Here is a 903588-nt window from a genome sequence, read left to right as displayed (position 1 = left end):
AGAAGCTGACCAACTACAGCCGCGACTGGGTCATCATGAAGCTGAAATTCACCGTGCCCTTCGACACCGATCCAAACAAGGTCAAGAAGATCTTCAAGAAGATCGGCGCCGAGATGATGGAGGACCCGCTCCACAAGGATGGCTTCCTGCAGCCCTTCAAATCGCAGGGCGTGTTCGACTTTGACGATGTCGGCATGATCATCCGCGGCAAGTTCATGGCCAAGCCCGGCAAGCAGTTCACCCTGCGCAAGGAGATCTTCAACCGGGTCAAGGCCGCCTTCAAGGAGAACGGGATCGACTTTGCCCGCCGCGAGGTGCGCGTTGCGATCCCCGGTTTGGAAGAGGCCGAAAACCTGACCGAACAGCAGAAAGCGGCGATCGGCGCGGCCGCGGCCGACGCCGTGAACAAGAAAGAAGAGCCGCCTCAATAAGGGCGGCGGGACAGCGGCGCACGCGCTGCTGTCCCCGTCATTCCGGTGGTGCGACCTGCATTTCCCGGTCGCAGATCGCTGCTTTCTGCCAGCAAATAGCGGGTTCCTGTTCGCTGCGCGCTCTTGACCCTTTCCCAAATCGCCCGGTTGCCCTAAAAGGCCCGCAATCCCGGCCACCTTGGAAACAGGACACACGATGCAAGAGCCCGCCATCACACCGGATCTGATTGCCGCACACGGGTTGAAACCCGAAGAATACGACATGATCCTCGAGATTATCGGGCGCGAGCCGACCTTTACCGAGCTGGGGATTTTCTCGGCCATGTGGAACGAGCACTGTTCTTACAAATCCTCGAAGAAATGGTTGCGCACCCTGCCCACCTCGGGCCCTCAGGTGATCTGCGGACCCGGTGAAAACGCCGGTGTGGTCGATATCGGCGACGGGCAGGCCGTGGTCTTCAAAATGGAAAGCCACAACCACCCGTCGTACATCGAACCCTATCAAGGGGCGGCAACCGGCGTGGGCGGCATCCTGCGCGACGTGTTCACCATGGGCGCGCGGCCCATCGCGGCGATGAACGCGCTGTCCTTCGGCGAACCCGACCACCCCAAGACCCGCCAGCTGGTCAATGGCGTGGTCGAAGGCATCGGAGGCTACGGAAACTGTTTCGGCGTGCCGACCGTAGGCGGCGAAGTTCGGTTCCACCCGGCCTACAACGGCAACTGCCTCGTAAACGCCTTTGCCGCTGGGCTGGCGGATGCTGACAAGATCTTCTACTCGGCCGCGTCGGGCGTGGGCATGCCCGTCGTCTATCTGGGCGCCAAGACGGGCCGCGACGGCGTGGGCGGTGCCACGATGGCCTCGGCCGAATTCGACGACACGATCGAGGAAAAGCGCCCCACCGTGCAGGTCGGTGACCCCTTCACCGAAAAACGCCTGATGGAGGCGACGCTGGAACTGATGCAGACCGGCGCCGTGATCTCGATTCAGGACATGGGCGCGGCGGGCCTGACCTGCTCGGCCGTTGAGATGGGCGACAAGGGCGGGCTGGGTGTCCGGCTGGACCTGGAAAACGTGCCCCAGCGCGAAGAGATCATGACGGCCTATGAGATGATGCTGTCCGAGTCCCAGGAACGCATGCTGATGGTGCTGAAGCCCGAGCTTGAGGCCGAAGCCCGCGCCGTGTTCGAGAAATGGGATCTGGATTTCGCCATCGTCGGTGAAACCATCGCCGAAGACCGGTTCCTGATCATGCACAACGGCGAAATCAAGGCCGACCTGCCGCTGTCGAAACTGGCATCAACGGCACCGGAATACGACCGCCCCTGGGTCCCCACCTCGGCGGCCGAAGATCTGGGCGAGGTACCGCAGATCGACCCGATCGACGGGCTGCGTGCGCTGATCTCGTCGCCTAACTACGCAAGCAAGCACTGGGTCTATGAGCAATACGACACCATGGTGATGGCTGACACGGCGCGTACGCCTGGCGTTGGTGCAGGCATGGTGCGCGTGCATGGCACCGACAAGGTGCTGGCCTTCACTTCGGACGTGACCCCGCGATACGTGCGCGCCAACCCCGAGGAAGGCGGCAAGCAGGCCGTGGCCGAAGCCTATCGCAACCTGACCGCCGTTGGTGCCAAACCGCTGGCCACCACTGACAACCTGAATTTCGGCAACCCCGAAAAGCCCGAGATCATGGGCCAGTTCGTCGGTGCCATCCAAGGCATCGGCGCCGCCGTGGCCGCGCTGGATATGCCGATCGTCTCGGGCAACGTGTCGCTCTACAACGAAACCGACGGTCAGGCGATCCTGCCCACACCGACCATCGGTGCCGTCGGCCTTTTGCAGCACGCCGACGAAATCATCGGCACCGAGGTGCGTGAAGGCCACGTTGCGCTGGTGATCGGCGAAACCAAGGGGCATCTGGGCCAATCCGCCCTGCTGGCCGAGGTCTTCAACCGCGAAGACGGCGACGCCCCGCATGTGGATCTGGATGCGGAAAAGCGCAACGGCGACTTCATCCGGGCCAATCGCGAGATGATCAAGGCCTGTACTGACCTGAGCGATGGCGGCCTTGCACTGGCGGCCTTCGAACTGGCCGAAGCCGCGGGCGTGGGTGTGCATCTTGATGACGCCCCGACCGAGTTCCTGTTCGGTGAGGATCAGGGCCGTTACCTGGTGGCCTGCAACTTCGATCAGGCCGAAGCGCTGATGATTGCGGCGGGCCAGGCTGGCGTGCCGCTGGTTTCGGTCGGTCGCTTTACCGGAGAAACCGTGCGGATCGGCGCGTCCGAAACTCCTCTGAGTGAACTCTCAGCGATGTATCGCAGCAGTTTTGCCGAAGCTGTCGCCTGAGCACGACGACGCTGAACCATACTCGGATCCTGCGCTGTTCGATCAGCGCGGGATCTGACTTTTCCAAGGGCGCTGCACACCCTTGCGCGGGCTTCGGCATCGCTCTACATCTTTGAAAAGACCTTCAGGAGTATCTTAAATGCCAATGAGCGCCCACGAAATCGAACATCTGCTGCGCGAAGCCTTTCCGAATGCAGAAATCCAGGTCGGCGGCACCGATGGCGTACACATGTCCGCCATGGTCGTGGACGAAAGCTTTCGCGGGAAGAACAGGGTCCAGCAGCAGCGCGCCGTCTATGCGGCGCTGAAGGGCAAGATGGACGGCCCGGATGGCGAGTTGCACGCGCTGGCGTTGACCACGAAAGTACCCGAGTGATGAGGCCGGCGGCGGCCAGTGCCATGCCCACTCTGGTGATGGCGCCCGCTGCCTTGTGCATTCCGATGGCATCCGACAATTCGGTCACGTGACATGATCGGTTGGGTTGTCTGGATCGCAATATGTGTCGGCGGACTGGTGGTTGCCGCGGCTCTGCTCGAAGCCTATCTGAATCGGAACAGAACAAGATGACTGTCGGAAATGCGCCCCGACACCAACGCTATGAAACGCAGACCGTGGGAAGCCGACGGCGTGACAAAAGTCAATGAAATCGACGAGGTTCGTGCGATGAACCAGCGTACTGAACCAAGAAACTGGTGGCGCAGCCGCCAATCGAAATGACCGCCCGACAGACGGACGAACGTAAACAAGGAAACGCGAAATGACCGACGTTAAGACCCAGATCGACGAAACCGTCAAAAGCAACGATGTGGTGCTGTACATGAAGGGCACCAAAGAAATGCCGCAGTGCGGATTTTCATCTCGGGTGGCCGGTGTTCTGAACTATATGGGTGTCGAATACACCGACGTGAACGTACTGGCGGACGAGGAAATCCGTCAGGGCATCAAGGACTATTCGGACTGGCCGACCGTGCCTCAACTCTACGTCAAAGGCGAATTTGTGGGTGGTTGTGATATCATCACGGAAATGACCCTGTCAGGAGAGCTGGACACGCTCTTCGACGAAAACGGTGTCGCCTACAACAAGGAAGCCGCCGACAAAATCCGCGAGGCAAACGCCTGATCAGCCGCTCAGCGGCTGACACAGTCTTTCAAAATCTCGGTTTCGTCGGTGGCTCCGGCCGCCGCGAAACTGACCATCGCGTTCCAGCCTTTCGACCGCAGGGTATACGTACCCTGCCCGTTCACCGACTCGTAACGGATACCCGAGCCGCTCTGGACCTGACGCAACGCAATCAACTGACCATCGACGATCATAGCCGCAGCCCCTTCGCCGTCGGAGGGGTTGAAGTATGTCACGGGCAGCTCAACGCCACTCTCGCAGGTGAAGGTCACCGATAGGATGTCAATCTGTGCCAATGCCGGGCCCGAGACCGCCCCGACCAACGCCGCCAGGCACAAACTCCGCAAATGTGTCATCTCGCGTTCTTCTCTTCGATCACCGAGGCCAGCGCCTCGGCGCGTGCCGCCATCTCTGCAAGTGTGTCGGTAACCGACGGCGGAACAACGGCCACTTCGATCCGTTCCGGCTCGGGCGCGGGCGCACTGCGCATACGCTCCAATTCGCCTTCAACCTCGGCCAGCTTCGCCTCGAGTGTCTTGATGCGATCCTCGGTGGCCGCCGCCTTGTCGGCCAGCATTAGCCCCGCCATCAACAGCATCCGCGACTCGGGCATACGGCCAATCTGGTCGGCCATCACCTGGGCCTCATCGTCCAGCATCTTCGCGGCTGCGTGCAGAAACGGTTCCTCGCCGTCCTGGCAGGAAACCTCAAATCCGCGCCCGCCAATATGAATGGTAACCTCGGGCATTACTCTACCTCTCCTTCGGCCAGGTTGGCGTGGGTCAGCAAAGGCTCAAGCCGCGCCAGAACCGCGTGAGCCTCGGCCGCGTCGGTGGCGCGGGCGGCCCGGGTGGCCTCCAGCTCGGCCACGGTTGCCTTGTTCAGAAGCTCGGCATCGGGAACGCCGTCCTCGGCAGCCTTGCGCAACTCGTCGACCGCTTCGCGCAATTGGTCATTTGCCTTGCGCAAGCGCTGCAGGTCGTCATCAAGCCGCGACATGGCTGCGCCGTGGCTGGCGCGTTCGGCCCGCAGCATTTCCAGTTCGGCATTCAATTCGGGGATACGCTCTGAATCCTCCAGCTGCCGCCGCAATTCGGAGATCTCGGCCTTCAGAGCTACAACTTCGTCCTGATTTTCCAGCGCGGCCTTGGCTTCGGACAGTTCGGCACGCGCGGCCTCGACGGTGGCCAGTTTGGCATTGGACTCGCCCAACTGGGCGCGCAATGCGTCGATTTCCTGGTCGTGCCGCTCTTTCAGAGACTTCAGGCGCTCTTCCAATTGCGCATTGGCCAGCTTTTCCTCGTCCAGAGCGGCGCGCAATTGTCCATCTTCGCTGCCCGCGACCGGACCCGCCGATTGCAGCGCCTCGATCCCGGTGCCAATCCGATCCATCGCGGCCATGATGCGTCGCTGTAAGTCTTCGATCTGGCTCATTGCCCCTGTCACCTCTTTACCAAGGTTCGTTCTGTTTTTCCGAAGGCCGAATCAATACGGCTCGTACCGGTACTTAGTCTAACGGAATGTTCGCCAAAATACCCACTCTTTGCTTTCAAAGGCTTGAGCAACACTCTTGAAGCGATGGCAATGCGCCGCGCCGGGTTCCGCTTGCACTTTGGGGGGTGGATGGTATTCAGCCCGCAATCTGCCGTAATCCAAAGGAACAACACCCGTGGACCTGACTGCGCTGCGCAATGCCAACCCTGAACACTGGGCGAAGGCTGCGGCCATTCGCACCCTGACCCTTGATGCTGTCGCCGCCGCCAATTCCGGCCATTCCGGAATGCCGATGGGCATGGCCGACGTCGCGACCGTGTTGTTTGAAAAACACCTGAAATTCGACGCCTCGGCCCCAAACTGGCCTGACCGCGACCGGTTCATCCTGTCGGCTGGCCATGGCTCGATGCTGATCTATTCCCTGCTCTACCTGACGGGCTACAGCGCAGTTACTCTGGACGAGATCAAAAACTTCCGCCAACTGGGCGCGAAAACCGCCGGCCACCCGGAAAACTTCCTGATTGACGGTGTCGAAACCACCACTGGCCCTCTTGGGCAAGGAATTGCCAATGCCGTCGGTTTTGCGATGGCCGAAGAAATCCAGCGGGCTCATTACGGCAAAAAGGTTGTCGACCACTACACCTATGTGATCGCCGGTGACGGCTGCCTGATGGAAGGTGTCAGCCAGGAGGCCATCACCCTGGCCGGTCGGCACGAGCTCAGCAAGCTGATCGTGTTCTGGGACAACAACAACATCACCATCGACGGCACCGTGGACATTGCCGACCGTACTGATCAGGTGCGCCGGTTCGCCGCTTCGGGCTGGCATGTGATCGAGATTGACGGCCACGACCCCAAGGCCATCGATGCGGCGATTGTGCAGGCAAAAGCGTCGAAGAAACCGACCATGATCGCCTGCGAAAGCCACATCGCGCTGGGGCATGCCGCGCAGGATACCTCGAAAGGTCACGGCGCGTTGACGGATGCCGAACAGCTGCAGGCCGCCAAGGATGCATATGGCTGGCCGCACGGACCGTTCGAAATTCCGACCGAGGTGAAATCCGCGTGGGAAGCAATCGGCGCGCGTGGCGCAATGGAACGGAAGGCGTGGGAAGAACGTTTTGCCCAACTGTCCGAGCGCAAGCAGGCCGAGTTCAACCGCGCCTACGCGTTCGAGGCGCCGAAGAAGCTGGCTGGCGCCATCCGTGCCTTCAAAAAGCAGGTTTCCGAGGATCAACCCAAGCTGGCCACCCGCGCCTCGTCGGAAAAGGTGCTGAACGTCGTGAACCCGATCATGACCGAGACGGTCGGCGGTTCGGCGGACCTGACCGGGTCGAACAACACCAAATCAGCCGATATGGGCGTGTTCTTGCCGGAAAACCGCAAGGGCCGCTATATCCACTACGGCATCCGTGAACACGGCATGGCCGCGGCGATGAACGGCATGGCGCTGCATGGTGGCATCCGCCCCTATGGCGGCACTTTCATGGCCTTCACCGACTATGCGCGCCCGTCGATGCGTTTGGCCGCGCTGATGAAGATCCCCAGCGTTTTCGTGATGACCCATGACTCGATCGGTCTGGGCGAAGACGGCCCGACGCACCAGCCGGTCGAGCATCTGGCGATCTCGCGCGCAACGCCGAATACCTATGTGTTCCGCCCTGCCGACACCGTCGAAACCGCCGAGGCCTGGGAACTGGCGCTGACCTTCAAGGACAGCCCCTCGGTCCTGTCGCTGACCCGTCAGGGCGTTCCGACCGTGCGCACTCAGCACAAGGCCAAGAACCTGACCGCCCAGGGCGCCTATGTTCTGGCCGAGGCCGAGGGCAAGCGTCAGGCGATCCTGATCGCCACCGGGTCCGAGGTGTCGCTGGCCATGGAGGCCAAGGCGATGCTCGAGGCCGAAGGGATCGGCACCCGCGTCGTTTCGATGCCCTGCATGGAGCTGTTCGCCGAGCAGGACGAAGCCTATCGCAAGAAGGTCCTGCCCGCCGGCCCCGTCCGCGTCGGTATCGAGGCCGCCGTCCGTGCCGGCGGCTGGGACCGCTGGCTGCTGGGCGAGCGTGGCCGCGAGGCCAAGGCCGGTTTCATCGGCATGTCGAGCTTTGGCGCGTCCGCTCCCGCAGGCGAACTGTACAAGCATTTCGGCATCACCGCCGAGGCGACGGTTGCCAAGGTCAAGGAATTGCTGGGCTGATCCAGCCGATCCGAGCAATCAAAGGGCGGCCATCGTGCCGCCCTTTTCTTTTGGGCCTCAATGGTCGGCTGTCTGCTCTGCCTTTTTGGGCCACAGCGGTGCGATGACCTTGGTCGCCAACGGGATCAGAACGAACCCCCAGGCCAGCCCGAACACGCCGTCCATCGCAGCCTTGCTGATCCACTCCACCGCGCCGGCCCATTGATCGGACACGGCATGACCGGCCGCATAAGCCCAATCGTGGATGTGGTGGCCGAGCCAGCCAAAGCCCAGCACCTCGAGTCCATGGATCATGATCGAGCCGCCAACCCACAGCATCGCCGCCGTGCCCACGACCGACAGTGTCTTCATGACCTTTGGCATCGCCTTGACCAGCCCGCGACCCAGCCCGCGGCCAATCGGTGTCGGCGCGTTCTTTGCCAGATAAAGACCGACATCGTCCATTTTTACGATCAACGCGACCGAGCCATAGACGGCAACCGTGACACCGATCCCCACAACCGCCAGCGTCGCCGCCTGCATCCAGACATTCGGGGCCTCGATTGCAGAAAGAGCGATGGTCATGATCTCGGCCGACAGGATGAAATCGGTCTTGATCGCCCCTTTGATCTTCTGCTCCTCCAGATGACCCGGATCACGGACGTTCATGTCCTCTTCGATCACGTGGCTGCCATGCGGGAACAGCACGTGAAAAATCTTCTCGGCGCCCTCGAAACACAGGTATGAGCCGCCGATCATCAGCAAGGGCGTTATCAGCCACGGCGCGAAGTTCGCCAGCAACAGCGCCACAGGCAGCAGCAGAATGACCTTGTTGAACATCGACCCGCGCGCGATGCGCCAGATGATCGGCAACTCGCGCGCTGGAGCAAACCCTTGGACGTATTTCGGCGTAACGGCCGCGTCATCGATGATCACACCGGCGGTCTTGGCCCCCGCCTTGCCGGCAGCCGCCGCAACATCGTCGACCGAGGCCGCCGCCACCTTGGCGATTCCCGCCACATCGTCCAACAGGGCCAGCAAACCGCTCATGCCGCATCCTTTCCGTTCATCCGTCGCACTTTGGACCCTAACCGATCCGACAGCTAGCGCAAGCGTTAGCGCAACCACGCCAAGTTTGCGCTAACACATTGCAAATATGGTATTTTCTATCTTTTTAGATGGACCGATCATCGCTATATCGCCCGGAACACAAGCGGATTTGGAGACGTCACATGACCATCAAGGTCGGCATCAATGGTTTTGGCCGCATCGGCCGCTGTACCCTGTCGCACATTGCCGCGTCAGGCCGCAACGACATCGAAGTGATCAAGGTCAACGCCACCGGACCGCTTGAAACCTCGGCGCATCTGCTGAAATACGACAGCATCCACGGCCGCTTTCCGCGCGACGTCTCGATCAGCGGCAACACGATGGACCTGGGTCGCGGGCCGATGCAGATGTTCTCGACCTACGACATGAACGAGCTGGACTGGGAAGGCTGTGACGTCGTTCTGGAATGCACCGGCAAGTTCAACGACGGGCTGAAGGCGAAAACACACCTTGAACGTGGCGCTCAAAAGGTTCTGCTGTCGGCTCCGGGCAAGAACGTGGACAAAACGATCGTGTTCGGCGTCAACCACAACAGCCTGACCGCCAACGACAGGATGGTGTCGAATGGCTCGTGCACCACGAATTGCCTTGCCCCGCTTGCCAAGGTTCTGGACGAAGGCATCGGCATCGAAAACGGCATCATGACCACGATCCACGCCTATACCGGCGACCAGCCCACGCTGGATCGCCGCCACAGCGACCTGTACCGCGCCCGCGCCGCCGCCATGTCGATGATCCCCACCAGCACCGGTGCCGCCAAGGCGCTGGGCGAGGTTCTGCCGAACCTCAAGGGGCGCCTGGACGGTTCGGCCATTCGCGTGCCCACGCCGAACGTGTCCGCCGTCGACCTGACCTTCCGCGCCGCGCGCGAAGTGACCGTCGACGAAGTCAACGCCATCGTCGCCGAGGCCGCCAAGGGGCCGATGCAGCGCGTCCTGGGCTATGAACCCGCCCCCCTGGTGTCGACCGATTTCAACCACACCGAGGAAAGCTCGATCTTCGCGCCCGACCAGACCCGCGTCGTGGACGGCCGTATGGTTCGCGTGCTGGCGTGGTACGACAACGAATGGGGCTTCTCAGTACGCATGGCCGATGTGGCCGTCGCCATGGGACGGCTTAACTGATCTCATCAAGACCGCTTGAACCGCGTCGCCCGCTCAGGTTATCTGGGCGGGCTTTTTTGTTCGGAGCAGCAATGACAAACCAAATCGCGATCTGGCTGGGAGTCCTCATCCTTGGTGGTCTGATGCTGGATTTCGCGCTGTTTGGAACCGAGCACCTCCTGTTCCTCGGCAAGAAGTTCTACGACTTTCTCGACTGGGTCGCGTTCTGGCGCTGACAGAGGTTTTGCTTGACATTTTCGCCTGACTGCCTTTGTTAGCGCTAACTGATTTCAATCGCGGCTTAGCGGCCATTCAGACGGAGCGCGACATGACACTCAAACTTGCAATCAACGGATTTGGACGGATCGGGCGCGGTGTCCTGCGCGGCCTGATGGAAAGCGGTCGTACGGATGTGCAGATCGTCGCGATCAACGACCTCGCCAAGCCTGAAATGAATGCGCATTTGTTTGAGTTCGACAGCGTGCATGGCCGCTACACCAAGCCGGTCACCCTGACCGAGGCCGGGCTGGACGTAGGCGCCGGCCCGATCCGGTTGACCAGCGAGCGCGACCCCGAGGCGCTTGATTGGTCGGACGTCGACGTGGTTCTGGAATGCACCGGCGTGTTCCGCACGCGCGAAGCTGCATCTCGCCATTTCAAGAACGGCGCGAAAAAGGTTCTGATCTCGGCGCCGGCGCGCGGGGATGGCGAGGTTAAAACCGTGGTGTTCGGCGTGAACGACCACGATCTGACCGCCGCCGACACCGTGGTTTCCAACGCATCCTGCACCACCAACTGCCTGTCGCCGGTCGCTGCCGCGCTGGATGCGGGCTTGGGTATCGTACACGGCAACATGACCACGGTGCACGCCTACACCGCCAGCCAGCCGGTGCATGACACTGCCGGAAAGGACCCGTACCTGTCGCGCGCGGCTGCCCTGTCGATGATCCCGACCACCACCGGCGCGGCCTCGGCCGTGGGGCTGGTTCTGCCGCAGTTGCAGGGCAAGCTGACCGGTCAGGCGATCCGGGTTCCCACCCCGAATGTCTCGGTCGTCGACTTGGTGGTCGAGGTATCGCGCCCCACCACCGAAGACGAGGTCAACGCCCTGTTCACCGAGGCCGCGGCCAAGATCCCGACCGTTCTGGCTGCGGAAACCCGCCCGTTGATCTCGATCGATTTCAACCACGATTCCCACAGCTCGACCGTGTCGCTGGCCGAAACCAAGGTGACCGACGGCACGCTGGTCCGTGTTCTGGCCTGGTATGACAACGAGTGGGGTTTCTCGAACCGGATGCTGGACACCGCTGCCGCGATGGGCGCCCTAGCCTAACCGCTCTTTCAGTGCGATATTGACCTGGGGCGTGACGAATTTCGACACGTCCCCACCCAGCCGGGCGATTTCCTTGACCAGTTTCGAGGCAATCGCCTGGTGTCGGGCTTCGGCCATCAGGAACACGGTCTCGATCGAATCGTCGAGCGCCCGGTTCATCCCAACCATCTGAAATTCATATTCGAAATCGGCAACAGCACGCAGGCCGCGTACGATGATCTGCGCCCCTACGTCCCGGGCGCAGTCTATCAGCAGGTTTTCGAACGGATGCGCAACAATTTCAGTGCCGGTCTGTTCGGTCAGGTAGGCGCATTCTGCCTCGATCATGGCCACCCGCTCTTCCAGCGAAAACAACGGACCCTTGTCGCGGTTGATCGCGACGCCAATCACCAGCTTGTCGACCAGCATGGCTGCCCGGCGGATGATATCGATATGACCCATGGTGATGGGGTCAAAGGTTCCCGGATATAATCCAACCCGCATCGCGCCCTCCTGAGCAAGAAAATTTCTGCGCAAGCAAACACAAGTTTTCCGCAGCTGCAAGAGGCCGCAATGTCGTCAGATGGGACTAGTGCCCCATGATCATGCCCTGCAGGGCATCTTTTTCCATGGCCAGTTCGGACAATTGCGCTTTTACGACGTCGCCCAGAGTGACGATCCCAATCAATTTGCCATCTTCGACAATCGGCATGTGGCGGAACCGACCTTCGGTCATGCGAGCGAGAACGTCCTGCACCTTGTCCTGTTGGGTGGCGGTCACCAGTTTCCTGGTCATGTAGGCGCTTACCGGTTGAGTCAGGCACCCGCTGCCACTGGCGGCCAATTCCCGCACGATATCGCGTTCCGAGAGGATGCCGGCTGCGGTTTCGCCATCGTCCTCCGATACGATCACCGTACCAATGCGCTTATCGGCCAGAATCTTTGCCGCGTCAGACACGGTCATCGAAGGCGCCACCGTCACAACCCCGTCCGTCGACTTGGACTTCAGAATGGCCTGTACAAGCATGGGCAATACCTCCGAAATAATTTTCCCGTTTTCCAAAGCGTTGCCCGATTAGATCAACCTGTCAAGCTTGGGCTTCGGCTTCCAGCCGCGCAACTTCGTCGCGAATTCCCCGGCTGAGCGCTTCTGCAAATCGGTTCAACCGTTCGTTGCGTTGATCACCCTGATGGCGAACCAGGTGAAAGCTGCGCGTCAGACTGACTTGATCCGTCAGAATTTTTTTCAGCTGAGGATGGAATGGCAATGTGAAGTCATGCGCGATACATACCCCGGTACCCAGCGAAGCTTGCCGCAACTGCACCGAGACCGAGTTCGATGCAAGTGGGACACGATCAATACCCAGATCGTTGAGGTAATCGAGCTCGCGGTCGAAGATCATGTCCGGGATATAACCGATCATGCGGTGACCCTTCAGCTCACTGACCGAGCGAATGGGACCATGCCGCGAAAGATAGTCGGCTGTTGCCACCATATGCAGCTTGTAGTCGCTGATCTTTTGCACCAGCAGCTTGCCGGCCGTTGGGGCGCTGACGGTGATGGCCATATCCGCCTCGCGGCGCGACAGGTTGATGATCCGCGGCAAGGCCAGGATCTGTATGTCCAGGTCGGGATTCGAGTCGCTGATTTTGGCGCAGACTTGTGGCAGCAGATAGTTGGCGCTTCCGTCCGGAGCACCAATCCGGATTTGACCACTCAGCGACTTGGTCGCGCCCTCCATCGCGCCAGCCGCTGCGCGCATCGCCTCTTCAGCGCCTTGAGCGTGCTCGAACAGTCGCTCTCCGGCCGAGGTCAGTACGTAGCCCTGCGGTGACTTCGTGAAAAGCGGCGCTTTCAGTGCTGCTTCCAACCGGGAAACCCGCCGCCCGACTGTCGCCGGATCGATCTTTAATAACCGCCCCGCCGAAGACAGGCTTTCCTCACGCGCAACCGCGAGGAATACGCGCATGTCATCCCAGTTCGGATCCATCCCCACCCCTGCATTTTTGCAAAACTCTTTTGGGATATTGCCTCTGTTCATGAGATTTATGCAAGCCTATGCTGCGCGCAAATTCAGCGGAGGAGTTTGCGATGCAAGACCTGACCCATTTCATCAACGGCGAATACACGCCCGGCACATCCGGTCGATTTGACGACGTCTACAACCCTGCCACGGGCGAGGTTCAGTACAAATGCCCGATGGCCAGCGCCGCCGAGACGACGGCAGCAATCGAACACGCCGCTGCAGCCCAGCCCGCATGGGGCGCGACCAACCCGCAAAAACGCGCTCGCGTGATGATGCAGATGGTCCACCTGATGCATCGCGACATGGACAAGCTGGCCGAAGCGTTGAGCCGCGAGCACGGCAAGACACTGCCCGACGCCAAAGGCGACCTGCAGCGCGGGCTTGAAGTGATCGAATACTGTATCGGCGCCCCGCAGATGCTGAAGGGTGAATTCACCGACAGTGCGGGCCCCGGCATCGACATGTATTCCATGCGCCAGCCGCTGGGCGTTGTCGCCGCCATTATGCCGTTCAACTTCCCGGCCATGATGCCCCTGTGGCATGTCGGCCCTGCACTCGCCTGCGGCAACGCGGTGGTGCTGAAGCCCTCGGAACGTGACCCATCGGTGCCGCTGATGCTGGCCGAACTGTTCGTCGAGGCCGGTCTGCCCAAAGGTGTGTTCCAGGTCGTCAACGGCGACAAGGAAGCCGTGGACACCCTACTGGACAGCCAGATCATTCAGGGTGTGTCCTTCGTCGGCTCGACCCCCATCGCACAATACATCTATTCGCGCGCCACGGCGAACGGCAAGCGCGCCCAGTGCTTTGGTGGGGCCAAGAACCACATGATCGTCATGCCCGACGCGGACCTGGATCAGGCCGCCGACGCGCTGGTGGGCGCCGGTTTCGGCGCTGCCGGCGAACGCTGCATGGCCGTTTCGGTGGCCGTTCCGGTGGGCGAGGAAACCGCTGACGCGTTGATCGAGAAGCTGGTGCCGCGCATCGAGAAGCTGAAGGTCGGTCCCTATACCGCCGGCGACGACGTCGACATGGGGCCGGTCGTGACCGCCGCCGCCAAAGAACGCATCCTGGGCCTGATCAACTCGGGCGTGGAACAGGGCGCGAAGCTGGTGGTCGACAACCGCGACTTCAAACTGCAGGGCTATGAAGACGGTTTCTTTGTTGGCCCCCACCTGTTCGACCATGTCACCCCCGACATGGAAATCTACAAGCAGGAGATCTTCGGCCCCGTTCTGTCCACCGTCCGCGCCGGATCCTACGAAGAGGCGCTTAAGCTGGCGATGGACCATGAATACGGCAACGGCACCGCGATCTTCACCCGCGACGGCGACACCGCCCGTGATTTCGCCAGCCGGGTCAATATCGGCATGGTTGGTATCAACGTCCCGATCCCGGTACCGCTGGCCTATCACACCTTCGGCGGCTGGAAGAAATCCATGTTCGGAGACCTGAACCAGCACGGCCCCGACAGCTTCAAGTTCTACACTCGCACCAAGACCGTGACGTCGCGCTGGCCATCGGGCATCAAGGAAGGTGGCGAGTTCAACTTCAAAGCGATGGACTAACACCCTGACTTAAAGATCAAAGGCCGCCCAAAATTGGGGCGGCCTTTTTGCCCGCAGGCAAACCCAGTCCGTCAACCGTCACCTTGTGCAGCTTCTGCTTGGCAAAAAACTGCGCAAGCCGGACTGCGTTCACGAGAATTTCAGCACCGACCTCTGGCTTCACCTCTCTGCCCGGCATAAATTGGCCGAAAATTCGAGCAGTCAGTCGCCAGGAGGCCATCGTGACAACCAGAATTTCCCGCCGCTCTGCCCTTTTGGGGGTAGCATCCGTATTGGCGTCGCCGACTTTGTTGCGGGCGCAGAGCCAGGACGCCTTCCCTCAAACCGAAGAGGCGATCAGTACTCAGCTTCCCGTTCGCCGCAACGTATCGTCCTTTTCCAAGCAGGACTGGCAGGATCACTTCGATGAACTGGGCGTGGGCTGCTTGCTGGCTGACATAACCAGCCGCGCGGTGCATTACTGGGGTCCTGACGGTACCTACAAACTGTACCCCAGCTCGGTTCCCATGAGCGAAGAGCTGACCAAACGCGGCTACACCGAAGTCGTGCGCAAAGCGGAAAATCCCAGCTGGACGCCGACCGCATCGATGCGCGAGCGCGATCCCAACCTGCCGGTCCGCATGGAAGGTGGAGATCCGGGCAACCCACTTGGCACTCGCGCCATGTACCTTTCCTGGCCGGCTTACCTGGTGCATGGCACACATGACACCCGCAAGATCGGACGCCAAAGTTCATCCGGGTGCATCGGGTTGTACAACCAGCATGTCGAGGAACTGTATCCTCTGGTCCAGATCGGAACAAAAGTCAGACTGCTGTGAAACGACAAAGCCCCGGCTGATCGACCGGGGCTTCGATTTTGTGGCGAGTGGCTTGATTACTCGGGGATCAGAACCGTGTCGACAACGTGGATGACACCGTTGCTGGCTTCGATGTCGGCCTGAACGACATTCGCTCCGTCAACCTTGACGCCATTCTTGGCATTGACGCTCAGACGCTCGCCCTGAACGGTTAGGACCTTCGCGCGCTTTCCTGCAATGTCACCCGACATCACCTTAGCCGGCACAACGTGATAGGTCAGGATGGCGACCAGCTGATCCTTGTTTTCGGGCATCAGCAGCGTCTCGACGGTGCCCTCGGGCAGAGCGGCGAACGCTTCATCGGTGGGCGCGAACACCGTGTAAGGGCCTTTGCCCTTCAGCGTGTCCACCAGACCGGCGGCCTGCACAGCGGCGACCAGCGTGTTGAACGACCCTGCCGAAACGGCGGTGTCCACGATGTCTGCAGCTTGGGCTTTCATCGGCAGTGCGAGTGCGACGGCGGCTGCGGCACCCATGAATGTACGACGGAACATGTTTAGTCTCCTCTCCAGCGTGATATGGAAAGGGGTACGCGCGCTTTCGAAAAGCGGATCACGAAAAAATCTGCTTTACCGCTTCTGAACCCAGATACTCTGCGCTCGGCCTTCTGTCAGAAAGGGCAAGGCTTCGACGGCATCGGGACGCGCCTGCTGAAGGTAGTAGCCGGGCCAAAGCATTGAAAACGAACCAGATTGCAGCAACGCGTGCAGCATGTACTGCTCGCCCCAACCCGGGCAGTCATAGAAAAACCGCTTGGGATATTCATAGGGCAAAAAAACATCGTGGACATGGATCACGACGCCTGATTTCAGGTTCGGAATGATGCGGCAGAACAGATGCGCTACGTCATTGCTCATGCGCACGACATGGCTCGAGTCGATGAAAAGAACGTCACCGGCCTCGAGCTGATCGAACACGGATGCGTCGACCTCTTCCAGTCGTTTCTGTTCGAATTGATCAACCACATGCGCGATGTCTGCGCGCGGATACGGGTCAACCGCCGTGATACGGGTTTCCAAGCCGCCATCAAGAACGGCTTGCCGGGTAACACGGGTGGAGTTTCCACATCCGACCTCAACGACACGTTTCGGCTTGAACCGCCGGATCATCAAGTACAGGGCGTCGGCGTCCGGACTGTCGTAGTACCCGTTGCCGATCCGGTAGCCGGTCTGGTTCCGCTCAGGATCCTTCAAAGCAGCCAGTGCTTCGGCATGGACCGCATACTCGGAGACCAGTTCGGCAATATCGAACCCTTCCATCCCGGGTGACAGGGCATAGGCCGGTCGGGTCAGGCCGCCTGCCCGCTCGAATGCTTCAAGCCGTGCCCGCTCATCCCTCTCGGGGGCCTTGTCGATCAACCGTGTGCCGAACCTGTCCAAGAATGCATTGAGCTTCGGGAATTTCCTGGGTTTCACGACACACGGCTCCGATTATCTGTTTGGCTTCTGCGGTGCTTACCGTTGGCGCACGGGTCAGCGCAAGGTCGATGGCGCCAAAGCCTTGGCAAAAGAGCGGATTCCGTATTCACTGATCCCAAAAGGGAACGGGAGGCCCGCACATGCAGCAGGATTTCACGATCGGCATCGAAGAGGAATACCTGCTTGTCGATCGCGACAGCTTGCAGCTGGCTCAGGCGCCTGAGGCATTGATGCAGGCCTGCCAGGCGGATTTTGAAGGCCAGGTCAGCCCGGAATTCCTGCAATGCCAGATCGAGGTTGGGACCCGCCCGCATACGACGGTCAAGTCCGCACGTGAGGACCTCAGGCGGCTGAGGTCCTGTGTCGCCAAGCGCGCTGCCGAGCACAACCTGTCGCCCATCGCTGTATCCTGCCACCCGTTTGCGGATTGGAAAGACCAGCACCACACGCGAAAAGAGCGGTATGACAACCTGCAACACGCGCTGGGGGGTGTCGCCCGGCGCATGCTAATCTGCGGGATGCATGTGCATGTCGGTGTAGACGACCCCGCTCAGCGCGCCGATATCCTGCCGCAACTATGTTATTTCCTGCCCCACCTCCTGGCGCTTTCAACCTCATCACCCTTCTGGAACGGACAGGATACCGGGCTGTCCTCGTATCGCCTGACGGTGTTCGACAACCTGCCCCGCACCGGCCTGCCCCCTGTTTTTGGCAGCTGGTCCGAATACGAGCGCACCACCGGTGTCCTGGTCGAATTGGGCGTAATCGAGGATACCTCGAAAATCTGGTGGGACCTTCGACCGTCGCACAGCTATCCGACGCTCGAGACGCGGATCATGGATGTGCAGCCTCGCATGGAACACGCGCTGTCGCTGGCGGCCATGGTACAGGCACTGACCCGAATGCTCTGCCGTCTGAAAGACCGCAACCTGCGCTGGCGGCAATATGATCGGTTCCTGATCGGCGAAAACCGTTGGCGCGCGCAGCGCTACGGCGTGGGCGAAGGTCTGATCGACTTCGGAGACCGCTCGATCAAACCGATGCCCGACCTGATGGGCGAGTTGATGGGCATGCTGGCCGAAGATGCCGAAGCATTGGGCACCATGGCCGAGTTGGCCCGTTTGCGTCAGATCGCCGAGAGCGGTACCTCGGCCACGCGGCAGCGTCGCGTTCACGCCGAAGCGCTGGCCAATGGCGACGATCCAGGCCAGGCCGTGGTCCGACACCTGATTGACGAATTCCACGCTGATCTGTGACTCTCATACCGCATTCAGGATCTGTCTGATCCGGTCGGCCACGGGCTCGTACAGGCTGCGGGCTTTCCAATACCCATTGTGCGAAAACGGATTCCATCCGGTAAAGATATTCCCGACCCGAATAGCCTGATCGGTGATCTCACCCGTCCCGACAAGCTGCCCATAGCTGGGCGCGATCGGTCCGAGGGGAAAGCCAAGAACGTCGTGCTTGTCATAATAGTTCTGCCACCAGTTATGGAATTGCAGGGTCAGTGGCAATTCCTGGTTGGGGCGTTGGATCGGCGTGATGTCCTGTTCGGGATAGGCGAACAGAAAGATCGGGATGTTGCAGCCAAACGTGACCAACCCGGCCACTGTTTGCATGTCCTCCACCGGAACGCCGTGCTGCGGCAATCCACCGTGGCGCAGATGGCGCTGAAGGTCATAGATGTAGTTCGACATAATGTGCCCACCCAGGGAATGGGCGACGATCAGGATGGGGGCACGCTCGCCGATCTGAAACCGGACGATGCGTATCACCTGCGCAACTCGTTCATGGATCGCGGCATAGGTCTTGTCGCTGCCGTCGGGGGTCGGGCGATAGGATGCCGCGTCAGACAGGTTGCACACAACGAAACGGCGCGTGCGGTCATAGCCCGTATAGGGGCTTATGCTGTTCAGATAGTCCATCTGCCGGCCCTGCAGGATTTGCGCCCAGATCACCTCGTGCCAGGCAACCTTGCTCATGTCCTGGCCCAACTGCCGCCCCACCCGGTCGTGCAAGTCGCTCGAAAACGTCGGCACCGAGGACGGCTGGTTCGGTCCGACCGACTGGCTGCCCATTCCGTGTATCGCAACCACGGCCATCTTGTAATTCGACATCCACAACTCCGATCAATCAATAAAACGAATGGCTCAGCATAACCGCCTTTTGGCAATCGCCCAAATCCGGCGCATGTGCATCACGGGGTTTGCTCCGCGTGAAAAATTTCTGTAAGGATTGCGCAATAAATAAACAGTCGTTCAATTCACGTCGCCACAAGGGGGAGACCGGCCATGGATTTCGCGCTGACAGAGGAACAGACGGCCATTTTCGATATGGCCTACGCGTTCGGGCAAGAACAGATCGCACCTTTCGCCCGCCAGTGGGAGGCCGAGGGCACCATCCCCAAGGATCTGTGGCCCAAGGTCGGCGAACTGGGCTTTGGCGGGCTGTACGTGTCCGAAGAAAGCGGCGGCTCGGGCCTGACCCGTCTGGACGCCACGCTGGTGTTCGAGGCGCTGTCGATGGCCTGCCCCTCGGTCGCGGCCTTTCTGTCGATCCACAACATGTGCGCCAAGATGCTGGACAGCTTTGCCAGCGACGAACTGAAATCGCGCATCATGCCCGACGTTCTCAGCCTGAACACGGTGCTCAGCTATTGTCTGACCGAACCGGGCTCGGGCTCGGATGCGGCGGCGCTCAAGATGCGGGCCGAGCGGACCAACGAGGGCTATTCGCTGAACGGCACCAAGGCCTTCATCTCGGGCGGCGGCTATTCCGATGCCTATGTCTGCATGGTGCGCACAGGCGGCGACGGGCCCAAGGGGATCTCGACCGTCTATGTCGAGGATGGCACACCGGGCCTCAGCTTCGGCGCGCTGGAACAGAAGATGGGCTGGAAAAGCCAGCCCACTGCGCAGGTCCAGTTCGACGACTGCAAGATCCCGGCCGAAAACCTTGTCGGGACCGAGGGCGACGGGTTCAAATACGCGATGATGGGTCTGGATGGCGGGCGCCTGAACATCGCCTCATGCTCGCTGGGCGCGGCGCAGGCGGGGCTGGATATGACGCTGCAATACATGTCCGAGCGGAAGGCCTTCGGCCAGACCATCGACCAGTTTCAAGCCCTGCAATTCCGGCTGGCCGACATGGAGATCGAACTGCAGGCCGCCCGCACCTTCCTGCGTCAGGCCGCATGGAAGCTGGATCAGGGCACGCCCGACGCCACCAAATTCTGCGCGATGGCCAAGAAATTCGTGACCGAGACCGGATCGAAAGTGGTCGATCAGTGCCTGCAGCTGCATGGCGGCTACGGCTATCTGGCCGACTACGGCATCGAAAAGCTTGTGCGCGATCTGCGGGTGCATCAAATTCTGGAAGGCACGAACGAGATCATGCGCGTGATCGTCGCCCGCCAACTGCTCGCCCATCGCTGAGGTTTTCATGTCCGATATCGACATTCGCACCACGGGCCGCGCCGGCCGGATCACCCTGACCCGGCCCAAGGCGCTGAATGCGCTGAGCTATGCGATGTGCATGGCCATCGACACCGCCCTGCGCAATTGGCGCGAGGATGACGAGGTCGATCTGGTCATCCTGGATGCCGAGGGCGAAAAGGCCTTTTGCGCGGGCGGAGACATCGCCGAGTTGTACACAACGGGCACCAAGGGCGACTATGCCTATGGGCAGAAGTTCTGGCGCGATGAATACCGCCTGAACGCGATGATCTTTGAATATCCCAAGCCGGTGGTCAGTTTCCTGCAAGGCTTTACGATGGGCGGCGGCGTAGGCATTGGCTGTCACGGGACACACCGGATCGTCGGCGAAAGCTCGAAGATCGCGATGCCCGAATGCTCGATCGGGTTGGTGCCGGATGTGGGCGGGTCGCTGCTGCTGGCGCTGGCGCCGGGGCGGCTGGGCGAATATCTGGGCGTCACTGGCGCGCGCATGGGTCCGGGCGACGCGATCTATGCCGGGTTCGCCGACCACTTCATCCCGCAGGAGCAATGGCCCGATATGATCGAGATGCTCGAGGCCTCGGGCCAAGCCGACCTGCTGGCCGAACACGCCGCCCCTGCCCCGGACCGCACCTTGCCGCAGGACGACATCGACCGTTTCTTCGGTGGGGAAACCCTGGGCGACGTGCTGACCGACCTGCGCAATGGCGACAACGAATTCACCCGTGGAGCGCTTGAGGCGATGGGCCGCAATTCGCCGCTGTCCATGGCCTGCACGATCGAGATGCTGCACCGCCTGCGCGGCCCCGCCCTGACCATGCGCAAGGCGCTGGAGCTGGAATACCGCTTTACCTTCCGATCGATGGAGCACGGCGATTTTCTCGAGGGCATCCGGGCGCAGATCATCGACAAGGACCGCAACCCGAAAAGGCAGTTTGCGGACATGAACGTGCCGGCCACGGCGGTATCACGGATGCTGATGCCGCTGGGCGCGGACACGCTGACATTCGAGGAGGAGTGAAACATGAAGATCGGATTCATTGGCCTGGGCAACATGGGCGCGCCGATGGCGGCCAATCTGGCCAAGGCCGGTCACGACGTGACCGGGTTCGACACCGCGGGCGTGTCGGTCGAGGGCGTGACCAAGGCCGAAACGGCCACTGATGCGGTCCGCGGCGCCGAGGCGGTCATCACCATGCTGCCCAATGGCGTCATTCTGCGCGCGGTGGCCGATCAGATCATTCCGCACATGGAGAAAGGCGCGGTGTTCATCGACTGTTCGACCGTCGATGTGGACAGCGCCCGCGCCGTAGCGGAGCAGGCCGAACAGGCCGGGCTTCTGGCCGTGGACGCGCCGGTTTCGGGCGGAATCGGTGGCGCGGCCGCGGGCACGCTGACCTTCATGGCCGGCGGCTCGGACGCGGCCTTTGCCAAGGCGGCCCCGCTGTTCGACATCATGGGCCAGAAGGCGGTGCATTGCGGCGCGGCGGGCGCCGGTCAGGCCGCCAAGATCTGCAACAACATGATCCTGGGTGTCACCATGATCGCCACTTGCGAGGCCTTTGCCTTGGCCGACAAGCTCGGTCTGGACCGGCAGAAGATGTTCGACGTGGTCAGCACCTCGTCGGGCTACAGCTGGAGCATGAACGCCTATTGCCCCGCCCCCGGTGTCGGGCCGCAGTCACCTGCGGACAACGGCTACAAGCCCGGTTTCGCTGCCGAGCTGATGCTCAAGGACCTGCGGCTCAGCCAGCAGGCCGCCGAAAGCGCCGACGCCGACACGCCGATGGGCCAGATCGCCACTGCGCTTTACGAACAGTTCGTCGAAGCCGAAGACGGCAAGGGAATGGATTTCTCGGCCATGCTGCCCCGGTTCGAAAAGCGCGGCCGCAGCTGAGCTTGGGCGGCATTTCGCCGCCCAGGGCTTGCACTTCGGGCGGTCATTCCAAAATATCGGGAAACGCGGCATGACGGCGCGACAAACCGAGGGGAACCGCCCATGAAGACACTTATGCATATTGCACTGCTTGCCGGCCTGTCACTGACCCCGGTCGCGACACTGGCTGACAACAGCAAAGGCAAAGGAAAGACCAAGGACACGTTCTCGGTCGAACGTGTGGCCCCGCAGAAGGGCGCAAAATCCGTTGCCAATTGCCCGCCCGGGTTGGCCAAGAAGGCCGTGCCCTGCGTCCCGCCCGGTCAGGCCAAGAACTGGTACAAGGTCGGAGACCGGATTGATCGCGACTATGTCTGGATCGACGATCCGTACCGCTATGGCCTGAAACGTGGCGGCAACTACGTTCGCGCGGGCGACTACGTCTACAGAATCGACCCCGATACGCGCAAAGTGCTGAACCTTATCGGCGCGGTGGCGGATATTCTGTACTGACGCGCAGGCAGCCTATTCGGCCGCCACGCGTTCGGGGTTCAGCATCGGCTTGAGGTATCGCCCGGTGTGGCTGCGCTCGCATTCGGCGACCTCTTCCGGGGCGCCCACGGCAACGATCTCGCCGCCGCCATCGCCACCCTCAGGGCCGATGTCGATGATCCAGTCGGCGGTTTTCACCACGTCCAGATTGTGTTCGATCACGACGACGGTATTGCCCTGATCGACCAGTTCATGCAGCACTTCCAACAGCTTGCGCACATCTTCGAAATGCAGGCCGGTTGTGGGCTCGTCCAGAATGTACAGGGTCCGGCCCGTCGAACGTTTTGCCAGCTCTTTCGAAAGCTTGACTCGCTGCGCCTCGCCGCCCGACAGGGTCGTGGCCTGCTGGCCGACCTTGATGTAGCCCAGCCCCACGCGTGCCAGCGCATCCATCTTGTCGCGGATCGAGGGTACGGCCTTGAAGAACTCCTGCGCGTCTTCGACCGTCATATCCAGCACGTCGGCGATGGACTTGCCCTTGAACTTGATCTCGAGCGTCTCGCGGTTGTAACGCGCGCCCTTGCAGGTCTCGCAGGTGACATAGACGTCGGGCAGGAAATGCATCTCGATCTTGATGACTCCGTCGCCCTGACAGGCCTCGCAGCGTCCGCCCTTGACGTTGAAACTGAACCGCCCGGGCTTGTAGCCCCGCGCCTTCGCCTCGGGCAGACCGGCGAACCAGTCGCGGATCGGGGTGAAGGCGCCGGTATATGTGGCCGGGTTCGACCGTGGCGTGCGCCCGATGGGCCGCTGGTCGATGTCGATCACCTTGTCCAGATGTTCCAGCCCCTTGATCGTTTCGCAGGGCGCAGGCGTCTGACGCGCACCATTCAGACGCATCGAGGCGGTCTTGAACAGCGTCTCGATCGTCAGGGTCGACTTGCCGCCGCCCGACACCCCGGTCACGCAGACGAACTTGCCCAGCGGAAACTCGGCCGTCACGTCTTTGAGGTTGTTGCCCGAAGCCTTTACAACCGTTACCTTTTTCTTGTTCCCCTTGCGCCGCTCGGCGGGCACCGGAATTTCCCGAACCCCCGACAGATACTGCCCTGTAATCGAGGCCGCATCGGCCGCGATCTGCTCGGGCGTGCCGTGGCTGACCACCTGCCCGCCATGCACGCCGGCACCGGGGCCGATGTCGAACACATAGTCGGCTTCGCGGATGGCTTCCTCGTCATGCTCGACGACGATCACAGTGTTGCCCTGATCGCGCAGGTTCTTCAGGGTGCCCAAAAGGCGGTCATTGTCGCGCTGATGCAACCCGATCGAGGGTTCGTCCAGCACGTAAAGCACGCCGGTCAGGCCCGAGCCGATCTGGCTGGCCAGCCGAATGCGCTGGCTTTCGCCGCCTGACAGGGTGCCACTTGAACGAGACAGCGTAAGGTATTCCAAACCAACGTTATTCAGAAACCCCAACCGCTCGCGGATCTCTTTCAGAATCGCGCGGGCAATCTCGTTTTTCTGGGCGCTCAGATGGTTCGGCGCGTCCTCGACCCAGGCCAGAGCCTCTTTGATCGACATTTCGACCACCTGACCGACATGCAGCCCTGCAATCTTGACGGCCAACGCCTCGGGGCGCAGGCGATAGCCCTCGCAAGTGTGGCAGGGACGGTTGTTCTGATACCGTTCGAATTCCTCGCGGATCCACGCGCTGTCGGTTTCGCGATAGCGGCGCTCCATGTTCGGGATAACGCCTTCAAAGCTGCGGGTCACCTGATAGACCCGTCCGCCTTCGTCATAGCGGAACTGGATTTCATCATCGCCCGAGCCATGCAGAAACACCTGCTGCACATGCGCCGGAAGGTCCTTCCACGGCGTGTTCTTGTCGAACTCGTAGTGGCGCGCGATCGCCTCGATCGTTTGCAGGAAATAGGGCGACTTGCCCTTGCGCCATGGGGCCAGTGCGCCGTCATACAGTTTCAAGGTCTGATCGGGCACCACAAGCCGTTCATCGAAAAACAGCTCGACCCCCAGCCCGTCGCAATCCGGGCAAGCCCCAAAGGGCGCGTTGAACGAAAACAGGCGCGGCTCGATCTCGGGGATGGTGAACCCACTGACCGGACAGGCAAAATTCTCGGAGAACGTGATGCGCTCGGGCTCGCCCTCGCGCGGGGCGGTCTCCAGTATCGCGATGCCATCGGCCAGGTCCAGCGCGGTGCGCAGGCTGTCGGCCAGGCGGGTCTCCATCCCCTCGCGCACGACGATCCGGTCAACAACCACGTCGATGTCATGGCGGAACTTCTTGTCCAGCGTCGGCGGCTCGTCCAGTTCGTAGAACTGGCCATCGACCTTGACGCGCTGGAACCCCTGCTTGCGCAGTTCCAGAAACTCTTTCTTGTACTCACCCTTGCGGTCGCGAACGATGGGCGCCAGCAGATAGCCTCGGGTGCCCTCCTCCATCGCCATGATCCGATCGACCATGTCCTGAACCTGCTGGGCTTCGATCGGCAAACCGGTGGCAGGGCTGTAGGGCGTGCCTGCGCGCGCGAACAGCAGGCGCAGATAGTCATAGATCTCGGTCACCGTTCCCACGGTCGAACGCGGGTTCTTCGACGTGGTCTTCTGCTCGATCGAGATCGCCGGCGACAGGCCGCTGATGTGATCCACATCGGGCTTTTCCATCATGTCCAGAAACTGGCGCGCATAGGCCGACAGGCTTTCGACATAGCGGCGCTGGCCTTCGGCATAGATCGTGTCGAACGCCAGCGACGACTTGCCCGACCCGGACAGGCCCGTGATGACAACCAGCTGATCGCGCGGAATGTCCACGTCGATGTTTTTCAGGTTGTGCTCGCGCGCGCCGCGCACCTCGATATTCTTCAGCTCAGCCATTCAGGCCCCCAACACACAAGTGTCCTAGAGATAGGCGAGCGACACTGAGTCTCCAACCGAAAAGTTAGAACAAAGTGTGAACGAGCAGATTTTCTCCACTTGATTCACCCGTCTTCGGGCTTTCGCGCCATGGCCCAGGCACAGATCGGAAAATCCGGGTCGTTCTCCAGACTGTCGGTTTCAGGGTCATAGACTGGCGGCCACACCTGCTCGAGGTTCCGCAAAGCCGCCTGGCGGTTGCCCCATTGCGCGGCCTGTATACTTCCCGGATCAAATCCGCATTCGGTCAGCAAGTTGCGCAATCCCCGCGCGGACCAACGCGAACAGTCGTGCGGAGCGGCATGGAACGGGATGAAGAACGGCACGGCCAACCAGAACCAACCTCCCGGCCGCAGCATTTCCAGCACGTTCAGAGTGGCTTCGTAGGGACGGTCAAGATGTTCCCAGACCTGATTGGCGAGTATGAGATCGAATTGCCGAACCTCCGCGCGCTCATCCATCAGCGGGCCTTTGCAGATATCGTGTTTACGATGCCAGATCTGGGTATGGCTGCGGAATCCGAACTGCGTTCCCCATTTTCCCGAAATTTCGGCGCAGTCCAGCGCCTCGGGAACCAGACTACGTATCCATTTCTTGCTTTCCCGAACCATGACGACGCGGTTCAAGCTGACCATCGAAAACCCCGACTGCGTGCTACCTGCCGGGACCGATTGTCCAGAAAAGCAGCCCTGTGTCCACAGGCAACGCAACGACTTTTGAGGAGAAGTGGCGCGGTTGACGGGGCTCGAACCCGCGACCCCCGGCGTGACAGGCCGGTACTCTAACCAACTGAGCTACAACCGCGCATTAGGGTCTATGTCGATCCGTTTGCCCGGATCAAAGGCTGGCAGCGATGGCGCGGTTGACGGGGCTCGAACCCGCGACCCCCGGCGTGACAGGCCGGTACTCTAACCAACTGAGCTACAACCGCCCGCTGCCCGTTCATTGCTGAACGTTGGGGTGTATTATGGCCACGCCCGGGCATCGTCAAGCGGCGTTTTCAAGTTTTTTGCAGGAACGGGAAAATTTGTTTGCGAGCGCGTTTGGCATGCTCCTTTGGGATAGCGCCGGCGCGAAGACACCCTAACCCTTGGTTGCCATCGCCGAGCCATAAAAAAACGGCGACCTCGCCAACGAAAAGTCAGACGGCGGTTTCGACTGCTACCAAATTGCCCTGCAAAATCCCCCTCGACACAATTCGCTTGGCTTGCATAGCCGTCCCCCCCGTTGCAGTCGTTTCCTAGTTCCGAAACGAATTCAGCGATCAGTGTCTGGTTCATACCAAGGCTTCATTTGTTCCGGTTTCAATCTAGCGCAGCTGGCTCGCCGCATTGACCGCATTTGGGCTGCGCTACGTGTTAGACGCCCAAAGTTGTCGGACAGGGCAAAAGCCCAATCACAGGACCCAATCGGTCTTGTCCGGATATAGCGAAAATACCGCGTATCTCCCCTCTTGCAGCCGGATAAAAAGCACTGTAATACGCCGCCCTACGGGTGATTAGCTCAGTGGTAGAGCGCTTCGTTCACATCGAAGATGTCAGGAGTTCAAATCTCTTATCACCCACCATTCCCTCACTTTTTCAACGCTTGAAACGGATGAGACTCGGCGTCTATCCTTGAGTTCGGGCCGGTGCAGCACCGGCATGGCAATCAGGGACATGCATGGCCGAACTAAAGCGCGACATCGGCCTGGTGGGTCTAACATTCATATCTGTCGGAGGAATCATTGGCTCAGGATGGCTGTTCGGGCCGCTTCTGGCCGTTCAGCACGCAGGCCCCGCGGCCGTTTTGTCCTGGGTCATCGGGGCCGTCGCAATGTTCATTCTAGCCATCACATTCGCCGAAATCTCTGCCATGTTGCCGATCCCCGGAGGGATCGCTCGGGTTCCGCAGTTTTCACACGGCAATATCGTCGCCATGACGATGGGTTGGACTGCCTGGATCGGGTACAACACGACCGCTCCGATCGAGGTTGAGGCGATGCTGTCCTACCTCGCACCCTATGCACGCTGGCTGCATGCGCCATCTGGTGACCTGACCGCGCCCGGACAGGCTGTGGCCTTGGCATTCATGGTGTTCTTCGTCCTGATCAACATGCTTGGCGTAAAGTTCTTTGCGCGGGTCAACACAATGATAACAAGCGCAAAAGTGGCCATTCCAATCCTGTTGTCCGTGGTGCTGATCCTTTCACGTTTCAATGCCGAGAACTTCACGCAGCCCGAGGGGTTCGCACCGTATGGGCTCAAGGGAATAATGGCCGCCGTTTCGACAGGTGGGGTAATCTTTTCGTTCATCGGGTTCAGGCATGTGGTCGACATGGCAGGCGAGGTGCGAAACCCGAAATTCGACATTCCGGCGGCGCTTGTATTGTCGATCATCATGTGTGCGGCGATCTATCTGGGCCTGCAGATCGCTTTCATCGGCTCGCTCGACCCTCAGATGCTGGCGCAGGGCTGGGCCAAGCTGAGTTTTGCCGGAGAAGGCCCTTTGGACGGGGTCATAATGTCCGTTGGGATATTGTGGTTCATCAGCATCCTAAACGTCGGCTCGGTGATCGGACCGTTCGGAAACGCCCTAGTGGCCACCGGCTCGAACGCTCGGATCGCGATGGCACTGTCGCAGAACGGGTTTCTGCCCGCGCGCATCCAACACCTGTCGGCATTTGGCGTGCCCATCTGGGCGCTGGTGCTCAACTTCCTGATTGGCACTCTTTTCCTTTTGACCATTCCCTTTGAGACGGTGATCGCCCTGAACGGGGCAGCGATCGTCCTGTCCTTCGCCGTCGGCCCCATCGCCGTTGTATGCCTGCGCAGCCTATTGCCAGACAGGCCCCGCTCGATCCGCGTTCCAGCGGTTGGTTTTGTCGGAATGCTGGCCTTTGCGATTGCAACTCTGATCGTCTACTGGAGCGGCTGGGATACGGTCTGGCGCCTGGGCATCACCCTTCTGATCGGACTGCTCCTGCTTTTGGCGCGGTTTCGGGGACGCCTGGAACAGATGGATCTCAAACAGGCCTTGTGGCTCGCGCCCTATCTGGCTGGACTGGGGTTGATCTCGTTTCTTGGTCAATTCGGAGACGGTGCGCTGCACCTGATCCCGTTCGGGTGGGACATCTTGTTGTGCACCCTGCTGTCATCGACCATTTTTTGGATCGCAGTCCGGTCCGCCCTGCCCCCTGAGAAATTCCAGCGCTACATAGACGAGGAAGAAGTTCTGGACCCATCAAAACCTGTAATCGGGCTTTGAATCAGAAAGAGCGGGGATTATTCCCCGCCCTTCTCGTTGTTTTCAGATCAGTGCGCCGTGGCTGATGGTCCACTGTTTTCCGAAGCCTTGGCCGCTGCGGCCGCGGCTTCTTCGGCGGCCTCGTCCCATTCGATCGGCTCAGGTTTGCGCACCAGTGCGCGCTCCAGAACTTCGGACACGTGCTTGACCGGGATGATCTCCAGCCCTTCCTTCACGTTTTCGGGGATGTCGGCCAGATCCTTCTCGTTCTCTTCCGGAATAAGCACCGTCTTGATGCCACCCCGCAGAGCTGCGAGCAGTTTCTCCTTCAACCCGCCGATCGGCATGGCGTTACCACGCAGCGACACTTCGCCCGTCATTGCGATGTCCTTGCGGACCGGGATACCGGTCAGAACCGACACGATCGAAGTCACCATCGCCAGGCCGGCGCTGGGTCCATCCTTGGGCGTCGCGCCGTCAGGCACGTGCACATGGATGTCGATCTTGTCGAACTGCGGCGGCTTGACCCCGATCTGAGGCGAAATCGACCGCACATAGGACGAAGCCGCATCGATGGATTCTTTCATCACATCGCCCAGCTTGCCTGTGGTCTTCATCCGACCCTTGCCTGGCAGCTTCAACGCCTCGATATGCAGCAGGTCGCCACCGACCGAGGTCCAGGCCAGACCGGTCACAACGCCGACCTGATCATCCTGTTCAGCCAAACCGTAACGGAACTTGGGTACACCCAGGAACTCGTGCAGGTTCTCAGCCGTCACGACAACCCGGTCGGTCTCGTTCTTGATGATCCGGGTCAACGATTTGCGCGCCACCTTGGCAATCTCGCGCTCAAGATTCCGCACACCGGCCTCGCGGGTATAGGTGCGAATGATCGCGGTCAGCGCCTCATCGGTCAGCTCGAACTCTTTGGCTTTCAGCCCGTGGTTCTTCACCTGCTTCGAGATCAGGTGCTGCTTCGCGATTTCGCGCTTTTCGTCCTCGGTGTAGCCGGCCAGAGGGATGATCTCCATCCGGTCCAGAAGCGGCCCAGGCATGTTGTAGCTGTTCGACGTGGTCAGGAACATCACGTTCGACAGGTCATATTCGACCTCAAGGTAGTGGTCCATGAACGTGCTGTTCTGTTCCGGGTCCAGCACCTCGAGCATGGCCGAAGCCGGATCACCACGGAAATCCTGCCCCATCTTGTCGATTTCATCGAGCAAGATCAGCGGGTTCGTGGTTTTCGCCTTTTTCAGCGCCTGGATGATCTTGCCGGGCATCGAGCCGATATAGGTCCGGCGGTGGCCGCGAATCTCGGATTCATCGCGCACCCCACCCAACGAGATGCGGATGAACTCGCGCCCCGTGGCCTTGGCGACCGACTTGCCAAGCGAGGTCTTGCCCACGCCCGGAGGGCCGACAAGGCACATGATCGGGCCTTTCAGCTTCTTCGAGCGCTGCTGAACCGCCAGATACTCGACGATCCGCTCCTTGACCTTTTCGAGGCCATAGTGATCGGCATCGAGGATCTGCTGCGCCCGGCCAAGGTCTTTCTTGACCCGAGACTTGGTGCCCCAAGGCAGCGACAGGATCCAATCCAGATAGTTGCGCACCACGGTCGCTTCGGCCGACATCGGCGACATGTTCTTGAGCTTTTTAAGCTCGCCTTCCGCCTTTTCGCGGGCTTCTTTCGAAAGCTTGGTCTCAGCGATCTTGGCTTCCAGCTCGGCGATCTCGTTCGCGCCGTCCTCGCCATCGCCCAGCTCCTTCTGAATGGCCTTCATCTGCTCATTCAGATAGTATTCGCGCTGGGTCTTCTCCATCTGCGACTTGACGCGGGTCTTGATCTTCTTCTCGACCTGAAGAACCGACATCTCGCCCTGCATCAGGCCATAGACCTTTTCCAGACGCTCGCTGATGCTGAGCGTTTCCAGCAGGTCCTGCTTCTGTTCGACCTCGATGCCAAGGTGACCCGAAACCAAATCGGCCAGTTTCGCCGGATCGGTTGTCTCACTGACAGCGGTCAGGGCTTCTTCCGGGATGTTTTTGCGAACCTTGGCGTACCGCTCGAACTCATCGGCGACAGTGCGCAAAAGCGCCTGCGTCGTCGTAACGTCGCCGGGAATTTCGGTCAGGTATTCGGCGCGGGCCTCAAAGAATTCTTCATTCTCAATGAACTCCGAAATCTTGACGCGTGCCTGCCCTTCGACCAGCACTTTGACCGTGCCATCGGGCAGCTTGAGCAGCTGCAGGACATTTGCCAGAACGCCGCTGCGGTAGATACCGTCCTGGGTCGGGTCGTCGACGGAAGGGTCAACTTGACTGGACAGCAGAATTTGCTTGTCATCCTGCATCACCTCTTCCAGCGCGCGCACCGACTTTTCACGCCCCACGAACAGCGGGACGATCATGTGCGGAAACACGACAATGTCGCGCAGCGGCAGAACGGGGTATGAGGAATTAAGAGGCTCTTGCATGCTCTATCCTTATCATTGGCAAGATGGCACTGACCCCTGTTTCAGGCAGCCGTCGGCCATCTCCTTTCTCGGACGATAAAGGTGGGGCGCGGACCGCCCCATTTCAACCTCGTCGCCTTACCTGTACAAATCAGAATGGCCCGAGGTTTCCCCGACTGCAAGGCATCGCGGCAACATATCCACTGATTTTGACTTGGGTCGCCCAACACGCCCGTTAGAGCGGCTCGATATCACCCAGCGCCCGCTGCGCATGGAAGTCGGCCTGCCAGACCTCGAATGCACCGGCGGCGATGGCGTCCCGCATGCACTGCATGATCTCTTGGAAATAATGCAGATTGTGCCAGGTCAGCAGCATGCCCGAGATCATCTCGTTGGCGCGGAACACATGGTGCAGATAGGCACGCGAGTAATTCGAGCAGGCCGGGCAAGTGCACTGCTCGTCCAACGGGCGCGGATCGTCGGCATGGCGGGCGTTCTTGATGTTCACCACGCCGCGGCGGGTGAACACCTGCCCCGTCCGTCCCGAGCGCGACGGCAGCACGCAATCCATCATGTCGATCCCGCGCGCCACGGCGCCCACGATGTCGTCGGGCTTGCCCACGCCCATCAGATAGCGCGGCTTATCGGTCGGCAGGAAATCAGGCGCATAGTCCAGACAGTCGAACATGGCCTCCTGCCCCTCGCCCACCGCGAGGCCACCAACGGCATATCCCTCGAACCCGATGGCCTTCAGCGCCTCGGCGCTTTCCTCGCGTAGGTCGCGCTCCAACCCGCCCTGCATGATCCCGAACAGCGCATGGCCGGGCCGGTCGCCGAACGCCTCGCGCGACCGTTCGGCCCATCGCATCGACAGGCGCATCGACTCGGCGATCCGGTCGCGGTCGGCAGGCAATGCGGGGCATTCGTCGAAACACATCACGATGTCCGACCCCAACAGGCGCTGGATCTCCATCGACCGCTCGGGTGTCAGCTCGTGTTTGGAACCGTCGATATGCGATTTGAAGGTCACGCCCTTCTCGGTCAGCTTGCGCAGACCCGCCAGGGACATCACCTGAAACCCGCCCGAGTCGGTCAGGATCGGGCGCTCCCAGTTCATGAACTTGTGCAGGCCGCCCAAGCGGTCGATCCGTTCGGCCGTGGGCCGCAGCATCAGGTGATAGGTGTTGCCCAGCAGGATGTCGGCGCCGGTGGCCCGCACGCTTTCGGGCATCATCGCCTTGACCGTCGCGGCGGTGCCCACAGGCATGAAGGCCGGCGTGCGCACCTCGCCCCGCGGCGTGTGGATCACGCCGGTGCGGGCCTTGCCGTCGGTGGCCTTCAATTCGAATGAGAAACGCTGGGTCATGTCATCGCCTCGGGTCGCTGAACCGGGCAGGCTTTGCCCGATCGGCGCGCGCAATGCAACCCGTCAGGGCAAGCTGGCAACCCTTTGCGTGAACAGGTCCACCACCTGCTGACCAACGACGTCACAGCACACCTGCAATGGTGGGCGAGACGGGTCCGGCCGGGTTGCCCCAACCTCGGGCCCCTCGGTTACTACCTTCAAACCTGTTTTTTGAGTTTCGAACATCGCACGGTGCGAACAGGCGATGACGGCCGTCGAGTCATGAAGACCGCAGCCGTCCAACCCGGCAACATCGCGGTAGAAATTCAGATAGAACTGAGAGATATCGTTCAGAAATCCACCGATTTGAGGCGCACGTCGTGCCAGTTCCTCGAAATCAGCCGCGCGATAGAGCGTTCTCAGGGTCACATCCAGACCCACCAGAACCGTCGGAGCGGGCTGGGCAAACACCTCGTCTGCAGCTTTGACATCGTGATATATATTCGCCTCGGCGTGTTCGGTGATGTTGCCAGGACAGAAGACTGCTCCGCCCATGATGACCAATTGGCCGATGTTCTGAGCGAAATCCGGATCCAGACGCATTGCATCGGCAATGTTGGTCAGCGGCCCAACCGCACACACCGTCAGGTCCTTCTTGTGGCGCCGGGCCATCTCGACCAGGAACTCGGCTGCGCGCAGGTCGTGGTTCGCGCCGATCTCGGGCACATCGACCACATCGCCAAAACCCTCATCCCCATGCACGTGCTTAGAGGGCGTGTGTGCGTCAGCTTCCCATGGAAACGCTGCGCCCTGCGCCACAGGTATGTCCAACCCCAGCTTGTGAGCCAGAAACCGCGCGTTCCGGCTGGACTGTTGGACATGCGTATTGCCAAAGACCGTAGTCAGGCCGATCAGGTCAATTTCCGGAGCGGCGGCGGCGTAGGCGATCGCCATGGCATCGTCGATGCCGGGGTCAGTGTCGATAATCAGTTTCATTTCGCCCCGATAGCGCAATCAACGGCGGATGCAAAGCAGCCACAACCCGAAATCTCCGTGCTTTGCCCCAATTACCTTGCATGGATATCCTGTTCGGTTCATTTCATAGCTGAGTTGAAATTCAGCCCTTCAATCCCCAAATGTATACCATCGTACACAAAAAATGAGGACAGAAATGACCGAAGACCAGATCATCGGACTGCTATCATCGAACATCATCTACCTGCTTGGGGCGGCTTTGGTCGTCGTCATCATCCTCAAGGGTATCAAGATCGTTCCACAATCCGAGAAATACGTGGTCGAACGGTTCGGACGCCTCCACTCTGTGCTGGGCCCCGGGATCAACTTTATCGTTCCTTTTCTGGACGTTGCACGCCACAAGATATCCATCTTGGAACGTCAGCTGCCCAATGCGACGCAGGATGCAATCACCAAGGACAACGTGTTGGTGCAGATCGATACTTCGGTCTTCTACCGTATCCTCGAGCCTGAAAAGACCGTCTACCGCATTCGGGACGTCGACGGCGCCATCGCAACGACCGTCGCTGGTATCGTGCGGGCTGAAATCGGCAAAATGGACCTGGACGAAGTTCAGTCAAATCGCGCGCAACTGATTGAACGCATTCAAGAAAGCGTCGAAACCGCAGTTGACGACTGGGGGATCGAGGTAACCCGCGCCGAAATTCTGGACGTGAACCTGGATCAGGCGACCCGCGACGCCATGCTTCAGCAGTTGAATGCCGAACGCGCACGTCGCGCTCAGGTAACCGAAGCCGAGGGCCAGAAACGCGCGGTCGAACTGCAGGCCGACGCCGAGCTGTATGCGGCGGAACAAGCCGCCAAGGCGCGTCGCGTTCAGGCGGACGCGGAAGCCTATGCAACCGGCGTCGTCGCAAAGGCCATCCAGGACAACGGGATCGAAGCCGCCCAGTATCAGGTTGCGCTGAAACAAGTTGAGGCATTGAATGCGATGGGCAAAAGCGGAGGCAGCCAGACGATCGTCGTGCCCGCAAATGCGCTCGAAGCGTTTGGCGACGCCTTCAAAATGCTCAAGGGAGGCAAATGATGGCAGATCCGTTCTGGCTGACGTGGTGGGTATGGCTGGCAGCCGCACTGGCGCTGGGCATTCTGGAAGTGGCCTTGCCAGGTTTCATCTTCCTTGGCTTCGCAATCGGCGCGGCTATCACCGGCATCCTTCTGGTCATCCCCGGCTTGGCGCCGAACCTGCCCGTCCTGCTTTTGATCTTCGCCACCTTGTCGTTGATCGCATGGCTCGTTCTGCGGCGCATGTTCGCGCTGCCACATGGGCAAGTCAGGACGTTTGACCATGACATCAACGACTGACCGGCGCGGCGCCCTGTAGCGGGGCGCCCTACCCCCTCTGGACGCTGCCTTCAGCTTTCCCTATATAATTGCTCAGGTAACAACCCGAGGCATTCATGACCCACCCCAGCGAACAGCTTGAAGGTACGCCCCTGATTGCGCCTTCGACCGTTGAGCACCCTCTGTACGAATCCGTGGTCGAGGCCTGCAGGACCGTCTATGACCCTGAAATTCCGGTCAATATCTATGATCTTGGACTGATCTACACGATCGACATCAGCAGCGACAACGCAGTCAAAGTCATCATGACCCTGACCGCTCCGGGCTGCCCAGTGGCCGGTGACATGCCAGGCTGGATCGTCGAGGCCATCGAGCCCGTTGCCGGGGTCAAGGAGGTGGATGTCGAACTGACCTGGGAACCACCGTGGGGCATGGAGATGATGTCCGACGAAGCCAGGCTGGAACTTGGCTTTATGTAATCGCCTGCCGCGCTGAGCGCGCGGGAAACGTCACAAACCTGATACCCAGTTGTCACGTATCGGTCGTCGAACCGTTACGTTGATGCGCAACAAGTACAACGCGGGCTTCGCAGTCGGACCCGTCACAGGAACTCGGCAACTCAAATATCGCTCCAGCAGTCAATGGCGACCACGTTGGAGCGTCTACCGCCCCCCTGCCGAGGCTCTGCAATACTGGGCCGTTCTTGCCCGAGAGCGGCCCTATTCTACTCGCTGAGGTGCACTCACTTCACGTTGCACTGTGCTTTGATCTCGGCGGCGCGGTCGTCCAGCTTCTTGACATAGTCACCCGACAGCATCTGCAACCGCTTCTGTTCTGTTCCAGAGATCAATCCAAGCAGCGCCCCGGCCGGCGTGATCGCGACCACACTTTCCGCCTGCTGATCCTCGGCATGTTTCTTTTCCGCCGCAATTGCACGCAGGTCGCCTTCGGCGGTCGAGCAATTCACCGGGTGCCGCTTGTGATCGCCTACTGCGTGAGCGGCACTGCCGGCCACCAGAAGAGCCAAAAACGCAACCTGCCGGCAAAAGCCAAACTTATTTGAAATCCGCAAACTCATCGAAACCCACCTTGTTCTGCTGTCAATTCGATCTCATCGGCAAACCCTGCCCTCTGCCCGTACGGTACGGTCAAAACCGGCGATGAGCAAACTTGTGGCTCTGCGCTCTCTTGAGCCCGGGCCCTCGGGGCCTTAGATTAGGTATAACGCGCGAAAATGGAGACGACGATGTTCGGCATTCCCGGCAAACAGGCCGTGACGATGACGCCCAAAGCTGCAGAGCAGATCCTCCGCCTGATGACGTCGGGTGGCCATGCCGGTCTGCGGATTGGCGTCAAGAAAGGTGGCTGCGCCGGTATGGAATATACCATGGAGTATGTCGATCAGCCGGACCCGCATGACGAAGTGGTCGAACAGGATGGGGCGCGGGTCATGATCGCTCCGATGGCTCAGATGTTTCTGTTCGGAACCGAGATCGACTACGAGGTTTCACTGCTGGAATCCGGGTTCAAGTTCAAAAATCCCAATGTCGTCGATGCCTGCGGCTGCGGCGAGTCGATCAAGTTCGACGAAAACCTGGCCGAACAGCGCTGAGTTTCCTAAAGCCTGCAACTTTTGTTTTTGTGGACAAGTGAACTGCCGCCGGCACGGTCTGGTTGAGGCCACCCAGATCGATCCGTCGCGCGCCTCGCCAGCGCGCGGCCACCCAAGCGCAATTGTCAGACCTTGATCCGGGTGCTAACTGGATAGAAACGCACGAAAGATCACGGAGACCCCGCTATGCGACGCAGACTGGCAGCCGGAAACTGGAAAATGAACGGAACCGGAGCTGCTCTGTCCGAGTTGGACACGCTGAGTGCAACGCACCCTTCTCCGACGGTCGATATTCTGATCTGCCCTCCGGCAACTTTGATCCACCGGGCCGCACAAGCCGTGCAAGGCTCGGGCGTCGCCATCGGCGGACAGGATTGCCACGCCGAGGTTTCGGGCGCCCATACGGGTGATCTGAGCGCCGAGATGCTGAAAGACGCCGGCGCGACCAGCGTAATCGTCGGGCATTCGGAACGGCGCGAAGACCACGGCGAGAAAGACGACGATATCCGCGCCAAGGCCCGGGCGGCCATGAACGCGGGCCTGACCGCAATCATCTGCGTCGGCGAAAGCCTTGAACAGCGCGAAGCGGCCAATACGCTCGACATCATTGGCGGGCAGTTGTCCGGTTCGATCCCGGACCTTGCCACCGGAGAGAACCTCGTCGTGGCTTACGAACCGATCTGGGCCATCGGCACCGGCAAGGTTCCCACTTTGGAAGAAATCGGCGAAGTCCATGATTTCATTCGCGCCAGACTTGAACGGCGATTTGGCGAAGGTGTCGGCCGGTCGGTTCGTTTGCTCTATGGCGGTTCGGTCAAGCCGGACAACGCGGCGGAGATTTTCGGAGTGTCAAACGTGGACGGCGCGCTGGTCGGCGGTGCAAGCCTGAAGGCACGCGATTTCTCGGGCATCATTTCAGCGCTGGGACAGGCCTGACCGGTCCACGCACACTCAGTCCGCGATGTCCTCGGCCCAAAGCTCAGGCTGTTCTGTCACGAACCTGCACATCAGGGCAATGCAGTCCGGGTCTTCGGCCAAAACAACCTCGACCCCATGATCGCGCAGGAAGTCTTCGTTGCCGCCGAAGTTTTCCGTGTCACCGATGACCACGCGTGGGATGCCGAACTGAACGATCGTTCCGGCGCACATCATGCACGGAGACAGGGTGGTATACAGAACGGTATCTCGGTACGTCTTCTGCCGGCCTGCCTTGCGCAGCGCATCCATCTCGCCATGGGCGATCGGATCCCCCTGCTGAACCCTTTGGTTTCGGCCCTGCGAGATGATCGTGCCGTTCCGAGCCAGTACAGATCCGATCGGGCAACCGCCCTCATCGAAACCGGCTTTGGCTTCTTGGTAGGCAACGCGCATCAGGCGCTTGTCATCATCGGTCAGCATGTTTCGGCACTCGTTGGTTGCGGTGATCAGGGTGGTTCCAGCCTGCCCACCGCGGGTGCCTGCGTCAACAACGGGCCGGTCACGCAAGTTTCATTGCGACCATGCCGGACACGATCAGTGTCGCTGCGATGACACGCAGCGGGGTCAGTGCCTCGCCCAAAAACATCACACCAACCAGGAACGCACCGACCGCGCCAATACCCGTCCACAGCACGTAGGCGGTTCCCAGTGGCAAGGAGCGCATGGCCAGGGCCAGCAAACCGAACGAACCAACCATTGCTCCACCCATTACAACGGTCGGCCAGAGCCGCGTGAATCCAGCAGACTGCTTCATGGCAACTGCCCAAACGATTTCCAGCAAACCGGCAAAAAGAAGAAAGATCCAGGACATCGGGGACACCTCTATCAAATTCGGGTCGTCCCGAATGATCACCCATGGTGGGGAGGTCGTCCTCGGTCACTATGTGGGAAGAACCGGTGGTGAGTTCAAGCCCGGCCATTCAGCGTGCCGGCTTGTCAGGTGTCAGCCGGCTGCGCAAATAGTGACCCGAACCGGTTGCCCGGTTCGGATCGATTGCGATGGTCTAGTTCGTAATGATCTCGGGGCCCATGAAGGTGTTGGGCAACACCGTCGACAGCCATGGGATATACGTGATCATGATCAGGAAGACGAACAGAACGGCCAGGAACGGCAGTGCTGCGCGCACGACGGCCATCATCGGCATTCCCGCGACGCCCGACGTAACGAACAGGTTCAGACCGACCGGAGGCGTGATCATCCCGATTTCCATGTTCACCACCATGATGATGCCCAGATGGATCGGGTCGATGCCCAGTTCGATGGCAATCGGAAACACCAGCGGCGCCACGATAACCAGCAGGCCCGAAGGCTCCATGAACTGACCGCCGATCAGAAGGATCACATTGACCACGATCAGGAAAGTGATCGGCCCCAACCCCGCCGACAGCATCGCGCCGGCAATGTGTTGCGGCACCTGCTCATCGGTCAGAACATGCTTGAGGATCAGCGCGTTGGCGATGACGAAAAGCAGGGTGACCGTCAGCTTGCCGGCCTCAAACAGCGTATGTTTGGTGTCGGGGTGGAAAAAGGCCGTGATCAGCGCCAGCGGCTTTTTCGCAAGCGAGAGGTTTTGCTCACCGTCCTGGGTGCTGAGTGGCCCCATGTCCTTGTAGACGAAGCTGGCGATGAAGAAGGCGTATACAGCCGCGACCGCCGCCGCTTCGGTCGGTGTGAAGATACCCCCGTAGATGCCGCCCAGGATGATGACGATCAGGAACAGACCCCAACCGGCTTCGCGTGCGGACGCAAATATCTCGCCCCAGCCTTTCCAATCACCTTTCGGCAGGTTCTTGACCTTGGCCATCACATAGATTGTGACCATCAGCATGAACCCGGCCATGAGTCCCGGAATGACACCGGCAAGGAACATCCTGCCGACCGAGACTTCGACCGCGGCCGCGTAGACAACCATAACGATCGACGGCGGGATCAGGATACCCAGCGTACCGGCGTTACAGATGACGCCAGCTGCGAATTCCTTGGAATAGCCGACCTGACGCATACCGGCGATCACGATCGAACCGATCGCAACAACGGTGGCCGGGGACGATCCTGACAGCGCGGCGAACAGCATACATGCGAACACGCCCGCAATTGCCAGACCGCCAGGCAGGTGACCAACGCAGGCGATCGAGAACCGAATGATCCGGCGCGCCACCCCTCCGGTCGTCATGAAGGACGATGCGAGGATGAAGAACGGGATGGCCAGCAGGGTAAAGTGGCCCTCGAACGCCTCGAACAGGGTCCCGGCAACCGAAGCCAGCGAGCTGTCCGAGTAGATCAGAAGAAACAGGGTCGAGCTCAGCCCTAGGGCAACTGCGATCGGAACGCCGATCAGCAGCAGGCCCACGACCATGGCAAAAAGTAGTACTACATCCATCAGTCGTGTTCTCCCTGAAGAGCCCGGACTTCTTCGATCTCGTCCTCAACCTCGTGGCTTGCGACAATACGGTCGGCCTCACCGCGCAGGATCTGCAGCCCGGCCTGGGCAAAGCGGATCACCAGCAGCAGCATCGACAGCGGCAGGACGAAATACGGCACGACCTTGGGCAGCTTCTCGTAGTACTCGCCATAGTTGATGAGGTCTTCGAGGAACCGTAGCGGCGCGACCATGGGGATGTCGTCCACCTCGTAGAAGCTCTGACTACGAGCGTCGAAATCAAAGCCCGTGGGGAACCAGCGTCCAGAGGTCGGAGGCAGGTCGGCAAAGACCGCCCAGTAGTCGTAGGACCCCTTCAGCAGCAGCAGCGAGAATACGAGGCAGCACCCCACCGCGATCAGTGCCAATACCCTGCGCGGTGCCGGTGGTAGCATATTCAGGATGGCATCCACACCCAGATGCGCGTGCTTTTTGACGGCGTAGGACGCCCCCAGCAATACCAGCCATCCGAACGTGAATACGGTCAGCTCTAGCGCCCAAAGGATGTTGGAGTTGAAGACGAAACGCGCAATCACGTTGGCAAAGGTCACGGCCGTCATCAGGCCAAGAAGCAACGCGATCAGGGTTTCTTCGATTCGGTCGACCAGCCCACCGGGGCCGGTTTTCGCACCAGACATCTTTCTGTCCCCATTTTTGTTGATTTATCGAGGTGGCGGGCGCGATTGGGCCCGCCTGGTATGTGCTCCGGCGGGCTTGCGACCGTCGGAGCACACCTGCGTGTCGGATCAGAACCCGGCGTTGATCGCCTGAGCGGCGTCGATCTTGTCTTGACCAACGTCACCGGAGAACTTGTCCCAAACCGGCTTCATCGCATCAACCCAGGCCTGACGCTGCTCGGGTGTCAGCTCGCGGATCGTTCCGCCCGCGTCGATGATGGCCTGCTTGGCCTTTTCGTTGACCGCAAACGCCTCTTTGTTGCGCTCTTCGGTCACCTCGGCCAGGATCGTCAGGAACTGCTCGCGCACTTCCGGATCCAGGCTGTCCAGCCAGTCGACCGAAGTCACGACCAGATAGTCGATGATGCCGTGGTTGGTTTCGGTGATGCCATCCTGCACTTCGAAGAACTTCTTGCCGTAGATGTTCGACCACGTGTTCTCCTGACCGTCCACAACGCCCTGCTGCAGAGCACCATAGACCTCCGAGAAAGCCATTTTCTGCGGGCTACCGCCGATGGCTTCCATCTGCGCAACCAGCACGTCTGAAGACTGAACGCGGAATTTCAGGCCATTGGCGTCCGAAGGATCGATCAGCGGCTTGTTGGCCGACATCTGCTTCATGCCGTTGTGCCAGAACGCCAGACCCTGCAGGCCGCGGCGCTGCATGCTATCCTTCATTGCCTGGCCATCCGCCGAGGCCTGGAACGCATCAACCGCGTCGATGTTCTTGAACATGAACGGCAGGTCGAACAGACGGAACTGCTTGGTGAACTTCTCGAACTTCGAAAGCGACGGGGCGGCCAGTTGCACGTCGCCCTGCAGCATCGCCTCGAGAACCTTGTCGTCGTTGTACAAGGTCGAGTTCGGATAGACCTCCATGCACATGACGCCGTTCATCTCGTCATTGACGCGCTGCTCGAGCAGCGATGCGGCGATACCCTTGGGGTGTTTGTCGGTGTTCGTCACATGCGCGAACTTGACGACGATCTCGCCATCGTCACAGGCAGCGAAGCCCGCTGTTGCGGTAACGGAAAGCGCAAGCGCGGTGGCGGCTGTTGCCAGGAATTTCATCTGTCTTTTCCTCCCAGACTTCCAAAGAAACTTCCTTTGACATCCATGGGGATGCCGGATGCGCAAGAGTGAAACGAATCGACGGACACCGTTCAACAATTCGAGAACGGCTGGTAGCAGACAGATTTTCTAATTACTTTTCCGTAGTTTAAATAGAACATCCGCAATGAGTATTTTGTTATCGCAGACATTTGTGCGGGAAACCGCACACCCAAATGCGCAAGTGTGCGGGAATCCACACACACATCGAATCACCGGGCGAATCGTTCCGCGTCAGCGCCGATAGTCTTCAGGGCGTATGCCGTAGCGGGCCAATTTGTCGTAGAACGTCTTGCGCGGCAGTTTCAGGGATTTGGCCGCGTCCGACGCCCTTCCGTTGTGACGACCCAAGGCCGCGATCAGCAACGAGCGCTCAACGCGCGCCATCTGCTCGTTCAGCCCAAGGTCGGCCGCTGCGGCGACGTCCTCGGGCATCCCCAGAACAAAACGCATCGCCGCTGACATCAGCGAACGCGCGTTGCCGGGCCAGTCCCGTGCCATCAATGACGCCAAGTGTTCGGAGGAGACATCCGGTGCCGCGATCCCGGCCTGCTCGGCCGCCTGGGCGACGTAGTGGCGAAAGATCACCGGGATGTCCTCGGGGCGTTCGGCCAAAGACGGTACGCGCACCCGCATCACGTCCAACCGATAGAACAAATCTGCGTTGAACCGACCCTCGGCCGCCATCTCGGCCAGATCCGCGGTTGTTCCGGCGATGATGCGGACCCCGGGCCCGTTTTCGATCATCTCCAGGGCCGCATATTGCGTCGCCTCGGGCATGGCCGAGACTTCATCCAGAAACAACGATCCGGCTGCCGCATCCTTGCATATCGCCTGCAAGGCATCCGCCCCCAAACCTGACGCCGGGCGCTTGACGAACGGCCCCTGCGCGCGGGGTGACATCAAATGGATGACTTCGGCGACTTTCGAAATGCCGCTGCCGGGCGGTCCGGTGACCAGAACTTCGGCCTGAGTTGGGGCAACGCTGCGCACCCTGTTCCGCAATGCATCAGCCTGCGGTGACAAACCGAACAACAAGCGGGCCGCAGGATCACCCTTCTCCAGTTCGCGCTTGGCTGCCCGGTGGTCCAATACCTGACTGCGCGCGGCAAATGCACGGCTCAGAACCGCAAGCAGATCGGCGGCGGCGCAGGGCTTCTCAAGAAAGTCGAACGCGCCCTGCCCCATAGCCTGCACCGCCATCGGTATGTCGCCTTCGCCGGTCAGCAGAACGACCGGCAACTCCGAGTCGACCTCGCGGGCATAGGACAGAAGATGAAACCCATCCCGTCCCGGCATCCGAATATCCGAGACAATCACACCTGGGAAATCTTCCCGGATATGGTCTTTGGCAGCCACAAACGATCCAGCGGGAATTACGGAATAGTCCGCAAGTTCCAGAGTCTGGGCCAGCGCCTCGCGCACGGCGGCGTCATCATCGACCAATAGAACCGTTCGGATCATGCCGCGGCTTCCTTCTCAAATGGTTCCAATTCGACGGTGAATTCTGCTCCGTCGGGCATGTTCGCGCCGCGTATCTCTCCTCCGAAACTCTGGACCAGACCGTATGAGATCGAAAGGCCAAGGCCCATTCCCTCGGATGAGCCAACGGTTTTGGTCGTATAGAATGGCTCAAAAACACGATCGGGATCCTGAATGCCCGGGCCGGTATCGCGCACCGCGACCATCAACCGCTCGCCACGGGTCAGCGTGATCGTCAGGCTTCGGGTTTCGCGACCTGTCATCGCGTCGGCGGCATTGGTGATCAGATTGACGAAGACCTGCACCAGCCGCACCTCTCCACCCCAGGCAAAGACAGGTGCATTGGGCGGCTGCCAGATCAGCTTGACCCCGTCCGAACGCAACCGACCGTCAGTCAGTTCGACGGCCGTATTGAGCACCTGAACCAGATCGACCTTGCCCATCGGCTCGCTCTCATTGCGGGCAAAGGCTCGCAAGTTCTTGATAATGCGTGCCATACGGGCAGCCATGTCCGAGATACGCCCCAGGTTTTCGCGGGCCTTTTCAGGCTTGCCCTGCGCCAGAAAGGCCGTGCCATTGTCGGCGTATTGCCGGATCGCCATCAACGGCTGATTCAATTCGTGGCTGATGCCTGCCGACATTTTCCCCAAAGCGCTCAGCTTGCCGGCCTGAACCAGATCGTCCTGCGCGCGTTTCAACGCCGCTTCGGCCTCTTGCCGCTCGGCCACCTCGCGGCGCAGCGCCACGTTGGCGGCCGTCAACGCGCGGGTCCGCTGGGCCACTCGGCTCTCCAGCACCGCATTGGCTTCGGCCAGAGTACGCCTCCGCTCGGTCGCCAAAAACAGCAACGCGCCGAAGGCAAGGCAGATCGCTGCGACCGCGGCAGCCTGCAGTCCGGCCAGACGTCGTGCTGGCGTCACATCCATCAAGACTTCGCCAGTCATTCCGATCACCGGCAGATCGCGGGTCAGGTGCAGGGCGCGATCCGGCAGGTACGGGCTCCAGCCGATCGACCATAGTTCGTGCGGGCCCATGCGAGTAGACGAAAACGCGCCCGGCTTGCCATCAGCAGGCTGCAAGCCGATCTGTCCCGGCGGACGTTGCCAGAACAGCAGTTCGGACCGGTTGGAAATGAAGACCGAGCCAGCACGATCCACGAAGAACACCGCCTCGGTACTGCCGCGCCACGTGCTTTCAACGTCTTCGACATCCGCGATGACCATCAGGGCTCCGGTTACCTGACCATCTTCGGAAAACGCAGGCGCCGCATAGGAATAGATCCGGTTTCCAGTGTCGCGCAAAACCCCGTGCGAACTGCCAAGAGCGCCGTGTAGCGCGCGTTGAAACGCGGGCTGGTCAGCCATGTTACCATTCACCACGTCCCGCGCAGCGGCCAGAACGCGCCCGGTCTTGTCCGCATAAAGCACATCCACAGCCGAGGTCTTGTCCGCGACCTCCAGCAGAAGCGCCTGCGCCGCCCGCCGCCGGTCGCTGGTGTCCAACGCCCGCAGTGCCGGGTGCTCGGCCATCAGCACCGCAAGTTCCTGATAGACCTGCAACTGAGTGCTCAGACGATCCGACGCCAACTCCAGATCGGCCTCGGCTTTCTCGCTAAGCTGAGAGAGCGCCTGCCGGTACCCATAAGACCAGACGGCCGCCGACAACAGCGCGACCGCGAACAGGAAACCAATCGTGACCCAAACCCTTTGCATGAAACAGGGTCTTGCATTCACAGCGCCGCATGGCAAGTCTGCGCCGCATGAAGACCGTGCACCAATCTCCGACCGAGCCCGAATTTGTTCAAAACCCCTACCCTTTCTACCGGGCAGCGCGCGATCACGGTGACCTGGTGTACTGGCGGGACTACGACATGCCCGCGGCGATGTCTCACGCGGCGGTCCAGGCGCTTTTGCGAGATCGGCGTTTCGGACGTGAAGTACCGCCGGAGATGGCCACAAAAGGCCCCGATCACCTTGCACCGTGGCTGACGGTCGAAGCGCATTCGCTGCTCGAAGCCGAACCTCCGCGCCATACCCGCCTTCGCGCTCTGGTTCTGCGCGCCTTTACCTCGCGGGCTATCGGAGCGCTTGCACCGGACATCGAAAGGCTGTGTCACGACCTGATCGACGCGTTCCCCGATGCTCCATTCGACCTTCTGGATGCCTATTGCACGCAGGTTCCGGTGATCACGATCTGCCGCCTGCTGGGTGTGCCCGAGAACATGGCACCGCAGTTGTTGCAGTGGTCCCACGCCATGGTCGCCATGTACCAGGCCAGCCGCACCCGTGAGACCGAAGATCAGGCAGCGCAGGCCTCCGCCGAGTTCTCGGCATTTCTGAACGACTACGTTTCTCACCGCCGATCCGAACCGAAAGACGATCTGATCACCCGTTTGATCACGGCAGAGGAAGACGGCGAGAAACTGTCACGCGACGAATTGATCGCAACTTGCATCCTTTTGTTGAACGCCGGCCATGAGGCGACCGTTCATTCGCTGGGCAACGGCGTCAAAACGCTTTTGGAGTCCGGAACCAGCCCTGATGCCCTGGGCCCGGACACAATCGACATGACGGTCGAGGAGATCCTGCGCTTCGACCCGCCGCTACATATGTTCACGCGCTATGTCTATGAGGACGTCGAGGTTTTTGGCCATCGGTTTGCCCGCGGCGATCAGGTGGCGTTGATGCTCGGGGCCGCCAACCGTGACCCGGACGTCTGGACCGACCCGGACAAATTCGACCCGACCCGCAGCATTCAGGCCAACGCGAGCTTTGGCGGTGGTTTGCATTTCTGCGTCGGCGCTCCGCTGGCCCGGCTGGAAATGCGGATCGCTCTGCCGGTTCTTTTTGACCGCTGTCCGGGCCTGCGACTGGCCGAATCTCCGGAATATGCGAACACCTACCATTTCCACGGGCTGACACGACTAATGGTCCAAGCCTGAACGCCGATCAGGTGTCGGCCAGGGCGTTCAGGGGCAGCATGGTGGTCGACTTGATTTCTTCCATCGACAACAGCGCGGTGACGTTGTGCACGCGCACTTCCGAGATCAGCGCCTGATAAAACGCATCGTAGGCCCGTGCGTTCCTGACCCGAACTTTCAGAATGTAGTCGATGTCGCCAGCCAGACGATGCGCCTCTTGAACTTCGGGACGATCACGCAGGGCCTGCAGGAACTTGCGTTGCCAGTCCGCCTCATGCTCGGAGGTTCGGATCAGAACAAAGAACGTCGCCTCGAAACCCAGCGCCTCTGCGTCCAGCAAAACGGTCTGCTGACCGATGATTCCGGCCCCTTTCATCTTGCGGATCCGATTCCAAACGGGTGTCTTTGAACTGCCCACTTTGGCCGCGATTTCGTCCAGCGATTGACTGGCGTCTCGCTGCAGCTCGGCCAGAATTTTCCGATCCGTGTCGTCTATTCGAACCGACATTCCAATTTTCCTTCCGAATGAAAACCCATGTTCCGCCTGCCGCGCAATTCAGAACGCTTGTCCTTATTTGTTCGGCAATATGGCATCTGGTCGGGAATATTTCCTATATTGAGGGCCAAGTCAAACAACAGCCAGGGCTACCCAATGAAGGCCACGCAGACAAAAGGACAAACGGGACAGGTCGACTTCGTCGGCGCGGGACCCGGTGATCCTGAATTGCTGACTCTCAAGGCCCTGTCCGCATTCCAGCGGGCCGAGGTTGTTTTGCATGATCGCCTGATCAGCCCAGAGGTTTTGCAACTGGCCGGACAGAACGCCCGGCTGGTCGACGTGGGCAAGGCCGGCTTTGGTCCGTCCTGGAAGCAGGATGACATCAACGCATTGCTGGTTGACTACGCGCTCAAGGGACAACGGGTCGTTCGCCTCAAATCCGGTGACGCGACCCTTTTCGGCCGGCTGGACGAAGAGATCGATGCACTGGACGCAGCCGGTATCCCGTGGACGATCGTTCCCGGCATTACGGCTGCCTCGGCGGCGGTGGCCGGAATTGGCCAAAGCTTGACCCGACGCGGCCGAAACTCCTCGGTCCGGTTTCTGACCGGGCACGACATGCAGGGCTTTGCCGATCACGACTGGGCTGCGCTGGCCCGACCGGGGTCTGTTGCAGCCATCTACATGGGCAAGAAATCCGCGCGCTTCATTCAAGGACGCCTGATCATGCACGGCGCCGATCGCGCCACGCCGGTCACGTTGGTCGAAAACGCCTCGCGACCTGATCAGCGCGTTGTCGCCACGACGCTGGATCAACTGTCTGCAGACCTCGCCGCTGCCGGCCTCGACGGTCCTGCACTCACATTCTATGGCCTGGCCCCGCGCGACGCGGCCAAAGCCGTCACCGAATTCAACAAGGAGCTTGCCTGATGGCCCGCGCTTTCACCCCCAAAGTCGTTACCGCAAATGACCTGCTGGAAGGCGACGTGATCTATCTGACCGCCGATGACCGTTGGTCGCGCGATCTGCGCGAGGCCGAGCTGATCACCGACGAAGCGCACGCTCAGCTGCGTCTTCTGGATGCACAGAAGCAAGTCGACAAGATCGTAGGTGCCTATCTCGCCGACGTCGTTGCAGGCGAAAACGGTCCTGAACCCACCCATTTTCGGGAAGACTTCCGCCGGACTGGTCCGTCCAACTATGCCCACGGCAAACAGGAATCTTCCCCGCAGCCCCGGGTCTGACCTCAGGCCCCTCTCTCCCCGTAAAAAGGCCCCGGATCCGGGGCTGCAACAAAGGACAGCCAAAGATGTATCGCTACTCCGAGTTTGACAAAGCATTCCTGGCCGCGCGCAACGCACAGTTCCGCGCCCAAGTCGAACGCCGCATCGACGGCTCGCTGACCGAGGACGAGTTCAAGCCCCTGCGCCTGATGAACGGCCTGTATCTGCAACTGCACGCCTACATGCTGCGGGTGGCCATCCCCTATGGCACGCTCAACAGCGCCCAGATGCGCCAACTGGCCCTACTGGCCGAGAAGTGGGACAAGGGCTACGGCCATTTCACCACGCGCCAGAACATCCAGTACAACTGGCCCAAGCTGCGCGACGTGCCCGACATGCTGGACGCGCTGGCCGAGGTCGGCCTGCATGCGATCCAAACCAGCGGCAACACCATCCGCAACGTGACCGCCGACCATTTCGCCGGTGCCGCCGCGGATGAAATCGCCGACCCGCGCCCCTATGCCGAGCTGCTGCGCCAGTGGTCCACCGACCACCCGGAATTTCAGTTCATGCCGCGCAAGTTCAAGATCGCGATCACCGGGTCCGAGCATGACCGCGCCGTGATCAAGGCCCATGACATCGGCCTGCAACTGGTCGAGCGCGACGGCGTTCTGGGCGCCCGCGTCTTGGTGGGCGGCGGCCTGGGCCGCACGCCGATGATCGGCAAGGAGCTGTCCGAATTCGTCGCCTTCGACGATCTGCTGGCCTATCTGGAGGCCACCGTTTCGGTCTGGAACCAGATCGGCCGGCGCGACAACAAGTACAAGGCGCGCATCAAGATCACCGTGCATGAACACGGCATCGACGTGATCCGCGCCAAGGTGAACGAGCGCTTCCTGCAGGTACGCCCACAGTTCAAGGGCGCCGACATCGCGCTGCTGGATCAGATCAAGGCGCATTTCGCCCCACCCTCCTTCCGCGAAGGTTCGGTCGCGGCGTTCGAGAGCGCCTATTCGAACGACCCGGTCTTCCGGTCGTGGATCGACACCAACATCGCGCCGCACAAGCAGGCGGATCACGCGATCGTCACGATCTCGATCAAGAAGCACGGCCAGACGCCAGGTGACGCGACCGCCGAGCAAATGCGCGTGATGGCCGATCTGGCCGAGCAATACGCCTATGACGAGCTGCGCATCAGCCACGAGCAGAATGTGATCCTGCCGCATGTCCACAAATCGGACCTGCCCGCGATCCATGCCAAGCTGAAAGAGCACAGCCTGGCCACCGCGAATATCGGTCTGATCAGCGACATCATCGCCTGCCCCGGCATGGACTATTGCGCGCTGGCGACGGCCCGCTCGATCCCGGTGGCGCAGCAGATCGCGACCCGGTTCGACGAGCTGAAGCTGGAGCACGACATCGGCCACCTGAAGATCAAGATCTCGGGCTGCATCAACGCCTGCGGGCATCACCACGTGGGTCACATCGGCATCCTGGGCCTGGATCGCGCGGGCGTCGAGAACTACCAGATCACGCTGGGCGGAGACGCCACCGAAACGGCCGCCATCGGCGACCGCACCGGTCCGGGCTTTGCCTATGACGAGATCGTGCCCGCGGTCGAACGTATCGTGGAAACCTATCTGGAACAGCGCGCAAGCGCCGAGGAGACCTTTTTGGAAACCTACCGCCGTGTTGGAATGGCCCCGTTCAAGGCGGCCCTCTACCCCGAGGCGCGGGCCAATGCCGCTTGACCTGATCCAGACGGAACTGGGCCGGGAACGACGCGAACTGACCAAAAAGGTCGAGGCGCTGAACGCCCGGTTCCGCCACCACAGCGCACATGACGTCATGCATGGTGCGCTTGAGGAGGCAGGCAACCTGGCGCTGGTCTCCAGCTTCGGTGCCGAGTCGGTGGTGTTGCTGCACATGGCTGCCGTGGTCGACAAGGCCACGCCGGTCCTGTTCATCGACACGATGATGCTGTTTACCGAGACGCTGGAATACCAGCATGAGGTCAGCGAGCGTCTGGGTTTGAAGAACGTCCAGATTATCCGCGCGGATGACGAGGATATTCAGCGCGAAGACCCCTATGGCGCACTGCGGCTGCGCGACATGGATGCCTGCTGCAACCTGCGCAAGACCTTCCCCTTGCAGCGGGCCTTGGCGGGCTATGAAGGCTGGATTACAGGGCGAAAGCGGTTCCAATCCGGTACCCGCGCCACGCTCGAGTTCTTCGAGGTCGAGGACGGCACCGGCCGGATCAAGGTGAACCCTCTGGCGCATTGGGCGCCTCAGGACGTGCGCGCCTACATGGAAGAAAACCGCCTGCCCCGGCATCCGTTGGTGGCAAAGGGCTATCCCTCGATCGGCTGTGCGCCCTGCACCTCGCCGGTGAAGGATGGCGAAGATCCCCGCGCCGGACGCTGGCGCGATCAGAACAAGGAAGAATGCGGCATCCATTTCGTCGACGGCAAAATGGTACGCAGCGGAGAGAAAACATGAACGTGATCGTGAATGACCGGGGCTTTGCCCCTGATGACTGGACCGACGGCTTTGTCACCCTTGAGGATGCCGCAAACGATGTGATCGCACTGGACGTCACCTCGGATACGGACCCCGACGAATTGTTCGAACGGCTTGGAAACACGCGCATGGTGCGCGTCGACTTTCCGTCCTTTGCCGATGGCCGAGGCTTTACCATTGCCCGTACGCTGCGCCTGAAGGGCTATGAAGGCCGCCTGCGCGCGAAGGGACACGTGTTGGCCGACCAATACGCGATGGCCCGGCGCAGCGGCTTCGACGAGGTCGAGATTGACGCAGACCTTGCCGCCCGCCAGCCCGAGGACCAATGGCTGGCCCGCGCCAACTGGCAGGACCACGATTATCAGGCCCGCCTGCGCGGCTGACGCAACGATCGGGGCAATCTGCCCCCTTTTCCTGACCTGGATCAAAGCTTAAACGGAGATGCCGGTTTACCAGACCGGTAGTGAAACGATGACAGAGATGAAGCCCGTGACCGAAGCAACCGCCGTGAAGGCCCCCGTCCTGCCGGACGCCCAGACCGTTCTGGAAGTGAAACACTGGACCGACCGCCTGTTTTCGTTCAAGGTCACGCGTCCGCAATCGCTGCGCTTCCGCTCGGGCGAATTCGTTATGATCGGCCTTTTGGGCGACAACGGAAAACCGTTGCTGCGCGCCTATTCGATCGCGTCGCCGTCGTGGGACGAGGAACTGGAATTCTATTCGATCAAGGTGCAGGACGGCCCGCTGACCTCGAAACTGCAGCACATCCAGCCCGGCGATCAGATCATTCTGCGGCCCAAACCCGTGGGTACGCTGGTGCATGATGCACTGCTGCCGGGCAAGCGCCTGTGGTTCTTTGCCACCGGAACAGGGTTTGCCCCCTTTGCCTCGCTGCTGCGCGAGCCGCAGACCTATGAGGACTACGACGAGGTCATCATCACCCACACCTGCCGCGAGGTGGCGGAGCTGGAATATGGCCGCCAGCTAATCGAGAACATCCGCAAGGACGAGTTGCTGGCCGAACTGATCGGCGAAGGTTTCGCCGACAAGATCCGCTATTACCCGACCACCACCCGCGAACAGAGCCCCAAGATGGGCCGGATCACCGACCTGCTGAAGGACGGAACTGTCTTCAAGGACGTGGGCATCGAAGGCGGCATCAAACCCGAGACCGACCGAGCGATGGTCTGCGGCAGCCTGGCCTTCAACCACGACATCAAGGCCATTCTCGAAGAGTTCGGCCTGCGCGAGGGTGCGAACTCGGACCCCAAGGAATTCGTGATCGAAAAAGCCTTTGTCGGCTGAGCCGAGATCCGGGCCGGCGAACGCCCGTTCCGCCGGCCCGAGCACCGCGTCGACACGTGCGAATTTCGTGTCATAGCACCTATATGGCGCTTGAAAGAACCTTCGTCTCAGTTTAAGTTCCCGGCTCGGAAATCGGCAATTATCAAAGGAATGAACCCATAGCCCGCAGACCTCACAACGCGCCGCCACAACGTGATACCGGCCCGCGCGTCAATGAAAAGATCCGTGCCCCCGAAATTCGCCTGATCGGCGCCGAAGGTGAGAATGTCGGGGTGGTTCATCCCGCCAAGGCCATGCAGATGGCAGCCGATGCCGGTCTTGATCTGGTCGAGATCTCGCCCAACGCGAATCCGCCGGTCTGCAAGATCATGGACTTTGGCAAGTTCAAGTACGAGCAGCAGAAACGCGAAAGCGAAGCCCGCAAGAAACAGAAGATCATCGAGGTGAAAGAGGTCAAGTTCCGGCCCAACACCGATACGCATGATTACGACGTCAAGATGCGGAACGTTTTCAAGTTTCTCGAGAATGGCGACAAGGTCAAAGTGACCCTGCGCTTCCGCGGCCGGGAAATGGCGCACCAGAACCTGGGACGCGAACTGCTCGAGCGCGTGGCGGAGGACGTCAAGGAAATCGGCAAGATCGAAAACATGCCGAAGATGGAAGGCCGCCAGATGATCATGATGATCGGACCGCTTCCCCAGAAGTGACGGCACTTGGATCCGAGTGACCAAAGCTCCCTCGTTCGAGGGAGCTTTTTTGTTTTTGGGTCACATTCAGAACGGCATGTCAAATTGCTTTGGAAATCGCAACCGACAGCTTGTCCACCAATTCGTCCAACTGCGGCTCTTCGATGATGAATGGCGGGGCCAGAAGCACATGGTCGCCTCTCCTGCCGTCGCGTGTTCCGGACATCGGATAGCAGATCAACCCCGCTTCGACGGCGGCTTTCTTGATCTTGGCCGCCACTCCCCGGGCCGGGTCAAACGGTTCGCGCGTATCTCTATCAGCCACCAGTTCGATGCCCCGGAACAGGCCGCGGCCACGGATGTCCCCGACATTGGGATGCTGGCCAAAGGCTGCTTCGAGTTTGGCTTGCAGTTTGTCACCCATGTTGCGGGCACGGGCCGGCAAATCGCGCGAGGTAAGCTCTGTCACCACTGCGAGGGCTGCAGCCGTGGCCACCGGGTGTCCGACATAGGTATGGCCGTGCTGGAAGAAACCCGAGCCATTTCGGATGGCGTCATAAATCCGATCGGTGCACAGCGTGGCACCGATGGGTTGATATCCGGCCCCCAAGCCCTTGGCGATGCAAAGAATATCCGGCGCCACCCCATCGTGGTCGCAGGCAAACAGATGGCCGGTCCGGCCCATGCCGCACATGACCTCGTCCAGGATCAACAACACGCCGTATTGATCACAGATTTCGCGGATCCGCTGGAAATACTCCTCGACCGCGGGGACGGCGCCCAATGTGGCCCCGACCACCGGTTCCGCCATAAACGCCATCACGGTCTCGGGTCCCAGCCGCTTGATCTCCACCTCAAGCTCGTTTGCCACGCGTTGGCCATAGTCATAGCTGCTCTCGCCTGCGGGCTTTTCGGCATATTCGTAGCAGGGTGCGATATGGCTCATCTCGATCAGCATTGGAGCGAATTGAGCCCGTCGCCATGCATTTCCGCCCGCTGAAAGCGCGCCCAGCGTATTGCCATGATAGCTCTGCCGCCGTGCGATAACCCGAGACCGCTCGGGCTGCCCGATTTCAAGGAAGTACTGGCGCGCCAGCTTGATCGCGGCCTCGGTCGCCTCGGACCCGCCGGACACGAAATAGACCCGGTCCAACGATCCGGGCGCATGCTGGATCAGCAGATCTGCCAGGGCTTCGGCCGGTTCTGAGGTCATGAAACCAGTATGGGCAAAAGCGATCTTCTGGACCTGCTCCTGCACCGCGTGGATCACTGCCGGGTTTGAATGTCCCAGGCACGACACGGCCGCATCCCCACAGTCGAGATACCGTTTGCCCTGCGCGTCGATCAAATAACACCCATCACCGCCGACAGCGACCGGCAATTCCGCCTTGGTGTGGCGCGGAAAAACATGGCTCATATCATTGTCCTTTCAGCAAAGCGATCAAAGCCGCAACCGAGGCCGCGTTGTCCGTCCATCGGGTTCCATCCGAGTTCGTCAGGCTGTTCTCAAAACCGACCCTGACATCGCCGCCACGAGCTGCCGCAGCCGCCAGACAGGCGTGTTCCAGACGCCCGAATGCACAAACCATCCAAGGCGTACGAGCAGCTGGAAAGGCCTCGAGGTCCGCCGGTTGGGATTCCTGCCCGATGGCATATCGTCCCAGCACCAGCAAGCGGTCTTCCTGCTCGCGCCGCACGATCCCATCCGACTGCCATCGCTCCAGCAGATCCGCATCCGTCGAATCGTAGAGGATATGCTGCACCCGAGTTCCCTGTTCCGCACACAGCGCATAGACCCGCGGGGCCAGATCGGGCGCGCGCGCAATTTCCCGAACCGAGATCGAGGCCCATTTCGGGGCCACCTGCTGCAGGCACTCCAACTGCGCAGAAACGTCAAAGATACCGGCGGCCTCGGTCGTGATCTGAACATCCATAGTGGGCACGGTTCGGGCAAGCTCGGCCATAGCCTCCCGATAGCGCCCTGCATCCAGAGAATGCGCGCCCTGCCCATCCCTGACATGCAGGTGCAACCCGTTTGCCCCGGCCGCGTGGCAGGCAATGGCCGTCTCCGCAATCTCACCGGTCGAAACCGGCAAGGCGGGGTGATCCGCATGACTGCGTCGCGCACCGTTCGGTGCGACCAAAACATACGGAAGCGACGAAGCCTGTGTGTCAGACATTGAATCATCCTATCGGTTTCTTGCGTGCTTAGCTCGTGCGAGGATGTTTTTCTCTTGTAATAATCATAACATTTGTTTTTCTACCATCATGACACCCTCAACTCACTACCTGATGGATCGGCTGCGCCGAGAGATCGACCATTTGCCGGCCCAATTGCAGGCCGCAACAAAATACATCATCGACCATCCGGGCGATTTCGGAATCGACTCCATCCGCGTGTCTGCCAAAAAGATCGGCGTCAGCACAAACGTGATCGTTCGGCTGGCGCAGCATCTTGGTTTTGATGGCTTCGAAGCCTTTCGCCGCCCTTTCCGCAGGGATCTTGTGACAGACAGCGAAGACCGCCTCAGCCGGGATTGGCTGACCCAGTTGAATGCCGGCGATGCCTTTGCGTCGGCACAGGCCAGCTATGCGCGAAACGAAATGAACGTGGTGTCACGTTCGTTGCGCCAGCTGGATCCGGGCAAGGTCAGATCCGCAGTCACCCTGATGTCCGATGCTCCCCAGTGCTTGGTCACTGCAACCCGCGCAAGCTATGCCTTGGCCTATTACTTCCACTACGCCGGACGTATGGCCCACCCGGGAATGCAGTTGATCCCCAGGCATATGGGATCGGCCATCGACGACCTTCTGAACGCCAGCGAAACCGAATGCCTGTTCGCGATCACCGTTCATCCCTATTCGGCCGACACGATACGTGCCATCCGGTCTGCCCGGGAAAAGGGTATGCGTGTTGTTCTGCTGGCCGACAGCGATGTCATTGCTCCGGGGGTCGAGGCGGACGTGATGCTGACCGTCAGCACCCGATCACAGCATCAGTTCTCCAGCTTCTCCGGAGCGATGGCCGTTCTCGAGGTTCTTCTAAGCCACCTTTTCGCAGTCAAGGGCGACGCGGCTTATCACCGGGTTCAGGACTATCAGAAAGCGCGCGAGGATGCCGGAGCCTACTGGCAGCCCAAAAGGCTTCCGCGTGTCGCGAAAAAGAAATAGGCCCCGGAACACGTCCGGGGCCCAAAGCAGTCACCGCGACCGCGTTACATGCAGGCTTGAACCGCCCGCCGGGTCATGACACCCACCAAGTGCGCGCGGTAGTCTTTGCTGCCGTGCAGATCTCCGATCATGTTCATCGGGTTGACCCGAAGATCCATAAGGGCATCGGGCCGGAATTCCTTGCTCAGCGCCTGCTCGGCTTCGCTCCAACGGAACACGCCGTCTTCGTTGGCTCCGGTCACGGCAACGCGCACCCCGTCCGCGAAGCGGGCAAGGAAAACACCCACCAGCGCAAAGCGCGAGGCAGGCTGCAGAAACTTCTGGTAACTCGCTGCCTGCGGTACCGGGAACCGGACCGTCGTGATCAGCTCGCCCTCGTCCAGCGCTGACGTGAACATGCCCTGAAAGAAGTCATCCGCGGCGATTTCGCGCGCATTTGTACGAATGGTCGCGCCTGACCCCAATGCAGCTGCGGGGTAGCAGGCCGCCGGATCGTTGTTGGCCAGTGACCCGCCTATCGTGCCTCTGTTGCGAACGGCAGGATCACCGATATGCCCCGCCAGATCAGCCAGCGCGGGATACTTGCCCGCAACTTCTGCTGCTACCGTGGCATGCGTGGTCGCCGCTCCAATCGAAATCGACCCATCATCTTCGATGCAGACGCCCTTCAACTCGGGAATGGCACCCAGGCTCACCAGCGTCGCGGGTGAGGCCAGTCTTTGCTTCATCGTCGGGATCAGGGTCTGACCGCCCCCCAACGCCTGTGCATCCTCTCCTGCCAACGCGGCAACCGCATCAGCAATGGTCGAGGGGTTCTTGAACTCGAAATTGTACATTTCGCTTTTCCTTTCCGAAAGGCGCGGAACCGCCCTTCATCTGGCATTTGATTGACCAGGAAGCGCGAGGGGCTGGCCCCTCGCACACCAACCTCTCCACTCAGCTGTTCATCGCCGCCCAAACACGCGACGGGCTGACCGGCATATCGATGTGGTCCACCGCCTCGCCGCCCGATTGCAGCGCATCGATCACGGCATTAACCACCGCAGGCGGCGATCCAATCGCCCCGGCCTCGCCGCAGCCCTTCACGCCCAGCGGGTTGTGCGTGCATGGCGTCTGGCTGGAATGATCGACGGTATAGAACGGCACGTCATCGGCCCGCGGCATGGCATAGTCCATGAAGGACGCGCTCAACAGCTGGCCGTTTTCGTCATAGACGCAGTTTTCCAGCAGGGCCTGACCGATCCCCTGCCCGATACCGCCATGCACCTGGCCGTCAACGATCATCGGGTTGATGATGTTGCCGAAATCATCCGCTGCGGTGAACCGTTCGATGGTCACCTGCCCGGTCTCAGGGTCAACCTCGACCTCGCAGGCATAGGCGCCGGCCGGGAAGGTGAAGTTGGCCGGATCATAGAACGCGGTCTCCTCCAGCCCCGGCTCGACCTCCAGCGGGAAGTTGTGCGGCACATAGGCCGTCAGGGTCACATCCCCCCAGGCCACCGACTTGTCGGTGCCGGCCACGGTGAACTGGCCATCCTTAAGCTCGATATCGGCCTCGGACGCCTCCAGCAGGTGCGCCGCGATCTTCTTGGCCTTGTCGATCACCTTCTCGGTCGCCTTGACCATGGCCGATCCACAGACCGCGAGAGAGCGCGACCCATAGGTGCCCATGCCAAACGGGATCTTCGAGGTATCGCCGTGCACGATCTCGACCATCGACTCGTCGATGCCGATCATGTCGGCCACGACCTGCGGAAAGGCGGTCTCGTGCCCCTGCCCGTGGCTGTGCGCCCCGACCATGACGCTGATCGAGCCGGTGGCGTTCACCCGAACGGTTGCCGCGTCATACAGGCCCGCACGCGCCCCCAGCATGCCTACGATGTTCGAAGGCGCGATGCCGCAGGCCTCGATATAGCAGTTCACGCCCAGGCCGCGCAGCTTGCCCCGCGCCTCGCTTTCGGCGCGACGTGCCGGGAAGCCCGCGAAATCGGCGGCCTGCTCCAGCTTGTCCATGGTGCCGTTGTAGTCGCCGGTGTCGTAGGTCAGCGCCACAGGCGTGTCATAGGGGAACTGCGTGATGAAGTTCTGCCGGCGCAGCGCCACCGGGTCGACCCCCAGCTCGCGCGCGGCTTTGTCGATCACGCGCTCCAGCTGATAGGTCGCCTCGGGGCGGCCTGCGCCGCGATAGGCATCCACCGGCACGGTGTTGGTGAACATCGCCCGCACGTTCACCTGAATGACCGGCGTCTTGTAGTTGCCTGCCATCAGCGTCCCGTGCAGCCAGGTCGGCACCGAGCTGGAAAACGTCGACAGATACGCGCCCAGATTGGCAAAAGTGTTTGTCCGCAGCCCGACGAAATTGTTGTCGGCATCCAGCGCCAGTTCGATCTTGCTGACATGGTCACGGCCCTGTGCATCCGACATGAACGCCTCGGAGCGGCTGGCCGTCCACTTGACCGGACGGTTGCAGGCCTTGGCGGCGAAGGTACAGAACGCCTCTTCCGCGTAGTGGAAGATCTTGGTGCCAAAACCGCCACCTACGTCCGGCGCCACGACGCGGACCTTGTGCTCGGGCAGGCCCAGCACGAAGGCGCACATCAGCAGCCGGATCACATGCGGGTTCTGCGAGGTGGTATAAAGCGTGTATTCATCCGTGCCCCGGCTGTATTCCGCCACGGCCACGCGCGGCTCCATCGGGTTGGCGACCAGGCGGTTGTTCACCAGTTCCAAGGTGGTGACATGCGCCGCATTGGCGAAAACCTCGTTCACCTTGGCATCGTCGGCCTCGCCCAACTGCCAGTCATAGCAGATGTTGTTTTTCAGATCGTCATGGACCAGCGGCGCGCCCTCTTCGGCGGCGGCTTTCATGTCCAGAACGGCAGGCAGTTCCTCGATATCCACGTCGATCGCTTCGGCCGCGTCGCGGGCCTGCTCAAGACTGTCGGCCACGACGGCCGCGATCGGGTCGCCCACATGGCGTACCTTGCCTTGCGCCAGGATCGGGTGCGGCGGTTCCTGCATGGGTGCGCCGTGCTTGTCGGTCACCTCCCAGCCGCAGGGCATGCCGCCCACGCCTTCGAAATCCTTGCCGGTGAACACCCGGACCACGCCGGGCATGGACTCGGCGGCGGACGTGTCGATGCTTTTGATCCGGCCATGCGCGATGTCGGATCGCAGAAAATACACATAGGCCTGACCACGTACGTTGATGTCGTCGGTGTAATTGCCCGCTCCGGTCAAAAAGCGCACGTCCTCGCGGCGCTTGGAACTGGCTCCGATGCCACTGTCTTTGGGCATAGCTTGTTCTCCTCCCATAAACGGATGCTTGCGTGCATCCCAGTCATCCCACGGGCGTTCTCAGTCACGCCCGCAGCGGCATCACTCGGCGGCGATGTGGCTGACGTCCTGGCCGGACGCGGCCATGATCGCCTTGACGATGTTGTGGTACCCGGTGCAGCGGCACAGGTTGCCTTCCAGGTATTTGCGGATTTCGGCCTCGGTCGGGCGCGGGTTTTCCTTCAGCAGGGCCGCTGCCGACATCACCATGCCGGGCGTGCAGAAACCGCATTGCAGGCCGTGATGATCCTGAAACGCCTGCTGGATCACGTTCAGCGATCCGTCCGGGTTGGCCTGCCCTTCGATGGTGCCAACCTCTGCTCCATCCGCCTCGAGCGCCAGCATGTTGCAGGACTTCACCGCCTCGCCGTTCACATGAACCACGCAGGCGCCGCATTGGGCCGTGTCACAGCCCACATGGGTACCGGTCAGGGACAGGTGATCACGCAGAAAGCTGGACAGCAGCGTCCGGCCTTCGACATCACCGCTCACGGTCTTTCCGTTCACGGTCATTGAGACCTGTGTCATAAGTTCCTCCCATTTTCGTATTTATCCTTGGCCCGAGTTAAACACGGGAAAAGTCGTTTGAGAACAAAAAACTTGGCCGTTTCCAACCCGCCCCTTGGGAGCCAACTGCCAACATGTATTGCAGGTCGCCAACGGGGCGAAACTGCCGTTACGTCACTTTGCGTTTAGCCCGAGGTTGCGGACGGGTCGGGATTTCCTTGAGCAGACCACCGACGCCCATCGCCGCGATATCGGCTCCGGTGGTCGGGATGCCGCAGGCGACCCGAGACAGCACCCAGTCAGCCCCATTCAACGCGGGCGAACGTGCGCATCCCGGCAAACCGATGACCGGCCGCTTGCCCAAAACCCCGAGAAACAACAGGTTGCCCGGATCAACCGGCATACCGAAACGGTCCACCTGCCCGCCCGCGCGCCGAACAGCCTGAGGCGCCACGTCCTCGACATCGGATGTGGCCGAGCCGGTAAGGATCATCACGATATCGGTGTTCATCCGGGACAATGCCTGCGCCAGAGCGTCGACCGCGTGCGGAACGATCTGCACGTCCTCCAGGCTCAGACCCAGGGCCTCGACCCGGCCGCGCATCGCGGCGATGCCCTTGTCGTTCGGCGGCCCGCCGGGAATGTCGGTCACCACCAACCCGGCGCTGCCAAACTTCGGCGCTGCCAGGCGAATGGCCCCTTTTGCCAGCTCGGCCGCGCGCTGAACGTCCGCCAGCGGCACCGCGTAGGAAATGACCTTGATCGTGGCGACCATGCCACCCGCACCCATCTGCTGATGCTGAGGAACGGTGGCCACAGTGATCATCGGGTTGACCTGATTGAACGCAAGCAGAGCCTCTACGTCCAGAGCGGCAACCCCAGCTTGATCCGCAATTAGGTTGACGCGGCCTGTAAACGGCTCGGTCACGCGCAAGTTGGCCCCCTTCGGATCCGGGGTCAGTGCCGCAGCCAATTGGCGCGCGGCCTCGTCCTCGTGACAGTCGCCGGGTTCCAGCCGCGCAACGACCACCTCGTACACGCCCGCCTCGGCCAAAAGGGCGACATGCGTGTCGTCCAGCATCAGTCCCTTGCGCAGCTTTTTCGTGCCAGCCATGACCGAATGCGCAAGGATCGCGCCCTTCGCGACCGCAACCGGTACAGGGCCGAACTTCATGCCTTGCCCCGCAGCACCGCCGTCATCTGCGCGATGATCGCAACGGCAATCTCGGCCGGTCCGGCCGCGCCGATATCCAGGCCGATCGGCCCGTGGATGCGCTGCAACTGTTCCGCCGAGAAGCCCGCCTCGGTCATCCGCTGCACCCGTTTCGCATGGGTGCGCGACGACCCCAGCGCGCCGATATAGAACACGTCCGAGTTCAGCGCAGCCTGCAGGGCCGGATCATCCAGCTTGGGGTCGTGGGTCAGCAGAACCACCGCCGTACGCGCATCCAGTCCGATGCTGGCCACGGCCTCGTCCGGCCAGTCGGTCAGCAACTTTTCACCGGGAAAGCGGGATTTGGACGCAAACGCCTCGCGCGGGTCGATGATGATCGGGTCATAGCCCGCGATCCGCGCCATCGGCACCAGCGCCTGCGCGATATGGACCGCGCCCACCACGATCAGCCGCAAGGGCGGGTTGTGCACGGCCACGAAGGTCTGACCGTCTTCTTCGAACCCTGAACGATCCATGCGCAACCGGTCCGCATAGGCGTTGCGCCGCAGCGCGCGGTGGCCAGTTTCGACATTGACCTCATAGGCCACGGGCTCGCGCCGCGCCCGCGCCGCCACCAGTTCGGCCAGCATCAGTTCGGGCAGGACCGAGCCCACCGGCTCGACTAGAACCCGGATCGTGCCGCCGCAGGCCAGCCCGACGGCAAAGGCATCCTCGTCGCTGACCCCGAATTCCAGCAGGCGCGCTTCGCCTTCTTCGATGGCTTCAAGCGCCTCGACGATCACCGCGCCTTCGACACATCCGCCCGAGACCGAGCCCTCGATCCGGCCGTCGCCGCTGATGACCAACTGAGCGCCCACCCGCCGAGGTGCGCTGCCCCAGGTTTCGACGACCGTCGCCAGAACCGCACCGCGACCCTCGCGAAACCACGCCAATGCCGTTTCCGGACTGTTGTCAAATCTGTCCATCGGACCCTCCCGCGGTGGTTCGCATCAACATAAGCAGGATTGACGCGATGAAAAGCAAGGAGCGCGTTCTCGGGTGGATTATCTCGAGCACCGACCCTGCCAACTTGGTTCTTCACGTGACGCAGAAGGCAGGTTTCGGCCGAAGTCCGCGACAGACAATCAAACATTTGATTGTTTTTCGGACGCCGACTAGCCTGCGGACAGGCCCGACTTGCGGCCGAATTGACGCAAGAGATTTCGTAAAGGAGACAATGTCTTGAAACAGATATTTACACTAACCATCGGCGCAGCGGCATTGATTGCAGGCAGCGCCTGGGCCGACACTTTCGAACGCTACGGAGAGGTCGAGGGCTGGAAAGTCTTTGTCGACAAGGACAAGAAGTCATGCCTGATCGAAGCGGTCGATGATGCCGAGAACGTGGTGCAGATGGGTCTGACCGAAGACCGCAGCGTTGGATATGTCGGTGTGTTTACCAAGGCGGAAACCGACATCAAGCGCGGCGACAAGGAGGCAGTCGCGATCCTGCTGGGCGACAACCTGTATGTCGGTGAGGCGACCGGCATGAAGGGCAACATCACCAAGGGGTATTCGGGCGGCTATGTCCTGTCGGACGACCCCCAATTCGCCGACGACCTGGCCAAGCAAAAGGTCATGGCGGTGTTCCCCGAGAAGTCCTTTGGCTTCACCGTCGATCTGACCGGCACCTACAAGGCCATGGAAATGGCGCGCGAGTGCAACGAAAAGCAACTGCAGTAACGTTAGCCTGAAAGCGCGGCCAACAACCGCGCTTTCTCTCCCTGGTCGTCGGGTCGTGAAATCACGGCGGCCAGATCCTCAAGCGATGCAATCGAATGACCGGCACGGAAGCTGTCCACATGCGGCAGCATGGTGGCGACGCCTTGCGCCTTTGGCGCGAACCCGTCCCAGCGCAGCAGCGGGTTCAGCCAGATCAACCGCCGGGCCGACAGATGCAGGCGTTCGATCTCTTTTTCCAGCAGATCGGGGTCACCCCGTTCCAGCCCGTCGGTGATCAGTAGCACCACGGCCCCCTGCCCCATCACCCGGCGCGACCAGTCGCGGTTGAACTGGTGCAGGCATTCGCCGATGCGCGTGCCGCCCTCCCAATCCTGAGCCTCGGCCCCGGCGGCGGCCAGCGCGGCATCGACGTCGCGCTGATGCAGGTGCCGCGTGATGTTCGTCAGCCGCGTGCCGAAGGTGAACGCATGCACCTTGGCCCAGCCGGCCCCCTTGGCGTTCGAGACCGTGTGCAGAAAGTGCAGGATGATCCGGCTGTACTGGCTCATCGACCCCGAGATGTCACACAGCGCGATCAAGTTGGGCCAGCGCGGTTTCGGTTTGACCAGTGCGATCTGGTGCATCTCGCCGCCCTGACGCATGGCCGCGCGCAAGGTGCGCGCCCGGTCGATCCGCTGGCCCAGATGGCTGGCCTGCCCCCGGCGCGAGGCGATCGGGTCCACAGGCAATTTCAGCCGCGCCAGAATCCGCTTGGCCTGCGCGGTTTCCGCGGTGCTCATCTGTTCGAAATCCAGCGACCGCAGCCGTTCCTCGGACGAGGCGGTCTGCGTGGCATCAATCTCGATTTCGCTTTCGCCTTCTTGCTCGACGTCCTTGGGCTCGTCCCGTTCGACACCGTCCAGCAGGGCCTCGGCCGCGCGTTTTTCGCCCGCTTCGGCCATGCGTTCCTCCTGAACGCCACGAATGGCCGGCAGCATCATCGACATCATGTGCTCAAGATACCGCGGGTCGCGCCAGTACAGGCGGAAGATCTGGGCAAACACGGTGCGATGCTCGGGCCGGTTCACGAAACAGGCGTGCAGGGTCCAATAGAAATCCTGCTTGCGGGTAAAGCCCGCCGCCTGCACCGCGCGGATGGCATCGACCACGCGGCCGGGGCCGATCGGCAGCCCGGCCTTGCGCAAGGCGCGCGCGAAATGGGTGATGTTCTGCGCCAGTTTCGGATCGGCCGGGATATCCAGCGGAAGCTGTTCGGCCATCGCTAGGCCCCCGGAGTGTTTTGGCGCCGCGACGACATCAGACTGGTTCGAGCGTGGCTTTGGCCTGATCCAGAATGCGCTTGGCCTCGGAGCCTTGAAGTTTCTGGATGTCGTCCTGGTATTTCAGGATCGCGCCCAGCGTGTCGCCGATCACCTCGGGGCTGAGGTTGATCACGTCCAGCGCCAGCAGGCACTTCGCCCAGTCGATGGTCTCGGCCACGCCGGGTTTCTTGAACAGGTCCTCGGTGCGCAGATGCTGGACAAAGGCCACAACCTCGCGGCTCAGCGCCTCGGCGGCCTCGGGCGCGCGGGCGTGCAGGATCTCCAACTCTCGGTCGAAATCGGGGTAATCGACCCAGTGGTAAAGGCAGCGGCGCTTGAGCGCGTCATGCACCTCGCGCGTGCGGTTCGACGTGACGATGACGATAGGCGGTTCGGGCGCCTTGATCGTGCCGATCTCGGGGATCGTCACCTGGAAGTCGCTCAGTGCCTCCAGCAGGAAGGCCTCGAACGGTTCGTCGGTGCGGTCCAACTCGTCGATCAGCAGCACCGGCGGGCCAGCCGGGTCGGGCTCCATCGCCTCGAGCAGCGGGCGGCGGATCAGATAGTCGCCGCTAAACAGTTCCTCCTGCAGACCCTTCCGGTCGGACCCGCCGACCGCCTCGGCGGTGCGGATGGCCACCATCTGCGCGGGAAAGTTCCATTCATAGACGGCCGATGACGCATCGAGCCCTTCATAGCATTGCAGCCGGATCAGGCGGCGGCCAAGTCCAGAGGCCAGGGCCTTGGCGATCTCGGTCTTGCCGACGCCCGCTTCACCTTCCAGAAACAGCGGCCGGCCCAGTCTCAGCGACAGGAACACCACGGTGGCCAGGGCGCGGCCACAGACATAGCCCTGTTCGCCCAGCATCTTCTGAACGGCGTCGATGGAATCTGGCTGGCTCATGTGTCTCAATCTCCCTTGGCACAACAGGTCATGGCTGCCGCTGCGCGTCAAGACCGTGATCTTTCCGGGACTTGCGGCAATCTGGTCGCCTGACAAGGTTTGTTGTCACTTTCCCGTGCGGCCGGCCTGTGCTAGCCCGGCGCCATGACCGATACTCTGACGCTCCGCCGCCCCGATGACTGGCACCTGCATCTGCGCGATGGCGCCATGCTGCAGGCCGTCCTGCCCGAAACCGCCCGCCATTTCGCGCGGGCCATCATCATGCCCAACCTGGTGCCCCCGGTGGTCACCGGCGCTCAGGCCGCGTCCTATCGCGACCGTATCCTGGCCGCCCTGTCCGAAGGCATGAGCTTTGAGCCGTTGATGACCCTGTACCTGACCGAGGATACCGACCCCGACGACATGGCCGCGGCCCATGCCAGCGGTCTGGTCAAGGCGGTCAAGCTGTACCCGGCCGGGGCCACGACCAATTCGGCCTCGGGTGTGCGGGATTTCGACAAGGTGCGCCCCGTGCTGGACCGGATGGCCGAGATCGGCCTGCCGCTCTGCGTGCATGGCGAGGTTACCGATGCCGAGATCGACATCTTCGACCGCGAGGCGGTGTTCATCGACCGCGTTCTGGACCCGATCCGCAAGGCCACGCCGGGCCTGCGCGTGGTGATGGAGCATATCACCACCCGCGACGGCGTGGAGTATGTGCGCGCGAACGAAACCGACCTGGGCGCCACGATCACCGCGCATCACCTGATCATCAACCGCAACCACATCCTTGTGGGCGGGATCAAGCCGCACTACTACTGCCTGCCCGTTGCCAAACGCGAAGAGCACCGCAAGGCGCTGGTCGATGCCGCGACCTCGGGCGACGAACGGTTCTTTCTGGGGACTGACAGCGCCCCGCATACGGATGCCAACAAGGAAATGGCCTGCGGCTGCGCGGGATGTTTCACCGCCACGAACACCATGTCGCTGGTGGCCGAGGTCTTTGACCGCGCGGGTGCGCTGGACAAGCTGGAAGGGTTCACCTCGGTCAACGGGCCAAGGTTCTACCGGCTGCCCGTCAACGATCAGACCATCACCCTGCAGAAGGGCGAACCGGTCACCTACCCCGACAAGATCGAAACGCGCGATGGCCCGGTCACCGTGTTCGACCCCGGCTTCCCGCTGCACTGGCGCGTGGTCTAATTGACCAGCCGCTTCGCCAGATCCGCTGCGCGCCCGCCGGTGCGCAGCATCGACCAGATCGCATCCGCGTCGTCCGCGTCGATCAGTTTGGCGGCCTTGTCACGGACCCGGTCCTCACGTTCGGAAATCGAGATCGGCTCGGCCAGATCGTGGGTCGTCTCGCGCCGCGCTCCGTCCCGCCGCAGCAGCGCCAAGCGGGCCTCGGTCTCGGACAGCGTTTCGTCCGCTTCGACCGTGATCCGGTCGCGCAGCGATTGCAGGCGCGGATCGGCGCAGACCTTGTCCGTGTAGCTTTCAGGCAGGGCCGTATCGTATCCTAGCGCCTGCATCGCGATCACAGTCCGATAGGAAAACTTGGCGCCCAGCCCGGTTGTCGGTGCGGTCTGATTGCAGACGCTCATCCATCGGGGATGGGTGCGGATCTTGATCTCGGCCACCTCGGGTTCAGCGATGTCCAGATCGCGCGCCGCCTCGAGCGCGGCGTGCAGCCCGTGGCAGCAGGCGTGGAACTTGTGGCTGACGCTTTCGAACAGCCACTCATCCCCAAGCCCCGACAGAGCTGTGCCTGTGCCATCGGCACCGTGATGGGTCGCGCCAAACCCTAACGGGCCGGTCAGAGCATCGGGATTGGGAACGAACCCCCGCTGCACCAGCAGCGCGGCCTCGACCCCGACCGAAGCCGCCTGCCCCGCATTGTAGGGCTTGCCCATGGTGCCAAACTGCGCCTTGAGGCCCGCCGCCCGGGTCGCGGTCAGCCCCAGAACCCGGCGCATGGCCGCCGGATCGAATCCCAGCAGGCGGGCGGCCGCCACGGCCGCTCCGAACGCCCCCGCCGTCGCGGTCTGGTGAAACCCGACCTGATAATGCCCCCGCCCCAGCCACAGGCCAATGCGGATGGACAGTTCCATCCCCACCAAGGCCGCCTCGAGCAAATCGACGATGGGCTGATCCTGCCATTCGGCCACGGCCAGCGCGGCGGGAAACACCGCCACCGAGGGGTGGCCGATATGGGCGAAATGCGTGTCGTCATAGTCCAGCGCATGCGACACCGTGCCGTTGACCAAAGCCGCAGCGCGCATCGGCGCGGCCCCGCCGCCGAACAGGGTGGCCTGTCTGGCCCCGCCTTCGTCCAGCACCATCCTTCGCAGGATGCGCGAGACCGGTTCATTGACCCCTGCGCGCCCAACCGCCAGCCAGTCGAGCGCGGACAGAGACGTGACGATCCGCGCCTGCGCGGTTGTCTTGACCGGGCCTGCGGCGAATTCGGAAAGAGTGCGTGTGAATTCAGTCATGCGGCGCAGTCTAACGTGCACCCGCGCCGGGTAAACCCTCAGCCGTAGAGGCTGACCGCGCGCTGCTCGAAGGCGCGCACGATCCGGTGCATCGCCTCGTTGAAGACCACGCCGATGATGCCCTGCAACACGGCGTTCTTGAACTCGAAATCCACGTGGAAGGATACGTTGCAGCCGCCCTCGGGGGCGTCTTCGAAATGCCAGTCGGATTTCATGTATTTGAATGGACCGTCCAGGTATTCGGTGTCGATCTTCTTCTGCTCGGGGTACAGCGTCACCCGGCTGCCGAACCGTTCGCGGAACACTTTGAACGAGATCACCAGATCGGCCTCCATCACCTGCGCCTCGCCCGCCGCATAGGTCCGCCGGATCCGCGCGGCCGCGCACCAGGGCAGAAACTCGGGGTATTTCGCCACTTCCGCAACCAGATCATACATCTGCTGCGCGCTGTATGGGAGGTGGCGGGTTTCCGAATGAGTGGGCATGGCAACCTGGGCATTTGAAACGTGACAATGGCGCGTCATGTCGTATGTTGCGCGCCAAAGATCAAGGGGGCAGCCATGAGCCAGCGCGCATATGTGATAGATGAGATGATCTCGGCCAAGGCCATCGCGGCGCGGATCGAGGAATTGTGCCGCGAAATCACCCGCGAATTCGGCGATACCGACAAGCTGGTGGTCGTAGGCCTGCTGCGCGGCAGCTTCGTCTTCATTGCCGATCTGGTGCGCGAACTGGACCTTCCGATCGAGGTCGATTTCCTCGAGGCGTCCTCGTATGGCGATTCAATGGAAAGCAGCCGGGAAGTTCGCATTCTCAAGGACTTGCGCGGCGCAATTGAAGGGCGCGACGTACTGGTGGTCGAAGATATCGTCGACACGGGGCACACGCTGAACCACGTCACCAACCTGCTGCGCAGCCGCCAGCCGAAACGGCTCAAGTCGATTGCCTTGCTGGACAAACCCAGCCGCCGCGAGGTTGATTTCCGCGCCGATTGGATCGGCTTTGAAATCCCGGACGAATTCGTCGTGGGCTATGGCATCGACTATGCCCAACGCAACCGCAACCTGCCCTTCATCGGCAAGGTCCGCTTTACCGAAGACTGATCCCGCCGCGGATTCGAGGCCCCATGATCCTGCGCCACCTTCTGCGAATGTCCCGATGGGCGCGCAATCCGCCCTCGGACCAGCGGGTCAAGCTGGTGCTGGGCCTGATCCTGCTGTGTCTGGTGATTGCCGGCGTTGAATACATGGGCTGGTGGCCCGATTGGGCAACCAGCCAGCCGCGCAAGCTCAGGCCGTGACCGGCGCGTCCAACACCTGACGGATTGCCGCCAGAAAGATACCCGCGCCGACAGGGATCAGCGCATCGGGGAAATCATAGTCGGGGTTGTGCAGTTGCGGATGGTCTACCCCGGCCCCCAGCCAGAACATGGCCGTTTTCGACCCTTTGGCGAACTGCCCGAAATCCTCCGAGAACCGTTGCGGCACGGTGGTCAGGCGCGGTTGCACCCCGGCCTGGGCGCAGGCATGAGCCAGGATCTGTACGGCCTCGGGGTGGTTGACACAAGCGTCGAACACGTCGTCATAGGTGATCTCGACACCCAGTCCCTCGTCGGCGGCGGCCTTGCGGACCAGCGCCTGGGCCTGATCGACCAGTTGTCCCATACGTGCGTCCGAGACGGTGCGCAGCGTGACCCATATCTCGGCCTCGCCGGGCGCCACCCCGAATGTCGGGGCCCCCAGTTGGGCGTGGGTGACGGTGGTCAGTGCGTAATCCTCGGTCAGCTCTCCGCCCGGCCCCAAGGCGGTCAGGGCCGGCATCAACTGCGCCATGGCCGAGGCCGGCGACAGGCCGTCCTGCGGAGCCGCCGCGTGCGAGGTCTTGCCCGTCAGCCGCACCCGCATCCCGCGCGAGGCGCAATTGGCCGGGCCAGAGCACAGCTCGACCGCTCCCAGGTCTAGCCCCGGCAGGTTATGCAGGGAGAACAGGAAATCCGGCTGCATTTCAGCGTATTGCGGGTCGTTCCGAAAGTCGCGCGCGCCCTGTCCGGTCTCTTCGGCGGGTTGGAAGATCAGCACGACCCGACCGCGTGTCACGGGCGTTTGCGCCAGGTCCTGCGCGACGCCCAGAACCATGGCCATATGGCCGTCATGCCCGCACAGATGACCCTTGCCCGGAACCTGCGAGTACCAGGGTTTGCCCGGCATCTCCAAAATCGGCAGCGCGTCCAGTTCGCAGCGAATGCCCACGGTGGGCCCCGGCTGGCCCGAGTCGAACACGGCCGCGACCCCGTACCCACCGATCCCGGTCAGAACCCGGCCGGTCACACCGCGCAATTGCTCGGCTATGAATGCCGCTGTTTCAGCCTCTTCACCCGAAACCTCGGGGCGTTGGTGCAAAGCGTGGCGCAGCGCAGTCAGTTGCGCGAGCCGTTCGGGCGTCACGCCTGCCCCAGCTTTTTCTGCCGCGCCGCCCGCAGGCGCGCGAAATCATCGCCCGCATGGTAAGACGACCGGGTCAAGGGCGTGGCCGAAACCATCAGGAACCCTTTGCCGTAGGCGGCTTTTTCATAGGCCGCAAACTCTTCGGGCGTGACAAAGCGGTCCACGCGATGGTGTTTCGGCGTGGGCTGCAGATACTGGCCGATGGTCAGGAAATCGATATCGGCGGCGCGCATGTCGTCCATGACCTGGCGCACCTGCTGTTCGTTCTCGCCCAGTCCGACCATGATACCCGACTTGGTGAAGATCGACGGGTCCAGTTCCTTGACCCTCTGCAGCAGACGCAGCGAGTGGAAATAGCGCGCGCCCGGGCGCACCTCGGGGTACAGGCCCGGCACGGTTTCAAGGTTGTGGTTGAACACGTCCGGCTTGGCCGCGACCACGGTTTCCAGAACCGACGGATCGCATTTCAGGAAATCCGGGGTCAGAATCTCGATCGTGGTCTTGGGCGAGCGGTGACGCACCGCGCGGATGGTCTGCGCGAAATGCTCGGCCCCGCCATCGGCCAGGTCGTCACGGTCGACCGAGGTGATGACGACATGGTTCAGGCCCAGCTTTTCCACCGCATGGGCCACCCGGCCCGGTTCGAACGCATCCAACGCATCGGGGCGACCGGTGGCGATGTTGCAGAAGGTGCAGCCGCGGGTGCAGATCTCGCCCATGATCATCATGGTCGCGTGGCCCTGGCTCCAGCATTCGCCCACATTCGGGCAGCCGGCCTCTTCGCAGACGGTGACCAGGTTGTTGTCGCGCATGATCCGGCGCGTGTCGGCATAGCCCTTACCGCCGGGCGCCTTCACCCGGATCCAGTTGGGCTTTTTCGGCTGCGCATTGTCGGGCTTATGCGCCTTTTCCGGGTGACGTTGTTCAGGGATTTTCAGATCGCGCACGGGGCCGGTTTCCTGACTTTGGGTCAATTTGGTTGGTGCATAACATAAACCGGTCGGATGTATTACGCCAGCCGTGCATAGCAGCCATGCGTCAGCGTTTCGCAGATGCAAAATAGGAGCGCGATTTTCTAGGAGATCAACGCAAATTTCGACATGATTTCCGCAGACAAGAGGATATTCGCAAACGCAGCACATCCCGTGTTGAAGCCGGTTTGGAATCGTTTTAACCCACGGGCCGAACAAATGTGAATCACAGGAGATGCCCCATGAAAACCGGAGCCGAGCTGCCCGACGTGACATTCCACACCCGCGTGCGCGACGACTCGATCGAAGGGCCCAACCCGTTCCGCTGGGAAGACAAGACCAAGGCCGACTACTTCGCAGGCAAGCGGGTCATCTTGTTCTCGCTGCCTGGTGCGTTCACGCCCACCTGCTCGACCTACCAACTGCCGGGGTTCGAGAACAACTACGAGGCGTTCAAGGCCAAGGGCATCGACGAGATCTACTGCATGTCGGTCAATGACAGCTTTGTCATGAACAAATGGGCGCAGGATCAGGGGCTGAAGAACGTCAAGGTCATCCCCGATGGCTCGGGCGAGTTCACCCGCAAGATGGGCATGCTGGTCGACAAGGCCAATCTGGGTTTTGGTATGCGCTCGTGGCGCTATGCCGCCATCATCAACAACGGTGTGGTCGAGGCCTGGTTCGAAGAGCCCGGCCTGATGGACAACTGCCCCGAGGACCCCTATGGCGTTTCGTCGCCCGAAAACCTGATGAAGCACCTGGAAGAAGCGCAGCAGCCCGAAATGGCCTGAGCCTTCAACCAGCCTCCATTCGAAGGGCTCGCCGCGCGCGGGCCCTTTTCAGTTCCGGGTTTCTGAAACGATGTTTTCGCCGACCTGCCGGATCACCTGGGCCAGTTGATCGAACCACTCCGCCCCATCCGACGAATCGCGCCGCACGAGGCCGATCTGCCGCGCGGGCTCCGGGGCGCCGAACCGCAGCAGTTTCAGCCCCGGCACGGCATCGGCCTCGGAACGCGCCGCCAACTCGGGAATCAAGGTCAGGCCGAACCCTTCGGCCACCAACCGCGACAACGTGGCCAAAGACGATGCGCCCATGTTGATATGGGCGCTGGTCCGGTCCTGCCCGCACACCTCAAGCGCCTGATCCGTCAGGCAGTGCCCGTCTTCCAGCAGCATCAGTTGGGCCGCGTTCAGGTCGATCGGGCGCAGAGCGTCGGGGCTGACGGTCAGGCTGTTCAGGCGAGTCTCGCTGCCAGCCAGCAGAAAGCGATCCTCGAACAACGGCACCTCGTCCAGGCCGCGCGCGCCCACCGGCAGGGCCAGTACGGCGGCGTCGATCTCGCCCGCTTTCAGCATCGACAGCAACCGTTCGGTGCGCGCTTCGCGTACCTGAACGCGCAGGGACACATCCGCCGACCGCAGACCTGCCAAGACACCCGGCAGCAGATACGGTGCGACCGTCGGGATCAAGCCGACCGACAGACTGCGATGCCCGGTGGAGTTGTCACGCGCGAACCGATCCAACCGCTCGGCCGCGCCCAAAATGCGCCGTGCCTGCTCAAGTGCATCGCGTCCCAACGGTGTCAGCAGAACATCACGGGCGCGCCTTTCAAACAGTGGCCCACCCATGATGTCTTCCAACGCCCGGATCTGCACCGATAGTGCTGGTTGAGACACATGACACACCTGAGCGGCCCGGCCAAAGTTGCGCTGCTCGGCCACGGCGCGGAAGTATTGCAGCTGTCTGAGGGTAAAATTCATAACCCCTGATTATCACCTGCTGCGTTTTCCGCAACTCCGGCCAATCGAAACAAAGGTGTATCAGCCGATCAATCTGTCACACTCTGCTTGCTTCTCGTAATGGCGCTTGAGCCGCTGCAACGCAATGCGTAGCACGATCTTCCCAGAACGTGCTGACCAGCCCATCCGTTTCTCGGCCAGTTCCAGGCCTTCCAGATAGCAACAACACCGCAGCGCAACGTCGCTCAGACCCGGACCCAGATCCGACAAAGCCCGAGCCACGCGATCACGCGCCTCGGACGACCCGCGCCCAACCAGTGCATCGCCTTCGAAACCCGCACGACCGCCAGCGGTAAGGAACCGGTCCCAGTTCTGCGTGACCCGCGGTCCGATCTGGGCCAGCTCGAAATCCTCGCGCAATCGCTCTCCGGCGCGCACGAGGCTTTCGTCCAGAAACGGCTTTCCATCCCGGTCGCGTCGGCGCGACAATGCAATCAGGGGGCTCTCCGCTGCGCAATAGCGGATGCGCCGTGGGCGCTTCTTGTCGGCTTGACTGCGCGTTTTGAACTTCGCCGGTGCCTCGGCCATGCCATATTCTGTCTGTGTCCGCGCGCGGTTTTCGGCATCGGCAATCAACTGGCTTAATGCGGTTCGGCCCATTTGCGTGATCCGGTAACGCGACACGCGCCCCGGATTGTCACAAACGATCCAGTCCTTCAGAGCCAGGGCCTGAGCGGTCTTGCAATCAACAACGGCGGTCCGAGCTGTACCGCCCTCGCCGCTGTCGCGGACCACGACCGCCTTTTCCATGTCCTCGGCCACGGCCAGAACCGCACCCGTTTCGCAAAGGCGCCGCAGCACCCGCAAAGCCTCGCGCTCGAACGCCTCGTCTTCCGCATTGGGAATGCCATGAGGATCGTTTCCGACGCCGAACAAGGGACCAGAGGCCGCTTCATTCCCCGCCCCGGGAAAGTGTGTTTCGGCAAGCGACTGCAGTGCTTTATCCACCAAGGGATCGTCGCGGCGCATTTCGATCTTTCGGATCTGTCGCAGAATGGTTGACGCGTGACACCCTGCCGACCGCGCCAGATCCCGGATCGACCGTCCCGCCTCGGTATGGGCCAGGTATCGCTGTGCCCCTTCGGGAACCCAAGCTGGAACGGTGAATGCGGTGCTGTTTTCCATCGTTATTCGCCCTCGTCGACAACCAAACTGCCACTGTCCGCCGTCGGATAAAGTGTTAACCAAATCTACCTAGAGTTGCTTTCGTTACTCGTTCGTTAACCTCCAACGGCTCTGACCAGAATTGATTCAAAAAGATAAACAGTCGTGAAACCATCGTTCGGCGCGAACCCAGTCACGGCAACACCCGCTTGGGTTGTGCAAAATTGCTGCAGGCAAAATTGAACAGAGGAAAGCCGAAATGCAGGACGTGATGACTATGATCACCGCCCTCCGCCGCCCGCGGCTGCTGTCTCGGGCAGCCAAGGTCGGAGCACAGGAATACGACCGTGACCGCCACTTGCAGCGCCTGTTTGGCTATGGCGCGATACCGGGAACCGGAGTGGCCTTGATGCGACTGTTGGAGATGGAGCGGAGCGTCGACGACCAACGACGCTCGGGCGACGCCGCGTATTCGCTGGTGCGCCACCTTGATCTACTGATCGCACTGATTGGTGAGGCGCGACTGCATCAAGCCAGCCGCGCCCCGGAACTTCATGTCGTCAAGTGAAGGCGTCGGGCATGGACGCTTTCTTTTCCTCGACATAGGCGGTTAGCGCCGCCAGTTTTTCCGGGTCGAGTTGCGGTTGCTGGTAGTTGGCCAGCAGATGCTCGACCCGGGCCGAGGCCAGCATGCGCGTGTCCCGCGCACCCTCTTCTTCCCATGTTTCAAAGGGTTTGTAGTCCAGCAGGTCGGTCTTCCAGAAGGCGCTTTGGAAATTGGCCTGGGTGTGCGCACAACCAAGATAGTGACCACCGGGCCCCACCTCACGAATCGCGTCCATGGCCTGCGCGTTTTCATCATAGGCCACCCCTTTGGCCAACGCATGAAGCGCTCCCAACTGATCGGCATCCATGACGAATTTTTCGAAGTCCGCAACCAGACCGCCTTCGAGCCAGCCACATGCATGCAACATGAAGTTGACGCCTGACAGCAGACCCATGTTCAGCGAATTCGCAGTCTCGTAAGCCGCCTGCGCGTCCGGAAGCTTGGACCCGCAGAACGACCCGGCCGAGCGGTATGGAACACCCAAACGGCGCGCCAACTGACCGGCGCCATAGGTGATGTGCGCGGCTTCGGGCGTGCCGAAAGTCGGTGCACCAGAGTTCATGTCGATCGACGACACGAATGCGCCAAAAATGGCCGGTGCACCCGGGCGGATGATCTGGCTGTAGGCGATGCCGGCCAGCACCTCGGCCAGCACCTGCGTCAGAGTACCAGCAACCGAAACCGGGGCCATCGCGCCGCCCACGATGAAGGGCGAGATGATGCAGGCCTGATTGTTGCGCGCATAGACTTCCAGCGACCCCATCATCACGTCGTCGAACGTCATCGGCGAGTTGATGTTGGTGAGCGAGGTCATCACGGTGTTTTCCTGCACGAACTCCTTGCCGAACAGGATTTCGCACATCTCGACCGAATCCTGCGCCCGGCTGGGATCGGTTACCGACCCCATGAAGGGTTTGTCAGACAGCGTCATATGCGCCATCAGCATGTCCAGATGACGTTTGTTAACCGGAACGTCCGTCGGTTCGCAGACCGTGCCGCCCGAGTGGTGCAGCCACTTGGACATGTAGGCCAGTTTCACGAACTTGTTGAAATCGTCCATCGTGGCATAGCGGCGGCCACCCTGTGCGTCCCGCACGAAAGGCGGTCCGTAGACCGGCGCCAGCACAAGGTTGCGCCCGCCGATTACCACCGATTTTTCGGGGTTGCGCGCGTGCTGCGTGAATTCCTTGGGCGCGGTCTTGATCAGTTCGCGGGCCAGACCTCGCGGAATGCGAACGCGCTCACCATCGATCTCGGCCCCGGCATCGCGCCAGCGTTCCAGCGCCGCGGGGTTGTCGACGAAATTGACGCCGACCTCCTCCAGCACGGTTTCCGCATTGGCCTCGATGATCTCCAACGCTTCGTCATTGAGGATCTCGAAGTTCGGAATGTTGCGTTCGATATACTTCGCCGTTTCGATCCGAACCGCGGTACGCTCGGCCCGGCGGGCGGCGCCTCCGCCACCACGCGCTCTGCGTCGGGTGCTTGCCTCTGTCATGAGATGATCCCGTGTGAAAGTTTAGATTGGATTGCTTGTTACAAGATGCCGCGACTTCATCAGATGTGGATTCCGGCGCAATAGGGGGAAAAGCGACATATTCCGCGCTATCCAGCACCAGCAACAGGCCTTGCGGGGCGTCAGGTTGGTTTGCTGAAATAGACCTTGTTCCCCTCGTGCCCGGTCTCCTGCCACCCAAGATGACGGTACATCGCGCGGGTGTCCGCCATCAGGCGGTGGGTTGTCAGGCGCATGTTCCGAACCCCGTTTTCGCGAGCCTCTGTCGCGACGAAATTGAGCAGCCGACGAGCAATGCCCCGCCCTTGCGCATCCGGTGAAACGGCCAGATTAAAGATCATCGCGGTTTCTTTTTCGAAACCAAAAAACACGACACCCTGCAGGGATGTTTCATCCACAGCCACAACGACGTTCCGGTCGCGAATGTCCTCCTCGACCCCCTCGGTCACATCCGGCAGGTCGGAAATGGACTGGCGCGCTGCGGCATAGGCCGCTTCGATACATCGGCGGATGGGCTCCGCATCGGTTGCCACAGCCCTTCTGAGCGAAATTCCGGTCATTCAATGCGCTCCGCGTCACTCTTTCCCGCCAAATGACGTCAAGGCGCTTGCACATGCAAGGCTTCCGACCTAAAGGCCGGGTATGACCGAGACATCCCATGACCGCCTTCTGATCATCGACTTCGGCAGCCAGGTAACGCAGCTGATCGCCCGCCGCCTGCGCGAGTTGAACGTCTATTGCGAAATCCACCCCTACCAGAACGTCACGACGGATTTCGTGCGTGACATGGCCCCGCGCGCCATCATCTTTTCGGGCGGGCCGGACAGCGTGACCCGCGAGGGATCACCGCGCGTCCCGCAAGAGATATTCGAGTATGGCGTTCCGATCCTGGGCATCTGCTATGGCCAGCAGGTCATGATGCACCAGCTGGGCGGCAAGGTCGAAAGCGGCCACGGCACCGCCGAGTTCGGACGGGCATTCGTGACGCCGCGCGGCAAGCTCGACCTGCTCGAGGGCTGGTTCACCGATGGCAACGAACAGGTCTGGATGAGCCACGGCGACCATGTCAGCCAAATCGCACCAGGGTTCGAGGTGTTCGGCACCTCGCCCAACGCGCCCTTCGCGATCACCGCCGATACCGACCGCCATTTCTATGCCGTTCAGTTCCACCCCGAGGTGCACCACACCCCCAAGGGCGCAAAACTGTACGAGAATTTCGTGAAGCTGGCCGGGTTCAAGGGCGACTGGACCATGGGCGCCTATCGCGACGAGATGATCCGCAAGATCCGCGAACAGGTCGGCGACAAGAAGGTGATCTGCGGTCTGTCGGGCGGTGTCGACAGCTCGGTCGCCGCTATCCTGATCCACGAGGCGATCGGCGACCAGCTGACCTGCGTTTTCGTCGATCACGGCCTGCTGCGCAAGAACGAGGCGCAGGAAGTCGTCTCGATGTTCCGCGACAACTACAACATCCAACTGATCCACGCGGATGAAAGCGAGCTGTTTCTGGGCGAGCTCGAAGGCGTTTCGGACCCCGAGACCAAGCGCAAGATCATCGGCAAGCTGTTCATCGACGTATTCCAGAAACACGCCGACACGATCGAGGGCGCCGAGTTCCTGGCCCAGGGCACGCTGTACCCCGATGTCATTGAATCGGTGTCGTTTTCCGGCGGCCCGTCAGTCACGATCAAATCGCATCACAACGTCGGCGGCCTGCCCGAAAAGATGGGCCTGAAACTGGTCGAGCCGCTGCGTGAACTGTTCAAGGACGAAGTGCGCGCGCTGGGCCGTGAACTGGGCCTGCCGCCCAGCTTTATCGGCCGCCACCCCTTCCCCGGACCGGGTCTGGCCATCCGCTGCCCGGGCGAGATCACCCGCGAAAAGCTGGAAATCCTGCGCGAGGCCGACGCGATCTATATCGACCAGATCCGCAAGCACGGCCTGTATGACGAGATCTGGCAGGCCTTCGTCGCGATCCTTCCGGTGCGCACAGTCGGCGTGATGGGCGACGGGCGCACCTATGACTATGCCTGCGCCTTGCGGGCGGTGACCTCGGTTGATGGAATGACGGCCGATTACTACCCGTTCACCCACGAATTCCTGGGCGAAACCGCCACCCGGATCATCAACGAGGTCAAGGGCATCAACCGTTGCACCTATGACATCACCTCCAAGCCTCCGGGCACGATCGAGTGGGAATAAGTGAGAGCAACCGAAGCGTGACCTGCTCGAATTCCATGTTTCCAACTCATTGCGGAACCTTAACGGTTTGACCATGCCCCAAAACGGGATCACTTATATCGGCCGCAACGATGGTCTGGGTAACCGGCTGGAAGAAATTATTGTCCTTTGTGCCTATGCTAAGCGCACGGAAACCACAATCAGGTATCTGTTCAACAATCTGAACGGTCGCGATGACCGGCGCTATCCTCTTCTGTTTTCCGTTGCCAGTCCGTTTTTGACTTTGCACACGGCGACCCGTTGCAATGTCTTCTTGGCAAGGGTGAAGGACAAAATCGGGTACCAGAAATGTTTCGGGATCAAAGAACTTCCCACATTTCGTCAGGAAACCGATTCTGATTCACTCCGCGAAAGCGCCCGGGGAATAGCGCCTCTGTTTGACCTGCCGGCAAAAACCAATGAAAGCTTATCGGCGATCCACATTCGGGGGACCGATCGGATCGATCCCAAAGGTGGGCCACATTTTCTGAAGTCCCGCGAACAGCTTGAGATAAATATTAAAAAAGCCGTCGCATACAGAAAGACAAAGAAAGGCGGAGAAACACGCGTTTTTTCGGAAGAACCCGCGCTAGCCGAACGCGTAGCTGAAAGCCTGTCGCAAGTAGCCACCGTTTCAAAACGCGACCGGAACTCCGTTGTTCCGACTGAGTATTTGGATCTGTTTTCTCTGGCACAGAGTGATGAAATCATCATGGCCGGAGCCCCGAGTTCCTTTTGCCTCGTCGCCGCGATGATCGGGAACGCGCCAGTCTCTTACGTTTACCTCCCCCCGGACCTCATGGATCGTTTTCCGACAACCTATTCTGCAATAGGCTCTATCCGCGTCACGGGTCAGCTGGAACACTGATAGCATAGCAGGTCCGCAAGAAAGAACCGTATAAGTTCATTCCGGAGTTCTCATCGGTTCGCAGATTAAATGAGATCGTTGGGATGACGGCCGATTACTATCTCTTCACCCACGAGTTCCTGGGCGAAACCGCCACCCGGATCATCAACGAGGTCAAAGGCATCAACCGCTGCACCTATGACATCACCTCCAAGCCTCCGGGCACGATCGAATGGGAATGACACCAAAAGCCGGGCACTGACCCGGCTTTTTTGTTGTTGTGAACCGGCGTCGGTTTTGGTTCGGTGGCCAAACGCACGCTCAGCCCAAGGATCGAAACATGCGCGATAGCAAATCGATGATTGCCAAAACCGCGCTGTGGATGACCGGGGCGATCGCTTCGTTCTCGTCAATGGCCGTTGCCGGGCGCGAGCTTAGCCTGACGCACGACACGTTTGAAATCATGATGTACCGCAGCATTGTCGGCGTCATCGTCGTTTCGGCCGTTTTGACGGCAACCGGCAAATGGCACCAGGTATCAACACAACGTCTGGGCCTGCATGCGGTTCGAAACTCGTTGCATTTTGCGGGCCAAAACCTGTGGTTCTACGCTGTCAGCGTCATCCCGCTGGCGCAGGTTTTTGCGTTGGAATTTACGCAACCGATATGGGTCGTACTCCTGTCTCCGCTTCTGCTGGGCGAACGCCTGACACCCACGCGGGTCATGTCGGCAATCATAGGTTTCGCAGGCATATTGATCGTCGCCCGACCCGGAGCCACACCGCTCACGCCCGGTGTTCTTGCAGCGGCCTCCTCGGCTGTTTTCTTTGCGCTTACAACGATTTCGACGAAGAAACTGACAGGGTTCGCCAGCATCGGATGCATCGTTTTCTGGCTGACTACGATGCAGGCCGCAATGGGTCTTGCTGTTGCTGGAGCGGACGGGCTGATCGTCCTGCCAACCGCTCAAAGCGCGCCCCTGTTGTTGCTGGTCGGGCTGGCCGGCCTGCTGGCCCATTTCTGCATTACAAACGCGCTTGCCATCGCTCCGGCCACGGTCGTTATTCCCTTTGATTTCGCGCGCCTGCCGACGATCGCCATTGTTGGGATGCTGCTGTATCACGAACCCTTAGATCAGTGGACCATGCTGGGCGCCGTCGTGATTTTCTCGGGCATATTCCTGAATGTCTGGTCCGAAGGCCGCGCGGGATCGGGCACTCTGGCAAAAACCACACACAAAAACTGACGTTCGGTCACTGGCAGAAACTAACGTATGGTCAGTGGTTGACGTTTTTTTAAACTCCCCGTGAATAATGGTCACAGAAATCACCGCCACTGACACTCACAAGACAATACTGTGGCGCCGGATAGTGAAAAGGGAGGAATACATGAAGAAAGCGCTGTTACAGGCGTGCGTGCTTTGTGCAGGGGCGACCGCCGCTCATGCCGGCGGTATCGACCGTAGTGGGCAAGGCATCAACATTATTTTTGAGGAAGGTTCCGTCGTACAGTTTCGCCTGGGCTACACCAACCCAAGCGTAAGCGGCACAATGCTGGGCGTGGACTCGGGCAACGTTGCAAACGACTTCTTCTCGCCTCATCTCGCGTACAAGCACGCCTTCACCGACCAGCTCGACTTTGCGCTGATCTATGACGAACCGTTCGGTGCCGATATCGCCTACGGTTCGAACTACCCGCTCTCGCAGAATCCGATCCCGGGCGGTCGCACTGACGTTCTGCGCGCGAAAGCCGACACAGAGGCAATTACTGCCTTGTTGCGCTACAAGTTCGACGGCGGCTTCAGCGCCATCGGTGGTCTGCGTATTCAGCGGCTCAGCGCTGACGTTGCCGTGCCGGCGGCGGCTGGTTACGAGGTGAATGCCGACAAGGATACCGCGCTGGGTTACGTCGTAGGTGTGGCTTGGGAAAAGCCCGAGATCGCAGCGCGCGTGGCGCTGACCTACAACTCGAAAATTTCCCATGACCTGTCGCAAACGGAGTCGGTGAACCCAATCCCGATCCCGCCGATCCCGCCTGGAACCGTGGCGACATTCGACACTTCCAGCGAGGTCGTTTCTCCGCAATCGGTGAACCTGGACTTCCAGACCGGCGTTGCCCCCAAGACACTGCTGTTCGGATCGATCCGCTGGGTCGATTGGCCGCAAACGGTTTACGATCCCCCGAACTATCCGCCGACCAGCGCGCTGGTGGACTATGACGATCCGACCTGGACCTATTCGCTGGGTCTTGGCTACCAGTTCTCCGAACAGTTCTCGGGCGCAGTGACCCTTGGCTATGAATCGGCAACCAATGAGCCCGTTTCCAACCTGGGTCCGACCGACGGGTTCTGGAGCATTGGCCTTGGCGGCACCTACTCGATGGAACGCGCCAAGATTTCGGGCGGCGTTCGCTATACCGATCTGGGCGACGCAACCGCTGACGGTGCTGGCCCCGCGGCGCGGGCGAACTTCTCTGGAAACAGCGCGTGGAGCGTTGGTATTCAGGTGACCTACGCCCTGAACTAAGGGATACGCTCATACAGAATTGGAAAACCCCGCCCTTGTGGCGGGGTTTTTCGCATGATCCGGGTCGCTTACCGAATTGCCGAATGCAAGTATTCCGCCTGAGGCAAACAGAAACATGCAAGAAATAGCCATGACGCAACAAAAATCCCTCTCCGCGCTTGCTTGGTTCGAGCTCATTCTTCTTGGACTGATCTGGGGCGCGTCCTTCCTGGCGATCCGCGTCGCACTGGACACGATACCTGTGATGACGGCCGTGTTTCATCGCGTTTTCTGGGCCGCGCTTGCACTTTGGGCCGTCGTTCTCCTCAGCCGAGAAACGATACCGAGGGACCCGCGTATTTGGGGTGCTTTTCTGGTCATGGGTCTGCTGAACAACGTATTGCCCTTCTCGCTGATGGCCTGGGGCCAATTGTATGTCGACACCGGTCTGACCTCGATCTTGAACGCTGCCACGGCAATCTTCGGTGTTCTGGTTGCTGCTGCGTTCTTTCCCGACGAGCGACTGACCAAACGTCGAGCCGTGGGCGTTGCACTTGGCTTTGGCGGAGTTTCCACCGCAATCGGATTGCACAATTTCCTTGGGTTCAGCCTGCAAAGCGCTGCTCAGTTGGCCATTCTGGCGGGGACCTTATCCTATGCGCTGGCGGCTGTCTGGGCCCGTTTGCGCTTGTCAGGCCTGGCGCCGCAGGTTGCGGCGGCGGGAATGCTGAGCGGGTCAACCATCGTCATGCTGCCGGTAATGCTGGTCGTCGACGGTGTGCCATCGTTCGACCTGCCTATGACAACTTGGCTCGCCGTAGCTTATTACGCACTCGTCGCTACGGCTGGGGCCTACCTGCTGTACTACAGGGTTCTGGCCGCTGCCGGCAGCGGCAACCTGCTGCTGGTCACCCTGATCATCCCTCCGGTCGCCATTCTGCTCGGCGCCTATGTCCGGCACGAAACCCTTGCCCCGAATGCCTTCATCGGCTTTGCAATCCTTGCATTGGGGTTATTGATCTTAAGCCGAGCCCGCGGCCGAGATTGACGCCATCGCCGGGCCGATTTAGCTAGGACAAAACAAGGGACGGTTGCACATGATCTACAGGTCGGCAAAGGACTGGCGCGAAGCGGCGCGCAAAAAGGTGCTGTTTTTCGGCATGTCCGGCTTAGGCAAGACTTATGTGTCGAACATCCTTCGCGACTCGGGCGACTGGTTCCACTACTCGATCGATTATCGAATTGGCACGCGTTACATGGGTGAATACATCACCGACAACGCCAAGGCTGAGGCCATGAAAGTTCCCTTTCTGCGGGATCTGCTGCTCTCTGACTCGATCTATATCGGTTCCAACATTTCGTTCGAAAACCTGACGCCGGTCGCCGCCTATCTGGGCAAGCCCGGAAATCCGGCCCTAGGTGGGCTGGCGATGCCGGAATATCGGCGTCGACAAGAGCAGTTCCGCCAGGCCGAAATCCACGCTCTGCTGGACACCGAATATTTCATTGACCGCGCTCAGCGTCTGTACGGGTACCCGCATTTTATCTGTGACACCGGCGGGTCAATCTGCGAATGGGTGGACCCTGACAACCCTTCCGACCACGTCCTGTCGGAACTGTCGCGCCAGACCTTGATGGTCTGGATCAAGGGTGACGACGATCACACCGCCGAACTGATCCGACGGTTCGACAAGGCTCCCAAACCGATGTCGTATCAGGCCGATTTCCTCACGCGCACCTGGCAGGAATACCTTGATCAGCACGGCTGCGCCGAGGCAGAGGTCAATCCCGACGACTTCATCCGCTGGACCTATGCCCGCGCCCTGGCCCACCGTCAGCCCAGATACCAATCCATGGCTGAGAATTGGGGGGTCACCGTTACCGCCGACGCAATCGGCAAAGTGCGGGATGCCCGTGATTTCGATGAGTTGATCGAGAGCACACTTGAGACCCGCGCCGCGGCGTCCTAACTAGAACGCTTCAGAAGAAACTGGAAAAGTCCGCCTCATGCCTATCAAGATTCCGTCCGACCTCCCGGCCTTTGACGTTCTGACGAAAGAGGGCGTCATGGTCATGGCCGAGGATCAGGCCGCACGGCAGGACATCCGGCCCCTGAAGATCGGGTTGCTGAACCTGATGCCGAAGAAAATCCAGACCGAAAACCAGTTTGCCCGATTGATCGGCGCGACGCCTCTGCAGATCGAGTTGTCCCTGATCCGCATGACAGAGCATCAGACCAAAAACACCGCGGCCGAACACATGGAAGAGTTCTACCGCCCCTTTCAGGACGTGAAGGACCAGAAATTTGACGGCCTGATCATCACCGGCGCCCCCATCGAGCATTTGGAGTTTCAGGACGTCACCTATTGGGACGAACTGACCGAGGTGTTTGAATGGACCCAAACCAATGTGCATTCGACCTTCGGCGTTTGCTGGGGTGGTATGGCGATGATCTATCACTTTCATGGGGTCAAAAAACATATGCTGGACGCCAAGGCGTTTGGGTGTTTCCGGCATCGGAACCTGTCACCGGCCTCGCCTTTCCTTCGAGGTTTCTCGGATGACTGCGTGATCCCGGTCAGTCGCTGGACCGAAGTCCGTCAGGATGAAATAGATGCTGCCGAAGGGCTTGTGACCCTTATGGGCAGCGACGAGGTCGGTCCGTGTCTGGTTGAAGATCGGCAGAACCGGGCGCTGTATATCTTCAATCACTTCGAATACGACAGTGACACCCTGAAACAGGAATACGACCGGGACGTGGCCAATGGCACTCCGATCAACGTGCCGATCAACTATTATCCCGACGATGACCCGTCCCGCACGCCTCAGAACCGGTGGCGCAGCCATGCGCATCTGTTGTATGGAAACTGGATCAACGAGATCTACCAGACCACTCCTTTCGACATGACGAAAATTGGTCATTAAGGCGTTGATATACCTGGGCCTGTTTGCGGCCCTTTTTGCGGCTTTGACGGCTTGGCTTGCCGCACGCCATGAGGCACGGGCCGAGGCCGCGTTTCCGCCAGAGGGTCAGGTATTGGATGTCGACGGCGTTACTGTACATGCCGTCGTGATGGGCGAAGGCCCAGATGTCGTCCTGATCCACGGGTCCAGCGGCAATACCCGGGACATGACGTTTGCTCTGGCGCCGTTGCTGGCAAAGTCCTTCCGGGTCATTGTATTCGACCGGCCGGGGCTGGGCTATTCTCAGAGCTTCTCGGCGGCTGGCGAAACCATCGTTGAGCAGGCAGAAATCCTGCAGAAAGCTGCCGCGATGCTGGGGGCCGACAAACCCATCGTCGCCGGTCAAAGCTATGGCGGTTCGGTATCACTGGCCTGGGCTGTGACGCGACCGGACAACATCTCGGCTCTGGTCCTGATCGCCCCGGCTGCGGTGCCATGGGAGACTCCGCTCGATTCCTTCAACCGCATTGCCTCGACCGCCTGGGGAAATGCTCTCGTCCTGCCGTTGATCACCGCCTACGTTCCGGACTGGTACGTCAACAAGGCCCTGGATACGGTCTTTGCCCCCCAGACGGCACCCGAAGGCTATGCCGAGCACTTTGGCCCGGCCCTGACGCTTCGCCGGTCGTCGATGCATGCCAACGCAAAACAACGGGCCAACCTCCTGGACGAAGTTGCCGAACTGCAACCGCGCTACCCTGAGATATCGGTGCCCACCGAAATCGTGCATGGTACGGCAGATACGACAGTTGGTCTGGACTGGCATTCCGAGCGGCTGATCGAACAAATCCCCGGCGCTGAGCTGATTGAACTTGAAGGCATGGGGCACATGCCGCAGGTGGTGGACGCTCCGGAAGTTGCTGCTGCGGTCGAACGTGCCGCGGAACGAGCGGGTTTGCGTTAACCCCGCCCGTAATCCATAGTAGAAACTGGATTTTATGGCGAGGCAACTCATGACCCGTGCAGCGGACCGAGCAATCAACAGCTACTTTCGGAACGACGCTCCCGAGAGCGTGCGAAAGGCCATCGAAGACGCTGAAAAAGGCGACATCCTCAACCCCAGCTACCCTTATCAGGAGAGGATGAAACGCAAGGACTATGACAATCAGATGGAGGCCCTGCAGATCGAACTGGTCAAGATGCAGGCATGGGTCAAGGAAACCGGACAACGCATCGCGATCGTGTTCGAGGGCCGGGATGCAGCAGGCAAAGGCGGTACGATCAAGCGATTCCGGGAAAACCTGAACCCGCGTGGCGCCCGCAATGTCGCCCTCAGCAAACCCTCCGACGCCGAGCGCAGCCAATGGTATTTCCAGCGGTACATCCAGCACCTGCCATCAGCCGGCGAGATCGTTTTCTTCGATCGCAGCTGGTACAACCGGGGGGTCGTCGAAAACGTCTTTGGATTCTGTACCGCAGACCAGCGGGAACGCTTCTTCAGGCAAGTCATGCCGCTGGAGATCGGGCTTGTGCATGACGGCATTCACCTTTTCAAGTTCTGGCTCAACGTCGGACGCGCAGAACAGCTCAATCGGTTTCTCGCGCGCGAGAATGACCCGCTGAAACAATGGAAACTGAGCCCTATCGACATCGCCGGTCTGGGCAAATGGGATGAATACACGCAGTCGATTTCCGAAACTCTGACACGCTCCCATTCCGATTTGTGCCCTTGGACGATCATCCGTTCGGACGACAAGAAGCGCGCCCGGCTTGCGGCAATCCGGGCGGTATTGTCGACCTTGGACTATGACGAAAAGGACGCCGAAGCCGTTGGAGAGCCCGACCCGATGATTTGTGGCGGACCGGAAATCTGGGATGCGTAGTCTAGGGCGCCTTTGGTCAAGCGGTGGCCCCTCCGATCATGCCCCGGGGATTGGACCTGCTGCGCCGCGTGCATTATGTCTGGTTGGTAAAAGAGCACGCAACCACAGGCAGGTGCCGTCGGAATGACCAAACGCGGCTATCACCATGGAAATCTGAAACAGGCGCTGATCGACGCCGCCCTCTCGCTGATCGAAGAAAAAGGTCCGACCGGCTTCACATTGTCTGAGGCCGCAAAACGGGCCGGCGTCACCCCAGCCGCGGTTTACCGACACTATCAGGGTCGCGAGGATCTGATCGCCGAGGCGGCCCGTCAGGGGTTCGAGATGTTCGCGGACCTCATGCAGTATGCCTATGACAAGGGGCAGCCCTCGGCGCTGGCCGCTTTCGAAGCGACCGGGCGCGCATATCTGGCGTTTGCGCGCAAGCATCCCGGCCATTACATCTCGATGTTCGAAAGCGGAATCTCGGTCAACCGGACGCCCGAGCTCGCGCTGGCCGCCAACCGTGCAAAGGAGGTTCTGGAAATGGCTGCGGCCGATCTTTCAGAACACATTCCGCCGGAAAAGCGCCCACCGGCGTCTATGTTCAGCGCGCATATCTGGGCGATGAGCCATGGTGTCGTCGAGCTTTATGCCCGCAATGCAGGGGCCAGCTCGCCTTTCCCGCCCGAAGACCTGCTGGAATCCGGGATCGGCATTTACCTCAGAGGGTTGGGGCTGGTTCCGCCCGACGAATGATCGTCAGAACATTCGGCTGGCATGCGGTGCGTTCAGCCGTGAGGTGACATTGATCAGATCCATCATGCCCATCCCCTTGATGTCGACCGGACCCAGATCCGAGACCTGAAATTCATCGATCAGTGCATATTTCATCTCTTCCGGGGCAACGATGTTCATGGGGTTCGCAAAGACCTGCAACCGCGATGCTATATTCACGGCCGGTCCGAAAACGTCATAGACGTATTTCTGAATCCCTACCACGGACCCAACGGCGGGCCCCATGCCAAGCCCGATCCGAGCCTGCCATTTGTGCGGATGACTTTCGTTGCGCCGTTCCAGATACCGCAGAAATCGGACCGCACAATGCGCAACCGCCGTGGCATGGTCAGGCGTGGCGTCGGGCATGCCTGAGACCGCAAGATAAGCGTCCCCGATCGTCTTGATCCGTTCACACCCGAACTGTTCGACGATCCGATCGAAGGCGGTGAAGATGTCATTCAACTCACTGAGGGTGACCGTAGGGTCTGTTTTTGCCGCAAAGTCCGTAAAGCCGACGAAATCCAGCATGACCACGGAAACCTGATCATACAGCTGAGGCGTCACCACGCCGAAGGTTTTGAACTCTTCATAAACCGCACGCGGCATCAGGTTCAGCAAAAGCCGTTCGACCCGCTCCTTTTCTCTTTCCAACTCGCGGGTGTTGCGCTCGACCATGGTCGAATAGCTGTCGATCATGCTTTCCAGCTCACGAATTTTCGTGATGTTCTGACATTCGACAACCAAAACCTGCTCATCCATCCCGTTGGCCAAGGAAATCGTCACCGCGAAGATCAGCGTGCGGCGCTTGGGCTTCATCTGCAGCTCGGCCGAGTATCGCAGGCCCGATTGCTTGACGTCATCCAGTTCGCGCTGGTCGAGATCCGGCAATATATCCAAAAGTGTCTGGCCGGGCTCGGGTTTGCCGAACCATTCGGCGAATGGACCATTGTGGAACACGAAGGTCAGGTCCGAGGCCCGCAATACCGCTACACCGACCCCGATGGCACGCAGCAGATGCTCGTTGATGGCCAGGATGCTCATGCCGCATCCCGGGCAACGATGATCGCCCTTTTGCCTTCGATCGCAGCCAGCGCGACCTGCACGTCATCTTCGGTCATTCCATGAATTGAAAGGGCTTCACCGAAAAGCGTAGCCATCTCGTCGAAATCATCGTGGCTGATGTTGAGGTGGCGATGCACGGCCTCGATCCGATCATCACTGAAAGACGCTGGACCACCCACCAAAGACGAAACGAACTTGGTTTGGTGATCGATCAACCGAGGCATGTCGATGTCTTCGAAGTAGCCACCGATCTCATCCGATTCCAATGCCATTTCGTAAAATGTCATCACGATCCGGCTGATGGTTTTGAACCCGCCGTATTTCTCGTAAATCGTTTGACCCACACCAAAACCCCAAAAAATCGCGCAATAACACTGTGAGGTTATATCAAATCGAGAGTTTTGTTAACGTTTATGCGCTTTGCGACCGGCGCGGATGGTTGGAACCGCTCGGTTTTTCAACATCGGCTCAAAGACTTCAGGACCAAGGGCGCACGATCAGATCGTCGGCACAGGGAATGAAGTCCACCAAGCCTCCGCGCTGGACAAGCCGCGCCTGACCGCCCAGCTTCCATTTCAGTTTGCGGCCGGCCGACTGAAGCTCGCGCCGCAGCCGAAACCACGTGGGGCCCTTGTCCAATCCGCTGTTTGTGGCTGCGCTTTGGGTTCGTTCGCTGCTTTTGACCGGTTCGTCGATCTGCTCCTGCCGTCCCGACCAGATCATCTGGACACCAACAGCCGGAAAGCACTGAAACATGTTCCAATCCCTGCGCGGCAAGGACAGAAAGTCATCGAGATGGTCAGAATATCTCTGCGACCATGCCAACAATTTGCGGCAGCCTACCTGTGACAGAACATAGGCCGCCGCACTTGGCGCCATTTCCAACATTGGGCGCACGCGGACATTTCCGATCCCGGTCTCCGGCCCAAAGCGCAGTGACCGGGGCGAGTAATCCAATTTGACGCAATCATAGGCTTCCGGGTGGTTCAGCACTTCGGTGATCACCCGCCCAGCGTCAGAGGACATTTCCACATCATCCTCAAAGACGACAGCGGCTGGAAGGTTCCGATTGGCGATCCGCTGCCAAACCGATCTATGGCTTTCGAAACAGGCGATTTCGCTGGTCGTCAGACCCCAGCGCGTTCCCGTTCCCGCGACATATCCGTTTTGCTCCAACGCGCCAGGCTGACTGGCATCCGTGGCGCTAATCCTATGTGCACCCACAAGGCCCGCCTTCAGAAACTGCGCTTCCATGAACGCTCGGCGCTCGGGCACACGGTCCAGATTGATGTAATAGACGCTGTCGCCTGCCATCTGCTGGGTTATCTGCACCGGAAGTCCTTTCGCATCGCGCGCCGCTTTATTGGCCATATCCCCAGTTGGGACCGGAAGTCCAGATTGCACCGCCGGCAGATCTACGGCCAGCGGGGTGAGCGAACTGACTGGCTAAAGCTTGTTCAGCCGATGCTTTTCCAAGATGTCGATGATGACGGATTTGGCATGCAGCCGGTGCTGGCGATGCCGGTCGCGCGCCACATCAGGTTTGCCGTCGCGGATTGCCGTATAGACCGCACGGTGATCCTCATTCGACTTGACCGGCAACGGGCGGATGAACAGGGTCGAGGCCCGCGCCCTGCGGACCTGGTCGCTCATCATGGACACGATGCTTTCCACCCGCCGGTTGCCACCCAATCGGACAAGCTCGCGGTGGAACAGGTCGTCGGCCTTGGCCCATGCCTCCAGGTCTTCGTCACCGATGGCGCGATCCATTTGGGCGATCGAGTCCGCCAACGGCTGAAGGTCTTGCTCGGAAAATCCGGCCTGGGCCGCGCGTTCGGCTGCAAGGCTCTCCAACTCGGTCAGAATGTCATAGATCTCGCGCATGTCATCCGGAGATACCGGCAGGATCCGCACCCCTTTGCGCGGCCGCATTTCCAGCAGGCCCTTGCTTTCCAACATAAGCGCTGCTTCGCGAACCGGCGTGCGCGACATCCCCAACTGCTCGGCCAGTTCGGTTTCCAGATGGTCGGTGCCGGCAGCCAACTCTCCGGTCAGGATCATCCGCCGCAAGTCCCGCACCGCGCGTTGAGTATTCGAGAGAGCCTTGCCGGTCTCGTTTTTCATTCGGCCTCCAAAACGATTTTCCTGCCCTCCGCATCAGATCTGTAGATCGCCTGTTCAATGCGGATAACGTCCAGATAGTCCGGGCCAGTATTTTCCAAATGCGTTCCATTTAGAAGACCGGATATGACATGCTGCTGCAATGCGTGCACGCAATCGCCACCAAAGCCCTCCCATTTATCGGGTGCAAGCAACTGCTCTCTGCTCTGGCTGCCGAATTCCCGCAGCCCAACGGCGCCAAAACCATCCATCGTCAGCGTTCCGCCGGTGCCTTCGATCAGGGCCTCCCCCATGGTGCGGCGCAGATTGTCCGAGGTATGATCCAGGTTCCGGTTGCCATCGAATACGGCCCTCAAGCCGTTTTCGAACTCAAAGATGACATAGCCTGCGTCCTCTCCGGCAATGACCGGGTTTATCCGCCGCAGATCGGCATAAACCGAGATCGGATTGCCGAACAAGAACCGGAACGTATCGACCCAATGCACCGCCGTTTCGTGGATCAGAAAACGCGGCATTTTCTGAAAATAGGGTTGCCGATCAAGATAGGCGCGCGGCCCCTGCCCGTCGCCCGGGCGCAGCCGGAACGTGGCCTGCAACGGCGTCCCGATATCCCCGCGTGTCAGGGCGTCCTTCATCACCCGATACCACGGCTGAAAGCGAAAATTCTCGTGGACAACGACGGTGGCTCCGGCATCCCGAGCATCCTGCAGAACAGCCTCTGCTTCTGCCAGAGATAGACAAAACGGTTTTTGGCACAGGATCCAACTCACACCTGCGTCCAGCGCGGCACGAATTGCGTCGGCATGACCCTCAGGCGGCAGGATTATGTCCAACAGCTGGGGAGATTCCCGGGCCAGCATCGACGGCAGATCATCATAGGCAGGCAACCCAGTGGCGGCCGCCTTCTCGAGATCGCGATCACATGCGGCGACCAGTTGAACCTGCGGTATGCGGCGCCAGCTGCCATAGTGGAACTGGCTGAAATACCCGGCGCCGACACAGGCGACACGAATGAACTGCTGGCTGCTCACGCCAAAAACACCCTGTCCGCCACCGCCCGCGCTGCGGCCAGCGTGTCGGCTTCTCCGCCAAGATCACGGGTCAGAATTCGGCCCTCGGATACGACGCTGTCGACTGCCGCGTGCAGCCGTTGCCCATCGCGCGACAACGCGGGGTTTTGATGCCGCAACCCAAGCCATTCCAGCATCATCGCCGCCGACTGGAACATGGCAAACGGATTGGCGATGCCTTCCCCGGCAATGTCAGGGGCGGATCCGTGACAGGGCTGGAACACCGCATGATCCAGACCAATGTCAGCCGAGGGCGCCAGCCCCAGCCCTCCCATCAGACCGGCCCCAAGGTCAGACAGGATGTCTCCGAACATGTTTTCCGTGACAACAACATCAAATTCCCAAGGCTTCTGAACCATCCACAAGGCCGTTGCATCCACATAGGCATGATCCGCAACCAAATCCGGGTGACGCTCAGCCTCGGCATCGAACAGATCCCGGAAGAATGCAAAGGCACGGAAGACGTTGGCCTTGTCCACACAGGTGACACGACCCCGACCCTGCCCGGATGCCTTTCGGTCATGCGCCAACTGGAAGGTGAACCGAAACAGCTTTTCGCAGACCTCTCGGGTGATCAGCAGCGTCTCGCGCGCCTCATCCTCGGTCACTACTCCGCACCCCTGGGTGTGAAACAACCCCTCAGTGCTTTCGCGGATCAGAACAAAGTCAATTTCCTTACCCGGCGGCAGGACCAACGGTGTTGCTTGCCCAGCTCTCACCCGCACAGGGCGCACACCGGCAAACAGCCCCAACGCCTTACGGAGGTCGATCTGAGGTGAAATCTCGGTCCCATCCGGGTACCGAACGTCCGGCAAACCCATTGCGGACAGTAGAATGGCATCCGCCTGCCGCGCCGCATCCATTGACGTTTTCGGAAATGATTCTCCGGTTTGCGCATAGTGGGCTGCCCCGGCCGGAACCTCCCGAAACTCAAGTCTATAGTCCTCGGTCTGCTCAGACAGCTGCGCAAGGATGCTTAGCGTCGGAGCCATGATTTCCGGGCCGATCCCGTCCCCGTGGAACACTGCAATCTCTAGTTTCTCGGCCATCTGCGCCCTGCGTCCTTTTCCTGTGTTCTTGCGTTCGACCTTAAATCAATTCCGGTCGTTGACAACGCATTGTGTAACGTATACGCAATTAAATGCAACAACAAACACATCACTGCATCTGGGAGGAAAAGATGAAGTCGAAAATCGCAAGGTTGGCAGCGGCCGCCCTAATGTCGGCAGGTGCCGCAGGGCTCGTCAGCGCACAGGAATATCCGTACCGGGACATTACCACCGCCGTCGTCTGGGGCGCCGGAGGCGGTACCGACACCATCAACCGGATGATCATGGCCGAGATGGAGAAACATCTGCCGGTGTCGATCAACGTGATCAACCAGACCGGAGGCGTGGCGGGTTCAAACGGAATGGTCTACGTCATGAACCAGCCTGATGACGGCTATACGTTGGTGGGACTTTCCGAATCGAACGTGACCGCCGCCGTCCAGGGCGGCTGGGACAAAAAGTTCGACTACTGGTATCCGTTCATCGTTGGCGGCTCGCCTGATTTGATCTCGGTTCCCGCCGACAGCCCCTACAACAGCCTTGAAGAGCTGGTGGACGCGGCGAAGGCCGCGCACGGAACCATCCCCGCGGCAGCCTCGGGTGCGGGATCCATCCACCACCTGAACCTGCTGGCCATTGAAAAGGGCTCGGGCGCCGAGTTCAAATTCGTCCCCTACAAAGGCTCAGCTCCGGGGCAAGAGGCCGCCATCGCCGGTGAAGTTGCGCTGGTCGTGACCTCGCTGGCGGAACAGGCCCCGCTGATCGAAGGCGGACAGTTGCGCCCGCTGGCGATGCTGACACCTGAAAACGCGGAAATCGCGGGAATGACCGTTCCTTCGGCCTTTGGCATCTATGACGGGCTCGACCAATATTTGCCGCTGAAACAGGCAATCGGCTTTGCGGTCCACAATTCGGCAAGCGACGATGTAAAGGCAAAACTGGCCGAAGCATTCCAGAAAGCCATGGCCTCGCAGGCCGTGGCCGATTGGGCCGCGGCAAACAATTATGACATCGGCGGACAGTACGGACCCGAGGCGCAGAAGCTGTTCTCGACGTTGGAATCCACCTTTGCATACACCCTGCAAGATTTGGGTGCGACGACCGTCGATCCGGCCTCTCTGGGCATCGAGAAGCCCTGAGCGACAAACGATCTTGGGGGCGCGGTTCCGCGCCCCTTTTTTGCACGGGAGGGCAAAGTTGGAAAAGGCTGAGGACATTCTGGTCCTGCGCGCACGGGATTTCTGGGCGTCGCTGGTTTTGGGGGCGACATCGGTGTTCTTTCTGTGGAAGACCATGGACATCCCCTTGTGGGGTGAAAACAAGGCGGGGGTCAGCGGTACCCAATGGTACGACTCAGCAGCCATTGTTCCGTTGTTCATCTTTGTGGGCCTGTTGTGCCTCTCGATCGCGCTGTTCGTGATTTCGGTCCGGTCCGGCGGGGCGCGGCACGCCCTTGGTGCGGCTGGCATCGGCTGGAACCCTGACGAAGCATTTCGGTTTTCCACCATTGGCCTGATCCTTCTGGCTTATGTGGGCGGGCTGGTGCCGCGCGTCGATTTCATCCTGTGTTCCGGCCTTCTGATTACCGCTCTCATATTTGGGTATTACGGTAGGCACCCGCGGCGCGCGATGATCGCCTGCGGCGCCGTTTGCCTGGCTGGGTTCACATCCTGGTTGCTCTACCCTGCTCAAGCCGACTGGAACGCACATGCGGACGACTGGATCACGTTGGGCATTTGGGTTGCCCTGACGATCCCGGTTTTAATCAAAGCCCGGTCCGAGCGGCTTTTGCGGGTTGTCCCCTACATTGCCGTCCTCGCCCCGTTTACCCTGGTTTGCGCAATGGCCTTCGGATTTCGCCAGAATGTTCCGGCCCGTGGTGGCCTGCTGTTTCAACAAATCGAGTACCACTATTACGTGACGCTCCGCCCGATCTGGAAAGGCTAAGACCATGGAGTTCGTCTTGTCTCAGCTGGCGGGTTTCGGCCATGCCTTCACTGCGCTGGTCGTCGATCCGCTGACCTATCTCTATCTGGTTTTCTCGGTCTTTCTGGGCATCACATTCGGTGCCCTGCCCGGCCTGACCGCGACCCTTGCCGTGACCATTCTGACCGGTTTCTTCGGCAACAAGATCCCGCTGGACTACTCTTTGATCGCGCTGCTGGGCGCTTATGTGGGGGCGATTTACGGCGGGTCCTATCCCTCGATCCTGCTGAACATCCCGGGTACCGCCGCCAGCGCCGCCACCGCAATGGACGGTCACCCGCTTGCCAAGGCCGGGCGCGGAGGTGAGGCGCTTGGATTGACGACGACGGCCAGTTTCATCGGGACCATCATCGGCACACTCACGCTCCTGATCTTCGTCTGGGCGCTGCTGCTTGTTTCAAAGAACATCGCCAGCCCCGAAAAGGCGTTGCTGGCCCTGTTCGGTATCCTTCTGTCTGGCACGCTCATGAGCGAGGACCTGGTGCTGAAGGGGTGGATTTCTGGTCTGATCGGGCTTGCCATGGCCATGGTCGGACTTGACCCTTTGCTGTCCGAGCCCCGCTACACCTTCGGCTGGTCCTACATGATGAGCGGGTTCCAGGTGGTGCCCGTTCTCATGGGGGCGTTCGCGATCCCTCAGATCATCGAAGGCCTGCGCCATGTCGAAGCCGGCAAGGTCATGGCTCTGAAAGGCTCGATCCTGCCAAATCTCTCGACGGTTCGCCGTCACCTGCCCACCATCGGCAGGTCCGGCGTGATCGGCACCGGCGTTGGTGCCCTGCCGGGCGTCGGCGAGGATGTTGCCGGATGGGTCAGCTACGGTGTCGGCAAAACCGTTTCGAAGGATGGGAAGAACTTCGGCAAAGGTTCACTGGACGGGCTTTTGTGTTCAGAGACCGCCAACAACGCCTGCATCGGCGGCGCACTGATCCCGCTGTTGGTGCTGGGCATCCCCGGCTCGCCACCCGCGGCCGCGCTGCTGGGGGCGTTCAAAATCAACAACGTCATCCCCGGCCCCACGATCGACCCCGAAATCATCCTGCGGGTCGTGGCCATCCTGGTGCTGGCATCGTTGACGATGTTCCTGATGGGCCTTTTCACCGCGCGGGTCTTCATCAAGATTCTCAAAATCCCGCAAACCGTTTTCTTGCCCGTCGTGATGGTTCTGACCACGATTGGGTCGTTCAGTGTGGGCGGCGGCATCAATGACCTTTACCTCATGCTGGGGGTCGGCTTCGTGGCGTATTTCATGAACCTGATGAAATATCCGATTGCGCCGCTGGTCATTGGCGTCATCCTTGGCGGGTTGTTCGACGAGACATTCCGCCGGTCACTGTTCCTGTCGGATGGCGATCTGTCGGTATTTGTTTCTCGACCCGGAGCAGCAATTCTGCTGGTGTTGAACCTGGCGCTGATCCTCAGCCAATTGCCTCCGGTCAAACGCCTGTTCGCCCGTCTGAAAGGAGCGCCCGCCTGATGTATGCCGTTACCGTAACCTTCGAGTTGAAGCCCGGGACACGCGAGCGTTTCCTGCCTCTGATGCTGGGCAACGCGCGCAAGTCGTTGAGCGACGAACCCGGGTGCCTGCAATTCGACGTCTGCGCAGGGGACGATCCGGCCATCGTTTTTCTGTATGAGATCTACTCGAACGCCGACGCTTTCAGGATCCACTTGGACAGTCCGCATTTCAAGACATTCGATCTGGCGGTTTCGGATATGGTGGTCCGAAAGCAGGTCAACACGTTCTCCGAGGTCATGCGATGAACGACTGGGAAGTCTATGCCATCAAATATGCGGACAGAAATGCCCGCACCCGCGCTGACAGCTTCATTTTGGATGACGATCACGCGGCTCCTCATGCCATGGACTACTACCTGTGGCTGCTCAGGCGCGGCACGCAGGTCATTCTGGTGGATACCGGGTATGACACCGACGAAGGGCTGAGCCGCGGACGGCCTATTGCCATGGATCCGCGTGAAGCCTTGCTGCCTTTCGGGATCGCGCCAGAGGCCATTCAGCAAGTGATCGTCACGCACCTGCACTATGACCACGCAGGGGGTCTGCACCTGTTTCCAAACGCCACGTTGCATATGCAGTCGGCCGAGATGGCCTTTGCCACGGGTCCCTGCATGTGCCACGACACTCTGCGCGCGCCATTTTCGGCCGGTCATATCTGCGAGGCGGTCAAGCGGCTTTATTCCGGCAAAGTGGTTTTCCACGACGGCGACGCCGAGTTGGTCGACGGTGTCACGGTCCACTGCATCGGCGGCCACTCCCGCGGGCTGCAATGCGTACGGGTCCGAACTGCCAGCGGCTGGATGGTTTTGGCGTCGGACGCATCGCATTACTACGAGAACTTCATGGCCCGAAAACCATTTCCCATTGTGGTCGACCTGCAGGACATGCTGGACGGCTTTGACAAGCTGCAAAGCCTCGCGTCTGCCCCTGGCCTGATCATCCCAGGCCACGATCCGCTGGTCCGGTCCGTTTTTGCCCCGGGACCAGCCGACCACATCAACCGTTTGGACACGGGGCCAATCAGAGAGATCAAACTATGAAGATCGGAGTCATTGCCGATGATTTCACCGGCGCATCCGACATTGGCCTGACCCTCGCTGAGGGCGGCATGCGCGTCAGCCAGTTTGTTGGCATCCCAAAGGGCCACGCGGACCAGGATCTGGATGCGGCCGTGGTTGCGCTCAAGTCACGCACGGCCCCGGTTGACGAGGCGGTGCGCGACAGTCTGGCAGCCTGTGACTGGCTGCTATCCCAAGGTGCGCAGCAAATCGTCTTCAAGGTCTGTTCGACCTTCGACAGCACCGCAAAGGGCAATATCGGTCCGGTTCTGGATGCGCTGACGGAAAGGCTGAACGCTCCGACCACGATCGTCTGTCCGGCTTTTCCCGAAAATGGGCGCAGTGTTTACCAAGGGCACCTGTTCGTGCAGGACAAGCTGTTGAATGAAAGCGGCATGCAGAACCATCCACTGACTCCGATGACCGACCCTGATCTCCGGCGTCTGCTGGCCGCTCAGTCCGCCCGTCCGGTCCATCATGTGGCCGCCTTGTTGGTCATGCAGGGGGCTGCAGCCATTCAGTCTGCCCTGCCTGCCAAAGGTCATACGATTGTCGACGCGATCCGCGACGCAGACCTGCTGGAAATCGGCAAGGCTGCCCGCGATACCCTGCTCCTTTGCGGCGGGTCCGGGATCGCGCTTGGGTTGCCAGAAAATTTTGGCTTCAAACCGCGACACCCACAGTGGGACGGCGTGTCCGGACCCGGCATTGTGCTGTCAGGATCCTGCAGTCGCGCCACCCGAGAGCAAGTCGCGCGCTACCGGGACATCGCCCCACACCGCGAGGTCACCGCGCGGGACGCGGTCAGCGGCTCGATCTCGGTGGAAGAATTGGTCAACTGGGCGCTCGAGCAGAAACAACCGCCGCTGATCTACTCTTCGGCCGATCCACAAGTCGTGAGGCAAGCACAGGGCTCCTTCGGCAAGGAAAAGGCATCTGCCGCGATCGAAAACCTGTTCTCTGATCTCTCCCGCAGCCTGCGGACCGCGGGCTTCCGACGGATGGTCATTGCAGGGGGTGAGACTTCGGGCGCGGTTGTCCAGGGCCTGCGCGCACAGCAGTTGCAGATCGGCCCCCGCTTGGCAGCCGGCGTTCCCATGGTACTCCTGGCCGGCAACCCGTCCGTTGCACTGGCGCTGAAATCGGGCAATTTCGGCGGCCCCGATTTCTTTGCGGACGCCTTGAACAGAATGGAGCAACAACAATGAGCGAGGCGGCGAAGCTGCGGGAAGAAATCTGTCTGCTTGCAAAGTCGATGTTCGACCGGGGACTGACCTGCGGCGCGTCGGGCAACATCTCGGCCCGGCTGTCCGACGGAACGATCCTGGTAACGCCGACCGGCAGTTCGATGGGGTTTCTCGACCCGGCACGGATCAGCCATCTGGATGCCCGGTTTCAGCACATTGATGGCGACTTGCCGACCAAGGAAGTCCCTCTGCACTCGGCCTTCTACGACACAAGGCAGCAGACCGGGGCTGTGGTCCACCTCCACTCGACGCATTCGGTGGCCTGGTCCATGCTTCCCGAAGTTGACCCCGAAGACGTTCTGCCGCCTTTGACCCCGTATTCAATCATGCGGGTCGGTCGGGTGAAATTACTGCCATTCTTCCTGCCCGGCGACCCTGAAATGGGAAATGCGGTCCGGGGACTGGCCGGACAGCGCAGCGCGGTGCTGCTGGCCAATCACGGCCCTGTGGTTGCCGGCAAAGACATCTGGGCGGCCAGTTTCGCAATGGAGGAACTGGAGGAAACCGCAAAACTCGCCCTGTTGACCCGAGGACTGAACCCTCGCCAGCTAAGCGCCGAACAGATTTCAGCCCTGTACGACATGACAGGCCACAGCAAGTAGCCGGTTCGAACACCCGCTGCCCTGACAACACGCTTTGCGATCCAATCGGCCGGATTTCGGCTATTGTCGCCAGCTTTTGCGTCCATTTCTGGCAATGATCATCTCAAGCTTGCTCAATTACCCTGCGTAAATTACCATTTTCGGCGGGGGACTGTGTCGTTGAATGGTTTAAAGCTGCTTTTTGTGCAGGCAGGGTTCGGTCCGGGTGGTGCGGAAAAAGTCATCGCCATGTTGTCGAACCATTTCGTAGAACGCGGTTGCGAGGTTCACGCAACGGCGTTCAGCATGCCGGAAAACGGTCCCTATTTCTCGATGAACGAAAAAGTGCGGACCAGCGCGCTGTCCGGCAGGCGCGGACAGTTCAATAGGATCACGCACGTCCGTTCTGTCATTCGCGAGCTACGACCCGATGTCGTGATTTCGTTTCTGACCAAAGTGAATGTAATCACCTTGATCGCCACACTGGACTCCAAGCTGCCGGTCATCATTTCGGAACGGAACAACCCACGTCTGCAGGACGCACACCCCGGATGGGCGCGACTGCAATCCGTTCTGGGCCGAAGGTCAAAGGCTGTCGTTGCATTGACGCAAAAAGGTCTGGCGGATCTGCCCGGCCCGCTCCGCCGTCGCGGTCGGGTCATACCGAACCCGATCGAGCCTTTCACACGCGCGCAGGTGTCGAACTCCGAAAAAGCGCGTCACCTGGTCTCGGTTGGTCGTCTGGTGCCGCAGAAGGGTTTTCACCTTCTTCTGGAAACCATGGCCAGGATCTATGCCGAGTGCCCATGGACCACCCTGACGATCTACGGTGAAGGTCCCGAGCGTCCCGCACTCGAGCAATTGCGCAAGTCTCTCGGTCTTGAGGGCTGCGTTCATTTGCCAGGCAACACGGCCCGGGCCGGCGACTGGGCCAACGACGCCGACGTCGTGGTTGGGTCTTCGCTGTATGAAGGGTTTCACAATGTTGTCGCCGAAGCTGTCGTCAGCGGGATCCCGGTCGTCTCATTCGATTGTAACTATGGTCCGTCCGAATTCATCCGCCACGGCCGAAATGGCTATCTGGTTCCGACCGGCGACGTCACCGGACTGGCAGAAGCCGCCATTCGTCTGATCAATGACCCGACAGCCCGCGCGGGAATGGCAAACGAATCTGATGAGTTAAGGGCGCTTCTTTCTCCAGAGAGGGTATACTCCGCGTGGGAGAGCGTCGTCGCGGACGCAGTTGCGCGAAACGGTCGAATGATCTGACGAGACCCGACACGGTCGACCATCCCACCATGCCAAATCCTGAGCGGGGACAGGCTGATTTTGGCCTGCCCTCAACCCTGCTCTGTTAATTTTCATTATTGACAACTTACGCGCCATAGTTATTTGTCAAAAATGACAATAAAGGAACCCCAATGCCCCGGCCTACGCTCAAAGACCAACGATCTGCTGAAATACTCAATGCCTACCTGACCTGTGTGGCCCGTTTCGGACTGGAAGGCGCAACACAAGAACGCATCGCGGCGGAGGCTGGTGTCAAACGGCCCTTGTTGCGCCACTACTTGGGAAACCGGGATGACATGACGGCGGCATTGGCAGACCACGTGATCAACGCTTTTGCCGAAGTGACAGAGGCGGTCTCGGTTCACTTCGGGTCGCAGGGTGAGCCATCTGAGTTGATTGATGCCCTGTTTGACGACGGGCACGGCCATGATCCCCGGCTGATGCTGGCTTGGCAGGCTTTGGCAACGGCCGCAGAACGCATTCCTGACCTGGGCCCCAAACTGACCCAAAGCTACGCCGACTTTCTGGCCGTCATCGAAGGCAATCTGGCCCGCGCCTATCCATCGGCACCTCCCGAACGCATTCGGGCCGTCGCCCATGGAGTAACCGCTTGCGCTCAGAACATCGACGCGCTTGTCCCGATTTCACCGCCAGCTCAGTGGCGCGACGATCTGAAAGCGGCGGCGCTGGCGTTGCTTGCAAGCTTGGAGAGTGACGCATGATCAATCTCCCCAGACTGATCAACTACGCAGCCCTACCCGTTCTTTTGGTGGCCACATGGCTGGGGCTCCAATGGCCCTGGGGGCTGGTATTCCTCTGGTGGGCCATACCGTCGATCCGCAGCGGCCAAGCTTTCCTGATCAATACCGTCAACCGCGAAACCGATCCACTCCTGTTCTGGACCGTTACTGTTCTTTGGATGGTCTTCGGCGGCCTGATGGTTACCGCCGACATCGCACCGGCCGACTATCCGGCCTGACTGGTCTGAGAGGTTTTCATGACACGAATGTATCACCGGCTTCCCGCCTCTGCCTATACAGCGCAGGACTGGTACGGCCGCGAGCAAGAACTGATCTTCTCTCGCACCTGGCGATATGCCGGGTTTGCCGAGGATGTACCCGAGCCCGGACATTACATCTCGGTCCAGGCAGGTTTGCACAACATCTTCGTCGTAATGGGGCGCGACCGTCGGCTGCGGGCGTTCCACAACATCTGCCGTCACCGCGGAACCCAATTGATCCGTGCAGTGGGCAAAACACAGAAGGCACTGACCTGCCCCTATCACGATTGGACCTACGATCTGGAAGGCAACCTGATCTCGGTCCCGGATGAAGACCGCGAATATCCTGGCGGCATCGACAAATCTTGCCTCGGGTTGAAACCCGCAAGCGTCGATCTCTGGCGCGGGATGATCTTCGTACACCCTAACCCGCAGGCGCCGAGCCTTGCGGAGTGGTTCGGGCCCGTGGATCCGTTGCTGGGCCCGCACAAGCCCGAAGAATTGGTCGAATACGGCGAAGCCCGCCAAAGCTATGAGATCCGCGCCAACTGGAAGATCGTGGTTGAGAACTACATCGACGTCTTCCACCTGAGCCACCTGCATTCGAACACGCTTCACATGTATGACCACGGTCGCGCAGAATACGGCTGGAAAGGTCCACACTATCATTTTTGGGAGCCGCCCGCGTCAGACTATGCCCGCGCGCTCGAGAAAAACCTGCCCACTCCGCGAGTAATCCCGAAACCGCACGTTGGCGCCTGGGTGCCGATGCTGTTTCCGGGCATTGGCTTGGCTGGCAGTGAAGACAGCTGGAACATCTTCATCATCACGCCACTCGCGCCCGACCGAACGCGAGTGGAAAACCGCACCCGATGGGCCAGCGCGTCGGCGTGGGAGTACTCGCGGCAGCAATGGTCATCTTACGCGTTCTGGCGTGACTTCGGTGGCACGAAGTACAAAGGCGACCACGCGTTGGGCAAAGATGATCCGATGGCCTCGGGCGATTTCACGACCGAAGATGTCTATGCCTGCGAACAGCAACAGAAATCCTTGGCAAGCCCGTTGTTTGAAGTCGGCCCCGCCTCTGTCGGAGAAGGCCCGGTTTTGCAGCATCAGCAAGTTGTTATGGACTTCATGACGAAAGCTGAGGCCGAGACATGACCAGGCCCAAAACACTCTCCCCAAACGCCATCCCTGGGCCGGCACCAATCATCCCGCGCCCAACTGCCCAGAACCCAAAGGTCATCCTGTGAGACTTCGCATTCTTGCCAGCTTGGTTGGGATCGCCCTGGCAGGCGGACTGGCTCTCGCCGCGCCCGGCAGCGACCCGAAGGCGGTTGCCGAACGTCAGCTATCTGTCCCCAACTCTCAGATCGCGTGGAGCGACTGGGATCCCGAAGCGATCCACACGATCACCGTAAAATATGGTCAGGGCCAGCCGGATAATCACTTTAGCTATTCGGTGGCCGATTGGGCCCAGCGAAAGGGCGACCCCGGCTTTGAACCTGTCCCAGAGCTGCAGGGGTATGTGGAAACAGAGCGCTCACCCCCGCGGATCGTGATCACGGAAGAGCCGGGCAGCGCCACGGCAACAGCGGTCACCACAGTCAAGTACGACTGGCAGGGTCACGCAGGTACGATGGCTCAAACCGACCGCTTTTCGCTGACGCGCAAAGGCCGAAAATGGGTGATCCGCGCACTGCACACCACCATGGATTATCGCTGACTGAAGATGGCCGTCTTTTGCTCAGGAAAGGACCACTCGTGACCCGCAAATTCTTCCCCTTGTCCGTGGCTGAAATCCGACCTGAAATCGGTGGCGAAGCAACCACCGTCGTGCTGGACGTACCACCAGCCCTGACTGAGCTGTTTCGCTGGTCCCCCGGCCAACATCTGACACTGCGCTTCGGCCTGAGCGGGAAAGAGCAGCGACGCTGCTACACCATCTCAAACCCGCCAGACGAAGCGCTGCGGATCACCGTGAAACGCGTTTCCGAAGGATTGGTGTCGAACCATATCGGCGACACCCTGCGCGCCGGAGATGCGGTCGAGGCGATGCCACCCTTTGGCCGCTTCACGCTGGAACCCAACGCAACTGCACGACGCACGCACTACTTTTTTGGCGCGGGCAGCGGGTTGACTCCGCTTTATGCGATGATCCGAGCCGTGCTTGACCACGAGCCACATTCCGTCGCCCATCTAATCTACGGCAACCGGTCCGAGAATGAGATTCTGTTTCGGGAAACGCTGGACGCCCTTGTCGAGGCCAACCCATACCGGTTCACCTTGCGCCATGTCTTGTCTGCCCGATCGCTGTTGAACTGGTTCAGCCCCTGGCGAACCGGACGCGTTGACTCGGATGCGATCAAGGCCGCAATCGAAGAGTCACCCCCCATCGCACAGGACGTCCAGTATTGGATATGCGGCCCTGGCAGCATGAACTCAGTCGTTCGGGCAGCGCTGAACGCGCTGGATGTGCCCGATTCTCGCATCCACATGGAAAGCTTCGGCGCCGACCCAGTTCAGGACATGAACCAATCCGGCATGGCGGCCACAGCGAGGGTGACGCTGGATGGGAAAACCCGCGATGTGCCTATCGAGGCTGGGCAAACGATCCTGGAGGCCGCCATTGCAGCGGGACTGGCGCCGCCCTTCAGCTGCCAGTCAGGCGTCTGCGGCGCATGCCGCGCAATTCGGACAGAGGGTCAGGTTCAAATGCGGGCGCACATGGCCCTCGATCAGAACGACATCGCACGCGGTGAAGTTTTGACCTGCCAAGCCGTTCCCAAAAGCAAAGAACTGGCCGTGCAGTTCCCCGATACGTAACAGCCCCGGCACCACCCATCACCGCTCGACTGTAAGGATCCAAGCACGCCACACTTGTTCGCCCAACGTGTCCGGGTCAAAGAACGGCCGATCCCGCGCGGTGCGCAAAAACTGTGGGTATTCAAGGTGAATGGCGGAGAGACAGGGATTCGAACCCTGGAGACGGTTTCCCGCCTACACACTTTCCAGGCGTGCGCCTTCGACCACTCGGCCACCTCTCCGTGCCGGCGATATTTGGACCAACGAACAGGGATTTGCAAGGGCCGATTGCGCGGAAATCCAGGGGATCCGCAAGTTGCCCGAAGCTCCCCCACCCCAAACGATTGAGCGGGGTCGCTTCGGTCTCGTCCAGCCGGCGAAATGTTGCTGTAGTCCTCTGACTACAGCTCTTCGCCGTTGTCTCCGTCCATGTCCGCCTCGGTCAGGCCCATCGGCGCCGAGCTTGCGTCGTCGGTGTTAACAGGTTCCTGTTGATCCGGCTGTTGGGGCTTGGCGGCCTTGTTGGCCGGTTGCACCAGAACCTCGGGGTTGCGCAGCCAGAGATCGCGCTGCGCGAATGGAATCTCGATCCCTTCTTCGGTGAAGCGCCGGTTGATTTCGTGGTTCATGTCCGACTTTACGGACAAGACCCAGTTCACGTCACGCAGGATCGCTCTGATTTCGAAATCCAGCGAGTCCGCGCCAAACCCCTGGAACACGACGTTGGGTGCCGGGTTGGCCAACACCATTGGATGCGCATTCGCGATTTCGCCCAGGATCTTCTCAACCTTGCGAGTGTCGGTCCCATAGGCGACGCCAACCGGAACGATGACCCGTCCGATGGTGTTGCCGCGGGTATAGTTGGTCACCACACCGCTGATCAGGTCCGAGTTCGGAACGATCACATCGGTCCGGTCAAAGGTTTCCACCCGTGTCGAGCGCACCGAGATGTCGCGCACATAACCCATCATCCCGTTGACATCGATCCAGTCCCCTTTGGCAATCGGCCGTTCGACCAACAGGATGATGCCCGATACAAAATTCGACACGATTGTCTGCAATCCGAAACCGATGCCCACAGACAACGCACCCGCGACGATCGCCAGTGACGACAGATCAAAGCCCGCGACAATGATCGCAGCCAGTGCTGCAAGGAAAATTCCCACATAGCCCGTTCCTGCGACGATCGCGTTCTGCCCCCCCGGATCGATGCTGGTTTTGGGAAGCAACGAGTTACGCAAACCGCTCTGCAGTAGTCTCGTCAGCATGTAACCGATCGCAAATACGGCCGCGAAAGTCAGGAAGTTGCTGGGCGAGATCGTCACGCCGCCGATGTCAAATCCCATCAGAAGCCGGGACCACGCCTCGCGCAGGTCCGAGTCGCGCGCGCCCCAATACAGCGCCAGAATGGGCAACGACAGAATGGCCAGAACGAACCCGACCAGCACCGAGAACAACGAGTCGCTGGCCGCGTCGCCCTGCCCCGTCAGCCAGCCATAGATCGAGCTGATGAACCTCTGGAAGATGACGATGGCCGTTATCAGGACCAGCGTTTTGACCGATGGGAACACGATCGCTTCGGCGGCATTGGTATAGCCAATGGCAGCCAGGACAACGCTTGCGATGCCCAGGAAAAACAGCGCCCGACGGAGCAGTTCAACCAGCTGACTGAACCCTGCCGCCCGTGCCGACTGGCCCTGCTCAGTCTCATCCTCGGATCCTTCAGGGCGGCGGATTTGGCGGATCCGCAGCAGCAACAGGGCTGTCACGAGTATGACCGGGAAGCTAACGACGGCGCGAGTAGCCTCGGAGGTGTTTTCGATCCGTTCGAACAATTGGCCCAGTTCATGCAGGATCAGCATCAGCGCGAGCAGATCCAGATAAACCCGCAGCTCCTTGATCGTATTTGCCGACAGGACTTTGAAACCCCGTTCTTCGCCCATCAAATAGACCTGACGACCGATCCAGTCGTAAAACAGGATGATCGCGGCCCAATACGGAATTTCCTGGATCAGCAATGTGCCGCGCAACCCCGGTACTCCGGTCATGACCACCGCTTGAACGATGATGGCAACCCCGAACCATGGCAGGATGATCCGGAACAGCGACACGACGAATGTCCATACGCCACGCCCGGAACCTCCGAACCGCCGCAGATAATCCCCAGCTTTCTCCGACCATGATCGCCCGAACAGCAGCAGGATCGCGGCCACCGCGAGCAGAATACTGATGGCAAGTCCGCTCTCTTTCAGCTTTTCACGGACAACAGCCGAACGCATGTTGGCCTTCGTCTCGTTAGTCAATGCACGGCCAGCTTCGGTTACGTCCACCCAGGCAGGCGCCCAATGCGCGGGGTTGAGCGGCGATGGCCCACGCTCAAGAAACTCTTTCCGCTGCCGTTCACGGATGATCTTGTCGATTTCGCTGATCAGGCCGTTGGCACGGCTGTAGGCCTCTTCCGAGATGATCCGCGGCACCTTCAGGCCGTTGAGTTGCTGCTCGAGGTTCTCTCGCAAGCTGGCGATGTCTTCGGGTTCCGAAGATCCGTCATCGGGTTTGGGCCCCAATGCCTTGAGCTGGCTTTCCAGCGTTTGAATGCGATCCGTGTTCGCACTTCGGGCGCGATTGAAGTCGTCCCGATAACCACTTATTTCAGTGCGCAATTTCTCCATCGAGGCATTCGATGCCCGATTGGCTTCGATCACCTTCTCGGCACGCTCGGCGGTGCTGAGCCATCCCTGGTAGTACTCGCTCTGACGGTCGGTCAGCTGCGCCGAGGCTCCGCCTGCGACGCCAAATGCGACCACAAACGCAAATGCCAGTAAAACGAGAAACTGCCGCAGCATCATACGTCCTCAAAAACACCCGGTATGCTGCGCGGGGCCTCGGTCATCCACTCTGGAACCGGCAACTCTTTTTCACTCAGGAAGTCGGGGTTGAACAGTTTCGACTGGTAGCGCGTGCCATAGTCGCACAACACGGTGACGATGGTGTGACCCGGACCCATTTCCTTGGCCAGCCTCACGGCGCCGGCAATGTTGATTGCGGTGGACCCACCCATGACCAACCCCTCTTCGCGCAGAAGATCGAAGATATAGGGCAACGCTTCGTTGTCCGTAATCTGGTAGGCGTGGTCGGGCTTGAACCCTTCAAGGTTTTTGGTGATGCGGACCTGGCCGATCCCCTCGGCGATCGAGCCACCCTCCATCGCGATTTCACCCGTCGTATAATAGGAATAGAGACCCGCACCCATCGGATCGGCGATACCGATCTTGACGCCCTTGGGCTGCAAAGCCTCGGCCACACCGGCCAGCGTTCCGCCCGATCCGACCGCGCAAATGAATCCATCGACCTTGCCGTCGGTCTGCTCCCAGATTTCCGGCCCAGTGGTCTCGACATGTGCCTGACGGTTCGCGACGTTGTCGAACTGGTTTGCCCAAATCGCACCATTGGGTTCGGTCTTGGCCAACTGCTCGGCCAGTCGCCGAGAGTAATGCACAAAATTGTTGGGATTCCGGTAAGGTGCAGCGGGAACCTGAACCAGTTGAGCCCCGGCGAGGCGCAGCATGTCCTTCTTCTCTTCGGATTGGGTTTCCGGGATGACGATCACGGTTTTGAACCCCATCGACGCGCCGACCAGCGCCAGACCGATGCCCGTGTTGCCCGCCGTCCCCTCGACAATCGTCCCGCCGGGCTTGAGATCACCGCGCGCAATGGCGTCGCGAATGATGAACAGCGCCGCGCGATCCTTGACCGACTGACCGGGGTTCATGAACTCGGCCTTCCCAAGGATTTCGCACCCGGTTTCTTCGCTGACACGGCGCAGCCGGATCAACGGAGTTTTTCCTACGGCGTCAGCAAGGTCTCGTGCAATGCGCATGGCACCCTCTTGTAAATTGGCGTTTTCGCAGATGTACAGGTGCCCTGCGCCGACCACAAGGCGGGATAGTCATCCCCGCAACCGATCGCGGTTGCGTGCCAACCAATGCGCCAGGGACAATAGAGGAAGGTCCTTGAAGACATGCCGGTCAACCATATCCATGAATTCGGCATATGGCAGAATCCTGCTGCGAATGTCCTCCCCCTCGGTCGCCAAGCCACCATTGTTGATCGAGGCGGTGAGGTCTCCAATCCCAACATAGAGGTGGATGTATTCGGTGGAAGATCCGCTCGAAGAATAAGCGCCACCTGCATATTCGAGCCGCGAGAACGACACCTGTGCCTCCTCCATGGCTTCCCTGTGGGCCGCCTGATCAGGGGTTTCTCCGGGGTCGATCATGCCGGCAACCGGCTCCCACATCCACGGCTCGGGGTCATCGATCAAAAATACCGGGGTTCGGAACTGCTCAACCAAAAGGACCGTATCGCGCAGAGGATCATACGGCAGCACCACGACCGCAGCACCCTGCAACAAACCATTCCGATTCAGAACCGGCCCCATCGACCCATCGTATCGGCGGTGCTGCAGTTCGATTTCTTCCATCCCGAAATAGTCGATGTATGCGCGCGTGTGGCGGTGAACGATCACATCATCGCCGGCGCTGCGTCCATCCCCGGTTTTTCGTTGCTGCGCCGCAAGCTTGGCCCACGCGCGGGTACGAATGGCAGGAAAGCTGCGCGCGATCCGAGAGGCATCAACCTTGCCGAGATATCCCATGACCTCATCCGCAGCCAAAAGGGTCATCGCACCCCACTCGGACACCCACTTTTCCAACGACCAGGGATCGGCCGGCGTCCATAACCCGGGGGCGGGAAAGAAGACTTGGGCGGAAACGGTCAATCCGCCTTCAAGGACGACCTCTTTGACGTGCAGGTCATAGTCGAACCCACCTTCGTAGAAGGCCAACCGTTTGATGTCTTGCGCAGTTAGGTTCTGCACCAAGATACCCCGTGCCGCTGCGCCGGGCGCCTCAAGGATCATCGGAAAGGCTTGGTCCTGCACCGCGTGAACCGCATGGTCCGGCAGCATCGCCGGCTCGGCCGCAAGATCCTGTCCCGAGCGACCCAAAACAAGTTCAAGCAGCGGCAAATACCGCAATGTGCCGTAGAAAAACAGATGGGTCATCGTAGGCTCGTGACTAGGGCGTCAGTTCCAGCGCCGCGAGGCGCCTTCGGTAAACAGGCCGGACAGCAGCGCACCAATCGCCAAGGTCGCGATGATCTCGGGCGAGATCAGTTGCTTGCCGAAATCCACACCGATCTGGAAGATGGCCAGCAATGCTTCGAATGGACCGTCATAGCGGTGACGCATCGCAAGCCGGAACATCTCGTACGTGCCCTGAACGAACAGGCCCCAAAACACCAGAGAAACCACTCCGGTCAGGCCATTGTTCACGGCTGCAGTCCAGCCGCGGCCAGCCCGTTTGCCCATGATGACCCAACCACACAAAAAACCAAGGACCAGGTTCACATAGGTAAAGTAGCCGTAGTCCTTTCCCTCTTCGCCGTTGTCGATGATCATGCCGGACACAAGGAAAGCCACCACCATGAGACTGAGCGCGGCAACAAGACGTGAGGCTGTCGGCATTCCGGTATTTCCGTGTGTTAGTTGGGTTTTGCTACGGTGATCTGTGTCACATCGCAATTGCCCGTGTCAAAGGCTGCGCCGCAGGCGGTCAAATAATAATTCCACATGCGGCGAAAACGCTCATCAAAGCCCATCGCAGCAACCTGGTCCCATTTGTCGTTGAACGTGTCGTACCAGCGCCGCAGGGTCAGGTCATAGCTTGGGCCGAACTCCTTCGACTTGACCACATCCAGACCGGCCTGCTGGATTTCCTGCCTCAGCACCGTCGGGGCCGGCAACATGCCGCCCGGAAAGATGTATTTCTGGATAAAGTCAACACCGTTCTTGTAGACGTCCCAGCGGCGGTCGGCCACTGTTATGATCTGAAGCGTGGCCCGTGCGCCGGGCTTCAGCCGGTCGCGGACCGTTTGAAAATAGACCGGCCAGTACTTTTGCCCAACGGCCTCGAACATCTCGATCGACGCAATGCCGTCATACTGCCCACGCTCGTCGCGATAGTCCTGCAGCTTGAAGGTCACCTTGTCGGAAAGACCAGCTTTTTCTATGCGTTGCGTCGCATACTTCAACTGTTCTTGACTGATGGTCAGGCCTGTGACCCTCAGGTCTCTTTCCTTGGCGGCGTATTCGGCAAAGCCACCCCAACCGCAGCCAATTTCAAGGATGTGGTCGCCCGGCTTTGCTCCCATCTCGTCGACCAGGCTGGCATATTTGGCCGTCTGAGCCTTTTCCAGACTTTCCTGACCGGTTTCGAACAGCGCGCTGGAGTAGGTCATCGTCTCGTCCAGCCACAGGCTGTAGAAATCATTGCCCAGATCGTAGTGGTACGAAATGTTCTTTTTGGCCTGTTTTCGGTTGTTCCGGTGCAGCCAGAACCGCAGGCGCTCATAGGCCTGAACCAAAAACTTGCCAGTGAAATCATCATACACCGTCTCGGTGCCCAGATGGACAAGATCCATGAAGGCGCGCAGGTCAGGTGTGCTCCACCCACCCTCAAGGTAGGCGTCGGAAAATCCGAGCTCGCCTTCACGGATCAGCCGCGCGAATACATCCGGGTCGTGAATATCAACGCGGGCGACAGGTCCGGGCTTGGCGCCTTCGTTGCGAAAAATGCGCCCGTCCGGCAGCGCGATGTCCAGCCGTCCGGACTCCATTCGCTGCAGCATCTTGAAGACCTGCGAAAAATATCTGGGCAGGCTTTTCTGCCCCTCTGTCGTCGTCAGGATCATCCGCTCTCCCCTGTGCGGTGGTCGGAGCAGGCTAGGACGGGATTCCGTTTCTGGCAAGTTTTCAATTCCTTACTGGTGTTTTCGGCCTTCGTAGGCGGCAAGCGCCCGCTGTCGCCCAACCTTCAGATCAACGACCGGATCAGGATAGGCATCCGTCGGAGACAGTCCCCATGACACCGGCACCGCATCGAAATAGGCAAGCGCCGTCTCGGGTGGGTTCTTTTGTCCTTCGGCCAGCCACCGGTGGACATAGGCGCCCGTGGGGTCAAACTTCTCGGCTTGGGTCTGCGGGTTGAAGATACGAAAGAACGGCGAGGCATCCGGCCCAGACCCGGCAACCCACTGCCACCCCATGGCATTCGCTGCCGGATCCCAATCGACCAGACAGTCCGCAAACCAATCCATGCCGATCTTCCAGTGCGTCATCAGGTGCTTGGTCAGGTAGCTGGCGACGATCATTCGGACGCGGTTGTGCATCCGCCCGGTGACATACATCTGCCGCAGGCCCGCATCTATCACCGGTATCCCCGTTCGCGCCATTGTCCAGGCTCGAACTTCGGGGGTGTCGGCGTCGGTGTTCCACGGAAACGCATCCCATTCCGGCTTCCAGTTCGCGCTCAGTAGATGCGGTGTGTGGTACATCAGGTGATATGCAAACTCGCGCCAGACAAGTTGGCGCAAGAAGCCCTCGGCCCCGGATGAACCGGAAAACCCTGCGCTCTGGACCCGATGCCAGATGGTTGCCGGGCTGATCTCGCCCAACGAAAGGTACTCGGATAGTCCCGATGTGCTGTCATCGCCCAGATCGTCGCGTTTTGCGGGATACGCGTCGAGCCGTTCGGTGAATTCGTCCAGCTGCGCAAATGCGGCGGCCTCGCCCGGTTCGACATGAGCCCGAACGACCGTTGCGCCACGACGCATATCCGCGCCAAGGTTCCAGGCCTCAAGCCCGTCCGACTGCGGCCATGATCGGGGTGCCGCGATCCGCGACGGTGCCGGCTTGGGAGCGTCGACCTGTCTCCCGCGCACAGCCCGCCACATGGGCGTAAAAACACGAAACGGCTGACCCGCCTGTGTGGCAACCGTCCAGGGCTCGAACAATAAATGCCCTGCAAAGGACTTGGCGGTTACGCCCTGCGCGGACAATGCAGCCTTTATCTTAGTGTCACGCCCGATGGATTCGGGATCATAGGCCCGCGACCAATAGACATCAGTTGCCCCTGTTTCCCGTATCAGGTCTTCAAGCGCGGCCAGCGCCGGGCCGCTTCGCAGGATCAGCTTGCTGCCCTTGCGCTCGAGGCTGTCAGACAATGCGGCAAGGCCGAGGCCCAGCCGCCATTTCGGAGCCGCGCCCAAGTCATCGACCAGCTGATCTCGCAGAAAAACAGGGATCACAGGTCGACCTGTCTGCGCTGCCGCAGCCAAAGCCGGGTGGTCAGTCAGGCGTAGATCACGCCGGAACCACAAAATGATTGGTGACTGCTCTTTGTCCATTTCCGCCCCGTTTTCATATGTCTACGGGGCGGAACTGTTACCGGATCACAAAACCCGGTCAAATGCTTCGAGCAATTGGTCGATCTCGTTTCGCGAGGTGTAGTGGGTGAAACTGACCCGTAGAACACCTTGCCCCAGATCGACACCCATGGCGGTCAGCGGGCGAACCGCGTAGAAATCACCACCGCCGGCCATGATGCCGTGTTTGGACAGATCAGCCGCGACGCTTTCGGCGTTGCGATTGACGGCCAAGGCCACGGTCGGAGCCCGGCGTTCGGCATCGAACGGGCCGATCAGGCGCATCGCGTTGCGATCCTTGAGCGCGTCCAGAAGCGGCTGCAGAAGCTCAACTTCGTGCGCACGCATCAGGTCGTGGACAAAAGCACCACGCGCAGAAGCCCCCGAGGATGGGCCGCCGTGGTGGTCGCAGAGTTGTTCGACATAGTCGGCCATGCCGGCGCTGGCGGCAATCTGAGCGTGGTCCGGTCCGGCCGGTGTGAACCGCTTGTACAGCACGTCTCCGTTGAAGAAATGCCCCTGATTGGGCAGCAGCTCGCCCAGCGTGCGCCGGATCACCATGCAGCCCTGATGCGGTCCGTAGGTCTTGTAGGACGAGAACAGGTAGATATCCGGCCCAAGGTCCCCCACGTTCGGGAAGCCGTGCGGTGCGTAGGACACACCATCCACGCAGACAAATGCCCCGGCCGCATGCGCGATCGCCGTGATTTCGGTGACCGGGTTGATCTCGGCGATCACGTTGGAACAGTGGGGAAAGCAAACCAGCCGCACCTTGTCGTCCAGCAGATTTTCCAGATCGGACGGATTCAACGAACCGGTTTCCGGGTCGATTTCCCATTCGCGAACCTCGATGCCGTCCTCGGCAAGGCGCCGCCAGGGCCCCGAGTTGGCTTCATGGTCCTGGTTGGTTACCACGATCGCTTCACCCGGTTTCATCCACTGCCGAAAGGCCTGCGCCAGTACGTAGGTGTTCTGCGTGGTCGAAGGGCCAAAGCTGAGTTCGTCGGTGTCCACGCCCAGCAGAGCCGCCATCCGGACACGTGCCTCATCCATCTCTTCGCCCGCCAGACGGCTGGCCTCGTAGGGCGCATATGGCTGTACCTTGCGCTGGGTATAGAAGCGGGTCAGCCGATCCAGAACGGGTTTGCAGGTATAGGAGCCGCCCGCGTTCTCAAAAAATGCCTGCCCTTTCAGGCTGGGTTCGGAAAAAGCCGGAAACTGCGCCCGAACGAAGTCAATATCCAGAGTGCCCATCGCACAATCCTTCTGTTGTCATGCCCAATGTTCCGAAGTTCCGCCCGCGCATGACACCGGACAACTCCGATACATGGCAGGTCTTCCAGCCAGCCACGGGTATCGCCGCGGCAGTTCGGCAGCCCGCACGAGAATGACGGGACCAAACGCCGTCAGTTAGCCCGGCCAACCCCGCGCGGTCAAGCCGGGCGTCTGATGCCAGCTTCTGTCATCAGCGCATGCCAAACTCACGGCACTCAAGACAAGAGAGGTTACAGATGAGTTATCTTCCGAAGGATTTTCTGGTGTGGGGCGAACTGCCCGTTTTCGACTTGGACAAGGCGGTAGAATTCTATGCCCACGCCACGGGGGCAGAACTTGCGGTCGACACATCCGGCCCGAACCCCATGGCCATGTTCCGCCCCGCTGACCCGGCAACGGGCGTGGCCTTGCATCTGTATCCGGGTAAGCCAGCAAAAGATGGTACCGGCCCAACCCTTCATCTGGCCGCAGAGGGCACGGCTGAAGAGATCATGGCCAGGGTCAAGGTTGCCGGGGGTCAGGTTGTCTCGGATCCGATCCAGATCCCGGCCGGTCGGTTCTTCTATGCGGTCGATCCCGACGGCAATTCCGTCGGCTTCTTCGAAGGCAGTCAGAGATGAAAAAAGGCCCCGGTGATGTAACCGGGGCCCTCTGTCAGTGGCGGTACGTTCAGTTGCGTCGGCGTTCGTTCACCAGACCGATGAAGATGGACACGCACATCAAAACCAACACGATCGCAAAAGGAAAGCCGGTGGCAATGGCCGCGGCCTGCAATGCGCCGAGCCCACCGCCCAGCAGCAGTACGACCGCGATGGCCCCTTCCAGCACGCACCAAAATACGCGCTGAGCCGTCGGAGCGTTGGTCTTGCCGCCAGCCGTGATGGTGTCGATCACCAGCGACCCCGAATCCGAGCTTGTGACGAAGAACACAACCACCAGAACGATACCGACGAACGACAGCAGTCCAGCCATCGGGAAGGCCTCGAACATCTTGAACATCTTCAGTTCCAGCGCCGCATCGGACAGAGCCTGCCCATTGCCGGACATGACCTGATCCAGAGCAGCTCCGCCGAAAACGCTCATCCACAGGGCGCCGACAAGCGTCGGGATAAGGATGACACAGGTCACGAACTCGCGGATCGTTCGGCCGCGCGAGATACGTGCGATGAACATGCCGACGAACGGTGACCAGGAGATCCACCAAGCCCAGTAGAAGGTGGTCCAGCCCTGCATGAAGTTCGTGTCTTCGCGCCCAACCCAATTGGACAGGCCCGGCAGCGCAACGACATATTCGATCATGCTGTCGAAGAACCCGGTCAGGATCGCCATGGTCGGCCCCACGATCAGGACCAGCAACAAAAGAAGCGCCGCCAGTACCATGTTGGCCTCGGACAGGCGTTTGACACCTTTGTCCAGTCCGGCGATCACCGAAATCAGGGCGAAGACCGTGATCAAGCCGATCAGCAGCACTTTCATCCCGTCCGTCACCGGAACATCAAACAGATAATTCAAACCGGCCAGCGCCTGTGTCGCCCCTAGGCCGAGCGAGGTCGCCAGACCGAAGATGGTCGCAAAGACCGCAAGCACATCGATGACATGCCCCAGCGGACCCCAAGTGGCCTCGCCGAACAGCGGATAAAAGACCGAACGCATCGTCAGGGGCAGCCCGCGATTGAAGCTGAAGAATGCCAAGGCCAGCGCAACGACCGCATAGATCGCCCAGGGGTGCATGCCCCAATGAAAGATCGTGGCTGCCATCGCCAGCTTCCGCGATGCGTCGGGATCCTCCAGCCCGGCGCCCAACGGTGCCCAGTCGGTGCGCAGACCGTCCTCTCCCACGGCGACACCACCAAGTGATGCGCCATAGTGCGAAATCGGCTCGGCCACGCCCCAGAAAACAAGCCCGATCCCCATGCCAGCGGCGAACAGCATCGAGAACCAACCCGCATAGCTGTAATCCGGTTTCGCATCGTCGCCGCCCAACCGGATCTTGCCCAGCGGCGTCACGATCAGCAGCAACGAAAATACAACGAAGATGTTGGCCGAAAGCATGAATACCCAGTCGAACTGGTTGGTCAGCGCGGGGCGCAACCAGCCGAAGAAATCGGCAGCCTGCTCGCGGAAAACCAGCGAAAAGAAGACGAAGGCGATGATGGTCAGGCCAGACACGGCAAAAACCGGATTATGAATATCCAGCCCCATGATCTGGATATTGTCCTGGCCGACCTCGTAGTCGGCATCTGAATTGTCGGACATTCTCTCTCCTCTCATTTTAATGCGCTTTTGATCGGGGAAAGATCGCTTTTTCGGTCTGCCGCCAGAGACTTTCCGGCGGGCAAAAGCGACACGCAAACCGGTCACACCGAGCATTTTCAGCAGACCGGAAGGCGTTGGGTTACCTAACGTCCGAACCGAGTCGGGCGTCAGGCAAACTGATGTGGTCTGTTGGGTCGGGTCTTTGGCTAGCCTTGAACCTTGGTATAGGTCCCCTCGCCTGCCAGGATTCCGCGGAACCCGCCAGGCTCGTCCAGTCCGAATACGATCAGCGGCAGATTGTTGTCGCGCGCCAGAGCGATGGCCGAAGCATCCATGACCTTCAAACGCTTGGCGAGAACGTCGTCATAGGTCACCGAGTCATAGCGGACAGCGTCCGAATGTACCTTGGGGTCCTTGTCGTAGACGCCATCGACCCCGTTCTTGCCCATGAAGATGGCCTCGCAGGTCATTTCGTTGGCACGCAACGTCGCTGCGGTATCTGTGGTGAAGTACGGGTTGCCGGTTCCAGCCGCAAAGATGCAAACCCGTTTCTTTTCCAAGTGGCGCACAGCGCGGCGGCGAATATAGGGCTCGCACACCTCGTCCATGCGGATGGCCGAGATCACCCGGGTGAAGACACCCAGGCCCTCAAGCGCGGATTGCATGGCCAGCGCGTTCATCACGGTCGCCAACATGCCCATGTAGTCGGCCGTGGTCCGTTCCATCCCTTGGGCCGAACCGGACAGGCCGCGAAAGATATTCCCTCCGCCGATGACCATGCAGATCTCGACCCCGAGATCGTGCACCGACTTCACCTCCTGCGCGATGCGCTGGACAGTCGGCGGATGCAGCCCGAATCCCTGATCCCCCATCAGCGCCTCGCCCGAGATTTTCAACATGACGCGTTTGTATGTCGTTTTTGGGGTTTCGGCAGTTGTGTTGGTGGAAGAAAGGCTCATGTTGCGCTCCGGGCTGGCACGGGTTTGTTTTCCGGCGCAAAATGAAGCAAAACCACCGCGGGTTCAATGCGGATGGTCAAGGAACAGGGCAAACACTCATGGCTGAAAACACAGCGTGCAATTTGCTGAACAGTCTGCCGCCCATTCCCGACGATCTGCCGGTCCTTATCATGGGGCCGACCGCATCGGGCAAATCAGCCCTTGCACTGGAGATTGCCGAACACGCGGGCGGGATCATCGTCAATGCGGATGCCAGCCAGGTTTATGACTGCTGGCGCATCATTTCCGCCCGACCCTCGATCGACGAAGAAGCTCGGGCTCCACACGCTCTCTATGGCCATGTCGCTTTTGATCAAGACTATTCGGCCGGCCACTGGCTGCGCGAGGTGCGGACTTATTTGTCAGGGCCGCAGCGTCCGATCATCGTGGGCGGAACAGGTCTCTACTTTTCGACGCTGACGGAAGGTATGGCAAACATCCCGGCAACGCCGCCCGAGTTGCGCAAGACTGCGGACGCGATCCCCCTGCCCGAGCTTCTGGTCGGGATTGATCCAAGGACACGAGACCGGATCGACACGCGCAACCGCGCCCGTGTGCAACGAGCCTGGGAGGTCGAGCAAGCCACGGGCCGGACTCTGGCGGATTGGCAGGACGACACGCCGCCACCGCTGCTGCCCCTGAATCAAGCGTTTCCGATCGTCGTGACGCCCGAGCGAGACTGGCTGATCACGCGCATCAATTCGCGCTTTGACCAGATGTTGCAGGCAGGTGCCCTGGACGAAGTTGCGGCGATGCGCAACAGGTACGACCCGAACCTGCCCTCGTGCAAGGCCATCGGAGTACCTGAGTTGATGGCCCATATCGAGGGGCGAATGACCTTGGCGGAGGCCCGCGAAAGAGCAACGATTGCGACACGCCAGTACGCCAAACGCCAGCGCACGTGGTGCCGTGCCCGGATGAAGCAATGGCATAACGTCGATCCGAGCCAAGGCTGAGTGGATCACTGACATCGCACCAAAACCTCGTCCGAAATCTTTTATTTTCAGCCACATAAGGGGTTTTCGACCGAAACCCGCCGGAAAAGGGAATCACAAGTTCCAGAATCAGACTTGCCGATACCAGCTCCGGCGACCACGGCTAAGGTTTCTCTGCAAATGTCGTTTTTGTGCACTTGATGACGATTTCGAACATTGACCTAAATTGGAATCTGGTGCCGAATGAACCCATGGGGATGCACAGAATTCGAAAAACCACATCCAAAATGACCTTGCTCGGCGCTGTCTGGCTTCGACGGGGACCAACAAATACCCATAATAATCTCACAGGGAGACATCCATGAAAACCAAGACATTGACCGGAGCACCGATGCACTGGGCTGCCGAAATGCACGCCCAGGAATATCGGGACGGCAAGCTGAGCCGCCGCGAGTTTCTGACGCGCACGACCAGCCTTGGTGTCACTGCCGCGGCCGCATACGGCATGGTCGGCCTGACCGCACCCGCCAAGGCCGCGGGCGAAGACGCCAAGAAAGAAGGTGGCACCCTGCGCGTTCAGCAGGAAGTTCGCGCGCTGAAGGATCCGCGCACCTATGACTGGTCGCAGATCGCCAACGTCACCCGTGGCACGCTGGAATACCTGGTCGAGTACAACTCGGACGGCACATTCCGCGGCATGCTGCTGGAGGGCTGGGAAGTCAACGACGATGCGACCGTCTACACGCTGAAGGTGCGTCAGGGCGTCAAGTGGAACAACGGTGACGATTTCACCGCCGAAGACGTGGCACGCAACATCGCGCGCTGGTGCGACAAGAGCTCGGAAACGAACTCGATGGCAGGCCGTTTTGCCACGCTGGTCGACGCAGATACCGGCCAGGCAATCGAAGGCGCGATCGAGGTTGTGGACTCGCACACCGTCAAGCTGAACCTGCCGAACTCGGACATCTCGTTGATCCCGGGCATGGCAGACTATCCGGCCGCGATCATCCACAGCTCGTTCAGCGAAACGGACCTGACAAACAACGTGGGCACCGGCCCCTACCTGATCGAAGAGCTGGAAGTGGGTGTGAAAGCCGCGCTTGTGCGCAACGAAAACCACACCTGGTGGGGCGAAGCCGTATTCGGTCGTCCGGCCCTGGATCGCATTGAGTACATCGACTACGGCACCGATCCGTCGGCATGGCTGGCGGCTCTGGAATCGGACGAAGTCGACATGCTGTATGAATCGGTTGGTGAATTCATCGACGTGATGGACAGCCTGGGCTACGTGAAGTCCGAGGTTGTCACGATGAACACCATCGTGGTCCGCCCGAACCAGCTTGCGGAAGTGGACGGCAAGAAGGTCTATGCCGACAAACGTGTGCGTCAGGCGCTGCAGATGGCCGTGGACAACTCGGTCTGCCTCGAGCTTGGCTACGGTGGTCGCGGCTCGCCTGCAGAAAACCACCACGTTGGTCCGATCCACCCGGATTACTACGAACTGCCGCCGCAGAAAGTTGACCCGGAAGGCGCGCGCAAGCTGATGGAAGAGGCCGGTATGGCCGATTTCGAACACGAGCTGATCTCGATCGACGATGACTGGCGCCGCAACACCACCGATGCCGTGGCAGCCCAGCTGCGCGACGCGGGCATCAAGGTCAAGCGGACGGTTCTGCCGGGCAACACGTTCTGGAACGACTGGGCGAAATACCCCTACAGCTCGACCAACTGGAACCACCGTCCGCTGGGCGTTCAGATCTGGGCACTGGCATACCGCACCGGCGAGGCCTGGAACGAGTTCGGCTGGTCCAATGCCGAGTTTGACGCCCTGCTGACCGAAGCTCTGGCCATTGCCGATGCCGACAAGCGCCGCGAAATCGTGGCCAAGGGCGAAGCAATGATCCAGGAAGAAGGTGTCACCATCCAGCCCTATTGGCGGTCGCTGTACCGTCACATGAAGGACGGTCTGGTCGGAACCGACATGCACGTGTCGTTCGAACACCATCACTATAAATGGGGTTGGGCGGCCTGATCCCGACCTGAACCTTTCAAGGGGCGCCCGAATGCGGGCGCCCCTTTCCAGCCGCAGACACACCGACGCGGGGTCGGACGTCCGAGGCCAGAAAATGGTCCACTGATCTGCGGAGAACCCGAACAACAGGGGCCAACATGGGACTCTTCATCCTTCGACGATTGGGCGTGATGCTGTTGACGGCACTCTGCCTGACCTTCGTGGTCTTCTTCCTGACCAACCTCTATCCAAACCTGGAAAAACTGGCCAAGACGCAGGGCAACCAGCGTATGTCCGATGAACAGGTCGTCACCTGGCTTGAGAACCGCGGATACATGCAGCCCACGCTGGTCAAATACGGCCAATGGCTGGGGGTGGTGCCCGGTTTCAGCAACACGCTACCGGATGGTCAGTTCGTGGGGAGTTGCACTCGTCCCGGCTCTACTCCGGAAACGACACCGCGCTATTGCGGCATTCTTCAGGGCGACTGGGGCTATTCCACCGTCTTCAAGGACGAGGTCGGAACGATCGTCAGCAAGCGTCTGGGCAACACCGGCTACCTGATGTTCTGGGTGCTGGTGCTGATGATCCCGACCGCCCTATTGGTTGGTGTGCTGGCCGGCATGCGCGAGGGGTCTGCGCTGGACCGGTCCCTGTCCACGTTTTCGATCATCACGACGGCCACGCCGGAATACGTGTCGGGCGTGATCTTCATCGCTATCTTCACCTCGTCAACCGTGGGTCTGAAATGGTTCAAGGGCACGGCCACACAGGCCATGGAAAACCCGACTTTCGAGAATTTCTTCCTGCCGGTCCTGACAATTGCCCTTTACGGCATGGGCTACATTGCGCGGATGACCCGAGCCTCGATGACCGAGGTGATGACCGCGCAATACATTCGGACCGCGCGCCTGAAAGGTGTGTCCTTCGGGAATATCGTTCTGAAGCACGCCCTGCGCAACGCGCTGATCGCGCCCTTCACCGTCATCATGCTGCAGTTCCCTTGGTTGCTGAACGGCGTCGTGATCGTCGAGACCCTGTTCAACTACAAAGGTTTTGGCTGGGCGCTGGTGCAGGCCGCGGGGAACAACGACATCCAGCTTCTGCTGGCGATCTCGGTCGTGTCGGTCTTCGTGGTGCTCGTGACGCAGCTGATCTCGGATATCGGCTATGTCTACCTCAACCCGCGCATCCGCATTTCATAAGGGAGGATAGACCATGGAACCTCTGAGCTGGACTGGCTCTATCGCCTTTCTGAACCCGATCATGATGATCGCCCTTGCTGCGCTGGTCGTATCCGTCGTTGTCTGGATCCTGGCGAGCATTCTGCTGCCCGAGACGCAAGTCAGCGTGAATGCGGATGGCACCGTCAGTTCGGGCGGTGGCCTCAGGAACCTGACGCAATCCGCGCTGTGGTATTCTTTCCTGGCCAGTATCGCGACGGTGGTCGCCTACCTGCTTCTGGGAATATTCCTGGGCACAGGGGCCGGGATTATCGGCGCGATCTCACAGCAATTTCTGCCGGTCTGGCTGTCGCTGATCATTCTGTTCGCGATGTCGGTTGCCTTCAAACGGCGCCTTGGCCTGTACGGCAAGCTGTTCGACAGCCCGATCGGCATGATCGGTTTTGGACTGGTCATGTTCTGGGTTTTCACCGGCATCTTCGGGGCTTTGGACCTGATCGTGACACACGATCCGTTGGTCCAAGTTTCCGGCATGAAGAACAAGGTGCCCGGCACCCCCCTGCCCAATGCCGAGGACGGTGAGTTCGCCTGGTATCTGCTGGGCGGCGACAACCTTGCCCGCGACGTATTCAGCCGCATGGTCAAGGGTGCGTGGATCGTCGTACAGATTGCTCCGTTGGCCACAATGTTTGCCTTTATGGTCGGTATCACGCTGGGCTTGCCCGCCGGGTACTATGGCGGACGGCTGGATACGTTTCTGTCGTTCCTCGCCAATCTGATCCTGGCGTTCCCGGTCATCCTGCTGTTCTACCTGCTGGTCACACCGGAAATCGTCGCGACCGGCGTGCCGAACTATATGGCCGCAGTCCTGTTCGTGTTCCCGATCCTCTTCATCGGTGTCCTACTGAATTCGCGCTACTACACCCGGCCGAAATTCCGTACGCCGCTGCTGATCGGCGTCTTGGGTATCGCGATCTGGCTGTACCTGTCGCTGATCTCGACCGGGGGATACGTCATCCGCACGGACGACTACAGCATCTGGGGTCTGCCGACCTATCTGGATCTGTTCGACATTCCGGGCGGCATCCTGGTCGTGTTCGTTTCGGTTGTCTTCGTCAACTCGCCCACGGTGTTCCGCATCGTGCGCGGCTTGGCCATGGACATCAAGACACGCGATTACGTGGCCGCGGCGCAGACGCGCGGCGAAGGCCCCTGGTACATCATGCTTTGGGAAATCCTGCCCAACGCCCGCGGGCCGCTGATCGTCGATTTCTGCCTGCGCATCGGCTACACGACCATCCTCTTGGGGACCTTGGGGTTCTTTGGACTGGGCCTGCCGCCGGAAAGCCCGGATTGGGGGTCCACGATCAACGAAGGACGCAAGCTGCTGTCGATCTACCTGCACCCTGCACTGCCGCCGGCACTGGCGCTGTTGTCACTGGTTCTGGGATTGAACCTGCTGGCGGATGGCCTGCGAGAAGAAAGCCTGAAGGACTGATGTGAAAGCGGCCGGGGGACTGCCCCCGGCCCCCACCAGGATATTTTTAGCCAGATGAAGGGGGTTCCCCGAGTGCTGGCGAGGAGCAAGCAAGATGAACAAACTGGCGGATTATGACGGGCCGATCCTCGAAATCGACAAGCTCTCGATTTCGTTCTTTACCCGCTTGCGGGAAATACCGGCCGTGATGGATTTTTCGGTCAGTGTGCAGCCCGGCGAGGCTGTCGGGCTGGTCGGTGAATCCGGCTGCGGCAAGTCGACGGTCGCCTTGGGTGTCATGCAGGACCTTGGCAAGAATGGTCGGATCGTTGGCGGCTCGATCAAATTCAAGGGCCGTGACCTTAGCGAGATGAGCAAGGAAGAACTTCGGGATATTCGCGGCAATGAGATCGCGATGATCTATCAAGAGCCGATGGCTTCTTTGAACCCGGCGATGAAGATCGGCAAACAGCTGATGGAAGTGCCGATGATCCACGAAGGGGTCAGCAAAGAAGAGGCCTATGCCCGTGCTCTGGAAGTGGTGACGGATGTGCGCCTGCCGGACCCCGAGCGGATGCTGAACAGCTTTCCGCATCAGCTGTCCGGTGGCCAGCAGCAGCGCATCGTGATCGCGATGGCGCTGATGTCCAAGCCGTCGCTTCTGATCCTGGACGAACCGACAACCGCGCTGGACGTGACGGTCGAGGCCGCCGTGGTGGAACTGGTCAAGGATCTGGGCAAGAAATACGGCACCTCGATGCTGTTCATTTCGCACAATCTTGGCTTGGTGCTAGAAACATGTGACCGGTTGTGCGTGATGTATTCCGGCGAGGCGGTCGAACGTGGCTCGATCCACGATGTCTTTGACGAGATGCAGCATCCCTACACCCAGGCGCTGTTCCGCTCGATCCCCCTGCCCGGCGCGGACAAGAATTCACGCCCGCTGGTGGCAATCCCGGGCAACTTCCCGTTGCCGCACGAACGCCCACCCGGCTGCAATTTCGGCCCACGATGCGACTATTTCGAGGAAGGGCGCTGTGACGCGCAGGACATTCAGATGTTCCCGGTCCCCGGCAATGACCGCCACCATACGCGCTGCTTGAAGTTTCAGGAAATCGACTGGAACGCGCCCATAACGGTTGCAGAGCAAAAAGAAAAAGCGCCGATCGGCAAGACCGTTTTGAAGATGGACAACCTCAAGAAATACTACGAGGTGGCCGCAAACGCTCTGTTCGGTGGGGGCGAAAAGAAAGTGGTCAAGGCCAACGAAACCCTCAGCTTCGACGCACATGAATCGGAAACGCTGGCGATCGTTGGCGAGTCCGGCTGCGGCAAATCCACGTTTGCCAAGGTCCTCATGGGATTGGAGACGGCGACCGACGGGCAGATCCTACTGGACAACCGCAATATCGAGCATCTGCCGATAGAAGAACGGGATGCCAAGACCGTCGGCGAAGTTCAGATGGTCTTTCAAAATCCGTTCGATACGCTGAACCCCTCGATGACGGTCGGACGTCAGATCATCCGCGCGCTGGAAATCTTCGGCGTCGGAAACTCGGAAGCCGAACGCAAGCAACGGATGCTCGAGTTGCTGGACTTGGTGAAGCTTCCGCGCGCGTTTGCCGACCGTATGCCGCGCCAACTGTCAGGCGGCCAGAAACAGCGCGTCGGGATAGCCCGTGCCTTTGCCGGGGACGCCCGGATCGTCGTCGCGGACGAGCCGGTCTCGGCATTGGATGTGTCGGTGCAGGCAGCTGTGACCGATCTGTTGATGGAGATCCAGCGCGAACACAAGACGACACTGCTGTTCATCAGCCACGACCTGTCGATCGTGCGCTACCTCAGCGACCGCGTCATGGTGATGTATCTGGGCCACGTGGTCGAACTGGGCACGACCGATCAAGTATTCTCGCCGCCCTATCACCCCTATACCGAGGCGCTGCTGAGCGCGGTTCCAATCGCCGATACCTCGGTCGAAAAGAAACACATCGTCCTTGAAGGCGACATTCCTTCGGCGATGAACCCGCCGCCCGGATGTCCGTTCCAAACCCGGTGCCGGTGGAAGTCCGAGGTTGCGGGCGGATTGTGCGAAAAAGAGGTTCCGCCGGTCCAGGCGCTGGCTGACGGACACCAAATCAAGTGTCATCTGTCCACCGAAACACTGGCCAAGATGGAGCCGGTTATCAAAATAGCGGCTGAGTAATCGCCCAAAGAAAAACCGGCCTTGGGCCCGTTTTTTTGAGCAGCTATTGTATCAGCCGCCCCAGATGACTTTGACGTAATTCTGCGTCTCGGCATAGGGCGGCACGCCCCCATGCTTTTCCACCGCTTGCGGGCCGGCGTTGTAAGCTGCCAGCGCGAGGCGCCAGGACTTGAATTTGCGGTATTGCCACGAAAGATACCGCGCACCGCCTTCAAGGTTTTGCTGCGGGTCATGCGGGTTCACGTTCAGCAGCCTGGCGGTTTGGGGCATCAGCTGCGCGAGGCCCAAAGCGCCCTTGTGCGACTTGGCGTGAGGGTTCCAACCGCTTTCCTGTTGAACCAGACGCAGGAACAGTTCTTCCGGGACGTTGTGCTTGCGCGCTGCCTGGCGCGCCATGGCAAGGTATTCACCACGGTACTTGCCGGAATAGCGCTTTTTGAAACTGCCGTCCGGCGTCTTCGGTTTCAGCCGTTCAGAGTCGCGATACTGGCTGGCGGCCCGCGTGTCCAATATCTTGGCCTGCTTCAAAAAGATATCTTTGCGATTCTTGGTCGACAGCACATCTGCGCTCAGCGGCGTCGACGCCAGAACGAGGCATGCAATTGAAAAACCACTTAACAGACAACGCATTCAAGCAATCCCGCTCGTTCAGCAATCATTCGGATTATAGGTATTTCAGGCAGAAATGAAAGCTTGGTTAAGGAAACACTGATTCTCCGGGTGGCATTCCGGGCATCAACCGTGTTCCAACCCGGGCGCAGGACGTATAGGGTTTCAGGTGAACTCAGCGTCAGATTCGGGCGCCATCAAGCTAGTCAAAAAACGGGGAAATCCATGGCAGGTTCAGTCAACAAAGTCATTCTGGTCGGCAATCTCGGGCGCGATCCCGAAGTGCGGTCGTTTCAGAACGGTGGCAAGGTCTGCAACCTACGGATCGCGACCTCGGAGAACTGGAAAGACCGCAATACCGGTGAACGCCGCGAACGGACCGAGTGGCACACAGTCGCTATTTTTTCCGAACCGCTCGTCCGCATCGCCGAGCAGTATTTGCGCAAAGGGTCAAAGGTCTACATCGAAGGCCAACTGGAAACGCGCAAGTGGCAGGATCAGTCCGGACAGGATCGCTATTCCACCGAAGTCGTTCTGCGCCCTTACCGCGGTGAACTGACCCTGTTGGACAGTCGCAATGAGGGCGGCGGATACGGTGGCGGCCAAAGCAGCGGTTACGGAGGAGGCCAGGACAGCGGCGGATACTCCGAGCCCTACGCCGCACAGTCCAGCGCACCGGCACCGGCATCAGGCGGCATCGACGACGACGAAATCCCGTTCTAATCTCCAGCGAGGCACGTCATGACATGGTCCTTCGCCGTCGGCCGATTGCTCGGATCGGAACTGAGGGTCCATGTCACCTTCTTCCTGCTGCTGGCCTGGGTCGGCTTTGCCGCCTACTCTGACGGTGGGTGGCCAGCAGCCATCGACAACATCGTTTTTGTTCTGGCGTTGTTTGCCTGCGTGGTTGCCCATGAGTTCGGTCATGCGCTGATGGCCCGCAGGTATGGCATTCGCACTCCTGACATCACTCTGCTGCCCATCGGCGGCTTGGCCCGCCTCGAGAGGATGCCGGAAAAGCCGATGCAAGAAGTTGCCGTCGCATTGGCTGGTCCAGCGGTCAACGTCGTCATCTGGGGCATCCTGGTCCTTCTGGGCGCGGGAATGCAGGTTGAAACGCTGGCGCAAATCGACTCGACCCGCGTCGACCTGCTGAGCCGGCTGGCCTACGTCAATCTGTTCCTCGCGGTGTTCAACCTGATCCCCGCGTTTCCGATGGACGGCGGCCGCGTGTTCCGCGCCCTGCTCTGCCTGAAGATGGACAGGGTCAGGGCCACACGGGCCGCTGCCTTTGCTGGCCAGGCCGTGGCCGTCGGGTTCGGGTTTCTGGGGCTCAGCACCGGTAACCCGATCCTGGTTCTGATCGCGGTTTTCGTCTTCATCGCAGCAAATGCAGAAAGTCAGGATGTAGCAATGCGCTCTGTGGCGCGCCGCGTGCTGGCTCGCGACGCGATGATTACTGAATTCCACGCGCTGACCCCCCAAGACACGTTGGCAACGGCGGCCCAGGCCGTGATCCAGACAACTCAGCACGAGTTCCCGGTTTTGGGCGCAGACGGGCAGCTGTTGGGCTTTGTGACCCGCAATCGGCTGTTTGCCGCGCTAGCCGGCGATCACCCCCGGTCGGAACCCGCGACCTCGGTCATGGAAGAGCAAATCCCCCGGGTGGCCCTGACCAGTGGGCTCGAAGCCGTTCTGGATGGTCTCCATGGTGGCGCACCGGCCGTGGCGGTCTGCACCAAGACCGGTCAGATGGTCGGATACATCACCCGCGAAAACATTGGCGAATTGATGGTGATACGGGGCCGCTGACTCCGCTTATCAGCACGTTGCCAATGCATCCTGCAGAACGGACAGAACGGCATCGCGTGGCACGTCCGACGTGACGAAGGCCTGCCCGATCCCACGCGCCAGGATGAAACGCAGCTGGCCGTCAACGACCTTCTTGTCCTGAGCCATAAGCTCGACCAGATCTTCGGCGCTCGGCAGATCACCCGGAATATCAGACAGATCGGTCTTCATGCCCATCGCCTTCAGGTGAGCGCGGACGCGGCTCGGGTCTTCCTGGGAACACAGCCCCATGCGGGCCGACAGCTCGAACGCCAGGGCACAGCCAATGGCAACACCCTCGCCATGCAGCAGCCGGTCGGAATAGCCCGTCGCCGCCTCAAGCGCGTGGCAGAACGTATGCCCGAGGTTCAACAGCGCCCGGTCGCCTTGTTCAGTCTCGTCGCGGGCCACGATGTCGGCCTTCATCTGAACCGAACGGGTGACCGCCTGAACCCGGGTCGCCATGTCCCCGGCCGACAGCGCGGGGCCGTTGCGCTCCAACCATTCGAAGAAATTGGCATCCCCCAGAAGGCCATATTTTACGACTTCACCATATCCGGCCAGAAAATCACGCGCCGTCAGGGTGCCAAGCACTGAGGTATCAGCCAGAACCAACGAAGGTTGATGAAACGCACCGATCAGGTTTTTGCCTTGCGGAGCATTGATACCGGTTTTTCCCCCCACGGAACTGTCGACCTGCGCCAGAAGCGAGGTTGGGATCTGCACAAAGCGCACACCGCGACGCAGCACTGCGGCGGCAAAGCCCCCCAGATCTCCGATCACTCCACCGCCGAAGGCTACGACGATATCGCGCCGTTCGATCTTTTCGGCCAGCAGCCATTCGACGGCGCGCTCGAAATGCGGCCAGCTTTTGGTCGCCTCACCTGCGGGCAGAGCCAATGCGGTCATTTCCACCCCGGCGGACGCCAGGCCGCTGCGCAAAGCATCCAGATGCAAACCGGCCACGGTTTCATCGGTCAGAACCGCGACGCGCGGACGGTGCAGCATGGGTTTGATCCGCGCACCGGCCTGAGCCAACAGGTCCGGCCCGATTTCCACGTCATAGGACCGCTCGGCCAGATCAACATTAACTGTCTGATGCATCTATTTGACTTCCAATACATCCGGGCGCGTCATCAGCTTTTCCAGAACCCGGTCAACCATATCCTCGATCGCGGTGTCGCCGTCCGAATTCACCACCAGATCAGCCTGTGCGTACAACGGCACGCGGGCCTCGTACAGGTCACGCAGCGTTGCATACGGATCAGGCGTACGCAGCAAGGGTCGCGTGTCTTTGTGGCGCACCCGGTTCCACAACACATCCAGATCCGCGCACAGCCATACGGAAACCCCACGGTCCGAGATCATCGTCCGGTTTTCTTTGCTCAGAAAAGCGCCACCGCCGGTCGACAGGATACCCTTTTCCTCGTCCAGCAGACGGCCGATGACCTGGCTTTCTTTGGTGCGAAAGAACGGCTCGCCGTCCCGTTCAAAGATCTCGGGGATGGTCATGTTGGCAGCCGATTCGATCTCGCTGTCACTGTCGAGGAATGGAACACCAAGGCGCGCGGCCAGAGCGCGCCCCACGGCCGTCTTGCCAGCGCCCATCATGCCGACCAAAACCACCGTTTTGTGCAGGTCAAAGACCTGCCGTTGTCCGGCCGGCGCCACGTTATGCTTAATTTCGCTCATTTCCCTGTGAATGACGTGATCTTGGGAAAAATGCCAGTTATAACTTGGCCAAAATCGAAAATTGAGGCAGCGTTGAGCCATGGGCCGTATGATCAAATTCCTGTTGTACCTAATTTGCCTGCTTTTCATCGGCTTGGTGGCCTATGCGTATCTTGGCCCATTCTTCGGCGCCGATTTCTCGGCCCCGCAAAGCGAAATCAGCGAACCGGTAATTCTGGATGTCAACTAGGGCCGTCGTGCTGGCGCTTGCACTGACCGGCCAAGCCGCCGCACAAACCGAACAGCCGCTATCCGCGATCGACTGGCTGGAGACAGCTCCTGACCTGTTGCCGGGGACCGTATTGCTCGAGCCGCCGGTTACCGATACGGGCCTGCAGCCCGACATCCAGGTGTCTCCGCTCGAGGCGCTGTCGCCGCCGTTGGGATTGGTGGATGGGTCCGCGACCGGGCTGCCGGTTGATCTGTGGCTGCCCAGCGATCCGGCCCGGCTGGCCGAACTCATCGCGCGCGTGCCGGTCAAATCGAACCCTGCCATGCAGCGGCTGTTGTTCACACTTTTGCTGACCGAGGCCCGAGCGCCGGCGAATTCCAATGAGCCAGACCAACTTCTGCTGGCGCGACTGGATCGCCTGATGCAGCTGGGTGCCGCCGATCCGACGCAATCCTTGGTGCAACTTGCAGGCCCCACCGATACGCCTGAGCGGTTCAAACGATGGTTTGACGCAACTCTATTGACCGGCGACGAAGACCGCAGCTGCACTGCGCTGATCGCTCAACCGCATTTGTCGCGGGATTATTCCGCGCAGGTCTTCTGCAAGGCTCGCAGAGGTGACTGGGCTTCGGCCGCACTGACACTCGAAGCGGCGCATGCGCTCGAATTACTGCCGCCCGAGCAACTCGATCTGCTGGATCGCTTCCTAAGCCCAGAGATGTTCGAAGGCGCCGCCTATTTGCCGCAACCCGAAGACCCTGACCCGCTGACGTTTCGCCTGTTCGAAGCGATCGGCGAGCGACTTCCGACCGCCTCGTTGCCGCGGGCCTTTGCCAATGCCGACCTGCGCGATGTTGCCGGTTGGAAGGCCCAGATCGAAGCGGCCGAGCGCTTGACCCGCATCGGCGCGCTTACGCCGAACCATCTGCTGGGCCTTTATACCGAGCGCGCGCCTGCGGCTTCGGGCGCGGTCTGGGATCGCGTCTCGGCAGTTCAGCGTTTCGAAACGGCGCTGGAGACCGGAAGCCCCGAGGCAATATCCAAGACCCTGCCGAAAGTCTGGGCAGAAATGGGTTCGGTCGGGCTCGAAGTGCCCTTTGCAGAACTGTTTGCCGAGCGCCTGATGCCGATCAATTTGTCCGACCCGACCACCGAGAACCTGCGCTGGCGCATCCTGCTGTTGTCCGAGTTGTACGAGGATGCCGCACGATCTGTCCCCGACGGACCCGAGGCCAATGCCTTTCTGGCTGCTTTGGCATCGGGCCAACCCGAGCGTTCGAACTCGCCCTCACCGATGGCTGACGCCATTGCTGAAGGGTTTGCATGGTCGGCGCCGATCCCGTCCGATATCCGCGCGATGTTGGAAGCAAACCGTCTGGGTGAGGCAATTCTTGAGGCCATGCAGATGTTCGCGCATGGCGCGCGCGGCAATCTGGTTGACTTGACTGCGGCCATCGCGGTGTTCCGACATGTCGGCCTGGAAGACACGGCGCGCCGCGCGGCCTTGCAGTTGCTTGTTCTGAAGGGGGCCTGACAGTGTCCGCTCCGGCGACACAAGACTTGTGGATTTCCGCGTTTCTCGAGGCGCAGGCCGCAGAACTTGGGGCGGCAACCAACACTTTGCTGGCCTATGGGCGGGACCTGAAGGACTTTGCCGCGTGGCTCATTCGGCGAAATGCCGGGTTCGAGGCCGCCGACCAAAGTATAATCGAGGCCTACTTGATTGACTGTGACGCACAAGGCCTTTCGCGCGCGACCCGCGCCCGCCGCCTCTCCGCCATCAAGCAATTGTATCGTTTCGCGTTTGAAGAAGGCTGGCGCTCGACCAATCCGGCCATCCAGATCAAAGGCCCGGGACGCCAGAAAAGGCTGCCCAAGACGCTGGACGCGGCCGAAGTCGACCGCCTGCTTGAGGCGGCCAGACAAACAGGGCGCAGTACGGCAGACAAGGTGCGCAACACTTGCCTGATGGAAATTCTGTATGCGACCGGGATGCGTGTGACCGAGCTTGTTTCCCTGCCGGTATCATCCGCCCGGGGCGACCCACGTATGCTGCTGGTTCTCGGCAAAGGTGGTAAGGAGCGCATGGTGCCCCTGTCACCGCCTGCGCGCGATGCCTTGGCGGCATGGCTGACCATCCGGGACGAAGCCGAAGATGCAGCCGCCGCCAACGGAGGCCAGCGGTCCCGGTTCCTGTTTCCTTCGCGTGGAAAATCAGGGCACCTGACCCGTCACCGGTTCTTTGCTCTGATAAAGGAACTGGCCGTGCAAGGTGGTGTTTCTCCCGACAAAGTCACGCCACACACGCTGCGCCATGCCTTTGCGACGCATCTTTTGGCCAATGGGGCCGATTTGCGTTCGATCCAGACCCTGCTTGGTCACGCCGACGTCGCGACGACCGAAATCTATACGCATGTCCTGGACGAGCGCCTGTCGGAGCTGGTGTTGCAGCATCACCCGCTTGCCAAGGATGACGGTCGAGACTAGGGCCAAACCCTTGATCGCGCGCATCTGCGCCCCCATAACCATTGCATCAACAATACCTGAAACGGACCGATGGACTCTGACCCTTCTCTTCTCGATGGCGCCTTCTGGCTGACTACGGCCTCAATTCTGCTTCTGCTGGTACTCTCCGGCTTCTTCTCGGGGTCTGAAACAGCGCTGACGGCGTCTTCGCGGGGTAAACTGCGGGCGCAAGCCGACAAAGGATCGCGCGGCGCGCAAAAGGCGCTGGAGATCACTGATGACAACGAACGTCTGATCGGCTCGGTTCTGCTGGGCAACAACCTCGTCAACATCCTTGCTGCCTCGCTGGCCACGGCTTTGTTCACCCGACTTTTCGGAGAAAGCGGCGTGGCACTGGCCACCTTGGTCATGACCCTGCTTGTTCTGGTCTTTGCTGAGGTACTGCCCAAGACCTACGCGATTACCAATGCCGAAAAGGCCGCCGCGGCCGTCGCCCCGGTGATCAGTGTTGTCGTTACGGTGTTTTCGCCGGTGGTGGCCGCCGTGCGCCTGCTGGTGCGCGGGGTCCTGCGCCTGTTCGGGGTTCAGATCGACCCCGACAGCAACATCCTTGCCGTGCGTGAAGAGATCGCCGGCGCCCTGCAACTGGGCCATTCCGAAGGCGTCGTGGAAAAAGAGGACCGCGACCGCATCCTGGGTGCGCTTGATCTCGGCGACCGTACGGTCGAGGAAATCATGCTGCATCGCTCGAATATCGAGATGATCGACGCGGACGCAGACCCTGAATCGATCCTGAAACAATGCCTCGAAAGCCGTCACACGCGCCTGCCGGTGTTCCGTGGCCAGCCCGAGAACATCGTGGGCGTCGTGCACGCCAAGGATCTGTTCCGCGCCATGTACGCGCAGGCCGGCGGCGGCGAGGGCAGTGCCGACCGGCTGAAGTCGTTCGACATCCTCAAAGTAGCCAACGCCCCCTATTTCGTACCGGAGACCACCACGCTGGACGACCAAATGCGGGAATTCCTGCGCATGCACAGCCATTTTGCGCTGGTGGTCGATGAATACGGCTCGTTGCGCGGTTTGATCACGCTCGAGGACATCCTCGAAGAAATCGTAGGCGAGATTGCCGACGAATTCGACGTGGACGAAGACGTGACGGTTACGCGAACCGAAGACGGTCAGTATCTGGTCGAAGGCTCGATGACGATCCGCGACCTGAACCGTGCGATGGACTGGAACCTGCCCGATGACGAGGCCAACACCATTGCCGGGCTGGTCATCCACGAAGCGCAGATGATCCCGACCGTTGGTCAGGTATTCTCGTTCCACGGATTCCGGTTCGAGGTCGTCGAGCGCGAGGGCAACCGGATTACCTGGTTGAAGGTGCGGCCGCTCTGACGGACGGCCGGCGGAAACGACAAACTCGGTCGTTTTCGTGACAGATACCGGCGCGGCACCCCTGCACCTTCGGGCCAGACGCAAGGAGGTGCGGATGAAAACCACGTGTCAGGTTGCCGTGATCGGCGGTGGAGTTGTCGGGTGTTCGGTGCTGTATCACCTGACCAAGCTGGGCTGGTCGGATGTGATGCTGCTGGAACGGTCGGAATTGACCAGCGGATCGACCTGGCACGCGGCGGGCGGGTTCCACACGCTGAACGGCGACACCAACATGGCCGCGCTGCAGGGCTATACCATCAGGCTGTACAAGGAACTGGAAGAGATCACCGGCATGTCCTGCGGGCTGCACCATGTGGGCGGCATCACGCTGGCCGACAATCAGGACCGGTTCGACATGCTGCTGGCCGAGCGCGCCAAGCATCGCTTCATGGGGCTGGAAACCGAAATCGTGGGCCCCGACGAGATCAAGAAGATCGCCCCCATCACCAACACCGACGGCATCATCGGCGCGCTCTATGATCCGCTGGACGGGCACCTCGACCCTTCGGGCACGACCCACGCCTATGCCAAGGCCGCGCGGATGGGCGGCGCCACGATCGAGACCCACTGCATGGTGCGTGAAACCAACCAGCGCCCCGACGGCACGTGGGACGTTGTGACGGACAAGGGCACCATCCACGCCGAGCATATCGTCAACGCCGGCGGCCTCTGGGCGCGCGAGGTGGGCGCGATGGCGGGCATCTACTTCCCGCTGCACCCGATGGAGCATCAATACCTCGTCACCGACAACATCCCCGAAATCGAGGCGATCATCGACGCGGGCGGCGAGCATCCGCACGTCATGGACCCGGCCGGTGAAAGCTATCTGCGGCAAGAAGGGCGCGGCCTGTGCATCGGGTTCTACGAACAGCCCTGCAAGCCCTGGGCCGTGGATGGAACGCCCTGGGAGTTCGGGCATGAGCTGCTGCCCGACGATTTCGACAAGATCACCGACAGTATCGAATTTGCCTATCGTCGCTTCCCGGTTCTGGCCGAAGCGGGTGTGAAATCGGTGATCCACGGCCCCTTCACCTTTGCCCCCGACGGCAACCCGCTGGTCGGGCCGGTGCCGGGCGTGCGCAACTACTGGTCGGCCTGCGGCGTGATGGCCGGGTTCAGCCAGGGCGGCGGCGTCGGCCTGACTCTGGCCCAATGGATGATCGAGGGCGAGCCCGAGCGCGACGTCTTTGCCATGGACGTGGCCCGGTTCGGCGACTGGATCACCCCCGGCTATACCCGCCCCAAGGTGATCGAGAACTATCAGAAACGCTTCTCGGTCGCCTACCCCAACGAGGAACTGCCGGCCGCGCGGCCCAACCGCACCACGCCGATGTATGACATCTTCAGCGATCTGGGCGCCGTCTGGGGCCAGCAATACGGGCTCGAGGTTCCGAACTATTTCGCGCAGGAGGGCGAGCCGGGCTATGAAACCCCGTCCTTCCGCCGCTCGGACGCCTTTGCTGCAACAGGCCGCGAGGTGCGCGCCGTGCGCGGAGGCGTCGGCATCAACGAAGTGCACAATTTCGGCAAATACCTTGTGACAGGTCCACGCGCCCGCGACTGGCTGGATCGGATCATGGCCGGGCGCATTCCCAAGCCGGGCCGCCTGTCGCTGACCCCGATGCTGTCGCCCAAGGGCAAGCTGATCGGGGATTTCACCGTGTCCTGCCTGGGCGAGGAAGAGTTCCAGCTTACCGCCTCCTACGGCGCACAAAACTTCCACATGCGCTGGTTCCGGCAGCATCAGGAAGACGGCGCAACCGTTGAAAACATCTCTGACCGCCGCAACGGCTTCCAGATCGCAGGCCCCAAGGCACGCGAGGTTCTGGCCGCCTGCACGCGCGAGGATATCGGCGACATGCGCTTCATGGACGTGCGCCAGATGGTCGTCGGCATGACCGACTGCATCGTGCAGCGGGTCAGCTATACCGGTGATCTGGGGTTCGAGATCTACTGCGATCCGATGGCGCAGCGCCAACTCTGGTGGACCCTGTGGCAGGCCGGGCAACCGCACGGCATGACCCCCTTCGGTATGCGCGCGATGATGAGCCTGCGGCTGGACAAGTTCTTTGGCTCGTGGATGCGCGAGTTCTCACCCGACTACACAGCCGCTGAAACCGGGCTGGACCGATTCATCTCGTTCTCCAAGAACGTCGATTTCATCGGGCGCGCTGTCGCTGAGGCCGAGCGGGCTGAAGGAACAGCCCGGAAGCTTGTGGCCTTTGAGGTCGAAGCCGAGGACGCAGATGTGAACGCCTACGAGCCCATCTGGCACGATGGCGCGGTCGTTGGGTTTTGCACATCCGGCGGGTATTCGCATTTCGCGCAGAAATCAGTTGCCATGGGCTTCCTCCCAACGGGACTGGCGGCCGACGGCTTGGCGGTCGAAATTGAAATCCTGGGCCAGATGCGCAAGGCCCGTATGCTGACGAGCCCACTATTTGACCCCGACCGTGCGCGTATGCGGGGGTGACAGCCGTTCCGGTTGGCGGCAAGGTGGCCGGCATGGAGGATATCCCTGTCATCTTGCTGGCCGCCGGTAGCTCTCGCCGTATGGGCGGAGTGGACAAGTTGATGCAAATTGTCGACGGTCAACCACTGATCCGACGCTCGGCTGAAACCGCACGAGCTGTCGGGCCGGTCATCGTCGCCCTGCCGCCGGCACCTCACCCACGACACACCGCTCTGAGCGGGATGGACTTGGAGGTTGTTTCTGTTCCCGATGCGGATGAAGGCATGAATGCCAGTTTGCGCAGAGCCGTCGCACAGGTGCCGGTATCAGCCCGGGCAGCGATGATCCTGCTGGCCGATCTGCCGGAGCTGACATCAGACGACCTGCGCGCGGTCCTTCGGTCGGTCACCGAACATCCTGACAAGCTGATCTGGCGCGGAGCGTCCTCGGACGGCGTACCAGGCCATCCTGTAATCTTCGACCGAAGTCTCTTTGCTGATCTGGCGCATTTGACCGGAGATGGCGGCGCACAGACCATCGTACTCGCGCATCTGGACCAGGTGCACCTGCAGCCTTTGCCGGGTCAGAACGCTATTCTGGATCTGGATACGCCCCAAGCGTGGGCCGAATGGCGTAAAAAGCAAAGATCCCAAAAGTAACGCGGCCCGGTCGAGAACGACCGGGCCGGTTGCCCAAAACAGGACTACCACTTTCACCAATCCCGAAAACGCGGCCCGGATGTCGTCAAGACATCAGACCAATGTGCTGCCGAACCGAAACAAGACCCCCTCGTTAACATGCCGCTCAGCGCTTCCGGTGACTGAGATCTGCCTTCAAGCACCCCCTTGATGCTGTCAGGCCCCCCTTTCACTTGGGCACGTTCATCGTCACCGATAAGTTCAGTGCAAACAACGTAAAATTGGTTGAATCGGTTAATTTTGCCGGATTCGTGATGGTATTTCCGCAACAACGCGCGTCACGTAAATCTACCCAAGGTTGTTCGTGCGCTTTGCCATTGCTGACCCACGACAAGAAATTTTTAGCGCTAAACGATCAAAATGACATTTTTGCAAAGACCTATTAGACAAATACCGCCTTCTGAAAGGGCGGTGGCGCAACCTGTGAGTGTCCCTAAAAATTCGGTCAAAAACCGCCGCCGGACTGTTAACAAATTTGATTCAATTCAATGCTTTTGCGAGTTTGACCCTCATTTCGGCAACAATCCACCGATTCGACCGGCAACTCCCACGGCCGATTCCCGGGATTGCGAGCGCTACCAGACGCCTGCAATGTGGCAAAATTAAGATTTATTAATTGATCAGTCAGAAAACGCAAAGACTGACGGCTCATGTTCCCTGCAAAGCGCACATCAACAAGCGCCGAACCAAGGAGACCTAGTCAACATGAGCATCCGCAAATCCCCCCTTATTCTTCCTCGTACCTCAGGGCTGTTTGGCGCCACCGCGCTGAGCGCGGCGTTGCTGGCCGCGACCGCCATTCCGTCGCAGGCCGACGAAGCCCTGGCGGATCTGGTCGAGACCGTTTCACCGTCCGTAGTAACCGTCATCGCCTCGATCGACGCAGCCCCGTCGCCAGCGAGCGGCCAGGAGTTTGATTTCGAAGGCCAGCCTTTTGGTGAGTTCTTCAAACGTTTCGGGATTCCCGAAGGCTTTGATGCCCCGCGCCGTGGCCCCAGTCAGGGCTTGGGGTCCGGGTTCGTACTGGATGAGGATGGCTATATCATCACCAACCACCACGTCGTCGACAAAGCCAGCAAGATCACCGTGCGCCTGAGCGATGATCGCTCGTACGAGGCTGAAGTCGTGGGGACCGATCCTCTGACCGATATCGCGCTGCTCAAGATCGACGCGGATGAGGCGCTGCAGCCGGTCCCGCTGGGGGACAGCGACGACATCCGCGTGGGCGAAGACGTGGTCGCCATCGGCAACCCCTTCGGCCTGAGTTCGACCGTCACGACCGGCATCGTTTCCGCCAAGGGACGCAATATCTCGGAAGGCCCCTACGCTGAATTCATTCAGACCGATGCGGCCATCAACAAAGGCAACTCGGGCGGTCCCCTGTTCAACATGGACGGCGAAGTCGTTGGGGTGAACTCGGCCATCTATTCGCCCAGTGGCGGTTCGGTCGGACTGGGCTTTGCCGTGACTTCGAACATCGTCGAGCACATCGCTGCGGACCTGCGTGACGATGGCCAGGTCAGCCGTGGCTGGCTGGGTGTCTCGATCCAGAACATCAGCCCCGAACTGGCCGCAGCGATGGGTGTCGATGGCACTGTCGGCGCACTGGTGTCCGAGGTTCTGCCGGACAGCCCCGCTCAGGGAGTGCTGCAACAGGGCGACGTAATCATCGCCTTCAATGGCGAACAGGTCGACTCGAGCAGTGAACTGCCGGTGCTTGTTGGCACCACAGCCGTCGGAACCGACAGCAAGGTCACCGTCCTGCGCAATGGCAAGGAAGAGACCCTGAACGTCACGATCGGGCAGCATTCGGCCCAGATGGCGACAAACGCGGAACCGACCGATGACGCGGTGGCGGGCAAGACACTGGGTGTCACCGTAGCACCGCTGTCCGAAGCGACTCGTGCGCAGATCGGAGTTCCCGAGAACGTGCACGGCCTGGTCGTGACTTCGCTCAAGCCGGACAGTCCGGCGGCCAAGGCCGGTCTGCGGCAGGGCGACGTGATCGTGAAGCTGGGCAACCAGGATGTGGAAACACCCGAGGCGCTCAAATCCGCGCTCGAAGATCAGAAGACCGATCCGGCGCTGATGCTGATCAACCGCGGCGGCAATCAGATCTTCGTCGCCGTCGAGATCGCCTGACCTGCGTCCCGCGCGCACCGCATGATGGGGATATCCGGTGCGCGCATCTCCTGACGGACACGATTTGTCCACGTGCTGTCGGGATTGCCGGGTGCGGATTTCGCACCCGGCAGTTTTTTTACCTGTCCATACGTGATTATATCCTGAGTGAAAGGAAATCCGACCATGAGCAGACGTCTGTTGATCGTTGAGGATGATGAAGACACGCGGGACTTCATCGCCAAGGGATTTGGCGAGGAGGGTTATGTCGTCGAATGCGCCGAAGACGGCCGCGAAGGTTTGTACCACGCGACCGACGGCGGATTTGATGCGGTCGTTCTGGACAGGATGCTGCCCGGGCTGGACGGTCTGGCCCTGATCAAGTCGATGCGCGCCGCCGGGGTCAAGACGCCGGTTCTGATGCTGACAGCCATGAGCGCCGTGGACGAGCGGGTGAAAGGGCTGCATGCGGGTGCCGACGACTATCTGGTCAAGCCCTTCTCATTTCAGGAACTTCATGCCCGGATCGAAGCCCTGTTGCGCCGACCTCAGGAATCCGAGGAAACCCCGACCCTCAAATGCCGCGACCTTGAAATGGATCTGCTGACCCGAAAGGTCACACGCAACGGTCGCGAGATCACCCTGACGCCCAGAGAGTTCCAGATTCTGGAATTCTTCCTTCGCCGGAAAAACCGGGTAGTGTCGAGGACGATGCTTCTCGAAGGTGTCTGGGACTATCATTTCGACCCGAACACAAACGTCGTCGACGTTCACATCTCCAAACTGCGTCGGCAATTGGATGAAGGTGGTGAACCACCGCTGATCGAAACCGTGCGCGGGGCCGGTTACATGGTTTCTGATGGTTAAGTCACCCTTGTCGTTCAAGGACTCCAGGACACGGTTGGTGCTGGCCAGCATGGTGCTCAGCACATTGCTGACCGCGGCCGTATTGTTGCTGGTCTATATCACCGCCAACCGCACGATCGAAGGCGAAACCCGATCTGTCGTGTCCGCCGAACTGACCGGGCTGGCGGACGAGTACGAACGCCTGGGGCTAGTCGGCCTGATGGTGGCCATCGAACGCCGGCTTCCGACCGCGTCCGAGCGTGATGCGCTTTATCTGTTGGCTGACCGCTCGGGAAAAACCTTGGCCGGCAACCTCAAGCGATGGCCCGAAGGCATCGCCGCTGGCAGTGGGTGGGTGGATCTGGAACTGCGCAGAACCGAGACGGATCAGCTGGTCCCGATCTCCGCCGCATCGATCTTGCTGCCCGGCGGCGAACGGCTGTTGGTGGGCCGCGACGCCCTCGCCCGTCAGCAGTTCGACCGGGTGCTGTTTCATTCGGTGGCGCTGGCCTTGGGCGCGGCCCTTGCGCTGAGCATTCTGACCGGTTGGCTTTTGACCCGTTTGGTGTTTTCGCGGCTGAAGGATATCGCCGACACCGCAGAAACCATCGTGTCCGGCGACCTGTCCCAACGAATGCCACAGCGTGGCACCGGCGACGAGTTCGACCAGATGGCAGGCACATTGAACAACATGCTGGACCGGATCGAAGAGTTGGTCAGCAACTTGCGCACCACGTCAAATTCGATCGCGCATGATCTGCGGTCACCTCTGTCCCGGTTGAAGCAGCGGGTGGTCGCCTTGGCCGAGCCAGGCAAAAGCGACTTGGATCGTGAGGTCGACATCGCCCGGGCAACGGCCGAAATCGATCACGTGTTGCGGGTTCTCGGGCAGCTGACCGAGATCTCACGCGCCGAGGCGGGGTTGGGGCGGGAGCAGTTTGAACCTGTGGACCTTGAGCGCTTGGTCAACGATGCCGTGGAGTTGTACGAACCGGTCGCGGCCGACAAGGATGTGCGCCTCGAGGTCACGGGTCGGGCGGCTCCGATCATGGGGCACCGCCCTTTGCTGTCGCAGGCCCTGTCGAACCTTCTGGAAAACGCCATGCGCTATGCCCCTCAAGGAACTGCAATTTCCATCGAACTGCGCGAAGACGGCCCGTTTGCCCTGCTGAGTGTCCGCGACCGCGGCCCGGGCGTGCCGGCCGAGATGCTGTCGCAGCTTCAACTGCCCTTCGTCACGCTCGATCCCGCGCGATCGGACCGAAACTCAGGCCTCGGACTGGCTTTGGTGGCGGCCATCACCCGCATGCATGGCGGGGGCTTCAGTGCCCAGAATGCGGATCCCGGGCTGAAGGCAGTTCTGAAGCTGGCGCAAAAACCCTAGGTTAACGCCCCACCCCTTTTGTCGATCAAAGGGACGCGGGCAAGGAAGCATATCCGCGGAACCGCATACGCCCACCTCTGACACGTTCATCGGACAGTTGGAAATCTGGGAACCGTGTCACGAACCGCGACAGGGCGACCCGCCCTTCAAGGCGCGCAAGTGTAAGACCTGCGCAAACGTGCGGCCCACCGGCAAAGGCAAGGTGACGGTTCGGTTTGCGCGAAATGTCGAACAAACCCGGGTCTGGGAACACGGCCGGATCCCTGTTTGCAGCGCCGATACACAGATGAAGGTTGGTGCCCTTGGCAATCGGACACCCGTCAATCACGATGTCAGCCGTCGTTTCCCGGTTGCCGAACTGGTTGGGTGAACGGAACCGCAAGACTTCTTCGACCGCCGTATTGATCAGGCTTGGATCATCCATAAGCCGCTGACGCTGCTCCGGGTGGTCATGCAGCAGGGCCAACCCGTTTCCGATCAGGTTCGTCGTGGTTTCATGACCCGCATTCAGAATGAAGATGCAATTCTGAAGCAACTCGATTTCATTCAGCTTTTCGTCGGCCCCTTCACCGCGGATCAACCGGGTCAATACGTCGGTTTCGGGGTCGCCGGGCGTGGCCCTGCGCCGAGCCACCAGATCGGCCAGATACTCCTTGAAGTCCCGAACGGCCGCATGGCCGTCCTCGAGTTGCTTGGCGCTCAGTGCCGGTTCGAGCGCCCCAAGAATGGCCAGGGACCAGTCGCGCAGCGGTTCGCGCTCGTCCACCGGTACGTCCAGAAGGTTTCCGATGATCTGGATCGGGATGGTTGCGGCATAGTCTTCGATCAGATCCACTTGCCGATTGTCTTCCAGGCGATCCAGCAAACGATCGACGGTCTGGATCAAACCGGGCTCCATCCGGGCGATGGCGCGCGGGGTCAGGGCCGAAGTCATGATTTTGCGAACCCGCGTGTGCAACGGCGGATCCGAGAACACCAGCGAGGTGGTGTGATGCTCGAACAATGGTGATCCCGGACCAAACTTTGGTCCGAACACGGCCTTTTTGTCGGACGAGTACAGGGTCGTGTCCCGATAGATCCGGTCCAGATCAGCGTGCCGCGACAATAGAACCGAGCCATCGGGCTGCGCCAGAACCGGCGCCGAAGACAGCAGCGCATCATAATACGGGAAGGGATTGTCGATGAAGCCCTCGGGCGGGTTCATCAGGTCCAGATTGCTGATGTCGCTTGTCAATTCCTTCCCCCTCCTGCACGGACCCGTCGCTCAATGCCTAGCGCAACGGAATTCGTCGCACAACGTTCCGGCGGGCAGTGACAGCACGCCCTGGCAAAGCTAAGAAAGAAACATGCCCGAACCTGTGTCTTCCATCCGCAATCTTGGACCTGCTTTCGAGCAGGCCTGTGCCCGTGCGGGCATCCACTCGGCCGAAGAGCTACGCGAACTTGGTGCCGATGCGGCTTATGCCCGGCTGATACAGGCCGGAACCCGGCCTCATTTCATCGGCTATTACGTGTTGGTCATGGGCTTGCAGGGCCGCCCCTGGAACGATTGCAAGGGCGAAGAAAAGAAAGCCCTGCGCGCAAGGTTCGATGCTTTGAAATCGTCAACGAACCAGGCTCCGGCGTCCCGGATCGTCGCGGATCTGGATGCCATCGGTGTACGTGTCGGCCCTGACGATCTGAAATCCGTCTGACCAACAAAAAACCGCGCCCGAAATCGGACGCGGCAATCTCGACAGGTATCGTGGTGCGGCTTAGCCGACCAGTTCGATGCCCGAGAAGAAATATGCGATCTCAACCGCTGCGGTTTCCGGCGCGTCCGAGCCGTGAACCGAGTTCTCACCGACGGACTCGGCAAATTCGGCGCGGATGGTGCCCGGTGCCGCATCGGCGGGGTTGGTTGCACCCATGACTTCACGGTTCTTGGCGATGGCGTTTTCGCCTTCCAGAACCTGAACGACAACCGGTGCCGACGACATGAACGCGCACAGTTCGTCATAGAACGGACGCTCGGCATGAACTTCGTAGAACTTGCCGGCTTGTTCCTTGGTCATGTGGATGCGCTTCTGCGCGACGATGCGCAGGCCGGCTTCCTCGAACTTGGCGTTGATCTTGCCGGTCAGGTTGCGGCGGGTTGCATCGGGCTTGATGATCGAAAAAGTGCGTTCCAGTGCCATATCGGGCCTCTCCTTGGTCTGACGGCGCGGGCTGGGCCGCGCGAAATTCATCGCGCGCCGCCTAACACGGTATTTCGCCCGTGAAAAGTGGAATGATGGCGCGATCGCGCCTTTGGGCGTCAGATTGCGTCGGGAAGCGGGTCCCGTGCATCCACCCAACGGACATACAGAACGGCCAAAAGGCCCAGAAAGCTGCTGCCTGCCATCATCGACAGCACCAGATACGGGCCGTTTTCGGGGCTGACCGCAGCTCCGGTGATCGAAGTGATGACCGCACCGAGCGCGACGATCAGAGCGCCCGACAGGCCCGCCGCGCTGCCGGCCAGTTGCGGTCGAACCGACATGACGCCCGCAGACGCGTTGGCGTTCGTCAAACCGTTTCCAAAACCAACAAATATGGCTGATCCAAAAAACACCCAGACCGACCCCATCCCCCCTAAAAACAGCAAAAGCCCGCAGAACGGCCCGACCGAGGCGATGATGCGCCCGGCCAGAATCATCGTCGTCAGCCGAGTACGCGCGGCGATCCGACCCGTTACGAAATTGCCTACCATGAAACCGCCGGTGATGATGCCGATCCCCAGGCCCAGTGTGGCGGGGCTCAGATCGAACCAGGCGGCGGCCACCAGGGGCGCCCCGGTGATGAAACTGTAGAACCCCCCGATCGAGAATGCCGCGCACAACGCGTAGCCCCAGAACCGCCGGGCACGGAACAGGTGCGGGTATTCGCGCATCTGCGCGGCAAAAGTGGCGGACCGGTTGTGGTTGGTCTCGCCCATATCCGCCCAGAGCAGCATCAGCAGAGCCGCCCCTGCAACCGTGTAGAAGACAAACCCGGCCCGCCACCCGAACAGCATGTCCAAAGTGCCACCCAGCATCGGGCCCAGCATCGGCGCCAAAGCCATTGCCATGGCGACATACCCCAGCTTGCTTGCGGCCTCGTTGGGCGGAAACTGGTCGCGGATCGACGCGGCAGACAGCACCGAGCCCCCGACCACGGCGGCCTGCATCAGACGGAACCCCAGAAAGGTCCAGATCGACTCCGCCAGAACACAGCCAAGTGACGCCGCCACAAAGACCGCCATGCAGGTCAAAAGAACCGGCCTGCGCCCGAACCGGTCGGACATTGGCCCAAGGATCAGTTGCAGTACGGCGGACACGGCCAGATAGGCTGCGATCGACAGGTTCACCAGCGCATAATCCGCCCGAAAATCGACCGCCATGTTCGCAAGGGACGGAAGGAACATGTTCAACGACAGCACGGACAGACCGGTCGCAAGGACAAGGGTCACCAAAGAGGGTGGAGTTTGTGCGGCCCGCATCTCAACATCCGAATTTCGTTCATCTGCAAAAGCGCTAGCACAGTGCATGTGGTTTGCACATGGCTTGCGTCTGGCGGTGCCAGTATCGCTCTGCTAAGAGCGGCCCATGCTACGGATCGAGAACATCACCTATTCGGTCGAAGGCCGCCCTCTGTTCGAGGGCGCCAGCGCCACCATTCCCGAAGGCCACAAGGTGGGTCTGGTCGGCCGCAACGGTACCGGCAAGACCACTCTGTTCCGCCTGATCCGGGGCGAGCTGGCGCTGGAATCGGGCAGCATCACCCTGCCCCGACGCGCGCGGATCGGCGGTGTGTCACAAGAGGTGCCCTCGTCAAACGTGTCGCTGATCGACACGGTCCTGGCCGCCGACACCGAGCGCAGCGCCCTGATGGCCGAAGCGCAGGAGGCCGCCGACCCCGACCGGATTGCCGAGATTCAGACCCGGCTGGCCGATATCGACGCCTGGTCGGCCGAAGCCCGAGCGGCTACGATCCTCAAGGGGCTGGGCTTTGACGATGCCGATCAGCAGCGGCCCTGCTCCGATTTCTCGGGCGGCTGGCGGATGCGGGTCGCTCTGGCGGCGGTTCTTTTCTCACAGCCCGACCTGCTGCTGCTGGACGAACCGACCAACTATCTGGACCTTGAAGGCGCGCTGTGGCTGGAAAGCTATCTGGCGAAATATCCGCATACGGTCATCGTCATCAGCCACGACCGGGGCCTGCTGAACCGGGCGGTCGGCTCGATCCTGCATCTGGAAGACCGCCAGCTGACCTATTACGCGGTGCCCTACGACAAGTTCGCCGAACGCCGCGCCGAACGTCTGGCTCAGGCCGAGGCCGAAAACGCCAAGGCCAAGGCCCGCATAGCCCATCTGCAAAGCTTCGTTGACCGGTTCCGCTACAAGGCGTCCAAGGCCGTTCAGGCACAATCGCGGCTGAAGATGATCGAACGGATCCAGTTGATCTCGACCCCGCAGGAGGCCGCCTTGCGCGCCTTCTCGTTCCCCGAGCCCGAGGAACTGTCGCCCCCGATCATTCAGATTGAGGGCGGCGTCACCGGCTATGGCGACACGCCGGTGCTGCGCCGTCTGAACCTGCGCATCGATCAGGACGACCGGATCGCGCTGTTGGGGAAGAACGGTCAGGGAAAATCGACACTGTCCAAGCTGCTGTCGGACCGGTTGCCCCTGATGGCCGGCAAGATGACTCGCAGCAGCAAGCTGCGCATCGGGTATTTCGCCCAGCATCAGGTGGATGAGTTGCATGTGGACGAAACCCCGCTGGATCACCTGCGGCGCCTGCGCCCGACCGAGACCCCGGCCCAACTGCGCGCGCGTCTGGCCGGGTTCGGGCTGGGCGCGGATCAGGCCGAAACCGAGGTGGGCCGGCTGTCGGGCGGCCAGAAAGCGCGCCTGTCGCTGCTGATCGCGACGATCGACGCGCCGCACATGCTGATCCTCGACGAGCCGACCAACCATCTGGACATCGAAAGCCGCGAGGCCCTGGTCGAGGCGCTGACCGCCTATTCCGGTGCTGTGGTTCTGGTCAGCCACGACATGCACCTGCTGGGGCTGGTGGCCGACCGGCTGTGGCTGGTCTCGGACGGCACGGTCAAACCCTTTGATGGCGACCTGGAAGCCTATCGCCAGATGCTGCTGGCGCGCGACAAACCACCGGCCCGGGAAAAACCGGCCGTCAAACCCAAACGCGCCTCTCGCGACACCATCCTGGCGCTTCGGGCCGACCTGCGGAAATGCGAGGAACGGCTGGAGAAATTGACGGACATGCACGAAAAGCTCTCGGCCAAATTGTCCGACCCGGCCTTGTACGAAGATGACCGGATCGCTGATCTGGAAACCTGGAACCGAAAATTCGCCGAGGTGGTCGAGGCCATGTCCCGCGCCGAGGCGCTGTGGGTCGCCGCCGCCGAGCGGCTGGAAAGCGCAGAGGCCGCCGCATGATCGAAATGGCATTCTTCATAACCGCGTTCACAACCCTGTTCGTTGTGATCGATCCCTTTGGCACCGCACCGATCTTCGTCGCGCTGACACAAGGAATGGACCCGGCCACCCGTCGCCGCGTCGCCTACCGCACGTGCCTGACCGCTTCGGGCATCCTTATCGCCTTCGCCGCTTTCGGAGAGGCGGTTCTCGGTTTTGTCGGCATCTCGATGGAGGCTTTCAAGGTCGCTGGCGGCGCATTGCTGTTTCTGACCGCGCTCGACATGCTGTTCGAGCGGCGCAACAAGCGGCGCGAGGACCGAGCGGAAGAAGAAGAGCACCCTGACCCCTCGGTCTTTCCACTGGCCATTCCGCTGGTGGCCGGGCCCGGATCGATCGCAACGATCATCCTGCTGGCCGGTGAGCACCCCGGCATTCAGGGCATCGCTGCCGCTGTCGGCGTGATGCTTGCCGTGATGGCGGTTGTATTGCTGTTCTTCTTGTCCAGCGGCCTGATCGCGCGCATTCTGGGCAAGACCGGCCTGACCGTGCTGACCCGCCTTCTGGGCATGTTGCTGGCCGCGCTGTCGGTTCAGTTCATTCTTGACGGGCTCAAGGCCTTTGGGTTCGCGTCCTGAAACCCCATATTGACCTTATGAAAGAAGGTTTCGGGTGCCCGCATGGATAGTAACGATTTTGGACGGTTGGCCTATCTGGTTCTGCTGGGAGCCGCACTGCTGATGTGGTTCTTCACTCACAATCGGCAGTCGTTGGGGAAGACCCTTCAGATGGCTATGGCCTGGGTCTTCATCTTCATCGGGATCATTGCCGTTGTCGGCCTTTGGGGCGACATCCGCTCGACCGTTGGCGTATCTCCGCAGATGTCCGTGACCGGAGATGTGATCGAAGTACCCCGCTCGTTCGACGGGCACTACTACTTGCCGATGCTGGTGAATGGCAAACCGGTGACATTCCTGGTGGATACCGGGGCCAGCCAGATCGTGCTGAGCCCGCAGGACGCGGAGCGTGTAGGGTTCGATACCGATCAGCTGACCTTTCACGGCCGTGCCTCGACCGCAAATGGGGTGGTCCAGACTGCGCCTGTGCGCCTCGACAGCCTGGCTTTGGGACCCATCACAGACCGAAATGTTCCGGCATGGATCAACGGAGGAGATCTGGACCAGTCCCTGCTGGGCATGGATTACCTGCACCGTTTTTCCAACATCCAGTTTTCTGACGGCCGGATGATCCTGTCGCGCTGAATGGCGGCTTTCGGGATTGAGAACAAAGTGCGAACATGCTAGCATTCGGCCATGTCCACGCATCTTCTTGGCCGCAAACCGGCGCGCGCGGCGCCGGGGCTGACCCTGCATGATGAGATTTCGCTACAACTGGCCCGCGTGCACGAGGCCTGCGGCCCCGCGCGGCGCAGCTTTGCCATGTGGCTGGCCGGTCAGGCGCAGGGGCCGGTTCTGTGGATCTCGCCCGCGTGGGAGGCCGATCAGCTGAACCCCGACGGCATGATGCCCTTTGCCGATCCCGCCCGTTTCCTGTTCGTCCGCCCCACCCGGGCCGAGGACCTGCTGTGGTGCATCGAAGAGGCGCTGCGCAGCGGGGCGGTGCCGCTGGTGGTCGGCGATCTGCCGGGGGCACCGGGTCTGACGCCGGTGCGCCGGATGCATCTGGCCGCCGAACAGGGGGGCACGATGGGTAAGGCCCCGCTGGGGCTGCTGCTGACCCCGGGCGACGGCGGCGCGCAGGGCATCGAGACGCGCTGGCACATGGCCCCGGCGCACACGGGCCAGACCCGCCGCTGGACCCTGACCCGCCGCCGCGCCCGCGCCCTGCCCCCGGTCAGCTGGCACGCCACCCAGACCGCGCCGCGCACCGGGCTGCACCTGCAACGGATCGGCGTCGAGGAAACCTGCGCCTGACCGACCGGCCCCGGATCACGCAAGTTGTGACTGGTCAAACCGCATCCCGCCCCCTAGCGTGCCGAAATGACCCACCCGATCCACGACAGCCGCTATTCCTGGCTTCGCCTTCTGGTCACTCTGGCCATCGCGGCGGTGGCCAATGTGGGCATGTGGGCGGTGATCGTGGTGATGCCCGCGATCGAGACCCAGTTCGGCGCCAGCCGGGCCGAGGCCTCGATGCCCTACACGCTGGCCATGATCGGATTTGCGCTTGGCAACATGTGGCTGGGTCAGGTGGTGGACCGGCTGGGCGTGACCAAGGCGCTGATCGGTGCCGCAGGCCTCAGCGCGCTCAGCTATCTGCTGGCGACATGGGCGCCGACGATCACGATGCTGTCGGTGGCGCATCTGCTGCTGGGCCTGGGCACCGCCGTCGGGTTCGGCCCGCTGATCGCCGACATCTCGCACTGGTTCCTGCGCCGACGCGGGATCGCCGTGGCGCTGGTGGCCAGCGGAAACTATCTGTCCGGCGCGATCTGGCCCACGCTCCTGTCCGGTATCCTCGCCCGCGACGGGTGGCAGCAGGTCTATCTGACATTGGCGGTCATCACCCTGATCGTTGTCATCCCGCTGTCGCTGCTGCTGCGCCGGCAGGTCCCGGCTGAGGCGCATGGCACCGCCGCAGCCGCCGCGCAGATCAACGCGCGCAGCGTCGGCCTGTCGCCGCGGACCCTGCAATATGTTCTGGGCCTCGCCGGAATTGGCTGCTGCGTCGCAATGTCGATGCCGCAGGTCCACATCGTCTCCTACTGCGTAGGCTTGGGCTATGGCCCGGCGGTCGGGGCCGAGATGCTGTCGCTCATGCTGATGGGCGGTGTCGTCAGCCGGATCATCTCGGGGCTGGTGGCAGACAAGTTGGGCGGCGTTCACACGTTGCTGATCGGGTCGATCCTGCAATGCATCGCCCTGTTCCTGTTCCTGCCTTATGACGGGATGGTGTCGCTCTATGTCATCAGCCTGTTGTTCGGACTGGCGCAGGGCGGCATCGTGCCCAGCTATGCGCTGGTCGTCCGCGAATACATGCCCCCGCAAGAAGCCGGGGCACGGGTCGGTTTCGTGATGATGATGACGATCATGGGCATGGCGCTGGGTGGCTGGATGTCCGGCTGGATCTATGACGTGACCGGGCAGTATGAACTGGCCTTCGTGAACGGGATCCTGTGGAACGGGCTGAACATCGCCATTATTGCGACACTGCTGATGCGCTCGCGGCCGCGCCAGGGGCGGGTTCCGGCATGAGCCGCCTGACCCGCCGAACTCTGGTACTGGCGGGGCTGGCATCGCTGCCCTTGGTGCGGCACGCCGTGGCCGCCCCGGTTCCGTATATACTTGAACCACAAGGGACATTGATCGAATTCACATTCGGTCTGGCTGGCTCGGCCCAGACCGGCACCATGCCGATCCAGACCGCTGACGTTCTGGTGGACACGAAAAACCTGCGCAACAGCATGGTCGACGTCGTCCTGAACGTCGCCGAGGCACGCACGAAACTGCCGTTTGCACGCGGCCCGATGCTAAGCCGATCCGTGTTGGATGCCGCGCGGTTTCCATCTATCCACTTCGTCTCGACGGCCGTCAGCCTTGGCCCCGGCGGACGCATTTCCGACGGAGCGACCGTCACCGGCGATTTGACGGTGCGCGACGTGACTCGTCCGATCACTCTCGATGCCGCGCTTTATCGCCCGCCGGGTTCCGCAAAGGACGATCTGGACCGGCTGTTCATCCATTTGACCGGCGCGTTGAACCGGAACTATTTCGGCGCCACCGGCTATGCGGACCTGGTCGACGAAACTGTGGGATTGAACATACGAACCGAAATTCGCAGAAAACCCTGAAACTGGCGGAAAACGACACCACAAAGTCGAATAGCCGCGCGCATCGACATGCGCCATTCGGACATCTACTGGACCCATGCGTACCATCATCTCATTCGCCGCCCTTTTTCTTTCGGTCATTCTTTTGCAGCTTTCCACGGGCGGCGTGGGTCCCCTGGACGCGATATCCGGCCTGACGCTGGGGTTTTCGACCGAACAGATCGGCCTTTTGGGCTCGGCTCACTTTTTGGGCTTTTTCGCGGGATGCTGGTGGGCGCCAAGGTTGATGGGATCCATCGGGCACTCGCGCGCCTTTGCGGTCTGCACTGCTCTGGGTGCGATGGGTCTGATTGGCCACACGCTGACCGAAAACCCCTATGCATGGGCCGCGCTGCGCATTGCCTCGGGCACCTGCGTGGCGGGTTGTTATACGGTTATCGAGGCCTGGCTGAACGCCAAAGTCACCAACGAAACCCGCGGCCGCGCCATGGGCACATATCGGTTGGCCGATATGGGAGCCTCTCTCAGCGCGCAGTTGATCATCGCCGTTCTGCCACCTGCCTCATATGTCTCTTACAACCTGCTGGCCATCCTGTGCTGTGCCTCGTTGCTGCCGCTGACCCTGACGCGCGCCAGCCAGCCCGAAACCCCGGACGCACCGCGTTTGCGGCCCAAGCTGGCCTGGCATTGCTCGCCCTTGGCGGTGGCTGGAGTGATCGTCTCGGCCATCAGCTCTGCTTCGTTCCGGATGGTTGGTCCCGTCTACGGACAAGAGGTTGGGCTGGGCGTCGATCAGATCGCGTTCTTTCTGGCGGCCTTTGTTCTGGGCGGCGCGCTGGCGCAGTATCCGGTCGGGTGGCTGGCCGACAAATACGACCGCCGCTGGGTGCTGATCTGGATGTCGATTGCCGCCGTTGTCAGTTGCAGTATCACCATGGCCGCCAGCGGCACGGGCACCGTCGGCGTCATGCTGGCTGCCGGGTTGTTCGGAATAACGACCTTTCCGATCTTCTCGATCTCATCCGCGCATGCCAACGACTTCGCCACCACCGAGCAGCGGGTGGAACTGTCGGCGGCGCTGATGTTCTGGTATGCGCTGGGGGCTATCGCCTCGCCCTATGTTTCCTCGACGCTGATCGAGCAATTCGGCCCCGGCGCGCTGTTTGCCTTCGTGGCATTGGGCCACGCGGTCCTGATCATCTTTGGACTGGCCCGGATGCGCTCGCGCCCGACGCCCGAGGAACGCACCAACTACGTCTACGCGCCGCGCACGTCCTTCACCATCGGCCGCCTGCTGAAACGCTCGCGCGAAGGGCGATAGCATTCTGGGGCTGGGATTTCCCGATCCGGTTTGATAGAGCGCGCGCAGACAGTTAGGCGGAAACCAAACATGGCTCGGATTCTCATTACCTCGGCAATTCCCTACATCAACGGGATCAAGCACCTTGGCAACCTGATCGGCTCGCAGCTGCCGGCGGATCTGTTCGCGCGCTACCAGCGCGGCCGCGGAAACGAGGTCATGTTCTTGTGTGCCACCGACGAACACGGCACCCCGGCCGAACTGGCCGCCGCCAAGGCGGGCAAGCCGGTGGCCGAATACTGCGCCGAGATGCACGAGGTGCAGGCCGACATCGCCAAACGCTTTGGCCTCAGCTTCGATCACTTCGGCCGGTCGTCCAGCCCGCAGAACCACAAGCTGACCCAGCATTTCGCCGGCAAGCTGGCCGAGGCCGGGCTGATCCGCGAAGTGACCGAAAAGCAGGTCTATTCCAACGCCGACGGCCGTTTCCTACCCGACCGCTACATCGAAGGCACCTGCCCCAACTGCGGCTACGAAAAGGCGCGCGGCGACCAGTGCGAAAACTGCACCAAGCAGCTGGACCCGACGGACCTGATCGACCCGCGCAGCGCCATTTCCGGCTCGACCGACCTTGAGGTGCGCGAGACCAAGCACCTGTATCTGCGCCAGTCGGCGATGAAGGATCAGCTGGACGCCTGGATCGACAGCAAGACCGACTGGCCGGTGCTGACCACCTCGATCGCCAAGAAATGGCTGCATGACGGCGACGGCCTGCAGGACCGCGGCATCACCCGTGACCTGGACTGGGGCATCCCGGTCAAGAAGGGCGACGAGGACTGGCCCGGCATGGAGGGCAAGGTCTTCTACGTCTGGTTCGACGCGCCGGTCGAATACATCGCCTGCGCCAAGGAATGGGCCGACGCCCACGGCAAGCCGGATGCGGAATGGGAACGCTGGTGGCGCACCGACAAGGGCGCCGACGACGTGCGTTATGTGCAGTTCATGGGCAAGGACAACGTGCCGTTCCACACCCTGTCCTTCCCGGCCACCATCCTCGGCTCGGGTGAGCCGTGGAAGCTGGTCGATCACCTGAAGTCGTTCAACTATCTGAACTATGACGGCGGACAGTTCTCGACCAGCCAGGGCCGCGGCGTCTTCATGGACCAGGCGCTGGACATCCTGCCCGCCGACTACTGGCGCTGGTGGCTGCTGAGCCATGCGCCCGAAAGCAGCGACAGCGAATTCACCTGGGAGAACTTCCAGCAATCGGTCAACAAGGACCTGGCGGACGTGTTGGGCAATTTCGTCAGCCGGATCACCAAGTTCTGCCGCTCGAAATTCGGTGAAGAGGTTCCGTCCGGTGGCGAATACGGTGAACGCGAACAGGCGCTGATCGAGGAACTGACCAAGCGCATTCGCGCCTACGAGGCGCACATGGAGGCGATGGAGGTCCGCAAATCGGCGCAGGAACTGCGTGCGATCTGGGTTGCGGGCAACGAATACCTGCAGGCCGCTGCGCCTTGGTCCACTTTCAAAGAAGACCCGGAACAGGCCGCCGCGCAGGTGCGGCTGGGCCTGAACCTGATCCGGCTTTATGCGGTACTCAGCGCGCCGTTCATCCCTGAAACCTCGGCCAGAATGCTGAGCGCGATGAACACGCTCGATACCAGCTGGCCCGAGGACGTGGAGGCCGCGCTGAACGCCCTGCCCGCCGGACACGCATTCACGGTGCCGGACGTTCTGTTCGCCAAGATCACCGACGAACAGCGCGAAGATTGGCAAACACACTTTGCCGGAGTGCGGAGCTGAGTACAGCAAGGGGGCCGGCGGCCCCCTTTTTTTCAGCCAACTGACCCGACCGATCCGATGAAATCGTCGGACGAAATTGGTTCGACGACCGAGACATCCCCGGACAGGGTTCGAGCGTTTAAAATTCAAATACTTGAGAATTTTCAACAATGCCTCCATCCTGACTTGGAGTTTAGTCGACTCGGGCTTCAGGAACGGTCCGGCTCGACCCAAATCCCGGTTTGAATGAGGCACTCGCAATGACCGTTGAAAAGACGCTTACCCACACGACCAGCAATCGAACGCTCTCGCGTCTCGGCCTTTGCGCGACACTGCTGGCATGCCTTGCGTTTACACCGGTCGCATTTGCCCAGGATCAGTCGGATGCACCGCCGCCCAAGGTTTCGATTGCGGCCGCATACACACAGGAAATCACCGAGGAGGCTGTTTTTATCGGGCGGGCCGAAGCCACGGACAACGTGGACATCATCGCACGGGTCAGCGGTTTCCTTGAAAGCCGGAATGTCGAAGAAGGCTCGTTGGTCAACGAGGGTGATCTGCTGTTTACCATTGAGCCCGACCTGTACCAGGCCACGCTGGACGCCCGAAAAGCGGATCTTGATCGGGCCGAAGCCAATCTGGAACTGGCCAAGGTCGACCTGGCCCGCAAGGAAGAACTGTACAGGCGAGACGCAACGCCGGAATCCGAGCGCGACATTGCCCGTGCGAACGAGCTGGTGGCCGAAGCCGAAGTCAAAGCGGCCAACGCAGCCATTCAACAGGCGCAGCTTGATCTGGACTACACACAGATCCACGCGCCGTTTTCCGGCCGGATCGGTCGGATCAGCACAAGCGTCGGCGACGTGGTCGGCCCCAACACGGAACCGCTGGTCAACCTGATCAGCGAAGCGCCGATTTACGTGAATTTCTCGTTGAATGAAAAGCAGTTCACCTCCGTTCTTCAGACCGTTGGTGAGACCGCCTCCACCCTTGCTGAAAGCAACAAGAGCCCGGTTGTCCGGCTTACGCTGCCCAATGGTACCGAGCTGGAAGAAACCGGCAAGATCGTGTTCGTGGACAACCGGATCGACCCGTTGACCGGCGCGATCACCCTGCGCGCCGAGTTTGCAAACGACAAACGTCTGATCGTGGATGGCGCCTTTCTGAACGTTCACATCGAAGCGCTTGAACCCACGCTTGAAGTGCTGATCCCTCAAGCTGCCCTGCAGCGGGATCAACGCGGAGAGTTTGTGCTGGTCGTCAACGACAAGCAGATGGTCGAACAGCGCTACATCACGACCGGCGACACGGTCGGTTCTGCCGTGATCGTCAAGGAAGGTCTGCGAGAGGGCGAAAGCGTCATCGTGGAAGGGCTGCAAAGGGTGCGCCCGGGTGTTGCCGTTGACGCCGTTGTCGCCTCTGAACAGCCGGGAGAATAACTGATGTTTTCCGCCCTGTTCATCAGCCGGCCCAAGCTGGCACTTGTGATCTCGCTTGTGCTGACAATCATGGGGGCGATTGGCTACATGGTCCTGCCGGTTGCCCAATTCCCGGACATTACGCCGCCGGTGGTCAGCGTCACGACGACCTACACCGGCGCCAACGCCGAAACAGTTGAAAACACGGTTGCCGCGCCGATCGAAGCGCAGGTCAACGGCGTGGACGACATGATCTACATGACGTCCACATCCTCGGACAACGGCTCGTATTCGCTGAACATCACGTTCGAGGTGGGCACCGACCCCGACATCGCATCAGTCAACGTGCAAAACCGTGTGGCTCAGGCCATGTCCTCGCTGCCGACCGAAGTTACCTCGTCGGGGGTGGTGACGCAGAAAGCGTCGACGAACATGCTGTTGCTGGTCACGCTGACCTCGCCCAACGGTACCTATGACAGCGTGTTTCTGTCGAACTACGCGTCGATCAACCTCAAGGATGCGCTGGCGCGGGTGCAGGGCGTGGGCAAGGCCGACGTTCTGACCAACCTGGAATACGCGATGCGTATCTGGATGGACCCCGACAAAATGGCCGCTCTGTCCATCACGCCGGGTGACGTGATCTCGGCCATTCGCGAACAGAATATCGAGGTTTCCGCTGGCTCGATCGGCGCCCCGCCGGTGCCTGAAGGCCAGACCTTTCAGTACACGATCAAGACCAAAGGCCGCCTGACATCGGCCAAGGAGTTTGGCGATATCGTCATTCGGACCGGCGACGCCGGCTCGATCGTGCGGGTCCGTGACATTGCGCGTGTCGAACTGGGGGCGGAATACTATGCCGCATCGGGCTATTTTCAGGCCGTTCCGGCGACGGTAATCGGCATCTACCAAGCGCCGGGCGCCAACGCGCTGGCCGTGTCCGACCGCGTCGAAGCCGAACTGGAGCGTCTTTCACGGTCCTTCCCGACCGATGTGGAATATGCGGTTCCCTTCAACACTACGGACTTCGTCGAACAGTCGCTGAACGACGTGGTGTCAACGCTGATCCTGACCTTCATTCTGGTGATCTCGGTCGTGTTCATCTTCTTGGGCAGTTGGCGGGCGACAATCATTCCGGCCGTGGCGATTCCGGTCTCATTGATCGGGACATTTGCGTTCCTGCTGCTGTTCGGGATGTCGCTGAACACAATCTCGCTTTTCGCACTCGTGCTGGCCATCGGGATCGTGGTCGACGACGCGATTGTGGTCGTCGAGAACGTGGAACGGATCATCGCCGAGGAAGGCCTGCCGCCGGCCGAAGCGACCCGCAAGGCCATGGGGCAGATTACTGGCCCCGTCATTGCGACAACTTTGGTTCTGCTGGCCGTGTTCGTCCCCGTGACCTTCATGCCCGGTATCTCGGGGCGGCTGTATTCACAGTTCGCGGTTACGATCTCGACCGCCGTCGTCATCTCGTCCATCAATGCGCTGACCTTGTCCCCGGCGCTGTGCGGTTTGGTCCTTCAGGCACGTTCAGGCCCACCCAAGGGTCTGCTGGCGGTGTTCGAGAAATTCATCGGGACGATGCGCGCAGGCTATGTGTCCATCGTACGCAAGCTGCTGATCATCCCCGTGGTCTCGCTTGGGATCATCGCGGGGTTTGCCTTTGGCGGCGTGACGATCATGTCGAACACCTCCAGCGGGTTCCTGCCGCTTGAGGACAACGGCTATCTGTTCGTCGACATCCAATTGCCCGACGCGGCCACACTGGAGAGAACCGAGGCGGTATCCAAACGTGTCGATGACCAGATCCGCGAGATTCCGGGCGTGGCGAATACCGTTCTGATCAACGGTTTCTCACTGCTGAACGGAACCATCACCAACGGTGCTGCTGTTTTCGTCAACCTCGACAACTGGGATGAACGGCAAGACGAGGATCTGACGGCGGACGCCATCCTGCAGAAGGTACTGGCCATCGCCAACGGCGAATCCGCCGCCTCGATCGTCGCGTTCAACCCGCCACCGATCCAAGGTCTTGGCATGTCGGCGGGCGTGGAAATGGAGGTTCAACAAACCGGAGGCGGCTCGCCGCAGGATTTGGCCTCGGCCGTGGGATCCTTTGTCTACGCGGCCAACCAGCGGCCTGAAATCGGCCAAGCCTACACGACTTTCCGGGCCAACGTCCCGCAGCTGTTCGTGGATCTGGATCGGGAAAAGGCAAAAACGCTGAACGTATCGGTCGCCGAAATCTTCCAGACCATGCAGGCTCAGCTTGGCTCGTACTATGTGAACGACTTCAATCTGTTCGGCCGCGTCTATCGCGTGATGATCCAAGCCGAAGGGTCGTATCGTGACAATGTCGAGGACATCTCGAACCTGTACGTCCGCTCGAACACCGGTGAGATGGTCCCGCTGGGAACGCTCATCGACGTCGAAAACGTGCTTGGCCCGGTTCTGTTGAAACGCCACAACCTGTTCCGTTCCGCGACGGTGACGGCGGTTCCGGCAGAAGGTCTGTCGACCGGTGACGCAATCACCGTGATGACAGAAGAGTCGGCGACCGCCCTGCCCCCGGGATATGCCTTTGAATGGACCGGAACCGCCCAACAACAGCTGGCATCCGGCGGGCTGGTCGTGGTGATCCTGGGGCTGGCGATCCTATTCGGGTATTTGTTCCTGGTCGGACAATACGAAAGCTGGACGATGCCGGTCTCGATCCTGCTGTCGGTGATCGTGGCCCTGTTCGGCGCGGTTGCGGCGGTGGCGATCGTGGGCAGTGACATCAACCTGTACACGCAGATCGGGATGATCATGCTGGTGGGGCTTGCGTCAAAGAACGGTATCCTGATCGTGGAATTCGCGATGGAGCAGCGAGCCAAGGGGCTGTCTGTCAAGGACGCTGCCGCCGAGGCCGCGCATCAGCGTTTCCGGGCCGTCATGATGACCGCGCTGTCCTTCCTGCTGGGCGTTGTGCCCCTGCTGGCAGCCAGCGGTGCTGGTGCCGCCAGCCAGAAGGCGATTGGTGTGGCCGTATTTGGCGGGATGCTCGCCGCGACACTGTTCGGGGTGATCCTGGTGCCGGTCCTCTATGCGGTGATGCAGAGCATGCGAGAGTGGATCAAGGGCACGAACAAGGATCCCGATCCTTCTGAAAAGGCGGCCTGACCGACAGAAAAAAGAAACGCCCCGCGACATCCGCGGGGCGTTTTTCTTTGGTGGGTCACTGAGCGGTTTTCAGTTATTGCCGACGACGCTTCTGCATCCAGGCCTCGATCTGCTCAACCTCCTCGGGTTTCAGGCGCAGTCCCAGTTTGTTTCGACGCCAGATCACATCCTGCGCTGTACGGGCATATTCCTTGTCCATCAGCCATTCGAGCTCACGCTCGGTCAGGGTCGCGCCAAAATCGACGCCCAGATCATCGGCCTGGACCGCGTTCCCGAGGATGATGCGTGCTTCGGTGCCGTACGCATGTACCAGACGGTGCGCCCATTTGTCGGTGAGGAACCCATAGTCGGCCTTCAATCCGGCAACCAGTGCCTCGACCCCGTCGACCGGGAAATCCCCGCCCGGCAGAGCAACTCCCGCAGTCCAAGGGCCAGAGAGGTCTGGGAAGTGCTCGGCCACCTTCTCCATCGCGCTTTCGGCAAGGCGGCGATAGGTTGTGATCTTGCCACCAAACACGTTGAGGACCGGCGCGCCGCCCTCGGCGTCCACTTTCAATGTGTAGTCCCGCGTAGCTGCCGTGGCGCTTTGGGCGCCATCATCATACAGCGGGCGCACGCCGGAATAGGTCCAGACAATATCGTCACGCGACACCGGCTTCTTGAAGTACTTGGACGCGAAGGCGCACAGATAATCCTGCTCGGCCTCGGTGCAGACGGGCGGCTCGGACGGATCGGGGTGGTCCTGATCAGTGGTCCCGATCAGTGTAAAGTCCTGCTCATAGGGAATGGCGAAGATGATGCGCCCGTCCTCACCTTGGAAGAAGTAACATTTGTCATGGTCGTAGAGACGCGGCGTCACGATATGGCTGCCGCGCACCAGCCGCACGCCCTCGCGTGAGTTCGAACGGATCTTGGTCCGAATGATGTCTCCAACCCACGGCCCGCCCGCATTGATCAGCATCCGCGCGCGCAGTTCACGGGTTTCACCGCTTTCGCAATCCTGCACGGTGATCTGCCAAACATCTTCGCTGCGTTCGGCCGACAGAACCTTGGTGCCCACCAAGATCCGCGCGCCGCGTGCCTCTGCATCGCGTGCGTTCAAGATCACCAGCCTTGAATCCTCGACCCAGCAATCGGAATACTCATACGCGGTTTCGAACTTGTCCTGCAGCGGCGCACCCTCGGGCGCCGTGCGCAGGTTCAATGAACTTGTTCCCGGCAGGATCTTCCGGCCGCCTAGGTTGTCATACATGAACAGCCCCAAACGGATCAGCCAGGCAGGCCGCCGCCCCTTCATCCACGGCATGACCGTCCCCAACAAGCGCGACGTGGGCGTTTCAGAGTCAAACCGCATGTCCGGGTGATACGGCAGAATGAACCGCATCGGCCAACTGATATGCGGCATGGCACGCAAAAGCGTTTCACGTTCGATCAGGGCCTCGCGGACCAGACGGAACTCGAAATACTCCAGATAGCGCAGCCCTCCGTGAAACAGCTTGGTCGAGGCTGACGAGGTGGCCGAGGCCAGATCGTTCATCTCGGCAAGCGTGACGCTCGACCCGCGCCCGGCCGCGTCGCGCGCGATGCCGCAGCCATTGATGCCGCCACCGATGATGAAAAGATCGGTGATCTGGGTGTCCGACTGTTCCATGTTTGATGATTCCATTTGCAAAAGGGTCGCGCGCATTAACGCGACCGACACTCGTTTAGTCAATTTCGATTTTCGTTTTTGTTCGCTTTGTCGCATCTCGTGCAACTTGATCGTCGTTCACTTCTTTCTCCTTCGGCACCCAGTCAAGAAAACATCAGGCTTGCGCTCGATGCCCAAAAAGAACAAAAACGAACAGAGCCACACCCGCGGAGCCGAATATGTCCCTGTCCTTTCGCCAATCCGACATCCTGAGCCTTGCCAAGCAAAACGGACGTGTCGCGGTCGAGGATCTGGCCGAGCGGTTCAATGTCACTGTCCAGACCATTCGTCGGGACCTGTCGGAACTGTCCGATGCCGGGATGCTGGACCGCGTTCACGGGGGCGCGGTTCTGAGGTCGGGCGTTTCGAATATCGGTTACGAAGACCGCCGCGGACTGAACGACGAAGCCAAGACACGCATTGCCAAACGGTGTGCCGCCGACATACCGGACGGAGCATCGGTGTTCATGAATATCGGCACCTCGACCGAGGCCGTGGCACGGCAACTTGTGACCCACAAGAACCTGATGGTCGTGACCAACAATATGAACGTGGCCAACATTCTGGTCGAAAACCCTGAATGCGAGATCGTGGTCGCTGGTGGTGTTCTGCGCCGATCAGATGGGGGCCTGATCGGTAATCTGACAGTCTCGACCATTCGTCAGTTCAAGTTTGACTACGCGGTCATAGGGTGTTCTGCGTTGGATAGCGAAGGCGATCTGCTGGATTTCGATTTTCAGGAAGTGAACGTCAGCCAGACAATCATCGCGCAGGCGCGGCATACCAGCCTTGTTGCCGATCACTCGAAATTCCAGCGGTCGGCCCCGGCCCGCATCACGTCATTGTCCGAAATCGACACGTTCTATACAGACGCACCCGTCACATCCGAACTGGCTGCGTGCTGCCGCGAATGGCAGACCCAATTGGTGGTGTGCCGCTAGGGTTCGCTCGCACTTAAGGCGAACGGACGATCCCAAAACTTGCCAGATGGCAGCGGGCCTGACAGTATCACCACCATTGCAATCGTTGCACGGGAGGGGAGGACCGAGCCATGATCGCGCTTTTATTTGCGTTACTTACAGCCGTTATGGCGCTGAATTACTTTGGACGGACAAAGGCCGGGAACGTGGTTTTCTTTCTCACGCTGGCGTTGAGCGTCTATTGGCTCAAGTTTCACGCCACCAGCCAACTGACAATTCAGTTGTAGAAAGGGACGATCATGACACCTGAACTGTCCCGTACTCTGAATGCCCTGGGAATGCTGGCCGTCAGCCTTGTTCTGCTGCTGGCCTATGTCTACCAGCTCAAGCTGTATGAACTGCCCTGCCCGCTCTGCCTGTTGCAGCGAGTTGGCTTCGTCGCGGTTGGTGTTGGTCTGGGCCTGAACCTGCTTTATGGCCCGCGGCCCCAACACTATGCGATCATGCTGATTGCGGCCCTCTACGGCGGCAGCGTGTCGGTGCGGCAGATCCTTCTGCACATCGTGCCGGGAACCGGGCACTATGGCTCTCCTGTGTTGGGCCTGCACTACTATACTTGGGCTGCCATCTGCTTTTTCCTGATCCTGTTGGGCACCGCCATCATGCTGATGTTCGAGAAACAGTATGTCTCGGACACGCGCGCGGAACCACGCTTTGGCGGCAGCACATTGGCAAAGGTCGCGTTCTTCATCATGCTGGGTCTTGCGGTGCTGAACGCCGGTTCGACGCTGTTGGAATGCGGTCCGGGCATCTGCGCCGACCCGCCGACCAGCTACAAATTGATTGACGAACTGGACACCAACAACTGAGGATGGGGCAACCGTCCAGACAGGAGGCGCGACGATGGGACTACTGGGGCAGCCGCTGGGCTATTATGACTACCTGACATTCGTAGCGCTGATCCTACTGCTGGCGGCGGTCATGGCCTTGTTTCTGTTCATCATGGGCCTGCCCGGCCGCATCGCAATCAAACGGAACCACCCCCATGCCGAAGCCGTCAAACTGATGGGATGGATGGGGTTTCTGGCGATCATCCCCTGGGTGCACGCCTTTATCTGGGCCTACCATGATGGCATGACCGTGGACATCCGCCGCTTGCCCGAGGGCGAGCGCGAAGCGATCCGCAAGGAGATCGAGCGCCTTGGCGGGCGGGTCAAGGACGAGTACCGGGCCCCTGCTGCAGACGACCCACAGAAAACCTGACGCCGAAGGAAATCCACCACTATGTTCGTCGCCCTCGGCATCACGCTTTTCTACATCATTTTTGTCTGGTTCATTTTCTTCAAAGCACAATGGCTCAAGTTCAACATTGTCTGGGGGATCGTGTCGTTCTGGGTCGGCGCCCATCTGCTGCTGATCTTCCTGGTCGCGCTCCGGTTCTTCCAACCCTTCTCGATCGACAGCCACGTAGTGCGGTCCACCATCCAGATCGTCCCGAAACTGACCCAACCGACCATCCTGACCGAGGTCTTGGTCGAACCCAACACGCCCATCACCAAGGGCGATCCGCTGTACCGGTTTGATGACACGGTGTTCAAGCTGGCCGTCGAGAACGCGCAGGCCCAACTGGTGGCTGCGGAGCAGAACGCCAAAATCCTTGAACAGGACGTGATCGCCTCGACCGAGGCGGTGGAGCGCGCCAATGCCCAGCTGGCTTATGCGATGACGCAGAAGGCGCGCTATGAAAACCTGGTGCCTGCCGGGGGTGCGCGTCAGGACGAGCTGGATCGCTGGAACGAACAAGTGACCGAAGATCAGGCTGCGGTCAAACAGGCTGAGGCCAATCTAAGAAAGGCGCAACTTGCGCAGGAATCACAGATCGACGGAGTGAACACCGGTATCCTTCAGGCCAAGGCGCAGCTGGCCGAAGCACAGTATTTCCTCGACAATACAACGATCTACGCTCCTGAGAACGGTATGATCGTCTCGCAACAGGCCCGTCCCGGCCTTGTGGTCGGTGATATCCGACTTGGGGCCATCGCCAGTTTCGTGACTGAGGATTCGCCCTATATCCTGGCCACATACCGCCAGCAGAACCTGAAATTCGTCGAACCCGGTCAGCCTGTCGAGGTCGCGCTGGACCTGTACCCGGGTGAAATTCTGACCGGCAGGGTCGAGGCCATCTGGTGGGCCACCCGGCAGGGGCAATACCTGCCTTCTGGCCGCCTGCCGGGGTTCGAGCTGCCTAAAATTCCCGGGCGCATCGCGGTGCAGGTTTCAGTCGACGTCCCCGAAGGGCATACCTTCCCCGCTGGCGGGCACGCGGCCGTGGCCATCTATACCGGGCAAGGCACAAGCTTCGAGTTTCTGCGCCGCATCAACATCCGCCTCTATTCCTTCGCCAACTTCATCCGACCGTTGGATATCTGAGCATGACACACATGAACCCGGACCATCCGCGCAGGCCACGAAACCGCCGCCACATGTTGGTTGGCACCGCGCTGAGCGCCGCGTTGCTGTTTGCATGCACCCCGGTCGGGCCGGATTTCGTGCGCCCCAACTCGCCGGTCGTGAAACAGTGGATGGAGGCCAACAGCCCCAGCGCCAGCCAGGCCAGCGGTCTGACATCACGCAGCGCCCCCGTGGTCAAATGGTGGCAGAGCTTCAATGACCCGACCCTGAACAAGCTGGTGGCCGAGGCCTATGCCCAGAACCTGACGCTTCAGGTCGCAGGCGCGCGCGTGTTGCAGGCCCGCGCGCAACTGGGCATCGCCTTCGGCGAGCTCTATCCGCAATCTCAGGCCGTGGGCGGATCATTGGAGCGGCGCCGGATCAGCGACAACCTCGGTCCCATTGCCGATATCAACCGGATCATTCCGCTGGATACCGAGTTTTCGACGTCGCAGGTGGGATTTGACGCCCAGTGGGAACTGGACGTCTGGGGCGCGCAGCGGCGCGGCGTGCAGGCGGCGCGATCGAACCTGGCACTGCAAGTCGCCAACTATGACGACGCGCTGGTGACGCTGACGGGCGATGTGGCCGCGCTGTACATCAACATCCGCGCGCTGCAGGAGTCGCTGGCCGTCGCACGCGAGAACATCAAGCTGCAGCAGGAAGCCAATGATCTGACCCAGTTGCGGTTCAACAATGGTGTGACGACGGAATTGGATGTGCAGGAATCCACCGCCCTGCTGAACAACACCAAGGCGCTGGTGCCGACGCTGGAAAGCGATCTGCAGCAGGCCAAGAACGCGCTGGCGGTTCTGCTGGGCACGACACCGTCGCGCATGACCGGTCTGCTGGGAACGTCCGGGCGGATTCCGTCAGCAAGATCGAACGTCGCAGTCGGCGTTCCGGCCGAACTGCTGCGCCGCCGCCCCGACGTTCGCGCCGCAGAACTGGCCGCAGCCACGCAATCGGCGCAGGTGGGCATTGCCATGGCGGACCTGTATCCGCAGTTCATCTTGTCGGGCTCGATCGGCCTGCAGGCGTCGGGCGGGCGCGACCTGTTTAGTTCCAACAGCACCACGGGTCTGGCCAGCGCCGGCGTGGTCTGGAACGTTCTGAACTATGGGCGGATCAAGAACAACGTGCGCGCGCAGGACGCCGCCTATCAGGCGCTGATCGCCAACTATCAGAACACCGTGCTGACCGCCTATTCCGAGGTCGAAAGCGCCATGGTCGCCTATGCCCAGGCGCGCAAACAGGTGACGTTCTACCAACGCAGCGTCGACGCAGCGCGCAAAGCTGCCGACATCGCCGTCAGCCAGTATCGCGACGGCATCGCAGACTATTCCCGCGTGCTGAACACGCAGACCGCGCTACTGCGCTCGCAAGCCAACCTGATCGAGGCGCGCCAGCAGGTGTCGTCGAATCTGGTCGCGGTCTACAAGGGTCTGGGCGGGGGCTGGCAGATCCGTCAGAATCAGGAGTTTCTGCCGGAAACCGTACTGGCCGAGATGTCCTATCGCACCGATTGGGGGGACCTGCTGCAGCAGGACCCAACACGCGCAAGTCTGAACTAGGCGCTATTTCGTTAGGCCCGTCAGGCCTCCAGAGATCAGGATGTTCACCTCGTACAGGATGCGCGGCGCGGCCAGACCGCCTGGGCTGGCCAGATAGTTGGGGCTCCACTCCGGGTCGAACTTTTGCTTGAAGGCGCGCAGCCCCTCGAAGTGATAGAACTGCTCGCCGTGCTCGTACACGAAGCCGCCGATCCGGTTCCAGAGCGAGGCGAGTTGCCGGTTCTCGATCCCGGAAAACGGCGCGGCCCCCAATGAGAACCAATGAAACCCTTGGCCGGCGCCCCAGTTCATCATCTCGGCGAACAGAGCATCCATGACAAAGCTGGGGCAGTCGGGCTCGTACCGCATCAGATCCAGCGACAATTCCGACTTGTTGCCGCCCTGAAACAGGTTGGCAAAAGCCACGATGCTGCCAGTCTCGCCGTTCTTCAGAACCGCATGGTCGAAATAGGACAAATACTGCTCGTCGAACCCGCCCAGGGCAAAACCCTTTTCCGCGCCCGCCTTGCCTTCCAGCCAGTGATCCGAGATCTGGCGCAGCTCGGGCAGGACCGGTGCAAGCTGTTCTTTGGGAATGATCTCGAAGACATATCCTTCACGCTCGGCCCGGTTCCGGGCCTGACGGAACCGCTTGCGGGATTTGCCGTCCAGCGTGAAGTCCTTCAGCGGAACCCGGGCGACCTCACCGATCTTGAGGATCGACAACCCGAGGTCCAGAAACGTAGGCAGATACTTGGTGGACACGCTGTAAAATGCGCAGAGCTTGCCTTCGGCATCGGCCATTTCGCGCAACTGCCAAATCAGTTGCTGGCCGGCGGCCTCATCGCCGACAGGCTCGCCCTTGCTGATCAACGCGTTGCCGGAATCGGCATAGGCCAGAAAGGCGCTTTCATCCGGCGCGACCAGGAACTGCTTGTCGCCGGTCAGGCTGATCTGCGCCTCGGTGTCTTCGCTGACCAGCGCCAGACGTTCGACCGCCGCAGGGATCTCGGTGCGCTGACGTGCGGGGATCGTGCGTCCGAACAACGAGTTCACGGCCACCACCCCGACGATGACCGCCACCACCATGCTGGAGCGTAGGAACCGCGAGGCATCGCCATTCCATGCAAACTCCCACCACAACGCATTTTCGTATTCGACATGGGAATAGGCAAACAACCCGATCCAGAAGATCACCGCCAGCAACGCGATCAGACTGACCAGCCAGGGAATGTTCAGTCGGAGGATAGAGGCGCCGCTGACCCGGTAGAAAGCCCCCCGAAACAGGGCCAACAAACCGATGGCTGCAAGCATTCCGATGGCCTCATGCGTATCCAGCCCCTTGGCCAGTGACGCAAAGAACCCGGCCAGCATCAGGATCATGGCAACGATCCATGCCCGGTACAGCTTGCGGTACAGCCCCCGCGCCACAAGCAGCAGCAGAACGCCGATGGCGCTTCCGGCCAGATGCGATGCCTCGACGAAGGACAGGGGCAGAAACTCGCGCAGGATTCCCAGCTTCGTCGAGCTGGCCGGCAAGGTGCCAGACACCAGAAGAACCACACCGGCCACTGCCGCGATACCGGCAGCCACCATCGGCACGATTGGCCGGACGGCCCGGTAAAACCAGGTGGCCGCGCCGCTGATGTGATGCCGGTGTGCCAGCGCCGAAGCGACGGCGATCGACAGGCTTGCGATGGCAAATGGCAAAAACGTGTAGACAACCCGGTAGAGCAGCAAGGCGGCAATCACGTCCGACCGGCCCGAGGCCCCCAGCCCGGCGATCAACGTGGCCTCGAACACACCGATTCCGCCCGGGGCGTGGCTGAGAATCCCAACTGCGATTGCGCAGATATAGATGGTGAAGAAATAGGGATAACCGACGCCCAGATCGTCGGGCATCAGAACATAAAGAGCCATCGACGCGCCGAACAGATCCCCGATTGCCGCCAGCGTCAAAAGGCTGGCCAACTTGCCTCCGGGCAGGTCAAATCCCACCCCGCCAAAGGAAAGCCGACGCCCGCCTTTGGCCAGCCATACAAACAGCACCAGTAGACCGACCAGCAGGGCAACCCCGATGACCGTTTCAAGCGTTCCACTGATCGGCAGCGCTTGGGCGATCCCGTCCGGATGAAGCGTCATCATTCCGCCGAGGATCAGGATAAGGCCCATCCAGAAGGCCACCCATGATGTGGCGATCACGCCCGCGACCCGTCCCAGATCCAACCCCAGCGACGCATAGATCCGATAGCGGATCGCCGTGCCCGTGATGTACGAAAAACCAAGGCAATTCGACACCGCATAGCCGCTGGCACCAGCCATGGCCGCGATGCGAAGGGGGACCGTTCCCCCCGCCACGCTCTGCACGGCGAAGACGTCATAGAAGGACAGAGACAGAAAACTGAAGGCCGTCCAGAAAACGGCAAGGAACATCACCCGCCAAGACGTTCCGGCAATGTCAGATTGCACGTCCGACCATTTCACATGGCTCGACAGGTCGTGCAGCACCGTCAACGCGATCAGCGTTATCACAACAGGTATCGCCAACCTGACGATCGGCTGCTCCAACAGACCGGTCACCCGGGCAATCAGGATTTCCGCCCGCGAGTTTTCGCCTGGGTCTGCTGTGCTCATATTGATTTCCCTGCCCATGGGCCTGATCAAGCCTGCGGGAAAACTCTTGCACAAATCGTTTGGTATTCAAAGCTATGCCGCGCTGGTGAATGGCGGGCGGTTCAAAAGCGGCCTTTTCGGGTGGACAGAAGCAGATTGGTCTCGGAGCGGGTCACGCCTTCGATGCGGCGGATCTGGAACAGAACCTCGTCCAGTTCGGCCAGCGTCTCGGTCCCGATCTCGGCGATCAGGTCCCATCCGCCATTGGTGGAATGCACCGCCCGCACCTGCCGCATCGCCGCGATCCGGGCCATGATGCGCTCGGTCCCGCGCCCTTCGATTTCCAGCATCATCAGCCCGCGCACAGGGCTTTGCGCGACGTCCCGACGGGTCAGGACAGTAAAGCCCACAATCTCACCCGATTGCTTGAGCCGCTGCAGCCGGCTGCGCACGGTCGTCCGCGTTACACCCAGCACTTCTGCAAGCTCTGACAGGGACGCGCGAGCATCTCGGTGAAGGGCGCTGAGCAAGCGGCTGTCCAGATCGTCCATTCCGTGTTTCCATTTTGGATCCTCAGATTTCATTTTGAGCATTTTGCCTCCTTCACGCAACCCGCATTGCACCGCTAAATGAACGTATGGATACCAAATCAGTCATTCTCGTTGGTGCCGGCATGGACGTCGGCAAGCGGCGACAGGGTTGCCGGATGGGACCCGACGCGTACCGGGTGGCCGGAATCGCCGAGGCGCTGTCAGACCTCGGGCACACGGTCACAGACTTTGGCGACACCCGCCCGGACACAGTCGACATGCCGCAACATGATCACCTCTTTGCCCTACCCGAATGCGTAGGTTGGACGCGGGCTTTGATCCGGGTCGCGCAACAGGCGGCCCAACAAGGTCTGCCGATTTTCATGGGCGGGGACCACGCCCTGTCGATGGGCACGGTCTCTGGCATGGCCGCCCATGCGCAGCAGATCGGGCGCCCACTATTCGTGCTTTGGCTGGACGCGCACAGCGATTTCCACACGCCCAACAGCACCGGCAGCGGCAACCTGCATGGCACTCCGGTCGCCTATTTCACCGGTCAGCCCGGGTTCGACGCTTTCCCCGCTTTGGATGCTCCGATACCCACGGACCGCGTCGGCATGATCGGCCTGCGTTCCGTTGACCCGGCCGAGCGCGCCGCGCTTGAGAAAGACCGCGCCATGCTGGCCGACATGCGCAGCATCGACGAACACGGCATCAAGGCCCCGCTGATGGCCTTTCTGGAACGCGTCCGTGCCGCGAACGGTATTCTGCATGTCTCGCTGGACGTGGATTTCCTTGACCCCGCCATCGCGCCGGCCGTCGGCACCACCGTTCCCGGTGGCGCCACCGAACGCGAAGCGCATCTGGCCATGGAACTGCTGCACGAAAGTGGGCTGGTCTGCTCGCTGGACCTGGTCGAGCTGAATCCTTTCCTGGATGAGCGCGGCCGTACCGCGAAACTGATGGTCGACCTGGCCGCCTCGTTGCTTGGGCGCCGCATCTTCGACCGCATTACCCGGAGCTTCTGATGCATTCCCTTCAGGCCCCCTCGGCCGTTGTCATGATCCAGCCACACGCCTTTGCCTCGAACCCCGAAACCCGTGACGACAATGCGTTCCAGACGCTGGCCAACCGCTCGGCCGAGGCGACCTCGGCCGCCGCCCGCGACGAGCATGACCGCGCGGTCGAGCAACTGCGCAACGCCGGCGTCACCGTGCATGTGTTCGACGATTTCGGTGACAACGACACGCCCGACAGCGTGTTTCCGAACAACTGGTTCTCGACCCATCCGGGCGGACACGTGGCGATCTATCCGATGTTCGTCCCCTCGCGCCGGCGCGAACGGCGGATGGATGTGATCGAGATGCTGAAACGCGACTATCGCGTACAGGACGTGATCGACTATTCCGGGCTCGAGCAGGACAACCTCGCGCTGGAGGGCACCGGTGCGATGGTGCTCGATCACGTCGGGCGCATTGCCTATACCGTCAAATCCAACCGCGCCGACCCGGTGCTGCTGGAACGGTTCTGCACCCATTTCAACTACGAGCCCATCGCCTTCGAGGCCCGCGACGCGCAAGGCCGCGATGTCTATCACACAAATGTTCTGATGGGGATCGGCACGCATTACGCCCTGATCTGTCTGGACATGATCACCGACCCCGAGCGGCGCGCGACCGTTCGGGCGCGGCTCGAGGAATCCGGCCGCACGGTGATCGACCTGACCCACGACCAGATCGCCGAATTTGCCGGTAACGCCATCGAACTGACAGGCCGCGACGGGCTGGTTCTGGCGCTGTCCAGGCGGGCTTTGGCCGCGCTGCGCCCGGATCAGATCGACATCTTCCAGGACAGCGCGACGCCCCTGCCGTTGTCCGTTCCCACCATCGAAACCGCCGGCGGGTCGGTGCGCTGCATGATCGCAGGCATCCACCTGTCACGCCGCTAGGAGAGACCCCATGCAACCTTCCGACAAGGCGCTTGTTCCCTTCGTATCCGTCGACAACATGATGCGGCTGATTCACCACATCGGTGTCGAAAGAATGATCACCGAGATCGCCGCCCAGATCGAGGACGACTTCAAACGGTGGGAGAGCTTTGACAAGACCCCGCGCATCCCGGCCCATTCCCCACATGGCGTGATCGAACTGATGCCGACCTCGGACGGCGAGGCCTATGGGTTCAAATATGTGAACGGCCACCCCAAGAACACATCCGAGGGCCTGCAGACCGTCACGGCGTTCGGCCTGCTTGCGGACGTGTACACCGGGTATCCGACCCTGTTGACCGAGATGACGATGCTGACGGCGCTGCGCACCGCGGCAACCTCGGCGCTGGTCGGCAAGTACCTAGCCCCCAAGAATGCGTCCACGATGGCGATGATCGGCAATGGCGCGCAGTCCGAATTCCAATGCCTGGCCTTCAAGGCCATGGGCGGGATTGATACCGTTCGCCTTTACGACATCGATCCCGCCGCCACCGCGAAATGCGCGGCCAATCTGCAAGGGACCGGGTTGAAGGTGGTTTCGTGCCGCTCGGCCGAAGAGGCGATTGAGGGCGCGCAGATCATCACCACCTGCACCGCCGACAAGAAATACGCCACGATCCTGACCGACAACATGGTCGGCCCGGGCGTGCACATTAACGCGATCGGCGGCGACTGCCCCGGCAAGACCGAATTGCATCGCGACATTCTTCTGCGGTCCGACATTTTCGTGGAATACCCCGAGCAGACCCGGATCGAAGGTGAAATTCAGGCTCTGGACCCTGACCACCCGGTCACCGAGATGTGGCAGGTCATCACCGGTCAGGCCGAAGGTCGCCGTGACGACCGGCAGATCACTCTGTTCGACAGCGTCGGTTTCGCGATCGAGGACTTCTCGGCTCTGCGCTACGTCAAGCGCGCGATCGAGGGAACCGAGTTTTTCGAGCCCCTGGACATGCTGGCGGACCCGGACGATCCGCGCGACCTGTTTGGCATGCTCATGCGGGCCAAGTGAGCCGTATCGCCCCGTTTTGCGGTTAGGCCGGATGGGGGCGCTGCCCCCGTTCAGTCTTTGCGACACTGAGGTATTGGGTCCACTGAGGCACCGAGACTTCGTGCCGCCCGAACTTTCTATGCGCGCGGCAGAGCCACGCATCAAAGCCCGTGCCTGGATTGCCCAAAACCTCAGCCGGCAAGCGATGGCAGATACAGAACGATCGCCGGAAACGCGACCAGCAGCGCAATCGTCACCGCATCAGCGACGAAGAACGGAGCCACGCCCTTGAACACGTCCTGAACGCTCAGGTCCGGGCGCACGCCGGCGACCACGAAGCAGTTCAGGCCGATTGGCGGCGTGATCAGACAGAACTCGGCCATCTTGACCACCAGAATACCAAACCAGATCGCGCACATGGGGCCCGACATGCCGAATGTGCTGTCGGCCGCGCTTACCGCCTCGCCCCCGTTCAAGGCCATGACGGCAGGATAGACCACCGGAAGAGTCAGCAGCAGCATCCCGATTGCATCCATGAACATGCCAAGCACGGCATAGGCCAACAGGATACAGATCAGGATCAGCATGGGTGACATATGGAGGGAAGTGATCCAATCCGAGAACGCCCCCGGCAGGTCGGCAAAACCCAGAAAGCGCACGTAGATCAAGACACCCCAGATGATCGAGAAGATCATCGCCGTCAGCTTGGCGGTTTCCAACAGCGCCGACTTCAGCTCGGTCCAGCGCATGCCGTGAAACAGAGCAAAGCAGAACACGATGAATGCACCGATTGCGCCGCCTTCGGTCGGCGTTCCCCACGCCTTGTCACCAAATGGGTTGTAGACAAAACAGATGATGATCAGGATTACCGCGAAGATCGGCAGCGCACCGGGCAACGCGGCAAAGCGCTGTTTCCAGGTAAAGCCCCGCACCGGCGGACCCACGTTTTTGAAGAAAACCGCGATACCGATGATCAGCAGTCCGTAGATCACCGCCGAAAACGCACCGGGGATGAACCCGGCGAGCAGCAGTTTGCCCACGTCCTGCTCGACGATGATCGCATAGATCACGAGGATCGCGGAAGGTGGGATCAGCGACGCCAAAGTACCACCTGCGGCCACGACGCCTGCGGCAAACCTTTTGTTGTAGCCGACGTCCAGCATCTCGGGGATGGCAATGCGGGCAAAGACCGCCGACGTCGCCACCGACGCGCCTGACACGGCTGCAAAGCCAGCCGTCGCGAAAACCGTGGACACTGCCAAACCGCCCGGCACCCAGGCGACCCAGCGCTTGGCCGCTTCGAACAAAGCCCGGGTCAAACCCGCGTAATAGGCCAAGTATCCGATCAGGATGAAAGTTGGGATCAGGCTGAGCGTGTGCGAGGCCACTTTGGAATGCGGCACCTGCCCCGCCGTCTTGACGGCAACGGTCAAAGCCTTGCCAAACCGATCCGGGTCATATCCGAACTTGGCCCAAAATATCCAGACCAGCCCCACCAACCCTGCGAGGCCTGCGGCAAACGCAACGCGCATGCCCGCGACGACAAGAACCAGCAGGCCGCCCGTGACCCACAGACCGATTTCAATCGTGTCCATTTGTCAGTCCTGCCTCTCAAACTGCTCGGCTTCGGCCGCGGCCTGCGCGGCGGCGTCCTGAATCAGCGGCACCGCAACCGGAGATTCCAGCCCCAACAGGAACGCCCGACCATACCCCCAGATCTGGAGACACAACCGCAGACACAAAACGGAGAAGGCAACTGGCGCCAACAGCTTGGCGGGCCAGATCGGAATACCGATGTCGATCGAGCTGTCACGGCTCCACATCGGTGCGCCGAAATCAAACGATCGATCGAAATGGGACCAACTGCCCCAAACCAAAGCCAACATCAGGACCAGGATCAGTACGACCGAAATCAGCTCGAACAGCCACATTGCGCGCCCGTGCAACCGTGCGATCACGATGTCCATGCGGATGTGCCCGCCGTCTCGCTGCACGTAGGAAATGCCAAGAAACGCGATCAGAGGCATGGCCTGCTCGATCCAGTCGACATAGCCCGGCAATGGGGCGTTGATCGCGTTGCGTCCGCTGACGGACACAACAGCCAACACCATCAAACCGAAAACGGCGATGCCACTGAGAAGGGCCAGAAATCGTTCAAGTCGCAGCAATTGCCGGTCGAGACGGCTCAGGAGGCTGCCGTCCTCCAATACCGTGGCGTGTCCTGCCATCCGGTTGTCCCCTGTTCCAGATGAGTCCGGGGGCGTTTCAGCCCCCGGCTGTTTTTTATCAGTTGCCGCCGCGCTGCTGCTTCAGCGTTGCCTGCACCAGGTCGTAAAGATCCTGCGCCGGCAGGCCTTGGGCGGACATGTCAGCAATCCACTGGTCGCGGATCGGGTCGGCCGCCTTGGCACGGAACTCGTCCAGAACGGAGTCATCGATCATCACTTTCTGAACGCCCTTTTCTTCGAGCACGCCATCCCACTTTTTCAGTAGCTCACCGTAGTTGGTCAGGTAGTGGTCAATCGCCTCGTCGATCGAGCTGTCCAGCGCCTCACGGTGCTCAGGCGGCAGTGCTTCATAGGCGTCGATGTTCACGACCACCGGGCAGTTCACCGTGCCGGGGTTCAGGTTCGCGGTCCACCAGTCGGCCTCATTGATGGTGCCGAACGACAGGTGTGCGTGCTGAGCAAAAGCGACGGTGTCCACGACACCGGACTGCATCGCATTATAGGCTTCGGTCGCCGGAACCGATGTCGGAACGGCACCAACGGCCTCGAACGCCTGACCAAGGCCCCCGGTCGCACGAACGCGCATACCTTCAAACTCTGCCAGTTCGTCACGCGGCTCGCCTGTCCCGACCAGATTGTACTGCGGCATCGGCGAGGTCATGAGGATCCGAGCGTTCCACTGAGCCATCTCTTCCTTGACCGCAGGGTGATCGTAGACCGCGTGGCTGACGGCCACTTCCTCATCCAGTGTGTTCACGCCCAGAAACGGCAGTTCCAGAACGGTGATCGCGCGGTTCTTGTCGCGATGGTAACCAGCGCAGAATTGGGCCATCTCGAAGGCGCCGATTTCGATGCCGTCCAGGTTTTCCTTGGGCTTGGAAAGGCCGCCATAGCTGACGTTGATGGTGAATGCGCCATCGGTTTTCTCACTGACCAGCTCGGCCAGTTTCTCAACATGTTCGGTGAAGGCGCGGCGCTTGCCCCAGACCGAGGCATTCCACTCGGTCGCAGCCGCCTCGGTGACAAAAGCAACGCCAAGGGCGGCGATGGCCGCTCCGCTCAACATCTTGTTCATAATGATCTCTCCCATTGGTGCACCCCCTCCCGGGGCGCTTGCGAGTCAAGCTAGCGCCAACATCGACACGTGCCAAGCCCCGCCGCCCGAATGGTACACCCGTGAAAGCGCTGATTTCTGCATGGCTCAGAAAGCCCCGCCGACACGGTCGACCCACAGGAGAAAAGGTGTCGCTCTGGACCGTTAACAACCATTAGATCTTTAAATAATTGTTTTTTATCATGTTATCGCAAACTCAAGCCTAACGAATTTACAAAACGCCCCCAGAAACGGAAAGTTGTTTACAAACAAATCCAAGGATTACGGCAATTTATTTCTTTCTTTTCTCGAAGGCGTATTATCCCGACCGGGGAGGAAACGGATCGACAATGCCAATCAATTGGGCAAACTCGGTCCACCTGAAGTCCAGTCAGAGGGAGGAGCCTCAGAATGACCACCGCTGCCCAGGCAGAAGCCAAGGTATTTCCGCCATCCGCAGAAACCGTCGCTCGCGCTCATGTCGATGCCGAAAAATACACCCAGATGTACGAGGCATCTGTCAACGACCCCGTGAAATTCTGGGGTGAGCATGGCAAGCGGATCGACTGGATCAAGCCCTACACCCAGGTCAAGGACGTCAACTACGATTTCGGCTCGGTCAAGATCAACTGGTATGCCGACGGCACGCTGAACGTCTCGGCCAACTGTCTGGACCGTCACCTGAAGACCCGCGGCGATCAGACCGCGATCATCTGGGAACCGGATGATCCGAACGACGAAGCCCAGCACATCACCTATGCCGAGCTGCACCGCCGCACCTGCCGCATGGCGAACATTCTGGAATCGATGGGCGTGCGCAAAGGCGACCGGGTCGTCATCTATCTGCCGATGATCCCCGAGGCCGCCTATGCCATGCTCGCCTGTGCCCGCATCGGCGCGATCCACTCGATCGTGTTTGCCGGCTTCTCGCCCGACGCGCTGGCCGCTCGGGTCAACGGTTGTGACGCCAAGGTCATCATCACCGCCGACGAGGCCCCGCGCGGAGGCCGCAAAACTCCGCTGAAATCGAACGCCGACGCCGCCCTGCTGCACTGCAAGGACACGGTAAAGTGTCTGGTGGTCAAGCGCACCGGTGGCCAGACCACCTGGATCGACGGGCGCGACTACGACTACAACGAAATGGCGCTGGAGGCCGACGATTACTGTGCGCCGGCCGAGATGAACGCCGAAGACCCGCTGTTCATCCTCTACACCTCTGGCTCGACCGGACAGCCGAAAGGTGTGGTGCACACCACGGGTGGGTATCTGGTTTACGCCGCGATGACCCACGAAATCACCTTCGACTATCATGACGGCGACATCTACTGGTGCACCGCCGATGTGGGCTGGGTCACTGGCCACAGCTACATCGTCTACGGCCCGCTGGCCAATGGCGCGACCACACTGATGTTCGAAGGCGTGCCGACCTATCCCGACGCCTCGCGGTTCTGGCAGGTTTGCGAGAAGCACAAGGTCAACCAGTTCTACACGGCACCGACCGCGATCCGCGCGCTTATGGGTCAGGGCAACGAGTTCGTAGAAAAATGCGACCTGAGTTCCCTGAAAACACTCGGCACGGTGGGCGAACCCATCAACCCCGAAGCCTGGAACTGGTACAATGACGTGGTCGGCAAGGGCAAATGCCCGATCGTTGACACCTGGTGGCAGACCGAGACCGGTGGCCACATGATGACCCCCCTGCCCGGCGCGCATGCGACCAAGCCCGGCTCGGCGATGAAGCCCTTCTTTGGCGTTCAACCCGTCGTGCTGGATCCGCAGTCGGGTGTCGAAATCACCGGAAACGGAGTCGAAGGCGTGCTGTGCATCAAGGACAGCTGGCCGGGCCAAATGCGTACCGTCTGGGGCGACCATGAGCGGTTCGAGAAGACCTATTTCTCGGACTACAAGGGGTATTACTTCACCGGTGACGGCTGCCGCCGCGACGAAGATGGCGATTACTGGATCACGGGCCGCGTCGATGATGTCATCAACGTCTCGGGCCACCGCATGGGCACCGCCGAAGTCGAAAGCGCGCTGGTGGCTCACGCCGCCGTCGCCGAAGCGGCCGTCGTTGGTTATCCCCATGAAATCAAGGGCCAAGGCATCTATTGCTACGTCACTCTGATGAATGACCGAGAGCCCTCGGATGAATTGCTGAAAGAGCTCCGCACATGGGTCCGGACAGAAATCGGACCGATCGCCAGCCCCGACGTGATCCAGTGGGCTCCGGGCCTGCCCAAGACCCGGTCGGGCAAGATCATGCGCCGCATTCTGCGCAAGATCGCCGAGAACGACTTCGGCTCGCTGGGCGATACCTCGACCCTGGCCGACCCGTCCGTCGTCGAAGATCTGATCGCCAACCGGGCCAACAAGTGAGGGCGTGATGCAGGCTGAAACAATCACAAAACCCGCTGTCCTGATCCTTCTCGGCCCTCCGGGTGCCGGGAAGGGCACACAGGCGCGAATGCTGGAACAGAAATTCGGCCTGGTGCAGCTCAGCACGGGCGACCTGCTGCGCGCAGCGGTTGCTGCCGGAACCGAGGCCGGAAAGGCCGCGAAAGCAGTGATGGAAGCCGGCGACCTGGTCAGCGACGACATCGTCATCGCAATCCTGCGCGATCGCATTGCCGAGCCCGATTGCGCGCGCGGTGTCATCCTGGATGGGTTTCCCCGCACCACGGTTCAGGCCGAAGCGCTGGACAAGCTGCTGGCCGAAAACGGACAGAAGGTGAATGCGGCCATCAGCCTCGAGGTTGAGGACGCCGAGATGGTCACCCGGATCGCCGGACGCTACACCTGCGCAATGTGCGGTGAAGGCTACCACGATCAGTACAAGCAGCCGAAGGTGGACGGTGTTTGTGACAAGTGCGGCAGCACGGAATTCAGCCGCCGCGCCGATGACAATGCCGAAACCGTGGCGTCCCGGCTGGAGGCCTATCACGAACAAACCGCGCCTTTGATCGACTACTACAAGGATCGCGGCGTACTCAGAAAACTGGATGCCATGGGGCAGATCGATCAGATCGCCCGTGGCCTGGAAAGCATCGTGGGCGACGCGATGCGGTAAGGGGAAGAGGACTCCCCAAAGCGGGCACTGACCCCGACACGAGTTTCTTCAACGGAACCGCTCTGGCGGACCGGAGAAGCTTTGCCTGGCGCCATCGCGGCGCTCGGCGCAATCGAATGGCGGCCATACGCCGGAGGACAAATGCACCGGGCCGCCCTGGAGGAACCAAGGAGGAAACCGCAATGGCGGATAATTCAACAAACTCCGCGCAGACTGCCGAGTCCGACAAGGGCTATTGGCAGGCAAACCTGCGTCTCATCTACATCAGCCTCATCATCTGGGCGCTGGTGTCTTTCGGGTTCGGCATTCTGCTGCGCCCGTTGCTGTCGGGCATCGCCGTCGGCGGCACCGACCTGGGCTTCTGGTTCGCGCAACAGGGATCGATCCTGGTCTTTCTGGCGCTGATCTTCTTCTACGCCTGGCGCATGAACAAACTGGATGCCGAATACGGCGTCGAAGAAGAATAAGGGAGCCAGAGGACAATGGATCAGTTTACCATCAACCTGCTGTTTGTGGGCGCGTCCTTTGCGCTCTACATCGGCATCGCGATCTGGGCCCGCGCGGGGTCCACGTCGGAATTCTACGCCGCCGGTCGCGGCATTCACCCGGTCACCAACGGTATGGCGACAGCGGCTGACTGGATGTCGGCGGCCTCGTTCATCTCGATGGCGGGCCTTATTGCCTTTACCGGCTATGACAACAGCTCGTTCCTGATGGGCTGGACCGGCGGCTACGTGCTGCTGGCGCTTCTGCTTGCGCCCTATCTGCGCAAGTTCGGCAAGTTCACCGTGTCCGAATTCATCGGCGATCGCTTCTACAGCCAGACCGCGCGCGTCGTGGCGGTGATCTGTCTGATCGTGGCCTCGGTCACCTACGTGATCGGCCAGATGACCGGCGTGGGCGTGGCCTTCGGCCGCTTTCTGGAAGTGTCGAACACCACCGGTCTGCTGATCGGCGCGGGCGTCGTGTTCGCCTATGCGGTGTTCGGCGGTATGAAGGGTGTGACCTATACCCAGGTCGCTCAGTACTGCGTGCTGATCACCGCCTACACCATTCCGGCGATCTTCATCTCGCTGCAGCTGACCGGCAACCCGATCCCGGCCCTGGGCCTGTTCGGCGACACCGCCGGCGGTGAGCCGCTGCTGACCAAGCTGGATGCCATCGTGGCCGAGCTGGGCTTTGCGGAATACACCGCTCATCATTCGAACACGCTGAACATGGTTCTGTTCACCCTGTCGCTGATGATCGGCACCGCCGGCCTGCCGCACGTCATCATGCGCTTCTTCACCGTTCCCAAAGTGTCGGACGCCCGCTGGTCGGCCGGTTGGGCGCTGGTGTTCATCGCGCTGCTGTACCTGACCGCCCCTGCGGTTGGTGCCATGGCCCGTCTGAATATCACCGACATGATGTGGCCGAACGGCGGTATCGAAGGCGGCGCTGTTTCGCTTGAGCAGATCGACAACGATGCCCGGTATGACTGGATGGCCACCTGGCAGAAAACCGGCCTGCTGGACTGGGAAGACAAGAACGGCGACGGCAAGATCCAGTACTACAACGACAAGAATGCCGACATGCAGGCACTTGCCGAAGAAAAGGGCTGGGTCGGCAACGAGTTGACCAAGTTCAACCGCGACATCCTGGTTCTGGCCAACCCCGAAATCGCCAACCTGCCGGGTTGGGTGATCGGTCTGGTCGCGGCCGGTGGTCTTGCGGCCGCGCTTTCGACTGCTGCGGGCCTGCTGCTGGCGATCTCGTCGGCCGTGTCGCACGACCTGATCAAGGGCTCGATCAACCCGAGCATCTCGGAAAAGGGCGAGCTTCTGGCGGCGCGGATCGCAATGGCCGTGGCCATCGTGGTTGCCACCTATCTGGGCCTCAACCCTCCGGGCTTTGCGGCGCAAACCGTGGCGTTGGCCTTCGGTCTGGCGGCGGCCTCGATCTTCCCGGCGCTGATGATGGGGATCTTCTCGACCCGCATCAACAACACCGGCGCAGTCGCGGGCATGCTGGCTGGTCTGACCGTCACCCTGGTCTACATCTTCCTGCACAAGGGCTGGCTGTTCATTCCGGGCACCAACTCGTTCACCGATGCAGACCCGCTGCTGGGTCCGATCAAATCGACCTCGTTCGGAGCGATCGGCGCCATGGTCAACTTCGGCGTCGCCTATGTGGTGGCCGGCATGACCAAGGAAACCCCGCAGGAGATCAAGGATCTGGTCGAAAGCGTGCGCATTCCCCGTGGTGCGGGCGCGGCTCAGGACCACTGAGCCGGATGCGGTCCGCGATGATGCATCACGGGCCGCTTCCCTCGACCAACTTTTCCCGCCCGGCTAAACCCCGGGCGGGGCTTTTCATTGAAGCGGACAGGCGACCCCATGGCGCTTTCACTTGATCAGATCACCCGGTTTCTGAAATCCGTGCACCCGTATGACGCGCTGCCGGTCGAGGAGCTAGCTGACATCGCCGCCCGGATCGAAGCGCGCGAGATCGCAAAGGGCACCGTCATCTATCACCGCGGCGCGCAGTTGCCCGGCCTGTTGATCATCTACGAAGGCCAGGTCGAGATCACCGACGAAAACGGCGCGGTCGTATCCCATCTGGGCCTGCGCAACTCGTTCGGCGAGCGTGGACTGATGCGCGACGGGCGGGCGGTGACCACGGCAACGGCTGACGCGCCCTCGGTTCTGCTGATCATCCGCACCGACCTGTTTTCCGATCTGCTCCAGCGTCACGTCGTCGTCGCCAAATTCTTCAACCGGGCCCGCCCCGCGCGACCTGAACAGCAATCACTGGCCACCACCCGTGTCGAGACTCTGATGGCGCGCAAGCCGGCCACCTGCACCCCGGACACGACCGTTCAGGAAGCCGCGCGCCTGATGCGCGACCGGGGCATTTCGTCGGTCTGCATCACCCAGCGCGGCGCGTTGCGCGGCATTGCCACGGTTCGGGACCTGTCGGGCAAGGTCGTGGCGGGCGCCCTGCCCCCGACGACCCCGGTGTCACAGATCATGACCCCGGACCCGCTGACCCTGTCGCCCGGCGACATCGGCTCGGACGTGCTGCACGCGATGCTGGAACGCGGTATCGGTCATATCCCCATCACCGAGGGTGGGCGTCTGGTCGGAATGGTCACCCAGACCGACCTGACCCGGTTCCAGGCCGTCAGCTCGGCCGAGCTGGTCGGCCGCATCGCGCAGGCCGGGTCGGCGACCGAGATGGCCGCGGTCACGGCCGAGATCCCGAACCTGCTGGTGCAACTGGTGGCGGCGGGCAACCGGCACGAAATCGTCACCCGCCTGATCACCGACATCGCTGACGCCGCGACGCGCCGGCTGCTGGCGCTGGCCGAGCAGAAACTCGGCCCGGCGCCCGTCCCCTATCTTTGGCTGGCCTGCGGCTCGCAGGGGCGGCAGGAGCAGACGGGCGTGTCCGATCAGGACAATTGCCTGATGCTGGATGACAGCGTCACCGATGCCGACCTGCCCTATTTCGAGGCGCTGGCCAAATTCGTGTCCGATGGGCTGGATACCTGCGGGTATTTCTATTGCCCCGGCGACATGATGGCGACCAATCCGCGCTGGCGGCAGCCGGTCAGGGTCTGGCGCGACTATTTCAACGGCTGGCTCGCCAAGCCCAACCCCGAGGCGCAGATGCTGGCCTCGGTCATGTTCGACCTGCGCCCCATCGGTGGCCGGTTCGATCTGTTTTCAGACCTGCAGGCCGAAACCCTGCGCGCGGCTCGGGCGAACTCGATCTTCGTGGCGCACATGATTTCGAATTCTCTGAAGCACACGCCGCCGCTGGGCCTGCTGCGCGGGATCGCCACGATCCGCTCGGGCGAGCATCGCAACACGCTGGATCTCAAACACAACGGCGTGGTCCCGGTGGTCGATCTGGGCCGCGTCTACAGCCTGCAGGGTGAATTGACCGAGGTGAACACCCGCGCGCGCCTCAAGGCCGCCGAGGCCGCCGGGGTGCTCAGCCCGTCGGGCGCGCGGGACCTGATGGATGCCTATGACCTGATCGCGGAAACCCGGTTGAACCATCAGGTCAAACAGATCAGGAATGGCGACAAGCCCGACAACTATCTTGCGCCGTCGGAATTGTCGGACTTTGAGCGAAGTCATCTTCGGGACGCGTTTGTCGTGGTAAAAACGATGCAATCCGCGGTCGGGCACGGCAAGGGGATGCTGGGGTAAAGCCCCAGGCCAGGAAGAACGGAGGAGGAAGATGTTTCTTGAGCTGATCGGCACGATCTTTGCGGGTTTTGCCATCGCGGGCCTCGTGATGGGTTTGAACCGGCTGACCGGTGGCCGCCTGCCGAAATGGTCGGCTCCGGTTGCGGCCGGTTTGGGCATGATCGCGGTCACGATCGTCAGCGAGTATTCGTGGTACGACCGCACCCGGGACGCCCTGCCCGAGGGCCTGACCGTCGTTCAAGAGGTCGAAAGCCGCGCGCTCTATCGCCCCTGGACCTATGCCGTTCCCTATGTCGACCGGTTCGCGGCCGTCGATACGGCTTCGTTGCGGACCAATGCGCAGGTGCCGGATCAGCGCCTGATCGACCTGTACTTCTTTGGCCGCTGGGCGCCGGTATCCAAGATGCCGATCGCTGTGAACTGCGCCGAGCACAGCCGGGCAAGTCTGGCCGATGGGGCCGAGTTCTCGGATGATGGGCGTCTGGTCGGTGCCGATTGGGTGCCGGTTGGCGCGGATGATCCGGTGGTCTCAGCCACTTGTGAGGCCTGACCATGCTGACCCGCCTGAGCCTGCGCCTGAGAATTTTTCTGTTCTTCTGCTTGCTTGCGGCGGGAGGCATCGCCATCACCCTGATCGCCCTTTGGCTTGGCCTGCGCCGGGCCGATCCCGCGGACATGACCAGCGCCTTCGTGTTCAGCGGCCTGCTGATCTCGTTTGGCTTGCTTGGGCTGGTTGTCGGTGTCTGGTTGCTGTTCGACGACAACGTGGCCAAACCGATCGAACGCCTGTCGGCGCAGCTGCGCGCACGTGCACATGCGGGGGTGGATACCGATCTCGACCTGCAGGCGGCACGCTATTTGGGTGATCTGGCCCCCGCCGCCGCCAGCCTGGCCGAACGGCTTGCCAGCACCGCCTTGTCGACCGCTGAGGCCGTTGCCGCCGAAACCGCGCATCTCGCGTCAGAGAAGGAACGTCTGACCGCGCTTCTGTCCGAGATCCCGGTCGCGATGCTGCTGGCGGGGCCAAACCATCAGATCGTTCTGTATGACGCGCAGGCCGCCGAGGTTCTGGCGCAGATCGCCCATCCCCGCTTGAACGCCTCGCTGTTCGACTATCTCGAACGCAAACCTCTGCTGGACGCTTATGAGAAGCTGGGGAAAACCGGCATGGATGTCTATTGCACCCTCGCCAGCGTGGACGGGCGCCAAACCTACACGGCACGCATGAAACCGCTGGGCGATGCGCCGGGCTATATGCTGATCTTCGAAGACAGCGTCGCCCGCATCCCGCCCGAGGCCGCACGCCCTCTGGTCTATGATTTCGATCTTCTGGACACCCCAGGCGACGAGGCGTTCGAAAACCGCCCGCTATCGCAACTGTGCTTTGTGGTCTTCGACACCGAAACCACCGGTTTGCTGCCGCACAAGGACGAGATCGTGCAGATCGGTGCCGTCCGTGTCGTCAAGGGGCGCATCGTCGAGGGCGAGCGGCTGGACACGCTGGTCAATCCGGGCATTCCGATCCCACCCGCTTCGACCAAGGTTCACAAGGTCAGTGACCGTATGGTGCAGGACGCGCCCGATATCGCGCAAGCCGGGCGCATGTTCCACCACTTCGCCCGTGATGCCGTGATCGTGGCGCATAACGCACCATTCGACATGGCGTTTCTGCGCCGTCATGCCAAGCGCATGGAAGTGACGTGGGATCACCCCATCCTGGACACGGTTCTGCTGTCGGCGGTTCTGTTCGGAGCCAGCGAAACCCATACACTCGACGCTTTGTGCGAAAGACTGGGCGTGGAAATTCCCGAGACGCTCCGCCATACGGCCTTGGGGGATGCGGTTGCGACGGCTGAAGCGTTGGTGCGCATGCTGCCGATGCTGGCTGCGCGCGGAATGCAGACCTTCGGCGACGTAATTGCAGAAACCCGCAAGCACGGCCGGCTGTTGGAAGACCTGAACTGACTCGGCCTATTGATCGCGATACAGCTTTTCGTGGACAATTCTGCTGCGGCATGGCACCCCGTGCCCGGCCACCAAACGAGCGCGCGATGACCGAAAGAACATTCAAACCCGGACCCGATCAAAGCATGGCCTTCCGCGAGGCTCTCGGGTGCTTTGGCACTGGGGTCACGGTTGTCACGACCAGCACCCCGGACGGTCCCTCGGCCATCACCGTCAACTCGTTTGCATCAGTGTCGCTGGATCCACCATTGGTCCTGTGGTGTCTGGCAAAAGAGTCAAACCGTTATGGGGCCTTTCAAGCGGCGCAACATTACTCGATCCATGTCGTGGCCGAGGATCAGCAGGATCTGGCCCTTCGTTTTGCCCGCAATGGCCTCGATTTCTCGCATGCAGACTGGTCCCCGGATCACAAGGGTCGGCCGCAGCTGAGCCAGTGTCTGGCCCGATTTGACTGCACATTGTCTGCCCGCCACGAGGCCGGGGATCATCTGATTCTCGTGGGAGAGGTCGAACAGGTCATGTACCGCACCGGCAAGGGCCTGATCTTCAAGCGCGGACAGTTCGGCGGTTTTGCCGACCTCTTGTAATCACTCGTCCAATGACCCGTGCACGGCAAAGGCCTCCAACTCGGCCTCTTGCGGCGTGATCACGCGAAAAGCCTCGTGAACGCCGGACTCGGTCAGGCTGCGGGCAACGGTCAGCAGGGTGTTGGGGGCATGATCGTCACACATCTCGGACATATGGGCCAACTCGGCCCGGGCCACGTCCAGCGCCGCCTCGACCGAGGGCGCGCCGTAAAGGCGCACGAAATGCTCGGCCAGGTTGGTGGCCAGCCGCTCCATTTCGGCCGGTTCGATCTGCGTCACCGCCACGAAGGTCACGCGCCCGAAGGTTTCAAGCCCCAGCCACCCGTTGGCAAAGGCCTGGCGCGCCTTGCCGGCCAGGTCGGCCTCGCCCCAGTTCGAAAACTCGAACCCGCCCGAGATGCACCATTCGCCCGTTCGGGCCGGCGAGTGGAAGACGTTCAGGTCGCTTTCGTCGAAATGGATGGCGCGGGCCAGGTTCAATGGACGTCCTCCAGCAGATGGGTCAAGGGAACGATCTGCGTATCCGCCCCGTCCCGCAGCAGCATGCCGAACCGCTCATCGGCCCCAAGAAACACGCCGCGATCACCATAGGGCTCTCCGACGCCCTGCAGCAAGCCCATCCATTCCCCGTGCAAGGGTGCGTTGCCATCCTCGGTCCAGCGGTTCAGCCAGGTCAGCATGTGACGCGACCAGCTTTCGACCAGCTGCACCGGGGGCACATCGGCGCAGCCTTCGTCATACAGGGCTGTCACATCGGGCGATTTGCCGGGCTCGTCCCCTGTTTGCAGCAAGGCCAGTTCCCAGCCGACGACCAGCCAGTCGGGCACGGTTTCCGGATCCGAGGTCGACGCTGTCACACGGAACCGGCCACACCGGGCCCCGTTGACGAAAATCGGACCATCCCAGCCCAGATGCACCGCCACCTCGGGCGGAGCCAGCGCGCCCAGCGCGTTCTGGAACCCGACGGCGCACAGCGGCAGCATGGTCATGGCGTCCTGCAAGGGCACCTCGGGCGCAAAGACGATGGCCGCGCGCAGGCGATCCGCCTGGATGTTGTAGACGACGCTGCCCGCATCGCAGCCCAGCGCCGCCATGGCCTGCGCATGGTCGAACGGGTCTTCCCCACCCTGCACCGGGTGCCCGGACAGCAATGGGGGAAAGACCGGCTGCGTCATGCCTTGCCTGCGGCGATCAGGTCGCGGGCGATCTTGCGGAAGGCCTCGGCCTGCGGGCTGTCGGGTTTGCTGACCACGATCGGCGCCCCGCCATCAGCAGCCACGCGGATATCCAGATGCAGCGGGATTTCTCCCAGCAACGGCACACCCAGTTCGGCGGCTTCGGCGGCGACGCCCCCATGGCCGAACACATGTTCCTCGTGCCCGCAGTTCGAGCAGATATGCGTGGACATGTTCTCGATCATGCCGACGATCGGTGTTTTCAACTGGCGGAACATGTCGATGCCCTTGCGCGCGTCGATCAGGGCGACGTCCTGCGGTGTCGACACGACGATCGCCCCGTCCACTTTGAACTTCTGGCTCAGCGTCAGTTGTACGTCACCGGTGCCGGGCGGCAGGTCTACGATCAGCACGTCCAGTGCGCCCCACTGCACCTGGCTCATCATCTGCTGCAGCGCGCCCATCAGCATCGGGCCACGCCAGACCACCGCCTGACCTTCATTGGTCATCAACCCCATCGACATCATGATGACGCCGTGATTGCGCAGCGGCAGGATGGTTTTGCCATCGGGGCTGGCGGGTCGACCGGACACGCCCAGCATGCGCGGCTGCGAAGGGCCATAGACATCGGCATCCAGCAGACCGACCCGTCGCCCTTCGGCCGCCAGCGCACAGGCCAGGTTGGCCGAGACGGTGGACTTTCCAACCCCGCCCTTGCCCGAGGCCACGGCGATGATCCGGTCAACCCCCGGCACCGCCTGCGGCCCGGTCTGCGAGGGCTTGGGCTTGGGTTTCAAATCCGGCGGCGCCTTGTCAGAATGCGCGGTCAGCAGGGCCGAGACCTTGGCCACCCCGTCGACCATCTGCGCCGCCTTTTCGGCGGTGGCGCGCACCGGCTCCATCTTTTCGGCGTACTTGGGGTCGATCTCGAGAACGAAGCGCACGGTGTCGCCCTCGACATTCAGCGCGCGGACCACGCCCGCGCTGACGATGTCCTGCCCCGAAACCGGGTCGGTGATCTTTTTCAGGTTCGCCAGAACCGCGTCGCGGATGCTCATGCGTCGCCGTCCTTGATCTGGCCTGTCACCACGTGTTCGACATCCAGCCCGTTGATCGTCAGGACCATCTTGGCCTCAAAGCTTTTGCCCGCCGGATCGCCCGCCTTGCGCAGCGCATCTTCGATGGCCTGCTGGCTGGTCACGCCAACCTGTTTGAGGAATTTGCGCATCGACATGTTGTAATCGCCGCTCATCGCCGTGTGTCTCCGTCTTGTTCGTTCATTTGACGCATTCGCCCTGTCACCGTTAGGCTGAGCCATGCGCTTTGTTCTTTTGTGCCTGAGCCTGACGCTCTTCGCCAGCCCCTCTTGGTCGCAGGAGGAGATTGGTCTGGCCGCGCCGGACGATGTCGCACGCTCGGGTCTTTTGAAACATATTCTTCCGCGCTTCTCGCTCAAGACCGGAATCCGGGTTGTCGCGGATGAAGGTGGCGCGATGGTTCTGACGGTCGGGCCACCGGGACAGCCGGTGTTTCAGCGCGGCGGCAACATCTATCACCTGCGCGTTCAGGACGACCCGCGGCAGGCCCGCTTTCAGGATTGGCTGTTGTCCGACGTGGGCAAACGCACCGTCGAAAGTTTTGCACCGACCGAGGGCGGCCCGTTCTCGGCCAGTTTCGAAATGGTCGCTGCGCCCGAATCGGATGCCATCGAAGGCGACGCCTTGCTGGGTGAAAAGCTGTCGCTGACCCATTGCGGGCGCTGTCATGTGATCGGCCCTCAGAACCGGATGAACGGGTTGGGCTCCACGCCGTCCTTCGCGGTGCTGCGCGCGATGCCGGACTGGTCGAACCGGTTCCAGGCATTCTTTGCCCTGAACCCGCACCCGTCCTTTACACAGATCGAAGGGATCACTGCGCCCTTCGACCCCGAACGCCCCCCGCCCATTCATCCGGTAACGCTCACGCAGGACGAGGTTGAGGCGATCCTCGCCTATGTCTCGGTCATCCGCGCGGCCGATCTGGGGGCCCCGCTCAAGCTTCAGTGATCCTTGCGCTTGCTGAAGTAGTCATCGGTGGTGACGACCTTGGGCTTGGGCTTTGAGGTAAATGGGTTGTCCTGACTGTGGAACTGCGCCTGCACACGGCAATCGTCACACATCTGGATCATCTTCGCCTGCTCGGACGAGGCGAACATCGGGTGGCTGCCGGCCAGCTTCTCCATGATCCGCTCGACCGTCGATTTCACCCCGAACAGTCCACCGCATTCGATGCAGGCAAAGGGCTCTTCCTCGTTCAGAACACGCGGCGACAGCGCACGGTCGCTCAGGTCCAGTTCGGGCACCAGGGTGATCGCGCTTTCGGGACAGATGGTCTTGCACAGCCCGCATTGCAGGCAGGCATCCTGCTGAAAGTTCAGCTGTGGCATGTCGGGGTTGTCGATCAATGCGCCTGACGGGCACAGCGACACGCAACTCAGGCAAAGGGTGCAGGCTTCGGTGTACACCGCCACCGCGCCATAGGGCGCGTGTTCCGGCAGGGGCAGCGGCTGAGACGCATCGGGGCGCAGCGCCTGCGCCGCCAACCGCGTGATCTGGCGCCGGTTGCCCAGCGGCAGAACCGGTTGTGCCAGTGGCTGCGGCACGTCCTGCGCATAGAGCAGATCGGCCAGCGCATCCGGATCGGCTTCGTCGATCACTCCGACGACGTCCGCTCCGGCGATGGCCAGCGCCAGCGGCAGTTCGCGGTCCAACGCATCCCGCTCGGTCGTCGGGGCCAGCAGGATGTCGACCCGGGCAAAGCCATGAGCCAAGGCAGCCAGCATCTCGGCATGTCCAAAGCCGGACACCACACCCAGCTCCAGCGGAATCACATCGGCGGGCAGCCCGCGCCCGAACCGCGCGGCCAGCCGGATCATCTCGGCCCCGTGGGCATCATGTACCAACAGGCGCGGGGCGCTCCCTCCGGCCCGACGGTAGGTCGCCGCCAAGGTCTGCATCCGCGCCAGCAGGGCCGCCAACGGCGGATCCTCGTAGCTGATCGCGGTCGAGGGGCACAGGGCCGCGCATTCACCGCAGCCCGCGCAGACCATCGGGTCTATGGCCACGTGGTCTCCGGCCGGGGTTATGGCCCCGGTGGGGCAGATATCCAGACAGTTGGAACAGCCCACCTGGTCGGCCCGCGAATGGGCGCACAGGGTCTCTTCGAGCCGGACATACAGCGGCTTTTCGAAGGTCCCGACCAGCTGCGCCGCGTCAAAGGCCAACCGGGCAACCGCCACCGCATCGCGCGGATCGGCGCGCAGGTAGCCTTCGCGCTTGTCGGGGGCCGTCACGAAGGGCGTACCCCCCGCCAGATCGATCAGCACATCGCAGGCCGACACCGCACCGTCGCGCGGCGGGGTCCAGGCAAAGGGACCGCGTCCGGCCGGATCAATCTGCTGCAACGCATCCAACCGCAGGGTGAACCCGCCCAGCGCCCCCGAGACCGACCGGACCCGCGCGCGCACCACGTCATAGGCCCGGCTGTCAGGCTGCGCGTCATCGGTGACGACCACCGTCACCGCCATCGTGTCCGACAGTCGCTGTGCAAGGTCAAACGCAACCTCGCCCGGCCCGATGATGCAGGCGGTGCCTTCGCTGATGACATCCACGCTGGGCGTGATCGGCTGTTGCAACAGAGCCTCGGCCGCCAGCGCCGCCATCTTGGGCATCGCCGACCGCCCTTGCTCGGACCAGCCGGCCCGGTCGCGCAGATCGACAAAGCCGGGGTGATCCACGCCCAGTTCCTCGGCCAGTTCTTGAAACACTTGGGCTTCTTGACCGCAGGCGATGACGATCTGGTCATCCGACTGCATCAGCTTGGCCGCAGCGGTCAGTTCGGAGGTGCACAGCGCCGTGTGGACCCTGCTGCATTCAGCACCGCAGGCGTCCGATATCCCCTGCCCGTCCTGGGCCTGACTTCCGGCGCAATCGCACAAGACCAATTTGGTGACCATGTTCCCCCCGCATCTCTTCCTTGCCCCTAACCATCTCTTCCTTGCCCCTAACCTTAGACCCAAACGCCGCCCATGCAACGTGTGGCGGCCGGTTCTGGTCAGAAACTCTGCCTCGCCCGCCAAAGTCGGTTGATCGTCGCCGCGACCCATTTGCGACGATTTTTTTCCAGATCACGACCATATCAGGCCGCTGCGGACTTGGCACGTGGCCCATTTGTGTACCATAGTGAACCTAAGGGAAGGCAGGGGAGAGCTTTTCCGGGGAGGATCAAAGTGGCCGAGGCCGCAAAACAGATCGAAATGCCGGTTGGCGTCGTCGTGCGCAAGACACCGGGGGTCACTCGCTGGGCCCGGTGGAATTGGCGCGCTGTCGCGGTGCTGCCCGGCGCCCCGCCCGCCGACTGGGTCGAACTGCGCCGCGAGGGCGACGCGGTCGAATACCACGCCGCCACCCTGCCCTTGAAACTCTGGTCCGACGAAACCGAGGCCTATATGGCGAATCTCTCGGACAGCCAGCCATCGCTGTATCTTGTCCTGCGTGACGATGCCGAAGGTGATCGCCCGCTGAACGCGTTTCTGATCACCGCCTCGCCCTACGAGGGGCAGGACTATGCCGATACCGGCGAAGAGATCGTGGAAAAGATCCCGATGACCGAAGGCCTGATTGCTTGGGTGCGCGATTTCACTCTGGCCCATCACCGCGATGAGGTGTTCATCAAACGCCGCCGCGACAAGAAACGGGTGGATCTTGTAGAAGATGGCAAGGGCGATGCGCGCATTCGGCAGACCTCGGATGTCTACCGCGCCCCGCGGAGGGCCGTGCAATGAGCGCCCGACAGGATTTCTGGTCGCGCCGCAAGGCCGCCGTGGAGGCCGAAGCGCAGGCCGAACGAGAGGCCCTGACCGCGCAGGAGATCGCCGCGCAGCAGGCCGAACTGGAAGAAAAGACCGACGCCGAGATTTTGGCCGAGCTTGACCTGCCCGACCCGGACCTGCTGCAGGCGGGCGACGATGTTTCGGGCTTCATGGACAAGGCCGTGCCGGACCGTCTGCGCCGCCGCGCCTTGCGGCGCTTGTGGCGGTTGAACCCGGTACTGGCGAATGTGGACGGGCTGGTCGATTACGGTGAGGACTACACCGACGCCGCCTGCGTGGTCGAAAACCTGCAGACGGCTTATCAGGTGGGCAAAGGCATGTTGCGCCATATCGAGGCGCTGGCCGAGCAGACGGACACCGATGAACACCCGGTCGAGGCCCAAGCCGAGCCGACTACCGAAACGCCCGGGCCTGAGGCCGAGCCGGCGCCCCCTGTCGAAGTGGCAGACGCCATCCAACCGGATGAGGACGAACGCCCCCCGGCCCCGCGGCGCATGAAATTTGAATTCGAAGGATGACCCGATGAACATTCGCGACCCGCAGACGTTCGATATTTCCCCCGAGGACCGTCTGCGCGCGGATTTCTACAACTTTCTGGGCCTGCTTCTGGCAACACCGCCCGACCAGACCCTGCTGAGCCAGATCGCGGCGTTGTCGGGGGACGAGACCGATCTAGGCCAGGCCATTCAGGCCATGGCCCGCGTGGCCAAAGTGACCAAGCCCGAAGCGGCCGAGCGCGAGTTCAACGCATTGTTCATCGGGCTGGGGCGCGGAGAACTGCTGCCCTATGCCAGCTTCTACCTGACCGGGTTCCTGAACGAGAAACCGCTGGCGCAGCTGCGCAACGACATGGCGGCGCGGGGTATCACCCGAGCGGCAAACGTGTTCGAACCCGAAGACAACATCGCCTCGTTGATGGAGATGATGGGCGGCATGATCGTCGGCCGTTTCGGCGGCCCGGCCGCGTTGGAAGATCAAAAGACGTTCTGGAACAAGCATATCGGCCCCTGGGCCGAGCACTTTTTCTCGGACCTGGAAGCAGCCGAACATTCGGTTCTCTATGCCTCGGTCGGCACAGCCGGCCGGGTCTTCATGGAGATCGAACGCGAGGCCTTCCGCATGACGACGCACTAGGCGGCCGTCATTCGCTGGCGTCCGGTGGGCGCTGAACCGCAAATGGGAAAGGAGGATCCCATGAGCAAGACCAAGGAGACCGGCGCCAGCCGCCGCGACTTCCTGAAACTGGCGGGCACCGCGGCCCCGGCAGCCGTTGCAGCGGCCAGCCTGGGAACCGAGGCCGAAGCGGCCGAGCAACCCTCGGACGAGACCCGCATTCAGGACACGGCGCACACCCGCGCCTATTTCGACAGCGCGCGCTTCTAGGCCGCCCCGGCGACGCCCGGCATCGGTCCGGACGTGGTCACACTCGGCTGACGGTTGCGATTGGCCCTGACGTCGATTTCGAAACACCAAGCCAGCCATGATCAACATGGCCAGCAAGGGAGGAAGGAAATGCTTAGGAAAAAGACCAACGGGGTTGCGAGACGCCCCCAGCGGACAAGTATCCTGTCCCAAATCGGCGAAAAGAGCGTCGATCGCCGCGCGTTCCTGCGTGGCTCGGGCCTGACGATCGGCGGCCTGGCCGCGATCAGCGCCACGGGCGGAACCGTGTCGCCCGCCAGCGCCCAGACCGCAGCCAACACGGCTGTCGAGAACATCAAATCCGTCTGCACGCATTGCTCGGTCGGCTGTACCGTGGTTGCCGAAGTGCAGAATGGCGTCTGGATCGGGCAGGAACCCGGTTGGGACAGCCCGTTCAACCTGGGCGCTCACTGTGCCAAGGGGGCCGCTGTCCGTGAACACGCCCATGGCGAACGCCGCCTGAAATACCCGATGAAGAAAGAGGGTGGCGAGTGGAAGCGCATCAGCTGGGAACAGGCGATCGACGAGATCGGCAACGGCATGATGAGCATCCGCGAGGAAAGCGGGCCTGACAGCGTCTATTGGTTGGGTTCGGCCAAACACAACAACGAACAGGCCTATCTGTTCCGCAAGTTCGCGGCCTACTGGGGCACCAACAACGTGGACCACCAGGCGCGGATTTGCCACTCGACCACCGTTGCGGGCGTTGCGAATACATGGGGCTACGGCGCCATGACCAACAGCTACAACGACATCCACAATTCCAAGGCTATCTTCATCATCGGCGGCAACCCGGCCGAGGCGCACCCCGTCTCGCTGCTGCATGTTCTGCGCGCGAAAGAGCAGAACAACGCCCCGCTGATCGTCTGCGATCCGCGCTTTACGCGCACCGCGGCCCATGCCGACGAATATGTCCGATTCCGCCCTGGCACCGACGTGGCGCTGATCTGGGGCATCCTGTGGCACATCTTCGACAACAGCTGGGAAGACAAAGAGTTCATCCGCACCCGTGTCTGGGGCATGGACCAGATCCGCGAGGAGGTCGCCAACTGGACCCCTGAAGAGACCGAGCGCGTCACCGGCGTGCCGGGATCGCAGCTCAAGCGCGTGGCGCGGACGCTGGCCAACAACCGTCCCGGCACCGTGATCTGGTGCATGGGCGGCACCCAGCACACCAACGGCAACAACAACACGCGCGCCTATTGCGTGCTGCAGCTGGCGTTGGGCAACATGGGCACTTCTGGTGGCGGCACCAACATCTTCCGCGGCCATGACAACGTGCAGGGCGCAACCGATCTGGGCGTTCTGTCCCACACCCTGCCCGGCTATTACGGCCTGTCCGCAGGCGCATGGGGTCACTGGGCCCGCGTCTGGGGCGAGGAACCGGAGTGGCTGGCTGGCCAGTTCGCAATGGTCAAGGACAAGGACGGCAAGGACAAGTCGCTGCAGAACGAACGGGGCATCCCGGTTTCGCGCTGGATCGACGGTGTTCTGGAAGATCCCGAGAACATGGATCAGCCCAACAACGTCCGCGCCATGGTTCTGTGGGGCCACGCGCCCAACTCGCAGACCCGGATGGTCGAAATGAAGACGGCGATGGAAAAGCTGGACATGCTGGTCGTGATCGACCCGTATCCCACCGTTTCCGCCGTCCTGCATGACCGGACCGATGGCGTCTATCTGCTGCCGGCCTGCACGCAGTTCGAAACCCGTGGCTCGGTCACGGCCTCGAACCGCTCGCTGCAGTGGCGCGACAAGGTGGTCGATCCGCTGTTCGAAAGCCTGCCGGACGAGGTCATCATGGCCAAGTTCGCCAACAAATTCGGCTGGGCGGATCGGTTCTTCCGCAATATCGAGATGGAGGACCCCGAAACCCCGAATGTCGAAAGCATCACGCGCGAGTTCAACGCGGGGCTGTGGACGATCGGCTATACCGGTCAGTCGCCAGAGCGGATCAAAAGCCATATGGCCAACCAGCACACGTTCGACAGAACGACGCTGCAGGCCGTGGGCGGTCCGAATGACGGCGAATACTACGGTCTGCCGTGGCCCTGCTGGGGCACCGCCGAGATGGGGCATCCGGGGACGCCAAACCTCTATGACATGTCCAAACCGGTGGCCGAGGGCGGCCTGACCTTCCGCGCGCGTTTCGGCGTCGAGCGTGACGGTCAGAACCTGCTGGCCGAAGGGGTCTACAGCGTGGGTTCGGAAATCCAGGACGGATACCCCGAGTTCACGATGCAGATGCTGATGGATCTGGGCTGGGATGGCGACCTGACGGCCGAGGAACGCGCGGCCATCGACGCCGTGGCCGGGCCCAAGACCAACTGGAAGACCGACCTGTCGGGCGGCATCCAGCGGGTGGCCATCAAGCATGGCTGTGCGCCCTTCGGCAACGCCAAGGCCCGCACCGTGGTCTGGACCTTCCCGGATCCGATCCCGCTGCACCGCGAGCCGCTGTACACGCCGCGGCGCGATCTGGTGGCCGACTATCCCACCTACGAGGACCGCCAGGCCTATCGCCTTCCGACCTTGTATGCTTCGATCCAGAAGAACGACTTTTCAAAGGATTACCCGATAATCCTGACGTCAGGTCGTCTGGTCGAATATGAAGGTGGCGGCGACGAGACACGGTCGAACCCGTGGCTGGCCGAGCTGCAGCAGGACATGTTCGTCGAGATCAATCCGCGTGACGCCAACAACCTTGGCATTCGCGACGGATCGCAGGTCTGGGTCGAAGGTCCCGAGGGTGGCAAGGTCAAGGTGATGGCGATGCTGACCGAAAGGGTCGGTGCCGGCGTGGCCTTCATGCCCTTCCACTTTGGCGGCCATTTCCAGGGCGCGGACCTGAGGGAGAAATACCCGAAAGGCGCCGACCCGTACGTGCTGGGTGAAAGCACCAACACCGCCCAGACCTATGGCTATGATTCAGTGACCCAGATGCAGGAGACCAAAGCGACTCTCTGCAAGATCTGGGCAGCGTAAGGAGGACGACAATGGCTAGAGCAAAGTTTCTCTGCGACGCTGAACGCTGCATCGAGTGCAACGCCTGCGTGACTGCGTGCAAGAACGAACACGAGGTTCCGTGGGGCATCAACCGCCGCCGGGTGGTGACGATCAATGACGGCAAACCGGGTGAACGCTCGATCTCGGTCGCCTGCATGCATTGTTCGGATGCGCCCTGCATGGCTGTGTGCCCGGTCGACTGCTTCTATCAGAACGAAGAAGGCGTCGTCCTGCACTCCAAGGACCTGTGCATCGGCTGCGGCTATTGCTTCTATGCGTGCCCCTTCGGCGCGCCGCAATACCCGCAGGCCGGCAACTTCGGATCGCGCGGCAAGATGGACAAATGTACCTTCTGCGCCGGCGGTCCCGAGGAAACGCACTCGACCGCAGAGTTCGCCAAATACGGCCGCAACCGGATCGCCGAAGGCAAACTGCCCATCTGCGCCGAGATGTGCTCGACCAAGGCCCTGCTTGCCGGGGACGGCGACGTGGTCTCGGCCATCTACCGCGAACGCGTCGTGGCGCGCGGGTTTGGTTCGGGCGCCTGGGGTTGGGGCACGGCCTACGACCAGAAGGACGGCTGAGACCTCAGCCTGACAACACGGGTGACCCGCCCCGGTGGGTCACCCGATTTTGGATTGATACCGAGGTTCCGATGCTGCGCATTTTTCTGGCTTTGACGTTGACACTTGGGATCGCGCAGGGCGCGCTTGCACAAGACACGACCGGCACAGACGAACCAGCCGCTGCCCCGCGCGCGCAGACCGGTGGCGCCACGACGCTCGAGGATATTCTGGCCCGGCAACGCGGTGAGAAGGTCGACAACAGCTATCGCTCCGAGAATACCGGGCAAGGCAACGCCGAAGGTCTGCTGGGTCAGTTGGGCACGCGCGGCGTGGCTTCGGACAGCGATGTGTATCGCGCCATCCGTTATGGCTCAGCCGATGTCACCGTGTCGACCAAAGGGCCGGCTGCCGGCGTGTTGATCCAGGATGGCGGCATGTGGTGGTGGACTTTTCGCACTGGTCCGCTGCGCGAATACGGAACCTATATTCTGGGCGGGATGCTGGTCGTTCTGCTGCTGTTTTTCCTGATCCGCGGCCGCATTCGCATCGACGGCGAGAAAACGGGCCGCACGGTCACCCGGTTTTCAGGATTTGAAAGGTTCGGGCACTGGCTGTTTGCCGGCTCGTTCCTGATACTTGGATTGACCGGCCTGCTGACGCTCTACGGCCGGGATTTCCTGATCCCCCTGTTCGGCAAGGAAGGGTTCGCCACCATCGCGCAAGGCTGCAAGTGGCTGCACAACAATCTGGCCTGGGCCTTCATGCTGGGATTGATCATCATCACCGTGAACTGGATCGCCCACAACATCCCCAACCGGACCGACCTGAAATGGCTGGCGGCGGGCGGCGGATTGTTCACCAAAGGCAGCCACCCCCCGGCCAAGAAATTCAACGCTGGTCAAAAGATCATTTTCTGGCTGTGCATCCTGCTTGGCGTCTCGATCAGCCTGTCGGGTCTGTCGCTGCTGTTCCCGTTCGAGCTTCCGATGTTCGCCAAGACGTTTTCGATCGCCAACGCGACCGGGTTGCCTCAACTGATAGGGTTGGACCTGCCCACGCAGATGTCTCCGCAGGAAGAGATGCAATATGCCCAGATCTGGCACGTTATGGTCGCCTATGCCTTCATCGCCATCATTCTGGCGCATATCTACCTCGGCTCGGTCGGCATGGAGGGCGCGTTTGACGCCATGGGTACCGGCGAGGTCGAAGAGCAATGGGCGCGCGAGCACCATTCGCTGTGGCTGGAAGAGGTAAAGGCACAGGAGGCCAGCGACGGCTCGGCCTCGCCTGCCGAATAGATGCGCGGGCTGGCTTTGGCACTGGCCCTGCTGCCGCTGCCGCTGGCGGCGGATTTCTACACGCTCAAGGGCCATGGCGGACCGATCATGGACATCGCCGCAGCCCCGGACGGGCGAATTGCCACCGCCAGTTTCGACAATTCCGTGGGCCTGTGGTCCGGGCAGCAGCCGGACTGGCTGGAGGGTCACGAGGCTGCCGTGAACGCGGTGGTGTTCAACGGCACCGCGATCTATTCGGCCGGCGACGACTTTACCCTGCGCCGTTGGCCCGGTGGACAGGTCGTTGGTCAGCACAAGGGCAAGGTCGTCGGGCTTGCTGCCTCAAAGACCCTTGTGGCGACTGCCAGTTGGGATGGGACCATCGGCCTGTGGCCAACCCAAGGCGGTGCGGCCAAGCTGCTGGGCCCGACGGGCAGCGGCGTCAACGCGGTGGCCTTCGCGCCGGACGGACGGTCGCTGTACTCCGCCGGGGTCGACGGCAGCTTGCGGGTCTGGGACGTGACGACCGGGGCCGAAACCGCGCGACTGGTCGAGCATGGTTTCGGCATCAACGAACTGGTCCTGAACGCGCAAGACGGTTGGATCGCATATGGCGCGGTCGATGGCGTAACCCGCATTCTGGACCTGACCACCGGGGCCGAGCGTGATTTCACGCTGGACCGCCGCCCGATCCTTGCGCTCGCCCTCAGCCCGGATCGGTCGCTACTGGCGGTTGGCGATGGTGAGGGCTACATCATGGTCATCGACACGCAGGACTGGCGGATCGCGCAGGATTTCCGGGCAACGCTACGCGGCCCGGTCTGGGCACTGGCCTTTTCCCCCGATGGTAAAAACCTGCACGCAGGCGGGCTGGATCAGGCCATGTACAGCTGGCCGGTGGCCGCGCTGGGGTCACGGGAACGGATGGCCAGCCAAGAGCCGAGTTTCCTGAAGGACCCCGAAGAAATGCAAAATGGAGAACGGCAGTTCGCCCGGAAATGCTCGATCTGCCACAGCCTGACGCCGGACGATCAGCGCCGGGCCGGACCGACCCTGCATGGCGTATTCGGGCGTCAGGCCGGGACACTGCCTGGCTACATCTACTCGGAAACGCTGCAAGGGTCTGATATCATTTGGAACGAACAGACGATAAACGCTCTTTTCGATCAGGGACCGGACCACTACATTCCGGGGTCGAAGATGCCGATGCAGCGGATCGCGCAGGCGCAGGACCGCACCGACCTGATTGAATTTCTGCGCAGCGCGACAGCGCCCGCAGACTAAGCCGGAGGATAAGATGAAAGCCTTTCTTGCAGCTGCCGCCGCAATGGTCGTCATTACTGCCGCCGCACCGATGGTATTGCAGCAACTCGGACACTCAGCGGCCGAGACACAGACCGGCTCCTCGGTGCGACTAGACTGAATGTCCGAATTCCTGACCACACGAGAGTTGGCGGACCTGCTGCGCATTGGCGAACGCAAGGCCTATGATCTGGCGTCTTCGGGCGAAGTGCCCTGCGTGAAAGCGATGGGCAAACTTCTCTTTCCCCGGGCCGAGGTACTGGCCTGGCTCAATGCGTCGCGTACCGGGCCGGACACGGTCAAACCGCCCCTGCCCGACATCGTGGCTGGCAGCCATGACCCCCTTTTGGATTGGGCACTCCGCGAAAGCGGCTCGGGGTTGGCCACCTATTACGACGGCTCATTCGACGGGCTGAACCGCCTTGCGCGACGTGACGCACAAGCCGCGGTACTGCACATCCATGAACCGGGCGGGTTCAACGTCAATTCCGTCCGCGATGCGCTGGGAGAGGCGCCCGTGGTACTGTACGAGGTCGCAAGCCGCCAGCGCGGCCTGTTGCTGGCCCCCGGGGTTCAGGGTATTTCCGATTTTGGTGACCTGAAAGGCCGCTGTGTCGTGCTGCGGCAGGACAGTGCCGCCAGTCAGCACTTGTTCGATGCCCAGTTGGAGAGCTGCGGTCTGAGCCGCGCCGACCTTGACGCCCTGCCGACTTGCGCCCGCACCGAAGAGGAACTGGCAATCGCTCTGCATGACCGCAAGGCCGAGGCAGGATTCGGCATCGGAGCCTTGGCGCGCCTCTACGGGTTGGGCTTCATTCCGACCCATTCCGAACGTCTCGACCTCGCCATCTGGCGGCGGTCCTGTTTCGATCCGCCGATGCAGAAACTGCTGACTTTCATGGGAACGGACAAATTCAGGCGTCGCGCAGATGAATTGGGCGGATACGATCTGTCCGGCTTGGGACAGATCCATCACAACGGCGCAAGTGACTGACCGGCCCTATTGCTGCGCGTTCGGAAAAAAGAGCTGCTCACCGTTCAATTTGTACGCCGCGATCGCTTCCTGACCGTCGGGGCCAGTGAGCCAGTCGATGAACCTTCTTCCCGCGGCCGCCCGGACCCGCGGATGTTTTTCGGGGTTCACGAGGATCACTCCGTATTGATTGAACAACCGAGGATCGCCTTCGACCAGAACCTCAAGGTTTCCCTTGTTGCCGAACGACAGCCATGTGGCCCTATCGGTCAGAGCATAGGCATCCATGCCCGCAGCCAGGTTGAGCGTCGCACCCATGCCCGACCCGGTCTCGCGGTACCACTCGCCCGAAGACAAGGTCGGGTCCGTTCCGGACAGGCTCCAAAGAGCCTTCTCCGCCTTGTGGGTCCCGCTGTCATCCGCGCGCGACGCGAACGGAGCTTTGGCCTGCGCGATCGCTGCCAACGCGGCCACTGCGTCGTCGCCGCCTTTGATCTTGGCCGGGTCCGATTTCGGCCCCACCAAGACAAAATCGTTGTACATCACGTCCCGCCGCTCGACACCCCAGCCGTCGGCCACGAATTGCTCTTCCGCTGGCTTGGCATGCACCAGCAGAACGTCACCGTCGCCGTTGATCGCATTTCGAATCGCCTGCCCTGTCCCTACGGCCACAACACGGACATCGATCCCGCTCTCCGCCTCGAACCCCGGAAGGATAAAGTCCAGAAGGCCGGAATTCTGCGTCGATGTCGTGGACTGCACGACAATGAATGGTTCTTCGGCCGCTGCCGGACCGGCGAACAGCCCGAACAGGATCATTGCGCTTTTGATTGCTGCGCGAAACATGGATTGCCTCCAGTTGTTGTTATGTGACTAGCCATCCCGCCAGATACTGGCGCGATGCCTGACATTGTGGCGCTTCCAGCACCTGTTTGGCGGCGCCATGCTCGACCACGCGCCCGCCCTGCATCATCACTATATCCGCCGCCAGCCGACGGGCTTGCCCGACGTCGTGGGTAACCATCACGATCCGCACCCCCCGGGCCGAGGCGCGCAGGATCATCGCCTCGATCATTTGGGTCGCCGCGGGATCGAGGGCGCTGGTGGGTTCGTCCAGGAACAGGGTCTCGGGACCAAGCGCAAGCGCGCGAAGAATGGCCAGACGCTGTGCCTCGCCACCCGACAGCGAGCGCGCCGACTGCCGAGCCTTGGTCTCAAGCCCTCCTTCGGCCAGAAGTTCCTGGATCCGGTTTTTCCGAGCAGTCCTGCCGAGCCCCAACCGTTTCAAAACAAAGTCCAGATTGGCAGACACCGAACGACGCAGCAGAACCGGTTGCTGAAACACCATGGCCTGCCGGGCCTTGTGGGCCGCATTCAGAACTCCGCCATCCTGCAGAACCTGCCCCGCATCGGCCTTGATCAAACCATGCAGGCAACGCAGCAGCAGGCTTTTGCCAGCACCGTTCGGCCCAAGGATCAAAGTCGGTCCCGGACCATCCATCATCAGCTGCGGAACATCCAGCAACAGCTTGCCATTGCGTTCCACTCGCAACCCATCGGCCTGCAGACAATTGGGCATGTCCGGCATCAGATCACGCATGGCGCAACCCTTCCTGCTCGGTCCGAAGCGTCAATGCGCTGACTGCCGCATTCACGGCCACGGCAATTCCGATCAGGATCGTCCCCAAGGCCAGCGCCAAGGCCAGATTTCCCTTCGAGGTCTCCAACGCAATCGTCGTCGTCATGACCCGCGTCACGTGGTTGATGTTGCCGCCGACGATGATCACCGCGCCGACTTCGGCGATGGCACGTCCAAACCCGGCCAGCAAGGCAGTCACCAACGCCAGACGCGCATCCCACAACAGCACCGGCACCGAGGCCAACCGCGACACTCCCAACGAGCGCAACTGTTCCGAATATTCCTCGGCCAGCATCTCGATCACCTGCCGTGTCAGCGCCGCGACGATCGGGGTCACCAGCACTGTTTGGGCTATGATCATGGCGGTCGGCGTATACAAAAGCTCCAGCACGCCCAGCGGACCCGAACGGGACAGCATCAGGTAGACCAGCAGGCCGACGACAACCGGGGGAAAGCCCATCAGAGCGTTCATCAGAATGATCAACGCGCGCCGTCCAGGAAAGCGGGCCACCGCCAAGGCGGCGCCAACCGGCATCCCGATTACGGCTGAAATCAACACAGCCAGCACCGAAACTTGCAGCGACAGCATCACGATCGCCCAAAGGTCCGGATCCCCGGTCAGGATCAGGTGGCCGGCTTGGCTGAATTGTGATGCAAAATCCTGCATTTATTTCCCACATTCACCAATTTCCGTAGGGATCGCAAAATCTTACAGGAATAATAGAGGAAACTGCTTCTGAAGACAGTTAAATTCCGACATCCGCAAAAACAAACGCGGCCCACAGGGGGCCGCGCTGAATTGTTGTCATGGTATAACTAATCAGTTCAGGGCTGCATCCGTGATCTGGCTGGTCCACGCGCCTTCCGGCTTTTTGGTGATCACCGGATCCGAGCCGCCGGCCAGCAGCGTATTCACCGTGCGCTCGAAATCAGCCGGATCCAACGCGCCGTTCGAACCTGCGGTCAGCTTGGCGATCTCGCCCATCATGCGCTTCTGGTGTTCCTCGGTCTGGGCACCGGTCGCATCGTTTTCCAACACGATTTCAGCGGCTTCGTCCGGGTTCTCCTCGGCGTATTTCCAGCCTTTCATCGAAGCGCGCACAAAGCGTTCCATCTTGTCGACGAAGGCCGGGTCGCTGAGGTTTTCTTCAAGCACGTACAGGCCATCTTCCAGCGTGGCCACGCCCTGGTCTTCATACTTGAAGGTCACCAACTCGTCGGGGCTGACGCCGGCGTCGATCACCTGCCAGTATTCATTGTAGGTCATGGTGCTGATGCAATCGGCCTGACGCTGCAGCAGCGGATCGACGTTGAAGCCCTGTTTCAGAACCTCGACACCGTTTTCGCTCTTGCCGCTGGTGTCGATGCCCAACTGGCTCATCCAGCTCATGAACGGAAACTCATTGCCGAAAAACCAGACGCCCAGCGTGCGGTTCTTGAGGTCCTCGGGCGAGGAAATGCCCGCATCCTTCCAGCAGGTCAGCATCATGCCCGAGCTTTTGAAGGGCTGCGCAATGTTGACCAGCGGCAGGCCCTTTTCGCGCGCAGCCAGGGCGGCGGGCATCCATTCCACGGTGACGTCAGCGCCACCGCCCGCGATCACCTGCGTTGGCGCGATGTCGGGGCCGCCGGGCAGGATGGTGACGTCCAGCCCCTCTTCTTCGTAGAACCCCTTGTCCTTGGCGACGTAGTAGCCCGCGAACTGGGCCTGCGTGACCCACTTCAATTGCAACGTCACTTCGTCCGCCGCAAAGGCCGTTCCGGCCGTCAGGGCCAGGGCCGTGATTGCCCCGCTGATTAACTTCTTCATCTTCATTTCTCCTAGTTGTTGTTGCGCCCCGTTTTCGGGGTCTTTTGAATGATTTATCCCCGCTGCGAGGGGTGCCAGAAGGTCACCAATTTCTCGACCATGGCGACCAGACCGTAGAAGGCGGTCCCGGCCAGCGCCGCGACCACGATTTCCGCCCAGACCATGTCCAGCGACAATTGCCCGACACTGGTCGAGATCCGGAACCCCATGCCCAAAGTGGGCGAGCCGAAGAACTCTGCCACGATAGCGCCGATCAGGGCCAGCGTGGTGGAAATTTTCAATCCGTTGAAAATGAACGGCATGGCCGCGGGCAGCCGCAGTTTGAGGAAGCTCTGCCAATAGCTTGCGGCATAGGTCTCCATCAGGTCGCGCTGCATTGCGGTGGCCTCGCGCAGGCCGGCCACCGTGTTCACCAGCATCGGGAAAAAGACCATCACCACCACAACGGCCGCCTTCGAATGCCAGTCGAACCCGAACCACATCACCAGGATCGGCGCGGTGCCCACGATCGGCAGCGCGGCCACGAAATTGCCCACCGGCAGCAAGCCCAGGCGCAGGAAGTCCCACCGGTCCACGGCGATTGCCATCAGGAAGGCAGCGCCACATCCGATCACATAGCCGCTGAGCGCGCCCTTGATGATGGTCTGCACGAAATCGGCCCACAAGATCGGCAGGCTGTCCCAGAACCGGTCCCAGATCACCGAAGGCGCGGGCAGGATCACCAGAGGCACCTCGAGCCCGCGCACCAGCAATTCCCACACCCCGATGACGGTCAGGCCGAAGATCAGCGGCGCAAGAATGCGCACCGCCCGCGTGTCGGCATAAGGTCCGCTGGCCAGGCGGGTGTTCAGCCACCAACCGGCCAGCCACAAAAGGATTGCAAGACCGACCATCATCATTGCGCCATCCCCATGCGTTTCAACACCGCCCGCTCGACCAGGCCCAGCAGGCCCACCAGACAGGCCGCCAGAATAGCCGCGGCAAACAGCGCCGACCAGATCTGCACCGTCTGGCCATAGTAGCTGCCGGCCAGCAGACGCGCGCCCAGCCCCGCCACGGCGCCAGTCGGCAGTTCGCCGACGATGGCCCCCACCAGCGACGCGGCGATCCCGATCTTGAGAGAGGCGAACAGATAGGGCATCGAGGCCGGCAGGCGCAGTTTCCAGAATACCTGACCCTTACTGGCGTTGTAGGTGCGCAGCAGGTCCAGCTGCATCGCATCAGGGCTGCGCAGGCCCTTGACCATGCCCACGACCACCGGGAAGAAGCTCAGATAGGCCGAGATCACCGCCTTGGGGATGATTCCCTGAATGCCGATCGAATACAGCACCACGATGATCATCGGCGCCAGCGCGATGATGGGGATGGTTTGGCTGACGATGGCCCAAGGCATGACCGACAGGTCCATCACCCGGCTGTGCACGATCCCCACAGCCAGCAGGATGCCCAGCCCCGTGCCGATGGCAAAGCCCAGAATCGTCGCGCTGAGCGTCACCCAGCCGTGATAGACCAGCGACCGTTTCGAGGTGATCTTCTTTTGAACCGTGGTCTCCCACAGCTCGATGCCCACCTGATGCGGCGCAGGCAGACGCGGCCGATCCTGCGCCCAAGTCGCCGGAACGGCAAAACTGTTGCGCAGCGCCAGACCGATTTCCCCCATGTCGCGGCGGTCTTTGGCCGAAGGCGGAACCACTTCGGCCCCGGCGCGTTCCTGTTCGGTCAGGACGCCCTTGATGTTCATCGGAATGCATGCCGCGTACCAGATGACGATGATGGCCAGCAAAACGGTCAGAACGGCAACAAGCTGCTTCATGCGTGCCACTCCATCCGCACCACGGGAACGGTCTCGGGCGGCGTTGCGGCCTCGGTCCCGGTTTCGACAAACCCCTCGCGGCGATAGAAGCGTTGCGCGGCGGCATTCGGTTGATGGGCCGTCAGCCACAGAAAGCTGCGCCCCTGTTTTGCCCGGTCCAGCAAGCGCTTGCCGATGCCCTGCCCGGTCCGAAGGCAATACAGCGCGCCGACCTTCTGCACCGCGGGATCGACCGACATGTAGCAATCGACGGGTTCGCCGACGACCCACATCTCGCGGTCCGGGAAAGCTTGCGCGATCAGCGCCTCCAATTCCTGCTGGGGCAGTTCATCCGTCATCCACTCGGTCTGGCGGACCCAGGCCGAGACCACCGCCGCGCAGGCTGGCACATCCGCCTCGGTCGCGCGTCTGATGTCATCCCTGCCCATCACACATCGTCCCCATGCCCGGCGCGCAGCCCTTCGCGCACGCGATGCGCGACCTCGATGAATTCGGGCGTGTCGCGAATGTCCAGCGGCCGTTCCTTGGGCAGAGGGCTGTCGATCACATCGGTGATCCGCCCGGGGCGCGGGCTCATGACCACGATCTTGGTGCTCAGATACACCGCCTCGGGGATCGAGTGGGTGACAAACCCGATCGTCTTGCCGGTGCGCGCCCACAGCGCCAGAAGCTGTTCGTTCAGGTGATCGCGCACGATCTCGTCCAGCGCGCCGAAAGGCTCGTCCATCAACAGGATATCGGCGTCGAAGGCCAGCGCCCGCGCGATGCTGGCCCGTTGCTGCATCCCACCCGACAGCTGCCAGGGGAATTTTGCACCAAACCCTGCTAGATCAACAAGTTCCAGAACGTTCTTTACACGTTCTTCCTGTTCCTGAGCCGAATATCCCATGATCTCGAGCGGCAGTTTGATGTTCTTGGCGATGGTCCGCCACGGGTACAGGCCCGCCGCCTGGAACACATAGCCATAGGCCCGGTTCCGGCGGGCCTCGTCCGGGGTCATGCCGTTGACGGTCAGCGTGCCGCCCGTAGGCGTTTCCAGCGCAGCGACACAGCGCAGGAAGGTCGTTTTTCCGCAGCCCGAAGGGCCGATGAAACTGACGAATTCGCCCTTGTCGACCGCCAGGTTGACGTCCTTGAGGGCGTGCACGGGTCCGTCATTGGTCTGGAAGGTCAGGTCGAGGTTCTTTGCCTCGATCACGGGCTGGGTATTGCTTTCCGATGTCATCCTACTGCCTTGAAGTTTTGGCTTTTTTGCCCGTTCGGTAACCTTTGTGCATCATACCCCCGTCGCCGGGATGCCCGACCTCTCAACCGGGCGCGGGGCGGTCAGCTCTTTCCAGGTGCTCAGCGCCTTGTTCACGGTGGTGTTGGCCTCGCGCGCGACGAATTTGCCATGGCCTTCCTGCGTGCGAATCTCGCCATCATGCACCGCGACCTGTCCACGGGTCAGGGTAAAGCGCGGCAGGCCCTTGACCGCGTGCCCCTCGAACACGTTGTAGTCGATCGCCGACTGCTGCGTCGCCGCACTTATGGTCTTGGTCTTGTCCGGGTCCCACACCACCAGATCGGCATCTGCGCCCACCAGAACGGCGCCCTTTTTCGGATAGCAATTCAATATCTTGGCGATATTTGTTGAAGTCACGGCCACGAATTCGTTCGGCGTCAGCCGCCCGGTCGCCACGCCATGGGTCCACAGCATCGGCATCCGATCCTCAAGGCCGCCCGTGCCGTTGGGTATCTTGGTGAAATCGCCCACGCCGAACCGTTTCTGCTCGGTCGTGAAGGCGCAGTGATCGGTGGCCACCACGCTCAGCGAGCCTGACTGCAGCCCCGCCCACAGGCTGTCCTGGTGCTGCTTGTTGCGGAACGGCGGGCTCATCACCCGGCGCGCGGCGTGATCCCAATCGGGATGCGCATATTCGCTGTCGTCCAGCGTCAGGTGCTGGATCAGAGGCTCGCCCCAGACGCGCTTGCCCTGCATCCGAGCCCGGCGGATGGCCTCATGCGCCTCTTCGCACGAGGTGTGCACCACATAGAGCGGCACACCGGCCATGTCGGCGATCATGATGGCGCGGTTGGTGGCCTCGCCCTCGACCTGCGGCGGGCGCGAATAGGCATGGGCCTCGGGGCCGGTATTGCCTTCGGCCAGCAGCTTGGCCTGCAACTCGGCCACCACGTCGCCGTTTTCGGCATGGACCATCGCGATCCCGCCCAGCTCGGCCAGCCGCTTGAACGAGGCAAACAGCTCATCGTCATTGACCATCAGTGCGCCTTTGTAGGCCATGAAATGCTTGAACGTGTTGATGCCCCGCTGTTCGATCACGGTTTTCAGATCGTCGAACACCTGTTCGCCCCACCACGTCACGGCCATGTGGAAGGAATAGTCGCAATTTGCGCGGGTCGATTTGTTGTCCCAGCGTTTGAGCGCATCCAAAAGGCTTTCGCCCGGGTTCGGCAGGGCGAAATCCACCACCATGGTCGTGCCGCCAGCCAGCGCCGCGCGGGTGCCGCTTTCGAAGTCATCGCTGGAATAGGTTCCCATGAACGGCATTTCCAGATGCGTGTGCGGGTCGATCCCGCCGGGCATGACATAACAGCCGGTCGCGTCCAGTTGCTCGTCCCCCTTCAGATCCGGCCCGATCTCGGTGATCACGCCGCCTTCGATCTTGACGTCGGCCTTGTAGGTCAGATCCGCAGTGACGACGGTTCCGTTCTTGATGACTGTGCTCATTGATTATCTCCCCAAAGCTTTGTGAGAACGATGGCTGCAAACGAAAGAAACAGGCCAAAGCCAGCGGTGTATCGCAGAAATGCCAAACCATGATTGCGCTGTATCCCCAAACGCTCCCAGTGGTCGGACAGCAAAATGTAATCAATAGCGACGCAGCCGAGCGCCAAGGCCGGAATTAGAAACAGGATAGGCACCCGCCGTAGCAGTAGAAGCCCGAGCACACCTAGCACCAATGCCGGTGGATTGGTCATCATGACAGGAATTGCTCCAAATGATGCAACTATTGGAACAACAAAGAAAATGTACCCGATCAACGCTACCGCCGCGAGAAAAGCCAATACCGCGCCGGGCACAACGTATGGCTTGTTCATTCCACGATCTCCGCCGTCTCCACGACCGCGTGGAACAGAACATCCGCCCCGGCGGTTGCCCATTCCTTGCTGATTTCCTCGGCCTCGTTGTGGCTCAGGCCATCCACGCAGGGGCACATCACCATCGCGGTCGGCGCCACGCGGTTGATCCAGCAGGCATCGTGCCCCGCGCCCGAGATGATGTTGGTGTGCGAATAGCCCAGCCGCTCGGCCGCGTTGCGCACGGCGGCGACGCAGGTTTCGTCGAATTTCACCGGGTCGAACCCGCCGACCTTCTCGAACTCGACCTGCAGGCCCATCTCATCCACGATGTCCTCGGCAGCGACACGCAGGCGGTTTTCCATGTCCTTGATGACGTCCAACTCGGGCGAGCGGAAATCGACCGTGAACACCACCTTGCCCGGGATCACGTTGCGCGAGTTCGGATAGACGTCGATATGCCCGGCAGCCCCCACGGCATGGGGCGCGTGCGACCAGGCGATCTCGTCCACCTTTTCAAGAATGCACGCCATCGCCAGCCCGGCATTCTTGCGCATCGGCATCGGGGTCGAGCCGGTATGCGCGTCCTTGCCGGTCACGGTCACCTGGGTCCAGCTGAGGCCCTGCCCATGGGTGACGACGCCGATATCCTTGCCCTCTGCCTCGAGGATCGGGCCCTGTTCGATATGCAGCTCAAAGAAAGCATGCATCTTGCGGGCCCCGACCTCTTCGTCGCCGCGCCAGCCAATTCGCTGCAATTCGTCGCCGAACTTCTTGCCCTCGGCGTCTTCGCGGTCATAGGCCCAGTCCTGCGTGTGCATCCCCGCGAATACGCCCGAGGCCAGCATGGCGGGGGCGAACCGGGTGCCCTCTTCGTTGGTCCAGTTGGTGGCCACGATCGGGTGTCTGGTCTTGATGCCCAGATCGTTCAGTGTGCGAATGATCTCGAGCGCACCCAGAACCCCCAGCACCCCGTCATACTTGCCGCCGGTCGGCTGCGTATCCAGGTGCGAGCCGACATAGACCGGCAGCGCCTCGGGGTCGGTGCCGGGGCGCATGGCGAACATGTTGCCCATCTGGTCAAGGCCCATGGTACAGCCCGCCTCTTCGCACCATTTCTGGAACAGCGCGCGGCCCTCGGCATCCTCGTCGGTCAGGGTCTGGCGGTTGTTGCCGCCGGCAACGCCCGGGCCGATCTTGGCCATCTCCATCAGGCTGTCCCACAACCTGTCGCCATTGATCCTGAGATTCTGCGCCGGAGCTGCCATGTTCGTCTTCCCTGTTGCTTGCGATTTGGCTCGCTTTTGGTGTCTTGATTTGACCATCTGGTCAAACTCACGCTATCACGGGTTCGACATCAGTCAAGAAATTGCATCGCACCGATGCAAAAATCGGCATATTCAACACCTGCTTGTTCGAAAAAGAGACGCCCTGCAAACATGCCCAAAGACCGCGCCCCGACCCGAATTCAGAAAAAGAACCGCGCCGCGATTCTCGAGGCCGCGCTGAACGTGTTTTCGGCCCACGGCTTTCGCGGGGCGACCGTCGATCAGATCGCGGCCGAGGCCGGGCTGAGCAAGCCGAACCTTTTATATTATTTCCCGTCCAAAGAGGCGATCCACACCGCGCTTCTGTCCGGTCTTCTGGATACCTGGCTGGCGCCGCTGCACGATCTTGACGAAAACGGCGAGCCGATGGAGGAGATCCTCTCGTACATCAAGCGCAAGCTGCAGATGAGCCGCGAGTTGCCGCGCGAAAGCCGCTTGTTCGCGAACGAGCTGGTGCAGGGCGCGCCCCGCATACATGACGCCCTGTCGAACGATCTGAAGGCTCTGGTCGACCAGAAGGCGGCCGTTCTGACGCACTGGATGGACCAAGGCAAAATCGCACGCCTGCACCCGCATCACCTGATCTTTTCGATCTGGGCACTGACCCAGCACTATGCGGATTTCGATGTTCAGGTGCGCGCGATCCTGGGCGACGAAGACCCGTTCGAAGGGGCCGCGCCTTTTATCGACACCCTGTACCGCAAACTGCTGACCCCATGAAAAAAGGGCCGCAGCGCGGCCCCTTTTGCGTGATCTGACGCCGGTCACTCGGCGGCCTTCGCCATCGGGTTGTTCGGGTGGGTCGTCCAGTTGGCATAGTCCGGCTGCACCACTTTGCCGGTGCGCGGATCGACCTCGCCCGCAGCCATCGGCACCATCGAGATGCAGCCCTCGACCGGGCAAACATCCACGCAAAGGTTGCAGGCTACGCATTCCTCGTCGATCACCTCGAACACGCGGTCGGACGACATGGAAATGGCTTGGTGGCTGGTGTCCTCGCAGGCCGCATAGCAACGGCCGCACTTGATGCACTGATCCTGATCGATCTTGGCCTTGGCGACGTAGTTCAGGTTCAGATACTGCCAGTCGGTCACGTTCGGGACGGCGCGCCCGACGATTTCGGAGACGTCGGAGTAGCCCTTCTCGTCCATCCACTGCGACAGGCCCGCCGTCAGTTCGTCGATGATCTTGAACCCATAGGTCATCGCCGCGGTGCATACCTGCACCGTACCGCAGCCCAGCGCCATGAACTCGGCCGCGTCGCGCCATGTGGTCACCCCGCCGATGCCCGAGATCGGCAGGCCTTGGGTCGCCTCGGCGCGGGCGATCTCGGAGACCATCGACAGGGCGATGGGCTTGACCGCCGGGCCGCAATAGCCGCCGTGGCTGCCCTTGCCGTCGATCGAGGGCTCGGGGCTGAACGTGTCCAGATTGACGCTGGTGATCGAGTTGATCGTGTTGATCAGCGACACCGCATCGGCCCCGCCATTCTTGGCCGCAGCCGCCGGCTTGCGAATGTCGGTGATGTTGGGCGTCAGCTTCACGATCACCGGGCGGTCATAGTACTTCTTGCACCAGCGGGTGACCATTTCGATGTATTCGGGCACCTGCCCCACGGCCGAGCCCATACCGCGCTCGCTCATCCCGTGCGGGCAGCCGAAGTTCAGCTCGATCCCGTCGGCGCCGGTTTCGGCCACGCGCGGCAGGATGGCTTTCCACGCCTCCTCCTCGCACGGCACCATGATCGAGGCGATCAGGGCGCGATCCGGGTAATCCGCCTTGACGCGGGCCATCTCCTCGAGATTCACCTCGAGCGGCCGGTCGGTGATCAGTTCGATGTTGTTGAGGCCCAGCAGACGCCGGTCGGCCCCGTAGATCGCCCCGTACCGGGGGCCATTCACGTTGACCACCGGCGGCCCTTCGGACCCCAGCGTTTTCCACACGACGCCACCCCATCCGGCCTCGAAGGCACGCCGGACGTTGTATTCCTTGTCGGTCGGCGGCGCCGAGGCCAGCCAATAGGGGTTGGGGCTTTCGATACCCAAAAAGTTCGTTTTCAAATCAGCCATTTATCCGGCCTCCCTGATGCGAAGATGCATCTTCGTCTTGTCACACATATTCACGCGCCGACGCCCTGCTCAGGCACTCAGGCTGGCGTGAATGTCCATCGCGGCATCGCGGCCCTCGGCCACGGCGGTCACGGTCAGATCCTCGCCACCTGCGGCACAGTCTCCGCCGGCCCAGACCCCGGGAACCGAGGTGCGCCCGGTTGCGTCAACGGCGATCTTGTTGCCGTCGAGTTCCAAACCTTCCGGAGCACCATCCAAGGTCTGACCGATCGCCTTCAGAACCTGATCAGCAGGCAGGCGAATGGTTTCGCCCGTGCCGGTCAACGTGCCATCTACGGTGGCAGTATACTCCAGTTCGATCTCGGCCGCCGCTCCGTTTCCGTGAATTGCCACCGGCTGAACGTTGCATAGAATTCGGACGCCGTGCGATGCGGCCAGATCCTGTTCGTAGCGGCTGGCGCCCATTGCGTCACGACCGCGGCGATAGGCGATGGTCACATGTTCGGCGCCCAGCAGCTTGGATTTCACCGCGGCATCCACGGCCGTCATTCCACCGCCGATAATCACCACGTTTCGGCCTACCGGCAGTTTTGCCAAATCGGATGCTTGCCGAACATCTGCGATGAAGTCGACAGCGTTCCTGACGCCGTCCTTGTCCGACCCTTGCGCGCGCAAGGCGTTGACGCCTGCAAGGCCGATTGACAGGAAGACTGCGTCGTAGGCCTCCAACAATCCGTCCAACGAGATCGTGTCGCCCAGAACCGAGCCGGTTTCAATCGCGATGCCGCCGATCTTCAGCAGCCAGTCCACCTCGGCCTGGGCAAAGTCATTGGTCGCCTTGTATGCGGCGATCCCGTACTCGTTCAGCCCGCCGGGTTTGGGTTTCGCCTCATGGATAACCACGTCATGGCCCAACATCGCCAGCCGATGCGCACAGGCCAGCCCCGCCGGCCCTGCCCCGATTACGGCAACGGTCTTGCCGGTGGGGGCCGCGCGTGTGAACGGGTGCACACCGGCCTGCATCAGCGTGTCGGTCGCATACCGCTGCAAGCGCCCTATCTCGACCGGCTTGCCCTCGGCCGTTTCGCGCACGCAGGCTTCCTCGCACAGCGTTTCGGTCGGACACACACGGGCGCACATGCCGCCCAGGATGTTCTGATCGAGGATCGTCTTGGCCGCCGATTCCGGTTGCCCGGCCTGAATCTGCCGGATGAACAGCGGGATATCGATGTCGGTCGGACAGGCCGTCACGCACGGCGCGTCATAGCAGAAATAACACCGATCGGCGGCCACGGCGGCCTCGTGCGGCGCCAGAGGCGGATGCAGATCGGTGAAATTCGAGGTCAGCTCATCGCTGGAAAGCCGCCCGGCGACGATGCCGGGTGCCATCTGGCCCTGTGCCATCACTCTACTCCCTGTAGATATGTTTGTTATTGAGACCAGCTTGCCACAAACAAAAATTTTATCAATTGGTAAAATTTGCCAAATAGTCAAAAAAGCGAAAACCGGGCCGAATGACCCGGTTTTTTGGCGGCATTTGCCCGTTTTTCAGGCGAAACCGGCCTCAGACCATGCCGGACAGGTGGCCTGACTTCATCCAGACGCGGGCGCCATCCGGTCCTGCCCGCAATTCGGTGCGCGTTCCGGGCGGCAGACGCAGCCAGTCCCATCGTGCGAAATCCTCGCCTTGTTCGGTGAAACCGCCGTCGATCACAAAGACCTCGGCCCCGCCGGGTGCGTCAATCGGTACGACCTGACCGGGCGGCCAACTGCGCATTTCGACCGCTTCATGGTCGTCCTTGAACAGCGGCACGTGGTCCGCACCGTTGATCGAGCGGCGCACGGTGGTGCGGTCGTTCGGGTCGAACTGGTGCAGTTTGACCAGGATCGTCGCGCCTTGGCTGGCCGAGGGCGTATGCGACGAGGTCGGCGGGTTGCGGACATAGCTGCCCACCGGGAAATCTCCGGTCTCGTCCTGGAAAACGCCGTCCAGAACCAGGTATTCCTCGCCCCCGTCATGGGTGTGGGCGGCAAAGGCGCTGCCGGGGGCAAAGCGCACGATGGTCGTGGCGCGCGCCACCTCGTCGCCGATCCGGTCCAGCATCTTGCGCTCGACCCCGGCGGCGGGAGACGCCACCCACTCGGTCTGGTCGAAGTGAACCGCCACCCGCTGGGTGAAATCCGCATTGATCCGCATGTCGCGCTCCTGTCTGGTCTCCTCCATCAACATGGGCGTGACGGGCCCGATTTCAAACACGCGGTGTCAACGGTTTTGACGCAGGTTCAGCGATGCTGTAGGTCGAAACCAACGGCAAGGGGCGTGCAAAGGCCCCGAACGGAAGGCGCAGATGCAGGCAGACCGGCAGAAATTCAACATCCTGATCATCGGGCAAAACAACCGCCTGCAATACGAAGCCGTTCTGTTCGCCGCCTCGCTGCGCCATTCCGCGCCCGGATTTTCGGGCCGCCTGTTCGTGGGCGTTCCGCAACCCGGCCCGCGCTGGAGCCAGGACCCGAGCATCCGCAACGAGGATGTTCTGAAGGCGCTGAAACAGCTCGATGCCGAGATCCTGCCCTTTTCGTCTGAGGTGTTCGGCGAAAGCTATCCCTACGGCAACAAGATCGAAGCGCTGGCTGCCCTGCCCGAGGGTGAGCCCTTTGTGTTCTTCGACACCGACACGCTGATCACCGGCGACCTAGCCGCGGTGCCGTTCGATTTCGACCGGCCCGGCGCATCGCAGAAGGTCGAGGGCACCTGGCCCAAGCCAACCCTGTACGGGCCTGGCTTCGACGGCATCTGGCGGGCGCTTTATGACCGGTTCGGGCTGGATTTCCAAAGCTCGATCGACCCGACCCAACCGGCGGAATACTGGCGGCGGTACCTGTATTTCAATGCGGGCTATTTCTTCTACAAATGCCCCCGCCAATTCGGCGCGCGGTTTCTGGACTATGCGCGCACGATCCGGGATGAAGAGATCCCCGCCCTGACCGGCCAGAACCTGGACCCGTGGCTGGATCAGGCGGCGCTTCCGCTGGTCGTCCACGCGCTTGGCGGCGGGCGCGATGTTCTGCCCGTGGGCCTGCTGGATGGCTCGGTCAGCTGCCACTATCGCCTGTTCCCGCTGCTCTATGCGCGCGAAAGCGACCGGGTGGTCGAGGTGCTGGAAACCGTCGCCGCGCCCAACAAGGTCAAGAAGGTGCTCAAGAACTATGATCCGCTGAAACGGCTGGTCTATCAGGGCAAGGGCGCCAAGATCCGCGCCATGTTCGACCGGGACAACCTGCCCCAGCGCGAACAGGCCATCCGCAAGGTCATCAAGAACAAGGGGCTGTGGCTGCGCTGACGCGGACATTGTGCCGGGCCCGGCAATCGCCTAGAGATTCTGCGACGCATATTCCCAACAGGAGAGTGACGGATGTCCGACGGCCCCACCTATGGTTTTGACACGCTGCAAATTCACGCGGGCGCCCGCCCTGATCCGGCGACCGGCGCGCGCCAGACCCCGATCTATCAGACCACGGCCTATGTGTTCCGCGATGCCGATCACGCGGCCGCTTTGTTCAACCTGCAAGAGGTCGGCTATATCTATTCGCGCCTGACCAACCCCACGGTGGCAGTTCTGCAGGAACGGGTGGCGACGCTGGAAGGTGGCGTTGGCGCGGTGTGCTGCTCTTCGGGGCACGCGGCGCAGATCATGGCGCTGTTCCCGCTGATGGGGCCGGGCTGCAACGTGGTCGCCTCGACCCGGCTGTATGGCGGGACGGTCACGCAGTTCAGCCAGACCATCAAGCGCTTTGGCTGGACAGCCAAGTTCGTCGATACCGATGATCTGGATGCGGTGAAGGCCGCCATCGACGACGATACCCGCGCGGTGTTCTGCGAATCCATCGCCAATCCGGGCGGCTATGTCACCGATATCCGCGCACTGGCCGATGTGGCCGATGCCGCCGGTATTCCGCTAATCGTCGACAACACCTCGGCCACCCCCTATCTGTGCCGCCCGATCGAGCATGGCGCCACGCTGGTCGTGCATTCGACCACCAAGTACCTGACCGGCAATGGCACGGTGACCGGCGGCTGCATCGTGGATTCGGGCAAGTTCGACTGGTCCGCCAATGACAAGTTTCCCTCGCTCAGCGCGCCGGAGCCTGCCTATCACGGCCTCAAGTTCCACGAAACCTTCGGCCCGCTGGCCTTCACCTTCCACGGTATCGCCGTGGGCCTGCGCGATCTGGGCATGACGATGAACCCGCAGGCGGCGCATTACACGCTGATGGGGATCGAGACGCTGAGCCTGCGCATGCAGCGCCATGTCGAAAACGCCGAGAAGATCGCTGCCTGGCTCGAGAAAGACGACCGCGTGGACTATGTGACCTATGCAGGCCTGCCCTCGTCGCCCTATCACGACCGGGTCAAGAAGCATTACCGAAAAGGCGCCGGGGCCCTGTTCACCTTTGCCGTCAAGGGCGGCTATGACGCGTGCGTCAAGCTGGTGAACGCGCTTGAGATCTTCAGCCACGTCGCCAACCTGGGCGATGCCCGGTCGCTGATCATCCATTCGGCCTCGACCACGCACCGGCAACTGACGCCCGAACAGCAAGAGGCCGCCGGTGCCGGGCCGAACGTGGTGCGGGTGTCGATCGGGATCGAGGATGCCGACGATCTGATCGCCGATCTCGATCAGGCGCTCTCCAAGGCCTGCGCCTAGTCCGAAATGCCAGGGCACCGGATCAACGCATTGGGCCAGCCCGTGGGCCTGCCGGTTGCGGGGGAGTTCCCGCGCCCGGCCCCGCCCCGCGCGCCCATGCACGGGCGGTTTTGCCGCGTGGTGCCCTTGGATGTGAATGCGCATGCGCCCGGCCTGTTCCGGGCGTTTGTTGCCGATACCGACGGGCGCAACTGGACCTACCTGCCCTACGGCCCGTTCGACTCGCAAGCGGGGTTCGCCGCCTGGCTGGCCCAGACCTGCACGGGGGACGATCCGCTGTTCCACACGGTTCTGGACCAAGACGGACAGGCCGTCGGGATGGCGTCCTACCTGCGTATCGACGGCAATGCCGGCGTGATCGAGGTGGGACACATCCACTTTTCGCCGTTGATGCAGCGCACGCCGGTCGCGACCGAGACGATGTTCCTGATGATGCGCCGCGTGTTCGATGAGTTGGGCTATCGCCGCTACGAATGGAAATGCGATGCGCTGAATGCCCCGTCGCGCCGGGCCGCCGAACGGTTGGGTTTTGTCTTCGAAGGCGAATTTCGGCAAGCCACCCATTACAAGGGGCGCAACCGCGACACGGCGTGGTTTTCGATCGTCGACACGGACTGGCCACGCATCCGGCAGGCGTTCGAAACCTGGCTGTCACCCGAGAATTTCGATGCCGCAGGCCAACAACGTAAACCGCTGATGGCCCGCAGCTAAAGCTGACATCACTCGGAAATATCAAACTCCATCGACACGGTGACCGAGACCGAAACCTCGCCACCGGCGACCGGCACCCCGCCCGAATCGGCCATGGCCATCTCGCGCATCTGGGGCATTGGGCGAATGCCCCCGCCCTGCTCGTTGATCGACACGACTGAACCCAAGGTGACACCGGCGGCCTGAGCCAATTGTTCGGCCTTGGCTCTCGCATCGGCGACGGCTTGGGCGCGCGCCTTCGCTTCAAGCGGCTTGGGATCCTGAACCGTGAAGGTCAAACCACCAAAATCATTCGCGCCATCCTGAATGACCGCATCCATGATTTGCCCCAGATCATCCAGATTTCTGACCCGCACGAACACACGGTTCGACGCAACGAAGCCAGTGATCCTCGGTGCTTCGCCATCCGCGTTGCCCCGCCCGGACCAGACCGGGGAGAGGGACAGATCGCGGGTCTGCAGGTCGCGCGATTCGATCCCCATCTCACTCAGGCGGCTCAGGACGTTGGCAACCGCGTCCGAGGTCGCCTGCATTGCTGCCGAAGCCTGCGCGTCTTGATTTGTCACCCCCACCGTGATGGTTGCCATATCCGGCGCGGCCTCGGCTGTTCCGGTTCCGTAAACCTGGATGCGACGTTCTTCCGCATGGGCGGCCACGGCAACTGTCGCCGCCAATACCGCCGCCAAAAAAGCAAATGTCTTCAATGTGATCTCTCCTGTTTTCTGAGATCAAAGATGGGTTGGCAAGCCTTCGCCGGACAAGGGGAGATTTTGCCTTTTCCTTTCCCTCGGCGGGTTCCTGCTTTAATCTCGGTGCGCGGACGCAAGGGCGTTTGCTTTGGTTCAGACAATTACGGCACCATTGAATAATGAAACCCGCTTTTGCGCTGTCTCTTTCGGATAACGGGATCACTCTGCTGCACTATTCGGATGACGAATGGTTTGGCATCGGCACCGTATCACTGGACGCGCCGGATTTTTCCGAACAGTTGAACGAGCTTCGCGGTCGAGGTTTCGCGCTGGCCAATGATCTCAGCTGTACGGTCGTGATTCCCTCGGACCACGTGCGCTACCTCACGGTCACCAGCACAGACGACTCCGACGTGACGCAAGTGGTCGAGGCGGAATTGGCTCAGGCCACGGGCTGTGAGATTGCAGAGTTGATGTACGACCTCCGTGCGGATGGGTCGGATCTTCTGGTCGCTGCCGTGGCGAAAGAGACGATAGAAGAGGCTCGAGCCTTTGCCAGTCGCTACGGGTTCGTGCCTGTCCGGTTCGCTGCAACATTGGCCCCCGACGCGCCTTGGACAGGTACCGGAGAGTTCGAGTTTGCCGAGCGCGCGACATCCGTCACACCGCCGCCCGAGCCAACGGCCGAGGAGATTGATACTGTCGCGCCGGCCGAGGACGCAGAACCCGCGCCTCAGGCTTCGCAGGCATCGGAACCCGATCCGGCCCCCTCGCCTCAGGCGCATCCGATTGCTGAACCGGCTCAGCCGGGCGTATTCGTATCGCCGATAGAAGCGACTGAAACCGCCTCACAGAATCCTGCGGCATCAAACTCCGGCATACCGGTTCGCTACATTGGTGCAGCTGCGGCGGGCGCCGTCGCGCTGGCCGTTGTCGCATTGATCTGGTCGGGGTCAGACGAAACTGGCAGCCCTGTGGCGACTGCGCCGGTCGTCGAAACGGCACCTGCGCCGATTTCTATCGCCGCCCCACCGCTGACCGAGACCGAAGCTGAAGGACATGCAGAAGTCGCTCCTCAGCCCGAGGACACGTCCGACCCCGAGGCATTGACCGACGAAGACCTGACGTTTGAAGCCAACACTCCCCTGGTCGAGCCGGAGACACCCACGCCCCCCGAATTGACGCCGACGGATCAGGCAATTCTGGAAGCATTGAATGTTGCGCCCTCGCCCGTCGAGCAGGTCGAACGCGATCCGGAAAGTGCCGAGGATTTCGAAGAAGCCTCTGGCCTGACGATCACCGCGCCCGATCCGCTGCCGGTGCCAGACCCCGAGGTGCCCGAGGACGTATACCTGTCGTCCGTTGATCAGGCGGAGCTGTCGCAGGATGCCGTGGCGCTTCCTGCCGAAGAGAGCTTTGATACCGACGAGCCGGTGGCCACGGTCGGTCTGCCCAATGTCGCGGGCAGTCGTTTTGACCTTGATGACCGTGGCCTTGTCACTCCGACACCCGAGGGGACGTTGAACCCTGACGGAATCCTTGTGTTCCTCGGCCGCCCGTCGTCGGTTCCGCCCGAGGTGCCGGTCAGGTTCGAAACCGACCCGACTGCCACGGACGACGATACAAGGCTGGCTGGCCTGCGTCCGCGCCTACGCCCGGAAACGCTGGTTGAGAACTTTGAGCGTGGGCAGTTGGGCGGCCGGACGGTGGACGAGCTGGCGGTCATTCGCCCGAAATCCAGGCCGGCGTCGATCCAAGAGCGTGCGGCGGTGGACCGCACGCCAACCGCATTGGCCGTGGTGCGCGTCCCCCGCCCCCGCGTTCGCCCGTCGACAGTGGCCGCTCTGGCGGCCCGAAAAGCAACAACCGGCTCGGCCACTCTGGCGTCGACCGCAGCGGTAGCAAAGACGGATGACGATGAAGCGGGATCGTTCAAACCCACAACCGTCGCACCAAAGATACCCAGCCGGGCCTCGGTGGCGCGCCAGGCCACGATTGACAATGCATTGAATCTGCGGCGTCTGAACCTGATCGGCGTTTACGGTACGCCGGCCAATCGGCGCGCTTTGGTCCGGCTACCAAGCGGTCGGTACAAGAAGCTGAAAGTGGGAGATCGGATTGACGGCGGCAAAGTCGTCGCGATCGGCGACAGCGAGCTTCGTTATCAGAAAGGCGGCCGCAACGTCACGTTGAAGATGCCCCGCGGATAAAGCTCGCCGCGTTTCGGAAAAATGGAACCCGGCAGGCCGGGTTCCAAACTCTGGGTCTGCATCAGGCGGCAGAAATCTCTCCGGATTCAATCTGCTCACGCTCGATCGATTCGAACAGAGCCTTGAAATTGCCTTCGCCAAAGCCGTCATCGCCTTTGCGCTGGATGAACTCGAAGAAGATCGGACCAATCACGGTTTTCGAGAAGATCTGCAGCAGGATCTTGGTCTCGCCGCCGTCCACCACGCCTTCACCATCGATGAGGATGCCGTGCTTCTTCATGCGATCCACCGGCTCGTCATGGCCCTTCACGCGGTCGAAGGACATATCATAATAGGCATCGTTGGGACCGGGCATGAACTTCAGCCCTCGTTCGGCGATTGCATCGGTCGAGTCATAGATGTTCTCGCTGCCGACGGCGATGTGCTGGATGCCCTCACCCTTGTACTTCTTCAGGTAGGATACGATCTGACCGGTCTCGCCGCGGTCTTCGTTGATCGGAATCCGGATACGGCCGCAGGGCGAGGTCAATGCACGGCTGAGCAAGCCGGTATATTTGCCCTGGATGTCGAAGAAGCGGATTTCGCGGAAGTTGAACAGATCGCCGTAGAACTTGAACCACTTGTCCATGTTGCCCTTGAAGACATTGTGCGTCAGGTGATCGAGGTAATAGAAACCGACGCCGCGCGGTTTGGACTGCTTCAGCCACTCGAATTCCTGATTGTAGGGCGAGGTTTCGTAATACTGGTCGATGAAATAGATCAGCGACCCGCCGATACCCTTGATCGCGGGCACATCCATGGTCTTGTCGGCCGCATCATAGGGTTCGGCCCCCTTCGACACGGCATGGTCATAGGCCTTTTGCGCATCCACGACCCGCCAGCCCATCGACGGGGCACAGGGGCCATGCTCTTCCACGAATTTCGCAGCAAAGCTGTCGGGGTCCGCGTTCAGGATGTAGGTCACATCGCCCTGCTGCCACAGCTCGATCAGCGGTTTGGTCTTGTGGTGCGCAACCTTTTCAAAACCCATCTTGGCGAACAGGTCGCGCAGCTCCTGCGGTTCGGGATGCGCGAATTCAACAAATTCAAACCCATCTGTGCCGGCGGGGTTCTCGGCGCTGATCACGGATTTCGGGGCGTTGTGCGGGAAAGGGCCCATGGCTTGTCCTCTTGAAACAGGAAATTCTTTGCTGATTCAAGAATACGCCTTTTTCAGCGCTGTTTTTGCGCATTCTTTTCATGTAAACTACAGAAGCCTGCGAAAACTCCGCACCAGAACCCGAAAAATGTGAGAATCTCCGCACATGCCGGACGCAACCGATACTCGCCTGTTGGCCGCGCTGCAAAAAGACGCGCACCTGACCGCGCATCAGTTGGGCGAAATGCTGAACCTTTCCCCCAGCCAGGCCGGGCGCCGCCGTCAGCGGCTGGAGGCCGAAGGCTATATCACTGGCTACGCGGCGCGGCTCGATCCGCGCAAACTTGGGCTGCAGGTTCAGGGCTTCGTTCAAGTTCACCTCGGCACCCACGGCCCCGAACAGTCATCCAGTTTTGCGCGCATGGTGGAAACCCGCCCGGAAATCACCAGCGCCTGGACGATGACTGGCGAGGCAGACTATCTGCTCCATGTCTATTGCGAGGATCTTTCCGCGCTCAACACCTTGCTTCACGAGGTGATACTGCCCCATCCTGCGGTAGCACGGGTGCAAAGCCAGATCGTTATGGACCAGCTGAAACGCGACGCTCCGCTGCCGACCTGACGGCAAGGAAAGGAAGAAGATGAACGAGTTCCTGTACCAGGCTTCGATCTATCTGGCAGCCGCCGTGATCGCCGTCCCCCTGTCGGCGCGGCTTGGGCTGGGGTCAGTCCTCGGATATCTCGCCGCCGGCATCGCCATCGGTCCGATCCTTGGGCTCGTGGGCGCGGAAACCAAGGACTTGCAACATGTCGCGGAATTTGGCGTCGTCATGATGCTGTTCCTGATCGGGCTCGAGCTGGAACCCCGCGCACTTTGGGATATGAGGCACCGGTTGCTGGGGCTTGGTGGACTGCAGATCTCGCTCTCTACGGTCGTGATTGCAGCGGTTACCTTCTACACGGGTCAACCGTGGTCAGTTGCCTTGGCCGTGGGCCTGACACTGTCCCTGTCTTCAACCGCCATCGTGCTCCAGACGCTGTCGGAAAAAGGCTTGATGCGCACAAACGGCGGGCGATCCACGTTCTCGGTCCTTCTGACTCAGGATATCGCCGTGATTCCGATCCTGGCGTTTCTGCCACTGCTGGCCATGCCGGCCAGCATCTTCATCGAGGATGACGGATCAATCACGCGCGGCGGCGACGGGCACGGCGACGCGCACCATACGTTGTCATTGGTCGATGGCCTGCCCGGATGGGCGGTGACGCTGGTGACATTGGGTGCGATCGCATTCGTGATCGTGGTAGGCGTCTACCTGACCCGTCCCTTGTTCCGGTTCATCCACACCACCCGCCTGCGCGAGATGTACACGGCGTTGGCCCTGATGATCGTAGTAGGGATCTCGTTCCTGATGACGCTGGTGGGCCTGTCCCCGGCGTTGGGCGCCTTCCTCGCTGGCGTCGTCCTGGCCAGTTCCGAGTTTCGGCACGAGATGGAAAGCGACCTTGAGCCGTTCAAGGGATTGCTGCTGGGCCTGTTCTTCATCACGGTCGGGGCCGGGATCGACGTCGGGTACTTTTTCAACGACCCGTTCGACCTGATCGGACTGGCCCTGCTGGTGATCCTGGTCAAGGGCCTGATCCTGTATGCCGTTGGTCGTGCATTCAAGTTGCGCAGCCGCGACCATTGGCTGTTCACGCTGGGTTTGGCTCAGGCGGGTGAGTTCGGCTTCGTGCTGCTGGCCTTTTCGACCAAGCAGAATGTCATTCCCCCGGCCCTGTCGCAGAAGCTGTTGATGATCATTGCCCTGACCATGCTGATCACACCGCTTCTGTTCATCATCTATGACTACCTTTCGCGCCACATCCGCGACAACTCACCCGAGATTGAACCCGAGGAAATAGACGAAAAAGGTCCCGTCATCATTGCGGGAATTGGGCGGTTCGGACAGATCGTCAACCGGCTGGTGCGCGCCAGCGGGTTCAAGACGGTGGTGCTGGACCACAATATCGAAACGATCCAGCTGATGCGTCGGTTCGGCGTCAAAGGATTCTTGGGTGATCCGACGCGTCCCGAATTGCTGCGGGCTGCGGGCCTTGAAAAGGCTTCCGTTTTGGTGGCCGCGATGGACAACCGCAAGGAAGTGACCCGATTGGTCGGCTACGCCCGCCGGCAGCGCCCCGACCTTCACATCGTCGCCCGCGCGCATGACCGGACCCATGTGTACGAGCTGTATCAGGCCGGCGCTGATGACATCGTGCGTGAGCTGTTCGACAGCTCTCTGCGGGCCGGGCGTTATGTGCTGGAGAACATTGGTTTGAGCGAATACGAGGCCGCGCAAGCACAGCAGACCTTCTATCACCACGATCGGCAGGCAATTCGCGAATTGGCTGAACTCTGGGTTCCCGGCATGCCGACGGCCGAGAACAAAAAGTACATCGAACGCGCGCGCGAGTTGGAGAAGGACCTCGAGACCGCCCTGCTGGAACTGGCCGAAAAGAACGAAAAGAAGTCAGCCTGACCCGGGGATATCCCGGGTCAGCCGAGCTCAACCGTCCGACACACCGGCTTCGGCAAAGGTGGCCATACCCGAATGGCAAGCGACGGCGCTTTTCAGGATATTGATGGCCAGCGCGGCCCCCGACCCTTCGCCCAGCCGCAGCCCGAGGCTCAGCAAGGGCGCTTTGTCCAGCTTGGTCAGCATGGCCGCGTGCGCACCTTCCGCACTCTGGTGGCCAGCAACGGCATGGTCCAGCGCTCCCGGCGCCAGACGATCGAGGCAAGCCGCAGCCGAGGTGCAGATGAACCCATCCAGAATGACCGGGATGCGCAGAATTCGGGCGGCTGCAATGGCCCCTGCCATGGCCGCGATCTCGCGCCCTCCCAAACACCGCAGGATCTCAAGCCCGTCGTCAGATGCTCCGTGCAGCGCAACACCTTCGGCAACGACGCGCGTCTTGTTGGCAAGGCCCGCATCGTCCACACCGGTTCCACGCCCAGTCCAATCAGCGGCATCTCCGCCGAACAACGCGCAGGCGATGGCCGCGGCAGGGGTGGTGTTGCCAATGCCCATTTCGCCCACGACCAGAAGGTCTGCGGTGGGATCAACGGCGTTCCAGCCGGTCTGCAAAGCGGTCAGAAGCTCGTCCTCGGACATTGCCGGGGCCATTGTGAAGTCGGCCGTCGGCCGATCCAGGTCCAGCGCGTGGACCGTCATCTTGGCCCCGGCCGCTTTGGCCAATTGGTTGATGGCCGCGCCTCCGTGCTCGAAGTTCATGACCATCTGAACCGTAACCTCGGGCGGAAAGGCCGAGACCCCCTGCGCCGTCACGCCGTGATTGCCGGCAAATACAATCACCTGAGGTGCCTCGATCTGTGGCCGGGCATCCCCACGCCAACCGGCATACCAGATCGCCAGATCCTCGAGCCGGCCCAACGCACCCGGCGGCTTGGTCAGCTGTCCGTTGCGGTCGGCAGCCCCTTGCCTTGCAGCCTCATCCGGCCCCGGAGCATTGCGCAGGGCGTCGCGGAAGGTATTCAGATCATTGAGTTCAGGCAGCATTCAAAGCCTCGTTGCATCGGAGTGGTCCTGCGTGTTTAACCGAAGCAGGCAAAGCAACAACCCCTCGAAAGGCGCGCAAGTGCACAAAAACGACACTCGAACCTTTTCGCCATGGGACGTGCCGCTGGTTCTGGTTCTTTTGACGCGGCTGCCATTGCCCGTGCTGCCCAAATCGCTCTTCGAGCGACAGTCCAAAGCAGCTTGGGCCTTTCCTGCGGCCGGGCTGGTTGTTGGCGGCTTGGGCTGCATCGTAGGCTGGTCGGCGATGGCCGTGGGCCTTTCCGGGACAGTCAGCGCTGTCCTTGCTGTCGCCGTTCTGATCGCTGCGACCGGAGCCATGCACGAGGACGGGCTGGCCGACACCGCGGACGGGCTGTGGGGCGGATATACACCCGAACGCAGACTCGAGATCATGAAGGACAGCCAAATCGGCACCTATGGGGTGTTGGCCTTGTTGGTCATTCAACTGCTCAGGATCTCGGCGGTTGCAACACTATTGGCGGCAGGAAGTCCGGCCGGAATTCTGGCGGCAGCTGTGTTTTCCCGTGCGGTGATGCCACCATTGATGGCGGGCCTACCGAACGCCCGCGGCAGCGGGCTGAGCCATAGCGTCGGCGCCCCTCCGTCTTTGTCGGTTGCAGCCGGTCTCGGGCTGGCTTTAGTTTTCTCTCTGGCTCTTCTAGGCTGGACCGCCCTTCTGCCCGTCGCCTGTGCGGTAGCCGCAACCGTGGGTCTGGCAATCATAGCCAAAGCCAAGATTGGCGGTCAGACCGGTGATATCCTGGGGGCTTCTCAACAGCTGTCCGAGGTTGCTTTCCTACTGGCCGTTGCCGCCCTGCTCTAGCCGACGCCGCCGGTCTTGATCCGTAGTGTCTCACCGCAGTGCTTGCAGTGTACGGCATCCGGGTCGTGCCGAAACAGGCCGCAATTGGGACACTTGTGGCGTACTTTCTGTGGCATGAAAATGGCCTGAGCCAGGCGCACGAACAGCGCCACACCGACCACCATTATAAACACGGAAAACAGCTTGCCGCCCGGAGAGTTCAGTGTGATGTCGCCGAAACCCGTCGTGGTCAGTGTCGCCATCGTGAAATACAGCGCATCGATATACGGGGTCTGGCTGTCCTCGGGGATATAGAAAACCAGTACGGCGGTGGATGTCGCGAAAATGAACACCAGCAGGTTCACGGCCGCGATGACCGCATCCTCGTGGGTTCGGAAAAACTCACTGTCGCGGCGCAGATCATGCAACAGGTGATAGGAATGGATCAGCCGCAGCGCGCGCAGAATCCGCAGGAACGCAAGGCTGCCGGTCAGGAAAGGGTCAAGGATCAGCGAGGCGATCACGACCAGATCCGCAAGCGTGTAGATTTTGAACAGCAGCTTCTTGCGGTCTTTCGCGATCCACATCCGAGCCGAGAAATCCAGCAGAATGATCAGCCCCACCGCCCAGCTGACTGCAATCAATCCGGGGCCGTGCGGAATGTTCGCCGTCGCCACGAAAAACACGATCGAGGCAAGGTCGAACAGGATCAGACAGTACCGGAACCAGACCGAAACCGCCCCTCTGCCGATATAGAGTGCCTTGACCGTCTGCTTCATGACTGACCCGTATACGGTTCCAATGACTGGGAAATTAGCGGGAAAGGCGGCGCGAACCAAGCGATCGACCATGAAAAAGGCCGCTCTGAAACCAGAGCGGCCCTTTGGTGTTGCTTCAAAGCCCGATCAGGCCGCGCGCGAGGTCAGGACTTCGTCCACCTGCTTGGCCGCTGCGATTTCGTCCGAACCGGACACGGCCGCAACTTCGCGCGTCAGACGCTCAAGCGCGGCTTCATAGAGCTGACGCTCGGAATAGCTCTGCTCACGCTGGTCGTCGGTGCGGTGCAGGTCACGCACCACCTCGGCGATCGAGATCAGGTCACCCGAATTGATCTTCTGTTCGTATTCCTGCGCCCGGCGCGACCACATGGCACGCTTTACCTTGGCTTTGCCCTTCAGAGTCTTCATCGCCTGGCTGATCACATCGGGCGAGCTCAGCGAACGCAGGCCGGATTCAGTGATCTTGTTGGTCGGCACCCTTAGGGTCATCTTGTCTTTCTCGAATGAGATGACGAACAGCTCGAGCGAGTATCCAGCGACTTCCTGTTCTTCAATCGATATGATTTGCCCGACCCCATGTGCAGGGTAGACAACATAGTCGTTCGGACGGAACTCAAGCTTCTTCGACTTTGTCATGCACGTGTTTCCTTGGTTGCAGAGCGGGAAAAAAGCGACAAAAAACCTAACCGGGGTCACCCGCGACCCCTGTCAGGCTGATTACATGTCAAAAACTCAGAACTCCAAAGTGAGCATACTTACGGAGTCGTCCCCATCTCGATCATCATTTGCCATAAGAGTATATCACAAAATTAAGACACCTGAAAGCGGACGGGGCCTTCGGTTCGGAATTTGTGAATTTTTTCAGCGCATTAAGGCAAAAACTTACGGCAGTCTTTCGGGTTTTGCGACCCGAATCGCTCAGCCGCCCTCGCCCGGTGCCTCGGAGAAGTATTTCTCCATCTTGCCCTCTTCACCGTCGCGCTCCTCGGCGCCCGGAAGCGGGTCTTTCTTGGTTACGATAACCGGCCATTGTTCGGCATATTTGCGGTTGAATTCGACCCACCGCTCCATTCCCGGCTCGGTATCGGGGCGAATGGCGTCCGCCGGGCATTCCGGCTCGCACACGCCGCAATCGATGCATTCATCCGGATGGATGACCAGGGTATTTTCACCTTCATAGAAGCAATCCACCGGGCATACCTCGACGCAGTCGGTGTATTTGCAGGCGATACAGTTCTCGGTGACAACGTAGGTCATGGTCCAATTCCCGTCAGAGGTTTGGGCGACTAGCTAATTCAGTCTGCCCCCATCTTCAAGAGAAGATCAGCCCTTGGGGGTGCGAGAAAGATCAAGCGCGCGCCGATCCTTCTTGGTCGGACGACCTTTTCCTTCGAAACCCGGATTTTGTGGCGGATTATCCTTCTCTTCAGTCAAATCCGTGTACAGCGTCCGCGCCTCGACCGCCGGGCCGCGTCGCGCGCCCAGGATTTCGACCTGAACCACGCGAATAACCCGCCCCTGAGCGAAAGTCAGAACGTCACCGGGCCCGACGGTTTGCGCCGGCTTCTGGGCCCGGTCACCGTTGATGCGCACATGCCCGCCGCTGACCTGTTTGGCGGCCAGGCTGCGGGTCTTGAAAAACCGCGCATGCCACAGCCACTTGTCGATCCGCAGCTTGGCCGGTGCGTCGGCCATCAGCGATCAGTTGCCGTCCTTCAGACCCATCAGCGCAGCGGCAAACGGGTTGTCGGGATCAATCGCCTTTTCCTTTTTGGGCGGCCGGGACGAGAAGGTCTTGGCCCCTTGCGGTTTGCCGCCCTTCTTGCCCTGCGGCTTGCCGCGACCATCCCGAGGCTTCCCGCCCGGTTTGCTCCGACCCTGCCGTTGGTCACCACGTGGCCCCCGGTTGGCCTGACGGCCCCAGGTAAAGGTGTAGAACACCTCGACTTCGGGTTCGTCCGATGCCGGGTCTGCGGCCGTGGCCTCGGCTTCAGCCTCGGTGCTGTCGGTAGCCTCGGCTGGCGCCTCGGCGGCGACGGCCAAATCCGACTGCGCCTCTGCTTCGGCGGTCTCGGCCGGAGCTTCGGCGGTTGCCGCCGGTGGTTGCTCGGTCGGCTGAGCCGGTTTGATCTTGGTCCGTTCACCGCGCTCGGCCTTGTAGCCCAGCCCCTGCATCAGGTCGGCGAACTGTTCCAGCGTCATGCCGGTGATCGACAACATGTCCGCCTTGGCTTCGAAACCGCCCCGGCTGTCTTCGGCGCGCAGCATGTCGGCCAGACGCTCCAACATGTCGATACGGATCGAACGCTCGCCCGCATTGCGGTAGCCGCACATGGTGTCATAGCCCTCCGGCGCGCCCTTGGCGACGGGCACCGTCACCAAGCCCGGCGGCGGCGCTTCGGGAAACTCCTGAAGTCCATTTGCCAGGGCCCACAACACCAGACGCAGGCGCGTCGGGGCAGGCTTCAGCAGCAGCGGCATGAAGATGGTGAACTGGCCGAACCGGATGCCATGCTTGCGCAGCGCGCCACGGGCGTCCTGGTCCAGATCCTTGACCTCTTGTGCGACTCCGGCGCGCGGCAGGATGCCCAACGCCTCGACCATACGGAAGGCAAATCCCTTGGCCAACCCGGTCAATTCTTCGTCGCGCGACAGGTTCAGCAGGGGTTCGAACAGCGCCGCGATCTTGCGGTCGATGAAGTGTTGCAGGCGGCGCTGCACCTTCTGCTCAACCTCCGGCCCTGCGGCCTCGTCCACGAACACTTCGACCATCGGTTTGAGCGGTTCGGCCCCGGCAACCAGCTTGCCCACGGCATATTCGCCCCACATCAGGCCACCCTGATCGGTAAAATCAATTTCGGTATCGGGCGCATTGTAGAAGCGATCGGCACGCAGATGGAATTGCGGCGCGAGTGCTTGCAGTGAGGCCGATTTGAGCGCTTTCGCCTCGGTTCCCTGCGCGCTTTTGTCCGGGATGAACCGGAACCCTTCCAAACGACCGACGAATTCGCCTTCGACGGTCACTTCACCCTTGTCATTCACTTCGGCCAAAAGGGCCTCCTTCTGTTTGAGCCGGCGCAAGAGAACAGATGTACGCCGGTCCACAAATCTTTGCGTCAGACATTCATGCAAAGCGTCTGACACCCTGTCTTCTACAGCGCGGGTTTCCGCGCGCCAATGGGATTCGTCGCGCACCCAGCCGTTTCGTTGCGCAACATATGTCCACGTGCGAATATATGCCAACCTTTTGGACAGTGCATCAATATCGCCGTCGGTTCTGTCGATCCGGCGGATCTGGCGCGCCAGAAAATCCTCGGGGATCGTGCCGCGTTCGTGCAGATGTCCGAAGATCGATTCGAGCAGGCTGGCATGTTCCGCATTGCTGATGCCCCGAAAGTCGGGGATTCGGCAAACATCCCACAACAGGCGGATCGACGGACCATCGCCGGCACGGGCTGCAACCTCGGGCACCTGGGCCAGCGACTTGAGCGCGTTCAGGTCGTCTGCGGGCCGGGCTTTGACCAAATGCTCGTTGTCCGGGCTGGCCTCGAGCGAGTCGATCAGGGCATCGACCGAGCCGAACCGCAAGGCGGCATTCCGCCAGTTCAGCTTTTTCATCGGCGTGAACCGGCTGTCCATGATGGCCTGCGCCACGCCTTCGTCCATCGGCGATGCCTCGCCCGTCACGCCGAAGGTACCATCCGACATGCCGCGCCCGGCGCGCCCGGCGATCTGGGCCAGTTCGTTCGGAGCCAGCGGCCGCATACGCCTGCCATCGAATTTGGACAGGGACGAAAACGCCACATGGTTCACATCGAGGTTCAGACCCATACCGATGGCATCGGTGGCGACCAGATAGTCGACCTCGCCATTCTGGTACAGCGCGACCTGCGCATTCCGCGTGCGCGGGCTGAGCGCGCCCATGACCACGGCCGCCCCACCCTTTTGCCGCCGCAGAAGCTCGGCAATGGCATAGACGTTCTCGACCGAGAACCCGACGATCGCGCTGCGCGGCGGCATACGGCTGATCTTCCTGGATCCGGTGTAGACCAGTTGCGACATCCGCTCGCGCCGAGCAAACTGCGCCTGCGGCACCAGCGCCGCGATCGGGCCGCGCATCGTGTCGGCACCCAGAAAAAGTGTCTCGTGCGTGCCGCGCATCCGCAGCAGCCGGTCGGTAAACACATGACCGCGCTCGGGGTCGGCGCACAGCTGGATTTCGTCGATGGCCACGAAATCGGTGCCCATCCCCTCGGGCATCGCCTCGACCGTGCAGACCCAGTATTGCGTGCGCGGCGGAACGATGCGTTCCTCGCCCGTCACAAGAGCCACCACCGAGGGGCCGCGGATGGCGACGATCTTGTCATAGACCTCGCGCGCAAGCAGCCGCAGCGGCAGGCCGATGACACCGGTCCGGTGCCCCAGCATGCGTTCGATGGCATAGTGGGTTTTGCCTGTGTTGGTCGGGCCAAGTACGGCCACGATTCGGGATGCCCCGTTCACCTTTGCCCCCTGCCCGGACCTTAAAGCGCCTTGCCCGCAATCTGCGGTTTCAGCCGATTCACGGCATTGGTTACTTCTTCGTGATGGGGATGTATAGCCAGCGCGCGGGAATAGGCGTCATAGGCCTGTTCGGGCTGACCCAGCACCTCAAAGATCAGGCCAAGCCCGTAGATGGCTTCGTAATTGTTAGGGTTCAACGCAAGCGCGTGCTCAAGATCGGCAGCCGCCATGCCGAACCGCTCCAGCCCAAAAAACACGGAGGCGCGCACATGCCAACCTTCTGCGAAATCGGGCGCATGGTCCGTCAGTGCCGTCAGATGGTCCAACGCGGCTTCGACATTGCCCTCGTCCAGTGCTTCGCGTCCGCGCTCAAGCAGCAGATCAGCCGAGGCAGACCCTGATTGCGACCACAGCGACTGAAGTTGCCGATCCAGACCGGCTGCCTGCTCGGGCGACGCTTCGGCAAGCTGCCGCAGCAGCTCGGCTTCGTCCCGCAAATCGGCCTGTTGCGCAATCCCAGTGGTGGAATACATGACTAGGAGGGCAAATGCCGCAACGGTACCTTTGAGATTGTTGATTGCAATGCTCATAACAATGATCAGTGTAGCGTTGCGACCGCGGATGTCCATTCACGGCGCACTAACAAATGAGGAAGACCATGAGCGACACTCTTGAAAAAGCGGCAGCCGCGCTGAACGAAAAACTGTCGGGCGGCGATTTCGACTCGTCGGCGAAATTCGCCATCGCCGACCTCGGCTCGATCGTGTTGGATGAAAATGGCGCGCGGGTCAGCGACGAGGACGCCGAAGTCACCCTGAGCGCCGACGCGGAAACGTTCGAGCAGATCCTCAGCGGTGAGCTGAACCCCACGGGTGCGTTCATGGCTGGCAAGCTGAGCGTCGACGGCGACATGGGTGTTGCCATGAAGCTTGCCTCGGTGCTGGCCTGATGGATTTGTCGCCGGCCCCGTTCTTTGAAGATGTGGCCGGCGGTCCCGCGGGCGGCGCCGCGCACTGGTTGACCACATGCGACGGCACACGCATTCGCGTGGGCCACTGGCGCCCCGAAGGTGAGGCGACCGGGACGGTGATGATCTTTCCCGGCCGCACGGAATATATTGAAAAATATGGCAATGCAGCGGGTGAGTTCGTACAACGCGGCTTTGCCGTACTGGCCGTGGATTGGCGCGGACAGGGTCTGGCTGACAGGTTGCTGGAAGATCCGCGCGTTGGCCATGTGGACAAGTTTACCGACTATCAGCAGGACGTGCGCGAAACGCTGAAACTGGCCGAGCAGCTTGGCCTGCCGAAACCCTGGCACGTGATCGGCCATTCGATGGGCGGCGCGATCGGGATGCGCGCGGTTCTGGAAACCGGCCTATTTGCCTCTTGTGCCTTCACCGGTCCGATGTGGGGCATTTTCTTCACCCCACTCATGAAACCGCTCAGCCGTCTGACCGCCTATTGGGGGCCGCGGATCGGGCTGGGCGAAAAGACGCCTCCGACCACGTCACTGGAAAGCTATGTTCTGATCCAGCCTTTCGAGGGCAACGCGCTGACCCGCGACCCCGGGATGTACCGGATGATGCAGGATCAATTGAAAGCGCATCCTGAACTGGCCTTGGGTGCGCCGTCCACCATCTGGCTACGCGAGGCACTGGACGAATGCGCCTGGCTGATGGCGCAGACCGCCCCCGACATTCCCTGTCTGACCTATCTTGGCAGCCACGAGCAGATCGTGGACCGCAAGGCGATCCGGGCGCGGATGGCGAACTGGCCCAGCGGCCGGTTGGTCGAGATCCCTGACGGCGAACACGAGGTGATGATGGAACCGCCCGAGGTCCGCGGCCCCGTATTCGAGGAGATGGCCGCGCATTTCTCGGCCGCCGCCAACGGGCAGACACCCGAACTTGCGATGACGCGCTGACACCTCGGCTGCTTGTGATCCGTGCGCCCTGCGCCTAGATGTGATCCAACGCAGACAATCGAGGTGTTCCATGCACGAGCTTCCCTTCCCCGTCCGAGACGCAAATGCCGGTGGCGGCGCCGACAATCTTGGCAACCTGCCGGAATGGAACCTGGACGATCTGTACAAGGGACAGGACGCGCCGGAACTGACCCGCGATCTTGAGTGGCTGGAGCAGGAATGCGCGGCTTTTGCCGCCGATTACGAAGGCAAGCTGGCCGATCTGGATGCGCAGGGCCTGCTGACCTGTGTCCAGCGCAACGAAAAGATCAACGCCGTCGCCGGGCGCATCATGTCCTTTGCCGGGCTGCGTTATTACCAACTGACCACCGATGCCGAGCGCGCCAAGTTCCTGTCGGACATGCAGGAGAAGGTCACGTTGTTCACCACGCCGCTGGTGTTCTTCACGCTCGAGATCAACCGCATCGACGACGACGTGCTGGCCGCTCATTTCAAGGCCAACGCGGACCTCGCCCGGTACGAGCCCGTCTTCCGCCGCATCCGCGCGATGAAGCCCTATCAACTGTCTGACGAGCTGGAGAAATTCCTGCATGATCTGGGGGTGGTCGGCGACGCGTGGGAACGGCTGTTCGACGAAACCATCGCCGGGCTGACCTTTACCGTGAACGGTGAAGAGCTGAACATCGAAGGCACCCTGAACCTGCTGACCGAACAGGACCGGTCCAAACGCGAGGCCGCGGCCCGCGAACTGGCCCGCGTGTTTCAGGACAACGTCAAAACCTTTGCCCGCGTCCACAACACGCAGGCCAAGGAAAAGGAAATCATCGACCGCTGGCGCAAGATGCCGACCCCGCAGACCGCGCGGCACCTGGCGAACGATGTCGAACCCGAGGTGGTCGAAGCCCTGCGCGAGGCGGTCGTGGCCGCCTACCCCAAGCTCAGCCACCGGTATTACGAGCTCAAGCGCAAATGGTTGGGTCTGGATGTGATGCAGGTCTGGGACCGCAACGCGCCGCTGCCGATGGAAGACACCCGCACCGTGTCGTGGGAGGACGCCGAGAAGACCGTGATGGAGGCTTATGCCGCTTTCGATCCCCGCATGGCCGAGATTGCAGCACCGTTCTTTTCGAAAGGCTGGATCGACGCGGCGGTGAAACCGGGCAAGGCTCCGGGCGCCTTCGCGCACCCCACCGTGACCGAGGTGCATCCTTACGTGATGCTCAACTACCTGGGCAAACCGCGCGACGTGATGACGCTTGCGCACGAGTTGGGCCACGGCGTGCATCAGGTGTTGGCCGCCGGTCAGGGCGAGATGCTGTCCTCGACCCCCCTGACGCTGGCTGAAACCGCCAGCGTCTTCGGCGAGATGCTGACCTTCCGCAAGATGCTGGATCAGGCCGAAACGCCCGAGCAGCGCAAGGTTCTGCTGGCCGGCAAGGTCGAGGACATGATCAACACGGTGATCCGCCAGATCGCCTTCTACGACTTTGAATGCAAGCTGCACGCCGCCCGCCGCGAGGGCGAACTGACGCCGGACGACATCAATGCCTTGTGGATGAGCGTTCAGGCCGAAAGCCTTGGCCCGGCGTTTGAATTCATGGATGGGTACGAGACCTTTTGGGCCTATATCCCGCACTTTGTTCATTCGCCCTTCTATGTCTACGCCTATGCTTTCGGCGACGGGTTGGTGAACGCGCTCTACTCGGTCTATGAAAGCGGCGCGGACGGGTTCGAGGAAAAGTACTTCGAGATGCTCCGCGCGGGCGGCTCCAAGCACCACAAAGAGCTGCTGGCCCCGTTCGGGTTGGATGCCAGCGACCCGAAATTCTGGGACAAGGGCCTGTCGATGATCTCGGGGATGATCGACGAACTGGAGGCCCTGGAGGGGTGACAGACCCAACCGACAAGGGGCGCTGGCGGGCCATCAAGGACCGCCTGCGCCCTGTTCTTGCCCGGATCCGCCGCAATGTCCCGCGGGGGCTGCGGTTTGTCGTGGGACTTTTGTTGATCGTCGCAGGCGTCTTCGGCTTCCTTCCTGTTCTGGGGTTTTGGATGATCCCCTTGGGCATCATGGTTGCCGCCATGGACGTCAACCTGCTGCGGCGCTGGTGGCGCCGCCGATAACCCCGTTCCGGCTGTCGCCTAGTTTTTTCTGGTCGTGAGGAACACCGCGAATACGATCAATCCCGCCCCAATCGCAGCCATTGGGGTGATCGGTGCCCCCAGAAAAATTGCCGAATTGACGAAGGTGAACACCACCGAGGCGGCGAACAAAAGGGTCGCGGTCAACGTCGATACACGCGCGGCGGCCTCGTACCAAAGGTAGTAGGCCAACGCAGTCGGGAAAACGCCCAGCAAAACCAAAAACACCAAATCGCTGCCGGATGGCATCCGCAGTGCAAAAACGGACAGCGGAAGCAGAATCACGGCCGAGCACAGGAACACACCAAACAGGAAATTCAGACGCTCGGCCGTCGATTTCGACGCGCGCATGGCCCGGCTGCTGGCGATCAGGAACACGGCCCAGCTGACCCCGGCCCCAATTTCCATCATATCCCCCAGAACCGGGTCCCCGCCGCCTTCGAAATCGCGGAAAACCGTAAGAAAGACCCCCAAGATGGCCAGAAGGGTCGCCAGAACATCGGTTTTTCCAACAGGGGTGTCGGCGAAGAAATACAAGAAAACCAGAACAAAGAACGGCGCGGTATTTTCCAACACCATCGCACTGCCTGCACCGGTGTGTTCAAGCCCGATATGAAACAGAATATAGTTGATGACGGTCGCCAAAACCGCAAGACGGAAGTTCCAATCCCGGAGCTGGACGGAAACCGGCGCATTCATCGCACGCAACATGCCGTAGATGGCCAAAGCAGCTATGAACAGCCTAGTTGTGGCAATTTGCATGCCACCCAGATCTCCGGTCAGGTAGCGCACGATGACGCTGTGCGTGCCCCAAAGAAATGCGGCCATGAACCCAAGAAACAAGCCATTCTGAAAAAGGGAACCGCCGTCTTTGCCGGGCCCCTTCACTTGAGCTGGCTGTCCTTGGAGCCGCGCCGATTGATACCGCCGCGGGCCTTGAAAGCACCATCACGCTCTTGCTGGCAATCCAGACACAGCTTGACCCCGGGGATCGCCAGTCGGCGCTTCTCGGGGATCGGTTCTTCGCACTCTGCACAATGGGTCAGACTTTCACCGACCGGACGCTTTTTCGCCTGCATCCGTGCCAGCTCGTCTGAAATCGAAGCCTCGATCTGTTCACTTACAGCGCCGTCGCGCGCCCAGCCTCCGGCCATGGCCCCCTCCTGTTCAGGTGCTCACCAGTTTAGGCGTGGGGCGGCTGATCACGCAAGTCAGAGCGGCGTTGCGCAGTCGAACACCCGGTCGATCATCGCCTGCGTCCCGCGCGAGAATTCGAGCGGACACGGGTATTCGTCGCCCGCGCGAACGGACCGGCAAAACGCCTCGACCTGCAGCTTGTAGTGATCGTCGGCTGGGAAGCGCGTCACCAGAACTTCCAAACCCGGGCGGTGCAGCTCGACCCGAGCCTCGCCAAACACCCGCGCGTTGAACGGCGCGGTCAGGCGGATAAGGCCGCGTTCGCCGTGAAAGACCATTTCTTGATGCGGATGCATTCGGATCGAGACATAGGCCGAATAGGTAAAGCCCGGAAACTGCGCGCGAATTTCCGTGAACGCGTCGATGCCATCTTCCCAACGGATGGCCGATTGCACGGTGTCCGGTTCCTGCCCCGTCGCAAAACGGGCCGACCCGATGACGTAGACGCCGATGTCGCGCAGCCCGCCGCCGCCGGTTTCGGCGCGGTTGCGGATATTGCCGGTGTCGGTGCGGTTGTCGAAGCTGAATGCGCCCGTGACATGCACCAGATCCCCGATGGCGCCGTCGGCGATCAGGTCGCGCACATGCTGCCACTGCGGGTGGTGCACGATCATGTAGGCCTCGGCCGCTAGCAACCCGGTCTGGTCACGCTTGTGGATCAGGGTCTCGAACTCCTCGGCGCGCATGGTCATGGGCTTTTCACACAGAACGTGCTTGCCAGCGTCCAGCGCTTTCAAGCTCCATTCCACATGCAGGTGGTTCGGCAGAGGGATATAGACCGCCTCGATTTCGGGCGAAGCCAGCAGCGCGTCATAGTCGTCAAAGACCGTAAGGTCCGGGCAGAAGTCTTGGAATGGACCGGCTTTCGCCGGATCCGAAGTCGCCAAAGCAGACAAACGCGCGCCCGAGGCCGCATGGATCGCCGGACCCATGAATTGGCGTGCGAATTTCGCCGCCCCCAGAATGCCCCATTGAACCGGATTGTGCATGGTTTCCTCCGTATTTGACCATGTTCCGCGCTGAAATGTTTGCGCCAACATCTGTTGCGCCTTCTGTATCAGCCAAGCGACGCCAAGTCAGGCTTTTCTGTGCGCGGGACACCCGTAATCTGCGCATGACAAACGGGAGGGACTAACGTGAGAAGATTTCTGAAATGGCTGGTAGGCCTCACGGCGGCTGTGGTCGTCATCGGGGCCGTGATATTTTTCGTGGTAGTGCCGCCATATGTTGAAAACGCGCGCAACAACGTGATCGACCACGACCCATTCCCGGTGTCCGACACCGCCACGGCCCTGCACGAAACCCTGATCGTGGGCGACCTGCATGCCGACCCGCTGTTGTGGAGCCGCGACCTGACCGAGCGCGGAACCCGCGGCCAGGTGGATATTCCCCGGCTGATCGAAGGCAACGTGGCCCTGCAGGTGTTCACCGCCGTGACCAAATCACCGGCCGGGCAGAATTACGAGGCAAACTCGGCCGAGGCGTTCGACAACATCACCCTGCTGGCCATCGGTCAGCTTTGGCCGCTGCGCACCTGGGACAGCTTGAAAGAACGCGCGATTTATCAGGCCGAGAAACTGCACCGGTTCGAGGCCGCCTCAAGCGGACATCTCAAGGTCATCAAGACCCGCGCGGATCTGGATGCGGTGCTCGACGCCGGCGCGCGCGGCGAACAGGTCGTGGGTGGCATTCTGGGGATCGAAGGCGCCCATCCGCTGGAGGGCGATCTGGCCAATCTCGACCCGATATTCGAGGCGGGCCACAGGGTGTTCGGGCTTCAGCATTTCTTTGACAACGAACTGGGCGGCTCGCTTCACGGCACCGGGAACACGGGCCTGACCGAATTCGGGCGGCAGGTGGTGGCCGAATTGGCCAAGCGCCCGGTGGTGATCGACCTGGCCCATTCCAGCCCGCAAGTGGCGCGCGACGTGCTGGCCATGACCGACGAACCGCTGATCGTCAGCCATGGCGGTCTTCACGGGTTCTGCCCGGTCAAGCGCAACTATCCCGATGACCTGATGAAGGAAATCGCGGCGACCGGCGGTGTCATCGGGATGGGATACTGGGCCGACGTCACTTGCGGCGACATCGCCCCGGCGGGGATTGCCAAAATGATCAAGGCAGCCATCGAGACGGTCGGGGAAGATCATGTGGCACTGGGGTCCGACTATGACGGCTCGGTCGAGACCGCATTCGACACGTCGGAACTGGCGGCGCTGACCTCGGCCTTGTTGGACGAAGGCCTGACCGAAGCGCAGATCCGCAAGGTCATGGGCGAAAACATGGTACGGGTATTCCGCCAACAGCTGCAGTAGGACGTGGCGAATAAAAACGGCCCGGGTTTCCCCGGGCCGCTTGTTCATCGGATTGCCGTGATCAGGCGGTGGCCAGCATGCCCTTTTCACGCGCCAACTCACGCATCTTTTTCTGCAGCTTTTCAAAGGCGCGCACCTCGATCTGACGGATGCGTTCGCGGCTGACATTGTACTGCGTACTCAGTTCCTCGAGCGTCACGGGCTGATCCATCAACCGGCGCTGGGTCAGGATGTCCTTTTCGCGGTCGTTCAGAACGTCCAGCGCCTCGGTCAGCAACTCGCGACGAACCTCAAGCTCTTCGCGGGCCTCATAGTCGCCGGCCTGGTCGGCATCTTCGTCTTCCAGCCAGTCCTGCCACTGCATGGTGCCTTCGCCCTCGGACCCGACCGTGGCGTTCAGCGACGCATCCCCACCCGACATGCGGCGGTTCATGCTGATGACCTCTTCTTCGGTCACGCCCAAGTCATTGGCGATCCGCTTGACATTGTCCGGGTGCAGGTCGCCCTCCTCCAACGCGCCAATCCGTGCTTTCGCCTTGCGCAGGTTGAAGAACAGCTTTTTCTGCGCCGAGGTGGTGCCCAGTTTCACCAGCGACCAGGATCTCAGAATGTATTCCTGGATCGAGGCGCGGATCCACCACATCGCATAGGTCGCCAAACGGAAGCCTTTTTCAGGATCAAACCGCTTGACGGCTTGCATCAGGCCCACATTGGCCTCGGAAATCACCTCGGCCTGCGGCAAACCATAGCCGCGATAGCCCATGGCGATCTTGGCGGCCAGTCGCAGATGCGATGTCACCATCTTGTGCGCCGCTTCGGTGTCCTGCTCTTCGACCCAACGTTTGGCCAGCATGTACTCCTCTTCCGGCTCCAGCAGGGGGAATTTGCGGATTTCCTGAAGATACCGGTTCAGCCCACCTTCTGGCGTAGGCACGGGAAGATTTTTGTAATTTGCCATGTATCACGTCCCTTGGACAAATGTTTACGCCCTTAACATGGATATGGGGCCACGTTCAGGACCATTCAAGAGCAGGTGTTAACAGTCTGGGATTAAGGAACGATAAAGGAAAGCTAAGAAAGTCTTAGTCACGAGACTTTGCAGGTTGTTTCAGAACCGAGATGAGTGCCTCGATATCTTGCGGCAATGCTGCCTCAAAACGCATTTTCTCGCCGGAAACGGGATGAACAAAGCCCAGGACGGCCGCGTGCAGGGCTTGGCGCGGGAACGCTCGCACCGCCTCCGCAGCGTCTGCATCAAACGACCGGGCCGACAGTTTACGCTTGCCGCCATAGACCGGGTCGCCCACCAAGCCGTGGCCCACATGTGCCATGTGCACCCGAATCTGGTGGGTGCGTCCGGTTTCCAGCCAGCACTCCATCAATGATACCGCACCGGGTTGTCCGAACACGTCAACGACGCGCGCACGCGTCACGGCATGGCGCCCGCCATGGAAAAGCACCGCCTGCTTCTGCCGATCGTGCTTGTGCCGGGCCAGTTGCGTTGTGATGCGCATCACGTTGCCGGGCTCAAAACTCACGCCTTTGACACCGCGCAGCCGCGGGTCATTGGCATCCGGAACGCCATAGCAGACCGCGCGATAGTATCGCTCGACGCTGTGCGCCTCGAACTGGGCCGCCAGCCCCTGGTGGGCGGCGTCCGTTTTGGCAACCACCAGCAACCCGCTGGTATCCTTGTCGATCCGGTGCACGATGCCCGGTCGCTTGACCCCGCCTACCCCCGACAATTCCTCGCCACAGTGGTGCAGCAGGGCGTTCACCAAAGTACCGTTGGGCGATCCCGGTGCCGGGTGGACAACCATGCCCGCAGGCTTGTTGATCACGATCAGGTCAGCGTCTTCATGCACGATGTCCAGCGGAATGTCCTCGGCCCCGATGTGACTCTCGTCCGCTTCGGAGACGGTTATGGACACAACAGCGCCTTCCGGCACTTTGGCTTTGGCGTCGAGCACGACCTTGCCGTCGACCAGAACCGCGCCCTCTTCGATCAGCCGGGCCAGCCGGGTACGCGACAGGTTTTCATCTGCTGGAACATCCCGCGAAAGCGCCTTATCAAGGCGGGGCGGCGGAGCGTCCGCGATAACGAAGTCTATTTGCCGGGTGCCCATGACTGTCCCTTCAGATCCCCAAGAACCGCAGGAAACGCCTCAGCTGCGCCTTCTGCGCCGCATGGTCATGCTGCTGACCGCGGTGATGATTGGCGGGGTTCTAGTGACATTCGCCCTGATTGTCATCCGTCTATCCGACCGGACCCCCACCCTGCCCGATCAGATCGAACTGCCGGACGGTGCAAAGGCCCAAGCCGTGACCATCGGAAACAACTGGTTCGCCGTGGTGACCGATGACAACCGCATCCTGATCTTCGACAAGACCACCGGGAAGCAACGGCAGCAGATCTCGCTTGATTGAGCCTGTGGCGCCGCCAGCCTATTCACCCAAGGCCATTCTGAACACGATTTCTGCAGCCTGCTTGAACGCAACGATCTCGTCCGGCGCATCACGACGAAACCTGACTTCGTCCGGGTTCAGCCAGACCGGCTTGAACAGAGTGTCCCTGTCGGGAAAGAACTCAGCCCGAAATCCTTCGTCGGCTTCGGTCAAGTAGGTATCAAGCCATGCCCGTTCCTCGGGTTCCAGAACGTCGTGGCGCCGGAACATGATGGGTTCTTTAGGCACCTGACGACGCAATTGGCGGCTACGCTTGCGCCCGATGGCTCGCGTGACGACGCCAAAGGCTTCACTGGCGGCGCGGGACAGTGTTGGATTGGCAGGCTCACTGGCAACCTCCCCTCCGGGTCGCGACACGCCCAGTCTGTTCAGGAAGTCATCGACGATATTACCATTCAACATTTCCTCGCGGTCATAGAGTGCCGGCACAACCGTTACACCCGGGAACGCGTTGCGGATACGCGAAACCGCGCCGGAAAAAGAAACCGAGTGAGGCTCGGCCTCGATCTTCGCCAACCGGTCCCGAATCGAAGCTGAACCGTCGGCTGGCAAACGGCCATTTTTGGCCCGCTGCTTGTAATCCGCCTCAAAGAAATCGGAGTAGCGGCGACAATAGAATACCACACGCATTTCGCGTGCAGGTATTTCGGTAAAGAGCTGCGCAAGCCGTTCCAGATCGGCCGAATAGAACATTTCCGACGACATCAGGCAGGCCTTGCTGCCATGTGCCTCATACTCGCGCGCAACGGCCTCACGGTACTTGTCCATCGGCTCTGCGGACTGGTTCATGTGGAACGCCAACAGGTTATGGCTGACCTTCGGGCGATCGTCGCCTTCCGGTCTGCGACGTCCGGCCTCCATGTATCTGAGCCCGGCATCCGACAAGGCCGACGCATTGTTGCGCAGATAGGACTGCAAGGCCGTCGTCCCGGTCTTCGGCATCCCCAAATGCAACCACAGCATCAGGTCGCGCCTCTTGTCATGGTATCGGCCTGCGTGGTCATCTGATGCATCAACTCCTGCATCTCGGACGTGCCCAGCAGTTCCGATATCTGTTTGCGGTGCAGTTCGCAGGACTGGTGGTGCAAGCGAGCCGTTTCAGGATCCGACATCAGGTCGTCGAAACAGTCCCGCTTGCGTGCGGCAATCGCATCGATCGAAGTCTCGACCACCGCATTCTGGTTCATGATGTTCCAGTATTCCAAGCCGAGGCTGTCGCCCGTGTGATGAGCCCGTCCCCGCACTTTCTTGACCAAGTAGCTCTCGCAGGACTTCAGAGCATAATGGTTGAGTTGCACAAGGTCATATCCGACCGAGTCCCGCGCCGACCGCCAACTGCTTGTAAAATAACGCTCGGGCATTGGCTGACCCGAACCATTGTACCAATGGCAGTCTTCCATGCGGTCGACCGTCGGACGTTTGGGGCGGTGAACACCGATCGCATCCCACAAGCGCCGCTGGAACATCGTCTTCAGCCCCCATGCCTGCGCCGGTCTGGGCTTGCGTTCGGGGGCAGCACGGCGGAATTGCTCGGACAGGAACCTGTCTTCGTATTGAACCACTCCGGCATTGCCGAACAACCGCCAGGTCATTGAAATCATCTTGGCATCAGGCACAGCATCAACCAATGATTTCAGTGTGTTGTCACCCGTCTTCACATTGATTTGCTCGTCGGCGTCGATCACGATCACCCAGTCTTCAGGCCCCGCGATGTCCATCTGCAAAAAGCGTTTGTACGCGCGTTTCTGAGGGCTTGTTGCGCGGCGGGAATTGTTGTCCACATGGATCAGAACCCCGCGCTGGTCCAGCCGCTCGAGCAGCGCATCCGTCCCGTCCGTGCAGTCATTCGTCATCACGACCATCTGGTCGATGCCAATAGCCTGATTGTGCGCGACCCATTCCAGAACGAACGGGCCTTCGTTCTTCATCGGGGTAACGCTGACAAAGCGGGGGGGCTGATCGACCATTTTTGCCTCAGTTTTTGGCGCCTTGCAGGCCGGGCGCGGGCACGCAAGACCAGTGTTTGTCCGCCAGAGTAATTCCATTGCAGGCGGTGACCAAGTCGAAACCTTGGGCGTGTTTGCACACAGATGACCCTGAATGGTGCTGGATATTGCGAAAGGCCCGCATGTTACCCCTCTGCCCTTTTGAGCTGGTTGGAGAACCGTTTGTAGGTTGGGCACAACGCCTTGGCCCGTTGCAGAAACACCTGCGCGCGCTGTTTTTCGCCGCGCTTCAGGCAAATCTGACCCGCGGCCCCTTGAATGGCGGCGGTGATGTCGTCCAGCTCGGCCGCGTGCAGGATCTGCGCCTCGGCCTGCTCTTCGGCGCCGATGCGCGCCAAGAGTTGCCCCATCGCGAAAACCAGAAACGCGCTGTCAGGGTCACAAGCCAGCGCCTCGGCCATAGTCAATCGCGCCTGACGTCGGTCACCTGCATCCGCATAGAGCTCGGCAAGACGTTTGTAGTACAGGGGGTTGTCAGGGCACCGAAGAACCACGTCCCGGGCGGCATCAATTGCCGTCTCGACGGCAACCTCGCCCATGTGCCATTGCAGCAACGATGACAGGCTTTCCACAGCGGGGTCCTGTTCCGGCACGTCGTCGATCGCAGTCAGCCCGGCCCACAAAGCTTGCAGGCGCGGACCGCTGTCCTGCAGCCGCCTGGCGCGCTGGTCCAGGGAAAGATCGGACCAATCAAGCAGGATCATGTCGAAATTGCAGGGCGCCCTCACGATCACCTTATGCTGGACAAGGTACAGGTTGTTGAACGGCGGAAACCGACGTTGGCGCAGCCTGCGCTGCAGGGCCCAATCCACGGGCGGAAACAGTCGAACGGGCAGTTGATCGCGGTACAGCATGCGCGAACCCAAAACCACAACATCGGGTCGCAAAGGCTTGGCCCAAAAAGCTTTTGCAAAGTGACGCCCGGCAGCCCATCGTTTCTTTCTGGCGCCAAGAATGGCCCCCCGCAATGCGGTCAGAACCGCGTGATCTTCGGGCCAAAGATGCGGGTTTTCCAACCCGTCCCGGGCCAGCTGCTCGCTTTCCTTCCACTTGCCCAGATAGAACGCGTTCAACGCCTGCAGCAGGGGCAGAAAAGCGTTGTCCGCCCCGGCATCGAGGATCGGCAGGCCCAGATCAAAAGCTTCTTGGCACCGATCCTGGGCGCACAGATATTGCGCAGCCTTGGCATAGACATGGGCGGCCTCGGATGGGTTCAGAAAAGTCTCGGGGCCTTGCGCCACGCGCCGGATGACGGTTTCGTTCGCCTCGTCCAATTCGGCCTCGGTCAGGACATCGCGGAATACCAGTCTTTGCTGCCCCGATATCCGTGCAGCCGCCATGGAAAAGGCCGAGATGAACGGAGCGATCACCTGTTCGGCCCGGGACATCGCATAAAGCTCGAGAAAGTCGCGCTGTGCTCGGGTCATTCCAGACAGTTCCGCAATGTCGGACATCTGCATCAGGTTCGGATAACGCTTTTGAAACCGCGCAATCAGCTCGGGCTGGTCCGAGAACATGATCGCGGGCCGGTCCAGCCTCTTGGAAAGATGCATATCGTAGAGTTCTTCCGGCTCGACCTTTGCCGGCCAGGTGGTGTGCTTCCAGGGCAGCGCGTTCAGGATGTCACCGCGCCGGATATGGTAGGCAGAAACGCCCTGCCCCGAGAGCCTTGCATCGGCAAGCTCCATGATGTGCCGGATTTGCGGAGTGAACCCGATACGGTGAATGAACTCGCGGTAGCGCGGGCGGATCGCCTCAATATCCTCCCAAGGAAAGGCAAGGACTTCGAACCCCTCTTCGACCAAGACCGAGCGGCCAGCGGCCAGATGCGCCGTCAGCCGATCGGGCGTCGCGTCGCCCAAAAAGCTCCAGACCGGCAGCCCATTCTTCGACAGCTGATCGTGGGTTTTCTGATCCAGAAAGTGAGACTTGATCCATTCGGGATCGAACAGCTCTTCCGGGTTGTCCAGTTCTGGGGCATCGGCCCCCGGTGGAAACCAGTTGACCCGATAATCCGCGTCAAAATCCTCGGCCAGGCGTATGCAGGTCAGCATCATCAGCAGTCGGGCACCCATGCGGTCCTTGCGCTGGCCGATGAACACGCCCCGTTTGGGCGTCATGACGCGTCCCCTGCCGCCATAGCCCGGCGCATGGCCCGGAACCGCTGGCGGGCGGCCATTACCAGCTTTGGGTGACGCTCTTCGCCCACGGCTTCAATACCGCGCATGTAGATCGGCAGTCTCCGGCGGGCACGCATCATCTTGTAGTACTCGGACGGCTCCAGGGTCCCACGCATCGCCTGCTGCATCACCGGCTTCAAAAGATTGAGTTTCCGCAGCATTGGTGCGGCGAAGTGGTTGGCGAACCAGGTTTTGAGAAGAACGACATTGCCGCCCTGCAGCCGTGTGACCTGTTGCCTGTCCAAGTCAAAGAACGGGTCGTAAAACACATAGGCCCGGGCGGCGGCCTGAACGGTTTCGACAGCGTCACTCAGCGGCAGATCCCAGTCCTGGACACGACCGAATCGATAGCGAGTTTCCCAAGGGACCCGCCGCTCGTCCAATGTGGTCTGAGGATTGAAAGCAATGACGATCGCACCCGGAACCAGTGCTGAGAAGGTCAACGCGGCGAACCCTCCCATGGACGCCCCGGCAAACACGACCTGATCGAACTTGTCAAAAAACCCCTCGCGCGCCTTGTCCTCGAAATAACCGATGATTTCGGGGTCGCGATACCATGCCTTTGTGCGGGCGATCACGCCCAGATGGGACCACCCCTCGTCCCGGAAAAACTTCCAGCCCCACGGCTCGCGGGCAAAGGACAGGTCGTTGGCATTTGCAATATTGTCAAAACTGATGACCAGCCGCGCCGGGTCACGCTGGTGGAATAGAACCGAATGGCGGTCGAGCTTTTGCAGAAACCCCGTCCCGTCCCCGCCGGGGTAAATCTCGACAAACCAAGGCGGAGGCGGATCGGTCAGAATGCGTTCATAGCCGGTCTTCCGATCCGGGTGGTCAGGTTGCAGCTGTGCTTTGGTCAGATCGTCCGCCATGGCCGTCACACCAGATTGTCGGCCAGCCAAGACCGGAACTCCACCCAATCGGGGCGCAACTTGATCTCGGCTATCTTGGCGCGGTGCCAGTCGCAGGCCTGTTCATGCAATTCGCGCAGTTCGGGGTCCGATTTGAGCTCGTCGAGCAACGGTGCTGCACGCTGGGCGATCGGCTGGATCGAGGTGTCCTGAACCTTGTTAGCATTCATGTCCGACCAGTAGGATTGCCCCTGATCCACCTTTACGTGGTTGGTCCGTCCCCGGTCCCGCTTGATAAGAAAGCCATCCAGAGATCGAACGGAATAATGATGGAGCCGTCCGAAGGAATGGTCGAAATTCCGCCAAGCGCGCCAGCCGACATTCTCGGCCGGAAACAGATTTCCGCCCGCGTCCGACCATGCGACGTCGGCCTCTTTGCCCTCTTCAATGCCCTTGGGTCTGTGCGGTCCGAACCGAGTGAACTTGCCATTGTTCCGAAACAGCGTTTTCAGACCATATGCGCGGCCCGAATGATAGGGAAACTCCTGATCCGCCATGCAAAATGACCGTGTCACGGGCGTGTCGTCAAAACTGATATTGCCCGACGTCCCAAACAACCGCCATGCGAACGAAATGGCGTCCACCGATTGTCCTGCCTTCTGTTCAACGGCATCAATCAAGGCCGCGAAGCTGTTGTCGCCGCATCGAATGTTCCAAAACTCATCGACATCAAGGCACATCAGCCAATCGGCTTCTTTGACCTTGGGATGTCGCCGTGCCCGCCGGAGCATCTGGTGCTGGGGGTTTCCACCCTCAGGCACAGCATTTGGGACGTGGGAGGCCAAACCCATCTGCTCAAGCCGTTGTGCAATTCTGTCGGTACCGTCCTCGCAGTCATTGGTGAAGATCACAAAGTGATCGACGCCCAAAGTCCGATGAAATGCGACCCACTCCAGCATGTAGGGGCCTTCGTTTTTCATCGTCGTGAATACGGTAATGGTCTGAGACATTTACGCCTGTTCCCGAACTGCCTTTGACCTTCTTCTTACACAAAGCGCACCAATGCTGCGAGGGTCGAATTCCGTACGGGGGAATGTCTGGGCCCACTGGTGCACCGCTACACGTGTAACCGACCTTCGGACGCAAGCGCCCTAAGCACCACGGAAGCAGACAACAGGTCCCATCTGGAGTCGATTGCCCTCTCAAATAATCCCAGAATTTTGGGTTACGGCGTAAAAGGGACCAGTAAAAACCAAACTAATTCCGCCAGTTGCACCGCAAATCTCTTGCGACCGGCCTCGTTAATCCCAACCCTACCAACGGAAAAACAGCGCACGTCAAAAGCTGCGGGCGAGCAGTCTTGTCGAGGGAAGATGGTACCGCCTCCCTGGCTTGAACAGGGGACCTCTGGATCCACAATCCAGCGCTCTAACCAACTGAGCTAAGGCGGCACTCGTGAGGGGCGATTTAACGAACGCGTTCGGGGATTGCAAGAGCCTTAAAGTCGAATTGACCAGCTTTGTTCGATGAGATCGACGCCGAAGGAATGAACCGGTTTGCTGTCGGTCAGGCGCCATCCATACGCTTGGTACAGCTTGCAGGCAGCCCTGTGGCTTTCGTGGGTCCACAACACCATCGACGCATAGCCCGCGGATCGTGCAAAATCCATGCATGTCATCAAAAGCCGCGCCCCAAGTCCCCTGCCCCGCGCGTCGGGTTCCAGCAAAAAAAGCCGCAGTTTGGCGGTAGTTTCATCCTGCGCGACACAGAAAATACTACCAAGGCGCTTTCCGTCACTTTCAACGATCCATCCCCTCTCGCGTTGGGGATCACGCCCGGCGACAAATTCGTCCAGAATACGGGCCACCAGCGGAGCGAAGCTCTCGTCAAATCCTTCATCCCGCGCGTAAAGTGTTCCGTGGCGCTCGACCAGCCAATCGCGGTCATCTTCGCGAAACGGCCGGATCTCAGCATTGTCCCCTTGCAGCATCGGCCACACACTCCGCTTGATTCCCATTGCGTTGCAGGCTAGCAGAAACGCTCAGTCCCCGGAGGCGAGAATGGGCATCAATACCGAACGTGACATCGAAGCGAACCTTCAGATCGGTCCGACCGACCATGGAATGGTGCGCCTGTTCATCGAGGCGGGCGAGCTTGAAATCCCCATGGATTTCGACCCGGAAGAGGCCGAGGAAATCGCCGACGAGATCCGCGCCGCGGCACAAGCCGCACGCGCCGTCAAAGGCTGAAATCAAAGCCGTGGATCACGCAGGCCATGCAACCGCCGCGCGGCGTCCATGGCAAATTTCTGGATCATCTTTTTGCGTCTTGCCCCGGCCAACTTGGTCTCGGGGGACATGCGTACGATCTCGGCGTCATAAGCATCCGCAATGATAAGTCCGGTTTCAGCGGGCAGCAGCTCGGTGGGAAAGTCCGTGTCCACCGCCCAGAAGAAGCGGTCGCACCAATCCAGATAACCCTGCCACTTCGAATCGGACATATAGTCCGCCCGGCTGGACTTGCACTCGATCACCCAAAGCTCGCCCTTGGGCCCCAACCCCATGAGGTCAACGCGCAACCCGCGGGTCGGGACGAATTCCTCAATCGAAACAAAGCCGTGCGTCACAAGGTGTCTAGAGACACCCCTTGCCAGTCTTTGTCCGGGCTGAAGTTCAACTGTCATGCGCAGAGTGTGAACAATTAGTGAACAAATTGTCAAGTTGGCAGGTGTTGATCATCATCCCGGATTTTACCCGGCCCCCATGCCCAGGATTTGCCCCCACAATCAGCTTCCTCACGACCCAGACCAAAAACTGTTGTGCAAGCCCCTTGTGAAACTCAGTGTTGCGCCCTACTTACGCCCTTGGCGGGTTCTGCCCTTCTCGTGACTGGTAGCATTCCGGTGGCCTTAAGCAATTCCGAGGGAGCTGGCTCTGTTCGGGTCCTGGCCCGATTACCTGGCGCCCACCTGTACATACAGGTCCTCGGGAATCAAAACCGCACGGTTGCCTGGTGGTCCCGCCGCCTTCCGATCAGGGGATTGTCCTCAAACCCGACGCGTGGGAAATACCGCCGTAGAGAGGTTTCCCCAGTCTTCTTCCGGGAACAGTTGAGCACTCGATTGCGACAATTCCGGCTCAATAGATGCGAAAGTGTTCACGCGCAAAGGGCTGTGGCTGTCGACAAATTGGTCAAAACAAGCGCAAAGCGGCTCTGGCCCATCACGACCGGCGCGCTTCGACGCGCACGGGTTCCAACTTGACCGCGACCGGGGTGCCTCCGCGCGGGCCTTTGGGCTTTTCAGCCATGCTCATGATCGCATAGGCGAATTGGACGCCTGCAAAGACGATCCCGTTCATGAACCAGATCATGATCAGCGCGACAAAGCCAATGTCGGACCCGGTGATGAGGTTGCGTAGGTTGGCTACGTTCAACAGCAGCAGCACCGCGACAAACACAGCCGAGATCACGAATCCCAGTGCGACTTGGGTAATGTAAAGACGGATCAGTTTCGGCATGACGCACCTCCTTCACATGACAGGAGTCTAGCGCAATTTCATGCCGGGTAAAATCGCCCTTGGCGCGTCAGAACGCCTCGGGCTTGGCTTCGCGCGCCATGTGATCCAGAACCGCGTTGACGAATTTCGGCTCTTTCCCTTCGGGGAAGAAGGCGCGCGCCACGTCGACGAATTCGGTGATGACCACTTTGGGCGGCGTGTCGCTCTGGCTCAGCTCGGCCCCGGCCGCACGGAACAGCGCTCGCAGGGTCGGGTCGATACGCGAAATCGGCCACTTAGCCACCAGCGCACGGTCGGTCATCTGGTCGATCGGCGCTTGATAGTTCACCGCGTCATCCACCAGCTTGCGAAACAGCGCGCTGTCGCCTTCCAGCATCTCGTCGCCCTCGTAGACCGCGCCGAACCGGTGATCCAGAAACTCGTTGACCACCTGCTCGGTCGTCTGGCCCGACTGCTCCATCTGGAACAGCGCCTGCACGGCATACAGCCGCGCGGCGGATTTCATCAGGCGTTTCCGGTTTGCCGGTTTCGGCGTGTCTGTCTGGGTCATGCTGTCGTTGATCCGTTGCTGTCGCCCGCCACGAGGATGGACTCGGACGGCGGCTTGAATCCGACGCCCTTTTTCGAAGCGCCCCACTTACGTCTGAGTGCGATCAGATGCAAGGCCGCAGCCGCCGCGCCGCCACCTTTGTTCATCTTTTCAGGATTCGCGCGCACTTCGGCCTGCGCGTCATTTTCAACCGTCAGGATGCCGTTGCCGATGCACAGGCCCTGCAGGCCCAGCAGTTGGATTGCGCGGCTGGAATCGTTGCAGACGGTTTCGTAATGCGTGGTCTCGCCCCGGATCACGCAGCCCAGTGCGACGTAGCCGTCAAAGTTGCACTGGCGGTCGGCCATGGCAATCGCCGTCGGGATCTCGAGCGCACCGGGCACCTCGACCACCTCGCAGCTGCCGCCGGCGGCCTCGATTTCGGCCTTGGCGCCGCGAACCAGGTCGTCGGCGATGGCGCGATAGAACGGGGCCACGACGATCAGCAGCTTGACCGGGTCCTCGAATTTCGGGGTCGGCAGAACGCCGTGTTTGTCTTGCTCAGCCATGCTCAGTCATCCTTGAAAATCGAGCGGGTCCCGACGATGGACAGACCAAAGGCGTCCAGACCCAGGTATTTCGTCTGCGGCGAGTCGGTCAGCAGCACCAGTTCCTTTATGCCCATCTTGGACAGGATCTGCGCGCCCAGACCGGTTTGCTTGATGGTGCGCGGGCCTTCGTCCTCGGCTGCGTACAGCGAGTTGCGCGGGTTGCGGAACAGGCAGACCACGCCCCGCCCCTCGGCGGCAATCTTTTCCATCGCGCGCGGCAGTTCCTGCGGCGATTTCGGGCCAAGACCCAGAATGTCCGAGGCCTCGTGCAGCGCGTGGGTGCGGGTCAGTACGGGCTCGGGCGTGCTGATGTCGCCCTTGATCATCACCAAATGCTCAATCCCGTGGGTCTGATCGGTGAAGATCCGCATCTCCCACTCGCCGCCATATTCAGACGTGACCATCCGGCGCGCGGTCTCGACCACCAGATTGTCGTGGCGCGCGCGGTACGAAATCAGGTCGCTGATGGTGCCGATCTTTAGACCGTGCTCCTTGGCGAACTCGACCAGATCGGGCAGCCGGGCCATGGTGCCGTCGGGCTTCATGATCTCGCAGATCACGCCCGAGGGGTTCAGCCCGGCCAGGCGCGAAATGTCCACGGCGGCCTCGGTGTGGCCGGCGCGCACAAGCACCCCGCCCCGCTTGGCGCGCAGCGGAAAGACATGGCCGGGCGTGGCCAGATGCGCCATGGTGTTCTGTTCGTTGATCGCGGTGGCGATGGTCAGCGCCCGGTCGGCGGCCGAGATCCCGGTGCTGACGCCTTCGCGTGCCTCGATCGAGACGGTAAAGGCGGTTTCGTGCCGCGACGAGTTGTTCACGGCCATCATCGGCAGGCCCAGCCGGTCGATCCGCTCGGCCGTCATCGGCAGGCAGATCAGGCCGCGGCCATGGGTGGCCATGAAATTGATCGCCTCGGCATCGGCGAATTCCGCCGGGATCACCAGGTCGCCTTCGTTTTCGCGGTCCTCGTGGTCGACCAGGATGTACATCCGGCCCTGGCGCGCCTCTTCGATGATCTCTTCGATCGGGCTGATCGCGTCGCGCAGCTGGGCCTCGACCGGTCCGGGTGTTTCAAAGCTCATGGGGCAGCCTTTCACAGAGCAGGTGTTGCATCGCGGGATAGACCAGCGCGCGCACAAAGGCCAGTCCGCAAACGAAGTGGGCCGTATCTAACGCGACGCAATTTCTTCGCTGGCGATCACGAAACCTCGGCCAGACGGGCCACGTACCGGGCGAGCGTGTCGATTTCCAGATTGACCCGATCTCCGACCTTCGCCGCGCCCCAGGTCGTCACCTCTTTGGTATGAGGAATGAAGTTGATCCCGAAATCGCAACCGTCGACATCGTTGACCGTAAGCGAAGTGCCGTTCAGAGCAACCGAGCCCTTGGGCGCGATGAAGCGCGCTAAATCCTTGGGCGCGCGCAGGGTTACGCGGGTGCTGTCTCCTTCTTCGGCCATCGCGACGATCTCTGCGACGCCATCCACGTGTCCCGATACGATATGGCCACCCAATTCGTCACCCACCTTCAAGGCCCGTTCAAGGTTGACCCTTGAGCCCACCTTCCAGCCGTCCAGATTGGTTTTGGAAACGGTCTCGGCGCTGATCTGAACATCGTACCAGTCATCACCCAGCGCGATGACTGTCAGGCAAACCCCGTCGCTGGCGATCGACGCACCAATATCTATGCCGGATGTATCATAGCCTGTCCGAATGCGCGCACGCAGATCGCCCTGCTGCTCCAACTCGATGATTGTGCCGATATCGGTGACGATCCCAGTAAACATTCCGTTAACCCTCTGCGCCTAAGCTGTGCCATGCAATCCACGCCGAGGTAAGGCCAAGTGGCGGGCGGAGCAAGCCCTGCCTTGCCCGGCTGGCCGCAAAAAGGCATAGTTTGTTCAATAAAACACGGGCAACCAGAATTCGAGCATCTGGCATGAGGCAACCGAAGGACAACTCCGACAATCGCGTATTCCTGTTTCTGCAGGGGCCGCATGGGCCGTTCTTCAGCGGCCTGGGTCGCATGTTGCGCGCGGCTGGCGCGCAGGTGTGGCGTGTCGGGTTCAACGCCGGGGACCAGGCCTTTTGGTTCGATCGCGCTAGCTATATCCCCTATCGCGGCGGGCTAGAAAACTGGCCGGAAAGCCTGACGAACATCATCCTGTCGCGCGGTGTTACCGACATCGTGCTTTATGGCGATGTTCGCCCGGTGCACGCCGACGCGATCCGTACGGCGCGAAGCCACGGCATCCGTGTTCATGTGTTCGAGGAAGGGTACCTTCGACCTTGGTGGGTCACCTATGAACGCAATGGGTCAAACGGACATTCTCGCCTGATGGATCTGGAAATCGCCCAGATGCAGCAAGCGTTGCAAAGCTCGGGCGCCAAAACGCCCCCACCCCCGTCACATTGGGGGGATATGCGGCAACACATTTTCTACGGCGCACTGTACCACTGGTTCGTTCTGTGTGCGAACCGCGGGTACCGAAATTTCCGCCCGCACCGAGAAGTGCACGTCTCAAAGGAATTCAAACTGTATTTCAAACGTTTGGCGCTCATGCCGATCCATCGGTTGCAGCGCGTTCTCGCCACCTGGCGCGTAAGGCGCGGCGGGTTCCCGTATCATCTGGTGCTGCTGCAACTGGGGCACGACAGTTCCGTCCAGGCGCATTCGGATTTTTCATGCATGGCCGATTTCATCACCCCGGTGATGGAAGGGTTCGCCAAGGGCGCTCCGTCCCACCACCGCCTGGTCATCAAGGAACATCCCCTTGAGAACCAGCGCGAGCCGCTGAGAAGACGCGTCCAAGCACTTGCGCGCGAACTGGGCATCTCGGATCGCGTGCATTACGTGCCCGGGGGAAAGCTGGCGCGACTTCTGGATCACGCGAGCTCGGCCCTGACTATCAATTCCACCGCCGGGCAGCAGGCTCTATGGCGTGGCATCCCTCTGCGTGTCTTTGGAAAGTCGGTCTACGACAAGCCTGAACTGGTCTCGCATCAACCGATTGACGAATTTTTCAGGCACCCGCAAAAACCTGACACGGAGGCCTATCGGGCATACCGCCAATTCCTGTTGGAAACCAGCCAGGTGCCGGGCGGCTATTACTCGCGCGGCGGACGGCGCCAGTTGCTGCGGCGAGTCGCTGACATGATGCTGCAGGCTCGCGACCCTTATCAGGCCGCGCTGACCGGAATCGCGACCATCACGCCACAGTTGAAAATCGTTGAATGACACGGTGCTTCGCTGGCTGGAACTTGAAGTTTGAAACCGCTAGTTTGACCGTAAACCAAAAGACTACATACGAAACTCGAGGTATTTCGGCAGTGCAGCGTTTCCCTACTCGATGGATACGAGGGTTGTCCCTCGTTGCAGCCATTGGCCTTCTGACAGCGTGCCAACTGCCCAAGGCCGGGCCGAACAAAACCGAAATTCTTGCGGGCTCGACAGTCAATGGCGGCAACGCCCACGTGGTCGAAGTTGATGACCGGGTGGCCCACGTCACCTCTGCGGTTCCACAGTTTGGCTTTCCGCCCGCCTTCCGGTCAGCACAAAGCGTAACATCCGACACCATTCGTCCCGGCGACGTGCTTGGCCTGACCATCTGGGAAAACGTCGACGACGGTCTGCTGGCTGGTGAAACCGGCCCATCGACCAATCTCGATGAGGTTCAGGTCGACAGCGAAGGCTTTATTTTCGTGCCCTATGCCGGCCGCTTGCGCGCCTCGGGCAACACGCCCGAGCAGCTACGCTCGCTGATTGCGGAAAAGCTGCGCGAGCAGACGCCTGATCCGCAGGTTCAGATCCGCCGCGTGGCGGGTGACGGTGCGACGGTCTCGGTAACCGGTACGATCGGTGCCTCTGGCATCTATCCGATCGAGCGCCCGACCCGCACGCTTTCGACGATGCTAGCAAGGGCCGGTGGCGTGGCGGTCGCCCCGGATATTGCGCTGGTCACGGTGATCCGCGGCAATCAGCGTGGCACCGTGTGGTATGACGATCTGTTCCGCAATCCTGAAACCGACATCGCTCTGCGCGGTGGTGATCGCATCCTGGTCGAACAGGACACCCGGTCGTATATCGCGCTGGGGGCCACGGGTGGGCAATCCCGGGTCGCCTTCGACAGTCAGGATCTGTCCGCGCTGGAAGCGCTGGCGCAGGTCGGCGGCTTGCAGTCGCTATCCTCGGATCCCACAGGGATCTTCGTTCTGAGGGACGAGCGCGAAGATATCGCACGCAAAGTGCTGGGCCAGCCGAACCTTCAGGGCGAACAACGCGTGATCTACCTGCTGAACCTCACGGCGCCCAACGGTCTGTTTGTGGCACGTGATTTCGTGATCCGCGACGACGACACGATTTACGTGACCGAAGCCCCGTATGCACAGTGGACCAAGTCGATTTCGCTGATTGCCGGTGGTCTGACACCAGTTGCAAACGTCGCCACGCTGACCGGAAACTGAGGCATGATTCCCGGCGCCGACACTGCGGACGCCGAGGATCGAACGCGCCTGTATGTCTACAATGGTGGGTTTCTGGCCCAACGCAGGGTCCGACGCATCTTGTCGCTGGCGGGATTCGACATTCGCGTTGGGCTTCCGCGTTCGGGCGACATGGTGGGCATCTGGGGCGAAAGCCCGACCGCGCACCGCGGAACCCGAGTTGCAAAGGACCGGGATATCCCGCTGTTGCGGGTCGAGGATGCATTCCTTCGATCCCTGCTGCCGGGGCGCGATCACGAGCCGCCACTGGGCCTGCTTCTGGAACGACGTGCGATGCATTTCGATCCGTCACAGCCTTCGGACCTCGAAACTCTGCTGGCTACGCACCCGCTGGATGACACCGCCCTGCTGGATCGGGCGCGCGGCGCGATCGCACGGCTGAAGGAATCGCATCTGAGCAAGTATTCGGCCTGCGACCCGGATATCGCACCCCCGGATCCGGGCTATGTGCTCGTTGTCGATCAGATACAGGGCGATGCGGCGGTTACGGCAAGCCGGGGCGACCCTGCGCGGTTTCTCGAAATGCTGATCATGGCCCAAGAGGAAAACCCCGGCGCGCGTGTGATCATCAAGACCCACCCGGAAACACTGCAGGGTCATCGGCGCGGTTTTTTCTCGGCGGATGACGAAACTGACCGCGTCTCCCTGTTGGCGGATCAGATCAGCCCCTGGTCGTTGCTGGAAGGCGCGATTGGGGTCTATACCCTGTCCTCGCAACTGGGGTTTGAGGCCATTCTGGCCGGTCACAAACCTAGGGTTTTTGGGCAACCCTTCTATGCCGGGTGGGGTCTGACGCAGGACGAGATGCCTCTGCCGCGCCGGCAGCGCAATCTGACCCGCGCTCAACTATTCGCTGCCGCCATGATACTGTACCCGACGTGGTACGATCCCTATCGCGACCAGCTGTGTGAGCTTGAAACGGTGCTGGATACGCTTGAGGCCCAGAGCCGCGCCTGGCGACAGGACAGGCACGGCTGGACAGCGTCTGGAATGCGCCTGTGGAAACGCAGGCATATTCAGCAAACCTTCGGGAAGTGGAAAAAAGTCCGTTTCGTGCCGGAGCGACCCTCGGCTTCCGACAGGCCGCATATGGTCTGGGCCAATCGTGATCTGGAAGCCGAAGATGTGGTCCGCGTCGAAGACGGTTTTTTGCGCTCGCGCGGGTTGGGGGCCAACCTTGTGCCGCCGCTTTCACTGGTGACCGACGACCTTGGAATTTACTACGACCCCACCCGACCCAGCCGTCTGGAAGAACTGATCACCGCTCGCGAAGAGTTGCGACCCGATCAGGAGATACGGATACGCCGCCTGGTGACGCAACTCACCGCGGCGGGACTAAGCAAATACAATACGGGCGGCAGTTGCCCGCCCCTACCGGACGGGCACCGTATTCTTGTACCTGGCCAAGTAGAGGATGACGCCTCGATCCGGTTGGGCACCAGCACGGTCCGCACAAATCTCGAGTTGCTGAGCACCGTTCGCGCGGCCAATCCCGACGCAGTTCTGATCTACAAACCGCATCCGGATGTTGAGGCCGGGCTTCGGGACGGTCGAATAGACGCCGAGGGTTTGGCCGATGTCGTCCTCTACGAGGTCGACCCGGCACTGGTTCTGCCGGAGGTTCAGGAGGTCTGGACTATGACCTCACTGCTTGGGTTCGAAGCTCTGCTGCGCGGGATAAAGGTCACTACGCTTGGGGCCCCGTTCTACGCCGGCTGGGGTCTGACGACCGACCTCGGATCGGTCCCGGCACGCCGAGGCGCGCGACCGACGGTGCTGGGCCTGGCCTACGCCACGCTCATCGACTATCCACGGTATTTCGATCCAGTCACTCGCGATGCCTGCCCGGCGGAGGTTGTCGCAGAACGTTTGGCGCAGGGCCCGATTTCACCTGCTGGGCCGGCAATCCGGCTGCTGGCCAAGCTTCAGGGGGCTTTTGCAACACATGCGAACCTGTGGCGCTAGGGCTCGCCGCTAGCGGACCGGCCTGCGCCAGACATGCAGAACATCGCCACCCAAGTCCCGGGTTTCGACCAGCGCAAATCGAGGCGCGTCGCCCAGGTCCTCAAGCCCCATGGCGCCAATGGCGGGCAAGCCTTCGGCCCCGATGGCCAAGCCCGCGCTGAAACCGACCAACTCGTCGACCAGATCATTTGCCAGCAGGGACGCGGCCAGAGCCGAGCCCCCCTCGCAGAAAACCCGGGTCAGACCGGCCTGCCCCAATTGGTGGAGCATGTCTGCAGCATCGATCCGGTGATCCTGCAAAGCGCAGGATATCAGCCGTGCGCCCAGTCCCTGCCACGCCGCGGCACGCTCGGGATCGGGCGACGGGCCGTGGCACAACCAAACGGGAATATCAGAGGCGGTTCGGGCCAACTGGCTGAGCAAAGGCAATTCGAGGTGACGTGAAACCACGACACGCACGGGCTGCCGGTCGATACCCAGATCACGAACCGTCAGCGAAGGATCGTCGGCCCGCGCGGTGCCCGCGCCGACCATCACCGCATCGTGCCGCGCACGCATGGCATGCACCGCCCGGCGGGCCTCGGGGCCGGTGATCCACTTGCTCTGCCCGGTCTCGGTTGCGATCCGTCCATCAAAGCTGCTGGCAAGTTTCAGCGTCACGAAGGGTCGGCCTTGCTCGGTCTTCATGAAAAAGCCCGCGTGATCCATTGCCGCCTGATCGCTCAGAACCCCGGTCGTGACCTCAATCCCCGCATCGCGCAACATGGCAAAACCCTGCCCCGCGACGCGCGGATCGCTGTCCTCGATCGCCGAAACGACGCGAGCTACTCCGGCGTCGATCAAAGCCTGAGCACAAGGTGGCGTCTTGCCGTGATGCGAACATGGCTCCAGCGAGACATAAGCGGTCGCGCCACGCGCCTGTTCGCAGGCCTGGGCCAGAGCTTCGGTTTCCGCATGAGGGCGACCGCCGGGCTGCGTCCACCCGCGCCCGACGATCCGGCCGTTTTTCACCAGAACGCATCCGACCGCGGGGTTGGGCCAGCAAGATCCTTGTCCGCGCCGCCCCAAGGACAGGGCCAGCGCCATGTATCGCTTGTCTGTTTCGGTCACTCGTCAGTCGATGGCTGCGGCGGGCGCAGTTCGTGGACGAACTCCTCGAAATCATCGGCCGCCTGGAAATTCTTGTATACGCTCGCAAAGCGAACATAGGCGACGGTGTCGATCCGCGCCAGAGCTTCCATGACGATCTCGCCGATCTTGTTGGACGGAATGTCGGTCTCACCCATGCTTTCCAGGCGCCGCACGATGCCGGATATCATCTGGTCGATGCGGTCCGGATCAATCGGGCGCTTCTGCATCGAAATACGGATTGACCGTTCCAGTTTGTCCCGGTCGAAATCCTCGCGTTTGCCATTTGTCTTGATGACCACAAGGTCACGCAACTGTACCCGCTCATAGGTGGTGAAACGGCCCCCACACGCGGGGCAGAACCGACGCCTGCGGATGGCCACGTGATCTTCTGCCGGACGTGAGTCCTTGACCTGAGTATCGATATTTCCGCAAAACGGGCAGCGCATCCGCCGTCTCCTCGTCCCTTGTTCCGCCTCTTTTTGTCAGCGCTGTGGCCAACTTATCCACAACTATAGGGCAGCCGCTAGAGTTTGGGTAGTCGGAAATTTCAACCGCTACATACAGGGTCACCCAAAATGCGCCGCAACTCGGCGAACATGGGGCGCGGTCCGGTGTTCGAACAGGTAGATACCCTGCCATGTTCCCAAGGCAGGTTGCCCACGTCGGACCGGGATCGAAAGCGAGACCGGCATCATAGCCGCCTTGATATGGGCCGGCATGTCATCGGGCCCTTCATACGTATGTTTCAGATAAGACATCGACGGATGATCTGTGGGCGGAACCAGCCGCGAGAAAAATGCCTGCAGGTCCGTCTGAACCTCGGGATCCGCGTTTTCCTGTATCAACAGTGAACAAGATGTGTGGCGGACGAACAGCGTCAGCAATCCGTCGGCCCCACTTGCGGACAGCCAGTCACGGATGTCGGAGGTGAACTCGTACAGCCCCTGCCCTCGGGTTTCGATGGTGAATTCGGCCTGCATCAACCGGGTGGCCCTGTTTGCGTCAGTTGAAGAACGGGCGCACGTTGCACCGGGCGTTCGCACCTTGAACCGACATGCTGTAGCCCGGTTGAAATCCCGAAACCACTACGCTGGGTTGCTGTGGCACGCCGCCTGTCGGCGGTTTGATCGAAAACTGCACGGCGGTCCGACGCCCGGTTGTCACACTGGGCCCATAGCCGCGCAAAACGTAAATCCGCTGCTGCCAGCCAGCCCCCAGTTTGCGCCGAGCAAAATCCGCCGCCGCGCACCAATACCCATCAACGTCCTGCCGGGCGCGGGGGATGACCTCAAAATCGGTGCTGTTCATCGGCTCGGTCCGGTACCCGTTCGGGGCGGCGTCAGTCTCGACCGGAGCGGCTGCAACCATTGCCGCCAACGCGGCGCATGTCAGAATATGTTTCATTGCAAATATCTTCCCTGATTTCGACACGCATCATAGCCTAGTTTTTCACCAAGCCCAGAACAGCGTCGTTCACGATGATTTCAGGAACAGTGCGCACGCGAGTGGTGCCTTGCGTCCGGGGAACTGGGACATGCATTCAATGTGTGCCGGGGAGCCACAGATCGGTTGGTGTGACCAAATCCTTCGGCTCTGCCCGATCCCCACGGGACTGACCCGGCACGCGGCTGATCTATGACGGCCGTACCATCGAGTCTTTCTTTGCCCGGCCACGTCTTTGTGATCTGAAGCCATTTCCGGTGCACGTAAGTGCGCCGTGTCTGACCCTGTGTGGAAACGGTCACCTCACAAAAACTATGCAAATGACAAAATTCGCTACATAATCCGGCCAATTCAGTGGGTTCCGGAGCGTGGCATGCAAGTCGATATCGCCAGAATTCAGCTGCTGGCGTCCGCGTTGCAGGATCAGGCAGGGAATACTGATACGGTCGTTCGAGTCCTCGCCAAAAGCGGGCTGAGTGCGCAAGACCTCGCGCCGCCTGCAAAGTTGTACAGTGCCCATAGCGAGGCCTTGTTTGCCCGCCACGCTTGCGATGAACTCAACGACATCCTGTTCGGCGCGCGAACGGGCTTGCAGTTCAGCGCAACTTCTAGCCTGACCGCTTATATCAGCAAGTATTCCCGGGATCTCCGGCAGGTACTGGAGAACGCCAACCACTTCCACCGGCTGATTGATCCGGCCATCGCCGTGAGGCTGTATGAGTCCGGAAATTCGGCAACCATCGAGGCCAGGTGGAAGGACCCAAGCTTTTCGCGGTACCACCGGCGAACCGAGTTCCTCATGTTTGCCTGCATTGCCCGCCTGCGTGCTCTGACGGGGATCCCGATCCAACCGATCGAACTACGGTTTCAGCACAAGGTCGGCGCGCGAGAGGAAGACTATTCCAAACTCGGCAAATTCCCGGTGGTGTTTGGCGCGGAAAAGCTCGAGATCATTTTGCCGCAATCAACGCTCGACGTGCCCGTCCCGACCTACGACCCCAGCTTGCGACAGCACCTGATGGAATATGGTGACCGTCTGCTGCATGAAAACAGCGACGAAAAACAGACATTGCGGTCGCGGGTCGAAGGGCGGATCACCCAATCGCTTCCGGGAGCCATCGCCCGCGCCGAACAGGTCGCCAAGGATCTGGGCATGAGCCCGCGGACATTCGGTCGGCGCCTGACCGAGGAAGGCACCAGCTTTCGCGAAATTGTCGACGACCTGCGCTGCGACCTCGCCAGAACGTTTCTGAAGAACGACATGGGCCTTTCTGAGATCTCGTACAGCCTTGGCTACGCAGACCAGGCGGCGTTTTCGACTGCCTTCAAACGCTGGACCGGGCAATCTCCCAGCGCGTTCAAGGATCAGTCCCGGCGCAGAAAGCTTGCCTGACAAGCGGCCGGGGGTCATCAGCGTTGCCGCCTCGCCCCGACCTGTCCCATGAGTGGACACGAGCGATATGGTCCGCGAAGGACCTGACCACTTGCGAATTCCCGCCAAATTGAATTCACGTTTGGCCGTCGTGAACCAAACCGCCGTGCAAATGAAAAAAGGCGCCTCGGTCGAGGCGCCTTTTTTGATCACTGATCCAGGAAGGACCGCAGCTTTCGGCTTCGGCTGGGATGTTTCAGCTTACGCAGCGCCTTGGCTTCGATCTGCCGGATACGTTCGCGCGTCACGCTGAACTGCTGGCCGACCTCTTCCAGCGTGTGATCGGTGTTCATGCCGATGCCGAAACGCATCCGCAGAACCCGCTCCTCGCGCGGGGTAAGCGAGGCCAGTACCCGCGTGGTGGTTTCCTTAAGGTTTTCCTGAATGGCACTATCCAGCGGCAGCACCGCATTCTTGTCCTCGATGAAATCGCCCAGCTGGCTGTCTTCCTCGTCGCCGATCGGGGTTTCCAGAGAAATCGGCTCCTTGGCGATCTTCATCACCTTGCGGACCTTTTCAAGCGGCATCTGAAGCTTTTCGGCCAGTTCTTCCGGCGTCGGCTCGCGTCCGATCTCGTGCAGCATCTGGCGGCCAGTCCGCACCAGCTTGTTGATCGTCTCGATCATGTGCACCGGAATACGGATGGTGCGCGCCTGATCCGCGATCGAGCGCGTGATCGCTTGACGGATCCACCAGGTCGCATAGGTCGAGAACTTGTAGCCACGGCGGTATTCGAACTTGTCCACCGCCTTCATCAGGCCGATGTTGCCTTCCTGAATGAGATCAAGGAATTGCAGGCCACGGTTGGTGTATTTCTTAGCGATCGAGATCACCAGGCGCAGGTTGGCCTCGACCATTTCCTTCTTGGCCTGACGCGCCTCTTTCTCGCCCTTCTGGACCTGCTGCACGATGCGGCGGAATTCGCTGATGTCCAGACCGACATACTGACCGATCTGCGCCATGTCGTTGCGAAGTTCCTCGACCTTGTCCGACGAGCGTTCGATGAACATTTGCCAGCCCCGGCCCGGCTTTTGAGCCATGTCGGACAGCCAGTTGGGATCAAGTTCACGACCGCGATACTCGTCAATGAACTCACGGCGGTTGATGCGGGCCTGGTCGGCCAGCTTCACCATGGCACTGTCCAGCGACATCACCCTTTTGTTGATGCCGTACAACTGATCGATCAGGGCTTCGATCCGGTTGTTGTGCAGATGCAGGCCATTCACCAGTTCAACGATCTCGGCGCGCAGCTTTTGATAGGTCTGCTCATCCTTGTCGCTGAACGACCCATCCTCGTTCAGAGTTGCCGATATCCGGCTGTCCTGCATCTCCGAGAGCTTTGCGAAATCCGTCGAGATCCGCTCAAGCTGAGTCAGAACCTGATCTTTCAGTGCCGCTTCCATCGCGGCCAAAGACATGTTCGCCTGATCGTCTTCATCATCGTCATCGTCGTTGGCAATCGGGTTGCCGTCAGCATCCAGTTCGGGACCCGTGTCCTTGGCGGGCTTGGCGGCCGTGACAGCCGAAGTATCCACCACCGGCTCTTCTACGTCGCCATCCTCGTCCATCTGATTGCCGAACGTCGCTTCCAGATCGATGACATCGCGCAGCAGGATGTCCTCGGACAACAGTTCGTCATGCCAGATCGAGATCGCCTGGAAGGTCAGCGGGCTTTCGCAAAGCCCGAGGATCATGGTGTTGCGACCGGCTTCGATCCGTTTCGCGATGGCGATTTCGCCCTCGCGGCTCAGCAATTCTACCGACCCCATCTCGCGCAGATACATGCGCACCGGGTCATCGGTCCGGTCCAGCTTTTCGGTTTGCGCACCGGCCAGCGCAACCTCTCGGTTACTGTCGGTGGTGACCAGATCGGTCGAGCCCTTCTGCTCTTCCTCTTCGGCCTCTTCGTCTTCGATGATGTTGATGCCCATCTCGGACAGCATCGACATGACGTCCTCGATCTGTTCCGAACTGACCTGATCCGGCGGCAGGACCTGGTTGAGCTGATCGTAAGTGATGTAGCCTTTCTCGCGAGCCTCGGCGATCATCTTCTTGACCTGGGCCTGGCTCATGTCCAGCGAGATTTCCTGTTCCTGGTCGTCGGACTTCCGTTCCTCGTTGGTATCCTTGGCGGCCATTCAGTGCTCCTGCAGGGATGGGTGATTCGTTGGAACCGAATCATTAGCGCGTAGAAGTGATTCGGCCACCCGTTTACCCGTTTTTCTTTTCCAGTGCTTTATGAAAACACCACTTCAGCGGCGTTTCCGCTCGAACTTGATGCCGGACATGATCGCCTGAAACGCGTCTTTCTCGTCACGATTGATTCGCGCCCCGTTGTCAGCAATGTCGAAAACGGCCCTGTCCTCGTTCTGGCTGCGGCTTGCGCGGTTGCGTTCTTCGGCGGCCTGGGCCAACCGGAACGTTAACGCTTCGTCCGCCAGATCGGACAACTCCTCTTCGGCTTCGGCAATCTCGGCATCCAGCCCCCGGAGCGCTTTGATTTTTGCGAGTTCCTCGGCCAGAGTCATCTGAGCCTTTTCGACGTCGCCCGGTTTGTGCACACAGGGGATTACAGCGACATGGCGAAGGGCCAGCAGGTTTTCAAGAGGGGCCGGCCCCAAAGACTGAACAATGTGCTCTTTCAGGTTGTCGGGATCGTCGATCGCGTGCCGCAGGATTGCATCGCGCAGGGCCGCGTGATCGGTGTTCAGGCATTCCATCTCTTCCAGTTGGTGCTCGAATTGAACGACGACCTCGGGGTTCAGGATTGCAATCGCAAGGATTGCCGCTTCACGCAGTTGGATATCCGCATTCTCCGAGGACGCAAGGAACGAGGCCCGCGCATCGGGCGTTGCCGACGGTTTTGGCGGTTGCCATTTGCCTTTCGGCTGCCAGTTTCGAGCCCCTGCCCCTTGCCGCTGCGGGCGGAAGAGTTGCCAGCGGAGATCCTTGATTTCCTGCCCGTAATGCGACCGGATCGAAGGATCGCGGATCAGTTGGATCTTTTCGCGCAGCGCCTTGTCGAGGGCCGCCTTGCGCTCGGGGCTGTCGAACACCTTGCCCTCGGTCTCGCGCCGCCACAGAAGCCTGACCATCGGAATGGCCGCGTCCAGCACCGCCTGAACCGCCGCCGGGCCTTCGGCGCGCAGCAGATCGTCGGGGTCCTTGCCCTCGGGCATCAGGGCAAACCGCAGAGACTTGCCGGCCACCAGCAACGGCAGCGCCAGGTCGATGGCCCGCATCGCCGCACGCATACCGGCCGTGTCGCCATCCAGCGCGATGATCGGCTCGTCGGAGATGCGCCACAGCATGTGCAGCTGGTGTTCTGTGATCGCGGTGCCCAGCGGCGCGACGGAGGCGCCGAAGCCTGCCTCGGACAGGGCAATCACATCCATATAGCCCTCGGTCACGATCAGCGGTTGCCCCTTGCCCGCCGCCTGACGGGCCGGTCCGTGGTTGTAGAGGCTTCGCCCCTTGTCGAACAGCGCGGTCTCGGGCGAGTTCAGATATTTGGCGTTGTCATTGGGGTCCATCGCCCGCCCGCCGAACGCGATGCACCGGCCGCGCGGATCGCGGATCGGGAACATGATGCGGTTGCGGAAGGTGTCATAGGGCTTTTTGCCCTTGTTCGACGGCTTGGCCAGACCGGCGCCCAGGATCAGGTCCTCGGCCACGTTCTTGCCGCGCAGATAGTCCCACAACGCCTGCCAGCCATCGGGCGCAAACCCGATTTCCCAGCGATCCAACGCCTGAGCGTCCAGACCGCGGCGGTCCATATAGGCGCGCGCCTCGGCCCCTGCCCCGGTCTTGAGTTGCAGGCGAAAGAACTGTACCGCCTGCTCCATGACATCGGCCAATTGCGCCCGATGGTCCTGCTTTTCCTGCGCCTTTGGGTCGCGCGCGGGCATCGGCAATCCGGCTTCGCGCGCCAGGATCTCGACCGCCTCGATGAACGAGACGTTCTCGGTTTCCTTCACAAAGCTGATCGCGTCGCCCTTGGCGTGACACCCGAAGCAGTAATAGAACCCCTTCTGGTCATCCACATGGAACGAGGCGGTTTTTTCGTGATGGAACGGGCATGGCGCCCACATGTCGCCCTTGCCCGGATTGGACTTGCGGTTGTCCCACATGACCTTGCGTCCGACGACCTGAGACAGGCTCAGACGGGTGCGCAGCTCATCCAGAAATCCAGGGGGCAAAGACATGTGTCATACATGGCAGAAACCGGGCCGCCCGCCAAGGGCGCGGCAGGCCTTTGTCCACAGCCAATTCGCGGCCCTGTGGATTACTGCTGCAGGCACAGCTCCATCCAGGCGGCGCCAAGGTCTTTTTTGCGGATGTCGCGCATCTTCTGCTCATAGACCCACGGTGTGATCAACGGGATCGCAGCGTTGTAGTTCTCGGGCCAGGTTGGGCCGGCCTCGGCCACCGCTTCCGGAACGTCCCGTTCTTTCACGCGATCAAGACGGGCTTTTTGTACCGCCGCCACAACGTCTGCTTGATAGCGGCAGCTTTGCTCCTTGGTTTCAGCGGCAGCCAGCGGTGTGGCAAGCAGTGTGGCGGCAAGTGCGATGCGCAGCATAAGGTCCCCTTGGAATCAGTTCTTTGCAACAGTCTAACCGCGTGCTGCCACACCTTCCATTGCCCTCTGCAGATCATGCGCCAACGATGTGACCATCGACCGGAACACCATGATCTGAATAGCTTTTTCGCCAACTCGAGTGATCGACGCCGTCATGTGAAACAGCAGCGTGCGCGCCGTATGTCCGCGCTTGAAGTGCTGCGGGCGCAGATCGACGGGCACCAGACGGGCCAGGACATCCTCGGCCCCGTCGCCCTCAAGCCGCACCACGGCCCAGGCATCAGACTGGTCGACGACCGCGGCGTGGGCGGACAGCGACGGGTCTGGCGTGGGGCCGATCAGCATGGCCTGACCCGGGCCGAACCAGACCGCACGCGCGCCCGACTTCCCGGTGGCCCGGTTCGGGGCCGGCAGCGCCATGCCATGCGCCGCCTTCATCGCCTCGGACAGTGCTTTGGTCTGCCCTCGAGAAGCCGAAACCGCATGTATCGCGCCCGGATCAACCTCGGTGACCGAGACCGTTCCGATGGTCAGCGGCAGCAGCCCGTCACACGGGGTCTGGGCAATCAGCTTATCCACGCACACGCTCTCCCTCTGGATCAAAGAACACCGGGTCCGTCACCTCGCACAGCGTGGTCACGCCGCGCAGGTGATCGACCATTTTGACGATCTCGCCATGACGGTCGGGGCCATCGGCCAGAAACGCCAGCCCCAGCATGCCGCCCAGCGTCGGCGAGTAGCAGACCGAGGTCACATAGCCCTGATCGTTGGTACGCACCGGCGCAGCCTCTTCGTTGTACAGATGGGCGCCGGCCAGCAACTGGCGGCTTTCCCCGATGGGTTTGATCCCGACCAACCGCTCGCGCCCCGGCTCCTCAAGCCCCGGACGTTCGGACATAGTCTTGCCGATGCAGTCCTTTTTCTGCGACACCATCCGGCCCATCCCGATGTCAAAGGCCGTGGTCCGCCCGTGGATTTCGGCATGGGTGATGAACCCCTTCTCGATCCGCAGGACGTTCAGCGCCTCCATCCCATAGAGGCCACCACCCAGCGCCTCGGCCCGTTGGGTCAGGATGTCGAACAGGCTGGCCCCATACCGGGCAGGCACGGCGATTTCATAGGCGTGTTCGCCCGAGAACGAGATTCGGAACAGCCGCCCCGGCACCCCCATAACCGACACCGGCCCGCAGGACATGAACGGCCACGCGGCATCATCCAGCGGGGTGTCCAGCACGCCGTTCAGCACCTCGCGCGATTTGGGGCCGGCCACGGCGAATTGCGCCCACTGTTCCGTCACCGAAACCAGCGACACGTCCCAATCGGGCCGCAGACCCTGACGCACGAATTCCAGATGTTTCATCACATCACCGGCGGCGGCGGTCGTGGTGGTCATCAGGAAATGACTGTCACCCAATCGCGCGGTGGTGCCGTCATCCATGACGAACCCGTCCTCGCGCAGCATCAGCCCATAGCGCACGCGCCCGACCTTCAGTGTCGAAAACGTGTTGGTATAGACGAAATCCAGAAACTGCGCGGCGTCGCGCCCCTGAATGTCGATCTTGCCCAGGGTCGAGACATCGCACACGCCGACCGCCGTGCGCACCATCTGAACCTCGCGGTTGCAGGACTGGCGCCAGGTGGTCTCGCCCGGCTGCGGGAAATAGCTGGGCCGATACCACAGCCCCGCCTCGACCATCGGCGCCCCGCGCGCCACCGATGCCTTGTGCGAGGTGGTGAAGCGCTGCGGCTTGAACCCCGCCCCCTCGGCCCCCGCGCCCAGCGCGGCGATGGCGACCGGCGCGTAAGGCGGGCGGAAGGTGGTGGTTCCGGTCTCGGGGATCGCCCGCCCGGTGGCATCCGCAAGAATGGCCAGCGCGGCGACATTCGAGTTCTTGCCCTGATCGGTGGCCATGCCCTGCGTGGTATAACGCTTCATGTGCTCGACCGAGCGGAAATTCTCGGTCGCGGCCTGCTTGACGTCCTTGACGGTTACGTCGTTCTGGAAATCCAGCCACGCGCGCCCCTTGCCCGGCACCGCCCACAGTTGCGCGATTTCATAGGGCTGATCCTCGGCCTGCGGCGGCTCGGGCTTGGGCGCCTTGAGGCCCAGATCATCCAGCGCCTCGGTCGCAGCCGAAATGCCCTCGCGCAGACAGGCGGCGGTCGAGAACGCGCCGTTGCAGGCCCCGGCCGTGCGCATCCCGGGCACGGCGCCCGGCGTGGGCACGAAGGCGGCAATGTCACGCCGCCAGGTCGGTCGCCCGTTCATGTGGCAGGTCAGGTGGACCGAGGGGTTCCATCCGCCGGTCATCGCCAGACAATCGGTCTGAATGCGCTCTTCTCCGCTGGCGCGGCGCACGGTTATCGACTCCAGCCCCTTGCGCCCCGAACTGCCACAGACCTGCGCCCCGCGCAGCACCGGATAGTCGGTCGACACCGGCCCGTCATGGCGGCTGTCTATCACGGCGGCCACGTGAACACCTGCGGCCAGCAGGTCGCGGGCCGTTCGGTGGATGTCATCGGTGTTGCCGAAGACCGTGACACTCCGGCCGGCCGCGACGCCCCAGCGGTTCAGATAGGCTCGCACGGCCCCGGCGGTCATGATGCCGGGCCGGTCATTGTTTCGAAACGCCACCGGGCGTTCCAGCGCCCCGGCGGCCAGAACCGAGCGGCGGGCGGCGATCCTCCAATAGGTTTCCAGCGGCGCACCGGCGGGACGGTCGCTCGTATGGTGCAAGACCCGTTCGAGCGCGACAAAGGTGCCCTGGTCGTAGGCACCCGCAACGGTCGTGCGGGTCATCAACCGCACATTGTCCATCGCCCGCAGCTCGGCCAGAACCTCGTCTGCCCAGACTTGACCCGGCTTGCCATCCACCTCGAGCGTTTCGGCCAGCAGACGCCCGCCCATCTGGTTGCTTTCATCGGCCAGAATGACATCCGCCCCGGCCCGGCCGGCCGTCAAGGCGGCCATCAAACCCGCCGGGCCAGCCCCGATCACCAGCAGGTCGCAGAAGGCATAGGCGCTTTCATACGTGTCGACGTTGGCCTGCCCGGACAGCGCGCCCAACCCCGCGGCGCGGCGGATCATCGGCTCGTACAGCTTCTCCCAGAAGCTGCGGGGCCACATGAAGGTCTTGTAGTAGAAGCCCGCGCCCAGGAAGGGCGCGGCCAGATCGTTCACCGCCATCACGTCGAAATTCAGGCTGGGCCAGCGGTTCTGGCTGCGCGCCTCAAGGCCTGGATAGATCTCTTGCATCGTGGCCCGCACATTCGGGTCCTGCGCGGCGTCTCGGCCGATGGTGACCAGCGCATTCGGTTCTTCGCTGCCGGCGGTCAGGACGCCGCGCGGGCGATGATACTTGAACGACCGCCCCATCAGGCGCACGCCATTGGCCAGCAGCGCCGAGGCCAGCGTGTCGCCCTGAAAGCCCGAATACCGGATGCCGTCAAAGGAAAATTCGACCGGTGTGCCGCGGTCGATCAGCCCCCTGCCAGCGACCCTCATCGTTTGCCCCCGGACGCAGGTTCGGTCGCCGAAATTTCGTGGGTCAGCGTGTTGCGTGTCACGACGATCCATGCGCCGCAGCCGCCCTCGTGATACCATAGATCCCGCGTCTCGCCCGCCGGATTGTCGCGCTGATAGACGAAATCGTCCCAAGCGTCAGGCCCGGCATCCGGGGCGGGCCGGTCCAGATCGACGGCGGCCCCGCGATAGTAGAACTCGCGGCGGTCGCGCTCGCCGCAATAGGGACAGGTGATCCTCATGGCCGCGCCTCCTGGCTTTCACAAATATTCGAACGAAACATCCCGGCCCGCCCCTAATGCAGATTGTGCTGAGAGCCCTTGCCCTCTTCATCGATGATCCCGCGCCCGGTGCGGAAACGATCCAGCCGGAACCCTGTCGCGTTCTCGTGGTACCGGTCGGTGGCCATCAGGTGGGCAAACACGTTGCCCGAGCCCGGAACCGCCTTGAACCCGCCGTAGTTCCAGCCGCAGTTCAGGTACAGCCCGTCGATAGGGGTGCGGTCGATGATCGGCGACCCGTCCGGCGACATGTCCATGATCCCGCCCCAGGACCGCAGCACCCGGGCTTTGCCGATCATCGGCATCAGGGCCACGCCGGCTTCCATCACGCTTTCGACCGTCGGCAGATTGCCCCGCGCCGCGTAGGAGGCATAGAAATCCAGGTCGCCGCCGAACACCAGCCCGCCCTTGTCGGATTGGCTGATGTAGAAATGCCCCATGCCGAAGGTCACGACATGGTCGATACAGGGCTTCAGCCCTTCGGTCACGAAGGCCTGCAGCACGTGGCTTTCGATCGGCAAACGCATCCCGGCCATCGCCGCGACCTGACTGGACCGGCCCGCAACCACGATCCCGACCTTCCTGGCCCGGATCGCCCCGCGCGTCGTCTGCACCCCGCGCACGGCGCCGTTTTCGATGTCGATGCCGGTGACCTCGCAATTCTGGATCAGATCCACCCCGCGCTGGTCCGCCCCGCGGGCATAGCCCCAGGCCACGGCATCATGCCGGGCCGTGCCGCCACGCGGATGGTACAGACCGCCATAGATGGGAAAGCGCAGATCGTCATAGTTCAGATAGGGCAGCATCTCGCGTAGTGCATCGCGGTCCAGCAGGATGGCATCGTCGCCCTGGCTGATCATCATGTTGCCCCGGCGCGCGGCCGCGTCCCGCTGCCCGTCTGAATGGAACAGGTTGATGATGCCCCGCTGCGAATGCATCACGTTGTAGTTCAGGTCCTCTTCCAACCCCTCCCACAGCTTGAGGGAATGTGAATAGAACTCGGAATTTCCTTGCAGAAAATAGTTGGCGCGCACGATCGTCGTGTTGCGCCCCACATTGCCGCCGCCGATATAACCCTTTTCCAGCACGGCGACATTTGTCAGGCCGTGTTCTTTCGCCAGATAGTACGCGGTGCTGAGACCATGCCCCCCACCGCCGATGATGACGATGTCGTACTCGGCTTTGGGCTCGGGATCACGCCAATGCGCCGTCCAACCCTTGTTGCCCGTCAGTCCTTCCTTCAGGACGCGAAAGCCGGAAAAGCGCATTCAGATCTCCCTGCGGGTTTGCTGGCATCAAACCAACTTCCAACAGGAGTAGCAATCCGGGCTCGGGGCTCCGCATCCGTTTTCGACAAGAACTTGTCAACGCGCGACCAAACCGGTCGCAAACGAAATCGCCTTCAGAACCGCAGACGGAAGGCAAAGCCAGCGATCGGAGCGGTATCATAGCCCTGCCGGCTGACCTCTTGCCCTGCTGCGTTGTCCAGGCGCAACTCGCCGTCAAACTCGGCGCCCGCAAATGCCGACAGCGAAACTCCGGGGTTTGGCGCGTATTCAACCGACAGAACAACCGGGATGCTGCTGTCCTCGCCTACGCCGCCCGGTGCCAACCCGTTATCGTTCAACTGAAAGCGGACCCTCTCGGACCGAACGGCAAGCCCCACGCTGACACTTTCAGAAGCCTTGTATTCCAGCGTGACCCCGGGGCCTTGAGTGGCCCCCAACGCGCGCCCGGTGCTCAGACGCCAGCGCTCGGCAAAGGTCCAGTCGACCAGAAGCGCGGGAAAGACTTCGAGATCATTGGTTCCAACCTCGGAGAACACGCCAAATGCCGGGCCGATGCGCAGATTGGGGTCCACCGCCCATGAAATGCCGGCGAAAGCACCATAGGTGAAACCGTCCGAGGCACTGGCGCCGGTCTCATAGTCCCATCTCAATTGGGGCGAGACGATCACCGCAGCCCCGTTGTCCAGAGTGAAACGCAATGGAACGCTCAGGCGAATGTCGCGGATGTCGTCCCACGGCTGGTTTCCGGGCAACCCGAAATCGTAGGAAAACTGACCGAAACTCGCCAGCAAACCCACAAAAGACCCGTCGCCATAGCTGTAAATGCCGCCTGCCCGCAGAAATGCGCGCGATGCGCTGAAATCACCACCGTCCTCAAGATCGGCGCTGCCCTGATAGACAGCCAACCCTTCCACAGTCGGCGTCCATCCCTGCCGGGGTTGGGCAATGGCAGCAGTCGCAAGCGCCAGGGTCGCGGCCCCAAACGCCGCGGCCCAAGCTACAGAACGGGTAATTTGCATGAGATCCTCGCTGGTTTCACTGCCTGAACTCCAGCGCAGGATGTGCGGCAACCGGACTTTTTGTCAAAGCCCGATTGCCCGGTTTCCGAGACGTCAGAGACCCTTGGCCCGATAGCTCTTGGCCACACGGTCGATGGACACGATGTAAGCCGCGGTGCGGAGGTCATCGACGTCGTCGCGATCGTGCCAGACCTCGCTCATGGCCTGGTAGGCGATGCGCATCGTGTCATCCAGGCCCGAGCGCACCAGCTCAAGCTCATCCGCGCCCTTGAGGTACTTGGCCTTGAAGTCCGGAGACATCGACCATGCATCGCCAAGATAGCGGTCCAGCCGCTCCAGCTCTTTCACGATCAGCTCGTGCCGCGCCTCTTCCTGACGGCGCTGCATCCGGCCAAAACGGATGTGGCTGAGGTTCTTGACCCACTCGAAATACGATACCGTCACACCGCCAGCGTTCGCATACATGTCAGGAATAATCACGGTGCCCTTCTTGCGCAGCACTTCGTCGGCCCCTGCGGTCACCGGGCCGTTCGCGGCCTCGATGATCAACGGCGCCTTGATGCGCTCGGCATTGGACAGGTTGATCACGCCCTCCAGCGCGGCCGGGATCAGAATGTCACATTCCTCTTCCAGCACAGCAGTGCCCTCGGCGGTGTGCGTAGCATCCGGGTAGCCGTTCACGCCGCCATGTTTGACGATCCACTGGTGAACCGCTTCGACGTCGATCCCCTCGGGGTTATAGATCGCACCGTCACGTTCGATGATGCCCACAACCAGAGAGCCGTCTTCCTCACTCAGGAACTTGGCCGCGTGATAACCCACGTTGCCGAGGCCTTGAACGATGACCCGCTTGCCGTCCAGCGAGCCTGACATGCCAGCCTTTTTGACGTCGTCCGGATGCCGGAAGAATTCTCGCAGCGCGTATTGGATGCCACGCCCCGTCGCCTCGACCCGGCCCGAGATACCGCCGGCATTCAACGGCTTGCCGGTCACACAGGCCCGCGCGTTGATGTCTGTGGTGTTCATCCGCGCATACTGGTCAGCCATCCAAGCCATTTCACGCTCGCCGGTGCCCATGTCGGGGGCCGGGACGTTCTGCGACGGGTTGATCAGGTCGCGCTTGGCCAACTCATAGGCGAAACGGCGGGTGATCTGCTCCAGCTCATGCTCTTCGTATTTGCGCGGGTCGATGCGTAGGCCACCCTTGGACCCGCCGAAAGGCGCCTCGACCAGAGCACACTTGTAGGTCATCAGCGCAGCAAGCGCCTCGACCTCGTCCTGGTTCACGGCCATCGCATAGCGGATACCGCCCTTTACCGGCTCCATATGCTCGGAATGAACCGAGCGATAGCCGGTGAAAGTATGGATCTGCCCCCGCAGACGCACGCCAAACCGAACGGTGTAGGTCGCATTGCAGACCCGGATCTTTTCCTCAAGCCCGGGTGGAAGATCCATCAGGGCAGCCGCCCTGTTGAACATCAGATCTACACTCTCCCGAAAGCTGGGTTCCTTGATGGCCGTCATAAAATCCTCCATGCCGGTTGACGTCGAGCGTCATGACGTTTTGTCGCACCCTTGGCAAGCGGCTGCAATCGAGATTTGCACTTTTTTTCATCAATTTATGAACAGCGCGTTTCGACCAACCGAGCCGAGTCGCGGACATTTACGATTTCCAGAAATTGTCCCGAGCAACGAAACAAAGATGCCCCTCCCAGCCAGACTGCCGCCGATTTTCATTCAAAAAGAGCACCATAGTGACGATCACGCCCAATTCTCGCCACGATCCACATCTAAATTATTAAAGTTCCGAAGAACTGGCTTCGCTGCTTTTGGCCGGCAAAAGGATTTCGTTATGCGCAATTTTGAATGGACATCGACCCGGTCGGGGAAACCGCGCCACGCAGACCGCTGCCGGGGCGCCGTCGAGTCTTTCGCGACCTCGGAAAGCGGGACGATGACCATCTTCGCCCTCTTCCTTCTGATGATCATCTTCACCGCGGCGGGCTTCGCCGTGGACGTTATGCGGTACGATCGCGAACGTGCGCGCCTGCAATATGCTCTGGACCGCGCCGTACTGGCGGCGGCCGACCTGGACCAGGACCTTTGCCCCAAGGACGTAGTCGTCGACTACCTCGCGAAGGAAGGCTTGGACCAGTACCTGGTTGGTGACCCGATCGTGGAACCCAATGTCTGCGGCGCGACCGCCGTTACGATCGAAGGCTACCGCAAGGTCCAAGCGAGCGCCCAGATGGATGTCGGCATGCACTTCATGCAGTGGTGGGATGTTGACTCGATCGTGAGCGCGGCAACCAGCGTTGCCGAAGAAGCCATTGATGATGTTGAGATTTCTTTGGTCCTCGACGTCTCTGGCTCGATGAACAGCTACAATCGCCTGGCCAACCTGAAAGTGGCAGCCAAAAACTTCGTGCAAGAGATGGCGGACAAGACCGAGGACGGGAAGCTGTCGATCTCGATCATCCCCTACGCAACTCAGGTGTCGCTGCCCGACTATCTGATGGACGAATTCAGCACGACCGGCACCAATAACCGGGCAAACTGCATCAACTTCACCAGCAGCGAGTTCAACACCACCGCGCTGGACCCCGATACGATCCGCCAACGCACACTGCACTTCACGCCGTGGAGCACCTATGACCGGCGCCCCAGCAACGGCTACGTCTACAGCGAAGTCTGTGACGAACTCGCCAACCGTGAGGTCTCGGTCCTGCAAAAGGATCCGCAGGTTCTCAAAGATCACATCGAAAGTTTTACGGCCGGCGGAAACACGTCGATCGACGTCGGTCTGAAATGGGGTCTTGCCCTGCTTGACGAAAGCATTCAGCCGGTGATCGCACGTCTGGCGGGTGATGAAGTGCCTGCAGAGTTCGCCACCCGTCCCAACAGCTACTCCAGCAACGACTCGATGAAGGTTCTGGTGTTGATGACGGACGGCGCGAACACCACTCAGTACATGGTAAACGACCCCTACCGTGAGGGTACGTCCATTCTGTGGTGGAATGCCAAAAAGTCCACCTATTCGACCTATGACTACGAGACCGAGAAGTACTTCTGGCACGATGTCGATTATACCGAATGGGACAGCAGCAAGGGTTGGTACTGGGGTCGCGAGATCTGGCAGGACGATCCCTATGGCAACGACGAGTATACTGTCTATCGGTGCACCTACCGGTCCGGCGGCGTCTGCTACAACTTTGACTACAGCAGAAGCGAGACCCGCACTGTTCTGGACAACAATGGCGACCCCGCGACATCGGTCAACCTGACCTGGGTTCAGGTCTGGGAACGCACGACCCGTCGCGCGATCCGCGACCTGTTCCGCGAAGCGCTGGGGAGCACGAAAGGCAACACCTGGTACAACAACGCGGTCACTTCGATCGGGTCGGGCACCAAGGATCCGCGCGCGCGCGCAATGTGTGCCGCCGCTCGCGCCAATGGCATCGTAGTCTTCACTATCGCTTTCGAAGCTCCCGATCAGGGCAAGGCCCTTCTGAAAGACTGCAAAAGCGATGATGGCGCCTATTACGAGGCGACCGGTGACGAAATCGTCGACGTATTTGCATCGATCGGATCGACCATCCGCAATCTGAGGCTGACTCAATGATCAAGCGTTTGCTTCATAAATTCCGCACGTTCCGGCGGAAAGAAGATGGGATGGCGACGATCGAGTTCGTCTTCTGGTTCCCCATCTTCATCATGACGACCTATTCGGCCGTCGAAGTCGGGATCGGGGCCTTCAACCACGCCAACCTCGAGCGTGGCCTGGACGAAACGATCCGCGACGTTCGCCTGAACAACCTCGAAAAGTATACCACCAACGTTCAGGACGGCTGGACCCACACTCTGTTGAAGGACATCGTCTGCGACAAGGCAGGCTACATTCCTGAGTGCAAGGAGAACCTGATCCTGGAAATGACCCGCGTAGACCCGTTTATGGGCAACACGCTGGATCCCAACCCCTACTGTATCGATACCCCCGCAACGATCCGCAACAGCCAGATCTTCGAGCCGGGTACGTCGGACGAACTGATGATCGTCCGCGCCTGCGTCGAGGTAAAGCCGCTGTGGTGGGGTACCATTCTGGGCGCCATCGCGCGAAAAAAGCCCAACGGTATGTACGAACTGCACGCAACAACGGTGTTTGTCTATGAACCGACCTGATCGCTCAATCTTCTCGCTGGCTGTCCGGTATCTGAAACGGTTTTCCCGCAAGGAATCCGGCGTGATCAGTATCGAGGCCGTGATGATCTATCCCCTGCTCTTCTGGGGCATGTGTGCATCCTATACGTTCTTCGACGGATACAAGCAGAGCTCGCGGAATCTCAAGGCGTCTTATGCAATCGCCGACGTCATTTCCCGCGAACGCAATGACATCAACGCGACCTATATGGATACGCTGTACGACCTGCTTCAGCAGATGATGTCAGACCGTTCCGACGTGTCGATGCGCATCTCGTTCCTTCGCTTCGACCTGCCGGATGACCGGCACTATGTGCAGTGGTCCTGTATTCGCGGCGAAAGCTTTGAGGCGTGGACCGACGGCACCATCAGCGAAATCCGGGACAAGCTGCCCATCATGCCGGACAACGGCAAGATGATCCTGGTCGAAGTGAAGGACTTCTATCGCCGTCCCTTCCGCATTGGATACGGCGAAAACGAATTTGCCATGGACAATTTCGTATTCACCCACCCGCGCGTCTACGACAAGATCGACGCACCGGGCGGGTGCTGAGAGCTATTCGGCCTCGGCCAGCATCGCGGAAAGCATTTCTGACAGGAACTTGGTCTCAGCGGCGGACGTCATGCCGCCGACGCCAATACGTCGCCCGACGCGCCACCAAAGGCCCGGGGCCCAAGCCCTGCCCCGTTTGCTACGGGTCGTCAGCAGAAAGCCGTTTGACGGTTTGAAGGCGAACACACCCCGATCCACCCCTTCGATTTCACCAACCTCGGCAATCAGCTTGCCGCTGCCTGTCCGCAATTCCGTGCGCGTCAGCTCGATCCGATCCGCGGTCGCATGCCAGACGCGATGCGCAAGCCAAAGCGCGCCACCTCCGACCACGAACAGGAACAGCTGCCATTCCGGCGCGGGCGGTGCGGCCAGGGCGACATAAGTCACGAACGCGCCCACGGTGACGAGCATTCCCACGCCCATCCACCGCCGTGCCGATGAAGCCTGAATCGTTGCCAGTACGTCTTCTTGCATTTCCAACTCCGCCTTTGCCTGCCCCCCATACCCGCTTTCAGCGACAAGCAACAGGCCAAGACGCACCCGGCGCAATTTTGCACAGAGGCAGTGCTTTCTCGCGAATTGACCGTACTTCAGCGAAAATTAGATAACGGGTCCAGAGACAGGAGATCCAAATGTCGCTCAGACCAACACTCGAAACCCGCAAGGCCGTTCCGACGATGGAAGGCGCTGGTGTAAAGCTTCACCGCGCTTTTGGATTTCAGGATCCGTCCGAACTGGATCCTTTCCTTTTGTTTGATGACTTCCGCAACGAGCACCCGCAGGACTACCAGGCCGGCTTTCCCTGGCATCCCCACCGCGGCATTGAAACCATCACATACGTGCTGTCGGGAACCGTCGATCACAGCGACTCGCTGGGCAACAGCGGCCAACTGGGTGCCGGAGACGTCCAGTGGATGACGGCGGGGTCCGGAATTCTGCATCAGGAAATGCCCAAGGGAAATGCATCCGGGCAGATGCATGGGTTTCAGCTGTGGGGCAACTTGCCCTCGGCTCAAAAGATGACGGCTCCTCGGTACCAGGACGTTCAGGGCAAGGACATTCCCGAAGTGATCGATGATGATGGCACCACCGTGCGGGTCATCGTCGGCAAGTTCTGGGGCAAGACCGGGCCGGTGGACGGTATCGCCGCGGACCCGCAATACCTGGACGTATCGATTCCTGCAGGGGTGAAAAAGACATTCAAGATAGATACTTATCGCCGTGCTTTCGCCTATGTTTTCGATGGGCAGGCCGCTTTCGCCGATGCCTCGCAACCAACCGGCGTTCTGCTTGAGAAGGAAGTCGCCGGGCAAGAGCTGAACATTCGCGACATGTCGGGCAACCGGACGCTGGTGCGCTTTGGTACCGGAGACGAAATAACCGTTCAGGCCGGGCCTGAAGGCGTGCGATTCCTGTTGATCTCGGGTGCGCCAATCAATGAACCGGTAGCGTGGCATGGCCCGATCGTGATGAACACGCGCGCCGAACTCGAGCAGGCGTTTCGGGAGTTGCGCAACGGTACTTTCATCAAGCCGGCGCACTGACTACAGACAGCCGGTAACAGGGCGCGGCCATTCAGGCCGCGACCGCTTTGCGTACCATATCCCAATAGATCTGCTCGACCTCGTCCAGCGACAGCCGTCCACCGGCCCGGTACCACGTCATGACACCATTCAGCATGGCAATCACCGCCAGCGTCGCGATCTTCGCATCCTGAACCGAGAACAGGCCGTCCTTCTGGCCGGCCAGCAGGATGCTCTGCAACGCATCCTCATACCTTCGGCGCAGCTTTTCGATTTCGGCGAAGTTTTCAGGCGTCAGGTTTCGCAGTTCCATGTAGGCGATGAACACTTCGTCCGGTCGCTGCATGTGAAACCGGATGTGGAAACCCACGAATTGCCGCAGGGCGCCCAATGCATCCACCTGTGGTTCCAACGCTTCATAGGCCGCCAGCAGCTCTTGCATGTGGTCCTGCATCAGGCGGAACAGAAGGCTTTGCTTGTCCGGAGTGTAATTGTAAAGCGCACCGGCCTGCACTCCGACCTCCCCCGCGATTTGACGCATGGAAACAGCGGCATAGCCATGCCGTGCAAACAATCCCAGGGCAGCCTCGCGGATACGGGGCCCGGTGATATCGGAGTGAGAGCCTTGAGTACGTGCCATGGATCCATCGTATATGAACGTACGTTCATATAGAACCCAGCTTGAACCGTTCATGCAAAAAGTGCATCACGTTCAGGTTCCTCACTGTTCGGGTCGCAAAATGAAAGCTGTTTCCGTCATCCTGCCGCTGCTCCTCTTGGCCGCGTGCGCAGATATTCCCGAGTTGGAGGGAAGCGAAGCAGCCTCGGTAAAGGCCGCGCCCTACCCCAAGCTGATCCCGTTGACCCAGGTCAACGTGCCGCCCGTCGACCCGGTGAACGAGGCAGCCGCCGTGGAAGAAGAATTGGAACAACGGGCCGAGCGGCTGTCGCAAAAGGCACAGGCACTCCAGAACGCCGAGACCCAGTAAGCCCCGTACGCTCGCCCACTGCGCAACAACTCTGTCCCTGACGGATTGCACCGCCGCGTTGAACCAGCTATGGCAGCCGACAAAGGACCTTGCGTCCAACAGGCAGACTTCGAGCGGAAAGGAACCCACGGAATGACACAGGCGCTACGGCTTGGAATTGCTGGCTTGGGAACCGTGGGTGTGGGCGTCGTCAAGATCGTGCGCCGTCATGCCGAATTGCTCCAAGCACGCACTGGTCGTCCGATCGAGATCGTTGCCGTTTCGGCGCGCGACGCCGCCAAAGATCGCGGGGTGAACCTGTCCGGCTTCGCGTGGGAAACCGACCCTGTGGCCTTGGCCAAGCGCGACGACATCGATGTGTTCGTCGAACTGATGGGGGGTGAAAATGGCCCGGCAAAGGCTTCGGTTGAGGCGGCGTTGGCCAGCGGCAAGGATGTGGTCACCGCAAACAAGGCGCTGCTGGCCATTCACGGCCAGGCATTGGCGGAACAGGCCGAAGCCGCGAGCCGCGTGATCCGGTTCGAGGCCGCCGTGGCCGGAGGAATTCCGGTCATAAAATCCCTGACCGAAGGGTTGGCCGGGAATGACATCAAGCGCGTCATGGGCGTGATGAATGGCACCTGCAACTATATCCTGACCCGAATGCAGTCGCAGGGATTGGGCTACAACGCCCTGTTCGAGGAGTGCGCTCAGTTGGGGTATCTCGAAGCGGATCCCAACCTTGACGTTGGCGGCATCGACGCGGCGCACAAGTTGGCGCTGTTGGCCTCTATCGCGTTTGGAACAAAGCCGAATTTCGACGGGATTGAGATCGAGGGCATTCAGCATATCAGCCTGGATGACATCCATCAGGCCGACGATATGGGCTACCGCATCAAGCTGTTGGGCGTTGCGCAGCGCACGCCGCGCGGGCTTGAACAACGGATGCAACCCTGCCTGGTACCCAGTGACTCGCCTTTGGGGCAGCTGGAAGGCGGCACGAACATGGTGGTCATTGAGGGCGACGCCGTCGAACAGATCGTTTTGCGCGGACCCGGCGCTGGCGAAGGCCCGACGGCCAGTGCGGTGATGGGGGATGTTTGCGACCTGGCGCGGGGCCTGCGGATTTCCACCTTTGGTCAACCCGCCACGTCGCTGGTCGACTCCAAGCCCGCAATCACCGGCCTGCCTGCCCCTTATTATCTGCGCCTTGCATTGCTGGACAAACCAGGTGCGCTGGCCAAGGTGGCCGCGATTCTGGGCAATGCCGGCGTTTCAATCGACCGGATGCGCCAATACGCACATGCCGAGGACACGGCACCGGTACTGATCGTTACACACAAGACCACACGCGCCACGCTGGACGTTGCGTTGGAGGACTTGCGCACCACGGATGTGGTTGCGGGCGAACCGGTAGCTCTGCGTATCGAGCAGGTTTGAACCCTTGCGGCCTGCGCCACGAGCAGGCTATGCCAGTCAGGACGTCTTCGCTTTACCAAAGGATTACATCGCATGAGCGCTGCCAAAATCGATTTCAACGACCGCCTTCTGTCCCTTGGACTTGCGCGCGTGGCTGAGCAGGCCGCTCTGGCCTCGGCCTCGCTGGTCGGACGCGGAGACGAGAAAGCCGCCGACCAGGCCGCGGTCAACGCGATGCGTGAACAGCTGAACCTGCTGGATATCGCTGGCGTGGTAGTCATCGGTGAAGGCGAACGCGACGAAGCGCCGATGCTGTATATCGGCGAAGAGGTCGGCACCGGCAACGGCCCGGGCGTGGACATCGCTCTGGACCCGCTCGAGGGTACGACGCTGACCGCAAAAGATATGCCCAACGCCTTGACCGTCATCGCGATGGGTCCGCGCGGTTCGATGCTGCACGCGCCAGACGTCTACATGGACAAGCTGGCGATCGGGCCGGGCTTCCCCGAGAACGTGGTGACACTGGACATGTCCCCGCGGGAAAGGGTCGAGGCACTGGCCAAGGCCAAAGGATGCACCCCCGAGGACATTACCGTTTGCATACTGGAACGTCCGCGCCATGAGGCGATGATCGCCGAGGTGCGCGAAACCGGCGCTGCGATCCGCCTGATCACCGACGGTGACGTTGCAGGCGTCATGCACTGTGCCGAGTCCGAGACGACCGGCATCGACATGTACATGGGCCAGGGTGGCGCGCCCGAAGGCGTTCTGGCGGCCGCCGCGCTGAAATGCATGGGTGGCCAGATCTTTGGCCGTCTGATGTTCCGCAATGATGATGAACGCGGTCGGGCGGCCAAAGCCGGTATTACCGATCTTGATCGTGTCTATGCCCGCGACGAGATGGTCACCGCCGATGTGATCTTTGCGGCGACCGGTGTCACCGGCGGGTCGCTGCTGCCGCGGATCAAGCGGGAACCGGGTTGGGTCGAGACGACGACCCTGCTGATGCGCTCGAAAACCGGATCGGTGCGGCGCATGTCCTACCGCACCCCCATTTGGCCGCATGTCGAAGGCTGAGGGGCCCCGCAGACACAACCGTTCAAGGGCCGGGTCCGACAGGATTCGGCCCTTTTTAGGAGAAGTGCATTGAGCTTTCTGGGTGTTGAACAGTCGTTGACGGGCCGCCGGTGGATTGGTCCATCGCCTGAATTGGACCGGGCCGCCGAGATGCTGGCCCAGCAGACCGACCTGCCCCGCCCCCTGTGCCAGGTGCTGGCACGGCGCGGTGTCCCGCCGATGGAGGCCGAGAGCTTTCTGTCTCCAAAACTGCGCGACCTTCTTCCCGATCCTCGCAGCCTGCGCGACATGGAGATCGCCGCAACGCGGTTCCTGAAAGCGGTGCGGGACAACCAGCGCATCGCCGTTTTCGCCGATTATGACGTCGACGGTGGAAGCTCGGCAGCCCTGTTGCTGGTTTGGCTCAGGCAGATGGGGCGTAAGGCGACCTTGTATGTGCCTGATCGTATCGACGAGGGCTATGGCCCCAACGCCCCCGCCATGAGCCAGCTTGCTGAAACGCATGATCTGATCATCTGCGTTGACTGCGGCACGCTCAGCCACGAAGCAATTGCCGCCGCCAAGGGGGCCGATGTGATCGTTCTCGATCACCACCTGGGCGCCGAAACGCTGCCGGATTGCGTGGCCGTGGTGAACCCCAACCGCCAGGATGAACGCGGTGACCTGGCCCATCTGTGTGCTGCAACCGTGGTCTTTCTGATGCTGGTTGAGGCCGGGCGCCAACTGCGCGAGGCCAACGCCCAAGGCCCTAACCTGATGGCGATGCTGGACTTGGTCGCGCTGGCGACCGTGGCAGACGTGGCACCTCTGATCGGGATCAACAGGGCGCTGGTTCAGCAGGGTTTGAAAGTGATGGGGCAGCGGCAACGCCCCGGACTGGTTGCGCTGTCCGAAGTGGCGCGCATGGATTCGGCGCCCAACAGTTACCATCTGGGTTTTCTGCTTGGGCCGCGCATCAATGCCGGCGGTCGGGTTGGGCAGGCAGACCTCGGCGCGCGGCTGCTCAGCACCGACTGGGTGACCGAGGCCGAGGCCTTGTCCCGGCGCCTTGATGACCTGAATACCGAAAGGCGCGACATCGAAAATGCGGTCCGCGCCGCAGCGCTGGCGCAGGCCGAAGAACGTGGACTGGATGCGCCGCTGGTGTGGGCCGCAGGTGACGGCTGGCATCCCGGCGTCGTAGGGATCGTGGCGGCTCGCCTGAAAGAGGCGTCGAACCGTCCCGCCGTCGTGATTGGTTTCGACGGTGACGAAGGCAAAGGCTCGGGCCGTTCGGTCTCGGGTGTCGATCTTGGCGCATCAATCCACCGGTTGGCCGCCGAGGGTTTGTTGGTCAAGGGCGGCGGTCACAAGATGGCTGCAGGTCTGACCGTGATGCGCGACCAGCTGGAACCGGCGATGGAGAGACTGTCGGAGTTGCTGGCGAAACAGGGGGCGGGCCAAGCCGGTCCGGCCGACCTCAAGCTGGATGGCGCGCTGATGCCCGGGGCGGCCTCGGTTGATCTGATCGAAAAGATCGAGCAGGCCGGCCCATTTGGCGCCGGGGCCCCTGCCCCTCGATTTGCAATGCCCGACCTGCAGGTCCGCTTTGCCAAGCGGGTCGGAGAAACCCATCTGAAGCTGTCGCTGTCGGACGGAATGGGTGGTGGGCTGGACGCGATTGCATTTGGTGCCTTTGACGGACCGATGGGCGAAAGGCTGTCAAATCACGGTGGCGCGCGGTTCCATTTTGCCGGTCGGCTCGAGGTCAATACATGGGGTGGAAGGCAAAGCGTGCAGTTGCGCCTGGAAGACGCGGCCGATGCAAATTGACCGCTGACGCCACTGCCTTTTTTGACCCGCAAAAAAGTTTCCTGGCCGTGCGTTTTTCGTCTTGCGGGTGGGGGGCGTAATCCGTAAAAGGCCCTCCACAAGCCAGCGTGGCCCGTTCGTCTATCGGTTAGGACGCCAGGTTTTCAACCTGGAAAGAGGGGTTCGATTCCCCTACGGGCTGCCACTTGTGCTTGGGCAATGCTGACGTGGCCCGTTCGTCTATCGGTTAGGACGCCAGGTTTTCAACCTGGAAAGAGGGGTTCGATTCCCCTACGGGCTGCCATTTTCACCCCTGAGAAACGCAAATCGCGCGCTACTACTGCGGCGCCTTTCTGCATCCAGATTTGCAGCTCGACCAAGCGGTGACGCCAAAAAATCCATAACGAAGCGTGATCGGCATGCTCTTTTCGCCTGGCAGATGACGCCACGTCGAGTGGGTTAAAAACCATATATTTTCAATGCTATAGTCGTTGAATTCGTTGGGTCGAACAGGCCAATTTCGCCATTTACTAATTTTTTAGTTTGACAGACTCGCGAAAAATCGCTGATGCTGTTCGTCATCCGGTTCGCGCCGGAGAACCATAAATTTTGGGAGGAGAAAGATGCGGAAACATCTTTTGTCCGCAGTGGCGGCGGCTGCCGTCATTGCGGGGCACGGTCCTGTTTGGGCCGACGAAGCCGCAGCACAGCGCTGGGTCGACGACGAATTCCAACCATCCACCTTGTCGAAAGACGAGCAGATGGCGGAAATGCAGTGGTTCATCAAGGCTGCCGAACCGTATGCCGGGATGGAGATCAACGTTCTGTCCGAAGGTATCCCGACCCACTCGTATGAATCCGAAGTTCTGACGAAGGCGTTCGAGGAAATCACCGGCATCAAGGTCAACCACCAGATCCTGGGTGAAGGTGAGGTCGTTCAGGCCGTTCAGACGCAGATGCAGACCGGACGGAACCTGTATGACGGCTATGTCAACGACAGTGACTTGATCGGTACGCACTCGCGCCTGCAACTGGCCTATCCCCTGTCGGACATGATGGCGGGTGATTGGGCGGCGACAACCTCGCCGACGCTGGACCTGGATGACTTCATGGGTATCCAGTTCACCACCGGTCCCGACGGCAAGCTGTACCAGCTGCCCGACCAGCAATTCGCCAACCTGTACTGGTTCCGCAAGGACTGGTTCGATGACGAAGCCAACAAGGCCGCATTCAAGGAAAAATACGGCTATGATCTGGGCGTTCCGGTCAACTGGTCTGCCTACGAGGATATCGCCGAATTCTTCACCAATGACGTGAAGGAAGTCGACGGTGTCGCGATCTATGGCCACATGGACTACGGCAAGCGCGCGCCTGACCTTGGCTGGCGGATGACCGACGCCTGGCTGTCGATGGCCGGTGCCGGCGACAAGGGCGAGCCGAACGGTGTGCCCGTCGACGAATGGGGCATCCGCATGGAAGCGGGCACTTGTAACCCGGTCGGCGCCTCGGTGTCGCGGGGTGGTGCCGCAAACGGCCCGGCGGCCGTTTACGCGATCCGCAAATGGGACGAGTGGTTGCGGGCCTATGCGCCTCCGGGTGCGGCGTCCTACGACTTCTACCAGTCGCTGCCCGCTCTGTCGCAAGGCAACGTGGCCCAGCAGATTTTCTGGTACACGGCCTTTACCGCCGACATGGTCAAGCCCAAGTCCGAAGGCAACAATACCGTCGATGATGAGGGCAACCCGCTGTGGCGGATGGCGCCCAGCCCGCATGGCCCCTATTGGGAAGAAGGCCAGAAGGTTGGCTATCAGGACGTGGGATCGTGGACTTTCCTGAAGTCCACCCCGTCGGATCGGGCACAGGCCGCGTGGCTGTACGCTCAGTTCGTGACGTCCAAGACTGTCGATGTGAAGAAGTCCCATGTGGGCCTGACCTTCATCCGCGACAGCTCGGTCAACCACGAGTCCTTCACCGAACGCGCACCCAAGCTGGGTGGTCTGGTCGAGTTCTATCGCTCGCCCGACCGTGTGGCCTGGTCGCCGACCGGCATCAACGTTCCCGACTATCCGAAGCTGGCCCAAATCTGGTGGCAGCAGATCGGTGACGTGAACTCGGGCGCCTTCACCCCGCAAGAGGCGATGGACCGTCTGGCTGAAGAGATGGACATCACCATGGCCCGCATGCAGGCCGCGGATGAAAGCGCCGGTGTCTATGGCGGCTGTGGTCCGCGCCTGAACGAACCGCAGGATCCGGCCTTCTGGCTGGAGAAGCCGGGCGCGCCGAAAGCCAAGCTGGAGAACGAGAAGCCGCAAGGCCAGACCGTCAACTACGACGAACTGGTGGCACGCTGGCAGTCCCAGTAAGCCACTACTCCCCGGGGGGCGCCGGTACCGGCGCCCCTTACCAACCAAGACCAAACAGCGTTGCCACGCGCTGCGGGATCGGAACCCACGGACATGATCGAACTACAAAACGCAACCAAGCGGGTCGGCACCGTTACCCATATCAAACCCACGTCCCTGACGCTGCAGACCGGCCATTTCAACGTGCTGCTGGGCGCGACCGGGTCGGGCAAGACCTCTCTGATCAAGATGATGGCCGGCCTGGATCCGATTGCCTCGGGCAAGGTCCTGATGGATGGGCAGGACGTGACCCGGCTGAGCACACAAAAACGCAAGATCAGCCTCGTGCACCAGTTCTTCGTGAACTACCCGCATATGACTGTATTCGACAACATCGCCTCGCCCCTGCGCGTGGCCGGAATGGCGCAATCCGAGATCGAAGGCCGCGTGGAAGAAGCCGCTGACCTGCTGCAACTGCGCCCGATGCTGCACCGTCGTCCGCATGAACTGTCGGGCGGTCAACAGCAACGCACCGCACTGGCCCGCGCCATCGCCAAGGACAGCCGCGCCGTGTTCCTGGACGAGCCGCTGGCCAATCTGGACTACAAGCTGCGCGAGGAACTGCGCGAGCAACTGCCCGAGCTGTTCGCCGGGCGCGGCGCCGTGGTGGTCTATGCCACCTCCGAACCCGAAGAGGCGCTGCTGCTGGGCGGCTACACCGCCTTGATGGAAGACGGCCGCGTGACCCAGTTCGGCCCGACCGCGGACATCTATCGCAACCCGGAAAACCTCGCGGCCGCGCGGGTGTTCTCCGATCCGCCCATCAACGTGGCCCGCGTCACGATCACCGGTGGCCAGGTTCAGTTGGCCGGTGGCGGCACATGGCGGCTGAGCGAAGGCATCAGCCTGTCCGACGGGGAATACAAGGTCGCCGTGCGCCCGCACCGCGTCACCCCCGTGCGCGCATCGGCCGATGATGTCGAACTGACCGGGCGCGTGATCGTGACCGAGCTGTCCGGGTCCGACTCCAGCGCGCATTTCCAGCATGGCGAGGACGCCTGGGTGTCTCTGGCCGCAGGGGTCCACCCCTATCAGGTGGGCGAGGACCACACATTCTACATGAACCCGGCCCATTGCCGGTATTTCGGCCAAGACGGCAAAAGGGTGGCCTGACATGGCACAGATCAAGCTTGCAAACCTCAAACACAGCTACATGCCGTCGCCGCAAGGCCCGCAGGACTATGCGCTGAAGGAGATCGACGTGACCTGGCGTGATGGCGGGGCCTATGCTCTGCTGGGGCCATCGGGCTGCGGCAAGTCCACGCTGCTGAACATCATCTCGGGGCTGCTGACCCCATCCGAGGGGCAGATCCTGTTCGACGACCGCGACGTGACCGCCCTGCCCCCCGATCAGCGCAACATCGCGCAGGTGTTCCAGTTCCCGGTGATCTACGACACGATGACCGTGGGCGAAAACCTGGCCTTTCCGCTCAAGAACCGCGGCGTCGATCCCGCGACGATCAAGCGCCGCGTCGACGAGATCGCCGAGATGCTGGATGTCACCGACATGCTGAACACCCGCGCGAGCGGCCTCAGCCCGGACAACAAGCAGAAGATCTCGATGGGGCGCGGTCTGGTCCGCGACGACGTGAACGCGGTGATGTTCGACGAGCCATTGACCGTGATCGACCCGCATCTGAAATGGAAGCTGCGGTCCAAGCTGAAAGAGCTGCACCAGCGCGTCAAGGCGACGATGATCTATGTCACCCACGACCAGACCGAAGCGCTGACCTTCGCCGACGAGGTCGTGGTGATGCAGGAAGGCGAAGTGGTCCAGATCGGCACCCCGGTCGAGCTGTTCGAACGCCCGCAGCACACGTTCGTGGGCCATTTCATCGGCTCGCCCGGCATGAACGTACTGCCCTGCGAGGCCCGCGGCGACCGCGCCCTGTTCGAAGGGCACGAGGTGGCGCTGGAAGGTCCGGTCAGCGGCAGTGGCGGCCGCACAGATCTGGGCATCCGGCCCGAATATGTGGGTTTCGGCCCCGAGGGCATTCCGGCCCATGTCACCAAGGTGGCCGATATCGGCCGGCATTTTGTGGTCAGTGCCATGGTCGGCAACACCGCGTTGAAGGCGGTGACCGAACACGCGCCCCCCGAGCCCGGATCGCAAGTCTTTCTGAAATTCAAACCTGAACAGACGCGCGTGTATCGCGACGGCTGGATCGCAACCGAGGAGCGCGCCCGATGAGAACGGAAAACCAGAAAGCGTGGTTCTTTGTCCTGCCGGTGCTGGCGCTGGTGGCGTTCAACGCGCTGGTGCCGATGATGACGGTGGTCAACTACTCGGTGCAGGAAACCTTTGGCAACAACCAGTTCTTCTGGGAAGGGCTGGGCTGGTTCGAACAGATCCTGCGGTCCGACCGGTTCCAGGCGGCGCTGGGGCGGCAGTTCCTGTTCACCGCGCTGATCCTGATGATCGAGGTGCCGCTGGGCATCATCGTGGCCTTGTCGATGCCGCGCAAGGGCTTTTGGGTGCCGGTCTGCCTGGTCCTGATGGCCCTGCCGATGCTGATCCCGTGGAACGTGGTCGGCTCGATGTGGAACATCTTCACCCTGCCCAAGATCGGCCTGCTGGGGTATTTCCTGAACGACGTGCTGGGCATCAACTATGACATGACCCAACAGCCGCTGTCGGCCTGGATCACCATCGTGGTGATGGATGTCTGGCACTGGACCTCGTTGATGGTGCTGCTGTGCTATGCTGGTCTGGTTTCGATCCCTGACGCCTATTACCAGGCGGCCAAGATCGACGGGGCAAGCCCCTGGTCGGTGTTCCGCTATATCCAGCTGCCCAAGATGAAGACGGTTCTGACCATCGCGGTGCTGCTGCGGTTCATGGACAGTTTCAACATCTACACCGAACCCTTCGTTTTGACCGGGGGCGGCCCCGGCAACTCGACCACTCTGCTGTCGATCGACCTGGTGAAGATCGCGCTGGGACAGTTCGACCTTGGCCCCGCGGCCGCGATGAGCCTGATCTATTTCGCCATCACGCTGCTGGTTTCCTGGGTCTTCTACACCCTCATGACAAAGGATGACGCGCAATGAAGAAGCGGTCTCTCATCCCGATCCTGTATATCGCGTTCCTGATGCTGCCAATCTATTGGCTGGTGGCGATGTCCTTCAAGACCACGAACGAGATCCTGTCAGGCTTTTCCCTTTTTCCCCAGACCTTTACGCTGGAGAATTACATCACCATCTTCACCGATCCGACGTGGTATTGGGGCTATATCAACTCGATCACCTACGTGACGATCAACACGGTGCTTTCGGTCTGCGTGGCCTTGCCCGCGGCCTACGCGTTCTCGCGCTATCGGTTCCTGGGCGACAAGCAGCTGTTTTTCTGGCTGCTGACCAACCGCATGGCCCCGGCGGCCGTGTTCGCCCTGCCCTTCTTCCAGCTGTATTCGTCGATCCATCTATTCGACACCTACCTGGCTGTGGCGCTGGCGCACACGCTGTTCAACGTGCCGCTGGCGGTGTGGATCTTGGAAGGCTTCATGCGCGGCATTCCGAAAGAGCTGGATGAAACCGCCTATGTCGACGGCTATTCCTTCCCGCGGTTCTTCGTCACGATCTTCCTGCCCAATATCAAGGCGGGCGTCGGCGTGGCGGCGTTCTTCTGCTTCATGTTCTCGTGGGTGGAAATGCTGCTGGCCAAGACCCTGACGGCGGTCGAGGCCAAACCCATCGCCGCCGTGATGACCCGCACCGCGTCCAGCGCCGGCTACGAGCTGGGCCTGCTGGCCGCCGCCGGCACCCTGACCATCATCCCCGGCGCCATAGTCATCTGGTTTGTCCGCAACTACATCGCGCGCGGCTTCGCGATGGGACGTGTATGAGGTTCGACATGCGCAAACTCCTTCTCTCCCTTTCCCTGCTCGCCCCGTCATCGGCGCTGGCGCAAGCCAAGGCCGGCTGGGGCAATGTCGGTCAGGAAGAACCCAAGGGCTTTTCCTGGACCGACCCGCTGTGGCCAGACTTCTGGATGGCCTGGACCCCGGCAACGCTGGCGGTTTTCGTGGGCATCTTTTCGGCCATCGCCCTGATCGGCGTGCTCGAGGTGGTCAAGTTCCGCGACGGGATCGAACGCCGGGGCGTGCTGGGCCTGACCACCACGTTGGGCGACCGGCTGTTCATCACCCTGCTGGGTTCGGCCTACATCTTTCTGGCCTGGCTGGGGCTGGTCGGCCAACCGGTCTGGACCCCGCTTTTCCTGTCGATCGGCTGGGGCATTTTCGTTTTCTGGAAAGTTTAGGCTTTGCGTAACCGCGAAAGGATGCTTGTCTAGCAAGCATAACAGGCAAAATGGTGACACCGAGACCGATGCGAAAGAGAAAGACAGGAAATCTGCTGACCGAGGTCGAACTGGAGTTCATGAACGAACTCTGGGCACTTGGCGAAGGCTCGGTACGCGACGTGCTGGACCGGCTGCCGCCCGAGCGGAACCTGGCCTATACCTCGGGCGCAACGATCCTGCGCATCCTGGATGAAAAGGGTTTTGTCCAAAGCCGCAAGGACGGCAAAACCCTGATCTACCGCCCGCTGCTTGAAAAAGACACCTATCAGGCGCGGTCGCTGCAGAACCTGTCCCGCACGTTGTTCGATGACACCCCGGCCTCGCTGGTGGCACGTCTTGTCGATGACGCCGGCCTGACCGAAGCTGATCTGGAGGAAATTCGAGCACTGGTAGAGAGGAGACTGCAAAATGACAGCGGTTAAACCGGTTCTCGATGTATTTCTCGACCTGAACGTGGTGCTGGTTCTTTCGGTACTCATCTGGTTGGGCGCCCGCATGGCCGTTGCCCGAACGCGCCTTCGGCACGACTACATGACACAGCTGCGCGTGTTGAAGGTTCTGTGCGTCTGCGTCATGCTCAGCCCTGTTCTGGCCCTTGGGGTCACGGCAGCCGCCGGTTTTTTCTGGCCGGGTCAGGCCGTTTCCATCGGTGATATTGCAGTAGCGGCGTATTTGCGCGGTGAAATCGCGATGCCGGCTACACAATTCGAAGCTCTGCTGAACACGCGCGAACGTTGGGTTGACACGGTTCTGTCCGGACAAAGCGCCCTTGTGACGGCCGTGCTGGTGCTGCTGGCCCTGGCCGCCGCCCGGATGCTGGTCCGCACCGTCCGGGATGCGCTGGCGATCCGCGATACGGTGGTATCCAGCTTCCTGTGGCGGCGTTCGGCCAACGTGGACATCCGCTTGTCCGATCGGATCACGGTTCCATTTGCCGTACGCGGGGCGCGTCGCCGCCATGTCGTTCTGCCCAGCCATCTGTTGGACACCCCCCGTGAACTGCGATTTGCCCTGGCGCATGAATTGCAGCACGTTCGCGCCCGGGATGTCGAATGGGAGATTGCGTTTGAGGCCGTGCGACCGCTGCTGTTCTGGAACCCCGCCTACTGGGTTTTGAAATACCAGTTCAGCCGATTGCGCGAACTGGCCTGCGACCAGTCCGTCGTCACCCGGCGCGGGATCGACGCGCGCGACTATACCGACTGTCTGCTGGACTATTGCGCCCGCACCGTCGCACAAGGCCGGCCACGGGTTTTGAACGTGGCGCTGGTCTCGGGTGGCAAGGCAAAACGGGTTCTGAAACAGCGCGTGATCGCGCTGGCTGATGCGCCCTCGTTCTCGGCACCGTTGCCGGCAATCTTCATGGGTTCGGCCCTGCTGTTTGCTGTTCTGCTGGCCTTGGGTGCAGCCACGATCCGCCAGACTCAGGATTGGAGCCATGACCGGCTGATGTTGTCGACCGTCGTGAACCTTGAACGGCTCGAGGCACGCAATCAGGGCAACTGATCGGCAACACCCGGATCCATCCTGTTGCTGGCCCGACCGCTGAACACGGGTCGCTCGAGCGGGCGGCCCAGCGCTTGGACGTGCCGCCAGAGGAACACCGCCCAACACGCTCCCCAAGCCAGGGCCGCGGGTACGTCTGCAGAGGACGTCCGCAAAACCGCGGCAAGGCACAGCAAAGCGTATACAATACTATCGATCGCACTGGGGCGCAGCCGGCCGCAACGGCGCGCGACCGCACGGGCAGCTACGGCATAGATCGCGCAGCTGACCGCTCCGACCGTCAGAACGTGCAACGCATCATGGGCCGCCAGCAAGTCGGGGAAGTACAGCGAAGCCGCCAACAGGGACAGACCAGCGGGCAACCACGCAAAGGCAATATGAAGCATCGCCAGCAATCCATCCTGAAGAACTGCCGTTGAATGCCAGAGCCACAGACGCCCACCTTCGCACCCGGTGCAGATCACAAGAAGGACGCCGATAAGCGGACCATCGGCGACGGAAACAAGTCCGAAAAGCACCGCAGTCAAAGCCAGAGCTGCCGCCGAAGCGTCCCCCAATGCCCTCGCGCACCGAAACTTTTGCGCGGCGGTTGGGCTTTGGTGCGTCCAATTCCATGTGAAAGCAGCGATCATGCGCCCACCGACAACCGACACCAAAAGTGCCACAAGCAAAACTGAGGAGAAGGACGGCGCAGACCCAGTTAGAAAGGCAATCTGGCAGATGAACAACAAAAGGGCGAAAAGCGCCTGAAGCCCTCCGGCAACCGCGCGCTCGCGCAGTGCAGCCCAAGCGAGACGACCGGCGAGAAAGAGCAAGAACGCCGTGCCCGTTGGGACGATGAACATGGGTTCGCTTCCAAGCGCGCCGATGGCAGCCAATCGGGACATCGCCCAAAGCGCGAACAGCAACAAACTGCCGGTCGGCGTGACAATATAGCTCCCAGGCCAGCTGCGCATCGCCGTAAGCGAATAGCCCGCGAATGCCGCACCGACGAAGCCGAACAGCATTTCATGCGCATGCCAGGCGTACAGCCCCGGCAACGGCGACCAATGGGTGATGAAATCCTGCCCCAGAAACAGGCCGCTCACCCCCAGAAGGGCAGCCGCCCCCGCCGCAGGAAACATTATCCGATGAGGCGAGGACAGCATGGTTTCCGATCATGCAAGGGACGCCTGGGCTATCCTGCGGTAGCCGGCCTGACCGTGGTAGAACCCATTGCTGAACGGCGTATCCGCACAAACCTGCTGCAACCGGGCTTCGGCCGCCACGGTCGACATGCTTTGATCCAGCACCGCCCGGTAAACCTCGGCGACGGCGACCATGTCCACGGCCTGCGGCATCAATCGCAGATGGCTCACACCATCGGCAACCAGTTGGGGCAGTTCCTGCAGCAGGATCAGATACCCTTCGGATTGGGTCTGGATCCCGTTGATGCGCAGGATCGGCTGCTCATCCCTCGTACACAGTGGCATCCCGTCGGGGTCTTCTTCGCAGACGAATTGGCAATTGTCCTTTGTCCGCCCGTGCGAGCGCGCGTGATAGCACCGCGCCGAAACGGCCAGCGACGCCCGGCCAAAGACCTGCACTTCAACCCCGAGACCCAAGTCGCGCGCCATTCGCGCCGCGACGGCGATCGAGGGCGCTGGCAACTCGGTGGGCAGGCAGACATGCGTCGCCCCCTTTGACGCCATCCAGCGGATTGTGGCCTCGTTATAGGCATTCATGAATGGGCCGATGCGATGCGGTCGCGTACCGCGTGCATACAGTCCCGCAGCGTTGTTGATTTCGATCTCGGGCGACTCCATCTCAGACAGGTCTTCGGTGGCCTTGCGCTCTCGCTTCAGCATCACTTCGGCCAAGGAGGACAAAATCACCTTTTTACCCGCGCGTTCGAGCCTTTCGATGATGGACGGCAGTTCGGCCTCTTGAAACGGGGCGCGTTTTGAACAGATGACCTCGCCCAGATAGACCTCATCCACCGGAGCTTCGTCGGCGACACGCGCATAGAAATCCCGGCGTTGGTCAGCCGACCAGTGATAGGCGATCGGGCCCAATGTAAGTTTCGTCATCGTTTCACCGCCATTTCTTCGTGGCAAAAGCGCCTTGCGTCTGTTTCTGACCCTCGGTCAGTGCGACGAGGTTCCCGATATCCGCTTCGCGACCCGCCCGGATATCGTCGACAGCGTTTCGAAATGCAGACACCACGGACCGGACATAACTCTTGGACCTTTGCCGCCCTTCGATCTTGAACGCATGCACCCCGGCATCGATCAACTCAGGCAGAAGGCGGGCTAGGTTCAGGCTGATCGGTTCCTCGAACGCATAGTACCCGTCCGGACGATGTGCGACCTGATAGCGGCCTTTGCAAATCGTCGGATAACCGGCCTTCTCATCTGGCCCGAACCGGTCGATGGTAAAGCCAGCCAACTTCGATGACATCGAACCATCGGCATCGCGCACGTACTCCACGTCGGACGCCGGCGAACAGACGCCATCGAGGTTCGTGGACTGCCCAGTCAGATAATTCGTCAGGCTGCAGCGCCCTTCGACCATCAGACCGTGATTTCCGAAGATGAAGGTTTCGATCTCACAGGGGATTTCTTTTCGGATCTGCTGGATTTCGGGGATGGTCAAAATACGGGGCAGGACCACGCGTTTGACACCGAAATTCTCGCAATAGTAGCGGATCGCCTCGGGTGACGACGCTGCAGCCTGTACCGACAGGTGCAAGCGCATCTGTGGATGGGTTCGGGCGATGTAGTCGGCCACGCCCATATCAGCCACGATGAAGGCATCAACGCCGATCCGCGCACCGGTGTCGGCAGCGTGCCGCCAAAGGTCGACCTTGCCCGCCGGGGGATAAGTGTTGAGTGCCAGAAGGACCTTGGCACCCTTGGCATGGGCATAAGCGACCGCCTCCTCCAATTCCTGCGGCGTGAAATTCAGCCCCGGAAAATTCCGGGCGTTGGTGGCGTCCTGAAAGCCGCAATAGACGGCGTCGGCCCCGGCATCGACCGCTGTGCGCAGGGCAGCGGGAGTTCCGGCGGGGCATATCAATTCGGCGAGGCTCATGAAGCAGTAGCTCCTTCTACTTCTTGGTAATTTCGACGCAACCGGGACAGGATCGCGCGGCCAGGCGGGCCGAACATGTCCGCAGCCTCCTGAGCGATGGATCCATCCATGTCGTCCAATGCATTGCGCAAACGGACGACGGCCTCGGTATCTCCAGTGATCTCCAGATCGCGCGAGAAAAAGGCCGCGTCGCCGTCCTGTTCCGCATCAACCAGCTCCAACAGCAGCAGGAACCGCCCTCGGATAATGGCTGTTGCGTCAGGCAGCATCGACCGCGGTACGGCACGAAAGCTCAGGTTTTGAGGATCCGGACGCAGATGCAGCGCGAACGGCAGCTCGATCGGGTCGATCAGGAAATCGGCGCTTTGATACGGGCCAAGTCGGGCAAACAGCGCAGGGTGTTCCTGCGCGACCCTACGGACCACCCGCGCGAGAATGGGCTGAACCGCCAAACTGGCCAAACGCGAAACGATTGCCTGTCCCGGCGGCCTTGGCCTGTTCGTTGTCTGTGTTGGGCTCACCATATGCTGCATGTACTGCCTCATCCGTTTGGCTGTTGTATTTGTGCGGGTTCAACCCGGTGCCGCCGTGTTTCGGCCTTGCGCGATGGAGCATCGGCACCATTCGACCACAACGTCCTCGATGGGCGGCAGGAGTTTGGCGGTTCCTCCGGCAAACTGATCGAAGGCGGCGCGATGGGTTTTGCTCACGCCGATCAGGACCGGAATATCCCGCGCCAAGGCCTCGGCAATGAGGGTGCGAAATCCGCGCCCCTCGGCCTCACTGAGACCAAATTTGTTCAGCAGAACGATGTCGCAACCGTCATCTCGCAACCGAGCGGTCGCGATGCCGACCACGTCTTCGATCGCACCGGCGTCCATGCGACACGCGCCTGAGCCCGAACCCAGATCCTGCGTGATCCGGATATTGGGACCATGCGGCAGCAGTCCAAGCGTTGTCTCACAAAACTGGGCGCCAGTATCCGGAATGTTCACACGCAACGCTCCGAGCAAGCACAGACCTTCTTCCTGCAATCGCGCGGCCACTGTCGCCAGCAAATGATCCGTTCCGCCTGCCTCACTTGCGTCGACACCTGCAAGAAGCATGATTGATCCCCTCTACCGTTCGAACCGTGGAAACAGGACCTGGTTTTCAAGCATCATGTGCCGGTCAAGATCCGCCAAAAGGTTCCGCAGCCCATCGTAAAGCCGTCGCCAAGACCCGCAGGCATGTGCGGGCGGTGTCAGGTCATGGGTGACATGCCGGATCAGAGCGATACTCTCGGCGTGGCCATCGTGATCGGCGCGCATAACCCGGATCGGGTTTTCGATACCTTCCATGCCGCCCATGCGCATGGCGGGAAACAGGACGATCTCTTCTTTTGCCATGTGCGTTTCCGTTTCGGCCGCCAGTTCGGCCAGGGCGCGGACCAACCCTCGGGGGGCTTGGGGGTCGTCTCGGTGAACCAAGGCCACGCGTTCGGCAAGATGTTGAAGCTGTTCAAGCTCGGTCCGGTGTGTTTCGTGATACCGTGTGAGGATGTGATCAATTAGAGCGTCTGTCTCAAGATCAGCTTCGTGCATATCGAAGTTCGTCATGGTCCGTGCTTTCAGGGTTCACGACCCGAGCATCTCGAATCGGAATTTGATTTGCGCATTCTGTTTTGCTAATACGCATAGAAAATACCGATTGGAAAACGCGACCATGCGCCTCACCTCATTCACTGACTATGGTCTCCGCATTCTGATGCGGCTGGCTGGCAGCCCGGACCGCCCGTTTTCAACCGGCGAACTGGCGGATGAATTCAAGGTGTCACGCGCCCATCTCGCCAAGGTCATTTCGGCGCTGGCCAATGCCGGATACCTCAAAACGCGACGGGGCGGTGGCGGCGGGGCCGTCCTGTCTCGCCCGGCGTCGGACATCCGCTTGGGCGACGTAGTGCGCACTCTGGAGACCGGGCAACCAATCGTTGAGTGTTTCTCGGCCGATGGCAGTGCGTGCACTCTGACTCCAAGCTGCCTTTTGAAGGATCGGCTGAAGCAAGCCGAGCAAGCGTTTTTTGACGACCTGAACCGGGCAACACTGGCTGATTGCATCTATCGCCCACCGTGGGAGATTTCGGCGGCGGAATAGCAGCCGGTCTGCCCCTTCGGACAATTCGCCTGGGTTCTCTTAGCAGCAATCAGGCTGCGAACACTGTTACCTTTGTGCTTAGACCGGTCAGATCAGATGCCCCCCAATCTCGGCAGCGACGGTCAACCGCACGCCTCTGGAAATTCAGTCAGCTGTTTCTCCGGCGAACTTGCCTGATCCTCCGAATGTCAGACCAAAACTCTTGTGCGGAAAAATGCAGGTTGTAGTCTTGGCAGACTGGCCGGAGAGACCCCATTGGAACTGCAGAGACTCCTTGACGACGCCAAGGCGCTGATTACCGAGGCCCAGCTGGATGACGGCTTTTGGCCCTGTGGTGTGCGGGACATGGTATTGGCCCAGACGCGCCAATCCAAACGCCCGTCATGCTCGGTCGTTGAGCCCATGATCGGGCTGGTGCTTCAGGGCAGCAAGTCGGTGCAGTACGGAACCGAGCATGTCCGTTATGACGCAGGGGACGTCATTGTCGTGGGAAGCGCCCTGCCAATGGTCTCGGGCCTTGTGGATGCCTCGCCCGAACACCCCTACATCGCCCTGTATATCGGCATCGACATGCGCGTATTGCGGGGCGTCTACACCGACATGGGCGGCACCTCGCTGGACGATGCGGGTCCGGCCTTGGAAAGCGGTCAGGCCGACGCGGAAGTTATTGATTCATTTACACGTCTTTTCCGTCTGCGTCGAGATCCGATCGCAGAGCAAACGCTGGGGGCCGCCGCCGTCCGCGAGGTTTATTTCCGGGTTCTGCGCAGCGACAAAGGGCGCGCGCTGCGCCGTATCATCCGCGCGGACAGCAAGGCCAACCAGGTTGCCAAGGCAATCGCGCATATCCGCAAAGAGTACCGCTCGACGATCAAAGCCTCGGACCTTGCCGCGATCTCGGGCATGAGCGCGTCGGTATTCTATGACGCCTTCAAACGGGTGACGGCCAACAGTCCGCTGCAGTTCCAGAAAGACCTACGCCTGACCGAGGCCTTCCAACTGCTTCAGCAGACGGGAACGCCTGTATCGAGTGTTGCGCATGCAGTTGGGTATGAAAGCCCGGCCCAATTTAGCCGTGAGTTCGCCAAGAAATTTGGCGTTCCGCCCCGAGAACTGACCCGGGATCACGTGACCTGAGCTGCAGGCTTTGCTCTTGGGTTTCGGAGAATCGAGCAAGAGTTGAGGAGGAAGCTCTGTGTCCCACCCGAGGCGGACAGGTTAGGTTCATCCATGATGCAACCGGGCGATGTTGCCCCCGAAATCGCAAGGATACCTGATGGCAGTTCCCGACCAAGTTCCTACAAATTCAGGATTTCACGCAAAAAGCACGGCGGCCGAAGTGCTGGCCGATATCGACCTGACCGGAAAGACCGCAATCGTAACCGGTGGCTACAGCGGTATTGGCCTCGAAACCGTCCGCGCCCTTGCCGACAAGGGGGCCGCGGTGATCGTTCCAGTACGGTCGGAAGCCAAAGCGCAAGAGAGCCTGGCGAGCGTGGATGGCAATGTCAGAACCGCACCGATGGACCTGGCGGATCTTGGTTCGGTCCGACGGTTTACCGAAACGGTATCCAGCGACCTGCAAAACCTGGATCTGCTGATCAACAACGCCGGGATCATGGCGTGCCCCGAGGCCCGTGTTGGACCCGGTTGGGAATCCCAATTCGGTATCTGCCACATGGGCCACTTTGCCCTGACCAAGTTGCTGCTGCCGCTTTTGGAGCAAACGCCGGGCGCGCGGGTCGTTGCTCTTTCCTCGACCGCACACAAGATTTGCGACGTGCATTGGGATGATATCCAGTTCGAAAAGACGGACTACGACAAATGGCAGGCCTATGGCCAAGCAAAGACCGCAAATGCGTTGTTTGCCAACTCACTGTCGCGCCGTTTGGCAGAGACCGGCGGGTTGGCGTTTTCGGTACATCCCGGTGGGATCTTCACCCCTTTGCAACGGCACCTGCCGAAGGAAGAGATGATCGCACTGGGTTGGCTGAACGCGGATGGCGAACCGTCCGAATTGGCCAAGGAGGGTTTCAAGACGCCAGAACAGGGCGCGTCAACAACGGTTTGGGCGGCGACTTCGCCAAAGCTGGTTGGCAAACCGGGGGTTTATTGCGAGGACGCTGACATTGCTACCCCGACCGACCCCAACAGCCCGACGGCCCGATATTTCGGTGTCAACGCACATGCGTGCGATGACGCATCAGCCGAAAAGCTGTGGGAGATCAGCGAACGGCTACTGCAAGAGGCCTGATACCCAGGCAATCCGGTCGGGATGATCCCGGCCGGACTACGCTTCTTAGGGGTAAGGCAGCGCCAAGGTTTTAGACCGCAGTCGCGCCCCCTAGCCTTCTGCGCTGCTGGTCCTGGCCCGGGCTGGACCCCAACGGTTCAGGCCAAAGCCTGCTCGGGCGCAGGATCGGCGATCAACAGTTCGACATCTGACACGCCCAGCGCCACTGCCAACTGGCTTGGCGGGACCGTGTCGACGATCAACGTGTCCAAATCCGACAGTTCGCACACTTTGTGCAACTGCTTGTGATTGAACTTCTGGGCATCCAGCAGAAGATGGCGTTCCGCAGAACGGCCCAGCATCGCGCGTTTGACGGCGGCGATATCACCGATCGGCTCGCTGGGGCCATCATCGGACAATCCCGACGCGCCGATCATGCAGCGATCGACGTTGAACCGGCCCAGAAACTCCAGCGTTTCGTAACCAACGACGGCAGCCTCGGCGGCAAGATAAGCACCGGGGCAAACAATCACCTCGGCCGCGCTGCCGCCCAGTGTCACGGCCACCGGAATAGAATTCGTGATGACAGTGCACCGTATGTCGCGATATGCCAATGAGCGCGCCAGTTGAGCGGTTGTCGAGCCCGAGTCGATCATCACCGTCTCACCTTCACGCACAAGGCCAGCGGCGGCGTTTCCTATCCGCTCGCGTTCGGCAACCCGGGCCACATTGCGCTCGTCCAGGCTGAGATAATGCCCTTGCACCGGCGCCGACGCGCCACCGTGCGCACGCGCAATCAGGCCGTCTTCGGCCAGCGCGTCAAAATCCCTGCGGACGGTCTCAGTGGATACGTCGAAACTGCGGGCCAGATCACTGATGCGCACGTGCGGGCGCAGCTTGAGCTCAAGCAGGATACGTTGGCGACGATCGGACTTTTTCAGCCGATCCCGCCCTTTCTTGCTGTGTTTCTGACGTGTTTTGGCCTTTGACATCTCATTGACCCGGCTAGACGATAATCAACTTTTGTGGCGTTTACCTCATTTTTGCAAATATTTTGTTGCATTGCCCTCGAACTGGTGATGAAAATCGTCGGACTCACCCCATTGTGGAAGGCAAAATGTTGGCCATGCAACGGCGCAGCGCAAACAAGGTATTGAACGCATGATCGTGCTGGCCACCCATCTGGCGGCCGGCGTCGCCCTGCTTTTGTGGTCTGTCCGGTTGATCCGGACCGGAGTGGAACGAGCGTTCCTGCCCGAGTTGAAACGCGGCCTGAAAATCCTGTCTGAAAACCGAATCTCCGCTGCATTGGGTGGCGGTATGGCAGCGATGCTTATGCAAAGCTCGACTGCAGTTGCATTGATCGGAGCCGGATTCGCGGTATCGGGCATGCTGGCCCCACCCTCGGCCCTTGCGCTGCTGCTGGGGGCAGAGGTGGGATCCGCCCTGATGGCAAAGGTGCTGACCCTGCCCGTCCAGGCGGTGATGCCATTCGCATTGCTGGTCGGCGTCGTGGTGTTTTTGAAAGCCGGTCGACGGCGGACGAAACAAATCGGGCGCATCACCATCGGTTTTGCCCTGGTGCTGTTGTCGCTTGGAATGATCCGCGAAGCCACAGTGCCAATCGGGGCCAGCCCAATCGTTCAAAGCATTGCCGCATATTTTCAAAGTGACTTGATCAGCGCCTATGTGGTCGGCGCAATTCTGGCGTGGCTCATGCATTCCAGCCTTGCCGCGGTGCTGACCTTTGCCACATTCGCGGCGTCAGCACTGGTTGGCGGCACGGTGGCCGCCGCACTGGTCATCGGTGCCAATCTCGGTGGCGCCGTGATCTCATTCGCCCTGCTCTGGTCGCAGGAGCGCCCGGCCAAGTTGATCGTCCTTGCCAACCTGGTGGCTCGGGCCTGTGTCACTTTGGTGGCGCTGGCCCTGCTGCTGACCGGCGTACTGAACATATCCGCGTTCGGCACAGCGCCCGGTCTACAGGTGGTGATGCTGCACATTGCGATGAATGTCGCCCTTCTGGTCGTTGCGCTGCCGTTCACCAACCTGCTGATCCGGTTGGCCGACACGTTCGTTCCCCGCCACTCCAGCATCACCGCCGACAACGTGACGGCATTGGACCCCAGCGCACTGGACCACGTGCCTCTGGCGCTGGCCTGCGCACAGCGCGAACTGCTGCGCATGGCTGAAACGGTTCAGGCGATGCTGGTGCCGACCATTCACCTGTTCCGGAACTGGGACCCCGAACTTGCCCGCACCATCGAATTGCGGGAAAACGATGTCGACCGCATGCATTTTGACATCAAAATCTACGTCTCGCGACTGCGGGAAGGCGATCTGACACCTCAGCAGGAGAAAAAGACACTCGAGCTGGTGTCGATGGCCAACAACCTTGAAGAGGCCGCCGACCGGATCGCGGTCAACCTTGTGGCCCTGGCGAAGAAAATGGCTGACGAGGGCATCACATTTTCCAAGGAAGGTCTGACCGACATTGAACAATTCCACGATCAGATCACAACGAACGGCCAGTTGGCTCTGAGCATTCTGACCACCGGCGACGCTGAGGCGGCCCGCCAATTGGTCGCCGAAAAGGATCGCATCCGGATCGAAGAGCAATACCTGCAGGAGCGACACCTGAAGCGCCTGCAAAGTCGGGGTCCGGCCAGCATCGAAACAACCAATATTCACCAGGAGACGCTGCGCCTATTGAAGCAAATCAACGCGGCGCTGGCCTTTGTGGCCTACCCGATCGCCGAAGAGACGGGAGATCTTCTGGAAAGCCGCCTGGCCAAACCGCGGATAATCTCGGACGCACCTTAGTCACGGCACTCTTCGGATCGTACTTAAACAGACCGGCGGCGAAGGCTCCCGCCCTTCCGTGAGTGCAAGGCTTTTCTGGCTTCCTGAACCCGGCAGAATTGACAGTCGGCCCCACTCGCATGCTATCGTCATATTAGAATGTTATGACATAAAACCGTTTCTTTGAATTCGAAGCTGTTGAATTGGGAGGTTCTCATGCTGCGACTCTACGTCTGTTCAATGCTGCTGACACTCGGCCCGGCAGGCGTTCTCGCCGACGCTGTGCCGACCAAGGAAGCCGCAGAGGGTACCTTTGCCGAGCGTCCGTTCTCGCCCTATGCCAACCGGACATTCCCGGAGCGCCCTCTTTGGGGGGACACGCACCTGCACACCGGGTTGTCACTGGACGCCGGTACGTTCGGGAACACGCTGCTGCCGGATGACGCCTGGCGATTTGCCAAAGGCCAACAGGTCATCTCGTCGACAGGACAGCCGGTTCGGCTTGCGCGCCCACTGGATTGGATGGTTCTCACGGATCACACCGACCTGATGGGGTTTGCCCCGGACCTGCAGGCCGGAAAGCCGGGGGTCTTGGCACATCCCAAGGGTCTGGAATGGTACGAAGGATACTCTGCGGGCGGGGACGAAGCTGCCAAAGCGGCGTTCGACATCATTTCCAATTTCTCGCAGATGACCCTTCCGGAAGACCTGCTTGAATCATACAGCCCCGGAGCGGACGCCTTTGCGTTTACCTGGGAACATATCGTGATGGCCGCAGAACGACACAACGACCCGGGCAATTTCACAGCGTTCATCGGTTTCGAATGGACCTCGGTGCCCAAGGGATTCAACCTGCATAGAAACGTCATGCTGCGCGATGGCCCGATCCGTGCGTTGCAGATGGTGCCGCCGGTCACGCAGCCCCCCTATGGGAACACGGATCCGAAGGCACTTTACGAGTGGCTCGAGGAGTACCAGGCCAAGACCGGAGGCCGTGCCGTTGCTTTCGCGCATAACGGCAATCTGTCGAACGGCTGGATGTTCCCGACCGAAGACACCTATCACGGCGGCAAGGTGGATGAGGAATACGTACAGAACCGCGCCAAGTGGGAACCGCATTACGAGGTCACCCAGATCAAGGGTGACGGCGAAGCCCATCCCTATCTCAGCCCTGACGACCCATTTGCCGACTATGAAAACTGGGATGTCGGGAACCTCGATATCTCCGAGCTGAAAACCGATGACATGCTGGCCGGCGAATACGCGCGCGAGGCGCTGAAGCGCGGGCTGATGCTTGAAGAGAAATTTGGCGTGAACCCCTACAAGTTCGGGATGGGCGGCGCGACGGACAGCCATACGTCGCTGGCAACGGCCGAGGAAGACAACTATTTCGGCAAATCCGTAAGCGCTGAGCCGTCGGCTACGCGCGTTCTGCACCCGTTTGTCGAAAGCGATCTGGGCGCCTTTGAGGGGCATACGCTGGTCGCATCGGGCTATACCGCAGTCTGGGCGTCCGAGAATACGCGCTCGGCCATTTTCGACGCGTTCAAGCGACGCGAGACATACGCCACGACTGGGCCTCGCATCGGGCTTCGTTTCTTCGGCGGATGGGATTTCGATGAGTCCGACCTGCTGACGCGTCTGGTGGCCGATGTGGGATACACCAAAGGCGTGCCGATGGGCGGTGACCTGCGTCCGCCCGAGGGTGAAGGCGCACCGACTTTCCTGATCGGCGCGCTGCGCGACCCCGTCGGTGCGAATCTTGATCGAGTTCAGGTCGTCAAGGGCTGGTTGGATGCAGACGGCGCGCTTCAGGAAAAGGTCTACAACGTGGCCTGGTCCGACGATCGTGCGCTGGATGCCAATGGCAACCTTCCCGAAGTCGGCAATACCGTCGATCTGGATACCGCCAGCTGGAGCAACTCGATCGGCGCATCGGAATTGGTGACCGTTTGGACGGATCCCGACTTCGATCCCAACGCGCGGGCATTCTACTACGTGCGGGTTCTGGAAATCCCGACCCCGCGCTGGGTGCTGTACGACAAGCTTCGTTTTGGAATCGATCTGCCGGCCGAGGCCCAGTTGATCCATCAGGAACGTGCGTATTCGTCACCGATCTGGTACACGCCTGCCAGCGAATGAACCAAGACCGAAACCGGGGGCGTGGGATCGCGCCCTTGGGCCGGGGTCGTTGCTGCAACATCTTCACCCAAGTTGAAATCGGCGATTTGACATGACGGGCCGTTGGGATCAACGATCGGGTATCGAATTGCCAGCAGGTCAGATCTTTCATGCGCTTTTACAAAGAACCGCTGTTCCATTTCATTCTGATCGGGCTGGCCATTTTCGGCTGGTTCTATCTTGTATCCGACGAGGCCGAGCCCCCGGAAGAGGCCGAAACGATCACAATAGACAGCGACGACATCGCGCTTTTGAGAACACGGTTCGAGGCCAGCTGGAAACGCCAACCCACCGACGCCGAGTTGCAGGCGCTGATCGATTCCTGGACCCGCGAAGAAATTCTTGTGCGCGAGGCCCGAAAGCTGGGCTTGGACCGTGGTGATCAGGTGATCCGGGCCCGCCTTGCCCGAAAAATGGAGTTTCTGACTACCGCAATTGCGTCCTCGGTCGCCCCCGAGGAGGCTGTTTTAGAAGAGCATCTGGCCCAGAACGCAGACCGCTTCACGACCCCTACCCTGATCGCGTTTGATCAGATCTATCTGGGTGATGCCCCAGACCCGGACGTCGTCGACGATACTCTGCAGGCGCTGAACGGTGGCGCGGATTGGTCCGGCCTTGGCGTTTCGTCCTTGCTGGCGCGGTCGATGCCACTGACAGCCGCGGGTGCAATCGACACAACCTTTGGTCGCGGGTTTGCGTCACAGCTTGACGGGAGCGAGCCGATGATTTGGATCGGTCCGATCAACTCGGGATACGGGCAACATCTTGTCCGCGTGACCGAAGCAAAGCCCGGTTATCTTCCGCCGCTCGCCGAGATTTACGACTCCGTTCTGAACGATTGGCGCAGGGCGAAGGCTCAGGACCTGGCGCAGGCTCAATACGAAAGCCTCGCCGCCCGGTACCGTGTCGAGGCACCCGAAACCACAGAGGGCGGCTCGTGAAGACGGTCTTCTTTGTTCTGCTGGCTTTCTGGCTGGGCATGGTTCCACAATTCGGTCGAGCACACGCGCTTGACCCCGGCTATCTGGACCTGAACGAACTGGCGCCGGGCACCTGGAGAATCCTTTGGCGTATTCCCGACGTGAACGGACAACCCATGGAGATCGATGCGGTTCTGCCCGACCATTGCGCGCCGGCAAATGGCCCGGAGCCAACAGCGGAAAACCAGGCTTGGGTGTCTTCTTGGATTGCAGAATGTGATGCCGAAATCGCGGGCCATGTTGTGGCCATAGACGGGTTGGAGCGCCAGCAGAACGATGTCTTGCTGCGCGTTCGACCGCTGAACACTGAACCCGTGACGCTCAGATTTACGCCTGATGAGGCCGAATTGATGGTTCCGGCGGAGCCTACGATCTGGTCGGTTTTCAGCAGCTACTTTCTGCTTGGTTTCGAACACATTCTGGGCGGCTGGGACCACCTGTTGTTCGTCTTTGCGCTTTTTGTTCTGGTGCGGAACCCATGGCGGTTGGTCGGTGCGATCACCGCGTTTACAGTCGCGCATTCGCTGACGCTGGCGATGGCGACGCTTGGGTTTCTCAACGTGCCCGCCGGCCCCGTCGAAGCCGTTATTGCCTTGTCCATCGTATTCCTTGCTCTGGAAATCCTGAGGCACAAAGAGGGCGAGCTGCGGTTATCCGAGCAATACCCGTGGATCGTCTGCTTCAGTTTCGGCCTGCTGCATGGGCTTGGCTTTGCCGGTGCTCTGGCTGAAATCGGCCTGCCTTCGCAAGAGATCCCTGCAGCGCTGCTGGCTTTCAACATCGGCGTCGAGGCCGGTCAGCTTGCCTTTATCGCAGTGCTCGCGCTTCTGATTGCGATGTGGCGCCTTATCACGCCACGGAACGCCGGTTGGGTGACCCACTTGGCCACCCCCGTAACAGGCTATGCCATCGGCTGCATATCGCTCTATTGGCTGATCGAGCGGGTCAACGGGTTCTGAGCGCCCAAGCGGTCAATTCACAGATCTTTGCATTCTGGCACGGCGGTCAGAACCGATCCGTCCTTGAGATGTTGCAACAGATTGTCGACCGTCAGATCACCCATCGCGGCACGCGTTTCGACAGTAGCACTGCCCGCATGCGGCAACAGAACCACGTTTGGCAACTCGCGCAACGCTTGTGGAACGCGAGGTTCATCCTCGAAAACATCCAGCCCTGCCCAGCCAAGCGCACCGCTTTGCAGCGCTTCAATCAAAGCCGCCTCGTCAACAACGGACCCTCGGCTGACATTGATCAGCGTGCCCCTGCCCCCCAACGCCCGCATCACCTCGGCGTTGACCAGCTTGTTGGTCGACGGCCCGCCCGGTGTTATGCAAATCAGCACATCCACGTGTTCGGCCATGTCGACCAGATTGTCGAAATACCGGTATGGCACATCCTTGGGACTGCGGGTGTGATAAAAGATTTCGGGCGACCACGGCGCCAGTTTGTCTGCAATCGCCTGGCCGATACGACCAAGCCCCAGAATCCCAACCTTTTGATTGTCGGCTGATCGGGTCAAAGGGGCATTGCCTTCTGTTTCCCATCGTCCCGACCGGACGTATTCATGGTCGCGCACAAGCTCTCGGTAGCAGGTCAGCATCAGCAGAACGGCGGTGGTTGCGACCTCGTTGTTCAGCACATTCGGTGTGTGCGTGACGACAACTCCGCGGGCTGCAGCAGCCGTTGCATCGATCGCATCATATCCAACCCCATAGACGCTGATCATCTTCAGGTTTGTCAGTTGGGCCATCAGGTCGGGCGGCACGCCGTCATGTCCGTTCGTGACCACATGCGTGACGCGCGCGGCATCAAAATCGTCCAGCTGGCGAATATCAAATGCAGTAGACAGCCGATCTTTCATCCGGTCGGTAATCCCGCCGATCTGCAACAGCTCAGTCATCCTGACTGACCTTCTGCCGCTGCGTGCCCAGCCCGTCGATCCTCAGTTCCATCACGTCGCCCTTCTTCAAATAGACCGGATCGGGCTTGATCCCCATGCCGACCCCGGGCGGTGTGCCGGTCGAAATCACATCACCGGGATGAAGAGTGAACAACTGGCTCAGATGCTCGATGATCTCGGCAACGGTAAAGATCATGGTGGCCGTGTTTCCGGTCTGCATACGCTGACCGTTCACATCCAGGGACATGCCCAGCGCCTGAGGATCGGGAACCTCATCGCGGGTGCCCAGCCACGGGCCGGTCGGACCGAACGTGTCGCAGGACTTGCCCTTGGTCCATTGTCCGGTCAGTTGCGTCTGGAAATGCCGCTCGGACACGTCATTGACGATGCAATAACCGGCGACATAGTCCAAAGCATCAGCCTTGGAGACGTATTTCGCCGTTTTGCCGATCACCACACCCAACTCGCATTCCCAATCGGTATGGGTGGACCCGCGCGGCATCACAACGTCATCATAAGGCCCCACGATGGCGGAATTTGCCTTGAAGAAAAGGATCGGATGCTTGGGAATATCCGCGCCCGTTTCGGCAGCATGGTCCGAGTAGTTCAGTCCGATGCACAGAAATTTTCCGATCTTGCCCACGCAAGCTCCGATCCGCGGATCCCCTTCAACAATCGGCAGGCTTTCGGGATCAATTGCGCGCAGCCTGTCCAGCACGGCGTCGCCCAGCGTTTCACCGGTGATATCGGTGACATGGGCGGACAAATCCCGCAATTGACCCGCAGAGTCGACCAACGCAGGCTTTTCCGACCCTGCGGCTCCGTAGCGAACAAGTTTCATTTCGGTTCCTTTTAGTGATTGTCCCGCGGCAGGAATTGCCGCGCGATGTCCCTGAATTTGTCGGCGCCCTTCAGCGTCATGCCGCGATCCAGACGATCGACCTTCTCGCGGAAGATCTCCTGCCACGGTGACTGGTCGGGCGGGACCGAATAGCCACCTGCAGCTTCCAGTTCGCGGGCGCGTTCATGCAGCTCCTCCAGCGGAACAAGCATATCCGCCGTCCCTTTGCCCAGATCGATGCGCAACCGGTCGCCATTTCGCACCAGCGCCAGCCCGCCGCCTTCGGCCGCCTCGGGCGAGGCGTTCAGGATCGACGGGCTTCCGGACGTGCCGGACTGGCGCCCATCACCGATGCAGGGCAGCGCCTCGACCCCTTGTTTCAACAGGTATGAGGGCGGCCGCATGTTCACCACCTCGGCCGCGCCCGGGTAACCCTTGGGTCCGGCACCGCGCATGATCAGGATACAGTCTGCATCGATGTTTTCTGCCGGATCATCGATGCGGTGATGAAAGTCCTCAGGCCCGTCAAAAACGACCGCCCGGCCCTCGAATGCATTGGGGTCATCCGGGTTCGACAGGTAGGCCTCGCGGAAAGCGGACGAGATCACCGATGTCTTCATGATCGCGCTTTCGAACAGGTTGCCCGAGAGGTTGATGAACCCGGCCTGATGCTTGACCGGATTTCTCACCGGCTTGATCACGTCGTCGTTCAGCGACCGGCGTGTCCCGCAGTTCTCGCCCATCGACTGGCCGTTGACCGTCAGCGCATCGGGGTTGGGCAGCAATCCGGCATCAATCAACTCACCGACCACGGCAGGGACACCGCCGGCGCGCTGGTAATCTTCTCCAAGGTATTTTCCGGCCGGCTGCATGTTGACCAGCAGCGGTACGTCGTGACCCAGGCTTTGCCAGTCATCGTTGTTGAGAGGAACGCCAAGGTGCCGGGCGATCGCGTTCAAATGGATCGGCGCGTTCGTCGATCCACCGATCGCCGAGTTGATGACGATCGCATTTTCGAATGCCGCCCGCGTCATGACATCGCTTGGGCGCAGATCCTCCCACACCATCTCGACGATGCGCTTTCCGGTTTCATAGCTGATCTGCCCGCGCTCCCGGTACGGGGCCGGTATCGCGGCGGCCCCGGGCAGTTGCATTCCCAAGGCTTCGGCCAGCGAATTCATCGTGGTCGCCGTTCCCATCGTGTTGCAATAGCCAACCGAAGGCGCGGAAGCCGCTGCAATCTCCATGAACTCATCAGTGTCGATTTCACCGGCAGCAAGGTCTTCCCGAGCCTTCCAGATCACGGTTCCCGACCCTGCGCGCTCGCCCTTCCACCAGCCGTTCAACATCGGGCCGACGGACAGAGCGATTGCCGGGATATTGACGGTGGCGGCCGCCATCAACAGCGCCGGCGTGGTCTTGTCGCAACCGATGTTCAGCACCACGCCGTCGATCGGGTAACCAAACAAGCTCTCGACCAGCGAAAGATAGGCCAGATTGCGATCCAGCGAGGCAGTCGGCCGCTTACCCGTTTCCTGAATCGGGTGCACCGGAATTTCGATGCACGTGCCACCGGCCGCGATGATCCCGTCGCGCACACGTTTGGACAATTCCAGGTGGTGGCGGTTGCACGGGCTGAGATCGCTACCCGTTTGCGCAATGCCGATGATTGGCTTGCCGGATTGAAGCTCGGCGCGGGTCAGGCCGTAGTTGAGATACCGCTCCAGATACAGTGCGGTCATCTCGAGGTTCTCCGAGTTCATGAACCATTTCCGCGACCGCAGATCGTCCTTTGTTATCTTCGTCATTGGCCTGACCACCCCCCATCGATTATGTGTGTATGTCCTGTGGTGAAAGCACTCTCATCGCTTGCCAGGTAGACGACCAGTGCCGCTATTTCTTCCGCCTTGGCGACGCGGCCCATGGGCTGGCGGGCCACGAACTGCGCCATGGCCTCTTCCCTGCTGCCCAGCTCTTGGGCCAAGGCCTCGACCCGATCGCGCCAACTGGGGCTGTCGACCGTTCCGGGGCAGATGCAGTTGCAGCGAATGCCCTTCGTGATGAAATCAACCGCAACCGATTTCGTCAGCCCCACGACCGCTGCTTTGGTCACACCATAGACAAAGCGGTTGGGCGCGCCGATGATCGACCCCAGAGCGGAAGACATGTTGATGATCGAGCCGCCGCCCCGTTCGACCATCCCCGGCAGCACAGCCTTCGTTGTGCGCATCATGGACCGCACGTTGAGGTCCATCGCAAAATCCCACTCCTCATCGGTGGCGTCCAGGATGGTCCCGTGATGCACGAAGCCCGCACAGTTGAACAACACGTCCGGATTTGCCCGCTCAACCCCCTGAGAGACGCTGGCGTCATCGGTGACGTTCATCTCGAAAATTTCGATATTTTCGAGATTCTCGGACCGAATCGAAGAAAGGTTTTCGAGGTTGATATCCGTCGCAAACACCTGCGCCCCTTCGCGCGCCATTGCGATTGCGCTGGCACGCCCGATACCCTGTCCGGCGGCCGTCACAAGGACGCGCTTCCCCACAAGTCTTTCTGACATATGTAAAATTTACCTTTCACTACTTGCGATCAAACACCACGACCCCGGACCCGAGTGCGACCGGGCAGCACCAAAAAATTCTGCATGGACACGCGACAGGCTTTGGCGCAGGAACTTGATGCCGTTAGCGTATGACAGAGATTTTGGTTTGGCTATAACCATGCGTGGTGCGGCCCGAAGGAGGATAAGCAAGTATGAGCGAAAAGCGCAAAGTGACCCTTTTGGGCACCGGCCTAATGGGGGCGCCGATGGCACGAAACCTGCTTGCGGCAGGCTTTCCCCTGACCGTTTGGAACCGCAGCGCCGAAAAGGCACGACCATTGGCGGACCAAGGTGCTACAGTTGCGGACACCCCGGCCCAAGCGGTTGCCCAAGCCGATGTGATCGTGACCATGCTGTCCGACGGATACGCAACCGGCGCGCTGCTGGAAGACCCTTCTTTCTGCGACCAGCTTAAACCTGGCGCCGTCTGGATCGACATGTCCAGCGCCAAGCCTGAACATGCCCGCGCGCAGTCTGCCCATCTCGAAACCCTCGGCCTGCGGCATCTGGATGCCCCGGTTTCCGGTGGCACCAGGGGGGCCGAGGCGGGCTCGCTGGCGATCATGGTGGGGGGCGACGAGGGCGTCATGCAGGAGGTACTGCCAGTCCTTTCCGCCATGGGGCGCCCCGTGCATGTCGGCCCCAGCGGCGCAGGTCAATTGTGCAAACTGGCCAATCAGACGATCGTCGCCGTCACAATTTCCGCCGTTGCCGAGGCAACCCTGCTGGCCGAACAAGGTGGCGCAGACCCGGCTGCTTTGCGCGCCGCGCTGCGCGGTGGGTTTGCCGACAGCGTGATCCTGCAACAGCACGGAGAACGCATGTCCAACCGGGATTTCGTTCCAGGCGGACTCTCGAAATTTCAGCTGAAGGATCTGGACAACACCTTGGCTGAGGCACGCGGTCTCGGCCTGGAACTGCCCAATACGCAAGCCGTACGCGACCGGTTCGAATACCTGATAAACGAAATGGATGGGGCCGAGCTGGATCACTCTGCGCTCTACCTCGAGCTCAGAAAACGGAATGGCATGTCGTGACGCATATCCTCATCATCGGCGGCGGTGGAATGCTGGGTCAGAAGCTGGCGCATCACATTTCGGCCGAGCAGACCTTTGGTCCGGACGCCCGTGTATCACTGTTCGACCTTTCATTTCCGGTCGAGGGTGCACCGGGAGAACAAATCGTTGGCGACATCGCGGCCCAGAACTCGGCCAAGCTTCTGGCAGCTCAGCGCCCTGACGTGATCTTTCATCTGGCCGCGATTGTCTCGGGTCAGGCAGAAGCTGATTTTGACCTTGGTTGGGACGTCAACTTGATGACGACCTGGGCACTGTTGAACGCATTGAAGGACGAGCATAACGCCACCAGCGGCGCCTACCGCCCGCGGCTGGTCTTCGCTTCGTCCATAGCCGTCTTTGGCGCCCCTTTCCCCGCAAGGATCGACGATGAATTCCTATGCGCCCCTCTGACCAGCTACGGGGCGCAGAAGGCTGCGTCCGAGTTGATGATTTCCGACTTCAGTCGAAAAGGATACATCGACGGCATCTCCCTGCGTCTGCCGACGCTGTGCGTGCGGCCTGGCAAGGCAAATGCCGCCGCTTCCTCCTTCTTTTCGGGTATCATTCGAGAGCCCCTGAACGGGCTTGAGGCGGTTCTGCCGGTCGACGACACCGTTCGCCACTGGCACGCCAGCCCTCGGGCAGCGGCAAGATTTCTGACCCGCGCGGCCGATCTTGATACGAAGCTGCTGAACGACCGGCGCGCCCTGAACATGCCCGGCATCAGTTGTACGGTCGCCGAACAGATCGAAGCTCTCCGCACTGTCGCCGGTCAAGACGCGGTCAACCTGATAAAGCATGTTCCCGACCCGGACATAGAGCGCATTGTCAAAGGCTGGCCACGCGACTTTCAAACCGACCGCGCGCTTGAGCTGGGCTTCCGCGCAGAGTCGAGCTTTGAAGACATCATCCGCGCTTATCTTGAGGATGACTTCCGCGTTTAATCGCCCATCGTCTTGCCTGTCAGATGGCGCTTGAGGTGGTCATGAATCTTCTGCTTGGTCAGTTGCTCATCGCCGGACAATGCGGCCTCGAGGATGTCGGCGTGATGCCGGATGTTCTCGGAGATGAACTCGAACCGCCGGTCCGCCACCATCAGCTGCTGCCGGAATTGCGCGTAAATTCGGCCGTGCATCTGCTTCAACGTTTCCGATCCGCAGGCCGAGATCAGCGTTTGATGGAATTCCTTTTCCGAGGCAAACCAGATCTCGATCAGCTCGCTGGGGTCGTCGGTGGCATGAATGCGCTTTTCGATATGGCTCAGCTTGTGATGCGCCGCGGTCAGCCTGGCTTCCCAATCCACCCCGCCGTTGCGGATCGACATTGCGGTGCCTTCTCCCTCCAGCAAAACGCGGATGTGGGTCAGCTCGATCAGTTTTTTCGGCGAACGCTTCGGGACGCGAAAGCCCTTCTGCTCCTGAAAGTCCACCAAACCCACCGATGACAAACGAAAAAGAACTTCGCGAACCGTGCTGGCCGAGCACCCATAGTCCTTGCGCAACTCTTCGGCCCGAACCTTGGCACCATGCTCGAATCCGTTCGAGATCAGACGCATTTTAAGGTGCTGATAAATATCTACTTCTTCATTCATTCCGGTTTGCACCTTTCAGGTCTGGCCACTTAGTGTCCTAATCATATTTTCGATTTATTGCAAGAATCTCGAATTTCTTGAAAATTTCATATTTTACTTGTTGCATTCGATTCGACCGCTTAACGTCTAGCAGCGTGTCGACAAGGGAGGCGGCAAGATCTCCTACCCGGCGCACTGCTCAACGTCTGGGAGGACAATATGAAAATAGTCAAGACAGCGGCTGTTGCGGCCGTAGCAACGACGATGGCGGCCGGTTTCGCGGTGGCTGAAACGACCAAGCTGAGAATTCAAACCCATTTCTCGCCCGAGACGCTGTCCGGGCAGATGGCGGCAAAATACGTCGAAGACATCCAGGAAATGTCGAACGGCGAAATCGAAGTCGAGATGTTCTACTCGTCCTCGGTGGTCAAATCGGTCGAAACCTTCGATGCCGCGGCGACAGGCATCCTCGACTGCGACATGACCGGCGGCGGCTATCAGACCGGTAAGAACCCGGCCTTCCAGTTCGCGGGCGATCTGCTGGGCGGTTACCAGAACCCCTATCAGCAAATGGCATGGCTGCTGCACGGTGGCGGCAGAGATGCCGTCAATGACCTGTACAACGGCTACGACATGGAATTCATCGGCTGGTGGATCCCGGGGCCGGAATCTCTGGCCTCGACCAAGCCGATCGCCAAGGTCGATGACTTCAAAGACTGGAAATTCCGTTCGCCCCCGGGCCTGGCCACCAAGGTCTTTGCCGAGTTGGGCGCATCGCCGATCGTGATGGACTTCAACGAAATCTTCACCGCTCTGGAAACCGGCATCATCGACGGCGCGGATGCTGCGAACCTGACCAACAACGTGGGTCTGGGTCTGTACGAAATCGCCGGTCACACGAACTATCCCGGCTTCCACTCGATGCCCGCAGACCACCTGGCCTGCCGCAAGGACGTTTGGGACGCGATGCCTGCACATCACAAAAAGATCATGGAAGTCGCGATGGACAGCCTGGCGCTGCACAATGCGACGATCAACGAAGTGCAGAACGCTCAGACCGCCAAGGACCTGAAGGCCAAAGGCGTTCAGCTGTATGAGTGGTCGCCGGAAGATCTGGCCGCCTACCGCGCAGCCGTTCAGGTCGGGTGGACCGAGTTCGCCACGACCCCAGAGGCCAAGGCGCTGTTGGAAAGCCACATCAACTTCCTGCGCGATCTGGGCGCAATGCAATAATCGGGCTTCGGCCACTCAACGACAATCGGAAAGGCCGTGCTGACGGCCTCTCCGAATGTGCCCGGGATCCTGCATTTCATGAAAATCACCAAGATCACCAGCCATGTACTGCAGTACGAGATGCCCGAAGTCCTGGGGTATTCGCAGCAGTATTATGACAAGCGCACAACCCATCTGGTCGAGGTTCAAACCGACGAAGGCGTGACCGGCTGGGGAGAGTGTTTTGGCCCCGGCAACGTAGCAAGAGCCAACAAATCCATCGTTGAACAGGTCATTCAGCCGATGGTTCTGGGGCTGGACCCTTTGGACAAGGACGTGATCTGGCACAAGGTGTACAACCTTCTGCGAGATCATGGGCAAGGCGGAATGCCGATACAGGCGCTGTCCGGCCTGGACATCGCCCTGTGGGACATCGTCGGCAAGGTGGCCGGTTTGCCGCTGTACAAACTCATCGGCGGCGCGCATCGGACAAGCGTTCCCTGCTACGGCTACGGGATGATGCTGCGGGATGAGCCGATCGCCGACCTTGCCGCCCGGTTCGAGGACGAAGCCGCAACGATCAGGGACATGGGGTTTGTCGCCACCAAGATGAAGACCGGGTTCGGACCCAAACCGGACGTGCAGCTTTGCGAGGCGGTGCGTCGCGGGGTTGGCGAAGACTTCCCCTTCATGGTCGACGCAAATCATGCCTACACGACCTCGGACGCGTTTTATTTGGGCCGCGCCTTGGAAGAGCTTGACGCCTATTGGTTTGAAGAACCGGTGGCCCCTGAGGATCTTGATGGCTATCGCGAACTGCGCGCGGGGCTGAAGGTCAATATCTCCGGCGGCGAGGCTGTGTTCAATCGCTGGGCATGGCGCGCGCTTCTCGAAAACCGCAGTGTCGATATCGCTCAGCCCGAAGTATGCGCGTTGGGCGGAATCTCTGAGTATTTGCGGGTACTTGCGCTGTGCCACGCACACTTCACCCCGGTCGTCAATCACGTCTGGGGAAGTGCGGTTGCTGTGGCCACCAACCTGCATCTGCTCGCGGCAATGCCGGCAATGCCGGGCGGTCTGCACCCTTGGGAACCGATGTTGGAATTCGACACCACGGACAACAAATTCCGCGACGATCTGCTGACCGTTCCGCTGGAGATACAGAAACAAGTCAAGGCCAACAACGGCCGCGTGACGATCCCGACCGGCCCCGGATTGGGCGTCGAGCCGGACCTGGAATTTATCGATCACCACCGGATCGACGGATAAGGACGAGGGCTACGTGATGCAAAAAAACTCAGGCGGAATACTGGAGTGGCTCATCCCGCTCGCCTTCGTCGCAACGGCCAGTTGGCTCGTCTGGCATTTGCCGGCCTTCCTGTTGGACTGGCTGCCCTACACGTCCGAATCTCTGAAAAGCCAGGTAACGGAAATCTATCTGCGCAGCGACGTGACGCCCGAAATGACCGGGGTTTTCGGCGGATTTGTCGATATTGTCGATATCGGCGCGCTGATACTGCTGCCGATCCTTGCGGTGATCGGAACCAAGACCGTCCAGCCGGCCGCGATGGAATACGAGGGCACGACTGCGATGGACCGCTTCGCCCTGTTCATCGGCCGGGTCACGATGATGATGATCGCCATCATGACGGTGGTGATGCTGTACGAAGTGTTCATGCGCTACATCCTCGAAAAGCCGACCGAATGGGCCAACGAGATGACGCTGTGGTTCGCCAGCTTCGTGTTCCTGATGTCCGGCTACTATGCCATGCAGCAACGCAGCCATATCCGGATCTTTCTGCTGTATGATGCGGTTCCCCGCTGGTTGCAGCGGGTGTTCGACACGATCTCGACCATCCTGATCGTGATGTTCGCGTTCTTTCTGGTCTACGGCAGCTATCAGCAGGTTTTCGTCAACAAACTCTACAAATGGGAGCTTTATGGCTCGGCCTTCAACCCGCCGATCCCGGCGACGTTGCAGCCCATGGTCCTGATCGTGATCACCCTGGTCGCCATGCAGGCCGTTCTGAACCTGATCGCGGATTGGAACAAAGAACCGGAAATCCACACGGATGAACCGGACGAAGACGAAATTGAAATGATCAAACGAGCGGTGGGACAAGACTGATGGATATTGGAACGATCTCACTCATCCTGATGGTCGCCCTGATCGTGCTTCTGGCGATCGGGATGCCCCTGGGCCTGGCCTCGGCCTCGCTTGCGGTTCTGGTTCTTGTTCTGAAGTTCGAGCCGACACTTCTTTTGAACCCGTTTTCATTCGGTGACGGCATTCTGACCGGACGCCCGGGGACAGGGCCACTCTATATTCTGGCGCAGAAGATATATGGGCTCTTAACGGACTACGTGCTCATATCCGTGCCATTGTTCATCTTCATGGCATCGCTGCTGGAGCGATCCGGGATCGCGCGCGACATGTATTCGTCGCTGAATGTCTGGCTGTCCAGAACGCGCGGCGGCATTGCGATCGTGACCTCGATCATGGCGGTGATCATGGCGGCCATGTCCGGCATCATCGGTGGTGAGGTTGTCCTGCTGGGTCTGATCGCCCTGCCCCAGATGCTGCGCCTCGGCTACGATCAGAACCTCGCGATCGGCGTCATCTGCGCCTCAGGGTCGCTGGGGACCATGATCCCGCCCTCGATCGTTCTGATCATCTATGGGCTGATCACCGAAACCTCGATCAAGTCGCTGTTCACCGCATCTTTTATTCCGGGCTTCATGCTGGCCTCGATGATCATCCTGTACATCATCATTCGCACGCAGTTGAATCCTCATCACGCGCCGCTGCCGGAACCGGATCCGAACGACCCCGAACCGGCCGAAAAACGCAAACTGTTTGCCGCCTTCATGAGCATCGTCGTCGCCGGATTTTCCACCGTTCTGTTTATCCGGGCCGCGTTTTTCGAGCTTTCCGGCTCGAACGCTGCCAGCCAGGGCGAGCCCGCGCGATTGGGGACAGCTGACTACCTGCCCTGGTTTGCCGGTATTACGATCATAGCCCTTCTGCTGATCTTCTTCGTCTTTGGCAGAGAGCGCGCCAAAATCGGCTGGGAAATGGGCAAAGGCCTCGTCGCGCCGCTGGTCGTCATCGGCGTCGTACTCGGCTCGATCTATGGCGGGATCACAGGCATCACCGAGGCTGCAGGCATGGGCGCCTTCGCCGTTCTGATCATCGCCATCCTGCGGGGCGAAGGATCGTTCGAGTTGGTTTGGGACAGCTTGATGCGGACGCTGAAATCCACAGGCACCATCATCTGGGTCACCATCGGCGCCGCCGCGCTGGCGGGTGCCTACACCATTGCCGGCGGACCTCAATACGTGGCCGACCTGATCGTCGGGCAGGACCTGCCGACGATGCTGGTCATTCTGGTGATGATGCTGATCCTGCTGTTCATGGGCGCGTTCATGGATTGGGTCGGCATCGTGCTTTTGATCATCCCGGTCTTTCTGCCGATCGTCCTGCGCCTTCCCATCGAAGAAATCGGAATCATCGGCCAGTTGCAGCCCAGTCATGTCGCGATCTGGTTTGGCGTCGTGTTCTGTATGAACATGCAGGTCAGCTTCCTGTCGCCCCCGTTCGGCCCGGCGGCGTTCTACCTGAAATCGGTCGCCCCGCCGCATATCAGCCTGACGGATATCTTCCGCGGCTTCCTGCCATTCATCGGGATCCAGCTGCTGGCACTTTCCGTTCTTCTGATCTGGCCGGGCATCATCGCGCTGTTGTTGTGAGGTCGAACCCATGCTGACACAAGATCAGATTGGCAAGTTCCAGACGGACGGATACCTCGTGGTCGAGGATGTAATTCCCGGTGACGTCCTTGATCGGGTGCAAGCCGAATACTCGGATGTCCTGAACCGGCTCTTTGACGGTTGGTACGAAAAAGGGCTGGTCAAGGACGAACCATCCGGGATGTCATTCTGGGACAAACTTCTGTCCGCTTATCAGGCCGGTTGCGACTATTTCCAGCCGCTGGACATCTCATTGCCCGGCGACCGGATCATGGCTGACACACCGTTCCATATAGGACCCGCAGTGTTCGACTTGCTGACGGCCCAGCCCATGCTTGACATCGTCGAGCAGTTGATCGGGCCAGAGTTGGTCAGCAATCCGATCCAGCACGTTCGGCTGAAGCCCCCTGCCCTCAAGCTGTCCAAGGACGAGGTGCGGGCGCATATAACCGCAACGGACTGGCATCAGGACCGGGCAGTTGCGTTGGAGGATGCGGACCAGACCGACATGGTCACGGTCTGGATTGCCGTCAACGATGCAACGGTCGAAAACGGCTGCCTGCAAGTGCTGCCTAAGGCAAAGGGCCAATCCATCCTGCCGCATTGCGCGCGGACGCAGACAGGCATTGCCGACGGATTCATTGACGAAGAGCGAGCCGTGCCCTTGCCCGTTAAGGCAGGCGGGGTCATCCTGTTTCATCCTCTGACGCCACATGCGTCGTTGGTCAACGAAACGGACCGGTTCCGCTGGTCGTTCGACATCCGCTTCAGTGCGGCAGGCCAGCCCACCGGTCGAGACCATTTCCCCAGCTTCATCGCAAGGTCCAGATCGCGCCCCGAAACCGAGCTGCGGGATTGGCGTGTCTGCAAATCCAATTGGGAGGCGGCGCGAGCAAAGCTGTCTGGACAGCCGCATATAGATATTCACCGGTGGACATCGGACTCGCCGTTCTGCGCCTAGCTGCAGCCGCCAGGAAAGCTGATTATGACTTTTGTACGTTTAGATCGAACGGATAGCGTGGTGGTTGCAACTCGGCTGCTGGAGGCCGGCAGTGTGGTCGAAGGCGTCACGACCAATGCGCGCATCCCATCGGGCCACAAGGTCGCCACGGCGACCCTTGCACCCGGCGATCCGGTCAGAAAATACGCCCAGATCATTGGTTACGCCACCCAACCGATCCACCCCGGCGATCATGTACACACCCATAATGTCGAGTTCCGAAACACCAGCGTGGACTATGAGTTTGCGACGGATCACAGGCCTATGAGACCCGCCACCTCGGTCGATACATTCATGGGCTACCATCGGGACAGCGGTCGGGTCGGCACGCGCAATTACATCGCGGTTCTGACCACCGTGAACTGTTCTGCTACGGCGGCCCGCATGATCGCCAACCACTTCACGCCGGACAAGCTGGCCGAGTTTCCGAACGTCGACGGCGTAGTGGCCTTTGTCCACGGAACGGGCTGCGGAATGGCCGATTCCGGCGACGGTTTCGAAGCTCTTCAACGGGTCATGTGGGGGTTTGCGAAACATCCCAATCACGCTGCCGTTCTGATGGTCGGTCTGGGCTGCGAGATGAACCAGATCGACTGGCTGCTGGACGCATATGGGTTGAAGCAGAGTCCAACCTTCCAGACGATGAACATCCAGAACGTCGCCGGATTGCGCCGGACCGTGGAGATGGGCATCAGCAAGATCAACCAGATGCTGCCGATTGCCAATGAGGCAAAGCGCAGAGAAGCCCCGGCGTCTGAACTGATGGTTGCGCTGCAATGTGGTGGATCGGACGCTTGGTCAGGTGTGACCGCGAACCCGGCGCTCGGACATGCCTGCGACCTGTTGGTCGCTCAAGGTGGCACGGGTGTCCTTGCGGAGACGCCCGAAATCTACGGAGCCGAACATCTTCTGACCCGCCGTGCCCTTGACCGCGCAACTGGGGAAAAACTGATCGGACTGATCGATTGGTGGCAGGACTACACCGCCCGCAATCACGGTTCGATGGACAACAACCCCAGCCCCGGCAACAAGAAAGGGGGTCTGACGACCATCCTCGAGAAATCGCTGGGGGCTGCGGCGAAGGGCGGAACCACCCCTTTGAACGGTGTATTCAAATACGCCGAACCCATCACCGCCAAAGGCTTCACCTTCATGGACAGCCCCGGATACGACCCGGCCTCGGTGACCGGGCAGATCGCGGCCGGGTGCAACCTTGTGTGTTTCACCACGGGGCGCGGGTCGGCCTTTGGGTCCAAACCGGCGCCGACGCTGAAAATCGCCACCAATTCCGAATTGGCGAGGTGCATGCCCGAAGACATGGACGTGGACGCGGGCGACATTCTGACCAAAGGCGTCAGCGTCGAAGAAAAAGGACAGGAGATATACCGACGGCTGCTCCAAGTCGCCTCGGGCGCGCGGACCAAGTCCGAGGCGCAGGGCTTGGGTGACTACGAATTTGTTCCCTGGCAAATCGGAGCGGTGATGTGAAACGGATCCTCGTAGCCGGCGGCGGATTGATCGGTATCCGCCACGTCCGCGCCGTCATTGAGCATCCCGGCTGCACGTTGGTCGGGTTGGCCGATCCGGATGGCTCGATCCAGATCGACGCGCCGCGTTTTGCCAGTATGGACGAGGTGCAGGACACAGTGGATGGCGTCATCATCGCGACGCCGACCCGCCTGCATGCCGAACATGGCATTCTGGCCGCGTCCCGTGGTTGGAATATGCTGATCGAAAAGCCGGTTGCCGCATCGGTCGATGATGCCCTGCGCCTTAAGACGGCCGTTAGCGAGGCCAATGTCCGCAGCCTGGTTGGCCATCATAGGCGGTACCACACAACCTTGCAGCACCTGAAGGAGGTGATCGCGCAAGGTACGATCGGACGAGTCATCAACGTCTCGTTGCTGTGGGCCATGCGTAAACCCGACAGCTATTTTGAACAGAACTGGCGGACTTCCGACGGCAGCCCGGTGATGATCAATCTCGTGCATGATATCGATGTCCTGCGCTTTGTGATCGGAGAAATCTCGGAGGTTGTCGCCCTGCCCGGCGCGTCGATCCGCGGATCGGATCGGATCGAAAGCGGCGCTGTCGCGATCGCATTCGAAAACGGCGCGACGGGTACCATCAGCTTTGCCGACACCGCGCCCAGCCCTTGGGGGTTTGAAGCCGGAACCGGCGAAAACCCGAACATCGGCACGTCCCATCAGGACATGATGTGGATCACGGGAACCAGGGGCGCCGTCAGTTTTCCATCCATGACCCTGTGGCGCGGACAAGATTGGGGTACTGCGGCCCAAAAAGACCAAATTCCAAGGCCGGACCAGACACGCACGCCGCTGGAGGCGCAACTGGATCACTTCCTTGACGTGATCGATGGCGCCCCACCTTTGATCGACGTCGAGGATGCAGCCCGGACGCTCGAAGTCACATCACGCATCGAACAGGAGCTGAAGGCGCGAACCGCTCGAGCGCGGGCGCCGGCCTGACTGAGACGCGGCAGGGCAAAATTTCGGACCATTCAAAAGACCAATGACTATTCCCCGGGCAATATGAGCAATCAGACTGCAAATCCGCCCGCGACAGACACAAGAATGATAACCAGACTTATTCACGGAAAGGGAAACCAATGAGCAAACCATCAATTGGGTTTATCGGCCTTGGACTCATGGGCGGAGCCATGGTGAGCCGGCTGTTGGACCAGGGATACTCGGTCACGGTGTTGGGAAACCGCGACCGCACACATCTGGATGCCGCGATTGACCGGGGCGCCCGCGAGGCGCAAAACGCGCGGGAGTTGGCTCAGGCCAGCGACATCGTGATGCTGTGCATGGGAACGTCTGAGCAGGTCGAGGGCCGAATGCGCGGTGCTGATGGAGTGATCGCGGGACTGAAGCCCGGGGCGATCGTCATCGACTTTGGCACCTCGCTTCCGGGCAGTACACGCGCCCTGGCCGAGGAGGTTGCCGCAGCCGGCGGAAGCTACCTTGACGCGCCACTTGGCCGGACGCCGTCGCATGCGCTGGAAGGCAAGCTCAACATCATGACGTCCGGCGACAAGGCTGCCTTCGACAAGGCCGAGCCGACACTGAAGGATCTGGGCGAAAACGTCTTCTACCTGGGCCCTGTCGGATCGGGACATACGATCAAGCTGATCAACAACTTCTTCGGCATGACGGTCGCGAACGCGATGGCCGAAGCCTTTGCCATGGCTGACATCACCGGCGTTAACCGCAAGCAGCTGTATGACGTTATGGCCGCGGGGCCGCTGCATTCCGGAATGATGGATTTCGTCAAAGCCTACGGTGTCGAGAATGATCCAAACCAGCTGGCTTTTGCCATCAAGAACGCGGCAAAAGACCTTGGGTATTATGAGCGAATGGCGCGCGACGCCGGCGTTACCAGCGTGATGTCGCAGGGTGCGCTTTCCGCGCTGAACGACGCGCGCGACCACGGTCAGGCGGATGACATGGTCAGCCAGATGGTTGACTACTACGTCAAACGTTTCAACACCTGATCGATGGCCGTCACCGCCAACCCCACTGCGGATCTGCCGCGCCTCGGCATCGTGCTGATGCTGACGGCGTGGCTGTTCTTTTCGCTGGTGGACCTTGGGGCCAAATGGTTGGCGTTGGCCGGCGTGCCGGCATTTCAGTTGGCTTTCATGCGTTATGCAGGGCACTTCGTGATCTCTGTGGGCGTGATCGCCAAGGGCGGAATTGAGGCCAGCCGGTTCAAGACCGACCATCCATGGCAGGTCATTAGCCGGGCCTTACTGCTGATCTCAGCAACCGTTTTCAATTTTTATGCCCTGCGGTTTTTGCCCCTGACCGTCGTGTCGGCAATCATGTTTTCCAGCCCGGTCATTGTGTGCTTTCTGTCCGTCTTTGTGTTGAAAGAAAGCGTGGGCCCATGGCGTTGGACGGCCATCATCCTGGGCTTCCTAGGGGTGTTGGTTGTCGTGCGGCCGTTTGGTTCGGCCTTTCATCCGACCATGCTGCTGATCGTCTACAATGCCACCGCGTTGGCTTTGTACTCGATCATGACGCGCAGGCTGTCGGGGGTTGTTGCCGTGGACACCATGCAATTCTACCTCGGGCTTACTGGGACGGTGGTCCTGCTGCCGTTCGCCATCTGGTTTTGGATCCAACCGGAAAACACCTGGAGCCTGATCGTCCTGATCAGTCTTGGCGTCTTTGGGTGGTCCGGGCATCAACTGCTGACAAACGCGCATCGGTTCGGAACGGCGAACCAGCTGATGCCATTTACCTATTCGTTCCTGATATATGTTGCGATCTGGGGTTATCTGTTCTTTGACACAGTACCGGACGCATTCACGTTGGCAGGGGCTGCTCTGATCATGGTTGCCGGTCTCATCATCTGGAAAAGAGAAAAGAAATGACGCGAATTGCCTGCATCGGCGAAGCAATGATTGAATTGTCCATGCTGGAAACCGGCGCGAAGGTGGGTGTCGCGGGGGATACGTTGAACACGGCCATCTACATGCACCGCGCAGCGCCTGATCTGCAGGTGGAGTATGTGACATGTTTGGGCGACGACCCGTTCTCGGGGCGCATAGCGGACTTCATCGCCAGCCATGGTATCGGGACATCCGGCATCCACATCATTCCGAACGCCTCTCCGGGCCTGTACGCGATCACGACCTCTGCGGACGGTGAACGCAGCTTTACCTATTGGCGCAGCGAAGCGGCCGCTCGTCAGCTTTTTGCCAATCACGACTTTAGCTCGTTGAACGGCTATGACGTGCTGTACTTGTCGGGGATTTCCGTGGCCATTCTTCCGCATTCGGTAAGGCTTGCGCTTCTGGACTGGCTCGACGGCGCTTCAGTCCGGTTGGTCTATGACAGCAACTTTCGTCCGCGTCTTTGGGATAGCGTTGAACACGCCCGGCAGATCAACCAACGGCTTTGGCGGCGTGCGGACATTGCCCTGCCATCCATCGACGACGAGATGGCACTGTTCGGGGAAAGCGCCGAACAGGTGGCGGCGCGCTTTGCGGGTCATCACGGAATCGGCGCGTTGAAGCGCGGAGAGAATGGCCCCCTGTCCATTGGTCAGTGCATTGACCAAACCTATAAGCCTGCCAAAAACGTGGTGGATACGACCGCGGCGGGCGACAGTTTCAACGGTGGGTACCTTGCGGCGTTGCTGACTGGGAAATCACAGGCCGAGGCCCTGATGGCTGGACACCATCTGGCATCCACCGTTGTTCAGTTCCGCGGCGCGATCATTCCCGGATAAGCGGCGCGAGATCCTCGGCTCCGACAAGACGCAAAAGCGGCACTAGCGGATCCGGCTGCTTGGCAGCCAAAGCGATTTCCGACGCGCAAGGATCGTTCAGCGCCCGACCTTTGGCGGTCTCGGACATGCAATACGAGACCCAGGCCCGCATCCCCGCAATCACCGCCTGAGAGCCGGTCTCACGAAGTGTGGGAACAAACCGATACGGCAGCTTCTGGCTTCCATCCATCGCGATTTGGTCCAGACGATGCGCCAACTCGGGGTTTTTAAAGCGGTGCAACAGAGCCTCGGCATAGTCCGGAACCTGTGCTTGCACCGCGGCGGGTAGCGTTGTGCCCGCATCCTTCATCAACTCGCAAACCAGCGGGCGCAGAACCGGGTCTCGAACCGCTTCGTGGACGTAGGTCAGGCCCCGCTCCAACCCGGCATAAGCCAACAGGGAATGGGCCCCGTTCAACATGCGCAGCTTTCGCATCTCGTGCGGGGCCACGTCATCGACCAGTTGCACGCCCGGCCAATCCGGATGCGGTCCGGCAAAATTGTCTTCGATCACCCACTCAGAGAACGCCTCGGTCGGAACGGCCATTGGGTCACCGCTGATTGCGCGAACGGCGTCCGTGGTGGCCGGGGTGATCCGGTCGACCATCGCGTTGGGAAAGCGAACGGCGTCCCAATTGACGTCCAGACCGGCTGCTTTCGCGAAACCGAAAACGGCCGTCTCGAGCGTTTTGCCATTTTCCATACGATTGTCGCAGCTCAGCACCGTCACTGGCTTGCGCCGTTCCGCAAGACCAAAGGCAAGAAACCCGATCAGAGTCGCGGGCCCCTGCCCCGCCAGATCGGCGGCAATCGCCGGGTCCTGGAGGTTCAGCTTGCCCGCGGCATCCAGATGATAACCTTTCTCGGTCACGGTCGCCGAAATGATCTCGGCATCCGCCATCACATCGAAAATCGCTGCACGATCCTCGGGCGCGACCAGAACGTCGCGCAGAGCTTTGATGCGCCGGACGCCCTGCCCCTGTACGCACAGATCGTACTTGAAACCCTGTCCTGCCAATCCATCCCGAACCGAGGATGAACGCAGGCTGACGCCGACAACGTCCCATCCACCCGCTTGATCGGTGTAGTCCAGCAAATGCGCCCGGGCAAAGTTTCCGAGGCCGAAGTGAAGAATTGTCCCCATCTAACTCTGCAATCCATAAACCTGTTTCGCCAGATCGACCGCCAACAACCGTGCAAGATGCTCGGCACTGTCCCGACCGAAGTAACCGCGCGCAACCTGCTCGGCCAAATGAATCGCCACGCCCCGCCGCCAGAGGTCGTGTCGTGCAGGAATGGACAGAAAAGCCCGTGTGTCGTCATTGAACCCGGCCAGATTGTAATACCCGGCCGTTTCAACGACCTGATCAAAATACCGCGCAATCCCGGCCGGACTGTCGTGGAACCACCAAGGCGGCCCGATCCGAAGGCACGGCCAATGTCCCGCCATAGGGGCCAGTTCACGGGCGTAGGTGCCTTCGTCCAATGTAAAGAGTATGATGCGCAGTTCCGCTGAGTTTCCGACCCGGTTCAACAGCGCCTCAAGGCCCGTGACCCAATCCATCGCGATTGGAATGTCGGCCCCCTTGTCCCGTCCGAAATCCCGCATTACCGCGTTGTTCGTGTTGCGTTTGCTGCCCGCATGTATCTGCATGGTCAGACCATCATCGACAGACATCTGCGCCATTTCGATCAGCATATGCCCGTAGAAACGGCGGGCGTCCTGTTCGGTCCCTTCCCGCCGTCTCAGCCGCTGGTACAGCGCATCTGGGTCCTCAAGCCACACGGTCTGTACACGTTCGATACCGTGGTCGGTGGCGGTACAGCCCAGTTGGATGAAATAAGCCCGCCGCATCCGCAGCGCGTTGAGATAGCCATCATAGCTGCCCAGATCGCAGCCTGTCAGCTCGGCCAACTTGTCCAGGTTCTTTACGAACTCCGGGTCCGCCCCATCCAAGACCCCGTCTGGGCGGAACGTCGGAACAACCCGCCCGCCCCAACCGCTTGCACGGATCTCCTGATGCCATGTGAGAGTGTCGAGAGCCGAATCCGTAGTGGCCAGAACCTCGATCCCGAACCTGTCGAATAATGCCCTTGGGCGAAAATCGGGTTGCGCCAACTTTTCCGCGATCTTGTCGTAGATCAGATCTGCCGTGCGCGAAGACAACTCTTCAGACACGCCCAGCGTTTCATGCAGCACGTAGTTCATCCAGATCCGGGAAGGCGTTCCCAGAAACAGATGCCAATGTTCGGCAAATGTGCGGAAAACGGCGCGAGGATCCTTCTTTCGCCCCTCTTCCCCAACGCCGAGTTCCGACAAGGGAACGCCCTGCGAATAGAGCATACGGAACACGTAATGGTCGGGAACCACCAACAGCTCTGCCGGGTTGGGAAACGGCGCATCGGATGCAAACCACCCCGGATCGCAGTGACCATGCGGAGACACGATCGGCAGGTCCTTGATGCCCAGGTACAGGTCTTCTGCCATCCCATTCAAATTGCCAGTCAATTTTGCCTCCGATACTGCTGCCCGCAATTGTTAACACAGTTTTTAATGGTTGCATCTTTCCCGTTCAAACCCGCAGACTGACCGGGTGATCCGGGGGATTGAATGAATATTGCGCTGATTGGTTTGGGGATGGTTTCCGGCACGCATGTCGCCGCCATTCGGGCATCGGATCAAGGCCTCAGTCTTGCCGGAGTCCTTGGGCGCAATCCCGACAAGGCAGCTGCGTTCGCGCGGCGAAACGAGACCCGCGCATTCGTCTCGGTCGAGGAAATCGCAAACGACCCACAGGTCGACTTTGCGATCATCGCAACCCCACCCGATCAGCGCACAGAGTTGGTTCGGAGTCTTTCGAGCGCGTCGAAACCGATCCTGATGGAAAAGCCTATCGAAAGAACGCTGGGCGCCGCGAAAGCCATTGTCGAGCAGTGCGAGGTGTCTGGCGTACCGCTGGGCATCGTTTTTCAGCACCGCGCCCGCGCCGCCTCGCAGGCGCTGAAGTCGGCCATCGAACAGGGGGAACTGGGCACGATCGCCACGGTCGAGATCCGTGTCCCCTGGTGGCGTGATCAGAGCTACTATGACGAGCCAGGGCGCGGCACTTATGCACGCGACGGTGGCGGCGTCATGATCTCGCAGGCGATCCACACGCTTGACCTTGCGATGTGGCTGCTGGGGCCGATCTCGGACATTCAGGCCGTGATGAGAAAAACTCCACTACACAACCTCGAGGCCGAGGATTGGGCGGGTGCAATCTTTGAAATGGACAACGGCGCGGTGGGAACGTTGATGGCAACTACCGCCGAATATCCCGGGGCTGCTGAGTCCATCACGATCCAGGGCACGCACGCCAAAGCGCATCTGGAGTCAGGTGTCCTGACCGTGACCACTTTCGACGGCCGGGAATCCTCGGTCGGCGAAACCGCCGCCACAGGCGGAGGGGCCGATCCCATGGCGTTCACGCATGCGTGGCACCAGGCGGTCATCGAGGACTTCGCCAAGGCCGTTTCCAGTGGAACGCAACCTATGGCCACCGGACGCAGTGCCCTTTTGACCCACGCCGTCATCGACGCGATGCAGATCGCCAATCGAACCGGCCAGAAAACACGAGTCATCTCATGAGCCTGACCTGCGTCGCCCTTGGCCTGGACCATCGCCATATCTATGGCATGACGGAAAACATGCGCAAAATCGGCGTGGACTGCGTTGGCTATTGGACACAGGGCGATCCGGAGACGCTGGCGGGATACGTAAAAAGGTTTCCCGATATTCCGCGGCTGGCCCGACTGGAAGACGCCCTGACTAGCGGGGCGGATCTGGCGCTGATTTCAGCGATACCGGCAGATAGGGCCGCGTTGGCGGTCCGCGCGATGCAGAACGGCATGGATGTCATGAGCGACAAGCCGGGCTGCACGACGTTCGAGCAACTGGACCAGATCAAGCGAACGGTTGCGGACACCGGTCGGATCTGGTCGGTGAACTTCTCGGAACGGTTCGAAACGCCCGTCAGCACCCGGGCCACCGAGCTGGTCGAGGCCGGTGCCATCGGGCGCGTGGTCCAGACGGTCGGACTTGGCCCGCACCGATTGAACCGGGCAACCCGGCCGGAATGGTTCTTCCGGCGTGACCGCTATGGCGGCATTCTGACCGACATCGCCTCACATCAGATCGATCAGTTCCTGCATTACACAGGTTCAAAAAGCGCAGAAATCACGAACGCCTATGTGGCGAACTACGCAAACCCGAAGGATCCCGGATTGCAGGATTTCGGCGAGGTCAATCTGCGCGGCGAGAATGGCACCGGGTACATCCGGGTTGACTGGTTCACGCCAGATGCCCTGCCAAACTGGGGGGATGGTCGTCTGACGATCCTGGGCACCGAAGGCTATATCGAGTTGCGGAAATACGTCGACGTGGGTGGAGCCACGGGGACAGATCATCTGATCCTCGTCAACGGAGAAACCTGCCAAAAGATCGACGCATCCGACGCCGGCCTTCCCTACTTTGCGCGCCTGGCCGATGACATCCTCAACCGGACCGAAACCGCAATGACGCAGACCCACTGCTTTACGGTCATGGAACTGGCACTGCGCGCGCAGGAAATGGCGGAACGCAGATGATCAACGTTGCGATCCTTGGTGCAGGTATCGGTGCGCAACATCTGGACGCTCTGGAACGGCTTGACCGCACCTTTTGCGTAGCCGCCGTGGTCGACCAGAATATCGACCGGATCGAACAGATACAGCAGAACTCGGGTTTTCGAGCATTGACCAACATTCAGGATGCTCTGGATGATTCGGCGATTGATGTCATCGACATCTGCCTGCCGCCGCATCTGCATGTACCAACCACGCTTGCGGCACTGGCCGCAGGAAAACACGTTGTCTGCGAAAAGCCTCTTGCGACCTCGATGCGGGATGTGGATCGGATCACGGCAGCCGCACGCAACGCGGGCAAGCATGTGTTTCCGGTTTTTCAATACCGGTGGGGCCCGTCACTGGCCCAACTGCGCCACCTGCAACGCGCAGGCCTGACCGGAGCGGTCCAAACTGCCGCGCTTGAAACCCATTGGTCCCGAGGGGCAGACTATTACGCGGTGCCGTGGCGTGGAACTTGGGCCGGCGAACGCGGCGGCGCAGTGCTGGGCCATGCCATCCACAACCATGATCTGCTGACACATATCGCGGGCAATATCGCCTGGGTGTCTGCAATGACCACAACGCGGGTCAACCCGATCGAGACCGAAGACTGTGCCGCAATCTGCTTTGGCATGGCTTCCGGAGCCTTGTGCACAAGCAACATCACCTTGGGCGCTGCCACGGATGAAACCCGCCTGCGGTTCGTATTTGAAAAATTGACCGCCACCTCTGGCACCGAACCCTATGCCCCGGGTCAAACGCCCTGGTCATTCGTCGCGCGGGACCCGGCGGATCAAGCCGCTATCGACGCGGCTCTTGCAGCCGCCGCTGCCGAGCCAACGGGGTTCGAAGGGTTTTTTGCCGAAGTCGGCAAGGCGCTGCGGTCCCAGGCAAATTCGGCCGTTACGCTGAAGGATGGCGCTGCGTCCATCGGCCTTGTGACGGCGATTTATCACGCGGCGCGCACCGGGCAGCGCGTTGCCCTTCCCATCAGGCCCGATCACCCACTTTATGAAGGATGGCTGCCATGAAACAATGCTGGCGTTGGTTCGGACCCGAGGATCCGATCGCATTGGCCGATCTCCATCAAGTCGGGGTTCAGGGAATCGTCACCGCGCTGCATCACATCCCGCCCGGACAGCCTTGGGATGAACTGAGCATCGCCGACCGGCAGGCCGTTCTGGCCGCGGCCGGGTACAGTTGGGACGTTGTCGAAAGCCTGCCAGTCTCCGAGGCGATCAAGACGCAGTCGGCGGACATGGCCGAGCATCTGCAGGCGTACAAGTCCAGCCTCAGGGCTCTATCCGCCAGTGGCATCAAAGTTGTTTGCTACAACTTCATGCCGATCCTGGATTGGACGCGCACCGCCCTTCGTGCCCCACAGCCGCATGGCGGAACGGCCATGCTGTTCGACCTGACCGATTTCGCAGTTTTTGACATACATATTCTCGAACGTCCGGGCGCGTCCGAAGACTATTCCAACACCGTCCAGCAAGCGGCCAAAGATCGCTTTTCGCGCATGTCGGATGTCTCCAAGGCCCAGTTGCAGCACAATGTCACCGCGGGGCTGCCCGGCGCCAACGATCAGTGGAGCGTAGAGGACGTACGCGGCTTGCTGCAGACATATGCCGAGATAGACTGTGACCGACTGCGCGCAAACCTCATCGACTTCCTGTCTGAGGTCGCCCCGGTCGCCCAACAATTGGGGCTGCGCTTGTGCTGTCATCCCGATGATCCGCCCTTCTCGTTGCTCGGTCTTCCAAGGATCATGTCCAGCACCGAGGACTACGGCGCCGTACTGGATGCGGTTGATATGCCCGCGAACGGCGCAACCTTGTGTACCGGATCGCTGGGTGTTTCCCCTGAATTCGATGGGCCGGAGTTCGTGCGCCGGCATGGCGGCCGGATTCACTTTGTTCACTTGCGAAACACCCGGCGCATCGCGGGGTCGGACAGCCAAAAGCCGGATTTCTATGAGGCTCCGCATCTGGAGGGCGACACCGACATGGTCGGAACCATTCGCGAGCTGATGGACGAACAACGCCGCCGCAAATCCCAAGGGCGAGACGACTGGCAAATTCCGATGCGACCCGACCACGGACAAGAGCTGCTGAGCGATCTGGGCGGACACAGCACTCCCGGCTATCCACTGATCGGACGAATGCGCGGGTTGGCCGAACTGCGCGGCATCATGGCGGCGTTCTTGTAACGCGTCGGATCAGGCGGTTTCTTTCCGCCGCACCACTTCTTTGCTTGCCTGAACGCCGCATTCTTCGTTTACTTACGGTACGTAAACGGGCAGCGGGGTGTCTTCCGGACTCGCCCGACGTCTGTTTTAGACGCGTGAAACTCCCGCGAAAACCGATGCAATTGAGCATCATTTTTCGAAACGTCTGCCATAGCGAAATGGCGGAAAAACGGGAGGAGTCCAAATGAAAACAGCAGGCGTAATCGGTCTTGGCGACATGGGCAGCGGCCTTGCCAAGAACCTGATCAAGAATGGCTTTGAAACATCTGGTTTCGACTTGAGTGAGACGCGTATGACGGCATTTACCGACATGGGCGGCCTGCCTAAGGACAGCGTGGGACAGGTCGGCCGTCATGCCGCCAGCGTGTTTGTCATGGTGATGAACGGAGATCAGGCCCGCGATGTCATTCTGGGAGAAAACGGACTGGTTGCGAACATGGCCGAAGGCGGAACGGTCATCCTGTCGGCGACCATTACCCCGGCCGAAGCAAGCGCGATCGGGCAAGACATGGAAGGTTCGGGCATCCACCTGATCGACACTCCGGTCTCGGGTGGGTTTCCCGGCGCGCAGAACGGCACATTGACGATGATGGCTGCCGGAGCTTCGGATGTGCTGGACCGAAATGCCGAAGTCATGCAGGCAGTGTCGGCAACCATTCACCGGGTCGGAGCAAACGCCGGCGACGGGCAAACCGTGAAAGCCTGCCTGCAATCCCTAATCGGATCGATCTTTTCCGCCACATTCGAGGCTGCGGCCCTGGCGGCCAAAGCCGGTGTCAGCGGTCAAGCATTGCTTGACGTGTTCTCATCCTCTAGCGCGGGGTGCGGTGTGGTGAATACCGCCCTTGAAAACATCATTGATCGCAAGTTCGAGGCTACTGGCAGCCACATCGCAACCATGCACAAGGACCTGACGATCTCTCTGGCACTGGCCGGTGCGTTGGGCGTTCCCATGCACACAGCATCATCCGCTATGCAGATCTTTCACGCCGGAAAAACCAAATACCCGAACGGCGACAACTGGGTGTGTACCCGCGTCATCGAAGAGATCGTTGGCGCAGAATTGCATCGCTGAGGGGACCGGACATGAAATTAGGTGTGATTTGCGACGGCATTTCCCGCGATCTGCGGCATGCCGTGGACGTGATGGACGAATTCGGTCTGGACTATGCAGAACTTCAGTTCGTAGGCGACACCGAGGTCGGGGACCATTCCCCGCAGGAAATTGCCGAAATCGACGCGCTCTTGCGCGACCGGGGCAAGCCTGTGTCCTGTCTGTCGCGCCATATCTTCGCGGGGATGACAGCTGCCAACAGGCCCGGTGACGAGCTGCACACCCGACACATGGACGCCTTGAAACGCGTGATCGACATGGCGCATGTCATGGGGTCTCCGCTGGTTCGGATCATGACCCAACGAAAAGAGCAGATACTCTGGGGAAAAAACGGCGCCGAGAAGTGGAACGTGGCGCATGGGGTATGGGACTCGATGCCACCGCTGATCGCGCCGGCGGTTGAACTGGCCAGGGCTGAGGGCGTGACGCTTGTCGTGGAAACCGGAAACGGCACGCTGGTCAATTCGAACTATACCGCCCGCAAACTGATCGACGAGTTGGATGCAAAGGATGCGCTGAAAGTTCTTTGGGACCCCGGAAACAACTGCTGGTGCCATGAACTGGCATACCCGGACGGTTACGAAGAACTGCGCGGCGGCTATCTGGGGCACATTCACATCAAGGACGTAAAGGTCGATACACCGCGGGCAACGCTGGAAGTGCGCCGCATGGGGGAAGGTCAGCTTGCGCCTCTGTTCCAACCCATCGCGGACGCGCTCAGATCCGACGGCTATGAAGGCGTGATTTCCTTCGAAAGCGTTTATCATCCCGGCAACGGAAATTTCGAAGATGGGTTTCGTCTGTGCATAGACAAGTTCAAAAGCCTGTTTGCATGAATGAAAGCTCTAGAGTGTTACAAATCAGATACTTAAGCCTCCAAGTTGAATGCCGAATGGGGCGCGGAAAGCTGGGCACACTCCCGCAAAATCAAGGAAAGGATCTGATGGATGAAGCAAGAGTTTTTTGAATTGTCCATTGAAACGCCCGGCAAATCCCTGACCGACATCAGCGGGGTGGTTCAGCGTGCGGTTTCCGAACATGAGTTTGTCTCGGGCCTGCTGACCCTTTGGTGCGTCCACACCGGTGCCGCGCTGTTGGTGCAGGCCAATGCCGATCCCGAGGTGGTTAAGGATATCGAGAGGTTCTTCGAAGAACTGGTCCCCAAGTCACCAGGCAAGTATCACCACCGCCCGAGCGAAGACGACAACGCGCCATCGCACCTGCGGGCGCTGTTGACGCAAACGCAGGTGTCGATCCCGGTCGAACAGGGACAGCTTCCGCTGGGTCGCGTACAAAGCCTGTACCTGTTCGAACATCGCGAGGCACCCAAGACACGACGATTGAAGGTGCACTACATCGGGACTTGAGGCCTTGGGTCACATGGAGCGTTGACGGTGCTACCGCCCCATCCAGCCCCCGTCGACAACAAGGATTTCACCGTTGACGTAGTCCGACGCTGCAGAAGCCAGAAAGACCACAGGTCCGGCAAAATCACCTGGCGTTCCCCAACGGCCCTGGGGTGTTCGTTCCAGGATCGACTTCGACCGAACCGGATCGTCCTGCAGGGCTTGGGTGTTGTCGGTCGCGATATAGCCGGGGGCGATCGCATTCACGTTCACACCCTGCCCGGCCCATTCATTGGCCAGAGCTTTGGTCAGCTGTCCAATCCCGCCTTTCGAGGCCGCGTAGCCCGGCACGGTGATGCCGCCTTGAAACGTCAGTAGCGAGGCGGTGAAGATGATCTTGCCCGAGCCGCGCGCCAGCATGTCCTTGCCGATCTCGCGGGACAGGACGAACTGCGAGGACAGGTTGACCTCAATCACTTCGTCCCACCAGTCGTCCGGGTGTTCGGCGGCTGGCTTGCGTTTGATCGTGCCGGCATTGTTGACAAGGATATCAGGGGTTTGCCCGTCGGCCCTCAACTGATCAATGAACCCATGCAGCGCGGAGCGGTCCGTGAAGTCGCATTGGTAAGCCCGGAACCTGCGCCCCATCGCCGTGACCACTTTTTCGACCTCTGACCCGGACAGCTCGAGCGAGGCCGACACTCCGATGATATCGGCTCCGGCCGATGCCAATGCCTCGGCCATGCCACGCCCGATGCCGCGTTTGCACCCGGTCACAAGTGCCGTTTTTCCCGTCAGGTCGAAACTTTGCAAAACACTCATGAACGCGGTCCTACTTCGATCAGGCTTTTCATTGCGGTTGGGCTGCGATCCAGTGCTTCGAACGCGGCCTGAATGTCTGCCAGAGGGCTGACATCAGTGATCACGACATCCGCGTCCACTCCGCCCGAGGCGACAACTGCGATCGCCTTATCGTAATCCTCCGGCTCATAGACCCGAGCACCGATCAGTTGCAGCTCTCGCCAGAAGAATTGGAACAGGTCGATCTGGGGCTTTTGAGCATGGATCGCGACCATCACGATCCGAGCCCGCGTCGCGGCAACGGCGGTCATCGCATCAACACCGGGCTGCGTTCCCGATACCTCGAAAACCACATCCGCCCCTTTGTCGCCCGTGCGCGCGTTGATTGTGGACACCAGATCGGTCTCAGTTGGGTTGATCGTATCAAAGCCAAGTTTTTCTGCGATCGCCAGACGGTTCGGATTCACTTCGGAAATCACGACGTTTCCGCCCGCGTCCCGCGCAACCATGGCAACCAGGATGCCGATCGGGCCACCGCCGATGACGACGACGTCCTCGCCAGGCTGCAGTCCAGACAGCCGCACATCGTGGCAAGCAACGGCGACCGGCTCGATCAGCGCCGCGTGATCCATGCGCAAGTCATCCGGTAGAACGTGCAAGGTGTGGGCCGGAACGGTCCAGATCTCTTGCATGGCACCATCGGTATCGAGGCCGAGAAATTTGAGGTTCTGGCAGATATGCTGATGCCCCCGTTTGCAGGCCGGGCATTCTCCGCAGTGATCCAGCGGTCGGACCACGACCTTCTGGCCGGGTTTTACCGTATCGACGCCCTCGCCCACCGCTTCGACGACACCGGACATCTCGTGCCCGATTACCCGGTTCAGACCGACACGGGCATCCATGTTGCCGTGGTAGACGTGCATATCCGTCCCGCAAATCCCGCAATACGCAACGCGAATGGCGGCCTCGCCGGGGCCCGGAGCCGTCGCCTGGGCCTGTTCCACGGCAAAGCTCTTGTTGCCCCTGTAGTACGCCGCAGAGATCGTCTGGGTCGTCATGTATGCATCTCCTTGTGTTCCGCATTCAGTTTGTCCCAGTCGAATTCCACTCCGGTCCCCGGCGTATCCGGGGCCACGGCCAGGCAGTCTTCCACGACAAGCGGACGGGTCGTGTACTGGTCTATCGGGAATGAGTGTACTTCCAGCCAACCCGCATTGGGTTGCGCAGAAACAAGGCTGACGTGCAGCTCCTGCATACCATGGCTACAAACCGGAATGCCGTGCTGGGCGCTTAGCGCGGCCACGCGCAACCAGCCGGTAATCCCGCCACAGTTTGAGGCATCGGGTTGAATGAAACTCAGCTTTGCGTCGTCGAAGGCGTACTCGAATTCGTGAATCGTGTGCAGGTTTTCACCCATGGCAAGGGGAACACCCGTGGCTTCGGCAATTCGGCCATAGCCTTTGTAATCGTCTGGAATTGTCGGCTCCTCGAACCACAGGATATCGCAGTCGGCAAACCCTCGGGCTGCCACGATGGCCTGCTCGACGCTCATGGAGTAATTCGCGTCGACCATGAAGAACCGGTCCGGCCCCAGCATCGCGCGCACCGCCCGTGCGCGCGCCAGATCATCGGCGAGATCCGGTTGCCCAACCTTGATCTTGACCGCGTTGAACCCACGCGCAAGGTAGCCTTCGGTCTGCCGCAGCAGTTTCTCCAGCGAGAAATTCAGGTCGATCCCGCCGGCGTAGGCCTTGCAACGTTTGGACGCTCCACCAGCCATTTGCCACAGCGGTGCATTCTGCGTTCTGCCACGAATGTCCCAAAGGGCAATATCCACGGCCGAGATGGCGAACGAGGCGATCCCGCCCCGCGCAACGTAGTGCACATGCCACTGCATGGCATCGTACAGGCTTTCGATCTGTTCGGCGTCTTGTCCAACCAGGAACGGCGCTAGGTCATGCTGGATCATCGCCAAGATGGCATGACCGCCCTTGCCGCCCGTATAGGTGTACCCAACCCCCTCGACCCCATCCGACGTTTGAATGGTGACGGTGATCAATTGAAAGAACGTGTGATCCCCGTGTTTGGCATCGACCAGGACTTCGGCGAGCGGGACGTTGAACAGCCGCGCTGAAACACTTTCTATGCGATTCACGAACCCAAGACCTTCTGCTGCCTGGCAATAACCCGAGACTGTAAAAGGATGACCGCAAAAAGAAAGCCTCCACGTATGACCATCTGCCAGTAGGCGCTGAAACTGATGGTGCCCTGACCGTTTTCAAAGTTCAGAACGTTGAAAACCAGACCCAGCAAAAGCGCTCCGGCCACGGTCGCAGGGATCGACCCCATCCCACCTGTCAACAAGGTACCGCCCACAACGACGGACGCGATGGCCGACAATTCCCAGCCAATACCCTCAAGGGGTTGTCCTGCTCCAAAACCCGAGGCCAGAAAGACGCCAGCCAGCCCTGCGCAGCCGCCCGAAAGCAGGTAGACGAAAGCCTTGGCGCGATTCACCTTCAGACCCATGAGGTTCGAGGCATCCTCGCTGCCCCCGATCGCCAAAACGGTCCGCCCGATGGTTGTTCTTTCCAGCACCAGCCAAAGTGCCAGCGTCAGTCCGGCCACGATGACGATTGCCCATGGAAACAGGCCGAACGCCTGCCCCATACCAAGCTTGGTGAAGTTCGACCCCCAATCAACCGAAATTGTCTGGGCGCCCGAAATCACCAATGCGCCGCCTTTAGCGGCCAACATGGTCGCCAGCGTGGCGATGAAGGGCGGGATCCGAAGGACGATAATGCAAAAGGCGTTGATCGCCCCGAAGCCCACCCCGGCAAGCACGGCCCCCGGCAGCGCAACCTGAATCCCGTATGGGCTGAGATAAGCCGCAACGACCGATGTAAAGGCCGCCACGGATCCAACCGACAGATCAATCCCGCCGGTCATGATCACGAAACACATGCCCAGCGCGATCGCGATGAACATCGCGTTGTAGTTCAGGAAAGACGAGAAGTTGTAGGCGCTGCCAAAGTTGTCATAGCGCATCAGCCCGAACAGAATCAAAGCCAGCAGTGCGATCCACACCGTCACCGAGGCCGAATTGCGCCGAAGGTACTTTCGCAGGTCAAAAGCCGTTTCATCCAACATCGATCAAGCCCTCCGGAACTGCTGGACCCAAACGGCCAGGATTATGATGACGGCTTTGGCGATCAGTGCAACTTCGTCCTCTACCCCGTTGGCCAACAATGTATATTTGACCAACTGGATGATCACGGCACCCAGAATGGCGCCAAAGATCGGCGCCCGCCCGCCTTGCAAAAGAGCCCCGCCAACGACAGCGGCCGCGATGGCATCAAGCTCCATCAGATTGCCGTTGCGCGCGGCGTCCGAGGCCGAGTTGATCGCAACCACGATCAGACCGGCCAGGCCTGCAAGCACCGCGCAGATGACATAGGCCCCGATCTTGACCCGCCGGACGGGACCACCCGCCAGATAGGCCGCACGTTCATTGCCGCCGATCGCCAGCAGGTAGCGGCCCCAAGTGGTTCTGGTGATCACCCAAAACAGCACACAGGCAATCGCCAGCGCCAGCCACCCCTGGAACGGCAAGCCAAGCACCTTGCCGGTTCCAAGATAACTGAATGAAGGGTTGGAAAATGTCTGCAGGTTCCCGTTCGTCAAGACTTGGGCAATACCCCGACCAGAGATGAAGAGAATGAGCGTCGCAACGATGGGCTGCACGTTCAACACAGCAACCATCACGCCGTTGAATACCCCGCATAAACCCGCGACGAGCAGCGGCAGGACAATGGCCAAAGTGACGCCAAGCATCGGATTGGCGGCGCCCAGATCCGACAGAAAGATCAGTGGAGCCAGCGCCCCGGCCAAAGCCATGACCGCGCCAACCGACAGATCGATCCCACCCGTGGCGATGACCAGCGTCATGCCCATGGCCACGATGGCGATCGTGGCAACCTGACTGATATTCACGAACAGGGTCTGCAGCTGCAGGAAATTTGGGGTGAAAAACGCATTGAACACCAGCAGGGCGACCAACGCGGCGATGCCGCCATGAAAGCGAAAGGGCATCGATGCGACCCGTTGCGGCAACTTCATTGCGCGGTCCATGAACCAGTTCCTTCTTCATGATGCGCAAGCGCGCGCACCAGTATATTCTCGGTAATCCCGGGGTTGGTCAGTTCCTTGACCGAGCGCCCCTCGTGCATGACCACGATGCGGTCAGCGCCTTCCACCAGTTCTTCGAATTCCGAACTGATGAGGACAACGCCGAACCCCTTTTCGACATAAGACCGAATGAAAGATTGGATCTCTCGCTTGGCGCCGACATCCACGCCTCGGGTCGGTTCGTCCAGTATCAGGATGTCTGGCTGCGTCGCCAGCCAACGGGCAAGGAGTACCTTCTGCTGGTTGCCGCCGGACAACTCGCGAATGGGTTGGTCCATATGCGCCGCCTTGATACCCAGATCGTCGATGAAGGCCTGAACGATCTCGCGCTCGCGGGCAAAGTCGATCTGACCACGGCTGGCCAGTTTCGGCAGCAGGGCCAGCGTCATGTTCTCGCGCACGGACATGTCAGGAATGATCCCTTCGGCCTTGCGATCTTCGGTCAGAAAGCCGACCCCGTTTGCGATCGCGTCACCCGGTCCGGACGGTTGCCCGACCGCACCGTGCAGCCCGATTGCGCCGCTGCGGGCCCCGTCCACACCGAACAACGCGCGCGCAGCCTCTGTCCGGCCAGAGCCCAGAAGCCCGCCCAGCCCAACGATCTCCCCGCGGTGGAGCGTGAGGTCGAAATGCGTCAGTCGCGGGCCTGTCGAGACAGAGACAGCCCGCAAAACGATATCGCCTTTCTTGGCCTTAGCGCCGGCGAAGTCCGTGAGCCCGTCTGCCGCGATCTCGTCCTTGTTGCGGCCCAGCATGTCCGCGATCATTTCCAGTTTGGTCGTGTCCTGCACGTTGCGCGTGCTGACTGTGCGGCCGTCTCGCATCGTTGTGACCCGGTCGCAGATCTGGAACAGCTCATCGAGAAAATGCGAGACATACAGGACGGAAACGCCCTGTTTCTTTAACTCGCGCACCACACCGAACAGAACCTCGACCTCGCTGGCATCCAATGACGAGGTGGGTTCGTCCATGATCACCAGCTTTGCGTCCAATGACACAGCCCGCGCAATCGCAACCAATTGCTGGATCGCCGTCGAGAAATTTCCCAGCGGCTCGGTCACGTCGATATCTATGCCAAAGCGCGCAAGAACCTCGCGTGCGCGCCTGTTGCCTTCGCGCCAGTCGACCAGAAAGCCAAGACGTTTGGGCTCGTACCCCAAGATGATGTTCTCGGTCACTGACCGCAGCGGCACCAGGTTGAGCTCTTGATAGATCGTGGCAATTCCGGATTCCTGCGCTTCGCGCGGAGTGGAGATGCGGCTCGGCACACCCGCCAGATGCACGTCGCCGGCATCCCGGTCGTAAACTCCGGTCAGGACCTTGATCATCGTCGATTTGCCGGCACCGTTCTGACCGATCAGCGCATGAACCTCGCCCGGTGCGATCTTCAGGCTGGCCTGGCTGAGTGCCGGTACGCCGGCAAAGGACTTTTCAATTCCCGACATCGAGACGAGCGCATTCATGAGATGTCTTCCTCCGATTGCTTGCAGGCGGCGCCGACCACAAGCCAGCACCACCCACCAGGGAGAATCAATAGGCTTCGTCGATGTGATCGGCCGCGTTGTCCTTGGTAAAGATGCGATCTTCGACTTTCACCCATTCCGGGATCGCCTCGCCAGCCGCGTATTTCTTCATGACTTCACAGGCCAGTGGGCCGAAGAAGGGCGAGCTTTCGACCGTGACGCCCATCTTGCCGTCGATGATGGCTTGTAGCGCATCGCGTGTCCCGTCGATCGAAACGATGGTCACGTCCTCGCCGGGCTTGCGGCCCGCCAGTTCCAGAGCCTGGATCGCGCCGATCGCCATCTCGTCATTGTGGGCGTAGACCACGTTCACGTCGGGATGCGCCTGCAGCAGGGTTTCCATCACCTGACGACCCAGGTCGCGTGCAAAGTCCCCGGTCTGAGAGGCCACGATCTCAAAACGGTCATCCGCTGCGATCGCGTCGTCGAAACCCTTTTTGCGGTCATTTGCAGGCGAGGACCCTGTCGTGCCTTCCAACTGGACGATGATGCCTTTGTCGCCCTCGAAATTTTCCATCAGCCATTGCGCGGCCCGGTTGCCCTGATCAATGAAGTCCGATCCAAGGAATGCCACGAAATGTTCGCCCGGCTTGGCGACGGCCGGATCAACCGAGCGGTCCACCAGAAAGGTCGGAATGCCGGCGGCACGAGCCTTCATAACGGCCGGGATCAGCGGCTTTTCTTCCCGCGGGGGCAGGAACAGGACGTCGATGCCTTGGGCGATCATGCTGTCCACATCCGCAACCTGCTTGGCCGCAGATCCGGCCGCATCCGTCGCGATAAGATCCCAGCCGCAGGCCTCGGCCGTGTCATGGAACGATTTCGTCTCGGCAATGCGCCAGGGATTGTTCGACTCCATCTGCGCAAAGCCGACCTTGTAGCGATCTTTCTGCTCAAGCGGCGGCAGATCCTGTGCCATCGCCGTGGTGCCCAACAGCGCACCTGCGACAACCGTCGAGATCAAAAGAGTTCTTCGTTTCATGGTTATTCCTCCTCCATTGGTGCGGTCGCCTCCGTTTTGACCGCGAGTTTTCAGGTCATGCCCAATTCATGTAAGTCGTCTGTTTCCTCAGATAGCCATCGAAGCCATAGGCGCCGTCTTCGCCCCCAACCCCGGACAGCCCCCAACCAGTGTGAAACCCCTGCACGGCTTCGCCGTTCGAACGGTTCAGGTACAGTTCGCCGAACTTCAAACGGCTCGGGGCCTCCATCAATCGGCGGTGCGATGCCGTAAAGAGATAGGCGGACAGCCCGAATGACGTGTCATTCGCCAAGGCTATCGCCTGATCAAAATCATCGACTCGCATGGCTGTCGCCACGGGACCAAAGACCTCCTCCTGCATCGCGGCATTGCCGTTGTCGGAGACCTCAAGAACGGTCGGGGACATCCAGTGCCCTTTGCCGTGCGCGCCGTCCGTCAAAGGCCCACCTTGGAGATGCACCGTGGCACCCTCTGCGATGCTGCGTTGGATGATTTCGGCGACCTTGGTCACTTCGACCTTGCTGACTTTGGGCCCCAGATCGCAGTCCTCCATCGGATCCCCGATCGACAATGCGCGGGCTTCTGACACGAATTTTTCCAAGAATTGATCTGCAATGCCGCGATGCAGATACATACGCTCGTTGCAGGTGCAGATCTGGCCGCAATTGGCAAACCGGGCGGCAATGGCGGCCGAAACGGCGGCGTCAACATCCGCATCCTCCATCACGATGAACGGAGCCTTGCCCCCAAGCTCGAGCCGGACAACCTTGATCCGGTCGGCCGCTGTGCGAAAAATCTCTTTCCCGGCGCGCGTGCTGCCGGTCATCGTGATCAGCGACGTATCGGGGTGTTCGACCAACCGCTGCCCAACCACCGGCCCTTTCCCCGTAAGAACATTCAGAACTCCGGGCGGAAAGCCGACCTTGTCCGCAAGTTCGGCAATCGCAAGACCCGACAGCGGCGTGATTTCATGCCCCAACAAAACAACGGTGTTGCCCGCGACCAGCGCTGGCCCGATTTTTCTGGCGGCCAATGCCAAGGGATAGTTCCAGGCCGTCAGCGCAACGACAACCCCATAGGGATGGCGCCGAATCTGGATTTCTTCGGACCTGTTGTCCGAGGCCACTATGTCTCCCGAAATCCGCCGGGCCTCTTCAGCTGCATGGCAAAGAAAGGTAGCGGCGGCATCCACTTCACCTCGGGCCTGCGAGATCGGCTTGCCCTGCTCGGCTGTGATCAAAGCAGCCAGACGCGCGGCGTCGACCCGGATGGCCTCGGCGAGCTTTCGGACCATTTGCGCCCGCTCGATCGCCGGGCGCGCAGACCACGCGCCAAAAGCCCTGCGGGCCGCCTCGACCGCCGCATCGGCATGCATGGCACCACCATCTGGAACCTGTGCTACGATCTCTTCATTTGCAGGGTTTTCGACATCGACCGCGTCCGCGTCAAAGTCGGCAAAGCGGCCATCGATGAACATCGAATGGCGAACGACTTGACCCAACTCCCCCACTACAGACCGCAATTTCGCCTCCCGCACTTGCTCGGCCAGACCACAATGGCGACCGCACCGCCGATCAAAACACTAATAATATTATTTCGTCAACACTAATATTAATTATCACCTACTAATATTAGTTGCGCACCCTCCGCATAGTCGATAAAAAGGATGCGAACAAAAAGGTTGAGCGATGAACGATCAAGCGAACAAAGCCGGGCAGCACAGGGGTGTAGGACGAGTCGCGGGCCGGCAGCGCGTGACGATGCACGACATTGCGCGCGTCGCCGGGTGTTCGCAGACGACAGTATCGCTGGTTCTCAACAAGAATGATTCCGTCAAGATCTCCGAGGATACCAAGCAACGGGTCCTGGATGCCGCCAACACGCTTGGATACGCCATGCCCTCTCAACTCAGGAAACCCCAGGACAGCGCGCGCCGGCCCGCGGCGCTGGACGGAACCATAGCTTTCGTCGTGGATGATCTGGCGTCGAGCCCCGAGATGGTGAACGCGTTCAACGGGGTAAAACAGGCCGTTCGGGACACCGGAAACCTTGTGTTGCTGGCCGAAACACAAAACGACCCCGAGGTCGAGCCCAGAACGCTGAGGTATTTCCTCGACCAACAGGTTGCAGGCATCATCTACGCGACCGTTTTTACGCGGCGGGTGGTCGTGCCGGAGATCCTCAGGCAGACGGCCACTCCGGTTCTGCTGTTGAACTGCTTTTGCGACGACCTCTCTTTTCCTGCGGTGATCCCCGGCGAAGTCGCTGCCGGACATACGGCGACCAACGCCCTGATCAAGGCCGGGCACAAACGAATTGCCACCATCACCGGCGAGCCGTTCATGGAATGCGCCGCCGGGCGTACGACCGGGTACAGAAACGCCCTGGCTTCCGCCGACATCCCATTTGACGAGGATTTGGTCATCGAGGGCAACTGGCTGCCCAGCGCAGGCTACGCCGCCACGCGCGAATTGATGGACCTGCCCTCTCCGCCAACCGCCATTTTCTGCCAGAATGACCGCATGGCCATCGGCTGCTATGAGGCTCTCAAGGAACTTGGCCTGTCCATCCCCGAGGACATTTCAGTCATCGGATTTGACGATGACGAAACCGCGCGGCACCTGTCGCCGCCCCTGACGTCGATGATCCTTCCCACCCGGGCGATGGGACGCTGGGTCGTCGAACAGCTGTTCCATGGACCGACGGACGGTCAGCGGCATCCACTCGTGAAGCTGGAATGCGAACTGGTCGAGCGCGACTCGATCAGCGAGCCCAAACGCCGGACCTGAAGGCGAAATCATGACGGAAACCTTCGATCACATCGTCATCGGCGGCGGCTCGGCCGGCGCCGCGGTAGCAGCGCGGCTGGTCAACAAAGGCAAGTGCAGGGTTCTGGTGCTGGAGGCGGGGCATTCGCATCGCCATCCACTGCTGGACATGCCGCCGGGTATCTTCAAGATGATCAACGGGTCCAAGTTCATGACCTACCACCAGACCGAACCGCAGGGCCACCTGGACGGCCGCGTGCATGACATTCCGCAGGCCAACGTTCTGGGCGGCGGGTCGTCGGTGAATGCGCAGGTCTATATGCGCGGTCGACCTTCTGACTATGACGCATGGAACGACCTGCTGCGACAGACCAACGACGGCGTCGGTTGGGGATGGGATGATGTGCTGCCTTATTTCCGCAGGATGGAAGGCAACAACAGGCTGCACAACGACCTGCATGGCAGCGACGGTCCGGTGCAGGTCTCGGATCCGGGGCATATCGACGACATGTCCCGTTGGTTCGTTCAGTCGGTGCAAGCCCTTGGCGAACCATTCAACACGGACTTCAACGGCGCATCGCAGCGCGGCGTCGGGTTCTATCAGTTCACCAATCGCGCCGGGAAGCGCAGCTCGTCAGCTTACGCTTTCCTCGCTCCACTTGAGGCGAACCCGAATTTGACCGTCCGGTTGGGCGCAAAGGTCAGCAAAGTCATCATCGAAAACGACCGGGCCGTCGGCGTGCAGTATCGAGACAAACGCGGGTCCCACACCGTCCGATGTGATGGTGAGGTTGTGCTTGCGGCTGGCGCCCTCGTCACGCCGAAAATTCTAATGCTGTCGGGTATCGGACCGGATGCACATCTTGCTGAACACGATATTCCCGTGGTCTGCCCATTGCCCGGGGTCGGCCAAAACCTGATCGACCACCCCGAAGTTCCGATCACCGCCTTTGCCAACGGCCCCTACGGATATTTCAAACAAGGTGAGGGCTGGCGGATGCTGCGCAACGGCATCCAGTTCAAGCTGTTCGGCAGCGGCCCGGTGACTTCGGCCGGGGTAGAAGCCGGCGCGTTCGTCAATCCGTCGAACCCTGATGGAGAACCGACCATTCAGGCATTTTGCGTTCCCATCGTCTATCTGGATCGCGACGCGCTTGACGAGGTGCAAGATGACTTTGGCCTGACCGTCACGACTGTCGTGGTCAAACCGAAATCACGCGGAGAGGTTCGGCTTCGCTCGGCAGACCCCGACGCCATGCCAGTAGTTTCGCCGAATCTTCTGAAGCATGAAGACGACATGCAGGAGATGATCCTGGGGCAGCGTTTCTTTCGTCGAGCATTCACCTCGGGCCCGCTTGCACAAAGGATCCGCGAAATCGTGATTCCGACGGCGGACGACGACCAGACGCTGCGAGCACATTGCAAACGGTTCGTGAAAACCAACTATCACCCGGCGGGCACGGCCAGAATGGGCCGGGACGGTGATGGAATGGCCGTGTTGGACCCCAGAATGCGCGTGCGCGGAATCGAGGGCTTGCGGGTGTGCGACATGTCCGCCGTGCCGGACATCAACGCAGGCAACACAAACGCACCCGCCATGATTCTGGGCGAACGATGCGCTGACCTGATCCTTGGCATTGGATCAGCACGCGAGGACCGCAATTCCTAGCCCAAGCTGCGGGGCCGCTGCCTGTTGATCCGATATCCGGCGCGATGACATGCCCCCTGCCCGGCCCGTTTTGCCACAAAACAGGTTACCCGGCCTCATGGGGTCAAAGTAATCGCGGGCCACGGCAAGAGCGCTCGCGGAATGCGCCTTACAGAAAGTCGTCCCGCCTGGGCGTGAAACAGTCGATCAACTCTCCGGCCGCCAGGCAAACACAACCATGGCTAACGCCGGACGGAATGATCAGGCTGTCACCGGGCCCCAGCTCTCGCTCCTGATCTCCGATGACGAAATTGAACCGCCCGGACCGCACAAATGTCGACTGCACATGCGGGTGGTCGTGCAGCGCGCCTTCGGCACCTTCTTCAAACCGGAAGGACACCATCATGAGGTCTTCGTGATCTGCCAAAACCTGGCGCGTGACGCCCGGGGCGGGCGACATAATCGGATAGCTATTGGTCATGATGCAGTGTCCTCGGTCAGGTGGCGGCGTTCATTTCACTCGAAATACTCGGCATGTTTCGCGTGAACCTCTTCGATGGTCTTGTCGATACGGCCCAGATGACGGCGAATGGTTTCGCTCGCCACCGCCTCGTCGCGGTCTGCAAGCGCCTTGGCCAGCGCCACATGATCCCGAACCAGAGTCTCGGCCTCGCTCTCGCGCCCAAGGCTCAGAACGCACAGGCGGTCGATCTTTCTTTTGCATTCCTGAATCGTGTCAAAGGCCAGCGGGTTGCCGCTCAGCTCGCATATCAACCGATGAAAGTCATAGTCGAGTTGATGAAACTCTTCGGCCTCGTTCCTTGAAACCACGTCTTTCTGCCGCTTGAGGTTGTCTTCCAGCAACTTCGAGTACTCGGGCCTCCAGACCTGGCATGCAGCGCGCACCACCTCCAACTCGACGGCCAGGCGAACAAAGCGTGCATGACCGATCCGTTCCATTGAAAAGCTGCGGACCCGAGTGGCTTTCTGAGGACGGATCAGCAGCAAATCCTGCGCCTCGAGCCTGTTGAAAGCATCGCGGACCGGCTGCCTGGACACCTCAAACTTCTTTGCGATGTCTGCTTCGGACAGTTTCGTCCCCGGCAGAATTTCAAGCGAAACGATCGCCTCGTACAGGCTCTCATAAACGATGTCAGTGGTTGTGCGCCGCTCGATCTTGTCCGTAATAATTTGCATTTCTTGCCTTTTTTCTGCGCATGACCAACTCGGGTGGTTTTCCGTGGCTCGAGGCCCCTCCCTCGATACTCCTCAATGTAACTCCAGCCAATTATTTTGGCACGCGCCGTGCGATGCCCTTTGTGACCCTCAAACAAAGTTGTTGACAATACTAGTATCCTAGTCGACTAAAATACGCAATACTGCTTCATGCCGGTTCGAACTCAAATATCGGAACGGGCGCGCCGGCAGGCTGACCGGGGATCCAAAGGGACAAGAGAATGACCGAATTGAACGCTGAACAGATTGGCCTGAACCGGGACCTTGCAGGGAAGGTTGCGATCGTGACCGGCGGCGGACGGGACATCGGCCGTGCCTGCGTTCTGAAAATGGCCGAGGCCGGAGCGTCGGTCGCAATCAACTATCACAGCTCATCTACGGGTGCAGTGTCGGCGGTCCAGGAGATAACGGCTGCCGGCGGCCAGGCGATTGCCGTACAGGGCGACATGACGTCTGGCGCAGATGTGGACAGGCTGGTCTCAGAAACGATTGCCGCTTTCGGGCCCCGGATCGACATTCTTGTCCACGTGACCGGAGGGTTGGTGGCCCGAAAGACCCTGTCCGATATGGACATGGACCACTGGCGTTACGTTATGGACCTGAACACCACTTCTTTTGCCCGCGCCGTTCAGTCGGTGTTGCCGCACATGAAAAAAGGCGGCGCGATCGTCGGGTTCGCCAGTCAGGCGGGTCGTGACGGCGGTGGTCCGGGCGCGGTCGCCTATGCGGCCTCGAAGGGGGCGGTCATGACGATGACACGTGGGCTGGCCAAGGAACTGGGGCCCGAGATCCGGATCAATTCGGTTTGCCCGGGCATGATCGACACAGACTTCCACAATGTCTTCACCAAGACCGAAGTCCGCACCAACGTGGCCAGCGCCACACCGCTGAAACGCGAAGGCACGTCCGAGGATGTGGCAAACCTCGTCGCGTTTCTGGCCTCGGACGCCGCCGCTTTCATTACGGGCGCGAACATCGACATCAACGGAGGCCTGCTCTTTTCATAGCCGGCTCCGACCGATCACCAAAAACATCTGTCTGCTTCTAGGGAGGAAAGCATGAACACCAAACTTACAAAAACACTGATCGGCGCCGCAGCCATGGTCGTCATGACCGGCAGCGCATCTTTGGCCGAGGATTGGCGCGGGTGGAACATCCACGCAGACGGCTACCCGAATACTGTCGCGATGGACAAATTCGCCGAACTGGTCACCGAAAAGACCGGCGGTGAAATCAACCTGCAAATGTTCCACGGCGGCACATTGGGCAGCCAGCCCGATGCGGTCGAACAGGTCCGCGCTGGCGCCTTGGAGGTCGGAAATTTCAACCTGGGTCCGATTGGCCCGATTGTCGCCGAGGCAAATGTCGTTTCATTGCCCTTCATCTTCAAGGACGTCCCACACATGTTCCGCGTTCTGGACAGCGAGGGCGGTGCCGCGATCGCGGCCGGTATGGCAGCCAAGGGATTGACCCCGCTTGCCTGGTATGACGCCGGCGCCCGATCCTTCTACAACGGGACCAAGCCGATCAATACCCCGGCCGATGTCCAGGGCATGAAAGTGCGGGTCATGAACAACGATCTGTTCACCGGCATGATTGCCGAACTTGGCGGCAACCCCTCGCCCATGGCCTTCGCCGAGGTTTATCAGGCCCTGAAGACCGGGGTCGTCGATGGCGCCGAGAACAACTGGCCGTCCTACGAGTCGACCGGCCATTTCGAGGTTGCCGGCTATTACTCGCTGTCCCAGCACCTGATCATCCCTGAATGCGTGTGCGTCAACACCGACAAATTCAACGCCTTGTCGCCCGAACTACAGGCCGCAGTCAGAGAGGCGGCGCAAGAGTCCGCCGAGTTGCAGCGGCAATTGTGGGCCGAGCGTGAAGCGGCCAGCCGCGCGGCGGTCGAGGCTGCGGGTGTGGTAGTGAACGAAGTGGCCGACAAAGCGCCGTTCCAGGCCGCGATGGCCCCGGTCTACGAGGCCTATTTCGCAACCAACCCTGACCTCCGCCCATTGGTTGAAACCATCCAGGCGACCGAGTGATCGAACCGTATCGGATCTGATACAGTCCGGCCATGCCAATGCGGGGCCGGACATCTGATCAAGAGTTTCAGGCTTATGAGCAATACATCTCCGCCCCCGTCCTCAGTGCGCACTATGGTCCGGATCCTCGACCGCATCGCCGATGCATGCCGGATCGTGACCGGTGTCGCGCTGGTCGTGGTCACCATCATATTCGGCTGGCTCGTCTTCGGCCGCTACGTCCTGAACGCAACGCCAACGTGGGTCGAGCAGGTCGCCCTGCTGCTAGTCATGACGATCGCGTTCATCGGAGCGGCTGTCGGTGTGCACGACAACACGCATTTGTCCGTGTCTCTCGTGCGCTCGGCCGTTCCGCGACGAGTCAGGACGGCTCTGGTCGTTTGCACGGATGTGATCATGGCCGGATTCGGTGCTCTGATGCTGGTGTTCGGGGCGCGGCTTACGATGTTCAAATGGGGGTCGCTCATCCCCTTGATCCAGGTTCCAGAAGGCTTGCGGTCATTGCCCCTGACCATTGGCGGGGGCCTTATCCTTGTGTTTTCCGTTGGTCACCTGATCCGCCTCTGCGTCGGTTTTGACGAGCGAAAAGACAGCATCGAATAGAGGCGGATCATGGGAATTCTTCTTTTGCTTGGCGTCTTCGCCCTGTGTGTACTGATCGGAACACCCGTGGCATTCGCCTTGGGCATTGCCGCCATCTCGGCCTTCTGGTTCGAAGGTTTGCCGCTGATGATCGGGTTCCAGCGGATCATCTCGGGCATCAACGTTTTCTCGTTGATGGCAATCCCGTTTTTCATCTTCGCCGGCGAACTGATGTTCCACGGCGGGATCGCCATGCGTCTGGTGCGGTTCGCGTCAGCCGCGGTCGGCGCCGTTCGTGGGGGCTTGGGCATCGTGAATGTGTTTTCGTCGATGTTGTTTGGTGGAATTTCCGGATCGGCCATCGCCGACATATCTGCTCTCGGCTCAATTCTTGTTCCCGTGATGAAAGAGAAAGGCTACGACGCGGATTATGCGGTCAATGTGACGGTCACATCGTCGATCGCAGGGATCATCATCCCTCCCAGCCACAACATGATCATCTTCGCCATAGCAGCGGGGGGCGGCATTTCGATCTCGAAGCTTTTCCTCGCGGGTGTAGTTCCGGGCGTGTTGATGTGCCTCTGCCTAGCCGTCGCCGCGTATCTTGTTGCGGTGCGCCGAGGGTATCAGGCCGAAACCTTTCCGGGCTGGAAGGCTCTGGTCATCAGCTTTCTCAGCGCGATCCCCGGGCTGCTGACAGCCGTGATCATCGTCGGAGGTGTCCTGTCAGGCATCTTCACGGTCACCGAATCCGGGGCGTTCGGCGCCATCTATGCCTTTGTCGTCACGCTCGTGGTCTACCGGAGCATCACCTGGGACAAGTTCTGCATCGCGGTTGCGTCGGCCGTACGTACGACGGCCATGGTCATGATCCTGATCGCCTGCGCGGGCGCCTTTGCCTACATGCTGACCTTCTACAGAGTGCCGGACAAAACGGTGGATCTGCTGACAGGCCTGACGGAAAACCCGATCCTTATCCTGCTGATGATCAATGCGGTTTTGTTGCTTCTGGGTATGATCATGGACATGGCGGCCCTGATCCTGATCTGCACGCCGATCTTCCTGCCGGTTGCCAACAGCCTTGGCATTGATCCCCTGCAGTTCGGAATGATCTTGCTGGTGAATCTAGGCCTGGGACTGTGCACCCCTCCGGTTGGCTCCTGCCTGTTTGTCGGCTGCGCCGTTGGCAAACTGCCGATGGAAAAGGCGGTTCGGACGATATGGCCCTTTTACCTGGCAATTCTGGTTGCTCTGATGCTGATCACCTTTGTGCCCGCGATCTCGCTGACCCTGCCAGGGTTGCTTGGTTAGAAGCGGCGAGCAGGCAAAAATTCGGGCGCAACCTGCGTAAGGTTGCGCCCATTTCCAACTCTGGCGGCAACGGCAGAAACACCTGCGGTCGGTGCCGGAAGCCAAGCGTCAAAGGCGCCGCCACACGGTGATTACCCGCACAAACGCCGTTGGCTCCCTGCTTTAGGCTTCCCTGACCACATCATGCCCGGGCATCGCGCCAGGAACGGTATCGTTTCGTCCATCGCTTCGCCCGCATCTGATTTCGCATCAGCGCGAGAAATGCCGAGTGAGGTACTTTCGGTGGCTTGCCATTTGCCAGTCGTTCAAGCTGGAAATACGCCAGCACCATCGAGGCGAACCCCGCCAGCCTTTTGTTTTTCCAAGACACTTCCGGGATATTGACCGACTCTGATTTGCCATTCCGCCAGTTTTCGACAAGATCAGGTTCAAACGCCATCGCGCGAGCCACTCCCAGAACCGAGACGCCAATCCCGCCCCTGTTGTTGGCCAATGCATCCTCGGCAACAGCCCGAGAGCGAATGCCGCCGGTCACCATGATCGGCATTTTCGCGTCAGCAGCGATCTCCCGCGCGAAGTCTACAAAATAGGCTTCGCGCCGGGCCGTGCTGGTGCCATCCTCCTGCCTGCCCTGCATGGCCGGACTCTCATAGGAACCGCCGGACAATTCGACCAGATCAATAGCCATATCGCCAAGTTGGTTGACCACCCATTTGGCATCATCCTGCCCAAATCCACCTTTCTGAAAATCAGCCGAGTTCAGCTTCACCGAAACGGTAAAACTCCTGGACACGCTGGCCCGGATCGCGCGAACGACCTCAAAAAGGAAGCGCGCCCTATTCTCCAAAGAGCCGCCCCAATGGTCGGTACGGCGATTGGTCAAGGGTGATAGAAACTGGCTGATAAGATAGCCGTGGGCGGCATGTATCTGAACGCCGTCAAATCCTGCTTCTTCGGCCAACGCGGCTGTTCGAGCAAAACGGGCAATCAGGTCTTGGATTTCGGCCTCGGTCAGGGCCCGCGGCGGGTTGAAATTTTTGGACATGCCGGGGATCTCGACCGGAACGTCGGACGCCGACACCGTTTCTTCTCCCAGGCTCGCCAGGACCTGACGACCGGGATGATTGATCTGCAACCAGATTGCTCCGCCGCGCGTCTGCCCTGCCTCGGCCCATTCCCGGAAAGGCGCAAGATCGGTTCCGTCTTCCAGAACCACGCTGGCGGGGCCGGACAGCGCATCAGCCGAGACCATTACATTTCCAGTAATCAACAAGCCCGCGCCGCCCGCGGCCCAGCGGCGATAAAGCCGGTGAATTTTCTCGTCTGGCACCTGCCCGAAAGCCGCCAGGCTTTCTTCCATTGCAGCTTTTGCCAGACGGTTTCTGAGAACCGCGCCGTTTGGCAATGTGAGCGGTTCAAACAGCGGTGAAACAGTCATCTTGGGATCCTTTTCTTCTCGATCCCAGGTGATATAAACCTTCGACAATGGTTGAAGGTCAAGGGCATGAAGATCGGAAAATTGGCAGAATCCACGGGCGTGTCAGCGTCAAGCATTCGGTTCTACGAAAAACACGGCCTGATCCCACCGCCCGAGCGTCTGGAGAACGGTTATCGCGACTATCCCGACGCAATGATTTCGCGCATCAAGACCATCGCAATGAGCAAGTCGCTTGGCTTTTCTCTGTCGGAAATCAAGCGCTTCCTACCGGAAGACCCGGAAAACACCATCCCGCGGCCCGAGGTGATCGCGAACCTAAGAAGCAAGTTGGCCGATGTGGATCAAAAGATCAAAGACCTGCACGGGATTCGCCGCGACCTGGAACAGATGATCGCCTATCTGAGTGACCCGGAGTCAAATGGCTGCTGAGGGTTTGGCAGCCTGAAACCTGCGCCCAGCAGGAGCACAAGAATTCGCTCGTCAGGCTTCGTATGCCGGAAGCTTTGACAGGGCGGCCTTCAGCGCATCGCCCCACCCTTCGGATATTGTCCGAAAGTACTGATCGTCGGGCTCGAACCTTGAACGCGTGCCGGCCGTAAGGCTGTCTTCCTCATAAAGCAGCAGATCAAGCGGTGCGCCGACGGACAGATTGGCCTTGATCGTTGAATCGAAACTGACCAGCAACAGCTTGACCGTTTCGGAAAAGCTCATGTCCGGATCAAACGCGCGTACCAGTATGGGGCGGCCGTACTTCGTCTCACCGATCTGAAAGAACGGGGTATCCTCACCGGCCTCGATGAAATTGCCCTCGGGATAGATCAGAAACAGGCGCGACGGGCCGCCTTTGATCTGCCCCCCCAGGATCAGGGTCGCGTGAAAGGCGCTGTCTGCCTGTTGGCCCGCTCGGGAATGCCCCTCAATGACGTCGTTCAGCGTTGCCGCAACCAATTGGGCGACCTGAAACATCGTCGGCGCCTCAAGGATCGACGGCGACCGGTCTTCCGGGGCTTTTGTACGTTCTTCCAGCAGGCTTATGGTGGCTTGGGTGGTCGCCAAGTTGCCGGCCGTCAACAAGGTGATCGAACGGTCGCCTTCAACGGTCCAATTGAACATCTTGTTGAAGGTGGACACGTTGTCGACACCTGCATTCGTGCGCGTGTCAGACATGAAAACCAGTCCGCGGTTCAGCCGCATGCCCACAGCATAGGTCATCAGGTTCTCCGTTACTGCTGTGCGACCTGCAATTGAACCGTCAACTGCTCGCCCGCTGCCCCAATTCTGTTTCCTATTACCGGGGCCGCCTGGGCATAGTCCAGACCGGTTGCGACACGCACGTATCTGTCATCGGGTGAAATCCCGTTGGACACGTCAAATCCAACCCACCCAAGCCCGTCCAGATGAACTTCGGCCCACGCGTGGGTGGCATCTTGCAATTCGGTTTCGTTCATCATCAGGTAACCCGAGACATAGCGGGCCGGCACACCGATCTTCCGCGCACAGGTGATGAACACATGCGCATGGTCCTGGCACACGCCGCGCCCGGCCTTGAGAGCGTCTTCTGCGCTCCAGTCCGGGTGCGAGCCTCCCACTTCGTAGGAGACCTGAGCCCGAACGCTTTCGGACAGGGCATGCATCCGCTCAAGCGGCTCACCATCCGGCAAAGCGGCAATCACGTCTGCAACCCCCTTGCCCGGCGTTGTCAAAGGCGTGCTCCGCTGAAAAAGCCACAACGGCGTCGAGCCCTCGTGACGTCCCAACACCCCATGCGTGTCTTCAACCTCGACAAAACCTTCGGAGATCAATGAGATGCTTTGGGTATTCGCTTCGAAACTGATCAGTTCCACCGTGTTGCGATGGTAGTCCTCAAAGCTCAACTCTTTGCGCCCCCCGGTCACTTCGGTGCTCCAAGAGAGGATATTCTGATTGCGGAAGGATTTGGGCGTCTTTCTCAGCTGCTGCAGGCCAAAGGGAACCGGCGCGTCGAAATCGTATCGTGTCTCGTGGCGAATATGCAGTTTCATTGGTCACTCATAGAACCGGTAATCAACTTCAATCTGGCGGCTCAAGTCTCCGAGATCTTTCAAAAAGTCCTGAATGTACTCGTGCAGCCCAAGGTCAAAGATATCGGAAATCTGCCGGTCGAGGTACTTCTCGGACAGCGCATTGGCCGCCGTAACCGACGGCCCCGCAAAGCCATAGTCTTTGCTGAGATAAGAAAGGTTCTCTTGGATTTTCCTGCAGCAGAAATGCAGGCTGCGGGGCATCCGCTGATCAAGGATCAGAAACTGTGCAATTTCCGACGGCCGGGTATTCTGGCCGTGGGTCATGCGATAGCCACCACCCGCACCCACGGACCGCAGGATGCTTTCCCATTGGATGTTGTCCAGTGACGAGCCGACTGAAAAGGCCGTGGGCAGAAGGACATAGTACTTAACGTCCAGGATGCGCCCGGTATTGTCGGCCCGCTCGACAAAGGTGCCGATCCGGGTGAAGTCGAAAATATCGTTGCGCAGCATGGTCCCCAGCGTTGCGCCACGAACCAGAGCCGCCTGTTGACGAATAAGCTCCAGCGTCCCCGGCAGGTCTCTCTCGTTCACGCGGCGCTTCATGGCTTGATCAATCTGCATCCATGTGGCGTTCACCGCGCTCCAGACATCATGGGTCAATGCGGTTCGAACAAGGCGCGCGTTGTCTCGCGCCTGCTTGATGACGGACTTGATCGAGGATGGGTTGTCGACATCTCGCAACATCCAATCCACGGCATTGTCTTTTGAAATCTCATCATATTTGGCGCTGTAACCACCGAAAACGCCGGCGGTTTTCAGAACCGAGCCCCATTCCGCATCGGAATTCTTGGTCCGGGTCAGCGCCATCCTCTGACCTGTTTCAAGCAATCTGGCCGTGTTTTCCGCCCTCTCAAGATACCGGGACATCCAGAACAAACCGCCAGCAGTTTTTCCCAGCATGGTCAGTCCTCCAGAACCCAGGTGTCTTTGGTCCCGCCGCCTTGGCTTGAATTCACGACCAGAGACCCTTTTTTCAGCGCAACGCGCGTCAGGCCGCCGGGGGTGATCTCGATCCCATCCGGGGACACCAGAACAAACGGCCGAAGATCGACATGCCGGGGGGCAAGTCCCGAACGGGCGAAAATCGGTACTGTCGAGAGAGACAATGTGGGCTGCGCGATATAGTTCGACGGCCGCGACTTGAGCTTGTCACGGAAGGCCGCAATCTCTTTCTTGCTGGCGGTCGGACCGATCAGCATCCCATAGCCGCCCGACCCGTGCACCTCTTTGACGACAAGAACGGACAGGTTGTCCAATACGTAGGAAAGCGACTCGGGGTCGCTGCAGCGCCACGTAGGAACGTTTTTGAGCAGAGGCTTCTCACCCGTGTAGAACTCAACGATTTCAGGCATGTAGGAATAGATCGCCTTGTCATCGGCAATGCCCGTGCCCGGCGCGTTGGCGATCGTGATGCCCCCAGCCCGATAGACGTCCAGAATGCCGGGAACGCCCAGCGCGCTGCCCGGGTTGAAATTCAGCGGGTCCAGGAAATCATCGTCAACCCGGCGGTAAAGAACGTCGATTGGTTTGTAACCTCGCGTGGTACGCATGCAGACGCGCCCGTCGACAACCCGCAGGTCGTGGCCCTCGACCAGTTCCACGGCCATCTGATCGGCCAGAAACGCATGTTCAAAATAGGCTGAATTGTAGATCCCCGGAGTCAATACCGCGACGGTCGGCTCGCCATCCGCGCAGGCCGGCGCACTGGCCGCAAGCGAGCGTCTCAGATTGCGGGGGTAATCGGATACATTGCGCACATTCGTCGCGCTGAAAAGCTCGGGGAACATCTTCAGCATGGTTTCCCGGTTTTCGAGCATGTAGCTGACCCCGGACGGCGTACGGGCGTTGTCTTCCAAAACGAAGAACTCGTCTGGCCCGGTACGCACCAGGTCGACGCCGACCACATGGGTGTAGACCTGCCCCGGCGGTGAGACACCCAACATCTGCGGCAGGAAGGCTTCGTTGCTGGCAATCATCTCTGCCGGCACGCGACCGGCACGCACGATTTCCTGACGGTGATAGATGTCGTGAAGAAACGCATTGATCGCCCGAACCCGCTGTTCAATGCCACGTTCCAGTCGTTGCCATTCGCGCCCTGAAATCACGCGCGGAACGATATCAAATGGGATCAAACGTTCTTCGGCCTCGGTCTTGCCGTAGACGTTGAAAGTAATCCCCGTCAGCCTGAAAACTTCTTCGGCTTCGCGCTGTTTGGCCCTCAGCCGTGAGACATCTTCCGCATTGAACCAACGTCCGATCTCTTCGTAAGGACCTCTGAGAGATCCGTCGCCGTTGAACATCTCATCAAAATACTCGCTCATACGAGAAGTGTGACGATCAATTCAAACTTTGCAAGTTGTACGGGCTTTTCCAGTTGGCGGCCTTCCAAGAGATGCACAGTTTTCGAGCGAACAGCAGCCGCCCGTCGATGACGAAACTGGTTCTGGGTGCAGCGAAAATCATCGCCGCCACTCTACCGGCTTCTGGCGTCAATGACGTGCAGCCACCAAAGCAATTCTCGAAAGCAATCAGGGGCTACGGCTCCGCCTGAGAACCGACTAGGTTCCCACCGCATCCAGCAGCGCACCCCGGACAGCGTCTACCATTCTGGCACGGGGTGACATTGCCACACTCGCAAGACCGACGATGCGTCGGGGTCCGAACTGCTCCAGAGGAATTTTTTTGAGCCGCAAATGGTCATAAGACGCCAGACGACTGTCAGGTATGATCGAGACCCCGAGTTCAGCGGCGACCATGCTTGATATTGCCTCGAGGCTTTCAAGCTCCATGGCGTCTTTGACTTCTATGCCCATCCTTTGCAGCCAGGTCTCGATCTGCCTCCCCACAACCGCGTCGCGAGTGAACCGGATAAACGGCAGTGCGCCGAGAAGCTCTTCGGGAGAATGATCCGGAGTGTTTTCCGAGACGAGCAGGACCAGTTTCTCGGTCACGATTTCCGAGAACTCCAGCGACTTCGGCAGGATATCCGGGCGTGAGATGATTGCTGCGTGAACCTGCTTGCGGTCCAGTTGCAACAGCAGCTGATTGGTCAAGCCCGGAACAATTCTGACACGCACGTCAGGATGTTCTGACTTCAGCCTTGATAACGCAGCAGGCACCAAACCCGTCAAAGTCGTTGGAACTGCACCCAAGATAATCTCGCCGGCAAGTTCCTTGTCCGATCTCACCTTGTCGGCTAGGCCATCATACGCGGCAACGACCGCCGCCGCCTCTTCGACAAGCATGAGCCCCGCACTGGTCAGTCTGGGTGTCTTGGCCGACCGGTCAAACAAGTTAAGCCCCCACATGGTTTCAAGATTCCGCATCTGATGGCTTACCGCCGACGGCGTCAGATGCTCGGCCTCCGATGCGGCTCGAAAGCTTCCATGCCGATGTATTGCGATCAAAGTTCGCAACGCTCGAATGCTCATCCCAAAGACCTCGCCACCTTCGTCCGTTTCCACGAAAGGTGAGAGATTTTCACCGATGGATCAAATCATTTTCGTTTTTGTTTACATTTTTTGATCTGTACCCTGCGTAAAACAGACCAATTAAACAGCGCCCCGAGGTCCCCATGGTTGCCCCAAAGTCCAACTCCTACACGTCCATCGTTGCCAAGCCTTTCGCTCCGAACCTCGGGGCCGAGATCTACGGGGTCGATTTGAGCCAGCCTGTGCCCGACGACCAGTTCGCCGAAATCCGCGATGCCTTTCACACCTATCAGGTTCTGTTCTTCAAAGAGCAGAAAGAGATACCGCCTGCGCAGCACATAGAGTTTGGGAAACGCTTCGGGCCGCTCCACGCACACCCCGCAGCCCCAACGATGGAAGGATATCCGGAGATATTCGAGATCCATGCCACTAAAAATTCAAAGGTAGCCAACGGTGAGTTCTGGCACTCGGACGTGTCATGTGATGAGACGCCTCCATTGGGAACAATGCTTCAGATCCACATTGCCCCTCCTTGCGGCGGGGACACCATGTTCAGCGATATGTATGCGGCTTACGACGATCTGTCCGAACCGATCAAAAGCATGCTCGACGGACTGTCCGCCCTCCACAGCTCCGAACACATCTACAAGGGCCGGTACAGCGACCGGGGCCAAAAGGACGCGGATATTGATTGCCCCGAAGCAATTCATCCGATCGTCCGAACTCACCCCGAGACAGGACGAAAATCGCTGTTCGTCAACCGAACGTTCACAACGAAGATTATCGGCTTGTCGGACAAGGAAAGTGAGGCGATCCTCAACATGCTTTTCGAGCATGCCGAACAGATCAACTATCAAATCCGGTTCCGGTGGTCGCTCAACGATATGGCCTTTTGGGACAATCGTTGCTGTATGCATCGCGCCATCTGGGACTATTGGCCCGCGGAACGAAAAGGGCGGCGTGTAACCGTGAAAGGCGACCGACCCGTCTAGTTCTGACCGGACGGGATTTCTGGGTCTACGAAACCATTTTGGGAGCGCGAAGTGCGAGCTGCAGTCGTCAGAGAGTTCAACGAAGACCTTTCGATTGAAACGGTACCGGACCCAACCTGCCCCGACAACGGAGTGGTCTTGGAGGTCGCCGCCTGCGGCGTGTGCCGCTCGGACTACCACGGCTGGTCCGGTGCCCACCCGAAAGTTCAAAACGGCTCCATTCTGGGGCACGAGTACTGTGGAACCGTTGTCGAGGCCGGGTCGAATGCGAAACACAAGGTGGGTGATCGCCTCATCGCCCCATTCATCCTGGGCTGCGGCAATTGCCATGCCTGTCAAACCGGAGTGTCGAATACCTGCGCCAACCAGATCGTTCCCGGATTTGGCGCACCGGGCGCCTATGCGGAATATGTTGCGGTGCCTTTTGACCATAACTTGGTTCACTTGCCAGACACACTCTCCCCTGCCCTCGCCGCCGGCCTTGGCTGCCGCGTCACCACCGCATGGCATGCTTTGACGGACCGAGCAGACGTTGCTGCGGGCGAATGGGTTGCTGTTCATGGAACCGGAGGAATTGGTCTGTCTGTCCTCTTGCTTGCGAAAATGCTAGGATGCCGGGTTGTCGTGGTGGATGTGGTCGATGAGAAACTCGAGCACGCAAAACTCCACGGCGCGGACGCGACGGTCAATGCATCCAAAGAGGATGCGGCGACCGCGATCCTGGAAATCACCGGTGGAGGAGCGCAAGTTTCCATCGAAGCTCTGGGCATCGAAACCACGACGAACGCTTCACTGGAGTGCCTCGCGATCTTGGGCCGTCATGTGCAGATTGGGATGCCGTCGGATGACGGTTGGATGCGCATGAACATGCGCGCGATATATTCCAAACAGCTCTCGGTTTTTGGCACCCGGGGCATGCCGTCCTGGAAGTACCCGCGTCTGCTTGGCCTGATCGAGCGGGGTGACGTAGACATACAGCCGATGGTGGCCAGAGAAGTCCGCCTTGAGGATGCCAGCGGTGAGCTTCGCGCGATGCGTGGCCCGACCTCGCCGGGCACCGCTGTAATCACGAGTTTTCGACCTTGATTGGGTGCCTGCGTCTTGCAGGATGCACGCAGGCCAAAAGGCTAAAAGTGTTGAAAATAAATAACTTAAGGCAAGTATCGGCGTTTGCCCCGGCTATCGCCACACACGCCGAAAACACTGTTCCCGAAAAATATTGTGAAGCCGTTTCAACAAGAAAAGCCCGCCCAAACAGTTTTGGTCAGTTCAGGCGGGCTAGCCTATCAGAGAATGAAATCACCTTCGTCTAGGCTGCTGGCGCGGACGCCGAACAACGAGATTTCCGTGTCTCCCAAATCGATCTTGGTCTTGAAGAAACGGCCGCTGATCGCATCCTCGACCTCCTCATAGTCTGTGAAGCCATAGGCGCTGAGGTCGATCTTGTCGCGACCTGCGCGAAAGCCGAACACAGTGTCATGTCCGCCGCCTTGTTCGAAGACGAAGCTGTCAGAGCCCGAGCCGCCGATGAGTTTGTCGTTTCCGGCACCGCCCGCGATCTCGTCATTTCCACGGCCGCCGAAGATGATGTCGTTTCCACCCTCGCCGTTCAGGGTGTCGTCACCCTTGCCGCCGAAAACCTTGTCCCGACCGTCACCGGCGAGAACCAGATCGTCACCACTTCCTGCGAAAACGATATCGTTGCCGCCCTTGGCATCGATCAGGTCATTGTCCCGACCTGTGCGGATGACTTCGCGCCCATCGTCTCCGATGACGAAATCGACTGCCCCTGAACCGTCAGATTGCAGTAGATCGGCGGGCAGCAGAACGCCGTTCAACACATGGATCACACCGTTAGACGCCTGAATGTCGGTCGCGATGAGGCTTGGATCCTGAACGTCCGGATCGGCATCGACTAGGGTAAGGGTCTCGGCATCCACACCAATCGTTCCGCCCTGGAGCGTTTCGATTTCCTCAGACGCAAGAACTTGGCTGGCCTGCAGGCTTTCACCCGAGACATGGTATGTCAGCACCGTCGTCAACAGTTCGATGGGATCGTTTCCGCCGTTGAGCAAACGCAGTGCGTCAACAAGGTATGCAAACGCTCCGCCCTCATCGCTGCCTTCGTATCCCAGCGAGTTCGAGAGCGCGATAAACGCGTCATCGGTCGGCGCAAAGGCGGTCAGGTCGGCATTCGGGTCATTAAGGGCGCCCGCCAGATCAGCCGCGATCAGGGCTTCTCGAAGAATGTCGAAATCACCCCCGTTTTCGTCAAAGCCGGATGCACCGCTTATCGCAAGAACGGTTTCGGTGATCGTCGGAGCGTCATTGCCTGGCAGATCGATCGGCAGCAGAACGCGATCAATCACGTGGACCACGCCATTGTCCGCCTGGATGTCTGTCTGCACCAGCGACGGGTTGATGAGGTCCGGCTCCAGATCGCCAAGTGTCGGCAATTCGGACGCATCGATCACTCCGCCCTGAAGTGAGGTCACCGAACCCGCCGACGCAATCTCGGACGAACCTTGGGTGCCTGCTGCAACATGATAGGTGACGATCGTCTCAAGCAACGTTGCGGTTTCGACCGGATCTTCGTTCAGAGAGGTCAGAAATGCGGTTACGGCTGCGGTGTCAGTAACGTCGCCCGCAAAACCCAGATCAGCTGCGAGCTGCCCGAATGCCGCGTTTGTCGGGGCAAAAACCGTGTAGGTCGCAGAAGGGTCACCAGCCGTTCCACTGAGGACACCGAGGTAGTCAGTCCCCTTCTGGTCATCGATAAAACCTATTGCTGCGACAAGAATGCTAAAGCTTGGATTTCCTGCGGCAATTCCTGCAATTGTCGTCATAATTTCCTCCACCTGAGATTTGCAAGCCAACGATTGGCTTACCGCTGGTACGGAGCGCACAGGCCGTTCGGATCAAATATTTCTGAATCACGATATGTCCCCGGCGGTGGCGCGTAGAGCGTTCCCGGGCTCGCTGAGGCCGAAACCAAAAACAAATCCAACCGGGTCAGATCAGCGTATCGATCATCAGTTGAGAACAAAGGTGACGGCCAATGGGAAAACCCAAATTCGTAGTTGAAACGGGGCGTCAGGAACTTCGCGAAGTGCGTCGGCAAAGCTGGCGGCTGTACGTTTTTGTCGGTGTTCTCAGTTGCTTCACCAACCTTCTGATGCTGACAGGGCCATTGTACATGCTGCAGGTGTACGACCGGGTTTTGGGCAGCCGATCCGTGGAAACGCTGGTCGCTCTCTCGGTGCTTGTTGCGTTCTTGTACGGCATTCTGGGCCTGCTTGAATATGCTCGGGGAACAATTTTCGGACGCGTCGCGGCACGTTTTCAGGCACGGCTTGACCGTCGGGTATTCGAGGCGGTGCAGCGCAAAGCCTCGGTCGCTCCGGACGATCAAACGGAAACCGGCCTGCGCGATCTTGAGGCTGTTCAGCGGCTTTTGTCTTCTCCGGTTCCAATGGCCTTTTTCGACGTGTTTTGGACTCCCGTCTTCCTCTTGGGCATCTGGATATTCCACCCTTGGCTTGGTGCTGTCGCCGCGCTGGGTGGCTTGGTCATCTTGGCACTGACCGGCTTGAACCGATTTTTTTCGGCACGGCCCATGTCGAATGCCAGCCGCGCTGTCGCCTCGTCCGAAGCAATGTCCAACCAGTTGCGGAACGAAGCCGAAATCGTTGAGGCGATGGGTATGCGCGATGCGACCTTCACGCGGTGGAAGGCCTTGCGCGACCGGGCGCTGAAGGAGCAGATCCGCTCGGCTGACGTAAGCGGCAGCTTTGCCAACGTAACAAAGACTTTCCGGTTGTTTTTGCAGTCGGCCATCCTTGGTGTCGGTGCATTTCTTGTGCTTCAGGGGGAACTGACTGCAGGCGCAATGATTGCCAGCTCAATCCTGCTGGGCCGGGCGCTGGCACCGATGGAGCAGCTTGTGGCGCAATGGCAGTTGGTTCAGACCGCAAAAAGAGGCTGGGACAATCTGGCCGAACTGCTCGGCACCGTACCCCCCGAACGTGTGAATACGCGACTGCCGAAACCCAAAGCCAAGTTGGTTGTTCAAAACCTGACCGTCTTTCCGCCGAACTCACGGCAAGCCGCTCTGAAATCCGTTTCCTTCAACGTGAACCCCGGCGAAGCAGTTGGCTTGATTGGGTCGTCCGGCGCGGGGAAATCCACACTTGCCAGATCCTTGACTGGCGTATGGCGTCCGCACAGCGGCACGATCCGGCTGGATGGCGCCGCGCTGGATCAATACGGCTCGACCGAACTTGGCGGCCTCATCGGCTATCTTCCGCAGCGGTTTCAGCTGTTCGACGGCACCATTGCCGAAAACATTGCCCGAATGGCGCCCGAGCCGGACGATGCCGCTGTCGTGGCAGCCGCAAAGAAGGCAGATGCGCATGAGATGATACTACGGCTCGCTGATGGCTACGACACCTACGTATCGGCAAACGGAGGGCAACTGTCCGGTGGTCAGATGCAACGTATCGGCCTTGCCCGCGCAATGTACGGCGACCCCGTTCTGCTGGTACTGGACGAACCTAATTCAAACCTCGACGTCGAAGGCAGTGCCGCGGTCAATCGCGCAATTGAAGAGTTCAAGGCAAACGGAAAATCCGTGTTGATCGTGGCTCATCGACCGGCCGCAATCCAGGAATGCGACAAGCTGATAATGCTTGAAAACGGCACCGTCCGGGACTTCGGCGCCAAGAAAGACGTTCTTCGGAAACTCGTTATCAACCACGAACAAATCGCAAAAACCGCCAGACAGGGAGGCCTGAAATGAAACCGGAACGGTCCGACGTAAACTCATCCCTTTCCTGGTCAGCGCGCGGGCCAGTGCTCGTGGGCCTCGTGGGTCTGATGCTGTTGCTTGGGGGCTTTGGATATTGGTCCTTCACGACCAATATTGCCGGGGCAATCGTTGCCAGCGGTCGAATTGAAGTCGATCAAAATCAACAGGTTGTGGAACACCCCGATGGCGGCGTGGTCGCCGAGATACTTGTCGACGAAGGGTCCTTGGTCGAGGCCGGTGATGTCCTGATCAAGCTGGCGTCCAATGACCTTGCCACCAAATTGGCGATCGCCGAAAAAGAGCTTTACGAACTTATGGCCCGCCGTGGTCGTCTTGAGGCGGAAAGAGACGGAACCGAAGAAATCAGATTTGATCCCATACTTCAGCAAGCCGCATCTTTGGACATCGACATCGCGGACTTGGTCTATGGGCAGGAACGATTGTTCGTGGCGCGCAAGCAATCCATCGCGCAGGAGATTGATCAGCAACTCAAAAGGGTTGGTCAGATCGACAGTCAGATTGTCGGGATTGATGCTCAAAAACTGGCGCTTGCCACCCAGCTGGACCTGATACGAAAGGAACTGACGGATCAGGAGTCCTTGTTTGAACGCGGGTTGGCCCCCGCATCCCGCGTTCTGTCATTGCAACGGGAAGAAGCACGCCTGAGCGGCACGATGGGTGATCTGACTGCCCGTATCGCGGAATCCGAGGGGCGAAAGACCGAAATCGAGATTCAAATCCTCAAGTTGCAAAGCAAACGCCGCGAAGATGCCATTACCCGCCTCAGGGACCTGCGGTATCGGGAACTGGAATTACGCGAGGAAACGACGAATATCGCAGAGCGTATCGCCAACCTTGAAATCACGGCGCCGGTCTCTGGGGTCGTACATGGATTGAACATCTTCAGCCTTGGCGCGGTTGTGAAACCGGCTGAACCGGTATTGTACCTGGTTCCGCAGGATCGTCCGCTGATCATAAGTGCCCGCGTCGACCCCATTCACGTCGACCAGATGTTCGTCGGACAAGATGTCGTTTTGCGCTTTTCTGCCATGGATCAGCGCAAAACGCCCGAATTGACAGGACGGGTCACCTTGGTTTCTGCGGATGCGTTCGAGGAGGCTTCGACAAACCAGACTTACTACACGGCCGAGATCGCACTGAATGCCGGAGAGCAAAAAAAACTGCCCGCGGAAACACCTCTGGTCCCTGGAATGCCGGTCGAAACCTTCATACGGACGCAGGACAGAACACCGATTGCCTACCTGATCAAACCGTTCAGTGACTACTTTGCGAAAGCGTTTCGTGAGACTTGAGTGTGGGCTCCGTGTCGCCGTCAAATCAAGCCACGAGCGATTCACATAGGTCTTTCTGGCCCTGCGCGGAAAACCCGTGCGCTGCGACTGGCACGAAGATAAACCCGCTTGGCTCTTGAATAAACGCCAATGAAACTTCAACAGCCCGAACTCGGCTGTTTCCTGCAGAGCGCCCTGCCGCCTGCAGTGCCCATCACTCCAGAAAGTCGGAGACCAGAAGCTGGAATAGTTCAGTTTTCTCGGCATGAACCGCATGGGCGCAACCCGGCACGACCGCAAGCGAGGTCTTGGAGATTTCTTGCCAAAGCATATGCGTCTGGCTCCATGGATAAGTCCGATCCCGATCGCCCCAAAGCACAAGTGTTTCCTGCCGGATTTGGCTGAGGTTCTGCTCTCCGGACCAAGAGTGCATCGCGTCCAGGCCGGCGTTTATTGCAGCCAGTTTGCTTTGCGCGGCGACGGCGGCGCAGTGCTCAAACCCTTGTGCGGCTTCACGTTCCAGAAACCAAGTTGCAGCGATCCGAAGGGCGGCTGTGGCAGGCGATTTCCTGAGACAACATGACGCCCATCGAGCGCCCCAAAAGGTGATGCCACGCCAGCCTGAGATCGCGGAGGTGCTGGATCCCCCAATCCGCCTTGCACAAGGGCACCCAAAAGCCTTTCAGTTGACGGTGCAAATTCTGTACTTCCCTCGAAGAAGCAAATCTATTGTCAACGATACGCTTTGTCGATCGACGCTTCAGGTCAGCATTCCACCGCACAGACGCGGCTTTGACACAGGAAACTCGGCGGCCATCGGTTGAAGTCCGCTCAACTTCTGAATCGCAACCCAACCGGATCGTTTGACCGTCTGGCCATGCATTGCGGCAACCACGCTGTCCGCAGACTTTCATACGGCATCAACGCTACAGATCGAACGTTCTAAAACCCGGATAAATTAGCAACGAGACCTGGCTCACTCAGACGGCATTTGCGCCGTTGGTGTCGACATGGAAATCGCTCGTTCCTCATCCGTCATATCTTCGGCAATCCCATCAAAGAGCGGTGTCGAAAGATACCGTTCGCCTGTGTCGGGCAGCATCACCAGCATCACCGATCCGTCCGGGGCGCTTTTGGCCACTTCCATTGCGATGGCAAATGTGGACCCCCCTGAGATTCCGGTGAAAATCCCCTCCTCTGCGGCCAGACGCCTGGACCAGGTGATACCGTCCGCTCCGGCGACGGGAAGCAGTTCATCATAATAAGCATTGTCCAGAGCTTCCTGAAGCACATACGGGATGAAATCGGGCGTCCAACCCTGAATGGGATGCGGCTCGAAAGCCGGATGGCTCTCAGTAGGCTGATGGGCCTCATTGCGGGTGTTCACGTAGCCAGACCCGACAATCGCAGCGTTTGCAGGCTCGGTCAGGATGATCTTGGTGTCAGGGCGATCGCGCTTGAGCACGCGCGACACGCCCGAAACGGTACCGCCTGTTCCATAACCGGTGATCCAGTAGTCAAGCCGCTCTCCTTCGAAATCACTGAGTATTTCCCTCGCTGTCGTGGCCTCGTGGATGTCGGCGTTGGCGCTTGTCTCGAATTGGCTGGCGAGAAACCAGCCATTTGCCTCGGCCAACTCCTTGGCCTTGGAGTACATCCCAAAACCCTTGAGCGCACGAGGCGTCAGCACAACCTTGGCCCCAAGAAACCGCATCAACCGGCGGCGTTCCACCGAGAAGCTGTCAGCCATAGTGACCACAAGCGGATAACCCTTTGCGGCACATACCATCGCAAGACCTATCCCGGTATTTCCCGAGGTAGCCTCGACGACCGTTTGCCCGGGTTTCAGCCGACCTTCCCTTTCGCCCGCTTCGATGATGTTCAGCGCAAGGCGGTCCTTGACCGAGCCCGCGGGGTTGAAGGCTTCAAACTTGACGTAGACCGTCACGTTGGCCGGAGCGATTTTGTTGATGCGAATGCACGGCGTGTTGCCGACCGTGTCCAGGACGCTGTCATATAAACGGCCGCGCCCGGATGTGGTTCGAATTTCCATGTGCCCCTCCTGCTTATCCACTTTTCTTCAAATGCGAAGAAGACTGCCACAAGCGCGATGCAATTGATAGAACGTCAACAGCACAGTAGAGGAACGGACCTTCTCCCACGCTACTAAAGCTGAGAGCCGATTGGCAAAATACTGAAAAATCCAGCTACGATATGATCCCAAGCCGAACCCGTTGGCTCTGAGTCATATTCAAGGATTTCTCCGTTCTCGCCCCGGGTTCTCCATTTGAGTTGGCCAGCACTCTCCAGCGTCACATGATATGTATATGCTGGAAGCGCATCGTCCAAAGCACCCATGGTTTGTGCGGTCAACGCCGGAGAGTCGATGAGAATGCCCATTTCTGTGTTTATGTTGACTGAACGAGGGTCCCAATTGAACGAACCGACAAACAGATATCTGTCATCGACAGCGAACGCTTTGGAATGAAGACCGGACCGAGATTGAGCCCAGTTTATTCCACGACGTTGGACCTGATAAGCGTCAGGTCGCAATTCATAAAGCTCGACCCCACCGCGCAGCAACGCCCGGCGTTTTTTGGCGTAGTGCGCATAGACTGGTGCTACGTCGTTTGAAGCAAGCGAGTTGGTTACGACTTTGACTTCGACACCTCGATTTTCCAGTTCGGTCATCCACTTCACGCCGTTGTTGCGTGGCACGAAGTAGGCCGAAACGATATTGACCTCCCTGTCAGCACCTTCGAAATACGGCAGCAGTTGCGACGCAAGAATTGGATCTGAGTTATCAAGCCCTGCGGCTTTGGAAGGCGGATCGGCGTAGAGTTTTGCGGGCACCCAATCCAAGGAAAGCGTTCCGTCTGCAAAATTCTCCCTTGCGGATTTTCTGAGAGCTTCGCCGTACTGGGTCTGCTTTGCCGCCTCCACAAGCTCATTCAGTCTGCTTCGCGCTTGGCCAAGCGAAAATTCTTCAGGTTGCCCGACGACCACGCGGGCCGGAACCGCGAACTCACTGTTCCAATATTCGTCAAAGCTGTGTGAAACTTCATTTACGACAGGACCGGCTGCCAGAACATCCAGATCCGCATAGTTCATTTCCTCCCGTGCCAGGAAGTACTCGGCGCCGATATTCCGGCCACCGACAATTGTGAACACGTTGTCTGCGGTCATCGACTTATTGTGCATTCTGCGATTGATCCGCTTGAAATCCGTGAGCCCGGCAATGATCAGGCTTTGGTCGCGCCAGAAAGGATTGAACAGACGGATTTCAATATTCTCGTGGTAGTCCAATGCGGCTGTCATCGCGTCGTATCCGGATGTGTCCATGTCATCCAAAAGCAAGCGAACACGTACGCCTCGATCCGCCGCCTGCAAAAGGCTGGCCGCAAAGAGGTGACCTGTCGGGTCGTTATTCAAAAGGTAGTATTGAGCGTCGATCGATTGTTCAGCCGCTGCAGCGAGTAGAAGCCGTGACACCAAGGCTTGTTCGCCGTCGCTGATCAATTTGACACCGGACCGGCCGTCGTTGGGGTCCCCAAGCCGGGTCGCCGTCTGCCCAAGTGTGCTGTTTGTCCTTGCCGAGAATGAAACCGAATTGGTTTTCTCATATGTACGAACTTTTGGGGCACAAGCGACAAGAGCGAATGTGCAGAACGCACAAAACATGATTGTCCAAGGCTTCATCGACTTCCTCCGCTCGTCACCCATAGGTGACTACGCCAAGAGGCAAGAATGCAAGTATGTTCCGAGAAAGGTGGGGAGGTTTCCTGAAGTAGTGTCGTTCCAGAGGAATTGCGGCTCAAAGCCAGCCAGCCGGTCACGACTGAAAATTTTTTCGGCTGACGAAGCGCCCTGTCCACAATCGAAAGACAATCTGTTCGTCGCTGAATGGTTTCTTCGGTATCGCCAGACTCCCTTGTTGCCAGAAATATACCCAAAATTTCGCACTCGGTTCGGACCAGTTTCAGGGGTCAAGACCACCCTCTCGGCGCGCCCGGAAAAAGATGCACGATTCCAGGGGTGCTTTTCATCAACGGGATCGCAGTGTCGCGAAAAAAGCGGCCAAACTCGTCTTCTTTACCTGACCGCGTCGTCACCTGAAAAATTCGCATGATCATACATCCGTCCTCCCAAAGGTGCAGTTTCTGAATGTATGTGTGCCTCGCACGATCCAGCTTAGCGTACTCGATACCGAGTGTCAGATTATGGCTCGGAGCAGTCGCTTATAGTCCAATTCGACAAGCGCATTGCGGACGAAGCCACCTACTATTCAGCTTGTTGCGGTGTGTGATAACGGCCCAAGGAGGACCTTGGGGAAATTTTGACCCGGTGCCGTCAACTGCTGTTTCTAGCACAAAAGGCTGCTACGCGGGTAAAGCTCACACACTCTTCTTCGTGTTGAACGGTTGCTGCAGAGAAGTGACGAAGTGCGCCAAATCACCGGTCAACTGTTGTGTTCTGCCCGCGGTCTTCCTATGTGCACTTAATCGGAAATGGAGATTTTATGTCCCGGTAAGGAAGGGAGGCAGCGCGCCTCCCGGAGCATATTCAAAATCTGAAGCACCGCCGTCGCTTTGTTGCCGACGGAGTGTTTTGATGTGCGCACTCTTTCCTACCATCAGCGCCCAAATCTGACCTGGGCCAGAGACATGAAAGTGAACACCCTATGACAAGGGATTACTCCGACTTCCTTCCGCTTCGCGCAAGCGACGCCGGATCGCACGCCAATCCCAGCCCTCTTCAGGCATTGGGATGGCAACCGTTTTTCGCCCAACAGATCAGCGTAGAGGACTTGTCGGCGACACCTCCCGTTCGCGTTGTCGAAGTGCATCGCAATGGGCTGCATGTCGTCGGTGACGGCATAGATACGGTACTTCCGCCGGGAGCCGACGCAACTGTCGGAGACTGGCTGATGCTGGACTCCACACGTCCGCGCTCCAGTCGGGTTCTTGAGCGCACAAGCCTCATAAAGCGGCGTGCGCCCGGAACCGACCGGCAGGAACAACTGATCGCGGCGAACATTGATACGGCCTTTATCGTCACGTCTTGCAATCAGGACTTCAAGGTGGCCCGGCTCGAACGCTATGCAGCTCTGGCTTTTGAGGCACGGATGACACCCGTCATCGTCGTCACAAAGACCGACCTCGTGACAGACCCGCAGAACTATGTCGACGCGGCTCGCGCGGTATCGGACATGATCGACGTGGTCGCCCTTGACGCCCGCGGAGACGCGCCCCGGACAAAACTGCTTCCCTGGTGCAAACCCGGCAAGACGGTGGCGTTTCTCGGCTCATCTGGTGTTGGTAAATCAACGTTGGCCAATGCGCTGCTCGAGAGTCAGTCCATTGAAACCCAAACCATTCGTGAGGACGACGCAAAGGGGCGGCATACGACAACGCGGCGCGAGCTTCATGCGATGCCCAATGGCTGTCTGGTCTTGGACACTCCGGGCATGCGGGAACTGCAGCTCACCGATGCAGCGGAAGGTATCAATGATCTTTTCGCCGACATTCAGGAGTTGGCCGCGCAGTGTCGATTCAAGAACTGTCAGCACGATTCTGAGCCGGAATGCGCTGTTCTGAAGGCTATCGATGAGGGTGTTCTTGATAGCGATCGGCTTCGCAGATGGCGCAAGCTCATGGCCGAAGATGCGTTTAACTCGGCGAGTCTTGCGGAACGCAGGTCGCGCGACAAGGCGTTTGGGAAGATGGTCCGCGGAGTCAAAAAACTCAAAGATGTCAGGAAGTAAGGCGATGACACAGTCGAAAGCCGGTCAAATCGTATGGCATGACCTATTCACACCGGACAGGGCGCGCTCAATGGCATTCTACCAGCACGTCGCCGACTGGTCTTATGAAGTCGAGCGGGCATCGGATTTTGCATGGGGTGGCGGCGAGCAGGATTTCGTCCTCGCCCTCTCCGGTGACGAAGCGGGCGCGGGGTTAATCGAGACGCCGCCGGAACAAGCGAATGGCTGGGTCGCCTACATCGAGGTCCCCGACGTGGACCTGGCGGCCAAGCGCGTCGACACGCTCGGAGGCCAAGTTGTTCGGGAGCCATTCGAGGTGCCGGGCGTCGGGCGCAACGCACTCGTTCGCGATCCGCTCGGCGCGTTGGTGGGGATTTCGCTGTCTCGGCACAGTTTCCCCGTGCCGAGACGGCAGTTTGGCCCTGAAGTGTATATCGGCAACGGTGATGACTTTCCGCAAGCGTTCTACATCGAACTCTTCGGATGGCAGGTGTCTCCCGACCGGGACCAGGATTGCGCCACTCTCCTCGGGCCTCGGGGCCGTCTTGTTGCAATCCAGCATGCCGCGACTTGGGCAACCGCCTCAAACGCATCTTGGGTACAGAGCCTAAAAGTTGCTTCAGTCCCTGACGCCTTCCGTGCCGCTGAAACCAAAGGGGCGCATCCGGCCTCCTTGAACTTAAGCGAATCCGTTCAAGCTCAAATCCCCATCCTGTGTGATCCGGACGGAGTGCCGTTTGCGTTCGGCGGCAAGCAGGCAAACCCTTTCTAGCCACCTGCAGATTCTATTCAGGAACTGCAGAGCGGATATTTTCCGCTCTGCAAGGTCCGGAACTCAGCGCTTATGCGCGCTAGTGGACAGTGTATTGGTTGGAATCCAGCCGCAGACTTGTTTCTGAGGTCAGTTCTCCGATGCTTTGGTCCGGCATAGGGGGTGTGTGCCGTAGCCGCTCGGTTTGAAACCAATGACCGACACCTAGTCCCCTACAAGTCTCGCGTACTGCCGTGTCGAGATGTTTGGTGAGGCGCGGAAAGCTGTCTTTCAAGGGGTATCCTGAATTCTGAAGTCGCAAACCGTATTGCTGCCGTCGGCTGTGACCTCGACGCAGACCTCATTGATCGAGATTGCATTTCATCTAGCTTCGTCCAGGTCCGAAATTGGGTCGACAACGAATACTAGACGCCTTGCGATGGAGCCAATTCAAGTCGGTGTTTGAATTCAAACTACCGTTGATTGCTTGCGCGCGTACCTCTCAAACAACTTCTTCTGGAAAACCGATGCAAGACCAAACCGTTAAGGTTATGCCAATTGCTTTAGCCGTGGCATCAAATCCAATAGTTCCCGTGTATACGGATGCTCGGGAGCTTCGAACAACGCGTCCGTCTCCTGAACCTCAAGCAGCTTCCCATGCCGCATCACGCCCACCCGGTCACACATCTGACGTACGACAGGAAGATCATGGCTGATAAAGAGCATAGTCAGGCCCAGATGCTCCTGCAGGTCTTTGAGAATGTTCAGGATTTGCGCCTGAATGGATACGTCCAGGGCGCTGGTCGGCTCATCGCAGATCAGAAAACGGGGCTGAGTTGCGAGGGCGCGAGCAATACAAATGCGCTGACGCTGCCCACCGGAAAACTCGTGTGGATACTTGCGCCACGCGTCCTTGGCCAGGCCAACCCAGTCAAGCAGTTCGCGCACGCGCGGTTCAATTGCGGGCTTGGGCAGGATTTTGTGATGATGGATGGGCTCGGCAACGAGGTCCCCGACCCTCATGCGGGGATTTAGGCTGGAGAACGGGTCTTGAAAGATCATCTGGATCTGGCGGCGGTAGGCTTGCAGGGCCTCTGCCTCCATCACTGTGACGTCTTCGCCATCAAAGATCACCCGACCACCGTCCACAGGATAGAGTGTTCCAATCATCCGGGCGACTGTAGACTTGCCAGAGCCACTTTCGCCGACAAGGCCAAAAACCTCACCGTCGCGAATGTCGAAACTCACCTGATCGACGGCAGTGAAGTACTTGCGTTGCGAGGGCAGCAGCCCGCCCTTTTGGAGGAACGTTTTAGTAATGCTTTCGATTTCCAGCAGTTTGCCGGATTTCGACAGATCGGTCTTTTCCCAATGGGCCGCCAGATCGTCGATCTTGAAGGTTCTTTCCCGCTCGCCATAATTGACCACTGGGAAACGCTCTACTTTGGTGTGCGGGCGCGGCACGGCGGCAATCAGAGATTTGGTATACTCATGTTTCGGTGCGCCGAGGATCTGATCGGTCGTTCCGCTTTCAACCACATGACCGGAATACATCACGGTAACCGAGTCCGTGGTGTCGGCGATAACGCCCATATCGTGGGTAACGAGGATCACGCCGACCTGACGCTCTTTCGCCAGTTCCTTGATCAGATCCAACACCTGCGCTTGGACAGACACATCCAAGGCCGTTGTGGGTTCGTCCGCGATCAGAACGCTGGGCTCGGTACAGAGTGCAAGCGCGATTACCACCCGCTGACGCATCCCACCGGAAAACTGGTGCGGATACTGGTTGAAACGGTCCGCCGGGTCGGGGATGGACACGCGATCCAGCAGAGAAATGGCGCGTTTTTTGGCCTCGGAAGCGGACAGGCCGAGGTGAAGCTGGATCGTCTCGACCAATTGCTCACCCACTGTGAACAACGGGTTCAGCGAGGTTAGCGGGTCCTGAAAGATCATCCCGATCTCTTTGCCCCGGATTCGGCGTTTGTCCTCGGCGTCCAGTTCGTCAATCCGGCGACCGTTCAGCCAGACCTCACCTTCGGAGACATGGGCCGGGGGGTCCAGAAGGCCGATCACGGCGTTGCCGGTCATGGACTTGCCAGCACCGCTTTCGCCGACAACGCCCCGGATCTCGCCAGGATGCAGGTCGTAGGTCACATGCTCGACCGGCTTGAAGATGCCGTGGCGTGTGGGGATTTCCACTGTCAGGTTGCGGATCGAAAGAACGGGATCGGTCATTTCAGCCTCGGGTTCAGAACGTCACGCAGCCAGTCGCCCAGCAGGTTCACACTCAGCGCCAGTGCCAGCAGGGTGCAGGCCGGGAAGAACAGGATCCACCACTCGCCCGAGAACAGGAATCCCTGCCCAATGCGGATCAGCGTCCCCAGCGAGGGCTGGGTCGGTGGCGCGCCAACGCCAAGGAAACTGAGCGTCGCCTCGGCAATGATCGCCAGCGCCAATGAGATAGTCGCGATCACCAGCACCGGTGACAGTACATTGGGCAGGATATGGCGCAGCATGATGGTCAGCGGGCTTTGTCCGATGATGCGCGCGGCGGCGACGTAATCTTTGTTCTTCTCAACCAACGTTGCGCCCCGGACGACACGAGCGAACTGCACCCAATCGGACAGTCCAATGGCCAGGATCAGCACCCAGATCGCCATCTGGTCGCGATACTCCACCGGGGTAATGCCTTTGGCGATCCCAAAGATCAGCATGGCCAGAAGGATCGATGGGAAAGTCAGCTGCACATCCGCCGTGCGCATGATGATGGTTTCGGTCCAACCGCCGAAATACCCTGATAACAGGCCCAGAATGATCCCCAGAACCATCGCGAACAGAACGGCCGCCACCCCAACGAATAGCGAGATCCGCATTCCGTAGAGGATGGTCGAGAACACATCACGCCCCTGATCGTCTGTGCCCATCAGGAAGGTTTCGCCTGTAAAGGCATTGGGTTCCATCGGCGGGGTGAAGCCGTTCATCAGGTTCAGGCTGGCCGGATCAAACGGGTTTGTCGGCGCAATCAGTGGTGCGAGGATCGTGGCCAGGATCAGGATCAATGCCACTGTCGCCGACACCATGGCGACAGGCGAGCGGCGGAAGGCGTAGAACTGGTCGCTGTCCAGAATGCGTTTCACACGGCTCATGCGCTGACCCTCAGGCGCGGGTCGATGAAGGCGTAAAGGATATCGACCGCAAGGTTGATGGTGACAAAGATGACCGAGATCATCATCAGGTATGCTGCCATGACAGGGATATCCACGAATTGGATTGCATTGATGAACAGAAGGCCCAGGCCCGGCCACTGAAACACTGTCTCGGTGATGATGGCAAACGCGATGATGGCGCCCAGTTGCAGGCCGATAATGGTAATGACCGGGACCATAGTATTCTTCAGCGCATGGCGGAAATTGATGGTCCGGTCACTCAGCCCACGGGCGCGAGCAAAGCGGATATAGTCTTGCCGGAGTACTTCCAACATCTCGGAGCGCACCAGCCGCATGATGAGGGTCATTTGGTATAGACCCAATGTAATCGCTGGCAGGATCAGCGCCTTGAGGCCACTGCTTGTCAGCAAGCCGGTGCTCCACCAACCCAGGTCTACGACTTCTCCGCGCCCAAAGCTGGGCAGCCAGCCAAGTTCGACCGAGAAGATGTAAATCAACAGGATTCCGATCAGGAATGTCGGCAGGGACACCCCGATCAGAGATGCTGACATGATGAAATTCGCTGCAAACCCGTCTCGCCGGATTGCGGTGAACACACCCAGCGCGATGCCCAAGACTATGGCAAACACGGCTGAGACCAGCGCCAGTTCCAACGTTGCCGGAGCGCGTTCGGCCAGGATTTCCGCGACCGGACGCCCTTGACGGAAGCTGACGCCGAAATTGCCCTGTACCGCTTCCTGCAAAAACTTCACATATTGCACCGGAAACGGCTGATCGAGCCCCAACTGCGACCGCAGACGTTCCACATCTTCCATGGTCCGCTCTTGCCCCAGCATGTTGTCGATCGGATCTCCGACAAAGCGGAACATGGAAAAGGCGACCAGGCCCACGACGAACAGAACCAGCGCCGACTGAGCCACACGCCTGATAATGTATGACAGCATTTAGTTGACCGTTACCCAGCGCAGAAGGAAGAAGTTGTCGGGCCGTTGTGTCAGCTCGATATTGCTGCGCGCGCCCCAGACCAGCGGTTGAACGTAAAGCGGTACATAGGCCACCTCATCGTGCAGGATACCTGCCACCTCGTCCAGCATTGCCTGACGTGTGGGTTCGTCAATCTCGGACTGGATCAGCGGCAGCAATTCATCCACGCGAGCGTTCGAATAGCCGCCAAAGTTCCACGACCCCAACTTCTTTTCCTCATTTGGGGTCGAAGCGAGGAAACGCACGGGATGCTCGGCATCGAACGTACCGGGTGACCAACCCAACAGATACATATCAAAGTTGTCGGCCCGCAGTTCAGGCCAGTAGTTCTGAACCGGCATCGCATCGAGCGTCACGTTCAGCCCGGCCTGAGACAGCATGGCGGTGATCGCCTGGCAAACGGCTTCGTCGTTCAGGTAGCGATTGTTGGGGCATTTAAAGCTGATCTCAGCCCCCTCAGCGCCAGCCTCGGCCAGCAAAGCTTTGGCACCCTCGGGATCGTAGCCATAGGGGTCCGCATTCGCAGCCGAATAGCCACGCATCGCGGGACTGACCAACTGGCTCGCCACCTCAGCATTGCCGCGCATGATGGTTTGCAGGATGGCTGGAACGTTGACTGCCTTTGCTACCGCCTCGCGGACGCGCACATCCCGGAAAAGGTCCGAGCCACCCTGCCCGGCTTCGCTCGAGCCTTCCTGCTGATCAAACCCCAGCATGATCACGCGCGCTTCGACGCCCTGAATGACCTTCACATCCGGACTGCCTTGCAACCGAGCCACATCCTGAATTGGGACCGGGTTGATGAAGTCGACATCTCCGGACAACAAAGCCGCCAGAGCGGTTGCCGGGTTTTGGATTGGCACCAATTCAGCGCGGGTCAGGTTGTGTTCTGCTGTGTCCCACCAGCCGTCGAACGGCTCCAGAACAGTGCGCAGGCCCGGCTCTCGCGCGGTGACTCGGAAAGCACCGGTGCCATTGGCGTTCAGGGTCGCATAGTTGCCCGATTCTTTGTCAGGGAGTGCTGCGTCGTTTGCCTCGGCCCAGCCGCTATCCATGATCATCCAGTTGGCAATGCTGTCCGGGAAAATCGGGTTCGGCGCAGTGGTCATGACATCGACGGTATAGTCGTCAACTTTCACCACCTCGCTGACGGGCGCGAACCAGCTGCGGGTGTCCGAATTTTCGTCAGACGCCCGCTGGTACGAGAAGATCACGTCATCCGCATTGAATTCAGAACCATCATGAAACGTTACGCCCTCGCGCAGTTTGAACCGCCATCCGGCTCCATCCCCGATGGTCTCCCAACTCGTGGCCAGCGCCGGTTCAATGGTCATGTCCTTGCCCCTGCGCACAAGCCCTTCGTAGACGTTATTCAAGAAACCTAGAACCGGGGCAGAGTTGACGGCATGCGGATCCATTGTTTGCGGGTCCGTTGTAACGGCAAACGTGAACTCTTCGCCTGCGACGGGCAAGGCAAGCGCGCAGAATAGCGCGGCAGTGGTCAGACGTTTCATGATAGCTCCCACTCTTTGGTGGCGGGCCTCGCATCCCGAGGCCCGGCCACGTTTCTTACTTCAGGCCAAAATGCTTGACCATAGGCTGATCTTCGGGATCAACGTTGATGTCCAGGTTTTCAGCCATACCCCAGTTCAACACTTGATGGTGGATCGGGATATACAGCTGTTCATCCTGCACCACGCGCCAGATCTCGGCGATCGCTTGATCTCGCGCGACGAGATCCGTGTTCGAGGCCAGCGACTTGATCTTGGCATCCAACTCATCATTGTCATACCCGGTGCCGTTCCACGTCCCGATGTCGCTTTCACGACCATGGACCAGGAAGTTGAAGATGTATTCCGAGTCATACGTCGGAACGCCCCAACCCAGCATGTAGAAATCGGTCTTTCCGTCCGTGATCAGCGGGAAATGTTGTGCTTTCGGTTTGGCATCCAGATTCACAGTGATGCCAATCTGACCCAGCATCCCGACAGCGGCCTGACAGATACCTTCGTCATTGATGTACCGGTCGTTGGGACAATCCAGCCGGATCGAGAATCCGTCCGGATAACCCGCTTCGGCCAAAAGCGCCTTTGCACCTTCAACATCCGTGCTGCTTTCACTGTCCATCTCGGCAGTCCAGCCGTTCACGAACGGCGGGGCGATCATCCCGGCAGGTTGCGACTGACCGCGCATGACCACCTGTTGGATGGCATCTCGATTGATCGCTTTGGACATGGCCCGACGAACGCGGACGTCGGCAAGTGGGTTCTTGCCATCGACGTTATCTGCCTCGATGTCGTCCGCGCCCTGGTTCATTCCAAAGAAGATCACCCGGTTTTGCGGCGCTTGTTTGACGACCAAACCGTCGACGGCATTCACCCGGTCCAGGTCCTGCACCGGCATATCCTGAAGGAAGTTCACCTCGCCCGACAGCATCGCCGCAACGCGGGTCGCGTCATTCTGGATCGGGGTATAGATGATTTCGCTGATCGCCATCGGGAACTGATCACGCCCCCAATAATCTTCGTTCCGCTCCATCACCGTTTTGACGTCCGGTTCGCGGCTGACCAGTTTGTAGGGGCCGGTTCCATTCACATTGACGGTCGCAAAGGTGATCTCACCGCCTTCAAAGTCCTGAACGTTGACCGCGTTATTCGCCTCGGTCCAGCCCTTGTCCATGATGAACAGGTCGGTGAGGTTCGCAGGCAGAATGGGGTTCGGACCGTCCGTCTCGATCTCGATCGTGTGGTCGTCGACAGCGCGCACCTCGACAATCGAATTGATCAGTTCTTTCATGTCCGAGTTCGGCTGCTTCGCACGGTTGATGCTGAACACCACGTCTTCTGCAGTGAAATCGGCGCCGTCATGGAATTTCACGCCCTGACGCAGGTTGAACACCCAGACATTCGGATCGCTCTCGCTGGGGGCCCAATCGGTCGCCAGCGCAGGCTCAAACGCACCGCTCGTATCCCGAATGATCAGAGGTTCATACATCTGGTGGCGCACGGTATGCGTCGGCCCTTCGTTCTGCGAATGCGGGTCGAGCGTCAGCGCATCCCCCGAGCGCGCCCAACGCAGAGTTTCGGCACTGGCCAAAGACGTCGTCGTCATCAAAAGCGTCAGTACGAGTATTGGATTTTTCATTATTTTCTCCCATGTTGCAGCCGTTTAACCGCATTGAATTCACGATACCGTGTCGCAAATTTCTGTTAACGTTATGGTTGCGGATAGCATACCAACTGCGAATGCATGTCAATCGTTCAACCTGGTATTGATTTGCTAACCACAAGCGACAGGGGTCTTCAGGAGGACAGCCACTCTCCCAAAGAACACCGCATCAAGTGTCTATTACTCAGACGAGACGAACACAAACCGCAATAATCAAGCTTCATAGTCCGGTAAGTAAATCCAGATAGCGTTGACGGGAACTGCGTTGCTCAGAGTCTGGATAATTGTCCGCTTCGTTAAGCGATTGCCACGCTCTTTCGACCTGATGCCAGATTTGCAACCCTCCCGAGGTGCTTTCGCTCATTTGCAATTCGCACAAAGCGGTCGTTTGAGCAGATCACACCAACGACATATTAGGTCCGCACAGCAGACACTGAAAAGACATGCGACGTTCGTCTGCTCTGCGGACTAAGCTGCCGTTGACTTTTGGCGGTCAAATGTCCGCTTTCTCGGTGTTTTAGTGGTCTCGGTCGCACAAGTCATGGTCGGCCAACGATGCTAATACGTAGCAGTCTTCGGAAACGCCTTCACCATTGCAGCCCTTTGATATCCGGCTGAGTTCCTTTTCAAGTGTTCGGAGGCGTTTGATCTTGGCGCGGACCTCTTCAAGTTGAGATGTTGCGATATCCGTCGCAGCCTCGCACGACCGGTCGGGGTGCTCTTGCAATTCGATCAGCGAAGAAATTGCTTCAATTGAAAACCCAAGATCACGCGCGTGGCGAATGAAGCTCAGCCGCTCTAACCCAGCTTGATCGTATCGTCTTTGGTTGCCTGACGTGCGCTCTGCCTCGGGTAGTAGTCCCATTTCCTCGTAGTACCGGATGGTCGGAACTTTGACCTTTGTGCGCTTAGAAAGCTCGCCAATGGAAAACATGGAGAAACCTCTTGAACCTCTAGTTGCTAGAGACATTACAGTATGAACAACTAAAGATGAAAGAGGATTCCCATGGCTGGTTGCTGCGGACATGACGCCAAGTTTGACGGTGTTTCAGATGACTACAAAAGACGACTCTGGATCGTGATCGCGCTCAACGCGACGATGTTCTTCGTCGAGATGACAGCGGGTCATTTGGCCAAATCCCAAGCGCTGCAGGCAGACGCACTCGACTTCGCAGGCGATGCGCTCACCTACGGAATTTCGCTTGCTGTTATCGGGGCCTCTCTCCGCGCAAGAACGAATGCAGCGCTGTTCAAAGGCATCAGCCTTCTGATGATGGGCCTTTGGGTGTTCGGATCGACTGTCTATCGCGTCTTCTATGTTGGCGTTCCAACTGCAGAGATCATGGGGGGCGTTGGCTTTCTTGCGTTGCTTACAAATCTAGCAAGCGTCTTGCTTTTGGTCCGCTACAAAGATGGTGATGCCAATGTTCGGTCAGTTTGGCTGTGTTCGCGCAATGACGCGATTGGGAACGTGGCTGTGATGTTTGCAGCACTTGGCGTCTGGGGAACGGCAACAGGTTGGCCTGATCTTGTCGTGGCAACCGTCATGGCCGGGCTTTTTCTGTCGTCTGCCTTCCAAATTGTGCGCCAAGCCTTGGCTGAGCGTCGGGAAATGACCGACCATAAGCACGCGGAAGCATAATGAAGCCGACCAAGCGCAAAAGCAGACCTTCGCCATAGTGCGGCATCTTGGGCGGTATGGGCTCAAACCGGTCATTCGCTGCAACTTGCTTGAACGTCTGCTTTGCGGACCATGCTGCCATTTGTTTCAGTTGCAACGTCGAAAGGCACATACGGCAACAAAGCGCGGAAGAATGACATCGCAAGGTCCAACTCCGAGCCCAACCCGGACGCACGCTGAATATTTGCGAGATTGACTATCCATGCTTGCAGAAACCGGCGTTGCGGGTTTCCTTCTGTAGTTCAAGATATCCACTGTTTCGCCAAGGTTCGAGGAGTTACTATGAAAACAGCCGTTGTGACTGGTGCCGCGGGGGGGATGGGACAGGCTATCTGCCGCCAATTACAGACATGTGAGTTCCACGTCTTTGGACTGGACCTCAACGAGAAGGGTTTGGATGAACTGGCGGCAGAGTTAGGTTCAAATTTCACACCAATCTGCGTTGACTTGACGGATCCAATTGCAATCGCCCAGACCTTTGATGGCATAAAGTCAGCTTATGGCGGCCTCGATGCTTTGGTGAACAACGCTGGCACCTGCTTCATGTCCGACTTCCCGCATATACCGCCCGAGGAACTGGAAAGGCAGATGGCAATCAATTTCAACTCTGCGTTCCATTGTTGCCAGCAGGCTGTCCGATTGATGTTGGAACGCGAGGGCGTCAAAAAGATTGTGAATATCTCATCAAACGGAGCTTACAATTTCGATGTATTTGACCCTCCGCACTACCGGGCATCAAAGGCGGCGATGGATTCCCTTACGAAAGACCTCGCCCGTCGATACGCAAAGGAAAAAATCTGTGTGAACTCGCTGGCGCCAGCCATGACCGAGACGCCCTTGTTCAATGTCTTGTCTGAGGAAGTCTTGGAGAAAGCCGTTAACGCCATGCCGCATGGTCGGGCGATGCAGCCCGAGCAAATCGCCTCTTGGGTCAGTTTTCTCATTTCACCGGCCGGTGACGTTACCAGCGGAAATGTAATCATTCTGAATCAAGGGCGGGACGTCAGGTAGCTTTCAGGAAGAACAATCCATTTCGGGAAAAGTGGACCACTGGGTGGGTCAACGGTAGACCTCTGGAGCTTTCTTCAGAACAGGCCATTGTTTTGGACAATGCCCATAGATCACAAAGGCGTTTCGCTCGGATGCTAGGCGCATCAACCTGTCTGCGCTGGCAATCGCAGCATCTTCATCCCATGACCCTGCAAATTTCTCATCGATTTCTGACGGTCGGGATATCGCGTCACTGGTGAGCAAAACCGGACCCGAGGGAAGATCGACCATCAGGGCGATCTGGCCTGGTGCATGACCGGGTGCCGCCAATACCAGGATACCTGGTCCAATCTCTACGTCGCCATCAACCAAGAGGTAATCCCGATCGGGCCACTCCAAAGGCCGCACACCGCCCCAATACAATGGACGAGGCAGAGCCCGCTCCACGGAAGATATTAGGATCGGAATGCCAGGAAAGTCGCCCAATGCCCCGATATGGTCGATATGAGTGTGGGTACAAATCTGCAACGTAATGTCTGATGGAATGAGACCGAGCTTTGCCAGTTGCGCGCGCGGCAGGTTTTCCGGTTCACATTTCAGGACTTCGCCAAACTCATACAAAAGATCTTCTTTTACCGCGGCTTCGGTATCGGTCGCATATTTTTCGGGAAACCCGGTGTCGATGAGTATGGCTTCTCCCAGATCCGTCCGGATCAGAAAGCCGCAGATCCCAATGATGCGACCCGTGGAATGAACCTTGAACAGCCCGTAGTCCAATACTGCCAGGTCAATCGGCCGCCCTTTGACAAATCCCTCAGCTTGCACAACCTCTCCCCCTCATTGACTGCAAGGATTTTGAGTAGAGTGGGAAAGTCAAGGAGTCCGTTGTCACGCCGCACACTATTCTAGCTATCACCCAGCCCAGCAGTGCTGCGGGTGAAGCTTTGAGCGAGATTGGCAGTTCAGATCGGAAAGCGGTCTTTTCTTTAGTCAAGTGACCAACAGAAAAACGTCTTGGTAGAAAACTACTGATATATGGCCAATCTGCCGATATTGGCTAGACTTAGAGGGTTCCCTCAACGCACAGAAAGTTTGTCCGCATTCCCGACCTTGCCACTGTGCGCTCCGGAACGCTCTAACCATTGGGACTACACCGTTTAATCGCCAAGGAAGCCACCGGGAGAGTGCCAGGACGCCCGGGACCAATGTCGGGAGTTACTTTATTTGCCCAAGAGCACATTCGGGCCACCGTCTGTCAAACCGGATCAGCCGTGTTATACATGGCGTCAAGATATGAAAGGCGAAAATTGATGGACGCACCGGTTATCCAACTGATATTTATGCTAGCCTTGCTGGTTGGCGTGATCTGGCTTTATATCCTGCCGATCACGATGGCGGGGCGGCGCAACCGATCCGGTTTGATTTGGTTCCTGATCGGTCTGGTTGGATCACCGCTTTTGGCCATCCTTTTACTATTGGCTTTGGGTGACGCACCCGAGCATCCAGCAACGTAGCCTTGGAAACGATACCGTCAGACACACAGAAAGGCTCCACCGGAGGGTTTCTGGACACCGGTGAGCCGTAACGGCCTTCTCAGCATGTAGGGAGGCCTTGAATTGAGTCACTACACTTTCGGAAGAGAAGAAAAGTACTCCTTCCCACTCTCGACGGCCGTGTAGTGCAATCCTACGGATGACCGATCTGTTTGAAGAATCCTAGAACTTTGTCCGTGACCCGGTCATAGCGGCAGTTCTGACGAACGTCCGACACCGTTAGGAGCAGCCAATGAGGTTGGTGCCAGTTTGGCGGTCCTGCCCCCAACCATGAGACTTCTTGCTACATATGCCGACGCTGATGTCGTTGTTGTGAAAACGGTCATAACCGGTGGGATTGAAGATGCCGGCGCAACTCATACTATCATCTCGGGATTTTTACTGACTTTGTTATTGGAATCTTGCTGATCGCGCGCGGCCGCGGGTTGGAAGCTTCGGCTAGTTCGCTGATCATCGGCGCGCTGCTATTTGGTGTTTTGCATTGCTCATGTGCGTCTTATGGGCCCAACCAATGAATAATGACTTGCGGCGATTCATTCACGAGACACGGACGGATTAGGGATTGACCTCGGTAGGTTCCTATTTTCAAAAGCCACCTTCATCCTTAGATCTTTTGGTTGCTAAAGTGTTTTGGAAACATCGATTGCAGTACAAACAGGCAGATCCTCAAAGCCTCCGAAGGTTTGAAGATCTCTGAGTGCAAGTGGTAGTCGGTCCAGAGCCCTTCCAGCAAAGCAACCAATGCGTCTGTTGCAAGATTGGCGTCTACGTCATCGTACTGGCCTTCAACCTTTATTTGCTCCAACAGCTCCAGTATCGCCGCCCTGAAACCTTTGTCTCGCGAGTCGATGAAAGGAAATACCTTCGGGTTCGAGAGCGCTTCGGCCCGGAAGGAAAACCAAATTGCGACGTCCCGTGCATTTAGGACCAAGGGATCGAAGTCTGCCTTAATGAAAGAGATTAACTTGTCTGCCGGGTCCAACTCGGGATTGGCTGCGATGACCTTCCACTGCTCCGCGTAGCGGACTGACAATTCCTCAGCCACCGCAAGCAGAAGCTTTTCTTTGGAGCCAAAGTGTAGGTTTACCATCCCTTGCGACAGTCCTGACAACTCTTGGATTCTCGCCGAGGTCGTGCCGCGAATTCCGTACTTGTAGATGGCCTCTGCAGCCGCTTGGATCAACTGCTTTCGGTTCTGCAGCTTACCCAGATCACGGGCATTGGTTGGGATATCAGGCTCGAGAGTAATCTTGTTTGTCCTCCGCTGGGTGGTCGCCCTTTGTCTTCTCGCATTTAGCAGAGCGAAAGTTCAAGAATTGACATTGAATAAATGTTTGTTCATTTTGTGATTTCCATTTCATAGAGACGCTGCATGACCCTTTCCAACTCTGACTTTCGGTCCATTCGCGAGTGGGATAACGAACATTTCCTGCACCCGTGGGAGGGAATGTCATGTTTGGGCCAAAACGAACGCACCTTTGCAGAAAGCGGCCTGGGCGTTCACGTCTTCACTGAGGACGGAAAGCGCCTAATAGACGGCCCTGCTGGCATGTGGTGTATGCAATTGGGCTATGGAAACACTGAAATTGCCGATGCCATGGCCCAGCAGGCGAAAGAGATGGCGTATTTTTCGCCCTTCAACAATGCCAACTCAGCCCCCGCCCGGTTGGCGCATGAGATCGCCAAGAGGACGCCGGGCGACCTGAACCATGTGTTCTTCACGACAGGTGGCTCAACCGCCGTGGATTCCGCTCTTCGGTTTGTGCAGTTTCGCAACAACCTTCTGGGCAAGCCTGAAAAGAAGATCGTGATATCGCGGCAGAAAGCCTATCACGGATCGACCTACCTGGCGGCCTCAGTGTCCGGAAAAGAGCGAGACAAAGGTTGGCTGGACCAGGCAAGTCACCTGACGCGCTTCCTGCCGAATGTGAATCCTTATACGCGTCGCCCCGAGCAGACAGTCGACGACTTTCTGGACGAAAAAATAGCGGATCTGGAAAACATGATCCTGCAGACCGGAGCAGACAAGGTCGCAGCTTTCATCGCTGAACCGATCTTGTGCTCTGGAGGTGTCATCGTACCTCCACCGGGATATCATCTGCGCTGTCTGGAAATCTGCCGAAAGTACGATGTCCTGTATATCTCGGACGAGGTTGTGACTGGGTTCGGACGGCTTGGGCATTGGTTTGCGTCCGAAGCCGTCTTCGGTATTCAGCCGGATATCATCACCTGCGCTAAGGGAATGACTTCAGGGTATGTGCCGATGGGGGCCTGCATCATTTCTGATCGGCTGATAGCAGAAATAAGCGGCGAACACGCCCAGGACGCTACCTTTTCTAATGGCTTCACCTATTCGGGCCACCCAGTAAGCGCGGCGGCCGGTTTGAAGACGATCGAAATCATGGAGCGTGACGGCGTTCTTGAGCATGTCCGCGCGATCACGCCGCTGTTCGCAGAACGCCTTCAGGCCCTAGCTGAATTGCCGCTCGTCGGTGATGCCCGCGGTATGGGGCTGGTTGGATGCGTTGAGTGTGTTGCGGACGCCAAAGCCGATAACTTGCTGGATCTTGATAAATCAGTTGGCGCATTGATCGATCATCATTGTCAGGAGAACGGACTGATCCTGCGGCCAATCATCAATATGTGTGTGTTTTCTCCGCCGTTGATCATTTCGGAAGACGAGTTGAACCAGATGTTCGACATCCTTGAAAAGGGCATCCGGCTGGCGACCGAGGACCTGACGCGCCAGAATGCGTTGAGAACTTAGGAATGGCTTCGGGGTGGCCTCGCAACCTTGCAAGTGGCGAGCCCCTACCGCGACCTGCTACGCTCACCCAGCCCGCATTTCTTCAGGCGGCAACTTGATCGGAAACTTGGATCGAACCTCTTCATCAGCCTTGCTGCCAAAGTAGTTCGGGTAGTGATTGGATAGGATATCGTTCACAACCGACCTGCTCCGCTCGAACATATCCTGACGGCCTGCCTTCTCCCAAGTGTCGGTAAGCTCCCGATCCATCAAGGTTGGGTAGACATACTCGGTCTCCATGTATTGCAAGGTCTGCGCATTACCAAGGAAATGACCGGGATCTATTGCGCATTCATGGATGACGTCGACCGAAAGCGTATCGTCACTCACCTCGATCCCGCGCAGTGTTCGAGAGATCATGCCCGCTACCTCGTTGTCGATCACCATTGACTCAAAGCTACAGCCCATCAGGCTGCCGAGCATTCCACCAAACTCGCACAACCGGTTTGCTCCCGCATGGGCCGCCAAAGCGAAGGTAAGCGCTTTTTCCAGCCCATATTGCGCATCGGGGATTTTGGAATCCGTCATTCCACATCCGACGCTGGTTGGTAGGTTGTAGAAGTTGCCCATCTGAATAGCAGCGGCTGAAATCAAAGCCTGTTCGCCACTTCCGCCAGTAAACGATCCAGTGCGCAGATCAGTAATGAACGGCCAAGCCGCAAAGACGACAGGTGTTCCTGGGTTGATCAGGTTGGCAACGGCCACGCAGGAAAGGGTCTCGGCCACCGCCTGCGCCAGCGTGCCGGCCAATGGCGCTGGTGACGTGGCTCCGGCTTGTGGCGGAACGGCAAGGTCGCAGACAAGGCCCATTTTTGCAGTATCAATCAGAATTTCCAGGTTTTCCCGCCCGAACCGAAGCGGTGAGACGATGGGACAGCCTCCAAAAATCACCGAAGGCTTTTCAAGGAACTTTCCCTCCCCGCCCGATGCCAAATCGAACATATGAATGGCGTCTTTTATGTGTTCGCGCGTGCGGAATGTCAGGCAGGACGGTTTCTCGCTTCCCGCCAGAATGGCGTATAGCATGCTCATGTCATGCTCGTAGTCCTGCGGGACATCCGTTGCCAGAACCGTATCACCGGTCATGTGAATGTTGTCGAGCCGGTCTACAAGTCGGGTGAAATCGTAGATATCCTTGAGCGTTGATGGTCGGTAACTGCGCGTTTCCGCGTCAAACGTTGTCACCGCCGTACCGGAATTTGCGTAATACACCTTGTCCTTGGTGCAGTGCATATCGTCCTTTCCGGCCCGAGATCCGCGTGCATGGACATAGAATTCGCTTGCGGCCGTGGCCAACAGGTCTTCCATCAAGGCCCGAGGAAAGCATAGCCTGCCGTGCTCGTTCACCGTCGCCCCTTTGGGCAGCACGAGATCAAGAACTTCCTGTGTTGGATCACCGACGCCCGTACGCTCCAGAATACTCAGGGCGGCTTCATGAATGCTGGCCATGTCAGCGTCCGAAAGGGGCTTGTATCTTCCTCCGGCAATGCCCGGCCAGATTGCCTGCGAAGCGACATTGCTGGTTCGCACGGCCGCGCGCGCCTCACGCCCGCCCCCGCGCCGTCTTGATCTGCGCTTCGTTAACTCTGTCATGGTGTTTCTCCGAATTCTGAGCGTGTCAGATCATGCTGAAGTAGTTGCGATAGAAACCAGGAATGCTCCACTCCATCTCGGACAGCGGTCCCGGCACGAAATGGTGGGAGTTCACACCTTCCTGATTGTGACGGATGATCCGCTCATCATCGAGCGACGTGACATGCCAGAGCCATGTCAACGCGTCCTTATCGTAGTCACGACCCTCTCGAGCATCGCCGCGCACATACCAAACGATCTGAATATCCGTTTCCTGCAGGGCGCGCGGAACGAACCGGTAGCCGACCATGTGATCTGCATAAACGAGGAAGTAGTTCAAAGTCCCGATCCCCAGATCGGTGGCACCGCCGTCGTGACCCTTTAGCTCTCCAAGAGCGGGAGCCAAAGGCGTACCATCCTTGCTGCCCGTCAAATACCCGGGAAACAGCGGGTAGCGCCGCCAATAGACATCTGCACCCGGCGCGAACGCGTTTTCTCCGGTCAGGTCCAATTCCTCCAAGGGAACTCCGACTTCGTCCATCCGCTCGTGAAGAGCGCCACTGAACTCAAGAACTTGAGCAGGATCTTTCAACGAGTGACTGCGCGAATAGTCCTGATGAGACGGGGCGCAGTGATAGCACTCCAGATAGTTTTCCAAGGCCAGTTTCCAGTTCGCGGGAACCGGATACGAGGCTTCATGAGCGACCTTCAGATTTTCAAAGTCAAACGGCTTTGAAAGTGGGGCGAGTCGCTCCAACGCGGCATCCAGAGGTGGTGCATTCGCGGCTGCACAGGCGAATATCAGACCTTGGTATATCTTCACCTGAACCGGGAACAACCCATACTGGCCCGGATCAAAACCCGATCCCATTGATCGACCGTTCCGCAGTTTGCCGTTCAAGTCGAAAGTCCACGCGTGATACGGACATATGAAGTTGCGGGCTTTGCCTTTCCGTTCGATGCAAACCCGCGATCCACGATGGCGGCATACGTTCAGATGCCCGCGCACTTCGCCTTCACGATCCCGAACGATGATGATGGACTCGGGTCCATAGTCGAACAGGAAATAATCACCCGGCTCAGGGACCTGGCTAACATGGCCGACCCAGATCCAGTTTCGGTTCCAGAACGCACTGATATCGTTCTCGTATACGGCTTGAGACGTGTAGAAGTGACGAGGCAAGGCGAACCCTTCACGTTGCGAGCCCATCAAGTCGCGCATAACTTGCAAATCATCTTTTGGCATGGCGCACCTCATACAAGTTCAAGGGAAACGAGTTCCCGACGAAAAAATTCGCGGTCAATTTCGCCCGCCTCGCGTTCAAAATTCCGAGCAGCCATGTGACCCGAATATACTGCGTCCGCGATCAAGCCGGGGTTTTCTGCATCTCCGATCAATTCCAGCGTAGTCAGCGGGTTGTTGGCCAAGCTGCGCAGCTCATCGTAGAGGTTGGTTTCGCGCGCGCGCTGCGTCACCAACACAACTGAACCACATTCTTTGGTCTGTTCTTGTCCCGTGTACGCACATCGCACGGTCGCCTGCCCCGGCGCCACGTTGTCCAATGTATGAGACAGGACCAGTTGAACGCCGCCCTCCAGAAGACTGCGTTGTACTCGAGTTTGTTCCAGCGTTAGTTCAGTAAACGGCGAAACCATTGAAGCCGGGGTTACAAAGACGACCTCATGTCCAGCCCGAGCCAGATGATCCGCCAATACACCACCGAGATATGCCTGTTCATCATCGTAGACCAAAACCGGACCGCTCCCCGGCAGTGTCCCTGACATGATGTCATCCGGCGTAAATACCTGAGCGCCGGCGCTTATTGATACGCCGTGAAATCCAGATTTCCCGCGCCCGTCTCGTCGCCATTTTGCGCCAGTTGCGACAAAGACGTTCGGAATAGCCAGCTCGACAACCTCGGTTGCTGACAACAGGCTGTCGGTGAACAGTTGAACGTTCCCTCTTTGCCTAAGGTCATAAATCCTGTGATCTGTGACGCGTTTCCAAGCGGACAGCCCGGTCAGACCAGACTCCTGCAAGACACGGCCGCCAAGCTCTTGCTTGGCTTCCGCGAGAGTTACCTCGTATCCCCGCCGCGCCAATTGCATGGCACATTCAAGTCCGGCTGGTCCGCTGCCCACAACGAGCGCAGTTTTCTCTTTCCCCCGACGCTCAATGAACTCTGGATGCCATTTCCGCCGCCACTCTTCGCCCATGGTCGGGTTTTGTGTGCAGCGTATGGGGACACCGAGAGAGTCGGATGAAACACAGATATTGCAACCGATGCACTCACGGATTTCTTCGATGCGACCTTCCTTGATTTTGTTGGGCAGAAACGGATCAGCGATGGATGGCCTCGCCGCGCCGATAAAATCAAGAATGCCTTTCCTGACCAGTGACGCCATCAAATCCGGCGACGTAAGACGCCCGACGCCAACAACAGGTTTGGAAGTCACCTGTTTCACGAATTCGATATATGAGGTTTGAAAGCCGTCGCGGGGCTCGAACCGGGTAGTTGCAGAGTCGTTGCTCCAATCTGCCACGTTAACATCCCAAAGGTCAGGAAGCTCGGCCAGCAACTCGACTACAGCACGGCCTTCTTCCTGCGCTTGCATGCCGTCTGCCCCGAGCATTTCGTCAACCGCAAATCGCAGGGCAATGGCGCAATCGTCTCCAACCTCTTCCTTGGTTTCTTCAAGAAGCTCGCGGGTTAGCCGCACCCGGTTCTCCAGTGAACCTCCATACTCATCCGTTCGATCATTGAACTGTGGCAGCAGGAAATGATGAGGCAAGGTCATGTGATGCCCGGCATATACATACACGATGTCGAACCCGGCTTCGCGCGAACGGCGAGCCGCTGCGCGATGCCACTTGCGAAATTCACGAATGTCCGCCTTATCCATCGCCCTGGATTGCTTGGGATAAGCAGTTTGCAAGGCAAGTTCTGAAGGCGCCAGCAAAGGGGCCCGGCTCAGATGATTTTGCGCGTGGTGACCGTTATGCGCCAATTCAATAGCCGCCAAAGACCCCTTTCCATGCACCGCCTCGGTCATCAGGCGCAGCGCCGGGATATCCCGCTCATCCCAAAGTCGGTTTTCGGCAAACGGGGACAGGTCGGAAGTCGGGTGAATTTCCGTCTCCTGGTTGGAGACGACGGCCCAACCACCCTCGGCCTTCATTGCCCGCATGGCGGCCTCGGCCTGCGGTCGCAAGTGCCCCATGCCGTTGCAGTGGGGCACTTGATAGAACCGGTTTCGAGCCGTCACTGGCCCAATTTGAACCGGTTCAAAGAGTACAGAATATCCGTCAGCGCCTGACATTGCCGCGCTTCCTCCAAGAAAATCGGAAATGGTTTCGTGGGAATGGAAGGGTTTCTACATCCCCACCATTCCCGGCTGTGTTGTAAGAGCGCCTTTAGAAGCCCGCTTTGATGCGCTCGAATTCCTTCAACATCTTCGCCTCCAACTCGGGGTTAACGGCGTCAAAGAACAAGCTGCCTTCAAAGAAGCTGTCCACATCCGAGAACCCGTAAGTCTCGATCAACTCCGGGTCTGCCTGTGCAAAAGCGTCTTCATTGGCGTGGGCGTACCCCCAGCTTTCAATGATGTACTTCCCACTTGCCGCGGAGCTGAGCGCGTTCAGCATGTCATAGACCTGCTCATCCGACTGCTTCGCAGATTTCAGATGTACATAACCGCAGACCCAGGTCGCGATGCCTTTGTCCACATCACGCATCATGACTGCTGGGGTTTCGTTCCAGATCAGGTTCAGTTCCGATTGGTTCCATCCCCAACCCAGCGTGACCTCACCGCTGGCAATTGCCTGATCCAGTTGGCCGGCATCAGACCAATAAAACCGCACGTTCGGATGAACCGCGCGCAGATAGTCCGCCGCTTTTTGGAATTCCTCGTCACTCATATCGGTATAGCTGGACGCTCCGGTCGCCAAGGCTGCCATTGCAAAGGCACTGGAAGCGGCGTCCGGAATGGCGACTTTGCCCTGATAGGCGGGATCTGCAAGCAATTGCAGCGAAACATCATCCGCCGAAATCATATCGGTGCGATAGATCAGGCCAGTGTTGCCCCACTCAAACGGCACCATGTAGGTCTGCCCATCGATCGTGATGCCATCGACCTCTTTGATCTTGGGCATCAACTTGTCCCAATTCTCCAGCTTGCTGGTGTCGATTGGCTTGATCAAATCTGCCGCCACCCATTTCCTCAGGGCATCTGTGCAGGGGTGAGCCAAATCGGCTTCAAACCCGGATTGAAGCTTGGTGAACGCTTCTTCCACGCTGCCAAAATAGGTGTAGCTGGGCGCCCCACCGTACTTTTCGACATAATCGCCGTAGAAACCCTGATCCTCATATCCGGACCAGTCAAAAACGGTCAGGTCAGCGGCGTTCGCCAGAGCTTGGCCCGCGGTAAAGGTGGCAACTACTGCTGCCGTAAGTGATGCTGTTTTGATCATTGTTCTCCTCCCAAAGATTCACGTTTACCCAAGTCAATCACCGAGGCGCTTTGAACGCCAAGCCAGACGGTATCGCCGCGCGTGTGATCGACCGTGTGAAAGTAGTTTGGTACTGCGACGGCGATGCTGTCTTTCAGACCGTCGACGCGCACATAGTAGTGGACACTCTCACCATAAAAGGCGACGTCCGAAACCTCGCCCTTAACAAGAGCATCGTAGCCATCCGGCTTTTCCGAGCTGATTTCCAGTTGCTCAGGTCGAACCCCGACAAGAAGTTCCTTGTCATGCACCTGGACGTTGGGGTTCACCCCGATTTCCATCTTCCCAAAGCCGTTGACGTTGACTTCGAGCGTTTCAGAATTCTCCGAAGTCACTTCGGCATCCAGAAAGTTCATTCCACCGATGAAAGAAGCCACTTCCCGGTTGCAGGGTTGGGAATACAGGACCTCTGGCTTATCCACCTGCTTGAGCTGCCCGGCGAACATGACGCCGATGCGGTCGGACATGGTCATCGCCTCGTACTGGTCATGCGTGACCATGACGAAAGTAATTCCAAGCTTCTGTTGAAGGCGTCGCATCTCCAACTGCATCGTTTCGCGCAGGTTTTTGTCCAACGCAGACAACGGTTCATCCAATAGCAATACCTTAGGCCGCATAACGAGTGCCCGGGCGAGTGCCACACGTTGCCGCTGGCCTCCCGACAATTCGTTAGCTTTTCGGTCCTGCAGGCCGCCAAGCTCAACCATCTCAAGCGCTTCGGCAACGCGCTCTTTGATTTCCCTCCTAGACAGCTTTGTTTTGCGTAATCCGAAGCCAACATTGTCGCCGACGTTCAGGTGCGGAAAGATCGCATAGCTTTGGAACACCATATTGGTGGGACGCTTGTTGGCTGGCACCTCTCCCATTGTTCGACCATCGATCCGGATCTCGCCTTCTTCGTGATCCTGAAAACCCGCGATGATGCGCAATGCCGTTGTCTTGCCGCAGCCCGAAGGACCAAGCAGCGAAAAGAACTCACCTTCTTTCAAGGTCAGGTTCAGATCAGACACAGCCACAAAGGAACCAAAGCGTTTTTCTACGCCCCGAATTTCGATGATGTTCTGTTCGCTCATCTTACTTGTTTCCTTTGGCTTCAATCTGAGGACTGGATGGAACGGCGGCGGAAATACTCGGCAATCAACAGCAGCAGGACCGATGACAGTAAAAGCAGCGACCCCAGTGCCAACGTGTTGGGCAATTTTGCCGGGAAGCGGATCTGGCTCCAGATATAGACCGGCAGTGTTGGGCTGTTTCCGGATAGAAAAAAGGCCAGGACGAACTCGTCAAACGACACTGTAAAGGTGACCAACAGGCTGGCAATGATACCCGGCGCGACGATTGGCAGGGTAACACGTCGAAACGTTCCAACAACGCTTTCACCAAGATCGAACGCGGCCTCCTCCAGGGACTGGTCGAAATCGTCAAACGCAGACTTCATGATCGAAACGGAAAAGGGCAGCGCCACAAACACATGCCCAAGGATCACGGTGGTCAGCGATGGTTTCAGCCCGATGCTGATGAACAGAACCAGCATTGAACTGGCAACGATGATGCCGGGAATGACCAGTGGAAGCATGACCAGTCCCTCGGACAACTCACGCCCCGTGAAGCGATAACGGACATAAGCGCGAGCTGCAAAGAGACCCAGAGAAGTTGCCATCACGGCGGTCACACTGCCGACGATCAGCGAATTCACCATGGCTTGCAACAGCGTGTCTTGCTGACCCAACTGCGCGTACCATTTCAAAGTGAAACCTTTAAGCGGGAACGCCACGATGGTTCCGTCATTGAACGAAAACAGCGGCAACAGCAAAACCGGCAGATAGAGAAACACCAGGTAGGCAATCGCGTAAACCAGCAACCATGAGATGCGAAATACCCTGGTCATCTGATCCTCCGACCCAATGCGGTGACGACCACCACGAACAGGATCGCAACGCAGCCGACCGAAAGCATGGCGAGAAGAGACAGAGTTGCACCCAACGGCCAATTATTGGCGGCGCCAAACTGCACCTGGATCAAGTTCGCGACCATTTTTCCCTGCGATCCACCGACCAAGGCCGGAGTGACGTAATCGCCGACGGTTGGGATGAAAATGATCAGGCAGGCCGCGATGATCCCCGGCACCGTCAGGGGCAGCGTCACACGTACAAAGCGCTCCAACTTACTGCAGCCAAGGTCTGTTGCGGCCTCCAAAAGGCTGCGGTCAATCTTTTGCAGCGATACATAGATCGGCAGGATGGCAAAAGGTGCCCAGGCGTGGGCGAGCGTAAGGACCACAGCAAACTCATTGTAGAGCAGGAATGTCAGTGGTTCTTGTATCAAACCCAATGAAATCAGCGCCGAGTTCAACACCCCGTTGAAACCAAGAATGAGTTTCCAACTGAACACGCGCAGAAGGTAGCTGCTCCAAAAAGGAATAGTGATCAGCAGCAGCCAGAGGGTCTTCTTTTGCGTACGAAACGCAATGAAGTAGGCAATCGGGTAGGCCAGACAAACCGTTACCAATGTCACCGCGCCCGCAATTGCAACCGAACGGATCATTAGGTGTCGAACCAAGGGGTCAGTAAACGCCTCTTGGTAATTCGCCCAAGTCAATGTCCGGTCAATCTGGACATATGTCTGGGTCCAAAAACTGTAGGCGACAAGAATACAGAGCGGCACGGCTACAAGCAGCCCCACGTAGAGCGTCGCAGGCGCGCTAAGTGCTAGGCCCTTGCCCGTCTCACTTCGTAGTGCTCCTGCCATGCTTCCCTGCTGAATGTCGTTTTCGATGCTGTGACAACAGTCGATCACAAAATGGACAATCGTCCATTTAAATCTGGGATTTTTGCACTAGTTGTGTCAACTGATTATTTCGACATAGAGGCTGGCCAATTTCGCATCGGCCACTAGACGCCACCGCAAAAGACTGAAAACAAATAGAGCCGCCTAATCATATGACCGGAAGACGACAAGAAATACGCGAACGAAATCGCCTTTCTCTGATCGAGGCCGTACTCGACTCGGTGGCAGAGAAAGGGATTTCCGAGACCTCAGTCAGCGAAATCATTCAACGCGCCAAGCTGTCCCGCGGCATGATTCATCTTCATTTTGGTGGGAAAGACAACTTGGTCGACGAAGCCGCCCGCTATTCATCTGAACAATACTACAACGGCATTTATGACTTGTTGGAAGCGACCGGGCAAACCGGACAGGAACATATTGAGATGATTGTTCGGGGCGACTTGAGTGAAACCATTCTCAACAAGAAAAACGTCTCCATTTGGTACGCATTTCGAGGCGAGGCCCGAAACAGAGCAGCAATCGCTGCGTTTTCAGATACCCGCGACGCCAAGCTTCGGAACTTGGTTTTCAACGCTTTCGCTCGAATTGCAAAAGAAACTGGCACGGACCACCCTAATCAAGTTGCCAGGGACGCCACGCACGGCACACTCGCAATGCTCGAAGGCATGTGGACTGATTACCTACTCCACCCGGATTCCTTTGACCGCGACGAAGCAATGAGAATTGTTTTCCGGTTTCTGCGCGCATTGTTCCCAATGCACTTTGACCTGAATGGCGCAGTGTTGTCTGAGTAGAGATCGCGAAAGGTTTCCTGTCTGGCCAGCGCCCAGATGGACGATCCTATCTTTCAGTCAACATCGTGGAAGCAGAGTTCATACTAAATAAATTCAATTGAACAGGATGCATGGAGGTGTAGGCGGATGAGCACCGGTCTCCACATTGTCCGTGGCACTGCCCTTTTTTGGCCATGCAACGTTGAGGCCGCTCGGCGAGAGCGGCCTTGCGGATACGCTTGAAATTCACTCGTGTGTAGAGATGACGCTCCTGCTTGAAATTGCTGCAGAGTGATGAATGGACGGCGAAGGATTTAGGTAAACACTGCACGCTTCGGATAAACGGCCGCAGTCTCCATATCGCGCTTTCTCTGATCAAGGTAGAGCGGCACAGCCCACGGTACCACCCACAGAAACCCGTGGCGAAAAAATCAGTGCAGAAAGGCGGGAGTGAGTGGCGGCGCTGTCAGGCGCATTCGAACCAGTCTCAGTTTACCTCGGCAACCACGAACCTATCCGGAACAAGGTTGACTCTCCTCGCTTGAACCAGCGGGGCGGATTGGCCTGAAGGTGACCGGGATGGGCCAATGGCCACACCCTCTGACCTGGAGATGAGGTCAGCCAAATTCGGCGTGCCACATAACTCAGGCGGCGCTTTGGCCGAATTGGAGTATCTCAAGGCCATGTAACGCCGGACAGAGTCTCCAAAAACAAAACGAGATCAGCGATCTCCTGCTCGGACAAGCTCAGTTCTGAGAGTATGGCCTCACCGTCGGCATGCAGCCGTTCGGTATCAAGCTCGCTGTAGTGCCGGACCACCGAGTCCAAGTCGATCAAACTGCCGTCGTGCATATAGGGCGGAGTTTCAGCCACACCCCGCAAACTTGGCGTACGAAAGGTCCCAAAATCAGAATGACGCCTATGCACACTGCGAACCGCCCACGCACCTTGCTTGGCGGGATCGTCGTTCCATTCCCCGTCCAGTGTGTAGACGCTTGAAAATAGGAAGTTCAACCCGCCGAACCGTCCTTCATCGACTTCGGTTTCGCTTAGGAAGTAAGGCACACCGGCGTCGTGAAATTCATTGTTGGATAATGCCGGGCCATTGTGGCAAAGGGCACATTTCCCGCGCCCCAGAAAGAGCTTTAGACCTCTCTGAGCAGCTTCGGGATAGTTCGCAGCCGCCAACAGATCTCCGCGTTCCAGCGCATCGCGGAAACTGTCAAATTGTGTCCGCTCGGTTCTAAGCGTCTCCAAATAGGCTGATAGAGACTTGGCCGTGTTGACCAGGACCAACTCCGGGTCTTGACTTCGGATATTGCCGAAAATGGACTCAAAATCAGCAACATAAGAACTCTCGGAAATTGCCGCCTTTAGACTTTCGCTGCTGTGAGCCATCTCTTGTTCTTCGATGATCGGATGCAGACTTGCTGCCCAGAGACTATCGCTCTTGCCACCCCAACCGTACCAGCGCAGACTCGCAAGGTTTCTCAGGGATGGGGTGTTCCGATCCAACCTGACACGGCCGAGCGCCCGCGCCTCGGATGTTGTAAATGCCTGTTCGGGGTCGTGACAACTCGCACAAGAAAAAGCGCCGTCTACCGACAGCACCGGATCGTTGAACAAAGCCGCGCCGAGCAAAATAGCTCTTGAGTCACCTGAAACGCGATTGCTGGGGTCTGGCTTGTATGTTGGCGGCCATGGCCCGAAGGAAAGCGTTTGCTGTATTTCCTCTTCGGACAATAGAATTTCTGAGTGTACAGCAACCGGAAGCGCCATTAGCGCGGTTAAAGCCCAGAACTTCATTTGAGCGTAATCTCTGACGTGTAGGACAGCGATCGCCCTCCGATATGAACGTCAGCCTGCAGCTCCCAGAGTCCCGGCATGTGAAACAGCAAATCATCGACCCGGAACATTCCATCGCCCAATGCCGAAACTTCGGGAACGTAATTCAAACCGTGCTGATGAGCGGGCATGATTGCATCAACACGCACCTCATGTGCTGTTGCTTCACTGCAGACTGAAATCAGAACGGAAAACGGTTGGGCCAACGGAATTTCGCTGACAGCCAAATAAACCGCAGGCGCATCTGGGGCTTCCGACCCCATGCGTTGCCCCACAGCGTCACAAGCAATTGCTGCGCCCGATGAAGCAAGAAGCCATATAACCCAGCGGATCATTCTGATGCCAGCAAACGTTCAGCGTTGGCATAGGCGATGTTGTCTGCGATCCGTTCCGGCAGCAGATCCAGCCATTCACGCGAAAAATCTGCGTGCGGGCCAACGTAGTACCAACGTTCCGGCGCAAATGTGTCCGTGCCAACCATGAACCGATCGGGATGCACCTCGAACGCGGCCTTCCAATCCGGGTCTAAACGGCCGCGTGAAACCATATCCGACCGAAAAGCCAAGTCCGCCCAAAGCCTGGGATAAGTGTCCAAAGCGTCAGACACGCTGGCCGGGTCGTCAAAGCCAGAATGCGCCCACAAAACCCGCGCCTCTGGCCAAGTCTCGAAGATCAGGTCAACTGCCTCTCGATCACCGTGGTGGTGTAGAATGAGGTTCCGCTCTTTGGCCAGTGCAATCATACGCTGGATGACCGGCGTTTTGATATCTTCGCCGTAAGCGTGAAACTCGCCGATAGCTTCGTAGTCGTTTTTGGCCAGGTTTTCTTCCAGATAATCAATTACAGTTTCATCGTGCATCCAGGTGTTGATTTCACCGCGACGACGGTACGGGCGCAACGCTGGAACGACGATGTCCGGTGCCGCGTCCAACAACAGCTGAGTGCCATTGTCGTCCGAGCTGGAAACTAGCGCTTTCCGCACGCCCGCATCCCGAAGGATTTTAGCCACCTGTTCTGGTGGCACCAGTTCGACGGCGTCGTGGCTGTAATGAATATGCGTGTCGAAGATGGGGCGCTCTTGTGCGATGGCGGCACTGCAAAACAGCGCAGCGCCCAAAATGAAGATACGTTTCAGCACCTCAAGCCTCCTATCTATCAATCAGTCCTTGGCAAGCGTCACGTCGAAATTCACATGCAAGAAAGGTTCATGGATCTTACCAGAAAGCTCCATGCCATCAGGAAATTCAGAAGCCGGGCGTTCAACATATGTCATCACCAGATCGTCGCGCACGCCAAACACCGTGTCTTCATCCAGATAGGGATCATCGTCGGGAAATATCTCGGTCACCAAAGTGCGATAACCGGGAGCTTTGACGATGTAATGCAGGTGCGACGGTCGCCAGGGATGGCGACCACAGGCTCGCAGAATGTCTCCGACTGGCCCATCAGATGGCACCGTGTATTCCACTGGTTTGACCGTGGTGAAAGCGTAACGGCCATCTGAGCCGACCGTCATCAAGCCATGAAAAGAGTAGATATCCTGTTCCTCATCCTGACTGGCGTAGAGCCCGTTTGGTGCGGTTTGCCAGATGTCGAGCTCGGCACCCGCAATCGGATTGCCCTTTGTATCCCGGACCACGCCTTCAGCAAGAAGGACCGGCCCGCCGTAGTGACGTTTCATATCGCCACCGATCGGCAGCGGGGGTGCGCCTGAGACGTGAAACGGCCCCAACACAGACGAACTGGTCGCGTCAGGGCTGGAATGCAGCATGTCAACCAATGACGACAGGCCCAACACGTCCGAGGCTAGCACGAATTCATGCCTATCCTCGGTTTCCACCGCGGCGCAGCCTTCCAGAAACGCAATCCCAGCGCGCCACTCGTCATGCGTCAGGTTGGTTTCCCGTGCGAAATCGTGCAGGTGTTTGACCAGAGAGCCCATGATCTCGCGCATTCGTGGATCGGAGTCTTTGGACAGGTACCCCATGAAGACGTCAGTGATATTGTCTTTGGTGACAGAGCGCATCTTGGCCTCCTTAAATCAGGGCAAGGCTGAGGATCGGGAACTCGATCAGAATGAACAGAACGATCAGCATCACAAACGCAAAGGGAAGTGCGCCCATGAACACGTCTTTGAGTGATATGCGGTCGTCGTTGATCGTGGATTTTATGACAAAGCAGGATATGCCTAAAGGCGGTGTCAAAAGCCCGATTTCGGCTCCGACCACGGTGATAATGCCGAACCAGATCAGCGACATATCCAGCGCCTCGGCCATAGGTAGGAACAACGGAACAACGATAAGAATGATCGACGCCGTGTCGAGCAGCGTTCCCAGGAACAGCATCAGAAGAACATAAAGCAGCATGATCGACCAAAAGGACGCGGAATTCCCTGCAAGCAAGTCCTGAAGTTGATTGGGCAACCCCGCCAGTCCCAGCATTCGACTGTATATTGAAGCCGCCGTAATCAGGAACAGGATCGCCGCCGTGATGTGCCCGGTTTCCAGCAACGCGTCCCAGAATGCGCGCGGAGACATAGACTTGCGGGCAACCGCTATGATTAGCGCAACGAAAGCCCCGGCGGCCCCTGCTTCTACTGCCGTCAACCAACCCGTGTAGATACCACCAAGCACGATGGTAATGATGAACAGTGTCGGCAGTGTCTTGGAGGCGATCTCGCGTCCTGACATCCACTCGGTGTCTTCAACAACACGACCACCGACGAAAGCTGGGGTGAAGCGCCCCATGACCCAAATCGCGCCGACATAAGCGATTGCCAGCATAATCCCTGGAATGACCCCCGCCAGGAACATGTCCCCAACGGATTGTTCGGCCACGAAGGAATAGATGATCAGCATTGCCGACGGCGGGATGATCATCCCCAAGACCGAAGACCCGGCTACAACCCCAACCGCAAAACGTGGATTATATGCCTGCGCCATCATTTGCGGGACCGAGACTTTGGTGAACACTGATGCGGACGCAATGGACGACCCGGTAACGGCCGCAAACACGGCATTTGCTCCGACGGTCGCCATTCCGATACCGCCTTTGACCTTGCGAAATCGCATGGTCATGACCTCGTAAATATCCCTACCTAGTCCCGCTTTTGAAACGATGAGCCCCATAAAGGTAAACAGCGGGATGGTCGCAAAACTATACTCCATCGCGCTATCGCCAACCGCCACTTTCAACAGGTTGAGCGCAAGCGTGAAGTTGTCCCGCATCAGCCAGATCGACACGAACGAGACCACACCCAGAGCGATAGGAATGTAAACACCCGCGTAAATCAGAAAGACGATGGCGATGACCGAGATCAGGCCAATCTCGATCGGGGTCATTCTGCAGCCTCGTCATGCTCTGGGGTGCGGACAAGTTGCGGGCGGTCCTGCGCCGTGACGACCTTGAGCAGGAAGATCACGCAGGCAAGCGCAGTACCGCACGCGATGACCAGTTTGACCGGCCACCAAGGCAATGTGAAAAGACCCGGTACTCCGAAGTAGTCCTGTGTCTCCCACATATGAAAAAATTCTGGGAAGGTTACATAAGCGATCAGGGCCATGAAGATTGCGGAAATCGCGTTGATGATGCGCCTCAGGTTGGCTGTCAGACCGGGGCGACGATGGTGTAGCAGGTTCAAAAACCCGTCCGAGCGCGTCAATCGATCCACTCTGACCACATCGGCCAGCTGCAGGAACACGATCATCACGACCGAGAATTGCACCATCTCGTAGGTTCCGCGTAGTGGGGCCGAAAACAGGCCCCGCGCAATGACGTCAACATTCAGAATGACCACCAACGCCAGGACGACAAGCGTACCCAATGCGTTGGCGGCGATTGCAAGCGAATTGGCGACCCGCGACAAGCCAGCAACTGCGGTCTTCAGCATGAAAGGCCCCTTTCGTGGATCGCCAGCCAGTTATTTGGCCGTCCAGTCACGAACTCCGGTGAAACCCGCGTCCTGCAGCTTGCCGAGGTAAGCGGCCAAAATCGCGTCGCCTTGTTCTCCGTTTTCATTCAGGGTGGCTGCCCATTCCTGTGCAACATTTGGCATGGCGTTGGCCCAAGCCGCTCGTTCTTCGTCCGAAACTTCGACAATCGTTCCGCCGGCTTCGGTATAGGCATCCCTTGAGGCCGCGGCGCGGTCCATAGCGATACCGGCCACATGATCACGGTAGTCGATGGCAACGGCCTTAAGAACGTCTTTGACTTCGTCCGGCAACTTTGCCCAATAGTCAGAATTCACAGTTATCGTCTTGGAATTCACCGCACCCAAGTCAGCTTTGAGCATGTAAGGAGCTACTTCGGCGATCTTGAATGTTTTGGCAGCCTCCGGCCAAAGCATCGCACAATCGACCAGGCCAGTTTGAAGCATATTGTAGAAATCGGTCAGGCCACCACGTACCCCGGCCGCGTCTTTGATGCCTTCAAGATATCTGAGGTTCAGTCCAGCTCCGGCCACTTTCCGGCCTTCCAGATCTGAAACAGCCGAAACCGGCTCTGTACAGAAAACCTGATAGGTATCGAGCACGACGCCAGTTGCCAGGTAAACCTGGTTCTGCGCGGCAAACTCATTTTGCATCGCCGGGAACTCACGCGCGATTTCATCCACGGCTTTGGCCACAGCACGGGCGTCGGATGCAACGAAGGGCGTCGAACCCGAGATACCCTGACTAGGAAGCTTTGAAGAATGGAAGATCGTTGTGACGATCCCAATATCTCCAAGGCCAAGCTGGACACCTTCCAAAACACCCTTTGGCTTGACGATCGAACCGCCATAGTTCTCTTGCCAGCTCATCTTGTAGTTACCGGACTCAGCCAGCCGCTTGTCCACTTCTGGAATGAAGAAATTGGTGAATTCCTTCACCCATAGGGCCCGATCTGGGTACCCATCAATCACAACGGCTGAAATGGTCTCTTCCGCCTTGGCAGGCATCGCCATGACGCTTGCCACAGCAGCCGCAACAAGGCTGCGTTTGGTCCAGTTTTTCATTGCTTTCCTCCCAGAAAGTCGGGTCTGTTGACTTTTAGCTGCTTGTTTTGACCCAGTTGACGGTCAGGTCAGTGCCTGCCGCTTCGAACAGCTTTGCGATGGCACAGTATTTGGCCGTTTCCTCACCCACGCGTGTCAGCTCCTCCTGACTGGCGGGCGTTTCACAATTCACGGTGAGTTCAATTTCCGGAAACGGAACATCGATCTCTTCTTCCATTAGGACACCACGGCGATCCAACCTGCATTTCGCGTCTATCGTCACTGTGCCAAGATCAACTCCCAAACGATGCGCATTCTTGTGCCCGATGACGTTGGTGCAGGCGATCAGCGCTGCCATTGCGGTTTCGGTCGGAGACGGGCCAAGATTTGTTCCGCCCCGTTCGACCGGTTCGTCTACGACAACATCTAAATCACGAATGGGAATCTCGGTCCGCGCGTGCGTCGGGCATTGAGCTGTCGTGCGGTACGTGACGACAGGTTTCACTTTCATGGCCACTGGGTCACCTCCTCATGCATAAGAGCAAACCTTTTCGAATGGGAAGCGAGGCAGCTTGTGAAACAGTCCCGTTTCATCTGCGTAGCCCAGATTGCACAAAAAGTTCGACTTGAGCGTTGTTCCTGCAAAGAACTCCTCGTCGACGATCTTGTTCGAAAAGCCGGACATCGCGCCGACATCCAACCCGACAGCTCGGGCGGCGATCATGAAATAAGCGCCCTGAAGCGTTCCGTTGCGAAAAGCTGTATCGGCCACATATTCGGGATTGTTCTCAAACAATGGCCGTCGGTCTTCGTGCGGGAAAAGAAAAGGCAATTCCTTCCAGAAGTCCATGTCATAGGCAATGATCGCCGTGACCGGCGCATCCATCATTTTTGGAACGTTCTTTGGCTTCAACGACTTGGCAAGCCGCTCTTTTCCCTCGGCACTTTTCACGAAAACGAAGCGGGCGGGCAGCGTATTCATGCTGGTCGCGCCGTTGATCGTGATGTCATAAATCTCTTCGAGCAGATCGTCAGAAACTGGCTGGTCGGTCCACGCATAGTGAGACCTGGACTCGCGAAGGATCAAGGCAATTGCATCGTCGGACAAACGCGGAATGCGCTGGCGCAGATCACGATGATCTTGCTGCGCCTTGGCGCGAAGTGCTTCCAGCTCTGCCCCGGTTGGTGCGGTCATGCTGCGGCCACCTTGGACTTGGCGTCTTTTTCGTCAATGACTGGGCTGGCGCAAATTCCAATGCCTTCAATCTCGACCTCAACGGTTTCGCCGGGCTTCAACCAACGGGGGTTGGGCTTTTTGGCGTGTCCCACACCAGGCGGCGTGCCCAGCGCAATCAGATCCCCCGGCTCCAAAGTGGTATATTCCGAAATCGTCGCAATTACCTGCCGGACACCCCAAATCATATTGGCCGTATTCGAGCTTTGCAGGATTTCATCGCCCACACGGCTTTCGATCTTCAGACCTGATGCCCCTTCCGGCAACTCATCCGGCGTCACGGTGAAAGGACCGATCGCGCCCGTGTCATCAAAGTTTTTGCCGGGCGTCCACTGAACGGTTTTGCGCTGATAGTCCCGCAGCGAACCATCGTTGAATACAGTGTAGCCAAAGACATAATCCAGCGCGTCCTGCTCCGAGATATGGCGGCCGCGTTTTCCAACGATCAGCATAAGCTCGGCTTCGTAGTCGAGTTTTTCCGAACACGCAGGCCGCACCATAGGCTGGCCCGCCGCCATGATCGAATTCTTACCGCGCATGAACAGCGTTGGATATTCGGGGATGTCGTAGCCGCCCTCTTTGATGTGATCCGTATAGTTCAAACCCATACAAATGATCGTGCCGGGTGACGCCACGGGCAACGCCGGTGTGACTGAGGATAACGGCACACTATCTGCCGAGGTGATTTTTTCAACCAGCGAGTCGGCCAGGCCAGGCTTGCTGATCAAACCCATCAAGTCGGAACCGACGGCAGGGTCCAAAGCCGTTAGATTCACTGCGTTTTCACCGTTCACGGCAAAAACCGCTGTGCCTTCCGAAGTCTCTCCCACCAGGTATTTCATTGTCACCTTCCATGTTAGCTTGCTTGATTTTTGCCGACTATTTTGCAATATGTCAAATAATATCGATTTTCTTGGAGGCCGCGAATGGTTGCTTGGGCAGACTACAAATCAGAAGCAAAAAGCCGCGGTGCGCTTGCGTTGGAGCTTTACGTCGCGCTGAGCAGGCCAGCCAAAGCGCCCGAAGATGTAAAAGCTTCATTGCCAGATCACCTGGCGTATCAGGCGCAGCTTGAACATTCGGGGCAACTGGCTTTTGCAGGCCCCATGTCGGATGAAACCGGCGAGCATATGCAGGGGATTGGCCTCATCATCTATAGGGCCGACAGTCTCGAAGCCGCCCGAAAGCTGGCAGAAGATGACCCGATGCACAAAAGCGGGGCACGCAGCTTTGTAATGCGGCGATGGTTGGTAAACGAGGGCTCGCTGAACATCACAATCAGGCTATCGACTGGAACGAGCACGCTCAGTTAAGAGCTCCGAGTAGACTGCACCACGAAGAAGGGAATGCCAGACATGGATGCCATGCTTGATACCGAGGGCAAAGAGACATCCGCCACTCATGGTGCGTATCGAAAGCTGCGCGAAATGATCCTGACTGGCGAGCTGCCGCCCGGCCAAAAGCTCAAGATCGAACTGCTCCGTGGGCTCCTTGAGACCGGCGCAAGCCCGGTTCGCGAAGCTCTAAGCCTTTTGACATCGGATATGTTGGTGGAACGAATTGACCAGCGCGGATTCAGGGCTGCACCAGTAAGCAAATGCAACTTCGAGGAAATCCTTATGTTGCGATGCGGTCTTGAAGAAACCGCGTTGCGCAAGTCCATCGCCAATGCAGACTCAGCCTGGGAAGACAGGCTTGTTTTGCGGCACCACCATATGAAAAAGGCGAGCCAAAAAGGGGAACACTACTTTGAAGACGCACACAAGGCGTTTCACATGGCCTTGTTGGACAATGCGAGGCTTCCTTTACTCTTGCGGTATTGCTCGCAGCTCTACGACCTGAACATCCGCTATCGATATCTGGCGGCTGGCGGGTCGAGTTACAAAAAGCGCGATATCAACGCAGAGCATCAGGAAATACTGGACGCAGCACTGGATCGCGATGCAGATAGCGCAACGCGGCATTTGATCGATCATTACCGTCGAACCGGTGAGTATCTGAGCAGTCAGATGGAGTCGTGAAATGCAGCGGAACTGGTTTCTGGGCGATTTGCTTGATCAGCTGTTCGACCGCCCCGGCAAAAAGCGGGGCAAGGATGACAAGCGATCCATATCAGAGCTATGTGAAGCACTCTTGTCTGCGGAAGGTGAAGTATCAGGTTTCGCACTCGCATCAACGATACTGGATCGATACCAGACCTTGGACGACCCGGAAAAACTGGACTTCTTCGCTTATTTGAATGACCAGCTTGAGTTAGACGCGGATCAACTGTCTGAGACGGCGCGTCGTTATGCCGAGTGTAGAAGTGTCGATCTTTACAAAAGGCTTAGCGAGGCGGCTGAACCCAAACGGCAAGAATTGCTGCGCCGTCTGAATCAACCGTCCGGCGCGACGCAAGAGCTTGTGGCAATGCGCGTTGACCTGCTGCGTTATCTCAAATCCAACCCCGAACTCAAGCGCACAGATGTAGATTTCGTGCATTTACTGCGAAGCTGGTTCAACCGGGGTTTTCTGGTCCTCAAACAAATCAGCTGGGATACACCAGCCCGCGTTCTGGACAAGATCGTCGCGTATGAGGCCGTCCATCAGATTCATGATCTGGACGACTTGCGGCGCCGGCTTTTCCCGCCCGACCGTCGCTGTTTTGCATTTTTTCATCCCTCAATGCCGGATGAACCGCTGATTTTTGTCGAAGTTGCTTTGACGACTGAAATTCCGAACGCGATTGATGTGCTTTTGTCCGAAGTTCGAGAACCGATCGAACCAGAACAGGCCAAAATCGCCGCATTCTACTCAATTTCAAACTGCCAAAGGGGGCTAACGGGAATCAGCTTTGGAAACCTGCTGATCAAACAGGTTGTGACCGAACTTTCGCGAGAGCTTCCGGGCCTCGACACATTTGTGACCTTGTCTCCGATACCCGGTATGAACCGGTGGTTAGCTGGCGAAACAGGACATTCCGAGCATGGCCATGCTGCCGAAGCCGTAATTGCGGGAACAGCCCCTCCGCAGGACGTGCGGGCGATGGCCGCCCGATACCTGTTACACGCCAAGCGCGAAGATGGGATGCCGCTGGACCCAGTGGCCCGCTTTCATCTGGGCAATGGAGCCGAGCTTCACGAACTGCATGCCGGGGCCGATCCGTCACAGAACGGACGATCCCAATCCGGCGGCGCAATGGTCAATTACCTCTACGACTTAAAAAAGACTGAACGTCACCACGAAGAATTTGTGACGCACGCCACAATCGAAACCTCGCGTTCCGTGCGCGCGGCTTCAACCGCAGTACTTGCGCCCAGACCAGAGGAAAATCCAGCGTGACTAACACACTTTATGACAGCTTGTTTGCCCACCACGCGGGAAACGAGGCTCCGTTCCTGCTACTCGATGACGGAAAAGTAGTGTCATATGACGCGTTTCTGAAACGCGCTGCGCAGATCGCGCATGTTTTGCAGAAAAGTGGAGTTTCTCCTGGCGACCGCATCGTTGTGCAGGCCCCAAAGTTGGCCGATACGGTTGCACTCTATGCTGCTTCAGTTCAGGCAGGTGCTGTCTATTTGCCGCTAAACACTGCTTACACAATGGCAGAATTGGACTACTTCGCATCTGACGCCCAGCCTGCGGTGATCGTCTGCGACGACAACGACGAAGCTGAGATCAAAACATTGGCGGATCGGTATGGCGCAAGGCTGCTTACCCTTGGCGGTGAAATATCAAGCTTAAGCCGCCAAGCTGACGCGCAGCCCCGCGAGTTTGAAACCGTTGATCGCGCCCCGGACGACCTTGCGGCTTTGCTTTATACGTCGGGAACCACGGGTCGCTCTAAGGGCGCAATGTTGAGCCACCAGAACCTTTTGACCAATGCACAAGCTCTCGCGGATTTGTGGGGTATGACAAACAACGATCGCTTGGTTCACGCGCTGCCGATCTTTCACACGCACGGGCTTTTCGTGGCGATGAACACGTCACTAGTCGCCGGGTCCGAGGTTCGGCTGATGGAAAAATTCGACATTGGAATGATCTTGGAGGAATTACCGCATTCAACCCTTCTAATGGGCGTCCCAACTTTCTACACTCGATTGCTGGCAGATGACGGTTTCACCAAAGAGACGGCGGCGAACATGCGGTTGTTCGTGTCGGGCTCTGCCCCATTGCTGTCCGAAACCCATCAGGCGTTCGAAGCGCGCACAGGCCACCGCATCCTGGAGCGCTACGGTATGACCGAGACAAACATGAACACCTCGAACCCTTATACTGGCGAACGTCGCGCAGGAACTGTTGGCATGGCATTGCCCGGCATCGAGGTGATCGTCACTGATCCTGAAACCGGTGAGCAACTGCCCAGAGGGGCGGTTGGAATGATCGAGATACGCGGCCCTAATGTTTTCCAAGGCTATTGGCAGATGCCCGAAAAAACCGCTGCAGAACTTCGCGAGAATGGGTTCTTTATCACCGGGGATCTGGGCAAATACAGCGAGGATGGCTACCTGTCGATTGTAGGTCGTTCAAAAGACCTCATCATTACTGGCGGTTACAACGTCTACCCCAAGGAAATCGAAGACGTTTTAAACGACATCGATGGCGTACTGGAGTCGGCAGTCTTTGGCGTCCCTGATAACGACTTCGGGGAAGAGATCATTGCCGCTCTGGTTGCTGAGCCAGGCGTAGAACTCGACACGGATCAGATTGCATCAATCATCAGGGAAAGGCTGTCGCGCTTCAAACATCCGCGTCGGTACGAACTCGTCCAAGAGTTGCCACGAAACACCATGGGAAAAGTCCAAAAGAACGTTCTGCGCGATCAGCACACGAAGAAGGAACCCGCTACGGCAATACCTTAGCCGACCTGCCTAGAACTTCGAACAAACCATAACCCTTTGAACTGATAGTATCCCACGGATTGAATCGCCACCTCATCAGGAGATTGACCATGACTCGCATGACAGCAAAAGACTTCGATCAGGAACTGCTGGATCTGTACGACTATTATGCGCACGGAAAGATCACCAAACGCCAATTTCTGGACCGCGCCGGAAAATTCGCGGTTGGCGGCTTAACGGCTGCCGCGTTATTGAACATGCTCAGCCCGAACTATGCGCTGGCACAGCAGGTGTCGTTCAACGATCCCGATATCCACGCAGACTACATAACCTACCCCTCTCCGAACGGAACGGGTGATGTCCGAGGCTACCTTGTTCGTCCCGCTGGTGTGGAAGAACCCCTGCCCGGGGTGCTCGTGATACACGAAAACCGCGGCCTGAATCCCTACATCGAAGATGTGGCGCGTCGCTTGGCGAAAGCAGGCTTTATGGCACTGGCTCCTGACGGCCTAACGTCGGTTGGCGGATACCCCGGCAACGACGCAGATGGGCGCGAGTTGCAGAAGACAGTCGACCGGATTGAGCTGATGAATGACTTCTTCAATGGCTTCGAATACCTGTTGAACCGGGAAGACTGTACTGGGAAAGTTGGCGCTGTGGGTTTCTGCTATGGCGGTGGTGTGGTCAGCGCAATTGCAGTGGCCTACCCCGAATTGGCCGCCGGCGTGCCATTCTATGGCCGCCAGCCGGCCGCTGAGGATGTGGCTAAAATTCAGGCGCCGTTGCTGATTCAGATGGGCGAGCTTGATGAACGCATCAACGCAGGTTGGCCGGAATTCGAAGCTGCGCTGCAATCCAACAATAAGGTTTACGAGGCCTACATGTACGAAAATGCCAACCACGGCTTTCATAACGACAGTACGCCTCGGTATGACGAGGAAATGGCAAACTTGGCCTGGGACCGCACCATTGATTGGTTTAACACCTACCTAAAGTCCTGAATTGAGTTGGCGGAATGGCGAAGCGACGGCAAAAAATCTGTCGTCGCTTCGGTGTTCAAAAGCTTCGAGAGAGCGTCATCAAACAAACTCAAAGCATTCTCGGCCAGCCCCAAATAGCTGCCTTTTTGCTGCACCAAGCTCGCGCCATTCGCCGAGGGTAGCGTTGCATGTCAGCTTCAAGGTGTCTCGATTGGTATGAGATTGCTACAGGTTGAAGTGATTTTAGAGGGCGGAGTGAACGGCCGCGAGCTTTTGCAATTTTGCATCCAACTTACTGGCTGCATAGTAATTCGAGAACGGTTGTTTTGGTCCGTGACCCAGTCATTCCGGATCGCAAACTCGCTGCGTTCTGCCTGAACGTTCGCATTTTCCTCTGTCATGCGGCGGGTGATTTTCGGCGATGCGGTGGGTAATTTTGCTGCGAGCGCTCGCAGCGTAAATTCTTCACTTCTACTGAGGGCTCGATGCGGTCATTCGCTCTAACGCGACGATTATCCGGTTTGCGGACCTTTTCCGTCACTGTCCCGCGTGAACAACTGAGCCGCTTGTGACCCATCCGTCGGATACCCACAGTGTGCGGTTCACAATTGAATTAATCTATTCCCCAACTTTGGGGTAAATGAACCCGTTCACCGGGTAGAAGCTGCCATACCGGCCCGGATGACTTTCAACGCGGACCAATGTCCAATCATTGTTTTTGGATACATCCTTGACGCCCATTTTCAATGATACCTTGTTGCGGTGCCAGTTGGCGTGGTTCACGATGACTTCTCTGTCAGTGACGACATCGGATACGACAGCCACGTGACCAAGCGGCATCCCTCGGGTTGCTCGAAATGACATGACCGCACCAACAACCGGTTCATTGCCTCGCTCAAAGGTATTGCGCGCCTTGCCCCACCAGTCCTTGGCGTTTCCGCGAATTTCGATACCGCTGAGGTTACGTGCGTAGGGTACGCACCATACCCTTTGCCCTCGAGCTTGTTTTTGAGAGACCTCGCGCAACGCCATGGCCTGACGTTCTGGATCGAGATCCGCGCCGCTTGGGGCCTGAGCGCAGGCAGAAACAAGAGCAAAAAGCCCCATCGCAAACGCAGCGCGAGCATTACCGTGCAGGCACGGCCGTTTCGTATTCGCTTTGCTGTCGCTGTTCTTCAAGACATTACATTGACGGTTTGAGGGGTCGGATAGTTTTAAGGCGATCTAATGGGTAATGAAAAGAGCCCAGCCGGATCTCCGGCAGAAATTTGCCAGTTGATATTCATCCTCGAAAGGACGAGCGCGAAACTTTGCAAAGTCAACTTTCTGCGCACAGCCGCCGTCGGTCGATCGCGCAGCATCGGTCACTTGGGGCTCACATCCTCTGTTCGCTGCGTCTTCACTGAGTGACTACTTTGCGGACGAAGTGGCTAGCCTCGGACAACTTCTGAATTAGCCCGAAACATCCATCGAGTAGAAATAGGTCGCACAAATAGTCTGGTCATCAACGCTTGTAGGCGCTGCCGCACCCGTAAACATAGCGATGCCGAGATAGTCGAACCCAGAACTTTCTTCGTTCCAGGCCGCCATAAATGTGATTGGCTGGTCTCCACAAAGCGTGTTTCCCTGACGCAACGGTCCGACGTCACCTGATACCCGGAATACCTGAGCAATAGGCACGTCACCAGACACGCCCCAATTACCTGAACTCTTGGCGTCATGAACCTCGAGATCAAGAGAAGCGCCGGTCTCGAAGACTATCCGCTTGGTAGACAAGATTACTGGCCCGGTAATCGCCATTGCCGTTTCGCTGGAAGGATTGAAGGCCTTGGAATACTCAAAGAGCGGTTGGGAAGATGCAGCACCCCCCATTACCCCCATAGTTATTTGCAGCATCAGGTTCGATCGACGCATTTGATTCTCCATTGTGCGAAGCGGGCTGACAACCTTAAACATGCTTTTGCTTTGTCGTCGAATGCAGCCGAGAGACCAAGCCAATCGTTGTCTATGCTGAGCACGCGATCAAGGTCTGAGGAGGACTCGAACCTGACGTTCGTCTGAAAATCGTGAGCGTACGCGTGTGAGAATTAGCAAACCCATTGCAAGAGAAATGAGAGTTCGAAGACAAACCCAATGACATGAGCCTCCGGCTGTAACAAGATGGTGACAGAGGTGTACGTTATGGCGGATGTTTTCGACCGCATTGCAGATTGGTTGCAGAAGCTGGCCTTTTTTGATGCCGACCTTGGCGGGCTAGTCGAGCAGCTAAGTCACAGGCTGATCGATGGTGGCGTGCCGGTTTCGCGTGTTTCCTTGGGCCGCCTGATGATGCACCCTGTAATTGGATTGCTCGACGCAACATGGGATGCTTCCAACCATCGAATTGAATGGACTGTTCTTCCACGAAGCTCGGTGACAACTGATCTCTTCGACAAAGCACCCTTCGGAGAGAACTCGAAATTGGCCAATGAGATAGCGAAACAGCACTTCAACAAGGAAGTCTGGGACTTGGCGGACGACCTTACGAACGGCTCGATCAAGTTTCCTTTCATGCGAGCAGATCTGACTGACGAAGCGACCCGTGACAGATTTCCGCTATTCCAAAAACTCGCTGAGGCAGGTGTCACCGACTACGTCGTATTCAGTGCACCATTCGGCAATCGTACCGTTGTATTTGACGGCAAGGCCGAGTGGGCTTTGGGGGCGTCAGTCTCTTTTGCTACAAAGCGTCGTTCTGGTTTCACAGACCGTGAGGTAGATGGTCTGTCGCGACTGTCTCTACCTTTGCTTGGTACAGCGCGTGTTCTGTCAGAGCAGTTCCTGGCAGCTGAGTTGATGGAGGTTTACTTGGGCAAGGTGTCCGGTCGATCTGTATTGAACGGTCAAATAGCCCGGGGAGATGTCAGCAAAATTGACTGCGCTCTATTGTTCAGTGACATACACGGGTCTACGGCTTTGAGCCAGCGCCTGTCACCGGAAAAATATGTCGCGACCGTCAACCAATTCTTCGACTGCGTCGGCGGGGCGGTACACGACCACGGCGGAGAGGTTCTGAAATTCGTTGGCGATGGGTTGCTTGCGATCTTTCCTTTTGATGGCCAACGAAGACTACCCGAAGACATGTGCGAAGCTGCCCTGTCGGCGGCGCGAGAAGCGTTCCAAAGGCATAAAGAGCTTGATCCATCAGACCGTGCTGAGTTTGGGATTGGTTTGCACACTGGTGCGGCCGTGTACGGGAATGTTGGCACTGAAAAGCGCTTGGATTTTACGGTTACCGGCACATCAGTTGCGATAGTCAGCCGGTTAGAAGGCTTGACGCGAAAACTGGATGCGCGGCTTTTGGCAACTGGCGACTTTGTCAGCTTGGTATCTGAAGAGCCACATAAATTGGGGCGGCATTCATTGCGGGGTTTTGATAAAGACTTAGAGGTCTTTTCCTACGGAATTGTCACGTAAAGCTCAATTGCATGAGCCTTTTGCAAACATGCTTTGATGTGCGTTTTGAGATGCAGGCATTAGAATGACAACGGTCTGCTTCGGGCTCGTAGCGGTTTTCCCGCAAGACTCAGTGTTTGGCTTCTCGGCAGACAGAAGCTGCAATTCCAATCATATCGGTAAAACTTGCTTCCAGACAGAAACGGAAATTCACCGAAGCATCCGGCAAAAAACGCGGAGATAACAGGGTCGCAGTCCAATTCATTGTTTCAACGTTGATCCTGGAGGCGCCGGATGTAGTCGCTGACGATCTCTTCCCAGAGTATCGGCCACCACAATACCCAATGACCTTTGTTGTAGCCAGGAACGGCCACGATATGAGTCTCACTATTGGCACCCATCGCTTCCATTTCGGCGAGGTTGGATAGGGAATGCTCGATGCTGTAGAACATGTCATCTTCCCCATAGATGGAAAGCACCGGCCCATCGAATGATCCAACACGTCGAAAGAGCGTCGGATTGATTTGGGGATCACCGTAGCCCTCTGCCATCCATCCCCCAACGAAGTTGATCACACCAGCGGTGTTTCCCGGATCGTCGCCAGCCTGCATAAGGGCAACAATGCCCCCGCGCGAGAAACCAATCAGTAGAACCGATCCATCACTCACATCCGGTCGTTCCTGCAACGCATGCAGCGCTGCTTTTGCATCCATCAGCGCACGTTCCGCCCCTGCCAAAGATAGCCGGGCCTCCGTCGAATAGCCCTCGGTCCGATCTTCAGCAAAGCCCTCGTCATACAATCCGTCGGACCCACCCCGACCGCGGCGCTGTGGGAACGCAGCGATCCAACCGTGTGAGTTCAGAACGTCCGCAAGCCAGTCGTTGGAAAAGAACCGATCAAAAGCCTGCGGATCGGTTCCAGAGCCGGTTGAGCCGTGATGAACGAGAGCCAACGGGAAAGGCCCATCACCAGGAGGTCGATAGATAGCCACAGCAAGCTCGACTGTTGCGCCGTCCTCTCGGAGTTCCGTCGTAAGGAAGTCTCGCGTTCCAACCTCAAACCACTGGCGGGTCGCCGTCGCGAGGACTTCTGAGAGGGTTTGTCGCTCGAGTATTGCGACGCGGTCCTCGGTTGGATAGATGCCCCGCAGTCGCCCCGTACCCGAAATTGAATAGCGCGCCCCGAAGTCATTGTCGGTGAACACCAACGTGCTTCCGTCTAAACGTGCTTTGCTCCGGAACCAGTTTCCGCGGCCATGCTGGCCACGTCCGACCGAGTAAACAACATTGAACAACCCATCCTCATCTCGGCTTTCGACGACGAGGATATGACTTCTCCGAGAATCCCATCTCCCCGTCCAAATTCCAAGAAAAGGAGAATCTGGCGTTACATCAATTACAATGTCGGCAGGAAGCGGGGCGTCCCCGATAAGAACGGAGTCTTGCGCAAAAGACTGAGTGGCCAAGACAACGAGTGTTGCGATGGTGAGAGAAAAGCGCATGACGAATGCCCCGATGCTGTAAGTGATACGAGTTCGCCCTTTTTTAGCACAGTACACGGTGCGATTAGTGCAACTCATCGCTCTGGACTGCCAAGCCTGCTACTCACCATCTTGTGAAGTGTGGTTGGCTTTGCCATTGGTTCCCACTTGTACGCGTGAAAGCGGTCTTTTGCACACGCGATTTCTCAATGAAGCCCGTCCTGGCGTCGCAGCGTGGCGGGAAATTGGCTGTCGTGCAGCCATTTTTGATATGTGATGTCACAGGTTTTGGACTGAGCTGCCGTGACCGAAAATTTGACTAGTCGTCCAGATCTGAAACAACGGACTTTAGTCGGAGGATTGCCCCCTTGCTTATGCGAGCACGATCAACTGTAAGAGAAAAGCCTTCATCTTCCTCGTGAATAATGCGGCAATCGCGGTCGGCACTTTCATAAATAGCGGTCGCAGCATACGTGCGAATGGGGTTTTGAAATCCCTTCACTCGAACAGGCTCTCGTTCCTCAACCGGAAGCCAGTCTTTTTCCAAAGAATAGGTTTCGGCAGCGAGTAAGAGACCTCCTGGATCACACTCGGCCTCAAGTCTCGCAGCAAGGTTCACTTCGCGTCCGATAGCAGTGTAGTCCATCCGGTCTTCCGAGCCGAAGTTTCCAGTAGTGCAGTAACCGGTGTTAATACCCATGCGAGCGCGAAATGGTCGATCGATCAATCCTTTGCGCTGCCATTCCGTTTGTAAGTGGCCAAGCTTGCGTTGCATATCTATTGCCATTCGCACACATGCAGCGGCATCTTCTTCTACCCCGAGGCTTTCGGGTTCGCCAAAGTACAGCATCATGGCGTCACCGACAAACTTGTCGAAATATGCGCCGTGCTTCAGGGCGATTTCGGACATTGCTGAAAGATACTCATTCAACAAAGTAGTCAACTCCTCGGCTTCGAGATGATCTGTGATTTCGGAGAAGTCGACGATGTCTGAGAAGAAGATCGTGAGCTTTCGGCGGCGGCTTTCGATAGCCGCGTGTTGGTCGCCGGCAATGATTGACTCGTAGAGTTGGGGTGGCATGTATTTGGCAAGCTGTTTGGACACGTGTGTCAAAGTGTCATTCGCCTCACGCATCTGGCTCAGCAAGTGCAAGTTGTCCAAGGCGATGTTCGCTTGTGCCGCAAATGTTGTGAGAATATCGAACTGCTCTTTTTGAAGTCTTCCGGTTGAATGCCTCAACACGGCGAGAGCTCCAACAGTTTGTCCTCCTTGTGAAATTGGCACCATGGTGACTGCCTGAAACCCTGAGGCGAGGAAGTTTCCAGCCCCTATACGGAACCTGTCTTTCGATGCGGCGACGTCCGGCAGATCAATCGCCTCGCCGTTCAAAATGACATGGCCATGGATTGTTTCTGGATGAATTGGCGCCGGAAAGCGACGCCGCCAAGCCTCGACGCCACCCGGTTCGGGACCAGAAATTGCTCCCAAAATCAGTTTGTCGCCGTCCTGTAATCCAATGCTGACTGTCGACTTTGGGAACAGCGTTTGACCCGCTTCAACAATCGAGTTGAAGACAGGTTGAGGGTCTTTGATAGAGCTGTTGACGACCTCCAGGATTTTGGCGGTCGCCTTTTGCCGATCCAGCGCCTCCCGCAACCGGAGTTCCAAGGCTGCCAAGTCCTCAGCCTTCGGTTCGTTCAGACCAAGGAAGCGTTCTGGCAGCGATTTTCCCCTACCCTTCGACATCCTGATCCTCCCGTTCGCGATTAGCCGTCGACCAAGTCATAGTGCTTGATGGATCGAGACTCGACGAGGTCAGCTTCTATCGGATCGATGTGCGGGCTTTGGTAGTTTTCTCCCACAAACGACTTCAGTGCCTCCAAGCTCTCCCAAACCATAACGAAACTGAACTCTCGTGGCGTATCCTCTCTCGGCGCTCCCGGAAGAAGGTGCACGATTCCAGGGGTGTTTTTCATCAACGGGATCGCAGTGCCGCGAAAAAAGCGGCCAAATTCCTCTTCTTTTCCCGGCCGCGTTGTCACCTGAAAAATGCGCATGATCATACATCCATCCTCCCAAAGATGCGGTTTCTGAATGTATGTGTGCCTCGCACGATCCAGCTTAGCATACTCGATGGTGAGTGTCAGATTATGACTCCGAGCAGTGCTCGTAGAGTTTGGACGAATGACTGCTCTGCGGACAAAACAGACATTGGTCGCAATGGAGCGAGTAACCGGATCGAACCCAAAGACAGCTTGGGGAAGACAGAGGCTGAATGCTTCGATTGGCCTCCATCAAGAACTGCGGTTCGAAGGACTCCAAGTCAGCAAAACTCTGAATAGCGTTTCTTCTGGTGCGGCTTACGGGCGTCTTTTGGTTAACCGCATTGAAAACATCTGCGTATTTTGTGTTAGTTAAGTGCATTAGGGAAAGGCATCCACCATGGGAAGCACCTCCAGACGGGCATTTATTAGGTCCTTCTTGACGAGCACGACGATCCTCGTTGCTCCGAGTACATTGTTCGGGCAAGAAGGCACGCTGACCGATCTTGGCGGAGCGATACTCGATCTTGATGAAGTCACGATTTTTACGGCGCGCGAGATCGTCACACTTGATCCCGACCTTCCAAGCGCCGAAGCCGTTGCTGTTGTAAACAGTCGGGTTTTGGCGACCGGCACTAGAGAGCAAGTTCAAGAGGCGATTGGTGAACAGCCCTTCACCGTTGATGACACATTCGCCGACCACATCATCGTTCCCGGCTTTATCGCCCAGCATGATCACCCAGTTTTGGGCGGCTTGAGCCTTTCGTCCGTCATTCTTTCGATAGAGGACTGGGACTTGCCACAAGGTTTATCACGCGCCGTTGTGGACAAGGATGACTTTCTGGCACGGTTATCTGAAGCTGTTGATGGTCAGCAAGACCCGGACACCCCTGTCATGACATGGGGATACCACGCTGCATTTTATGGTCCATTGACACGGTCGGACCTTGACCAGATCAGCAGCGAACGACCTATCTTTGTGTGGGCACGCTCTTGCCACGAATTCATCCTGAATTCAGCTGCAATGGAGGCCGCAGGCGTTACCGAGGAGGTCATGGACGCTTGGTCCGACTCAGAAAAGATGCAATCCAGCTTTGAGCATGGGCACTTCTGGGAACAGGGTTTGTTTGCAGTTCTGCCTTTGATTGCGCCATACGTGGCGACCCCTGAAAAGTTTCGCGCTGGTTTGGAGACCATGCGCGATTATTTGCATGCGAAAGGCGTGACCTACGGCAACGAGCCCGGCGGCATTCTCGCACGCCCGGTTCAGGATGCGGTGAACGCTGTATTCTCCGCACCCTCAATGCCGTTTCGGTGGAGCTTCATTCCAGATGGAAAAAGCCTGATCGCCAAATATGACAATGCTGAAGATGTGATCGAACAGACAGAAGCACTTGTCGACTGGTATGGTGGCAAGACCAGTATGTCCAAAGGCAGCGTCAAGCTTTTTGCGGACGGTGCGATATATTCCCTTGCCATTCAACTGAGGGACGATCCGCTTGGCGATTACCATGGCGAGTGGATGATGGACCTGCCGGCCTTTGAACGCGCGTTTCAAACCTATTGGGACGCCGGCTACCAAGTTCATATTCACGTCAACGGTGACGCCGGGTTGGACCGTGTATTGAACGCCTTAGAGCGAAACTTACGCAGAAACCCGCGTTTCGATCATAGAACGGTGATCGTGCACTTTGCTGTGAGTGCGCCCGATCAGGTCGATCGTATCAAACGTCTGGGTGCGATTGTTTCTGCAAATCCCTACTACGTTACGGCACTTGCGGACCAATACAGTAAAACCGGTCTTGGTCCTGAACGCGCCAATGAGATGGTCCGTCTTGGAGATCTGGATCGAGCGGGCGTATCCTGGTCATTGCATTCCGATATGCCGATGGCGCCCGGTGATCCATTGTTCCTAATGTGGTGTGCGGTGAACCGCGTGACGAGTTCCGGTCGGGTAGCAGGACAGGATCAGACGGTCCCGGTCGAAGAGGCCTTGCGTGGAGTGACAATCAACGCCGCCTATTCTCATCGTCTTGAACGGGACCTTGGCAGTATCGAACCTGGCAAGCGTGCGAACTTCACTATTTTGGATGACAACCCATTGACGGTGGATCCCATGGCAATCAAGGACATTCAGGTTTGGGGAACAGTATTGGAAGGCGAAAAGTTTCCTGTGGGCGACAAGCCAGAACAGGAAGATGCAGGTTTGCCTCTAAATGATCCGGAAAGCCAAAGAGAGTTCGCAGTGAACACTCTCAATCACGCGCTTTCGGTTGTTCACGCCCATCTTTAGGGTCAGGATTCATAACCAGTACATAATGGTTGCCGCGAGTGCGATGGCTGATAGGAATACCTTGGGACAACGGTCGTAGCGTGTCGCCACGCGCCTCCAATCCTTGAGCCTGCCGAACATGATCTCGATCCGGTTGCGGCGTTTGTACCTGCGCTTGTCGTATTTGACCGGTGTCTTGCGTTGCTTACGGCCTGGGATGCAGGCGCGTATCCCTTTGTCTGTTAGCGCTTCTCGGAACCAGTCGGCGTCATAGCCGCGATCCCCGAGCAGCCAATCCACGTTTGGTATGCTGCTGAGCAGAGCCCGAGCACCGATGTAATCGCTGACCTGGCCGGCGGTAACGAACAGGTTGAGCGGGCGACCTTTGCTATCACAAATGGCATGCAGCTTGGTATTCATACCGCCCTTGGTTCTGCCGATCAGGCGTCCACGCCCCCCTTTTTCGCGGCCATACTGGTCGCGGTGCGGTGGGCTTTGAGATAGGCCGCGTCAATCATGACAGTCCCCTTTTCGCCGTGCTCGGCGGCCAGGCCGGCCATCATCAGCGCGAAGATGCCTTTCTCGCTCCAACGCTTCCACCGGCTGTAAAGCGTTTTGTGCGGCCCATACGCTTCCGGGGCGTCTCGCCAGCGCAATCCATTGCGATTGACGAAGATAATCCCGCTCAACACCCTTCTGTCATCAACTCGAGGCTTGCCGTGCGACTTAGGGAAAAAGGGGGCAAGCTTGGCCATCTGCTCGTCGGTTAGCCAATAAAGGTCGCACATGACACCGCTCCGTTTTTCGAGCCGTGAATCACGCAACGAAGCGAAAATCAATGCATCCTGACCCTAGAACTCGAGGAACCCCCGAAGAACGACATAGAACGATTCGTCCTTTGGAAAGAGAAGCTGGATGCTGCCCGGGCGAAACTGAAAACCGACGTCGCGCACATTTCCGCAACATCACGGGTGGTCGCGATCACGACCAACCCTCTGATTTTACACTTCGAAAGCGTGGCAAATTCAGGCGGCGGCTCTTGGCACTTTGCCATAGCTGGCGAAGCTAGTCAGATCATGCTGCCCGCGGCTTTGATGGTCGCCAGTTTGGCGAAATGCTGCACCTTTGCCGGGGATCCTCAACAGCTGGCACCATTCGTTCAAAGTGCTGATCCGTTAGCCCAGGCTGTCCTGGGCAAGACGGCGTTCGACGTTTTCAAAGACGCCCAAAGCGTCTTTCTGAATGAGCAGTCCAGAATGTGCCAAGGCGTCTGCGGTATTGTTTCGCACACTTTCTACGGTGATGAACTCGTGGTGTGCCCAAAAGCCGCTCGAGATCCCGAATGGAAGTTGGCTCGATCTCCGTGGTTTCTAGACGGGCGAGAGATACCGCGCGTTCTCGTGGACGACCGCGCCGGAGAGTCCACTTGGTCAAAGCGCTATAATGGCAAGATCCGGTACGCATCGGCAGAAATTGCCGCGGCCCTGGTTCACGAGCTGTTGGGATCCTACGTCGAACCTAACGACGTTTTGATCCTAACACCATTTCGTGCTCAGCGCGCATTGATCAGATCGATGCTTGGCCGCCAGGGACAACGGGCAGTCCCGGTCAGTACGGTTCACCGGGCGCAAGGCAGCGAGCGAAAAATCGTGATCTTCGATCCAGTGGATGCTGGGAGCCCCTTTCTGAATAGCGAGACTGGACGCCGCTTGATGAACGTAGCTGCGTCACGTGCACAGGCGCATCTGGTCATTCTTGTTGGCGAAACAGACCTCCAGAACCCATATCTTGCCAAGATGACCGTGCGCGCACGAAAGCTTTGGGACCGAAAGGGAGATTTCGCGTCACCGCTTCGTGTTCGTCTGCCACAAACGTGATAGTACCGTCATCCCTACGCGCGAGCCTGCCACCAGCCCCAGCCACTACGCCTCCGGTGCTGTCAGACTAATTCGAACCAGTCTCAGTTTGCTGCGAAAACCGCGAACCTATCCGGAACAAAGCTGACGCCACTCGCTAAGAGCGGCGGCGCGGGTCAGCTTGAAGGTATCTCGACTGACTAGCGATCTTTCCCGGTTGAAGTGGTTGTAGACGGAAGAATGGACGGAGGCGAATTTCTGTAGACTTCGCATGCGCTTGAAACGCTGCATCGCGCGTTCGCGTCGTCGAAACGGCAGGTGCGAATTCTCGACGCGGTTGTTGAGCCACCTGCCCGTCTGTTGTTTTTCGAGCGCGCCCACTTTTCTGAGTGCCGCCTTGTAGGAGGCGAAGCGATCTGTGACGATCTCTTCGGCGCAACCGTGCCGCTTCATCAATTTCTTGAGAAATTTCAGTGCTGCAGCTTTGTTACGGCGCTTCGTTACAACTGCTTCCAGCACCTCGCCTTCGTCATCCACAGCGCGCCAAAGATAATGCCGTTTGCCATTCACTTTCACAAAGACCTCGTCCACGTGCCACTTCCGTTTTGAAAAGGTTCGGAGTTGCTGCACACGCTTCCGTCTGATCTCAGCGGCGAACATCGGGCCGAACCTATTCCACCAATAGCGGACTGTCTCATGGCTTACATCGATCCCACGTTCATGCAGGAGATCTTCGACATTCCGAAGCGAGAGTGGAAATCGGATGTACAGCATCACCGCCAGGCGGATGATTTCGGGGCTGGTTTTGAAGTATTTGAAGGAGGCAGGTTTGGTCATTCTTAAATGCTATGCAACCGCCCTGCCCCGCTCAAGTAAAGTTCTTCTGACAAGACCGCTGCGGCATCGCGGGGTTGGGATTGGGTACGCATGCGCGCCTCCATTCATCTGGGCTGTCGCAACAGCCGGGGATCGAATGGACCGCTTCGGGGAATTCGGAGAGAGCACGAACAGCAACTCCCCGGATCCAGCGATCCGGTTCATTGCCTCTTTCGATGCTCCCTTTGGGCGCTCGGACCCGGTGAGTGCTTCTGGCAGGATTTGAAGGTCCTGCGTGAGGCACCCCGAATATAATCACCCAACCATCAAGAAGCAAGTTTTTGTTTTTTTCCAGTGCGTTAAGACACCCACGATTCTTCGTTAGCGCCAGCGGATTCAGGCTGGACTACCGGTGCGAACCACGCATCACTGGTCCCACGCCCGACATGTTCGGGCTCACCTCGGTACCGGGGCACGGCATCCCGCCCCCCTGAACACGAGGAGACCAGACATGCCCAAAACCAAACACACCAAGACCGATAGGGTGCAAACCCTGCTTCGCCGCCCCGCAGGTGCCAGCCTCGCGGACATCTGCAAGGCCACCGGCTGGCAGCAACACTCGGCCCGGGCCGCCCTCAGCATGTTGCGCAAGAAAGGCGCAACGATCGAACGCCGAGCATCGGACAAACCGGGCGCGCCGGCCACCTACCACCTCGTTGCCGAGGCGGAGGCGCAGGCATGACCTTCCCAGCGGAAATCGCCGAGCTGGAAGCGATGGATCGGAAGGGCTTGCTGTTGCTCTGGCAGCAGCTGTTCGACCGCCCTGCCCCGGCAATGCTGAGCCAGCCCTTCCTGCGCCGCTTCCTCGCCTTCGAACTGCAGGCCCGCCGTCATGGCGGGCTCTCCCGGAAGGTGACGGCTGCGCTGGACGAGGGGGCGGACCAAAAGCCACGGCCGACGCCCCCTGCCCTCAAACCCGGGGGACGCCTGCTGCGCGAATGGAACGGGGTGACCCGCGTGGTCGATGTCACCGAGGACGGCTTTGTTTGGAACGGTCGCGCCTACCGCTCGCTTTCGGCCATCGCCCGCGAGATCACCGGGGCGCACTGGTCCGGCCCCCGTTTCTTCGGTCTCACTGGAAAGGGCGCCAGATGAGCCCGCGTCGCAAAGTCCGCTGCGCCATCTACACCCGCAAGTCCTCCGAGGACGGGCTGGACCAAGACTTCAACTCGCTGGATGCGCAACACGAGGCCTGCGCCGCCTACGTCGCTAGCCAGCGTCACGAGGGCTGGTCACTGCTGCCACAGCGATACGACGACGGCGGCCTCTCCGGCGGCACGCTCGAACGCCCTGCCCTGCAGCGGCTTCTGGAAGAGATCGATGCCGGGCGCATCGACATGGTGGTGGTCTACAAGATCGACCGGTTGACCCGCTCACTCACCGACTTCGCCAAGCTCGTCGAGCGGCTCGAACAGGCCAACTGCTCCTTCGTCTCGGTGACGCAGTCCTTCAACACCTCGTCATCCATGGGTCGACTGACCCTGAACGTGCTGCTGTCCTTTGCCCAGTTCGAACGCGAGGTGACGGCCGAGCGCATCCGCGACAAGATCGCCGCCTCCAAGAAGAAAGGCCTCTGGATGGGCGGCAACCTGCCCTTGGGTTTCGACCGCCACCCTGATCCCAAAGCCCGCACGCTGGTGGTGAACCAGGAAGAGGCCAGCACCGTCCGGCGCCTCTTTGATCTCTACGCGGAACTGCGCTGCCTGCGCCGGGTGGCGGAGCGGGCCGCTGCCGAGGGATTGCGCTCGAAACGGGTTGTCCGAGCTGATGGCACCGTCAGGGGCAATTGCCTGCTGTCGCGCGGCCAGATCTACTACCTGCTGCGCAACCCGGTCTATCGCGGCCAGATCCGCCACAAGGACAAGCTCTGGCCCGGCCAGCACCCGGCGATCATCGGCGAGGACCTGTGGGAGCGGGTGCAGGAGAGGATGCGGCAAGCCTCAAAACGGTCCCGCGCGCAACCCTCACCCGACGCTCCATTCAGAGGGACGGCCCCCGGCGCCTGGCTGACCGGCAAGCTGCGGGATGACACCGGCGACCGGCTCACACCGACCCACACCACCCGCAAGGGCCGACGGCTACGCTACTACGTCTCCAACAGGCTGATCTCCGGGGGCACGGATCCCACCGGTTGGCGATTATCAGGTCCAGCATTGGAGACGGCGGTCATCAACATTGTGATCACACATCTGCAAGAGGGATCCGCATCGCACCGGCTTCTGGCGCGGCCCGAGGCCGGGCCCGCATCTGTAATCAAGTCCGCGGTCGCAGAACTGGCCACCCGGCTCCGTGACACCGGCGGAACGATTTGCGCCGGCCTGCTTGCCTCCGGCACGCTCAAGCGCGGGCGGATCTGCCTCGACCTGGACGGCAAGGCCCTGGCAAGCACGCTTGGCCATTCGCCAGACGATCTGAACCCCGACCTGCTGAGAATCGAAGCGCTTTTCGACCTGCGGCGCCGCGGCGTCGAAGCCAAGATCATCGCCAGCGATGTGCAGCCTCACCCGGATCCGCATCTCCGCTCCATGCTGATCCGCGCCCATGGCTGGGTCCGTAATCTGAAAAGTGGCGTCCAGCTGGTCGACATCGCGCGCCGGGAACAGGTGCCCGCCTCCTTCATCCGCACCCGCGCCCAACTCGCCTTCCTGTCGCCGAAGATCCAGGCCGCGATTCTCGACGGCAGCCAGCCGCCGAAGCTTACCCTCAAGCGCCTGGTCAGCGTCACCCACCCGCTGGATTGGGCGGAGCAAGAGCGGATCTTCGGCTTCTGAAACTCTCCGAAATTCCGGCTTCCCTGATACCCGGTGCGACGTCCCTGTTCCAACGCAGAACTTCCCTGTTACCGTGAAAAAAATTCCCTGTTCCACAGCTTAGGGAATTTAGGGCGTAAATCATTGATATCACGCCCTTATCACAAAGGCGAAATCAGGAATTTCCGCCAAAAATGCCGAAATTCCCTGTAAACTCCCTGTTATCAGGGAAAATCCGCCCAAAGCGACCCCGCGAAACTACGGAACTGAGACTCGGGTCAGATCCGTGCCCTAGTTGTGCTTGCTAGATCGTCTCTGATAGAAAACGGGTATGGTAAACCGCTGAAATATCGGCAGAAATCCGGGACAGAAAGTATCCATGGAGTGAGACGGGAATGGGTGGCGGGGAGACAGGGATTCGAACCCTGGGGACGCTCTCACGCCCAACGGTTTTCAAGACCGCCGCATTCGACCACTCTGCCACCTCCCCGGCGCAGGCAGCGGTCTAGGACGAACATCGGTTGGTGGCAAGTCCAAAAGAGGGATTTCTTGCCGAAGCCGGACCCGCGGTCTTTCCTTGAAACAACCCGCAGGTTATGATTTGCGCGATGACTGCAGGAGGCCGGCAAAAGAACCGGTCGAACCGCGGTTGGGGCCAGCCACGCAAAGGCCCTACAGGCAAGGGATAACACAATATGAAGCGAGCGACAGAGACACGCTTTGGACCGCGGCCGTTGGCGGTGCTGGTTGTTGCAATGACTGCGCTGACGGGATGTGACGAAGCTTTGAACGCAGGCAAGTCTTCCTCTGAGGCAGCCAGTGACGATGGGCAGCCCCAAAGCAACACCACGGAACTGTTCCCCGAAGTCGCCAGCGGCTCTCAGCGCGATGTTGAAGCGCCGGACGTCTTCGAAGTGACCGAGGCCGGGCTCTGGGATGGGCGTCCGTCGTTGGGTGGCATCTGGGTGGCACACCCCAGCGCGTCTCAGCCCGAGCGGGTCGCTATCAAGAATACAAGCAACAACAAGACCGTGACGGGCGCCTTGTTCCGCCGGGAACGAAACCTGCCCGGGCCGGCCCTTCAGGTGTCCTCGGCAGCGGCTGAAAAACTGGGAATGCTTGCCGGCGCTCCTGCCCGTCTGCAGGTGGTCGCACTCCGCCGCGAAACGATCGAGCCGGAGCCAGCGCCGGAACCCGAAGCAGCCCCAACCGAAGAAACTGCAAGCGCCGCCGAAGCAACCGCAGCCGAAGAAGCCACAGCGGCCGGACCCGACGAAAGTGCCGAAGAAAAGCCGGCCAAGCGGAAATGGTGGCAGAAAAAGACACCTGAAAACACCGGTGCCGTGGTCGCCGGTGCTGCCGCGGCCGGAGCGGCCGCAAGCGCCGCCGCCGAAGAAACTGCGCCCGCGATTGAGGAAGCGGCAGATGCGTCCGCGACCGCTGCATTGACGGATCCGGTCGTCGCACCGCCACCCGCCCAGAAAAAACGCAAGTGGTGGCAGAAGAAAGATCCCAATGAAATTACCGAGACGCCATTGGACCCGATCGCAGGTGCAGCGGCCGCCATTGACGCATCCGAGCCGACGCCGGCTGCGGCGGCCAGTGCCACAGCCGCATCGTCGAACCTGACCAAACCCTATGTTCAGATCGGAACGTTCGGGGTTGAAGCGAATGCGAAAGCCGCGGCCGAAAAGGTCCGCACGAACGGATTGGCGGCCGAAGTTCTGGAACTGGAGTCGGCGGGCAAGTCGGTCTGGCGTGTATTGGTCGGCCCTGCCACAACCCGCGCCGAACGCAAGGCGATCCTCGGAGATATGAAAGACCTGGGCTTTACCGATGCCTTTATCGTGAAGAACTGAACAGGAGGGTCCAATGCTGACCTCACTCAAATCGGCTGTTCTGGCCGCGGGCCTTGCCCTGCTGGCCCTGCCGGTTCACGCCTTCGACACGTCCGCGCGCGCGGCCTACGTGATCGATCAAACGACAGGCACTGTGCTGTTGTCGAAGAATGCCGATGAACCGCTTCCACCAGCATCGATGTCCAAGCTGATGACGCTCTACGTGGCATTCGAAGCTCTGCGCGACGGTCGACTGACGCTGGATGAAACGCTTCCGGTCTCGGAACATGCCATGAGCTATGGCGGCTCGACCATGTTCCTGAACACGCAGGACCGGGTCCGGGTCGAGGACCTGCTGCGAGGCATCATCGTCCTGTCCGGCAATGACGCCTGTGTCGTGATCGCCGAAGCGCTCAGCCCGGACGGTACCGAGGCCGGCTTTGCGCGTTACATGACCCAACGCGCCAGGCAGATGGGCATGAACTACTCGAACTTCACCAACTCGAACGGCTGGCCTGCTGCGGGTCACATGATGTCGGTTCATGATCTGGCCGTACTGGCCGACAGGCTGATCACCGATTTTCCCGAATACTATCCGCTGTTTGCCGAGGAAACCTTCGAATTCGACGGCCGTGCCCCGTCGAACGTGAACAACCGCAACCCGTTGCTGAAACTGGATATCGGTGCCGATGGCCTGAAGACCGGCCACACGCAAGAGGCAGGCTATGGCCTTGTCGGATCGGCCAAGCAAGGCGATCGCCGGGTGGTCTTCGTTCTTTCCGGGCTCGACAGCATCTCTCGCCGGGCAGAGGAGGCTGAGGCCGTGGTTAACTGGTCGTTTCGAAATTTTATCGAGAGGACAGTTGCCAACGCCGAAACGCCGATAGCACAGGCCAAAGTGTGGATGGGCGCGCAAAAGACGGTTGGGCTTGTGCCCGGCGGTGACCTCACCCTTCTGTTTCCCGTTCTGGGCGATCAGAACGTGCAGGCCGAAGTCGTGTATCAAGGCCCGATCAACGCTCCGATCGCCAAGGGCCAACAACTGGCCGAACTTGTGATACAACCCGAAGGTTTGCCCGAAATCCGGCGCCCCCTTGTCGCGGCCGAGGATGTGGCGATGGGCGGGTTTTTGGTGCGGCTGATGACCGTGGGCGGCATCGTCCTGAAAGACATGATCAATACCCCACTGGAGTCGATGTGAGCCCGCGCGGTCTGTTCCTGACATTCGAGGGGATCGACGGTTCGGGCAAGTCCACGCAGGCCCGCAGGCTGGCAGAAAGCCTCGAGGCGGTCGGACATGACGTTGTTCTGACGCGCGAGCCGGGCGGTTCGCCCGGGGGCGAGGAAATTCGCCGTCTGGTCCTGGAAGGCGATCCCGACAGGTGGTCGGCGGAAACCGAAATTCTTCTGTTCACGGCCGCACGACGCGATCATTTGGAGCGCACGATCGAACCGGCCTTGAATGCGGGTAAGATCGTGATTTGCGACAGGTTCGCCGACAGCACCCGAATGTATCAGGGCCTGTCGCGCGGAGATCTGCGCGCGTTGGTGGACCAACTCCACGGCCTGATGATCGGCCGCGAGCCAGATCTGACCTTGCTGATCGATATGGATCCGGAAATCGGGCTATCCCGCGCCAAAGGCCGGCAAGGCACCGAAGAGCGGTTCGAGGATTTTGGTCCGGCCCTTCAAAAACGTATGCGCTCGGGTTTCCTTGCGCTGGCGGACGAGTTCAAGGACCGGTTCCGTGTGATCGATGGCAATCGCGACGTGGACAGCGTGGCCGTGGATGTGAGAGAAACCGTCCTGAAGGTTCTGCGGTAATTCACGAATGAGCGACGACACACCCACACCGGACCAGGCGCCCGGCGCGCTTCACCCGCGCGAGACACGCAGGCTGTTTGGACAGGATGCGGCCGAGCAAGCCTTCCTGACCGCTTTTGCGTCTGACCGGCTGCATCACGCGTGGCTTCTGACCGGCCCTCGTGGCGTGGGTAAAGCGACCCTGGCATGGCGCATCGCGCGGTTTCTGCTGGCCACGCCGCTGCAGCAGGATGACGGGCTGTTCGGCGCGCCCGAGGCTCCGACGACACTCGACATCGCGCCGGACCACCCGGTTGCAGCGCGAATGCTGGCGGGGGCCGAACCCGGTCTGGCCGCGATCACCAGATCCCTGAATGATCAGGGCCGCCTGCGCAACGAGATCGTTGTCGATGACATCCGAAAATTGGGGCGCTTTTTCGGCCTCAGTTCAGCGGACGGAGGGCGCCGCGTGGTTATCGTGGATGCGGCGGACGAAATGAATGTCAGCGCCGCAAACGCGTTGTTGAAAATGCTCGAAGAGCCCCCTGCCCGCACGGCACTGCTGCTGGTTTCGCATCAGCCGTCACGGCTGTTGCCGACGATCCGCTCGCGGTGCCGTACCCTGCGCCTGTCACCGCTGTCGCCGGAGGACATGAAATCGGCGCTGGCACAGACCGGGGCCGAGTTGCCTCCGCAATCCGATCACCTCGCGGCTTTGGCCGCCGGATCCGTGGGCGACGCGGTAAGGCTGATCAATCTGGGCGGGATGGAGATCTATGCTGAGCTGATCCAGATACTTGGCACCCTGCCCCGCCTCGACCGCCAGCGCGCGCTGGCTTTGGCCGAAGCGGCCGCGCAACGCGGAGCAGCCGAGCGTTATGACCTGCTTCTAAATCTGATTGACATCGCTCTGTCTCGCCTTGCTCTAACCGGTGCGACCGGCGCGCCTCCGCAGCCCGAAGCTGCGCCAAACGAAGCCGAAGTGCTGTTGCGCCTGTCATCCTCGCGCCCACAAGCCTTGGGCTGGGCCGAGGCCGCATCCATCATCACGGCCCGTGCACGGCACGGGCAGGCGGTGAACCTTGACCCTGTCGCCGTCGTCCTAGATACGGTGTTCAAGATTCAGGAAACCGCCGGTCCGAGCAGATGAGCGACACGCCCCAACCTCCCGCAATCACTGACAGCCATTGCCATCTGGATTTCCCGGATTTCGACGGCCAGTTGGACGCAATCATCGCTCGTGCGGCCGAAGTGGGCGTGACACGCATGGTGACGATCTGCACACGTCTGCGCAATGAGCCGACCGTGCGCGCGATCGCCGAAACATATGCCCCGGTTTTCTACGCTGCGGGCACCCATCCCATGAGCGCGTCCGAAGAGCCACTGGCGAGCGTCGACGAACTCGTCGCATTGTCCCGACATCCGAAATTTGTCGGCATCGGCGAAACCGGGTTGGACTATCACTACACCGCCGACAGCGCCGAAATACAAAAACGCTCGTTGAGGGTTCACATTCAGGCCGCCCAAAGTACAGGCCTGCCGCTGATCATTCACGCCCGTGCAGCCGACGAGGACATGGCGGCGATCCTGCAGGACGAGTTTCGGAACGCACCTTACTCCTGTGTGATGCATTGCTTCTCGTCTTCGGCCGAACTGGCGCGGGCGGCGTTGGATTTGGGGTTCTACCTCTCCATGTCCGGCATCGCGGCCTTTCCAAAAAGCCAAGATCTGAGGGATATCTTTGCTGCGGCGCCCGTCGATCGAATTCTGGTAGAGACCGACGCACCATACCTGGCCCCGCCGCCGCACCGGGGCAAGCGGAACGAGCCCGGCTATACCGCTTTCACCGCCCGGGTCGGCGCCGAACTGTTCGGCCTGGACTACCCGGATTTCGCCGCGCAGACCCAAGTGAATTTTGATCGACTGTTTGCGAAGGCGGCCGCCTACCCGGTTGCCGCATGAGCATGCTGCGGTTCACGATCCTGGGCTGTGGCTCCTCTGGCGGTGTCCCCCGGTTGGGTGGGCATTGGGGAGACTGTGACCCGCAAAATCCGCGCAATATCCGCCGCCGATGCTCGATGCTGGTTGAACGGGACGGGCCGGACGGCACGACCTCGGTTCTGATCGACACGACCCCGGACATGCGCAGCCAACTGCTGGACACCGGAACCGGACGCCTCGACGCCGTTGTCTACACACACTCACATGCCGATCATGTGCACGGCATCGACGACCTGCGCATGATCGTTTTCAACATGCGCACGCGGGTGCCCGTTTGGGCGGATGGCGACACGCAAAACGCATTGCTGGGGCGGTTCGGCTACGCGTTCATTCAACCCGAAGGCTCGCCCTATCCACCGATCCTCGACCTGAAGACAATTGACGGCCCGTTCGCGATAGACGGTCCAGGAGGGTCAATCCCGTTTCGCCCGTTCAAGGTGAACCACGGATCGATCGATGCGCTTGGTTTTCGTATGAATAACCTGGCCTATCTGCCTGATGTTGCGGAAATCTACGATGATGCCTGGCCCGAGCTTCAAGGATTGGACTGCCTCGTGATCGACGCGCTGCGCCGGAACCCGCATCCGACCCATGCCCACCTGGAAAAGACCCTTGGCTGGATCGAACAGCTAAAGCCGGCTCGGGCAGTTCTGACCAATATGCACATCGATCTGGACTATGCAGCCGTCGATGCCGAGACCCCGGACCATGTCGAGCCTGCCTATGACGGCATGGTGATCCGGCAGCCATTTTAGGACATCGGATTGCACGCGCTTCCCCCAGCTCTGACCGAACAGCCTGGATTGAGGTCGTGACATGTTGCAAAGCCTGATCGACGTCATCCTTCCGGTCTTTCTTGTGATTGGGGCTGGTTATGTCTCGACGCTGACGGGCTACTTCAAAGAAGTTCATATTGACGGGTTGATGAAGTTCACGCAGGGGTTCGCAATCCCCTGCCTGCTGTTTCTGGCCATCGCCCATCTGGACCTGAGCGCCAGCTTTGACCCGCGCCTTCTGGGCAGTTTCTATACTGCCGCAGCTCTGTGTTTCCTTGCGGGGGTATTTGGCGCTCGCCTGATATTCAAGCGCGAATGGGAAGACTGCGTCGCGATCGGGTTCTGCTGCCTGTTTTCGAACTCGGTCCTGCTGGGCCTGCCGATCACCGAACGCGCCTATGGGCCCGACAACCTGACCGGAAACTATGCGATCATCGCGTTCCACTCGCCGTTCTGCTACTGCGTCGGCATAACCGTGATGGAGGTCATCCGCAACCGAGGCAATGGCGGTATGCGCATGGCCCGATCGGTGCTTTCGGCAATGTTCAAGAACGCGCTAATCCTGGGCATCGCTCTGGGCTTCATCGTCAATCTCACGGGCATCGGAATTCCGGCTGTGGCAGACGAGGCCCTGAGCCTGGTGACACGCGCAGCACTGCCCGGCGCCCTATTCGCTCTGGGCGGAGTTCTGGTCAAGTACAAGCCCGAAGGTGACCTGCGGACAATCGGCTATGTTTGCTGCGTTTCACTTGTTCTGCATCCAAGCCTGGTCTGGTTGTTCGGTACAGCGACCGCCCTGCCGCAAGATCTTTTCCGCTCGGGCGTTCTGAATGCGGCGATGGCGCCCGGATTCAACGCCTACATCTTCGCCAACATGTATGGCCGGGCCAAACGAGTTGCCGCCTCTTCGGTGTTGATTGGCACAGGCGTGTCCATTCTTACGGTATGGATGTGGTTGACGTTGCTCGGATAAAGACGAATTGACTTTGCGGGAGGGCGCCACACCTATCCCGAAACAGAACAAGGAAGCCCCAGCATGCCGACTGCCGTCATCGTAGCTCATGGCCAACCGTCCGACCCAGACCCGGCCGAGGCATCTCTGGCCAGACTGGCCGCTCGGATCGATCAACTGACGGATAGAGTCACAGTCAGATCGGCGACCCTCGCCGCGCCAGGCGCGCTGGAAAAGCTCCTTGATGAGATTCCGGACGGCAGCGCGATTTTTCCATTGTTCATGGCGAAAGGGTGGTTCGTGACTTCTGCGCTTCCCAAACGCCTTGAAGGGCGCGCAGTTCGGCAACTCGACCCGCTGGGCGTTGACCCGCAGCTACCCAACCTGGTGGCGCGCGCCCTGCAACCTTTGATCGACGAGCATGGTTGGAGCACCACGTCCACGGATCTGCTTATTGCCGCACACGGCTCAGGCCGCAGCCGCAACCCGGCAGCCGTCACCCACGAATTCGCTGACCGTTTGGCCGGGTTGATATCACTGAAATCAATCCGCTGTGGATTTGTCGAAGAACCCCCATCGATCAGTGTCGCCGCCCAAATGACCGGGGATCATGCGATCTGCCTGCCGTTCTTTGCCTGCACCGGAGGCCACGTGTTGGATGATATTCCCGCCGAGCTGGGCAAGGCCGCATTTCGTGGCCCGGTGCTGCCTGTCGTCGGCGAGTTGGATGAAATCCAGTCGCACATCGCGCAGACATTGGACGGGGCTTTCGCTGAGTAGTCAAGCAACCAGCCTACCGACGCACCGGTCTACTCCGGTGCCCGCGCCTCTTCGGAATAGAAGCGATGGCACGACCGACCGTTTCGCTTGGCCTCGTAAAGTGCCAAATCCGCCGCGTGCAGAATCTCAGCCGGTTTCGGGGACAGAAACTGTGACGTAAGTGCGGTCCCGATGCTCGCCGAAATCGCGCAGGTCTCGCCCTCGAAAACCATCGGTTTCTGAAGGCGGCCAATCAGGCGATTGGCGATCCGTTCAAGCTGAGCCCTGCTCGACAGGCTTTTGAATATCAGAACAAATTCATCGCCGCCGATCCGGGCGACCGTGTCGTCGCTGCGGGTTTCTTCCAGCATGATCCGGGCGGCCTGGGACAGCACATAGTCGCCCGCGGCATGCCCCAATTCGTCGTTCACGGCTTTGAAGAAATCAAGGTCCAGATGCATCAACGCAAAAGTGGATTTCGTTGAAACCAAATGCTCGAGAATGTGGTCCATCGCGCGCCGGTTCTTGAGGCCGGTCAGAGTATCCGTATAGGCCTGTTCCTCGGCCGCAAGCATTGCCCCCTGAAGCCGCAGGTTCAACGACCTCGAAGCCTCCATCGCCGCAGACTTGGCTTCGACCAGGTAGAGCAATTCAATTGCGAGGTCGGTTCCCGAGAAATCCGCACTTGTCAGTGCATAATCCCGTACAGCGTCCAGGATCGAGATCCCGAAGGACAGGTTGATAACCGCGCCTGCATCGTCAGGCAGCGGCGCCACCAAACCCTTCAATGCTGTGCGCGGTTCATCGTGAAGCTTGAGATGAAGCTTGGTACCTGCCGTCGCCATCAACGCCGGCATAGTCGTCACGGTTCTGGGCCTTACCAGTTCAAATATTTCCAGAAACTCGCTGCCAACCAACGGCTGGTCGGGGCGCAGTTTTTGCAGTGTCGGCCCGACCTGAAGGATACGCCCATCCTGATCCACCAAGGTGAACATCGGGCACAACGTCTCCAACATCCTGCCCAGTTGATCCAGATCCATCATCAGTTCCGCGCCCCCAGATCAAAGTGACGACCCTCGGCAAAGGCGCTTTCGACCAGAACCATCGAGATGACGTCCACCCCGCCCCTCTGCCCGGCATGCGTCAGAATCACGAGCGCGCCATAGTCGTCCGCCATTGCTCGCAAGATCCCGATCATGACATTGGCATACCCATCCAGCCCGGGATGGCAGCGCAGTTCGAATTCTGTGGGCGAACGCTCCAGCAGTTCCAGGGCAGGCAATTCAAGGTCAGAGACCGCCAGTTTGACCCGGTCGGCCAGATCATCCAAAGACTGCAGAAACTCGACATAGGTAACGCCGCCAAAGCGCAGAAGGCGCCGCAATCCTTCCATGTTGGGGTGTGAGACCAGATAGGTTCCGAGATCTTCCAGAAACTCGTCCCGCGAACGGTTCAATTGATCGCAGACCACGTCCAGCAGGCGATATGACTTTTCCCGGTCGTAGACGAGCATTGCTTCGAACTCGGCGAACCCAAGTTCAGCGGCCTCGGTCGCCCGAAGCCAGCGCTCACGCCCATAGGTCGCGCATACAAACGATTGAACGGCCCTGTTGATCAATCCGTGCATGAATGCCCTCAAAAAGGTTTCATGCCCAATCCCACCTCAAAGATCTTAACAAAGGCCAAATGCGGCAGTTCAAGATGCGGAAAATTCACGAAAATCTCAGGCTGAGACATCTTGCCATTCCGGCTGCCTGCCCGGTGGTGCGCTATCAGAAATCGGTCGGCGCGCCCCCTTCGGCTTTGCGACGTGCGACGAAGTCAGCCAGTTCCTCTCGGATCGCCTCATCCATGGGCGGAGCCTCAAAGCTGTTGATGATCTCCTTGAACATCAGATGCGCCCGTTCGGCTGTCCAGATCCCACCCGCGACTTCCCAACCCTCGTAGTTTTTCCAATCGCTCAGGAAAGGTTGATAGAACGCGGTGGTATAGCGATCCTGGGTGTGTTGGATGCCAAAGAAGTGCCCATCGTTCCCGACCGCGCGGATGGCTTCCAGTGCGATTTCGTCCGGGCCTGTGGCGCAGATCTCGGGCTGCATATATCTTTGGATTTGCTGCAATATCTCGCAGTCCATGATGAACTTCTCCGGGCTCGCGATCAGGCCGCCCTCCAGCCATCCGGCCGCGTGATAGACCATGTTGGTCCCCGACTGCACCGCCGCCCAGAGTGAATTCGACGTCTCCCAGACGGCTTGGCCGTCCGGCACATTGGCCGCGCAGACACCGGACGAGCGCAAGGGCAGCCCATAGAACCGCGCCATCTGGCCGGTCATCTGGGTCGACCGGATGTATTCAGGCGTGCCAAACGCAGGCGCACCGGACTTCATGTCGACATTCGAGGTGAATGTCCCGATGACACATGGGATGCCCGGCCGGACGTACTGGAACAAGGCAATCGCACACAGCGCCTCGGCCAACGACTGCGCAACGGCCCCGGCCATCGTTACCGGGGCCATCGCCCCCGCCAAAGTGAACGGCGTGACGACGATGGCCTGCCCCCGCCGGGCCAGCCGCAGGCACCCGTCGATCATCGGGTGGTCGTGTTTCAGAGGCGAGGTCGAGTTGATGTTGGTGTACATGCGCGGCGACGCCTCGAATTCCTCGTGGCTGAGCCCGCCTGCGATGCGCACCATTTCCATGACATCCTCTACGCGCTCTTTGCCCAGCGAATAGGCATGCATCGCCTTGTCCGTCAGCGTCAGCTTGTCATACAGGACATCCAGGTGCCGGACGCTGGCGTGCAGGTCAACCGGCTCGACCGGGTAGCCCCCGGCAAAGTGGATGCAGTTGAAATACTGCGTCAACTTCAACAGGTTCCGGCACATTTCCCGGTTGCCGGGAACCTTCTTGCCGATCTCCATGTCCCAGTAGTTCGGCGGTGACGAGACATTTCCGAACAACATCGTATTGCCGCCGATCTCGATCGTGTGGTTCGGGTTGCGCGGCGTGATGGTAAAGGTCGACGGCGCCTTGGCGACCATTTCCATGACGAAGTCACGTCCCATGCGCACGTTGTCGCCATTGATGATACATCCAGCTTCACGCAGGATCTCCAAAGCTTCTTGATTGTAGAACTCGATGCCGATTTCCTCGAGAATACGCATGGCACCGTCATGGATGGCTTCGACGCCCTCGGGGCCCAACGGTTCGGTTGGCCGATCGATGTTGATCGGCGGATTCCATGGCATCTGGTCGATGACTGCCGCACCTCGGCGCGCTGCAGCGCCTGCGCGTCCACCACCCCTGCGCTTGCGAGTATTCGTGTCGGCCATCTGTTCCTCCGGCGTTTGCTACTCTCAAACAAGACCCGAAGTCCGGCCTCTGGCCGCTCTGTCTGCGACAGCCAAGGTCGGTTTCAACTCATGAACCGCCGATTTTCAGGCAAGGCGCTTTAACGAAGTTTCAGCCAGCCGGGGATGTGGCTGATATCGGGAAGAACGACATCTGCCATCGGTGCAAGATCCTCAACCCTGGCCAATCCGGTCAGAACACCGATCGTGGTCATGCCGGCGGCGCGACCGGCCTCCAGATCGTGCAGACTGTCGCCGACCATGGCGATCCGGTTCGGTGCGACGCCAACATGTTGGGCAAAGGCCAACAGCTGGCCGGGCCCGGGCTTGAACCCGTGGCCACTGTCATACCCCGCAATGAAATCGAAATAGGTCTCGATTCCGACCGAGGCCAGGTGCCGTTTCGCCGGCATCTCGCCGTCATTGGTCGCAACACCCAGCTTCTTGCCGGCGTCTTTCAGGGATTGCAGAAAAGGTGCAAGCGCAACGGCCTCGACCTGAGGCGCATGAGCAGAAGCCACATTCAAGGTCTGAATCAGATCCTCGCGGGACCAGCCGTCAAGGTCGGGGAACAACGCGTCAGCGACCTCGTCGACGGTGCCAGCGATCACGATACTGTCTTCGGAATAGGTCTCTGTCGCGAAGTCAAAGCCAATGCTCTTTCCAAGCACGGACGCACGCGCATTGTCGCCCTCGCTCAGACGCAGCAGCACCGCCTTGCCGAACGCCCCCCACGTGGCGGCGAAATCAAACAGGGTTCCGTCCTTGTCAAAAACCAGCGCATCAATCGACATGCATTCTTGCTCCTGCGCGGACCCGTTCAGGTCCAATGAACATCCGCGCCGCCTGACAGGACGCTTCGGGCTTGGGCCGGTTGATCGTAGGGGACAGCGTTTGCGTCACAAAAGGCCAACACCCACGAATCGTCAAGCATCAGAAATTCCAGCACCGAAGCAAGAAACTCGGGCTCTGTGGCGCGGTCCCTCAGGTCATCCGTCGACGCGCCGGTCGAACCAAGGAAAACAGGCAACAATTCATCGTTCCCAACAAGCCACCCAAGCGCTTTCAAGGCCAGAGTTTCGGCGAATTCGGCAGAGATCGGCATGATCAGGCCCCGGTTCGAAGATTTGGAAAGGGTTTGTTAACCAGACTCATAAACACTTTGGCAAGGCATGCAATCTACGGTGAAAACAATGTCCGTGCAGGGAACCATCCTTGTCCTCGACGGGGTCTCGACCAATCGCATCATGCTGAAGGTGCAGCTGACGGCGGCGTGGTATCATGTCGTGCAGGGCGAGAAGCTGGCTGGTCTTGGGGCGTTGCTGCGGCGGACCCGGCCGGATCTGGTGCTGACGGCCCAGACACTACCCGACGGAGACGCGGGCGACGTCAAAAGACTGATGCTTTCCGTTCCGGCCCTGCAGGATGTCCCTGTGGTCGCGATTGCGCCTCAGAACGATCGGACCGCCCGGCTGCGGAACCTGTCCGAGGGGCTGGATGACGTTCTGGCCTATCCGTTCAAAGATACGCTGTTGCTGGCGCGTGTGCGAAGCCTGCTGCGCGCCCGTGCGGAAACTCAGGATCTGAAGAACAGTGGCAACCCTCAATCCGTGGGGTTTGCCGAGGCCCCCGCTGCAATGATCACGCCCGCGCGGCATGGTCAGATCGCCGTCTTGGCCCACACCGCACGTACTCGCACGCTGTGGCACAAGGCCCTGAACGGACGAACGCAGCATTCGGTGTGCAGCCATACCCTGCCCAACCTCAGCGGAGTCTTGTCCGGCACCATACCTGACGCGATTGTTGTCGAATTGAACAGCGATCCATCCGGCCTGAACATGTTGGCCGACCTCAAATCCCGCACCGGCACTCGGCGGACCGCTCTGATCGGAATCATTCCCGATGACAACGCCACTCTTGCCGCCGAGGCCCTGGATCGCGGCGCCGATGCGATTTGCCTCGGAGGGTTCTGCCCTGACGAAGTATCGCTTCGGGTCGAGGCGTTGATTGCACGCAAGGCGCATGACGAGCAAATGCGCGACTCGTTGCGCCGTGGGCTTGAGGAATCGTGGATCGACACGCTGACGGGCCTGAACAACCGTCGTTTCGCACAGACCGCGATGGACCAATTGCTGCACAGTTCGGTGCACAAACAGCGGGGTTTTGCGATCATGCTGGCCGACCTGGACCATTTCAAATCCATCAATGACCGTTACGGCCACAGTGCCGGTGACAGGGTTTTGGTCGAGGCCGGAAAACGGATGAAGCGCGCTTTCGGACCTGACGGTTTCCTCGCCCGCATCGGAGGAGAGGAATTCCTGTTCGGACTGCCAAACGCGACCCGCGAAAAGGCGCTCAAGAGGGCGGCCGATATTTGCAGCGGCGTCAGCAGCGTACCGATCGTCCTGCCGGACATTCCTGCCCGGCTTCCGGTGACGGTCAGCATCGGGCTGAAGGTATGCGAGCCACCCTTCTCCCCAATTCCGGACGGCTCACTGTCGGCCGAAAGCCTGATCAAATGCGCGGACAAGGCGCTTTACGCGGCCAAACAGGCCGGCCGGAACCAGGTGTGGATGAAACAGAACGCGGCCTAAGCAGGTCAGTCCTTGCGTTTCTTGGGATCCGGGCGCCGCTTCAACACGTCTTCCAAGCGGTCTGCATAAGCTTTTCGTTCTTCGTCGGACATGGCCGAAACCCGAGCCAGCCATTGCTCTTGCAGTGCTGCCTGGATTTCGTCATTCGCCCTGGCTTGTTCTTCCAGCAGGCTCTGGACTTCATCGCGGTCGAACGGAATGGCCCGCAGTGCCTTGCCAAGCGCCTTGAAATCACGAGACCTTTTCTCGGCCCCGCGCCGATGCTTGTCGGCCAGATCGCCTCTCAGCGCCTTGCGTTCCGGATCAGGAAGAGCGCGGTACAGGGCAGGCCCAAATCCTGGAGGAACATCGTCCCGCACACCGTGAAACCTCAGCGCAGTCCCGATGATCACTCCGGCGACCAGCAGGTTCAGGCCAAGGGATACAATCAGCAGCACAGGCACCCAGCGCCGTGGGGGTTTGACGTCTTCATTCATTCCGCTTCCTCCAGAAACGCGGCCTCGAGACCGAGATTGGCGACCATGTAGGATGCATCCTGGGTCATTATGTAATTCGCCGGGTCCGGCAGAAAGGACGGCGCGGCAAAGCCGACCCATGCGCCAACCACGCTGGCCGCCGCAAGCCCGCTGAGCGCCTGCCAGCCCCCGAGACCGGCAATCAGATTGCCCAGAAACCCTTGTGACTTGGGTTTCGCTGTTTTTGTCGCCGCAAGCCGGATGGCCTCGGCATCCGTCAGGATACGAACGGCCAAATCGTCGGGCAGATCAACATGTGCCTGCCGTGCCTCGGCAAACAAAAGATCCAGTTCTGTATCTTGGTCAGACATGGTCATACCCCAACTCTTCCTGACGGCCTGACAGTATGGCCGTCAACGACCGCTTTCCGCGGGCAACAAGGCTTTCTACCGCTTCTACGGAAATCCTCATGATTCCCGCGATTTCCGGATTGGACAACTCCTCGATATGCCTGAGAATGACAGCTTCGCGCTGCCGTTCCGGCAATTGTGCCAAGGCCGATTGCAACGCATCCACGCGAGCGTTTTGCTGCATACGGTCCACGACACTGGGCTGGTCGTCCTCAGGCTCTGGCACATCGTCCAATGTGCCTGCCGTTTTCTTCCGCCGCAGATCGACACACAGGTTCAAGACCACGCGGTACAACCAGGTCGAGATCTTGGCCTGCCCCGGAACCCAGTCCGCCGCCACTTTCCACAGCCGAAGCATCGCTTCCTGGGTTACGTCTTCGGCCTCTGCCGTATTGTTCAACATGCGCAGAGCAACCGAATAGCACCGCGGCCCCAACCGATCGGTCAACAGGCGTGCTGCCTGAGCGTCGCCTTCGGCAAACCGTTTCAGCAACACGTCGTCGCTGCGGGCATCCACGGCGACCGTGTCGCCGCGGACAGTATGCGCAGAGGACGGCACGTCCTTCATCCTGCGTCAGTTGTTGTCTGGGTCCGGGCGGTCACCCTTCTTGTGGTGCCGACCCATTCCATCCCGTGCATTGGCGAACTCCTGCTCGGACAGAGATCCGTTTCCATCCGCATCAAGGCGGTCAAACATCTTGTCAGCCCGGCGCGGTTTCGGCAACTCGTCCGCAGTCAGAAAGCCGTCTTTGTCGGCATCATGACGCTCGAACATGTCGGAAACGCGGTCGTTTGCCTTCTTCTGGGCCTCGGCCTGCATTTCTTCGACGCTGATTTTTCCGTCACCGTCGGTATCGGCCGAGGTGAACTTCTGCAGGCGATGGGCCTCCATCTCGGCCTTGGTCACCTGGCCGTCACCGTTGGCATCCAGCTCCTGAAAGCTGACCGGTTCACGGTCGCGAGGTCCTTTGGCCAGCGCAGCCGTCCCGGTGACGGCAACTGCAGACAGAATGATGGCCGAGATAAATTTTGCGCTCTTCATTGCTCGTTTCCTTTGTTGTCGCGGCCCTGTGCCGCTGCTTACATTCATTCAAACGCAGCCCGGCAAAGTTTCCGTCGCTGCCCGAGAATTTTTTCCGGCATTGAAACCTGCATTTCCGGTCAATATTTTCGAGAGGGTCGGTGCAAAGCGACGCACCCCCCTTTTCTGCGGGATGAAACAAGCGCAATATCCCCGAAATCCGAGCGCGAGTATCAAGATGACAGATCAAACCATCGACACCCTCTCTCAGGAGGAACGCCCCACGTGGCCCGCCATCGTGAAAGGGTTCCGGTGCAAATGCCCCAATTGCGGCAAAGGCAAGCTGTTGCACAGCTATCTGAAGGTGAATGATACCTGCGCAAACTGCGGTCAGGAATTGTTTCACCACAGGGCGGATGACGGACCGGCCTACTTGACCATTCTGCTGGTCGGACACCTTCTGGCTCCGGCGCTGCATGTCACATACGTCGGCCTGCGCCCGTCTCCGTGGGCCATGGCAATCGGCTTTTCGATAGCTTGCGTTGCCCTGTCGCTGTTCCTTCTGCCCAGGCTCAAAGGAGCGGTCGTCGGCTTTCAATGGGCCCGGAAGATGCACGGGTTCGACGACGGCAAGTGACCCGTCAATGCAGCTGAGCTTCTCATGACCGTGGACAAATCCGCAATTCGCGACGCCGCGACGATCATCGTTTTGCGCGACCGTTTTCGAACCCCGTCGATTCTGATGGGCCAACGTGGTGCCGCGGCGGCCTTCATGCCGAACAAGTTCGTATTTCCGGGGGGTGCCGTGGATGCAGAGGACGCGCAAGTTCCGCTGGCCACTCCGGTTCCCGAGATTTGCCAACAAAGGCTGAGCGATCAGGCTCCTGCCGGACTGCATGTGCCACTGGCGGCAGCGGCAATTCGCGAGTTGTGGGAGGAGACCGGCCTTATCCTCGGTGTCCGCGACACCTGGCCGGGTCCGGTTCCACATGGCTGGACCGGCTTCGCGGAAAGAGGCTACATTCCGTCGGCCGAAGCGCTGCAGTTCGTGTTCCGCGCGGTTACCCCGCCCGGACGTCCACGCCGGTTCGACGCCCGGTTTTTTCTTTTGGACGCAGATGCGATCGCCAGTGATCTGGACGATTTCGGCCTGGCCTCGGATGAACTGTCACATCTACAGTGGATTCCGCTGGAACAGGCGCGGGAGTTCGACTTGCCGTTCATCACCGAGGTTGTTCTGTCGGAAGTCGAGGCGCGCGTATCAGATACAACGCCCCCCGACTCTGTGCCGTTCTTTCTGAACAACGAAGAAGCCAGTCTGTTCCAGCGCCTCAAGGGCCACCCGATGCCCGAAACAGACTGAGCCGCCTTATTTCATTCGGCTTATCACAACCGTGACTTCGGGCTTTTTGCCGATTTCGATCTGCGCACTTTGTCGAACGATGCGACGCATGGCTTCTTCCAGCTTGTCATCGTCCCGCAGCGTTTTGACCTCAGCTCGCATCAGGAACTGGTTCAGGTCCTCTTCCAGCACCTCAATCAATCCGGCCCGCGACACGCCGGTTTCCGGCAGCCCCATGGTATCGCACCAAGGTTCGCCCAGTGGCTCGTCGTCTTCGTCCAGGATGACAGTTACGGTCACGTGCCCGTTCAGAGCCATGCGGATACGGTCCCGCACCACACCGTCCAGCGCGCCAATCTTGACGGAACCGTCCAGGTAGGTCCGGCCGGTCTCGACATAATCCACGACCTCGGGCGCGTTCCCCGACAGATCCAGCATCGTTCCATTCACCGCCAGAACTCCGGCACGACCTGCGGCCCTGGCCAGCTTTGCGTGTTCCCGCAGATGCCTGTGTTCACCGTGCATTGGAACGACGATCTGAGGATCGACCAAGGCATGCATCTGCTCAAGATCGGGGCGGTTGGCGTGGCCGGAAACGTGGTACAGGCCAGCGCTGTCATCGACCACGTCGACGCCTTTTTCGCTCAGTTGGTTCATGATGCGGATCACACCGCGTTCATTCCCCGGAATGGTCTTCGAGGAGAAAAGGAACAGGTCGCCATCCTTCAGCTCGATCCCCCGGTATTTGCCGCGCGCCAACTGCGCGCTGGCCGCGCGGCGCTCACCCTGGCTGCCGGTGACGATCAGCATCAGGTTCTGGCGGGGCAGATCCAAGGCTTCCTCAGCGCTGATCACGCGGGGAAAATCAGACAGGATACCGGTTTCAGTCGCAGCCTCGATCATGCGGCGCATGGCCCGGCCCAACAGAACCACCGAACGACCCGCCCGATGCCCGGCCTCGGCCAGCGTTTTGACCCGCGCGACATTCGACGCAAAGGTCGTTGCAACCACCATACCAGTCGCGTCCTCGACCAATTGGGTGATGGCCGGCCCAACCTCCGACTCCGAGCGACCGGGATGCGAGGAAAACACGTTGGTGCTGTCACAAACCAACGCCTTGACCCCGGGCTTGGCCACTTCGGCCCAAAGATCGGGATCAAACGGTTCGCCCACAACCGGATTGGTGTCCAGTTTGAAATCACCGGTATGCACGACACGGCCAGCCGGCGTGTCGATCACCAGCGCCGCACTCTCGGGGATCGAATGCGAAACGGGCAGGAACCCGACCGTAAACGGACCAGCCTTGATCTGCTCGGGCCAGGCGGAAACGGTGCGCACGGCTTCGGGCGGATGTCCGGCATCTTCCATTTTGCGGCGCGCGATATTTGCGGTGAAGGCACGCGCGTAGACCGGCGCGCCAAGGGCCTCATGACAATGGGCCACGGCGCCGACGTGATCCTCGTGCGCATGGGTGACGAAGATCGCCTCAAGCCGATCCGCACGTTCCTTCAACCACGAAATGTCGGCGTAAATCAGATCGACGCCCGGCGTTGTATCCATGTCGGGAAAGGTCACGCCCAGATCGACCAGGATCAGGCGTTCCTGACCGGGTTTGCCATAGCCGTAGACATAGGCGTTCATACCGATTTCGCCCGCGCCGCCGAGCGGCAAGTAGATCAGTCTTTCGCTGCTCATGCCGAGCCAGTATCCTTGTTGTAGCGATGGATCACGGTAAGCCCGTGCATCGTCAGATCGTCTTCAATTGCATCAAAGCCCACATCGGCCTGATCGAATAGCGGTGCAAGACCGCCCGTCCCTATGACCTTCATGGGCATTCCGTATTCCGCCTTGATCCTGTCGATCAAACCTTCGATGAGGCCGGAATACCCCCAATACACACCTGACTGGATACATCCAACCGTGTTTGTGCCGATGACTTTCTCGGGACGCGTCACGTCGATATGCGGCAGAGCTGCAGCGCCCTGGTGCAAGGCCTCGAGGCTGAGGTTCACGCCGGGGGCGATTACCCCCCCGACATAGGCGCCATCAGCTGCGACCACATCGAAATTCGTGGCGGTCCCGAAATCCACCACCACGACATTCCCGCCGTGCCGATCAAAGGCACCGGCCGCATTCGCCAGACGGTCCGGACCGGGAATCGTCCCTTCATCAACGCGCGGCGCCACCGGCAACTCGCAATCGGGCTTGCCCACCACCAACGGCCGGCATCCAAAGAACCGGTCGGCAAAGACGCGCAGGTTGAACACCACCCGCGGCACGGTCGAGGCGATGATGACGTCGGTGATGTCAGCTTCGATCCTGTAATGTTTCACGAGGGTCGAGTACCAGGTGAAATAGGCATCGGCCGTGCGGGCATGATGGGTCGAGGTGCGCAGCGTACATAGGAATTTCTCGCCATCCCAGATCGAGAAAACGGTGTTCGTGTTGCCGCAGTCAATGGCCAGAAGCATATGCGCCCCTTTCAGAAATAGACGTCTGCCGCCGGAATGCTGACGCGGCCCTTGGCGGTGTTTAGGACAAGGTTGCCGCCCGCGTCCACCGTTTCAAAGGTCCCGACGGTTTCCGAAGCACCTGTGCGCGCGGTAATCACCTCGCCCAGCTTCGCGGCCCGGGCCAGCCACGCTTTGCGGATCGGTTCAAACCCGTAGGTAACAAACTGATCTTCGAGCTTCGCGTAGGCATCGGCGAGTTCGGTCAGAAAGTCCTCGGCGGACACCTGAGCCCCGGTTTCCGACAACAACGAAACGGGCCGCAGAGCCTCCTGCTCGACTGAGTCAGGATCAGGCGCGTCTGCGAGGTTCACCCCGATGCCGATCGCAAGGTGAGATACGTCGCGCCCCTGCCCTGTGCTTTCCAACAGGATGCCGGCCAGTTTCCCGCCGTTCAACAACACGTCATTCGGCCATTTCAATGCGAACCCCTGTGCGCGACCGGTGACCGAGACACAGGCATCAAAAAGCGCCAGCGCCGCCACAAAGCTGCGAAGGGCTGCCTGCTCTGGATTGCCCTCAGGCCGCAGCAACAAGGTTGCTGCCAGGTTGCCCTGGGGGTTGGACCACGCCCGGCCGCGCCTGCCACGCGCGGCGGTTTGATGATGCGCCATGATCCAGACCGGACCTGTTGCAGTGGGTGCGATCCGCGCGGCCTCATTCAGGGTGCTGTCAACTTCCTGCAGGATATGCAGACCATATCCTTGGGGCCAGGTGCTCATGCCAAAAAGGCCCGGCCTGATGGCCGAGCCCCTTTCCAGATTTTGTTGAAACGGTCAGTTGACAAGCGTCGTCGCCGCGGCTGCCGCTGCGCCCTCGATCCCGAACTGGTAGACCACACCGATCAACATCAATGCGGCCGACCCCATCAGAGCAACCCACAATACCGGGGTCGAGCGGGTTTCGATCGGATCTTCGTTTTCGTCGCCGAAATACATGTAGAAGACGATCCGCAGGTAGTAGAAGGCACCGATCACCGAGGCGATTGCCGATGCAATAACCAACCCAATCAGGTCAGCTTGCACACCGGCCTGCCAGACGCCGAACTTGGCGAAGAACCCCAGCATTGGCGGTACGCCGGCAAGGCTGAACATCAGGATCAGCACTGCCAGCGCCTTGCCCGGGTCCCGCTTGGAATACTGGCGCAGGGCGTCGATGTCTGTCACCGGCTTGCCGTCGCGCTCCATCATCAGGATGAAGGCGAAGGTGCCGATATTCATGGTCACATAGATCGCCAGATACATCAGCATCGCTTTGACACCCAATTCGGTGCCTGCGGCCAGACCGATCAGCGCGTACCCCATATGTGCAATTGACGAATAGGCCATCAGCCGTTTGATGTCGCGCTGCCCGATGGCAGCCACGGCCCCCAGCAACATCGACAGGACCGAAAGCAGCACGATCACCTGCTGCCAGTCCGCGATGGCACCGCCGAACGCATCATGCAGAACGCGCGCGAACAAGGCCATCGCTGCAACTTTGGGTGCGGTTGCAAAGAAAGCCGTCACCGGAGTGGGCGAGCCCTCGTAAACGTCCGGTGTCCACATGTGGAACGGAACCGCCGAGATCTTGAATGCCAGACCCGAGATCAGCAGAACAAGGCCGAACAGAAGGCCAACGGAGACATCTCCGTGGTGCACCGTGTTGATGATGCCCGAGAACAGCGTCGTACCGGTGAATCCATAGACCAGAGATGCGCCGAACAGCAGCAATCCCGAACTGAGCGCACCCAGAACGAAATACTTCAGCCCTGCCTCGGTCGATTTGGCGCTGTCACGGCGCAGGGCCGCCACGACATACAGAGACAGCGACTGTAGCTCGAGACCCATATAGAGCGACATCAGATCGCCGGCGCTGACCATCATCATCATGCCGACCGCTGCCAAAGCCACCAGCAATGGATACTCGAAACGCAGCAGGTTCCGGCGCGCCATGTATTCCTGGCTCATGACCAGAACCGCTGCGGCAGATAGCAGAATTGCGACCTTTGCAAATCGGGCGAACCCGTCGTCGATGAACATGCCGTTGAAGGCCACGTTGGTCCCCGAGCCGTTCGACGCAATCCAGAACGACAGCGCCGCCATCAGTCCGGCCGTCGTCCAGACCAGAACCGGAGCCAGCGCGTCCTTGCTGGTGTAGACAGCTCCGATCAGCGCCGCCATCGCATAGATCGCCAGAATGATTTCCGGCAGAATTACAGTGAGATCAGCCTGGATCATGTCTCCAAAGCTCCCTTAGTGCGAAGCGACCTGGGTCGCGGCCTCGGCCGCGGCCAGAGCCGTGTCATAGTTCGAAATCAGCGCGGCGGTCGAATTGCCGATCACGTCGGTGACCAGCGACGGATAGACGCCCAGCAGGATGGTCATGACGATCAGCGGCGCAAAGATCAGACGCTCGCGTGTGCTCATGTCGGTGATCGACTTGAGGCTTTCCTTGATCAGGTCGCCAAAGACCACGCGGCGATACAGCCACAGCGCATAAGCTGCCGAGAAGATCACACCGCTGGCCGCCACTGCGGTCACCCAGGTGTTGACCTGGAAGGTGCCCATCAGCGTTAGGAATTCGCCGATGAACCCGCTGGTGCCCGGCAGGCCCACATTGGCCATGGTGAACAGCATGAACACCAACGCATAGGCCGGCATCCGGATCACCAGGCCGCCATAGGCCTCGATGTCGCGGGTGTGCATCCGGTCGTAGATCACGCCAACACAAAGGAACAGCGCGGCCGAGATGAACCCGTGGCTGAGCATCTGGAAGATCGCCCCGTCGATGCCCTGCTGGTTGGCGGCAAAGATGCCCATGGTCACAAAACCCATATGCGCGACCGAAGAATAGGCGATCAGCTTTTTCATGTCCTCCTGCACCAGCGCCACCAACGAGGTATAGACCACGGCGATTGCCGACAGCCACAGCACCAGATCGGTCATCACGGCCGACCCGACAGGGAACATGGGCAAGCTAAAACGCAGGAAACCATAGCCACCCATCTTCAGCAGAATTGCCGCCAGCACGACCGAGCCCGCCGTCGGTGCCTGAACGTGCGCGTCTGGCAACCAGGTGTGCACGGGCCACATCGGCATCTTCACCGCGAAGGACGCAAAGAACGCGAGGAACATCAGCGTCTGCATACCGCCGACAACGTGGACACCCAGCACGCTGAAGCTCTCGGACGAGAACTGGTGCGTCATGAGCGCGGCAATGTCCGTTGTGCCTGCATCCGCATACATCGCTACCATCGCCACCAGCATCAGAACCGAGCCGAGGAAGGTGTAGAGGAAGAACTTGAAGCTGGCGTAGATCCGGTCCTTGCCGCCCCAGATCCCGATGATCAGGAACATCGGGATCAGCCCGGCTTCGAAGAACAGGTAGAACAGCACCAGATCCAGCGCCATGAACACGCCGAGCATCAGCGTTTCCAGAAGCAGGAAGGCGATCATGTATTCCTTGACCCGGTCGGTCACGTTCCAGCTGGCCAAGATGGTCAGCGGCATGATGAAGGTGGTCAGCAGCACGAACAGAACGCTGATGCCATCCACGCCCATCTTGTACTTCAGGCCCAGCAGCCACTGACCCTCTTCCACCATCTGGAAGCCGGTGTTCGATGGGTCGAACTCGGTGTAAATCCCGATCGAAACAAGGAAGGTCACGGTGGTCGCAACCAGCGCGATCCACTTGGCATTGCGCTGTGCGGCCACATCGTTCCCGTGCAGGAACAGCGCCATCAGACCGGCGGAAATGGCCGGAATGAACGTTACAATGGATAGGATATTGTCCATCAGTTTGCGCCTCCGCCGATCGACATCCAGGTGACCAGGGCGGCGATCCCCAGAACCATCCAGAAGGCGTAAGTGAAGATGTAGCCCGTCTGCGCCTTGCCTGCGAGGCGGGTGAAGAAGGGAACGACGCCCATTGCTACTCCGTTCAGGAAACCGTCGATCGTCTTGCCGTCACCGCCCTTCCACAGGAACCGGCCAAGGGCCACAGTCGGTTTGACAAGGATCGCGTCGTAGATTTCGTCAAAGTACCACTTGTTCTTGAGGAACAGGTACAGCGGACGCTGGTTCTCGGCCAGGCGACCCGGCAGCGCCGGGTTCACGATGTAGAACAGGTAGGCCAGCCCAAAGCCCAGAAGCATCGCGACGAACGGCGAGAATTTGACCCATTTCGGCGCCGCATGCGCATCGTCCAGAACATGATTGTCCGGCGCGATGTACAGCGCACCCTCGCCCGGTTTGCCGACAAAGGCATAGTGGTGATCTCCGCCCTTCGCCTTGTCATCATGCGCAGCCTCGTCGCCATGGGATTCGGTGGCATGCGTGTCGTCGCCATGTTCATCGGCCTTGGCATGGTCACCGGCGTCGGCATGCGCCTCGGCAACCGGAATGCCATAGAACTTGCCCACCTGATCGGCGTGACCGAAGAAGTTGTTGTACCAGATCATACCCGCGAACACGGCGCCCAGCGACAGAACACCCAGCGGCACCAGCATGACCATCGGGCTTTCATGCGCGTGCTCATGCGTGTGCTTGTCGCCCCGCTCCTCGCCATAGAAGGTCAGGAAGATCAAGCGCCAGCTGTAGAACGAGGTCATCGCGGCCGCGATCACCAGCGCCCAGAACCCGAAGGCCGATCCGCCGGCATAGGCGCTTTCGATGATGGCATCCTTGGACAAGAAGCCAGCAAAGCCGATCGTGGTCAGCGGGATGCCGACACCGGTGATGGCCAGGGTACCGATCATCATCGCCCAGAAGGTATAGGGGATCTTCTTGCGCAGGTTGCCATAGTTCATCATGTCCTGTTCGTGGTGCATGGCGTGGATCACCGAACCCGCCCCCAGGAACAAGAGCGCCTTGAAGAAGGCATGCGTGAACAGGTGGAACATCGCCGCCGAATACATGCCCACGCCCGCGGCCACGAACATGTAGCCCAGCTGCGAGCAGGTCGAATAGGCGATCACGCGTTTGATGTCCGTCTGCACCAAGCCCACGGTCGCGGCAAAGAAAGCGGTGGCAGCCCCCAGCACGGTGACGAACCCGGTTGCTCCTGGCGCGAACTCCATCAGCGGCGACATGCGGCAAACCAGGAACACACCGGCCGTCACCATGGTGGCCGCGTGGATCAGCGCCGACACGGGCGTCGGGCCCTCCATCGCGTCCGGCAACCAGGTGTGCAGGATCAACTGCGCCGACTTGCCCATCGCACCGATGAACAGTAGCACGCAGATGACCTCGATCGCGGTCCATTCGCCCCACAGGAAGGTCAGTTGCGTTTCTGCCAGCTGGGGTGCAGCGGCAAAGATATCCGAGAAGTTGATGCTGTCGGTCAGGAAGAACAGCGCAAATATCCCAAGCGCGAAGCCGAAGTCGCCCACACGGTTGACGATGAACGCTTTCATCGCCGCCGCATTAGCTGAAGGTTTGCGGTAGTAGAAACCGATCAGCAGGTACGACGCGACGCCCACGCCTTCCCAGCCGAAGAACATCTGTACGAGGTTGTCGGCCGTCACCAGCATAAGCATGGCGAAGGTGAAGAAGGACAGATAGGCAAAGAAGCGCGGCTTGTAGCTTTCGCCCTCGCGCCACTGTGGATCGTGATCCATGTAGCCGAACGAATAAAGGTGCACGAGCGCCGAAACCGTGGTGACGACGATCAGCATTATGGCGGTCAGCCGGTCCAGACGAATGGCCCATGAGGTCGACAGCGAGCCGCTCTCGATCCAGCGCATGATCTCGATCTGCTGGGTCTGTCCGTCAAAGCTGAAGAAGACGATCCACGACAGCAGACAGGCCAGGAACAGCAGGCCCGTGGCCGTCCACAGCGCGGCCTTTTCGCCGATGAACTTCCAGCCGAAGCCGCAGATCAGCGCGCCCACGAGCGGGGCAAAGAGGATTGTGGTTTCCATGATCCCTTACCCCTTCATCATGTTGACGTCTTCAACCGCGATAGTGCCGCGGTTGCGGAAGAAGCAGACCAGAATGGCCAGCCCGATCGCAGCCTCGGCCGCGGCCACGGTCAGCACGAACAGCGTAAACACCTGCCCGACCAGATCGCCGAGAAAGCTGGAAAACGCCACGAGGTTGATGTTCACCGCCAACAGCATCAGTTCGATGCTCATCAGCAGGATGATGACGTTCTTGCGGTTCAGGAAGAGACCGAAGATGCCGATGACGAACAGCGTCGCCGCGACGGTAAGATAGTGTTCAAGTCCGATCATCGTCTCAAAGTCCCTGCCCCGGTTTCACGTCCTTCAACTCCATCGCCTTGGCCGGGTCACGCATCATCTGGCCGACGATGTCCTGACGCTTGATGTCCTTGCGGTGGCGCAGCGTCAGCACAATGGCGCCGATCATGGCCACCAGCAGGATCAGGCCTGCCAGTTGGAACAAAAGGAAGTATTGATCGTAAAGGATGACACCCAGTGCCTCGGTGTTGTGGCGGTCGGCAGGGATCGGCTGGGCCAGGTTGGCCGCCGCGCCTTGTGCGCTGTCCCAGGCGCCAAAGGCCATGACGAACTGCATCAGGATGACCAGACCGATCAGCAGGGCCAGAGGCATGTAGCGCGCCATCTCGGCCTTGAGCTCGGCAAAGTCCACGTCCAGCATCATCACCACGAACAGGAACAGCACCGCCACCGCGCCGACATAGACGATGATCAGCAGCATGGCGACGAATTCCGCCCCCAGCAGCACGAACAGTCCCGCCGACGAAAGGAAGGCCAGGATCAGCCACAGCACCGAATGCACCGGCTGCCGGCTGATCACGGTGAACAGCCCGCCGGTGATGGCGCTGATGGCAAAGAGGTAAAAGGCAAATACGCTCATTGGTCATCTTCCTCGTTTTCGCCCATGGCCTCCTGCGCCAGTTCCAGCGCCCGGGTCATGGCCGGGATGCCGGCAAAGACCGACATCTGACCGATCGTTTCCACGATCTCTTGTTTCTTGGCCCCTGCCTCGATGGCATGGCGTACCGTCTGGCGCAGGGCCGTGTCGGCCTGTGCGCCCTGACAGGTCAGCCCGGCCAGCGTCAGCAACAGGCGGGTCTTGGCATCCAGTCCGCCCGGATTGACGGTGTTGCCGAACATCATCTCCATGACCTCCTTGGGCATGGTCGGCCACAACGCCTCGAAGCCGCGCATCGCGTCGACGGGCGAATAGCTCTCCAGCGCCGGGTTGAACGCCTTGGCCATGTCATGCGCCTGTCTGAGCATCTGCTCGAATGGGTTTTTCGTCGGATCGCTCATCGGTAGGGCGCGTCCAGTTCCAGATTGCGGGCGATCTCGGCTTCCCAGCGTTCACCGTTGTCCAGCAGCTTCTGCTTGTCATAGAACAGCTCTTCGCGGGTTTCCGTGGCGAATTCGAAATTAGGTCCTTCGACGATGGCATCGACCGGGCAGGCCTCTTGGCAGAAGCCGCAGTAGATGCACTTGGTCATGTCGATGTCATAGCGCGTGGTACGGCGGCTGCCGTCCTGGCGCGGTTCGGCGTCGATTGTGATGGCCTGCGCGGGGCACACAGCTTCGCACAATTTGCAGGCGATGCAGCGCTCCTCGCCGTTGGGGTAACGGCGCAGGGCGTGTTCACCGCGGAACCGGGGCGACAGCGGGCCCTTTTCGTGCGGGTAGTTCACGGTGGCCTTGGGGGCGAAGAAGTACTTCAACCCCAGCTTCATGCCGACCCAGATATCCTGCAGGAGGAAGTATTTGGCCGCGCGGGTATAGTCGATATTTGCCATTGTCAGCCTCCTACGCTCCAACGGGCGAATGCACCCCAGAACCAGTCGAATTTCGCCGCAAAGGCCACGAACACCACCCACACCAGGCTGAACGGCAGGAACACTTTCCAGCCCAGCCGCATCAGCTGGTCATAGCGGTAGCGGGGCGTGATCGCCTTGACCATCGCGAAGAGGAAGAAGAAGAACGCCATCTTGGCGACCATCCACAGCACGCCATCGGGCAGGCCGGGGATCGGCGACAGCCAGCCGCCGAAGAACAGCAGCGTGGTCAGCGCGCACATCAGGAAGATGGCGATGTATTCGCCCGCCATGAACAGCAGGAAGGGCGTTGCCGAGTATTCGACCTGATAGCCTGCGACCAGTTCCGATTCCGCTTCCGGAAGGTCGAACGGCGGGCGGTTGGTCTCGGCCAGGGCCGAGATGAAGAACAGGAAGACCATCGGGAAATGCGGCAGCCAGTACCAGCTGAAGAACCCGAACGAGCCATCCTGCGCCCGCACGATGTCACCAAAATTCATCGACCCGGTCGAAATGATCACCCCGATGATGATCAGGCCGATCGAAACCTCATACGAAATCATCTGCGCGGCCGAGCGCAACGAGCCCAGGAACGGGTATTTCGAGTTCGACGCCCATCCGCCCATGATCACACCGTACACCTCGAGCGAGGACACCGCGAACACATAGAGGATAGCCACGTTGATGTCGGACAGGACCCAGCCGTCATTGAACGGAATGACCGCCCAGGCGATCATGGCCAGCACGAACGACGTCAGCGGCGCCAGGATGAACACAGTCCGGTCCGCGCCGGCAGGGATCACCACCTCTTTGACGACGTATTTCAGCGCGTCCGCCACCGATTGCAGCAGGCCGTAAACGCCAACCACGTTGGGGCCGCGACGCATCTGGACCGCGGCCCAGATCTTGCGGTCGCCATAGACCAGAAACAACAGCGAGATCATCACGAAGGCCACGACGGCCAGCACCTGCGCCAATATGATCAGGGCTATTCCGCCTGGGGTGTCAAAGAATTCAGCCATTGGTCCTCACACCGTGGGTATTCCGTTTTCCGCTGCCATCGCGAGGCCCGACCGGCCGGTCGGAGACTCGCGTCGCCTGCGATTGGTTTGGCGAGTTGGTGTAAACAGCATCCGCTGCCTGCACGCCACCTTTTTCCTTCATTTCATTCGGCAAAACACACGACCACGCCCCTCGTATCTCCTCTCGGAAAAACGAGCTCGGGCTTCCGCCCGCTTTGCGTTTTATGGTCGTTGCAAACCTCATTCCGCGGCAATCTTTTGGTCACCGCGCGCCTTGGCCAGCGCCGAAAGCTCGGCCATCAACTGCGAGGCTCTTGCAATCGGGTTGGTCAGATAGAAATCCTTGATCACGGTCCGGAAATCGGCCTGCCCCAAAGGTCCGGCCTCGATTGCCTGTTCTTCGTTCTCGGGCACTTGGTCGATCGCGGCCAGATGCGGCACTGCTTCGATCAGCTTTTGCCGCAGCTGGGCCAACGTGTCATAAGGAAGTTTCTCGCCCAACTCCGCCGAAAGCGCCCGCAGGATCGCCCAGTTTTCCTTGGCTTCACCCGGCGCAAATCCGGCGCGCATCGCCAATTGAGGGCGACCCTCGGTGTTGACGAACAGACCGTTTTCCTCGGTATAGGCTGCGCCTGGCAGGATGACGTCGGCGCGGTGCGCACCGCGGTCTCCGTGGCTGCCCTGGTAGATGACGAATGGACCCGCATCTATATCGACCTCGTCCGCGCCCAGGTTGAAGATCACCTCGGCGCCGTCGATTGCAGCCTCAAGGCCACCCTCCGTCGCGGCACCCACATCCATCGCACCAACGCGGGCCGCTGCAGTGTGCAGAACAAGCATCCGACCCGACAGCGCGCGCGCGGCGGCCAAAACGGCCAGACCGTCTGCCTCGGACACGGCGCCCTGTCCGACGATCACAACGGCTTCGCTGCTTGCCTTGGCCTTGGCCAGCGCATCGCGGTTGGTGCCGAGGTGCTCGTAATCATAAGTCAGATCAACGGCCGGGCCGATCAATTTGACATCGGCGCCCGCCAGCCACGCCTTGCGGATGCGCGCATTCAGCACCGGGGCCTCGTCCCGCGGGTTGGTGCCGATCAGGATGATCTCTTTCGCCGTGTCGATCTCCTCGATCGTCACATTGCCGACATAGCCCGAACGGTTGCCGATAGGCAGGCGGGCATTGTCGGTTCGGCATTCGACCTTTCCACCCAGCCCCTCGATCATCTGCTTCAACGCAAAGGCGGCTTCGACAGGAACCAGATCGCCGATCAGACCGGCAACCTTCTTGCCCTTCATCGCCGCTGCGGCGGTGGCCAAAGCCTCGGGCCAGCTGGCGGCGCGCAGGCGACCGTTTTCACGGATATAGGGCGTGTCCAGACGTTGACGGCGCAAACCGTCCCAGACGAAACGCGTCTTGTCCGAGATCCACTCTTCGTTCACGCCATCATGGTTGCGCGGCAGAATGCGCATCACTTCGCGGCCCTTGGTATCGACACGAATGTTCGATCCCAGCGCATCCATCACGTCGATGGTTTCGGTCTTTGTCAGTTCCCAGGGGCGTGCGGTAAAGGCATAAGGCTTGGAAGTCAGCGCCCCCACCGGACACAGGTCAATGATGTTGCCCTGCAGGTTCGAATCCAGGGTCTGGTTCAGGTATGAGGTAATTTCCGCATCCTCGCCCCGACCCGTCTGACCCATCTGGTCTATACCCGCGATCTCGGTCGTGAAACGCACACAGCGGGTGCAGCTGATACAGCGGGTCATGGCCGTACCAACCAGCGGGCCAAGATCCAGATCATCCACGGCCCGCTTGGCTTCTTTGAACCGGCTGGCCGACATACCGTAGGCCATTGCCTGGTCCTGCAGATCGCATTCACCGCCCTGGTCACAGATCGGGCAATCCAAGGGGTGGTTGATCAGCAGAAACTCCATGACCCCTTCCCGGGCCTTCTTGACCATGGGAGAGTTGGTCTTGACCACGGGCGGTTGACCCTCCGGCCCAGGGCGCAGATCGCGGACCTGCATCGCGCACGAAGCGGCGGGCTTGGGCGGCCCGCCCACGACCTCGACCAGGCACATGCGGCAGTTACCGGCAATCGACAGGCGCTCATGATAGCAGAACCGTGGCACCTCGACCCCGGCCTGTTCGCAGGCCTGGATCAGGGTCATCGCGCCATCGACTTCGATTTCCTTGTCGTCGATTACGATCTTGCGGAGGTCAGACATGGTCTAGTTCGCCCTCAAATACACGCCAATGGCGCTGTTTCGTTCGATTTCCTTGCGCCCCAGGGCACAGAATGTTTCAGCTTTTCCGTAGCTCACGCCGTTCTGCGCGAGGTATTTCTCGCCTTTGGCCCGCATCCGCGCCTTTTCGGAATCCGACTCGACATAGGCCCGGATCTCGCCGTCCGAATAACCCAGGCTGTTGGCCTTGGACCGCAGGCTCCACATCACGCCGATTGCCTTCATACGCCGCCCACTGATCGACGGGCAGTATTCCGAGATCTCATTTGCGATGGCGATGTAGTAGAGCTCGTTGTCGATTTCCTTGACTTCGCGCAAGGGCGGTTTGGCGTCCGCCGAGACGGGCAACGCCATCGCACAGGCAAATGCGGCAAGTTTCACAAGTTTCATGACATATCCTTTCGTCTTGGGTTCCCCAAGACGTTCCGCGGCACGGCTGTTATGCAATAACGACCGTCCGATCTGCGCAGGATATGCAATAGCGAAGCTCATGGTCGTTGACAGGCTCCGGCAAATGTCAGGCTGTCGTTTTCGACGCGCAGGTTCTGCGGTTCGGTGTCAGGACCAACCTTCCACGCAATGCGGGAGGAACCGAAATTCTGAATGCAGAACCGGGTGCCCTCGTACCGACCAGCCTCGCGCGCGCCGTCCAGCGAAGCCGACACGCCTTTGATCGTCACGGTGAAATCCGCAGGCGACCGTTTCTTGTCGACCGGCTTTGCCTTGGCCCGAAACGACTTGCCGTCAAACAGGATCCGGTCACTGGTTGGCGCTGTCCCGCAGGCCGAAAGCAGCGTCAGCAGAACAAGGACACCGACAGCCGGGCGGCGCAGGTTCGCGGTGATATCAACAAGTGTGACGGCCATCAGAACGCAGCCACCAATGCAAGGATCCCAATCACGAACATGCAGGCCCACGCCACCACATAAAGGACAGAACGAATACCGCTATGCGGTTTGCCGACGCCTTGAATGTGTACGACAAGCATCACCAGTCGCGCGACCAAGGCAATCGCGGCCAGCCAGTTCACCCAGAACGGGCTGGCACCCAACAGAATGGCCGCCACAGTAACGGTCAGAAACGCGGGCAAAGTCTCGGTGCCGTTCAGGTAGGCACGGTTCAGGCGATAGGCCTTGTCGGCGTAGTCCTGGTCGGGGGTCGCGCCGGGAGCCAGCCCTTTGCCCTGTTTCGCCAGTGCCGAAAACGGCGACAGGAACAAAACGACCAGTGTGAAAATCACCAAAGACGCAATCGCATGGGAATACTCTGCATAGGCTTCCATCATCGTCACTCCGCCGCCATCGCACCCATACGGCCCGATTTCTGAGCCTTGATGCGGTCTTCGATTTCTTCGCGGAAGTTGCGGATCAGGCCCTGGATCGGCCATGCGGCCGCGTCACCCAGCGCACAGATCGTATGGCCTTCGACCTGCTTGGTCACCTCGAACAGCATGTCGATCTCTTCCAGTTCGGCCTCGCCGCGCACCAGGCGGTCCATCACCCGCATCATCCAGCCCGTGCCTTCGCGGCAGGGCGTGCACTGGCCGCAGCTTTCGTGCTTGTAGAATTTCGACAGCCGCCAGATGGCCTTGATGATGTCGGTGGACTTGTCCATCACGATCACCGCCGCCGTGCCAAGCCCCGAGCCCAGGTCGTTCCGCAGATAGTCGAAATCCATTATCGCGTCGCGCATGTTCTCGCCGCGCACGCAAGGCACGGACGATCCACCGGGGATCACGGCCAACAGGTTGTCCCACCCGCCGCGGATGCCACCGCAATGGGTCTCGATCAATTCTTCAAAGCTGATCGACATCGCCTCTTCGACCACACAGGGGGTATTGACGTGACCCGAGACGGCAAACAGCTTGGTGCCCGCGTTGTTCTGGCGACCGAAACCGGCGAACCAGTCGGCACCACGCCGCAGGATCGTAGGCACGACGGCGATGGATTCCACGTTGTTCACCGTGGTCGGGCAGCCATACAGACCCGCCCCCGCCGGGAACGGCGGCTTCATGCGCGGCATGCCCTTCTTGCCTTCCAGGCTTTCGATCAGCGCGGTTTCCTCGCCACAGATATAGGCGCCTGCCCCGTGATGCAGGAAAAGGTCGAAATCCCATCCTGATCCAGCGGCGTTCTTGCCCAGCAGGCCCGCATCATAGGCCTCGTCGATTGCAGCCTGCAGCGCCTCGCGCTCACGAATGTACTCGCCGCGCAGGTAGATGTAGCAGGTGTGCGCATTCATCGCGAAAGACGCAATCAGGCAGCCTTCGATCAGCGTGTGCGGATCGTGGCGCATGATCTCGCGGTCCTTGCAGGTGCCCGGTTCGGATTCGTCGGCGTTTACGACCAGATAGGACGGGCGGCCATCGCTTTCCTTCGGCATGAACGACCATTTCAGGCCGGTCGGGAAGCCCGCACCGCCGCGCCCGCGCAACCCTGAGTCTTTCATCGTCTGGATGATCCAGTCGCGACCCTTCTCCATCAGGCCAGCAGTGCCGTCCCAATGCCCCCGGGCCTGAGCGCCCTTCAAGGTGCGCTCGTGCATCCCGTAGATGTTGGTAAAGATCCGGTCCTGATCCTTCAGCATCGCGTGTTACCTTCAGCTGTCCTGACGCATGCGCCAGAGTTGAAATATGTTGACGCCCGCATAGATGAACGCCGCGATCGCGGCGAAATCAAACAGCAGCGCAAAGCGTCCCGGCAGCTCCAGCGCCGGGCCGATGAACAGGGTCATGGCAAGCCACAAAAGCATGGTCACCGCGATGACCACGCCAATATGTCGGCCCTTGCGGGCGATGGCCTGTTCCTTGTCCTTGTCCATCACACTCCGATGCCCGTATCGGGCACCGTCTCTCAGTCTTCGTAGGTGCCGTCTTGCTTGGCACGTTTGGCAAATTCGGTTTCCTCGCCAGCAGCCAGCTTGGCCGCCTGCTCGATCCAACCGTCGCGTTCGATCCGGCCCTTGAACTTCAGCCGGGCATCAACCCAGGCCACATGTTCTGGCGTCCAAGCTGCGATCTGATCGAAGTGGTAGAACCCGAGCTCGTTCAGCGTCTGCTCGAGCTTCGGCCCCACACCTTTCAGCAGCTTGAGGTCGTCGGGCTTGCCGCCGCGCGCACCGCTCAGCGTTTCGGGCTGAGCCTCAGTCGCTTCTGGCTTGGCCGCGGCGCCCTCGGGCGAAGATGGCTCCGCCTTGGCGGATTTCTTGGGCGCGGCCTGACGGGCGGCTGGTTTGCCCTGCTCTGGCACCTTCGGCGGCTTGGGTGCGGCTTTCGCTCCGGCGGCCTTGCCATCCTTGCCCAACCATGGCGTTAGTATCGGAACCTCGTTTCCGTCGATGCGCTTGACGGTATCGCCCAGTTCCGTCGCCAGTTGTACACTGGCATTGTGCTTTGCCTTGCCACCCTCGTAGTCCTTCAGGCTGGTCACCCCGCCCAGAGGCTCGGCCGCATAGCGCCCATTCTGGGGCCCGGGCTCCGGAACCTTGCCAGCGGCCAGTTCATCAATGATCCGACCAAAACTCTCGGCGGTCAGGTCCTCGTAATAGTCTTTACCGATCTGTGCCATCGGCGCGTTGGTGCAGGAACCCAGGCACTCGACCTCTTCCCAGCTCAGCTTGCCGTCCGCCGACAGCTGGTGCGGCTTGGGCGCGATCTTTTCGCGGCAGACAGCAATCAGATCCTCGGCCCCGCAGATCATGCAGGACGTCGTGCCACAAACCTGAATATGCGAAATGGAACCAACCGGTTGCAGCTGGAACATGAAGTAGAAGGACGCAACCTCAAGCACCCGGATGTAGGACATGCCCAGCATGTCAGCGACGGTTTCAATCGCCGGGCGGCTCAGCCAACCCTCCTGCTCTTGCGCGCGCCAGAGCAGCGGGATGACCGCGCTGGCCTGACGGCCCTCGGGGTATTTGGTGATCTGCGCTTCGGCCCATTGCTGGTTGGCGGCGGTGAAGGCAAAGCTTTCGGGTTGTTCGGGATGAAGACGGCGGAGCATTAGCGGTCAATCTCTCCAAATACGACGTCCATGGTGCCAATGATGGCAGCGACGTCGGCCAGTTGGTGGCCCTTGGCGACGTGGTCCATGGCTTGTAGGTGCAGGAAACCGGGCGCACGCAGCTTGGCGCGGTACGGCTTGTTGGTGCCGTCGGCGACCAGATAGACGCCGAACTCGCCTTTGGGCGCTTCGACGGCGGCATAGACTTCGCCTGCGGGGACGTGGAAGCCTTCGGTGTAAAGTTTGAAGTGATGGATCAGGCTCTCCATCGAGGTCTTCATGTCCGAGCGTTTCGGCGGGGTGATCTTGCCGCGGGCCAAAATGTCGCCCGGGCAGTCGCGCAGCTTGGCGATGGCCTGCCGGATGATCGACACCGACTGGCGCATTTCTTCCATCCGCACCAGGTAACGATCGTAGCAGTCCCCGTTCTTGCCAACGGGGATCTGGAACTCAAACTCGTCGTAGCATTCATAGGGTTGCGCGCGACGCAGGTCCCAGGCCAAGCCCGATCCGCGCACCATCACGCCCGAGAAGCCGTATTGCTGGATATCCTCCTCGGTGACCACGCCGATGTCGCAGTTGCGCTGTTTGAAGATGCGGTTCTCGGTCAGCAGCCCGTCAATGTCGTCCAGAACGGCGGGGAACTCGTGGCTCCAGGTCTCGATGTCATCCAGCAACTCGGGCGGCAAGTCCTGATGCACACCGCCGGGGCGGAAATAGGCCGCGTGCAGGCGCGCACCGCAGGCACGCTCGTAGAACACCATCAGCTTTTCGCGCTCTTCAAAGCCCCACAGCGGCGGGGTCAGCGCGCCCACGTCCATCGCCTGCGTGGTCACGTTGAGCAGATGGTTCAAAACGCGCCCAATCTCGGAATACAGGACCCGGATCAACGAGGCCCGGCGCGGAACTCCGACGCCGGTCAGCTTTTCGATGGCCAGGCACCAGGCATGTTCCTGGTTCATCGGCGCCACATAGTCCAACCGGTCGAAATATGGCAGGTTCTGCAGATACGTCCGGCTTTCCATCAGCTTTTCGGTACCGCGGTGCAGCAGGCCGATATGTGGGTCGCAACGCTCGACGATCTCGCCGTCCAGCTCAAGCACAAGACGCAAAACTCCGTGCGCCGCAGGGTGCTGCGGGCCGAAGTTGATGTTGAAATTGCGGATCTTCTGTTCTCCGCTCAGCGCGTCCGTGCTGCCGTCATCGTATCTTGAGCCGTCCATCAACGCCCTCGTTTCTTTTTCGCTTCGGCCCGAACCCGGACCTTTTCCGCCTCAAGCGCTTTGGCTGCGGCCCCCGCCAGCAGGACCCCCAGCGCACCCAACGCAATCAGTTCCCCCAGCAGCATGACCATCTCAGCGGCGCTCCAGTTCCTGCAGTTTCAACCCGACCCACCACAGCAACGCGATCGTGCCGAATGGGACCAGGCAAAGAAGGCACCAGTATTTGTTGATCCCGAAAAACGGCAAAATCTTCACCATCGGAATGATGGTCAGTGCAGAAAGGATCAGCCACCAGATGCCACCCATTGTCAGGTCTCCTGTTTTTCATCCCCCGGCAGAACATAGTTCGCACCTTCCCACGGGCTCATGAAATCAAACTGGCGATACTCCTGAACCAGCGAGACCGGTTCGTACACGACCCGTTTCTGCGCTTCGTCGTAGCGGACTTCGATATACCCGGTAGTCGGAAAATCCTTGCGCAGCGGATAGCCGCGGAAGCCATAGTCGGTCAGGATGCGACGCAGGTCCGGGTGGCCCGAGAACAGGATGCCGAACATGTCGAACACTTCACGCTCGAACCAGTTGGCCGAGGGGTGCACATCGACGATCGACGGAACCATGTCTTCCTCGCGCACCGAAATCCGGATACGGATACGCTGGTTCTGGTACATCGAAAGAAAGTGGTAAACCACGTCGAACCGTTTGGCACGTTCGGGGTAATCAACTCCGGTAATGTCGACCAAGGTCGAAAACTTGCAGTTCTGATCCGTTTTCAGAAACTCGACAAACTCCACCAGGCTCGAGGGCGCAACATCAACCGTCAGCTCGTCATGGGCTACGCTCCATGACAGAACACAGTCCGTGCGCTTCAGCTCGATATGCGTGCCGAGTTCCTTGAGTGCTTCGCTCATCTCGGTCCCTCCTCAGCGGACGATGGTGCCGGTGCGGCGGATCTTGCGCTGCAGCTGCAGCAGACCGTACAGCAGCGCCTCGGCCGTCGGCGGGCAGCCGGGCACATAGATGTCCACCGGAACGATGCGGTCGCAACCACGCACGACGGAATAGGAATAGTGGTAATAGCCACCACCATTGGCGCAGGATCCCATCGAGATCACATAGCGCGGCTCGGGCATCTGGTCATAGACCTTGCGCAGCGCCGGGGCCATCTTGTTGGTCAGCGTACCGGCCACGATCATCACGTCCGACTGGCGCGGGGATGCGCGCGGCGCGATGCCGAAGCGTTCGGCGTCGTAGCGCGGCATCGAGGTGTGCATCATCTCGACCGCGCAGCAGGCCAGACCAAAGGTCATCCAGTGCAGCGAGCCGGTGCGCGCCCAGTTGATGATGTCCTCGGACGAGGTCAGCAGGAACCCTTTGTCCTGCAGCTCGGCGTTCAGGGCCTGAGTGGCGGCTTCCTTGTCGACGCCCGCGGTGTTTGCACCCGTCATCACTCCCATTCCAGGGCCCCCTTCTTCCATTCATAGGCAAAGCCGATGGTCAGAACGCCCAGGAACACCATCATCGACCAGAAGCCGACATCGCTGATGTCCTTGAAGCCCACGGCCCAGGGAAACAGGAACGCAATCTCGAGGTCGAAGATGATGAACAGGATCGACACCAGATAGAATCGGACATCGAACTTCATCCGCGCATCGTCGAACGCGTTGAACCCGCATTCATAGGCGCTGACCTTTTCGGGGTCGGGATTGCGGACAGCCAGAACGACGGCGGCCAGAATCAGGACGATTCCAAGGCCCACGGCGACGGCTAGAAACACCAGGATCGGGAGATATTCCCGCAACAGCTCTTCCACGAGTGGCTCCTTTCCTGCGCATCCCGAACGAGACGCGCCGTCAATTGGCGTGTTGACTGGACATTCTCTATCCGCGCGGGGTCAGAGGGTCAACCGAGCAGAAGCGCGCATGGCACCGAATATTCGGCTTGCCGACGCCCAGCGCTGCATTAGGCGCAAGCCCTTGGCTTCAAATGGCCGCGGGCGGTCAAACCTTACTATTCCATGAAGGTTTTCGCTTGTCGAAAAAAGCGCTGATTCCCTCATGCGCCTCGTCCGTTTCCCAGCGGTCGACCAGCGCCCGGATCGTGTGGTCGATCACCGCGGCGTCGATGCGCGGCCCGAGGTCCCGAACCAACGCCTTTGCCGAGGCCACGGCGCCCGGCGCACAGGACAGATAAGGCTGCACTTCGGCTTCGATCGCGGCATCCAACTCATCTGCCGGAACGTCCCGCGCCAACAGGCCAAGTTCTACCGCCTCGGCCGCATCAAAAAGACGGGCCGACATGAACACGCGCCGCGCGCGGGCCTCGCCCATGCGGGCGATGACATAGGGCCCGATAGTGGCCGGGATCAGTCCCAGCCGGGTTTCGGTCAGACCCATTTTCAGGCTGTCCACGCCGATGGCCACGTCGCAAACCGACGCCATCCCGACACCCCCGCCAAAGGTGTTGCCCTGCAGCGCGCCGATCAACGGCTTGGGCAGGGAGTTCAGGGCGTTCAGCATCTCAGCCAGCTTGCGCGCCTCGACAAAGCGGGTCTCGGGGTCGGCGGCCATCTGGGCCTGCATCCAGCCCAGGTCGCCCCCGGCGCAGAAGCTTTTGCCTGCGCCGGTCAGAACTACGATGCGCACGTCGTTGGTTTCCCCCAGCTGCACGGCGGCCTGCGTCAACTCGGCGATCATCTGCGCCGACATCGCGTTGTGTTTTTCCGGTCGGTTCAGCGTCAGCGTGGCAACGCCGCGCAAATCGGTGGAAATCGAGATGGTTTCAAACATGTCAGCCTCTTATCCCGCCCGCATCGCGCGGGCCATTTCCGCCGCTTGGTTCAGCACAGCGGCGTCCAGTCCGGTGTCATAGCCCAGCCGCTCCAGATGCGCGGCCACGGCTTCGGTTGCCACATTCCCGGCCGCGCCCGGCGCGTAGGGGCAGCCGCCCAATCCGCCTACGGCTGCGTCGAATACTCGAATGCCCAGCGCAAGCGACGCGTCGATATTGTCGATCGCGCGCCCGTTGGTGTCATGAAAATGGCCGGCCAGGCGGGTCGCGGGCACATATTCACGCACTGCCAGCAGCATCCGCGCGATGCTGTCGGGTGTCCCCTGCCCGATCGTGTCGCCCAGCGAGATCTCGTAACAGCCGTGCGAGAACAGCAGGTCGGCCACCTCGGCCACTTTGGCGGGCGGAGTCGGCCCGTCATAGGGGCAGTCGGTCACGCAGGAAACATAGCCGCGCACCGGCAGGTCGATATGGCGCGCCGCCTCGAGGATCGGGACGAACCGCTCGATGGATTCGGCGATGGTCGCGTTGATGTTGGCCTTGGAAAACCCCTCCGACGCCGAGGCAAACACCGCGATTTCATCCGCCCCGGCAGCCAGCGCGTCCTCATAGCCGCGCATGTTCGGGGTCAGCGCGGCATAGCGCACGCCGGGGGCGCGGGTGATCCCGGCCAGAACCTCGGCGCTGCCGGCCATCTGCGGCACCCATTTGGGCGAAACGAAACTGGCCACCTCGATCCGGCTGAACCCCGCCCGGCTGAGGCAGTCGACCAGCGCGATCTTCTCGGAAACCGGGATTTCGCGCTTTTCGTTCTGCAGCCCGTCGCGCGGCCCCACTTCGAAAATCTCGACACGTTCCGCCATGGCGGTGCCCTCCTGTTCAGTCCCGGCCCGCCCCGTTCAGGGCGGGCGTTCAGGGTTTCAGTCGTCTTCCAGCCGGACCAGCGCCGCGCCGGCCTCGACCTGCGATCCGGCCTCGGCCAGAACCTCGGCCACGACACCGTCGCGGGCGGCCAGCAGCGAATGCTCCATCTTCATCGCCTCGAGTATGGCCAGCCGGTCGCCCTCCTTCACCGCCTGTCCCGGCGCGGCGAATACCGCCTTGACCAGCCCAGGCATCGGAGCCTCGACCACGTTGGTATCACCGGCGGCGCTGACGTCGCGGTCCAGCGGGTCCAGTACCTCGAAGCTCACGCCATAGGCGTCGAACACGGTGACATCGTGGCCTGCAATCGCAACCGGCGGCATCGGCTGGCCGTCGATGATCCAGCGCCCATTGACCCGTTCGGCGATCACGGTGGTCCCGCTAACCTGCCAGTCCTGTCGGTCCGGCCCTGCGACCTGGACGTCCAGATCCAGAACCTCGCCGTCGCGCTTCAGCTGAAGCGCCCGGTGCAGCGGGGCCCAGAGGGTAAACCCGGTGTCCTCGGCGGGTTTGTCCAGTCCGGTCGCGGCCATCGCGGCCGCAACGGTCATTGCCGGGCTGACGGCGGTTTCGCGCACCAGATCGTCGAGATCGCGGCCGATCAACCCGGTATCGACATCGCCTGCCGCAAACCCGGCGTGCCGGGTCAGTGCGCCCAGGAAAGACAGGTTGGTGACGGTTCCCGCCACCTGCGTTTGGCGCAGCGCGCGGTGCAGTTGTTCCAACGCCACCGCGCGGGTCGGGCCGTGCACGATCACCTTGGCGATCATCGGGTCATACCATGGGCTGATCGTGTCGCCCGCCCGCACGCCGCTGTCGGCGCGGCAGCCGTGCGGAAACTCCAGATGGGTCAGGGTGCCCGTCGCGGGCAGGAACCCTTTGGGTACGTCCTCGGCATAGAGCCGGGCCTCGAAGGCATGGCCATTGATCGACAACTCGCTCTGCTGTTTTGGGAGGCTTTCCCCCGCCGCAACCCGCAACTGCCATTCGACCAGGTCGATGCCGGTGATGGCCTCGGTCACCGGGTGTTCGACCTGCAGGCGGGTGTTCATCTCCATGAACCAGAACCGGTCGGGGCGCAGCCCGTCCGAGGCATCGACGATGAACTCGACCGTGCCCGCGCCCTTGTAGCCGATAGCCTCGGCCGCGCGCACGCCCGCCTGCCCCATCGCTTCGCGCATCTCGGGCGTCATTCCGGGGGCCGGTGCTTCCTCGATCACCTTCTGGTGGCGGCGCTGCAGCGAGCAGTCACGCTCGAACAGATGCACTGCATGGGTGCCGTCGCCAAAGACCTGAACCTCGATGTGGCGAGGCTTGGCCACGAATTTCTCGACCAGAACGGCATCATTGCCAAAGGCGGTCTTGGCCTCGCCCCGGGCACTGTCCAGGGCGGCCGCGAAATCCGCGGGTTTCTCGACCAGCCGCATCCCCTTGCCACCACCGCCGGCCACCGCCTTGATCAGAACCGGATAGCCGATCGTGTCGGCCGCACCGGCCAGATGCTCGGGGTCCTGGTTGTCGCCGTGATAGCCGGGTACGACCGGGACGCCGGCCTGCTCCATCAGCGCCTTGGCGGCATCCTTCAGGCCCATCTTGCGGATCGCATCCGCCGATGGGCCGATAAAGGTCAGGCCCGCCGCCTGAACCGCATCCACGAAATCGGGGTTCTCGGACAGAAACCCATAGCCGGGGTGGATCGCCTGCGCGCCCGTATCCAGCGCGGCCTGAATAATCACGTCCCCCTTCAGATAGCTGTCGGCCGGAGCCGCCCCGCCGATATGTACGGCCTCATCCGCCATCTGCACATGTTTGGCGGCCGTGTCCGCATCCGAGTACACGGCAACGCAGGCCACGCCCATCTTGTGCGCGGTTTCGATGACCCGGCAGGCAATCTCGCCCCGGTTGGCAATCAGGATCTTGTCAAACATGGCCGTTACCCTTTCCCTGCCAGATCTTCCACAAGGCGAAACCGTTCGCAGACCAACTCCATCTTCGGGTCGAAGCCGCCGTTTCGTTCGAAATATCTGCGATGATCCTCGCGCCAGCCTTCCAGGCTGTCGTTTTCGCCCTCGGCCAGGGCAAATGCCTCGTCCACATCGCAATAGCGCCGGACCGTCACCTCGACCGTTTCGATGACCAGCGCGGGCCGTCCGTCCCAGTCCAGGGCGATGTCGCGGCGGCCTGCCTGCGGCATCGCCTCGCCACCCGCCGTAAAGTCACGCAACGCGCCACATGTCGCGGTCTTGTGCCCCGAGCGGACCAGAGCCAGCAATTCGTCGCACAATGCGCGGTTGTCGCCAAACTGAAAGGTCTCGGCCCCCGGATATCTTTCTTTCAAGCTTTCCAGCATCGAACCGCCCCTTCTACATCCGGAACACGCCAAAGCGCGTGTCCGCAATCGGGGCGTTCAACGCGGCGCTCAGCGACAGGGCCAGCACGTCGCGGCTTTTCCGCGGGTCGATGATGCCGTCATCCCATAGCCGGGCAGAGGCATAAAGCGGGTGCGACTGTTCCTCGAACATTTCCAGCGTCGGGCGTTTGAATTCGGCCTCTTCTTCGGCCGACCATGTGCCACCCTGCCGTTCAATCCCGTCGCGTTTGACCGTAGCCAGAACACCGGCGGCCTGCTCGCCGCCCATGACCGAGATACGGCTGTTCGGCCACGTCCACAGGAACCGTGGCTGATAGGCGCGGCCCGCCATGCCATAGTTCCCGGCCCCGAAAGAGCCGCCCACCAGCATGGTGATCTTGGGCACATTGGTCGAAGCCACCGCCGTCACCATCTTGGCGCCGTGGCGCGCGATGCCTTCGTTCTCATATTTGCGGCCGACCATGAACCCGGTGATGTTTTGCAGGAAGACCAGCGGGATCTTGCGCTGGCTGCACAATTCGACGAAATGCGCGCCCTTCTGCGCGGCCTCGGAAAACAGCACGCCATTGTTGGCGACGATGCCGACGGGGCAGCCTTTGACATGGGCAAAGCCGGTCACCAACGTTTCACCGAACCGAGGCTTGAACTCGTCAAAGCGCGAGCCATCGACCAAGCGCGCGATCACCTCGCGGATGTCATACGGGGTGCGTAGATCGGCCGGGACGACGCCCAGAATTTCCTCGGGGTCATAAGCCGGGTCTTCGGGGCTGGCCCAATCCACCGTCTGCGGCCTGTGTCGGTTCAGCGACCCAACCGCCCGGCGGGCCAGAGCCAGCGCGTGCGCGTCGTCCTCGGCCAGATAGTCGGCCACGCCGGACAGGCGCGTGTGCACATCGCCGCCGCCCAGATCCTCGGCGCTGACGACCTCGCCCGTCGCCGCCTTGACCAGCGGCGGGCCGGCCAGAAAGATCGTGCCCTGTTCCTTGACGATGATCGTCACATCGGACATGGCCGGCACATAGGCGCCGCCCGCGGTGCACGAGCCCATCACCACGGCAATCTGCGGGATGCCCTTGGCGCTCATCCGTGCCTGGTTGTAGAAGATGCGGCCGAAATGGTCGCGGTCGGGAAAGACCTCGTCCTGGTTGGGCAGGTTCGCGCCGCCGCTATCCACGAGATAGATGCAGGGCAGATGGTTTTCCTCGGCGATCTCCTGCGCGCGCAGGTGCTTTTTGACCGTCATCGGATAATAGGTACCGCCCTTCACGGTCGCGTCGTTGCAGACCACCATGACCTCTTGCCCCTGCACCCGGCCGATCCCCGCGATCACGCCGGCACAGGGGGCCGCGCCACCGTACATGCCATGCGCCGCCGTCGCGCCGATTTCCAGAAACGGAGACCCCGGATCCAGCAGGTTGGCCACCCGCCGCCGGGGCAGCATCTTGCCCCGCGACACATGGCGTTCGCGCGATTTCTCGCCCCCACCCATGCGCGCGGCCTCGGCGGCCTCGGAGATCTGCGCCAGCGCCTCAAGGTGCGCGGCACGGTTTTGCTTGAAGCCATCGGACGAGGGCAAAGCGGAAGATCGCAGCTTCATCTGGTATACTCTCTCAGAAATTCGCGAACGGGGTTTTCGCTGACGCCAAAGCTCTGCATGATGCGCGCATAGCCCTGCGACACGTTGCTGGAGCAGACGGTGTCCAGCTTCTTGATTTCCGGCTCTTCGAGGAAGTCCTCAAGGTCCCACATCGGAACCATGAAATAATACTCGAACGGCTGCATCTCGGCCGCCATTTCCATCGCCTCGACGGCCTGGTCCTGTTCACCCCGGCACAGATAGGCCAGCGACAGGTTGCGGTAGGCGCCTGCCAGGCTCTCAAGGTCGTCATCGGCCTCGTACTGGTTGACCGCAAGTTTGAGCCGCCCAACGACCTGACGGTCGAAATATCCATCATCCGCCTGCGCCTCGGGCAGGAACATCGCGACATAGGCCAGCTTCTCGTCATGCCAGCCGTCGGTCTGCATTTCATTGCTGAAAACCGAGTGCAACATCCGGATTTCCGGTTCGAATTTCAGGGTGCCGTCGGAATCGGCCACCGCATCCAGATAGTTGTCGTAAAAGGCGATCTTTCGTTTGTCATCGGCGTCCAGCCTGGCGACCCGATCGGCGATCTTGCGCAATTCCGAGATGGCCTCATCCGGGTAGCCGTATAAAACCAGAAGGTCGGCCAATTGCAGTTTTTCGATGACGGCGATCTTTTCTTCGACCGCCTTGTCGATCGTGTCGTGCATCCACGTTTCGAAATAGGTCTTTCCGGCCCACACGGCCCCGATGACCGCGATGACTGTCGCGCTGAACTCGATTCCGGTCCGGACGCTGGATTTATCTGCCATGGCACATCTCCTCGGACGCGCGACGTTTCAATTCCTTGCGAATGACTTTTCCCGTCACGGTCAAAGGCAAGTCTTGCACAAAAGCCACCTCTCGCGGGTAGGAATAATGCGCCAGACGGTCCTTGACCCAATCCTGTAGCTCTTGCTCCGAGGCCTCGGACCCCGGTTTCAACACCACATAGGCCTTCACGATCTCGGTCCGCAGCGGATCAGGTTTGCCGACCACGCCCACGGTGGCCACCGCCGGATGGGTCAGCAGGCAATCCTCGATCTCGGCCGGGCCGATGCGGTAGCCGGCCGAGGTGATCACGTCATCCTCGCGGCCGACAAAGCGCAGATAGTCGTCCTCCCACACGCCGCGGTCACCGGTGATCAGCCAATCGCCGCGAAACTTCTCGGCCGTGGCCTGCGGGTTGTTCCAGTATTCCAGCAGCATCGAGGCTGAGCCGCGCCGGATGGCCACATCACCCTCGGCGTCGGTCGGGTTGCCGTCAGCGTCTATCACCGCGACCTCATGCCCCGGCACCGGTTTGCCGATGCAGCCCGGGCGCGCGGGGAAATCCTCGGCGCAGGAGGAAACCACCATATTGCATTCGGTCTGGCCATAGAATTCGTTGATCGTCAGACCAAAGGCCCGCTGTCCCCACGCCAGCATTTCCGCGCCCAGCGGCTCTCCGCCCGAAGCCACGGACCGCAGGCCGGGGATCGTCACATCCGCGGCCTTGAGCATCCGCAGGGCCGTGGGCGGAAAGAAAACGTTGCGCACGCCGCCGCGCGCGATCACGTCCGCGCAGGCCTCGGGGGTGAACTTGTCGAGCCGCGCGGCAACGACCGGAATGCCCAGCGCCAGCCCCGGCATCAGCACGTCGAACAACCCGCCGATCCAGGCCCAGTCGGCCGGCGTCCACAGGCAGTCGCCCGCGCGCAGGTGGTTGTGGCTGATCGAAACGCCCGGCAGATGCCCGGTCAGCACCCGGTGCCCGTGCAGCGCGCCCTTGGGCTTGCCCGTCGTGCCCGAGGTATAGATCAGCACCGCCAGATCCTCGGGACCGGTGTCAGCAAAATCCACGGCAGGCCCGTCCGCCCCAAGCTCGGACACGATCAGCGGCTGCGCCAGATCACCCAGCATACCGGCGCCCTCGCCGTCGGTCAGCACATACCCGGCCCCCGCATCGCCGAGGCGCGAGGCCAGGGCATCGCGTTTGAACAGCTTGAACAACGGCACCGAGATTGCCCCAATCTTCCAGATGGCCAGATGCGCCGCCGCGCACCACGGCGACTGGCTGAGCAGGACGCCGACCCGGTCGCCGGGTTGCACCCTGCCCAGCAACCCGCGCGCCAGCCGGTCGGTCATTTGTTCCAGTTCACCATAGGTGACCTCGGTCGTAGCCTCGGAAGACAGATCGAGGATCGCCACCTGCTCACTAGGCCGCGACAGGCACTGACGTGCCATGTTCAGCCTGGGCGGAATGTCCCAGCTGCCACCAGACCGCAAACCCGGTATGACCTCAGCGGGACGCATGGCGTTTTTCCCTTAAATTTAAGCGACTTGCCGCGCCAAATTGAATATCGAACATCAACGAAACTTGATGCAGATCAGAGTGGCCGCCCCGTCCTTCAGGCATGGTCGGCTTGCACACAAAACCAAAGGCAAGAACATGACCAGCAAACTCGCCATCCTCACCCTTTCCACCGCGTTGGCCGCTGTTTCGGCCCCCGCATTCGCCCAGTCTCAGGGAGACTGGACCGTTGGTGTCGGTATCGGCTACCTCGACCCGAAATCCGACAACGGATCCCTCGCCGGCTTCAGCGCCGACGTCGACTCGGACACCCGCCCGATCTTCACCGCCGAGTATTTCATTCGTGACAATCTGGGCATCGAGCTTTTGGCCGCAACGCCGTTCAGCCATGACATCACGCTGGGCGGAAGTGTCGACGCGGGCAGCGTCAAGCACCTGCCGCCCACACTGTCGCTGAACTACCACTTTGCAACCAGCAGCGCCTGGAAACCTTATGTCGGCGCCGGTTTGAACTACACCGTGTTCTTTGACGAGGAATCGCCGCTGGGCGATCTGAAGGTCGACGACTCGTTCGGCGTGTCGCTGCAGGCCGGCCTGGACTACATGGTCACGGACAAGGGCGCGGTTCGCCTGAACGTCCGCTGGTTCGACATCGACTCGGACGTCACCCTCAACGGAGCCGACATCGGCAAGGCCGAGATCGATCCGTGGCTGGTTGGCGTGTCCTACGTCCATCGCTTCTGATCCTTCGATCGGATACGCCTCGCCGTGACCTCGTCGGCGAGGCGTTTTTCTTCAGAGCATTTCGTTCATCAATTCGCGGCCGATCAGCATCCGGCGGATCTCGCTGGTGCCCGCGCCGATCTCCATCAGCTTGGCATCGCGGAAGATCCGGCTAACCGGCGCATCCGCCAGGAACCCGGCCCCGCCCATGGCCTGAACGGCCTGATGCGCCTGCACCATCGCCTGCTCGGATGCATAGAGGCAGCACGCCGCCGCATCCTGCCGGGTCACGTCGCCCCGGTCACAGGCTTTGGCCACCTCGTAGACATAGGCCCGGGCCGAGTTCATCGCGGTGTACATGTCGGCGATCTTGCCCTGCATCAGCTGGAAGGTTCCGATCGGTTTGCCGAACTGCTTGCGCTCGGCCAGATAGGGCATGATCTCGTCCAGGCAGGCAGCCATGATGCCGGTGCCGATGCCGGCCAGCACCACGCGCTCATAGTCGAGGCCCGACATCAGAACCGCAACGCCTTTGCCTTCTTCGCCCAGCACGTTCTCGAAGGGCACCTCGACATCTTCAAAGATCAGCTCGGCCGTGTTCGACCCGCGCATGCCCAGCTTGTCGAAATGGGGCGAGGTCGAGAACCCTTTCATCTCTTTCTCGATCAGGAAGGCGGTGATGCCCTTGGACCCGGCCTCCGGGTCGGTCTTGGCATAGACGACCAGCGTATCGGCATCCGGACCGTTGGTGATCCAGTATTTGTTGCCGTTCAGGCGGTAATGGTCGTTGCGCTTTTCCGCCCGCAGTTTCATCGACACAACATCCGACCCCGCGCCGGGTTCCGACATGGCAAGGGCACCTACGTGTTCGCCCGAAATCAGGCGCGGCAGGTATTTTTGCTTCTGCTCTTCAGTGCCGTTCAGCTTGATCTGGTTGACGCATAGGTTGGAATGCGCCCCGTAGGACAGCGCCACCGATGCCGAGGCGCGTGCGATTTCTTCAACCGCGATCGTATGCGCCAGATAGGTCATTTCGGCGCCTCCATACTGTTCGGGAACGGTTACGCCCAGCAGACCGAGTTCACCCATTTCCTTCCACAGCTCGTTGGGAAAGGCGTTGGTCTTGTCGATCTCGGCCGCCACCGGCTTGACCCGCTCCTGCGCCCAGCGGTGCACCATCTCGCGCAGCGCGTTCACATCTTCACCCAGATCGAATTGCATTGTCGCCGTGAACATCCGCGCTCTCCTCTTTCGCGTTAATGAACAGGTGTTCAATAAACTGATACAGACCTTTCCCCGCGCGGTCAATCATCGCGTGACCCAAATGAAAAAGCCGCCCCAAGGCGGCTTGTGCAGGGTTCGAGCGTGCGCCGCATGGCGCACTCGATTGAGTTACCGTTGGAAAACAGCGCCGACCTCGGCGCGGATGATGCCGGCAATCAGACGGCAATCGTCCAGCGAGAAGGTCAGCGGAACGCGCATGTCGATGATCCCGCGCAGAATCCGGTCGGTCTCGGGCATCCGCTCCGACTCGGCATAGCGCCAGCTGTCATAGCGCGAGGTGAACCCGGTTGGCTCAGCCCCGCCGAACCATTTCAGCTCGACCCCGCGATCTGCGCAGCGCCGCAAAACCTCGGCGATCTGCTCAGACGCCCAATCCAGTAGAAGAAACTGGATCGACGAGCCGACATAGCTCTCCTCGGCAGGCCGCTCGACGATGGTCAGGCCGGGTGTGCCGCGCAGACCCGCCTCGATCTCGGCATAGCGTTCGTTCCAGCGCCGCACCTGCCGATCCAGATCGCGCAACTGGGGGCGCAGGATCGCCGCGCGCAGATTGTCCATCCGCCCCGACACGTTTGGCGTGGTGTACTTGATCCGCTCGAACACCTCGGGACCCGGCGCCGCAAGGTGGCGTTCGTACAGCATGTACGAGCCCGACAGCATCGTGGCCTTGGCCGCCAGCATCTCGTCATCGGTGATCAACAGACCACCCTCGCCCGAGTTCACATGTTTGTAGGTCTGGCAGGAATAGCAGCCGATCGCCCCCTGACGGCCGGACAACTGTCCGCGCCAGGCGGCGCCCATCGTGTGGGCGCAATCCTCGATCACCGTCACCCCGGCGGCGTCGCACATCTGCATCAACCGGTCCATGTCACACAGATGCCCGCGCATGTGGCTGAGCATCAGAACCTTGGCGCGGTCCATCTTGGCCGCCAGATCGTCCAGATCGATGGTCAGCCCCTCGGTCACGCCCACGAAAACCGGGCGCGCATTGACCGAGGCGATCGCCCCCGGCACCGGGGCCAGCGTGAAGGCGTTGGTCAGAACCGCATCTCCCGGCTGGACACCCACGGCACGCAGGGCCGTGGCCAGCGCATAGCCGCCCGACGACACGGCCAGACAGTATTTCGCACCCATCTGCGCGGCAAATTCCTGTTCCAACAGGGCGGTTTCGCTCAGCTCTCCGGGGGCCACGTTGTAGCGGTGCAACCGCCCGTGACGCAGAACAGCCAGCGCCGCCTCGATCGCCTCGTCGGGGATCGGCTCCTGCTGGGTGAAACTGCCAGAAAATCGCTCGGTCATGGCGTCGTTTGTGGGGCCAGTCGCAGCGCGGGTCAAGAGATCAGGCCGCCGCGCCCACAAGCTCGGCCACGATTGCGGGCAGATCGTCGAAATGGTGCAGCAGCGCATCGGGCTGCAGTGCGGCCATGTCATCACCGGACGGGCCGAAGGTCACAAGGATCGAAGGCACCCCTGCGGCGAGGGCCGTGTTACGGTCGGTATCCGAGTCGCCCACCAGTATGCAGTGGTCGGGAAGCCCGCCGGCCCGGCGCGCCGCTTCACGCAGCGGCGCGGGGTCGGGCTTGCGCACCGGCAGCGTGTCCGCCCCCACCAACGAGCCGAACAACGCCCGCGCTCCCAGCCGCGTCATCAGCAGCTCGGCCAGCGCCTCGGGCTTGTTGGTGCAGATGCCGACACCGTATCCGGCGGCCTTCAGCGCCTCGACCGCCTGCAGCGCGCCGGGATAGAAGGTGGTGTGGGTGTCGATCGCCTGCCCATAGGCCTCGAGCAGGACCGGGTAATAGGCGTTCACGGTCTCTTCGTCATAGGCGCCCACGCGTTTCAGCCCGTGGGTCAGCATCATCCGCCCGCCGCGCAAAGCCACCGCCGCATCCTGCCCGTGCACCAGCACGTCGCCATGCCCCATCTGCCGGAAACAATGGTTGGCCGCCGCCAGCAGATCGCCCGACGTATCGGCCAAAGTCCCGTCCAGATCGAAGATGACCGTGCGCATTCTGTCTCCTTGCTCGGCAGTTTTCCGCCATGTCGTGTTGCAAACGGCAATCTTGTTTGATGGCCGAACGGCTTGCGCCTTTGCCCTCAGCGGATAAAACGGACCGCGACAAAACAAAAGAGAAAACGCATTCATGAGCACTGCCCTTGTCATCCTTGCCGCCGGAAAAGGCACCCGGATGAATTCGGATATCCCAAAGGTTCTGCACCCGATCGCCCAGGTTCCGATGCTGGTGCACGCCATGCGCGCCGGGTCGGCTCTCGCACCCGAACGCACGGTCATCGTCACCGGCCACGGCGCTGAGGCGGTGGCCAAAGTCGCGCAGGCCGAGGATGAAGACGCGCGCATCGTCGTGCAGGACCAGCAACTGGGCACCGCCCATGCCGTCGCCCAGGCGCGCGCGGCGCTGGAAGGGTTCACCGGTGACGTGGTCGTTCTGTACGGCGATACCCCGTTTCTTCAGCCCGACACGCTGGAGCGCATGATCGCCGCGCGGGCTGACAACGATCTGGTGATCCTGGGTTTCGAGGCCGTAGACCCGGCCCGGTATGGCCGTTTGGTGATGAAGGGCGACGCCCTTGAACGGATTGTCGAGTTCAAGGACGCGTCAGATGAAGAACGCGCCATAACCTTCTGCAACTCGGGCCTTCTGGCCTGTGACGCGAGCACCCTGTTCGACCTGATCGACGCGGTCGGAAACGACAACGCGTCGGGCGAATACTACCTGACCGACGTGGTCGAGATCGCGCGCGACCGCGGCCTGAAGGTCACAGCCGTTTCGTGCGACGAGGCGCAGACGCTGGGCGTGAACTCGCGCGCCGATCTGGCCGCGGCCGATGCCGTGTTCCAGGCCCGCGCCCGGGCCGAACTGCTGGATCTGGGCGTCACATTGATGGCCCCCGAGACGGTCTATCTGGCCGCCGACACGGTGATCGGTCGCGACACGGTGATCGAACCCAACGTGGTCTTCGGCCCCGGCGTCACGGTCGAAAGCGGCGCGACGATCCGGGCGTTTTCGCACCTCGAGGGCTGCCATGTCAGCCGCGGCGCCGTGGTCGGCCCCTATGCCCGGCTGCGCCCGGGGGCGGAATTGGCCGAGAACACCCGTATCGGCAATTTCGTCGAGATCAAGAATGCCGAAATCGCCGAGGGCGCCAAGGTCAATCACCTAAGCTATATCGGCGATGCGTTGGTCGGCGCGGGCACGAATATCGGCGCGGGCACCATCACCTGCAACTATGACGGCGTGATGAAGCACCGCACGGTGATCGGCGAGAACGTCTTTGTCGGCTCGAACACCATGCTGGTGGCCCCGGTCACCGTGGGCAGCGGCGCGATGACGGCCACGGGCACCATCGTGACCCGCGACATCGACCCCGACGCCCTGGCGGTGGGTCGCGCCAAACAGGAAAACAAACCGGGCTATGCCCGCAAGCTGTTCGAGATGCTGAAGGCGAAAAAGGCACGCCGGGACAAGGGAGCCTGAGTAAATGTGTGGAATTGTTGGCGTATTGGGCAAGCACGAAGCGGCGCCCATCCTGGTCGAAGCGCTGAAGCGGCTGGAATACCGCGGCTATGACAGTGCGGGCATCGCAACCGTAAACGGCGGCAAGCTGGGCCGTCGGCGCGCGGTGGGCAAGCTGGTCAATCTCAGCGACCTGCTGGTGCATGACCCCCTGCCCGGCAAGTCGGGCATCGGGCACACGCGGTGGGCGACCCATGGCGCACCCTCGGTCAGCAACGCGCACCCGCATCAGGCCGGACCGGTTGCCGTGGTCCACAACGGCATCGTCGAAAACTATCGCGAGCTGCGGGCCGAACTGGCCGAGAACGGAATCGATTTCCAGACCGAGACCGACACCGAAACCGTCGCGTTGATGACCGAATTCTACATGAAATCGGGGCTGAGCCCGGTCGAGGCCGCCTTCAAGACCATCGACCGGCTGCAAGGCGCCTTTGCGCTGGCCTTCCTGTTCGACGGCGAGGATGACCTGATCGTCGCCGCCCGCAAGGGCTCGCCGCTGGCCATCGGGCACGGGGATGGCGAGATGTTCGTGGGCTCGGACGCCATCGCACTGGCGCCGCTGACCGACCGGATCACCTATCTGGAAGAAGGCGACCGCGCCGTGGTCACCCGCACTTCGGTCGAGATCCGCAACGAGGCGGGCGAGATCGCAAATCGCGAGATCCGCAAGGTCCAGCTGGATCAGACCCGGACCGACAAGGGCGGGCACAAGCATTTCATGGGTAAGGAAATCGCCGAACAGCCGGTGGTGGTGGCCGAGGCGATCCGCTCGTACCTGCCCACCGGCAGCGACCGGGTGGTTCTGCCGGACGCGGATCTTGATTTCTCCAAGCTGGACCGCCTGACCATGGTGGCCTGCGGCACGGCCTTCTATGCCTGTCTGACCGCCAAATACTGGTTCGAGCAACTGGCCCGGATGCCCGTCGAGGTCGATATCGCCAGCGAGTTCCGCTATCGCGAACCGCCGATCACCGACCGCACGCTGGCCCTGTTCGTCAGCCAGTCGGGCGAAACCGCCGACACCCTGGCCGCGCTGCGCTATTGCGAAGGCAAGGCCGACAAGATCGTGTCGGTGGTCAATGTCCCCGAAAGCTCGATCGCGCGGGAAAGCGACGTGGCACTGCCCATCCATGCCGGGGTCGAGATCGGTGTGGCCTCGACCAAAGCCTTCACCTGCCAGCTGAGCGTTCTGCTGATGCTGGCGCTCAAAGCCGCGGCCGACCGGGGCACGCTGGACGACGATGCGCTGGCCGATCACGCCGCCGCGCTGCGCGGCCTGCCGACGCTACTGAACGCCGCGCTGGACCAGGAGGAGGCGATCCGGAAATCCGCGCAGCGCCTGTCCGAGGCACGCGACGTTCTGTTCCTGGGGCGCGGCCTGATGTACCCGCTGGCCCTTGAAGGCGCGCTGAAACTCAAGGAAATCAGCTATATCCACGCCGAAGGTTATGCCTCGGGCGAGTTGAAGCACGGCCCCATCGCCCTGATCGACAAACACATGCCGGTGGTGGTCATGGCACCCCGCGATGCGGTGTTCGACAAGACCGTGTCGAACATGCAGGAGGTCATGGCGCGCAAGGGCAAGGTCATTCTGGTCTCGGACGACGACGGGATCGCCGAGGCCAAGGACGGGGTCTGGAGCACGATCCGAATGCCGCATGCCCACGCCTCGGTCGCGCCGATCCTGTATTCGGTGCCCGCGCAGCTGCTGGCCTATCACACGGCGGTCGCCAAGGGCACCGATGTGGACCAGCCGCGCAACCTGGCGAAATCCGTCACGGTCGAGTAAGCCGCGATGTCGGACAGCCCTCTGGTCCAGATCAAGGCGTATGCCGACCCGGACCGGGCCGCCCAGATGGCGGCCTATCACAAGGTCGATCGCCCCTATCTTGGTGTACCGAACCCGGTGCTGAATGATCTGACCAAAAGCTGGCGGCAACAGATGGACGTGGACGCCCGTATCGCGCTGGCCGATCATCTGTGGCAGACCAACATCCACGAGGCCCGGCTGGCCGCCGCCAAGCTACTGACGCAGGCGCGCATCCGCCCCGATCAGGCGGTTTGGGACCTGCTGCAAAGCTGGCTGCCCGATTTCGACGCCTGGGCGGTGGCCGATCATGCCAGTATGGCCATGCAAAAGCGCCTGTGGGCTGACCCTTCGCGGCTGGACCAGGTCGAAAACTGGACCACCTCGGATCACATGTGGACCCGGCGCGCGGCACTGGTCGCCACCCTGCCCTGGACCAAGCAGAACCACCCCAAGCCCGAAGACCTTCAGTGCCGCGACCGCATCCTGGGGTGGGCCGCCGGCTATGTCCCCGATCGCGACTGGTTCATACAGAAAGCGGTGGCCTGGTGGCTGCGCGACCTGTCCAAACACGACCCCGACCGGGTCCGGGCGTTTCTGGCTTCGCATGCAGACGCGATGAAGCCCTTTGCCCGCAAAGAGGCCGGCAAGTACCTGAAAGATCAGTTGGAATAAACGTCCAGTTCGACCAGCTCGTCAAACGGCACCAGCAGCGCACGCATCGCCTCAACCGACAGGCGGCTGCCGCCTGAGGGCGCCGGTACAAGTGTGATATAGGCCTGCGCGCCCGTCTTGGGCACGACCACCCGGCCATTGATCTCAGTTTCGACCAACGGTGTTTCAAGCCAGCGTCCGGGCTTGTTCGGATCGCCCAGTCCGGCAATCGTTGTCTTGGCGCCGGCCCATCCGGTGTTCACGGCCGCAACAGGCGTTGCTTCCACCTCTTCGGTCGCAGCGGCGGTTTCTGTCGTCTGCGCAGGTTCCGCATCCGGCGCGCGATCAAGTCCTTGCCGCACCGCATCACAGCCGGTCAGAAACGCAGGAATAATGACAAACAGGTATCGCATCCGACTAGCCTACCCCTGCCCGCGCCCGCGTTCCACCCCTCAAGCGCAGTTCTGACTTGTCGCAAGGCACCGTGCGCTTTACCTATTGGGCATGACTGCTCCGCTGATCGACCCGTTTGCCCGCGCAATCACCTATCTCCGCGTCTCCGTCACGGACCGCTGTGATTTCCGCTGTGTCTACTGCATGTCCGAAAACATGACCTTTCTGCCCAAGAAAGAGCTGCTGACGCTGGAAGAGCTGGACCGGATGTGTTCGACCTTCGTCCGGCTGGGCGTGGAAAAGCTGCGGATCACGGGGGGCGAGCCGCTTGTGCGCCGTGGGATCATGGGGTTCTTCGACTCGATGACCCGGCACCTGGACAGCGGCGCACTGAAAGAGCTGACGCTGACCACCAATGGCTCGCAACTGGCCCGGTTCGCCGACGATCTGTATGCCGCCGGGGTGCGGCGGGTGAATGTCTCGCTCGACACGCTGGACGAGGACAAGTTCGCCAAGATCACCCGTTGGGGTCGCTTGAAACAGGTCCTGGGCGGGATCGATGCCGCGCAGAAGGCCGGGTTGCGCATCAAGATCAACGCGGTGGCCCTGAAAGGGTTCAACGAGGAAGAACTGCCCAAGATCACCCGCTGGTGCGCCGAGCGCGACATGGACCTGACCTGGATCGAGGTCATGCCCATGGGTGACATCGGCAACGAGGACCGGCTGGACCAGTACTGGTCGCTGAAAGACGTGCGGGCCGAGTACGAAAACCACTATACCGTCACCGATCTGGCCGAGCGCACGGGCGGACCGGCGCGCTATGTCCGGTTGGAGGAAACCGGGCAGAAGATCGGCTTCATCACGCCGCTCAGCCATAATTTCTGTGAAAGTTGCAACCGGGTACGCCTGACCTGCACGGGCGAGTTGTACATGTGCCTGGGGCAAGAGGACATGGCCGACTTGCGCGCCCCTCTGCGCGACCACCCCAACAGTGAAGAGCCACTGGAACAGGCGATCCGCGCGGCGATTACCCTCAAGCCCAAGGGCCATGATTTCGACTATTCCCGCCAGAAGATCGATGGCCAGATGAGCCGTCACATGAGCCACACGGGCGGCTGACATGGCAGACCAGTCGGGGCAACCCACGACGCTGTACCGTATGTACTGCGCGTTGACGTCCATCGCCATGCCATTGGCCTGGCGCACCGTTCGCGCCAAGCTGCAGACGGCGGGTGTTTCCGAGGTCCGTCAGCGCGAGCGGCTGGGCCATGCGAGCCAGCCCCGGCCCGACGGTCGGCTGATCTGGTTCCATGCGGCCAGCGTGGGCGAGAGCCTGTCGGTTCTGAGCCTGATCAAGCGTATGAGCGAACGGATTGAGGATGCGCAGTTTCTGATCACCTCTGGCACCCCGACCTCGGCGGCGCTGGTGGAAAAACGCCTGCCGCCGCGCACCCGCCACCAATACCCCCCTCTGGACAGCGCCGGACCGGTGGCGCGGTTTCTGGATCACTGGCGGCCCGATGCCGGTGTCTTCGTCGAAAGCGAGATCTGGCCACGGCTGATCGTCGAGACCGCCCGGCGCGGGACGCCCCTTGCCCTGCTGAACGCACGCCTGTCCGAGAAATCGGTGGCCGGGTGGAAGAAGCGCCCCGACACCGCCCGCTTTGTCCTAGGCCAGTTCCGCCTGTTCCTGACGCAAAACGACCGCACGGCCGCAAACCTGATCGCCATGGGCGCACCCGCCGATCTGGTGCAGCCCGGAACCAACCTCAAGGCCATGTCCGATCCGCTGCCGGTGGATCAGGACACGCTGACGCAGATCCGCGCGCAGATCGGCGCGCGGCCGGTCTGGATCGCCAGCTCGACCCATGCGGGCGAGGAGGAGACCGTTCTGGCCGCCCATGCCGAATTGCTGAATCGCTGGCCCGACCTGCTGCTGCTGCTGATCCCCCGCCACCCCGAACGACGGGCCGAGGTCTGCGCCCTGATCGATGCCGCGGGTCAAAGCCATGCTCTGCGCAGCGCCGGGCAGCCGATCACCGACGACACGCAGGTCTATGTGGCCGATACGCTGGGCGAAACCGGAACGTGGTACGCTTTGTGCCCTATCGTGTTTCTGGGCGGGTCGCTGAAAGAGATCGGCGGCCACAACCCGTTCGAGCCGGCTCAGGCTGGCGCAGCGGTGATCACCGGGCCGGGTTACTACAATTTCGCCGAGACATTTGCCCCGCTGGTGGACAGCGGCGGGGCGGTAGAAGTCGCTTCGGCGCCGGAATTGGCCAAGGCGGTCGAGCCCTGGCTGTCGGACAGATCGGCGCTGTCAGCGGCGCAAGCGGCGGCGCAATCCTGCGTGAACACCCAGAAATCGGAGCTGGATTCGGTTGTGGATACGCTATGCGACAAGCTGGGCCTCAACTGACCGCAAGCGGCAGCGGGGGCCTGCGCCCCCGCCACGGTGTCAGGCTGCGGGCATCCGCTGTTCGACGATCTCGGCCCACCAGCTGCAACCGGCAGGGATCGCCTCGTCGTTGAAGTTGTATTCAGGATGGTGGACCATCGCCGTGTCGCCATTGCCCACCAGGATATAGGCACCGGGACGCTCTTCCAGCATGTAGGCGAAGTCTTCGCCGCCCATGACCAAAGGTGCCTCCTCGCAGGCCCCTGAGATCGAGCGGGCGACCTCGGCGGCGAATTCGGTCTGCTCGTCGCTGTTGATCATGACCGGATAGCCCCGGATATAAGTGACATCGGCAGTACCGCCGAATGTCGCGGCGACGCCCGAGCAGATTTCGTTGATGCGCTGCTCAGCAAGGTCGCGCATCTCTTTGCTCATCGTGCGCACGGTGCCCTTGATCTGCACTTTCTGCGGGATCACGTTGAACGCCTTCGACGAGGTCTCGAACGAGGTGACCGAAACAACGACCTGATCGATCGGATCGGCATTGCGCGACGCGATGGTCTGCAACGCCAGAACCGCCTGCGCTGTCATGACAGTGGTGTCTACGGTTTCATGCGGTTTGGCGGCATGACCTCCGCGACCTTCGAACGTGATATCGAACTGATCAGTCGCCGCGAAGAACGCCCCCGGCCGGATCGAGAAGCTGCCCACAGGCTTACCGGGCCAATTGTGCATTCCGTAGACTTCCTGAATGCCCCAACGCTCCATCAGGTTGTCTTCGCACATCTCGCGGCCGCCGCCGCCGCCCTCCTCGGCGGGTTGGAAGATCACAACGACGGTTCCGTCGAAATTGCGCGTTTCGGACAGGTATTTGGCCGCCCCCAGCAGCATGGCGGTGTGGCCGTCATGGCCGCAGGCATGCATCGCACCCGGCGTTTTCGAAGCATAGTCCAACCCCGTCGCCTCGTGGATCGGCAAAGCGTCCATATCCGCCCGCAATCCGATCACCTTCCCCTTGGTGTCGGCCTTGCCTTTGATCACCCCGACAACTCCGGTGCGGCCAATCCCCGTGACCACCTCGTCGCAGCCGAATTCTTTCAGCTTTTCCGCAACCAGCGCACTGGTGCGATGCGTATCGAAAAGAATTTCAGGATTCTCGTGAATATCACGCCGCCAGGCGGTGATTTCATCCTGCAATTCGGCAAAGCGGTTCTTCACTGGCATCTTCGTCTTCTCTCCTAAAAAAATCTCAGGCCACCGGCATCCGGCGTTCGACCATCTCTGCAAACCACGAGCATCCGATCGGAATGATCTCGTCATTGAAATCGTATTCGGGATGGTGAAGCCCGGCGCTGTCGCCATTTCCCAAGACTATGAAGGCGCCGGGACGTTCCTGCAACATGAACGAGAAGTCTTCGCCCCCCATCACCATCGGTGCTTCGGCACAGCTGCCACCGACGGCAATTGCCGCGGATTCTGCATATCCGGTCTGCTCTTCCGCGTTGATCGTGACCGGAACGCCGCGCGAGTAGGTCACCGTGGCGGTGCCACCCATGGTCGCCGCGACACCTTGCACAACTTCATTCAGTCGCAGTTCGATCAGGTCGCGCATCTCGTTCGAATGGGTGCGCACGGTGCCGCGCAGCCGAGCCGATTGCGGGATCACGTTGAACGCATTCGACGAGGTCTCGACCGCCGTGACCGACAGAACGGCCTGCAAGATCGGGTCGGCGTTGCGCGAAACGATGGTCTGCAGGGCCACGATCAGTTGCGACAGCATGACCGTAGTATCCACGGTTTCCTGCGGCTTGGCGGCATGACCGCCGCGGCCTTCAAGATGGATGTCAAACTCGTCCGCCGCCGCCAGCAGAGGCCCGGAGCGAATGGCAAACTGCCCGGTCGGCAGGCCCGGCACGTTGTGCATCGCATAGACTTCCTGGATGCCGAAGCGGTCCATCAAACCGTCCTGGCACATGGCTTCAGCACCGTTGCCGCCTTCTTCGGCCGGTTGAAAGATCACGATCGCGGTCCCATCGAAGTTTCGGGTCTCGGCCAGATATTTGGCGGAGCCCAGAACCATCGCAGTGTGACCGTCATGGCCACAGGCATGCATGGCGCCCGCAGTCTTGGAGGCATATTCCGCTCCCGTCTGCTCCTGCATTGGCAGCGCATCCATATCGGCCCGCAGACCAATCACCCGGCCTTGGGTGTCGGTCCTGCCCTTGATCACGCCGACTACCCCGGTCCGGCCAATTCCGGTCACGACATCGTCGCAACCGAACTCTTTCAGTTTTTCCGCAACCAATGCGCTGGTCCGATGGGTATCGTAGAGAATTTCGGGGTGTTGATGTATGTCGCGCCGCCAACCGGTGATTTCGGGGTGCATTTCGGCAAAACGGTTCTTGATCGGCATGACTGTCTTTCCTGTTTCAGGCGATGGGCATTCGTCGTTCGACGAGCTCGGCGAACCAGCTGCATCCGGCCGGAATGGCCTGGTCGTCGAAATTGTATTCGGGATGGTGGCACATGGCCGTGTCGCCGTTCCCCAAGAAGATGTAGGCTCCGGGCCGTTCTTCAAGCATGTAGGCGAAGTCTTCGGACGGCATGATCGGATCCGTTGCGTCATTGACCTTGCCTGCCACCGCCTCGGCGGCTTCGGCGGCGAAGGCCGTTTCCGCCTCGGAATTCACCGTCACCGGGTAGCCGGGCGTCCAGGTCACGCGGGCTTTGGCGCCAAAAGCCGAGGCTGTGTCTTCGGCGATCCGGCGCACGCGCTCCTCGGCGATGCCACGGTATTCCGGGTCCAGTGTGCGAACCGTGCCCTGCAGCCGGACCGTGTGCGCAATCACGTTCGAGGCGACGCTGTCAGTTTCAAACGTCCCCACCGTCAGCACCACCCGTCGGATTGGATCAACGGTGCGGGATACAACCGATTGCAGCGCAACCACGATATGCGATGCCACCAAGGTTGTGTCGATGGCTTCATGCGGTGCGGCGGCGTGGCCACCTTTGCCGGTCACGACAATCTCGAACTCGTCCGACGACGCCAGAAGCGCGCCGGGCCGGATTGCGAACTTTCCGACAGGCAGGCCGGGCATGTTGTGCAAGCCGTAGACTTCCTGAATGCCCCAGCGATTCATAAGCCCATCGCGGCACATGGCCAGACCGCCGGCCCCGCCTTCTTCGGCCGGTTGAAAGATCAGAACCACCGTTCCGTCGAAATTGCGCGTCTCGGCAAGGTATTGCGCAGCGCCGAGCAAGATCGACGTGTGCCCGTCATGCCCGCAGGCATGCATCTTGCCCGGCACGGTCGAGGCATAGTCCAGTCCGGTCGCCTCGTTGATCGGCAAGGCATCCATGTCGGCCCGCAACCCGATCACCCGCCCCAGCGTGTCCGTCCGCCCTCGGATCACGGCCACGACACCGGTTTTACCTATACCCGGCGTGATTTCATCGACACCGAACGCCTTGAGTCGGTCGACAACGAAGCCGGCGGTTTCATGCACGTCGTACATCAACTCGGGATGCGCATGCAGGTGCCGCCGCCACTTGGTGATCTCGGCGTGCATTTCGGCAAGTCTGTTTTTGACCGGCATGTTCAACTCTCCGAGCTTCTGACTGAAATCCTGAGTTTCCAGTGCCTCTTTTGGGTCACACCGCCAGTTTGTAGACCAGACGCTGCATGAAGTCATGGCCGGCGTTGAACTGAGCGATCGTGATGTATTCGTTCGGCTGGTGCGCCTGGGCGATATCTCCGGGCCCACAGATCACGGCTGAGTAACCGGCTTCCTGAAACTGACCGGCTTCGGTGCCATAGCTGACGACATGGGTAGCGTTGTCGCCCGTAAGGGCACGCACCAGTGTCTCGGCTTCGCCATCGGTTTCCGGGACCAAAGCCGGAACGGCAAAGCTGGCCTTCACCTCGATATGGGCGTCCGGATGCACTTGCTGCATCTTCCTTTCCGCCACTCTTACCTGTTCCAGATAGGCTTCTTTCCAAGCTGATGCCTGCTCGCCGGGGACGACCCGGAAATCCATCATGAAACGGCAATCCTTGGCCGTTATGTTGTGCGCAGTGCCGCCCTTGATCATGCCCACGTGACAGGTTGTCCAAGGAGGATCAAAGACTGCCGCGATATCGCTGGGGTCCGCCGCCATGTTGATGTCGTTCTGCGCATTTGCCCAGTCGATCAGCGGCGCGGCATACATTATCGCATTGACACCGGTATGCATGATCGAACTGTGCACCTCGTATCCAACCACGTGGGTATCAAAGCCGAAGCCGCCCTTGTGGCCGGTGACGGCCTGCATCATCGACGGCTCGCCCACCACCACGGCCGAGCCCTTGGGCAGAACCTCCTGCATGGCGACGATCATGGGCGGCGCACCGGTGCAGCCGACCTCCTCGTCAAAACTCAGCGCCAATTGCAGCGGGCGCTTGACGTCGGCGTATTGCGCCTCGACCAGCGCCCAGATGGCGAGGGCGTCAAAGCCCTTCATGTCACAGGTACCACGTCCGAAATACTTGCCGTCCCGTTCGGTCACGACAAACGGGTCGCTGTCCCAGGGTTGTCCGTCCACCGGCACCACATCCGTGTGACCGGAAAGCACGACCGCGCCTTCCTCCCAGGGGCCGACATGGGCAAACAGGGCCGCCTTGTGCGGCTGGTCCGGATCCGGCCATCGGTTGGCGCGGATACCGTGGCCGTTCAGGTAGTCTTCGACCCAGTCGATCAGCGGCAGGTTGCTGTCGCGGCTGACGGTGGGAAACGAGATCAGCTTGGTCATGATCTCAAGCGGAGTCAGGCGCTGTGGCATATGGGTCAGTAACCGCTGTCGGTCGTCAGAATGAAGTGACCCGGCTCGACCTCGCGGTATTCCGAAGGCGCAGGCTCATAGCCGATTGGGTGAATTGGAGACGGGATCGGTTTGAAATTCAGATCTTTTTCCGACTTGCGCTGATTGGGATCGGCGATCGGAACCGCCTTCATCAATGCCTGCGTATAGGGGTGCTGCGGGTTCTCAAAAACACGCGCCCGTGGGCCCAGTTCGACGATCCGGCCCAGATACATCACACCCACGTGGTGGCTGACCCGCTCAACCACGGCCATGTCGTGGCTGATAAACAGATAGCTCAGGCCAAGTTCGGACTGCAATTCCATCATCAGGTTCAGAACCTGCGCCTGAACAGAAACGTCCAGCGCGGAAACGGCTTCGTCCGCAATGATCAGTTTCGGGTTCAGGGCCAGCGCCCGGGCAATCGCAATTCGCTGCCGCTGCCCACCCGACATTTCGTGCGGGAACCGGCGCATGAAGCTGCGTGGCAGGTGCACCTTGTCGAACAGCTGTGCGACCCGGTCCTGCAGTTCCGACCCCGATGCCACGCCATAGTTGCGCATCGGCTCGGCCACCTGATCAACCAACTGCATCTGCGGGTTCAGCGATGCGAATGGGTCCTGAAAGATCATCTGCATGTCCAGGCGGGCCTTGCGCAGGCCCTTCTGGTCCAGCTTCATGATGTCCATGCCATCAAGACTGATTTCACCCGCCATGGGCTCGATCAACCGCAGGATCGAGCGTCCGGCCGAAGATTTTCCACAACCCGACTCGCCGACGAGGCTCAGCGTCTGCCCTTTGTTCAGGGTGAACGAGACGTCTTCGACCGCGTGCACATTCGAAATGGTGCGGCGCAGGATCCCGCCTTTTACCGGGAACCGCGTGGTCAGGTTCCGGACTGACAGCAATACATCCTCGGTTCCGGGAATCGGGGCGATCTTCTGACCTTCGACACCCAGCAACTTCATCGGCTCGGGGGCGGATTTTCCGCGCATCTCACCCAGCTTGGGCACCGCGGCCAGCAGAGCCTTGGTGTAGTCATGCTGGGGATTCTCGAAAATCTCGGTGACGGTGCCCTCTTCGACCTTGTTGCCGCGGTACATGACGACGACCCTGTCGGCCATCTGGGCGACCACGGCCATGTCATGGGTGATGAACATGACCGCCGTGCCGGTTTCACGCTTCAGCCGGTCCATCAAGGCGAGGATCTCGGCCTGGATCGTCACGTCCAGAGCCGTGGTGGGTTCATCGGCGATCAGCAGGCGCGGCTCGCAGGCCATGGCCATTGCGATCACAACCCGCTGGCGCATCCCGCCCGACAATTCGTGCGGATACTGCTTGAGTCGCCGCTCGGGCTCGGGGATGCGGACCTGTTTCAGCAGTTCCAAGGCGCGTGCTTCGGCCTGGGACTTGGACATATCCTTGTGAATCCGCAGCCCTTCGGTCAGCTGTCGCCCGACCGTGAAAACGGGGTTCAGCGCCGTCATCGGCTCCTGAAAGATCATCCCGATTTCATTGCCACGAATCTGCTTCATGAGGTCCTGATCGGCCTTGGCCAGATCCAGCTCGGTCCCGTCGTTACGGTCGAAAATCAACTGTCCGCCGGCGATTTCACCCCCGCCGAATTCAACAAGGCGCATCAATGACAACGAAGATACGGACTTGCCCGATCCCGATTCGCCCACGATGCAGACGGTTTCGCCCGGACGGACCTCGAACGAGACATCCTCGACCCCGACGACGGGCCCATCCTTGGTTTGGAATTCGACCCGAAGTTCCCTGATCTGGGCGATAGGCTGATCCAGCACGCGAGCGCTCCCCTTGGCTGCATGAGTGTTTTGATTGCCGAACGCTAAGGCGGGCTGACAGGAAAAGTCAAACGCATTGCCAGTTTCGCTGCGGCAAGGCTTGCAATTTCTGCAAACTCTGTTTCGATACCCCGCGTAACCGTGCCGAGAAATTGGGCGTAGTGCGCAGACATTTGCGCAATTGTCTTTTGTTTCAGTGGCTTGAGCCCGGCACGGCAACGCCAAATCCGCAGGCCTTGCGGAGAAAATCGAGACACGAATGTGTCCAACAAGGAGTGTATGATGAAAATCAAAACCCTTTTGCTTGGTGCGATTGCAAGCACGGCGATGGCCCCGATGGCCATGGCCGAGCGCGGATCGGACGGCAACGTCAGCATCATCTATTGGCAAGCACCCTCGATCCTGAACCCGTTCCTGTCGGGCGGCACCAAAGACGTCGAAGCGGCCTCGCTGGTGATCGAACCCCTGGCCCGCTACGACCAGGACGGCAACATGGTGCCGTATCTGGCAGCCGAAATCCCGACCGTCGAAAACGGCGGCGTGAGCGAGGACCTCACCTCGATCACGTGGAAGATCGCTCCGGGGATCACCTGGTCGGATGGCACGCCGTTCACCTCGGCCGACGTGAAATTCACCGCCGATTACTGCATGGACCCCGAAGGTGGCTGTGCGCAGGTGACCAAGTTCGAAGGCGTCACCAGCGTCGAAGCTGTGGATGATCTGACCGTCAAGGTCACTTTCGACAAGCCGACCCCGTTCCCCTACGGTCCGTTCGTCGGCGGCGAAAGCCCGATCATTCAGGCCGCTCAGTTCGCGGACTGCATGGGCGCGAAAGCTCCGGAATGCACCGAGCAGAACTTCAACCCGATCGGCACTGGCCCGTTTGTCGTCACCGAGTTCAAGCCGAACGACGTGATCACCTTCAAGGCCAACGACAACTATCGTGACCCGGCGAAACCGGCCTTCGCAACCGTGACCTTCAAGGGCGGCGGCGATGCGACCGCGGCCGGTCGCGCCGTGATGGAAACCGGCGAGTTCGACTATGCCTGGAACCTGCAGCTGGCGCCCGAAGTGATCGCGCAGATGCAGGAAGGCGGCAAAGGCACTCCGGTGGCAGGCTTCGGCCCGCTGGTCGAGCGCATCATGCTGAACCAGACCAACCCGTCGCCCGAACTGCCGGAAGGCGAGCGTTCGACGGCCAAGCACCCGCACCCGTTCCTGAAGGATCCGGCGGTGTACAAGGCTATGTCGATGGCAATCGACCGCCCGCTGCTTGTTGAGATCGGCTATGGCCAGGCGGGTAAAGTGACCTGCAACTGGGTGCCGGCTCCGGCTGCGTTCAACTCGACCTCGATGACCTGCGACACGCAGGATATCGAAGGCGCCAAGAAACTGCTGGATGATGCCGGCATCGTCGACACCGACGGCGACGGCGTCCGCGAGAAGGATGGCGTTCCGCTGAAGGTCGTCTATCAGACTTCGACCAACGCCGTCCGTCAGGACTTCCAGGCGCTGATCAAGGAATGGTGGAGCCAGATCGGCATTGAAACCGAACTGCGCAACATCAACGCTTCGGTCTTCTTCGGTGGTGACCCGGGCTCGCCCGACACGTTCCAGAAGTTCTATGCCGACGTCGAGATGTACGCCAACACCTTCAACGGCACCGACCCGCAAAGCTATCTGGGCAACGGCCTGTGCGACAAGGCACCGCGTCCCGAGACCCAGTGGCAGGGTGAGAACATCAGCCGCTTCTGCAACGAAGAGTTCGACAAGCTGCACGCCCAACTGGCGCAGACCGCCGGTCTGGAGCAGCGCGCCGAAATCGCGAAGCAGCTGAACGACATCATGGTTCAGAACGGCGGCATGATCCCGCTGGTCCACCGTGGTCGTCTGTCGGCCCACGCAAACACTCTGGGCGGTGTCGTCCTGAACGTGTGGGACAGCGAACTGTGGAACATCGCTGACTGGTACCGCAAGACCGGTTCCTAAGCGCTAGCCTTGCACAGCCGCGTCCCGATCTGTATCGGGGCGCGGTCTTTCGCAAGTTCCACCAACAAGAAGACGCATATAAAGGCGCCTCTTAATGCTCAACTTCACCATTCGACGACTGATCCTGGCCGTTCCGACGCTCTTGTTCATCAGCCTCGTCATCTTCCTGCTGCTCGAGCTCGCCCCCGGCGATCCGATGGCACAGGTTCCGCTTACCGTTCCGCCCGAAGTCAAAGAGAAGATGCGCGAGGCGCTTGGCCTCGGCCAGCCGATGCATGTCCGGTTCTGGAAATGGATCGTGCAGTTCTTCTGGATCGAACCGCAGGTTTTGGTCGACCACATCTTTGGTACCACCTTTTCCGAAGGTGACCTGCGTGTGATTTCGTGGCAGACCCGCTCGCCCGTCATGGATATCGTCGTTCAGCGTATCCCGCAGACCCTGTGGGTTGTCGGCACCGCCTATGTGGTCGCCATCCTGATCGCCCTGCCCATCGGTATCTATTCGGCCTATCGCCAGTATTCCTGGTTCGACCAGATGGGCACCTTCGTGTCGATGGTCGGCTTCTCGGTTCCGCCGTTCTTCTCGGGGGTGCTGGTGATCGTGATCTTCTCGGTCCAGTTGGGCTGGTTCCCGTCGATCTATGACACGACGCATGTGGTCAATGACTGGGACAGCTTCGTCATTCAGCTGAAACAGATGATCATGCCCGTGATGGTGCTGGCGCTGCAGATCACCGCGCAGCTCAGCCGGTTCATGCGCGCCTCGATGCTGGACAACCTCAACCAGGATTACGTCCGTACCGCCCGCGCCAAGGGTCTGAGCGAATACACCGTCGTCATGGTACATGTCCTGCGCAACTCGATGATCCCGGTGGTTACCGTGATCGCTCTGGGTATTCCGGCGATCTTTGGTGGCGCGATCATCACCGAGCAGGTGTTCAAGGTGAACGGCATCGGCCAGCTGCTGATCGGCGCCATTCAGGCCAATGACTTGCCGATGGTGCAGACGCTGACCTTCATCTTTGCCGTGCTGATCGTCCTGTTCAACCTGATCGCGGACGTTCTTTACGGCATTCTGGACCCGAGGATCCGCTATGACTGATCACAATCAATCAGACACGCTGGTCCCTGATGAGGGCCTTGCGCCGGCCTCGACGGCCTTGCCGACTGCCGATGTAATGGAAGAACTGACCACCCCGCCCCGCAGCCAGTGGCGCGACGTGTGGGACCAGTTTAAGACCCACAAGGGCGCCATGATCGGCGCGATGCTGTTCATCTTCATCGTCGCGGCCGTTTACCTTGGCCCGTTCCTGTGGACCATCGACCCGACCCAGATCGACATCCGTGCCCGAAACCAGGGGCCCAGCTGGGCCCATCCGTTCGGCACCGATCAGCTGGGCCGGGACATCATGGCGCGAATGATGTCGGGGGGGCAGACCTCGGTATCGGTCGGCATCACTGCGATGCTGCTGGCGCTGTTTTTGGGGTCGTTCATCGGCGTGGTTGCCGGGTTCTTCAAACGGCTGGACGGGCCGCTGATGCGCCTGACCGACCTGTTCCTGGCCCTGCCGCTGCTGCCGCTGCTGCTGGTGATGATGCTGCTGTTCCGCGAGCCTCTGTCCGCTGCATTCGGGCTCGAGCGTGGGATCTTCATCCTGATCGTCTGCGCCATCGGCATCACCTCGTGGATGCCCACGGCGCGGATCGTGCGCGGTGACGTTTTGGCGATCAAGGAACGCGAGTTCGTTCTGGCCGCCCGCTCGATCGGCACCAGCAACACGCAGATCATCACACGGCACATCCTGCCCAACGTGCTGTCGCCGATCATGGTGTCGGCCACGCTGGGCATCGCCACGGCGATCATCACCGAAAGCGCGCTGTCCTTCCTGGGGCTGGGCTTCCCGCCTGACTTCCCCACCTGGGGCCGGCTACTGTTCGATGGCGTCGACTATCTGCAGCAATACCCCGAGCGTGTGTTCTGGCCCGGCCTGGCGATCTCGCTGACCGTTCTCAGCGTGAACTACCTGGGCGACGGCCTGCGCGATGCGCTCGATCCGCGTATCCGCGGACGCTGATCCAAAGTCAGTCGGCGCGCCTGAGCGCGCCGGCCAACACCACGATCACCACCGCCAGCGGCAGCAGGACGGCAAACGCCAGCCGCAGTGACAGGATCCCCGCCAGAAGCCCGATAAGCGGCGGACCGATCAGCAGACCTCCGTACCCCAAAGTGGCGACACTGGCGATGGCCTGCCCCGGTGGGACATGCGGGTCATTCGCCGCCCGGCTGAAGGCCAGCGGCATGATCACCGCATAGCCCACGCCCATCATCGCGAATCCAGCCAGCGCCCCGATCGCGCCGCCGGCCGATACCACCAGGAATACGCCCACGGCCGCGCAGGCTCCGCTGACCCGGGCCACGGGCACTGGGCCGAATCGGGCGATCACGAGGCCGCCTAGCAGCCGCACGGTAACCATGGACACCGAAAAGACGGCATAGCCCAAGGCCGCAACGCTTTCAGCCACACCCGTGACATCCCGCAGAAAGATGGCGCTCCAGTCAGCTACTGCCCCCTCGCCCAACGCGCCGCACATCGCGGTCAGCCCGACCAGAACCAGAACGCCGCTGGGCAAGGCAAAGATCGCGTTGGCGTCAGACTGCACCCGCCGCGACGTCCATCGGACCCAGGACAGGGCAAGCGCCAGCGCGACGGTTGCCCCGCCGGCCAGCAGGAAATGCGGCAACACGTCAAGCTGCAGCTGAACCGCGCCATAGCCGCTGAGCGCACCCAACCCGGCGCCGAGGCTCCACATCGCGTGAAACGAGGACATCACCGGTTTGGCATAGGTCTGCTCGACCTCGGCGGCCCAGGCGTTCATGGCCACATCCATTGAGCCGTGGAAGGCCCCGAAGATGAACAGGAACGCAGCCAGCATGGCGAAGCTGTCGGCGGCCGCAAGAAGGATCAGTGAGGCTGTGTACAGAACCGCGATCACCCGCGTCACGGTCACCGCGCCAAACCTGTCGGTCAGGCGTCCGGTGACTGGAAAGGAACACACCGCCCCGGCCGCCATGAACAACAGGCCATAACCAAGCTCCTCGTGGCTCAGCCCCAGACGGTCACGGACGGCCGGAATGCGCGAGGCCCAGATGCCGAACAGGGCGCCGTTCAGGATGAACATGGCGGCCACGGCCCGCCAGGCTGAAACCAATCCGATCATGAAATCTGCCCCGCCTGCGAAAGATCTGCCTAGCAGCAATACAGGCAGCGCGTCGGTTGGCAAGCCGCGCTATTCCAGCTTGCGGCGGATGCGGCGCACGGCCAGCCAGACAAGCGCCACTACAGGCAGCGTCACGCCTGCGGTCAGCATCCCCTTGCTGATCCCCGCATTGGTCAACGGGTACAGCAGGTAGCTGACCAGAGACACCGCATAATAGCTGATGGCGACCACCGACAGACCTTCGACCGTGTGCTGCAGGCGCAAGGCCAGATCCGCCCGGCGGTCCATGCTCTCCAACAATGCCTGGTTCTGCGCGCTGCGTTCGACATCGACGCGCGTTCGCAGCAGGTCACCGGCCCGAATGGCCCGATCCGAAAGCGCCTGCAGCCGCCGTTCGGTTGCCTTGACCGTGCGCATGGCCGGGTCGTAGCGGCGCATCATGAAATCGGCGAATGTCTGACGCCCGTGAAAGCGATCCTCGCGCAGCGCCTCGATCCTCTGGTGCACGATGGCCTCATAGGCCCCCGTCGCGGCAAAGCGAAAGGCCGAACGCGCCGACAGCGTCTCGAGCTCGGTCGAGGTGGCCAGCAATTGCGGCAGCAGATCGTCGGGATGGGTCGTATCCTTGGTCATCTCGCCCATCAACTGGGTCAGTTGCCGGTCCAACTCGCCGATCTGGGGCATCAGGGCCTTAACCCGGGCAAAGCCCAACATGGACATTGCCTTGTAAGTCTCGATCTCGCACAAGCGCTGGATGATCCGGCCGGTGCGCCTGCGCCCGGTGCCCTCGGACACGAACAGGGCAAACCGCATGTGGCCTGCCGGGTCGATGCGAAAATCGCTGGCGCAAATCGCCGAGTCGTCCAGCACCCGCGACACCGCCAGGCTTTCCGGTTCGAACCAATCCGCCAGCGCGGCTTGCGTGGCCCCGTCATCCGGGCGCGGCACCACCCGCAGCATGATCGAGGTCACGCGCTGGCCCGGACTGGCCATCAGCCAGTCAGGGGGGAACACCTCGAAATCGGCGGGGTTGAACGCGCGCTCGCTGACATTCTGAGTGATGGCCGTATAGGTCACGAATTCCGTGTGGTGCTCCCACTTCAACCAGTGCCGCCCGATCTGGCCGGCATAGTGGGTGGCATCGGGCTGCGGATGCTGCGCCCCGTGGCGGTCCAACAGGTCGATCAGGTGAGCCATATCTTTGGCTCGGTCGCGCGCCACCGCGGCGACCGGTTTTTTGATCGCAAGGAATACAACCGTGCACGGCGCCTGCGCCACGGGGAACGGCCGCGCGTGCAATTCATTGGCCAGCGCATAGCGCAGCGGATGATCCTGGATTGGCGTCATGAGCGGCTCCTTGTGTTCCGGGCACTATACGACACCGAAGCATTTCATCAATTATCTTTTTATTTCATATACTTACATGGATACCGCGGTATACAAGCCGGCTATCTCATTGATTTGGCTGCCAGAGCTCGATCGGATTGCCCTCGGGGTCGTGCAGGCGGGAGAATTTTCCGATCTCGCTGTTCCATTCGTCACGGGTCTCCACCTCGATTCCAGCCGCACGCAGCTGGTCGACCATGGCCGCCAGATCGTCGACGCGGAAATTGATCATCCATTGCTGAGCCGCATCGCCGAAATAGTCCGTATCTGCGGCGAAAGGGGCAAACACGGTGTAGCCTTCGCGCTGCTTCCACGGGACCGGGTCATAGTGATTGACGCCCAGATGGGTCTCGTACCATTGCGACAGAGCCTTCGGGTCTCGGGCGCGGAAGAACACGCCGCCGATGCCGTTTACCTTATGCATGGAACACCTCCTGCCGATTGGGGTTGATACGGCATCATACCCTGAAACGGAAAAAGGCGCCCGCGAAGGGCGCCTTTTCCAAGGATATGAGCCACAGATCAGTCGATCATTGGCAGCAGCTTGTCCAGCGACTGCTTGGCGTCGCCATAGAACATGCGGGTGTTTTCCTTGTAGAACAGCGGGTTTTCGATGCCCGAATACCCGGTGCCCTGCCCGCGTTTCGAGACGATCACCTGCTTGGCCTTCCAGCATTCCAGAACCGGCATCCCGGCAATGGGGCTGTTCGGGTCTTCCTGTGCGGCCGGGTTCACGATGTCGTTCGAGCCAATGACGATCGCCACATCCGTTTCCGGGAAATCGTCGTTGATCTCGTCCATCTCCAGCACGATGTCATAGGGCACTTTGGCCTCGGCCAGCAGCACGTTCATGTGGCCCGGAAGACGGCCCGCGACGGGGTGGATGGCAAAGCGCACATTCTTGCCCTTCGCGCGCAGCTTGCGGACCAGTTCGCTGACCGATTGCTGCGCCTGCGCCACCGCCATTCCGTAGCCGGGGATGATGATGACGCTGTCGGCATCGTTCAACGCTGCTGCAACACCGTCGGCGTCGATCGCCACCTGTTCGCCTTCGACCTCCATCTGGGGCCCCGAAGTGCCGCCAAAGCCGCCTAGGATCACGCTGACAAAGTGACGGTTCATCGCCTTGCACATGATGTAGGACAGGATCGCACCCGACGAGCCAACCAGCGCGCCGACCACGATCAGCAGGTCGTTGCCAAGGCTGAAGCCGATCGCGGCCGCCGCCCAGCCCGAGTAGCTGTTCAGCATCGACACCACCACCGGCATGTCGGCGCCGCCGATGCCCATGATCAGGTGATAGCCGATGAACAGCGCCGCCAGCGTCATCAGGAACAGCGGGAAGAAGCCACCCGAAGCGGTGTACCAGATCAGACAGATCAGCGAGAGGCCAGCCGCCGCCGCGTTCAGCGCATGCCCGCCCGGCAGCTTGGTGGCCGCCGAGGTGACCTTGCCGGCCAGCTTTCCATAGGCCACGACCGAACCGGTAAAGGTAATCGCACCGATGAAGATGCCCAGGAACAGCTCGACATGCAGAATGGCCAGCTCGGCCGGAGTTTTCTTGGCGATCAGTTTCGCGAAGGCGCCCAGATCCGACAGGTCGGCATCCTTGGCCGCGTCAACGATCGCAAAGACTTCGGCGACATTCTTGATCTCGAAATGGGCGTTGTACCCGACGAAAACCGCCGCCAGACCCACCAGCGAATGCATGGCGGCCACAAGCTGCGGCATCTCGGTCATCTGGACGCGCTGCGCCACGTATTGACCGATCAGACCACCGCCGATGATCAGCAGCAGCGACAGCAGCCACAGGCCCGACCCGGGACCGACCAGCGTGGCAAAAACAGCCAGTGCCATGCCGACGATGCCGTACCAGACCGCGCGCTTGGCGCTTTCCTGGTTCGACAGGCCGCCGAGCGAAAGGATGAACAGAACAGCCGCAACGACATAGGCGGCAGTGGTGAAGCCAAATTCCATGTGCCCGGCCTCCTTAAGATTTCTGGAACATGGCGAGCATGCGCCGGGTTACGAGGAAACCGCCGAAGATGTTGATCCCGGCCATGAAGATCGACAGCGCCGCCAGCAGAATGACGAGGAAAGACCCCGACCCGATCTGCATCAACGCGCCCACGATGATGATCGAGGAAATCGCGTTGGTGATCGCCATCAACGGTGTGTGCAGGCTGTGGCTGACGTTCCAGATCACCTGGAAGCCCACGAAAACGGCCAGCACGAAGACGATGAAATGCTGCATGAAGCTGGCAGGAGCCACCAGCCCCACCAGCAACATCAGCGCTCCGCCCACGCCCAGCAGGGTGACCTGCTGCTTGGTCTGCGCCTTGAAGGCCGCAATCTCTTGCGCGCGCTTTTCTTCGGGCGTCAGTTCCTTGACCTCGGCCTTGGGTTTGGCCGCGATGGCCTGCACCTTGGGCGGTGGCGGCGGGAAAGTGATCTCACCTTCGTAGGTGACGGTCGCGCCACGGATCACGTCATCTTCCATGTTGTGATTGATCTGACCGTCCTTGTCGGGCGTCAGGTCAGTCATCATGTGACGGATGTTGGTCGCATAAAGCGACGAGGACTGCGCCGCCATCCGGCTGGGGAAGTCGGTATAGCCGATGATGGTCACGCCATTGTCGGTCACAACCTTTTCATCCGGCACGGTGCCTTCGACATTGCCTCCACGCTCGGCCGCAAGGTCCACAATGACCGAGCCGGGCTTCATCGCCTTGACCATATCCTCAAGCCACAGCTTGGGGGCCGGGCGGTTGGGGATCAGGGCCGTAGTGATGACGATGTCCATCTCGGGCGCAAGCTCGCGGAACTTGGCCAGCTGCGCATTGCGGAACTCCTCGGACTGAACCGAAGCATACCCACCGGTGGCCGACCCATCCTGCTGTTCCTCTTCAAAGTCCAGATAGACGAATTCGGCGCCCATCGACTCGACCTGTTCAGCGACCTCGGGGCGCACATCGAACGCATAGGTGATCGCGCCAAGCGACGTCGACGTCCCGATGGCGGCCAGACCTGCCACGCCGGCACCAACGATCAGAACCTTGGCCGGCGGCACCTTGCCCGCGGCCGTCACCTGGCCGGTGAAGAAACGGCCAAAGTTGTTGCCCGCCTCGATCACCGCACGGTACCCGGCGATGTTGGCCATCGAAGACAAAGCGTCCATCTTCTGCGCGCGGCTGATGCGGGGCACCATCTCCATCGCGATGACATTGGCGCCCTTGGCTTTCGCCAATTCCATCCCTTCTTCGTTCCCGGCCGGGTTGAAGAACGAGATCAGCGTCTTGCCCTTGGTCAGACGCTTCATTTCGGTCTCGGTGGGCACGCGCACCTTGGCGATGATGTCCGACGATTTCCACAAAGAGGCGGCTGTCTTGACGATTTCGACCCCGACGGCCTCGTAAGCCTCGTCAGAGAAACCGGCGGCAGCACCAGCCCCCTTCTCGATGGCGCATTCGTAGCCCAATTTCTGCAGCTGCACGGCTGACTCCGGAGTCATCGCGACCCGGTTCTCGCCTTTCAGTATTTCCTTTGGCGTGCCTATTTTCACCGGCAAGTCCCCCTAATTTTCACTCTGACCGAGCGGGTGGTCGGTATTGTTTGTTAAGCAAAGGTCTATCCTGCGCAACATTATTTCGCAAGCGCAGCATTCATTACGTTGTGTCACGGGTCGGCGCATTTCAGATCCACCGACGGGTTTTGCGTTCATAACGCGCGAAATCCGCACGGAAGGTGCGGCGCAGGCGGTCCTCTTCGGGCAGGATGAACCGCCGTTCCAATACCCAGACGAAGACCGGAACCAAAACCAGCGACAGCACGGCATCAAAGCGCAGGATCAACCCGGCAAGGATCAGGACATCGCCCAGATAGATCGGATTGCGGCTGCGTTTGTAGATGCCCGACTGCACCATTGCGGTGGGAGTTTCATGCGGAATGACCGTCGTACGGTGACGGCGGAATTCTACGATGGCCAGAACCGCCAGCAGGATACCCCCACCAATCAGCAACCCGCTTAGCAGGTCGGTCAACCCGCCTTCCAGCGACAGGCCGAGCGACAGATAACGGCCCTGCAACCAGGCCAACACCGCGAAGCCCAAAAGCCACAGTGGCGGTACGTCGATACGGCGCATGAGCATCCCTTTTGAACGACGACATGTACCGACACATGTCGCTTCCGGGCCAAGTCCTACCGCTTTCAGACCCCGATGGCAAAGCATCTTGGCCTTGCGGCCGAATATTGTGCACCCGGGCCACAAACAGGCGGGCGTGGACAGCCCGGCACCGATCCGATACCCCGGTTCGGACACAAGAAAACACCGGGATTTATCATGACCGACTTCGCCGCCACCAAAGCCATGTTCCACCTGCCGGAAGGAGTGCTGTATCTGGACGGCAACTCGCTGGGCCCTCTGCCCAAGACGGCGGCCGCAAAGGTGCAGAAGATGCTGACCGAGGAATGGGGCGAGATGCTGATCACCGGGTGGAACAAAGCCGGATGGATGGGCATGCCGACCGACCTGGGCGATCGGATCGGCCGCCTGATCGGCGCCGCGCCCGGCACGGTCGTGGTCGGCGACACGCTGTCGATCAAGGTCTTTCAGGCGGTTGCCTCGGCGTTGGAGCTGAACCCGGGGCGCAAGGTGGTCCTGTCGGACAATGGCAACTTCCCTTCCGATCTCTACATGGCTGACGGGCTGCTGCGCTCGCTGGGCGAGGAGTACGAGCTTCGGGTCGTGGACCCCGAGACCGTGGCCGAGCACATTACCGATGAAGTCGCCGTGCTGATGCTGACCGAAGTCGACTATCGCACCGGCCGCAGGCACGACATGAAGGCGCTGACCGAGCTGGCCCATGCGCGCGGCGTCATCACGGTGTGGGATCTGGCCCACTCAGCCGGGGCCATCCCGGTGGACCTGGCCGGCTGCAACGCCGATTTCGCGGTCGGGTGCACCTATAAATACCTCAACGGTGGTCCGGGCGCCCCGGCCTTCATCTATGTCGCGCCGAAATGGGCGGACACCGCGCGCCCGGCCCTGTCGGGCTGGCTGGGACACGAGGCGCCGTTTGCCTTCGATCTGGACTATCGCCCCGGCGCAGGCATCGAGCGCATGCGCGTCGGCACGCCACCGGTGATCCAGATGACCGCGCTGGCCGCGGCGATGGATATCTGGGACATGGCCGACATGGATGATGTGCGCGCCAAGTCCATCGCCCTGACCGAACAGTTCATCCAGCAGGTCGAGGCCACCTGCCACGATCTGGAACTGGCCAGCCCCCGCGACCCCGCGATGCGTGGCAGCCAGGTCTCGTTCCGGTTTGCCGACGGGTACGCGGCGATGCAGGCCCTGATCGCCCGCGGTGTGATCGGGGATTTCCGCGCGCCCGACATCATGCGGTTCGGCTTCACGCCGCTGTATATCGACGAAGGCGACGTGACGCGCGCCGTCGAAATCCTGACCGACATCATGCAGAACCGTTTGTGGGACAAGCCGGAATACAAGATCCGGCAGCGGGTTACCTGACCTCAAGCCCCGCGCCGATCAGTGCGGACAACTGGCTGATGCGCTGCTCGAACTCATCAGCGTTCGAGGCGGTCATCTTGATCCCCTTCAGTGCGGCGGTGATGGTCCGCGCGGTCTCGGCCGGACCGTCCGGCAGGCGCACGCGACCGGCCGCCAGTTCGCGCTTTAGCCATTCAGCGTAGAGATCCGCCAGCGCCGCCTCGCCCTCGGCCACGATGTCGGCAGCGGTGGACTTGCTGGTATCCAGCATCTCCAGCCCATGCGGCGAGGCCAGTATGGCCGCCATCCCGGCGATCTGCGCGTCAATCGCCCGCGCCAGGATCTCGGACACCGCTCCGTCGCCCTGCAGCGCATGTGCCACCGCCGCGATCTTTTCGGCGTAATGCGCCTGTGTCAGGCTGCGAACGATGGCCTCTTTGTTCTTGTAATGCAGATAGACCGCTGGACGGGACATGCCCGCGCCACGCGCTATGTCATCCATCGAGGTCTTGCGGAACCCATAGGCGGAAAAGGCCTGAAACGCCGAAGTCAGGATCGCCTTTGCCCGTGTATCATCCAGTTTTTCCGCCATGAATTGACCTCTGACAGTTTCGCGCGAAATTGTCAATTGACGCACTGACATTTTTCATCAATTATGTCAGAAACCAGCCACAGCCAAAAGAGGTACGCCATGGCGACCACGCTGACGATCAACGGAAAGCCACATCAGGTCGATCTGCCCGACGATGTCCCCCTTCTGTGGGTGCTGCGCGACGAGGTGGGCCTGACCGGAACCAAATTCGGCTGCGGTGTGGCCGCCTGCGGAGCCTGCACGGTGCAGATCGACGGCGAGGCCGTCCGCTCGTGCCAGGTTGCCCTGTCCGATGTCTGGGGCGAGGTCACCACGATCGAAGGGTTGGGGACGCCCGACAACTTGGCCACGATCCAGCAAGCCTGGGTCGACCATCAGGTCGCGCAATGCGGCTATTGCCAGTCGGGGCAGATCATGCAGGCCGCCGCGCTGCTGGCCGAAAACCCTGCCCCCTCTGACGAAGAAATCGACGAGGCGATGCAGGGCAACCTGTGCCGCTGCGGCACCTACCCCCGCATCCGCGCCGCGATCCACGACGCCGCCGCCAAGCTGAAGGAGGCCTGATCCATGGCCAGCATCGGAAAAATCCTGCGCCGCACCTTCCTGATCGGATCAGCCGCCATCGTCGGTGGCGTGGCTTTCGGCGTCTATTACGTCAACCGCCCCGCCAAGAACCCGCTGAAACCGGGCGACGGCGAAGCGGCCCTGAACCCCTTCATCCTGATCGACCAGAACGGCGTGACCCTGTTTGCGCCCCGCGCCGAGATGGGCCAGGGCGTGAAAACCACATGGGCTGCCCTGATTGCCGAGGAACTGGACGTGGATCTGGATCAGGTCACCGTTCTGCACGGACCCGCGGCGGCGGCTTATTACAACTCGGCCCTGATCGGCGAGAGCCTGCCCAACAAGGGCTATGACGTCTCGAACTTCCAGCACAATCTGGGCGAGGCCCTTGGCGTGATCGGCAAAGCGCTCAGCCTGCAGGTCACCGGCGGCTCGACCTCGATGAAGGACGGGTTCGAGCGAATGCGCGCGGCTGGTGCCTCCGCCCGCGAGACGCTGAAACAGGCCGCCGCCGACCGACTGGGGGTGGATCGGGCTCAGTTGAAGACCGCTTCGGGCCATGTCATCGCGCCTGATGACAGCAAGATCGCCTATACCGACCTGGCTGCAGACGTGGCTCAGATGGAACCGATTGAGGCAGAGCTGCGCGACCCGTCCGAGTGGCGTTATCTGGGCCGGACCCTGCCGCGTCTGGACATGGTGGAAAAGGCTACCGGCACCGCCCAGTTCGGCGTTGACGTGCGCCTGCCCGGCATGAAATTCGCCAGCGTCCGGATGAACCCCAAGCTGGGCGGCCAGATGAACGGCTTTGACGACAGCGCCGCCAAGGCAATGCCTGGTGTCGAAAAGGTTGTCGATCTGGGCAACGGTGTTGCGGTGATCGCCACCAACACCTGGCTTGCCAACCAGGCGGTCGAGGCCATCGACGTCGATTGGGGCGAGGCCCCCTATCCGCCCGAAACCGACGCCATCTTTGCCGAGATCGCCAAGGCCTTCGACGCGGATCCGAACTCGACCATGCGCGATGACGGCGATGTCAGCATCGTTCCCGAAGACGCGACCGTGATCGACGCTGAATACACTGTCCCCTACCTGGCCCACGCCACGATGGAACCGATGAACGCCACCGCGCTGTTCACCGGCGACGCCTTGGAACTGTGGTGCGGCAACCAGGCCCCCACGCTGATCCAGTTCCGCGTTGCCAACACGGCCAGTTTGGACACCGAAGCCGTCCAAATCCACACCACCTATCTGGGCGGCGGGTTTGGTCGCCGCGGAGAGCTGGATTTCGGCGACATCGCCACCAAAATGGCCATGGCGATGCCCGGCACTCCGGTCCAGACCACCTGGAGCCGCGAAGAAGATATGCGTCACGACTACTACCGCCCCGGTGCGATGGCGCGGATGCGCGGTGCGGTTCAGGATGGCAAAGCAGTGCTCATCGATGGTGCGGTCGCCGCGCAGTCCTGCACGCAGCAAGCCGTTGAGCGCTATACCGGAATGCCCGGCGCTGGCCCGGACAAGGTTCTGGTCGAAGGGTTCTTCAACCAGCCCTACGCGGTGCCCAACTATCGCATGAGCGGCCATATCGCCGACCTGAAGATCCCGGTGGGTTTCTGGCGCTCGGTCGGCAACAGCCACAACGGTTTCTTCCACGAGACCTTCATCGACGAGATGGCCCATGCCGCCGGACGCGACCCGCTGGAGTTTCGGCTGGAGCTGATGCGCGACGAACACGCGCCCTCGGCCGGGTGCCTTGAGGCGGTGCGCGACATGTCCGGCTGGACGGGCAAGACCCCCGATGGTGTGGGCCGCGGCGTGGCCCTAACTTACAGCTTCGGCACCCCTGTCGCGCAGGTGATCGAGGTGGTCGAAGAAGACGGCACCATCCGCATCAGCAAGGCTTGGATCGCCTGCGACATGGGGCTTGCGCTGGACTCCGAAAACGTCAAGGCGCAAATGTTCGGCGGCATGATGTATGGCCTGTCGGCGGCTTGTTACGGCGAGATCACCTTCGCCGATGGCGAGGTCGAACAGATGAACTTCCCCGACTATGACGCGCTGCGCATGCACACCGCGCCGCAGGTTGAGGTTCAAGTGCTGGAAACCAACCGCTTCATGGGGGGCGCGGGTGAACCCGGCACGCCGCCCTCGATGCCGGCGCTGGGCAACGCGCTGTTCGATCTGACCGGCCAGCGCGCCCGGACTCTGCCGCTCAACAAACAGTTCAACCTGCTGGTGTGAAACGAAAAAAGACCGGCGCGGTGATTGCCGCGCCGGTCTTTTGAAGAAATCCGAGAGCCGATTGTCAAGCCGATTGCCGCACCGGCGTCGGCATTGCACTTGCCGACCAAGCCCGCACCGCGTCGCCGAAAGCCTGAAACAGAGGCCGCGACACCGGGTCATTCGCGGCATCCCATTCCGGGTGCCATTGCACCGACAGGGTGAACCCGGGCGCATCCTGGATATAGATCGCCTCGGGCGTACCATCCGGCGCGTGGCCGTCGATCACCACGCCCTTGCCCACCGTCTTGATGCCCTGCCCGTGCAGCGTATTGGTCATCACCTCACTGGCACCGAACAGGCGGTGGAACACCCCGCCCTCGGTCAGCTTGACCACATGGCGCAGGGCGAATTTCTCTTCCAGCGTGCCATCGGGCGGCATGCGGTGGTTCATCCGGCCGGGCAGATCGCGGATTTCCGGGTACAGAGTGCCGCCCATGGCCACGTTGACCTCCTGGAAGCCCCGGCAGATGCCCAGAAAGGGCTGGCCGCGTTCCACGCAGGCCCGTACCAGCGGCAGGGTGATCGCATCGCGCGCCCGGTCGAATTCGCCATGTGCGTCAGTTGCCGACTCGCCGTATTCCTCGGGGTGAACGTTGGGGCGGCCACCGGTCAGCAAGAACCCGTCGCACACCTCAAGCAACTCGGTCACGTCGACATAGCGCGGATCGGCCGGGATCAGCAGCGGCAGACAGTTCGAGACATTCGCGACCGCGTCCGAATTCATCGTCCCCCCGGCATGGGTGGGGTACTGGTCGTTCATCAGATACGAATTGCCGATGATGCCAACGACGGGTCGGGACATTGTGCTACCTTGCTGTTTTACTTGAACTGGTCGGAAATTATCCGCCCCTTCAATAACGTGCAAGAAAACACGCCCTGCACCATGGCGCAAGGACGTGTTCAGATACGCACATATTGTTCCCGATTTCCGCAGAGCGCGGGACGAATTTCCCGAAACAGGCGGCCGCGGCGGGACGGCGCTTGTGCAGATCAGGTCTCGCCGGTCAGCCCGGCGGCCTCGATCCCGGCCATGGCGGCAGCGGCGTCGTTGTCCGAGGTGTCTCCGGTTACCCCGACGGCACCGATCACTGCGCCCTTGCGGTCGCGCAGCAGTACGCCGCCCGGAACCGGAACGACCTGCCCGCCATAAACCCCGTTCACCGCAGCCATGAAATAGGCCTGCGCCTCGGCCCGCTTCATCTGGGCGGTGCCTGCCATGCCCAGCATGACCGATCCATAGGCCTTGCCATGAGCAATCGCAAACCGGCCTGGGGCGGCACCGTCCTCGCGCTCGAACGCGATGACATGGCCACCGGCGTCCAGCACCACCACCGACAGGGGTTTCAGGTCCATCTCGCGCCCTTTCTCAAGGGTTTTGCGAATGATGGTGCGGGCCTTTCTGAGTGAAACCGACATGATTTTGTCCTCTGTCTGCGGTGGTCTGTCCCGGTTCTAGCCCTGACGGGCCTTCAGTTCCAGCCGCCGCGCATGCAGGACCGGCTCGGTATAGCCCGAGGGCTGCACCCGCCCCTTGAACACCAGATCACAGGCGGCCTGGAAGGCGATGCCGTCGAACCCCGGCGCCATGGGCCGATAGGCCGGGTCGCTTGCGTTCTGGCGGTCAACCACGGCGGCCATCTTCTTCATCGCCGCCATCACCTGATCGGCGCCGATCACGTCGTGATGCAGCCAGTTGGCCAGCGCCTGGCTTGAAATCCGGCAGGTGGCGCGATCTTCCATTAGACCTACGTCGTTGATGTCGGGCACCTTCGAGCAGCCGACGCCCTGATCGACCCAGCGCACGACATAGCCCAAGATGCCCTGCGCGTTGTTCTCGATCTCGCGGGTGATTTCATCGTCGCTGAGGTTGCGGCCGCCCAGCAGCGGGATGGTCAGCAGATCGTCAAGCGTGCCGCGCGGGCCTCCAGCGGCGATCTCATCCTGACGGGCCAGAACATCCACCTTGTGGTAGTGGGTCGCGTGCAGGGTCGCTGCGGTGGGCGACGGCACCCAGGCGCAGGTCGCACCGGCCATGGGGTGGCCGATCTTGGCCGCAAGCATCTCGCCCATCCGGTCGGGCATGGCCCACATACCCTTGCCGATCTGCGCCCGGCCCTTCAGCCCACAGGCGAGCCCGATATCGACATTGCGATCCTCGTAGGACTGGATCCAGGGCGTATTCTTCATGTCGCCCTTGGGCAGCATCGGCCCGGCCTCCATCGAGGTGTGGATTTCGTCCCCCGTCCGGTCGAGGAACCCGGTATTGATGAAGGCCACGCGCGATTTCGCGGCGCGGATGCACTCCTTGAGGTTTACCGAAGTCCGGCGTTCCTCATCCATGATGCCCAGCTTCACGGTGTTGCGCGGCAGGCCCATAATGTCCTCGACCATGTCGAAGATTTCGACCGAGAACGCCACCTCTTCGGGTCCGTGCATCTTGGGCTTGACCACATAGACCGAGCCGTGGACCGAGTTGCCGCCATCGCGCTGCAGGTCGTGCATCGCGATCAGCGTGGTGCACAGCGCGTCCATCAACCCCTCGCCGATCTCGTTGCCCTCGGCGTCCAGCACGGCGGGGTTGGTCATCAGGTGGCCCACATTGCGCACCAGCATCAGCGACCGGCCCTTCAGGCTGCCGGCCGATCCGTCGGGCCGGGTAAAGGCGATGTCCTCCGCCAGTTTGCGGGTAAATGTCCGGCCGCCCTTCGTGACCTCTTCGGTCAGGTCACCCTTCATCAGGCCCAGCCAGTTGCCGTAGGCCACGACCTTGTCCTCGGCATCGACACAGGCCACCGAGTCTTCGCAGTCCATGATGGTGGACAGGGCCGACTCCAGGCGCACATCGGAAATGCCCGCCGGGTCCGAGGCGCCAATGGTGCTGGACGGGTCGATCATGATCTGGACGTGCAAACCGTTGTTCTGCAGCAGCACGAAGTCCGGGGCCTCGACCGCGCCGCCGAAGCCCACGAATTTCCCGGGATCAACCAGCGCCGGGACCAATGCGCCGCCTTCGACCTTCAGACCGGACACATCGGCCCAGCTGCCTTGGGCCAGCGGCACGGCCTCGTCCAGAAACGCCTTAGCCCACGCGATCACCCGCGCACCGCGGGCCGCGTCATAGCCGCCCTTCTGCGGCAGGTCGCCCATCGCGTCGGTGCCATACAGCGCGTCATACAGGCTGCCCCAGCGGGCGTTGGCCGCGTTCAGGGCAAAACGCGCATTGGTGATCGGCACCACCAGCTGCGGGCCGGGCGTCGCGGCAATCTCGGGGTCGACATTCGCCGTGTCGATCTGGAAATCGGGGCCTTCATCCAGCAGATAACCGATTTCGCGCAGGAACGCCTGATACTCGGTCATGTCGATGGGCTGCCCCTTGCGCGCAAGGTGCCACGCGTCGACACTGCCCTGGATATCCGAACGCTTTTGCAGCAGGTCGCGGTTTTTCGGGCCAAACTCGGACACCATCCGCGAAAGACCAGCCCAGAATGCGTCGGGCTCAACGCCGGTTCCGGGAATCGCGCGTTCCTCGATGAAATCGATCAGAACCTGATCTACGTCCAATCCGCTCCGGATAGCTCTGCCGCTCATGACTCGAATCTCCTGCCCTTCGTGTGCCGTTGTATGCAGTCATCAATTAGGGGCATTGTTTCCGATAGGCAACTTGCCGCTGCATCAATCCGCCTTTCAATTCCGCCTGAAACAGCTTCAAACCGTGCAAGGTAATGCCGCCCCGACCCGCCTGCTTGCAGCGCCACTGCGATCCTCCTAACGTCGCGCGGGAACATACCGACACGAGGCCCCAGATGCGCGACGCCGCCCCCACCACGATCTACCTGTCCGACTATTCGCCCTTAGGTTTTCTGGTCGACAGCGTTCACCTGACCTTCGATCTGGCCCCGCATGCAACGCGCGTGACATCGCGCATCGCGTTCCGGCCCAATCCGCAGGCCACCGACCGCACCTTCTTTTTGCACGGTGAAGAGCTGAAGCTGATCCGCGCCAGCATCGACGGCACCCCGATCACTCCTGACGTCACCGACAAGGGCCTGACCGCCAGCGTCCCCGATGCCCCCTTCGTCTGGGAGGCCGAGGTCGAGATCGACCCCGGCAACAACACCGCGCTGGAAGGGCTCTACATGTCCAACGGCATGTATTGCACCCAGTGCGAGGCCGAGGGGTTCCGCAAGATCACCTTCTATCCCGACCGTCCCGACGTGATGTCCACCTTCACCGTGCGCATCAACGGCGACCTGCCGGTGCTGCTGTCCAACGGCAACCCGACGGGCAAGGGCGAAGGCTGGGCCGAATGGACCGACCCCTGGCCCAAGCCCGCCTATCTGTTCGCTCTGGTCGCCGGAGACCTGGTTGCCCATTCCGACAGCTTCACCACCCGCTCGGGGCGGCATGTCGATCTAAACCTCTGGGTCCGCCCCGCGGACGAGGGTAAATGCGCCTTTGGCATGGAGGCCCTGAAGCGGTCGATGAAATGGGACGAGGATGTCTATGGCCGCGAATACGATCTGGACGTGTTCAACATCGTCGCCGTCGATGATTTCAACATGGGCGCGATGGAGAACAAGGGGCTGAACATCTTCAACTCGTCGGCGGTACTGGCCAGCCCTGAAACCTCGACCGATGCCAATTTCGAACGGATCGAGGCGATCATCGCGCATGAATATTTCCACAACTGGACCGGCAACCGCATCACTTGCCGCGACTGGTTCCAACTGTGCCTGAAAGAGGGGCTGACCGTGTTCCGCGACGCACAGTTCACCTCGGACATGCGCTCGGCCGCGGTCAAGCGCATCCATGACGTGATCGACCTACGCGCGCGCCAGTTCCCCGAGGACAACGGGCCGCTGTCGCACCCCGTGCGCCCCGAAAGCTTTCAAGAGATCAACAACTTCTACACCGCGACCGTCTATGAAAAAGGCGCCGAGGTGATCGGCATGCTGAATACGCTGGTGGGGGACGAGGCCTATTCCAAAGCGCTGGATCTGTATTTCGAACGCCATGACGGGCAGGCCTGCACGATCGAGGACTGGCTGAAAGTGTTCGAGGACACGACCGGCCGCGACCTGACACAGTTCAAGCGGTGGTACAGCCAGTCTGGCACGCCCCGGGTGAAGGTCGAGGAGGATTGGGCCGACGGCACCTATACCCTGACCCTGTCTCAGAGCACCCCAGCCACGCCCGGCCAGCCCGAGAAGCTGCCGCAGGTGATCCCCGTGGCCGTGGGCCTGCTGGGTCCGAATGGCGACGAGGTGCGCGGCACGGAGGTGCTGGAACTGACCGAAGCGCGCCAGAGCTTCACCTTCGAGGGGCTGGCCGCGCGGCCCGTCGCCTCGATCCTGCGGGAGTTCTCGGCGCCGGTGATCCTTGAACACGACCGCCCAAACGCCGAACGCGCGTTTTTGTTGGCCCATGACACTGATCCGTTCAACCGCTGGGAGGCCGGACGGACGCTGGCGCAGGATACCCTGCTGCGCATGATCACCCAGGACGCGGCCCCCGATGCCGAATACCTGGAGGGCCTGCTGGCGGTTCTGCGCGACGCCGATCTGGACCCGGCCTATCGCGCGCTGATGCTGGGCCTGCCGACCCAATCGGAACTGGCCGCCGCGCTGCACGAACAGGGCGAAACGCCCGACCCGATGGCGATCTGGCGCGCGGTCGAGACCCTGCGTCAGGCCACCGCCCAACACATGCAGGACCTGCTGCCCCGCCTGCACTCCGAGGCGCTGGTCGACGGCCCCTATTCGCCCGATGCCGAACAGGCGGGCAAGCGCGCCCTGGGCAGCGCCGCGCTGGCGCTGACCACCCGACTGGACGGCGGGGCGATGGCGGCCGAGGTCTATGCCAAGGCCGACAACATGACCCTGCAGCTCAGCGCCCTGTCCTGCCTGCTGCGTGCCGGCAAAGGTCAGGCGGAACTGGCGGCATTCTACGACCAGTGGCGCCATGACCGGCTGGTGTTGGACAAATGGTTCGGGCTTCAGGCCTCGCTGGCCGCCCCGGACGATGCGCCGCGGATCGCCCGCGCCCTGTCCGAGCATCCGGATTTCAACTGGAAGAACCCCAACCGGTTCCGTGCGCTGATGGGTGGGCTGGCAATGAACCATGCCGGGTTCCACCACGCCAGCGGCGAGGCCTACGCCCTGCTGGCCGACTGGCTGATCCGGTTGGACCCGGTCAACCCGCAGACCACCGCGCGCATGTGCACCGCCTTCCAGACCTGGAAACGCTATGACGCCGACCGTCAGGACCTGATCCGCGCCCAACTGACCCGCATCGCCGAAACCCCGAACCTGTCGCGCGACACGACCGAGATGATCTCGCGCATCCTCGGGGCATGACGGCGCCCGAGGGCTCCGGGTTCCGCTTTACCCGACACAACCGGTCGCCCCGCAGCATCGCCATTCTGGCCGCTGTCTACGCGGGGCTGCTGGCACTTGTTCTGGTTTTCGACGCGGCATGGTGGCTGATCGGGTTGCTGGCTCTGGGCACCCTGCCCGCGTTGTGGGACGTGTTGCGCGACACCGATGCCGGGCTGAACCTGGACCCGGCCAAACTGAGCTGGCATTCGGGCGCGCGGCAGGGCGAGATCGACCTGACCGAGATCGACTTCTTCCGCTTCGACACACGCTGGGACTTCTCGGTGCGTGTGTCGATCATCCTGACCAACGGCAAACGCCTGCGCCTGCCCGACGAAGCTCTGCCGCCGCACAAGCAGCTGGAACAGGCGCTGCAACAGGCTGGGTTTCGGGTTGACCGACACCATTTCACGGTATTCTGAAACGATTCACGGAATCCGCGTCGATTGATCCTGTCTGATCCATTGAAGCAGAAAGTTTAATGTTAGAATCCTTGAACTGGTCACAATTCCGGTTCAGAATTCATCGTTAGTTAACAAGTTTGTACAGTTTCGAGTGTTTTCGATGTTCCGGTCGTTCTGGGCAGGTCTTGCCCGTATCAATCCCATATCAAGTCACGTGGCTCCGGTTTCGGACGCGGGTTCCCGCTGTCTGGAAGATGTCGGGCGTCTCAATATTCCCGTTGCGGAACTGGGTGCGGCTGACCTGATCGGGCGGGACATGATCGAACGCGGGCGCCATCTTGCTCGGCAGGATCGTTGGGCCGAACTGTCAGCCGAGATCCGGGCCGCGGACCAAGCCCGGACAACAGCCCCGGACGGGCTGCCCATCGCCGATCTTCTGGCGTTTGGCGCGCGATCGGATGTTGTCCTGGCCGCCGAACACGCGCTGTCCGACGGCTGTGCGATCGCCGAGTACGACCTGCTAGGCGGTATTTCCGAGCTTGAGGGTGTGAAACAAGATCATCCCGATGATCCGATGATTGCTCTCATCGTCGCCCTGGCCCACATCGATCTGGCATGGGCGTGGCGTGGCACGGCTCTGGACGCGGCGCTGCCGCCGCTGCATCGTTCACGCTGTGCTGCACATTTCGACCGGGCCGCAGCCATCCTGCCCCAATGCCGAATGGCGCTGCCGGACAGCCCTGTGGTCGCCGCCGCCGACTGTGCCCTGCTGGCTGGTCAGCGCACCCAGCGGGCCCGGGTGGCGGATCAGTACGAACGCCTTATTTCGCTGGATCCGCGAAACCATCGACACATGCGCGCGATGGGCAGCCACCTGCTGCCGCGATGGTTCGGCAGCTATGAAGAGCTTGAGGTGCAGGCGCTGCGCAATGCCGCGAACACGCGCGACACGTGGGGTGCCGGCGGATACACGTGGGTTCAGTTCGACGCAATTGCCTTGGATGAACAAGCCTGCGCGCGGCTGGACGTCGAGTATTTTCTGGAAGGTCTGCGCGACATTGTGCAACGGATGCCGGACCAGCAAACGATCAATCTGCTGGCCTCGTATTGCGCGATCACGGTGCAGAATGGGTTCGGTCTGGATGACAAGGCCGATCTGGTCCGGTCCCAAATCCGGGAGGCCGCCCAATGGCTGATCCGCGATCATTTGACCGAACTGCACCCGCTTATCTGGGCCCACGCGGCCAACGGGTTCAACAACTCGGTCCGCGTCAACTCACCCGAGCGGTTCGCGGCACGTGGACAGCGTGACGCCTTGCGCGCCATCGGTGATCTGTTCCGCGAGGAATTGCGCAACGGGACCGACGTGACCTTCACGCCTTCAGGTCTGCAACTGACCAGCCACTGAGAATTGCGTCTCGGCACCCTTTGCCCCTTGCCCCTTGGCCTTGCCGGGCATAATACCCATGCCTGAACTTCTGCGGAAATGAGGCGCGCCATGCTCGACTTGACCTATGAACTGCCCAAACCCAAGACCATCGCCGGTGCCAAACACGACTGGGAACTGGTGATCGGGATGGAGGTGCACGCGCAGGTCTCGTCCAATGCCAAGCTGTTCTCGGGGGCATCGACCAAATTCGGGGCCGAGCCGAACTCGAACGTGTCTTTCGTGGATGCGGCCATGCCGGGCATGCTGCCGGTGATCAACGAATTCTGCGTGGAACAGGCAGTGCGCACGGGTCTTGGCCTGAAAGCGCAGATCAACCTGAAATCGGCCTTTGACCGCAAGAACTATTTCTATCCCGACCTGCCACAGGGCTACCAGATTTCCCAGCTGTATCACCCGATCGTGGGCGAAGGCGAAGTTCTGGTGGAACTGGGCGACGGCACCGCGCGCATGGTGCGCATCGAGCGTATCCACATGGAACAGGACGCAGGCAAATCGATCCACGACATGGATCCGAACATGTCCTTCGTCGACCTGAACCGCACCGGCGTCTGCCTGATGGAGATCGTCAGCCGCCCCGACATCCGCGGCCCGGAAGAGGCCGCCGCCTACATCGCCAAGCTGCGCCAGATCATGCGTTACCTTGGCACCTGCGACGGCAACATGCAGAACGGCAATCTGCGGGCCGACGTGAACGTGTCGATCTGCCGTCCGGGCGACTATGAGAAATACATGGAAACGCAGGACTTTTCGCACTTGGGCACGCGTTGCGAGATCAAGAACATGAACTCGATGCGTTTCATCCAGCAGGCCATCGAGGTCGAGGCGCGTCGCCAGATCGCCATCGTCGAGGCCGGCGGCAAGGTCGAGCAGGAGACCCGCCTGTATGACCCCGACAAGGGCGAGACGCGCTCGATGCGGTCCAAGGAAGAGGCGCACGACTATCGCTATTTCCCGGACCCCGACCTGCTGCCGCTTGAGATCGAGCAGGCTTGGGTCGATGACATCGCCGCCAAGCTGCCCGAGCTGCCGGACGAGAAAAAGGCCCGTTTCATCAACGATTTTGGCCTGACTGACTATGACGCCTCGGTGCTGACCGCCGAGGTTGAATCGGCCGTGTACTTCGAAGAGGTCGCCAAGGGTCGCAACGGCAAGCTGGCCGCGAACTGGGTCATCAACGAGCTGTTCGGCCGCCTGAAGAAAGACGACCGCGACATCACCGACTCGCCGGTTTCGCCCGCGCAGCTGGGTGAGATCATCGACCTGATCGCCTCGGACGCCATCTCGGGCAAGATCGCCAAGGACCTGTTCGAGATCGTCTATACCGAAGGCGGCGACCCGGCGCAGATCGTCGAAGAGCGCGGCATGAAGCAGGTGACCGACACCGGTGCCATCGAGGCCGCGCTAGACGAAATCATCGCTGCCAACCCGGCCCAGGTCGAGAAGGCCAAGGTGAACCCGAAACTGGCCGGCTGGTTCGTCGGACAGGTGATGAAGGCCACCGGCGGCAAGGCCAACCCCAAGGCGGTCAACCAGTTGGTTGCGCAGAAGCTGGGCCAATAAGGTCTTTCGGTTTGTACAGGCCGGGCAACTGGGTTTGCCCGGCCTGCACAAAGCTTTACCCGGAGCTCTTGACGCTTTCCGGGCCCGGGGCAGCGCTTGACTCGGGCCGCGGGTTGCGGCCTTTGTCTTGGCCAGAGAGGTGAGGTGCCATGCAGAACAGATTTGACCAGGAGCTAGAGGACCGGCTGGTCCGCTATGCGTCCATCGACAGCCAGAGCGACGAAAACTCGCGCACCACCCCCAGCACGGAAATCCAGTACGACATGCTGAACCTGCTGCGGCAGGAGCTGACCGAAATGGGCGCGCAGGATGTGACCATGACGGACTATGGCGTCGTTCTGGCCACCATTCCGGGCACCGCGCCGGGGCCGACTATCGGCTTTCTGGCCCATGTGGACACTGCACCGCAGTTCAACGCGACCGGGGTCAAACCGCGAGTCATCAAAGGCTACAATGGCGGCGACATTACCTTTCCCGACGATCCGTCACTGGTGCTGTCCCCGGCCGAGCATCCCTATCTGGCCAGCAAGGTCGGTGACGACCTGATCACCGCCTCGGGCGCCACGCTGCTGGGCGGCGACGACAAGGCGGGCGTGTCGATCATCGTGACGATGGCCCGGCACCTGCTGGCCGATCGGACGATCGCGCATGGACCGATCCGCATCGCCTTTACCCCCGACGAGGAAATCGGCCGGGGCGTAACCGAAGTGCTTCCCAAGGATCTGGGCGCCGACTTCGCCTATACGCTGGATGGTCAGCAACTGGGCGAGATCGAGTACGAGAGCTTCTCGGCTGACCGGGCGGTGATCCGGATCGAGGGCGTTTCGATTCACCCGGGCCTGGCCAAGGACAAGATGGTGAACGCGACCCACCTGGCCGCCAAGATCGTGCAGACGCTGCCGCAGGCCACCATGACCCCCGAAGTCACCGACGGGCGCGGAGGGTTCATCCACGTGACCGATATGAACGGCGGCTCGTCCGAGATGGAGATCAAGCTGATCCTGCGCGATTTCGAGATGGACGGGCTGGAAGCCAAGGGCGAACTGGTGCGCAAGGTCTGTGATGCAGTACAGGCCAGCGAACCGCGCGCCAAGATCAGCGTCGAGATCAGCCACCAGTACCGCAACATGCGCTATTGGCTGGAAAAGGACATGACACCGGTAGATCTGGCGCGCGAAGCCTGCCGCGACATGGGGATCGAGCCGGTCTCGGTTCCGATCCGCGGCGGCACCGACGGGTCGCGCCTGACCGAGTTTGGCACCCCCTGCCCCAACATCTTTACCGGGATGCAATGCATCCACGGGCCGCTGGAGTGGATCTCGGTCCAGGACATGGCGGTGGCGACCGAGCTTTGCCTGAAGATCGCTTCGAAGGCGACGCAGGGGGAAAGCCACAGTCGAGGCTGAAATTCGCCGGGGCGCGAAGTTTTCTGTTCCCCGTCCCTGACGGAACGATACATTGCCCGCCAACACCAGTTCAGGAACCATTGATGCAGCGTTACGAATACAAGGTCGTCCCGGCCCCCAAGAAAGGCACCAAAGCCAAGGGGGTCAAAACACCCGAGGGCCGGTTTGCCGTCACCATCGAGCAATTGCTGAACGAGTTGGGTGCGAAAGGCTGGGAGTACCAGCGCGCAGAGCTGCTGCCCAGCGAGGAGCGGGTCGGCCTGACCGGGTCCGCCGAAAACTGGCGCAATGTTCTGGTGTTTCGCCGTGCGGTCGAAACCGAAGTCGCCAACGACGACGTCGCCGCACTCCTGACCCCGCCAGAAGCGGATGACACTCCTCTGGCACGGCCGGTTCCTGGCCCGGACGATGCGGCTGCGGCGGGTCAAGTCGAGGCTCCGGCCCGCATCGCGCAGGATCATGACGACCCGCCGCTGACGCTGAAGCCGGGCAAGTCAGAAGATGCCCCCAAAGCGGATGCCGAGGAAGAGAAAGAAAAGCCCGACAGCTAGGCGAAGGCCCCGTCAGGCCGGCGCGGCACCATAGGCGTTTTCGGCCGGCTCGCTGGGTTGAATGTAGAAATACAGAAGGATCAGCGTACCGATCAGCGGAATCAGACCGATCAGGATCCACCAACCGGACCGCCCGGTGTCATGCAGACGCCGCACGCCCACAGCGATGTTCGGCACGATCACGCCCAGCGCCACAAGAAATGACAACGGCTGACCAGCTTCGGGCGCGAATGCGCTGAACCCCAGCAAAGGGGCCACCAACGCCCCGTCGATCAGACGAGTGACAATCAGCACCAGAAAGATCGCCAACACCCACCACCAGAACTCGGAGCGCGGCGCGCGCCCCTGAAAGGTTGCGTATTTTGACAGCACCGTACGAACGGCGTGGCTCATCTGTTCCATAGTTTCCTCCGCGCAAATCACGGGAAACATAGCAGATTATTGGAAAAAACCGACAATAATCGAAAAAGTCGGGCTGAAGGCTTCAGTCACCGATGTCCAAAGCCAGGGCGTGGATGCGCGGAACGATGTCGCCCAGGGCCTTGTGAACGGCCCGGTGGCGCGCAACGCGGGACTGCCCCTGAAACGCGGCAGCGCGAATGCGGACGTTGAAGTGGCTTTCGCCGCCTTCCTGAAACCCAGCGTGGCCGCGATGGCGTTCACTGTCATCCACGACTTCCAGCTCACGCGGGTTGAACTCGGCCTGAAGTCGCTGGCGGATTTCGTCGGTCACGGTCATTTTTACGCTCAGCGGCAATTATTTTGCCGCGCCCCTCTTCTACTTTCGATCACTTAGATTAAACTGCTGCCTCCGAGTCGAAAAGACGCGTTCATGAGGATGAGCATATGGTGAAACCAGATCCCTTCGGATTCGACATGTCGGTGTCCAGCGCCAAGAAGAAAAACCCGCGCGGGCGTCGGGGCATGTCGGGCGCGTCCGAGACCTCGACCCGGGTCTGTGACCACGAAGGATGCCAGGAAGCCGGCAAGTTCCGCGCGCCCAAGGCACCGGATGTGCTGGACGACTTTTTCTGGTTCTGCCAGCAGCACGTGCGCGAATATAACCAGAAGTGGAATTTCTTCGACGGCACCACCGAGGCCGAACTGAACGCCCAACGGTCGAAAGACAAAGTGTGGGAGCGCGAAACCAAGCCGATGGGCGATCCCGAGGCGCGGGCTTGGGCCCGGCTTGGCATCGAAGATCCGCATCAGGTTCTGGGCGAAAACGCGACCAAGAACCCCGGTCGGGCCGCAACAGGCCGTCGTCTGCCGCCTACTGAGCGTCGTGCGATCGAAATCCTCGAAGCCAAGGACACCTGGACCAAGGCCGAGGTTCGCAAAGCCTACAAAAAGCTGATCAAGGTGCTGCACCCGGACATGAACGGCGGCGACCGCAGCCAGGAAGAACAGCTGCAGGAAGTCGTCTGGGCCTGGGATCAAATCAAGGACAGCAGAAACTTCAAATAAGTTCGGCCGCCGCGGCGGACCGGTCCGTTGCTTGGGCGTATTCGGACAGGAAGACCTGCGCCTCGAACCGTTTGAGCGCCCTGCGCGCGAGGTTTGGGAACCCATCGACCAGCGCGTTCAACCGGTCCCCGAAAATGTCGGCCAGTTCCTGCAACCCGTCCGAGCTGAGCGTTGTCAGCGCCTCTTCTCCCAGAAACAGGCTTTCGGCGGGCGCACCTTCTGCGAACAGAATTTCGTGATGGTCCAGCAGGACATGCACATAGGTCACGCCATCACGCGGACGGACCCAGCGAATTCCGGGCAGGCCGACCAGATGGCAGGCCGCAACCAAGGCCTCGGACTCGCCGAACAACAATTCTACCAGCGGGCCGTCCAGCAACATGCGGTGCTGTGGAGATACCCGCAGCGGTCTGGATGGTCGGTTCGGCCCAAGCGCGCCCGGCGCAATTTCGATCGGGCAGAGATGCGGGCTTTGGTCCAGCTGATCCGTTGAAATACGCGCGGATTCCGCCCATCGAACCGGCTGCGCCCCGCGATCCATCGTAAGAACCAGATCTCCGGGTTCCAGTTGATCCACCGGCACTGGCCCGGTTGGGGTTTCAATCAGAGTACCCAAGGCAAAGCAGACGACCTCGATCTCGATGGTGATGGTCTGAAACGCCTCGCCACCGACCAGTTCCCCACCCGGGTTGAACGCGGTGCCGACACCGCGCACGACAAAAGTGTCGGTATACGTGCCGGGATCGAGGCTGTCGTAGTAGGCGGGGTCCACCTCATAGGTCCATTGCCCGCTGACCAGCGTGATTGATGCCGTACCGAACTGCGGCGGCGTCGAAATCTCCCAGAAAGTGGCAAATGGCGTCCACCCAGGGTTCGGGACACCAATTGTTCCGTCCAGCTCGCCCGTCGCCGGCAAAGGGGGCTCACCCGTCACCGTGCCTGATGTGTCCCCTGATATGGTCAGAAGGACCGCGTCAAACGGATCAATTGGGGTCGAAACCATGCAAACACCCGCCGGGTTGCGCCCTAGTACACCGCCACACCGGCGGCGATTTGCATGACAGCGCGCGTCCCGCTCAAACCAAGAACTGAAGGTATTATATTGTTTGAATTTATTTTGCCTAGTGTCGGCCCGATTGGGCGGTTTTGAGTGTTGCCCGGCGCCGAAATCCCGACCAATCCGGATTGCCAGCGAGTGTTTATTTCTTACGTCCGACCCCAACTACGCCGGTGCACACTTGGATGATCTGGGAACCGCATGGTGCGGACTTCCGGTTATCCCGCCCATCCGCGGCCGACCGCCCGTGCATAGAGCCAGTTTCAAAGAAACACCGGACTACGCGACGGCGCGAACGGCTTTCCCTTGCCCTTGTCTGCAATATGTTGCACCACACACTGGTTCAAACCCGGCAAAACGGGCCAAAGGATAAGGACAAGGCGCATGGCTGACGGATCGACCGATATCAACGCAAAACCCACCGAAGAGATCTCGGTCCGTGACGTGTTCGGGATCGACAGCAATATGTCCGTCAAAGGGTTCGCCGAAAGCAGCGACCGCGTGCCGGCAATCGACCCTACTTACAAATTTGATCCCGAAACCACGCTGGCAATTCTGGCCGGGTTCACCCACAACCGCCGGGTGATGATCCAAGGCTATCACGGCACCGGCAAATCGACCCATATCGAGCAAGTCGCTGCGCGACTGAACTGGCCTGCCGTGCGCGTCAATCTGGACAGCCACATCAGCCGGATCGACCTGATCGGCAAGGATGCGATCAAGCTGCGCGATGGCAAACAGGTGACCGAGTTCCACGAGGGCATCCTGCCCTGGGCGCTGCGCAACCCGGTGGCCATCGTGTTCGACGAATACGACGCCGGCCGCGCCGACGTGATGTTCGTGATCCAGCGGGTTCTGGAGCATGACGGCAAGCTGACCTTGCTGGACCAGAACGAGATCATCACGCCGAACCCCTATTTCCGCCTGTTCGCCACCGCCAACACCGTGGGCCTTGGTGACACCACCGGCCTGTATCATGGCGTTCAGCAGATCAACCAGGCCCAGATGGACCGCTGGTCGCTGGTGGCGACGCTGAACTACCTCAGCCACGACGCCGAGGTGATGATCGTTCTGTCAAAGGCACCGCACTACAACACCGAAAAGGGCCGCAAGACCGTCAGCCAGATGGTCACCGTTGCCGACCTGACCCGGACGGCGTTCATGAACGGCGATCTGTCGACCGTGATGAGCCCGCGTACCGTTATCAACTGGGCGCAGAACGCCGAGATCTTCCGCGACGTGGGCTACGCCTTCCGCCTGTCTTTCCTGAACAAATGCGACGAGTTGGAACGGCAGACCGTTGCCGAGTTCTATCAGCGTTGTTTTGACGAAGAACTGCCGGAAAGCGCGGCCAGCGTGAGCCTGGGTTGATGGCATCGATTGCGCCCAGATCGGGCGCAACGCCCCCGGCGGGGACATCGGGGGCCAGATGAAGACGGGGTCCGGCCACTTTAACCGGGCGTCGGGCCTAAGGGCGTGAGTGAGGGCTGATAGATATGGCGCAGAAGAACGACAACCCTGCTGATCCGTTCAAGAAGGCTCTGGCCGAGGCGACCAAGGTCATGGCCGATGATCCCGAGTTGTCGGTAAGCTATTCCGTCGACCCGTCGGGCCTGTCCGGAGACTCGATGCGCCTGCCGCAGGTGTCACGCCGAATGACACGCGAAGAGGTTCTTTTGGCGCGGGGCACCGCAGATGCCCTGGCGCTGAACCGTCGCTACCATGACGATGCGACGCATGCACGATATGCGCCTCCGGGAGATATGGCGCGCGACCTCTATGAAGCGATGGAAACCGCCCGGTGCGAAGCGATGGGCGCCCGGGACATGCCCGGCACGGCTTCGAACATTGACGTCAAGATCGGCCACGAGGCGTTGCGGCGCGGATATGACCAATGCAAGCAACCCTCGGAGGCACCGCTTGCGGTGGCGGCGGGTTATCTGATCCGTCATCTGGCGACCGGGCGTGATCTGCCCGCTGCAGCCGAGAACGTCATGAACCTGTGGCGCGGATTCATCGAGGAACAGGCCGGCGGGGTGTTGGAGAATCTCGACGAGGTGCTCTCGGATCAGGCCGAATTCGCCAAATTCGCCCGCCAGATGATCAAGGATCTGGGCTATGGTGACCAGTTGGGTGACGACCCGGACGAACTGGACGAAGATCAGGAAGATCAGGCCGAGGAAGACGCCGAAGAACAGCCCGATCCGGACAGCACCGGCCAGGACGACCAAGACGAACAGAACGCCGACGCGACGCCCGAGCAAACTCAGGAAGAGCAACAGGATCAGTCTCAGGCGCAGGTCTCGATGGACGAGATGGCCGAGGACGAGATGGGTGAAGAAGCCGAGATGCCCGAGGGCGAAGCGCCTTTGGAGCCGCCTGCCCCTCCGCCCGCCTCCGAGGCCGATCCGGACTACATGGTCTACCTGAACACACATGACGAAGAGATTGCGGCCGAGGACCTTGCCGAACCCGCCGAACTGGAACGGCTGCGCGCCTATCTGGATCAGCAGCTCGAGCCGCTGAAGGGCGCTGTAAGCCGCTTGGCCAACAAGCTGCAGCGCCGCCTTCAGGCACAGCAGAACCGCAGCTGGGAGTTTGACCGCGAAGAGGGCATTCTGGATGCCGGTCGGCTGGCGCGGGTGGTAGCCAACCCCACGACACCGCTCAGCTTCAAGGTCGAGAAGGATACCGAGTTCCGCGACACCGTGGTGACGCTGTTGCTGGACAATTCTGGCTCGATGCGTGGACGGCCGATTTCCATTGCAGCGATCTGCGCCGATGTTTTGGCCCGCACGCTGGAACGGTGCAACGTGAAGGTCGAGATCTTGGGCTTCACGACGCGGGCATGGAAGGGTGGACAAGCGCGTGAGGCGTGGCTCAACGACGGCAGACCGCAGCAACCCGGCCGCCTGAATGACCTGCGCCACATCGTCTACAAGGGCGCCGACGCGCCTTGGCGCCGCGCACGGCCCAACCTTGGCCTGATGATGAAAGAAGGCCTGCTGAAGGAAAACATTGACGGCGAGGCGCTGGAATGGGCGCACCGCCGGATGCTGGCGCGTCGTGAACAGCGCAAAATCCTGATGGTGATCTCGGATGGCGCTCCGGTCGATGATTCAACGCTCAGCGTGAACCCCGCCAACTACCTTGAGAAACATCTGCGCGACGTCATCGCCATGGTCGAAAAGCGCAAGATGGTCGAGTTGCTGGCCATCGGCATCGGCCACGACGTCACCCGCTATTATGATCGCGCGGTCACGATCACCGATGTCGAACAGCTGGCAGGAGCGATGACCGAGCAATTGGCCGCGCTGTTCGACAGCGACCCGCGCGCGCGGGCCCGCGTGATGGGCATGAAAAAGGCCGGCTGAGGCCGGTCTTGCCTCTAGCGGGAGCATTTCAAAGATAGGTGAAGGCAGGCGAACAAGACCTGTAGCGAGCCGAAGGAGAAGCAGATGTTCCAGTCTTTCGAAGTCACGGCGCGGCCCGAACAGGGGCCGCCACGTTTGGCGGCGTTGCGCAAAGAATTGGAGCGCGAAGGACTGGATGGCTTCATCGTCCCGCGTGCCGACGCGCATCAGGGCGAATATGTGGCCGCCCGCGACGGGCGGCTGGCATGGCTGACCGGATTCACTGGTTCTGCCGGGTTCTGCGCAGCGCTGCGAAACGTGGCCGGCGTATTTGTGGACGGACGGTATCGCACTCAGGTCAAGGCGCAGGTGGCGTCCGATTTCACGCCGGTACCGTGGCCCGACGTAAGCCTTTCGGCGTGGTTAAAGCAGCAGCTGCCCGATGGAGGGAAGGTGGCGTTCGATCCGTGGCTGCATTCCGCCGGACAGATCACCGCAACCCGGGCCGAGCTGCAGAATAGCGGGATCGAATTGGTTCCTTCAGACAATCTTGTGGACCGCATCTGGTCCGACCAGCCACCACCGCCGATGAACCCGGTCAAGGTGCACCCGCTGGAATTTGCAGGCGAAAGCGCCGAAAGCAAGGTCTCGCGGCTGGCTTCGGCGCTGGCTCAGAACGGGAGGTCGGCTGCCGTCATCACGTTGCCGGACTCGATCATGTGGCTGCTGAACATCCGCGGGTCAGACATTCCGTATAACCCGGTTGCGCATGGATTTGCGATTTTGCAGGCCGACGGGCACGTGGACCTGTTCATGGCCGCTAAAAAGCTGAAGGGGATGGACGAGCATCTCGGGCCGCGGGTTTCGATCCACGAACCCGACGCGTTCCTGAACGCTGTTGCGGCGCTTGAGGGCGCGGTGCAAGTGGACATGGGAACTCTGCCGCAAGCCGTTGCCGATGTGCTTGGCGACCGGGCTGTGGACGGTGGCGATCCCTGCGCCCGGCCGAAGGCCTGCAAGAACGAAGCCGAAATTGCCGGCAGCGCCGCCGCGCATCTTCGTGACGCCGCCGCCGTCATCGAAACTCTGTGCTGGCTGGATGCCCAACCCCCCGGCAGCGTGACCGAAACGCGGGTGGTCACACGGCTGGAGGAGAACCGGCGGCGCGACAATGCGTTGCAGGATATCTCGTTCGACACCATTGCGGGCACCGGGCCAAACGGCGCCATCATGCACTATAGAGTGACCGAGGAAACCGACAGCCGGCTTGAGGACGGTCATATTCTGGTTCTGGACAGCGGCGGGCAGTATCTGGATGGCACCACGGACATCACCCGGACGATCCCCATCGGCACGGTGGGAGACGAGGAAAAAACCTGCTTTACCCGGGTTCTGAGGGGAATGATCGCGATGTCGCAACTGCGCTGGCCCGTTGGTCTGGCCGGTCGAGACATCGAGTGCATCGCCCGGGCACCTTTGTGGGCCGCGGGCCAGGATTTCAATCACGGCGTCGGCCACGGTGTCGGCGCATACCTGAGCGTTCACGAAGGGCCACAGCGCCTGGCGCGGGTCAGCCACGTTCCGCTCGAGCCCGGGATGATCCTGTCGAACGAACCGGGTTACTACCGCGAAGGTGCCTTCGGCATTCGGATTGAGAACCTGCTGGTTGTTGAGGAGGCCCCCGCCCTACCCGGCGCAGACCCCGAGCGCGCGATGCTGTGCTGGCGGACACTGACATATGTCCCCATCGATCGACGCCTGATCGTCGTCGACATGCTGACCACTGCCGAGCGTGATTGGTTGAACGCGTATCACCGGGACGTGGCGGAAAAAGTCCGGCCAAGACTGTCACATGCCGCGCAACTGTGGTTGGATGCCGCAACCGCGCCCTTGTGACACCCGTTTGTCACATATTATGGGCATAGGCGAAGGCCTGACCACAACGAGGCCGCGACGACGAGGGAAGGAGCAGACATGACAGACTACATCAAGATCCGCAAAGCACCTGGCAAGTGGTGCGTCAGGTCCGGTGGCGCGATTCTGGGCGAAACGACCAACGCCCTGGAACTGTTGGAAGGCGATCTGGCTCCCGTCATCTACTTTCCACGCGCAGACATCGCGATGGCCTTTCTGGACAAGACCGACAAGTTGACCCATTGCCCGCACAAAGGCGATGCTACGCACTACTCGATCGTCAACAAGTCGAGCGTGACGCAGAATGCGGTCTGGAGCTATGAAGATCCAATTCCCGCCGTTGCCGAAATCAAAGGCTACCTTGCTTTCTACCCGCTGGAATCGGTGAAGGTCGAACAGATTTGAGGGCTGGACAAACCTGGCCCTCAACTACGTCTGTCAGAAACTGTAGCTGTATCCGAGAATGAGCGAGTGCGAAGAGTAGCGGCCATTCGCGAGATCTGTCGGGATGAACACTTGGGTCGTGGTGAAATCAAGATCGCCGGTCGTCTTGTAGCGGTACCCGATGTCAATGTTCCCGCGTTCCCCTACCTGAAAGCGTCCGCCAAACCCCAATTGCCCCGCAATGGCGGTGTCACTGTCATCGACCAATGTGACGCCAGCACCAGACTGACCGTCATGGGACACGCGCGCAAACCCGAGCCCGCCACCAACATAGGGCTTGAACCTGCCCTGAACCGGGACGTCATACCAAAGGTTTGCCATCCCGAAGGTCGCATCAAAGCTTCCGTCATACTGAGTAAACGGGCGGCCGATTTCCTTGGTATCATTCGAAGCATATGAAAGTTCGAACTCGGCCCGCAGATTTGGCGCGACACGCAGTCCGACGGCCAGACCGTAGGTTACACCATTGTCGGTTGTGATGGTGCCTTGGCCAACCACGACCGAAGGAACTGTCTGGAAATAATCAAAATCATAGTCGCCCATATCGGTGATACCGAGAAATCCGGTCACGTACGGAGCCTCCTGCGCCCGCGCGGGGACAGCACCAATCATCGAAACCGCAACCACCACAGTCAGCAAAGAAATCCGTTCGAAAGACATGTTCAGACCTCCATAAAAGTGACTATCAAGGATAATCCTTCAATCAGGCTAGAATGTTCTCACCTTTTGACAAGGTGTCAAAATCAAAGAGAAACTCTCAGTGGCTGGCCTGCCACTGCTTCGTCATGAGTGTTCCTCGGCCGCTGTTGCGGCCAGTGCACGGTTGTACGCCTTCAATGCGTCCACGTGGTACAAGGCTCCGACCGGGTTTTCGACCCCGTCGTCATCCCGAACAACCACCGGGAGCCAGGTGACTCCGTCTCGATCGAAATACGGCATTGCCGCCTCGAGGGTTGCGCTGGCCCGGACGCACAGGCCCTGCTCGATCATCTCCTGAACCTCCTCCCTGCTTGCCGTATTCGGATCTCCCAGCGGGCGCATCACGGCCCCGGCGCGCAGCATCGCCAGCAAATAAGCCTGTGGCCCGGCGGCCAGGTGTACCCCCCGGCGCTCGAGCTGGGTCAGGAAGAAGGACCGGTCCACAAGGCGCGAGGCCAACGCCGTGGACATGGACACCGAGACCATCACGGCAAGGCCGATCTGCCAGTCTCCGGTCAGTTCGAACACAATCAGCGTGGTCGAGATCGGAGCGCCCAGAACCGCCGCCGCGACAGCACCCATGCCGGCAAAAGCATATAGCGTATGCGTGCCCGACACGCTTGGCAGAAAGCCTGTGGCGATCAGGCCAAAGGCAAGGCCAGTCAGCGCGCCGATCATCAACGACGGAGAAAATACCCCTCCGCCCATACGACCACCCATGGTTATGGCCACTGCCACGGTTTTCATCACTGCAAACAGTATGGCCGTAGTCAGCACCAGATCTCCGGTCAGGGCACGGATGGTCGTCTCGTATCCGACGCCGATGATATGCGGAAACCACACCGCCAGCACGCCCAGCATCGCGCCGGACACGGCGGGTCGCAGCCAGCGCGGCAGCGACAGGCGCGCCTGCACGTGATTGCCGAAATCTTCGGCAAAAAAGATCGACCGCATCAGCAGAAGCGAGACCAGCCCGCAGATCAGCCCAAGGATCAAAAAGGCCGGAAGTTCGACGTAGAATTGCAGGGATCCGGGCGTATCCAAGACAAACTCTGTCACATCGCCATATGCCAGCCGGTTGATGACAGTGCCGGCCACCGACGCGATCACGATCGGTGCAAATGCGTGGACTGCAAAATGGCGAAGCACGACTTCCAGCGCGAACAGCGCTCCGGCGATCGGGGCGTTGAAGCTGGCCGATACAGCGGCGGCCACGGCGCAGCCCAGGAGGTCGCGGCCGGTTATTCCATCCGCGTTGATACGCTGGCACACCCAGGTTGAAATCACGCCGGCCATGTGCACGACAGGTCCTTCCCGGCCCGTCGACCCGCCCGTGCTGAGCGTGATCAGCGAGGCAAAAAACGACGCGACCCCTGCTTTGGTTTCGACCCGGCCATCACTGATCGCGGATCCTTCGATCACATCGGCGACAGACCGAACTCTCCCGTCATCGGTAAAGCGGTGCAGGATGATCCCGACGACCAGCCCTCCAACCGTGGGGATCGCCAAAATCCAGGCCCAGTGCAGCTTCTCGGCAAAGCTGTGCAGAAACAGGATGTCGTCGGTCTGATAGACCAGCGCTTGCAGGGCCGCGATCCCCTTGCGAAATCCCAAAGCCATGAAGCCCGCCGTGATCCCGATCACCAGCGCGATGAACCAGAACTGGATCTGGCTTGGCCCGCGGTGCCGCAGTACCCGCCACGCGTCCTTGAGCGCGGCCAGGGCCTGGTTGAGCTGAGTGCGCAGGACGGTTCGGGTTGATTGTGTCATGGGGCTTTGTGGATAAACAGGTATCCCTTACTAAGCCACGCCGGGCGCTTAGAAAAGTCGGCTGACAAGATATTGAAGGCAAGTGTCGCCGCCCGGCTGCATCAGGCTTGCAACAACGAACGGGCGGCCGCGCGGGCTTCATCCGTGATGACGTCGCCCGAGACCATGCGTGCGATCTCGTCGATCCGGTCCGGTTCGGACAGCGGCAGGACAGTGGACAGGGTCTGCCCGTCGGTCACGTGCTTCTGAACCCGCCAGTGATGCGCCGCGCGGGCCGCGACCTGCGGAGAATGGGTTACCACCAGCACCTGCCCGCCCTGCGCCAGCGCAGCAAGCCTGCGGCCCACGGCGTCCGCGGTGGCGCCGCCCACCCCGCGGTCGATTTCGTCAAAGATCATTGTCCGGGTGCTGTCATCGCCCGACAGGCACACCTTGAGCGCCAGCAGAAAGCGGCTGAGTTCTCCGCCCGACGCGATCTTGTTCAGCGGCCCCGACGGCGCACCCGGGTTGGTGGCCACGGTGAACGCCACGGCGTCCTGCCCATCGGGTCCGGGTTCAGCGGGCGTGATCTGGGTTTGGAACACCGCGCGCTCCATCTTCAGCGGCGCAAGCTCGGCCATCACCGCCGCGTCCAGCCGACCGGCGGCCTCACGCCGCAGGGCGCTGAGTGCCTCGGCGGCCGCGTCATAGGCGGCCTGCGCGGCCTGAACCGCAGCGCGACGGTCGGCCAAGTCGGCGTCTCCGGCCTCAAGCTGGCCCAGACGGGCGCGCAGCGTGTCAGCGTAACCGCTCAGATCATCGGGGGCCACGTCATGTTTGCGGGCCAGCGCGCGGATGGCGAACAGACGTTCCTCGGTCTGCTCCAACTCGGCCGGGTTGAAGTCAAGCGCCTCAAGGCATGCGGTCACGCCGTCCTGCGCCTCGCCCAGTTCAATCAGGGCGCGCCCCAGGGCGGCGATCGGCTCGTCCAGTTGGCCCTCGGCCCGGTCGGCGACACCTTCCAGCCAGCGCACGGCATCCGCCAGCGCACCTTCGGCCCCGTCACCGCCCAGCAGGGCAAAGGCACGAGCCACGTCGTCGCGGATGCGCTCGGCCCCCTGCATCATCCGGCGGCGCGCGTCGAGTTCGGCGTCCTCGCCCGGCTGCGGATCAAGTTTGTCGAGTTCGGCCACGGAATGCCGCAGAAATTCTTCTTCGCTGCGCACGGCGGCCACGGCGGCCTCGGTCTCGGCCAGGGCCTTGCGGGCCCGCGCCATCTCGGTCCAGGTGGCGCGTACGGCGGTCAATTGCGGCTCGGCCCCCGCATAGACGTCCAGCATGCCGCGATGGCCGCGCGGGTTCAGAAGGCCCCGGTCATCATGCTGTCCGTGCAGTTCGACCAAGGTTTCCGACAGCGCCCGCAGCACCTCGCCCGAGCAGCGGCGGTCATTGACCCAGGCGGTTTTGCGCCCCTCGGCAGTGTTGACGCGGCGCAGGATCAGTTCCGACCCGCCGGGCAAACCGGCCTCGGTCAGGATCGCATGGGCGGGATGACCCTCGGGCAGTTCGAACTCGGCCACGACCTCGCCCTGCGCGGCCCCCTGCCGGACCAGTTCGGCCCGACCGCGCCAGCCCAGCACAAAGCCCAGCGAGTCGAGCAGGATCGACTTGCCCGCCCCCGTCTCGCCGGTCAGCGCGTTCAAGCCCGGCTGAAAGGTCAATTCCAGCCGGTCGATGATCAGCATATCGCGGATATCAAGGGCGCGCAGCATCGGGTCGTCAGCGTCCCAAGCCTGTGACCATGGCGATTACAACCACTGGCCCTTGATCGTCTGGCGGTAGATCGTGCTGAGCCAGTTGTTGCCGCGGCTCTTTAGTTCGAGCCCACGCGAGGTCAGCAGCTTGTAAGCCGCGTCGTACCATTCAGACGACTGGTAGTTGTAGCCCAGAATCGCGCCGGCCGATTGAGCCTCGTCGACCAGACCCAAGGCCAGATAAGCCTCGACCAAGCGGTACAGCGCCTCGGCTGTGTGGCTGGTGGTCTGGAAATCCTCGACCACGACACGGAAACGGTTGATGGCCGCGGTATAGTGATCCTGACGCAGGTAATAGCGCCCAATCTCCATTTCCTTGCCCGCCAAATGGTCGAAGGCCAGATCGAATTTCAGCACCGCCGAGGTGGCGTATTCGCTGTCGGGATAGACCTCGATCACGGTGCGCAGCGCCTGCAATGCCTGGAAGGTCAGACCCTGGTCGCGGCCGACCTCGTCGATCTGGTCATAGTAGCTGAGCGCCAGAAGGTACTGCGCATAAGCTGCGTCTTCGTCGGTTGGGTAGAAGTCGATATACCGCTGCGCGGCGGCGCGGCTTTCTTCATACTCCTTGTCCGAGTGGAACGCGAAAGCCTGCATGATCAGTGACCGCTTGGCCCAGTCGGAATAGGGATAAAGCCGTTCGACTTCGGAAAAGTACCAGGCCGCATCTGCGGGACGATTCTGCGCAAGCTCGTATTCGCCACGGGTGTAGATCTGCTCGGGCGTAAAGCCTTCAAGGTTCTGGGACTTGTCAGCGCCCTTGTTACCAAACAGGCCACCCGCGTTGCCGCAGGCCGTCAAAGTAGCTGCCAGAAGAATCGCGCCCGCAAGCCTGACTGCCGCTTTGGTGCCAACCATACCGCCCATCCTAGTCGTCTTGTCTCTTTGGGTAACCCCGGATTGAGCTTTGGTCTAGCACATAAAATTCCGGTGCAAAACGCCTTATCGGCCCCGCGACCGATTTGTCGCCGGGCCGTGCCGGATCAGGCAACTTCGGGGATTTCGTCCCAGACCAACCCTTGCCCGGGAAGTTGTGCGGCTTGCTCAGGCGTGCACAGCACCGGACGCACGGCGCCAGGCGTCTCGAACAGCTTGCGCAGCAATGTGTTGGTCATGGCATGGCCGGATTTCTCGCCGACGAAGTGACCAAAGATCGGGCCGCCGGCCAGATACAGGTCTCCCAACGCGTCCAGCATTTTGTGGCGCACGGCTTCATCCTGGTGACGGAAGCCACCCGGTGTCAGCACCTCGGCCCCTTGAACAACAACCGCATTCTCCAGAGTGCCGCCCAAGGCCAGACCGTTTTCGCGCATCGCCTCGACATCGGTTCGGCGGCAGAAGGTCCGGCAGTCGGACAGTTCCCGAGCAAACGACCCGTTGCGCATATCCAGGATCTTCGACTGGCTGCCGATCGCAGTGTCTTCGAAATCGATGTGGAACTCGATGATCAAACCGTCAGCCGGCCGGATCGAGGCACGGGCACCTTCCCGCTCGGCCACGACCGGCTTGAGGACCTCATACGCCAGAACCGGGCTGGCCTGACGGCGGACACCCTTGGCGATGATACCGCGCACGAAGTCGATCGAAGAACCGTCCATGATGGGAACTTCGGGTCCATCAATCTCGATCAATGCGTTGTGGATCCCGCACCCTGCCAGCGCGGCCATGATGTGCTCGACGGTCGACACCGAAACGCCGGCGTCATTGACCAGGCGCGTACATAGTTGGGTTCTTTCGACCACATCGTAAATGGCCGGGATCAACGCATTGCCCAGTTCGATATCGGTCCGCTTGAACCAGATCCCGTGACCGGCAGCTGCCGGTTTCAGAACCATCGTCGCGGGCTTGCCGCTGTGCAGGCCCACGCCTTTGAACGTGATCGAAGATTTGAGCGTCTGTTGCAAATTGAACCTCGGTGAGCGGTGTCCAGCCTTTTCCGGCTGTGTTGCACCCTCAGTTAAGGAAGCGCGGGTCAAGGCTCAACTCACTCTTTGTAACTGAATGAAACAGTTCTGCAACAGATCGGCAAAACCCTGCTTACTGGCACTTAAACGTTTGCATCAAAAGGAAAAAGGGCCGCCTTTCGGCGACCCCGTGAGTGGATATTGTTACCGCGATCAGTTGGCCTGACGGCGCAGAAAAGCCGGAATTTCGATCCGCTCCTGCTCGGGATCGACCTCTTCATGCGAGGGTGCCGTAGCGTCAGTCTGGCGCATCGCAGGCTGTTGCCGGGCCGGTTGAGCGGGGGTATCCGGGGCGTGCCCAGTCATCCGGTCGATCAAACGGTTGAACCCGAACCGCGGCCGTTCCTCGGCGGCGGGCTGGCGCTGCGGCGCCGGTTCCTGCGGGCGCGACGCGGTCAGACGCTGGGCCGAAGTCGGTACATTCTGAACAGCTGCCTGCAGCCGTTCCAGCGCGGCAGGCGAAGGCGTTCCAGGAGTATGCGGCACCTGTTGCGGCTGATAACTTTCCGCCGGGCGTTCGGCCGGCTCGGGCTGCGGATCGAACTCGCCGCTGCGTGGCTGATAGGCCGGAGGAGGCAGCCCGTCGTCATCGTCCTCGACAGCCTCATCCGCGCCTTGACCGAATTGCAAAGTCGTGTGCGAAGGCTCTTCGGCCGCTTCAAACAGAGACGGTTCGCGCGGAGCTTCGGGCTGCGGAGCCGGTTCAGCAACTTCCGCCGCGACCGGAGCCGGCTGTGCTGCTTCTTCTTCCGCCGATACGGTACGGGTCAGAGGAGCGGACATGGACCGGCGCGGAGCCGGTGCCTCTGAGCCGCTTTCGCTGGCGTCGATGCCGGTTGCCACGACCGACACGCGCATCTTGCCTTCCATCTCGGGGTCCAGAGTGGATCCGACAATGATGTTGGCCTCGGGGTCCACTTCCTCGCGGATGCGGTTGGCGGCTTCGTCCAGTTCGAACAGAGTCAGGTCATGGCTGCCGGTGATGTTGATCAATACGCCCTTGGCGCCCTTGAGGCTGATTTCGTCCAGCAGCGGGTTGGCGATGGCCTTTTCCGCGGCCTGGATGGCGCGATCTTCGCCCTCGGCCTCGCCCGTACCCATCATGGCCTTGCCCATCTCGTCCATCACCGCGCGGACGTCGGCGAAGTCGAGGTTGATCAGGCCCGGACGCACCATCAGGTCGGTCACGCCCTTGACGCCCTGGTACAGCACGTCATCGGCCATCGAGAAGGCCTCGGTGAACGTGGTCTTTTCATTGGCCAGACGGAACAGGTTCTGGTTCGGGATGATGATCAGTGTATCGACGACCTTCTGCAACGCCTCGACGCCGTCCTCGGCCTGGCGCATCCGCTTGGCGCCTTCGAACTGGAACGGTTTGGTCACTACGCCCACGGTCAACACACCCAGTTCACGCGCAGCCTGCGCGATGATCGGAGCGGCGCCGGTGCCGGTGCCCCCGCCCATGCCGGCGGTGATGAAGCACATATGCGCGCCGGCCAGGTGATCGACGATCTGTTCGATGCTTTCTTCGGCGGCGGCGGCGCCGACCGATGCGCGGGCGCCTGCGCCCAGACCCTCGGTTACCTTGATGCCCAGTTGCACCCGCGCCGACGAGCGGCTTTGCTGCAGTGCCTGCGCGTCCGTGTTGGCTACCACGAAGTCAACGCCGTCGAGTTGTTTTTCAATCATGTTGTTGACGGCGTTTCCACCTGCACCGCCTACGCCAAATACCGTAATCCGAGGCTTGAGTTCGTCGTGCCCGGGCATCGAAAGATTCAATGTCATGCTCTGTCCGCCTGTATTTATGATCCCGCAAAGCGGTGTTTTTCTTGCCTATCCGCTTGTGATTCTACCTTTCCAAACGTCAAACGTCACGCCAAAAATCGCGTGAATCCACAAAATATGGAAGAAATAAGGCGGTTTTTCGCGGCATTTCGCCCGACTGCGCAAATCTAGCGGTTCAGGGCGGACAGACCACCACACACGCGAAAACCCCCAGCCTGATTTGGCGGGTGCGATGCTGGACATCCTGTTCAAACTGCGGCTGACTGCTCGGGTCCTGCCGACGAGCCTCTGACGGGCCTTGTTGATATTCTGAGGGATAAATCCCTGCACCGCAACCGGAATTTTCAGCTGACGGGAACGGAAGGACAATCCAGGCCGTCGTCCGAAAATCCGCTGACTTCCTGGATTTCGCCATCCCCCAGCCGCGCGATCCTGACCAGCAACCGCCCATCATGCTCGAATGGCCACCAGCATACCGGGCCGGGCTCGGTGTCATAGAGGAAACACAGCTTGCCGTCAGGCGTCGTGATCTGTCCATAGACACAGCCCTCGCCCTCTCGCCGCCAGACCGAGCGGGTTGGGCTGAGGAACTCCTCGGTGCCGACAAGCATACCGCTGGTCAATTCGTGGAACGTGACGGTCTTTCCGACCACCGCGTCCAGGAATGCTTCGGGCGAGATAAGGGTCTGCGCGACAGCCGCAGCCGGAACCCAGGCTGCGCAAAACACCGCAGCCCGAAGCAGGAACCTACCAGTTGTCACGGAACCAACGCACGGCACGCTTGAATGGCCGTGCTGCGTAGGTATCGACCGGGATTTCAAAGTCCCACCATTCATCCTGCGGATGCGCCGCAAACAGCGCAAGACCAACCGCCGACGAGAACCCCGGGCCTGTCGCAGATTGCGGCAACCCATGCACACGCAGCGGTCGGCCCAGACGCACCCGCTGACCTAGTATCCGGCTGGCCAGCCCATCCAGACCGGGGATCTGACTGGCTCCACCGGTCAAAACGATCTGTTGGCTTGGCATATGTTCGAACCCTGCAGCGTCCAGCCGAACGCGGACTTCCTCGAGGATTTCCTCGACTCGCGGGCGCATGATGCCGATCAGCTCGGCACGGCTGACGGTACGCCGGTCGTGTTCCCAATCCCCGGTGTCGCCGCCAATGTCGATCATGTCGCGGTCATCGGCTCCGGTGGCGTGAACCCCGCCATTGAAGGTCTTGATCCGCTCGGCAACCGAGGCGGACACACCAAGCCCCATCGAAATGTCACTGGTGACATGATCACCGCCCATGCGGACGCTGTCGGCATAGATCATGTGCTTTTTGATGAAGATCGAAACGCCGGTGGACCCACCGCCCATGTCGATACAGGCCGCTCCAAGTTCCTGTTCGTCCTCTACCAGCGCAGAAATCCCCGACACATAGGCTGAGTTCGCGATGCCAGCCAATTCTAGGTCGCACCGCTTGACGCAACGAACGATGTTCTGAATCGCCACCGCATCGACCGTCAACATGTGCATGTCGACCGCAAGCGTCTGACCCATCTGCCCCCGCGGGTCGATCAAGCCAGATCGGTTGTCCAGAGCGAAGTTCACAGGTTGTGCATGCAGCACCTCGCGCCCTGCCCCATAGTCCGGGACATCGCAGGCGTTCAGGACACGACCGATCTCGGCCTCGGTCACCAGCTGACCGTCCAGATCCACCTGCGCATCCAGCCCATAAGACCGAGGGTTTGCCCCCGAGAAACAGGCGATCACATGGTCTACCCGGATATCGGCCATCTTCTGAGCAGCCTGCAGCGCGGTGCGGATGGCGCGCTCGGTTTCCTGCATGGCCGTGATCTCACCAAAGCGCACCCCGCGCGATCGGGTCGTCGCCGCACCGATCACCCGGAACCCGGTCTGCCCGGCCATGGACCCGATCGAGTTGTCCTCGCTGAGCCGCGCCGACCCATCAAACCGCAGAACAAGACAGGCGATCTTGGAACTTCCGACATCCAGGATCGCAACGACACCGCGTTGCATGGCCTGCCTGCGCATCTGGCGCATTGCGCGTTGAGACTGGTAGAGATCCGTCATCATCGTATTACTGCCCGTTACCCATAGTCACTTTTGTATTCCACCAGTCTGCGCTGGCGGCTTCTGTCATCCGAATGGTCGGCCGCGCCCCTATGCGCATATCGACCACGGCAACATCCCGTTCCAGAAGGTCCTGCACCTCGTTCACCGCCAGAACACGCTCGAGCGCGCGCACCGGACGTTCCGTCGGCAGCATGACCCGTTGGCCTCGGTCCAGAACCAGGTCCCAGCGCCGCTCGCCGACGCGGACCAGACCGCGCACCCGGCTGCCCAGGCTGCGCGCAGTGGCCAGAAGCTCCAGCGCCTCGGCCACATGCTGATCTGCACCCTGACCGGCAATCAGCGGAAGATCGGAGCGCTCGGTCCGAGCCGCGATCTCGGCCACGTGGGTGCCCGTTTCGTCCAACAGCTGGATGCCTTCACGGGTGCGCCAGACGATCACGGGCTGACGTTCGACAACATCGACCTGCAGAATGCCGCCCGGACGGATCCGCACGGTCGCCGATTTGACCGGGTCCAAGCCGGTGATCGTGTCCCGGATCTGCTCGACATCCAGATCCCAGGAGCTGAGCGGGAAGTCCAAAGGCACGACTTCGCGGATGTCGTCAGCAAGGCCGGCCCCCGCCCCGTCGATCGCCATGAGCTTGACCATGAATTCAGGACGCTCCTGGAACGACGTGATCAAGTTGTCCACCTGCGCCCGAACCGCTTCTCGCCGCTCTTCGGCCGCGAAGTAGAGCCCAACCGTGGCCACGACCGCGCAGAGCGGCACTCCGATCTTGACCCCCAGCCGGATTCCCGGCGTCAGCATCCATCGCTGGAACCGATAACTAAACCGCGACGGTGCCGGGTCCGCACGGCCCTTGCCACGGCGGAAGAACCGACCACCGCGCAACCGCAATTTGGGCTCAGCACGGACGGCGTCGGCGTCCGCAGACTGAAACTCGGCATCAGGTCCGGACAGAGGCTTGGTGCGGTGGATCACCGGCGCACGAGTGGCGGTCAGCGGTCGCATGAGGCGTCCTCGACCATCCAGGCGCAGAGCTGACCGAAGGTCATGCCCAGATGCGCGGCTTGTTCAGGCACCAGCGAGGTGGGGGTCATACCCGGCTGGGTGTTGGTCTCCAGCAGGAACAGGCCCTCTTCGCCCCGGGCCTCGTCCCAGCGGTAATCGGTACGGCTGACGCCCCGGCACCCCAGAACCTGGTGGGCGCGCAGGGCATAATCCATGCATAGCTCGAAGATCCGCGGCGGAATGTCGGCAGGCAGCACGTGGCGCGATCCGCCGGGCTTGTATTTGGCGTCGTAGTCATACCAGCCGTCGGTCAGGATCTCGGTCACGGTCAGGGCGCGGTCGCCCATCACGGTTACCGTCAGCTCGCGCCCGGCGACGTATTGTTCGACCATGACCTGTTCGGGCATGTCCTCCGACAGCTGCGGCGGGCCGTTCGACCCTTCGAACACCAGATAGATCCCGACGCTCGAGCCTTCGTTGTTGGGCTTGACCACATATGGCGCGGGCATGACGTGCCCCGCCATCACGTCCGATTTCGGAACGATCGCGCTGTCGGCTACAGGCAGTCCGGCCGCGCGAAAAACCTCTTTGCTGCGTTGCTTGTCCATGGCCAGCGCCGAGGCCAACACGCCGGAATGCGTGTAGGGCATCCTCAGCCACTCCAGCAGACCCTGCACGCAACCGTCCTCGCCCCAGCGGCCATGCAAGGCGTTGAAGACCACGTCGGGTTTGATGTCCTGCAAACGCGCACAAAGGTCTGGACCGGCGTCCAGTTCGACGACCTCGATCCCTTCTCCCACAAGGGCGGCTGCGCATTCGCGCCCGCTGCTGAGAGACACCTCGCGCTCCGCCGAGGGGCCACCCATCAATACCGCCACTTTGGGGTTTGTCCTGCTCGACCTACCCACGTTCGTGCGCCTCAATGTCCCCGGACCTTATCTGGTGGTCCGTATTTCGTTATGCCTTTGATCCGTCGCCTGAATTTGCCTGTTTTGGTCTGACGGTCGGGGCTTTAATCTGTCAGCGGATCACCGACCCGCATGATTTCCCACTCTAGCGTGATCCCGCTTGTTTCGTAAACCTTTTTTCGCACCTCTTCGCCCAGCCCTTCGAGGTCGGCGGCGGTGGCGTTTCCGGTGTTGATCAGGAAATTCGAATGCTTGGGGCTCATCTGTGCGCCCCCGCGCAGGGCGCCGCGCATTCCGGCGTCGTCGATCACCTTCCAGGCCTTCAGGTCGTGCACATCGTCTGCCCGCCCGGTCGAGGAAAACCCGGCCGGATTGCGGAAGGTCGACCCGGCGCTGCGGTCCTTGGTGGGCTGGGTCTCGTCTCGCTTTTTCAGCTGCGCCTCCATCCGGGCGTGCAGGTCGGCCGGGTCACCCGCCGGGCCCTGGAACGTGGCCGACACCAGCACCGCACCCTCGGGCAGATCGGACTGGCGATAGCGGAAGTTCAGGTCGGCCGGCGTTAGCTCGACCAACTCGCCCTGCCGGGTGACGATCGTAGCCGATTTCAGAACATCCGCCGTGTAGCTGCCATAGCAGCCGGCGTTCATCCGCACGGCCCCACCGATGGAACCCGGAATCGTCCGCAGAAAGGTGAGGTCCACCCCCGCATCCGCCGCCTTGCGCGCCACATGCGCATCCAGCGCGGCTGCCCCCGCGGTGACGGTGGTGCCGTCGACCGCGATGCCGTTGAAGCCGCGCCCCAGCCGGATCACAACGGCCCGCAAGCCCCCGTCGCGCACGATCAGGTTCGAGCCTACGCCCATGGGAAACACCGGCACCTCGGCCGGAAGATGATGCAGGAAAGCCTGCAAATCCTCAAGGTCAGCCGGCTGAAACAGATAATCCGCCGGGCCGCCGACTCGCAGCCATGTGAGGTCGTTCAGTGGTCGGTTCGCCGTCAGGCGGCCTTGAGGCGTTGGCAAAGTGGTCATTGAGGCTAGATCGCGGATTCGGCGGGGCGTGGCAAGCCCGTTCCAAGCCGCAGGGTCAAATCCGCCGCCGCAGCCACCGCCCAAGGTAGATCACCGGCCATCGCAGCACTGACATGCCGGCGGCCAGAACGAACAGGCCAACCCACGGGCCGTTTTCGTAGGTGACATAACCCAAGATCGGAATGCCCACCGCGATCAGCGCATAGGCGCGGGTCCAGTGGTTGTCCTTGCTGGGGATCATGGCCAGCACATTGGCGGCGACGCCCCAAAGGGCGGCAAGGGCGATAGACCAGCTCATTGCCCCACCTCGCGGCCCGACCATTTGCGCCAGTAAAACCGGATGGGGTTGCGGAACATCGATACGAACCCGGCAAAGGCCAGCGCTCCGATCAGCCAGCCATGTACCACACCCAGCCAGACGATCAGAACCGGCGCGCAGATCAGCAGCACGATGCCCGGCGGGAATTGCAGGCGCATCGGCAACAGCGCCACGACAGTGGCGCAGATCACCCAAAGGGCGGCAAAGATGACGGAATAATCCATGGTTCTCTCCGCAAATGAGTCACGCACCAGGGCAGCGACACATCCGCAAGTTGTGCACCCAAATGCCTGCTAACGTCAAACGGCTTGTTTTACCTTCAGCCGGTCAGGCAGCGCATTGGCCCAGGCACTGATGGTGCCAGCGCCCAAGCAGACGACCATGTCGCCAGGCCGGGCCTGTTCGCGGACCAGACGCTCCAGGTCGCCTTCGTCCAGCAGCGCGCGTGCGTGGCGGTGGCCGTGACGGATCAGACCCTGCACCAGATCATCGCGGCTGGCGCCTTCGATCGGGTCCTCTCCGGCAGAGAAGACCTCGGCAATGGCCACGACATCGGCATCGTTGAAACAGGCGCAGAAATCGTCGAACAGGTTGGACAGGCGCGAATAGCGGTGCGGCTGGTGAACGGCGATCACGCGGCCTTCGGTCGCCTGGCGCGCGGCCTTGAGCACCGCCGCGATTTCCACCGGGTGGTGGCCGTAGTCGTCGATGATGGTGACGCCGTTCACCTCGCCCACCTTGGTAAAGCGGCGGTTGACGCCGCCGAAATTGGCCAGCGCGTCGCGGATTTCAGCGGTTTTCATGCCCAGATGACGGGCCACGGCCACGGCCGACAGCGCGTTCGAGACGTTGTGATCGCCCGGCATCGGCAGGGTGCAACCCTCGATCACGGTATCCTCGTATTGCAGGTGGATGTCGAAATGCGCAATGCCGCCCTTGTAGGTCAGGTTGACCGCACGCACGTCAGCCTGGGCGTTGAACCCATAGGTGCGCACACGGCGGTCGGTGATGCGGCCGACCAGCGCCTGAACCTCGGCATGGTCGGTGCAGCACACCGCCAGACCGTAGAACGGGATGTTCGAGACGAAATCATGAAAGCCCGCGCGCAGCCGGTCGAAATCGCCCCAATGCTCCATATGCTCGGGGTCGATATTGGTGACGATGGCGATGGTCGCGGGCAGCCGGTTGAACGAGCCGTCGGACTCGTCGGCCTCGACCACCATCCACTCGCCCTGCCCCATCCGCGCGTTCGAGCCGTAGGCATGGATCACGCCGCCGTTGATGACGGTCGGGTCGAAATCGCCCGCCACCATCAGCTCGGCCATCATCGTGGTGGTCGTGGTCTTGCCGTGGGTTCCGGCGATGGCGATGTTGGATTTCAGCCGCATCAGCTCGGCCAGCATGTCGGCACGGCGCACAACCGGCAGGCCCAGCGCACGCGCGCCGTCCAGTTCAGGGTTGCCCGGCTTGATCGCGGTCGACACGACCACGACGGCCGCGTTGTCGAGGTTCTCAGCCCGCTGACCCACAAAGATCTCGGCCCCTAGCGACGCCAGACGGTCGGTAATCTTCGAGGCTTTCAGATCGGATCCCTGCACCTGGTACCCAAGGTTCAGCAGCACCTCGGCGATGCCCGACATCCCGATGCCGCCGATGCCCACGAAATGGATCGGTCCGACATCCTGCGGCAGTTTGGTTGCTGGATTCATGGGGTCTCCTTCTGCGCCAGCTGTTCGACAAGGGCCACCAGACGCTCGGTCGCGTCGGGCGCCCCGACCGACAGGGCGGCATGGGCCATTTTCTGTGCGGCTTCGGGGTTGGTCAGAACCAGTGCGATTTGCTCGGTCAGGGCGGGAACGTCAAGCGCATTTTCGGGGATCATGATCGCACCGCCCGCCTGTACCAGTCCGCGCGCATTGGCGGTCTGGTGATCGCCCGCTGCGGCGGCGAAGGGGATCAGGATCGAGGGCCGCCCGATCACCGAAATGTCGGCCACACTGGAGGCGCCCGAGCGGCTGATCACCAATTGCGCCTCGGACATGCGGCGGGGGACGTCGTGGAAAAAGGGGTGGACCTCGGCCAGAATCCCGTGGTCGGCGTAGAAGGCGGTGACCCGCTCGGCATCCTCTTCGCGCGCCTGATGCGAAACACGGATATACTGGCGCAGGCTCTCGGGCAGTGCGGCGATGGCGCCGGGCACCACGTCGCTGAGGATGCGGGCGCCTTGGCTGCCGCCCATCACGAGCACCGACATCGGGTAATCTCCGGGCGGGATGTAAGGCGCGGCGGCGCGTTCCAGAACGGCAGCACGGACCGGGTTGCCGGTGTGGATGCCGTGAGCGCCTTCGGGCAGGTCGGTGGGCCAGACGCCGCAGGCCACATGCGCAACGCGCGTGGCGAACAACTGGTTCACACGCCCCAGAACGCCGTTCTGTTCGTGAATCATGCGGGGCAGACGCAGCATCACTGCCGCGCTCAGTGCCGGGATCGACGGATAGCCGCCGAACCCCACCACCACGTCCGGCTTGTCGCGCAGCAACTGGGCCGTCATCCCGGCAACTCCGGCTGCGATCCGCGGGCCGGCCAGCGCCTTGGCCGCCAGCCCGCCGCGTGCGAAGGTGGCCGAGGAGACCTCGACGATCTCGGTGGAATGCGGGAAGCCGCCCGTATAACGCGCGCCGCGCGCGTCGGTGGACAGGCGCACGCGCCAACCCTTGTTCAGCATGGCCTCGGCCAGCGCCTGGGCGGGGAACATGTGGCCCCCGGTTCCACCAGCCGCAATCAGCAAATAGGGGTTCGTCATCAGCCTCGTCCGCGCAGAATGTCGCCCAGCTCGCCCTGGGGCCGCGACCGCGTGAACGCCAGCAGCATCCCCAACGCAATACCACCCGCAATCAACGACGAGCCGCCGTAGCTGACGAAAGGCAGCGTCATGCCCTTGGCCGGCAGCAGGCGCACAGCGACGCCCATGTTGATCATCGCCTGCACACCGAACATGCAAGCCAGTCCCGTGCCTGCCAACCGGGTGAACATGTCACGCTCGCGCATCAGGCGCAGCAGGGACCGTACCACGATGATTGAATAAAGCGCGATGATGATCAGCACCAGGATCAGACCGTATTCTTCTGCCGCGACGGCGATGATGAAATCGGTATGTGCATCGGGCAGCGACCATTTCACCTGCCCCTCGCCAACCCCAACGCCAAACAGCCCGCCTTCGCGGATTGCGTTGGTGGCATAGCCCAACTGGGTCGTCGGATCGACCTCTTGATTCAGGAAACCATCGATGCGCCGGGCGAAGTGTTCAGAATTGGCGTAGGCGAACATGCCACCCAAGACCACCGCTCCGGCCATTCCCAGCAGCAGGAACATCGGTGCACCCGCCACGAAATACATCACGCCCCAACCGAACAGGATTAGACAGGCCTGACCGAAATCAGGCTGCATCACCAACATGCCAACGATCGACATACACAGCGCAAACGACCACAACCGCCCTGGCGGGCCATTGATCTCCTGCGCTGCGGCCAGCAGCCAGGCGGCCACGACAATGAAGCCCGGCTTCAGAAATTCGGACGGTTGCAGCGAGGCGAAGCCCAGCGAATACCAACGCACCGCACCCTTGCCGAAATCGGTCCCGAAGACCGGCAGAAAGGCCAGCGCAACAAATGAGGCCAGAAAGCCCAGCACCGCCAACCGACGCACCAAGGTGGGTGACATCATCGAGGTCAGCATCATCGCGATCAGCGCCAACACACCGAAAAGGGCCTGACGCTCGACATAGTGGAACGGATCGAACCCATTGCGCTGCGCCAACGGCGGCGACGAGGCCAGCCCCAACAGAAGCCCGATCGCAAAAAGGATCAGCACGCAGGACATCGTCCAGCGGTCAATCGTCCGCCACCATTTCGGAAGGATCGGTTCACCGCGCTGGTCCTGGACCGCGCCATACACCATCTCAGTCATGAGATACCGCCACTATCTGCCTCGTTACCGTCCCGTTTTCGGGATCTGTTTGAGAGTCTACAGGGAAAATGCCCCTCAGGCCAGCCTCTTCCTCTTGTCATTGGCGTCAATCCGCGCCAAGGGCGAGGGATGCGATTTGACACGATCATACTGGGCGCCGGAGCCGCCGGCATGATGTGCGCCGCCCATTGCGGCGGGCGTGTGCTGGTGATCGATCACGCCAAGGCGCCGGGGGAAAAGATCCGCATCTCGGGCGGGGGGCGGTGCAACTTCACAAACCTCTACGCCGGACCACAGAACTTCCTGTCGCAGAACCCGCATTTCTGCAAATCGGCGCTGGCGCGATACACCCAGTGGGACTTCATCGACCTTGTAGGCCGTCACGGCATCGCCTGGCATGAAAAGACGCTGGGGCAGCTGTTCTGCGACGGCTCATCGAAGCAGATCATCGCCATGCTGCTGGCCGAGATGGACCGCGCGGGCGCAGAGCTGTGGTTGCACACGTCGCTGCGCGGTCTGCGCAAGACCGAATTCGGCTTTGAACTGGTGGTCGAGCGCGAGGGTAAGCGATATGACCTGACCTGTGCCAACGTGGTGTTGGCCACCGGCGGAAGATCCATCCCCAAGATGGGTGCGACCGGGCTGGCCTATGACATCGCCGCGCAGTTCGGATTGCACGTCACCGAGACCCGTGCCGCATTGGTGCCGTTCACCTTCCCCGATGGGCGGTTCAAAGACCTGTCCGGTGTGTCCGTCCCCGCGCGACTGTCGAACGATCGTACGAGTTTCGACGAGGCGCTGCTGTTCACCCACCGCGGCCTGAGCGGGCCGGCGGTGCTGCAACTGTCCTCATACTGGCGCGAGGGCGAGGCGATCCGGGTCAACCTGATCCCCGAGCTGCCCCTGTTCGACCTGCTGCGCGAACGGCGGCAAAGCGCGGGCCGCAAGGCCCTGACCACCGAACTCGCGCGCCAACTGCCCGCCCGGCTGGTCGAGTATCTGAGCGCCCAGATCCCGATGCGTGGCAACTTGGCCGATCAGTCGGATGCGGCGCTGCAAGCGCTGACCGATGCGCTGAGCGACTGGGCGCTGACCCCCTCGGGCACCGAAGGGTACCGCACCGCCGAGGTCACCTTGGGCGGCATCGATACGGCCAGCCTGTCTTCCAAAACGATGGAGGCCAGGGATGTCCCCGGCCTCTATGCGATTGGTGAAGCGGTGGATGTCACCGGATGGCTGGGCGGATACAATTTCCAGTGGGCGTGGTCCTCGGGCCACGCCGCCGGAATTGCGATCGCCGGTCGCCTTTAGCCTACGACGTTGTAGCCGCGGCCGCGCATGCAGTTGCGGACGATGACTTCCTGCTTCTGGGTGTTTTGCAGAGCGCTGGCGCCTGCCCCCACCAGTGCGCCAGCTACGGCCGCACGGCCCAGATCGCTTGCGCTGTCGTCGATGATGGCTTTGGTGCCCGCAGCACCCGCCGCGCCAATGGCCGCCGCCCCAGCGGTATTGCTGTCGATCGTGCCCTGCTGCCGCGCTACGGCCTGACACTGCGCCAGGTCTGCGTTGTAGTTCGGGCTGACGGGTCCATCCACAATGGGTTGGTAGTTCGCGCCTGTGTTCGTGCAGGCCCCTGCCACCAGGATGGCCGGCAGGATCATTGAAAGCTTGCGGTTCAGCATGGTCTTAACCTCGTGTTGAATTCCTAGGGTAACAAAATCATTAATTCTGGTGCGTCAAGCTGATAGCACTTCAATTTGGCCCAACCGGCGGTTCATTGCAAATGTACAGTTCAAAGCCGCTTTTGAACCTGCGCCACGAAATCGTCGCCGCGCTGTTCGAAATTGTCGTACTGGTCGAAACTGGCCGCCGCGGGCGCCAGCAGCACGGTTTCACCCGGCGCGGCGTCGCGCATGGCCTGTTCGACTGCCTCGGCCATTGTGGTGCAAACGCGGGCCTCAACCGACAACTGCATGGCGAAGCCGGCCGCCTCGCGCCCGATCACATAGGCGCACAGAACCTCGTCGGTCGCGTCGTTCAGCGCGGCGATACCCCCCTCTTTCTCAAGCCCGCCGCAGATCCAGCGGATTTTTTTGAACGCGCCCAGCGCCTTGGCCGCGCTGTCGACATTGGTGGCCTTGGAGTCATTCACGAATGTCACACCGTTTGCCTCAGCGATGATCTGGCTGCGGTGCGGCAAGCCTGGATAGCTGTGCAGCGCGTCCTCGATCAACTTGGGCGCCAGGCCCAGCGCGCGGCAGGCGGCATAGGCCGAGCACGCGTTTTGGTGGTTGTGGGTTCCGGGCAGGCCCTTGATGCCGCGCAGGTCGATCGAAGCGGCCTGGCGCCCCTTGCGGTATTCCGAGAGGAACCCCTTGCGGGCAAAGACCTGCCAGCCCGGGCCGGCCAATTTGCGCGCCACCGAGACGCGGATCACCCGGTCGTCGCCCGGCCCTTCGGCCAGTTGACCGGCTAGAAACGCGCCTTCGATCTCGTCCACGCCGATCACGGCACGGTCGGGACCGCCTTCTGAGAACAGGCGGCGTTTGGCGGCGAAATAGCCGCCCATGCCCCCATGCCGGTCCAGATGGTCGGGCGAGAGATTGGTGAACACCGCCACATCGGGCGTCAGCGCACGCGCCAGCTCGGTCTGATAGCTGGAAAGCTCCAGCACCACCACTGATCCGTCGCCGCCGGGCTCGATATCCAGCACGCCGCGCCCGATATTGCCCGCCAGCTGCGCCTCGCGCCCCGATTGGGTCAGGATATGGTGGATCAGCGCCGCCGTGGTCGACTTCCCGTTCGAGCCGGTGACGGCGACCACACGCGGCGGCACATCGAACTTGTCCCATTCGGCACCGCCCAGCGAGCGGAAGAACAGACCAATGTCATTGTCGACCGGAACGCCGGCCTGCAGCGCGGCGGCAACAACCGGGTTGGGTTCGGGATAAAGATGGGGAATGCCGGGCGATACGATCAAGGTGGCGATCGCGTCAAAGGCGCCTTCCCGCCGCAGGTCCTGACACATGAACCCCTCGGCCTCGGCCTTTTCGCGCGCGGCGGGGTTGTCATCCCAGCACACCGGCTCGGCTCCGCCGGCCCGCAATGCGCGCGCCGTGGCCAGGCCCGACCGCCCCAGCCCCAGAACCGCAACCTTATGTCCTGAAAACCCTTTGACCGGGATCATGCCGCGCACCTTCTTCCATCTGCCAATGCGCCGCCACCCTGTACCGAAGAATTGACCCTTGGCAAGGGCGGCGTCAGGCTCGCGCCCTCGGCGCGAGCCGGGCCCAACGGGTACAGGCGGGCCGCAGGCCCACCGCGCCCGGCGGGAGCCTTACCGTACTTTCAGTGTCGCAAGGCCAATCATCGCCAGGATCAGCGAGATGATCCAGAACCGGATCACGATGGTTGGCTCGGCCCAGCCCTTCTTCTCATAGTGGTGATGGATCGGCGCCATCAGGAACACCCGCCGCCCTGTGCGTTTGAAATACAGCACCTGGATGATCACGCTTAGCGCCTCCACCACGAACAGGCCGCCGACGATGGCCAGAACCAGCTCGTGCTTGGTGGCAACGGCGATGGCGCCCAGTGCGCCGCCGAGGGCCAGCGAGCCGGTATCCCCCATGAACACCGCCGCTGGCGGGGCGTTGTACCACAGGAACCCAAGCCCGCCGCCAAACAATGCGGCGGTGAATATAAGGATCTCACCCGTGCCGGGGACATAGTGCACGTCCAGGTATTCGGTAAAGTCGACGCGACCCACCGCATAGGCGATCACGCCCAAAGTCGAGGCCGCGATCATCGCGGGCATGATGGCCAGCCCGTCCAGCCCGTCGGTCAGGTTAACGGCATTTGCAGCCCCCACGATCACCACGATCGAGAACGGAATGTAGAAGATACCCAGATTGATCAGCGTGTCCTTGAAGATCGGCACGGCCAGCTGGTTCTGCAGCATCTCCGGGTGGTGCAGCGTCGCCCACAGCGCGGCCAGCGCGGCAATAATGATGCCCAAAGCCAGGCGCATTTTGCCTGAAACGCCCTTGGTATTCTGCTTCGATACCTTGGCATAGTCGTCCGCAAATCCGATGGCTGCGTAGGCCAGCGTGACGAACAGAACCATCCAGACATAGGGATTGTCCCACCGCGCCCAAATCAGCGTGGACGTCACCAGAGCACCGACAATCAGCAGCCCGCCCATCGTGGGCGTGCCGGCCTTGTTAAAGTGACCCTCGGGGCCGTCATCCCGAATTGGCTGACCCTTGCCTTGTTTCCGGCGCAGCACATTGATCAACGGCTTGCCGAACAGGAAGCCAAAGATCAGGGCCGTCAGAAAGGCGCCGCCTGCGCGGAACGTGATGTAGCGGAAGAGGTTGAAGAAATCCCCTCCGTCCGACAGGCTGGTCAACCAATAGAGCATTACAAAACCTTTCTCACACCGCGGTCATGGGTGGTCATGCATCAAGCGCGCCCACTTGCCCCATTTTCCGCAAACCGTCAACAATCCGTGCCAGCGCCATGCTGAGCGAGCCTTTGGCCAACATGGCATCGCCCGCCCGAACCAGCTGCGGAAGCTCTTGAACCATTTCGGCGCTGGTCTCGAACCACAGCCCGCGCTTGTCCTCGGGCAACGCCTCGTGCAGCGCCCGCATCAACGGACCGATGCAATGCACCTTGTCGATCCGTGCCATGGCCGGCACATCGGCCAGCCCTGCGTGCATGGCGCGCTCTTTTGGACCCAGCTCCTTCATGTCGCCCAGAAAGGCGATGCGCCTTTCGCTCTGCGCTGCCGCCAGCACATCCAGCGCCGCCGCCATCGAGGTCGGATTGGCGTTGTAACTATCATCCAGCAGTTCGATCTGCCCGCCATCCGGCAGGGCCAGCATCTCGCGCACGCCCCGCCCCGTGACCGGCGCCCATTTGGCGAGGCCGGTGATGGCCGCGTCCAGATCGACACCCAGCGCGACGCAGGCAGCCAGCGCGCCTAGACCGTTCATGGCAAAATGCGTCCCCGCAGATTGCACGTCGAAAGCGAATGGCTGGCCCATGGCCTCGGCGGTCACGTGGATGTCCGTGGGCGACTGGGTCACGCCGGTCAGCCGATAATCCGATGCGGTGCGGCCGAAATCCACGATCACCGCGCCATGCCGGGCAGCGCAGGTGCGCAGGATGACGGTATGATCCAGGTCGGCGTTCACGATGGCGGTGCCGCCGGCCTCCAGCCCATCAAAGATGGCGGCCTTTTCGTGAGCGATGCCGGCAACCGACTCGAACGCCTCAAGGTGAACCGCGGCGACGGTGGTGACCAGCGCCACATGCGGGCGGGCCTGTCGCGCCAGGGGTGCAATTTCGCCGGGGTGGTTCATGCCGATCTCGATCACCGCATATTCGGTGTCGCGCGGCATCCGGGCCAGAGTCAGCGGCACGCCCCAATGGTTGTTGTAGCTGGCGACGCTGGCATGGGTGCGGCCCTGATCCGACAGGATGGTCGCCAGCATCTCCTTGGTCGAGGTCTTGCCGACACTTCCCGTCACCCCAACCACGCGGGCCTTGCACCGGTCACGGGCGGCGCGGCCCAACGCCTCGAGCGCGGTCTGCACGACATCGACGATCAGCAGTGGCGCATCGGCGGCCACGTCGTCCGGGATGTGCGTCACCAGCGCGGCGGCAGCCCCTTTTTCCAGCGCCTGCGCCACGAAATCATGCCCGTCGCGCGCCGCCTTCAACGCCACGAACAGGTCGCCCGGTTGCAGCGTGCGCGTATCGATGGACACGCCGCCCGCCTGCCAGTCGGTCGTGGCCCGTCCGCCCGTCGCGGCGGCGGCCTCGGATGCGGTCCAGAGCGTCATGCGACCCTCCCGTCCAGTGCGGCCACGGCGATGCTGGCCTGCTCCACATCATCGAAGGGCAGAACCTGGTCACCCACGATTTGCCCGGTCTCGTGCCCCTTGCCCGCGATCAGCAGCGCATCGCCCGGCTGCAATGCATCGATGCCGCGCAGGATGGCCTCTGCCCGGTCGGCAACCTCGGTTGCGTCGGGGGCCCCGGCCATCACCGCGGCGCGGATGGCTGCGGGGTCTTCCGAGCGTGGGTTGTCGTCGGTGACAAAGACGATATCGGCGTTCTCGACCGCGGCGCGGCCCATCAGCGGGCGCTTGGTCGCGTCGCGGTCGCCGCCCGCGCCGACGATGGCGATCAACCGGCCCATCACATGCGGACGCAGTGCCTGCAACGCGGTGGCCACAGCATCGGGCGTGTGCGCGTAGTCGACGAATACCGCAGCCCCGTTGCCGCGGGTCGCGGCCAACTGCATCCGCCCCCGCACCGTAGTCAGATGCGGCAACGTGTCGAAGACATGGTCGGGCTCGTCTCCGCTGGCAATGACCAGCCCGCAGGCCAGCAGGACGTTTTCCGCCTGGAACCCGCCGATCAGGTTCAGCCGGGTCTGGAAGGTCTTGCCGCGCCAGGCAAAGCGCAGATCCTGCCCGGTGGCGTCGAACCGTTGATTCAACAGGCAAAGATCGACATCCCCGCTGCCCACGGTCAGAACTGTCTGACCGCGTGCTTGCGCGATATCACGGATCGCGACGCCTTTCGGATCATCCATGTTGATCACGGCCGTTCCGTCCTGCGGCAGAACCCGGTCGAACAGGCCGGCCTTGGCGGCGAAATACGCCTCGAACGTCGCGTGATAGTCCAGGTGATCCTGGGTGAAATTCGAAAACCCCGCCGCCGTCAGATGCACGCCGTCCAGCCGGCGCTGTTCCAGACCATGCGACGAGGCCTCCATCGCGGCGTGGGTCACGCCGGCCTCGGCGGCCTCGGCCAGACAGCGATGCAGGGTGATGGGTTCGGGCGTCGTGTGGGCCAGCGGTGCCGTCCACGCGCCCTCGACCCCTGTGGTGCCGAGGTTGACGGCCATGTGTCCCAACTCGGTCCAGATCTGGCGCACGAAGGTTGAAATCGAGGTCTTGCCGTTGGTGCCGGTGACCGCCACCATGGTGCGCGGCTGCGCCCCGAACCACAATGCGGCGGTGTATGCCAAGGTCTGACGCGGGTCCTGCACCACCACCAGGGCGGCGTCCGAGGCGGCCAGTTCATCAGCGGCGATCCGCGCGCCTTCGGCATCGGTCAGGATGGCCGCGGCCCCCATGCGTAGGGCGTATTGGATGAATTCGCCGCCATGCACGCGCGACCCCGGCAGCGCCGCGAACAAAAAGCCGTCCTTGACCTGACGGCTGTCCACGGCCAGCCCGGTAATCTCCGGGTCGGCACCGCCGCGCGCGGTCAGGGCCAGCTGGCTGAGTTTCTTTGACCTTGCGCCCATGACCCACCTCTGTCGGACTGCCTAATTCGAGGTCAGCGTTATAGCAGCGCGATCCTCAGGCTCAAGCCGCGGACGCAAGCCCAGCAGCGGCGCGATGCGGCCGATCAACTCGGCCGCTACGGGTACCGCCGTCCAGCCTGCCGTGCGGCGCTTTTCGCCGTAGGCCAGGATCGACGGTTCGTCCAGCGCCACGATCAGAACATATTTCGGATCGTAGGCCGGAAAGACCGAGGCGAAGGTGGCGATCACCTTGTCATCATAGTACCCGCCGCGCGGCTTGGGCTTGTCGGCGGTGCCGGTCTTGCCGGCCACGGCATAGCCCGGAACGTCGCCAAAGCTGGCGGTTCCGTCCGTCACCACTTTGCGAAGCATCATCAGCGATTGTTTGGCCGCGTTTTCTGACATCACGCGCGGCCCGTATTGCGGCCCGTTGCGGCGCAAGATCGTGGGGCTGACATAATGCCCGCCATTGGCGATGGCCGCATAGCCCGCCGCCAGATGCATCGGGCTGGTCGACAGGCCGTGGCCGTAGGAAATGGTGACGGTGCTCAATTCGCCCCACTTCTTGGGCTTGAGCGGCACCCCGCCCTTGGCCTCGACGATCTCGAACGGGGTGGGGTCGAACATGCCCAGCGCGTCCAGGAACTGTTGCTGGCGCTCGGCGCCGATCTGCAGCGCCAACCGCCCCGTGCCGCGGTTCGAGCTGTGCACAATCACATCGGCCACGCTGATCTTGCCGTAATTCTTGCCGTTGAATTCGCCGATCGGGAAACGCCCGATCTTCATCGGGCCCGAGGTGTCGATGATCGTGTCTGCATTCACCAGCCCCAGATCGACCGCTTGCGCGGCAGTGAAGATCTTGAAGATCGACCCCAATTCGTACACGCCCTGCACATAGCGGTTGAACAGAGGGCTGTCCGAGGGGTCAAAGCCCGAGGTCGGCGGGCGCGGACGGTCGTTCGGGTCGAACGAGGGCAACGAGGCGGCAGCAATCACTTCGCCGGTATGGGCGTTCATCAGAACCGCCGAGGCGCCCTTTGCGTTCATGATCTTCATGCCGCCGTCCAGCACCTGTTCCACCGCCGCCTGAACGGTCAGGTCAAGCGACAGCTGCAGCGGCTTGGTTCCGTTGGCCGGGTCGCGCAGATAGTCATCGAACTGTTTTTCCACCCCGGCCACACCGATCACCTCGGCAGCCGAGACGCCTTCGCGCCCAAAGCCTGAACCGCCAAGGATATGCGCGGCCAGCCGGCCGTTGGGATAGAGCCGCATTTCGCGCGGGCCGAACAGGATGCCCGGATCGCCGATGTCATGCACCGCCTGTTTTTGTTCCGGTGAAATACGTTTTTTGATCCAGAGGAATTTACGCTTGCCGGTGAAGTCCTTGACCAACCGCTCTTTGTCCAGATCCGGGAAGATCGCCACCAGCTTTTCCGCGGCCGCGATCGGGTCGATCATCAGCGGGGGCTGGGCATAAACGGAGTAGGTATCAAGGTTGGTCGCAAGGATTCGGCCTTCGCGGTCCACGATATTCGCCCGCTGCATGGCAATCGACGCGCCCGGGGCGCTCGCTAGCGGCTCTTGCGCCTCCGAAGTAGCCAATGCGCCCATCCGGAACCCGACAATGGCAAATGCCGCAAAGAAAAACGCGCTGAGCACCAGCAACCGCCCCTCGGCGCGGGCGCGGGCGCGGTCCTTCATCTCTTCGTGGCGGCGGCGGATGTTCTCGCGTTCGATCACCTTGGGGTTTTCCCCGCGGGCGCGGGCCTCGAGGATGCGGGCAAGCGGGCGGAGCGGTGTGCGCGTCATGGGATCTGCACCTCGCCCAGGGCCTGGGTGTCGGTGATCGCCTGCAATTCGATCGGGTCGGCGATGGGCAGGTCGGGATCCTCGGCATAGGCGATCTGGTCGGCACGTCCGAACTGCTCGGCGCGCAGCGGCAGCAGGGCAAGACGCTCGAAATTCAGGTCGGCCAGTTCACGCAGTCGGTCCGGGCGGTTCAGATAGGCCCATTCGGCCTGCAATACAGCCAGCCGGGCCTGCGCCGCGCCGATCTGGTGCTGCAGGGATTGGGTTTCCTTCAGTACCTGCTGGGTGCGGTAGTTTTCCTGATAGGCCCACAAGGCCAGGCCGAAAACACCCAAGGCGGTCAATACAAACAGAATACTCTTCATCTTGCCTTTCCCCCGATCATGGGCATGCCGATGGCGCGGGCATCAATTTCCCCCGCCGGAGCATCGGTACGAACAGCAACCCGCAACTTGGCCGAGCGCGCACGCGGGTTGTCCTGCAACTCCTGCGGGTCGGGGCCGATGGCCTTGCGGGTCTTCAATGTGAATTGCGGCTGATCCTGCTGGATTTCGGGCGCATAGCGATTGGCGCGTCCGGTCTTGCCCGCGCGCGACTGGAAAAAGCGTTTGACCATCCGGTCCTCGACCGAGTGGAAAGTGACCACGGCCAGTTGTCCGCCCGGCTTCAACGCGCGCTCGGCGGCCATCAGGCCCTGAAACAATTCCTCGTATTCGGCATTCACCGCAATGCGCAGCGCCTGGAACGACCGGGTGGCCGGATGGGACTGGCCGGGCTTGGCGCGGGGCAGGCAGGATTCGACGATCTCGGCCAGACGCAGGGTGGTGGTGATGGGCGACTCGGCACGGGCCTTGACGATGGCGCGTGCGATGCGGCGGCTGGCCCGCTCCTCACCATAGTGGAACAGGATGTCGGCCAATTGCTCCTCGGTCGCAGTGTTGACCAGATCAGCTGCGCTTTCGCCCTCCTGGCTCATGCGCATGTCCAGCGGGCCGTCTTTCATGAAGGAAAAGCCGCGCTCGGCCTGATCCAACTGCATGGACGAGACACCAAGGTCCAGCACCACGCCGTCGAGGTCGCTGGCATATTCATCCATGCGCGAGAAAACACCCGGTTGCATCGCCAGCCGGTCGCCATATTCGGCTGCCCAATCCGCCGCCATTTCAAAGGCCAATGGATCGCGATCGACGCCGATTACCTTGTCGGCGCCAGCCTCAAGCAAACCCCGGGTATAGCCGCCCGCACCAAAGGTACCATCCAGCCAGGTGCCGGATACCGGATGAACCGCGTCCAGCAACGGGCGCAGCAGAACGGGAATATGGGGTTTGTCAGATGAAGTGTGATCCGCGCCGGCCATGCCGTCACGCACCTTCGATGCCGTCAAGGAACTGCATCGGATCGAAATCCTCGGGCAGTTCGTCCAACCAGTCTTCGGTGGCGGCCAGTTCCTCGGCCTCGTATGTCTCGGGCTTCCAGATCTGGAACGTGTCGCCCGCGGCGATAAAGAACGCCTCGCCCTCCAGCCCGATCTTGTTGCGCAGCTTGGCCGGCAACACCAGGCGACCCGTTTCATCGACATTGGTCGGGAAAGACTGCCCGTGGAACAGGCGCTGCAACATCTTGCGCTGCATCGAGCCGCGCGGCAGCGCGTCGATCTTGGCGTCGACCTCGTCGATCGCCTCCATAGTATAGCATTCAAGGTATTTGCGGCGGTGGTCACCGTAAACGATCACCAGTTCAGGATTGTCACCGGGCTGCCAGTTGGGGTCCGAGGCCTCGAGCACACGGCGAAACGAGGCCGGGATCGACACCCTGCCCTTCGCGTCCACCTTGTGGTGGCTTTCACCTCTAAACCTGCGCGCCAAGACGACTGTCCCTTTCGCTTGCGCCCCACCTACGTCTTCCCCCGGATGAAAAACGGCGGGTTGATCTGCTGCCACTGATCAACCCGCCGCATTGACCCGCTGTGCGGGATGTCCAGCTGCGCGCGCCACCTGGGGGGATGTCTGCTCGCCCGCGCGCCGGATCTCTTGAGTGATGAAAGCGAGATGCCTGTATGAAACCTGTTTGTTTTTTGGTTCGGGGTCGTTTGGCGCCCCATGTGCCTCGTCCTCATCGGATGAATAAGGGATGCCATGGGAATTCATGGAAATCAATGAGATTTTTTCCCAAGAAGGTCAGATTCGGAAAGCTACAGCAGTGGAAATTCTTACGCAAACATGAAAAATGACCACAGATAGACGCCGCACAATATTCAAACACAACATATAGACAGATTCAGCGCGGCCAAAATTTTCCCACGATTTCCCACATTTCTTGCATGATAACCCTGATTCCACCCAACACCCCTCACTTTTTCGACCAAATGGCGCCGAATCACCCTGCGATCCAGGCCGAACCCGAGAGAGACCGCCCCGGATTTCCCACCAATTCCCGCCAGTCCCACAAAGTCCCATGACCCCACCCAAATCGGGAGTTGACCCAGACGCACAAAAATCGCGCAATCCTGAACCGCACAAATTCCACGTTTACGCGCGCAAATTTTCATCAAAATGATGGGCGGCAGCCAGACCCGAGCAATGCCCCGCAGTTCGCGCTAACGAAAATATCCATATTTTAAAGGCATATTTTCGGGTGTCTGGATTCCGGCAGTCAATCTATGCACTTGCTGCATAGCAGCATTGATCCTGTCCGGTATTGTGCAATCGCAGCATTTGCCTATCTTCAGTCTCAAGCAAGCGCCGGAACATCGCGGCGGAAACGACAGATGATTGGGTAACGAACATGGCAGTCGCAAGCACCAACAGCGCAGACAAGAGCGCATCGACATTTGGTTTCGCCTCTCTGATCGAAACCATGAAAACCCGTATCGCACGCTATCGCGTGTACCGCCAGACGGTAAACGAACTGTCGGAACTGTCGGACCGTGAGCTGGCCGATCTGGGCCTTCACCGTTCCATGATCCGTCGCTTGGCCATGCAGGCCGCCGAAGAACAATTCGCGCGCTGAGCGCCACGAAACACCGAGATCAGGTCCACTCCTCCTCCCATAGGACCTGTATTTCAGCGGCAGCATCTCTCCTCCTCCCTGATGCTGCCGCACCCTATACCGGCCTCAACCTGCCGGATGCTGATACATCGGGGCTCTCCTCCTCCCTGCTCTGATGTTGAAAGCGCGCGGTGGCATCTTCCTCCTCCCTGATGCCACCGCGCCCTTCGAATACCGGGCCAGACCCGGAAACGCATACATCGGGTTCTCCTCCTCCCTTCCCGATGTGAAAAGAGCGCGGTGGCACCCTTCCTCCTCCCTGGTGTCACCGCGCGCTTCAGATACCGGGGAAAACCCGGGTTCGGATACATCGGGGCTCTCCTCCTCCCTGCTCTGATGTTGACAAGAACGGCGGTTCCCTCCTCCTCCCTGGGAACCGCCGTTTTTTTCATTCGGCATGAAAAAGGCGCCACGGGCAGGACCGGGCGCCAAACAAAAAAGTCGAGCATGTGCCGGGAGGCACATTCCGCTGGATCAGAACGGCACGTCGTCTTTTGCGGATAGATACTGCGCGACGACCTTCTTGGTTCCGGCCTTGTCGAACTCGACCTCGACCTTGTCCCCCTCGATCCCGACCACGCCGCCATAGCCGAACTTCTGGTGGAACACCCGCTCGCCCAGGGTAAAGCTGGCCACGGCGGTCGCGTCGATCACGGTGTTGCGGGATTCACGCGGCTGCGACATGCCGTATTGCCCCTGCCGCGCCTGCATCCGTTTCCAGCCCGGCGAGTTGTAGACATTGGCCTGCGCCGCGCGGGTCTCGATGCCTGCCGACATCTGCCGGTTGCCGTGCAAACCTGCCCCGGGCAAAACCTCAACATGATCCTCGGGCAATTCGTCGATGAAGCGCGAGGGCATCGCGTTCTGCCACTGCCCGAACACCCGCCGGTTGGCGGCGAAGGAAATGGTGCAGACCTCTTCGGCGCGGGTGATGCCCACATAGGCCAGCCGCCGTTCCTCCTCGAGCCCCTTGAGGCCGGATTCGTCCATCGACCGTTGCGAGGGGAACAGACCGTCCTCCCACCCCGGCAGGAACACGGCCGGAAACTCCAGCCCCTTGGCCGCGTGCAGGGTCATGATCGAGACCTTGGGCCCGCCGCTGTCCTGTTCGTTGTCCATCACCAGGCTGACATGCTCCAGGAACCCTTGCAGGTTCTCGAAATTGTCCAGCTGGTTGACCAGTTCCTTCAGGTTTTCCAACCGCCCCGGAGCCTCCGGCGTCTTGTCGTTCTGCCAGTGGGCGGTATAGCCGGATTCGTCCAGCACGATCTGCGCCAGTTCGATATGCGACACCTCGGGCGGGCCATAGCGCACGGGCGCGGTTCCGTCGTCGATGACCGCATCATCCTCGATCTCGATCCGGGGGCCGCGGGTCATCGCGTTCCAGCGCGCCAGCCCTTCTACCAGTTCACGCAGAGCCGCGCCGCCCTTGCCCTTGATCAGCCCTTGCTCCACAGCGATCCGCGCGCCCTGAACCAGCGACACGCCATGTTCGCGCGCGGTGCGCTGGATCGTCTGCTGCGCCTTGTCGCCCAAGCCGCGCTTGGGCGTGTTCACGATCCGCTCGAAAGCCAGATCGTCCTCGGGGCTGACCACCAGCCGGAAATAGGCCATGGCATCGCGGATCTCCATCCGTTCGTAGAATCGCGGGCCGCCGATCACCTTGTAGGGCAGGCCGATGGTCAGGAACCGGTCCTCGAAGGCGCGCATCTGGTGACTGGCGCGCACGAGGATGGCGATTTCGTCCAAGTTCATCGGTCGCACGCCACGGGTGCCGCCCTGCATGGCGTCGATCTCTTCGCCGATCCAACGGGCCTCCTCCTCACCATCCCAGTGGCCGATCAGGCGGACCTTTTCGCCCCCGGGCTTGTCGGTCCACAACTCCTTTCCCAGACGGCTTTCATTGCCACGGATCACGTTCGAGGCGGCGGCCAGAATATGCGGGGTCGAGCGGTAGTTCTGCTCCAGCCGCACCACGTGGGCGCCGGGAAAGTCTTTCTCAAAACGCAGGATGTTGCCCACCTCGGCCCCGCGCCAGCCATAGATCGACTGGTCGTCGTCCCCCACGCAGCAGATATTCTTGTGCCCACCGGCCAACAGCCGCAGCCACAGGTACTGGGCGATATTGGTGTCCTGATACTCGTCCACCAAGATATAGCGGAACCAGCGCTGGTATTGCTCCAGCACGTCCGGGTGGGTCTGGAAGATGGTGACCATGTGCAACAGCAGGTCGCCGAAATCCACCGCGTTCAACTCTCGCAGGCGGGTCTGGTATTGAGCGTAAAGCTCGACGCCCTTGTTGTTGTAGGCCCCGGCATCGGCGGCGGGCACCTTGTCGGGCGTCAGGGCGCGGTTCTTCCAGTCGTCGATGATGCCGGCCAGCATCCGCGCAGGCCAGCGCTTGTCGTCGATATTGGCGGCCTGCACCAACTGCTTGAGCAATCGCAACTGGTCGTCGGTGTCGAGGATGGTGAAGTTCGACTTCAGCCCCGCCAGTTCCGCATGGCGGCGCAGCAGCTTGACGCAGATCGAGTGGAAGGTGCCCAGCCACGGCATGCCCTCGGCGGGCTGGCCCAGCAGGCGGCCGACCCGTTCCTTCATCTCGCGCGCGGCCTTGTTGGTGAAGGTCACGGCCAGAATCTCGTTCGGGCGGGCCCGCCCGATGTTCAGCAGATGCGCGATGCGGGTGGTCAGGGCCTTGGTCTTGCCGGTGCCCGCCCCGGCCAGCATCAGGATCGGGCCATCCAACAGCTCGACCGCTTCCCGCTGCGCCGGGTTCAATTCATTCAAGTAGTCCACCTCGGGCCGAAGCGCGGCCATGGCGCGGGCCGACAGCGAGGCGCCTTCGAAGGCGTCATTTTCATCGAAACTGCTCATGCGCCCAAACTAAGCCGGAAGCGCGCCGAGGGAAAGGGTTTGTTCACGGCTTGTTCGCACGGTCTTACGAATTTCTTTCGTTGCGCTGGTTGAGCCGTCAGGTGCGGGCTGCATCCGATTGAAACCCTTGCCGAATCGGGCCTCAGGTCGGATCAATCAGCATGGACCTGCACAGCACCTATCCAGGCATCGAGGATCTGAAGCGCCGCGCACGCCGTCGGCTGCCGCACTTTGTCTGGGACTATGTCGACAGCGGCACCGGGGCCGAGACCGCGCTGAAACGCAACCGGGCGGCGCTGGACCGCATCGGGTTTCTGCCCGCCATCCTGAAAGGCCCGCTGGAATTCGACACCAGCACCCGCTTTCTGGGGCGCGACCATCCGCTGCCCTTCGGCATGGCCCCGATCGGGATGTGCGGACTGGTCTGGCCGGGGGCCGAAGCGCTGATGGCGCGCGCCGCGGCGCAGGCGGGCATTCCGTATGTTCTGTCCACTGTCGCCAGTCAAAGCCCCGAGGACATGGCCCCGCATATCGGACCCGACGCCTGGTTCCAGCTGTACCCGCCCAAGGACCCGGAGATTCGCGCCGACCTGCTGTCCCGCGCCCGGTCCGCCGGGTTCGGCACGCTGGTGCTGACCGTCGATGTGCCCGTGGCCTCGCGCCGGGAACGGCAAACCCGCTCGGGCCTGACCCATCCGCCGCGCCTGACGCCGCGCCTGCTGGCGCAGATCGCCGCCCGTCCGGCCTGGGCCTGGGGCATGGCGCGTCACGGCAAGCCCCGGATGCGCACGCTGGACAAATATATCGACGGCACCGCCAATCTGCCGCCCACGGCGCATATCGGGTACCTGCTCAGGACCTCTCCGGGCATGGATTACGTCAAGTGGCTGCGCGACCACTGGCAGGGGCCGTTCATCATAAAGGGCGTGCTGCGCCCCGAGGATGCCGAGCGGCTGAAACAGGCTGGGATCGACGCGCTTTGGGTCTCGAATCACGGCGGCCGCCAGTTCGATGGCGCGCCGGCCAGCATCGACATGCTGCCCGCCATCCGCGCCGCGACCGACCTGCCGCTGATCTTCGACAGCGGTGTTTCGGGCGGGCTGGACATTCTGCGGGCGCGCGCCTTGGGCGCCGATCTGGTCATGCTGGGGCGGGCGTTCCTCTATGGCGTTGCAGCATTGGGCGCGCGCGGACCGACCCATGTCATTGATATTCTGCGACAGGACATGCTTGCAAATATGGGACAATTGGGTGCCGCAACGCTAAAAGATCTGCCGGATGTTAACGCAAACATTGATGCCGCGATGCAGCATGTGCCATAAAACGCCGCAATAGGCGGCGTTTGCGAGCGATAACATGCCGGTTCTACCCAGAACTACAGATATATCTGCGCGTAATCTCGGTCTATTAACACGGCCAAATGCAAAAGACCGGGACTTGCCATGACTGACTTCAAGAAAATCCTGATCGCCAACAGGGGTGAGATTGCCATTCGCGTGATGCGCGCCGCGAACGAGATGGGCAAACGCACCGTTGCCGTCTATGCCGAGGAGGACAAGCTGGGCCTGCACCGGTTCAAGGCGGACGAGGCGTATCGAATCGGCGAGGGTCTGGGCCCGGTCGCGGCCTATCTGTCGATCGACGAGATCATCCGCGTCGCCAAGGAAAGCGGCGCTGACGCTATCCACCCGGGCTATGGCCTGCTGTCGGAAAACCCCGATTTCGTGGATGCCTGCGTGCAGAACGGTATCACCTTCATCGGCCCCAAGGCCGAAACCATGCGCGCCCTGGGCGACAAGGCCAGCGCACGCAAGGTGGCGATTGCCGCCGGTGTGCCGGTGATCCCGGCGACCGAAGTGCTGGGCGATGACATGGACGCGATCCGCAAGGAAGCGGCCGAGATCGGCTATCCGCTGATGCTCAAAGCGTCCTGGGGCGGCGGCGGCCGGGGGATGCGCCCGATCTATTCCGAAGACGAGTCGGAAGAAAAGGTTCTGGAAGGCCGCCGCGAGGCCGAGGCCGCATTCGGCAATGGTGAGGGCTATCTGGAAAAGATGATCACCCGCGCCCGCCATGTCGAGGTGCAGATCCTGGGCGACAAACACGGGCAGATCTATCACCTGTATGAACGCGACTGCTCGGTTCAGCGCCGAAACCAGAAGGTCGTGGAACGCGCCCCTGCCCCCTATCTGACCGAAGAGCAACGCGCCGAGATCTGCGACCTGGGCCGCCGCATCTGTGCGCATGTGAACTATGAATGCGCCGGCACGGTCGAATTCCTGATGGATATGGAGACCGGCAAGTTCTATTTCATCGAGGTGAACCCCCGCGTCCAGGTCGAACACACCGTGACCGAAGAGGTCACCGGCATCGACATCGTGCAGGCGCAGATCCTGATCGCCGAGGGCAAGACCCTGGCCGAGGCCACCGGCAAGGCCAGCCAGGACGAAATCCGCCTGAACGGCCACGCGCTGCAGACGCGCGTGACCACCGAAGACCCGCTCAACAACTTCATCCCCGACTATGGGCGCATCACGGCCTATCGTTCGGCCACGGGCATGGGCATCCGGCTGGATGGCGGCACGGCCTATGCCGGCGGGGTGATCACGCGGTATTACGACTCGTTGCTGACCAAGGTCACCGCCTGGGCGCCGACGCCGGAAAAGGCGATTGCCCGGATGGACCGCGCCCTACGAGAGTTCCGCGTGCGCGGTGTTTCCACCAACATCGCCTTTGTCGAAAACCTGCTGAAGCACCCGACCTTCCTGTCGAACGAATACACCACCAAGTTCATCGACGAGACGCCCGAGCTGTTCCAGTTCAAGAAGCGCCGCGACCGGGGCACCAAGGTTCTGACCTATATCGCCGACATCACGGTCAACGGGCACCCCGAGACCAAGGATCGCCCGCGCCCACGTGCCGACCTGAAAGAACCCAAGCCCCCCGCACCCAAAGCCGAACCGCTGATGGGCACGCGCAACCTGCTGGAGCAGAAGGGCCCGCAGGCCGTGGCCGACTGGATGAAGGCCCAGCGCCAGTTGCTGATTACCGACACCACCATGCGCGACGGGCACCAGTCGCTGCTGGCCACCCGCATGCGCTCGATCGACATGATCCGCGTGGCACCCAGCTATGCCGCTAACCTGCCGCAGCTGTTCTCTGTCGAATGCTGGGGTGGGGCAACGTTCGACGTGGCTTATCGCTTTTTGCAGGAATGCCCGTGGCAGCGCCTGCGCGACCTGCGCGAGGCCATGCCCAACCTGATGACCCAGATGCTGCTGCGCGGCGCCAATGGGGTGGGCTATACCAATTATCCCGACAACGTGGTGCAGGAATTCGTGCGCCAGGCCGCCAAGAATATCGACGTGTTCCGCGTCTTCGACTCGCTGAACTGGGTCGAGAACATGCGCGTGGCGATGGACGCGGTGATCGAGAACGGCAAGATCTGCGAAGGCACCGTCTGCTATACCGGCGATATCCTTGATCCGAATCGCGCCAAGTATGACCTGAAATACTATGTCGGCATGGCCAAGGAGTTGCGCGACGCCGGTGCCCATGTTCTGGGCCTGAAAGACATGGCAGGCCTGCTGAAACCCGCCGCCGCGCGGGTGCTGATCCGCGCCCTGAAGGAAGAGGTCGGCCTGCCGATCCATTTCCACACCCACGACACCGCCGGCATCGCCAGCGCCACCATCCTGTCCGCCAGCGAGGCGGGCGTGGACGTGGTGGATTGCGCGATGGACAGCTTCTCGGGCAATACCAGCCAGGCGACGCTGGGCACCGTGGTCGAGGCCCTGCGCCACACCGACCGCGACACCGGGTTGGACGTGAAGGCGATCCGCGAAATCAGCGACTATTTCGAGGCGGTGCGCGGCCAGTACGCGGCCTTCGAATCCGGTCTGCAGGCCCCCGCCTCCGAGGTCTATCTACACGAGATGCCGGGCGGCCAGTTCACCAACCTCAAGGCGCAGGCGCGCTCGATGGGGCTGGAGGAACGCTGGCACGAGGTAGCGCAGATGTATGCGGACGTGAACCAGATGTTCGGTGACATCGTCAAGGTGACGCCGTCCTCGAAAGTGGTGGGCGATATGGCGCTGATGATGGTCAGCCAGGGCCTGACCCGCCAGCAGGTCGAGGATCCCTCGACCGACGTGGCCTTCCCCGATTCAGTCATCGACATGATGCGCGGCAATCTGGGCCAGCCTCCGGGCGGTTTCCCCGAGACGATCGTGACCAAGGTGCTGAAAGGCGAAAAGCCGAACACCGAACGGCCGGGCAAAGACGTGCCTCCGGTTGATTTGGAGGCCACCCGCGCGGAGCTCTCGAAACAGCTGGAAGGCATGGAGGTCGATGACGAGGACCTGAACGGATACCTGATGTATCCCAAGGTGTTCCTGGACTACATGGGCCGTCACCGCATCTATGGCCCGGTACGAACCCTGCCCACCCGCACCTTCTTTTACGGAATGGAGCCGGGAGAGGAGATCTCGGCCGAGATCGACCCGGGCAAAACGCTGGAAATCCGCTGCCAGGCTATTGGGGAGACGGACGAGAATGGCGAGGTCAAAGTGTTCTTTGAACTCAATGGCCAACCGCGCGTCATCCGGGTGCCCAACCGCCTTGTGCAAGCTTCGACCGCCCAGCGCCCTAAGGCCGAGGTCGGAAACGCCAACCATGTCGGCGCGCCAATGCCGGGCGTGGTTTCGACTGTCGCCGTCACCGCCGGGCAGGAGGTCAAAGAAGGCGACCTTCTGCTGACGATCGAAGCCATGAAAATGGAAACCGGCATCCATGCCGAACGCGACGCAACCGTGAAGGCGGTGCATGTCCAGCCCGGCGGCCAGATCGACGCCAAGGATCTTTTGGTCGAGTTGGAATAAAACCGTTAAAACACAGAAAGGCGCGCCATCAGGCGCGCCTTTTTTCATCCGAGCGGGCTAGTTCAACCGTCGCTGGACTCCGCGACAGGCTGTTGCGGCAACTGTTCCGGCGTGCTGTCAATCGAAACCTCTTCCTCGATCGGCGCTGGCAAGCCCAACAAATCGTGCAGTTCATGAAGAGCCGGATCGGACAAGTCACGGCCACCGGTCAGGGTATCCAGTGCTTCCTGCGGATCGTCCGCCCCTGCCAAGGCTTCTTCGGCTTCGGTCACAGCCTGCTCCGCTTCGGCCACGGCATCCTCGTATTTGTCCTGTGCGGTGATGCCCTCGGCTGCTTCTTCTTCAGTTGGCGCAAATTGGTCCTCGATCTCCGCTTCGGTCAGACCTTCCAGTTCGGACAATTCCTGTTCGCGCATTTCAAGCTCCTCTGTCGCGCCAGAGAAACCAAGTATACTCTGCTGATAGCTGTAAAGCTTGCCCGGCATGCTGTTCGGGGCCGCATTCATCAGGGCAGTCTGGCTGGCGTGCGCGGCATTCAAGCCCTTGAGCTCGGACGCGATTTTGCCGTGCTTGATTGGTTTGACATACGGCTCCTCGACAACTGCCGCCGCTACCCGCGCTTTACGGATCGGCTTCTCGACTTTCTTTTTTCCAGTGAAGAATTCGTCGAGTTTGGCTGCAAAACCGTTCTGCCCTTTGGTCCGTGATGTAGTTTTGGTGTTCTTTCGTTGTGCCTTTGGTTTAGCGAGACCGAGACCGGCGAGAAAACCCTTGCCCTGGCCGGACCCACCCTTCGTGCTGCGCGCAGATCCTCCGAGGCTGGCACTGGATTTTTCGGCGCTTTTGCCATTTCCGTTGCCGCCACCGTTACTATTTCCGTTTCCACCACCGTTACCATTTCCGCCTCCATTGCCATTCCCGTTCTTGGCTATGGCGATATCTGGCGTAGCCAACACCGCAACGAAGCTAACTGCCCCGGTCAGCAACAAAGATGTCGCCACAACCCGTGACATAGAAATAAACCAGTGCATGCCAATCCCCTCTTAGGTATCCAAATACTTGCGCCAACCAGCACAAGTTTGAGCAGAAATTTCGCATTATGCATATACTAGTTATCGAATACGGCAAAATTTGGCCTTCGAACGAAACCGCTGTTATCCACTCAGTTCGAGAGAATTGACCTCGGGCGGCAGTTTGAAAATATCATTAACTTCATAGGCTTGCTCGTTTCTCAACTGACCTGCAAAGAGGCTCAGAAGCATGGCTCCGACCAACGCAGTCAGTTTTATGTTCTCAACCTTGTTCATCCCTCCGTCTCCACCGTTGTCAATATCCGTGGCTGTAGGTTTCAACGGCTCAGCACACCTGTTCCGTCGCAAATTTTTTTCCGGCCAAGTGCGTTTTTCCTCTTGCAGCTTTCCGCCAGAATTTATAGTTCACGCCTCACTCGACGGCGCGGGCGTAGCTCAGGGGTAGAGCATAACCTTGCCAAGGTTAGGGTCGTGAGTTCGAATCTCATCGCCCGCTCCAACGAGGACCGAAAGGTCGCACAAGATATCTGATTGCGGGCGTAGCTCAGGGGTAGAGCATAACCTTGCCAAGGTTAGGGTCGTGAGTTCGAATCTCATCGCCCGCTCCAGATATCCACCTTCCCACAACAAGCACTGGCGGATCGGTCGGTCCTGCGCCATTCTGTTCTGACATGCAGCAGTCAGATGGATGCCCCGATGTCAGACTACCAAATTCGCACGCTGACCGCCGAAGAACTGCGCCACGCAGTGGATTGGGCCGGGCGCGAGGGCTGGAACCCGGGTCATGAGGACGCAATCTGTTTCCGCTCGACCGACCCCGACGGATTTCTGGGCGGGTTTCTGGATGGCGAGATGATCGCCTCGGTTTCAGCCGTGAACTACGACGACGCGTTTTCGTTTCTGGGTTTCTATATCGTGCGGCCCGAGTTTCGCGGATCCGGTCATGGTCTGGAAATCGCCCAGCACGCCCTGGCGCATTGTACGGGGCGAAACATGGGTTTGGACGGGGTGGTCGAACAACAGGACAACTACCGCAAGTCGGGCTTTGTCTTCGCCTACAACAATTATCGGTTCTCCGGCACAGTGTCAGGCATCCTCTCCAGCCTACCCAAGACCAGTATCGAGGTTGCGCCCCTCGGTGGCCTGTCCGAAGACCTTCGCATCTATGACCGTGCCCTGTTCCCCGCGCATCGGGATGCCTTTCTGACGGAGTGGCTGAGCGCACCGGGCCACATCTCGCGTGTTTGTATCCAGAAAGGTCGCATCGCCGGGTATGCAACTCTGCGCTCCTGCCTGAATGGCTACAAGGTGGGGCCGCTGTTCGCCGACGATCCGGACATCGCGCAGGCGCTTCTGGCTGCGGTCCTGGCCGAAGTTCCCGCTGATCACCACAGTTCTGAGGTCTATGTCGACATGCCACAGCCCAACGCAGCGGCCTTTGCACTGGCTGACGCTTTGGGCCTGGAAAAAGTCTTTGAAACCGCGCGCATGTATTCCGACCACGAGCCGGATATCGACCTGAACCGCGTGTTCGGCGTGACGACGTTCGAACTTGGCTGAGCCTTAGAACGCCCTGAAGGTCATTGTTGTCAACGACCGTTCGATGTTCGGAATGACCAGAAGGTGTTCATTTATGAAATGGCCAACATCCTCGGTTTCGGGGATGTAAAGCTTGAGCAGCAGGTCATATTCACCACTGGTGGAGTAGAGTTCCGAGTGGATTTCGCGCAGAGCGATCTCTTCGGCCACCTTGTAGGTGGTGCCGGGCTTGCAGCGGATCTGGATGAAAACGCAGGTGGACATTTCGTGGCCTTGTTGCTTCCGTTTGGCGCAGGCTGGCACGCCCCGCGCCCGGGCGCAATCCCCTGCAACAGTTTGCTGCGATTGCAATGATCGGGCTGGATAAGGCCGCCCGTCCCCGTCTATAAGCGCCCCTGTAGCAAGAGGATTTCGCCAATGCGCACAGCTTCGATCAGCCGCAAAACCGCCGAGACCGCGATTACGGTCGAGGTCAACCTCGACGGCACCGGCACCTATGACAACCAGACCGGTGTGGGGTTCTTCGATCACATGCTGGACCAGTTGGCGCGCCATTCGCTGATCGACATGACGATCCGGGCCAAAGGCGACTATCACATCGACGACCACCACACGGTCGAGGACACCGGCATCGCACTGGGTCAGGCGCTGACGCAGGCCCTGGGGGACAAGAAAGGCATCCGGCGGTACGGCGAGTGCCACCTGCCGATGGACGATGCGCAGGTGCGCTGCGCACTGGACCTGTCGGGCCGACCGTTTCTGGTGTGGAACGTGAACCTGCCGACACCCAAGATCGGCAGTTTCGACACCGAGTTGGTGCGCGAGTTCTTTCAGGCGCTGGCCACCCATGGCGGCATCACTCTGCATATCGACCAGTTGCACGGTTTCAACAGCCACCACATCGCCGAAGCGGCGTTCAAGGCCGTCGCCCGCGCCCTGCGTCATGCGGTCGAGACCGACCCGCGCAAGGGGGATGCGATTCCGTCCACCAAGGGCGCGCTATAGATGCTGACCGCGATCATCGACTACGAAAGCGGCAACCTGCACTCGGCGGAAAAGGCGTTTCAACGCATGGCGCGCGAGCTGGACGCGGGTGAGGTCGTCGTGACCTCGGATGCCGATGTGGTCGCGCGCGCCGACCGGCTGGTGCTGCCCGGCGACGGCGCCTTTCCCGCCTGCGCGGCCGAGCTGCGCGGGCACAGGGGCATTCACGACGCGATGGTCGAAGCGGTCGAGCAGAAGGGCCGCCCGTTTTTGGGCATCTGCGTCGGCATGCAGCTGATGGCGACCACGGGCCGTGAATATACCGACACGCCGGGCCTGAATTGGGTGACCGGAGATGTGGTGCGGATCGAGCCCGAAGACCGGGCGCTGAAGGTTCCGCATATGGGGTGGAACGATCTGGTGATCGAGAGCGAGCACCCGGTGTTCAACGGCGTCGCCTCAGGCGACCACGTCTATTTCGTCCACTCCTACCATTTCCGCGTTGCTGACCCGGCGCAACGTCTGGCCCATGTGGACTATGGCGGGCCGGTCACGGCCGTGATCGGCCGCGACACGATGATCGGAATGCAGTTTCACCCTGAAAAAAGCCAGGATGTGGGCCTGCGGATGATCGGAAACTTCCTGACCTGGGCCCCCTGACCGGTTACTGCACGCGGGTCCAGGCCTGGCCGCGGCAGATCAGGCCGCCCGCGACGCAACCCTTGACCGTCAGCTTGTTCTGACCGTCAAGCGACATCTTGGAATTGTAGGTCTTGTCCCGGTCCGGCGCCCAGATCTTGCCGCCGCTATAGCTGCCGCCGCCATCCGCGACCATGTCCCAGATGATCTTCTTGCCAAGATTCTCGTAATCCAGTTGCTGGTTTCCGTCCTTGTCAAAGGCGCTGTCGATGGTGCCGCAAACGGCACTGCCACAGGGCCCGATCGAGACGTGCAGATATCCGCCGGTATCGCCCGGCTGGGTTTTCCAAAGCCCGTCGACCGGGTCATCCGCCCGTGCGCCGGTGGCCAAAGTGACAAGTGCCGCCGCAGCGGCCAGAGCAAGTTTGTTCATGGTATCCTCCCTGATTTGCAGGCAGTCTGACCGCCAGCACTGGTTCGGGCAAGATTGACTTTGCGTCGCGTTGCATCCCCTGCCCCGCCTGTGCCATATCCCGCGCCAGTACCAGTCACGAAAAGGCCGCCCGACATGATCCTCTATCCCGCTATCGACCTGAAAGACGGCCAGGCCGTGCGCCTTCTGCGCGGCGAGATGGACAAGGCCACGGTCTTCAACGAAGACCCCGCCGCCCAGGCTCGCGCCTTTGTCGAAGCCGGCTGCGAATGGCTGCATCTGGTGGACCTGAACGGCGCTTTCGCCGGGGAACCCGTGAACGGCGCCCCGGTCGAGGCGATCCTGAAATCTTGCGACGTGCCGGCCCAGCTGGGCGGCGGCATCCGCGACATGGCCACCATCGAGACCTGGCTGGACAAAGGGCTGGCCCGGGTGATTCTGGGCACGGTTGCGGTGGAAAACCCCGATCTGGTCCGTCAGGCAGCCAAGGCCTTTCCCGGCCAGGTCGCCGTCGGCATCGACGCACGCAACGGACGCGTAGCCACCAAGGGTTGGGCCGAGGAAACCGACGTGATGGTGACCGACCTGGCGCGCAGCTTCGAAGACGCGGGCGTGGCAGCGATCATCTACACCGACATCAACCGCGACGGCGCGATGCAAGGCCCCAATGTCGAGGCCACGGCCGATTTGGCCCGGGCAGTCTCGATCCCGGTGATCGCCAGCGGCGGGGTCAGCTCGCTGGACGACCTGATTGCCCTGCGCGACTGCGGCGCAAATTTGAACGGCGCGATTTCAGGCCGCGCGCTCTATGACGGCGCGCTGGATCTGCGCGAAGCTCTGGCGGCTTTGAAGGGTTAGGGTATTGCAAGCGGTCCGCAAACAGGTTCTGCCCGAGCAGTCTGAATTGTGGTCGCTGTACACTCCGGGTGATTTCGTTGATGGGTACTCGGTCCAAAGCGACCTTGCACCGTTTGACGCAATGAAAATCGGTCTGACCATGCCGGGGTGGGTGAAGATCCTGATGGGAATCCGGAACGCAATCGTTGCCCCATTCGGCTTGAAGGGAGGCAAGCACTTGAACTCCGACAATGGCTCGCCCGACGCAGGCACCAGCGCGGTTTTTCCCGTGACCAATAGGGATGAGACAGAGGTCATCGTGGGAATCGATGACCGCCATCTGGATTTCCGCATCGCCGTGCATCGCGACAAAGACCGCATAATCATGGCAACCTGGGTGCGGACTCACAATCGTTTGGGACGGATCTATTTGACGGTGATCATGCCCTTTCACATTCTGATCGTGCGCAATTGCATGAAACGGATCGCGCGCGCCTCTCGGGTATGACGCCGATCAGTTGGCTGCGGCATCCGTAAGCTTGCTCAACGCACCGCGCATCTTGTCGATCACCGGGGATTTTTCCACCGCATCAAGCTCGTCCATGGTTTCCTTGGGATCCTCGTAGGCCAACCAGACCTGGCCGTCGGCATCCTCATAGGCCTGCACCTTGAGCGGAAGGAACAATCCCGCACGCGGGTCGATCTGCATGGCTGGCGTTCCCAGGGCCGGGTTTCCAAAGATCAACACCTGATTGGGCGGTATCGTCATGTCGACCTTGTGCGCACCGGCCGCGTGGTCAACGCGGGCAAACACGGTCGCGCCCGCATTTTCGACGGCGGCCTGCAGCGCGTCGATGGCCTCGGTCACGGATTTGTCGGTGGGAACCTTGATGATGTCGTCAGCCATCGCCCAAGTCGCACCGGACAGAATGAAAGCGGTTGTAAGAAACAAGTTGCGCATGGTTTTCACCTCCTGCTGAAATCCGCTTCAGTTTCACGAGGTTCCGGGCGCAGGACAATCACAACTCTGGCATCGGCGGGGCTTTGCCGGTAGAGGTGCGGCAACAAAGGACAAACCATGCTGAAAACCCGCATCATTCCCTGTCTGGATGTCGCCGATGGCCGCGTGGTCAAGGGCGTGAATTTCGTGGGCCTGCGCGACGCGGGCGATCCGGTGGAATCGGCCAAGGCCTATGACGCCGCCGGCGCTGACGAGATCTGCTTTCTCGACATCCACGCCACCCACGAAAACCGCGGCACCATGTTCGACGTGGTTCAGCGCACGGCCGAGCAGTGCTTCGTACCGTTGACGGTGGGTGGCGGCGTGCGCACCAAGGAAGACGTGCGCGCGCTGCTGCTGGCCGGGGCCGACAAGGTCAGCTTCAACTCGGCCGCCGTGGCGAACCCCGACGTGATCGCCGAGGCTGCCGACCAGTTCGGCAGCCAGTGCATCGTCTGCGCCATCGACGCCAAAACCGTCAGCCCCGGCAAATGGGAGATCTTCACCCACGGCGGACGCAAACCCACCGGCATCGACGCCGTCGAATTCGCCAAGACCGTCGTCGCCACGGGCGCGGGTGAGATTCTGCTGACCTCGATGGACCGCGACGGCACAAAGGCGGGGTTCAACATTCCGCTCACCCGCGCGATCTCGGACGCGGTCGACGTGCCGGTGATCGCCTCGGGCGGCGTGGGCAATCTGGATCATTTGGTCGAAGGCGTGACCGAAGGCGGAGCCAGCGCGGTGCTTGCGGCCTCGATCTTTCACTTCGGCGAATACACGATCCGCGAGGCCAAAGAGCACATGGCATCCGCGGGTATCCCCATGAGGCTGACATGAGCATACTGAACGAGCTGGCCGCCACGATCGCATCCCGCAAGGACGCGGACCCCGAATCAAGCTGGACCGCCAAGCTGCTGTCCAAAGGCCCCGAGAAATGCGCCGAGAAGTTTGGCGAAGAGGCCGTGGAGGCGATCATCGAAGCCGTGAAGGGTGACCGCGACCGGCTGACATCCGAGGTCGCCGATGTGCTGTATCACCTGCTGGTCATGCTGGCCGCGCGCGACGTGGCGCTGGAAGACGTTCTGGCCGAGCTTGCCAGGCGGCAGGGCACCAGCGGCATCGCCGAAAAGGCCGCACGCGACCGGGGCTGAGACCCGGCTTTCACCAATAGCGTCCGCGCCCTATACTGATTGACCGAAGCGCCTGCCGGGCGCAGGGGCGACGAGGGACACAGGCATGTTCAAACCCATGATCTGGGCACTGACGACGCTGGCCATTCTGGGGCTTGGCGCATGCTCATCCGCGCCGCCCGCTCGCAGCGACGACGTCGCGCGGCTTGCAGCCCAGATCCAGGCGCTGGGGCCCGAGGTCGACCCGGAAGAGGCCCAGCGCGCGGCCCGCGTCACCTATGCCTATACCGCGCAGCTGGCGCAGGAATACCAGATCACAGACCCCCCTCTGATCCATAACGCCAAGGTCAACAAAGGGCTGCGCCCGCGCGGGCTGTGCTGGCACTGGGCCGAAGACATCGAACGGCGCTTGAAGCAGGAGAACTTTCGCACGCTGACCCTGCACCGCGCGATCGCCAACGCCGACAACCCGTTCCGAATCGATCACAGCACGGCAATAATCAGCCGACGCGGTGATTCGATGTACGACGGTGTCGTTCTGGACCCATGGCGTTATGGAGGGGTCCTGTTTTGGAGTCCATTGCGCGAGGACACACGCTATGACTGGGTCCCGCGCGACATCGTGCTGGAGAAACGGCGGCAAGAGCAGCTTGCGGAAATCAACGCCGTTGCGGTGAACTGAGCGGTCAGAGTTTTGATGAGATGATGCCGGTGGCGAACCCGCCCATGCGCAGCTCGCCGAACAGGCGCTGATATTCGATCTTGGGGCAGCGATTCATGACGACATCGACACCGCGCGCCTGCGCCACCGCCGCGGCCTCGGCGTTTTCAACACCGATCTGCATCCAGATCGTGCGCAGGTCGGAAAATGCAGCCAGCGCTTCATCCACGATCGGAGGAACGGCTTCGGACCTGCGAAAAATATCTACCATGTCAACGGGTTCACTGATTTCGGACAACGAAGCCCGAACGGTTTCACCAAAAAGTTCGGCTCCGGCATGGCCGGGATTGACCGGAATCACCCTGTACCCCTTGAGCGACAGATAGCGCGCAACATAGTAGCTGGGCCGCACCGGGTTCATCGACACGCCAACGACCGCAACCACCTTGGTGCGTTTCAGGACGGATCTGAGGAAGTCATCGGAATACTCAGTCATGGCTGCAGCCTAGCCGTGACTTGGAAAAGAAAAAAGCGCCCAAGGATACCTTGGGCGCCAGTTGTTGGAACGAGGGACAGTGAAATGACCCGCGGCAGTTCCGTTCCGCGGTCACTGTGACATTTAGGCATGAGTTTCGGAAAAAAAAGAGGTCGCGCGCATTTTTGTGGTGACACGAGCGGATAAGCGGAAATCTGCCTGTCAACCGTACAGGATCGCCGGCCAGTTTTTCTCGGCTTTCTGGATGAAGCCGGTCGTGTCCGTCAGCCACATCCTTTCGATCTCGAGGGAATGCGTCAGATACAGCCTGCCGCCTACGATTTTCCACGCCATCGGGTCCGTGCTGGTGAGCTCGCCATAGGCCATGGCATAGGCGCAATATCCGCCGAACCTCGGCGCGTAGGCACGCGGATTAAGTTCGAACGCCTCTCGGTTCTCCTGCGAGGCAAACCGCCAGGTAGCGCCCTTCCACATCACCGCAATGTCGGGTCGCCCTTGAACCGGGCCGCCATCTCGAAAATAGCTGACCGCGTCATAACCGGTAATGGCCGCACCTTTTGCGGAGTAGAATACCGGGGCGGTCTGCGCCCGCAATGTCAGCGGACAAGCGATTGAAAAGGTAAGACCGGCAAGTACGGATCGTCGGGATAGCATCAGATTTCACGGGTTGTGTTTTACAGACGCTATAAGATGCAACTTTTGACGCGCCGCGAAACCCATTTGACGCAGTTGTGAAGGGTCGTGTCGGAAAGGGCTCAGTCGAACACGTCCTCGATCACATCCCAAGCTTCGTCCAGAACGCGCGAGAAAAGGCCTTTTTTCCTTTTCTTGTAGCTCTTCTTTTTGGGCTTTTGCATTGGAATGCTGTGTCGCGGCTGTGGATCCGAAGCCTTTTTTACAGGGATCATCTTCAGGTTATGCAACGGGGCACCGCAACTGGAACAGCAGAGTTCGTGCCGCTGGCGCCCCTTGAGGACCAGCGCCGCGCGGGTTCCGCAGTAGCAGCACGTAGCAATCTTGGATGGGGCGGGAATGGGTCTCTCCTCTCAATGCGGCTGAGAAGCATATAGGGCAATCGCCGCGGCATTTGAGACGTTCAGCGATCCGAAACCGCCCGCTGCGTCAATTTTGACAAGCATATCCACCGTTTCCTTGGTCTTTTGCCGCAACCCCGGCCCCTCGGCGCCCAGAACCAGCGCAACCGGCCGATCGCGCTTGCCCTCCAAAGCGGCCTCGATGGTCTGTTCGGCCTCACCATCCAAGCCCAGAACCAGGAACCCCATATTCTGCAACTCGACGATCGCATCAGCCAGGTTACGCACCCGCAGATAGGGCTGGCGTTCCAACGCACCGCTGGCGGTCTTGGCCAGCGCACCGGTTTCCGGCGCCGAGTGGTGGCGCGTGCCGATGACCGCGCTGGCGCCAAGAACCTCGGCCGAGCGCAGAATCGCGCCCACATTGTGCGGATCGGTCACGCGGTCCAACAGCAGCACCCGAGGGTTTTCGCGCCCGATGCAATTCTCGGCCAGACCGCCCCATTCCAGCGGCTTGACTTCAAGCGCCGCGCCTTGGTGCACCGAGCCCGAGTCGATTGGCGCGTTGAATTTTCGCGGATCGACGAGCTCAGCCTGCATGCCCGATTCCGCGATCGCATCCGCCAGCTTGTCCTGTGCGTTGCGGGTCACGATCAGGCGCAGTTTCTGCCGTTTGGGGTTCATCAACGCATCACGCACGGCGTGCAATCCGAACAACCAAACGGTTTCGGAAGCCGCCGCTTTGCGCGCCTGCTCTTTCTCGATCACCCACTTCGGTTTCTTCATTTTACTGGCCTCCGGGCCGGGAACAATGTTTCCTGCGCCAAAGCGGAATTTTCCTGTTGACGCTCCTTTTGAGCGCTAGTAATCACGCCTCCACGTCAGGTGCAACGCCTGACAGTGGGCGACAGGCCGCAAGGTGTGGCAGGGGACTGTAACTCCCTCGCGGAGACGCACGCCTGGTTCGATTCCAGGGTCGCCCACCATTTTCTTCCGCAAATCAGAACACAGATGGATATTGCACACCGGATTTGTCCAGGTGGTCCCTTGCGTTTGCCCTCGATTCTGCGAGGAAATTCAGGCAAAGGTTGAGTGCCCGGAGATCATGCGATGCCCCGAGCATCAACGGCCGGACATCGGACGGCGTGGGACTGGCGGTTGCGTCGAGACACCCGATGCTTGTATCGAAACGGGATTTTCTGACTCATCCTTTCTAATGAGCAGCTTATCATCTTCCAGTTCCAAAAATTTACAAATTCATAAATCAAAGAGTTCAAGAATTTACAAAATAATATTTCATTTCTAGGGACTTGTTGGGGAATTTTCATTCTGCCCCTCATACTTGCCCTGCGCAGGTTGCGTTTTACCCGACGGAAGAGGAGCCCGAGGGCGTAGCCTGCTAATTGGGAGGAATTCATGTCAAACAAATCTGTCACGCGTCGCGGCGTGCTGAAGTCTGGTGCCGTCACAAGCGCCGGTCTGGCATTGCCGACGATCTTCACGGCCTCGTCGGCCGCGGCTTATACCAACGAACCCACTGGCGGATCAGTCACGCTGGGCTTCAACGTGCCGCAGACCGGCCCCTATGCCGAAGAAGGCAATGACGAACTGCTGGCGCAGCAGCTGGCGGTCGAGCATCTGAATGGTGAAGGCGACGGCGGCTGCCTGAACACCTTCACGTCGAAGGCGCTGAAAGGGAACGGCATCCTTGGCAAGAAGGTCGAGTTCGTCACCGGCGACACGCAGACCAAGTCCGACGCTGCCCGTGCATCGGCTAAGTCGATGATCGAAAAAGACGGCGCGATCATGATCAACGGCGGTTCGTCCTCGGGCGTGGCCGTGGCCGTTCAGGGCCTCTGCCAGGAGGCGGGCGTGATCTTCATGGCCGGCCTGACGCACGCCAACGACACTACCGGCAAGGACAAGAAGGCGAACGGCTTCCGTCACTTCTTCAACGCCTACATGTCGGGTGCCGCTCTGGCGCCGGTGCTGGCCAAGGAGATGGGTACCGAACGCCGCGCCTATCACCTGACCGCCGACTACAACTGGGGCTGGACCCAGGAAGAGTCGATCGTGGCGTCGACCGAGGCGATGGGCTGGGAGACGGTCAACACCGTCAAGACCCCGCTGGCCTCGACCGACTTCTCGTCCTACATCGCGCCGGTTCTGAACTCGGGCGCGGACGTGCTGGTTCTGAACCACTACGGCGGCAACATGGTCAACTCGCTGACCAACGCGATCCAGTTCGGTCTGCTGGACAAGGTCGTAAACGGCAAGGACTTCAAGATCGTCGTTCCGCTGTACTCGGAACTGATGGCCGCCGGCGCTGGCGAGAACATCAAAGGCGTTCTGGGTTCGATGAACTGGAACTGGCAGCTGCAGGATGAGGGCACCAAGGCCTTCGTGAAGTCCTTCGGCGAGAAGTACGGCAAGCCGCCGTCGAACTCGGCTCAGACTTGCTATGCCCAGGTACTGCTGTACGCGGATGCCTGCGAGCGCGCAGGCACCTTCAACCCGTGCGGCGTGGTCGAAGCTCTCGAGGACTTCGAGTTCGACGGTCTGGGCAACGGCCCGACCTGGTATCGCGGTGCCGACCACCAGTGCTTCAAGGATGTGCTGGTCGTGCGCGGCAACGAAAACCCGACCAACGCCTATGACACGCTGGAGATCGTCGAGATCACTCCGCGGGCGCAGGTCGAGTACGATCCGGATCACCCGATGTTCGCCGGCGGCGAACTGGGCAAGTGCAACCCGGGCGCGTAACCCCGACACTCGGTTTTTCGCAAGAAAACCCCTGAGTCCTCAAAACGGCTCTCTCCGGTCAGACGACCGGGGAGAGCTGCCGGGACCAGTCAAAGGTAAGGACAATGGACGCAATCCTACTGCAAATTCTGAACGGGCTGGACAAGGGCTCGGCCTATGCGCTGATCGCGCTGGGGTTGACGCTGATCTTCGGCACGCTCGGCGTGGTGAACTTTGCCCACGGGGCCCTGTTCATGATCGGCGCCTTCTGTGCCGTCACGCTTCAGAAGATCTTCAACCTCAGCTACGAGGTGGTCGACGAAACCCAAACAGACTTTCTGGGCAACCCGCTGAAGGTGAAGACCCCCTATGTCGAAAGCTGGTTCGGCCCCGAACTGGGCGCGACCATCATCGACTGGTCCGTGCCACTGGCCATCCTGTTTGCCATCCCGATCATGTTGATGGTCGGCTACGTGATGGAACGCGGCCTGATCAAGCATTTCTACAAGCGTCCCCATGCAGATCAGATCCTTGTGACCTTCGGCCTGGCCATCGTTCTGCAAGAGATCATCAAGTATTTCTTCGGCGCCAACCCGATCCAGACCCCGCCGCCTGCGGCACTGAGCGGGTCCGTCGATCTGGGCGTGGCGCTGGGGTTCGATCCCAACGCGATCATCTATCCGATCTGGCGTCTGGTCTATTTCCTGTTCGCGGTCGTGATCATCGGGGGCGTGTTCTCGTTCCTGCAGTTCACCACCTTCGGCATGGTCGTGCGCGCCGGAATGGCCGACCGGGAGACCGTGGGCCTTCTGGGCATCAACATCGACCGGCGGTTCACCATCATGTTCGGGATCGCCGCCGCGGTGGCCGGTCTGGCAGGCGTAATGTACGGCCCGCTGAACCCGCCCAACTATCACATGGGCATGGATTTCCTTGTGCTCAGCTTCGTGGTCGTCGTGGTCGGCGGCATGGGCTCGCTGCCCGGCGCCGTTCTGGCCGGGTTCCTTCTGGGCATCCTTGAAAGCTTTGCCTCGACCACCTGGGCGACCACCACGATCCCGGGCATCAACCAGATCATCATCTACCTTGTCGCCATCATCGTTCTTCTGACCCGTCCGCGGGGTCTGATGGGCCGCAAAGGCGTGATGGAGGAATAACCCATGCTGGGACTAAACAAAAAAGACACAAGCCTGCTGATCGTCGTCGCAATCCTGACGCTGCTGGCCCCCTTCATCCTGAACCCCTTCCCCACTGACAGCGCCATGGCGCAGTTCAACGCGGGCTATCCGGACCTGATGCAGCGGTTCGTGATCTTCGGCATCTTTGCCATCGGGTTCAACATTCTGTTCGGCCTGACCGGATACCTGTCCTTCGGCCACGCGGCCTTTCTTGGGGTGGGTTCCTACTCGGCCGTCTGGATGTTCAAGCTGCTCAGCTACAACGTCATCCCGGCCATCGCGCTGAGCGTCGTGGTCGCAGGGCTGTTCTCGGTGCTGATCGGCTATGTCAGCCTGCGTCGGTCGGGGATCTACTTCTCGATCCTGACGCTGGCCTTCGCGCAGATGAGCTTTGCGCTGGCCTATTCGGTGCTGTCGAACCCCAAGTTCAACCTGACCAACGGGGAAACCGGCCTGCAGGTCTATGCCGACGACCCGCAGATCCTGCAGGGGGCCAATGCGCCCGATTTGCCGCATCTGTTCGGACTGCCGATGCGCGCGACCTACACGATGGATGTGGGCGCGTGGAGCTTTGACTTCAACGCGGGCTACTATCTGTGCGCAGTGATCATGATGGTGGTGTTCTACCTGGCGATCCGCATCTTCCGCTCGCCCTTCGGCATGATGCTGCGGGCGGTGAAGTCGAACCAGCAGCGGATGAACTATACCGGGCTGAACTCCAAGCCCTACACTCTGGCCGCTTTCGTGATCTCGGGCATGTATGCCGGTCTGGCCGGTGGCCTGATGGCGGCGATGGACCCGCTGGCCGGAGCTGAACGGATGCAGTGGACCGCCTCGGGCGAGGTCGTTCTGATGACCATCCTGGGCGGCACCGGTACTCTAATCGGGCCGGTTCTGGGCGCGGGTTTCATCAAGTATTTCGAGAACATCTTCTCGAAGATCAACGACAACGTGCTGCACAGCTGGTTCGCGTTCCTGCCTGACGGGCTTGAGGACGCGGTGGTGTTCATCATCCACCCGTTCATCGGCAAGGGCTGGCACCTGACCCTGGGCATCCTGTTCATGCTGGTGGTTATCTACCTGCCCGGCGGGCTGGTCGAGGGCGGTCAGCGGTTGCTGAACTGGATCCGCCGCAAAAGCGTTGGCGGGGATGACACCCGCGAGGGCAAAACCGAGCCGGCAGAATAAGGAAACGCGTCAATGGCAATTCTGAAAGTAAAAGATGTCAGCAAGCGCTTCGGCGGCCTCAAGGCCCTGACGGACGTGAACCTGAGCGTCGAGGAAAACTCGGTCCATGCGATCATCGGCCCCAACGGGGCGGGCAAGTCCACCCTGCTGAACTGCCTGGTGGGCAAACTGATCCCGGATACCGGTTCGGTCTTGTTCGACAACCAGTCGGTGCTGGGGCGCGAGCCGTACCAGATCAACCAGATGGGCATCAGCCGGGTTTTCCAGACACCCGAGATCTTTGGCGAGCTGACCGTGATGGAAAACATGCTGATCCCGATCTTCGCGATGCGCGACGGGGCATTCCGCATGCACGCCTACGAAACCATCGCCAACGAAAAAGAGGTGGTGGAACAGGCCGAGGCCATGCTGGAAGAGATGAACATGGCCGACAAGCGGCACATGCATTCAGCCTCGCTGTCGCGCGGCGACAAGCGGCGGCTCGAGATCGGCATGTGCCTCAGCCAGAAGCCGCGCCTGCTGCTGCTGGACGAGCCTACGGCCGGCATGGCACGGGCCGACACCAACAACACCATCGACCTGCTGAAACAGATCAAGGATGAACGCGACATCACCATCGCGATCATCGAGCACGACATGCATGTGGTGTTCAGCCTGGCCGAGCGGATCACCGTTCTGGCGCAGGGCACGCCGCTGGTCGAGGACACCCCCGAAAACATCCGCGGAAACCCCAAGGTCCGAGAGGCCTATCTGGGCGAGGCGGCGTGAGGAAAAGCTATGAACGAGAAACCTGACTTTTCGAAAAACGCCAACATGGCCAGCACCGCGCCCGCGTTTCTGTCGGTGTGGGACATGCATTCGTATTATGGCGAAAGCTACATCGTCCAAGGCGTCAGCTTCAACGTCCACGAGGGCGAGATCCTGGCCCTGCTGGGGCGGAACGGGGCCGGAAAGACTTCGACCCTGCGCTCGATCGCGCGCGTGGGCGAGCCCGAGGTGCGCCACGGCGAAATCTGGCTGGACCACAAGCCACTGCACAACATGACCAGTTACGAGGCCGCCGCGGCCGGGTTGGGCCTTGTGCCCGAGGATCGGCGGATCATCCCCGGCCTGACGGTCGAGGAGAACCTGCAGCTGGCCCAGATCGCCCCGCCGATCGGCTGGTCGCTGGAACGGATCTACGAGCTGTTCCCGCGTCTGGGCGAACGGCGCAAGCAAGAAGGTGTGACCCTTTCGGGCGGCGAACAGCAGATGCTGTCCATCGCCCGTGCGTTGGCCCGGGACATCAAGGTGCTGCTGCTGGACGAACCCTACGAGGGGCTGGCCCCGGTGATCGTGGACGAGATCGAAAAGACGCTGATCCACATCAAGCAGCAGGGCATGACCACCATCATCGTCGAACAGAACGCGGTGCGCGCGCTGCAACTGGCCGACCGGGCAATCATTCTGGACACCGGCTGCATCGTGTTTGACGGCACCGCCGACGAAGTGCTGGAAAACACCCAGCTGCGCGAGGAATATCTGGCGATCTGACCCGCGTCAGTTGGGCAGGCAGGCCCATTCGGCCACGACCCGCCCCTGCCGCAGTGCCAGAACCGTGCCGAACTGGTTCAAAACCGCTTCACTCTGACTGGGGCGCAGCAAGGCGATATCGCCGGGCTGCGCCCTGGTTGTTTTGGGACCCACCCAGACCTCTTGATTGCTTGATCGCCCGAACACGCCGGAATAACCGAAACCTTCCGGCCAAACGGGGCTGGCCAGGTAATGTCCGCCGGAAATGGCGAGGTTGGTCCGGTGCAGTCCGGGCAGGTCGATCCCCGGCACCGGGTTGCGCGGCATCACTTTGAGGATCGGCGAGGCCAGGAACAGGGCAGGCAGAAACGCCCCGGTCGATGCATGGTCAAAATCCGAAGGCTTCACTAGAACCGACCCAAAGGCGACCTCGGTCGCCAGGCTCCGCGTGGCCGGGTCCTGAAAGGTCAGGCTGCCACCAGTGTTCAGGCACAGCCCCTGCGCCCCCTGCCCGAGTGCAGCGACCGCCCGTTCATATGCTTTCGCACTGGCTCGCCGCGCGCGGCGTCGGAGCAGCGCAGGCAGTTTGGCCAGATGCACCTCGTACCCCATCACGCCCGACAGTGTGACATGGGCGCGATCCGCGATCCGTGCCGCGACGCCTGCGACCTGATCGGGGGTCAACCCGCCGCGATGCAGGCCCACGTCGATCTCGAGCGACAGGCGCAGGGTTTGGCCCGTGTCAGCGGCAAGCGACAGATATGCGTCCAGCCGCTGTGGCGTGTCGATCAGCCACTGCACCCGCCGGGCAGCGTCAGGATGCGTCTCAAGAATCCGCCGGGCGGCCGTCACCGGCAGCGGCTTGCCCAGCAGGTGATCGGTTTCCGGCTCGGCGGCCAGCAGGGCCGACAACATGGGTTCGGAAAAGCTCATCAGGCCCGATGTCGGAATCCGGGCGCGGATATGGTCCAGCAGAGGCAGGCACGGCAGCGATTTGGCCACCAACCGGACCTGCAGGCCGTGGCCCAACCCCGCGCGGGCAGCGTCACAATTCGCCTCGACCCGGTCCAGATCGACGACGGCAACCGGCCGATCGACACCATGATCGCGTAGCGCTTGAGCGAGATGTTCAAGATACTCTGCAGTCATGGGCGAAACATCCGGGCCAGCGCGGGTGTCAGGAACTTGCCCTTTGGGTCCAGCCGTTCACGCAATGTGCAGAATGCATCGAAATCGGGATAGAGGCGCGACAGATCGGAATAGGTCAGGCTGTGCAACTTGCCCCAATGGGGGCGGCCGCCGGCCTGCAGGAACAGCGGCTCCATCGCCTCGAAATAGCGCAGATGGCCTTCCTTCGCATCGGTGTGGATGGCGACCGATACCCGCGGGCCACCCCGGAACGGTGACAGGCAGCCGTCGTCGCCTGCGGTCTGCCGCACCTCGATCGGGAAATAGATGTCGGCGTGGTCACGCTCCAACCGTCGGATCAGCTCTGACAGCACGTCACGGGCGTTTTCCGGCGGCAGGTGGTATTCCATTTCCTTGAACCGGATATGCCGGTCGCTGCACAACACACGCCAGCTTTCGCCAGTGTAGTCCTCGTCGGATTGGGCCAAGGTCAGCAGACGCAGCAGGGCGCGCCGCAAACCGGGGCTGAGCCGGCCCGCATTGCGCGCCAGCTTCAGAACCTTGACGGCGATCATGTCCAGATCGCGCGGCGCGCGGGTCTCGGTCGCGTCGGTTATGTCATGCCGGATTTCAACGGTCTTGCCGGTGAAGGGGATGTAGAAGAACTCGAAATTCCTGTTTTCGTCCCAATGCTGGTGCATGCGCTCCAGTGTGTCCTGCAGGTCTGACAGACGCACCCGGCGGCGCAGGTTGTATTTCGGCACGACGTTGATCTGCGCCTCGGTCACGATGCCCAGCATCCCCAACGATACCTGCACCATGTTCAGTGGAATGTCGTCGGTGGTCAGGGTCTGTCCGTCAGCGCCGATCAGCCGGGCTGCAGTGATCTCGGCAGACAGGCACGGCAGGGTGCGCCCGGTGCCGTGGGTTGCCGTGGCCGCCGCGCCGGCCAGAGTCTGCACGTTGATATCACCCAAGTTGCGGAAGGCCGTGCCGTGCCGGGCCAATGCCGGTGACAGATCGCGCAGCCGGGCATTGGCGTTGACCCAGGCCCGCCCGTCGTCGACCCTTGTTACGGCGGGCAGGTCCAAGGCGGTCAGGTCAATGATCTGTTGCGCCCCTGGAACCAGCGGTGTGAAGGAATGCCCTGCCCCGACCGGACGCAGGGTTTCGGCCGAGGCGATCAGTTGCTGTAGGTCTTCGGTCGTGATCGGCCGCTTGGGCCGTATTTGGCTTGTCTGGTTGCCTGCCCAGTTCTGCCACATGGCTGATCCTCCTCCCATCCGGGGCAGAGGATTGCAGCCGGGGCGACAGGGAACAAGCCCGGTTTTCAGGACGTTACGTCGGGAAAGCAGTTATTCGGCCGCAGGCCGCAGGTTGGCGACGCTGTCGAACCAGGCCTCGATGGTGTCCAAATCGGGTTCAAGCGACTGCGCAGAACCATCGGTGAAATCCACGAACTTGTCACGGTTCAGGCCGTTGACCCCGACCAGCACCGGGATATCCAGCGCCAGCGCTTCGGCGATGACGGGGCGGAACCCGCGGCCATCGGCCTCGTGCTTGCCGAACTTGTTGACGATCAGCAGTTGCGGACGGTCGGCCAGCGAAGCAGTCACATAGCCCACCGCATGCTCCAACGCGGCGGGGTCCAACCGGCACCCGCGCGATTGGCTGCCCAGCGATTGCGAGATACGGATGGTCTCGCCATCCGGCAGCACGCGCAGGTCCATGTCGCATTTGCTGCTGTCGGCGCATTCGGTGTTGGTCTGAACCACACCGGCCAGACGGGCGCCCTTGGCCAGCAGACGTTCGGCTACCGCGCTCAGCAGGCGGTCGGTTGCGCCGCGATCGGTGGTGGTGACGTAGGCCAAGTGCATCGGCAGACCTTTCTGGGTTTCATCTTGTTGTTTCAATTAGCACGCATGGGGCGCCCCTTCCAGCACCCGCATCAAGGCAGCGGAGACACTCCGATCACCGGCGCGTGCATGTGCAACAGCGCGGCATAGGCCAGCCCAGCCACCAACCAGACCAAAGGCCTCGGCCAGGGGCTTGGCGATCGCAGCGAAAGGCGTGCCGTGTTGCGCGACAAGCGCGGCCAATCGGCCCCCATCTCGCGCGCCTTGCGCCTATCGATCAGGGCCATGCCCATCCATGCGAAACCCGCGAACAGTCCGAACAGAACCACATGCGCTAGGCTGCCATTGGCCAGTAGATGCGCCAGCGCCCACAAAATCATCGCCAGCAGGATCGGGTGGCGGGTGGTGCGCAGGATGCCGGGCTCATCGGGGTTGAACGGGCAGCGCCCCAGGCCGCCGAAGGAAAACGGGTTGGTCGCCGCCAGCCCGGCCACCGCCAGCAAGCAGACGAGGGGCATCACAAGCAACGGCACCCAGCGCAGGATCGCCAGCGGCGGGATGACCTCGACATAGGGCGCTTTGGCCGCGGCCACGATCAGCCAAGCCAAAACCGCCAGCGACAGCGCCGAATAGACTGCGAAATAAGGCCCGCGTCCCATCAACCCGATCAGCCGCCCGCGCACGGCCGGACGCGCCGGAATGGCGTGGCTGAGCAGAAAGATCAGAAGTGCAGCAACATAAGCGCCCCAACCGGCCATGGTCATCTCCGCCTGTTTTGCGCCCGGAATACCGGGGGAAACGGCCCCGGTCCTTGTCCAAAATCAAGTGTGGTCGGGGGCAGCTGCACCGCCCCCGATCCAGGGTTACAGGCCCAACGCCTTGCGGCGTTCTTCGGCAAAGCCCTGAACCATGCGGTCGGCGATCAGCGCCAGGATGGCCATCGCCGCCCCGGCCGAAATGCCCAGCCCCACATCCGCCTGCCCCAGCGCCAGATAGATCGACTGGCCCAGACCGGTCGTGCCGATCAGAGCTGCGATCACCAGCATCGCAAAGGCATAGAGGATCGTCTGGTTCAGCCCCAGCAGGATCGTGGGCGCAGCGTAGGGCGCACGCACGTCGCGCATGATCTGCCACTCGGTCGCGCCGCTCGAGATCGCGGCCTCCATCATCTCGTCCGGGGTGTTGACCAGCCCGTGACGGGTGTAGCGGATCATCGGCACGATCGCATAGGCGCAGATCGCCAAAAAGGCCGAGAATTCGCCGATCTGGAACACCATCAGCACCGGGATCAGGAACACGAACAGGGGGATCGTCTGCAGCATGTCGCAGATCGGGCGCACGATCTTCCAGACCGGCGACCAGACCGCGCTGGCGAGGCCGATCAGCCCGCCGACGACGGCGCAGAAAAACACCGCCGCACCGCTGAGATAAAGCGACAGCAGCGCCCTCTCCCACAGGCCCGAGATCAGGATCGTGCTCAGCAGCGCCACCGACAGCGCCGCCAGACGCCAACCGCCCGCCACCCAGCCCAACGCCGCCGCGCCGGTCAGAACGAAGGGCCATGGCAGGTTCGCGATGCCGGTCTCGAGCATGCCGATCAGGATCAGCGTGACCAGACCGCCAGTCAGGTGCCCACGCCACGCCATCAGCAAGGCGATCACCGCACCGGCCGCAAACAGGCCATAGCTCATGGCCGGGGTCCACTGGAACCCCCAGGTAAAAGGCAAAACCGCCTGATCCAGACCGATCCGCAGCGGCAGCAGCACATAGAACATCGAGTTGTTCTTGAGCGAATCCAGCCACGGTCCGTTATTCTGGGTAAAGGCTGTCAGGCCGCTGTCCACCGCCTGCGCGACCGGATCCAGCAGCGTCAGTTCGGACGGGTTGGGTAGCCGTGCCCAGAACAGCAGCGTGAACAGGACCGCAAAGCCAAGAACCGCCCAGACGACGCGGTTGTCATGGCGCTGGCGTTCAGCGGCGAGCGTGCCGCTCATGCGGTCGATCACCACGGCAAAGACAACGATCACCATGCCGGCCAGCAGAGATTCGCCGAACTGCGCCTTGCGCATGGTCAGCAGGACCTCCCAGCCGATATCGTTGAACCCGCCGATGACCGCAGCGATGATCACCATTGACAGGGCCGCCATCAGACACTGGTTCACACCCACCATGATCTGCGTCGCCGCCGCCGGGATTTCCACCTGGAACAGCTGCTGGAACCGGGTGCCGCCCGACATGATGGCGGCTTCCTTGATCTCGGGCTCCACGCGCTCCAGCCCCAGCATCACGTTTCGCGCCATCGGCGGCGCTGCATAGATGGCCGAGGCGATCAGGCCCACCACGGGGCCAAACCCGAACAGCAGGAGCAACGGTGTCAGATAGGCAAAGGTCGGCACCGTCTGCATGATGTCCAACACCGCCTGAACGGCCGATTTCACCCGCGGCACTTCGTTGGCCAGAATGCCAATTGCACTGCCGACGATCAGCGCGACCGGGACCGAAACGGCCACCAGCGCCAAGGTGTTCATGCTCTCGGCCCAATAACCCGAGGCCAGCACGAAGCTGAGGCCCAGAAAGCCCAGCGCGGCCATGGGCAACCCGCCCAGATACCAGCCGAGTGCCGTCACCAGCCCGATCAGAATTGGCCAGGGCGTATTGCCCAGCACGAAATTGGCCCAGTTCATCGGATAGGCCATAAGGTCGGAAAACAGCCGGGCCGCCGGTTTGATCGCGTTCAGAAGCCAGTCGAGGAAGGCACCCACCCATTGCGTGGCCGGCACCTCCCACGTCGCGGGCCATTTGACGAGCCAGGGCGCGTGCGGCTCAAGCGCCAGACACAGCGCGCCCACGATCAGCGTGATCAGGGCCGCCTGCGCTCCGGCTGTCAGGTGAATCCGAGTGGGTTTGGGAACATCGGCGACGACGGTCATGCGTCATCCACCTGCAGGGCTGCGGCCAGATCCGAGGGGTGCACGGTGCCGACGATCGCGCCGGTTTCGTCATGCACCGGCACGGGCTCGTACAATGCCATACAGCGCGCCAGCGCCGCGTCCAATGTCATCTTTGTTGTCAGGCCAGGGTCATCGGGACCGCGCTCGGCCTCGCCCGCTTGCATGACCGAGGCGACTTTGGCGTGCTGGCCCTTGGCCACGTCCTTTGAGAACTCGCGCACATAGTCGTCGACGGGGCGCAGAACGATATCCGTCGGCGTGCCGATCTGCACAATCTTGCCGTCCCGCATGATTGCGATGCGGTCCGCCAGCTTTAGCGCTTCTTGAATATCATGCGTGATGAAGACGATGGATTTCTTCAGCGTCGCCTGAATGCGCAGGAATTCGTCCTGCAGCTGCCGCCGGATCAACGGGTCCAAGGCCGAGAACGGCTCGTCCAAGAACCAGATGTCGGGGTTTACTGCCAAAGACCGGGCGATGCCCACGCGCTGACGCTGACCGCCCGAAAGCTGCCGAGGAAAGCTGTCCTCGCGGCCCTCAAGCCCCACCAGCGAAATGACTTCCTGCGCGCGGGCCAGACGTTCTTTGCGGCCCACACCCTGCACGCGTAGCGGATAGGCGACGTTCTCTGCCACCGTCATGTGCGGGAACAGTCCGAAATGTTGGAACACCATGCCCAGTTTCTTGCGGCGCAGTTCGGTCAGCTGCTTCTTCGGGGCACCCATCACGTTGTCGCCGTCGATGCGGATCTCGCCACCCGTTCCGGGCAACAGTTGCGAGATGCAGCGGATCAGGGTCGACTTGCCGGACCCCGACAGACCCATGATGACGAACAATTCACCATCGCGGACTTCGAAATTTGCATCCTGAACAGCCGGGATGAACCCCTGTCCGCGCAAATCGGCGGCGGCCTTGTCGGCGTCGTTCCCTGACCGAGACAACGCGTCGGTCAGGGCTTTTTCTGCGCCTTGGCCAAAAACCTGCCAGAGAGACTGGCAGGCAATGGCTGGCGTATTCGCGTCAGTCACTTAGGTGGCTCACTTCGTTGCCGCGTCCACGACCGGACGCCACTTGTCTTCGTTGTCCGCCATCCAGGCCGCGACAACCTCTTCGACCTTGCCGCCGTCGACATCGATCGCACCCATCATCGGCTGCTGGTCTTCGACCGCCAGTTGATAGTTGCTCAGGATTTCATAGGCGGCAGGCCACTTGTCCGCCAGACCGCTCCAACCGGCTTTGAAGATCCGCGAGGGCGAGAAATCGCAGTCATTGACGGCATTGGGGTTTGGCCCCCAGGCCGGATCGTTGAAGCAGGCGTCCTCACCCGGCGGCAACTCAACGAATTTCACATCATAGGCCGACATGGCCCAATGCGGTTGCCAGAAGGTGATCAGCAGAGGCGATTTGCGTTCGGTCGAAGCGCGGAGTTCGGCAATCAGCGCGCCCTCGGACCCGGCAGGAATAGCCTTGAACGGCAGTTCAAGCCCGACCATGCGGTCTGCCCCGGGCGTACCCCAGTCAGCCGGATAGTCGACCAGGCGTCCCATCGGCAGGGTCTCAGCCGTCGCAAAGTTTTGCGCGCAGTCCTTCAGCGCTTCCCACGCGGGCAGACCCGGGCACAGGTCGGCGACATGGGCCGGATATGCGATGCCTTCCTTCGCATCGAGGCCAAGGTCGCCGATTTCGACCACGGTGCCCTCTTCGACTTTCTTGGCGTATTCGTCCGACACGTTCGACGACCAGATCTCGAGCGTGGCATCGATGTCCCCGTCAGCCAGCGCCTGGAACTGGTTCAACATGCCCGCGGTGACGAATTCGACCTGGTAACCGGCGGCCTTGAGCATCTCTGCAGCGACATGCGTGGTGACGTGCTGGCCCGTCCACTCGTTGATCGCCAGTTTGATCGGCTCGTCCACCGCGCCCATGTCAGCCGCGTGCGCGGCGCCAGCGACCATGATCGCCAGAAGGCTTACATTCAGTTTTTTCATGGATTTTCTCCCTGTTTCTTTGTTTTGCCCACCCCGGCGGAAACATGCCCGCCGGCTGACTTGTCTAACGACAATACCATGTCGCAACATGCACAAATTTGGCCGGAAAAGGAAAGCGAACAGTTCGCGTCATTCCCAATAATCGGCCTTGGTACCGCATTTCATTCCCCTTGCGCCCTCGTGTCGTGGGGCGGCTTGCCCGAGGTTTCGCGGACCGGACATTGATTGACGAGTCAATCACAAACCCAATTGGGGTCGTTTGTCGAGTATTTCTTGTGACGATGGGGCAAATTCCTGATTTTCCGACTGTTTTGCCCAAATGGCAGACCATACTCGGCCGCCGCCCTTGCATTGAGTGGAACAAATTGGCAACATTTGGCGCGAAGGGAGCTTTGCGATGCACCATTTCGATGAGATCTATGGGCTGGCGGCCGACCGGCACGGCGGACCGCACGCGCTTGAAGACAAACTGTCCAAGCCCAAATCCGCCGAGGAATTGGCCGCCCTGCCAGAGGATCGGTGGCTTTCGACAATCACAAAATGCATCTTTCAGGCTGGCTTCAATTGGAAAGTCATCGAGGCCAAGTGGGACGGTTTCGAGGCGGCCTTTGACGGGTTCGACGTCGGGCGCTGCGCCTTCATGGATGATGAGAAATTCGACGCGCTGTTGCAGGACACGCGCATCGTGCGCAACGGAACCAAGATCGCCACCGTACGCGACAACGCAGCGTTTCTTATGGAACTCCGCACGGAAGGCGGCGTTGGCAAAGTGTTGGGCGGCTGGCCATCGACCGACTATGTCGGACTTTTGGACATGCTCGCAAAACGTGGTTCTCGGTTGGGCGGGGCTTCAGCGCAGTATGCGATGCGTTTTGCCGGCAGAGACAGCTTTATCCTGTCACGCGACGTAACCGCCCGTTTGATCGCCGAAGGCGTCATCGACAAGCCAGCCACCTCCAAGAAAGCGATGGCTGCGGTACAGGACGCCTTCAACACCTGGATGCGTCAATCCGGCAGGTCGTTGACCGAAATCAGCCGGGTGCTTGCGATGAGCCTCTAGAATCGCTTGCGACCGAACCACAGCGGGCTAGGGTTTGGTCATGGTCCGGTTGATTTCGATCCTGCTTTTTCTTGCTCTGTTGTCCTGCGGTCGCCCTCTGACCGAGAACGAGCGCGCCTTTGCAAGCAAGGTTCAAGGCGAAACGCTGGATCTTGACCGGGTTCGGCTGGTCGAAGGCGCGCCGGTCGCCTCCATCACCTACGAACGAAAAGCCAGACCGAGGCTGGCTTGCCGCGAGCGTATCCTGCCGCCGGTCAAGGACGAGATCGTAACCGGAAAACCGGCGGCGATCGCGCTGTTCAACCGGGTATACTTCACCAAGGACTGGTATCTTGACGACTACATGGCGCGGTACCCCGACCAGATGAACCTTGTGGCCGCCATGATCTTTGCCCATGAACTGACCCATGTCTGGCAATGGCAGAACAGGAAAACCACCGGCTATCACCCGTTGCGGGCGGCTGCCGAACATGGTGGCCGCAAGGATCCTTACCTGTTCGATCTGGATAACTCGGCCGATTTTCTGGACTACGGGTTTGAACAGCAGGGCGCCATCGTCGAGGAATATGTCTGCTGCCGCGCATTGGATCCGGACGCCCCGCGGACCCAGCGTTTGCATGACATGCTGGCCAAGCATTTCGACCCGGAAAAACTGCCGGGTGCCCGGCGAGAAAGCGACGTGGTCATCCCTTGGAGCGGCGCCAAGGTGGAAGGCATCTGCCGATGAGGTTCACTTGCCTTGCAAGGTCTTTAGATACGCGACCAGATCGGCAATCGGCTTGCTGGTCAGGATCGGCTGGCCGGCATCTGTCTTGATGGCGGTGTCCTGCCCTTCGAAATATGGCCCGTAGACCGGCATTGGACTGCCATGGCTGACCAGAGGATCACGGCCGTCTATCCGCTGCACCACACGCGCGGTCGGAAATTTAACGCCCGCGTCCCCAAGCGTCTTCAGATTGGTAGGTTGGATCAACAGCACGCCGGCCATTGGCCCATGTCCAGTCGCATCCAGTCCATGACAGGTGGCGCAATGGTGCAGGTAAAGCTGCTCCCCGGTTTCGGCATCCTGGGCTTCAGCACCTGTGGCGGATATCGTACCCGCCATGGCCAAGGCCGTAAACGTCAAAAGTTTCATTGCGTTCCTCCGCTCTAACGCCAAAAGCAGGGTTGCCCGAACCGTTACGACCCGCAATGATCCAGATCAACGAAATCGGCTAAGGGGTCCGGGCCATGACACATTATGCAGCCATCATGCTCGCCGCCGGGATCGGAGTTCCGATTCTCGCCGCGCTGAATGCGGCGCTCGGAAAACTGATCGGCTCGCCCACCACCGCTGCGGTCATCCTGTTTGCCGTGGCGTTTGGGTCTTCGGCGCTGGTGATGCTGCTGTTCCCCGGAACACAAGCTTTGGCAAAGGTTGCGCAGACCCCGAAACATCTGCTGTTGGGTGGGGTTCTGATTGCCTTCTACGTGCTATCCATTACCCACGTCGCACCGCATTTCGGCGTCGGCAACGCGGTGTTCTTCGTGCTGTTGGGCCAGTTGGTCAGCACCGCGGCCATCGACCATTTCGGCCTTTTCGGCGCGCAGGTCACGCCGCTGACCCTGATGCGCGCCGGCGGGATCGCGGTGATGGCCGTGGGCGTGGCGATCACTCAGCTGGCCTGAGCACACCCCCGTCCAGCCGCAGCATCCGGTCCATCCGCGCCGCCAGGTCAAAGTTGTGCGTGGCAATCAACGCCGACAGGCCGGACTCGCGCACCAGATCCATCAGCGCGGCAAAGACCTGATCCGAGGTACCCGGGTCCAGATTCCCTGTTGGCTCGTCCGCCAGCAGGACACGCGGTTCATTGGCCAGAGCCCGGCAGAAAGCCACCCGCTGCTGCTCGCCCCCCGACAGGGCCGCCGGGCGGTGGTCGGCACGGTCGGCGACGCCGACACGTCCCAGCAGATCCATCGCGCGGGCCTTGGCCGCCCTCTCGGACACCCCGTTGGCCAATTGCGGAAGCACGACGTTTTCCAGCGCGGTGAACTCCGGCAGCAGGTGATGAAACTGATAGACAAAACCTACATCCCGCCGCCGCATCGCGGTGCGGGTACGGTCGCCCATGCCGGTCGCGTCCTGCCCGCCGATTTCGACCGTCCCTGAATCCGGCGCATCCAGAAGACCGGCGATATGCAGAAGGGTCGACTTGCCCGCACCCGAAGGCGCCACAAGCGCCACCGCCTCGCCCGCCCGCAGCTCCAGATCGGCGCCGCGCAGCACCTGCACCTCGGCGGGCGTGCCTTTCAGATAGGTCTTGGTCAGGCCGGTCAGACGCAAGGTGACATCATTCATAGCGCAGCGCCTCGACCGGGTTCAGCCGCGCCGCACGGCGGGCCGGGAAATAAGTCACGAAGAAGGATAGGCCCAGCGACAGCCCAACCGCCTTGAGCACGTCCGACAAGTGCAGCTCGGCCGGCAGGGCATAGATGCCGCGGATCGCCGGATCCCAAACGCCGCCGCCCATCACGTAGTTCACGAAAGAGAAGATCGGATCGATATAGAGCGCGAACAGGCAGCCCAGGATGACGCCCATCGCGGTGCCTATGATCCCGGTGAAGGCGCCACAGATGAAGAACACCCGCAGCACCGAACCCTCGCTCAGCCCGATAGTGCGCAGGATGCCGATGTCGCGGCCCTTGTTTTTCACCAGCATGATCAGCCCCGAGACGATGTTCATTGCGGCGATCAGCACGAGGATCGACAGGATGATGAACATCACGTTGTCCTCGACCTCGAGCGCGCGCAGAAAACCGCCTGAGGCATCCTGCCATGTCCAGATCTGCGAGCGTTCTCCCGCCGCCTCGAGGATCGGGATCAGGATGGGGTTCAGGTCCTCGGGGCGGTCGACCATCACTTCGATCTCGTCGGCGACGCCCTCGCGATTGAAAAAGCTCTGCGCTTCGGAAAACGGCATGTAGACGCGGGTGCGGTCGATGTCATAGCGCCCGGCCGAAAACACGTAGACGACCTCATAGGCATTCACGCGGGGCGACGTGCCAAAGGCGGTCTTGACCCCGTTGGGCGAGGTCAGCTTGACCCGATCCCCCACCGTTGCACCGATGGCGCGGGCCACGCCCGAACCGATGGCGATCCCCTCCTCGAACCGGGACAGGTCGCCGTAAGCCTGATCGCTTTCGGCAATACCGGGCAGGCTGTAGAGATCGTCAGGGCGGATACCGAACACCTCGACCCCGCTGCTGCGATCGCGGTTGGTGATCAGGACCTGCCCCTTGACCAGCGGCGCAGCGCGTTGAACGCCCGGCACCCGCGCGATGCGCTCGGCCATGGCGTCGAAATCAACTATGGTGCGATCAACCTGCCCTTGCGCGTCCAGTTCGCCGGCCGAGTAGACTGTTACATGAGCGTTGGCCCCAAGAATGGTGCCCACGAATTCGGACCGGAACCCTGACCGGACCGCCAGCGTGGCGATCAGCGCGAACACGGCCAGCGTGATCCCGATCAACGAGATCCAGGTCATCACGCTTACACCGCCTTCGGCACGCCGGGCGCGCAGATAGCGCCAAGCGATCTTCCATTCGAATGCGGCAAAGGGAGGGGGTGTTCTGGCCATTCCTGCTCCGGCAAATCTGTGATGGGGACATTTTCGGGATTTGGCTGGATGGTCAAGCCGGTTCTGGATGTACGCGCCCGTTCAACCGGCCAGCGACGCAGTTGCACTCAGCACGGACTGGGTCGTCTCACGATCACTGATCCCCCGACGCGCCAAGGCATCGAACAAACGATCTTGGGTTTCAGGCGTCAGCATGGAAACCGCCCGGTTGTGTAGACCAAGGCTCAACAGTTCCGGTTCGTCGATCCTGGCGATCAGGTCTTCCAGCTTCTGTTGCGAATAGGTCGGCCAAAGCCCCAGCGCGGTGCTGGGTGCGTCCTCGAACCACGGGCGCAAAGCCAGATCCGACCGGAGACAAAACGCATTCAGCAGCATGAATTCCGAGGGTCTCCGGCGCGATCCGAAGAGCGACTGCACCGAACCGTAGCGTTCGTTGATCTCGTCCAACATCTCCAGAACCAACGACCTACGCACCGGGAACGGCGTCGAAAACGTCGTGGTCTTCAAAGCCTCGATATCCGGAACGGTGACCTGCAAAGCGTCCAGGCTCTGCTGCAGCCAGTTGCGGTGAAAGTCGCTGTTGACCGAAATGAACGGAAGCCGGGCGGCTCCGCCATCCGAAAAGAACTCTGACTCAGTGAAAGTCCGCAGAAACAGGTTTTTGGTGTCCAGGATAACCATCTGCTCCGCCTCGGCGATCCGTGCGGCACCCAGCTTGAGCACCTGCTGCGCGCGGTATCCGTTGTTGCCGCGCCAGCCCCCCTTTCGCACGAAAGGGATACGGTGCCGTCCTTCAATCAGAAGCCGGTCGCCCAGTGAACGCCAGGCGCATTGACCTGCCCCAAGCAGAAGGTCATCGCCCCCGACGACCCGAACCTTGGATTGCAAAGGACCGTAGGCCGCCAATATGGGCTCGATACGCGCCCGCAATGCGGTTTCGTCGACGTCATTCAGGACAACATGGATGGATGCAACCTTGGCCGGATCAGCAAATCGCGCAAAAGAACGCGCCTGCAACTCGAGCAGCGGGTAATCCTTGGAATACACTATCGTGGCAAAACTCAGCACGGTCGGGTTGCCTTTCATAATCACTTGGCGCCGCTGTATCAGCTTCTCGACCGGCCGCCAAATCCGCTTTGCCGTGTTGGCGCAGAATCAGCCATCGGGCGCAAATTCCAGCAGCGGATGATTTTCGAAAGACGATTATACCGCTGGTTGTGAAGCCCATCACAGACAGGCCCTTATTGTTTCAGGTATGAAGTCAATGTGAGGTTCAGACATTAAACTGAACTTGAAATGCAACATTTTCACAGCAACTTTGTTTCGCATTTTGCTTCTTTTAAGAAATTTTGGCACCCTGATTGTGGGGGAATACATTTTAAAGAGCGGGGGTCGCTCATGAATATTGAAAAGGAAATTGAACAGGTTGGTGCGCCAGCCACGACGATCACTTCTCAGGACATGGATTGCGAAACCGCAGCGTTGCTGCGGGCCGTCATCCGACCGCTGTTTGCCGGTGCGGCCAGTTGGGCCAGTCTAGCCGACACGCTGCGCGAAAAAGGCTATCGCCTGGCATTCCAAAGCGGGCGCATGTGCCTGATGGACCGCGCGACCGGCAAACGGCTTTGCGGGTTGCGGTTCCTGGACATCGAATTGAAGGATCTGGTCCGGCGTATGGGCCGCCCCGTCGTAGTCGCCCGAGGTGACAGGGCGGATGGGGAACTACTTCGCGCGCGTCCGGCGACGGGCGGGTCCTAGTACCGCCGCCAGAACTGGACGGACCTGCGTAGAGACTTGGCAAGGCCGTGTTTGGCGGCCCGCCGGATCGGCAGTGGCGTTTCCGGGCGCCTCAGCACCTCGATGAGCAGGTTTGCCGGCATATGCCCGCGGCGATAGAACTCCGCGAAATCATCCAGATCCAATCCTTGTGCCGCACGATAATCGGCAAAGAACCGTTGCCAGACTCGGGCATAGTCCTGCCCCGTCGCTTGCTGGTCGCTGGTCTCGCCCCGGTCCCAGAACAATGAAATCGGCTCATCCATCCTTTCGCCGCGATAGCCCCCGGCAACCAGTCGCAGCATCAGGTCGTAGTCCGCGGCGATGCGAAACTGTGTGTCGTGTCCCCCCAATTCCTGAAAAACATCTCGTCTCAAAAAAACAGAATTATGGCAAAACGGCATACGCTGGAGGATGGCTTTGACCGACATCCGTTTTTCCATCTTTTCCCCGCCGTCAGCGGACCGGTGCAGGGTTGACCCAAAAAGATAGTCGGGGTGGGTCGCGGTCAATCGCTCGGCCGCCCGGTTCAGAACATCATCCGCTGCCAATGAGTCGTCGGAATTGAGGAACAGCACGTATTCGCCGCGTGCGGCTTTGACGCCGCGATTCATCGCGTCGTACAGGCCTTGGTCCGGTTCACTGATCAGCCGCGTGCGCGGAGCGTCGGCGATCAAATCCTGAATGAATTTGACCGTCCCGTCCGTCGATGCTCCGTCCTGAATAATGTGCTCGGAACGGTCGCAATTCTGCCGCGCCATGCAATCGATGACGCGGCGAAATGTGTCCTGGCGCCCTTGGGACATCAGGTTCCAAGTCGCCGTGATCACCGAGATCAGCGGCGCGTCACCGGTTTCAGACGGTGCGCTCATAGATCTCGGCAATGCGGGTTACGGCGGCCTCGGGGCTCAGTTCTTCGCTTTCGCCGGTGCGGCGGCTGGTCAACTCGACCACTCCGTTCTTCAACCCGCGCGGGCCGACGGTGATGCGCCAGGGCAGGCCGATTAGATCCATCGTGGCGAACTTGCCCCCTGCCCGCTCGTTGCGGTCGTCATAGAGCGGCTCGAGCCCCAGCGCGGTCAGCGCCTTGTAGATCTTGTCGCAGGCCGCGTCGGCCTCGTCATCGCCCTGTTTCAGGTTGACGATGCCGCAGTGGAACGGCGTCACACCCTCGGGCCAGATGATGCCCTTGTCGTCGTGGCTGGCCTCGATAATCGCACCGATCAGGCGGCTGACGCCGATGCCGTGGCTGCCCATGTGCACCGGAACCTGCTTGCCGTCGGGGCCTTGCACCGTGGCGCCCATCGGCTCGGAATACTTGGTGCCGAAATAGAAGATCTGCCCAACCTCGATGCCACGCGCGCTGCGGCGGCGTTCCTCGGGCACCTGCTGGAACAGGGCCTCGTCATGGGTTTCGTCCGTGCGGGCATAGAGCGAGGTGAACTCCTCCATGATCGCCTGGCACTGGGCCTTGTCGTCATAGTCGATGTCGCGCTCGCCCAGACGGATATCAGTAACCGCGCTGTCATAGAACACCTCGGATTCGCCGGTATCGGCCAACACCAGAAATTCATGCGTGTCGTCACCGCCGATCGGGCCGCTGTCCGCGCGCATCGGGATCGCCTGCAGCCCCATGCGTTCATAGGTGCGCAGATAGCTGACCAGGTGGCGGTTGTAGGCGTGCAGCGCGTCTTCTTTCGTCAGGTCGAAATTGTAGCCGTCCTTCATGTAAAATTCGCGGCCGCGCATCACGCCGAAACGGGGGCGGATCTCGTCGCGGAACTTCCACTGGATCTGGTACAGGGTCAGCGGCAGGTCCTTGTAGCTGCTGACGTGACCGCGGAAGATGTCGGTGACCAGTTCCTCGGCGGTGGGGGTATAGAGCATATCGCGGCCGTGGCGGTCCTGCATACGCAGCATTTCCTGACCGTAATCATCATAACGCCCGGATTCCCGCCACAGATCGGCGGATTGCAGGATCGGCATCTGGATCGGAATGTGCCCGGCGCGGATCTGTTCCTCGTGCACAATGTTTTCCAGCTTGCGCAGCACCTTGAAACCCAGCGGCAGCCACGAATAGATCCCGGCGGCAGCCTGCTTGATCATCCCGGCGCGCAGCATCAGCCGGTGGCTGACGATCTGGGCCTCGGACGGGTTTTCCTTGAGTACGGGCAGAAAGTAACGGCTGAGGCGCATGTTTTTACCTTGCAGGTGAGAATTCCACGGCCACGTGATTATGCGAAAGCCCCGCCGGGGGCAATCGGGCAATGGCGGATTTGCGACCTCAGGTCAGTCGGAATTTTGATTGACCCGCCAATCAGGTCTCGAAACAGTGGGAAAACTTCTGAAGACGAGGCCCCGATGCAGACCATCCGCGAACCCGCCCGAGACATCCCCGTGGTGCACAAGACTGACGTATTGGTGGTGGGCTCTGGCCCGGCAGGGCTGGCCGCGGCGCTTGCTGCCGCGCGCGCCGGGGCCGAGGTCGCTCTGCTGGACCGTTTCGGCTGCATGGGCGGCAATATCACCGCTGTCGGGGTCGAGGGCTTTGCCTGGTACCGGCACGACAAGACCATCGAGGCCGGCGGCATCGGATGGGAGTTCGAGCAACGCGCCAAGGAGATGGGCGCGGCGGTCCCGGAAAGCCAATCGCTGAGCTATGAGTTGGACAGCGAGGGTTTCAAGCTGGTGGCCGACCGGTTGGTGGAAGAGGCCGCTGTCCGCCCGATGCTGCATCGCCAGTTCGTGGCCCCGATCATGGACGGCGACCGGATCACTGGTGTGATCACCGAGTCGAAGGCGGGGCGCGAGGCAATCCTTGCCCGCATCGTGATCGACGCCACGGGTGATGCCGACGTGGCCCACCGTGCCGGCGCACCGACCCGCAAGACCGAGCCGGAACAGATGATGGCGGCCTCGGTCATGTTCCACTTGGCCGGGGTCGACAAGCGCGCCTTCATGGATGGCGTAAAGGCCGACCCGCAGACCTACAAGGACTGGGGCGGCGGCGGTGAATGGAACATCGAGACCAGCGGCAAAGAGGACGACATGTTCTCGCCCTTCGTCTACAAGCCGTTCCAGCAGGCCATCGACCAAGGCCTCATTCCGGCGCACCTGAACACAATCGCGGGCACCTGGGGTGCAATGCATGACACGGGCGAGCTGACCTATATGAACCTGATCCACCTGGCCGGGATCGACGGGACGGACCCGGACAGCCTGACCAGGGGCGAGATCGAGGGCCGCCGCCAGACCATGCTGGCGATTGACGCTCTGCGTCGGTTCATGCCCGGATGCGAAAACGCACGGCTGCGCAACTTCGGCATGACCATCGGCATCCGTGACACCCGCAAGATCGACGCGGTCTACAACATGACCGAGGACGATGTGCGCCATCAGGGCCGGTTCGAGGACACGATCGGCATCTACCCCGAGTTCATCGACGGTTTCGGCATCCTGATCCTGCCCACCACCGGGCGCTACATGCAGGTACCCTACCGCTCGATGCTGCCCAAGGGGGTGCGCGGGCTGCTGGTGGCTGGCCGGTCTCACGGGGCCGACCGCATCGCCCACGCGGCGACACGCAACATGGCCTGCTGCGCGGTGATGGGCCAAGGGGCCGGCATCGCGGCCGCCATCGCACTGAAAAGCAATCAAGAGCTGTCCGAATTGAACCTGACCCCGGTTCATTCCGAATTGGACAGACAAGGCGTGAGGATCCACTGATGGAACGCATCCCGACGATCGACATTGCGCCTTTGATGCAGGAGGCCCATCCTGACCACGGAAACATCGTCCAGCAGGTTATGGATGCGTGCACCGGGATAGGTTTCCTTTCGATCACCGGCACCGGCATCCCGCCAGAGCTGGTCGAGCGGGTCCGGGTTTGCGTTCGCGCAATCTTCGACGTGGACGAAGCCAGCAAATGGCAGCAGGCGATCACCCGCGAGAACTATCGCGGATATATCCCGATGGGGTTCTTCACCCCCAATGACGGGTCGGGACATGCGGACAAGTATGAGGGCTACAAGTTGCACCACGAAGTGGCCGAGGATGCGCCCATCCGCCGGGTTTGCGCGCTTTACGGACCCAACCTCTGGCCCGCAGAGGTACCGGATGCGCAGGGCATCATCCTTGAATACTGGGCGCGATTGGATCAGGTGGCCGACAGCTTGCTGGGCGCGTTGGAGGCCGGGCTGGAACTGCCTGCGGGCAGCCTGCGGAATGCGTTCCGCGACCCGTTGACCAACATGACTTTGCTGCACTACCCGCCGCAGGACCCGGAAGATGGCGGCTATGGCATCCACCCCCACAAGGACACTGACGCGTTGACCATCATCGCCCCTGACCCGGTGGGTGGGCTGGAGGTCCAGACGCGGGGCGGCGGCTGGATCACTCCCGACTGCCCAACCGGTGGGTTTGTCGTCAACATCGGGGACATGCTCGAGCTCTGGTCCGGTGGCCGCCTGAAATCGACCCCGCACCGCGTGGTCAACCGATCGGGAAAGGAGCGCTACTCTTTTCCCTATTTCGCGGTACCACGGCACGACGTGGTGGTTTCTCCGCTGCTGCCGCCGCTGCCGGGATTTGACCGCCCGTCCGTACATTGCGGTCACTGGTCCGCCGAGATCTGGCGCACCAACTGGTCCGACGAGACCGCCGCCGAAGACACGCCGGAACTGGGCACTCTGCACGACTGAGACACAAAAACACTGATCCATGAACCGCTTGCATCGCGGGCCTTCATCAGCCAAGAACAAGGGCAACGACGCAGTCAGGAGGCCGCGATGGCGTTGCCGGTTCGGGATCAATTCAGATATTGGGGCATCGCCGCTGCGATATTCATATTGCTGTTGTGGCTGCTGGGCGACGTTCTGCTGCCATTCGTGATCGGCGGCGCAGTGGCCTATTTCCTGGATCCCGTAGCCGATCGGCTGGAGAACATGGGGCTTTCGCGCGCGGCTGCGACGGCGATCATTACCGTCTTCAGCATTCTTGCCTTTGCCTTGATGATCCTGATGGTGGTTCCGGCCCTGATCACTCAGCTGATCGATCTGGTGGACGTACTGCCCAGCCTGTTCCAGGAATTGCGAGCCTTCGTCGAGCGGCAATTCCCGTCGCTGCTGGACCGGGAATCGAACACCCACCAGTTCCTTCTATCAATGGGCGATACGCTGAAGGGCAAAACAGGCGACATCCTCGAAACGGTCATGGCCTCGGTCGGGTCAGCGGTGAACATCGTGGTCCTTCTGGTGATTGTGCCCGTGGTGGCCGTCTACCTTTTGCTGGACTGGGACCGGATGATCGCCCGGATCAACGATCTGCTGCCCCGGGACCATGCGCCGACGATCCGCAAGCTGGCGGCCGATATTGACGCTGTGCTTGCCTCGTTCGTGCGCGGCATGGGTACGGTTTGCCTTATCCTGGGCACCTACTACGCCGTTGCCTTGATGATCGTCGGCCTTCAATTCGGCCTGGTGGTCGGTTTCATCGCCGGGTTGGTCACCTTCATTCCCTATCTGGGCGCATTGATCGGCGGTACGCTGGCCATTGGCCTGGCGCTGTTCCAATTCTGGGGTGACTGGGCCTCGATCGGTCTGGTGGCCGGGATATTCGCCATCGGCCAAGTCGTCGAAGGCAATTTCCTGACGCCCAAACTGGTTGGTGACTCGGTTGGCCTTCACCCGGTCTGGTTGCTTCTGGCCTTGTCCGTTTTTGGCGCGCTGTTCGGGTTCGTCGGCATGCTGATCGCCGTTCCAGTCGCTGCGGCCTTGGGCGTGCTTGCACGTTTCGGAACTTCGCAATATCTGACAAGCCGCCTGTACACGGGGCGTGATGAGCTGGATCCGGAAAGCGAGTGAATGGCCAAACAGCTGAGCTTTGATCTTCCGGCGATGACCGCGCTGGGGCGCGAGGATTTTTTCGTATCCCCTGCGAATGCGCTGGCCGTCGCAATGATCTCGGCCAATTCTTGGCCGGGCAACAAGCTGGTCCTGAGCGGCCCCGCCGGATCAGGTAAAACCCATCTTGCGCATGTCTGGGCCGCCGAGACAGGCGGGCGTATCGTGCAGGCCGCTGATCTGAAACACGAAGATGTTCCCGCACTTGCGCAAAGTCCCGTGGCGGTCGAGGACATCCCGATGATCGCCGGGGATATAGACCAGCAGAAAACCCTGTTTCACCTCCACAATCTGGTTCTGGCCGAGGGGCATGCCCTGCTGATGACCGGGCGCCTTGCCCCCAAATACTGGGAACTGCCGCTGGCAGACCTGCAAAGCCGGGTGGAAGGTGCCCATCATGTGGCGCTTGATCCGCCCGATGATGCCTTGCTGTGCGCGGTTCTGGCCAAGCTGTTCGTCGACCGACAGTTGAACCCGGGGCCGGACGTCATCGCCTACCTCGTCAAGCACATGGATCGCCGGTTTGAAACCGCAGCCGACGTGGTGGCCCAACTGGATCAGGTCGCCTTGGCCGAAAAGCGCGAGATCACACGGACCTTGGCCGTGCGCGTTCTGAACAACGAAATCGACACGGCGGTTTCCGGTGATTGACCCGTGGGGTCCGATTTCGCATCCTGCGCGAGGCAACGTTGGGGAGATCATGGAACAGAGCGCTGCAAGGATCCCGGACTGGGGACCATTCGGAAAACCGCTGTTCGACCATCCGGGAATCCGCGATCTCTCGCGCGTTGGCGTGGTGGATGTCGGGTCGAACTCGGTCCGGATGGTTATCTTTGACGGCGCGGCCCGGTCTCCCGCATATTTCTACAACGAAAAAGTCATGTGCGAGCTTGGCGCCGGGCTGTCGGAAACCGGCAGGCTGAACCCGCGCGGTCGCGTACGTGCGCTGGCGGCGCTGCGGCGCTTTGAGCACCTGTCCCGCGATCTTGGCCTTCCCGGACTGCACGTTGTGGCCACCGCCGCAGTGCGCGAGGCGGAAGACGGTCCGGAGTTCTGTCAGGAGGTTCTGGCCGAGACAGGGCTGCATATCTCGGTCATCGACGGCGAGGAAGAGGCCCGATTGTCGGCACAGGGTGTCCTGCTGGGCTGGCCCGGCGCCTACGGCCTGATCTGCGACATCGGTGGTTCGTCCATGGAGCTGGCAGAGATCGGCGGCGGATCGGTCGGACGGTGCGTGTCCTCGTCGCTGGGGCCGCTCAAACTCCGGGATATCAAGGGCGGACGCCGCGCCCGCAAAGCCCACATCAAGGAAACACTCGAGGCGCTTCGTGACCAGATGGGGCCGCAGCGCGACCGACTGTTCCTGGTCGGCGGAAGCTGGCGAGCCTTTGCAAGGTTGGACATGCTGCGCCGCGGATATCCGCTGAACGTGCTGCACGAATACCGCATGACCACCAAGCAGGTGCGCGAAACGATCAAATACATCGAAAAGGGCGACCACGAACACCTGCGCTCTCAGGCTGGGGTCTCAAGCTCGCGGATGGCCCTGATTCCGTATGCCATGGACGTGCTGTCGCGGCTGATCCGCACCTTCAAACCCAAAGACATCGCAATATCCAGCTATGGTATCCGCGAGGGCCTGCTGTATGAGCAGATGCCGCAGATTCTGCGGGATTGCGACCCGTTGATCGAGGCCTGCCGGTTCTCGGAGCAAAAGGACGCTCGGCTGCCCGGTTTCGGGCCGCATCTTTATGATTTCGTGATGCCGCTGTTCCGGTCCGCCCCTCCTGCCCGAGTTCGGCTGATCAAGGCGGCCTGCCTGTTGCACGATGTCAGCTGGCGCGCCCACCCCGATTATCGGGCCGAGGTCTGTTTCGACAATGTGACTCGCGCCAACCTGGGCGGCCTGAAACACTCGGAACGTGTCTTCATCGGACTTGCCCTGCAGCATCGTTACCGGAACAAGCGAGAGGGCAACCGCTTCGCCCCTCTGTACGAACTGCTGGACGAGCGCGACCAGAAGCAGGCCGAGATTCTGGGAAAGGCCATGCGTTTCGGCGCAATGCTGTGGATGCAGAACGACGCGGCCACTGGCAAGCTGCGGTTCTACCCCAAGAAGCGCGAACTGGAGTTTTACCTGCCCAAGTCGCTCAGCCCTTTGTTCAACGAAGTGGCCGAGGCAAGATTCGAGTCACTGGCGAACGCGCTCAAATCACGCCCGATAGTCAAAATGCAGGGCTGATCCGGACGATCAGATATCGGTTGCACCTTCGTCGTCCTCCTTGGGAGCAACCTCATCGGGCTGGTCGGGGGCGTCCGGTTTCCTGCGGATGATAATGTCGCCATTGGGCAGCATTTCGGGCGCCTCATAGGCGCTCCAGTCCTTGACCTTGCCGCCGATCTCGGCAAGGGCCGGGCCCATCTCCTCAACAAAGGACTGCATGGCCGGGCCGAATTGCTCGGCAAGCCCCAGAAGATCCTCGAGCGCGGGCTCCATTTCCTTTCGCAGGCCTTCGAAGAACAGCTCGGCCCCCTGCTCCATCAGGGACTTACCGCCTTCGTCCTGGGCCGCGGCCGGCGCGGCAAAAAGGGCCGTGGCACCTATCAGCATCAATCGTTTCATGACCTGAAATATAAGGGGCGGGAACAGTTGTTGAAAGGGTCAGATGTCGATGTCCAGCGTCACCGGAAAATGATCTGAGGCCGTGACCAAGGCATCGCGCAACTCTGGCACCGTCCAGCAGTGTTCGTCCCGGAACGGGTGCCAGATGCGCCAGACCGGATTGCGGACCCTCAGATCCTCGCTGATCATGATGTAGTCCAACAAAGCCTCAAGATATTGGCCTTCCTTCGGGCGGGCAAAGCGCGCGGTCGATGGGATCCACCCCGGCCGAGGTCGAAGCGCCTGTGCGGGATGCGGATCGTACAGGCCGGTTTCCAGAAGGATTTCCACCGATGACCGCCCGAAAAGATGTTCGAATTCATCCAATCCCGGCCCGTCATTCAAATCGCCCAGCAAGATCACCGGTTCAGCAGCGGCTATGTGCGCGCGCACCCGACGCGACAGCCACACAGCCTGCGCCAACTGCTTGCGGCGGTTGGCGATAGAGATGCGCAAGGCTTCGTCGCGCGATTGGGCACCGTGCGGTGCCTTGGACTTCAGATGTGCACCGATCAACCGGAACTCGAACCCGGCCCGGGTTCGGACCGCCAGTTCCATGGGTGGTTTTGAAAACCGCACCAGATCCTCGGTCGCGTCAATGTCCAGATCGATCCGAAACTCGCGGTCAAAGCGTGGGAGATCGTCGGGATCGTGGCCGCCATCTTGCACTCCTTTCGGGTCGTGCCGGGCGGTCAGGGCCTCGGGATCATACAAGAGGGCCAGTTCTTGATGCGTATCGTTGGCGAAACCCATGATCGCATTGGATGTACGCAGATCGAACGTCTCGGCGAAATGCTGCAAGGCGCGCACCGTGTTTTGCGATTTGCCCGTATTCGGCGCCTCGACGATCAGCATGGCGTCGGCGTCGACGGCCGTCAGCACCGTCGCAATGGCCTCGATCTGCTGTGCCTTGGTGACATTGTGCCGGCCCGACCAGCTGTCATCGACAACCAGTTCATCATTGCGGTCGAACAAATTGGCGAACCATTCAATGTTGTAGGTCGCCAGACGCATCGTCTCAGACCCGCGCGCCGTTGATTTCATCCCAGGCGCGGTTGATGTCGATCATCTTTTTTTCGGCAAGGCGAATTGCTTCTTCGGGAACACCACGGGCCATCATCGCATCTGGATGTGTGTCACGCACGAGCCTGCGCCAGATTTTTTGGATCTCGGGTAGTGGAGTGTCAGGGGTCACGCCCAGAACGGTGTAGGGATCCTTGGGCGCATCTGGAACGAAGCGCGCACGCAGGGCTTTGAACTGTGCATCGGTCTGGCCAAAAATCCGCGCCACATCCTCCAGAAACTCGTTCTCGTTGGGGTGATAGAACCCGTCCGCCATGGCGATGTGAAACAGCCCCTCCATGAGGTCGCACAGGGTGGTGCTGTCTTCGGCGAACATGCGCGCGATCTTGCGTGCGTATTCCTGATACCCGGCCACATCCGTCCGGGCCATGTTGAACACGCGCGCCGCGCCGGCCTCTTCCTCCGGCGGAATACGAAACACCTCGCGAAAAGCGGTCACCTCGTCGCGGGTCACCTGCCCGTCCGCCTTGGCCATCTTTGCGCCCAAGGCGATCACAGCAATCGCGAAGGCCACCGAACGTTCGGGCGGCGTGCGTAGCTTCTCAAAAACGGCCGTCAGGCTTTCACCTTTGGCAAGCGCGCTCAGCGCCTCGGATATGCGGGACCAGATCGACATGAGCGCACACTAGCGCGCCGAGTACGGACTGTCAGGTGCGACCATTCATTCCGGGGCCAGAATTTTCTGCATCAGCACAAGATCCAGCCAACGCCCCCATTTATGACCAACTTCCGGCATTCGGCCGACCGCCTCAAAACCGACCGCCGCATGAAAGGAAATCGCGCCCGGGTTCTCGGCCGAGATTCCAGCGACCAGAACATGCACGCCTTGCGATCGCGCCACCTCCTCCAAGGCTCGGATCAGCGCGCGACCCGCGCCCCGCCCCCGGCCTTCAGGAGCCAGCAGGATGGTGTGTTCCCGGCTGTGCGCATATCCGGGACCCGAGCGAAAACGGCCATAAGTCGCATATCCCGCGACACGGCCGTCAAGCTCGGCAACTTGGAACGCCAGCCCTCGCTCGTCGATATCGCGCGCGATTTCTTCGTGGCTTCGCTCGGTCGTGGTAAACGTGATCAGCGTCTCGCGGATGATCGAATTGGTGATCTCCGCAATTTCAGCCGCATCCCGGGGCAGAGCCGGGCGAATGATCATTCCAGTACCCGCGGTCCGTGCGGCGTTTCAAATTCAGCCCGCAGAGCTGCAGGTCCGGAATCAAAAACAACCTTGTCGAGCGGACCGAGCAATTGCGCCAAATCCAGCGCGTCCGGGTGATAGACCACCAGCCGCCGCAGGTGGCAGCCACTGGCCCGCAGCATGCCAGCCGGATGCAAGTCACCTTGCCATTGAATCAAGGCGGGAAACAGGTTGTCGAACGGCAAACGCCCCGATCCCGGCACCGCCATCTTCCACCGCAAGGCACCACGATCAAGGTCATGGATATCGCCTATGTCGATTGAGAATCCATCGACATAGGCCTGCAGATCCGAAACCTGACAGACCCAGTTGCTGAGCCGCGGCGGCCCCGAGAAACGATCAAGATCAAACCAACGTGGCCGCCCAGGATCGGCAGCTTCCGGGTCAATCGCGATCGCTTCAAGATACAGGCCCTCGTCCAGCCCAAGAAGCTTGTTGTAGGTGCCGAATTTTCCATGTTTGCCACCGGGCATCATCGGAATACCCAAGGCCTGCTCTACATGCGCGACCGCCTCGTCCAAAGTCGACGCGGCCACCGCCAGATGATCAAGCTCCATTATTGCGCCTCCAGCGTCCAAAACCGACCTCATGCCATCGGATACCATGAAAAGTCCGACTTGGGCACTTCATCTGACACCAAACATCCCAGCGGTTGAATGCCCGAGGCCGCAGGCATCGCGCACAAGGGGGCAGAAAGCCCCCCCATAGTCACAGATCAGGCGCGCGCCTCGCGGATCAGGCGCAGAATGTCCTGCGCCGCCTCGGGGATGTTGGTCCCCGGCCCGAAGATGGCCTTGACCCCGTGATCATACAAGAACTGATAATCCTGCTGGGGGATGACGCCACCACAAATCACGATGATATCCTCGGCGCCCGCCTTCTTCAGTTCTTCCACCAATTGCGGTGCCAGCGTCTTGTGGCCCGCCGCCTGGCTGGAAATGCCAACCACATGCACGTCATTGTCGATCGCGTCCTGCGCGGCTTCGGCCGGGGTCTGGAACAGCGGACCGACGTCCACGTCGAAACCGATATCGGCGAACGCGGTGGCGATCACCTTGGCTCCGCGGTCGTGACCGTCCTGGCCCATCTTGACCACCAGAAGACGCGGGCGGCGGCCCTCTTCCTCGGCAAATTCCTCGATCGATTTCTGGATGGCGGCAAAGCCCTCGTCACCTTCGTAAGCTGCGCCATAGACACCAGCCAGCGTTTTCACTTCGGCCCGATGACGGCCGAATTCCTTTTCCATTGCCATGCTGATCTCTCCTACGGTTGCGCGGGCACGCGCGGCCTCGACGGCGGCTTCCAGCAAGTTGCCCCCCTCTTTCGCGCGCCGGGTCAGTTCGTCCAACGCAGCCTGACAGGCGGCCTCGTCCCGGGTCGTGCGGATGCGTTCCAGCCGAGCGATCTGCGCCTCGCGGACGGCCTGGTTGTCGACCTCGAGGATCTCGATCGGGTCTTCCTTTTCCTTGCGGTATTTGTTGACGCCGACGATTACTTCTTCGCCACGGTCGATCATGGCCTGACGGCGCGCGGCGCTTTCCTCGATCCGCAGCTTGGGCATGCCGCTGGCAACCGCCTTGGTCATGCCGCCCATCTCCTCGACCTCTTCCATCAGGTCCCAGGCTTTTTCGACCAGCTCATTGGTCAGGCTTTCCACATAGTAGGAGCCGGCCAACGGATCGACCACATCGGTAACGCCGGTTTCTTCCTGCAACACCAACTGTGTATTCCGCGCAATGCGGGCCGAGAAATCGGTAGGCAGAGCAATCGCTTCGTCCAGCGCGTTGGTATGCAGCGACTGTGTGCCACCCAACACCGCGCTCATCGCCTCATATGCGGTGCGGATCACGTTGTTGTACGGGTCTTGCTCCTGCAGCGAAACGCCCGAGGTCTGGCAATGGGTGCGCAGCATCTTCGAGCGGTCCGACTTGGCCCCGAATTCGGTCATCACCCGGTGCCACAGAGTACGCGCGGCGCGCAGCTTGGCGATCTCCATGAAAAAGTTCATGCCGATGGCAAAGAAGAACGACAGACGGCCAGCGAACTTGTCCACGTCCATTCCCGCGTCGATGGCTGCGCGCACATATTCGCGCCCATCGGCCAGGGTATAGGCCAGCTCCTGCACCAGGTTCGCCCCGGCCTCCTGCATGTGGTAGCCCGAGATCGAGATCGAGTTGAACTTGGGCATCTCGTTCGAGGTGTACTCGATGATGTCCGAGATGATCCGCATCGAGGGCTCGGGCGGGTAGATATAGGTGTTGCGGACCATGAACTCTTTCAGAATGTCATTCTGAATGGTGCCCGCCAGAACCGACTTGTCATGGCCCTGCTCTTCGCCGGTGACGATGAAATTGGCCAGGATCGGGATCACCGCGCCGTTCATCGTCATCGAAACCGAGACCTGATCCAGCGGAATGCCATCGAACAGGACCTTCATGTCCTCGACGCTGTCGATGGCAACACCGGCCTTGCCCACATCACCCACCACGCGCGGGTGGTCGCTGTCGTAGCCGCGGTGCGTGGCCAGATCAAACGCGACCGAAACGCCCTGCTGACCGGCCGCGAGGTTGCGGCGGTAGAACGCATTCGATTCTTCCGCCGTGGAAAAACCCGCATATTGGCGGATGGTCCACGGACGCCCGGCATACATGGTTGCCTTCACACCGCGTGTGAACGGCCCGAAGCCTGGCAGCGACCCGATATGCGGCAGGTTCTCGATGTCGTCCTGCGTATACAGCGGCTTGACCTCGATCCCCTCCAGCGTCGTCTTGGTGAGGTCTTCGACAGGGCGCCCACGCAACTCCTTTTCGGCCAGGGCGCGCCAATCCTTCGTGTCGGTCATAGCGTAATCCTCTTGTCTGTTCCCGTCGCGGGCCCGAATGGCGCGCCGAGGGGCTGGGTATGAATAAGGAGGGGCCGACCCGGCGCACGGCAGGTTCGATCATTCAATTTTTTGATCGTCGCACGCTTTTCGCCGGTCGCATTCGCGGCAACTGGGTCTATATTCAATGGAACAGGAGACCACATGACCCGCACGCTTGCCCTTGTTTTGTCAGCTTTTTTGCCTGTGACTGCCGTCGCCGCCGACGGTGCGGCCCCGGATGAAACCGCGTATATCCGGCCAGCCGGAGACAGCGATCTGAACGAGTTTCTGTGGACACACCGCCCCATAGTGGTGTTCGCCGATACGCCGGCCGATCCCCGGTTCCAGCAGCAGATCGACATGTTGCTGGAGGGCGAAGACATGATGCGTGACCGGGATGTCATCGTGCTGACCGACACCGACCCTTCGGCGCGATCCCCGATCCGGACGCAACTGCGCCCGCGCGGGTTCGCGATGGTCTTCGTCGACAAGGACGGGGTGGTGAAACTGCGCAAACCCACGCCGTGGAGCGTGCGCGAGATCAGCCGGTCCATCGACAAGACCCCCCTGCGCGAGCGCGAAGTCCGCGAGCGGCGCGAGGCGCGCTGACGACCCAGACCCGCCCGGCGCAAGGGGTCTGCCACGCCCGCCCCATCCGCACCGACGGCGCAGATGGCGGCCAAACGGGCAAAACCCACATTTTCCGGGCAAGCGCACATGGGCGTTATTCGAACTCCATGATCACGTCATCGACGGCCAGGCTGTCACCCGGACCGGCGTTGATCTTGGACACCACGCCCCGGCGCTCGGCGCGCAGGATGTTCTCCATCTTCATCGCCTCGACCGTGCACAGCGCCTGACCTTCCTGCACCTCTTGGCCGACCTCGACATCGATCTTCACGATCAGGCCCGGCATCGGGCACAGCAGCATCTTAGAGGTGTCTGGCGGCAATTTCTCGGGCATCAGCTTGGCCAGTTCGGCCGCGCGCGGCCGGCGCACATGCACCTTCAGGTCTGCCCCCCGGTTGCGGATGCGGAACCCGCCCGAGATCTTGCCCACCTTCAACACAAGCGGGCTGCCGTCCACGTCCAGAACCGCAAGCTGGTCGCCGGGCGTCCAGTCCGAACTGACGCGCAGGGCGGCGCCGTCCTCGAACTTGACCGTGGCACCGTCGCGGTCTGCATTCACCTGCACGGCATATTCCTGACCCTGCAGCGTGACCACCCAGCGCTTGCCGACTTTGCGTTCGTGGTTGTCCATTCGGCCCGAAACGCGGGTGCGGCGGATTTCGGCCACCCGGTGCATCGCCGCGCACGAGGCCGCGATTCGGCGCAGGTCGCCTTCGGGCAGTTCGACACCGTTGAACCCATCGGGGTATTCCTCGGCGATGAAGGCGGTGGTCATGTCACCACTGACGAATTTCGGATGATCCATCACCGCCGACAGGAACGGCAGGTTGTGGCCGATGCCTTCGACCTCGAAACTGTCCAGCGCCACGCGCATCGCCTCGATCGCCTGCTCACGGGTCGGCGCCCAGGTGCACAGCTTGGCGATCATCGGGTCATAATACATGCTGATCTCGCCGCCCTCATAGACGCCGGTATCGTTGCGCACGGCTGTCTCGCCACTGGGCGCATCGCCCTGCCATTTGCCGTTTTCCAGCAGCGGCCCCGCGGCCACCTCCTGCGGTGGACGATAGCGAGTCAGCCGCCCGATCGAGGGCAGGAAGTTGCGATAAGGATCCTCAGCATACAGCCGGTTCTCGATCGCCCAACCGGTCAGCTTGACGTCGTCCTGGGTGATCGACAGCGGCTCGCCTGCGGCGACGCGGATCATCTGTTCGACCAGATCGACACCGGTGATCAGCTCGGTCACTGGGTGTTCCACCTGCAGGCGGGTGTTCATTTCCAGGAAGTAGAAATTCTTATCGCCATCCACGATGAATTCCACCGTGCCCGCGCTGGCGTACCCCACGGCCTTGGCCAGCGCCACGGCCTGCTCGCCCATCGCGCGGCGGGTCGCCTCATCCAGGAAGGGCGACGGGGCCTCTTCCACCACTTTCTGGTTGCGGCGCTGGATCGAGCATTCCCGCTCGCCCAGATAGATGCCGTTGCCATGGGTGTCGCACAGAACCTGAATTTCGATGTGGCGCGGTTGCGTCACGAATTTCTCGATGAAGATCCGGTCATCGCCGAAGGAATTCGCCGCCTCGTTCTTCGAGCTTTGAAAACCCTCGCGCGCCTCCTCGTCGTTCCAGGCGATGCGCATGCCCTTGCCGCCGCCGCCGGCGCTGGCCTTGATCATAACCGGATAGCCGATCTGCTGGCTGATCTTCACCGCCTCGTCCGCATCCTCGATCAGGCCCATGTATCCGGGAACGGTGCTGACATCGGCCTCCTGCGCGATCTTCTTCGAAGTGATCTTGTCACCCATGGCCTCGATCGCCCCTTTCGGGGGTCCCACGAACACAACGCCTTCGGCCTCGAGCGCTTCGGCGAATTTCGCGTTTTCGGACAGGAAGCCATAGCCGGGATGCACCGCCTGCGCGCCGGTCTGGCGGATGGCGTCCATCACCTTGTCGATCACGATGTAGGACTGGTTCGCCGGCGGGGGGCCGATGTGAACCGCCTCGTCGGCCATTTCCACATGCAACGCGTGCTTGTCGGCATCCGAGTAGATGGCGACAGTGCCGATTCCCATTTTCCGAGCGGTCTTGATGACCCGGCAGGCAATCTCGCCTCGGTTGGCGATCAGGATCTTGTTGAACATGGAACGTCCTCTGTCTTTGTGTTCTGGACAAACGAAAACGCCGTTGCCGGGCTGATGCCCCGCAACGGCGTTCCGTCAGATGATGACCGGGACGGCGCGCGCCCCGGAAAACCGGTATCAGTTACAGTTGTTTTGCGTCTTGCAATACAGCACGTTGCCGGCTGCACCGACCGCAGCGCCAAGGATCGGATCCGCGCTGAGAACCGCAGCTCCGACAGCCCCGACACCGCCGCCAAGCAGCGCCTGTTCCCCGGTTGAATCACCGCAGGCTGCCAACCCGCCACAGGTTGCGAGCGCAAGGAAAACTCGTGAGATTCGCATGTATACTGCCCCTTTTGGTTTCTTGTCGAATTGAACAGCAAATGCCTGAAACGGGCTTTGTTATTCAATATCAAACGGGGTGAAACAGGGCTTTGCGCAGGTTTTTGCCGCCTTGGCTCCGCAGTTCGGGCAAAGAAAAGCGCGGGCAGGTCTGTGTTGGAAACACGGTCCTGCCCGCGGAAGGAAGGGGTACGGAATAGTAGGTGCATGTGCGGCGCAGGCAAAGTCGAGCCGCACGGCCCGATCACCTTGCACAGCAAAAATGCGGCCGCCAACGGATCAATTGCAACGCCGGAAATTCCGGCTGGAAATTGCCCATTCCCGGAAACGGCGCGCAGGTTCGTGCCGAAAGAGCCCGGTTTGCAACGGGTTCCGGCACAGACTTCAGCCATCACTGGGCGCCGACTGGACCGCATACCCGGTCGCCGCCGGATCGCGCTCCAAGCAGATGAACCCATGATATTTGGCTGAAGGCTCATGCTGAACTACGCCTCCCCACCGAAGATATCGGGGAAAGATTGCCGCGCGGTCTCAAAGTCGATCTTCAGCAACGCATCATAGCTGGCCGGATCGAACGGATCCTCGGCAGGCACGACCTCGCGCCCAAACAGCCAGCTGAGGCGACCAGCGTCCAGATTTCCGCGTTCAAACGGCTGATCCCCGAAATGCTCCCACAAAGCTTCGAGGAATGCCGTATCGGCACGCTTGTCCGCGGCTTTTCGGTCCCGATAGCGTTCACGGCGGGTCAATGGCGTCACGCCCTTGGGGTTTGCCCGGCGGATCGTGAACTGGAAATCGGTTCCCGGCAGCCGTCCGGGGAATCCACGGTGCTTCAACATGCCGGCACCTCGTTCAAAAAACCGGTCCGCGACGGGCACCCGCGCAGGGATGAATGTGTCATGCGTATCTCCAAAGCCGCATCAGTTTCTCGGAATGCTCCGACGACATGAGATCGGGAAATCATGTTCAGAGTCCCTCCCAGATACATGCGGATTGCTCCAACCGGTAGGCTTCAAAATACTGCGTCGCGTCCGGAGACGAGTTGCCGAATTCCACCGGGCGGTCGGACAGCGAGATCACGACCCGCGCCGGGCTGAGTTGATGGTGCGCGACATAAGGAATGGCCAGTGTCTGACACAGATGCTCCATGTCGGTCGCGGCCACGTCATAGCCGATACCGCCCACCTCATCGCCAATCTTGGGCGCGACAAATCGAAACCGCAGCCAGAGTTCGCCCGGGTTGGTATCGACCAGAACGTCCTCAAGTGTCACCGGCTGGCCGGATGGAACCGGCAACAGGTTCCCGTCCTGCGCGAAACCGGGCGATCCAAAACACATGAAAGCCAGAACAAGAGCGCGACCCCGGACCTGCCACAGGCAGGCTCCTCCTTCCGGGGTCGCAGGCGCCAGGATCATCTCCTGCGCTGTTCCGTATCTGGTGGCTGGGATCATGAAACGGTTTTGTGTCAGCGGTCAATCGGGAACATTCGTGGATCGAACCGGGGCAAAGCGCCCCGGCGGATTACAGCGGAATGTTGTCGTGTTTCTTCCAAGGGTTCTTCAGCTGCTTGTTACGCAGGCTGGCAAAGGCCCGCGACACACGGCGGCGCGTCGAGTGCGGCATGATCACCTCGTCGATGAAGCCGCGTTCGGCGGCGACAAACGGGTTGGCGAACCGATCCTCATAGTCCTGAGTGTGCTTCGCGATCTTATCCGGGTCTCCCAGATCGGCGCGGTGGATGATTTCGGTTGCACCCTTCGCGCCCATCACCGCGATTTCGGCGGTGGGCCAGGCATAGTTGAAATCACCGCGCAGGTGCTTTGACGCCATGACGTCATAGGCGCCGCCGTAAGCCTTGCGGGTGATCACGGTCACCTTGGGCACAGTCGCTTCGCCATAGGCAAACAACAGTTTGGCGCCATGTTTGATGACACCGCCATATTCCTGACTGGTGCCGGGCAAAAAGCCGGGAACGTCCACCAGGGTCAGGATCGGAATCTCAAAACAGTCGCAGAACCGTACAAACCGTGCGGCCTTGCGGCTGCTGTCAATGTCCAGACACCCCGCCAGAACCATCGGCTGGTTTGCCACCACGCCGACGGTCTGCCCCTCAAGCCGAATGAAGCCAGTGATGATGTTCTTCGCGAAATCCTCCTGGATTTCGTAGAAATCACCCTCATCGGCTACCTTGGTGATTAGTTCCTTCATGTCGTAGGGGGTGTTGGGGTTTTCCGGGACCAGCGTGTCCAGAGAAGTCTCGATCCGCCCCGGCTCGTCAAAGAACGGGCGCACGGGCGGCTTTTCCCGGTTGTTGAGCGGCAGGAAGTCCACCAGTCGCCGCACCTCGGCCAGCGCCTCGACATCGTTTTCGAAAGCGCCATCAGCCACACTGGACTTCTTGGTATGGGTCGACGCCCCGCCCAGTTCTTCGGCGGTGACGACCTCGTTGGTGACGGTCTTCACCACGTCGGGGCCGGTCACGAACATGTACGACGTGTCCTTGACCATGAAGATGAAGTCGGTCATCGCCGGGCTGTAGACCGCACCGCCCGCACAGGGGCCCATGATCACCGAGATCTGCGGCACCACACCCGAGGCCATGATGTTACGCTGGAATACCTCGGCATAGCCCGCCAGCGAGGCGACGCCTTCCTGGATTCGCGCACCACCCGAGTCGTTGATGCCAATTACAGGCGCGCCGTTCTGCATCGCCATATCCATGATCTTGCAGATCTTCTGCGCATGCGTTTCCGACAGAGAACCGCCAAACACCGTAAAGTCCTGGCTGAACACATAGACCATGCGGCCATTGATCGTGCCCCATCCGGTCACGACACCGTCGCCCGCAGGTTTTTGTTTTTCCATGCCGAAATCGGTGCAGCGATGGGTCACGAACATGTCGAACTCTTCAAAGCTGCCCTCATCGACCAGCAGCTCGATCCGCTCGCGCGCCGTCAGCTTGCCCCGCGCATGCTGCGCATCGATCCGTTTTTGCCCGCCACCCAGGCGCGCGTCCTCACGGCGGTTTTCAAGCTCGGCAAGGATGTCCTTCATCACGATTTTCCCCTGTCAAATTTGTGGCGACAATATAGATTGCTCCGCATCACCCAAAGGCCTTTTCGGCAAATTTGCAAATTTTTGGCAATTACATTTCTGGGAATTGCAAATCAGTTAATATTTGTGCATCGGCATGGCCTTTACCGAATACCGGAATTATGAGTGAACCATGCAGTTCAGTTCCACTTCTACGCACCGCTCTCCGCCCAAGCTGCTAACGCTTGTCCTGCTGTCGGGATTGTCGGCACTCAGCATGAACCTGTTCCTTCCCAGCCTGCCTTTCATGGCGGTGTATTTTGAGGCCGACTACAAGGTCATGCAGCTGTCGATTGCGTTGTATCTGCTGATCAACGCCGTTCTGCAGATTCTGATCGGTCCGATCGCCGACAAGGCCGGGCGGCGGCCGGTGCTGCTGTGGGGGCTGGTGCTGTTTCTGCTGGCAACGCTGGGGTGCATCTACGCCCCAAACGTCGAGACATTTCTTGCCTTCCGCATGGGGCAGGCCGTTATCGTCGTGGGGATCGTCCTCAGCCGCGCAGCGGTACGCGACATGTATGACCAGGATCAGGCCGCATCCATGATCGGTTACGTCACCATGGGCATGGCCGTCGTGCCGATGATCGGACCCGCAATCGGGGGCGTTCTGGAGGAAAGCTTTGGCTGGAAGGCCAATTTCTGGCTGCCTTTCGGACTGGCCGCCTTCGCGCTGGCGCTGACCTATCATGACTTCGGAGAAACCTCGGCCAAGAGCGGCAAAACCCTGATCCAACAGTTTCGGGAGTATCCAGAACTGCTGACCTCTCCGCGGTTCTGGGGGTATTCGCTGTCATCCGCGTTGTCGTCTGGCGCGTTCTTCGCCTATCTGGGTGGCGCGCCTTTCATCGGCACCGAGATCTTTGGCCTGACCGCCGCCGAAGTCGGAATCTATTTCGGCGCCCCTGCCGTCGGTTACTTCTTCGGGAACTTCATCAGCGGCCGGTACTCGGTACGCTATGGCGTGAACCGGATGGTGCGCTGGGGCTGCTGGCTGAACGCAATCGGCGTCGCGTTGTCGGCGGTTCTGTTTCTGGCGGGCTGGGGCTCGGCGCTCAGCTTTTTCGGGTTCATGACATTCGTCGGCCTGGGCAACGGCATGTCGATCCCGAATGCAACCGCCGGATCGCTGTCCGTGCGGCCACATCTGGCTGCGACCGCATCCGGGCTAAGCGGCGCGATCATGCTGGGCGGCGGCGCAGCTCTCAGCGCCCTGGCCGGTGCGATGCTGACCAATGAAACCGGCGCCATGCCGCTGTTGTGGTTGATGTTGGCCACATCGGTTCTGGCCATCGTCGCGATCAGCAGCGTGATCTGGCGGGAACGTCAACTCGGCATCTAGCCATCTTGCACCCGGGACTTTGCAAAGTTAGCCTGCGCAGGCGGAATAACTGCAAAGAAAACCCGATGGCCACTCAGAAACTCTACGCAGGTGCAAAGCTGCGCGAAATGCGGACGCGTCTGACGCTGACGCAAAAGGAATTTGCCGCCAAGCTGGGTGTTTCCCTGCCCTATCTGAACCAGATGGAAAACAACAACCGGCCGATCTCGACCACGGTTGTTCTGGCGCTGGCGCAGGAATTCGGCATGGATGTAACCGAGCTGAGCACCGGCGACAGCGAGCGTCTGGTCTCGGACATGCGCGAGGCGTTGGCCGATCCTGTCTTCGCGGATGCCATCCCCCCTCTGGCGGACCTGCGGCTAACGGCGTCCAATGCCCCCGCATTGGCGCGGTCCTTCATCGAGCTGCACAAAGCTTACCGGCAGACCCACGAGAGGCTCGCCTCGCTGGACGAGGCCCTCGGACGCGAGGATGCCCGCATTCAGGCCAGCCCGTGGGAAGAGGTGCGCGATTTCTTTCACTACTGCGACAACTACATCGACGCGGTCGATCGGGCCGCTGAACGGTTCGCCGCCCGCGCCGAAGGACCGGGAGGCATTCGGCAGGCAGCACTGGACAGCCTGAAGGAACGCGGGGTTCAGGTGATGTTCGAAGACATTCCCGCCCTGCGCAGCTATGACAACGCTACAAAAACTCTACGCCTGTCCTCGCGCGCTGCGCCGCAGACCCAGGTCTTTCAACTGCTGCTGCAGGTCGCACTGATCAGCCAGGACAAATTGCTCGAAGCCACGCTGGACTTTGCCAAGTTTCAAAGCGACGAAGCCCGCTCGATCGCCAAGATCGGCCTCGCAAACTATTTCGCCGGCGCGTCGCTGATGCCCTACACTGCCTTTCTGTCAGCGGCGCAGGAGGACCGGCACGATCTTGAATTGCTGAGCAACCGGTTCGGCGCTTCGATCGAACAAGTCGCCCACCGCTTGTCCACGCTGCAGCGACCGGGCGCCAAGGGCATCCCGTTCTTCTTTGTGCGGGTCGATCAGGCGGGCACGATCACCAAACGCCATTCGGCCACCCGGCTACAATTTGCGCGGTTCGGCGGGGCCTGCCCGCTTTGGAACGTGCACCGGGCCTTCGAAACGCCCGGTCATTTCCTGCTGCAATTGGCGGAAACACCCGACGGGGTTCGGTATATCTCGATCGCGCGGGACGTGTCGAAATCGGGCGGGTCCTTCGGTGCGCCAGTGCGCCGTTATGCCATCGCCCTCGGGTGTGAGGTCCGGCACGCCGAAGCACTGGTCTATGCCGACAATCTGGATATCAACAACACCAGCGCCTACGAGCCGATCGGGATTTCCTGCCGCATCTGCGAACGCCAGACCTGCCACCAACGGTCCGTCCCACCGCTGGAGCGCCGACTGAAGATCGACGCCCACACGCGCGGCACGCTGCCCTACGAAGTCACCTGAGCCCAAAAAACGGAAAAGGGCAGGATCAGTTCCCGCCCCTTTTCGTTCACGCTTTGCTCAGGATCGACCAGATCTGATCCTTGAGCGCGGCCCGCTTTTTGCGCAGTTCGCCCTCGGCCAGGTCTTCCATCGGCTCAACATTGGTTTCCGCCCGATGCACCATACGGTTGAGTTCGTGATATTCGTCCGCAAGCCGGGCGAAATGGGCATCGGTCTGCTTGAGCTGGCTCATCAGTTCAACCTTGTCCGGGAATTCCTCGGCCAGTTCATGCGGGGTATGGGACATTCCTGCTCGCTCCTTGAGTTTGGTTTCGCACTACAGCTAGACCCTAATACCAAAGCTGACTTTGACTCGGATCAATTGGAAGGGGAATGTTTCCCTCGCGGTCGCATCCCCCTTACCGACAATGCATTCAACGCTGCGCCTCGGCCCATTTGGGGTGGATCCACGGCCGGTCATTGGACCGGGGCAGCGGGTCTTTGCCCAGCAAATGATCCGACATCTTTTCGCCCACCATGATCGACGGCGCGTTCAGGTTGCCGTTGGTGATCTGCGGGAACACCGAACTGTCCGCCACGCGCAGCCCATCCACCCCGATGACACGGCCCTGCGGGTCGACGACCGCGTTCGGGTCGTCCGCCCGCCCCATCCGGCAGGTGCCGCAGGGATGATAGGCGCTCTCGGCATGTTCGGCGATGAAGGCGTTCAGTTCTTCATCTGTCTGCACGTCCGCACCAGGCTGGATCTCCTTGCCCGCATAGGGCTTGAACGCGTCCTGGCCGAAAATCTCGCGGGTCAGGCGGATACAGGTGCGGAAATCGTCCCAGTCCTGCTCGGTGCTCATGTAGTTGAAGCGGATCACCGGCGCGTCCTCAGGCTTGGCCGAGCGCAGCGTCACCGCCCCGCGCGAGGGTGAGCGCATCGGCCCCACATGCGCCTGGAAGCCGTGCCCCTCGGCTGCGGCCTTGCCGTCATAGCGCACGGCGATGGGCAGGAAGTGGTACTGGATATCCGGGTACTCGACCCCCGGCTTCGACCGGATGAACGCCGCGCTTTCAAATTGGTTCGACGCGCCAAGGCCGGTCTTGGTGAACAGCCACTGCGCCCCGATCAGGCCCTTGCCGAACAGGTTCCAGTATTTGTACAGCGTGATCGGCTGCAGCGAGGCCTGCTGGATATACAGTTCCAGGTGATCCTGCAGGTTCGCGCCCACGCCGGGCCGGTCGGCGACCACGTCGATGCCGTGCTCGGCCAGATGCGCGGCCGGTCCGATCCCCGACAACATCAGAAGCTTGGGCGAGTTGATCGACGAGGCCGCCAGCACCACCTCGCGCCGGGCGCGCACGATCTGCGTGCGGCCACCGCGGATCAGTTCAACCCCGGTTGCGCGGCCGCCCTCGATCACGACGCGCGTGGCGAGGCCCCGGACGATGTCACAGTTTGGCCGTTTCAGCGCGGGCTTCAGATAGGCATTGGCCGCCGACCAGCGCCGCCCTTTCCAGACGGTCTGCTCCATCGGGCCGAAGCCTTCCTGTTTCTCGCCGTTGTAGTCGTCGGTCAGCTCGTACCCCGCCTGCCGCCCGGCCTCGACGAAGGCCTTGAACAGAGGGTTCTTGCGCGGCCCTCGCGACACATGCAGCGGGCCGTCGGTTCCGCGCCATTTCGGGTCACCGCCATGGCCACCGTCGTGCCAGCTTTCCATCCGTTTGAAATAAGGCAGAACATCCGCAAAGGACCAGCCATCCGCGCCCATATCGGCCCAGGTGTCAAAGTCGCGCGCATGGCCGCGCACATAGACCATCCCATTGATCGAGGACGACCCCCCGATCACCTTGCCACGCGGGCAGGCCAGCCGCCGGTTGTTCAGGTGGGGTTCGGGCTCGGACTGATAACCCCAGTCATAGATCGGCATGTTCATCGGATAACTCAGCGCCGCCGGCATCTGGATGAACGGCCCGGCATCGGTGCCGCCGTGCTCGATCACCAAAACCGAGGCCCCTGCCTCGCTGAGACGATAGGCCATCGCACATCCGGCGGATCCGGCGCCGACGATGACGAATTCTGCTTCCATGGTCGTGTCTCCATTGGCCCCAACCGGTGGCGCCGGATGTCCCGTGCGTTGCCACCGGTGGGCGTATCTTCAAAATTCGAAAGAGGTCATTCGCCGCGCGGGAAGCGCTGGCTTTCCTCAAGGTTGTCCAGATTCATGTGGTTGCGCATGTAGCGCTCGGACGCTTGCTGCAGCGGCTGATAATCCCACGGGTAATAGCCGCCCTGCCGCAGCGCCTCGTACACGACCCAGCGGCGCGCCTGGCTGGCGCGCACCTCGGCGTCGAACCGGTCCAGATCCCAACGGGCCTCGGACTTGGTGCGCAAGGTCTGCAGCGTGCCGGCGTGTTCGGGCTTGCCGGCCAGGTTTTCCAGCTCGTGCGGGTCGGCCTCGAGGTCGAACAGCTGATCGGGGTCCAGCGCGCAGCGGTTGTATTTCCACTTGCCATAGCGCATCGACACCAGCGGCGCATAAGACGCCTCGGCCGCGTATTCCATCAGAACCGGCGCCGCGCGCTCGGTGCCGTTGGCCAGCGGCACCAGGCTTTCGCCATCCGTCCACGGAGCGATCTCCGCCATGTCCACCCCCGCCAGTTCACCCAGCGTCGGGGTCACGTCTATCGTTGAAACCGGGGTGTCGATGCGGCCCGTCGGCAGACCCGGCGCCGAGATCATCAGCGGCACCCGGGCCGAGCCTTCGTAGAAGTTCATCTTGAACCAAAGGCCCCGCTCGCCCAGCATGTCGCCGTGGTCCGAGACGAAGAGGATTATCGCCTCCTGCCGGGTGGCCTCCAGCACTTCGAGGATCTCGCCGATCTTGTCGTCCAGATAGGTGATGTTGGCGAAATAGGCCCGGCGCGAGCGGCGGATGTCTTCTTCGGTGATGTCGAAACTGCGCCAGTCATTGGCATCGAAGATGCGCTGGGAATGTGGATCCTGGTTGTCATAGCCCAGATCGGGAACCTGCGGCAGCAGGTGCTCGCATTCCTCGTACAGGTCCCAGAATTTGCGCCGTGCAACATAGGGGTCGTGCGGGTGGGTGAAGCTGACGGTCACGCACCACGGGCGGTCATCATTGCCACGGGCCAAATCATACAGCTTGGCCTTGGCGTGATAGGCGACCTCGTCATCATACTCCATCTGGTTGGTGATCTCGGCCACGCCCGCCCCGGTGACCGAACCCATGTTGTGATACCACCAGTCAATGCGCTCGCCCGGTTTGCGGTAATCCGGGGTCCAGCCGAAATCGGCCGGATAGATGTCGGTGGTCAGGCGGTCCTCGAACCCGTGCAGCTGGTCGGGGCCAACGAAATGCATCTTGCCCGACAGGCAGGTGTAATAGCCCGCGCGGCGCAGGTGATGGGCATAGGTGGGGATGTCGCTGCGGAACTCGGCCGCGTTGTCATAGACGCCCGTGCGCGAGGGTAACTGGCCCGACATGAAGCTGGCCCGCCCCGGCGCACACAGCGGTGAGGCCGTGTAAGCGTTGGCAAACCGCGTTGACCGCGCCGCCAGCTTCTTGAGGTTAGGCGCGTGCAGCCACTCGGCGGGACCGTCGGGAAAGAGGGTACCGTTGAGCTGATCCACCATCAGGATCAGAATGTTGGGTCGTGTCATTTTTCGGCCTCGAGCAAGGTCGTCAGGACGCGCATGGCGTGGGTAACCGCCAGTTGCGGTTCCTCGGGCGCGGACAAAGCGGCGCGGATGTACAGACCGTCGATCAGAGCGATCATGTTCTCGGCCGCTTCGACCGGGTCCTTCATCAGCGGGCGCAACGCGTGGATCAGGTTCGACCGGATCCGCGCCTGATAGATCTGCCACAGGCGCAGCGCGTCATCGTTGGTCTGGGCCAGAACGTAAAAGGTCATCCACGCGGCGATCACGTCGGGGGTAAAGCAGGACGGCGCGAAACAGGCGCGGATGATGGCCTGGGCGCGCTGATCCGGGGCCGCGGCCTTCAGTTCGGTTCGGGCTTCGGCGCCGAAATCGCCAAGGATGCGCCGCATCGCCGCCAGAAAGATCTGGTCTTTCCCCCCGAAGTAATGGTGCGCGAGGGCGCTGGACATGCCGGCGCGTTTGGCGATCTGACTGACGGTTACATCCAGGGACTTCTTGGACCCCAACTCGGCAATCGTCGCCCTGACGATCGCATCGCGCCGGATCGGCTCCATTCCGAGTTTTGGCATAACCGCCCCCAAACCTAGTCTCAACAGAACAAACGCTAAGGGCTTTTTATTGACTCGTCAATCAATAACGTTGCCCTTGGGGGCTCCGGGGCGGTTACAGCTTGGGGGCAAGGCTTGGAGGGGTCAAGCCACTGCGGTTCAGGACGGCTTCGCGCCAGGTTATGAAACTGACCGCTGCGAGGATCAGCGTCCCCCCAGCGACGACCCAGATATCGATGCCCTCTTGAAACACAAGCGCACCCAGAAGCGTGGCCCAGATCAGCTGCAGGAAGGTGACCGGCTGGGTCACCGCGACGGGTGCAGCCTGCAAAGCCAAGGTCATGAAATAGTGCCCCGCCGTTGCAAAACTGGCGATCATGAACAGCACGCCGATGTCGCGCAGGCTGGGCGGAGTCCAGACGGCGATCGCAAAAGGGATAAGAAACAACGTCGTCCAGATCGACAGATGCGCCACAACGACCGAAGGCCGCACGTCCTGCACCATCGCTTTGGCCAGCAGGTACGACCCCCCCAACATCAGCGAGGTGCCCAGCATCGCCAGATGTCCGGCGGAAATCTCGCGGAACCCGGGTCGTAGAATGATTACAGCGCCCACGATGGCGACAAGCACGGCCGCGATACGGCGAAAGGCCATCGTCTCGCCCAGAAAAAGCGCGGCGCCCAAGGTCACATAGACCGGCGTCAGGTAGTTCATCGCAGTCACTTCCGCCAGCGGGATACGGGTCATCGCAAAGAACCACAACATGACCCCGACCGCATGTATGGCCCCACGCAGTCCAAACAAGGCGATATGCCGGCGGGTCAGATGCGTGGTCAGGATCGCCCGCATGGCTGGCAGCAGAAAGACCAACCCCAAAGCATAACGCAGGAACGCAGCCTCAATCGGATCCATCGAGGTACCCAGAGATTTGACCAAGGCTGTCATCGCCACAAAAGACAGCCCAGCGCTGAACATCCAGAACATTCCGGCAAGCGGGCGGGATTGGGTGGCGATCGTTGTCATGGGTCCGGTTGAACACGGAAACCCGGCGACGAACAAGCCTCTACATTGCGACCAGCTTCCAGGCGATCGCCAACATGACGATACCAATCAGCACATCCAGCACCTGCCATGCCCTGGGCCTTGCGAAAATGGGAGACAGCACCCGGGACCCATATCCCAGAGAGAAGAAGAAAACGAAACTGGCGGACATGGCGCCGATGGCGAAACCCATCCGGTCTTCATACTGCGCCGAAATCGAACCGATCAGCACCACCGTGTCCAGATAGACGTGCGGATTGAGCCAGGTGAAGGCCAGAACGGTCAGCAAGGCCGCGCGCAGACTTGTACGCTTCGCCTCTCCGACCTCAAGCGCGGCGCCGCCGCGCCAGGCTGACGCCAGACTGCGCAGTCCGTACCACGTCAAGAACAGCGCGCCGCCGTATCGCATCATCGGCTCGAACCAAGGCGCCGCGGTTGCCAGGCTGCCGAAGCCCGCGACACCTGCGGCGATCAGAATGGCGTCCGACACGGCGCATGTCAGGCACAACACAAAAACATGCTCGCGCCGGAGCCCTTGTCTGAGGACAAACGCATTCTGAGCGCCGATTGCCAGGATCAAACTGAAGCCAAGCGCAAAGCCAGCGATGACGGATGTAGACATGGACCCTCCTGTTCAGGTCCGTTGACTACGCGACAGATACGCATGTATCAAATTAAAGAAAATGAGCCATAATTAGTTTTTCTAATGCACTTGGACCCACATCACCTGGCCGCGTTGGCCGCTATTCTGCGGCATGGCAGCTTTGACGCCGCCGCCGCTGAACTGGCGGTAACGCCATCTGCGATTTCGCAACGGATCAAGGCGCTGGAGGATCGGGTCGGCGTATCGTTGATTCACCGCGGCACACCCTGCACCGGAACCCCGGCTGGCTTGCGGCTTGCCCGCCATGCCGAAGACATCGGCCTGCTTGAGGCGCAACTCAATCGCGAGCTTTCGCTGGAACAGGGCACAGGCCCCACCCGAGTCAGGATCGCGGTTCCGGCGGATGTTCTTTCCACCTGGTTCATAGACGCGATGGCAGCCGTTGATGATATGCTGTTTGACCTTGTGATCGACGATCAGGATCACTCGGCTGAATGGCTGCGGCGCGGGGATGTCAGCGCCGCCATCTCGGTGGGCGGGCAAACCGTCCCGGGATGCGATTCCATTGCCCTCGGCACGCTCAGATACCTGCCGACGGCAAGCCCCGAGTTCATGGCTCGTTGGTTCTCTGGCGGAGTGAATGCTCAGAGCCTGTCGCAGGCACCCTGCCTGACCTTCAACAGGAAGGATGCCCTGCAAAAGGCCTGGATACATGCGCAAACGGGTAGCCGGCTGTCTCCGCCGACCCACTTTCTGCCCTCGTCTCACGGGTTCGTAGCCGCTGCTGCCGCAGGTTTGGGTTGGGGGATGAACCCCGCGCATCTGGTCCAAAGCGCGATCGCGGATGGCCGTCTGCGCGAGCTTGCGCCCAACACCCCGTTGGATGTGCCTCTGACCTGGCAGGTCGGGCGTATCCTTGCACCGGCGCTTTCACCGTTGACGCGAGCGGTCCGGAAAGTTGCGGCGCAAGTGCTGGCAAACCCGTAACACCATGCTGTGATCGATGGCTCAGGTGGCGTGTTCCGCATCCTTCGGCTGCGGCGTGACCAGACGATAGCATGCGATTGCGGACCAGAAGCTGCACAGGGTGAGGAAAGCGACCGCCAGTGCGACCTCGTTCATATGCGCAACCGCCGCCAACCCGGCCGACCCGACAATCGCCACGAGTCTGCAAATGCTCTTGATCGCGGCAGACGCCTTGACCCGCTGTTCCTTGGGCGCGGTGTCGATGAAATACAGCTTGCGTGCACTGCCGATGCCGGTTGTCGCGACGGTCGCCACGAACAGGGCGATCGCGTGCAGGTGAACGTCGTGGTCAAGATGCAAATAGTGAACCGCAACCAGAACGACGCCCGTCACCCCCACCATCAACGACCCGGCCACCATGACCGCCCGGTGTGATTTCATGTTCACGAGCTGCCACAGGGGCGCGGCGACCAGATAGCCGGTCGCCGACGAAATGATCAACGCCGTTAGCCCCTTGGCCGAACCATGATGCGCCTCGGCTGCGATCAATGCAAAGAACGGCACCGACAGAGAAACCCCGACCAGCGGCAGCCGCATGGTCAGATACCGCCGGAACCAGGCGAATTCGAACATGGCCCGAGCGTCCAACAGGAACTGCCCCGCCGCTCGGCGACCGGTTTGCGCCTGGGGTTGCGACCGCGACAGTTCCGCCAGGGCAAGAATGGACAATCCGGACAGCACAAAGAACCCGGCAGACACCGCGATTACGGTCGAGTGACGTGAGAATGGCGGGTTGTCCGAAGTCAGATGATGCAACGTCAGTGTCAGCCCGATGGCCCCAAGCCCCCCTGCCCCCAGTTGAAGATAGCTCATCCAGATCCGGGATTTCGAGCGCAGGTGATCCCCCCAAAGGTCAGTGAACATCAGCGCCTGGACCTCTTCGATCATACCGATTGCAAAGAAGGCCAAGACGAAGGCCGCAGCCACCATGGGCGAGCCCCCGATCGCCGCAACCACGATCGCTGCCAGGAGGCACGCACCAATCGCGATCTCGGTCAGGGCGATGGAACGTTTCTTTTGCTGCTTCGCGGACACAGGGACCGCAAAGAACATGTCCGAAATCATGTTGCCTGCCTGACGCACGGAAACCAGCGCCCCGGCAAGAAACATGGGCATTTCCAGTGAGACCGCCAGAAACGGCAATACGATCGAAGGGCTGCCCATCGTCCACGCCACCTGGGACAGCACGCTTTGGCTTGCCAGAACCGGCACATTTCGCCGCTCCAATTCCGTGGATTTGCCTGTCATGTCCTGTCGTGCCGGCCCCGACCCGTCTGTCGCAAGGTCTCTGCCAGCTCCTTTCCGCGCGGTTCAACCCCAAGGGTATGCGCAGGACCCACATGCGCCAAGGACCAAGTGAGCCGCGGTCAAAAAAAGAAACCCGGCCGTGTTCGGCCGGGCTCCAAAAACAACCGAGAGCGGCGCTTAGAGTTGCGCCATCACCTCGTCGGTGGCCTCGAAATTGGTGGTCACGCGTTGAACGTCGTCATCGTCCTCAAGTGCTTCCACCAGCTTCATCAGGCGCTGCATGTCCTCAAGGCCCAATTCGGTGGTGGTGGTGGGTTTCCACACCAGCTTGGTGGATTCAGATTCACCCAGAGCCGCCTCGAGCGCGCTGGACACTTCGTTCAGGTCGGTATCCGCACACCAGATGATATGACCGTCTTCCGAGCTCTCCACATCCTCGGCCCCAGCCTCGATGGCCGCCTCGAAGATCGTGTCGGCATCGCCCGCCGATGCGGGATAAATCACTTCGCCCTTCCGGTCGAACATGAACCCGACTGAGCCGGTCTCGCCCAGGTTTCCGCCATTCTTGGAAAAGGTCGAACGCACGTTCGACGCAGTACGGTTGCGGTTGTCGGTCATCGCCTCGACGATCACGGCCACACCGTTGGGACCATAGCCTTCGTACCGGATTTCTTCGTAATCCTCACCGTCGCCCGCCTGGGATTTCTTGATCGCGCGTTCGATCACGTCCTTCGGCACCGAGTTCGACTTGGCCTCTTTGACCGCCAGACGCAAGCGCGGGTTCTTGTCGGGATCGGGGTCGCCCATCTTGGCGGCCACGGTGATCTCTTTCGACAGCTTGGAAAACAGCTTGGACCGCGCGGCGTCCTGGCGCCCCTTGCGGTGCTGGATGTTGGCCCATTTTGAGTGGCCTGCCATGTTGCGTCCTCGTAATCGTGATTGCGTATTCGGCGCACATATAGACGTTTGCGGGGCAAAGGATCAAGACACCCGCTTGCTCGTGCAGTCAGCGCGTTTATGGTGGCCCAATGACGACAGATCAGATCATTCTCTTTGCACTCTTTATTACCGTATTCGGTCTGCTGCTGTGGGGTCGGTTCCGCTATGACCTTGTGGCGTTTGCCGCCTTGATGGTCGGCGTGATACTGGGTGTTGTGCCGGTTGACAAAGCCTTTGCAGGGTTCGGCCATCCGGCCACGATCATAGTGGCGCTGGTGCTTGTGGTCTCGGCCGGGTTGGTGCGGTCGGGTGCGGTGTTCCTGATCACCCGCACGCTGGTCGATGCCTCGCGGGGCCTCGGCGCGCATATCGCACTGATGGGTGGGATCGGAGCCGTACTATCCGCCTTCATGAACAACGTGGCGGCGCTTGCGCTGCTGATGCCTGTCGACATTCAGACCGCGCGAAAGGCCGGACGTTCAGTTGGGCTGACGCTGATGCCGCTGAGCTTTGCCACCATTCTGGGCGGCATGGCAACATTGATCGGCACACCGCCCAACATCATCATCGCGTCGATCCGGCAGGAAACCCTGGGCGAGCCGTTCCACATGTTCGATTTCGCCCCGGTTGGCGGGCTGGCGGCCATCGCAGGTCTGGCCTTCGTCGCCCTGATCGGCTGGCGGCTGATCCCCAACCGCGGCGAACAGACCGAGAGTTCGGAAACGCTGGCGGAATACATCGCCGAACTGACAATCCCGGCCGAGTCACCCCATATCGGCAAACGCGTCGCCGAGCTGGACGAGGTGGCCGAGAAATCCGACGTCGCCATCATCGGCCTGATCCGGGACGGCAAGCGCCGCTATGGCCGGGCGGCAAACGCGATCCTTCAGGAAGGTGACGCGCTGGTGCTGGAAGCCAGCCCCGAGGCGCTGGACGAGTTCCGCGCCGCGCTGAACCTGGATTTCTCGGATGCCCGCCGGCAAGAGCTGCTGACCGCGGCCGGCGACGGGTTGGAGGTGATCGAAGTCGTCGTACCCGAAAGCGCCCGCATCAATGGCCGTACGGCACAGGGGCTGGGGCTGGCCTGGCGGCAGAACACGATCCTGATGGGCATTTCCCGCCAAGGCCGGCGCATCACCCAACAGGTCCGCAAGACCGAGGTACAGCCGGGCGACATCCTGCTGTTGCTGTGCCCGCGCGACCGGGGCGCGGACGTGACCGAGTGGCTCGGCTGCCTGCCTCTGGCCCAACGCGGCCTGAACGTGACCGCGAATGACAAAGCGTGGCTGGCCATCGGCCTGTTCGCCGCTGCCGTTCTGGCCGCCAGCATCGGCCTGATCTACCTGCCCATTGCGCTGGGGCTTGTAGTGATCGCCTATGTCCTGACCAAGATCATCCCGATTACCGAGATCTACAATCAGATCGAATGGCCGGTCGTGGTCCTGCTAGGCTCGATGATTCCGCTGGGCAGCGCGCTGGAAAGCTCGGGCGGGACGGAACTGATCGCGAATGCGCTGGTCCAACTGACCGACGGCCTGCCGGCCTGGGCCATTCTGACGGTTCTGATGGTCGTGACCATGACGCTGTCGGACGTGCTGAACAACACCGCAACCGCAATCGTGGCCGCGCCGGTGGGCATCCAGATGGCGCGCACGCTCGAGGTTTCGCCCGATCCCTTCCTGATGACGGTCGCGGTGGCCGCCTCGGCGGCGTTCCTCACCCCGATCGGGCACAAGAACAATACGCTGGTGCTGGGGCCCGGCGGCTATCGTTTTGGCGATTATTGGCGCATGGGTCTGCCCCTGGAAATTCTGATCGTGGCGGTTTCGGTGCCGGCGATCCTCGTGTTCTGGCCGCTGTGAGGGCTTGCGTGACCGGCGGACCGCGCGCTAAGGGCAGCGCATGAAACGCTTTCTGATCCTGCAGCTGCGCGCCGAGACCGATGCCTCGGATGCCGAATATGCCTCGATCCTGAACCGGTCCGGGCTGACGCCCGAGCGCACCCACCGCATCCGGCTGGATTGCGAGGCCCTGCCCGGAGGTCTTGACGTGACCGACTATGCCGGCGTGATCGTGGGCGGCGGGCCGGGCTGCGTCAGCGACGACCCGGCCAGCAAATCTCAGATGGATGCCCGGATCGAGGGTGCGATCATGGGGCTGATGCCGCAGATCACGGCGCACGATCATCCTTTCATGGGCTGCTGTTATGGCCTGGGTATTCTGGCCGCGCATCTGGGCGCGCCGGTCAGCAAGGACCGCTATGGCGAGCCGGTAGGTCCGTCGCGCTGCCACCTGACCGAGGATGGCGCCCGCGACCCGCTGACCGCCGGTCTCGAACCCGAATTCGATGCCTTCGTCGGCCACAAAGAGGCAGTGCAGGCCCTGCCCGCGGGCTGCGTGCATCTGGTCGCGTCAGACCCCTGCCCGTTCCAGATGATCCGCTGGGGCCAGAATGTCTATGCCACGCAGTTCCACCCCGAAGCCGACGCCAAGGACTTTGAGCAGCGCATCCACATCTACAAGGACCACGGCTATTTCCGTCCCGAGGACGCCCAGCCGCTGATCGAACGCTGCCACGCGGCCGAGGTCACGCAGCCCGGCGAAATCCTGCGCCGTTTCGCCCAGCGCTACGGGTGACCCAACGGCGCGGTTGCCTGACCGGGGACCGCGCGCTTAGGTTGGACCGAAACGACTTTGGGAGGGGTTGTTTTGGATCTTCTGATAAACGTGGGCCTGCCGGTTTCGCTGGCCATCATCATGCTGTCTTTGGGCATCGGGCTTGAGGCGGCGGATTTCCGGCGCGTGATCAGTCGGCGTTATCCGTTTGCGATCGGCGCGGTCTGCCAGGTCGTTCTGCTGCCGGTCGCGGCCTTCGTCACGGTCAAGCTGTTCGCGCTGCCGCCAGCGATTGCGGTCGGGTTCATGCTGCTCAGCTTTTGCCCGGGCGGTGTCACCAGCAACATTCTGTCGAAGCTGGCGAAGGCCGATGTGGCGCTGTCGGTCAGCCTGACGGCGGTGATCAGCCTGCTGTCGATCGTCACGGTGCCGGTTCTGGCGGCCTGGTCGATCGACCACTTCATGGGCGAAGACGCGCCCGAGGTGTCGATCAGCGGTTTGGCGCTGGCGATGTTCCTGATCACCACCCTGCCCGTCGCCATCGGCGTTGGCCTGCGCCATTTTGCAACCGGTTTTGCCAACCGGATCGACGGCCCCCTTTCGAAACTGGCCACCATCCTGTTCGTGCTGATCGTGATCGCTGCGCTGGCTGGAAACTGGCAACTGTTCGTCGACAATCTGGGCATCATGGGCGCCGGGCTGATCTCGCTGAACCTCGCGCTGCTGCTGATCGGATTGGGGCTGGCGCGGGCGGCGAAACTGTCGTGGAATGAGGCCAAGACCATCTCGATCGAAACCGGCATCCAGAACTCGACCCTAGGCATCACGCTGGCGGCCCTGATCACGGGAACCGAAAGCGGCTTCAGCCCGCTGGCCCTGCCCTCGGCCGTCTACGGGATCACAATGTACGCCGTCGCGATCCCCTTCATCGCCTGGTACCGCAACCGCTGAAAGGACAGAGCATGACCGAAAACACTGCTGATGCGATCGTCGTGGGCGGCGGGCTGGCCGGGCTGGCCGCGGCAGCCGAACTGGGTGACCGCGGCAAGAAGGTGATCGTGCTGGACCAGGAACCCGAGCATTTCCTGGGCGGTCAGGCATTCTGGAGCCTTGGCGGCCTGTTCATGGTCGACACGCCCGAGCAGCGCCGTATGGGTATCCGCGACAGCCGCGACCTGGCCCTGCGCGACTGGATGGGCAGCGCCCAGTTCGACCGGGACGAGGACGCCTGGCCCCGCAAATGGGCCGAGGCCTATGTCGAATTCGCCGCCGGCGAGATGCGCCCCTGGCTGCACCAGATGGGCCTGCGCTGGTTTCCCGTGGTCGGCTGGGCGGAACGCGGCGGGTCCTATGCCGACGGTCACGGCAACTCGGTCCCGCGGTTCCATATCACCTGGGGCACCGGCCCGGGCGTGCTGGAGCATTTCATCCGCCGGGTCCGCGAGCATGTCAGCGCCGGCCTGATCCAGTTGAAGTTCCGCCATCAGGTCAGTCACATCATCATGCAGAACGGCGAGGCCAAGGGCGTCTCGGGCGAGGTTCTGGCCGATGACGCGGCCCAGCGCGGCGGCAAGACCAACCGCGACGAAGTGGGCGAGTTCGAGGTCTACGCCCCATCGGTCATCGTCACCTCGGGCGGGATCGGCGGCAATTTCGAGATGGTGCGCCAGAGTTGGCCCCGCGACCGCCTGGGCGAACCGCCCAAGGACATGGTGGCGGGTGTGCCCTTCCATGTGGATGGTCGGATGATCGCGATCAGTGAAAAGGCCGGCGGCCACGTGATCAACGGCGACCGAATGTGGCACTACACCGAAGGCGTGCGCAACTGGGACCCGATCTGGCCCGCGCATGGTATCCGCATCCTGCCCGGCCCCAGCTCCATGTGGTTCGATGCGCGCGGCAACCGGCTGCAGCCCCCCTGCCTGCCCGGGTTCGACACGCTGGGCACCCTGCGCGAGATCCTGAAAACCGGCTATGAATACAGTTGGTTCGTTCTGACCCAGAAGGTCATCAAGAAAGAATTCGCGCTGTCCGGGTCTGAACAGAACCCCGATTTCACCTCGGGCAGTTGGAAGGAAGTGATCCGTCAGCGGGTCCTTTCGGGGTCGAAGGCCACCGGGCCGGTCGAAGCGTTCAAGGAAAAGGGCGAGGATTTCGTTGTCGCCAACACGCTGACCGAACTGGTGAACGGGATGAACCATCTGGGCGGCGGCCTGATCGACGAGGCGCATCTGCGCGCCCAGATCGAAGCCCGCGATTCACAGGTGGACAATCCGTTCTCGAAAGATGCTCAGATGATGGCGATCCTGGCGGCGCGGAACTATCGCGGTGACAAGCTGATCCGCACCGCCAAACCGCACAAGTTCCTCGATCCGAAAAACGGCCCGCTGATCGCGGTCAAGCTGCATGTGCTGACCCGCAAGACGCTGGGTGGTTTGCAGACCAATCTGGACAGTCAGATGATCGGGGCGGACGGCCACATGGTGCCCGGCCTGTTCGCGGCCGGCGAAGTCGCGGGTTTCGGCGGCGGGGGCTATCACGGCTACAACGCGCTCGAGGGCACGTTCCTGGGCGGATGCATCTTCTCGGGCCGCAATGCCGGGCGGTCGAGGGCCGTCGCCTGACGGCCCTTGGGCATTATTGGTCGCGGCGGAACTGCAGAACCGGTTCACCTGCCGCATCGAGAAGAACCAGAGTGTCCCCGCGCTGAACAAAGCTTGCGACCTTTGGCAGAGCGGCAAGGAATTCCCGCTCAACCTCGTCCAGCGGCGGCGGGCAGGCCATCAGAGTGGCGGCCATGTTGTCGGGGAAGGAAATCGACTTGCCCGATATCTCGGCCTGTCCGCTGAACCGGTTGCAACCGCCTGTTCCCCCAAAGGCTCCGCCCTCGGCAAAGGTAATCTGCGGGCGTTTCTCGGTGTCCAGCGCAACGCCGTTCACCTCGGTTGCGGTCCATTGCGTGTTCTCAAGCATCGCCGCACCCCGTTCCTGCACCTTGACCATGACCAGATCGACCGAGTTTCCGGCGTCGTTGGTCAGAACCGGGTAAGCGGTATCGGTGGTGAACAGCAGCTTGCCGTCCTGATGCACCGAGGCTCGCACCACATAGCGGTGCCGATCCTGAATCAACGCGTCGTCATAGGTCAGCGCGAACTGGGCAGGCACGCCCGTCAAAGCATAGCGCTGCGCAGCCAGCGTGACGGCTGGCGCGTCAGCCAGTGAAACGTCCTGCAGTTCGACGAACAGGGTTGCCCCGGGCGGAACCGCGATACGTTCGCGATATGTGGCTGTTCCCTCGACGGTCCCCGCCTGGGCGGCGCCCCACACGGCTGCCCACAACGCGGTTCCTGCCAGCAGGCTTTTTGCGGTTTGCATTGTCCGATCCCTTTGTCACCAGTTTCCAGCACAAAAGATCGGGACATCAGCGCGATTTACAAGGTTTTTCAGTTCCAAGCGGCAAATTCGTGCCGGAGATCAAAGCGGCCAGAGGAAGGGGATGATCAGCGAAGCCAGCAATCCAACCGTCAGGTTCAGCGGAATCCCGACCTTCATGAAGTCCGTGAACCGGTACCCGCCGGGGCCGTAGACCATCATGTTGGTCTGATACCCGATCGGCGTTGCAAACGAGGCCGAAGCCGCGACCATCACCGCAACCACCAGCGGCCGCGGATCCACCCCCACAGCCTGCGCCAGACCGATGGCGATCGGCGTCACGACAACCGCCACCGCGTTGTTCGAGACCAGTTCCGTCAGCACAGAGGTCAGCAGATAGATCGCCCAGACGATGAGGAACGGCGGCAGGTTGGCAAAGGACGGTGCAATCGCGTTGGCGATCAGGGTGACCGCACCCGAGCTGTCCAGCGCAGCCCCGATCGCCAGCATGGCAAAGATCAGCGCTAGCAGACGGCCTTCGACAAAGGAAAACGCCTCGTCCGCGTCGATGCATCGCGTCAGCAGCACAACCGCAACCGCCAGAATCGACAGCAGGAAAATCGGCGCCACGCCGAGCGCCGCCAACACCACGATCCCAATCAGCGCAGCAATCGCGATCGGAGCATGACCGCGCCGGAAGGCGCGGGCCGACGGCTGGGTGACGTCGACCATGTCCATGTCGGCAGCCAGTTTGCTGATATCGGCCGGCGAGCCTTCGAGCAGCAGCGTATCACCGACCCGGACGACCAGATCGTCAAGTTGCCCCCCGATATTCTGATTTCGCCGGTGCACGGCCAAGACGTAAACCCCATAGCGACGACGCAGCCGCAACGCACCCAATGTGCGCCCGACCATGCGACAACCGGGGGTGATCAGAACCTCAACCGTACGTGTTTCGACCGCCGAAACTTGATCAACGCGCTTGAGTTCCTTGTTGCTTTGCAGGCTCAGCAGCTCGGTCATTTCCGTGCGCAACACCACGCGGTCACCGACCTTCAGTTCGACCCCTTTCAGGTTCCGCCGCAACGACTCGTCGCCGCGTATCACGTCGATGAGCCGCACGCCTGGACGTTTGAACAGCTGCACGCCGGTCACTTCACGGCCGATCAGGTTGCTGTCGGGCGGAATGACTGCTTCGGTGAAGAATTTCATCTTCGACCGATCGCTGAGCATGGTTGCCATGCTGTCACGCTCGGGAAGAAGGCGCGGCGCGATGAAGCGCAGGTAAATCATGCCGTAGATGACAAGAATGATGCCCAACGGCGTGACCTCGAAAATCGTGAAGGCCGGCAGGCCCTGTGCCCGGGCCACACCATCGACCAACAGGTTCGTCGAGGTTCCGATCAGGGTCAGCGTCCCGCCGAGAATCGCAGCGTAGCTGAGCGGGATCAGCAGCTTCGACGCTGAAATATTCAGCGTGCGGGCAATCTGGATGAACACCGGGATCATCACGACGACGACGGGCGTGTTCGACACGACCGCCGAGGCCAGGACGACAAATGCCATCAGCAAACCGATGGCAATGCGCGGGTTGACCTGCGCCTGTTTCTGCGCCGTCGCTGTAAAGGCGTGCAGGGCACCGGTCCGGACGAGGGCGCCCATGATGATGAACATCGCCGCGATGGTCCAGGGCGCCGGGTTCGACAGAACCGCCAGTGCGCTTTGGTAGGGAAGCACGCCGGTGACCAGCATCACCGAAACGCCGCCTATGGCAACGACCTCGGTCGGATAGACCTCGCGCATGAACATGATGAACATGCCCGCAACAACCGCCAGCGCAAGTATCGCGCTGCCCATATCTGACAATTGAAGGAGTTGCATTCGTGGTGTTCTGTCCGAAACCTGCCCCGGCCCAAGCGCCTGTGGATCAGTTTCACGTATTGCAGGCTGCAGAGCAAGCCTGACGTGCGTTCACGGTGCTGCCTGCTGCAGGCGCCCGCCAACCCGGACCATGCTGATCGTCTTGGCTTGCCCGTCACGGTCATCAGTTTCTACGAAAACGCCGCTAAGCGTCGCTTCGCCATTGGCCGGGGTGAACCGAGCCTTGGGCATCCCCGTGATGAAGCGGCGCATCGGCTCCTGCTTGTCCATTCCGATCACCGAGTCATAGTCGCCGCACATGCCCGCATCGGTCAGGTAAGCGGTACCGCCGGGCAGGATCTGGGCATCGGCGGTCGGAACATGGGTATGGGTTCCCACGACAAGGCTGGCGCGTCCGTCGCAGTAGTGGCCCATGGCCATCTTCTCCGAAGTCGCCTCGCAATGCATGTCCACGATGATGGCCTGCGCCTGACCGCCCCGCGGGTGGGACTTCAGGATCGGTTCCACCGCCGAGAACGGATCGTCGAACGGCCGTTTCATGAACACCTGTCCCAGCACCTGAACCACCAACACCTTGCGTCCGCCCGGCGCGGTGAACAGTCGATGTCCGCGACCGGGAGCACCCTTGGCGAAATTCACAGGGCGCACGATCCGGGGTTCGCGTTCGATGAATTGCAGCATGTCTTTCTGGTCGAAAGCGTGGTCGCCCAACGTCAGACAATCTGCGCCCGACTCCAGCAGCAGCTTGGCATGATCGCCGGTCAACCCCATGCCGTTCGAGGCATTCTCGCCGTTGACCACCACGAAATCCAGCCGCCACTCGTCGCGCAGACGGGGCAGATGCTGTTGAACTGCGGCGCGGCCCGCGCGCCCCATCACGTCACCCAGGAACAAGATTCTCATATCGCGGTCCTAGGCCCTGCAAACGGCAATAACAAGGCGGAACGATGCAATTCGCGGGCCGCATGCGGGTTGAATTCCGGTGGAAACCTGCAATTCTGGCGCAACCGGTTTTTTTTCACTCGGAGATTTCGATGAAACGCATAGTCCTGACCGCAGCTGTCTCTCTCGCTATCTCGGGCAGCTTTGCTCACGCGACAACCAAGACCACAATGGCAAATCCGGCTGCGACCTTCTGCATCGAAAACGGCGGCGAGTATCAGATCCGCAAGAACTCCGATGGATCGGAATACGGCGTGTGCATCCTTGAGGATGGAACCGAGGTTGATGCCTGGGACTATCTGCGGAGCCACTTTGAGAACTGACGCCTAAAACGTCAGGACCCTGGTCTCGGTAACGATCATGTCCAGCGGCTGGTCCGTCGGTTCCAGCGGCAAGGCTTCGGCCTCTTGCGCGTCGAAGGCGAAACCGATGGCCAATGTCGGGTGTTTGGCGCGTAGCCCTTCTAGCGTGCGGTCATAAAACCCGCCCCCATAGCCCAATCGCCCGCCTTGCGGATCGAATGCCACAAGGGGCACGATCAGGATTTCAGGGTCAAAATAGTCGTCCGTCTCGGGCACCTTGGCGCCAAATGGACCATCTTTCAGCGGCCCTTCGGGTGTCCAGCGCGAAAACCGCAGAGGCCGTCCGGCGCCTTGGATGACCGGAACACCCACGGGACCATAGGCTGCGGCCTCGGCCATCGCGGGCAGAGGGTCGATTTCGGTGCGGATCGGCATGTAGCCAGTCAGCGGAACCCCACGAAATCCGGCCAGCACCTCGGACAGGCGGCCCGCGGCGGCCGGCGGCCCCGCGTCAAAGGCCGCTTTGCGTCGGGCAAAGGCAGCCTTGCGCGCTGCGGCCTTGATTTCGGTCAGATCGGTCACAGCAGCACCACGCTTGCAAGCCCTAGAAAGATGAAGAACCCCATCACATCCGTCGTCGTCGTAACGAAGGTTCCCGAGGCCAATGCCGGGTCTACACCCAGGCGATCCAGCACCACCGGTACTACCGTACCCGCGAACCCGGCGATGATCATGTTCACGACCAAGGCGGAACCGATCACGACACCCAGCAGCGGGGATTCAAACCACATCATCCCCACCGTCCCCAGAACGATGGCGAAACACAGCCCATTCAACATGCCCACCAGCAATTCTCGGCGGATGACTCGCGCCACGTTCGAGCCCGTCAGGTCGCGGGTCGCCAACGCCCGCACGGCAACGGTCAGCGACTGTGTTCCGGCGTTGCCACCCATCGAGGCAACGATGGGCATCAGAATTGCCAGCGCCACGATCTGCTCGATTGCCGCCTCGAACTGTGAAATCACCAGCGAGGCACAAATTGCGGTACACAGGTTGACCGTCAGCCAGGGCAAACGACGACGACTGGTTGCTGCAACACTGTCTGAAATCGAGCTGTCATCACTGACACCTGCCAGTCGCAGCATGTCTTCCTCGATTTCTTCATCCAGAACGGCCATCGCGTCGTCAATCGTGATGACCCCGACCAGCCGTTTGTCACTGTCCACCACCGGCGCGGAAATCAGGTGGTATTGGTTGAAAGCATAGGCAACGTCTTCTTCATCCTGATCGACCGGGATGACGTGGAACTCGTCCTCGGCGATGTCCTGCAACTTGGTATCGCGCCGCGCGGCCATCAACTTGCCCAACATGACTTGCGCCACCGGCTTCAGCCGCGGATCGACCAGAACAACGTGATAAAACTGCTCGGGCAGATCGTCCTGCGAGCGCATGTAGTCGATCGCCTGCCCGACCGTCCAATGATCGGGAGCCATGACCACCTCGCGCTGCATCAGTCGGCCTGCCGAGTTCTCAGGATAGGCCAGCGCCTGCAGGGCAGCGATGCGTTCCGAGGCCTCAAGGGCCTCCAGCACCGCTTCCTGCTGCGGCTCCTCCAGATCCTCCAGAAGGTCCACGACATCGTCGCTTTCCATCTCGCGGACCGCTTCGGCCAGAACGTCGGGTCGCAGAACTCCAATGACCTCTTCGCGGACGGATTCGTCCAGTTCAGACAGAATGTCCCCGTCGAATTCCCGGTCATACAGGCGGATCAGCCGCGCCCGGTCGTAGGGGTTGATCTGTTCCAGAAGGTCGGCAATATCGGCCGCGTGCAGCGGCTCCATCAGCTCGATCAGCTTCTCGCGATCCTCGACATCCACGGCGTAAAGGATTGCGGCCACCGTTCGCCGGTCCAGCGCATAGACGTCGTCATCGCGGGAGGGGTCGGTTCTGTTGTCTTCGGTGCCGGTCGTCATGCGCTGCCCCTTGTTCTGGGAATTGGCCCCTAAATAGAAGAAGCTGCTACCGGAAAACAATGACAATGGCGCGATTTACCCGCATCTTTCACATGCCTATGCTGCAAGCCGGATTCACCAAGGCGGAGATCACGGCGGATGGCGCAAAAGAAGCTTCTGACAGGGCGCGTACTGAGTTTCGAACACTCCCCCTTCGAAACGCAACCGGATCAGGCGGTCCGGCTGCACGAAGCCGTTCTGATCGAGGGCGGGAAAATCCGGGAGTTGGGAAGTACCGCTGATTTGCAAACCGCGCACCCCGAGGCGGCCATTCATCACCATGGCGAAAACCTGATCCTGGCTGGTTTCATCGACCCCCATGTCCACTACCCCCAGACGGCGATGATCGCGAGTTGGGGCAAACGGCTGATTGATTGGCTGAACACCTACACTTTTCCAGAAGAGATGAAGTTCGGTGATGCAGACTACGCTGCCGAGATTTCGAACCGATATCTTGACCTGACCGCCGCACACGGCACCACGACCATGTGCAGTTTCTGCACCATTCATCCCGAAAGCGTCGATGCCTTTTTCACGGCCGCCCAGCAGCGCGGTCAGCGTGTCGTGGCCGGGAAGACCTGCATGGACCGCAACGCGCCCGAAGGTCTTCGGGACACGGCCCAAACAGCCTATGACCAGTCGAAGGCTCTGATCGGAAAATGGCAAGGTGTCGACCGGATTTCCTATGCGATCACGCCGCGGTTTTCCCCGACCTCGACCCCCGAACAACTTGAGGCGATGGGTGCGCTGTGGGCAGAACACCCAGATTGCCTCATGCAGACGCATCTCAGCGAGCAGACGGACGAAATCGAATGGGTTCGGTCGCTGTTCCCCGAGGCGCGCGACTACTTGGACACCTATGAAAAATTCGGACTGCTCGGCGCGAACGGCCTCTATGGTCACGTGATCCATCTGGAACCGCGCGAGCGAGACCGCCTGCGTGAGGTCGATGCGTCGCTGATCCATTGCCCCACCTCGAACACTTTCATCGGTTCGGGTCTGTTCGATTTGCACGGGCTGATGCGGGATGGCCATCGTATCGGCCTGGCAACCGACACCGGCGGCGGGTCCAGCTTTTCCATGTTGCGGACCATGGCGGCCGCCTATGAAATCGGCCAATTGCGCGGACATCCGCTGCACCCGGCGCAACTGCTGTGGCTGGGCACCGCAGGCTCGGCCCGGTCGCTGCGGATGGACGACCGCATCGGCAATATCGCCCCCGGAATGGAGGCGGACCTGATCGTGCTCGACCTCGCCTCGACCCCCGCGATTGCCCAGCGAGAGGCCAATGCCCAGTCCCTTTGGGAGGCGGTGTTCCCGACAATAATGATGGGAGATGACCGCGCCATCGCCGATGTGTGGATCGGCGGACGGCGCGTTTCGACCTGAAGGCAGATCAGCCCTGCAATGCGAGGGCCAACCTGTTCTGCCGTTCGATCGCGCGCGGCAGGTCGAATGTGGCAATGTTGCCGTCCCGGACGACCTGTCGCCCCTCGACAAACAGGTGTTTGACGTGCACCGGACCTGCCAGCAGCAAGGCGGCCGGGTCCCAACTGCCCGCGCATTCCACACCCCTTGTGTCCCAAACAGCGATATCCGCGCGTTTGCCCGGCATCAGGCGGCCGCAGTCCGGCCGGTTCAGCACGTCCGCCCCACCCCGCGTCGCGATTTCCAGAGCTTCGCGCGCCGACATGGCATCGGCACCGTTCGCCACACGTTGCAGTAGCATCGCCTGCCGCGCCTCGGCCATCAGGTTGCCGCTGTCGTTGCTTGCGGAACCGTCAACGCCCAAGCCAACCCTTACCCCGTTGTCACGCATCGCGCGCACCGGCGCGATCCCCGAGCCCAGACGGCAATTCGAACAGGGACAGTGCGCCACCCCGGTGCGTGACCGCGAGAACAGGTCGATCTCTGCCCCGTCCAGCTTCACGCAATGGGCGTGCCAGACATCGGGGCCGGTCCAGCCAAGTTCCTCGGCATACTGGCCGGGTCGACAGCCGAACTGGGATTCGGAATACAGGATATCCTCGTCGTTTTCCGCCAGATGGGTGTGCAGCATGACCCCCTTGTCCCGTGCCAGCAGTGCGGCGTCGCGCATCAGATCCCGACTGACCGAGAAGGGCGAACAGGGCGCAAGTCCAACCCTGCACATTGAGCCTTCGGACGGGTCATGGAACGCATCGACCACACGGATCATGTCATTCAGGATGTCGGCCTCGGCCTCGACCAACGTATCGGGCGGCAGACCGCCGTCGCTTTCGCCGATGCTCATCGCGCCGCGGGTCGGGTGGAACCGCAGCCCCACCTCCGCAGCGGCCGCGATCGTGTCATCCAAGCGTGACCCATTCGGATACAGGTACAGATGGTCGGAACTGAGTGTACAGCCCGACAAGGCCAACTCGGCCAGACCGATCTGAGCCGAAGTGAACATCTCGTCGGGACCGAACCGCGCCCAAATCGGATAGAGCGTCTGCAGCCAGCCAAACAGCAGCGCATCCTGGCCCGCGGGAACAGCTCGGGTCAGTGTCTGGTAGAGATGGTGGTGGGTATTGACCAACCCCGGCGTCACGACACAGCCGCCAAGGTCATGCACCTCTCCGTCGGTGGTCAAACCTTGGCCGATGCAGGCAATTTGCCCGTCACGGATCAGCAAATCGGCGCCGGCCAGTTCTTGCCGGTTGTCGTCCATGGTCAGGATCGCATCGGCGTTTCTAAGAAGGATTTCGGGCATCTCGCACTCCTGCATCTGCCCGCCTCATGCCAGAAATGCGTGTGCCGGTGGAAAACGGGCGCAAGAACCGGCACTCTGACCCTAGTCAATCGCGGCCGCAGCGGCAACCGTCGTCAGAAGCCGCGCAGAATCTCGAGGGCCGCGGCGTGGATCTCAGGGTTCGCAGCCGCCAGTGCCCGCCCCCCCTGATGGGCCGGCCCACCCTGCCAGTCGGTCACTACGCCGCCGGCGGCCTCGATCACCGCTATCGGTGCCTGAATGTCATACGCGTTCAGTCCAGCCTCGATCACCAGGTCGACCTGCCCGGCCGCCAGCAGCGCGTATGCGTAGCAGTCCATGCCGTAGCGCGTCAGTTGCACCTGTCCAGCCACGGCGCGAAAGGCGTCTCCTTCGGCGGTCGTGCCAACTTCGGGGAATGTCGTGAACAGGATTGCGTCCCGCAAGGCATCCGTCCGACGGGTCGCCAAGCTGGTTCTGCCCAGAGGACCGGTCATGAACGCACCGTCTGCATGACCCACAAACCGTTCGCCGATATAGGGTTGGTCAATCACCCCCATGATCGGCCCGCTATCGTCGCCTAGCGCGATCAGAACGCCCCATGTCGGTGTGCCGCTGACGAAACCGCGGGTGCCGTCGATCGGGTCCAACACCCAGGTTCGCCCCGATTTGCCTTCGACCGCACCGTACTCCTCGCCCAAGATGCCGTCGTCGGGGCGGAGCTCGGCCAGAACGGATCGCATGGCCTGCTCGGCTTCGCGATCGGCCACGGTCACAGGGTCATACCCGCCTTGCAGCTTGTTTGAGGTTTCAAGATTCGACTGGCGAAAATACGGCAAAATGGCCGCACGCGCCGCGTCGGCCATTTTCTCGGCAACTTCAAGGTCACTTGCAGAGGCTTTGGTCATGCGCCACTGGTGCGCTCAGCCCTGTGCGAAGTCAAGTCCCGGTCTCAGGCCACGTCGCTGAGAACGCGCGCAAGCTCAAACAGGCGCCGGCGCTGGTTTTCCGGGATCGCGTAGTAGGACCGAACCAGATCCAACGCTTCCTTGTCGCCCATCAGATCAGCAGGAACCGATTTTTTGCCCGAGTCTTCCTTCTGGGCGTCCTCCAGACCTTCAAAGAAAAAGCTGACCGGAACGTCCAGAGCTTCGGCAATGTCCCAAAGGCGTGATGCGCTGATGCGGTTGGCCCCGGTTTCGTATTTCTGGATCTGCTGGAACTTGATACCGACCTGCTGTGCCAGCTGCTGCTGCGTCATGCCAATCAACCAGCGGCGATGCCGTACGCGCTTGCCCACATGGACATCGACGTGATGGGTCATTGGTATTCTCCTCTGTTACACACAACCGCCCGGGAAAACGCTAACTGAACCATGACCGCACACTAGCGAGACGCTTGTAAAGAACTCTCTAATACGGAACGTGCCCCCCGAAACAGCACTGACAAGCAATATTGCCGCTTTTTGGAAAATTTTCAAGATGGTTGAATCTGCGCGCCCGAAGGAAGGTTTACGGTTGTGCACGATTTGGCCTGTGCGACAAAGACGCCCCGGCCATTCCCTTCCGGAATGATTGACAAGTCAGAGGCGGCCCCGATCAATGGCGCCAACATGGAGATTTGAGATGCTGGCCTACCAGATCCAGTCTGCCGGAGAGCAGGCCAAATTGCACGAGTTACCCGTTCCCGCACCCGCCGAAGGCCAGATCCGCGTGGCCATTCGCGCCTGCGGGCTGAACTTTGCCGATCTTCTGATGCAGAAGGGCACGTACCAGGATACGCCAGCGGCCCCTTTCACATTGGGGCTTGAGGTTGCGGGGGTCGTAGACGCGATCGGCGCAGGGGTCAGCCATCTGAAACCCGGAGACCGGGTCGCGGTATACTCAGGCCAGGGTGGATTGGCGCAATACGGGGTTTTTGACGCCGACCGCGCCGTGCTCATCCCCCAGTCGTGCAGCTTTGAATACGCGGCAGCCATCCAGATCGCCTACGGCACCAGCCATATGGCGCTGGACCATCGGGCGCGACTGCAGCCGGGCGAGACGCTCTTAGTGACCGGTGCCGCCGGCGGGGTCGGGCTTACGGCGGTCGAGATTGGCAAGCTTATGGGCGCGACGGTGATCGCACAGGCCCGGGGCGCCGATAAACTGGCGGTCGCCCGCGCGGCCGGGGCCGATCACCTGATCGACGCGGACGAAGATCTGCGCGAGCGCGTGCTGACCTTGGGTGGCGCGGACGTTGTCTATGACGCCATCGGTGGCGACGTGTTCAAGGCTGCCTTCCGGGCGACCAATCCCGAAGGCCGCCTGCTGCCGATAGGTTTTGCCGGCGGCGAAGTCCCGCAGATACCGGCCAATCATTTGCTGGTGAAGAACCTGACCGTGATCGGGTTCTACATCGGTGGCTATCTGAGGTTCCGGCCCGAGGTCGTTCGCAACAGCTTTGAGACCCTTTTCGCCTGGCATGCCGAGGGACGCATCCGGCCTCATATCAGCCACACCCTGCCGTTGTCCGAAGTGGCGCAGGGCATGGCTCTGCTCAAGGAACGAAAGTCGACCGGGAAAGTCGTCATCACGATCTGACCGGATCAGCCCACCACGGCGCGCAGCGGTGTACCGCCAAGCATGTGGAAGTTCTGCCGCACCAGCGCGGCGAGGGCCTCAACCACTTCGCCGCGCCCCTGATCGCCTCCGTAAAGGTTGATCATATGCGCCGGCAATTCGGGCAGAACCCCACCTGAATCGATCTTCTCCAGATGTGCGGCCTCGGTGCCCTCCAGCATGGCGTGAACGGCGAGGTCCGCGCTGACGGTTGCCTCGATCGTGCGGTCGTTCTCGGTTTCGACCGACAGCTCCCATGGAATGCCTGCTGCATCCAAGGCGGCAATGACCTGAGGCCGGAAGAGGCAGCGCCGACCCAGCGCCAGAGGAAGCGGCCGGCGCCGCCAAGCCGAGCCTCCGGACGCGCCGATCCAGCGCAGGGGTAGCTCTGCAATGGTTTCCCCGCCATCCGAGTTCGCAGCCTCAGTCGTCAGAATCACATCGCATTCGCCACGCCGAAACATCTCTTTCAACTGGATGGAATAAGACGAAACCAACTGCACGCGCACGCGCGGGAAGTCGGCATTGAACCGCTGCAAAACCCGTGGAATAGCCGGGTAGACGATATCGTGCGGCACCCCGAGCACCACCTCGCCTTCAAAGGCCTGATCGGTCAGCTTCGAGATGACTTCGTCATTCAACGCCACCATTCGCCGGGCATATGCCAACAGCTGTTCGCCAGAGGCCGTCAACGCGATGGTGCGCCCAGACCGGTCCAGCAATTCCAGGCCCAACAGCTCTTCCAGACGCTTCAGTTGCATGGACACAGCCGACTGAGTCAGATGCAGGAAACCCGCGGCGCGCGTTACGCCCCCGTGGTCCGCGACCGCCACGAATGAGCGCAGGGTGGTGATGTCCAGGTTCCGCATCATCAGCAATCCTTATGGATGAATTCAAAAACATTCATTTTTAAAATATGCCACAACCCGCCATATAGTTCAAGGAAGTTGATGCGAAAACAGCTTTACATCACCGACCGATGAAAGGACACAAGTCATGACCCAAATTGCAGCACACCGACCCTGTGCCTCGGCATCGATCAGAACGGGCAATTGGTTTCAGCGTATGCTTGCGGCAGCTCATCAACGGCGGGAGCTGGCCCGACTGGATGACCGCGCCCTGCAAGACATCGGGATCACCCGATCAGAGGCCCTGACAGAAGCATCCCGCCCGTTCTGGGACGCGCCTGAAACCTGGCGCAAGCGGCCCTGAATGCGCAGCCTGCAACGGATTTCAGCGCCACCTTCCAAAGTGGCGCTGAAATTGTTGACCATATTGCTGAGTTTTGGCCCCAAAACCCTTGAAACATGCGCTACACTCTCCGATATTTGCAGGGAAATCGCCCCGCAACCGGGGGCTGAAAGCTGAATCCAAGGGAGACCTCTATGGCACAATTCGATACGATCCGGACGGCGACTGGCGCGCGCGCTGCCGAGATTGACGAGGGCCTGCGCGCCCACATGAACAAGGTCTACGGCACGATGTCCGTGGGCATGCTGATCACCTTTGCGGTTGCATGGGCCGTCGGCACCAGCCCGCAGCTGCTGTCGGTATTCCGCGATCCGGTGACCCTCAGCCCGAACATTCTGGGCTGGATCGTCATGTTCGCCCCGCTGATCATGGTGTTTGCCTTCGGCGCAGCCATCAACCGCCTCAGCGCAGCTGGCGCCCAACTGTTCTTCTACGCCTTTGCGGCGGTGATGGGCCTGTCGCTCAGCTGGATCTTCGTGGCCTTTACCGGCATTTCGATCGCCCAGGTCTTTCTGGTGACCTCGATCGCCTTCGCCGGTCTGTCGCTGTACGGTTACGTCACCAAGAAGGACCTGTCCGGTATGGGCACCTTCCTGATGATGGGTGTGATCGGCCTGATTGTGGCCATGGTCATCAACCTGTTCCTGCAATCGCCAGCCATCATGTTCGCCGTGTCGATCCTGGGCGTTCTGATTTTTGCGGGCCTCACCGCCTATGACACTCAGAAGATCAAGACCACCTACATCCAGATGGCCCATGCGGGCGATCAGGAGTGGCTGGGCAAGGCCGCCATCATGGGTGCGCTTAACCTGTACCTGGACTTCATCAACATGTTCATGTTCCTGCTGCAGCTGCTCGGCAATCGCGAGTAAGACTGCCGGAACACCAAATCAAAGGGCGGGCCCGAAAGGCCCGCCCTTTTTTGTTCCGGCGTCAGCAAAGCCAGCCCAAAGAAAAAGGCCCCAGCCAAATGGCAAGGGCCTTACATCATTAGTCGCAACGGATTCGATCAGCTGCAGTTCAGCGGAACCGCGAAACCCGAGCTGCGCGACGAGCCGCCTTTGCGGTATACGTCGCCCGCAGGCAGACATCCGGTAAAGCGCTCGGTCTGGCTGCCGAACGCGGCCCCAACCGAGTTGTCCACCTTGGTGCTGTTGTTTTCGGTGCGCAACACGCCGAACAGGGTTCCGTTCACGCTCACCGTGCTCAGGAACATGGTGCTGCTGCTGCCGGTCAACTGTACGGCCGTGGTGTCGGACCGTCCGCCGTTGTCGATGGCAACGCCCGCGACCTTGTCGAATTCTGTCTTGTCAGTGCTGGCCTGAATGGTCGGCAATTCAGCCAACTCAGCTGGGACGTTCGTCGCAGGCGGAACAAAGGCAACGGCGCCTTTGACGTCCGAAACGGTTCTTGGTTCGCCATCAATGCCGGTGAACCCGACGCCTTGGCGGTTGAACGGGTCCTCACAGGCCGAAAGTGTCAGAATGGCGATTGCGGGCAACAAGATTTTTTTCATGGCGCTCAACATTTTGTGGCGGTTTGCTGAACCGTACTGGCAGGCGGGGCAAAAAAGCAAGCCAACACCAATCAGAATACCTGTCGGCCTGATGCGCCTCTGCAACGGCCCGAAACGGCCGGATCGGGCGGCGTCAGGGCTACACGACACGGTCAAAACAACGAAAAAGGGTCCTGCCGAAGCAGAACCCCCTAAGCTTTCGCGTCGAAAAAAGGCAGATTACTTGATCTTGCCTTCCTTGTACTCGACATGCTTCCGAACGACCGGGTCGTACTTACGAACGGTCATTTTCTCGGTCATGGTGCGAGCGTTCTTTTTGGTCACGTAGAAGTGGCCCGTGCCCGCGGTCGAGTTCAGACGGATCTTGATTGTCGTCGGCTTCGCCATGGTTATCTCCTGCGTCCGGAAAGGCAGGGGCCTTTCGGTTGAATTCCTATGAGCGTGCGCTTTTACCCGGTCGCGCGCCCGAGTCAACCGGAATCGGTGGTGTTTCAACACAAATCACAGGATCCGACGCGCTGTGTATCAGGGCGCGGTTTGGACAGATCACGGTTTCGTGATATGTTCGCATAACAGCATCCCAGAACGCCGCGGTCCAAGTTTGTGCGGCGTGAGGCAGCGAAACCGGGCAAGACCCTCTGTCAGCAGAGTTTTCTTGTACGTCTGCTTGGGGGAAATCATGACAGAATGGAAACTTCAGGGCGAGACGCTGGCCAATTGCAACTGTGATTTCGGTTGCCCCTGCCAGTTCAGCAGTCTGCCCAGTCACGGGAATTGCGAGGCCGTGGTCGTCTTTGACATCACAAGCGGCCACTACGGGGACACGGATCTTTCCGGCCTGCGGGCTGCGGGTGTCTACCACTGGCCAGGCCCGATTCACGAGGGCAACGGGCAGATGCAACTGATCATCGACGAACGGGCGGACGCCGATCAGCGGGCCGCCCTGCAGGCCATCATGTCCGGTGAGGATACCGATGAAATGGCCACCATGTGGTATGTCTACAGCGCCATGGCGCCGACCAAGCATGAGACACTGTTTGCTGAAATCGACGTTAACTGGAGCCGCGAAGACCGGACCGGCTACGCGAAGGTCAACAACGTGTTCGATGTGGACGTCAAGCCGATCGCACATATCGTCTCGGGCCAACCGCATCGCGCGTCGATCCAGTTGCCGCATGGATTCGAATACCGCCACGCCGAGGTCGCCTCGGGAACGGCCAGGACAAGCGGTTCAGCCATAAACCTGACTTTCGAGTCCTCACATGCCCATCTGGCGCATTTAAATATCTCAGGTCATGGCGTTGTCGGGCCATAGCGCGGACGCGTCGGAACAGGCCCGCCCTGCCCGAACGATCAGCCTCGAGCGAGTACTGCGAAAAGAACGTCTGATCGTCGCTGGAAGTGTCCTTCTGATCGTTTCGGGTGCGGTCTGGTACACGGTCGCCGGTGTCGGGATGCAGATGTCGGCCGTCGAGATGACTCGGATGGCCGGTCCAATTGGCCAGCCCATGTTGATGGGGGCCGGTGCCGTCTGGACGCTTTGGTACGCCGCATTGGTCTTTGCCATGTGGTGGGTGATGATGGTCGCAATGATGACGCCCAGCGCGGCCCCGACAGCGCTGTTGTTTGTGGCGTTGAAACGGGTTGGGCCCGACAGGCAGCGCAGCGCCAGCTTCGGACTGGCCTTTCTGTCGGGGTATCTTTTTGCCTGGGCCGTGTTCAGCCTTGGGGCAACCGGACTGCAATGGGGCCTGCAACAGATCGGAGCGATGGATGGTCCGATGATGACCATCCGGTCCGGAATCTTGGCGGGCATCGTTCTCTGTGCTGCCGGGATGTATCAGTTCAGCGGGTTGAAATCCGCGTGCCTCCGCCATTGTCAGAGCCCGGCTGCCTTTCTGACCCGCCACAACCGGCCCGGGCATTGGGGTGCGTTTCGATGCGGCGCCCTGCACGGAGCCTACTGCTTGGGCTGCTGCTGGGCCTTGATGGCACTGCTGTTCGTCGGCGGCATCATGAACCTTTGGTGGATCGTCACAATCGCCGTCTACGTCGCGCTGGAAAAGCTGTTGCCCCGGGCGGGATGGCTGACGCCGGTCGTCGGTGTCGTTTTGATCGGATTGGGAGCCTGGGTGTCGATCACCGCATTGGTTTGATGCGGCAAGCCTGTCTTCCGGGCCAAGGAGCCGGCCAATTGGAGCGCTCTGCACATTTCGTTCACGAGGAGATCGTCATGCCTGTCTTCATCACTTATGCCTCTTATTCCAACGCCGGTGTCAAAGGGATGCTGAAGAAACCGGAAAACCGCACCGGGCCGGTGGCGGCGCTGCTGGAGAAGGTTGGCGGCAAACTGCTGGCGTTCTACGTGACGACCGGAAGCAATGACGTGGTGGTCATCAGCGAAGCTCCGGACGGAACGGATGCCGTGGCAGTCGGTATGGCCGTTGCGGCTTCGGGGGCGGTTTCGCGGGTCGAGACGGTTCGGGCCTGGTCGGCCGACGAATTTGTTGCCATCACCGAGAAAGCCGCGAAACTGGTCGCGGCCTACACGCCGCCCGGAGGATGAAGAAAATACGCGCGGAGGGCCTGTAAGCCGGATCCTGTTCCGGGGTTGCCCCCTTCGATGACCATTCCTCTAGGCCGAGCATTGCTGCGCGGCTCGAGCTGCCAACCCGGTCCCTCTCGGCCAAGGCGAGCCTAGCGGCGGTATCGGCTGACGCCGACCGGCCCGCGCGGGGACCCTATTCGGCATTGCTCCCGGTGGGGCTTGCCGTGCCGCCGCTGTTGCCAGCGGCGCGGTGGGCTCTTACTCCACCGTTTCACCCTTGCCATGAGTTGCCAGAGGCGAACCTCCGATCCGTCATAGCGGTCTGTTTTCTGTGGCGCTTTCCGTCGGGTTTCCCCGCCCGGGCGTTACCCGGCACCGTTGCCTTGTGGAGTCCGGACTTTCCTCTCGGGCCTGAGCCCCAGCGGCCATCCGGCCCTCCGCGCGGTTGTCGGGTTAAACGTCCACCCGAATACCGTCAAGGTGTTCCATCAAAGCAGCCAGTCGTTCGATGTCGCCCATATCCTTCTTGGACAGGGGCCCGCGCCGCCACGGGGCAAACCGGCTTCGGAACGCTTTCAGCAGATCAGCTATAGGGGCTTTGGGATACCCGGCCCTCATCGCAACCAACGCAAAGTATTCGTCGTCTGGCGGCATTTCTTCAAGGCATATACCCTTCAGAACGGCCGGCCCGGCCGCCAGTTTCTGGTGCGCGAGGCGATCCCAATCAAGCTTGGGACCGGGATCAAACTTTCGCTCGGGGGCCATGTCCGAATGGGCGATAACGTTCCATGGCTGGATCCCCAACCGCTCTTGCAGATGTGAAAGCAGGTTTTCCAGCACCGCCACCTGCGGTTCGGAGAAAGGATGATCGCCGCGATTGTCGAGTTCGATCCCGATGGAGCGGGAATTGATGTCGCTGAACCCCCGCCACGCACCTGCACCGGCGTGCCAGGCGCGATCTTCCTCACGGACCATCTGCCAGAGCGTTCCGTCGCAGCCGATCAGATAGTGGGCCGATACCTCGGTGGCCGGGTCGCACAAACGCTCGAGCGCGGCTTGAGCGCTGTTCATCGCGGTGTAGTGAAGCACCACCAGCGACGGCTTCAACCCATCCCGGCGGGAGCCGAAATTGGGGGATGGGTGCCAGATCGGCGAGAGTTCAGTTGCCGACGGCACTGCGGAACGGGCTGGGGTCCCAGCCGCAGGCAAATCCGTCGCCATCCGGGTCCAGGCCCTTGCGGTCGCGCTGGGGGCCTCCATTGGCCAGGAAATCGATCTGAGCCTGGTCGGGCGATGCGTAGCCTGCGCAGTTGCGTTGTGCCTTGGCCTGCAAATTGAACCCAGCTCGGCTGTAGAGCTGTGTTCCAACTGGATTGGTCGTAGTCAGAGCATATTGGACGATATTGGGCTGTCCGTCCGACCCGCGCTGAGGAACCGCCGTCGGCGCGACAACCTCGTATGTCTGACGGTTCTGCTGAATCAGCGCGGCATCATCCTGGATGCTGCGGCTGCTTGAAACCGCTGCGAAATCCTGCTCGTTCGAAATGCCGTTTGAGCTTACGGCCACCGGTGCAGTCGGCTGCGCCGATGTGCTCGCCAATGCCGCCGCGGTCTGGTTGGCAATGTCCGTGGCGCTGTCGCCCGTCGTGAAGGGGGCAGGACCGGCTTCGGCATTCAACTGCTCCTGCGAAATGGCCGGGGGAGGCAGCAGCGGGTTGCCTGCTGCGCCCTGCCCGGCCAGCTGCGCCTCGCGTTCGGCCTGATACTGCGGCGTATTGAAGCCGGAGTCCGTGACTGGTGCCACGGTATCGCAAGCCGCGACGAACCCGAAGGCCGGAATGAGAAGCATTTTGCGCATGGAACTGCTCCGTCCTCGCGTTGTTACCGCTGCCTGAGGGTTACCACCATTTGCCCGGCTTGGCCACAAACCCGGCGGCATTCTCGAGAGCGTAGGCGGTATTCAGAAGGTCACCTTCTTCCCACGGACGACCGATCAGCTGCAGCCCCAGCGGCAAGCCCTGCCCGTCAAGACCGGCGGGAACCGAGATACCCGGAAGACCCGCGAGGTTGACGGTCACGGTGAACACGTCGTTCAGATACATCTGCACCGGGTCAGCCTCGGTCATTTCGCCCAGACCGAACGCCGCCGAAGGTGTCGCCGGTGTCAGGATCGCATCGACGCCTGCGGCAAAGACATCCTCGAAGTCTTTCTTGATCAGGGTCCGCACCTTGCGCGCGCGGTTGTAATAGGCGTCATAGAAACCGGCCGACAGAACGTATGTGCCGACCATGACGCGGCGCTGCACCTCGTGGCCAAAACCTTCGGCGCGGGTCTTTTCATACATCTCGGTGATGCCGTCGCCCTGCGCCAGCTGCGCACGGCGGCCATAGCGCACGCCGTCATAGCGCGCCAGGTTCGACGACGCCTCGGCCGGCGCGATCACGTAATAGGCGGGCAGCGCGTATTTGGTGTGCGGCAGCGAGATGTCGACGATCTCGGCCCCCGCATCACGCAGCATTTCGGCCCCATCGGCCCAGAGCTTTTCGATCTCGGCGGGCATGCCATCCATCCGGTATTCCTTTGGAATGCCGATTTTCTTGCCCTTGATGTCTCCGGTCAGCATGGCCTCAAAATTCGGAACAGCCAATTCTGCGCTGGTCGAGTCCTTCGGGTCGTGCCCGCACATCGCCTCAAGCATGATGGCCGCATCGCGCACGTTCTTGGTCATCGGCCCGGCCTGATCCAGCGAGGACGCAAAGGCCACGATGCCCCAGCGCGAGCAACGGCCGTAGGTCGGCTTGATGCCGGTGATTCCGGTAAAGGCGGCGGGCTGCCGGATCGAGCCACCGGTGTCGGTTCCGGTCGCTGCCAGGCACAGATCGGCTGCGACGGCAGACGCCGAACCACCCGAGGAACCGCCCGGGGTCAGCTGCGCGTCATCGTTGCCGCGCCGCCAAGGGTTCACCGCATTGCCATAGACCGAGGTTTCGTTGGACGAACCCATGGCGAACTCGTCCATGTTCAGCTTGCCCAGCATCACCGCGCCCGCATCGGCCAGTTGCTGCGAGACGGTGGATTCGTATTCGGGCTTGAACCCGTCCAGAATCTTGGACGCAGCCTGCGAGGGAACGCCTTTGGTGCAGAACAGATCCTTGATGCCGATCGGAAGGCCACACATGGCAGGCGCGTCGCCCGCCTTGATCCGCTCGTCTGCGGCCTTCGCACGCTCCAGCGCGATTTCCGGGGTCTTGTGCACGAAAGCGTTCAGGACATCGGCTGCGTCGATCGCCTTCAGGCAGGCCTCGGTCAGCTCGACCGAGGTCACATCTCTGTTGCGCAGGGCGTCGCGGGCCTCGGCAAGGCTCAGTTTGTTCAGATCGGACATGTCTTACTCCACCACCTTGGGAACCGCGAAAAAGCCCTCGCGCGCGTCGGGGGCGTTGGACAGGATCTTGTCCTGCATGTTCCCGTCGGTCACCACGTCCTCGCGCCGCTTCAGCCGCATCGGCGTCACCGAGACCATCGGCTCGACCCCTTCGACGTCAACTTCGTTCAGCTGTTCGATGAACCCCAGGATCGTATTGAATTCCGAGGCCAGCGCGGGCAACGCGTCATCCTCGACCTTGATCCGGGCCAGTTTGGCCACCTTGGCGGCGGTGCTTTGGTCAATCGACATGGGAAACCTCATATGCGTCACAGGGGCATTTACCCGTCTGATGCAGCAGTCGCAAGACCACTGAGCCACAGCGATTTGTCCAAAGCCCACGCGGTTGCCGCCAAGCCAAACAATTTTGAATACCCGCTATGCAAAAAAGTAAACGGATTAGTTCACTTTGACGATTGAAGCCGACGCAAAAAGTTACTTTATGTACTGAACGAAACAGTTCAGTCCGGAGAATAATCATGAAACGCATGTTGATTGCTGTGTCCGTTGTTCTGACAACCGCTGCCGCGCCGGCCCTCGCGCTGGGGGTTCCCATGGGCGACCTGACACCGACGCTGATCTTCCCCGATCAGCACCCCTCGGACCAGGTGAGCCAGGAGAAATCTTCGCTCCGCAACTAACCCTACCGCTTCCCTGTTGGATCGGGCCGGTTCTCCCCCCTTTTTCCGCCCCGATCCTGCACCTGCCCTCGTGGCGCCGCCGGCCCTGAATGGGTCGGCGCTTTTTTGTTGAAGCACGGTGCTCTATCGTTCATTCACTCAAGAGTTTCAGGTCAGCATGACCGATTGTCCCTAGGTGCCGTTGCCAAAGCAGGAGATGCCATGACAGAGCGCAAGCAGAAGGTTCTGGATGCAATTGATACGGCCAATTCGGCCGATCCCACCCAGGAAGACGGCCGCCCCGCCGCGCTGCTTTATGGCGAACGGATGAGCGCCGAGTTGGACCGGCTGTTCCCCGACGCCTCCGAGCCGTTGCAGATCGCCGCCCGCGGCCAGCATGTCGAGCGCTGGAAGCTGGCCCGCTCGGCCTATCCTGAAGGGCGCGCGGGCTATCTGGCCTGGCGCAAAGCCCAGGCCGAGCATCACGCGCAGGTCGTGGCCGAGCTGATGTCCGAGGCCGGGTACGATCAGGCCGAGATCGACGCCGCCCGTCGCATGTTGCGCAAACAGGGCATCAAGCGCGACGACGACGTTCAGGCGCTGGAGGACGTGATCTGCTTTGTCTTTCTGAAATGGTATTTTGCGCCCTTCGCCACGAAACACTCGGACGAAAAGATCCAGCGCATCGTCGAAAAGACCGCCCGCAAGATGTCGGTCGAGGCGCGCCGACGCGTGCTGGACGAGTTCGACCTACCCGAAGACCTGGCCAGCGCCTTCAAGGATTGACGGGTCATGACTGATGACATGCAGCTGTTGATCGACCTGCACCTGCCCAACGACCGGCAAGGCCCCGGCAGCGACGCGGCAACGCAACTGGCGCTGACGCTGGCGGGCGTACACGCCGATCCCGGACTGAAGATCGCCGATATTGGCTGCGGAACCGGCGCTGCGGCCTTCTGCCTTGCGCGCCATCTGGGCGCATCGGTGACGGCAGTGGATTTCCTGTCGGAGTTTCTGGCCGAGTTAAACAGGCGTGCACAGGACTTGGGTCTGGCGGCCCGCATTCACACCCTTGAGGCGTCGATGGAGGACCTGCCCTTCGACGATGCCAGCCTTGACGTGATCTGGTCGGAAGGCGCGATCTACAACATGGGGTTCGAGAACGGTCTGAACGCCTGGCGTCGGTTCCTGAAACCCGGCGGGGTCCTGGCTGTGTCCGAGCTGACCTGGCTGACCGATCGACGCCCCGAACCGCTGACACGGCACTGGGATGCCGCCTATCCCGAAGTTGCGACCGCCGGACAGAAGATCCGCCAGATCGAGACCGCCGGTTATGAACCCGTCGGCTATTTCCCGCTGGGCACCGACTGCTGGATGGAGAACTACTACCTCCCCCTGAAACGCAGCTTCCCTGCCTTCCTCGACCGGCATGGCCATTCCGAGCAGGCCGCAGCCATTGTCGATGCCGAACAGGCCGAGATCGCTTTGTATGAAACCTATTCCGACTATGTCAGCTATGGGTTTTATCTGGCGCGGCGTCTGCCGGACTGACCGCATCCGTCATGGCCCGGCGATAAACCTCGATCATCCAGCCCAGCATGGTGGCGTTCAGGATGTGCCACATGAAATGCATTCCCATCGGGATGCGGGCGCAAAGCGGGGCATCAAGCGCGCGAAAAGTGATCGACGCAATCAGGATCACAGCCCCGAGCGCCAGATCCTGTGCCACTTGCGGCCTGCGCACGCGCAAAAGGTACGCATAGATCAGGATCAATAAAGGCACTGGAGCATACGCGGCCGACCCACCCAGCCCGGGAAGCAGTTGAAACACCGGAATGGTCAGCGCCGCATAGGGGATGAACAAGGCCGTCAGCCCCGCCGCCTTCGGCGTGGATAGCTGCCAAATGTCCCGGTTCACCGCGAAGATATAGACCAGGATGAACAGCAAGATCGGCGTCGTATCCGCCAGCGCGGCCCAGACCTGCGCATGGGTATGAAACAGAAAGCTGCCAATACCGATCACCGCCAGAATGGCGACCAGCAGGTTGGCCAAGGGCAGACCCTGCCCCCGCACCCGCCGCCACGTCACCCATGCCGCCAGCAGAAAGGCCGCGTTGGTCACGGCGTTTACGGGTTCGGCCCAATAGGCCGGCGACAGGCGCTCGCAATAGCCGTCGATTTCTCGCATCCAGTCCATGGATTTTTACATAGCCGATGCTAGGCTGACCCTAAACCGGTTTCAGGAGGGTCTTTCATGAAAATCATCTGGTTGGGGCATGGCAGCTTCCGAATTCACGCGGCAGGACAGGTCCTGCTGATCGACCCCTGGCTGAGCGGGAACCCGATGCTGCCCGAGGATCAGCACGAGGCCGCCGTGCAAGGTGCCACGCATATCCTGCTGACCCACGCACATTTCGACCACGTCGCCGACGTCCTGCCGCTGGCCAAACGCCTGAACATTCCCGTCGTGGGCCAATACGACGTCATGGCGCATTGGGCCGAGGCCGAAGGGATCGAGACCATCGGCTTCAACAAGGGCGGCCGGGTCGATCTGAACGGGGTCAAGGTCGACATGGTGCCGGCCTCGCACAGCTCGACCTTCGCCACACCCGATGGCCCGCGCGCCGGCGGGTCCGAGGTGGGGTTCATCCTGTCAGCCGATGGTCACACGGTCTATGTCTCGGGCGACACCACGATCATGGCAGACATGGAGTGGATCGGTGACTATTACAAACCCGATATCGGCATCCTGTCGGCGGGCGGCTATTTCACGATGGACATGAAAGCCGCCGCCTATGCCGCCCGGCGGTATTTCGACTTCAAAACGGTGATTCCCTGCCACTACCGGACTTTCCCGATCCTGGAACAATCCGCCAAGGACCTCGCGGATGGGCTGCCGGGCGTGACCGTCATCGAGCCCGAGGTCCTGCAGGAGATCGAGCTTTGACACCCGCGCTGGCCTTCTCGGCGGAAGAGTACGCGGCGCGGCTGGCCAAGACCCGGTCCGCGATGGCCCAGCGGGGCGTCGAGACCCTGCTGGTTGCGGACCCGTCGAACATGGCCTGGCTGACGGGCTATGACGGCTGGAGCTTCTACGTCCCGCAGATGGTGATCGTCCCACGCGACGGCGCGCCCCTGTGGTGGGGCCGGACGCAGGACAAGCCCGGCGCGGCGCAGACCACCTGGCTGGACCCGGACAACCTGTTCGACTGGCCCGAAGAACATGTGCAGCACCCCGACCATCACCCGGTCGAGTCGCTGGCATCGCTGCTGCGCGACCACGGCTGGACGACCCATCTGGGTGTCGAGATGGACAATTATTACTACTCGGCCGCCAGCCACCGGATCCTTGAGACCGCGTTCGGCCGGGATGCGCTGGTCGACGCGACCGGGTTGGTGAACTGGCAGCGTGCGGTCAAAAGCGAGGCCGAGATCGCCTTGATGCGCAAGGCCGGGCAGTTGACCGCGCATATGCACGCGGTGCTGCGCGACGGGTTCCGCGCCGGGCTTCCCAAGAACGTGCTCGTGGCCGAGGTTCAGGCGGCGGGCATCGCGGGGCTTCCGGGGCTTGCGGGCGACTATCCCGCGATCGCGCCCATCGCGCCCTCGGGGGCCGAGGCCTCGGCCTCGCACATCACCTGGAACGACCGTCCGCTGACACCGGGCGAGGCGACCTATTTCGAGATCTCGGGCTGCCACCGCCGCTATCACTGTCCGGCCAGCCGCAGCCTGTTTCTGGGTGACCCGCCTGCCGATATCCGGCGCGCGGAAACCGCGATTCTCATCGCGATCGAGGACACGCTGGCCGCCGCCCGCCCCGGCGCCACCTGCGAAGAGGTCGCCGCCTGCGTCTATGACAGCTTTGCCCGGGCCGGCTATGTCAAAGGCAATCGCACGGGCTATCCGGTGGGCCTGAGCTATCCGCCCGATTGGGGCGAGCGCACCATGAGCCTGCGTCCCGGCGACAGCACCGTTCTGCAGGACAACATGACCTTTCACCTGATGCCGGGTCTGTGGACCCCCGATTGGGGGTTGGCCATCACCGAAACCTTCGTGGTCACGCCGACGGGCGGGCAACCCTTGGCCGACATCCCCTGCGAACTGGTCGTGAAACCGGCCTGAGCGCCTCAGACCTTGGATCCGTCACTGCGCTGCGCGGCAAAGAAATCGCGCAGCAACCGGGCGCAGTCCTCGGCAGCGATGCCGTCATAGACCTCCGGCCTGTGATGCGCCTGAGGGTGCGAGAACACCCGCGCCCCATGCGCCACCCCGCCCGATTTCGGATCGGCGGCCCCGTAGTAGATCCGCCGGATCCGCGCCGCCGCCAGCGCCGCGGCGCACATGGCGCAAGGCTCCAGCGTGACATACAGGTCATGCCCCGTCAGCCGCTCGGACCCGACAGCCCTGCAGGCGGCGCGCAGGGCCAGGATCTCGGCATGCGCGGTCGGGTCATGCAACTCGCGCGTACGGTTGCCGTCCGCCGCGATGATCCGCCCATCGGGCGACATGATCACCGCGCCCACCGGAACCTCGCCCCGATCACCCGCCGCGCGCGCCTGTTCCAGCGCCTTGTCCATATGCGTTCTGAAGACCATGCCCCTGACTGCCCCAGAAACCCACCTTTCGCAAGCCGCGCCGATGCGCTATGCGCAAGGCATGAGCAACACCCCTCCTCCCGGCGACCGGATCGCCAAAGTGCTGGCCCGCGCCGGCATCGCCTCGCGCCGCGAGGCCGAACGCATGATCGAAGCGGGCCGCGTGACCGTGAACGGCAAGACCATCGACAGCCCGGCGCTGAACGTCACGCCCAGCGACAGGATCACCGTCGACGGCAAGCCCGTGGCCGAGCCCGAACCCGCGCGTCTTTGGCTGTATCACAAGCCAACCGGCCTTGTGACCACGAACCGCGACGAAAAGGGCCGCCCTACGATCTTCGACAATCTGCCCGAGGGCATGCCCCGCGTCATGAGCGTCGGCCGGCTGGACCTGAATTCCGAGGGCCTGCTGCTGCTGACCAATGACGGGGGTATCAAGCGCAAGCTCGAGCTGCCCTCGACCGGCTGGCTGCGCAAGTACCGGGTTCGGATCAACGGCCGCCCCAAGGACGAGGATTTTGCCCCCCTGCGTCAAGGTCTTGTGATCGAGGGCGAAAAGTTTCAGCCCATGACCGTGACGCTGGACCGCCAGCAAGGCGCGAATGCATGGCTGACGATCGGACTGCGCGAGGGCAAGAACCGGGAAATCCGCCGCGCGATCGAAGACATCGGCTTTAGCGTGAACCGGCTGTTGCGCGTGTCCTACGGACCGTTCCAGCTGGGCAACCTCAAACCCGGCGAGGTCGAGGAAATCCGCCGCCGCGTTCTGCGCGACCAGTTGGGTCTGGAACCCGAAACCCCACCGGCTGCTGCAAAACGCCCAAGCCGCCCCCAAAGATCCCGTAGGCCGGTCGGCAAGAAATCACGCAATTGACGCGGGTTATCGAACCTTCCCCCTAGCGCCAAGCCCCTTGATCCCCTAGGTTTTCAAGGGGACAACCGCAGTTGGAGGACGTCATGTCCGGGACCGGAGTGCAAAAAATGGCCTACGCGGCCCTGCTGGTGCTGTTGTTCGGCGTCTGCACCGGTTGGCTTGGGGGGCTCTGACGCCATGGCCAAGCGATACGGCGGAAAATTCAGCCCCGACGGCCAATCCGACACCGACGCGCCCGCCCCGCGCGGGCAATACGATGGTGCCCGGGTGAACCCGGTCGGCGCACGCGCCAATGTGATGTTCGTTCCGGCGATCCCGCTGGTCTTTCTGTCGCTCAACGACGGCGCGATCGGGATGACCCTTGGATTGGTCGCGGCCGGCATTCTGACCGCTGCGGCCTTTCTGCTGCGCGAAGGGCTGAAGGCCGAGGATGCCTACAACGCACGTCGCACCGCGCGCCGCCCCGCCTTTCCCCGCAAGATATTTTCGTCGGTGTTGACCGGGCTGGGGGTGGGTCTGGCCGCTTATCGCAACGACTATCTGGATGCCGAGACCGCCAGCCAGGTCAGCCTGCTGGCGCCGGTCTTGTTCGGCGGCGTGGCAACGGCCCTGCATTCCGTCGCCTTCGGGCTCGACCCGATGAAAAACAAAGGCATGGAAGGTGTGGACACCTATCAACAGGACCGGGTCGCCCGCGTGGTCGAAGATGCCGAAGCCCATCTGAACCAAATGACGGATGCCATCAAACGGGCCGGGGACCGCAGGATCGAAGCCCGGGTCGAGCGGTTTCAGACCACCGCTCGCGATCTGTTCCGCACGGTCGAGGAGGACCCGCGCGATCTGGCCGGTGCCCGCAAATACCTGACCGTCTATCTGCAGGGCGCCCGCGATGCGACGATCAAGTTTGCCGATGTCTATGCGCGCACCCGCGACACGCAGGCTCTGTCCGATTACTCGGCGCTGCTGGACGACCTCGAGCAGAATTTCTCGGCTCGCACCCGAAAGATGCTATTGGATGACCGCAGTGATCTGACGGTCGAAATCGACGTGCTGCGTGAACGACTGCAGCGCGAAGGCGTCCGGCTCGACTGACCGGCCAAACCAAGAACAGGGAAGCTTCTCATGTCTGACGAAATCAAGAAAAAGGCGGCCGAGGCCGAAACGCTGGTTCAGGAAGTTGCAGCTGTTTCATTGCCCGAGCCGAGTTCCGAGATCGTGCCGTTGGAAGAGGCCGACGAACCGGTGGGCGCCGAAATCCGCAAGCGCATGTCCGAAATCGACATGGGCGACACCAACTCGATCGTTGCTTTTGGATCGGCTGCGCAGGCCGAGCTGCAGGAAATCAGCCAGGCCATGCTGGCTGACGTGCGCAACAAGGATGTCGGCCCCGCCGGTGACAGCCTGCGCGACATCGTCACCACGATCCGCGGCTTTTCGGTTTCCGAACTGGACGTGCGCCGCGAACGCAGCTGGTGGGAGAAACTGCTGGGCCGCGCCGCGCCTTTCGCCAAGTTCACCGCGCGCTACGAAGAGGTGCAGGATCAGATCGACCGGATCACCGACAACCTTCTGTCGCATGAACACACGCTTCTGAAGGACATCAAGTCTCTGGATCTGCTGTATGAAAAGACGCTGGATTTCTATGATGAACTGGCGCTGTACATCGCGGCCGGCGAAGAGAAGCTAACCGAACTGGACAGCCATGACATCCCCGAGAAAGAGGCCGAGGTGCAGGCCGCCCCGGAAGATCAGCAGGTGATGAAGGCGCAGGAACTGCGCGACCTGCGGGCCGCCCGCGACGATCTGGAACGGCGTGTGCATGACCTGAAGCTGACGCGACAAGTGACGATGCAATCGCTGCCCTCGATCCGGCTGGTTCAGGAAAACGACAAGTCGCTGGTGACCAAGATCAACTCGACGCTGGTGAACACCGTGCCGCTGTGGGAAACCCAGCTGGCGCAGGCGGTCACCATCCAGCGCAGCGCCGAGGCCGCCGCCGCCGTGCGCGACGCCAACGATCTGACGAACGAGCTGCTGACCTCGAACGCCGCGAACCTGCGCCAGTCGAACAAGATGATCCGCGAGGAAATGGAGCGTGGCGTGTTCGACATCGAAGCGGTCAAGAAGGCCAACGAGGATCTGATCGGCACGATCAATGAAAGCCTCGCCATCGCCGACGAGGGCAAGGCCCGCCGCGCCGCCGCAGAAGAAGAGCTGAAGAAGATGGAAGCCGAACTGCGGGACACCTTGGCTTCGGCCAAGGCCAGGAAAGACGGGCTGGGCGACACGGCCGGAACCGCCGTTCCGGGCTGAGGAGAGATCGCAGGTGCGGCTTCGGAGATTTCTAGGGCACGGGTTGGGGGCAGCTGCATTGCTGATCTTGGCCAATTGCGATGACGCGCTCGAGTCCTCGATTGCCCCGCAGGCGCGCCCGTCCCAGCCGCAATCGGCCAATGCTTATGTCGAACCTTCGGCCGCAAGCCGGGATCTGGCGCGATATTATCAGCGCGTCGAGCGCGACCTGTTGACCCGTGGTCTGATGCGTACAGACGGTGGCGGGCCGGACACCCCGTTTGATGCGGATGATTTGGCGCGGAATTTCGAAGCCATCGCGTTCTACAGCGAGTATCCCGGCGCCGCCGTATCTGGCAGCAGCCAACGTACCAGCGGAAGGCTAAGCCGCTGGTCTGGCCCAGTCCGAATACAGGCAGAGTTCGGGCCGTCAGTATCGCCAGACCAACGTGCGGCCGACAAGGCACAGATCCGGGCCTATACCGAACGCATGTCGTCCTTGACTGGCCACCCGATCTCGACCGTAACCAGAAACGCGAACTTCCATGTCTTCGTCGCCGGCGATGACGATACGGAATTCGTGCAAACGCGACTGCGCCAGTTGTTTCCCAGTATCGGACAGGCTCAGTTGAACCTGTTTCAGGATTTACCGCGCTCGTTCTATTGCTTTGTCTTCGCCTCGGCGTCGAACGGGGCACCGAACACCTATACTGGTGCGGTTGCGTTGGTGCGGGCCGAGCACCCCGACTTGATGCGGCTGAGCTGCATCCACGAGGAAATCGCCCAGGGGCTGGGCCTGCCCAATGACAGCCCCCGGGCACGGCCGTCGATCTTCAACGATGATGACGAATTCGCCCTGCTGACCAGCCATGACGAAAAGCTGCTGACGATGTTGTATGATCCGCGCCTGAAACCCGGCATGACCGCGCAAGAGGCCGCGCCGGTGGTACGGATCATCGCCCGTGAATTGATGGGGCAGTCGCTCTGACCCCGATGACAGGAGAACCCAGATGGGAATTTTCGATTTTCTGACCGGAGAATTCATTGATGTCATTCATTGGGTGGACGACACCCGCGACACGATGGTCTGGCGGTTCGAGCGCGAAGGCCACGAGATCAAGTATGGCGCCAAGCTGACCGTGCGCGAGGGCCAGGCGGCCGTATTCGTGCACGAAGGCCAGCTGGCCGACGTGTTCACGCCCGGCCTCTACATGCTTGAGACTAACAACATGCCGATCATGACGACGCTGCAGCACTGGGATCACGGGTTCCAGTCGCCGTTCAAGTCCGAGATCTACTTCGTCAACACGACCCGGTTCAACGACCTGAAATGGGGCACCAAGAACCCGATCATGCTGCGCGACCCGGAATTCGGCCCGACCCGGATCCGCGCCTATGGCACCTACACGATCCGGGTCAAGGACCCGGCCCGTTTCCTGGTCGAGATCGTCGGCACCGATGGCGAATTCACCATGGACGAGATCAGCTTTCAGATCCGCAACATCATCGTGCAGGAATTCAGCCGGGTCATCGCAGGCTCGGGCATTCCGGTTCTGGACATGGCCGCCAACACCGCCGATCTGGGCAAGCTGATCGCAGCCGAGGTCTCGCCCGTGCTGGACGGCTACGGCCTCGAGATGCCGGAATTCTACATCGAGAACATCTCGCTGCCGCCGGCGGTCGAGGCGGCGCTGGACAAGCGTACCTCGATGGGGCTGGCGGGGGATCTGGGCAAATTCACCCAGTATTCAGCGGCCGAGGCGATGACGGCGGCCGCCAGCAACCCAAGCGGTGGCGGTGGCATGGGTGCCGGCCTTGGTATGGGCATGGGGATGGCGATGGCGAACCAGATGTCGAACATGGCAGCGGGTCAGCCGTCTGGCCCGTGGGGCGCGCCCGCGCCCGCTGCCTCGCAACCATCAGCGCATGCGGCCCCGCCGCCCCCGCCGCCGGTCGAGCATGTGTGGCATATCGCGGTGGATGGTCAGACCAGCGGCCCGTTCTCGAAGGCCAAGATGGGCCGCATGGCCAGCGAGGGAGAAATTACGCGGGACACTTTCGTGTGGACGCCCGGTCAGGACGGCTGGAAGAAAGCGGGCGAGGTGCAGGAACTCGCGCAGCTGTTCACGATCCTGCCGCCTCCGCCGCCCGGGGCGTGAGGCATCGGCATGCCCGCATCGCGGAAACGCTCGAATACAGGCGGGCGCAAAGCGCCGCAGCCGCCGCAATTCATCTGCCCGTGCTGCGGTTATGTCACCTTGGCCAAGCGCGGGGCCTACTTGATCTGCGCGATCTGCTTTTGGGAGGACGAGGACATTCTGTACGACAAGAACCCCCGCGAGCCCTCTGCCGCCAATCACGGCCTGACGCTGGCCGAGGCGCGCGAGAATTTCAGGGCGATCGGGGCCTGCGAAGCGGCGATGCTGCCGCATGTCCTGCCTGAGGAGCAGCGCGCAGCCTATCTTCACTTTCCCCTCGACACGTGACCACCCATGACACAGCCCCCTGCTCCGCCACCCGGTTCTGCGGAACATCGTTTTCCATGTGACAATTGCGGCGCGGACTATCGGTTCGACCCGCAATCCGGCACGCTGACCTGTGACCATTGCGGCCATTCCGAACCGATCGGGGCTGGCCCCTGGGGCGGCGCCAGCCTGCGCGAACTGGACTTCGACGCCGCCATCGCCGACCGCTTGCCCGACAGCGAGATCGAAGAGACGCGGGTTCTGACCTGCCCCAACTGCGCGGCGCAGGTCGAGTTCGACCCCAACACCCACGCCGCGGAATGCCCGTTCTGCGCCACCCCGGTGGTGACCGATACCGGCGTGAACCGGCACATCAAACCGCGCGGCGTTCTGCCCTTTGCGCTGGACGAACGCGCCGCGCACAAGGCCATGAGCGACTGGCTGGGGCGGCTGTGGTTCGCGCCGAACGGGCTAAAGGACTATGCCCGCAAAGGCCGCAGGATGCAGGGCATCTATGTGCCCTACTGGACGTTCGACGCCGATACGAAATCGGCCTATCGCGGCGAACGGGGCGTGGTCTATTACGAAACCCGGACGGTGATGCGTGACGGCAAGCGCGTGCAGCAGCAGGTGCCCAAGGTGCGCTGGACACTGAAATCCGGTCGGGTGGCCCGGTTCTTCGATGACGTTCTGGTGCTGGCCTCGCAATCTCTGCCCAAGTCATACACCGACGCGCTGCAACCCTGGGACCTGCCCGCGCTCGAGCCCTATCAGCCCGAGTACCTGGCCGGGTTCCGGGCCGAGGCCTATACGGTCGATCTGCAGCAAGGCTATCAGGAGGCCCGCGGCCACATGGCCCGCGTGATCGAGCGTGACGTCCGCTTCGACATCGGCGGCGACCGGCAGCGCATCCACGCGATCGAAACCGACATCCGAAACGTGACCTTCAAGCACATCCTGCTGCCGGTATGGATGGCCGCCTACAAGTATCGCGGCCAGACCTATCGCTTTGTCGTCAACGGTCGCACCGGTCAGGTGCAGGGCGAACGGCCCTGGTCGGCGATCAAGATCACGATTGCGGTGGTCCTGGGCCTGCTGGCGGCAGCCGGTATCGGGTATCTGGTGGCGACCGGACAGCAATGACCGCCGGGCTCCGCCGCCGAAAACTCTGCTGTGGAACCCCTTGAACATCCCCGGCTTCTCACCCATCCTGCCGCCGGCTGCCCCGGAGGAGAGGACGACGTGACCCTGGCCGATCTGAACACGCTTCTGACCGCGCGCCAGTCCTGCCGCGCCTTCCGGTCCGATCCGGTGCCGCGGGGTGACATCGAACAGATTCTGACCAGCGCCGCCCAAGTGCCCAGCTGGTGCAACGCGCAGCCCTGGCAGGTGGTCGTGACCAGCGGCGCGGAAACGGATGCGTTCCGCAGCGCCTTGCGGGCCGAAGCCGAGACCGGCCAGGCGCAGCCCGACCTGCCCTTTCCGACCGGCTATTCCGGCGTCTATCAGGACCGGCGCCGCGCCTGCGGATGGGCCCTGTACGAGGCCGTGGGCGTGGAAAAGGGCGACCGCGCTGGATCGGCCCGGCAGATGATGGAAAACTTCAACCTGTTCGGCGCCCCGCATTGCGCCATCCTGTCCAGCCCGGCGGAACTCGGCCCCTATGGCGCGATGGATTGCGGCGGGTTTGTCACGGCCTTCACACTGGCGGCACAGGCCTTGGGCATCGCCACGATCCCACAGGCGGCGGTGGCCGCCTATGGGCCGTTCCTGCACCGCTATTTCAACATCCCCGATGACCGGCTGATCCTGTGCGCGATTTCCTTCGGCTATCCGAATGTCGATCATCCGGCTAACCAATTCCGGACCGAGCGCGCCACGCTGGACGAGTTCGTCACCTGGCGTGGGGCTTGGACCGAGTAAGCGAACTTTGAGAAAAACATCGACATGCGCGCATTGATACAAAGGGTGTCCGAGGCATCGGTCTCGGTCGAGGGGGAAGTCATCGGCCAGTGCGGGCCGGGGCTACTGGTGCTGGTCTGCGCCATGCAGGGCGACGACGACTCGCACGCCGAGCAACTGGCGGCCAAGATTGCCAAGCTGCGGATCTTCAAGGATGACGCGGGCAAGATAAACCGGTCGGTGTTGGATATCGGCGGCTCGGCCCTTGTGGTCAGCCAGTTCACCTTGGCCGCCGACACGTCGCGCGGGAACCGGCCCGGATTTGCGGCGGCGGCCGATCCGGCAACCGGTGAACGCCTGTACGAACACTTTGCCCGCGCGCTGGCCGCGCTTGGGGTTCCGACCGAAACCGGGTCTTTCGGAGCGGATATGGCGGTGTCCCTAGTCAATGACGGCCCGGTTACGATCTGGATGGACATGTGATGACGATGCAGGATCAGGCGATCACGATCTGGAAGGCGGGCGTTGCCGCCGTTGACGGCTATGGCGCGATCAAGGCGGCACTGCCTAATGTTCCGCGCCCCGATTTGATTCTGGCGGTGGGCAAGGCCGCGGCGGCGATGATGAATGCGGCGCAGGATCATTTCGGCAGAACACCGGGCCTTGTGGTCACGAAAGACGGCCATGGCGAAGGGCTGCCGTCACATCTGCAGGTCATCGAAGCCTCTCACCCCGTGCCCGATGCCCGCAGCCTGAAGGGCGGCCAGGCTATGCGCGCGGCGGTTCAGGCCATGGAGCCTGGCACGCATCTGTTGCTGCTGGTCTCGGGCGGTGCGTCTTCGCTGGCCGAGGATCTTGTGCCAGGGGCCACCCTCGAAGATCTGGCGCGGCTGAACGCGCAGCTGCTGTCCGAGGGGCTGGACATCACCGCCATGAACGCCCGCCGGCGCGAGATGTCGCGGATCAAGGGCGGCGGTCTGCTGACCGGTTTCGGCGGAGCGCGCGCGACGGTCCTGGCCATTTCGGACGTGCCGGGGGACGACATCGGCGTCATCGGATCGGGCATCGGCGCCTTGCCCAACGCCCCGCAATTCGAAGCGAGTGTCGAAATCATTGCCTCGAACGCCCATGCGCGCTGCGCCGCAGCCGACGCGGCACGTGCCGCCGGTCTGGACGTTTTGGTTGAGGAAGAGGCCCTGCACGACGACTATCTGTCCGTCGCCGCAGATATCGGCGCGCGGCTGCGTCAGATGCCGCCGGGCGCGATGATCTTTGGCGGAGAGCCGACGGTCGTCCTGCCCGAAAACCCGGGCCGAGGCGGGCGCAACCAGGCGCTGGCACTGGCGTTGGCGCGCGAGATTCAAGGATGCGAGGGGCTGTGTGTCGTGGTCGGTGGAACCGACGGCACCGACGGGCCGACTGATGCGGCCGGCGGTGTCGTGACCGGCGCGACATGGGCCGATGGGGCGGACCCAGCCTTGCGCGAGGCCGATGCGGGGACGTTCCTTGAGCGAGCCGGCGCTCTGCTGGTGACCGGCCCCACGGGAACCAATGTCATGGATCTGCTTGTCGCAACGAAGGAATGAATTGACGCTTTTCCTCGCACACCATCCGCCGAACCGCCTGAGACTGGGCACATGACTCAGGCGAAGAACTCACTGGCCGAGATCGAAGAGGTTCCGGATCAGGGCATCATTCTGTCGGACGGCTGCCGCCTGTCGGCGCGGATCTGGAGGCCTGTCGATGCGGCGCAGCGCCCGGTGCCCGCCATTTTGGAATACCTGCCTTATCGCAAGCGCGACGGCACGACGGCGCGCGATGCCATGACCCATCCCTGGTTTGCCAAACGGGGTTACGCCTGCATCCGCGTCGACATGCGCGGCAACGGCGACAGCCAGGGACTGATGGAGGATGAATACACCCAGCAGGAACTGGACGACGCCGTCGAGGTGATCGAATGGCTGGCCCAACAGCCATGGTGCAGCGGCGCAGTCGGGATGATGGGCATCAGCTGGGGCGGCTTCAACGCGCTGCAGGTGGCGGCGCTGCAGCCCGCACCCTTGAAGGCCATCATCACCTTGTGTTCGACCGCCGACCGTTATGCCGATGACATCCACTACAAGGGCGGCTGCCTGTTGAACGAGAACCTGGGCTGGGGGGCCACCATGTGGTCGTATTCGTCCCGCCCGCCCGACCCGGCGCTGCGTGACGACTGGCGCGAGATGTGGTTGCAGCGGTTGAAGGCAGAACCGTTCCTGCCCTCGGTCTGGCTGCGGCACCAGACCCGCGATGCCTATTGGCGACATGGGTCTGTCTGCGAAGACCCCGGAGCGATCCGCGCCGCGACGCTGGCGGTGGGCGGCTGGGGTGATGCCTACAAGAACACGGTGCCCTGGCTGGTCGAGAACCTGAGTGCGCCGGTCAAGGGCATCGTCGGTCCCTGGGTGCACAAGTACCCGCATTTTGCCGTGCCCGAACCACGCATCGGCTTCCTGCAAGAGGCGCTGCGTTGGTGGGACCGCTGGCTGAAGGGCAAAAAGACCGGAGTTGAACAGGACTCGGCCTATCGCGCCTATCTGATGGATGGCGTGCGCCCGGAGCGCTGGTATGCCGAACGCCCGGGCCATTGGATCACCGAGGATGCCAGCGCCACGTCCCACCTGCCGACGGTCACCCTTCCGCTTTCCGAAGCCGGGCTGGGTAAGGACGGCCCCTTGGATACCAAAATCCGCTCGCCGCATCATTGCGGCATGGATGGCGGCGAATATTGCGCCATCTGGCTGGGTCCGGACATGCCGGGCGACCAGCGAGCAGATGACGCTCTGTCCGCCTGTTTCGACACGACCCCTCTGACCGCAGATCTGGACATTGTCGGTGCCCCGCGCCTGCGCTTGAAGCTGAGTGTCGACAAACCACAAGCCCAAATTGCCGTTCGGCTGAACCACATCCACCCCGACGGAGCTGCGACTCGGATCACCTATGGTGTACTGAATCTGACCCATACGGAGGGGCATTCGTCTCCCAAAACGTTGATACCCGGACAGGTCTGTGACATCGAGGTCGTGCTGGACCACATCGCCTACCGGGTTCCAAAGGGCCACCGCCTGCGCGTTGCCGTCTCAAGCGCCTATTGGCCGCTGATCTGGCCTTCGCCGGAAACAGCGGAGCTGCACCTGACAGGCGGCACGATCACGATCCCCCAGCGCGACTGGTCGGATCGGGATGAATGGCAATTTGCCCCGCCCGATGCGGACTCTCCGTGGCAAGTGACCCAATTGCGAGAGGCGACCCATGCGCGGCGCGTTGAAACAGACATGACGACCGGCGCCATCGATCTGGTCATCGAAGATGATTTCGGCCTGGTCGAAGACGCGGATCATGGTCTGGTCAGCGGCGGAACCGCTTTTGAACGGTGGTCCATCCATCCGGACGATCCGCTGAGCGCGCGCGGTCGTTGCGAATGGGTACAAGAGACCCGGCGCGACAGCATCCAACTGCGAACCGAGGCAAATTGCGAGATGTGGTCGGACCGATCCAACTTTCATCTGCGCGCGACGCTTGATGCCTTTGAAAACGATGTGAAGATTTTTTCCAAAACCGTGGAGGACACCATACCTCGTGATCAGATGTGATTTTGCTGGTGGCAAGTCCCTGAGATTTGACCTTGCCCGCCGCGACGAAATGCGCCAACGTTGACTCATGCGTCAATAAAAAGCCCGTAAAACGGGCACACAAAACACTCAACTGGGAGATATCCGAATGAACGAACAACTCACTCACATGGCCAGCCAGGTGACCGCCGGGAAACTGACCCGACGTGAATTCATGGGGAAGGCAGCCGCATTGGGTGTATCGGCTGCCATGGCCAGCACCGTCTTCGCCGACGCGGCCCGCGCCGCCGGCGCCAAGAAAGGTGGCGATCTGAAACTGGGCCTGCAGGGCGGTGAATCCACGAACTCGCTGGACCCGGCCACCTATGCCAGCTCGGTTCCGTTCCAGAACGGCAAGCAGTTCGGCGACCAACTGGTCGAAGTCGCCCCCGACGGCACGATCGAGCCGCGCCTTGCCGAAAGCGTTGAAGGCAGCGCCGATGCCAAGGTTTGGACGTTCAAACTGCGTCAGGGGGTCGAGTTCCACAACGGCAAGACCATGACCAGCGAGGACGTGCTGAAAACGATGCAGCGCCACTCGAACGAAGACTCGAAGTCGGGCGCGTTGGGCATCATGAAGGGCATCGAGTCGATGAAGGCCGATGGCGAATATTTTCAGGTCACCCTGAACGAGCCGAACGCCGATCTGCCTTACCTGATGGCCGATTATCACCTGATCATCCAGCCGGACGGCGGAATGGACAACCCGGGCGCCGGTATCGGCACCGGTCCGTACAAGCTGGAAGCGGACGAACCCGGTGTGCGCCACCTGTTCTCCAAATTCGAGAACCACTGGAACCCGGATTTCGGCAACTTTGACAGCGTCGAAGTGGTGGTCATCAACGATGCCACGGCCCGGACGGCCGCGCTGCAGTCGGGTCAGGTCCACGCGATCAACCGGGTTGAGCCCAAGGTTGCCGACCTCTTGGGTCGTGCGCCCAACCTGACCGTACATTCGACGGCAGGACGCGGCCACTACGTGTTCATCATGCATTGTGACACGGCGCCGTTCGACAGCAACGAGCTGCGGACCGCTCTGAAATACGCGATCAACCGCGAAGAGCTGGTCGAGAAGGTACTGCGCGGCTATGGCTCGGTCGGGAACGACATGCCGATCAACGCAGCATACCCGCTGTTCGATGAGACGATCCCGCAGCGTGAGTTCAGCGTTGAAAAAGCCGCCGAACACTACAAGAAGTCCGGTCATGACGGGTCGCCCATCATTCTGCGCGTGGCCGACGGAGCCTTCCCTGGCGCCGTGGATGCCGCAGCCCTGTTCCAGCAGACCGCCCAGCAGGCCGGGATCCCGCTTGAGATCAAGCGCGAGCCGAATGATGGCTACTGGTCCGAAGTCTGGAACGTACAGCCGTTCTGCGCGTCCTACTGGGGTGGCCGTCCGGTGCAGGACCAGATGTACGCAACTGCCTATCTGTCCACCGCCGACTGGAACGACACCCGGTTCAAGGTCAAAGAGTTCGACGACCTGCTGTTTGCCGCGCGTGCCGAGCTGGATCCGGCAAAGCGCAAGGCCATCTACAGCCAGATGGGCATGATGGTCCGTGACCAGGGCGGCCTGATCTGCCCGATGTTCAACGACTTTGTCGAGGGCATCAGCAACCAGCTGGATGGCTGGGAGACTGATCCGACCCAAGAGATGATGAACGGCAACATGTCCCGCAAGATGTGGTTCGTCTAACTCGGATCGACAGGTATGCATCCTATCATCAAACTGGTTTCCCAGCGCCTGGCGCTGGGATTCCTCTTGCTGTTTGGCGCTTCGGCCCTGATTTTCGGGTTGACCGAGGCCCTACCCGGAGACGCCGCGCAAGCCGTCCTGGGGCAGTCCGCCACCCCTGAATCCCTTGCCAACCTCCGTGAGGAGATGGGGCTGAACCGTCCCGCCTTGACCCGGTATTTCGAATGGCTTGGCGGAATTGTCCAAGGTGACATGGGCACGTCCCTGACCAACAAGCTGGACATCGCCGAGTCGGTCAGCAACCGATTGGGCAATACGTTGTTTCTTGCCTTCTGGGCGGCCATCGTCTCGGTCCCCCTTGCAATTTTTCTTGGCCTCGTCGCGGTACGCTACCGCAACCGCTGGCCCGACAAGCTGATCTCAGCCGTTACCCTGACGACAATCTCGATCCCGGAGTTTCTGATCGGCTATGTCCTCGTCTATTTCATCGCGGTCAAGCTGGGCATGTTCTCGCCGCTGGCGATGATCAATGACAGCATGTCCTTCTGGCAAAAGCTGAACTCGATCGCGCTGCCCGTCATCGTGCTGACCATGGTGGTTCTCGCGCATATGATGCGCATGACTCGCGCCGCGATTTTGAACGTGATGCAGTCGGCCTATGTCGAAACGGCCGAACTGAAGGGCCTGAGCAACTTCAAGGTCATCTGGCGCCATGCCTTCCCGAACGCCATCGCCCCCATCGTGAACGTGGTGATGCTGAACCTGGCCTATCTGGTCGTGGGTGTCGTCGTGGTCGAGGTGGTGTTCGTCTATCCCGGCATGGGACAGTACTTGGTGGACCATGTGACCAAACGCGACGTGCCGGTGGTTCTGGCCTGCGGCGTCATCTTCGCCGCCATCTATATCGGGCTGAACATGGTGGCCGACATCGTCGCAATCCTGGCCAACCCAAGGCTGAGGCACCCGAAATGAAGAACATCCCAATCTCTGCAATGATCGGGCTGGCCTTCACCGCCCTGTATTTCATCATCGCCGTCTTTGCACCCTTCCTGGCGCCCTACGGCATGGCCGAGGTGGTAGGCGACGTGTGGGAGCCCTCGAGTTCGGAATTCTGGCTGGGCACTGACAATATCGGCCGCGATCTTCTCAGCCGAATGATCTATGGCGGGCGCACCACGATCTTCATCGCCACCGCCGCCACCATCCTCAGCTTCGTCACCGGTTCGATCCTGGGCTTTCTGGCCGCCGTGCTGGGGGGCTGGGCCGATCAGGTGATGTCACGGACCGTGGACCTGATCATGTCGATCCCGTCGCTGATCACCGCGCTGGTGGTTCTGGCCATGGTTCCGGTCACCATCCCGGTTCTGATCGTGGTCATGGGCCTGCTGGACGCCACCCGCGTCTATCGTCTGGCCCGGGCCGTGGCCGTTGACATCGAAGTCATGGACTATGTCGAGGCCGCAAAGCTGCGCGGCGAGGGCCGCGGCTGGATCATCTTCCGCGAGATCCTGCCCAACGCGCTGTCACCGCTGGTGGCCGAATTGGGCCTGCGCTTCATCTTCATGGTGCTGTTCGTCTCGACCCTGTCGTTCCTGGGCCTGGGCGTTCAGCCTCCGCTGGCCGATTGGGGCGGCATCGTGAAAGAAAACAAGGACGGCATCGTCTATGGCATCGGCGCGGCACTGTACCCGGCGGTGGCCATCGCCACGCTGGCCATCTCGGTCAACCTGGTGGCCGACTGGATACTGAACCGCACCACATCGCTGAAAGGAGGCCGGGGATGAGCGATACCCTTCTCAAGGTCCGTGACCTCAAGATCGGCGCAACCGTCTACCCGCCGGGCGAAAAGCCCCGCGACATCGAAATCGTGCACGGGGTCAGCTTTGACCTCGAGCGCGGCAAGGTGCTGGGGCTGATCGGGGAATCCGGTGCGGGGAAGTCGACCATCGGATTGGCCTCGATGGCCTATGGCCGGGGCGGCGTGAAAATCACCGGCGGTGAGGTCTGGGTGAACGGACGCGACATCCTTAAGACGTCGCTCTCGGATATCCGCAAACTGCGCGGCGGCGAGGTGACCTATGTTTCGCAATCGGCGGCGGCGTCCTTCAATCCAGCCAAGAAGATCATGGATCAGGTGGTCGAAGCCGCGGTCGAGCAGAAGAAGTTCAGCCGCAAAGAGGCCGAGGCGCGGGCGCGCGAACTGTTCGCCAAGCTGGGCCTTCCCGACCCGGACAACATCGGCAACCGCTATCCGCACCAGGTCTCTGGTGGGCAGTTGCAGCGTTGCATGACGGCGCTGGCGTTGTGTCCCGAGCCGGATCTGGTGGTGTTCGACGAACCCACAACCGCGCTCGACGTGACCACGCAGATCGATGTTCTGATGGCGATCAAGGAAGCGATCCGCGACACGGGTGTGGCCGCGCTGTACATCACCCACGATCTGGCGGTCGTGGCGCAGGTCAGCGATGACATCATGGTGCTTCGCATGGGCGACACGGTCGAGTACGGCACCACCGACCAGATCATCAACAACCCGCAGGAAGAGTACACGCAGGCGCTGGTCTCGGTCCGCTCGATCGAGCACGAGGAAAAACAGCCTACGCCCGAACCCGTGTTGCAGGTCGATGGCATCACTGCCCGCTACAAGGGGCTGAACTTCGACGTGCTGCACAACGTCAATGTCGAGGTCCATCCCGGCCAGACTCTGGCGGTCGTGGGGGAATCGGGGTCGGGCAAGTCCACGCTGGCCCGGGTGATCACCGGCCTGCTGCCCCCGCGCGACGGCGAGATCACCTTTGCCGGGCGCAAGCTCAGCCCCGATCTGGCCGGACGCTCGCGCGAGGACCTGCGCGAGTTGCAGATGATCTACCAGATGGCCGATGTTGCAATGAACCCGCGCCAGACGGTGGGCACCATCATCGGCCGGCCGCTCGAGTTCTACTTCAACATGCGCGGCGCCGAGAAGCGCAAGCGCATCATCGAACTGTTGGACGAGATCGAACTGGGCGAAGGTTTCATCGATCGGTATCCGGCGGAACTTTCCGGCGGTCAAAAGCAGCGCGTGTGCATTGCCCGCGCGCTGGCGGCCAAGCCCAAGATGATCATCTGTGACGAGGTCACCTCGGCACTGGATCCTCTGGTGGCGGATGGCATTCTCAAGCTGTTGCTGGACCTGCAGAAGATCGAGGACGTGGCCTATCTGTTCATCACCCATGACCTGGCGACGGTGCGCGCGATCAGCGACAGCATCGCCGTGATGTATCAGGGGCGCGTGGTGCGCTATGGACCAAAATCGCAGGTGCTGAGCCCGCCGTTCGACGATTACACCGATCTGTTGCTCAGCTCGGTGCCGGAAATGCATCTGGGCTGGCTGGAAGAGGTCGTGGCCCACCGCAAGATGGAGAGCGCCGGCAACTGAGCCGCTGGCTGTGCAAGCCGACAAAACACTCTGAAATCCCGACACTTTGTTTCTATCGAAGTGTCGGGTTTTTCTCATTCAGGGCGCGAACGGGCAGCCTTGGCAGACCGAATCTCCTAGGGTGAGGCAAACAAGCCAACCAACACGAGGGCCATGCGATGGACCGCAAGCTTCTGCTCATCATTCTCGACGGGGTTCCCTGGCGCAATTTCCGCCGGCTATTCGGCAACCTCGAAGGCTGGGTCGACAGCGGCGAAGCGCGGGTTTGGAAGCTGCGTTCGGTGCTGCCTTCGATCTCGGCCAGCTGCTATGCCTCGATCCACACGGGCGTGACACCGCAGGAGCATGGCTGCACCGGAAACGGCAACGTGTTCCGGCTGGACCACAAGGACATCTTCAGCCAGGTGCGCGAGGCCGGCGGCGTGACCGGGGCGGTGACCCACAGCTTCTGGTCGCAGTTCTTCAACCGCCACCCTTTCGACTATGTGCGCGACATCGAATATGACGAGCCGGACAGCGCCACCATCAACCACGGCCGCTTCCACTCGATGACGGGCTATGGCAAGGCCAACCAGATGACGCCGTCCGATGTCGACCTGTTCGCGACCCTGACCAACCTGTGCCTGCGGTTCGGGCTGGATTACGGCATTCTCCATACCTGTACGCTCGACAGCATGGGCCACCGCTTCTACCACGACTGTGAAGAGATGGATCACGCCTGCTTCGTCATGGACGAGATGCTGGCCCCTTTCATCCCCCGCTGGCGGCAGTTGGGATACGAGGTGATCGTGACCGCCGATCACGGCCAGGACGAGCGCGGCCACCACGGCGGGCGCAGCGCGCTGCAGCAGGAAACGGCGCTGTACTACTTCGGCGGTGCCGAGGGTCCCGATGCGGAAACGGTCATTGACCAATTACAGTTGGCGCCCACGATCCTGACCCGCATGGGCGCACCGGTGGCCGAGACGATGAAGGCCAGGCCGTTCCTGCGCTGAGCGCGGTCAGTCGTAGTTCCACAACCCCTGCCCCAGCGCCTCGACCGCGATCGAGATCCGTTCGAAGCTGTCGGCGGCGCGGGTCACCGAATGGCGGGCGCGCAGGTAGCCATGCACGAGTCCGGCCTCGTTGATCCAATGCGCCTGCCCGCCGGCGGCGGTGATTTTGGCGCAGTACGCGGCTCCGTCATCACGCAGGGGATCGCAGTCGGCGGTCACCACCACCGTCGGCGGCAGCCCGGAAAAGTCGGTATCGTGCAGGGGGGCGAATGTGGGATCAAGTTCCGGGACGGCGCCGCCGCACCGGACTTTTTCATAGAACATAACCTCGTCGCGCGTCAGCATCGGGGCGTGGGCGTGTTCGACATACGATCCCTGGTTCGGATCGCCACCCAAACCGGGATAGATCAGAACCTGCCCCAGGATGTTCCCGATGCGCCCGCGCGCGTGATGGGCGACGGCTGCGGCCAGGTTTCCGCCAGCGCTGTCCCCGGCCAGAACCAGCGGATCGCCGAATTCGGATTGCACCCAATTCACCGCGGTCCAGCAATCCTGGAACTGCGCCGGATGAACATGTTCAGGACACAGCCGGTAGTCGACCGCCACCACCCGATAGCCGGTCTGGGCGCACAGCTCGGCGCAGACGTCATCGTGGCTGTCCAGCCCGCCGACGACGAAACCGCCGCCATGCATGTAGACGACGGTTCGGGTGGGATCTCCGCAGGAATAGACGCGCACCCCGACCCCATCGGCTGAGCTGTCCCGTGTTTCGACGCCCGGTGGACGCGGCTGCCGAAACGCGCGGCACATGTCGTCATAGACGCGGCGCTGGTCCTCGATGGACCGATCCACCGCGTCTTCGGGATAGCTTTCGGCGGTGCGCCGGATGAACGCCCAGGTCTCCTCGTCGATCAGACGTTCATAATCCATTGCCCCTCCGGATCAGTCGGCCCACTCCCACGGCCGGGTGAAGTTGCCCAGCACTTGGTTCACATCGTCTTCGGATGAGCCGTTCGCGTCAAGCTGCGCGACAAGGCCGCGCTTTTTGTCGTCGATGACAGACACGACCCGCGCCGCAACGCCGGCGGTTTCCAACGCCTGGTTGTAGACCCGCGTGATCGCCTGTTTGCGCAGTTCCGGCTTGAAGACTTTGCCCACGGCCGTCTTCGGCAGCTCGGGCAGGATGGTCATGTGCTTGGGATGCGCCGCGCGTTCGTGCACGTGCACCTTGCAGTATTCCAGCAGTTCTTCCTCGGTCACGCTGGCGCCTTCGACCAGTTCGACAAAGGCACAGGGAACCTCGCCCGCATGGGCGTCGGGCTGGCCGATGGCGCCGGCAAAGGCCACCGCGTCATGGCCCAGCAAGGCCTCTTCGATCTCGGCCGGGTCGATATTGTGGCCGCCGCGAATGATCAGATCCTTGGCCCGGCCCGTGATCCACAGATACCCGTCCGCATCGAACCGTCCCAGGTCGCCGGTGCGCAGGTACTTGTCGAAATAGTAGAGATCGACGTTTTTGTCCTCCTCGGTATAGGTGTTCCCGGCATAGACACCCGGGTTCGACACGCAGATTTCGCCCACTTCGTCCACCGCGCATTCCTTGGGCCCGTCGGGGCTGTCGCGCAGGATCTTGACGTCGGTGTACGGGAACGGAATCCCGATCGAGCCAATTTTCTTCTCGCCATCCACCGGGTTGCAGGACACCAGGCAGGTGGCCTCGGTCAGGCCATAACCTTCGACGATGGTCACACCGGTCGCTTTCTCGAACCGGCGGAACAGTTCGACCGGCAGCGGAGCCGAACCCGAGAAGGCCGTCTTGACGGTCGAGATGTCGGCATCCACCGGACGCTGCATCTTGGCCGAGATCGCCGTGGGCACGGTGATGATGAACGAAACTTTCCAACGTTCGATCAGCTTCCAGAAGTTGTCGAACACGCCGTCGCCGCGATAACCGGCGGGGGTCGGGAACACCACATGGGCGCCCGACGACACCGCCGCCATCACGATCACATGGCAGGCAAAGACGTGGAACATCGGCAGCGGGCACATGATCACGTCCTCTTCCGAGAACAGCAGCGTGTGGCCCAGCCACCCATTGTAGATCATGCCGGAATATTTGTGCTGCGCGACCTTGGGCATACCTGTGGTGCCGCCGGTATGGAAATAGCAGGCAACCCGGTCCTCTTTGCTGTCCTCGAAGGTCAGCGTGGTGGGTTGCTTCGCCAGTTCCTTGTTGAAATCCAGATAATCGGCGTGGGCCAGATGCTCTTTGTCGGCCATCTTGGGCCGGACCAAAGGCACGATCCACGATTTCGGCGGCGTCAGGTACCGGTTCAGGTCAATCTCCAACACGGTGTTGACACCCGGCGCGTGGCGCACGGCCTCGGCGACCTTCTGCGCGACGTCCGTTTTCGGGAATGGCTTCAGCGTGACCACGACCTTGGCCTTGGTCTCACGCAGGATCGACGCGATCTGCTCTGGCTCGAGCAGCGGGTTGATCGGGTTCACGATCCCGGCCACCGCGCCGCCCATCATGGTGACCAGCGTCTCGTTGCAGTTGGGCAGCACATAGGCCACTACGTCGTTTTCCTTGACCCCCAAAGAGCGGAACAGGTTGGCCGCCTGGTTCGTCTTGGTCAGCAGTTGCGACCATGTCAGGGTTTCGGCCTTGTCCTTGGGGCCGGACAGGATCTGGAAACTGATCGCGTTGCGATCCGGGAACTTGGTGGCCGTCCGCGAGAGCAGTTGATGGAACGTGACGGGGACATCGCGGTCCTCCCACGGCATTTCCTGCTCCATTCTCAGTTTGTCTTCCTTGCCCACAAAGGCCATGTGGTTCCTCCCCTTTTTTACCGTGCATTTTTGCAGGCTGTCTTGCGTCCAAGATGTAAGCAAATGCAGCCCTGCGCAAGCGAGGGCTTACCCTCGGGCAAGGGGAAAAAGTAGAATGACGCTACGGCGGTTCGCGAAATGCCCGCGCGTCACCTCACTCGGCGGCCACACCATCGGTGAACTGGAGACGCGCTAGACGTGCGTAAAGCCCATCTTGCGCCACCAGATCGTCATGGGTGCCCTGCGCCACGATCCGGCCGTTCTCCATCACCACGATGCGATCGGCCTTTTTCACGGTGGCCAGACGGTGCGCCACGATCAGGGTGGTGCGCCCGGCGCGCATTTGGTCGACGGCGGCCTGAACGGCGAGCTCGCTCTCGGCGTCCAGCGCCGAGGTGGCTTCGTCCAGCAGCAGAACCGGAGCGTCGCGCAAAATCGCCCGCGCGATGGCGATGCGCTGTTTCTGACCGCCCGACAGCATCACGCCGCGTTCGCCGACGAAACTGTCATAGCCTTCGGGCAGGGCCGAGATGAAGTCATGCGCCGCGGCGGCACTGGCCGCGGCCTCGACCTCGGCATCCGAGGCGTCCAGCCGTCCGAACCGGATGTTTTCGCGCGCCGAGGCCGCAAAGATCACCGGGTCCTGCGGCACCAGCGCCATGTGCTGCCGGAAATCCGCCCGGCGCATGTCGCGCAGATCGATCCCGTCTAGGCTGACCTGACCGGCCTCGGGGTCGTAGAACCGCTGGATCAACTGGATCACGGTCGTCTTGCCCGCGCCGGAGGGTCCGACGAAGGCCACGGTCTCGCCCGGCTTCACCGTCAGCGACAGGTCGTCCAGCGCCAGAACATCGGGCCGGGTCGGGTAGCGGAAGGTCACGTTGTCAAAGGTGATCTGTCCCTTGACCGGCTGCGGCAGCGCCTTTGGCTGTGTCGGGTCGTTGACCGTATCTTCGGCGTTCAGCAACTCGACCAGCCGCTCGGTGGCGCCTGCGGCACGCTGCAGCTCGCTCCAGATTTCGGAAAGGGCGGCCACGGACCCGGCCATGATGATCGAATAGATCACGAACTGGATCAGCACGCCTTCGGTCATCACGCCGTTGCGCACATCGTTCGCCCCCATCCACAAAACGCCGACGATCCCCGAAAACACCAGAAAGATCACGATCACCGTCAGAACCGCCCGGGTCTGAATACGGCGCAGGGACACATGGTACGAGGTCTCGGTCATGTCACCGAACTGACGGCGGCTGGCGTCCTCATGGGTGAACGCCTGTACGGTCTGAACGGCGCCCAGCGCCTCGCCTGCATTGCCCGACGAGGCGGCGATCCAATCCTGGTTTTCGCGGCTGATGACCCTCAGCTGACGCCCGAGAACCAGGATCGGCACCACCACCACCGGGATCAGCAGCAGAACCAGCCCGGTCAGCTTTGCCGAGGTCAGCAACATCAGCACAAGCCCGCCGATGAACATCAGGAAATTCCGCAATGCGATCGACACCGACGAGCCCAGAACGGATTGGATCAGCGTGGTGTCCGTGGTGATACGGCTCAGGACCTCACCGGTCATGATGCGTTCGTAGAAGGCGGGACTCATGCCGATGACGCGGTCAAACACGGCTTTGCGGATGTCAGCCACCACACGTTCACCCAACCGGGTCACCAGCATGTACCGGATACCCGTTCCCACCGCCAGAACCGCCGCGATGCCCAGCGCCGCCAGGAAATACCAATCGAGCAGTTCACCGTCTTCGATGCGGAAGTTGTCGACCACGCGCCGCACCGCCAAAGGCAAGGTCAGGGTCATGCTGGCCGTCAGAACCAGCGCCAGCGTCGCCCCAAGCATCAGCAGCCGATAAGGTTTCATGAACGGCCACAAAGAGGCCAGCACGCCCAGCTTCCGGGATCCGGGTCGATCTTCATGAGCACCGGGCGCCTGCACGTTTGCTTGGTTGGCGGAGCGTGTTCTTGCCATGCCTGACCCTTTTTACCTTCTGGGACTCGCGATATGGCTTCTTGGCGGCGCAGGCGCGCCGGGTCAAGGAGACTGCGCGCAATAGCACCCCGACAAGGGCTTTTTGACGCAACTTATTCCGGAGAGGTTGGAGCGGGTAGACGGAATCGAACCGACATAGCCTGCTTGGAAGGCAGGGGCTTTACCATTAAGCTATACCCGCTTGGTGAAGGGCTGAGTAGTCCATGCCCGGGCCGTCGTCAAGAACCGAAATCCACCTACGCATCGCTTTTGCGACTGCCTGCTTGCGGTCAACCATTGCGGACTGCGCGGCCAACCGCCCATCGCTCTGAATTGCACTTGTTTTGGGGTCGCGCACTGGCGCAGCATACGATTGCAGTGCTTGCCGTTCGCGAAAACCTGCCCAGCGTGTGTACCGCCCCAAACGGTTAATGGGGTTGTTAAGTACCTGTAACAATCAGTTCCTAAATCCGTTTCACAAATTCATTCCGACAGCGAGGAATCATCCAATGAAAGACGTTGATCCAGCCACCCTTTCCGCCGACGACTGGGACGAACTGCATTTCCCGCGCCCCGACGAAAACGACTTTGACCGCGTCGTCGAAAGCGCCCTGTCGCGACGCGGCTTTCTGGGCGGAGTGTTGGCCTTCGGGTCGGGCGCTGCGGCCATGGGCAGCGGTCTTCTGGGGTCAACCTCAGCCCACGCACAGACCGCTTCTCGTTTTGCCTTCACTCCGATTGCGGCCCAGACCGATGGCACCGTGCATGTACCCGAGGGGTATGAATGGAAAGTCCTCATGCGCTGGGGCGATCCGCTGTTCTCCGAGGCTGACGGGTATGACATCACCGATGGTGGACCGGTCGAAAACTCGGACAAGGTTTTTGGCGAAAACACTGATGGTATGGAAACCTTCTCGTTCCAAGGGCACCAGTTGATCGCCATCAATCACGAGTATCCCAATCGCAAAATCAACCTGCCCGCAGCGCAGGAAGGTGTGCCCGCAAACGCGGATGACGTTCGAAAGTTGCAGAACCTGCAGGGTGTGACGGTGATGGAAATTGCCGAAACCCCGGATGGCTGGACCGTGGTCAAGGACAGCCCTTTCAATCGCCGAATTCACCACAACACCCCCATGAAGATCGTGGGGCCGGCAGCTGGCCACGACCTGCTGAAGACCGAGGCCGATCCGACCGGCACAACGTCGCTGGGCACGATGAACAATTGCGGCTCGGGCAAGACACCTTGGGGCACCTACCTGACCTGCGAAGAGAACTTCAACGGCTACTTCGGCTCCAGCAACGAAAGCGCGACATATACTCCAAAGGTCGCGGATGGCTTCAAGCGATACGGCATCAAGGCCGAAAGCTGGAACGGTTACGAATTGTTCGATCCGCGGTTTGACACCTCGAAGAACCCCAACGAACCACATCGCGTCGGCTGGGTGGTCGAAATCGACCCGACCGATCCCAACAGCACCCCGGTCAAGCATACCGGACTTGGGCGGTTCAAACATGAAAACGCCGCGGTCGAGTTGGCCAAGGATGGTCGCGTTGTCGTCTATATGGGCGATGATGAGCGGGGCGAATACCTGTACAAATTCGTCTCTAACAGCGTCTACACCCCCGGCGGGGATACCGAAGGTCTGCTGGATGACGGCACGCTGTATGTGGCCAGATTCAACGACGACATGTCCGGTGAATGGGTGCCGCTGACACCGGAAACCACCGGCATGGACGAGGCCGAGATTTTGATCTTTGCCCGCATCGCTGCGTCTGAGGCCGGTGGAACCACGATGGACCGACCGGAATGGGTTGCAACCAGCCCGGTTCTTGCCGAGGCCTATTGCTGCCTGACCAACAACAAGAACCGTGGTGTCAAACCCAACGCGGGTGGCGATGATACTTCGGTCAATGGCCCCAACCCTCGGGAAGCCAACAAATACGGGCAGATTGTTCGCTGGCGGCCTGCCAACCAGGATCGTGCAGAAACCGCGTTTCAGTGGGATCTGTACGTCATGGCCGGCAATCCGACAGTGCATTCCGATGCGTATGCCGGGTCCGAGAACGTAAACGAAGGCAACCTGTTCAACTCGCCCGACGGGATGATGATCGACAGCACCGGTGTGGTCTGGATCCAGACCGACGGGAACGACGACAACGAAGGCGATTTTGCAGGCCATGGCAACAACCAGATGCTGGCTGGCGACCCGATCTCGGGTGAAATTGTTCGCTTCATGACCGGCCCGAACGGCTGCGAGGTGACCGGTCTGACATGGTCGGCCGACCGCCGGACCATGTTTGTAGGCATCCAGCACCCCGGTGGATCCTGGCCAGATGGGGGCACGCCGCGTTCCTCGATCATCGCGATCAAACGCAAGGATAACGGACTGGTCGGCTGAACCGTCTTACCTCAGCGATCACCCCCGGCGAAGCGTCGGGGGTGACAGCGCTGTTCAGAGTTCTTGGCCCGGCATCGCCAAAGGCCCACCATCGGCTGCAAGGTGACGCTCGGGCAGCCACGGGTTCAGTTCCAGCGCCTCTGCCAGAGCAACGCGGGCTTCTTCCATTCTCTGCAGACCCATGAGGGTCAGAGCACGACCGCTCATCGCTGCGATATGGTTCGGCGACAGTTCCAGCGCGCGGTCCAGATCGGTCAGGGCCGACTCAAAATCCTGACGCAGGAAATTCACGAATGCGCGCTGGTTGTAGCCCTCGGCATACTCGGGGCAGTACGCAATCAAACGGTCGAAATCCTGCAGCGCCCCCAACAGATCCCAGGCGTTTCGTCTGGACATGCCCTGATCCAATACGGTCTGCGCGGCCTCGTCAGGTGCGTCGGCCCACAACTCCCACATCTGGTTCGAGATCTCGCGGGCGGCCATCTCGGTCTCGGCCTGCTGGATCTGACCGATAAGTTCACCCAGCCGGGCGGCGTGATCGGGTGCAGGCGGACAGGTCTCAGCAAGCGCCGGAATCGCAACGCCTGCGCTCAGAACTGTGGAAAGAAGTAGGTGTCTCATAATTCAATGGTGACGCGGATCGCCCTTTCGTCAACCCGCGCCATCGATGGCATCGGCCAGACCGGTCTCTTTCACCGCCTCCATCGCCACGAAGGTTGAGGTGCTGGCCACATGCGGCAGCGACGAAATCTTTTCGGCCAGAACCGCGCGATATTCCGTCATCGACCCGGTCCGCACCTTCAGCAGATAGTCGAAATTCGACGCGATCATATGCGCTTGTTCGATCTCGGGCACTTTGCGGACAGCCGCGTTGAACTCAGCCAGCGCCTTTTCCCGCGTGTCGGTCAAGCGCACCTCGACAAAGGCCACATGGTCCAGCCCTAGGCGGATCGGATCCAGCATGGCGCGATAGCCGGTGATGACCCCCTCGGACTCGAGCCGTTTCAGCCGCGCCTGTGTCGGCGATTTCGACAGCCCGATCCGCCGAGCCAGATCAGCGACCGAGATCCGCCCATCCTCGGCCACGATGGATAGAATCGCGCGGTCGAACCGGTCCAAACCCGGAAAGTCGTTTCGCATGGAGTTTGATCCAAAATTCAGGACGATTTATGCCTAGTAGAACAATTTCGGTCCGTTGTCCCGCAAAATCACCGGTATATTAATCGAAAGACCGGAGGACACATGACTCACAGCCTGCGCCACACCATCGATTCCATGACCTACGCGGACCAGACCGCGTTGCTGAACTCCCTGACCGATCAGGCCGCCCTGACTCAAGCGGTCCGCACCGCCATCTGCGAGGCGGCCGCGCAACTGGTGCGCGACATCCGCTCCAGCACCGCGCCGGGGCTGATGGAGGTGTTTCTGGCGGAATACGGCCTGTCGACCGATGAAGGCATCGCCCTGATGTGTCTGGCGGAGGCACTGTTGCGTGTTCCCGACGCCGACACGATCGACGCGCTGATCGAAGACAAGATCGCACCCTCGGACTGGGGCAAGCACCTGGGCCACTCGTCGTCGTCGCTGGTCAATGCCTCGACCTGGGCGCTGATGCTGACGGGCAAGGTGCTGGACGAGGGCAAGGCCTCGCCGGTCAGCGCTCTGCGCGGCGCCATCAAGCGGCTAGGCGAGCCGGTCATCCGCACCGCCGTCGGGCGCGCGATGAAGGAAATGGGCCGTCAGTTCGTTCTGGGTGAAACGATCCAGTCCGCCATGAAGCGGGCGCAGGGGATGGAGGCCAAGGGCTATACCTATTCCTACGACATGCTGGGCGAGGCCGCGCGCACCGAGGCAGACGCCGCGCGCTATCACCTTTCATATTCCCGTGCCATCGCGGCGATTGCCGATGCCTGCACGCAGGACGACATCCGCGCCAACCCCGGCATCTCGGTTAAACTTTCGGCGCTGCATCCGCGCTACGAAGTAGCCCAGGAACAGCGCGTGATGCACGAACTGGTGCCGCGCCTGCGGGCGCTGGCGCTGCTGGCCAAGGCCGCCGGAATGGGCCTGAACGTCGACGCCGAAGAGGCTGACCGCCTGTCGCTGTCGCTGCAGGTGATCGAGGCGGTTCTGTCCGAGCCAGCGCTGGCCGGATGGGATGGGTTCGGCGTGGTGGTACAGGCCTATGGGCCGCGTGCCGGGCTGGTGCTGGACACGCTTTATGACATGGCCGAGCGGTATGACCGCAAGCTGATGGTGCGTCTGGTCAAAGGCGCCTACTGGGACACCGAGATCAAGCGCGCGCAGGTCGAGGGCGTCGACGGCTTCCCGGTCTTCACCAACAAGGCGGCAACCGACATATCTTACATCGCCAATGCCCGCAAGCTCTTGGGCATGACCGACCGGATCTATCCTCAGTTCGCGACCCACAACGCCCACACGGTCAGCGCGATCCTGCATATGGCCGAGGGCCAGCCCTTCGAGTTCCAGCGCCTGCACGGCATGGGTGAAACCCTGCACCAGATCGTCAAGGACCAACACAATACCCGCTGCCGGATCTACGCGCCGGTTGGCGCGCATCGCGACCTGCTGGCCTATCTGGTGCGGCGGCTGCTGGAAAACGGCGCCAACAGCTCGTTCGTCAACCAGATCGTGGACGAAAACGTTGCCCCCGAAGTGGTGGCCGCCGATCCGTTCGAGGCCGTGCGGAAACCTGCACGCCACATCCCAACCGGCCCCGAACTGTTTCAACCTGAAAGACCAAACTCGCAGGGGTTCGACCTGCATCACACACCGACATTGGACCGGATCGATGCCGCCCGCGACGCCTTTCGCGCACCTCACTGGTTCGCGCAGCCCCTGCTGGCCGGTGACGCAGCGCCCGAGGCCGAGGAACCTGTCATCAACCCCGCCCTGCCCGAGGACCGGCCAGGCGCGGTCGCGCCGGCCAGCGCTGCGGATGTGGAGCTGGCGCTGGCCGCAGCTGCTCCGTGGCAGGCCTCAGCGGTCGAGCGCAGCCGCATCCTGAATGCCGCCGCCGACCTCTACGAGGAGCAGTATGGCGAGCTCTTCGCCCTTCTGGCGCGTGAGGCCGGCAAATCGCTGCCCGATGCGGTAGCCGAACTGCGCGAGGCGGTGGACTTCCTGCGCTACTACGCCGCCAACATCCCCGAGGGCGAGCCTGTGGGCACCTTCACCTGCATCAGCCCGTGGAACTTCCCTCTGGCGATTTTCACCGGGCAGATCTCGGCTGCGCTCGCCGTAGGCAATGCGGTTCTGGCCAAGCCCGCGCCGCAGACTCCGTTGATCGCCCACCGCGCCGTGCAGCTGCTGCACCAGGCCGGAGTACCGCGCGACGCGCTGCAATTGCTGCCGGGCGGGCCATCGGTGGGCGCCGCGCTGACCTCGGACCCGCGGGTTTCCGGCGTGGCCTTCACCGGCTCGACCGCGACGGCGTTGAAAATCCGCGCCGCGATGGCCCAGAACCTCAAACCCGGCACGCCGCTGATCGCGGAAACCGGCGGGTTGAACGCGATGATCGTGGACAGCACCGCCCTGCCCGAACAGGCCGTGCAGTCGATCATCGAAAGCGCCTTCCAGTCGGCGGGCCAGCGCTGTTCCGCCCTGCGCTGCCTGTATCTGCAGGACGACATCGCCGATGACGTGCTGACCATGCTCAAGGGCGCGATGGATGCCCTCTCGGTGGGCGACCCGTGGCTGCTCTCGACCGATTGCGGCCCGGTGATCGACGAACAGGCCCGACAGGGCATCGCCGACCACGTCGCCAAGGCCCGCACTGAGGGTCGTGTTCTGAAGGAACTGGCGCTGCCGCCCGAGGGGATCTTCGTGGCGCCCACGCTGATCGAGGTCCCCGGCATCAATGCGCTGGAACGCGAGATCTTCGGCCCCGTCCTGCACGTCGCCCGGTTCAAGTCACACGAGATCGACCAGGTGATTGCCGACATCAACGCCACCGGCTACGGCCTGACCTTCGGCCTGCACACCCGCATCGACGACCGGGTGCAGCACGTCACCGAGGCGATCCACGCCGGAAATATTTACGTGAACCGTAACCAGATCGGCGCGATCGTCGGCTCGCAGCCTTTCGGCGGCGAAGGCCTGTCCGGCACCGGCCCCAAGGCGGGCGGCCCGAACTATCTGGCCCGTTTCTGCGCCCCGGACCGACAGGTCGTGGCCGCGGAATTGTCCGCCCCAGCCGACCTGCCCGCACCGGTCGGGCAGCCTGCCGCGCCGACGACCCGTTCGATGCCCGGACCGACCGGCGAATCGAACCGGCTGACCGAGTTTCCCCGCGCGCCGTTCCTGTGCCTGGGCCCCGGCCCCGAGGCGGCCAAGGCGCAGGCAAACGCCATTCTCGCGCTTGGCGGCACCGCGATTCAGACCGAGGGCGCGCTTGACCTGCACCGGCTTGAGAACCTGCCGGGAATATCGGCGGTTCTGTGGTGGGGCGATGCGGACACCGCGCGTCAGATCGAGCGCCATCTGGCTCGGCGAGACGGCCCCATCCTGCCGCTGATCCCCGGCTTGCCCGACCGGTCGCGGGTGATGGCCGAGCGCCATGTCTGCGTCGATACCACGGCCGCCGGAGGAAACGCCGCACTTCTGGGCGGTGCGGCATAAGCTGACTTGACGCTGGGCCGGGAAAAGCCCAGCGTCCCCCCATGTTTCCAATTCGAGACCACAACCCTTCTGGGCGGACGCCCTATGTCGTCTATGCGCTGATCGCGGCGAATGTCCTGATTTTCCTCAGCTATGTCGGAATCATGGACGACGCCCGGCTGATCAACCGGTTCTATTTCGACTATGCGATCATCCCCGCCCGCATCAGCGACGGCGTGGCGCTCGAGACGTTGGTGACGTCGATGTTCCTGCATGGCGGCTGGATGCACCTGATCGGCAACATGCTGTTCCTGTGGATCTTCGGCGACAACATGGAGGACGAGATGGGCCACCTGCCCTTCCTGCTGTTCTACATGGTCGCGGGTATCGGCGCCGGGCTGGTCCATATCGTTACGGCTCCCGGGTCGTTGGTTCCCACCATCGGCGCGTCCGGCGCAATTGCGGCCGTGATGGGTGGGTACCTGCTGATGTTCCCCAGGGCGCGTGTCGATATTCTGCTGATTCTGATCATCTACTTCCGGGTCTTCACCATCCCGGCCTTCGTGATGCTGGGTGTCTGGCTGGGCATGCAGTTCCTGGGCAGCCTGTCCAGCAACCCTGACGCAGGCGGTGTGGCCTATTGGGCGCATACGGGCGGTTTCGTGATCGGTTTGGTTCTCTGCATCCCACTGTGGCTGAAACGAGGTGGGCCAGCTTTTTGGAACCGCACCCACGGCCACCCGCCGCATCCCGAACACCGCTACAAGTTCAGCCAGTCCCGTATACCAAGAGTGCCACGCCGATGAGCCAAATGACCGCCACCTGCCATTGCGGCGCCGTGAAGATCGAGGCCGAGTTCCCCGGTGGCCTGTCCACGGCTGCCCGATGCGACTGTTCCTTCTGCATCCGCCGCGGGGCCGCCGCCGTGACCGCCATAACCGAGAGCCTGCGCATTCTTGAAGGCGCCGAGAACCTGAGCCTCTACACGTGGGGAACGCATACGGCGAAACACTATTTCTGCAAGACTTGCGGGATATACGTTTATCACCAAAGACGCTCGGATCCGGGGGAGTGCGGCGTCAACCTTGGCTGCATCGAGGGCGGAAACCCCAGAACCCACGGGCCGATTCCCTGGAACGACGGGGTCAATCACCCCTCTGATCGGCCTGACTGATCCGGACTTTGACCACCGCTCAACCGCGTGATCTCTTGCGCAGCCTGAACGACGTGGGCGGCAAGCTCGGGTGCCCGGTCCGGATTGAATCGCGCGGTCGGCCCAGAGACAGAGATTCCGGCACAAGGCTCCTGCTTGTCGTTGAAGATTGCGGCTCCGATGCAGGACATGCCCGAGTGGCGCTCCTCTCGATCATAAGACCATCCGCGCAGCCGCGTTTCGGTCAGATCCTCGCGCAAGGTATCCAATGTGGCGCAAGTATTGGGCGTATACGGCACAAGCTTGGTGTCCGCCAACACCTTGGCCCGGGATGCCTCGGTCATGGCCGCCAGGATCGCTTTGCCCGTACCCGAGGCATACATCGGCGTACGAGCGCCCGGCGGAAAGAACGCCCGGATCGGGTTCGATGTCTCGACTTGCCCGACAAACACAACTTCCGACCCGTCGGGAACTGCAAGGTTCGCAGTTTCTCCGCTGTCCTGCATCAGGCGTCTAAGAACTGATCGGCCGATCTCGACAACGCTGTTGTGCCGCAGAAACGAAGCGCCTGTGCGATAGGCTTCGACTCCGATCATCCATTCCTGACGTTCTTCGCTGAAGCTGACGAACCCATGCTTTTGCAAGGTCGTCAGGATGCGATGCGTGGTTGCAGTAGGCACGTCGATCTCACGCGCGAGGTCGCTGAGCGCGGTGCGTTCAAGCCGTGCGACCGTGGTCAGGACCCCCAGCGCACGGTCCAACGCCTGCATGGTTCCGGCCGAGCTTTCCTTGAACAACGACTTGGGCCGTCCGCGCGGCCGCTTCTGGGCTGACATTGTGATTCTCCCTCATTTTGGCCGAACGGCCGTCTGGCTTTCTCAGCTGATCACAAACACTCAGCGAAATGAGAAAGTGAATATCCTGCATTTATGGCAGGTTACGCATTTTATCAAAATAATGAAAATATTTTTCAAGAAAATTGCATCACCGCCGACGCGGAGACAGACTTGGGGCAAAGCGGAGGACATGATGATGTCAAAACTGAACCCGGTCTTCATTCCCGGCCCGACGAATATCCCGGATCGCCTCCTGCGCGCGATGCAGGTCCAGACCATTGACCACCGCGCGCCGGATTTCGTTCAGGCCTTTGCTCCGGTACTCGAGGGCCTCAAGCAGGTCTTCCGGTCGACCACGGGTCAGATTGTGACCTTTCCATCCAGCGGCACAGGTGGGTGGGAAGCTGCGATCAGCAACACACTGAGCCCGGGCGACAAGGTTCTTGTGGCCCGCCATGGCGTATTCAGCCATCGCTGGATCGACCTTTGCCAACGGCATGGGCTGGATGTGCAAGTCATCGATTGCCCTTGGGGCAGCGGAGCACCTGCCGATCGGTTTCAGTCGATCCTCGCCGACGACCGGAACCACGACATCCGGGCGGTTCTGGTGACGCATAATGAAACGGCCACCGGCGTGCGATCCGATATCCTGTCGGTCCGATCGGCGATGGATGCCTCGGCGCACCCTGCCCTGCTGATGGTCGATTGCGTCAGTTCGCTGGCCTCGATGCCGTTCGAATTCGATGGCTGGGGCGTCGATATTGCGGTTTCGGGGTCGCAAAAGGGGTTCATGCTGGCCGCTGGAATGGCAATCCTGTGCGTCAGCCCCAAAGCGCTGGCAGCGATGGATGGTGCGCGGCTGCCCCGCACCTATTTCGACTTTCGGGACATGTTGGACGCCAATGCCTCGGGCGGGTTTCCTTACACGCCGCCGCTGCAACTGATCTGCGGGCTGCAGGAAAGCCTGTCGATTCTGTTCGATGAAGGCCTGGACAACGTCTATGCCCGTCACTTCCGTCTGGCTGAAGGCGTGCGTCGGGCCGTCGACGCGTGGGGATTGAACCTGGTCGCTCAATCGCCGGACCTCTACTCGGACACTGTCAGCGCAGTCTATGTACCCGATGGGTTCGACAGCAATGTCCTGACTAACCATACCTATGACACCTATGGAGTGTCCTTCGGGATCGGCCTGGGCCAATTGAACGGCAAGGCGTTTCGCATCGGGCACCTTGGCAGCCTGACGGACGTCATGGTTCTGTCCGGCCTCGCCACGATCGAGATGGCGATGGCCGATCTGAACTACCCGATACAACTGGGCAGCGGCGTGGCGGCAGCGCAGGAATACTTCCGTGCAAACGGCACCAACCGCTCGCGTGCTGCGGCTTGAGGAGATCGGTATGTTGGACACGCTTTCGGCTGCAGAGCTGACGATCGACGACATGCGCGCTGCGCATGAACGGATCAAACCACATATCCGGCGTACACCCGTCCTGTCGTCGGAGTATCTGAACGCACAAACTGGCGCGCGGCTCTTTTTCAAGTGCGAGAACCTGCAGGAGGCCGGAGCCTTCAAGGTCCGCGGCGCCTGCAATGCGGTATTTGGATTGCCCGACGAGATCGCCGGCAACGGCGTCTGCACCCACTCCAGCGGGAATCATGCACTGTCCCTGTCATATGCGGCCGGTCGGCGCGGTATTCCCTGCAACGTCGTCATGCCACGCACCGCACCTCAGGCCAAAAAAGACGCGGTCCGCAGGTTTGGCGGCACGATCAACGAATGTGAGCCTTCGACATCATCGCGCGAAGCGACCTTTGCCGAGGTGCAGGCCAAAACGGGTGGCGAATTCGTGCACCCCTACAACGATCCGCGTGTCATTGCAGGACAGGCCACATGCTCGGCCGAGATGCTGGAACAAACAGGTGGGCTTGATGCCGTTATCGCTCCGATCGGCGGCGGCGGTATGGTGTCGGGCACGTGCCTGACAGTATCAAATCTGGCCCCTGACACCGCGATCTATGCCGCGGAACCTCAGCAGGCTGATGACGCATACCGATCTTTCAAAGCCGGTCGGATCATCGCCGACGACGCACCCAAGACGGTGGCCGATGGCCTTCTGGTTCCGCTCAAGGAAAACACCTGGCACTTCGTGTCGCGGAACGTTGCCGACATCTTCACGGCCTCCGAAGACGAAATCGTGGCGGCCATGAAACTGGCCTGGAAACACCTGCGACTGGTGATTGAGCCATCTTCGGCCGTTCCGTTGGCAACCATTCTCAACAACCCCGAGGTTTTTCGAGGCAAACGCGTCGGCGTGATCCTGACCGGCGGCAATGTGGATTTGGACAAGCTGCCCTGGCTGGCCGGGCAAGGAGGAGAAGGATGAACAGACCCGTGAACATCGATCAATTGGACGTCGGCTTCGACATCCCCGCAGCAATCGGCATGGATGAAAGCGAAATCCAGACTCCTTGCCTGATACTGGACCTCGACGCGCTGGAGCGGAACATCCGCAAGATGGGCGACTACGCCAAAGCGCATGGTATGCGCCATCGGGTGCATGGCAAGATGCACAAGTCTGTGGACGTCGCGCGCCTGCAGGAAAAACTGGGCGGCGCAGTTGGCGTGTGCTGTCAAAAGGTCTCGGAGGCCGAGGTTTTTGCGCGTGGCGGGATCAAGGACATCCTTGTGTCAAACCAGGTGCGCGATCCGGCCAAAATTGACCGCTTGGCTCGGCTGCCGAAGCTGGGCGCGCGAACGCTGGTCTGCGTTGACGACATCGAGAATGTGCCCGAGCTGTCCTCTGCGGCGCAGACCCATGGAACGCAGCTGGAGATCCTGGTCGAGATCGATTGCGGCGCGGGGCGCTGTGGGGTGACTAGCACGGCTGATGTCGTCGACATTGCCCGCGCTGTCGAGGCGGCACCGAACCTGAAGTTCACCGGCCTCCAAGCCTATCAGGGCGCGATGCAACATCTCGACAGCTATGACGCGCGAAAGGAAAAACTGGATGCAGCAATCGCCATGGTGCGGGACGCTGTCGACGGGTTGAAGGCGGACGGGATTGAGTGCGAACTGGTCTCGGGCGGCGGGACGGGATCATATTATTTCGAAAGCAATTCGGGCGTTTACAACGAATTGCAGTGCGGGTCCTACGCATTCATGGATGCCGACTATGGGCGGATTCTGGACCGGAATGGCCAAAGGATCGATCGGGGCGAATGGGAAAACGCCTTGTTCATACTCACCAGCGTCATGAGCCATGCCAAACCGGACAAGGCGATCTGTGACGCAGGGCTCAAGGCACAGTCGATCGACAGCGGTTTGCCGGTGATTTTTGGCCGCGATGATGTCGAATACCTGAAATGTTCGGACGAACACGGTGTGATCGGCGACCCCAACGGCGTGTTGCGGGTGAACGACAAGTTGCGTCTGGTCCCCGGGCACTGCGATCCGACCTGCAACGTGCACGACTGGTATGTTGGCGTGCGCAACGGAAGGGTCGAGACCCTGTGGCCGGTCTCTGCTCGCGGCAAGGCGTTTTGATCATGAGGGACGAGATGAACGCTGAAACCAATCTGATACAGATCGTTGGCGAAGACCTCTGCAAGCAGCTGGTCAACCGCAAGCTGGCGTTTGACGCAATTCAAGACGTGTTCTCAGCGATGGCACGCGACGGAGCGCGCAACTTCCCCGTCATCCGCGAAGGGCTGGGTCATGCCGGCGCCGTATATGGGTTCAAATCCGGCTTTGACGCCGAAGCGCTGGTTCTGGGCGTCAAATCTGGCGGCTATTGGCCGGGTAACGCCGATCGCGGGCTGACCAACCACCAATCCACCGTTATCCTGTTCGATCCCGATACCGGACAGCCTTCCGCGCTGGTCGGTGGAAACTATCTTACGGCTATCCGCACGGCTGCGTCCTCTGCAGTGTCGATCGCGCACCTGGCCCGTAAGGACGCCAAGGTGCTTGGCATGGTCGGCGCGGGCCATCAATCGGCCTTTCAGTTGCGCGCCGCCGCCGAGCAGCGCGACTTTGAAAAGGTGGTGGCATGGAATCCCCATCCCGAAATGCTTCCGAAACTGGCCGCTGTCGCGCAGGACATCGGGCTGGATTTCGAATCCGTCTCGCAGCGGGAACTGGGGGCACAGGCCGACGTTATCATCACGATCACATCGGCGTTCGAACCGTTGTTGATGCGGGACTGGATCAATCCCGGAACGCATCTGGCCTGCATGGGCACCGACACGAAGGGCAAGATGGAAGTCGACCCCGAACTGGTTGCTTCGGCTCAGGTCTTCACCGACGAGGTTGCCCAGTCCGTCACCATCGGTGAGGCGCAACATGCCGTGGCTTCGGGCGCGCTGGATCCTGACGCCATCACGCCGATTGGAGCGGTGATCAATGGCGATCATCTCGGCCGGACAAAGGTTGATCAGATCACCCTGTTCGATGGGACCGGGGTCGGGTTGCAGGACCTGGCCGTGGCATCCGTGGCCGCGCGGCTGGCTTCCGAGGTCGGTTTGGCGAGTACTGTACGCCTTTGAAACAAAACGCGCGGCCCATTCGGCCGCGCGATCTTAGAAATTGGTTATGGTCGTTTCCGGCCGCCGTATTGACGGATCAGCCGCGGATCACCTTGGCGAACTGGTCGAAAATCGGTTCGTTGGCGCAGATGACTTCCCCGTCGGACAGAATGCTGCCTTCGGGGTTCAACGGTTGAACGAACCCACCCGCCTCTTTCACGATGATGATGCCAGCGGCCAGATCCCAGGCGTTCAGGCGACGCTCCCAGAAGCCTTCGTAGCGGCCAGCGGCAACATAGGCCATATCCAGCGCAGCTGCACCCCAGCGGCGCACACCCGCGCAGGCAGGCATCAGACGGGCCAGGTCCTGCAACGTGGCAGGCAGGTCCGAGCGGCCACCAAACGGCAAACCGGTCGAGAAGATCGATTCGATCATCCGGCTGCGGCTCGACACGCGGATACGCATGTCGTTCATCCAGGCACCCTCGCCCTTTTCGGCAAAGAACATTTCGTCCTTCGCGGGATCGTAGATGACGCCCGCGACGATCTTGCCCTTGTGTTCAAGTGCTATCGAAACCGCCCAATGTGGCAGGCCGTGCAGGAAATTGGTCGTCCCGTCCAAAGGATCAACGATCCAACGCCGGGTCGGGTCTTCGCCCTCGATCACACCACCTTCTTCAGCCAGCCAACCGTAGGTGGGTCGCGCGCCCAGCAGTTCTTCTTTCAGAATGCTCTCGGCTGCAATGTCGGCCTTCGAGACGAAATCGCCCGCGCCCTTCATCGACACCTGCAGGTTCTCGACTTCGCGAAAGTCTTTTACCAGCGATCGGCCCGCTTTGCGCGCTGCCTTGATCATGATGTTGAGATTTGCACTGCCAACCATAGTTCCGAGGCTCCTGTCCGGTCAAACCGCGCGTATACTGGCGCAACGCCCCCTTGCCAAGAGGAATGATGCGCATAGCAGCATGCCGTTTCCCGCGTGGCCAAAACCTTATTGCTGCTGCAGCTTGCGCGCCTCTAGGCTGGCCAGCTTGACCAATTCCTGCACAAAAGGTTTTTCCATGTCCTCGGTGCGAACTGCGGCATAAAGCCGACGCGTGATGCCATCCTTGGTCAGCGGGCGGGTCACATAGTCCGAGTTGTACTTGACCTCGCGCACCACCCAGTCGGGCAGAACGGATATTCCACGGTTTGACGCCACAAGCAGCAGGATCACGGCGGTCAACTCAACTTGCCGGATCGCAGCAGGCTCAACGCGGGCCGGGATGAGAAGCTGGCTGAAGATATCAAGCCTCGTGCGTTCGACCGGATAGGTGATCAGCGTTTGACCGCGAAAATCCTCGGCCTCAATATACGGTTTTTCTGCCAACGGATGGGTCGAGGCCGCAACGAAAACGGGGTTGTAGTCGAACAGTTCGATGAACTCGACGCCCAGCAGGTCTTCGGGGTCCGAGGAGACGACCAGATCGACCTCTTCCTTCTGCAGCGCGGGCAGCGCGTCAAAGGCCAGACCCGGCCGGATATCGACATCCACATCCGGCCAAGACTTGCGGAAGGCCTCGAGCACCGGGAACAGCCATTCAAAACAGGCGTGGCATTCGATCGCGATGTGCATCCGCCCCGTGCGCCCGTCGCGCAGCGAGGAAAACTCCTCCTGCATCGCTTCGACCTGCGGCAGAATCTGCTCGGCCAGACGCAGAAGGCGCAGCCCAGCGGCCGACAATTTCATCGGTTTCGACCGGCGCAGGAACAGCTCGACGCCGGCCTGATCCTCCAGCCCTTTGATCTGATGACTGAGCGCCGACTGCGTGATGTTCAGTTGATCCGCCGCACGGGCCAACCCACCACATTCATGGATGGCTTTGATCGTGCGCAGGTGTCGAAATTCGATATGCATCTTTCGCGTCGTTCATGTTGTTCTTGAATAATATGAGTTTGTCTCACAAAGAACTCCATGGCACAAGAGCCGCAACACAACCTGCGAGACTGCCATGACCCAGCCCGAGATTTCCTTCGAATTCTTTCCGCCTCAGACGCTCGAAGCGTCGTTTCGCCTGTGGGATACGGTCCAGACACTGGCGCCACTGGCACCCCGTTTTGTCTCGGTCACATATGGAGCGGGGGGCACCACCCGTGAATTGACCCGCGATGCGGTGGCGACGTTGCACAAATCCTCGGGATTGAAAGTCGCGGCCCATCTTACATGTGTCGACGCTTCACGCAGCGAGACCTTGGCCATAGCCGACAGCTTTGCCGCGGCCGGCGTCACTGACATCGTTGCGTTGCGCGGCGACCCACCCAAGGGGCAGGAACGGTTCGTCCCGCATCCCGACGGGTTCGCCCACTCGGTCGAATTGATCGCAGCACTGGCGGAAACGGGCAGTTTCACCATCCGCGTCGGTGCCTATCCCGACATTCACCCCGAAGCGCCGCATGCAAAGGCTGACATTGACTGGTTGAAAGCCAAGCTGGACGCCGGCGCAGACGAGGCTTTGACGCAATTCTTCTTCGAAGCCGAAACCTTTTTGCGCTTTCGCGATGCCTGCGCCAAGGCCGGGATCGACAAGCCGATCGTGCCGGGCATCCTGCCGATCGAGAACTGGGCCGGTGCCAAGAAATTTGCCAAACGCTGTGGCGCGCAGGTGCCGGACTGGGTCGATCAGGCTTTTGACAAAGCAATCCGTGACAACCGGCACGACCTGTTGGCCACCGCGCTATGCACCGAGCTGTGTTCGGACCTGATCGACGAAGGCGTGGACAAGCTGCATTTTTATACGCTGAACCGCCCCGAACTGACCCGCGATGTGTGTTTTGCCCTTGGGATCACGCCCAAAGCCGATCTACAAAACGTCGCCTGACTGTTCCTTGCATTTGCACAGGCCAAAGGGGGATTGCCACCTGCGGCCCGTTGCAAGGTGCGAACAATTCCCCCTGCAACGGCGCACTGTCCCCGCCAAGCCTACCAATTCACTGGATAATTTGACAGAAACTCAAGGCTCCGGAAAATAGGAGCCAGTTGTTTTATCGAGTGATTTTGGTATGGAGCCAGTCGAGAAAATTCAGGCTCGCGTAGAAGCACTGCACGTCTTGGGCCTTGATCAGACCGCCACCGCATCGGACATCCGGAATGCGTGGCGTGACATCGCCTTTCATGCACATCCCGACCATACAGGCGGCGACTGCAATCAGTTTGCGCGGGCGAAGTCGGCCTATGACTATCTGCGCAAAAACGGGTTGGCAGGCAAAGGCGCCGGGCCGGCCCAACCGCGACGCCCGAAACTCAGAAAGCGTATCATAGAGCTGGACGAGAAGGATATTTCCGCCTGCCTGAAACTGCTCGATCCAAGTCGCGCCCTATCCTTTGGCGAGACCAGCGCGGAAGATTGCCCGCTATCGGCGCGCAATTCGGACCATGTACCAGAGGCGATCGGATGCTATGGCCGCGACCTGACCTATTTTGTTGCGACGCCGGTTTGCGAAGGTGAAAACCGCGTTGCCCTGCCGACATCCGTTCTGGCCGGCTTTCGGACCGTCGAAACCGAAATACTGTCCTTCCAGGCCAAGAATGGCGGAGCGGGCGAGGTCGTTGTTCCCGACACCATTCGAGAACGCAAGTTTCCCGGGGCGCGCAGCGTCAGGATCCGGTTCGAGGCGGATCAGGCCACTCGGGAACAGTTCTGGCAGGCTTGTTGAAAACCCAGCATTGAAAAAGGCCCGGCGGGTCTGCCGGGCCTGCAACGCGCGTCACGTCAGTTCGCGATCGGGCCTTCGGACGTGAATTTCGGGATCACGTTGGTCGAGGCGTCATTGCCTTCGAGCCCAGGCCAGTTTCCCTCAGCAAGGTTGATGTTGCCCGGGACGTCTTCTTCCCAGAATCCGACCACGACATCGGTGATGTTCAGGTACAGCTTGTCATCAACGATCCGCCACAGGTTGGGGTTGCCGGGAACCTTGCCACCCTTGGACACGCCATAGGCGCAATGGCCATCATATTGCGGCGCATAGAACGCGGGGTTTTCAAGGAACTTCGCGCGGTTTTCTTCGCTCGCGAAAGCCCAGGTCGCCCCGTTGTATTCCGCAGTGATGTCCGACCGTCCGCGCACGCCTTCGGGCTGCGACTGTCCGATCGGTGATTGAGCAAGCCCACGGTAGGCCACCACATCATATCCGGACACGGCGAAGCCGGTCCCATCGACATATTGCGGGCCGGCAAAGGCGGGCACGGCCAACGCCATTGCAGCAGCAAAGGTCAGAGCAAATCTGTTCATGTTTCATGTCCTCGTGTCTTGACGGGTTGCAGGGCCAGAGTGGCTGTCTGCTGAGACAATAAGCAATTCCCTCCGTCGGCGAAGACCCGTTAACGCCGCTGTGACCATTGACGAGCAAACGTGAGCAGTCTTGCCGCAATTGTTACAGAACAGCCGCCACGTCGGGGGTTGGCGTTCTTGTTCTGCAACACTAACTCTTGTCGGGCCGGGCGCGGCTCGGCTCTGGGACGAAAGGCAGAAGATGAGCGACACCACCACATACACCCCACCAAAAGTCTGGACATGGGATAGTGAAAGCGGAGGGCGTTTCGCGAGTATCAATCGCCCCATCGCAGGGGCGACCCATGACAAGGAATTGCCCGTCGGCAAACATCCCTTGCAGTTGTATTCGCTTGCAACGCCCAACGGGGTGAAAGTGACGGTCATGCTGGAAGAGCTTTTGGCCCTGGGTCACGCGGGCGCGGAATATGATGCATGGCTGATCAATATCGGTGACGGCGATCAGTTCGGCTCGGATTTTGTCGCGATCAACCCGAACTCGAAAATCCCCGCTCTAATGGACCGATCGGGTGAAACACCGATACGGGTGTTTGAAAGCGGCTCCATCCTTGTCCATCTGGCCGAAAAATTCGGTGCATTCCTGCCCGAAGCCGGTCCCGAGCGCACCGAAGTGATGAACTGGCTTTTCTGGCAGATGGGCAGCGCGCCTTATCTGGGTGGTGGGTTCGGGCATTTCTACGCTTATGCGCCAGAGAAATGGGAATACCCGATCAACCGCTTTGCAATGGAAACCAAACGCCAGCTGGATGTTCTGGACCGCGAGCTTGCGGACAAAACCTATATCGCCGGCGCGGACTACTCGATCGCTGATATGGCAATCTGGCCATGGTATGGGCAACTGGTTCTGTGTCGTTTGTACGACGCGGCCGAGTTCCTTGATGTGACGTCCTACAAGAACGTCATGCGATGGGCGCAAGAGATTGACGCGCGGCCAGCCGTGAAGCGGGGCCGCATGGTCAACCGCGCATTCGGAGAGTTGCACACCCAACTGCGCGAACGGCATGACGCAAGCGACTTCGAAACCCGTACGCAGGACAAGCTGGAAACAGCTGCCGAATAACTCTGTTCATTTGGCGCGGGGAGCAAACCATCCCTGCGCCGAAACCTCGACTTCACTTCAAGATTGGGGGACTGTCCGGGTCGCTTCCGGGCGCTGGTCGGGACCCGGAGGCGCGCACAGGCTCGGGGATATCAAATCGCAGGCCCACTTTCGCCAATGCTGCGGCGGCAGGATCGCTGGCCGCGAAAAAACCGACATCCAAGGCACCAGCCTCAATCCCCGAGAATGTCAGAGCTTCGGACACCGCCTTGGCCAAGGCCGTCTGGGCACCGGGCACCGCGTCCACGAAACCAAGAAGATGACCCTGCCCGCCGCCCTCGGCGCGGGTTCCGGCGAGATATGCGGCGGAGGCCAGACCTGAAGCTGTGGCCAGTTTGGTGTCCAGCGCCGTCAGCAAAATGTCGGGCAACCCCGCGGGCGGAAGGAACTCCGTCAGACGGGATTGCACTTCTTGCGGAGCATGGCTGAGGGTTTCAGCAAGCCAGGCCAACGCTTCGGCAGGGATGAGCATCGACGACGGCGCCACCTCGAGGTTCAGCCCCAAGCCGATGCCCTGCCCTGCAAGCATCCCCGCCAGAACACGTCCGGACAGAGCGGCATAAGGGGCAGGACGGCCCGCAAACTGCGCCAGTCGGTCTTCGCGGTCAAAGGCCAGCACAAACCGACCATCAGCCACGTCAAACAGCTCGGGCGAGATGTTTTCGTCTCGCGCCTCTTCGGTCAGCAACAGAAACAGTTCGTTGTCCGCGAGCCGTTCGAAAAACCTCAGCCGCGCGGCATCGTTCTGAGGGTCGGCCTCCATCTGGGCATGCGCAATGTCCAGCGCGGTCGTGTCAGTCATCCATCACCTCTTTGACCCGGGCACGCAGCACCGGCAACAGGTCCGTTTCGAACCAGGGATTTTTCTTCAGCCATGCCGTATTGCGCCATGACGGATGAGGCAAGGCAAATACCCGCGGCGCATGCTGTTGCCAATTGCGCACCGTATCGGTCACCGAAGCTTGTGCGCCCAGATGGAATTTATGCGCGTGGCCACCGACAAGGATGGTCAACGGAACATCGCCAAGTTCACTCATCACCCTGTGATGCCAGGTCTTCTTGCAGATCGCCGGCGGCGGCAAGTCCGCCTTTCGCGCATCGTACCCCGGAAAACAAAACGCCATCGGAACGATCGAAACCCGCGCCTGATCGTAGAATTGTTCTTCCTCCAACCCCAGCCAATCCCGCAGCCGGTCGCCTGAGGGGTCGGTGAACGGTCGGCCGCTCTCATGGACCCGTGCCCCGGGTGCCTGCCCTGCAATCAGGATGCGCGCACCGGGGCGGAACCACACCACCGGGCGCGGCTGATGCGCGGTCGCAGTCGCAGCGAAGCGGTCGGCGCACAGCCGGCACGATCTGATTTCTTCCGCAAGTGGCTTCACTGATCTCCAGCCCTTTGGCGCTTGTTGCAATCCTAGGATGGATCATAGTCGTTCCCGCAAACCGATCCAGTTGTCGGCTCTATGCGTCACAACTGTGGTCAGGCGTATCGAACGCGCATTGAACATTTGTTTCATATTTCGACATAATGTGGCCAACATGGAGCGGTAGAACACCCGGCCGTCAGCCAGCCACCGGTGGCCGCACCCAAAGCAAAAACATGAGCAGGCAGTGAATGCTTGAGTTCGAGAATGTCAGCAAGTCCTTTTGGACCGGGACTCGCCGCAAGGTGATCCTGGACAGGGTCTCGTTCCGGGTCGAGCTGGGAAAATCACTTGGCGTTCTGGCCCCGAACGGCACCGGAAAAACCACGCTTATCAACATGATGGCCGGCCTCGAAAAGCCCGACGAAGGCGTGATCCGCCGAGAGTGCCGGGTGTCTTTCCCCATGGGCTTTGCCGGCGGCGTTTCCAAGAAGATGTCCGCGCTCGAGAATGCCCGTTACATCGCCAAGATTTATGGAATGGACCCCGACTATGTCGAGGCTTACTGCAGCTGGATGTGCGACTTGGGCGAGTATTTCAACCAACCCTTGGCGACATACTCAGCCGGCATGCGCGCCCGTTTCACCTTTTCGTTGATGCTGGCCCTGGATTTCGACATGTACCTGATCGACGAAGGCATGCCTGCCACCACCGATGTCGAATTCAACAAAAAAGCGGGTTCAATCCTGCAGGAACGCTTGCGAACCACGACTTTGGTGATTGTGTCACACAATCCCAAAACCCTCGAAAAATTCGCCCGCCAGGCCGCCGTGCTTGTGGATGGGCAGCTTCATATGTTTGACTCCTTGGAAGAGGCGACGCAGCTATATGACTACCAAACCCAAGGTTAAAAAATACGACCCGAACCATGCCTCGCAGGCCGAAGGCACGGTTGAGGCGCGTGCCGAGGCGATTTCGCGCATCAGAAAAGCAACTCAACCGGCCGAGCAAGCCCCGGCCGGAACTGAACTGGATGCCATCAAGAAAGAAGGGCTGACCGGTCGTCAGCTGCGCATAGCCCGACGCCTGGCGCAGAAACACGGTCTGGCTGCGACGTCGGACTACGATGCCGTGCGTCTGCTACGAAAAAAGGGGATCGATCCGTTTCCGCGCTCCAACCTTCTGGATTTTGCGGCGGGTTCTTCCGATACCGCGGATGCGGAAGACCAGCCAAAAGACAAGGTCACGATCCAGCTGCCGCAAACGGTGAAAGAAAAGCAACAGACCCTTCCCGGCCCCGAATGGAGCCCGGCACAGCGGCGCGAATTCGAAATCGGCCAGATTCAGAAGGATATCGCCCGTCGGCGCAGACGAAAGCTGTTTGGTCTGTTTGCCCGTCTATTCGCCTTTGTTCTGCTGCCCACGATTATTGTCGGCTATTACTTCTATCGCATAGCCACTCCGATGTACGCCAGCGAGTCCGCGTTTTCCATTCTACAGGCAGATGGTGGCGCTGGTGAGATCGGCGGGCTTTTGGCCGGGACGCAATACGCCACCACGCAGGACTCGGTCGCGACCCAGGAGTTCCTTGAATCCAAGGATGCGCTCAACCGTCTGGAACGGGACACTGGTTTTGCCGAGATTTTCAAGCAGGACTGGATAGATCCGATTCAAAGACTGCCTCAGGACGCCACGCTGGAAGAGGCGTTCAAACTGTACAAGCGCATGGTCACAATCGGCTATGACCCCAGCGACGGCATCATCCGGATGGAGGTAGCAGCACCCGACCCGGACACTGCCGTCGACCTGTCAAATCTGCTGATCTCCTACGCCGAAGAAAAGATCAACGGCCTCACCGAGCTGAAGCGCGAAGATCAGATGCGGGACGCTCTGCAGTCCTTCGAGGACGCTCAGGAAGAACGGCGCAAAGCCCAGGAAGCGCTGATCGAACTGCAACTGCAGGGTGCCGTTCTGGACCCCGAAAACGTGATTGCCGGGCTGCGCGCCCGCATCAACGAGATCGAGATACAGCTTCAAGACAAGGAATTGGAACTGGCAGCGTTGCTGGACAACCTTCGGCCGAACAAAGCCAAGGTCGACGGCGTCCAAGCCGACATCAACCGGCTTGAGGCCGTGCTCGAAGAGCTCAATGCCGAGATGCTGGACGCCTCCGCCGGCGAAAACTCGCTGGCGCGGTTGAGCGTTCGGATCCAGATGGCACAGGCCGATCTGGCCGCACGGGACATGATGCTGCAATCGGCCATGCAGCAAATGGAAACCGCCCGGACCGAGGCCAACCGCAAGGTTCGATACCTCACCGTTTCCGTGAACCCGGTCGCCAGTCAGGAGCCCACCTATCCGCGAAAGTTCGAAAATACGATTTTGGCTTTCCTGTTGTTTGCTGGTATCTACCTGATGATTTCGCTGACTACGTCAGTCCTTCGTGAACAGGTATCCTCGTAGAGCTCATGAAACATGTAAAAATAGCCAACGTCACCGTTGGCAACGACCTTCCGCTGACCATCATCGCGGGCCCTTGCCAGCTTGAAACGGCGGATCACGCACAGATGATCGCGGGAAGGATGAAAGAAGCCTGTGAAGCCGCGGGGGCACAGTATGTGTTCAAGGCCTCATATGACAAAGCCAACCGTACGTCCCTGTCCGGGAAACGCGGCATGGGGATCGAGGCTGGACTGAAGGTGTTGGATGACATTCGCAAAACGATGGGTATTCCGGTCCTGACGGATGTCCACACCGAAGCGCAATGTGCCATCGCGGCCGAGGCGGTGGATATTCTGCAAATCCCGGCCTTCCTGTGCCGCCAGACAGACATGCTGCTGGCAGCCGGAGAAACAGGCAAGGCCGTCAACGTCAAGAAGGGTCAGTTCCTGGCCCCCTGGGAAATGCCGAACATCGTCGAAAAGATCGAAAGCACGGGCAACCACAACATCCTGCTGACCGAGCGCGGAACCTCGTTTGGCTACAATACGCTTGTCGCCGACATGCGATCGCTGCCGCAAATGGCGCAAACCGGGTATCCGGTTGTCATGGATGCAACCCATTCCGTTCAGCAGCCCGGTGGCCGAGGCGGCTCGTCCGGCGGACAGCGGGAATTTGCACCGGTAATGGCCCGCGCGGCCGTGGCCTTGGGCGTTGGTGCCGTGTTCATTGAAACGCATCAGGATCCGGACACGGCGCCGTCTGACGGGCCGAATATGATCCCGTTGGACCAGATGGGCCAACTGATTGACACATTGATGCGTTTCGATGCCCTGGCCAAGGCCAACCCAGTTCAGATTTAACGATCGAGATTTTCCATGACCAAACCAATCCCCGAGGTGACCCCGAACACCTGGAGCTTTCTGCGCGATGCGATGATCAAACCCACCGGGTTTCGTGAATATGATGCCCGCTGGAAATACCCTGACGAGATCAACCTGCCGGGGATGACGGCTCTTGGTCTTGGTTTGGGAACTCAGATGCACAAGCGTGGGATCGAGCCGGTAATCGCGGTCGGCAACGACTACCGCGACTATTCTCTGGCGATCAAGAATGCGTTGATTCTGGGCCTCATGCAGGCCGGTATCCAGGTCAAGGATATTGGCCCGGCGCTGAGCCCGATGGCGTATTTCGCCCAATTCCATCTGGATGTTCCTGCGGTCGCCATGGTGACGGCCAGCCACAACCCCAACGGTTGGACCGGGGTCAAGATGGGTTTTGACCGCCCTCTGACCCACGGCCCTGACGAAATGGCCGAGCTGCGCGACATCGTGCTGAACGGCGAAGGCGTGGCGCGCCCCGGCGGGTCCTATGAATTCGTGGACGGAGTGAAAGAGGCCTATATCAACGATCTGGTCGGTGATTTCAAAATGTCACGCCCCCTCAAGGTGGTCTGCGCGACGGGGAACGGCACCGCATCTGCCTTTGCCCCCGAGATCTTTGAGCGGATCGGGGTTGAGGTCGTACCCAGCCACAACCGGTTGGATTACACCTTCCCCAACTACAACCCGAACCCCGAAGCGATGGAGATGTTGCACGACATGGCTGACGCCGTCAAAGCCAGCGGGGCGGACCTGGCGCTTGGGTTTGACGGAGACGGCGATCGCTGCGGTGTGGTCGATGACGAGGGCGAGGAGATCTTTGCCGACAAGGTCGGTGTCATCATGGCCCGCGATTTGGCCAAGCTGCATCCCGGCGCGACCTTCGTGGCCGACGTTAAATCGACCGGCCTGTTTGCAAGCGATCCCGAACTGCAGGCCCATGGCGTCAAGGCGGATTACTGGAAAACCGGCCACAGCCACATGAAACGGCGCGTGAAGGAAATCGGCGCGTTGGCCGGGTTCGAAAAGTCGGGCCATTACTTTCTGGCCGAGCCAATCGGGCGTGGATACGACTGCGGAATGCGGGTCGCGGTGGAAATCTGCAAACTGATGGACCGCAATCCGGGACAGAGCATGTCCGATCTGCGTCGCGCCCTGCCCAAGACATGGTCGACCCCGACCATGTCGCCCTATGCTGCCGATACCGAAAAATATGACATTCTCGCCCGCTTGGTGGACAAGCTCGTTGCCAAGGCAGAGGCGGGTGAAACATTGGCCGGTCGGCCGATCAAGGAAGTCGTGACGGTCAATGGTGCCCGCGTCATCCTCGACAATGGCAGTTGGGGCCTGGTCCGGGCATCTTCGAACACCCCCAACCTAGTGGTGGTCTGCGAAAGCAGCGAGAGCGAAGATGAGATGCGGGCAATTTTCGCCGATATCGATGCCGTGATCCGCACCGAACCGGGTGTGGGCGACTACGACCAGACGATCTGAGCAAAAAAAGGGGCGCTGAGGCGCCCCTTTCTCAATCCCGTCCGAGCAGTTTCAGCAAGCCCTTTTTGGCCTCATCTTCAAGCTTTTGCTTCAGTGCATCTTCGACCTGTTCGCTGTCGGAGATGGTTGTATTCAACTCCTCTCCGGCCTTCTTCAGCGCCTTGTCCTTCGCGTCCTGCTCCAGTTCCTTGAGCTTCTCTTCCGTCGCAGCTTCAATCACCTTGCTCAGGTCGGGCTTGATCGACGGATCACTCCACGGCCCCTTGATCCGCACAGGCACGGCAATGCCATTGCCCCCGTTTGCCCGCAGCGCGACCGGTGTAAACACATAGTCGATATCGCGCGCACCCAGCCCTACACGGCCCGAGCCATCGGCACGGAAATTGTCAAGCTGCATCAGAAGATCGTTGTTCGTCAGGTTGCCGTCCTGAATCGTGTAGGTGGCAGTCAGGCTGTTGAAGACGGTGGTTCCTCCACTGCCTTCGCCGCGCCCCATCAGACGATCCAGATCAAACCCGGAGATCACCCCCTTGCCGACGTCCAGGCTGCCCTTGCCGCTGAGCGAGCGCATGATCTGCGCTTCGGTTTGCCCCACGCCCAGGAATTGTAATGTTCCGGACGCAGTACCGGACAGACGTTCGACACCGCCCAATGTGGTCAAAGCCTGCTTGAGGTCGATACCGGTGGCGGTCAGGTTGCCCCCGACCGACAGTCCGTTTCTGTTGTTGGCAACGACTTCTCCGGTCAGCTTTCCGGAAAACAGCGTGGCCGGTTCCATTTTCAGAACCGCGCGCGACCGATCCAGGCTGAGGCTTAGATCGCTGGGGCCAAAGGTCATATCCGGAATAGCGATCGAATTGGCTTTCAACCGGATCGTTCCATTTGCCAACGAAAGGGGTGACGCGTCGATCGGCGCCTGGGACCAGCCTTCGGGCGCCTGTTTGCCTCCTCCGCCCGTGCCGCCGCCGCTGCTGGGCGCGCTGCCGGCTGTTGCCTGCGTCAGGTCAAGGTCACCAGTACTCAGCCGCGCAGTAATCTTCGGTGGGCTTGCGATAACGATATCGGCGGCACCGTCAAAACTGTTCTGATCCAGAACGGCCCGCATATCCCGCAAGGAAATGCGCCCATCCTTGGTGTAGGTCATATGGCCGGACACATCCGCGACCCGTCCAAGTCCCATGGGGACTGACACCCCACCCTGACCAAAAGCGGCCAGCATCGCGTCGGTGTTTGTGGTCCGGACATGAGTTTTTCCGTCCATTTCACCGGCCAAGTTGACGCGCCCGTCAAAGCTGATCTCTCCGCCCGGCGCTGTCAGGCCAAGAACCAATGGCGTCACCGCACCACTGGAGAAGGCAGGTAAATCAGGAATTTCCAGATCAACCTCAACCGCGCCACCGGGCACCGGCATTGATGCACTCATCTTCATCGGCGCAGTGACATCGGGCCAACTGGCCTTCAGATCGACCCCGGAAAAATCCATCTGAGGGACACCGTTTTCCACATAAACCAGACGCGCGTTGCTGAGCTCCAGTTGGTCAAGGGTCACGGTTCCGGTCTCGGTCGGTGCCGCAGAGTTGGGTGCGGGCGCATCTGCATTGCCAGAGCCCGTGTTTGACGCCCCGGTTTGCGACGCCGACATTTCCCAGTTGCCCCGCCCTTGTGACAGCTCCAGCCGCAAGACGGGATCTTCGGCCACGACGCGCCGGATACGCACATCCCCCGCCAACAGCGCTGATGCGTCCACGCCAACTGCCAGGCTTTGCGCGCTCAGCATCGGTTCTGAGCTGGCCCAAGGCGCGTTCCCAAACGTAACCGGCCCGGTTTCCATTCCCAGAACCGGCCAAAAGGACAGGCGGACATCACCGGACAACGTCAGTTCACGTCCGGTCTGCGCCTTGACCTGTTCGGCGAGGATTTTGCCCAGCTTGTCGCCGGGCATCAAAAGAAACGCCCCGATCACCAGCCCCGCGACCGCAACCAGAATGAATAGAATGCGTATCAGCCACTTCATGATTTGCTCTCTGCCTTGCCGGCTTTTTGCCTCAGCTTCGATGTTCCTCGCGTGCGAAGGATTTGCAAGGGGAAGATTTCCCCACTATATGCCGCGCAATGAGCACCAACCCGCCAAACCTACGCCCCGATCTGGCACCCGCAGCCCGGATCACCGACGCACCGCGCAGCGGCCAACCCACCATCGGAATGGTGTCCTTGGGATGTCCCAAGGCACTGGTCGACAGCGAGCGCATCCTGACGCGCCTACGCGCCGAAGGATACGGGATCTCGCCCGACTATTCAGGTGCGGATGCCGTGATCGTGAACACCTGCGGGTTTCTCGACAGCGCCAAGGCCGAAAGCCTCGAAGCAATCGGCGAGGCGCTGGTGGAGAATGGCAAGGTCATCGTGACCGGGTGCCTGGGTGCCGAGCCGGACTACATCCGCGAACATCACCCCCGTATCCTGGCCGTGACCGGGCCGCACCAGTATGAACAGGTGCTGGATGCCGTTCACGCCGCCGTTCCGCCTGATCCCAATCCGTATGTGGATCTGTTGCCGGCTTCGGGCGTGAAGCTGACCCCGCGCCACTACAGCTATCTCAAGATATCCGAGGGCTGTAATCACAAGTGCAAGTTCTGCATCATCCCGGATATGCGCGGAAAACTGGCCAGCCGACCGGCCCACGCCGTTCTGCGCGAGGCTGAAAAACTGGTCGACAGCGGTGTGCGCGAATTGCTGGTGATTAGCCAGGACACCTCGGCCTTTGGCTTGGATCGAAAATACGATGTGAACCCCTGGAAAGACCGGGAGGTGCGCAGCCACATTACCGATCTGGCCCGCGAACTGGGTCAACTGGATGCGTGGATACGACTGCACTACGTCTACCCCTATCCACATGTGCGCGAGTTGATCCCGCTGATGGCGGATGCAGGCAGCAACCTTTTGCCCTACCTGGACATCCCGTTCCAACACGCGCATCCGGACGTTCTGAAACGAATGGCGCGCCCCGCTGCCGGCGCCAAGACACTGGACGAGATCGCCGCCTGGCGCGCGATCTGCCCCGACATCACGCTGCGATCGACCTTCATTGTCGGCTACCCCGGGGAGACCGAGGCCGAGTTCCAGACCCTGCTGGTTTGGATGGACGAGGCGCAGTTGGACCGCGTCGGGTGCTTCCAATACGAAAACGTTGAAGGGGCCCGCTCGAACGACTTGCCGGATCACGTCCCGGATGAGATCAAGCAAGAGCGCTGGGAGCGTTTCATGCAAAAGGCCCAGGCGATTTCCGAAGCCAAACTGGCGTCGAAAGTTGGTCAGAGAATCCAAGTGATCGTGGATGAGGTGGATGCCGAAGCCGCCACCTGCCGCACCAAGTCAGACGCGCCCGAGATCGACGGCAACCTGTTCATCGACGACGGTCACGAAAACCTGAAACCCGGTGACATCGTCCTTGTTCAGGTCGACGAGGCTGGTGAATACGATCTGTGGGGGAAGCTGGTGCGCTGAACCGCCATCCGGCGGACGAAGGCAGACGGCCCCCAAATCGGGACCATCTGCAAAAAGCTTATTGAGTGACCGGGTTACACACGGTCTGGCCGGCCTCGGTGGTGGCCAGTTCATAGCCTGCCGAACAGCTGGGCGAGCCATATTTGTCATAGCTTGGCTGAACGTAAACCGGGGTGGGCTCTTCCTGCTGCGAGCAAGCAGTCAGGATCAAAACAAAGGCGCCGGCGGCAGCGAATTTCAGTTTCATGTCCATCAATCCTTTAATACTTTTCTGATATTGCCCAACTTTTCGGGGCCAGGCTAAGGATACGGGCAGTTCGGCTTTCTGGCAACAGATACGGTCACATCCGTGTGATCAGAGGCGAATCCACGCTTGCACCGCGACGTGCCACCGCCGGACCGGGACGCGCGAACTACACATTTCTCTGCGTTGGGCTAAGCTCTCGGATGTCCCTTTCAACAGCCGGAGCGCCAGAATGCCAAAAGGATCTCAAATCGCCCAGAAATCGCCCTACCCCATCGAGGTGACTGAAGGCAAAAGCTACTTCTGGTGCGCTTGCGGACGCTCCAAACGTCAGCCATTCTGCGACGGTTCGCACAAGGAAACCGGGATCGAGCCGGTAAAATATGTAGCAGAATCAAGCAAGAAGGTCTTCTTCTGCGGATGCAAGCAAACCGCTAATCCGCCGCTGTGCGACGGAAGCCATTCCAAGCTTTAGGCCAATCAGGTCAGCGCATTCAAAGCCTTGGCATTCGCGCAAAATTCCGGGGCGGCGGTCGCCCGGCTCTGTTGGCACGCAAGCCAGACGGCACATCTTTCGCTGCAGTCAGCGGCTCGACAACGGGTCACCATTTCGCTGTATCCCTGCGCGGTCAGCCGCCCTTCGGCGATGGCTTCGGACAGCGAGATTTCCATGCAGCGCGCAACCGACCGCGTCAGCCAGAAGTGTTTTTCTATGTCTCCGAGTCGCACAAGTTTCATTGTTTTTCCTGATTCTGCAGCGTCTTAAGTTTGGCGAATCGGTTCCTGTTCGGACATGTCTCCGGGGCCTCAACCCTGTCACCTCGGTGCGTCTGCCAGTCGCTACAGTCGCAAGCCCACTCGCAGCCCCGGCACCGTCCCACCATGCGCGCCCATTCGTCGGGACTGAGCCGACCCGTGAGATGGGCATCTACAAGGTCAACGCCGGTCGCCTGCCCCATCCGCAAAACAAGGCGTACATGCTTCATGGTCTGGCCAAGGACGTTCATGGTTCTGCCCGTCCGCGCTAGGGTGCAAGCCTGGCCAGCAAATCCTGGTTTCGGCAATACTCCGGTGGCCGTCCGTCGCTGTTTTGAAGCGCCAACGCGCGGTCGCAGTGATAGGGGTTTGTACAGCCTGTACAGCGCAGCACCGCGTCGGTGATTTCGTCGATGGAAACCGAACCGCCGATTGCGGCCTCCTGCAGGTCAACGCCCAGTTTCAGGGCCATTCGATCCACCAAAGCGGCGTGGCGGCGCAATTCTTCGCGTCTGGACATCCGAGTTCCTTTCGCTGTCTCGCTGAAAAGAACCCTAGCGCCATAACCCCACGGTGCCCTTGATTCAGGTCAAGAGACAACCCCCAGGTGGTCAAGGTAGGCCCGTGTGGCGTCCTGGACCCGCCTGAAACGATCTCCGCCCAGCTTTTTGCCGCCATACCATCGGGTCACAATGACCACGTGATTCTGCACACCGGCGCGTTCCAACATGCGCAATATGACCATCCCCGCACCGGTTTCGCCATCATCTGCCTTGAGAGCGCCGGTCGGCAAAATCGCGGCCCACGTGTTATGGGTCGCCTTGGCATATGCCTTGTCCGATTTAAGGTCGCGCAATACCGCATCGACCTCATCCCGCGACCTGACGGGAGCACCGCTCACCGCGTATTTCGAGCCTCGGTCCGTCAGAACGACTCCCATCCGCTGGATCTGGGTCATTGGGTCAGGCCGAGCTGGGCGGCTGTTTCCAGAACAACTTCGATGCGCTTGGCATTGGGCGGATGAGACGCCAGAAAGCGGTCACCCGGATCTGGAATCCGGCCGAAATAGGCCATGCCGACCAGCGGATTGTACCCAGCCGAATAGGTGATCAAAGTTCCCATCCGGTCCGCTTCCAGCTCGAATTCTTTCGTGTAGCTCTGAACTCCGACTTCAGCACCCAGCTTCTGAGCACGTTCAATTCCTGCCGCGTCCTCGCCTTGCGCCTCAGCCAGTTCTCCGAAAATGCGGGCCCCTTCCTTGGCGTTTTTTACCTGCCGGGCGATGTGGCCCAGGATGTGATGCGCCGCCTCGTGCCCCATCACGAACGCCATCTCGTCAGCGTTCTGCGTCGACTTGACCATTTCCTGCGTGAAAATGATGAACGGGCGCCCATCCTTGTCCAACGTCTGGAACGCATTTGGCTCGGCAAACGGATCCGTGTCGATCAGAATGCCGAAATCGCAGTTCTGCCCCCGTGTCTCGCGCTGACAGACTCTTTGCGCCGCCGCCCCGACCGACCTGCTGACCTGCTGAAACGTCAGTGCCGAGTCGCGCAGTTCGGGCGAGGACGGTGACCAATCATCAACCGCAATGAACCCGCCCGCAGTGCATGCGGACACAACCAAGACCAGCAAAAACCTGAGGCGGTGCATTCCGGATCCTTTCTGTTCGTGCCGGCAGGAAAGCTTAGCGCGATGTGGCCCCCCTGACCACTGCCCGAAACCCAATCAGCGGGTTGCATTGCGATCGCAGGCTGGGCAGTCTGGGAACATGTTTTCGATTGAGCATGAATTCGACTCGACAGTCATTACCCTGGTGGACGAAGGCCCGGAGCCTTTGCAAGAAGACGTGGTGATCAACAGTTTCGCCGAGTGCGTAACGATCGAGCAGTTGGACCCCCGAACGGACCAGATGCAGAAAATCACCCTTTCGCCCGAACAGGTGCGCGATCTTGCCGCCGCTCTGGATCTGCCCGAAGGGGTGTATCAAATCAGGGAGACACCAGCCTAGGGATCGTAGACAAAGACCTTGTCGCGCCCTGTATGGCCTTTTTTCAGCGTCAAAGCTGATGGTGAGGTACCCATGGCCCGGGCCAGCAGCTTGACCACGGCCTGGTTCGCCTTTCCATCCTCGGGCACGGCGGTGACAGCGATGTGCACTGTCGCCCCGTCGAAAGAAATCCGGTCCTGCGCAGCTTTGGGAGTCACCCGCACGGGAATCGATTGCCCGGGTCGCGCCAGATGCCCAAGGTCCGGCAGGTTTCGCAGTTTCGGCTTTGCCATCACATTCTCTTCCGCATTTGGACGGTGCCGGGTGGCACAATATCCAACAGTTTTGCATCTTGCCCTTGAAACCGGCGCGTGTCTGCCCGAGATACGACAGAACCATGTAAAGGAATTTAACATATGACGCTGAAAAACCCGGCTGCGTTCGAGTTCCTGCAGTCGCGCAGGTCGCGGCCCGCCAAGACGTTGATGGCCCCGGCGCCGACCCGCGACGAATTGATCCCGTTGCTGATCGCAGCCGCTCGCAGCCCCGATCATGGCAAGTTGGAACCTTGGCGTTTCATCGTCATCGAAAAAGCCGCAATGCCGCGATTGGCCGATCTGACCGAGGAACGAGGCGTTGCGCTGGGGAAAAGCCCCGAAGACATTGCCAAGGCCCGTAGTCAGTTCGAAATGGGGCATCTCGCTGTTGCCGTCATCGAAGTGCAAAAACCATCGCCGAAAATCCCGGAAATCGAACAAACCTACTCGGCCGGAGCGGTCTGCCTTGCACTGCTCAACGCAGCCCTTGCTGCGGGTTGGGGTGCCAACTGGCTTTCAGGTTGGCAGTCGCACGACCGCGAATTCTGCGAACGCGGTTTGGGCCTGGCCGACAATGAACGCATTGCCGGACTGATTCACATCGCGACCGAAGGGGCCACGCCGCCCGAAAGGCCCCGCCCGGACGTGGCCGCGATCACCGAGTGGGTGACGGAATGATTATCCTCAACGCGTTCTTCGCGGCCTTGGGGCAGCTCGGCGATGCTCGATTCCGATCGGTGCTACTGCGCGGTGTCGGCCTGACGATTGTGCTGCTTGTTGTTGCCTGTGCGTTGGCGATTTGGGGCATCAACGCCCTTGCTGGTCAGGAGATCTCGCTACCATTTGTCGGCGACGTCCCGTGGCTGAACGACGTTCTGAACTATTCAGGGATCTTTCTGGTTCTGATCCTGCCGGTCTTTCTGATGGTGCCGGTGGCCTCAGCCATCACATCGATGTTTCTGGATGAGGTCGCACAGGCCGTTGAAGACCGGCATTACCCGAACCTACCCCCTGTTCCGTCCGTCCCGATCTGGGATGCGGTGTTGGACTCGCTGGGATTCTTGGGCGTGTTGATTGTTGCCAACGTATTGGCGCTGGTCCTTTACGCGCTGTTCACACCCCTCGCTCCGTTCATCTTTTGGGGAATGAACGGGTTTTTGCTCGGTCGAGAGTATTTCACGCTGGCGGCCATGCGCCGGATTGGGCGCGAAGGTGCGCGGGCGTTGCGGGCACGCCATGCCGGGACGATCTGGGTCGCCGGAACCTTGATGGCCATCCCCCTGTCGGTCCCGCTGGTGAACCTTTTCATTCCGATCATCGGAGCCGCAACGTTCACGCATATCTTTCATGGGCTGTCGCGACAGGCCGAGCACTGATTACTCGCGCGGTTCCATCTGGTTCAACCAGTCGAAATCACGAACTGAAATCACGCCAGAAACAATGATCCCTGCGATCACCGCCCACAAAACGATAGAAATACCGGTGGTGATCCAGATCTTTTTTTTCATGTGATGGACTTCCGGAGCGCCCGCATGGGTCCCCGGCACGATGTCGCCCAGATCGCCTTGCGTCTTGATGCGGACCGGCAGCACGACCAACAAAGTCATGAACCAGATCACGGCGAACAAAACCAACGCAGCAGTGATTGTCATTTCGACGCCTCCTCAGCCCGGCTCAGACTTGCTCCAGCTCCACGAGGCACCCGTTGAAATCCTTGGGGTGCAGAAACAGCACAGGCTTGCCGTGCGCGCCGATTTTGGGTTCTCCGGTTCCCAGAACGCGGGCACCGGTCGCCTTCAGGTGATCCCGTGCGGCGATGATGTCTTCGACCTCATAACAGACATGGTGGATGCCACCCGCCGGGTTCTTTTCCAGGAAGCCGTTGATCGGGCTGTCGTCGCCCAGCGGGTACAGCAGCTCGATCTTGGTATTGGGCAGTTCGATGAAGACCACCGTCACGCCATGATCCGGTTCATCCTGAGGTTCACCAACCTTGGCGCCCAGCGCGTTGCGGTATTGGGCGGATGCGGCCTCGAGGTCGGGCACGGCGATGGCGACATGGTTCAGGCGGCCAATCATGGCGGTCTCCTCTGTTCTGCGTTGCAGCGTTTATGGGGGCTGCCCTGTCAAAGGGCAAGTGCGCCAAATCGCGCGTTAACCCTGTGTTAGCCAGGAGTTCCTAGCGTGAGGCATCTGCTGAAAGGAGTTCTGCCATGAACGATTCGGTGCCGTTCGCCCCATCCGCCGTCGCCCCCAGCGCCACCCGGCCTTTGCTGGGTCAGACCATTCTGGTTGTCGAGGACAGTCGTTATGCCTGTGATGCGATGCGACTGATGTGCCTGCACAGCGGCGCCCGCATTCGCCGGGCCGATTGTTTGAGGTCTGCACGCAGGCACCTTCAGATCTATCGCCCGTCGGTGATCGTGGTTGACATGGGATTGCCGGACGGCTCTGGCGCAGACCTGATCGCGGAACTGAACGCGGTTTCCCCACGTATCAGCGTCATCCTTGGTATGTCCGGCGACGACTGCGCCGAAACGCTTGCCTTGCAAGCCGGAGCCGATGGCTTTCTGGCGAAACCGTTGAATTCGCTGATCAGCTTCCAAAGGGCCATCCTGGAGAACCTCCCCGAAGACCGCCGTCCGGGTACACTCCAATCCGTCAAAGACGAACAGATCTGCCCCGATCCGCTGGCTTATCAGGATGACATGGCGCATATCGCAGATGTTCTGACCGGGCCTGCGGATTCACGCACTCTGGACTATGCCGCCCAATTCCTGCGCGGTGTTGCCCGAGATGCCGAGGATACGGTTTTGGAGCAGGCGGCCCATGACCTCGCATCCTCGCGCGCCACGGGCGCTCCGGTAACAGCCTTGGCTGCGCGCGTTGCCGGTCTTGTCCAAAGCCGTCTTGAAAGACGAAAGGCGATCTGAATGACCTTGGCCTATTTCGCGACAACGGCCATGCTCTGCGCTTGGTGGTATTGGCACACCCGCAGATCCGCACGGACCATTCGCGCCAACCGGGAGAAACAGCCTAACTGGGTGGACTGAATTCAAGTTCAAGGGGTATCAGCCACTTGGAAAACGCGGGCACCGATAAGCACTGAAGTACTTGGCGGAAAGTTCGCTTCGCGCCACCGCAGTAGTTTTGACCGCACCCAAAGGTTTTTCACACTCTGGGTACGGTCCTTGGCTCATTCCTGAGGGATGACCCGCAGGCCCAGTTCCATCAGCTGATCCGAAGTCGGGTCCGAAGGCGCTTGCATCATCAGATCTTCGGCACGCTGGTTCATCGGGAACATCATGACCTCGCGGATGTTGGCCTCGTCCGCAAGCAGCATGACGATCCGGTCGATACCGGCGGCGCAGCCCCCGTGCGGCGGAGCTCCATAGTGGAACGCGTTGAACAGCGCGCCAAAGCGGCTTTTGACCTCGTCCTCGCCGTAGCCGGCCAGTTCGAACGCCTTGAGCATGATTTCGGGCTTGTGGTTCCGGATCGCACCCGACACCAGCTCGTAACCGTTGCAGGCCAGGTCGTACTGATAGCCCTTGACCTCAAGCGGGTCGCCCTGCAGCGCCTCCATGCCACCCTGCGGCATCGAGAACGGGTTGTGTTCGAAATCGATCTCGCCGGTTTCCTCGTCCTTCTCGTAGATCGGGAAATCCACGATCCAGGCAAAGGCGAACCGGTCCTTGTCGGTCAGGCCCAGCTCTTCGCCGATAACGTCGCGCGCCTTGCCGGCGACTTTTTCAAAGGCTTTGGGCTTACCACCCAGGAAGAACGCCGCGTCACCGACCCCAAGGCCCAGCTGCTGGCGAATTGCCTCGGTGCGTTCAGGGCCGATGTTCTTGGCCAGCGGGCCGGCCGCTTCCATCCCCTCACCCTGATCGCGCCAGAAGATATAGCCCATACCGGGCAGACCTTCTTTCTGTGCAAAGGCGTTCATGCGGTCGCAGAACTTGCGGCTGCCGCCACCCGGCGCGGGGATCGCGCGGATCTCGGTACCTTCCTGTTCCAGCAGCTTGGCGAAAATCGCGAAACCGGACCCGCGGAAGTGTTCAGACACCACTTGCATCTTGATCGGGTTGCGCAGATCGGGCTTGTCGGTGCCATACCACAGCGCCGCGTCCTTGTAGGAAATCTGCGGCCATTCCTGATCAACCTTCCGGCCACCGCCGAATTCTTCAAAGATCCCCGTCAGAACTGGCTGGATGGTATCGAACACGTCCTGCTGGGTGACAAAGGACATCTCGAGGTCGAGTTGGTAGAAATCCGTGGGCGACCGGTCGGCGCGCGGGTCTTCGTCGCGGAAGCAGGGCGCGATTTGGAAATACTTGTCGAAGCCCGACACCATGATCAGCTGCTTGAACTGCTGCGGCGCCTGCGGCAACGCATAGAACTTGCCCGGATGCAGACGCGAGGGCACCAGGAAGTCGCGCGCGCCCTCGGGGCTGGAGGCGGTGATGATCGGCGTCTGATATTCGCGGAAGCCCTGATCCCACATGCGGCGGCGCATGCTGGCCACCACGTCCGAGCGCAGCGCCATATTGCGCTGCATCGCCTCGCGGCGCAGGTCCAGGTAGCGATAGCGCAGGCGGGTTTCTTCGGGGTATTCCTGATCGCCGAACACCATCAGCGGCAGTTCCTCGGCCGCGCCCAGCACTTCCAGTTCGCGGACATAGACCTCGATCTCGCCGGTGGGAAGCTTGGGGTTCACCAACTCGGGATCGCGCGCCTTGACCGTGCCGTCGATGCGGATGCACCATTCCGAGCGCACTTTCTCCAACGCGCTGAACGCGGCGCTGTCGCCGTCGCACAGGACCTGGGTCACGCCGTAGTGGTCACGCAGGTCGATGAACAGCACGCCGCCGTGATCTCGCACCCGGTGAACCCAGCCCGACAGGCGGACGGTTTCACCGACATTGGCGGCGGTCAGATCGGCGCAGGTGTGGCTGCGATAGGCGTGCATGGATGATATCCCTTCGGGCGCTGAATTCGTCGCGCCGATACACCGCGATCGGGTCGGGAAGTCAAGTGTCGGGGCGCGATGCGGGCCGGAATGCAGACAAATTCGAAAAAAATCGCTATGTTTCGGACATGTGAACTCAAATAGTTTTCCCGGCACGCGGGAGCCAGGCCCCTTGAGCAAGGAGGTTTTCGGCCGATGTGGCAAACTGTTTTGGATCGCGTATTGCGGGGTTTCATCACCCGCGGAACTCTGCGGATCACCTATCCTGACGGGACGGCGCGCACCTATGGCGACGCCACGCAGCCAGAGGCGCATATCACTCTGCATGACCCTGCATTGATGGCGCGCCTGGTGCGCAATCCCGAGATGGCTTTTGGTGAGGGCTACATGAACGGCACCCTGACCGTCGATGAGGGGGGCCTGGAAAGTGCCATGCGGATCGCGATTCGATGCGCGGCCAGCGGGTCATTGCCCTTGCTGCAGCAGATCCAGGACTGGGCCGGGTATCTGCTGAGACCGATCCTGCAGCGCAACTCGGTCCGCTCGGCGCGGCGCAACGTGGCGCATCACTATGACCTGTCCGACGACTTCTACCGGCTGATGCTGGACCCTGACATGCAGTACAGCTGCGCCTATTTCCAGCAGCCCTGGATGACTTTGGAACAGGCGCAAGCCGCCAAAAAGGCGCATATCGCGCGCAAGCTGTGCCTGGAGCCCGGAATGCGCCTGCTGGATATCGGCTGCGGCTGGGGCGGTCTGGCCCTGACGCTGGCACGTGACCACGGCGTGCAGGTGACCGGGCTGACCCTGTCGCAGAACCAGCACCGCACCGCGACCGCGCGGGTGCAGAAGGCCGGGCTGACCGACCGCATCGACATTCGGCTGATGGACTACCGGCAGATGCAGGATCAGTTCGACCGGATCGTCTCGGTCGGGATGCTGGAGCATGTGGGCGCGCCACAGCTGCGCACCTATTTCGACCGGGTCGCAGCCCTGTTGAAGCCCGACGGCGTGGCGTTGATCCATTCCATCGGCCGCAACGGGCCGCCCACCGGCCAGTCGCCCTGGCTGAACAAGTACATCTTCCCGGGCGGCTATGTCCCGTCGCTCGAGGAAATCGTCAAACCCGTAGCACGCACCGGTCTGTGGTTTCTGGATGTCGAAAGCCTGCGGCTGCATTATGCCCTGACCCTGCGTTCTTGGCGCGACCGGTTCGAGAGCAACCTGAACCAGGTGCGCGCGATGTATGATGACCGGTTCATCCGCATGTGGCGGTTCTACCTGACCGCCTGCATCCTGGTGTTTGAGGAGCGTGACCAGACCGTGTTCCAACTGCAGCTGGGTCATCGCCGCGACGCGGCGCCGTTGACGCGGGACTATTTGTATCAGCCCGATCAGGACATGCGCGACGCCGCCGAGTAGCGCCGTTAGAACGGGCGCTGCACGTTGCCGGAATAGAAGAACACGCCAAGCCCGGCGGCAAAGATGATGTTGCCGGCGATCGCGTGCAGCAGCACCGCATAGAAGAACGACCCGCGCTTGCGGTAGGCCCAGGAAAACAGCAGCCCGCCAGCGAATGTCATCACGGTGACGATCCAGTTCCAATACATCAGGTGCGCAAAGGCGAACAGCCCGGCGTTCAGCAGCGGCAAGGCCGCGCCGTCAGGCAGGATCGCGTGATAGCGGCGATAGAACAGCGTGCGGAACAGCAGCTCTTGCGGCAGCGCCGACAGCAATGGATAGCCCAGCCAGATCACGGCCAGAAATTCGGGCCGGTTCAGCAGCAGAAAAAAGGCCGCATCGGGGCGCGTGGCCATCACCAGGGCCGAACAGATCGCCGCCATTGCCAATGAAAACCCGATCACCTCGGCCCAGCGCCAGTTGCGCCAGCCATAGCGCAGCTCGGCCCAGGAAAAGCCCGGGGTGCGGTGCAGCAGGGCGATCCCGACAGCGGTGAAGAAGAACAGAGCCGGAAACATCCAGTCGGGTGGAAACAGAACCGCGATCAGCAAGGGAACCGCGACAAAGAACGCCACGAATTCGGCCTTCAGGCGCAGGTTCGACACCTGCAATCCACGCGCGGAGCTGCGGTCGCTCATGGCAGCCTCACCTTGGCCGGTATCAAACCGCGTAAGGAATTGCCCATCCAGACACGGTGCGCGGCGACCAGGTCATGCAGGGTCAGGACCGCCTCGGTCGCGCGTCCGGTTTCGATCAACTCCTCGCGCAGGATGCCCGGGAGCAGGCCCGCCGCAACCGGCGGTGTCAGCAGGCGCCCGCCGTCGATTTCGACGAACAGGTTGGTGATGGTGCCCTCGCACAGTTCATCCCGTTCGTTCAGGAACAACAGTTCGTCCACGCCGTCGGGCATTTCCGCCCGTGCCTGATCATAGATCGCGCGGCGGGTGGTCTTGTGGCGCAGCCAGGTGTTCGAGGACGTCAGCCTTGTTGTCGCCAGACCCACCGTCCAGCCCGGCGGGTTGTCTGCCAGAGGCCCCGTAGTGACCTCGGGCTTGCCGGTGATGTCCAGCGTCAGCCGACACCGCAGCGAGTCCGCTCCGGACACACCGTCCACCACTTTGCCGACGCGCCGCACGTCGAACCGAACACCCAGCCAGTCCGCAGTCCGCGCCATGCGCCGCAGGTGACGGGTCACACGTACAAACCCCTGCCCAGGCCGAAACGCAAAGGTTTCGATCAGGCGGAAATCAGGCTCAGTTGGTGCGCGAACCGGGCTTTCCATAGCGCTTCCTCATATTCCGACGCGGCGGTGCTGTCCCAGACGACGCCTCCGCCGACGTTCAACGTGGCCCGATTGCCCTCGACCATCAAGGTCCGGATCGCGACGTTGAACTCCGACCGCCCGTCCGGGGCGGCCCAGCCGATGGTGCCGCAGTAGATGTCGCGCGGCCAAGGCTCCAGATCCGACAGAATCTCCATCGCGCGGATCTTGGGCGCCCCGGTAATCGATCCACAGGGAAACAGCGCCGTCAGGATGTCGGACAGTCCCGCCCCCACCTGCAGCCGCGCCTGCACCAACGACACCATCTGATGCACGGTGGCGTAGGTCTCGACCTTGAACAGCTCGGGCACCTGAACGGTTCCCGGCAGCGCCACGCGACTGATGTCATTGCGCAGCAGGTCCACGATCATCAGGTTCTCGGCCCGGTTCTTTTCATCCGAGGACAGGAAATCGCGCCGCCGCGCGTCCTCGGCCAGATCGGCGCTGCGCGGCTGGGTGCCCTTCATCGGCCGGGTCTCGATCATCCCGGCGGCATCGGTGCGGAAGAACAGCTCGGGCGAGCGGCTGAGCAGATCGGGCAGCCCGTCCTGCTGGACCAATGCGCCATGGCCGACCGGCTGTCCGGCGGTCAGCGCGGCATAGAGCGCGGCGCTGTCGCCCTCGGTTTCCAGGTCGATGGGAAAGGTCAGGTTGGCCTGATAGATGTCGCCGGCCCCGATCGCATCATGCACGGTGCGGAAGGCTTCGGCATAGCGCGCCTCGCTCCAACGCGGCTGGAACGCAGTCAGCCCGGCCGCACCGAACGGCAGGTCCTGCACGCTCGGGCCGTCGAACACCCCAAAGCACAATAGCGGCAATCGACGGGTCGCGGGCAGCCTTGCGGCCAGCTTGGGCTCAAGCGCATAGCCAAGCTCGTAGCTGGCATATCCGGCCAGCCAGCCGCCCTGCGCGCGCGCGTCATCCAGCGCCGCCAATGCCTGGGGCACCTGCTCCGCCCAGTCGGCGCGGATCACCTGGGCAGGCCGTTCGAAACCGGTGCCCGGACCGGCGGGTCCATGATCGAAACGAATGCGCAATTGCTTCCTCATCTGTCGTGCAGCGGCATATAGAGAATACGGTGCCAAGGGAAAGGGGGGAAAGCGGCAATTTCGCTTCCGTTTCCGATCCCCCTTGCACCTTTTGCCCGGGTCCCTATAACGCACGACAATTTGGGCGCATGGGCGGCGCCCGCGACTCGTGCAAAATCGAAGGGGCCAGGCCATGCCGAAGAGAACCGACATCCAGTCGATCATGATCATCGGGGCGGGGCCCATTGTCATTGGGCAAGCTTGCGAATTCGACTATTCCGGCGCCCAGGCCTGCAAGGCCCTGCGCGAGGAAGGGTATCGGGTCATCCTGGTGAACTCGAACCCCGCCACGATCATGACCGACCCCGAACTGGCCGACGCCACCTATATCGAGCCGATCACGCCCGAGGTCGTCGCCAAGATCATCGAAAAGGAACGCCCTGACGCCCTGCTGCCTACGATGGGAGGTCAGACCGGCCTGAACACCTCCTTGGCGCTGGAGGAGATGGGCGTGCTGGAAAAATTCGGCGTCGAGATGATCGGGGCCAAGCGCGAGGCCATCGAGATGGCCGAGGACCGCAAGCTGTTCCGCGAAGCGATGGACCGCCTGGGCCTTGAAAACCCAAAGGCCACCATCATCACCGCTCCCAAAAAGGCCGACGGCTCTGCCGATCTGGATGCCGGCGTGCAGATGGCCCTGGACGAGTTGGAAAACATCGGCTTGCCCGCGATCATCCGCCCGGCCTTCACTCTGGGCGGAACCGGCGGCGGTGTGGCTTACAACCGTGAGGATTACATCCACTTTTGCCGCTCGGGCATGGATGCCTCGCCGGTGAACCAGATCCTCGTCGACGAAAGCCTTCTGGGCTGGAAAGAATATGAAATGGAGGTGGTGCGCGACACTGCCGACAACGCGATCATCGTCTGCTCGATCGAGAACGTCGATCCGATGGGCGTGCATACCGGAGACTCGATCACCGTGGCCCCTGCGCTGACGCTGACCGACAAGGAATACCAGATCATGCGCAACGGCTCGATCGCCGTTCTGCGCGAGATCGGCGTCGAAACGGGCGGATCGAACGTGCAATGGGCGATCAACCCGGCAGACGGCCGCATGGTCGTGATCGAGATGAACCCGCGTGTGTCGCGCTCGTCAGCGCTGGCGTCCAAGGCGACAGGCTTCCCGATCGCCAAGATAGCCGCCAAGCTGGCGGTGGGCTACACGCTGGACGAGCTGGACAATGACATCACCAAGGTCACGCCTGCGTCTTTCGAACCGACCATCGACTATGTCGTCACCAAAATCCCGAAATTCGCTTTCGAGAAATTCCCCGGATCCGAGCCTTACCTGACCACCGCGATGAAATCGGTGGGTGAAGCCATGTCCATCGGTCGTACCATCCACGAATCGATGCAAAAGGCGCTGGCTTCGATGGAATCGGGCCTGACCGGGTTTGACGAAGTTGAAATTCCGGGCCTCAGCATCGGCCCATGGGATGCGGTCGAAAGCAGCGACGACAAGGCACATGTCATCAAGGCCATCAGTAAGCAGACACCCGACCGTTTGCGCACCATCGCGCAGGCGATGCGCCACGGTCTGACCGACGACGAAATTTTTGCCGTCACCAAGTTCGACCCGTGGTTCCTGGCCCGTATCCGCGAGATCATCGAAGCGGAACGCACCGTCCGCAAGGACGGCCTGCCGATGACCGAGGACGGCCTGCGCCGGCTCAAGATGCTGGGCTTTACCGACGCGCGTCTGGGCAATCTGGCCGGCCGCGACGAGGCCAACGTGCGCCGCGCCCGCCACAATCTGGGCGTCACCGCCGTTTTCAAGCGGATCGACACCTGCGCCGCCGAGTTCGAGGCGCAGACGCCCTACATGTACTCGACCTACGAGGCCCCAACGATGGGCGAGGTAGAATGCGAGGCGCGCCCAAGCGACCGCAAGAAGGTCGTCATTCTGGGCGGCGGCCCCAACCGGATCGGCCAGGGGATCGAGTTCGACTATTGCTGCTGCCACGCCTGTTTCGCGCTGACGGACGCGGGCTATGAAACCATCATGGTCAACTGTAACCCCGAGACGGTGTCGACCGACTACGACACCTCGGACCGGCTGTATTTCGAGCCGCTGACCTTCGAGCATGTGATGGAGATCCTGCGGACCGAGCAGCAGAACGGCACACTGCACGGCGTCATCGTTCAGTTCGGTGGCCAGACCCCGCTGAAGCTGGCCAACGCGCTCGAGGCCGAAGGTATTCCGATCCTGGGCACCACACCCGACGCGATCGACCTGGCCGAAGACCGTGAACGGTTCCAGGCACTGGTCAACGATCTGGGCCTGAAACAACCCAAGAACGGTATCGCTTCGACCGACGCGCAGGCATTGGAAATCGCCGAGGAAATCGGCTTCCCGCTGGTGATCCGCCCGTCCTACGTGCTGGGCGGCCGCGCGATGGAGATCGTGCGCGACATGGATCAGCTGAAGCGCTACATCAACGAGGCCGTGGTGGTCTCGGGCGACAGCCCGGTGCTGCTGGACAGCTATTTGGCCGGCGCGGTCGAACTGGACGTGGACGCGCTGTGCGACGGCAAGGATGTCCATGTGGCCGGCATCATGCAGCATATCGAAGAGGCCGGTGTGCACTCGGGCGACTCGGCCTGTTCTCTGCCGCCATATTCGCTGTCGAAAGAGATCATCGCCGAGATCAAGGACCAGACCTACAAGCTGGCCAAGGCGCTGAACGTCGTGGGCCTGATGAACGTGCAGTTCGCGATCAAGGATGACGAGATCTACCTGATCGAGGTCAACCCGCGCGCCAGCCGCACCGTGCCCTTCGTGGCCAAGGCGACCGACAGCGCAATCGCTTCGATTGCCGCGCGGGTGATGGCGGGCGAGCCGCTGTCGAACTTCCCGCAACGCCCGCCCTACAAGGAAGGTCAGGACACCAAGATCGCCGACCAGATGACCCTGGCCGACCCGGACATGCCCTGGTTCTCGGTGAAAGAGGCGGTGCTGCCCTTTGCCCGCTTCCCCGGTGTCGATACCATCTTGGGTCCCGAGATGCGCTCGACCGGTGAGGTCATGGGCTGGGACCGCGATTTCCCGCGGGCCTTCCTCAAGGCGCAGATGGGCGCGGGCATGGTGCTGCCGTCCAAGGGACGGGCTTTCATCTCGATCAAGGATGCCGACAAGGGTCCGGCGATGATCGAGGCTGCGCAGGTTCTGGTCGAGCAGGGATTCTCGCTGGTGGCCACCCGCGGAACACAGACATGGCTGGAGTCCAAGGGCGTGCCCTGTGACGTGGTCAACAAGGTCTACGAGGGCCGCCCCGATGTGGTGGACATGCTGAAGGACGGTCAGGTCCAGTTGGTCATGAACACCACCGAAGGCGCGCAGGCAGTTGAGGACAGCAAGGCCATCCGCTCGATCGCGCTGTTTGACAAGATCCCCTACTACACCACGGCCGCGGCCAGCCATGCCGCCGCGCTGGCCATCAAGGCGCAGGCTGAAGGGGATGTGGAGGTCAAATCGCTACAGGGTTGAAGCCCGCAGCGGACAAGCAAAAAGCCCCGGCCTTTCGCCGGGGCTTTTTTTGGGATCATGCAGTCTGGGCCGCCAGCCTGCGCTGTTCTTCCCGAGTGAAGAACAGCAGGTAGAACACCGGCGCGGCGACCATGGTCAGGATCGTCGCGAAAGCCAGACCACCCATGATCGTGACTGCCATCGACACGAAGAACGCGTCGGTCAGCAGCGGCGCCATCCCCAGGATCGTGGTGATCGCTGCCAGCATGACCGGGCGCAGACGCGAGACCGAGGCTTCGATGATCGCGTCGCGCAGAGGCTTGCCCGTGGCGCGGACAAGGTCGATCTCTTCGACCAGAACAATACCGTTCTTGATCAGCATCCCCGACAGGCTGAGAAGCCCGAGAAGCGCGGTGAAGGTAAAGGGCAGGCCCGTGCCCAGCAGCCCGATCACCACGCCGTTCACCGACATCGGCACCAGCAGCCAGATGATGACCGGTTGCCGGATCGCGTTGAACAGCAGCACCGAGATCAGAACCATGATCAAAAGGCTCAGCGGCAACTGTTTGCCAAGGCTGGCTTGCGCTTTGCCGGAATCCTCGAACTCGCCGCCCCATTCCAGCTTGTAGCCCAGCGGCAGTTCCATGTCCTCGATCGCATCGCGAATCTCGGAATGAACCTGTGCCGCGGTCAGGCCGGCCGGGATGTCTGCGCCCACCGTGACGGTCAGGACGCGATCGCGCCGATGCACCAGTGTATTGAGCGCTTTGTACTGGAACCCGTCCACCATCTGCTCGATCGGCACGAATTTCTGTGACTGGTCCGAATACACCACTTGATCCACAATCGAGTATTCTCCGTCCGCCGGGCGACGCAAGATAATCGGGATCAGGCGGTCCCTCTCGCGGAACACGCCGCCGGTGATGCCATCCGTCGAGAATTGCAGGGTGGCGGCGATGTCTTCGCGGGTGACACCGGCCGTCTGCGCACGTTCGGTCGCATAGATCGGCTGGACCGCCAATTCCATTTCACGCCAGTCGTGATGCACGTCCAGCGCATTTGGCGATGCCGCCGACATGCGCCGCACCGCCTCGTCGGCCAGTTGCCGCAGGACGACCGGATCGCTGCCCGCGAACCGCGCCTCGATCGGGGTACCGCCGCCGGGGCCGAAGACCAGACGCTTGGTCCGGAATTCGCCTTCGGGGAATTGGGTTTCACCAAAGGCCTCCAGATCAGCACGCAGGACGGGAATGTCCTCGAGTGTTTCCGTCCGGATGATCATGTGCCCATAGCTTGGGTTGGGCTTCTCGGCCGAATAGGTCAACATGAACCGCGTCGCGCCCTGCCCCACAAACGTGGTGACCGAGACGACATCATCCCGCTGGGCCAGCCAGTCTTCGAAGACTTGCATATCGGCACTCGTCCGCGCGATCGGTGTCCCCTGCGGCAGCTTGTAGTGAACAAAGAACAGCGGCGTGTTGGAGTCCGGGAAAAACTGCTGTTTCACCATCGCGAAGCCGGCATAGCAGACCACGGTGACCCCGACCAAACCGGCCACTACCAGCCACCGGAACCGCAATGCCCAGCGCAGGATCGCCCCGTAGGTTCGGAACAGGATGCCGCTATAAGCGTCGACATCCACGTCCTTGCCCTGTTTGAAGAAATAATGCCCCAACAACGGTGTTGCTGTGATGGCCAGCACCCAGCTCAGCAGCAACGAGATCGCGATCACCGCAAACAATGAGAACAGGAATTCGCCCGTCGCATCCGGGCTGAGCCCAATCCCAGCAAAGGCCATGATTCCGATGACCGTGGCCCCCAGAAGGGGGATCTGGGTCTTGGACGCGGCCTCGTCGGCAGCGTCGCGCGAGTTTTTCCCCTTGAGCATGGAGATCTGCATCCCCTCGGCCACCACGATGGCATTGTCGACCAGCATCCCCATCGCAATGATCAGCGCGCCCAGCGAAATGCGCTCCATCTCGATGGAAAACAGCGCCATGAACAGCAAGGTCCCGACAACGGTCAACAAAAGGGTCGAGCCCACAACGACCGCCGCGCGCCAACCCATGAATATTCCAAGCACCGCCACCACGATGGCAACCGACATGGCCAGGTTCACCAGAAAATCGTTCGAAGCCTGCTCGACCACGACGTGCTGCTGGTAGATCGGCAATACATCGACGCCCGCGGGAATTTCCACATCCAGTTCGGCCAGCTTGGCGTCGACGCGCTTTCCGACCTCCACGATGTTTTCCGTCGATAGGCCGGCAATACCCAGGGTGAAGGCTTCGACGCCGTTGAACCGGATCATGATGTCAGGATCGGTCTGGCGGGCCCGGTAGACATCGGCCATGTCAAAGAGGTTGATCACTTGCCCCTGAGAGCCAACCGACAGCCCGGCGATCTCGGACACGCTGTCCGACCCGTCCGCCGTCAGGATCGTGGTGCGATCGTCGTCTGACCGAAGCGTCCCTGACGACTGGACCGAATTGGCGTTCGCGATTGCTTCGTTGATCGACTGCAACGGCACATTCTGGTTGACCGAAATGGCCAGGTCCGGCTCGATGAAAATGGCTTCGTCCGGCAAGCCCTGCACTTCAACGTCTGCAACACCTTCAACGGTCAGCAACTCGCGCCGCAAGAAGGTCGACAATTCGTGCTTTTCGGCATCGCTGAACCCTTCCGCGGTGACGGCATAGAAAAGACCGAACACGTCACCGAACCCGTCATTCACATAAGGTTGGCTGACACCGGACGGCAATCCACGCGCCGCATCCCGGACCTTGGCGCGCAGTCGGGTCCAGATATCCGGCAATTCGCTGCCATCGTAGGTAGACTTGATCTCGACTTCGATCAGCGATTGACCAGGACGGTTGACCGAGGTGATGACATCGACCTCGCCCATCTGCTGGATGGCAGATTCCAAAGGCTCCGAGACCTCCTCGGCCACCTGTTCAGCCGTCGCACCGGGATACGTGGTCAACACTACGGCGTTCTTGATGGTAAAGGCCGGATCTTCGAGCCGGCCGAGCGACGAAAATCCCCAGATCCCACCCAGCAGGGCGATCAGGATCACCAGCCACGTATAGATCGGCCTGTCGATCGAGGCGCGTGCGATATTCATATTCGCCCCCTTTAGTTCGCAAAGCCGGCAAAGCGGCGCACGGTCTGCCCATCGGTCAGAACGGACCCGCCGGCCACCACGATTTCGTCGCCGTCCGACAATCCGGTCAGAACCCGGACGTCCCCTGTCTGGGTTGGTTCGATGGTCACGGGAACACGCCGCACGGTGCCGACATCCGCACCGACCGGCGAAAAGACCATAACGCCCAGACTGCCCTCGGCGTCGGCGACAATCGCGGTCGGAGGAGCGATGATGCCAGTGCGTTTGTCATCGACCTGGACATTGACGGTTACCGACGATCCGGGCAGCACCCGCAAGTCTTCCGGCGGCGTGAGTCCGAACTGAATCCGGAACGTCTGTCCGACGCTCGAAGTTTCGGCGTCGAATTCGCGGATTTCCAACGGGAAGACCTCGTCACTTGCGGGGAATTTTGCCGTGATCGAAATGCCATCTTCCTGGCTGGTCCTTTGGAACAGGATTTCGGGCACATCGACCTCGATCCTCAATTCGGACAGATCGTGGATCCGGACGATCGGCGTTCCGGCGGCCACGGTGGTGAAGTTCTCGACCTCACGTCGCGATACCAGCGCGTCGAACGGCGCGGTCAGAGTCGTGTGCTCGAGGTTGTACTCGGCGTCACGCACCGCAATAGCGGCCAGTTGGGCGGCGGTTTCAGCGTCATCGACAGCGACCTGACTTGCAGTCGTCCCCCGCAGGCGCGACAGGCGGGCCACGGTGCGGTCAGCCTGATCCTTCTGAAGACGCGCACGTTCCAGTGCCAGTTCGAACGGCTCTTGGTCCAGCTTTGCAATCAAGCTGCCCTTGGGCACCTGGAATCCTTCGTTGACGGGCAGTTCCACGATCTGTCCGGCGACCTGAAACGCCAGATCGACAGTCTGCCGCGCGGCCACGCGCCCGAAGAACTGGCGTGAAAATCCGGGAGCGGTCTCATGCACCACCATAAGTTTTACAGGCTTGGTGTCGTCTTGCGCCGCAAGCGGTGCGGCCAGTACGGCAAGGGCGAGGCCCAGCGAAGTCAGCAGCTTCATTTCGTCAATCCCTCGGGTATTCCCGTTTTCAGAATGTTGTCCCGGATCTTGCGGGCAAGCCGGGCAAATTGAGCGGTTTCCTCGTCATCCAACCCGGAGGCACGGTGAAACAGCTCTCCGGCGGTGGTGACCAGCATGTTGCGGGCTTCGGCACCTTTGTCGGTCAGCACCAGCAACCACGCACGGCGATCATCGGGATCCTGCTGACGGGTCAGATAGCCGGCCGCCTCAAGCGCATCGGCGGTGGCCGTAATGGTCGACGGCACGGTCAGCATGTCGGCCGCCAACACTCCCATCCGCTTGGGCTGATCCAACTTGATCAACATATGGCATTCCTGATGGCTGAGATCGGTATCGATGCAGCCGAAACTCTCTTCCAGTTTCCAGTACAGCGCATAGACGCCCATCATCGCCTGGATCTCAGGGGTCAGTCGGGCCAGCCGTTCACTGATGTCTTTGGTCATGGATGCTCTCCGCACGAGTCGAGCGGTGATATACTTCGGATTCCGAACTATTCAAGATGTGAAGTTGAATTTGCGCAAACCTATGCCGTTCCCTTGGGTCAACATCTCTTGATCTGAGGGCGCTGTGACTGCATTTTGGGCGAATCCGAAACATTCAGGACCCGACATGTACACGCCCGCAATCACCGGTACCGGGGTTTTCACGCCCGAAAACGTCATCACCAATGCCGAGCTGGTCAAAGCCTTCAACGCCTATGCCGACAAGATGAATGCTGCCAACGCCGATGCCATCGCCGCGGGCGAGATGGAGCCGATGCAGCACTCCTCGGAAGAGTTCATCGTCAAGGCCTCGGGCATCGAGAACCGCTACGTCATGGACAAGACCGGTGTGCTGGACCCGGACGTGATGCATCCCCTGCTGCGCCAGCGCAGCGATGATGAGCCGGGCATTATGACCGAGATGGCGCTGGACGCCTGCAAAAAGGCGCTGGCTCAGGCAGGTCGGACGGCGGCGGATGTCGATCTGGTGATCTGTGCCGCGTCGAACCATGAACGCGCCTATCCCGCCATTGCGGTCGAAATCCAGAACGCGTTGGGCATCGCTGGTTTTGGGTTCGATATGAACGTGGCCTGTTCTTCGGCGACGTTCGGCATTCAGGCCGCGGCCGACATGATCCGGTCGGGGTCCGTACGGGCGGCGCTGGTGGTCAACCCCGAGATCTGCTCGGGACACCTGGAATGGCGCGACCGGGATTGCCACTTTATCTTCGGTGACGTGGCCACCGCCACGCTGATCGAGCGGATCGAGGATGCAAAGGGCCCGCATTTCGAAATCCTGTCGACCCGCTGCGCAACCGAGTTTTCGAACAACATCCGCAACAACAACGGTTTTCTGCGGCGCACCCGGCCCGACGGATTGAAGGACCGCCGCGACATGCAGTTCATGCAGAACGGCCGCAAGGTGTTCAAGGAAGTGCTGCCGATGGTCAGCAAACACATCAGCGACCACATGGATTCCGAAGGGATCGAAAGCGGCGATCTCAAGCGGCTGTGGCTGCACCAGGCCAACAAGACGATGAATGATTTCATCGGCAAAAAGGTCTTGGGCCGAGAGCCGGAGCCGGGCGAACAGCCCAACATCCTGCAGGACTATGCCAATACATCGTCCGCCGGGTCGATCATCGCCTTTTCCAAATATTCAGACGATCTTCAGGATGGCGATGTCGGCCTGATCTGCTCGTTCGGTGCAGGATATTCGGTGGGGTCCGTCATCGTCAAACGCCACGCCTGACACGCCGGCGCCGCCGGTCCACGTCCGGCGCAACAAGCGATAACCTCGAATATTTCGCCCGCGCAGGCGGACTGGTTTTGTATTCCTGAAAACTTCTTCAGAATTGATACAGCGCAACTTAACCCGCGGCCTCCATCTGGAAGGCCATGCAATTCCGCATGTCAGGTGACGCTAGGTTAAGAAAGGTGCGCCATGTTCAAGAGTTCTAAGTCAGGAATGGCGGCCTGGGTTGTCGCCCCGTTTTTGGGGGTTGCTGCAGCCAGCGCGGCCATGGCCGAGCCCCAGGTTTGCAACGCCAACACAGCACGGATCGCAGCCAACAATGGTGACTATGCGGCCCTTTGCGGCTGTTCGCAGGTTACGCCCAGTTTCCTCTCGCATCTGCAACAACGGGCAGATTTCGGGTCGGTTCTTGCCAATACCTCGCAGCAATGTCCGGGGCTGGCCAATCTGCTGAGCGATTTGCCGACCGGATCGATTTCCAACGCCAACAGCTTTGACGGCCGCGAAAACGACCCCAGCGGATTTCAACCCGCATCGAGCACCGGCCCATCCGCCAGCGGCGGATCCGGGTCGGGCGGCGGAAACAGCGGCCCCGGCCATGGCGGGGGGAACGATGACCCCGGTGATGGCGGATCCGACGATCCGGGCAACGGCGGCGGGAATGATGATCCCGGCAACGGCGGCGGCAAGCCTGGCGATGGCGGTGGCAAGCCCGGCAAGGGCGGCGGCAAGCCCGGCCATGGTGACGGCAAGCCCGGCAAGGGTGGCAGTCACGGCGGCGGTAAAGGAAACAACGGCGACGGGAAAGGCGGCGGCAAGGGCAACAATGGCGGCGGCAAAGGCAACAACGGGGGCGGAAATGGGCCCGAGGGCTCAAGCCCCGGACGCGGGAACAATGCCAACAACGACGAAAACTGACTAAGGCTAAGAGCTACTTCAGCTCAGCTTGAGGAAGGCGATGCGCACATCGCCTTTTTCACCGCCCTATGGCGGCTTTTCGGAAACTAGGTCAGCTGACGCTTTCCTCTTCGAGGTGCAATTTCATCTCGATCAGAACCTGTTGCAGCAACGAAGTTTCTTTCAGCAGACGCTTGGCTTCGTTGACGGTAATGATGCCATCCTCGATCGCGGCCTGGTATTCGGTCATCAGCATCGCAAACCGCTGGCTCAGTGCGATCACGTCCGAATTGACGCCCCCGGTGCGCGTACGGGTCGAATTGCGCTCATCATAGGACAAGGTGATGTTCTTCAGGTCCGCCAGGGCCGAGGTCACATGCGGGTAGCTGGCCGCGTTTTCCAGACGTGCGACCGCATCCACCGGCATGAACCGGTCGCTGTGCTCGGGATTGTCGGAGTAATACCGGCCCAATGTGGCCTTGGATTTCCCTGTGATCTCGCATGCTGCTTCGATCCCCACGTCCTTGACCAAAGCTTCGGTGTGCTTTTTCAGATAGGCCCCGATATCTGCCATTTTTGTACCTTTGTTCGCTGCGCCCTCTTGCCCGGCTGTCCGCACCGGGGAAAGGGAGGGGAAATTTCCCATACTCGAGTCATAATTGAAATGTCATATGTTGGCTATCCCTCAGATATGCGGGGGTTTTGTGAGTGAGTGGCGGCAGTTAATGCCGGTAAAGAGTGTTTGTGGGGCAGTATTTCAGGCCCTGCGCTGTTTCGGCCATTTCGTGGCCGGCGGTGTCGCTGTTGCGGAAGCGGGGTTATCCATCCCCAAGAGCATCTGCTCGGCCTCTGCGACTGCAATGGCGGCGTCGATTTCTTTTAGGACACTGACGACTTGCTCGTGCAGCGTGAGCCGATTAGACCCAGCCCATGGCCAAGCTGTACTTTAACTACTCAACCATGAACGCAGGCAAGTCCACGGTGCTGCTTCAGGCGTCGCACAACTATCGCGAGCGCGGCATGGACACCTATCTGATGACCGCAGCCATTGACGGGCGCGCGGGCCAGGGGCGCATCGCATCGCGGATCGGAATCTCGGAACAGGCCGATACGTTCAATCCCCACGACGATGTGTTCGCGATGATCCAAGACCGACTTGATCAAGGGAAAGTGGCCTGTGTTTTTGTGGACGAGGCGCAGTTCCTGACCGAAGAACAGGTCTGGCAATTGGCCCGCGCGGTGGATGACCTGAAAGTACCGGTTCTGGCCTACGGGTTGCGGGTGGATTTTCAGGGCAAGCTGTTCCCAGGATCAGCGGCTCTGCTGGCCCTGGCCGATGAAATGCGCGAGGTCCGCACCATCTGCAGATGCGGGCGAAAGGCCACGATGGTGATCCGTCAGGACGAAAACGGCAAAACCATCACTCAAGGTGCGCAGGTGCAGATCGGCGGAAACGAGACCTATGTTTCGCTCTGCCGTAAACACTGGCGCGAGGCAGTGGGCAGTTAGACCAGATTTGGCAGCGGTCGCCCGGCGACAAAAGCCGCCACATTGTCCAATGCCATGTGCCCCATATCCGTGCGCACTTCCTCGGTCGCAGTGCCCAGATGCGGCAGCAGGGTGACAGTCTCCATCTCGCGCAGTGCCTGCGGCACGGCCGGTTCAAACTCGTAGACATCCAACCCGGACCCGGCGATCTGGCCGTTTTTCAGCGCATGGATCAATGCAGCTTCGTCCACGACTTCTCCGCGAGCGATGTTGACCAGAATGGCCGACGGCCGCATCGCTGAAAGAACCGAAGCGTCAATAAGGTGGAAGGTGTCAACACCACCGGGGACGGCGACAACCAGAAAATCGACCACAGCAGCCAGGGTCGCCAAGTTGGGAACGAACTCAGCAGGGAAATCCAGATCCTTGGGCTTGCGGGACTGATAGCTGACCTGCATCCCGAATCCGAAATGACAGCGCCGGGCAATGGCTTGCCCGATCCGTCCCATTCCGATGATTCCGACCCGTTTTCCGGTGACGTGCTGTCCCAGCATCTGGGTCGGGTGCCAGCCCTGCCAATTGCCGGACCGGACCAGCCGTTCACCCTCGCCCGCGCGGCGGGCCGTTGCCAGCAGCAGAGTCATGGCAATGTCCGCCGTTGCATCCGTGACCGCCCCCGGTGTGTTGGTCACGCGAACACCAGCAGCCTGCGCTGCCGCCACATCAATGTGATTGAAACCCACCCCAAAATTGGCCAGCAGTCTGCACCGCGGAGCCGTGACCATTTCAAAGACATCGGCCGAAAAGACATCACCCAAAGTCGGAACGACCACGTCGTAGTCCCGCAATGCGCGCGCCATCTCATCAATGCTGAGCGGTGCGTTGCTATCTCGGATATCGACGTCGAACTCATCCCGCGCACGGGCAGTTACGGCGGGGGTCATCGGTCGGGTGATCAACAGTTTCATCAGTGCATCCGCCCGCCCACGGGAACTTTGCCATCAGGACCGATCAAAACAATCTCGCCCGATTCGTCCGGCAGACCCAGAACAAGAACCTCGGACATGAACCGCCCGATCTGACGCGGCGGGAAATTGACCACGGCCAGCACTTGTTTGCCCACAAGGGATTCGGGCGTGTAATGCGCGGTAACCTGCGCCGAGGTCTTGCGCTCGCCGATCTCATCGCCGAAATCGATCCACATCTTGATCGCGGGCTTGCGCGCCTCGGGATAGGGTTCGGCCCGGATGACCTCACCTACGCGGATGTCGACCTTGAGGAAGTCGTCGAAGGAAATTTCACTCACCGGACAGCTCCTTGGATCGATCGGTTGCCGCCTTTACGGCACGGTGCAACAGGTTTGGAAACCCTTCCTGTTCATGCATCAGGACTTCCAGTGCTGCCTGCGTCGTGCCGTTGGGTGACGTGACATTGATGCGCAACTGCGAGGGATCTTCCTCGGACGACATCGCCAGAGCCCCTGCCCCGGCGACCGTCGCCTTGGCCAGGCGCATGGCCAGATCATGCGGAAGGCCTTGCGCCTCACCGGCGGCAGCCAGCGTCTCAATCAAATGAAAGACATAGGCTGGCCCCGAGCCGCTGAGACCGGTGACCGCGTCCATCTGCGCCTCATCCTGCAGGCGCACGGTATCACCGATGGCCGACAGCAGATCTTCGGCGAGGGTCATGTCAGAGCCCGACGTACTGGCATTTCCAATCAGCGCGGTAATGCCTTGCCGGATCGCAGCGGGTGTGTTCGGCATGGCCCGTATGATCGGAGTACCAGCACCCAGAACACGCTCGAACGTGGCGATGGAAGTTCCGGCAGCGACCGAGATGAACAGGGTTCCGCCGCCCCCCAACGCCTGAATTGCCGGCAATGCCTCGCCCATCATCTGAGGTTTGACGGCAACCAACACGACGGCAGGTCTTTCAGGAAGTGGGGTGTTGATATTGACCCCTTGCGCCCTGAGCCAGTCGGAAGGGTTGGGGTCGATCACCCATACGGATGCGGCAGGCAGGCCATGTTCCAGCCAGCCGGCCAACATGGCCGACCCCATCTTTCCGCATCCCAGAAGCACCAGCCCCTGATCCGCGACGCGTGACATGTCCATGATTGCCCCTCCCCTGCTTTTGCGGTTTGGGGCAAAGCTTTACGCGCGGCCGTAAGCCTCTGCAATGGCGACTTGCATCGCATCCTCGGGCGTACGGTTGCCCCAGGTTACCAACTGGATCGCAGGATAGTAACGCTCGGCGCTCAGGACCGCGGCGGTGATCATCGTGTCGATCTGTTCAGGGCTGGCCGATTGCCCGCCGCTCAGCACCAGACCGTAGCGGTAGACCATCAGCTTCTGATTGCCCCAGTAGGTGAAGGCGCCTGCCCAGCATTGGTCGTTCATGCGGTTCAGCAGTTCATAGAGATCGGAAACCCGCTCCTCGGGCGGCTCCATCTCGAACGAGCAGACCATTCGCAAGGTCTCATCATAGTTAGACCAGGCCAACGTGATCGAGTAGGTGCGCCACTGTCCTTCGACCGCCATTGCGATCTGGTCGTCTCCGATCCGGTCGAAATCCCAATCGTGGTGTTCAGCCAGATGTTCGACAATATCAATCGGATGAATGTCTTCTTCGAAATACTGCTCGGAAAGTGCCATGGTGCCACCTCACTTAATACCTAGCATTTCGGGGCTGGCAGCGCCCCAGCGCTAGTTGCCTGCTCTACAAGCCGGGCTTCCCCCATAGGCCTGTACTAAATATGGTGCGCTGTGGCTGGGACTCTGGCAACCCCCATTCTTGGGGATAACAGCAATAAGTTGTGGACAGCTGGCAACGGCCACCAAAATATTGGCGCACCCTGCAGCTTTGCCTTGATTTATTTTCGCAATGCGGCGAGACTCCCCACACTGCGAAACCCAGCGCGGGTTGAGCGGTGTAGGGTCTTGCCGAAAATTTTGAAATGCCGATGTGCGGCTGGGCTTATTTGTCCAGCTTCGCTTCAAGCGCGGCGATCCGCGCTTCCAGCGCCGCGTTTTCTTCGCGCGCTTTCTGGGCCATCGCGCGGACGGCATCGAACTCTTCACGCGTGACAAAGTCGCGATCCGCCAGCCAGCGGTCTACCAAGGACTTCATCGCCGTTTCAGCCTCTTCCCGCGCACCCTGCGCCACGCCCATTGCGTTGGTCATCAACTGGGACATATCGTCCAGAAACTTGTTGCGGGTTTGCATGTGTCTACTCCGGAATCGCGAATGCCTTCTATATGGGGGATAGAGAGCCCAGTCTCAAGGTTGACTTGGTCAGCCAACCCCGGGCAATGAGACGCACATGCAAGCTGTTTTGAATTTCCCCGATCTGTCGCCCGAGTTGTTCTCGATTTCCGCCTTCGGAATCGAGTTCGCGCTGCGGTGGTATGCGCTGGCCTATATCGCGGGCATCCTGATCGCTTGGCGCATGGCGGTGATGGCCGTGCGCCGTCCCGCTTTGTGGCCGGATCAATCCCCGCCCCTGAGACCGGACCAGTTGGAGGACCTGATCACCTGGATCATCCTAGGGGTCATCATCGGCGGGCGATTGGGTTTTGTTCTGTTCTATCAGCCCGAATACTACCTGTCCCACCCGCTTGAGATCCTGAAGGTCTGGCAGGGTGGCATGTCCTTTCACGGTGGCCTTCTGGGTGTGGTGATCGCATCGCTGGTCTTTGCGCGTCGCCATTCGGCCACCTTGCTTTCGCTGGCCGACTTGATCGCCCATACCGTTCCCCCCGGCCTGTTGCTTGGTCGTTTGGCCAATTTCGTCAATGCCGAGCTTTGGGGCCGACCCAGCGAACTGCCCTGGGCGGTGATCTTTCCCGGCGCGGCAGCTCAGGATTGCGCAAATGTCGCTGCCGGACTTTGCGCCCGCCACCCGTCGCAGTTGTACGAGGCTGCACTGGAAGGCGTGCTGTTGGGCCTGCTTTTGTTGTGGCTGGTCTATAGGCGCGGCGCATTTCATTGGCCCGGCCGCATCATGGGCGTATTTCTGGCGGGCTATGGCGCTTCGCGATTCATCGTCGAGTTCTTTCGTCAACCCGATGCGCAATTCGTCTCGGTCGGAAACCCGCTGGGACTTGCGTGGCATGTGGGCGGCTACGGCCTGACGATGGGCCAGATCCTATCTGTACCGATGATCGCAGTCGGCTTGTGGTTCGCCCTACGGGCACGGCGGGTGGCATGAGCCTGCTTGGCCATCTGACCGACCGCATCCGGCAAGACGGGCCGATGAGCGTGGCGGACTACATGGCCGAATGCCTTCTGCATCCAACGCACGGCTACTACACCACCCGCGACCCGTTCGGCGCGCATGGAGACTTTGTCACCGCTCCGGAAATCAGCCAGATGTTCGGCGAAGTGATTGGTCTTTGTCTCGCGCAGGGCTGGATTGATCAAGGCAGACCCGACCGGTTTGCGCTGGCCGAGCTGGGCCCGGGGCGCGGAACACTCATGGCCGATATTCTGCGGGCCACCCGGGGCGTGCCCGGGTTTCACGACGCCGCGCAGGTGGTATTGCTCGAAGCCTCGCCCGTTCTGCGCGGACTTCAGGCCGAGGCCCTGGATGCGCACGCACCGAACTGGATCGTTTTGGTGGGCGATCTCCCAGAGCTTCCGATATTTCTTGTGGCCAATGAATTTTTCGACGCTTTGCCCATCCGCCAGTTTCTGCGCGACGGCGACGGCTGGTGCGAACGTCTTGTGGGCCTGCAGGGCGATCAGCTGGCATTCGGCCTTGGCCCGAGGGCGACGCAAGCGGCCTTGGCGACGCGCCTCGAGGATACACGGGACGGTGATCTGGTCGAGCTGTGCGCGGCGGCGGTTCCCATCGTGACCGAAACGGCCCGCATCATCCGTAGCCACGGTGGTATGGCTCTCGTCATCGACTATGGCGACTGGCGTTCGCTGGGCAACACGTTGCAGGCTGTCAAGGGGCACGAATACGTCGACCCGCTCGCCACACCGGGTCAGGCCGACCTGACTGCACATGTGGATTTCGAAACGCTGGCATTGGCGGCGGGCGCGACGGGCTGCGCCCATACGCGGCTGACGCCTCAGGGTGTGTTTCTTGAGCGTCTGGGCATCACCCAACGCGCACAATCTCTGGCCGGCGCGTTGACGGGATCAAAACTGGAAACGCTGGTTCGGGCACATCGGCGGTTGACGCACCCAGAGGAAATGGGAAACCTGTTCAAGGTGCTGGGCCTCTACCCGAAAACTGCGATGCCACCATCGGGACTTGGGACATGACTCTGGAAATTCTGACCTCGGATTTGCTGTCACCGATTCGACACGGGTTCTTCAGTCGCAAGGGCGGCGCCTCGTCCGGTATCTTCAGCGGGCTGAATTGTGGCACGGGCTCGTCCGACCTGAGCGAGGCGGTCGCGCTGAACCGAAGCAGAGTGGCCGAGGCCATGGGCGTCAAACTGGATGCATTGGTCGGCGTGCATCAGGTACATTCCCCACACGTGATCACCGTCGACAAGCCGATTGCAGGCGAGAAGCCAAGGGCCGATGCAATCGTTACCGCAACGCCGGGCCTCGCGCTGACGATCCTGACGGCCGACTGCCAGCCGGTGCTGTTTGCGGATCCTCAAGCGAAAGTGATCGGGGCGGCACATGCGGGATGGCGCGGTGCTCTGGACGGCGTCCTTGAGGCGACGCTGGACGCCATGGAGGCGCTGGGCGCGCACCGCAAAAACATCATCGCCGTCATCGGCCCGACGATCTCGCAGCGCGCCTACGAGGTTGGCCCCGAGTTTCTGGAAGACTTCCTTTTGGAAAGCCAGGACAACGCGCGTTTCTTTGCAAATGGGCAAGGCGACCGGATGCATTTCGACCTGCCGGCCTTTGGCCTTCACAAGCTGCGTCAGGCCGGCGTCGGGCAGGCAGAATGGACGCGGCATTGCACCTATTCGGATCCCGACAAGTTCTATTCCTACCGGCGCGCGACCCACGCCGGCGAGGCGGATTACGGCCGCCTGATTTCCGCCATACGATTGTAAAGATCGACCGAATTAAGGCGAAAGCGCCACTTTTCCGCCACATTTATTGTGTCTATCTGTCATCAGAATCGTTGTTAATTTTTGCCAGTGCTCAGATGGTTATCCGTTCTCCGAACGTCTGATTTCTGGCATCCGAACTCAGGGGGTGCCGCAAGACTTCATCATTGTCCTCAATTGATCCCGGAACAGCCACATCGCTGCCGCAAAGACGCGTCACATTGGCTTTACAAAGGGAAAAGGGCTTAGGCCCGAACTTCGAGCAGGACATGAATATGAAGTTGAAATCTCGCTTTCTTCGCGCCGTTGTCGCGGCCACCAGGGACCAACAACCGGAAATGCCCTGGAAGCGGGTTTCCAGTCACTCTGCAAGGGTCGTGCGCCGGTTGGCCGCGCGACGCTGATACGAAATTCCTCTGGGGCCAGCTGCCGGCCTCAACAGGGCAAGACGCGCACCGGAAGCTGCTCTGGGCCGGTGCGTGAACCGAGGCTGGTATTCGCAGCCGACGTTTTTCAGGGCGTTTGTGTGCGGACAATTACGTTCGCAGTGTACGAGTTTGTCTGGGGGGTCATTGTGTTGACCAAACGAATGCGAAATCCATTCGCCATGCGCGGCCATGTCGGTACCCGCATGGAGGTGGCGCACTTTTTTCAAGACAAAGAATCAAGCTGTCAGGCGGGCCTCCACGGGGATGTTTCCCGCCTGTTCGGCGTATTGGAAGGAACGGAATAATATGACCATTCCAAATTCACTGGCACGTGCCGCGCAGAATGCCCTCGACACTTCGGCATTGCTGCGCGAAGCACCGCGTCCAGGCACCAAACAGAAGGCGCAACTGCGTCGATACGAGGTGAGTGCGCTGCTGAAAAACGGGGAAGTTTCGCAGACTCGCCACATCGCACCGGCGCTGCCCGTTTTCGAAGACGCGTTCTGCGCCTTTACACGTGGGTCTCTGGTCGAGACGGAACACGGCCCGGTCGCCATCGAGGACTTGATGCCGGGCGACACGGTCCTGACCCAGACCGGCGCATCCGAAAAGGTGTTGTGGAAAGGCTCGGTCACTTTGGTACCTGGCCGCGAAGACTCGCGCGGGCGGACACGCCCTTTGACCCGCATCATGGCAGACACGTTCGGCATGCAAAAACCATTGTCCGGCGTCATTGCCGGCCCCGCAGCCCGCTTGCTGGCGACGCCGGCGCATCTAAGGCATCTCGGAGGTGGCCAGCCGATGCTGACACCCGTTGCCGAATTTCAGGACGGCATGTCCGTGATCGAAACGCAGCCGCCCACTCCGGTCGAGCTGTTCCACATCTGCCTGGAACGCCACGCGGTCATCAATGTCGACGGGCTGCAGTTCGAAACCTATCATCCCGGCGTGAACGCGGTCCGGATGATGAGCCACTCGCTGCGCTCGATCTACCTGAACCTGTTCGCGCATATCCATTCCTTGCACGATTTCGGTCCGCTGCTTATGGCACGCGCCGGGGAGGGCGAGATCGACGCCATCACGGCGTGACAGCTTTAACCATCACCACTGCATTTTGGGGGGCAACATGCAGATTTTATTGAGTTGGGCCATTTCTCTGGCCATCGTGGCGGTGCTCCCGCCATGCGCATCGCAAACCAGACGCGCCGGCTTTACGCCGTCCGGTTCATCCGTTCTTCCAATACGTCGAACGGCACGCCGGGTTCGTCTTTTGCACCGCGGATGACAAGCGAAGTCTTGACGCTGGCCACGTTCGGCGTGGTCAGCAACTCACCCGTAAGGAACTGTTGAAAGCTGCTGAGGTCGGGGGCGACGCATTTCAGGATGAAGTCGACCTCGCCGTTCAGCATGTGGCATTCCCGAACCAGAGGCCAGTCTCGGCAGCGGTCTTCGAACGCCCGCAATTCCGCCTCGGCCTGGCTTTCAAGGCCAACCATCGCAAAGACCTGAACTTCGAACCCCAGTTCACGGGCGTTGACCTCGGCGTGGTATCCTCGGATAAAGCCAGCCTCCTCCAACGTGCGCACGCGCCGCAGGCAGGGTGGGGCCGAGATTCCGACACGTTTTGCGAGCTCGACATTGGTCATTCGTCCGTCTGCCTGCAGTTCTGCAAGGATCTTTCGGTCGATCTCGTCCAGCCGTGTCGTGACCATGCGGTGCTCCTGAAATTTTCGGTTCTTATATCAGCGCAGGTGCCATGCGCAATATTCTTTCGCACCTGCGCAATAATCTTTGTCTGTCGATCAGGCAAGCCGGCACCTTGGAACCACATGACGGACGCGTGAGACGAAGGGGCTTTAAGCCGATCGATGCTATCGCTATATCGAAGCCCGGCGCCCACGACGGCGCTCAGGCAATAATCGAGTGGGGGTTCCATGGCCGAGACACGACACACCAAGGTTCTGATCATCGGATCGGGGCCTGCCGGATACACTGCGGGCGTCTATGCCAGCCGCGCGATGTTGAACCCGATTCTGGTGCAGGGCATCGAACCGGGCGGCCAGCTGACCACCACCACCGAGGTCGAAAACTGGCCTGGCGACACCGAAGTTCAAGGCCCCGACCTGATGGTGCGCATGCAGGATCACGCCAAGGCCATGGGTTGCGAGGTGATCGGCGACATCATCAACGACTTGGACCTGTCCAAACGTCCTTTCACCGCCAAGGGCGACAGCGGCACGATTTATACCGCCGACGCGGTGATCCTGGCGACCGGTGCGCGCGCCAAATGGCTGGGGTTGCCGTCGGAAGAAAAATTCAAGGGCTTCGGTGTTTCGGCCTGCGCCACCTGTGACGGCTTCTTCTACCGCGGGCAGGAGATCGTGGTGATCGGCGGCGGCAACACCGCCGTGGAAGAAGCGCTGTTCCTGACCAATTTCGCCAGCAAGGTCACGCTGATCCACCGCCGGGACGAACTGCGCGCCGAAAAGATCCTTCAGGACCGCCTGTTCAAGAACGACAAGATCGAGCCGTTGTGGTTCCACCAGCTGGCGGAAGTGATCGGCACCGATAACCCGCTGGGCGTCGAGGGCGTGCGGGTGAAGAACGTCAAGACGGGCGAAATCACCGAGATCCCCTGCAAGGGCGTGTTCGTCGCCATCGGCCACGCCCCTGCCAACGAACTGGTCAAGGACGTGCTGGAAACCCATATGGGCGGCTATGTCAAAACCAAGCCGGGCACCACGCAGACCTCGATCCCCGGCGTGTTCGCGGCGGGTGACTTGACCGACCATGTGTACCGGCAGGCCGTGACCTCGGCCGGAATGGGCTGCATGGCGGCGTTGGATGCCGAACGGTTCCTTGCCGAACAGGAATGACCGCGACGCGCAGCGTCTTCGGCGCTGCGTACCGCCTCCTCTGGCACCTTGACCCGCACTGCGCGGCAACGCAGACTTGCCCCGAGCGCGGCAGATTTCAGGTGATCTTTTGAACACTCCCCTTTGGCAGGGCAGTTGGGCGACCCGTCTCAGGATCATCAGTGGTCTTGTGCTGTTTGTCTTTGCTTTCTTCCACTTCATCAATATCGGGTTGGGGCTGTTTCACACCGACTACCTGCATGACATGCAGGACTCTCGGAAAACGGTCACGCGCCATTCGATTGGCAGCGCTGTCCTGTATCTTGCCCTGATCGTACATGCGGGTCTGGCATTGGTGTCGATCGCCCAGCGCCGAACCCTGCGAATGCCCTTTCATACGGGCCTGCAGATCGTTCTTGGCCTTCTCATTCCGCTGCAACTGATTTCGCACATCGTACAGACACGCTATGCGCATCAGGTTTTCGACGTGAATGACGAGATGGGCTACATCATCATTCTGATGTGGCCAAATTCGGCCATCTGGATGCAAAGTCTGCTGATGCTGATCGTCTGGATACACGGGTGCATCGGACTGCATATCTGGCTGCGACTGACTTCGTGGTGGCGCCAAACCGTACCCTATCTGATCGGAGTTGCCGTCTTCATCCCAAGCTTTGCCCTGGCCGGTTTGCTGACCGAAGGGCGGCGCATCTGGATGGATTTTGCGGATCCGGATCTACGCGAACAGTATATTGAGCATTACAACTGGCCCGGCCCCGAAGAGTTCCAGGTTTTGTTCAGCGTCAAGGACAACGCCTTGATGGCCTTCTGGATCGCGCTTGGTGCAGCTCTTGCGTTCCATTTCGGAGGCAAGCTTTGGCGTAGACGACACTCGGTGCGCGTCAGATATGTCGATGGGCCGGAAGTGACCTCAGAGAAAGGCATGACGCTGCTTGAGATGTCACAAGCCAACGGTATTCCGCATACTGCACTGTGCGGCGGCCGGGGGCGCTGCACGACCTGCCGCGTCATCGTCGAGGATGGCGCCGAGTCACTGCCACCGCCCAGCGAGGTCGAAGCCCGCAGCCTGAAGGCCGTGGGGGCCACACAGCGCACGCGCCTTGCCTGCCAGGTCCGCCCCTCTAGCCCCTTGACGGTTTTCCGCGTTTTCCGGCCGGATGGTGGACGTCAGCGGGCGCATGCCAGCCAGGGGCAAGAGCGAAAACTGGCCGTGCTTTTTCTGGACATGCGCGGGTTTACCGCGCGCACAACGGGGCAACTGCCCTATGACATCGTGTTCCTGCTGAACCGGTTCTTTGACGCCATTGTTCCAGCCATTACCGCAGACGGCGGGGTCGTCGACAAATACATGGGCGATGGCCTTTTGGCCGTGTTCGAAACACCCGACACGTCCAGCTCGGCCCGTTCTGCCCTGAAAGCTGCGATCGACATCAGTCATGCGCTTGCGCAGTTCAACCAGCAGCTGTCCCAGGAAAACAGCCCCGAGATCCGCATCGGCATGGGCCTGCACCTGGGCGACCTTGTGTTGGGAGAGATCGGCGCTGCCGGCCACGCCGCGCGGACCATCATCGGTGACGCCGTGAATGTCGCCAGTCGGCTGGAAGGAGAAACCAAGGCGCTCGGGGCTGAGCTGTTGGTCTCGGAAGCCGTGCTGCGCGCGGCCGGGTTTGAGACCGATGGCCTTGACCTGCGTCTGTTCCAGCTCCGGGGCGTAACCGAGCCCGTCCCTGCCCTGCCGGTCGAGCGCGCTCTGGATCTGGACCAACTTCTGACCTCACCAGAACAGATCGCCGCCGGTTGACGATATTGTCCCCATCCGGTGGGATTTTCGTCGCTTTTTCGGTTCCGGCCCGGAAAAACCTTCCATTCCGGGGAAAAACCGCGCATATCCTCCTTTGTTTCATGAATGTATATGGACTTCGACTGACGACCGGGGCACATGGCCCGGAAATGCACCTGAATCACTGACTGACCACACTGCCTCAAGAGTATTGCGATGACGATGTTGAGTAACCTGGCTCCGATCCCAGAACTGTATGTTTCCTATGAGTCCGCCCAAAAGCTGAAAGTCGAAGCCTCCGACCTGACCAGCTGGGACCTGACCCCGCGCCAGATCTGTGATCTGGAATTGCTGATGAATGGCGGGTTCAACCCGCTAAAGGGCTTTCTGAGTCAGGAAGACTATGACAGCGTCGTCGAAAACATGCGCTTGGCCGACGGAAGCCTTTGGCCGATGCCGATCACACTGGATGTGAACGAAGATTTCGCCGATCAGATCGAACTGGGTCAGGACATTGCGCTGCGCGACCAGGAAGGCGTGATTCTGGCGACCATGACCGTTACCGACCGCTGGACCCCGGACAAATCGCGTGAGGCCGAGAAGGTGTTCGGTGCCGATGATGATGCGCATCCGGCCGTGAACTACCTGCACAACGTGGCAGGCAAGGTTTATCTGGGCGGCCCCGTGACCGGCATCCAGCCGCCGGTGCATTATGATTTCAAGGCGCGCCGCGACACCCCGAACGAGTTGCGCGCTTATTTCCGCAAGGTCGGTTGGCGCCGCATCGTGGCTTTCCAGACCCGCAACCCGCTGCACCGCGCACACCAGGAACTGACTTTCCGCGCCGCGCGTGAGGCGCAGGCCAACCTGCTGATCCACCCGGTTGTGGGCATGACCAAGCCCGGTGATGTCGATCACTTCACCCGCGTGCGCTGCTATGAGGCGGTGCTGGACAAATACCCGGCCTCGACCACCACGATGAGCCTGCTGAACCTGGCGATGCGCATGGCTGGGCCGCGCGAAGCGGTCTGGCACGGCCTGATCCGCAAAAACCACGGCTGCACCCACTTCATCGTCGGCCGCGACCATGCCGGCCCCGGCAAGAACAGCCAGGGCGAAGATTTCTACGGCCCCTATGACGCCCAGGACCTGTTCCGCAAATTCCAGGACGAGATCGGCATCGAGATGGTCGATTTCAAACACATGGTCTATGTGCAGGAACGCGCCCAGTACGAACCCGCGGACGAGATCGAGGACCGCGACAACGTCACGATCCTGAACATCTCGGGCACCGAACTGCGCCGCCGTCTGCGCGAGGGGCTTGAGATCCCCGAGTGGTTCTCGTTCCCCGAGGTGGTCGAGCAGCTCCGCCGCCGCTATCCGCCGCGCAGCCAGCAGGGCTTTACCGTCTTCTTCACCGGTTTCTCGGGCTCGGGCAAATCGACCATCGCAAACGCTCTGATGGTCAAGCTGATGGAGATGGGCGGCCGTCCCGTCACGTTGCTGGACGGTGACATTGTCCGCAAGAACCTCAGCTCGGAACTGGGCTTCTCGAAGGAACACCGGGACCTGAACATCCGCCGCATCGGCTATGTGGCCTCCGAGATCACCAAGAACGGCGGCATCGCCATCTGTGCCCCGATCGCGCCCTACGCCACCACCCGCCGCGCCGTGCGTGAGGAGATCGAGCAATTCGGCGCGTTCTGCGAAGTTCACGTGGCCACCAGCATCGAGGAATGCGAGCGCCGCGACCGCAAGGGCCTGTACAAGCTGGCGCGTGAAGGCAAGATCAAAGAGTTCACTGGTATTTCGGACCCTTACGACGTGCCGGAAAACCCGGAACTGCGCGTCGAGACCGAGAATGTGGACGTGGACAACTGCGCCCACCAGGTTCTGCTGAAGCTGGAAAGCATGGGATTGATCGCCGGATCCTGAGCCACAGCCAACTGCTGTCAACACTGACCCCCGGAGACATCTCCGGGGGTCTTTCATTTCCAGAACACTGCTTTGAACACCCCCCTTCCATCCGCGAAGATTGGCGGTCGTTCGACGTTTCATCCAAAAAATGCTACTATTTCGCATGTTTTGAGCAGACATAATTTGTCTGCATCCTTTGGGAGGGTGAACATATGGCAACTCAGAAAAATACCGACGATGGCGGAGCCATGTTTGCGGGAGACAATCGCGCAGCGGTAATTGCCGACTACAAGATCGCCCAGTTTTCCCGGTTGCAACTTCCGGCGTTGATGGCTTCGCCGGCTATGGCAGGGGGCCTGACACCATTTATCCCCATAGACTGGCTGCTGGACCTTCTGAAATCGATCCGCACCTACGCGGATTGGGTGAAGGAATGCGACAAGATCAAAGCCAAGATTCAAAAGGCGCTGGATACACTGCAGCCGCCACCCCAGGATCACCCTTTGGGGCTTGTCGTACCACCGGTTCCGCCGACGCCCGGCACGACCCGTCTTCGTCAGATCCTTGAGGTCATTGATGCGGCCAAGACCGCTGCCGGCAACATGGAGCCAGACTCGGCGCGCGACAGTCTCAAAGAGGCCAAGGACATGATGCACCACGACTCGGTCAAAGCCGAGTTCCGCCGGTTGAACGACGTGGATGGCTGGTATGACATTCTGGAGGAATTGCAGGACGCGATCGATTACTTGGAACGTGTCTCGCGGCACTGACCCACTCCGGCACAGCCAAAGTGCGCGTTCGGCACAGTCAGCCTGCTGAAAGCTGATCCCGCAAGGCCTCGGCGGCCCTCAGTTCGAACTCTCCATAGATGGCGGCCTGCGGTTGCATCGCCCGCAGATACGGCAGGCGTTTTTCATAGTCTTCACCCGACAGCATTTGCACGGCCTGCTGGATGTCCGCCTCGGTTTCGCACAGGATCATCCCCTCGGTATCGAGGAAGTCGCCGATATTGGGGCACCCCCAATAGATCGGGACTGTCGAACACAGAACGGCGTCGATCAGCTTCTCCGAGAAGTAGTTCCTCTCGCGCACGTTTTCGATGACGACCGAATAACGATAAGGTGCCAACCCGTCTGACTTGTTCTCGAACGGCTGATAGCCGCGGCCCATGATGTCGATGTCAGCGCCTGTGTCGCGGGCCCAATCGATCAGCCTGTGCCTCAGCTGGTGCCCCTCCAGATCGCGCTTTGCCGACGCGATCAGCGAACATGACCGCGTCTTGACGACGCTCAGATCCTGCCACTCGGGAACTTGGGTCACGCCGTAGGGCAGGAAAACCGCGTTGGGCAGGCTGTTCAGCAATACGTCGTGAAAGGTGAACACCCGGAAAAAACGCCGCCAGGTCCAGCGCAGCATCCGATCGTGCTTGCCATGTATGGCCGATGGCTCGCCCATCATCAGCGATATCCGAGCCCGCGTGCCGCGTCGCAGGCGCAGGTGTACAGTGGAATTGGGATACATGATCAGGTGGTCGGAGGGCGCGAGGTCACCAACGGTCTTTCCTGACAGGCGCTCGGGGCAGCCCAGCGGCCAATTCAGATCTGCCAGCGGAACCGAGGCCAGTTTCGGCCCCAGACGGTGGCCATAGGGCAGAATCGCGATCGCAGGTTCGGTCATTGCAGGCTGTCCGGCAGGTCGGTCTGTCCGCGCATCAGGACGAACCCGCGCCCGGCAACCTTGATGCCCGTCATCGCATCCGTTGGCCCGACCCGCGTTACGGTCGCCTGGCCGGGACGGCCCATGTCGTGGCCCTGTTCGGCGATAAAGCTGTCTTTCGGCATCAGCCCGTATTTCCACAGGTAAGCCGCCATTGCGCCGGTGGCGGAGCCGGTGAACGGATCTTCGGGCGGGCTGGGCGGCGCCAGCAACAGACGCGAGAACGTATCCCCTTGAGCCGTGGCCCCCTGCAGGGTCACCAGAAAGGGTTCGGCCATGTCGGACCCGGCATATCCGGCAGTTTCCGCCACCCGTTGCAGCGCATCCACATTCAGTTGTGCCGCGCGCAAGGCTGCGTGATCCCGCAGAACTGTAATGCAGAACGGCAGCCCGGTCGAAACCATCTGCGGCGGCGAAATGATCGCACTTGCAGGTAGGCCGATCGCAGCTGCAACAAGGTCTTCCGGCACCCGCGTGCCGAATTCGGGCGCGATCTGGGTCATCTCGATCTGGTCGCCATGCAGCTCGATCGACAAGATCCCTGCTCCGGTTTCCAGCGTCAGTGCGTCAGCAGATATCATTCCTCGGGAGCGCATGGCAGCCACGGTCGCTATGGTCGGGTGTCCGGCAAAGGGAATTTCACGGCTGGCCAGGAAATACCGCACTCGGATATCCGCCACATCCGATGGGCCGGTAAACGTGCATTCTACCAAAGACGTCTCGCGGACAAACGCCGTGCAGACCGTTTCCGGCAAATGCGCGCCACCATGCACGACTGCACAGCCATTTCCGCCGAATGCCGTGTCGCTGAAAGCATCCACCCAATCGAAATCGAACCAGCTCATGCGCCCTCTCGTGCCTGCAGTCAGAAAGTGCCGGGAATGCAAACCCGCGGGTGGCATGTTTGACGCCTCACGCGCCGCTTGTCACGTTGAATCGGTCTGTGGCCGTGTCAGTGCACGGCCACCGGAGACAGGTCATGCTGCCGCGCCAGTACGAAGGCCAGCTTTCGATCGGCGACAAGCGCCAGTTGCTGCCCATCTGAATCGTGAACGGCATAAAGATGATCCAGATCACCCACCTGCGTGCGCACCTCGTGCGGCAGGTTGGCCACGTTCACAGCCTTCACATAGACGATCCGATTGCCTTCGGTGTTGATTTCATACGGTGTATTCATGGCTTACCCCTTCCTTATGTTGATCGTCTGCACAACGGTTTCGGGCATGGCGCGGGTCAGGTCGATATGCAGAAGGCCATTTTCCATAATGGCCTCGCCGACCTCGACACCGTCGGCCAGCACGAACATGCGCTGGAACTGACGGGCCGCGATGCCGCGGTGCAGGAACACGCGCCCCTCGCTGTCGTCGCGCTGACGACCCCGGATCACCAGTTGCCGATCTTCGATGGTGATCGAAAGGTCGTCCTCGGCAAACCCGGCTACGGCCAAGGTAATGCGGTAGGAATGATCCGACGTCTGTTCGATGTTGTAGGGCGGATACCCTTCGTTTCCGGCCTTTGCAGACCGTTCCAGAAGACGTTCCAGCTGCTCGAACCCCAGAAGATGCGGGTATGAGCCAAGAGTAAGTTTTGACACGTTTTCTCGTCCTTCTTTGTCAAAGCGACGTGATGCGCGGCCCCGTAACGGCAGCTGCGCACAAGACAATATGGGATGAAACGTGTGTCTCCACAAGGTCTAGGCGGATTCACTTGAACGCACTATCTTGTGTAACACGCACCACCAGCCACACATGAGTCGCCCATGAACGCGCCCACCGACATTTCGATGAAAACCGACGAGGTTCTGCGCGTCGAACTGGAGGTGTTCCGCCAACAACACCGCGACCTGGACGAGGCGATCAAGGCGCTCGAGGCGACCGGCACTGCCGATCAGCTGACGGTGAAGCGGCTGAAGAAACAGAAGCTGCGCCTGAAGGATATCATCCGGCTGATCGAGGATCGCCTGACCCCTGACATCATCGCTTGATCCGGCGCGGTCAACCGCATTGCCACGCAAGCGGATTTCACTATAGTGCGCGCTTCCTAAAGCAGGCGGGGAACAGGGCGGATGAGCGAGATCAAGGTCGGAATCATCATGGGCAGCCAGTCGGACTGGCCCACCATGAAAGGCGCTGCAGAGATACTGGACGAACTGGGCGTGGCCTACGAGACCAAGATCGTCTCGGCCCACCGCACGCCGGATCGTTTGTGGGAGTACGGCAAGACCGCTGTGCAGCGCGGGCTGCAGGTGATCATCGCCGGCGCTGGCGGTGCCGCACATCTGCCGGGGATGATGGCGTCCAAGACGCGGGTACCGGTGATCGGCGTTCCGGTACAAACGCGGGCGCTGTCCGGTGTCGACTCGCTCTATTCCATCGTGCAGATGCCCAAGGGTTTCCCGGTTGCGACCATGGCCATCGGTTCGGCCGGCGGCGCCAATGCCGGCCTGATGGCCGCCGGTATTCTGGCCCTGCAGGACGCAGACCTGGCCGGTCGGCTGGACGCCTGGCGCGCCGCGCTGTCCGACTCGATCCCCGAGGAGCCGCGCGATGAATGACCCTTTGCAGCCCGGCGCGGTGATCGGAATTCTGGGTGGCGGCCAGCTGGGGCGGATGCTGTCGATGGCCGCGGCGCGGCTGGGCTTCGTGACCCATATCTTCGAGCCGGGCGCCAACCCGCCGGCGGGCCAGGTGGCGCATCGCGTGACCACCGCACCTTATGAAGATGCCGAGGCGCTTGCCGCGTTTGCGCAATCGGTCGATGTCATCACCTACGAGTTCGAGAACATCCCGACCGAGGCGCTGGACATTCTGGAATCGCACCGTCCCATCCGCCCCGGACGCGAGGCGCTGCGGGTCAGTCAGGACCGGCTGACCGAAAAGACATTCCTGCAAGGCCTGGGCCTGAACACCGCACCCTTTGCCGATGTGACCGACCTGGACAGCCTGCAGGCCGCCATCGAACGGATCGGCACGCCGGCCATCCTCAAGACCCGCCGCTTCGGCTATGACGGCAAGGGGCAGGCGCGGCTGAAGTCGCCCGAGGACGCCCGGTCCGCACTGGCCGACATACAGGGCGCGCCCGCGATCCTGGAAGGCTTCGTCAATTTCAGCCACGAGGTGTCGATTATTGCCGCCCGCGGGCTGGACGGCCAGGTGGCCTGCTTCGACCCCGGCGAAAACGTGCACCGCGACGGCATCCTGCACACGACCACGGTGCCCGCGCGCCTGTCCCCTGCCCTGCGGACCGACGCGGTGCTGCTGGCCGCGAATATCCTGAACGCGCTGGACTATGTCGGCGTCATGGGGGTCGAACTGTTCGTGACGCCGCAGGGCCTGATCGTGAACGAGATCGCGCCGCGCGTTCACAACTCGGGCCACTGGACGCAAAACGGCTGTGCGGTCGATCAGTTCGAACAGCATATCCGCGCCGTGGCCGGCTGGCCTCTGGGCGACGGGCAGCGTCACGCGGATGTTGTGATGGAGAACCTGATCGGCGACGACATGGACCGCGTGCCCGAGCTTGCGCAACAGCGCGACGTGGCCCTGCACCTGTATGGCAAGGCCGAGGTCAAGCCGGGCCGCAAAATGGGCCATTTCAACCGGATCAAACGCTAGCGCGCCGCGGCGACGAACCGCCCGGCGACATCCCCCGACAGGAAACTGACCCGGCCGCCGGCGATGGTGGCCGCCACGCGCTGCGTTTCCGCATCCAGAACGACCAGATCGGCGCGTTTGCCGGGTTGCAGCGACCCGCGGTCCCCGAGGCCAAGCACCCGCGCGGGCCCCGACGACACCAGCGCCCACGCGCCCGCCAGATCCATCAGCCCCGATTTCATCAACATCAGCGCCGCCCTGCGCGGGCTGGGATAGTGGTAATCCGACGCCAGCGCATCGCACAGCCCCATGGCGATCAGGTCCAGCGCGCTGACGTTGCCCTTGTGCGATCCGCCCCGCACCACGTTGGGCGAGCCCAGAATGACGTGATCGCCCGCGGCCTTGGCCGCCTCGGCCGCTTCGAGCGTTTCGGGAAATTCGGCGATATGCACGCCGCGCGCGCGGCAGTGGCAACGGGCCTCTGCCGTGGCGTCATCATGGCTGCCCAGACGCACGCCTTGTTGGGCCAACGCCGCGCACAGCGCATCAAGCGCAGTTGGCACCTCGGAGGTGCGGGCGTGCATGTCCTGCAGCATCTTCAGATGCGCCTCGGGGCTGCGACCAGCCTTGAGCGCCTGCCCGGTCAAACGCGGCGGGGTACGCCCCTGCGCCAGACGGTCATGGGGCAGATGATCGTTGAACACGACATAGGGCACCTGCCAGTCGGCGATGCGCCCCGGCAGGTCGGCATAGTCATCCAGCAGGTGGGTTTCGAACCGCAACTGCGGGATCAGGTCGGTGACCACGCTGCCCTTCACCGCCGCGATCGCGCGGAACACGTCGGCGGCGAACTCTGGGCCGCGTACGCCGCCCTCCCAGCTGTAGAACTGCGCCAGCACGGCGGTGGTGATGCCATTGGCTGCCAGTTCAGCCTCGGCGGCGCGGATGCCCTCGTCCATCTGCTTCATGGCCCCCCGGCGCGGGGCGATGTGACGCTCGAACCCGTCCCCGTGCAGGTCGATGATGCCCGGCAGGATCAGATAGCCGCTCAGATCAACGACCGGCGCACCGCTGCCCTCCTGGATCAAGCCGTCCGCGATTGAGAGATCGTCACCGACAAGTCCGCGATCAGGGTGCAGAGCCTGCGCCCCGGAAAAGGTCAGTTCCAATGCGGTCATCGTGTGGGTTCCGAGGCGGGTTCGGCGCAGTCCTCTCCGATGCAGATCTCATCAATGATGTCCATCACACCGTCCAGCCAGGTTATGTTGGGATCGAACTCACCGAACTCGATGAAGTGCAAAGCCTGCGCCATGACCTGCGGGTTGTTCATCATGAACGTATGCGTCACCGGCAGCACGATGTGGTCGGTCATGCCCTGGACTTTGGTTTCTTCGACAGCGACCTTGCCGTCATCCGGTCCATCAACCAGCGACGAAAAAACCGGATTCAGTGAGTTCTCGCCTGCAATCACCCCCAGCTCGAAGTCGACCGGTGGCAGGCGACGCGGAATACCTTCGGGCCCCGTACCCAGCTGCAGGCCGGCGGGGCCGTTCAACAGACCGAACACTTCCCAATCGCCGAGTTCATCGACCAATTGGCTGCCTTGGTTGGGCGGGCCAAGCATGACGACGCGTCCCAGATTCTGCGGATGGTGATCCTGCAGCCAGTAGCGCAACAGGATTCCTCCCATCGAATGCGCGACAACGTTGATGGTGTCATCTCCGCACGCCGCAAACGCCTCGGGTATGGTCCGGTCGGCCAGTTCCGGAATCGGAAGATCCGTCGAGCGATAACCCGGCCGCACAACGGTGTACCCGTGCACCTTGAACAACTGCTCCATGACCGAAAACGATGCTTCGGTCCGGGCAAGCCCATGCAGCAGGACAACGCATTTTGCCTGCGCGGCGATCGGCATCAGGAAAAGCAATATGAAAAACAGGATCCGCATGGCTGCCAGATAATCGCTATTCTTCAGAGAGGAAAGACCTAGCGCCGCCTCACGCGCATAACTGCCAATGCAATACCGCCCACAACCAACCCTGCCCCTGCCATCAGCCGCAGGCTCAGTTGCTCGCCGAGCAGCGCCACACCTGCAATGATCGCAATCACCGGGACGCTCAGCTGCACTACGGCTGCAACCGCAGGCGCCAACTGGGGCAGCAGGCGATACCACAGGGCGTACCCCAACCCCGAGGTTACGCCGCCAGATACGGCCGCCAGCCCCAAACCCGCCCAGGTCAAGTTCCACGCCGGAGCGCCCGCGACCAAAATGCCAGCGGTCACCGGCAGGGCCACCACAAAGTTCGAGGCCGTTCCCGCCAGCGCATCGGGCTCGGACCGACCAGCAATCGAATACGCAGCCCACCCGACCCCTGCGGCGGCCATCAAGGCTGCCCCTGTCGGGTCAACACGTGCCTCAGCGCCTGGCCACAGAACCCAGGCCAATCCGGCCATTGCAATTGCTGCCCCCGCCACCTGTCGAAAAGTCGGGATCGCCCCCGTCAGGGTGCCGGCCAGAAACATCGAGATCTGGACCACCGCAAACAGGATCAAGGCGCCCAATCCCGCATCAAGTGACAGATAGGCCACCGAGAACCCGACCATGTAAAGCGACAAGGAGCCTGCTCCGATCACTCGGCGCCTGTCGAACACCCGCAGGGTGCCACCCCGCGACACGACCAAAGCGCAAAGAACGAGCGCACCACAGAGCACACGAACAACGGCAAAACTTGCCGGGTCGCTGGCTCCGCTCTCCACGGCCAACCGGTTCAGGATGGAATTGGCCGCAAAGGCACACATTGTCAGGGCGGTCAGAAGAAACAGCTGCATGCCCAACCAATATCGTGTCTGCACACAATGGACACCCGCTTTCCTGCGCTTCCGCGTGACCGGCTGCGGCGATCCCCAGAATTGCAAGCAGCGCCGGCCGAAACACCGCGGATCACTGAAAAAATCAAAACGGGGCCGCCCGAAGGCGACCCCGCTGAAATTTTCGGTAAGACTCTCCCTTGCGGGTTGTCTGAATTCGCTGACGCGAACCCGGCCGTCTTACATCATGCCGCCCATGCCGCCCATGTCGGGCATGCCAGCACCGGCGCCTGCACCTTCTTTGGCGGGCTTGTCGGCAACCATGGCTTCGGTGGTGATCAGCAGACCTGCAACCGAGGCAGCGTCTTCAAGAGCGGTACGCACCACTTTGGCCGGGTCGATCACGCCGAACTTGAACATGTCGCCATATTCTTCGGTCTGAGCGTTGAAGCCGAAGGCGGTGTCCGCGGACTCGCGCACCTTGCCGGCAACGACGGCGCCGTCGACACCTGCGTTTTCAGCAATCTGACGCAGCGGCGCTTCGATGGCCTTGCGCACGATGTTGATGCCTGCGTCCTGATCGGCGTTGACACCTTTCAGATCGGCCAGAGCCTTGCCGGCCTGAACCAGGGCAACACCGCCACCCACGACGACACCTTCCTGAACGGCGGCGCGCGTTGCGTTCAGAGCGTCGTCCACACGGTCCTTGCGCTCTTTCACTTCAACTTCGGTCATGCCACCGACGCGGATAACGGCAACACCGCCTGCCAGTTTGGCAACGCGCTCTTGCAGCTTCTCACGATCGTAGTCGCTGGTGGTTTCTTCGATCTGGGTACGGATCTGGGCAACGCGTGCTTCGATCTCGGCCTTCTCGCCAGCACCGTCGACGATGGTGGTTTCGTCCTTGGTGATCGACACTTTCTTGGCGGTGCCAAGCATGTCCATGGTGACGTTTTCCAGCTTCATGCCCAGGTCTTCGCTGATGACCTGACCGCCGGTCAGGATTGCGATGTCCTGCAGCATTGCCTTGCGGCGATCGCCGAAGCCCGGAGCCTTGACGGCAGCGATCTTCAGACCACCGCGCAGCTTGTTGACAACCAGAGTTGCCAGCGCTTCGCCTTCAACGTCCTCGGCGATGATCAGCAGCGGCTTCTGCGACTGGATCACCTGCTCGAGCAGCGGAACCATCGGCTGCAGCGACGAGAGTTTCTTCTCGTGCAGCAGGATCATGCAGTCTTCCAGCTCGGCAACCATCTTGTCAGCGTTGGTGACGAAGTAGGGCGACAGGTAGCCACGGTCGAACTGCATACCTTCGACGACGTCGGTCTCGGTTTCCAGACCTTTGTTCTCTTCGACGGTGATAACGCCTTCGTTGCCGACCTTCTGCATCGCGTCTGCGATCTGGCGGCCGATTTCAGCTTCGCCGTTGGCCGAGATGGTGCCAACCTGCGCAACTTCGTCGCTGTCTTTGACTTCGCGGGCAGCGTTCTTGATTTCCTCGACGACTTTGGCGGTTGCCATGTCGATGCCGCGCTTCAGGTCCATCGGGTTCAGGCCGGCAGCAACCTGCTTGAGGCCTTCCTTGACGATGGCCTGAGCCAGAACGGTCGCGGTGGTGGTGCCGTCACCGGCTTCGTCATTGGTGCGGCTGGCGACTTCTTTCACCATTTGCGCGCCCATGTTCTCGAACTTGTCTTCCAGTTCGATTTCCTTGGCGACCGAAACACCGTCTTTGGTGATGCGCGGCGCGCCGAAGGATTTGTCCAGAACCACGTTGCGGCCTTTGGGGCCGAGGGTCACCTTCACAGCATCCGCCAGGATGTTCACACCCTTCAGCATGCGGTTGCGGGCATCGGTGTCGAACTTGACGTCCTTTGCAGACATGTCTTTTTCTCCTCGAGAAATGTGTTTGAAATGACGATCAGAGCAAGCGCGTGCGCGTTACTCGATGATCCCCATGATGTCGCTTTCTTTCATCATCAGCAGCTCTTCGCCGTCGACGTGGACCTCGGTGCCGGACCATTTGCCGAACAGGATCTTGTCGCCGGGCTTCACAGCCATCGCGATCAGTTCGCCGCTGTCTTTCCGCGCGCCTTCGCCGGTTGCAACGACTTCGCCTTCGCTGGGCTTTTCTTTTGCGCTGTCGGGAATGATCAGGCCGCCTGCGGTTTTCTCTTCGCTTTCGGTACGGCGAACCAGCACGCGGTCATGAAGCGGTTTCAATGCCATCTTTGCAGCTCCTTGGGCTCAAAGGTTGTTTTCCTCCCCCCGCGGTCTTGCGGGGCGTTAGCACTCAGCTTGATCGAGTGCTAACGACGCATAGCTAGGGGGTGATTTCCGGCGAGTCAACAATCGGTGATGAATTTTTTTCGCGCGCAGCCTGAGGCCGGCCAAGTCAGGTCGGATCTTCCCAGCTGTAAGCCCAATGCTTCAGACCTTCGGACCCGGAAGGCGACAGTTCATAGACGCCCTTTGCCACCTTTTCGAACCAGCCATAATGGTTTTCGCGCATGAGGCGCGTCGCCGCCGCAACGCCCGTGGCACTGGCGACCTCAGCGCCTTTGGTCGCCCCGTGTTCGGCCAGATGCGCGGCACATTTTAGGGCATCCTGCCGATAGGCAGTTACGATTCCGTGCCGGGTTGCCCCGCCCGAGTTCGGATCCCCTTCCAACCGCTCGAACTCGCGCAACAGTCGCGCAGCTTTGGCCTTGTTCTTTCGCGGCGCATGGTGTCCAGGGTCACAATGGACTTCGACCCGCCCATCCGCACGAACGGTGATCAAACCCAGCCCCAACCGACGACACAGGGACAGGTTGTCCCGCAACGCCCGGCGCGCCGACCGGCCGGAGGGCTTGCAGACGCCCACATAGACCTGATCCGATACCTTCAACCGGGTCACGGCCTGATGGAACAAGGCCAGCGAAAATCTCAGCTTCAATTCAACGATCACTGGATCACAACCGGGCTTGACGGCCACGATGTCGGCGGCGCCCACCTCTCCTTTCACGGAGTACCCTTGCCGCTGCAATAGCGCCTTGATCGGAGGATAGAGATCCTGTTCGCGGTTCATGACGCCATGCTATGGTTTTTTCCGAAAAACGCCATACGGATACACGGCTTGCGCGCGGTAGGCGGGCGTGGCTATCTGTTCCCAAGTTCTTTCAGCCACAATCGGAATGGTCTCGATGCGCGTGTTTCTTTTTGCCCTGCTTGCTGCTCTGCATCCAATTGTGGCCAATGCCGCCTGTGACGGGCGCGATTTGCGGCAAGACATGACGCCTGAGGCCCGGGCCGAGTTGAACGCGGCCACCAGTCAGATGGCATATCCCGAAGGCAATCACTGGATTGCACAGAAGGACAACACTGTTTTGCATCTGATTGGCACATTGCACGTCAACGATCCGCGAATGGGCCCGGTGGTCGAGCGGTTGGCGCCGACATTGAGCGAGGCCGACGCGTTTTACTTCGAGATCACCCAATCCGACATGTCCGCTTTCGAACAAGACCTGGCCAAGGATTTCAGCCCGGTTCTGATCAACACAGGACCAACTCTAATCGATCTGATGAGCGAAGAGGACTGGGCCGTGATTTCCAAGGCGCTTTCGGCACGCGGCATTCCCGGTTGGATGGCCGCAAAACTGCGCCCTTGGTTCCTGTCGATGATGCTGGGTATGCCACCCTGCATGCTTCAGGTGCCAGATGCAGACCGGGGAATGGATGCGCGCCTGACCGAACTGGCCGAAGCTGCGGGCAAACCGCAATATTCGCTGGAACAGATCGACGACCTGATCGCGATCTTCGACAGCCACACGCTTGAAGAGCAAGTGCAGTCTCTGGTGCGCATGGTCGATGCCTTTGACGCCGGTGATGACCACATGGTGACCATGGCCAGCGCATATTTCGAGGAGAAACACGCAGAAATCCTGCAATTCGCAAAGATATATGGGCGCGATGTTTCGGGCCTGGCGCCCGATGTGTTTGCACAGGAATGGGCCGCATTCGAGGACCAGCTACTGGTTCAACGCAACGACAACTGGATGGAAACGATCCTAACCATCGAAAACCAGACGGCGGTGATCGCGGTTGGTGCCGGCCATCTGGGTGGAGACCATGGACTTTTGCAGCAGCTGGAACGCGCCGGATATCAACTGAGCCGCGCACAGTTCTGAGCGGTCAGCGCTTCTGTCAGACCAACCGTCGCAGCCGTGTTTCTGCCGGGTGACAACGCCAATGGACCACCCTATAAGGCGCGCAAACTCCTTATGTGCAGGAAACAGACATGACCATCCAAGTATTTGGCCACAAATCTCCCGACACCGACTCAACCGGATCGCCGATCCTGTGGGCCTGGTATCTGAACGAAGTCAAAGGCGAAAAGGCCGAGGCCGTCCTGCTGGGCGAACCCAACACCGAAGCCGCTTTCATGCTGCAGCGCTGGGACCTGCCCAAGCCGCGCATCATCGAGGATGTCGAGACCGATGCGCCCGTCGTCATCGTTGACACAAACAACCCGGCCGAGCTGCCTGCCAATGTCAACAATGCCGATATCCGCGCCATCATCGACCACCACAAGCTGGTCGGTGGGCTGGAAACCAAAGGCCCGATCGACATTACCGTTCGCCCGCTGGCCTGCACGGCAACCATCATGATCGACCTGATGGGCGACGACGCCGCCAAGATGCCCGAGGCTGTCAAGGGCGCGGCCCTGACCTGCATCCTGTCGGACACGCTGGAGTTCCGCTCGCCCACCACTACCGCGCATGACCGCGAAGTGGCCGAGAAGCTGGCCGCCGAGCTGGGTCTGGATGTTTCGGCCTATGCTGCCGAAATGTTCGCCGCGAAATCTGACGTATCGTCTTTCTCGGACGCCGAACTGATCCGCATGGACAGCAAGGAATACGAGGTCAACGGCACCAAGTTCCGCGTGTCCGTTCTGGAAACCACCGCACCGGGCGTCGTGCTGGACCGCAAGGACAGCCTGGCCCAGTCGATGGTCGAGGTGGCGAAGGAAGACGGTGTGGACCAGGTGCTGCTGTTCGTCGTCGACATCCTGAACGAAGAGGCCACCCTGTTGGTGCCGAACGACCTGGTCAAATCGGTTGCCGAGAAAAGCTTTGGCGCTTCGGTGTCCGGCGACACGGTTGTTCTGCCGGGCATCATGAGCCGTAAGAAGCAGATCATTCCGAACCTCAAGGTCTGATCCCGTTCACAGTTCAGCGAAAGGCGCCCTCAGCGGGCGCCTTTTTTGTTTGCGCGTCGAAAGGTTTGCCGGATGGCAAATCGTTGCTAGGCTGGACGCAGGGACAGGGTGGATCGGGACACGGTGGTCACACGGAAGTACAGTACGACACGCAGCATTCTGCTGTTCGAAGGCGGCGACAGGCTTGCCTATTGGCGGCGCTTTGCCATGCTGCTGACCCTTTCGGTGATCATCGCAACCATGGGACTGCTGCGGAACTCTGGCGCCGTGGTCATTGCCGCGATGCTGGTCGCGCCGCTGATGACACCAATTCTGGGCATTGCGGCTGCGATGGTCATGGGCTGGCTGAAACGCGCTTTCGTTCTGACCCTGACGGTCTGCATTGCGGCGGTACTGTGCGTTCTGATGGCCTGGATCCTGGTTTATCTGGCCGATGTCCCGCGCGGCATCCTGATCCCCGATCAGGTCTTGGCCCGCACCGACCCGGGCACCGAAGACCTGATCGTGGCGCTCGCGGCCGGCGTGGCCGGCGCATACGTTCAGATCAACAAGGCCGAACTGAGCCTGTTGCCCGGCGCCGCCATCGGCGTGTCTCTGGTTCCGCCATTGTCCGCGTCCGGGATCCTGCTGTATTTTGGGGAACCCGCTGACGCCTACGAGGCGGGTCTTTTGTTCGCGACCAACCTTGGTGCGATCGTTTTGTCGGCCTGCGCGGTCTATATCGTCTATGCCGCAAGGTCGGTTGCATTCGGCAAGGGCCGGCGCAAGCTCAACTTTACTGCCGGTGTGGTCATAACCATGGCGTTCCTGGCCCTCGTCGTGGTCCAGTTGGGCAAATCGACCTACAACCGTTACCTGGAAACCCGAACCGAGGCCGAGGTTGCGCAAGCGATCCGCGACTGGGCGGACCCGGTATCGGTCGAGATCATCCGCATCGACGTGAATGCCAAACGCAAACAGGCCGAGGTCTGGGTGATCGTCGATCTGCCGCCCGAGGCGCAATTCAAGGTCTCGTCCGTTGCCGGGCTGTTGCCCGAGAGCTTGCGGGAAACGTCGCTGGTGGACGTTCTGCAGGATGAACTTGGCCCCGGCTATCTCGCCGTCATCCGGTACCAGACCCGCATCGGCGCGCAGGTCATTCTTGGCACCGAAACCGTGCAACAGGCCCCGGATGTCGAAAAGTTGAGCGACGAGGAATGACGGCCAGCATCCGGCTACCTCTGGTCAAGCGGGGCCAGCTTTGCCATAGGTGGCGCAACGCCGTTTCAACAGCCCGAGGCCCGCATGACCCAGATCATCTCCGCGCTTGACCAGATTTCCGACCGTTACAAGGCGCTGTTCGTGGATCTGTGGGGCTGCGTCCACAACGGCATCACCGCCTACCCCGAAGCTGTTGCCGCGTTGAAGGCCTATCGCGACCGGGGCGGCAAGGTGGTGTTGGTGACGAACTCTCCGAAGCCGCGTGCCGGGGTTGCCGAGCAGTTGAAACAGTTCAACGTTCCCGCGGACTGCTACGACACCATCGCGACCAGTGGTGACTCGGCCCGGTCCGCGATGTTCCGTGGTGCCGTGGGCGAAAAAGTCTATTTCATGGGTGAGTGGGAGCGCGACGCTGGGTTCTTCGAGCCGCTGAAAATCCTGGAACACCCGATCCACATCGAGCGCGTGCCGCTGGACCAGGCCGAGGGGATCGTTTGCTGTGGCCCGTTCGACCCGATGGCCGATCCGGCCGTGAACCGGCCGGACTTCCTGTACGCCAAGCAGAAAGGCCTGAAGCTGCTGTGCGCCAATCCCGATATAGTTGTCGATCGGGGCGAAGTGCGGGAATGGTGCGCCGGTGCGCTGGCCAAGCTTTATACCGAAATGGGCGGCGAGAGCCTGTATTTCGGCAAACCACACCCGCCCATTTATGATCTGGCCCGGCGTCGCCTGCATGCGCTGGGAACGGACGTGCCGGATGACGAGATTCTGGCCATCGGCGACGGGCCGCATACCGACATAGCCGGCGGCATGGGAGAGGGAATTGATTCCCTGTTCATCAGCGGCGGTCTGGCCGCATCGGAAACAAAAACGTCGCACCAGCCGGATCCGAATGCTTTAAGCGATTATATTTCCAAGGAAAACATCAACCCAACCTACACGATCGGCCGTCTGCGCTAGGCAGAAAACGCTTGATTTTCTGCAGTTGCGAAGTAATAAAGTTGCCAACCTTGGGTCGTTGGCGATTTTTTGTTGCCGGACCGATGCATAGTGAGGGCAACATGTTGGACAATCTTCCGCGCGGCACGATCTGTATCGAAGACATCGAAATGGGCATGACCCGCTACCTGCGGAAAGTGGTGACGGACGAAGACATCGAGATGTTTGCCCAGGTTTCGACCGACCGAAATCCGGTGCATCTGGATGACGACTATGCCCGCGATACGATCTTCGAAGGGCGCATCGCCCACGGGATGCTGACCGCCGGTCTGATCTCGGCCGTGATCGGTGAACAGCTTCCGGGCCATGGGACCGTCTACATGGGTCAGTCGCTCAAATTCCTTGCGCCGGTCCGCCCCGGCGACATGGTCTATGCCGAGGTCAAGGTGATCGACATCGACTTCGCCAAGCGCCGGGTCAAGCTGGATTGCCATTGCGCAGTAGGCGGCAAGAAGGTTCTGGTTGGCGAGGCGATGGTTTTGGCTCCGTCACGGAAATTCGACTGACGGCAGGTTTTGACGCCCTGCTGGACGCTGGTCTGGAACTGCCGCTTGAACCCGGCGGACAGTCCCGCTAGGCAAGCCCCATGCAGATCATCCGGGATTTCCAGTTTGTAGACCCCGAAGACCGCGGCGCCAGCGTTGCGATCGGGAATTTCGACGGCGTTCATATTGGCCACCAGTCGGTGATCGATCTGGCCCGGAAGGCATGCCCGGAAGCACCCTTGGGCGTTCTGTCGTTCGAGCCGCACCCGCGCGAGTATTTTGCCCCGGATGCCCCGCCCTTTCGTCTGATGCGGGGCAATGCGCGCGCGCACCGGCTGGAGAAGTTGGGCGTACAGAAACTCTACGAACTGCCGTTCAACGCCGCGCTCGCCGGGCTGACGCCCGAGGAATTCGCCCGCAACGTGATCTGCCAAGGCTTGGGTCTGGCCCATGTGGTGATCGGGGCCGATTTCTGTTTCGGCAAAGGCCGCAGCGGCACGGCGCAGGACATGGTTCAGTTCGGCCAGCAGATGGGGTTCGGTGTCACCATCGCCCCATTGATGCAGCAGTCCGATCACGTGGTCTCGTCCACCGCGATCCGGCAAGCCCTGAGCGACGGCCGCCCGCGGGACGCGGCGGCCATGCTGGGCCACTGGCACCGGATCGAAGGCGAGGTTATCGGCGGTGAACAGCGCGGTCGCGAATTGGGCTTTCCCACGGCAAACATGTCGATTGAAGGGATCCACCCGCCGAAATTCGGCGTCTATGCGGTTCTGGTCGACGTGCTGGACGGCCCGCATGCCGGCAGCTATCACGGTGCGGCCTCGGTCGGGGTGCGGCCGATGTTCCACGGCGAGGTGCCGAATATCGAAACCTTCCTGTTCGACTTCTCCGGCGATCTTTATGGGGCGACCCTCTCGGTTGGCCTGGTCGAATTCCTGCGCCCCGAGATGACCTTTGACGGCCTCGATGCCCTGATCGCCCAGATGACCGAAGACTGCGATCGCGCACGCAAGATCCTGGCCGCGACATGAGCAAGGATCCGATCGACCGCGCCGGGCTGGCCCCGCGTTTCTGGGAGCGCAAGCCCCTGCAGAAGATGAACCCGCGCGAATGGGAAGCCCTGTGCGACGGCTGCGGCAAATGCTGCCTGAACAAGCTTGAAGACGAGGACAGTGGCGAAGTTGCCCTGACCCGTGTCGCCTGCCGGCTGCTGGATGCCGCGACCTGCCGCTGCACCCAGTATGACATCCGCCACCAATTCGTACCGGAATGCATCGTCATGCGCCCGGACAACATTCACGAACACGCCTACTGGTTGCCTCAGACCTGCGCCTACCGCCTGTTGTGGGAGGGCAAGCCCCTTTACGATTGGCACCCGTTGCTGTCAGGGTCGCCCGACAGCGTCCACGCCGCCGGCGTTTCGGTTCAAGGGCTTACCGTGTCCGAATTCGAGACGCCCGAGGAAGAGTGGGAAGACTACATTATCGAGGAGCCAACCTGATGCATTTCGCCTCTGACAATTCCGGGCCCGTCCACCCCGAGGTTCTGACCGCGCTGGCCGAGGCCAATCAGGGCTATCAGATGGCCTATGGCGCCGATGACCTGATGAACGAAGTGCGCGACCGGATCCGGGGCATCTTCGAGGCGCCCGGGGCGGCGGTCTATCTGGTGGCGACCGGAACGGCGGCAAACTCGCTGGCTCTGGCGACCCTGTCGCAGCCGTGGGAGACCGTATTCTGCTCGCCCGTCGCGCATATTCATGAGGACGAGTGCAACGCGCCCGAATTCTACACCGGCGCCAAGCTGACGCTGGTTCCGGGCGGCGACAAGATGCAGCCGGATGCACTGCGCCGCACCATCGCCGCCGAAGAGACACGCGGCGTGCATGGGCCCCAACGCGGTCCGGTGTCGATCACGCAGGTGACCGAGCGGGGCTCGGTCTATTCGCTGACCGAACTGCGGGCCCTGTGCGGGGTCGCCAAGGAGTTCGGCCTGCCCGTCCACATGGATGGCGCGCGGTTCACCAATGCGCTGGTGGCGCTGAATTGTTCCCCGGCCGAGATGACGTGGAAGGCGGGCGTGGATGCGGTAAGCTTTGGCGGCACCAAGAACGGGCTGATGGGGGTCGAAGCGGTGATCTTCTTCGACGAAAGCAAGGCCTGGGAGTTCGAGTTGCGCCGCAAGCGCGGGGCGCATCTGTTTTCCAAGCACCGGTATCTGTCGGCCCAGATGGCGGCCTATCTGCGCGATGATCTGTGGCTGCGCTCGGCCCGTAAGGCCAACGCCAATTGCGCGCGTCTGGCCGATGGGCTGCGGGCTGCGGGTGCGCAGTTCCTGTATGAACCCCAAGCCAACATCATCTTTGCCAGCTTTCCCCGCAGCCTGCATAGGCGCCTACACGCGGCCGGTGCCGTCTATCACCTGTGGGGCGACCCGCTGGACGGCCCGGACGAGGACGAGATGCTGGCCTGCCGGTTCGTCTGCGACTGGTCGACACCGACCGAGGAAATCGACCGGTTTCTGGCGCTGCTCTAGGCGCGCCAGAACGCGTCGATCTGCGTGGCGGTTTCGCCGGGGTGCGAGACGGGCAGCATGTGCCCTGCCCCCTCGACAACGCCCTGCCGCGCGTCGGCCAAGCGGGCGCGCAGCCCGGCATTGACCACGGCCATGATCGGGTGCGAGGCCGATCCATGCAGCAGCAGGATCGGCATTTCGGCCCGTGCCATGGCCGTCGGGGCCAGCAGGTCGGAGGTGTCGCGGAACAGCGGCCCCTCGACCGCGCCGACCACGCCGACGCCCCGGATCATCGCATTTCGGGTCCGCTCCGGCAGGTCCGGCCAGCGCGGGCTGCGGTCGGTCGTGCCCCACATGCGGTTGAACAGGCGGGCGGCCCGGGGCGCGTCGCCTTCGGCAAGGGCAGCCTTGTATGGCTGGGATTCGGCCGCGTGCCGCGTCGCAAGCGCTGGTGCGTCCTGGTGGGCGACCGCGAAGAACACCGGTTCGATCAGAACGGCGCTGCGCACACGGTCCGGGTATTCGATGGCCAGCCGCAGGGCGACCATCGCGCCGAAACTGTGCCCGATCACGTCCATCGGTTCGCTCAACTGCGCCCGCGACAAAGCTGTGGTGAGGTCGAAGAAATCCCCCTGCCCGTCCCAATCCGGACTGCGTCCGTGCGACAGCATGTCGGGTGCGATCAGCGTTGCCTGATCGCCCAAGGCAACGGCCAGACCGGACCACGCACCGGAATGCGCGATCGTGCAATGCTGCGCTAGCACCTTTCGGGCACCCGCCCCAAGAGTGCGAACGTGGACGGGCGGCAGCACGGCCTTGGCCACGGTCATGCTTTGAGCGTGGCCAGATGCTCGTCCAGATCCACAAGCCGGTCCTGCCCCCAGAACCGCTGATCGTCCTGCGTGATATAGAAAGGCGCGCCGAACACGCCGCGGTCCACCGCCTCTTCGAGGTTGGCCGCATAGGTCTCGGCCCCGACCAGCAGTCCGCTGTCGGCCAGCGCCGGATCAAAGCCCGCCCCGGCCAGACAGTCGCGGATCACGTCGTCCTGCGCGATGTCCTTGTCCTCGGCCCAGCAGGCGCGCAGAAAAGAATGGCAGAGTTTTCCCACATCACCCGACCCATCCTGAATGGCCGCGATGATGGCGTATGAGGACGGCGCCGCGTTGGTCGGCCAATGTGCAGGTTGCAGGTTGAACGGCAGGCCCGTCTTCTTGGCCTGACGCACCAGTTCCTGCGCCCGGTATTCGATGCGCGACGGGTGGCGGTCTTTGGGGGGCACGCCGCCGGTGCGCCCAAACAGCGCAATGATGTCGACCGGCTTGTAGGCGATGGTTGCGCCGTGCTTGGCCGCGATCTCCTCCAGCCGCAGCCCGGCGAGGTAGGAATAGGGCGACAGTGTCGCAAAAAAGTAGTCAATGTCGGCCATGTGCACTTTCTCCACCCAGTTATCTTTGCGGAACCGTAAGGCCATGCTAAGCGGTGTCAACATCACGAATCTGTCACATTGCCACTGCTGCCCGGGGACCTCAGCCGATGCCGACACATCACGAACCCAAGCTTATTGCTGGGAACGCAAACCTTCCGCTTGCCGAAACCATCGCGCGCCGCATGAGCCTGCACCGCGGCGTCAACCAGCGTCTGGTCGATGCGCGTGTCGAACGGTTCAACGATGGCGAGATCTTTGTCGAGGTTTTCGAGAACGTCCGCGGCGAGGACATGTTCATCATCCAGCCCACCTCGAACCCGGCCAATGACAACCTGATGGAGCTACTGATCATCGCCGATGCGCTGCGCCGATCGTCGGCGGCGCGGATCACCGCGGTTATCCCCTATTTCGGATATGCCCGCCAGGATCGCCGCACCAAGGCGCGCACCCCGATCAGCGCCAAGCTTGTGGCCAACATGCTGACCGGTGCCGGGATCGAACGCATCCTGACGATGGACCTGCATGCGGCACAGATCCAAGGGTTTTTCGACATGCCGGTCGACAACCTGTATGCCTCTCCGATCTTTGCGCTGGACGTCAAGGACCAGTTCCGCGACCAGATGGACGATCTGATGGTGGTTTCGCCGGACGTCGGCGGTGTGGCTCGTGCCCGCGAGCTGGCCAAGCGGATCAGCGCTCCTCTGTCGATCGTCGACAAACGGCGTGAAAAAGCCGGGGAAGTGGCCGAGATGACCGTGATCGGCGACGTGAAGGACAAGATCTGCCTGATCGTCGACGACATATGCGACACGGCCGGTACGCTGTGCAAGGCGGCGCAGGTGCTGATAGACAACGGCGCACGCGAGGTTCACTCGTACATCACCCATGGCGTCATGAGCGGCCCGGCTGTTGAACGCGTCTCGAACTCGGTGATGAAATCGCTTGTTTTGACCGACACGATCATGCCGACCGAAGACATCAAGAAGGCCAAGAATATCCGCACAGTGCCGACGGCCCCGATCTTCACACAGGCCATTCTGAACATCTGGCAGGGCACATCAGTGTCGTCGCTGTTCGAAGACAAGACCCTGATCCCGATCTACGAATCCCTGTACCACACAGACTGAAGAAACCGGAAAGCCATTCCCATGACCGCCAACAAACGTCTGGTTCTTTCCAGCGATCACGCTGCCATCGACCTGCGCAAGGAAGTTGCCGCTTTTGCAGCGGCACAAGGCTGGGACGTTCTGGATCTCGGCCCTGACAGCCCCGAAAGCACGGATTACCCCAAGCACGGCAAAGCCGCCGCCGAGGCCGTCGTCTCGGGCGAGTGCCAATTGGGCATTATCCTGTGCGGCACGGGGCAAGGTATCATGATGGCTGCAAACAAGGTTCCAGGCATCCGCTGCGGCGTGTGTTCGGATACGTTCTCCGCCCGCATGATCCGCCAGCACAATGACGCCAACATGCTGTCGATCGGCGCGCGTGTTGTTGGCACTGGATTGGCGCTGGATATTGTCGATGCCTTTCTGAGCACCGAATTCGAAGGCGGCCGGCACGCGAAACGCGTGGCAATGATCGAATCCTAAGTCATTACGGATGGCCCGCTGGGAACGGCGGGTCAGGAGATGTCCCAGTCGTCCTCGTGGGCAACTTCCCCGATCGCGGTCCATGCCACGCGGATCCGGGCGATACGGGTGTCCGACCACGTCCGGAACACCGCATCAAAGCCCGTGGTTGTAACATTTTCGGACAGCAGCTCGGCGCGCAAAGCCGATGAGGTATCGACATCCCACAAGGACACTCCAATCTGCACGACGGGCGGGGTGCGGAAGGGTTGGCTGAAGGTGACGGGCCGGCGTCGTTCCCGCGGCCCCTCGCCCGTCCACATGTCTCCACCATCTGCGAATTCCGAGAACAGAACCTCTTCACCTCGGTCAATTCCGATGGGGTGGGTCAAGAATTTCTTCATTGCGCATCAATTCCTATGAATTTCCGCAACTTATCCTGACCTTTCGGCGAAATCACGACAAAAAAACGGCCCCGCAGCAGCAGGGCCGTTTCCAATTCTGACAGTGCATCAGCCGTTACAGGCTCATATGCGTTCCCAGCGCTTCCATGTCGGCCAGCAGCTTGGCTGCCTCGTCGACAATGGTCTGTTCGCCGTTTTCCTTAGCCGCCTCGTGTGAGGCGCGCGCCTCGGCAATCAGCTCGTCCAGATGGGTGCGGGTCACTTCGTCAACCGGGATGGCCTTTTCAGCCAGCACCGACAGGGCATCTCCGTTGATCTGGGCAAACCCGCCGGTGACCAGGTATTCGCTGGACCCTTCGGGCGCTTCGACCTTCAGGATGCCCGGACGCAGCGTGGTGATGGTGGGGGCATGATCGGGCATCGCCGTCATGTCCCCGTCCGCGCCGGGAATCTGGACCGCGCTGGCCTGAAGCGAAGCAAGGCTCCGCTCCGGGCTGACGAGGTCGAATTGCATCGTGTTTGCCATCGGGGATACTCCTTAGGCAGCTGCTGCGGCCATCTTCTCGGCTTTGGCGATCACTTCGTCGATGCCGCCAACCATCAGGAAGGCCGCTTCGGGCAGGTGGTCGAATTCGCCGGCCACGACACGCTCGAACGAGTCGATGGTGACTTCCAGCGGAACCTGCACACCCGGCGAACCGGTGAAGACTTCGGCCACGTCGAACGGCTGCGACAGGAAGCGCTCGATCTTGCGGGCGCGGGCCACGGTCAACTTGTCCTCTTCCGACAGTTCGTCCATGCCGAGGATGGCGATGATGTCCTGCAGCGACTTGTAGCGCTGGAGAATCTGCTGAACGTCGGTCGCAACCTTGTAGTGACGCTCGCCGACGATGGCCGGGTCAAGCAGGCGCGAGGTCGAGTCGAGCGGGTCCACGGCCGGGTAGATACCCTTTTCCGAAATCGCTCGGTTCAGAACAGTGGTTGCGTCCAGGTGGGCGAACGAGGTTGCCGGCGCAGGGTCGGTCAGGTCGTCCGCAGGCACGTAGATCGCCTGCACCGAGGTGATCGAGCCCTTCTTGGTCGAGGTGATGCGTTCCTGCAGGGCGCCCATGTCGGTGGCCAGCGTCGGCTGGTAGCCCACCGCCGAAGGAATACGACCCAGCAGAGCCGACACCTCGGAACCCGCCTGCGTGAAGCGGAAGATGTTGTCGACGAAGAACAGAACGTCGGTACCGGACTGATCGCGGAACTGCTCGGCCAGGGTCAGACCGGTCAGAGCAACACGGGCACGCGCCCCCGGAGGCTCGTTCATCTGGCCGTAGACCAGGGCCACCTGGCTTTCCGACAGGTTGTCGGGCTTGATGACGTTCGATTCGATCATCTCGTGGTACAGGTCGTTGCCTTCACGGGTCCGTTCACCGACACCTGCGAACACCGAGAAGCCCGAGTGCACTTTTGCGATGTTGTTGATCAGTTCCATGATCAGAACGGTCTTGCCCACACCGGCGCCGCCGAACAGGCCGATCTTGCCGCCTTTGGCGTAGGGCGCCAGCAGGTCAACCACCTTGATTCCGGTGACCAGAATTTCCGACTCGGTCGACTGTTCGTCGAACTCGGGCGCGGGCTGGTGGATGGCACGAGTTTCAGTCGCTTCGACCGGGCCTTTTTCGTCGATCGGCTCGCCGACAACGTTCAGGATGCGGCCCAGGGTGGCGTTGCCAACCGGAACCGAGATCGGTGCGCCGGTGTCGACAACGTCCGCGCCACGGACCAGACCTTCGGTCGCGTCCATCGCGATGGTACGGACGGTGTTTTCACCCAGGTGCTGGGCAACTTCCAGCACCAGGCGCTTGCCGTTATTTTCAGTTTCAAGTGCGTTCAGAATTTCAGGCAACTGATCTTCGAAGTGCACGTCGACGACGGCCCCGATGATCTGTGTGACTTTGCCTTTTGCATTCGCCATGTTTCGTCTCCGGTTTGTCTCTACAGCGCTTCGGCGCCGGAAATGATTTCAATCAGCTCGTTGGTGATCACGGCCTGGCGCGAGCGGTTGAACTGGATCGTCAGCTTGTCGATCATCTCGCCCGCGTTGCGTGTCGCGTTGTCCATCGCGGACATCCGTGCACCCTGTTCCGAGGCCCCGTTTTCAAGCAGAGCCGAGAAGATCGCCGTGGCGACCCCCTTGGGCAGCAATTCGGCCAGAATGGCCTCTTCGCTGGGCTCGTAATCGAACACGGCGCCGCTGTCGTCCCCTTCGGTGTCCTCGAACGAGGCGGGGATGATCTGCTGGGCCGTCGGGATCTGGGTCACGACGTTTTGGAACTTCGCATAGAAGATCGTGGCAACGTCGAACTCGCCCGCGTCAAAACGCGACAGGATGTCCTTTGCGATGTCCTGCGCGTTGGCATAGCCGATGCGCTTGACCTCGCTCAGGTCGATGTGACCGACGAACAGATCGCCATATTCACGCTTGAGTGCGTCGCGACCTTTCTTGCCGACGGTCAGAATCTTGACCGTCTTGCCCTTGCCGCGAAGCTCATCCGCCTTGGCGCGAGCCAACTTGGAAATGTTCGAGTTGAAGCCGCCGCAGAGCCCACGCTCGGCCGTCATGACGACCAGAAGGTGGACATCGTCGCTGCCGGTGCCGCGCAGCAGCTTGGGGGCGCTGTCGCTGCCCCCGACCGATGCTGCCAGCCCCGCCATCACGGCATTGAACCGCTCGGCATAGGGGCGCGAGGCTTCGGCAGATTCCTGGGCGCGGCGCAGTTTTGCAGCCGCGACCATCTGCATGGCCTTGGTGATCTTGCGGGTCGATTTGACCGACTCGATCCTGTTTTTAAGGTCCTTTAGACTTGGCATTGCCGCGTCTCCTTAAGCGAAGGTTGCGGCGTATTCGTCCAGCGCAGCCTTGATCTTGTCGGCAGCCTCGCCCTTGATCTTGGGATCTTCGTCGGTGATCCACTGCAGCAGATCGGCATGCTTACCGCGCAGATGCGCCAGCAGACCAGCCTCATAGCGGCCAACGTCCGAAACGTCGATCTTGTCGAGATAGCCGTTGGTGCCGGCGAAGATCACGCACACGATTTCCGCGTTGGTCAGCGGCGAGTACTGCGGCTGCTTCATCAGCTCGGTCAGACGCGCACCGCGGTTCAGCAGCTGCTGGGTTGCGGCGTCGAGGTCAGAACCGAACTGCGCAAATGCAGCCATTTCGCGGTACTGGGCCAGTTCCAGTTTCACCGGACCGGCGACCGACTTCATCGCGTTGGTCTGAGCCGACGAACCCACACGCGAAACCGACAGACCGGTGTTCACGGCGGGGCGGATGCCCTGGTAGAACAGCTCGGTTTCCAGGAAGATCTGGCCGTCGGTGATCGAGATCACGTTGGTCGGAATAAAGGCCGAAACGTCGCCACCCTGGGTTTCGATGACCGGCAGAGCGGTCAGCGAACCGGCACCGAAGTCTTCGTTCAGCTTGGCCGAACGCTCCAGCAAGCGCGAGTGCAGGTAGAAAACATCACCCGGATAGGCTTCGCGGCCCGGCGGACGGCGCAGCAGCAGCGACATCTGACGATAGGCGACGGCCTGCTTGGACAGGTCATCATAGATGATCAGAGCGTGGCGGCCGTTGTCACGGAAGTATTCAGCCATCGCGGTTGCGGCATAAGGTGCCAGGAACTGCATCGGCGCCGGGTCGGACGCGGTTGCGGCCACGACGATCGAGTATTCGATGGCGCCGGATTCTTCCAGTTTCTTCACCAGCTGAGCAACGGTCGAACGCTTCTGGCCGATGGCCACGTAGACGCAGTACAGCTTCTTCGATTCATCGTCGCCAGCGGCTTCGTTGTAGACCTTCTGGTTCAGGATGGTGTCCAGAGCCACGGCGGTCTTGCCGGTCTGACGGTCGCCGATGATCAGCTCACGCTGGCCACGGCCGATCGGGATCATCGCGTCAACCGACTTCAGGCCGGTCGCCATCGGCTCATGCACCGACTTACGCGGGATGATGCCCGGCGCCTTGACGTCTGCGACGCCGCGCTGCTTGGCATTGATCGGGCCTTTGCCGTCCAGCGGGTTGCCCAGACCGTCAACAACGCGGCCCAACAGTTCGTCACCAACCGGAACGTCCACGATCGAGTTGGTGCGCTTGACGGTGTCACCTTCCTTGATGTCACGGTCCGAGCCGAAGATCACGACACCAACGTTGTCGGCTTCGAGGTTCAGCGCCATGCCCATGATGCCGCCGGGGAACTCGACCATCTCACCCGCCTGCACATTGTCCAGGCCGTAAACACGGGCAATACCGTCACCGACGCTCAGCACGCGGCCGATTTCGGCCACCTCTGCTTCTTGACCAAAATTCTTGATCTGGTCTTTCAGGATTGCAGAAATCTCTGCGGCTTGGATACCCATTTATCCGACCTCTTTCATTGCATTCTGTAGGGAGTTGAGCTTGGAGCGGATCGAACTGTCGATCATCTGCGAGCCCACTTTGACGACAAGACCACCGATGAGGCTTTCATCGACGGTCGCATTGATGGTCACGTCCTTGCCTACGCGCTCGGACAGTGTCTTGGACAGTTTCTCCAGCTGGGTCTTGGTCAGCGCCTTGGCCGAGGCAACTTCGGCAGTCACTTCGCCGCGATCGTCAGCCAGCATTTCGCGCAGAACCTTGATCAGCTGCGGCAGCACGAACAGACGGCGCTTCTGCGCCATCAGAGCCAGCGTGTTGCGCAGGATCGGGTGCAGCCCCATCTTGTCGGCCACGGCGGTGATGGCCGCCTGCTGGTCGGCCCGAGAGATCAGCGGCGAAGAGATCACCTCGCGCAGGTCCGCGCTTTCACTCAATGCAGCCGAAAGGTCATTGATGCCGGTTTCCAGACCTGCAAGGTCCTTGTTCTCTTTTGCGATCTCGAAGATCGCCGTTGCATAGCGTTTGGCTATGCCCGTGGAAATCGAAGCTGGTTCGGACACGTCCACCCTTCCGATATTTTAGGCCCCGATTTCGCGTGTGGCAGCTGAACCGGGGGCGTGAGGAAACCCCGTCCTGAAAGGGCGGGGATCAAAATCACCGGGGATGTAGCAGAGCCTAAGCCACCTAGCAATATGTTATGCCGGGCTCAGCTTTATCCACAAAATCTTTCTTTTCAATTGGTTACGGAAACTGCGACGGTTTGAACCCATTCGCCGGCGTGAAAAATGTTACCAAGTTGCCTGTTTTAGCGATTCCTGTGGCCTTTTTCCCTCATGTTTCCGGGAATCCCGCGCTTGTGGATGCGCGCCAGTTCACGCCGGCTTCAGCAATCCGTCCAACGCTTTGATGGGGCGTTTTTCAGCATCCTTGGTCACGCTGCCGCTTGGTGGCCGCACGAGCTTGCTGGCTTCGACCATCAGAACACCACCGGCCATGATGGTCGGGATCCGTTGCCCTGTCTTTTCGATCAACCCACCCGAGCGCAGCCAGAACCGCCGGAACGAGGGCGGCAGGTAAAGCGCGGAACAGTGCATCTCGGGCACGAAATGATGTGCGCGCAACTGGTTCTCCAACTGGGTTGCCGAATACGGATGTCCGTAACCAAAGGGCGTTCGGTCGGTTCGGGACCAAAGCCCGGCCCGATTGGGAACGACGAACACCGCCCGACCTCCCGGCCCCAGAACACGCCAGCATTCTTCAAGCAGTTGACTGGGTCGTTCCGAGGTCTCGAGCCCGTGCATGACCACCAGCTTGTCCACATGACCGGTTTCGATCGGCCACCGGGTTTCCTCGGTCAGCACCGACACGTTCTGCATACCGGCGGGCCAAGGCATCACCCCTTGCGGTCCGGGCATCAGGCCGATGACACGCCGCGCGTCCGCAAGATAAGGGCGCAACAGAGGCACCGCAAAGCCGAATCCGGCCACCGTCTGGCCCTTGGCCTCGGGCCACAGTTCGATCAGCCGGCCACGAATGGCAGCCTGCGCCGCACGCCCCAGCGTGCTGCGGTAGTAGAAGTTCCTAAGATCCTGCACATCAAGATGCATTGCAGATACCCGATCGATCGGCTTAGCTGAGCGCAGTCTAGCAACGAAAGGGCAAAAGGCCATGCCTCTTGAGATCGTCACCATCCCCTGTCTCAGCGACAATTATGCTTTTCTGGCACATGACCATGCAAGCGGACAGACAGCCCTGGTCGACGCTCCGGAGGCCGGACCCATTCTGGCCGAATTGACCGCACGCGGCTGGCGCCTGAGCCATGTGCTTCTGACCCACCACCACTGGGATCACGTCGACGGCTTGCCGGGCATCCTCGAGCAGCACCCAGCACAGGTGATTGGTGCGGCGGCCGACGCTCACCGGCTTCCTCCCCTCGACAAACAGGTGGCTGACGGAGATCGGTTCGAGATTGGGGGCGAACCCGTCGAGGTTCTGGATGTCTCGGGGCACACGGTGGGACATGTGGCATATTACATGCCCAAAAGCGCGGTGGTGTTCACGGCCGACAGCCTGATGGCGCTGGGATGCGGCCGATTGTTCGAAGGAGACGCAGCGCAAATGTGGACCTCGCTTTCGAAGCTCGCTGCTTTGCCCGACGAAACGTCGGTCTGCTCGGGTCACGAATACACCCAGTCAAACGCACGATTTGCGGTAACCATCGATCCTGACAACACAGCGCTGGAGCAACGGGTGCATGAGATCGATCAGGCACGGGCAAAGGGTCGCGCGACCGTGCCGTCAAATCTGGGCGTGGAAAAGGCGACCAATCCGTTCCTGCGCGCCACTGATCCCAAGATTCAGGCACAGCTTGGAATGGTGGGGGCTGACCCGGTCGCCGTTTTTGCCGAGATCCGGGGTAGAAAAGACCGCTTCTGATGCCTAATTGGTCTTCTCCACGGCCACGGTCACGTTAAATGTGACTGTCAAGTGAAAGAAAACCCTTGAAGCCGCGCCATGATCAACCAAACTCTAATAGTATGAGGTCATGGTTGGGATGGGGATCCGGCCAATACTCGAACCCCTTCCGGCCCAATACAGAGGAGCACCCGCGTGCCTTCATTCTCGAGCACACTGGAACAAGCCATTCACGCGGCCCTGGCGGCTGCAAACGAACGGCGTCATGAATTCGCAACGCTGGAGCATCTGTTGCTGGCGCTGCTGGAAGAACCCGATGCGGTGCGCGTCATGAAGGCGTGCAGCGTGGATCTGGACGAATTGCGCAGCTCTCTGGTCGAGTTCATCGACGAGGATCTGTCCAATCTGGTAACAGACATCGACGGGTCCGAAGCCGTACCGACAGCTGCGTTCCAGCGTGTTATCCAGCGCGCCGCGATCCATGTGCAAAGCTCGGGCCGGACCGAGGTGACCGGGGCAAATGTTCTGGTGGCCATCTTTGCCGAACGGGAAAGCAACGCGGCATATTTCCTGCAAGAGCAGGACATGACGCGGTATGACGCGGTGAATTTCATCGCCCACGGCGTCGCCAAAGACCCGGCGTTTGGTGAAAATCGTCCGGTGACCGGCGCCGATCAGGGTGAAGAGGAAGCGCAGAACGCCTCCGGTGACGCCGACCAGAAGGAAAGCGCGCTGGGCAAGTATTGCGTGGACCTGAACGCCAAATCCCGCGCCGGCGATGTAGATCCGCTGATCGGTCGCGCCGACGAGGTCGAGCGTTGCATCCAGGTTCTGTGCCGCCGCCGCAAGAACAACCCGCTGCTGGTGGGTGATCCGGGCGTGGGCAAGACGGCGATTGCCGAAGGCTTGGCCTACAAGATCGTCCAGGGCGACGCGCCCGAGGTTTTGGCCAACACCACCATCTATTCGCTGGACATGGGCGCATTGCTGGCCGGCACGCGCTATCGGGGCGACTTCGAAGAGCGGCTCAAGGCCGTGGTGACCGAGCTTGAGGATCACCCAGACGCCGTGCTGTTCATTGATGAGATTCACACCGTGATCGGTGCGGGTGCAACTTCGGGCGGCGCCATGGATGCCTCGAACCTGCTGAAGCCTGCGTTGCAGGGCGGCAAGCTGCGCACCATGGGTTCGACCACCTACAAGGAGTTCCGCCAGCACTTCGAGAAGGACCGCGCGCTGTCGCGTCGGTTCCAGAAGATCGACGTGAACGAGCCTTCGGTCGAGGACAGCGTGAAGATCCTGCGCGGTCTCAAGCCCTATTTCGAAGAGCATCACGACATCAAATACACTGCCGACGCGATCAAGACTGCAGTCGAGCTGTCTGCGCGTTACATCAACGACCGCAAACTGCCTGACAAGGCGATCGACGTGATCGACGAGGCCGGTGCGGCCCAGCATCTGGTCGCGGAAAGCAAGCGGCGCAAGACCATCGGCGTCAAGGAGATTGAGGCCGTGGTGGCCAAGATCGCGCGCATTCCGCCGAAGAACGTCACCAAGGACGATGCCGAGGTTCTGAAGGACCTTGAGAACTCGCTGAAACGGGTGGTGTTCGGGCAGGACCAGGCGATCGAGGCTTTGGCCAGCGCGATCAAGCTGGCGCGGGCCGGTCTACGCGAGCCGGAAAAACCCATCGGCAACTACCTGTTCGCCGGCCCGACCGGTGTGGGCAAAACCGAGGTCGCCAAGCAACTTGCCGATACACTCGGCGTGGAACTGCTGCGCTTCGACATGTCGGAATACATGGAGAAACACGCGGTAAGCCGTCTGATCGGTGCGCCTCCGGGCTATGTCGGATTTGATCAGGGCGGACTGCTGACTGACGGCGTTGACCAGCACCCGCATTGCGTGCTGCTGCTGGACGAGATCGAGAAGGCGCACCCGGATGTGTTCAACATCCTGCTGCAGGTGATGGACCACGGCGAGCTGACCGATCACAACGGCCGGACGGTGAACTTCCGCAATGTGGTGTTGATCATGACCTCGAACGCAGGTGCGCAAGAACAGGCCAAGGCCGCAATCGGCTTTGCCCGCGACCGGCGTGAGGGTGAAGATACCGCCGCAATCGAACGGATGTTCACCCCTGAATTCCGCAACCGTCTGGACGCGGTAATCTCGTTCGCGCCGCTGCCCAAAGAGGTCATCCTGCAGGTGGTCGAAAAATTCGTCCTGCAGCTTGAGGCGCAACTTCTGGATCGTGGCGTCACCATCGACCTGACCCCGAAAGCCGCCGAGTGGCTGGCCGACAAGGGGTATGACGACAAGATGGGCGCGCGGCCTCTGGGTCGGGTCATCCAGGAGCACATCAAGAAACCGTTGGCCGAAGAACTGCTGTTCGGAAAGCTGGCCAAGGGCGGTGTTGTGCGGGTCTCGGTCAAGAAAGGCGATCTGGATCTCGAGATTGTCGGCCCCGACAATCCGCGGATCTCGGGCGACAAGCCGCCGCTGCTCACCGCGGACTAGAGTTCGATCCAATCAAACAAGTCTCATCGCCCGGCAGCCAGTTCTGCCGGGCGATTTCGTGAGTGGCCGCCCCCCTCTCCTGCCAGTATCCTCCAAAAAGACAGTTCCCAGCGACGGAAACCGCTGCGCACCACGTTTCAAACTAAAGCCTTTGGAGTGGAACAGCACAGTGTCCAGAAAAATCGCCGTCATTTGGAGCATCGCCTTCGCGGCCTCGGTCGTCGGCGTAATCGCCTCTGCCCAGCATCGGTTTCGCTTTCATGACGAAACCCGCGCGGAACCGTTGAACCTGGAACCGGCGACCGTCGACCCAGGCGTCAACAGGTCAGAGATCACCGAACAAGGCCGCGCCTTGTCGATTACCGGCAATGGCATCCCCAATCATCTGGTCGGTCGCTTTCCGAACAAAGGCAACCCCCATCAAATCGCCGAGCAGTCGGTCAAGTTGAACGTGCCGGCCGTTCCGAAGGCGAATGCAACCCCAACGCCTCTGCGCATGGGGTGGAATTTTGGCGTGTCCCTGACTGGGGTCGTCTTTGACCCACTGGCCGCTGAATTCTGGCACGGCAATCCCCGGTCGGGCTGGTCCTACAATGCCTTGGGCGGCGCGATCGCCCTTGGACTCGATGCCAATTTCGCGCATGTCCAACCAAACGGAAAATATCACTACCACGGGGTTCCGACCGGCCTGATCGAAATGCAGGGCTGGTCACCGAAAGAACACTCTCCGTTGATCGGGTATGCGGCGGACGGGTTTCCGATTTACGCCCGAACCGGTGTGGTAGGCGGCAAGGTCACGCAAATGACCTCTTCCTACCGGCTGAAGGCCGGTCAGCGCCCGGGCGGGACCGCCCCTGACGGACGACATGATGGAACTTTCAACGAAGACTTCGAGTTCGTAGCAGGACTTGGAACGCTCGATGAATGCAATGGCGCCATGACCGTCTCGGCCGAGTTTCCTTCGGGCACTTACGCGTATTTTCTGACCGATGACTACCCGGTTGTTCCACGCTGTTTTGCGGGCACACCCGATCCCAGCTTCCGCTTCGGGCCGCGTTGACACTGGCTTAGCGTTCGGTCAGCTTCAATTCGATGCGACGGTTCTTTGCCCGCGCTTCCGGAGTGTCCGCCGTATCGACAGGTTGAAACTCTCCAAATCCGTTTGCTGACAGGCGTTCCGGCGGTATGCCCAACTGTTCGACCATGTAGCGCACGACCGACAGCGCCCGCCCTTGGCTGAGCTCCCAGTTGTCGCGATACCGTCCTGTTCCGTTCAGCGGGATATTGTCCGTGTGACCGTCGACCCGGATGACCCAATTCAATTCGGGCGGAATGTCCGCAGCAATCCCGCGCAGAATGCCCGCCACTTTCGCGACCTCGCGCCGGCCATCCTCGGACAGAACCGCCGAACCGGGGGGGAACAGCACCTCGGACGAGAATACGAAGCGGTCGCCCTCGATCCGAACGCCTTCCTGGTTGCCCAACACGTCGCGCAGGCGACCAAAGAACTCGGAGCGGTACCTCTGCAGGTCTTCGGCCTGCGCCGTAAGTTCCTGATTCTGACCGGCCAGTTTCTCGGCCTCAGCCTCCAGGCGGACGCGTTCGGCCTCTTCCAACAAGCGGCGGCGCCGTTCTTCGGAAGCGGCCCGGGCAAGGGCCGCGTTCAGGTCCTGACCAAGGGTCTGAATTTGCACCTCGGCCTCGGCATTCCTGTCTTTGTAGTCATCCAGCAGCGCCTGCAACGACCCCAATTGGCCGCGCAATGCGGCGATCTGCTGGTTCAACAAGGCCGTCTGGCGTTGCGCCTTGGCGGAAAGAGCCTTTTCGGTGGCGATCGTTTCCCGGGCAACGGCAAGCAAGGCGTCACGCTGCTCGGCCAGCGTCCGCTGACTTTCGGCCTCGGCCTCAGCTTCGGTTCGCGCCGCAAGGGCTGCTTCAAGCTGAGCCTTGAGCTCTTCGTCATTCAACTCACCGAATTGCCGCTCAAGCTCGGCTTTGGCCGTCTGAGCGGCGGCCAACAGTGTCAGTGTTTCCTCGGCCTGTTTACGCTGCTCTTCCAGTGCCAGGGTCATGGCCGTCAATTCGGCATCCGCATTCTGCAATCTGTTGCGCAGTGCCTCAGCGGCAGCAGCCTCGGCGACGCGGGCGGCTTCCTCTTCAGTCAGTTGGCTTTGCAATTCCGCGATCTGGGCCGCGCGCGCACTGTCCGCTTGCTCAAGGTCGGCTACCAAGGCCTCCAGCGCTTCGCGGCGTGCAGCCGCCAGCCGTGCGGCCTCGGCCTGGGCATCCACCTCCGCACGGCTTTGTGCCAAGGCAAGGTTCAATGCCTCCTGCTCGGAAAGCAGTTGCTCGCGCTGGGATTCCAGTTCGGCAATATCGCCCTGCGCGCGCGCCTGATCAGCCAAAAGCGCGGCAACTTGCGCTTCGAACCCCGTGATACGAGTCTGCGCCTCTTCCAACTCGGTAGCGCGCTGGTCTCGCTCCGAGGTGAGTGACGAGATCAAGCCCTGCGCCTGGCTCAGATCCTCTTCGGCCTGCGACAGCGTCGTGTTCAGCGCCCCCAACCGGGCCTGCAGGCGGCTGTTCTCGCGCTCTTCCAGGCCCAAGGCATCCGCAAGGGCGGCCACTTCGTCCGACAGGGCAGTCAGCTCGTCTTCCTGTCCGGAGATGGTTTCACGCAGCACGAACTGCACGACCATGAAAATGGTCAGCACAAAGGTCATGACCATCAGAAGTCCCGTGATCGCATCAACGAAGCCGGGCCAGACCGAGCCTTGGAAACGCTGACCGGTTCGACGAGACAGGGCCATGTGTTATTCTCCGCCCGGTGTGTGGCGCGCCGCCCCGCGCGGAAGCGTCAGCGCTTTGACCAGCAGCTCGAAATCCTTGCGCAGTTCGTTCATGCTGTCCTGGCGACCGGCCGAGATTTCTTCGAGAATGCGCAGAAGCTGCACGTCCATCGACCGCAGCCGCATTCGGCTTTCGGCGTCGATCCCCTCGCCCGCACCATGTTCACGCATGTGATCCAGCAGCGCGTCCTGCCCCAACGCGATCCGCTCAAGCGCGGCGGTGACCCCTTCGCTTTCCGCCTGTCGCTGGTTCATGTCCGCGATGACATCGACCAATGCACCCAGCTTGGCCGATACCTCGGCGCGATCCGCCTCCTGGGCCGCGAACAGATCCTGCAGCGCATCCATCTGCTCGGACATGGCATCAAGGACCGGGGTCAGCACCGCCAGTTCCGCACCACCTTCGTCTCCGGCGGCAAATCCGACGCGCGTGATCGACGACAGCCATTCCTCGAGCTCACGGTAGAAACGGTTCTGCCCGTGGCCGGCGAACAGTTCGAGCAAACCCACGATCAGCGATCCGGCAAGCCCCAACAGAGAGGACCCGAACGCCACGCCCATGCCTTGCAGCTGGGATTCGAGGCCACTCATCAGGCGATTGAATACGGCCAGGCCTTCTTCGCCCTCTTGGGGGTTCAGGCTGCGAATGGTGTCGACAATTGCAGGAACCGTTGTTGCCAAGCCGAAGAATGTGCCCAGAAGACCCAGATAGATCAGTACGTTGGTGATGTAACGGGTGAATTCCCGCTCTTCCTCGACCCGTTCCGCGACCGAATCCAGGATCGACCGGGTCGATGTCGAGCTGATCTGCGATTTCGCCCCGCGTGCGCGAAGCAGCGACGCCAAAGGCGCCAACAGCTGCGGTGTACGAGCATCTTCGCGCACGACGCCGCCCACGAACGCTTCGATCCAGCGAACCGAACCGATCAACTGGGTCACCTGATAGAAACAGGCCACCACGCCGATGACGAAGACCAGCAGGATGAATCCGTTCAGATAGGGGTTGGCATAAAAAACCGGCAGCACGTAGGGCAGAGCCATGAACACGCCCAGGCCCGACAGCCCGATGGCGATCAGCATCATCACGATTTGACGGATCGGTTGCGAGAAATGCGGTCTCGCGCCCTGCTGTACATGCGCCATGCGCGTCTTTCCCGGTTTTGCCTGCTCTGAGGCGAATCTATCGAAAATCTGGTGGCAAGGCCAAGGGTTTATGCGGTCAGGCTGCGCACCCGTTGCGCCAACCACTCAAGATCCGGGTCGCGCAACCCGATCTCGAACAGGTGTTCAGCGGTATTGTAAAGATACTCGGGGTTGGGGCCGCGGCCGCCCACGGCCCGCGCGATGATTTGCGCCTGCTCCTCCAGCGGCAGGCCCCCGCAATACTGCACGTGGTCGGGATCGATCACATATGTCACTGCCGTCACCGTCTGGCCGCTGTCCAGATGCACATCCAGCATCTTCTCCACATAGGCTGACGAGATCAATTCGCGCTCGCGCAGTTCCTCAAGGGTGCGTTCCTCATGGCCCGGTTCGACAGCCAGCGCCAAGCCCTTGCAATGGGCATCCGGGTGTTCGTCCAAGGCCAGGACAAGGCCGGGGTTCTCTTCGGTTCCGCGGTGATGGATCGACCGCATGCAAAATGACCGCGCATAGCCGTGAAGGGTAGCCTGCTCTCGCCCGGCCACCGGAAAGCCCGGATTCCACAACAGCGACCCGTATCCGAATACCCACATCGTCATAGTTCTGGTCCTTGCCCGTTTAGGCCTATAAACATCAATTCCAAGGCAGGAAAAAGGGCCATTTGCGATGCGCCGATTGGTACGAGTGTTCATATTTCTGGCCATCCTCTGGGGCGGGTATTGGGCCATAGCCGGGTATGGGCTGCGCAGCGCCATCACCGGTTGGTTCGCGCATCAGCAGGATCTTGGATGGCAGGCCGACTATTCCGACGTGGAAATCGCCGGATTTCCGCTGCACCACGTGACCCGCTTGAACAGTGTCGCGCTGGCCGATCCGGTGAATGGCACAGCCTGGAGCGCGGATTGGATCGAATTCGAAAGCCCCGCCATCTGGCCCGGACGACAGATCTTGCGCTTTGCGGATACGCCGCAGCGGCTGTCCTATTTCGACCAGACCGCAATCATCCTGGCCGACAGCCTTCAGGCGGAACTGAATCTGCGTCCGGGCGTCGCGCTGGAGTTGGAGAAGATGGCCCTGACATCGGGCAACTGGTCGGTGACTCAGGACGGAACCGACATGGCTGCCGGTCAGTCACTTGCCCTGGTCATGGGACAAGGCACCCAGCCCGAGAGCTATGCGATCGGGGTCAGTTCGGATGCCTTCACGCCCGGTGAAGACCTGCGCGCGCTGATGCGAACGGCTGCTTCGCTGCCCCAAGCCTTCGAGACACTCGAACTGGATATGAATGTCACCTTCGACAAAACCTGGGACCGTTCCGCGCTGGAAGAACGTCGCCCTCAACCTCGGTTGATCGACCTGCATCTGGCCGAGGTGCAATGGGGCGAATTGCGTCTGTTTGCAACCGGCGAACTGGAGGTTGATGAACAGGGCATTCCGGTTGGCGAGATTGCGGTAAAAGCCGAGAACTGGCGCGACATGATTGCCATGGCCAATGCTGCGGGTGCCCTGCCCGATCAGGCCGTTGATCCGGTCACGCGGGCGTTGAACCTGCTGGCCGGTCTGGGGGGCAACCCCAACGCGCTGGACCTGCAGCTGAATTTCCGCGACGGGTTCGTGGCTTTGGGACCGTTGCCGTTGGGCCCGGCCCCGCGTCTGATCCTGCGTTAGCGGCAGTAGGGTCCGCTGCGGTAACGGGCGGTATCAAGGTGAAAATGGTTCTGATGATAGCGGTCTGAATTCGGGCCAAGAACCGTGCCGAAGGGCCCGCACGCCCCGCGCCAGATCTTGGTCAGCTGCTTCTTCGAGGGGTTCTTGCGCCAACCGTCCAGAACCGTCACCACCTCGCCATCGGCCATTTTGAACCCCGAGATATCAATGGCCCGACCCTTGCCGTGTTCCGAGATCCTGGCACCTTTCCGGTTGTTCCGGGTACGGCAAGCGTAGTGCGCAGCAACCTGCAATTCGACAACTGGACCGCGCCGTTTGAACGTCGGTTTGACGGTCTTGTCGACCCATTTGTTCAAGGCGATCGCCGTGCCGCAATCCATCGTCGATGGGCGACTGAGAATCACGCCTGACACCGATGTGATCTGGACGGCATCCTTGATCCCGCAGGCTTTGATCTTGCCGGGAACCGAGCCCACGGCCTTGCCCTGAATGGCGATGTCACCGCACACCGATCCTTTGCGCAGTTTTCGCTTTTTGAACAGGACTTGCTGTTCCAACGCCTCGGGCCGCAGATAGGGCTTGAGTGACGTATCCGGTCCAAGCAGCGGAAGGTCGGCCGGGCGTGCCGCCACGGCCAGCACCTGAGGGGATAGGGGCCGCACAGCGGGTCGCATCTTCGCTGGCACAGCGATCGGCGTCTCCGGACTTGCCGGGACAAAAGCGGCCTGCACCAGCTCTGCCGCCGGGGATGGCCGCGCAACCGGAACCAGTGATGTGTCGGGGGCCGATGCAGCGGCTGCGCCGGCCCAAATCACGGCAATCATCGACAGGGCTTTGCCTTTGATCAGTTTCATGACTTGGCCTTTACGCGCCCGAAATCAGGAGCATCTGTATCCTGCCCCGCGTCGATGATCCCGCGTCGGATCGCGCGGGTACGGGTGAAATAGTCGAACAAATGTTCGCCGTCACCCCTGCGGATCGCGCGCTGAAGGGCAAACAGCTCTTCGGTGAAACGGCCGAGGATTTCCAGCGTCGCATCCTTGTTGGTCAGGAACACGTCGCGCCACATGGTCGGGTCCGAGGCCGCGATCCGGGTGAAATCGCGGAAACCGGCGGCCGAGTACTTGATGACCTCGGAGTCGGTGACGCGCCGCAGGTCGTCGGCCACGCCCACCATCGTATAGGCGATCAGGTGCGGCGCGTGGCTGGTGACGGCCAGAACCAGATCGTGGTGATCGGCATCCATCTCGTCGACATTGGATCCCATCCCTTCCCACAAGGCGCGCAGGCGGGCGATGGCCTCGGGGTCAGAGCCTTCGACCGGAACCAGCAGGCACCAGCGGTTGTCGAACAGCTCGGCAAAGCCGGATTCGGGGCCGGAATGCTCGGTCCCGGCCAGCGGGTGGGCAGGCACGAAATGCACGCCTTCAGGAATATGCGGGCCAACCTCTTCAATGACGTGCCGCTTGACCGAACCGACATCCGACACGGTCGCGCCGGGCTTGAGCACCGGCGCGATGTCTTTGGCGACGGCGCCCATTGCGCCCACCGGCACGCAGAGCACGACCAGATCGGCACCCGCGACCGCCTCTTGCGCGGTGTCGCAGACCCGGTCGCACAGACCGATGCGCCGCGCGGTGTCCCGGGTGGCCTCGGACCGGGCATAGCCGGTCACCTCGCCCGCCAGCCCGGCGCGCTTGATCGCCCAGTACATCGACGAGGCGATCAGACCCAACCCGATCAGCGCCACGCGGTCATAGATCTGGCTCATGCGGCGCCCCCTTTGAACGCGGTGATGGCCGCAACCACGCGGCGACAGGCCTTTTCGTCGCCCACGGTGATCCGCAGCGCGTTGGGCAGCTTGTAGCCCGCAACCCGGCGCACGATCAAACCTTTCGATTGCAGATAGGCGTCGCAGGCCTCGGCCTCGGCCTGATCCGCGAAACGCGCAAGGATGAAATTGGTGCAGGACGGATCGGACGGAACGCCGATCTTGGCCAGCTCGGCCGACAGCCATTCGCGCAGGCGGGCGTTTTCGGCCCGGCAGAACTCGACATATTCCACATCGGCCACGGCGGCCTCGGCCGCCGCGATGGCCGTCAGCGACAGATTGAAGGGCTGGCGCACGCGGTTCAGCACGTCGATGATTTCGCGATGCGCATAGCCCCAGCCGACCCGCATCCCGCCCAACCCGTAAATCTTCGAGAAGGTCCGGGTCATGATCACGTTGTCGAACCGGTCCACCAGACCGGCGCCGCCGTCAAATCCCGGCGCGAATTCCGCATAGGCGCCGTCCAGAACCATCAGGCAGGTCTTCGGCAGGCCCTCGGCCAGGCGCGTCAGCTCGGCGTCCGAGATCATGGTCGAGGTCGGATTGCCCGGGTTGGTCACGAACACGATCCGGGTGCGGTCGGTCACCGCGGCCAGGATCGCATCGACATCGATCTTGCGCTCGCGCTCGGGCACCTCGACCGGAGTCGCGCCGGCCATGCGGGCGATGATCGGATACATCGAGAATCCATGCTCGGTATGGATCACCTCGTCGCCCGGCCCGGCATAGGCCTGGGCCACGAATTGCAGCACCTCGTCACTCCCCACGCCACAAATGATCCGGTCGGGGTCCAGCCCGTGCCGCTCGCCGATCGCCGCGCGCAGGTTGTAGTGATCGGTCACCGGATAGCGATGCAGCATCGTGGCGCTGTCGCGCACGGCTTCGATCGCCTTGGGGCTGGGGCCAAAAGGGTTTTCGTTGGAACTCAGCTTGATGACGTTTTCCACGCCCTCGACATGCGACTGGCCGCCCTGATACAGCGCGATGTCCATGATGCCGGGTTGCGGGATGATCTTGTTCATGAGGGGCTCCGTTGGTTGCGCCCCTCATACAGGTCTCAAAGCCTTGGGAAAAGCGGCAATTCCGTCACGCCGCCTTGAAGCGGGCGGTTGCCGGATCGGCGGCGTAGAACGGGGCGTATTCCTGCGTACGGTGCGACAGGTCGTTGACGCTGTCGATGATGAACTGAACCGTGTCCTCGGTCATCATGTACGAGAAGTTCAGCCGCACCCAACCCGGTTTCTTCATCTCTTCTCCGGCCGACAACGCCGCGTGCAGCGCCTCTGAGGCCGCCTTGTCGATGCCCAGCAGCCGATGCGCATAGGGGCCCGCGCAGGCACACCCGCCGCGCGCCTGAATGCCGTAGATGTCGCTGAGCATCCGGGTGAACAGCTGTTGGTGCACCGGTTGCCCTGCAGTGTCGCGCACTAGGAAGGAAAAGATCGGCAGGCGGTGCGGGTGGTCCACGCCCAGCAGGGTCAGGTTCGGGTTGTCACGCCACCCATCCAGCGCCATGCGGTTGTACAGCGCCTCGCGCCGGGCGATCTCGTCGGTACCCACGGCATCCTTGACAATAAAGGCCAGCGCCGCGCGGATATCTCCGATCACGTTCGGGGTTCCGGCCTCTTCGCGGGTGGCCAGATCGGTGCTGTAGTCGTGGCGCCAGGGCGAAACGAAGCTGACCGTGCCCCCGCCCGGCCAGCTGGGACAGGTGCGGCGCACGGCGCCCCGGTTCACGATCAGAACGCCCGAAGCCCCCGGCCCGCCCGGAAACTTGTGCGGAGACACGACGATGGCATCCTTGCGCGCATCGTCCGGCCCCATATCCATCGGCAGGTAGGGCCCGCCCCCGGCATAATCCCAGACCGCGCGCGCCCCGTGCCGTTTCAGCAGCCGTGTCACCGGTTCAGGGTCGGTGATCACGCCCGTGACATTCGACGCCGCCGAGAATGACCCGATCACCAGATCCGAATCCGAATGCTCGATCAGCGCCTTCTCCAGCACCGCCATGTCCGGCCCGCCCTCGGGGCCTTCGGGGATCTCGATGACCTGCGCCTTGCTCTCGCGCCAGGGCAGGATGTTCGAATGGTGCTCGTACGGGCCGATCAAGACAACCGGCTGGTCAGCCTCTTGCACTCCCATCAAACTGACCAGCCGGTTGAGCCCCGCAGTGGCACCGGACCCGGTGAAGATCACCGCGTCATCTCCCCTCGCGCCAACGATGCGGGCTATTTCCGCGCGCGCCTCGCGGCGCAGTCGCGTCATGTAGGAGCCGCAATAGGAGGCCTCGGTGTGGCTGTTCGCATAGAAAGGCAACACATGCTGGGCCACAAAATCCTCGACCTGCCGCAAGGCGCGGCCCGAGGCAACGTAGTCCGCGTAGACAAGCGGCACGTCCCCATGCAGACCCGGGATCAGAACGTTCTCTCCGATCAGCCCGTCGCGCAGGGTCGAATTGTGAGTGGCGGCTTGGATTTCTGCACGAAAATGGGACAGGGTCATGTCATTGGCTCCATATTGCATTTCCAATATGATCTACTTGATCTGAGTAAACTTCACCTATCTTTGCTTGAATTATTAAATTTTTGGGTCATATGATCTGGAATGAATGAAAAGATAGATCAAATTGACAAGCGCCTCCTGCGCGAACTGCAAAAGGACGCAACCCTTTCCCAGCGCGAACTGGCCGAGCGAGTCGGCCTGTCGCAAAACGCCTGCTGGCGGCGGTTGAAGGCGCTGAACGACGCAGGCGTCCTGACAGGGTCGACGGCCCGGATCACGCGCGAAAAACTGGGGCTGAACCTGGTGGTCTTCGTGATGCTGCGCACGCGTCACCACTCGGCCGAATGGCTGCAGGCCTTTCGCAGCCATGTCCTGACCATACCGGAAGTCGTGGATTTCCACCGGATCGGCGGCGACTACGACTATCAGCTACGGGTCGTGACACAGGATATGGCGACCTATGACAAAGTCTATCAGCGCCTGATCGAGAAGGTCGAACTGGACAGCGTGACCTCGTATTTCGCGATGGAGGCGATCGCAGAAGACCGCCCTTTGCCGATCTGAGTGCTTGCCATGAAAAAGGGCCGCACCTTCGCAGGTACGGCCCGTTTTCTAAAACTGTCTGCGAAGATCAGTTCTTCGCGTAGAATTCGACGACCAGGTTCGGTTCCATCATGACCGGGTACGGCACGTCGCCCAGCGACGGGGTGCGCACGAAGGTCGCGGTCATCTTCGAGTGGTCGACTTCCAGGTAATCCGGAACATCACGCTCGGCCAGGCCAACGGCTTCCAGGACGACGGCCAGTTGCTTGGACTTGTCGCGGACCTCGATCACGTCGCCTTCCTTGACGCGGTAGCTGGGGATGTTCACCCGCTTGCCGTTCACTTTGACGTGGCCGTGGTTCACGAACTGACGCGCGGCGAACACGGTCGGCACGAATTTGGCGCGGTAGACGACAGCATCCAGACGGCGCTCCAGCAGGCCGATCAGGTTTTCACCGGTGTCGCCGTTCACACGTACGGCTTCGGCATAGATGCGGCGGAACTGCTTCTCGGTCAGGTCGCCGTAGTAGCCTTTCAGCTTCTGCTTGGCGCGCAGCTGCAGACCGAAGTCCGACAGCTTGCCTTTGCGGCGCTGACCATGCTGGCCGGGGCCGTATTCACGACGGTTGACCGGGGATTTCGGGCGACCCCAGATGTTTTCGCCCATCCGGCGGTCGATTTTGTGCTTGGCAGACGTGCGTTTGGTCACGGCTGATCTCCTTCTTAAGGTCGAGGCCCTGACAGGCCACTATGAAGGGCGTTGTCCTCTTGAGGTTTCCCCCATGACAGGCATCCCCTTGCGGGGGCCACCAACACCAATGAAGCCGCGCTTATATCTGCGAACAGACCAGAGTCAACACGCTGCGATGCGTGGACGAAAAAATAGTTCCCAAGGAATGGGCGGCCTATTCAGCGGCGGTCGCAGCCATATGCGGCGCAAGAACCAACGTTTGCTCCGTTGAACTGCGATGCGTGGGGAAGGAAACAACATTGCCCGCATCCGACTGGCTTGCGTCGGCATATTCTTCGACGGCGCATACCCAGAAGTCCTGGCCCCGCGCGGGGCAGCCATTTTGGAACAGAAAAACCGCGTCTTTCTGACCCTCGACCAACGTCAACTCGGCCTCGTAGGTCTGCGCCCCATTCGTCAATGAGACAACTGCAAGCGTGGCGATCGGCTTCAGCGTTGCGGCTTCGGGGCAATGCCCGGCCAGCGCCATCAACGCCTGATCATGTCCAGTCTGAACGGAATATTCCGCGTTACAGTCCGGCAAGCGCGTCATGCACCCATGCCACGACCAAGATGCTCCAATGGCCAAATCTGCCACAGGCGCTGCTTCAAGCCCGTCAATTTCCGTTTGGGACCAAAATACTGCTATGCGACCGTTATACCCGGCTGTCATCTGCCCGCCCGACCTTTCAAACTCATCACCCCGTACACTAGCGGTGTATCAATGATGAATCCGGCCGAAAAGAGACGGAATTGCAGCTTTCACGAGAATGTTGCCGGAGAGTCAAATCAAATTGAGACTCCGGCAAAACACAATACAACTTTAACGACAGTTATGTGGCACTCGTCAACCGCATTTCGAGTGTCCGCAGCTGCGGCAGGTCATGCAGCCCTCGATCATCACCATGTCATACTGGCCGCAGGACGGGCAGGCCTTGCCGCGTGGGGCATCCATGTTGACCACCTGCGCCTGCGGGTCGGACTTCAGCCCCATCCCTTCCCCCTCAAGGAACCCGATCGCGATCATGTGCTGCTCGATCACGCCGCCGATGGCCGCCAGGATCGAGGGGATGTACTTGCCCTGCACCCAGGCCCCGCCGCGCGGGTCGAACACGGCCTTCAGTTCCTCGACCACGAAAGACACGTCGCCCCCGCGCCGGAACACGGCCGAGATCATCCGCGTCAACGCCAGCGTCCAAGCGTAATGCTCCATGTTCTTCGAGTTGATGAACACCTCGAACGGACGCCGCCGGCCACCGATGACGATGTCGTTGATCGTCAAATAGATCGCGTGTTCGCTGTCGGGCCATTTCAGCTTGTAGGTCGAACCCTCAAGCGATTGCGGCCGGTCCAGCGGTTCGGACATGTAGATCACGTCGCCGCCGTCCACCTCGTGCGGGGCATCGGCGCTCTCGCCCGGCACCTTGTCGTCGCTTTCCGAGACGGTCAGAACCGAACCGGTCACGTCGTTCGGGCGATAGGTGGTGCAGCCCTTGCAGCCCTGATCCCAGGCCTGCATATACACATCCTTGAAGGCGTCGAACGAGATGTCCTCGGGGCAGTTGATCGTCTTCGAGATCGAGCTGTCGATCCATTTTTGGGACGCTGCCTGCATCTTGACATGCTCGGCCGGGGTCAGGGTCTGGGCGTTCACGAAATAGTCGGGCAGCTCGACGTCTCCGAACTTGTCGCGCCACATCTGCACGGCATAGTCCACGACCTCTTCCTCGGTGCGCGACCCGTCTTTCTGCAGTACCTTGCGGGTGTAGGCATAGGCAAATACCGGCTCGATCCCCGACGACACGTTACCCGCATACAGCGAGATCGTCCCGGTGGGTGCGATCGAGGTCAGCAGAGCATTGCGGATCCCATGCTCGCGGATGGCCTCGCGCACATCGTCATCCATCTGCTGCATGGTGCCGCTGGCCAGATATTTCTCGGCATCGAACACGGGAAACGCCCCTTTTTCCTTGGCCAAGTCCACCGACGCCAGATACGCGGCGCGGGCGATCGCGTGCAGCCAGCGCTCGGTCTGACGCGCCGCCTCGTCCGAGCCATAGCGCAGGCCCTTCATCAACAATGCATCGGCCAGACCTGTCACACCCAGCCCGATGCGGCGTTTGGCTTGCGCTTCGGCCGCCTGCTCCGGCAGCGGGAATTTCGACGCGTCGACCACATTGTCCATCATGCGTACGGCGGTGGCGACCAGATCCTGCAATGCGGCCTCATCCAGGTGTGCCGCATCCTCAAAAGGTTCAGCTACCAATCGCGCGAGGTTGATCGAGCCCAGCAGACACGCGCCATATGGCGGCAGGGGCTGCTCCCCGCACGGATTGGTGGCGGCAATGGTCTCGGCATAGCTCAGGTTGTTGGCCTGGTTGATCCGGTCGATGAAGATCACGCCCGGCTCGGCATAGTCATAGGTGGCCTGCATGATCTTGTTCCACAGATCGCGGGCCTGCACCGTGTGATAGACCTTGCCGTCAAAGACCAGATCCCACGAAGCATCGGCTTTGACCGCCTCCATGAAGGCATCGGTCACCAGCACCGACATGTTGAACATGCGCAGCCGGGCCGGGTCGGATTTCGCGGTGATGAACTGTTCGATATCCGGGTGGTCGCAGCGCATGGTCGCCATCATCGCGCCCCGGCGCGAGCCGGCCGACATGATGGTGCGGCACATCGCGTCCCACACATCCATGAACGACAGCGGCCCCGAGGCATCGGCGGCCACCCCATGCACATCCGCGCCGCGCGGCCGGATGGTCGAGAAATCATAGCCGATCCCCCCGCCCTGCTGCATGGTCAGCGCGGCCTCTTTCAGCATGTCGAAGATGCCGCCCATGCTGTCGGGGATCGTGCCCATGACGAAACAGTTGAACAGGGTCACCTGCCGCGCGGTGCCTGCTCCGGCCGTGATCCTCCCGGCGGGCAGGTATTTGAAGTCCTCAAGCGCCTCGTAGAACTTCTGTTCCCAGTGCGCGGGGTCCTTTTCCACCCGTGCCAGATCGCGCGCAATCCGCCGCCACGTATCCTCGACCGACTTGTCGATCGGCGTGCCATCCGCTTTCTTGAAGCGGTATTTCATGTCCCAGATCTGCTCGGCGATGGGGGCGGCAAAGCGGCTCATTGGTGATTCCCTGTCTTGAAAGAGGCATCCAGATTAGCCCAAACCCGCGCCGAACCACAACAGCTTGATAGCGCGCAACGGTAAGCTACAATATAAAGAAGGTCCGTGGGACGACTCTGTGGGAAAGCTGTGGATAAGTACATCAACCTCGTGAAACTCTCGGTCGGGTCCGAGAGCGTGGACAGCCTGATCGCCTGGCAGGACAGCTATCGCCGGCGGTTCGCGGACGGCCTGCCCCGCCACATCACCCGCATGTGGCCCAAGCGCGACGCCGAGATTCTGAACGGTGGCTCGATCTTCTGGGTCATCAAGGGTGTCATCCAGTGCCGCCAGCGCATTTTGAGGCTGGACGAAGTGACGGGTGAGGATAGCATCCGCCGCTGTGCCATCGTATTGGACCCGCAGGTCCACCGCACCCAGGGCGCGCAGAAACGGCCGTTTCAGGGCTGGCGTTATCTGAAACCCGAAGACAGCCCCGCAGACCTGCCCGAAAGCCGCGCGCAGGACGACGCCTTGCCCGAGGATCTGAACCGCGCGTTGGCTGAAATCGGAGTGCTCTGACCTCAGCCCAGACGGCGCATCACTTCTGCCAGGGCGGCCTTTTCCGCGGGGCCGTACTCCGCAACCCGGCTGCGCCACAAAGTGGCCTGCGATTGCAGGATCAATCCATCTGACAGAATCTTGAGGTGGTTGGCGCGCAGGGTCTCGCCGGTCGAGGTGATGTCGGCAATCGCCTCGGCGGTTTCGTTCATCACCGTGCCCTCGGTCGCCCCCTGGCTGTCGACCAGCGTATAGTCGGCAACCCCGGAATCGGTCAGGAACTCGCGCACCAGACGGTGGTACTTGGTGGCGATCCGCAGGCGGTGCCCATGCGTGGCGCGGAAGGCGGCGGCGGCAGCATCCAGGTCATCCAGCGTCTCGACATCGACCCAGCAGGCCGGAACTGCGATCACCAGATCGGCCTGGCCAAAGCCCAGCGGTGCGATTTCTTCAACCTGCTGTTCCCAGCGCGGCAATTTCTCGTGCACCAGGTCGGTGCCTGTCACGCCCAGGTGAATCCGCCCGGCAGCCAGCTCGCGCGGGATCTCTCCGGCCGACAGCAGGATCAGCGAGACATCCTCGATCCCGTCTACCTTGCCTGCGTATTCCCGGTCGGACCCGGCGCGCGACAGCTCGATCCCGTGGCGGGCGAACCAGGCAAAGGTTTTCTCCATCAGCCGCCCCTTGGACGGCACGCCCAGCTTCAGGGTCATTGGCCCGCCTCCTCGATTTCCAGCATCAGGTCGGGGCGCAGCACGCCACCCACCGCCGGGATCTCGGCCCCGTTGCCCAGCCGCCGCGTCAGCGCATCATAGCGCCCGCCGGTGGCAATGGGCGGCAGGTCGGGGCGGCGCTCGGCGTAGAAACCGAAAACGAACCCGTCGTAATATTCCATCGAGGTGCGCCCATACGAGGCCTCGAAATCCAGCTTGCCGACATCAACGCCACGCGCCTGCAGGGCGGCGATCCGCGCCTCGAGCCGGTCCAGGGCGGGGGTGATCTGGGGCAGATCGACCGCGATGTCGCGCAGATGCTCCAGCGCATAGGGCATGGTCTCGCGCACGCCCAGCAACGAATCCAGCCCGGCCATCTCCGTATCGGAAATCGGCGGCGTGTCGCGGTCGGCGCGCAGGGCGTCGATACGGGCGGCGATCTCGGCCGGCCGGCGCTTGCCGATCATCGGCGCGTCGCAGGCCATCGGGTCGGCCGCCGCGAGCAAAGCGGCGCGGTGGTCCGGCTCGGGCTTGCGGCCCGCGAACCGGTCCAGCAGAGACCGGAACCGGCGCGGACGCCATAGGTGGCGCATCAGCGCGGCCTTGCGTTGGTCGGAGGTGCGCAGGCCTTGTACGGCCGCGGTCAGAATGCCGATGTCGCCGGTCGCCGCGCGCAGCGGCAGGCCCCGCAATTGCAGGGCAAACAGCGAGAACACCTCGGCATCGGCCCCTGCCGGATCGTCGCGGTCAAAGACCTCGTAGCCGACTTGGAAGTATTCATTGGCGCGGTCGGGGTCATGTTCCTGACGGCGGAACACCTCGCCCGAATAGGTATAGCGCGCCGGTTCGGCCCCGTCGCGCATGTGCATCTGCACCACCGGCAGGGTGAAATCCGGGCGCAGCATCTGTTCGCCGCGCAGCGCGTCCGAGGTGACATAAGCGCGCGCGCGGATATCCTCGCCATAAAGGTCCAGCAGCGTCTCGGCCGATTGCAGCAGCGGCGGGTCGACGACCTGCGCCCCGGCGGCTTCGAAGCGCACGCGCATCATCGCGGCCCGGGCCTGGATCTGGGATCGGTTGGGCATGGCTCAGTCCTGACTGTCCAGAATCTCGCGCACCTTGGCGACCAGATCGGCGCGCGGCACCTCAAACTGGCTGGGGCGTTCCTTCCATTCCTCAAGCGTGGCGCTTTCGGCGATCTTGGCGCCCAGGATCAGGTCCTTGATCTGAACCACGCCGCGGTCCTTCTCGTCCCCGCCCTCGATCACCGCGACAGGCGAGTTCCGCTTGTCCGCGTATTTCAGCTGATTGCCGAAATTCTTGGGGTTGCCTAGATAGACCTCGGCGCGGATGCCGGCATTGCGCAGCTCGGCCACCATCGCCTGATAGTCGGCCATGCGGTCCCGGTCCATCACGGTCACGACGACCGGCCCGGTGTCATGTGATTTGATCCGACCTTTCTCGCGCAGCGCGGCCAGCAACCGGTCGACCCCGATCGAGATACCCGTCGCGGGCACCTCCTGTCCGGTGAAACGCTTCACCAGATCATCATAGCGCCCGCCGCCCGAGACCGACCCGAACTGCCGCTTGCGGCCCTTTTCGTCGAAGATCTCGAAGGTCAGCTCGGCCTCGTAGACCGGACCGGTGTAGTATCCCAGCCCTCGCACGACCGAGGGGTCGATCTGGATGCGATCGGCGCCATAGCCGCCCGCGGCCAGCAGCTCGCCGATCTGTTCCAGCTCGGAGATGCCTTCGGCGCCGATCTTGCTGTCGCCCACGGCCGCGCGCAGGTTAGCCAGCGTTCCGGCGGCGTCATCAGCCTTGGATGTCAGGAAGGCGATCACCGGCTCGGCCTGATCGTCGGACAGGCCCACACCATCGATGAACGCGCCCGAGGCGTCCAGCCGGCCCTTGGTCAGCAACTCGCGCACGCCCTGCTCGCCCACCTTGTCGAACTTGTCGATGGTGCGCAGAACGTCATCGCGCGCCGCCGCGTCCGTGCTCAGGCCCATGGCCTCGAGCACGCCGTTCAGGACCTTGCGGTTGTTGACCCGCACCACATAGTCGCCGCGCGGGATGCCCACGGTCTCCAGCGTGTCGGAAAGCATGGAGCAGATTTCGGCATCGGCGGCCATACTAGCCGTACCCACAGTATCCGCATCACACTGATAGAACTGGCGATACCGCCCCGGCCCCGGCTTTTCGTTGCGCCAGACCGGCCCCATCGCATAGCGGCGATAGGGCGTGGGCAGGTCGTTGCGGTGCTGGGCATAGACCCGGGCCAAAGGTGCTGTCAGATCATAGCGCAACGCCATCCAGTCGCCGTTGCCGCCCTCGTCAAACTCCTGCCAGGCGAACACGCCTTCGTTCGGGCGATCGACGTCGGGCAGAAATTTGCCCAGCGCCTCGACCGTTTCCACGGCGCTGCTTTCCAGCGCGTCAAACCCATAGCGATGATAGACGTCCGCAATCGTCCGCAGCATCTCGGTGCGCTGCGTGACTTCCTGGCCGAAATAGTCGCGGAACCCTTTCGGCGTGACGGCCTTGGGGCGGGGCTGTTTCTTGGGCTTGGCCATGTGGGGCGTCCTTGGGATTTCATCACTTGCGCGCGCGGTCTATCCCATGGTCTGGGTCGGGGCAAGCCAGCGCTGGCATTGCGCGCGCCACAGCGGTATGACCGCACCAGATCACAGGAGCCCCAGCGATGCAGCATCTGGAAGAAAAAATTGCCCATCTGACCCGCACCGTGGATGACCTGAGCATGGTGGTCGCCAAGCAGCAGGACGAAATCGACCGCCTGACCCGCCGCGTGGCGATGTTGATGCAGCGCGAAGCCGAACGTGCGCAGGAAGGATCCGGCGGAGTCATTCTGGGCGACGAGCGCCCACCGCACTATTGAGCCCAGCCCCTACAGCCCAAGCGTTGATCTAACGGCATCGTCGACGACACCACCCAACAGGGCATCCTCATCGCCTGCGCAACCTTCGGTCAACGCTGAAAGAAAAGCCTCACGCAGCTTGGCCTTTTCTTCGTCCGAGGATGCAAAATCTTCGATATTAACCTGACGGTTGTACAGTGAAAGAGCGGTCATCTTTCTGACGACGTCGAAAACGTATTCATCATTCCCATCAGCCTCTTCGATGACCGAAGCGCAGGTATGGTACATCAGCGGAAGTGCGTCTTGCGCCATCTGGTCTGCGGCCTCGTCCGCCGTGCCGATGGACGGGATAAGGATCAAGCCAGCCAGAACAGGTTTGAAATCAAGCAGTCGCATCAGGGCTCCTTTCTGAAGGCGGTCAATCATGGACACCCCCGTCACTTGCGGTTTGCCCCTATGATTGCACCGACAACCGCACCTGCGGCCGCGCCTTTGCCATCTCCGATCAACGCTCCGACGCCGGCGCCAATCAGGGCGCCCTTCAGCGCATCTTCTTCCTTCTTCTTGTCTGCCAAAGCGGCTGACGCAGGCAAGACGATCAGCGATGCCGCCAATATACAGGCTGGCGCCTGTGCGCATTTCCTCAAGATCCACATTTGGTTGCCCTCCCGTGACCAAGCCCGAACCGGGTGGTCAGCGTAGCCCGCTCCTGGAATTCTGGCAACAATGGCCATCCCTGGGCTAGTTGCGCCGAATGCCGATTGGTCTGCCGATCTGCGGCTCGGGGGGCAATGCGGAATGGTCGGACACCATTCGCGCCAGCCGCGCCGCAGCCCAGTCCGGATAGGGTACCGACCGGCCTGTTGTGTGGCTGACATTCATGACCAGGGCCTCTTGGGTGGCACAGACCACGCCATCCTCGGCCGACACCATCTGCGCAAAATAGTGACCACGCTTGTGATCGGCGTCCAGCATCCGAAACCGGAACACCAGCGCCTCGCCCTCGCGAACCTCGCGCAGGAAATGCAGGTGCGACTGCAGGATGTACGGCCCCTGCTCCAGCGCCGCGACCTGCGGTTCGCCCAAGCCCAGATGATCGACCAGCAGCCGTTCAAAGACCAGATCGAACACCACGCCATAATACCCCACATTCATGTGACCGTTATAGTCGATCCAGTCGGGCCGGACCGTGAAACCGGTGATTTCGACCGGTGCGGGGTACGGGCCGTCATGGCCGCCCAAGGGTTTGGATTGCGGGGTCATTCGCCGTCGTCCTCCTCGAAGATCGCCACCGCGCGGATGAACCCGGCCGAGGCGCCCTTGATCTTGAACGGAAAGCACGAGATCTCGAACCCCGTGGGCGGCAGGCTTTCCAGATTGGTCAGCTTCTCCATGTGGCAATAGCCGATCTCGATCGACGCGCGATGCCCCTCCCAGATGATCGAGGGGTCATGTGTTTCCGCGTATTCCTGCGCGGTCAGCGGAAAGGGCGCGTCCCAGCTCCAGGCGTCGGTGCCAGTCACGCGCACGCCGCGCTCGGTCAGGTACAGCGTGGCCTCGCGCCCCATCCCGCAGCCTTTCATCAGGTAATCCGGCTGGCCATAACAGGTGCCGGCCGAGGTGTTGACCACGACGATATCCAGCGGTCGCAGGTCATGCCCGATCCGCTTCAGCTCGGCTGCGACATCGGCGGCGGTGACGACGTAGCCATCCTCGAAATGCCGGAAATCCAGCTTCACGCCCGGGTTCATGCACCACTCCAGCGGCACCTCGTCGATGGTGATCGCCCGCTCGCCCCGGTTCATGGTCGAGTGGTGATGGTACGGCGCGTCCAAGTGGGTGCCGTTATGGGTGGCGATCTGCAGCCGTTCGATGGCCCAGCCCTCGCCGCCGGGCAGGTCCTCCTTCTTAAGGCCGGGGAAAAAGGCCATCACCTGCTCGGCCGTCTGGTCGTGGCTCATGTATTCGATCTGAGGCAGCATGATCGGCGGGTCCGACACGATGCCGGTTTCCAGCGGGACGGACAGATCGACGAAACGGCGGGCCATGAACTCCTCCGGGATTGCGCGGCCCAAGGGTTGGCTGGCTGCAAGCATCTGTCAAGCCAAGAAAAAGGCGGGCACGCTGGCCCGCCCTTTCAGACTTTTGGTGAGTGGTGGCAGTCGTTACTCGGCCGCGATGGCGTCCTCGATCTTTTCAACACGGATGGCCGAGAACTTGAACTCGGGGATCTTGCCATAGGGGTCGATGGCCGGGTTCGTCAGGATGTTCGCCGCCGCCTCGACATAGGCGAAGGGGATGAACACCATGTCCTCGGCGATCGCCCGGTCGGCGCGCACCATGATCTCGATCGAGCCGCGCCGGGTGGTCAGACGCACCATCTCGCCCGGTTCGATCCCCATCAGCTTGAGCGTACGCGGGTTCATCGAACAGTTCGCCTCGGGTTCGACCGCGTCCAGAACCTTGGCACGACGGGTCATGGACCCGGTGTGCCAGTGTTCCAGCTGCCGACCTGTGGTGGCAATCATCGGGAATTCCTCGTCCGGGGCCTCATCCGGGGGGATGATGCTAGCCGGCGTGAACTTCGCACGGCCGTCGGGGCGCGGGAAGCCGTCGCCAAATACGATGGACTGGCCCGGATCGGTCTCGGACAGAGACGGATAGGTGATGCTCTCGGTCTCGAGCCGCTCCCATGTGATGTTGTCCAGCGAAGCCATGGTCAGCTTCATCTCGTTGAACACCTGCGAGACATCCTTGTAATCCCAGTTCAGCCCGATGCGCTGCGCCAGATCGACGGTGATCGCCCAATCCTCGCGCGCCTCGACCGGCGGCGGCACCGCGGGACGCACGCGCTGCACCTGACGGTTGGTGTTCGACACCGTGCCGTTCTTTTCATACAGCGCCGAGGCCGGCAGGATGATGTCGGCATAGTTCGCCGTTTCGGTCAGGAAGATGTCCTGCACGATCATCAGATCCAGCTTGGCCAGCGCCTCGCGGGCGTGGTTCACGTCGGGGTCGGACATGGCCGGGTTTTCGCCCATGATATACATGCCCTTGATCTTGCCGGCATAGGCGTGGTCGATGATCTCGGTCACGGTCAAGCCCTTCTCGTTCGAGAAGTCGCCCGAGTTCCAGACCTGGCTGAACTTGGCACGCACGGCGTCGTCGGTGACCGACTGGTAGTCAGGCAGGAACATCGGGATCAGGCCGGCATCCGAGGCCCCCTGCACGTTGTTCTGCCCGCGCAGCGGGTGCAGGCCCGCACCCGGCTTGCCCACATTGCCCGTCATCAGCGCCAGCGAGATCAGGCAGCGCGAATTGTCGGTACCGTGGATATGCTGGCTGACGCCCATGCCCCAGAAGATCAGACCCGCCTTGGCGTTGGCGAAAATCCGGGCCACGCGGCGCAGCTGATCGGGCTCGATGCCGCAGATCGGCGCCATCTTCTCGGGGGTGAACTGGCGCAGGTGCTCCTTCTCCGCCTCCCAGTTCTCGGTCCAGCGGTGGATGTACTGGCTGTCATACAGTTCTTCCTCGACGATCACGTTCATGATCGCGTTCAGCATCGAGACATCGGCGCCGGGCCGGAACTGCAGCATCTCGGTCGCGAATTTGCGCATGCCCACGCCGCGCGGGTCCATCACGATCAGCTTGCCGCCGCGTTTGGCGAACTGCTTGAAATAGGTCGCCGCGACGGGGTGGTTCTCGATCGGGTTGGCGCCGATGATGATCGCCACATCGGCGTTCTCGATCTCGTTGAATGTCGCGGTCACCGCGCCCGAGCCCACATTCTCGATCAGCGCGGCAACCGACGAGGCGTGGCACAGCCGCGTGCAGTGGTCCACGTTGTTGTGGCCAAAGCCCTGCCGGATGAACTTCTGGAACAGATAGGCCTCTTCGTTGGTGCATTTGGCCGAGCCAAAGCCCGCCACACTGCGTGGATCCTCATCCCGCAGCTTCATCAGCCCCTTGGCGGCCAGGTCCAGCGCCTCGTCCCAGGTGGCCTCGCGGAAATGGGTGCTCCAGTCGGCGGGATCGACGTTCAGGCCCTTCGGCGGCGCATCCTCGCGCCGGATCAGCGGCTTGGTCAGGCGGTGCGGGTGGTGGATATAGTCGAACCCGAACCGACCCTTGACGCACAGGCGGCCTTCGTTGGCGGGGCCGTTGATGCCCTCGACATATTTGACCTTGCCGTCCTTGACCTTGAGGCTGACCTTGCAGCCCACCCCGCAGAACGGGCAGACGCTTTCGGTCTCGCTGTCGTAATCCTTGCTGTCGCCGCGCTGCTGATCGTCCAGCACGGTGGCCGGCATCAGCGCGCCGGTGGGGCAGGCCTGAACGCATTCGCCGCAGGCGACGCAGGTCGACTCGCCCATCGGGTCGTTCTGGTCGAACACCACCTGCGCGGTATGCCCGCGACCGGCCATGCCGATCACGTCATTCACCTGCACGTCGCGGCAGGCACGGACGCAGAGGTTGCAGTTGATGCAGGCATCCAGATTGACCCGCATCGCCACATGGCTGTCATCCAGCAGCGGGATCTTCTCGGGCTCCTTCGCCGGAAAGCGGCTGTCGCTGACATCGTTCAGCTTGGCCATGTCCCAGAAATGGCTGGATACATCGTGCGGCTGTTCCGGCTGGTCGGCCACCAGCAGTTCCATCACCAACGCGCGGGATTTCTCGGCGCGGTCGGTGTCGGTTTTCACCACCATCCCCTCGGCCGCCGGACGGATGCACGAGGCGACCAGCGTGCGCTCGCCCTCGACCTCGACCATACAGGCGCGGCAGTTGCCGTCAGGGCGATAGCCCGGCGCGGGTTTGTGGCACAGGTGCGGGATGACCAGACCCTTGCCGTTGGCCGCTTCCCAGATCGTGGTGCCCTCGGGCACGGTCACGTCTTCGCCGTTCAGGTTGAAGGTGACGGTCTTGGTTTCGCTTGCGTCAAGCATGGCTGTCTCCCTCAGATCTCATTGGCGAAATGTTTCATGACTAGGCGGATCGGGTTCGGGGCCGCCTGCCCCAGACCGCAGATCGAGGCATCGCCCATCACCTGGCACAGATCTTCCAGCAGGTCGGTGTCCCACTTGTCGGCTTGCATCAGCTTGACCGCCTTTTCGCAGCCCGCCCGGCAGGGCGTGCACTGGCCACAGCTTTCGTCCTCGAAGAATCGCAGCATGTTCAGCGCAGCATCCCGCGCGGTGTCCTGATCGGACAGGACCACCACTGCGGCGGACCCGATGAAGGTGCCGTGCGGTTGCAGAGTGTCGAAGTCCAACGGGATGTCGTCCATCGACGCGGGCAGCAGGCCCGAAGACGGCCCGCCCGGTTGATACGCCTTGAAGGCGTCGCCCTCGGCCATGCCCCCGGCGGCATCAATCACGTCCAGAATGGTGGACCCTGCCGGCAGCAGGTAGACGCCGGGTTTCGCCACCCGGCCCGAGACCGAATAGCTTCGCAGGCCTTTGCGGCCGTTCTTTTCAACCGAATCTAGGATTTCCGGGCCTTCCCGGCAGATCTTGGACACCCAGTAGAGCGTCTCGACATTGTGCACCAGCGTCGGGCGGCCGAATACGCCGACCTGCGCCACGAAAGGCGGGCGGTGGCGCGGCAGGCCCTTTTTGCCCTCGATCGATTCGATCATCGCGGATTCTTCGCCGCAGATATAGGCGCCCGCGCCGCGCCGCAGGTCGATATAGCCTTTCTCGACGATCCCGGCCTGTTCCAGCGCAACAATCTCGCGCCGAAGAATTTCCAGAACGGCTGGATATTCGTCGCGCATGTAGATGAAGCAGGTCTGTGCCTCGACTGCCCACGCGGCGATCAGCATGCCTTCGAGGAAAACATGCGGCGTGCGTTCCAGGTAGTAGCGGTCCTTGAACGTTCCCGGCTCGCCCTCGTCGCCGTTCACGGCCAGGTAACGCGGGCCGTCATTCATGCGGACAAAGCCCCATTTCTTGCCCGACGGGAAACCGGCGCCGCCCAAACCGCGCAGCCCCGAGGCCAGAACCTGTTCCTGAACCGCTTCCCAGTCTCCGCCCTCGCGCAGTTCTTTCAGCTTGGCGTAACCGCCGTTTTCGACATAGGTCGCGAAGGTCTCATACTCGGCCAGATGCGCATGGGTGTCGCCCGCCGTGATGGCGGCCTGCACCTTTTCAGGGGTCGCGTGGTCGATATGGTTGTGCCCGATTTCCAGCACCGGCGCAGTGTCGCAACGACCCATGCAGGGCGCGCGCAGAATGCGCACTTCGGACGGATCCAGCCCATCCTCCAGCGCCTTTTTCAACTGCTGCGCGCCTGCCATTTCGCAGGACAGTGAGTCGCAGACGCGGATCGTCAGGGCCGGCGGAGGAGTTTCACCTTCTTTCACCACGTCGAAGTGGGCATAGAAGGTCGCGGTCTCGTAGATCTCGGCCTGACCGATCCGCATCTCGACGGCCAACGCGGCGATGTGGTCGGAACTGATATGGCCGTGCGTGTCCTGGATCAGATGCAGAAACTCGATCAGCAGATCGCGGCGGCGCGGGCGGTCGCCCAGCAGGCGCTGAATCTCGGCCTGCGCCTCGTCGGTGAATTGCCGTCCCTTGGGCGTGTGTCGCCCCTTGCCTTTACCTGACTTCCAGACGCCCTTTGGCGCGCCTGATGGCTTGGTATCCAATGGTGCCATGATGCCCTCCGATCGAGCCTCGTCTCTCATCAGAGTAGCATATCGTCAAATCGCAAAAACCAATGGCACGATAACGACAGTTTATCACCGCAAAAGCGGCGGGGTGGTGTAAACCGTTCGCAGTACAAAATTATTTTGTACCGGGCGGCGGGTAAAAGGCGGGGGCCTAAGCGTACCTAAGCCTCCCGGCGCGCGGCCTCGCGTCCATAACAGTCTTCCGCACCACAGTCACAACGTGCTCCCTGTTTCGTAAACCCGCGCAACACCTGTTTGTGCGGTCCGTTGCGATGATGGTGGTTGGTCACGGGTTGCATTTCAAAGATCAGTTCTGCTTCCCGCAACCGGGCGCGGGCTGGGCACTGGTAGGTCTCAATGATAACCACCTCAACGTCGCGGTCACCAACGTATTCAACCCAAGGCGCACCGCGCTCCGGCTTGATCGCCCGACCATAGCTGCCAGACCCGATGTGGAACAACTCGTCGGTGCCCGGAAACCTGTGGCCGTAAACCACCTGTGGTTCGTAGTGACCGTGAGCAAATCGCATCTTCAATTCAGTGCCCTCTGCCTATCCGTCCTTGTTCAACGTGGGTCTCAGTGTGTACCGTAAGAAACCCTCCACCATCTCGCGTCCGTCTCGCCTACTGAGGTCAATTGGTTGGCCACCAAGCGTTGCAGCTGTCAATACCTCAACCATGCCACCTTCCGTCCGCAACGCATCAAAAAGCTCGGGGTGCGTTTGGGGTTTGTTCCAAGCGCGATACCCACCCATCCGAGACCGCAGGTTGCTGGTGTGGCCGATGTAACTGTCACCAGTAGCCGGCCAAGAAAACCTGTACAGCCCACCGAGCTTTTCCAACCGAGGGAACACAGGTTTGCCGTCAAAGTCGATAGGCCCGCAGGCCGTCCAATTCCCCACAGCAAGTTTCATGTCCGTGCCCTCCGTCAATTCAGCGGCGACGATATCAGAAAATCACCATTGTCCAGATCATTCACACGCAGCGACGTCGAAGCTGTCGGGTCTCCATCAGCTGGTTCCACAGCGGCAGTTTCGGGGCCCTCGCCTGCATCGCGCCTCCGACGATGGGCAGCGACACATAAACGTTGCCCTAGCGGCGGCTAAACGGCGGGAAAGTGTACCTAACGGCGGAGCCTATACTTTACGGACCTAGCCATAGCGAAGCCGACCGATAAGAAAAACCTTCAGTAATTATTACTGGACGCCTAGCAAACCACCCCCCGCCTTTTCACCGCAAAGACGTCACGACCTGCCGCAATGCGCCAACGGTGGGCAATTCCGGATCCCGCGCCAGCGTCGCCAGACAGATCGGCTTGCTGACCACCGGATCAACCAGAGTCAGGACACGCGTGCCTTTCAAATCGCCGAGCGCCCGTACCAGAACCCGTGGCACGACCGTCGCCGCCAGCCCTTCGCGCGCCATGACCATCGAGGCAGTAAACCCGCTGGTTTCGGCCACTACACGCGGATGCAACCCCTGTTCGGCAAATATCCTGTCGAGAATGCGCCGGTTCTGCATCTGCGGCTCCAGCAGGCTGAGCGGGAACTCGGCCACCCGTGCCCAGGGGATCGGGCCCGTGCCCTGCGTCATATGCTCGGGTACGAGCAAAACATAGGTTTCCTCGTACAAAGGCTGCACATAGCGCAGATCAGTGCCGATGCTGTCGCCATATGTGATGCCGGCATCCAGGCTGCCTTCGTCCAGACGGTGCTGGATTGCCGTGGCCGACATCGTCTCGATCCGCGACAGTATACGCGGATGCGCCTGCTGCAGCCGCTTGACCAAGCGGCCAGTAAACGCGATGGCGGTCGGGATCACACCCAGGATCAGTGTACCGGTGATCTCGCCCTTGATCGCCTGCACCTCTTGCTCGAGCGCTTTGGCGTCATCCAGTATGCGGCGAGCGCGGCGGACGATCATCTCGCCCTCTTCGGTCAGGCCTTGAAAGCGGTTCGCACGGCGGACGATGGACACGCCAAGTCGATCCTCGAGGTTGCGGATTCGCATCGAGAACGCGGGCTGCGAAATACCGCACTCCTCGGCCGCCTTGGCAAAATGGCGGTGGCGCGCCAAGGCGCTGAGCAATTGCAGATCGCGGATTTCGAACACGTGCGGGCCTCGGGCGGACTGGAGCGATACCGTAAGATACCGCCAATGCCCGCCCAGAAAAGCTGTTTCGTGATCAGGTGTTGAACAGGAAGTGCATCACGTCGCCATCCTTGACGACATAGCTTTTGCCTTCTGCACGCATCTTGCCGGCCTCTTTGGCACCCTGTTCGCCATTGCACGCTACGAAATCATCATAGGCAATGGTCTCGGCGCGGATGAAACCCTTTTCAAAGTCGCCGTGGATGACACCGGCTGCCTGAGGCGCCGCAGTGCCCCAGCGAATGGTCCAAGCGCGCGCCTCTTTCGGGCCGACCGTGAAATAGGTTTCCAGTTTGAGCAGGTCGTACCCCGCACGGATCAGCCGATCGAGGCCCGGCTCTTCGAGCCCCATCTCTTCGAGGAACATCTGCGCCTCCTCAGGCTCCAGCAGACTGATCTCTTCTTCGATCTTGGCGCTGATGATGACATGGGCATTGCCCTGCGCCGCGGCCATCTCGGCTACACGCGCGGAATATTCATTTCCTTCGGCAGCGTCTTCTTCCGAGACATTGCAGACATACAGGACCGGCTTGGTGGTCAGCAACTGCAGCATCTTCCAGGCTTTTGCATCCTCGTCGGACACCTCGACCAAACGGGCGGGTTTACCGCTTTCCAGCATCTCTTGCGCGGTGGCCAGCAACCGATCCTGCTGCTGCGCCTCTTTGTCGTTGCCCTTGAGCTTTCGCACGAGGTTGGCGCGACGCTTTTCGATGCTTTCCAGATCGGCCAGCATCAGTTCGGTCTCGATGGTCTCGGCATCGGCCACCGGATCGACTTTGCCTTCGACATGGGTCACGTCGCCATCTTCGAAACAGCGCAGCACATGAGCGATGGCATCGGTTTCGCGAATGTTGGCCAGAAACTGGTTGCCCAGCCCCTCACCTTTTGAGGCGCCTTTGACCAGGCCTGCAATATCCACGAACGTCATCCGGGTCGGGATGATCTGCTTCGACTTGGCGATCGCAGCCAACTTGTCCAGACGCGCATCGGGAACGGCCACGTCACCCACATTGGGTTCGATCGTGCAGAACGGGAAATTCGCCGCCTGCGCGGCCGCGGTCTTGGTCAGCGCGTTGAACAGGGTCGACTTGCCGACATTCGGCAGACCCACGATACCCATTTTAAAGCCCATGACGGCCTCCTGATGCCATTCGCGGGCTGCTTCTATGCGGGTCCGGTGCAATGCGCAAGGCACCTGCGGCTGCTGGCCCTGAGTCCAATCTGCAACATCACGAAAATGTAGGGAAAACGTGTGCTTGTTGACATTGAACACGAGAGAATAGTGTCAAACTTTAACTTTGTAACGAATATCAACAGCGAACATCCCAATGAAAAACCTCCTTTCAAGCGCCGCTTTTCTGGCTTTTTCAACAGCCGCGCAGGCGCAGTCGGTGATTTTCGGCGCCGGCTACGCCGACTATTCCGACAGCAGCTCGATTGACCAGGCGATCTTTTCCCTCGAATACCAGCACCGGCCATTTCACGAGGCCACCCGCTTCAGCGCTGCGCTCGGGGCCGCGCTGTCGGTAGACGAGGATGGAAACACACATATCGGTGCCGGGGTGATCGGGGTCTATTCCTTTGCCGACAGATGGTTCGTGGAAGGCAGCGTGATGCCGGGTTTCTACAGCGAAGCCAACGAATTGAACGATCTGGGCGGGAGCTTCGAAATCCGAAGCCTTTTCGGGCTGGGCTATACGTTGAACAACGGCAATGACATATCGCTGGCCGTGACCCACAAATCGAACGCCAGCACGCAAGAGGAAAACCCCGGCGTGAACGCGTTGTTGCTGCGGTATCACCTGAACTTCTGACCCCACCGCTCAGGACGGGATTGATTTTCGGCCAAAGTTTCTGCACATCAGGTCCAAACCTGTATGCAAGGATCTTCCATGACCCGTATCGACGCCAAGTTCGCCACCCTGAAAGCCGAGGGGAAGAAGGCCTTTGTCGCCTATATCATGGCCGGGGATCCCGACTATGACACCTCGCTTGAGATCGTTCGCGGCCTGCCTGGGGCCGGCGTGGACGTGATCGAACTGGGCCTGCCCTTCACCGATCCGATGGCGGACGGCCCCACCATTCAGGCGGCTGGTCAAAGGGCGCTGGACGGTGGCATGACGCTGCAGCGCACGCTGGATCTGGCCAAGGCATTCCGGGAAACCGATGACACCACCCCGATCGTACTGATGGGCTATTACAACCCGATCTACAGCCGCGGGGTGGACAAATTCCTGGCCGACGCCAAAGAGGCCGGCATCGACGGCCTGATCGTCGTCGACCTGCCGCCCGAGGAAGATGACGAGCTGTGCCTGCCCGCGCAGGCGGCCGGGCTGAACTTCATCCGGTTGGCCACGCCCACTACCGATGACAAGCGCCTGCCGCGAGTGCTGCAGAACACCTCGGGCTTCGTCTATTACGTCTCGATCACCGGCATCACCGGCGCGGCCGAAGCCGAGGCCACCGATGTCGGCCCCGAGGTCGCGCGCATCAAGGCGGCGACCGATCTTCCGGTGATCGTGGGGTTCGGCATCAACACGCCCGAGAAGTCGCGCGCCATCGCCAGCGTTGCCGACGGGGCGGTGGTCGGCTCGGCCATCGTCAGCCAGATCGCCGCCGGCAAACCCGTGGCCGAGGTTCTGGACTTCGTGAAATCGCTGGCAGACGGCGCCCACAGCGCCTGACGCCAGAAAACCCCAAACGGATTGCAACCGCTGCAGGCCGCACGCCTGCGGCGGTTTTTCTTTGCGCACATGACCCATATGACCACATGCACAACTGGCCGTTGCGCCGCGGCGGAAGAATTGGTAAAGAAACCTAACCAATCTGCAGAAGGGCGCGGCCATGCCTGTCATTACCAATATCGACGACCTGAAACGCATCTATGAACGCCGGGTGCCCCGGATGTTCTATGACTATGCCGAAAGCGGCAGCTGGACCGAGCAGACCTTCCGCGACAACAGCTCAGACTTCCACGACATCCGCCTGCGCCAGAAGGTTGCGGTGGACATGTCCGGCCGCTCGACCGCGTCGCAGATGATCGGACAGGACGTTGCCATGCCGGTGGCCCTGGCACCCGTGGGCCTGACCGGGATGCAGCATGCGGATGGTGAAATGAAGGCCGCCAAGGCCGCGCTGGAATTCGGCGTGCCCTTCACGTTGTCGACCATGTCGATCAACTCGATCGAAGATGTGGCCGAACATACCGGCGCGCCGTTCTGGTTTCAGCTGTACACCATGAAGGACGAAGATTACGTCCGCCGCCTGATCCAGCGCGCCAAGGATGCCAAATGCTCGGCCCTGGTCATCACCCTGGATCTGCAAATCCTCGGCCAACGGCACAAGGACCTGAAGAACGGCCTGTCCGCCCCGCCGAAACTGACGGCCAAAACGATCGCCAACCTGATGACGAAATGGGCCTGGGGCATCGAGATGTTGGGCGCGAAACGACGCGAGTTCGGCAATATCGTGGGCCATGTCGAGGGCATCTCGGACGCCTCATCGCTGGGCGCGTGGACCGCCGAGCAGTTCGATCCCAGCCTCGACTGGAAGAAGATCGAGAAGCTGATGGAGCAATGGGGCGGCAAGGTAATCCTGAAGGGCATCCTAGACCCCGAAGACGCCAAGATGGCGGCCAAGTTGGGCGCCGACGCCATCGTGGTGTCGAACCACGGCGGGCGGCAGTTGGACGGCGCGCTCAGCTCGATCCGGATGCTGCCGCGGATCATGGATGCGGTGGGCGGCGACGTCGAAGTGCATCTCGACAGCGGCATCCGCTCGGGGCAGGACGTGCTCAAGGCGCTGGCGCTGGGGGCCAAGGGCACCTATATCGGGCGCGCGTTCGTCTACGGGCTGGGCGCGATGGGCCAAAAGGGGGTGACCACCGCGCTGGAAGTGATCCAGAAGGAACTGGACACCACCATGGCCCTGTGCGGCGAGCGCAACGTGGCCGATCTGGGGCCGCACAACCTGCTTGTCCCGCAGGATTTCTGCGGCCGCTGGCAGGAATGACGCGGAATTCGTTTTTACCCCTTTCCAAATGGCCGGATTCGGTCTAAGGACGCCGCTTCACGCGGGGTGACAGCCTTGGAGGCACCCTGCCCTAACATTGGAGATTTATCATGGCTGGTGAGATTCCTGATCTCGTAGCTCTGGAACGGACGGGGACAGGCAAGGGCGCCGCTCGTCAGGCACGCCGCGACGGCATGGTTCCGGGCATCGTATTTGGTGGCGAAAAAGACCCGCTGCCGATCCAGATTCCGTTCAACGAACTGTTCAAGCGCCTGAAGGCAGGCCGCTTCAAGTCGACCCTGTGGAACCTGAAGGTCGAAGGCCACGAAGACGTCCGCGTCATCTGCCGCGACGTCCAGCGTGATGTCGTCAAGGACCTGCCGACCCACCTGGACCTGATGCGTCTGCGTCGCACGACCAAGATCGCCCTGTACATCCCCGTCGAATTCATCAACGAGGAAGAGGCCCCCGGCATCAAGAAGGGCGGCGTTCTGACCGTTGTCCGTCCCGAGGTCGAGCTGGTCTGCACCGCCGGCGACATCCCCGAAAAGATCACCGTCGATCTGACCGGCCTGGAAATCAACGACGTTGTCACCATCTCGTCGGTTGACCTGCCCAATGGCACCAAGCCGACCATCGACCGTGATTTCGTGATTGCGAACATCTCGGCACCGACCGGCCTGGCGTCCAGCGACGATGAAGAAGGCGAAGGTGAAGAGGAAGTCGCAGCCGACGAAGTTGAAGTCGTAGGCAAAGACGAAGAATAAATCCGGATCCTTCGGATTGGAATTTGAAGCGGGGCCTCGTCCAGGGCCCCGTTTTTCTTTGAACGACCGGCTGGCGCCGGAAAGGCATCTCGTGCAATTCTGCGCCGGACCGAAACGCACAAGGAATTCGCGATGAAGCTGTTTGTCGGATTGGGCAATCCGGGCGCAAAGTATGCCCGCAACCGGCACAATATCGGTTTCATGGCGGTGGATGCCATCGCCAGGGATCATGGCTTTGGGCCATGGCGTTCGAAATTTCAGGGTGAAATATCCGAAGGAATGCTGGGCCGAGAAAAGGTCCTGCTGCTGAAGCCCATGACCTTCATGAACCGCTCGGGCCAATCGGTCGGCGAGGCCATGCGGTTCTTCAAGCTCGACTCAACCGATGTGACCGTTTTCCATGACGAACTGGACCTTGCACCCGGGAAGGTTCGCGCCAAGGCCGGTGGCGGCCATGCCGGGCATAACGGCCTGCGGTCGATCCACGACCATATCGGTGCCGCGTATGACCGTGTCCGGCTGGGGATCGGCCATCCCGGACGCAAAGAGCTGGTTTCGCCCTATGTTCTGGGCGATTTCGCCAAGGCCGACGCCGACTGGCTGGACGATGTTCTGCAAGGTGTTGCAGACGGGTCGGTCCATCTGGCAGCGGGCGATGCGGCCAAGTTCATGAACGCCGTGGCGCTGCGAACAGCGCCACCGCGCAGTTCCACCACGACGCCCAAATCCGAAACCAAGACCTCTCCTGCCCCGAAAGCCGAGACGCCAACGCCCGATGACCGCACGGCGATGCAGAAGCTGTTGGACAAGTTCCGATAGCGGCAAAAACCTTCCGCAACGTAGCAATTGCAGAATTTCCGTCATCACGATCCAATGCCGCCAAACGGGAGGAATACCATGAAAACAGGTCTGAAGTGGCTGCTGCGAATTGTCCTGACGCTGGTCTTGGCCGCTGCAGTTGTCGGTTTCTGGAAGCGCGAGGAAATCCAGCGCCTTCTGGCGGTGAACTCTCTGTTTTCCGAAGAAAAGATCGTTCAGAATTTCTCTCACATGGATGCGGCGTTTCTGACCGTCGACCTCCCTCGCGGGAATGGTCCCACCTGGGACCTGCCCTACGGCGCTGAATTCGACCTGCCCGCCGAGACGCAGGACTGGATCGAAGAGCGCGCCGTCACCTCCCTGCTGGTGATGCAGGATGGGCAGATCCGGTTCGAGGAGTATTTCCTGGGCACATCGCCGGAGGACCGCCGGATCTCGTGGTCGATGGCCAAAAGCTATTTGTCCGCTCTGTTCGGCATCCTTCTTGAGGAGGGCGCCATAGCCTCGCTGGATGATCCGGTCATCAAATATGCCCCCAAGCTGCAGGGCAGCGCCTATGAAACAGCCACGATCCGCAACGTGCTGAACATGGCCAGCGGTGTAACCTTTGACGAAGACTATCTGGACCCGAAATCCGACATCAACCGTATGGGTCGGGTCGTCGCCCTGGGGGGCGAGTTGGATGACTTTGCGGCCTCTTTGAAGGACAGTTTCGCGGCATCTGGCGAGACCTGGCAGTATGTTTCCATCGATACCCATGTCATTGGAATGGTGATCCGAGGGGCGACGGGTCAAAGCGTCGCCGCGTTGCTGGACGAAAAGATTCTGCAGCACCTCGGTCTTGAGCGGGACGGATACTATATCACCGACGGCGCCGGCGTCGCCTTTGTTCTGGGTGGCTTGAATTTCACGACGCGGGATTACGCCCGCTTTGGCCAAATGATCCTGCTGAACGGCGTGCGCGATGGGCGCAAGATCGTTCCGGCCGACTGGATCAAGGAATCCACCTTGCCAAGCGCACCGACCGAACCCGGCAAGATCGGCTACGGATATCAGTGGTGGATCCCCGTCGGCGCCCATGACGGTGAGTTTCTGGCACGCGGCGTTTATGGCCAGTACATGTATTTCGACCAGTCGCGCGGCGTGCTGATCGTAGCCACGGGCGCTGATCGGAAGTTCCGCGAGCCCGGGGTCAATGAGCAGAACATCGAAATGTTCCGCAAGATCGCGCAAAGCCTGTAAGGTAGCTTCATGCAAAAGCAGGACAGCATAAATGTTCTGGGCGGCGTGCTGGCTCCGTGTTCACGAAAGCCCCTGACCGGTTTTTTCCGCGACGGGGCCTGCAACACCTGCCCTGAGGATCGCGGCAGCCACACGGTCTGCGCTGTGATGACGGCCGAATTTCTGGCCTATTCGAAATATGTCGGCAACGACCTGAGCACGCCACGGCCCGAGTTCGATTTCCCGGGCCTCAAGCCCGGCGACAGCTGGTGCCTGTGTGCCGCACGGTTCATGCAGGCCCATGACGAGGGCTGTGCGCCAAAGGTTCATCTTGAGGCGACTCACCAGCGCGCATTGGAAATCGTGCCGCTGCACGTTCTGACCAGCCACCGCGCAGACTCCGGACAGTGAACCGCGAATGAAAAACCCGGCACGGTTGAAGCGTGCCGGGTCCTGTTCTTTGGGCCGCCCTCAGGTTGCGTCGCGACCCTCGGTATCAGACATGTCGAAGTTCAGATACTTGGCGACTGTTTGCACATCCTTGTCGCCACGTCCGCACATGTTCATGCAGATGATGTGACCCTTGGGCAGCTCCGGCGCGATCTTCATGACATGCGCCAGCGCGTGGCTGGGTTCGAGCGCAGGGATGATCCCCTCGGTCGCGCAGCACAGCTGGAACGCCTCAAGCGCCTCTTTGTCGGTGACCGAGACATACTGCGCGCGCCCGATATCGTGCAGCCAGGAGTGTTCGGGGCCAATGCCCGGATAGTCGAGCCCGGCCGAAATCGAGTACCCCTCGAGGATCTGGCCGTCGTCGTCCTGCAGCAGATAGGTACGGTTGCCGTGCAGAACACCCGGCCGGCCGCCGGTGAGAGAGGCGCAATGCTCCATCTTTTCGTTGACGCCCTTGCCGCCCGCTTCGACGCCGATGATGTTGACCGATTTGTCGTCAAGAAACGGATAGAACAGCCCCATGGCGTTCGAGCCGCCGCCGATCGCCGCGATGATCGTGTCCGGCAGGCGACCCTCGGCCTTCATCATCTGTTCCTTGGCTTCCTTGCCGATGATCGACTGGAAGTCGCGCACCATCGCCGGGTACGGATGCGGTCCGGCCACGGTACCGATGCAATAGAAAGTGTCGCGCACATTTGTTACCCAGTCGCGCAGCGCGTCGTTCATCGCGTCCTTCAGGGTGCCGCGGCCCGAGGTCACCGGAATCACCTCTGCCCCCAGCAAGCGCATGCGGAACACGTTGGGCGCCTGCCGCTGGACATCATGTGCGCCCATGTAGACCACGCATTTCAGACCGAACTTGGCGCAGACCGTCGCGGTGGCGACACCGTGCTGCCCTGCCCCGGTCTCGGCGATGATTCGGGTCTTTCCCATGCGGCGCGCCAAGATGATCTGGCCCAGCACGTTGTTGATCTTGTGCGCGCCGGTGTGGTTCAACTCGTCGCGCTTCATATAGATCTTGGCGCCACCCAGATGTTCGGTCAGGCGCTCGGCGTGATACAGGGGCGACGGACGGCCCACGTAGTTGGCCCACAGATCGTCCATCTCGGCCCAGAAACTCGGGTCGGTCTTGGCCTTCTCGTATTCCTCCTCCAGCGACAGGATCAACGGCATCAGAGTCTCGCTGACGAAGCGTCCGCCGAAAATGCCGAAGCGGCCGTTTTCATCCGGGCCGGACATGAAGGAATTGAACAGATCATTGGCCATGGTGGTCTCCATCGTCGTGCCTGTTGTTATTAGGAGGTGCCGGCGGGATTTGCCATCGCAAATCGCACTATTCCGCAGCGCTACTGCCGTTCATCCAGACAGTCAGCGCCTGGTCCCGGGTCGGAATGGCGATGCAGGCAAAGTGACGGAAGTGGTAGGTATTGGTCAAACGGGGTGCAGCTTGCATCACCCCTCGGTGCGGGTTCGACTGGGCAAAGGTCAGCATGGCTTCGACGTCGTGCCAAACGCTGAGCGAGAAATACGCGCCCTCATGCGAAAACACCTCGGCATGGAGGCACAAGGGATCGCCCTTGGCCTGGCGCAAGGCCTTGCCCGCGCGCCAGAAAAACTCGGGCCCATGGTACCATCGCTTTAGCGAAACCGCGCCAATTGCAGCCAGCATCCTGCATCCTCCCCTTTGAGAAGGATACGCAAGCGCGTTCTGGTCAGATCACCGTGCCGCCTCAATAAATGAGCGGATCAGGCCCGGATCCTTGACGCCCGGGGCGCTTTCCACGCCCGATGCCACATCCACCTGCCTTGCACCGGTCATACGGATCGCCTCGGCTACGTTGTCCGGGTTGAGACCCCCCGACAGCATCCACGGCGTCCGCCAGTATTTGCGACCGGCGAGCAGACGCCAATCAAAGGGTAAACCGTTGCCGCCGGGCAGCTCAGAGTTCTTTGGCGGTTTGGCGTCAACCAACAACTGATCGGCCACGTCCGAATACAGGTCTATTGCGGCCAAATCCTCGGCTTCCGCCACTCCAATCGCCTTTATCACCGGCAAGCCGTAGCGTGATTTTACCTCGGCCACGCGCTCGGGGCTTTCGGCGCCATGCAGCTGCAGCATGTCCAGTGGAACCCCCGCCACGATCTCATCCAACTGCGCATCCGTGAAGTTCACCGCCAAGGCCACTTTGGCTACGCCGACCGGCACGTCATTGGCCAGCGCCGCTGCCTGGGCAATCGGTGCATAGCGTGGAGATTTGGGAAAGAAATTGAACCCAATGTAACGCGCACCTGCTTCAACGGCGGCACGCACATGCTCGGGTGCGGTCAAGCCGCATATTTTTACGCTGATCTCGGTAGACATCGGCTCTCAGCTGGCCTCGTCGAGAAGGGCAAGCACATCATCCTGACCTTCATTCTGCTTCTTCTTGAGCTTCTTGACCTCGCGCTCGAGCTTCTTGACCTCGGTCTTTTTGACGGTGGCGTCCTTGCGGTGCTTATGCTCGCGCAGCCATTCCCACAAAAAACCGATGACAAGGCCGGCCACAATCCCGCCAAGAACCACAAGAAACAGCGGCAGAGAAGTGGCCAGATTGAAGCCAAGCAAGTCAGACAAAGCGTCCGGCATCAACTGCAACTGAACCATCTGGCGATTGGCCAGCGAGACCGAGACAAGGACGATCCCCAGGACCGCAAGAAAACCGTATCGAATGTAGCGCATCATGAGATCACGCTTTACCGTTCAAACGATCCCTTAGCAACTTGCCGGTCTTGAAAAACGGCACGCACTTTTCTTCGACTTGAACCGTCTCGCCAGTGCGTGGGTTTCGGCCTACCCGCGCATCCCGTTTCTTGACCGAAAAAGCTCCGAAGCCCCGCAGTTCGACACGGTCACCGCGCGCCATGGCGTCAGTGACTTCCTCGAATACGGTATTCACGATCCGCTCGACATCACGTTGGTACAGATGTGGATTTTCGTCGGCGATTTTCTGAATCAGTTCTGAACGGATCATGCGTGCTACCCTCCCAGGTCACCGTGTCATCTCGTCTACTGGTTTGGTCAGTATAGGAAAAAACGGTGCCGGGTGGAATGTAAACTCTGTGTGTCCGGGGTGCATTTTCCAAGAAAGCACCGGGAATTCGCCTGTAGAGACGCGAATCCGGCGGTTCATGCCTGCACCTATCACCGAATAACTCGCAAAACCGGAACACATTGATTCGCAAAAGAAACGGCCCCGCTCGGGATGAGCGGGGCCGTCTGAGTGTTCAAAACTGCAAGTCTGGCTTAGTCGCCGGACTTCAGCGCTGCGCCAAGGATATCGCCCAGCGATGCACCCGAGTCAGAGGAACCGTACTGTTCCACGGCCTCTTTCTCTTCGGCGATTTCGCGCGCCTTGATCGACAGGCCCAGACGGCGGGTCTTGCTGTCCACGTTGGTGACGCGGACGTCGACCTTGTCACCGACCGAGAAACGCTCGGGGCGCTGTTCGGCACGGTCGCGGCTCAGGTCCGAACGGCGGATGAAGGACTTCATGCCTTCGTACTCCACCTCGATACCGCCATCTTCGATCGCGGTCACTTCGACGGTGATGACCGAGCCACGCTTCACGCCGCCCACGGCTTCGGCGAACTTGTCACCGCCCAGGGCTTTGATCGACAGCGAGATCCGCTCTTTTTCGACGTCAACTTCCGAGACAACCGCCTGAACGACGTCGCCCTTGCGGTAGTTCTGGATGGCATCTTCGCCACGCTCGTCCCACGACAGGTCGGACAGGTGAACCATGCCGTCGATGTCGCCTTCCAGGCCGATGAACAGACCGAATTCGGTGATGTTCTTGACTTCGCCTTCGACCTGCGTGCCCTCGGGGTGCGTTTCTGCAAACACTTCCCACGGGTTGCGCTGGGTCTGCTTGAGGCCCAGAGACACGCGACGCTTGGCGCCGTCGATTTCCAGAACCATGACGTCGACTTCCTGGCTGGTCGAAACGATCTTGCCGGGGTGGACGTTTTTCTTGGTCCAGGACATCTCGGACACGTGCACCAGACCTTCGACACCGGGCTCCAGCTCGACGAACGCGCCGTAGTCGGTGATGTTGGTGACGCGACCCTTGTGCACCGAACCCAGCGGGTACTTGGCGCCAACCAGATCCCACGGATCTTCCTGCAGCTGCTTCATGCCCAGGCTTATGCGGTGGGTTTCCTTGTTGATCTTGATAACCTGAACCTTGATGGTTTCGCCGATCGTCAGGATCTCGGACGGGTGGTTCACACGGCGCCATGCCATGTCGGTGACGTGCAGCAGGCCGTCAACGCCGCCCAGGTCAACGAATGCACCGTATTCGGTGATGTTCTTGACGACACCCTCGACGGTCTGACCTTCGGACAGGTTGCCGATGACCTCGGCACGCTGTTCGGCACGCGATTCTTCCAGGATTGCACGACGCGAGACAACGATGTTGCCACGGCGGCGGTCCATTTTCAGGATCTGGAACGGCTGCTTCAGACCCATCAGCGGGCCAGCGTCGCGCACGGGGCGAACGTCAACCTGGCTGCCGGGCAGGAACGCAACTGCGCCACCGAGATCCACGGTGAAGCCACCTTTGACGCGACCAAAGATAGCACCTTCGACGCGCTGGTCGTCGGCATATGCTTTTTCCAGACGGTCCCATGCCTCTTCACGGCGGGCCATCTCGCGCGAGATGACGGCTTCGCCACGGGCGTTTTCTGCGGCGCGCAGGTAGACTTCGACCTCGTCGCCAACAGCGATTTCAGGAGCTTCGCCGGGATTTGCGAATTCTTTCAGATCGACACGGCCTTCCATCTTGTAGCCTACGTCGATGATGGCCTGGCCCGCTTCGATCGCGATGACCTTGCCTTTGACAACCGAACCCTCTTCGGGGGTGTCCATTTCGAAGCTTTCGTTCAGGAGGGCTTCGAATTCCTCCATGGATGCGTTAGCCATGTGGCGTTGTTTTCCTTTACATAACGTTTTTGCTGGCCGAGCGGTTGTCTCCGCCGGTCTTGTTTCATGATGTCCTCTGGCGTGACCCGGTGCGCATCTGGCTAAACAAACACAAAGGGCCGAGGAAACCCGGCCCTGCTCAGATACGTCGTCCGGGCGTTGACCGCCCTTGTTCAGACAGCGCGCGTATAGGCGGATTCTGGGCACAGCGCAAGCAGAAAGGCCCTTGTTGCAAGCCGACGCGGGATTCCGCTTGCGTTTTCCGGGCCAGCTACTCCTCCAAAATCCGGGCATCCCTCAGCAGCATGGCCTGCTCGATCGCATTCAAACGCGCCAGTGCGTCGGCCGGGGCCTTTGCCCCACCGGCTGCCTTCCAAATCTTGAGGGCCGAGTTCGGACTCCAAGGCAAGCAGGCATTCGCAAGCCACTGACGCAACTGAGGCGGAAGGGTGTCATAGGCCTGCATCGCGGGACGTTGCCGTCTCCGGCGGTTCAGGCGGCTGCGCAGATTGCGTCTTTGATTGGTCATGGGCATCGACTGTACCAATGCGAATTTTCAGAGCGGGAACTGGACCGGACGGAATGGGTTGGGGAAACGTCCCAACTGGTATGTTATGTTATTACGTAACATACTTTTGTTGCGCAACCCCGGATTGAGGTCAAAAAAGGCAGGGTTCTGCAACCCTGCCCTCAACCATTTCGAAGCTCTCAATATTAGCCGAAGCCGAGAGACCTAGAACAGTTGCAGGTCTTTCTTGCCGCTTTGAATCTCGGCCAGGTTCGGCATGTTCTGGATGACCACCGGTTCGGGCGCGGCACCCGGCATCGGAACGGTCGGCTGTGCCGCCTTGGCCATCGCAAAGGTGGGTTGCTTGAGCTCTCCGCGAATGTCGCGCAGAAGGGTTTTGTGATCCGGCATCGCTTTCAGGATCTGCGCAAGGTCCACTTTCGCGCCCTTCCACCATTGGAACCAGATGTCCTTCCGCAATGGTCGAATGCGATCACGAATTCCAGTGCCATACCCCGTATCATAGACCTGCTTGCCCAGCAGAACCGTCTGATAGACGCGATGGTCAAACAGCGTTGCAAACTCGACATCGTGCTGCATCGGAAGGCGGTTCTTCCAAAGCTCGAGGTTTTCAGCAAGCCTGTCCGGCACCTTCATCTCGGTCCGCGCGTCGATCCAGTATTGATCATCGGTGCGATTGTTCAGCTTGTAATGCAGGCAAATGAAATCCAGCACTTCGTCATAGAGCTTGTTCATCTGACGATTGTACCTGTCCCTCAATGAGGGTTCGATATCGCGGGTCGGCAAATGCTCGGCGAACCAGCGCACAGCATGGTCGACCATATGGATCGCAGTGCTTTCAAGCGGCTCGATGAACCCACCGGCCAGCCCGATCGCCACGCAGTTCTTGACCCACGCGTTGCGCACGCGCCCGATCCGCATGGGGATCACTCGCGGCGTCGCGCCTTTGCCGCTGTCACCCAGCCACTCCAGATATTCGTCCGCCGCTTGATCATCCGTCCGGTGCGCGGATGAATACACGTATCCCGTACCCACACGGTTGTAGAGTGGCACGCGCCATGTCCAACCAGCGCCAAGTGCAGTCGATCGCGTGACGCTTTCGATCTTCCGCGGATTAGGGTGCTCGATCTGCAACGCCATGGCACGGTCGTTCGGCAGATAGTCCGAATAATCCATGAACGGCTCGCCCAGTGCCTGATTGATGATCAGGCCGCGGAAACCGGTGCAGTCCACGACCATTTCAATATCGTGGCGGCCTGCACGCTCAAGCATCAGATGGCTGACGTTGCCCTGTTCATTCAACTCGACCGACTGCACCTCGTCGCGGATATGTTCGACGCCACGCTGCGTACAGACCCTGGTCAGCATGCCCGCGAATTTTACGGCGTCCAGGTGATAGGCATAGCCAAACCGCTGCTCGAATTCGGGTTGCCCCAGAAGCCGCGCGCCCTTGCACAGCCGAGCCAGGTCATCATGCGGCGAGATGGACTGAGTGAAATCCCGGTCCCCGTTGCCAAACCGAAGGAAGTATTCGGCGGCCTCGAGTCCTTCCAGCATCTGGCCATGGGCAAATGGGTTCACATAGTCGATGCGCTTTCCCTTTGCGTCTTTGTTCCAGTTGCAGAATTTGACGCCCAGCTTGAACGACGCATTGGTTTCGCGGAAAAAGTCTCGCTCGGAAATTCCAGCCTGACGGAGCGTGACTGGCATACGTGGCACGGTCGCTTCACCAACGCCGACCGTGGCGATGTTCGGGCTTTCGATCAGGCAGATCCGCGGACGGTCCTTGGGTGCTGACGTGCGCGAAAACACCATCTCGAGTAGCAACGCCGTCATCCAGCCGGCCGTACCGCCACCCACGATGGTGATTTTTTGCAAACGATTATTCATGTTGTTCTGTCCCTGTTGGCTGTGAGGATTTTGCGGCCGCCTGCCCGTTTTTCCGGGCCTCGGTGGCGACCTCCCCTTATCGCTGAGGGAAACTATAGCAGCTTTCAGGCATCCAGCTAGGGCCAATGGCGGCATCAAGTAGGCCCAAACGGGCGCCTTTGCCAAAGCAACGCATGGTCACGACCTGCTTCCCTTGCACTGAACGGACAGCGATGACGGTTGAGCCTTCCGAGGCAGCCTCAGATGTCCTCGCCTTTCTTCAGAAGATCGTCGATCAGTTCGCGTTGCAGATCATGGCTGTCCCCACCGCCGAACTCGGCCGCACCCCCGGAATAGAGAGTGCCATAGGTCCGAGCGATATTGACGGTCTGCGCCAGGCCCGAGATCAGTTGATCCTTGTTCAGCCGTGACAGCGGGTGGATGAACACGGCCCACAAGGTTCCGTTGGCGATCGCATAGCGCGCGTCCAGCGTGCTGTCGAAATTGGCCTGCATCATGCGCTGCAAGTCTTCGGCCGAAAGCTCTGAGGTGCCGCTGATCGCAACCATCGCCCGCATCCGGTCTGCATGCACATCAGTAACAACCAGCACCGGCACATCGGAAATCGTCATGGTAAAGCCCGGACCCTGCGGCTCGGCATCGGGGTCGAGAGCAAAGATGATCTTGCCCAGTCTCTCGTAGGTCATCGGTGGCTCGGCTTCCTGTGCCAACGCATGGCCGGCCAACAAAACCCAAATCAAGGCAAATCGGATCATCCGTTCTCTCCACCATAGACGCGTTCAGCCTAAGCGGGGACTGATCAACTGGCCAAACACAGCTTGGTGAGCCGGTTTGGCTTGCTCTCGGCAAGTGCGAACGATCTGCAAGGTTTTCCGTTCGCCCTGCGATTACGCGTCCGCACGCCCGCATTTATCTGTTCAACACGGGTCGGCGCGAGTGCCGGCCACAACTGAACACGAAAGGAACACACAATGAAATCTGTTGTACTCAGCGCCCTTGTCGCCGTCCTGCCGATGATCGCCGCACCGGCTTTTGCGGCGGATGAGATCAATGTTTCGAACGGGATCTCGGCCGGCGGTGCGCCGCTGGCTGCTCACGGGGTCGATCTGGTTGCGCTGGTCACCGACGGCAACCCGGTCGAAGGGTTCGCCACGCATTCGGCCACCTATGACGGCGCGTCATACTACTTCACCTCGGCCGAGAACCGCGAAGCTTTCGAGGCCAACCCCGAAGCATACCTGCCGCAGCACGGCGGCTTCTGCTCGTATGGTGTTTCCGTGGGCAAGAAGTTCGATGGCGATCCAGATCAGTACCTGCTGGCCGATGGCAAGCTGTACCTGTTTCTGAACGCGGCAACTCGCGCCAAGTTCCTCGAAGACGTGTCCGGCACCGCCAAGACCGCGGATGACCAGTGGGCGAATATCAAGTCGATTGCGGTCGGCGAACTGTAATCGGACTGTCGCCAAGCGCTGTCCGCGGTCTCACCTTGCCGCGGGCAGCTTTTCTTGAATAACCGCGACCGCCTTTTCCAGCGCGGCCTCGATGCTCAGGTTCGACGTGTCCAGTAAAACGGCATCTTCGGCCGGTTTCATCGGGGCCGTGCTGCGCTCGGCGTCCCGCGCGTCGCGCTCGCGGACATCGGCCAGAACCTGCGCGCGGGTTACAACCGCGCCTTTGTCTGCCAGTTCCAGATAGCGTCGCTCGGCGCGCACTTCAGGGCTGGCTGTGACGAACAGCTTCACTTCGGCCTCGGGGCAGATCACCGTGCCGATATCGCGCCCGTCCAGCACCGCGCCGCCGGCCCGCCGGGCAAAGCTGCGCTGGAAATCGACCAGAGCTGCGCGCACCTCGGGGATCACCGCCACTTTCGACGCCGCCTGCGCGATTTCGGCGGTGCGCAGGTCGCCCTGCTCCAACTCCTCGGCCGTGAGGGACCGCGCCGCCTCGACCGGGTCGGTGCCGTCCAACGTGCGTCGGCCGACCGCGCGATACAGCAGCCCCGTATCCAGATGCGCCAGCCCGAAATGCGCAGCCACGGCCTTGGAGATCGTGCCCTTGCCCGCAGCGGCCGGGCCGTCGATGGCGACGGTAAAGCTCATGTGCGTTCGACCTTGGCACCCAGGCCCTTCATCAGCGGCTCGAAGATCGGAAACGAGGTCGCGATGGGGCTGCCGTCATCGACCGAGACGGCCTCTTGCGCACCCATGCCCATCACCATGAACGACATGGCGATTCGATGGTCCAGAAAGCTTTCGCAGGTGCCGCCGCCGGGAACGCCGCCGATGCCCAGCCCGTCGACCGACCACCAGTCATCGCCCTCGTCAACCGTGACGCCGTTGGCCCGCAAGCCACGCGCCATGGCGTCGATGCGGTCGCTTTCCTTGACGCGCAGTTCCTTGACGCCGCCCATCATAGTCTTGCCGGTGGCGTTGGCCGCAACCACCGACAGCACCGGGTATTCGTCGATCATCGAGGCTGCGCGTTCGGGCGGGACGTCGATGCCCTTCATGTCGGGCGAATATCGCGCGCGCAGGTCGGCGACCGGCTCGCCGCCTTCCTCGCGCATGTTCTCATAGGTCAGATCGGCGCCCATCTCGCGCAGCGTGGTGAACAGGCCGGCGCGCGTGGGGTTCAGGCCGATGCCCGGCACCAGAACGTCCGATCCCGGCGTGATCAGCGCCGCGCAGACGGGGAAAGCCGCGCTGGAGGGATCGCGCGGCACGGCGATCACCTGCGGTTTCAACTCAGGCCGGCCGGTCAGGGTGATGACCCGGCCTTCGTCGGTATCCTCGACCGTGATTTCGGCGCCAAACCCGGCCAGCATCCGTTCGGAATGGTCACGGGTGGCTTCCTTCTCGATCACCACGGTCTTGCCCGGCGCGTTCAGGCCGGCCAGCAGAACGGCGGATTTCACCTGGGCCGAGGGCACGGGCACTTCGTACCACACCGGCACCGGATCGGCCGCGCCGACGATCGTCATGGGCAGACGCCCGCCCAAGCGGCCCACGGCCTGTGCCCCGAACAGCGCCAACGGATCGGTCACCCGCGCCATCGGGCGTTTGTTCAGGCTGGCATCGCCGGTGAAGGTCGCGCTGATCGGGCTGGTCGCCATCGCGCCCATGATCAGGCGCACGCCCGTGCCCGAGTTGCCGCAGTCGATCACATGATCCGGCTCGGCAAAACCGCCCACGCCGACGCCATGCACCGTCCATTCGCCATTCCCGTGCGAGATCACCTCGGCCCCGAAGGCGCGCATCGCCTTGGCGGTGTCCAGAACGTCTTCGCCTTCCAGCAGGCCCGAGATCCGGGTCTCGCCCACGGCCATCGCCCCGAGGATCAGAGAGCGGTGCGAAATCGACTTGTCGCCCGGCACTTCGGCTGTGCCGGTCAGCGGGCCGCAGGGATGCGAGGTCATCGGGATGGGCGTGCCGTGTCCGGACATGAGGGCTCCTTTTGCGCTATCAGTGCCCCTGCCGATTAGCGAATTGGCGCCGCAGCGTCCAGCCGCAATCACCCGTTGCGGCGGAAGGTCAGGTAGTGCGGCGTGCGGCCTTCACGCAGGGCCTTCTGCTCGTAGCGGGTCGAAATCCAGTCGTCCCACGGCTTGCGCCAATCCTCCGGGCCCTCGGCCAGCCATTCGAAACCGGCGCGGGGCACCTCCTCGAGCGTCTGGCGGACATAGTCCGGGATGTCGGTCGCCACGCGGAAAATCGCGCCGGGTCTCAGCACACGCGCCAGCGGCTCCAGATGCTCGGGCGTCACGAAGCGGCGGCGGTGGTGCCGCTTTTTGGGCCACGGATCGGGATAGAGCAGAAACGCCCGCGAAATGCTGGCATCGGGCAGTACGTCGAACAGGTCGCGCACATCGCCGGGATGCACCGCCAGGTTGGTCACTTCGGCCCGGCGGATCTTGCCCAATAGCATGGCCACGCCGTTGATGAACGGCTCGGCCCCTATGATGCCGATATCGGAGTTCTGCTGCGCCTGATGCACCAGATGCTCACCACCGCCGAACCCGACCTCAAGCCATACCGGCTTGCCGCCGAACAGCGCGTTCAGGTCGATCGGGGTGCGGTCGGGGTTGCTGTCCCAATCCACCGCGCCGGGCGACAGGGCGGCCAGGTCCTCGGACAGATAGGTCTTTTGGCTGGGCTTCAGGGTCTTGCCCTTGAAGCGGCCATAGAAGTTTCTGCGGGGGCGTTCGGGTGACTGGGTGCTCATGCCGGTGCCCTTACTGCGGCGGCGTTTGCGTTGCAAGGGGCGGGCCGCGTCGGGGGTGTATCCTTCGGAACGGAAAAGGCGCGCCACATCGGACGCGCCTTTTCCGTGTTTGGTTTCCCGGTGCTGGCTCAAACAGCCTTTTTCAAGGCCTCAACCAGATCGGTCCGCTCCCAGCTGAAGCCGCCGTCCGCATCCGGCTCGCGCCCGAAGTGCCCATAGGCCGCTGTGCGCTGGTATATCGGCTTGTTCAGCTGCAGGTGTTCGCGGATGCCGCGCGGGGTCAGGTCCATCACCTGTCCGACCGCCTTCTCGATCTCGGCGTCGGCAACCTGTCCGGTGCCGTGGGTGTCAGCGTAGATCGAAAGCGGCTTGGAAACGCCGATCGCATAGCTCAGCTGGATCGTGCAACGCTCGGCCATGCCGGCGGCCACGACGTTCTTCGCCAGATACCGCGCGGCGTAGGCCGCCGACCGGTCGACCTTGGTCGGGTCCTTGCCCGAGAACGCCCCGCCGCCGTGCGGGGCCGCACCGCCATATGTGTCGACGATGATCTTGCGCCCGGTCAGACCAGCATCCCCGTCCGGGCCGCCGATGACGAACTTGCCGGTAGGGTTCACATGCCATTCCGTCTGGTCGCTCAGCCAGCCATCGGGCAGAGATTCGCGGATGTAGGGCTCGACGATCTGGCGAATATCGTCCGAGGTCAGCGCCTCATCCAGATGCTGGGTGGACAGCACGACCGAACTGACACCGACTGGCCGCCCGTCACGGTAGATCACCGACAGCTGCGATTTGGCATCGGGACCCAGAGCGGGCTCAGACCCGCTCTTGCGCACCTCAGCCAGACGGCGCAGGATGGCGTGTGCATATTGGATCGGAGCCGGCATCAGGGCTGGGGTTTCGGTAGTGGCATATCCAAACATGATGCCCTGGTCACCGGCGCCTTCATCCTTGTCAGCAGACGCATCGACCCCTTGGGCGATGTGCGCGGACTGTTCGTGCAGCAGGTTCGTCACCTCGACCGTTTCGTGGTGGAACTTGTCCTGCTCGTATCCGATGTCCTTTATGCAAGCGCGGGCGATCTCTTCGATCTTGCCCATGTAGTCGTGCAGTTTTTCCTGATCCGACAGACCGACCTCGCCGCCGATGACCACCCGATCAGTGGTGGCAAATGTTTCGCACGCGACACGCGCTTCGGGCTCTTCGTTCAGAAAGGCATCCAGGACCGCATCTGAAATTCGGTCGCACACCTTGTCGGGATGCCCTTCGGAAACGGATTCCGAAGTGAAAATGTAGTTCTGTCGGGACATGAAAGCGCTCCATTAAGATTTCCCCGTCACGCCAGGAAGCCGTTGTGACAGGCATTCGACGGGATACGCCCGAAGAAACAGGGGGTCAATCGATAATTATGCCCTGCCAAACCGAACGTTGCGCCTAAACAGCAGCAGAAGCACCAACAATAGCCCAAGCGTCGGCCCGTCGCCGGTTCGCGCATACAGTGTCGGAGGCAATGGCGCCGGAAGATGAGCATCCACGAAACCCGCCTGTCCCAAAGGCAGGGAGGCGATTACGTTGCCATAGGGATCGACCATCGCCGAAACACCGGTATTTGCCGACCGCGCCAGCGGCAAACCCTGTTCGATGGCCCGCATCCTTGCCTGCGCCAGATGCTGGAATGGTCCTGTGCGGGTCCCGAACCAGGCATCATTGGTTATCTGCAGAAGGAAATCCGGACGCTGCGGTGCCGCCGAGACATCCTGCGGAAAGATCGCCTCGTAGCAGATCAGCGGCAGCGCCAGACCCAGCTTGCCGGCGTTCAGCATCGCCGCTCCGGGCCCGGCGCTGAAGCCACTTCCCGTGGTCGCGGCCATACCGTGTATTCCGAACCTGTCCATCAGATCGCCAAGGGGAACATACTCGCCGAAGGGCACCAGATGATGCTTGTCGTACAGGCCGGTCTGACGCCCCTGCTCGTCGAGGTAGATCATTGAGTTGTAGATGCGCGGCCCGTCTCCGCGTTGGATACCGAGGATGACGGGCGTTCCCTGAGCGGCCTCGGCAATCGCTTCCAGATAGGGACCCGCACTGCCCAGCCACGCCGGAACCGACGTCTCGGGCCATACGATCAAGTCCGGACGGGGTTCGGCGGCAGTGAATTCAATCTGTCGAGCAAAAAACAGCGGAGCAAAAGACGGGTCCCATTTCTGCTCTTGCGGCGCGTTGGGCTGGACCAGACGAACGATGTGACCGGTCTCTGCAACCCTCGGGCGGTTGCTGGCTTGAACCAGCGCCAAACCGGCAAAGATGACAACCGCCACGACGGGCCAAAGAAACGCCTTGCCGTCGCGAGGACCGGCGACGGCAGCGCCCAACGGCAGAGCAAGCAAAAAGGTCGCAGCCCCAAGGCCATATGGACCAACCCATGCCAAGAGTTGCCCGGCCGGGGCATCCACCCAAATCTGTGCCATTCCCGCCCAAGGAAACCCGGTCAGAACGTAGCCGCGCGCCATTTCAACCAGCGACAGGGTCAGGGCCAGAACGATGACCTTCCGCGGCCCCACCTCTCGGGTTCCGCGCGCGAGCCAAAAAGCAAACGCCCAGAACAAGGCCAAGCCAGCAGCCATGAACACCAGCGCAAAAGGGGCCATCCAGGCATAACGCTCAGCGTCGATCTGAAAGGGCTCGATGATCCAGCTCAGGGCATTGGCGAAGTAACCGGTTGCGAAAGCCCAGCCCACCCATGCCGCGCAAGCGCGCGTGGAACTGGCCAGAAACAACGGCGCGACCGATGCAAGCGCAATGCAGGTGATTGTCCAATAGCCATACGGCGCCAAGCCAAAGGCCGCCAACGCGCCGAGTATCGCGGCCAGTACCACGCGCAGCCAATGCGGCCACCGCAAGGCAGGACTCATGCAGCCATATCCGGTAGCATCACCCGCAGGCGCTTGATGCGCCGTGGATCCGCGTCGATAACCTCGAACTCGGGGCCTTCGGGATGCAAAACCACCTCACCGCGGGCTGGAACCCGCCCCGACAGCATGAAGACCAGCCCGCCCAGAGTCTCGATCTCTTCCTCGTCCACATCCTCGTGGCTGGTCAGCGACCGGCCAATTTCGGCCTCGAAATCCTCAAGCGGTGCTTTGGCCTGAACGATATAGCACCCGGGCTTTTCTTGCACCCACAGCTGATTTTCGTCGGCGTCATGCTCATCGGCGATTTCTCCGACGACCTGTTCGATCAGATCTTCGATCGTGACAAGCCCGTCGACGCCGCCATATTCATCGATCACCAACGCCATGTGGCGACGCTCGGTCTGCATCTTGGTCAGCAAAACACCGATCGGCATCGAAGGCGGGACGAACAGCAGCGGGCGGAGCATCGAGATCAGATCGAATTCCGCCGACCCACCGTTGAACCCATGCGTCAGCGCAAAATCCTTGAGGTGAACAAAGCCCAGCGGCGTGTCCAACGTCCCCTCGTAGACAGGTATTCGCGACAGACCGCTATCCCTGAAGACCTGGGCCAGTTCCTCTTTGGTGATGGTCGAAGGCACTGACACGATATCGGCGGAAGGAATTGCCACATCCTCGACCCGCATGCGCCGAAGATTGATCATGCCGCGTGGCTGAGGGGTCACGGCCTCATTCCCGTTCACGACGACTTCGGCGTCATCCTCGGCGGAAGAAAAAGCATCAAGAATACGAGAGAAAAGCCCGCTTTTCTCTTTGGTTTCATCGCTGCTCTGCGAGTGCGCGCTCTGCGCCGCTCCAGAACTGCCGTCAATATCGCCCATTTTCCTGTTCCAATAGATCGGGCACCAAGGCCCACATTACCCATTATATGGGTCATCAATACCCAATTTGCCAAGTATCTCGACCTCGGCACGTTCCATCAAAGTGGCGTCAAGGTCACGAATGTGATCATACCCCAGTAAATGCAACACTCCGTGAACCAGCAAATGGGTCACGTGGTCATCCATGGATTTCCCGGCCTCCTGAGACTCGCGCAAGCAGGTGTCATACGAGATCGCGATGTCACCAAGCGCGATGTCACCCGTGAAATCCGGCTGGGGCACGAGCGGTGTGCCGCCGGGCTGATCCGCAGCAAGGTCCTCGGCGGGCCAGCTCAGCACATTCGTCGGCGCAGGCTTTTCACGAAATTCAGCATTCAACTCCGCAATCCGGGTGTCGTCGCAGCCCAGCACGCTGACTTCACACAAATCGGCATCCACGCCGCAATGCGCCAGCGTCGCGGCCACGGCCTTGCGCGCCAACGGCTCAAGACCCTGCCAACGCGGGTCTTCGATCGTGATTTCCAAGTTCATCTCGTGACGCTCCGAGGCCGATTTGCCCGGGCCCGACGGTTCAACCCGTTTCCCGGCCCGAGTCGGCCTCATACGCCTCGATGATCGCCGCGACAAGCGGATGGCGCACCACGTCCTTGGATGTGAAGTAGTTGAAGCTGATATTCGGGATCGTCTTCAGCAACCGCTCGGCATCCGCAAGCCCCGAAGCCACGCCGCGCGGCAGATCCACCTGCGACCGGTCGCCGGTGATCACCATCCGGCTGCCCTCGCCCAAGCGCGTCAGGAACATCTTCATCTGCATCGTCGTGGCGTTCTGGGCCTCGTCCAATACAACGAAGGCATTGGCCAGAGTCCGCCCGCGCATGAACGCCAGCGGGGCAATTTCGATCCGCTTTTCCTCGATCAGCTTGGCCAGTTGCTTGCCAGGCAGAAAGTCATTCAACGCGTCGTATAGCGGCTGCATATACGGATCGACCTTGTCCTTCATGTCGCCGGGCAGATAACCCAGCTTTTCGCCAGCTTCGACGGCTGGGCGGCTGAGTATGATTCGATCCACATGTCCGCCGATGAACATCGACACACCCACAGCCACGGCAAGGTAGGTCTTGCCCGTTCCCGCCGGGCCGATGCCGAAGGCGAGTTCGTTGTTGAACAGCGACTGCACATAAGCCTTTTGCGCGTCAGTCCGGGGTTCGACCAGCTTTTTGCGGGTCTTGATTTCGACAGTTCCACCCTTGAACATTTCAAGCTGGTCGCCATCACGCGAGCCGGTTCCGGCTTCGGAACTGCCCATCCGCAATTCGCGATCAACGTCGGCAGCTTCGACGTCGCGCCCGCCTTCCAGCCGGGTGTAGAGGGCCTGCAAAACCTCGATCGCCTGCTTCTGAAGCTCGTCTTCGCCCATGACGACAAGTTGGTTGCCGCGGCGCACGATCTGAACGGACAGTTTCCGCTCGATCTCGGCCAGGTTGCGGTCGTATTCGCCGCAAAGATCAATCAACAATCGGTTGTCAGGGAATTCAACAAACGCCTCGTTCGCGGGCATTTCATCTTGCGGTGGGGTAAGGGCACCGATGGCCAATCCGTTCTCCTGTCTTGGCGTTGTCACCCCAAGCGTAGACAACAAGAGTCGGTCGGCGCAAGCCACAGATTCAAAAATCTGAGCAACTGATCGCAAATCGGTCAGGCGGAAAGGAATTCACGGCCCGGCGCAATGAAATCTCAGGCCGGAATCCGCCCTTGGGATCAGAACTTGTAGTTCAACCCGACGCGAATCCCCTGGTAGCTGGGCGTGGATTTGGTCGAGAACCCCGAGCCAAAATCGACGACCTTCGACTGGAACTGCACATATTCGAATTCGCCGGTGACGGACCAATTGTCGTTCAACTGATGCTCGGCCCCGATGCTGGCAACGAATCCGTTGCGTCGGTCATCGCTTGCGAAAGACTGAGTGGTGCCGCCGCTGGACAGGCTGTTGGTCGTTTCGATTTCACCCTGAACGAACCCGACGGTAACGAAATACAGAACCGAACCGCTGGGGTTGGTCAGCCCGTTTTTGAACCGCAGCGACAGCACATCCGATATCTCGGAACCGCCTTGAACGGTCGTGGTGCCTATCTGCGTGGTGACACTGTCATCCAGCGAAGCGAAATCGTAACCGATCTCGAACCCGTAGACGTAATCGCGCCCGCCACGGGCAGGCAGAACACCGCGCCAACCGCCCCGTATCCCGCCGTAGGCACCGCTCAGGTCAAGTTTGCCGATGGGAAAGGTGCCCGCATTAGTAGCGAGCCCGAACTGGTCTGTTCCGCCTGATCCATACCCGGCGCTGAACCCCAGATAGAAGGCGCTGACGTCTTTGGAATAGCGCTCCGGCCCCAACACGACCGGATCGGAAACGGCGCCGTCCAAATCCCCCGCATGAGTGGGAATACCTGCGCTGGCGGCCAGCAATAGGCCGGCCAGAACACGGCCCACCCCTGTTTGTCGAATACCTGCCTGACGTGTCACTCGTACCCTCCATTGCGGTGCCCGGGCGACCCGAAGCCCCGCCGATGTAAAGCCCGAAGGCCACCTGAAACACGGCCCCGAGAATTCTGGCTATTCTCCGACCATAGTTCCAAGCGATAAATCAAGGGTAAATTTTGGAAACAAACGCCACGAGTGTTGCGTGAGCGGTGAACCGCGGCCCTGTCACAGCACCTCGCCGGCCAGTGAATTGGCGCCCGAGGCCGTGATCCGGACGTTGCGAAGATCTCCCGCCGAAAGATCGGCTCCGGAAACGTGGACGGCATGCAGATACTCGGACTTGCCAACCATCTGTCCGGCCAGACGCCCGGGTTTCTCAAACAGAACCCGGACTGTCCGACCAACCATCGCATCCTGGATCTCGCGCTGGTGCCGGGTGATCAGAGCCTGCAAGCGTTGCAGACGGTCGTCAGCTTCCTGTGGATCGACCTGCGGACGCTCGGCCGCAGGCGTGCCCGGCCGTGTCGAATACTTGAAGGAATACGCATAGCCATAGCGGACCTGCTCGACCAGATCCAACGTGGCCTGGAAATCCTCTTCGGTCTCTTCTGGGAAGCCCACGATGAAATCGCCCGACATCAGGATATCGGGGCGCGCCTCGCGGATCCGCTCGATCAGACGCAGATAGCTTTCGGCGGTGTGACTACGGTTCATCCGCTTGAGGATCTTGTCCGAGCCGGACTGCACCGGCAGGTGCAGATAGGGCATGAGCTTTTCGCAGGTGCCGTGCGCCTCGATCAGGTCGTCGGTCATGTCGTTGGGATGCGAGGTTGTGAACCGGATGCGCTCCAGCCCGTCGATCTTGTTCAATTCCCAGATCAGCCCGGCCAAAGTCATGTCGCCATCGGGGCCAGCCCCGTGATAGGCGTTGACGTTCTGGCCCAGCAGCGTGATCTCGCGTACGCCGCGCTCGACCAGGTCCTGCGCCTCGCGCAGGATGCGATCGGCAGGGCGGCTGACCTCGGCCCCGCGGGTATAGGGCACGACGCAGAAGGCGCAGAACTTGTCACAACCTTCCTGCACGGTCAGAAACGCCGTCGGGCCGCGTTTGGCCTTAGGACGGTTCTTGAGCTTCTCGAACTTGTCCTCTTCGGGGAAATCGGTATCCAGCGCCTTTTCGCCCGCACGCGCCTTGGCTTCCAGCTCGGGCAGGCGGTGGTAGCTTTGCGGGCCGACGACCAGATCGACCAGCGGCTGCCGGCGCATGATCTCTTCGCCCTCGGCCTGCGCCACACAACCCGCCACGCCGATCTTCAGATCGGGCTTTTCGGCCTTCAACCCCTTGAAGCGGCCCAGTTCGGAATACACCTTCTCGGCCGCCTTTTCGCGGATGTGGCAGGTGTTCAACAAGATCATGTCCGCATCTTCGGGCGACTGCGTTTCCACATAGCCCTGCCCGCCCAACGCCTCGGACATGCGTTCGCTGTCATAGACGTTCATCTGACAGCCATAGGTCTTGATATACAGCTTTTTCGGTTCGGACATGGGCTGAGCCTTTTGCGTTCGCTGGACCGGCGTCGTCTATACGCATCGAACGCCGCTTGCAATGCTGGCGCAATTACCCGAATTTGACGGGTATTTCCAGCAAGGCAGGCTACAAGCGGGCAATGAAATACGAATCCCTCGACCACTTTCTGAAATCGGGCCGGGCAGCGTTGACCAACGGGCCGGTCGCATTGGTTTTTGCCGAAGACGATGTCGAGCTTGATGGGACCTTGCGCCATCACTTGGACTTGGGGTTCAAATCCGTGATCGTATTTGCACCGGCCCAGTTTTCGATCCTGCCTGAAATCTTGGACCGGGTGCACCGGGTCACGATGCGCTGCTCGCCCAGAAACGTGGTGTTCGACACCATAAATCGCGTCATTCAGGCGGCGCCAAACATCTGGCTGTACTACTGCTACAACTCGGAATACCTGTTCTTTCCGTTCTGCGAAACGCGCACGGTCGCAGAGATGCTGGCCTTTCACGCCGAGGAGCGGCGCGACGCGATGCTCTGCCACGTGATCGACATCTACGCCGACGACCTGTCCGCCTATCCCAACGGCGTGGCTCCGGATCATGCGATGCTGGACAGCACTGGATATTATGCTCATTCCCGGCACGACCGATCGGGACAACCGCTGGAGCGTCAATTGGATATGTCGGGTGGCCTGCGTTGGCGGTTCGAGGATCACATCCCGTATGAACGGCGCCGGATCGACCGGATCGCGCTGTTCAAAAGCTGCAAGGGTCTGACCCTCCAACCCGATCACACCTTTAACGAGCCCGAGTACAACACCTATGCCTGTCCCTGGCATCACAACCTGACGGCCGCAATCTGTTCGTTCCGCGCCGCCAAAGCGCTGAAAAGCAACGCGGGATCGACCTTTGATATTCCCAGTTTCCGCTGCCCGTCCTCGGTTCCTTTCCAATGGAACTCGCACCAGTTGCTGGACCTTGGCCTGATGGAACCTGGCCAGTGGTTCTGAGCGGGCCGGAACGGCTCAGCGATTGAGCAGAACCGGGAACCAGTCCTCGCGCAATCGTTGTCCAGCCCGCATGTCATGCCCCGGAAACGGCGGCGACGTCCGGCCCGGACGCTCGACATACCGGGCGTCATCCCCGACCAGCCGCAGCGAGAAGGCGCGGCGCCGGCTGTTCGACTGGTTTCCTCGGGCACCATGCAGGGTTCGAAAGTTGAAGGCGACCGCATCGCCGGGTTCCATGTCGAACTCAACGATCCGCATCCCTTCGGCCACGGGGTCTGGTACCGCGATGTACTGGCCCTCGTCAGGAAAGAAACCCTCCTCCGAAACCCAGCGCGTCGGCAACACTTCCTTTTCCCACAGGTGAGACCCCGCCACGCAACGCAGAGTCGCCTGCGTCACCGGGTCGAGCGGCGACCAGAAGCTTATCGTCTGACGCCCTTCCACAAAGTAATAGGGCCCATCCTGATGCCAGGGCGTGGCCATCGAGGTGCCGGGCTCCTTGACCAGAACGTGGTCGTGGAACATCTGGACCGAACGGGACTCCATCAGCTCGGCAGCGACCTCGGCAACCGGAGAGGCTTGAATGACCTGCCGAAACTCGGGGATACGAGACCAGTTACAGTAGTCGTCAAAGAAACGGCCGGTTTCGCCTTCTTTCTTGTTTTCCGACGCATATGGCCCGGGATCAGCCATGTTGCGTGCCACCCCTTCCCGCAAGGCATCGACGTGATCGGCGAACAGGCCCTTGACCAGAACAACCCCGTCATTGCGATAGGTTTCGGTCATCTCCGGGGAAACAAGAGGGTGTGGCATGTCGGTCTCCGTCATTTGCTGAGACCGATTTGCACATGTCCGGCACCCCTGTTCAAATCATATCTTTCAAAATAAGCATTAACTCCATGTTATATATCACCTTGCGCCAGTACGAATATGTTTGCGCCATTGGGCGACACGGAAGCCTGTCCGCCGCGGCACAGCACCTGAACGTTTCGCAACCTGCGCTTTCAAACGCGCTGACCCGGGTCGAAGAACACCTGGGCAACCCACTGTTCTCGCGCCAACGCGGCGCGGCAATGTCGCTGACGCCTCAGGGGCGCAAGTTCATCGACAAGGCCGAAGCCTTGCTGACGAGCGCTGCCCAGATCGAAGAGGCGGAAGCCCTAGTTTCCGGAACAAGCCGTTTGAAGTTGGGTTGTTTTGTAGATCTTGCACCGTTCCTGCTGGCGCGGGCAATGCAAACGATCAGGGACACCCTTCCCGATATCGTTCTGACCCACGGGGTAGACACTTTCGAAGGCTTGATCAGCGGATTGACCGACGGCCGTTTCGATCTGGCGCTCACCTATGATCTGGGCCTCGATGCCGGTTTCTCACGCCACAAGCTGCTGGACAGTACGCCAAACGCGCTGGTCAGTCCCGCGCACCCTTTGGCCGGGCAAGGCAGCGTTTCACTTGCCGAGCTTGAGCAATACCCGCTCATCCTGTCCAAAGAAGGTCTGTCAGCGCAGCATGTCCTGGGCTTGTTCCGGCGTCATGGGCTGCACCCCAGCGTGTCCTACCGCGCGGAATCGCTCGAGATCCAACGCAGTCTTGCGGCCCATGGTGAAGGGGTGGGCATCAGCTATGCCAGCCCGCAAAACGGCCTCAGCTATGATCGGATGCGGCTGCTGAGCCTGCCGATCAGCGACCCCGATGCCACCGAGGCCGTGATTCTGGCTCGTCACGGCACCGGCCCTGCGGACACGACAATCGCTGCTGCTGAACAGGCTCTGGTTAGGTCGCTTGGGAAACTGTGATCAGCGCTTTTTGCGCAGCCGGATGACAACGTCCACCGACGCGATCTCGACCCCGACCGGTGCTTCGGGCAGACGCTGGATAACCAGTTGGTCGGACGGCGCATCGCTCAGGCGGCCCTCGTCCTCCCAGAAGAAATGCGGGTGGTCATGGGTGTTGGTGTCGAAATAGCTTTTTGAGCCGTCCACGGTGATTTCCTGCAAAACGCCGGCATCGCAGAAGGCACGCAGAGTATTGTAAACCGTTGCAAGGGACACGGCGTCGCCCTTGTTCTTGGCCGACTCGAACAGGCTTTCGGCGGTGACATGTCGGTGGCGGCCATCGCCCACCAGCAATTCGGCCAAGGCAACACGCTGGCGCGTCGGGCGCAGCCCGGCGTCAACCAACCAGTTCGTAGCGATGTCCCGGCTTTGAGCTGTCATGAAACCATTACCCAATTTCCCCTGCCCCAATATATAAGTGCCGACCACCACCAATTTCAAATGAAATTCATTCGCAACCAACGGCTCCGGCGGGCCGGATGTGTTCGGGTGGTCTTGCAGGACCTTGCAAACGGGTGATAGACGAGGCCAGATTGAATAAACAGACCCCTGGCAGGAGACGCGGCAGAATGGCCCAATTCCCAAGCAGCTTTGACAAGGACGACCTGCTGAAATGCGCCCGCGGCGAACTCTTCGGCCCCGGAAATGCTCAGCTTCCGGCTCCCCCGATGCTGATGATGGACCGCATCACCGACATTTCAGGCGACGGCGGCGCGCACGGCAAGGGGCATGTCGTGGCGGAATTCGACATCACACCGGACCTTTGGTTCTTCGATTGCCACTTTCCCGGAAACCCGATCATGCCGGGTTGTCTGGGTCTTGACGGACTGTGGCAGCTGACGGGTTTCAACCTCGGCTGGCGTGGCTGGCAGGGTCGCGGCTACGCGCTGGGTGTGGGCGAAGTAAAACTGACAGGCATGGTGCGCCCTGACCGCAAGATGCTGACCTATTACGTGGACTTCACCAAGGCAGTCCAGACCCGCCGCCTGACTATGGGTGTGGCGGATGGCCGGGTCGAAGCGGATGGCGAAGTCATCTATCAGGTCAAGGACATGAAGGTTGCATTGTCGGAAAGCTGACCCCAGCTGACTGACAGTCAACAGGGAATGGAACACAGGAGAACGCAAATGCGTCGCGTCGTCGTCACCGGGTTGGGGGTTGTCTCTTCCATCGGGAACAATGCCGAAGAGGTTCTGGCCTCGCTCAAGGCGGGTAAGTCCGGCATCGAGGCCAGCGAGCAGATGGTCGAGCACGGCTTCCGCAGCCAGGTTGCAGGGACGCTCAAGATCGATGTGTCGGAACAGGTCGACAAGCGCACTTTGCGGTTCATGGGACCAGGCGCCGCGTATGCCCATATCGCGATGAGCCAGGCAATCGCTGACGCGGGGCTGAGCGAAGATCAGGTCGTCAATCCGCGTACCGGTCTTGTTGCCGGGTCCGGTGGACCGTCCACCAGCGCCATGCTGACGGCGCACCAGACCGTTCTGAAAACCGGCGCAACCAAGCGCATCGGACCGTTTGCCGTTCCGAAATGCATGTGCTCGACGATCTCGGCCAACCTGGCGACCGCGTTCAAGATCAAGGGCATCAACTACTCGATCACCTCTGCCTGTTCGACGTCGCTGCATTGCATCGGAAACGCGGCCGAGCAGATCATGCTGGGCAAACAGGACGTAATGTTCGCCGGTGGCGGCGAAGAACTGGACTGGACCCTGTCCTGCCTGTTCGATGCGATGGGCGCGATGTCCTCGAAATACAACGACACGCCCGAAAAAGCCTCGCGCGCGTTTGATCAGAACCGCGACGGGTTCGTGATCTCGGGCGGCGGCGGCATCGTCGTTCTGGAAGAGCTGGAACATGCTCTGGTCCGGGGCGCGAAGATCTATGCCGAGGTGACGGGCTATGCCGCAACCTCGGACGGGCACGACATGGTCGCGCCCTCGGGAGAAGGCGGAGAGCGCGCAATGCGCTTGGCCTTGTCCACCCTGCCCGAAGGCCGCAAGGTCGGCTACATCAACGCGCACGGGACCTCGACACCGGTCGGAGATGTGGGCGAAGTCGAAGCCGTCCGCCGGATTTTCGGCGAGGGCAATGTGCCGCCGATCTCCTCGACCAAGTCGATGACCGGCCACGCTCAGGGTGCTGCCGGCGCGCTCGAGGCGATTTTCTGCCTCTTGATGCTGCAGCATGATTTCATTGCGCCGTCGATCAATGTCGACACGCTGGCCGAAGGCATCCAGCCCGGCGAAATCGCAACTGAGGTTGTTGAAAACGCAGGTTTGGACAGTGTCATGACCAACAGCTTCGGCTTTGGTGGCACCAACGGTTCCATGATTCTGTCCAAGTATAACGGGTGATTATGATGTCGGATTCTATGAAGGGTAAGCGCGGGCTGATCATGGGCGTCGCCAATGATCGGTCGATCGCCTGGGGCATTGCCAAGGCCATGCACGAGGCAGGCGCTGAACTGGCATTCACCTACCAGGGCGAGGCCTTCGGAAAGCGGCTGGAACCGCTTGCACAGAGCTTGGGCAGCGACTTCATGGTCGATGCGGACGTGACCGATGACGCATCGCTGGACCGTGCCTTCGACGAGCTGGCCGCCCGTTGGCCAACGATTGATTTCCTCGTCCACGCCATCGCCTACTCGGACAAGACCGAACTGACCGGGCGGTTCCTGAACACCACGCGGGCGAATTTCAAGCACTCGCTGGATGTCTCGGCCTATTCATTCATCGAAGTGGCCCGTCGCGCCTATCCGATGATGAAGGAAAACGGCGGGACGCTGCTCACCCTGACCTACCAGGGTTCGAACAAGGTCGTGCCGAACTACAATGTCATGGGAGTTGCAAAGGCTGCTCTGGAATCGGCGACGCGCTATCTAGCGAATGATCTGGGCCCCGACGGGATCCGAGTCAACGCCATCTCGCCCGGACCTATGAAAACCCTGGCCGGCGCGGCCATCGGGGGGGCTCGCAAGACCTACAAGTTCTGCGACCAGAACGCCCCGCTGCGTTCGAACGCCACGCTCGAAGCGGTTGGCGGCACGGCCGTCTACCTTGCGTCGGACGCAGGGGCCTGCACCACCGGTGAAATCATTCGCGTAGACGGCGGTTTCCACATCCTGGGAATGCCTCAACCCGACTTCATGTGACGCGATCTTTCCCTGTCGTTGCCAAGATTTTACCAAACTTCCGCGGCAGGGATATCACATGAGCAAACTAGACCGGATAATCGCGACCAATTCGCGTGCATCTCACTCTCGTCGCAAGACCGGAGTGCTCAGCAGCCGCGCGCGTACGCTGCTGCTGACCCTGACGACATTGTTGGTATTTTGGATCTTCTATACCCAACCGCAGCTTCGTGAGGCGGTTGGGTCATTGTTGGGCGGCTGAACGCGCGCTGATCAGTTGATCGAAACGACCTCGATGTCGAAGATCAGATCCTGGCCCGCCAGCGGGTGATTTGCGTCCAGGGTCACCGTTTCTTCGTTGGCGTCCACCACCGTCACAGGCAGCGCCTGACCATCGGGGGTCTGCATCTGCAGCTGGGTGCCGGGGTCCAGCGGGATGTCGTCCGGGATGCCTTCGCGCGGGACGTCCTGGCGCATAGCGGGATTGATCGGCCCATAGGCGTCCTGACAATCCACTTCGACCCGCTTCTTCTCGCCGATTTCCATACCCGGCAGAGCGGCGTCCAGACCGGGAATGATCTGGCCGGACCCCACGGCGAACTCAAGTGGATCGCGTCCTTCCGAGCTGTCGAAAACGTTGCCGTCCCGCAAAGTTCCAGTGTAGTGAATGCGAACTGTGTCGCCTTGTTTGATTGCGGTCATGACTGTCTCCGACCTGAGTTTGGAATGAGCGGTCCAACCTAGAGACTGACCCGGCAATGTAAACCCTTTTACGCTTTAACCCGCGCATGGCCTGTGCCAACCTGCCCCGGAAGATGGGGAGAGGCAGATGGCGATCACAACCTGCGTTTTCGATGCGTACGGAACCCTTTTCGACGTGGCCGCAGCCGCACGTCAGGCGGCCGCCGAACCGGGCCAGGATGCGCTGCGTGACAAGTGGCCTGAACTGGCCAACCACTGGCGGTTGAAGCAGCTGCAATACACGTGGCTGCGTGCTGTGGCGGACGCACATGCCGATTTCTGGGACGTAACGCAGGATGGCCTGGACTGGGCGCTCGAGGCGACAGGCTTGCAGAGGGACCCAGCGCTGCGGCAGAGACTGCTGGACCTGTATTGGGAACTGCAAGCCTATCCCGAGGTTCCCGCCATGCTGAAGGCGCTCAAGGATGGCGGGATGCAGACCGCGATCCTGTCCAACGGATCGCCGCCCATGCTGGAAGGCGCGGTCAGATCTGCGGGTATCGGCGGCGTATTGGACGACATTCTGTCAGTCGAAAGCGTCGGCGTCTTCAAACCGCATGCACGGGTCTATGATCTTGTGTGCGACCGTTTCGGGTGCGAACGATCGAACGTTCTGTTCGTCAGCTCGAATGGTTGGGACGCCGCCGGAGCCAGCGGATACGGGTTCGTTACGGCCTGGGTCAACCGCGCCGGCGAGCCGATGGACCGATTGCCGTGGACCCCGGCGCATGTCCTGTCCGACCTGACCTCGATCCCGCAACTGGCAGGCGTTTGATGCCACAATTCACGACGTCTGACGGTCTGCGCCTGGCCTACGAAGATACAGGCAGCGGCAAGCCACTGCTGTGCCTTGCCGGCCTGACCAGAAACAGCCGGGATTTTTCCTTCTTCGCGCCGCACGCCAACGGACTGCGTGTCATTACGATGGACTATCGGGGGCGCGGCGACTCGGATTTTGATCCGGATTATCGCAACTATTCCGTTCCGCGCGAGGCACAGGACGTGATCGAGTTGCTGGATCACCTCAAGCTAGATCGGGTCAGCATCCTTGGCACCTCGCGTGGCGGGTTGATTGCCATGACCCTCGCCGCAATTTGCCCCGAACGTCTGAGTGCCGTCATTTTGAATGATGTGGGCCCCGTAATCGAACCGTCGGCCATCGGGCGCATCATGGATTATGTCGGCAAGGCTCCTGCCTCAACAACGCTGGAACAGGCCGCTTTTGCGCTGAAACAGGCAATGGACCCGCAGTTTCCGGGCGTATCGATTGAAACCTGGAGAAAGCAGGCCGCATTCCAATACGAAGAAACCGGCACCGGCCTTCGGTTGCGCTATGACCCCGCATTGAGAACCGCGTTGAAAGAACAGATTGCAGCGGGCCCGCCCGCTGATTTGTGGCCATTGTTCGAAGCCCTGAACCCGCTTCCCACCGGAGTGATCCGTGGAGCGAACTCGGACTTGCTGAGCGCCGAGACCCTTACAGAGATGCACCGGCGTCACGCGGGGCTGATTTCGGCTGAAGTGCCCGACCGGGGCCATGTTCCATTTCTGGACGAACCGCAGTCCATTACCGTCATTCGCAAAGTACTGGATTTGATATGAGCACAATTGACCTGATCGAAGCCGCTGCCGTGCGCCTGCAAGGGCACGCGCGCGAAACCCCGATCTTCACATCGCCGTTTCTGGACGACCTTGCCGGGCGGAGCGTTCTGGTCAAGCCCGAGTGTCTTCAACACACTGGAAGCTTCAAGTTTCGCGGCGCGTGGTCTGCGATTTCCGCCCTGGATTCCGAGGCTCGCAAACGCGGGGTGATCGCGTATTCATCAGGCAACCATGCGCAGGGCGTGGCGCATGCCGCTACGCTTCATGGTGTTCAGTCCGTCATCATCATGCCATCCGACGCACCGGCTCTGAAAATCAAAAACACTCGCGCGTTGGGCGCCGAGGTCATCCTATATGATCGCGCCAATGAAAGCCGCGAAGAGATCGGCGAGGCGTTGTCCCGGGAGCGCGGTCTTACGTTGATCCGCCCGTATGACGAACCGCAGGTGATCGCCGGTCAGGGCACCGTCGGCCTCGAGGTGGCGCGGCAGGCGCGCGATCTCGGTGTGACCGACGCCGATGTTCTGGTATGCTGTGGTGGCGGTGGACTGACCTCAGGCGTGGCACTTGCCCTGGAAAAACATGCGCCGGGTCTCAGGGCGCGCCCCTGCGAACCCGAAGGATTCGACGATGTCAAAAGATCCCTGGCCTCGGGGTCCGTTCAGACCAACAACGCAGCCGCAGGCAATATCTGCGACGCGATCCTGACACCGCGGCCCGGTGATATTACCTTTCCGATCCTCCGTCGCCTCTGCGGACCGGGATTGGCGGTATCGGAAGACGAGGCTCTCCGCGCCATGGCCTTGGCGTTCCTGCGCCTCAAGGTCGTTCTGGAACCGGGCGGGGCAGTCTCGTTGGCGTCCGCGTTGTTCCGCAAGAACGAGATCCAGGGCGACGCCGTTATCGTCGTGGCATCGGGCGGGAATGTCGATCCGCAGGTCTTTGCCCGCGCGTTGGAATTCCTTACCTGACAACGGGTTAGGACAGATGCAATAAATCGCGGCGTAAACTGTCGGAATGATCGCAGCAGAAAAGGCTGACCAGATGCACATCGCTGATTTCGGAGATGTTCGGATTCACTATCGCCTGGACGGTGACCCGGATGGTCCACCTTTGGTTTTTGCCAATTCGTTGGGCACCGACATGCGCTTGTGGGACCCCGTGCTACCTCTGCTTCCCAAAGGTCTGCGCATCATCCGCTATGACAAACGGGGGCACGGCCTGTCTTCGCAACCGGATGGTCCCTATTCGATGGGAAGTCTGGTGCGCGATGCCGAGCGGCTTCTGGACTTTCTCGAGGTGCGGGATTGCGTCTTCGTCGGCCTGTCGATCGGCGGAATGATCGCGCAGGGACTGGCCGTCAAGCGGATGGATCAGATCCGGGCGATGGTCCTGTCAAACACGGCCGCCAAAATCGGGACGCCCGCCATGTGGGCCGATCGGATGGCCGCCGTTCGTGCAGGTGGGATCGAGGCGCTGGCCGACGCAACCATGGAGCGCTGGTTTTCGAAAGCATTTCGGGATACCCCCGATGTCGAGCTATGGCGCAACATGATGGTACGCCAACCGGTGCAGGGGTATCTGGGCTGCTGTTCCGCCATCTCCGGCACGGATTTCTATACGCCAACCAGCGGGCTCAGACTGCCGACGCTGGGAATTGCGGGCTCGGAAGATGGCTCGACCCCTCCCGATCTGGTGCGCGAAACCGTCGATTTGATCCCCGGCTCCCGGTTCGAGCTGATCCGCAAGGCCGGGCACCTGCCCTGCGTCGAGCGGCCCGAGGTCTACGCCGAGCTGCTGAACGCTTTTCTGCGAGAAACCGGACATATCTGAAGGAGGTCACGGTGGCGGAATTTCTTCTTGTTCACGGGTCTTGCCACGGCGCATGGTGCTGGCGCGATCTGATACCGGAACTTGAGAATCTGGGGCATTCGGTCCGTGCGATCGACCTGCCCAGCCATGGATCGGACCCGACCCCAGTATCCGAGGTCACGCTCGAGACATGTCGAGATGCGGTTTTGAATGCCACGACCCCGCAAACGATCCTTGTCGGCCACTCCTGGGGCGGCTACCCGATCAGTGCGGCCGCCGAATTCGCCCCAGACCGGATGCGGGCCCTGATCTATGTCTGCGCCTACGTGCCGGTCCCCGGGCTGTCGATGATAGAAATGCGCCGGCGTGCACCAAGGCAGCTGATTGGCGATGCGGTCGAGAAATCGGCAGACGGACTGTCCTACAGCGTGTTGCCGGACCGGGTGCAATCCCTCTTCTACCACGACTGTCCGGCCGACGTTGTTACCTATGCCCTGGCCCGCCTGTGCCAGCAGGCGATCCGCCCGCAGGACACGCCGTTGGACCTGAGCGAGCGTTTTGACGGAATTCCCAAGGCCTATATCCTCACCATGGATGACCGGACGATTCCAACTGAATACCAGGAAGAGATGAGCCATTGCGCGCCGCCCGAATTGCGCCTGACGATCGACAGCTCCCATTCTCCATTCTTCTCGCATCCGGCGGATCTGGCCCGCCAATTGGACGCAATCGCTACCCGCGTCTGAGATCCGGCCGGGTCAAAGCTGACGTACCGTCAGTCGAGATTTTCGCCTCGATCACAAAAGACCGGGTTACAACACGACAGGCTGACGACTAAGGTCCTGCAAAATAGTTCATTCGTGCGGTTTCATGCGTCTTCCTTTTCTGTTCGTCCTCGGCACTGTCATGATTGATGCCATGGGCATCGGACTGGTCATGCCGATCATGCCTCAGCTGATCGTCGAGGTTCAGGGCGGCTCGCTGGCATCGGCAGCCATCTGGGGCGGGATCCTCAGCACGGCCTTTGCCGCGATGCAATTCCTGTTCGGTCCGGTGCTGGGCAACCTGTCGGATGCTTACGGACGCCGCGCGGTCTTGCTGGTTTCCCTGTTTGTGATGAGCTTGGACTACGTGGTCATGGCCATGGCCGGCAGCATCTGGCTACTGCTGATCGGCCGCATCGTGGGTGGCATCACCGCGGCCACCCACTCTACCGCAGCGGCCTTTATGGCGGACGTTTCGAAACCTCATGAAAAGGCCGCCAATTTCGGTCTCATCGGAGCGGCTTTTGGTGTAGGTTTTGTCCTCGGCCCTTTGATGGGCGGATTGCTGAGCGAATACGGAACCCGCGCCCCATTCTGGGCGGCTGCCGGATTGTCATTTGCGAACTTCCTGCTGGGCCTCGCGGTCATGCCTGAGACGGTAACGGACAAAAACCGCCGCGGATTCCGCTGGCACCGCGCGCGTCCTGATAGCGCATTGCGTGCCATCGCCGCCCTGCCCGGCATCCGACCGTTGCTGTGGGTATACTTTTTGTACTCGGTGTCGATCTACGTCTATCCCGCCATCTGGTCATACTTCACGACCGAGCGTTTCGGTTGGTCACCGCAGATGATCGGGTTGTCACTCGCGGTCTACGGATTGGGCATGGCGGCGGTTCAGGGCGGGTTGATCCGCCCCGCCACCCGCCACTTGGGAGAGCGGGCCACGATTGTTTGGGGCATGATCTTCGAGATCGTCAGCTTTCTGGCCCTGGGTTTTCTCACAAACGGCACGATTGCGTTGATGCTGATTCCGATCACCGCACTGGGCGCCGTCGTGACGCCGGCCCTTCAGGCACAGATGTCACGCGCAACGCCGGATTCGCAACAGGGAGAGCTTCAGGGGGTTCTGGCCGCGCTCCACGCGCTGTCGATGGTGATCTCCCCGTTGGTGATGACCACCGTTTTCGCCCAATTCGCGCGCGTTGATGCAGCATTCTACCTTCCAGGGGCCCCCTTCCTGTTGGCATTGCTGCTGATGCTGGCCGGATTCGTCATGTTTCTGCGCGCACATCCCAGCGAAACGTAACAACGACACGGGAATGACGGTTTCAGCCTTGCGGACCGCAGGTTCCCGCGTCACCGTGGCCCAAACCAAACGAGGGATCCATGCAGACCATCAAAGCCGCCGTATGCCGCGCCTTCAACGAACCGCTTGTCATCGAAGACATCCAGATCGCGCCGCCCGGCATGGGCGAGGTCGAAGTCACGCTGGATGCGGTGGCGATCTGCCATTCCGACATCACCTATGCCAGCGGCGCTTGGGGCGGATTTCTGCCCGCAGTCTACGGGCACGAGGCCGCCGGTGTGGTCTCGGCCGTCGGAGAAGCCAGCGGCGGATTTAAGGTTGGCGATGCGGTCGTGGTGACCCTGATCCGCGCCTGCGGGTCCTGCCCGTCCTGCGCCAGCGGCAAGCCGGTGATATGCGAAACGCCCTATGACACAGTCAAGGGCCCGCTGCGAACCGCAGATGGCGGGCCGCTGGAACAAGCGATGGCCTGTGGTGCCTTTGCCGAAAAGGTCGTGGTCAGCCACCGCCAGATCGTCAAGATACCCGACGCGATGCCCAAGGACGTGGCCAGCCTGCTGTCCTGCGGGGTGATCACCGGCGTGGGGGCGGCGGTCAACGCCGCGCAGTTGCGCCCGGGTCAGGATGTCGTGGTCATCGGCGCCGGCGGGGTGGGCCTGAACGCCATCCAGGGCGCGCGGCTGGCCGGGGCCCGGCGGATCGTGGCCGTCGACATGACCGAGGAAAAGCTGGAAATCGCCAAGGAATTCGGCGCCACGCACGGGGTCTTGGCCACGCTGAAAGAACCGTGGAAGGCGGCCTACAAGGCCCTGGGCGGTCGCGGGGCCGATGCGGTTCTGATCACCGTCGGTGCGATCCCCGCCTATGATCAGGCCCCGCGCTATCTGGGTCGCGGTGGCAAGGCGGTGATGATCGGCATGCCGCATTCCGGCGCGCAATCCAGCTATGAGCCGGTCATTCTGGCGGCCTTGGGTCAGAGCATGGTCGGGTCAAAGATGGGCGACGTGGTGATCCAGCGCGACATTCCGTGGATGATCGATCTGTATGAACAGGGACGGCTTAAGCTGGACGAGCTGATCTCGGGGCGCTGGACGCTGGAACAGATCAACGAGGCCATCGAGGACACCAAGACCGGGTCGGCCAAGCGCAACGTCATCGTATTCGACCGGGGCTGACGGCCCCGGACCACCGGCGGGAGGAGACCGAATGAAACTGCAGGATCTCGACATCATCGTGACCGCTCCGCCCGCGCCGGGCTGGGGCGGGCGCTATTGGATTCTGGTGAAAGTCACCACCGATACCGGCATCACCGGCTGGGGCGAGTGTTATGCCTCCTCGGTCGGTCCCGGGGCGATGAAACACGTCATCCGTGACGTGTTCGACCGCCATATGGCCGGCGAAAACCCCGAGAATATCGAGCTGATGTTCCGTCGCGCCTATTCCAGCGGCTTCACCCAGCGCCCCGACTTAACCGTGATGGGCGCGTTCTCGGGGCTGGAAATCGCGTGTTGGGACATTCTGGGCAAGGACCGGGACCGCCCGGTATACGCTCTGATCGGCGGCCGGATGAACGACCGCATCCGTGCGTACACCTATCTGTACCCGCTGCCGCAGCACAATCTGACCGATTTCTGGACCTCGCCCGAACAGGCCGGGGAAAGCGCCGCCGAAATAGTCCGGCGCGGCTTTACCGCAGTCAAGTTCGACCCGGCGGGCCCCTACACGATGCGCGGCGGGCATATGCCGGCCATGTCCGACATCTCGATGTCGGTGGCCTTCTGCAAGGCGATCCGTGACGCAGTGGGCGACAAGGCCGACCTGCTGTTCGGCACCCATGGCCAGTTCAACACTGCCGGCGCCATCCGCCTTGGGCAGGCAATCGAGCCTTATTCGCCGCTGTGGTTCGAGGAGCCCACCCCCCCGGACATGATCGAGGACATGGCCCGCGTCGCCCGCAATGTCCGCATCCCCGTGGCCACGGGCGAGCGGATGACGACCAAGGCCGAATTCGGCGCGGTTCTGCGCGCCGGCGCGGCCGAAATCCTGCAGCCCGCCTTGGGCCGGGCCGGTGGGATCTGGGAGATGAAGAAGGTCGCCGCCATGGCCGAGGTCTTCAATGCGCAGATGGCGCCGCATCTCTATGCCGGGCCGGTGGAATGGGCCGCGAACATCCATCTCGCGGCCTCGATCCCGAACCTTTTGCTGCTCGAGACCATCGAAACGCCGTTTCATGACCAGCTGATCAAGGGCTCGATCCGGGTCGATAACGGCTTTGTCGAGCCGCCTTCAGCCCCCGGCCTCGGCATCGAGGTCGACGAGGAACTGGCCCGCGCCCACCCCTATTCCGGCGACGGTCTGCACCTGCAGATGCAGGAAGCCCCCTGCGACTATGTCAACGGCAATGCGTTTCAGGGCGGGGCCCCGGCAACCGAGGGATGACAATTTCAGACAAGTTGGTGCATACTGCGTCTACCCCTTATTTCCATCCCCAAGGTACCACGTGACTTTCACTGACGCCGAATTGACGACCCCACAATCCGAATTGCCCTCGGAAATGGAGGAAAGCGCCGCGCAAGCAGCGGCTTTCCTCAAGACGCTGGCGCATCAGGGCCGCTTGATGATCCTGTGCCATCTCGCGGCCGGAGAACGCTCGGTGGGCGAGCTTGAAGCCTTGCTCAAGTTGCGCCAGGCCGCGGTCAGCCAGATGCTAGCGCGTCTGCGAACCGAAGGCCTGGTTTCAACCCGCCGAGAGGGCAAGACGATCTACTATTCGCTGCGCGACGGCAAAGCCAAGCAGGTGATCGAGTTGATGCATTCCCTGTTCTGTAGCCCGCAGGCCTGAACCTGTCAGCGTGATACATAGCCTGCGATCACCTGCAACAGCTTGAACGCGGTCGCAGCATCGTTTTCCACCACGGCCAGGAACTCTTCCTCGCCGATACGCAGGCAGGTCAGATCGGTTTCGGCCACCATGCTGAGTGCACGGGGCTCTTTGCGGATCAGGCCCAGTTCGCCCACCAGGGTGCCGCTGCCGACGCGGGTCACCAGCCGATCCTCCTCGGGCGGCTGCGGCAGGTACAGACCCGCTTCGCCGTCGATGATCATGTAGGCACCATCGGTCGGCTGGTCATCCTTGAGGAACACGACTTCGCCGGCCTTTGCCTCGTACCAGCGCGCACCAAAGGCCAGCAGCCGCAGCTGACGACGATCCAGCCCCGAAAACAGCGGCGTCTGTTCCAAGGCACGCAGCTTTCGCGTGAGGTCCGCCGAGGCTGCACTGTCACCTTCGACATCCGACGGAACCTGATCGGACACTACGCGCCCCTGTCGGATCTCGACGAACATGTCGAAAGCGCCGGGGTTCTTGAACTGTTCGTTCAGGTAGATGATCGTGGCGTCCGGAAGCAGCTCTCGCAGGTTTCTGAACACAGCCACCTGCGTGTCCATGCCATAACTCGCCAGCGCGTTTTCCAGTATAAGGATATCCGGCTTCTTGATTGTCGCGCGGGTAAAGGCCAAAGGCTCGGCCAGCGCGGCCGGCAGGTTCTGCCCGCCCAGCGCGACCGGTACATCGTAGATCAGCTCAACCACCAGCGGACGGGCTCCGTTTTCGGTCAGCACGTCTGCGATCACTTTCCGAACCTCGTCCGACCGCGCGCCCCCGATCTGGCTGACCTTGCCGAACAGCGCATTCTCCATAACCGTCAATCCGGGCGCAAAGGTGGCCGGGTCCAGCGGCTCGAACACGTCGTTCAGGCGCTCCATCAACTTGTCGGAATGGCTGTGCCGCAGTTCGAGGATGCGGTTCTTGAGCTCTTCGGAAAAGGCCGGCCCAATCTGTTCGGCCGAGATCACGAAAGGCACGGCCAGCAGGCTGGCCAACTGGTCATCGTCCAACCCCGATGCGCCGGTTTCCCGGGTCCTCTCTACCAGGTCGACAGCGGCTTCGTAGGTGGCGGCCTCGAGACCCAGCTTGCGGAACAACGGGTGATCCGTCCCGTCCAAACCAAAGATCTGACGCAGCATTTCGATCACGTCACGTGTCAGGCCGACCAGTGTTTCATCCAGACCCAACTCGCGCAACTGCCCCAGGAAAACGGTCTGCCGGGCCAGCAACTCTTGAGTCACCTGCACGCGTGGCACAGCAAACAGCAGGTTTTCGGCAACGGGCAGCGCAGCGTTGTACGTCATGCGGTCGAAAATCAGGGCTTGCGACTCCAGACCGGCCTTTTTGACGGCGTCCTGCACTAAGGGCCGCAGCTCGATCAGCTTGGCAGCAAGGTCGGGGTGTTTTTTAGGATCGAAACCCAACTCGGCCCCGCGTTGGAACAAGGTGGGCCCGGAGCCCAGTCCGTCGATCAGCTTCAGCCACCAATCGCGCAGCTGCTCGGCCGTTTCGAACCCGGCCAGGGAAGGGTCCAGCCAAGTGGCCCGGAAGGGATCGGGGCTGTTGCCCGCACGCAGCGTTTCAAGGTGGTCCGCGTCCTCCGGTGGAGCGGTCAGAGGCCTGAGCTGCATCGGCATCATCACGTTGCCGCCAACGGTTCCCTGGAACATCACCGGTCGCGATGTGGCATGACCGATCCGGGCCGCCACGACGGCCTGGTGCAGCGAGGACAGGTTAACACCCCCGATTTCGACCCGGCCCGAACTTGGCAGGATCTCCCGGGTCAATAGATCCGCCAGGGCCCGGCGGTCCTCTTCACTGGGGGCCGCGATCCCTATGGTCTTGCCGGCAGGGAAGGTCAGGTTCAGATCATCCAGAACCTGATTGCCATCCAGATCACGCACCGAGACCTGCTCCAACTTGATCGGGCCATTCAGGTGCGGTCGGCTGTCGGGCTCGCCTTCGAACAGGCTTTCATCCAGCATGCCGCTCGGGGCGAACCGTTCGATGACCACCTCCCAGCGCAGAGACATGTCCTGTGTCTGGTTGTAATAAGTCAGCAGCTCCTTCCAGGGCGAGCTGAGGTCCTTGTAGGCAGCGAGCGCGGCCACGAGAGCACCGAGCGAAACTGACCCCTGCAGAACCAGCAAACCACCGACCAGGTAGAATAGGAACGGAGTCAATTGAGAGATGAAGTTGTTGATGAACTTCATGAAGAATTTTTTCTGGTAGATCTCGAACCGGATGCTGAACAGCCGGGACAGTTGATCTGAAATCAGCGCTCGGCGATGGCGCCAGCCGCCGTTCTGCCGCAGGGTTGCCGCGCCTGCTGCATTCTCGCCGATCTGAGCGGCCAGTACGCGCACCTCTTGGATCCGGCGCTTGTTCAACAGGTTGATCTGGCGCTGCAATCGCGGGATCAGCCAGGCCTGCAAAGGGATCAGAGCGACAGCAGCCAATCCGAACCAGACGCTTTGCAGGAATAGAAAGGACAGGATTGTCAGCATCTGCCCCGCCTGAAGGACAGGCTGGCTGATCGCATCGCCCATCAGCCCGCCCATCGGCTCGCTTTCGGCGGTGATCATCGAGACCAGTTCGCCCTGACTGACGCGCTCGAAATAGGGTTGAGGAAACAACAGTGCCCGGTTGATCAACTGGTATCGGAACCGGCGCAGCATTCGTTCGCTGAGAACGCCTTTCATCGTGTTGATGCGCATCTTCATCAAACCATGCGCCAACACCGCCGCCAAAAAGGCGAAGCACAAAATTACCAGAAACGTCGTCTGCGACAGACTGTATCCCCAGACATCCACGATCTCGCTGGAGGCGCCGATTGCGTCGTTGATGATGCGTTTGGGCAATTCAAGCGTCAGGTACAGCAGCGGGAACAAAGTTGCCGTCACGGCCAGCAGAACAAGCTGATCACGCTTGGAATACTTCCAAATAAATCCAAAAATTGAACGTTCTATGGCCCCTGCCCCTACTGGTGACCCGAAACTGTTTTGCAGCGATCCTGCCGCGGTCAAAGCAGCACGACGGTACTGCAATCGCGCTTGGATAGGCAAATGGTTTCCAAGGCGAAAACTATTTCGACTTGTGTGAACTAGTTCATTTGCGATCCTGTCTCATAGCCCTTAGTCTGAAGGTCAGGACGATATCGGGAGGGTAGTTTTTGCCTGCTACACTTGGCACTGTGTTGCTTCTGCTGTGTGCACTGCAGATCAAACACATGTTTGCCGATTTCTACCTTCAAACGCCCAAGATGCTGTCTGGGCGGGGGGAGTACCTGCATGTCGGGCGCGCACAGCATGCCGCGGTGCATGTTGTGGGCTCAGTCGTGGTTTTCCTGATATTCGGCGCGCCGCTTTCGTTCATTCTGATCATCGGTGCGCTTGAGTGGATCGTGCATTTCAATATCGATTTCGCCAAAGCCAGCTACTCCGACAAGAAACAATTGCAACCTGATCAGGCCGCCTTTTGGCGAGCCGCCGGTCTGGATCAATGCCTGCACAACCTCACTTACATCGCGATGGCCTGGGCCTGGGTTGAATTCGTCGCGCGGTAGTCAGAACTCGACCGAACGATTGCGTTTGACCGCGCGCAGTACCACATTCGTTTGCGCACTTGCCACGGCCGGCAAACGAAACAGAAACCTCTCCAAAAAGACGTTGTAGGCGGCAAGATCGGGACACTGCACTCGCAGGTGATAGTCTGCCTGACCGGTCGTTGCGAAACATTCCTGAACTTCCTTGCAGGTTTCGATTGCCCGGATGAACTCCACGATCTTGTCGGGATCATGCCGCGTCAGATGCACATGTACGATCGCCTCGAACCCCAACCCCAGCGCGACCGGGTTCACAACTGCGCCGTAGCGTTCAATGATCCCGGCCTCTTCCAATGCGCGCACCCGTCTCCAAAGGGCCGAGGTCGACATACCGACCGCGTCGGCTAGGTCCGCATTCGACACACGGCTGTCCCTTTGTAGCAGGGTCAGAATCCGGCGATCTCTGTCGTCCAGCTGCATCATTTGGTAAACCTTTTCGTCTTCTTAGCGTTTATCGGCAAATTTTTTCGAAATGATATCAAGCTTGCGGACCCATTGGCACAACATTTCGCAAATACCGAACTACAGTTGTTCAATCTCAAAGCCAATCCAGGTCCAAGCCATGAGCCGCCACGACAGCACTCTTCGCACTTATCAACTCACAGACCGGTACGAACAGACCGAGGATCGCGTGTTCCTGACCGGCACGCAGGCGCTGGCGCGCATCCTGATGGATCAGGCGCGGCGCGACCGCGATGCAGGGCTGAACACGGGCGGGTTCGTCTCGGGCTATCGCGGCTCGCCCTTGGGCGGGCTGGACCTGGAGCTGTGGCGCGCGCGCGAACGGCTGAAATCCGACCGCATTACGTTTATGCCCGCCGTGAACGAAGATTTGGGCGCAACCGCCGTTCTGGGCGCGCAGCAGGCGACGCTGGACCCGCAGTGCGAATTCGAAGGCATCTTTTCGATGTGGTACGGCAAGGGGCCGGGCGTCGACCGCTCGGGCGATGCGCTGAAGCACGGCAACGCCTATGGCTCGGCGCCCAAGGGCGGCGTGCTGGTCGTGGCCGGCGACGACCATGGCTGCGTCAGCTCCTCCATGCCGCACCAGTCCGACGTGGCCTTCATGGCATGGTTCATGCCCACGCTGAACCCCGCGTCGGTCGAGGAGTATCTGGAATTCGGCGAATACGGCTTTGCACTGTCGCGGTTTTCCGGCACCTGGGTCGGGTTCAAGGCGATCTCGGAAACCGTCGAAAGCGCCCGCTCGGTAGAGCTGCGCCCCGACCGGCAGTTCATCCTGCCCGAGATCGACCTGCCCCCCGGCGGGTTGCACGTGCGCGCCGCCGACCTGCCCTCGCCCGAGATCGAGACCCGCATCCAGCACAAGCTGCGCGCCGTGCGCGCCTTTGCAGAGGCCAATCCGATCGACCGGCGCATCTATGACATCGACCACGCCAAGTTCGGTTTTGTCACCACCGGAAAGGCGCATCTGGACCTGATGGAGGCGCTGCGCCTGCTGGGACTGGACGAGGCCGCCTGCCGCCGTCTGGGCATCGACATCTACAAGGTCGGCATGGTCTGGCCGCTGGCTCGGCGCAACGCGCTGCGCTTCGTGAAGGGCAAAGCCGAGGTTCTGGTCGTCGAGGAAAAGCGCGGCATCATCGAAAGCCAGTTCAAGGAGTATTTCTATGACTGGCCCGGCGACAAGCCGCACAAGATGGTGGGTAAATACGACAGCCACGGCGAGCCGCTGATCCCCTGGACGGGTGAACTCAGCCCGCTGATGCTGGTACCCATCGTGGCCGACCGCCTGCACCGGTTCTTCCCCGAGGAGGATCTGCCCGCCAAAGCCAAGGCGCTGACGGACCAGCCGCCGAAACTGATCAACGTGCCCGGCGCGACCCGCACGCCATATTTCTGCTCGGGCTGTCCGCACAACACCTCGACCAAGGTGCCCGACGGCTCGATCGCCGCCAGCGGCATCGGCTGCCACGTCATGGCTTCGTGGATGGATCGCCACACCGTCGGCTATGCCCAGATGGGCGGCGAAGGCGTGCCGCATGTGGTGGCGTCCAAGTTCAACGGGGGCAAGCACATCTTCCAGAATCTTGGCGAGGGCACCTGGTATCACTCGGGCTCGCTGGCGATCCGGCAGGCGGTCGCGGCCGGGACCAACATCACCTACAAGATCCTCTACAATGACGCCGTGGCCATGACCGGTGGCCAGCCGGTGGACGGCCCGGTCAGCGTCGCCGGCATCGCCCAGACCTGCCGCGCCGAGGGCGTGGAACGGATCGCTGTCGTCTCGGACGACATCTCGAAGTTCCACCACGCGGATTTCCCGTCGGAAACCACGTTCCACGACCGCGCCGAACTGGACACCTTGCAACGCGAGTTGCGCGAGATCCCGGGCGTGACCGTTCTTATCTATGAACAGACCTGCGCCACCGAAAAACGCCGCCGCCGCAAGCGCGGCACGATGGAGGACCCCAAGCGGTTCGTCTGGATCAACGATCTGGTCTGCGAGGGCTGCGGCGACTGCTCGGTCGAGTCGAACTGCCTGAGCGTCGAGCCGCGCGAAACCCCGCTGGGCCGCAAGCGCAGGATCAATTTGAGCTCGTGCAACAAGGATTTCTCGTGCCTCAACGGATTCTGCCCCAGCTTCGTGACCATCGAAGGCGGCGAACGCCGCAAACGCATGGCAAAGCTGGATCTGGCAACACTCGAGGACGGGCTGCCCGACCCTGCCCTGCCCCGTCTGGACAAACCGTTCGAGCTGCTGGTCACCGGCGTCGGCGGCACGGGTGTGGTAACGGTGGGGGCGCTGATCACGATGGCGGCCCATCTCGAGGGGAAAGGCGCCTCGGTCCTGGATTTCACAGGCTTTGCTCAGAAATTCGGAACCGTTCTCAGCTATACCCGTTTGGGCGACACTCCGAACGCATTGAACCAGGTCCGCATTGATCAGGGCGCGGCCGATGCGGTGATTGGTTGCGACGTCGTCGTCAGTTCGGCCCCCAAAGCCTCGGCGCACTACCGCAAAGGTACGCGCGTGGTCCTGAACCGGGCGGAAATGCCGACCGGCGATATCGTTTTGCGCCGCGACGCTCAGTTGCAGGTAAAAGCCCGTGAACAGGCCATTCAGAACGTGGTCGGGGCGGAAAACCTGTTCGGTTTCGACGCCAATGCGGTGGCGGAAACCCTGCTGGGTGATGCCGTGTTTGCCAATGTGATCATGCTGGGTTTTGCGTGGCAGCACGGTCTTGTGCCGGTATCGCAAGTCGCGCTGGGTCAGGCGATTCTGCTGAACGGCGTCGCTGTCGAGAAGAACCGTCTGGCTTTTGCAATCGGGCGCAACATGGCGGTTCGTCCGGACAGACTGGCGCTGCCTTCCGACGACGTTGGTTCAGACGAAACTCTGGATCAGATGATTGCGCGCCGCACCGCCTACCTGACCGAGTATCAAAACGGGAAATATGCGCAGGCCTATGCCGATCGTATCGTCGCCCTCCGCTCGGCGCTGCCGCAGGCTGACGAGACCCTGCTGCGCAGCGTCGCCCGCAACCTGTTCCGCTTCATGGCCTACAAGGATGAGTTCGAAGTCGCGCGGCTGATGACTTCAGACCATTTCGCAAAGGATCTGGCCAACCAGTTCGAGGGCGATTTTGCGGTCCGCTTCCACATGGCCCCACCCCTGCTGAGCCGCAAAACGGACGCCCGGGGCCGACCGCTGAAAAAGGCGTTCGGACCTTGGATGCAGCCGGTTCTGCGGGGCCTGTCAAAAATGCGGGCGCTGCGCGGAACAGCTCTCAATCCGTTTGGCTATCACGCCGAAGCGCGCCTGCACCGCGATCTGCTGAATTGGTACCAGGGGCTGGTGGACCGCCTTGTGGCCGAGTACGGGGATCGGGATGCCGAAACGTGGCAATGCATCTTGGCCTGCGCCGACGAGATCCGCGGTTACGGCCCGGTTCGGATACAAGCGGCCGAGACCGCCAGACGAAAGGTCGAAGACTTGTTGCGCGCGCCGCGCGCTCAGGCCGCCTGATCCATCGCCGAGGCTTTGTAGGCCGCAAGCCAAGCCGCATCCAGCCGGTCGACAACGGCTGGATCGAACCGCTCTTCGACCTCCCAATACCGGCCGGATGGCACCACGTAGCCCACCTCACACTCGGCCTGCAGCAGAGCATCGACGTGTTCCGTGCGCGGCAGGGCCTCGGGGATCGGTTCGGTACGAGAGACGGACGGATAGACCAGCCGGCTGGGTCCAAAGGACAACCGCACCACATTGCAATCCTGACGCGCCGCCAGCAGCGCCAGCCGTGCCGATTTCGCCTCGAGCGAGCGCAGGGTGACGTCTGCGCGCAAGGGATCGGCCGTTCCCTGGCCGTAGAAATGCGTATTGCCCGAGCGCGGATAGACCATGTCGCAGCCAAAGAAGGCCATCACTGATGGTTTGAGGGCACCCAACGCCCAGTACCCGGCGGTAAAGGCCATGGTGCCTCCGGCATATACGAAGCCGCCATACGCGTTCTGGATCGGGACATAATCCTGCGCCGTCACGATACGCTGTGTCGCTGTCAGACAGTCGGGGCGGTTCTCGGCCGGGAAATCCTCGGGGTGGATCAGAAAATCCCAATCTTCGCGGATGCGCCAGGCGTTGTTGATGGCCGCGATGTGAGTGAACGGCCCACGCGCCCATTCCCGCGCCGCCAGCGCTGCGGGCGCACTCCCCAAGATCAGAACTCTGGTGTCATTCTCCGCCATCGCGCCCGCCCTTTCTCAGTGTTTCCCGAGAGCTAGCGCGTTTGTCCGGCTTGGCTAGCCAAGGACGGAAAAACTGCTCTCTGCGTTGATCGGGCGCCTGCGAGAGTAGAAGCCGACGTCGATGCGGCGTTGGATATGTGGCAATTGGAATTGCAGCGGCCGGGTGTCGTGATCGTCACCGCCCTCGCAATACTCGACCAGCGCCGCCATCATCTTGCCCGCGATCGGCGCGTTCTTGTATTGGTTTCCGCTGGTTCCGCAGGCCATGTAGAAGCCCGGCAGGCTGGATTTATCATAGATCGGGATCCAGTCGGTCGAGGCGTCATACAGATCGACCACACCCCGCGTTCTGGACGGGATGCCCAGGCTGGGAACGCGCTGCGCGTATCGCATGGCCTGCGTCGTCCACTGGTCGGTGAAGTCGTGGTTGTAGTGCACATCGTCCTCGCACCACTGATGTGGGTCGCAGTCCGGGTCCTCGGATCCGATTAGGATATGGTTGCCATGTTCCGGCCGGCAGTAGCAGGCGATATCGCCGTCCGATACGATGGTTCCCTGACGCTCGAAATCGAACCCTTCCGGCGCGGGAACGTGGACCACCTCCTGCCGCAGCGGGCGGGTTTCGATGGTCATGTCGTCCAGCACACCCGCCATGCGGTTGATGATCGACGATCCCGGCCCGGCCACGTTGATCACCACCGGCGCGTGAATCTCTTCGCCCGAGGCCAGCCGGACACCTTTGACCCTGCCACCTTCCTGCAAGATTTCGACGACCTCGGCCCCGGTCCGCACCTGCGCGCCGCGCTGCGTGGCCGCTTGCATCAGGTTCTGCGCCGACAGGGCCGGGTCTGTGACATAGCCGGCCTTGGGCCAGAACACCGCCCCCTGCATCCTGCTGCCATTGGGCTGACCGAAGGCTGGGTCGTCCATCCGTTTGGCCGGGGCAAAACTGTCCAGATAATAGATCGGCAGGCGGTCGAGTATCTGTTCGGCCGACCATTCCTCAAACAGGCAATCCAACTCGGCGCTGTATTTCATGTGCTTTGACAGGTGGCCGTTGGCCTCGGTCTTCATGACAAGGCACCCAGTCTCGCGGAACTGCGCCAGATCGGCCCCGTTGGGCAGACCCAGATAGTCGGCCCAGTCGCGCCAGTAATGATAGCCCTCCCAAGCAAAGGCGGTGCCGTCGAAGGTGGAGTAATGCATCCGGATGATCGCGCAGGACCCGGCGGTCGAGCCATGCCCCACCTGCGCGTTGCGGTCCAGCGACAGAGTCTTCCAGCCGGCCTTGGCCATCTCGAACGCGATGGCCGCGCCGATCACGCCGGTTCCGATGATGATTGCGTCAGGCTGGCTCATGGTCCGCTCCTCCCTCCCAACAGCGCTTGGCATAGGCGCTGAATACCTCGATTTCCTCGGGACGCGGTTCGACCCCGGTAAAGACGTACAGGTAATGCGGCACCAGAGACAGGCGCGTGGCCAACGGCTCGTTCAACTGCGCCAGATCATAGCCGATCTGCATGTAGTACAGCACGCGCGCGCGGGTCTCGGCCTCGACCGCCTCATAGCCATGGCGGGCGAACATGGCGCGCAGCGCGGCCAAGCGGCGGGCATCGGACTGGTCCAGCATCCGCCGCACCTTGCCCGACCGCCGCGCCCAGTCGCGCACGGCAAAGTCCAGCGCCGTGTCGAACAGGGCGGTGTTGACCACGCAGCGATGCACGTTGCAGACGGCGGCGGTGATGGTTTCGGCCGGGGCCTCGGCCTGCGCGATCAGGGCGGCGGTGTTGGTGGCCTGCCAGCGATCCAGCAGCGCGTCCAGCAGGTGCTGCCGGGATTTGAAGTACCAGTAGAACGAGGACCGCGACACCGCCATGCGGTCGGCCAGGTTCAGAACCTTGACCTGCTCGACCCCGTCCGAGATCAGCACGTCCATCGCCACGTTCAGCCAGTCGTCGCGCGTGACCTTGACGTTGCCGACCAGAGGCTCGGCCTTGGGGTCGTCACGATGCAGGATGGGTTTGCTGTTCATCTCAACTCTCCGGCGGCGCGCCGCCCTCGGCGGTTCGGCGGGCGATGAAGTCGCGCATGGCGTCCACCCCGGGCTGGCCCTGCGCGGGTGGTTCGAAATTGTTCAGAATGTCCCGCCAGACCGCGGTGGCCCGGTGGTTCGCATCGACCGATCCGCGTTCGGTCCAGGTGCCGAAATTGGCATAGTCATGCAGGTGCGGTTCGTAGAACTCGGTAGTGTAGCGCTCCATCGTCTGGCTGGCGGCGAAGAAATGGCTGCCGGGCTCGACCTCTCGCAAGGCAGTGTCAAAGCCAATCTCAGCCTGACCGGCCTGAGCCCCTGCGCACAGCTCGGCTACCATGTTCAGCACCTCGGCATCGCAGACCAGCTTTTCGAAGGACACGGTCAGCCCCCCTTCCAGCCACCCGGCCGAATGGATGATCACCGTGGCCCCCGCCATCAGGCAACCCCACAGCCCAAACTGATTTTCATTAGCGGCCTGCACGTCATTGGCGTTCGAAGCCGACCCGGCCGCCGACCGCCACGGCAGGCCCAGATGGCGCGCCAGCTGCCCCGCCGCCAGCGAGGCCTGGAAATGCGAGGGCGTGCCAAAAGCCGGGGCGCCGGATTTCATGTCCACATTGCTGGTGAAGGTGCCATAGCAGACCGGCGCGCCGGGATTGGCCAGTTGGGTCAGCGTCAGGGCCGCCAGCGCCTCGGCATGGGACAGGGTGATCGCGCCCGCAACCGTGATCGGCGCCATCGCCCCCATCAGCGTGAACGGCGTGATGATCGACATCTGCCCGTGGCGGGCGAAATCGATCAGCCCCTGCGCCATCGGAATGTCCAGCGTGCGCGGGCTGTTGGTGTTGATGATCGTGTAGCAATGCGGGAGGGCGTGGAACTCGTCATCGGACAGACCGCGGGCGACGGCCAGCATCTGGAAACAGTCCATCAACTGCGGCGTCCCGCGCGAGAAGAAGAACGGGAACTTGTCGGTAAGCTCCATCTGTGCCTGCGTGGTGAAATAGTGGCGCAGGTGGGTCGGCACGTCCTGCGGCTCGACCTGCGGCGAGATCATTTGGAACACGTCGAAATGATGGGTGAGCTTCAGGAACTCCAAGTAATCCTGCCCGCTGGCCGGGCGGCGGCCGCGTTCCAGATCGGTGGCATTGGGCGCCCCTGCGCCGGGCTGGAAGACAAGGCTGCCCAGCTCCAGCGTAAAGTCGCGATGCCGCGCCCCGGCCCGGCAGGCGATGGATTTCGGGGCCGAGGCCACTGAGGCCTCGACCAGATCGCGGCCGATGAACACCATCTCGCTGGCTTCATCCACCCGCGCGCCTGCAGCGGCAAAGAGGCGCCGCGCCTCGGGCAGCAGGACCTTGACGCCCAGTTCCTCCAGCGTGCGCAGCGCGGTTTCGTGCATGTCGGCGATCTGGTCGGCCGGAAAGGCCTCCATCACCGGAAACGGGTTACGCAACTGGCGATAATTCACGTCCCGCCGGGTCGCAGGTGCGGCCTCCGCGCCCCTGCCCCGCCGTCGCCGATCCCTGCCCCGCGCCGCCACGATCAGCCCCGCATCGCCTTGCCCTCGGGGTCGTAGGGAGACGGCGCGATCACCCGCGCGGGCCGCTCGACCCCGACCACATGTACCGACAGTTCGGTACCCGGCTGCGCCTTGTCGCGGTCCACCAGCGCCATGGCCAGCGACTTGCCGATATAGTGGCCATACCCGCCCGAGGTCACGAAACCCACGCGCTGGTCGCCCGCCCAGACCGGCTCGTACCCGCTGGCATCCGCATCCAGCGCGTCCACCTCGAGCGTGACTTGAACCTGCGCCGGGCCGTTGCCCTCACGCTCGGCCAGTGCCGCGTCCTTGCCTACGAAATCCTTGTCCCAGTCGATCCAGCGGTCCATGCCGGTCATGCCGGGGGTGTAGGCCTGGGTGAACTCGGCCGACCAGATGCCAAAGCTTTTCTCAAGTCGCGTGGACAGCATCGCGTTGAAGCCGCATTCGCGGATGCCTTCGCTGGCTCCGGCCTCGAGCAGCGCGCGGCGCAGGGCGATGTGGTCGCCATACCGGCAGTTGATCTCATAACCCTTTTCGCCAGTGACCGACATGCGGGCCACCCGGGCGCGCACGAGGCCGATGTCGTAGTCACCGCAGCCCATGAATTTCAGGGTTGAGATATCCTGTTCGGCCAGTTTCTCGACCACCGCCTGTGATTTCGGGCCAACCACGGCAAAGCCGCAGGCCTCCTCGCCGAGGTCGCGCACCTGTACGCCATCGATCATGTGATCGTCGAACCAGCGCATGTGCCAGGCCCGCAGGTAATAGCTGCCCATGATCCACCAGGTGCCGTCGCCCCAGTTCAGCACCGTCAGGTCGCCCTTGAGCCGCCCGTTCTCGCCCAGCATCGGCGCCAGTTTCGCGCGGCCCGGTCCCGGCAGTTTCGAGGCCATCACCTTGTTGAGCCAGATTTCCGCATTGGGCCCCGAAACCTCGAACCGTGAGAACCCGGTGATGTCCATCAGGCCCACGCCTTCGCGGATGGTGCGGCATTCCTCGGCCACGATGTCGAAGGCGTTCGAGCGCTTCAGGGTCGGCGTTTCCTCAAACCCTTTGGGCGCGAAATAGAGCGGCACCTCGAGATCCCAACTGACCCCCCATTTGCAACCCGCTTCGGTCATCGCGTCATGGGCCGGCGACATTTTCAACGGGCGTCCGGCGGGCAGTTGCTCGTTCGGATAGGTCATCACGAAACGGCGGGAATAGAACTGGCCCGTCGTCTCGCGGATGTAGCGCTTGTTCTGGGCAAAGTCGCCATAGCGCGCCACGTCCATCGGCCAGGCGTCGGCCTCGGGCTCGCCATGGATCATCCATTCGGCCAGCGACTTGCCGACGCCGCCGCCCTGCAGGAACCCGGCCATCACCGCGCAAGCGGTCCAATAGCCCCGCTTGCCCGGCACCGGACCGACCAGAGGGTTGCCGTCGGGCGAGAAGGTGAAGGCACCGTTCACCCATGTCTTGATGCCCACGTTCTGGATCGCCGGGTAGCGTTCGAAGCCCAGTGTCAGCTCGTTCTCGATGCGGTCCAGCTGCTCCTGAAACAGCTCCTCGCCATAGTTCCACGGCGCGCCGTCCATTGCCCAGTGCTCGTGATCGACCTCGTAGATGCCGACCAGCACACCCTTCTGATCCTGCCGCATGTAGGTGAAGCCCTCGAGATCCACGGTCATCGGCATCTCGAAATCGGCCGCTGCGACCTCGGGCACCGTGTCGGTGATCAGGTAATGGTGCTTCAGTGGCGACACCGGCAGTTCGACCCCTGCCATGCGCCCCAGCTGCTTGGCCCACAGGCCGGCGGCGTTGACCACATGCTCGCAGGTGATCGTTCCCCTGTCGGTCACCACCTGCCAGCCATCGGCGGTCTGGATCAGTTCCTCGACCTTGGTTTCCTCGTAGTATTCCGCCCCGCGCTTTTTCGCGGCACTGGCATAGGCCTGCACGGTGCCGGTGGTGTCGATATACCCCTCGCGGTCAGCCCACATCGCGCCCAGAATGCCATCGGTGGACATGATCGGGCAGCGTTTCTGCGCCTCTTCCGGGGACAGCAATTCGCAGTCGTCGATGCCGATAGACTGGAAGATGCGGTAATTCGCCTGTAGCCACTCCCACCGTTCGGGGGTTCCGGCCAGCGTGAGGCCACCGGTCATGTGCAGGCCGATATTCTGGCCCGATTCCTTCTCGATCTCGCTCAGAAGGTCGATCGTGTAGGCCTGCAGCGCCGCCATGTTCGGATCGGCGTTCAGCGCGTGGATGCCTCCCGCCGCGTGCCACGACGACCCCGACGCTAGACGCCGGCGTTCCAGCATGACCACATCCGACCAGCCGAACTTGGCCAGATGATACAGAACCGAGGCGCCGACAACGCCGCCCCCGATGACAACAACGCGATACTGCGATTTCATCCCGACCTCCCCTGGACGATTCCCAAAGGACGCTAGGGGCACTGTTCACTTCTGTCTAGACATTTCTGTACAGTGCTGTCAGGCGCTCGCGCTGGGCCGCGCCTGCACGCTGTCGAACCAGGCTTGGGTTGCCGTATTGCCCTCGGGGATGCGCATCTTGATGACGCGGGCGAAATCCACGAACACGAAGGTCGAGATATCGGCCAGCGAGAACGCCTCGCCCGCGATGAAGGGGCTGTCTTGCAGGCGCTCTTCGAGCAGGTCGAAGAACGCCCCGACGCGCGCGAGGCCGCGTTCGGCCAGTTCTGGGATCTGAGCATGGTTCTGCGGGCCGGGAATGGCGCGGTCCTTGAAGGCCGGATGCGTGTTGCGCAGCGCGTCGGCGATGGGCGCTCCGCCCTGTTGCTCGACGATCGCGTTCAACATCAGCACCAGCCCTTTCTCGTCCGGTGTCCGCCCCATCAAAGGGGGCTCGGGGAAGCGTGCCTCGAGATAGGCTGCGATGCCGAGGTTTTCGGTCAGAACGGTCCCCTCGTCGGTGACCAGAACCGGGATGGTGGCGCGGGGATTTACCTTTCGGAACTCCTCGCTCATTTGCTCGCCCTTGGCGATCGAGATGTCGCGGGTTTCGATCTGAAGCCCTTTTTCGGCGATGAACATGCGGGCACGGCGCGGGTTCGGGGCGGTCGAGCAATCATAAAACAGCATGGCGGTCCTTTGCGTGAACGTCACGCGAAGGTTAGACCGTCCGCCGTGCCGGGATCGAGTCCCCGCGCAAAGTGACCCTGCGGAACGCCGCTCAGCGCCGGTAGATGAAGCAGCGCCCCGGAACCGCGCCTTCAGGAAGGGTCTGCTCCGTCAGCGTTTCGAAATACATCCGGTCGCTCGAGACCATCAGCCCGCCCTCGGCCAGCAGCGGTTCGATCAGCGGTGAAACGAAGCGGGCGAAGGCATCGTTCTTTTCGCGGTTGTGACCGCCCAGATCGGCATGGATCAGGCTGGCGGTCGCGCCGAACCGATCCAGCGCGGCGGGCAGAGTCTCGCGCACGTCGCCTAGGATCAGACGATCTTCGGGCGGGGTGGAATCGGGGTGCGAGGCCACAGCGCGTTCGAACACATAGACGTGTCGGTTGCGGACCCGGTTCATCATGTGATGATAGGTGCGCCCGTTTCCCAGACCCAGTTCGAACACCGGACCGGCCAAATCGGCCGTGTCGGCAATCGCAAAATCCAGACATGCCCGCTGCGAGACCATGCGATCAATGAACAGATCCAGTCGGCTTTGCGCGTCGGACATTGCGAAATATCTCCCTGATACTTTAAAGACCACCGATCGCGGCCAATCGCGGCTTTGATGACAAAAACTCAAGACTTTGTGTAGGCACAATGCACTGTTCGTCACGTTTCCGCGACATTTCAGCCCAAGAAGGTATTTGACTAGTCGCCCCCAAGCGCGCGAAACTGCGACAAAAAAACCAGGGAGTTCAAAACCAATGTCACGTGGTGGCCACACGGGTGGAAAGCCCGCATGACGGCCTTGTTGTCTGTCCGAGACCTGAGCATCGGTTTCGGCGCCGGGGAGCCCGTCGTCAGAGATGTGAATTTCGATGTCGAGGCCGGGCAAACGCTGGCATTGGTCGGGGAATCCGGGTCGGGCAAGACGATCTCTTGCCGGGCGGTGCTGCGCATTCTGCCCAGGACAGCCCAGATCCGCAGTGGCGTAATGCAGCTGAACACTTCCAAGGGCAGCGTCGCGCTGTCCGAAATTTCCGAACGTGAGATGCGTGGCATCCGCGGCAATCGAATTTCGATGATCTTTCAAGAGCCTATGCGGTCGCTTTCTCCGTTGCACAAGATCGGCAACCAGGTCAGCGAGGTTCTGTGGCTCCATCGGGGCGCCTCCGAGTCTGAGGCTCGCAAGGAAGTGCTGTCGCAGTTCGAACGCGTGGGCTTTCCCGATCCGGCGCGTGCCTATGACTCGTATCCCTTCGAACTTTCGGGCGGGATGCGTCAACGCGCGATGATCGCGATGGCGATGGTGTCCAAACCGGAACTGCTGATTGCCGACGAACCGACAACTGCACTGGATGTGACGACCCAGGCTCAGGTGCTGGGCCTGATCAAGGATCTGCAGAAAGAAACTGGTATGGCGCTGGTTTTGGTGACGCATGACCTGGGCGTGGTCGCCAATATGGCCGAACACGTCGTCGTTATGCACAAAGGCCGGGTGATGGAGGCGGGTTCGGCCGAGCTGATCCTGAATGCTCCGGCCCATCCCTATACCCGCCAGCTGTTTGATGCGGCCCCCGAGATCCCGGACAAGGAAGCCGTGGGAATTCCGATGCCGGACGAGGATCTGATCCTCGATATGAAGGATGTGTGCAAGACCTACACGATGCGGTCGTCGCGCGGTTGGAAAGCGGGCAAGCTGATTTATGCCTGCCGGGGCGTCGACCTGAAACTGGCCCGCGGCAAGACGTTGGCCGTAGTCGGCGAAAGCGGATCGGGCAAGACCACCGCGGCCCGGATCGCGCTGGGGGCCGAGTTGCCAGACCCGGGCGGCGAAGTGCTTTTTCGCGCCGCGCCGGGCGAGGACCCGATACGCGTCCACCAGATGACCCGCGAGGAGCGCACGGCGTTTCAGCGCAAGGCTCAGATGGTGTTTCAGGATCCCTACAGTTCTCTGAGCCCGCGCATGCGCATTCAGGATGCGATGACCGAACCGCTGGAGATCCACAATATCGGCACGACGGCCGAGCGCCGCGACAAGGCCGCTGAAATGCTGGAACGCGTGGGATTGAACGCCGGTATGCTCAAGCGCTACCCCCACGCTTTCTCCGGCGGTCAACGCCAACGCCTGTCAATCGCCCGTGGGATGATGCTGGATCCGTCCCTGATCGTCTGCGACGAGCCGACATCGGCTTTGGACGTTTCGGTCCAAGAGCAAATCCTGACCCTTCTGGAAAGACTGCAGGACAGTCTGAACCTGTCCTATCTTTTCATTTCTCACGATCTGGCCGTGGTCGCCCGTATCGCGGACGAGGTCGCGGTCATGCGCCAGGGGCTGGTCGTCGAACAGGCTCCACCCGAGACGTTGTTCTACAACCCGCGCCACCCCTACACCAAGGCTCTGATTGCCGCACAACCCGAACCCGATATCAATCGTCCCATCGATCTGAAGCTGGTCGCCCTTGGCGCCGGGTCTCCGGACAGTTGGGATGACGCCTTTAGATTCTCTGACACCATGATACCTTCACTCGTGGAAATGGAGCCCGGCCATAAGGTACGTTGCCATGTTTAAGACCACTCGATTCAAGTTTCTGGCCGCCGCGCTGACGCTGGGCGCGGCGCTGCCCGCCTGGGCCGACACCCTTCCCGACCTGCAGGAAAGCACGTTCTGGAAAGCCGAGGTGGACATCGGAAACCTGCCCCCGGTGCAAGATCGCATCCCGCAGGAACCGCTGATCGTCGACCTGTCTTCGAAAGGGCGCGAATTCGGCAAACAGGGCGGAACCCTGCGCACGATGGTCACCCGGTCCAAGGATATCCGGCAGATGGTGGTCTATGGCTACGCCCGACTGGTGGGCTTCGATGCCCAGTACAATCTGGTCCCCGATCTGCTGGCGTCTTACGACAACGAAGAAAACCGCAAGTACACTCTGCACCTGCGCAAGGGACACAAATGGTCGGACGGCACACCGTTCACCTCGGAAGACTTCCGATACTGGTGGGAAGACGTGGCCAACAACGAGCTTCTCAGCCCGTCCGGCCCCCCTGATTTCCTGCGGGTTGAGGGCAAGCTCCCCACTGTCACGTTCCCGGACGAAACGACGGTGATCTACGAATGGGACGACCCGAACCCGAACTTTCTGGCCTCACTGGCGCAGGCGCGACCGCCATTCATCTACCGCCCTGCTGCGTTCCTGAAGCGTTATCATGAGAAATATGCCGACAAGGAAAAACTGGACTTCGAGGTCAGTGACGCACGTGTCAAAAGCTGGGCCGCCCTGCACAACAAGCTGGACAACCTCTACAAGTACGACAATCACGAACTGCCCACTCTGCAGCCTTGGCTGAACGCGAGCTCGGGCAAGAAGATCCGGCACAATTTCGTCCGCAACCCCTATTACCACCGCATCGACTCGAAGGGTTTGCAACTGCCATACATCGACGTGGTCGAGATGGAGATCGTTGCTCCCGGCCTGGTGGCGGCCAAGGCCAATGCCGGTGAGACCGACCTGCAGGGTCGTGGGCTTGATTTTCGGGATGCCTCGATCCTGAAAAAGGGCGAAGCCAACGGAAATTACAAGACGCTACTCTGGAAAACCGGGGTCGCGTCACAGATCGCAATCTACCCCAACCTGAATTTCGAAGACGAGGTCTGGCGCAATGTGCTGCGCGATGTCCGTGTCCGACGCGCTCTTTCGCTGGCCATCGACCGGCAGACCATCAACCAGGCGCTGTACTTCAAACTGGCGCATCCGGCCGCCATGTCCGTTCTGCCTGCCTCGCCCTTCTACAGTGAAGAGAACGCGCAGGCCTGGGCACAATACGACGTCGCTCAGGCAAACGCCCTGCTGGACGAGGTCGGGCTGACGCAGCGCGACAAGAACGGCATACGCCTGTTGCCGGACGGCCGCCCCATGGAGCTGGTGATCGAGACGGCCGGAGAACGCCAAGAGGTCGAGAACGCGCTGCAGATCGTGACTGATACCTGGCGGGAAATCGGGGTGAAACTGGTCATGCGACCGCTTGACCGCGACATCCTGCGCAACCGCGTATTCGCCGGCAATACGATGGCTTCGGTCTGGTATGGCTGGGATGATGGCATCCCGCAGCTGCATACGTCACCGGTTTACCTGGCCCCGACCGACCAGGTGTTTCTGGCCTGGCCAAAATGGGGGCAGCACTATCAAACCGGCGGCGAAGCCGGCGAGCCGCCCGACCTGCCCGAAGCCCAGCGCTTGCTGGAATTGAACCACATCTGGGAACTTGCAAAAACCGAGAATGAACGCCGGGCGGTCTGGGAGGAGATGTTGAAGATACACGCCGACCAGATCTATGGCATCGGAATTCTGAACGGCGCGCCACAGCCGATCGTGGTTTCAAACCGTCTGCGCAATGTTCCCGAACAGGCCATGTGGGCGTGGGAACCCGGCGCGCATTTCGGAGTGCACCGCCCAGACGAATTCTTCCTCGCCGACTGACAGGAGCGGATAGATGATCATGCTCCGCTACGCGGTGTATCGCTTTTTCACGATGCTGCTGACCCTGTTGGTGGTATCGATGCTGATCTTCGTGATCATCAACCTGCCGCCGGGGGACTATCTGAGCAATCAGATTGCCGAGCTGCAGGCTTCGGGGCAGTCGGCCGGTGTGGCCAAGGCGGAATTCCTGCGAAAGGAATACGCTCTGGACCGCCCGATGTGGGAACAATACCTGATCTGGGTCGGCTTCTTTCCCGGCCCTCATGGGTTTGAGGGGTTGCTGCAGGGCAACTACGGCTGGTCCTTCGAATTCGATCGTCCGGTTGCCGACATCGTCGGGGACACGCTGTGGCTGACCGTGGTCGTGAACCTTGCCGCGATCCTGTTCGTCTATGCCGTGGCCTTGCCTCTGGGCGTTATGGCGGCGGCCAAATCGCGGACCTGGGTCGACTATACGACCGCCTTCGTGGGCTATCTGGGATTGGCGACGCCCAACTTTCTGCTGGCGCTCATCCTGTTCTACTACGGGCACCGTTACCTCAATTTGCCCATCGGCGGACTGATGGACCCTGTGTATGAGGGGCAACCCATGAGCTGGGACAAGATGAAATCCATCCTGGTTCATCTGATCGTGCCCACATTCGTGATCGGCACCTCGGGCGCCTCGGCCATGATGCAGCGCCTGCGCGCCAACATGCTGGACGAATTGGGCAAGCCATATGTTGAAACCGCTATAGCCAAGGGCATGTCGCCGTCGCGGATGCTGACCAAATACCCGCTGCGCGTCGCCTTCAACCCCTTCGTGGCCGACATCGGCAACCTGCTGCCCTCGATGGTGTCGGGGTCGGTTCTGGTTTCGGTGGTGCTGGGTTTGCAGACCATCGGCCCCACGCTGCTGACGGCGCTTAAGACACAGGACCAGTTCCTTTCAGCCTTCATTCTGATGTTCGTGGCGCTTCTGACGCTGATCGGCACCATGATCTCCGACATTCTGCTGGTCATGCTTGACCCGCGTATCCGGTACGAGGGGCGCGAAGCATGAGCAAACTTCCCGACGGTCGCTTTGTCGACGACGCCCCCTTCGATCCCGAAGCATCTTTGCAGCAATTGGAGCGCAGGGATCTGGACGCCCCGAATTGGGTTCTGGTCTGGCGCAAATTCAAGACACACCGGCTGGGTCTGATATCGGGCATTTTTCTGCTGCTGTGCTACCTGATGCTCCCGTTTGCAGGTTTCATCGCGCCCTATGGCCCGAACGAACGAAATGGCGAACATCTCTACGCACCGCCCCAATCGGTGAACTGGTTCCACCAGGGCGAGTTCATCGGGCCGTTCGTTTACCCGATCGTGGCCGAGGCCGACCTCGAGACGTTCCAATGGAAATTCGTCCCTGACACCGAGGATCCGCGACCCGTGCGGTTCTTCTGCGAGGCATCCGAGTACAAGCTGGCCGGGCTCATCCGGTCAAACACGCATCTGTTCTGCGCCCCGGAAGGCACGACACTGTTCCTCTGGGGCTCGGACCGGCTGGGCCGCGATATCTTCAGCCGCATCCTCTATGGCGCGCAGCTGTCGCTGACCGTGGGCCTGATCGGCATTTCGGTCTCGTTCTTCCTTGGCATCCTGTTCGGGTCGCTGGCCGGCTATTTCGGCGGGCGGATCGACTGGGTCATCAACCGCGTGATCGAAATCCTGCGGTCTTTGCCCGAACTCCCCCTGTGGCTGGCACTATCGGCCGCAGTTCCGTCGAACTGGTCGCCGGTTGCGGTGTTCTTCATCATCTCGATCATCCTCGGCATCCTCGACTGGCCAGGGCTGGCCCGATCCGTGCGCGCCAAATTCCTGTCGCTGCGCGAAGAAGAATATGTGCGCGCCGCCGAGATGATGGGTGCCAGTTCCGGCCGGGTGATCCGCAAGCACCTGTTGCCGAACTTCATGTCACACCTGATTGCCTCGGCCACGCTGTCGATCCCCGCCATGATTCTGGGGGAAACGGCACTCAGCTTCCTTGGCCTCGGCCTGCGGGCACCGGCGGTCAGCTGGGGCGTGATGCTGAACGACGCGCAAAACCTCGCCTCGATCGAGATCTATCCGTGGACGGCCATCCCGATGCTACCGATCATCGTGGTGGTGCTAGCCTTCAATTTCCTGGGTGACGGGCTGCGCGACAGTCTGGACCCTTATCAGCAATGAGCCTGCTGGCTTCGCTTCCACCGTCCGAGGCCTATCAGGTCGCCGGCTCCGGTGCGCTTCCCAGCGCATTTGCCGTGTCCGAGCTGGCAACAGCAAGCTTTGCAGCCGTGGGCCATGAGCTTGGACGGTTCATGCAGGCCACCAATCTTGTCTCGCTCCCACCAAAGTCATTGGTCGATCACCGCCTCGCGTCGCTGTGGTTCGGGTATTCGTTCAAGCCCGAAGGCTGGGATATGCCAAGCCTCTGGGATCCGATCGCGGGCGACTATCGGGGAGCCGATGGCTGGATCAGGTTGCACACCAACCTCCCCCACCATAGGGAAGCGGCCCTCAAGGTTTTGGCGACCGAGGGGGATCGTGCCGCGGTGACGCAGGCCATCAAGAGCTGGTCGGTCGCGAACCTTGAAACGGATATCGTGGCGCAGGGTGGTGTTGCCGCCGCCATGCGCAGCCGGGCCGAGTGGCTGGACCACCCGCAAGGCCGGGCCGTGACGCGGGATCCGTTGATCGGCTGGCACGGTCCACGCCGGATCACCCTACGCGACAGGCGACAGGCACGCGCGGATCGGCCTTTAGCCGGGCTTCGGGTTCTCGACATGACACGCGTGCTGGCCGGCCCGGTTTCCACCCGAACGCTGGCCGGGTTCGGAGCCGAAGTGCTGCGCATCGACCCACCGGGTTGGGATGAGCCGGGCGTGATCCCCGATATCTCGCTCGGCAAGCGCTGCGCGTATCTGGACCTCAAGCCACCCGCTGGCCTGGAAAAGCTGCAAGAGCTGCTCGCGCAAGCGGATGTCTTTGTCCATGGCTACCGCCCCGGTGCGCTGGATGCTCTGGGCCTGACCAAAGAGGTGCGCGACACGGTCGCTCCAAACCGGGTCGAGGTTACGCTGGATGCCTATGGTTGGCAGGGGCCTTGGGCCACCCGTCGCGGATTTGACAGCCTCGTACAGATGAGCGCGGGGATCGCTGACGCCGGTCGCGTTTGGGCCGGAGCCGACAAACCCACCCCGCTGCCAGTTCAAGCACTTGACCATGCCACCGGCTATTTGATGGCCGCCGCTGTCCTCTCGGCCCTGACAGAAGCGGCTTCGGGGCATTCGATCATGGATGGGCGCCTGTCGCTGGCGCGCACCGCCGAGTTGCTGGCCAGCCTCGCGAAATCCGAGACAGGCGACCCGATCACCGCTGCCGAACCCGGGGACTACGCATCCCGATCGGAAGAGTCCGGCTGGGGCCCCGGCAAACGGCTGAAACCCGCGCTGAGCGTCGGTGAGGCGCGGATGCACTGGCCGATCCCGGCATCCCGGCTCGGCACGTCTGATCCCACGTGGCAATCCACCTGAACAAAGGCCCGACCGCCGCGCGGAACGCGCGGCCCTGCCCAACGCTTGGAACGGCGGCGCACCGGCGCCGCAGGTCAAAGGGGCGGGAGCGCCCTAGCGGTCGTCTCCACCGGGGCCGATATCGTCCAGATACTCCTCGTCAATTGCGGCTTGCACCGCGCCGGTGACCGCCTCGCGTTGTTTCGGAGACAGGTCTTCGGGGTCCTTGCCATCGGCCAGTCGTACGGTGACTTCGCGGTGGGCAAACTTGATGCCTTCGCGCGCGAACAACTCGCGGATTTCTTGGTACACCTTCTTGCGCACCAGCCACTGGTCGCCGGGCTTAGTCATGAACTTCACCCGGATTATCATCGCGGAATCCTGCATCTCGATGACGCCCTGCGACTTGAGCGGCTGGATGAAGTTGTCCCCGATCACCGGGTCCTCCAGCAACTCCTGTCCCAGCTTCTTGATCAGCTTGCGGACCTTCTCGACGTCCGTGTCATAGGTCACGCGCAGAGGCAGTTTCATGATCACCCAGTCGCGCGAGTAGTTGGTCAGAACCTTGATTTCACCAAACGGAATCGTGTTCAGGGCCCCCAGATGGTGGCGCAGCTGGAAAGACCGGACCGAGATTTTTTCGACCGTACCTTTGACATCTCCGATGTCGATGTATTCTCCCTTGCGGAACGCGTCATCCAGCAGGAAAAACGCGCCCGAGAAAATGTCCCGCACCAGGGTTTGCGAGCCAAAGCCCACGGCCAGACCGACAACGCCGGCGCCTGCAAACAGCGGGCTGACATTTATGCCCAGCTCCATCAGGACGATCAGCAGGATGGTCACGACCACCACAGCCAGTATGGCGCCCCGGAACAGAGGCAGCAGCGTGGCAAGGCGGCTTTGACCGCCCTCTCCGCCCTCGTCACCCAACTCGGCTTCGGCGGCTCCATCATCGGTTTCTTCAGCGATTTTGGTGTCGATCCAGATCCGGAAGAAGTGGAACAGGATGTAGCCGATGAACAGGATCACCATAACATCCAGCGCCCTGCCAACGGGCAAATCCTCGCTCCAGCTGGCTTCGGGATTCCAGATGACGACCAGTGCGTAGATGCCGACGACAAAGGCCAGGATGCCTGCGACACGCCGCGCAAGATCTTCGTAGGTCACCAATGTGTGCTTGCGCTTCTCCGCCTCGGGCGTCTCCGAGGTCCGCATGGTATCTTCATCGGTATCGAGTTCGGCATTCAGAGCCTCGATCTGCCGGTTGCGATCGAAGTACCGCTCGAGCAGATAGTTCATGGCGCCATAGGCGATGACGACCGACATGAAGATCATGTAACTGCTTGCGACGATCGGCAGCGAGTCCTCGGTCTCGAGCACCAGATCCACCGCCAGCTTGAACCAGCTGAAGACAAGATAGACGATCAGGGCCGGGGCCCAGCCAAATGATACGAACCGCAGCAACCAAGACACCTGGTCTGGCTGGCGGCCGCCTCGGATGGCGTTCGAAATGGCCCGGGCATTGAACAGGATCATCAGGATGTTTCCGACCATCCCGATCAGGGTCAGCCCGCCATAAACCATCGCGTAGACGTTGTAGTTCAGCCCGAAATCCGCCACCCAGGTGGAAAACAGAACAGCGGTAATGTCATAGGTCGCCAGCGCCGATGCCCAGATGTACAGCCGCTTGGCGTCACGGTCCGAGAATGGCGGCAGCCTGTACTGGCTGAGATACGGCGACAGCACCATCCGCCACAGGTCGGAAACCGTACGTGACAGGAAAAACGCCGTGAAAATCGCCGTGACGGTGAACTGGATCGAAATATCTTCGGCCTCGCCGAAGAACAGATACCCGACGATCAGAGCCATCAGCATTGCAAACACCGTGGCCCCGATACCCATCAGGAACCGGAACACAAGGAACGGCATCTTTTCCCGATACCCCTGCGGGTTTTCCTTGATCCGGGCGACGACCCACCGTCGGGCAAAGCGCTTGCCGTACAGCTCGATCGACAGCCATCGGCCAACCATCAGGAACAGGATGTTCCATCCCAGCACCTCGACATAGGTGAAAATCCGGCCATCAGGACTGGTTTGCTCGAGGATGTAGCGTACCTCGAAGATCGAATAGGGCAACGCCTCAAGGCGGGATCGCACGGCTTCGCTGAACTTGGCAAAGCGCTCCTGCGCCTTCATCAACTGCGAACTTTCCGCCATTGGATCATGAGCGACGTCCTCGGGCTGGTCACCAGCCTGCCCAACCGAGGATACGACCTGCCCGGCGCTGTCGATGACGATCACGCTGGCGCCCGCCTCGGTCGCGGCGCGGATCGCGGCTGCAACATCGTTGTCCTGCGGGGCCTCTGTTTCACCGGACGCCCCGGGATACCCCGGGATCAGCGAGGTCTGCGCCGCCGCACCGGTCGCGCATACCAGAGCGATTGTCCACGTCAGGAACAGTACACGGACAAGAAAGTTCGGTTTCATAAGGTCTTGCATCCTGATCTCTTGCTGCACGGCAGCCTATAGAACGCACCGGCCTTGATCAAACGATCCACTCGCTGCTTCCCGACATCGTGTAGGACCGTGTTTTTGGCGCAAGCCCAAAGGCAGGATGTTTCCAACCCTCTGGAATTCCGATAAGAGCAGGCAGCATCCGGCAAATCCGGGCTTTGCCAACTTCGGGGAATGTTGCAGGCTTCGCGTTATTGGTGACTTGCGCAATGGCTGTTGCCAAATCGCAATGATTGACGCATTTGCGGCTTTGACACAGACCCTTTGGCAGGCGGCGTCAAAAAATATAAGATAACTGGTGCGAAACGCGCGGAAACTGCACCGTAACAAAGATACGAGCGAGGGCATGAGCCTAGGCATCGACGACAAACAGACCGGTCGCGCTCCGCGCATAATGTTCTACAGTCACGATACGTTCGGACTGGGTCATCTCAGACGCTCCCGAGCGTTGGCTGCGGCAATGACGCGGGCGAACCCGCGGGCCTCGGCCCTGATCCTGACTGGCTCGCCCGTTGCCGGGCGCTTCACTTTTCCGCGGCGCGTGGACCATGTGCGCCTGCCGGGCGTGACCAAGCGGGCCGATGGTTCGTATGCCGCGCGCACGATCGGAATGGGGATTGACGAGGTCACCGAGCTGCGCTCGGGACTGATTCAGACCACCATGCGCCAATTCGACCCGGACGTCGTCGTCGTCGACAAGGAGCCGACCGGATTCCGAGGCGAACTGCTGCCCACCCTGGAACAGCTGCATCAATCCGGGCGCGCCAAACTGGTGCTGGGTCTTCGCGACGTTCTGGACGAACCCGAGGTTCTGGCGGCGGAATGGGCCCGAAAGGATGCCGTCGCCGCGACCGAGAAGTACTATCACGAAATCTGGGTCTACGGCCTGCGGTCGGTTTATGACCCGACAGAAGGATTGCCGCTCAGCCCGTCGGCGCAGGCGCGGATTCACTGGACCGGCTATCTGCGCCGCGATCTCGGCCCTGTCGGCGAACCTCCCGAGCAGCCCTATATCCTTATCACGCCCGGAGGCGGTGGCGACGGGAAGGCAATGGTCAACCTTGTCCTGTCCGCATATGAAAAAGACCCTGATCTGTCCCCCCGAGCCCTGCTCGTCTATGGCCCTTTCCTGTCCGGTGAGTTGCGCGAAGAATTCGAGGCCCGCGTGGCGGCCCTGAACGGTCGTGTAACGGCGGTCGGGTTCGAATCCCAGATCGAAACCCTGTTCGCCGGCGCGGCGGGTGTGGTCTGCATGGGCGGATACAACACGTTCTGCGAGGTGCTCTCCTTTGACAAACGCGCGGTGATCGTCCCGCGAACCACCCCGCGGCTGGAACAGTGGATCCGCGCCTCGCGCGCCGAGGAACTGGGTCTTGTGCGGATGCTGGACGAGACCCGTGATGGGTTGACGGCCGATGCGATGATCACGGCCATTCGCAACCTGCCGCAGCAGCCCCTTCCCTCGCAGGCGATCCGGGCCGGTTTGCTGGATGGCTTGGACTATGTCTCTGATCGGGTCGAGGCCCTGCTGAGCGTGGAACAGGAACGAGCGACCGGATGACCGACGCAGAGCCGAGACTGGCGGTGTTGGTCAAAGGTTGGCCGCGCCTGTCCGAGACGTTCATCGCTCAGGAACTGGTTGCTTTGCAGGATGCCGGCCACGCCTTCGACATCTGGTCATTGCGCCACCCAACCGACACCAAACGCCACCCCCTGCACGACCGATTTCAGGGGCGGGTGCACTATCTTCCCGAATACCTGTACCAGGAACCCCAACGCGTATGGGCGGCGAGACGAACCGCACAGGCGCTTCCGGGTTACGCACAGGCCTACCGGGTGTGGCGACAGGATCTGCGTCGCGATCCCACGCACAACCGGATCCGCCGCTTTGGACAGGCTTGCGTTCTGGCCGCGGAATTGCCCGGCGACACGCGCGCGCTGTATGCCCACTTCCTGCATACCCCGTCCTCGGTTGCCCGCTATGCTGCAATCATGCGCGGCCTGCCGTGGAGCTTTTCGGCTCACGCCAAGGATATCTGGACGTCGCCCGAGTGGGAAAAGCGTGAAAAACTTCACGCTGACACCTTCGGAGCGGCGTTCGGCGCAACCTGCACCGAGATCGGCGCGCGGCACTTGCGCGATCTGGCCGATGACCCCGCCCGTGTCGATCTGATCTATCACGGGCTGGACCTGACGCGATTTCCTGAGCCGCCCGTACGAAAACTGCGATCCGTCGATGACCGGTTCCATATGGTGTCCGTGGGACGACTGGTAGAAAAGAAAGGCTTTGATCGCTTGATCCACGCCTTGGCCATACTCCCCCCAGAGATCGACTGGCACTGGACCCACATTGGCGGCGGCACCTTGTCGGACAACCTGCGCGGCCTGGCGGAAAACCTGCGCCTGCAGGATCGCATCACCTGGAAAGGCGCCTGCGATCAACCCGAGGTCATTGCGGCCATGCGCGAGGCGGATCTGTTCGTGCTGCCCAGCCGCATCGCCGCGGACGGGGACCGGGACGGACTGCCCAATGTCCTGATGGAAGCCGCGTCGCAAAAACTACCGATCCTGTCCACTCCGGTCTCGGCCATTCCCGAATTCATCCAGACCAACGTGCACGGCATCTTGTCCGATGACGAACCCAAGGCGCTTGCAGACGCTATTTCCACCTTGGCCGCCGACCCGCAGAAAGCGGCAATCATGGCCGATGCGGCTTATGACCGCTTGCTTGCCAATTTTAGCATGGACCCCGGCATTGCACGCCTGTCCCGCCGCCTGAAAGCCTTGTGCGCGGAGGGTGCCTGATGGTTCGGGTCGCCTTCTATGCGCCGATGAAAGCCCCAGACAGCCCGGTTCCGTCCGGCGACCGCGAAATGGCTCGCAACCTGATGGCTGCAATCGGGGCCGACGGGCATCGTGTTGATCTGGTCTCGCGGCTGCGCATCTATGACAAAACCGGAGACCCGGACCTTCAGAACCGTCTCGACCGCGAAGCCGCGGCCGAGGTCACCCGACTGAGCACAGAACTGCCTGCAGATACAGGCCTCTGGGTGACCTATCACAACTACTACAAAGCTCCGGACCTTTTGGGGCCGGCGGTCTGCAGGGCGCGCGGGATACCCTATGTTCAGCTTGAGAGCACCCGCGCCATGTCGCGCCTTTCCGGGCCCTGGGCCGGCTTTGCCCAAGCTGCGCACGATGCCTGCGACGCCGCGCAGGTGATCTTCTATCACACAGCAAATGACTTGATCACACTGGAACGCGAGCGGTTCGGTGATCAGTCATTGATTGAACTCCCACCCTTCCTGCCCCGATCGGACCTGCCTCGACCCTCTAGATGCGCGGGGCCGATGCTGACGGTGGGAATGATGCGTTACGGGGACAAGTTGGAGTCTTTCCGCATTCTGGCCGATACGCTGGCATTGCTGAATGGGGATTGGACGCTGAACATCGCCGGCGACGGACCAGCCCGCCCGGATGTCGAGGCTTTGATGGCCCCCTTCGGCACAAGCGTCCGGTTTCTGGGCCTGCTCAGCCGCGATGACCTTGAAACGATCTACTCCGATGCTGCTCTGTTGGTATGGCCGGGCGTCAACGAAGCCTACGGGATGACCTATCTCGAGGCGCAGTCCGCGGGCGTCCCCGTTGTCGCCCAGGATCGCCCGGGAGTGCGCGACGTACTGGCGCCTGCCAATCATCCTGCCCCTGATTACGGCGCCGCCGCGCTGGCCGAGCGAATTGACCGGCTGCTGTCCGATCCCGAACTGCGTCGGAGCGAAGGTCAAAAAGCGCGCGACTATGTGGCCGGCCGTCATTTGATGCCAACCGCAACGCGGACGTTCTGGTCGGGAGTTTCTTCGCTGGTAGAGGAGATGTCATGACACGTCTGGCCCTTCTGCGCCACGGTCATACCGCCTGGAACCGCGCAGGGCGCATTCAGGGGCGCAGCGACATCAGCCTCGATGATCAAGCAAAGGCCGAACTGGCCCGATATCGCTTACCAACTCCTTGGGACCGGGCCGAACTATGGTCCAGCCCCCTGACCCGCGCCAGCGAAACTGCGCGGCTGGTCGCCGGGCGCGAACCCGCAACCTCGGCCGCCCTGGTCGAGATGAATTGGGGCGACTGGGAAGGCCAACGCGGGGAAGACCTGATTGCAGATGCCAACACTGGATACCGGCATATCGAGGATTGGAGCTGGGAATTTCGTCCCCCCAACGGCGAAAGCCCGGCCGACATTCGCCGCCGCCTTGTGCCATGGCTGTGCAGCCTGACCGGTGACAACGTAGCCGTCTGCCATATCGGAATCATGCGGGTCATCCTGGCGCTTGCCTGGGGGTGGGAGTTCACAGGCCCCGCGCCGTTCCGCATCAAACGCAATCGTCTCTACGTGGTCGATTTGGAGCAAATGCGACCGGAGGCTGAGCCCGTCCGGCTTATCCCGCGCGAGGCCGGGTCATGAGGACCATGATCGTCGTCACCCATCTGCTGGGGACCGGACATCTCAGCCGAGCCTTGACCTTGGGTCGGGCTTTTGCGGATGCCGGACACGACGTGACCGTCGCATCCGGTGGGATGCCTGCACCACAACTGAATGCGGATGGAGTTTCTCTGCTGGCACTGCCACCCCTGCGTTCGGATGGTACCGATTTCACGCGGTTGCTGACGACCGACGGAGATATTGCAGACGCGACCTATCTGAACTCCCGCGCTATTGCCCTGACCGAGGCTGTTCGACGGGTAAACCCCGATGTCCTGATAACGGAACTCTATCCCTTCGGGCGCCGAAGCTTGGCCGACGAATTTCTGGCCCTGCTGTCCACTGCGCGGTCACTGCCGTCCTGTCCGGTTGTTCTGAGTTCGGTCCGGGACATCCTCGCGCCACCGTCGAAACCCGCCAAAGCTGTACGGACCGAAGAAATCATTGTGCGTTTCTATGACGGCGTACTGGTTCATTCCGACCCAGAAATCACGCCGCTGGATGCCAGCTGGCCGGTTACAGGCAACTTGGCCGGACGCCTGTTCTATACGGGCTTTGTTGCCCCGCCTGCGCCGGGTCCTCATGAACAGGGGGAAGGAGCGAATGAAATCCTGGTCAGCGCTGGCGGCGGATCGGTCGGACAACCGATCTTTCGCGCGGCCATCGAGGCCGCTCAAAAGATGCCCAACTGGCGCTGGCGCCTGCTGGTCGGCGGTCAGGATGCCCAAGACCGGATTGCCGAACTGAGGCACATGACAAATGGCGAAAATGTCCTTCTGGAACCCGTACGTCCGGATTTCAGACAAATGCTACCGCTGGCCGCAGCCTCGGTCAGCATGTGCGGGTACAACACCGCCATGGACTTGCTGCAATGCGCGACCCCGGCCGTTCTGATCCCATTTGACGATGGCAAGGAAGTGGAACAGACCCTGAGGGCAAAGAGCCTGGCGCGCCTGCCTGCGGTCGACGTGCTGCCCAGCGCGAAGCTGACCGGAGGGACATTGGCCCAAGCAGTCGACCGCGTCCTGCATCAAGGCTCGCGCGAACCCTTGGATGGCGGGTTTGACGGTGCCCGCAAGTCGGTAGAGATTGCCACCTCGCTCTGGGAGGCTCGGCAATGACAACCGATTGGACACCGCTGCGATCCGAATTGCAGGTGTGGCGAGAGGCTGGGCTTACGCTTCCACTGTGGTGGCGGGACGATGACGCGATCGCGCCCAGCCGGCATTTGGAGCGTTTAGTGGGCCTGTCATCCCGAACCGGGCTACCGGTTCATTTGGCCATCATTCCACGCGATGCCAGTCAGGATCTGGTCGACCAAATTGCCAACCAGACCAGCTTGGTTCCGGTGGTTCACGGCTGGGCGCACCAGAACCACGCGCCTGAAGGCGAAAAGAAGTCCGAGTTCCGCCTGCATCGTCCGCTCGCCTCGATTGTGTCTGATGCACACCATGGCTTCCTGCGTTTGCAGGAGTCCTTCGGTGATCGTCTGTGCCCGATGTTCGTCCCCCCTTGGAACCGCATCGCGCCCGAAGTGACGGCAGAGCTTGCGGAGATCGGCTATCAGTTCCTGTCCACGGCCACGCCCAGAACGCACGTAGAAGCAGCGCCAGGCCTGACTCAGGTCAATACCCATCTGGATCCGATCGACTGGCGCGGTACGCGAGGGTTGGCCGATCCGAATGCGTTGATCGCCAAAACCGTCTCGATGCTGCAGGATCGCCGCGAGGAACGTGCCGACCCAACCGAACCTTTTGGCGTGTTGACCCATCATCTTGTCCATGATCAACAGATCTGGGACTTTACCGAGGCGCTTCTGGATTGTCTCATGGCGGGCCCCACACGCGTCTGGTCCGCAGGACCACACTGATTACCCGAGGAGACATTGATGAGCCGACTGGATTCCATGCTGCGACGCCTGACCGCCCAGCGCGACGGGCTGAACTGGGCTGCGGCGCGGATCAAAGGGCTGAAAGGCGATGTTCTGGACATGGGTTTGGGCAACGGCCGCACCTATGACCACCTGCGCGAGATCCTGCCCGACCGGCGCATCTGGGTCATGGACCGGGTTCTGCAATGTCACCCGGACAGCACCCCTCCGGCCGAAGATTTTCTGCAGGGCGAGGCCGAACCGATGCTGAAGAAGCTGGCCGAACATGGCCCGCGGATCGCATTGGCGCATTATGATTTCGGTCGCGGGATCAAACACGAAGACGTGGCCGAAGCGGCGAGGCTCAGCAAGCTGATTGGCTCGGTCATGGTTCCAGGCGGGTTGCTGATTTCCGGCCAACCGCTGGAAGGGTTCGAGCAGATCAACGGCCCGGACTCCATCGCGCCTGACCGCTATCTCTTCTACCTCGCCTGATCAGGCCACGCGCTGCCCGCGCGACCAGACCGCGGTCAGGGCCGGGACGTCGCCCCGCATTCGAAATCGGATCAGGTCTGCCCGCAGCCCCGGTTTCAGAGCGCCGCGATCCGCTAGGCCCGCCGCCCGCGCCGGAGCCCGTGTCACAGTGGCGATGCCACGCGCCATGTCATCCCAGATGCGCCCAAGAGTAACGGCTGACAACAGCAAGGCTGACGGCACATAGTCCGACGACAGAATGTCCAAACACCCCAAGTCGGCCAGTTCCCGTGCTGCCACATTCCCAGAATGTGACCCGCCCCGGATCAGGTTTGGCGCGCCCATCATGACCTGAATGTCATGAGCGTGACAGGCCCGTGCGGCGTCGACCGTCGTTGGGAATTCGGCCAGCCGAATGCCATGACGGGCGGATATCGCCACTTGCGCCTCGGTCGTGTCGTCGTGGCTGGCCAGAACCGCTCCGAAGCGGCGCGCGGCGTCCACGGCCTCCTGCTCGTGGCGGTCTCCATTGCGGTCCCTCAGCCCCCGCAACTGGTTGACGTGCCGTGCGAACATGTCGTCATCCATAGCGTACTTGCCTTTGAGATAGGCTTCGAACTTGGACAGGTCCCTAAACTGGCGCTGGCCGGGCGTGTGATCCATCAACGAAACGATGCCAACCCGGTCTTCTGGACCGAATTCCTGCAATTCCTCGACCAGCGTCTCAGAACAGACTTCGGCGCGCAGATGCAGAAAGTGGCTGATCTTGAGTGCGTCCTGCTCTCGCAACTCCCACAGCTCGCGCGACAGTCCGCGCGCGTATTTCAGATACCGTCCAGCACCGGAGGGGATCGACCCCACCCGCATGGCGTCAAAGACCGTCGTGATCCCGGTGCTGGCCAGTTCCGCGTCATGCGCCAGAATGGCTGCGGCATGGGGCCAGTCCACCTTGGGCCGCGGCTGGATGTGGCGTTCCAGGTTGTCGGTGTGCAACTCGACCAGGCCGGGTGACACATAGTCCCCGTTACAGTCAATCGCGCCTTTCGGAACAGCCGCGCCGGTGTCTATGTCAGCGATCGTCTGGCCAACGATACGGACACACCCCCGGACGGTCTCATCCGGCAGAACAAGCAACGCATTGGCAAGGGTCAGTTCATCTGTCATCGGATTTTCACGTGGTTTGAGGTAAGGAGAGGCCACGCAACAGGAGGCCATTGTGAATTTTGCGCGATACGCGATCTATTTCGTTCCCCCAGCCCAATCCGACTGGAGCAGGTTTGCAACCGCGTGGCTGGGGTGGGACATCGATGCGGGACGGACCGTCGACCATCCGGCCATTGACGGGTTGGACGTCGCCTCGGTAACACAAGTGCCGCGCAAATACGGGCTTCATGCCACGATGAAGCCGCCATTTCGCTTGCGTGAAGATCAGTCGCTGTCCGCTTTGGAGGACACCTGCGCCCGTTTGGCCGGTAAATTCGCCCCCGTTTCGCTGGACGGGCTCGAAGTTGCACGCCTTGGTCGGTTTCTTGCTTTGCGGCCCGTGGGCGACACACGAGACCTGAACGCGCTGGCGGCGGCTTGCGTCCGCGACCTGGACCCTTTTCGTGCCCCGGCCTCGGAAACCGAGATGAACCGGCGCCGAGCGGCCGGGTTGACCATGGAGCAGGACGCAAATCTGACGAATTGGGGCTACCCATACGTTCTGGAGGCTTTCCGCTTTCACATCACCCTGTCCGGTCGCCTGAGCAAGCCGATGCTGGCAAACGTGCAAACCGTGCTGAACCAACGGCTTGTCCCATTGCTGCCAGCCCCTTTTGAGATAGGGGACCTGGCCCTTGTGGGCGAGGCTGAAGACGGGCGGTTCCATATGCTTCAACGGTACGCCCTTTCGGGTTGAAGACCGGACAAGATGGTTTCAACGGTCGCATCCAGTGACCCGGAATTGTCGACCTCGATCACGTGGTTCAAGCCTTCGGTCAGGGCTGCAGTGGCGCGCTCCAAACGCCGGGCTTGATCGGCCGCGCTTTCCCGGCCGCGCACTGCCAGACGTTGTGCCAGAACCTTTGGTTCGGCCGTCAGGGATATCACGATCAGCTCTCGAAATTCCTTCTGCGCCTCGGGCAACACGGCCCTTGAGAGGTTGACCAGAACTGCATCGGCCCTTCGGCGTTGGTCCGTGATCGCAACGGGTATGCCGTAGTGCAGCCCGTGCGCGGCCCAGCACAGAACAAAGCAGCCCTCTTGGGCCATTGTTTGAAACGCCCGGTCGGACACGCGGTCAAAATCCTCATCGCCTTCGCCATGGGGACGGGTGATGACTCTACGCACCCTTTCGAAGTTCGACGCGCGCGCCAGCAGTGCTTGGATCACGCTGTCTTTTCCAACACCCGAAGGCCCGACAACTGCAATGACCGGGGCCATCTTCATGCCGCCGCCCCCGGCGCAAACTGCGTGACGTCGACCACGCGGCTGCAGACCCGGTCACGGGCCTCTTGGTCGTGGAATATCCCAATGATCGCCGCGCCGCGGGCCTTTGCCTCTTGGATCAGGGACAGCACGGTTTCGCGGTTTCGTGCGTCAAGGCTGGCCGTGGGTTCATCCAGCAACAGAGCCGGATAGTCATGCGCAAAACCACGCGCGATATTCACCCGTTGCTGTTCACCGCCCGAAAATGTCGTGGGACTGAGGCGCCAAAGCGGTTCCGGAATATTCAGGCGCTGAAGGAGGCCCGCTGCCTTGTCCAGTGCGGTCTGCCGCTCGCACCCCTGAACCAGAAGCGGTTCGGCCACGACCTCCAGCGTCGGCACCCGCGGCACCACGCGCAGGAACTGACTGACATAGCCCAGGGTCTCCCGGCGGAGTTGCAGGATCTCGCGCGGTTGGGCCCGGGCGACGTCGAGGCCGCCCACCCGCACCTGCCCCGAGGCCGCCAGGTAATTGCCGTAGATCACCCGCATCAGTGTGGACTTCCCGGCCCCGCTGGCCCCGGTCAGGGCCATGCATTCTCCGGCCCCGACCTGCAGCGACGCGCCCGCCATCACCGGGATCACGGCGCCGCCCTGATTGTGCAGGGTAAAGCTCTTGCTCACGTCGATCAGTTCAATCATCGGATTTCATCTTTTCTGTAGCATTCAAACCTGCAGGACGCTGGACACAAGCAGTTGCGTATAGGCATGCTGCGGGTCGTCCAGCACCTGATCGGTCAGCCCCGCCTCGACCACCTCGCCATCCTTCATCACCATCAAGCGATCCGCCAGCAGCCGCACCACGGCAAGATCATGGGTGACGATGATGGCGCTCAGCCCCATCTCGCGCACCAGACCGCGCAGCAGGTCCAGCAGCCGCGCCTGCACCGAGACGTCCAGCCCACCGGTCGGTTCATCCATGAAAACCAGCCGCGGACCGGTCACCAGGTTGCGCGCGATCTGCAACCGTTGCTGCATGCCGCCCGAAAACGCGCTGGGGCGGTCGTCCACGCGGCTTTCCGCTATCTCGACCCGGCCCAGCCAATCCAAAGCCTGCCCGCGGATCTGGCCATAGTTCCGGCTCCCCACGGCCATCAGCCGTTCGCCGATATTGCCGCCGGCGCTGACCGACATGCGCAGCCCGTCGCGGGCATGTTGATGCACAAAGGCCCAGTCGGTGCGCCCCAGCATCCGGCGGGCCGGTTCCGACATCGTGACCGTGTCCACCGGCCCGTCGGCGCGGGTATCAAAGATCACCTGCCCGGCATCCGACTTAAGATGCCCAGCCAGACAGTTCAGCAGGGTCGACTTGCCCGACCCGCTTTCGCCGACGATCCCCATTACTTCACCGGGGTAGAGGTCGAAACTGACATCCCTGCAGCCGATCCGCGCGCCATAGCGCTTCTCGATGCCTTTGACCTGCAAGAGCGGGGTCATGCCGCACCCTCCTGCGCCAAACGGCCTTGGTGTCCGGCCTCGCGGCGGGACCGGCAGAAATCGGTGTCCGAACACACGAACATCCGGTTGCCTGCATCGTCCGTGATCACCTCGTCCAGGTAACTGTCTTCGGCCCCGCACAGATCGCAGGCGTGATCGGCCTTGCTGGCCTCGAACGGATAGTCCTCGAAATCGAGGCTGACCACCCGCGTATGCGGCGGCACCGCATAAATGCGCTGCTCGCGCCCGGCCCCGAACAGCTGGATCGCGTCCATTTCCAGTTTCGGATTGTCGAATTTCGGGATCGGAGACGGGTCCATCACATAGCGGTCGGCCACCCGGACCGGATAGGCATAGGCCGTGGAAATCGCGCCGTGCTGGCTGATGTCTTCGTAGAGCTTCACATGCATCAACCCGTATTCCTGCAGGCTGTGCATCTTGCGCGTCTCCGTCTCGCGCGGTTCCAGAAACCGCAGCGGTTCGGGGATCGGGACCTGATAGACCAGGATCTGATCGTCGCGCAGCCTGGCCTCGGGGATACGATGGCGGGTTTGGATGATGGTCGCCTTCCCGGTCTCTTCGGTCGTGGCCACGCCCGCCGTCTTCTCAAAGAACTTGCGGATCGACACAGCATTGGTCGTGTCATCTGCTCCCTGATCGATCACCTTGAACACATCGTCCGGTGTCAGCGTCGCGGCCGAGACCTGAACCCCGCCCGTGCCCCAACCATAAGGCATGGGCATCTCACGGCTGGCAAACGGCACCTGATAACCCGGAACGGCCAAGCCCTTGAGAATGGCCCGGCGGATCATCCGCTTGGTTTGTTCGTCCAAATATGCGAAGTTATACTCATTCATTTGATGTATCACTTTCGTTTTTTGGTGTTGTTGTGGACGGTTTTCTGGTTACCTCGGCCTTCGCGGTCGTCATGCTCTACTTTCTCTGGCGCAGGATACATTCCCAGCGACGGCGCCGGGCCATGCGGCGGGACGCGCGAGGCGAATGGTCTGCGATCAGCGCGGACGCGCCACGCCGGGCTGCGGCTGGCAGGGCATCTCGGCCGGCGGACAGGATGCAGGAAGGGCACTGAAGTCATTCGGCGGCCTCGCGCGGTTCCAGGCGTTCTTCGGCTTCGCGGCGCAATTTGCGTACCAGTTCCAATTCGGACTGGAAATCGACGTAATGCGGCAGTTTGATATGCTCCAAAAAGCCGGTCGCCTGAATGTTGTCAGCATGGCTGAGGACGAATTCCTGATCCTGCGCCGGGGCGCCCAGATCGTCTTCGCCCAATTCCTCCCAGCGCAAGGCGCGGTCCACCAGCGCCATGGCAATGGCTTTGCGCTCGGACTGGCCGAAGACCAGCCCATAGCCGCGCGTAAATTGCGGCGGCTCGGTCTTTGATCCCTTGAACTGGTTCACCGTTTCGCATTCGGTCAGGGCGATCTCTCCGATCTCGATCGCGAAGCCCAGTTCGGGGATATCCATCTCGACCGCGACGGTGCCGATGCGCAGCTCACCCACGAAAGCGTGGTTGCGGGCATAGCCGCGCTGGGTCGAATAGGCCATGCCCAGCACGAACCCCTCGTCCCCGCGCGTCAGTGCTTGCAGGCGCAGGGGGCGGTCCGCCGGGAACTCCATCGGTTCGCGCGTTAGGTCGCCGGGCGGTTTATCGCTGGCGGGTTCGTCCTGGATCAGGCCTTCGTCCTTCAGGAATTTGGTGATGTGCGGGGTCGGTTCATGGCGCGGCGCGGCGGTGGGGGCCTCAGGCACCGCGCCGTCGGCGGCCAGTTTGAAATCCAGCAGGCGGTGCGTGTAGTCGAAGGTCGGGCCCAGAACCTGCCCACCCGGCGCATCCTTGAACGTGGCCGAGATCCGGCGGTCGCAGGCCATGCCGCCGGTATCGACCGGGGTCGAATAACCAAACCGCGGCAGGGTGGTGCGGTAGGCGCGGATCAGAAAGATCCCCTCGATCAGATCACCCCGCGCCTGTTTGATCGCCAGCGCGGCCAGATCGGGATCGTACAGAGAGCCCTCGGCCATCACGCGGTTCACCGCAAGGCTGAGCTGTTCACGGATCTGGGCCAAGGACAATTCGGCCACGCCGGGATCGCCCCGGCGTTCCTCTGCCAGCCAAGCATGGGCGTTTTCAATCGCCTTTTCGCCCCCTTTGACGGCTACGTACATGGCCTAACCCTCGGGCTGGATGCGGGTGCTGCGCGGCAGGGCCGCAACCATATCCCCGCAGGTGAAGAAGAAATCGCACCCCAAGGGGTACAGGTCCGAATTGGCCTGCAGCGCCGCGACATCGGGCATGGACAGGCGTGCAGTGTCGCGGATGCCGGGCCCTTGCAGGGTGGCGCCGGATTGGTGCAATACGTCGCACTCCACGATCAGGGTGGCGGATCGATCGGGATATTCCGGCGTGCCGATCCGGTACTGGTCCAGCGGCACCAGATCCTGCCAGAAACCGACGGCAAAATCCGCCTGCGCGGCGGGCACGAGGGGCGCTCCGGTGTGGAAAGTCAGCCATTGGCGAATGGCCGGGTTGTCGGCCGCGCCCGCCAGATAAACGCCCGTATCCGGGTCGCACAGCGTCAGCAGCAGCGTTCCCGCAGCGACCGACAGGCCATCGGGCGGGGTCGCGCCGACCAGCTGCCGAATCTCGCCCGGACGCGCCATCACGGTCATGGCCGCACGAAAGGCGTGCGCTGCCTGAACCGGCGCATCGGTGAAACCGCCCGAAAAACGGGTCTGTGGGGTCATTGATCCTCTCCCCGAACCATCGTGAAGAACTCGACCTTGGTGGCCGCGGCCTTGGCGGCCCGGGCCGTTCTGGCCGCCTGGACCTGGCGGGTCAGCGGCTCGAGGATTTTCGCCCGCACCGCGCCCGCGTCCCCGGTCTGCATCAGCGCGTCGATCAGAGCGGCGGTTTCGGCATGGGTCTTGTCGCGCCCCTGCACATATCCGTGGCCCTCGGTTCCGTCAGGCAGAACCAGAGCGCAGCGCGTGACCGTCATCTCGCCCAGATTGAAGGGCGCGCCCGAGCCGCCTGCCCGCCCCCGCACCATGACGCCGCCGATCTCGGGCGTGCGCAACCACTGGAATTCGGGACTTGCGCCATAGGCGGTCCAAAAGGCAGCCAGCGCCTCGGCCGGCGCACGTGCCAGAAGGCCCAGCCAGGCCCGTCGATCACCCGTCGCGATTTTTGTCTGATCCGCCATCAAAGCCTCTTGGCCAAGCTGTCTACAACTACTATACAACTAGACAAATAATAGCGGGGCAAAGGGTGACTCGCAACGAATATGCTGTGAAGTTTTGATGACATGAGCCAAACACCGATCTGGAAGACCATCGCGCTGGCGCTGACCGCCGACATCGCCGAGGGGCGCTTTGCAACCGGCGACCGCCTGCCGACCGAGGCGCAGTTGGCCGCGACCCACGGCGTGAACCGCCACACGGTGCGCCGGGCCCTGGCCGAACTGGCCAGGCAAGGGCTGGTGCATCCCCGCCGCGGGGCAGGCGTGTTTGTTTCGGCGGCTGCAACCGATTACCCGATCGGCAAACGGGTCCGGTACCACCGGAACATCTCGGCCAGCGGCAAGATTCCGGGCAAGCGGGTGCTGTCTCTGATCACCCGCGCCGCCGACAAGACCGAGGCCGAGGCGCTGGCCCTGGCCCCCGGCGACCCGGTGCATGTCTATGACGGGTTGTCGCTGGCCGATGGCCAACCGATCGCGGTGTTCCAAAGCGTCTTTCCCGCCGCGCGCCTGCCCGACCTGCCCGAAGCGCTGGCCCAGAACGGCTCGGTCACGCGGGCGCTGCGGCACTGTGGCGTGGCGGATTATACCCGCATCTCGACGCGCCTGACCGCCCGCGCGGCTGATGCGATTCAGGCCCGGCACCTGCACCTGATCGAGGGCGCGCCGGTTCTGCATTCGGTCGGCATCAATGCCGATCCGCAGGGGCATCCGGTTGAATACGGCAAGACCGTCTTTGCGGGCGAGCGGGTCACTCTGACGCTGGATGACGATCACGGGTGATGCCGGTCAATCCTCGTATTTCTCCAAAAAAGCCTCGGCGGGCAACGCGCGGAAATCCGGCAGCGCCGCGCGCAGTCGGGCATTGTCCCAATCCCACCAGGCCAGAGCCATCATACGCTCGGCCACGTGTTCGGGGAACCGGCATCGGATGGGGTGGGCAGTGACGCCGCCGACGATGGTATAAGGTGGCACGTCCTTGGTCACGATCGCCCCGGAGGCTACGATTGCCCCGTGCCCGATCGTCACCTCGGGCTTGATGATGGCCGCGTGGCCGATCCAGGTGTCATGCCCGATATGCGCCAACCGCCCGGCGCGCCGGGCGAACCAGTCCGCGTCGTCCTCGGCATCGTCCCAATAGTCGGCCGAGCGGTAGTGGAAGTGATGCAGCGACGCTTTCTCGATCGGATGGTCGGTGGCGCCGATCCGGGTGAAACTGGCGATATTGGCGAATTTCCCGATCCGTGCATTGGCGATGTCGCAGGTGCGGTCGCAATAGGTATAGTCCCCAAACACCGAATTCGTCACCCGCGTTCCGGCACCGATTTCGACAAAGGCGCCAAAGCTGCTGCCGGTTATCTGGCAATCCGGGTGAATGAAAGGCTGGTCCGGTCGCAAGCGCGCCATGGTTTAAATGTCCTCGTATGCGGTTCAAGGCAACATCAGGGGCTTGGCCTGCGGATCGCGCTGTTTGCGCGACTTGGGCGGCCCGCCCTGGATCAGCCGCCTGCGCAGCCAGCCCGAAAACCAGTCCATCAGCATGACCATCAGGATGATCAGCACGATGTAATAGGCGACTTCCTCCCAGTCTTTCTGGGTGATAATCGCCTGTGTCAGCAACAGACCGATCCCGCCCCCGGTTATCGCCCCGATCACGGTTGCGCTGCGGGTGTTGGATTCCAGGAAGTACAGGAGCTGACTGAGCAGAACCGGCGTGATCTGCGGGATCACACCGAAACGATATTTCTGCGGCGCATTGGCCCCGGTAGACTGCACGCCCTCGATCTGCTTCTGATCAACATTTTCCAGCGCCTCGGAGAAGATCTTGCCGAAGGTGCCGGTATCGGTGACCAGGATGGCCAGCGCCCCTGTTAGCGGCCCTGGCCCGAAGGCGCGTGCCAGAACCACCGTCCAGATCAACGCATCAACACCGCGCACGAAGTCAAAGATACGACGAGTGGCAAATCGGACCGTTCTAAACGGATTGAAATTTCGTGTCGCCAGAAATGCGAGGGGCAAAGCGATCATCCCTGCCCCCAATGTACCCAGAAAAGCCATCAGAAGCGTTTCAAAGATCGCCCACGCAACATCCTGATGGCGCCACATCTTGTTGGTCCAGAAATCGTCAAAGATTTCTGCGGCCTCGCCCGAAGCGGCACGCCCCATCAACTGGCTGAAAGACTGACCGTGATAGGGGCTGTCCAAAGTGAACCAGAACAGTTCCCAACCGTTGAAATACCGGAACACCTCGGCCCGGTTGCGTGTCACGGTCAGCCGACCCGCCGGCGTGGTGATCGCCAGGCGATTCTTTGACATGTTGATCCAGTCCGGCACCTCGGCAGTCGGTAAGTCGGCCTGCACTCCGGCAGACCGGCTGGGCGTTGCGCGCACTGTTCCGTAACCCGGGATGTCATATTCCACGGTTTCAGGTCCAAAGCGAACAATGTGGCCGTCTTGCAGGTCAATCACGGTGGTTTCGCCCAAAACGACCCATTCCGGCGCAGTGCCATCCGGGTAAGCGCCCTTGCGCTCTCCTTCGATCGCAACGGACACCTGTCCGTTTCGATTGTCCCGCGTCACGTGAGTCTTGTAGCTGTAGCTGTCGGATACAAGCGTCTTGCCGTTTTCCCAGTTGGCCCGCTCGGCCAAGCCGGGAACGTCAAAGGCAAAGAAAACATAGATCAGGTATAGAATGACCAGCCCCGGCAACCCGAAACTCAGTGCCCGTTTGCGCCGAAAGATGTGGTCGGTTCTGGCTTTCAAGTCGTTGATCGGCAGATCAGTGGCAAAGGTGCTCATGCTGCGGCTCCTTTGGCGGAACCGTGTGTCAGACGGTCACGCAAAACGCCGGACAGCTGATCCACGGCCACGATGGTGACGAACAGAAGCAGAAAGATGGCCGCCGCCTCGTCGTAACGCCCCTGCCCCCAGGACATGGCGTTGCGCAACTCGTACCCCAAGCCGCCTGCCCCCACGAAACCAAGAATGGCCGAGGCGCGGATGTTGATCTCGAACCGCAGAAGAGCGTAGCTGACATAGTTTGGCCCGACCTGCGGGATCACGCCCAAATACATCCGCTGCGACCAGTTGGCGCCAACCGACTGCAGCCCCTCGACCGGTTTCAGAGAGGCGTTTTCATTCACTTCGGAAAACAATTTGCCCAGGGCACCGGCAGTGTGAATGGCGATGGCAATCATTGCAGGCACTGGCCCGCCGCCAAGAACAAAGATCAGAACCAACGCGATGACAATTTCCGGAACGGCCCGGCAAATATCAGAAATCCGCCGAAAAACGGGGATCAATGACGGCCACAGCGCCATGCCGCGGGTGGACATCAGCGCCAGAAAGGTGCCGCCCAGAGTGCCCACCAGCGTGGCCGCGGCGGCGATATTCAGTGTTTCGATCAGCGCGGGGAAGAACTCGACCAAATTCGCGGGCAATTCCCCGATCTTCTCCCAGGCCTCAGTCAGAACCTCGGCAGGGTAATCGAAAATGCGGTTCCACCCATCGGCAAAACTACCGGCGTTTCGCATGTCGGCGGTCCGGAATCCGGCCGCCATAAGTGCCACGAACAGGATCAGAAGTATCCCACCGTAGACCCGTTTTCGACGGGTCATGCTGGTGTAATCCTCCCGGATCCGGTCGAGGCCGGCGGATCCCGCGGTCAGGTCGGTCATGAAAGGCTCCGATGGGGATAATGGGGTCCGGTTTGCGGCCGGACCCCGAACAGAAGTTGCGCAGGCTTAGTTCGACTTCAGCTTGCGGGCTTCAATGATGATTTCGTAGGCCTCGTGGGTGATCGGCTCGAACGCTTTCGCCTCACCTGCGGCCACGCCATAGAAGCACTCACGGTCTTTGTCGGCCAGCCCGGCCATCAGGGCCGTCATCTTCTCTTTGACATCCGCCGGCAATGCCTTGCGCAGAACCACCGGACCTTCGGGGATCGGCTTCGATTTCCAGATTTCGACCATGTCGTTCATGTCGACCAGTCCGGCATCCACGGCGCGGCGCAGCGCACCCGAATTGTAGCCGTCTTCCCAGTTGCCCAGACCGTCGGCCCAGGTCACGCCACCATCCACGTCACCGTTGTTCACGGCGACGATTGTCTGCTCGTGACCACCGGTGAACTTCACTTCACCGAAGTAGTCACCCGACTCCATCGTTGCACCCGTTGCCTGAGGGATTTCGATCGAGGGGATCAAATACCCCGAGGTCGAGTTCGGATCACCAAAGCCAAACACCTTGCCTTTCATGTCATCAAGCGAGGTGATGCCGCTATCTTTGCGGGCGAACCCGACCGAGTAGTAGCCATACCCACCATCCACGTTCACCTTGACCAGAACCGGTTCGACCGCCTCGGGGTCGCTCAGATAGGTCTTGGCATAGGCGGAGGCGCCCAGCCAAGCCATGTCGATCGTGCCGCCCAGCAGGCCTTGGATCACGCCGTTGTAATCCGCCGGGGCAAACAGCTTGGTTTCGACACCCAGCGCGTCCTCGGTGTATTGGCGAAGGCATTCGTTGTTGTTCAGCCGGTCCTGCGCGTTTTCTCCGCCCAGAATGCCGATACGGAATTCGCTGATCTCCTCAGCCATGGCAGGTGCGCTCAGGGCAGTGGTCGCGACCAGGGCGGCAACAAGTTTCTTCATCTGTCTCTCTCCAGGTTGATTGGCCCACCCCATTCATCGGGCCGGGCGATGAATGAGGTGGTTGGGGCTCAGATCGTGGCCTCGGCTTCCATCAGAGCCTTCCGGGTGGCATCCAGTGTTTCGATCTCGGTCGAGGTCGCAGCCTCGGAGAAGCTGGCATCAGCGCCGTAGATCTCGCGGGCGACGCCGGTGGTCAGCTGTTCGGGCAGGCCGTCGAACACGATGCGTCCGTCGCGCATGCCGACCACGCGGTCGCAATAGCGGCGCGCGGTGTCCAACGTGTGCAGATTGGCGATCACGGTGCGGCCGTCCTCTTCGTGGATGCGGCGCAGGGCCTGCATCACGACCTGCGCATTCATCGGGTCCAGCGAGGCGATGGGTTCATCGGCCAGGATGATCTTGGGGTCCTGCATCAGGGCGCGCGCGATAGCGACACGCTGCTGCTGCCCGCCCGACAGCGCCTCGGCCCGTTTGGGGGCATGTTCGGCGATGCCCAGACGGTCGAGAATGTCGATGGCGCGATGGATGTCTTCCATCGGGAACAGGTTGAACATGGTCGCCAGCGTCGAGCGCCGGTTCAGCGTTCCATGCAGCACGTTCGAGACCACGTCCATGCGGGGCACAAGGTTAAATTGCTGGAAGATCATCGCGCAATCGGCCTGCCACGCGCGTTTTTCGCGGCCTTTCAGCGTGGTCACGTCGCGCCCGTGAAACAGGATCTGCCCGGCGCTGGCATCGGTCAGGCGGTTGATCATACGCAGCAGGGTGGACTTGCCCGCGCCCGACCGCCCGATGATCCCGATCATGCATGGCTTGTCGACGTCCAGCGTTGCGGTGTCGACTGCAGTATTGTCGCCGAAGCGCTTGGTCAGTTTTTCGATGCGCAACACGTGCCACCCCCAGTTCATGATGGAGGTCGTCTACAGCTGGTGCTCAACGGTGATGTGTCGATCCGGTGAAGCTTTTGTAACGGGCTGAAAGCGGATGGCCTATGCAAGGGCTGGGCAATGCCGCTCGTCCCGTCTATACGCGGGCTCAACACCTGAACCATCAGATCTGTCACATGAGGCCGCCATGAGCTTTGACCGCAAGATCAAGATCGCACCGTCGATCCTGTCCGCCGATTTCGCCAATTTCGGACAGGAGATCCAAGCCATCGAGGCCCAGGGCGCCGACTGGGTCCATGTTGACGTGATGGACGGGCATTTCGTGCCGAACCTCACCTTCGGCCCGCCGGCGGTCAAAGCGTTCCGCCCGCATGTCAAGACGGTGATGGATGTGCACCTGATGATCACGCCGGTCGATCCCTACATCCAGGCCTATGCCGATGCCGGCGCGGACTATCTGACGGCCCATATCGAGGCCGGCCCCCACACGCACCGCACGTTGCAGGCCATCCGTGCGGCGGGCATGAAGGCCGGCGTGGCGCTGAACCCGGGCACTCCGGCCGAAGCGGTCGAGCACCTGCTGGATCTGGCAGATCTGGTCTGCGTGATGACGGTGAACCCCGGCTTTGGCGGGCAGAAATTCATCGACATGACCGCGAAGGTGCGGCGCCTGCGCGAGATGATCGGCGACCGCCCGGTGCATATCGAAATCGACGGCGGAGTCGATCCCTCGACCGCCCCGTTGGTCGCGGCGGCCGGTGCCGACGTTCTTGTTGCCGGTTCCGCGGTCTTCAAGGGCGGGTCGGTTGCGAACCCGGACGTCTATGGCCAGAACATCCGTGCCATTCGCGCCGCAGCCGAAGGCCACGCGGCCTGACAGCGGCTCCCGCCCGTCGTCGACGTTTTTTGGCGAAACGCCTCCTCCTGTTAGGCCCGGCATCGGCGCAGCCGATGTTGCGCGGGCGCGGGAGCGTTTTGCCGGCCCTGCCCCTAGGCCAGTTGATCCGCGAAATGCGTCAGCAGCTTGTGTTTTAGAATCTTGCCCGTGGGCGCGGCTGGCAGTGACGTGGCCAGTACGATCCGGCCCGGCCGTTTGTAGCCCGCAAGACGTTCCGCCACGAACTCCGCCAACTCTGCCTCGGACACGGCGCCTATTTCAGGCACCTGAACAAAGGCCAGCACCTGTTCATCGCCGCCCACCCGGTGCCCGACCACCGCAGACTGGATCACCTGCGGATGGTCGTTCAGCGCGGCCTCGACCTCGGGCGGATAGACGTTGAAGCCACCGTGAATGATCAGCTCCTTGGCGCGGCCGACGACGTGCAGATTGCCCTGCGCGTCGAGCCGACCGAGATCGCCCGTGCGCAACCATCCCTGGGCCAGAACCCGGCCCGTTTCCTCGGCGTTGCGATAGTATCCCTTCATCACATGCGGGCCGCGCGTCAGGATCTCGCCCACGCCATCTCCGCCGCCGGGTATGGTTTCGTCAATGCGCAGATCGACCCCCGGCAAGGGCGGGCCGACCGAGATATCCGGATCCCCGATCCGGTTGTGCGAGGCGCAGATCCCCGCCGTGCTTTCGGTCATGCCATAGCCATTCTGCAGTGCGACGCCATAGAACGCCTCGGCCTTGCGTTTCCACGCCGGATCCAGCGGGGCGGCCCCGGACGAGGTGTAGCGCAGGGCGCCCGACGGCAGCCGTTCCACCCCCTGTTCCCTGGCATATTGCATCAGCAGCGCATGCATCTGCGGCACACCCGAAAACACCGTGACGCCCGCGTTCAACGCGGCGAAGGCGCGGTCCGCCGCGAACCGGGCATCCAGTTGGACGAAAGCCCCGGCCAGCGCCGATCCGGTGACGATCGAGGCCAGCCCGAAGATGTGCGAAATCGGCAGCACGCCATAGACCACGTCATCCTGCGTCAGTCCTCGAAAATTCGCCGAGGTCAGCCCGCCGAACCGCAGGTTTTCATGGGTCAGCATCACACCCTTGGGCGTTCCGGTTGTGCCGGTGGTGAATAGCATCGCCGCGACATCCGCCAGATCGGGGTCGGGCGCGCTCGGGTACGGAGCGGCCAGGTGCATCTGCCCGAAGGCCCCGGAAACAGGCTGGGCCCCGGCCCTGTGCGCATGGCGTCGCGCCTCCGAAGACGCCGCCGATGTGAACAGGATCACTGACGGAGTGACGTGATCCACAATGCATGCCAACTCAGCCGCGGTCTGACGGGCGTTCACCGGCACCACGCAGGCGCCGATTCGGGAACAGGCAAACAACGCGGCCACCGCCGCACAGCAATTCTCGAGCACCAGCATGACCCGATCGCACGGGCGCACCCCCGAGGCCAGCAGGATGTCTGACAGCTCGGAAATCGCGCGGTCGAGGTCGGCAAAGCTCCAATCGGCCCCGAACCCGTCGGCAAAGGCGCGGGCCCGCGGACGGGTCCGGATCTGGGCATCCGGATAATCGTGCCACTTGTTCATGTCCCTTCGCCCTCCCCTGCGCCGGAACCGGTTTTGCGCTCAGCGTTTCATGGTGCGCTTGAACACTCCCGCCGCCGTTGCGATCAGGGTTCCGTCGTCGCTGTGCAACTCTCCGGTCACATAGGCCAGCGTGCGCCCGCCACCCGTTGCGCGCCCCGTGGCCGTCACGCGCCCCTGACGCACCGCCGCCACATAGCTTGTGTTCAGCGACAGGGTCAGAACCAGCGGATGTTCGTCCCGGTCGAACCAGGCCGAGGCGGTGTTGCCGCAAGCCACGTCCAGAAGCATGGCGATGATGCCGCCATGCAGGATGCCCTGGCTATTCAAGTGATCCGCCCGGATGGTCAAATGACACCGGGCACGGCCGTCGGGGTCGGACAGATCCACCTCGAACCCGATCGCGTTCTGACAGCCCGATCGCCGGACCCTTGGGTCGTCTTCAGGCCGCGCCGAGTGCAATGAACCTCTCCAAGTGATAATCCGCGTCGCCAAACCTGTGATCCGACATGACGATCCGCTTGGCAATATGCGCCAGCTCATATTCCTGCGTCATGGCGATGCCGCCATGCATCTGGATCGTTTCCTCAGCCACCAGCCGGCCCACCCGCGACACAAGGTTGCGGGCCGCGGCGATCTGCCGGTCGCGGTCGGGTGCTTCAAGGTGACCGGCCGCGTTGATCACCGCCGAGCGCGCCTGCTCCAGCTCGATCAGCATATCCGCGAACCGGTGCTGCAGGGCCTGAAAGGTCCCGATCGGGCGGCCGAACTGCTTGCGCGTCATCAGATATTGCCGTGTCAGTTCCACCGCACTTTCCATAGCGCCCAGAACCTCGGCGACCAGCGCGACATTGGCTGTGGCCACAACGCTCATCAGCGGCTCGAACCCCTGCCCCGCGGCGCCCAGACGCGCGCTTTCCGGCAGGCGCACATCGTCCAGAGTGACCTCGGCCGCACGGCCTCCGGCCAGCATCGGATACCCGCGCAGACCCAGCCCCGGCGTATCAGCTGGCACCAGGAACAGAGATATGCCGTCCAGATCGAACGGCCCGCCCGTTTCGCGCGCGGATACGATCAGCTGCCCGGCGGCCTCGGCATTCACGACCACGGCCTTGCGCCCGTTCAGGATCAGATCCGTGCCGTCGGTCCGCACGGTGGTCTCGACCCGGCTCAGGTCATACCGGCTGGCAGGCTCACCATGCGCCAGCGCCAGATGCAGCGCGCCCGAGATCACCTGATCCAGCAACACTCGCTGATCGGGGGTGCCCGCCTGCGCGATCAGCCGGCCGCCCAGAATGCAGCTGTCCAGAACCGGCTCGACCACCCCGGCCCGGCCCAGTTCCTCGAACACGGTGGCGATGTCAAAGCCCGCCCCGCCGAACCCGCCATCCGCTTCGTCGAACAGCGCGCCCAGAACGCCCAGATCGGCCAGTTCGCGCCAGATGTCGGCGCTGAACCCCGCCGCGCTGTCCAGAATGTCGTTACGCACCGGAGTAGTGTAGCGGTCGGCCAAATAGCGCCGCAGAGTGTCCTGCAGCATCTGCCGTTCTTCGGTCAGGTTGAAATCCATCTCAGCCCCCCATCTTGACCTTGGCGATGATACCGCGCTGGATCTCGTTCGACCCGCCGAAGATCGACAGTTTCCGGTTGTTGAAATACTGGGCGGCGACCGGCGCGGCATAGTCCGGCCCGATCGGGTCGTTGTCGCCTGCCACCGCCTCGGAGGCGAAAGGCATCGCATAAGGCCCCACCGCGCGGCGGGCCAGGTCGTTGATCTCTTGCCGGATGATCGTACCCTTGACCTTCAGCATCGAGCTTTCCACCCCCGGTGCCTGTCCGGCCGAAGCCTGGCTGATGATGCGCATGTTGGTGGTGGCCATGGCCATCAGGTCGATCTCGACCCGTGCCAGCCGGGCGGCGAAATGCGGGTTCTCGATCAGGGGGCGGCCATTCGCGGTTTCGATCCGGGCAATCCGCTTGACCATGTCCAACCCCGCCTGGCTGAAGCCGACACCGGCGATGTTGGTGCGTTCATGCGTCAGCAGATACTTGGCATAGGTCCAGCCCTTGTTCTCTTCGCCCACTAGGTTTTCGACCGGAACACGCACATCGTCAAAGAACACTTCGTTGACCTCGGGCGTTCCGTCCAGCAGGACGATGGGGCGCACCTGGATCCCCGGCGTGTTCATGTCGATCAGCAGGAACGAGATCCCCTCCTGCGCCTTGGCCTCGGGGTCGGTGCGCACCAGGCAGAAGATCCAGTTGGCGTATTGCGCCAGCGTGGTCCAGGTCTTCTGGCCATTGACGACATAGTGGTCGCCGTCCCGCACCGCGCGGGTCTTCAGCGAGGCCAGGTCCGACCCGGCGCCCGGCTCGGAATAGCCCTGGCACCACCAGTGTTCACCATTCAGGATGCGCGGCAGGAAATAATCCTGCTGTTCCTTCGAGCCGAATTTCTGCAGCACCGGGCCCAACATCGACAGGCCAAACGGCACGATGCGCGGCGCATAGGCGGCGGCGCATTCCTCCTCGAAGATATGGCGCTGAACCGCGTTCCACTCGGCGCCGCCAAACTCCTTCGGCCAGTTGAAATTCAGCCAACCGCGCTCGTTCAGCGTGGCGTGCCACCACTCATACCCTTCCTTGCCGATATTCCGGCCAGCCCGGATCTTGTCCGAGATCTCCTTGGGCAGTTTCTCGGCCAGAAAACCGCGTACCTCGTCGCGAAAGGCCTTCTCCTCGTCCGTATAGTTCAAGTCCACAGCCGCCCTCCTCCTCGACGCGATCGGAACCTTGCCTGCCCGGCCCCGCGAGCCGGGCTGCGCCGGGCTGGCCCTCGATGGGCTGGCCCGGTGCCCCTTTCTTCAATAGATCTCGAACAGACCGGCCGCGCCCATGCCGCCGCCGATGCACATGGTCACGACACCCAGCTTGGCCCCGCGCCGCCGCCCTTCGCGCAGCAGATGGCCGACCATCCGCGCGCCGGTCATGCCGAACGGATGCCCGATGGCGATCGAGCCGCCGTTCACGTTGCATTTCTCGTCATCGATTCCCAAACGGTTGCGGCAGTACAGCGCTTGCGAGGCAAAGGCTTCGTTCAGCTCCCACAGGTCGATGTCCTCGACGCTCAGACCATGCCGTTCCAGCAGGCGCGGCACCGCAAAGACGGGGCCGATGCCCATCTCGTCGGGCTCGCACCCCGCCACGCAGAACCCCTTGAACGCACCCATGGGCTCCAGCCCCCGACGCTCGGCCTCGGCGCTGTCCATTACGATCACCGCGGCTGCGCCGTCCGACAGCTGGCTGGCATTGCCGGCAGTGATGTAGTTTCCGGGGCCGCGCACCGGCTCGAGTGTGGCCAGCCCTTCCAAGGTCGTGTTCGGCCGGTTGCATTCATCCCGGTCCACGGTGACCTGCCGATGCGAGACCTCGCCCGTCTCTTTGTCCTTGACCGCCATGGTGGTCTGCATCGGCACGATTTCATCGTCGAACTTGCCCGCCGCCTGCGCCGCCGCGATGCGCTGCTGCGACCGCAGACCATAGGCGTCCTGTTCTTCGCGGCTGATGCCATAGCGCTCGGCCACGATGTCGGCGGTCTCGATCATCGTCATGTAGATCGCCGGCTTGTGCTCCTGAATCCACGCCTCGGGCACCGGGCGGGTTTTCGGCTGAACCAGCGAGATGCTCTCGACCCCACCGGCCACGATTGGCCCAGCGCCGCCCTCGGTGATGGCCTGCGCCGCCAGCGCCACGGTCTGCAGCCCCGACGAGCAGAACCGGTTCACGGTCATGCCCGAAACGCTGACCGGCAGCCCGGCCCGGATGGCGATCTGGCGGGCGATATTGCTGCCGGTCTCGCCTTCGGGGAAACCGCAGCCGATGATGCAATCTTCGATCTCGGCGCCATCCAGCCCCGACCGCGCGACCGCGGCCTGAACCGCGTGGCCGCCCATCGTGGCGCCGTGGGTCATGTTGAACGAGCCCCGGAACGACTTGGCCAGCCCGGTGCGCGCGGCGGATACGATTACGGCTTGTTTCATCACTCGGCGTCCTTGTTCAGATCATCAAAGCTGCGGCCCTCGGCCACCAGTTTTTCCAGCAGCGGCGCGGGTTGCCAGAAATAGTCATCCTCGGCCGACCAGGCGCGGATGTCGTCCAGAATACCCGGCAGGCCCTGCAGATCGGCCCATTTCAGCGGCCCGCCGCGATAACGCGGGAACCCATAGCCATAGAGCAGCACCACATCCACATCCAGTGGGCGGCGGGCGATGCCCTCGCCCACCACCTTGGCGGCCTCGTTGACCATCGAGACCATATATCGCCACACGATCTCGTCATCCGTGAACGTGCGCGGGGTGATACCCTGCGCCGCGCGGTCGGCCGCGATCAGGTCCAGAACCTCGGGGTTGGGCGAGCCACCGCGCTTGCCCTTTTCATAGACATAGAAGCCCTTACCGGTCTTCTGTCCGAAATGCCCGGCCTCGCACAGTTTGTCGGCATAGCTGCTGTCGCGGTCGCGCGGGTCCAGCCCCTCGGCGCGTTTGCGTTTGCGCACCGCCCAGCCGATATCCAGCCCGGCCAGATCGGACACCGCGAACGGCCCCATGGCAAAGCCGAAATCGGTCAGCGCCTTGTCGATCTGGAACGGGCTTGCCCCGTCCAGGACCATGTGGTCGGCGCAGGTGCGATAGGTGCTGAGGATGCGGTTGCCGATGAACCCGTCGCACACCCCTGCGCGCACCGAGACCTTTTTCAGCCGATGCCCCAGCGCAAAGCCGGTGGCGACCACCTCGGGCGCGGTCTTGTCGGCCACAACGATCTCGAGCAGCTTCATCACATGGGCAGGCGAGAAGAAATGCAGCCCGATCACGTCCTGCGGCCGCGTGGTGGCGGCGGCGATCTCGTTGACGTCCAAATACGAGGTGTTGGTCGCCAGAACCGCCCCCGGTTTGCAGACCGCATCCAGTTGGGCAAAGACCTGTTTCTTGACGTCCATATCCTCGAACACGGCCTCGATCACCAGATCGACGGCGCTCAGCGCGTCATAGCCGGTGGCAAGCTGCAGCTGGTCCGACAGGATCGTGTCGTGCTGGTGCTGGCTGATCTTGCCGCGCTTCAGGGCGCCCGCCAGGTTTCCGGCGATCCGGTCCTTGGCCGCATGGGCGGCCTCCTGCGTCATCTCCAGCAAGGTCACGGGCAGACCTGCCAACAAGGCGGCGGTGGCGATCCCCGCGCCCATCGTGCCGCCGCCGATGACCCCGATCTGATGCACCGGACGCGGCTCGACACCCTTCAGTTCGGGCAGCTTGCCCACGGCGCGTTCGGCGAAGAAGGCGTGAATCAGACCCTTGCGCTGATCCGATTCCATCAACTGCATGAACAGTTCCCGCTCGCGCGCCATGCCCTCGGCAAAGCTGGGCGCCTCGCAGGCGGCTTGCACGGCACGCACGGCAACGGCGGGGGACAGTTGGCCGCGGCCCTTCTTCAGAACGGCCTCGTAGACCCCATCGAAATCGACGGGGTCCGGCGCGGGCATCTCTCCGACCGCGCGGCGGGGCGCGCCCGCGTCAAGCAGCTCTTGCGCATAGGCCAGCCCGATCTCGCGCGGGTCGCCATCCTGCACCTTGTCGATCACGCCTAGCTTCAGCGCCTCGTCGGCGCGGACATGGCGGCCGGTTGTAATCATGTCGAGCGCAGCCTCGACCCCGGCCACGCGCGGCAGACGCTGGGTTCCCCCGGCACCGGGCAGGATGCCCAGATTGACCTCGGGCAGGCCGACCTTGGCCGAGGGAACCGCGATGCGGTAGTGGCTGGACAGCGCAACCTCGAGCCCGCCGCCCAGCGCCGTGCCATGCAACGCCGAAACCACCAGCAGGGGCGAGGCCTCGATCCGGTCGCACAGGCCCGGCAGCCACGGTTCCTGCGGGGGTTTGCCGAACTCGCGGATATCGGCCCCCGCGAAATAGGTCCGACCCTTGCCGTAGATTAGCACCGCCTTTGCGCCCTCGGCCTCGGCCCGTTCGATCCCGGCCAGCAGGCCCCGGCGCACATCCACGCCCAGCGCATTGACCGGCGGGTTGTTCGCCGCCAGCACCGCGATATCGCCAATCCGTTCGTATTCCACCGCCTCGGACATCAGACTTGGTCTCCTCTTGCCAACCCCAGCTTGTTCCGCACTGCGGAACAATATTCCGCAACAGATTGAACCCGTCCGCGCGCGGGTTCAACCCCTTATACCCGACTGCGCCGCCGGGCCGCATTTCTTGCCGGCGAGCGGGCCCCAAACAACTTGTGAACCGGATCGCGGAAAACCGTGTTAGGCTTTGCCCACCCAGCCAATAAATTCGGCCGGGAGCGAAAACAGATTGCAGAACAGGGAGTTTTGAAATGTGTGACGTTTGCGTAATGAACGCGGTGAAAGACCGGATGCTGTCGCGTCGATCCTTTTTCAAGGCTGGCGCGGCGATGGCGGCCGGCACGACGCTTGGAACGGTGGCAGCCCCACCGGCGCTGGCCGCAGGCCATGGAGAGGTGCTGGACATGACCCATGTCTACGACGCCGATTTCCCCACCTATTTTGGCCAGCCAGGGATCGAAGCGACCCAGGCCTTCAATTTCAAGGAGCATGGCTTCAACCTGTTCAACCTTGCCGTCAACGAACACACCGGCACGCATGTCGATGCCCCGCTGCATTTCTCGGCGGATGGGCAGTCGGTGGACGAAATCCCGGTGTCGAATCTCGTCTGTCCTCTGTGCGTGGTGGACATTGCCGCCCGCGCGGCCGAGGACCCGGATGCGCAGGTGACCCCCGATGATCTGAAGGCGTGGATCGCTGCAAATGGCGACATCCCCGATGGCGCCTGCGTCGCCATGCATTCGGGATGGGCCGCCAAAACCGCCACGCCCGAATTCCGCAACGCCGACGGCGACGGCAAGATGCATTTCCCCGGCTTCCACGTCGAAGCAGCGCAGATGCTGATCGAAGGAACCGGCGCGGTTGCGCTGGCCGTTGACACCCTTTCGCTGGACCACGGGCCATCGGCCGATTTCGTGACGCATTACGCGTGGCTGCCCACCAACCGCTACGGCATCGAGAACCTGGCCAATCTCGACAAGGTGCCCGCCAGCGGAGCGACGCTGGTGGTCGGCGCGCCGGCCCATCGTGGCGGGTCGGGCGGCCCGGCGCGCATCTTTGCGATGGTCTGAGCATGGCAACGGTTCGCCTGTTGACGGACGAAGAGGTCAGCGCCGAGGCGCTGGCCGTCTTCGATGACATCCGCGCCACCCGCAACACCGATTACATCAACAATTTCTGGCGCGCTCTGGCCCATGACCCGGCACTGCTGAAAGCAACGTGGGAGCGGCTCAAGACCGTCATGGCCCCCGGCGCGCTGGACCCGCTTGTGAAAGAGATGCTTTATGTGGCGGTCTCGGTCGCCAACAATTGCGAATACTGCGTGCACTCTCATTCGGCCGCGGCCCGCTCCAAGGGCATGACCGATCAGATGCAGGCCGAACTGCTGGCGGTGATCGCGATGGCCAGCCAGACCAACGCCCTGGCCACCGCCTTGCAGGTGCCGGTAGACGACCAGTTCAAGGCCTGAGGCTGCGCCTGTCGGGCCAGACTTGCACCAGATGCACAGCGGCTATTCCCTCAAGTGCCTAGCCGCACTGCAGCACCAGGTCTAAATCTCCTTGGTCACATACAGACCAGAGAGGCTCCGCTCATGGCACAGACAAGCACGCACCGCACGGCAATCCTGAACCTGTTCTCGGCCGTCGCCGATGTGTTCAGCGGCATCTATGATGCTTTGATCCGCATGGGCGAAGCAAATGCCAAGGTCATCAAGATCAAGCAACTCAGCGAGTTGACCGACGAAGAACTGGCTGCGCGCGGCCTCAAGCGCGAAGACATCGTTCGCCTGGTGATGGCGGGCGTCTACTAAGACACGCCCGCACTCTGCACTTCGGCCACGGCCTGCGCGGCCTTGGCATAGGCGGCTTCGCACAGGACAAAATCCGCTTCGGTCAGCGCCAGGGACGGATAGGTCTTGCCTGGAGACTTGAACATCCCGTTCTGCATCAGAACCGCATTGAACCGGGTTGCCCCGGCCGTGTCCGCGCGGACCACATCGCGATAATCCCGCACCTTTCCTTTCGTGAACACGATTTCGAACAGGGTCGGATCGCCGATGACGCGATGCGCGACCCCCTGCTTGGTCAGCGCGGCCGAGGCCATGTCCATCAGACGCTGACCATTGGCGCGCAGCCGGTCGTACTGACCGGGACGGTGCAGCACCTCCATCGTCTTGAGCCCGGCCACCGCGGCCACCGGATTGCCCGACAGGGTCCCCAACTGCATCAGCCATTTCTCCGCCCCAACGGCGGATTTGTCAAAATGGGCCATGATCTCGGCCCGCCCGGCGATTGCCGCCAGGGGAAAGCCGCCGCCGATGATCTTGCCCAGCGTGGCGATGTCGGGGGTCACGCCATACAGCTCCTGCGCGCCGCCATAGGCGAAACGAAACCCGGTCACCACCTCGTCGAAGATCAGCACGATGCCGTACCTGTCGGCCTCGTCCCGCAGAAGCTGCAAGAAGCCGGGTTCGGGCGGGATGATGCGTTGCAAGGGCTCGACGATGATGCCCGCGACCTGGTTGCCGTGCTCGGCCAGCAGCGAGCGGATGTAGTCCGGGTCGTTGAACGGCGCGATCAGCATTTCGGCCTGAACGCTGGCCGGTATGCCCGCGCTGTCGGGAACCGCCTGCGGGAAATTCACCATCCGTGACGGGGCCAGGCTCATCTGCGCCTCGGCGCTCATGCCGTGATAACCGCCTTCGAACTTCACGATCTTGTCGCGGCCGGTAAAGGCGCGGGCCAGCCGGATCGCGTACATGTCAGCCTCACCGCCGGACGAGACATAGCGGATCTGATCGGCGCAGGGCACGGCGGCGCAGATTTCCTCGGCCAGTTCGACTGCGCGCGCGTTGTTGGCGAAGAACGTCATGCCCTTGGGCATCTGTTCGGCGACAGCCTCCAACACCTCGGGGTGGCCGTGGCCCAGCAGCATCGGCCCCGAGCCGATCAGCAGGTCGACATATTCCATCCCGTCTTCGTCCCAGACGCGGCTGCCCCGGCCCTCGCGGATGAAGACCGACGGGTCGAAATTGCCAAAGCCGCTGCCGGGCAGAACCGTGCGGGCGCGTTGGCCCCAATCGGATTGGCTGAGATGTCGCGGCATGGTCGCCTCCCTAATCCAGTATCACGTCCGGCGCGCCCAGGAATTCGCGGTCTGGCGCGATGCCCAGGCCGATCCCGTCGGGCGGCGCGATCCGGCCGCCCTTGCGGGTCGGGCCATCCGGCGCCAGCCGCGGCGCGACATAGCCCGACAGGTCGCACACGTTCATCAGGCGCGCCGGTTCAGTTGCTGCGCCCAGATGCAACAGGGCGGCGGTGGTGATGTCAGATCCCCAGGTGTCTTCGACGCACATCTTCGCCCCCAGATGCAGGCACAAATCACGCGCACGGCGCGCAGCCGACAGCCCACCGAATTTCGACAGCTTCACCGCGACCGCGTCCATGCAGCCCAGCGCATGCGCAGCCATCAGGCTGGCGGTGTCGTGTGCGCCTTCGTCCAGCTTCATTGGCAGGCCGGTGGCGGCGCGCACGCGGGCGCAATCCTCGATCGTGGCACAGGGTTGTTCCAGCATGACATCCAAATCCGCGACCGCCCGCCCCACCCGGCTGGCGTCCAACGACGTGGCGCCGCAGTTCCAGTCACCATAGACCAGCGGCCCGTCGCCCACCGCCTCGCGCACCAGACGCAGGCGTTCGACATCGGCCTGCCAATCGGCATCCGCGCCCAGCTTGACCTGGAACTGGGTGATGCCCTGCGCCTGCGCCTCGCGGGCGATGCGGGCCATCTCGGCCGGGGCGATACAGGTGATCGAGTGATAGAGCGGCATCGTCTGCGCCTGCCGCCCCCCCAGCAGCGCGTGCAGGGGCAGCCCTGCCACCTGCCCCGTCAGATCCCACAGCGCGATGTCGATCGCCGATTTGGCATAGACATGCCCCGGCAGGTGCCGGTCCAGCCGCGCCATCAACGCCTCGGGTCCGATCGGGTCGGCGCCCAGCAGAACCGCGGCCATGTCCTGCACCGCTGGGGCCACACCGCGCGCATAGGCGGGCAGGTAATGCGGAATCGGGCAGACCTCGCCCCAGCCGGTCAGATCGTCATCGGTGTCCAGCGCCAGAACCACCGTTTCAACCGTGTCGCAGGCCTTGCCGTCAGCCATGTAATAGGCCTGATGGCTGGTCAGCGGCACATGCCAGAGCGAAATGCGGGTGATGCGGGTCATTGGTACACGGCCTTTGGTTCCCCCAGTGCATCTTCATCCGGGGCTACGCCGAGGCCGGGGGCCTGGGGCAGTGCAAGATGGCCCTGACGGTTGCGCGGGCCGCGCCCGCCCGCGAGGTCCAGCGTCAGCATGTCCTGACAGGCCCAGACGCCCAAGCGGTTGTGGTCGGGGATGGTGGCGGCCAGATGCAGCGCCTCGGTATCGGCCAGAACCGAGCCGCCGGTGGCCATCACATACATGTCGATGCCATGCGCCAGCGCGATGTCCCGCATCCGCGAAGCCTTGGTCAGGCCGCCGACACGGTTGAGCTTGATCCCAAAGACCTCGGCCAGCCCGTCGCGGGCAATGCGTGTGGCGTCCTGCAGGGTGACCAGGCTTTCATCCACGCTGACCGGGGCGGAATGCAAGGCCCGGATGGCGGCGATGTCGTCCAGCGTCTCGCCGGGTTGTTCGAACATCACGCCCAGATCCTCGGTGGCCTTCATCACCCGCAACGCCTGCTGCCGTGTCCAGGCGCGGTTGACGTCATAGAGGATGCGCTCACCCGCCGGGCGGTGCGCCTCGACATCGCGGATGCGTTCTATGTCACGCTCCACGTCGCCGCCCACTTTGACCGAATGCACCCAATAGCCGCGGCCGCGATAGCGATCCATCACCGCGCGGGTTTCCTCGACGGTCTTGGCCCCGACCGAGGAGGCTATCGGCGCGGGGCTGCGCGACCCGCCGCCCATCAGATCGGCAATCGGCAACCCCGCCGCCTGTCCAGCAATGTCCCAGCAGGCCATGTCGATCGGCGATTTGGCATATAGATGCCCGGGCAGCGCGTGGTCCATCGCCCGCTCGACCTCCAGAACCCGACGCGGGTCCAGCCCCAGGACGAAGGGCGCCATGGTCTCGATACCCGCCCGGATGCCCGGCCCATGCGCGGGCACATAGGTGTGGCCCCACGGCGTGCCCTCGCCCCAGCCGGTCAACCCGGCATCGGTTTCGATCTTGACGAAGGTGGCATCCAGTACCTCGAATTTCAGACGTCCGCCGGACAGCCAATAGGGGTGTTCAAGCGGCAGATCGGCGTGAAAGACCGAGATGCGGGTGATCTTCATGCGGCGTCCATCCTGGGCAGGTCGTTCAACCCCTCGCCCCGCCACAGCACGAACGTGAGGATCGGTTGATCCCCCGTGGACATGGCGTGGCTTTGCCAACTTGTGTGCAACCGTGTGCCCTCAGCGCCCACAAAGTCCCGATCTCCGTCAACCTTGAAGACCGCACCGCCCGCCAGCGTCAGGTAAAGCTCCTCGGCCTGATGGCTGTGCCAGTCATAGTCCAGCCCGGCGCCCCAATAGGCGACATAGCCCCGCAGCTGGGTCGAATGGAAATGACCGGTTGGCCCGAACAGCTCGAAGTACCCGTACCGATTGCGGAAATCGGCACCGACCTCTGCCTCGGTATAGGTGCGTTTCCAGTGGGCAAGATGCGCCGCCGACCGGACCGCCTGAACCAACCCCGTTGTCCGGGGTGATCCTGGTTGATCCAGCGCCTGCACCAGTGGTGTGGCGGGGATCGCTCGCGGTTGCAAACCGGTTGCGGTCAGGTCGGTGGGCCAGTTTCCGAATTCGGACAGCGCAGGCAGGGTCTGATGCAGGTGCCGCGCGGCTTCTAGAACGTTTTCCAGGGTCATGGGATCACCACGATGTTGCCGGTATGATGCTTGTCGATGAAGGCCTGCTGGGCCTCTCGCAACTCAGTCAACGGGTAAGTGGCGGCCAACGCTGGCTTGATTTGCCCATTTTCTATGTATTTCACGACATCAAAGAAATTCTGCGGCGTGTTCACGGTTGACCCGGTGAAGGTCAGATCGCGCAGATAGAAGGTGCGCAGGTCGAATTGCACGATCGGACCGGCAATCGCGCCCGAACAGGTATAGCGCCCGCCACGCTCCAGCATGTCGATCAGTTTGGGCCACATCTCTCCGCCCACGACGTCGGCGACGACGGTGATCTTTTCGCCTTTCAGCTCGGCCCGCAGGTTCCTGGGGTTGCGCGGCAGGATGCGATCCGGGCCCAGTTCGGCGACCTCGGGGTGTTTGGCCGCGCTGGCCATGGCGATCACGCGGGCGCCGCGCAGCTTGGACAGCTGGATCAGCGCCCCGCCCACACCGCCCGAGGCGCCGGGGATCAGAACCGTGTCGCCCTCGCCGACCTGCGCCCTGTCCAACATGCCCTCGGCCGTCACGTACGAGCAACTGAAGGTCGCCAGTTCGGCATCGCTCAGGTCGGAGTCGATCGCCGCCACGCCGCGGATGTCGGCCTTGGTGTATTCGGCAAAGCCGCCGTCACATTCCGAGCCGAAGTACCCGGCCTTGTCGCGGTTCATCGGCTCGGACCAGTCGCGCAGCCAGCCCGCCACGATCACCCGCCGACCGATGATCGCAGGATCGGCCCCCTCGCCCACGGCCACGACCGTTCCGACCGCGTCCGCGCCCTGAATGCGCGGGAAGGTCAGGGGCGCACCGCCCCAGGTACTGTCGTCGTCATCCACCTTGGAATAGGCGCCGCCGGTGGTTGCCTCGTCCACCGCCTTGGAATACCAGCCGGTGCGCGTGTTCACGTCCGTGTTGTTCAGCCCGCAGGCACCCACCTTGATCAACACCTCCATCGGGCCGGGTGTGGGCGTGGGCCAATCTTCATGCCATTCGTATTTGTCCAGATCGCCATGCCCGGTCAGGACCATGGCCTTCATGGTCTTCGGGATCATTCCGCTGCCTCCATCGCGATGCCGGTGCGGGGTCGGAGGCTTTGCGGGTCATAGGCGGGTGCGCCCAGGATCCGCCCGCGACGCGGCACGCCCGCAATCACCACCTGCACGTCGGTTCCCGGCACATTGGCCTGCGGTTTGACATAGGCAAAGGCAAGGATCTTGCCGACCGTGTGCCCGTAGGCCACCGAGGCGGTGGAACCCACGACCTTGCCGTTTAGCAGGACCGCCTCGCCGCCATGCCCATCGTTCTGGCCATCCGGTTCGATCTCCAGATAGGCGCAGACCCAGCGCAGATCGGGATCCAGGGTCTGGTCCTTGCCCAGGTAGTCCTTGTCGGTGCGGGCAAAGCGCAGCACGTCGGCTTCGGCCAGGGTGACCTCGTTGGTCAACTCGCCCGCGCCCTTGAAGGCCTTCTCCATCCGCAGCGCGTACATCGCGAACGACCCGTAATCGGCGATGCCATGCGGCGCGCCCGCGGACCAGAGCGCATCGTAAACGGCCAAGGCGCTGTCACGCGGCATGTGCAGTTCCCATCCCAATTCACCGGCATAGGACATGCGGAAAGCCCAGAGCTGGTGACCCGCCACGTCGATTTCCTGCGCGGTCAGCCATTTGAAACCGGTATTGCTCAGGTCGGCATCGGTGCAGGCGGCCAGAACCTCGCGCGACCGGGGGCCATTGAGGCTGAGCGCGGCCCAGTCGTCGGATCGCAGGATGATATCGACGTTTTCTTCGTCGCGATGCTGGGTCAGGTGGTCCAGCAGGCGCTGCTCGAAGAAGGCAGCACAGACGAGGTAGTACCGGTCCTCGGCCAGTTTGACGACCGTGGTCTCCAGCTCGATCCGACCACGGCGGTTCAGCATGTGGGTCAGCGCGATGCCGCCCACCTTTTGCGGCAGGCGGTTGGCAACCAGCCGGTCCAGCAGGGCCCGGGCATCCGGGCCGCTGATTTCGACCTTGGTGAAGGCCGAGATGTCCATGATGCCGACCGCCTCGCGCACGGCCCTGCATTCGGTGGCGACCATGTCATGCACCACATTGCGGCGGAAGGAATAATGGTCACGCTGTTCAACGCCATCCTTTGCGAACCAGCGGGGGCGTTCATGGCCATAGACTTCTTCGAACACCGCCCCCTTGGCTTTCAGCCGGTCATACAGGGGGGACGGCTTGATCGGCCGCCCGGCAAGACGGTTGAAATGCGGAAACGGAATTTCGTGGCGTAGCTTGTAATCCTCATGCGCCTTGGTGACCTGCCAGTCTTTGGTGGCATAGGCCCCGAACCGGCGCGGATCATAGTCGCGCATCGAAATGTCGGCCGCCCCATGCACCATCCACCGCGCCAGTTCGCGCGTCAGACCCGGACCCCAGCCGATGCCGATCTGCGTGCCGCAGCAGCACCAATAGTTTCGCACGCCCGGCGCCGGGCCGATCAGCGGATTGCCGTCGGGCGGGTGCGAGATCGCCCCGTGAACCTCGCGCTGGATGCCCAGATCGGCGAAAATCGGCATCCGGTTCAGGCTTTCTTCCAGCCACGGCATGACCCGGTCGTAATCGGCGTCGAACAACCAGTTTTCATAATCCCACGGGCAATGGTCATGCCAGACCGAGTTCGAATTCTCCTTTTCGTAGATCCCGATCAGCCCGCGCTTCTGCTCCATGCGGATATAGCCCGAGACCTTGCGGTCATCGCGGATCACAGGCAACTCGTGATCGAGGTCCTGGAACTGTGGCACCGGTTCGGTCACGAAATAGTGGTGGGTCATCGAGGTCATCGGCAGTTGTAGGCCAGACCATTCGCCCATCTGCCGGGCATAGGCGCCGCCCGCATTCACCACGTGTTCGCAGCGGATCGTGCCCCGTTCGGTCTCGACCACCCATTCGCCATTGGCCGCCTGGGTGATGTTGGTGGCCCTGCAGCGGCGGATGATCCGCGCGCCCAGCTGACGCGCCCCCGCCGCCATGGCCATGGTCACGTTCGTCGGGTCCACATGCCCGTCATCCGGCGTATGCAGCGCGCCCAGAACCCCGTCGAGGTTGTAGAACGGGTGCAGTTCGGCCACGCGGTCGGGGCCGACCAGTTCGATGTTGAAGCCCAGCGACCGGCCCACCGACAGGGTGTGGCGCAGCCAGTCCATCTCGTCTTCGGTATAGGCCAGCCGGAACGAGCCGCATCCATGCCATGTCACCGCCTGCCCGGTCTCGGCCTCGAGCGCACCGGAATAGAGCCTGATGTTGTAGTCCACGCATTTGCCCAGACCAAAGGAACTGGTCGAGTGGGTGATCTGCCCGGCCGCGTGCCAGGTGCTGCCGCTGGTCAGCTCGGCCTTTTCCAGCAAAACGACATCCGTCCAACCCTCGTGCGCCAGATGATAGGCCAGACCCACGCCCATGACACCTCCGCCCACGATCACTACGCGGGCCTGTGACGGCAGTTCCTTCCCGGACATGATTTTTCCTCTCACCGAGTCGCATTTCTTCTCGACAGGCTAAGGCCACATTTGTACCATCGTCAATCATGAATGACACAAATGTATCAAACACCGTTCTTGACCGGCTGACCCGTGAATGGGACGCCCTGACGCCCGAGGCGCAGAAGGCCGCCCGCTATGTGCTGGAGAACCCGGCGGATGTGGGCGTTTCGACCGTGCGCGAGATCGCCGAGGCCGCGAACGTGAAACCCAACACCTTCGTCCGCATGGCGCGGCAGGTGGGGTTTGAGGGGTACGAGGATTTTCGCGCGCCGTTCCGCGACGCCATCCGCCGAGGCACCGTGTCGTTCCCCGACCGCGCCCGCTGGCTGCAGGAGATCGGCAAATCTGGCGAGCTGGGCGGCCTCTATGCCGACATGGTCGGGGCCGCTATCCGAAACATCGAAGAAACCTTCGCCGGGATCGACGCCACCCGGTTGCAGGCCGCGGCCGAGGCGATCTGGACATCGCGGCAGGTGTTTACGCTGGGCGTCGGCGTCAACAACGCGAACGCGCGCAACTTTACCTATCTGGCCTCGACCGGGATGAAGCAGTTCCACGCCATCCCCCGCCCCGGCTCGACCCCGGTGGACGATCTGGCCTGGGCCGGCGAACAGGACGTGCTGATCGCGATGACCTGTCACCCCTACCGGACCGAGGTGATCGAGGCGGTGAAGCTGGCCCGCGAACAGGGCATGACCGTGGTCGGCATCTCCGACAGCCCCGCCAGCCCAGTCATCCTGAACGCGCAACACGGGTTTGTCGTCGCCGCCGACACGCCCCAGTTCTTTCCGTCATCGGTTTCGACCATCGCGCTGCTTGAGACGCTTCTGTCTTTCGTGGTCGCCCTGTCCAGCGATGAAATCGTCGAGCGTGTGGAGCGGTTTCACCGCCGCCGGCACCAACTTGGCCTCTATGCGGAGGAACCAGAATGACCGCACCGCTGACCCGATCGCTGGAGGCCCGCTATTACACCGACCCGGCAATATTCGAGCAGGAGAAGCAGGGACTTCTGGCCCGCACCTGGCAATTTGCCGGCCATGTGGCGCAGGTGCGCGAGCCGGGCGACTACTTCGCCTTTGAAATCGCAGGCCAGAACCTGTTCTGCATCCGCGGGCGCGATGGTGAAATCCGCACCTTCTACAACGTCTGCCAGCACCGCGCGCATGAGGTGGTGACCGGAGCCGGCAACACCCGCGTCGTCGTCTGCCCCTATCACGCATGGACTTACGAACTCACCGGGCACCTGCGCGCCGGGCCGAACATCAAATCGGTTCCGGGCTTCGACCGCAGCGCGATCTGTCTGACCCCGGTGCGGACCGAGCTGTTCAACGGCTTCATTTTCGTCAACCTCGACGATGACGCCGCCCCGATGGACGACTGGTACCCCGGCGTGCGCGCGGAAATCCGCGCCTTTGTCCCGCAGATCGACGATCTTGAGCCGCTGGAATGGGTCGAGATTCCCGAAAACTGCAACTGGAAGGTCAGTATCGAGAACTACTCGGAATGCTATCACTGCCCGACCAATCACCCGACCTTTGCCACCGGCGTGGTCAAACCCGAGACCTATGACATTCAACCCGATGCAGGCGGCGGATACGTTCTGCGCCATACGACCGAGTGTCAGAGCCTCGACAAGATGACCTATCCCATCGACCTGTCTGTGCCCCATGCGGGTGACTATCAGTCGTGGTTTCTGTGGCCGATGTTCTCGTTCCAGTGCTATCCCGGCAATGTGCTGAACACCTATCACTGGCGCGCGCAGGATGCCGATCACTGCACCGTCTGGCGCGGCTGGTACACCGAGGGCGGATCCGAAAGCGCGGTGATCCGCCAACTGGCGGTGCAGGACCGGGAAACCACGGTCGAAGAAGACATCCGGCTGGTTGAAAGCGTGCATCGCGGCCTGAAATCGCGCGGCTATCGCCCCGGCCCGCTGGTGCTGGACCCGGCTTGCGGCGTAATGTCGGAACATTCGATCGCCCGCTTGCAGCAATGGATGCGCGAGGCGGTGGATACAGATGCAAGCGGAGTAAACGATGGCCGACATCTTTGACGAAGACCTGTTCCTGAAGGGACTGGCGCAGCGCAAGGCGACGCTGGGCGACGAATACGTGGAAAAGAACCTGGCCGCGGCGGATGATTTCACCCGCCCATTTCAGGAGGCCATGACCGCCTGGTGCTGGGGCTTCGGTTGGGGGGACGAGGTGATCAACCCCAAGACCCGCTCGATGATGAACCTGTCGATGATCGGCGCCCTGGGCAAGATGCACGAGTGGGAGACCCACTGTCGCGGAGCCCTGAACAACGGCGTCAGCAA

The 903588-nt window shown here is 61.0% G+C and carries 874 protein-coding genes, 12 tRNA genes, 1 other RNA gene, 2 pseudogenes and 1 riboswitch (2 of these 890 only partly in view); of the genes and pseudogenes, 409 read left to right on the top strand and 480 right to left on the bottom strand.

Annotated elements, in window-relative coordinates:
* The 4 genes from ACR0CU_RS04975 to grxD all read left to right on the top strand — a co-directional run.
* Positions 1-431 carry the final stretch of a mechanosensitive ion channel family protein gene (locus ACR0CU_RS04975; RefSeq protein ID WP_170445763.1) on the top strand. The gene continues 1822 nt to the left of window position 1, outside the view, so the window shows 431 of its 2253 coding nt (coding positions 1823-2253); its start codon lies beyond the left edge, outside the window; it ends in the stop codon at positions 429-431.
* A gap of 196 nt (positions 432-627) precedes the next feature.
* Positions 628-2787, top strand: coding sequence for a phosphoribosylformylglycinamidine synthase subunit PurL (gene purL / locus ACR0CU_RS04970; RefSeq protein WP_170445761.1), 2160 nt, complete (start codon positions 628-630; stop codon positions 2785-2787).
* 139 nt (positions 2788-2926) lie between these two features.
* Positions 2927-3163, top strand: a complete 237-nt coding sequence (locus ACR0CU_RS04965) for a BolA/IbaG family iron-sulfur metabolism protein (protein WP_093961963.1) — start codon at positions 2927-2929, stop codon at positions 3161-3163.
* A gap of 382 nt (positions 3164-3545) precedes the next feature.
* Positions 3546-3908 (top strand): Grx4 family monothiol glutaredoxin, encoded by a 363-nt coding sequence (gene grxD / locus ACR0CU_RS04960; RefSeq protein ID WP_170338767.1) that lies wholly within the window; start codon positions 3546-3548, stop codon positions 3906-3908.
* A gap of 8 nt (positions 3909-3916) precedes the next feature.
* Here grxD and ACR0CU_RS04955 read toward each other — a convergent pair whose 3' ends face one another.
* The 3 genes from ACR0CU_RS04955 to ACR0CU_RS04945 are packed head-to-tail and all read right to left on the bottom strand — an operon-like array spanning position 3917 to position 5342.
* Complete coding sequence (locus ACR0CU_RS04955) at positions 3917-4264, bottom strand: MliC family protein (protein WP_170339345.1); 348 nt, start codon at positions 4262-4264, stop codon at positions 3917-3919.
* The gene (locus ACR0CU_RS04950) at positions 4261-4656 is read right to left on the bottom strand and encodes a cell division protein ZapA (RefSeq protein WP_170339348.1); all 396 of its coding nucleotides are present in this window, start codon (positions 4654-4656) and stop codon (positions 4261-4263) included. Before ACR0CU_RS04950 ends, ACR0CU_RS04955 begins: the two co-directional genes overlap by 4 nt.
* On the bottom strand, positions 4656-5342 hold the full coding sequence (locus ACR0CU_RS04945) for a hypothetical protein (RefSeq protein ID WP_170339350.1): 687 nt from the start codon (positions 5340-5342) through the stop codon (positions 4656-4658). Before ACR0CU_RS04945 ends, ACR0CU_RS04950 begins: the two co-directional genes overlap by 1 nt.
* A gap of 235 nt (positions 5343-5577) precedes the next feature.
* On the opposite strand from ACR0CU_RS04945, the gene tkt reads away from it, so the two are divergent.
* Positions 5578-7599, top strand: a complete 2022-nt coding sequence (gene tkt, locus ACR0CU_RS04940; RefSeq protein WP_170595092.1) for a transketolase — start codon at positions 5578-5580, stop codon at positions 7597-7599.
* A 57-nt stretch (positions 7600-7656) separates the two neighbouring features.
* Here the strand turns inward: tkt and ACR0CU_RS04935 are convergent, their stop codons facing one another.
* Positions 7657-8628: a DUF808 domain-containing protein gene (locus ACR0CU_RS04935; RefSeq protein WP_093961957.1), complete on the bottom strand. Its 972-nt coding sequence runs from the start codon at positions 8626-8628 to the stop codon at positions 7657-7659.
* A 182-nt stretch (positions 8629-8810) separates the two neighbouring features.
* On the opposite strand from ACR0CU_RS04935, the gene gap (ACR0CU_RS04930) reads away from it, so the two are divergent.
* The 3 genes from gap (ACR0CU_RS04930) to gap (ACR0CU_RS04920) all read left to right on the top strand — a co-directional run bounded on the left by gap (ACR0CU_RS04930) (position 8811) and on the right by gap (ACR0CU_RS04920) (position 11124).
* Complete coding sequence (gene gap / locus ACR0CU_RS04930) at positions 8811-9812, top strand: type I glyceraldehyde-3-phosphate dehydrogenase (RefSeq protein WP_170339356.1); 1002 nt, start codon at positions 8811-8813, stop codon at positions 9810-9812.
* A 71-nt stretch (positions 9813-9883) separates the two neighbouring features.
* On the top strand, positions 9884-10027 hold the full coding sequence (locus ACR0CU_RS04925; RefSeq protein WP_170338780.1) for a hypothetical protein: 144 nt from the start codon (positions 9884-9886) through the stop codon (positions 10025-10027).
* Between the two features lie 92 nt (positions 10028-10119).
* Positions 10120-11124, top strand: coding sequence for a type I glyceraldehyde-3-phosphate dehydrogenase (gap, locus tag ACR0CU_RS04920; RefSeq protein ID WP_170339359.1), 1005 nt, complete (start codon positions 10120-10122; stop codon positions 11122-11124).
* Here gap (ACR0CU_RS04920) and coaD read toward each other — a convergent pair.
* From coaD to ACR0CU_RS04905, 3 genes are all read right to left on the bottom strand, one after another.
* Positions 11116-11607: a pantetheine-phosphate adenylyltransferase gene (coaD, locus tag ACR0CU_RS04915; protein WP_093961954.1), complete on the bottom strand. Its 492-nt coding sequence runs from the start codon at positions 11605-11607 to the stop codon at positions 11116-11118. The genes gap (ACR0CU_RS04920) and coaD overlap by 9 nt on opposite strands.
* A gap of 85 nt (positions 11608-11692) precedes the next feature.
* The gene (locus tag ACR0CU_RS04910) at positions 11693-12130 is read right to left on the bottom strand and encodes a CBS domain-containing protein (protein ID WP_170445751.1); all 438 of its coding nucleotides are present in this window, start codon (positions 12128-12130) and stop codon (positions 11693-11695) included.
* Positions 12131-12191: 61 nt separating this feature from the next.
* Positions 12192-13094, bottom strand: coding sequence for a LysR family transcriptional regulator (locus ACR0CU_RS04905; protein WP_170445749.1), 903 nt, complete (start codon positions 13092-13094; stop codon positions 12192-12194).
* Positions 13095-13195: 101 nt separating this feature from the next.
* Here ACR0CU_RS04905 and ACR0CU_RS04900 point away from each other — a divergent pair, with 101 nt between their 5' ends.
* Complete coding sequence (locus ACR0CU_RS04900) at positions 13196-14695, top strand: CoA-acylating methylmalonate-semialdehyde dehydrogenase (protein ID WP_170445746.1); 1500 nt, start codon at positions 13196-13198, stop codon at positions 14693-14695.
* A gap of 16 nt (positions 14696-14711) precedes the next feature.
* Here ACR0CU_RS04900 and ACR0CU_RS04895 read toward each other — a convergent pair whose 3' ends face one another.
* Positions 14712-14915 carry a hypothetical protein gene (locus tag ACR0CU_RS04895; protein ID WP_170444108.1) on the bottom strand — a complete coding sequence of 68 codons (204 nt, stop codon included), beginning with the start codon at positions 14913-14915 and terminating at the stop codon, positions 14712-14714.
* Between the two features lies 1 nt (position 14916).
* On the opposite strand from ACR0CU_RS04895, the gene ACR0CU_RS04890 reads away from it, so the two are divergent.
* Positions 14917-15513 carry a L,D-transpeptidase gene (locus ACR0CU_RS04890; RefSeq protein ID WP_437342527.1) on the top strand — a complete coding sequence of 199 codons (597 nt, stop codon included), beginning with the start codon at positions 14917-14919 and terminating at the stop codon, positions 15511-15513.
* Between the two features lie 56 nt (positions 15514-15569).
* Here ACR0CU_RS04890 and ACR0CU_RS04885 read toward each other — a convergent pair whose 3' ends face one another.
* Positions 15570-16046 (bottom strand): fasciclin domain-containing protein, encoded by a 477-nt coding sequence (locus ACR0CU_RS04885; protein ID WP_170338788.1) that lies wholly within the window; start codon positions 16044-16046, stop codon positions 15570-15572.
* 75 nt (positions 16047-16121) lie between these two features.
* Positions 16122-16967, bottom strand: a complete 846-nt coding sequence (locus ACR0CU_RS04880) for a class I SAM-dependent methyltransferase (RefSeq protein WP_170363547.1) — start codon at positions 16965-16967, stop codon at positions 16122-16124.
* Between the two features lie 143 nt (positions 16968-17110).
* On the opposite strand from ACR0CU_RS04880, the gene ACR0CU_RS04875 reads away from it, so the two are divergent.
* Positions 17111-18226 carry a carboxylate-amine ligase gene (locus tag ACR0CU_RS04875; RefSeq protein WP_170339368.1) on the top strand — a complete coding sequence of 372 codons (1116 nt, stop codon included), beginning with the start codon at positions 17111-17113 and terminating at the stop codon, positions 18224-18226.
* 3 nt (positions 18227-18229) lie between these two features.
* Here the strand turns inward: ACR0CU_RS04875 and ACR0CU_RS04870 are convergent, their stop codons facing one another.
* Positions 18230-19087, bottom strand: a complete 858-nt coding sequence (locus tag ACR0CU_RS04870; protein WP_170389967.1) for a hypothetical protein — start codon at positions 19085-19087, stop codon at positions 18230-18232.
* A 174-nt stretch (positions 19088-19261) separates the two neighbouring features.
* Between ACR0CU_RS04870 and ACR0CU_RS04865 the strand changes: the two genes are divergently transcribed.
* The 4 genes from ACR0CU_RS04865 to ACR0CU_RS04850 all read left to right on the top strand — a co-directional run bounded on the left by ACR0CU_RS04865 (position 19262) and on the right by ACR0CU_RS04850 (position 22814).
* The gene (locus ACR0CU_RS04865) at positions 19262-20404 is read left to right on the top strand and encodes an acyl-CoA dehydrogenase family protein (RefSeq protein WP_170445743.1); all 1143 of its coding nucleotides are present in this window, start codon (positions 19262-19264) and stop codon (positions 20402-20404) included.
* 7 nt (positions 20405-20411) lie between these two features.
* Entirely contained in the window at positions 20412-21446 is a 1035-nt protein-coding gene (locus ACR0CU_RS04860; RefSeq protein WP_170445739.1) for an enoyl-CoA hydratase/isomerase family protein, read from the top strand.
* A 3-nt stretch (positions 21447-21449) separates the two neighbouring features.
* The gene (gene mmsB / locus ACR0CU_RS04855) at positions 21450-22322 is read left to right on the top strand and encodes a 3-hydroxyisobutyrate dehydrogenase (protein WP_170445736.1); all 873 of its coding nucleotides are present in this window, start codon (positions 21450-21452) and stop codon (positions 22320-22322) included.
* A 102-nt stretch (positions 22323-22424) separates the two neighbouring features.
* Complete coding sequence (locus ACR0CU_RS04850) at positions 22425-22814, top strand: hypothetical protein (RefSeq protein ID WP_170371138.1); 390 nt, start codon at positions 22425-22427, stop codon at positions 22812-22814.
* A 12-nt stretch (positions 22815-22826) separates the two neighbouring features.
* On the opposite strand, the gene uvrA is transcribed toward ACR0CU_RS04850, so the two are convergent.
* From uvrA to ACR0CU_RS04830, 4 genes are all read right to left on the bottom strand, one after another.
* Entirely contained in the window at positions 22827-25685 is a 2859-nt protein-coding gene (gene uvrA / locus ACR0CU_RS04845) for an excinuclease ABC subunit UvrA (RefSeq protein ID WP_170371139.1), read from the bottom strand.
* Positions 25686-25789: 104 nt separating this feature from the next.
* Complete coding sequence (locus tag ACR0CU_RS04840; RefSeq protein ID WP_170445734.1) at positions 25790-26359, bottom strand: methyltransferase domain-containing protein; 570 nt, start codon at positions 26357-26359, stop codon at positions 25790-25792.
* A gap of 92 nt (positions 26360-26451) precedes the next feature.
* Positions 26452-26528, bottom strand: a tRNA-Asp gene (locus tag ACR0CU_RS04835).
* A gap of 50 nt (positions 26529-26578) precedes the next feature.
* A tRNA-Asp gene (locus ACR0CU_RS04830) sits at positions 26579-26655 on the bottom strand.
* A 561-nt stretch (positions 26656-27216) separates the two neighbouring features.
* On the opposite strand from ACR0CU_RS04830, the gene ACR0CU_RS04825 reads away from it, so the two are divergent.
* Together ACR0CU_RS04825 and ACR0CU_RS04820 are read left to right on the top strand one after the other, a co-directional pair.
* A tRNA-Val gene (locus tag ACR0CU_RS04825) sits at positions 27217-27291 on the top strand.
* 95 nt (positions 27292-27386) lie between these two features.
* Complete coding sequence (locus tag ACR0CU_RS04820; protein WP_170445731.1) at positions 27387-28970, top strand: APC family permease; 1584 nt, start codon at positions 27387-27389, stop codon at positions 28968-28970.
* Positions 28971-29017: 47 nt separating this feature from the next.
* Here the strand turns inward: ACR0CU_RS04820 and lon are convergent, their stop codons facing one another.
* From lon to ACR0CU_RS04805, 3 genes are all read right to left on the bottom strand, one after another.
* On the bottom strand, positions 29018-31426 hold the full coding sequence (gene lon / locus ACR0CU_RS04815) for an endopeptidase La (protein WP_170445728.1): 2409 nt from the start codon (positions 31424-31426) through the stop codon (positions 29018-29020).
* A gap of 214 nt (positions 31427-31640) precedes the next feature.
* A complete protein-coding gene (gene tgt / locus ACR0CU_RS04810; protein ID WP_170445725.1) occupies positions 31641-32771 on the bottom strand; it encodes a tRNA guanosine(34) transglycosylase Tgt in 1131 nt (376 codons plus the stop codon).
* 63 nt (positions 32772-32834) lie between these two features.
* Entirely contained in the window at positions 32835-33746 is a 912-nt protein-coding gene (locus tag ACR0CU_RS04805) for a nucleoside hydrolase (RefSeq protein ID WP_170445722.1), read from the bottom strand.
* A 175-nt stretch (positions 33747-33921) separates the two neighbouring features.
* Here ACR0CU_RS04805 and ACR0CU_RS04800 point away from each other — a divergent pair, with 175 nt between their 5' ends.
* From ACR0CU_RS04800 to ACR0CU_RS04790, 3 genes are all read left to right on the top strand, one after another.
* Positions 33922-34812, top strand: a complete 891-nt coding sequence (locus ACR0CU_RS04800) for an SPFH domain-containing protein (protein ID WP_170338815.1) — start codon at positions 33922-33924, stop codon at positions 34810-34812.
* On the top strand, positions 34812-35090 hold the full coding sequence (locus ACR0CU_RS04795) for an NfeD family protein (protein ID WP_093962948.1): 279 nt from the start codon (positions 34812-34814) through the stop codon (positions 35088-35090). The genes ACR0CU_RS04800 and ACR0CU_RS04795 overlap by 1 nt, the downstream gene beginning before the upstream one ends.
* A gap of 95 nt (positions 35091-35185) precedes the next feature.
* Positions 35186-35548 (top strand): SUF system Fe-S cluster assembly protein, encoded by a 363-nt coding sequence (locus ACR0CU_RS04790; RefSeq protein WP_170339389.1) that lies wholly within the window; start codon positions 35186-35188, stop codon positions 35546-35548.
* Positions 35549-35811: 263 nt separating this feature from the next.
* Here the strand turns inward: ACR0CU_RS04790 and ACR0CU_RS04785 are convergent, their stop codons facing one another.
* Positions 35812-36084 carry a hypothetical protein gene (locus ACR0CU_RS04785; RefSeq protein ID WP_480642562.1) on the bottom strand — a complete coding sequence of 91 codons (273 nt, stop codon included), beginning with the start codon at positions 36082-36084 and terminating at the stop codon, positions 35812-35814.
* Between the two features lie 231 nt (positions 36085-36315).
* Between ACR0CU_RS04785 and ACR0CU_RS04780 the strand changes: the two genes are divergently transcribed.
* Both ACR0CU_RS04780 and tpiA read left to right on the top strand, forming a co-directional pair.
* Positions 36316-36681 (top strand): HesB/IscA family protein, encoded by a 366-nt coding sequence (locus tag ACR0CU_RS04780; protein WP_170338817.1) that lies wholly within the window; start codon positions 36316-36318, stop codon positions 36679-36681.
* A 186-nt stretch (positions 36682-36867) separates the two neighbouring features.
* Positions 36868-37617, top strand: a complete 750-nt coding sequence (tpiA, locus tag ACR0CU_RS04775) for a triose-phosphate isomerase (protein ID WP_170445716.1) — start codon at positions 36868-36870, stop codon at positions 37615-37617.
* Positions 37618-37632: 15 nt separating this feature from the next.
* Here tpiA and ACR0CU_RS04770 read toward each other — a convergent pair whose 3' ends face one another.
* The 7 genes from ACR0CU_RS04770 to ACR0CU_RS04740 all read right to left on the bottom strand — a co-directional run bounded on the left by ACR0CU_RS04770 (position 37633) and on the right by ACR0CU_RS04740 (position 45060).
* Positions 37633-38079 carry a nucleoside deaminase gene (locus ACR0CU_RS04770; protein ID WP_170357950.1) on the bottom strand — a complete coding sequence of 149 codons (447 nt, stop codon included), beginning with the start codon at positions 38077-38079 and terminating at the stop codon, positions 37633-37635.
* Between the two features lie 79 nt (positions 38080-38158).
* Positions 38159-38470, bottom strand: a complete 312-nt coding sequence (locus ACR0CU_RS04765) for a DMT family transporter (protein WP_170357657.1) — start codon at positions 38468-38470, stop codon at positions 38159-38161.
* Between the two features lie 193 nt (positions 38471-38663).
* On the bottom strand, positions 38664-40040 hold the full coding sequence (locus ACR0CU_RS04760) for a TRAP transporter large permease (protein ID WP_170339394.1): 1377 nt from the start codon (positions 40038-40040) through the stop codon (positions 38664-38666).
* Positions 40040-40717, bottom strand: coding sequence for a TRAP transporter small permease (locus tag ACR0CU_RS04755; protein WP_170338826.1), 678 nt, complete (start codon positions 40715-40717; stop codon positions 40040-40042). Before ACR0CU_RS04755 ends, ACR0CU_RS04760 begins: the two co-directional genes overlap by 1 nt.
* Before the next feature lie 108 nt (positions 40718-40825).
* Entirely contained in the window at positions 40826-41827 is a 1002-nt protein-coding gene (locus tag ACR0CU_RS04750; RefSeq protein WP_170338828.1) for a DctP family TRAP transporter solute-binding subunit, read from the bottom strand.
* 273 nt (positions 41828-42100) lie between these two features.
* Entirely contained in the window at positions 42101-43330 is a 1230-nt protein-coding gene (locus ACR0CU_RS04745) for a sigma-54-dependent transcriptional regulator (protein WP_480642559.1), read from the bottom strand.
* Positions 43327-45060, bottom strand: coding sequence for a sensor histidine kinase (locus ACR0CU_RS04740; protein ID WP_480642557.1), 1734 nt, complete (start codon positions 45058-45060; stop codon positions 43327-43329). Before ACR0CU_RS04740 ends, ACR0CU_RS04745 begins: the two co-directional genes overlap by 4 nt.
* A 47-nt stretch (positions 45061-45107) precedes the next feature.
* Between ACR0CU_RS04740 and ACR0CU_RS04735 the strand changes: the two genes are divergently transcribed.
* Positions 45108-46289: a cytochrome P450 gene (locus tag ACR0CU_RS04735; protein ID WP_170446038.1), complete on the top strand. Its 1182-nt coding sequence runs from the start codon at positions 45108-45110 to the stop codon at positions 46287-46289.
* A 7-nt stretch (positions 46290-46296) separates the two neighbouring features.
* Here the strand turns inward: ACR0CU_RS04735 and ACR0CU_RS04730 are convergent, their stop codons facing one another.
* On the bottom strand, positions 46297-46776 hold the full coding sequence (locus ACR0CU_RS04730; RefSeq protein ID WP_093961931.1) for an Lrp/AsnC family transcriptional regulator: 480 nt from the start codon (positions 46774-46776) through the stop codon (positions 46297-46299).
* Between the two features lie 174 nt (positions 46777-46950).
* Here ACR0CU_RS04730 and cobA point away from each other — a divergent pair.
* The 7 genes and pseudogenes from cobA to infC all read left to right on the top strand — a co-directional run.
* Positions 46951-47697: pseudogene (gene cobA / locus ACR0CU_RS04725) on the top strand (uroporphyrinogen-III C-methyltransferase); the annotation flags it as partial.
* The gene (locus ACR0CU_RS04720) at positions 47697-48011 is read left to right on the top strand and encodes a DUF2849 domain-containing protein (protein WP_093961929.1); all 315 of its coding nucleotides are present in this window, start codon (positions 47697-47699) and stop codon (positions 48009-48011) included. The pseudogene cobA and the gene ACR0CU_RS04720, both read left to right, overlap by 1 nt.
* A gap of 65 nt (positions 48012-48076) precedes the next feature.
* On the top strand, positions 48077-49741 hold the full coding sequence (locus ACR0CU_RS04715) for a nitrite/sulfite reductase (protein ID WP_170445709.1): 1665 nt from the start codon (positions 48077-48079) through the stop codon (positions 49739-49741).
* A complete protein-coding gene (locus tag ACR0CU_RS04710; RefSeq protein ID WP_170445706.1) occupies positions 49731-50492 on the top strand; it encodes a phosphoadenylyl-sulfate reductase in 762 nt (253 codons plus the stop codon). Before ACR0CU_RS04715 ends, ACR0CU_RS04710 begins: the two co-directional genes overlap by 11 nt.
* Positions 50489-50896: a DUF934 domain-containing protein gene (locus ACR0CU_RS04705; RefSeq protein ID WP_170437379.1), complete on the top strand. Its 408-nt coding sequence runs from the start codon at positions 50489-50491 to the stop codon at positions 50894-50896. The genes ACR0CU_RS04710 and ACR0CU_RS04705 overlap by 4 nt, the downstream gene beginning before the upstream one ends.
* 88 nt (positions 50897-50984) lie before the next feature.
* Positions 50985-51818 carry a ferredoxin--NADP reductase gene (locus tag ACR0CU_RS04700; protein ID WP_170445705.1) on the top strand — a complete coding sequence of 278 codons (834 nt, stop codon included), beginning with the start codon at positions 50985-50987 and terminating at the stop codon, positions 51816-51818.
* A 131-nt stretch (positions 51819-51949) separates the two neighbouring features.
* Positions 51950-52525 carry a translation initiation factor IF-3 gene (infC, locus tag ACR0CU_RS04695; RefSeq protein WP_311201685.1) on the top strand — a complete coding sequence of 192 codons (576 nt, stop codon included), beginning with the start codon at positions 51950-51952 and terminating at the stop codon, positions 52523-52525.
* A 79-nt stretch (positions 52526-52604) separates the two neighbouring features.
* Here the strand turns inward: infC and ACR0CU_RS04690 are convergent, their stop codons facing one another.
* Positions 52605-53921, bottom strand: coding sequence for an aspartate aminotransferase family protein (locus tag ACR0CU_RS04690; RefSeq protein WP_170523936.1), 1317 nt, complete (start codon positions 53919-53921; stop codon positions 52605-52607).
* A gap of 1 nt (position 53922) precedes the next feature.
* Positions 53923-54684: a beta-keto acid cleavage family enzyme gene (locus tag ACR0CU_RS04685; protein WP_480642554.1), complete on the bottom strand. Its 762-nt coding sequence runs from the start codon at positions 54682-54684 to the stop codon at positions 53923-53925.
* 88 nt (positions 54685-54772) lie between these two features.
* Here ACR0CU_RS04685 and ACR0CU_RS04680 point away from each other — a divergent pair, with 88 nt between their 5' ends.
* Positions 54773-55675, top strand: coding sequence for a MurR/RpiR family transcriptional regulator (locus ACR0CU_RS04680; protein WP_480642552.1), 903 nt, complete (start codon positions 54773-54775; stop codon positions 55673-55675).
* Between the two features lie 44 nt (positions 55676-55719).
* Here the strand turns inward: ACR0CU_RS04680 and ACR0CU_RS04675 are convergent, their stop codons facing one another.
* From ACR0CU_RS04675 to ACR0CU_RS04655, 5 genes are all read right to left on the bottom strand, one after another.
* On the bottom strand, positions 55720-56511 hold the full coding sequence (locus tag ACR0CU_RS04675) for an FAD binding domain-containing protein (protein ID WP_480642551.1): 792 nt from the start codon (positions 56509-56511) through the stop codon (positions 55720-55722).
* Between the two features lie 100 nt (positions 56512-56611).
* Complete coding sequence (locus ACR0CU_RS04670; protein ID WP_480642549.1) at positions 56612-58972, bottom strand: xanthine dehydrogenase family protein molybdopterin-binding subunit; 2361 nt, start codon at positions 58970-58972, stop codon at positions 56612-56614.
* A gap of 81 nt (positions 58973-59053) precedes the next feature.
* Positions 59054-59539, bottom strand: coding sequence for a (2Fe-2S)-binding protein (locus tag ACR0CU_RS04665; protein ID WP_149775244.1), 486 nt, complete (start codon positions 59537-59539; stop codon positions 59054-59056).
* Between the two features lie 148 nt (positions 59540-59687).
* Positions 59688-60692: a molybdopterin-binding protein gene (locus ACR0CU_RS04660; protein WP_170445691.1), complete on the bottom strand. Its 1005-nt coding sequence runs from the start codon at positions 60690-60692 to the stop codon at positions 59688-59690.
* The gene (locus ACR0CU_RS04655) at positions 60689-61657 is read right to left on the bottom strand and encodes an XdhC family protein (RefSeq protein ID WP_170445688.1); all 969 of its coding nucleotides are present in this window, start codon (positions 61655-61657) and stop codon (positions 60689-60691) included. The genes ACR0CU_RS04660 and ACR0CU_RS04655 overlap by 4 nt, the downstream gene beginning before the upstream one ends.
* A 256-nt stretch (positions 61658-61913) precedes the next feature.
* On the opposite strand from ACR0CU_RS04655, the gene ACR0CU_RS04650 reads away from it, so the two are divergent.
* Positions 61914-62414, top strand: coding sequence for a hypothetical protein (locus ACR0CU_RS04650; protein WP_170338859.1), 501 nt, complete (start codon positions 61914-61916; stop codon positions 62412-62414).
* Positions 62415-62416: 2 nt separating this feature from the next.
* Here ACR0CU_RS04650 and ACR0CU_RS04645 read toward each other — a convergent pair whose 3' ends face one another.
* Together ACR0CU_RS04645 and ACR0CU_RS04640 are read right to left on the bottom strand one after the other, a co-directional pair.
* Positions 62417-63673: a vWA domain-containing protein gene (locus tag ACR0CU_RS04645; protein WP_170442582.1), complete on the bottom strand. Its 1257-nt coding sequence runs from the start codon at positions 63671-63673 to the stop codon at positions 62417-62419.
* A 37-nt stretch (positions 63674-63710) separates the two neighbouring features.
* Positions 63711-64619 carry an AAA family ATPase gene (locus ACR0CU_RS04640; protein WP_073279503.1) on the bottom strand — a complete coding sequence of 303 codons (909 nt, stop codon included), beginning with the start codon at positions 64617-64619 and terminating at the stop codon, positions 63711-63713.
* A gap of 144 nt (positions 64620-64763) precedes the next feature.
* Here ACR0CU_RS04640 and pyrC point away from each other — a divergent pair, with 144 nt between their 5' ends.
* A complete protein-coding gene (gene pyrC, locus ACR0CU_RS04635; RefSeq protein WP_170445684.1) occupies positions 64764-65801 on the top strand; it encodes a dihydroorotase in 1038 nt (345 codons plus the stop codon).
* Here the strand turns inward: pyrC and ACR0CU_RS04630 are convergent.
* Both ACR0CU_RS04630 and ACR0CU_RS04625 read right to left on the bottom strand, forming a co-directional pair.
* The gene (locus ACR0CU_RS04630; RefSeq protein WP_170445681.1) at positions 65798-67093 is read right to left on the bottom strand and encodes an MmgE/PrpD family protein; all 1296 of its coding nucleotides are present in this window, start codon (positions 67091-67093) and stop codon (positions 65798-65800) included. The genes pyrC and ACR0CU_RS04630 overlap by 4 nt on opposite strands.
* 38 nt (positions 67094-67131) lie before the next feature.
* On the bottom strand, positions 67132-67578 hold the full coding sequence (locus tag ACR0CU_RS04625) for a type II toxin-antitoxin system RatA family toxin (protein WP_170445678.1): 447 nt from the start codon (positions 67576-67578) through the stop codon (positions 67132-67134).
* Positions 67579-67653: 75 nt separating this feature from the next.
* Between ACR0CU_RS04625 and hpt the strand changes: the two genes are divergently transcribed.
* Positions 67654-68196: a hypoxanthine phosphoribosyltransferase gene (hpt, locus tag ACR0CU_RS04620; protein WP_005983543.1), complete on the top strand. Its 543-nt coding sequence runs from the start codon at positions 67654-67656 to the stop codon at positions 68194-68196.
* 47 nt (positions 68197-68243) lie between these two features.
* Entirely contained in the window at positions 68244-68393 is a 150-nt protein-coding gene (locus tag ACR0CU_RS04615) for a hypothetical protein (protein WP_170371009.1), read from the top strand.
* Here the strand turns inward: ACR0CU_RS04615 and ACR0CU_RS04610 are convergent.
* Positions 68383-69537 carry an amidohydrolase gene (locus tag ACR0CU_RS04610; protein WP_170445674.1) on the bottom strand — a complete coding sequence of 385 codons (1155 nt, stop codon included), beginning with the start codon at positions 69535-69537 and terminating at the stop codon, positions 68383-68385. The two genes, ACR0CU_RS04615 and ACR0CU_RS04610, sit on opposite strands and share 11 nt — an antisense overlap.
* On the bottom strand, positions 69534-70484 hold the full coding sequence (gene lipA / locus ACR0CU_RS04605; protein ID WP_005983549.1) for a lipoyl synthase: 951 nt from the start codon (positions 70482-70484) through the stop codon (positions 69534-69536). The genes ACR0CU_RS04610 and lipA overlap by 4 nt, the downstream gene beginning before the upstream one ends.
* A gap of 266 nt (positions 70485-70750) precedes the next feature.
* On the opposite strand from lipA, the gene ACR0CU_RS04600 reads away from it, so the two are divergent.
* Positions 70751-71299 (top strand): peroxiredoxin, encoded by a 549-nt coding sequence (locus tag ACR0CU_RS04600; protein WP_170445671.1) that lies wholly within the window; start codon positions 70751-70753, stop codon positions 71297-71299.
* Between the two features lie 48 nt (positions 71300-71347).
* Here the strand turns inward: ACR0CU_RS04600 and ACR0CU_RS04595 are convergent, their stop codons facing one another.
* Complete coding sequence (locus tag ACR0CU_RS04595) at positions 71348-72271, bottom strand: LysR substrate-binding domain-containing protein (protein WP_170445668.1); 924 nt, start codon at positions 72269-72271, stop codon at positions 71348-71350.
* A gap of 60 nt (positions 72272-72331) precedes the next feature.
* Positions 72332-73435, bottom strand: a complete 1104-nt coding sequence (locus ACR0CU_RS04590) for a DUF6456 domain-containing protein (RefSeq protein WP_170445665.1) — start codon at positions 73433-73435, stop codon at positions 72332-72334.
* A 250-nt stretch (positions 73436-73685) separates the two neighbouring features.
* On the opposite strand from ACR0CU_RS04590, the gene ACR0CU_RS04585 reads away from it, so the two are divergent.
* Positions 73686-73982 (top strand): DUF6477 family protein, encoded by a 297-nt coding sequence (locus ACR0CU_RS04585; protein ID WP_480642544.1) that lies wholly within the window; start codon positions 73686-73688, stop codon positions 73980-73982.
* Here ACR0CU_RS04585 and ACR0CU_RS04580 read toward each other — a convergent pair.
* Complete coding sequence (locus tag ACR0CU_RS04580; RefSeq protein ID WP_170445660.1) at positions 73975-75519, bottom strand: trimethylamine methyltransferase family protein; 1545 nt, start codon at positions 75517-75519, stop codon at positions 73975-73977. The genes ACR0CU_RS04585 and ACR0CU_RS04580 overlap by 8 nt on opposite strands.
* A gap of 140 nt (positions 75520-75659) precedes the next feature.
* On the bottom strand, positions 75660-76097 hold the full coding sequence (locus ACR0CU_RS04575; protein WP_170445657.1) for a GNAT family N-acetyltransferase: 438 nt from the start codon (positions 76095-76097) through the stop codon (positions 75660-75662).
* An 82-nt stretch (positions 76098-76179) separates the two neighbouring features.
* On the opposite strand from ACR0CU_RS04575, the gene guaA reads away from it, so the two are divergent.
* From guaA to ACR0CU_RS04520, 11 genes are all read left to right on the top strand, one after another.
* A complete protein-coding gene (gene guaA / locus ACR0CU_RS04570) occupies positions 76180-77739 on the top strand; it encodes a glutamine-hydrolyzing GMP synthase (RefSeq protein WP_170437349.1) in 1560 nt (519 codons plus the stop codon).
* A gap of 73 nt (positions 77740-77812) precedes the next feature.
* The gene (locus tag ACR0CU_RS04565; RefSeq protein WP_170445654.1) at positions 77813-78625 is read left to right on the top strand and encodes a hypothetical protein; all 813 of its coding nucleotides are present in this window, start codon (positions 77813-77815) and stop codon (positions 78623-78625) included.
* Positions 78626-78663: 38 nt separating this feature from the next.
* On the top strand, positions 78664-78846 hold the full coding sequence (locus ACR0CU_RS04560) for a GMP synthase (glutamine-hydrolyzing) (RefSeq protein WP_437436485.1): 183 nt from the start codon (positions 78664-78666) through the stop codon (positions 78844-78846).
* Positions 78847-78944: 98 nt separating this feature from the next.
* The gene (locus tag ACR0CU_RS04555; RefSeq protein ID WP_480642541.1) at positions 78945-79850 is read left to right on the top strand and encodes a DMT family transporter; all 906 of its coding nucleotides are present in this window, start codon (positions 78945-78947) and stop codon (positions 79848-79850) included.
* Positions 79851-79992: 142 nt separating this feature from the next.
* On the top strand, positions 79993-81129 hold the full coding sequence (locus tag ACR0CU_RS04550; protein WP_170389895.1) for an OmpP1/FadL family transporter: 1137 nt from the start codon (positions 79993-79995) through the stop codon (positions 81127-81129).
* A gap of 130 nt (positions 81130-81259) precedes the next feature.
* Positions 81260-82156 carry a DMT family transporter gene (locus ACR0CU_RS04545; protein WP_170445650.1) on the top strand — a complete coding sequence of 299 codons (897 nt, stop codon included), beginning with the start codon at positions 81260-81262 and terminating at the stop codon, positions 82154-82156.
* Positions 82157-82205: 49 nt separating this feature from the next.
* Entirely contained in the window at positions 82206-83078 is an 873-nt protein-coding gene (locus tag ACR0CU_RS04540; protein WP_170403483.1) for an ATPase, read from the top strand.
* Between the two features lie 37 nt (positions 83079-83115).
* The gene (gene metA / locus ACR0CU_RS04535; protein WP_170445646.1) at positions 83116-84033 is read left to right on the top strand and encodes a homoserine O-acetyltransferase MetA; all 918 of its coding nucleotides are present in this window, start codon (positions 83116-83118) and stop codon (positions 84031-84033) included.
* A gap of 43 nt (positions 84034-84076) precedes the next feature.
* Positions 84077-84976 carry an alpha/beta fold hydrolase gene (locus ACR0CU_RS04530; RefSeq protein ID WP_254437529.1) on the top strand — a complete coding sequence of 300 codons (900 nt, stop codon included), beginning with the start codon at positions 84077-84079 and terminating at the stop codon, positions 84974-84976.
* A gap of 49 nt (positions 84977-85025) precedes the next feature.
* Positions 85026-85895 (top strand): polyphosphate kinase 2, encoded by an 870-nt coding sequence (gene ppk2 / locus ACR0CU_RS04525; RefSeq protein ID WP_170357627.1) that lies wholly within the window; start codon positions 85026-85028, stop codon positions 85893-85895.
* Between the two features lie 123 nt (positions 85896-86018).
* Positions 86019-86633 (top strand): TetR/AcrR family transcriptional regulator, encoded by a 615-nt coding sequence (locus ACR0CU_RS04520; protein ID WP_093961897.1) that lies wholly within the window; start codon positions 86019-86021, stop codon positions 86631-86633.
* A 3-nt stretch (positions 86634-86636) separates the two neighbouring features.
* Here the strand turns inward: ACR0CU_RS04520 and ACR0CU_RS04515 are convergent, their stop codons facing one another.
* The 6 genes from ACR0CU_RS04515 to ACR0CU_RS04490 all read right to left on the bottom strand — a co-directional run bounded on the left by ACR0CU_RS04515 (position 86637) and on the right by ACR0CU_RS04490 (position 91956).
* Positions 86637-87695, bottom strand: a complete 1059-nt coding sequence (locus tag ACR0CU_RS04515; protein ID WP_093961896.1) for an adenylate/guanylate cyclase domain-containing protein — start codon at positions 87693-87695, stop codon at positions 86637-86639.
* Positions 87692-88060, bottom strand: coding sequence for a group I truncated hemoglobin (locus ACR0CU_RS04510; protein WP_170338900.1), 369 nt, complete (start codon positions 88058-88060; stop codon positions 87692-87694). Before ACR0CU_RS04510 ends, ACR0CU_RS04515 begins: the two co-directional genes overlap by 4 nt.
* Positions 88061-88193: 133 nt before the next feature.
* On the bottom strand, positions 88194-89030 hold the full coding sequence (locus ACR0CU_RS04505; protein ID WP_170445640.1) for a glycosyltransferase family 25 protein: 837 nt from the start codon (positions 89028-89030) through the stop codon (positions 88194-88196).
* 132 nt (positions 89031-89162) lie between these two features.
* A complete protein-coding gene (locus tag ACR0CU_RS04500; protein WP_170357624.1) occupies positions 89163-89840 on the bottom strand; it encodes a GntR family transcriptional regulator in 678 nt (225 codons plus the stop codon).
* Positions 89837-90868, bottom strand: coding sequence for a Gfo/Idh/MocA family protein (locus ACR0CU_RS04495; RefSeq protein ID WP_170445637.1), 1032 nt, complete (start codon positions 90866-90868; stop codon positions 89837-89839). Before ACR0CU_RS04495 ends, ACR0CU_RS04500 begins: the two co-directional genes overlap by 4 nt.
* On the bottom strand, positions 90865-91956 hold the full coding sequence (locus tag ACR0CU_RS04490) for an isocitrate/isopropylmalate dehydrogenase family protein (protein WP_170445634.1): 1092 nt from the start codon (positions 91954-91956) through the stop codon (positions 90865-90867). The genes ACR0CU_RS04495 and ACR0CU_RS04490 overlap by 4 nt, the downstream gene beginning before the upstream one ends.
* A gap of 131 nt (positions 91957-92087) precedes the next feature.
* Between ACR0CU_RS04490 and ACR0CU_RS04485 the strand changes: the two genes are divergently transcribed.
* The 13 genes from ACR0CU_RS04485 to ACR0CU_RS04425 all read left to right on the top strand — a co-directional run bounded on the left by ACR0CU_RS04485 (position 92088) and on the right by ACR0CU_RS04425 (position 103462).
* Entirely contained in the window at positions 92088-93095 is a 1008-nt protein-coding gene (locus ACR0CU_RS04485) for a tripartite tricarboxylate transporter substrate binding protein (RefSeq protein WP_170445631.1), read from the top strand.
* Between the two features lie 58 nt (positions 93096-93153).
* Positions 93154-93903, top strand: coding sequence for a hypothetical protein (locus tag ACR0CU_RS04480; protein ID WP_170445628.1), 750 nt, complete (start codon positions 93154-93156; stop codon positions 93901-93903).
* A 4-nt stretch (positions 93904-93907) separates the two neighbouring features.
* Complete coding sequence (locus tag ACR0CU_RS04475) at positions 93908-95419, top strand: tripartite tricarboxylate transporter permease (RefSeq protein WP_170445618.1); 1512 nt, start codon at positions 93908-93910, stop codon at positions 95417-95419.
* Complete coding sequence (locus ACR0CU_RS04470) at positions 95419-95706, top strand: putative quinol monooxygenase (protein ID WP_170445615.1); 288 nt, start codon at positions 95419-95421, stop codon at positions 95704-95706. Before ACR0CU_RS04475 ends, ACR0CU_RS04470 begins: the two co-directional genes overlap by 1 nt.
* Complete coding sequence (locus ACR0CU_RS04465) at positions 95703-96500, top strand: N-acyl homoserine lactonase family protein (RefSeq protein WP_170445612.1); 798 nt, start codon at positions 95703-95705, stop codon at positions 96498-96500. The genes ACR0CU_RS04470 and ACR0CU_RS04465 overlap by 4 nt, the downstream gene beginning before the upstream one ends.
* The gene (gene otnK, locus ACR0CU_RS04460; RefSeq protein ID WP_480642536.1) at positions 96497-97726 is read left to right on the top strand and encodes a 3-oxo-tetronate kinase; all 1230 of its coding nucleotides are present in this window, start codon (positions 96497-96499) and stop codon (positions 97724-97726) included. The genes ACR0CU_RS04465 and otnK overlap by 4 nt, the downstream gene beginning before the upstream one ends.
* A complete protein-coding gene (gene otnC, locus ACR0CU_RS04455) occupies positions 97723-98367 on the top strand; it encodes a 3-oxo-tetronate 4-phosphate decarboxylase (RefSeq protein ID WP_170371177.1) in 645 nt (214 codons plus the stop codon). The genes otnK and otnC overlap by 4 nt, the downstream gene beginning before the upstream one ends.
* A gap of 159 nt (positions 98368-98526) precedes the next feature.
* Complete coding sequence (locus ACR0CU_RS04450; RefSeq protein ID WP_170445607.1) at positions 98527-99615, top strand: glycosyltransferase family 4 protein; 1089 nt, start codon at positions 98527-98529, stop codon at positions 99613-99615.
* Between the two features lie 152 nt (positions 99616-99767).
* Positions 99768-100358: a TetR/AcrR family transcriptional regulator gene (locus tag ACR0CU_RS04445; RefSeq protein ID WP_170445604.1), complete on the top strand. Its 591-nt coding sequence runs from the start codon at positions 99768-99770 to the stop codon at positions 100356-100358.
* Positions 100355-100615, top strand: coding sequence for a hypothetical protein (locus ACR0CU_RS04440; protein ID WP_170339481.1), 261 nt, complete (start codon positions 100355-100357; stop codon positions 100613-100615). Before ACR0CU_RS04445 ends, ACR0CU_RS04440 begins: the two co-directional genes overlap by 4 nt.
* Positions 100616-100633: 18 nt before the next feature.
* Positions 100634-101797: an aromatic ring-hydroxylating oxygenase subunit alpha gene (locus ACR0CU_RS04435; RefSeq protein ID WP_170445601.1), complete on the top strand. Its 1164-nt coding sequence runs from the start codon at positions 100634-100636 to the stop codon at positions 101795-101797.
* An 88-nt stretch (positions 101798-101885) separates the two neighbouring features.
* Positions 101886-102362, top strand: a complete 477-nt coding sequence (locus tag ACR0CU_RS04430; RefSeq protein WP_217356757.1) for a hypothetical protein — start codon at positions 101886-101888, stop codon at positions 102360-102362.
* A gap of 38 nt (positions 102363-102400) precedes the next feature.
* A complete protein-coding gene (locus ACR0CU_RS04425; RefSeq protein ID WP_170445595.1) occupies positions 102401-103462 on the top strand; it encodes a 2Fe-2S iron-sulfur cluster-binding protein in 1062 nt (353 codons plus the stop codon).
* 131 nt (positions 103463-103593) lie between these two features.
* Here ACR0CU_RS04425 and ACR0CU_RS04420 read toward each other — a convergent pair.
* The 8 genes from ACR0CU_RS04420 to ACR0CU_RS04385 all read right to left on the bottom strand — a co-directional run bounded on the left by ACR0CU_RS04420 (position 103594) and on the right by ACR0CU_RS04385 (position 112960).
* A tRNA-Ser gene (locus ACR0CU_RS04420) sits at positions 103594-103683 on the bottom strand.
* A gap of 159 nt (positions 103684-103842) precedes the next feature.
* Entirely contained in the window at positions 103843-106287 is a 2445-nt protein-coding gene (locus ACR0CU_RS04415; protein WP_170445592.1) for a DUF3772 domain-containing protein, read from the bottom strand.
* Entirely contained in the window at positions 106287-107321 is a 1035-nt protein-coding gene (locus ACR0CU_RS04410; protein ID WP_170445589.1) for a cysteine synthase A, read from the bottom strand. The genes ACR0CU_RS04415 and ACR0CU_RS04410 overlap by 1 nt, the downstream gene beginning before the upstream one ends.
* Positions 107322-107390: 69 nt before the next feature.
* Positions 107391-108506, bottom strand: coding sequence for an NUDIX domain-containing protein (locus ACR0CU_RS04405; RefSeq protein ID WP_170445586.1), 1116 nt, complete (start codon positions 108504-108506; stop codon positions 107391-107393).
* A 21-nt stretch (positions 108507-108527) separates the two neighbouring features.
* Complete coding sequence (locus ACR0CU_RS04400) at positions 108528-108968, bottom strand: TrgA family protein (protein ID WP_093961876.1); 441 nt, start codon at positions 108966-108968, stop codon at positions 108528-108530.
* A gap of 17 nt (positions 108969-108985) precedes the next feature.
* Complete coding sequence (locus ACR0CU_RS04395) at positions 108986-110194, bottom strand: SAM-dependent methyltransferase (protein WP_170357606.1); 1209 nt, start codon at positions 110192-110194, stop codon at positions 108986-108988.
* Between the two features lie 69 nt (positions 110195-110263).
* Positions 110264-111688, bottom strand: coding sequence for a cryptochrome/photolyase family protein (locus ACR0CU_RS04390; RefSeq protein ID WP_170445583.1), 1425 nt, complete (start codon positions 111686-111688; stop codon positions 110264-110266).
* A 45-nt stretch (positions 111689-111733) separates the two neighbouring features.
* A complete protein-coding gene (locus ACR0CU_RS04385) occupies positions 111734-112960 on the bottom strand; it encodes an aminotransferase class V-fold PLP-dependent enzyme (protein ID WP_170445579.1) in 1227 nt (408 codons plus the stop codon).
* A gap of 257 nt (positions 112961-113217) precedes the next feature.
* On the opposite strand from ACR0CU_RS04385, the gene ACR0CU_RS04380 reads away from it, so the two are divergent.
* Complete coding sequence (locus ACR0CU_RS04380; protein WP_170339508.1) at positions 113218-113601, top strand: VOC family protein; 384 nt, start codon at positions 113218-113220, stop codon at positions 113599-113601.
* A 49-nt stretch (positions 113602-113650) separates the two neighbouring features.
* On the opposite strand, the gene ACR0CU_RS04375 is transcribed toward ACR0CU_RS04380, so the two are convergent.
* Positions 113651-115237 carry a BCCT family transporter gene (locus ACR0CU_RS04375; protein ID WP_170445575.1) on the bottom strand — a complete coding sequence of 529 codons (1587 nt, stop codon included), beginning with the start codon at positions 115235-115237 and terminating at the stop codon, positions 113651-113653.
* A gap of 206 nt (positions 115238-115443) precedes the next feature.
* Positions 115444-116196, bottom strand: a complete 753-nt coding sequence (gene pyrH / locus ACR0CU_RS04370; RefSeq protein WP_170339512.1) for a UMP kinase — start codon at positions 116194-116196, stop codon at positions 115444-115446.
* A gap of 98 nt (positions 116197-116294) precedes the next feature.
* Here pyrH and miaA point away from each other — a divergent pair, with 98 nt between their 5' ends.
* From miaA to ACR0CU_RS04345, 5 genes are all read left to right on the top strand, one after another.
* Entirely contained in the window at positions 116295-117191 is an 897-nt protein-coding gene (miaA, locus tag ACR0CU_RS04365) for a tRNA (adenosine(37)-N6)-dimethylallyltransferase MiaA (RefSeq protein WP_254437526.1), read from the top strand.
* Positions 117192-117531: 340 nt separating this feature from the next.
* Positions 117532-119202, top strand: a complete 1671-nt coding sequence (locus ACR0CU_RS04360) for an ABC transporter substrate-binding protein (RefSeq protein ID WP_170338949.1) — start codon at positions 117532-117534, stop codon at positions 119200-119202.
* Positions 119203-119339: 137 nt separating this feature from the next.
* A complete protein-coding gene (locus tag ACR0CU_RS04355; protein ID WP_170445567.1) occupies positions 119340-120386 on the top strand; it encodes an ABC transporter permease in 1047 nt (348 codons plus the stop codon).
* 13 nt (positions 120387-120399) lie between these two features.
* A complete protein-coding gene (locus ACR0CU_RS04350; protein WP_170366979.1) occupies positions 120400-121863 on the top strand; it encodes an ABC transporter permease in 1464 nt (487 codons plus the stop codon).
* A 94-nt stretch (positions 121864-121957) separates the two neighbouring features.
* Positions 121958-124045, top strand: a complete 2088-nt coding sequence (locus tag ACR0CU_RS04345) for a dipeptide ABC transporter ATP-binding protein (RefSeq protein WP_170445562.1) — start codon at positions 121958-121960, stop codon at positions 124043-124045.
* Between the two features lie 51 nt (positions 124046-124096).
* Here ACR0CU_RS04345 and ACR0CU_RS04340 read toward each other — a convergent pair whose 3' ends face one another.
* A complete protein-coding gene (locus ACR0CU_RS04340; protein ID WP_480642529.1) occupies positions 124097-124675 on the bottom strand; it encodes a lytic transglycosylase domain-containing protein in 579 nt (192 codons plus the stop codon).
* Between the two features lie 204 nt (positions 124676-124879).
* Between ACR0CU_RS04340 and ssb the strand changes: the two genes are divergently transcribed.
* Together ssb and ACR0CU_RS04330 are read left to right on the top strand one after the other, a co-directional pair.
* Positions 124880-125377 carry a single-stranded DNA-binding protein gene (gene ssb, locus ACR0CU_RS04335; protein ID WP_170338954.1) on the top strand — a complete coding sequence of 166 codons (498 nt, stop codon included), beginning with the start codon at positions 124880-124882 and terminating at the stop codon, positions 125375-125377.
* A gap of 18 nt (positions 125378-125395) precedes the next feature.
* Positions 125396-126466, top strand: coding sequence for a site-2 protease family protein (locus ACR0CU_RS04330; protein ID WP_170371191.1), 1071 nt, complete (start codon positions 125396-125398; stop codon positions 126464-126466).
* A gap of 9 nt (positions 126467-126475) precedes the next feature.
* Here ACR0CU_RS04330 and aroB read toward each other — a convergent pair whose 3' ends face one another.
* Together aroB and ACR0CU_RS04320 are read right to left on the bottom strand one after the other, a co-directional pair.
* Positions 126476-127588 carry a 3-dehydroquinate synthase gene (gene aroB, locus ACR0CU_RS04325; RefSeq protein ID WP_170445559.1) on the bottom strand — a complete coding sequence of 371 codons (1113 nt, stop codon included), beginning with the start codon at positions 127586-127588 and terminating at the stop codon, positions 126476-126478.
* The gene (locus tag ACR0CU_RS04320) at positions 127589-128176 is read right to left on the bottom strand and encodes a shikimate kinase (RefSeq protein ID WP_170445557.1); all 588 of its coding nucleotides are present in this window, start codon (positions 128174-128176) and stop codon (positions 127589-127591) included. It lies immediately after the preceding gene.
* A 79-nt stretch (positions 128177-128255) separates the two neighbouring features.
* On the opposite strand from ACR0CU_RS04320, the gene ACR0CU_RS04315 reads away from it, so the two are divergent.
* The 9 genes from ACR0CU_RS04315 to ACR0CU_RS04275 all read left to right on the top strand — a co-directional run bounded on the left by ACR0CU_RS04315 (position 128256) and on the right by ACR0CU_RS04275 (position 139791).
* Positions 128256-128405, top strand: coding sequence for a hypothetical protein (locus ACR0CU_RS04315; RefSeq protein ID WP_170445555.1), 150 nt, complete (start codon positions 128256-128258; stop codon positions 128403-128405).
* A complete protein-coding gene (locus tag ACR0CU_RS04310; RefSeq protein ID WP_170445553.1) occupies positions 128395-129921 on the top strand; it encodes a hypothetical protein in 1527 nt (508 codons plus the stop codon). The genes ACR0CU_RS04315 and ACR0CU_RS04310 overlap by 11 nt, the downstream gene beginning before the upstream one ends.
* A 2-nt stretch (positions 129922-129923) precedes the next feature.
* The gene (locus ACR0CU_RS04305; RefSeq protein WP_170445550.1) at positions 129924-130874 is read left to right on the top strand and encodes a site-specific tyrosine recombinase XerD; all 951 of its coding nucleotides are present in this window, start codon (positions 129924-129926) and stop codon (positions 130872-130874) included.
* Between the two features lie 69 nt (positions 130875-130943).
* A complete protein-coding gene (locus ACR0CU_RS04300) occupies positions 130944-132251 on the top strand; it encodes an HlyC/CorC family transporter (protein ID WP_170445548.1) in 1308 nt (435 codons plus the stop codon).
* A 94-nt stretch (positions 132252-132345) separates the two neighbouring features.
* On the top strand, positions 132346-134763 hold the full coding sequence (locus ACR0CU_RS04295; RefSeq protein WP_170445545.1) for a GcvT family protein: 2418 nt from the start codon (positions 132346-132348) through the stop codon (positions 134761-134763).
* Complete coding sequence (locus ACR0CU_RS04290; RefSeq protein WP_367647515.1) at positions 134760-135401, top strand: nucleotidyltransferase family protein; 642 nt, start codon at positions 134760-134762, stop codon at positions 135399-135401. Before ACR0CU_RS04295 ends, ACR0CU_RS04290 begins: the two co-directional genes overlap by 4 nt.
* Before the next feature lie 744 nt (positions 135402-136145).
* Positions 136146-137582, top strand: a complete 1437-nt coding sequence (locus tag ACR0CU_RS04285) for a DegQ family serine endoprotease (RefSeq protein WP_170445542.1) — start codon at positions 136146-136148, stop codon at positions 137580-137582.
* A 165-nt stretch (positions 137583-137747) separates the two neighbouring features.
* On the top strand, positions 137748-138428 hold the full coding sequence (locus ACR0CU_RS04280; protein ID WP_093961855.1) for a response regulator transcription factor: 681 nt from the start codon (positions 137748-137750) through the stop codon (positions 138426-138428).
* Positions 138421-139791, top strand: a complete 1371-nt coding sequence (locus ACR0CU_RS04275) for a sensor histidine kinase (protein ID WP_170338977.1) — start codon at positions 138421-138423, stop codon at positions 139789-139791. The genes ACR0CU_RS04280 and ACR0CU_RS04275 overlap by 8 nt, the downstream gene beginning before the upstream one ends.
* 25 nt (positions 139792-139816) lie before the next feature.
* Here ACR0CU_RS04275 and ACR0CU_RS04270 read toward each other — a convergent pair whose 3' ends face one another.
* A complete protein-coding gene (locus ACR0CU_RS04270; RefSeq protein WP_170446032.1) occupies positions 139817-140995 on the bottom strand; it encodes a cytochrome P450 in 1179 nt (392 codons plus the stop codon).
* A gap of 142 nt (positions 140996-141137) precedes the next feature.
* On the opposite strand from ACR0CU_RS04270, the gene ACR0CU_RS04265 reads away from it, so the two are divergent.
* Positions 141138-141485, top strand: coding sequence for a TfoX/Sxy family protein (locus tag ACR0CU_RS04265; protein ID WP_170339541.1), 348 nt, complete (start codon positions 141138-141140; stop codon positions 141483-141485).
* A gap of 60 nt (positions 141486-141545) precedes the next feature.
* Here the strand turns inward: ACR0CU_RS04265 and ndk are convergent, their stop codons facing one another.
* Positions 141546-141968, bottom strand: a complete 423-nt coding sequence (ndk, locus tag ACR0CU_RS04260) for a nucleoside-diphosphate kinase (protein WP_170445539.1) — start codon at positions 141966-141968, stop codon at positions 141546-141548.
* Between the two features lie 119 nt (positions 141969-142087).
* Positions 142088-143290: a multidrug effflux MFS transporter gene (locus tag ACR0CU_RS04255; RefSeq protein WP_170445536.1), complete on the bottom strand. Its 1203-nt coding sequence runs from the start codon at positions 143288-143290 to the stop codon at positions 142088-142090.
* 106 nt (positions 143291-143396) lie between these two features.
* On the opposite strand from ACR0CU_RS04255, the gene ACR0CU_RS04250 reads away from it, so the two are divergent.
* The 10 genes from ACR0CU_RS04250 (at position 143397) to ACR0CU_RS04205 (ending at position 156687) form a co-directional block, all read left to right on the top strand.
* Complete coding sequence (locus ACR0CU_RS04250) at positions 143397-145250, top strand: ABC-F family ATP-binding cassette domain-containing protein (RefSeq protein ID WP_170445533.1); 1854 nt, start codon at positions 143397-143399, stop codon at positions 145248-145250.
* Positions 145247-145867 carry a MarC family protein gene (locus tag ACR0CU_RS04245; RefSeq protein WP_093961850.1) on the top strand — a complete coding sequence of 207 codons (621 nt, stop codon included), beginning with the start codon at positions 145247-145249 and terminating at the stop codon, positions 145865-145867. Before ACR0CU_RS04250 ends, ACR0CU_RS04245 begins: the two co-directional genes overlap by 4 nt.
* 42 nt (positions 145868-145909) lie before the next feature.
* A complete protein-coding gene (locus tag ACR0CU_RS04240) occupies positions 145910-146491 on the top strand; it encodes a retropepsin-like aspartic protease family protein (protein WP_170445528.1) in 582 nt (193 codons plus the stop codon).
* Positions 146492-146542: 51 nt separating this feature from the next.
* On the top strand, positions 146543-147163 hold the full coding sequence (locus ACR0CU_RS04235) for an ImuA family protein (RefSeq protein ID WP_480642523.1): 621 nt from the start codon (positions 146543-146545) through the stop codon (positions 147161-147163).
* Positions 147164-147229: 66 nt separating this feature from the next.
* The gene (locus ACR0CU_RS04230) at positions 147230-148444 is read left to right on the top strand and encodes an MFS transporter (protein ID WP_170339548.1); all 1215 of its coding nucleotides are present in this window, start codon (positions 147230-147232) and stop codon (positions 148442-148444) included.
* Positions 148441-149040 (top strand): YceI family protein, encoded by a 600-nt coding sequence (locus ACR0CU_RS04225; RefSeq protein WP_170445525.1) that lies wholly within the window; start codon positions 148441-148443, stop codon positions 149038-149040. The genes ACR0CU_RS04230 and ACR0CU_RS04225 overlap by 4 nt, the downstream gene beginning before the upstream one ends.
* A 76-nt stretch (positions 149041-149116) precedes the next feature.
* The gene (locus tag ACR0CU_RS04220) at positions 149117-150340 is read left to right on the top strand and encodes an MFS transporter (RefSeq protein WP_170357586.1); all 1224 of its coding nucleotides are present in this window, start codon (positions 149117-149119) and stop codon (positions 150338-150340) included.
* Positions 150341-150409: 69 nt separating this feature from the next.
* Entirely contained in the window at positions 150410-152128 is a 1719-nt protein-coding gene (gene metG / locus ACR0CU_RS04215; protein ID WP_170437272.1) for a methionine--tRNA ligase, read from the top strand.
* Positions 152129-152367: 239 nt separating this feature from the next.
* Positions 152368-153546, top strand: a complete 1179-nt coding sequence (locus tag ACR0CU_RS04210) for an efflux RND transporter periplasmic adaptor subunit (protein WP_170339557.1) — start codon at positions 152368-152370, stop codon at positions 153544-153546.
* Between the two features lie 3 nt (positions 153547-153549).
* On the top strand, positions 153550-156687 hold the full coding sequence (locus ACR0CU_RS04205) for an efflux RND transporter permease subunit (protein WP_170445522.1): 3138 nt from the start codon (positions 153550-153552) through the stop codon (positions 156685-156687).
* Between the two features lie 73 nt (positions 156688-156760).
* On the opposite strand, the gene glpD is transcribed toward ACR0CU_RS04205, so the two are convergent.
* Entirely contained in the window at positions 156761-158338 is a 1578-nt protein-coding gene (glpD, locus tag ACR0CU_RS04200) for a glycerol-3-phosphate dehydrogenase (protein ID WP_480642519.1), read from the bottom strand.
* A 218-nt stretch (positions 158339-158556) separates the two neighbouring features.
* Here glpD and ACR0CU_RS04195 point away from each other — a divergent pair, with 218 nt between their 5' ends.
* The 6 genes from ACR0CU_RS04195 (at position 158557) to ACR0CU_RS04170 (ending at position 163322) form a co-directional block, all read left to right on the top strand.
* Positions 158557-159318 carry a DeoR/GlpR family DNA-binding transcription regulator gene (locus ACR0CU_RS04195; RefSeq protein ID WP_170366964.1) on the top strand — a complete coding sequence of 254 codons (762 nt, stop codon included), beginning with the start codon at positions 158557-158559 and terminating at the stop codon, positions 159316-159318.
* A 110-nt stretch (positions 159319-159428) separates the two neighbouring features.
* A complete protein-coding gene (locus ACR0CU_RS04190; protein WP_170339565.1) occupies positions 159429-159584 on the top strand; it encodes a DUF5993 family protein in 156 nt (51 codons plus the stop codon).
* A gap of 12 nt (positions 159585-159596) precedes the next feature.
* Positions 159597-160166, top strand: coding sequence for a disulfide bond formation protein B (locus ACR0CU_RS04185; protein WP_170339003.1), 570 nt, complete (start codon positions 159597-159599; stop codon positions 160164-160166).
* Between the two features lie 34 nt (positions 160167-160200).
* On the top strand, positions 160201-160560 hold the full coding sequence (locus tag ACR0CU_RS04180; protein ID WP_170445515.1) for a DUF3302 domain-containing protein: 360 nt from the start codon (positions 160201-160203) through the stop codon (positions 160558-160560).
* A 21-nt stretch (positions 160561-160581) separates the two neighbouring features.
* Complete coding sequence (locus ACR0CU_RS04175) at positions 160582-161727, top strand: HlyD family secretion protein (protein ID WP_170357580.1); 1146 nt, start codon at positions 160582-160584, stop codon at positions 161725-161727.
* A 2-nt stretch (positions 161728-161729) separates the two neighbouring features.
* Positions 161730-163322, top strand: coding sequence for an efflux transporter outer membrane subunit (locus ACR0CU_RS04170; protein WP_170433072.1), 1593 nt, complete (start codon positions 161730-161732; stop codon positions 163320-163322).
* A gap of 3 nt (positions 163323-163325) precedes the next feature.
* Here ACR0CU_RS04170 and mprF read toward each other — a convergent pair whose 3' ends face one another.
* Together mprF and ACR0CU_RS04160 are read right to left on the bottom strand one after the other, a co-directional pair.
* Positions 163326-165935, bottom strand: coding sequence for a bifunctional lysylphosphatidylglycerol flippase/synthetase MprF (gene mprF / locus ACR0CU_RS04165; protein ID WP_170445512.1), 2610 nt, complete (start codon positions 165933-165935; stop codon positions 163326-163328).
* Between the two features lie 101 nt (positions 165936-166036).
* On the bottom strand, positions 166037-166465 hold the full coding sequence (locus ACR0CU_RS04160) for an Lrp/AsnC family transcriptional regulator (RefSeq protein WP_093961837.1): 429 nt from the start codon (positions 166463-166465) through the stop codon (positions 166037-166039).
* Positions 166466-166551: 86 nt separating this feature from the next.
* On the opposite strand from ACR0CU_RS04160, the gene rocF reads away from it, so the two are divergent.
* From rocF to ACR0CU_RS04145, 3 genes are read left to right on the top strand one after another with little or no spacing between them, the layout of a single operon-like run.
* Positions 166552-167472: an arginase gene (gene rocF / locus ACR0CU_RS04155; RefSeq protein ID WP_170363644.1), complete on the top strand. Its 921-nt coding sequence runs from the start codon at positions 166552-166554 to the stop codon at positions 167470-167472.
* Positions 167472-168392: a citrulline utilization hydrolase CtlX gene (gene ctlX / locus ACR0CU_RS04150; RefSeq protein WP_170445509.1), complete on the top strand. Its 921-nt coding sequence runs from the start codon at positions 167472-167474 to the stop codon at positions 168390-168392. The genes rocF and ctlX overlap by 1 nt, the downstream gene beginning before the upstream one ends.
* 10 nt (positions 168393-168402) lie before the next feature.
* Positions 168403-169443 (top strand): ornithine cyclodeaminase, encoded by a 1041-nt coding sequence (locus tag ACR0CU_RS04145; protein ID WP_170445505.1) that lies wholly within the window; start codon positions 168403-168405, stop codon positions 169441-169443.
* A gap of 170 nt (positions 169444-169613) precedes the next feature.
* Here ACR0CU_RS04145 and ACR0CU_RS04140 read toward each other — a convergent pair whose 3' ends face one another.
* From ACR0CU_RS04140 to ACR0CU_RS04130, 3 genes are read right to left on the bottom strand one after another with little or no spacing between them, the layout of a single operon-like run.
* On the bottom strand, positions 169614-171017 hold the full coding sequence (locus tag ACR0CU_RS04140) for a TRAP transporter large permease (RefSeq protein WP_170339016.1): 1404 nt from the start codon (positions 171015-171017) through the stop codon (positions 169614-169616).
* 3 nt (positions 171018-171020) lie between these two features.
* On the bottom strand, positions 171021-171650 hold the full coding sequence (locus ACR0CU_RS04135) for a TRAP transporter small permease subunit (protein WP_093961832.1): 630 nt from the start codon (positions 171648-171650) through the stop codon (positions 171021-171023).
* Positions 171651-171708: 58 nt separating this feature from the next.
* Positions 171709-172725 (bottom strand): C4-dicarboxylate TRAP transporter substrate-binding protein, encoded by a 1017-nt coding sequence (locus ACR0CU_RS04130; protein WP_170340073.1) that lies wholly within the window; start codon positions 172723-172725, stop codon positions 171709-171711.
* Between the two features lie 429 nt (positions 172726-173154).
* Between ACR0CU_RS04130 and acs the strand changes: the two genes are divergently transcribed.
* From acs to ACR0CU_RS04090, 8 genes are all read left to right on the top strand, one after another.
* Complete coding sequence (acs, locus tag ACR0CU_RS04125) at positions 173155-175119, top strand: acetate--CoA ligase (protein WP_093961831.1); 1965 nt, start codon at positions 173155-173157, stop codon at positions 175117-175119.
* 7 nt (positions 175120-175126) lie between these two features.
* Positions 175127-175810, top strand: a complete 684-nt coding sequence (locus ACR0CU_RS04120) for an adenylate kinase (RefSeq protein WP_170339585.1) — start codon at positions 175127-175129, stop codon at positions 175808-175810.
* Between the two features lie 182 nt (positions 175811-175992).
* On the top strand, positions 175993-176277 hold the full coding sequence (locus ACR0CU_RS04115) for a DUF4212 domain-containing protein (protein ID WP_093962930.1): 285 nt from the start codon (positions 175993-175995) through the stop codon (positions 176275-176277).
* Positions 176278-176292: 15 nt separating this feature from the next.
* Positions 176293-178077, top strand: a complete 1785-nt coding sequence (locus ACR0CU_RS04110; RefSeq protein WP_170357571.1) for a sodium:solute symporter family protein — start codon at positions 176293-176295, stop codon at positions 178075-178077.
* Positions 178078-178185: 108 nt separating this feature from the next.
* Positions 178186-180009 carry a DUF294 nucleotidyltransferase-like domain-containing protein gene (locus ACR0CU_RS04105; protein WP_480642514.1) on the top strand — a complete coding sequence of 608 codons (1824 nt, stop codon included), beginning with the start codon at positions 178186-178188 and terminating at the stop codon, positions 180007-180009.
* Positions 180010-180040: 31 nt separating this feature from the next.
* Positions 180041-180559: a hypothetical protein gene (locus tag ACR0CU_RS04100; RefSeq protein WP_480642513.1), complete on the top strand. Its 519-nt coding sequence runs from the start codon at positions 180041-180043 to the stop codon at positions 180557-180559.
* Between the two features lie 2 nt (positions 180560-180561).
* Complete coding sequence (locus ACR0CU_RS04095) at positions 180562-181974, top strand: 3'-5' exonuclease (protein WP_170339592.1); 1413 nt, start codon at positions 180562-180564, stop codon at positions 181972-181974.
* Positions 181975-182060: 86 nt separating this feature from the next.
* On the top strand, positions 182061-182561 hold the full coding sequence (locus ACR0CU_RS04090) for a flavin reductase family protein (protein ID WP_170371219.1): 501 nt from the start codon (positions 182061-182063) through the stop codon (positions 182559-182561).
* Here the strand turns inward: ACR0CU_RS04090 and ACR0CU_RS04085 are convergent, their stop codons facing one another.
* From ACR0CU_RS04085 to ACR0CU_RS04070, 4 genes are read right to left on the bottom strand one after another with little or no spacing between them, the layout of a single operon-like run.
* The gene (locus ACR0CU_RS04085; RefSeq protein WP_170437244.1) at positions 182562-183041 is read right to left on the bottom strand and encodes a DUF6505 family protein; all 480 of its coding nucleotides are present in this window, start codon (positions 183039-183041) and stop codon (positions 182562-182564) included.
* The gene (locus tag ACR0CU_RS04080; RefSeq protein WP_170445493.1) at positions 183038-183736 is read right to left on the bottom strand and encodes a biotin/lipoate--protein ligase family protein; all 699 of its coding nucleotides are present in this window, start codon (positions 183734-183736) and stop codon (positions 183038-183040) included. The genes ACR0CU_RS04085 and ACR0CU_RS04080 overlap by 4 nt, the downstream gene beginning before the upstream one ends.
* Entirely contained in the window at positions 183733-184794 is a 1062-nt protein-coding gene (locus ACR0CU_RS04075; protein WP_170445490.1) for an Mrp/NBP35 family ATP-binding protein, read from the bottom strand. Before ACR0CU_RS04075 ends, ACR0CU_RS04080 begins: the two co-directional genes overlap by 4 nt.
* Positions 184791-184988 (bottom strand): DUF6494 family protein, encoded by a 198-nt coding sequence (locus tag ACR0CU_RS04070; RefSeq protein WP_170339600.1) that lies wholly within the window; start codon positions 184986-184988, stop codon positions 184791-184793. The genes ACR0CU_RS04075 and ACR0CU_RS04070 overlap by 4 nt, the downstream gene beginning before the upstream one ends.
* 64 nt (positions 184989-185052) lie before the next feature.
* On the opposite strand from ACR0CU_RS04070, the gene ACR0CU_RS04065 reads away from it, so the two are divergent.
* On the top strand, positions 185053-185781 hold the full coding sequence (locus ACR0CU_RS04065) for a c-type cytochrome (RefSeq protein WP_170445487.1): 729 nt from the start codon (positions 185053-185055) through the stop codon (positions 185779-185781).
* Here ACR0CU_RS04065 and ACR0CU_RS04060 read toward each other — a convergent pair.
* Positions 185775-187730 carry a 4Fe-4S dicluster domain-containing protein gene (locus ACR0CU_RS04060; protein ID WP_170445484.1) on the bottom strand — a complete coding sequence of 652 codons (1956 nt, stop codon included), beginning with the start codon at positions 187728-187730 and terminating at the stop codon, positions 185775-185777. The genes ACR0CU_RS04065 and ACR0CU_RS04060 overlap by 7 nt on opposite strands.
* A 273-nt stretch (positions 187731-188003) precedes the next feature.
* Between ACR0CU_RS04060 and ACR0CU_RS04055 the strand changes: the two genes are divergently transcribed.
* From ACR0CU_RS04055 to ACR0CU_RS04015, 9 genes are all read left to right on the top strand, one after another.
* Positions 188004-188558 carry a DUF3305 domain-containing protein gene (locus ACR0CU_RS04055; protein ID WP_149775839.1) on the top strand — a complete coding sequence of 185 codons (555 nt, stop codon included), beginning with the start codon at positions 188004-188006 and terminating at the stop codon, positions 188556-188558.
* A complete protein-coding gene (locus ACR0CU_RS04050; RefSeq protein WP_170445481.1) occupies positions 188555-189124 on the top strand; it encodes a DUF3306 domain-containing protein in 570 nt (189 codons plus the stop codon). Before ACR0CU_RS04055 ends, ACR0CU_RS04050 begins: the two co-directional genes overlap by 4 nt.
* Positions 189125-189128: 4 nt before the next feature.
* Positions 189129-189740 carry a TorD/DmsD family molecular chaperone gene (locus ACR0CU_RS04045; protein ID WP_170445478.1) on the top strand — a complete coding sequence of 204 codons (612 nt, stop codon included), beginning with the start codon at positions 189129-189131 and terminating at the stop codon, positions 189738-189740.
* A 60-nt stretch (positions 189741-189800) separates the two neighbouring features.
* Entirely contained in the window at positions 189801-189989 is a 189-nt protein-coding gene (locus ACR0CU_RS04040; RefSeq protein ID WP_005983760.1) for a twin-arginine translocation signal domain-containing protein, read from the top strand.
* A gap of 129 nt (positions 189990-190118) precedes the next feature.
* Positions 190119-193013, top strand: a complete 2895-nt coding sequence (locus tag ACR0CU_RS04035) for a formate dehydrogenase subunit alpha (protein WP_170357559.1) — start codon at positions 190119-190121, stop codon at positions 193011-193013.
* A gap of 11 nt (positions 193014-193024) precedes the next feature.
* On the top strand, positions 193025-193618 hold the full coding sequence (gene fdh3B, locus ACR0CU_RS04030; RefSeq protein ID WP_005983764.1) for a formate dehydrogenase FDH3 subunit beta: 594 nt from the start codon (positions 193025-193027) through the stop codon (positions 193616-193618).
* A gap of 71 nt (positions 193619-193689) precedes the next feature.
* Positions 193690-194898, top strand: a complete 1209-nt coding sequence (locus tag ACR0CU_RS04025) for a formate dehydrogenase subunit gamma (protein WP_170445475.1) — start codon at positions 193690-193692, stop codon at positions 194896-194898.
* Entirely contained in the window at positions 194899-196161 is a 1263-nt protein-coding gene (locus ACR0CU_RS04020) for a c-type cytochrome (RefSeq protein ID WP_480642507.1), read from the top strand.
* Between the two features lie 139 nt (positions 196162-196300).
* On the top strand, positions 196301-197173 hold the full coding sequence (locus ACR0CU_RS04015; RefSeq protein WP_170445470.1) for a helix-turn-helix transcriptional regulator: 873 nt from the start codon (positions 196301-196303) through the stop codon (positions 197171-197173).
* A 6-nt stretch (positions 197174-197179) separates the two neighbouring features.
* Here ACR0CU_RS04015 and ACR0CU_RS04010 read toward each other — a convergent pair whose 3' ends face one another.
* From ACR0CU_RS04010 to ACR0CU_RS03960, 11 genes are all read right to left on the bottom strand, one after another.
* Entirely contained in the window at positions 197180-197998 is an 819-nt protein-coding gene (locus ACR0CU_RS04010; protein ID WP_170339058.1) for an ABC transporter substrate-binding protein, read from the bottom strand.
* 19 nt (positions 197999-198017) lie between these two features.
* A complete protein-coding gene (locus ACR0CU_RS04005; protein ID WP_170445467.1) occupies positions 198018-198752 on the bottom strand; it encodes an ATP-binding cassette domain-containing protein in 735 nt (244 codons plus the stop codon).
* Positions 198745-199458, bottom strand: a complete 714-nt coding sequence (locus tag ACR0CU_RS04000; protein WP_093961810.1) for an ABC transporter permease — start codon at positions 199456-199458, stop codon at positions 198745-198747. The genes ACR0CU_RS04005 and ACR0CU_RS04000 overlap by 8 nt, the downstream gene beginning before the upstream one ends.
* A 153-nt stretch (positions 199459-199611) precedes the next feature.
* Positions 199612-200601 (bottom strand): ABC transporter substrate-binding protein, encoded by a 990-nt coding sequence (locus tag ACR0CU_RS03995; RefSeq protein ID WP_170445463.1) that lies wholly within the window; start codon positions 200599-200601, stop codon positions 199612-199614.
* 53 nt (positions 200602-200654) lie between these two features.
* Positions 200655-201500, bottom strand: coding sequence for an ABC transporter permease (locus tag ACR0CU_RS03990; RefSeq protein ID WP_170445460.1), 846 nt, complete (start codon positions 201498-201500; stop codon positions 200655-200657).
* On the bottom strand, positions 201497-202414 hold the full coding sequence (locus tag ACR0CU_RS03985; RefSeq protein ID WP_170445456.1) for an ABC transporter permease: 918 nt from the start codon (positions 202412-202414) through the stop codon (positions 201497-201499). Before ACR0CU_RS03985 ends, ACR0CU_RS03990 begins: the two co-directional genes overlap by 4 nt.
* Positions 202411-202842 (bottom strand): GNAT family N-acetyltransferase, encoded by a 432-nt coding sequence (locus ACR0CU_RS03980; RefSeq protein ID WP_170445453.1) that lies wholly within the window; start codon positions 202840-202842, stop codon positions 202411-202413. The genes ACR0CU_RS03985 and ACR0CU_RS03980 overlap by 4 nt, the downstream gene beginning before the upstream one ends.
* The gene (locus ACR0CU_RS03975) at positions 202842-203639 is read right to left on the bottom strand and encodes an ABC transporter ATP-binding protein (protein WP_170366933.1); all 798 of its coding nucleotides are present in this window, start codon (positions 203637-203639) and stop codon (positions 202842-202844) included. The genes ACR0CU_RS03980 and ACR0CU_RS03975 overlap by 1 nt, the downstream gene beginning before the upstream one ends.
* 51 nt (positions 203640-203690) lie before the next feature.
* Positions 203691-205145 (bottom strand): dihydropyrimidinase, encoded by a 1455-nt coding sequence (hydA, locus tag ACR0CU_RS03970; protein ID WP_170339070.1) that lies wholly within the window; start codon positions 205143-205145, stop codon positions 203691-203693.
* A complete protein-coding gene (locus tag ACR0CU_RS03965) occupies positions 205142-205516 on the bottom strand; it encodes a hypothetical protein (protein WP_170445450.1) in 375 nt (124 codons plus the stop codon). The genes hydA and ACR0CU_RS03965 overlap by 4 nt, the downstream gene beginning before the upstream one ends.
* The gene (locus tag ACR0CU_RS03960; protein WP_170445447.1) at positions 205513-206763 is read right to left on the bottom strand and encodes a Zn-dependent hydrolase; all 1251 of its coding nucleotides are present in this window, start codon (positions 206761-206763) and stop codon (positions 205513-205515) included. Before ACR0CU_RS03960 ends, ACR0CU_RS03965 begins: the two co-directional genes overlap by 4 nt.
* A 171-nt stretch (positions 206764-206934) precedes the next feature.
* Here ACR0CU_RS03960 and ACR0CU_RS03955 point away from each other — a divergent pair, with 171 nt between their 5' ends.
* The gene (locus tag ACR0CU_RS03955; protein ID WP_093961802.1) at positions 206935-207543 is read left to right on the top strand and encodes a TetR family transcriptional regulator C-terminal domain-containing protein; all 609 of its coding nucleotides are present in this window, start codon (positions 206935-206937) and stop codon (positions 207541-207543) included.
* A 44-nt stretch (positions 207544-207587) separates the two neighbouring features.
* Here the strand turns inward: ACR0CU_RS03955 and preA are convergent, their stop codons facing one another.
* The 3 genes from preA to ACR0CU_RS03940 all read right to left on the bottom strand — a co-directional run bounded on the left by preA (position 207588) and on the right by ACR0CU_RS03940 (position 211089).
* Positions 207588-208892 (bottom strand): NAD-dependent dihydropyrimidine dehydrogenase subunit PreA, encoded by a 1305-nt coding sequence (gene preA / locus ACR0CU_RS03950; RefSeq protein ID WP_170368317.1) that lies wholly within the window; start codon positions 208890-208892, stop codon positions 207588-207590.
* A 69-nt stretch (positions 208893-208961) separates the two neighbouring features.
* Positions 208962-210296 carry an NAD(P)-dependent oxidoreductase gene (locus ACR0CU_RS03945; RefSeq protein WP_170357545.1) on the bottom strand — a complete coding sequence of 445 codons (1335 nt, stop codon included), beginning with the start codon at positions 210294-210296 and terminating at the stop codon, positions 208962-208964.
* Between the two features lie 160 nt (positions 210297-210456).
* Complete coding sequence (locus ACR0CU_RS03940; RefSeq protein WP_170446029.1) at positions 210457-211089, bottom strand: cupin domain-containing protein; 633 nt, start codon at positions 211087-211089, stop codon at positions 210457-210459.
* Positions 211090-211240: 151 nt separating this feature from the next.
* On the opposite strand from ACR0CU_RS03940, the gene ACR0CU_RS03935 reads away from it, so the two are divergent.
* The 3 genes from ACR0CU_RS03935 to ACR0CU_RS03925 all read left to right on the top strand — a co-directional run bounded on the left by ACR0CU_RS03935 (position 211241) and on the right by ACR0CU_RS03925 (position 214312).
* Entirely contained in the window at positions 211241-212236 is a 996-nt protein-coding gene (locus ACR0CU_RS03935; protein ID WP_170371239.1) for a hypothetical protein, read from the top strand.
* 72 nt (positions 212237-212308) lie between these two features.
* Positions 212309-213601, top strand: a complete 1293-nt coding sequence (locus ACR0CU_RS03930; protein ID WP_170357542.1) for an O-acetylhomoserine aminocarboxypropyltransferase/cysteine synthase family protein — start codon at positions 212309-212311, stop codon at positions 213599-213601.
* A 6-nt stretch (positions 213602-213607) separates the two neighbouring features.
* Positions 213608-214312 (top strand): GNAT family N-acetyltransferase, encoded by a 705-nt coding sequence (locus ACR0CU_RS03925; protein WP_170445443.1) that lies wholly within the window; start codon positions 213608-213610, stop codon positions 214310-214312.
* Between the two features lie 8 nt (positions 214313-214320).
* On the opposite strand, the gene ACR0CU_RS03920 is transcribed toward ACR0CU_RS03925, so the two are convergent.
* Positions 214321-215016 carry an SIMPL domain-containing protein gene (locus tag ACR0CU_RS03920; RefSeq protein ID WP_170363680.1) on the bottom strand — a complete coding sequence of 232 codons (696 nt, stop codon included), beginning with the start codon at positions 215014-215016 and terminating at the stop codon, positions 214321-214323.
* Between the two features lie 164 nt (positions 215017-215180).
* Here ACR0CU_RS03920 and ACR0CU_RS03915 point away from each other — a divergent pair, with 164 nt between their 5' ends.
* The gene (locus ACR0CU_RS03915; protein WP_170445441.1) at positions 215181-217211 is read left to right on the top strand and encodes a hypothetical protein; all 2031 of its coding nucleotides are present in this window, start codon (positions 215181-215183) and stop codon (positions 217209-217211) included.
* A gap of 61 nt (positions 217212-217272) precedes the next feature.
* Here the strand turns inward: ACR0CU_RS03915 and hppD are convergent, their stop codons facing one another.
* On the bottom strand, positions 217273-218370 hold the full coding sequence (hppD, locus tag ACR0CU_RS03910; RefSeq protein WP_170339652.1) for a 4-hydroxyphenylpyruvate dioxygenase: 1098 nt from the start codon (positions 218368-218370) through the stop codon (positions 217273-217275).
* A gap of 145 nt (positions 218371-218515) precedes the next feature.
* On the opposite strand from hppD, the gene ACR0CU_RS03905 reads away from it, so the two are divergent.
* Both ACR0CU_RS03905 and ACR0CU_RS03900 read left to right on the top strand, forming a co-directional pair.
* A complete protein-coding gene (locus tag ACR0CU_RS03905; protein WP_170445438.1) occupies positions 218516-218971 on the top strand; it encodes an Lrp/AsnC family transcriptional regulator in 456 nt (151 codons plus the stop codon).
* A gap of 19 nt (positions 218972-218990) precedes the next feature.
* The gene (locus ACR0CU_RS03900; RefSeq protein WP_170445435.1) at positions 218991-220868 is read left to right on the top strand and encodes a monovalent cation:proton antiporter-2 (CPA2) family protein; all 1878 of its coding nucleotides are present in this window, start codon (positions 218991-218993) and stop codon (positions 220866-220868) included.
* Positions 220869-220895: 27 nt separating this feature from the next.
* Here ACR0CU_RS03900 and cobT (ACR0CU_RS03895) read toward each other — a convergent pair whose 3' ends face one another.
* On the bottom strand, positions 220896-221909 hold the full coding sequence (gene cobT, locus ACR0CU_RS03895) for a nicotinate-nucleotide--dimethylbenzimidazole phosphoribosyltransferase (protein WP_170445432.1): 1014 nt from the start codon (positions 221907-221909) through the stop codon (positions 220896-220898).
* A gap of 79 nt (positions 221910-221988) precedes the next feature.
* Here cobT (ACR0CU_RS03895) and cobS (ACR0CU_RS03890) point away from each other — a divergent pair, with 79 nt between their 5' ends.
* Entirely contained in the window at positions 221989-222753 is a 765-nt protein-coding gene (cobS, locus tag ACR0CU_RS03890) for an adenosylcobinamide-GDP ribazoletransferase (RefSeq protein ID WP_170445429.1), read from the top strand.
* Here cobS (ACR0CU_RS03890) and ACR0CU_RS03885 read toward each other — a convergent pair.
* The 6 genes from ACR0CU_RS03885 to ACR0CU_RS03860 all read right to left on the bottom strand — a co-directional run bounded on the left by ACR0CU_RS03885 (position 222750) and on the right by ACR0CU_RS03860 (position 228604).
* A complete protein-coding gene (locus ACR0CU_RS03885; protein ID WP_170357534.1) occupies positions 222750-223511 on the bottom strand; it encodes an ion channel in 762 nt (253 codons plus the stop codon). The two genes, cobS (ACR0CU_RS03890) and ACR0CU_RS03885, sit on opposite strands and share 4 nt — an antisense overlap.
* 126 nt (positions 223512-223637) lie before the next feature.
* On the bottom strand, positions 223638-224147 hold the full coding sequence (locus ACR0CU_RS03880) for a CarD family transcriptional regulator (protein ID WP_093961789.1): 510 nt from the start codon (positions 224145-224147) through the stop codon (positions 223638-223640).
* A 282-nt stretch (positions 224148-224429) separates the two neighbouring features.
* Positions 224430-224768, bottom strand: coding sequence for a ferredoxin FdxA (gene fdxA, locus ACR0CU_RS03875; protein WP_170445426.1), 339 nt, complete (start codon positions 224766-224768; stop codon positions 224430-224432).
* Between the two features lie 66 nt (positions 224769-224834).
* Positions 224835-225206, bottom strand: a complete 372-nt coding sequence (locus tag ACR0CU_RS03870) for an RNA-binding S4 domain-containing protein (protein WP_170445423.1) — start codon at positions 225204-225206, stop codon at positions 224835-224837.
* Positions 225207-225212: 6 nt separating this feature from the next.
* On the bottom strand, positions 225213-228014 hold the full coding sequence (locus ACR0CU_RS03865) for a helicase-related protein (RefSeq protein ID WP_170445420.1): 2802 nt from the start codon (positions 228012-228014) through the stop codon (positions 225213-225215).
* A 20-nt stretch (positions 228015-228034) separates the two neighbouring features.
* Positions 228035-228604 carry a tetratricopeptide repeat protein gene (locus tag ACR0CU_RS03860; RefSeq protein WP_254428893.1) on the bottom strand — a complete coding sequence of 190 codons (570 nt, stop codon included), beginning with the start codon at positions 228602-228604 and terminating at the stop codon, positions 228035-228037.
* A 68-nt stretch (positions 228605-228672) separates the two neighbouring features.
* Between ACR0CU_RS03860 and ACR0CU_RS03855 the strand changes: the two genes are divergently transcribed.
* The 4 genes from ACR0CU_RS03855 to ACR0CU_RS03840 all read left to right on the top strand — a co-directional run bounded on the left by ACR0CU_RS03855 (position 228673) and on the right by ACR0CU_RS03840 (position 232064).
* Positions 228673-228963: an SCP2 sterol-binding domain-containing protein gene (locus tag ACR0CU_RS03855; RefSeq protein WP_093961784.1), complete on the top strand. Its 291-nt coding sequence runs from the start codon at positions 228673-228675 to the stop codon at positions 228961-228963.
* A complete protein-coding gene (locus ACR0CU_RS03850; RefSeq protein WP_480642499.1) occupies positions 228963-229940 on the top strand; it encodes an alpha/beta fold hydrolase in 978 nt (325 codons plus the stop codon). Before ACR0CU_RS03855 ends, ACR0CU_RS03850 begins: the two co-directional genes overlap by 1 nt.
* Before the next feature lie 70 nt (positions 229941-230010).
* Positions 230011-231831: a M3 family oligoendopeptidase gene (locus ACR0CU_RS03845; protein ID WP_170366922.1), complete on the top strand. Its 1821-nt coding sequence runs from the start codon at positions 230011-230013 to the stop codon at positions 231829-231831.
* On the top strand, positions 231828-232064 hold the full coding sequence (locus ACR0CU_RS03840; RefSeq protein WP_170339106.1) for a hypothetical protein: 237 nt from the start codon (positions 231828-231830) through the stop codon (positions 232062-232064). The genes ACR0CU_RS03845 and ACR0CU_RS03840 overlap by 4 nt, the downstream gene beginning before the upstream one ends.
* A gap of 18 nt (positions 232065-232082) precedes the next feature.
* Here the strand turns inward: ACR0CU_RS03840 and ACR0CU_RS03835 are convergent, their stop codons facing one another.
* Genes ACR0CU_RS03835 through ACR0CU_RS03825 form a run of 3 tightly spaced genes read right to left on the bottom strand, consistent with a single transcriptional unit; the run spans position 232083 to position 234268 of the window.
* Positions 232083-232970 carry a DMT family transporter gene (locus ACR0CU_RS03835; RefSeq protein ID WP_342355375.1) on the bottom strand — a complete coding sequence of 296 codons (888 nt, stop codon included), beginning with the start codon at positions 232968-232970 and terminating at the stop codon, positions 232083-232085.
* On the bottom strand, positions 232967-233236 hold the full coding sequence (locus ACR0CU_RS03830) for a DksA/TraR family C4-type zinc finger protein (protein WP_093961778.1): 270 nt from the start codon (positions 233234-233236) through the stop codon (positions 232967-232969). Before ACR0CU_RS03830 ends, ACR0CU_RS03835 begins: the two co-directional genes overlap by 4 nt.
* A 57-nt stretch (positions 233237-233293) precedes the next feature.
* The gene (locus tag ACR0CU_RS03825) at positions 233294-234268 is read right to left on the bottom strand and encodes a Gfo/Idh/MocA family protein (protein WP_170445411.1); all 975 of its coding nucleotides are present in this window, start codon (positions 234266-234268) and stop codon (positions 233294-233296) included.
* Positions 234269-234415: 147 nt separating this feature from the next.
* Here ACR0CU_RS03825 and ACR0CU_RS03820 point away from each other — a divergent pair, with 147 nt between their 5' ends.
* Complete coding sequence (locus ACR0CU_RS03820) at positions 234416-235594, top strand: dipeptidase (RefSeq protein WP_480642496.1); 1179 nt, start codon at positions 234416-234418, stop codon at positions 235592-235594.
* Positions 235595-235655: 61 nt separating this feature from the next.
* Here the strand turns inward: ACR0CU_RS03820 and rpoH are convergent, their stop codons facing one another.
* Both rpoH and ACR0CU_RS03810 read right to left on the bottom strand, forming a co-directional pair.
* Positions 235656-236552: an RNA polymerase sigma factor RpoH gene (gene rpoH / locus ACR0CU_RS03815; RefSeq protein WP_170339682.1), complete on the bottom strand. Its 897-nt coding sequence runs from the start codon at positions 236550-236552 to the stop codon at positions 235656-235658.
* Positions 236553-236676: 124 nt separating this feature from the next.
* A complete protein-coding gene (locus ACR0CU_RS03810; protein WP_480642494.1) occupies positions 236677-237720 on the bottom strand; it encodes an RluA family pseudouridine synthase in 1044 nt (347 codons plus the stop codon).
* On the opposite strand from ACR0CU_RS03810, the gene ACR0CU_RS03805 reads away from it, so the two are divergent.
* Positions 237719-238021, top strand: a complete 303-nt coding sequence (locus ACR0CU_RS03805) for a DUF6476 family protein (RefSeq protein WP_093961773.1) — start codon at positions 237719-237721, stop codon at positions 238019-238021. The two genes, ACR0CU_RS03810 and ACR0CU_RS03805, sit on opposite strands and share 2 nt — an antisense overlap.
* 18 nt (positions 238022-238039) lie before the next feature.
* On the opposite strand, the gene ACR0CU_RS03800 is transcribed toward ACR0CU_RS03805, so the two are convergent.
* The 7 genes from ACR0CU_RS03800 to ACR0CU_RS03770 form a co-directional block, all read right to left on the bottom strand.
* A complete protein-coding gene (locus ACR0CU_RS03800) occupies positions 238040-238921 on the bottom strand; it encodes a hypothetical protein (RefSeq protein ID WP_170445403.1) in 882 nt (293 codons plus the stop codon).
* A 101-nt stretch (positions 238922-239022) separates the two neighbouring features.
* Entirely contained in the window at positions 239023-240027 is a 1005-nt protein-coding gene (locus tag ACR0CU_RS03795) for a glycosyltransferase family 2 protein (RefSeq protein WP_480642492.1), read from the bottom strand.
* Between the two features lie 164 nt (positions 240028-240191).
* On the bottom strand, positions 240192-242186 hold the full coding sequence (locus ACR0CU_RS03790; protein ID WP_480642491.1) for a hypothetical protein: 1995 nt from the start codon (positions 242184-242186) through the stop codon (positions 240192-240194).
* Positions 242183-243118, bottom strand: a complete 936-nt coding sequence (locus ACR0CU_RS03785; RefSeq protein ID WP_170363699.1) for a hypothetical protein — start codon at positions 243116-243118, stop codon at positions 242183-242185. Before ACR0CU_RS03785 ends, ACR0CU_RS03790 begins: the two co-directional genes overlap by 4 nt.
* Before the next feature lie 5 nt (positions 243119-243123).
* Positions 243124-244107 (bottom strand): glycosyltransferase family 2 protein, encoded by a 984-nt coding sequence (locus tag ACR0CU_RS03780; protein WP_480642489.1) that lies wholly within the window; start codon positions 244105-244107, stop codon positions 243124-243126.
* Positions 244108-244471: 364 nt separating this feature from the next.
* Positions 244472-244548: transfer RNA gene (locus ACR0CU_RS03775), tRNA-His, on the bottom strand.
* Between the two features lie 47 nt (positions 244549-244595).
* Positions 244596-245087, bottom strand: coding sequence for a GNAT family N-acetyltransferase (locus tag ACR0CU_RS03770; RefSeq protein WP_170445388.1), 492 nt, complete (start codon positions 245085-245087; stop codon positions 244596-244598).
* Between the two features lie 70 nt (positions 245088-245157).
* On the opposite strand from ACR0CU_RS03770, the gene ACR0CU_RS03765 reads away from it, so the two are divergent.
* Entirely contained in the window at positions 245158-245346 is a 189-nt protein-coding gene (locus ACR0CU_RS03765) for a DUF6324 family protein (RefSeq protein WP_093961768.1), read from the top strand.
* A gap of 2 nt (positions 245347-245348) precedes the next feature.
* Here the strand turns inward: ACR0CU_RS03765 and ACR0CU_RS03760 are convergent, their stop codons facing one another.
* From ACR0CU_RS03760 to ACR0CU_RS03735, 6 genes are all read right to left on the bottom strand, one after another.
* Complete coding sequence (locus ACR0CU_RS03760; RefSeq protein ID WP_170445385.1) at positions 245349-245780, bottom strand: MmcB family DNA repair protein; 432 nt, start codon at positions 245778-245780, stop codon at positions 245349-245351.
* Positions 245781-246318: 538 nt separating this feature from the next.
* Positions 246319-246615, bottom strand: a complete 297-nt coding sequence (locus ACR0CU_RS03755; protein WP_170445382.1) for a hypothetical protein — start codon at positions 246613-246615, stop codon at positions 246319-246321.
* A gap of 67 nt (positions 246616-246682) precedes the next feature.
* On the bottom strand, positions 246683-247165 hold the full coding sequence (gene nusB / locus ACR0CU_RS03750; RefSeq protein WP_005983870.1) for a transcription antitermination factor NusB: 483 nt from the start codon (positions 247163-247165) through the stop codon (positions 246683-246685).
* The gene (locus ACR0CU_RS03745) at positions 247162-247713 is read right to left on the bottom strand and encodes a 6,7-dimethyl-8-ribityllumazine synthase (protein ID WP_093961763.1); all 552 of its coding nucleotides are present in this window, start codon (positions 247711-247713) and stop codon (positions 247162-247164) included. The genes nusB and ACR0CU_RS03745 overlap by 4 nt, the downstream gene beginning before the upstream one ends.
* Positions 247714-247715: 2 nt before the next feature.
* Positions 247716-248837 carry a 3,4-dihydroxy-2-butanone-4-phosphate synthase gene (gene ribB, locus ACR0CU_RS03740; protein ID WP_093961762.1) on the bottom strand — a complete coding sequence of 374 codons (1122 nt, stop codon included), beginning with the start codon at positions 248835-248837 and terminating at the stop codon, positions 247716-247718.
* A 116-nt stretch (positions 248838-248953) separates the two neighbouring features.
* Positions 248954-249541: a riboflavin synthase gene (locus tag ACR0CU_RS03735; RefSeq protein WP_170357513.1), complete on the bottom strand. Its 588-nt coding sequence runs from the start codon at positions 249539-249541 to the stop codon at positions 248954-248956.
* A 152-nt stretch (positions 249542-249693) separates the two neighbouring features.
* On the opposite strand from ACR0CU_RS03735, the gene ACR0CU_RS03730 reads away from it, so the two are divergent.
* The 3 genes from ACR0CU_RS03730 to ACR0CU_RS03720 all read left to right on the top strand — a co-directional run bounded on the left by ACR0CU_RS03730 (position 249694) and on the right by ACR0CU_RS03720 (position 254222).
* Positions 249694-250992: a capsule biosynthesis protein gene (locus ACR0CU_RS03730; protein ID WP_170445379.1), complete on the top strand. Its 1299-nt coding sequence runs from the start codon at positions 249694-249696 to the stop codon at positions 250990-250992.
* A 92-nt stretch (positions 250993-251084) separates the two neighbouring features.
* Positions 251085-252218 carry a polysaccharide biosynthesis/export family protein gene (locus ACR0CU_RS03725; protein ID WP_315901692.1) on the top strand — a complete coding sequence of 378 codons (1134 nt, stop codon included), beginning with the start codon at positions 251085-251087 and terminating at the stop codon, positions 252216-252218.
* Between the two features lie 3 nt (positions 252219-252221).
* Positions 252222-254222: a capsular polysaccharide biosynthesis protein gene (locus tag ACR0CU_RS03720; protein WP_170445373.1), complete on the top strand. Its 2001-nt coding sequence runs from the start codon at positions 252222-252224 to the stop codon at positions 254220-254222.
* Between the two features lie 9 nt (positions 254223-254231).
* On the opposite strand, the gene ribD is transcribed toward ACR0CU_RS03720, so the two are convergent.
* The 4 genes from ribD to ACR0CU_RS03700 form a co-directional block, all read right to left on the bottom strand.
* Positions 254232-255332, bottom strand: a complete 1101-nt coding sequence (gene ribD / locus ACR0CU_RS03715; protein ID WP_170445370.1) for a bifunctional diaminohydroxyphosphoribosylaminopyrimidine deaminase/5-amino-6-(5-phosphoribosylamino)uracil reductase RibD — start codon at positions 255330-255332, stop codon at positions 254232-254234.
* On the bottom strand, positions 255329-255799 hold the full coding sequence (nrdR, locus tag ACR0CU_RS03710) for a transcriptional regulator NrdR (RefSeq protein WP_039534475.1): 471 nt from the start codon (positions 255797-255799) through the stop codon (positions 255329-255331). The genes ribD and nrdR overlap by 4 nt, the downstream gene beginning before the upstream one ends.
* 120 nt (positions 255800-255919) lie before the next feature.
* Positions 255920-256333 carry a secondary thiamine-phosphate synthase enzyme YjbQ gene (locus tag ACR0CU_RS03705; RefSeq protein ID WP_170445367.1) on the bottom strand — a complete coding sequence of 138 codons (414 nt, stop codon included), beginning with the start codon at positions 256331-256333 and terminating at the stop codon, positions 255920-255922.
* A gap of 22 nt (positions 256334-256355) precedes the next feature.
* Positions 256356-256757 carry a hypothetical protein gene (locus tag ACR0CU_RS03700; RefSeq protein WP_170363710.1) on the bottom strand — a complete coding sequence of 134 codons (402 nt, stop codon included), beginning with the start codon at positions 256755-256757 and terminating at the stop codon, positions 256356-256358.
* A 412-nt stretch (positions 256758-257169) separates the two neighbouring features.
* On the opposite strand from ACR0CU_RS03700, the gene ACR0CU_RS03695 reads away from it, so the two are divergent.
* On the top strand, positions 257170-258189 hold the full coding sequence (locus ACR0CU_RS03695) for a helix-turn-helix domain-containing protein (RefSeq protein ID WP_480642484.1): 1020 nt from the start codon (positions 257170-257172) through the stop codon (positions 258187-258189).
* Positions 258190-258377: 188 nt separating this feature from the next.
* On the opposite strand, the gene rpoD is transcribed toward ACR0CU_RS03695, so the two are convergent.
* The 9 genes from rpoD to ACR0CU_RS03650 form a co-directional block, all read right to left on the bottom strand.
* Positions 258378-260366, bottom strand: a complete 1989-nt coding sequence (gene rpoD / locus ACR0CU_RS03690; RefSeq protein ID WP_170357505.1) for an RNA polymerase sigma factor RpoD — start codon at positions 260364-260366, stop codon at positions 258378-258380.
* Between the two features lie 114 nt (positions 260367-260480).
* Positions 260481-262433: a DNA primase gene (gene dnaG / locus ACR0CU_RS03685; protein WP_170445358.1), complete on the bottom strand. Its 1953-nt coding sequence runs from the start codon at positions 262431-262433 to the stop codon at positions 260481-260483.
* Between the two features lie 80 nt (positions 262434-262513).
* Positions 262514-262810: a hypothetical protein gene (locus tag ACR0CU_RS03680; RefSeq protein ID WP_170357503.1), complete on the bottom strand. Its 297-nt coding sequence runs from the start codon at positions 262808-262810 to the stop codon at positions 262514-262516.
* A gap of 33 nt (positions 262811-262843) precedes the next feature.
* A complete protein-coding gene (locus ACR0CU_RS03675; RefSeq protein WP_170445356.1) occupies positions 262844-263389 on the bottom strand; it encodes a sarcosine oxidase subunit gamma in 546 nt (181 codons plus the stop codon).
* A complete protein-coding gene (locus ACR0CU_RS03670) occupies positions 263382-266315 on the bottom strand; it encodes a sarcosine oxidase subunit alpha family protein (protein WP_170445354.1) in 2934 nt (977 codons plus the stop codon). Before ACR0CU_RS03670 ends, ACR0CU_RS03675 begins: the two co-directional genes overlap by 8 nt.
* Entirely contained in the window at positions 266312-266575 is a 264-nt protein-coding gene (locus ACR0CU_RS03665; protein ID WP_170445352.1) for a sarcosine oxidase subunit delta, read from the bottom strand. Before ACR0CU_RS03665 ends, ACR0CU_RS03670 begins: the two co-directional genes overlap by 4 nt.
* Before the next feature lie 53 nt (positions 266576-266628).
* Entirely contained in the window at positions 266629-267882 is a 1254-nt protein-coding gene (locus ACR0CU_RS03660; protein WP_170366898.1) for a sarcosine oxidase subunit beta family protein, read from the bottom strand.
* Positions 267883-268016: 134 nt separating this feature from the next.
* On the bottom strand, positions 268017-268817 hold the full coding sequence (locus tag ACR0CU_RS03655; RefSeq protein ID WP_170390703.1) for a hypothetical protein: 801 nt from the start codon (positions 268815-268817) through the stop codon (positions 268017-268019).
* Positions 268818-269015: 198 nt separating this feature from the next.
* Positions 269016-270446, bottom strand: coding sequence for a Glu/Leu/Phe/Val family dehydrogenase (locus ACR0CU_RS03650; protein ID WP_170368283.1), 1431 nt, complete (start codon positions 270444-270446; stop codon positions 269016-269018).
* Between the two features lie 430 nt (positions 270447-270876).
* Here ACR0CU_RS03650 and ACR0CU_RS03645 point away from each other — a divergent pair, with 430 nt between their 5' ends.
* From ACR0CU_RS03645 to ACR0CU_RS03635, 3 genes are read left to right on the top strand one after another with little or no spacing between them, the layout of a single operon-like run.
* On the top strand, positions 270877-272544 hold the full coding sequence (locus ACR0CU_RS03645; RefSeq protein WP_254429305.1) for a pilus assembly protein TadG-related protein: 1668 nt from the start codon (positions 270877-270879) through the stop codon (positions 272542-272544).
* Positions 272545-272594: 50 nt separating this feature from the next.
* On the top strand, positions 272595-273101 hold the full coding sequence (locus tag ACR0CU_RS03640) for a TadE/TadG family type IV pilus assembly protein (RefSeq protein WP_254435500.1): 507 nt from the start codon (positions 272595-272597) through the stop codon (positions 273099-273101).
* Entirely contained in the window at positions 273088-273672 is a 585-nt protein-coding gene (locus ACR0CU_RS03635) for a TadE/TadG family type IV pilus assembly protein (RefSeq protein ID WP_170445348.1), read from the top strand. The genes ACR0CU_RS03640 and ACR0CU_RS03635 overlap by 14 nt, the downstream gene beginning before the upstream one ends.
* A gap of 3 nt (positions 273673-273675) precedes the next feature.
* On the opposite strand, the gene ACR0CU_RS03630 is transcribed toward ACR0CU_RS03635, so the two are convergent.
* Positions 273676-274146, bottom strand: a complete 471-nt coding sequence (locus ACR0CU_RS03630; protein WP_170339740.1) for a hypothetical protein — start codon at positions 274144-274146, stop codon at positions 273676-273678.
* A 158-nt stretch (positions 274147-274304) separates the two neighbouring features.
* On the opposite strand from ACR0CU_RS03630, the gene ACR0CU_RS03625 reads away from it, so the two are divergent.
* A complete protein-coding gene (locus ACR0CU_RS03625; protein ID WP_170368282.1) occupies positions 274305-275216 on the top strand; it encodes a pirin family protein in 912 nt (303 codons plus the stop codon).
* 31 nt (positions 275217-275247) lie between these two features.
* Here the strand turns inward: ACR0CU_RS03625 and ACR0CU_RS03620 are convergent, their stop codons facing one another.
* On the bottom strand, positions 275248-275835 hold the full coding sequence (locus ACR0CU_RS03620; protein ID WP_170445346.1) for a TetR/AcrR family transcriptional regulator: 588 nt from the start codon (positions 275833-275835) through the stop codon (positions 275248-275250).
* 100 nt (positions 275836-275935) lie between these two features.
* On the opposite strand from ACR0CU_RS03620, the gene ACR0CU_RS03615 reads away from it, so the two are divergent.
* The 14 genes from ACR0CU_RS03615 (at position 275936) to ACR0CU_RS03550 (ending at position 288661) form a co-directional block, all read left to right on the top strand.
* Positions 275936-276184 (top strand): hypothetical protein, encoded by a 249-nt coding sequence (locus ACR0CU_RS03615; protein ID WP_170339166.1) that lies wholly within the window; start codon positions 275936-275938, stop codon positions 276182-276184.
* Positions 276185-276316: 132 nt separating this feature from the next.
* Positions 276317-277603 (top strand): homoserine dehydrogenase, encoded by a 1287-nt coding sequence (locus tag ACR0CU_RS03610; protein WP_170339748.1) that lies wholly within the window; start codon positions 276317-276319, stop codon positions 277601-277603.
* A 72-nt stretch (positions 277604-277675) separates the two neighbouring features.
* Positions 277676-278659, top strand: a complete 984-nt coding sequence (gene glpX, locus ACR0CU_RS03605; protein WP_093961740.1) for a class II fructose-bisphosphatase — start codon at positions 277676-277678, stop codon at positions 278657-278659.
* Positions 278660-278728: 69 nt separating this feature from the next.
* Positions 278729-280471 (top strand): single-stranded-DNA-specific exonuclease RecJ, encoded by a 1743-nt coding sequence (gene recJ / locus ACR0CU_RS03600; RefSeq protein ID WP_170445344.1) that lies wholly within the window; start codon positions 278729-278731, stop codon positions 280469-280471.
* 109 nt (positions 280472-280580) lie between these two features.
* A tRNA-Glu gene (locus ACR0CU_RS03595) sits at positions 280581-280655 on the top strand.
* Between the two features lie 24 nt (positions 280656-280679).
* Positions 280680-280754 (top strand) — tRNA-Glu (locus tag ACR0CU_RS03590).
* Between the two features lie 319 nt (positions 280755-281073).
* Positions 281074-282813 carry an ABC transporter substrate-binding protein gene (locus tag ACR0CU_RS03585; RefSeq protein ID WP_170339174.1) on the top strand — a complete coding sequence of 580 codons (1740 nt, stop codon included), beginning with the start codon at positions 281074-281076 and terminating at the stop codon, positions 282811-282813.
* A gap of 93 nt (positions 282814-282906) precedes the next feature.
* Positions 282907-283965, top strand: a complete 1059-nt coding sequence (locus ACR0CU_RS03580; RefSeq protein WP_170371295.1) for an ABC transporter ATP-binding protein — start codon at positions 282907-282909, stop codon at positions 283963-283965.
* Position 283966: 1 nt separating this feature from the next.
* Entirely contained in the window at positions 283967-285043 is a 1077-nt protein-coding gene (locus ACR0CU_RS03575; RefSeq protein ID WP_170368276.1) for an ABC transporter ATP-binding protein, read from the top strand.
* Positions 285040-285903, top strand: coding sequence for a carbohydrate ABC transporter permease (locus ACR0CU_RS03570; protein ID WP_480642477.1), 864 nt, complete (start codon positions 285040-285042; stop codon positions 285901-285903). The genes ACR0CU_RS03575 and ACR0CU_RS03570 overlap by 4 nt, the downstream gene beginning before the upstream one ends.
* The gene (locus ACR0CU_RS03565) at positions 285900-286697 is read left to right on the top strand and encodes a carbohydrate ABC transporter permease (protein WP_170339760.1); all 798 of its coding nucleotides are present in this window, start codon (positions 285900-285902) and stop codon (positions 286695-286697) included. The genes ACR0CU_RS03570 and ACR0CU_RS03565 overlap by 4 nt, the downstream gene beginning before the upstream one ends.
* Before the next feature lie 146 nt (positions 286698-286843).
* The gene (locus ACR0CU_RS03560; RefSeq protein ID WP_370797609.1) at positions 286844-287113 is read left to right on the top strand and encodes a DUF2160 domain-containing protein; all 270 of its coding nucleotides are present in this window, start codon (positions 286844-286846) and stop codon (positions 287111-287113) included.
* A 68-nt stretch (positions 287114-287181) separates the two neighbouring features.
* Positions 287182-287577: a BlaI/MecI/CopY family transcriptional regulator gene (locus ACR0CU_RS03555; protein ID WP_005983946.1), complete on the top strand. Its 396-nt coding sequence runs from the start codon at positions 287182-287184 to the stop codon at positions 287575-287577.
* Positions 287564-288661, top strand: a complete 1098-nt coding sequence (locus ACR0CU_RS03550) for a M56 family metallopeptidase (RefSeq protein ID WP_170445340.1) — start codon at positions 287564-287566, stop codon at positions 288659-288661. The genes ACR0CU_RS03555 and ACR0CU_RS03550 overlap by 14 nt, the downstream gene beginning before the upstream one ends.
* Here the strand turns inward: ACR0CU_RS03550 and ACR0CU_RS03545 are convergent.
* From ACR0CU_RS03545 to ACR0CU_RS03520, 6 genes are read right to left on the bottom strand one after another with little or no spacing between them, the layout of a single operon-like run.
* Positions 288649-289809 (bottom strand): NnrS family protein, encoded by a 1161-nt coding sequence (locus ACR0CU_RS03545; protein ID WP_170445338.1) that lies wholly within the window; start codon positions 289807-289809, stop codon positions 288649-288651. The genes ACR0CU_RS03550 and ACR0CU_RS03545 overlap by 13 nt on opposite strands.
* A 9-nt stretch (positions 289810-289818) precedes the next feature.
* Positions 289819-290730, bottom strand: coding sequence for a ubiquinone anaerobic biosynthesis protein UbiV (ubiV, locus tag ACR0CU_RS03540; protein WP_170445336.1), 912 nt, complete (start codon positions 290728-290730; stop codon positions 289819-289821).
* Between the two features lie 4 nt (positions 290731-290734).
* Positions 290735-291733, bottom strand: coding sequence for a ubiquinone anaerobic biosynthesis protein UbiU (gene ubiU / locus ACR0CU_RS03535; RefSeq protein WP_170445334.1), 999 nt, complete (start codon positions 291731-291733; stop codon positions 290735-290737).
* Positions 291730-292257 (bottom strand): ubiquinone anaerobic biosynthesis accessory factor UbiT, encoded by a 528-nt coding sequence (ubiT, locus tag ACR0CU_RS03530; RefSeq protein ID WP_170419623.1) that lies wholly within the window; start codon positions 292255-292257, stop codon positions 291730-291732. The genes ubiU and ubiT overlap by 4 nt, the downstream gene beginning before the upstream one ends.
* A gap of 48 nt (positions 292258-292305) precedes the next feature.
* Positions 292306-292839 (bottom strand): DUF2478 domain-containing protein, encoded by a 534-nt coding sequence (locus tag ACR0CU_RS03525; RefSeq protein ID WP_170403838.1) that lies wholly within the window; start codon positions 292837-292839, stop codon positions 292306-292308.
* Between the two features lie 12 nt (positions 292840-292851).
* The gene (locus tag ACR0CU_RS03520; protein ID WP_254430267.1) at positions 292852-293331 is read right to left on the bottom strand and encodes a hemerythrin domain-containing protein; all 480 of its coding nucleotides are present in this window, start codon (positions 293329-293331) and stop codon (positions 292852-292854) included.
* Between the two features lie 106 nt (positions 293332-293437).
* Here ACR0CU_RS03520 and ACR0CU_RS03515 point away from each other — a divergent pair, with 106 nt between their 5' ends.
* From ACR0CU_RS03515 to ACR0CU_RS03505, 3 genes are all read left to right on the top strand, one after another.
* The gene (locus tag ACR0CU_RS03515; protein ID WP_170339775.1) at positions 293438-293866 is read left to right on the top strand and encodes an RrF2 family transcriptional regulator; all 429 of its coding nucleotides are present in this window, start codon (positions 293438-293440) and stop codon (positions 293864-293866) included.
* 255 nt (positions 293867-294121) lie between these two features.
* The gene (locus ACR0CU_RS03510; RefSeq protein WP_170445329.1) at positions 294122-295003 is read left to right on the top strand and encodes an AraC family transcriptional regulator; all 882 of its coding nucleotides are present in this window, start codon (positions 294122-294124) and stop codon (positions 295001-295003) included.
* A gap of 139 nt (positions 295004-295142) precedes the next feature.
* A complete protein-coding gene (locus tag ACR0CU_RS03505) occupies positions 295143-296120 on the top strand; it encodes an oxidoreductase (protein WP_170445326.1) in 978 nt (325 codons plus the stop codon).
* 137 nt (positions 296121-296257) lie between these two features.
* On the opposite strand, the gene ACR0CU_RS03500 is transcribed toward ACR0CU_RS03505, so the two are convergent.
* Complete coding sequence (locus ACR0CU_RS03500) at positions 296258-297091, bottom strand: DeoR/GlpR family DNA-binding transcription regulator (protein WP_170445323.1); 834 nt, start codon at positions 297089-297091, stop codon at positions 296258-296260.
* Between the two features lie 169 nt (positions 297092-297260).
* Between ACR0CU_RS03500 and ACR0CU_RS03495 the strand changes: the two genes are divergently transcribed.
* The 4 genes from ACR0CU_RS03495 (at position 297261) to ACR0CU_RS03480 (ending at position 303021) form a co-directional block, all read left to right on the top strand.
* A complete protein-coding gene (locus ACR0CU_RS03495; protein WP_170445320.1) occupies positions 297261-298922 on the top strand; it encodes a Na/Pi cotransporter family protein in 1662 nt (553 codons plus the stop codon).
* Positions 298923-299117: 195 nt separating this feature from the next.
* Complete coding sequence (locus ACR0CU_RS03490; protein WP_244952398.1) at positions 299118-301043, top strand: DUF3604 domain-containing protein; 1926 nt, start codon at positions 299118-299120, stop codon at positions 301041-301043.
* Positions 301044-301192: 149 nt separating this feature from the next.
* Positions 301193-302023 (top strand): peptidyl-prolyl cis-trans isomerase, encoded by an 831-nt coding sequence (locus ACR0CU_RS03485; protein WP_170445316.1) that lies wholly within the window; start codon positions 301193-301195, stop codon positions 302021-302023.
* Positions 302020-303021: a HupE/UreJ family protein gene (locus tag ACR0CU_RS03480; RefSeq protein WP_480642470.1), complete on the top strand. Its 1002-nt coding sequence runs from the start codon at positions 302020-302022 to the stop codon at positions 303019-303021. Before ACR0CU_RS03485 ends, ACR0CU_RS03480 begins: the two co-directional genes overlap by 4 nt.
* Before the next feature lie 17 nt (positions 303022-303038).
* On the opposite strand, the gene ACR0CU_RS03475 is transcribed toward ACR0CU_RS03480, so the two are convergent.
* The 4 genes from ACR0CU_RS03475 to ACR0CU_RS03460 are packed head-to-tail and all read right to left on the bottom strand — an operon-like array spanning position 303039 to position 307366.
* Positions 303039-303962, bottom strand: a complete 924-nt coding sequence (locus ACR0CU_RS03475) for a 2-hydroxyacid dehydrogenase (protein WP_170445313.1) — start codon at positions 303960-303962, stop codon at positions 303039-303041.
* A complete protein-coding gene (locus ACR0CU_RS03470; RefSeq protein WP_170445309.1) occupies positions 303955-304803 on the bottom strand; it encodes a fumarylacetoacetate hydrolase family protein in 849 nt (282 codons plus the stop codon). Before ACR0CU_RS03470 ends, ACR0CU_RS03475 begins: the two co-directional genes overlap by 8 nt.
* Before the next feature lie 11 nt (positions 304804-304814).
* Complete coding sequence (locus ACR0CU_RS03465) at positions 304815-306611, bottom strand: IlvD/Edd family dehydratase (RefSeq protein WP_170445306.1); 1797 nt, start codon at positions 306609-306611, stop codon at positions 304815-304817.
* Positions 306608-307366, bottom strand: coding sequence for an SDR family oxidoreductase (locus ACR0CU_RS03460; RefSeq protein ID WP_170363738.1), 759 nt, complete (start codon positions 307364-307366; stop codon positions 306608-306610). Before ACR0CU_RS03460 ends, ACR0CU_RS03465 begins: the two co-directional genes overlap by 4 nt.
* A 194-nt stretch (positions 307367-307560) precedes the next feature.
* Between ACR0CU_RS03460 and ACR0CU_RS03455 the strand changes: the two genes are divergently transcribed.
* Both ACR0CU_RS03455 and denD read left to right on the top strand, forming a co-directional pair.
* On the top strand, positions 307561-308445 hold the full coding sequence (locus ACR0CU_RS03455) for an NAD(P)-dependent oxidoreductase (protein WP_170445303.1): 885 nt from the start codon (positions 307561-307563) through the stop codon (positions 308443-308445).
* Positions 308442-309410, top strand: coding sequence for a D-erythronate dehydrogenase (gene denD, locus ACR0CU_RS03450; protein ID WP_480642467.1), 969 nt, complete (start codon positions 308442-308444; stop codon positions 309408-309410). The genes ACR0CU_RS03455 and denD overlap by 4 nt, the downstream gene beginning before the upstream one ends.
* Here denD and ACR0CU_RS03445 read toward each other — a convergent pair.
* On the bottom strand, positions 309407-310057 hold the full coding sequence (locus ACR0CU_RS03445) for a GntR family transcriptional regulator (RefSeq protein WP_170357473.1): 651 nt from the start codon (positions 310055-310057) through the stop codon (positions 309407-309409). The genes denD and ACR0CU_RS03445 overlap by 4 nt on opposite strands.
* Positions 310058-310255: 198 nt before the next feature.
* Here ACR0CU_RS03445 and ACR0CU_RS03440 point away from each other — a divergent pair, with 198 nt between their 5' ends.
* The 10 genes and pseudogenes from ACR0CU_RS03440 (at position 310256) to ACR0CU_RS03395 (ending at position 321260) form a co-directional block, all read left to right on the top strand.
* Positions 310256-311269, top strand: a complete 1014-nt coding sequence (locus ACR0CU_RS03440; protein WP_093961716.1) for a TRAP transporter substrate-binding protein — start codon at positions 310256-310258, stop codon at positions 311267-311269.
* Between the two features lie 78 nt (positions 311270-311347).
* Positions 311348-312517 (top strand): mandelate racemase/muconate lactonizing enzyme family protein, encoded by a 1170-nt coding sequence (locus tag ACR0CU_RS03435; protein WP_170445297.1) that lies wholly within the window; start codon positions 311348-311350, stop codon positions 312515-312517.
* A gap of 16 nt (positions 312518-312533) precedes the next feature.
* A complete protein-coding gene (locus ACR0CU_RS03430; RefSeq protein WP_174819626.1) occupies positions 312534-313376 on the top strand; it encodes a TRAP transporter small permease subunit in 843 nt (280 codons plus the stop codon).
* Positions 313376-314998 carry a TRAP transporter large permease gene (locus tag ACR0CU_RS03425; protein ID WP_170445294.1) on the top strand — a complete coding sequence of 541 codons (1623 nt, stop codon included), beginning with the start codon at positions 313376-313378 and terminating at the stop codon, positions 314996-314998. The genes ACR0CU_RS03430 and ACR0CU_RS03425 overlap by 1 nt, the downstream gene beginning before the upstream one ends.
* Before the next feature lie 10 nt (positions 314999-315008).
* Positions 315009-315959 carry a phytanoyl-CoA dioxygenase family protein gene (locus ACR0CU_RS03420; RefSeq protein ID WP_170357469.1) on the top strand — a complete coding sequence of 317 codons (951 nt, stop codon included), beginning with the start codon at positions 315009-315011 and terminating at the stop codon, positions 315957-315959.
* A 24-nt stretch (positions 315960-315983) separates the two neighbouring features.
* Positions 315984-317486 (top strand): UxaA family hydrolase, encoded by a 1503-nt coding sequence (locus tag ACR0CU_RS03415; RefSeq protein WP_170445291.1) that lies wholly within the window; start codon positions 315984-315986, stop codon positions 317484-317486.
* Positions 317483-318487, top strand: a complete 1005-nt coding sequence (locus ACR0CU_RS03410) for a Gfo/Idh/MocA family protein (protein WP_170445288.1) — start codon at positions 317483-317485, stop codon at positions 318485-318487. Before ACR0CU_RS03415 ends, ACR0CU_RS03410 begins: the two co-directional genes overlap by 4 nt.
* A 125-nt stretch (positions 318488-318612) precedes the next feature.
* Positions 318613-319515: pseudogene (locus ACR0CU_RS03405) on the top strand (NAD(P)-dependent oxidoreductase); the annotation flags it as partial.
* A gap of 3 nt (positions 319516-319518) precedes the next feature.
* Complete coding sequence (locus ACR0CU_RS03400; protein WP_170445283.1) at positions 319519-320400, top strand: DMT family transporter; 882 nt, start codon at positions 319519-319521, stop codon at positions 320398-320400.
* Complete coding sequence (locus tag ACR0CU_RS03395; RefSeq protein WP_170445280.1) at positions 320397-321260, top strand: sugar kinase; 864 nt, start codon at positions 320397-320399, stop codon at positions 321258-321260. The genes ACR0CU_RS03400 and ACR0CU_RS03395 overlap by 4 nt, the downstream gene beginning before the upstream one ends.
* Here ACR0CU_RS03395 and ACR0CU_RS03390 read toward each other — a convergent pair.
* Together ACR0CU_RS03390 and uxaC are read right to left on the bottom strand one after the other, a co-directional pair.
* Positions 321247-322443, bottom strand: a complete 1197-nt coding sequence (locus ACR0CU_RS03390) for a mannitol dehydrogenase family protein (RefSeq protein ID WP_480642463.1) — start codon at positions 322441-322443, stop codon at positions 321247-321249. The two genes, ACR0CU_RS03395 and ACR0CU_RS03390, sit on opposite strands and share 14 nt — an antisense overlap.
* The gene (gene uxaC / locus ACR0CU_RS03385; RefSeq protein WP_480642461.1) at positions 322444-323787 is read right to left on the bottom strand and encodes a glucuronate isomerase; all 1344 of its coding nucleotides are present in this window, start codon (positions 323785-323787) and stop codon (positions 322444-322446) included.
* A 123-nt stretch (positions 323788-323910) separates the two neighbouring features.
* Between uxaC and ACR0CU_RS03380 the strand changes: the two genes are divergently transcribed.
* The 7 genes from ACR0CU_RS03380 to ACR0CU_RS03350 all read left to right on the top strand — a co-directional run bounded on the left by ACR0CU_RS03380 (position 323911) and on the right by ACR0CU_RS03350 (position 330672).
* The gene (locus tag ACR0CU_RS03380; RefSeq protein WP_170445271.1) at positions 323911-324927 is read left to right on the top strand and encodes a Gfo/Idh/MocA family protein; all 1017 of its coding nucleotides are present in this window, start codon (positions 323911-323913) and stop codon (positions 324925-324927) included.
* Positions 324924-325925 carry a Gfo/Idh/MocA family protein gene (locus ACR0CU_RS03375; RefSeq protein ID WP_170445268.1) on the top strand — a complete coding sequence of 334 codons (1002 nt, stop codon included), beginning with the start codon at positions 324924-324926 and terminating at the stop codon, positions 325923-325925. The genes ACR0CU_RS03380 and ACR0CU_RS03375 overlap by 4 nt, the downstream gene beginning before the upstream one ends.
* Entirely contained in the window at positions 325922-326974 is a 1053-nt protein-coding gene (locus ACR0CU_RS03370; protein ID WP_170445265.1) for a Gfo/Idh/MocA family protein, read from the top strand. Before ACR0CU_RS03375 ends, ACR0CU_RS03370 begins: the two co-directional genes overlap by 4 nt.
* Complete coding sequence (gene uxuA, locus ACR0CU_RS03365; RefSeq protein ID WP_170445262.1) at positions 326971-328152, top strand: mannonate dehydratase; 1182 nt, start codon at positions 326971-326973, stop codon at positions 328150-328152. The genes ACR0CU_RS03370 and uxuA overlap by 4 nt, the downstream gene beginning before the upstream one ends.
* Before the next feature lie 223 nt (positions 328153-328375).
* Positions 328376-329266, top strand: a complete 891-nt coding sequence (locus ACR0CU_RS03360; protein ID WP_170445259.1) for an NAD(P)-dependent oxidoreductase — start codon at positions 328376-328378, stop codon at positions 329264-329266.
* Positions 329267-329277: 11 nt separating this feature from the next.
* Positions 329278-330141 (top strand): sugar phosphate isomerase/epimerase family protein, encoded by an 864-nt coding sequence (locus ACR0CU_RS03355; protein WP_170445256.1) that lies wholly within the window; start codon positions 329278-329280, stop codon positions 330139-330141.
* Between the two features lie 111 nt (positions 330142-330252).
* Entirely contained in the window at positions 330253-330672 is a 420-nt protein-coding gene (locus tag ACR0CU_RS03350) for a secondary thiamine-phosphate synthase enzyme YjbQ (RefSeq protein WP_170403924.1), read from the top strand.
* Positions 330673-330702: 30 nt separating this feature from the next.
* On the opposite strand, the gene ACR0CU_RS03345 is transcribed toward ACR0CU_RS03350, so the two are convergent.
* The 8 genes from ACR0CU_RS03345 to ACR0CU_RS03310 all read right to left on the bottom strand — a co-directional run bounded on the left by ACR0CU_RS03345 (position 330703) and on the right by ACR0CU_RS03310 (position 339622).
* Positions 330703-331473, bottom strand: a complete 771-nt coding sequence (locus ACR0CU_RS03345; RefSeq protein ID WP_170445251.1) for an SDR family oxidoreductase — start codon at positions 331471-331473, stop codon at positions 330703-330705.
* The gene (locus ACR0CU_RS03340; RefSeq protein WP_170445248.1) at positions 331470-332510 is read right to left on the bottom strand and encodes a zinc-dependent alcohol dehydrogenase; all 1041 of its coding nucleotides are present in this window, start codon (positions 332508-332510) and stop codon (positions 331470-331472) included. Before ACR0CU_RS03340 ends, ACR0CU_RS03345 begins: the two co-directional genes overlap by 4 nt.
* Positions 332507-333607, bottom strand: a complete 1101-nt coding sequence (locus ACR0CU_RS03335; RefSeq protein ID WP_170445245.1) for a mandelate racemase/muconate lactonizing enzyme family protein — start codon at positions 333605-333607, stop codon at positions 332507-332509. The genes ACR0CU_RS03340 and ACR0CU_RS03335 overlap by 4 nt, the downstream gene beginning before the upstream one ends.
* A complete protein-coding gene (locus tag ACR0CU_RS03330; RefSeq protein WP_170437081.1) occupies positions 333604-334602 on the bottom strand; it encodes an ABC transporter permease in 999 nt (332 codons plus the stop codon). The genes ACR0CU_RS03335 and ACR0CU_RS03330 overlap by 4 nt, the downstream gene beginning before the upstream one ends.
* A 3-nt stretch (positions 334603-334605) precedes the next feature.
* Positions 334606-335583, bottom strand: coding sequence for an ABC transporter permease (locus ACR0CU_RS03325; RefSeq protein ID WP_170339851.1), 978 nt, complete (start codon positions 335581-335583; stop codon positions 334606-334608).
* Positions 335568-337103: a sugar ABC transporter ATP-binding protein gene (locus tag ACR0CU_RS03320; protein WP_254437524.1), complete on the bottom strand. Its 1536-nt coding sequence runs from the start codon at positions 337101-337103 to the stop codon at positions 335568-335570. Before ACR0CU_RS03320 ends, ACR0CU_RS03325 begins: the two co-directional genes overlap by 16 nt.
* 67 nt (positions 337104-337170) lie before the next feature.
* Positions 337171-338145 (bottom strand): ABC transporter substrate-binding protein, encoded by a 975-nt coding sequence (locus tag ACR0CU_RS03315; protein ID WP_170363761.1) that lies wholly within the window; start codon positions 338143-338145, stop codon positions 337171-337173.
* Between the two features lie 55 nt (positions 338146-338200).
* A complete protein-coding gene (locus tag ACR0CU_RS03310; protein ID WP_170445242.1) occupies positions 338201-339622 on the bottom strand; it encodes an aldehyde dehydrogenase family protein in 1422 nt (473 codons plus the stop codon).
* Positions 339623-339833: 211 nt separating this feature from the next.
* Here ACR0CU_RS03310 and ACR0CU_RS03305 point away from each other — a divergent pair, with 211 nt between their 5' ends.
* Positions 339834-340934, top strand: coding sequence for a LacI family DNA-binding transcriptional regulator (locus tag ACR0CU_RS03305; protein WP_254436530.1), 1101 nt, complete (start codon positions 339834-339836; stop codon positions 340932-340934).
* Positions 340935-340944: 10 nt separating this feature from the next.
* On the top strand, positions 340945-342582 hold the full coding sequence (locus tag ACR0CU_RS03300; protein ID WP_170445239.1) for a GMC family oxidoreductase: 1638 nt from the start codon (positions 340945-340947) through the stop codon (positions 342580-342582).
* A 148-nt stretch (positions 342583-342730) separates the two neighbouring features.
* Here ACR0CU_RS03300 and ACR0CU_RS03295 read toward each other — a convergent pair whose 3' ends face one another.
* The gene (locus ACR0CU_RS03295) at positions 342731-343042 is read right to left on the bottom strand and encodes a cupin domain-containing protein (protein WP_170445236.1); all 312 of its coding nucleotides are present in this window, start codon (positions 343040-343042) and stop codon (positions 342731-342733) included.
* Positions 343043-343077: 35 nt separating this feature from the next.
* Positions 343078-343758: a GntR family transcriptional regulator gene (locus ACR0CU_RS03290; protein WP_170445233.1), complete on the bottom strand. Its 681-nt coding sequence runs from the start codon at positions 343756-343758 to the stop codon at positions 343078-343080.
* A 260-nt stretch (positions 343759-344018) separates the two neighbouring features.
* On the opposite strand from ACR0CU_RS03290, the gene ACR0CU_RS03285 reads away from it, so the two are divergent.
* From ACR0CU_RS03285 to ACR0CU_RS03270, 4 genes are all read left to right on the top strand, one after another.
* Positions 344019-344804, top strand: coding sequence for an SDR family NAD(P)-dependent oxidoreductase (locus ACR0CU_RS03285; protein WP_170445230.1), 786 nt, complete (start codon positions 344019-344021; stop codon positions 344802-344804).
* A 51-nt stretch (positions 344805-344855) separates the two neighbouring features.
* Complete coding sequence (locus tag ACR0CU_RS03280; RefSeq protein ID WP_093961689.1) at positions 344856-345839, top strand: TRAP transporter substrate-binding protein; 984 nt, start codon at positions 344856-344858, stop codon at positions 345837-345839.
* 114 nt (positions 345840-345953) lie between these two features.
* Positions 345954-346442 (top strand): TRAP transporter small permease, encoded by a 489-nt coding sequence (locus ACR0CU_RS03275; protein WP_244952395.1) that lies wholly within the window; start codon positions 345954-345956, stop codon positions 346440-346442.
* 9 nt (positions 346443-346451) lie between these two features.
* Positions 346452-347732, top strand: a complete 1281-nt coding sequence (locus ACR0CU_RS03270; RefSeq protein WP_170339264.1) for a TRAP transporter large permease — start codon at positions 346452-346454, stop codon at positions 347730-347732.
* 181 nt (positions 347733-347913) lie between these two features.
* Here the strand turns inward: ACR0CU_RS03270 and ACR0CU_RS03265 are convergent, their stop codons facing one another.
* A complete protein-coding gene (locus ACR0CU_RS03265) occupies positions 347914-349170 on the bottom strand; it encodes an NADH:flavin oxidoreductase/NADH oxidase family protein (protein ID WP_170445227.1) in 1257 nt (418 codons plus the stop codon).
* A 66-nt stretch (positions 349171-349236) separates the two neighbouring features.
* Here ACR0CU_RS03265 and ACR0CU_RS03260 point away from each other — a divergent pair, with 66 nt between their 5' ends.
* A complete protein-coding gene (locus ACR0CU_RS03260) occupies positions 349237-349599 on the top strand; it encodes a MerR family transcriptional regulator (RefSeq protein WP_170445224.1) in 363 nt (120 codons plus the stop codon).
* Between the two features lie 51 nt (positions 349600-349650).
* On the opposite strand, the gene ACR0CU_RS03255 is transcribed toward ACR0CU_RS03260, so the two are convergent.
* From ACR0CU_RS03255 to ACR0CU_RS03240, 4 genes are read right to left on the bottom strand one after another with little or no spacing between them, the layout of a single operon-like run.
* Positions 349651-350382: a proteasome-type protease gene (locus tag ACR0CU_RS03255; RefSeq protein WP_170366850.1), complete on the bottom strand. Its 732-nt coding sequence runs from the start codon at positions 350380-350382 to the stop codon at positions 349651-349653.
* Between the two features lie 11 nt (positions 350383-350393).
* Positions 350394-351191 carry a transglutaminase family protein gene (locus ACR0CU_RS03250; RefSeq protein ID WP_170450445.1) on the bottom strand — a complete coding sequence of 266 codons (798 nt, stop codon included), beginning with the start codon at positions 351189-351191 and terminating at the stop codon, positions 350394-350396.
* A gap of 3 nt (positions 351192-351194) precedes the next feature.
* On the bottom strand, positions 351195-352136 hold the full coding sequence (locus ACR0CU_RS03245) for an alpha-E domain-containing protein (RefSeq protein WP_480642450.1): 942 nt from the start codon (positions 352134-352136) through the stop codon (positions 351195-351197).
* Positions 352137-352138: 2 nt separating this feature from the next.
* Entirely contained in the window at positions 352139-353557 is a 1419-nt protein-coding gene (locus ACR0CU_RS03240; protein ID WP_170445215.1) for a circularly permuted type 2 ATP-grasp protein, read from the bottom strand.
* A gap of 107 nt (positions 353558-353664) precedes the next feature.
* On the opposite strand from ACR0CU_RS03240, the gene ACR0CU_RS03235 reads away from it, so the two are divergent.
* Entirely contained in the window at positions 353665-353787 is a 123-nt protein-coding gene (locus tag ACR0CU_RS03235; protein WP_302478126.1) for a hypothetical protein, read from the top strand.
* Between the two features lie 7 nt (positions 353788-353794).
* Here ACR0CU_RS03235 and ACR0CU_RS03230 read toward each other — a convergent pair whose 3' ends face one another.
* Positions 353795-354700 carry a LysR family transcriptional regulator gene (locus ACR0CU_RS03230; protein WP_367647503.1) on the bottom strand — a complete coding sequence of 302 codons (906 nt, stop codon included), beginning with the start codon at positions 354698-354700 and terminating at the stop codon, positions 353795-353797.
* A 110-nt stretch (positions 354701-354810) separates the two neighbouring features.
* Between ACR0CU_RS03230 and ACR0CU_RS03225 the strand changes: the two genes are divergently transcribed.
* Both ACR0CU_RS03225 and ACR0CU_RS03220 read left to right on the top strand, forming a co-directional pair.
* Entirely contained in the window at positions 354811-355659 is an 849-nt protein-coding gene (locus ACR0CU_RS03225) for a TauD/TfdA dioxygenase family protein (RefSeq protein WP_480642447.1), read from the top strand.
* 51 nt (positions 355660-355710) lie between these two features.
* Positions 355711-356745 carry a zinc-binding dehydrogenase gene (locus tag ACR0CU_RS03220; protein ID WP_480642445.1) on the top strand — a complete coding sequence of 345 codons (1035 nt, stop codon included), beginning with the start codon at positions 355711-355713 and terminating at the stop codon, positions 356743-356745.
* A gap of 200 nt (positions 356746-356945) precedes the next feature.
* Here ACR0CU_RS03220 and ACR0CU_RS03215 read toward each other — a convergent pair whose 3' ends face one another.
* Entirely contained in the window at positions 356946-358505 is a 1560-nt protein-coding gene (locus tag ACR0CU_RS03215) for a fasciclin domain-containing protein (RefSeq protein ID WP_170366846.1), read from the bottom strand.
* A 212-nt stretch (positions 358506-358717) separates the two neighbouring features.
* Here ACR0CU_RS03215 and ACR0CU_RS03210 point away from each other — a divergent pair, with 212 nt between their 5' ends.
* Together ACR0CU_RS03210 and ACR0CU_RS03205 are read left to right on the top strand one after the other, a co-directional pair.
* Positions 358718-360457, top strand: coding sequence for a type I secretion system permease/ATPase (locus ACR0CU_RS03210; RefSeq protein WP_480642444.1), 1740 nt, complete (start codon positions 358718-358720; stop codon positions 360455-360457).
* Positions 360454-361779, top strand: a complete 1326-nt coding sequence (locus tag ACR0CU_RS03205) for an HlyD family type I secretion periplasmic adaptor subunit (RefSeq protein ID WP_170445203.1) — start codon at positions 360454-360456, stop codon at positions 361777-361779. Before ACR0CU_RS03210 ends, ACR0CU_RS03205 begins: the two co-directional genes overlap by 4 nt.
* A gap of 193 nt (positions 361780-361972) precedes the next feature.
* Here ACR0CU_RS03205 and ACR0CU_RS03200 read toward each other — a convergent pair whose 3' ends face one another.
* The 3 genes from ACR0CU_RS03200 to ACR0CU_RS03190 all read right to left on the bottom strand — a co-directional run bounded on the left by ACR0CU_RS03200 (position 361973) and on the right by ACR0CU_RS03190 (position 365457).
* Complete coding sequence (locus tag ACR0CU_RS03200; protein WP_170445200.1) at positions 361973-362191, bottom strand: alpha/beta fold hydrolase; 219 nt, start codon at positions 362189-362191, stop codon at positions 361973-361975.
* Between the two features lie 543 nt (positions 362192-362734).
* The gene (locus ACR0CU_RS03195; RefSeq protein WP_170357433.1) at positions 362735-363811 is read right to left on the bottom strand and encodes a PLP-dependent cysteine synthase family protein; all 1077 of its coding nucleotides are present in this window, start codon (positions 363809-363811) and stop codon (positions 362735-362737) included.
* A 113-nt stretch (positions 363812-363924) separates the two neighbouring features.
* A complete protein-coding gene (locus tag ACR0CU_RS03190; protein ID WP_170445194.1) occupies positions 363925-365457 on the bottom strand; it encodes a phospholipase D family protein in 1533 nt (510 codons plus the stop codon).
* Between the two features lie 982 nt (positions 365458-366439).
* Here ACR0CU_RS03190 and rsgA point away from each other — a divergent pair.
* Entirely contained in the window at positions 366440-367522 is a 1083-nt protein-coding gene (gene rsgA, locus ACR0CU_RS03185) for a ribosome small subunit-dependent GTPase A (RefSeq protein ID WP_170445190.1), read from the top strand.
* The gene (locus ACR0CU_RS03180) at positions 367509-368294 is read left to right on the top strand and encodes a VOC family protein (protein ID WP_170389567.1); all 786 of its coding nucleotides are present in this window, start codon (positions 367509-367511) and stop codon (positions 368292-368294) included. The genes rsgA and ACR0CU_RS03180 overlap by 14 nt, the downstream gene beginning before the upstream one ends.
* Before the next feature lie 528 nt (positions 368295-368822).
* Here ACR0CU_RS03180 and ACR0CU_RS03175 read toward each other — a convergent pair.
* The 6 genes from ACR0CU_RS03175 to ACR0CU_RS03150 form a co-directional block, all read right to left on the bottom strand.
* Positions 368823-370511 carry an ABC transporter ATP-binding protein gene (locus ACR0CU_RS03175; protein WP_170445187.1) on the bottom strand — a complete coding sequence of 563 codons (1689 nt, stop codon included), beginning with the start codon at positions 370509-370511 and terminating at the stop codon, positions 368823-368825.
* Positions 370508-371422 carry an ABC transporter permease gene (locus ACR0CU_RS03170; protein ID WP_170339892.1) on the bottom strand — a complete coding sequence of 305 codons (915 nt, stop codon included), beginning with the start codon at positions 371420-371422 and terminating at the stop codon, positions 370508-370510. The genes ACR0CU_RS03175 and ACR0CU_RS03170 overlap by 4 nt, the downstream gene beginning before the upstream one ends.
* Complete coding sequence (locus ACR0CU_RS03165) at positions 371419-372387, bottom strand: ABC transporter permease (protein ID WP_170445184.1); 969 nt, start codon at positions 372385-372387, stop codon at positions 371419-371421. The genes ACR0CU_RS03170 and ACR0CU_RS03165 overlap by 4 nt, the downstream gene beginning before the upstream one ends.
* The gene (locus tag ACR0CU_RS03160) at positions 372388-373941 is read right to left on the bottom strand and encodes an ABC transporter substrate-binding protein (RefSeq protein WP_170339896.1); all 1554 of its coding nucleotides are present in this window, start codon (positions 373939-373941) and stop codon (positions 372388-372390) included.
* A gap of 55 nt (positions 373942-373996) precedes the next feature.
* Positions 373997-375571: an ABC transporter substrate-binding protein gene (locus ACR0CU_RS03155; RefSeq protein ID WP_170357425.1), complete on the bottom strand. Its 1575-nt coding sequence runs from the start codon at positions 375569-375571 to the stop codon at positions 373997-373999.
* Between the two features lie 541 nt (positions 375572-376112).
* Positions 376113-376529 (bottom strand): MerR family transcriptional regulator, encoded by a 417-nt coding sequence (locus ACR0CU_RS03150; protein ID WP_170528118.1) that lies wholly within the window; start codon positions 376527-376529, stop codon positions 376113-376115.
* 72 nt (positions 376530-376601) lie between these two features.
* Between ACR0CU_RS03150 and ACR0CU_RS03145 the strand changes: the two genes are divergently transcribed.
* Positions 376602-377237, top strand: coding sequence for a cation efflux transmembrane domain-containing protein (locus ACR0CU_RS03145; RefSeq protein ID WP_170528116.1), 636 nt, complete (start codon positions 376602-376604; stop codon positions 377235-377237).
* Positions 377238-377558: 321 nt separating this feature from the next.
* Positions 377559-378287: an SDR family NAD(P)-dependent oxidoreductase gene (locus ACR0CU_RS03140; RefSeq protein ID WP_480642439.1), complete on the top strand. Its 729-nt coding sequence runs from the start codon at positions 377559-377561 to the stop codon at positions 378285-378287.
* A 48-nt stretch (positions 378288-378335) separates the two neighbouring features.
* Here the strand turns inward: ACR0CU_RS03140 and ACR0CU_RS03135 are convergent, their stop codons facing one another.
* Complete coding sequence (locus ACR0CU_RS03135; protein ID WP_480642437.1) at positions 378336-379091, bottom strand: N-acyl homoserine lactonase family protein; 756 nt, start codon at positions 379089-379091, stop codon at positions 378336-378338.
* 485 nt (positions 379092-379576) lie between these two features.
* Here ACR0CU_RS03135 and ACR0CU_RS03130 point away from each other — a divergent pair, with 485 nt between their 5' ends.
* Complete coding sequence (locus tag ACR0CU_RS03130; RefSeq protein ID WP_170389536.1) at positions 379577-379780, top strand: hypothetical protein; 204 nt, start codon at positions 379577-379579, stop codon at positions 379778-379780.
* Positions 379781-380423: 643 nt separating this feature from the next.
* Here the strand turns inward: ACR0CU_RS03130 and ACR0CU_RS03125 are convergent.
* Positions 380424-381002: a TetR/AcrR family transcriptional regulator gene (locus tag ACR0CU_RS03125; protein ID WP_254428901.1), complete on the bottom strand. Its 579-nt coding sequence runs from the start codon at positions 381000-381002 to the stop codon at positions 380424-380426.
* Between the two features lie 189 nt (positions 381003-381191).
* Here ACR0CU_RS03125 and ACR0CU_RS03120 point away from each other — a divergent pair, with 189 nt between their 5' ends.
* Positions 381192-382586: an aminotransferase gene (locus tag ACR0CU_RS03120; RefSeq protein WP_170371560.1), complete on the top strand. Its 1395-nt coding sequence runs from the start codon at positions 381192-381194 to the stop codon at positions 382584-382586.
* Positions 382587-382649: 63 nt separating this feature from the next.
* On the opposite strand, the gene ACR0CU_RS03115 is transcribed toward ACR0CU_RS03120, so the two are convergent.
* The 7 genes from ACR0CU_RS03115 to ACR0CU_RS03085 all read right to left on the bottom strand — a co-directional run bounded on the left by ACR0CU_RS03115 (position 382650) and on the right by ACR0CU_RS03085 (position 391455).
* Positions 382650-384218 (bottom strand): trimethylamine methyltransferase family protein, encoded by a 1569-nt coding sequence (locus tag ACR0CU_RS03115; protein ID WP_170445174.1) that lies wholly within the window; start codon positions 384216-384218, stop codon positions 382650-382652.
* 25 nt (positions 384219-384243) lie between these two features.
* On the bottom strand, positions 384244-385443 hold the full coding sequence (locus ACR0CU_RS03110) for an aromatic ring-hydroxylating oxygenase subunit alpha (protein ID WP_170445171.1): 1200 nt from the start codon (positions 385441-385443) through the stop codon (positions 384244-384246).
* 8 nt (positions 385444-385451) lie between these two features.
* Positions 385452-387518: an oxidoreductase gene (locus ACR0CU_RS03105; RefSeq protein WP_170445168.1), complete on the bottom strand. Its 2067-nt coding sequence runs from the start codon at positions 387516-387518 to the stop codon at positions 385452-385454.
* Positions 387519-387612: 94 nt separating this feature from the next.
* On the bottom strand, positions 387613-388668 hold the full coding sequence (locus ACR0CU_RS03100) for an ABC transporter substrate-binding protein (RefSeq protein ID WP_170339920.1): 1056 nt from the start codon (positions 388666-388668) through the stop codon (positions 387613-387615).
* Positions 388665-389780, bottom strand: a complete 1116-nt coding sequence (locus ACR0CU_RS03095; RefSeq protein ID WP_170445165.1) for an ABC transporter ATP-binding protein — start codon at positions 389778-389780, stop codon at positions 388665-388667. Before ACR0CU_RS03095 ends, ACR0CU_RS03100 begins: the two co-directional genes overlap by 4 nt.
* Positions 389781-389800: 20 nt before the next feature.
* Positions 389801-390595 carry an ABC transporter permease gene (locus ACR0CU_RS03090; RefSeq protein ID WP_170339925.1) on the bottom strand — a complete coding sequence of 265 codons (795 nt, stop codon included), beginning with the start codon at positions 390593-390595 and terminating at the stop codon, positions 389801-389803.
* Complete coding sequence (locus tag ACR0CU_RS03085; protein ID WP_170357402.1) at positions 390592-391455, bottom strand: ABC transporter permease; 864 nt, start codon at positions 391453-391455, stop codon at positions 390592-390594. The genes ACR0CU_RS03090 and ACR0CU_RS03085 overlap by 4 nt, the downstream gene beginning before the upstream one ends.
* A 191-nt stretch (positions 391456-391646) precedes the next feature.
* Here ACR0CU_RS03085 and ACR0CU_RS03080 point away from each other — a divergent pair, with 191 nt between their 5' ends.
* On the top strand, positions 391647-392288 hold the full coding sequence (locus tag ACR0CU_RS03080) for a TetR family transcriptional regulator C-terminal domain-containing protein (RefSeq protein ID WP_170445162.1): 642 nt from the start codon (positions 391647-391649) through the stop codon (positions 392286-392288).
* A gap of 654 nt (positions 392289-392942) precedes the next feature.
* Here ACR0CU_RS03080 and ACR0CU_RS03075 read toward each other — a convergent pair.
* Genes ACR0CU_RS03075 through ACR0CU_RS03030 form a run of 10 tightly spaced genes read right to left on the bottom strand, consistent with a single transcriptional unit; the run spans position 392943 to position 401160 of the window.
* Positions 392943-394073, bottom strand: a complete 1131-nt coding sequence (locus ACR0CU_RS03075) for a cytochrome-c peroxidase (protein ID WP_170445159.1) — start codon at positions 394071-394073, stop codon at positions 392943-392945.
* The gene (locus tag ACR0CU_RS03070) at positions 394070-394447 is read right to left on the bottom strand and encodes a hypothetical protein (RefSeq protein ID WP_170339934.1); all 378 of its coding nucleotides are present in this window, start codon (positions 394445-394447) and stop codon (positions 394070-394072) included. The genes ACR0CU_RS03075 and ACR0CU_RS03070 overlap by 4 nt, the downstream gene beginning before the upstream one ends.
* Positions 394444-395250, bottom strand: a complete 807-nt coding sequence (locus ACR0CU_RS03065) for an amidohydrolase family protein (protein ID WP_170339937.1) — start codon at positions 395248-395250, stop codon at positions 394444-394446. Before ACR0CU_RS03065 ends, ACR0CU_RS03070 begins: the two co-directional genes overlap by 4 nt.
* Before the next feature lie 21 nt (positions 395251-395271).
* Positions 395272-396138 (bottom strand): dioxygenase family protein, encoded by an 867-nt coding sequence (locus ACR0CU_RS03060; protein WP_170366815.1) that lies wholly within the window; start codon positions 396136-396138, stop codon positions 395272-395274.
* Positions 396139-396148: 10 nt separating this feature from the next.
* Positions 396149-397453 carry a TRAP transporter large permease gene (locus tag ACR0CU_RS03055; RefSeq protein ID WP_170339327.1) on the bottom strand — a complete coding sequence of 435 codons (1305 nt, stop codon included), beginning with the start codon at positions 397451-397453 and terminating at the stop codon, positions 396149-396151.
* Positions 397450-398001, bottom strand: a complete 552-nt coding sequence (locus ACR0CU_RS03050) for a TRAP transporter small permease subunit (RefSeq protein ID WP_170366814.1) — start codon at positions 397999-398001, stop codon at positions 397450-397452. Before ACR0CU_RS03050 ends, ACR0CU_RS03055 begins: the two co-directional genes overlap by 4 nt.
* 30 nt (positions 398002-398031) lie before the next feature.
* On the bottom strand, positions 398032-399105 hold the full coding sequence (locus ACR0CU_RS03045) for a C4-dicarboxylate TRAP transporter substrate-binding protein (RefSeq protein WP_170445158.1): 1074 nt from the start codon (positions 399103-399105) through the stop codon (positions 398032-398034).
* Positions 399106-399139: 34 nt separating this feature from the next.
* Complete coding sequence (locus tag ACR0CU_RS03040) at positions 399140-399595, bottom strand: OsmC family protein (protein WP_170339947.1); 456 nt, start codon at positions 399593-399595, stop codon at positions 399140-399142.
* An 18-nt stretch (positions 399596-399613) separates the two neighbouring features.
* A complete protein-coding gene (locus tag ACR0CU_RS03035) occupies positions 399614-400279 on the bottom strand; it encodes a malonic semialdehyde reductase (RefSeq protein WP_170437016.1) in 666 nt (221 codons plus the stop codon).
* Complete coding sequence (locus tag ACR0CU_RS03030; RefSeq protein ID WP_170339952.1) at positions 400276-401160, bottom strand: fumarylacetoacetate hydrolase family protein; 885 nt, start codon at positions 401158-401160, stop codon at positions 400276-400278. Before ACR0CU_RS03030 ends, ACR0CU_RS03035 begins: the two co-directional genes overlap by 4 nt.
* Before the next feature lie 84 nt (positions 401161-401244).
* Between ACR0CU_RS03030 and ACR0CU_RS03025 the strand changes: the two genes are divergently transcribed.
* The 5 genes from ACR0CU_RS03025 (at position 401245) to yghX (ending at position 406139) form a co-directional block, all read left to right on the top strand.
* Positions 401245-401631 carry a YciI family protein gene (locus tag ACR0CU_RS03025; RefSeq protein WP_170445155.1) on the top strand — a complete coding sequence of 129 codons (387 nt, stop codon included), beginning with the start codon at positions 401245-401247 and terminating at the stop codon, positions 401629-401631.
* A 42-nt stretch (positions 401632-401673) separates the two neighbouring features.
* Positions 401674-402339, top strand: coding sequence for a GntR family transcriptional regulator (locus ACR0CU_RS03020; protein ID WP_480642430.1), 666 nt, complete (start codon positions 401674-401676; stop codon positions 402337-402339).
* Between the two features lies 1 nt (position 402340).
* Positions 402341-403639 carry a malonyl-CoA decarboxylase gene (locus ACR0CU_RS03015; protein ID WP_170445149.1) on the top strand — a complete coding sequence of 433 codons (1299 nt, stop codon included), beginning with the start codon at positions 402341-402343 and terminating at the stop codon, positions 403637-403639.
* Positions 403636-405159 (top strand): malonate--CoA ligase, encoded by a 1524-nt coding sequence (locus ACR0CU_RS03010; RefSeq protein WP_170445146.1) that lies wholly within the window; start codon positions 403636-403638, stop codon positions 405157-405159. Before ACR0CU_RS03015 ends, ACR0CU_RS03010 begins: the two co-directional genes overlap by 4 nt.
* 89 nt (positions 405160-405248) lie before the next feature.
* Complete coding sequence (gene yghX / locus ACR0CU_RS03005; protein ID WP_170445143.1) at positions 405249-406139, top strand: YghX family hydrolase; 891 nt, start codon at positions 405249-405251, stop codon at positions 406137-406139.
* Between the two features lie 597 nt (positions 406140-406736).
* On the opposite strand, the gene ACR0CU_RS03000 is transcribed toward yghX, so the two are convergent.
* Positions 406737-407225: a CHAP domain-containing protein gene (locus ACR0CU_RS03000; RefSeq protein ID WP_170404214.1), complete on the bottom strand. Its 489-nt coding sequence runs from the start codon at positions 407223-407225 to the stop codon at positions 406737-406739.
* 345 nt (positions 407226-407570) lie between these two features.
* Positions 407571-408074, bottom strand: a complete 504-nt coding sequence (locus ACR0CU_RS02995) for a hypothetical protein (protein ID WP_217356753.1) — start codon at positions 408072-408074, stop codon at positions 407571-407573.
* 225 nt (positions 408075-408299) lie between these two features.
* On the opposite strand from ACR0CU_RS02995, the gene ACR0CU_RS02990 reads away from it, so the two are divergent.
* Positions 408300-409574 (top strand): adenylate/guanylate cyclase domain-containing protein, encoded by a 1275-nt coding sequence (locus ACR0CU_RS02990; protein ID WP_170445136.1) that lies wholly within the window; start codon positions 408300-408302, stop codon positions 409572-409574.
* A gap of 248 nt (positions 409575-409822) precedes the next feature.
* On the opposite strand, the gene ACR0CU_RS02985 is transcribed toward ACR0CU_RS02990, so the two are convergent.
* From ACR0CU_RS02985 to ACR0CU_RS02975, 3 genes are all read right to left on the bottom strand, one after another.
* Positions 409823-411055, bottom strand: coding sequence for an alpha/beta hydrolase family protein (locus tag ACR0CU_RS02985; RefSeq protein ID WP_170445133.1), 1233 nt, complete (start codon positions 411053-411055; stop codon positions 409823-409825).
* A 298-nt stretch (positions 411056-411353) separates the two neighbouring features.
* Complete coding sequence (locus ACR0CU_RS02980; protein ID WP_170445130.1) at positions 411354-412781, bottom strand: adenylate/guanylate cyclase domain-containing protein; 1428 nt, start codon at positions 412779-412781, stop codon at positions 411354-411356.
* A 20-nt stretch (positions 412782-412801) separates the two neighbouring features.
* Complete coding sequence (locus tag ACR0CU_RS02975) at positions 412802-413098, bottom strand: putative quinol monooxygenase (protein WP_170371452.1); 297 nt, start codon at positions 413096-413098, stop codon at positions 412802-412804.
* 418 nt (positions 413099-413516) lie between these two features.
* Here ACR0CU_RS02975 and ACR0CU_RS02970 point away from each other — a divergent pair, with 418 nt between their 5' ends.
* Positions 413517-415370 (top strand): amidohydrolase, encoded by a 1854-nt coding sequence (locus ACR0CU_RS02970; RefSeq protein ID WP_480642426.1) that lies wholly within the window; start codon positions 413517-413519, stop codon positions 415368-415370.
* Between the two features lie 9 nt (positions 415371-415379).
* Here ACR0CU_RS02970 and ACR0CU_RS02965 read toward each other — a convergent pair.
* Positions 415380-416137 (bottom strand): IS5 family transposase gene (locus tag ACR0CU_RS02965; RefSeq protein ID WP_170445123.1). Its coding sequence is split into 2 segments (ribosomal slippage): positions 415380-415813 and positions 415813-416137, totalling 759 coding nucleotides; the frame shifts between segments, so codons are not numbered across the junction.
* Positions 416138-416320: 183 nt separating this feature from the next.
* On the opposite strand from ACR0CU_RS02965, the gene ACR0CU_RS02960 reads away from it, so the two are divergent.
* On the top strand, positions 416321-417226 hold the full coding sequence (locus ACR0CU_RS02960) for a DEAD/DEAH box helicase (RefSeq protein WP_170445120.1): 906 nt from the start codon (positions 416321-416323) through the stop codon (positions 417224-417226).
* A gap of 108 nt (positions 417227-417334) precedes the next feature.
* Here the strand turns inward: ACR0CU_RS02960 and ACR0CU_RS02955 are convergent, their stop codons facing one another.
* Complete coding sequence (locus tag ACR0CU_RS02955) at positions 417335-418042, bottom strand: IS6 family transposase (protein ID WP_170445117.1); 708 nt, start codon at positions 418040-418042, stop codon at positions 417335-417337.
* 490 nt (positions 418043-418532) lie between these two features.
* Between ACR0CU_RS02955 and ACR0CU_RS02950 the strand changes: the two genes are divergently transcribed.
* Genes ACR0CU_RS02950 through ACR0CU_RS02940 form a run of 3 tightly spaced genes read left to right on the top strand, consistent with a single transcriptional unit; the run spans position 418533 to position 420852 of the window.
* Positions 418533-418763 (top strand): DUF3489 domain-containing protein, encoded by a 231-nt coding sequence (locus ACR0CU_RS02950; RefSeq protein ID WP_170404272.1) that lies wholly within the window; start codon positions 418533-418535, stop codon positions 418761-418763.
* Positions 418760-419176, top strand: coding sequence for a DUF2924 domain-containing protein (locus ACR0CU_RS02945; protein ID WP_170445114.1), 417 nt, complete (start codon positions 418760-418762; stop codon positions 419174-419176). The genes ACR0CU_RS02950 and ACR0CU_RS02945 overlap by 4 nt, the downstream gene beginning before the upstream one ends.
* Complete coding sequence (locus ACR0CU_RS02940) at positions 419173-420852, top strand: recombinase family protein (protein WP_170445111.1); 1680 nt, start codon at positions 419173-419175, stop codon at positions 420850-420852. Before ACR0CU_RS02945 ends, ACR0CU_RS02940 begins: the two co-directional genes overlap by 4 nt.
* 379 nt (positions 420853-421231) lie before the next feature.
* Here the strand turns inward: ACR0CU_RS02940 and ACR0CU_RS02935 are convergent.
* Positions 421232-421321 (bottom strand) — tRNA-Ser (locus ACR0CU_RS02935).
* A gap of 265 nt (positions 421322-421586) precedes the next feature.
* Here ACR0CU_RS02935 and ACR0CU_RS02930 point away from each other — a divergent pair.
* The 8 genes from ACR0CU_RS02930 to ACR0CU_RS02895 all read left to right on the top strand — a co-directional run bounded on the left by ACR0CU_RS02930 (position 421587) and on the right by ACR0CU_RS02895 (position 428981).
* Positions 421587-422690, top strand: coding sequence for an SPOR domain-containing protein (locus ACR0CU_RS02930; protein WP_254437519.1), 1104 nt, complete (start codon positions 421587-421589; stop codon positions 422688-422690).
* 13 nt (positions 422691-422703) lie between these two features.
* A complete protein-coding gene (locus ACR0CU_RS02925) occupies positions 422704-423870 on the top strand; it encodes a D-alanyl-D-alanine carboxypeptidase family protein (protein WP_170445105.1) in 1167 nt (388 codons plus the stop codon).
* Entirely contained in the window at positions 423867-424493 is a 627-nt protein-coding gene (gene tmk / locus ACR0CU_RS02920; protein WP_170445102.1) for a dTMP kinase, read from the top strand. The genes ACR0CU_RS02925 and tmk overlap by 4 nt, the downstream gene beginning before the upstream one ends.
* Positions 424494-424500: 7 nt before the next feature.
* On the top strand, positions 424501-425622 hold the full coding sequence (locus ACR0CU_RS02915) for a DNA polymerase III subunit delta' (RefSeq protein ID WP_170445100.1): 1122 nt from the start codon (positions 424501-424503) through the stop codon (positions 425620-425622).
* Positions 425619-426434 (top strand): TatD family hydrolase, encoded by an 816-nt coding sequence (locus ACR0CU_RS02910; protein WP_480642421.1) that lies wholly within the window; start codon positions 425619-425621, stop codon positions 426432-426434. The genes ACR0CU_RS02915 and ACR0CU_RS02910 overlap by 4 nt, the downstream gene beginning before the upstream one ends.
* On the top strand, positions 426431-427228 hold the full coding sequence (locus tag ACR0CU_RS02905) for an MBL fold metallo-hydrolase (protein WP_170445095.1): 798 nt from the start codon (positions 426431-426433) through the stop codon (positions 427226-427228). Before ACR0CU_RS02910 ends, ACR0CU_RS02905 begins: the two co-directional genes overlap by 4 nt.
* A 61-nt stretch (positions 427229-427289) precedes the next feature.
* Positions 427290-428222, top strand: coding sequence for an AEC family transporter (locus ACR0CU_RS02900; protein ID WP_170404291.1), 933 nt, complete (start codon positions 427290-427292; stop codon positions 428220-428222).
* Between the two features lie 63 nt (positions 428223-428285).
* Positions 428286-428981 (top strand): CbiX/SirB N-terminal domain-containing protein, encoded by a 696-nt coding sequence (locus tag ACR0CU_RS02895; protein ID WP_170525338.1) that lies wholly within the window; start codon positions 428286-428288, stop codon positions 428979-428981.
* Positions 428982-429010: 29 nt separating this feature from the next.
* On the opposite strand, the gene ACR0CU_RS02890 is transcribed toward ACR0CU_RS02895, so the two are convergent.
* From ACR0CU_RS02890 to ACR0CU_RS02870, 5 genes are all read right to left on the bottom strand, one after another.
* Positions 429011-430003, bottom strand: a complete 993-nt coding sequence (locus ACR0CU_RS02890; protein ID WP_170357358.1) for a GGDEF domain-containing protein — start codon at positions 430001-430003, stop codon at positions 429011-429013.
* The gene (locus ACR0CU_RS02885; protein ID WP_170357357.1) at positions 430003-430587 is read right to left on the bottom strand and encodes a heme NO-binding domain-containing protein; all 585 of its coding nucleotides are present in this window, start codon (positions 430585-430587) and stop codon (positions 430003-430005) included. The genes ACR0CU_RS02890 and ACR0CU_RS02885 overlap by 1 nt, the downstream gene beginning before the upstream one ends.
* Before the next feature lie 145 nt (positions 430588-430732).
* On the bottom strand, positions 430733-432292 hold the full coding sequence (locus tag ACR0CU_RS02880) for a trimethylamine methyltransferase family protein (protein WP_170445086.1): 1560 nt from the start codon (positions 432290-432292) through the stop codon (positions 430733-430735).
* 119 nt (positions 432293-432411) lie between these two features.
* Positions 432412-433104 carry an HAD family hydrolase gene (locus ACR0CU_RS02875; protein WP_170445083.1) on the bottom strand — a complete coding sequence of 231 codons (693 nt, stop codon included), beginning with the start codon at positions 433102-433104 and terminating at the stop codon, positions 432412-432414.
* 26 nt (positions 433105-433130) lie between these two features.
* Positions 433131-433415: a DUF3572 domain-containing protein gene (locus tag ACR0CU_RS02870; protein ID WP_093964931.1), complete on the bottom strand. Its 285-nt coding sequence runs from the start codon at positions 433413-433415 to the stop codon at positions 433131-433133.
* A gap of 88 nt (positions 433416-433503) precedes the next feature.
* Here ACR0CU_RS02870 and ACR0CU_RS02865 point away from each other — a divergent pair, with 88 nt between their 5' ends.
* Entirely contained in the window at positions 433504-434904 is a 1401-nt protein-coding gene (locus tag ACR0CU_RS02865; protein ID WP_170445079.1) for a diguanylate cyclase, read from the top strand.
* A gap of 5 nt (positions 434905-434909) precedes the next feature.
* Here the strand turns inward: ACR0CU_RS02865 and ACR0CU_RS02860 are convergent, their stop codons facing one another.
* Genes ACR0CU_RS02860 through ACR0CU_RS02845 form a run of 4 tightly spaced genes read right to left on the bottom strand, consistent with a single transcriptional unit; the run spans position 434910 to position 436811 of the window.
* Positions 434910-435380: a periplasmic heavy metal sensor gene (locus ACR0CU_RS02860; protein WP_170445076.1), complete on the bottom strand. Its 471-nt coding sequence runs from the start codon at positions 435378-435380 to the stop codon at positions 434910-434912.
* Entirely contained in the window at positions 435377-435730 is a 354-nt protein-coding gene (locus ACR0CU_RS02855; protein WP_254437518.1) for a hypothetical protein, read from the bottom strand. Before ACR0CU_RS02855 ends, ACR0CU_RS02860 begins: the two co-directional genes overlap by 4 nt.
* Positions 435723-436337 (bottom strand): RNA polymerase sigma factor, encoded by a 615-nt coding sequence (locus tag ACR0CU_RS02850; RefSeq protein ID WP_170445070.1) that lies wholly within the window; start codon positions 436335-436337, stop codon positions 435723-435725. Before ACR0CU_RS02850 ends, ACR0CU_RS02855 begins: the two co-directional genes overlap by 8 nt.
* Before the next feature lie 6 nt (positions 436338-436343).
* Positions 436344-436811: an EF-hand domain-containing protein gene (locus ACR0CU_RS02845; RefSeq protein ID WP_170445068.1), complete on the bottom strand. Its 468-nt coding sequence runs from the start codon at positions 436809-436811 to the stop codon at positions 436344-436346.
* Positions 436812-437028: 217 nt separating this feature from the next.
* Between ACR0CU_RS02845 and ACR0CU_RS02840 the strand changes: the two genes are divergently transcribed.
* Complete coding sequence (locus ACR0CU_RS02840; RefSeq protein ID WP_170445065.1) at positions 437029-437427, top strand: DUF983 domain-containing protein; 399 nt, start codon at positions 437029-437031, stop codon at positions 437425-437427.
* Between the two features lie 24 nt (positions 437428-437451).
* Complete coding sequence (locus tag ACR0CU_RS02835) at positions 437452-438153, top strand: NUDIX hydrolase (protein ID WP_170445062.1); 702 nt, start codon at positions 437452-437454, stop codon at positions 438151-438153.
* Between the two features lie 6 nt (positions 438154-438159).
* On the opposite strand, the gene ACR0CU_RS02830 is transcribed toward ACR0CU_RS02835, so the two are convergent.
* From ACR0CU_RS02830 to ACR0CU_RS02680, 31 genes are all read right to left on the bottom strand, one after another.
* A complete protein-coding gene (locus ACR0CU_RS02830) occupies positions 438160-439827 on the bottom strand; it encodes a ribonuclease J (RefSeq protein WP_480642414.1) in 1668 nt (555 codons plus the stop codon).
* Positions 439824-440603 (bottom strand): type III pantothenate kinase, encoded by a 780-nt coding sequence (locus ACR0CU_RS02825; RefSeq protein ID WP_170450652.1) that lies wholly within the window; start codon positions 440601-440603, stop codon positions 439824-439826. The genes ACR0CU_RS02830 and ACR0CU_RS02825 overlap by 4 nt, the downstream gene beginning before the upstream one ends.
* Before the next feature lie 11 nt (positions 440604-440614).
* The gene (locus ACR0CU_RS02820; protein ID WP_170450654.1) at positions 440615-441364 is read right to left on the bottom strand and encodes a biotin--[acetyl-CoA-carboxylase] ligase; all 750 of its coding nucleotides are present in this window, start codon (positions 441362-441364) and stop codon (positions 440615-440617) included.
* A gap of 54 nt (positions 441365-441418) precedes the next feature.
* Positions 441419-442861, bottom strand: a complete 1443-nt coding sequence (gene nuoN / locus ACR0CU_RS02815; RefSeq protein WP_093964920.1) for an NADH-quinone oxidoreductase subunit NuoN — start codon at positions 442859-442861, stop codon at positions 441419-441421.
* 15 nt (positions 442862-442876) lie between these two features.
* Positions 442877-444418, bottom strand: coding sequence for an NADH-quinone oxidoreductase subunit M (locus ACR0CU_RS02810; RefSeq protein ID WP_480642412.1), 1542 nt, complete (start codon positions 444416-444418; stop codon positions 442877-442879).
* The gene (nuoL, locus tag ACR0CU_RS02805) at positions 444418-446544 is read right to left on the bottom strand and encodes an NADH-quinone oxidoreductase subunit L (protein ID WP_170445053.1); all 2127 of its coding nucleotides are present in this window, start codon (positions 446542-446544) and stop codon (positions 444418-444420) included. The genes ACR0CU_RS02810 and nuoL overlap by 1 nt, the downstream gene beginning before the upstream one ends.
* Positions 446545-446550: 6 nt before the next feature.
* Entirely contained in the window at positions 446551-446856 is a 306-nt protein-coding gene (gene nuoK, locus ACR0CU_RS02800) for an NADH-quinone oxidoreductase subunit NuoK (RefSeq protein WP_005984024.1), read from the bottom strand.
* A gap of 4 nt (positions 446857-446860) precedes the next feature.
* Positions 446861-447463 (bottom strand): NADH-quinone oxidoreductase subunit J, encoded by a 603-nt coding sequence (locus ACR0CU_RS02795; protein WP_170340404.1) that lies wholly within the window; start codon positions 447461-447463, stop codon positions 446861-446863.
* Positions 447460-447882 carry a carboxymuconolactone decarboxylase family protein gene (locus ACR0CU_RS02790; protein WP_170341019.1) on the bottom strand — a complete coding sequence of 141 codons (423 nt, stop codon included), beginning with the start codon at positions 447880-447882 and terminating at the stop codon, positions 447460-447462. Before ACR0CU_RS02790 ends, ACR0CU_RS02795 begins: the two co-directional genes overlap by 4 nt.
* The gene (gene nuoI, locus ACR0CU_RS02785; RefSeq protein ID WP_170445050.1) at positions 447879-448373 is read right to left on the bottom strand and encodes an NADH-quinone oxidoreductase subunit NuoI; all 495 of its coding nucleotides are present in this window, start codon (positions 448371-448373) and stop codon (positions 447879-447881) included. The genes ACR0CU_RS02790 and nuoI overlap by 4 nt, the downstream gene beginning before the upstream one ends.
* A gap of 2 nt (positions 448374-448375) precedes the next feature.
* Positions 448376-449413 (bottom strand): NADH-quinone oxidoreductase subunit NuoH, encoded by a 1038-nt coding sequence (gene nuoH / locus ACR0CU_RS02780; protein ID WP_170340401.1) that lies wholly within the window; start codon positions 449411-449413, stop codon positions 448376-448378.
* A gap of 240 nt (positions 449414-449653) precedes the next feature.
* Complete coding sequence (gene nuoG / locus ACR0CU_RS02775) at positions 449654-451639, bottom strand: NADH-quinone oxidoreductase subunit NuoG (RefSeq protein ID WP_170445048.1); 1986 nt, start codon at positions 451637-451639, stop codon at positions 449654-449656.
* Positions 451640-451642: 3 nt separating this feature from the next.
* A complete protein-coding gene (locus ACR0CU_RS02770) occupies positions 451643-452047 on the bottom strand; it encodes a DUF5333 domain-containing protein (protein WP_170357345.1) in 405 nt (134 codons plus the stop codon).
* Positions 452048-452145: 98 nt separating this feature from the next.
* Positions 452146-452523: a hypothetical protein gene (locus tag ACR0CU_RS02765; RefSeq protein ID WP_170341011.1), complete on the bottom strand. Its 378-nt coding sequence runs from the start codon at positions 452521-452523 to the stop codon at positions 452146-452148.
* Complete coding sequence (locus ACR0CU_RS02760) at positions 452523-452939, bottom strand: MAPEG family protein (RefSeq protein ID WP_170445046.1); 417 nt, start codon at positions 452937-452939, stop codon at positions 452523-452525. Before ACR0CU_RS02760 ends, ACR0CU_RS02765 begins: the two co-directional genes overlap by 1 nt.
* Positions 452940-452944: 5 nt before the next feature.
* Positions 452945-454243 carry an NADH-quinone oxidoreductase subunit NuoF gene (gene nuoF, locus ACR0CU_RS02755; protein ID WP_093964909.1) on the bottom strand — a complete coding sequence of 433 codons (1299 nt, stop codon included), beginning with the start codon at positions 454241-454243 and terminating at the stop codon, positions 452945-452947.
* A 12-nt stretch (positions 454244-454255) separates the two neighbouring features.
* Positions 454256-454477, bottom strand: a complete 222-nt coding sequence (locus tag ACR0CU_RS02750) for a DUF5337 domain-containing protein (protein ID WP_093964908.1) — start codon at positions 454475-454477, stop codon at positions 454256-454258.
* 32 nt (positions 454478-454509) lie between these two features.
* Positions 454510-455658 (bottom strand): NADH-quinone oxidoreductase subunit E, encoded by a 1149-nt coding sequence (locus ACR0CU_RS02745; protein WP_480642409.1) that lies wholly within the window; start codon positions 455656-455658, stop codon positions 454510-454512.
* Positions 455658-456881 carry an NADH-quinone oxidoreductase subunit D gene (locus ACR0CU_RS02740; protein WP_170369307.1) on the bottom strand — a complete coding sequence of 408 codons (1224 nt, stop codon included), beginning with the start codon at positions 456879-456881 and terminating at the stop codon, positions 455658-455660. Before ACR0CU_RS02740 ends, ACR0CU_RS02745 begins: the two co-directional genes overlap by 1 nt.
* Positions 456881-457006, bottom strand: a complete 126-nt coding sequence (locus ACR0CU_RS02735) for a hypothetical protein (RefSeq protein WP_261391884.1) — start codon at positions 457004-457006, stop codon at positions 456881-456883. Before ACR0CU_RS02735 ends, ACR0CU_RS02740 begins: the two co-directional genes overlap by 1 nt.
* Positions 457007-457013: 7 nt before the next feature.
* Positions 457014-457187 carry a hypothetical protein gene (locus tag ACR0CU_RS02730; protein ID WP_010442775.1) on the bottom strand — a complete coding sequence of 58 codons (174 nt, stop codon included), beginning with the start codon at positions 457185-457187 and terminating at the stop codon, positions 457014-457016.
* Positions 457188-457189: 2 nt separating this feature from the next.
* Positions 457190-457792: an NADH-quinone oxidoreductase subunit C gene (locus ACR0CU_RS02725; RefSeq protein WP_170340389.1), complete on the bottom strand. Its 603-nt coding sequence runs from the start codon at positions 457790-457792 to the stop codon at positions 457190-457192.
* A gap of 12 nt (positions 457793-457804) precedes the next feature.
* Positions 457805-458338 (bottom strand): NuoB/complex I 20 kDa subunit family protein, encoded by a 534-nt coding sequence (locus tag ACR0CU_RS02720; RefSeq protein WP_170445042.1) that lies wholly within the window; start codon positions 458336-458338, stop codon positions 457805-457807.
* Positions 458329-458694: an NADH-quinone oxidoreductase subunit A gene (locus ACR0CU_RS02715; protein WP_093964903.1), complete on the bottom strand. Its 366-nt coding sequence runs from the start codon at positions 458692-458694 to the stop codon at positions 458329-458331. Before ACR0CU_RS02715 ends, ACR0CU_RS02720 begins: the two co-directional genes overlap by 10 nt.
* A gap of 187 nt (positions 458695-458881) precedes the next feature.
* Positions 458882-459670, bottom strand: a complete 789-nt coding sequence (locus tag ACR0CU_RS02710; protein ID WP_170445039.1) for a crotonase/enoyl-CoA hydratase family protein — start codon at positions 459668-459670, stop codon at positions 458882-458884.
* Positions 459671-459679: 9 nt separating this feature from the next.
* On the bottom strand, positions 459680-460534 hold the full coding sequence (locus ACR0CU_RS02705) for a hydroxymethylglutaryl-CoA lyase (RefSeq protein WP_170445036.1): 855 nt from the start codon (positions 460532-460534) through the stop codon (positions 459680-459682).
* A gap of 57 nt (positions 460535-460591) precedes the next feature.
* The gene (locus ACR0CU_RS02700; RefSeq protein WP_480642406.1) at positions 460592-462523 is read right to left on the bottom strand and encodes an acetyl/propionyl/methylcrotonyl-CoA carboxylase subunit alpha; all 1932 of its coding nucleotides are present in this window, start codon (positions 462521-462523) and stop codon (positions 460592-460594) included.
* Positions 462524-462528: 5 nt separating this feature from the next.
* Complete coding sequence (locus ACR0CU_RS02695; RefSeq protein WP_480642404.1) at positions 462529-462945, bottom strand: ASCH domain-containing protein; 417 nt, start codon at positions 462943-462945, stop codon at positions 462529-462531.
* A 13-nt stretch (positions 462946-462958) separates the two neighbouring features.
* A complete protein-coding gene (locus tag ACR0CU_RS02690) occupies positions 462959-464563 on the bottom strand; it encodes a carboxyl transferase domain-containing protein (RefSeq protein WP_480642402.1) in 1605 nt (534 codons plus the stop codon).
* Complete coding sequence (locus ACR0CU_RS02685) at positions 464560-465360, bottom strand: hypothetical protein (RefSeq protein WP_170445024.1); 801 nt, start codon at positions 465358-465360, stop codon at positions 464560-464562. Before ACR0CU_RS02685 ends, ACR0CU_RS02690 begins: the two co-directional genes overlap by 4 nt.
* Positions 465350-466882, bottom strand: coding sequence for an AMP-binding protein (locus ACR0CU_RS02680; protein WP_170445021.1), 1533 nt, complete (start codon positions 466880-466882; stop codon positions 465350-465352). The genes ACR0CU_RS02685 and ACR0CU_RS02680 overlap by 11 nt, the downstream gene beginning before the upstream one ends.
* Before the next feature lie 136 nt (positions 466883-467018).
* Here ACR0CU_RS02680 and ACR0CU_RS02675 point away from each other — a divergent pair, with 136 nt between their 5' ends.
* A complete protein-coding gene (locus ACR0CU_RS02675; RefSeq protein ID WP_170357333.1) occupies positions 467019-467624 on the top strand; it encodes an OmpW/AlkL family protein in 606 nt (201 codons plus the stop codon).
* A gap of 51 nt (positions 467625-467675) precedes the next feature.
* On the opposite strand, the gene ACR0CU_RS02670 is transcribed toward ACR0CU_RS02675, so the two are convergent.
* From ACR0CU_RS02670 to ACR0CU_RS02660, 3 genes are all read right to left on the bottom strand, one after another.
* Positions 467676-468839, bottom strand: a complete 1164-nt coding sequence (locus ACR0CU_RS02670) for an isovaleryl-CoA dehydrogenase (RefSeq protein WP_170445018.1) — start codon at positions 468837-468839, stop codon at positions 467676-467678.
* Positions 468840-468995: 156 nt separating this feature from the next.
* On the bottom strand, positions 468996-470186 hold the full coding sequence (locus ACR0CU_RS02665) for a DegT/DnrJ/EryC1/StrS family aminotransferase (protein WP_170445016.1): 1191 nt from the start codon (positions 470184-470186) through the stop codon (positions 468996-468998).
* 40 nt (positions 470187-470226) lie between these two features.
* A complete protein-coding gene (locus tag ACR0CU_RS02660; protein WP_170340984.1) occupies positions 470227-470898 on the bottom strand; it encodes an HAD-IA family hydrolase in 672 nt (223 codons plus the stop codon).
* Positions 470899-471031: 133 nt separating this feature from the next.
* Between ACR0CU_RS02660 and glmU the strand changes: the two genes are divergently transcribed.
* The 3 genes from glmU to ACR0CU_RS02645 are packed head-to-tail and all read left to right on the top strand — an operon-like array spanning position 471032 to position 474905.
* Positions 471032-472384, top strand: a complete 1353-nt coding sequence (gene glmU, locus ACR0CU_RS02655; RefSeq protein ID WP_170445012.1) for a bifunctional UDP-N-acetylglucosamine diphosphorylase/glucosamine-1-phosphate N-acetyltransferase GlmU — start codon at positions 471032-471034, stop codon at positions 472382-472384.
* Between the two features lie 4 nt (positions 472385-472388).
* Positions 472389-474212: a glutamine--fructose-6-phosphate transaminase (isomerizing) gene (gene glmS, locus ACR0CU_RS02650; protein ID WP_170445009.1), complete on the top strand. Its 1824-nt coding sequence runs from the start codon at positions 472389-472391 to the stop codon at positions 474210-474212.
* A gap of 6 nt (positions 474213-474218) precedes the next feature.
* Positions 474219-474905: a DNA alkylation repair protein gene (locus ACR0CU_RS02645; RefSeq protein WP_170445005.1), complete on the top strand. Its 687-nt coding sequence runs from the start codon at positions 474219-474221 to the stop codon at positions 474903-474905.
* On the opposite strand, the gene ACR0CU_RS02640 is transcribed toward ACR0CU_RS02645, so the two are convergent.
* The gene (locus ACR0CU_RS02640) at positions 474893-475297 is read right to left on the bottom strand and encodes a hypothetical protein (protein WP_170340976.1); all 405 of its coding nucleotides are present in this window, start codon (positions 475295-475297) and stop codon (positions 474893-474895) included. The two genes, ACR0CU_RS02645 and ACR0CU_RS02640, sit on opposite strands and share 13 nt — an antisense overlap.
* A 91-nt stretch (positions 475298-475388) precedes the next feature.
* Here ACR0CU_RS02640 and moaA point away from each other — a divergent pair, with 91 nt between their 5' ends.
* Together moaA and ACR0CU_RS02630 are read left to right on the top strand one after the other, a co-directional pair.
* Entirely contained in the window at positions 475389-476396 is a 1008-nt protein-coding gene (gene moaA, locus ACR0CU_RS02635; protein ID WP_170445003.1) for a GTP 3',8-cyclase MoaA, read from the top strand.
* A gap of 1 nt (position 476397) precedes the next feature.
* Complete coding sequence (locus ACR0CU_RS02630) at positions 476398-477696, top strand: 3-deoxy-D-manno-octulosonic acid transferase (protein ID WP_170357325.1); 1299 nt, start codon at positions 476398-476400, stop codon at positions 477694-477696.
* A gap of 39 nt (positions 477697-477735) precedes the next feature.
* Here ACR0CU_RS02630 and ACR0CU_RS02625 read toward each other — a convergent pair whose 3' ends face one another.
* From ACR0CU_RS02625 to ACR0CU_RS02605, 5 genes are read right to left on the bottom strand one after another with little or no spacing between them, the layout of a single operon-like run.
* Entirely contained in the window at positions 477736-478899 is a 1164-nt protein-coding gene (locus ACR0CU_RS02625; RefSeq protein WP_170364520.1) for a M20 aminoacylase family protein, read from the bottom strand.
* Positions 478900-478924: 25 nt separating this feature from the next.
* Positions 478925-480088, bottom strand: coding sequence for a M20 aminoacylase family protein (locus ACR0CU_RS02620; protein WP_170445000.1), 1164 nt, complete (start codon positions 480086-480088; stop codon positions 478925-478927).
* Positions 480089-480104: 16 nt separating this feature from the next.
* Complete coding sequence (locus ACR0CU_RS02615; RefSeq protein ID WP_170444997.1) at positions 480105-481271, bottom strand: M20 aminoacylase family protein; 1167 nt, start codon at positions 481269-481271, stop codon at positions 480105-480107.
* Between the two features lie 55 nt (positions 481272-481326).
* Positions 481327-482493, bottom strand: a complete 1167-nt coding sequence (gene argE / locus ACR0CU_RS02610) for an acetylornithine deacetylase (RefSeq protein WP_170444994.1) — start codon at positions 482491-482493, stop codon at positions 481327-481329.
* 5 nt (positions 482494-482498) lie between these two features.
* Positions 482499-484319 carry an ABC transporter ATP-binding protein gene (locus ACR0CU_RS02605; protein ID WP_170357320.1) on the bottom strand — a complete coding sequence of 607 codons (1821 nt, stop codon included), beginning with the start codon at positions 484317-484319 and terminating at the stop codon, positions 482499-482501.
* Between the two features lie 282 nt (positions 484320-484601).
* On the opposite strand from ACR0CU_RS02605, the gene ACR0CU_RS02600 reads away from it, so the two are divergent.
* From ACR0CU_RS02600 to ACR0CU_RS02590, 3 genes are all read left to right on the top strand, one after another.
* Positions 484602-486308, top strand: coding sequence for a peptide ABC transporter substrate-binding protein (locus ACR0CU_RS02600; RefSeq protein WP_170444989.1), 1707 nt, complete (start codon positions 484602-484604; stop codon positions 486306-486308).
* A 94-nt stretch (positions 486309-486402) separates the two neighbouring features.
* Positions 486403-487410 (top strand): ABC transporter permease, encoded by a 1008-nt coding sequence (locus ACR0CU_RS02595; RefSeq protein ID WP_170340961.1) that lies wholly within the window; start codon positions 486403-486405, stop codon positions 487408-487410.
* Entirely contained in the window at positions 487403-488383 is a 981-nt protein-coding gene (locus ACR0CU_RS02590; protein WP_093964881.1) for an ABC transporter permease, read from the top strand. The genes ACR0CU_RS02595 and ACR0CU_RS02590 overlap by 8 nt, the downstream gene beginning before the upstream one ends.
* 7 nt (positions 488384-488390) lie before the next feature.
* Here the strand turns inward: ACR0CU_RS02590 and ACR0CU_RS02585 are convergent, their stop codons facing one another.
* The 6 genes from ACR0CU_RS02585 to ACR0CU_RS02560 all read right to left on the bottom strand — a co-directional run bounded on the left by ACR0CU_RS02585 (position 488391) and on the right by ACR0CU_RS02560 (position 495055).
* Positions 488391-489527: an MFS transporter gene (locus tag ACR0CU_RS02585; protein ID WP_170444986.1), complete on the bottom strand. Its 1137-nt coding sequence runs from the start codon at positions 489525-489527 to the stop codon at positions 488391-488393.
* A gap of 69 nt (positions 489528-489596) precedes the next feature.
* Positions 489597-490874 (bottom strand): DUF3422 family protein, encoded by a 1278-nt coding sequence (locus ACR0CU_RS02580; RefSeq protein ID WP_170444982.1) that lies wholly within the window; start codon positions 490872-490874, stop codon positions 489597-489599.
* A gap of 106 nt (positions 490875-490980) precedes the next feature.
* Positions 490981-491337: a VOC family protein gene (locus tag ACR0CU_RS02575; RefSeq protein ID WP_170444980.1), complete on the bottom strand. Its 357-nt coding sequence runs from the start codon at positions 491335-491337 to the stop codon at positions 490981-490983.
* Positions 491338-491435: 98 nt separating this feature from the next.
* Positions 491436-492890 (bottom strand): NAD(P)(+) transhydrogenase (Re/Si-specific) subunit beta, encoded by a 1455-nt coding sequence (locus ACR0CU_RS02570; protein ID WP_093964877.1) that lies wholly within the window; start codon positions 492888-492890, stop codon positions 491436-491438.
* Positions 492891-492903: 13 nt separating this feature from the next.
* On the bottom strand, positions 492904-494475 hold the full coding sequence (locus tag ACR0CU_RS02565; RefSeq protein ID WP_170340345.1) for a Re/Si-specific NAD(P)(+) transhydrogenase subunit alpha: 1572 nt from the start codon (positions 494473-494475) through the stop codon (positions 492904-492906).
* A 130-nt stretch (positions 494476-494605) separates the two neighbouring features.
* Positions 494606-495055: a methyltransferase family protein gene (locus ACR0CU_RS02560; protein ID WP_093964875.1), complete on the bottom strand. Its 450-nt coding sequence runs from the start codon at positions 495053-495055 to the stop codon at positions 494606-494608.
* 198 nt (positions 495056-495253) lie between these two features.
* Here ACR0CU_RS02560 and kynU point away from each other — a divergent pair, with 198 nt between their 5' ends.
* The gene (kynU, locus tag ACR0CU_RS02555) at positions 495254-496447 is read left to right on the top strand and encodes a kynureninase (protein WP_170444975.1); all 1194 of its coding nucleotides are present in this window, start codon (positions 495254-495256) and stop codon (positions 496445-496447) included.
* Here kynU and ACR0CU_RS02550 read toward each other — a convergent pair.
* A complete protein-coding gene (locus tag ACR0CU_RS02550) occupies positions 496440-497018 on the bottom strand; it encodes a TetR/AcrR family transcriptional regulator (RefSeq protein WP_170444972.1) in 579 nt (192 codons plus the stop codon). The genes kynU and ACR0CU_RS02550 overlap by 8 nt on opposite strands.
* A 99-nt stretch (positions 497019-497117) precedes the next feature.
* On the opposite strand from ACR0CU_RS02550, the gene ACR0CU_RS02545 reads away from it, so the two are divergent.
* Both ACR0CU_RS02545 and ACR0CU_RS02540 read left to right on the top strand, forming a co-directional pair.
* Positions 497118-497582: a (2Fe-2S)-binding protein gene (locus ACR0CU_RS02545; RefSeq protein ID WP_170357311.1), complete on the top strand. Its 465-nt coding sequence runs from the start codon at positions 497118-497120 to the stop codon at positions 497580-497582.
* A 3-nt stretch (positions 497583-497585) separates the two neighbouring features.
* Positions 497586-499826 carry a xanthine dehydrogenase family protein molybdopterin-binding subunit gene (locus tag ACR0CU_RS02540; protein WP_170444969.1) on the top strand — a complete coding sequence of 747 codons (2241 nt, stop codon included), beginning with the start codon at positions 497586-497588 and terminating at the stop codon, positions 499824-499826.
* 64 nt (positions 499827-499890) lie between these two features.
* Here the strand turns inward: ACR0CU_RS02540 and ACR0CU_RS02535 are convergent, their stop codons facing one another.
* From ACR0CU_RS02535 to ACR0CU_RS02525, 3 genes are all read right to left on the bottom strand, one after another.
* The gene (locus ACR0CU_RS02535; RefSeq protein ID WP_170340336.1) at positions 499891-500670 is read right to left on the bottom strand and encodes a gamma-glutamyl-gamma-aminobutyrate hydrolase family protein; all 780 of its coding nucleotides are present in this window, start codon (positions 500668-500670) and stop codon (positions 499891-499893) included.
* Positions 500671-500858: 188 nt separating this feature from the next.
* Positions 500859-501284, bottom strand: coding sequence for a GlcG/HbpS family heme-binding protein (locus tag ACR0CU_RS02530; RefSeq protein WP_170340334.1), 426 nt, complete (start codon positions 501282-501284; stop codon positions 500859-500861).
* A 36-nt stretch (positions 501285-501320) separates the two neighbouring features.
* The gene (locus ACR0CU_RS02525) at positions 501321-503456 is read right to left on the bottom strand and encodes a malate synthase G (RefSeq protein ID WP_480642394.1); all 2136 of its coding nucleotides are present in this window, start codon (positions 503454-503456) and stop codon (positions 501321-501323) included.
* Positions 503457-503671: 215 nt separating this feature from the next.
* Between ACR0CU_RS02525 and pepN the strand changes: the two genes are divergently transcribed.
* The 6 genes from pepN (at position 503672) to ACR0CU_RS02495 (ending at position 511613) form a co-directional block, all read left to right on the top strand.
* A complete protein-coding gene (gene pepN / locus ACR0CU_RS02520; RefSeq protein ID WP_480642392.1) occupies positions 503672-506224 on the top strand; it encodes an aminopeptidase N in 2553 nt (850 codons plus the stop codon).
* On the top strand, positions 506221-506664 hold the full coding sequence (locus ACR0CU_RS02515) for a hypothetical protein (protein ID WP_170444957.1): 444 nt from the start codon (positions 506221-506223) through the stop codon (positions 506662-506664). The genes pepN and ACR0CU_RS02515 overlap by 4 nt, the downstream gene beginning before the upstream one ends.
* Before the next feature lie 196 nt (positions 506665-506860).
* Positions 506861-508054: a hypothetical protein gene (locus ACR0CU_RS02510; protein ID WP_367647498.1), complete on the top strand. Its 1194-nt coding sequence runs from the start codon at positions 506861-506863 to the stop codon at positions 508052-508054.
* Between the two features lie 90 nt (positions 508055-508144).
* A complete protein-coding gene (gene gatB, locus ACR0CU_RS02505) occupies positions 508145-509656 on the top strand; it encodes an Asp-tRNA(Asn)/Glu-tRNA(Gln) amidotransferase subunit GatB (RefSeq protein WP_170365804.1) in 1512 nt (503 codons plus the stop codon).
* A gap of 149 nt (positions 509657-509805) precedes the next feature.
* On the top strand, positions 509806-511062 hold the full coding sequence (gene pepT / locus ACR0CU_RS02500) for a peptidase T (RefSeq protein ID WP_480642390.1): 1257 nt from the start codon (positions 509806-509808) through the stop codon (positions 511060-511062).
* 83 nt (positions 511063-511145) lie between these two features.
* Entirely contained in the window at positions 511146-511613 is a 468-nt protein-coding gene (locus tag ACR0CU_RS02495; RefSeq protein WP_170444948.1) for a DUF4177 domain-containing protein, read from the top strand.
* A 12-nt stretch (positions 511614-511625) separates the two neighbouring features.
* On the opposite strand, the gene ACR0CU_RS02490 is transcribed toward ACR0CU_RS02495, so the two are convergent.
* Together ACR0CU_RS02490 and ACR0CU_RS02485 are read right to left on the bottom strand one after the other, a co-directional pair.
* On the bottom strand, positions 511626-512015 hold the full coding sequence (locus tag ACR0CU_RS02490) for a DUF805 domain-containing protein (protein ID WP_170357302.1): 390 nt from the start codon (positions 512013-512015) through the stop codon (positions 511626-511628).
* An 82-nt stretch (positions 512016-512097) separates the two neighbouring features.
* Positions 512098-512352 carry a BolA family protein gene (locus ACR0CU_RS02485; RefSeq protein ID WP_093964863.1) on the bottom strand — a complete coding sequence of 85 codons (255 nt, stop codon included), beginning with the start codon at positions 512350-512352 and terminating at the stop codon, positions 512098-512100.
* A gap of 107 nt (positions 512353-512459) precedes the next feature.
* Between ACR0CU_RS02485 and ACR0CU_RS02480 the strand changes: the two genes are divergently transcribed.
* Positions 512460-513080, top strand: a complete 621-nt coding sequence (locus ACR0CU_RS02480; protein WP_170340931.1) for a J domain-containing protein — start codon at positions 512460-512462, stop codon at positions 513078-513080.
* Here the strand turns inward: ACR0CU_RS02480 and ACR0CU_RS02475 are convergent.
* The gene (locus tag ACR0CU_RS02475; protein ID WP_170444945.1) at positions 513073-514083 is read right to left on the bottom strand and encodes a Hint domain-containing protein; all 1011 of its coding nucleotides are present in this window, start codon (positions 514081-514083) and stop codon (positions 513073-513075) included. The genes ACR0CU_RS02480 and ACR0CU_RS02475 overlap by 8 nt on opposite strands.
* Positions 514084-514521: 438 nt before the next feature.
* Here ACR0CU_RS02475 and cobS (ACR0CU_RS02470) point away from each other — a divergent pair, with 438 nt between their 5' ends.
* The 4 genes from cobS (ACR0CU_RS02470) to ACR0CU_RS02455 all read left to right on the top strand — a co-directional run bounded on the left by cobS (ACR0CU_RS02470) (position 514522) and on the right by ACR0CU_RS02455 (position 519809).
* The gene (gene cobS / locus ACR0CU_RS02470; protein WP_093964859.1) at positions 514522-515508 is read left to right on the top strand and encodes a cobaltochelatase subunit CobS; all 987 of its coding nucleotides are present in this window, start codon (positions 514522-514524) and stop codon (positions 515506-515508) included.
* A gap of 125 nt (positions 515509-515633) precedes the next feature.
* Positions 515634-517511, top strand: coding sequence for a cobaltochelatase subunit CobT (gene cobT / locus ACR0CU_RS02465; RefSeq protein WP_170444942.1), 1878 nt, complete (start codon positions 515634-515636; stop codon positions 517509-517511).
* A gap of 84 nt (positions 517512-517595) precedes the next feature.
* On the top strand, positions 517596-519386 hold the full coding sequence (locus ACR0CU_RS02460; RefSeq protein ID WP_480642387.1) for an aminopeptidase P family protein: 1791 nt from the start codon (positions 517596-517598) through the stop codon (positions 519384-519386).
* 78 nt (positions 519387-519464) lie between these two features.
* Positions 519465-519809 (top strand): DUF427 domain-containing protein, encoded by a 345-nt coding sequence (locus tag ACR0CU_RS02455; protein WP_170340927.1) that lies wholly within the window; start codon positions 519465-519467, stop codon positions 519807-519809.
* Between the two features lie 33 nt (positions 519810-519842).
* Here the strand turns inward: ACR0CU_RS02455 and ACR0CU_RS02450 are convergent, their stop codons facing one another.
* The 16 genes from ACR0CU_RS02450 to ftsW all read right to left on the bottom strand — a co-directional run bounded on the left by ACR0CU_RS02450 (position 519843) and on the right by ftsW (position 537180).
* Positions 519843-520508: an outer membrane protein gene (locus tag ACR0CU_RS02450; RefSeq protein WP_480642385.1), complete on the bottom strand. Its 666-nt coding sequence runs from the start codon at positions 520506-520508 to the stop codon at positions 519843-519845.
* A 123-nt stretch (positions 520509-520631) separates the two neighbouring features.
* Positions 520632-522317, bottom strand: coding sequence for a chloride channel protein (locus ACR0CU_RS02445; RefSeq protein WP_170525253.1), 1686 nt, complete (start codon positions 522315-522317; stop codon positions 520632-520634).
* A gap of 101 nt (positions 522318-522418) precedes the next feature.
* Positions 522419-524068 (bottom strand): DNA repair protein RecN, encoded by a 1650-nt coding sequence (gene recN, locus ACR0CU_RS02440; RefSeq protein WP_170391020.1) that lies wholly within the window; start codon positions 524066-524068, stop codon positions 522419-522421.
* A 36-nt stretch (positions 524069-524104) separates the two neighbouring features.
* A complete protein-coding gene (locus ACR0CU_RS02435) occupies positions 524105-524968 on the bottom strand; it encodes an outer membrane protein assembly factor BamD (RefSeq protein ID WP_170340921.1) in 864 nt (287 codons plus the stop codon).
* 125 nt (positions 524969-525093) lie between these two features.
* Positions 525094-526014, bottom strand: a complete 921-nt coding sequence (gene lpxC / locus ACR0CU_RS02430) for a UDP-3-O-acyl-N-acetylglucosamine deacetylase (RefSeq protein ID WP_093964852.1) — start codon at positions 526012-526014, stop codon at positions 525094-525096.
* Between the two features lie 213 nt (positions 526015-526227).
* Positions 526228-527859, bottom strand: coding sequence for a cell division protein FtsZ (gene ftsZ, locus ACR0CU_RS02425; protein WP_170444925.1), 1632 nt, complete (start codon positions 527857-527859; stop codon positions 526228-526230).
* 344 nt (positions 527860-528203) lie between these two features.
* Positions 528204-528587: a hypothetical protein gene (locus ACR0CU_RS02420; RefSeq protein ID WP_367647495.1), complete on the bottom strand. Its 384-nt coding sequence runs from the start codon at positions 528585-528587 to the stop codon at positions 528204-528206.
* A gap of 19 nt (positions 528588-528606) precedes the next feature.
* A complete protein-coding gene (gene ftsA / locus ACR0CU_RS02415) occupies positions 528607-529941 on the bottom strand; it encodes a cell division protein FtsA (protein WP_093964849.1) in 1335 nt (444 codons plus the stop codon).
* 7 nt (positions 529942-529948) lie between these two features.
* The gene (locus ACR0CU_RS02410) at positions 529949-530956 is read right to left on the bottom strand and encodes a cell division protein FtsQ/DivIB (protein WP_170365776.1); all 1008 of its coding nucleotides are present in this window, start codon (positions 530954-530956) and stop codon (positions 529949-529951) included.
* Complete coding sequence (locus ACR0CU_RS02405) at positions 530944-531864, bottom strand: D-alanine--D-alanine ligase (protein WP_480642381.1); 921 nt, start codon at positions 531862-531864, stop codon at positions 530944-530946. Before ACR0CU_RS02405 ends, ACR0CU_RS02410 begins: the two co-directional genes overlap by 13 nt.
* Positions 531865-531968: 104 nt before the next feature.
* The gene (murB, locus tag ACR0CU_RS02400; protein WP_170440779.1) at positions 531969-532895 is read right to left on the bottom strand and encodes a UDP-N-acetylmuramate dehydrogenase; all 927 of its coding nucleotides are present in this window, start codon (positions 532893-532895) and stop codon (positions 531969-531971) included.
* Between the two features lie 55 nt (positions 532896-532950).
* Positions 532951-533193, bottom strand: coding sequence for a DUF2484 family protein (locus ACR0CU_RS02395; RefSeq protein ID WP_170357288.1), 243 nt, complete (start codon positions 533191-533193; stop codon positions 532951-532953).
* Positions 533190-533438 carry a DUF2484 family protein gene (locus tag ACR0CU_RS02390; protein WP_170357287.1) on the bottom strand — a complete coding sequence of 83 codons (249 nt, stop codon included), beginning with the start codon at positions 533436-533438 and terminating at the stop codon, positions 533190-533192. Before ACR0CU_RS02390 ends, ACR0CU_RS02395 begins: the two co-directional genes overlap by 4 nt.
* Before the next feature lie 75 nt (positions 533439-533513).
* Positions 533514-534923: a UDP-N-acetylmuramate--L-alanine ligase gene (murC, locus tag ACR0CU_RS02385; RefSeq protein WP_170371540.1), complete on the bottom strand. Its 1410-nt coding sequence runs from the start codon at positions 534921-534923 to the stop codon at positions 533514-533516.
* Positions 534920-536017 carry a UDP-N-acetylglucosamine--N-acetylmuramyl-(pentapeptide) pyrophosphoryl-undecaprenol N-acetylglucosamine transferase gene (locus tag ACR0CU_RS02380; protein ID WP_170444916.1) on the bottom strand — a complete coding sequence of 366 codons (1098 nt, stop codon included), beginning with the start codon at positions 536015-536017 and terminating at the stop codon, positions 534920-534922. The genes murC and ACR0CU_RS02380 overlap by 4 nt, the downstream gene beginning before the upstream one ends.
* Positions 536017-537180, bottom strand: a complete 1164-nt coding sequence (gene ftsW / locus ACR0CU_RS02375; RefSeq protein WP_170357284.1) for a putative lipid II flippase FtsW — start codon at positions 537178-537180, stop codon at positions 536017-536019. The genes ACR0CU_RS02380 and ftsW overlap by 1 nt, the downstream gene beginning before the upstream one ends.
* A gap of 129 nt (positions 537181-537309) precedes the next feature.
* Here ftsW and ACR0CU_RS02370 point away from each other — a divergent pair, with 129 nt between their 5' ends.
* On the top strand, positions 537310-538491 hold the full coding sequence (locus ACR0CU_RS02370; RefSeq protein WP_170444913.1) for a BaiN/RdsA family NAD(P)/FAD-dependent oxidoreductase: 1182 nt from the start codon (positions 537310-537312) through the stop codon (positions 538489-538491).
* Here ACR0CU_RS02370 and ACR0CU_RS02365 read toward each other — a convergent pair.
* The 9 genes from ACR0CU_RS02365 to mraZ all read right to left on the bottom strand — a co-directional run bounded on the left by ACR0CU_RS02365 (position 538488) and on the right by mraZ (position 548145).
* A complete protein-coding gene (locus tag ACR0CU_RS02365; protein ID WP_093964839.1) occupies positions 538488-538862 on the bottom strand; it encodes a glycine zipper family protein in 375 nt (124 codons plus the stop codon). The two genes, ACR0CU_RS02370 and ACR0CU_RS02365, sit on opposite strands and share 4 nt — an antisense overlap.
* Positions 538863-538972: 110 nt before the next feature.
* Positions 538973-540367: a UDP-N-acetylmuramoyl-L-alanine--D-glutamate ligase gene (murD, locus tag ACR0CU_RS02360; RefSeq protein ID WP_170365759.1), complete on the bottom strand. Its 1395-nt coding sequence runs from the start codon at positions 540365-540367 to the stop codon at positions 538973-538975.
* Between the two features lie 150 nt (positions 540368-540517).
* On the bottom strand, positions 540518-541600 hold the full coding sequence (mraY, locus tag ACR0CU_RS02355; protein WP_170357281.1) for a phospho-N-acetylmuramoyl-pentapeptide-transferase: 1083 nt from the start codon (positions 541598-541600) through the stop codon (positions 540518-540520).
* 34 nt (positions 541601-541634) lie between these two features.
* Complete coding sequence (locus tag ACR0CU_RS02350) at positions 541635-543029, bottom strand: UDP-N-acetylmuramoyl-tripeptide--D-alanyl-D-alanine ligase (protein WP_170444910.1); 1395 nt, start codon at positions 543027-543029, stop codon at positions 541635-541637.
* On the bottom strand, positions 543026-544507 hold the full coding sequence (locus tag ACR0CU_RS02345; RefSeq protein ID WP_170444907.1) for a UDP-N-acetylmuramoyl-L-alanyl-D-glutamate--2,6-diaminopimelate ligase: 1482 nt from the start codon (positions 544505-544507) through the stop codon (positions 543026-543028). The genes ACR0CU_RS02350 and ACR0CU_RS02345 overlap by 4 nt, the downstream gene beginning before the upstream one ends.
* Before the next feature lie 21 nt (positions 544508-544528).
* A complete protein-coding gene (locus ACR0CU_RS02340) occupies positions 544529-546316 on the bottom strand; it encodes a peptidoglycan D,D-transpeptidase FtsI family protein (RefSeq protein WP_170357278.1) in 1788 nt (595 codons plus the stop codon).
* Positions 546313-546681: a cell division protein FtsL gene (gene ftsL, locus ACR0CU_RS02335; protein WP_170391006.1), complete on the bottom strand. Its 369-nt coding sequence runs from the start codon at positions 546679-546681 to the stop codon at positions 546313-546315. The genes ACR0CU_RS02340 and ftsL overlap by 4 nt, the downstream gene beginning before the upstream one ends.
* Complete coding sequence (gene rsmH / locus ACR0CU_RS02330) at positions 546678-547673, bottom strand: 16S rRNA (cytosine(1402)-N(4))-methyltransferase RsmH (protein ID WP_170446011.1); 996 nt, start codon at positions 547671-547673, stop codon at positions 546678-546680. The genes ftsL and rsmH overlap by 4 nt, the downstream gene beginning before the upstream one ends.
* A 4-nt stretch (positions 547674-547677) precedes the next feature.
* Positions 547678-548145 (bottom strand): division/cell wall cluster transcriptional repressor MraZ, encoded by a 468-nt coding sequence (gene mraZ, locus ACR0CU_RS02325; protein ID WP_254920219.1) that lies wholly within the window; start codon positions 548143-548145, stop codon positions 547678-547680.
* Between the two features lie 955 nt (positions 548146-549100).
* Between mraZ and ACR0CU_RS02320 the strand changes: the two genes are divergently transcribed.
* Positions 549101-549325, top strand: a complete 225-nt coding sequence (locus ACR0CU_RS02320; protein WP_170444903.1) for a DUF1127 domain-containing protein — start codon at positions 549101-549103, stop codon at positions 549323-549325.
* 513 nt (positions 549326-549838) lie between these two features.
* Here ACR0CU_RS02320 and ACR0CU_RS02315 read toward each other — a convergent pair.
* Entirely contained in the window at positions 549839-552241 is a 2403-nt protein-coding gene (locus ACR0CU_RS02315) for an ATP-dependent helicase (protein ID WP_480642377.1), read from the bottom strand.
* A gap of 161 nt (positions 552242-552402) precedes the next feature.
* On the opposite strand from ACR0CU_RS02315, the gene ACR0CU_RS02310 reads away from it, so the two are divergent.
* Positions 552403-553563, top strand: coding sequence for an alpha-hydroxy acid oxidase (locus tag ACR0CU_RS02310; RefSeq protein ID WP_170369415.1), 1161 nt, complete (start codon positions 552403-552405; stop codon positions 553561-553563).
* 120 nt (positions 553564-553683) lie between these two features.
* Positions 553684-557121, top strand: coding sequence for a pyruvate carboxylase (locus ACR0CU_RS02305; RefSeq protein ID WP_170444897.1), 3438 nt, complete (start codon positions 553684-553686; stop codon positions 557119-557121).
* A 62-nt stretch (positions 557122-557183) separates the two neighbouring features.
* Here ACR0CU_RS02305 and ACR0CU_RS02300 read toward each other — a convergent pair whose 3' ends face one another.
* The gene (locus ACR0CU_RS02300; protein ID WP_170436056.1) at positions 557184-558152 is read right to left on the bottom strand and encodes a hypothetical protein; all 969 of its coding nucleotides are present in this window, start codon (positions 558150-558152) and stop codon (positions 557184-557186) included.
* Between the two features lie 123 nt (positions 558153-558275).
* Positions 558276-558428, bottom strand: a complete 153-nt coding sequence (locus ACR0CU_RS02295) for a hypothetical protein (protein ID WP_170340270.1) — start codon at positions 558426-558428, stop codon at positions 558276-558278.
* Positions 558429-558576: 148 nt separating this feature from the next.
* On the opposite strand from ACR0CU_RS02295, the gene ACR0CU_RS02290 reads away from it, so the two are divergent.
* From ACR0CU_RS02290 to ACR0CU_RS02280, 3 genes are all read left to right on the top strand, one after another.
* Positions 558577-558651: transfer RNA gene (locus ACR0CU_RS02290), tRNA-Gly, on the top strand.
* A 34-nt stretch (positions 558652-558685) separates the two neighbouring features.
* Positions 558686-558760 (top strand) — tRNA-Gly (locus tag ACR0CU_RS02285).
* A gap of 88 nt (positions 558761-558848) precedes the next feature.
* On the top strand, positions 558849-559712 hold the full coding sequence (locus ACR0CU_RS02280) for a GNAT family N-acetyltransferase (RefSeq protein ID WP_170357272.1): 864 nt from the start codon (positions 558849-558851) through the stop codon (positions 559710-559712).
* A gap of 3 nt (positions 559713-559715) precedes the next feature.
* On the opposite strand, the gene ACR0CU_RS02275 is transcribed toward ACR0CU_RS02280, so the two are convergent.
* Complete coding sequence (locus ACR0CU_RS02275) at positions 559716-559955, bottom strand: Lrp/AsnC family transcriptional regulator (RefSeq protein WP_170357271.1); 240 nt, start codon at positions 559953-559955, stop codon at positions 559716-559718.
* Positions 559956-560108: 153 nt separating this feature from the next.
* On the opposite strand from ACR0CU_RS02275, the gene hisB reads away from it, so the two are divergent.
* The gene (gene hisB, locus ACR0CU_RS02270; RefSeq protein WP_480642374.1) at positions 560109-560696 is read left to right on the top strand and encodes an imidazoleglycerol-phosphate dehydratase HisB; all 588 of its coding nucleotides are present in this window, start codon (positions 560109-560111) and stop codon (positions 560694-560696) included.
* A complete protein-coding gene (hisH, locus tag ACR0CU_RS02265; RefSeq protein ID WP_170444891.1) occupies positions 560697-561335 on the top strand; it encodes an imidazole glycerol phosphate synthase subunit HisH in 639 nt (212 codons plus the stop codon).
* Positions 561336-561339: 4 nt separating this feature from the next.
* Here hisH and ACR0CU_RS02260 read toward each other — a convergent pair whose 3' ends face one another.
* Positions 561340-561747 carry a DUF2147 domain-containing protein gene (locus ACR0CU_RS02260; RefSeq protein ID WP_005977442.1) on the bottom strand — a complete coding sequence of 136 codons (408 nt, stop codon included), beginning with the start codon at positions 561745-561747 and terminating at the stop codon, positions 561340-561342.
* Between the two features lie 135 nt (positions 561748-561882).
* On the opposite strand from ACR0CU_RS02260, the gene hisA reads away from it, so the two are divergent.
* Together hisA and ACR0CU_RS02250 are read left to right on the top strand one after the other, a co-directional pair.
* Positions 561883-562605: a 1-(5-phosphoribosyl)-5-[(5-phosphoribosylamino)methylideneamino]imidazole-4-carboxamide isomerase gene (gene hisA / locus ACR0CU_RS02255; protein WP_170444889.1), complete on the top strand. Its 723-nt coding sequence runs from the start codon at positions 561883-561885 to the stop codon at positions 562603-562605.
* 4 nt (positions 562606-562609) lie between these two features.
* Complete coding sequence (locus ACR0CU_RS02250) at positions 562610-563092, top strand: DUF2867 domain-containing protein (RefSeq protein WP_170444886.1); 483 nt, start codon at positions 562610-562612, stop codon at positions 563090-563092.
* Between the two features lie 6 nt (positions 563093-563098).
* Here ACR0CU_RS02250 and ACR0CU_RS02245 read toward each other — a convergent pair whose 3' ends face one another.
* Positions 563099-563545, bottom strand: coding sequence for a DUF302 domain-containing protein (locus tag ACR0CU_RS02245; protein ID WP_390895973.1), 447 nt, complete (start codon positions 563543-563545; stop codon positions 563099-563101).
* A 117-nt stretch (positions 563546-563662) separates the two neighbouring features.
* On the opposite strand from ACR0CU_RS02245, the gene hisF reads away from it, so the two are divergent.
* The 3 genes from hisF to ACR0CU_RS02230 all read left to right on the top strand — a co-directional run bounded on the left by hisF (position 563663) and on the right by ACR0CU_RS02230 (position 565399).
* Positions 563663-564424, top strand: a complete 762-nt coding sequence (gene hisF / locus ACR0CU_RS02240; protein WP_170444883.1) for an imidazole glycerol phosphate synthase subunit HisF — start codon at positions 563663-563665, stop codon at positions 564422-564424.
* Positions 564421-564738: a phosphoribosyl-ATP diphosphatase gene (locus tag ACR0CU_RS02235; protein ID WP_170444880.1), complete on the top strand. Its 318-nt coding sequence runs from the start codon at positions 564421-564423 to the stop codon at positions 564736-564738. The genes hisF and ACR0CU_RS02235 overlap by 4 nt, the downstream gene beginning before the upstream one ends.
* Before the next feature lie 85 nt (positions 564739-564823).
* Complete coding sequence (locus ACR0CU_RS02230; protein ID WP_244952321.1) at positions 564824-565399, top strand: hypothetical protein; 576 nt, start codon at positions 564824-564826, stop codon at positions 565397-565399.
* A 4-nt stretch (positions 565400-565403) separates the two neighbouring features.
* On the opposite strand, the gene ACR0CU_RS02225 is transcribed toward ACR0CU_RS02230, so the two are convergent.
* From ACR0CU_RS02225 to rlmB, 3 genes are all read right to left on the bottom strand, one after another.
* Positions 565404-565874: a CoA-binding protein gene (locus ACR0CU_RS02225; RefSeq protein WP_170436722.1), complete on the bottom strand. Its 471-nt coding sequence runs from the start codon at positions 565872-565874 to the stop codon at positions 565404-565406.
* Between the two features lie 201 nt (positions 565875-566075).
* Positions 566076-566528 (bottom strand): YHS domain-containing (seleno)protein, encoded by a 453-nt coding sequence (locus ACR0CU_RS02220; RefSeq protein WP_170357262.1) that lies wholly within the window; start codon positions 566526-566528, stop codon positions 566076-566078.
* A gap of 392 nt (positions 566529-566920) precedes the next feature.
* Positions 566921-567694: a 23S rRNA (guanosine(2251)-2'-O)-methyltransferase RlmB gene (rlmB, locus tag ACR0CU_RS02215; RefSeq protein WP_170365706.1), complete on the bottom strand. Its 774-nt coding sequence runs from the start codon at positions 567692-567694 to the stop codon at positions 566921-566923.
* A 116-nt stretch (positions 567695-567810) separates the two neighbouring features.
* Between rlmB and ACR0CU_RS02210 the strand changes: the two genes are divergently transcribed.
* The 6 genes from ACR0CU_RS02210 to ACR0CU_RS02185 all read left to right on the top strand — a co-directional run bounded on the left by ACR0CU_RS02210 (position 567811) and on the right by ACR0CU_RS02185 (position 573549).
* Positions 567811-567894: transfer RNA gene (locus ACR0CU_RS02210), tRNA-Tyr, on the top strand.
* 430 nt (positions 567895-568324) lie between these two features.
* Positions 568325-569671 (top strand): substrate-binding protein, encoded by a 1347-nt coding sequence (locus ACR0CU_RS02205; protein WP_093964815.1) that lies wholly within the window; start codon positions 568325-568327, stop codon positions 569669-569671.
* Positions 569672-569775: 104 nt separating this feature from the next.
* On the top strand, positions 569776-570807 hold the full coding sequence (locus ACR0CU_RS02200) for a branched-chain amino acid ABC transporter permease (protein ID WP_170340251.1): 1032 nt from the start codon (positions 569776-569778) through the stop codon (positions 570805-570807).
* Positions 570808-570810: 3 nt separating this feature from the next.
* Positions 570811-572016 (top strand): branched-chain amino acid ABC transporter permease, encoded by a 1206-nt coding sequence (locus ACR0CU_RS02195; protein ID WP_093964813.1) that lies wholly within the window; start codon positions 570811-570813, stop codon positions 572014-572016.
* Positions 572017-572028: 12 nt separating this feature from the next.
* Entirely contained in the window at positions 572029-572784 is a 756-nt protein-coding gene (locus ACR0CU_RS02190) for an ABC transporter ATP-binding protein (protein ID WP_093964812.1), read from the top strand.
* A gap of 9 nt (positions 572785-572793) precedes the next feature.
* On the top strand, positions 572794-573549 hold the full coding sequence (locus ACR0CU_RS02185; protein WP_093964811.1) for an ABC transporter ATP-binding protein: 756 nt from the start codon (positions 572794-572796) through the stop codon (positions 573547-573549).
* A gap of 6 nt (positions 573550-573555) precedes the next feature.
* On the opposite strand, the gene ACR0CU_RS02180 is transcribed toward ACR0CU_RS02185, so the two are convergent.
* From ACR0CU_RS02180 to ACR0CU_RS02150, 7 genes are all read right to left on the bottom strand, one after another.
* On the bottom strand, positions 573556-574677 hold the full coding sequence (locus ACR0CU_RS02180; RefSeq protein WP_170444877.1) for an alanine racemase: 1122 nt from the start codon (positions 574675-574677) through the stop codon (positions 573556-573558).
* Positions 574674-575921 (bottom strand): D-arabinono-1,4-lactone oxidase, encoded by a 1248-nt coding sequence (locus ACR0CU_RS02175; RefSeq protein WP_170444874.1) that lies wholly within the window; start codon positions 575919-575921, stop codon positions 574674-574676. The genes ACR0CU_RS02180 and ACR0CU_RS02175 overlap by 4 nt, the downstream gene beginning before the upstream one ends.
* Before the next feature lie 90 nt (positions 575922-576011).
* A complete protein-coding gene (locus ACR0CU_RS02170; protein ID WP_170438689.1) occupies positions 576012-576533 on the bottom strand; it encodes a DUF2478 domain-containing protein in 522 nt (173 codons plus the stop codon).
* Between the two features lie 71 nt (positions 576534-576604).
* Positions 576605-577270, bottom strand: a complete 666-nt coding sequence (locus ACR0CU_RS02165) for an NnrU family protein (RefSeq protein ID WP_170444871.1) — start codon at positions 577268-577270, stop codon at positions 576605-576607.
* Between the two features lie 105 nt (positions 577271-577375).
* Positions 577376-579442 (bottom strand): ABC transporter permease, encoded by a 2067-nt coding sequence (locus tag ACR0CU_RS02160; protein WP_480642368.1) that lies wholly within the window; start codon positions 579440-579442, stop codon positions 577376-577378.
* Positions 579439-580491 (bottom strand): betaine/proline/choline family ABC transporter ATP-binding protein, encoded by a 1053-nt coding sequence (locus ACR0CU_RS02155; RefSeq protein WP_170444865.1) that lies wholly within the window; start codon positions 580489-580491, stop codon positions 579439-579441. The genes ACR0CU_RS02160 and ACR0CU_RS02155 overlap by 4 nt, the downstream gene beginning before the upstream one ends.
* 9 nt (positions 580492-580500) lie before the next feature.
* Positions 580501-581451: an ABC transporter substrate-binding protein gene (locus tag ACR0CU_RS02150; protein ID WP_170390986.1), complete on the bottom strand. Its 951-nt coding sequence runs from the start codon at positions 581449-581451 to the stop codon at positions 580501-580503.
* Positions 581452-581848: 397 nt separating this feature from the next.
* Between ACR0CU_RS02150 and ACR0CU_RS02145 the strand changes: the two genes are divergently transcribed.
* Positions 581849-582511 (top strand): DNA-3-methyladenine glycosylase I, encoded by a 663-nt coding sequence (locus tag ACR0CU_RS02145; protein WP_170444862.1) that lies wholly within the window; start codon positions 581849-581851, stop codon positions 582509-582511.
* A 40-nt stretch (positions 582512-582551) separates the two neighbouring features.
* Positions 582552-583238 carry a hypothetical protein gene (locus tag ACR0CU_RS02140; RefSeq protein WP_170340237.1) on the top strand — a complete coding sequence of 229 codons (687 nt, stop codon included), beginning with the start codon at positions 582552-582554 and terminating at the stop codon, positions 583236-583238.
* A gap of 3 nt (positions 583239-583241) precedes the next feature.
* Here ACR0CU_RS02140 and ACR0CU_RS02135 read toward each other — a convergent pair whose 3' ends face one another.
* Positions 583242-583646: a c-type cytochrome gene (locus ACR0CU_RS02135; RefSeq protein WP_170444860.1), complete on the bottom strand. Its 405-nt coding sequence runs from the start codon at positions 583644-583646 to the stop codon at positions 583242-583244.
* Between the two features lie 95 nt (positions 583647-583741).
* Between ACR0CU_RS02135 and ACR0CU_RS02130 the strand changes: the two genes are divergently transcribed.
* The gene (locus tag ACR0CU_RS02130; RefSeq protein WP_170444857.1) at positions 583742-584179 is read left to right on the top strand and encodes a DMT family transporter; all 438 of its coding nucleotides are present in this window, start codon (positions 583742-583744) and stop codon (positions 584177-584179) included.
* Here the strand turns inward: ACR0CU_RS02130 and ACR0CU_RS02125 are convergent.
* The 3 genes from ACR0CU_RS02125 to ACR0CU_RS02115 form a co-directional block, all read right to left on the bottom strand.
* Entirely contained in the window at positions 584163-584849 is a 687-nt protein-coding gene (locus tag ACR0CU_RS02125; protein ID WP_170444853.1) for an ABC transporter ATP-binding protein, read from the bottom strand. The two genes, ACR0CU_RS02130 and ACR0CU_RS02125, sit on opposite strands and share 17 nt — an antisense overlap.
* The gene (locus ACR0CU_RS02120) at positions 584842-586128 is read right to left on the bottom strand and encodes a lipoprotein-releasing ABC transporter permease subunit (protein ID WP_480642364.1); all 1287 of its coding nucleotides are present in this window, start codon (positions 586126-586128) and stop codon (positions 584842-584844) included. The genes ACR0CU_RS02125 and ACR0CU_RS02120 overlap by 8 nt, the downstream gene beginning before the upstream one ends.
* An 81-nt stretch (positions 586129-586209) precedes the next feature.
* The gene (locus tag ACR0CU_RS02115) at positions 586210-587214 is read right to left on the bottom strand and encodes a DUF6492 family protein (protein WP_480642968.1); all 1005 of its coding nucleotides are present in this window, start codon (positions 587212-587214) and stop codon (positions 586210-586212) included.
* 312 nt (positions 587215-587526) lie between these two features.
* On the opposite strand from ACR0CU_RS02115, the gene ACR0CU_RS02110 reads away from it, so the two are divergent.
* A complete protein-coding gene (locus tag ACR0CU_RS02110) occupies positions 587527-587886 on the top strand; it encodes a hypothetical protein (RefSeq protein ID WP_170340824.1) in 360 nt (119 codons plus the stop codon).
* On the opposite strand, the gene ACR0CU_RS02105 is transcribed toward ACR0CU_RS02110, so the two are convergent.
* Both ACR0CU_RS02105 and proS read right to left on the bottom strand, forming a co-directional pair.
* Complete coding sequence (locus ACR0CU_RS02105) at positions 587883-588776, bottom strand: glycosyltransferase family 2 protein (RefSeq protein WP_480642362.1); 894 nt, start codon at positions 588774-588776, stop codon at positions 587883-587885. The genes ACR0CU_RS02110 and ACR0CU_RS02105 overlap by 4 nt on opposite strands.
* Complete coding sequence (gene proS, locus ACR0CU_RS02100) at positions 588760-590100, bottom strand: proline--tRNA ligase (protein WP_170585661.1); 1341 nt, start codon at positions 590098-590100, stop codon at positions 588760-588762. The genes ACR0CU_RS02105 and proS overlap by 17 nt, the downstream gene beginning before the upstream one ends.
* A 165-nt stretch (positions 590101-590265) precedes the next feature.
* Here proS and ACR0CU_RS02095 point away from each other — a divergent pair, with 165 nt between their 5' ends.
* From ACR0CU_RS02095 to ACR0CU_RS02075, 5 genes are all read left to right on the top strand, one after another.
* A complete protein-coding gene (locus tag ACR0CU_RS02095) occupies positions 590266-591630 on the top strand; it encodes an FAD-dependent oxidoreductase (RefSeq protein ID WP_170525194.1) in 1365 nt (454 codons plus the stop codon).
* Positions 591630-592604 carry an isopenicillin N synthase family dioxygenase gene (locus tag ACR0CU_RS02090; protein WP_480642360.1) on the top strand — a complete coding sequence of 325 codons (975 nt, stop codon included), beginning with the start codon at positions 591630-591632 and terminating at the stop codon, positions 592602-592604. Before ACR0CU_RS02095 ends, ACR0CU_RS02090 begins: the two co-directional genes overlap by 1 nt.
* A gap of 87 nt (positions 592605-592691) precedes the next feature.
* Positions 592692-593765: an AI-2E family transporter gene (locus tag ACR0CU_RS02085; RefSeq protein ID WP_170340814.1), complete on the top strand. Its 1074-nt coding sequence runs from the start codon at positions 592692-592694 to the stop codon at positions 593763-593765.
* Positions 593766-594455, top strand: coding sequence for an HdaA/DnaA family protein (locus ACR0CU_RS02080; protein WP_170364620.1), 690 nt, complete (start codon positions 593766-593768; stop codon positions 594453-594455).
* Positions 594456-594504: 49 nt separating this feature from the next.
* A complete protein-coding gene (locus tag ACR0CU_RS02075; protein ID WP_170444834.1) occupies positions 594505-596046 on the top strand; it encodes a Ppx/GppA family phosphatase in 1542 nt (513 codons plus the stop codon).
* 9 nt (positions 596047-596055) lie between these two features.
* On the opposite strand, the gene ACR0CU_RS02070 is transcribed toward ACR0CU_RS02075, so the two are convergent.
* The 6 genes from ACR0CU_RS02070 to scpA form a co-directional block, all read right to left on the bottom strand.
* Positions 596056-596427: a hypothetical protein gene (locus tag ACR0CU_RS02070; RefSeq protein ID WP_170444831.1), complete on the bottom strand. Its 372-nt coding sequence runs from the start codon at positions 596425-596427 to the stop codon at positions 596056-596058.
* A gap of 39 nt (positions 596428-596466) precedes the next feature.
* Positions 596467-597480, bottom strand: coding sequence for an endonuclease/exonuclease/phosphatase family protein (locus tag ACR0CU_RS02065; protein ID WP_170364626.1), 1014 nt, complete (start codon positions 597478-597480; stop codon positions 596467-596469).
* Between the two features lie 4 nt (positions 597481-597484).
* Positions 597485-598165 (bottom strand): molecular chaperone DjiA, encoded by a 681-nt coding sequence (locus tag ACR0CU_RS02060; RefSeq protein ID WP_170444828.1) that lies wholly within the window; start codon positions 598163-598165, stop codon positions 597485-597487.
* Positions 598166-598210: 45 nt separating this feature from the next.
* Complete coding sequence (locus ACR0CU_RS02055; protein WP_170340801.1) at positions 598211-598699, bottom strand: GNAT family N-acetyltransferase; 489 nt, start codon at positions 598697-598699, stop codon at positions 598211-598213.
* Positions 598696-599298 (bottom strand): VOC family protein, encoded by a 603-nt coding sequence (locus ACR0CU_RS02050; protein WP_170444825.1) that lies wholly within the window; start codon positions 599296-599298, stop codon positions 598696-598698. Before ACR0CU_RS02050 ends, ACR0CU_RS02055 begins: the two co-directional genes overlap by 4 nt.
* Positions 599299-599456: 158 nt before the next feature.
* The gene (scpA, locus tag ACR0CU_RS02045) at positions 599457-601622 is read right to left on the bottom strand and encodes a methylmalonyl-CoA mutase (protein ID WP_367647526.1); all 2166 of its coding nucleotides are present in this window, start codon (positions 601620-601622) and stop codon (positions 599457-599459) included.
* 144 nt (positions 601623-601766) lie between these two features.
* Between scpA and ACR0CU_RS02040 the strand changes: the two genes are divergently transcribed.
* Positions 601767-602213: a DUF4174 domain-containing protein gene (locus tag ACR0CU_RS02040; RefSeq protein ID WP_480642356.1), complete on the top strand. Its 447-nt coding sequence runs from the start codon at positions 601767-601769 to the stop codon at positions 602211-602213.
* 115 nt (positions 602214-602328) lie between these two features.
* On the opposite strand, the gene ACR0CU_RS02035 is transcribed toward ACR0CU_RS02040, so the two are convergent.
* The 5 genes from ACR0CU_RS02035 to ACR0CU_RS02015 form a co-directional block, all read right to left on the bottom strand.
* Positions 602329-604374: an acetyl-CoA carboxylase biotin carboxylase subunit gene (locus ACR0CU_RS02035; protein WP_170340795.1), complete on the bottom strand. Its 2046-nt coding sequence runs from the start codon at positions 604372-604374 to the stop codon at positions 602329-602331.
* 117 nt (positions 604375-604491) lie between these two features.
* Complete coding sequence (locus ACR0CU_RS02030; protein ID WP_093964781.1) at positions 604492-604695, bottom strand: hypothetical protein; 204 nt, start codon at positions 604693-604695, stop codon at positions 604492-604494.
* A gap of 485 nt (positions 604696-605180) precedes the next feature.
* Positions 605181-605534 carry a hypothetical protein gene (locus tag ACR0CU_RS02025; RefSeq protein WP_170340793.1) on the bottom strand — a complete coding sequence of 118 codons (354 nt, stop codon included), beginning with the start codon at positions 605532-605534 and terminating at the stop codon, positions 605181-605183.
* Between the two features lie 127 nt (positions 605535-605661).
* Complete coding sequence (locus ACR0CU_RS02020) at positions 605662-606147, bottom strand: DUF6497 family protein (RefSeq protein ID WP_170369475.1); 486 nt, start codon at positions 606145-606147, stop codon at positions 605662-605664.
* A gap of 70 nt (positions 606148-606217) precedes the next feature.
* Positions 606218-607750 (bottom strand): acyl-CoA carboxylase subunit beta, encoded by a 1533-nt coding sequence (locus tag ACR0CU_RS02015; protein WP_170340194.1) that lies wholly within the window; start codon positions 607748-607750, stop codon positions 606218-606220.
* A gap of 172 nt (positions 607751-607922) precedes the next feature.
* Between ACR0CU_RS02015 and ACR0CU_RS02010 the strand changes: the two genes are divergently transcribed.
* Positions 607923-609128: a multidrug effflux MFS transporter gene (locus tag ACR0CU_RS02010; RefSeq protein WP_170436662.1), complete on the top strand. Its 1206-nt coding sequence runs from the start codon at positions 607923-607925 to the stop codon at positions 609126-609128.
* 65 nt (positions 609129-609193) lie between these two features.
* Positions 609194-610594: a helix-turn-helix domain-containing protein gene (locus ACR0CU_RS02005; protein WP_093964777.1), complete on the top strand. Its 1401-nt coding sequence runs from the start codon at positions 609194-609196 to the stop codon at positions 610592-610594.
* 46 nt (positions 610595-610640) lie between these two features.
* Here the strand turns inward: ACR0CU_RS02005 and ACR0CU_RS02000 are convergent, their stop codons facing one another.
* The 6 genes from ACR0CU_RS02000 to ACR0CU_RS01975 all read right to left on the bottom strand — a co-directional run bounded on the left by ACR0CU_RS02000 (position 610641) and on the right by ACR0CU_RS01975 (position 616473).
* The gene (locus tag ACR0CU_RS02000; RefSeq protein WP_093964776.1) at positions 610641-610880 is read right to left on the bottom strand and encodes an HP1242/YdcH family protein; all 240 of its coding nucleotides are present in this window, start codon (positions 610878-610880) and stop codon (positions 610641-610643) included.
* 127 nt (positions 610881-611007) lie between these two features.
* Positions 611008-612666 (bottom strand): choline dehydrogenase, encoded by a 1659-nt coding sequence (gene betA / locus ACR0CU_RS01995; RefSeq protein ID WP_170444814.1) that lies wholly within the window; start codon positions 612664-612666, stop codon positions 611008-611010.
* A gap of 86 nt (positions 612667-612752) precedes the next feature.
* Positions 612753-614261, bottom strand: coding sequence for a choline-sulfatase (gene betC / locus ACR0CU_RS01990; protein ID WP_480642354.1), 1509 nt, complete (start codon positions 614259-614261; stop codon positions 612753-612755).
* On the bottom strand, positions 614258-614830 hold the full coding sequence (betI, locus tag ACR0CU_RS01985; RefSeq protein WP_170364644.1) for a choline-binding transcriptional repressor BetI: 573 nt from the start codon (positions 614828-614830) through the stop codon (positions 614258-614260). The genes betC and betI overlap by 4 nt, the downstream gene beginning before the upstream one ends.
* 94 nt (positions 614831-614924) lie before the next feature.
* Positions 614925-615833, bottom strand: a complete 909-nt coding sequence (locus ACR0CU_RS01980; RefSeq protein WP_170357230.1) for a DMT family transporter — start codon at positions 615831-615833, stop codon at positions 614925-614927.
* A gap of 40 nt (positions 615834-615873) precedes the next feature.
* Positions 615874-616473: a LysE/ArgO family amino acid transporter gene (locus tag ACR0CU_RS01975; protein ID WP_093964771.1), complete on the bottom strand. Its 600-nt coding sequence runs from the start codon at positions 616471-616473 to the stop codon at positions 615874-615876.
* An 84-nt stretch (positions 616474-616557) separates the two neighbouring features.
* On the opposite strand from ACR0CU_RS01975, the gene ACR0CU_RS01970 reads away from it, so the two are divergent.
* Positions 616558-617442, top strand: a complete 885-nt coding sequence (locus tag ACR0CU_RS01970; RefSeq protein WP_170390966.1) for a LysR family transcriptional regulator ArgP — start codon at positions 616558-616560, stop codon at positions 617440-617442.
* Positions 617443-617463: 21 nt separating this feature from the next.
* Here ACR0CU_RS01970 and ACR0CU_RS01965 read toward each other — a convergent pair whose 3' ends face one another.
* Positions 617464-618729, bottom strand: coding sequence for a permease (locus ACR0CU_RS01965; protein WP_170444808.1), 1266 nt, complete (start codon positions 618727-618729; stop codon positions 617464-617466).
* Between the two features lie 177 nt (positions 618730-618906).
* Entirely contained in the window at positions 618907-619647 is a 741-nt protein-coding gene (locus tag ACR0CU_RS01960) for a YebC/PmpR family DNA-binding transcriptional regulator (protein WP_170340180.1), read from the bottom strand.
* 110 nt (positions 619648-619757) lie between these two features.
* On the opposite strand from ACR0CU_RS01960, the gene ACR0CU_RS01955 reads away from it, so the two are divergent.
* From ACR0CU_RS01955 to ACR0CU_RS01940, 4 genes are all read left to right on the top strand, one after another.
* Positions 619758-621530 (top strand): SLC13 family permease, encoded by a 1773-nt coding sequence (locus ACR0CU_RS01955; RefSeq protein ID WP_170365637.1) that lies wholly within the window; start codon positions 619758-619760, stop codon positions 621528-621530.
* Between the two features lie 40 nt (positions 621531-621570).
* Positions 621571-622305 (top strand): glutamine amidotransferase, encoded by a 735-nt coding sequence (locus ACR0CU_RS01950; protein WP_480642351.1) that lies wholly within the window; start codon positions 621571-621573, stop codon positions 622303-622305.
* 72 nt (positions 622306-622377) lie between these two features.
* Positions 622378-623235 (top strand): bile acid:sodium symporter family protein, encoded by an 858-nt coding sequence (locus ACR0CU_RS01945; protein WP_170365633.1) that lies wholly within the window; start codon positions 622378-622380, stop codon positions 623233-623235.
* Between the two features lie 11 nt (positions 623236-623246).
* Positions 623247-624908: an FAD-binding dehydrogenase gene (locus ACR0CU_RS01940; protein WP_170357224.1), complete on the top strand. Its 1662-nt coding sequence runs from the start codon at positions 623247-623249 to the stop codon at positions 624906-624908.
* Between the two features lie 13 nt (positions 624909-624921).
* Here ACR0CU_RS01940 and ACR0CU_RS01935 read toward each other — a convergent pair whose 3' ends face one another.
* From ACR0CU_RS01935 to ACR0CU_RS01925, 3 genes are all read right to left on the bottom strand, one after another.
* The gene (locus ACR0CU_RS01935) at positions 624922-625659 is read right to left on the bottom strand and encodes a YbaY family lipoprotein (protein ID WP_170444802.1); all 738 of its coding nucleotides are present in this window, start codon (positions 625657-625659) and stop codon (positions 624922-624924) included.
* 99 nt (positions 625660-625758) lie between these two features.
* Complete coding sequence (locus ACR0CU_RS01930) at positions 625759-627537, bottom strand: SLC13 family permease (protein WP_170365626.1); 1779 nt, start codon at positions 627535-627537, stop codon at positions 625759-625761.
* Positions 627538-627627: 90 nt separating this feature from the next.
* The gene (locus ACR0CU_RS01925) at positions 627628-628440 is read right to left on the bottom strand and encodes a TIGR00282 family metallophosphoesterase (RefSeq protein WP_170357221.1); all 813 of its coding nucleotides are present in this window, start codon (positions 628438-628440) and stop codon (positions 627628-627630) included.
* Between the two features lie 131 nt (positions 628441-628571).
* Between ACR0CU_RS01925 and ACR0CU_RS01920 the strand changes: the two genes are divergently transcribed.
* Positions 628572-628802, top strand: coding sequence for a putative hemolysin (locus ACR0CU_RS01920; protein ID WP_170460460.1), 231 nt, complete (start codon positions 628572-628574; stop codon positions 628800-628802).
* Positions 628803-628805: 3 nt separating this feature from the next.
* Here the strand turns inward: ACR0CU_RS01920 and ACR0CU_RS01915 are convergent, their stop codons facing one another.
* Both ACR0CU_RS01915 and mgtE read right to left on the bottom strand, forming a co-directional pair.
* Positions 628806-629363: a 5-formyltetrahydrofolate cyclo-ligase gene (locus tag ACR0CU_RS01915; RefSeq protein WP_480642348.1), complete on the bottom strand. Its 558-nt coding sequence runs from the start codon at positions 629361-629363 to the stop codon at positions 628806-628808.
* Complete coding sequence (gene mgtE / locus ACR0CU_RS01910; protein ID WP_480642346.1) at positions 629360-630754, bottom strand: magnesium transporter; 1395 nt, start codon at positions 630752-630754, stop codon at positions 629360-629362. The genes ACR0CU_RS01915 and mgtE overlap by 4 nt, the downstream gene beginning before the upstream one ends.
* Positions 630755-630892: 138 nt before the next feature.
* Between mgtE and guaD the strand changes: the two genes are divergently transcribed.
* On the top strand, positions 630893-632182 hold the full coding sequence (guaD, locus tag ACR0CU_RS01905) for a guanine deaminase (protein ID WP_480642344.1): 1290 nt from the start codon (positions 630893-630895) through the stop codon (positions 632180-632182).
* Between the two features lie 7 nt (positions 632183-632189).
* Here guaD and ACR0CU_RS01900 read toward each other — a convergent pair whose 3' ends face one another.
* The 3 genes from ACR0CU_RS01900 to ACR0CU_RS01890 form a co-directional block, all read right to left on the bottom strand.
* Positions 632190-633524: an 8-oxoguanine deaminase gene (locus tag ACR0CU_RS01900; protein ID WP_170444796.1), complete on the bottom strand. Its 1335-nt coding sequence runs from the start codon at positions 633522-633524 to the stop codon at positions 632190-632192.
* A 113-nt stretch (positions 633525-633637) separates the two neighbouring features.
* The gene (gene hisN / locus ACR0CU_RS01895; RefSeq protein ID WP_170365617.1) at positions 633638-634429 is read right to left on the bottom strand and encodes a histidinol-phosphatase; all 792 of its coding nucleotides are present in this window, start codon (positions 634427-634429) and stop codon (positions 633638-633640) included.
* A gap of 44 nt (positions 634430-634473) precedes the next feature.
* Positions 634474-634845, bottom strand: a complete 372-nt coding sequence (locus ACR0CU_RS01890) for a helix-turn-helix domain-containing protein (RefSeq protein ID WP_093964756.1) — start codon at positions 634843-634845, stop codon at positions 634474-634476.
* 301 nt (positions 634846-635146) lie between these two features.
* Here ACR0CU_RS01890 and ACR0CU_RS01885 point away from each other — a divergent pair, with 301 nt between their 5' ends.
* On the top strand, positions 635147-636103 hold the full coding sequence (locus ACR0CU_RS01885; protein WP_170444793.1) for an NADPH:quinone oxidoreductase family protein: 957 nt from the start codon (positions 635147-635149) through the stop codon (positions 636101-636103).
* A 5-nt stretch (positions 636104-636108) separates the two neighbouring features.
* On the opposite strand, the gene ACR0CU_RS01880 is transcribed toward ACR0CU_RS01885, so the two are convergent.
* Entirely contained in the window at positions 636109-636990 is an 882-nt protein-coding gene (locus ACR0CU_RS01880; RefSeq protein ID WP_093965049.1) for a LysR family transcriptional regulator, read from the bottom strand.
* 127 nt (positions 636991-637117) lie between these two features.
* On the opposite strand from ACR0CU_RS01880, the gene ACR0CU_RS01875 reads away from it, so the two are divergent.
* Both ACR0CU_RS01875 and ACR0CU_RS01870 read left to right on the top strand, forming a co-directional pair.
* A complete protein-coding gene (locus ACR0CU_RS01875) occupies positions 637118-637333 on the top strand; it encodes a DUF1127 domain-containing protein (RefSeq protein WP_170340757.1) in 216 nt (71 codons plus the stop codon).
* A gap of 173 nt (positions 637334-637506) precedes the next feature.
* Positions 637507-638244, top strand: a complete 738-nt coding sequence (locus tag ACR0CU_RS01870; RefSeq protein WP_170340154.1) for a Bax inhibitor-1/YccA family protein — start codon at positions 637507-637509, stop codon at positions 638242-638244.
* 137 nt (positions 638245-638381) lie between these two features.
* Here the strand turns inward: ACR0CU_RS01870 and ACR0CU_RS01865 are convergent, their stop codons facing one another.
* Both ACR0CU_RS01865 and rpmG read right to left on the bottom strand, forming a co-directional pair.
* The gene (locus ACR0CU_RS01865; RefSeq protein ID WP_170340151.1) at positions 638382-638888 is read right to left on the bottom strand and encodes a lipoprotein; all 507 of its coding nucleotides are present in this window, start codon (positions 638886-638888) and stop codon (positions 638382-638384) included.
* 219 nt (positions 638889-639107) lie between these two features.
* Complete coding sequence (gene rpmG / locus ACR0CU_RS01860) at positions 639108-639275, bottom strand: 50S ribosomal protein L33 (RefSeq protein WP_007799108.1); 168 nt, start codon at positions 639273-639275, stop codon at positions 639108-639110.
* Positions 639276-639567: 292 nt separating this feature from the next.
* Between rpmG and ACR0CU_RS01855 the strand changes: the two genes are divergently transcribed.
* The 3 genes from ACR0CU_RS01855 (at position 639568) to ACR0CU_RS01845 (ending at position 641454) form a co-directional block, all read left to right on the top strand.
* Positions 639568-640203 carry a DUF1326 domain-containing protein gene (locus ACR0CU_RS01855; protein WP_480642341.1) on the top strand — a complete coding sequence of 212 codons (636 nt, stop codon included), beginning with the start codon at positions 639568-639570 and terminating at the stop codon, positions 640201-640203.
* Positions 640184-641044 carry a DUF2182 domain-containing protein gene (locus ACR0CU_RS01850; RefSeq protein WP_480642339.1) on the top strand — a complete coding sequence of 287 codons (861 nt, stop codon included), beginning with the start codon at positions 640184-640186 and terminating at the stop codon, positions 641042-641044. Before ACR0CU_RS01855 ends, ACR0CU_RS01850 begins: the two co-directional genes overlap by 20 nt.
* Positions 641045-641121: 77 nt before the next feature.
* Complete coding sequence (locus tag ACR0CU_RS01845) at positions 641122-641454, top strand: GYD domain-containing protein (RefSeq protein WP_170340147.1); 333 nt, start codon at positions 641122-641124, stop codon at positions 641452-641454.
* A 7-nt stretch (positions 641455-641461) separates the two neighbouring features.
* Here the strand turns inward: ACR0CU_RS01845 and rnpB are convergent.
* The 5 genes from rnpB to gatC form a co-directional block, all read right to left on the bottom strand.
* Positions 641462-641877: RNase P RNA component class A (gene rnpB / locus ACR0CU_RS01840), an RNA gene on the bottom strand.
* A gap of 12 nt (positions 641878-641889) precedes the next feature.
* Positions 641890-642657, bottom strand: coding sequence for an N-acetylmuramoyl-L-alanine amidase (locus tag ACR0CU_RS01835; protein ID WP_480642337.1), 768 nt, complete (start codon positions 642655-642657; stop codon positions 641890-641892).
* The gene (locus tag ACR0CU_RS01830; RefSeq protein ID WP_093964748.1) at positions 642596-643294 is read right to left on the bottom strand and encodes a hypothetical protein; all 699 of its coding nucleotides are present in this window, start codon (positions 643292-643294) and stop codon (positions 642596-642598) included. The genes ACR0CU_RS01835 and ACR0CU_RS01830 overlap by 62 nt, the downstream gene beginning before the upstream one ends.
* 40 nt (positions 643295-643334) lie before the next feature.
* The gene (gene gatA / locus ACR0CU_RS01825; RefSeq protein ID WP_170368065.1) at positions 643335-644822 is read right to left on the bottom strand and encodes an Asp-tRNA(Asn)/Glu-tRNA(Gln) amidotransferase subunit GatA; all 1488 of its coding nucleotides are present in this window, start codon (positions 644820-644822) and stop codon (positions 643335-643337) included.
* Positions 644823-644825: 3 nt separating this feature from the next.
* The gene (gatC, locus tag ACR0CU_RS01820) at positions 644826-645113 is read right to left on the bottom strand and encodes an Asp-tRNA(Asn)/Glu-tRNA(Gln) amidotransferase subunit GatC (RefSeq protein ID WP_005981734.1); all 288 of its coding nucleotides are present in this window, start codon (positions 645111-645113) and stop codon (positions 644826-644828) included.
* A 227-nt stretch (positions 645114-645340) separates the two neighbouring features.
* On the opposite strand from gatC, the gene ACR0CU_RS01815 reads away from it, so the two are divergent.
* The 3 genes from ACR0CU_RS01815 to ACR0CU_RS01805 all read left to right on the top strand — a co-directional run bounded on the left by ACR0CU_RS01815 (position 645341) and on the right by ACR0CU_RS01805 (position 647032).
* Complete coding sequence (locus ACR0CU_RS01815) at positions 645341-645502, top strand: hypothetical protein (RefSeq protein ID WP_170444781.1); 162 nt, start codon at positions 645341-645343, stop codon at positions 645500-645502.
* Positions 645503-645703: 201 nt separating this feature from the next.
* Entirely contained in the window at positions 645704-646267 is a 564-nt protein-coding gene (locus ACR0CU_RS01810) for a DUF4202 domain-containing protein (protein ID WP_170444778.1), read from the top strand.
* A gap of 6 nt (positions 646268-646273) precedes the next feature.
* Positions 646274-647032, top strand: coding sequence for a class I SAM-dependent methyltransferase (locus tag ACR0CU_RS01805; protein ID WP_480642335.1), 759 nt, complete (start codon positions 646274-646276; stop codon positions 647030-647032).
* Here ACR0CU_RS01805 and ACR0CU_RS01800 read toward each other — a convergent pair.
* Positions 646992-647678, bottom strand: a complete 687-nt coding sequence (locus ACR0CU_RS01800; protein ID WP_170444771.1) for a ceramidase domain-containing protein — start codon at positions 647676-647678, stop codon at positions 646992-646994. The two genes, ACR0CU_RS01805 and ACR0CU_RS01800, sit on opposite strands and share 41 nt — an antisense overlap.
* Positions 647679-647735: 57 nt before the next feature.
* On the opposite strand from ACR0CU_RS01800, the gene ACR0CU_RS01795 reads away from it, so the two are divergent.
* Together ACR0CU_RS01795 and ACR0CU_RS01790 are read left to right on the top strand one after the other, a co-directional pair.
* Complete coding sequence (locus tag ACR0CU_RS01795; protein WP_005981720.1) at positions 647736-648428, top strand: metal-dependent hydrolase; 693 nt, start codon at positions 647736-647738, stop codon at positions 648426-648428.
* Complete coding sequence (locus ACR0CU_RS01790; protein WP_170444768.1) at positions 648425-649603, top strand: M24 family metallopeptidase; 1179 nt, start codon at positions 648425-648427, stop codon at positions 649601-649603. Before ACR0CU_RS01795 ends, ACR0CU_RS01790 begins: the two co-directional genes overlap by 4 nt.
* Positions 649604-649608: 5 nt before the next feature.
* On the opposite strand, the gene ACR0CU_RS01785 is transcribed toward ACR0CU_RS01790, so the two are convergent.
* Positions 649609-650076, bottom strand: coding sequence for a nucleoside deaminase (locus ACR0CU_RS01785; RefSeq protein WP_170444765.1), 468 nt, complete (start codon positions 650074-650076; stop codon positions 649609-649611).
* Here ACR0CU_RS01785 and ACR0CU_RS01780 point away from each other — a divergent pair.
* From ACR0CU_RS01780 to ACR0CU_RS01705, 16 genes are all read left to right on the top strand, one after another.
* Positions 650075-650950 (top strand): pseudouridine synthase, encoded by an 876-nt coding sequence (locus tag ACR0CU_RS01780; protein ID WP_170444762.1) that lies wholly within the window; start codon positions 650075-650077, stop codon positions 650948-650950. The genes ACR0CU_RS01785 and ACR0CU_RS01780 overlap by 2 nt on opposite strands.
* A gap of 177 nt (positions 650951-651127) precedes the next feature.
* Positions 651128-652042, top strand: a complete 915-nt coding sequence (locus tag ACR0CU_RS01775) for a 5-bromo-4-chloroindolyl phosphate hydrolysis family protein (protein WP_170444758.1) — start codon at positions 651128-651130, stop codon at positions 652040-652042.
* Positions 652043-652072: 30 nt separating this feature from the next.
* Positions 652073-653263: a toxic anion resistance protein gene (locus ACR0CU_RS01770; RefSeq protein WP_170364697.1), complete on the top strand. Its 1191-nt coding sequence runs from the start codon at positions 652073-652075 to the stop codon at positions 653261-653263.
* Between the two features lie 13 nt (positions 653264-653276).
* Positions 653277-654230 carry a DUF2927 domain-containing protein gene (locus ACR0CU_RS01765; protein ID WP_170444755.1) on the top strand — a complete coding sequence of 318 codons (954 nt, stop codon included), beginning with the start codon at positions 653277-653279 and terminating at the stop codon, positions 654228-654230.
* Between the two features lie 22 nt (positions 654231-654252).
* Complete coding sequence (locus ACR0CU_RS01760; protein ID WP_480642330.1) at positions 654253-655401, top strand: SPFH domain-containing protein; 1149 nt, start codon at positions 654253-654255, stop codon at positions 655399-655401.
* 9 nt (positions 655402-655410) lie between these two features.
* Entirely contained in the window at positions 655411-655728 is a 318-nt protein-coding gene (locus tag ACR0CU_RS01755) for a CPCC family cysteine-rich protein (RefSeq protein ID WP_170444749.1), read from the top strand.
* Positions 655729-655734: 6 nt separating this feature from the next.
* Positions 655735-656850, top strand: a complete 1116-nt coding sequence (locus tag ACR0CU_RS01750) for a TFIIB-type zinc ribbon-containing protein (protein ID WP_170444746.1) — start codon at positions 655735-655737, stop codon at positions 656848-656850.
* Between the two features lie 99 nt (positions 656851-656949).
* Positions 656950-657630 (top strand): nitroreductase, encoded by a 681-nt coding sequence (locus ACR0CU_RS01745; protein WP_170369547.1) that lies wholly within the window; start codon positions 656950-656952, stop codon positions 657628-657630.
* 24 nt (positions 657631-657654) lie between these two features.
* Positions 657655-658092: a D-aminoacyl-tRNA deacylase gene (gene dtd / locus ACR0CU_RS01740; protein ID WP_170436576.1), complete on the top strand. Its 438-nt coding sequence runs from the start codon at positions 657655-657657 to the stop codon at positions 658090-658092.
* The gene (locus ACR0CU_RS01735; RefSeq protein ID WP_170444743.1) at positions 658092-659195 is read left to right on the top strand and encodes a glycerate kinase type-2 family protein; all 1104 of its coding nucleotides are present in this window, start codon (positions 658092-658094) and stop codon (positions 659193-659195) included. Before dtd ends, ACR0CU_RS01735 begins: the two co-directional genes overlap by 1 nt.
* Positions 659196-659246: 51 nt before the next feature.
* Entirely contained in the window at positions 659247-661241 is a 1995-nt protein-coding gene (locus tag ACR0CU_RS01730) for a CocE/NonD family hydrolase (RefSeq protein WP_170444740.1), read from the top strand.
* Positions 661242-661368: 127 nt separating this feature from the next.
* Entirely contained in the window at positions 661369-662955 is a 1587-nt protein-coding gene (locus ACR0CU_RS01725; RefSeq protein WP_170340108.1) for an ABC transporter substrate-binding protein, read from the top strand.
* Between the two features lie 15 nt (positions 662956-662970).
* On the top strand, positions 662971-663927 hold the full coding sequence (locus ACR0CU_RS01720; RefSeq protein WP_170340107.1) for an ABC transporter permease: 957 nt from the start codon (positions 662971-662973) through the stop codon (positions 663925-663927).
* A complete protein-coding gene (locus ACR0CU_RS01715; protein ID WP_170340710.1) occupies positions 663924-664739 on the top strand; it encodes an ABC transporter permease in 816 nt (271 codons plus the stop codon). Before ACR0CU_RS01720 ends, ACR0CU_RS01715 begins: the two co-directional genes overlap by 4 nt.
* Entirely contained in the window at positions 664736-666373 is a 1638-nt protein-coding gene (locus ACR0CU_RS01710) for an ABC transporter ATP-binding protein (protein ID WP_170444737.1), read from the top strand. Before ACR0CU_RS01715 ends, ACR0CU_RS01710 begins: the two co-directional genes overlap by 4 nt.
* 158 nt (positions 666374-666531) lie before the next feature.
* Positions 666532-667368 carry an alkaline phosphatase family protein gene (locus tag ACR0CU_RS01705; RefSeq protein WP_170444734.1) on the top strand — a complete coding sequence of 279 codons (837 nt, stop codon included), beginning with the start codon at positions 666532-666534 and terminating at the stop codon, positions 667366-667368.
* Positions 667369-667374: 6 nt separating this feature from the next.
* Here the strand turns inward: ACR0CU_RS01705 and ACR0CU_RS01700 are convergent, their stop codons facing one another.
* From ACR0CU_RS01700 to ACR0CU_RS01685, 4 genes are all read right to left on the bottom strand, one after another.
* Positions 667375-668298, bottom strand: coding sequence for an alpha/beta hydrolase (locus ACR0CU_RS01700; protein ID WP_170444731.1), 924 nt, complete (start codon positions 668296-668298; stop codon positions 667375-667377).
* A 12-nt stretch (positions 668299-668310) separates the two neighbouring features.
* Positions 668311-670200, bottom strand: coding sequence for an acyl-CoA synthetase (locus ACR0CU_RS01695; RefSeq protein ID WP_170444728.1), 1890 nt, complete (start codon positions 670198-670200; stop codon positions 668311-668313).
* A gap of 154 nt (positions 670201-670354) precedes the next feature.
* Positions 670355-672175, bottom strand: coding sequence for an ABC transporter transmembrane domain-containing protein (locus ACR0CU_RS01690; protein ID WP_170444725.1), 1821 nt, complete (start codon positions 672173-672175; stop codon positions 670355-670357).
* 128 nt (positions 672176-672303) lie between these two features.
* Positions 672304-672377 (bottom strand) — tRNA-Gly (locus ACR0CU_RS01685).
* Between the two features lie 307 nt (positions 672378-672684).
* Here ACR0CU_RS01685 and ACR0CU_RS01680 point away from each other — a divergent pair.
* On the top strand, positions 672685-674574 hold the full coding sequence (locus tag ACR0CU_RS01680; RefSeq protein WP_170444722.1) for a PhoX family protein: 1890 nt from the start codon (positions 672685-672687) through the stop codon (positions 674572-674574).
* A 54-nt stretch (positions 674575-674628) separates the two neighbouring features.
* On the opposite strand, the gene ACR0CU_RS01675 is transcribed toward ACR0CU_RS01680, so the two are convergent.
* Both ACR0CU_RS01675 and ACR0CU_RS01670 read right to left on the bottom strand, forming a co-directional pair.
* A complete protein-coding gene (locus ACR0CU_RS01675) occupies positions 674629-675195 on the bottom strand; it encodes a tetratricopeptide repeat protein (protein WP_170369566.1) in 567 nt (188 codons plus the stop codon).
* A gap of 30 nt (positions 675196-675225) precedes the next feature.
* Complete coding sequence (locus tag ACR0CU_RS01670) at positions 675226-675714, bottom strand: Lrp/AsnC family transcriptional regulator (protein WP_170357186.1); 489 nt, start codon at positions 675712-675714, stop codon at positions 675226-675228.
* Positions 675715-675816: 102 nt separating this feature from the next.
* On the opposite strand from ACR0CU_RS01670, the gene putA reads away from it, so the two are divergent.
* From putA to ACR0CU_RS01655, 3 genes are read left to right on the top strand one after another with little or no spacing between them, the layout of a single operon-like run.
* On the top strand, positions 675817-679215 hold the full coding sequence (gene putA / locus ACR0CU_RS01665) for a bifunctional proline dehydrogenase/L-glutamate gamma-semialdehyde dehydrogenase PutA (protein WP_480642324.1): 3399 nt from the start codon (positions 675817-675819) through the stop codon (positions 679213-679215).
* 41 nt (positions 679216-679256) lie between these two features.
* Positions 679257-680000 (top strand): rhomboid family intramembrane serine protease, encoded by a 744-nt coding sequence (locus ACR0CU_RS01660; protein WP_170444716.1) that lies wholly within the window; start codon positions 679257-679259, stop codon positions 679998-680000.
* Positions 679997-680368 carry a GFA family protein gene (locus ACR0CU_RS01655; RefSeq protein ID WP_170444714.1) on the top strand — a complete coding sequence of 124 codons (372 nt, stop codon included), beginning with the start codon at positions 679997-679999 and terminating at the stop codon, positions 680366-680368. Before ACR0CU_RS01660 ends, ACR0CU_RS01655 begins: the two co-directional genes overlap by 4 nt.
* On the opposite strand, the gene ACR0CU_RS01650 is transcribed toward ACR0CU_RS01655, so the two are convergent.
* Positions 680344-681183, bottom strand: coding sequence for an IclR family transcriptional regulator (locus ACR0CU_RS01650; protein ID WP_170404714.1), 840 nt, complete (start codon positions 681181-681183; stop codon positions 680344-680346). The genes ACR0CU_RS01655 and ACR0CU_RS01650 overlap by 25 nt on opposite strands.
* 196 nt (positions 681184-681379) lie before the next feature.
* Here ACR0CU_RS01650 and bhcA point away from each other — a divergent pair, with 196 nt between their 5' ends.
* Genes bhcA through bhcD form a run of 4 tightly spaced genes read left to right on the top strand, consistent with a single transcriptional unit; the run spans position 681380 to position 685728 of the window.
* Positions 681380-682570, top strand: coding sequence for an L-aspartate--glyoxylate aminotransferase BhcA (gene bhcA / locus ACR0CU_RS01645; RefSeq protein WP_170444711.1), 1191 nt, complete (start codon positions 681380-681382; stop codon positions 682568-682570).
* A gap of 10 nt (positions 682571-682580) precedes the next feature.
* A complete protein-coding gene (gene bhcB / locus ACR0CU_RS01640; protein WP_170444708.1) occupies positions 682581-683567 on the top strand; it encodes a beta-hydroxyaspartate dehydratase BhcB in 987 nt (328 codons plus the stop codon).
* Positions 683564-684727, top strand: coding sequence for a 3-hydroxy-D-aspartate aldolase BhcC (gene bhcC / locus ACR0CU_RS01635; protein ID WP_170444705.1), 1164 nt, complete (start codon positions 683564-683566; stop codon positions 684725-684727). The genes bhcB and bhcC overlap by 4 nt, the downstream gene beginning before the upstream one ends.
* Before the next feature lie 14 nt (positions 684728-684741).
* Positions 684742-685728 carry an iminosuccinate reductase BhcD gene (gene bhcD, locus ACR0CU_RS01630; protein ID WP_217356752.1) on the top strand — a complete coding sequence of 329 codons (987 nt, stop codon included), beginning with the start codon at positions 684742-684744 and terminating at the stop codon, positions 685726-685728.
* 76 nt (positions 685729-685804) lie between these two features.
* On the opposite strand, the gene ACR0CU_RS01625 is transcribed toward bhcD, so the two are convergent.
* Positions 685805-686590 carry an inositol monophosphatase family protein gene (locus ACR0CU_RS01625; RefSeq protein ID WP_170444700.1) on the bottom strand — a complete coding sequence of 262 codons (786 nt, stop codon included), beginning with the start codon at positions 686588-686590 and terminating at the stop codon, positions 685805-685807.
* Positions 686591-686698: 108 nt separating this feature from the next.
* On the bottom strand, positions 686699-687604 hold the full coding sequence (locus ACR0CU_RS01620) for a LysR family transcriptional regulator (protein WP_170450877.1): 906 nt from the start codon (positions 687602-687604) through the stop codon (positions 686699-686701).
* Between the two features lie 94 nt (positions 687605-687698).
* Between ACR0CU_RS01620 and metF the strand changes: the two genes are divergently transcribed.
* A complete protein-coding gene (gene metF, locus ACR0CU_RS01615; RefSeq protein ID WP_170444694.1) occupies positions 687699-688565 on the top strand; it encodes a methylenetetrahydrofolate reductase [NAD(P)H] in 867 nt (288 codons plus the stop codon).
* Positions 688566-688794: 229 nt separating this feature from the next.
* Positions 688795-689400: a J domain-containing protein gene (locus ACR0CU_RS01610; protein WP_480642319.1), complete on the top strand. Its 606-nt coding sequence runs from the start codon at positions 688795-688797 to the stop codon at positions 689398-689400.
* Positions 689401-689456: 56 nt separating this feature from the next.
* Here the strand turns inward: ACR0CU_RS01610 and ACR0CU_RS01605 are convergent, their stop codons facing one another.
* Complete coding sequence (locus ACR0CU_RS01605) at positions 689457-689975, bottom strand: YHS domain-containing (seleno)protein (protein ID WP_170340669.1); 519 nt, start codon at positions 689973-689975, stop codon at positions 689457-689459.
* A 241-nt stretch (positions 689976-690216) separates the two neighbouring features.
* Here ACR0CU_RS01605 and yghU point away from each other — a divergent pair, with 241 nt between their 5' ends.
* Positions 690217-691095, top strand: a complete 879-nt coding sequence (gene yghU, locus ACR0CU_RS01600; RefSeq protein ID WP_170444691.1) for a glutathione-dependent disulfide-bond oxidoreductase — start codon at positions 690217-690219, stop codon at positions 691093-691095.
* Between the two features lie 52 nt (positions 691096-691147).
* Here the strand turns inward: yghU and ACR0CU_RS01595 are convergent, their stop codons facing one another.
* Positions 691148-691936, bottom strand: coding sequence for an SseB family protein (locus ACR0CU_RS01595; RefSeq protein ID WP_170440624.1), 789 nt, complete (start codon positions 691934-691936; stop codon positions 691148-691150).
* On the bottom strand, positions 691929-692516 hold the full coding sequence (locus ACR0CU_RS01590; RefSeq protein ID WP_170390925.1) for a uracil-DNA glycosylase family protein: 588 nt from the start codon (positions 692514-692516) through the stop codon (positions 691929-691931). Before ACR0CU_RS01590 ends, ACR0CU_RS01595 begins: the two co-directional genes overlap by 8 nt.
* Before the next feature lie 233 nt (positions 692517-692749).
* Between ACR0CU_RS01590 and ACR0CU_RS01585 the strand changes: the two genes are divergently transcribed.
* From ACR0CU_RS01585 to ACR0CU_RS01570, 4 genes are read left to right on the top strand one after another with little or no spacing between them, the layout of a single operon-like run.
* Entirely contained in the window at positions 692750-693409 is a 660-nt protein-coding gene (locus ACR0CU_RS01585; protein WP_093964707.1) for an ABC transporter ATP-binding protein, read from the top strand.
* Positions 693387-694961, top strand: coding sequence for a KpsE/RkpR family capsule polysaccharide export protein (locus tag ACR0CU_RS01580; protein WP_170390924.1), 1575 nt, complete (start codon positions 693387-693389; stop codon positions 694959-694961). Before ACR0CU_RS01585 ends, ACR0CU_RS01580 begins: the two co-directional genes overlap by 23 nt.
* 5 nt (positions 694962-694966) lie before the next feature.
* Positions 694967-695800 carry a 3-deoxy-8-phosphooctulonate synthase gene (gene kdsA / locus ACR0CU_RS01575; RefSeq protein ID WP_170340066.1) on the top strand — a complete coding sequence of 278 codons (834 nt, stop codon included), beginning with the start codon at positions 694967-694969 and terminating at the stop codon, positions 695798-695800.
* A gap of 15 nt (positions 695801-695815) precedes the next feature.
* Positions 695816-697312: a phosphomannomutase/phosphoglucomutase gene (locus ACR0CU_RS01570; protein WP_170444688.1), complete on the top strand. Its 1497-nt coding sequence runs from the start codon at positions 695816-695818 to the stop codon at positions 697310-697312.
* 31 nt (positions 697313-697343) lie between these two features.
* On the opposite strand, the gene ACR0CU_RS01565 is transcribed toward ACR0CU_RS01570, so the two are convergent.
* Complete coding sequence (locus ACR0CU_RS01565; RefSeq protein WP_170444685.1) at positions 697344-699326, bottom strand: AsmA family protein; 1983 nt, start codon at positions 699324-699326, stop codon at positions 697344-697346.
* A gap of 98 nt (positions 699327-699424) precedes the next feature.
* On the opposite strand from ACR0CU_RS01565, the gene rimO reads away from it, so the two are divergent.
* Entirely contained in the window at positions 699425-700816 is a 1392-nt protein-coding gene (gene rimO, locus ACR0CU_RS01560; RefSeq protein WP_480642316.1) for a 30S ribosomal protein S12 methylthiotransferase RimO, read from the top strand.
* Positions 700817-700874: 58 nt separating this feature from the next.
* Here the strand turns inward: rimO and ACR0CU_RS01555 are convergent, their stop codons facing one another.
* Positions 700875-701063, bottom strand: a complete 189-nt coding sequence (locus tag ACR0CU_RS01555; RefSeq protein ID WP_244952318.1) for a hypothetical protein — start codon at positions 701061-701063, stop codon at positions 700875-700877.
* 229 nt (positions 701064-701292) lie between these two features.
* On the opposite strand from ACR0CU_RS01555, the gene ACR0CU_RS01550 reads away from it, so the two are divergent.
* Complete coding sequence (locus ACR0CU_RS01550; protein WP_170340652.1) at positions 701293-701535, top strand: CDGSH iron-sulfur domain-containing protein; 243 nt, start codon at positions 701293-701295, stop codon at positions 701533-701535.
* 5 nt (positions 701536-701540) lie between these two features.
* Here the strand turns inward: ACR0CU_RS01550 and ACR0CU_RS01545 are convergent, their stop codons facing one another.
* The 5 genes from ACR0CU_RS01545 to ACR0CU_RS01525 form a co-directional block, all read right to left on the bottom strand.
* Positions 701541-701798: a DUF6455 family protein gene (locus tag ACR0CU_RS01545; RefSeq protein WP_170357169.1), complete on the bottom strand. Its 258-nt coding sequence runs from the start codon at positions 701796-701798 to the stop codon at positions 701541-701543.
* Positions 701795-702067: a DUF6455 family protein gene (locus ACR0CU_RS01540; RefSeq protein WP_280525634.1), complete on the bottom strand. Its 273-nt coding sequence runs from the start codon at positions 702065-702067 to the stop codon at positions 701795-701797. Before ACR0CU_RS01540 ends, ACR0CU_RS01545 begins: the two co-directional genes overlap by 4 nt.
* Before the next feature lie 17 nt (positions 702068-702084).
* Positions 702085-702336, bottom strand: coding sequence for a DUF6455 family protein (locus ACR0CU_RS01535; protein WP_170357168.1), 252 nt, complete (start codon positions 702334-702336; stop codon positions 702085-702087).
* Positions 702337-702405: 69 nt separating this feature from the next.
* Positions 702406-702774, bottom strand: a complete 369-nt coding sequence (locus tag ACR0CU_RS01530; protein WP_480642314.1) for a YigZ family protein — start codon at positions 702772-702774, stop codon at positions 702406-702408.
* Positions 702771-703436, bottom strand: a complete 666-nt coding sequence (locus tag ACR0CU_RS01525) for a M48 family metallopeptidase (protein ID WP_480642966.1) — start codon at positions 703434-703436, stop codon at positions 702771-702773. The genes ACR0CU_RS01530 and ACR0CU_RS01525 overlap by 4 nt, the downstream gene beginning before the upstream one ends.
* Positions 703437-703587: 151 nt before the next feature.
* Between ACR0CU_RS01525 and ACR0CU_RS01520 the strand changes: the two genes are divergently transcribed.
* Complete coding sequence (locus tag ACR0CU_RS01520) at positions 703588-703827, top strand: hypothetical protein (RefSeq protein WP_093964694.1); 240 nt, start codon at positions 703588-703590, stop codon at positions 703825-703827.
* Here the strand turns inward: ACR0CU_RS01520 and ACR0CU_RS01515 are convergent.
* Positions 703824-704099 carry a DUF167 domain-containing protein gene (locus ACR0CU_RS01515; RefSeq protein WP_170444679.1) on the bottom strand — a complete coding sequence of 92 codons (276 nt, stop codon included), beginning with the start codon at positions 704097-704099 and terminating at the stop codon, positions 703824-703826. The two genes, ACR0CU_RS01520 and ACR0CU_RS01515, sit on opposite strands and share 4 nt — an antisense overlap.
* 123 nt (positions 704100-704222) lie before the next feature.
* On the opposite strand from ACR0CU_RS01515, the gene ACR0CU_RS01510 reads away from it, so the two are divergent.
* A complete protein-coding gene (locus tag ACR0CU_RS01510) occupies positions 704223-704801 on the top strand; it encodes a nitroreductase family protein (RefSeq protein ID WP_170444676.1) in 579 nt (192 codons plus the stop codon).
* Positions 704798-705499 (top strand): EI24 domain-containing protein, encoded by a 702-nt coding sequence (locus tag ACR0CU_RS01505; RefSeq protein ID WP_170444673.1) that lies wholly within the window; start codon positions 704798-704800, stop codon positions 705497-705499. Before ACR0CU_RS01510 ends, ACR0CU_RS01505 begins: the two co-directional genes overlap by 4 nt.
* Here the strand turns inward: ACR0CU_RS01505 and ACR0CU_RS01500 are convergent, their stop codons facing one another.
* Both ACR0CU_RS01500 and mce read right to left on the bottom strand, forming a co-directional pair.
* Complete coding sequence (locus tag ACR0CU_RS01500; protein WP_093964691.1) at positions 705500-705775, bottom strand: DUF1467 family protein; 276 nt, start codon at positions 705773-705775, stop codon at positions 705500-705502.
* A gap of 22 nt (positions 705776-705797) precedes the next feature.
* A complete protein-coding gene (gene mce, locus ACR0CU_RS01495; RefSeq protein WP_093964690.1) occupies positions 705798-706202 on the bottom strand; it encodes a methylmalonyl-CoA epimerase in 405 nt (134 codons plus the stop codon).
* A 134-nt stretch (positions 706203-706336) separates the two neighbouring features.
* On the opposite strand from mce, the gene ACR0CU_RS01490 reads away from it, so the two are divergent.
* Positions 706337-707056, top strand: a complete 720-nt coding sequence (locus ACR0CU_RS01490) for a response regulator (protein ID WP_170444670.1) — start codon at positions 706337-706339, stop codon at positions 707054-707056.
* A 263-nt stretch (positions 707057-707319) separates the two neighbouring features.
* On the opposite strand, the gene aspS is transcribed toward ACR0CU_RS01490, so the two are convergent.
* A complete protein-coding gene (gene aspS / locus ACR0CU_RS01485) occupies positions 707320-709095 on the bottom strand; it encodes an aspartate--tRNA ligase (protein ID WP_170364775.1) in 1776 nt (591 codons plus the stop codon).
* A 195-nt stretch (positions 709096-709290) separates the two neighbouring features.
* Between aspS and ACR0CU_RS01480 the strand changes: the two genes are divergently transcribed.
* On the top strand, positions 709291-710517 hold the full coding sequence (locus ACR0CU_RS01480) for a class I SAM-dependent methyltransferase (RefSeq protein ID WP_480642310.1): 1227 nt from the start codon (positions 709291-709293) through the stop codon (positions 710515-710517).
* Positions 710518-710522: 5 nt separating this feature from the next.
* Here ACR0CU_RS01480 and ACR0CU_RS01475 read toward each other — a convergent pair whose 3' ends face one another.
* The 3 genes from ACR0CU_RS01475 to ACR0CU_RS01465 are packed head-to-tail and all read right to left on the bottom strand — an operon-like array spanning position 710523 to position 712926.
* A complete protein-coding gene (locus ACR0CU_RS01475; RefSeq protein ID WP_170444662.1) occupies positions 710523-711194 on the bottom strand; it encodes a CPBP family intramembrane glutamic endopeptidase in 672 nt (223 codons plus the stop codon).
* Positions 711191-711838, bottom strand: coding sequence for an aminotransferase class IV family protein (locus ACR0CU_RS01470; protein ID WP_170444659.1), 648 nt, complete (start codon positions 711836-711838; stop codon positions 711191-711193). The genes ACR0CU_RS01475 and ACR0CU_RS01470 overlap by 4 nt, the downstream gene beginning before the upstream one ends.
* A complete protein-coding gene (locus ACR0CU_RS01465) occupies positions 711793-712926 on the bottom strand; it encodes an aminodeoxychorismate synthase component I (protein ID WP_170444656.1) in 1134 nt (377 codons plus the stop codon). The genes ACR0CU_RS01470 and ACR0CU_RS01465 overlap by 46 nt, the downstream gene beginning before the upstream one ends.
* Before the next feature lie 172 nt (positions 712927-713098).
* Between ACR0CU_RS01465 and carB the strand changes: the two genes are divergently transcribed.
* Positions 713099-716452, top strand: coding sequence for a carbamoyl-phosphate synthase large subunit (carB, locus tag ACR0CU_RS01460; RefSeq protein ID WP_170444653.1), 3354 nt, complete (start codon positions 713099-713101; stop codon positions 716450-716452).
* Positions 716453-716507: 55 nt separating this feature from the next.
* Here the strand turns inward: carB and ACR0CU_RS01455 are convergent, their stop codons facing one another.
* From ACR0CU_RS01455 to ACR0CU_RS01445, 3 genes are read right to left on the bottom strand one after another with little or no spacing between them, the layout of a single operon-like run.
* A complete protein-coding gene (locus ACR0CU_RS01455) occupies positions 716508-719555 on the bottom strand; it encodes an efflux RND transporter permease subunit (protein ID WP_170444650.1) in 3048 nt (1015 codons plus the stop codon).
* Positions 719556-719566: 11 nt separating this feature from the next.
* Complete coding sequence (locus ACR0CU_RS01450) at positions 719567-720604, bottom strand: efflux RND transporter periplasmic adaptor subunit (protein WP_170444647.1); 1038 nt, start codon at positions 720602-720604, stop codon at positions 719567-719569.
* Complete coding sequence (locus ACR0CU_RS01445; RefSeq protein ID WP_093964681.1) at positions 720601-721068, bottom strand: MarR family winged helix-turn-helix transcriptional regulator; 468 nt, start codon at positions 721066-721068, stop codon at positions 720601-720603. Before ACR0CU_RS01445 ends, ACR0CU_RS01450 begins: the two co-directional genes overlap by 4 nt.
* 166 nt (positions 721069-721234) lie before the next feature.
* Here ACR0CU_RS01445 and ACR0CU_RS01440 point away from each other — a divergent pair, with 166 nt between their 5' ends.
* Together ACR0CU_RS01440 and ACR0CU_RS01435 are read left to right on the top strand one after the other, a co-directional pair.
* Positions 721235-722359, top strand: coding sequence for a beta-ketoacyl-ACP synthase III (locus ACR0CU_RS01440; protein ID WP_170444644.1), 1125 nt, complete (start codon positions 721235-721237; stop codon positions 722357-722359).
* A 192-nt stretch (positions 722360-722551) separates the two neighbouring features.
* Positions 722552-723280, top strand: a complete 729-nt coding sequence (locus ACR0CU_RS01435) for a hypothetical protein (RefSeq protein WP_170444641.1) — start codon at positions 722552-722554, stop codon at positions 723278-723280.
* Between the two features lie 91 nt (positions 723281-723371).
* Here the strand turns inward: ACR0CU_RS01435 and ACR0CU_RS01430 are convergent, their stop codons facing one another.
* Positions 723372-723833 carry a hypothetical protein gene (locus ACR0CU_RS01430; protein WP_170340605.1) on the bottom strand — a complete coding sequence of 154 codons (462 nt, stop codon included), beginning with the start codon at positions 723831-723833 and terminating at the stop codon, positions 723372-723374.
* A gap of 356 nt (positions 723834-724189) precedes the next feature.
* On the opposite strand from ACR0CU_RS01430, the gene ACR0CU_RS01425 reads away from it, so the two are divergent.
* Positions 724190-724768, top strand: a complete 579-nt coding sequence (locus tag ACR0CU_RS01425) for a thymidine kinase (RefSeq protein WP_170444638.1) — start codon at positions 724190-724192, stop codon at positions 724766-724768.
* Here ACR0CU_RS01425 and ACR0CU_RS01420 read toward each other — a convergent pair.
* The 5 genes from ACR0CU_RS01420 to ACR0CU_RS01400 form a co-directional block, all read right to left on the bottom strand.
* Complete coding sequence (locus tag ACR0CU_RS01420) at positions 724765-725715, bottom strand: 2-hydroxyacid dehydrogenase (RefSeq protein ID WP_170444635.1); 951 nt, start codon at positions 725713-725715, stop codon at positions 724765-724767. The genes ACR0CU_RS01425 and ACR0CU_RS01420 overlap by 4 nt on opposite strands.
* Entirely contained in the window at positions 725715-726053 is a 339-nt protein-coding gene (locus ACR0CU_RS01415) for a tRNA-binding protein (protein ID WP_170340599.1), read from the bottom strand. The genes ACR0CU_RS01420 and ACR0CU_RS01415 overlap by 1 nt, the downstream gene beginning before the upstream one ends.
* The gene (proC, locus tag ACR0CU_RS01410) at positions 726046-726861 is read right to left on the bottom strand and encodes a pyrroline-5-carboxylate reductase (protein ID WP_170444632.1); all 816 of its coding nucleotides are present in this window, start codon (positions 726859-726861) and stop codon (positions 726046-726048) included. The genes ACR0CU_RS01415 and proC overlap by 8 nt, the downstream gene beginning before the upstream one ends.
* Before the next feature lie 39 nt (positions 726862-726900).
* On the bottom strand, positions 726901-727401 hold the full coding sequence (locus ACR0CU_RS01405; protein WP_170444629.1) for a type III secretion system chaperone family protein: 501 nt from the start codon (positions 727399-727401) through the stop codon (positions 726901-726903).
* A 322-nt stretch (positions 727402-727723) separates the two neighbouring features.
* The gene (locus tag ACR0CU_RS01400) at positions 727724-727972 is read right to left on the bottom strand and encodes an accessory factor UbiK family protein (protein WP_093964673.1); all 249 of its coding nucleotides are present in this window, start codon (positions 727970-727972) and stop codon (positions 727724-727726) included.
* A gap of 97 nt (positions 727973-728069) precedes the next feature.
* Here ACR0CU_RS01400 and lgt point away from each other — a divergent pair, with 97 nt between their 5' ends.
* The 4 genes from lgt to ACR0CU_RS01380 all read left to right on the top strand — a co-directional run bounded on the left by lgt (position 728070) and on the right by ACR0CU_RS01380 (position 732290).
* On the top strand, positions 728070-728957 hold the full coding sequence (gene lgt, locus ACR0CU_RS01395) for a prolipoprotein diacylglyceryl transferase (protein ID WP_170444626.1): 888 nt from the start codon (positions 728070-728072) through the stop codon (positions 728955-728957).
* Positions 728954-730021 (top strand): class I SAM-dependent methyltransferase, encoded by a 1068-nt coding sequence (locus ACR0CU_RS01390; RefSeq protein WP_170444623.1) that lies wholly within the window; start codon positions 728954-728956, stop codon positions 730019-730021. The genes lgt and ACR0CU_RS01390 overlap by 4 nt, the downstream gene beginning before the upstream one ends.
* Entirely contained in the window at positions 730018-730776 is a 759-nt protein-coding gene (gene pgeF / locus ACR0CU_RS01385) for a peptidoglycan editing factor PgeF (protein ID WP_170357144.1), read from the top strand. Before ACR0CU_RS01390 ends, pgeF begins: the two co-directional genes overlap by 4 nt.
* A gap of 731 nt (positions 730777-731507) precedes the next feature.
* Positions 731508-732290: a Hint domain-containing protein gene (locus tag ACR0CU_RS01380; RefSeq protein WP_170357143.1), complete on the top strand. Its 783-nt coding sequence runs from the start codon at positions 731508-731510 to the stop codon at positions 732288-732290.
* A gap of 122 nt (positions 732291-732412) precedes the next feature.
* Here ACR0CU_RS01380 and ACR0CU_RS01375 read toward each other — a convergent pair whose 3' ends face one another.
* Entirely contained in the window at positions 732413-732913 is a 501-nt protein-coding gene (locus ACR0CU_RS01375; RefSeq protein ID WP_093964666.1) for an Lrp/AsnC family transcriptional regulator, read from the bottom strand.
* Between the two features lie 222 nt (positions 732914-733135).
* Between ACR0CU_RS01375 and trxB the strand changes: the two genes are divergently transcribed.
* From trxB to ACR0CU_RS01355, 4 genes are all read left to right on the top strand, one after another.
* Positions 733136-734077 carry a thioredoxin-disulfide reductase gene (gene trxB / locus ACR0CU_RS01370; protein ID WP_480642304.1) on the top strand — a complete coding sequence of 314 codons (942 nt, stop codon included), beginning with the start codon at positions 733136-733138 and terminating at the stop codon, positions 734075-734077.
* A gap of 109 nt (positions 734078-734186) precedes the next feature.
* Positions 734187-735878 carry an adenylate/guanylate cyclase domain-containing protein gene (locus ACR0CU_RS01365; protein ID WP_480642302.1) on the top strand — a complete coding sequence of 564 codons (1692 nt, stop codon included), beginning with the start codon at positions 734187-734189 and terminating at the stop codon, positions 735876-735878.
* Positions 735879-736073: 195 nt separating this feature from the next.
* Positions 736074-737792, top strand: a complete 1719-nt coding sequence (locus ACR0CU_RS01360; protein ID WP_170444614.1) for a bifunctional sulfate adenylyltransferase/adenylylsulfate kinase — start codon at positions 736074-736076, stop codon at positions 737790-737792.
* A 194-nt stretch (positions 737793-737986) separates the two neighbouring features.
* Positions 737987-738544 (top strand): hypothetical protein, encoded by a 558-nt coding sequence (locus ACR0CU_RS01355; protein ID WP_170340578.1) that lies wholly within the window; start codon positions 737987-737989, stop codon positions 738542-738544.
* Between the two features lie 37 nt (positions 738545-738581).
* On the opposite strand, the gene ACR0CU_RS01350 is transcribed toward ACR0CU_RS01355, so the two are convergent.
* From ACR0CU_RS01350 to ACR0CU_RS01335, 4 genes are all read right to left on the bottom strand, one after another.
* A complete protein-coding gene (locus ACR0CU_RS01350) occupies positions 738582-739451 on the bottom strand; it encodes a glycosyltransferase family 10 fucosyltransferase (RefSeq protein WP_170364811.1) in 870 nt (289 codons plus the stop codon).
* A complete protein-coding gene (locus tag ACR0CU_RS01345; RefSeq protein ID WP_170444611.1) occupies positions 739448-740335 on the bottom strand; it encodes a PhzF family phenazine biosynthesis protein in 888 nt (295 codons plus the stop codon). Before ACR0CU_RS01345 ends, ACR0CU_RS01350 begins: the two co-directional genes overlap by 4 nt.
* A 107-nt stretch (positions 740336-740442) precedes the next feature.
* Positions 740443-740667, bottom strand: coding sequence for a DUF1150 family protein (locus tag ACR0CU_RS01340; protein ID WP_093964659.1), 225 nt, complete (start codon positions 740665-740667; stop codon positions 740443-740445).
* A 3-nt stretch (positions 740668-740670) separates the two neighbouring features.
* Positions 740671-741084, bottom strand: a complete 414-nt coding sequence (locus ACR0CU_RS01335; RefSeq protein ID WP_170444609.1) for an Hsp20 family protein — start codon at positions 741082-741084, stop codon at positions 740671-740673.
* 165 nt (positions 741085-741249) lie between these two features.
* On the opposite strand from ACR0CU_RS01335, the gene ACR0CU_RS01330 reads away from it, so the two are divergent.
* The 3 genes from ACR0CU_RS01330 (at position 741250) to ACR0CU_RS01320 (ending at position 743104) form a co-directional block, all read left to right on the top strand.
* Positions 741250-741474 carry a YdcH family protein gene (locus ACR0CU_RS01330; protein WP_005981552.1) on the top strand — a complete coding sequence of 75 codons (225 nt, stop codon included), beginning with the start codon at positions 741250-741252 and terminating at the stop codon, positions 741472-741474.
* An 81-nt stretch (positions 741475-741555) separates the two neighbouring features.
* Entirely contained in the window at positions 741556-742044 is a 489-nt protein-coding gene (purE, locus tag ACR0CU_RS01325; RefSeq protein ID WP_170357137.1) for a 5-(carboxyamino)imidazole ribonucleotide mutase, read from the top strand.
* The gene (locus tag ACR0CU_RS01320; RefSeq protein ID WP_170444606.1) at positions 742037-743104 is read left to right on the top strand and encodes a 5-(carboxyamino)imidazole ribonucleotide synthase; all 1068 of its coding nucleotides are present in this window, start codon (positions 742037-742039) and stop codon (positions 743102-743104) included. Before purE ends, ACR0CU_RS01320 begins: the two co-directional genes overlap by 8 nt.
* On the opposite strand, the gene ACR0CU_RS01315 is transcribed toward ACR0CU_RS01320, so the two are convergent.
* The 6 genes from ACR0CU_RS01315 to ACR0CU_RS01290 form a co-directional block, all read right to left on the bottom strand.
* On the bottom strand, positions 743101-744261 hold the full coding sequence (locus ACR0CU_RS01315; RefSeq protein WP_480642298.1) for an alpha-D-ribose 1-methylphosphonate 5-triphosphate diphosphatase: 1161 nt from the start codon (positions 744259-744261) through the stop codon (positions 743101-743103). The genes ACR0CU_RS01320 and ACR0CU_RS01315 overlap by 4 nt on opposite strands.
* Positions 744258-745031: an alpha/beta fold hydrolase gene (locus tag ACR0CU_RS01310; protein ID WP_170339982.1), complete on the bottom strand. Its 774-nt coding sequence runs from the start codon at positions 745029-745031 to the stop codon at positions 744258-744260. The genes ACR0CU_RS01315 and ACR0CU_RS01310 overlap by 4 nt, the downstream gene beginning before the upstream one ends.
* A gap of 38 nt (positions 745032-745069) precedes the next feature.
* Positions 745070-745912, bottom strand: a complete 843-nt coding sequence (locus ACR0CU_RS01305) for a DMT family transporter (RefSeq protein WP_480642296.1) — start codon at positions 745910-745912, stop codon at positions 745070-745072.
* A gap of 219 nt (positions 745913-746131) precedes the next feature.
* Positions 746132-747775 carry a chaperonin GroEL gene (gene groL, locus ACR0CU_RS01300; RefSeq protein ID WP_480642293.1) on the bottom strand — a complete coding sequence of 548 codons (1644 nt, stop codon included), beginning with the start codon at positions 747773-747775 and terminating at the stop codon, positions 746132-746134.
* A 57-nt stretch (positions 747776-747832) separates the two neighbouring features.
* Positions 747833-748120 carry a co-chaperone GroES gene (gene groES, locus ACR0CU_RS01295; protein ID WP_093964650.1) on the bottom strand — a complete coding sequence of 96 codons (288 nt, stop codon included), beginning with the start codon at positions 748118-748120 and terminating at the stop codon, positions 747833-747835.
* Between the two features lie 166 nt (positions 748121-748286).
* The gene (locus ACR0CU_RS01290; RefSeq protein WP_170444600.1) at positions 748287-748961 is read right to left on the bottom strand and encodes a DUF2161 domain-containing phosphodiesterase; all 675 of its coding nucleotides are present in this window, start codon (positions 748959-748961) and stop codon (positions 748287-748289) included.
* A gap of 115 nt (positions 748962-749076) precedes the next feature.
* Between ACR0CU_RS01290 and ACR0CU_RS01285 the strand changes: the two genes are divergently transcribed.
* From ACR0CU_RS01285 to ACR0CU_RS01250, 8 genes are all read left to right on the top strand, one after another.
* Entirely contained in the window at positions 749077-750060 is a 984-nt protein-coding gene (locus tag ACR0CU_RS01285; RefSeq protein WP_170444597.1) for a TraB/GumN family protein, read from the top strand.
* Between the two features lie 110 nt (positions 750061-750170).
* Positions 750171-751091 (top strand): manganese-dependent inorganic pyrophosphatase, encoded by a 921-nt coding sequence (locus ACR0CU_RS01280; protein ID WP_170444594.1) that lies wholly within the window; start codon positions 750171-750173, stop codon positions 751089-751091.
* Between the two features lie 108 nt (positions 751092-751199).
* A complete protein-coding gene (locus ACR0CU_RS01275; RefSeq protein ID WP_170444591.1) occupies positions 751200-752291 on the top strand; it encodes a DUF389 domain-containing protein in 1092 nt (363 codons plus the stop codon).
* An 84-nt stretch (positions 752292-752375) separates the two neighbouring features.
* Complete coding sequence (locus tag ACR0CU_RS01270) at positions 752376-753251, top strand: TIGR01459 family HAD-type hydrolase (protein WP_170444587.1); 876 nt, start codon at positions 752376-752378, stop codon at positions 753249-753251.
* 101 nt (positions 753252-753352) lie between these two features.
* Entirely contained in the window at positions 753353-753796 is a 444-nt protein-coding gene (locus ACR0CU_RS01265; protein WP_170444584.1) for a MaoC family dehydratase, read from the top strand.
* A gap of 80 nt (positions 753797-753876) precedes the next feature.
* Complete coding sequence (locus tag ACR0CU_RS01260) at positions 753877-754809, top strand: bifunctional riboflavin kinase/FAD synthetase (protein WP_170444581.1); 933 nt, start codon at positions 753877-753879, stop codon at positions 754807-754809.
* Complete coding sequence (locus ACR0CU_RS01255; RefSeq protein WP_170444578.1) at positions 754806-755279, top strand: YcgN family cysteine cluster protein; 474 nt, start codon at positions 754806-754808, stop codon at positions 755277-755279. The genes ACR0CU_RS01260 and ACR0CU_RS01255 overlap by 4 nt, the downstream gene beginning before the upstream one ends.
* Positions 755279-756313 carry a threonine aldolase family protein gene (locus ACR0CU_RS01250; protein WP_170444575.1) on the top strand — a complete coding sequence of 345 codons (1035 nt, stop codon included), beginning with the start codon at positions 755279-755281 and terminating at the stop codon, positions 756311-756313. The genes ACR0CU_RS01255 and ACR0CU_RS01250 overlap by 1 nt, the downstream gene beginning before the upstream one ends.
* Here ACR0CU_RS01250 and ACR0CU_RS01245 read toward each other — a convergent pair.
* Positions 756310-757122: an alpha/beta fold hydrolase gene (locus ACR0CU_RS01245; RefSeq protein ID WP_480642289.1), complete on the bottom strand. Its 813-nt coding sequence runs from the start codon at positions 757120-757122 to the stop codon at positions 756310-756312. The genes ACR0CU_RS01250 and ACR0CU_RS01245 overlap by 4 nt on opposite strands.
* On the bottom strand, positions 757119-757721 hold the full coding sequence (locus ACR0CU_RS01240) for a 2-hydroxychromene-2-carboxylate isomerase (protein ID WP_170444569.1): 603 nt from the start codon (positions 757719-757721) through the stop codon (positions 757119-757121). The genes ACR0CU_RS01245 and ACR0CU_RS01240 overlap by 4 nt, the downstream gene beginning before the upstream one ends.
* 107 nt (positions 757722-757828) lie before the next feature.
* Here ACR0CU_RS01240 and ACR0CU_RS01235 point away from each other — a divergent pair, with 107 nt between their 5' ends.
* Both ACR0CU_RS01235 and rpiB read left to right on the top strand, forming a co-directional pair.
* Positions 757829-758848 carry a ribose-phosphate pyrophosphokinase gene (locus ACR0CU_RS01235; protein WP_093964640.1) on the top strand — a complete coding sequence of 340 codons (1020 nt, stop codon included), beginning with the start codon at positions 757829-757831 and terminating at the stop codon, positions 758846-758848.
* Positions 758849-758869: 21 nt separating this feature from the next.
* Positions 758870-759310 carry a ribose 5-phosphate isomerase B gene (gene rpiB / locus ACR0CU_RS01230; RefSeq protein WP_170444566.1) on the top strand — a complete coding sequence of 147 codons (441 nt, stop codon included), beginning with the start codon at positions 758870-758872 and terminating at the stop codon, positions 759308-759310.
* 32 nt (positions 759311-759342) lie between these two features.
* Here the strand turns inward: rpiB and ACR0CU_RS01225 are convergent, their stop codons facing one another.
* From ACR0CU_RS01225 to ACR0CU_RS01195, 7 genes are all read right to left on the bottom strand, one after another.
* Entirely contained in the window at positions 759343-759693 is a 351-nt protein-coding gene (locus ACR0CU_RS01225) for an H-type lectin domain-containing protein (protein WP_093964638.1), read from the bottom strand.
* Positions 759694-759808: 115 nt separating this feature from the next.
* The gene (locus ACR0CU_RS01220) at positions 759809-760219 is read right to left on the bottom strand and encodes a F0F1 ATP synthase subunit epsilon (protein ID WP_149776434.1); all 411 of its coding nucleotides are present in this window, start codon (positions 760217-760219) and stop codon (positions 759809-759811) included.
* A 12-nt stretch (positions 760220-760231) separates the two neighbouring features.
* Positions 760232-761656: a F0F1 ATP synthase subunit beta gene (atpD, locus tag ACR0CU_RS01215; RefSeq protein ID WP_093964636.1), complete on the bottom strand. Its 1425-nt coding sequence runs from the start codon at positions 761654-761656 to the stop codon at positions 760232-760234.
* 20 nt (positions 761657-761676) lie between these two features.
* Positions 761677-762552: a F0F1 ATP synthase subunit gamma gene (locus ACR0CU_RS01210; protein WP_170340529.1), complete on the bottom strand. Its 876-nt coding sequence runs from the start codon at positions 762550-762552 to the stop codon at positions 761677-761679.
* 12 nt (positions 762553-762564) lie between these two features.
* Complete coding sequence (gene atpA / locus ACR0CU_RS01205; RefSeq protein WP_170339951.1) at positions 762565-764103, bottom strand: F0F1 ATP synthase subunit alpha; 1539 nt, start codon at positions 764101-764103, stop codon at positions 762565-762567.
* Positions 764104-764664 carry a F0F1 ATP synthase subunit delta gene (locus ACR0CU_RS01200; protein ID WP_480642285.1) on the bottom strand — a complete coding sequence of 187 codons (561 nt, stop codon included), beginning with the start codon at positions 764662-764664 and terminating at the stop codon, positions 764104-764106. It abuts the gene before it with no gap.
* 312 nt (positions 764665-764976) lie between these two features.
* Entirely contained in the window at positions 764977-765711 is a 735-nt protein-coding gene (locus ACR0CU_RS01195) for a class I SAM-dependent methyltransferase (RefSeq protein WP_170339950.1), read from the bottom strand.
* Positions 765712-765772: 61 nt separating this feature from the next.
* Between ACR0CU_RS01195 and gloB the strand changes: the two genes are divergently transcribed.
* From gloB to ACR0CU_RS01180, 3 genes are all read left to right on the top strand, one after another.
* A complete protein-coding gene (gene gloB / locus ACR0CU_RS01190; RefSeq protein WP_170444563.1) occupies positions 765773-766540 on the top strand; it encodes a hydroxyacylglutathione hydrolase in 768 nt (255 codons plus the stop codon).
* A gap of 174 nt (positions 766541-766714) precedes the next feature.
* Positions 766715-769039, top strand: a complete 2325-nt coding sequence (clpA, locus tag ACR0CU_RS01185; RefSeq protein ID WP_480642283.1) for an ATP-dependent Clp protease ATP-binding subunit ClpA — start codon at positions 766715-766717, stop codon at positions 769037-769039.
* A 169-nt stretch (positions 769040-769208) separates the two neighbouring features.
* Positions 769209-770099, top strand: a complete 891-nt coding sequence (locus tag ACR0CU_RS01180) for a YHYH protein (protein WP_480642281.1) — start codon at positions 769209-769211, stop codon at positions 770097-770099.
* A 7-nt stretch (positions 770100-770106) separates the two neighbouring features.
* On the opposite strand, the gene ACR0CU_RS01175 is transcribed toward ACR0CU_RS01180, so the two are convergent.
* The 3 genes from ACR0CU_RS01175 to ACR0CU_RS01165 form a co-directional block, all read right to left on the bottom strand.
* The gene (locus ACR0CU_RS01175) at positions 770107-771849 is read right to left on the bottom strand and encodes a peptidoglycan -binding protein (protein WP_480642279.1); all 1743 of its coding nucleotides are present in this window, start codon (positions 771847-771849) and stop codon (positions 770107-770109) included.
* A 3-nt stretch (positions 771850-771852) separates the two neighbouring features.
* On the bottom strand, positions 771853-773031 hold the full coding sequence (locus ACR0CU_RS01170) for a biopolymer transporter ExbB (RefSeq protein ID WP_170369686.1): 1179 nt from the start codon (positions 773029-773031) through the stop codon (positions 771853-771855).
* Positions 773032-773099: 68 nt separating this feature from the next.
* Complete coding sequence (locus tag ACR0CU_RS01165; RefSeq protein ID WP_170364856.1) at positions 773100-773630, bottom strand: gamma-glutamylcyclotransferase; 531 nt, start codon at positions 773628-773630, stop codon at positions 773100-773102.
* A gap of 67 nt (positions 773631-773697) precedes the next feature.
* Here ACR0CU_RS01165 and ACR0CU_RS01160 point away from each other — a divergent pair, with 67 nt between their 5' ends.
* On the top strand, positions 773698-774699 hold the full coding sequence (locus ACR0CU_RS01160) for a DUF2125 domain-containing protein (RefSeq protein WP_170444550.1): 1002 nt from the start codon (positions 773698-773700) through the stop codon (positions 774697-774699).
* Here ACR0CU_RS01160 and ACR0CU_RS01155 read toward each other — a convergent pair.
* From ACR0CU_RS01155 to ACR0CU_RS01140, 4 genes are all read right to left on the bottom strand, one after another.
* Positions 774696-775553 (bottom strand): extensin-like domain-containing protein, encoded by an 858-nt coding sequence (locus tag ACR0CU_RS01155; RefSeq protein ID WP_170444547.1) that lies wholly within the window; start codon positions 775551-775553, stop codon positions 774696-774698. The two genes, ACR0CU_RS01160 and ACR0CU_RS01155, sit on opposite strands and share 4 nt — an antisense overlap.
* Positions 775550-776470 (bottom strand): prephenate/arogenate dehydrogenase family protein, encoded by a 921-nt coding sequence (locus ACR0CU_RS01150; RefSeq protein WP_170444544.1) that lies wholly within the window; start codon positions 776468-776470, stop codon positions 775550-775552. Before ACR0CU_RS01150 ends, ACR0CU_RS01155 begins: the two co-directional genes overlap by 4 nt.
* Positions 776467-777552 (bottom strand): histidinol-phosphate transaminase, encoded by a 1086-nt coding sequence (hisC, locus tag ACR0CU_RS01145; protein WP_170444541.1) that lies wholly within the window; start codon positions 777550-777552, stop codon positions 776467-776469. Before hisC ends, ACR0CU_RS01150 begins: the two co-directional genes overlap by 4 nt.
* Before the next feature lie 64 nt (positions 777553-777616).
* Positions 777617-779032 carry an aminotransferase class V-fold PLP-dependent enzyme gene (locus ACR0CU_RS01140; protein WP_170444538.1) on the bottom strand — a complete coding sequence of 472 codons (1416 nt, stop codon included), beginning with the start codon at positions 779030-779032 and terminating at the stop codon, positions 777617-777619.
* A gap of 102 nt (positions 779033-779134) precedes the next feature.
* On the opposite strand from ACR0CU_RS01140, the gene ACR0CU_RS01135 reads away from it, so the two are divergent.
* Positions 779135-779596, top strand: coding sequence for an Lrp/AsnC family transcriptional regulator (locus tag ACR0CU_RS01135; RefSeq protein ID WP_170444535.1), 462 nt, complete (start codon positions 779135-779137; stop codon positions 779594-779596).
* A gap of 67 nt (positions 779597-779663) precedes the next feature.
* Here ACR0CU_RS01135 and rpsD read toward each other — a convergent pair whose 3' ends face one another.
* The 3 genes from rpsD to ACR0CU_RS01120 form a co-directional block, all read right to left on the bottom strand.
* On the bottom strand, positions 779664-780284 hold the full coding sequence (gene rpsD, locus ACR0CU_RS01130) for a 30S ribosomal protein S4 (protein WP_093964621.1): 621 nt from the start codon (positions 780282-780284) through the stop codon (positions 779664-779666).
* 196 nt (positions 780285-780480) lie between these two features.
* Entirely contained in the window at positions 780481-780858 is a 378-nt protein-coding gene (locus tag ACR0CU_RS01125; protein WP_480642275.1) for a hypothetical protein, read from the bottom strand.
* Positions 780859-781152: 294 nt separating this feature from the next.
* Positions 781153-783435: an adenosylcobalamin-dependent ribonucleoside-diphosphate reductase gene (locus ACR0CU_RS01120; protein ID WP_170444532.1), complete on the bottom strand. Its 2283-nt coding sequence runs from the start codon at positions 783433-783435 to the stop codon at positions 781153-781155.
* A gap of 129 nt (positions 783436-783564) precedes the next feature.
* Here ACR0CU_RS01120 and ACR0CU_RS01115 point away from each other — a divergent pair, with 129 nt between their 5' ends.
* Positions 783565-783996, top strand: a complete 432-nt coding sequence (locus ACR0CU_RS01115) for a DUF1489 family protein (RefSeq protein WP_480642273.1) — start codon at positions 783565-783567, stop codon at positions 783994-783996.
* 2 nt (positions 783997-783998) lie between these two features.
* Here the strand turns inward: ACR0CU_RS01115 and hisG are convergent, their stop codons facing one another.
* From hisG to hisS, 3 genes are read right to left on the bottom strand one after another with little or no spacing between them, the layout of a single operon-like run.
* Positions 783999-784688 (bottom strand): ATP phosphoribosyltransferase, encoded by a 690-nt coding sequence (gene hisG / locus ACR0CU_RS01110; protein ID WP_170444529.1) that lies wholly within the window; start codon positions 784686-784688, stop codon positions 783999-784001.
* The gene (locus ACR0CU_RS01105; RefSeq protein ID WP_170444526.1) at positions 784685-785773 is read right to left on the bottom strand and encodes an ATP phosphoribosyltransferase regulatory subunit; all 1089 of its coding nucleotides are present in this window, start codon (positions 785771-785773) and stop codon (positions 784685-784687) included. The genes hisG and ACR0CU_RS01105 overlap by 4 nt, the downstream gene beginning before the upstream one ends.
* A 3-nt stretch (positions 785774-785776) precedes the next feature.
* Positions 785777-787264: a histidine--tRNA ligase gene (gene hisS / locus ACR0CU_RS01100; RefSeq protein ID WP_170444523.1), complete on the bottom strand. Its 1488-nt coding sequence runs from the start codon at positions 787262-787264 to the stop codon at positions 785777-785779.
* A 128-nt stretch (positions 787265-787392) separates the two neighbouring features.
* On the opposite strand from hisS, the gene ACR0CU_RS01095 reads away from it, so the two are divergent.
* A complete protein-coding gene (locus ACR0CU_RS01095) occupies positions 787393-787587 on the top strand; it encodes a SlyX family protein (RefSeq protein ID WP_170357101.1) in 195 nt (64 codons plus the stop codon).
* Positions 787588-787596: 9 nt separating this feature from the next.
* Here ACR0CU_RS01095 and ACR0CU_RS01090 read toward each other — a convergent pair whose 3' ends face one another.
* From ACR0CU_RS01090 to ychF, 9 genes are all read right to left on the bottom strand, one after another.
* On the bottom strand, positions 787597-787962 hold the full coding sequence (locus ACR0CU_RS01090) for a hypothetical protein (RefSeq protein WP_170444520.1): 366 nt from the start codon (positions 787960-787962) through the stop codon (positions 787597-787599).
* A gap of 41 nt (positions 787963-788003) precedes the next feature.
* On the bottom strand, positions 788004-788141 hold the full coding sequence (locus ACR0CU_RS01085; protein ID WP_254437515.1) for a hypothetical protein: 138 nt from the start codon (positions 788139-788141) through the stop codon (positions 788004-788006).
* A gap of 166 nt (positions 788142-788307) precedes the next feature.
* Positions 788308-788829: a thioesterase family protein gene (locus ACR0CU_RS01080; protein WP_170444518.1), complete on the bottom strand. Its 522-nt coding sequence runs from the start codon at positions 788827-788829 to the stop codon at positions 788308-788310.
* On the bottom strand, positions 788826-789614 hold the full coding sequence (locus ACR0CU_RS01075; RefSeq protein ID WP_170444516.1) for a cyclase family protein: 789 nt from the start codon (positions 789612-789614) through the stop codon (positions 788826-788828). Before ACR0CU_RS01075 ends, ACR0CU_RS01080 begins: the two co-directional genes overlap by 4 nt.
* A 117-nt stretch (positions 789615-789731) precedes the next feature.
* Entirely contained in the window at positions 789732-792515 is a 2784-nt protein-coding gene (fdhF, locus tag ACR0CU_RS01070; protein WP_170444513.1) for a formate dehydrogenase subunit alpha, read from the bottom strand.
* An 11-nt stretch (positions 792516-792526) separates the two neighbouring features.
* On the bottom strand, positions 792527-794230 hold the full coding sequence (locus tag ACR0CU_RS01065; RefSeq protein WP_170444510.1) for an NAD(P)H-dependent oxidoreductase subunit E: 1704 nt from the start codon (positions 794228-794230) through the stop codon (positions 792527-792529).
* Positions 794231-794406: 176 nt separating this feature from the next.
* A complete protein-coding gene (locus tag ACR0CU_RS01060; protein ID WP_170444507.1) occupies positions 794407-794775 on the bottom strand; it encodes a hypothetical protein in 369 nt (122 codons plus the stop codon).
* A gap of 700 nt (positions 794776-795475) precedes the next feature.
* A complete protein-coding gene (locus tag ACR0CU_RS01055; RefSeq protein ID WP_170444505.1) occupies positions 795476-796357 on the bottom strand; it encodes a LysR family transcriptional regulator in 882 nt (293 codons plus the stop codon).
* 73 nt (positions 796358-796430) lie between these two features.
* Positions 796431-797528: a redox-regulated ATPase YchF gene (gene ychF, locus ACR0CU_RS01050; RefSeq protein ID WP_170444502.1), complete on the bottom strand. Its 1098-nt coding sequence runs from the start codon at positions 797526-797528 to the stop codon at positions 796431-796433.
* A 196-nt stretch (positions 797529-797724) separates the two neighbouring features.
* Here ychF and ACR0CU_RS01045 point away from each other — a divergent pair, with 196 nt between their 5' ends.
* The 7 genes from ACR0CU_RS01045 to ACR0CU_RS01015 all read left to right on the top strand — a co-directional run bounded on the left by ACR0CU_RS01045 (position 797725) and on the right by ACR0CU_RS01015 (position 803625).
* A complete protein-coding gene (locus tag ACR0CU_RS01045) occupies positions 797725-798210 on the top strand; it encodes an acyloxyacyl hydrolase (RefSeq protein WP_170340476.1) in 486 nt (161 codons plus the stop codon).
* 78 nt (positions 798211-798288) lie between these two features.
* Positions 798289-799080: a tryptophan synthase subunit alpha gene (gene trpA, locus ACR0CU_RS01040; RefSeq protein ID WP_170444499.1), complete on the top strand. Its 792-nt coding sequence runs from the start codon at positions 798289-798291 to the stop codon at positions 799078-799080.
* A 160-nt stretch (positions 799081-799240) separates the two neighbouring features.
* A complete protein-coding gene (locus ACR0CU_RS01035) occupies positions 799241-800407 on the top strand; it encodes an alpha-hydroxy acid oxidase (RefSeq protein ID WP_170365365.1) in 1167 nt (388 codons plus the stop codon).
* A 110-nt stretch (positions 800408-800517) separates the two neighbouring features.
* Positions 800518-801174, top strand: a complete 657-nt coding sequence (locus ACR0CU_RS01030; RefSeq protein WP_093964607.1) for a 50S ribosomal protein L25/general stress protein Ctc — start codon at positions 800518-800520, stop codon at positions 801172-801174.
* Between the two features lie 132 nt (positions 801175-801306).
* Positions 801307-801993 carry an aminoacyl-tRNA hydrolase gene (gene pth, locus ACR0CU_RS01025; RefSeq protein ID WP_480642267.1) on the top strand — a complete coding sequence of 229 codons (687 nt, stop codon included), beginning with the start codon at positions 801307-801309 and terminating at the stop codon, positions 801991-801993.
* Positions 801994-802071: 78 nt separating this feature from the next.
* Positions 802072-803235 (top strand): serine hydrolase domain-containing protein, encoded by a 1164-nt coding sequence (locus ACR0CU_RS01020; protein WP_170444494.1) that lies wholly within the window; start codon positions 802072-802074, stop codon positions 803233-803235.
* Positions 803236-803244: 9 nt separating this feature from the next.
* Complete coding sequence (locus tag ACR0CU_RS01015; protein WP_093964605.1) at positions 803245-803625, top strand: DUF2237 family protein; 381 nt, start codon at positions 803245-803247, stop codon at positions 803623-803625.
* A 60-nt stretch (positions 803626-803685) separates the two neighbouring features.
* Here ACR0CU_RS01015 and trpB read toward each other — a convergent pair whose 3' ends face one another.
* The 9 genes from trpB to ACR0CU_RS00970 form a co-directional block, all read right to left on the bottom strand.
* Entirely contained in the window at positions 803686-804933 is a 1248-nt protein-coding gene (gene trpB / locus ACR0CU_RS01010) for a tryptophan synthase subunit beta (RefSeq protein WP_170444491.1), read from the bottom strand.
* A 67-nt stretch (positions 804934-805000) separates the two neighbouring features.
* Entirely contained in the window at positions 805001-805336 is a 336-nt protein-coding gene (locus tag ACR0CU_RS01005) for a hypothetical protein (RefSeq protein WP_170444488.1), read from the bottom strand.
* Positions 805337-805384: 48 nt separating this feature from the next.
* On the bottom strand, positions 805385-806029 hold the full coding sequence (locus tag ACR0CU_RS01000) for a phosphoribosylanthranilate isomerase (protein ID WP_170444485.1): 645 nt from the start codon (positions 806027-806029) through the stop codon (positions 805385-805387).
* A gap of 6 nt (positions 806030-806035) precedes the next feature.
* Entirely contained in the window at positions 806036-806386 is a 351-nt protein-coding gene (locus tag ACR0CU_RS00995) for a lipopolysaccharide assembly protein LapA domain-containing protein (protein ID WP_170340535.1), read from the bottom strand.
* A 7-nt stretch (positions 806387-806393) separates the two neighbouring features.
* Positions 806394-806678 (bottom strand): integration host factor subunit beta, encoded by a 285-nt coding sequence (gene ihfB, locus ACR0CU_RS00990; protein ID WP_050603110.1) that lies wholly within the window; start codon positions 806676-806678, stop codon positions 806394-806396.
* A gap of 272 nt (positions 806679-806950) precedes the next feature.
* Positions 806951-808627, bottom strand: a complete 1677-nt coding sequence (rpsA, locus tag ACR0CU_RS00985) for a 30S ribosomal protein S1 (protein ID WP_170340458.1) — start codon at positions 808625-808627, stop codon at positions 806951-806953.
* A gap of 271 nt (positions 808628-808898) precedes the next feature.
* The gene (locus ACR0CU_RS00980) at positions 808899-809156 is read right to left on the bottom strand and encodes a DUF6525 family protein (RefSeq protein ID WP_254437514.1); all 258 of its coding nucleotides are present in this window, start codon (positions 809154-809156) and stop codon (positions 808899-808901) included.
* Positions 809157-809360: 204 nt separating this feature from the next.
* On the bottom strand, positions 809361-811046 hold the full coding sequence (locus ACR0CU_RS00975) for a tryptophan halogenase family protein (protein WP_170339897.1): 1686 nt from the start codon (positions 811044-811046) through the stop codon (positions 809361-809363).
* A 239-nt stretch (positions 811047-811285) separates the two neighbouring features.
* Entirely contained in the window at positions 811286-811801 is a 516-nt protein-coding gene (locus ACR0CU_RS00970; protein WP_170365353.1) for a hypothetical protein, read from the bottom strand.
* 216 nt (positions 811802-812017) lie between these two features.
* Between ACR0CU_RS00970 and ACR0CU_RS00965 the strand changes: the two genes are divergently transcribed.
* Entirely contained in the window at positions 812018-812497 is a 480-nt protein-coding gene (locus tag ACR0CU_RS00965) for a YHS domain-containing (seleno)protein (protein WP_170357085.1), read from the top strand.
* A 30-nt stretch (positions 812498-812527) separates the two neighbouring features.
* Here ACR0CU_RS00965 and cmk read toward each other — a convergent pair whose 3' ends face one another.
* The 10 genes from cmk to miaB all read right to left on the bottom strand — a co-directional run bounded on the left by cmk (position 812528) and on the right by miaB (position 823086).
* Complete coding sequence (gene cmk, locus ACR0CU_RS00960; RefSeq protein WP_170444478.1) at positions 812528-813145, bottom strand: (d)CMP kinase; 618 nt, start codon at positions 813143-813145, stop codon at positions 812528-812530.
* On the bottom strand, positions 813142-814488 hold the full coding sequence (gene aroA, locus ACR0CU_RS00955) for a 3-phosphoshikimate 1-carboxyvinyltransferase (RefSeq protein WP_170444475.1): 1347 nt from the start codon (positions 814486-814488) through the stop codon (positions 813142-813144). The genes cmk and aroA overlap by 4 nt, the downstream gene beginning before the upstream one ends.
* A 68-nt stretch (positions 814489-814556) precedes the next feature.
* Positions 814557-815267 (bottom strand): tRNA (guanine(46)-N(7))-methyltransferase TrmB, encoded by a 711-nt coding sequence (gene trmB / locus ACR0CU_RS00950; RefSeq protein ID WP_170444472.1) that lies wholly within the window; start codon positions 815265-815267, stop codon positions 814557-814559.
* 128 nt (positions 815268-815395) lie between these two features.
* Positions 815396-816577 (bottom strand): methionine adenosyltransferase, encoded by a 1182-nt coding sequence (gene metK / locus ACR0CU_RS00945; protein WP_170434363.1) that lies wholly within the window; start codon positions 816575-816577, stop codon positions 815396-815398.
* A gap of 5 nt (positions 816578-816582) precedes the next feature.
* Positions 816583-816631: riboswitch (SAM-SAH riboswitch) on the bottom strand.
* A 42-nt stretch (positions 816632-816673) separates the two neighbouring features.
* The gene (gene lnt / locus ACR0CU_RS00940; RefSeq protein WP_170444469.1) at positions 816674-818179 is read right to left on the bottom strand and encodes an apolipoprotein N-acyltransferase; all 1506 of its coding nucleotides are present in this window, start codon (positions 818177-818179) and stop codon (positions 816674-816676) included.
* A complete protein-coding gene (locus ACR0CU_RS00935; protein WP_170357079.1) occupies positions 818176-819060 on the bottom strand; it encodes a hemolysin family protein in 885 nt (294 codons plus the stop codon). The genes lnt and ACR0CU_RS00935 overlap by 4 nt, the downstream gene beginning before the upstream one ends.
* A gap of 36 nt (positions 819061-819096) precedes the next feature.
* Complete coding sequence (gene ybeY / locus ACR0CU_RS00930) at positions 819097-819591, bottom strand: rRNA maturation RNase YbeY (RefSeq protein WP_170444466.1); 495 nt, start codon at positions 819589-819591, stop codon at positions 819097-819099.
* A 40-nt stretch (positions 819592-819631) separates the two neighbouring features.
* Complete coding sequence (locus tag ACR0CU_RS00925) at positions 819632-820654, bottom strand: PhoH family protein (RefSeq protein WP_170444463.1); 1023 nt, start codon at positions 820652-820654, stop codon at positions 819632-819634.
* 164 nt (positions 820655-820818) lie between these two features.
* Entirely contained in the window at positions 820819-821583 is a 765-nt protein-coding gene (locus ACR0CU_RS00920; RefSeq protein WP_170340437.1) for an outer membrane beta-barrel protein, read from the bottom strand.
* A gap of 183 nt (positions 821584-821766) precedes the next feature.
* Complete coding sequence (gene miaB / locus ACR0CU_RS00915) at positions 821767-823086, bottom strand: tRNA (N6-isopentenyl adenosine(37)-C2)-methylthiotransferase MiaB (protein WP_170339872.1); 1320 nt, start codon at positions 823084-823086, stop codon at positions 821767-821769.
* A gap of 122 nt (positions 823087-823208) precedes the next feature.
* Here miaB and ACR0CU_RS00910 point away from each other — a divergent pair, with 122 nt between their 5' ends.
* Positions 823209-824072, top strand: coding sequence for a glycosyltransferase family 2 protein (locus ACR0CU_RS00910; protein WP_480642261.1), 864 nt, complete (start codon positions 823209-823211; stop codon positions 824070-824072).
* A gap of 15 nt (positions 824073-824087) precedes the next feature.
* Here the strand turns inward: ACR0CU_RS00910 and ACR0CU_RS00905 are convergent, their stop codons facing one another.
* Positions 824088-824885 (bottom strand): phytanoyl-CoA dioxygenase family protein, encoded by a 798-nt coding sequence (locus ACR0CU_RS00905; RefSeq protein ID WP_480642259.1) that lies wholly within the window; start codon positions 824883-824885, stop codon positions 824088-824090.
* An 86-nt stretch (positions 824886-824971) separates the two neighbouring features.
* On the opposite strand from ACR0CU_RS00905, the gene ACR0CU_RS00900 reads away from it, so the two are divergent.
* On the top strand, positions 824972-825868 hold the full coding sequence (locus ACR0CU_RS00900; RefSeq protein WP_480642257.1) for a LysR family transcriptional regulator: 897 nt from the start codon (positions 824972-824974) through the stop codon (positions 825866-825868).
* Here the strand turns inward: ACR0CU_RS00900 and irrA are convergent, their stop codons facing one another.
* On the bottom strand, positions 825869-826288 hold the full coding sequence (gene irrA, locus ACR0CU_RS00895; protein ID WP_170444458.1) for an iron response transcriptional regulator IrrA: 420 nt from the start codon (positions 826286-826288) through the stop codon (positions 825869-825871).
* A gap of 188 nt (positions 826289-826476) precedes the next feature.
* Here irrA and fabA point away from each other — a divergent pair, with 188 nt between their 5' ends.
* Genes fabA through ACR0CU_RS00875 form a run of 4 tightly spaced genes read left to right on the top strand, consistent with a single transcriptional unit; the run spans position 826477 to position 829302 of the window.
* The gene (gene fabA, locus ACR0CU_RS00890; protein WP_093964585.1) at positions 826477-826986 is read left to right on the top strand and encodes a bifunctional 3-hydroxydecanoyl-ACP dehydratase/trans-2-decenoyl-ACP isomerase; all 510 of its coding nucleotides are present in this window, start codon (positions 826477-826479) and stop codon (positions 826984-826986) included.
* Between the two features lie 48 nt (positions 826987-827034).
* Positions 827035-828264 carry a beta-ketoacyl-ACP synthase I gene (fabB, locus tag ACR0CU_RS00885; RefSeq protein ID WP_170444455.1) on the top strand — a complete coding sequence of 410 codons (1230 nt, stop codon included), beginning with the start codon at positions 827035-827037 and terminating at the stop codon, positions 828262-828264.
* A gap of 5 nt (positions 828265-828269) precedes the next feature.
* Positions 828270-829061 carry an enoyl-ACP reductase FabI gene (locus tag ACR0CU_RS00880; protein ID WP_093965010.1) on the top strand — a complete coding sequence of 264 codons (792 nt, stop codon included), beginning with the start codon at positions 828270-828272 and terminating at the stop codon, positions 829059-829061.
* A gap of 58 nt (positions 829062-829119) precedes the next feature.
* Complete coding sequence (locus tag ACR0CU_RS00875; RefSeq protein ID WP_170444453.1) at positions 829120-829302, top strand: hypothetical protein; 183 nt, start codon at positions 829120-829122, stop codon at positions 829300-829302.
* Between the two features lie 11 nt (positions 829303-829313).
* On the opposite strand, the gene ACR0CU_RS00870 is transcribed toward ACR0CU_RS00875, so the two are convergent.
* Positions 829314-829742 carry an FKBP-type peptidyl-prolyl cis-trans isomerase gene (locus ACR0CU_RS00870; RefSeq protein WP_170339858.1) on the bottom strand — a complete coding sequence of 143 codons (429 nt, stop codon included), beginning with the start codon at positions 829740-829742 and terminating at the stop codon, positions 829314-829316.
* Between the two features lie 127 nt (positions 829743-829869).
* Here ACR0CU_RS00870 and ACR0CU_RS00865 point away from each other — a divergent pair, with 127 nt between their 5' ends.
* The 9 genes from ACR0CU_RS00865 (at position 829870) to ACR0CU_RS00825 (ending at position 838107) form a co-directional block, all read left to right on the top strand.
* Positions 829870-830556 carry a haloacid dehalogenase type II gene (locus tag ACR0CU_RS00865; protein ID WP_170444450.1) on the top strand — a complete coding sequence of 229 codons (687 nt, stop codon included), beginning with the start codon at positions 829870-829872 and terminating at the stop codon, positions 830554-830556.
* Positions 830556-831383 carry an alpha/beta fold hydrolase gene (locus ACR0CU_RS00860; RefSeq protein WP_170444447.1) on the top strand — a complete coding sequence of 276 codons (828 nt, stop codon included), beginning with the start codon at positions 830556-830558 and terminating at the stop codon, positions 831381-831383. Before ACR0CU_RS00865 ends, ACR0CU_RS00860 begins: the two co-directional genes overlap by 1 nt.
* Positions 831380-832354: a threonine ammonia-lyase gene (locus ACR0CU_RS00855; RefSeq protein WP_170444444.1), complete on the top strand. Its 975-nt coding sequence runs from the start codon at positions 831380-831382 to the stop codon at positions 832352-832354. Before ACR0CU_RS00860 ends, ACR0CU_RS00855 begins: the two co-directional genes overlap by 4 nt.
* Before the next feature lie 73 nt (positions 832355-832427).
* The gene (gene pcaD, locus ACR0CU_RS00850; protein ID WP_170446002.1) at positions 832428-833216 is read left to right on the top strand and encodes a 3-oxoadipate enol-lactonase; all 789 of its coding nucleotides are present in this window, start codon (positions 832428-832430) and stop codon (positions 833214-833216) included.
* 11 nt (positions 833217-833227) lie between these two features.
* Positions 833228-833941: an alpha/beta fold hydrolase gene (locus ACR0CU_RS00845; protein ID WP_480642253.1), complete on the top strand. Its 714-nt coding sequence runs from the start codon at positions 833228-833230 to the stop codon at positions 833939-833941.
* Positions 833942-834065: 124 nt separating this feature from the next.
* On the top strand, positions 834066-835265 hold the full coding sequence (locus ACR0CU_RS00840) for a TCR/Tet family MFS transporter (protein WP_480642251.1): 1200 nt from the start codon (positions 834066-834068) through the stop codon (positions 835263-835265).
* A gap of 80 nt (positions 835266-835345) precedes the next feature.
* A complete protein-coding gene (locus ACR0CU_RS00835) occupies positions 835346-836440 on the top strand; it encodes a Zn-dependent alcohol dehydrogenase (protein ID WP_170444434.1) in 1095 nt (364 codons plus the stop codon).
* 31 nt (positions 836441-836471) lie between these two features.
* Positions 836472-837704 carry a mandelate racemase/muconate lactonizing enzyme family protein gene (locus tag ACR0CU_RS00830; protein ID WP_170444431.1) on the top strand — a complete coding sequence of 411 codons (1233 nt, stop codon included), beginning with the start codon at positions 836472-836474 and terminating at the stop codon, positions 837702-837704.
* Positions 837705-837819: 115 nt separating this feature from the next.
* Positions 837820-838107: an ArsR/SmtB family transcription factor gene (locus tag ACR0CU_RS00825; protein WP_170340532.1), complete on the top strand. Its 288-nt coding sequence runs from the start codon at positions 837820-837822 to the stop codon at positions 838105-838107.
* 5 nt (positions 838108-838112) lie between these two features.
* Here the strand turns inward: ACR0CU_RS00825 and ACR0CU_RS00820 are convergent, their stop codons facing one another.
* Positions 838113-841109, bottom strand: coding sequence for a cyclic nucleotide-binding domain-containing protein (locus ACR0CU_RS00820; protein ID WP_480642964.1), 2997 nt, complete (start codon positions 841107-841109; stop codon positions 838113-838115).
* Positions 841110-841324: 215 nt separating this feature from the next.
* Between ACR0CU_RS00820 and ACR0CU_RS00815 the strand changes: the two genes are divergently transcribed.
* Positions 841325-841717 carry a DUF3307 domain-containing protein gene (locus ACR0CU_RS00815; protein ID WP_093964572.1) on the top strand — a complete coding sequence of 131 codons (393 nt, stop codon included), beginning with the start codon at positions 841325-841327 and terminating at the stop codon, positions 841715-841717.
* Here the strand turns inward: ACR0CU_RS00815 and ACR0CU_RS00810 are convergent, their stop codons facing one another.
* Positions 841718-842179, bottom strand: a complete 462-nt coding sequence (locus ACR0CU_RS00810) for an Lrp/AsnC family transcriptional regulator (protein ID WP_244952314.1) — start codon at positions 842177-842179, stop codon at positions 841718-841720.
* Positions 842180-842318: 139 nt separating this feature from the next.
* Between ACR0CU_RS00810 and ACR0CU_RS00805 the strand changes: the two genes are divergently transcribed.
* Positions 842319-845747, top strand: a complete 3429-nt coding sequence (locus ACR0CU_RS00805) for an indolepyruvate ferredoxin oxidoreductase family protein (protein WP_170444428.1) — start codon at positions 842319-842321, stop codon at positions 845745-845747.
* Here ACR0CU_RS00805 and ACR0CU_RS00800 read toward each other — a convergent pair.
* The 7 genes from ACR0CU_RS00800 to ACR0CU_RS00770 form a co-directional block, all read right to left on the bottom strand.
* On the bottom strand, positions 845735-846466 hold the full coding sequence (locus tag ACR0CU_RS00800; RefSeq protein WP_170444425.1) for a hypothetical protein: 732 nt from the start codon (positions 846464-846466) through the stop codon (positions 845735-845737). The two genes, ACR0CU_RS00805 and ACR0CU_RS00800, sit on opposite strands and share 13 nt — an antisense overlap.
* A gap of 54 nt (positions 846467-846520) precedes the next feature.
* Complete coding sequence (locus tag ACR0CU_RS00795) at positions 846521-847825, bottom strand: NAD(P)/FAD-dependent oxidoreductase (protein WP_170444422.1); 1305 nt, start codon at positions 847823-847825, stop codon at positions 846521-846523.
* Positions 847812-848498 carry a TetR/AcrR family transcriptional regulator gene (locus ACR0CU_RS00790; protein ID WP_170444419.1) on the bottom strand — a complete coding sequence of 229 codons (687 nt, stop codon included), beginning with the start codon at positions 848496-848498 and terminating at the stop codon, positions 847812-847814. The genes ACR0CU_RS00795 and ACR0CU_RS00790 overlap by 14 nt, the downstream gene beginning before the upstream one ends.
* A 1-nt stretch (position 848499) precedes the next feature.
* Complete coding sequence (locus ACR0CU_RS00785; protein ID WP_170390843.1) at positions 848500-850044, bottom strand: trimethylamine methyltransferase family protein; 1545 nt, start codon at positions 850042-850044, stop codon at positions 848500-848502.
* Between the two features lie 2 nt (positions 850045-850046).
* Positions 850047-852449 carry a GcvT family protein gene (locus ACR0CU_RS00780; protein WP_170444416.1) on the bottom strand — a complete coding sequence of 801 codons (2403 nt, stop codon included), beginning with the start codon at positions 852447-852449 and terminating at the stop codon, positions 850047-850049.
* A gap of 78 nt (positions 852450-852527) precedes the next feature.
* The gene (locus tag ACR0CU_RS00775) at positions 852528-853157 is read right to left on the bottom strand and encodes a glutathione S-transferase family protein (protein ID WP_170444413.1); all 630 of its coding nucleotides are present in this window, start codon (positions 853155-853157) and stop codon (positions 852528-852530) included.
* Between the two features lie 91 nt (positions 853158-853248).
* Entirely contained in the window at positions 853249-853746 is a 498-nt protein-coding gene (locus tag ACR0CU_RS00770) for a class I SAM-dependent methyltransferase (protein WP_170444410.1), read from the bottom strand.
* Positions 853747-853977: 231 nt separating this feature from the next.
* Here ACR0CU_RS00770 and ACR0CU_RS00765 point away from each other — a divergent pair, with 231 nt between their 5' ends.
* From ACR0CU_RS00765 to ACR0CU_RS00745, 5 genes are read left to right on the top strand one after another with little or no spacing between them, the layout of a single operon-like run.
* Complete coding sequence (locus ACR0CU_RS00765; protein WP_170444407.1) at positions 853978-855750, top strand: ABC transporter ATP-binding protein; 1773 nt, start codon at positions 853978-853980, stop codon at positions 855748-855750.
* The gene (locus ACR0CU_RS00760) at positions 855743-857656 is read left to right on the top strand and encodes an ABC transporter substrate-binding protein (RefSeq protein WP_170444403.1); all 1914 of its coding nucleotides are present in this window, start codon (positions 855743-855745) and stop codon (positions 857654-857656) included. Before ACR0CU_RS00765 ends, ACR0CU_RS00760 begins: the two co-directional genes overlap by 8 nt.
* Positions 857657-857669: 13 nt before the next feature.
* Positions 857670-858698: an ABC transporter permease gene (locus ACR0CU_RS00755; RefSeq protein WP_170436309.1), complete on the top strand. Its 1029-nt coding sequence runs from the start codon at positions 857670-857672 to the stop codon at positions 858696-858698.
* Complete coding sequence (locus tag ACR0CU_RS00750; RefSeq protein ID WP_170357056.1) at positions 858695-859849, top strand: ABC transporter permease; 1155 nt, start codon at positions 858695-858697, stop codon at positions 859847-859849. Before ACR0CU_RS00755 ends, ACR0CU_RS00750 begins: the two co-directional genes overlap by 4 nt.
* On the top strand, positions 859846-861195 hold the full coding sequence (locus tag ACR0CU_RS00745; protein WP_170444400.1) for a CoA transferase: 1350 nt from the start codon (positions 859846-859848) through the stop codon (positions 861193-861195). The genes ACR0CU_RS00750 and ACR0CU_RS00745 overlap by 4 nt, the downstream gene beginning before the upstream one ends.
* A 93-nt stretch (positions 861196-861288) precedes the next feature.
* On the opposite strand, the gene ACR0CU_RS00740 is transcribed toward ACR0CU_RS00745, so the two are convergent.
* On the bottom strand, positions 861289-863661 hold the full coding sequence (locus ACR0CU_RS00740) for a mechanosensitive ion channel family protein (RefSeq protein WP_170445996.1): 2373 nt from the start codon (positions 863659-863661) through the stop codon (positions 861289-861291).
* Positions 863662-864034: 373 nt separating this feature from the next.
* Here ACR0CU_RS00740 and ACR0CU_RS00735 point away from each other — a divergent pair, with 373 nt between their 5' ends.
* The 7 genes from ACR0CU_RS00735 to ACR0CU_RS00705 are packed head-to-tail and all read left to right on the top strand — an operon-like array spanning position 864035 to position 870533.
* Entirely contained in the window at positions 864035-865249 is a 1215-nt protein-coding gene (locus ACR0CU_RS00735) for a glycosyltransferase family protein (protein ID WP_170369778.1), read from the top strand.
* The gene (locus tag ACR0CU_RS00730) at positions 865246-866493 is read left to right on the top strand and encodes a glycosyltransferase family 4 protein (RefSeq protein ID WP_170444397.1); all 1248 of its coding nucleotides are present in this window, start codon (positions 865246-865248) and stop codon (positions 866491-866493) included. Before ACR0CU_RS00735 ends, ACR0CU_RS00730 begins: the two co-directional genes overlap by 4 nt.
* Positions 866493-867569 (top strand): glycosyltransferase family 4 protein, encoded by a 1077-nt coding sequence (locus ACR0CU_RS00725; RefSeq protein ID WP_170444395.1) that lies wholly within the window; start codon positions 866493-866495, stop codon positions 867567-867569. Before ACR0CU_RS00730 ends, ACR0CU_RS00725 begins: the two co-directional genes overlap by 1 nt.
* On the top strand, positions 867566-868150 hold the full coding sequence (locus ACR0CU_RS00720; RefSeq protein ID WP_170444392.1) for a histidine phosphatase family protein: 585 nt from the start codon (positions 867566-867568) through the stop codon (positions 868148-868150). Before ACR0CU_RS00725 ends, ACR0CU_RS00720 begins: the two co-directional genes overlap by 4 nt.
* Positions 868147-869289 carry a glycosyltransferase family protein gene (locus ACR0CU_RS00715; RefSeq protein ID WP_170444389.1) on the top strand — a complete coding sequence of 381 codons (1143 nt, stop codon included), beginning with the start codon at positions 868147-868149 and terminating at the stop codon, positions 869287-869289. Before ACR0CU_RS00720 ends, ACR0CU_RS00715 begins: the two co-directional genes overlap by 4 nt.
* On the top strand, positions 869286-870038 hold the full coding sequence (locus ACR0CU_RS00710; RefSeq protein WP_170444386.1) for a polysaccharide deacetylase family protein: 753 nt from the start codon (positions 869286-869288) through the stop codon (positions 870036-870038). The genes ACR0CU_RS00715 and ACR0CU_RS00710 overlap by 4 nt, the downstream gene beginning before the upstream one ends.
* A gap of 18 nt (positions 870039-870056) precedes the next feature.
* The gene (locus ACR0CU_RS00705) at positions 870057-870533 is read left to right on the top strand and encodes a class I SAM-dependent methyltransferase (RefSeq protein WP_170444383.1); all 477 of its coding nucleotides are present in this window, start codon (positions 870057-870059) and stop codon (positions 870531-870533) included.
* Here ACR0CU_RS00705 and ACR0CU_RS00700 read toward each other — a convergent pair whose 3' ends face one another.
* Positions 870534-871676, bottom strand: a complete 1143-nt coding sequence (locus ACR0CU_RS00700) for an alpha-D-ribose 1-methylphosphonate 5-triphosphate diphosphatase (RefSeq protein WP_480642243.1) — start codon at positions 871674-871676, stop codon at positions 870534-870536.
* Between the two features lie 52 nt (positions 871677-871728).
* On the opposite strand from ACR0CU_RS00700, the gene ACR0CU_RS00695 reads away from it, so the two are divergent.
* Positions 871729-872412 carry a DUF1045 domain-containing protein gene (locus tag ACR0CU_RS00695; protein WP_480642241.1) on the top strand — a complete coding sequence of 228 codons (684 nt, stop codon included), beginning with the start codon at positions 871729-871731 and terminating at the stop codon, positions 872410-872412.
* Here ACR0CU_RS00695 and phnN read toward each other — a convergent pair.
* The 7 genes from phnN to phnG all read right to left on the bottom strand — a co-directional run bounded on the left by phnN (position 872388) and on the right by phnG (position 877638).
* Positions 872388-872942 (bottom strand): phosphonate metabolism protein/1,5-bisphosphokinase (PRPP-forming) PhnN, encoded by a 555-nt coding sequence (gene phnN / locus ACR0CU_RS00690; RefSeq protein WP_480642239.1) that lies wholly within the window; start codon positions 872940-872942, stop codon positions 872388-872390. The two genes, ACR0CU_RS00695 and phnN, sit on opposite strands and share 25 nt — an antisense overlap.
* A complete protein-coding gene (gene phnL / locus ACR0CU_RS00685; protein ID WP_170364989.1) occupies positions 872939-873622 on the bottom strand; it encodes a phosphonate C-P lyase system protein PhnL in 684 nt (227 codons plus the stop codon). The genes phnN and phnL overlap by 4 nt, the downstream gene beginning before the upstream one ends.
* Positions 873623-873646: 24 nt before the next feature.
* A complete protein-coding gene (gene phnK, locus ACR0CU_RS00680; RefSeq protein ID WP_170357044.1) occupies positions 873647-874417 on the bottom strand; it encodes a phosphonate C-P lyase system protein PhnK in 771 nt (256 codons plus the stop codon).
* Positions 874414-875274 (bottom strand): alpha-D-ribose 1-methylphosphonate 5-phosphate C-P-lyase PhnJ, encoded by an 861-nt coding sequence (locus tag ACR0CU_RS00675; protein WP_217356750.1) that lies wholly within the window; start codon positions 875272-875274, stop codon positions 874414-874416. The genes phnK and ACR0CU_RS00675 overlap by 4 nt, the downstream gene beginning before the upstream one ends.
* Before the next feature lie 235 nt (positions 875275-875509).
* On the bottom strand, positions 875510-876601 hold the full coding sequence (locus ACR0CU_RS00670) for a carbon-phosphorus lyase complex subunit (protein WP_170441467.1): 1092 nt from the start codon (positions 876599-876601) through the stop codon (positions 875510-875512).
* Between the two features lie 3 nt (positions 876602-876604).
* Positions 876605-877180: a phosphonate C-P lyase system protein PhnH gene (phnH, locus tag ACR0CU_RS00665; protein ID WP_170444373.1), complete on the bottom strand. Its 576-nt coding sequence runs from the start codon at positions 877178-877180 to the stop codon at positions 876605-876607.
* Entirely contained in the window at positions 877177-877638 is a 462-nt protein-coding gene (gene phnG, locus ACR0CU_RS00660) for a phosphonate C-P lyase system protein PhnG (RefSeq protein ID WP_170444370.1), read from the bottom strand. Before phnG ends, phnH begins: the two co-directional genes overlap by 4 nt.
* Before the next feature lie 102 nt (positions 877639-877740).
* Here phnG and phnF point away from each other — a divergent pair, with 102 nt between their 5' ends.
* The gene (gene phnF / locus ACR0CU_RS00655) at positions 877741-878457 is read left to right on the top strand and encodes a phosphonate metabolism transcriptional regulator PhnF (protein WP_170371796.1); all 717 of its coding nucleotides are present in this window, start codon (positions 877741-877743) and stop codon (positions 878455-878457) included.
* A 6-nt stretch (positions 878458-878463) separates the two neighbouring features.
* Here the strand turns inward: phnF and ACR0CU_RS00650 are convergent, their stop codons facing one another.
* From ACR0CU_RS00650 to phnC, 5 genes are all read right to left on the bottom strand, one after another.
* Entirely contained in the window at positions 878464-879081 is a 618-nt protein-coding gene (locus ACR0CU_RS00650) for an LbetaH domain-containing protein (protein WP_170444367.1), read from the bottom strand.
* Between the two features lie 24 nt (positions 879082-879105).
* On the bottom strand, positions 879106-880473 hold the full coding sequence (gene phnE / locus ACR0CU_RS00645; protein ID WP_170444364.1) for a phosphonate ABC transporter, permease protein PhnE: 1368 nt from the start codon (positions 880471-880473) through the stop codon (positions 879106-879108).
* The gene (gene phnE, locus ACR0CU_RS00640; protein ID WP_170357037.1) at positions 880470-881351 is read right to left on the bottom strand and encodes a phosphonate ABC transporter, permease protein PhnE; all 882 of its coding nucleotides are present in this window, start codon (positions 881349-881351) and stop codon (positions 880470-880472) included. The genes phnE (ACR0CU_RS00645) and phnE (ACR0CU_RS00640) overlap by 4 nt, the downstream gene beginning before the upstream one ends.
* Before the next feature lie 66 nt (positions 881352-881417).
* Positions 881418-882320: a phosphonate ABC transporter substrate-binding protein gene (gene phnD, locus ACR0CU_RS00635; RefSeq protein ID WP_170444361.1), complete on the bottom strand. Its 903-nt coding sequence runs from the start codon at positions 882318-882320 to the stop codon at positions 881418-881420.
* Between the two features lie 68 nt (positions 882321-882388).
* Positions 882389-883210, bottom strand: a complete 822-nt coding sequence (gene phnC, locus ACR0CU_RS00630) for a phosphonate ABC transporter ATP-binding protein (protein WP_170444359.1) — start codon at positions 883208-883210, stop codon at positions 882389-882391.
* 184 nt (positions 883211-883394) lie between these two features.
* Here phnC and rpe point away from each other — a divergent pair, with 184 nt between their 5' ends.
* The gene (rpe, locus tag ACR0CU_RS00625; protein WP_170357034.1) at positions 883395-884084 is read left to right on the top strand and encodes a ribulose-phosphate 3-epimerase; all 690 of its coding nucleotides are present in this window, start codon (positions 883395-883397) and stop codon (positions 884082-884084) included.
* Between the two features lie 113 nt (positions 884085-884197).
* Here the strand turns inward: rpe and ACR0CU_RS00620 are convergent, their stop codons facing one another.
* From ACR0CU_RS00620 to ACR0CU_RS00595, 6 genes are all read right to left on the bottom strand, one after another.
* The gene (locus tag ACR0CU_RS00620; RefSeq protein ID WP_170444356.1) at positions 884198-885688 is read right to left on the bottom strand and encodes a class I adenylate-forming enzyme family protein; all 1491 of its coding nucleotides are present in this window, start codon (positions 885686-885688) and stop codon (positions 884198-884200) included.
* Between the two features lie 39 nt (positions 885689-885727).
* The gene (locus ACR0CU_RS00615; RefSeq protein ID WP_170444354.1) at positions 885728-886147 is read right to left on the bottom strand and encodes a PaaI family thioesterase; all 420 of its coding nucleotides are present in this window, start codon (positions 886145-886147) and stop codon (positions 885728-885730) included.
* On the bottom strand, positions 886128-887255 hold the full coding sequence (locus ACR0CU_RS00610; protein WP_170444351.1) for an acyl-CoA dehydrogenase family protein: 1128 nt from the start codon (positions 887253-887255) through the stop codon (positions 886128-886130). The genes ACR0CU_RS00615 and ACR0CU_RS00610 overlap by 20 nt, the downstream gene beginning before the upstream one ends.
* Before the next feature lies 1 nt (position 887256).
* On the bottom strand, positions 887257-888447 hold the full coding sequence (locus ACR0CU_RS00605; protein ID WP_170444348.1) for an acyl-CoA dehydrogenase family protein: 1191 nt from the start codon (positions 888445-888447) through the stop codon (positions 887257-887259).
* Between the two features lie 102 nt (positions 888448-888549).
* Complete coding sequence (locus tag ACR0CU_RS00600; RefSeq protein ID WP_170444345.1) at positions 888550-889725, bottom strand: acetyl-CoA C-acyltransferase; 1176 nt, start codon at positions 889723-889725, stop codon at positions 888550-888552.
* On the bottom strand, positions 889725-891821 hold the full coding sequence (locus ACR0CU_RS00595) for a 3-hydroxyacyl-CoA dehydrogenase NAD-binding domain-containing protein (protein ID WP_170444341.1): 2097 nt from the start codon (positions 891819-891821) through the stop codon (positions 889725-889727). Before ACR0CU_RS00595 ends, ACR0CU_RS00600 begins: the two co-directional genes overlap by 1 nt.
* Before the next feature lie 251 nt (positions 891822-892072).
* Between ACR0CU_RS00595 and ACR0CU_RS00590 the strand changes: the two genes are divergently transcribed.
* From ACR0CU_RS00590 to ACR0CU_RS00580, 3 genes are all read left to right on the top strand, one after another.
* Positions 892073-892891 (top strand): cyclase family protein, encoded by an 819-nt coding sequence (locus ACR0CU_RS00590; protein WP_170444337.1) that lies wholly within the window; start codon positions 892073-892075, stop codon positions 892889-892891.
* A 2-nt stretch (positions 892892-892893) separates the two neighbouring features.
* Positions 892894-893289, top strand: a complete 396-nt coding sequence (locus ACR0CU_RS00585; protein WP_170444334.1) for a carboxymuconolactone decarboxylase family protein — start codon at positions 892894-892896, stop codon at positions 893287-893289.
* A gap of 123 nt (positions 893290-893412) precedes the next feature.
* Positions 893413-893631 carry a DUF1127 domain-containing protein gene (locus tag ACR0CU_RS00580; protein WP_170444331.1) on the top strand — a complete coding sequence of 73 codons (219 nt, stop codon included), beginning with the start codon at positions 893413-893415 and terminating at the stop codon, positions 893629-893631.
* Here the strand turns inward: ACR0CU_RS00580 and ACR0CU_RS00575 are convergent.
* The 6 genes from ACR0CU_RS00575 to ACR0CU_RS00550 are packed head-to-tail and all read right to left on the bottom strand — an operon-like array spanning position 893628 to position 901247.
* A complete protein-coding gene (locus tag ACR0CU_RS00575; protein ID WP_170444328.1) occupies positions 893628-894926 on the bottom strand; it encodes an aspartate aminotransferase family protein in 1299 nt (432 codons plus the stop codon). The genes ACR0CU_RS00580 and ACR0CU_RS00575 overlap by 4 nt on opposite strands.
* A 10-nt stretch (positions 894927-894936) precedes the next feature.
* Entirely contained in the window at positions 894937-896043 is a 1107-nt protein-coding gene (locus ACR0CU_RS00570; protein ID WP_170444325.1) for a mandelate racemase/muconate lactonizing enzyme family protein, read from the bottom strand.
* Complete coding sequence (locus ACR0CU_RS00565; protein ID WP_170444322.1) at positions 896040-897146, bottom strand: mandelate racemase/muconate lactonizing enzyme family protein; 1107 nt, start codon at positions 897144-897146, stop codon at positions 896040-896042. Before ACR0CU_RS00565 ends, ACR0CU_RS00570 begins: the two co-directional genes overlap by 4 nt.
* Positions 897143-897721: a dimethylsulfonioproprionate lyase family protein gene (locus ACR0CU_RS00560; protein WP_170444319.1), complete on the bottom strand. Its 579-nt coding sequence runs from the start codon at positions 897719-897721 to the stop codon at positions 897143-897145. Before ACR0CU_RS00560 ends, ACR0CU_RS00565 begins: the two co-directional genes overlap by 4 nt.
* Positions 897718-898797 carry an alcohol dehydrogenase family protein gene (locus ACR0CU_RS00555; protein WP_217356749.1) on the bottom strand — a complete coding sequence of 360 codons (1080 nt, stop codon included), beginning with the start codon at positions 898795-898797 and terminating at the stop codon, positions 897718-897720. Before ACR0CU_RS00555 ends, ACR0CU_RS00560 begins: the two co-directional genes overlap by 4 nt.
* The gene (locus tag ACR0CU_RS00550) at positions 898794-901247 is read right to left on the bottom strand and encodes an FAD-dependent oxidoreductase (RefSeq protein ID WP_170444316.1); all 2454 of its coding nucleotides are present in this window, start codon (positions 901245-901247) and stop codon (positions 898794-898796) included. The genes ACR0CU_RS00555 and ACR0CU_RS00550 overlap by 4 nt, the downstream gene beginning before the upstream one ends.
* A gap of 68 nt (positions 901248-901315) precedes the next feature.
* Between ACR0CU_RS00550 and ACR0CU_RS00545 the strand changes: the two genes are divergently transcribed.
* The 3 genes in view from ACR0CU_RS00545 to ACR0CU_RS00535 are tightly spaced (each overlapping or abutting the next) and all read left to right on the top strand, a layout consistent with a single transcriptional unit that may run on beyond the window.
* A complete protein-coding gene (locus ACR0CU_RS00545) occupies positions 901316-902203 on the top strand; it encodes a MurR/RpiR family transcriptional regulator (protein WP_170444314.1) in 888 nt (295 codons plus the stop codon).
* A complete protein-coding gene (locus ACR0CU_RS00540) occupies positions 902200-903324 on the top strand; it encodes an aromatic ring-hydroxylating oxygenase subunit alpha (RefSeq protein ID WP_170444311.1) in 1125 nt (374 codons plus the stop codon). The genes ACR0CU_RS00545 and ACR0CU_RS00540 overlap by 4 nt, the downstream gene beginning before the upstream one ends.
* On the top strand, positions 903308-903588 hold the 5' portion of the coding sequence (locus tag ACR0CU_RS00535; RefSeq protein ID WP_170444308.1) for a carboxymuconolactone decarboxylase family protein. 112 nt of this gene lie beyond the right edge of the window; only the first 281 of its 393 coding nucleotides appear in the window; it begins with the start codon at positions 903308-903310; its stop codon lies off the right edge, out of view. Before ACR0CU_RS00540 ends, ACR0CU_RS00535 begins: the two co-directional genes overlap by 17 nt.

The sequence above is a fragment of the Ruegeria sp. BC2 genome (assembly GCF_056539245.1).
Note: the sequence above shows the minus strand (reverse complement) of the source record. Positions and strands in the feature narration are given on the sequence as shown.

Excerpts from the sequence above, each read along its gene's own strand:
- purL (WP_170445761.1), top strand. The coding sequence starts at position 628 with ATGCAAGAGCCCGCCATCACACCGGATCTGATTGCCGCACACGGGTTG.
- ACR0CU_RS04965 (WP_093961963.1), top strand. The coding sequence starts at position 2,927 with ATGCCAATGAGCGCCCACGAAATCGAACATCTGCTGCGCGAAGCCTTT.
- grxD (WP_170338767.1), top strand. The coding sequence starts at position 3,546 with ATGACCGACGTTAAGACCCAGATCGACGAAACCGTCAAAAGCAACGAT.
- ACR0CU_RS04955 (WP_170339345.1), bottom strand. The coding sequence starts at position 4,264 with ATGACACATTTGCGGAGTTTGTGCCTGGCGGCGTTGGTCGGGGCGGTC.
- ACR0CU_RS04950 (WP_170339348.1), bottom strand. The coding sequence starts at position 4,656 with ATGCCCGAGGTTACCATTCATATTGGCGGGCGCGGATTTGAGGTTTCC.
- ACR0CU_RS04945 (WP_170339350.1), bottom strand. The coding sequence starts at position 5,342 with ATGAGCCAGATCGAAGACTTACAGCGACGCATCATGGCCGCGATGGAT.
- ACR0CU_RS04935 (WP_093961957.1), bottom strand. The coding sequence starts at position 8,628 with ATGAGCGGTTTGCTGGCCCTGTTGGACGATGTGGCGGGAATCGCCAAG.
- gap (WP_170339356.1), top strand. The coding sequence starts at position 8,811 with ATGACCATCAAGGTCGGCATCAATGGTTTTGGCCGCATCGGCCGCTGT.
- ACR0CU_RS04925 (WP_170338780.1), top strand. The coding sequence starts at position 9,884 with ATGACAAACCAAATCGCGATCTGGCTGGGAGTCCTCATCCTTGGTGGT.
- gap (WP_170339359.1), top strand. The coding sequence starts at position 10,120 with ATGACACTCAAACTTGCAATCAACGGATTTGGACGGATCGGGCGCGGT.
- coaD (WP_093961954.1), bottom strand. The coding sequence starts at position 11,607 with ATGCGGGTTGGATTATATCCGGGAACCTTTGACCCCATCACCATGGGT.
- ACR0CU_RS04910 (WP_170445751.1), bottom strand. The coding sequence starts at position 12,130 with ATGCTTGTACAGGCCATTCTGAAGTCCAAGTCGACGGACGGGGTTGTG.
- ACR0CU_RS04905 (WP_170445749.1), bottom strand. The coding sequence starts at position 13,094 with ATGGATCCGAACTGGGATGACATGCGCGTATTCCTCGCGGTTGCGCGT.
- ACR0CU_RS04900 (WP_170445746.1), top strand. The coding sequence starts at position 13,196 with ATGCAAGACCTGACCCATTTCATCAACGGCGAATACACGCCCGGCACA.
- ACR0CU_RS04895 (WP_170444108.1), bottom strand. The coding sequence starts at position 14,915 with ATGGCCTCCTGGCGACTGACTGCTCGAATTTTCGGCCAATTTATGCCG.
- ACR0CU_RS04885 (WP_170338788.1), bottom strand. The coding sequence starts at position 16,046 with ATGTTCCGTCGTACATTCATGGGTGCCGCAGCCGCCGTCGCACTCGCA.
- ACR0CU_RS04875 (WP_170339368.1), top strand. The coding sequence starts at position 17,111 with ATGCAGCAGGATTTCACGATCGGCATCGAAGAGGAATACCTGCTTGTC.
- ACR0CU_RS04870 (WP_170389967.1), bottom strand. The coding sequence starts at position 19,087 with ATGTCGAATTACAAGATGGCCGTGGTTGCGATACACGGAATGGGCAGC.
- ACR0CU_RS04865 (WP_170445743.1), top strand. The coding sequence starts at position 19,262 with ATGGATTTCGCGCTGACAGAGGAACAGACGGCCATTTTCGATATGGCC.
- ACR0CU_RS04860 (WP_170445739.1), top strand. The coding sequence starts at position 20,412 with ATGTCCGATATCGACATTCGCACCACGGGCCGCGCCGGCCGGATCACC.
- mmsB (WP_170445736.1), top strand. The coding sequence starts at position 21,450 with ATGAAGATCGGATTCATTGGCCTGGGCAACATGGGCGCGCCGATGGCG.
- ACR0CU_RS04850 (WP_170371138.1), top strand. The coding sequence starts at position 22,425 with ATGAAGACACTTATGCATATTGCACTGCTTGCCGGCCTGTCACTGACC.
- uvrA (WP_170371139.1), bottom strand. The coding sequence starts at position 25,685 with ATGGCTGAGCTGAAGAATATCGAGGTGCGCGGCGCGCGCGAGCACAAC.
- ACR0CU_RS04840 (WP_170445734.1), bottom strand. The coding sequence starts at position 26,359 with ATGGTCAGCTTGAACCGCGTCGTCATGGTTCGGGAAAGCAAGAAATGG.
- ACR0CU_RS04820 (WP_170445731.1), top strand. The coding sequence starts at position 27,387 with ATGGCCGAACTAAAGCGCGACATCGGCCTGGTGGGTCTAACATTCATA.
- lon (WP_170445728.1), bottom strand. The coding sequence starts at position 31,426 with ATGCAAGAGCCTCTTAATTCCTCATACCCCGTTCTGCCGCTGCGCGAC.
- tgt (WP_170445725.1), bottom strand. The coding sequence starts at position 32,771 with ATGACCCAGCGTTTCTCATTCGAATTGAAGGCCACCGACGGCAAGGCC.
- ACR0CU_RS04805 (WP_170445722.1), bottom strand. The coding sequence starts at position 33,746 with ATGAAACTGATTATCGACACTGACCCCGGCATCGACGATGCCATGGCG.
- ACR0CU_RS04800 (WP_170338815.1), top strand. The coding sequence starts at position 33,922 with ATGACCGAAGACCAGATCATCGGACTGCTATCATCGAACATCATCTAC.
- ACR0CU_RS04795 (WP_093962948.1), top strand. The coding sequence starts at position 34,812 with ATGGCAGATCCGTTCTGGCTGACGTGGTGGGTATGGCTGGCAGCCGCA.
- ACR0CU_RS04790 (WP_170339389.1), top strand. The coding sequence starts at position 35,186 with ATGACCCACCCCAGCGAACAGCTTGAAGGTACGCCCCTGATTGCGCCT.
- ACR0CU_RS04780 (WP_170338817.1), top strand. The coding sequence starts at position 36,316 with ATGTTCGGCATTCCCGGCAAACAGGCCGTGACGATGACGCCCAAAGCT.
- tpiA (WP_170445716.1), top strand. The coding sequence starts at position 36,868 with ATGCGACGCAGACTGGCAGCCGGAAACTGGAAAATGAACGGAACCGGA.
- ACR0CU_RS04770 (WP_170357950.1), bottom strand. The coding sequence starts at position 38,079 with ATGCTGACCGATGATGACAAGCGCCTGATGCGCGTTGCCTACCAAGAA.
- ACR0CU_RS04765 (WP_170357657.1), bottom strand. The coding sequence starts at position 38,470 with ATGTCCTGGATCTTTCTTCTTTTTGCCGGTTTGCTGGAAATCGTTTGG.
- ACR0CU_RS04760 (WP_170339394.1), bottom strand. The coding sequence starts at position 40,040 with ATGGATGTAGTACTACTTTTTGCCATGGTCGTGGGCCTGCTGCTGATC.
- ACR0CU_RS04755 (WP_170338826.1), bottom strand. The coding sequence starts at position 40,717 with ATGTCTGGTGCGAAAACCGGCCCCGGTGGGCTGGTCGACCGAATCGAA.
- ACR0CU_RS04750 (WP_170338828.1), bottom strand. The coding sequence starts at position 41,827 with ATGAAATTCCTGGCAACAGCCGCCACCGCGCTTGCGCTTTCCGTTACC.
- ACR0CU_RS04745 (WP_480642559.1), bottom strand. The coding sequence starts at position 43,330 with ATGATCCGAACGGTTCTATTGGTCGATGATGACGCCGCCGTGCGCGAG.
- ACR0CU_RS04740 (WP_480642557.1), bottom strand. The coding sequence starts at position 45,060 with ATGCAAAGGGTTTGGGTCACGATTGGTTTCCTGTTCGCGGTCGCGCTG.
- ACR0CU_RS04735 (WP_170446038.1), top strand. The coding sequence starts at position 45,108 with ATGAAGACCGTGCACCAATCTCCGACCGAGCCCGAATTTGTTCAAAAC.
- ACR0CU_RS04730 (WP_093961931.1), bottom strand. The coding sequence starts at position 46,776 with ATGTCGGTTCGAATAGACGACACGGATCGGAAAATTCTGGCCGAGCTG.
- ACR0CU_RS04720 (WP_093961929.1), top strand. The coding sequence starts at position 47,697 with ATGGCCCGCGCTTTCACCCCCAAAGTCGTTACCGCAAATGACCTGCTG.
- ACR0CU_RS04715 (WP_170445709.1), top strand. The coding sequence starts at position 48,077 with ATGTATCGCTACTCCGAGTTTGACAAAGCATTCCTGGCCGCGCGCAAC.
- ACR0CU_RS04710 (WP_170445706.1), top strand. The coding sequence starts at position 49,731 with ATGCCGCTTGACCTGATCCAGACGGAACTGGGCCGGGAACGACGCGAA.
- ACR0CU_RS04705 (WP_170437379.1), top strand. The coding sequence starts at position 50,489 with ATGAACGTGATCGTGAATGACCGGGGCTTTGCCCCTGATGACTGGACC.
- ACR0CU_RS04700 (WP_170445705.1), top strand. The coding sequence starts at position 50,985 with ATGACAGAGATGAAGCCCGTGACCGAAGCAACCGCCGTGAAGGCCCCC.
- ACR0CU_RS04690 (WP_170523936.1), bottom strand. The coding sequence starts at position 53,921 with ATGAGCCATGTTTTTCCGCGCCACACCAAGGCGGAATTGCCGGTCGCT.
- ACR0CU_RS04685 (WP_480642554.1), bottom strand. The coding sequence starts at position 54,684 with ATGTCTGACACACAGGCTTCGTCGCTTCCGTATGTTTTGGTCGCACCG.
- ACR0CU_RS04680 (WP_480642552.1), top strand. The coding sequence starts at position 54,773 with ATGACACCCTCAACTCACTACCTGATGGATCGGCTGCGCCGAGAGATC.
- ACR0CU_RS04675 (WP_480642551.1), bottom strand. The coding sequence starts at position 56,511 with ATGTACAATTTCGAGTTCAAGAACCCCTCGACCATTGCTGATGCGGTT.
- ACR0CU_RS04670 (WP_480642549.1), bottom strand. The coding sequence starts at position 58,972 with ATGCCCAAAGACAGTGGCATCGGAGCCAGTTCCAAGCGCCGCGAGGAC.
- ACR0CU_RS04665 (WP_149775244.1), bottom strand. The coding sequence starts at position 59,539 with ATGACACAGGTCTCAATGACCGTGAACGGAAAGACCGTGAGCGGTGAT.
- ACR0CU_RS04660 (WP_170445691.1), bottom strand. The coding sequence starts at position 60,692 with ATGAAGTTCGGCCCTGTACCGGTTGCGGTCGCGAAGGGCGCGATCCTT.
- ACR0CU_RS04655 (WP_170445688.1), bottom strand. The coding sequence starts at position 61,657 with ATGGACAGATTTGACAACAGTCCGGAAACGGCATTGGCGTGGTTTCGC.
- ACR0CU_RS04645 (WP_170442582.1), bottom strand. The coding sequence starts at position 63,673 with ATGGCCGAACAGCTTCCGCTGGATATCCCGGCCGATCCGAAACTGGCG.
- ACR0CU_RS04640 (WP_073279503.1), bottom strand. The coding sequence starts at position 64,619 with ATGAGCCAGCCAGATTCCATCGACGCCGTTCAGAAGATGCTGGGCGAA.
- pyrC (WP_170445684.1), top strand. The coding sequence starts at position 64,764 with ATGACCGATACTCTGACGCTCCGCCGCCCCGATGACTGGCACCTGCAT.
- ACR0CU_RS04630 (WP_170445681.1), bottom strand. The coding sequence starts at position 67,093 with ATGACTGAATTCACACGCACTCTTTCCGAATTCGCCGCAGGCCCGGTC.
- ACR0CU_RS04625 (WP_170445678.1), bottom strand. The coding sequence starts at position 67,578 with ATGCCCACTCATTCGGAAACCCGCCACCTCCCATACAGCGCGCAGCAG.
- hpt (WP_005983543.1), top strand. The coding sequence starts at position 67,654 with ATGAGCCAGCGCGCATATGTGATAGATGAGATGATCTCGGCCAAGGCC.
- ACR0CU_RS04615 (WP_170371009.1), top strand. The coding sequence starts at position 68,244 with ATGTCCCGATGGGCGCGCAATCCGCCCTCGGACCAGCGGGTCAAGCTG.
- ACR0CU_RS04600 (WP_170445671.1), top strand. The coding sequence starts at position 70,751 with ATGAAAACCGGAGCCGAGCTGCCCGACGTGACATTCCACACCCGCGTG.
- ACR0CU_RS04595 (WP_170445668.1), bottom strand. The coding sequence starts at position 72,271 with ATGAATTTTACCCTCAGACAGCTGCAATACTTCCGCGCCGTGGCCGAG.
- ACR0CU_RS04590 (WP_170445665.1), bottom strand. The coding sequence starts at position 73,435 with ATGGAAAACAGCACCGCATTCACCGTTCCAGCTTGGGTTCCCGAAGGG.
- ACR0CU_RS04585 (WP_480642544.1), top strand. The coding sequence starts at position 73,686 with ATGACTATGATCACCGCCCTCCGCCGCCCGCGGCTGCTGTCTCGGGCA.
- ACR0CU_RS04580 (WP_170445660.1), bottom strand. The coding sequence starts at position 75,519 with ATGACAGAGGCAAGCACCCGACGCAGAGCGCGTGGTGGCGGAGGCGCC.
- ACR0CU_RS04575 (WP_170445657.1), bottom strand. The coding sequence starts at position 76,097 with ATGACCGGAATTTCGCTCAGAAGGGCTGTGGCAACCGATGCGGAGCCC.
- guaA (WP_170437349.1), top strand. The coding sequence starts at position 76,180 with ATGACCGAGACATCCCATGACCGCCTTCTGATCATCGACTTCGGCAGC.
- ACR0CU_RS04565 (WP_170445654.1), top strand. The coding sequence starts at position 77,813 with ATGCCCCAAAACGGGATCACTTATATCGGCCGCAACGATGGTCTGGGT.
- ACR0CU_RS04555 (WP_480642541.1), top strand. The coding sequence starts at position 78,945 with ATGCGCGATAGCAAATCGATGATTGCCAAAACCGCGCTGTGGATGACC.
- ACR0CU_RS04550 (WP_170389895.1), top strand. The coding sequence starts at position 79,993 with ATGAAGAAAGCGCTGTTACAGGCGTGCGTGCTTTGTGCAGGGGCGACC.
- ACR0CU_RS04545 (WP_170445650.1), top strand. The coding sequence starts at position 81,260 with ATGACGCAACAAAAATCCCTCTCCGCGCTTGCTTGGTTCGAGCTCATT.
- ACR0CU_RS04540 (WP_170403483.1), top strand. The coding sequence starts at position 82,206 with ATGATCTACAGGTCGGCAAAGGACTGGCGCGAAGCGGCGCGCAAAAAG.
- metA (WP_170445646.1), top strand. The coding sequence starts at position 83,116 with ATGCCTATCAAGATTCCGTCCGACCTCCCGGCCTTTGACGTTCTGACG.
- ppk2 (WP_170357627.1), top strand. The coding sequence starts at position 85,026 with ATGACCCGTGCAGCGGACCGAGCAATCAACAGCTACTTTCGGAACGAC.
- ACR0CU_RS04520 (WP_093961897.1), top strand. The coding sequence starts at position 86,019 with ATGACCAAACGCGGCTATCACCATGGAAATCTGAAACAGGCGCTGATC.
- ACR0CU_RS04515 (WP_093961896.1), bottom strand. The coding sequence starts at position 87,695 with ATGAGCATCCTGGCCATCAACGAGCATCTGCTGCGTGCCATCGGGGTC.
- ACR0CU_RS04505 (WP_170445640.1), bottom strand. The coding sequence starts at position 89,030 with ATGGCAGGCGACAGCGTCTATTACATCAATCTGGACCGTGTGCCCGAG.
- ACR0CU_RS04500 (WP_170357624.1), bottom strand. The coding sequence starts at position 89,840 with ATGAAAAACGAGACCGGCAAGGCTCTCTCGAATACTCAACGCGCGGTG.
- ACR0CU_RS04490 (WP_170445634.1), bottom strand. The coding sequence starts at position 91,956 with ATGGCCGAGAAACTAGAGATTGCAGTGTTCCACGGGGACGGGATCGGC.
- ACR0CU_RS04485 (WP_170445631.1), top strand. The coding sequence starts at position 92,088 with ATGAAGTCGAAAATCGCAAGGTTGGCAGCGGCCGCCCTAATGTCGGCA.
- ACR0CU_RS04475 (WP_170445618.1), top strand. The coding sequence starts at position 93,908 with ATGGAGTTCGTCTTGTCTCAGCTGGCGGGTTTCGGCCATGCCTTCACT.
- ACR0CU_RS04470 (WP_170445615.1), top strand. The coding sequence starts at position 95,419 with ATGTATGCCGTTACCGTAACCTTCGAGTTGAAGCCCGGGACACGCGAG.
- ACR0CU_RS04465 (WP_170445612.1), top strand. The coding sequence starts at position 95,703 with ATGAACGACTGGGAAGTCTATGCCATCAAATATGCGGACAGAAATGCC.
- otnK (WP_480642536.1), top strand. The coding sequence starts at position 96,497 with ATGAAGATCGGAGTCATTGCCGATGATTTCACCGGCGCATCCGACATT.
- otnC (WP_170371177.1), top strand. The coding sequence starts at position 97,723 with ATGAGCGAGGCGGCGAAGCTGCGGGAAGAAATCTGTCTGCTTGCAAAG.
- ACR0CU_RS04445 (WP_170445604.1), top strand. The coding sequence starts at position 99,768 with ATGCCCCGGCCTACGCTCAAAGACCAACGATCTGCTGAAATACTCAAT.
- ACR0CU_RS04440 (WP_170339481.1), top strand. The coding sequence starts at position 100,355 with ATGATCAATCTCCCCAGACTGATCAACTACGCAGCCCTACCCGTTCTT.
- ACR0CU_RS04435 (WP_170445601.1), top strand. The coding sequence starts at position 100,634 with ATGACACGAATGTATCACCGGCTTCCCGCCTCTGCCTATACAGCGCAG.
- ACR0CU_RS04415 (WP_170445592.1), bottom strand. The coding sequence starts at position 106,287 with ATGCTGCGGCAGTTTCTCGTTTTACTGGCATTTGCGTTTGTGGTCGCA.
- ACR0CU_RS04410 (WP_170445589.1), bottom strand. The coding sequence starts at position 107,321 with ATGCGCATTGCACGAGACCTTGCTGACGCCGTAGGAAAAACTCCGTTG.
- ACR0CU_RS04405 (WP_170445586.1), bottom strand. The coding sequence starts at position 108,506 with ATGACCCATCTGTTTTTCTACGGCACATTGCGGTATTTGCCGCTGCTT.
- ACR0CU_RS04400 (WP_093961876.1), bottom strand. The coding sequence starts at position 108,968 with ATGCCGACAGCCTCACGTCTTGTTGCCGCGCTCAGTCTCATGGTGGTG.
- ACR0CU_RS04395 (WP_170357606.1), bottom strand. The coding sequence starts at position 110,194 with ATGATCCTGACGACGACAGAGGGGCAGAAAAGCCTGCCCAGATATTTT.
- ACR0CU_RS04390 (WP_170445583.1), bottom strand. The coding sequence starts at position 111,688 with ATGGACAAAGAGCAGTCACCAATCATTTTGTGGTTCCGGCGTGATCTA.
- ACR0CU_RS04385 (WP_170445579.1), bottom strand. The coding sequence starts at position 112,960 with ATGGGCACTCTGGATATTGACTTCGTTCGGGCGCAGTTTCCGGCTTTT.
- ACR0CU_RS04380 (WP_170339508.1), top strand. The coding sequence starts at position 113,218 with ATGAGTTATCTTCCGAAGGATTTTCTGGTGTGGGGCGAACTGCCCGTT.
- ACR0CU_RS04375 (WP_170445575.1), bottom strand. The coding sequence starts at position 115,237 with ATGTCCGACAATTCAGATGCCGACTACGAGGTCGGCCAGGACAATATC.
- pyrH (WP_170339512.1), bottom strand. The coding sequence starts at position 116,196 with ATGAGCCTTTCTTCCACCAACACAACTGCCGAAACCCCAAAAACGACA.
- miaA (WP_254437526.1), top strand. The coding sequence starts at position 116,295 with ATGGCTGAAAACACAGCGTGCAATTTGCTGAACAGTCTGCCGCCCATT.
- ACR0CU_RS04360 (WP_170338949.1), top strand. The coding sequence starts at position 117,532 with ATGAAAACCAAGACATTGACCGGAGCACCGATGCACTGGGCTGCCGAA.
- ACR0CU_RS04355 (WP_170445567.1), top strand. The coding sequence starts at position 119,340 with ATGGGACTCTTCATCCTTCGACGATTGGGCGTGATGCTGTTGACGGCA.
- ACR0CU_RS04350 (WP_170366979.1), top strand. The coding sequence starts at position 120,400 with ATGGAACCTCTGAGCTGGACTGGCTCTATCGCCTTTCTGAACCCGATC.
- ACR0CU_RS04345 (WP_170445562.1), top strand. The coding sequence starts at position 121,958 with ATGAACAAACTGGCGGATTATGACGGGCCGATCCTCGAAATCGACAAG.
- ACR0CU_RS04340 (WP_480642529.1), bottom strand. The coding sequence starts at position 124,675 with ATGCGTTGTCTGTTAAGTGGTTTTTCAATTGCATGCCTCGTTCTGGCG.
- ssb (WP_170338954.1), top strand. The coding sequence starts at position 124,880 with ATGGCAGGTTCAGTCAACAAAGTCATTCTGGTCGGCAATCTCGGGCGC.
- ACR0CU_RS04330 (WP_170371191.1), top strand. The coding sequence starts at position 125,396 with ATGACATGGTCCTTCGCCGTCGGCCGATTGCTCGGATCGGAACTGAGG.
- aroB (WP_170445559.1), bottom strand. The coding sequence starts at position 127,588 with ATGCATCAGACAGTTAATGTTGATCTGGCCGAGCGGTCCTATGACGTG.
- ACR0CU_RS04320 (WP_170445557.1), bottom strand. The coding sequence starts at position 128,176 with ATGAGCGAAATTAAGCATAACGTGGCGCCGGCCGGACAACGGCAGGTC.
- ACR0CU_RS04315 (WP_170445555.1), top strand. The coding sequence starts at position 128,256 with ATGGGCCGTATGATCAAATTCCTGTTGTACCTAATTTGCCTGCTTTTC.
- ACR0CU_RS04310 (WP_170445553.1), top strand. The coding sequence starts at position 128,395 with ATGTCAACTAGGGCCGTCGTGCTGGCGCTTGCACTGACCGGCCAAGCC.
- ACR0CU_RS04300 (WP_170445548.1), top strand. The coding sequence starts at position 130,944 with ATGGACTCTGACCCTTCTCTTCTCGATGGCGCCTTCTGGCTGACTACG.
- ACR0CU_RS04295 (WP_170445545.1), top strand. The coding sequence starts at position 132,346 with ATGAAAACCACGTGTCAGGTTGCCGTGATCGGCGGTGGAGTTGTCGGG.
- ACR0CU_RS04285 (WP_170445542.1), top strand. The coding sequence starts at position 136,146 with ATGAGCATCCGCAAATCCCCCCTTATTCTTCCTCGTACCTCAGGGCTG.
- ACR0CU_RS04280 (WP_093961855.1), top strand. The coding sequence starts at position 137,748 with ATGAGCAGACGTCTGTTGATCGTTGAGGATGATGAAGACACGCGGGAC.
- ACR0CU_RS04275 (WP_170338977.1), top strand. The coding sequence starts at position 138,421 with ATGGTTAAGTCACCCTTGTCGTTCAAGGACTCCAGGACACGGTTGGTG.
- ACR0CU_RS04270 (WP_170446032.1), bottom strand. The coding sequence starts at position 140,995 with ATGAACCCGCCCGAGGGCTTCATCGACAATCCCTTCCCGTATTATGAT.
- ACR0CU_RS04265 (WP_170339541.1), top strand. The coding sequence starts at position 141,138 with ATGCCCGAACCTGTGTCTTCCATCCGCAATCTTGGACCTGCTTTCGAG.
- ndk (WP_170445539.1), bottom strand. The coding sequence starts at position 141,968 with ATGGCACTGGAACGCACTTTTTCGATCATCAAGCCCGATGCAACCCGC.
- ACR0CU_RS04255 (WP_170445536.1), bottom strand. The coding sequence starts at position 143,290 with ATGCGGGCCGCACAAACTCCACCCTCTTTGGTGACCCTTGTCCTTGCG.
- ACR0CU_RS04250 (WP_170445533.1), top strand. The coding sequence starts at position 143,397 with ATGCTACGGATCGAGAACATCACCTATTCGGTCGAAGGCCGCCCTCTG.
- ACR0CU_RS04245 (WP_093961850.1), top strand. The coding sequence starts at position 145,247 with ATGATCGAAATGGCATTCTTCATAACCGCGTTCACAACCCTGTTCGTT.
- ACR0CU_RS04240 (WP_170445528.1), top strand. The coding sequence starts at position 145,910 with ATGGATAGTAACGATTTTGGACGGTTGGCCTATCTGGTTCTGCTGGGA.
- ACR0CU_RS04235 (WP_480642523.1), top strand. The coding sequence starts at position 146,543 with ATGTCCACGCATCTTCTTGGCCGCAAACCGGCGCGCGCGGCGCCGGGG.
- ACR0CU_RS04230 (WP_170339548.1), top strand. The coding sequence starts at position 147,230 with ATGACCCACCCGATCCACGACAGCCGCTATTCCTGGCTTCGCCTTCTG.
- ACR0CU_RS04225 (WP_170445525.1), top strand. The coding sequence starts at position 148,441 with ATGAGCCGCCTGACCCGCCGAACTCTGGTACTGGCGGGGCTGGCATCG.
- ACR0CU_RS04220 (WP_170357586.1), top strand. The coding sequence starts at position 149,117 with ATGCGTACCATCATCTCATTCGCCGCCCTTTTTCTTTCGGTCATTCTT.
- metG (WP_170437272.1), top strand. The coding sequence starts at position 150,410 with ATGGCTCGGATTCTCATTACCTCGGCAATTCCCTACATCAACGGGATC.
- ACR0CU_RS04210 (WP_170339557.1), top strand. The coding sequence starts at position 152,368 with ATGACCGTTGAAAAGACGCTTACCCACACGACCAGCAATCGAACGCTC.
- ACR0CU_RS04205 (WP_170445522.1), top strand. The coding sequence starts at position 153,550 with ATGTTTTCCGCCCTGTTCATCAGCCGGCCCAAGCTGGCACTTGTGATC.
- glpD (WP_480642519.1), bottom strand. The coding sequence starts at position 158,338 with ATGGAACAGTCGGACACCCAGATCACCGATCTTTTCATCATCGGTGGC.
- ACR0CU_RS04195 (WP_170366964.1), top strand. The coding sequence starts at position 158,557 with ATGTCCCTGTCCTTTCGCCAATCCGACATCCTGAGCCTTGCCAAGCAA.
- ACR0CU_RS04190 (WP_170339565.1), top strand. The coding sequence starts at position 159,429 with ATGATCGCGCTTTTATTTGCGTTACTTACAGCCGTTATGGCGCTGAAT.
- ACR0CU_RS04185 (WP_170339003.1), top strand. The coding sequence starts at position 159,597 with ATGACACCTGAACTGTCCCGTACTCTGAATGCCCTGGGAATGCTGGCC.
- ACR0CU_RS04180 (WP_170445515.1), top strand. The coding sequence starts at position 160,201 with ATGGGACTACTGGGGCAGCCGCTGGGCTATTATGACTACCTGACATTC.
- ACR0CU_RS04175 (WP_170357580.1), top strand. The coding sequence starts at position 160,582 with ATGTTCGTCGCCCTCGGCATCACGCTTTTCTACATCATTTTTGTCTGG.
- ACR0CU_RS04170 (WP_170433072.1), top strand. The coding sequence starts at position 161,730 with ATGACACACATGAACCCGGACCATCCGCGCAGGCCACGAAACCGCCGC.
- mprF (WP_170445512.1), bottom strand. The coding sequence starts at position 165,935 with ATGAGCACAGCAGACCCAGGCGAAAACTCGCGGGCGGAAATCCTGATT.
- ACR0CU_RS04160 (WP_093961837.1), bottom strand. The coding sequence starts at position 166,465 with ATGGACGATCTGGACAGCCGCTTGCTCAGCGCCCTTCACCGAGATGCT.
- rocF (WP_170363644.1), top strand. The coding sequence starts at position 166,552 with ATGGATACCAAATCAGTCATTCTCGTTGGTGCCGGCATGGACGTCGGC.
- ctlX (WP_170445509.1), top strand. The coding sequence starts at position 167,472 with ATGCATTCCCTTCAGGCCCCCTCGGCCGTTGTCATGATCCAGCCACAC.
- ACR0CU_RS04145 (WP_170445505.1), top strand. The coding sequence starts at position 168,403 with ATGCAACCTTCCGACAAGGCGCTTGTTCCCTTCGTATCCGTCGACAAC.
- ACR0CU_RS04140 (WP_170339016.1), bottom strand. The coding sequence starts at position 171,017 with ATGGACACGATTGAAATCGGTCTGTGGGTCACGGGCGGCCTGCTGGTT.
- ACR0CU_RS04135 (WP_093961832.1), bottom strand. The coding sequence starts at position 171,650 with ATGGCAGGACACGCCACGGTATTGGAGGACGGCAGCCTCCTGAGCCGT.
- ACR0CU_RS04130 (WP_170340073.1), bottom strand. The coding sequence starts at position 172,725 with ATGAACAAGATGTTGAGCGGAGCGGCCATCGCCGCCCTTGGCGTTGCT.
- acs (WP_093961831.1), top strand. The coding sequence starts at position 173,155 with ATGACCACCGCTGCCCAGGCAGAAGCCAAGGTATTTCCGCCATCCGCA.
- ACR0CU_RS04120 (WP_170339585.1), top strand. The coding sequence starts at position 175,127 with ATGCAGGCTGAAACAATCACAAAACCCGCTGTCCTGATCCTTCTCGGC.
- ACR0CU_RS04115 (WP_093962930.1), top strand. The coding sequence starts at position 175,993 with ATGGCGGATAATTCAACAAACTCCGCGCAGACTGCCGAGTCCGACAAG.
- ACR0CU_RS04110 (WP_170357571.1), top strand. The coding sequence starts at position 176,293 with ATGGATCAGTTTACCATCAACCTGCTGTTTGTGGGCGCGTCCTTTGCG.
- ACR0CU_RS04105 (WP_480642514.1), top strand. The coding sequence starts at position 178,186 with ATGGCGCTTTCACTTGATCAGATCACCCGGTTTCTGAAATCCGTGCAC.
- ACR0CU_RS04100 (WP_480642513.1), top strand. The coding sequence starts at position 180,041 with ATGTTTCTTGAGCTGATCGGCACGATCTTTGCGGGTTTTGCCATCGCG.
- ACR0CU_RS04095 (WP_170339592.1), top strand. The coding sequence starts at position 180,562 with ATGCTGACCCGCCTGAGCCTGCGCCTGAGAATTTTTCTGTTCTTCTGC.
- ACR0CU_RS04090 (WP_170371219.1), top strand. The coding sequence starts at position 182,061 with ATGACCGAAAGAACATTCAAACCCGGACCCGATCAAAGCATGGCCTTC.
- ACR0CU_RS04080 (WP_170445493.1), bottom strand. The coding sequence starts at position 183,736 with ATGACGCAGCCGGTCTTTCCCCCATTGCTGTCCGGGCACCCGGTGCAG.
- ACR0CU_RS04075 (WP_170445490.1), bottom strand. The coding sequence starts at position 184,794 with ATGAGCATCCGCGACGCGGTTCTGGCGAACCTGAAAAAGATCACCGAC.
- ACR0CU_RS04070 (WP_170339600.1), bottom strand. The coding sequence starts at position 184,988 with ATGAGCGGCGATTACAACATGTCGATGCGCAAATTCCTCAAACAGGTT.
- ACR0CU_RS04065 (WP_170445487.1), top strand. The coding sequence starts at position 185,053 with ATGCGCTTTGTTCTTTTGTGCCTGAGCCTGACGCTCTTCGCCAGCCCC.
- ACR0CU_RS04060 (WP_170445484.1), bottom strand. The coding sequence starts at position 187,730 with ATGGTCACCAAATTGGTCTTGTGCGATTGCGCCGGAAGTCAGGCCCAG.
- ACR0CU_RS04050 (WP_170445481.1), top strand. The coding sequence starts at position 188,555 with ATGAGCGCCCGACAGGATTTCTGGTCGCGCCGCAAGGCCGCCGTGGAG.
- ACR0CU_RS04045 (WP_170445478.1), top strand. The coding sequence starts at position 189,129 with ATGAACATTCGCGACCCGCAGACGTTCGATATTTCCCCCGAGGACCGT.
- ACR0CU_RS04040 (WP_005983760.1), top strand. The coding sequence starts at position 189,801 with ATGAGCAAGACCAAGGAGACCGGCGCCAGCCGCCGCGACTTCCTGAAA.
- ACR0CU_RS04035 (WP_170357559.1), top strand. The coding sequence starts at position 190,119 with ATGCTTAGGAAAAAGACCAACGGGGTTGCGAGACGCCCCCAGCGGACA.
- fdh3B (WP_005983764.1), top strand. The coding sequence starts at position 193,025 with ATGGCTAGAGCAAAGTTTCTCTGCGACGCTGAACGCTGCATCGAGTGC.
- ACR0CU_RS04025 (WP_170445475.1), top strand. The coding sequence starts at position 193,690 with ATGCTGCGCATTTTTCTGGCTTTGACGTTGACACTTGGGATCGCGCAG.
- ACR0CU_RS04020 (WP_480642507.1), top strand. The coding sequence starts at position 194,899 with ATGCGCGGGCTGGCTTTGGCACTGGCCCTGCTGCCGCTGCCGCTGGCG.
- ACR0CU_RS04015 (WP_170445470.1), top strand. The coding sequence starts at position 196,301 with ATGTCCGAATTCCTGACCACACGAGAGTTGGCGGACCTGCTGCGCATT.
- ACR0CU_RS04010 (WP_170339058.1), bottom strand. The coding sequence starts at position 197,998 with ATGTTTCGCGCAGCAATCAAAAGCGCAATGATCCTGTTCGGGCTGTTC.
- ACR0CU_RS04005 (WP_170445467.1), bottom strand. The coding sequence starts at position 198,752 with ATGCGTGATCTGATGCCGGACATGCCCAATTGTCTGCAGGCCGATGGG.
- ACR0CU_RS04000 (WP_093961810.1), bottom strand. The coding sequence starts at position 199,458 with ATGCAGGATTTTGCATCACAATTCAGCCAAGCCGGCCACCTGATCCTG.
- ACR0CU_RS03995 (WP_170445463.1), bottom strand. The coding sequence starts at position 200,601 with ATGAAGAAGTTAATCAGCGGGGCAATCACGGCCCTGGCCCTGACGGCC.
- ACR0CU_RS03990 (WP_170445460.1), bottom strand. The coding sequence starts at position 201,500 with ATGATGATGGTCGGTCTTGCAATCCTTTTGTGGCTGGCCGGTTGGTGG.
- ACR0CU_RS03985 (WP_170445456.1), bottom strand. The coding sequence starts at position 202,414 with ATGAAGCAGCTTGTTGCCGTTCTGACCGTTTTGCTGGCCATCATCGTC.
- ACR0CU_RS03980 (WP_170445453.1), bottom strand. The coding sequence starts at position 202,842 with ATGGGCAGGGATGACATCAGACGCGCGACCGAGGCGGATGTGCCAGCC.
- ACR0CU_RS03975 (WP_170366933.1), bottom strand. The coding sequence starts at position 203,639 with ATGACATCGGAAAGCAATACCCAGCCCGTGATCGAGGCAAAGAACCTC.
- hydA (WP_170339070.1), bottom strand. The coding sequence starts at position 205,145 with ATGAGCACAGTCATCAAGAACGGAACCGTCGTCACTGCGGATCTGACC.
- ACR0CU_RS03965 (WP_170445450.1), bottom strand. The coding sequence starts at position 205,516 with ATGAACAAGCCATACGTTGTGCCCGGCGCGGTATTGGCTTTTCTCGCG.
- ACR0CU_RS03960 (WP_170445447.1), bottom strand. The coding sequence starts at position 206,763 with ATGGCAGCTCCGGCGCAGAATCTCAGGATCAATGGCGACAGGTTGTGG.
- ACR0CU_RS03955 (WP_093961802.1), top strand. The coding sequence starts at position 206,935 with ATGCCCAAAGACCGCGCCCCGACCCGAATTCAGAAAAAGAACCGCGCC.
- preA (WP_170368317.1), bottom strand. The coding sequence starts at position 208,892 with ATGGCTGATTTGAAAACGAACTTTTTGGGTATCGAAAGCCCCAACCCC.
- ACR0CU_RS03945 (WP_170357545.1), bottom strand. The coding sequence starts at position 210,296 with ATGGCACAGGGCCAGATGGCACCCGGCATCGTCGCCGGGCGGCTTTCC.
- ACR0CU_RS03940 (WP_170446029.1), bottom strand. The coding sequence starts at position 211,089 with ATGCGGATCAATGCGGATTTCACCCAGCGGGTGGCGGTTCACTTCGAC.
- ACR0CU_RS03935 (WP_170371239.1), top strand. The coding sequence starts at position 211,241 with ATGCAGGCAGACCGGCAGAAATTCAACATCCTGATCATCGGGCAAAAC.
- ACR0CU_RS03930 (WP_170357542.1), top strand. The coding sequence starts at position 212,309 with ATGTCCGACGGCCCCACCTATGGTTTTGACACGCTGCAAATTCACGCG.
- ACR0CU_RS03925 (WP_170445443.1), top strand. The coding sequence starts at position 213,608 with ATGCCAGGGCACCGGATCAACGCATTGGGCCAGCCCGTGGGCCTGCCG.
- ACR0CU_RS03915 (WP_170445441.1), top strand. The coding sequence starts at position 215,181 with ATGAAACCCGCTTTTGCGCTGTCTCTTTCGGATAACGGGATCACTCTG.
- hppD (WP_170339652.1), bottom strand. The coding sequence starts at position 218,370 with ATGGGCCCTTTCCCGCACAACGCCCCGAAATCCGTGATCAGCGCCGAG.
- ACR0CU_RS03905 (WP_170445438.1), top strand. The coding sequence starts at position 218,516 with ATGCCGGACGCAACCGATACTCGCCTGTTGGCCGCGCTGCAAAAAGAC.
- ACR0CU_RS03900 (WP_170445435.1), top strand. The coding sequence starts at position 218,991 with ATGAACGAGTTCCTGTACCAGGCTTCGATCTATCTGGCAGCCGCCGTG.
- cobT (WP_170445432.1), bottom strand. The coding sequence starts at position 221,909 with ATGCTGCCTGAACTCAATGATCTGAATACCTTCCGCGACGCCCTGCGC.
- ACR0CU_RS03885 (WP_170357534.1), bottom strand. The coding sequence starts at position 223,511 with ATGAAGCAGACGGTCAAGGCACTCTATATCGGCAGAGGGGCGGTTTCG.
- ACR0CU_RS03880 (WP_093961789.1), bottom strand. The coding sequence starts at position 224,147 with ATGACAAAGTCGAAGAAGCTTGAGTTCCGTCCGAACGACTATGTTGTC.
- fdxA (WP_170445426.1), bottom strand. The coding sequence starts at position 224,768 with ATGACCTACGTTGTCACCGAGAACTGTATCGCCTGCAAATACACCGAC.
- ACR0CU_RS03870 (WP_170445423.1), bottom strand. The coding sequence starts at position 225,206 with ATGGCCGACGCACCGGCCAAGCTGCGGATCGACAAGTGGCTGTGGCAT.
- ACR0CU_RS03860 (WP_254428893.1), bottom strand. The coding sequence starts at position 228,604 with ATGAGCATTGCAATCAACAATCTCAAAGGTACCGTTGCGGCATTTGCC.
- ACR0CU_RS03855 (WP_093961784.1), top strand. The coding sequence starts at position 228,673 with ATGAGCGACACTCTTGAAAAAGCGGCAGCCGCGCTGAACGAAAAACTG.
- ACR0CU_RS03850 (WP_480642499.1), top strand. The coding sequence starts at position 228,963 with ATGGATTTGTCGCCGGCCCCGTTCTTTGAAGATGTGGCCGGCGGTCCC.
- ACR0CU_RS03845 (WP_170366922.1), top strand. The coding sequence starts at position 230,011 with ATGCACGAGCTTCCCTTCCCCGTCCGAGACGCAAATGCCGGTGGCGGC.
- ACR0CU_RS03830 (WP_093961778.1), bottom strand. The coding sequence starts at position 233,236 with ATGGCCGGAGGCTGGGCGCGCGACGGCGCTGTAAGTGAACAGATCGAG.
- ACR0CU_RS03825 (WP_170445411.1), bottom strand. The coding sequence starts at position 234,268 with ATGCACAATCCGGTTCAATGGGGCATTCTGGGGGCGGCGAAATTCGCA.
- rpoH (WP_170339682.1), bottom strand. The coding sequence starts at position 236,552 with ATGGCAAATTACAAAAATCTTCCCGTGCCTACGCCAGAAGGTGGGCTG.
- ACR0CU_RS03805 (WP_093961773.1), top strand. The coding sequence starts at position 237,719 with ATGACTGTCCCTTCAGATCCCCAAGAACCGCAGGAAACGCCTCAGCTG.
- ACR0CU_RS03810 (WP_480642494.1), bottom strand. The coding sequence starts at position 237,720 with ATGGGCACCCGGCAAATAGACTTCGTTATCGCGGACGCTCCGCCGCCC.
- ACR0CU_RS03800 (WP_170445403.1), bottom strand. The coding sequence starts at position 238,921 with ATGGAGGCCGGACGTCGCAGACCGGAAGGCGACGATCGCCCGAAGGTC.
- ACR0CU_RS03795 (WP_480642492.1), bottom strand. The coding sequence starts at position 240,027 with ATGGTCGATCAGCCCCCCCGCTTTGTCAGCGTTACCCCGATGAAGAAC.
- ACR0CU_RS03790 (WP_480642491.1), bottom strand. The coding sequence starts at position 242,186 with ATGACGCCCAAACGGGGCGTGTTCATCGGCCAGCGCAAGGACCGCATG.
- ACR0CU_RS03785 (WP_170363699.1), bottom strand. The coding sequence starts at position 243,118 with ATGGCGGACGATCTGACCAAAGCACAGCTGCAACCTGACCACCCGGAT.
- ACR0CU_RS03780 (WP_480642489.1), bottom strand. The coding sequence starts at position 244,107 with ATGTCTCAGACCATTACCGTATTCACGACGATGAAAAACGAAGGCCCC.
- ACR0CU_RS03770 (WP_170445388.1), bottom strand. The coding sequence starts at position 245,087 with ATGCTGCAAGGGGACAATGCTGAGATCCGGCCGTTTCGCGAAGATGAC.
- ACR0CU_RS03765 (WP_093961768.1), top strand. The coding sequence starts at position 245,158 with ATGGGCATCAATACCGAACGTGACATCGAAGCGAACCTTCAGATCGGT.
- ACR0CU_RS03760 (WP_170445385.1), bottom strand. The coding sequence starts at position 245,780 with ATGACAGTTGAACTTCAGCCCGGACAAAGACTGGCAAGGGGTGTCTCT.
- ACR0CU_RS03755 (WP_170445382.1), bottom strand. The coding sequence starts at position 246,615 with ATGCCGAAACTGATCCGTCTTTACATTACCCAAGTCGCACTGGGATTC.
- nusB (WP_005983870.1), bottom strand. The coding sequence starts at position 247,165 with ATGACCCAGACAGACACGCCGAAACCGGCAAACCGGAAACGCCTGATG.
- ACR0CU_RS03745 (WP_093961763.1), bottom strand. The coding sequence starts at position 247,713 with ATGGCTGAGCAAGACAAACACGGCGTTCTGCCGACCCCGAAATTCGAG.
- ribB (WP_093961762.1), bottom strand. The coding sequence starts at position 248,837 with ATGAGCTTTGAAACACCCGGACCGGTCGAGGCCCAGCTGCGCGACGCG.
- ACR0CU_RS03735 (WP_170357513.1), bottom strand. The coding sequence starts at position 249,541 with ATGTTTACTGGGATCGTCACCGATATCGGCACAATCATCGAGTTGGAG.
- ACR0CU_RS03730 (WP_170445379.1), top strand. The coding sequence starts at position 249,694 with ATGAGGCAACCGAAGGACAACTCCGACAATCGCGTATTCCTGTTTCTG.
- ACR0CU_RS03720 (WP_170445373.1), top strand. The coding sequence starts at position 252,222 with ATGATTCCCGGCGCCGACACTGCGGACGCCGAGGATCGAACGCGCCTG.
- nrdR (WP_039534475.1), bottom strand. The coding sequence starts at position 255,799 with ATGCGCTGCCCGTTTTGCGGAAATATCGATACTCAGGTCAAGGACTCA.
- ACR0CU_RS03705 (WP_170445367.1), bottom strand. The coding sequence starts at position 256,333 with ATGCAGGCCGAATTCACCATCGAAACCCGAGGGCAGGGGCTGTACGAG.
- ACR0CU_RS03700 (WP_170363710.1), bottom strand. The coding sequence starts at position 256,757 with ATGAAACATATTCTGACATGCGCCGCGTTGGCGGCAATGGTTGCAGCC.
- ACR0CU_RS03695 (WP_480642484.1), top strand. The coding sequence starts at position 257,170 with ATGCAAGTCGATATCGCCAGAATTCAGCTGCTGGCGTCCGCGTTGCAG.
- rpoD (WP_170357505.1), bottom strand. The coding sequence starts at position 260,366 with ATGGCCGCCAAGGATACCAACGAGGAACGGAAGTCCGACGACCAGGAA.
- dnaG (WP_170445358.1), bottom strand. The coding sequence starts at position 262,433 with ATGTCTTTGCCCCCTGGATTTCTGGATGAGCTGCGCACCCGTCTGAGC.
- ACR0CU_RS03680 (WP_170357503.1), bottom strand. The coding sequence starts at position 262,810 with ATGCTGCGCATCGCACTTGCCGCCACACTGCTTGCCACACCGCTGGCT.
- ACR0CU_RS03670 (WP_170445354.1), bottom strand. The coding sequence starts at position 266,315 with ATGAGGGTCGCTGGCAGGGGGCTGATCGACCGCGGCACACCGGTCGAA.
- ACR0CU_RS03665 (WP_170445352.1), bottom strand. The coding sequence starts at position 266,575 with ATGAGGATCACCTGTCCCTATTGCGGCGAGCGCGACCGCCGCGAGTTC.
- ACR0CU_RS03660 (WP_170366898.1), bottom strand. The coding sequence starts at position 267,882 with ATGCGCTTTTCCGGCTTTCGCGTCCTGAAGGAAGGACTGACGGGCAAC.
- ACR0CU_RS03650 (WP_170368283.1), bottom strand. The coding sequence starts at position 270,446 with ATGACGGCCATCAAGGAACCCAGCTTTCGGGAGAGTGTAGATCTGATG.
- ACR0CU_RS03645 (WP_254429305.1), top strand. The coding sequence starts at position 270,877 with ATGACCATCTTCGCCCTCTTCCTTCTGATGATCATCTTCACCGCGGCG.
- ACR0CU_RS03640 (WP_254435500.1), top strand. The coding sequence starts at position 272,595 with ATGGCGACGATCGAGTTCGTCTTCTGGTTCCCCATCTTCATCATGACG.
- ACR0CU_RS03635 (WP_170445348.1), top strand. The coding sequence starts at position 273,088 with ATGAACCGACCTGATCGCTCAATCTTCTCGCTGGCTGTCCGGTATCTG.
- ACR0CU_RS03630 (WP_170339740.1), bottom strand. The coding sequence starts at position 274,146 with ATGCAAGAAGACGTACTGGCAACGATTCAGGCTTCATCGGCACGGCGG.
- ACR0CU_RS03625 (WP_170368282.1), top strand. The coding sequence starts at position 274,305 with ATGTCGCTCAGACCAACACTCGAAACCCGCAAGGCCGTTCCGACGATG.
- ACR0CU_RS03620 (WP_170445346.1), bottom strand. The coding sequence starts at position 275,835 with ATGGCACGTACTCAAGGCTCTCACTCCGATATCACCGGGCCCCGTATC.
- ACR0CU_RS03615 (WP_170339166.1), top strand. The coding sequence starts at position 275,936 with ATGAAAGCTGTTTCCGTCATCCTGCCGCTGCTCCTCTTGGCCGCGTGC.
- ACR0CU_RS03610 (WP_170339748.1), top strand. The coding sequence starts at position 276,317 with ATGACACAGGCGCTACGGCTTGGAATTGCTGGCTTGGGAACCGTGGGT.
- glpX (WP_093961740.1), top strand. The coding sequence starts at position 277,676 with ATGAGCGCTGCCAAAATCGATTTCAACGACCGCCTTCTGTCCCTTGGA.
- ACR0CU_RS03585 (WP_170339174.1), top strand. The coding sequence starts at position 281,074 with ATGCGGAAACATCTTTTGTCCGCAGTGGCGGCGGCTGCCGTCATTGCG.
- ACR0CU_RS03580 (WP_170371295.1), top strand. The coding sequence starts at position 282,907 with ATGATCGAACTACAAAACGCAACCAAGCGGGTCGGCACCGTTACCCAT.
- ACR0CU_RS03575 (WP_170368276.1), top strand. The coding sequence starts at position 283,967 with ATGGCACAGATCAAGCTTGCAAACCTCAAACACAGCTACATGCCGTCG.
- ACR0CU_RS03570 (WP_480642477.1), top strand. The coding sequence starts at position 285,040 with ATGAGAACGGAAAACCAGAAAGCGTGGTTCTTTGTCCTGCCGGTGCTG.
- ACR0CU_RS03565 (WP_170339760.1), top strand. The coding sequence starts at position 285,900 with ATGAAGAAGCGGTCTCTCATCCCGATCCTGTATATCGCGTTCCTGATG.
- ACR0CU_RS03560 (WP_370797609.1), top strand. The coding sequence starts at position 286,844 with ATGGCCTGGACCCCGGCAACGCTGGCGGTTTTCGTGGGCATCTTTTCG.
- ACR0CU_RS03555 (WP_005983946.1), top strand. The coding sequence starts at position 287,182 with ATGCGAAAGAGAAAGACAGGAAATCTGCTGACCGAGGTCGAACTGGAG.
- ACR0CU_RS03550 (WP_170445340.1), top strand. The coding sequence starts at position 287,564 with ATGACAGCGGTTAAACCGGTTCTCGATGTATTTCTCGACCTGAACGTG.
- ACR0CU_RS03545 (WP_170445338.1), bottom strand. The coding sequence starts at position 289,809 with ATGCTGTCCTCGCCTCATCGGATAATGTTTCCTGCGGCGGGGGCGGCT.
- ubiV (WP_170445336.1), bottom strand. The coding sequence starts at position 290,730 with ATGACGAAACTTACATTGGGCCCGATCGCCTATCACTGGTCGGCTGAC.
- ubiU (WP_170445334.1), bottom strand. The coding sequence starts at position 291,733 with ATGAGCCTCGCCGAATTGATATGCCCCGCCGGAACTCCCGCTGCCCTG.
- ubiT (WP_170419623.1), bottom strand. The coding sequence starts at position 292,257 with ATGGTGAGCCCAACACAGACAACGAACAGGCCAAGGCCGCCGGGACAG.
- ACR0CU_RS03525 (WP_170403838.1), bottom strand. The coding sequence starts at position 292,839 with ATGCTTCTTGCAGGTGTCGACGCAAGTGAGGCAGGCGGAACGGATCAT.
- ACR0CU_RS03520 (WP_254430267.1), bottom strand. The coding sequence starts at position 293,331 with ATGACGAACTTCGATATGCACGAAGCTGATCTTGAGACAGACGCTCTA.
- ACR0CU_RS03515 (WP_170339775.1), top strand. The coding sequence starts at position 293,438 with ATGCGCCTCACCTCATTCACTGACTATGGTCTCCGCATTCTGATGCGG.
- ACR0CU_RS03505 (WP_170445326.1), top strand. The coding sequence starts at position 295,143 with ATGGCAGTTCCCGACCAAGTTCCTACAAATTCAGGATTTCACGCAAAA.
- ACR0CU_RS03500 (WP_170445323.1), bottom strand. The coding sequence starts at position 297,091 with ATGTCAAAGGCCAAAACACGTCAGAAACACAGCAAGAAAGGGCGGGAT.
- ACR0CU_RS03495 (WP_170445320.1), top strand. The coding sequence starts at position 297,261 with ATGATCGTGCTGGCCACCCATCTGGCGGCCGGCGTCGCCCTGCTTTTG.
- ACR0CU_RS03490 (WP_244952398.1), top strand. The coding sequence starts at position 299,118 with ATGCTGCGACTCTACGTCTGTTCAATGCTGCTGACACTCGGCCCGGCA.
- ACR0CU_RS03485 (WP_170445316.1), top strand. The coding sequence starts at position 301,193 with ATGCGCTTTTACAAAGAACCGCTGTTCCATTTCATTCTGATCGGGCTG.
- ACR0CU_RS03475 (WP_170445313.1), bottom strand. The coding sequence starts at position 303,962 with ATGACTGAGCTGTTGCAGATCGGCGGGATTACCGACCGGATGAAAGAT.
- ACR0CU_RS03470 (WP_170445309.1), bottom strand. The coding sequence starts at position 304,803 with ATGAAACTTGTTCGCTACGGAGCCGCAGGGTCGGAAAAGCCTGCGTTG.
- ACR0CU_RS03465 (WP_170445306.1), bottom strand. The coding sequence starts at position 306,611 with ATGACGAAGATAACAAAGGACGATCTGCGGTCGCGGAAATGGTTCATG.
- ACR0CU_RS03460 (WP_170363738.1), bottom strand. The coding sequence starts at position 307,366 with ATGTCAGAAAGACTTGTGGGGAAGCGCGTCCTTGTGACGGCCGCCGGA.
- ACR0CU_RS03455 (WP_170445303.1), top strand. The coding sequence starts at position 307,561 with ATGAGCGAAAAGCGCAAAGTGACCCTTTTGGGCACCGGCCTAATGGGG.
- ACR0CU_RS03445 (WP_170357473.1), bottom strand. The coding sequence starts at position 310,057 with ATGAATGAAGAAGTAGATATTTATCAGCACCTTAAAATGCGTCTGATC.
- ACR0CU_RS03440 (WP_093961716.1), top strand. The coding sequence starts at position 310,256 with ATGAAAATAGTCAAGACAGCGGCTGTTGCGGCCGTAGCAACGACGATG.
- ACR0CU_RS03435 (WP_170445297.1), top strand. The coding sequence starts at position 311,348 with ATGAAAATCACCAAGATCACCAGCCATGTACTGCAGTACGAGATGCCC.
- ACR0CU_RS03430 (WP_174819626.1), top strand. The coding sequence starts at position 312,534 with ATGCAAAAAAACTCAGGCGGAATACTGGAGTGGCTCATCCCGCTCGCC.
- ACR0CU_RS03425 (WP_170445294.1), top strand. The coding sequence starts at position 313,376 with ATGGATATTGGAACGATCTCACTCATCCTGATGGTCGCCCTGATCGTG.
- ACR0CU_RS03420 (WP_170357469.1), top strand. The coding sequence starts at position 315,009 with ATGCTGACACAAGATCAGATTGGCAAGTTCCAGACGGACGGATACCTC.
- ACR0CU_RS03415 (WP_170445291.1), top strand. The coding sequence starts at position 315,984 with ATGACTTTTGTACGTTTAGATCGAACGGATAGCGTGGTGGTTGCAACT.
- ACR0CU_RS03400 (WP_170445283.1), top strand. The coding sequence starts at position 319,519 with ATGGCCGTCACCGCCAACCCCACTGCGGATCTGCCGCGCCTCGGCATC.
- ACR0CU_RS03395 (WP_170445280.1), top strand. The coding sequence starts at position 320,397 with ATGACGCGAATTGCCTGCATCGGCGAAGCAATGATTGAATTGTCCATG.
- ACR0CU_RS03390 (WP_480642463.1), bottom strand. The coding sequence starts at position 322,443 with ATGGGGACAATTCTTCACTTCGGCCTCGGAAACTTTGCCCGGGCGCAT.
- uxaC (WP_480642461.1), bottom strand. The coding sequence starts at position 323,787 with ATGGCAGAAGACCTGTACCTGGGCATCAAGGACCTGCCGATCGTGTCT.
- ACR0CU_RS03380 (WP_170445271.1), top strand. The coding sequence starts at position 323,911 with ATGAATATTGCGCTGATTGGTTTGGGGATGGTTTCCGGCACGCATGTC.
- ACR0CU_RS03375 (WP_170445268.1), top strand. The coding sequence starts at position 324,924 with ATGAGCCTGACCTGCGTCGCCCTTGGCCTGGACCATCGCCATATCTAT.
- ACR0CU_RS03370 (WP_170445265.1), top strand. The coding sequence starts at position 325,922 with ATGATCAACGTTGCGATCCTTGGTGCAGGTATCGGTGCGCAACATCTG.
- uxuA (WP_170445262.1), top strand. The coding sequence starts at position 326,971 with ATGAAACAATGCTGGCGTTGGTTCGGACCCGAGGATCCGATCGCATTG.
- ACR0CU_RS03360 (WP_170445259.1), top strand. The coding sequence starts at position 328,376 with ATGAAAACAGCAGGCGTAATCGGTCTTGGCGACATGGGCAGCGGCCTT.
- ACR0CU_RS03355 (WP_170445256.1), top strand. The coding sequence starts at position 329,278 with ATGAAATTAGGTGTGATTTGCGACGGCATTTCCCGCGATCTGCGGCAT.
- ACR0CU_RS03350 (WP_170403924.1), top strand. The coding sequence starts at position 330,253 with ATGAAGCAAGAGTTTTTTGAATTGTCCATTGAAACGCCCGGCAAATCC.
- ACR0CU_RS03345 (WP_170445251.1), bottom strand. The coding sequence starts at position 331,473 with ATGAGTGTTTTGCAAAGTTTCGACCTGACGGGAAAAACGGCACTTGTG.
- ACR0CU_RS03340 (WP_170445248.1), bottom strand. The coding sequence starts at position 332,510 with ATGACGACCCAGACGATCTCTGCGGCGTACTACAGGGGCAACAAGAGC.
- ACR0CU_RS03330 (WP_170437081.1), bottom strand. The coding sequence starts at position 334,602 with ATGTTGGATGAAACGGCTTTTGACCTGCGAAAGTACCTTCGGCGCAAT.
- ACR0CU_RS03325 (WP_170339851.1), bottom strand. The coding sequence starts at position 335,583 with ATGGACCGCGCAATGAAGTTGCCGCAACGGGTCGCATCGATGCCCTTT.
- ACR0CU_RS03320 (WP_254437524.1), bottom strand. The coding sequence starts at position 337,103 with ATGAATGCGCTCGTCTCGATGTCGGGAATTGAAAAGTCCTTTGCCGGC.
- ACR0CU_RS03315 (WP_170363761.1), bottom strand. The coding sequence starts at position 338,145 with ATGAAACGAAGAACTCTTTTGATCTCGACGGTTGTCGCAGGTGCGCTG.
- ACR0CU_RS03310 (WP_170445242.1), bottom strand. The coding sequence starts at position 339,622 with ATGTTCATCGATGGCCGCTTTGCCGACTTTGACGCGGACGCGGTCGAT.
- ACR0CU_RS03305 (WP_254436530.1), top strand. The coding sequence starts at position 339,834 with ATGAACGATCAAGCGAACAAAGCCGGGCAGCACAGGGGTGTAGGACGA.
- ACR0CU_RS03300 (WP_170445239.1), top strand. The coding sequence starts at position 340,945 with ATGACGGAAACCTTCGATCACATCGTCATCGGCGGCGGCTCGGCCGGC.
- ACR0CU_RS03295 (WP_170445236.1), bottom strand. The coding sequence starts at position 343,042 with ATGACCAATAGCTATCCGATTATGTCGCCCGCCCCGGGCGTCACGCGC.
- ACR0CU_RS03290 (WP_170445233.1), bottom strand. The coding sequence starts at position 343,758 with ATGCAAATTATTACGGACAAGATCGAGCGGCGCACAACCACTGACATC.
- ACR0CU_RS03285 (WP_170445230.1), top strand. The coding sequence starts at position 344,019 with ATGACCGAATTGAACGCTGAACAGATTGGCCTGAACCGGGACCTTGCA.
- ACR0CU_RS03280 (WP_093961689.1), top strand. The coding sequence starts at position 344,856 with ATGAACACCAAACTTACAAAAACACTGATCGGCGCCGCAGCCATGGTC.
- ACR0CU_RS03275 (WP_244952395.1), top strand. The coding sequence starts at position 345,954 with ATGGTCCGGATCCTCGACCGCATCGCCGATGCATGCCGGATCGTGACC.
- ACR0CU_RS03270 (WP_170339264.1), top strand. The coding sequence starts at position 346,452 with ATGGGAATTCTTCTTTTGCTTGGCGTCTTCGCCCTGTGTGTACTGATC.
- ACR0CU_RS03265 (WP_170445227.1), bottom strand. The coding sequence starts at position 349,170 with ATGACTGTTTCACCGCTGTTTGAACCGCTCACATTGCCAAACGGCGCG.
- ACR0CU_RS03260 (WP_170445224.1), top strand. The coding sequence starts at position 349,237 with ATGAAGATCGGAAAATTGGCAGAATCCACGGGCGTGTCAGCGTCAAGC.
- ACR0CU_RS03255 (WP_170366850.1), bottom strand. The coding sequence starts at position 350,382 with ATGACCTATGCTGTGGGCATGCGGCTGAACCGCGGACTGGTTTTCATG.
- ACR0CU_RS03250 (WP_170450445.1), bottom strand. The coding sequence starts at position 351,191 with ATGAAACTGCATATTCGCCACGAGACACGATACGATTTCGACGCGCCG.
- ACR0CU_RS03245 (WP_480642450.1), bottom strand. The coding sequence starts at position 352,136 with ATGCTGGGAAAAACTGCTGGCGGTTTGTTCTGGATGTCCCGGTATCTT.
- ACR0CU_RS03240 (WP_170445215.1), bottom strand. The coding sequence starts at position 353,557 with ATGAGCGAGTATTTTGATGAGATGTTCAACGGCGACGGATCTCTCAGA.
- ACR0CU_RS03235 (WP_302478126.1), top strand. The coding sequence starts at position 353,665 with ATGACGAAACTGGTTCTGGGTGCAGCGAAAATCATCGCCGCCACTCTA.
- ACR0CU_RS03225 (WP_480642447.1), top strand. The coding sequence starts at position 354,811 with ATGGTTGCCCCAAAGTCCAACTCCTACACGTCCATCGTTGCCAAGCCT.
- ACR0CU_RS03215 (WP_170366846.1), bottom strand. The coding sequence starts at position 358,505 with ATGACGACAATTGCAGGAATTGCCGCAGGAAATCCAAGCTTTAGCATT.
- ACR0CU_RS03210 (WP_480642444.1), top strand. The coding sequence starts at position 358,718 with ATGGGAAAACCCAAATTCGTAGTTGAAACGGGGCGTCAGGAACTTCGC.
- ACR0CU_RS03205 (WP_170445203.1), top strand. The coding sequence starts at position 360,454 with ATGAAACCGGAACGGTCCGACGTAAACTCATCCCTTTCCTGGTCAGCG.
- ACR0CU_RS03200 (WP_170445200.1), bottom strand. The coding sequence starts at position 362,191 with ATGCACTCTTGGTCCGGAGAGCAGAACCTCAGCCAAATCCGGCAGGAA.
- ACR0CU_RS03195 (WP_170357433.1), bottom strand. The coding sequence starts at position 363,811 with ATGGAAATTCGAACCACATCCGGGCGCGGCCGTTTATATGACAGCGTC.
- ACR0CU_RS03190 (WP_170445194.1), bottom strand. The coding sequence starts at position 365,457 with ATGAAGCCTTGGACAATCATGTTTTGTGCGTTCTGCACATTCGCTCTT.
- rsgA (WP_170445190.1), top strand. The coding sequence starts at position 366,440 with ATGACAAGGGATTACTCCGACTTCCTTCCGCTTCGCGCAAGCGACGCC.
- ACR0CU_RS03180 (WP_170389567.1), top strand. The coding sequence starts at position 367,509 with ATGTCAGGAAGTAAGGCGATGACACAGTCGAAAGCCGGTCAAATCGTA.
- ACR0CU_RS03175 (WP_170445187.1), bottom strand. The coding sequence starts at position 370,511 with ATGACCGATCCCGTTCTTTCGATCCGCAACCTGACAGTGGAAATCCCC.
- ACR0CU_RS03170 (WP_170339892.1), bottom strand. The coding sequence starts at position 371,422 with ATGAGCCGTGTGAAACGCATTCTGGACAGCGACCAGTTCTACGCCTTC.
- ACR0CU_RS03165 (WP_170445184.1), bottom strand. The coding sequence starts at position 372,387 with ATGCTGTCATACATTATCAGGCGTGTGGCTCAGTCGGCGCTGGTTCTG.
- ACR0CU_RS03160 (WP_170339896.1), bottom strand. The coding sequence starts at position 373,941 with ATGAAACGTCTGACCACTGCCGCGCTATTCTGCGCGCTTGCCTTGCCC.
- ACR0CU_RS03155 (WP_170357425.1), bottom strand. The coding sequence starts at position 375,571 with ATGAAAAATCCAATACTCGTACTGACGCTTTTGATGACGACGACGTCT.
- ACR0CU_RS03150 (WP_170528118.1), bottom strand. The coding sequence starts at position 376,529 with ATGTTTTCCATTGGCGAGCTTTCTAAGCGCACAAAGGTCAAAGTTCCG.
- ACR0CU_RS03145 (WP_170528116.1), top strand. The coding sequence starts at position 376,602 with ATGGCTGGTTGCTGCGGACATGACGCCAAGTTTGACGGTGTTTCAGAT.
- ACR0CU_RS03140 (WP_480642439.1), top strand. The coding sequence starts at position 377,559 with ATGAAAACAGCCGTTGTGACTGGTGCCGCGGGGGGGATGGGACAGGCT.
- ACR0CU_RS03130 (WP_170389536.1), top strand. The coding sequence starts at position 379,577 with ATGGACGCACCGGTTATCCAACTGATATTTATGCTAGCCTTGCTGGTT.
- ACR0CU_RS03120 (WP_170371560.1), top strand. The coding sequence starts at position 381,192 with ATGACCCTTTCCAACTCTGACTTTCGGTCCATTCGCGAGTGGGATAAC.
- ACR0CU_RS03115 (WP_170445174.1), bottom strand. The coding sequence starts at position 384,218 with ATGACAGAGTTAACGAAGCGCAGATCAAGACGGCGCGGGGGCGGGCGT.
- ACR0CU_RS03110 (WP_170445171.1), bottom strand. The coding sequence starts at position 385,443 with ATGCCAAAAGATGATTTGCAAGTTATGCGCGACTTGATGGGCTCGCAA.
- ACR0CU_RS03105 (WP_170445168.1), bottom strand. The coding sequence starts at position 387,518 with ATGTCAGGCGCTGACGGATATTCTGTACTCTTTGAACCGGTTCAAATT.
- ACR0CU_RS03100 (WP_170339920.1), bottom strand. The coding sequence starts at position 388,668 with ATGATCAAAACAGCATCACTTACGGCAGCAGTAGTTGCCACCTTTACC.
- ACR0CU_RS03095 (WP_170445165.1), bottom strand. The coding sequence starts at position 389,780 with ATGAGCGAACAGAACATCATCGAAATTCGGGGCGTAGAAAAACGCTTT.
- ACR0CU_RS03090 (WP_170339925.1), bottom strand. The coding sequence starts at position 390,595 with ATGACCAGGGTATTTCGCATCTCATGGTTGCTGGTTTACGCGATTGCC.
- ACR0CU_RS03085 (WP_170357402.1), bottom strand. The coding sequence starts at position 391,455 with ATGGCAGGAGCACTACGAAGTGAGACGGGCAAGGGCCTAGCACTTAGC.
- ACR0CU_RS03080 (WP_170445162.1), top strand. The coding sequence starts at position 391,647 with ATGACCGGAAGACGACAAGAAATACGCGAACGAAATCGCCTTTCTCTG.
- ACR0CU_RS03075 (WP_170445159.1), bottom strand. The coding sequence starts at position 394,073 with ATGAAGTTCTGGGCTTTAACCGCGCTAATGGCGCTTCCGGTTGCTGTA.
- ACR0CU_RS03070 (WP_170339934.1), bottom strand. The coding sequence starts at position 394,447 with ATGATCCGCTGGGTTATATGGCTTCTTGCTTCATCGGGCGCAGCAATT.
- ACR0CU_RS03060 (WP_170366815.1), bottom strand. The coding sequence starts at position 396,138 with ATGCGCTCTGTCACCAAAGACAATATCACTGACGTCTTCATGGGGTAC.
- ACR0CU_RS03055 (WP_170339327.1), bottom strand. The coding sequence starts at position 397,453 with ATGACCCCGATCGAGATTGGCCTGATCTCGGTCATCGCCATCGTCTTT.
- ACR0CU_RS03050 (WP_170366814.1), bottom strand. The coding sequence starts at position 398,001 with ATGCTGAAGACCGCAGTTGCTGGCTTGTCGCGGGTCGCCAATTCGCTT.
- ACR0CU_RS03045 (WP_170445158.1), bottom strand. The coding sequence starts at position 399,105 with ATGAAAAACTGGACCAAACGCAGCCTTGTTGCGGCTGCTGTGGCAAGC.
- ACR0CU_RS03040 (WP_170339947.1), bottom strand. The coding sequence starts at position 399,595 with ATGAAAGTGAAACCTGTCGTCACGTACCGCACGACAGCTCAATGCCCG.
- ACR0CU_RS03035 (WP_170437016.1), bottom strand. The coding sequence starts at position 400,279 with ATGACCGCACCAACCGGGGCAGAGCTGGAAGCACTTCGCGCCAAGGCG.
- ACR0CU_RS03030 (WP_170339952.1), bottom strand. The coding sequence starts at position 401,160 with ATGAAATACCTGGTGGGAGAGACTTCGGAAGGCACAGCGGTTTTTGCC.
- ACR0CU_RS03025 (WP_170445155.1), top strand. The coding sequence starts at position 401,245 with ATGGTTGCTTGGGCAGACTACAAATCAGAAGCAAAAAGCCGCGGTGCG.
- ACR0CU_RS03020 (WP_480642430.1), top strand. The coding sequence starts at position 401,674 with ATGGATGCCATGCTTGATACCGAGGGCAAAGAGACATCCGCCACTCAT.
- ACR0CU_RS03015 (WP_170445149.1), top strand. The coding sequence starts at position 402,341 with ATGCAGCGGAACTGGTTTCTGGGCGATTTGCTTGATCAGCTGTTCGAC.
- yghX (WP_170445143.1), top strand. The coding sequence starts at position 405,249 with ATGACTCGCATGACAGCAAAAGACTTCGATCAGGAACTGCTGGATCTG.
- ACR0CU_RS03000 (WP_170404214.1), bottom strand. The coding sequence starts at position 407,225 with ATGGGGCTTTTTGCTCTTGTTTCTGCCTGCGCTCAGGCCCCAAGCGGC.
- ACR0CU_RS02995 (WP_217356753.1), bottom strand. The coding sequence starts at position 408,074 with ATGTTTAAGGTTGTCAGCCCGCTTCGCACAATGGAGAATCAAATGCGT.
- ACR0CU_RS02990 (WP_170445136.1), top strand. The coding sequence starts at position 408,300 with ATGGCGGATGTTTTCGACCGCATTGCAGATTGGTTGCAGAAGCTGGCC.
- ACR0CU_RS02985 (WP_170445133.1), bottom strand. The coding sequence starts at position 411,055 with ATGCGCTTTTCTCTCACCATCGCAACACTCGTTGTCTTGGCCACTCAG.
- ACR0CU_RS02980 (WP_170445130.1), bottom strand. The coding sequence starts at position 412,781 with ATGTCGAAGGGTAGGGGAAAATCGCTGCCAGAACGCTTCCTTGGTCTG.
- ACR0CU_RS02975 (WP_170371452.1), bottom strand. The coding sequence starts at position 413,098 with ATGATCATGCGCATTTTTCAGGTGACAACGCGGCCGGGAAAAGAAGAG.
- ACR0CU_RS02955 (WP_170445117.1), bottom strand. The coding sequence starts at position 418,042 with ATGACCAAACCTGCCTCCTTCAAATACTTCAAAACCAGCCCCGAAATC.
- ACR0CU_RS02950 (WP_170404272.1), top strand. The coding sequence starts at position 418,533 with ATGCCCAAAACCAAACACACCAAGACCGATAGGGTGCAAACCCTGCTT.
- ACR0CU_RS02945 (WP_170445114.1), top strand. The coding sequence starts at position 418,760 with ATGACCTTCCCAGCGGAAATCGCCGAGCTGGAAGCGATGGATCGGAAG.
- ACR0CU_RS02940 (WP_170445111.1), top strand. The coding sequence starts at position 419,173 with ATGAGCCCGCGTCGCAAAGTCCGCTGCGCCATCTACACCCGCAAGTCC.
- ACR0CU_RS02930 (WP_254437519.1), top strand. The coding sequence starts at position 421,587 with ATGACTGCGCTGACGGGATGTGACGAAGCTTTGAACGCAGGCAAGTCT.
- ACR0CU_RS02925 (WP_170445105.1), top strand. The coding sequence starts at position 422,704 with ATGCTGACCTCACTCAAATCGGCTGTTCTGGCCGCGGGCCTTGCCCTG.
- ACR0CU_RS02915 (WP_170445100.1), top strand. The coding sequence starts at position 424,501 with ATGAGCGACGACACACCCACACCGGACCAGGCGCCCGGCGCGCTTCAC.
- ACR0CU_RS02910 (WP_480642421.1), top strand. The coding sequence starts at position 425,619 with ATGAGCGACACGCCCCAACCTCCCGCAATCACTGACAGCCATTGCCAT.
- ACR0CU_RS02905 (WP_170445095.1), top strand. The coding sequence starts at position 426,431 with ATGAGCATGCTGCGGTTCACGATCCTGGGCTGTGGCTCCTCTGGCGGT.
- ACR0CU_RS02900 (WP_170404291.1), top strand. The coding sequence starts at position 427,290 with ATGTTGCAAAGCCTGATCGACGTCATCCTTCCGGTCTTTCTTGTGATT.
- ACR0CU_RS02895 (WP_170525338.1), top strand. The coding sequence starts at position 428,286 with ATGCCGACTGCCGTCATCGTAGCTCATGGCCAACCGTCCGACCCAGAC.
- ACR0CU_RS02890 (WP_170357358.1), bottom strand. The coding sequence starts at position 430,003 with ATGATGGATCTGGATCAACTGGGCAGGATGTTGGAGACGTTGTGCCCG.
- ACR0CU_RS02885 (WP_170357357.1), bottom strand. The coding sequence starts at position 430,587 with ATGCACGGATTGATCAACAGGGCCGTTCAATCGTTTGTATGCGCGACC.
- ACR0CU_RS02880 (WP_170445086.1), bottom strand. The coding sequence starts at position 432,292 with ATGGCCGACACGAATACTCGCAAGCGCAGGGGTGGTGGACGCGCAGGC.
- ACR0CU_RS02875 (WP_170445083.1), bottom strand. The coding sequence starts at position 433,104 with ATGTCGATTGATGCGCTGGTTTTTGACAAGGACGGAACCCTGTTTGAT.
- ACR0CU_RS02870 (WP_093964931.1), bottom strand. The coding sequence starts at position 433,415 with ATGCCGATCTCTGCCGAATTCGCCGAAACTCTGGCCTTGAAAGCGCTT.
- ACR0CU_RS02865 (WP_170445079.1), top strand. The coding sequence starts at position 433,504 with ATGTCCGTGCAGGGAACCATCCTTGTCCTCGACGGGGTCTCGACCAAT.
- ACR0CU_RS02860 (WP_170445076.1), bottom strand. The coding sequence starts at position 435,380 with ATGAATGAAGACGTCAAACCCCCACGGCGCTGGGTGCCTGTGCTGCTG.
- ACR0CU_RS02855 (WP_254437518.1), bottom strand. The coding sequence starts at position 435,730 with ATGTCTGACCAAGATACAGAACTGGATCTTTTGTTTGCCGAGGCACGG.
- ACR0CU_RS02850 (WP_170445070.1), bottom strand. The coding sequence starts at position 436,337 with ATGAAGGACGTGCCGTCCTCTGCGCATACTGTCCGCGGCGACACGGTC.
- ACR0CU_RS02845 (WP_170445068.1), bottom strand. The coding sequence starts at position 436,811 with ATGAAGAGCGCAAAATTTATCTCGGCCATCATTCTGTCTGCAGTTGCC.
- ACR0CU_RS02840 (WP_170445065.1), top strand. The coding sequence starts at position 437,029 with ATGACAGATCAAACCATCGACACCCTCTCTCAGGAGGAACGCCCCACG.
- ACR0CU_RS02835 (WP_170445062.1), top strand. The coding sequence starts at position 437,452 with ATGACCGTGGACAAATCCGCAATTCGCGACGCCGCGACGATCATCGTT.
- ACR0CU_RS02830 (WP_480642414.1), bottom strand. The coding sequence starts at position 439,827 with ATGAGCAGCGAAAGACTGATCTACTTGCCGCTCGGCGGCGCGGGCGAA.
- ACR0CU_RS02825 (WP_170450652.1), bottom strand. The coding sequence starts at position 440,603 with ATGCTTCTGGCCATTGACTGCGGCAACACGAACACCGTTTTCTCGATC.
- ACR0CU_RS02820 (WP_170450654.1), bottom strand. The coding sequence starts at position 441,364 with ATGAGCACCTGGCCCCAAGGATATGGTCTGCATATCCTGCAGGAAGTT.
- nuoN (WP_093964920.1), bottom strand. The coding sequence starts at position 442,861 with ATGATCCAGGCTGATCTCACTGTAATTCTGCCGGAAATCATTCTGGCG.
- ACR0CU_RS02810 (WP_480642412.1), bottom strand. The coding sequence starts at position 444,418 with ATGGACAATATCCTATCCATTGTAACGTTCATTCCGGCCATTTCCGCC.
- nuoL (WP_170445053.1), bottom strand. The coding sequence starts at position 446,544 with ATGGAAACCACAATCCTCTTTGCCCCGCTCGTGGGCGCGCTGATCTGC.
- nuoK (WP_005984024.1), bottom strand. The coding sequence starts at position 446,856 with ATGATCGGACTTGAACACTATCTTACCGTCGCGGCGACGCTGTTCGTC.
- ACR0CU_RS02795 (WP_170340404.1), bottom strand. The coding sequence starts at position 447,463 with ATGAGCGTATTTGCCTTTTACCTCTTTGCCATCAGCGCCATCACCGGC.
- ACR0CU_RS02790 (WP_170341019.1), bottom strand. The coding sequence starts at position 447,882 with ATGAGCGATCCGACGAAAAACCCATTCGAGCAGATGCTCAGACAGGCG.
- nuoI (WP_170445050.1), bottom strand. The coding sequence starts at position 448,373 with ATGGCAAATATCGACTATACCCGCGCGGCCAAATACTTCCTCCTGCAG.
- nuoH (WP_170340401.1), bottom strand. The coding sequence starts at position 449,413 with ATGGCTGAATTCTTTGACACCCCAGGCGGAATAGCCCTGATCATATTG.
- nuoG (WP_170445048.1), bottom strand. The coding sequence starts at position 451,639 with ATGTCTGACCTCCGCAAGATCGTAATCGACGACAAGGAAATCGAAGTC.
- ACR0CU_RS02770 (WP_170357345.1), bottom strand. The coding sequence starts at position 452,047 with ATGAAACTTGTGAAACTTGCCGCATTTGCCTGTGCGATGGCGTTGCCC.
- ACR0CU_RS02765 (WP_170341011.1), bottom strand. The coding sequence starts at position 452,523 with ATGGCCGTCACACTTGTTGATATCACCGCGAACCTGCGCCGCCCGGCT.
- ACR0CU_RS02760 (WP_170445046.1), bottom strand. The coding sequence starts at position 452,939 with ATGGAAGCCTATGCAGAGTATTCCCATGCGATTGCGTCTTTGGTGATT.
- nuoF (WP_093964909.1), bottom strand. The coding sequence starts at position 454,243 with ATGCTGAAGGATCAGGACCGGATCTTTACCAACATCTACGGGATGCAC.
- ACR0CU_RS02750 (WP_093964908.1), bottom strand. The coding sequence starts at position 454,477 with ATGGACAAGGACAAGGAACAGGCCATCGCCCGCAAGGGCCGACATATT.
- ACR0CU_RS02745 (WP_480642409.1), bottom strand. The coding sequence starts at position 455,658 with ATGCTCCGCCGTCTTCATCCCGAACAACCCGAAAGCTTTGCCTTCACC.
- ACR0CU_RS02740 (WP_170369307.1), bottom strand. The coding sequence starts at position 456,881 with ATGGACGGCTCAAGATACGATGACGGCAGCACGGACGCGCTGAGCGGA.
- ACR0CU_RS02735 (WP_261391884.1), bottom strand. The coding sequence starts at position 457,006 with ATGCTGCTGGGGGAACTGATTGCGTTGGGTGCGCTGGGGGTCCTGCTG.
- ACR0CU_RS02730 (WP_010442775.1), bottom strand. The coding sequence starts at position 457,187 with ATGGGTGGCATCTGGTGGCTGATCCTTTCTGCACTGACCATCATTCCG.
- ACR0CU_RS02725 (WP_170340389.1), bottom strand. The coding sequence starts at position 457,792 with ATGAGCGAAGCACTCAAGGAACTCGGCACGCATATCGAGCTGAAGCGC.
- ACR0CU_RS02720 (WP_170445042.1), bottom strand. The coding sequence starts at position 458,338 with ATGGGAGTGATGACGGGTGCAAACACCGCGGGCGTCGACAAGGAAGCC.
- ACR0CU_RS02710 (WP_170445039.1), bottom strand. The coding sequence starts at position 459,670 with ATGTTTGAAACCATCTCGATTTCCACCGATTTGCGCGGCGTTGCCACG.
- ACR0CU_RS02705 (WP_170445036.1), bottom strand. The coding sequence starts at position 460,534 with ATGGCGGAACGTGTCGAGATTTTCGAAGTGGGGCCGCGCGACGGGCTG.
- ACR0CU_RS02700 (WP_480642406.1), bottom strand. The coding sequence starts at position 462,523 with ATGTTTGACAAGATCCTGATTGCCAACCGGGGCGAGATTGCCTGCCGG.
- ACR0CU_RS02695 (WP_480642404.1), bottom strand. The coding sequence starts at position 462,945 with ATGCTGGAAAGCTTGAAAGAAAGATATCCGGGGGCCGAGACCTTTCAG.
- ACR0CU_RS02690 (WP_480642402.1), bottom strand. The coding sequence starts at position 464,563 with ATGAAGCTGCGATCTTCCGCTTTGCCCTCGTCCGATGGCTTCAAGCAA.
- ACR0CU_RS02685 (WP_170445024.1), bottom strand. The coding sequence starts at position 465,360 with ATGGCAGATAAATCCAGCGTCCGGACCGGAATCGAGTTCAGCGCGACA.
- ACR0CU_RS02680 (WP_170445021.1), bottom strand. The coding sequence starts at position 466,882 with ATGCGTCCCGCTGAGGTCATACCGGGTTTGCGGTCTGGTGGCAGCTGG.
- ACR0CU_RS02675 (WP_170357333.1), top strand. The coding sequence starts at position 467,019 with ATGACCAGCAAACTCGCCATCCTCACCCTTTCCACCGCGTTGGCCGCT.
- ACR0CU_RS02670 (WP_170445018.1), bottom strand. The coding sequence starts at position 468,839 with ATGTTCACGGCGACAATGCAATTCGATCTGGGTGAAGATGTGAACGCG.
- ACR0CU_RS02665 (WP_170445016.1), bottom strand. The coding sequence starts at position 470,186 with ATGACCGAGCGATTTTCTGGCAGTTTCACCCAGCAGGAGCCGATCCCC.
- ACR0CU_RS02660 (WP_170340984.1), bottom strand. The coding sequence starts at position 470,898 with ATGCGCACGGTCATCTTCGATCTGGACGGGACTTTGGCCGATACGTCG.
- glmU (WP_170445012.1), top strand. The coding sequence starts at position 471,032 with ATGAGCACTGCCCTTGTCATCCTTGCCGCCGGAAAAGGCACCCGGATG.
- glmS (WP_170445009.1), top strand. The coding sequence starts at position 472,389 with ATGTGTGGAATTGTTGGCGTATTGGGCAAGCACGAAGCGGCGCCCATC.
- ACR0CU_RS02645 (WP_170445005.1), top strand. The coding sequence starts at position 474,219 with ATGTCGGACAGCCCTCTGGTCCAGATCAAGGCGTATGCCGACCCGGAC.
- ACR0CU_RS02640 (WP_170340976.1), bottom strand. The coding sequence starts at position 475,297 with ATGCGATACCTGTTTGTCATTATTCCTGCGTTTCTGACCGGCTGTGAT.
- moaA (WP_170445003.1), top strand. The coding sequence starts at position 475,389 with ATGACTGCTCCGCTGATCGACCCGTTTGCCCGCGCAATCACCTATCTC.
- ACR0CU_RS02630 (WP_170357325.1), top strand. The coding sequence starts at position 476,398 with ATGGCAGACCAGTCGGGGCAACCCACGACGCTGTACCGTATGTACTGC.
- ACR0CU_RS02625 (WP_170364520.1), bottom strand. The coding sequence starts at position 478,899 with ATGCCAGTGAAGAACCGCTTTGCCGAATTGCAGGATGAAATCACCGCC.
- ACR0CU_RS02620 (WP_170445000.1), bottom strand. The coding sequence starts at position 480,088 with ATGCCGATCAAGAACCGTTTTGCCGAAATGCACCCCGAAATCACCGGT.
- ACR0CU_RS02615 (WP_170444997.1), bottom strand. The coding sequence starts at position 481,271 with ATGCCGGTCAAAAACAGACTTGCCGAAATGCACGCCGAGATCACCAAG.
- argE (WP_170444994.1), bottom strand. The coding sequence starts at position 482,493 with ATGCCACAGCGCCTGACTCCGCTTGAGATCATGACCAAGCTGATCTCG.
- ACR0CU_RS02600 (WP_170444989.1), top strand. The coding sequence starts at position 484,602 with ATGAAAATCAAAACCCTTTTGCTTGGTGCGATTGCAAGCACGGCGATG.
- ACR0CU_RS02595 (WP_170340961.1), top strand. The coding sequence starts at position 486,403 with ATGCTCAACTTCACCATTCGACGACTGATCCTGGCCGTTCCGACGCTC.
- ACR0CU_RS02590 (WP_093964881.1), top strand. The coding sequence starts at position 487,403 with ATGACTGATCACAATCAATCAGACACGCTGGTCCCTGATGAGGGCCTT.
- ACR0CU_RS02585 (WP_170444986.1), bottom strand. The coding sequence starts at position 489,527 with ATGATCGGATTGGTTTCAGCCTGGCGGGCCGTGGCCGCCATGTTCATC.
- ACR0CU_RS02580 (WP_170444982.1), bottom strand. The coding sequence starts at position 490,874 with ATGACGCCAATCCAGGATCATCCGCTGCGCTATGCGCTGGCCAATGAA.
- ACR0CU_RS02575 (WP_170444980.1), bottom strand. The coding sequence starts at position 491,337 with ATGCATAAGGTAAACGGCATCGGCGGCGTGTTCTTCCGCGCCCGAGAC.
- ACR0CU_RS02570 (WP_093964877.1), bottom strand. The coding sequence starts at position 492,890 with ATGGAATTTGGCTTCACCACTGCCGCCTATGTCGTTGCGGCTGTTCTG.
- ACR0CU_RS02560 (WP_093964875.1), bottom strand. The coding sequence starts at position 495,055 with ATGCGCCGTATCGACGTACCGCCACTGTGGCTTTTGGGCTTCGCGGTG.
- kynU (WP_170444975.1), top strand. The coding sequence starts at position 495,254 with ATGACCGACTTCGCCGCCACCAAAGCCATGTTCCACCTGCCGGAAGGA.
- ACR0CU_RS02550 (WP_170444972.1), bottom strand. The coding sequence starts at position 497,018 with ATGGCGGAAAAACTGGATGATACACGGGCAAAGGCGATCCTGACTTCG.
- ACR0CU_RS02545 (WP_170357311.1), top strand. The coding sequence starts at position 497,118 with ATGGCGACCACGCTGACGATCAACGGAAAGCCACATCAGGTCGATCTG.
- ACR0CU_RS02540 (WP_170444969.1), top strand. The coding sequence starts at position 497,586 with ATGGCCAGCATCGGAAAAATCCTGCGCCGCACCTTCCTGATCGGATCA.
- ACR0CU_RS02535 (WP_170340336.1), bottom strand. The coding sequence starts at position 500,670 with ATGTCCCGACCCGTCGTTGGCATCATCGGCAATTCGTATCTGATGAAC.
- ACR0CU_RS02530 (WP_170340334.1), bottom strand. The coding sequence starts at position 501,284 with ATGTCGGTTTCACTCAGAAAGGCCCGCACCATCATTCGCAAAACCCTT.
- ACR0CU_RS02525 (WP_480642394.1), bottom strand. The coding sequence starts at position 503,456 with ATGAGCGGCAGAGCTATCCGGAGCGGATTGGACGTAGATCAGGTTCTG.
- pepN (WP_480642392.1), top strand. The coding sequence starts at position 503,672 with ATGCGCGACGCCGCCCCCACCACGATCTACCTGTCCGACTATTCGCCC.
- ACR0CU_RS02515 (WP_170444957.1), top strand. The coding sequence starts at position 506,221 with ATGACGGCGCCCGAGGGCTCCGGGTTCCGCTTTACCCGACACAACCGG.
- gatB (WP_170365804.1), top strand. The coding sequence starts at position 508,145 with ATGCTCGACTTGACCTATGAACTGCCCAAACCCAAGACCATCGCCGGT.
- pepT (WP_480642390.1), top strand. The coding sequence starts at position 509,806 with ATGCAGAACAGATTTGACCAGGAGCTAGAGGACCGGCTGGTCCGCTAT.
- ACR0CU_RS02495 (WP_170444948.1), top strand. The coding sequence starts at position 511,146 with ATGCAGCGTTACGAATACAAGGTCGTCCCGGCCCCCAAGAAAGGCACC.
- ACR0CU_RS02490 (WP_170357302.1), bottom strand. The coding sequence starts at position 512,015 with ATGGAACAGATGAGCCACGCCGTTCGTACGGTGCTGTCAAAATACGCA.
- ACR0CU_RS02485 (WP_093964863.1), bottom strand. The coding sequence starts at position 512,352 with ATGACCGTGACCGACGAAATCCGCCAGCGACTTCAGGCCGAGTTCAAC.
- ACR0CU_RS02480 (WP_170340931.1), top strand. The coding sequence starts at position 512,460 with ATGGTGAAACCAGATCCCTTCGGATTCGACATGTCGGTGTCCAGCGCC.
- ACR0CU_RS02475 (WP_170444945.1), bottom strand. The coding sequence starts at position 514,083 with ATGGTTTCGACCCCAATTGATCCGTTTGACGCGGTCCTTCTGACCATA.
- cobS (WP_093964859.1), top strand. The coding sequence starts at position 514,522 with ATGGCTGACGGATCGACCGATATCAACGCAAAACCCACCGAAGAGATC.
- cobT (WP_170444942.1), top strand. The coding sequence starts at position 515,634 with ATGGCGCAGAAGAACGACAACCCTGCTGATCCGTTCAAGAAGGCTCTG.
- ACR0CU_RS02460 (WP_480642387.1), top strand. The coding sequence starts at position 517,596 with ATGTTCCAGTCTTTCGAAGTCACGGCGCGGCCCGAACAGGGGCCGCCA.
- ACR0CU_RS02455 (WP_170340927.1), top strand. The coding sequence starts at position 519,465 with ATGACAGACTACATCAAGATCCGCAAAGCACCTGGCAAGTGGTGCGTC.
- ACR0CU_RS02450 (WP_480642385.1), bottom strand. The coding sequence starts at position 520,508 with ATGTCTTTCGAACGGATTTCTTTGCTGACTGTGGTGGTTGCGGTTTCG.
- ACR0CU_RS02445 (WP_170525253.1), bottom strand. The coding sequence starts at position 522,317 with ATGACACAATCAACCCGAACCGTCCTGCGCACTCAGCTCAACCAGGCC.
- recN (WP_170391020.1), bottom strand. The coding sequence starts at position 524,068 with ATGCTGCGCGCCCTTGATATCCGCGATATGCTGATCATCGACCGGCTG.
- ACR0CU_RS02435 (WP_170340921.1), bottom strand. The coding sequence starts at position 524,968 with ATGGTTGGCACCAAAGCGGCAGTCAGGCTTGCGGGCGCGATTCTTCTG.
- ftsZ (WP_170444925.1), bottom strand. The coding sequence starts at position 527,859 with ATGACATTGAATCTTTCGATGCCCGGGCACGACGAACTCAAGCCTCGG.
- ftsA (WP_093964849.1), bottom strand. The coding sequence starts at position 529,941 with ATGACGGATCTCTACCAGTCTCAACGCGCAATGCGCCAGATGCGCAGG.
- ACR0CU_RS02410 (WP_170365776.1), bottom strand. The coding sequence starts at position 530,956 with ATGCGACCGCTGACCGCCACTCGTGCGCCGGTGATCCACCGCACCAAG.
- murB (WP_170440779.1), bottom strand. The coding sequence starts at position 532,895 with ATGACCACTTTGCCAACGCCTCAAGGCCGCCTGACGGCGAACCGACCA.
- ACR0CU_RS02395 (WP_170357288.1), bottom strand. The coding sequence starts at position 533,193 with ATGAGCTGGTCTATCGCCCTTGCCGCCCTTTGGGGCGTCGCCGCCAAT.
- ACR0CU_RS02390 (WP_170357287.1), bottom strand. The coding sequence starts at position 533,438 with ATGGATTATTCCGTCATCTTTGCCGCCCTTTGGGTGATCTGCGCCACT.
- murC (WP_170371540.1), bottom strand. The coding sequence starts at position 534,923 with ATGAATCCAGCAACCAAACTGCCGCAGGATGTCGGACCGATCCATTTC.
- ACR0CU_RS02380 (WP_170444916.1), bottom strand. The coding sequence starts at position 536,017 with ATGACGAACCCCTATTTGCTGATTGCGGCTGGTGGAACCGGGGGCCAC.
- ftsW (WP_170357284.1), bottom strand. The coding sequence starts at position 537,180 with ATGACTGAGATGGTGTATGGCGCGGTCCAGGACCAGCGCGGTGAACCG.
- ACR0CU_RS02370 (WP_170444913.1), top strand. The coding sequence starts at position 537,310 with ATGCGATTTGACACGATCATACTGGGCGCCGGAGCCGCCGGCATGATG.
- ACR0CU_RS02365 (WP_093964839.1), bottom strand. The coding sequence starts at position 538,862 with ATGCTGAACCGCAAGCTTTCAATGATCCTGCCGGCCATCCTGGTGGCA.
- murD (WP_170365759.1), bottom strand. The coding sequence starts at position 540,367 with ATGATCCCGGTCAAAGGGTTTTCAGGACATAAGGTTGCGGTTCTGGGG.
- mraY (WP_170357281.1), bottom strand. The coding sequence starts at position 541,600 with ATGCTCTATTGGTTGACCAGCCTGTCGGACGGAGGGGATTTCTTCAAC.
- ACR0CU_RS02350 (WP_170444910.1), bottom strand. The coding sequence starts at position 543,029 with ATGACGCTCTGGACCGCATCCGAGGCCGCCGCCGCGACGGGCGGACGG.
- ACR0CU_RS02345 (WP_170444907.1), bottom strand. The coding sequence starts at position 544,507 with ATGGGCGCAAGGTCAAAGAAACTCAGCCAGCTGGCCCTGACCGCGCGC.
- ACR0CU_RS02340 (WP_170357278.1), bottom strand. The coding sequence starts at position 546,316 with ATGACGCGCACACCGCTCCGCCCGCTTGCCCGCATCCTCGAGGCCCGC.
- ftsL (WP_170391006.1), bottom strand. The coding sequence starts at position 546,681 with ATGAAGAGTATTCTGTTTGTATTGACCGCCTTGGGTGTTTTCGGCCTG.
- rsmH (WP_170446011.1), bottom strand. The coding sequence starts at position 547,673 with ATGGCCGGCGCGGATCACACTTCATCTGACAAACCCCATATTCCCGTT.
- ACR0CU_RS02320 (WP_170444903.1), top strand. The coding sequence starts at position 549,101 with ATGGCAGTCGCAAGCACCAACAGCGCAGACAAGAGCGCATCGACATTT.
- ACR0CU_RS02315 (WP_480642377.1), bottom strand. The coding sequence starts at position 552,241 with ATGAGCAGTTTCGATGAAAATGACGCCTTCGAAGGCGCCTCGCTGTCG.
- ACR0CU_RS02310 (WP_170369415.1), top strand. The coding sequence starts at position 552,403 with ATGGACCTGCACAGCACCTATCCAGGCATCGAGGATCTGAAGCGCCGC.
- ACR0CU_RS02305 (WP_170444897.1), top strand. The coding sequence starts at position 553,684 with ATGACTGACTTCAAGAAAATCCTGATCGCCAACAGGGGTGAGATTGCC.
- ACR0CU_RS02300 (WP_170436056.1), bottom strand. The coding sequence starts at position 558,152 with ATGCACTGGTTTATTTCTATGTCACGGGTTGTGGCGACATCTTTGTTG.
- ACR0CU_RS02295 (WP_170340270.1), bottom strand. The coding sequence starts at position 558,428 with ATGAACAAGGTTGAGAACATAAAACTGACTGCGTTGGTCGGAGCCATG.
- ACR0CU_RS02280 (WP_170357272.1), top strand. The coding sequence starts at position 558,849 with ATGTCAGACTACCAAATTCGCACGCTGACCGCCGAAGAACTGCGCCAC.
- ACR0CU_RS02275 (WP_170357271.1), bottom strand. The coding sequence starts at position 559,955 with ATGTCCACCTGCGTTTTCATCCAGATCCGCTGCAAGCCCGGCACCACC.
- hisB (WP_480642374.1), top strand. The coding sequence starts at position 560,109 with ATGCGCACAGCTTCGATCAGCCGCAAAACCGCCGAGACCGCGATTACG.
- hisH (WP_170444891.1), top strand. The coding sequence starts at position 560,697 with ATGCTGACCGCGATCATCGACTACGAAAGCGGCAACCTGCACTCGGCG.
- ACR0CU_RS02260 (WP_005977442.1), bottom strand. The coding sequence starts at position 561,747 with ATGAACAAACTTGCTCTGGCCGCTGCGGCGGCACTTGTCACTTTGGCC.
- hisA (WP_170444889.1), top strand. The coding sequence starts at position 561,883 with ATGATCCTCTATCCCGCTATCGACCTGAAAGACGGCCAGGCCGTGCGC.
- ACR0CU_RS02245 (WP_390895973.1), bottom strand. The coding sequence starts at position 563,545 with ATGCGCAACTTGTTTCTTACAACCGCTTTCATTCTGTCCGGTGCGACT.
- hisF (WP_170444883.1), top strand. The coding sequence starts at position 563,663 with ATGCTGAAAACCCGCATCATTCCCTGTCTGGATGTCGCCGATGGCCGC.
- ACR0CU_RS02235 (WP_170444880.1), top strand. The coding sequence starts at position 564,421 with ATGAGCATACTGAACGAGCTGGCCGCCACGATCGCATCCCGCAAGGAC.
- ACR0CU_RS02230 (WP_244952321.1), top strand. The coding sequence starts at position 564,824 with ATGTTCAAACCCATGATCTGGGCACTGACGACGCTGGCCATTCTGGGG.
- ACR0CU_RS02225 (WP_170436722.1), bottom strand. The coding sequence starts at position 565,874 with ATGACTGAGTATTCCGATGACTTCCTCAGATCCGTCCTGAAACGCACC.
- ACR0CU_RS02220 (WP_170357262.1), bottom strand. The coding sequence starts at position 566,528 with ATGCTATCCCGACGATCCGTACTTGCCGGTCTTACCTTTTCAATCGCT.
- rlmB (WP_170365706.1), bottom strand. The coding sequence starts at position 567,694 with ATGAAGAAACCGAAGTGGGTGATCGAGAAAGAGCAGGCGCGCAAAGCG.
- ACR0CU_RS02205 (WP_093964815.1), top strand. The coding sequence starts at position 568,325 with ATGTCAAACAAATCTGTCACGCGTCGCGGCGTGCTGAAGTCTGGTGCC.
- ACR0CU_RS02200 (WP_170340251.1), top strand. The coding sequence starts at position 569,776 with ATGGACGCAATCCTACTGCAAATTCTGAACGGGCTGGACAAGGGCTCG.
- ACR0CU_RS02195 (WP_093964813.1), top strand. The coding sequence starts at position 570,811 with ATGCTGGGACTAAACAAAAAAGACACAAGCCTGCTGATCGTCGTCGCA.
- ACR0CU_RS02190 (WP_093964812.1), top strand. The coding sequence starts at position 572,029 with ATGGCAATTCTGAAAGTAAAAGATGTCAGCAAGCGCTTCGGCGGCCTC.
- ACR0CU_RS02185 (WP_093964811.1), top strand. The coding sequence starts at position 572,794 with ATGAACGAGAAACCTGACTTTTCGAAAAACGCCAACATGGCCAGCACC.
- ACR0CU_RS02180 (WP_170444877.1), bottom strand. The coding sequence starts at position 574,677 with ATGACTGCAGAGTATCTTGAACATCTCGCTCAAGCGCTACGCGATCAT.
- ACR0CU_RS02175 (WP_170444874.1), bottom strand. The coding sequence starts at position 575,921 with ATGTGGCAGAACTGGGCAGGCAACCAGACAAGCCAAATACGGCCCAAG.
- ACR0CU_RS02170 (WP_170438689.1), bottom strand. The coding sequence starts at position 576,533 with ATGCACTTGGCCTACGTCACCACCACCGATCGCGGCGCAACCGACCGC.
- ACR0CU_RS02165 (WP_170444871.1), bottom strand. The coding sequence starts at position 577,270 with ATGGCCGGTTGGGGCGCTTATGTTGCTGCACTTCTGATCTTTCTGCTC.
- ACR0CU_RS02160 (WP_480642368.1), bottom strand. The coding sequence starts at position 579,442 with ATGACCGTCGTCGCCGATGTTCCCAAACCCACTCGGATTCACCTGACA.
- ACR0CU_RS02150 (WP_170390986.1), bottom strand. The coding sequence starts at position 581,451 with ATGAAAAAACTGAATGTAAGCCTTCTGGCGATCATGGTCGCTGGCGCC.
- ACR0CU_RS02145 (WP_170444862.1), top strand. The coding sequence starts at position 581,849 with ATGCACCATTTCGATGAGATCTATGGGCTGGCGGCCGACCGGCACGGC.
- ACR0CU_RS02140 (WP_170340237.1), top strand. The coding sequence starts at position 582,552 with ATGGTCCGGTTGATTTCGATCCTGCTTTTTCTTGCTCTGTTGTCCTGC.
- ACR0CU_RS02135 (WP_170444860.1), bottom strand. The coding sequence starts at position 583,646 with ATGAAACTTTTGACGTTTACGGCCTTGGCCATGGCGGGTACGATATCC.
- ACR0CU_RS02130 (WP_170444857.1), top strand. The coding sequence starts at position 583,742 with ATGACACATTATGCAGCCATCATGCTCGCCGCCGGGATCGGAGTTCCG.
- ACR0CU_RS02125 (WP_170444853.1), bottom strand. The coding sequence starts at position 584,849 with ATGAATGATGTCACCTTGCGTCTGACCGGCCTGACCAAGACCTATCTG.
- ACR0CU_RS02120 (WP_480642364.1), bottom strand. The coding sequence starts at position 586,128 with ATGGCCAGAACACCCCCTCCCTTTGCCGCATTCGAATGGAAGATCGCT.
- ACR0CU_RS02115 (WP_480642968.1), bottom strand. The coding sequence starts at position 587,214 with ATGAAAGGCAACCCGACCGTGCTGAGTTTTGCCACGATAGTGTATTCC.
- ACR0CU_RS02110 (WP_170340824.1), top strand. The coding sequence starts at position 587,527 with ATGAATATTGAAAAGGAAATTGAACAGGTTGGTGCGCCAGCCACGACG.
- ACR0CU_RS02105 (WP_480642362.1), bottom strand. The coding sequence starts at position 588,776 with ATGAGCGCACCGTCTGAAACCGGTGACGCGCCGCTGATCTCGGTGATC.
- proS (WP_170585661.1), bottom strand. The coding sequence starts at position 590,100 with ATGCGCCTCAGCCGTTACTTTCTGCCCGTACTCAAGGAAAACCCGTCC.
- ACR0CU_RS02095 (WP_170525194.1), top strand. The coding sequence starts at position 590,266 with ATGCAGACCATCCGCGAACCCGCCCGAGACATCCCCGTGGTGCACAAG.
- ACR0CU_RS02090 (WP_480642360.1), top strand. The coding sequence starts at position 591,630 with ATGGAACGCATCCCGACGATCGACATTGCGCCTTTGATGCAGGAGGCC.
- ACR0CU_RS02085 (WP_170340814.1), top strand. The coding sequence starts at position 592,692 with ATGGCGTTGCCGGTTCGGGATCAATTCAGATATTGGGGCATCGCCGCT.
- ACR0CU_RS02080 (WP_170364620.1), top strand. The coding sequence starts at position 593,766 with ATGGCCAAACAGCTGAGCTTTGATCTTCCGGCGATGACCGCGCTGGGG.
- ACR0CU_RS02075 (WP_170444834.1), top strand. The coding sequence starts at position 594,505 with ATGGAACAGAGCGCTGCAAGGATCCCGGACTGGGGACCATTCGGAAAA.
- ACR0CU_RS02070 (WP_170444831.1), bottom strand. The coding sequence starts at position 596,427 with ATGAAACGATTGATGCTGATAGGTGCCACGGCCCTTTTTGCCGCGCCG.
- ACR0CU_RS02065 (WP_170364626.1), bottom strand. The coding sequence starts at position 597,480 with ATGCGTCTGGCGACCTACAACATTGAATGGTTCGCCAATTTGTTCGAC.
- ACR0CU_RS02060 (WP_170444828.1), bottom strand. The coding sequence starts at position 598,165 with ATGTCGATCTGGTCCCGCATATCCGAGGCGCTGAGCGCGCTTGCCAAA.
- ACR0CU_RS02055 (WP_170340801.1), bottom strand. The coding sequence starts at position 598,699 with ATGATCATTCGCCCGGCTCTGCCCCGGGATGCGGCTGAAATTGCGGAG.
- ACR0CU_RS02050 (WP_170444825.1), bottom strand. The coding sequence starts at position 599,298 with ATGGAGCTTGATCATCTGGCGGTGGCCGCGTCGACTTTGGACGAGGCG.
- ACR0CU_RS02040 (WP_480642356.1), top strand. The coding sequence starts at position 601,767 with ATGACCCGCACGCTTGCCCTTGTTTTGTCAGCTTTTTTGCCTGTGACT.
- ACR0CU_RS02035 (WP_170340795.1), bottom strand. The coding sequence starts at position 604,374 with ATGTTCAACAAGATCCTGATCGCCAACCGAGGCGAGATTGCCTGCCGG.
- ACR0CU_RS02030 (WP_093964781.1), bottom strand. The coding sequence starts at position 604,695 with ATGCGAATCTCACGAGTTTTCCTTGCGCTCGCAACCTGTGGCGGGTTG.
- ACR0CU_RS02025 (WP_170340793.1), bottom strand. The coding sequence starts at position 605,534 with ATGTTGAAGCACCGTGGATTCCCCGGACGGCTGCCGGGAACCGATTTC.
- ACR0CU_RS02020 (WP_170369475.1), bottom strand. The coding sequence starts at position 606,147 with ATGATCCCAGCCACCAGATACGGAACAGCGCAGGAGATGATCCTGGCG.
- ACR0CU_RS02015 (WP_170340194.1), bottom strand. The coding sequence starts at position 607,750 with ATGAAGGACATCCTTGCCGAGCTTGAAAACCGCCGTGAGGACGCGCGC.
- ACR0CU_RS02010 (WP_170436662.1), top strand. The coding sequence starts at position 607,923 with ATGCAGTTCAGTTCCACTTCTACGCACCGCTCTCCGCCCAAGCTGCTA.
- ACR0CU_RS02005 (WP_093964777.1), top strand. The coding sequence starts at position 609,194 with ATGGCCACTCAGAAACTCTACGCAGGTGCAAAGCTGCGCGAAATGCGG.
- ACR0CU_RS02000 (WP_093964776.1), bottom strand. The coding sequence starts at position 610,880 with ATGTCCCATACCCCGCATGAACTGGCCGAGGAATTCCCGGACAAGGTT.
- betA (WP_170444814.1), bottom strand. The coding sequence starts at position 612,666 with ATGGAAGCAGAATTCGTCATCGTCGGCGCCGGATCCGCCGGATGTGCG.
- betC (WP_480642354.1), bottom strand. The coding sequence starts at position 614,261 with ATGACACGACCCAACATTCTGATCCTGATGGTGGATCAGCTCAACGGT.
- betI (WP_170364644.1), bottom strand. The coding sequence starts at position 614,830 with ATGCCAAAACTCGGAATGGAGCCGATCCGGCGCGATGCGATCGTCAGG.
- ACR0CU_RS01980 (WP_170357230.1), bottom strand. The coding sequence starts at position 615,833 with ATGACAACGATCGCCACCCAATCCCGCCCGCTTGCCGGAATGTTCTGG.
- ACR0CU_RS01975 (WP_093964771.1), bottom strand. The coding sequence starts at position 616,473 with ATGTCTACATCCGTCATCGCTGGCTTTGCGCTTGGCTTCAGTTTGATC.
- ACR0CU_RS01970 (WP_170390966.1), top strand. The coding sequence starts at position 616,558 with ATGCACTTGGACCCACATCACCTGGCCGCGTTGGCCGCTATTCTGCGG.
- ACR0CU_RS01965 (WP_170444808.1), bottom strand. The coding sequence starts at position 618,729 with ATGACAGGCAAATCCACGGAATTGGAGCGGCGAAATGTGCCGGTTCTG.
- ACR0CU_RS01960 (WP_170340180.1), bottom strand. The coding sequence starts at position 619,647 with ATGGCAGGCCACTCAAAATGGGCCAACATCCAGCACCGCAAGGGGCGC.
- ACR0CU_RS01955 (WP_170365637.1), top strand. The coding sequence starts at position 619,758 with ATGACGACAGATCAGATCATTCTCTTTGCACTCTTTATTACCGTATTC.
- ACR0CU_RS01950 (WP_480642351.1), top strand. The coding sequence starts at position 621,571 with ATGAAACGCTTTCTGATCCTGCAGCTGCGCGCCGAGACCGATGCCTCG.
- ACR0CU_RS01940 (WP_170357224.1), top strand. The coding sequence starts at position 623,247 with ATGACCGAAAACACTGCTGATGCGATCGTCGTGGGCGGCGGGCTGGCC.
- ACR0CU_RS01935 (WP_170444802.1), bottom strand. The coding sequence starts at position 625,659 with ATGCAAACCGCAAAAAGCCTGCTGGCAGGAACCGCGTTGTGGGCAGCC.
- ACR0CU_RS01930 (WP_170365626.1), bottom strand. The coding sequence starts at position 627,537 with ATGCAACTCCTTCAATTGTCAGATATGGGCAGCGCGATACTTGCGCTG.
- ACR0CU_RS01925 (WP_170357221.1), bottom strand. The coding sequence starts at position 628,440 with ATGAGAATCTTGTTCCTGGGTGACGTGATGGGGCGCGCGGGCCGCGCC.
- ACR0CU_RS01920 (WP_170460460.1), top strand. The coding sequence starts at position 628,572 with ATGAAACGCATAGTCCTGACCGCAGCTGTCTCTCTCGCTATCTCGGGC.
- mgtE (WP_480642346.1), bottom strand. The coding sequence starts at position 630,754 with ATGACGACCGGCACCGAAGACAACAGAACCGACCCCTCCCGCGATGAC.
- guaD (WP_480642344.1), top strand. The coding sequence starts at position 630,893 with ATGGCGCAAAAGAAGCTTCTGACAGGGCGCGTACTGAGTTTCGAACAC.
- ACR0CU_RS01900 (WP_170444796.1), bottom strand. The coding sequence starts at position 633,524 with ATGCCCGAAATCCTTCTTAGAAACGCCGATGCGATCCTGACCATGGAC.
- hisN (WP_170365617.1), bottom strand. The coding sequence starts at position 634,429 with ATGACCAAAGCCTCTGCAAGTGACCTTGAAGTTGCCGAGAAAATGGCC.
- ACR0CU_RS01890 (WP_093964756.1), bottom strand. The coding sequence starts at position 634,845 with ATGACCCATCACGTCGATGTCCATGTGGGCAAGCGCGTACGGCATCGC.
- ACR0CU_RS01885 (WP_170444793.1), top strand. The coding sequence starts at position 635,147 with ATGCTGGCCTACCAGATCCAGTCTGCCGGAGAGCAGGCCAAATTGCAC.
- ACR0CU_RS01880 (WP_093965049.1), bottom strand. The coding sequence starts at position 636,990 with ATGCGGAACCTGGACATCACCACCCTGCGCTCATTCGTGGCGGTCGCG.
- ACR0CU_RS01875 (WP_170340757.1), top strand. The coding sequence starts at position 637,118 with ATGACCCAAATTGCAGCACACCGACCCTGTGCCTCGGCATCGATCAGA.
- ACR0CU_RS01870 (WP_170340154.1), top strand. The coding sequence starts at position 637,507 with ATGGCACAATTCGATACGATCCGGACGGCGACTGGCGCGCGCGCTGCC.
- ACR0CU_RS01865 (WP_170340151.1), bottom strand. The coding sequence starts at position 638,888 with ATGAAAAAAATCTTGTTGCCCGCAATCGCCATTCTGACACTTTCGGCC.
- rpmG (WP_007799108.1), bottom strand. The coding sequence starts at position 639,275 with ATGGCGAAGCCGACGACAATCAAGATCCGTCTGAACTCGACCGCGGGC.
- ACR0CU_RS01855 (WP_480642341.1), top strand. The coding sequence starts at position 639,568 with ATGACAGAATGGAAACTTCAGGGCGAGACGCTGGCCAATTGCAACTGT.
- ACR0CU_RS01850 (WP_480642339.1), top strand. The coding sequence starts at position 640,184 with ATGGCGTTGTCGGGCCATAGCGCGGACGCGTCGGAACAGGCCCGCCCT.
- ACR0CU_RS01845 (WP_170340147.1), top strand. The coding sequence starts at position 641,122 with ATGCCTGTCTTCATCACTTATGCCTCTTATTCCAACGCCGGTGTCAAA.
- ACR0CU_RS01835 (WP_480642337.1), bottom strand. The coding sequence starts at position 642,657 with ATGGCGACGGATTTGCCTGCGGCTGGGACCCCAGCCCGTTCCGCAGTG.
- ACR0CU_RS01830 (WP_093964748.1), bottom strand. The coding sequence starts at position 643,294 with ATGCGCAAAATGCTTCTCATTCCGGCCTTCGGGTTCGTCGCGGCTTGC.
- gatA (WP_170368065.1), bottom strand. The coding sequence starts at position 644,822 with ATGTCCGATCTGAACAAACTGAGCCTTGCCGAGGCCCGCGACGCCCTG.
- gatC (WP_005981734.1), bottom strand. The coding sequence starts at position 645,113 with ATGTCGATTGACCAAAGCACCGCCGCCAAGGTGGCCAAACTGGCCCGG.
- ACR0CU_RS01815 (WP_170444781.1), top strand. The coding sequence starts at position 645,341 with ATGAAACGCATGTTGATTGCTGTGTCCGTTGTTCTGACAACCGCTGCC.
- ACR0CU_RS01810 (WP_170444778.1), top strand. The coding sequence starts at position 645,704 with ATGACAGAGCGCAAGCAGAAGGTTCTGGATGCAATTGATACGGCCAAT.
- ACR0CU_RS01805 (WP_480642335.1), top strand. The coding sequence starts at position 646,274 with ATGACTGATGACATGCAGCTGTTGATCGACCTGCACCTGCCCAACGAC.
- ACR0CU_RS01800 (WP_170444771.1), bottom strand. The coding sequence starts at position 647,678 with ATGGACTGGATGCGAGAAATCGACGGCTATTGCGAGCGCCTGTCGCCG.
- ACR0CU_RS01795 (WP_005981720.1), top strand. The coding sequence starts at position 647,736 with ATGAAAATCATCTGGTTGGGGCATGGCAGCTTCCGAATTCACGCGGCA.
- ACR0CU_RS01780 (WP_170444762.1), top strand. The coding sequence starts at position 650,075 with ATGCCCCTGACTGCCCCAGAAACCCACCTTTCGCAAGCCGCGCCGATG.
- ACR0CU_RS01785 (WP_170444765.1), bottom strand. The coding sequence starts at position 650,076 with ATGGTCTTCAGAACGCATATGGACAAGGCGCTGGAACAGGCGCGCGCG.
- ACR0CU_RS01775 (WP_170444758.1), top strand. The coding sequence starts at position 651,128 with ATGGCCAAGCGATACGGCGGAAAATTCAGCCCCGACGGCCAATCCGAC.
- ACR0CU_RS01770 (WP_170364697.1), top strand. The coding sequence starts at position 652,073 with ATGTCTGACGAAATCAAGAAAAAGGCGGCCGAGGCCGAAACGCTGGTT.
- ACR0CU_RS01760 (WP_480642330.1), top strand. The coding sequence starts at position 654,253 with ATGGGAATTTTCGATTTTCTGACCGGAGAATTCATTGATGTCATTCAT.
- ACR0CU_RS01755 (WP_170444749.1), top strand. The coding sequence starts at position 655,411 with ATGCCCGCATCGCGGAAACGCTCGAATACAGGCGGGCGCAAAGCGCCG.
- ACR0CU_RS01750 (WP_170444746.1), top strand. The coding sequence starts at position 655,735 with ATGACACAGCCCCCTGCTCCGCCACCCGGTTCTGCGGAACATCGTTTT.
- dtd (WP_170436576.1), top strand. The coding sequence starts at position 657,655 with ATGCGCGCATTGATACAAAGGGTGTCCGAGGCATCGGTCTCGGTCGAG.
- ACR0CU_RS01735 (WP_170444743.1), top strand. The coding sequence starts at position 658,092 with ATGACGATGCAGGATCAGGCGATCACGATCTGGAAGGCGGGCGTTGCC.
- ACR0CU_RS01730 (WP_170444740.1), top strand. The coding sequence starts at position 659,247 with ATGACTCAGGCGAAGAACTCACTGGCCGAGATCGAAGAGGTTCCGGAT.
- ACR0CU_RS01725 (WP_170340108.1), top strand. The coding sequence starts at position 661,369 with ATGAACGAACAACTCACTCACATGGCCAGCCAGGTGACCGCCGGGAAA.
- ACR0CU_RS01720 (WP_170340107.1), top strand. The coding sequence starts at position 662,971 with ATGCATCCTATCATCAAACTGGTTTCCCAGCGCCTGGCGCTGGGATTC.
- ACR0CU_RS01715 (WP_170340710.1), top strand. The coding sequence starts at position 663,924 with ATGAAGAACATCCCAATCTCTGCAATGATCGGGCTGGCCTTCACCGCC.
- ACR0CU_RS01710 (WP_170444737.1), top strand. The coding sequence starts at position 664,736 with ATGAGCGATACCCTTCTCAAGGTCCGTGACCTCAAGATCGGCGCAACC.
- ACR0CU_RS01705 (WP_170444734.1), top strand. The coding sequence starts at position 666,532 with ATGGACCGCAAGCTTCTGCTCATCATTCTCGACGGGGTTCCCTGGCGC.
- ACR0CU_RS01700 (WP_170444731.1), bottom strand. The coding sequence starts at position 668,298 with ATGGATTATGAACGTCTGATCGACGAGGAGACCTGGGCGTTCATCCGG.
- ACR0CU_RS01695 (WP_170444728.1), bottom strand. The coding sequence starts at position 670,200 with ATGGCCTTTGTGGGCAAGGAAGACAAACTGAGAATGGAGCAGGAAATG.
- ACR0CU_RS01690 (WP_170444725.1), bottom strand. The coding sequence starts at position 672,175 with ATGGCAAGAACACGCTCCGCCAACCAAGCAAACGTGCAGGCGCCCGGT.
- ACR0CU_RS01680 (WP_170444722.1), top strand. The coding sequence starts at position 672,685 with ATGAAAGACGTTGATCCAGCCACCCTTTCCGCCGACGACTGGGACGAA.
- ACR0CU_RS01675 (WP_170369566.1), bottom strand. The coding sequence starts at position 675,195 with ATGAGACACCTACTTCTTTCCACAGTTCTGAGCGCAGGCGTTGCGATT.
- ACR0CU_RS01670 (WP_170357186.1), bottom strand. The coding sequence starts at position 675,714 with ATGCGAAACGACTTTCCGGGTTTGGACCGGTTCGACCGCGCGATTCTA.
- putA (WP_480642324.1), top strand. The coding sequence starts at position 675,817 with ATGACTCACAGCCTGCGCCACACCATCGATTCCATGACCTACGCGGAC.
- ACR0CU_RS01660 (WP_170444716.1), top strand. The coding sequence starts at position 679,257 with ATGTTTCCAATTCGAGACCACAACCCTTCTGGGCGGACGCCCTATGTC.
- ACR0CU_RS01655 (WP_170444714.1), top strand. The coding sequence starts at position 679,997 with ATGAGCCAAATGACCGCCACCTGCCATTGCGGCGCCGTGAAGATCGAG.
- ACR0CU_RS01650 (WP_170404714.1), bottom strand. The coding sequence starts at position 681,183 with ATGTCAGCCCAGAAGCGGCCGCGCGGACGGCCCAAGTCGTTGTTCAAG.
- bhcA (WP_170444711.1), top strand. The coding sequence starts at position 681,380 with ATGTCAAAACTGAACCCGGTCTTCATTCCCGGCCCGACGAATATCCCG.
- bhcB (WP_170444708.1), top strand. The coding sequence starts at position 682,581 with ATGTTGGACACGCTTTCGGCTGCAGAGCTGACGATCGACGACATGCGC.
- bhcC (WP_170444705.1), top strand. The coding sequence starts at position 683,564 with ATGAACAGACCCGTGAACATCGATCAATTGGACGTCGGCTTCGACATC.
- bhcD (WP_217356752.1), top strand. The coding sequence starts at position 684,742 with ATGAACGCTGAAACCAATCTGATACAGATCGTTGGCGAAGACCTCTGC.
- ACR0CU_RS01625 (WP_170444700.1), bottom strand. The coding sequence starts at position 686,590 with ATGGTTGGCAGTGCAAATCTCAACATCATGATCAAGGCAGCGCGCAAA.
- ACR0CU_RS01620 (WP_170450877.1), bottom strand. The coding sequence starts at position 687,604 with ATGCATATCGAATTTCGACACCTGCGCACGATCAAAGCCATCCATGAA.
- metF (WP_170444694.1), top strand. The coding sequence starts at position 687,699 with ATGACCCAGCCCGAGATTTCCTTCGAATTCTTTCCGCCTCAGACGCTC.
- ACR0CU_RS01605 (WP_170340669.1), bottom strand. The coding sequence starts at position 689,975 with ATGAACAGATTTGCTCTGACCTTTGCTGCTGCAATGGCGTTGGCCGTG.
- yghU (WP_170444691.1), top strand. The coding sequence starts at position 690,217 with ATGAGCGACACCACCACATACACCCCACCAAAAGTCTGGACATGGGAT.
- ACR0CU_RS01595 (WP_170440624.1), bottom strand. The coding sequence starts at position 691,936 with ATGACTGACACGACCGCGCTGGACATTGCGCATGCCCAGATGGAGGCC.
- ACR0CU_RS01585 (WP_093964707.1), top strand. The coding sequence starts at position 692,750 with ATGCTTGAGTTCGAGAATGTCAGCAAGTCCTTTTGGACCGGGACTCGC.
- ACR0CU_RS01580 (WP_170390924.1), top strand. The coding sequence starts at position 693,387 with ATGACTACCAAACCCAAGGTTAAAAAATACGACCCGAACCATGCCTCG.
- kdsA (WP_170340066.1), top strand. The coding sequence starts at position 694,967 with ATGAAACATGTAAAAATAGCCAACGTCACCGTTGGCAACGACCTTCCG.
- ACR0CU_RS01570 (WP_170444688.1), top strand. The coding sequence starts at position 695,816 with ATGACCAAACCAATCCCCGAGGTGACCCCGAACACCTGGAGCTTTCTG.
- ACR0CU_RS01565 (WP_170444685.1), bottom strand. The coding sequence starts at position 699,326 with ATGAAGTGGCTGATACGCATTCTATTCATTCTGGTTGCGGTCGCGGGG.
- rimO (WP_480642316.1), top strand. The coding sequence starts at position 699,425 with ATGAGCACCAACCCGCCAAACCTACGCCCCGATCTGGCACCCGCAGCC.
- ACR0CU_RS01555 (WP_244952318.1), bottom strand. The coding sequence starts at position 701,063 with ATGAAACTGAAATTCGCTGCCGCCGGCGCCTTTGTTTTGATCCTGACT.
- ACR0CU_RS01550 (WP_170340652.1), top strand. The coding sequence starts at position 701,293 with ATGCCAAAAGGATCTCAAATCGCCCAGAAATCGCCCTACCCCATCGAG.
- ACR0CU_RS01545 (WP_170357169.1), bottom strand. The coding sequence starts at position 701,798 with ATGAAACTTGTGCGACTCGGAGACATAGAAAAACACTTCTGGCTGACG.
- ACR0CU_RS01540 (WP_280525634.1), bottom strand. The coding sequence starts at position 702,067 with ATGAACGTCCTTGGCCAGACCATGAAGCATGTACGCCTTGTTTTGCGG.
- ACR0CU_RS01535 (WP_170357168.1), bottom strand. The coding sequence starts at position 702,336 with ATGTCCAGACGCGAAGAATTGCGCCGCCACGCCGCTTTGGTGGATCGA.
- ACR0CU_RS01530 (WP_480642314.1), bottom strand. The coding sequence starts at position 702,774 with ATGACCCAGATCCAGCGGATGGGAGTCGTTCTGACGGACCGAGGCTCG.
- ACR0CU_RS01520 (WP_093964694.1), top strand. The coding sequence starts at position 703,588 with ATGTTTTCGATTGAGCATGAATTCGACTCGACAGTCATTACCCTGGTG.
- ACR0CU_RS01515 (WP_170444679.1), bottom strand. The coding sequence starts at position 704,099 with ATGGCAAAGCCGAAACTGCGAAACCTGCCGGACCTTGGGCATCTGGCG.
- ACR0CU_RS01510 (WP_170444676.1), top strand. The coding sequence starts at position 704,223 with ATGACGCTGAAAAACCCGGCTGCGTTCGAGTTCCTGCAGTCGCGCAGG.
- ACR0CU_RS01505 (WP_170444673.1), top strand. The coding sequence starts at position 704,798 with ATGATTATCCTCAACGCGTTCTTCGCGGCCTTGGGGCAGCTCGGCGAT.
- ACR0CU_RS01500 (WP_093964691.1), bottom strand. The coding sequence starts at position 705,775 with ATGACAATCACTGCTGCGTTGGTTTTGTTCGCCGTGATCTGGTTCATG.
- mce (WP_093964690.1), bottom strand. The coding sequence starts at position 706,202 with ATGATTGGCCGCCTGAACCATGTCGCCATCGCCGTGCCCGACCTCGAG.
- ACR0CU_RS01490 (WP_170444670.1), top strand. The coding sequence starts at position 706,337 with ATGAACGATTCGGTGCCGTTCGCCCCATCCGCCGTCGCCCCCAGCGCC.
- aspS (WP_170364775.1), bottom strand. The coding sequence starts at position 709,095 with ATGCACGCCTATCGCAGCCACACCTGCGCCGATCTGACCGCCGCCAAT.
- ACR0CU_RS01480 (WP_480642310.1), top strand. The coding sequence starts at position 709,291 with ATGTGGCAAACTGTTTTGGATCGCGTATTGCGGGGTTTCATCACCCGC.
- ACR0CU_RS01475 (WP_170444662.1), bottom strand. The coding sequence starts at position 711,194 with ATGAGCGACCGCAGCTCCGCGCGTGGATTGCAGGTGTCGAACCTGCGC.
- ACR0CU_RS01470 (WP_170444659.1), bottom strand. The coding sequence starts at position 711,838 with ATGGAAAGCCCGGTTCGCGCACCAACTGAGCCTGATTTCCGCCTGATC.
- ACR0CU_RS01465 (WP_170444656.1), bottom strand. The coding sequence starts at position 712,926 with ATGAGGAAGCAATTGCGCATTCGTTTCGATCATGGACCCGCCGGTCCG.
- carB (WP_170444653.1), top strand. The coding sequence starts at position 713,099 with ATGCCGAAGAGAACCGACATCCAGTCGATCATGATCATCGGGGCGGGG.
- ACR0CU_RS01455 (WP_170444650.1), bottom strand. The coding sequence starts at position 719,555 with ATGAATATCGCACGCGCCTCGATCGACAGGCCGATCTATACGTGGCTG.
- ACR0CU_RS01450 (WP_170444647.1), bottom strand. The coding sequence starts at position 720,604 with ATGAAGCTGCTGACTTCGCTGGGCCTCGCCCTTGCCGTACTGGCCGCA.
- ACR0CU_RS01445 (WP_093964681.1), bottom strand. The coding sequence starts at position 721,068 with ATGACCAAAGACATCAGTGAACGGCTGGCCCGACTGACCCCTGAGATC.
- ACR0CU_RS01440 (WP_170444644.1), top strand. The coding sequence starts at position 721,235 with ATGTACACGCCCGCAATCACCGGTACCGGGGTTTTCACGCCCGAAAAC.
- ACR0CU_RS01435 (WP_170444641.1), top strand. The coding sequence starts at position 722,552 with ATGTTCAAGAGTTCTAAGTCAGGAATGGCGGCCTGGGTTGTCGCCCCG.
- ACR0CU_RS01430 (WP_170340605.1), bottom strand. The coding sequence starts at position 723,833 with ATGGCAGATATCGGGGCCTATCTGAAAAAGCACACCGAAGCTTTGGTC.
- ACR0CU_RS01425 (WP_170444638.1), top strand. The coding sequence starts at position 724,190 with ATGGCCAAGCTGTACTTTAACTACTCAACCATGAACGCAGGCAAGTCC.
- ACR0CU_RS01420 (WP_170444635.1), bottom strand. The coding sequence starts at position 725,715 with ATGAAACTGTTGATCACCCGACCGATGACCCCCGCCGTAACTGCCCGT.
- proC (WP_170444632.1), bottom strand. The coding sequence starts at position 726,861 with ATGGACATGTCACGCGTCGCGGATCAGGGGCTGGTGCTTCTGGGATGC.
- ACR0CU_RS01405 (WP_170444629.1), bottom strand. The coding sequence starts at position 727,401 with ATGGCACTTTCCGAGCAGTATTTCGAAGAAGACATTCATCCGATTGAT.
- ACR0CU_RS01400 (WP_093964673.1), bottom strand. The coding sequence starts at position 727,972 with ATGCAAACCCGCAACAAGTTTCTGGACGATATGTCCCAGTTGATGACC.
- lgt (WP_170444626.1), top strand. The coding sequence starts at position 728,070 with ATGCAAGCTGTTTTGAATTTCCCCGATCTGTCGCCCGAGTTGTTCTCG.
- ACR0CU_RS01390 (WP_170444623.1), top strand. The coding sequence starts at position 728,954 with ATGAGCCTGCTTGGCCATCTGACCGACCGCATCCGGCAAGACGGGCCG.
- pgeF (WP_170357144.1), top strand. The coding sequence starts at position 730,018 with ATGACTCTGGAAATTCTGACCTCGGATTTGCTGTCACCGATTCGACAC.
- ACR0CU_RS01380 (WP_170357143.1), top strand. The coding sequence starts at position 731,508 with ATGACCATTCCAAATTCACTGGCACGTGCCGCGCAGAATGCCCTCGAC.
- ACR0CU_RS01375 (WP_093964666.1), bottom strand. The coding sequence starts at position 732,913 with ATGGTCACGACACGGCTGGACGAGATCGACCGAAAGATCCTTGCAGAA.
- trxB (WP_480642304.1), top strand. The coding sequence starts at position 733,136 with ATGGCCGAGACACGACACACCAAGGTTCTGATCATCGGATCGGGGCCT.
- ACR0CU_RS01360 (WP_170444614.1), top strand. The coding sequence starts at position 736,074 with ATGACGATGTTGAGTAACCTGGCTCCGATCCCAGAACTGTATGTTTCC.
- ACR0CU_RS01355 (WP_170340578.1), top strand. The coding sequence starts at position 737,987 with ATGGCAACTCAGAAAAATACCGACGATGGCGGAGCCATGTTTGCGGGA.
- ACR0CU_RS01350 (WP_170364811.1), bottom strand. The coding sequence starts at position 739,451 with ATGACCGAACCTGCGATCGCGATTCTGCCCTATGGCCACCGTCTGGGG.
- ACR0CU_RS01345 (WP_170444611.1), bottom strand. The coding sequence starts at position 740,335 with ATGAGCTGGTTCGATTTCGATTGGGTGGATGCTTTCAGCGACACGGCA.
- ACR0CU_RS01340 (WP_093964659.1), bottom strand. The coding sequence starts at position 740,667 with ATGAATACACCGTATGAAATCAACACCGAAGGCAATCGGATCGTCTAT.
- ACR0CU_RS01330 (WP_005981552.1), top strand. The coding sequence starts at position 741,250 with ATGAACGCGCCCACCGACATTTCGATGAAAACCGACGAGGTTCTGCGC.
- purE (WP_170357137.1), top strand. The coding sequence starts at position 741,556 with ATGAGCGAGATCAAGGTCGGAATCATCATGGGCAGCCAGTCGGACTGG.
- ACR0CU_RS01320 (WP_170444606.1), top strand. The coding sequence starts at position 742,037 with ATGAATGACCCTTTGCAGCCCGGCGCGGTGATCGGAATTCTGGGTGGC.
- ACR0CU_RS01315 (WP_480642298.1), bottom strand. The coding sequence starts at position 744,261 with ATGACCGCATTGGAACTGACCTTTTCCGGGGCGCAGGCTCTGCACCCT.
- ACR0CU_RS01310 (WP_170339982.1), bottom strand. The coding sequence starts at position 745,031 with ATGCGGATCCTGTTTTTCATATTGCTTTTCCTGATGCCGATCGCCGCG.
- ACR0CU_RS01305 (WP_480642296.1), bottom strand. The coding sequence starts at position 745,912 with ATGCAGCTGTTTCTTCTGACCGCCCTGACAATGTGTGCCTTTGCGGCC.
- groL (WP_480642293.1), bottom strand. The coding sequence starts at position 747,775 with ATGTCTGCAAAGGACGTCAAGTTCGACACCGATGCCCGCAACCGCATG.
- groES (WP_093964650.1), bottom strand. The coding sequence starts at position 748,120 with ATGGCATTGAAACCGCTTCATGACCGCGTGCTGGTTCGCCGTACCGAA.
- ACR0CU_RS01290 (WP_170444600.1), bottom strand. The coding sequence starts at position 748,961 with ATGAACCGCGAACAGGATCTCTATCCTCCGATCAAGGCGCTATTGCAG.
- ACR0CU_RS01285 (WP_170444597.1), top strand. The coding sequence starts at position 749,077 with ATGCGCGTGTTTCTTTTTGCCCTGCTTGCTGCTCTGCATCCAATTGTG.
- ACR0CU_RS01280 (WP_170444594.1), top strand. The coding sequence starts at position 750,171 with ATGACCATCCAAGTATTTGGCCACAAATCTCCCGACACCGACTCAACC.
- ACR0CU_RS01270 (WP_170444587.1), top strand. The coding sequence starts at position 752,376 with ATGACCCAGATCATCTCCGCGCTTGACCAGATTTCCGACCGTTACAAG.
- ACR0CU_RS01265 (WP_170444584.1), top strand. The coding sequence starts at position 753,353 with ATGTTGGACAATCTTCCGCGCGGCACGATCTGTATCGAAGACATCGAA.
- ACR0CU_RS01260 (WP_170444581.1), top strand. The coding sequence starts at position 753,877 with ATGCAGATCATCCGGGATTTCCAGTTTGTAGACCCCGAAGACCGCGGC.
- ACR0CU_RS01255 (WP_170444578.1), top strand. The coding sequence starts at position 754,806 with ATGAGCAAGGATCCGATCGACCGCGCCGGGCTGGCCCCGCGTTTCTGG.
- ACR0CU_RS01250 (WP_170444575.1), top strand. The coding sequence starts at position 755,279 with ATGCATTTCGCCTCTGACAATTCCGGGCCCGTCCACCCCGAGGTTCTG.
- ACR0CU_RS01245 (WP_480642289.1), bottom strand. The coding sequence starts at position 757,122 with ATGACCGTGGCCAAGGCCGTGCTGCCGCCCGTCCACGTTCGCACTCTT.
- ACR0CU_RS01240 (WP_170444569.1), bottom strand. The coding sequence starts at position 757,721 with ATGGCCGACATTGACTACTTTTTTGCGACACTGTCGCCCTATTCCTAC.
- ACR0CU_RS01235 (WP_093964640.1), top strand. The coding sequence starts at position 757,829 with ATGCCGACACATCACGAACCCAAGCTTATTGCTGGGAACGCAAACCTT.
- rpiB (WP_170444566.1), top strand. The coding sequence starts at position 758,870 with ATGACCGCCAACAAACGTCTGGTTCTTTCCAGCGATCACGCTGCCATC.
- ACR0CU_RS01225 (WP_093964638.1), bottom strand. The coding sequence starts at position 759,693 with ATGAAGAAATTCTTGACCCACCCCATCGGAATTGACCGAGGTGAAGAG.
- ACR0CU_RS01220 (WP_149776434.1), bottom strand. The coding sequence starts at position 760,219 with ATGGCAAACACGATGCAATTCGACCTCGTCAGCCCGGAGCGGAGCCTT.
- atpD (WP_093964636.1), bottom strand. The coding sequence starts at position 761,656 with ATGGCGAATGCAAAAGGCAAAGTCACACAGATCATCGGGGCCGTCGTC.
- ACR0CU_RS01210 (WP_170340529.1), bottom strand. The coding sequence starts at position 762,552 with ATGCCAAGTCTAAAGGACCTTAAAAACAGGATCGAGTCGGTCAAATCG.
- atpA (WP_170339951.1), bottom strand. The coding sequence starts at position 764,103 with ATGGGTATCCAAGCCGCAGAGATTTCTGCAATCCTGAAAGACCAGATC.
- ACR0CU_RS01195 (WP_170339950.1), bottom strand. The coding sequence starts at position 765,711 with ATGCATCTTGATGTGCAGGATCTTAGGAACTTCTACTACCGCAGCACG.
- gloB (WP_170444563.1), top strand. The coding sequence starts at position 765,773 with ATGCCTCTTGAGATCGTCACCATCCCCTGTCTCAGCGACAATTATGCT.
- ACR0CU_RS01175 (WP_480642279.1), bottom strand. The coding sequence starts at position 771,849 with ATGGCCCTGTCTCGTCGAACCGGTCAGCGTTTCCAAGGCTCGGTCTGG.
- ACR0CU_RS01170 (WP_170369686.1), bottom strand. The coding sequence starts at position 773,031 with ATGGCGCATGTACAGCAGGGCGCGAGACCGCATTTCTCGCAACCGATC.
- ACR0CU_RS01165 (WP_170364856.1), bottom strand. The coding sequence starts at position 773,630 with ATGACGATGTGGGTATTCGGATACGGGTCGCTGTTGTGGAATCCGGGC.
- ACR0CU_RS01160 (WP_170444550.1), top strand. The coding sequence starts at position 773,698 with ATGCGCCGATTGGTACGAGTGTTCATATTTCTGGCCATCCTCTGGGGC.
- ACR0CU_RS01155 (WP_170444547.1), bottom strand. The coding sequence starts at position 775,553 with ATGAAACTGATCAAAGGCAAAGCCCTGTCGATGATTGCCGTGATTTGG.
- ACR0CU_RS01150 (WP_170444544.1), bottom strand. The coding sequence starts at position 776,470 with ATGAGCCAGATCTATGACCGCGTGGCGCTGATCGGGTTGGGTCTGATC.
- hisC (WP_170444541.1), bottom strand. The coding sequence starts at position 777,552 with ATGAACAAGATCATCCCGCAACCCGGCATCATGGACATCGCGCTGTAT.
- ACR0CU_RS01140 (WP_170444538.1), bottom strand. The coding sequence starts at position 779,032 with ATGACCCTGTCCCATTTTCGTGCAGAAATCCAAGCCGCCACTCACAAT.
- ACR0CU_RS01135 (WP_170444535.1), top strand. The coding sequence starts at position 779,135 with ATGAATGAAAAGATAGATCAAATTGACAAGCGCCTCCTGCGCGAACTG.
- ACR0CU_RS01125 (WP_480642275.1), bottom strand. The coding sequence starts at position 780,858 with ATGACGCGCTTGCCGGACTGTAACGCGGAATATTCCGTTCAGACTGGA.
- ACR0CU_RS01120 (WP_170444532.1), bottom strand. The coding sequence starts at position 783,435 with ATGAGCCGCTTTGCCGCCCCCATCGCCGAGCAGATCTGGGACATGAAA.
- hisG (WP_170444529.1), bottom strand. The coding sequence starts at position 784,688 with ATGACCCTGAAGCTGGGCGTGCCGTCCAAGGGGCGGCTGATGGAGAAA.
- ACR0CU_RS01105 (WP_170444526.1), bottom strand. The coding sequence starts at position 785,773 with ATGCCCAACCGATCCCAGATCCAGGCCCGGGCCGCGATGATGCGCGTG.
- hisS (WP_170444523.1), bottom strand. The coding sequence starts at position 787,264 with ATGGCCAAGCCCAAGAAACAGCCCCGCCCCAAGGCCGTCACGCCGAAA.
- ACR0CU_RS01095 (WP_170357101.1), top strand. The coding sequence starts at position 787,393 with ATGCAGCATCTGGAAGAAAAAATTGCCCATCTGACCCGCACCGTGGAT.
- ACR0CU_RS01090 (WP_170444520.1), bottom strand. The coding sequence starts at position 787,962 with ATGCGACTGCTTGATTTCAAACCTGTTCTGGCTGGCTTGATCCTTATC.
- ACR0CU_RS01080 (WP_170444518.1), bottom strand. The coding sequence starts at position 788,829 with ATGACCCCGCAATCCAAACCCTTGGGCGGCCATGACGGCCCGTACCCC.
- ACR0CU_RS01075 (WP_170444516.1), bottom strand. The coding sequence starts at position 789,614 with ATGGCCCGCCGTTTCGTCGATCTGTCCGTCCCGCTGGAAACCGGCATC.
- fdhF (WP_170444513.1), bottom strand. The coding sequence starts at position 792,515 with ATGCTTGACGCAAGCGAAACCAAGACCGTCACCTTCAACCTGAACGGC.
- ACR0CU_RS01065 (WP_170444510.1), bottom strand. The coding sequence starts at position 794,230 with ATGGCACCATTGGATACCAAGCCATCAGGCGCGCCAAAGGGCGTCTGG.
- ACR0CU_RS01060 (WP_170444507.1), bottom strand. The coding sequence starts at position 794,775 with ATGCGATTTGCTCACGGTCACTACGAACCACAGGTGGTTTACGGCCAC.
- ychF (WP_170444502.1), bottom strand. The coding sequence starts at position 797,528 with ATGGGCTTTAAAATGGGTATCGTGGGTCTGCCGAATGTCGGCAAGTCG.
- ACR0CU_RS01045 (WP_170340476.1), top strand. The coding sequence starts at position 797,725 with ATGAAAAACCTCCTTTCAAGCGCCGCTTTTCTGGCTTTTTCAACAGCC.
- trpA (WP_170444499.1), top strand. The coding sequence starts at position 798,289 with ATGACCCGTATCGACGCCAAGTTCGCCACCCTGAAAGCCGAGGGGAAG.
- ACR0CU_RS01035 (WP_170365365.1), top strand. The coding sequence starts at position 799,241 with ATGCCTGTCATTACCAATATCGACGACCTGAAACGCATCTATGAACGC.
- ACR0CU_RS01030 (WP_093964607.1), top strand. The coding sequence starts at position 800,518 with ATGGCTGGTGAGATTCCTGATCTCGTAGCTCTGGAACGGACGGGGACA.
- pth (WP_480642267.1), top strand. The coding sequence starts at position 801,307 with ATGAAGCTGTTTGTCGGATTGGGCAATCCGGGCGCAAAGTATGCCCGC.
- ACR0CU_RS01020 (WP_170444494.1), top strand. The coding sequence starts at position 802,072 with ATGAAAACAGGTCTGAAGTGGCTGCTGCGAATTGTCCTGACGCTGGTC.
- ACR0CU_RS01015 (WP_093964605.1), top strand. The coding sequence starts at position 803,245 with ATGCAAAAGCAGGACAGCATAAATGTTCTGGGCGGCGTGCTGGCTCCG.
- trpB (WP_170444491.1), bottom strand. The coding sequence starts at position 804,933 with ATGGCCAATGATCTGTTCAATTCCTTCATGTCCGGCCCGGATGAAAAC.
- ACR0CU_RS01005 (WP_170444488.1), bottom strand. The coding sequence starts at position 805,336 with ATGCTGGCTGCAATTGGCGCGGTTTCGCTAAAGCGATGGTACCATGGG.
- ACR0CU_RS01000 (WP_170444485.1), bottom strand. The coding sequence starts at position 806,029 with ATGTCTACCGAGATCAGCGTAAAAATATGCGGCTTGACCGCACCCGAG.
- ACR0CU_RS00995 (WP_170340535.1), bottom strand. The coding sequence starts at position 806,386 with ATGCGCTACATTCGATACGGTTTTCTTGCGGTCCTGGGGATCGTCCTT.
- ihfB (WP_050603110.1), bottom strand. The coding sequence starts at position 806,678 with ATGATCCGTTCAGAACTGATTCAGAAAATCGCCGACGAAAATCCACAT.
- rpsA (WP_170340458.1), bottom strand. The coding sequence starts at position 808,627 with ATGGCTAACGCATCCATGGAGGAATTCGAAGCCCTCCTGAACGAAAGC.
- ACR0CU_RS00980 (WP_254437514.1), bottom strand. The coding sequence starts at position 809,156 with ATGACCAATCAAAGACGCAATCTGCGCAGCCGCCTGAACCGCCGGAGA.
- ACR0CU_RS00975 (WP_170339897.1), bottom strand. The coding sequence starts at position 811,046 with ATGAATAATCGTTTGCAAAAAATCACCATCGTGGGTGGCGGTACGGCC.
- ACR0CU_RS00970 (WP_170365353.1), bottom strand. The coding sequence starts at position 811,801 with ATGATCCGATTTGCCTTGATTTGGGTTTTGTTGGCCGGCCATGCGTTG.
- ACR0CU_RS00965 (WP_170357085.1), top strand. The coding sequence starts at position 812,018 with ATGAAATCTGTTGTACTCAGCGCCCTTGTCGCCGTCCTGCCGATGATC.
- cmk (WP_170444478.1), bottom strand. The coding sequence starts at position 813,145 with ATGAGCTTTACCGTCGCCATCGACGGCCCGGCCGCTGCGGGCAAGGGC.
- aroA (WP_170444475.1), bottom strand. The coding sequence starts at position 814,488 with ATGTCCGGACACGGCACGCCCATCCCGATGACCTCGCATCCCTGCGGC.
- trmB (WP_170444472.1), bottom strand. The coding sequence starts at position 815,267 with ATGAGCACCCAGTCACCCGAACGCCCCCGCAGAAACTTCTATGGCCGC.
- metK (WP_170434363.1), bottom strand. The coding sequence starts at position 816,577 with ATGTCCCGACAGAACTACATTTTCACTTCGGAATCCGTTTCCGAAGGG.
- lnt (WP_170444469.1), bottom strand. The coding sequence starts at position 818,179 with ATGAGTCCTGCCTTGCGGTGGCCGCATTGGCTGCGCGTGGTACTGGCC.
- ACR0CU_RS00935 (WP_170357079.1), bottom strand. The coding sequence starts at position 819,060 with ATGGGCGATATTGACGGCAGTTCTGGAGCGGCGCAGAGCGCGCACTCG.
- ybeY (WP_170444466.1), bottom strand. The coding sequence starts at position 819,591 with ATGAACTTGGAAATCACGATCGAAGACCCGCGTTGGCAGGGTCTTGAG.
- miaB (WP_170339872.1), bottom strand. The coding sequence starts at position 823,086 with ATGTCCGAACCGAAAAAGCTGTATATCAAGACCTATGGCTGTCAGATG.
- ACR0CU_RS00910 (WP_480642261.1), top strand. The coding sequence starts at position 823,209 with ATGAAATACGAATCCCTCGACCACTTTCTGAAATCGGGCCGGGCAGCG.
- ACR0CU_RS00905 (WP_480642259.1), bottom strand. The coding sequence starts at position 824,885 with ATGCCACACCCTCTTGTTTCCCCGGAGATGACCGAAACCTATCGCAAT.
- ACR0CU_RS00900 (WP_480642257.1), top strand. The coding sequence starts at position 824,972 with ATGTTATATATCACCTTGCGCCAGTACGAATATGTTTGCGCCATTGGG.
- irrA (WP_170444458.1), bottom strand. The coding sequence starts at position 826,288 with ATGACAGCTCAAAGCCGGGACATCGCTACGAACTGGTTGGTTGACGCC.
- fabA (WP_093964585.1), top strand. The coding sequence starts at position 826,477 with ATGGCCCAATTCCCAAGCAGCTTTGACAAGGACGACCTGCTGAAATGC.
- fabB (WP_170444455.1), top strand. The coding sequence starts at position 827,035 with ATGCGTCGCGTCGTCGTCACCGGGTTGGGGGTTGTCTCTTCCATCGGG.
- ACR0CU_RS00880 (WP_093965010.1), top strand. The coding sequence starts at position 828,270 with ATGTCGGATTCTATGAAGGGTAAGCGCGGGCTGATCATGGGCGTCGCC.
- ACR0CU_RS00875 (WP_170444453.1), top strand. The coding sequence starts at position 829,120 with ATGAGCAAACTAGACCGGATAATCGCGACCAATTCGCGTGCATCTCAC.
- ACR0CU_RS00870 (WP_170339858.1), bottom strand. The coding sequence starts at position 829,742 with ATGACCGCAATCAAACAAGGCGACACAGTTCGCATTCACTACACTGGA.
- ACR0CU_RS00865 (WP_170444450.1), top strand. The coding sequence starts at position 829,870 with ATGGCGATCACAACCTGCGTTTTCGATGCGTACGGAACCCTTTTCGAC.
- ACR0CU_RS00860 (WP_170444447.1), top strand. The coding sequence starts at position 830,556 with ATGCCACAATTCACGACGTCTGACGGTCTGCGCCTGGCCTACGAAGAT.
- ACR0CU_RS00855 (WP_170444444.1), top strand. The coding sequence starts at position 831,380 with ATGAGCACAATTGACCTGATCGAAGCCGCTGCCGTGCGCCTGCAAGGG.
- pcaD (WP_170446002.1), top strand. The coding sequence starts at position 832,428 with ATGCACATCGCTGATTTCGGAGATGTTCGGATTCACTATCGCCTGGAC.
- ACR0CU_RS00840 (WP_480642251.1), top strand. The coding sequence starts at position 834,066 with ATGCGTCTTCCTTTTCTGTTCGTCCTCGGCACTGTCATGATTGATGCC.
- ACR0CU_RS00835 (WP_170444434.1), top strand. The coding sequence starts at position 835,346 with ATGCAGACCATCAAAGCCGCCGTATGCCGCGCCTTCAACGAACCGCTT.
- ACR0CU_RS00830 (WP_170444431.1), top strand. The coding sequence starts at position 836,472 with ATGAAACTGCAGGATCTCGACATCATCGTGACCGCTCCGCCCGCGCCG.
- ACR0CU_RS00825 (WP_170340532.1), top strand. The coding sequence starts at position 837,820 with ATGGAGGAAAGCGCCGCGCAAGCAGCGGCTTTCCTCAAGACGCTGGCG.
- ACR0CU_RS00810 (WP_244952314.1), bottom strand. The coding sequence starts at position 842,179 with ATGATGCAGCTGGACGACAGAGATCGCCGGATTCTGACCCTGCTACAA.
- ACR0CU_RS00805 (WP_170444428.1), top strand. The coding sequence starts at position 842,319 with ATGAGCCGCCACGACAGCACTCTTCGCACTTATCAACTCACAGACCGG.
- ACR0CU_RS00800 (WP_170444425.1), bottom strand. The coding sequence starts at position 846,466 with ATGGCGGAGAATGACACCAGAGTTCTGATCTTGGGGAGTGCGCCCGCA.
- ACR0CU_RS00795 (WP_170444422.1), bottom strand. The coding sequence starts at position 847,825 with ATGAGCCAGCCTGACGCAATCATCATCGGAACCGGCGTGATCGGCGCG.
- ACR0CU_RS00790 (WP_170444419.1), bottom strand. The coding sequence starts at position 848,498 with ATGAACAGCAAACCCATCCTGCATCGTGACGACCCCAAGGCCGAGCCT.
- ACR0CU_RS00780 (WP_170444416.1), bottom strand. The coding sequence starts at position 852,449 with ATGAAATCGCAGTATCGCGTTGTTGTCATCGGGGGCGGCGTTGTCGGC.
- ACR0CU_RS00775 (WP_170444413.1), bottom strand. The coding sequence starts at position 853,157 with ATGCTGTTTTATGATTGCTCGACCGCCCCGAACCCGCGCCGTGCCCGC.
- ACR0CU_RS00770 (WP_170444410.1), bottom strand. The coding sequence starts at position 853,746 with ATGTCCGACGCGCAAAGCCGACTGGATCTGTTCATTGATCGCATGGTC.
- ACR0CU_RS00765 (WP_170444407.1), top strand. The coding sequence starts at position 853,978 with ATGACGGCCTTGTTGTCTGTCCGAGACCTGAGCATCGGTTTCGGCGCC.
- ACR0CU_RS00760 (WP_170444403.1), top strand. The coding sequence starts at position 855,743 with ATGTTTAAGACCACTCGATTCAAGTTTCTGGCCGCCGCGCTGACGCTG.
- ACR0CU_RS00755 (WP_170436309.1), top strand. The coding sequence starts at position 857,670 with ATGATCATGCTCCGCTACGCGGTGTATCGCTTTTTCACGATGCTGCTG.
- ACR0CU_RS00750 (WP_170357056.1), top strand. The coding sequence starts at position 858,695 with ATGAGCAAACTTCCCGACGGTCGCTTTGTCGACGACGCCCCCTTCGAT.
- ACR0CU_RS00745 (WP_170444400.1), top strand. The coding sequence starts at position 859,846 with ATGAGCCTGCTGGCTTCGCTTCCACCGTCCGAGGCCTATCAGGTCGCC.
- ACR0CU_RS00740 (WP_170445996.1), bottom strand. The coding sequence starts at position 863,661 with ATGAAACCGAACTTTCTTGTCCGTGTACTGTTCCTGACGTGGACAATC.
- ACR0CU_RS00735 (WP_170369778.1), top strand. The coding sequence starts at position 864,035 with ATGAGCCTAGGCATCGACGACAAACAGACCGGTCGCGCTCCGCGCATA.
- ACR0CU_RS00730 (WP_170444397.1), top strand. The coding sequence starts at position 865,246 with ATGACCGACGCAGAGCCGAGACTGGCGGTGTTGGTCAAAGGTTGGCCG.
- ACR0CU_RS00725 (WP_170444395.1), top strand. The coding sequence starts at position 866,493 with ATGGTTCGGGTCGCCTTCTATGCGCCGATGAAAGCCCCAGACAGCCCG.
- ACR0CU_RS00720 (WP_170444392.1), top strand. The coding sequence starts at position 867,566 with ATGACACGTCTGGCCCTTCTGCGCCACGGTCATACCGCCTGGAACCGC.
- ACR0CU_RS00715 (WP_170444389.1), top strand. The coding sequence starts at position 868,147 with ATGAGGACCATGATCGTCGTCACCCATCTGCTGGGGACCGGACATCTC.
- ACR0CU_RS00710 (WP_170444386.1), top strand. The coding sequence starts at position 869,286 with ATGACAACCGATTGGACACCGCTGCGATCCGAATTGCAGGTGTGGCGA.
- ACR0CU_RS00705 (WP_170444383.1), top strand. The coding sequence starts at position 870,057 with ATGAGCCGACTGGATTCCATGCTGCGACGCCTGACCGCCCAGCGCGAC.
- ACR0CU_RS00700 (WP_480642243.1), bottom strand. The coding sequence starts at position 871,676 with ATGACAGATGAACTGACCCTTGCCAATGCGTTGCTTGTTCTGCCGGAT.
- phnN (WP_480642239.1), bottom strand. The coding sequence starts at position 872,942 with ATGAAGATGGCCCCGGTCATTGCAGTTGTCGGGCCTTCGGGTGTTGGA.
- phnL (WP_170364989.1), bottom strand. The coding sequence starts at position 873,622 with ATGATTGAACTGATCGACGTGAGCAAGAGCTTTACCCTGCACAATCAG.
- phnK (WP_170357044.1), bottom strand. The coding sequence starts at position 874,417 with ATGACCCCGCTCTTGCAGGTCAAAGGCATCGAGAAGCGCTATGGCGCG.
- ACR0CU_RS00675 (WP_217356750.1), bottom strand. The coding sequence starts at position 875,274 with ATGAATGAGTATAACTTCGCATATTTGGACGAACAAACCAAGCGGATG.
- ACR0CU_RS00670 (WP_170441467.1), bottom strand. The coding sequence starts at position 876,601 with ATGTACGTAGCCGTCAAAGGGGGCGAAAAGGCGATTGAAAACGCCCAT.
- phnH (WP_170444373.1), bottom strand. The coding sequence starts at position 877,180 with ATGACCCCACAGACCCGTTTTTCGGGCGGTTTCACCGATGCGCCGGTT.
- phnG (WP_170444370.1), bottom strand. The coding sequence starts at position 877,638 with ATGGCGGATCAGACAAAAATCGCGACGGGTGATCGACGGGCCTGGCTG.
- phnF (WP_170371796.1), top strand. The coding sequence starts at position 877,741 with ATGAGCCAAACACCGATCTGGAAGACCATCGCGCTGGCGCTGACCGCC.
- ACR0CU_RS00650 (WP_170444367.1), bottom strand. The coding sequence starts at position 879,081 with ATGGCGCGCTTGCGACCGGACCAGCCTTTCATTCACCCGGATTGCCAG.
- phnE (WP_170444364.1), bottom strand. The coding sequence starts at position 880,473 with ATGAGCACCTTTGCCACTGATCTGCCGATCAACGACTTGAAAGCCAGA.
- phnE (WP_170357037.1), bottom strand. The coding sequence starts at position 881,351 with ATGACCGACCTGACCGCGGGATCCGCCGGCCTCGACCGGATCCGGGAG.
- phnD (WP_170444361.1), bottom strand. The coding sequence starts at position 882,320 with ATGAAGAAACTTGTTGCCGCCCTGGTCGCGACCACTGCCCTGAGCGCA.
- rpe (WP_170357034.1), top strand. The coding sequence starts at position 883,395 with ATGAGCTTTGACCGCAAGATCAAGATCGCACCGTCGATCCTGTCCGCC.
- ACR0CU_RS00620 (WP_170444356.1), bottom strand. The coding sequence starts at position 885,688 with ATGAACAAGTGGCACGATTATCCGGATGCCCAGATCCGGACCCGTCCG.
- ACR0CU_RS00610 (WP_170444351.1), bottom strand. The coding sequence starts at position 887,255 with ATGGATTTCAACCTGACCGAAGAACGGCAGATGCTGCAGGACACTCTG.
- ACR0CU_RS00600 (WP_170444345.1), bottom strand. The coding sequence starts at position 889,725 with ATGAAACAAGCCGTAATCGTATCCGCCGCGCGCACCGGGCTGGCCAAG.
- ACR0CU_RS00595 (WP_170444341.1), bottom strand. The coding sequence starts at position 891,821 with ATGTCCGAGGCGGTGGAATACGAACGGATTGGCGATATCGCGGTGCTG.
- ACR0CU_RS00590 (WP_170444337.1), top strand. The coding sequence starts at position 892,073 with ATGTGTGACGTTTGCGTAATGAACGCGGTGAAAGACCGGATGCTGTCG.
- ACR0CU_RS00585 (WP_170444334.1), top strand. The coding sequence starts at position 892,894 with ATGGCAACGGTTCGCCTGTTGACGGACGAAGAGGTCAGCGCCGAGGCG.
- ACR0CU_RS00580 (WP_170444331.1), top strand. The coding sequence starts at position 893,413 with ATGGCACAGACAAGCACGCACCGCACGGCAATCCTGAACCTGTTCTCG.
- ACR0CU_RS00575 (WP_170444328.1), bottom strand. The coding sequence starts at position 894,926 with ATGCCGCGACATCTCAGCCAATCCGATTGGGGCCAACGCGCCCGCACG.
- ACR0CU_RS00570 (WP_170444325.1), bottom strand. The coding sequence starts at position 896,043 with ATGACCCGCATCACCCGCATTTCGCTCTGGCATGTGCCGCTGACCAGC.
- ACR0CU_RS00565 (WP_170444322.1), bottom strand. The coding sequence starts at position 897,146 with ATGAAGATCACCCGCATCTCGGTCTTTCACGCCGATCTGCCGCTTGAA.
- ACR0CU_RS00560 (WP_170444319.1), bottom strand. The coding sequence starts at position 897,721 with ATGACCCTGGAAAACGTTCTAGAAGCCGCGCGGCACCTGCATCAGACC.
- ACR0CU_RS00555 (WP_217356749.1), bottom strand. The coding sequence starts at position 898,797 with ATGATCCCGAAGACCATGAAGGCCATGGTCCTGACCGGGCATGGCGAT.
- ACR0CU_RS00550 (WP_170444316.1), bottom strand. The coding sequence starts at position 901,247 with ATGTCCGGGAAGGAACTGCCGTCACAGGCCCGCGTAGTGATCGTGGGC.
- ACR0CU_RS00545 (WP_170444314.1), top strand. The coding sequence starts at position 901,316 with ATGAATGACACAAATGTATCAAACACCGTTCTTGACCGGCTGACCCGT.
- ACR0CU_RS00540 (WP_170444311.1), top strand. The coding sequence starts at position 902,200 with ATGACCGCACCGCTGACCCGATCGCTGGAGGCCCGCTATTACACCGAC.